General features: G+C 63.7%; 886 protein-coding genes, 3 tRNA genes, 14 pseudogenes and 1 riboswitch (2 of these 904 only partly in view). Of the genes and pseudogenes, 437 read left to right on the top strand and 466 right to left on the bottom strand.

What is annotated here, in order from left to right:
• Both EB233_RS15195 and EB233_RS15190 read right to left on the bottom strand, forming a co-directional pair.
• Nucleotides 1-452, bottom strand: the 5' portion of a protein-coding gene (locus tag EB233_RS15195) for a FadR/GntR family transcriptional regulator (protein ID WP_064988773.1). 331 nt of this gene lie to the left of the window's left edge; only the first 452 of its 783 coding nucleotides appear in the window; its start codon is at nt 450-452; the stop codon falls past the left edge of the window.
• A 183-nt stretch (nt 453-635) separates the two neighbouring features.
• A complete protein-coding gene (locus EB233_RS15190) occupies nt 636-1,625 on the bottom strand; it encodes a sugar-binding protein (protein ID WP_064988087.1) in 990 nt (329 codons plus the stop codon).
• 449 nt (nt 1,626-2,074) lie between these two features.
• Between EB233_RS15190 and EB233_RS15185 the strand changes: the two genes are divergently transcribed.
• The 11 genes from EB233_RS15185 to EB233_RS15135 all read left to right on the top strand — a co-directional run bounded on the left by EB233_RS15185 (nt 2,075) and on the right by EB233_RS15135 (nt 12,377).
• On the top strand, nt 2,075-2,818 hold the full coding sequence (locus EB233_RS15185; protein ID WP_027051001.1) for an ATP-binding cassette domain-containing protein: 744 nt from the start codon (nt 2,075-2,077) through the stop codon (nt 2,816-2,818).
• Between the two features lie 61 nt (nt 2,819-2,879).
• Nucleotides 2,880-3,878, top strand: a complete 999-nt coding sequence (locus EB233_RS15180; protein WP_064988086.1) for an ABC transporter permease — start codon at nt 2,880-2,882, stop codon at nt 3,876-3,878.
• 211 nt (nt 3,879-4,089) lie between these two features.
• Nucleotides 4,090-4,917 (top strand): helix-turn-helix domain-containing protein, encoded by an 828-nt coding sequence (locus tag EB233_RS15175; protein ID WP_064988085.1) that lies wholly within the window; start codon nt 4,090-4,092, stop codon nt 4,915-4,917.
• A gap of 120 nt (nt 4,918-5,037) precedes the next feature.
• Nucleotides 5,038-5,481 (top strand): SRPBCC family protein, encoded by a 444-nt coding sequence (locus tag EB233_RS15170; RefSeq protein ID WP_064988084.1) that lies wholly within the window; start codon nt 5,038-5,040, stop codon nt 5,479-5,481.
• 11 nt (nt 5,482-5,492) lie between these two features.
• Nucleotides 5,493-6,287 carry an FAD binding domain-containing protein gene (locus EB233_RS15165; RefSeq protein WP_064988083.1) on the top strand — a complete coding sequence of 265 codons (795 nt, stop codon included), beginning with the start codon at nt 5,493-5,495 and terminating at the stop codon, nt 6,285-6,287.
• 110 nt (nt 6,288-6,397) lie between these two features.
• Nucleotides 6,398-6,880, top strand: coding sequence for a (2Fe-2S)-binding protein (locus EB233_RS15160; protein ID WP_027050996.1), 483 nt, complete (start codon nt 6,398-6,400; stop codon nt 6,878-6,880).
• Between the two features lie 11 nt (nt 6,881-6,891).
• Entirely contained in the window at nt 6,892-8,259 is a 1,368-nt protein-coding gene (locus EB233_RS32150; protein WP_064988082.1) for a xanthine dehydrogenase family protein molybdopterin-binding subunit, read from the top strand.
• A gap of 1 nt (nt 8,260) precedes the next feature.
• Complete coding sequence (locus tag EB233_RS32145; protein WP_027050994.1) at nt 8,261-9,262, top strand: xanthine dehydrogenase family protein molybdopterin-binding subunit; 1,002 nt, start codon at nt 8,261-8,263, stop codon at nt 9,260-9,262.
• 1 nt (nt 9,263) lies between these two features.
• Nucleotides 9,264-10,145, top strand: a complete 882-nt coding sequence (locus EB233_RS15145; protein ID WP_064988081.1) for an AAA family ATPase — start codon at nt 9,264-9,266, stop codon at nt 10,143-10,145.
• A gap of 202 nt (nt 10,146-10,347) precedes the next feature.
• Entirely contained in the window at nt 10,348-11,490 is a 1,143-nt protein-coding gene (locus tag EB233_RS15140; RefSeq protein WP_064988080.1) for a vWA domain-containing protein, read from the top strand.
• Entirely contained in the window at nt 11,490-12,377 is an 888-nt protein-coding gene (locus EB233_RS15135; protein WP_064988079.1) for an amidohydrolase family protein, read from the top strand. Before EB233_RS15140 ends, EB233_RS15135 begins: the two co-directional genes overlap by 1 nt.
• 51 nt (nt 12,378-12,428) lie before the next feature.
• Here EB233_RS15135 and EB233_RS15130 read toward each other — a convergent pair whose 3' ends face one another.
• From EB233_RS15130 to EB233_RS15075, 12 genes are all read right to left on the bottom strand, one after another.
• Nucleotides 12,429-13,694 carry an ABC transporter substrate-binding protein gene (locus tag EB233_RS15130; protein ID WP_064988078.1) on the bottom strand — a complete coding sequence of 422 codons (1,266 nt, stop codon included), beginning with the start codon at nt 13,692-13,694 and terminating at the stop codon, nt 12,429-12,431.
• A gap of 37 nt (nt 13,695-13,731) precedes the next feature.
• A complete protein-coding gene (locus EB233_RS15125) occupies nt 13,732-14,562 on the bottom strand; it encodes a carbohydrate ABC transporter permease (RefSeq protein WP_064988077.1) in 831 nt (276 codons plus the stop codon).
• Complete coding sequence (locus EB233_RS15120; RefSeq protein WP_064988076.1) at nt 14,559-15,482, bottom strand: carbohydrate ABC transporter permease; 924 nt, start codon at nt 15,480-15,482, stop codon at nt 14,559-14,561. Before EB233_RS15120 ends, EB233_RS15125 begins: the two co-directional genes overlap by 4 nt.
• Nucleotides 15,475-16,632, bottom strand: a complete 1,158-nt coding sequence (locus tag EB233_RS15115) for an ABC transporter ATP-binding protein (protein WP_064988075.1) — start codon at nt 16,630-16,632, stop codon at nt 15,475-15,477. The genes EB233_RS15120 and EB233_RS15115 overlap by 8 nt, the downstream gene beginning before the upstream one ends.
• On the bottom strand, nt 16,629-17,465 hold the full coding sequence (locus tag EB233_RS15110) for a metallophosphoesterase family protein (RefSeq protein ID WP_064988772.1): 837 nt from the start codon (nt 17,463-17,465) through the stop codon (nt 16,629-16,631). The genes EB233_RS15115 and EB233_RS15110 overlap by 4 nt, the downstream gene beginning before the upstream one ends.
• A 218-nt stretch (nt 17,466-17,683) precedes the next feature.
• A complete protein-coding gene (locus EB233_RS15105) occupies nt 17,684-18,091 on the bottom strand; it encodes a carboxymuconolactone decarboxylase family protein (RefSeq protein ID WP_064988074.1) in 408 nt (135 codons plus the stop codon).
• A gap of 366 nt (nt 18,092-18,457) precedes the next feature.
• Nucleotides 18,458-19,954, bottom strand: a complete 1,497-nt coding sequence (locus EB233_RS15100; protein WP_064988073.1) for a sugar ABC transporter ATP-binding protein — start codon at nt 19,952-19,954, stop codon at nt 18,458-18,460.
• Complete coding sequence (locus EB233_RS15095; RefSeq protein ID WP_064988072.1) at nt 19,954-21,009, bottom strand: NHL repeat-containing protein; 1,056 nt, start codon at nt 21,007-21,009, stop codon at nt 19,954-19,956. The genes EB233_RS15100 and EB233_RS15095 overlap by 1 nt, the downstream gene beginning before the upstream one ends.
• On the bottom strand, nt 21,006-23,129 hold the full coding sequence (locus EB233_RS15090) for an ABC transporter permease (RefSeq protein ID WP_064988071.1): 2,124 nt from the start codon (nt 23,127-23,129) through the stop codon (nt 21,006-21,008). The genes EB233_RS15095 and EB233_RS15090 overlap by 4 nt, the downstream gene beginning before the upstream one ends.
• Nucleotides 23,130-23,201: 72 nt before the next feature.
• Nucleotides 23,202-24,227, bottom strand: coding sequence for a sugar ABC transporter substrate-binding protein (locus EB233_RS15085; protein ID WP_027050980.1), 1,026 nt, complete (start codon nt 24,225-24,227; stop codon nt 23,202-23,204).
• A gap of 88 nt (nt 24,228-24,315) precedes the next feature.
• Nucleotides 24,316-25,302, bottom strand: coding sequence for an ABC transporter permease (locus EB233_RS15080; protein WP_064988070.1), 987 nt, complete (start codon nt 25,300-25,302; stop codon nt 24,316-24,318).
• Nucleotides 25,303-25,571: 269 nt separating this feature from the next.
• Nucleotides 25,572-27,005, bottom strand: coding sequence for a DHA2 family efflux MFS transporter permease subunit (locus EB233_RS15075; RefSeq protein WP_064988069.1), 1,434 nt, complete (start codon nt 27,003-27,005; stop codon nt 25,572-25,574).
• Nucleotides 27,006-27,126: 121 nt separating this feature from the next.
• Here EB233_RS15075 and EB233_RS15070 point away from each other — a divergent pair, with 121 nt between their 5' ends.
• Nucleotides 27,127-28,128 carry an ornithine cyclodeaminase family protein gene (locus tag EB233_RS15070; protein WP_064988068.1) on the top strand — a complete coding sequence of 334 codons (1,002 nt, stop codon included), beginning with the start codon at nt 27,127-27,129 and terminating at the stop codon, nt 28,126-28,128.
• Complete coding sequence (locus EB233_RS15065) at nt 28,125-29,633, top strand: HAL/PAL/TAL family ammonia-lyase (RefSeq protein WP_064988067.1); 1,509 nt, start codon at nt 28,125-28,127, stop codon at nt 29,631-29,633. Before EB233_RS15070 ends, EB233_RS15065 begins: the two co-directional genes overlap by 4 nt.
• Here the strand turns inward: EB233_RS15065 and EB233_RS15060 are convergent, their stop codons facing one another.
• The 14 genes from EB233_RS15060 to EB233_RS14995 form a co-directional block, all read right to left on the bottom strand.
• On the bottom strand, nt 29,634-30,437 hold the full coding sequence (locus tag EB233_RS15060; protein ID WP_064988066.1) for a 3-methyl-2-oxobutanoate hydroxymethyltransferase: 804 nt from the start codon (nt 30,435-30,437) through the stop codon (nt 29,634-29,636).
• A gap of 34 nt (nt 30,438-30,471) precedes the next feature.
• A complete protein-coding gene (locus tag EB233_RS15055; protein ID WP_064988065.1) occupies nt 30,472-30,783 on the bottom strand; it encodes a MocE family 2Fe-2S type ferredoxin in 312 nt (103 codons plus the stop codon).
• A 25-nt stretch (nt 30,784-30,808) separates the two neighbouring features.
• Nucleotides 30,809-31,897 carry a fatty acid desaturase family protein gene (locus EB233_RS15050; RefSeq protein ID WP_064988064.1) on the bottom strand — a complete coding sequence of 363 codons (1,089 nt, stop codon included), beginning with the start codon at nt 31,895-31,897 and terminating at the stop codon, nt 30,809-30,811.
• Nucleotides 31,898-31,973: 76 nt separating this feature from the next.
• On the bottom strand, nt 31,974-33,155 hold the full coding sequence (locus EB233_RS15045; protein ID WP_064988063.1) for an aldose 1-epimerase family protein: 1,182 nt from the start codon (nt 33,153-33,155) through the stop codon (nt 31,974-31,976).
• 10 nt (nt 33,156-33,165) lie between these two features.
• Nucleotides 33,166-33,948: an ATP-binding cassette domain-containing protein gene (locus tag EB233_RS15040; RefSeq protein WP_171892236.1), complete on the bottom strand. Its 783-nt coding sequence runs from the start codon at nt 33,946-33,948 to the stop codon at nt 33,166-33,168.
• On the bottom strand, nt 33,945-34,949 hold the full coding sequence (locus EB233_RS15035) for an ABC transporter permease (protein ID WP_064988771.1): 1,005 nt from the start codon (nt 34,947-34,949) through the stop codon (nt 33,945-33,947). The genes EB233_RS15040 and EB233_RS15035 overlap by 4 nt, the downstream gene beginning before the upstream one ends.
• Nucleotides 34,950-35,006: 57 nt before the next feature.
• Nucleotides 35,007-35,951 carry a sugar ABC transporter substrate-binding protein gene (locus EB233_RS15030; RefSeq protein ID WP_064988061.1) on the bottom strand — a complete coding sequence of 315 codons (945 nt, stop codon included), beginning with the start codon at nt 35,949-35,951 and terminating at the stop codon, nt 35,007-35,009.
• Between the two features lie 56 nt (nt 35,952-36,007).
• The gene (locus EB233_RS15025) at nt 36,008-36,922 is read right to left on the bottom strand and encodes a sugar phosphate isomerase/epimerase family protein (protein WP_027050968.1); all 915 of its coding nucleotides are present in this window, start codon (nt 36,920-36,922) and stop codon (nt 36,008-36,010) included.
• Between the two features lie 26 nt (nt 36,923-36,948).
• Nucleotides 36,949-38,058, bottom strand: a complete 1,110-nt coding sequence (locus EB233_RS15020) for a Gfo/Idh/MocA family protein (RefSeq protein ID WP_064988060.1) — start codon at nt 38,056-38,058, stop codon at nt 36,949-36,951.
• Between the two features lie 35 nt (nt 38,059-38,093).
• Entirely contained in the window at nt 38,094-39,155 is a 1,062-nt protein-coding gene (locus EB233_RS15015) for an ABC transporter ATP-binding protein (protein ID WP_064988059.1), read from the bottom strand.
• The gene (locus tag EB233_RS15010) at nt 39,148-40,248 is read right to left on the bottom strand and encodes an ABC transporter ATP-binding protein (protein ID WP_064988058.1); all 1,101 of its coding nucleotides are present in this window, start codon (nt 40,246-40,248) and stop codon (nt 39,148-39,150) included. Before EB233_RS15010 ends, EB233_RS15015 begins: the two co-directional genes overlap by 8 nt.
• Nucleotides 40,245-41,201, bottom strand: coding sequence for a carbohydrate ABC transporter permease (locus tag EB233_RS15005; protein ID WP_064988057.1), 957 nt, complete (start codon nt 41,199-41,201; stop codon nt 40,245-40,247). Before EB233_RS15005 ends, EB233_RS15010 begins: the two co-directional genes overlap by 4 nt.
• Complete coding sequence (locus EB233_RS15000; RefSeq protein WP_064988056.1) at nt 41,198-42,058, bottom strand: carbohydrate ABC transporter permease; 861 nt, start codon at nt 42,056-42,058, stop codon at nt 41,198-41,200. The genes EB233_RS15005 and EB233_RS15000 overlap by 4 nt, the downstream gene beginning before the upstream one ends.
• 101 nt (nt 42,059-42,159) lie before the next feature.
• Nucleotides 42,160-43,773, bottom strand: a complete 1,614-nt coding sequence (locus tag EB233_RS14995) for an extracellular solute-binding protein (RefSeq protein ID WP_064988055.1) — start codon at nt 43,771-43,773, stop codon at nt 42,160-42,162.
• A 356-nt stretch (nt 43,774-44,129) separates the two neighbouring features.
• Between EB233_RS14995 and EB233_RS14990 the strand changes: the two genes are divergently transcribed.
• On the top strand, nt 44,130-45,158 hold the full coding sequence (locus EB233_RS14990; RefSeq protein WP_027050961.1) for a LacI family DNA-binding transcriptional regulator: 1,029 nt from the start codon (nt 44,130-44,132) through the stop codon (nt 45,156-45,158).
• A 4-nt stretch (nt 45,159-45,162) separates the two neighbouring features.
• Here the strand turns inward: EB233_RS14990 and EB233_RS14985 are convergent, their stop codons facing one another.
• From EB233_RS14985 to EB233_RS14935, 11 genes are all read right to left on the bottom strand, one after another.
• A complete protein-coding gene (locus EB233_RS14985; protein ID WP_064988054.1) occupies nt 45,163-45,597 on the bottom strand; it encodes an aconitase X swivel domain-containing protein in 435 nt (144 codons plus the stop codon).
• A complete protein-coding gene (locus EB233_RS14980; protein ID WP_064988053.1) occupies nt 45,594-46,844 on the bottom strand; it encodes an aconitase X in 1,251 nt (416 codons plus the stop codon). Before EB233_RS14980 ends, EB233_RS14985 begins: the two co-directional genes overlap by 4 nt.
• Before the next feature lie 241 nt (nt 46,845-47,085).
• Nucleotides 47,086-48,153, bottom strand: a complete 1,068-nt coding sequence (locus EB233_RS14975) for an ABC transporter ATP-binding protein (RefSeq protein WP_064988052.1) — start codon at nt 48,151-48,153, stop codon at nt 47,086-47,088.
• A complete protein-coding gene (locus tag EB233_RS14970) occupies nt 48,153-48,941 on the bottom strand; it encodes an ABC transporter permease (RefSeq protein WP_064988051.1) in 789 nt (262 codons plus the stop codon). Before EB233_RS14970 ends, EB233_RS14975 begins: the two co-directional genes overlap by 1 nt.
• On the bottom strand, nt 48,941-49,810 hold the full coding sequence (locus EB233_RS14965) for an ABC transporter permease (protein ID WP_064988050.1): 870 nt from the start codon (nt 49,808-49,810) through the stop codon (nt 48,941-48,943). Before EB233_RS14965 ends, EB233_RS14970 begins: the two co-directional genes overlap by 1 nt.
• A gap of 214 nt (nt 49,811-50,024) precedes the next feature.
• Complete coding sequence (locus EB233_RS14960; protein ID WP_064988049.1) at nt 50,025-51,086, bottom strand: ABC transporter substrate-binding protein; 1,062 nt, start codon at nt 51,084-51,086, stop codon at nt 50,025-50,027.
• 40 nt (nt 51,087-51,126) lie between these two features.
• Nucleotides 51,127-52,104, bottom strand: a complete 978-nt coding sequence (locus tag EB233_RS14955) for a PfkB family carbohydrate kinase (RefSeq protein ID WP_064988048.1) — start codon at nt 52,102-52,104, stop codon at nt 51,127-51,129.
• Nucleotides 52,101-53,129 carry an ADP-ribosylglycohydrolase family protein gene (locus EB233_RS14950; RefSeq protein ID WP_064988047.1) on the bottom strand — a complete coding sequence of 343 codons (1,029 nt, stop codon included), beginning with the start codon at nt 53,127-53,129 and terminating at the stop codon, nt 52,101-52,103. The genes EB233_RS14955 and EB233_RS14950 overlap by 4 nt, the downstream gene beginning before the upstream one ends.
• A gap of 3 nt (nt 53,130-53,132) precedes the next feature.
• On the bottom strand, nt 53,133-53,858 hold the full coding sequence (locus EB233_RS14945; RefSeq protein WP_064988770.1) for a GntR family transcriptional regulator: 726 nt from the start codon (nt 53,856-53,858) through the stop codon (nt 53,133-53,135).
• Between the two features lie 393 nt (nt 53,859-54,251).
• Nucleotides 54,252-54,416 carry a DUF3309 family protein gene (locus EB233_RS14940; RefSeq protein ID WP_064988046.1) on the bottom strand — a complete coding sequence of 55 codons (165 nt, stop codon included), beginning with the start codon at nt 54,414-54,416 and terminating at the stop codon, nt 54,252-54,254.
• A 256-nt stretch (nt 54,417-54,672) separates the two neighbouring features.
• On the bottom strand, nt 54,673-55,272 hold the full coding sequence (locus tag EB233_RS14935; RefSeq protein ID WP_081293919.1) for a hypothetical protein: 600 nt from the start codon (nt 55,270-55,272) through the stop codon (nt 54,673-54,675).
• Between the two features lie 181 nt (nt 55,273-55,453).
• On the opposite strand from EB233_RS14935, the gene EB233_RS14930 reads away from it, so the two are divergent.
• Entirely contained in the window at nt 55,454-55,597 is a 144-nt protein-coding gene (locus EB233_RS14930) for a hypothetical protein (RefSeq protein ID WP_155765285.1), read from the top strand.
• A 102-nt stretch (nt 55,598-55,699) separates the two neighbouring features.
• Here the strand turns inward: EB233_RS14930 and EB233_RS14925 are convergent, their stop codons facing one another.
• The 5 genes from EB233_RS14925 to EB233_RS14905 form a co-directional block, all read right to left on the bottom strand.
• Complete coding sequence (locus EB233_RS14925) at nt 55,700-56,392, bottom strand: methyltransferase family protein (protein ID WP_064988045.1); 693 nt, start codon at nt 56,390-56,392, stop codon at nt 55,700-55,702.
• 107 nt (nt 56,393-56,499) lie between these two features.
• Nucleotides 56,500-57,516, bottom strand: a complete 1,017-nt coding sequence (locus EB233_RS14920) for an ABC transporter substrate-binding protein (RefSeq protein WP_064988044.1) — start codon at nt 57,514-57,516, stop codon at nt 56,500-56,502.
• Nucleotides 57,509-58,276: an ABC transporter ATP-binding protein gene (locus EB233_RS14915; protein WP_064988043.1), complete on the bottom strand. Its 768-nt coding sequence runs from the start codon at nt 58,274-58,276 to the stop codon at nt 57,509-57,511. The genes EB233_RS14920 and EB233_RS14915 overlap by 8 nt, the downstream gene beginning before the upstream one ends.
• Complete coding sequence (locus EB233_RS14910; protein ID WP_064988042.1) at nt 58,273-59,091, bottom strand: ABC transporter permease; 819 nt, start codon at nt 59,089-59,091, stop codon at nt 58,273-58,275. The genes EB233_RS14915 and EB233_RS14910 overlap by 4 nt, the downstream gene beginning before the upstream one ends.
• Before the next feature lie 37 nt (nt 59,092-59,128).
• On the bottom strand, nt 59,129-59,737 hold the full coding sequence (locus EB233_RS14905) for a YkoF family thiamine/hydroxymethylpyrimidine-binding protein (RefSeq protein WP_027050946.1): 609 nt from the start codon (nt 59,735-59,737) through the stop codon (nt 59,129-59,131).
• A riboswitch (TPP riboswitch) is annotated at nt 59,728-59,841 on the bottom strand. It overlaps the preceding gene by 10 nt.
• A gap of 194 nt (nt 59,842-60,035) precedes the next feature.
• On the opposite strand from EB233_RS14905, the gene EB233_RS14900 reads away from it, so the two are divergent.
• On the top strand, nt 60,036-60,338 hold the full coding sequence (locus tag EB233_RS14900) for a hypothetical protein (protein ID WP_064988041.1): 303 nt from the start codon (nt 60,036-60,038) through the stop codon (nt 60,336-60,338).
• Nucleotides 60,339-60,467: 129 nt separating this feature from the next.
• Here EB233_RS14900 and msrA read toward each other — a convergent pair whose 3' ends face one another.
• Together msrA and EB233_RS14890 are read right to left on the bottom strand one after the other, a co-directional pair.
• On the bottom strand, nt 60,468-60,986 hold the full coding sequence (gene msrA / locus EB233_RS14895) for a peptide-methionine (S)-S-oxide reductase MsrA (RefSeq protein WP_027050944.1): 519 nt from the start codon (nt 60,984-60,986) through the stop codon (nt 60,468-60,470).
• A 196-nt stretch (nt 60,987-61,182) separates the two neighbouring features.
• The gene (locus EB233_RS14890; protein WP_081293918.1) at nt 61,183-62,730 is read right to left on the bottom strand and encodes a glycosyltransferase family 39 protein; all 1,548 of its coding nucleotides are present in this window, start codon (nt 62,728-62,730) and stop codon (nt 61,183-61,185) included.
• Nucleotides 62,731-62,929: 199 nt separating this feature from the next.
• Here EB233_RS14890 and EB233_RS14885 point away from each other — a divergent pair, with 199 nt between their 5' ends.
• Complete coding sequence (locus EB233_RS14885) at nt 62,930-63,637, top strand: hypothetical protein (RefSeq protein WP_064988039.1); 708 nt, start codon at nt 62,930-62,932, stop codon at nt 63,635-63,637.
• A gap of 100 nt (nt 63,638-63,737) precedes the next feature.
• Here EB233_RS14885 and EB233_RS14880 read toward each other — a convergent pair whose 3' ends face one another.
• The 9 genes from EB233_RS14880 to EB233_RS31820 all read right to left on the bottom strand — a co-directional run bounded on the left by EB233_RS14880 (nt 63,738) and on the right by EB233_RS31820 (nt 69,550).
• The gene (locus EB233_RS14880; RefSeq protein WP_064988038.1) at nt 63,738-64,208 is read right to left on the bottom strand and encodes a GNAT family N-acetyltransferase; all 471 of its coding nucleotides are present in this window, start codon (nt 64,206-64,208) and stop codon (nt 63,738-63,740) included.
• Nucleotides 64,209-64,387: 179 nt separating this feature from the next.
• Entirely contained in the window at nt 64,388-64,705 is a 318-nt protein-coding gene (locus EB233_RS14875) for a hypothetical protein (RefSeq protein ID WP_064988768.1), read from the bottom strand.
• Between the two features lie 103 nt (nt 64,706-64,808).
• On the bottom strand, nt 64,809-65,003 hold the full coding sequence (locus EB233_RS14870; RefSeq protein ID WP_064988037.1) for a hypothetical protein: 195 nt from the start codon (nt 65,001-65,003) through the stop codon (nt 64,809-64,811).
• The gene (locus tag EB233_RS14865) at nt 64,988-65,227 is read right to left on the bottom strand and encodes an ABC transporter permease (protein ID WP_064988036.1); all 240 of its coding nucleotides are present in this window, start codon (nt 65,225-65,227) and stop codon (nt 64,988-64,990) included. The genes EB233_RS14870 and EB233_RS14865 overlap by 16 nt, the downstream gene beginning before the upstream one ends.
• Nucleotides 65,224-65,424: a hypothetical protein gene (locus EB233_RS14860; RefSeq protein WP_064988035.1), complete on the bottom strand. Its 201-nt coding sequence runs from the start codon at nt 65,422-65,424 to the stop codon at nt 65,224-65,226. Before EB233_RS14860 ends, EB233_RS14865 begins: the two co-directional genes overlap by 4 nt.
• A 2-nt stretch (nt 65,425-65,426) precedes the next feature.
• Complete coding sequence (locus EB233_RS14855) at nt 65,427-66,173, bottom strand: glycoside hydrolase family 108 protein (protein WP_064988034.1); 747 nt, start codon at nt 66,171-66,173, stop codon at nt 65,427-65,429.
• A 510-nt stretch (nt 66,174-66,683) separates the two neighbouring features.
• On the bottom strand, nt 66,684-67,211 hold the full coding sequence (locus EB233_RS14850) for a GNAT family N-acetyltransferase (protein WP_064988033.1): 528 nt from the start codon (nt 67,209-67,211) through the stop codon (nt 66,684-66,686).
• Between the two features lie 30 nt (nt 67,212-67,241).
• Complete coding sequence (locus tag EB233_RS14845) at nt 67,242-68,063, bottom strand: hypothetical protein (protein ID WP_064988032.1); 822 nt, start codon at nt 68,061-68,063, stop codon at nt 67,242-67,244.
• Nucleotides 68,060-69,550 carry a phage terminase large subunit family protein gene (locus EB233_RS31820; RefSeq protein WP_244277587.1) on the bottom strand — a complete coding sequence of 497 codons (1,491 nt, stop codon included), beginning with the start codon at nt 69,548-69,550 and terminating at the stop codon, nt 68,060-68,062. Before EB233_RS31820 ends, EB233_RS14845 begins: the two co-directional genes overlap by 4 nt.
• A gap of 94 nt (nt 69,551-69,644) precedes the next feature.
• Between EB233_RS31820 and EB233_RS14835 the strand changes: the two genes are divergently transcribed.
• The gene (locus tag EB233_RS14835) at nt 69,645-69,914 is read left to right on the top strand and encodes a hypothetical protein (RefSeq protein ID WP_027052498.1); all 270 of its coding nucleotides are present in this window, start codon (nt 69,645-69,647) and stop codon (nt 69,912-69,914) included.
• Between the two features lies 1 nt (nt 69,915).
• On the opposite strand, the gene EB233_RS14830 is transcribed toward EB233_RS14835, so the two are convergent.
• From EB233_RS14830 to EB233_RS14820, 3 genes are read right to left on the bottom strand one after another with little or no spacing between them, the layout of a single operon-like run.
• Nucleotides 69,916-70,680 (bottom strand): terminase large subunit domain-containing protein, encoded by a 765-nt coding sequence (locus EB233_RS14830; protein WP_064988030.1) that lies wholly within the window; start codon nt 70,678-70,680, stop codon nt 69,916-69,918.
• Nucleotides 70,568-70,957, bottom strand: coding sequence for a hypothetical protein (locus EB233_RS14825; protein ID WP_064988029.1), 390 nt, complete (start codon nt 70,955-70,957; stop codon nt 70,568-70,570). Before EB233_RS14825 ends, EB233_RS14830 begins: the two co-directional genes overlap by 113 nt.
• On the bottom strand, nt 70,950-71,348 hold the full coding sequence (locus EB233_RS14820; RefSeq protein WP_064988028.1) for a hypothetical protein: 399 nt from the start codon (nt 71,346-71,348) through the stop codon (nt 70,950-70,952). Before EB233_RS14820 ends, EB233_RS14825 begins: the two co-directional genes overlap by 8 nt.
• Before the next feature lie 413 nt (nt 71,349-71,761).
• Between EB233_RS14820 and EB233_RS14815 the strand changes: the two are divergent.
• Nucleotides 71,762-72,226, top strand: a pseudogene (locus EB233_RS14815) (IS1595 family transposase); the annotation flags it as partial.
• On the opposite strand, the gene EB233_RS14810 reads toward EB233_RS14815, so the two are convergent.
• A complete protein-coding gene (locus EB233_RS14810) occupies nt 72,223-73,041 on the bottom strand; it encodes a hypothetical protein (protein WP_064988027.1) in 819 nt (272 codons plus the stop codon). The pseudogene EB233_RS14815 and the gene EB233_RS14810 overlap by 4 nt on opposite strands.
• Before the next feature lie 164 nt (nt 73,042-73,205).
• On the opposite strand from EB233_RS14810, the gene EB233_RS14805 reads away from it, so the two are divergent.
• The 3 genes from EB233_RS14805 (at nt 73,206) to EB233_RS14795 (ending at nt 75,013) form a co-directional block, all read left to right on the top strand.
• Nucleotides 73,206-73,874: a hypothetical protein gene (locus tag EB233_RS14805; protein WP_155765284.1), complete on the top strand. Its 669-nt coding sequence runs from the start codon at nt 73,206-73,208 to the stop codon at nt 73,872-73,874.
• A 454-nt stretch (nt 73,875-74,328) separates the two neighbouring features.
• The gene (locus EB233_RS14800; protein ID WP_027052491.1) at nt 74,329-74,598 is read left to right on the top strand and encodes a hypothetical protein; all 270 of its coding nucleotides are present in this window, start codon (nt 74,329-74,331) and stop codon (nt 74,596-74,598) included.
• A gap of 109 nt (nt 74,599-74,707) precedes the next feature.
• Nucleotides 74,708-75,013, top strand: a complete 306-nt coding sequence (locus EB233_RS14795; RefSeq protein WP_027029924.1) for a hypothetical protein — start codon at nt 74,708-74,710, stop codon at nt 75,011-75,013.
• A gap of 3 nt (nt 75,014-75,016) precedes the next feature.
• On the opposite strand, the gene EB233_RS14790 is transcribed toward EB233_RS14795, so the two are convergent.
• Nucleotides 75,017-75,442, bottom strand: coding sequence for a DoxX family protein (locus EB233_RS14790; RefSeq protein ID WP_064988025.1), 426 nt, complete (start codon nt 75,440-75,442; stop codon nt 75,017-75,019).
• 598 nt (nt 75,443-76,040) lie between these two features.
• Between EB233_RS14790 and EB233_RS14785 the strand changes: the two genes are divergently transcribed.
• From EB233_RS14785 to EB233_RS14770, 4 genes are all read left to right on the top strand, one after another.
• On the top strand, nt 76,041-76,220 hold the full coding sequence (locus tag EB233_RS14785; protein ID WP_027052489.1) for a DUF3606 domain-containing protein: 180 nt from the start codon (nt 76,041-76,043) through the stop codon (nt 76,218-76,220).
• Between the two features lie 50 nt (nt 76,221-76,270).
• A complete protein-coding gene (locus EB233_RS14780) occupies nt 76,271-76,714 on the top strand; it encodes a GFA family protein (protein WP_064988024.1) in 444 nt (147 codons plus the stop codon).
• 119 nt (nt 76,715-76,833) lie between these two features.
• Nucleotides 76,834-77,070 (top strand): DUF982 domain-containing protein, encoded by a 237-nt coding sequence (locus tag EB233_RS14775; protein WP_064988023.1) that lies wholly within the window; start codon nt 76,834-76,836, stop codon nt 77,068-77,070.
• An 11-nt stretch (nt 77,071-77,081) separates the two neighbouring features.
• Complete coding sequence (locus EB233_RS14770) at nt 77,082-77,327, top strand: DUF982 domain-containing protein (RefSeq protein WP_064988022.1); 246 nt, start codon at nt 77,082-77,084, stop codon at nt 77,325-77,327.
• Between the two features lie 83 nt (nt 77,328-77,410).
• On the opposite strand, the gene EB233_RS32140 is transcribed toward EB233_RS14770, so the two are convergent.
• The 3 genes from EB233_RS32140 to EB233_RS14760 all read right to left on the bottom strand — a co-directional run bounded on the left by EB233_RS32140 (nt 77,411) and on the right by EB233_RS14760 (nt 78,550).
• A complete protein-coding gene (locus EB233_RS32140; RefSeq protein WP_272481087.1) occupies nt 77,411-77,545 on the bottom strand; it encodes a hypothetical protein in 135 nt (44 codons plus the stop codon).
• 88 nt (nt 77,546-77,633) lie between these two features.
• Nucleotides 77,634-77,924 carry a hypothetical protein gene (locus EB233_RS14765; RefSeq protein WP_064988767.1) on the bottom strand — a complete coding sequence of 97 codons (291 nt, stop codon included), beginning with the start codon at nt 77,922-77,924 and terminating at the stop codon, nt 77,634-77,636.
• 95 nt (nt 77,925-78,019) lie between these two features.
• Nucleotides 78,020-78,550, bottom strand: a complete 531-nt coding sequence (locus EB233_RS14760) for an MgtC/SapB family protein (protein WP_064988021.1) — start codon at nt 78,548-78,550, stop codon at nt 78,020-78,022.
• Between the two features lie 425 nt (nt 78,551-78,975).
• Between EB233_RS14760 and EB233_RS14755 the strand changes: the two genes are divergently transcribed.
• The 3 genes from EB233_RS14755 (at nt 78,976) to EB233_RS14745 (ending at nt 79,842) form a co-directional block, all read left to right on the top strand.
• On the top strand, nt 78,976-79,272 hold the full coding sequence (locus EB233_RS14755; RefSeq protein ID WP_027052483.1) for a hypothetical protein: 297 nt from the start codon (nt 78,976-78,978) through the stop codon (nt 79,270-79,272).
• A 36-nt stretch (nt 79,273-79,308) separates the two neighbouring features.
• A tRNA-Gln gene (locus tag EB233_RS14750) sits at nt 79,309-79,382 on the top strand.
• 211 nt (nt 79,383-79,593) lie between these two features.
• Nucleotides 79,594-79,842: a hypothetical protein gene (locus EB233_RS14745; protein ID WP_064988019.1), complete on the top strand. Its 249-nt coding sequence runs from the start codon at nt 79,594-79,596 to the stop codon at nt 79,840-79,842.
• A gap of 422 nt (nt 79,843-80,264) precedes the next feature.
• Here the strand turns inward: EB233_RS14745 and EB233_RS14740 are convergent, their stop codons facing one another.
• Nucleotides 80,265-80,420: a hypothetical protein gene (locus tag EB233_RS14740; RefSeq protein ID WP_167335223.1), complete on the bottom strand. Its 156-nt coding sequence runs from the start codon at nt 80,418-80,420 to the stop codon at nt 80,265-80,267.
• Between the two features lie 227 nt (nt 80,421-80,647).
• Between EB233_RS14740 and EB233_RS14735 the strand changes: the two genes are divergently transcribed.
• A complete protein-coding gene (locus tag EB233_RS14735; protein ID WP_027052481.1) occupies nt 80,648-80,854 on the top strand; it encodes a hypothetical protein in 207 nt (68 codons plus the stop codon).
• Between the two features lie 49 nt (nt 80,855-80,903).
• Here the strand turns inward: EB233_RS14735 and EB233_RS14730 are convergent, their stop codons facing one another.
• Both EB233_RS14730 and EB233_RS14725 read right to left on the bottom strand, forming a co-directional pair.
• Nucleotides 80,904-82,016 carry a sensor histidine kinase gene (locus EB233_RS14730; RefSeq protein ID WP_155765283.1) on the bottom strand — a complete coding sequence of 371 codons (1,113 nt, stop codon included), beginning with the start codon at nt 82,014-82,016 and terminating at the stop codon, nt 80,904-80,906.
• Nucleotides 82,017-82,111: 95 nt separating this feature from the next.
• Entirely contained in the window at nt 82,112-82,357 is a 246-nt protein-coding gene (locus tag EB233_RS14725) for a hypothetical protein (RefSeq protein ID WP_064988017.1), read from the bottom strand.
• Between the two features lie 268 nt (nt 82,358-82,625).
• On the opposite strand from EB233_RS14725, the gene EB233_RS14720 reads away from it, so the two are divergent.
• The 3 genes from EB233_RS14720 to EB233_RS14710 all read left to right on the top strand — a co-directional run bounded on the left by EB233_RS14720 (nt 82,626) and on the right by EB233_RS14710 (nt 84,352).
• Nucleotides 82,626-82,910: a hypothetical protein gene (locus tag EB233_RS14720; RefSeq protein WP_081293977.1), complete on the top strand. Its 285-nt coding sequence runs from the start codon at nt 82,626-82,628 to the stop codon at nt 82,908-82,910.
• Between the two features lie 157 nt (nt 82,911-83,067).
• A complete protein-coding gene (locus EB233_RS14715; RefSeq protein ID WP_171892235.1) occupies nt 83,068-83,253 on the top strand; it encodes a hypothetical protein in 186 nt (61 codons plus the stop codon).
• Between the two features lie 97 nt (nt 83,254-83,350).
• Entirely contained in the window at nt 83,351-84,352 is a 1,002-nt protein-coding gene (locus EB233_RS14710; RefSeq protein WP_064988014.1) for an aldo/keto reductase, read from the top strand.
• 45 nt (nt 84,353-84,397) lie between these two features.
• Here EB233_RS14710 and EB233_RS14705 read toward each other — a convergent pair whose 3' ends face one another.
• Nucleotides 84,398-85,099: a GNAT family N-acetyltransferase gene (locus tag EB233_RS14705; protein ID WP_244277585.1), complete on the bottom strand. Its 702-nt coding sequence runs from the start codon at nt 85,097-85,099 to the stop codon at nt 84,398-84,400.
• Nucleotides 85,100-85,324: 225 nt separating this feature from the next.
• Here EB233_RS14705 and EB233_RS14700 point away from each other — a divergent pair, with 225 nt between their 5' ends.
• Entirely contained in the window at nt 85,325-86,074 is a 750-nt protein-coding gene (locus tag EB233_RS14700) for an outer membrane protein (protein WP_244277584.1), read from the top strand.
• 494 nt (nt 86,075-86,568) lie between these two features.
• Here EB233_RS14700 and EB233_RS14695 read toward each other — a convergent pair whose 3' ends face one another.
• From EB233_RS14695 to EB233_RS14655, 9 genes are all read right to left on the bottom strand, one after another.
• On the bottom strand, nt 86,569-87,099 hold the full coding sequence (locus EB233_RS14695; protein ID WP_064988012.1) for a dihydrofolate reductase family protein: 531 nt from the start codon (nt 87,097-87,099) through the stop codon (nt 86,569-86,571).
• A gap of 227 nt (nt 87,100-87,326) precedes the next feature.
• On the bottom strand, nt 87,327-88,295 hold the full coding sequence (locus EB233_RS14690; RefSeq protein WP_244277583.1) for a YihY/virulence factor BrkB family protein: 969 nt from the start codon (nt 88,293-88,295) through the stop codon (nt 87,327-87,329).
• 194 nt (nt 88,296-88,489) lie between these two features.
• Complete coding sequence (locus EB233_RS14685; RefSeq protein ID WP_064988011.1) at nt 88,490-90,463, bottom strand: AI-2E family transporter; 1,974 nt, start codon at nt 90,461-90,463, stop codon at nt 88,490-88,492.
• Nucleotides 90,464-90,592: 129 nt separating this feature from the next.
• Nucleotides 90,593-91,111, bottom strand: coding sequence for a helix-turn-helix transcriptional regulator (locus tag EB233_RS31815; protein ID WP_244277582.1), 519 nt, complete (start codon nt 91,109-91,111; stop codon nt 90,593-90,595).
• 176 nt (nt 91,112-91,287) lie between these two features.
• On the bottom strand, nt 91,288-92,367 hold the full coding sequence (locus tag EB233_RS14675) for a D-alanine--D-alanine ligase family protein (protein ID WP_064988010.1): 1,080 nt from the start codon (nt 92,365-92,367) through the stop codon (nt 91,288-91,290).
• A gap of 17 nt (nt 92,368-92,384) precedes the next feature.
• Entirely contained in the window at nt 92,385-93,002 is a 618-nt protein-coding gene (locus EB233_RS14670; protein ID WP_081293916.1) for a C39 family peptidase, read from the bottom strand.
• Nucleotides 93,003-93,167: 165 nt separating this feature from the next.
• Nucleotides 93,168-93,989 (bottom strand): outer membrane beta-barrel protein, encoded by an 822-nt coding sequence (locus tag EB233_RS14665; RefSeq protein ID WP_064988009.1) that lies wholly within the window; start codon nt 93,987-93,989, stop codon nt 93,168-93,170.
• Nucleotides 93,990-94,217: 228 nt separating this feature from the next.
• Entirely contained in the window at nt 94,218-94,937 is a 720-nt protein-coding gene (locus EB233_RS14660) for an outer membrane protein (RefSeq protein ID WP_064988008.1), read from the bottom strand.
• Between the two features lie 189 nt (nt 94,938-95,126).
• Entirely contained in the window at nt 95,127-96,107 is a 981-nt protein-coding gene (locus tag EB233_RS14655) for an AraC family transcriptional regulator (protein WP_244277581.1), read from the bottom strand.
• 590 nt (nt 96,108-96,697) lie between these two features.
• Here EB233_RS14655 and EB233_RS14650 point away from each other — a divergent pair.
• On the top strand, nt 96,698-97,624 hold the full coding sequence (locus EB233_RS14650) for an IS110 family RNA-guided transposase (protein WP_064988762.1): 927 nt from the start codon (nt 96,698-96,700) through the stop codon (nt 97,622-97,624).
• A gap of 193 nt (nt 97,625-97,817) precedes the next feature.
• Here EB233_RS14650 and EB233_RS14645 read toward each other — a convergent pair whose 3' ends face one another.
• Complete coding sequence (locus tag EB233_RS14645; protein WP_064990864.1) at nt 97,818-98,333, bottom strand: hypothetical protein; 516 nt, start codon at nt 98,331-98,333, stop codon at nt 97,818-97,820.
• 231 nt (nt 98,334-98,564) lie between these two features.
• The gene (locus EB233_RS14640; protein WP_064990863.1) at nt 98,565-98,993 is read right to left on the bottom strand and encodes a VOC family protein; all 429 of its coding nucleotides are present in this window, start codon (nt 98,991-98,993) and stop codon (nt 98,565-98,567) included.
• 175 nt (nt 98,994-99,168) lie between these two features.
• On the opposite strand from EB233_RS14640, the gene EB233_RS14635 reads away from it, so the two are divergent.
• Nucleotides 99,169-99,423 carry a hypothetical protein gene (locus tag EB233_RS14635; protein WP_244277749.1) on the top strand — a complete coding sequence of 85 codons (255 nt, stop codon included), beginning with the start codon at nt 99,169-99,171 and terminating at the stop codon, nt 99,421-99,423.
• A gap of 24 nt (nt 99,424-99,447) precedes the next feature.
• On the opposite strand, the gene EB233_RS14630 is transcribed toward EB233_RS14635, so the two are convergent.
• The gene (locus EB233_RS14630; protein ID WP_171892297.1) at nt 99,448-100,617 is read right to left on the bottom strand and encodes an aminotransferase-like domain-containing protein; all 1,170 of its coding nucleotides are present in this window, start codon (nt 100,615-100,617) and stop codon (nt 99,448-99,450) included.
• Nucleotides 100,618-100,779: 162 nt separating this feature from the next.
• Nucleotides 100,780-101,232 carry a GNAT family N-acetyltransferase gene (locus tag EB233_RS14625; RefSeq protein ID WP_064990860.1) on the bottom strand — a complete coding sequence of 151 codons (453 nt, stop codon included), beginning with the start codon at nt 101,230-101,232 and terminating at the stop codon, nt 100,780-100,782.
• A 235-nt stretch (nt 101,233-101,467) separates the two neighbouring features.
• On the opposite strand from EB233_RS14625, the gene EB233_RS14620 reads away from it, so the two are divergent.
• A complete protein-coding gene (locus EB233_RS14620) occupies nt 101,468-102,658 on the top strand; it encodes an integrase core domain-containing protein (protein ID WP_171892234.1) in 1,191 nt (396 codons plus the stop codon).
• Nucleotides 102,659-102,855: 197 nt separating this feature from the next.
• On the opposite strand, the gene EB233_RS14615 is transcribed toward EB233_RS14620, so the two are convergent.
• Nucleotides 102,856-103,584 (bottom strand): pyridoxamine 5'-phosphate oxidase family protein, encoded by a 729-nt coding sequence (locus EB233_RS14615; protein WP_064989280.1) that lies wholly within the window; start codon nt 103,582-103,584, stop codon nt 102,856-102,858.
• A gap of 29 nt (nt 103,585-103,613) precedes the next feature.
• Between EB233_RS14615 and pdxR the strand changes: the two genes are divergently transcribed.
• The gene (pdxR, locus tag EB233_RS14610; protein ID WP_064989281.1) at nt 103,614-105,056 is read left to right on the top strand and encodes a MocR-like pyridoxine biosynthesis transcription factor PdxR; all 1,443 of its coding nucleotides are present in this window, start codon (nt 103,614-103,616) and stop codon (nt 105,054-105,056) included.
• Between the two features lie 250 nt (nt 105,057-105,306).
• Here the strand turns inward: pdxR and EB233_RS14605 are convergent, their stop codons facing one another.
• On the bottom strand, nt 105,307-105,804 hold the full coding sequence (locus tag EB233_RS14605; RefSeq protein WP_244277657.1) for a hypothetical protein: 498 nt from the start codon (nt 105,802-105,804) through the stop codon (nt 105,307-105,309).
• Nucleotides 105,805-105,907: 103 nt separating this feature from the next.
• Between EB233_RS14605 and EB233_RS14600 the strand changes: the two genes are divergently transcribed.
• The gene (locus EB233_RS14600) at nt 105,908-106,501 is read left to right on the top strand and encodes a DUF922 domain-containing Zn-dependent protease (protein WP_244277658.1); all 594 of its coding nucleotides are present in this window, start codon (nt 105,908-105,910) and stop codon (nt 106,499-106,501) included.
• Between the two features lie 43 nt (nt 106,502-106,544).
• Here EB233_RS14600 and EB233_RS14595 read toward each other — a convergent pair whose 3' ends face one another.
• A complete protein-coding gene (locus EB233_RS14595; RefSeq protein WP_064989283.1) occupies nt 106,545-108,077 on the bottom strand; it encodes an acid phosphatase in 1,533 nt (510 codons plus the stop codon).
• A gap of 211 nt (nt 108,078-108,288) precedes the next feature.
• On the opposite strand from EB233_RS14595, the gene EB233_RS14590 reads away from it, so the two are divergent.
• Complete coding sequence (locus EB233_RS14590) at nt 108,289-109,557, top strand: cytochrome-c peroxidase (protein WP_081294043.1); 1,269 nt, start codon at nt 108,289-108,291, stop codon at nt 109,555-109,557.
• Nucleotides 109,558-109,719: 162 nt separating this feature from the next.
• Complete coding sequence (locus tag EB233_RS14585; protein WP_244277659.1) at nt 109,720-112,155, top strand: putative bifunctional diguanylate cyclase/phosphodiesterase; 2,436 nt, start codon at nt 109,720-109,722, stop codon at nt 112,153-112,155.
• A gap of 22 nt (nt 112,156-112,177) precedes the next feature.
• Here the strand turns inward: EB233_RS14585 and EB233_RS14580 are convergent, their stop codons facing one another.
• Complete coding sequence (locus tag EB233_RS14580) at nt 112,178-112,882, bottom strand: SDR family oxidoreductase (protein ID WP_064989284.1); 705 nt, start codon at nt 112,880-112,882, stop codon at nt 112,178-112,180.
• Nucleotides 112,883-113,003: 121 nt separating this feature from the next.
• Between EB233_RS14580 and EB233_RS14575 the strand changes: the two genes are divergently transcribed.
• Both EB233_RS14575 and EB233_RS14570 read left to right on the top strand, forming a co-directional pair.
• Nucleotides 113,004-113,918: a LysR substrate-binding domain-containing protein gene (locus tag EB233_RS14575; protein WP_064989285.1), complete on the top strand. Its 915-nt coding sequence runs from the start codon at nt 113,004-113,006 to the stop codon at nt 113,916-113,918.
• A 134-nt stretch (nt 113,919-114,052) separates the two neighbouring features.
• On the top strand, nt 114,053-115,183 hold the full coding sequence (locus EB233_RS14570; protein WP_064989286.1) for an NAD(P)/FAD-dependent oxidoreductase: 1,131 nt from the start codon (nt 114,053-114,055) through the stop codon (nt 115,181-115,183).
• A gap of 19 nt (nt 115,184-115,202) precedes the next feature.
• Here EB233_RS14570 and EB233_RS14565 read toward each other — a convergent pair whose 3' ends face one another.
• Entirely contained in the window at nt 115,203-115,766 is a 564-nt protein-coding gene (locus tag EB233_RS14565; RefSeq protein ID WP_064989287.1) for a cytochrome b, read from the bottom strand.
• A 136-nt stretch (nt 115,767-115,902) separates the two neighbouring features.
• Nucleotides 115,903-116,376, bottom strand: a complete 474-nt coding sequence (locus EB233_RS14560) for a MarR family winged helix-turn-helix transcriptional regulator (RefSeq protein ID WP_064989288.1) — start codon at nt 116,374-116,376, stop codon at nt 115,903-115,905.
• Nucleotides 116,377-116,502: 126 nt separating this feature from the next.
• On the opposite strand from EB233_RS14560, the gene EB233_RS14555 reads away from it, so the two are divergent.
• Together EB233_RS14555 and EB233_RS14550 are read left to right on the top strand one after the other, a co-directional pair.
• Nucleotides 116,503-117,318: a p-hydroxycinnamoyl CoA hydratase/lyase gene (locus EB233_RS14555; RefSeq protein ID WP_064989289.1), complete on the top strand. Its 816-nt coding sequence runs from the start codon at nt 116,503-116,505 to the stop codon at nt 117,316-117,318.
• Nucleotides 117,319-117,371: 53 nt separating this feature from the next.
• Nucleotides 117,372-118,880: an AMP-binding protein gene (locus EB233_RS14550; RefSeq protein WP_064989290.1), complete on the top strand. Its 1,509-nt coding sequence runs from the start codon at nt 117,372-117,374 to the stop codon at nt 118,878-118,880.
• A gap of 72 nt (nt 118,881-118,952) precedes the next feature.
• Here the strand turns inward: EB233_RS14550 and EB233_RS14545 are convergent, their stop codons facing one another.
• Complete coding sequence (locus EB233_RS14545) at nt 118,953-119,714, bottom strand: 3-keto-5-aminohexanoate cleavage protein (RefSeq protein WP_064989291.1); 762 nt, start codon at nt 119,712-119,714, stop codon at nt 118,953-118,955.
• 411 nt (nt 119,715-120,125) lie between these two features.
• Between EB233_RS14545 and EB233_RS14540 the strand changes: the two genes are divergently transcribed.
• Nucleotides 120,126-120,320: a hypothetical protein gene (locus tag EB233_RS14540; protein WP_064989292.1), complete on the top strand. Its 195-nt coding sequence runs from the start codon at nt 120,126-120,128 to the stop codon at nt 120,318-120,320.
• Between the two features lie 48 nt (nt 120,321-120,368).
• On the opposite strand, the gene EB233_RS14535 is transcribed toward EB233_RS14540, so the two are convergent.
• A complete protein-coding gene (locus EB233_RS14535) occupies nt 120,369-122,459 on the bottom strand; it encodes an EAL domain-containing protein (protein WP_064989293.1) in 2,091 nt (696 codons plus the stop codon).
• 214 nt (nt 122,460-122,673) lie between these two features.
• Between EB233_RS14535 and EB233_RS14530 the strand changes: the two genes are divergently transcribed.
• Together EB233_RS14530 and EB233_RS14525 are read left to right on the top strand one after the other, a co-directional pair.
• Nucleotides 122,674-123,123 carry an ester cyclase gene (locus tag EB233_RS14530; RefSeq protein WP_064989294.1) on the top strand — a complete coding sequence of 150 codons (450 nt, stop codon included), beginning with the start codon at nt 122,674-122,676 and terminating at the stop codon, nt 123,121-123,123.
• Nucleotides 123,124-123,396: 273 nt separating this feature from the next.
• Nucleotides 123,397-124,467, top strand: a complete 1,071-nt coding sequence (locus EB233_RS14525; protein ID WP_064989295.1) for a phosphatase PAP2 family protein — start codon at nt 123,397-123,399, stop codon at nt 124,465-124,467.
• A 77-nt stretch (nt 124,468-124,544) separates the two neighbouring features.
• Here the strand turns inward: EB233_RS14525 and EB233_RS14520 are convergent, their stop codons facing one another.
• Both EB233_RS14520 and EB233_RS14515 read right to left on the bottom strand, forming a co-directional pair.
• Nucleotides 124,545-125,081: a hypothetical protein gene (locus EB233_RS14520; RefSeq protein ID WP_418001063.1), complete on the bottom strand. Its 537-nt coding sequence runs from the start codon at nt 125,079-125,081 to the stop codon at nt 124,545-124,547.
• Nucleotides 125,082-125,202: 121 nt separating this feature from the next.
• Entirely contained in the window at nt 125,203-125,529 is a 327-nt protein-coding gene (locus EB233_RS14515) for a DUF1330 domain-containing protein (RefSeq protein WP_027052440.1), read from the bottom strand.
• Between the two features lie 282 nt (nt 125,530-125,811).
• Between EB233_RS14515 and EB233_RS14510 the strand changes: the two genes are divergently transcribed.
• Nucleotides 125,812-126,504: a winged helix-turn-helix transcriptional regulator gene (locus EB233_RS14510; protein ID WP_064989296.1), complete on the top strand. Its 693-nt coding sequence runs from the start codon at nt 125,812-125,814 to the stop codon at nt 126,502-126,504.
• Nucleotides 126,505-126,570: 66 nt separating this feature from the next.
• On the opposite strand, the gene EB233_RS14505 is transcribed toward EB233_RS14510, so the two are convergent.
• Nucleotides 126,571-126,792 (bottom strand): helix-turn-helix domain-containing protein, encoded by a 222-nt coding sequence (locus EB233_RS14505; protein WP_064989297.1) that lies wholly within the window; start codon nt 126,790-126,792, stop codon nt 126,571-126,573.
• A gap of 86 nt (nt 126,793-126,878) precedes the next feature.
• On the opposite strand from EB233_RS14505, the gene ada reads away from it, so the two are divergent.
• The 4 genes from ada (at nt 126,879) to EB233_RS14485 (ending at nt 129,837) form a co-directional block, all read left to right on the top strand.
• Entirely contained in the window at nt 126,879-128,006 is a 1,128-nt protein-coding gene (ada, locus tag EB233_RS14500) for a bifunctional DNA-binding transcriptional regulator/O6-methylguanine-DNA methyltransferase Ada (protein ID WP_064989392.1), read from the top strand.
• 21 nt (nt 128,007-128,027) lie between these two features.
• Nucleotides 128,028-128,246, top strand: a complete 219-nt coding sequence (locus tag EB233_RS14495; RefSeq protein WP_244277660.1) for a hypothetical protein — start codon at nt 128,028-128,030, stop codon at nt 128,244-128,246.
• A gap of 299 nt (nt 128,247-128,545) precedes the next feature.
• Complete coding sequence (locus EB233_RS14490) at nt 128,546-129,097, top strand: methylated-DNA--[protein]-cysteine S-methyltransferase (protein WP_064989299.1); 552 nt, start codon at nt 128,546-128,548, stop codon at nt 129,095-129,097.
• Nucleotides 129,094-129,837, top strand: a complete 744-nt coding sequence (locus tag EB233_RS14485) for a 2OG-Fe(II) oxygenase (RefSeq protein WP_064989300.1) — start codon at nt 129,094-129,096, stop codon at nt 129,835-129,837. Before EB233_RS14490 ends, EB233_RS14485 begins: the two co-directional genes overlap by 4 nt.
• Here EB233_RS14485 and EB233_RS14480 read toward each other — a convergent pair.
• The 3 genes from EB233_RS14480 to EB233_RS14470 form a co-directional block, all read right to left on the bottom strand.
• A complete protein-coding gene (locus EB233_RS14480) occupies nt 129,822-130,820 on the bottom strand; it encodes a sigma-70 family RNA polymerase sigma factor (RefSeq protein WP_064989301.1) in 999 nt (332 codons plus the stop codon). The two genes, EB233_RS14485 and EB233_RS14480, sit on opposite strands and share 16 nt — an antisense overlap.
• An 88-nt stretch (nt 130,821-130,908) precedes the next feature.
• Complete coding sequence (locus EB233_RS14475) at nt 130,909-131,850, bottom strand: alpha/beta hydrolase (protein WP_064989302.1); 942 nt, start codon at nt 131,848-131,850, stop codon at nt 130,909-130,911.
• A gap of 196 nt (nt 131,851-132,046) precedes the next feature.
• Nucleotides 132,047-132,634 (bottom strand): dihydrofolate reductase family protein, encoded by a 588-nt coding sequence (locus tag EB233_RS14470; protein WP_064989304.1) that lies wholly within the window; start codon nt 132,632-132,634, stop codon nt 132,047-132,049.
• A gap of 107 nt (nt 132,635-132,741) precedes the next feature.
• Here EB233_RS14470 and EB233_RS14465 point away from each other — a divergent pair, with 107 nt between their 5' ends.
• Together EB233_RS14465 and dinB are read left to right on the top strand one after the other, a co-directional pair.
• On the top strand, nt 132,742-133,158 hold the full coding sequence (locus EB233_RS14465) for a winged helix-turn-helix transcriptional regulator (RefSeq protein ID WP_064989305.1): 417 nt from the start codon (nt 132,742-132,744) through the stop codon (nt 133,156-133,158).
• A gap of 352 nt (nt 133,159-133,510) precedes the next feature.
• Nucleotides 133,511-134,758: a DNA polymerase IV gene (dinB, locus tag EB233_RS14460; RefSeq protein ID WP_064989306.1), complete on the top strand. Its 1,248-nt coding sequence runs from the start codon at nt 133,511-133,513 to the stop codon at nt 134,756-134,758.
• A gap of 256 nt (nt 134,759-135,014) precedes the next feature.
• Here the strand turns inward: dinB and EB233_RS14455 are convergent, their stop codons facing one another.
• Nucleotides 135,015-135,545 (bottom strand): sterol desaturase family protein, encoded by a 531-nt coding sequence (locus EB233_RS14455; RefSeq protein ID WP_064989307.1) that lies wholly within the window; start codon nt 135,543-135,545, stop codon nt 135,015-135,017.
• A gap of 187 nt (nt 135,546-135,732) precedes the next feature.
• On the opposite strand from EB233_RS14455, the gene EB233_RS14450 reads away from it, so the two are divergent.
• Nucleotides 135,733-136,203: an NUDIX hydrolase gene (locus tag EB233_RS14450; protein WP_064989393.1), complete on the top strand. Its 471-nt coding sequence runs from the start codon at nt 135,733-135,735 to the stop codon at nt 136,201-136,203.
• Nucleotides 136,204-136,254: 51 nt separating this feature from the next.
• Here EB233_RS14450 and EB233_RS14445 read toward each other — a convergent pair whose 3' ends face one another.
• The gene (locus EB233_RS14445; RefSeq protein ID WP_064989394.1) at nt 136,255-137,442 is read right to left on the bottom strand and encodes a Gfo/Idh/MocA family protein; all 1,188 of its coding nucleotides are present in this window, start codon (nt 137,440-137,442) and stop codon (nt 136,255-136,257) included.
• 118 nt (nt 137,443-137,560) lie between these two features.
• On the opposite strand from EB233_RS14445, the gene EB233_RS14440 reads away from it, so the two are divergent.
• The 9 genes from EB233_RS14440 to EB233_RS14400 all read left to right on the top strand — a co-directional run bounded on the left by EB233_RS14440 (nt 137,561) and on the right by EB233_RS14400 (nt 147,351).
• Nucleotides 137,561-138,454: a MurR/RpiR family transcriptional regulator gene (locus EB233_RS14440; protein ID WP_027052420.1), complete on the top strand. Its 894-nt coding sequence runs from the start codon at nt 137,561-137,563 to the stop codon at nt 138,452-138,454.
• Between the two features lie 78 nt (nt 138,455-138,532).
• Complete coding sequence (locus tag EB233_RS14435; RefSeq protein ID WP_064989308.1) at nt 138,533-139,315, top strand: SDR family oxidoreductase; 783 nt, start codon at nt 138,533-138,535, stop codon at nt 139,313-139,315.
• Nucleotides 139,312-140,844: a mannitol dehydrogenase family protein gene (locus EB233_RS14430; protein ID WP_064989309.1), complete on the top strand. Its 1,533-nt coding sequence runs from the start codon at nt 139,312-139,314 to the stop codon at nt 140,842-140,844. Before EB233_RS14435 ends, EB233_RS14430 begins: the two co-directional genes overlap by 4 nt.
• A 35-nt stretch (nt 140,845-140,879) precedes the next feature.
• Nucleotides 140,880-141,794 carry a sugar phosphate isomerase/epimerase family protein gene (locus EB233_RS14425; protein ID WP_064989310.1) on the top strand — a complete coding sequence of 305 codons (915 nt, stop codon included), beginning with the start codon at nt 140,880-140,882 and terminating at the stop codon, nt 141,792-141,794.
• Between the two features lie 88 nt (nt 141,795-141,882).
• Nucleotides 141,883-142,917 (top strand): ABC transporter substrate-binding protein, encoded by a 1,035-nt coding sequence (locus tag EB233_RS14420; RefSeq protein WP_064989311.1) that lies wholly within the window; start codon nt 141,883-141,885, stop codon nt 142,915-142,917.
• 207 nt (nt 142,918-143,124) lie between these two features.
• Nucleotides 143,125-144,666, top strand: a complete 1,542-nt coding sequence (locus EB233_RS14415) for a sugar ABC transporter ATP-binding protein (protein WP_064989312.1) — start codon at nt 143,125-143,127, stop codon at nt 144,664-144,666.
• Nucleotides 144,663-145,634 carry an ABC transporter permease gene (locus tag EB233_RS14410; RefSeq protein ID WP_064989313.1) on the top strand — a complete coding sequence of 324 codons (972 nt, stop codon included), beginning with the start codon at nt 144,663-144,665 and terminating at the stop codon, nt 145,632-145,634. The genes EB233_RS14415 and EB233_RS14410 overlap by 4 nt, the downstream gene beginning before the upstream one ends.
• A 220-nt stretch (nt 145,635-145,854) precedes the next feature.
• Nucleotides 145,855-146,847: an ABC transporter permease gene (locus EB233_RS14405; protein WP_064989314.1), complete on the top strand. Its 993-nt coding sequence runs from the start codon at nt 145,855-145,857 to the stop codon at nt 146,845-146,847.
• A gap of 177 nt (nt 146,848-147,024) precedes the next feature.
• Nucleotides 147,025-147,351, top strand: a complete 327-nt coding sequence (locus tag EB233_RS14400; protein WP_064989315.1) for a DUF1294 domain-containing protein — start codon at nt 147,025-147,027, stop codon at nt 147,349-147,351.
• A gap of 77 nt (nt 147,352-147,428) precedes the next feature.
• Here EB233_RS14400 and EB233_RS14395 read toward each other — a convergent pair whose 3' ends face one another.
• The gene (locus EB233_RS14395) at nt 147,429-148,868 is read right to left on the bottom strand and encodes a cryptochrome/photolyase family protein (RefSeq protein ID WP_064989316.1); all 1,440 of its coding nucleotides are present in this window, start codon (nt 148,866-148,868) and stop codon (nt 147,429-147,431) included.
• Between the two features lie 167 nt (nt 148,869-149,035).
• Between EB233_RS14395 and EB233_RS14390 the strand changes: the two are divergent.
• From EB233_RS14390 to EB233_RS14380, 3 genes and pseudogenes are all read left to right on the top strand, one after another.
• Nucleotides 149,036-149,219 (top strand): annotated as a pseudogene (locus EB233_RS14390) (ABC transporter permease); the annotation flags it as partial.
• Between the two features lie 215 nt (nt 149,220-149,434).
• A complete protein-coding gene (locus tag EB233_RS14385) occupies nt 149,435-152,368 on the top strand; it encodes a metallophosphoesterase family protein (protein ID WP_064989318.1) in 2,934 nt (977 codons plus the stop codon).
• A 983-nt stretch (nt 152,369-153,351) separates the two neighbouring features.
• Nucleotides 153,352-154,374 (top strand): aminopeptidase, encoded by a 1,023-nt coding sequence (locus tag EB233_RS14380; RefSeq protein WP_064989395.1) that lies wholly within the window; start codon nt 153,352-153,354, stop codon nt 154,372-154,374.
• Between the two features lie 46 nt (nt 154,375-154,420).
• On the opposite strand, the gene EB233_RS14375 is transcribed toward EB233_RS14380, so the two are convergent.
• Entirely contained in the window at nt 154,421-155,953 is a 1,533-nt protein-coding gene (locus tag EB233_RS14375) for a bifunctional AfsR/SARP family transcriptional regulator/alpha/beta hydrolase (RefSeq protein ID WP_064989320.1), read from the bottom strand.
• Between the two features lie 443 nt (nt 155,954-156,396).
• Between EB233_RS14375 and EB233_RS31805 the strand changes: the two genes are divergently transcribed.
• Nucleotides 156,397-156,789, top strand: coding sequence for a class I SAM-dependent methyltransferase (locus EB233_RS31805; RefSeq protein WP_244277661.1), 393 nt, complete (start codon nt 156,397-156,399; stop codon nt 156,787-156,789).
• Between the two features lie 6 nt (nt 156,790-156,795).
• Here EB233_RS31805 and EB233_RS14365 read toward each other — a convergent pair whose 3' ends face one another.
• The 4 genes from EB233_RS14365 to EB233_RS14350 all read right to left on the bottom strand — a co-directional run bounded on the left by EB233_RS14365 (nt 156,796) and on the right by EB233_RS14350 (nt 161,869).
• Complete coding sequence (locus EB233_RS14365) at nt 156,796-157,611, bottom strand: sulfotransferase family protein (protein WP_064989321.1); 816 nt, start codon at nt 157,609-157,611, stop codon at nt 156,796-156,798.
• Nucleotides 157,611-159,056: a glycosyltransferase gene (locus EB233_RS14360; RefSeq protein WP_064989322.1), complete on the bottom strand. Its 1,446-nt coding sequence runs from the start codon at nt 159,054-159,056 to the stop codon at nt 157,611-157,613. The genes EB233_RS14365 and EB233_RS14360 overlap by 1 nt, the downstream gene beginning before the upstream one ends.
• Nucleotides 159,057-159,944: 888 nt before the next feature.
• Nucleotides 159,945-161,003, bottom strand: a complete 1,059-nt coding sequence (locus EB233_RS14355; protein WP_155765340.1) for a hypothetical protein — start codon at nt 161,001-161,003, stop codon at nt 159,945-159,947.
• Entirely contained in the window at nt 161,000-161,869 is an 870-nt protein-coding gene (locus EB233_RS14350; protein ID WP_064989324.1) for a DUF6502 family protein, read from the bottom strand. Before EB233_RS14350 ends, EB233_RS14355 begins: the two co-directional genes overlap by 4 nt.
• Before the next feature lie 222 nt (nt 161,870-162,091).
• Between EB233_RS14350 and EB233_RS14345 the strand changes: the two genes are divergently transcribed.
• The 3 genes from EB233_RS14345 (at nt 162,092) to EB233_RS14335 (ending at nt 165,362) form a co-directional block, all read left to right on the top strand.
• Entirely contained in the window at nt 162,092-162,547 is a 456-nt protein-coding gene (locus EB233_RS14345) for a Ros/MucR family transcriptional regulator (RefSeq protein ID WP_081294057.1), read from the top strand.
• A 186-nt stretch (nt 162,548-162,733) separates the two neighbouring features.
• Nucleotides 162,734-163,987 carry a sensor histidine kinase gene (locus EB233_RS14340; RefSeq protein WP_064989325.1) on the top strand — a complete coding sequence of 418 codons (1,254 nt, stop codon included), beginning with the start codon at nt 162,734-162,736 and terminating at the stop codon, nt 163,985-163,987.
• Nucleotides 163,988-164,195: 208 nt separating this feature from the next.
• Entirely contained in the window at nt 164,196-165,362 is a 1,167-nt protein-coding gene (locus tag EB233_RS14335) for a sugar ABC transporter substrate-binding protein (RefSeq protein WP_064989326.1), read from the top strand.
• 27 nt (nt 165,363-165,389) lie between these two features.
• Here the strand turns inward: EB233_RS14335 and EB233_RS14330 are convergent, their stop codons facing one another.
• Nucleotides 165,390-166,892, bottom strand: coding sequence for a helicase HerA domain-containing protein (locus EB233_RS14330; RefSeq protein ID WP_064989327.1), 1,503 nt, complete (start codon nt 166,890-166,892; stop codon nt 165,390-165,392).
• Between the two features lie 410 nt (nt 166,893-167,302).
• Here EB233_RS14330 and EB233_RS14325 point away from each other — a divergent pair, with 410 nt between their 5' ends.
• Nucleotides 167,303-169,873, top strand: a complete 2,571-nt coding sequence (locus tag EB233_RS14325) for a caspase family protein (protein WP_171892233.1) — start codon at nt 167,303-167,305, stop codon at nt 169,871-169,873.
• A gap of 53 nt (nt 169,874-169,926) precedes the next feature.
• Here EB233_RS14325 and EB233_RS14320 read toward each other — a convergent pair whose 3' ends face one another.
• Nucleotides 169,927-170,577 carry a glutathione S-transferase family protein gene (locus tag EB233_RS14320; RefSeq protein WP_064989397.1) on the bottom strand — a complete coding sequence of 217 codons (651 nt, stop codon included), beginning with the start codon at nt 170,575-170,577 and terminating at the stop codon, nt 169,927-169,929.
• A gap of 174 nt (nt 170,578-170,751) precedes the next feature.
• On the opposite strand from EB233_RS14320, the gene EB233_RS14315 reads away from it, so the two are divergent.
• Both EB233_RS14315 and EB233_RS14310 read left to right on the top strand, forming a co-directional pair.
• Complete coding sequence (locus tag EB233_RS14315; RefSeq protein ID WP_064989329.1) at nt 170,752-171,060, top strand: hypothetical protein; 309 nt, start codon at nt 170,752-170,754, stop codon at nt 171,058-171,060.
• Between the two features lie 278 nt (nt 171,061-171,338).
• Nucleotides 171,339-171,662 (top strand): endonuclease domain-containing protein, encoded by a 324-nt coding sequence (locus EB233_RS14310; protein ID WP_064989330.1) that lies wholly within the window; start codon nt 171,339-171,341, stop codon nt 171,660-171,662.
• Nucleotides 171,663-171,748: 86 nt separating this feature from the next.
• Here EB233_RS14310 and EB233_RS14305 read toward each other — a convergent pair whose 3' ends face one another.
• The 3 genes from EB233_RS14305 to EB233_RS14295 form a co-directional block, all read right to left on the bottom strand.
• Nucleotides 171,749-172,579: an aldo/keto reductase gene (locus EB233_RS14305; protein ID WP_064989331.1), complete on the bottom strand. Its 831-nt coding sequence runs from the start codon at nt 172,577-172,579 to the stop codon at nt 171,749-171,751.
• Nucleotides 172,580-172,687: 108 nt separating this feature from the next.
• Complete coding sequence (locus EB233_RS14300; RefSeq protein ID WP_064989332.1) at nt 172,688-173,341, bottom strand: Vgb family protein; 654 nt, start codon at nt 173,339-173,341, stop codon at nt 172,688-172,690.
• A gap of 165 nt (nt 173,342-173,506) precedes the next feature.
• Complete coding sequence (locus EB233_RS14295; protein ID WP_064989333.1) at nt 173,507-174,727, bottom strand: helix-turn-helix domain-containing protein; 1,221 nt, start codon at nt 174,725-174,727, stop codon at nt 173,507-173,509.
• Nucleotides 174,728-174,843: 116 nt separating this feature from the next.
• On the opposite strand from EB233_RS14295, the gene EB233_RS14290 reads away from it, so the two are divergent.
• The 4 genes from EB233_RS14290 to EB233_RS14275 all read left to right on the top strand — a co-directional run bounded on the left by EB233_RS14290 (nt 174,844) and on the right by EB233_RS14275 (nt 177,442).
• Nucleotides 174,844-175,029, top strand: coding sequence for a hypothetical protein (locus tag EB233_RS14290; protein WP_064989334.1), 186 nt, complete (start codon nt 174,844-174,846; stop codon nt 175,027-175,029).
• Nucleotides 175,026-175,775: a DUF899 domain-containing protein gene (locus EB233_RS14285; protein WP_064989335.1), complete on the top strand. Its 750-nt coding sequence runs from the start codon at nt 175,026-175,028 to the stop codon at nt 175,773-175,775. The genes EB233_RS14290 and EB233_RS14285 overlap by 4 nt, the downstream gene beginning before the upstream one ends.
• A 369-nt stretch (nt 175,776-176,144) precedes the next feature.
• Complete coding sequence (locus EB233_RS14280) at nt 176,145-176,396, top strand: hypothetical protein (protein ID WP_064989336.1); 252 nt, start codon at nt 176,145-176,147, stop codon at nt 176,394-176,396.
• A gap of 41 nt (nt 176,397-176,437) precedes the next feature.
• Nucleotides 176,438-177,442 carry a zinc-dependent alcohol dehydrogenase family protein gene (locus tag EB233_RS14275; RefSeq protein ID WP_064989337.1) on the top strand — a complete coding sequence of 335 codons (1,005 nt, stop codon included), beginning with the start codon at nt 176,438-176,440 and terminating at the stop codon, nt 177,440-177,442.
• Here the strand turns inward: EB233_RS14275 and EB233_RS14270 are convergent.
• Genes EB233_RS14270 through EB233_RS14260 form a run of 3 tightly spaced genes read right to left on the bottom strand, consistent with a single transcriptional unit; the run spans nt 177,439 to nt 182,202 of the window.
• Nucleotides 177,439-178,926 (bottom strand): pyridoxal phosphate-dependent decarboxylase family protein, encoded by a 1,488-nt coding sequence (locus EB233_RS14270; RefSeq protein WP_064989338.1) that lies wholly within the window; start codon nt 178,924-178,926, stop codon nt 177,439-177,441. The two genes, EB233_RS14275 and EB233_RS14270, sit on opposite strands and share 4 nt — an antisense overlap.
• Nucleotides 178,926-180,455 (bottom strand): hypothetical protein, encoded by a 1,530-nt coding sequence (locus tag EB233_RS14265; RefSeq protein WP_155765341.1) that lies wholly within the window; start codon nt 180,453-180,455, stop codon nt 178,926-178,928. The genes EB233_RS14270 and EB233_RS14265 overlap by 1 nt, the downstream gene beginning before the upstream one ends.
• Before the next feature lie 37 nt (nt 180,456-180,492).
• On the bottom strand, nt 180,493-182,202 hold the full coding sequence (locus EB233_RS14260; RefSeq protein ID WP_179948852.1) for an ATP-grasp domain-containing protein: 1,710 nt from the start codon (nt 182,200-182,202) through the stop codon (nt 180,493-180,495).
• 294 nt (nt 182,203-182,496) lie between these two features.
• Between EB233_RS14260 and EB233_RS14255 the strand changes: the two genes are divergently transcribed.
• Nucleotides 182,497-182,769, top strand: coding sequence for a hypothetical protein (locus EB233_RS14255; RefSeq protein WP_064989341.1), 273 nt, complete (start codon nt 182,497-182,499; stop codon nt 182,767-182,769).
• Between the two features lie 361 nt (nt 182,770-183,130).
• Here the strand turns inward: EB233_RS14255 and EB233_RS14250 are convergent, their stop codons facing one another.
• The gene (locus EB233_RS14250) at nt 183,131-183,859 is read right to left on the bottom strand and encodes a hypothetical protein (RefSeq protein ID WP_155765342.1); all 729 of its coding nucleotides are present in this window, start codon (nt 183,857-183,859) and stop codon (nt 183,131-183,133) included.
• A 174-nt stretch (nt 183,860-184,033) separates the two neighbouring features.
• On the opposite strand from EB233_RS14250, the gene EB233_RS14245 reads away from it, so the two are divergent.
• The gene (locus EB233_RS14245; RefSeq protein WP_064989343.1) at nt 184,034-185,227 is read left to right on the top strand and encodes an efflux RND transporter periplasmic adaptor subunit; all 1,194 of its coding nucleotides are present in this window, start codon (nt 184,034-184,036) and stop codon (nt 185,225-185,227) included.
• Between the two features lie 122 nt (nt 185,228-185,349).
• Nucleotides 185,350-188,403, top strand: a complete 3,054-nt coding sequence (locus tag EB233_RS14240) for an efflux RND transporter permease subunit (RefSeq protein WP_244277668.1) — start codon at nt 185,350-185,352, stop codon at nt 188,401-188,403.
• 111 nt (nt 188,404-188,514) lie between these two features.
• Here the strand turns inward: EB233_RS14240 and EB233_RS14235 are convergent, their stop codons facing one another.
• From EB233_RS14235 to EB233_RS14205, 7 genes are all read right to left on the bottom strand, one after another.
• Nucleotides 188,515-189,273 (bottom strand): ATP-binding cassette domain-containing protein, encoded by a 759-nt coding sequence (locus EB233_RS14235; protein WP_064989344.1) that lies wholly within the window; start codon nt 189,271-189,273, stop codon nt 188,515-188,517.
• Nucleotides 189,266-190,426, bottom strand: a complete 1,161-nt coding sequence (locus EB233_RS14230; protein ID WP_064989345.1) for a hypothetical protein — start codon at nt 190,424-190,426, stop codon at nt 189,266-189,268. Before EB233_RS14230 ends, EB233_RS14235 begins: the two co-directional genes overlap by 8 nt.
• Nucleotides 190,427-190,513: 87 nt before the next feature.
• The gene (locus EB233_RS14225) at nt 190,514-190,915 is read right to left on the bottom strand and encodes a periplasmic heavy metal sensor (protein ID WP_064989346.1); all 402 of its coding nucleotides are present in this window, start codon (nt 190,913-190,915) and stop codon (nt 190,514-190,516) included.
• Entirely contained in the window at nt 190,912-191,346 is a 435-nt protein-coding gene (locus EB233_RS14220) for a hypothetical protein (RefSeq protein WP_064989347.1), read from the bottom strand. Before EB233_RS14220 ends, EB233_RS14225 begins: the two co-directional genes overlap by 4 nt.
• Entirely contained in the window at nt 191,343-191,927 is a 585-nt protein-coding gene (locus EB233_RS14215; protein WP_244277662.1) for an RNA polymerase sigma factor, read from the bottom strand. The genes EB233_RS14220 and EB233_RS14215 overlap by 4 nt, the downstream gene beginning before the upstream one ends.
• 96 nt (nt 191,928-192,023) lie before the next feature.
• Nucleotides 192,024-192,407 (bottom strand): hypothetical protein, encoded by a 384-nt coding sequence (locus EB233_RS14210; protein ID WP_064989349.1) that lies wholly within the window; start codon nt 192,405-192,407, stop codon nt 192,024-192,026.
• Between the two features lie 37 nt (nt 192,408-192,444).
• Nucleotides 192,445-192,879 carry an EF-hand domain-containing protein gene (locus EB233_RS14205; RefSeq protein WP_064989350.1) on the bottom strand — a complete coding sequence of 145 codons (435 nt, stop codon included), beginning with the start codon at nt 192,877-192,879 and terminating at the stop codon, nt 192,445-192,447.
• Nucleotides 192,880-193,127: 248 nt separating this feature from the next.
• Here EB233_RS14205 and EB233_RS14200 point away from each other — a divergent pair, with 248 nt between their 5' ends.
• The 3 genes from EB233_RS14200 to EB233_RS14190 are packed head-to-tail and all read left to right on the top strand — an operon-like array spanning nt 193,128 to nt 194,511.
• Entirely contained in the window at nt 193,128-193,553 is a 426-nt protein-coding gene (locus EB233_RS14200) for an EF-hand domain-containing protein (RefSeq protein WP_064989399.1), read from the top strand.
• Between the two features lie 38 nt (nt 193,554-193,591).
• A complete protein-coding gene (locus EB233_RS14195; protein ID WP_064989351.1) occupies nt 193,592-194,017 on the top strand; it encodes a BA14K family protein in 426 nt (141 codons plus the stop codon).
• A gap of 53 nt (nt 194,018-194,070) precedes the next feature.
• Nucleotides 194,071-194,511: a VOC family protein gene (locus EB233_RS14190; RefSeq protein WP_064989400.1), complete on the top strand. Its 441-nt coding sequence runs from the start codon at nt 194,071-194,073 to the stop codon at nt 194,509-194,511.
• Nucleotides 194,512-194,622: 111 nt separating this feature from the next.
• Here EB233_RS14190 and EB233_RS14185 read toward each other — a convergent pair whose 3' ends face one another.
• Complete coding sequence (locus tag EB233_RS14185) at nt 194,623-195,249, bottom strand: TetR/AcrR family transcriptional regulator (RefSeq protein ID WP_064989352.1); 627 nt, start codon at nt 195,247-195,249, stop codon at nt 194,623-194,625.
• A gap of 287 nt (nt 195,250-195,536) precedes the next feature.
• Between EB233_RS14185 and EB233_RS14180 the strand changes: the two genes are divergently transcribed.
• The 6 genes from EB233_RS14180 to EB233_RS14155 all read left to right on the top strand — a co-directional run bounded on the left by EB233_RS14180 (nt 195,537) and on the right by EB233_RS14155 (nt 203,247).
• Nucleotides 195,537-196,034, top strand: a complete 498-nt coding sequence (locus EB233_RS14180) for a (2Fe-2S)-binding protein (RefSeq protein WP_027052384.1) — start codon at nt 195,537-195,539, stop codon at nt 196,032-196,034.
• Nucleotides 196,031-197,089, top strand: coding sequence for an FAD binding domain-containing protein (locus tag EB233_RS14175; RefSeq protein WP_064989353.1), 1,059 nt, complete (start codon nt 196,031-196,033; stop codon nt 197,087-197,089). The genes EB233_RS14180 and EB233_RS14175 overlap by 4 nt, the downstream gene beginning before the upstream one ends.
• Nucleotides 197,079-199,337, top strand: coding sequence for a xanthine dehydrogenase family protein molybdopterin-binding subunit (locus EB233_RS14170; RefSeq protein WP_064989354.1), 2,259 nt, complete (start codon nt 197,079-197,081; stop codon nt 199,335-199,337). Before EB233_RS14175 ends, EB233_RS14170 begins: the two co-directional genes overlap by 11 nt.
• Nucleotides 199,338-199,484: 147 nt before the next feature.
• Nucleotides 199,485-199,958, top strand: a complete 474-nt coding sequence (locus EB233_RS14165; RefSeq protein WP_081294052.1) for a (2Fe-2S)-binding protein — start codon at nt 199,485-199,487, stop codon at nt 199,956-199,958.
• Nucleotides 199,955-200,938: an FAD binding domain-containing protein gene (locus tag EB233_RS14160; RefSeq protein ID WP_064989355.1), complete on the top strand. Its 984-nt coding sequence runs from the start codon at nt 199,955-199,957 to the stop codon at nt 200,936-200,938. The genes EB233_RS14165 and EB233_RS14160 overlap by 4 nt, the downstream gene beginning before the upstream one ends.
• Nucleotides 200,935-203,247, top strand: coding sequence for a xanthine dehydrogenase family protein molybdopterin-binding subunit (locus tag EB233_RS14155; RefSeq protein ID WP_064989356.1), 2,313 nt, complete (start codon nt 200,935-200,937; stop codon nt 203,245-203,247). Before EB233_RS14160 ends, EB233_RS14155 begins: the two co-directional genes overlap by 4 nt.
• Before the next feature lie 164 nt (nt 203,248-203,411).
• Here the strand turns inward: EB233_RS14155 and EB233_RS14150 are convergent, their stop codons facing one another.
• Entirely contained in the window at nt 203,412-204,422 is a 1,011-nt protein-coding gene (locus EB233_RS14150) for a zinc-dependent alcohol dehydrogenase family protein (RefSeq protein WP_064989357.1), read from the bottom strand.
• 97 nt (nt 204,423-204,519) lie between these two features.
• Between EB233_RS14150 and EB233_RS14145 the strand changes: the two genes are divergently transcribed.
• Nucleotides 204,520-205,449: a LysR family transcriptional regulator gene (locus EB233_RS14145; RefSeq protein WP_064989358.1), complete on the top strand. Its 930-nt coding sequence runs from the start codon at nt 204,520-204,522 to the stop codon at nt 205,447-205,449.
• Between the two features lie 19 nt (nt 205,450-205,468).
• On the opposite strand, the gene EB233_RS14140 is transcribed toward EB233_RS14145, so the two are convergent.
• The 11 genes and pseudogenes from EB233_RS14140 to EB233_RS14090 all read right to left on the bottom strand — a co-directional run bounded on the left by EB233_RS14140 (nt 205,469) and on the right by EB233_RS14090 (nt 218,699).
• Entirely contained in the window at nt 205,469-206,227 is a 759-nt protein-coding gene (locus tag EB233_RS14140; protein ID WP_064989359.1) for a slipin family protein, read from the bottom strand.
• Nucleotides 206,224-207,609, bottom strand: coding sequence for an NfeD family protein (locus EB233_RS14135; protein WP_064989402.1), 1,386 nt, complete (start codon nt 207,607-207,609; stop codon nt 206,224-206,226). Before EB233_RS14135 ends, EB233_RS14140 begins: the two co-directional genes overlap by 4 nt.
• 110 nt (nt 207,610-207,719) lie before the next feature.
• Nucleotides 207,720-208,601, bottom strand: coding sequence for an EamA family transporter (locus EB233_RS14130; protein WP_064989360.1), 882 nt, complete (start codon nt 208,599-208,601; stop codon nt 207,720-207,722).
• Nucleotides 208,602-208,789: 188 nt separating this feature from the next.
• Complete coding sequence (locus EB233_RS14125) at nt 208,790-210,196, bottom strand: coiled-coil domain-containing protein (RefSeq protein WP_064989361.1); 1,407 nt, start codon at nt 210,194-210,196, stop codon at nt 208,790-208,792.
• A 156-nt stretch (nt 210,197-210,352) separates the two neighbouring features.
• A pseudogene (locus EB233_RS14120) lies at nt 210,353-210,655 on the bottom strand (sulfatase); the annotation flags it as partial.
• A gap of 26 nt (nt 210,656-210,681) precedes the next feature.
• Nucleotides 210,682-211,368 carry an aspartyl/asparaginyl beta-hydroxylase domain-containing protein gene (locus EB233_RS14115; protein WP_064989363.1) on the bottom strand — a complete coding sequence of 229 codons (687 nt, stop codon included), beginning with the start codon at nt 211,366-211,368 and terminating at the stop codon, nt 210,682-210,684.
• A 57-nt stretch (nt 211,369-211,425) separates the two neighbouring features.
• Nucleotides 211,426-212,919 carry an efflux transporter outer membrane subunit gene (locus EB233_RS14110; protein WP_064989364.1) on the bottom strand — a complete coding sequence of 498 codons (1,494 nt, stop codon included), beginning with the start codon at nt 212,917-212,919 and terminating at the stop codon, nt 211,426-211,428.
• Between the two features lie 11 nt (nt 212,920-212,930).
• Entirely contained in the window at nt 212,931-216,098 is a 3,168-nt protein-coding gene (locus EB233_RS14105) for an efflux RND transporter permease subunit (RefSeq protein ID WP_064989365.1), read from the bottom strand.
• Nucleotides 216,099-216,101: 3 nt separating this feature from the next.
• Nucleotides 216,102-217,376, bottom strand: a complete 1,275-nt coding sequence (locus EB233_RS14100; RefSeq protein ID WP_064989403.1) for an efflux RND transporter periplasmic adaptor subunit — start codon at nt 217,374-217,376, stop codon at nt 216,102-216,104.
• A 263-nt stretch (nt 217,377-217,639) separates the two neighbouring features.
• Nucleotides 217,640-217,846: a hypothetical protein gene (locus EB233_RS14095; RefSeq protein ID WP_027052368.1), complete on the bottom strand. Its 207-nt coding sequence runs from the start codon at nt 217,844-217,846 to the stop codon at nt 217,640-217,642.
• A gap of 121 nt (nt 217,847-217,967) precedes the next feature.
• On the bottom strand, nt 217,968-218,699 hold the full coding sequence (locus tag EB233_RS14090; RefSeq protein WP_064989404.1) for a hypothetical protein: 732 nt from the start codon (nt 218,697-218,699) through the stop codon (nt 217,968-217,970).
• 207 nt (nt 218,700-218,906) lie between these two features.
• On the opposite strand from EB233_RS14090, the gene EB233_RS14085 reads away from it, so the two are divergent.
• Nucleotides 218,907-219,632, top strand: coding sequence for a response regulator (locus EB233_RS14085; protein ID WP_064989405.1), 726 nt, complete (start codon nt 218,907-218,909; stop codon nt 219,630-219,632).
• Entirely contained in the window at nt 219,629-220,870 is a 1,242-nt protein-coding gene (locus EB233_RS14080) for an ATP-binding protein (RefSeq protein ID WP_064989366.1), read from the top strand. The genes EB233_RS14085 and EB233_RS14080 overlap by 4 nt, the downstream gene beginning before the upstream one ends.
• Nucleotides 220,871-221,127: 257 nt before the next feature.
• On the opposite strand, the gene minE is transcribed toward EB233_RS14080, so the two are convergent.
• The 4 genes from minE to EB233_RS14060 form a co-directional block, all read right to left on the bottom strand.
• Nucleotides 221,128-221,400 carry a cell division topological specificity factor MinE gene (minE, locus tag EB233_RS14075; protein WP_056571260.1) on the bottom strand — a complete coding sequence of 91 codons (273 nt, stop codon included), beginning with the start codon at nt 221,398-221,400 and terminating at the stop codon, nt 221,128-221,130.
• On the bottom strand, nt 221,397-222,212 hold the full coding sequence (gene minD, locus EB233_RS14070) for a septum site-determining protein MinD (protein WP_064989367.1): 816 nt from the start codon (nt 222,210-222,212) through the stop codon (nt 221,397-221,399). The genes minE and minD overlap by 4 nt, the downstream gene beginning before the upstream one ends.
• An 84-nt stretch (nt 222,213-222,296) precedes the next feature.
• Complete coding sequence (gene minC, locus EB233_RS14065; protein ID WP_064989368.1) at nt 222,297-223,124, bottom strand: septum site-determining protein MinC; 828 nt, start codon at nt 223,122-223,124, stop codon at nt 222,297-222,299.
• 139 nt (nt 223,125-223,263) lie between these two features.
• Complete coding sequence (locus EB233_RS14060) at nt 223,264-225,111, bottom strand: trypsin-like peptidase domain-containing protein (RefSeq protein ID WP_155765343.1); 1,848 nt, start codon at nt 225,109-225,111, stop codon at nt 223,264-223,266.
• A gap of 153 nt (nt 225,112-225,264) precedes the next feature.
• On the opposite strand from EB233_RS14060, the gene EB233_RS14055 reads away from it, so the two are divergent.
• A complete protein-coding gene (locus EB233_RS14055) occupies nt 225,265-225,762 on the top strand; it encodes a hypothetical protein (protein ID WP_064989370.1) in 498 nt (165 codons plus the stop codon).
• An 82-nt stretch (nt 225,763-225,844) separates the two neighbouring features.
• Here the strand turns inward: EB233_RS14055 and EB233_RS31800 are convergent.
• The 5 genes and pseudogenes from EB233_RS31800 to EB233_RS14035 all read right to left on the bottom strand — a co-directional run.
• Nucleotides 225,845-225,987 (bottom strand): annotated as a pseudogene (locus EB233_RS31800) (PRC-barrel domain containing protein); the annotation flags it as partial.
• 1 nt (nt 225,988) lies between these two features.
• Complete coding sequence (locus tag EB233_RS14050; protein ID WP_064989371.1) at nt 225,989-226,420, bottom strand: hypothetical protein; 432 nt, start codon at nt 226,418-226,420, stop codon at nt 225,989-225,991.
• A gap of 70 nt (nt 226,421-226,490) precedes the next feature.
• Nucleotides 226,491-226,973, bottom strand: coding sequence for an Hsp20 family protein (locus EB233_RS14045; RefSeq protein WP_064989406.1), 483 nt, complete (start codon nt 226,971-226,973; stop codon nt 226,491-226,493).
• Nucleotides 226,974-227,291: 318 nt separating this feature from the next.
• Complete coding sequence (locus EB233_RS14040; RefSeq protein ID WP_154674547.1) at nt 227,292-227,441, bottom strand: hypothetical protein; 150 nt, start codon at nt 227,439-227,441, stop codon at nt 227,292-227,294.
• A gap of 50 nt (nt 227,442-227,491) precedes the next feature.
• Complete coding sequence (locus tag EB233_RS14035; protein WP_027052355.1) at nt 227,492-227,776, bottom strand: hypothetical protein; 285 nt, start codon at nt 227,774-227,776, stop codon at nt 227,492-227,494.
• Nucleotides 227,777-227,912: 136 nt separating this feature from the next.
• Here EB233_RS14035 and EB233_RS14030 point away from each other — a divergent pair, with 136 nt between their 5' ends.
• Nucleotides 227,913-228,098, top strand: coding sequence for a hypothetical protein (locus EB233_RS14030; protein ID WP_064989372.1), 186 nt, complete (start codon nt 227,913-227,915; stop codon nt 228,096-228,098).
• 50 nt (nt 228,099-228,148) lie between these two features.
• Nucleotides 228,149-229,507 carry a glycosyl hydrolase gene (locus tag EB233_RS14025; protein ID WP_244277663.1) on the top strand — a complete coding sequence of 453 codons (1,359 nt, stop codon included), beginning with the start codon at nt 228,149-228,151 and terminating at the stop codon, nt 229,505-229,507.
• Between the two features lie 61 nt (nt 229,508-229,568).
• On the opposite strand, the gene EB233_RS14020 is transcribed toward EB233_RS14025, so the two are convergent.
• The 6 genes from EB233_RS14020 to EB233_RS13995 form a co-directional block, all read right to left on the bottom strand.
• Entirely contained in the window at nt 229,569-229,817 is a 249-nt protein-coding gene (locus EB233_RS14020; RefSeq protein WP_064989374.1) for a hypothetical protein, read from the bottom strand.
• A 283-nt stretch (nt 229,818-230,100) separates the two neighbouring features.
• Nucleotides 230,101-230,622, bottom strand: a complete 522-nt coding sequence (locus EB233_RS14015) for a DoxX family protein (RefSeq protein ID WP_064989375.1) — start codon at nt 230,620-230,622, stop codon at nt 230,101-230,103.
• Nucleotides 230,623-230,866: 244 nt separating this feature from the next.
• Complete coding sequence (locus tag EB233_RS14010) at nt 230,867-231,346, bottom strand: tetratricopeptide repeat protein (RefSeq protein WP_032916993.1); 480 nt, start codon at nt 231,344-231,346, stop codon at nt 230,867-230,869.
• Between the two features lie 208 nt (nt 231,347-231,554).
• On the bottom strand, nt 231,555-232,526 hold the full coding sequence (locus tag EB233_RS14005; protein ID WP_064989376.1) for an MBL fold metallo-hydrolase: 972 nt from the start codon (nt 232,524-232,526) through the stop codon (nt 231,555-231,557).
• 116 nt (nt 232,527-232,642) lie between these two features.
• Nucleotides 232,643-232,864 carry a DUF680 domain-containing protein gene (locus EB233_RS14000; RefSeq protein ID WP_064989377.1) on the bottom strand — a complete coding sequence of 74 codons (222 nt, stop codon included), beginning with the start codon at nt 232,862-232,864 and terminating at the stop codon, nt 232,643-232,645.
• A 40-nt stretch (nt 232,865-232,904) separates the two neighbouring features.
• Nucleotides 232,905-233,153: a DUF680 domain-containing protein gene (locus EB233_RS13995; protein WP_064989378.1), complete on the bottom strand. Its 249-nt coding sequence runs from the start codon at nt 233,151-233,153 to the stop codon at nt 232,905-232,907.
• 338 nt (nt 233,154-233,491) lie between these two features.
• On the opposite strand from EB233_RS13995, the gene EB233_RS13990 reads away from it, so the two are divergent.
• The 3 genes from EB233_RS13990 to EB233_RS13980 are packed head-to-tail and all read left to right on the top strand — an operon-like array spanning nt 233,492 to nt 238,802.
• On the top strand, nt 233,492-237,634 hold the full coding sequence (locus EB233_RS13990; protein WP_064989379.1) for a Pls/PosA family non-ribosomal peptide synthetase: 4,143 nt from the start codon (nt 233,492-233,494) through the stop codon (nt 237,632-237,634).
• Between the two features lie 29 nt (nt 237,635-237,663).
• Nucleotides 237,664-238,146 carry a GNAT family N-acetyltransferase gene (locus EB233_RS13985; protein ID WP_064989380.1) on the top strand — a complete coding sequence of 161 codons (483 nt, stop codon included), beginning with the start codon at nt 237,664-237,666 and terminating at the stop codon, nt 238,144-238,146.
• Nucleotides 238,146-238,802, top strand: coding sequence for a 4'-phosphopantetheinyl transferase family protein (locus tag EB233_RS13980; RefSeq protein ID WP_343064838.1), 657 nt, complete (start codon nt 238,146-238,148; stop codon nt 238,800-238,802). The genes EB233_RS13985 and EB233_RS13980 overlap by 1 nt, the downstream gene beginning before the upstream one ends.
• 10 nt (nt 238,803-238,812) lie before the next feature.
• Here EB233_RS13980 and EB233_RS13975 read toward each other — a convergent pair whose 3' ends face one another.
• Nucleotides 238,813-239,910 (bottom strand): KamA family radical SAM protein, encoded by a 1,098-nt coding sequence (locus EB233_RS13975; protein WP_064989382.1) that lies wholly within the window; start codon nt 239,908-239,910, stop codon nt 238,813-238,815.
• A gap of 199 nt (nt 239,911-240,109) precedes the next feature.
• A complete protein-coding gene (locus tag EB233_RS13970; RefSeq protein ID WP_064989407.1) occupies nt 240,110-241,150 on the bottom strand; it encodes an SDR family oxidoreductase in 1,041 nt (346 codons plus the stop codon).
• 96 nt (nt 241,151-241,246) lie between these two features.
• On the opposite strand from EB233_RS13970, the gene EB233_RS13965 reads away from it, so the two are divergent.
• A complete protein-coding gene (locus EB233_RS13965) occupies nt 241,247-242,242 on the top strand; it encodes an AraC family transcriptional regulator (RefSeq protein WP_064989383.1) in 996 nt (331 codons plus the stop codon).
• A 402-nt stretch (nt 242,243-242,644) separates the two neighbouring features.
• A complete protein-coding gene (locus EB233_RS13960; RefSeq protein WP_064989384.1) occupies nt 242,645-244,303 on the top strand; it encodes an acyl-CoA synthetase in 1,659 nt (552 codons plus the stop codon).
• Between the two features lie 45 nt (nt 244,304-244,348).
• Here EB233_RS13960 and EB233_RS13955 read toward each other — a convergent pair whose 3' ends face one another.
• On the bottom strand, nt 244,349-244,582 hold the full coding sequence (locus EB233_RS13955) for a hypothetical protein (protein WP_027052336.1): 234 nt from the start codon (nt 244,580-244,582) through the stop codon (nt 244,349-244,351).
• A 199-nt stretch (nt 244,583-244,781) separates the two neighbouring features.
• On the opposite strand from EB233_RS13955, the gene EB233_RS13950 reads away from it, so the two are divergent.
• Nucleotides 244,782-245,012 carry a hypothetical protein gene (locus tag EB233_RS13950; RefSeq protein WP_244277664.1) on the top strand — a complete coding sequence of 77 codons (231 nt, stop codon included), beginning with the start codon at nt 244,782-244,784 and terminating at the stop codon, nt 245,010-245,012.
• A 429-nt stretch (nt 245,013-245,441) separates the two neighbouring features.
• Here the strand turns inward: EB233_RS13950 and EB233_RS13945 are convergent, their stop codons facing one another.
• From EB233_RS13945 to EB233_RS13935, 3 genes are all read right to left on the bottom strand, one after another.
• On the bottom strand, nt 245,442-246,524 hold the full coding sequence (locus EB233_RS13945) for a phosphatase PAP2 family protein (protein WP_171892232.1): 1,083 nt from the start codon (nt 246,522-246,524) through the stop codon (nt 245,442-245,444).
• A gap of 32 nt (nt 246,525-246,556) precedes the next feature.
• Complete coding sequence (locus EB233_RS13940; protein ID WP_244277665.1) at nt 246,557-247,510, bottom strand: phosphatase PAP2 family protein; 954 nt, start codon at nt 247,508-247,510, stop codon at nt 246,557-246,559.
• Nucleotides 247,511-248,010: 500 nt separating this feature from the next.
• Nucleotides 248,011-248,292: a hypothetical protein gene (locus EB233_RS13935; RefSeq protein WP_244277666.1), complete on the bottom strand. Its 282-nt coding sequence runs from the start codon at nt 248,290-248,292 to the stop codon at nt 248,011-248,013.
• Nucleotides 248,293-248,581: 289 nt separating this feature from the next.
• Here EB233_RS13935 and EB233_RS13930 point away from each other — a divergent pair, with 289 nt between their 5' ends.
• From EB233_RS13930 to EB233_RS13895, 8 genes are all read left to right on the top strand, one after another.
• Nucleotides 248,582-249,466 (top strand): hypothetical protein, encoded by an 885-nt coding sequence (locus EB233_RS13930; protein ID WP_064989408.1) that lies wholly within the window; start codon nt 248,582-248,584, stop codon nt 249,464-249,466.
• A gap of 250 nt (nt 249,467-249,716) precedes the next feature.
• On the top strand, nt 249,717-250,907 hold the full coding sequence (locus EB233_RS13925) for an integrase core domain-containing protein (RefSeq protein ID WP_064990865.1): 1,191 nt from the start codon (nt 249,717-249,719) through the stop codon (nt 250,905-250,907).
• Nucleotides 250,908-251,159: 252 nt separating this feature from the next.
• Nucleotides 251,160-253,046, top strand: coding sequence for a molecular chaperone HtpG (htpG, locus tag EB233_RS13920; RefSeq protein WP_064989009.1), 1,887 nt, complete (start codon nt 251,160-251,162; stop codon nt 253,044-253,046).
• A 175-nt stretch (nt 253,047-253,221) separates the two neighbouring features.
• The gene (locus EB233_RS13915; RefSeq protein WP_081294009.1) at nt 253,222-253,620 is read left to right on the top strand and encodes a GFA family protein; all 399 of its coding nucleotides are present in this window, start codon (nt 253,222-253,224) and stop codon (nt 253,618-253,620) included.
• 134 nt (nt 253,621-253,754) lie between these two features.
• Nucleotides 253,755-254,633 carry an ABC transporter permease gene (locus tag EB233_RS13910; protein WP_064989011.1) on the top strand — a complete coding sequence of 293 codons (879 nt, stop codon included), beginning with the start codon at nt 253,755-253,757 and terminating at the stop codon, nt 254,631-254,633.
• A gap of 30 nt (nt 254,634-254,663) precedes the next feature.
• Nucleotides 254,664-255,503 carry an ABC transporter permease gene (locus EB233_RS13905; RefSeq protein WP_064989012.1) on the top strand — a complete coding sequence of 280 codons (840 nt, stop codon included), beginning with the start codon at nt 254,664-254,666 and terminating at the stop codon, nt 255,501-255,503.
• Nucleotides 255,500-256,642, top strand: coding sequence for an ABC transporter substrate-binding protein (locus EB233_RS13900; RefSeq protein ID WP_027052326.1), 1,143 nt, complete (start codon nt 255,500-255,502; stop codon nt 256,640-256,642). The genes EB233_RS13905 and EB233_RS13900 overlap by 4 nt, the downstream gene beginning before the upstream one ends.
• Nucleotides 256,635-257,789, top strand: coding sequence for an ABC transporter ATP-binding protein (locus tag EB233_RS13895; protein ID WP_064989013.1), 1,155 nt, complete (start codon nt 256,635-256,637; stop codon nt 257,787-257,789). The genes EB233_RS13900 and EB233_RS13895 overlap by 8 nt, the downstream gene beginning before the upstream one ends.
• Nucleotides 257,790-257,801: 12 nt before the next feature.
• Here EB233_RS13895 and EB233_RS13890 read toward each other — a convergent pair whose 3' ends face one another.
• Both EB233_RS13890 and EB233_RS13885 read right to left on the bottom strand, forming a co-directional pair.
• Nucleotides 257,802-258,782 (bottom strand): GlxA family transcriptional regulator, encoded by a 981-nt coding sequence (locus EB233_RS13890; protein ID WP_064989014.1) that lies wholly within the window; start codon nt 258,780-258,782, stop codon nt 257,802-257,804.
• A 182-nt stretch (nt 258,783-258,964) separates the two neighbouring features.
• A complete protein-coding gene (locus EB233_RS13885; protein ID WP_343064840.1) occupies nt 258,965-259,909 on the bottom strand; it encodes a helix-turn-helix domain-containing protein in 945 nt (314 codons plus the stop codon).
• Nucleotides 259,910-260,399: 490 nt separating this feature from the next.
• On the opposite strand from EB233_RS13885, the gene EB233_RS13880 reads away from it, so the two are divergent.
• Entirely contained in the window at nt 260,400-264,290 is a 3,891-nt protein-coding gene (locus tag EB233_RS13880) for an autotransporter domain-containing protein (RefSeq protein WP_155765320.1), read from the top strand.
• Nucleotides 264,291-264,363: 73 nt separating this feature from the next.
• Here EB233_RS13880 and EB233_RS13875 read toward each other — a convergent pair.
• A pseudogene (locus tag EB233_RS13875) lies at nt 264,364-265,709 on the bottom strand (putative bifunctional diguanylate cyclase/phosphodiesterase).
• Between the two features lie 775 nt (nt 265,710-266,484).
• Nucleotides 266,485-267,159, bottom strand: coding sequence for a glycerol-3-phosphate 1-O-acyltransferase PlsY (plsY, locus tag EB233_RS13870; RefSeq protein ID WP_064989141.1), 675 nt, complete (start codon nt 267,157-267,159; stop codon nt 266,485-266,487).
• 231 nt (nt 267,160-267,390) lie between these two features.
• On the opposite strand from plsY, the gene EB233_RS13865 reads away from it, so the two are divergent.
• The 3 genes from EB233_RS13865 to EB233_RS13855 all read left to right on the top strand — a co-directional run bounded on the left by EB233_RS13865 (nt 267,391) and on the right by EB233_RS13855 (nt 270,522).
• Nucleotides 267,391-268,923: an FAD-dependent monooxygenase gene (locus EB233_RS13865; RefSeq protein ID WP_064989018.1), complete on the top strand. Its 1,533-nt coding sequence runs from the start codon at nt 267,391-267,393 to the stop codon at nt 268,921-268,923.
• 99 nt (nt 268,924-269,022) lie between these two features.
• Nucleotides 269,023-269,733, top strand: coding sequence for a hypothetical protein (locus EB233_RS13860; RefSeq protein WP_081294023.1), 711 nt, complete (start codon nt 269,023-269,025; stop codon nt 269,731-269,733).
• Nucleotides 269,734-269,874: 141 nt separating this feature from the next.
• Entirely contained in the window at nt 269,875-270,522 is a 648-nt protein-coding gene (locus tag EB233_RS13855) for a glutathione S-transferase family protein (RefSeq protein ID WP_064989019.1), read from the top strand.
• An 11-nt stretch (nt 270,523-270,533) separates the two neighbouring features.
• Here the strand turns inward: EB233_RS13855 and EB233_RS13850 are convergent, their stop codons facing one another.
• From EB233_RS13850 to EB233_RS13840, 3 genes are all read right to left on the bottom strand, one after another.
• Nucleotides 270,534-270,704 carry a hypothetical protein gene (locus tag EB233_RS13850; RefSeq protein ID WP_155765321.1) on the bottom strand — a complete coding sequence of 57 codons (171 nt, stop codon included), beginning with the start codon at nt 270,702-270,704 and terminating at the stop codon, nt 270,534-270,536.
• Nucleotides 270,705-270,949: 245 nt separating this feature from the next.
• The gene (locus EB233_RS13845; protein ID WP_155765322.1) at nt 270,950-271,303 is read right to left on the bottom strand and encodes a hypothetical protein; all 354 of its coding nucleotides are present in this window, start codon (nt 271,301-271,303) and stop codon (nt 270,950-270,952) included.
• A gap of 144 nt (nt 271,304-271,447) precedes the next feature.
• Nucleotides 271,448-271,810, bottom strand: a complete 363-nt coding sequence (locus tag EB233_RS13840; RefSeq protein ID WP_064989021.1) for a hypothetical protein — start codon at nt 271,808-271,810, stop codon at nt 271,448-271,450.
• A gap of 248 nt (nt 271,811-272,058) precedes the next feature.
• On the opposite strand from EB233_RS13840, the gene EB233_RS13835 reads away from it, so the two are divergent.
• The gene (locus EB233_RS13835; RefSeq protein ID WP_064989022.1) at nt 272,059-272,499 is read left to right on the top strand and encodes a lipid-binding SYLF domain-containing protein; all 441 of its coding nucleotides are present in this window, start codon (nt 272,059-272,061) and stop codon (nt 272,497-272,499) included.
• A gap of 74 nt (nt 272,500-272,573) precedes the next feature.
• On the opposite strand, the gene EB233_RS13830 is transcribed toward EB233_RS13835, so the two are convergent.
• Nucleotides 272,574-274,196: an ABC-F family ATP-binding cassette domain-containing protein gene (locus tag EB233_RS13830; protein ID WP_064989023.1), complete on the bottom strand. Its 1,623-nt coding sequence runs from the start codon at nt 274,194-274,196 to the stop codon at nt 272,574-272,576.
• 419 nt (nt 274,197-274,615) lie between these two features.
• Here EB233_RS13830 and EB233_RS13825 point away from each other — a divergent pair, with 419 nt between their 5' ends.
• The 3 genes from EB233_RS13825 to EB233_RS13815 all read left to right on the top strand — a co-directional run bounded on the left by EB233_RS13825 (nt 274,616) and on the right by EB233_RS13815 (nt 276,063).
• Nucleotides 274,616-274,927, top strand: coding sequence for a hypothetical protein (locus EB233_RS13825; protein WP_064989024.1), 312 nt, complete (start codon nt 274,616-274,618; stop codon nt 274,925-274,927).
• A 32-nt stretch (nt 274,928-274,959) separates the two neighbouring features.
• Nucleotides 274,960-275,301: a hypothetical protein gene (locus tag EB233_RS13820; RefSeq protein WP_064989025.1), complete on the top strand. Its 342-nt coding sequence runs from the start codon at nt 274,960-274,962 to the stop codon at nt 275,299-275,301.
• 273 nt (nt 275,302-275,574) lie between these two features.
• Entirely contained in the window at nt 275,575-276,063 is a 489-nt protein-coding gene (locus EB233_RS13815) for an RrF2 family transcriptional regulator (protein ID WP_064989026.1), read from the top strand.
• Here the strand turns inward: EB233_RS13815 and EB233_RS13810 are convergent.
• The 4 genes from EB233_RS13810 to EB233_RS13795 all read right to left on the bottom strand — a co-directional run bounded on the left by EB233_RS13810 (nt 276,046) and on the right by EB233_RS13795 (nt 278,942).
• Nucleotides 276,046-277,074, bottom strand: coding sequence for a mechanosensitive ion channel family protein (locus EB233_RS13810; protein ID WP_064989027.1), 1,029 nt, complete (start codon nt 277,072-277,074; stop codon nt 276,046-276,048). The genes EB233_RS13815 and EB233_RS13810 overlap by 18 nt on opposite strands.
• An 80-nt stretch (nt 277,075-277,154) precedes the next feature.
• The gene (locus EB233_RS13805; protein WP_064989028.1) at nt 277,155-277,583 is read right to left on the bottom strand and encodes a cupin domain-containing protein; all 429 of its coding nucleotides are present in this window, start codon (nt 277,581-277,583) and stop codon (nt 277,155-277,157) included.
• A gap of 37 nt (nt 277,584-277,620) precedes the next feature.
• Entirely contained in the window at nt 277,621-278,397 is a 777-nt protein-coding gene (locus EB233_RS13800; RefSeq protein ID WP_064989029.1) for an SDR family oxidoreductase, read from the bottom strand.
• Between the two features lie 65 nt (nt 278,398-278,462).
• Nucleotides 278,463-278,942 (bottom strand): carboxymuconolactone decarboxylase family protein, encoded by a 480-nt coding sequence (locus EB233_RS13795; protein ID WP_064989030.1) that lies wholly within the window; start codon nt 278,940-278,942, stop codon nt 278,463-278,465.
• Nucleotides 278,943-279,068: 126 nt separating this feature from the next.
• Here EB233_RS13795 and EB233_RS13790 point away from each other — a divergent pair, with 126 nt between their 5' ends.
• A complete protein-coding gene (locus tag EB233_RS13790; RefSeq protein WP_064989031.1) occupies nt 279,069-280,022 on the top strand; it encodes a LysR family transcriptional regulator in 954 nt (317 codons plus the stop codon).
• Between the two features lie 4 nt (nt 280,023-280,026).
• Here EB233_RS13790 and EB233_RS13785 read toward each other — a convergent pair whose 3' ends face one another.
• Nucleotides 280,027-280,626, bottom strand: coding sequence for a YdeI/OmpD-associated family protein (locus EB233_RS13785; RefSeq protein WP_064989032.1), 600 nt, complete (start codon nt 280,624-280,626; stop codon nt 280,027-280,029).
• Nucleotides 280,627-280,811: 185 nt separating this feature from the next.
• Here EB233_RS13785 and EB233_RS13780 point away from each other — a divergent pair, with 185 nt between their 5' ends.
• On the top strand, nt 280,812-281,156 hold the full coding sequence (locus tag EB233_RS13780) for a VOC family protein (protein WP_064989033.1): 345 nt from the start codon (nt 280,812-280,814) through the stop codon (nt 281,154-281,156).
• A gap of 158 nt (nt 281,157-281,314) precedes the next feature.
• Entirely contained in the window at nt 281,315-282,043 is a 729-nt protein-coding gene (locus EB233_RS13775) for an SDR family oxidoreductase (RefSeq protein WP_064989034.1), read from the top strand.
• 25 nt (nt 282,044-282,068) lie between these two features.
• Here the strand turns inward: EB233_RS13775 and EB233_RS13770 are convergent, their stop codons facing one another.
• The gene (locus tag EB233_RS13770) at nt 282,069-283,019 is read right to left on the bottom strand and encodes a LysR family transcriptional regulator (protein WP_064989035.1); all 951 of its coding nucleotides are present in this window, start codon (nt 283,017-283,019) and stop codon (nt 282,069-282,071) included.
• 17 nt (nt 283,020-283,036) lie between these two features.
• Nucleotides 283,037-283,942: a S1C family serine protease gene (locus EB233_RS13765; RefSeq protein WP_027052307.1), complete on the bottom strand. Its 906-nt coding sequence runs from the start codon at nt 283,940-283,942 to the stop codon at nt 283,037-283,039.
• A 178-nt stretch (nt 283,943-284,120) separates the two neighbouring features.
• Here EB233_RS13765 and yghU point away from each other — a divergent pair, with 178 nt between their 5' ends.
• Nucleotides 284,121-284,987, top strand: a complete 867-nt coding sequence (gene yghU / locus EB233_RS13760; RefSeq protein ID WP_064989036.1) for a glutathione-dependent disulfide-bond oxidoreductase — start codon at nt 284,121-284,123, stop codon at nt 284,985-284,987.
• A 102-nt stretch (nt 284,988-285,089) separates the two neighbouring features.
• Here the strand turns inward: yghU and EB233_RS13755 are convergent, their stop codons facing one another.
• Nucleotides 285,090-285,389 carry a DUF1236 domain-containing protein gene (locus EB233_RS13755; protein WP_064989037.1) on the bottom strand — a complete coding sequence of 100 codons (300 nt, stop codon included), beginning with the start codon at nt 285,387-285,389 and terminating at the stop codon, nt 285,090-285,092.
• A gap of 775 nt (nt 285,390-286,164) precedes the next feature.
• Here EB233_RS13755 and EB233_RS13750 point away from each other — a divergent pair.
• Nucleotides 286,165-286,488 carry a hypothetical protein gene (locus EB233_RS13750; protein WP_343064837.1) on the top strand — a complete coding sequence of 108 codons (324 nt, stop codon included), beginning with the start codon at nt 286,165-286,167 and terminating at the stop codon, nt 286,486-286,488.
• A 66-nt stretch (nt 286,489-286,554) separates the two neighbouring features.
• Here EB233_RS13750 and EB233_RS13745 read toward each other — a convergent pair whose 3' ends face one another.
• Nucleotides 286,555-286,773: an exopolysaccharide production repressor protein gene (locus EB233_RS13745; protein ID WP_244277632.1), complete on the bottom strand. Its 219-nt coding sequence runs from the start codon at nt 286,771-286,773 to the stop codon at nt 286,555-286,557.
• 243 nt (nt 286,774-287,016) lie between these two features.
• Between EB233_RS13745 and EB233_RS13740 the strand changes: the two genes are divergently transcribed.
• Both EB233_RS13740 and EB233_RS13735 read left to right on the top strand, forming a co-directional pair.
• Complete coding sequence (locus EB233_RS13740) at nt 287,017-287,757, top strand: sulfotransferase family protein (protein WP_064989038.1); 741 nt, start codon at nt 287,017-287,019, stop codon at nt 287,755-287,757.
• 675 nt (nt 287,758-288,432) lie between these two features.
• A complete protein-coding gene (locus EB233_RS13735; RefSeq protein ID WP_064989040.1) occupies nt 288,433-288,678 on the top strand; it encodes a hypothetical protein in 246 nt (81 codons plus the stop codon).
• A gap of 289 nt (nt 288,679-288,967) precedes the next feature.
• On the opposite strand, the gene EB233_RS13730 is transcribed toward EB233_RS13735, so the two are convergent.
• Both EB233_RS13730 and EB233_RS13725 read right to left on the bottom strand, forming a co-directional pair.
• Nucleotides 288,968-290,218: an amidohydrolase family protein gene (locus tag EB233_RS13730; RefSeq protein WP_155765323.1), complete on the bottom strand. Its 1,251-nt coding sequence runs from the start codon at nt 290,216-290,218 to the stop codon at nt 288,968-288,970.
• A gap of 312 nt (nt 290,219-290,530) precedes the next feature.
• The gene (locus tag EB233_RS13725) at nt 290,531-292,111 is read right to left on the bottom strand and encodes a WD40 repeat domain-containing protein (protein WP_064989042.1); all 1,581 of its coding nucleotides are present in this window, start codon (nt 292,109-292,111) and stop codon (nt 290,531-290,533) included.
• A 515-nt stretch (nt 292,112-292,626) separates the two neighbouring features.
• Here EB233_RS13725 and EB233_RS31655 point away from each other — a divergent pair.
• Nucleotides 292,627-292,731 carry a putative RiPP precursor gene (locus EB233_RS31655; protein ID WP_208986324.1) on the top strand — a complete coding sequence of 35 codons (105 nt, stop codon included), beginning with the start codon at nt 292,627-292,629 and terminating at the stop codon, nt 292,729-292,731.
• A gap of 4 nt (nt 292,732-292,735) precedes the next feature.
• On the opposite strand, the gene EB233_RS13720 is transcribed toward EB233_RS31655, so the two are convergent.
• The 9 genes from EB233_RS13720 to EB233_RS13680 form a co-directional block, all read right to left on the bottom strand.
• Nucleotides 292,736-293,929 carry a hypothetical protein gene (locus EB233_RS13720; RefSeq protein ID WP_064989043.1) on the bottom strand — a complete coding sequence of 398 codons (1,194 nt, stop codon included), beginning with the start codon at nt 293,927-293,929 and terminating at the stop codon, nt 292,736-292,738.
• A gap of 189 nt (nt 293,930-294,118) precedes the next feature.
• Nucleotides 294,119-294,889 (bottom strand): exodeoxyribonuclease III, encoded by a 771-nt coding sequence (gene xth, locus EB233_RS13715; RefSeq protein WP_064989044.1) that lies wholly within the window; start codon nt 294,887-294,889, stop codon nt 294,119-294,121.
• A 279-nt stretch (nt 294,890-295,168) separates the two neighbouring features.
• On the bottom strand, nt 295,169-295,816 hold the full coding sequence (locus EB233_RS13710; RefSeq protein ID WP_064989045.1) for an alpha/beta hydrolase family protein: 648 nt from the start codon (nt 295,814-295,816) through the stop codon (nt 295,169-295,171).
• A 10-nt stretch (nt 295,817-295,826) separates the two neighbouring features.
• Nucleotides 295,827-296,519: a hypothetical protein gene (locus EB233_RS13705; protein ID WP_064989046.1), complete on the bottom strand. Its 693-nt coding sequence runs from the start codon at nt 296,517-296,519 to the stop codon at nt 295,827-295,829.
• 9 nt (nt 296,520-296,528) lie between these two features.
• Nucleotides 296,529-297,656 (bottom strand): tetratricopeptide repeat protein, encoded by a 1,128-nt coding sequence (locus EB233_RS13700; RefSeq protein ID WP_064989047.1) that lies wholly within the window; start codon nt 297,654-297,656, stop codon nt 296,529-296,531.
• Nucleotides 297,653-298,561, bottom strand: a complete 909-nt coding sequence (ku, locus tag EB233_RS13695) for a non-homologous end joining protein Ku (protein ID WP_064989048.1) — start codon at nt 298,559-298,561, stop codon at nt 297,653-297,655. The genes EB233_RS13700 and ku overlap by 4 nt, the downstream gene beginning before the upstream one ends.
• Nucleotides 298,562-299,001: 440 nt before the next feature.
• A complete protein-coding gene (ligD, locus tag EB233_RS13690) occupies nt 299,002-301,491 on the bottom strand; it encodes a DNA ligase D (RefSeq protein WP_064989049.1) in 2,490 nt (829 codons plus the stop codon).
• 249 nt (nt 301,492-301,740) lie between these two features.
• Nucleotides 301,741-301,965 carry a hypothetical protein gene (locus EB233_RS13685; protein ID WP_064989143.1) on the bottom strand — a complete coding sequence of 75 codons (225 nt, stop codon included), beginning with the start codon at nt 301,963-301,965 and terminating at the stop codon, nt 301,741-301,743.
• Between the two features lie 110 nt (nt 301,966-302,075).
• On the bottom strand, nt 302,076-302,216 hold the full coding sequence (locus EB233_RS13680; RefSeq protein WP_064989050.1) for a Flp family type IVb pilin: 141 nt from the start codon (nt 302,214-302,216) through the stop codon (nt 302,076-302,078).
• 565 nt (nt 302,217-302,781) lie between these two features.
• On the opposite strand from EB233_RS13680, the gene EB233_RS13675 reads away from it, so the two are divergent.
• The gene (locus tag EB233_RS13675; RefSeq protein ID WP_064989051.1) at nt 302,782-303,096 is read left to right on the top strand and encodes an EthD family reductase; all 315 of its coding nucleotides are present in this window, start codon (nt 302,782-302,784) and stop codon (nt 303,094-303,096) included.
• Between the two features lie 4 nt (nt 303,097-303,100).
• Here EB233_RS13675 and EB233_RS13670 read toward each other — a convergent pair whose 3' ends face one another.
• From EB233_RS13670 to EB233_RS13650, 5 genes are all read right to left on the bottom strand, one after another.
• Nucleotides 303,101-303,409 (bottom strand): EthD family reductase, encoded by a 309-nt coding sequence (locus EB233_RS13670; protein ID WP_064989052.1) that lies wholly within the window; start codon nt 303,407-303,409, stop codon nt 303,101-303,103.
• 89 nt (nt 303,410-303,498) lie between these two features.
• Nucleotides 303,499-304,722, bottom strand: coding sequence for a GNAT family N-acetyltransferase (locus tag EB233_RS13665; protein WP_064989053.1), 1,224 nt, complete (start codon nt 304,720-304,722; stop codon nt 303,499-303,501).
• 8 nt (nt 304,723-304,730) lie between these two features.
• Nucleotides 304,731-305,966: a GNAT family N-acetyltransferase gene (locus EB233_RS13660; RefSeq protein WP_064989054.1), complete on the bottom strand. Its 1,236-nt coding sequence runs from the start codon at nt 305,964-305,966 to the stop codon at nt 304,731-304,733.
• A gap of 9 nt (nt 305,967-305,975) precedes the next feature.
• Nucleotides 305,976-307,277: an MATE family efflux transporter gene (locus EB233_RS13655; protein WP_064989055.1), complete on the bottom strand. Its 1,302-nt coding sequence runs from the start codon at nt 307,275-307,277 to the stop codon at nt 305,976-305,978.
• On the bottom strand, nt 307,274-308,443 hold the full coding sequence (locus EB233_RS13650) for a glycosyltransferase family 4 protein (protein WP_064989144.1): 1,170 nt from the start codon (nt 308,441-308,443) through the stop codon (nt 307,274-307,276). Before EB233_RS13650 ends, EB233_RS13655 begins: the two co-directional genes overlap by 4 nt.
• Before the next feature lie 418 nt (nt 308,444-308,861).
• On the opposite strand from EB233_RS13650, the gene EB233_RS13645 reads away from it, so the two are divergent.
• Both EB233_RS13645 and EB233_RS13640 read left to right on the top strand, forming a co-directional pair.
• Entirely contained in the window at nt 308,862-310,031 is a 1,170-nt protein-coding gene (locus EB233_RS13645) for a DUF1972 domain-containing protein (protein WP_064989145.1), read from the top strand.
• On the top strand, nt 310,028-311,302 hold the full coding sequence (locus tag EB233_RS13640) for a glycoside hydrolase family 5 protein (protein WP_064989056.1): 1,275 nt from the start codon (nt 310,028-310,030) through the stop codon (nt 311,300-311,302). Before EB233_RS13645 ends, EB233_RS13640 begins: the two co-directional genes overlap by 4 nt.
• 203 nt (nt 311,303-311,505) lie before the next feature.
• On the opposite strand, the gene EB233_RS13635 is transcribed toward EB233_RS13640, so the two are convergent.
• Nucleotides 311,506-312,846 (bottom strand): VpsF family polysaccharide biosynthesis protein, encoded by a 1,341-nt coding sequence (locus EB233_RS13635; RefSeq protein ID WP_064989057.1) that lies wholly within the window; start codon nt 312,844-312,846, stop codon nt 311,506-311,508.
• A gap of 1 nt (nt 312,847) precedes the next feature.
• Entirely contained in the window at nt 312,848-314,908 is a 2,061-nt protein-coding gene (locus EB233_RS13630; protein WP_155765324.1) for a GumC family protein, read from the bottom strand.
• Between the two features lie 380 nt (nt 314,909-315,288).
• Here EB233_RS13630 and EB233_RS13625 point away from each other — a divergent pair, with 380 nt between their 5' ends.
• On the top strand, nt 315,289-316,800 hold the full coding sequence (locus tag EB233_RS13625) for a glucosamine inositolphosphorylceramide transferase family protein (protein ID WP_064989058.1): 1,512 nt from the start codon (nt 315,289-315,291) through the stop codon (nt 316,798-316,800).
• 98 nt (nt 316,801-316,898) lie between these two features.
• Nucleotides 316,899-318,110: an FAD-dependent oxidoreductase gene (locus tag EB233_RS13620; protein WP_064989059.1), complete on the top strand. Its 1,212-nt coding sequence runs from the start codon at nt 316,899-316,901 to the stop codon at nt 318,108-318,110.
• 45 nt (nt 318,111-318,155) lie between these two features.
• Here the strand turns inward: EB233_RS13620 and EB233_RS13615 are convergent, their stop codons facing one another.
• Nucleotides 318,156-319,010 (bottom strand): sugar phosphate isomerase/epimerase family protein, encoded by an 855-nt coding sequence (locus EB233_RS13615; RefSeq protein WP_064989060.1) that lies wholly within the window; start codon nt 319,008-319,010, stop codon nt 318,156-318,158.
• A gap of 57 nt (nt 319,011-319,067) precedes the next feature.
• Complete coding sequence (locus tag EB233_RS13610) at nt 319,068-320,117, bottom strand: LacI family DNA-binding transcriptional regulator (protein WP_064989061.1); 1,050 nt, start codon at nt 320,115-320,117, stop codon at nt 319,068-319,070.
• 201 nt (nt 320,118-320,318) lie between these two features.
• On the opposite strand from EB233_RS13610, the gene EB233_RS13605 reads away from it, so the two are divergent.
• Nucleotides 320,319-321,350 (top strand): hydroxyacid dehydrogenase, encoded by a 1,032-nt coding sequence (locus EB233_RS13605; protein WP_064989062.1) that lies wholly within the window; start codon nt 320,319-320,321, stop codon nt 321,348-321,350.
• Nucleotides 321,351-321,545: 195 nt separating this feature from the next.
• On the opposite strand, the gene EB233_RS13600 is transcribed toward EB233_RS13605, so the two are convergent.
• Entirely contained in the window at nt 321,546-322,169 is a 624-nt protein-coding gene (locus EB233_RS13600; protein ID WP_064989063.1) for a TetR/AcrR family transcriptional regulator, read from the bottom strand.
• A 237-nt stretch (nt 322,170-322,406) separates the two neighbouring features.
• Between EB233_RS13600 and EB233_RS13595 the strand changes: the two genes are divergently transcribed.
• From EB233_RS13595 to EB233_RS13575, 5 genes are all read left to right on the top strand, one after another.
• Complete coding sequence (locus EB233_RS13595; RefSeq protein ID WP_244277634.1) at nt 322,407-323,276, top strand: alpha/beta fold hydrolase; 870 nt, start codon at nt 322,407-322,409, stop codon at nt 323,274-323,276.
• Between the two features lie 208 nt (nt 323,277-323,484).
• Nucleotides 323,485-323,574 carry a putative RiPP precursor gene (locus tag EB233_RS13590; RefSeq protein WP_155765326.1) on the top strand — a complete coding sequence of 30 codons (90 nt, stop codon included), beginning with the start codon at nt 323,485-323,487 and terminating at the stop codon, nt 323,572-323,574.
• A 275-nt stretch (nt 323,575-323,849) separates the two neighbouring features.
• Complete coding sequence (locus EB233_RS13585) at nt 323,850-324,065, top strand: CsbD family protein (protein ID WP_019859538.1); 216 nt, start codon at nt 323,850-323,852, stop codon at nt 324,063-324,065.
• Between the two features lie 151 nt (nt 324,066-324,216).
• Nucleotides 324,217-326,325, top strand: a complete 2,109-nt coding sequence (gene katE, locus EB233_RS13580) for a catalase (RefSeq protein ID WP_064989064.1) — start codon at nt 324,217-324,219, stop codon at nt 326,323-326,325.
• A gap of 153 nt (nt 326,326-326,478) precedes the next feature.
• Complete coding sequence (locus EB233_RS13575; protein WP_081294015.1) at nt 326,479-326,913, top strand: low affinity iron permease family protein; 435 nt, start codon at nt 326,479-326,481, stop codon at nt 326,911-326,913.
• Here the strand turns inward: EB233_RS13575 and EB233_RS13570 are convergent.
• Together EB233_RS13570 and EB233_RS13565 are read right to left on the bottom strand one after the other, a co-directional pair.
• Complete coding sequence (locus EB233_RS13570; RefSeq protein WP_064989148.1) at nt 326,910-327,275, bottom strand: low affinity iron permease family protein; 366 nt, start codon at nt 327,273-327,275, stop codon at nt 326,910-326,912. The two genes, EB233_RS13575 and EB233_RS13570, sit on opposite strands and share 4 nt — an antisense overlap.
• Nucleotides 327,276-327,406: 131 nt before the next feature.
• On the bottom strand, nt 327,407-327,616 hold the full coding sequence (locus EB233_RS13565; RefSeq protein ID WP_064989065.1) for a hypothetical protein: 210 nt from the start codon (nt 327,614-327,616) through the stop codon (nt 327,407-327,409).
• 77 nt (nt 327,617-327,693) lie between these two features.
• Here EB233_RS13565 and EB233_RS13560 point away from each other — a divergent pair, with 77 nt between their 5' ends.
• The 5 genes from EB233_RS13560 to EB233_RS13540 all read left to right on the top strand — a co-directional run bounded on the left by EB233_RS13560 (nt 327,694) and on the right by EB233_RS13540 (nt 330,625).
• Entirely contained in the window at nt 327,694-328,293 is a 600-nt protein-coding gene (locus tag EB233_RS13560) for an SOS response-associated peptidase (RefSeq protein WP_064989066.1), read from the top strand.
• A gap of 107 nt (nt 328,294-328,400) precedes the next feature.
• Complete coding sequence (locus EB233_RS13555) at nt 328,401-328,718, top strand: hypothetical protein (RefSeq protein ID WP_027052268.1); 318 nt, start codon at nt 328,401-328,403, stop codon at nt 328,716-328,718.
• Nucleotides 328,719-328,820: 102 nt separating this feature from the next.
• Nucleotides 328,821-329,003, top strand: coding sequence for a hypothetical protein (locus EB233_RS13550; RefSeq protein ID WP_154674541.1), 183 nt, complete (start codon nt 328,821-328,823; stop codon nt 329,001-329,003).
• Between the two features lie 157 nt (nt 329,004-329,160).
• Complete coding sequence (locus EB233_RS13545) at nt 329,161-329,904, top strand: transcriptional regulator (RefSeq protein ID WP_064989067.1); 744 nt, start codon at nt 329,161-329,163, stop codon at nt 329,902-329,904.
• Nucleotides 329,905-329,956: 52 nt separating this feature from the next.
• Complete coding sequence (locus EB233_RS13540; protein WP_064989068.1) at nt 329,957-330,625, top strand: GntR family transcriptional regulator; 669 nt, start codon at nt 329,957-329,959, stop codon at nt 330,623-330,625.
• Between the two features lie 71 nt (nt 330,626-330,696).
• Here the strand turns inward: EB233_RS13540 and EB233_RS13535 are convergent, their stop codons facing one another.
• Complete coding sequence (locus EB233_RS13535; protein ID WP_064989149.1) at nt 330,697-331,698, bottom strand: NADP-dependent oxidoreductase; 1,002 nt, start codon at nt 331,696-331,698, stop codon at nt 330,697-330,699.
• Nucleotides 331,699-331,782: 84 nt separating this feature from the next.
• On the bottom strand, nt 331,783-332,598 hold the full coding sequence (locus EB233_RS13530) for an oxidoreductase (RefSeq protein WP_064989069.1): 816 nt from the start codon (nt 332,596-332,598) through the stop codon (nt 331,783-331,785).
• Nucleotides 332,599-332,705: 107 nt separating this feature from the next.
• On the opposite strand from EB233_RS13530, the gene EB233_RS13525 reads away from it, so the two are divergent.
• The 5 genes from EB233_RS13525 (at nt 332,706) to EB233_RS13505 (ending at nt 337,552) form a co-directional block, all read left to right on the top strand.
• A complete protein-coding gene (locus EB233_RS13525) occupies nt 332,706-333,293 on the top strand; it encodes a TetR/AcrR family transcriptional regulator (RefSeq protein WP_064989070.1) in 588 nt (195 codons plus the stop codon).
• Nucleotides 333,294-333,815: 522 nt separating this feature from the next.
• The gene (locus EB233_RS13520) at nt 333,816-334,118 is read left to right on the top strand and encodes a hypothetical protein (RefSeq protein WP_064989071.1); all 303 of its coding nucleotides are present in this window, start codon (nt 333,816-333,818) and stop codon (nt 334,116-334,118) included.
• 175 nt (nt 334,119-334,293) lie between these two features.
• Nucleotides 334,294-334,800 (top strand): DUF2306 domain-containing protein, encoded by a 507-nt coding sequence (locus EB233_RS13515; RefSeq protein WP_064989072.1) that lies wholly within the window; start codon nt 334,294-334,296, stop codon nt 334,798-334,800.
• A gap of 219 nt (nt 334,801-335,019) precedes the next feature.
• Nucleotides 335,020-336,990: an acyltransferase family protein gene (locus EB233_RS13510; RefSeq protein WP_064989073.1), complete on the top strand. Its 1,971-nt coding sequence runs from the start codon at nt 335,020-335,022 to the stop codon at nt 336,988-336,990.
• Nucleotides 336,991-337,246: 256 nt separating this feature from the next.
• Nucleotides 337,247-337,552, top strand: a complete 306-nt coding sequence (locus EB233_RS13505; protein WP_064989074.1) for a hypothetical protein — start codon at nt 337,247-337,249, stop codon at nt 337,550-337,552.
• Nucleotides 337,553-337,606: 54 nt separating this feature from the next.
• Here EB233_RS13505 and EB233_RS13500 read toward each other — a convergent pair whose 3' ends face one another.
• The 3 genes from EB233_RS13500 to EB233_RS13490 all read right to left on the bottom strand — a co-directional run bounded on the left by EB233_RS13500 (nt 337,607) and on the right by EB233_RS13490 (nt 339,367).
• Nucleotides 337,607-338,200, bottom strand: coding sequence for a DUF6456 domain-containing protein (locus tag EB233_RS13500; protein ID WP_064989075.1), 594 nt, complete (start codon nt 338,198-338,200; stop codon nt 337,607-337,609).
• A 248-nt stretch (nt 338,201-338,448) separates the two neighbouring features.
• A complete protein-coding gene (locus EB233_RS13495) occupies nt 338,449-338,754 on the bottom strand; it encodes a hypothetical protein (RefSeq protein ID WP_155765328.1) in 306 nt (101 codons plus the stop codon).
• Nucleotides 338,675-339,367 carry a YdaU family protein gene (locus EB233_RS13490; RefSeq protein WP_064989077.1) on the bottom strand — a complete coding sequence of 231 codons (693 nt, stop codon included), beginning with the start codon at nt 339,365-339,367 and terminating at the stop codon, nt 338,675-338,677. Before EB233_RS13490 ends, EB233_RS13495 begins: the two co-directional genes overlap by 80 nt.
• Before the next feature lie 86 nt (nt 339,368-339,453).
• Between EB233_RS13490 and EB233_RS13485 the strand changes: the two genes are divergently transcribed.
• Complete coding sequence (locus EB233_RS13485) at nt 339,454-339,735, top strand: DUF982 domain-containing protein (RefSeq protein ID WP_027052254.1); 282 nt, start codon at nt 339,454-339,456, stop codon at nt 339,733-339,735.
• Nucleotides 339,736-339,846: 111 nt separating this feature from the next.
• Entirely contained in the window at nt 339,847-340,143 is a 297-nt protein-coding gene (locus EB233_RS13480; RefSeq protein ID WP_425487731.1) for a DUF982 domain-containing protein, read from the top strand.
• A 2-nt stretch (nt 340,144-340,145) separates the two neighbouring features.
• Here EB233_RS13480 and EB233_RS13475 read toward each other — a convergent pair whose 3' ends face one another.
• Nucleotides 340,146-340,841 carry a GcrA cell cycle regulator gene (locus tag EB233_RS13475; protein ID WP_064989078.1) on the bottom strand — a complete coding sequence of 232 codons (696 nt, stop codon included), beginning with the start codon at nt 340,839-340,841 and terminating at the stop codon, nt 340,146-340,148.
• Nucleotides 340,842-340,965: 124 nt separating this feature from the next.
• Complete coding sequence (locus EB233_RS13470) at nt 340,966-341,355, bottom strand: hypothetical protein (protein WP_244277636.1); 390 nt, start codon at nt 341,353-341,355, stop codon at nt 340,966-340,968.
• Nucleotides 341,356-341,417: 62 nt separating this feature from the next.
• On the opposite strand from EB233_RS13470, the gene EB233_RS13465 reads away from it, so the two are divergent.
• Both EB233_RS13465 and EB233_RS13460 read left to right on the top strand, forming a co-directional pair.
• On the top strand, nt 341,418-342,122 hold the full coding sequence (locus tag EB233_RS13465; RefSeq protein ID WP_064989080.1) for an XRE family transcriptional regulator: 705 nt from the start codon (nt 341,418-341,420) through the stop codon (nt 342,120-342,122).
• 88 nt (nt 342,123-342,210) lie between these two features.
• Entirely contained in the window at nt 342,211-342,510 is a 300-nt protein-coding gene (locus tag EB233_RS13460) for a ribbon-helix-helix domain-containing protein (RefSeq protein WP_064989081.1), read from the top strand.
• Nucleotides 342,511-342,519: 9 nt separating this feature from the next.
• Here the strand turns inward: EB233_RS13460 and EB233_RS13455 are convergent, their stop codons facing one another.
• Complete coding sequence (locus EB233_RS13455; protein WP_064989082.1) at nt 342,520-342,822, bottom strand: hypothetical protein; 303 nt, start codon at nt 342,820-342,822, stop codon at nt 342,520-342,522.
• A gap of 173 nt (nt 342,823-342,995) precedes the next feature.
• On the opposite strand from EB233_RS13455, the gene EB233_RS13450 reads away from it, so the two are divergent.
• From EB233_RS13450 to EB233_RS13435, 4 genes are all read left to right on the top strand, one after another.
• Nucleotides 342,996-343,358: a hypothetical protein gene (locus EB233_RS13450; protein ID WP_064989151.1), complete on the top strand. Its 363-nt coding sequence runs from the start codon at nt 342,996-342,998 to the stop codon at nt 343,356-343,358.
• A gap of 149 nt (nt 343,359-343,507) precedes the next feature.
• Nucleotides 343,508-344,095: a hypothetical protein gene (locus tag EB233_RS13445; RefSeq protein ID WP_064989083.1), complete on the top strand. Its 588-nt coding sequence runs from the start codon at nt 343,508-343,510 to the stop codon at nt 344,093-344,095.
• A complete protein-coding gene (locus tag EB233_RS13440) occupies nt 344,092-344,688 on the top strand; it encodes a hypothetical protein (RefSeq protein WP_064989084.1) in 597 nt (198 codons plus the stop codon). Before EB233_RS13445 ends, EB233_RS13440 begins: the two co-directional genes overlap by 4 nt.
• A complete protein-coding gene (locus tag EB233_RS13435) occupies nt 344,685-345,260 on the top strand; it encodes a hypothetical protein (protein WP_064989085.1) in 576 nt (191 codons plus the stop codon). Before EB233_RS13440 ends, EB233_RS13435 begins: the two co-directional genes overlap by 4 nt.
• Before the next feature lie 53 nt (nt 345,261-345,313).
• Here the strand turns inward: EB233_RS13435 and EB233_RS13430 are convergent, their stop codons facing one another.
• Nucleotides 345,314-346,585: a hypothetical protein gene (locus EB233_RS13430; protein WP_064989086.1), complete on the bottom strand. Its 1,272-nt coding sequence runs from the start codon at nt 346,583-346,585 to the stop codon at nt 345,314-345,316.
• A 180-nt stretch (nt 346,586-346,765) separates the two neighbouring features.
• On the opposite strand from EB233_RS13430, the gene EB233_RS13425 reads away from it, so the two are divergent.
• A complete protein-coding gene (locus EB233_RS13425) occupies nt 346,766-347,344 on the top strand; it encodes a flagellar basal body-associated protein FliL (protein WP_244277637.1) in 579 nt (192 codons plus the stop codon).
• Between the two features lie 85 nt (nt 347,345-347,429).
• Here EB233_RS13425 and EB233_RS13420 read toward each other — a convergent pair whose 3' ends face one another.
• The 4 genes and pseudogenes from EB233_RS13420 to EB233_RS13410 form a co-directional block, all read right to left on the bottom strand.
• The gene (locus EB233_RS13420; RefSeq protein ID WP_027052241.1) at nt 347,430-348,446 is read right to left on the bottom strand and encodes an ABC transporter permease; all 1,017 of its coding nucleotides are present in this window, start codon (nt 348,444-348,446) and stop codon (nt 347,430-347,432) included.
• Nucleotides 348,443-349,534 (bottom strand): sugar ABC transporter ATP-binding protein, encoded by a 1,092-nt coding sequence (locus tag EB233_RS13415; protein ID WP_425487735.1) that lies wholly within the window; start codon nt 349,532-349,534, stop codon nt 348,443-348,445. Before EB233_RS13415 ends, EB233_RS13420 begins: the two co-directional genes overlap by 4 nt.
• A 42-nt stretch (nt 349,535-349,576) precedes the next feature.
• A pseudogene (locus tag EB233_RS32330) lies at nt 349,577-349,957 on the bottom strand (ATP-binding cassette domain-containing protein); the annotation flags it as partial.
• A gap of 302 nt (nt 349,958-350,259) precedes the next feature.
• Nucleotides 350,260-351,207, bottom strand: coding sequence for a substrate-binding domain-containing protein (locus EB233_RS13410; protein ID WP_027052239.1), 948 nt, complete (start codon nt 351,205-351,207; stop codon nt 350,260-350,262).
• A gap of 360 nt (nt 351,208-351,567) precedes the next feature.
• Between EB233_RS13410 and EB233_RS13405 the strand changes: the two genes are divergently transcribed.
• Genes EB233_RS13405 through EB233_RS13395 form a run of 3 tightly spaced genes read left to right on the top strand, consistent with a single transcriptional unit; the run spans nt 351,568 to nt 352,897 of the window.
• Nucleotides 351,568-351,756: a type II toxin-antitoxin system HicA family toxin gene (locus EB233_RS13405; RefSeq protein ID WP_081294017.1), complete on the top strand. Its 189-nt coding sequence runs from the start codon at nt 351,568-351,570 to the stop codon at nt 351,754-351,756.
• Between the two features lie 5 nt (nt 351,757-351,761).
• The gene (locus EB233_RS13400; RefSeq protein ID WP_064989088.1) at nt 351,762-352,163 is read left to right on the top strand and encodes a type II toxin-antitoxin system HicB family antitoxin; all 402 of its coding nucleotides are present in this window, start codon (nt 351,762-351,764) and stop codon (nt 352,161-352,163) included.
• Between the two features lie 32 nt (nt 352,164-352,195).
• Entirely contained in the window at nt 352,196-352,897 is a 702-nt protein-coding gene (locus EB233_RS13395; protein ID WP_064989089.1) for a RibD family protein, read from the top strand.
• Nucleotides 352,898-353,132: 235 nt separating this feature from the next.
• Here the strand turns inward: EB233_RS13395 and EB233_RS13390 are convergent, their stop codons facing one another.
• Nucleotides 353,133-354,017 carry an SDR family oxidoreductase gene (locus EB233_RS13390; protein ID WP_064989090.1) on the bottom strand — a complete coding sequence of 295 codons (885 nt, stop codon included), beginning with the start codon at nt 354,015-354,017 and terminating at the stop codon, nt 353,133-353,135.
• A gap of 87 nt (nt 354,018-354,104) precedes the next feature.
• Between EB233_RS13390 and EB233_RS13385 the strand changes: the two genes are divergently transcribed.
• On the top strand, nt 354,105-354,950 hold the full coding sequence (locus EB233_RS13385) for a helix-turn-helix transcriptional regulator (RefSeq protein WP_081294018.1): 846 nt from the start codon (nt 354,105-354,107) through the stop codon (nt 354,948-354,950).
• Nucleotides 354,951-354,975: 25 nt separating this feature from the next.
• Here EB233_RS13385 and EB233_RS13380 read toward each other — a convergent pair whose 3' ends face one another.
• From EB233_RS13380 to EB233_RS13345, 8 genes are all read right to left on the bottom strand, one after another.
• On the bottom strand, nt 354,976-355,422 hold the full coding sequence (locus EB233_RS13380) for an SRPBCC family protein (RefSeq protein WP_064989091.1): 447 nt from the start codon (nt 355,420-355,422) through the stop codon (nt 354,976-354,978).
• A 6-nt stretch (nt 355,423-355,428) separates the two neighbouring features.
• Nucleotides 355,429-356,700: an arsenite efflux MFS transporter ArsK gene (gene arsK, locus EB233_RS13375; RefSeq protein WP_064989092.1), complete on the bottom strand. Its 1,272-nt coding sequence runs from the start codon at nt 356,698-356,700 to the stop codon at nt 355,429-355,431.
• The gene (locus EB233_RS13370; RefSeq protein WP_064989093.1) at nt 356,697-358,088 is read right to left on the bottom strand and encodes an NAD(P)-binding protein; all 1,392 of its coding nucleotides are present in this window, start codon (nt 358,086-358,088) and stop codon (nt 356,697-356,699) included. Before EB233_RS13370 ends, arsK begins: the two co-directional genes overlap by 4 nt.
• Nucleotides 358,089-358,132: 44 nt before the next feature.
• Nucleotides 358,133-358,453, bottom strand: coding sequence for an ArsR/SmtB family transcription factor (locus EB233_RS13365; protein WP_064989094.1), 321 nt, complete (start codon nt 358,451-358,453; stop codon nt 358,133-358,135).
• A gap of 64 nt (nt 358,454-358,517) precedes the next feature.
• On the bottom strand, nt 358,518-358,940 hold the full coding sequence (gene arsC, locus EB233_RS13360; RefSeq protein ID WP_064989095.1) for an arsenate reductase (glutaredoxin): 423 nt from the start codon (nt 358,938-358,940) through the stop codon (nt 358,518-358,520).
• On the bottom strand, nt 358,937-360,043 hold the full coding sequence (gene arsB, locus EB233_RS13355; RefSeq protein WP_064989096.1) for an ACR3 family arsenite efflux transporter: 1,107 nt from the start codon (nt 360,041-360,043) through the stop codon (nt 358,937-358,939). Before arsB ends, arsC begins: the two co-directional genes overlap by 4 nt.
• Nucleotides 360,044-360,125: 82 nt before the next feature.
• A complete protein-coding gene (locus tag EB233_RS13350; RefSeq protein WP_064989097.1) occupies nt 360,126-360,458 on the bottom strand; it encodes an ArsR/SmtB family transcription factor in 333 nt (110 codons plus the stop codon).
• Nucleotides 360,459-360,524: 66 nt separating this feature from the next.
• Nucleotides 360,525-362,438, bottom strand: a complete 1,914-nt coding sequence (locus tag EB233_RS13345) for a diguanylate cyclase (RefSeq protein WP_064989098.1) — start codon at nt 362,436-362,438, stop codon at nt 360,525-360,527.
• A 221-nt stretch (nt 362,439-362,659) separates the two neighbouring features.
• Between EB233_RS13345 and EB233_RS13340 the strand changes: the two genes are divergently transcribed.
• Together EB233_RS13340 and EB233_RS13335 are read left to right on the top strand one after the other, a co-directional pair.
• Nucleotides 362,660-363,316 (top strand): pyridoxamine 5'-phosphate oxidase family protein, encoded by a 657-nt coding sequence (locus tag EB233_RS13340; RefSeq protein WP_244277639.1) that lies wholly within the window; start codon nt 362,660-362,662, stop codon nt 363,314-363,316.
• A gap of 107 nt (nt 363,317-363,423) precedes the next feature.
• Nucleotides 363,424-364,221, top strand: coding sequence for an SDR family oxidoreductase (locus EB233_RS13335; RefSeq protein ID WP_425487730.1), 798 nt, complete (start codon nt 363,424-363,426; stop codon nt 364,219-364,221).
• 97 nt (nt 364,222-364,318) lie between these two features.
• Here the strand turns inward: EB233_RS13335 and EB233_RS13330 are convergent, their stop codons facing one another.
• Nucleotides 364,319-365,224, bottom strand: coding sequence for a LysR family transcriptional regulator (locus tag EB233_RS13330; protein WP_064989100.1), 906 nt, complete (start codon nt 365,222-365,224; stop codon nt 364,319-364,321).
• 93 nt (nt 365,225-365,317) lie between these two features.
• On the opposite strand from EB233_RS13330, the gene EB233_RS13325 reads away from it, so the two are divergent.
• The 6 genes from EB233_RS13325 to EB233_RS13300 all read left to right on the top strand — a co-directional run bounded on the left by EB233_RS13325 (nt 365,318) and on the right by EB233_RS13300 (nt 369,288).
• Nucleotides 365,318-366,202, top strand: coding sequence for an aldo/keto reductase family oxidoreductase (locus EB233_RS13325; protein WP_064989101.1), 885 nt, complete (start codon nt 365,318-365,320; stop codon nt 366,200-366,202).
• 143 nt (nt 366,203-366,345) lie between these two features.
• Nucleotides 366,346-366,681 carry an ArsR/SmtB family transcription factor gene (locus EB233_RS13320; protein WP_064989102.1) on the top strand — a complete coding sequence of 112 codons (336 nt, stop codon included), beginning with the start codon at nt 366,346-366,348 and terminating at the stop codon, nt 366,679-366,681.
• A complete protein-coding gene (locus tag EB233_RS13315; RefSeq protein ID WP_064989103.1) occupies nt 366,678-367,172 on the top strand; it encodes an SRPBCC family protein in 495 nt (164 codons plus the stop codon). Before EB233_RS13320 ends, EB233_RS13315 begins: the two co-directional genes overlap by 4 nt.
• Nucleotides 367,162-368,001: an alpha/beta fold hydrolase gene (locus tag EB233_RS13310; RefSeq protein ID WP_064989104.1), complete on the top strand. Its 840-nt coding sequence runs from the start codon at nt 367,162-367,164 to the stop codon at nt 367,999-368,001. The genes EB233_RS13315 and EB233_RS13310 overlap by 11 nt, the downstream gene beginning before the upstream one ends.
• A gap of 40 nt (nt 368,002-368,041) precedes the next feature.
• Complete coding sequence (locus tag EB233_RS13305; protein WP_027052219.1) at nt 368,042-368,431, top strand: VOC family protein; 390 nt, start codon at nt 368,042-368,044, stop codon at nt 368,429-368,431.
• Between the two features lie 161 nt (nt 368,432-368,592).
• On the top strand, nt 368,593-369,288 hold the full coding sequence (locus EB233_RS13300; RefSeq protein ID WP_064989105.1) for a VIT1/CCC1 transporter family protein: 696 nt from the start codon (nt 368,593-368,595) through the stop codon (nt 369,286-369,288).
• Nucleotides 369,289-369,407: 119 nt separating this feature from the next.
• Here the strand turns inward: EB233_RS13300 and EB233_RS13295 are convergent, their stop codons facing one another.
• Nucleotides 369,408-370,301, bottom strand: coding sequence for a LysR family transcriptional regulator (locus tag EB233_RS13295; RefSeq protein WP_064989106.1), 894 nt, complete (start codon nt 370,299-370,301; stop codon nt 369,408-369,410).
• Nucleotides 370,302-370,419: 118 nt separating this feature from the next.
• Between EB233_RS13295 and EB233_RS13290 the strand changes: the two genes are divergently transcribed.
• Both EB233_RS13290 and EB233_RS13285 read left to right on the top strand, forming a co-directional pair.
• Nucleotides 370,420-371,286 carry a class I SAM-dependent methyltransferase gene (locus tag EB233_RS13290; RefSeq protein ID WP_064989107.1) on the top strand — a complete coding sequence of 289 codons (867 nt, stop codon included), beginning with the start codon at nt 370,420-370,422 and terminating at the stop codon, nt 371,284-371,286.
• A 145-nt stretch (nt 371,287-371,431) separates the two neighbouring features.
• Nucleotides 371,432-372,208, top strand: a complete 777-nt coding sequence (locus EB233_RS13285) for a pseudouridine synthase (RefSeq protein WP_064989154.1) — start codon at nt 371,432-371,434, stop codon at nt 372,206-372,208.
• A gap of 71 nt (nt 372,209-372,279) precedes the next feature.
• On the opposite strand, the gene EB233_RS13280 is transcribed toward EB233_RS13285, so the two are convergent.
• Complete coding sequence (locus EB233_RS13280; protein ID WP_027052214.1) at nt 372,280-372,549, bottom strand: hypothetical protein; 270 nt, start codon at nt 372,547-372,549, stop codon at nt 372,280-372,282.
• Nucleotides 372,550-372,830: 281 nt separating this feature from the next.
• Between EB233_RS13280 and EB233_RS13275 the strand changes: the two genes are divergently transcribed.
• From EB233_RS13275 to EB233_RS13265, 3 genes are all read left to right on the top strand, one after another.
• A complete protein-coding gene (locus EB233_RS13275; RefSeq protein WP_244277641.1) occupies nt 372,831-373,511 on the top strand; it encodes an SDR family oxidoreductase in 681 nt (226 codons plus the stop codon).
• 55 nt (nt 373,512-373,566) lie between these two features.
• Nucleotides 373,567-374,619, top strand: coding sequence for a sigma-70 family RNA polymerase sigma factor (locus EB233_RS13270; RefSeq protein ID WP_064989155.1), 1,053 nt, complete (start codon nt 373,567-373,569; stop codon nt 374,617-374,619).
• A 96-nt stretch (nt 374,620-374,715) separates the two neighbouring features.
• A complete protein-coding gene (locus tag EB233_RS13265) occupies nt 374,716-375,117 on the top strand; it encodes a VOC family protein (protein WP_064989109.1) in 402 nt (133 codons plus the stop codon).
• Nucleotides 375,118-375,149: 32 nt separating this feature from the next.
• Here EB233_RS13265 and EB233_RS13260 read toward each other — a convergent pair whose 3' ends face one another.
• Together EB233_RS13260 and EB233_RS13255 are read right to left on the bottom strand one after the other, a co-directional pair.
• The gene (locus EB233_RS13260; RefSeq protein ID WP_064989110.1) at nt 375,150-375,470 is read right to left on the bottom strand and encodes a MafI2 family immunity protein; all 321 of its coding nucleotides are present in this window, start codon (nt 375,468-375,470) and stop codon (nt 375,150-375,152) included.
• Nucleotides 375,471-375,481: 11 nt separating this feature from the next.
• Nucleotides 375,482-376,063 carry a histidine phosphatase family protein gene (locus tag EB233_RS13255; RefSeq protein ID WP_027052208.1) on the bottom strand — a complete coding sequence of 194 codons (582 nt, stop codon included), beginning with the start codon at nt 376,061-376,063 and terminating at the stop codon, nt 375,482-375,484.
• 169 nt (nt 376,064-376,232) lie between these two features.
• On the opposite strand from EB233_RS13255, the gene EB233_RS13250 reads away from it, so the two are divergent.
• Entirely contained in the window at nt 376,233-377,765 is a 1,533-nt protein-coding gene (locus EB233_RS13250; RefSeq protein ID WP_064989111.1) for an alkaline phosphatase family protein, read from the top strand.
• A gap of 241 nt (nt 377,766-378,006) precedes the next feature.
• Here EB233_RS13250 and EB233_RS13245 read toward each other — a convergent pair whose 3' ends face one another.
• Complete coding sequence (locus tag EB233_RS13245; RefSeq protein WP_064989156.1) at nt 378,007-378,825, bottom strand: VirK/YbjX family protein; 819 nt, start codon at nt 378,823-378,825, stop codon at nt 378,007-378,009.
• 808 nt (nt 378,826-379,633) lie between these two features.
• Between EB233_RS13245 and EB233_RS13240 the strand changes: the two genes are divergently transcribed.
• A complete protein-coding gene (locus EB233_RS13240; protein ID WP_027052204.1) occupies nt 379,634-380,083 on the top strand; it encodes a universal stress protein in 450 nt (149 codons plus the stop codon).
• 107 nt (nt 380,084-380,190) lie between these two features.
• Nucleotides 380,191-380,748 (top strand): sugar O-acetyltransferase, encoded by a 558-nt coding sequence (locus EB233_RS13235; protein WP_064989112.1) that lies wholly within the window; start codon nt 380,191-380,193, stop codon nt 380,746-380,748.
• A gap of 8 nt (nt 380,749-380,756) precedes the next feature.
• Here EB233_RS13235 and EB233_RS13230 read toward each other — a convergent pair whose 3' ends face one another.
• Entirely contained in the window at nt 380,757-381,506 is a 750-nt protein-coding gene (locus EB233_RS13230; protein WP_064989157.1) for a sulfite exporter TauE/SafE family protein, read from the bottom strand.
• Nucleotides 381,507-381,527: 21 nt separating this feature from the next.
• Nucleotides 381,528-381,740: a hypothetical protein gene (locus tag EB233_RS13225; RefSeq protein ID WP_064989113.1), complete on the bottom strand. Its 213-nt coding sequence runs from the start codon at nt 381,738-381,740 to the stop codon at nt 381,528-381,530.
• Between the two features lie 127 nt (nt 381,741-381,867).
• On the opposite strand from EB233_RS13225, the gene EB233_RS13220 reads away from it, so the two are divergent.
• The gene (locus tag EB233_RS13220) at nt 381,868-382,743 is read left to right on the top strand and encodes a LysR substrate-binding domain-containing protein (protein ID WP_064989114.1); all 876 of its coding nucleotides are present in this window, start codon (nt 381,868-381,870) and stop codon (nt 382,741-382,743) included.
• 3 nt (nt 382,744-382,746) lie between these two features.
• Here the strand turns inward: EB233_RS13220 and EB233_RS13215 are convergent, their stop codons facing one another.
• From EB233_RS13215 to EB233_RS13175, 9 genes are all read right to left on the bottom strand, one after another.
• The gene (locus EB233_RS13215; RefSeq protein ID WP_155765329.1) at nt 382,747-383,151 is read right to left on the bottom strand and encodes a DUF6314 family protein; all 405 of its coding nucleotides are present in this window, start codon (nt 383,149-383,151) and stop codon (nt 382,747-382,749) included.
• Nucleotides 383,152-383,240: 89 nt separating this feature from the next.
• On the bottom strand, nt 383,241-385,187 hold the full coding sequence (locus EB233_RS13210; RefSeq protein WP_171892231.1) for a tetratricopeptide repeat protein: 1,947 nt from the start codon (nt 385,185-385,187) through the stop codon (nt 383,241-383,243).
• A gap of 305 nt (nt 385,188-385,492) precedes the next feature.
• Nucleotides 385,493-386,608 (bottom strand): alkene reductase, encoded by a 1,116-nt coding sequence (locus tag EB233_RS13205; RefSeq protein ID WP_064989117.1) that lies wholly within the window; start codon nt 386,606-386,608, stop codon nt 385,493-385,495.
• Nucleotides 386,609-386,653: 45 nt separating this feature from the next.
• A complete protein-coding gene (locus tag EB233_RS13200) occupies nt 386,654-386,944 on the bottom strand; it encodes an ArsR/SmtB family transcription factor (RefSeq protein ID WP_064989118.1) in 291 nt (96 codons plus the stop codon).
• A 420-nt stretch (nt 386,945-387,364) separates the two neighbouring features.
• Entirely contained in the window at nt 387,365-388,063 is a 699-nt protein-coding gene (locus EB233_RS13195; RefSeq protein WP_064989119.1) for an RES family NAD+ phosphorylase, read from the bottom strand.
• On the bottom strand, nt 388,057-388,467 hold the full coding sequence (locus EB233_RS13190; RefSeq protein ID WP_064989158.1) for an MbcA/ParS/Xre antitoxin family protein: 411 nt from the start codon (nt 388,465-388,467) through the stop codon (nt 388,057-388,059). Before EB233_RS13190 ends, EB233_RS13195 begins: the two co-directional genes overlap by 7 nt.
• Before the next feature lie 371 nt (nt 388,468-388,838).
• Nucleotides 388,839-390,272: an aldehyde dehydrogenase family protein gene (locus EB233_RS13185; protein ID WP_064989120.1), complete on the bottom strand. Its 1,434-nt coding sequence runs from the start codon at nt 390,270-390,272 to the stop codon at nt 388,839-388,841.
• 180 nt (nt 390,273-390,452) lie between these two features.
• Nucleotides 390,453-390,836 (bottom strand): ACT domain-containing protein, encoded by a 384-nt coding sequence (locus EB233_RS13180; protein ID WP_064989121.1) that lies wholly within the window; start codon nt 390,834-390,836, stop codon nt 390,453-390,455.
• A 27-nt stretch (nt 390,837-390,863) separates the two neighbouring features.
• Complete coding sequence (locus tag EB233_RS13175; protein WP_064989122.1) at nt 390,864-391,328, bottom strand: GNAT family N-acetyltransferase; 465 nt, start codon at nt 391,326-391,328, stop codon at nt 390,864-390,866.
• 444 nt (nt 391,329-391,772) lie between these two features.
• On the opposite strand from EB233_RS13175, the gene EB233_RS13170 reads away from it, so the two are divergent.
• The 4 genes from EB233_RS13170 to EB233_RS13155 all read left to right on the top strand — a co-directional run bounded on the left by EB233_RS13170 (nt 391,773) and on the right by EB233_RS13155 (nt 396,126).
• On the top strand, nt 391,773-392,150 hold the full coding sequence (locus tag EB233_RS13170) for an ester cyclase (protein ID WP_064989123.1): 378 nt from the start codon (nt 391,773-391,775) through the stop codon (nt 392,148-392,150).
• A gap of 406 nt (nt 392,151-392,556) precedes the next feature.
• Nucleotides 392,557-393,621 carry a YeiH family protein gene (locus EB233_RS13165; RefSeq protein ID WP_081294021.1) on the top strand — a complete coding sequence of 355 codons (1,065 nt, stop codon included), beginning with the start codon at nt 392,557-392,559 and terminating at the stop codon, nt 393,619-393,621.
• Nucleotides 393,622-393,841: 220 nt separating this feature from the next.
• Nucleotides 393,842-394,885, top strand: coding sequence for a helix-turn-helix domain-containing protein (locus EB233_RS13160; RefSeq protein ID WP_064989124.1), 1,044 nt, complete (start codon nt 393,842-393,844; stop codon nt 394,883-394,885).
• Between the two features lie 191 nt (nt 394,886-395,076).
• Nucleotides 395,077-396,126, top strand: a complete 1,050-nt coding sequence (locus tag EB233_RS13155) for an alpha/beta hydrolase family protein (RefSeq protein ID WP_064989125.1) — start codon at nt 395,077-395,079, stop codon at nt 396,124-396,126.
• Between the two features lie 204 nt (nt 396,127-396,330).
• On the opposite strand, the gene EB233_RS13150 is transcribed toward EB233_RS13155, so the two are convergent.
• Both EB233_RS13150 and EB233_RS13145 read right to left on the bottom strand, forming a co-directional pair.
• On the bottom strand, nt 396,331-396,828 hold the full coding sequence (locus EB233_RS13150) for a GAF domain-containing protein (RefSeq protein WP_064989126.1): 498 nt from the start codon (nt 396,826-396,828) through the stop codon (nt 396,331-396,333).
• A 176-nt stretch (nt 396,829-397,004) separates the two neighbouring features.
• On the bottom strand, nt 397,005-397,889 hold the full coding sequence (locus EB233_RS13145; protein ID WP_064989127.1) for an AraC family transcriptional regulator: 885 nt from the start codon (nt 397,887-397,889) through the stop codon (nt 397,005-397,007).
• Nucleotides 397,890-398,207: 318 nt separating this feature from the next.
• Between EB233_RS13145 and EB233_RS13140 the strand changes: the two genes are divergently transcribed.
• Nucleotides 398,208-398,441 (top strand): hypothetical protein, encoded by a 234-nt coding sequence (locus EB233_RS13140; protein WP_027054740.1) that lies wholly within the window; start codon nt 398,208-398,210, stop codon nt 398,439-398,441.
• A 340-nt stretch (nt 398,442-398,781) separates the two neighbouring features.
• On the opposite strand, the gene EB233_RS13135 is transcribed toward EB233_RS13140, so the two are convergent.
• Entirely contained in the window at nt 398,782-399,549 is a 768-nt protein-coding gene (locus tag EB233_RS13135) for a sulfite exporter TauE/SafE family protein (RefSeq protein WP_155765330.1), read from the bottom strand.
• Between the two features lie 169 nt (nt 399,550-399,718).
• Here EB233_RS13135 and EB233_RS13130 point away from each other — a divergent pair, with 169 nt between their 5' ends.
• Nucleotides 399,719-400,618, top strand: coding sequence for a LysR family transcriptional regulator (locus EB233_RS13130; protein WP_064989129.1), 900 nt, complete (start codon nt 399,719-399,721; stop codon nt 400,616-400,618).
• Nucleotides 400,619-400,621: 3 nt separating this feature from the next.
• Here the strand turns inward: EB233_RS13130 and EB233_RS13125 are convergent, their stop codons facing one another.
• A complete protein-coding gene (locus EB233_RS13125; RefSeq protein ID WP_064989130.1) occupies nt 400,622-401,683 on the bottom strand; it encodes a diguanylate cyclase domain-containing protein in 1,062 nt (353 codons plus the stop codon).
• Between the two features lie 512 nt (nt 401,684-402,195).
• On the opposite strand from EB233_RS13125, the gene EB233_RS13120 reads away from it, so the two are divergent.
• From EB233_RS13120 to EB233_RS13100, 5 genes are all read left to right on the top strand, one after another.
• On the top strand, nt 402,196-403,239 hold the full coding sequence (locus EB233_RS13120; RefSeq protein WP_064989131.1) for a LacI family DNA-binding transcriptional regulator: 1,044 nt from the start codon (nt 402,196-402,198) through the stop codon (nt 403,237-403,239).
• Nucleotides 403,240-403,301: 62 nt separating this feature from the next.
• Entirely contained in the window at nt 403,302-404,549 is a 1,248-nt protein-coding gene (locus EB233_RS13115) for an ABC transporter substrate-binding protein (protein WP_027054733.1), read from the top strand.
• 185 nt (nt 404,550-404,734) lie between these two features.
• On the top strand, nt 404,735-405,661 hold the full coding sequence (locus EB233_RS13110; RefSeq protein ID WP_064989132.1) for a carbohydrate ABC transporter permease: 927 nt from the start codon (nt 404,735-404,737) through the stop codon (nt 405,659-405,661).
• Nucleotides 405,661-406,518 (top strand): carbohydrate ABC transporter permease, encoded by an 858-nt coding sequence (locus EB233_RS13105; RefSeq protein WP_064989133.1) that lies wholly within the window; start codon nt 405,661-405,663, stop codon nt 406,516-406,518. The genes EB233_RS13110 and EB233_RS13105 overlap by 1 nt, the downstream gene beginning before the upstream one ends.
• A 21-nt stretch (nt 406,519-406,539) precedes the next feature.
• A complete protein-coding gene (locus EB233_RS13100) occupies nt 406,540-408,519 on the top strand; it encodes a glycoside hydrolase family 127 protein (protein WP_064989134.1) in 1,980 nt (659 codons plus the stop codon).
• A gap of 13 nt (nt 408,520-408,532) precedes the next feature.
• Here the strand turns inward: EB233_RS13100 and EB233_RS13095 are convergent, their stop codons facing one another.
• From EB233_RS13095 to EB233_RS13075, 6 genes and pseudogenes are all read right to left on the bottom strand, one after another.
• Nucleotides 408,533-409,627: an acyltransferase family protein gene (locus EB233_RS13095; protein ID WP_064989135.1), complete on the bottom strand. Its 1,095-nt coding sequence runs from the start codon at nt 409,625-409,627 to the stop codon at nt 408,533-408,535.
• A 353-nt stretch (nt 409,628-409,980) separates the two neighbouring features.
• Nucleotides 409,981-410,379 carry a DUF1801 domain-containing protein gene (locus EB233_RS13090; RefSeq protein WP_064989136.1) on the bottom strand — a complete coding sequence of 133 codons (399 nt, stop codon included), beginning with the start codon at nt 410,377-410,379 and terminating at the stop codon, nt 409,981-409,983.
• Between the two features lie 10 nt (nt 410,380-410,389).
• Nucleotides 410,390-410,581, bottom strand: a pseudogene (locus EB233_RS31795) (hypothetical protein); the annotation flags it as partial.
• Nucleotides 410,582-410,619: 38 nt separating this feature from the next.
• A complete protein-coding gene (locus tag EB233_RS13085; protein WP_064989137.1) occupies nt 410,620-411,012 on the bottom strand; it encodes a VOC family protein in 393 nt (130 codons plus the stop codon).
• Between the two features lie 72 nt (nt 411,013-411,084).
• The gene (locus EB233_RS13080; RefSeq protein WP_064989138.1) at nt 411,085-411,516 is read right to left on the bottom strand and encodes an SRPBCC family protein; all 432 of its coding nucleotides are present in this window, start codon (nt 411,514-411,516) and stop codon (nt 411,085-411,087) included.
• Complete coding sequence (locus tag EB233_RS13075; protein WP_064989139.1) at nt 411,513-411,836, bottom strand: ArsR/SmtB family transcription factor; 324 nt, start codon at nt 411,834-411,836, stop codon at nt 411,513-411,515. The genes EB233_RS13080 and EB233_RS13075 overlap by 4 nt, the downstream gene beginning before the upstream one ends.
• Nucleotides 411,837-412,128: 292 nt before the next feature.
• Between EB233_RS13075 and EB233_RS13070 the strand changes: the two genes are divergently transcribed.
• On the top strand, nt 412,129-413,055 hold the full coding sequence (locus EB233_RS13070; RefSeq protein ID WP_064988762.1) for an IS110 family RNA-guided transposase: 927 nt from the start codon (nt 412,129-412,131) through the stop codon (nt 413,053-413,055).
• 210 nt (nt 413,056-413,265) lie between these two features.
• Here the strand turns inward: EB233_RS13070 and EB233_RS13065 are convergent, their stop codons facing one another.
• The 6 genes from EB233_RS13065 to EB233_RS13040 form a co-directional block, all read right to left on the bottom strand.
• Nucleotides 413,266-413,982 carry a gamma-glutamylcyclotransferase gene (locus EB233_RS13065; RefSeq protein WP_064989518.1) on the bottom strand — a complete coding sequence of 239 codons (717 nt, stop codon included), beginning with the start codon at nt 413,980-413,982 and terminating at the stop codon, nt 413,266-413,268.
• A 431-nt stretch (nt 413,983-414,413) separates the two neighbouring features.
• On the bottom strand, nt 414,414-415,448 hold the full coding sequence (locus EB233_RS13060) for a hypothetical protein (protein ID WP_064989519.1): 1,035 nt from the start codon (nt 415,446-415,448) through the stop codon (nt 414,414-414,416).
• Complete coding sequence (locus EB233_RS13055) at nt 415,448-416,038, bottom strand: hypothetical protein (protein WP_064989520.1); 591 nt, start codon at nt 416,036-416,038, stop codon at nt 415,448-415,450. Before EB233_RS13055 ends, EB233_RS13060 begins: the two co-directional genes overlap by 1 nt.
• A 6-nt stretch (nt 416,039-416,044) precedes the next feature.
• Nucleotides 416,045-416,416 carry a hypothetical protein gene (locus tag EB233_RS13050; protein ID WP_064989521.1) on the bottom strand — a complete coding sequence of 124 codons (372 nt, stop codon included), beginning with the start codon at nt 416,414-416,416 and terminating at the stop codon, nt 416,045-416,047.
• Between the two features lie 122 nt (nt 416,417-416,538).
• On the bottom strand, nt 416,539-416,691 hold the full coding sequence (locus EB233_RS13045) for a hypothetical protein (protein ID WP_154674632.1): 153 nt from the start codon (nt 416,689-416,691) through the stop codon (nt 416,539-416,541).
• A 312-nt stretch (nt 416,692-417,003) separates the two neighbouring features.
• Nucleotides 417,004-417,912: a LysR family transcriptional regulator gene (locus EB233_RS13040; protein ID WP_064989624.1), complete on the bottom strand. Its 909-nt coding sequence runs from the start codon at nt 417,910-417,912 to the stop codon at nt 417,004-417,006.
• Between the two features lie 97 nt (nt 417,913-418,009).
• Between EB233_RS13040 and EB233_RS13035 the strand changes: the two genes are divergently transcribed.
• The gene (locus EB233_RS13035; protein ID WP_064989522.1) at nt 418,010-419,233 is read left to right on the top strand and encodes an MFS transporter; all 1,224 of its coding nucleotides are present in this window, start codon (nt 418,010-418,012) and stop codon (nt 419,231-419,233) included.
• Between the two features lie 67 nt (nt 419,234-419,300).
• Here the strand turns inward: EB233_RS13035 and EB233_RS13030 are convergent, their stop codons facing one another.
• Complete coding sequence (locus tag EB233_RS13030; RefSeq protein WP_155765350.1) at nt 419,301-419,477, bottom strand: hypothetical protein; 177 nt, start codon at nt 419,475-419,477, stop codon at nt 419,301-419,303.
• A 52-nt stretch (nt 419,478-419,529) separates the two neighbouring features.
• Here EB233_RS13030 and EB233_RS13025 point away from each other — a divergent pair, with 52 nt between their 5' ends.
• Both EB233_RS13025 and EB233_RS13020 read left to right on the top strand, forming a co-directional pair.
• Nucleotides 419,530-420,222 (top strand): DUF2270 domain-containing protein, encoded by a 693-nt coding sequence (locus tag EB233_RS13025; RefSeq protein ID WP_064989523.1) that lies wholly within the window; start codon nt 419,530-419,532, stop codon nt 420,220-420,222.
• 159 nt (nt 420,223-420,381) lie between these two features.
• A complete protein-coding gene (locus EB233_RS13020; RefSeq protein ID WP_064989524.1) occupies nt 420,382-422,706 on the top strand; it encodes a cation:proton antiporter domain-containing protein in 2,325 nt (774 codons plus the stop codon).
• A 24-nt stretch (nt 422,707-422,730) separates the two neighbouring features.
• Here the strand turns inward: EB233_RS13020 and EB233_RS13015 are convergent, their stop codons facing one another.
• On the bottom strand, nt 422,731-422,874 hold the full coding sequence (locus EB233_RS13015; protein ID WP_081294069.1) for a hypothetical protein: 144 nt from the start codon (nt 422,872-422,874) through the stop codon (nt 422,731-422,733).
• Nucleotides 422,875-423,267: 393 nt separating this feature from the next.
• Here EB233_RS13015 and EB233_RS13010 point away from each other — a divergent pair, with 393 nt between their 5' ends.
• A complete protein-coding gene (locus tag EB233_RS13010; RefSeq protein ID WP_064989525.1) occupies nt 423,268-425,532 on the top strand; it encodes a PAS domain S-box protein in 2,265 nt (754 codons plus the stop codon).
• 16 nt (nt 425,533-425,548) lie between these two features.
• Complete coding sequence (locus EB233_RS13005; protein ID WP_064989526.1) at nt 425,549-425,917, top strand: response regulator; 369 nt, start codon at nt 425,549-425,551, stop codon at nt 425,915-425,917.
• Nucleotides 425,918-426,319: 402 nt separating this feature from the next.
• Here EB233_RS13005 and EB233_RS13000 read toward each other — a convergent pair whose 3' ends face one another.
• Nucleotides 426,320-426,727: a DOPA 4,5-dioxygenase family protein gene (locus EB233_RS13000; protein WP_032917858.1), complete on the bottom strand. Its 408-nt coding sequence runs from the start codon at nt 426,725-426,727 to the stop codon at nt 426,320-426,322.
• Nucleotides 426,728-427,277: 550 nt separating this feature from the next.
• Here EB233_RS13000 and EB233_RS12995 point away from each other — a divergent pair.
• Genes EB233_RS12995 through EB233_RS12985 form a run of 3 tightly spaced genes read left to right on the top strand, consistent with a single transcriptional unit; the run spans nt 427,278 to nt 429,196 of the window.
• Nucleotides 427,278-427,769, top strand: coding sequence for a hypothetical protein (locus tag EB233_RS12995; RefSeq protein ID WP_155765351.1), 492 nt, complete (start codon nt 427,278-427,280; stop codon nt 427,767-427,769).
• A 60-nt stretch (nt 427,770-427,829) separates the two neighbouring features.
• The gene (locus EB233_RS12990) at nt 427,830-428,663 is read left to right on the top strand and encodes an SPFH domain-containing protein (RefSeq protein ID WP_064989529.1); all 834 of its coding nucleotides are present in this window, start codon (nt 427,830-427,832) and stop codon (nt 428,661-428,663) included.
• Entirely contained in the window at nt 428,660-429,196 is a 537-nt protein-coding gene (locus EB233_RS12985; RefSeq protein ID WP_064989530.1) for a hypothetical protein, read from the top strand. The genes EB233_RS12990 and EB233_RS12985 overlap by 4 nt, the downstream gene beginning before the upstream one ends.
• Nucleotides 429,197-429,248: 52 nt before the next feature.
• Here EB233_RS12985 and EB233_RS12980 read toward each other — a convergent pair whose 3' ends face one another.
• Nucleotides 429,249-430,754 (bottom strand): sensor histidine kinase, encoded by a 1,506-nt coding sequence (locus EB233_RS12980; RefSeq protein ID WP_171892230.1) that lies wholly within the window; start codon nt 430,752-430,754, stop codon nt 429,249-429,251.
• 257 nt (nt 430,755-431,011) lie between these two features.
• On the opposite strand from EB233_RS12980, the gene EB233_RS12975 reads away from it, so the two are divergent.
• Entirely contained in the window at nt 431,012-431,968 is a 957-nt protein-coding gene (locus tag EB233_RS12975) for an ornithine cyclodeaminase family protein (protein WP_064989532.1), read from the top strand.
• Here the strand turns inward: EB233_RS12975 and greA (EB233_RS12970) are convergent.
• A complete protein-coding gene (gene greA, locus EB233_RS12970) occupies nt 431,965-432,447 on the bottom strand; it encodes a transcription elongation factor GreA (RefSeq protein ID WP_064989533.1) in 483 nt (160 codons plus the stop codon). The genes EB233_RS12975 and greA (EB233_RS12970) overlap by 4 nt on opposite strands.
• 45 nt (nt 432,448-432,492) lie before the next feature.
• Between greA (EB233_RS12970) and EB233_RS12965 the strand changes: the two genes are divergently transcribed.
• Nucleotides 432,493-432,837: a hypothetical protein gene (locus tag EB233_RS12965; protein ID WP_155765352.1), complete on the top strand. Its 345-nt coding sequence runs from the start codon at nt 432,493-432,495 to the stop codon at nt 432,835-432,837.
• Between the two features lie 262 nt (nt 432,838-433,099).
• Here EB233_RS12965 and EB233_RS12960 read toward each other — a convergent pair whose 3' ends face one another.
• Nucleotides 433,100-434,689, bottom strand: a complete 1,590-nt coding sequence (locus EB233_RS12960) for a GmrSD restriction endonuclease domain-containing protein (RefSeq protein WP_064989534.1) — start codon at nt 434,687-434,689, stop codon at nt 433,100-433,102.
• Between the two features lie 322 nt (nt 434,690-435,011).
• Here EB233_RS12960 and EB233_RS12955 point away from each other — a divergent pair, with 322 nt between their 5' ends.
• Nucleotides 435,012-435,461, top strand: coding sequence for a hypothetical protein (locus EB233_RS12955; RefSeq protein WP_064989535.1), 450 nt, complete (start codon nt 435,012-435,014; stop codon nt 435,459-435,461).
• Entirely contained in the window at nt 435,458-436,168 is a 711-nt protein-coding gene (locus EB233_RS12950; protein WP_064989536.1) for a hypothetical protein, read from the top strand. The genes EB233_RS12955 and EB233_RS12950 overlap by 4 nt, the downstream gene beginning before the upstream one ends.
• A gap of 105 nt (nt 436,169-436,273) precedes the next feature.
• On the opposite strand, the gene EB233_RS12945 is transcribed toward EB233_RS12950, so the two are convergent.
• From EB233_RS12945 to EB233_RS12930, 4 genes are read right to left on the bottom strand one after another with little or no spacing between them, the layout of a single operon-like run.
• On the bottom strand, nt 436,274-436,519 hold the full coding sequence (locus EB233_RS12945; protein WP_064989537.1) for a MoaD/ThiS family protein: 246 nt from the start codon (nt 436,517-436,519) through the stop codon (nt 436,274-436,276).
• Nucleotides 436,520-436,536: 17 nt separating this feature from the next.
• Nucleotides 436,537-438,801, bottom strand: a complete 2,265-nt coding sequence (locus EB233_RS12940) for a xanthine dehydrogenase family protein molybdopterin-binding subunit (RefSeq protein ID WP_064989538.1) — start codon at nt 438,799-438,801, stop codon at nt 436,537-436,539.
• A 2-nt stretch (nt 438,802-438,803) separates the two neighbouring features.
• Nucleotides 438,804-439,280, bottom strand: a complete 477-nt coding sequence (locus EB233_RS12935; RefSeq protein WP_064989539.1) for a (2Fe-2S)-binding protein — start codon at nt 439,278-439,280, stop codon at nt 438,804-438,806.
• Nucleotides 439,280-440,140 carry an FAD binding domain-containing protein gene (locus EB233_RS12930; RefSeq protein WP_064989540.1) on the bottom strand — a complete coding sequence of 287 codons (861 nt, stop codon included), beginning with the start codon at nt 440,138-440,140 and terminating at the stop codon, nt 439,280-439,282. The genes EB233_RS12935 and EB233_RS12930 overlap by 1 nt, the downstream gene beginning before the upstream one ends.
• Nucleotides 440,141-440,343: 203 nt before the next feature.
• Between EB233_RS12930 and EB233_RS12925 the strand changes: the two genes are divergently transcribed.
• From EB233_RS12925 to EB233_RS31790, 3 genes and pseudogenes are all read left to right on the top strand, one after another.
• Nucleotides 440,344-440,787 carry an SRPBCC family protein gene (locus EB233_RS12925; protein WP_064989541.1) on the top strand — a complete coding sequence of 148 codons (444 nt, stop codon included), beginning with the start codon at nt 440,344-440,346 and terminating at the stop codon, nt 440,785-440,787.
• A 144-nt stretch (nt 440,788-440,931) separates the two neighbouring features.
• Complete coding sequence (locus EB233_RS12920) at nt 440,932-441,516, top strand: cation efflux transmembrane domain-containing protein (protein WP_064989625.1); 585 nt, start codon at nt 440,932-440,934, stop codon at nt 441,514-441,516.
• Between the two features lie 5 nt (nt 441,517-441,521).
• Nucleotides 441,522-441,656 (top strand): annotated as a pseudogene (locus EB233_RS31790) (sulfite exporter TauE/SafE family protein); the annotation flags it as partial.
• A gap of 23 nt (nt 441,657-441,679) precedes the next feature.
• On the opposite strand, the gene EB233_RS12915 reads toward EB233_RS31790, so the two are convergent.
• Nucleotides 441,680-442,123, bottom strand: a complete 444-nt coding sequence (locus EB233_RS12915; protein ID WP_064989542.1) for a MerR family transcriptional regulator — start codon at nt 442,121-442,123, stop codon at nt 441,680-441,682.
• Nucleotides 442,124-442,201: 78 nt separating this feature from the next.
• Between EB233_RS12915 and EB233_RS12910 the strand changes: the two genes are divergently transcribed.
• Complete coding sequence (locus tag EB233_RS12910) at nt 442,202-442,762, top strand: hypothetical protein (protein ID WP_064989543.1); 561 nt, start codon at nt 442,202-442,204, stop codon at nt 442,760-442,762.
• A gap of 299 nt (nt 442,763-443,061) precedes the next feature.
• Nucleotides 443,062-444,210 (top strand): amidohydrolase, encoded by a 1,149-nt coding sequence (locus EB233_RS12905; protein WP_064989544.1) that lies wholly within the window; start codon nt 443,062-443,064, stop codon nt 444,208-444,210.
• 9 nt (nt 444,211-444,219) lie between these two features.
• On the opposite strand, the gene EB233_RS12900 is transcribed toward EB233_RS12905, so the two are convergent.
• A complete protein-coding gene (locus tag EB233_RS12900) occupies nt 444,220-446,217 on the bottom strand; it encodes a putative bifunctional diguanylate cyclase/phosphodiesterase (RefSeq protein WP_064989626.1) in 1,998 nt (665 codons plus the stop codon).
• A gap of 284 nt (nt 446,218-446,501) precedes the next feature.
• Between EB233_RS12900 and EB233_RS12895 the strand changes: the two genes are divergently transcribed.
• Nucleotides 446,502-447,533: a class I SAM-dependent methyltransferase gene (locus tag EB233_RS12895; RefSeq protein ID WP_064989545.1), complete on the top strand. Its 1,032-nt coding sequence runs from the start codon at nt 446,502-446,504 to the stop codon at nt 447,531-447,533.
• A 200-nt stretch (nt 447,534-447,733) separates the two neighbouring features.
• On the opposite strand, the gene EB233_RS12890 is transcribed toward EB233_RS12895, so the two are convergent.
• The 5 genes from EB233_RS12890 to EB233_RS12870 form a co-directional block, all read right to left on the bottom strand.
• Nucleotides 447,734-448,327: a DJ-1/PfpI family protein gene (locus EB233_RS12890; RefSeq protein WP_027054691.1), complete on the bottom strand. Its 594-nt coding sequence runs from the start codon at nt 448,325-448,327 to the stop codon at nt 447,734-447,736.
• 75 nt (nt 448,328-448,402) lie between these two features.
• Complete coding sequence (locus EB233_RS12885) at nt 448,403-449,353, bottom strand: substrate-binding domain-containing protein (RefSeq protein ID WP_064989546.1); 951 nt, start codon at nt 449,351-449,353, stop codon at nt 448,403-448,405.
• 56 nt (nt 449,354-449,409) lie between these two features.
• A complete protein-coding gene (locus EB233_RS12880) occupies nt 449,410-450,408 on the bottom strand; it encodes an ABC transporter permease (protein ID WP_064989547.1) in 999 nt (332 codons plus the stop codon).
• On the bottom strand, nt 450,396-451,991 hold the full coding sequence (locus EB233_RS12875) for a sugar ABC transporter ATP-binding protein (RefSeq protein WP_064989548.1): 1,596 nt from the start codon (nt 451,989-451,991) through the stop codon (nt 450,396-450,398). Before EB233_RS12875 ends, EB233_RS12880 begins: the two co-directional genes overlap by 13 nt.
• An 11-nt stretch (nt 451,992-452,002) precedes the next feature.
• The gene (locus tag EB233_RS12870; protein ID WP_064989549.1) at nt 452,003-452,704 is read right to left on the bottom strand and encodes a GntR family transcriptional regulator; all 702 of its coding nucleotides are present in this window, start codon (nt 452,702-452,704) and stop codon (nt 452,003-452,005) included.
• 148 nt (nt 452,705-452,852) lie between these two features.
• Between EB233_RS12870 and EB233_RS12865 the strand changes: the two genes are divergently transcribed.
• Genes EB233_RS12865 through EB233_RS12855 form a run of 3 tightly spaced genes read left to right on the top strand, consistent with a single transcriptional unit; the run spans nt 452,853 to nt 456,410 of the window.
• Entirely contained in the window at nt 452,853-454,079 is a 1,227-nt protein-coding gene (locus tag EB233_RS12865; RefSeq protein ID WP_064989550.1) for an iron-containing alcohol dehydrogenase, read from the top strand.
• A 17-nt stretch (nt 454,080-454,096) separates the two neighbouring features.
• The gene (locus EB233_RS12860; RefSeq protein WP_064989627.1) at nt 454,097-455,575 is read left to right on the top strand and encodes an NAD-dependent succinate-semialdehyde dehydrogenase; all 1,479 of its coding nucleotides are present in this window, start codon (nt 454,097-454,099) and stop codon (nt 455,573-455,575) included.
• A gap of 10 nt (nt 455,576-455,585) precedes the next feature.
• Nucleotides 455,586-456,410 carry an alpha/beta hydrolase gene (locus EB233_RS12855; RefSeq protein ID WP_064989551.1) on the top strand — a complete coding sequence of 275 codons (825 nt, stop codon included), beginning with the start codon at nt 455,586-455,588 and terminating at the stop codon, nt 456,408-456,410.
• 84 nt (nt 456,411-456,494) lie between these two features.
• Here the strand turns inward: EB233_RS12855 and EB233_RS12850 are convergent, their stop codons facing one another.
• From EB233_RS12850 to EB233_RS12840, 3 genes are all read right to left on the bottom strand, one after another.
• Entirely contained in the window at nt 456,495-457,430 is a 936-nt protein-coding gene (locus tag EB233_RS12850) for a sigma-70 family RNA polymerase sigma factor (RefSeq protein ID WP_064989552.1), read from the bottom strand.
• Complete coding sequence (locus tag EB233_RS12845) at nt 457,427-458,185, bottom strand: SDR family NAD(P)-dependent oxidoreductase (RefSeq protein WP_064989553.1); 759 nt, start codon at nt 458,183-458,185, stop codon at nt 457,427-457,429. Before EB233_RS12845 ends, EB233_RS12850 begins: the two co-directional genes overlap by 4 nt.
• Nucleotides 458,186-458,391: 206 nt before the next feature.
• The gene (locus tag EB233_RS12840) at nt 458,392-459,288 is read right to left on the bottom strand and encodes a LysR family transcriptional regulator (protein ID WP_064989554.1); all 897 of its coding nucleotides are present in this window, start codon (nt 459,286-459,288) and stop codon (nt 458,392-458,394) included.
• A gap of 110 nt (nt 459,289-459,398) precedes the next feature.
• On the opposite strand from EB233_RS12840, the gene EB233_RS12835 reads away from it, so the two are divergent.
• From EB233_RS12835 to EB233_RS12820, 4 genes are all read left to right on the top strand, one after another.
• Nucleotides 459,399-460,277 carry an NmrA/HSCARG family protein gene (locus EB233_RS12835; RefSeq protein ID WP_064989555.1) on the top strand — a complete coding sequence of 293 codons (879 nt, stop codon included), beginning with the start codon at nt 459,399-459,401 and terminating at the stop codon, nt 460,275-460,277.
• A 30-nt stretch (nt 460,278-460,307) separates the two neighbouring features.
• Entirely contained in the window at nt 460,308-461,258 is a 951-nt protein-coding gene (locus EB233_RS12830) for an alpha/beta hydrolase (RefSeq protein WP_064989556.1), read from the top strand.
• Nucleotide 461,259: 1 nt separating this feature from the next.
• Nucleotides 461,260-461,892, top strand: a complete 633-nt coding sequence (locus tag EB233_RS12825; RefSeq protein ID WP_081294071.1) for an NAD(P)-dependent oxidoreductase — start codon at nt 461,260-461,262, stop codon at nt 461,890-461,892.
• A gap of 224 nt (nt 461,893-462,116) precedes the next feature.
• Entirely contained in the window at nt 462,117-462,929 is an 813-nt protein-coding gene (locus EB233_RS12820) for a PfkB family carbohydrate kinase (RefSeq protein ID WP_064989558.1), read from the top strand.
• Between the two features lie 163 nt (nt 462,930-463,092).
• On the opposite strand, the gene EB233_RS12815 is transcribed toward EB233_RS12820, so the two are convergent.
• Complete coding sequence (locus tag EB233_RS12815; RefSeq protein WP_027054676.1) at nt 463,093-463,293, bottom strand: hypothetical protein; 201 nt, start codon at nt 463,291-463,293, stop codon at nt 463,093-463,095.
• 727 nt (nt 463,294-464,020) lie between these two features.
• On the opposite strand from EB233_RS12815, the gene EB233_RS12810 reads away from it, so the two are divergent.
• The 5 genes from EB233_RS12810 (at nt 464,021) to EB233_RS12790 (ending at nt 470,067) form a co-directional block, all read left to right on the top strand.
• A complete protein-coding gene (locus EB233_RS12810; RefSeq protein ID WP_027054675.1) occupies nt 464,021-465,010 on the top strand; it encodes a sugar ABC transporter substrate-binding protein in 990 nt (329 codons plus the stop codon).
• Nucleotides 465,007-466,011 carry an ABC transporter permease gene (locus tag EB233_RS12805; protein ID WP_064989559.1) on the top strand — a complete coding sequence of 335 codons (1,005 nt, stop codon included), beginning with the start codon at nt 465,007-465,009 and terminating at the stop codon, nt 466,009-466,011. Before EB233_RS12810 ends, EB233_RS12805 begins: the two co-directional genes overlap by 4 nt.
• Nucleotides 466,008-466,772, top strand: coding sequence for an ATP-binding cassette domain-containing protein (locus EB233_RS12800; RefSeq protein WP_064989560.1), 765 nt, complete (start codon nt 466,008-466,010; stop codon nt 466,770-466,772). The genes EB233_RS12805 and EB233_RS12800 overlap by 4 nt, the downstream gene beginning before the upstream one ends.
• A gap of 68 nt (nt 466,773-466,840) precedes the next feature.
• A complete protein-coding gene (locus tag EB233_RS12795) occupies nt 466,841-467,926 on the top strand; it encodes a Gfo/Idh/MocA family protein (RefSeq protein ID WP_064989561.1) in 1,086 nt (361 codons plus the stop codon).
• A gap of 119 nt (nt 467,927-468,045) precedes the next feature.
• The gene (locus EB233_RS12790) at nt 468,046-470,067 is read left to right on the top strand and encodes an amidase (RefSeq protein ID WP_064989562.1); all 2,022 of its coding nucleotides are present in this window, start codon (nt 468,046-468,048) and stop codon (nt 470,065-470,067) included.
• Between the two features lie 9 nt (nt 470,068-470,076).
• On the opposite strand, the gene EB233_RS12785 is transcribed toward EB233_RS12790, so the two are convergent.
• Nucleotides 470,077-470,487 (bottom strand): hypothetical protein, encoded by a 411-nt coding sequence (locus tag EB233_RS12785; protein ID WP_064989563.1) that lies wholly within the window; start codon nt 470,485-470,487, stop codon nt 470,077-470,079.
• 219 nt (nt 470,488-470,706) lie between these two features.
• On the opposite strand from EB233_RS12785, the gene EB233_RS12780 reads away from it, so the two are divergent.
• Complete coding sequence (locus EB233_RS12780) at nt 470,707-471,126, top strand: VOC family protein (RefSeq protein WP_064989564.1); 420 nt, start codon at nt 470,707-470,709, stop codon at nt 471,124-471,126.
• A 10-nt stretch (nt 471,127-471,136) separates the two neighbouring features.
• Here the strand turns inward: EB233_RS12780 and EB233_RS12775 are convergent, their stop codons facing one another.
• From EB233_RS12775 to EB233_RS12765, 3 genes are read right to left on the bottom strand one after another with little or no spacing between them, the layout of a single operon-like run.
• Nucleotides 471,137-471,472, bottom strand: a complete 336-nt coding sequence (locus tag EB233_RS12775; protein WP_027054668.1) for a hypothetical protein — start codon at nt 471,470-471,472, stop codon at nt 471,137-471,139.
• 29 nt (nt 471,473-471,501) lie between these two features.
• Complete coding sequence (locus EB233_RS12770; RefSeq protein ID WP_064989565.1) at nt 471,502-472,185, bottom strand: ThuA domain-containing protein; 684 nt, start codon at nt 472,183-472,185, stop codon at nt 471,502-471,504.
• A gap of 54 nt (nt 472,186-472,239) precedes the next feature.
• Nucleotides 472,240-473,262, bottom strand: a complete 1,023-nt coding sequence (locus tag EB233_RS12765; RefSeq protein WP_064989566.1) for an LLM class flavin-dependent oxidoreductase — start codon at nt 473,260-473,262, stop codon at nt 472,240-472,242.
• A 121-nt stretch (nt 473,263-473,383) separates the two neighbouring features.
• Between EB233_RS12765 and EB233_RS12760 the strand changes: the two genes are divergently transcribed.
• Nucleotides 473,384-474,496, top strand: coding sequence for a CaiB/BaiF CoA transferase family protein (locus EB233_RS12760; RefSeq protein ID WP_064989567.1), 1,113 nt, complete (start codon nt 473,384-473,386; stop codon nt 474,494-474,496).
• Here the strand turns inward: EB233_RS12760 and EB233_RS12755 are convergent.
• Both EB233_RS12755 and EB233_RS12750 read right to left on the bottom strand, forming a co-directional pair.
• Nucleotides 474,471-474,746 (bottom strand): hypothetical protein, encoded by a 276-nt coding sequence (locus EB233_RS12755; protein WP_027054664.1) that lies wholly within the window; start codon nt 474,744-474,746, stop codon nt 474,471-474,473. The two genes, EB233_RS12760 and EB233_RS12755, sit on opposite strands and share 26 nt — an antisense overlap.
• 401 nt (nt 474,747-475,147) lie before the next feature.
• Nucleotides 475,148-476,644, bottom strand: a complete 1,497-nt coding sequence (locus tag EB233_RS12750) for an aldehyde dehydrogenase family protein (RefSeq protein ID WP_064989568.1) — start codon at nt 476,642-476,644, stop codon at nt 475,148-475,150.
• Nucleotides 476,645-476,786: 142 nt separating this feature from the next.
• On the opposite strand from EB233_RS12750, the gene EB233_RS12745 reads away from it, so the two are divergent.
• The 3 genes from EB233_RS12745 (at nt 476,787) to EB233_RS12735 (ending at nt 480,724) form a co-directional block, all read left to right on the top strand.
• The gene (locus EB233_RS12745; protein WP_244277673.1) at nt 476,787-476,966 is read left to right on the top strand and encodes an SDR family NAD(P)-dependent oxidoreductase; all 180 of its coding nucleotides are present in this window, start codon (nt 476,787-476,789) and stop codon (nt 476,964-476,966) included.
• A gap of 47 nt (nt 476,967-477,013) precedes the next feature.
• A complete protein-coding gene (locus EB233_RS12740; RefSeq protein ID WP_064989570.1) occupies nt 477,014-479,116 on the top strand; it encodes an oxidoreductase in 2,103 nt (700 codons plus the stop codon).
• A 69-nt stretch (nt 479,117-479,185) separates the two neighbouring features.
• Nucleotides 479,186-480,724: a trimethylamine methyltransferase family protein gene (locus EB233_RS12735; RefSeq protein WP_064989571.1), complete on the top strand. Its 1,539-nt coding sequence runs from the start codon at nt 479,186-479,188 to the stop codon at nt 480,722-480,724.
• A gap of 58 nt (nt 480,725-480,782) precedes the next feature.
• Here the strand turns inward: EB233_RS12735 and EB233_RS12730 are convergent, their stop codons facing one another.
• From EB233_RS12730 to EB233_RS12700, 7 genes are read right to left on the bottom strand one after another with little or no spacing between them, the layout of a single operon-like run.
• Nucleotides 480,783-481,463, bottom strand: coding sequence for a TetR/AcrR family transcriptional regulator (locus EB233_RS12730; RefSeq protein ID WP_064989572.1), 681 nt, complete (start codon nt 481,461-481,463; stop codon nt 480,783-480,785).
• Between the two features lie 44 nt (nt 481,464-481,507).
• On the bottom strand, nt 481,508-483,055 hold the full coding sequence (locus EB233_RS12725; RefSeq protein WP_246298426.1) for an ABC transporter substrate-binding protein: 1,548 nt from the start codon (nt 483,053-483,055) through the stop codon (nt 481,508-481,510).
• A 16-nt stretch (nt 483,056-483,071) separates the two neighbouring features.
• Nucleotides 483,072-484,100 carry an oligopeptide/dipeptide ABC transporter ATP-binding protein gene (locus EB233_RS12720; protein ID WP_064989574.1) on the bottom strand — a complete coding sequence of 343 codons (1,029 nt, stop codon included), beginning with the start codon at nt 484,098-484,100 and terminating at the stop codon, nt 483,072-483,074.
• Nucleotides 484,097-485,062: an ABC transporter ATP-binding protein gene (locus EB233_RS12715; protein WP_064989575.1), complete on the bottom strand. Its 966-nt coding sequence runs from the start codon at nt 485,060-485,062 to the stop codon at nt 484,097-484,099. Before EB233_RS12715 ends, EB233_RS12720 begins: the two co-directional genes overlap by 4 nt.
• A complete protein-coding gene (locus EB233_RS12710; protein WP_064989576.1) occupies nt 485,059-485,946 on the bottom strand; it encodes an ABC transporter permease in 888 nt (295 codons plus the stop codon). Before EB233_RS12710 ends, EB233_RS12715 begins: the two co-directional genes overlap by 4 nt.
• Complete coding sequence (locus tag EB233_RS12705) at nt 485,930-486,880, bottom strand: ABC transporter permease (RefSeq protein ID WP_064989577.1); 951 nt, start codon at nt 486,878-486,880, stop codon at nt 485,930-485,932. Before EB233_RS12705 ends, EB233_RS12710 begins: the two co-directional genes overlap by 17 nt.
• 16 nt (nt 486,881-486,896) lie before the next feature.
• Complete coding sequence (locus EB233_RS12700) at nt 486,897-488,792, bottom strand: CocE/NonD family hydrolase (RefSeq protein ID WP_244277674.1); 1,896 nt, start codon at nt 488,790-488,792, stop codon at nt 486,897-486,899.
• Between EB233_RS12700 and EB233_RS12695 the strand changes: the two genes are divergently transcribed.
• A complete protein-coding gene (locus EB233_RS12695; protein ID WP_244277675.1) occupies nt 488,721-490,364 on the top strand; it encodes a pyridoxal phosphate-dependent aminotransferase in 1,644 nt (547 codons plus the stop codon). The genes EB233_RS12700 and EB233_RS12695 overlap by 72 nt on opposite strands.
• Before the next feature lie 52 nt (nt 490,365-490,416).
• On the opposite strand, the gene EB233_RS12690 is transcribed toward EB233_RS12695, so the two are convergent.
• From EB233_RS12690 to EB233_RS12675, 4 genes are read right to left on the bottom strand one after another with little or no spacing between them, the layout of a single operon-like run.
• A complete protein-coding gene (locus tag EB233_RS12690; RefSeq protein WP_064989579.1) occupies nt 490,417-491,088 on the bottom strand; it encodes a hypothetical protein in 672 nt (223 codons plus the stop codon).
• Nucleotides 491,089-493,983: a 2Fe-2S iron-sulfur cluster-binding protein gene (locus EB233_RS12685; RefSeq protein WP_064989580.1), complete on the bottom strand. Its 2,895-nt coding sequence runs from the start codon at nt 493,981-493,983 to the stop codon at nt 491,089-491,091.
• Between the two features lies 1 nt (nt 493,984).
• Nucleotides 493,985-494,236, bottom strand: coding sequence for a sarcosine oxidase subunit delta (locus EB233_RS12680; RefSeq protein WP_064989581.1), 252 nt, complete (start codon nt 494,234-494,236; stop codon nt 493,985-493,987).
• 12 nt (nt 494,237-494,248) lie between these two features.
• Nucleotides 494,249-495,490, bottom strand: coding sequence for an FAD-dependent oxidoreductase (locus EB233_RS12675; protein WP_064989629.1), 1,242 nt, complete (start codon nt 495,488-495,490; stop codon nt 494,249-494,251).
• Nucleotides 495,491-495,594: 104 nt separating this feature from the next.
• Between EB233_RS12675 and EB233_RS12670 the strand changes: the two genes are divergently transcribed.
• Complete coding sequence (locus EB233_RS12670; RefSeq protein ID WP_064989582.1) at nt 495,595-496,506, top strand: LysR family transcriptional regulator; 912 nt, start codon at nt 495,595-495,597, stop codon at nt 496,504-496,506.
• A gap of 2 nt (nt 496,507-496,508) precedes the next feature.
• Here the strand turns inward: EB233_RS12670 and EB233_RS12665 are convergent, their stop codons facing one another.
• Nucleotides 496,509-496,664 carry a YjiS-like domain-containing protein gene (locus EB233_RS12665; protein ID WP_155765354.1) on the bottom strand — a complete coding sequence of 52 codons (156 nt, stop codon included), beginning with the start codon at nt 496,662-496,664 and terminating at the stop codon, nt 496,509-496,511.
• Between the two features lie 235 nt (nt 496,665-496,899).
• On the opposite strand from EB233_RS12665, the gene EB233_RS12660 reads away from it, so the two are divergent.
• Nucleotides 496,900-497,769: a LysR family transcriptional regulator gene (locus EB233_RS12660; protein ID WP_064989630.1), complete on the top strand. Its 870-nt coding sequence runs from the start codon at nt 496,900-496,902 to the stop codon at nt 497,767-497,769.
• A 144-nt stretch (nt 497,770-497,913) separates the two neighbouring features.
• Here EB233_RS12660 and EB233_RS12655 read toward each other — a convergent pair whose 3' ends face one another.
• Genes EB233_RS12655 through EB233_RS12645 form a run of 3 tightly spaced genes read right to left on the bottom strand, consistent with a single transcriptional unit; the run spans nt 497,914 to nt 500,848 of the window.
• Nucleotides 497,914-498,747 (bottom strand): DeoR/GlpR family DNA-binding transcription regulator, encoded by an 834-nt coding sequence (locus tag EB233_RS12655; protein ID WP_064989583.1) that lies wholly within the window; start codon nt 498,745-498,747, stop codon nt 497,914-497,916.
• A 46-nt stretch (nt 498,748-498,793) separates the two neighbouring features.
• A complete protein-coding gene (locus EB233_RS12650; RefSeq protein WP_064989584.1) occupies nt 498,794-499,567 on the bottom strand; it encodes an SDR family oxidoreductase in 774 nt (257 codons plus the stop codon).
• Nucleotides 499,568-499,579: 12 nt separating this feature from the next.
• Nucleotides 499,580-500,848 carry an ADP-dependent glucokinase/phosphofructokinase gene (locus EB233_RS12645; RefSeq protein WP_064989585.1) on the bottom strand — a complete coding sequence of 423 codons (1,269 nt, stop codon included), beginning with the start codon at nt 500,846-500,848 and terminating at the stop codon, nt 499,580-499,582.
• Between the two features lie 408 nt (nt 500,849-501,256).
• Here EB233_RS12645 and EB233_RS12640 point away from each other — a divergent pair, with 408 nt between their 5' ends.
• The 6 genes from EB233_RS12640 (at nt 501,257) to EB233_RS12615 (ending at nt 507,428) form a co-directional block, all read left to right on the top strand.
• The gene (locus EB233_RS12640) at nt 501,257-502,273 is read left to right on the top strand and encodes a hypothetical protein (protein ID WP_064989586.1); all 1,017 of its coding nucleotides are present in this window, start codon (nt 501,257-501,259) and stop codon (nt 502,271-502,273) included.
• 154 nt (nt 502,274-502,427) lie between these two features.
• Nucleotides 502,428-503,714: an ABC transporter substrate-binding protein gene (locus EB233_RS12635; RefSeq protein WP_064989631.1), complete on the top strand. Its 1,287-nt coding sequence runs from the start codon at nt 502,428-502,430 to the stop codon at nt 503,712-503,714.
• A gap of 66 nt (nt 503,715-503,780) precedes the next feature.
• The gene (locus EB233_RS12630) at nt 503,781-504,722 is read left to right on the top strand and encodes a carbohydrate ABC transporter permease (protein WP_244277676.1); all 942 of its coding nucleotides are present in this window, start codon (nt 503,781-503,783) and stop codon (nt 504,720-504,722) included.
• Nucleotides 504,719-505,555, top strand: coding sequence for a carbohydrate ABC transporter permease (locus EB233_RS12625; RefSeq protein WP_244277677.1), 837 nt, complete (start codon nt 504,719-504,721; stop codon nt 505,553-505,555). Before EB233_RS12630 ends, EB233_RS12625 begins: the two co-directional genes overlap by 4 nt.
• A gap of 4 nt (nt 505,556-505,559) precedes the next feature.
• On the top strand, nt 505,560-506,666 hold the full coding sequence (locus tag EB233_RS12620; protein ID WP_064989589.1) for an ABC transporter ATP-binding protein: 1,107 nt from the start codon (nt 505,560-505,562) through the stop codon (nt 506,664-506,666).
• Between the two features lie 33 nt (nt 506,667-506,699).
• The gene (locus EB233_RS12615) at nt 506,700-507,428 is read left to right on the top strand and encodes an SDR family oxidoreductase (protein ID WP_064989590.1); all 729 of its coding nucleotides are present in this window, start codon (nt 506,700-506,702) and stop codon (nt 507,426-507,428) included.
• A gap of 28 nt (nt 507,429-507,456) precedes the next feature.
• On the opposite strand, the gene EB233_RS12610 is transcribed toward EB233_RS12615, so the two are convergent.
• The 4 genes from EB233_RS12610 to EB233_RS12595 all read right to left on the bottom strand — a co-directional run bounded on the left by EB233_RS12610 (nt 507,457) and on the right by EB233_RS12595 (nt 512,245).
• Nucleotides 507,457-508,275, bottom strand: a complete 819-nt coding sequence (locus EB233_RS12610) for an ATP-binding cassette domain-containing protein (RefSeq protein WP_064989591.1) — start codon at nt 508,273-508,275, stop codon at nt 507,457-507,459.
• Entirely contained in the window at nt 508,275-509,225 is a 951-nt protein-coding gene (locus EB233_RS12605; RefSeq protein WP_244277678.1) for an ABC transporter permease, read from the bottom strand. Before EB233_RS12605 ends, EB233_RS12610 begins: the two co-directional genes overlap by 1 nt.
• A gap of 230 nt (nt 509,226-509,455) precedes the next feature.
• Nucleotides 509,456-510,472 (bottom strand): substrate-binding domain-containing protein, encoded by a 1,017-nt coding sequence (locus EB233_RS12600; RefSeq protein ID WP_081294073.1) that lies wholly within the window; start codon nt 510,470-510,472, stop codon nt 509,456-509,458.
• A 171-nt stretch (nt 510,473-510,643) separates the two neighbouring features.
• On the bottom strand, nt 510,644-512,245 hold the full coding sequence (locus EB233_RS12595; RefSeq protein WP_064989593.1) for an FGGY-family carbohydrate kinase: 1,602 nt from the start codon (nt 512,243-512,245) through the stop codon (nt 510,644-510,646).
• Nucleotides 512,246-512,413: 168 nt separating this feature from the next.
• Between EB233_RS12595 and EB233_RS12590 the strand changes: the two genes are divergently transcribed.
• The gene (locus EB233_RS12590) at nt 512,414-513,619 is read left to right on the top strand and encodes an ROK family transcriptional regulator (RefSeq protein WP_064989594.1); all 1,206 of its coding nucleotides are present in this window, start codon (nt 512,414-512,416) and stop codon (nt 513,617-513,619) included.
• A 201-nt stretch (nt 513,620-513,820) separates the two neighbouring features.
• Here the strand turns inward: EB233_RS12590 and EB233_RS12585 are convergent.
• From EB233_RS12585 to EB233_RS12575, 3 genes and pseudogenes are all read right to left on the bottom strand, one after another.
• Nucleotides 513,821-515,014, bottom strand: a pseudogene (locus EB233_RS12585) (GMC family oxidoreductase); the annotation flags it as partial.
• Nucleotides 515,015-515,406: 392 nt separating this feature from the next.
• The gene (locus EB233_RS12580) at nt 515,407-515,793 is read right to left on the bottom strand and encodes a hypothetical protein (protein WP_064989595.1); all 387 of its coding nucleotides are present in this window, start codon (nt 515,791-515,793) and stop codon (nt 515,407-515,409) included.
• A 584-nt stretch (nt 515,794-516,377) separates the two neighbouring features.
• The gene (locus EB233_RS12575; RefSeq protein ID WP_244277679.1) at nt 516,378-516,866 is read right to left on the bottom strand and encodes a hypothetical protein; all 489 of its coding nucleotides are present in this window, start codon (nt 516,864-516,866) and stop codon (nt 516,378-516,380) included.
• Between the two features lie 221 nt (nt 516,867-517,087).
• Between EB233_RS12575 and EB233_RS12570 the strand changes: the two genes are divergently transcribed.
• Entirely contained in the window at nt 517,088-517,738 is a 651-nt protein-coding gene (locus tag EB233_RS12570) for a CocE/NonD family hydrolase C-terminal non-catalytic domain-containing protein (RefSeq protein ID WP_064989596.1), read from the top strand.
• 196 nt (nt 517,739-517,934) lie between these two features.
• On the opposite strand, the gene EB233_RS12565 is transcribed toward EB233_RS12570, so the two are convergent.
• Nucleotides 517,935-518,010, bottom strand: a tRNA-Ile gene (locus EB233_RS12565).
• A gap of 134 nt (nt 518,011-518,144) precedes the next feature.
• Between EB233_RS12565 and EB233_RS12560 the strand changes: the two genes are divergently transcribed.
• Nucleotides 518,145-518,858 (top strand): SIMPL domain-containing protein, encoded by a 714-nt coding sequence (locus tag EB233_RS12560; protein WP_064989597.1) that lies wholly within the window; start codon nt 518,145-518,147, stop codon nt 518,856-518,858.
• A gap of 175 nt (nt 518,859-519,033) precedes the next feature.
• Here the strand turns inward: EB233_RS12560 and EB233_RS12555 are convergent, their stop codons facing one another.
• Together EB233_RS12555 and EB233_RS12550 are read right to left on the bottom strand one after the other, a co-directional pair.
• Nucleotides 519,034-519,390 carry a hypothetical protein gene (locus EB233_RS12555; RefSeq protein WP_081294078.1) on the bottom strand — a complete coding sequence of 119 codons (357 nt, stop codon included), beginning with the start codon at nt 519,388-519,390 and terminating at the stop codon, nt 519,034-519,036.
• A 204-nt stretch (nt 519,391-519,594) separates the two neighbouring features.
• Nucleotides 519,595-520,041, bottom strand: a complete 447-nt coding sequence (locus tag EB233_RS12550; RefSeq protein WP_064989599.1) for a YcgN family cysteine cluster protein — start codon at nt 520,039-520,041, stop codon at nt 519,595-519,597.
• Between the two features lie 198 nt (nt 520,042-520,239).
• Here EB233_RS12550 and EB233_RS12545 point away from each other — a divergent pair, with 198 nt between their 5' ends.
• Nucleotides 520,240-522,474: an OmpA family protein gene (locus EB233_RS12545; RefSeq protein ID WP_064989600.1), complete on the top strand. Its 2,235-nt coding sequence runs from the start codon at nt 520,240-520,242 to the stop codon at nt 522,472-522,474.
• Nucleotides 522,475-522,818: 344 nt separating this feature from the next.
• On the top strand, nt 522,819-523,337 hold the full coding sequence (locus tag EB233_RS12540) for a TIGR00645 family protein (RefSeq protein WP_032918048.1): 519 nt from the start codon (nt 522,819-522,821) through the stop codon (nt 523,335-523,337).
• A 50-nt stretch (nt 523,338-523,387) separates the two neighbouring features.
• On the opposite strand, the gene EB233_RS12535 is transcribed toward EB233_RS12540, so the two are convergent.
• Complete coding sequence (locus EB233_RS12535) at nt 523,388-524,161, bottom strand: helix-turn-helix transcriptional regulator (RefSeq protein ID WP_064989633.1); 774 nt, start codon at nt 524,159-524,161, stop codon at nt 523,388-523,390.
• 84 nt (nt 524,162-524,245) lie between these two features.
• On the opposite strand from EB233_RS12535, the gene EB233_RS12530 reads away from it, so the two are divergent.
• Nucleotides 524,246-524,950, top strand: coding sequence for an SAM-dependent methyltransferase (locus tag EB233_RS12530; RefSeq protein WP_064989601.1), 705 nt, complete (start codon nt 524,246-524,248; stop codon nt 524,948-524,950).
• A gap of 42 nt (nt 524,951-524,992) precedes the next feature.
• On the opposite strand, the gene EB233_RS12525 is transcribed toward EB233_RS12530, so the two are convergent.
• Nucleotides 524,993-525,859, bottom strand: a complete 867-nt coding sequence (locus tag EB233_RS12525) for an SDR family oxidoreductase (protein ID WP_064989602.1) — start codon at nt 525,857-525,859, stop codon at nt 524,993-524,995.
• 177 nt (nt 525,860-526,036) lie between these two features.
• On the opposite strand from EB233_RS12525, the gene EB233_RS12520 reads away from it, so the two are divergent.
• Both EB233_RS12520 and EB233_RS12515 read left to right on the top strand, forming a co-directional pair.
• A complete protein-coding gene (locus EB233_RS12520; protein ID WP_064989634.1) occupies nt 526,037-526,303 on the top strand; it encodes a type II toxin-antitoxin system VapB family antitoxin in 267 nt (88 codons plus the stop codon).
• Nucleotides 526,300-526,689, top strand: a complete 390-nt coding sequence (locus tag EB233_RS12515) for a type II toxin-antitoxin system VapC family toxin (protein WP_064989603.1) — start codon at nt 526,300-526,302, stop codon at nt 526,687-526,689. The genes EB233_RS12520 and EB233_RS12515 overlap by 4 nt, the downstream gene beginning before the upstream one ends.
• 6 nt (nt 526,690-526,695) lie before the next feature.
• Here EB233_RS12515 and EB233_RS12510 read toward each other — a convergent pair whose 3' ends face one another.
• Together EB233_RS12510 and EB233_RS12505 are read right to left on the bottom strand one after the other, a co-directional pair.
• Nucleotides 526,696-527,331, bottom strand: coding sequence for a helix-turn-helix transcriptional regulator (locus EB233_RS12510; protein ID WP_064989604.1), 636 nt, complete (start codon nt 527,329-527,331; stop codon nt 526,696-526,698).
• 8 nt (nt 527,332-527,339) lie between these two features.
• Nucleotides 527,340-528,212 carry a S1C family serine protease gene (locus EB233_RS12505; protein ID WP_064989605.1) on the bottom strand — a complete coding sequence of 291 codons (873 nt, stop codon included), beginning with the start codon at nt 528,210-528,212 and terminating at the stop codon, nt 527,340-527,342.
• Between the two features lie 225 nt (nt 528,213-528,437).
• Here EB233_RS12505 and EB233_RS12500 point away from each other — a divergent pair, with 225 nt between their 5' ends.
• Entirely contained in the window at nt 528,438-529,385 is a 948-nt protein-coding gene (locus EB233_RS12500; RefSeq protein WP_064989606.1) for a S1C family serine protease, read from the top strand.
• Between the two features lie 39 nt (nt 529,386-529,424).
• On the opposite strand, the gene EB233_RS12495 is transcribed toward EB233_RS12500, so the two are convergent.
• Both EB233_RS12495 and EB233_RS12490 read right to left on the bottom strand, forming a co-directional pair.
• Nucleotides 529,425-529,646, bottom strand: coding sequence for a hypothetical protein (locus tag EB233_RS12495; RefSeq protein WP_155765355.1), 222 nt, complete (start codon nt 529,644-529,646; stop codon nt 529,425-529,427).
• Nucleotides 529,647-529,752: 106 nt separating this feature from the next.
• A complete protein-coding gene (locus EB233_RS12490) occupies nt 529,753-530,178 on the bottom strand; it encodes a VOC family protein (RefSeq protein ID WP_064989608.1) in 426 nt (141 codons plus the stop codon).
• Nucleotides 530,179-530,244: 66 nt separating this feature from the next.
• Here EB233_RS12490 and EB233_RS12485 point away from each other — a divergent pair, with 66 nt between their 5' ends.
• A complete protein-coding gene (locus tag EB233_RS12485) occupies nt 530,245-530,850 on the top strand; it encodes a TetR/AcrR family transcriptional regulator (protein ID WP_064989609.1) in 606 nt (201 codons plus the stop codon).
• Between the two features lie 45 nt (nt 530,851-530,895).
• Here the strand turns inward: EB233_RS12485 and EB233_RS12480 are convergent, their stop codons facing one another.
• Nucleotides 530,896-531,855: a LysR family transcriptional regulator gene (locus EB233_RS12480; RefSeq protein WP_064989610.1), complete on the bottom strand. Its 960-nt coding sequence runs from the start codon at nt 531,853-531,855 to the stop codon at nt 530,896-530,898.
• Between the two features lie 108 nt (nt 531,856-531,963).
• Here EB233_RS12480 and EB233_RS12475 point away from each other — a divergent pair, with 108 nt between their 5' ends.
• The 4 genes and pseudogenes from EB233_RS12475 to EB233_RS12460 all read left to right on the top strand — a co-directional run.
• The gene (locus EB233_RS12475; RefSeq protein ID WP_027055252.1) at nt 531,964-532,596 is read left to right on the top strand and encodes an FMN-dependent NADH-azoreductase; all 633 of its coding nucleotides are present in this window, start codon (nt 531,964-531,966) and stop codon (nt 532,594-532,596) included.
• 271 nt (nt 532,597-532,867) lie between these two features.
• A complete protein-coding gene (locus EB233_RS12470) occupies nt 532,868-534,574 on the top strand; it encodes a molecular chaperone HscC (protein ID WP_208986327.1) in 1,707 nt (568 codons plus the stop codon).
• The gene (locus tag EB233_RS12465; protein WP_064989612.1) at nt 534,564-535,598 is read left to right on the top strand and encodes a hypothetical protein; all 1,035 of its coding nucleotides are present in this window, start codon (nt 534,564-534,566) and stop codon (nt 535,596-535,598) included. The genes EB233_RS12470 and EB233_RS12465 overlap by 11 nt, the downstream gene beginning before the upstream one ends.
• 89 nt (nt 535,599-535,687) lie before the next feature.
• Nucleotides 535,688-535,825, top strand: a pseudogene (locus tag EB233_RS12460) (FMN-dependent NADH-azoreductase); the annotation flags it as partial.
• 55 nt (nt 535,826-535,880) lie between these two features.
• Here the strand turns inward: EB233_RS12460 and EB233_RS12455 are convergent.
• The 3 genes from EB233_RS12455 to EB233_RS12445 form a co-directional block, all read right to left on the bottom strand.
• Nucleotides 535,881-537,107, bottom strand: coding sequence for an ROK family transcriptional regulator (locus EB233_RS12455; protein ID WP_064989613.1), 1,227 nt, complete (start codon nt 537,105-537,107; stop codon nt 535,881-535,883).
• Nucleotides 537,108-537,247: 140 nt separating this feature from the next.
• On the bottom strand, nt 537,248-538,270 hold the full coding sequence (locus EB233_RS12450; protein ID WP_081294075.1) for an SIS domain-containing protein: 1,023 nt from the start codon (nt 538,268-538,270) through the stop codon (nt 537,248-537,250).
• Nucleotides 538,271-539,194 carry a BadF/BadG/BcrA/BcrD ATPase family protein gene (locus EB233_RS12445; protein WP_244277680.1) on the bottom strand — a complete coding sequence of 308 codons (924 nt, stop codon included), beginning with the start codon at nt 539,192-539,194 and terminating at the stop codon, nt 538,271-538,273.
• 149 nt (nt 539,195-539,343) lie between these two features.
• On the opposite strand from EB233_RS12445, the gene EB233_RS12440 reads away from it, so the two are divergent.
• The 5 genes from EB233_RS12440 to EB233_RS12420 are packed head-to-tail and all read left to right on the top strand — an operon-like array spanning nt 539,344 to nt 544,410.
• Nucleotides 539,344-540,594, top strand: a complete 1,251-nt coding sequence (locus EB233_RS12440) for a sugar ABC transporter substrate-binding protein (RefSeq protein ID WP_064989614.1) — start codon at nt 539,344-539,346, stop codon at nt 540,592-540,594.
• Between the two features lies 1 nt (nt 540,595).
• Entirely contained in the window at nt 540,596-541,531 is a 936-nt protein-coding gene (locus tag EB233_RS12435) for a carbohydrate ABC transporter permease (protein ID WP_027054831.1), read from the top strand.
• On the top strand, nt 541,528-542,376 hold the full coding sequence (locus EB233_RS12430; protein ID WP_064989615.1) for a carbohydrate ABC transporter permease: 849 nt from the start codon (nt 541,528-541,530) through the stop codon (nt 542,374-542,376). Before EB233_RS12435 ends, EB233_RS12430 begins: the two co-directional genes overlap by 4 nt.
• Before the next feature lie 32 nt (nt 542,377-542,408).
• Nucleotides 542,409-543,341 carry a 3,5-dioxohexanoate:acetyl-CoA acetone transferase gene (gene kce / locus EB233_RS12425; protein ID WP_064989616.1) on the top strand — a complete coding sequence of 311 codons (933 nt, stop codon included), beginning with the start codon at nt 542,409-542,411 and terminating at the stop codon, nt 543,339-543,341.
• Nucleotides 543,342-543,351: 10 nt separating this feature from the next.
• Nucleotides 543,352-544,410: an ABC transporter ATP-binding protein gene (locus EB233_RS12420; RefSeq protein ID WP_064989617.1), complete on the top strand. Its 1,059-nt coding sequence runs from the start codon at nt 543,352-543,354 to the stop codon at nt 544,408-544,410.
• A 28-nt stretch (nt 544,411-544,438) separates the two neighbouring features.
• Here EB233_RS12420 and EB233_RS12415 read toward each other — a convergent pair whose 3' ends face one another.
• Nucleotides 544,439-544,738: an AzlD family protein gene (locus EB233_RS12415; RefSeq protein WP_064989618.1), complete on the bottom strand. Its 300-nt coding sequence runs from the start codon at nt 544,736-544,738 to the stop codon at nt 544,439-544,441.
• Complete coding sequence (locus EB233_RS12410) at nt 544,735-545,472, bottom strand: AzlC family ABC transporter permease (RefSeq protein ID WP_064989619.1); 738 nt, start codon at nt 545,470-545,472, stop codon at nt 544,735-544,737. The genes EB233_RS12415 and EB233_RS12410 overlap by 4 nt, the downstream gene beginning before the upstream one ends.
• Nucleotides 545,473-545,644: 172 nt before the next feature.
• Here EB233_RS12410 and EB233_RS12405 point away from each other — a divergent pair, with 172 nt between their 5' ends.
• Nucleotides 545,645-546,103 (top strand): Lrp/AsnC family transcriptional regulator, encoded by a 459-nt coding sequence (locus tag EB233_RS12405; protein ID WP_064989637.1) that lies wholly within the window; start codon nt 545,645-545,647, stop codon nt 546,101-546,103.
• A gap of 127 nt (nt 546,104-546,230) precedes the next feature.
• Nucleotides 546,231-547,433 (top strand): MFS transporter, encoded by a 1,203-nt coding sequence (locus EB233_RS12400; protein ID WP_064989620.1) that lies wholly within the window; start codon nt 546,231-546,233, stop codon nt 547,431-547,433.
• Nucleotides 547,434-547,478: 45 nt separating this feature from the next.
• Here EB233_RS12400 and EB233_RS12395 read toward each other — a convergent pair whose 3' ends face one another.
• Nucleotides 547,479-548,612 (bottom strand): NAD(P)/FAD-dependent oxidoreductase, encoded by a 1,134-nt coding sequence (locus tag EB233_RS12395; protein WP_064989621.1) that lies wholly within the window; start codon nt 548,610-548,612, stop codon nt 547,479-547,481.
• Between the two features lie 36 nt (nt 548,613-548,648).
• Nucleotides 548,649-549,317 (bottom strand): peroxiredoxin, encoded by a 669-nt coding sequence (locus EB233_RS12390; protein WP_064989622.1) that lies wholly within the window; start codon nt 549,315-549,317, stop codon nt 548,649-548,651.
• Nucleotides 549,318-549,563: 246 nt separating this feature from the next.
• On the opposite strand from EB233_RS12390, the gene EB233_RS12385 reads away from it, so the two are divergent.
• The 3 genes from EB233_RS12385 (at nt 549,564) to EB233_RS12375 (ending at nt 552,933) form a co-directional block, all read left to right on the top strand.
• Entirely contained in the window at nt 549,564-551,171 is a 1,608-nt protein-coding gene (locus EB233_RS12385; protein WP_244277681.1) for an AfsR/SARP family transcriptional regulator, read from the top strand.
• A gap of 310 nt (nt 551,172-551,481) precedes the next feature.
• Nucleotides 551,482-551,796, top strand: a complete 315-nt coding sequence (locus tag EB233_RS12380; RefSeq protein ID WP_064989638.1) for an EthD family reductase — start codon at nt 551,482-551,484, stop codon at nt 551,794-551,796.
• A 144-nt stretch (nt 551,797-551,940) separates the two neighbouring features.
• A complete protein-coding gene (locus tag EB233_RS12375; RefSeq protein ID WP_027055698.1) occupies nt 551,941-552,933 on the top strand; it encodes an IS481 family transposase in 993 nt (330 codons plus the stop codon).
• A 192-nt stretch (nt 552,934-553,125) separates the two neighbouring features.
• On the opposite strand, the gene mocR is transcribed toward EB233_RS12375, so the two are convergent.
• Nucleotides 553,126-554,586 (bottom strand): rhizopine catabolism transcriptional regulator MocR, encoded by a 1,461-nt coding sequence (mocR, locus tag EB233_RS12370; RefSeq protein ID WP_064989837.1) that lies wholly within the window; start codon nt 554,584-554,586, stop codon nt 553,126-553,128.
• Nucleotides 554,587-554,704: 118 nt separating this feature from the next.
• Here mocR and EB233_RS12365 point away from each other — a divergent pair, with 118 nt between their 5' ends.
• From EB233_RS12365 to EB233_RS12345, 5 genes are all read left to right on the top strand, one after another.
• Complete coding sequence (locus EB233_RS12365) at nt 554,705-555,802, top strand: Gfo/Idh/MocA family protein (RefSeq protein ID WP_244277690.1); 1,098 nt, start codon at nt 554,705-554,707, stop codon at nt 555,800-555,802.
• The gene (gene iolE / locus EB233_RS12360; RefSeq protein ID WP_064989835.1) at nt 555,799-556,698 is read left to right on the top strand and encodes a myo-inosose-2 dehydratase; all 900 of its coding nucleotides are present in this window, start codon (nt 555,799-555,801) and stop codon (nt 556,696-556,698) included. The genes EB233_RS12365 and iolE overlap by 4 nt, the downstream gene beginning before the upstream one ends.
• Nucleotides 556,699-556,810: 112 nt before the next feature.
• The gene (locus tag EB233_RS12355) at nt 556,811-557,767 is read left to right on the top strand and encodes a rhizopine catabolism ABC transporter substrate-binding protein (RefSeq protein WP_081294099.1); all 957 of its coding nucleotides are present in this window, start codon (nt 556,811-556,813) and stop codon (nt 557,765-557,767) included.
• 178 nt (nt 557,768-557,945) lie between these two features.
• On the top strand, nt 557,946-559,043 hold the full coding sequence (locus tag EB233_RS12350; RefSeq protein ID WP_027054816.1) for an ABC transporter permease: 1,098 nt from the start codon (nt 557,946-557,948) through the stop codon (nt 559,041-559,043).
• Nucleotides 559,043-559,837 (top strand): ATP-binding cassette domain-containing protein, encoded by a 795-nt coding sequence (locus EB233_RS12345; RefSeq protein ID WP_064989834.1) that lies wholly within the window; start codon nt 559,043-559,045, stop codon nt 559,835-559,837. The genes EB233_RS12350 and EB233_RS12345 overlap by 1 nt, the downstream gene beginning before the upstream one ends.
• A 351-nt stretch (nt 559,838-560,188) precedes the next feature.
• Here EB233_RS12345 and EB233_RS12340 read toward each other — a convergent pair whose 3' ends face one another.
• The 6 genes from EB233_RS12340 to EB233_RS12315 form a co-directional block, all read right to left on the bottom strand.
• Nucleotides 560,189-561,706: a carboxypeptidase M32 gene (locus tag EB233_RS12340; RefSeq protein ID WP_064989833.1), complete on the bottom strand. Its 1,518-nt coding sequence runs from the start codon at nt 561,704-561,706 to the stop codon at nt 560,189-560,191.
• 42 nt (nt 561,707-561,748) lie between these two features.
• Entirely contained in the window at nt 561,749-562,768 is a 1,020-nt protein-coding gene (locus EB233_RS12335) for an ABC transporter ATP-binding protein (RefSeq protein WP_064989832.1), read from the bottom strand.
• On the bottom strand, nt 562,768-563,784 hold the full coding sequence (locus EB233_RS12330; protein WP_064989831.1) for an ABC transporter ATP-binding protein: 1,017 nt from the start codon (nt 563,782-563,784) through the stop codon (nt 562,768-562,770). The genes EB233_RS12335 and EB233_RS12330 overlap by 1 nt, the downstream gene beginning before the upstream one ends.
• The gene (locus EB233_RS12325) at nt 563,781-564,629 is read right to left on the bottom strand and encodes an ABC transporter permease (protein WP_064989830.1); all 849 of its coding nucleotides are present in this window, start codon (nt 564,627-564,629) and stop codon (nt 563,781-563,783) included. The genes EB233_RS12330 and EB233_RS12325 overlap by 4 nt, the downstream gene beginning before the upstream one ends.
• Nucleotides 564,626-565,564 carry an ABC transporter permease gene (locus tag EB233_RS12320; protein ID WP_027051459.1) on the bottom strand — a complete coding sequence of 313 codons (939 nt, stop codon included), beginning with the start codon at nt 565,562-565,564 and terminating at the stop codon, nt 564,626-564,628. Before EB233_RS12320 ends, EB233_RS12325 begins: the two co-directional genes overlap by 4 nt.
• 76 nt (nt 565,565-565,640) lie before the next feature.
• Nucleotides 565,641-567,218, bottom strand: a complete 1,578-nt coding sequence (locus EB233_RS12315) for an ABC transporter substrate-binding protein (RefSeq protein WP_064989829.1) — start codon at nt 567,216-567,218, stop codon at nt 565,641-565,643.
• A gap of 188 nt (nt 567,219-567,406) precedes the next feature.
• Here EB233_RS12315 and EB233_RS12310 point away from each other — a divergent pair, with 188 nt between their 5' ends.
• The 5 genes from EB233_RS12310 to EB233_RS12295 are packed head-to-tail and all read left to right on the top strand — an operon-like array spanning nt 567,407 to nt 572,259.
• Nucleotides 567,407-568,381 (top strand): GntR family transcriptional regulator, encoded by a 975-nt coding sequence (locus EB233_RS12310; RefSeq protein ID WP_064989828.1) that lies wholly within the window; start codon nt 567,407-567,409, stop codon nt 568,379-568,381.
• On the top strand, nt 568,378-569,079 hold the full coding sequence (locus EB233_RS12305; protein WP_064989827.1) for a creatininase family protein: 702 nt from the start codon (nt 568,378-568,380) through the stop codon (nt 569,077-569,079). Before EB233_RS12310 ends, EB233_RS12305 begins: the two co-directional genes overlap by 4 nt.
• Complete coding sequence (locus tag EB233_RS12300) at nt 569,076-570,122, top strand: ketopantoate reductase family protein (protein ID WP_064989852.1); 1,047 nt, start codon at nt 569,076-569,078, stop codon at nt 570,120-570,122. Before EB233_RS12305 ends, EB233_RS12300 begins: the two co-directional genes overlap by 4 nt.
• Entirely contained in the window at nt 570,119-570,877 is a 759-nt protein-coding gene (locus EB233_RS31650) for an SDR family NAD(P)-dependent oxidoreductase (RefSeq protein WP_027051454.1), read from the top strand. The genes EB233_RS12300 and EB233_RS31650 overlap by 4 nt, the downstream gene beginning before the upstream one ends.
• The gene (locus tag EB233_RS12295) at nt 570,874-572,259 is read left to right on the top strand and encodes a dipeptidase (protein ID WP_064989826.1); all 1,386 of its coding nucleotides are present in this window, start codon (nt 570,874-570,876) and stop codon (nt 572,257-572,259) included. The genes EB233_RS31650 and EB233_RS12295 overlap by 4 nt, the downstream gene beginning before the upstream one ends.
• 603 nt (nt 572,260-572,862) lie before the next feature.
• Here the strand turns inward: EB233_RS12295 and EB233_RS12290 are convergent.
• The 3 genes from EB233_RS12290 to EB233_RS12280 all read right to left on the bottom strand — a co-directional run bounded on the left by EB233_RS12290 (nt 572,863) and on the right by EB233_RS12280 (nt 576,416).
• A complete protein-coding gene (locus EB233_RS12290; protein ID WP_064989825.1) occupies nt 572,863-575,301 on the bottom strand; it encodes a GcvT family protein in 2,439 nt (812 codons plus the stop codon).
• A gap of 129 nt (nt 575,302-575,430) precedes the next feature.
• Nucleotides 575,431-575,727 (bottom strand): HlyU family transcriptional regulator, encoded by a 297-nt coding sequence (locus EB233_RS12285; RefSeq protein ID WP_027054813.1) that lies wholly within the window; start codon nt 575,725-575,727, stop codon nt 575,431-575,433.
• A gap of 47 nt (nt 575,728-575,774) precedes the next feature.
• A complete protein-coding gene (locus tag EB233_RS12280) occupies nt 575,775-576,416 on the bottom strand; it encodes a TetR/AcrR family transcriptional regulator (RefSeq protein WP_064989851.1) in 642 nt (213 codons plus the stop codon).
• 179 nt (nt 576,417-576,595) lie between these two features.
• Here EB233_RS12280 and EB233_RS12275 point away from each other — a divergent pair, with 179 nt between their 5' ends.
• Both EB233_RS12275 and EB233_RS12270 read left to right on the top strand, forming a co-directional pair.
• Nucleotides 576,596-577,273 (top strand): PspA/IM30 family protein, encoded by a 678-nt coding sequence (locus tag EB233_RS12275; protein WP_064989824.1) that lies wholly within the window; start codon nt 576,596-576,598, stop codon nt 577,271-577,273.
• A gap of 78 nt (nt 577,274-577,351) precedes the next feature.
• Nucleotides 577,352-577,612: a YiaA/YiaB family inner membrane protein gene (locus EB233_RS12270; protein ID WP_027054810.1), complete on the top strand. Its 261-nt coding sequence runs from the start codon at nt 577,352-577,354 to the stop codon at nt 577,610-577,612.
• Between the two features lie 98 nt (nt 577,613-577,710).
• On the opposite strand, the gene EB233_RS12265 is transcribed toward EB233_RS12270, so the two are convergent.
• From EB233_RS12265 to EB233_RS12240, 6 genes are all read right to left on the bottom strand, one after another.
• Entirely contained in the window at nt 577,711-578,367 is a 657-nt protein-coding gene (locus EB233_RS12265; protein WP_064989823.1) for a PadR family transcriptional regulator, read from the bottom strand.
• Between the two features lie 225 nt (nt 578,368-578,592).
• Nucleotides 578,593-579,207: a GyrI-like domain-containing protein gene (locus tag EB233_RS12260; RefSeq protein WP_064989822.1), complete on the bottom strand. Its 615-nt coding sequence runs from the start codon at nt 579,205-579,207 to the stop codon at nt 578,593-578,595.
• 101 nt (nt 579,208-579,308) lie between these two features.
• Nucleotides 579,309-579,722, bottom strand: a complete 414-nt coding sequence (locus tag EB233_RS12255; RefSeq protein WP_244277689.1) for a thiol-disulfide oxidoreductase DCC family protein — start codon at nt 579,720-579,722, stop codon at nt 579,309-579,311.
• Complete coding sequence (locus tag EB233_RS12250; protein ID WP_064989821.1) at nt 579,715-580,779, bottom strand: DMT family transporter; 1,065 nt, start codon at nt 580,777-580,779, stop codon at nt 579,715-579,717. The genes EB233_RS12255 and EB233_RS12250 overlap by 8 nt, the downstream gene beginning before the upstream one ends.
• Before the next feature lie 35 nt (nt 580,780-580,814).
• A complete protein-coding gene (locus tag EB233_RS12245) occupies nt 580,815-581,084 on the bottom strand; it encodes a putative hemolysin (RefSeq protein WP_064989820.1) in 270 nt (89 codons plus the stop codon).
• Nucleotides 581,085-581,211: 127 nt separating this feature from the next.
• Nucleotides 581,212-581,505 carry a GYD domain-containing protein gene (locus EB233_RS12240; protein WP_064989819.1) on the bottom strand — a complete coding sequence of 98 codons (294 nt, stop codon included), beginning with the start codon at nt 581,503-581,505 and terminating at the stop codon, nt 581,212-581,214.
• Nucleotides 581,506-581,718: 213 nt separating this feature from the next.
• Between EB233_RS12240 and EB233_RS12235 the strand changes: the two genes are divergently transcribed.
• Nucleotides 581,719-582,774 (top strand): TauD/TfdA family dioxygenase, encoded by a 1,056-nt coding sequence (locus EB233_RS12235; protein ID WP_064989818.1) that lies wholly within the window; start codon nt 581,719-581,721, stop codon nt 582,772-582,774.
• A gap of 69 nt (nt 582,775-582,843) precedes the next feature.
• Here EB233_RS12235 and rpoD read toward each other — a convergent pair whose 3' ends face one another.
• The 3 genes from rpoD to EB233_RS12220 all read right to left on the bottom strand — a co-directional run bounded on the left by rpoD (nt 582,844) and on the right by EB233_RS12220 (nt 587,755).
• Nucleotides 582,844-584,868: an RNA polymerase sigma factor RpoD gene (gene rpoD / locus EB233_RS12230; RefSeq protein WP_056578576.1), complete on the bottom strand. Its 2,025-nt coding sequence runs from the start codon at nt 584,866-584,868 to the stop codon at nt 582,844-582,846.
• A gap of 424 nt (nt 584,869-585,292) precedes the next feature.
• Nucleotides 585,293-587,227 (bottom strand): DNA primase, encoded by a 1,935-nt coding sequence (dnaG, locus tag EB233_RS12225; protein WP_064989817.1) that lies wholly within the window; start codon nt 587,225-587,227, stop codon nt 585,293-585,295.
• Between the two features lie 147 nt (nt 587,228-587,374).
• A complete protein-coding gene (locus EB233_RS12220; protein ID WP_064989816.1) occupies nt 587,375-587,755 on the bottom strand; it encodes an RcnB family protein in 381 nt (126 codons plus the stop codon).
• Nucleotides 587,756-588,144: 389 nt separating this feature from the next.
• On the opposite strand from EB233_RS12220, the gene EB233_RS12215 reads away from it, so the two are divergent.
• The 3 genes from EB233_RS12215 to EB233_RS12205 all read left to right on the top strand — a co-directional run bounded on the left by EB233_RS12215 (nt 588,145) and on the right by EB233_RS12205 (nt 591,422).
• Complete coding sequence (locus EB233_RS12215; protein ID WP_064989815.1) at nt 588,145-589,809, top strand: Na/Pi cotransporter family protein; 1,665 nt, start codon at nt 588,145-588,147, stop codon at nt 589,807-589,809.
• Nucleotides 589,810-589,943: 134 nt separating this feature from the next.
• Nucleotides 589,944-590,162 carry a DUF2061 domain-containing protein gene (locus tag EB233_RS12210; protein ID WP_027054798.1) on the top strand — a complete coding sequence of 73 codons (219 nt, stop codon included), beginning with the start codon at nt 589,944-589,946 and terminating at the stop codon, nt 590,160-590,162.
• A gap of 75 nt (nt 590,163-590,237) precedes the next feature.
• Nucleotides 590,238-591,422 carry an MFS transporter gene (locus tag EB233_RS12205; protein ID WP_064989814.1) on the top strand — a complete coding sequence of 395 codons (1,185 nt, stop codon included), beginning with the start codon at nt 590,238-590,240 and terminating at the stop codon, nt 591,420-591,422.
• Nucleotides 591,423-591,442: 20 nt separating this feature from the next.
• On the opposite strand, the gene EB233_RS12200 is transcribed toward EB233_RS12205, so the two are convergent.
• Nucleotides 591,443-593,689 carry a heavy metal translocating P-type ATPase gene (locus tag EB233_RS12200; RefSeq protein WP_064989849.1) on the bottom strand — a complete coding sequence of 749 codons (2,247 nt, stop codon included), beginning with the start codon at nt 593,687-593,689 and terminating at the stop codon, nt 591,443-591,445.
• Nucleotides 593,690-593,801: 112 nt separating this feature from the next.
• Here EB233_RS12200 and EB233_RS12195 point away from each other — a divergent pair, with 112 nt between their 5' ends.
• Entirely contained in the window at nt 593,802-594,218 is a 417-nt protein-coding gene (locus tag EB233_RS12195; protein ID WP_027054795.1) for a MerR family transcriptional regulator, read from the top strand.
• Between the two features lie 12 nt (nt 594,219-594,230).
• On the opposite strand, the gene EB233_RS12190 is transcribed toward EB233_RS12195, so the two are convergent.
• Nucleotides 594,231-594,788, bottom strand: a complete 558-nt coding sequence (locus EB233_RS12190; RefSeq protein ID WP_064989813.1) for a GNAT family N-acetyltransferase — start codon at nt 594,786-594,788, stop codon at nt 594,231-594,233.
• 31 nt (nt 594,789-594,819) lie between these two features.
• Nucleotides 594,820-595,531: pseudogene (locus EB233_RS12185) on the bottom strand (DNA helicase).
• A gap of 405 nt (nt 595,532-595,936) precedes the next feature.
• Here EB233_RS12185 and EB233_RS12180 point away from each other — a divergent pair.
• The gene (locus tag EB233_RS12180; RefSeq protein ID WP_064989812.1) at nt 595,937-596,935 is read left to right on the top strand and encodes a hypothetical protein; all 999 of its coding nucleotides are present in this window, start codon (nt 595,937-595,939) and stop codon (nt 596,933-596,935) included.
• Nucleotides 596,936-596,977: 42 nt separating this feature from the next.
• Here the strand turns inward: EB233_RS12180 and EB233_RS32135 are convergent, their stop codons facing one another.
• On the bottom strand, nt 596,978-597,109 hold the full coding sequence (locus tag EB233_RS32135; protein ID WP_279626480.1) for a hypothetical protein: 132 nt from the start codon (nt 597,107-597,109) through the stop codon (nt 596,978-596,980).
• A 5-nt stretch (nt 597,110-597,114) separates the two neighbouring features.
• On the bottom strand, nt 597,115-597,567 hold the full coding sequence (locus tag EB233_RS12175) for a GatB/YqeY domain-containing protein (RefSeq protein ID WP_171892228.1): 453 nt from the start codon (nt 597,565-597,567) through the stop codon (nt 597,115-597,117).
• Between the two features lie 274 nt (nt 597,568-597,841).
• Here EB233_RS12175 and carA point away from each other — a divergent pair, with 274 nt between their 5' ends.
• Nucleotides 597,842-599,047 (top strand): glutamine-hydrolyzing carbamoyl-phosphate synthase small subunit, encoded by a 1,206-nt coding sequence (gene carA, locus EB233_RS12170; protein ID WP_064989847.1) that lies wholly within the window; start codon nt 597,842-597,844, stop codon nt 599,045-599,047.
• 224 nt (nt 599,048-599,271) lie between these two features.
• Here carA and EB233_RS12165 read toward each other — a convergent pair whose 3' ends face one another.
• From EB233_RS12165 to ypfJ, 3 genes are all read right to left on the bottom strand, one after another.
• Nucleotides 599,272-600,192, bottom strand: coding sequence for an aldo/keto reductase (locus tag EB233_RS12165; protein WP_064989811.1), 921 nt, complete (start codon nt 600,190-600,192; stop codon nt 599,272-599,274).
• On the bottom strand, nt 600,189-601,454 hold the full coding sequence (locus EB233_RS12160) for a TCR/Tet family MFS transporter (protein ID WP_064989810.1): 1,266 nt from the start codon (nt 601,452-601,454) through the stop codon (nt 600,189-600,191). The genes EB233_RS12165 and EB233_RS12160 overlap by 4 nt, the downstream gene beginning before the upstream one ends.
• Before the next feature lie 153 nt (nt 601,455-601,607).
• Nucleotides 601,608-602,534 (bottom strand): KPN_02809 family neutral zinc metallopeptidase, encoded by a 927-nt coding sequence (gene ypfJ, locus EB233_RS12155; protein WP_064989809.1) that lies wholly within the window; start codon nt 602,532-602,534, stop codon nt 601,608-601,610.
• A gap of 183 nt (nt 602,535-602,717) precedes the next feature.
• On the opposite strand from ypfJ, the gene EB233_RS12150 reads away from it, so the two are divergent.
• Complete coding sequence (locus EB233_RS12150; protein WP_244277688.1) at nt 602,718-604,802, top strand: hypothetical protein; 2,085 nt, start codon at nt 602,718-602,720, stop codon at nt 604,800-604,802.
• Nucleotides 604,803-604,852: 50 nt separating this feature from the next.
• Here EB233_RS12150 and EB233_RS12145 read toward each other — a convergent pair whose 3' ends face one another.
• Nucleotides 604,853-605,041 (bottom strand): hypothetical protein, encoded by a 189-nt coding sequence (locus EB233_RS12145; RefSeq protein ID WP_064989808.1) that lies wholly within the window; start codon nt 605,039-605,041, stop codon nt 604,853-604,855.
• A gap of 87 nt (nt 605,042-605,128) precedes the next feature.
• Nucleotides 605,129-605,581, bottom strand: coding sequence for a manganese-binding transcriptional regulator MntR (gene mntR / locus EB233_RS12140; RefSeq protein ID WP_027054783.1), 453 nt, complete (start codon nt 605,579-605,581; stop codon nt 605,129-605,131).
• Nucleotides 605,582-605,815: 234 nt separating this feature from the next.
• On the opposite strand from mntR, the gene EB233_RS12135 reads away from it, so the two are divergent.
• The 3 genes from EB233_RS12135 (at nt 605,816) to EB233_RS12125 (ending at nt 608,845) form a co-directional block, all read left to right on the top strand.
• Nucleotides 605,816-607,180 carry an Nramp family divalent metal transporter gene (locus EB233_RS12135; protein ID WP_064989807.1) on the top strand — a complete coding sequence of 455 codons (1,365 nt, stop codon included), beginning with the start codon at nt 605,816-605,818 and terminating at the stop codon, nt 607,178-607,180.
• 54 nt (nt 607,181-607,234) lie between these two features.
• Nucleotides 607,235-608,077, top strand: a complete 843-nt coding sequence (locus tag EB233_RS12130; RefSeq protein WP_064989806.1) for a protein-L-isoaspartate O-methyltransferase family protein — start codon at nt 607,235-607,237, stop codon at nt 608,075-608,077.
• A 117-nt stretch (nt 608,078-608,194) separates the two neighbouring features.
• Nucleotides 608,195-608,845, top strand: a complete 651-nt coding sequence (locus EB233_RS12125; protein ID WP_064989805.1) for a dihydrofolate reductase family protein — start codon at nt 608,195-608,197, stop codon at nt 608,843-608,845.
• Between the two features lie 62 nt (nt 608,846-608,907).
• Here EB233_RS12125 and EB233_RS12120 read toward each other — a convergent pair whose 3' ends face one another.
• Entirely contained in the window at nt 608,908-609,786 is an 879-nt protein-coding gene (locus EB233_RS12120; RefSeq protein ID WP_425487729.1) for a LysR family transcriptional regulator, read from the bottom strand.
• 87 nt (nt 609,787-609,873) lie between these two features.
• Here EB233_RS12120 and EB233_RS12115 point away from each other — a divergent pair, with 87 nt between their 5' ends.
• Nucleotides 609,874-610,473 (top strand): LysE family translocator, encoded by a 600-nt coding sequence (locus EB233_RS12115; protein ID WP_064989803.1) that lies wholly within the window; start codon nt 609,874-609,876, stop codon nt 610,471-610,473.
• A gap of 59 nt (nt 610,474-610,532) precedes the next feature.
• Here the strand turns inward: EB233_RS12115 and EB233_RS12110 are convergent, their stop codons facing one another.
• Nucleotides 610,533-611,327, bottom strand: coding sequence for an SDR family NAD(P)-dependent oxidoreductase (locus tag EB233_RS12110; protein ID WP_027054776.1), 795 nt, complete (start codon nt 611,325-611,327; stop codon nt 610,533-610,535).
• A 183-nt stretch (nt 611,328-611,510) separates the two neighbouring features.
• On the opposite strand from EB233_RS12110, the gene EB233_RS12105 reads away from it, so the two are divergent.
• Nucleotides 611,511-611,948 (top strand): MarR family winged helix-turn-helix transcriptional regulator, encoded by a 438-nt coding sequence (locus tag EB233_RS12105; protein ID WP_081294096.1) that lies wholly within the window; start codon nt 611,511-611,513, stop codon nt 611,946-611,948.
• A gap of 61 nt (nt 611,949-612,009) precedes the next feature.
• Here EB233_RS12105 and EB233_RS12100 read toward each other — a convergent pair whose 3' ends face one another.
• Nucleotides 612,010-613,188 carry an MFS transporter gene (locus EB233_RS12100; RefSeq protein WP_027054774.1) on the bottom strand — a complete coding sequence of 393 codons (1,179 nt, stop codon included), beginning with the start codon at nt 613,186-613,188 and terminating at the stop codon, nt 612,010-612,012.
• Between the two features lie 207 nt (nt 613,189-613,395).
• Between EB233_RS12100 and EB233_RS12095 the strand changes: the two genes are divergently transcribed.
• The 5 genes from EB233_RS12095 to EB233_RS12075 all read left to right on the top strand — a co-directional run bounded on the left by EB233_RS12095 (nt 613,396) and on the right by EB233_RS12075 (nt 620,717).
• Entirely contained in the window at nt 613,396-613,746 is a 351-nt protein-coding gene (locus EB233_RS12095; protein WP_064989802.1) for an ArsR/SmtB family transcription factor, read from the top strand.
• Between the two features lie 427 nt (nt 613,747-614,173).
• Nucleotides 614,174-614,932: a metallophosphoesterase family protein gene (locus EB233_RS12090; protein ID WP_064989801.1), complete on the top strand. Its 759-nt coding sequence runs from the start codon at nt 614,174-614,176 to the stop codon at nt 614,930-614,932.
• Nucleotides 614,933-615,185: 253 nt separating this feature from the next.
• Nucleotides 615,186-616,037: an SH3 domain-containing protein gene (locus tag EB233_RS12085; protein WP_244277687.1), complete on the top strand. Its 852-nt coding sequence runs from the start codon at nt 615,186-615,188 to the stop codon at nt 616,035-616,037.
• Nucleotides 616,038-616,256: 219 nt separating this feature from the next.
• Nucleotides 616,257-619,760 carry a carbamoyl-phosphate synthase large subunit gene (gene carB / locus EB233_RS12080; protein ID WP_064989800.1) on the top strand — a complete coding sequence of 1,168 codons (3,504 nt, stop codon included), beginning with the start codon at nt 616,257-616,259 and terminating at the stop codon, nt 619,758-619,760.
• 324 nt (nt 619,761-620,084) lie between these two features.
• Entirely contained in the window at nt 620,085-620,717 is a 633-nt protein-coding gene (locus EB233_RS12075; RefSeq protein ID WP_155765361.1) for a hypothetical protein, read from the top strand.
• A gap of 14 nt (nt 620,718-620,731) precedes the next feature.
• Here EB233_RS12075 and EB233_RS12070 read toward each other — a convergent pair whose 3' ends face one another.
• The 7 genes from EB233_RS12070 to EB233_RS12040 all read right to left on the bottom strand — a co-directional run bounded on the left by EB233_RS12070 (nt 620,732) and on the right by EB233_RS12040 (nt 626,252).
• Nucleotides 620,732-621,124 (bottom strand): RidA family protein, encoded by a 393-nt coding sequence (locus EB233_RS12070; RefSeq protein WP_064989799.1) that lies wholly within the window; start codon nt 621,122-621,124, stop codon nt 620,732-620,734.
• A gap of 64 nt (nt 621,125-621,188) precedes the next feature.
• Nucleotides 621,189-622,340 carry a branched-chain amino acid ABC transporter substrate-binding protein gene (locus EB233_RS12065; protein WP_064989798.1) on the bottom strand — a complete coding sequence of 384 codons (1,152 nt, stop codon included), beginning with the start codon at nt 622,338-622,340 and terminating at the stop codon, nt 621,189-621,191.
• A 110-nt stretch (nt 622,341-622,450) separates the two neighbouring features.
• A complete protein-coding gene (locus EB233_RS12060) occupies nt 622,451-622,843 on the bottom strand; it encodes a Rid family hydrolase (protein ID WP_027054766.1) in 393 nt (130 codons plus the stop codon).
• A gap of 347 nt (nt 622,844-623,190) precedes the next feature.
• Nucleotides 623,191-623,655 carry a cupin domain-containing protein gene (locus EB233_RS12055; protein WP_064989797.1) on the bottom strand — a complete coding sequence of 155 codons (465 nt, stop codon included), beginning with the start codon at nt 623,653-623,655 and terminating at the stop codon, nt 623,191-623,193.
• 254 nt (nt 623,656-623,909) lie between these two features.
• Entirely contained in the window at nt 623,910-624,653 is a 744-nt protein-coding gene (locus EB233_RS12050; protein ID WP_064989844.1) for a DUF899 family protein, read from the bottom strand.
• A gap of 133 nt (nt 624,654-624,786) precedes the next feature.
• The gene (locus EB233_RS12045; RefSeq protein ID WP_064989796.1) at nt 624,787-625,275 is read right to left on the bottom strand and encodes a GNAT family N-acetyltransferase; all 489 of its coding nucleotides are present in this window, start codon (nt 625,273-625,275) and stop codon (nt 624,787-624,789) included.
• A 5-nt stretch (nt 625,276-625,280) separates the two neighbouring features.
• The gene (locus tag EB233_RS12040; RefSeq protein ID WP_064989795.1) at nt 625,281-626,252 is read right to left on the bottom strand and encodes a lytic transglycosylase domain-containing protein; all 972 of its coding nucleotides are present in this window, start codon (nt 626,250-626,252) and stop codon (nt 625,281-625,283) included.
• A gap of 181 nt (nt 626,253-626,433) precedes the next feature.
• On the opposite strand from EB233_RS12040, the gene EB233_RS12035 reads away from it, so the two are divergent.
• On the top strand, nt 626,434-627,003 hold the full coding sequence (locus EB233_RS12035; protein ID WP_064989794.1) for a methylated-DNA--[protein]-cysteine S-methyltransferase: 570 nt from the start codon (nt 626,434-626,436) through the stop codon (nt 627,001-627,003).
• 29 nt (nt 627,004-627,032) lie between these two features.
• On the opposite strand, the gene EB233_RS12030 is transcribed toward EB233_RS12035, so the two are convergent.
• The 3 genes from EB233_RS12030 to EB233_RS12020 are packed head-to-tail and all read right to left on the bottom strand — an operon-like array spanning nt 627,033 to nt 628,838.
• Nucleotides 627,033-627,497, bottom strand: coding sequence for a nuclear transport factor 2 family protein (locus EB233_RS12030; protein WP_244277685.1), 465 nt, complete (start codon nt 627,495-627,497; stop codon nt 627,033-627,035).
• 47 nt (nt 627,498-627,544) lie between these two features.
• A complete protein-coding gene (locus EB233_RS12025) occupies nt 627,545-627,934 on the bottom strand; it encodes a nuclear transport factor 2 family protein (RefSeq protein ID WP_064989792.1) in 390 nt (129 codons plus the stop codon).
• Nucleotide 627,935: 1 nt separating this feature from the next.
• Entirely contained in the window at nt 627,936-628,838 is a 903-nt protein-coding gene (locus EB233_RS12020) for an MBL fold metallo-hydrolase (RefSeq protein WP_064989791.1), read from the bottom strand.
• A 168-nt stretch (nt 628,839-629,006) separates the two neighbouring features.
• Here EB233_RS12020 and EB233_RS12015 point away from each other — a divergent pair, with 168 nt between their 5' ends.
• Nucleotides 629,007-629,897: a LysR family transcriptional regulator gene (locus tag EB233_RS12015; protein WP_064989790.1), complete on the top strand. Its 891-nt coding sequence runs from the start codon at nt 629,007-629,009 to the stop codon at nt 629,895-629,897.
• Nucleotides 629,898-630,073: 176 nt separating this feature from the next.
• Here EB233_RS12015 and EB233_RS12010 read toward each other — a convergent pair whose 3' ends face one another.
• Nucleotides 630,074-630,403 (bottom strand): hypothetical protein, encoded by a 330-nt coding sequence (locus tag EB233_RS12010; RefSeq protein ID WP_064989843.1) that lies wholly within the window; start codon nt 630,401-630,403, stop codon nt 630,074-630,076.
• 274 nt (nt 630,404-630,677) lie between these two features.
• On the opposite strand from EB233_RS12010, the gene EB233_RS12005 reads away from it, so the two are divergent.
• The gene (locus tag EB233_RS12005; protein WP_010910991.1) at nt 630,678-630,890 is read left to right on the top strand and encodes a cold-shock protein; all 213 of its coding nucleotides are present in this window, start codon (nt 630,678-630,680) and stop codon (nt 630,888-630,890) included.
• A gap of 233 nt (nt 630,891-631,123) precedes the next feature.
• Here the strand turns inward: EB233_RS12005 and EB233_RS12000 are convergent, their stop codons facing one another.
• The 3 genes from EB233_RS12000 to EB233_RS11990 all read right to left on the bottom strand — a co-directional run bounded on the left by EB233_RS12000 (nt 631,124) and on the right by EB233_RS11990 (nt 633,595).
• Entirely contained in the window at nt 631,124-631,732 is a 609-nt protein-coding gene (locus tag EB233_RS12000) for a glutathione S-transferase family protein (RefSeq protein WP_064989789.1), read from the bottom strand.
• Between the two features lie 130 nt (nt 631,733-631,862).
• The gene (locus tag EB233_RS11995; protein ID WP_064989788.1) at nt 631,863-632,711 is read right to left on the bottom strand and encodes an EAL domain-containing protein; all 849 of its coding nucleotides are present in this window, start codon (nt 632,709-632,711) and stop codon (nt 631,863-631,865) included.
• A complete protein-coding gene (locus tag EB233_RS11990) occupies nt 632,708-633,595 on the bottom strand; it encodes an EAL domain-containing protein (protein ID WP_064989787.1) in 888 nt (295 codons plus the stop codon). The genes EB233_RS11995 and EB233_RS11990 overlap by 4 nt, the downstream gene beginning before the upstream one ends.
• 219 nt (nt 633,596-633,814) lie before the next feature.
• On the opposite strand from EB233_RS11990, the gene EB233_RS11985 reads away from it, so the two are divergent.
• Complete coding sequence (locus EB233_RS11985; RefSeq protein ID WP_064989842.1) at nt 633,815-635,017, top strand: pyridoxal phosphate-dependent aminotransferase; 1,203 nt, start codon at nt 633,815-633,817, stop codon at nt 635,015-635,017.
• Nucleotides 635,018-635,091: 74 nt separating this feature from the next.
• Here the strand turns inward: EB233_RS11985 and EB233_RS11980 are convergent, their stop codons facing one another.
• Both EB233_RS11980 and EB233_RS11975 read right to left on the bottom strand, forming a co-directional pair.
• Complete coding sequence (locus EB233_RS11980; RefSeq protein ID WP_064989786.1) at nt 635,092-636,609, bottom strand: MFS transporter; 1,518 nt, start codon at nt 636,607-636,609, stop codon at nt 635,092-635,094.
• A gap of 108 nt (nt 636,610-636,717) precedes the next feature.
• Nucleotides 636,718-637,113 carry a (R)-mandelonitrile lyase gene (locus EB233_RS11975; RefSeq protein WP_027054750.1) on the bottom strand — a complete coding sequence of 132 codons (396 nt, stop codon included), beginning with the start codon at nt 637,111-637,113 and terminating at the stop codon, nt 636,718-636,720.
• A gap of 235 nt (nt 637,114-637,348) precedes the next feature.
• Between EB233_RS11975 and EB233_RS11970 the strand changes: the two genes are divergently transcribed.
• From EB233_RS11970 to EB233_RS11960, 3 genes and pseudogenes are all read left to right on the top strand, one after another.
• Nucleotides 637,349-638,878, top strand: a complete 1,530-nt coding sequence (locus tag EB233_RS11970; RefSeq protein ID WP_064989785.1) for a putative bifunctional diguanylate cyclase/phosphodiesterase — start codon at nt 637,349-637,351, stop codon at nt 638,876-638,878.
• 199 nt (nt 638,879-639,077) lie between these two features.
• Nucleotides 639,078-641,129 carry an elongation factor G gene (locus EB233_RS11965; protein ID WP_027054748.1) on the top strand — a complete coding sequence of 684 codons (2,052 nt, stop codon included), beginning with the start codon at nt 639,078-639,080 and terminating at the stop codon, nt 641,127-641,129.
• A gap of 761 nt (nt 641,130-641,890) precedes the next feature.
• Nucleotides 641,891-642,386 (top strand): annotated as a pseudogene (locus EB233_RS11960) (methyltransferase family protein).
• A 36-nt stretch (nt 642,387-642,422) separates the two neighbouring features.
• Here the strand turns inward: EB233_RS11960 and EB233_RS11955 are convergent.
• A complete protein-coding gene (locus EB233_RS11955) occupies nt 642,423-643,319 on the bottom strand; it encodes a LysR family transcriptional regulator (protein WP_027055125.1) in 897 nt (298 codons plus the stop codon).
• Between the two features lie 90 nt (nt 643,320-643,409).
• Nucleotides 643,410-644,384: a thioredoxin-disulfide reductase gene (trxB, locus tag EB233_RS11950; protein ID WP_064989784.1), complete on the bottom strand. Its 975-nt coding sequence runs from the start codon at nt 644,382-644,384 to the stop codon at nt 643,410-643,412.
• Between the two features lie 263 nt (nt 644,385-644,647).
• On the opposite strand from trxB, the gene EB233_RS11945 reads away from it, so the two are divergent.
• Nucleotides 644,648-645,127, top strand: coding sequence for an Lrp/AsnC family transcriptional regulator (locus EB233_RS11945; protein WP_027055123.1), 480 nt, complete (start codon nt 644,648-644,650; stop codon nt 645,125-645,127).
• Between the two features lie 238 nt (nt 645,128-645,365).
• Nucleotides 645,366-646,160 (top strand): glycosyltransferase family 2 protein, encoded by a 795-nt coding sequence (locus EB233_RS11940; RefSeq protein ID WP_064989783.1) that lies wholly within the window; start codon nt 645,366-645,368, stop codon nt 646,158-646,160.
• Between the two features lie 14 nt (nt 646,161-646,174).
• On the opposite strand, the gene gmhB is transcribed toward EB233_RS11940, so the two are convergent.
• The 4 genes from gmhB to EB233_RS11920 all read right to left on the bottom strand — a co-directional run bounded on the left by gmhB (nt 646,175) and on the right by EB233_RS11920 (nt 649,649).
• A complete protein-coding gene (gene gmhB / locus EB233_RS11935; protein ID WP_064989782.1) occupies nt 646,175-646,828 on the bottom strand; it encodes a D-glycero-beta-D-manno-heptose 1,7-bisphosphate 7-phosphatase in 654 nt (217 codons plus the stop codon).
• Nucleotides 646,821-647,393, bottom strand: a complete 573-nt coding sequence (locus tag EB233_RS11930; protein WP_064989781.1) for a D-sedoheptulose-7-phosphate isomerase — start codon at nt 647,391-647,393, stop codon at nt 646,821-646,823. The genes gmhB and EB233_RS11930 overlap by 8 nt, the downstream gene beginning before the upstream one ends.
• Before the next feature lie 7 nt (nt 647,394-647,400).
• On the bottom strand, nt 647,401-648,891 hold the full coding sequence (gene rfaE1, locus EB233_RS11925; protein ID WP_064989780.1) for a D-glycero-beta-D-manno-heptose-7-phosphate kinase: 1,491 nt from the start codon (nt 648,889-648,891) through the stop codon (nt 647,401-647,403).
• Nucleotides 648,892-649,016: 125 nt separating this feature from the next.
• A complete protein-coding gene (locus EB233_RS11920; protein ID WP_027055118.1) occupies nt 649,017-649,649 on the bottom strand; it encodes a LysE family translocator in 633 nt (210 codons plus the stop codon).
• A 145-nt stretch (nt 649,650-649,794) separates the two neighbouring features.
• Between EB233_RS11920 and rfaD the strand changes: the two genes are divergently transcribed.
• From rfaD to waaC, 3 genes are read left to right on the top strand one after another with little or no spacing between them, the layout of a single operon-like run.
• Nucleotides 649,795-650,745: an ADP-glyceromanno-heptose 6-epimerase gene (rfaD, locus tag EB233_RS11915; RefSeq protein WP_064989779.1), complete on the top strand. Its 951-nt coding sequence runs from the start codon at nt 649,795-649,797 to the stop codon at nt 650,743-650,745.
• A complete protein-coding gene (waaF, locus tag EB233_RS11910) occupies nt 650,718-651,725 on the top strand; it encodes a lipopolysaccharide heptosyltransferase II (protein WP_064989778.1) in 1,008 nt (335 codons plus the stop codon). Before rfaD ends, waaF begins: the two co-directional genes overlap by 28 nt.
• A complete protein-coding gene (waaC, locus tag EB233_RS11905) occupies nt 651,722-652,696 on the top strand; it encodes a lipopolysaccharide heptosyltransferase I (protein ID WP_064989777.1) in 975 nt (324 codons plus the stop codon). The genes waaF and waaC overlap by 4 nt, the downstream gene beginning before the upstream one ends.
• A gap of 137 nt (nt 652,697-652,833) precedes the next feature.
• On the opposite strand, the gene greA (EB233_RS11900) is transcribed toward waaC, so the two are convergent.
• Entirely contained in the window at nt 652,834-653,307 is a 474-nt protein-coding gene (greA, locus tag EB233_RS11900) for a transcription elongation factor GreA (protein ID WP_008877613.1), read from the bottom strand.
• A 274-nt stretch (nt 653,308-653,581) separates the two neighbouring features.
• Nucleotides 653,582-654,121: a tetratricopeptide repeat protein gene (locus EB233_RS11895; protein WP_027055114.1), complete on the bottom strand. Its 540-nt coding sequence runs from the start codon at nt 654,119-654,121 to the stop codon at nt 653,582-653,584.
• A gap of 142 nt (nt 654,122-654,263) precedes the next feature.
• Between EB233_RS11895 and EB233_RS11890 the strand changes: the two genes are divergently transcribed.
• The 5 genes from EB233_RS11890 to EB233_RS11870 all read left to right on the top strand — a co-directional run bounded on the left by EB233_RS11890 (nt 654,264) and on the right by EB233_RS11870 (nt 659,202).
• Complete coding sequence (locus EB233_RS11890) at nt 654,264-654,689, top strand: DUF3775 domain-containing protein (RefSeq protein WP_027055113.1); 426 nt, start codon at nt 654,264-654,266, stop codon at nt 654,687-654,689.
• Nucleotides 654,690-654,888: 199 nt separating this feature from the next.
• The gene (locus EB233_RS11885) at nt 654,889-655,938 is read left to right on the top strand and encodes an extensin-like domain-containing protein (protein ID WP_064989841.1); all 1,050 of its coding nucleotides are present in this window, start codon (nt 654,889-654,891) and stop codon (nt 655,936-655,938) included.
• Between the two features lie 113 nt (nt 655,939-656,051).
• Nucleotides 656,052-656,858, top strand: a complete 807-nt coding sequence (locus EB233_RS11880) for an extensin-like domain-containing protein (protein WP_064989776.1) — start codon at nt 656,052-656,054, stop codon at nt 656,856-656,858.
• Between the two features lie 180 nt (nt 656,859-657,038).
• Nucleotides 657,039-657,746: an LssY C-terminal domain-containing protein gene (locus tag EB233_RS11875; RefSeq protein WP_064989775.1), complete on the top strand. Its 708-nt coding sequence runs from the start codon at nt 657,039-657,041 to the stop codon at nt 657,744-657,746.
• A 145-nt stretch (nt 657,747-657,891) separates the two neighbouring features.
• Entirely contained in the window at nt 657,892-659,202 is a 1,311-nt protein-coding gene (locus EB233_RS11870; RefSeq protein WP_064989774.1) for a hemolysin family protein, read from the top strand.
• A gap of 69 nt (nt 659,203-659,271) precedes the next feature.
• Here EB233_RS11870 and EB233_RS11865 read toward each other — a convergent pair whose 3' ends face one another.
• From EB233_RS11865 to EB233_RS11850, 4 genes are all read right to left on the bottom strand, one after another.
• Nucleotides 659,272-660,591: an HlyD family type I secretion periplasmic adaptor subunit gene (locus EB233_RS11865; protein WP_064989773.1), complete on the bottom strand. Its 1,320-nt coding sequence runs from the start codon at nt 660,589-660,591 to the stop codon at nt 659,272-659,274.
• 3 nt (nt 660,592-660,594) lie between these two features.
• The gene (locus EB233_RS11860) at nt 660,595-662,358 is read right to left on the bottom strand and encodes a type I secretion system permease/ATPase (protein WP_064989772.1); all 1,764 of its coding nucleotides are present in this window, start codon (nt 662,356-662,358) and stop codon (nt 660,595-660,597) included.
• Between the two features lie 35 nt (nt 662,359-662,393).
• Complete coding sequence (gene eglC / locus EB233_RS11855; RefSeq protein ID WP_064989771.1) at nt 662,394-663,881, bottom strand: endo-1,3-1,4-beta-glycanase EglC; 1,488 nt, start codon at nt 663,879-663,881, stop codon at nt 662,394-662,396.
• An 859-nt stretch (nt 663,882-664,740) separates the two neighbouring features.
• Entirely contained in the window at nt 664,741-665,598 is an 858-nt protein-coding gene (locus EB233_RS11850) for a DMT family transporter (protein WP_244277691.1), read from the bottom strand.
• Nucleotides 665,599-665,866: 268 nt separating this feature from the next.
• Here EB233_RS11850 and EB233_RS11845 point away from each other — a divergent pair, with 268 nt between their 5' ends.
• The 3 genes from EB233_RS11845 (at nt 665,867) to EB233_RS11835 (ending at nt 668,387) form a co-directional block, all read left to right on the top strand.
• Nucleotides 665,867-666,271 (top strand): YciI family protein, encoded by a 405-nt coding sequence (locus EB233_RS11845; protein ID WP_064989769.1) that lies wholly within the window; start codon nt 665,867-665,869, stop codon nt 666,269-666,271.
• On the top strand, nt 666,268-667,524 hold the full coding sequence (locus tag EB233_RS11840) for an RNA polymerase sigma factor (RefSeq protein WP_064989768.1): 1,257 nt from the start codon (nt 666,268-666,270) through the stop codon (nt 667,522-667,524). The genes EB233_RS11845 and EB233_RS11840 overlap by 4 nt, the downstream gene beginning before the upstream one ends.
• A 176-nt stretch (nt 667,525-667,700) precedes the next feature.
• On the top strand, nt 667,701-668,387 hold the full coding sequence (locus EB233_RS11835) for a hypothetical protein (protein WP_155765360.1): 687 nt from the start codon (nt 667,701-667,703) through the stop codon (nt 668,385-668,387).
• 318 nt (nt 668,388-668,705) lie between these two features.
• On the opposite strand, the gene EB233_RS11825 is transcribed toward EB233_RS11835, so the two are convergent.
• Nucleotides 668,706-669,311, bottom strand: a complete 606-nt coding sequence (locus EB233_RS11825) for an NADPH-dependent FMN reductase (RefSeq protein ID WP_064989766.1) — start codon at nt 669,309-669,311, stop codon at nt 668,706-668,708.
• A 91-nt stretch (nt 669,312-669,402) separates the two neighbouring features.
• Here EB233_RS11825 and EB233_RS11820 point away from each other — a divergent pair, with 91 nt between their 5' ends.
• A complete protein-coding gene (locus tag EB233_RS11820; protein ID WP_064989840.1) occupies nt 669,403-669,771 on the top strand; it encodes a winged helix-turn-helix transcriptional regulator in 369 nt (122 codons plus the stop codon).
• A gap of 499 nt (nt 669,772-670,270) precedes the next feature.
• Here the strand turns inward: EB233_RS11820 and EB233_RS11815 are convergent, their stop codons facing one another.
• Nucleotides 670,271-670,666, bottom strand: a complete 396-nt coding sequence (locus tag EB233_RS11815) for an acyl-CoA thioesterase (RefSeq protein ID WP_010911043.1) — start codon at nt 670,664-670,666, stop codon at nt 670,271-670,273.
• A gap of 85 nt (nt 670,667-670,751) precedes the next feature.
• The gene (locus tag EB233_RS11810) at nt 670,752-671,693 is read right to left on the bottom strand and encodes a phosphoribosylaminoimidazolesuccinocarboxamide synthase (RefSeq protein ID WP_064989765.1); all 942 of its coding nucleotides are present in this window, start codon (nt 671,691-671,693) and stop codon (nt 670,752-670,754) included.
• 223 nt (nt 671,694-671,916) lie between these two features.
• Between EB233_RS11810 and EB233_RS11805 the strand changes: the two genes are divergently transcribed.
• Genes EB233_RS11805 through EB233_RS11795 form a run of 3 tightly spaced genes read left to right on the top strand, consistent with a single transcriptional unit; the run spans nt 671,917 to nt 675,658 of the window.
• Nucleotides 671,917-673,533, top strand: coding sequence for a GMC family oxidoreductase (locus EB233_RS11805; RefSeq protein ID WP_064989839.1), 1,617 nt, complete (start codon nt 671,917-671,919; stop codon nt 673,531-673,533).
• Nucleotides 673,530-674,744, top strand: a complete 1,215-nt coding sequence (locus tag EB233_RS11800; RefSeq protein ID WP_064989764.1) for a mandelate racemase/muconate lactonizing enzyme family protein — start codon at nt 673,530-673,532, stop codon at nt 674,742-674,744. Before EB233_RS11805 ends, EB233_RS11800 begins: the two co-directional genes overlap by 4 nt.
• On the top strand, nt 674,741-675,658 hold the full coding sequence (locus tag EB233_RS11795; protein ID WP_064989763.1) for an NAD(P)-dependent oxidoreductase: 918 nt from the start codon (nt 674,741-674,743) through the stop codon (nt 675,656-675,658). The genes EB233_RS11800 and EB233_RS11795 overlap by 4 nt, the downstream gene beginning before the upstream one ends.
• A gap of 279 nt (nt 675,659-675,937) precedes the next feature.
• On the opposite strand, the gene EB233_RS11790 is transcribed toward EB233_RS11795, so the two are convergent.
• Entirely contained in the window at nt 675,938-676,876 is a 939-nt protein-coding gene (locus tag EB233_RS11790; RefSeq protein WP_064989762.1) for a diacylglycerol/lipid kinase family protein, read from the bottom strand.
• A gap of 871 nt (nt 676,877-677,747) precedes the next feature.
• Between EB233_RS11790 and EB233_RS11785 the strand changes: the two genes are divergently transcribed.
• The 3 genes from EB233_RS11785 (at nt 677,748) to EB233_RS11775 (ending at nt 679,988) form a co-directional block, all read left to right on the top strand.
• On the top strand, nt 677,748-678,182 hold the full coding sequence (locus tag EB233_RS11785) for a DUF4383 domain-containing protein (protein WP_064989761.1): 435 nt from the start codon (nt 677,748-677,750) through the stop codon (nt 678,180-678,182).
• Between the two features lie 6 nt (nt 678,183-678,188).
• On the top strand, nt 678,189-679,319 hold the full coding sequence (locus tag EB233_RS11780; RefSeq protein ID WP_064989760.1) for a hypothetical protein: 1,131 nt from the start codon (nt 678,189-678,191) through the stop codon (nt 679,317-679,319).
• Between the two features lie 147 nt (nt 679,320-679,466).
• Nucleotides 679,467-679,988: a hypothetical protein gene (locus EB233_RS11775; RefSeq protein WP_064989759.1), complete on the top strand. Its 522-nt coding sequence runs from the start codon at nt 679,467-679,469 to the stop codon at nt 679,986-679,988.
• A 412-nt stretch (nt 679,989-680,400) separates the two neighbouring features.
• Here EB233_RS11775 and EB233_RS11770 read toward each other — a convergent pair whose 3' ends face one another.
• The 3 genes from EB233_RS11770 to EB233_RS11760 all read right to left on the bottom strand — a co-directional run bounded on the left by EB233_RS11770 (nt 680,401) and on the right by EB233_RS11760 (nt 683,110).
• Nucleotides 680,401-681,024 (bottom strand): hypothetical protein, encoded by a 624-nt coding sequence (locus EB233_RS11770; protein WP_064989758.1) that lies wholly within the window; start codon nt 681,022-681,024, stop codon nt 680,401-680,403.
• An 18-nt stretch (nt 681,025-681,042) separates the two neighbouring features.
• Nucleotides 681,043-682,665 carry an FAD-binding oxidoreductase gene (locus EB233_RS11765; RefSeq protein ID WP_064989838.1) on the bottom strand — a complete coding sequence of 541 codons (1,623 nt, stop codon included), beginning with the start codon at nt 682,663-682,665 and terminating at the stop codon, nt 681,043-681,045.
• Nucleotides 682,666-682,867: 202 nt separating this feature from the next.
• Nucleotides 682,868-683,110, bottom strand: a complete 243-nt coding sequence (locus EB233_RS11760; protein WP_064989757.1) for a DUF1344 domain-containing protein — start codon at nt 683,108-683,110, stop codon at nt 682,868-682,870.
• A 438-nt stretch (nt 683,111-683,548) separates the two neighbouring features.
• Here EB233_RS11760 and EB233_RS11755 point away from each other — a divergent pair, with 438 nt between their 5' ends.
• Nucleotides 683,549-684,043 carry a YegJ family protein gene (locus tag EB233_RS11755; RefSeq protein ID WP_064989756.1) on the top strand — a complete coding sequence of 165 codons (495 nt, stop codon included), beginning with the start codon at nt 683,549-683,551 and terminating at the stop codon, nt 684,041-684,043.
• Between the two features lie 16 nt (nt 684,044-684,059).
• Here EB233_RS11755 and EB233_RS11750 read toward each other — a convergent pair whose 3' ends face one another.
• Nucleotides 684,060-685,034, bottom strand: coding sequence for a DUF3137 domain-containing protein (locus tag EB233_RS11750; RefSeq protein ID WP_064989755.1), 975 nt, complete (start codon nt 685,032-685,034; stop codon nt 684,060-684,062).
• 134 nt (nt 685,035-685,168) lie between these two features.
• Nucleotides 685,169-686,194, bottom strand: a complete 1,026-nt coding sequence (locus EB233_RS11745) for a CapA family protein (RefSeq protein ID WP_064989754.1) — start codon at nt 686,192-686,194, stop codon at nt 685,169-685,171.
• Nucleotides 686,195-686,352: 158 nt separating this feature from the next.
• Between EB233_RS11745 and EB233_RS11740 the strand changes: the two genes are divergently transcribed.
• Together EB233_RS11740 and EB233_RS11735 are read left to right on the top strand one after the other, a co-directional pair.
• Nucleotides 686,353-687,624, top strand: coding sequence for a hypothetical protein (locus tag EB233_RS11740; protein ID WP_064989753.1), 1,272 nt, complete (start codon nt 686,353-686,355; stop codon nt 687,622-687,624).
• A 268-nt stretch (nt 687,625-687,892) separates the two neighbouring features.
• Nucleotides 687,893-688,819, top strand: a complete 927-nt coding sequence (locus tag EB233_RS11735; RefSeq protein ID WP_064988762.1) for an IS110 family RNA-guided transposase — start codon at nt 687,893-687,895, stop codon at nt 688,817-688,819.
• Between the two features lie 182 nt (nt 688,820-689,001).
• On the opposite strand, the gene EB233_RS11730 is transcribed toward EB233_RS11735, so the two are convergent.
• Nucleotides 689,002-690,207 (bottom strand): clavaminate synthase family protein, encoded by a 1,206-nt coding sequence (locus tag EB233_RS11730; protein ID WP_064989639.1) that lies wholly within the window; start codon nt 690,205-690,207, stop codon nt 689,002-689,004.
• Nucleotides 690,208-690,308: 101 nt separating this feature from the next.
• On the opposite strand from EB233_RS11730, the gene EB233_RS11725 reads away from it, so the two are divergent.
• A complete protein-coding gene (locus EB233_RS11725) occupies nt 690,309-691,238 on the top strand; it encodes a LysR substrate-binding domain-containing protein (RefSeq protein ID WP_064989640.1) in 930 nt (309 codons plus the stop codon).
• A 28-nt stretch (nt 691,239-691,266) separates the two neighbouring features.
• Here EB233_RS11725 and EB233_RS11720 read toward each other — a convergent pair whose 3' ends face one another.
• The 4 genes from EB233_RS11720 to EB233_RS11705 are packed head-to-tail and all read right to left on the bottom strand — an operon-like array spanning nt 691,267 to nt 696,137.
• Nucleotides 691,267-691,545, bottom strand: coding sequence for a hypothetical protein (locus EB233_RS11720; RefSeq protein ID WP_064989641.1), 279 nt, complete (start codon nt 691,543-691,545; stop codon nt 691,267-691,269).
• Nucleotides 691,546-691,569: 24 nt separating this feature from the next.
• Nucleotides 691,570-692,505 (bottom strand): hypothetical protein, encoded by a 936-nt coding sequence (locus tag EB233_RS11715; RefSeq protein ID WP_064989642.1) that lies wholly within the window; start codon nt 692,503-692,505, stop codon nt 691,570-691,572.
• A complete protein-coding gene (locus EB233_RS11710) occupies nt 692,505-695,213 on the bottom strand; it encodes a spermidine synthase family protein (protein WP_064989643.1) in 2,709 nt (902 codons plus the stop codon). The genes EB233_RS11715 and EB233_RS11710 overlap by 1 nt, the downstream gene beginning before the upstream one ends.
• Nucleotides 695,214-695,267: 54 nt before the next feature.
• Nucleotides 695,268-696,137, bottom strand: coding sequence for a protein-L-isoaspartate O-methyltransferase family protein (locus EB233_RS11705; protein ID WP_064989644.1), 870 nt, complete (start codon nt 696,135-696,137; stop codon nt 695,268-695,270).
• Here EB233_RS11705 and EB233_RS11700 point away from each other — a divergent pair.
• The 11 genes from EB233_RS11700 (at nt 696,136) to EB233_RS11650 (ending at nt 706,920) form a co-directional block, all read left to right on the top strand.
• On the top strand, nt 696,136-696,441 hold the full coding sequence (locus tag EB233_RS11700) for a hypothetical protein (RefSeq protein WP_064989645.1): 306 nt from the start codon (nt 696,136-696,138) through the stop codon (nt 696,439-696,441). The two genes, EB233_RS11705 and EB233_RS11700, sit on opposite strands and share 2 nt — an antisense overlap.
• Nucleotides 696,442-696,654: 213 nt before the next feature.
• A complete protein-coding gene (locus EB233_RS11695) occupies nt 696,655-698,298 on the top strand; it encodes a DUF2778 domain-containing protein (protein ID WP_064989646.1) in 1,644 nt (547 codons plus the stop codon).
• Nucleotides 698,299-698,407: 109 nt separating this feature from the next.
• A complete protein-coding gene (gene uvrB, locus EB233_RS11690) occupies nt 698,408-701,575 on the top strand; it encodes an excinuclease ABC subunit UvrB (protein WP_064989647.1) in 3,168 nt (1,055 codons plus the stop codon).
• Nucleotides 701,576-701,745: 170 nt separating this feature from the next.
• On the top strand, nt 701,746-702,651 hold the full coding sequence (locus tag EB233_RS11685) for a DMT family transporter (RefSeq protein ID WP_064989648.1): 906 nt from the start codon (nt 701,746-701,748) through the stop codon (nt 702,649-702,651).
• Between the two features lie 241 nt (nt 702,652-702,892).
• The gene (locus EB233_RS11680; RefSeq protein ID WP_064989649.1) at nt 702,893-704,419 is read left to right on the top strand and encodes an ABC-F family ATP-binding cassette domain-containing protein; all 1,527 of its coding nucleotides are present in this window, start codon (nt 702,893-702,895) and stop codon (nt 704,417-704,419) included.
• Nucleotides 704,420-704,535: 116 nt separating this feature from the next.
• The gene (locus EB233_RS11675) at nt 704,536-704,817 is read left to right on the top strand and encodes a type II toxin-antitoxin system RelE/ParE family toxin (protein WP_064989650.1); all 282 of its coding nucleotides are present in this window, start codon (nt 704,536-704,538) and stop codon (nt 704,815-704,817) included.
• 14 nt (nt 704,818-704,831) lie between these two features.
• Nucleotides 704,832-705,131 carry a HigA family addiction module antitoxin gene (locus EB233_RS11670; protein ID WP_064989651.1) on the top strand — a complete coding sequence of 100 codons (300 nt, stop codon included), beginning with the start codon at nt 704,832-704,834 and terminating at the stop codon, nt 705,129-705,131.
• Nucleotides 705,132-705,216: 85 nt separating this feature from the next.
• Nucleotides 705,217-705,603, top strand: coding sequence for a nuclear transport factor 2 family protein (locus EB233_RS11665; RefSeq protein WP_027055070.1), 387 nt, complete (start codon nt 705,217-705,219; stop codon nt 705,601-705,603).
• Nucleotides 705,604-705,696: 93 nt separating this feature from the next.
• Nucleotides 705,697-705,879 carry a hypothetical protein gene (locus EB233_RS11660; RefSeq protein WP_032917983.1) on the top strand — a complete coding sequence of 61 codons (183 nt, stop codon included), beginning with the start codon at nt 705,697-705,699 and terminating at the stop codon, nt 705,877-705,879.
• 154 nt (nt 705,880-706,033) lie between these two features.
• Nucleotides 706,034-706,456 carry a VOC family protein gene (locus EB233_RS11655; RefSeq protein WP_064989737.1) on the top strand — a complete coding sequence of 141 codons (423 nt, stop codon included), beginning with the start codon at nt 706,034-706,036 and terminating at the stop codon, nt 706,454-706,456.
• A gap of 110 nt (nt 706,457-706,566) precedes the next feature.
• A complete protein-coding gene (locus EB233_RS11650) occupies nt 706,567-706,920 on the top strand; it encodes a DUF1428 domain-containing protein (RefSeq protein WP_064989652.1) in 354 nt (117 codons plus the stop codon).
• 110 nt (nt 706,921-707,030) lie between these two features.
• On the opposite strand, the gene EB233_RS11645 is transcribed toward EB233_RS11650, so the two are convergent.
• Nucleotides 707,031-708,665 (bottom strand): tetratricopeptide repeat-containing sulfotransferase family protein, encoded by a 1,635-nt coding sequence (locus EB233_RS11645; RefSeq protein WP_064989653.1) that lies wholly within the window; start codon nt 708,663-708,665, stop codon nt 707,031-707,033.
• Nucleotides 708,666-708,910: 245 nt separating this feature from the next.
• Here EB233_RS11645 and EB233_RS11640 point away from each other — a divergent pair, with 245 nt between their 5' ends.
• Nucleotides 708,911-709,528 (top strand): flavodoxin family protein, encoded by a 618-nt coding sequence (locus tag EB233_RS11640; RefSeq protein ID WP_064989654.1) that lies wholly within the window; start codon nt 708,911-708,913, stop codon nt 709,526-709,528.
• Nucleotides 709,529-709,544: 16 nt separating this feature from the next.
• Here EB233_RS11640 and EB233_RS11635 read toward each other — a convergent pair whose 3' ends face one another.
• Nucleotides 709,545-709,949: a Kazal-type serine protease inhibitor family protein gene (locus tag EB233_RS11635; RefSeq protein ID WP_064989738.1), complete on the bottom strand. Its 405-nt coding sequence runs from the start codon at nt 709,947-709,949 to the stop codon at nt 709,545-709,547.
• Between the two features lie 584 nt (nt 709,950-710,533).
• Here EB233_RS11635 and EB233_RS11630 point away from each other — a divergent pair.
• From EB233_RS11630 to EB233_RS11620, 3 genes are all read left to right on the top strand, one after another.
• Complete coding sequence (locus EB233_RS11630; protein ID WP_006202520.1) at nt 710,534-710,746, top strand: cold-shock protein; 213 nt, start codon at nt 710,534-710,536, stop codon at nt 710,744-710,746.
• A 275-nt stretch (nt 710,747-711,021) separates the two neighbouring features.
• On the top strand, nt 711,022-711,234 hold the full coding sequence (locus EB233_RS11625; RefSeq protein ID WP_008877668.1) for a cold-shock protein: 213 nt from the start codon (nt 711,022-711,024) through the stop codon (nt 711,232-711,234).
• Between the two features lie 194 nt (nt 711,235-711,428).
• Nucleotides 711,429-711,854, top strand: a complete 426-nt coding sequence (locus EB233_RS11620) for a BA14K family protein (protein ID WP_064989655.1) — start codon at nt 711,429-711,431, stop codon at nt 711,852-711,854.
• Nucleotides 711,855-711,954: 100 nt separating this feature from the next.
• On the opposite strand, the gene EB233_RS11615 is transcribed toward EB233_RS11620, so the two are convergent.
• From EB233_RS11615 to EB233_RS11605, 3 genes are all read right to left on the bottom strand, one after another.
• Complete coding sequence (locus EB233_RS11615) at nt 711,955-712,593, bottom strand: MBL fold metallo-hydrolase (protein ID WP_064989739.1); 639 nt, start codon at nt 712,591-712,593, stop codon at nt 711,955-711,957.
• Nucleotides 712,594-712,734: 141 nt separating this feature from the next.
• A complete protein-coding gene (locus tag EB233_RS11610; RefSeq protein WP_064989656.1) occupies nt 712,735-713,049 on the bottom strand; it encodes a hypothetical protein in 315 nt (104 codons plus the stop codon).
• A gap of 145 nt (nt 713,050-713,194) precedes the next feature.
• On the bottom strand, nt 713,195-714,088 hold the full coding sequence (locus tag EB233_RS11605) for a branched-chain amino acid aminotransferase (protein ID WP_027055060.1): 894 nt from the start codon (nt 714,086-714,088) through the stop codon (nt 713,195-713,197).
• A 259-nt stretch (nt 714,089-714,347) separates the two neighbouring features.
• Between EB233_RS11605 and EB233_RS11600 the strand changes: the two genes are divergently transcribed.
• The 4 genes from EB233_RS11600 to EB233_RS11585 all read left to right on the top strand — a co-directional run bounded on the left by EB233_RS11600 (nt 714,348) and on the right by EB233_RS11585 (nt 718,336).
• Complete coding sequence (locus EB233_RS11600; protein ID WP_064989740.1) at nt 714,348-714,881, top strand: MarR family winged helix-turn-helix transcriptional regulator; 534 nt, start codon at nt 714,348-714,350, stop codon at nt 714,879-714,881.
• Entirely contained in the window at nt 714,868-715,587 is a 720-nt protein-coding gene (locus EB233_RS11595; protein ID WP_064989657.1) for a response regulator, read from the top strand. Before EB233_RS11600 ends, EB233_RS11595 begins: the two co-directional genes overlap by 14 nt.
• Before the next feature lie 101 nt (nt 715,588-715,688).
• Nucleotides 715,689-717,104 carry an ATP-binding protein gene (locus tag EB233_RS11590; RefSeq protein ID WP_081294080.1) on the top strand — a complete coding sequence of 472 codons (1,416 nt, stop codon included), beginning with the start codon at nt 715,689-715,691 and terminating at the stop codon, nt 717,102-717,104.
• Between the two features lie 209 nt (nt 717,105-717,313).
• Nucleotides 717,314-718,336, top strand: coding sequence for a glycosyltransferase family 4 protein (locus tag EB233_RS11585; protein ID WP_064989658.1), 1,023 nt, complete (start codon nt 717,314-717,316; stop codon nt 718,334-718,336).
• A gap of 260 nt (nt 718,337-718,596) precedes the next feature.
• Here EB233_RS11585 and EB233_RS11580 read toward each other — a convergent pair whose 3' ends face one another.
• The 3 genes from EB233_RS11580 to EB233_RS11570 form a co-directional block, all read right to left on the bottom strand.
• Nucleotides 718,597-718,956 (bottom strand): tRNA-binding protein, encoded by a 360-nt coding sequence (locus tag EB233_RS11580; protein WP_027055366.1) that lies wholly within the window; start codon nt 718,954-718,956, stop codon nt 718,597-718,599.
• Between the two features lie 11 nt (nt 718,957-718,967).
• Nucleotides 718,968-719,468, bottom strand: a complete 501-nt coding sequence (locus tag EB233_RS11575) for a type III secretion system chaperone family protein (protein ID WP_013893499.1) — start codon at nt 719,466-719,468, stop codon at nt 718,968-718,970.
• Between the two features lie 343 nt (nt 719,469-719,811).
• Nucleotides 719,812-720,114: an accessory factor UbiK family protein gene (locus EB233_RS11570; RefSeq protein ID WP_064989742.1), complete on the bottom strand. Its 303-nt coding sequence runs from the start codon at nt 720,112-720,114 to the stop codon at nt 719,812-719,814.
• Between the two features lie 193 nt (nt 720,115-720,307).
• Between EB233_RS11570 and EB233_RS11565 the strand changes: the two genes are divergently transcribed.
• The 7 genes from EB233_RS11565 (at nt 720,308) to EB233_RS11535 (ending at nt 726,446) form a co-directional block, all read left to right on the top strand.
• Nucleotides 720,308-720,544, top strand: a complete 237-nt coding sequence (locus EB233_RS11565) for a BrnA antitoxin family protein (protein ID WP_027055369.1) — start codon at nt 720,308-720,310, stop codon at nt 720,542-720,544.
• Between the two features lie 133 nt (nt 720,545-720,677).
• Complete coding sequence (lgt, locus tag EB233_RS11560) at nt 720,678-721,538, top strand: prolipoprotein diacylglyceryl transferase (protein WP_081294081.1); 861 nt, start codon at nt 720,678-720,680, stop codon at nt 721,536-721,538.
• Nucleotides 721,535-722,623, top strand: coding sequence for a class I SAM-dependent methyltransferase (locus EB233_RS11555; RefSeq protein WP_064989659.1), 1,089 nt, complete (start codon nt 721,535-721,537; stop codon nt 722,621-722,623). The genes lgt and EB233_RS11555 overlap by 4 nt, the downstream gene beginning before the upstream one ends.
• Before the next feature lie 103 nt (nt 722,624-722,726).
• Nucleotides 722,727-723,521: a peptidoglycan editing factor PgeF gene (pgeF, locus tag EB233_RS11550; protein ID WP_064989660.1), complete on the top strand. Its 795-nt coding sequence runs from the start codon at nt 722,727-722,729 to the stop codon at nt 723,519-723,521.
• The gene (locus EB233_RS11545; protein WP_064989661.1) at nt 723,521-724,672 is read left to right on the top strand and encodes a M24 family metallopeptidase; all 1,152 of its coding nucleotides are present in this window, start codon (nt 723,521-723,523) and stop codon (nt 724,670-724,672) included. The genes pgeF and EB233_RS11545 overlap by 1 nt, the downstream gene beginning before the upstream one ends.
• 43 nt (nt 724,673-724,715) lie before the next feature.
• Nucleotides 724,716-725,342 (top strand): hypothetical protein, encoded by a 627-nt coding sequence (locus EB233_RS11540; protein WP_064989662.1) that lies wholly within the window; start codon nt 724,716-724,718, stop codon nt 725,340-725,342.
• Nucleotides 725,343-725,510: 168 nt separating this feature from the next.
• On the top strand, nt 725,511-726,446 hold the full coding sequence (locus EB233_RS11535; protein ID WP_019860650.1) for a ribose-phosphate pyrophosphokinase: 936 nt from the start codon (nt 725,511-725,513) through the stop codon (nt 726,444-726,446).
• 106 nt (nt 726,447-726,552) lie between these two features.
• On the opposite strand, the gene EB233_RS11530 is transcribed toward EB233_RS11535, so the two are convergent.
• On the bottom strand, nt 726,553-727,422 hold the full coding sequence (locus EB233_RS11530) for an AraC family transcriptional regulator (protein WP_064989663.1): 870 nt from the start codon (nt 727,420-727,422) through the stop codon (nt 726,553-726,555).
• A gap of 151 nt (nt 727,423-727,573) precedes the next feature.
• Here EB233_RS11530 and EB233_RS11525 point away from each other — a divergent pair, with 151 nt between their 5' ends.
• Nucleotides 727,574-728,815: an MFS transporter gene (locus EB233_RS11525; RefSeq protein WP_064989744.1), complete on the top strand. Its 1,242-nt coding sequence runs from the start codon at nt 727,574-727,576 to the stop codon at nt 728,813-728,815.
• 72 nt (nt 728,816-728,887) lie between these two features.
• On the opposite strand, the gene EB233_RS11520 is transcribed toward EB233_RS11525, so the two are convergent.
• On the bottom strand, nt 728,888-729,745 hold the full coding sequence (locus EB233_RS11520) for an alpha/beta fold hydrolase (RefSeq protein WP_064989664.1): 858 nt from the start codon (nt 729,743-729,745) through the stop codon (nt 728,888-728,890).
• Nucleotides 729,746-729,892: 147 nt separating this feature from the next.
• Here EB233_RS11520 and EB233_RS11515 point away from each other — a divergent pair, with 147 nt between their 5' ends.
• The 9 genes from EB233_RS11515 to ychF all read left to right on the top strand — a co-directional run bounded on the left by EB233_RS11515 (nt 729,893) and on the right by ychF (nt 742,202).
• Complete coding sequence (locus tag EB233_RS11515) at nt 729,893-730,321, top strand: MarR family winged helix-turn-helix transcriptional regulator (RefSeq protein WP_064989665.1); 429 nt, start codon at nt 729,893-729,895, stop codon at nt 730,319-730,321.
• 224 nt (nt 730,322-730,545) lie between these two features.
• Complete coding sequence (gene bcsN / locus EB233_RS11510; RefSeq protein WP_064989666.1) at nt 730,546-731,505, top strand: cellulose biosynthesis protein BcsN; 960 nt, start codon at nt 730,546-730,548, stop codon at nt 731,503-731,505.
• A gap of 170 nt (nt 731,506-731,675) precedes the next feature.
• Entirely contained in the window at nt 731,676-733,868 is a 2,193-nt protein-coding gene (gene bcsA, locus EB233_RS11505) for a UDP-forming cellulose synthase catalytic subunit (RefSeq protein ID WP_064989667.1), read from the top strand.
• Nucleotides 733,865-736,201, top strand: coding sequence for a cellulose biosynthesis cyclic di-GMP-binding regulatory protein BcsB (locus tag EB233_RS31785; protein ID WP_064989668.1), 2,337 nt, complete (start codon nt 733,865-733,867; stop codon nt 736,199-736,201). Before bcsA ends, EB233_RS31785 begins: the two co-directional genes overlap by 4 nt.
• 38 nt (nt 736,202-736,239) lie before the next feature.
• Nucleotides 736,240-737,256, top strand: coding sequence for a family 8 glycosyl hydrolase (locus tag EB233_RS11495; RefSeq protein ID WP_064989669.1), 1,017 nt, complete (start codon nt 736,240-736,242; stop codon nt 737,254-737,256).
• Nucleotides 737,253-739,355 (top strand): tetratricopeptide repeat protein, encoded by a 2,103-nt coding sequence (locus EB233_RS11490; RefSeq protein WP_064989670.1) that lies wholly within the window; start codon nt 737,253-737,255, stop codon nt 739,353-739,355. The genes EB233_RS11495 and EB233_RS11490 overlap by 4 nt, the downstream gene beginning before the upstream one ends.
• 262 nt (nt 739,356-739,617) lie before the next feature.
• Entirely contained in the window at nt 739,618-740,259 is a 642-nt protein-coding gene (locus EB233_RS11485; protein ID WP_027055382.1) for a 50S ribosomal protein L25/general stress protein Ctc, read from the top strand.
• Nucleotides 740,260-740,282: 23 nt separating this feature from the next.
• Nucleotides 740,283-741,002: an aminoacyl-tRNA hydrolase gene (pth, locus tag EB233_RS11480; protein WP_064989671.1), complete on the top strand. Its 720-nt coding sequence runs from the start codon at nt 740,283-740,285 to the stop codon at nt 741,000-741,002.
• Nucleotides 741,003-741,098: 96 nt separating this feature from the next.
• On the top strand, nt 741,099-742,202 hold the full coding sequence (ychF, locus tag EB233_RS11475; protein WP_027055384.1) for a redox-regulated ATPase YchF: 1,104 nt from the start codon (nt 741,099-741,101) through the stop codon (nt 742,200-742,202).
• A gap of 98 nt (nt 742,203-742,300) precedes the next feature.
• Here the strand turns inward: ychF and EB233_RS11470 are convergent, their stop codons facing one another.
• The 3 genes from EB233_RS11470 to EB233_RS11460 are packed head-to-tail and all read right to left on the bottom strand — an operon-like array spanning nt 742,301 to nt 745,808.
• Nucleotides 742,301-744,715: a choice-of-anchor D domain-containing protein gene (locus EB233_RS11470; RefSeq protein WP_171892226.1), complete on the bottom strand. Its 2,415-nt coding sequence runs from the start codon at nt 744,713-744,715 to the stop codon at nt 742,301-742,303.
• Nucleotide 744,716: 1 nt separating this feature from the next.
• Nucleotides 744,717-745,481 carry a hypothetical protein gene (locus EB233_RS11465; RefSeq protein WP_064989673.1) on the bottom strand — a complete coding sequence of 255 codons (765 nt, stop codon included), beginning with the start codon at nt 745,479-745,481 and terminating at the stop codon, nt 744,717-744,719.
• A 60-nt stretch (nt 745,482-745,541) separates the two neighbouring features.
• Entirely contained in the window at nt 745,542-745,808 is a 267-nt protein-coding gene (locus EB233_RS11460) for a hypothetical protein (RefSeq protein WP_064989674.1), read from the bottom strand.
• A gap of 243 nt (nt 745,809-746,051) precedes the next feature.
• On the opposite strand from EB233_RS11460, the pseudogene EB233_RS11455 reads away from it, so the two are divergent.
• From EB233_RS11455 to EB233_RS11440, 4 genes and pseudogenes are all read left to right on the top strand, one after another.
• Nucleotides 746,052-746,327 (top strand): annotated as a pseudogene (locus tag EB233_RS11455) (phosphotransferase); the annotation flags it as partial.
• Between the two features lie 153 nt (nt 746,328-746,480).
• A complete protein-coding gene (gene corA, locus EB233_RS11450) occupies nt 746,481-747,455 on the top strand; it encodes a magnesium/cobalt transporter CorA (protein ID WP_064989675.1) in 975 nt (324 codons plus the stop codon).
• Between the two features lie 123 nt (nt 747,456-747,578).
• Nucleotides 747,579-748,049: a MaoC family dehydratase gene (locus tag EB233_RS11445; protein ID WP_064989676.1), complete on the top strand. Its 471-nt coding sequence runs from the start codon at nt 747,579-747,581 to the stop codon at nt 748,047-748,049.
• Entirely contained in the window at nt 748,046-748,516 is a 471-nt protein-coding gene (locus EB233_RS11440; RefSeq protein ID WP_064989677.1) for a MaoC family dehydratase, read from the top strand. The genes EB233_RS11445 and EB233_RS11440 overlap by 4 nt, the downstream gene beginning before the upstream one ends.
• 167 nt (nt 748,517-748,683) lie before the next feature.
• Here EB233_RS11440 and EB233_RS11435 read toward each other — a convergent pair whose 3' ends face one another.
• Both EB233_RS11435 and EB233_RS11430 read right to left on the bottom strand, forming a co-directional pair.
• Nucleotides 748,684-749,229 carry an adenine phosphoribosyltransferase gene (locus EB233_RS11435; RefSeq protein ID WP_064989745.1) on the bottom strand — a complete coding sequence of 182 codons (546 nt, stop codon included), beginning with the start codon at nt 749,227-749,229 and terminating at the stop codon, nt 748,684-748,686.
• 77 nt (nt 749,230-749,306) lie between these two features.
• The gene (locus EB233_RS11430; RefSeq protein WP_064989678.1) at nt 749,307-749,759 is read right to left on the bottom strand and encodes a nuclear transport factor 2 family protein; all 453 of its coding nucleotides are present in this window, start codon (nt 749,757-749,759) and stop codon (nt 749,307-749,309) included.
• Nucleotides 749,760-749,970: 211 nt separating this feature from the next.
• On the opposite strand from EB233_RS11430, the gene EB233_RS11425 reads away from it, so the two are divergent.
• On the top strand, nt 749,971-750,468 hold the full coding sequence (locus EB233_RS11425) for a hypothetical protein (protein WP_155765357.1): 498 nt from the start codon (nt 749,971-749,973) through the stop codon (nt 750,466-750,468).
• Between the two features lie 96 nt (nt 750,469-750,564).
• Here the strand turns inward: EB233_RS11425 and EB233_RS11420 are convergent, their stop codons facing one another.
• From EB233_RS11420 to petA, 3 genes are read right to left on the bottom strand one after another with little or no spacing between them, the layout of a single operon-like run.
• Nucleotides 750,565-751,446, bottom strand: coding sequence for a cytochrome c1 (locus EB233_RS11420; protein ID WP_064989680.1), 882 nt, complete (start codon nt 751,444-751,446; stop codon nt 750,565-750,567).
• Nucleotides 751,447-751,473: 27 nt separating this feature from the next.
• Nucleotides 751,474-752,775 carry a cytochrome b gene (locus EB233_RS11415; protein WP_064989681.1) on the bottom strand — a complete coding sequence of 434 codons (1,302 nt, stop codon included), beginning with the start codon at nt 752,773-752,775 and terminating at the stop codon, nt 751,474-751,476.
• Nucleotides 752,776-752,792: 17 nt separating this feature from the next.
• Entirely contained in the window at nt 752,793-753,353 is a 561-nt protein-coding gene (gene petA, locus EB233_RS11410; protein ID WP_064989682.1) for a ubiquinol-cytochrome c reductase iron-sulfur subunit, read from the bottom strand.
• A gap of 313 nt (nt 753,354-753,666) precedes the next feature.
• Here petA and EB233_RS11405 point away from each other — a divergent pair, with 313 nt between their 5' ends.
• On the top strand, nt 753,667-754,011 hold the full coding sequence (locus tag EB233_RS11405; RefSeq protein WP_064989683.1) for a cupin domain-containing protein: 345 nt from the start codon (nt 753,667-753,669) through the stop codon (nt 754,009-754,011).
• Between the two features lie 3 nt (nt 754,012-754,014).
• Here EB233_RS11405 and EB233_RS11400 read toward each other — a convergent pair whose 3' ends face one another.
• From EB233_RS11400 to EB233_RS11380, 5 genes are read right to left on the bottom strand one after another with little or no spacing between them, the layout of a single operon-like run.
• Nucleotides 754,015-754,326, bottom strand: a complete 312-nt coding sequence (locus tag EB233_RS11400) for a DUF6665 family protein (protein WP_064989684.1) — start codon at nt 754,324-754,326, stop codon at nt 754,015-754,017.
• Between the two features lies 1 nt (nt 754,327).
• Entirely contained in the window at nt 754,328-754,795 is a 468-nt protein-coding gene (locus EB233_RS11395) for a GNAT family N-acetyltransferase (RefSeq protein WP_081294085.1), read from the bottom strand.
• Nucleotides 754,796-754,800: 5 nt separating this feature from the next.
• The gene (locus EB233_RS11390; RefSeq protein ID WP_064989685.1) at nt 754,801-756,684 is read right to left on the bottom strand and encodes an ABC transporter ATP-binding protein; all 1,884 of its coding nucleotides are present in this window, start codon (nt 756,682-756,684) and stop codon (nt 754,801-754,803) included.
• 10 nt (nt 756,685-756,694) lie between these two features.
• The gene (locus EB233_RS11385) at nt 756,695-758,581 is read right to left on the bottom strand and encodes an ABC transporter ATP-binding protein (protein WP_064989686.1); all 1,887 of its coding nucleotides are present in this window, start codon (nt 758,579-758,581) and stop codon (nt 756,695-756,697) included.
• 29 nt (nt 758,582-758,610) lie between these two features.
• Nucleotides 758,611-759,006: a hypothetical protein gene (locus tag EB233_RS11380; protein WP_081294091.1), complete on the bottom strand. Its 396-nt coding sequence runs from the start codon at nt 759,004-759,006 to the stop codon at nt 758,611-758,613.
• 470 nt (nt 759,007-759,476) lie between these two features.
• Between EB233_RS11380 and EB233_RS11375 the strand changes: the two genes are divergently transcribed.
• Nucleotides 759,477-759,935: a tRNA (cytidine(34)-2'-O)-methyltransferase gene (locus EB233_RS11375; protein WP_064989688.1), complete on the top strand. Its 459-nt coding sequence runs from the start codon at nt 759,477-759,479 to the stop codon at nt 759,933-759,935.
• 161 nt (nt 759,936-760,096) lie between these two features.
• The gene (gene soxR, locus EB233_RS11370) at nt 760,097-760,567 is read left to right on the top strand and encodes a redox-sensitive transcriptional activator SoxR (RefSeq protein ID WP_064989689.1); all 471 of its coding nucleotides are present in this window, start codon (nt 760,097-760,099) and stop codon (nt 760,565-760,567) included.
• A gap of 98 nt (nt 760,568-760,665) precedes the next feature.
• On the opposite strand, the gene EB233_RS11365 is transcribed toward soxR, so the two are convergent.
• Nucleotides 760,666-760,923 carry a hypothetical protein gene (locus tag EB233_RS11365; RefSeq protein WP_027055402.1) on the bottom strand — a complete coding sequence of 86 codons (258 nt, stop codon included), beginning with the start codon at nt 760,921-760,923 and terminating at the stop codon, nt 760,666-760,668.
• 178 nt (nt 760,924-761,101) lie between these two features.
• Between EB233_RS11365 and hemF the strand changes: the two genes are divergently transcribed.
• From hemF to EB233_RS11345, 4 genes are all read left to right on the top strand, one after another.
• Nucleotides 761,102-762,016, top strand: coding sequence for an oxygen-dependent coproporphyrinogen oxidase (gene hemF / locus EB233_RS11360; RefSeq protein ID WP_064989690.1), 915 nt, complete (start codon nt 761,102-761,104; stop codon nt 762,014-762,016).
• A gap of 159 nt (nt 762,017-762,175) precedes the next feature.
• Entirely contained in the window at nt 762,176-762,361 is a 186-nt protein-coding gene (locus tag EB233_RS11355) for a DUF1059 domain-containing protein (protein ID WP_027055404.1), read from the top strand.
• Between the two features lie 297 nt (nt 762,362-762,658).
• Complete coding sequence (locus tag EB233_RS11350) at nt 762,659-763,237, top strand: hypothetical protein (RefSeq protein WP_064989691.1); 579 nt, start codon at nt 762,659-762,661, stop codon at nt 763,235-763,237.
• An 87-nt stretch (nt 763,238-763,324) separates the two neighbouring features.
• Nucleotides 763,325-764,311: a S8 family serine peptidase gene (locus tag EB233_RS11345; protein WP_081294086.1), complete on the top strand. Its 987-nt coding sequence runs from the start codon at nt 763,325-763,327 to the stop codon at nt 764,309-764,311.
• Nucleotides 764,312-764,347: 36 nt separating this feature from the next.
• Here EB233_RS11345 and EB233_RS11340 read toward each other — a convergent pair whose 3' ends face one another.
• Genes EB233_RS11340 through EB233_RS11330 form a run of 3 tightly spaced genes read right to left on the bottom strand, consistent with a single transcriptional unit; the run spans nt 764,348 to nt 766,868 of the window.
• Nucleotides 764,348-765,610 carry a CCA tRNA nucleotidyltransferase gene (locus tag EB233_RS11340; RefSeq protein WP_064989692.1) on the bottom strand — a complete coding sequence of 421 codons (1,263 nt, stop codon included), beginning with the start codon at nt 765,608-765,610 and terminating at the stop codon, nt 764,348-764,350.
• Nucleotides 765,607-766,239: a CoA pyrophosphatase gene (locus EB233_RS11335; RefSeq protein WP_064989748.1), complete on the bottom strand. Its 633-nt coding sequence runs from the start codon at nt 766,237-766,239 to the stop codon at nt 765,607-765,609. Before EB233_RS11335 ends, EB233_RS11340 begins: the two co-directional genes overlap by 4 nt.
• The gene (locus EB233_RS11330) at nt 766,239-766,868 is read right to left on the bottom strand and encodes a DUF1285 domain-containing protein (RefSeq protein WP_064989693.1); all 630 of its coding nucleotides are present in this window, start codon (nt 766,866-766,868) and stop codon (nt 766,239-766,241) included. Before EB233_RS11330 ends, EB233_RS11335 begins: the two co-directional genes overlap by 1 nt.
• 141 nt (nt 766,869-767,009) lie before the next feature.
• Between EB233_RS11330 and EB233_RS11325 the strand changes: the two genes are divergently transcribed.
• From EB233_RS11325 to EB233_RS11310, 4 genes are all read left to right on the top strand, one after another.
• Complete coding sequence (locus tag EB233_RS11325; protein ID WP_064989694.1) at nt 767,010-768,014, top strand: AAA family ATPase; 1,005 nt, start codon at nt 767,010-767,012, stop codon at nt 768,012-768,014.
• On the top strand, nt 768,014-768,943 hold the full coding sequence (locus EB233_RS11320; protein WP_064989695.1) for a DUF58 domain-containing protein: 930 nt from the start codon (nt 768,014-768,016) through the stop codon (nt 768,941-768,943). Before EB233_RS11325 ends, EB233_RS11320 begins: the two co-directional genes overlap by 1 nt.
• Nucleotides 768,940-771,762, top strand: a complete 2,823-nt coding sequence (locus EB233_RS11315; RefSeq protein ID WP_064989696.1) for a DUF4159 domain-containing protein — start codon at nt 768,940-768,942, stop codon at nt 771,760-771,762. The genes EB233_RS11320 and EB233_RS11315 overlap by 4 nt, the downstream gene beginning before the upstream one ends.
• 63 nt (nt 771,763-771,825) lie before the next feature.
• Nucleotides 771,826-773,904, top strand: a complete 2,079-nt coding sequence (locus tag EB233_RS11310) for a hypothetical protein (RefSeq protein ID WP_064989697.1) — start codon at nt 771,826-771,828, stop codon at nt 773,902-773,904.
• A gap of 232 nt (nt 773,905-774,136) precedes the next feature.
• Here the strand turns inward: EB233_RS11310 and clpS are convergent, their stop codons facing one another.
• From clpS to EB233_RS11290, 4 genes are all read right to left on the bottom strand, one after another.
• The gene (gene clpS / locus EB233_RS11305) at nt 774,137-774,442 is read right to left on the bottom strand and encodes an ATP-dependent Clp protease adapter ClpS (protein ID WP_027056972.1); all 306 of its coding nucleotides are present in this window, start codon (nt 774,440-774,442) and stop codon (nt 774,137-774,139) included.
• A 154-nt stretch (nt 774,443-774,596) separates the two neighbouring features.
• A complete protein-coding gene (locus tag EB233_RS11300; protein ID WP_027056971.1) occupies nt 774,597-774,911 on the bottom strand; it encodes a hypothetical protein in 315 nt (104 codons plus the stop codon).
• A gap of 158 nt (nt 774,912-775,069) precedes the next feature.
• Nucleotides 775,070-775,378, bottom strand: coding sequence for a hypothetical protein (locus EB233_RS11295; protein ID WP_032918644.1), 309 nt, complete (start codon nt 775,376-775,378; stop codon nt 775,070-775,072).
• Nucleotides 775,379-775,415: 37 nt separating this feature from the next.
• Nucleotides 775,416-775,715 carry a hypothetical protein gene (locus tag EB233_RS11290; RefSeq protein WP_027056970.1) on the bottom strand — a complete coding sequence of 100 codons (300 nt, stop codon included), beginning with the start codon at nt 775,713-775,715 and terminating at the stop codon, nt 775,416-775,418.
• A gap of 278 nt (nt 775,716-775,993) precedes the next feature.
• Here EB233_RS11290 and EB233_RS11285 point away from each other — a divergent pair, with 278 nt between their 5' ends.
• Both EB233_RS11285 and EB233_RS11280 read left to right on the top strand, forming a co-directional pair.
• Entirely contained in the window at nt 775,994-776,710 is a 717-nt protein-coding gene (locus EB233_RS11285; RefSeq protein ID WP_064989698.1) for a response regulator, read from the top strand.
• A complete protein-coding gene (locus EB233_RS11280) occupies nt 776,707-778,116 on the top strand; it encodes an ATP-binding protein (RefSeq protein ID WP_064989699.1) in 1,410 nt (469 codons plus the stop codon). The genes EB233_RS11285 and EB233_RS11280 overlap by 4 nt, the downstream gene beginning before the upstream one ends.
• A 55-nt stretch (nt 778,117-778,171) precedes the next feature.
• Here the strand turns inward: EB233_RS11280 and EB233_RS11275 are convergent, their stop codons facing one another.
• The 4 genes from EB233_RS11275 to EB233_RS11260 all read right to left on the bottom strand — a co-directional run bounded on the left by EB233_RS11275 (nt 778,172) and on the right by EB233_RS11260 (nt 783,797).
• Nucleotides 778,172-780,445, bottom strand: a complete 2,274-nt coding sequence (locus tag EB233_RS11275) for a KAP family P-loop NTPase fold protein (RefSeq protein ID WP_081294087.1) — start codon at nt 780,443-780,445, stop codon at nt 778,172-778,174.
• 246 nt (nt 780,446-780,691) lie between these two features.
• The gene (gene choV / locus EB233_RS11270) at nt 780,692-781,873 is read right to left on the bottom strand and encodes a choline ABC transporter ATP-binding protein (protein WP_064989701.1); all 1,182 of its coding nucleotides are present in this window, start codon (nt 781,871-781,873) and stop codon (nt 780,692-780,694) included.
• Nucleotides 781,870-782,724, bottom strand: coding sequence for a choline ABC transporter permease subunit (gene choW / locus EB233_RS11265; protein ID WP_064989702.1), 855 nt, complete (start codon nt 782,722-782,724; stop codon nt 781,870-781,872). Before choW ends, choV begins: the two co-directional genes overlap by 4 nt.
• 137 nt (nt 782,725-782,861) lie before the next feature.
• Nucleotides 782,862-783,797 carry a choline ABC transporter substrate-binding protein gene (locus tag EB233_RS11260; protein WP_064989703.1) on the bottom strand — a complete coding sequence of 312 codons (936 nt, stop codon included), beginning with the start codon at nt 783,795-783,797 and terminating at the stop codon, nt 782,862-782,864.
• Nucleotides 783,798-784,070: 273 nt separating this feature from the next.
• Here EB233_RS11260 and EB233_RS11255 point away from each other — a divergent pair, with 273 nt between their 5' ends.
• The 9 genes from EB233_RS11255 (at nt 784,071) to EB233_RS11215 (ending at nt 795,119) form a co-directional block, all read left to right on the top strand.
• Nucleotides 784,071-784,682: a thymidine kinase gene (locus EB233_RS11255; RefSeq protein WP_064989704.1), complete on the top strand. Its 612-nt coding sequence runs from the start codon at nt 784,071-784,073 to the stop codon at nt 784,680-784,682.
• Nucleotides 784,683-785,055: 373 nt separating this feature from the next.
• A complete protein-coding gene (locus tag EB233_RS11250) occupies nt 785,056-785,445 on the top strand; it encodes a c-type cytochrome (RefSeq protein WP_064989705.1) in 390 nt (129 codons plus the stop codon).
• Nucleotides 785,446-785,742: 297 nt separating this feature from the next.
• Nucleotides 785,743-786,831 carry a hypothetical protein gene (locus EB233_RS11245; protein ID WP_027056962.1) on the top strand — a complete coding sequence of 363 codons (1,089 nt, stop codon included), beginning with the start codon at nt 785,743-785,745 and terminating at the stop codon, nt 786,829-786,831.
• Nucleotides 786,832-786,871: 40 nt separating this feature from the next.
• The gene (locus tag EB233_RS11240; RefSeq protein WP_064989706.1) at nt 786,872-788,017 is read left to right on the top strand and encodes a hypothetical protein; all 1,146 of its coding nucleotides are present in this window, start codon (nt 786,872-786,874) and stop codon (nt 788,015-788,017) included.
• A 24-nt stretch (nt 788,018-788,041) separates the two neighbouring features.
• Nucleotides 788,042-789,952 (top strand): AAA family ATPase, encoded by a 1,911-nt coding sequence (locus tag EB233_RS11235; protein ID WP_064989707.1) that lies wholly within the window; start codon nt 788,042-788,044, stop codon nt 789,950-789,952.
• Between the two features lie 116 nt (nt 789,953-790,068).
• Nucleotides 790,069-790,485, top strand: a complete 417-nt coding sequence (locus EB233_RS11230) for an endonuclease domain-containing protein (RefSeq protein WP_064989708.1) — start codon at nt 790,069-790,071, stop codon at nt 790,483-790,485.
• 109 nt (nt 790,486-790,594) lie between these two features.
• Nucleotides 790,595-791,896, top strand: a complete 1,302-nt coding sequence (locus tag EB233_RS11225) for a DUF6638 family protein (protein ID WP_064989709.1) — start codon at nt 790,595-790,597, stop codon at nt 791,894-791,896.
• Between the two features lie 104 nt (nt 791,897-792,000).
• On the top strand, nt 792,001-793,125 hold the full coding sequence (locus EB233_RS11220) for a DUF2333 family protein (protein ID WP_064989710.1): 1,125 nt from the start codon (nt 792,001-792,003) through the stop codon (nt 793,123-793,125).
• A 314-nt stretch (nt 793,126-793,439) separates the two neighbouring features.
• Entirely contained in the window at nt 793,440-795,119 is a 1,680-nt protein-coding gene (locus tag EB233_RS11215) for a formate--tetrahydrofolate ligase (RefSeq protein ID WP_064989711.1), read from the top strand.
• A gap of 68 nt (nt 795,120-795,187) precedes the next feature.
• Here the strand turns inward: EB233_RS11215 and EB233_RS11210 are convergent, their stop codons facing one another.
• Entirely contained in the window at nt 795,188-795,832 is a 645-nt protein-coding gene (locus EB233_RS11210; RefSeq protein WP_064989712.1) for a cysteine hydrolase family protein, read from the bottom strand.
• Nucleotides 795,833-795,961: 129 nt separating this feature from the next.
• On the opposite strand from EB233_RS11210, the gene EB233_RS11205 reads away from it, so the two are divergent.
• Entirely contained in the window at nt 795,962-796,948 is a 987-nt protein-coding gene (locus EB233_RS11205) for a helix-turn-helix domain-containing protein (RefSeq protein ID WP_064989713.1), read from the top strand.
• On the opposite strand, the gene EB233_RS11200 is transcribed toward EB233_RS11205, so the two are convergent.
• Entirely contained in the window at nt 796,921-797,523 is a 603-nt protein-coding gene (locus EB233_RS11200) for a sugar O-acetyltransferase (protein ID WP_064989714.1), read from the bottom strand. The two genes, EB233_RS11205 and EB233_RS11200, sit on opposite strands and share 28 nt — an antisense overlap.
• 143 nt (nt 797,524-797,666) lie before the next feature.
• Between EB233_RS11200 and EB233_RS11195 the strand changes: the two genes are divergently transcribed.
• The 4 genes from EB233_RS11195 (at nt 797,667) to EB233_RS11180 (ending at nt 802,062) form a co-directional block, all read left to right on the top strand.
• Nucleotides 797,667-798,128 carry a DUF4126 domain-containing protein gene (locus tag EB233_RS11195; RefSeq protein ID WP_064989715.1) on the top strand — a complete coding sequence of 154 codons (462 nt, stop codon included), beginning with the start codon at nt 797,667-797,669 and terminating at the stop codon, nt 798,126-798,128.
• Complete coding sequence (locus tag EB233_RS11190; RefSeq protein WP_064989716.1) at nt 798,125-799,501, top strand: FAD-containing oxidoreductase; 1,377 nt, start codon at nt 798,125-798,127, stop codon at nt 799,499-799,501. The genes EB233_RS11195 and EB233_RS11190 overlap by 4 nt, the downstream gene beginning before the upstream one ends.
• A gap of 218 nt (nt 799,502-799,719) precedes the next feature.
• Entirely contained in the window at nt 799,720-800,895 is a 1,176-nt protein-coding gene (locus EB233_RS11185) for an MFS transporter (protein WP_064989717.1), read from the top strand.
• Nucleotides 800,896-801,006: 111 nt separating this feature from the next.
• A complete protein-coding gene (locus EB233_RS11180; RefSeq protein ID WP_064989718.1) occupies nt 801,007-802,062 on the top strand; it encodes a M14 family metallopeptidase in 1,056 nt (351 codons plus the stop codon).
• A 240-nt stretch (nt 802,063-802,302) separates the two neighbouring features.
• On the opposite strand, the gene EB233_RS11175 is transcribed toward EB233_RS11180, so the two are convergent.
• Nucleotides 802,303-803,073, bottom strand: a complete 771-nt coding sequence (locus EB233_RS11175) for an isocitrate lyase/PEP mutase family protein (protein WP_064989719.1) — start codon at nt 803,071-803,073, stop codon at nt 802,303-802,305.
• A 37-nt stretch (nt 803,074-803,110) separates the two neighbouring features.
• The gene (locus EB233_RS11170; RefSeq protein ID WP_155765358.1) at nt 803,111-803,248 is read right to left on the bottom strand and encodes a hypothetical protein; all 138 of its coding nucleotides are present in this window, start codon (nt 803,246-803,248) and stop codon (nt 803,111-803,113) included.
• A 143-nt stretch (nt 803,249-803,391) separates the two neighbouring features.
• Between EB233_RS11170 and EB233_RS11165 the strand changes: the two genes are divergently transcribed.
• Nucleotides 803,392-805,581, top strand: coding sequence for an anthranilate synthase (locus tag EB233_RS11165; RefSeq protein ID WP_064989749.1), 2,190 nt, complete (start codon nt 803,392-803,394; stop codon nt 805,579-805,581).
• 5 nt (nt 805,582-805,586) lie between these two features.
• The gene (locus EB233_RS11160) at nt 805,587-806,534 is read left to right on the top strand and encodes a cation diffusion facilitator family transporter (protein ID WP_064989720.1); all 948 of its coding nucleotides are present in this window, start codon (nt 805,587-805,589) and stop codon (nt 806,532-806,534) included.
• A gap of 346 nt (nt 806,535-806,880) precedes the next feature.
• Here the strand turns inward: EB233_RS11160 and EB233_RS11155 are convergent, their stop codons facing one another.
• Nucleotides 806,881-807,975 (bottom strand): hypothetical protein, encoded by a 1,095-nt coding sequence (locus tag EB233_RS11155; RefSeq protein ID WP_064989721.1) that lies wholly within the window; start codon nt 807,973-807,975, stop codon nt 806,881-806,883.
• A gap of 99 nt (nt 807,976-808,074) precedes the next feature.
• Here EB233_RS11155 and EB233_RS11150 point away from each other — a divergent pair, with 99 nt between their 5' ends.
• From EB233_RS11150 to EB233_RS11130, 5 genes are all read left to right on the top strand, one after another.
• The gene (locus tag EB233_RS11150) at nt 808,075-808,512 is read left to right on the top strand and encodes a DsrE family protein (RefSeq protein WP_064989722.1); all 438 of its coding nucleotides are present in this window, start codon (nt 808,075-808,077) and stop codon (nt 808,510-808,512) included.
• A 66-nt stretch (nt 808,513-808,578) separates the two neighbouring features.
• A complete protein-coding gene (locus EB233_RS11145) occupies nt 808,579-809,373 on the top strand; it encodes an SDR family NAD(P)-dependent oxidoreductase (protein ID WP_064989723.1) in 795 nt (264 codons plus the stop codon).
• Nucleotides 809,374-809,433: 60 nt separating this feature from the next.
• The gene (locus EB233_RS11140; protein ID WP_064989724.1) at nt 809,434-809,742 is read left to right on the top strand and encodes a putative quinol monooxygenase; all 309 of its coding nucleotides are present in this window, start codon (nt 809,434-809,436) and stop codon (nt 809,740-809,742) included.
• A gap of 47 nt (nt 809,743-809,789) precedes the next feature.
• The gene (locus tag EB233_RS11135) at nt 809,790-810,032 is read left to right on the top strand and encodes a type II toxin-antitoxin system Phd/YefM family antitoxin (RefSeq protein ID WP_064989725.1); all 243 of its coding nucleotides are present in this window, start codon (nt 809,790-809,792) and stop codon (nt 810,030-810,032) included.
• 90 nt (nt 810,033-810,122) lie between these two features.
• A complete protein-coding gene (locus EB233_RS11130; protein ID WP_064989726.1) occupies nt 810,123-811,226 on the top strand; it encodes an AbrB family transcriptional regulator in 1,104 nt (367 codons plus the stop codon).
• A 14-nt stretch (nt 811,227-811,240) separates the two neighbouring features.
• Here the strand turns inward: EB233_RS11130 and EB233_RS11125 are convergent, their stop codons facing one another.
• From EB233_RS11125 to EB233_RS11110, 4 genes are all read right to left on the bottom strand, one after another.
• Entirely contained in the window at nt 811,241-812,320 is a 1,080-nt protein-coding gene (locus EB233_RS11125) for a siderophore-interacting protein (protein ID WP_064989727.1), read from the bottom strand.
• 144 nt (nt 812,321-812,464) lie between these two features.
• Nucleotides 812,465-812,599 carry a hypothetical protein gene (locus tag EB233_RS32130; RefSeq protein ID WP_281366200.1) on the bottom strand — a complete coding sequence of 45 codons (135 nt, stop codon included), beginning with the start codon at nt 812,597-812,599 and terminating at the stop codon, nt 812,465-812,467.
• 281 nt (nt 812,600-812,880) lie between these two features.
• A complete protein-coding gene (locus tag EB233_RS11115; protein ID WP_064989729.1) occupies nt 812,881-813,657 on the bottom strand; it encodes an esterase family protein in 777 nt (258 codons plus the stop codon).
• A gap of 4 nt (nt 813,658-813,661) precedes the next feature.
• Nucleotides 813,662-814,828, bottom strand: coding sequence for an ATP-grasp domain-containing protein (locus EB233_RS11110; protein WP_064989730.1), 1,167 nt, complete (start codon nt 814,826-814,828; stop codon nt 813,662-813,664).
• A gap of 475 nt (nt 814,829-815,303) precedes the next feature.
• Between EB233_RS11110 and leuA the strand changes: the two genes are divergently transcribed.
• The 4 genes from leuA to EB233_RS11090 all read left to right on the top strand — a co-directional run bounded on the left by leuA (nt 815,304) and on the right by EB233_RS11090 (nt 820,732).
• Nucleotides 815,304-816,980, top strand: a complete 1,677-nt coding sequence (gene leuA, locus EB233_RS11105; RefSeq protein WP_171892289.1) for a 2-isopropylmalate synthase — start codon at nt 815,304-815,306, stop codon at nt 816,978-816,980.
• A gap of 238 nt (nt 816,981-817,218) precedes the next feature.
• Nucleotides 817,219-818,985 carry a tetratricopeptide repeat protein gene (locus EB233_RS11100; RefSeq protein WP_064989732.1) on the top strand — a complete coding sequence of 589 codons (1,767 nt, stop codon included), beginning with the start codon at nt 817,219-817,221 and terminating at the stop codon, nt 818,983-818,985.
• A 222-nt stretch (nt 818,986-819,207) separates the two neighbouring features.
• Nucleotides 819,208-820,011: an alpha/beta fold hydrolase gene (locus tag EB233_RS11095; protein WP_064989733.1), complete on the top strand. Its 804-nt coding sequence runs from the start codon at nt 819,208-819,210 to the stop codon at nt 820,009-820,011.
• Nucleotides 820,012-820,117: 106 nt separating this feature from the next.
• Nucleotides 820,118-820,732 carry a hypothetical protein gene (locus EB233_RS11090; RefSeq protein WP_064989734.1) on the top strand — a complete coding sequence of 205 codons (615 nt, stop codon included), beginning with the start codon at nt 820,118-820,120 and terminating at the stop codon, nt 820,730-820,732.
• On the opposite strand, the gene EB233_RS11085 is transcribed toward EB233_RS11090, so the two are convergent.
• A complete protein-coding gene (locus EB233_RS11085; protein WP_064989750.1) occupies nt 820,716-821,639 on the bottom strand; it encodes a metallophosphoesterase family protein in 924 nt (307 codons plus the stop codon). The genes EB233_RS11090 and EB233_RS11085 overlap by 17 nt on opposite strands.
• 71 nt (nt 821,640-821,710) lie before the next feature.
• Here EB233_RS11085 and EB233_RS11080 point away from each other — a divergent pair, with 71 nt between their 5' ends.
• Both EB233_RS11080 and EB233_RS11075 read left to right on the top strand, forming a co-directional pair.
• Entirely contained in the window at nt 821,711-822,208 is a 498-nt protein-coding gene (locus tag EB233_RS11080; protein WP_064989751.1) for an NUDIX domain-containing protein, read from the top strand.
• A 66-nt stretch (nt 822,209-822,274) separates the two neighbouring features.
• Nucleotides 822,275-822,754: an ABZJ_00895 family protein gene (locus EB233_RS11075; RefSeq protein ID WP_155765359.1), complete on the top strand. Its 480-nt coding sequence runs from the start codon at nt 822,275-822,277 to the stop codon at nt 822,752-822,754.
• Nucleotides 822,755-822,776: 22 nt separating this feature from the next.
• On the opposite strand, the gene EB233_RS11070 is transcribed toward EB233_RS11075, so the two are convergent.
• On the bottom strand, nt 822,777-823,760 hold the full coding sequence (locus tag EB233_RS11070; protein WP_064989736.1) for a glutathione S-transferase family protein: 984 nt from the start codon (nt 823,758-823,760) through the stop codon (nt 822,777-822,779).
• A 273-nt stretch (nt 823,761-824,033) separates the two neighbouring features.
• Between EB233_RS11070 and EB233_RS11065 the strand changes: the two genes are divergently transcribed.
• The 6 genes from EB233_RS11065 (at nt 824,034) to EB233_RS11040 (ending at nt 828,817) form a co-directional block, all read left to right on the top strand.
• Nucleotides 824,034-824,558: a GNAT family N-acetyltransferase gene (locus EB233_RS11065; protein WP_064989752.1), complete on the top strand. Its 525-nt coding sequence runs from the start codon at nt 824,034-824,036 to the stop codon at nt 824,556-824,558.
• A gap of 57 nt (nt 824,559-824,615) precedes the next feature.
• Nucleotides 824,616-825,608, top strand: a complete 993-nt coding sequence (locus tag EB233_RS11060; protein WP_027055055.1) for an IS481 family transposase — start codon at nt 824,616-824,618, stop codon at nt 825,606-825,608.
• A gap of 149 nt (nt 825,609-825,757) precedes the next feature.
• Complete coding sequence (locus EB233_RS11055) at nt 825,758-826,519, top strand: 3-hydroxyacyl-CoA dehydrogenase (RefSeq protein WP_064988861.1); 762 nt, start codon at nt 825,758-825,760, stop codon at nt 826,517-826,519.
• A gap of 118 nt (nt 826,520-826,637) precedes the next feature.
• On the top strand, nt 826,638-827,417 hold the full coding sequence (locus EB233_RS11050; protein ID WP_064988862.1) for a HugZ family pyridoxamine 5'-phosphate oxidase: 780 nt from the start codon (nt 826,638-826,640) through the stop codon (nt 827,415-827,417).
• 155 nt (nt 827,418-827,572) lie between these two features.
• Entirely contained in the window at nt 827,573-827,917 is a 345-nt protein-coding gene (locus tag EB233_RS11045) for an ArsR/SmtB family transcription factor (protein ID WP_064988986.1), read from the top strand.
• Nucleotides 827,918-828,019: 102 nt separating this feature from the next.
• The gene (locus EB233_RS11040; RefSeq protein ID WP_064988863.1) at nt 828,020-828,817 is read left to right on the top strand and encodes a TrmH family RNA methyltransferase; all 798 of its coding nucleotides are present in this window, start codon (nt 828,020-828,022) and stop codon (nt 828,815-828,817) included.
• A 62-nt stretch (nt 828,818-828,879) separates the two neighbouring features.
• Here the strand turns inward: EB233_RS11040 and EB233_RS11035 are convergent, their stop codons facing one another.
• Together EB233_RS11035 and EB233_RS11030 are read right to left on the bottom strand one after the other, a co-directional pair.
• Complete coding sequence (locus EB233_RS11035) at nt 828,880-830,055, bottom strand: coiled-coil domain-containing protein (protein WP_064988864.1); 1,176 nt, start codon at nt 830,053-830,055, stop codon at nt 828,880-828,882.
• A 159-nt stretch (nt 830,056-830,214) separates the two neighbouring features.
• Nucleotides 830,215-830,751 carry a DUF1134 domain-containing protein gene (locus EB233_RS11030; RefSeq protein WP_244277619.1) on the bottom strand — a complete coding sequence of 179 codons (537 nt, stop codon included), beginning with the start codon at nt 830,749-830,751 and terminating at the stop codon, nt 830,215-830,217.
• A 389-nt stretch (nt 830,752-831,140) separates the two neighbouring features.
• On the opposite strand from EB233_RS11030, the gene chpT reads away from it, so the two are divergent.
• Nucleotides 831,141-831,770 (top strand): histidine phosphotransferase ChpT, encoded by a 630-nt coding sequence (gene chpT / locus EB233_RS11025; RefSeq protein WP_027056921.1) that lies wholly within the window; start codon nt 831,141-831,143, stop codon nt 831,768-831,770.
• Between the two features lie 245 nt (nt 831,771-832,015).
• A complete protein-coding gene (locus tag EB233_RS11020) occupies nt 832,016-832,384 on the top strand; it encodes a response regulator (protein WP_013893382.1) in 369 nt (122 codons plus the stop codon).
• Nucleotides 832,385-832,486: 102 nt separating this feature from the next.
• Here EB233_RS11020 and ctrA read toward each other — a convergent pair whose 3' ends face one another.
• Nucleotides 832,487-833,182 (bottom strand): response regulator transcription factor CtrA, encoded by a 696-nt coding sequence (ctrA, locus tag EB233_RS11015; RefSeq protein WP_064988865.1) that lies wholly within the window; start codon nt 833,180-833,182, stop codon nt 832,487-832,489.
• Nucleotides 833,183-833,633: 451 nt separating this feature from the next.
• Between ctrA and EB233_RS11010 the strand changes: the two genes are divergently transcribed.
• A complete protein-coding gene (locus EB233_RS11010; RefSeq protein WP_027056920.1) occupies nt 833,634-834,011 on the top strand; it encodes a flagellar export protein FliJ in 378 nt (125 codons plus the stop codon).
• A gap of 120 nt (nt 834,012-834,131) precedes the next feature.
• Here the strand turns inward: EB233_RS11010 and EB233_RS11005 are convergent, their stop codons facing one another.
• Nucleotides 834,132-834,530, bottom strand: a complete 399-nt coding sequence (locus EB233_RS11005) for a winged helix-turn-helix transcriptional regulator (RefSeq protein ID WP_027056919.1) — start codon at nt 834,528-834,530, stop codon at nt 834,132-834,134.
• A 90-nt stretch (nt 834,531-834,620) separates the two neighbouring features.
• On the opposite strand from EB233_RS11005, the gene EB233_RS11000 reads away from it, so the two are divergent.
• Complete coding sequence (locus tag EB233_RS11000; RefSeq protein WP_064988866.1) at nt 834,621-835,547, top strand: NADP-dependent oxidoreductase; 927 nt, start codon at nt 834,621-834,623, stop codon at nt 835,545-835,547.
• Nucleotides 835,548-835,616: 69 nt separating this feature from the next.
• Here EB233_RS11000 and sciP read toward each other — a convergent pair whose 3' ends face one another.
• Nucleotides 835,617-835,892: a CtrA inhibitor SciP gene (gene sciP, locus EB233_RS10995; RefSeq protein ID WP_006203587.1), complete on the bottom strand. Its 276-nt coding sequence runs from the start codon at nt 835,890-835,892 to the stop codon at nt 835,617-835,619.
• 289 nt (nt 835,893-836,181) lie between these two features.
• Here sciP and mnmA point away from each other — a divergent pair, with 289 nt between their 5' ends.
• On the top strand, nt 836,182-837,372 hold the full coding sequence (gene mnmA, locus EB233_RS10990) for a tRNA 2-thiouridine(34) synthase MnmA (protein WP_064988987.1): 1,191 nt from the start codon (nt 836,182-836,184) through the stop codon (nt 837,370-837,372).
• Nucleotides 837,373-837,434: 62 nt separating this feature from the next.
• On the opposite strand, the gene EB233_RS10985 is transcribed toward mnmA, so the two are convergent.
• Entirely contained in the window at nt 837,435-838,394 is a 960-nt protein-coding gene (locus tag EB233_RS10985) for a Gfo/Idh/MocA family protein (protein WP_064988867.1), read from the bottom strand.
• Between the two features lie 240 nt (nt 838,395-838,634).
• On the opposite strand from EB233_RS10985, the gene EB233_RS10980 reads away from it, so the two are divergent.
• The 11 genes and pseudogenes from EB233_RS10980 (at nt 838,635) to EB233_RS10930 (ending at nt 850,218) form a co-directional block, all read left to right on the top strand.
• Nucleotides 838,635-838,711, top strand: a tRNA-Met gene (locus tag EB233_RS10980).
• A gap of 573 nt (nt 838,712-839,284) precedes the next feature.
• Nucleotides 839,285-840,790, top strand: coding sequence for a PAS domain S-box protein (locus EB233_RS10975; protein ID WP_064988868.1), 1,506 nt, complete (start codon nt 839,285-839,287; stop codon nt 840,788-840,790).
• Nucleotides 840,780-841,403 carry a response regulator FixJ gene (gene fixJ, locus EB233_RS10970; RefSeq protein ID WP_064988869.1) on the top strand — a complete coding sequence of 208 codons (624 nt, stop codon included), beginning with the start codon at nt 840,780-840,782 and terminating at the stop codon, nt 841,401-841,403. The genes EB233_RS10975 and fixJ overlap by 11 nt, the downstream gene beginning before the upstream one ends.
• Nucleotides 841,404-841,792: 389 nt before the next feature.
• A complete protein-coding gene (locus tag EB233_RS10965) occupies nt 841,793-842,218 on the top strand; it encodes a L,D-transpeptidase (protein WP_244277620.1) in 426 nt (141 codons plus the stop codon).
• 303 nt (nt 842,219-842,521) lie between these two features.
• Complete coding sequence (locus EB233_RS10960; RefSeq protein ID WP_064988871.1) at nt 842,522-843,541, top strand: UDP-glucuronic acid decarboxylase family protein; 1,020 nt, start codon at nt 842,522-842,524, stop codon at nt 843,539-843,541.
• Nucleotides 843,542-843,567: 26 nt separating this feature from the next.
• The gene (locus EB233_RS10955) at nt 843,568-845,427 is read left to right on the top strand and encodes a glycosyltransferase family 2 protein (RefSeq protein ID WP_064988988.1); all 1,860 of its coding nucleotides are present in this window, start codon (nt 843,568-843,570) and stop codon (nt 845,425-845,427) included.
• Nucleotides 845,428-845,445: 18 nt separating this feature from the next.
• Entirely contained in the window at nt 845,446-846,954 is a 1,509-nt protein-coding gene (locus tag EB233_RS10950; RefSeq protein ID WP_064988872.1) for a UDP-glucose dehydrogenase family protein, read from the top strand.
• A gap of 129 nt (nt 846,955-847,083) precedes the next feature.
• Nucleotides 847,084-848,001, top strand: a complete 918-nt coding sequence (locus EB233_RS10945) for a glycoside hydrolase family 26 protein (protein ID WP_246298425.1) — start codon at nt 847,084-847,086, stop codon at nt 847,999-848,001.
• 8 nt (nt 848,002-848,009) lie between these two features.
• Nucleotides 848,010-848,585: a DUF995 domain-containing protein gene (locus EB233_RS10940; protein WP_171892224.1), complete on the top strand. Its 576-nt coding sequence runs from the start codon at nt 848,010-848,012 to the stop codon at nt 848,583-848,585.
• Nucleotides 848,586-848,778: 193 nt separating this feature from the next.
• A pseudogene (gene galE, locus EB233_RS10935) lies at nt 848,779-849,761 on the top strand (UDP-glucose 4-epimerase GalE).
• 157 nt (nt 849,762-849,918) lie between these two features.
• Nucleotides 849,919-850,218, top strand: a complete 300-nt coding sequence (locus EB233_RS10930) for a hypothetical protein (RefSeq protein ID WP_155765312.1) — start codon at nt 849,919-849,921, stop codon at nt 850,216-850,218.
• A 70-nt stretch (nt 850,219-850,288) separates the two neighbouring features.
• On the opposite strand, the gene EB233_RS10925 is transcribed toward EB233_RS10930, so the two are convergent.
• Nucleotides 850,289-850,621, bottom strand: coding sequence for an SPOR domain-containing protein (locus EB233_RS10925; protein WP_171892223.1), 333 nt, complete (start codon nt 850,619-850,621; stop codon nt 850,289-850,291).
• A 269-nt stretch (nt 850,622-850,890) separates the two neighbouring features.
• Between EB233_RS10925 and EB233_RS10920 the strand changes: the two genes are divergently transcribed.
• Entirely contained in the window at nt 850,891-851,253 is a 363-nt protein-coding gene (locus EB233_RS10920; RefSeq protein WP_155765314.1) for a YARHG domain-containing protein, read from the top strand.
• Between the two features lie 146 nt (nt 851,254-851,399).
• Entirely contained in the window at nt 851,400-851,624 is a 225-nt protein-coding gene (locus EB233_RS10915; protein ID WP_064988874.1) for a hypothetical protein, read from the top strand.
• Between the two features lie 157 nt (nt 851,625-851,781).
• Here the strand turns inward: EB233_RS10915 and pldH are convergent, their stop codons facing one another.
• The 7 genes from pldH to EB233_RS10880 all read right to left on the bottom strand — a co-directional run bounded on the left by pldH (nt 851,782) and on the right by EB233_RS10880 (nt 859,330).
• Entirely contained in the window at nt 851,782-852,528 is a 747-nt protein-coding gene (gene pldH, locus EB233_RS10910) for a pyridoxal 4-dehydrogenase, SDR-type (RefSeq protein ID WP_064988875.1), read from the bottom strand.
• Between the two features lie 37 nt (nt 852,529-852,565).
• Nucleotides 852,566-853,744, bottom strand: a complete 1,179-nt coding sequence (gene ppaT, locus EB233_RS10905; protein WP_064988876.1) for a pyridoxamine--pyruvate transaminase — start codon at nt 853,742-853,744, stop codon at nt 852,566-852,568.
• Nucleotides 853,745-853,769: 25 nt separating this feature from the next.
• A complete protein-coding gene (pldA, locus tag EB233_RS10900) occupies nt 853,770-854,576 on the bottom strand; it encodes a 4-pyridoxolactonase (protein ID WP_027056913.1) in 807 nt (268 codons plus the stop codon).
• Nucleotides 854,577-854,624: 48 nt separating this feature from the next.
• On the bottom strand, nt 854,625-855,560 hold the full coding sequence (locus EB233_RS10895; RefSeq protein ID WP_027056912.1) for a putative B6 ABC transporter permease subunit 1: 936 nt from the start codon (nt 855,558-855,560) through the stop codon (nt 854,625-854,627).
• A gap of 3 nt (nt 855,561-855,563) precedes the next feature.
• Nucleotides 855,564-856,661 (bottom strand): putative B6 ABC transporter permease subunit 2, encoded by a 1,098-nt coding sequence (locus EB233_RS10890; RefSeq protein ID WP_064988877.1) that lies wholly within the window; start codon nt 856,659-856,661, stop codon nt 855,564-855,566.
• Nucleotides 856,658-858,226, bottom strand: coding sequence for a putative B6 ABC transporter ATP-binding protein (locus EB233_RS10885; RefSeq protein ID WP_064988878.1), 1,569 nt, complete (start codon nt 858,224-858,226; stop codon nt 856,658-856,660). The genes EB233_RS10890 and EB233_RS10885 overlap by 4 nt, the downstream gene beginning before the upstream one ends.
• A gap of 75 nt (nt 858,227-858,301) precedes the next feature.
• Entirely contained in the window at nt 858,302-859,330 is a 1,029-nt protein-coding gene (locus EB233_RS10880) for a putative B6 ABC transporter substrate-binding protein (RefSeq protein ID WP_027056909.1), read from the bottom strand.
• A gap of 100 nt (nt 859,331-859,430) precedes the next feature.
• Between EB233_RS10880 and EB233_RS10875 the strand changes: the two genes are divergently transcribed.
• Complete coding sequence (locus EB233_RS10875; protein ID WP_064988879.1) at nt 859,431-859,856, top strand: hypothetical protein; 426 nt, start codon at nt 859,431-859,433, stop codon at nt 859,854-859,856.
• Nucleotides 859,857-859,893: 37 nt separating this feature from the next.
• On the opposite strand, the gene EB233_RS10870 is transcribed toward EB233_RS10875, so the two are convergent.
• The 10 genes from EB233_RS10870 to EB233_RS10825 all read right to left on the bottom strand — a co-directional run bounded on the left by EB233_RS10870 (nt 859,894) and on the right by EB233_RS10825 (nt 869,238).
• The gene (locus tag EB233_RS10870; protein ID WP_064988880.1) at nt 859,894-860,904 is read right to left on the bottom strand and encodes an ABC transporter substrate-binding protein; all 1,011 of its coding nucleotides are present in this window, start codon (nt 860,902-860,904) and stop codon (nt 859,894-859,896) included.
• 41 nt (nt 860,905-860,945) lie between these two features.
• On the bottom strand, nt 860,946-861,761 hold the full coding sequence (locus tag EB233_RS10865) for an ABC transporter permease (protein WP_027056906.1): 816 nt from the start codon (nt 861,759-861,761) through the stop codon (nt 860,946-860,948).
• On the bottom strand, nt 861,758-862,591 hold the full coding sequence (locus EB233_RS10860; protein ID WP_081294000.1) for an ABC transporter ATP-binding protein: 834 nt from the start codon (nt 862,589-862,591) through the stop codon (nt 861,758-861,760). Before EB233_RS10860 ends, EB233_RS10865 begins: the two co-directional genes overlap by 4 nt.
• Nucleotides 862,592-862,593: 2 nt before the next feature.
• Nucleotides 862,594-863,523 (bottom strand): 5-formyl-3-hydroxy-2-methylpyridine 4-carboxylate 5-dehydrogenase, encoded by a 930-nt coding sequence (gene fhmpcd1 / locus EB233_RS10855; protein ID WP_064988881.1) that lies wholly within the window; start codon nt 863,521-863,523, stop codon nt 862,594-862,596.
• Nucleotides 863,523-865,160, bottom strand: a complete 1,638-nt coding sequence (locus EB233_RS10850; RefSeq protein WP_064988992.1) for a GMC family oxidoreductase — start codon at nt 865,158-865,160, stop codon at nt 863,523-863,525. The genes fhmpcd1 and EB233_RS10850 overlap by 1 nt, the downstream gene beginning before the upstream one ends.
• Before the next feature lie 113 nt (nt 865,161-865,273).
• Nucleotides 865,274-865,996 carry a class II aldolase/adducin family protein gene (locus EB233_RS10845; protein WP_064988882.1) on the bottom strand — a complete coding sequence of 241 codons (723 nt, stop codon included), beginning with the start codon at nt 865,994-865,996 and terminating at the stop codon, nt 865,274-865,276.
• Nucleotides 865,997-866,067: 71 nt separating this feature from the next.
• On the bottom strand, nt 866,068-866,526 hold the full coding sequence (locus EB233_RS10840; RefSeq protein ID WP_064988883.1) for a YbhB/YbcL family Raf kinase inhibitor-like protein: 459 nt from the start codon (nt 866,524-866,526) through the stop codon (nt 866,068-866,070).
• Between the two features lie 30 nt (nt 866,527-866,556).
• Nucleotides 866,557-867,147 carry an amino acid synthesis family protein gene (locus EB233_RS10835; RefSeq protein ID WP_064988884.1) on the bottom strand — a complete coding sequence of 197 codons (591 nt, stop codon included), beginning with the start codon at nt 867,145-867,147 and terminating at the stop codon, nt 866,557-866,559.
• A 70-nt stretch (nt 867,148-867,217) separates the two neighbouring features.
• Complete coding sequence (locus EB233_RS10830) at nt 867,218-868,357, bottom strand: FAD-dependent oxidoreductase (RefSeq protein WP_027056899.1); 1,140 nt, start codon at nt 868,355-868,357, stop codon at nt 867,218-867,220.
• Nucleotides 868,358-868,401: 44 nt separating this feature from the next.
• A complete protein-coding gene (locus EB233_RS10825; RefSeq protein ID WP_064988885.1) occupies nt 868,402-869,238 on the bottom strand; it encodes an alpha/beta fold hydrolase in 837 nt (278 codons plus the stop codon).
• 138 nt (nt 869,239-869,376) lie between these two features.
• On the opposite strand from EB233_RS10825, the gene EB233_RS10820 reads away from it, so the two are divergent.
• The 3 genes from EB233_RS10820 (at nt 869,377) to EB233_RS10810 (ending at nt 872,872) form a co-directional block, all read left to right on the top strand.
• Nucleotides 869,377-870,087 carry a GntR family transcriptional regulator gene (locus EB233_RS10820; RefSeq protein WP_244277621.1) on the top strand — a complete coding sequence of 237 codons (711 nt, stop codon included), beginning with the start codon at nt 869,377-869,379 and terminating at the stop codon, nt 870,085-870,087.
• A 78-nt stretch (nt 870,088-870,165) separates the two neighbouring features.
• Nucleotides 870,166-871,728, top strand: coding sequence for a GMC family oxidoreductase (locus tag EB233_RS10815; protein WP_064988993.1), 1,563 nt, complete (start codon nt 870,166-870,168; stop codon nt 871,726-871,728).
• A gap of 355 nt (nt 871,729-872,083) precedes the next feature.
• The gene (locus EB233_RS10810; protein ID WP_064988886.1) at nt 872,084-872,872 is read left to right on the top strand and encodes a DUF1236 domain-containing protein; all 789 of its coding nucleotides are present in this window, start codon (nt 872,084-872,086) and stop codon (nt 872,870-872,872) included.
• A gap of 157 nt (nt 872,873-873,029) precedes the next feature.
• Here the strand turns inward: EB233_RS10810 and EB233_RS10805 are convergent, their stop codons facing one another.
• From EB233_RS10805 to EB233_RS10765, 9 genes are all read right to left on the bottom strand, one after another.
• On the bottom strand, nt 873,030-873,539 hold the full coding sequence (locus EB233_RS10805; protein ID WP_064988887.1) for an invasion associated locus B family protein: 510 nt from the start codon (nt 873,537-873,539) through the stop codon (nt 873,030-873,032).
• A 90-nt stretch (nt 873,540-873,629) separates the two neighbouring features.
• Entirely contained in the window at nt 873,630-874,091 is a 462-nt protein-coding gene (locus tag EB233_RS10800; protein ID WP_064988888.1) for a DUF4189 domain-containing protein, read from the bottom strand.
• Nucleotides 874,092-874,128: 37 nt separating this feature from the next.
• A complete protein-coding gene (locus tag EB233_RS10795; protein ID WP_064988889.1) occupies nt 874,129-874,821 on the bottom strand; it encodes a hypothetical protein in 693 nt (230 codons plus the stop codon).
• Nucleotides 874,822-874,834: 13 nt separating this feature from the next.
• Nucleotides 874,835-875,392, bottom strand: a complete 558-nt coding sequence (locus tag EB233_RS10790; RefSeq protein WP_064988890.1) for an invasion associated locus B family protein — start codon at nt 875,390-875,392, stop codon at nt 874,835-874,837.
• Between the two features lie 7 nt (nt 875,393-875,399).
• On the bottom strand, nt 875,400-879,947 hold the full coding sequence (locus tag EB233_RS10785) for a YadA-like family protein (protein WP_064988891.1): 4,548 nt from the start codon (nt 879,945-879,947) through the stop codon (nt 875,400-875,402).
• A gap of 198 nt (nt 879,948-880,145) precedes the next feature.
• Entirely contained in the window at nt 880,146-880,565 is a 420-nt protein-coding gene (locus tag EB233_RS10780) for a helix-turn-helix transcriptional regulator (RefSeq protein WP_244277622.1), read from the bottom strand.
• A 290-nt stretch (nt 880,566-880,855) separates the two neighbouring features.
• Nucleotides 880,856-881,770, bottom strand: a complete 915-nt coding sequence (locus tag EB233_RS10775) for a helix-turn-helix domain-containing protein (protein WP_064988893.1) — start codon at nt 881,768-881,770, stop codon at nt 880,856-880,858.
• Between the two features lie 365 nt (nt 881,771-882,135).
• Complete coding sequence (locus EB233_RS10770; protein WP_064988894.1) at nt 882,136-882,327, bottom strand: hypothetical protein; 192 nt, start codon at nt 882,325-882,327, stop codon at nt 882,136-882,138.
• A 26-nt stretch (nt 882,328-882,353) separates the two neighbouring features.
• Nucleotides 882,354-882,638, bottom strand: a complete 285-nt coding sequence (locus tag EB233_RS10765) for a hypothetical protein (protein ID WP_155765315.1) — start codon at nt 882,636-882,638, stop codon at nt 882,354-882,356.
• Between EB233_RS10765 and EB233_RS10760 the strand changes: the two genes are divergently transcribed.
• The 9 genes from EB233_RS10760 to nirB all read left to right on the top strand — a co-directional run.
• Nucleotides 882,625-884,088: a phospholipase D-like domain-containing protein gene (locus EB233_RS10760; RefSeq protein ID WP_064988895.1), complete on the top strand. Its 1,464-nt coding sequence runs from the start codon at nt 882,625-882,627 to the stop codon at nt 884,086-884,088. The two genes, EB233_RS10765 and EB233_RS10760, sit on opposite strands and share 14 nt — an antisense overlap.
• A 198-nt stretch (nt 884,089-884,286) precedes the next feature.
• Entirely contained in the window at nt 884,287-885,135 is an 849-nt protein-coding gene (locus EB233_RS10755) for an endonuclease/exonuclease/phosphatase family protein (protein WP_027056886.1), read from the top strand.
• Nucleotides 885,136-885,210: 75 nt separating this feature from the next.
• Nucleotides 885,211-885,531, top strand: a complete 321-nt coding sequence (locus EB233_RS10750) for a hypothetical protein (protein WP_064988994.1) — start codon at nt 885,211-885,213, stop codon at nt 885,529-885,531.
• Between the two features lie 120 nt (nt 885,532-885,651).
• The gene (locus EB233_RS10745; protein WP_064988896.1) at nt 885,652-886,254 is read left to right on the top strand and encodes an ANTAR domain-containing response regulator; all 603 of its coding nucleotides are present in this window, start codon (nt 885,652-885,654) and stop codon (nt 886,252-886,254) included.
• Nucleotides 886,251-887,489: a CmpA/NrtA family ABC transporter substrate-binding protein gene (locus EB233_RS10740; RefSeq protein WP_064988897.1), complete on the top strand. Its 1,239-nt coding sequence runs from the start codon at nt 886,251-886,253 to the stop codon at nt 887,487-887,489. Before EB233_RS10745 ends, EB233_RS10740 begins: the two co-directional genes overlap by 4 nt.
• A 362-nt stretch (nt 887,490-887,851) precedes the next feature.
• The gene (locus EB233_RS10735; protein ID WP_064988995.1) at nt 887,852-889,168 is read left to right on the top strand and encodes a CmpA/NrtA family ABC transporter substrate-binding protein; all 1,317 of its coding nucleotides are present in this window, start codon (nt 887,852-887,854) and stop codon (nt 889,166-889,168) included.
• Nucleotides 889,169-889,231: 63 nt separating this feature from the next.
• A complete protein-coding gene (gene ntrB / locus EB233_RS10730) occupies nt 889,232-890,122 on the top strand; it encodes a nitrate ABC transporter permease (protein ID WP_064988898.1) in 891 nt (296 codons plus the stop codon).
• Between the two features lie 10 nt (nt 890,123-890,132).
• On the top strand, nt 890,133-890,930 hold the full coding sequence (locus tag EB233_RS10725; protein ID WP_064988899.1) for an ABC transporter ATP-binding protein: 798 nt from the start codon (nt 890,133-890,135) through the stop codon (nt 890,928-890,930).
• Between the two features lie 4 nt (nt 890,931-890,934).
• A protein-coding gene (gene nirB, locus EB233_RS10720) for a nitrite reductase large subunit NirB (RefSeq protein WP_064988900.1) crosses the window boundary here: on the top strand, nt 890,935-893,117 show its 5' portion. Its footprint extends 268 nt past the window's final position; 2,183 of the gene's 2,451 nt are visible here — the first part of the coding sequence; it begins with the start codon at nt 890,935-890,937; its stop codon lies beyond the right edge, outside the window.

Here is an 893,117-nt window from a genome sequence, read left to right as displayed (position 1 = left end):
TCGCTGCGCCGCATGGCGGCAAAGGCGGAAGCTTCCGGCTCGATGATATGGCGGAACTCCTGCACGGTGCGCAGGAACACCTCGCGGTCGGGCGAGGTCGCGTACCAGGCGAGCACGTCTCGATCGAGCAGATTCCAGCGTTCTTTGGGCTCCACCCAACTGCCGATCTTGGGACGTGATGCCAAGAGGCTCTTGGCCATCAGCATCTTGATCGCCTCACGCACCGCCGAACGGCTGACGTTGAAGGTTTCCGACCATTTGGCTTCATTGGGCAGGATGGTGCCAGGCGGATAGTCGCCACGCACGATCCGGAGGCCGATTTCACCGGCCAGCGAGGCATGCACGCTCGACCCCGGGTTCCACGCCATGTCAGGCCGGCGAACAGTGGCGGCGGGCGAGCTGGGCGTCGCTTCGACTCCAGCGGATCGCTTTCTAGACTTGTCGTCCGGCATCTTCGTTCCGGCGTCGGCAAATTGTCTGGGAAACTGTCCGGAATTGTCCGTCCCCGCATTGTCCATGCCGAATGGCAAGACGCACGAACACGTCAAGCCGGAACCTGCGCCCCGACAATGCTGCCTGTCCTTGTCACTGAGGGAATGGGCGGGGCGCCCGGGAAAGGCGCCCCGCCATTGCGGTTACTTCTGGATGCAGGTGTCGACCGTATCCTTGGTGCATTCGTCGAGACCGGTGAAGACCGGATCGTCGACCTTCTTGCCCGTGATCAGGTCGATCATCACCGATGGCGCCTTGTAGCCCATTTCGAAGGGCCGCTGGCCGACCAATGCGGTGACCAGGCCATCCCGGGCGATCGCCACCTCGTCGCCGATCGTGTCGGCGGCACCGATGACGAAGTCGTTCTTGGCCAGACGGTCCTTCAACGGTCCGACCAGGTCACGGTAAGGCTGCGGCGCGCCGAACAGTGGCCAGCCACCCATGATGCCGAATGCATCGAGCTTGGGGTTGGCGGCGAGGATGTCGGTCATCGCCTGCACGCCCTTGGCGCCATCGTCATTGGTGAACACCGGGCAGCCTGCGACTTCCGTCCAGCCGCCTTCGCCGGCAAGTGCCGCGAGGCCTTCCTTGCCCGTCAGCGCGTCGCGCATGCCCTGCGCGCGGCGCAGGATGTTGTCGGCCGCCGGGTTGCCCTCGATGGTGCAGATCGTGCCGCCATTCGGCTTGGCCTTCTTGATGTACTCACCGATCTTCTTGCCCATCAGGTAGTTGTCGGTGCCGAGATAGGTCTTGCGCAGAGCCGAGTCGGCCTTGGCCAGGTCGGCATCGACGGTCATGATCGGGATCGTCGGATTGGCGGTCTTGATCGTCTGCGCGATCAGCGGCGCGTTGGACGGCGAAATCGCCATCGCCACCGTGTCGGCCTTGCTCAGCATATCCTGGACGATCTGCGCCTCGCCGGCTTCGTCGGATGTCGACGCCGGGCCGGTGTAGAAGCATTCATATTCCGAGCTGGCGTTTTCCTTGTTCCACTTCTCGCAGCCCTGGTGGATGGCCTCGAAGAACGGATTGTCGAGACCCTTCACCACGATGACGAGCTGCTTCTTGGCCAAAGCCGGCCCGGCGCCCAGCGCCATGGCGGCGACGGCGGCGAGCAAAACGGTTTTCCTCATATCAGTCCTCCCTTGAAACAGACGGACACGGCGTGCCCGCCACACAAATCGGCCAGAATGCGAGATGGCAGGGCAAACGCTCGTGCCGCCAGGCAAAGCCGATAAGCATTTTCAGATGCGACCAGACCGGCGGAGCCGGCACGATCGATGATCTCTCACCGGTCCAGCCCTTGTCATGGCTTGAGGACCGGCAAATCTTCCTCCGACCATCAGCTAATAACGGCGCGCGGCCAACGTCAATTGCTATTTGTCCTACAAAACGGATTTTTCGGAACCGCATGCGACTATTCGTCCGACAAATAGCCTTTTCCTATCCATCCGACAATTGACGCCCGTGCGGGCATTTGCGTAAATGCCCGTCATCGTTGTTTCCGGGAGGAGCTGGGAAGAGCGATGCAAGGCAGCATCCCGTCATGGGCATGCAGCAGGCATGGGGAGGCGATAGGCTGGTGGCGGTTCTCGAACTCACCAATATTTCGAAGCATTTCGGGGCCATCCAGGCGGTCAACGACGTGTCGCTGTCGATCGAACCCGGCCAGGTCGTCGGCTTGATGGGCGACAATGGCGCGGGCAAGTCGACGCTGGTCAAGATGATCGCCGGCAATTTCCACGCGAGCCATGGCACCATGCGCATGGACGGCAAGGAATTGATCCTGAACAAGCCGGCTGAGGCCCGCCAGCACGGTATCGAGATCGTCCACCAGGATCTGGCGCTCTGCAACAATCTGACGGCCGCGGCCAATGTCTATCTCGGCCGCGAATTGCGGCGCGGCGTCGGCCCATTCCGCATCCTCGACTACGCCGCCATGTACAAACGCGCCGGCCAGCTCTTTGCCGAACTGAAATCCGAGACCCGGCCGCGCGATCTCGTCAAGCAGATGTCGGGCGGCCAACGCCAGGCGGTGGCCATCGCCCGGACCATGCTGTCGCAGGCCAAGATCGTGCTGATGGACGAACCGACGGCGGCGATCTCGGTCAGGCAGGTCGCCGAAGTGCTCAACCTCATCCGCCATCTGCGCGACCAGGGTATCGCGGTGGTGCTGATCAGCCACCGCATGCCCGACGTGTTCGACGTCGCCGACCGCGTCATCGTCATGCGGCGCGGACGCAAGGTCGCCGACAAGACGATCGCATCGAGCTCGCCCGAGGAGGTCACCGGGCTCATCACCGGCGCCATCGAGCAGGTCTCGTGAGCGCGGCTAATCCGGATTTCACCACGCTGGCGCGTATCGCCGCCGGCAGGAAAGGTCGATAATGGCAGTCACCCTTGACCAGACGATCGCACAGAAGCAGCACAGTTTCCTGTCGCGGCTGTTCTCCACCCAGACCTTCTGGGTGGTGATCGCCGTCATTCTTGCCTGCATTTTCCTGTCGTTCGCCACCGACGCCTTCGCCACGTCGAAGAACCTCTACAACATCACCCGCAACATCACCTTTGTCGCCATCGTCGCGCTCGGCATGACCTTCGTCATCATTACCGGCGGCATCGATTTGTCGGTCGGCTCGGTGCTTTGTCTGTGCTCGATGGTGCTGGCCGTCACCATGCATGCCGGTTATTCGATCGAGATCGGCATCCTGGCCGCGATCATCACCGCGCTCGTCATAGGCGGCTTCAACGGGGTCCTGATCGCCTACCTCGGCTTTCCGCCCTTCGTGGTGACGCTCGGCATGCTGTCGATCGCCCGCAGCCTGGCGATGGTCGCTTCAAACAACACCGTGGTCTTCCAGTTCGGGCCGGATCACGACAAGCTGCTGGCGCTCGGCGGCGGCGCCTGGGTGTTCGGCATCGCCAATCCGGTGCTGTACATGATCATTCTGGCGCTGATCACCGGCTTCATCCTGCGCTGGACCAAGTTCGGCCGGCACATCTTCGCCATTGGCGGCAACGAGCACGCGGCGACGCTGACCGGCGTTCCCGTGAAGCAGATCAAGGTCGCCGTCTACATGATCTCGGCGCTGTCGGCCGGCATTGCCGGCATCATCCAGACCGGATGGCTGGGCGCCGTCACCACCAATCTCGGCACCGGCATGGAGTTGCAGGTCATCGCCGCGACCGTCATCGGCGGCGCCAATCTCGCCGGCGGCATCGGCACCGCTTTCGGCGCCATTGTCGGCGCGGCCCTCATCGAGGTCATCCGCAACAGCCTCGGCCTGCTCGGCATCAATGCCTTCTGGCAAGGTGTCTTCATCGGCGGCGCCATCCTGATGGCCGTGCTGTTCGACCGCATCCGCAATTTCAGGCGCAGCGACTGACATTCAAGCGCCTTTCCTTCACCGCTTGTGGGGGAAGGAAAGTGCCGAAGCGCTATTCGCTCGGGGTGCCTATCGCTCAGTCTGAAAATCGGCCGGGGCTGTCGGTCACGGGCACCGGCCGACAGCCAATGCCTTGACGGAAACCAGAAACCGGTCGCACAATCCTCGATGCAGGCGAAGGGAGGCCAGTCGCCTGCGGGAGGATATACCCATGACGGAAGCGATCAGGCTCTACTGGGGCCGGTTCGGACATGTTTCTGTCCTGAATGTCGCAAGCGACTTCGTCACCCATGCCCATGTCGAGGCGCATCTGATCATCTGGCTCGAAGGCACCGCCGGCGAGATGACAATCGGCCGCGAGACGGTCAAGCTTGGACCCTGCACCGCTGCCGGCATCAATTCCTTCCAGCCGCACAGCCACGTCCTGTCGCAGAACGGCAGGCCGGGCCTGTTCCTCGCTTTCTACATCGATCCCGACTGGGCGCGCCGGCGCCGCGACCTGCCCTCTTCCGCGCCGCTGTTTACCCAGGCGGCCATCACGCTGGAACCTTGGCTGCACCAGGCCGCCGCCAGCCTGCTCGACCATCTGACCGACAATGAAAGCGTCGACGACGTCGCCAATTACGAGATCGAGCGCTTCATCGATTCCGTGCTCGATGCCGCCGATGCGTCGGCGCCGCAGGAGGCGCGCACGCACATCAACACCATGCAGGATTTCCGCGTCCGCAAGGCGATCCAGCTGATGAAGGCCAATGTCTGCGAGCGCATCTCCTTCGACGACGTGGCGCGCAGCGTCGGCCTGTCGCGGCCGCATTTCTTCGCCCTGTTCAAGGAACAGACCAATCTGACGCCCAATGTCTACTGGAACACGCTGCGCATGGAAGAAGCGGTACGGCAGCTGCAATGGTCGCAGGAGCCGCTGATCTCGGTCGCCTGCAATCTCGGCTTCACCACGCAGGGCAATTTCTCGCGCTTCTTCCGTGACCATGTCGGCGTACCGCCGACGCTCTATCGCGAGGCCGCACGGGCGACCGCCTGAGCCGGCCTGCCGAGTCCGCTTTTTCAGACTCCTTGATATGCGCATAAGACGCTTTGATAAGCGTCGCCGCAACCAGCGTCCTACCCTTGCCCAGCTGTCGCATTGGCAAGGGAACGTCCTATGGCAAAAGTCACCATCTCCAGCGTCATCGACGCGCCGGTCGAAAAGGTCTGGGCACGCATACGCGACTTCAACGACCTGCCGGGCTGGCATCCGCGCATGGTCGAGAGCCATATCGAGGGCGGCAAGGATGCCGGAACGATCGGCTGCGTGCGCAATTTCGAACTCGCCAGCGGCGCGCGCATCCGTGAAAAGCTGCTCGACTTCTCCGACGAGAACTTCCTCGTCAGCTATTCCATCCTGGAAACGCCGCAGCCGCTCACCAACCACAAGGCGACGCTGCAATTGCGCCGCGTCACCGATGGCGACCGCACCTATGCCGAATGGACCGCCAGCTTCGACGCCGCCCCCGAAGAGGCCGACAAGATCGCCGCCGGCATGGGCGCCAATGTCTTCCAGGGCGGCTTCAACGCCCTGAAGAGCCATTTTGCCGAGCAGAGCTGAGGGAGCGGGCGATGGCGCTGGCACTGCAGACTTTTGCAACGGTGAGGGACGCCAATGCGGCGCTGAAGGCCCAGGGCACCCGTTATCTCGGCGGCGGCACGCTGGTCGTCCGCGCCGCCAATGAAGGCGATGTCGCGGTTTCCGGCCTTGTCAGGTCGACAGACCCAGCCTTGTCGGCCATCGCTGCCGCCGCCGGCAAGGTCCGCATCGGCGCCTCGGAAACCATGGCGGCGGTCGCCCGTCATCCGGAGCTCGGCGCCCTCGCCAAGGCCGCGCACGCCGTCGGTGGTCCGGCGGTCCGCAACATGGCGACCGTTGGCGGCAATCTGTTCGCGCCAGCGCCCTATGGCGACTTCGCCGTGGCCTTGCTGGCGCTCGACGCCACCATCCGCACGGACGACGGCGAATTGCCCATGGAGGCCTTTCTCTCCGGACGGGACAGCAGTCGTGCCATCGTCACGTCAGTCAGCTTCACGCTTTCCAAGGCCGACGGCTTCCGCTTCCTGAAAGTGTCGCGCATCAAGCCCAAGGGCGTCTCGGTGCTCAGCATCGCCGCCGTCCTGGAACAGGCTGCCGACGGCACCGTGTCCTCGGCGCGGATCGCGCTTGGCTGCATGGCAGATCGGCCGGTGCGCGCCAGGGCGGCGGAAAAGGCGCTGCTGGGCAACAAGCTCGACCAAAACGGCATCGCAGCGGCGCTGGCCGCAGCCGGTGAAGGCACCGCGCCGATAACCGATCCGATCGCCAGCGCCTGGTACCGCGCCGAAGTCCTGCCGGTCCATCTTGGCCGGCTGTTGCTGAGCTAATGCTTGTCGCCCAAAAGTGCGCGGCGGTTTTGGGATAACGACAAGCACAAAAAGTCCATCGGGGGGCGCGCGTCTGTCCGATCCGTCGGGCAGGCGCGCAAGGAGGAAACATGGCGAAGGTCCCGGTTCAATTCACGCTCAACGGCTCCGAAAAAGCCGAATTCATCGACAGCGGCACGACGCTGCTCAATGCCTTGCGCGACAAGATCGGCGACACCTCGCCGAAGGGCGGCTGCCAGCAAGGCACTTGCGGCGCCTGCTCGGTCATCGTCGACGGCGAACTGAGGCTCTCCTGCCTGACGCTCGCCGAGACCTGCAACGGCACCGCCATCACCACGACATCGGGCCTCGCCGAAGGCGGCGTGCTGCATCCGCTGCAGCGCGCTTTTCTCGACACTTTCGCCACGCAATGCGGCTTCTGCACGCCAGGCATGATCATGGCCGCCAAGGTGCTGCTCGACCACACGCCCAACCCCAGCCGCGACGAGGTGGTCGAGGCGCTGTCGGGCAACATCTGCCGCTGCACCGGCTACGAGCCGATCATCCAGGCGGTGCTGACCGCTGCCCGAGCCAATTCGCAGAACGCGGCCTGAGGGGGCAAAGAATGGAATTGCGCAAGAATTACTTCGCCGATGTCCGCAAGGACGATCTGCACGAGATCGGCCAGCCACGGCCGCGTTCGGACTCACCTGGCCATGTCACCGGCAAGACCGCCTATTTCGCCGACCGCAACTTTCCCGGCATGCTGCACCTGAAGATGGTGCGCAGCCCGCATCACCATGCCCGCATCCGCTCGATCGACACCTCGGAGGCGGAAAAGCATCCGGGCGTGGTTCGAGTGCTGACCGCCAAGGACGTGCCGCACAATGTCTACACCATCCTGATCCTGATCCAGATCGGCCCGGAGGACGAGACGGTGCTGGCCGACGGCAAGGTGCGCTGGAAGGGCGAGGCCGTGGTGGCGGTGCTGGCCGAAACCGAGCGCGCCGCGCAAGAGGCCGCCGCCAAGGTCAAGGTCGACTATGAAGTGCTGCCGGCCGTCTTCGACATGGAGGAAGCGCTGAAGCCCGGCGCACCGCTGGTCAACGAATATCACGGCCAGAACTACTATCTCTATGACAGCGGCGAGTGCCGCAAGGTGCGCTTCGGCGATGTCGAGGCGGGCTTTGCCGGCGCCGACCACGTGCTGGAGCAAAGCTACCAATCCTCGCCGATCGAGCACGCGCCGACCGAGACGACCGGTTGTGTCGTCGCCCCGGAGGGCAATGACCGCTTCACCTGCTACACCAACACGCAGGCGATGTTCTTCACCCTCGACAACGCCTCGATCATCCTGCAGATGCCGGGCTCGAAACTGCATTTCGTTGGCGGCACCGTCGGCGGCGGCTTTGGCGGCAAGGTCGACGTGATCGTCGAGCCGATCGCCATTCTTGGTGCCAAGCTCACCGGCCGGCCCGTCTCCTTCGTCTACAGCCGCGAGGAAGAGATGCAGATCTCTTCGCCCCGCGCCGCGGAACAGGTCGTCATCAAGGACGGTGTCATGAAGGACGGCCGCATCGTCGCGCGAAAAGTCACCGGCTATACCGATGCCGGCGCTTATTCGCGCCATTCGCCTTATGGCGCGCAGAAGGGCGCCGGCCATTATCCCGGCCCTTACACCATCCCCAATGTCTGGATCGACACCTACTGCGTCTACACCAACCGCACTCCTTCCTCCGCCATGCGCGGCTTCGGCGTCACCATCGGCGACTTCGCGCTGGAGGTGCAGATGGACAAGCTGGCCCGGCTGATCGGCATGGACCCGCTCGAATTCCGCTTCATCAACGCCTATCGCGACGGCGATATGAAGGCGCATCGGCAGCCGACCGAGGGGGCGGCATTGATCGAATGCATGCAGGAAGCCTCGCGCGCCGCCAACTGGCCGGTGGCGGAAAAATACATGGCAATGTCCTCCTACAGGAAGGGAGCTTGAGATGGCGATCCGGCGCGGGCGCGGCGTCGCCGCGATCAACTATCCGACGGGCATGAATCTCGGCGGCGACCCGACGCAGGCGCTGGTGCATTCGACGCCCACCGGCAATTTCATGGTGACCCTGTCCTCGGTCGATCTCGGCCAGGGCATGAAGCAGATCATGGCGCAGATTTGCGCCGAGACGATCGGCGTGCCGACCGACCGCGTCGTTGTCGACACCGCCGACACCGACACCGGCCCGCACTGCATGGGCACCTTCGCCTCGCGCGGCACGCACCGCGCCGGCAACGCCGTCATCCAGGCCGCCAGGGAAGCCCGCCAGGTGATGCTGGAAGTGGCGGCCGAGGAACTGGAGGTGAACGCCTCCGATCTCGAGACCGACGGCCAGGGCAACATACTGGTCAAGGGCGCGCCGCAAAAGTCGATCTCGATCTTCGATGTCGCGCTGTCGGCCCACTTCAAGCGCGGCCGCTCGATCTCCGGCCGCGGCATGTTCCTCATCCCGCGCTCCTATCCGGAAAAGGAAACCGGCGCGATGAAGCCTTCGACCTGCTACGCGCACGCCTGCACGGTGGCCGAGGTCGAGGTCGACGACGAGACCGGCGAGGTCACCGTGTTGACGGTGAAGAACGTGTTCGAGATCGGCCGGGCGCTGAACCCGAAAATGGTCGAGCAGCAATTGGTCGGCGGCTCCTGGATGGGCATCAGCCACGCGCTCTACGAGACGACAGAGCCCTATTATCCCAACCGCGACCATGGCGGCACGGACTTCAACCAGTACCTGATGCCGGGTCCCGGCGACCTCGCCGAGACCGAGATCATCGTGCTGGAGCGGCCTTCCGCGGATGGCCCTTACGGCGCCAAGGGGCCTGGCGAGATGTGTGCCAACCCGCAAATACCGGCGGTCGCCAATGCCGTCTTCGACGCCGTCGGGGTACGCATCGATACGCTGCCGATCACGCCGGAACGCATTTTGCGCGCGCTCAAGGCGCAAGCGAACTGACATGTCCGAGCTGAACGCCGGGACAGTCGCATCCTCGCCGGAGGCGGTGGCGGCGCATCTCGCTGCCTCGCGCTATCTGGCCGATGACAGCCTTGCCACGGCGATCTTCCTGGCGATCCAGCTCGGCAAACCGCTGCTGCTGGAAGGCGCGCCGGGCGTCGGCAAGACGGAAGCAGCGAAAGCAATCGCCGACCTGCTCGGCCGCGAGCTGGTACGGTTGCAATGCTATGAAGGCATCGACGCGGGGCACGCGCTTTACGAGTGGAATTACCAACGCCAGTTGCTTGCCATCCGCCATGCCGGCGAGCACGAGATCGATATCTATGACGACCGCTTCCTGATCGCCCGGCCGCTGCTGCAAGTGCTGAAGGCGCCCGAACAGCGCGTGCTGCTGGTCGACGAGATCGACCGTTCCGACCATGAGTTCGAAGCGCTGCTGCTGGAGTTCCTCTCCGATTTCCAGATCAGTATCCCCGAGCGCGGCACCATCCGCGCTGCCGCCCAGCCGATCGTCATCCTGACCTCGAACCGCACCCGCGAACTCGCCGAAGCCCTGCGCCGTCGCTGCGTCTATCACTGGATCGGCTATCCCGACGCAGGTCGCGAGGCAGCCATCATCATGCTTCGTGCCGGCGATGTTGCAGAAAGCACGGCGCGCGCCGTTGCTGCAGCCGTGCAGACCATCCGTGCCCGCCCGCTGGCCAAGCCGCCCGGCATCGCCGAGGCGGTCGAGTGGGCCAATGCCGCGACCATTCTGGAAAAAGGCGGTAGTCCGTGGCCGGAAGCCTTCCGCCGCGCCATCGGCGTGCTGATCAAGGACGAGGAGGATTTGTCATATATCGCGCCGGAGCTCGGGCAGATCGTAGAGGAGGCGCTGGGGTGATGGACAACGCGCCTATCTCGCAAGGCTGGCGGGACAGCGCCCCCCTCTGGCCTGCCGGCCATCTCCCCCACGAGGGGGGAGATTGGCGGTTTTGGCGCTCCGCTCGGTCCTGCAACGTTGGAGATTGGCGAAAGCCGGAGCGACAGCTGATATCCCCCCTAGTGGGGGAGATGTCCGGCAGGACAGAGGGGGGCGCGAAGGAATGAGGCGTCCGGAAAAGCTGCCCCGCGCCGCCGCACCCTTGCTCGGCTTCGGGCGGCTGCTGCGCCGCTACGGCTTTGCCGTCGCCCCCGAACAGGTCATCAGCTTCATGCAGGCGGTGGCCCTGCTCGGCCCGCGTTCGATGGGCGACATCCGCGAGGCCGCCCTTGCCACGCTGGCGCCGCCGCCCGACCGCCGCGACGAATTCGAAGCGCATTTCCAGAGCCATTTCTACGGCAACAATTCGGCCGTCATCGAAGGCGACCCCGACGAGGAAACCCGCATCAAGGACGATGGCGGCGCCGACGACGAGCGCATCGCGGCCGAGAACAGCCAGGAAGGCGGCGAATTGTCCTCGGCCCTGGAACAATTGAGCAGCCGCGACTTCCAGCGCGACGACGACAGGCTGGCCGCCTTCCGCCGGAAGCTGTCAGCCGCCCTGCCCGCCCGCCGCTCCTTCCGCACCGTGCGCACGCATTCGCGCGGCAAGCTCGACCTGCGCCGGTCGCTGCGCGAAATCGTCAGCGCCGATGGCGATGTGCCGTCGCCTCTGCTGCGCCGCCGCCAGACCGTGCCGCGCAAGCTGCTGCTCTTGATCGACGTCTCCGGCTCGATGAAGCTGCACACAGCGGACTATCTCAAGCTTGCGCACGCCGCCGTGCATGGCGCGGACCGTGCCGAGATCTTCACCTTCGGCACGCGGCTCACCCGCATCACCTCGGCATTGCGCATCCGCGACCGCGACCGCGACCAGGCACTGGCACGCGCAGCGGCCCAGGTCGACGATTGGGACGGCGGCACCCGCATGGGACCGACACTGCTCGCTTTCCTCTCCGTTCCCCGCTTCTCATCCTTCGCGCGCGGTGCGGCGGTTGTGATCCTGTCGGACGCGCTGGAGCGTGGCGATCATGCCGAACTGGAGACGGCGATGCGCCGGCTGAGCGCCCGTGCCTTCCGGCTGTCGCTGGCAACGCCGCTTGCCGGCGACCCGCGCTTCCGGCCGGCCACCGCGGCACTGCGCGCCATCCTGCCTGACCTCGATGATCTCATCGACGGGTCGTCGGTGAAAAGCCTAGCCGATTTCATCCTGTCGCTCGCCCACCCCGCCCCTTCGGCCGCGACAATCTGGAAGAGGGTTTCCTGATGCATAAAGCCATCGACGCGCATTTCCACATCTGGCGCCAGAAGGACCAGCCTTGGCTGGTCGGGCCGATGGTGCCACGTATCTTCGGTCCCTACGAGCCGATCCGCCGCGACTATCCGATCGGCGAGTTCCTCGAGGACCAGCACGGCGCCGGCGTCGAGAAGGCCGTCTACGTCCAGACCAACTGGGCGAAGGAGGATTTCGAGAAGGAAGTCGCCTTCCTGCAGAAGACGGCTGACGAGACCGGCTGGCCGCATGCCATCGTCGGCTATGCCGACATGACGGTGGACGATGTCAGGCCGCAGATCGACCGGCTGATGAAATACAGGCTGCTGCGCGGCGTGCGCATGCAACTGCACTGGCACGAGACGCCGGCCTTCCGCTTTGCTACCTCGGCCGATCAGGTGATCGACCCTAAAGTGCGCGCCAATGTCGGAAGGCTGAAAGACTATGGTCTGTCCTTCGACCTGCAGCTTTTCCCAGCCCAGATGAAAGACGGTCTGACACTGGTCGGGGAGAATCCCGAGACCAACTTCATCCTCACCCATGCCGGAATGCTGACCGGCATGGACAAGGAAACCACCGAGGGGTGGAAGGCCGGGTTGCGCACGCTCTCAGCCGCACCGAATTCCTATGCCAAGCTGTCGGGTCTCGGCACCTTCGTCCACCGCAACGACCCGGCGCTCATCGCCTATATTGTCGACAACGCGATCGATATTCTAGGCTCGGATCATCTGATGTTCGGTTCGAACTTCCCGATCGAGAAGCTCTGGACCAGCCACGCCGAGCTGATCAAGGCGCACCGCGAGGCTGTAACTAAGCACGGCGCGGCCGCCGAGGCCGATATCTTCTGGAACACAGCCGAGAAGGTCTACCGGCCGGTTTAATGCAGCTCCTACCTTCCCCCTTGTGGGGGAAGGTAGGAGCCATCACAATCCTCACTGCGTCGGCAGCATGCCTTCGACGTCGCTCGCCGCGTCCGTGAGCGCTTCCTTGGGCGAGGCCGACTGGTCGACGATGCGCGACAGATTGTCGACGATGGTCTGCGTCACCTTGACCCCGTTGGTACCCGGGAAGGCATACCACGGAACCATCAACGGCATCTGGCTGAGCCCGGCCTGGAACAGCGGGTTCTTCTTGTAGAAATCGCCGAGATAGTCTGGTGATTTCGCCGCCAGTTCATTGTTGGGAACATAGCCCGTGCCCGGCACGACGACCGAAGCGCCATAGGGGCCAGCGGCGAATTTCGCGAACTTCCAGGCAGCTTCCTGCTTGGCGGCGTCCTTGGTCAGGATGACCACCGCATTGCCACCGGTCGGCAGATGGCCGTTGACCGGATCGATCAGCGGGATCTTGGCGGTGCGCAGCGTGAACTTGTCGCCGACATTCTTGATGGTGTTGACGAGAGCACCGGTGGTCTGGAATTCGAAGCCGACCTTGCCGGCCGCGAAAGCCTGCTCGCCCGCCGGCTTGGTGAAGACCGGCATGCCGCCCTCCTTGACCATCCTCTCCAGTATCTCCGCCGCCTTCTCGCCTTCCGGCCCGTTGAAGGCGACCTTGCTTTCGTCCTCGTTCAGCATCTTGCCGCCGGCGCCGAACAGCAGCGCCGAGAACATCCAGTCGTCGCCCTGCCAGCGGAAGTCGATGCCGTCGACGCCGTTGCCGAGAGCCTTGATCTTGCCGCCGAGCGCGATCACCTCGTCCCAGGTCTTGGGCGGATTGTCCGGATCGCCGCCGGCCGCCTTCACCAGGTCGGCGTTGTAGTACATGATCGGGTTGGAGGTGGCGAAGGCGAGGCCGACCTGCTTGCCGTTGACCTGCGCCAGCTTCAGGATCGTGTCGGAGAAGCCGAGCTCCGCCATCTTGCCCTCCTTCTTGACCAGCGGGCCGAGATCGACGGCAACGTTGCGTTCGTTGAGCATGCGCAGGCGGTTGAGGCCGATGAAGGTAATGTCAGGCATTTCGTCGGTGCCGGCCTGGCGAAGAATGGTCTGGATGCCTTCCTCGTAGGTCGCCGACGGGCTGGCGAACTGGATCTTGATGTCGGGGTTTTCCTCCATGAACTTCTTCGAGATCGTGTCCATCACGTTCTTGAAGAAGCCCGGCATCGGGTAGTGCACCGTCAGCGTCGTTTCGGCATGGGCCGGAAGGGCCGCCGCCAGCGACACCGCCGCCGCGGCAAAGATCCTGGAAAAATGCTTCATCGTTCGTGCTCCTTGTTGGCCAGTCGGTCTTGACCGGTCAGCCTTTGAGACCGGTCATGGTGATGCCCTCGACGAAGCGCTTCTGCGCGAGCAGGAAAGCGGCGACGAGAGGAAGGGTGATGATCAGCGTGGCCGCCATCAGCGCGCCGTAGTCGTCACCGGCCTCGGCGGCGCGGAAATACATCAGGCCGAGCGGCGGCGTGGCGTAGGCCTGCTTGCTGACGACGATGAGCGGCCAGTAGAGGTCGTTCCAATGCGCGACGACGGAAAAGATCGCGAAGGCGGTGACCGCTGGCCACGCATTGGGCACGATGACGCGCGCGATGATGCCGAGCTCGGACATGCCGTCGAGCCGCGCGGCGTGCAAGAGGTCGTCGGGCATGGCGCGGAAGAACTGCAGGAACATGAAGATCGCGAACACCGATATGGTGAACGGCGCCACCAGCGAGGTGTAGCTGTTCAAGAGCGACATCCGGTCGAAGGCGACATAGAGCGGCAGCGCCGTGGCATGGATCGGCACCAGCAGGCCGAGCATGACCAGCACCATCATCAGCCGCGCGGCACGGAACTTCAGCTTGGCCATCGCATAGGCGCAAGGGATCGCGACCACGACCTGGAAGAAGAAGATCAGGCCGCAGACGACGACGCCGTTCCACAGCAGCGTCGCCATCGACACCTTGGCGAGCGCCTTGGCGAAATTCTCGGCGAAATAGAAATGTTGCGGGATGAGCGCCAGCGAAGAGGTGAAGATGTCGCTCTGCGTCTTGCCCGCCGTCGAGATCATGAAGATGTAGGGCGCAAGGATCATCAGCGCGCCAAGCGAAAGCAGCGCGAAGCGGATGATGCGGCCGGCCGGGATGCTCGTCATGTGTAGTGCACCCGCCGGTCGAGCACGCGGTATTGCAGGAGCATCAGAACGACGAGGATCGCCAGGAAGACCACCGTCATCGCCGAGGCGTAGCCGACGCGCAGATAGACGAAACCTTCCTGGTAGATCGTGAAAAGCAGCACTTCGGAGGCCTTGTTGGGGCCGCCGTCGGTCAGCATCTTCACCGTCTCGAAGACCTTCACCGCGTTGGTGATGCTGATGGTGACGACGAACAGCGTCGTCGGCCCGAGCATCGGCCAGGTGACGAGGAAGAACCGGTCCAGCGCCGATTTCGCGCCGTCGACGTGAGCGGCGGCATAGAGCTCGCGCGGTATCGCCGTCAGGCCGGCCAGGAACAGCACCATGTTGAAGCCGACCGACTGCCAGATACCGATGATCGAAAGGCTGTAAAGCACGGTATTCGAGGCGCCGAGCCAGTTCGGGCCGGGAATGCCAACGAGCGAAAGCAGCGCATTGAGCGGCCCGATCGTCGGGTGGAAGATGTATTGCCAGACCGTCGCCATGGCGACGATCAGCGAGGCGACGGGCAGGAAATATACGGTGCGAAAAAAGCCGCGCGCCCGCCCCTCGCCTTCGATCAGCAGGGCAACACCCAGGCCAAGAAGGATCGAGACCGGCGCGACGATCGCCGTATAGACCGACGTGTTCCACAGCGACCGGCGGAAGGTGCGGTCGGAAATGATATGCGCGTAATTCTCGAAGCCGACGAAGCGGAACTTGCCGTAGCCAAGCTCGAAATCGGTGAAGCCGAGAAAGATGACGGCAGCCACCGGCAACAGCACGAACAGCAGCAACAGCACGATGGCCGGCGCCGCCAGCAACCAGGCGGTCCGGTCTTCGCTACGCGCACGAAGTGCCGCGGCGCTCGGGATATTGCCCGCCAGCGAGACGCTAGACATAGGCCGGCTCCTGCCGCGCGCTCGCTGTGTCCGCGACGCGCAGCCGCCGTCCCTCCGGCGCGAAGATCATCGCCTGTTCGGCAGGCAGAAGCACGCCCACCGGCATTCCGGCGATCAGGTCCCTCGCCTCGTGCGGCGCCAGCTTGGCAATGACGATCTCGCCGGAGGCGTCGAGCCGGCAATGGGCGATGACTTCCGAGCCGAGGAATTCGAGGCGCTCGATCCGACCGGCAAGGCCGCTGCGTCCGCTGGGGGACAGTTTGACGAATTCAGGCCGGATGCCGAGGCTGACAGGGCCGTTCGCCACCTTCTCCAGCAAAGCCAGACGGATGCCCTCGAACCCGACACGGCCATGTTCGGCCTGCGCCTGGAGGATGTTGATCCGCGGCTGGCCGACGAAACGCGCGACCTCGATATGGGCGGGATCGTTGTAGATCACATCGGGCGGGGCGAGCTGCAGCAGATTGCCGCCGATCATCACCGCCACGCGATCGGCCATCGAAAGCGCCTCGGCCTGGTCGTGCGTCACATAGAGCGTCGGCACGCCCGCGCGCCGATGCAGCTCGACGATCTCGCCGCGCGCATGGACGCGCAGATTGGCATCGAGATTGGAGAGCGGCTCGTCCATCAGGAAGATCGACGGCTGCCGCACCATGGCGCGCGCCAGCGCCACGCGCTGCCGCTGGCCGCCCGACATCTGCCCCGGCTTGCGGTCGAGCAGATGGTCGATCTTGAGCAACGCCGCCATCTCGCGGACGTCGCGCGCTATGCCGGTGCGGATTTCCCTCTGGCCGGGCAGCAGGGAACCAACCAGCGGCAGCCGCTGCGAGTGGCTCAGCCGTTTCATGGCAAGCGGCACGGCAATGTTCTGGCCGGCCGTCAAATGCGGGTAGAGCGCGTAGGACTGGAAGACCATGGCGATGTTGCGGTCGGCCGCGGCAACCGGCGACATGTCCCTGCCGCCGACGAAGATGTCACCGCTGTCGGCATGGTCGAGCCCCGCCAGGACGCGCAGCAAGGTGCTCTTGCCGCAGCCGGAAGGGCCGACGAGTGCAATGAATTCGTCCTGCTCGACATCGAGGCTGATGCCGTTCAGGACAACACTGCCGCCAAAGGACTTGTTCAGGTCCCGCAGTGACAGCGCGCTCATGACGCAACCTTCTTGCGGACCTTGTGTGCCTCGTGCGGGTAGACGTCCTCGACTACGTCATCGAGGACGTGGACGGTCATGCCGGGTATGGCGACGATCTCGCTTGCAACCGCGTCGCCGAATTCATGGATCACCGCGCCAAGCAGGCGCTCGCCCGGCATCTCGCGCTCCATGTCGCCGACCACGAAGGCCGCCGACGGACCCCATACCAGCGACGTGTCTTCGTAATGGCCTTGCCAGGCTCGGTGCAGGTGGCCGCTGGCAAACAGCGCGACATCGTGGGCGCCGATCAGTTCATAAAGACGCTGCCGCTGCGCCGGCCTGACGCTCCAATAACCCGTGTCGCCCTCGCCGGGCTCGTCGATGAAGAGCGGCTTGTGGGCAAAGAGCGCGACGCGCCGGCCGCCGCGGCTTTCCAGCGCCGCCTGCAGCCATTCGAACTGGGTGTGCTCCTCGGCGTCGTCGAAACCCATCAGCAGGCTGTCGAGCCCGATGAGGCGCCAGGTGCCAGTGTCCTCCATCCAGTAATCTGGACCGACCAGCCGGCGCCAACGCTCGAGACGACCGGCATTGACCGGCTGCAGCGAACTCGGCAGATGGCCGACATCGTGATTGCCGGGCACCAGCAGCATCGGCTTGGAGATTTCGCGCATCAGATCCATGCAGAAGGAGATGTCGTCGTCCTTGTCGGCGCCGTCGACGCTGAGATCACCGGTGTGAATGACAAGGTCGGCGCCGCTCTGTTCGATCCAGGCGACGAGCGGCTGCCAATTGCCGTTGAAGTGCGGCTTGGTCGGGCTGAAGTGGGTATCTGTGATCTGAACGATTTTCATGCCGGCTCCACCATGCGAGCCGGGCCCCCAGGCGAGCGGCATCGCATGGGGCTTCCTTAGTGCCGTTCCATGTCACTTCCTTAACAGCGGCGGGGATAAACCCATGCAATTGCGGATATAGGCCCGCCGAAGAACGTCATAGACGCCCGACGCAGCGCGGAAATCTAAAATATTTCAGACGCTTACTATAATCCTGTGACGTCAGGCAGAAGGACAGCTCACTTCACCTCGAACTGCGGATCGACCGGGATCTGCATCGCCGTCACCAGATGATTGGTCTGGCCGGCCAGCCCGATGATCGAGACCAGCTCGCCATGCTGCGCGTCGGTCATGCCCTTGGCGCGTGCCGCCGCCGTGTGCGAATGAACGCAGTAGGAACAGCCATTGGCGGTCGAGATGGCGATGTAGATCATTTCCTTGGTCAGCGGATCGATGGCGCTGTCAGTCACCATCACCGCCTTGAGCTGTTCCCACACCCGCTTCAGCGACACTGGATCATTGGCCAGCCCGCGCCAGAAATTGTTGACGAAGTCGGATTTGCGCGTCGCCCTAATGTCGTCGAACACCGCCTTCGCCGCCGGGATTTTTTCGACCTCGGCATCGCTGAGGAGTTTGGTGGTGGCCATGGTGTTCTTCCTTCATTGGATCGTCGGGTGGATTGAATCAGATGTTGAGCAAACGGGACTAATCGGTTTGTCCGATTCACTTTTTTGGCGCGAGAAAGCACGCGACCGCGGAGTTCGGCCGAAGTACCTCTCCTTCGTCATCCTAGGGCGAAGCAGGAGCGAAGCTCCGTCGCGGAGACCCTGGGATCCATTCCGTGACCTTGGCCATAGAGTGCAGCGGAGCAGAATTCTGCGCCGTGGCGGCGCTTCCGAGTCCCTGCATGGATCCTCGGGTCTGCGCCGCGTCGCTGCGCTCCTTGCTCCGCCCGTGGATGACGAATGGATGAGCGCTCTAGTCAATTGTCGAAGTACGCACCAGCCCGCACGCTAATGCACCGCCGCGTACATGATCTTCTCCTCCGTCGCCTCCGCCGGCGAAAACTCCTCGACGATGCGGCCCTGGCGACACACCAGAATCCGGTCCGACAGGTTCATGATCTCCGGCAGGTAGGACGAAATGACGACGACGGCGAGACCTTCATCGGCGAGTCGGTTGATGATCTGGTGGATTTCGGCGATGGCGCCGACATCGACGCCGCGCGTCGGCTCGTCGAAGATGACGATGCGTGGCTGCTGCACCAGTCCCTTGCCGATCACCACCTTCTGCTGGTTGCCGCCGGAGAGCTCGACCACGCGGGCATTGTCGTTGATTGCCTTGATGTTCAGCGTCTTCGTCCATTCGGCCGAGAGCTGCCGCATCTCCTGCTGGTTGATCACCCAGGCCTTTTCGCGGCCCGCCGCCAACAGCCCGCCGAACAGGTTTTCGGCAATACCCATCGTCTCGAAGATGCCTTCGCTCTTGCGGTCCTCGGTGACATAGACGATGCCGTCGGCCACCGCCTCGCTCGGCACGAGATAGCGCACGGGCTTATCATCAAGTTCGATCGTCCCACCGCGCAAAAAATCGCGCTTGTAGATGCCAGACACGATCTTGAAGGTTTCAGTGCGACCCGAGCCGATCAGCCCGAACACGCCGGTGATCTGGCCCTCGAAGATCGAGAAGGAATTGTTGCGCACGACATTGCTCATCGAAATGTCCTGCACCGACAGCACCTTCTTGCCCGCCTTGCGCAGTTTCGCCTCGTCGCGCTGGCCGTAGATCTGGCCCGACAGCGTGCGCCCGACCATTGCGGCGACAATTCTGTCTCGGTCGAAGGCCGACGTGTCGTCGGTAATGACCAGTTCGCCGTCGCGCAGGATGGTGATGCGGTCGGCGATGGCAAGCGCCTCTTCCAACGCATGGCTGATGAAGACGATGGAGACGCCATTCGCCTTCAGCCTTCGGATCAGGGCGAAGAAGTGGCGCTTTTCTTCCGGCGTCAGCGTCGCCGTCGGTTCGTCGAAGATGATGATCTCGGCATTGTGATGCACCGCGCGCGCGATCTCGACCATCTGCCGCTTGGCCGCCCCCAGCGTCGCCACCATGGCGTTCGGATCGACCGGGAAATTCAGCGACTGCAGGAATTGCTGTGCTGAAATATACGTGCCGCGCAGCCGGTTGAGGAATTTTTCAGTACCGAGATAAAGGTTCTGCGCCACTGTCATCGACGGCACCAGGCTGGTCTCCTGGAACACCATGGCAATGCCGGCTTCCAATGCGGCATGCGGCGACGCGTAGGCGATCTCCCGCCCCTTGTGGAACATCTTGCCCGAAGTCGCGTCGACAACGCCGGCGATGATCTTGGTCAGCGTCGATTTCCCGGCGCCGTTCTCGCCGAGCAGCGCGTGGATCTCGCCCTTGCGCAACTCGAAGGTGACGTTCTTGACCGCAGGCACGCCACGATAGTTTTTGGTGACGTTTTCCAGGCGAACGATCGGCTCCATCAGAAACCTCCCGAAGCGATGTCGATGGCCAGCACGCAGTCGCCGCCCCTGGAAGCGATGAACAGGCGACCTTCGTTCTCGGCCACGCTGCAGATGCCGTGGCGTGTGCCGTTGGCGCGGCTATGCAGGCTGAATTGCGGCTGCAGATTCTGGTCCAGCCTGACCACCAGCCCGTAGGAGCGGCTCGGCGACCACGGCTTGTGAATGCCCATGGTGCGGATAGCGCCACATTGCAGCGGTTCGAGGAAGCTGCGACTGGAAGCCAGCGCCGGCGCGATCCAGTAAGCCGGCGGCACCTGGTCGATCATGTCCTGGCGGTAGTGCGTTTCCTGCAGCACGAATTCGATCAGCCGGTTGCGCGGCGCGAACAGGCTCAACCATGCCCCGCCATCGCCAGACGGCGAAAGCCGCGCCGGATAGCCAGGCAGGTGCGTCAGCACTGTGGTCCGATTGCCTGTCACACCGTCGAAACGGACGAGCTGATGACGCCAGCTCTCGCTGACCAGCACGTCCCCACCGAGAGGATGGAGCCCATAGGGAAAGGCAACGTCGCCGGCCACCTTGCGGAACTCGCCGCCCGTCGCGTCCCGTCTCCAAAGCGAACCGGATGCGCCCTTCTTCATCAGATCGGCGGCCCATTGCGACGGCGCATGCTCGGCCGAGCCGTTGGCCAGCCACAGCGTGCCGTCCCCGGCATAGGCAAGCGCGGTTATGCAGCTGACGCCAGCCGGTAGCGAAACCTCCCTGCCGGCAACCAGCAGCTTGCCGCTTTCCAGTCCGACCGTCAGTTCACCCGACGGCGACAGCGCCTGCGCCGTGATGGGCGAGGCAAAGGTCTCGACCACCTTGGGCTCGGCTCCGGCGGCGATCGAATAAATGGCGTTGCCACTGGCGGCGAGCAGCCGGCCATCGCGGACCAGCAGATTGTCCGGCTCGCTCAACTCTGCGAAAGCTGGTGCCTCATCCAGCCGCGTGTTCGGCCGGAAGGCACCGTCGAGCGGCGGGATGGTGACGGCCTTGCCGCGAAACATGTCCAGGATCGGATCGAGGATCATGAGGTCGCTCCCCAACAGGAAGCGGGGCTGGTCCAGTTCGGGTCGGCGCCAGAAATCTTGTAGCGGCCGATGCGGTTGTTGAGGATGCCGCCGACGAACAGGAAACCCTTGTGCTCGCGCATCGAGGTGACCATCGGGTGCGCGCCGCCGGAGAGGTCGCCCATAGCCTCGACGATGCCGCCCTTCTCGTTGAATTTCACCACGCCGCCGGTGTTGATGTTGGGGAACAGCCACTCGTCTTGCGGCAGCCGGCGCGTCATGCGCTTGCGCATGTCGGGATGGCGCAGCGACAGGTCGAAGCTCGGTGTGCGCATGCCGAGCCACGCCATCCAGTAATTGCCGTCCGACGCCCTGTTGATGTTGTCGGGATAGCCCGGCATGTCGCGGATGACGCATTCGGCGGTGCCGGCCTTCGGCCCTTCGAGCCAATAGCGATGCACGCGGCAGGCCCAGCTTTCGGCGAAGAACAGCGACTTGCCGTCATGCGCCATGCAGACACCATTGGTGTAGCGGTAGCCGTCGAGCAGCGTCTTCGTCGAACCATCCTTCGGGTCGTAGACCAGCAGCCGGCCGGTGGCGCGGTTCTCGATGGAGTCCAGCGCCCAGTCATGCGCGTCGTAACGCTTGGTCGAGTCGGTGAAATAAATGCGGCCGTCAGGCGCGATGTCGCAGTCGTTGGGATCACGCAGCCGCGCATCGTCGACGATCGAGGTCCAGGAGCGCGCTGTCTCCGCCGAAAGCCGTTTCACCTCGCGCTGCGGCGAGACGGAATAGAGACCCATGGCGCCGACGCAGCTGATCAGATTGCCTGATTTGTCGAAGGCGAGCCCAAGCGGAAAACCCCCGATATGGGCAAACACTTCCGACCTGACATAGTCCGGCGCGAAAAAGCGGACGATCTCGCCATGGCGAGTGCCGCAATAGAGATTGTCGTCGCGATCGAGAATGACGTCTTCCGGTCCTTCCAGTTCGCCAAGCCCGATATGGTCCGCCTCTGACAATCGATTGTCGAGTTCGTAAGGCGTGCCGGAACCCGGCACCGCCGACTGTGTCTCGCCCATCTTGAGATAGACCGGCGCGACATAGACTTCGTTGAGCACCTTGTGGCGGTTCTTCAGCCAGCGGATGTCGATCGTCACCGCCACGGCCAGCATGATGCCCAGCACCATCTGGTTGGTGCCGGTGCCATAGCCCAGCCGGATCAGCCCGTTGGTCATGGTCAAGACGATGATGGCGCCCATCAGGCCCTTGATCACCGAGCCACGCCCGCCGCCAAGGCTGACGCCGCCGACCACCGCCGCCGTCAGCGCCATGATTTCGAGGTTGAGGCCGGTGCCCGGCCCTGCCCCGCTCAACCGGCAGGCAATGAGGAAGCCGCCGATCGAGGCGCAGAAGCCGGAGAAGACATAGGTCATGAACACGGTGCGGCGTACGCGGATGCCGGCATTGTGCGCCGAGCGCCGCGAGCCGCCGACCGCCAGAACATGCCATCCCGGCCGCGAGCGCGTCAGCGCGATATGGGTGACGATGGCGAGGATAATCGCCAGCCACACCGAGACCGAGAGCCCCCAGAAGGTACTGTCGCCGATGAAGTCGAGCACATCCGACGTGGCCTGGGAAAGCTGCACGTCGGCGGCATAGGTCGTGACCAGTATATCGAAAAGTGCCCTGCCGAAAATGAACGTCACCAGCGTGGTGAGGAAGGCACGCAGCCTGAGGTAGCCGACGAGGTAGCCGTTTATGGCGCCGAAGACCAGGCCAGTGGCGAGCGAGGCGGCCAGCGCCAGCCAGATCGATTGTTCGAGGATGAAGAAGACATAGACGGCCGAGAAGCAGGAAAGCGCGAAGATCGAGCCCACTGAGAGGTCGATGCCGCCGCCCAGCATGACCACCGTCATGCCGGTCACGACCATGGAGAACTCGCCGAGCTGGCGGGTCGATTCCTGCAGCGCGTTCAGCTTGAAGAAGCCCGGAATGATCGAACCGAAGGTCGCCAACGTCACCACCAGCGCCAGGAACGGAATGGCGTTGTCGGTCCAGCGTTTGGTCAGGATTTCACCGACCAGATGGTCGGGCACGAGATTGTAGCGCCAGGACTGGAGGCGTTCGCGAAAGGACATCGGCTGCCATTGCTCAAGAGAAAGAGGTGGCCGAACTGATCCGGCCACCTCGTGGAATTTCGACGGCGTGGCTTACTTCGCCGCCGCCTCGGCCTGCAGCGCCTTCAGATCCCAGCAGCTGTCGGGCTTGAGGTCGGCCTTGGTCGTCGCCTTCTCCAGCGTGTAGATGTAGGTGTGCGAGGTGCCGGCCGGCTGGCCGCTCTGCAGCAGGAACTTGATGATGGCGTTCATGTCGCCCGATTGGCGGGCGAGATCGGTCATCACGACAGCGCCGTAGGTGCCATCGTTAAGCTTGTCGCAGTCGGCCGCCTTCTCGCCGCCGCCGGTGGTGACCAGAAACACCTTGCCGTCGAGCTTGGCGTCGCGGATCGCGGCCGAGGCACCGGTGGCGTCACCATCCCAGAAATCGATGATCGAGCAGATGTCCGGGTTCTGCTGCAGCATCGTCGTTGTCACGTTGCGCGAGGTCGTCGCGTCCCAGTTGGAGTCAGGCTTGGCGACGACCTTGAAGTCGGGATGCTTGTCCAGCACCTTCATGATGCCGGCATACTGGTAGAGGCTGGACGAATTCGCCTGGTCGCCCTGCACCAGGCCGATCTTCTTCGACGAGTTCTCGCCGCAGCCCTTGATGGCGGCCTCGGCCTCGAGCTGGCCAAGCCGGTCCCAGTCGCTGCCCACAAAGGCGTCGGCCGGGAAGTTGGCGGGGTTGTCGACCAGGATCACATAGGTGCCGGCGGCCTGCGCCTTCTTCATCAGCTTGGAATAGGAGTTGAGGTCCGGCGCGTGGATGATCAGCACGTCGGGCCTGGTATCCGACGAGATCGCGTCGGTGATTGCCTGTGCGCCGGCATCGACCACCCAGTTCGGGTCGCGCGTCTCGAAGGTGCCGCCCCAGGCCTCGACTTCCTTCTTCAGATAGTGCGCCCAGCCCTGCGCCAGGTCGAAGCCCATGGCCAGCGGCACCAGCATGACGCGCTTGCCCTTGAGCGCCTGTGCATAGGCGGCCGGCCCCGGATCGTCGGCGGCGAAGGTCGGTGCCACGAAGGCGGTGATGGCGAGCGCCGTAGCGGCGGCCATAAGTGTCTTGATCAGTCTCATGTCACGTCCTCTGGTTCGGTTTTCATTGCCGGCCGATCATCGCGATCGCGCCGGGTACCCCCGAGCAAGATGGGCTAGCCCATCTGCTCTAAATGTCGCCCTGTTGTGCGGTCTGTTCGTCGCGCGGATTGATGATGCCGTCGACGATGATGGCCCCTAACAGGATCGCCGCCTTGATCAGGTTCTGGTAGAGCAGCGGAATGTCGATGATGGTCATGGCGTTGAGCAGGATGCCGATCAGCGCGGCGCCAACCAGCACGTTGCGCACCCCGCCCCTGCCGCCGGACAGGCCGATGCCGCCGATCACCGCCACCAGGACGATGTCGTAGAGCAGCGTCGAGTTGACGACACGGGTGTTGATCGAGTGCAGGCTGGCCGCCGTCAAAAGGCCGGCGATCAGCGCCACGAAAGCCGAGAGCACATAACGCAGCACCAGCATCGGCCGTACCGGAATGCCGATGTTGCGGGCGGCGCCCGGATTGTCGCCGGCGAAATAGATATAGCGGCCCCATTTGGTGTAGCGCAGGAACAGGAAGAACAGGAAGGCCAGGCCGGCGAACACGAACACCTCGATCGGGATATCGAGGAAGCGCAGGCCGCCGAGCAGTTCGACCCAATGGCCCTGCGGCACCGGCACGGCATCCTGCGTGATCAATTGCGAGCGCACATAGCCGAAGACGAAGGAGCCGGTGGCCAGCGTCACGAAGATCGCCGGCACATCGGCATAGGCGACGAGAAAGCCGTTGAGCAGCCCGATGGCGAGCACGCCTGCCAGCACATAGGCGAAGGCCAATCCGTCCGAAGTCCCCGAGTTGAGCAGTTGCAGATACCAGGCGACCGACATCGCCATGATCGCCACCGCCGACAGATCGATGCCGCGGCCGATGATGACGACCGCCATGCCAAGCGCCAATATGCCCAGCACCGACACGGATCTGACGATGGCGACGAGGTTGTTGGGGTCGATGAAACCCGGCAGACCTATGGCGGCGGCAACGAACAGCACCACCGCGATGGCAAAGACAATGCCTTCCTGATTCAGGCTCTTTAGGTTTAGCCAGCCAATCGCGTTCATCTCTGCATTTGCCCCGATGACAGCGCTGTCATCCCGAAAGCAAAGCTAAGCGGCTCGGCGCCGGTTCGTCAAATGAATCCGCGTTCAGAACAGGCGTTGGCGCCGATATTCGTGGAGTGGACGCATCGATTGCCAAAACTGGCGCAATGCCCGGAAACTCCTGCATTTTTGGCAATTGATTGCGCCATCCCGGCCATTCGCGAAAGTGCGGCATCAAGGCGAAAGGATGAGGCGGAATTTATCTCCGCCTCGGACGCGAAAACTCGATCTCAGTTCCCCGCTGCGTGGCCGGAAACCTCTGCCCCGGCAGCGGGCGGCAGGACCAGGAAACGCAGCGCCGCGACCAGCCCGATGGCGCCGATCACGAAAAAGGCGATTCGAAAATCGACGAGGTCGAGCGCCGGCCGGGCTCTCGCGCTCTGCGACAGGTTGAGGATCGCCGCCGCCACGGCGACGCCGAACAGCATCGCCATCTGCTGCAGCATGGACGACAGCGTCGCCGCCGAGCTGCGATGCGCCGCCTCGATGTCGGCGAAGGCCAGCGTGTTGAGCGCCGTGAACTGCATCGAGCGCGACAGGCCGGCAATCAGCATCAGCGCCACCACCAGGGCTTGCGGCGTCTGCGGCGAGATCGCTCCGCAAGCCATGATCGCCGCAGAGGCGATGATGCCGTTGACCACCATCACCGTGCGAAAACCGAAACGCCGCAGCGTCGGCGTCGTCACCGTCTTCATGCCGAGATTGCCGAGGAAATAGGCCAGGATCATCAAGCCGGCATCGACGGGCGAGAGGCCGAAGCCGACCTGGAACAAGAGCGGCAGCAGGAACGGCGTCGCATTGATCGCCACCCGGAATATGGTGCCGGCGGCAAGCGTCGAGATGGCGAAAGTCTGCACCCTGAAAGAAGAGAGGTCGAGCAGCGGATGGGCCACGCGCCCGAGATGCCGCACCGCCAGCCAGCCGATGACGACGCCCGCCGTGATCAGCAGCACGGTCGGCAGCACGCCATCCTCGGGATGCGCGATGCGCTCGAGGCCGTAGAGCAGGCAGGCCAGCCCGAGCGAGGTCAGGAAAAATCCCGGCCAGTCGAGCGGCTTGGGGTCGGCCTCGCGGTCGCCTGGAATGAAGCGTGCGACCAGCGCCAGGCCGATCAGCCCAAGCGGGATGTTGATGAAGAAATTCCAATGCCAGGACAGATAGGTGGTGATGAAGCCGCCGAGCACCGGCCCGACGACCGGCGCGAACAGCGCCGGCCAGGTGATCAGCGCGGTGGCGTTGAGCAGTTCGGATTTCGACGCATTGCGCAGCACGAGAATGCGGCCGACCGGCGTCATCAGCGCACTGCCCAGCCCCTGCACGGCACGTGCGGCGACGAATTGGGTCAAGTTCTGGGAGAAGCCGCAGGCGAGTGATGCCAGCGTGAACAAAGCGATTGCCACGAGAAAGACGTTGCGCGCGCCGAAGCGGTCGGCGAGCCAGCCCGACAGCGGCACGAACACCGCCATGGTCAGCATGTAGACAGTGATGCCGATGCTCATCGCCACCGCCGGCACGCCGAATGAGGCGCCCATCTGCGGCAGCGACGTCGAGATGATCGTCGAATCCAGCAACTGCATGAAGAAGGCGATTGCAACGATCAGCGCCACGCGCCGTGCATTGGTAACCGTTTCGGATGAGGTTTCAGTCTCGGGAATGGCCGTCATGTCGGTACGGGTTTGAACAACATTTGGCTGGTGCAGTCCATAGTCAGCGCAACAAACTTTCGTGTCGCGCCGCGGCCTGCTATGGGATGGGCGGGGTGACCGAGGAAAGTGCGCGCATAAGATGAAGCCCATCTATATCGACTATCTCAATGCCCTCGACATCGAAGCGCTCGCCATGACCGATGGCGAGATCATTGCAGCCGTCGAAGCTGGCCTTGTCGCCCAGGGCAAGGGCCAGACGGTGATCGAGCCGCGCGTCCATCTCGAGCCCGATCCCGCTTTCCACGGCCATTTCAACGTGCTGCGCGGCTATGTGGCGCCGCTCGACGCAGCGGGCGTGAAGATCGTCGGCGACTATGTCGACAATTATCTGCACGGCCTGCCCTCGGAATTCGGTATTCTCAACCTGTTCGATCCGCGCACCGGCACGCCGCGCGCCATCCTCGATGCCACCGTCATCACCGACATGCGCACCGGCGCCGTCACCGCCATCGGCGCCAGGCATCTGGCGCGCAGGAACTCGAAGGTACTCGCCCATATCGGGGCGCGCGGCACCGCCTACTGGAACGTGCGGCTGCTCGACCATCTCTTCGACTTCGACGAGATCCGCGTCCATTCGCGCCGGCCGGAAAGCCGGGACGGCTTTGCCGCCAAACTGTCCGCCGACCTCGGCAAGAAGGTCACCGCCGTGGCCGACTGGAAGAGCTGCGTCGAAGGCGCCGACATCGTCGTCGAGGCCTCGCGCCTGCCGGAGCCGCAACCACTGCTCAAGACCGAATGGATCAAGCCCGGCGCCCTGGTCGTGCCCTACGGCACGATGAGCGCGGTCGAGCTGTCGCTGACCGACATCATGCAGAAGATGGTCGTCGACGACTGGGGCCAGTGCAAGGGCGGCAAGTTCGGCTCGCTGCGCGCCCATGTCGAGACCGGGCGACTGAACGAGACGACGCTCCATGCCGAGCTCGGCCAGATCGCCGCCGGCCTCAAGCCAGGACGTCAGAGCGACGACGAGACCATCCTGTTCTGGCATCGCGGCCTGTCGCTGTCCGACATCGCGCTCGGCAAGGCGATGCTCGCCAAGGCAGGGGAAAAAGGCATCGGCCAGAGGCTGCGTTTCGCATGAGCGCGCTCATCCTCACCGGAGCTGGCGTCAGTGTCGGCGATGTCGCCACAGTGGCCCGCCAGGCGCGCAAGGTGGAGATCGGACCCGAAATCATCGGCAGGCTGGAGAGGGCGCGGAAAGTGCTGGACCAGGCCGCAGCAGCCGGCCAGCAGATCTACGGCCTGAACACCGGCCTCGGCGCCAATCTCGGCACATCAGTCGAGGGTGACGCCAGCGCCTTCCAGCGCCAGCTTCTGGAAGGTCGCAGCAGTGCGGTCGGCCAAGCGCTGCCGGTTGAAACGGTGCGGGCCACCATGCTCGCCCGTGCCTCGATGCTTTCGGCCGGCGGCTCCGGCCTGTCGCCTGCCGTGTTCATCGCTTTGGTCGAGGCCCTCAATGCCGGTGTCCATCCGGTGATGCCGTCGCTCGGCTCGATCGGCGCCGGCGACCTCGTGCTGATGACGGCGCTTGCCCGCCTGCTGATCGGCGAAGGCGAGGCCGATTATCAGGGCCGGCGTATGCCGGCGGCCAAGGCACTGATGATGGCCCGCCTTGCACCCATCAGCCTGGCACCGAAAGATGGGCTGTCCCTGATCAACGCCTCGGCCGTCTCTTGCGGCAGCGGCGCCCTCGCGATGACGGATGCCCTGTCGGCACTGGCCCAGCAGCAGCAGGCCGGCGCGCTGACCATGGAAGGTTTCGGTGCCAACCGCACCATCCTCGATCCGCGCCTGCAGATGGCACGGCCGGCCGCCGGACAAGGCGAAGCCGCCAAGGCGCTGCACGATCTTCTCGCTCGCGACGAAGCGCCGGCGCCGACCACTATCCAGGATCCGCTGTCGATCCGCTGCATGCCGTCGATCCACGGTGCGCTGATCGAGGCGATCGGCCAGGCAAAACGAGCCGTCGAGATCGAACTCAACGCCGCCGCCGACAACCCGCTGGTGCTCGCCGATGACGGCGTGGTGATGTCGACCGGCAATTTCCACACCGCCGGGCTCTCGCTTGCCTTCGAGACGCTCGGCCTGGCGATCGCGCAATGCGCCGCAGCCAGCGTCGCCCGCTTCATCCAGCTCACCGGTTCGGGCCGCAACGGCCTGACCAAATATCTGTCGCCCATCGGCGGCGCTTCGGCCGGTTTCGTGCCGCTGCAGAAGACGGCGACATCGATCCTCGCCGCCATCCGCCACAAGGCCAATCCGGTGATGCTCGACTTCCTTCCAGTCTCGGAAGGCGTCGAGGACCACGCGACCCAGTCGCTTTTCGCCGTTTCGAAATGCGCCGGGATGATCGCGCTGTGGCGGCGGCTGATCGCCTTCGAGCTGATGGCCGCCGCCCAGGCCGTCGACCTGCGTGAAAGGTTGACGCTGGCGCCACGCACGGGCGCGATCTACGCGGCGGTGCGAGCACATGTTTCGATGCTGAAAAACGACCGGCCGCTGGGGTCCGACGCCGAGGTGCTCCACGCCATGCTCGCCGATGGAACGTGGCAAGCCGCAGCGGCCATCGGCAAAGAACCCGATTAATCAGCGCTTTGCGTCGACCCTGTTGATGAACAGGCCGAGCTCGGCGGGGTCCATGTGCACGATGTGCCTGTCCTCGGGATAGGCGCCGCTGTTGACGTCGGCGACATATTCGGAGAACGCCGCCACCCGCTCCGCCTGTAGCCGGTCATACTCGGCGGCGAAGTTGCGGTAGACCTTGGAGTGGCGTGGCATGTGGCCCCGGTTCTGGCCGAGGATGTCGTCGGCGAACAGATATTGCGCGTCGCAGCCGGTGCCCGCCCCCATCGACAGCATGATCAGTGAGGTGCGCTCCGAGATCACCTTGGCCACCTCGACCGGCACCACTTCTATCTCGGCGCCGATGGCACCGGCCGCCTCCAGTTGCTTCACCGCCTCGAAGATCTGGATGGCGGTGTCGGCGGTCTTGCCCACCGCCTTGAAGCCGCCGGTCCAGGTCGCGCGTGATGGGATGAGGCCGACATGGCCGATGACGGGAATGGCATCGTCCGCCATCCGCTTGATCGTGGCATAGCCTGCGCTGCAATAGACCGCGTCGGCGCTTGCCTTGTAGAGCCGGAACGCCCAGCGCACGAAATCGTCCGCTGTGCCGATCTCGAAGAAGTTTTCGCCCGGCATGGTGAACAGGCTGGGCGCGGCATCGCGGTACTGCGGGTTGAGCACCAGTTCAGGCGGCACCGAAACGATGTCGACCCCTGCCCGTTCGGCCGCCTCCGCCTCGTCCAAGTTGAGCACGCGCAGCATGGTCAGCTGGCGCTTGCCCTTCATCGCGCGCAGGTCAGCGACGGTCGGTCTCTTGCGGCTCATTCAAACGTCCCCTCTGTGCTTGCCTAGTACTGGATCAGATCTGGATCATCACCTTACCGGCCTCGATCTTCACCGGATAGGTCGCGAGATTGACGCAGACCGGTGCGCCCTTGGCCTGGCCTGTCTTGTAGTTGAAGCGGCCATTGTGCTTGGGGCATTCGATGATGTCGTCCATCACCAGCCCGTCGGCCAGATGCGCCTTCTCGTGCGTGCAATAGCCATCGGTGACGAAGAACTTGTCATCGGGCGACCGGTAGACGGCGAAGGTCCGGCCGCCACGGTCGAAGCGGATGACATCCTCTTTCTCGACATCGTCCACCGCGCACGCTTCGGCCCAATCGGCCATCCCGATCTCCTCCAATCCGTTACCGCTATTCAGCCGCCGCCGACATATCGACCTCGTGGAATTCGCCGCGATAGGGACTGGCCGTCGGCGGCAGTTCGCGCTTGAGATAAAAATCCTCGTATTTCAGCTGCCTGAGCAGAACCGGCCAGACCTCGCGATAGGCATGCCACATCGACGGGTTCGGCTCCGGCAGATCGTGCTTGATCAGCTCATGCAGCCTGGGCAACGCGTGATACGGCACCATCGGGAACATGTGGTGTTCGACATGGTAGTTCATGTTCCAGTAGATGAAGCGGCTGACCGGGTTCATGTAGACGGTGCGGCTGTTGAGCCGGTGATCGGTGACGTTGTCGGCCAACCCGATATGTTGCAGCAGGCCGGTCGTCACCATGTGCCAGGTGCCGTAGAGGCGCGGCAGGCCGATCAGCACCAGCGGTATCCACGACCGCAGCGCGATCGCAAGCGCGATCGTCGCGACATAGATGGCGACATGCCAGCGGGCGACGACCACGGCCTTGTGCTGCTCCATCTGCGGGATGTAGCTCTTCTCGTCCTCCGACAGCGTGCCGAAGGCCTGGCGCACCAAAGTCGGCAGCGAATAGCGGAAATCGAGAATACCGGTGAAGGCGAGCGCTGCCTTCACCAGGTCCGGCGGACGCATGACCGCGATCTCGGCGTCGCGGCCGACGATGATGGTGTCGGTGTGGTGGCGCGCATGGCTCCAGCGCCATTGCACGGGATTACGCATCAGCATGAAGGAGGCGATGTGGTAGACGACGTCGTTCATCCAGCGCGTGCGAAAAGCTGTGCCGTGGCCGCATTCGTGCCAGCGCGAGTCGCTCGATGAGCCGTAGAGCACGCCATAGACGAACAGGAACGGCACCACCCACCACGACCCCCAGAACCAGACGATGCCGGCGGCGGAGCCGAGGATGACGGCGAGCCAGATGACGGTGTCGCGGATCGCTGGCCCGTCGGAGCGCTGCATCAGCTCCTTCATCGCCTTGCGCGGCACGTCGGTATGGTACCACTCGGCCGAGGCCAGCCCGGTCTCGATCGCGGTCCGCGTGCTTTCGCCGACCAGGCTGTAGTCGCGCTTTCTTGCTGTCGTCATATCTGCCTCCGATCCTCGCGCAGCGCTGGCAATCCGGTCCGCGGGCCGGAGGGGTTGCCATGGATAGATGTCGCGCTCATGTCCTGCCTGCCAGTTTCGGGAAGTTGCCGGAGGGCTGAGGATAATCCTGCTCGGGCTGGCGGGCGATGGCCGCGATCCTGCCTTCGGCAGCGGCAATAGCATCCTGACCGTCGAGCACGCGGAACACCGCATCATAGGAGCGGCTTTCGCCATGCTCAAGCCAGATCATCTCGCCGCGCTCACGCGCGGCGAGATCGCCGAGCACATGATGCGTCGACGGCTCCATGCCCAGCGCATACTGGCCGGCCTGGAAATTCTGCCATTGATAGGTGCAGGGCAGCTGGTCCTTGCGCGTCACCACTTCGAAGCCGAGGCCGAGCCGGTCGTTGACCACCGCCATCGGCACCTCGCCCTTTGCGCCGGCGCCCATCTCATGCTGCCAGACCTGTTCGCTGAACGCCATTTGCGGTTCCGGCACGGTGCGGTAGCCGACGTTCTGCGCCTCATAGCGCGCGCCGGCATGGCCGGCCCAAACCACGTCGCGGATCGGCGCCAGGTAGCGAGAGCCGCGGTCGAGCAAAGGGTGGCTGACATTGACGTGGTAGAAATACATATGCGGCGTGCTGTTGAAGCCGTGATTGACGACGCGGTCGGACAACCGGATCTCGTTGCCGCCGACATCGGCCTCGATACGGCGGATGAGGTGCAGATCCTCGCCAAACACCGCCGATTGCTGGACGATGCCCTCGGCCCACAGCACGCACCGGTCGCCATCCCAGCGCTCGCCATAACCGGTCAGCCGCGCCGGTATAGTGCCGACGCGGCCATGCAGCGAATGGGTGACGGTCTTCTTGGTGGGATAGTTGTAATTGTCGGCCGGCACGTTTTCGCGGCCCAGAATATGGTCGAGGCCGCAGGTGACGAGCAGGCCGGAGAACGAACGTGCCCAGGCAAGCCCGCTCTCCCCCTCATAATCGTGCAGGCCGGGATGACGAAAACCGCTCGGCGAATGCCAGCCGATCGCCTGGCCCTTGAAGTCGCAATCGGCGATGTCGAGCGCGCGATCGACCAGCGCGGTGAAGCGAAGCCCAGAGCCGGTGCGGAACTCCAGCATCCGGATGCCGCGCTCGACGCCGTCGCCAAGCGTCATCAGCCGCACGCCGGCGAATTGCGACAGCATTCCGGACCGTTCGGCCACTTGCTTCCGCGACAGCGTCTTGCCGTAAAGCTCTACCATGCGGCGCCCTTCACTTTGCCCTCGCCTCCTTGAGCAAGGCCGACATGTCTCCGCCGGTGATGATGCTTTCCACCGTCAGAAGGTCGGTGTCGGCGACCGTCTGCTCGGCGACGATCTCGCCGCGCCGCATGACGATGATGCGGTCGGCGACCTGGAACACGTGGTGGATGTTGTGAGTGATGAGCAGCACCGAATGGCCGGCATCGCGCACCTCCTTGACGAAGCGCAGCACGCCATGGGTTTCCTCGACGCCGAGATTGTTGGTCGGTTCGTCGAGGATGATCACCTTGGCGGCGAACTGCATGGCGCGCGAAATCGCGATCGATTGGCGCTCGCCGCCCGACAGCGTCGAGACCAGTGCATCGGCGTCGAGTTTCTTCGAGATACCGACGCGCTTGAGCAGTTCGGAAGCGGCCTTGCGCAATTTGGCGAGATCGAGCGGCGCGAACACGCCGAGCCAGCCGAAATTGACCGGCTCGCGGCCGAGGAAAAGATTGCGCGCGATGCTGAGATCCGGCGCCAGCGACGTGTCCTGATGGATGGTCTCGATGCCGAGGTCCATCGCGTCGCGGGTCGAACGGATCGAGACCTTCTCGCCGCGTACATAGATGTCGCCGCGGTCGACCGGGAACACGCCTGAGATCGCCTTGATCAGCGTCGACTTGCCGGCGCCATTGTCGCCGAGCAACGCCACCACCTCGCCTTCCCTGAGCGTCAGCGAGGCATTCTTCAGCGCACGGACGCTGCCGAAGGATTTCTGCAAATTCTGCAGCCGAAGCACGTCCATCGTCAACTCCTTGCGGCGTTCTTCTGCAGCAAAGCGTGCAGGATGAGCATGGCGAGGATGATGAGGCCGACGAAGATGTTGTAGGCCAGCCCCGGCACGCCGATCAGCACGATGCCGTTGCGGATGGCGCGCAGCATCAGCGCGCCGACGATGGTGCCCAGGATGGTGCCCCGGCCGCCGGTCAGCGCCGTGCCGCCGACCACCACCATGGCGATGACCTCCAGCTCGTAGCCGGTGCCGGCCACCGGCGAGGCGGCGGAGATGCGGAAGGCGCTGATCATGCCGGCAAGACCCGCCAGCACCGAAGTCGCGATGAACAGCCAGATCTTGACCGCGTCGGCCGGCACGCCGCGTGCCACCGCCGCGTTGCGATTGGAGCCGATGGCGCTGATCCAGTTGCCGAGCTTGGCGTAACGCAGGATGTATATGGCAAACAGCGACAGGCCGATGAACCACCACAGCGAGGTGTAGAAGCGGAACGAACCTACATTGAAGCTGCCGGCGAGCAGCGTGACGAAGAAGCCGGGCTGGTCCCAGGACTTCAGCGGAAAGCCTTGCGTGATGTAGAGCGCCGCCCCGCGCACGACGAGCAGCATCGACAGCGTCACCAGGAAGGAAGAGATGCCGATCTTGGTGACGATCACCCCGTTGATCGCGCCGATCGCGATGCACAGCACAAGCCCGGCCAGCAAGGCCACGCCGATATCCCATCCGCCGTTCTGCACCAGCAGCATCACCACCACCGGCGCCAGCCCGAACACCGCGCCGACGGAGAGGTCGAATTCGCCCGCCGTCAAAAGCAGCGTCATGCCGAGCGCGATGATGCCGAGTTCGGGCAGGAACGCCATCATGTTGGAGATGTTGAGCGGCGACAGAAAATTGGCGTCAGCGAGAGCGAACACCGCCAACAGCACGACGAGGATGATGAAGGAGGAGAATTGCGGCGAGCGCAGCAGGCTGGACCTGCCTTTCGCCCTCGGCGCGTCGTCTTCGGCGGCAATTGTCATGACGGCTTGAACCATGCTTGAAGGACGCCCGCCGCTTTCACGGCGGGCGCCGGCTTCTCATTTCTTGTCGTAGAGCTTCAGGATCGGGTCGACGCTGGAGGCGTCATAGAGGCCGAAAGTGTGGATGTCGTAGCCGATCGGCTCGCCCGAAGCGGCGAGCCCGAGCAGCGCCACCGGCATGAAGCCCTGCGCCGACGGGTACTGCCATGCGGCGGCGTTGACGAAGCCATCCTTGACGGCCTGCGCCGTCTCCTTGGAATTGCCCCAGCCGACGACCGGGATCTTGCCGGCCGGCACGCCCGCGCCGTCGAACACCCGCTTGACGCTGGCCGCCACGGAATCGCCGAGCGCGATGATCGCCGGTGGATTGTTAGCCACCATATAGTCGGTCATCTTGGCGATGATGCCGGCCGGATCGGTGCCGCAATCGACGACGTCATATTTGATGCCAAGCGGATCGAAAACGCTGGCGATGCCTTCCGTTTCCAGCTGCTGATAGCTGGCGCCGGGAACTTCCACTGGCAGGAACACCCTGTCGCCCGGCTTCACCATCTTGTGGTCGACCAGGTACTTCGCCCAGATCGCGCCTGCTTCCTTGAGGTCGGCGCCGACATAGGCCTGGCGGTCGGTCGCCGGATCGTCGGTGTTGAAGAACACGATCGGAATGCCGGCTGCTTTCGCCGCCTTTACTTCCTCCGTCCAAAGTCCCGGCTGCGCCGACGTGGTGGCGATGCCGTCGGGCTTGGCGGCGAGCGCCGAGTTGAACGCCTCTTTCTGCGCCGCAATGTCGCCGCCGCTGAAGGAGATCTTGCAGGTCACCTTGAGCTGGTCGCAGGCTTTGGTCGCGCCGGCATTCCAGTCGATCCAGAACGCATCCGAGGGGCCGCCATGCGACAGGAGATAAAAGGTCTTCTGGCCTTCCGCCGCCTGAGCCGCCGTGCCGAGGGCGACGCCGGCGAGCACTGTCGCGGCGGCCACCAATTTCCAAGCGATTTTCAACATTCTTTCCTCCCTTGTTTGGAGCCGCGCCGCCGCGAACCGGCAGCGCGGAATAATCCTCACAGCCCGTTGGCGCGGAATTTCCCGTCGAGGAATTTCTTGGCGCGCGGCACGTCGTCTTCCGACAGATGCTCGATGATGACAGGGATGTTCGGATGCTTCTCGGCCAGCCGCTTGAGATAGAGGTCGTAGTTCAGCGAGCCGAGGCCCGGCGCTGGCAGTTCGATCTCGCCGACGCCCCGGAACGTATGGCTTTCCATCGCATCGGCGTCGCCGATATCGGCGTGCTTCTCCGACTTGTCGTCGCCCGAGCGCTTGACGTCCTTGGCATGCGCGATCCTGATCTTGTCGGTCAGCGTGTCGAACACCTGGTTCAGGATCTGGTCCATACGGTCGATATTGTGGGTCTCGAAATAGTTGGTCGGGTCCATCAACAGGCCAAGGCCGGGATGGTCGACCTGCGCGAACATCTTCACCGTCTCCTCGACCGAGCCGACGACGTTGTTGACATAGGTTTCGAGCAGGAACACCGCGCCGTGGTCGTAAGCCGTCTGCGCAAGGTCCGCGATCACCTTGCGGCACTCCTCGAACCCTTCCTCGGTCTTGTTCTTGGGGTGATGCACCCAGTCGGATTCGGTGTTGTAGGTGCCGGTTTCCGAGATCACGTAAGGCGAGCCGAAATGGCGGGCGTTGCGGATGATCTCCTTGAGGTAGCCGACGCGCTTCTCGCGTTCGGCCTTGTCCGGATGGATGATGTTGGTATAGCCCGACACGCAGCAGACCGGCAGATTGTGGTCGCGGAAGACATCGCGCACCTTCTTGGCCTTGTCCTTGGTGATCTGGCCAGCCGACAGGTCGACATCCTTGAAATGCAGGTCGAGCTGCACCGTGTTGAAACCGAGGCCGCGGATCTTCTGTGCCGTCTCTTCGAGGCCGTACGGGAAATAGCCCGTGAAAATACCTGCCTGCATCATGGTGTGAATTCCTCCCTGTAAGCGATTCAGTTGTCTGGTGTTTCGGTTGCGTTGATGGCGATCTCGGAAAGCCTGACCGTGCGGCCGGATGCCATCGACCGGTAGCCCGCCTCGACCAGCGCCATGGTCTTGACGTTGTCGGCGACGGAGAGCGCCGGCGGCGTGCCGGTCTTCACCGCGTGCTGCAGCTGCTCCATGACGCCGATGAAGGCATGCGGGAACCACATCGTCTCCCAGCTCGGGCTGACCCATTCGCCGCCGGTCGTCTCGGCCGAGGCATAGGTCAGCGTCGAGGCCGCACCTGTCGGCCAGCCGATCGTGCCCTTGGCGACACCCCTGGTGCCGTCGACGCGCCAGTTGATGTGCTGGTCGTCCTTGTAGCCCTCCTGGCGCGGACCGGACCAGACATCCTCCAGCGACACGGCGAGCACGCCCGTGGGGAAGCGCAGCGTCGAGACCGTGATGCCGTCCAGATGGTCGAATGTCGTGCGCGGATCCTTGCGCGTCAGCGTGGTGATCTCATCGGGATCGCCGAACAGGAAGCGCAGCACGTCGAGATGGTGCACGCTCATATTGGCGAGCGTCAGCCGGTCGTAATCCTCGAGGAAGGTTTGCCAATGCGGGATGGCGTGCATGTCGATCTGCGCGAAGACGATGTCGCCGAGCGCGCCGCTGTCGATGATCTGCTTCAACACGCGCATCGACTGGTCGTAACGCATGTTCTGGTTGACCGAGAGGATCTTGCCGGCTTTCGCCGCCTCGTCGCGCAGCTTGACCGCTTCCTCGACCGACAGCGCCAGGGGCTTCTGCGCCAAGATCGCCTTGATGTGCTTCTGCTTCAGCGCATGGCGGATCAGCGCCGGCTGCTGGTCCGGCGGGAAGGCAAGGTCGATGATCTCGACAGTTTCGTCCTCGATCAGCTGTTCCGGCGTGTCGTGCACGGTCGGGATGCCCCAGCGCGTGGCGACCTTTTGCGCATTCGCGGGGGTACGCGAAGCGATCGCCACGACTGGAAAGCCGGCCTCCTTGTAGGCAGCCAGATGGCACTCGGCCATGATCATGCCGGCGCCGACGCAGCCGATCCTGAATTCTTTTGCACGAACCTTCACGTCCGGCTCGAAGCCTTTGCCTGCCATGTCGTCCTCCCGAAATTCTGTCCTCGCGGCCGCAATCATCTCGCCAACGCGCCTCCGCTCTGCCCGAAATAATGCACGCGCGCCGGCTCGCAGGATATCGCCACCATCGCATCGGGCCTGATGTCAGGCTGGCCGCGCAGCAGCGCCTTCAGCCGCGCCTGCCCGGCGGAGAGTGTCACCACGGTATAGCCGCCAAGCGGCTCGACCTCGAACACCCGCGCCGGGCGGCCCTGGCCACCATCCGCCCACGGACTGACCTTAATATCTTCCGGCCTCAGCCCGATCTCGATTGCATCGACGGGGGCAGCCTTGTCGGCAATCCGAATCGTGCCTTCAGCGGCTTCGATACCGCCCTCGCCCCGGATGGATTTCAGGATGTTCATCATCGGCGAGCCAAGCAGCCGCGCCACATAGGTGCTGGCCGGACGGTCATAGATTTCGGCCGGGGCGCCGACCTGCCTGATCTTGCCATTGTCCAGGATGGCGATGCGGTCGGCGATCGACATTGCCTCCTCCTGGTCATGGGTGACATAGATCAGCGTCTTGCCGAGCTCGCGCTGGATGCGCTTCAGCTCGACCCGCGTTTCCTCGCGCAGCCGCGCATCGAGTGCCGAGATCGGATCGTCCATCAGATAGGCGTTGGGATCGCGCACCAGCGCACGCGCGATCGCCACGCGCTGCCGCTCGCCGCCCGAAAGCTGCGCCGGCGGCTTGTGCAGGATATGGCCGATATGCAGCTTGGCCGCGACATCGGCGACCCGCTTTTTAATCTGGAGCTCGGCGACCCCGCGTTCGACCAGGGGGAAGCGCACATTGTCGAGCGCACTCATATGCGGGAACAGCGCCAGGTTCTGGAACACCATGGCGACGTTGCGCTCGGCCGGCGACACCATGTTGACCGGTCTGCCGCCGATCAGGATCTCGCCGGCGTCCGGCGATTCCAGCCCGAGCACCAGGCGCAGGATCGTCGACTTGCCCGACAGCGGCGGCCCGAAGAAGCAAAAAAACTCATTGTCGTTCACCGTGAACGAGGCGTCGTCGACGGCGAGTGTAGTGCCGTAGCGCTTGGTCACGTTGCGAAAGACGATGTCAGCCATCTCGACCTGCCTTCATCGCGACACCGGAGGCGGCGTCGAAGACGCGCACCGACGCCGCTATTGGCGCGACGACCGCGGTTTGCCCGATCGCGAGCCCGACATCATTGTCAAAGACCGCTTTCACGGCGCCCTCGCCCTGGCCGAGATGGACGATGGTGCGCGCGCCGATGCGCTCGACGAAGGTGACAGGCATGGCAAGCTCGCGCCCCTCCGGCGCCAAGGCCACCTGCTCCGGCCGGAAGCCGTAGAGCACATCGCCGCGTGCGGCACGCAAGGTGGCCGCCAACTCATCCGGCAGCGGCGGCGTGATGCCCAGCGGGCCGAGATCGATGACAAGGCCGCGATCGCTCTCCGTCGGCTTGCCCTTGAGCAGGTTCATGCCCGGTGCGCCGATGAACCGGGCGACGAAGACATTGGCCGGATTGTTGTAGACATCGAGCGGCGTGCCGACCTGCTGCAGCACGCCATGATCCATGACGGCGATGCGGTCGGCCATCGTCATCGCCTCGAGCTGGTCATGGGTGACATAGACCATGGTCTGTCCGAACTGGCGCTGCAGTTGTTTCAGCTCGGTGCGCATCACCGCCCGGAACGCCGCGTCGACATTGGATAGCGGCTCGTCGAGCAGGAAGATCGCCGGCTCCATGATCGCCGAGCGGCCGATCGCCACCCGCTGCAGGATATTGACCGACAGCCGGTCCGCCTTGCGGTCGAGCAGCGGCGTCAATTGCAGCAGCTCGGCGATGGCGCCGACGCGGCGGTCGATCTCGGCCTTGGCGGCGCCGCGCATCCTCGGCCCGTAGGCGAGGTTCTGGCGCACCGTCATATGGGTAAAGATGGCATAGTTCTGGAACACGAAGCCGACGCCGCGCCGCCCCATCGGCACGCCGGCCATGTCGCGCTCGCCGAACAGGATATTGCCGCTGCTCGGCTCTTCCATGCCGGCGATCATGTTCATCGTCGTCGACTTGCCGCAACCTGATGGCCCGAGCAGCGCCATGAACTCGCCGTCCGCTATATCGAGGTCCATCGTCTTCAGCGCGGTGAAGTCGCCGAATGTCTTGGTGAGATGCCTGAGCTGGATCGCGCTCATGCCGCCACCTGTTTTGTCCGCGCCATGCGCTTCATGGCGAACACGGCGACGATAGAGAGGACGACCAGGATGGCGAGCGCGATCGCCGCGACATAGCCCCAGATCAGATCCTGCGTGGTGACCTTGTAGATGTAGACGGAGATCGTTTCCGTGGCGACGCCGGGGCCACCGCCAGTCATGATGTAGAGCGTGTCGAAGATCTTGAAGTTCTCGATCACGCGGATCGCCAGCGCGATGATGATGATGGTCTTCATCTTCGGCAGCACGATGGTGGTGAAGCGCTGCCAGGGATTGGCGCCGAGCAAGGTCGCGGCCTTGATCTGATCCTCCGGCACGCCGACCAGGCCGGCAAGCAGGATGAGGAACATCAGCGGCGTCCACTGCCAGATATCGGCGATCATCACCGCGATCAGCGCCAGCGTCGGGTCCGACAGCCAGGCGATGGTGACCGGAGAACCTGTTAGCGACGACAGGATGTCGTTCACCGGGCCGCCCGACTGGAACAGCATGAAGAACATGTAGCCAGCCACCGCCGGCACCACCATCATCGGCATCAGCAGGATCGAATAAAAGATGCGCTTGCCGGGAAAATTGTCGGCGAACAGCGTCGCCAGCGCGAGGCCCAGCAGGAACTCAGCCGGCACACAGACGACCATGACGATCGCCGTGCGTTTCAGCGCGCTCCAGAAACGGGCATCGGCGGCGAGATCGGTGTAGTTGGCGAAACTGTTCCACATCTCCCAGGCATTCCACCAGCCGAGACCCGAGAGCGGCGACCAGTCGGTGACGCTGATGTAGAGCTGCATCAAAAGCGGAAAGGCCGAGATGAACAGCACCAGGATCTGCGCCGGCAGCGTCAGCCGGAAGCCCAGCCGGGCGCCTTCGTCACGCAGCGCCGGCTTTGTCCGCGCGTCCATCTCGCCCTCCGAAATCGTCGTCATCACCACGCTCATTGCTTGAGCGCCCCGAAGGTGAGCCCACGCACCAGATGGCGCTGGATGGCGATGCCCATGATCACCGGCGGCACCGCGGCGATGAGCCCGAGCGCTGCCTTGGCGCCGTAGAGCTGGCCCGTCATCGAGGACGACAGCGAGGCCATGTAGACGGGGATGGTCACCCATTCGCGCGTCGTCAGAAGCAGTGCGATCAGATAATCCGACCAGTTGAGGATGAAGACGAAGAGGGCGGCGCTGGCCAGCGGCGCGCGCATCATCGGCAGCGTGATGCGGGTGAAGACGCGCAGCCGCGAACAGCCTTCGACAAGGGCGGCCTCCTCGATCTCGCGCGGCATGTCGTCGAAGAAGGTCTTCATCAGCCAGAAGGCGAACGGCAAGGTGACGATACCATAGATCAGCGCCAGGCCCCACCAGCTGTCGGTGAAGTTCAGGAACGACCACATGATCATCACCGGGATCATCACCGCCATCGGCGGGAACAGCCTCAGTTGGATCAGCGCCAGCGGCAGGTTCTGGCCCGAGCCGAAGCGCGACAGCCCATAGGCCGCCGCCGTGCCGGCCGACATGGCGATGGCGGTGCCGAACACCGCCGACAAGAGCGACGACAGGATCGGCTTCAGCGCGGTGCGGTCGAGCGCGACGATCAGGCTGTTGGTGGATTCGCCGAACACGAAGCGGAAGTTGCTGAGCGTCGGGTTCTTCGGCCACCATGTCAGGTCGGCGCCGGTCGCCGACCATTCGGCGATCGGCTTGAAGGCCATCGATACCATCCACAGGATCGGCACCAGCGTCACCGCCATCGCCGCGAGGATCGCGGCGTAGCGGAATATCTCGAAAGGAACGGAACGCTTCATCTGGCTGCTTTTGCTGGTGGCGTTGAGTGCTGAGGGGAAGAGCTTTCGCTCTTCCCCTCAGCTTGTTTGGACCGGAGACAGCTCTGATCCAGGGAGACGGATCAGCTGATCGGATCGAGAACGGTCGGCCAGGCCTCCTTGTTGGTTCTGATGGCTTCGAGCAATTTGTCCTCGCCGATGCGCCGGGCGATCTTCTTCCACTCGGCCTCGGTGTCGGCCATCGCCTGCTCCGATGTCTTGGCCTTGGTCAGCGAGGCCATGAGGTTTTCGTCGAGCGCATTGTGGAAGGCGGTGGCGCCGGGATAGTTGATGGTCGGCACCGTGCGGGCGACCGTCTCTCGCACCACGTCCATGTGGTAGGCGTGGTAGGTCTGCCGCACCAGCGGATCGGAGAAGTCCGAAAGGCGGAACGGATCGAGATAGCCGCCGGGGTTGGCGCTCATCCAGGCGTAGATGCGGGCCGAGCCCAGCCATTGCAGCAGGAGGTAGGCGACCTCCTGGTTTTTCGACTGCGACGAGACCATGCCGGTCAGCGAGAACCACAGAACGGAGCGGCTGATCAGCTTGCCGTCGATCTCTCGGCCCGGCGGCAGCATCGAGCCGATCTTGCCGGTGACGGCCGAATCCTTGTTGCCGGCATTGTCGAGGAATTTCGGCAGGTTGGAGAAGGCACAGGTCATCGCCGCCCCGCCCTTGGCGAAATTGCCGTACTGCTCCGGCCAGCCCCACGAGATCGCATCCGGCGAATGGTGGACGAGCGATTCCACATATTCGTTGGTGGCGGCGATGCCATGCTCGGAATTGATCAGCGGCTTGCCGTCGTCGCCGAACGGGAACTGGTTGGGCGAGGCCATCGATACATAGCGCTGATACCAGTTGGTGTAGCCCCAGCCCTGGTTGCGCAGATCGGTCGAGCCGAACAGGCCCTTGTCCGGGCGCTGGAAGAAGGCGGCGATATCGCCATGCTGTTTCCAGGTTTTCGGCGGCGCTAGATCGTAGCCGTATTTGTCCTTGAACGCCTTCTGCTCGGCCGCGTCGCCAAACAGGTCGGTGCGATAGACCCAGGTCTGGAAGTCGCCGTCGAGCGACACGCCATAGTTCGAGCCGCGATATTTGTTGAGCAGCGACACGCCCTTGGCGCCGTCGACATAACCGGTCTTGGGGTCGTCCCATTCAGGCTTGTACTGGGCCACGAAGTCGTCGAGCTTGGCGATGCCGCCGGTTTCGGCGAGATCGCCAAGGCGGTTCCATTCGGTGGAATAGATGTCGTAGGCCCCACCCTTGGTGGAGATGTCCTGCATCGTCTTGGTGAATTCCTGGCCGTTCGGCAAGCCGACGATCTCGATCGGAATGCCGGTTTCCTTTTCCCACAGTTCCTTGATCGATGGCGCGCCGGCCGGGAAAGGCTGCGTGAGCTGGCCGATCGAGCCGTCAGACAGGCCGAGCACGATCTTGGCCGGCGCCTTGCCTGCCCCCTTCAGCGCCTTGGCCGCCTCGATGGCGCGGCCTTCCGGCGTGTCGGCGCCATATTGGTAACGCTCGGCGCCCTCGAAGCCGGTCGGGCCGCCGATCATGCCCGGCGCCAGTGCGTCGGCGGCAAAGGCGCGGCCGGGGCGGATGAACTGCGGTGCAATACCGGCCGCGGCCACGAACGCCGCCGCCTTTCCTCCGGACGCCAACAATCGGCGCCGCGATATGCGGATCAGATCAGACATTGGAATTCCTCCCTCAGGGCCAAGGTTTCCTCCACGAGCCCATGAGGGATATTGACGGCAGTATCGGAAGGCTGTCAACATCATAAATAATCAAAACACCTCACAACATCGCAATGGGCGAGGAAATGCGTCATACCGGGATTCATATACCGCTCCTTATGCCTCGATTTGATGGGAAATGTGTCTTCCCGTCCTGGAACAGCAGTGCCGGGCGACCTGATTTAGTCCGAAGGCTTGCGCTTCGACCAAGGCCGGATACATCATTTCCCATCAGAATCGCCGATGGCTGGCAGCCGTCGCCGTCAGACGGGCCGCCGGCATTGCGTGATCCTGATGCGTTGAGGAGATGAAAGACGGTGCGTTCCACCCTGACCGACATAGCCCGGGAAGCCGGCGTTTCCGCCGCCACCGTCGACCGCGTGCTGAACAACCGTCCCGGCGTGCGGGCGCGCACGCGCGAGATCGTGCTCGAAATGGCGCAGCGCCTCGGCTACATCGCCGAAAGCCCAAACGGGGCGCCGCCACGGCCCTTACCCGGCGAGGTCATCCGGCTCGACTTCGCGCTGCCGGCCGGCACCAATTCCTTCATCAAGATGCTGCATCGTCACATCGAGGCGCAGGCCGTGGCGCGCCCCGATCTTGATGTCCACATCGCCACCATAGAGGGCTTCAACCCCGACCGGCTCGCTCGCCTGCTGCAGGATTTGCGCGGACAGACGCAAGGCGTCGGCGTCATCGCGCTCGATCATCCGACGGTGCGCGAGGCGCTCCGCTCGCTGTCGGCCAACGATGTCAAGGTGGTGACCATCGCCTCCGACATCCTGCATGTGCCCAGGGTCGCCTATATCGGCATCGACAACCGAGCCGCCGGGCGGTTGGCCGGTTATCTGCTCAACCGTTTCATGGGGCCGGAGCGCCCCGGCAAGGTGGCGCTATTCGCCGGCTCGCTGTCTTATCGCGGCCATGAGGAACGCGAGATGGGGTTCCGGCACATATTGACCGAGGAATCCCCCAATCTCGAGATCGTCGAGATGCGCGAAATGCTCGACGACCGTGAGAAGGCCTATTCGGAAGCGTCGGCACTTCTGGACCGCCATCCCGACCTTGCCGCCATCTACAATGTCGGTGCCGGCAACACCGGCATCGCCCGCGCGCTCAAGGAACGCGGCCGCGCGCAATCCATGGTTTTCCTCGGCCACGAGGTGACTGACGGCACCAAGGACCTTCTGCTCGACGGCACGCTCGATGCCGTCATCGACCAGAACCCGCGCGTCGAGGCGCGCGAGGCGCTCAACACGCTGACCCACGCGGTCCGCGGGCTGCCCTATGAGTTGCACCAGCCGAGGCTGCAGGTGATCTTCAAGGAGAATATCCCGGAGATCTGAGCGGTTAGCTTTTTGCTTTAACTCTTATCATCGCCCCACCATCCTCACCCGCACCGATCGCGATCCGGTCGCTGGAGACAATGCCGGAAATGTCGCAGACCACCAGCGGCATATGGATGTCATAGAGAAACTCGGCAACGATGGCGCCCACTGCCAGGATCGGGTCCGGACGCTCCAGAAGAATTCCGGCAGGCGCCGTTCCCCTGCGGATCGCTTCGGCCAGCACCGAGGACGAGGATGACGAGCCGCGCCCGCTCGGCATCACCAGAATCTTGCCGGCGACGCTCTGGCCAAGCCCTGGATGCGAGTGGTCGATGATGTCGCCAGTCTCGGCGTCGATGCCGCCCCAGAAGCTGAGCGGTTGCGAGAAAACCAGAGCCAGGCCATCGGCCTCACCGGACAGCTGGAAGGTGCCGGGCCGCTCCGCCGGCCGCTTCATGAGACACCTCGCACGACATGGCCGACGGCGGCGGAACGGATGCAGTCCTCCATGTCGGCGAAGGCGACGGTCACGCCGATATTGCCCGGCGCGTAATGCGCCCATTTGCCGGAATTGGTCATCACCACGCCGTCGAGCCGCTCGAGGATCGCGGTGACATAGGTGCAGGTGTCGGCGACCGGAACCAGGCCGAAGGCCTCCATGCCGGCCAGTGCGCCCTCCTCCTGCAGCCGCGTCAGCGTCGCGCGCCCGGTATTGACGTAGATCGGGATGCCTTTGCCGGGTGCCGCCTCCCGCAGCATCGGCAACAGGCGCATCCACTCCTCGTGCGAGAAATGCGGCGTGCCCAGCGACACGGCTGCAAGCGACGCACCGTCGGGCACCCCCGACAGCCTGGCCAGCGCCTGATCGATGTCGGCCCGGGCGATGCGTATAGTCTCTTCAGGAAGATGGCCCTGGAACGCCTCATCCAGCGTCCGCGCTTCCGGGGTGATCCCGACCGCATGGAACAGCGCCACCGCACCTGTCGTCGCGGCTGCGGCACCCAGCGCCTTCAACTGGTCTTCGTCGCGCGGCTTCGGCAGGCCTGAGATCACCGGAATGCGGTCGCCGCTGGCTTGGCCGATGATCAGCCCGACCCCGACGAACAGGCTGTCGTTTGGTTCGGCTTGGGCAATGTCCAGTTCGAACAGGATGCGGCCGCGCCGGTTTTCGCTGAGATGCAGGCCCCAGGCCGGCGCGCGTCCGGTCATCGCGCAGCACAAATCGATGAAGTCGCCATAGCGGTTGGTGCGGGCGCCGATAACGGAATTGGCAAAGACGATGGCGTTGGATTCGCCCCAGGCGATCTGCTGTCCGAAGTCAGGCCGGAAGCGCGTCTGATAGGGCGCGCAGGTGAAGGTCGCCTGGCAGCCAAGCTCCAGATGCGCCTTCATCAGACGCCGCGCCGGCGCCTCTTCCGCCGCCGGCATCTTCACCATGCCGGGGTGGATGAGATCGAACGAGCCGACATTGAGCGTCGTCGGCACCTGCACGCGGCCGCCGCCCACGACCAGCCGTTCGACGAAATCGAGCCCGGCCTTGCCATGATAAAGGCAACCATCGATATGGGCGCCCGATATGTCGAGCAGGCCGCGCGCGCCGATCGCGTTGGAAAAGGCGACGAGGATTTTCATCGCGGCGGCCGCGGACGGGCCTTGTCCGCCGTCGAGCATGGAGCGGTCCCGTGCGGTTAATTCCAAAGTCATTGCAGCTCCCGGCTCGTTGTCGGAAAGGACGGAGGGACAGCGCCCCCCTCTGCCCTGCCGGGCATCTCCCCCACAAGGGGGGGGAGATTGGCAGCTTCGTCCCTGGCGCTCATTCTTGCAATGCAGGACATTTGCGAAATCGGTGGCGACAGCCAATCTCCCCCCTTGTGGGGGAGACGTCCGGCGGGACAGAGGGGGGCGCCACGGAACGCCAACAGTCCCAGCTATCGAACCGCGCTACCTACCCAGCCGCGATCAACACCGTGCTCTCCGGCGACCAGCGCAGCACCACATCCTGCCCCTCCGCCAGCCTGTCGGCGCCGGTGTTCTGCACGATGACTTTCAGCGTCTGGCCGGCGCGCTCGACGAAATAGGTGCTGTTGTTGCCGGCGAAGATACGCTTGGAGACCTTGCCCTTGAGCATATTCGCATCGGCTGCATCCGAAACCACGGCGTCCGTCGCAATCCTTATGCGCTCGGGCCGCACGGCGCAGCTGGCCTTGGCGCCGCCGGCAAGCCGGTCGCCCACCTTTGCCGCGATTGCCGTGCCGTCCGGAAGGCGGATGCCGTTGCCGGTCGCATCGCCGCGAAAGATGTTGGCGTCGCCGAGGAAGGTGGCGGCGAATTCGCTTTTCGGCCGGTCGTAGATTTCCTCCGGCGGCCCTTCCTGCACCAGCCTGCCGTCGCGCAGAATGCCGATGCGGTCGCTCATCGTCAGCGCCTCTTCCTGGTCGTGGGTGACGAAGATGGTGGTGATGCCGATCTCGCGCTGGATGCGCTTCAACTCTATCTGCATGTCGACGCGCAGCGCCTTGTCGAGCGCGCCCAGCGGCTCGTCGAGCAACAGCACGCGCGGCTTGGTGACGATGGCGCGCGCCAGCGCGACACGCTGGCGCTGGCCGCCGGACAGCTGGTGCGGACGCCGTCCGCCAAGCTTGCCCAATTGCACGAGGTCGAGTGCGCGCTGCACTTCGGTGGCAATCACCGCCTTGTTCTCGCCGCGCACCGACAGGCCGAAGGCGACATTGTCGGCGACGCTCATATTGGGGAACAGCGCATAGTTCTGGAACACCATGCCGATGCGCCGCTTCTCGACCGGCACGCGCTCCACACTTTCACCGCCGATGGAAATGCGGCCGGAGTCGGGAAAATCGAAACCCGCTATCTGGCGCAGCAGCGTGGTCTTGCCGCTGCCGGACGGTCCGAGCAGCGCGTAGAAGCCGCCATCGGCGAAATCGATCGACACGTCGTCCAGCGCCTTGTGCGCGCCGAAGCTGCGGGAGACGTTCGCTACCTGCACGCCGGCCATTATTTCTCTCCGCCGAATTTGAAGAAGCGCGCCGTCAGCAGCATGAGCGCCATCGACACGACGATGATGATGGTCGAGACCGCATTGATCTCGGGTGTGAAACCCTTGCGAATCGCGGCGTAGATTTCGACCGGCAACGTCGTTTGGCCGGGCGTCGCCAGGAAATAGGAGACGACGAACTGGTCGAACGACACCGCGAAGGCGAACAGCCCGCCGGCAATGACGCCCGGCATGATCCAGGGCAGCGTGACACGCATCGTGACCTGCCACTGGTTGGCGCCAAGCGAACGAGCCGCTTCTTCCAGTTCCGGCGCGAAGGTCTGCAGCCGCGCCGAGACCACGACGATGACATAGGGCAGCGCCAGCGCGACATGGCCGAGCAGGATAGCGAACAGGCCGCGCCCGATGCCGACGCCGAAGAAGAAGATCAGCATCGCGGTGCCGGTGATCAGCCACGGAATGGCGATCGGCGGGAAGAGCAGCGCCTGCAGCACCTTCTTGCCGCGAAACTCATAGCGATAAAGCGCCAGCGACGCGGCCGAGCCGAGCACCACGCAGATGACGGTGGTGACGATTGCGATCTCGAGGCTGTTCCAGGTGGCCGCGATAAGCTGGTCGTTGTGCCACAGCGACGCATACCATTCCGTCGTCCACTCGAACGGCAGCTGGTAGAAGGGCGAGACGTTGAACGACATGAGCGCCATGATGACGATAGGCAGATAGAGGAAGGCGAGCAGCAGCCCGATGTAGAAGCGGCCAAGCCCTTCGAGGATGCGGGTGGTCATCATCAGGCAGCCCTCCTGAGCACCGGCGAGGCGACCGCCAGGATGACAAGCACGACGGCGAGCAGGATGAAGGAGAGCGCGGCACCAAGTGGCCAGTTGAACACGGCCACGAACTGGTCCTCGATGACCGTGCCGTAGAAGGTGCCTGTGCGTCCGCCGAGAATGCGCGGCTCCATGAAGGAACCGACGACCGGCACGAAGATCAGCGCCGCGCCCGCCACCAGGCCGGGCAAGGACAGCGGGATGATCACCCGCTTCAGCACCTGCAGTCGCGAGGCGCCGAGCGAGCGCCCGGCCTCGATCAGCGAGTCGTCGATCGCCTGCAGCGTGAGATAGCAGGTCAGCACCATGTAGGGGACGTAGGAGTGCACGAGGCCGATGATGACGGCCGGGTAGGAATACATCAGATCGATGTTGATCTTGAACGGCAGCACCGCATTGAGCGCGGTGTCCAGGATGCCGCCCTCGCGCAAAACCATCGCCCAGGAAAAAATGCGCACCAGCCCGTTCGACCAGAACGGCAGGATGACAAGCAGGAAGATTGCCTCGCGGCTGCGCCCCTTCAGCACCTTGGCGAGCACGTAAGCGGCGGGATAGCCGATGACGATGCACCACAGGGTCACTTCGAGGCCAAGGCGCAGCGAGGCGAGCAGCAGTGTCAGGTAGAGGCTTTGCGAGAAGAAGGCGGCGTAATTGCCCAGCGTGAATGCCCACGGCTTTCCGGACAGCGGCAGGTCAGTCATGAAGGAGAAGAAGACCATGGCCGAGAGCGGCAGGAAGATCGCCACCGTCAGCCAGAGATAGGCCGGCGCCAGCAGCGGCAGGGCCGATCTCTGCCCGCTGCGCGATGCGGTCGCGCCTGGTACTGCCATGCCATCCTCCTCCTCCCGAGGATTGAAAGAGCCAGCCGGCACGAACCGACGGCTGGTCCGGACGTGATCTTAGAGACCGTTTCGAAATTCGCTGTGGCGAGTCATATGGTGGTGGTTTCGAGAACCGGAGCGCAGCGGACATTTGGGTCCGTGAGCACCGGAAGCGCAGAAAACGCCATCAGATGGCCGCCACAGTAGAATTTCCAAGCGGTCTCTACTTCACGTCGACCTTGAGCTGCTGCCACAGCGCCAGATAGGCCTCGCGCTGGGCATCGGTAATCGGCGCCTGGAACTGGATGCGCTTGGCGACCTCGGGGTCGCCCATCACCTTGCGGTTGAAGGCATCCTCGGGCAGCGCCTCCACCGCCTTGGTGTTGGCCGAGACCGGAGCGCCGACCTTGGTGACCCATTCGACATAAAATTTCGGGTCGATCATCCAGTTGATGAAGGCCTGCGCGCCTTCGACATTCTTCGAACCGGCCGGGATCGAGAACGCGTCGAGCCAGGCGACCGCGCCTTCCTTGGGAATGACCAGCGACACCGGAAGCTTGAAGTGGGTCTTGGCGCGGTCGGCCGAGCCGCTCCAATAGGTGCCGATGTCGATCTGGTTGGAGGCGACCATCTGGTTCCAGTCGTTCTCCGAGCTCCAGAAAGTCTTGATCTGCGGCATCAGCGAGGTAAGCTTCGTCTTGACCGCATCCATATCCTTGATGTCGTTGATGTTCTGGCCGGTGGCGATGGCGCCGAACTGCACCGCCTCAACGGCGTCGTCGCGGATGATGACACGACCCTTATGCGCGGGATCCCACATTTCGGCGATCGACGTCGGTGGCTTGTCGAAGGATTTTTCATTGATGGCGAGCGCCGTCAGGCCCCACACCCACGGCACGCCATAGACCTTGCCGTCATGATCTAACATCGGCGAGCCGGCCTTGTCCTTGCTGATGTCGGCATAGTTCGGCAGCTTCGACACGTCGATCGGCTGGATCAGCTTCTCGGCCATCGCCTGGTTGTTGAAGGCGGCGTTGATCATGACGACGTCGTAGAGGCCCGGATTGGTCCGGATCTTGGTCAGCATTTCCTGTTCGGAATTGAAGAAGTCGTTGACGACCTTGTTGCCGGTGGCTTTTTCGAAGGCCTGGATGGCCCATGGCTCGTCGGCGCCGTAGCCCTTCCAGTTGAGCACATGCACTTCGGCGGCACTGGCGGCCAGCGTGAAGGCGGTGGTGAGGACGGCGGTCGCCGTCAACAGAGCAGTCAGTCTTGGCATGCGCATGTCGGTTCCTCTCTTTGTTTGCCCGCTTCGGCGGGGCTTGTCAGGCTGTCTGATGGGCCTTCTGGTTCTGGCCCGGCGCGCCGGTCGCGGCGGCCTGGCTCAGGAAAGTCTGGATCTCGGCATCGGTCGGCGCCGATGAACCGCCATGGCGGGTGACCGAAATGGCCGCCGCCGCATTGGCGTAGCGCGCTGCTTCGAAAGGCGGCGCGCCACGCGCCAAGGCGCTGACGAAAGCGCCGATATGGGTGTCGCCGGCGCCGTTGGTGTCGACGGGATCGACCTTGAACCCGGCAACGGTTTGCGCCGTACCGTCGGCCAGCGTGACATGGCAGCCCTTGGCGGCGGAGCGGATGACGACACCGGCCGCCTGCGGGCAATGCTCGGCAAGCAACCGCACCGCGAGGTCCTCGACATCACCACGACCGGCGATCTCCGCGGCTTCCGTCGCGTTGCAACTCAGCCAGGTGGTGCGGGCAAGCACACGCGACAGGATCGAGCGCGGAATGTCTGAAATGATCGGTGTCGGGTCGAAGACGAAGGGAATGTTTCCCGGCAGCGCTTCGATCCAGTCGGTAAGCGCGTCGCGGCTGCCCGCATAGCTCAGCGTATAGCCCGAGGCGAACACCCAATCACCAGGCGCCACCGATACCGGCGCCATCATGTCGAGGCTGAGCACACTTTCGGCTCCGGGCCACGAGACGAAGGTGCGTTCGGCATCGCTCGATATCATGGCGACGCAATTGCCGCTGTCCATGGCGGGCGCTGGCGGCGTTAGCGTCTCGATGCCTGCGGCTGCGAAGGCGGCGCGCAGGAAATCGCCGTTCGGCCCACTGCCGAGCTGGCCGCCGAACACGACTTTCGTGCCGGTGCGGGCCGCGGCAACCATCATGTTGAAGCCACCGCCGGCTACCTGGGCGAAGCTCGATGCGGTCTTTTCCATTCCGGGCGCCGGCAAGGCATCGATGCGGTAGACATAATCCACCACCGCGCTGCCGATATGGACGAGACGGCCGCTCACGCAGCCGCGTCCTTGCCGGACCCGGCTCTCGCCACCCTTGCCGCGACGAGGTCGGCGGCCAACACGCGTACGTCGACCATGTCGATGCCCTTCAGCCGCGCGACATGCTGCTGCGGCAGCCGCGAAAAGCCCGTGCAGGCGCCGGCCATGCCTGCCGCGATGGCGCCAATCGTGTCGGTGTCGCCGCCGAGATTGGCGCTGATGACCGCCGCTTGCCAAGGATCGCCATCGGCGACTTCCAGCACAGCGAAGGCCGCCGGAACCGATTCCTGGCTGGCGACGCCGGTGCCGACCAGATCGGTGATCAGCCGGATGGCGTCCCTCGTGACCTTGCCACGCACCAGGTCCTGCGCCCAGACAATGCGCGCGGCGATGTCGCCGCCGGTCACCCAATGGCCAAGCGTCGCCCCTCGCCTCGCCGCCGCCACGGCACTGTCGGACGCGGCGCGCCAGTCACCCCCGGCAACGCCGCGGCTGACGGCGGCCGCGACCGCCGCTGCCGATGCTATGGCGATCGAGGTGTTGTGTGTCGCCCGGCAGGTCTCCGCCACCTTGGCCACGAATGTATCGAGCGGCTCCAGCGGCATCATGATGCCGACTGGCGCGATGCGCATGGCCGCTCCATTGGTGTCGCCGCCGCGCCCCGCTTCCTCGGCCGGCACGCCATTGTTGATGGCGTCGATGGCGCGCTTAGTCGAAGGACCCAGAAGATCGTAGCTGCCGCGCGCCTTGACCTCGCGCTCCCAGTCGAGCAGCGCGTTGACCCAGCGCGCATGATCGAAACGCTCGCCGGATTCGACCAATATACGGCCGAGCAGCAGCGCCTGTTCGGTATCGTCGGTGATGGTGCCGGCCAGAAGTCCCTTGGACACCGGATGGTCGGCGAAGGGCGCGATGAAATCCTCGACATGGCCATGAAGTTCGGCAATGCGCGCCGGCGACAAAAGCTGCGTCGGCATGCCGAGCGCGTCTCCCAGCGCTCCGCCAACAAGCGCGCCCATGGCGCGATCAAGCATGTCCGGCATCGCTCAGAACCTCATATGCAGCGCGAAATGCGCGGGATTGAGCAGGCTGGTGACATATTCGATCGGCCGGTCGTCGGCCGCCCGCGTCAGCCGGCGGCCGCGCAGGAAGGGCGTCCCTAGCGGGCAGCCAAGGATCGCCGCGTCCTCGGCGTTGAGCATCTCTATGCCGACCCATTCCTCGCCATGGTCGGGAATGAGGCCGGCGGCGCGCAGCGTCTGGTGCAGCGAGCCTTCGCGCAGGCCACGGAGCGGCACATCCTCCAGCTCCGGCGACAGGGGCAGCCGGCTGCGCTCGATGGAAATCGCGTGGCCATCGCTGGCATTGGTGCGCACCCGGTCGACGGCGATGAAGAACGGGCTTTCGATCTCCAGCAAGGCAGCGAGATCGGCGTCTTCGATGACCTCCAGCCGCAGCGTCCTTGTCTCGGCATTGGCACCGGCGTTGGCCAGCGCACGCGACCAGCCGATGGCGTCGTCGACCGGCTTGCCGTCAAAGGTGACGAAAGAGCCAATGCCCACCTTGGTGGTGATCAGGCCGCGGCTGGACAGCTCCTCAAGGCCCTTGCGGACCGTGTTGCGGCTGACGGAGAAGCGTTGGACGAGCTCGTTCTCGCTTTGCAGGCGATCGCCGAAGCCAAGCACGCCGGAGCGGATTTCATGCTCCAGGACAGTGGCGATCTGCTCGGGCTTGCCCGTGCCGGGAGACAGTTGAACCGCGCGCCGCTTCATATTCATACCTGTTCAGTGAACCTGTATAGTCCTGTTCAATATATGGCCGAGACAAGCCTGTCAACGATCGCTGGAAGATCAGAGGGCACTGACTGACGGTGCACGGCGGTCAAGCCGGAATGCTCGTCGTCGATGAAGGGCCGGCGCGGCGAGCCTTCAAAACAATTGCCTTGGAAAGAAGAAAGCCCGCTCCGGGATACCGGGGCGGGCCTTGGAGGAGGATGAAGGGGTGGGACCCTGTCCTCTTGTTTCCACGGGGGGTGTGGACCGAATTAACAATACGAGAGTCGCGAAGAATTTTGGATCACAACGCGGCTTGCCGTCATCACAATCCGGTGCGCCGCGACCCGGAACTGGTCACGAGATCGCGACCATCCGAAGCATTGCGAGCTTCTAAATCCGCCCGAGCACGACAAGGACGATGATGATCAGGAGCACAAGCCCGAGTCCGCCGCCGCCATAGTAACCTGTTCCGTAGAAGGGTCCGCCGCCGAGGCCGCTGAAGCCGCCAAGCAGCGCAATGACAAGAATGATGATGAGTATGGTGCCTAAGCTCATGGTTCCCGCTCCTGTAGGCGCTGACGCGCTGGCTAACATCGTCGCATACGATGTTTCGGAAAAGAGAACGTTCGGGCGGCCTTACCGTTCCGTATGATCGTAGAGTGGTATCCACAAGGAAGAGATTTCGCCGGCAAACCGCTGAAGATGCAGAAAGCCCGCCTGGACGGCGGGCTTTCCGACCGACCGGAGGTCAGGAGAGTGCGGTCAAAGCCTCACGGCTGGTTCCGCACTTCCGATCCCCGCGCTGCTGGCATCAGCGGCGGGCGATCAGCAGGCAGAGCTGACGCAGATCGCGGTCATAGGCACCCTCACTGCTGAGCACGTCGACGCAACGCTTCTTCATGCGTGCGACCTGGCTGTCGGACATCTGAGCTACGACGCCCGGCAGGCGGCCGGGATTGCTGGGGTTCGAGGGATTGCTCGGGTTGGACGGATTGCTGGGATTGGTTCCTCCGATACCCACGCCAACACCGACGCCAGTGCCACCGACATTGGCCCCGAGCCCTGCCGTCACGCCACTGGTGCCGCCGACATTGGCACCAAGACCAGCATTGACGCCGTTGCTGCCCCCGACCGAGGCGCCAAGTCCGGCGCTGACACCGCTCGAGCCGCCCACATTGGCGCCGGCTCCGGCGTTGACGCCACCGCTCCCACCGACGGAGGCACCTGCGCCGGCATTGATACCGCCGCTGCCGCCGACCGATGCGCCCACGCCGGCATTGACGCCGCCGCTACCGCCGACGGAGGCGCCGACACCAACGCCCAGACCCGCCGCATTCGTCGGCATGGAAAGAACAAGAACTAGTGCACTCCCAGCCAACACACTGGCGACTGTTCTGATGATAAAAGCCATAACACTCTCCTGTTGTCGTTGTGCTAAAGCATTCGGCATACAACCGATTGCTACTTCAACTACGAGACAGGCGATATCAAGTTTCAAATCAACACGTAATTACGAGATCGATGGTATTTATTAAAGAAACGAGGGATATATAAGAGTAATAAAATTATAATACAGTTGAAAAGGATATTTCATGATTGAGAACAGTAATATCGATATGCACAACATACCGAAAAGAAAAACGATTTTTATGGCCCTTGCCGAATTGCCGTCAGATAAGGCCGTCTGGCGCGGAGCGCAAAGACCGGACATCGGCTTCCGCCAAGAATTCCGGTAGGACAAAGGGAGGAGGCCGGCATTTGTCTGGAACCGCGACCCGCTTCAACGAAGCGCAGTTGACCAATCCGGGCAGACAGGATCGGCCATTTCGGCCCTACCCTCAGAAAAATCGCGGCAACAGCCTGTAGCGCACCCGTTCCATATAGGCGCGATACTCCGGCTCGGCGGCCAGCAGCGCCTCCTCGCGCAGAATGCGATAGAGCTGCAGATAGGTAATCACGGCGTAGACAAAGAGGTTGGGGAGGGAAAAGGCCGACAGCAAAAAGAGGACATGGCCGGCTAGGTAGCCGGCGTAGATCGGGTGCCGAACCACCCGGTAGGCGCCGCCCGTCATCACGCCGCGGTTTCCGGGCAGGATGGCAAAGGAACGGCCGAGCGAAATCTTCCCCCAGATGACAAACATCAGCGCCAGGAGTTGCAACGGCGCCGCTATATAGACCGGGACAAGCGCCACGCCAGGCTGGAGGCTGACCAAGGCAACACCGAAACTGGCCGTCACGGAGACGACGACGGTAAGCGGATTCCAGTCACGCGTTACCGGACGCCGCGACAGAAGCAGCCAGGTGAAGGTGAGTATCTCGGAAATCGCAACCAACGCGGCGTTGAGCCGGGTCGGATCCTCGACGACCTGATACAAGCCGCGATAGACGAACAGGGCTGCGCAAGCCAGGGCACAGAGGCGGAAGAAGCCCTCGCGTAGGTCGACCAGCATGTCACGCCTTCGCGCGGCCGAGAAAAACCCGCCCTGATTATGCGAAAACGCTTCACTCTTTGACGTGAGCAACGCAAGCACCCCGATGATCCCTCAGGGCGACCTTTGCACGCAACCATTGCCGGGCGGTTAACCGGCAAGATCGAAACGATGCTACCGGAATCCGCCTCGGCATGTTTCGAAGCCTCCTAGCCCAGAGCCGAATTGCTGAAATACTTCGCGAAATCAGGGCGCTGTGCCAGAATTTTACCATCGCCATCGCGCAGAATTCCCGCCGTGAAGAGATAGTCGCCGATCGCGTCCATCTTGGCTGGATCCATCGTGCCGAGAGCGCCGTCTTTTGCGCGCAGATAGTGGCCGTCGATCAGCGACTTCAGCGACGCCTCGATCAATGCCGGATTGGTCAGGGCATCCTTGTTGGCGGCGATCAGCAGCGCGGCGGCTTCCCCGGGATGATCGACCGCGAACTGATAACCGCGCCGCGTTGCCTGGACGAAGGCCGACGCCAGCGCCGGATTTGCCTGGAGATAGGCTTCGCTCGACGAGATCAGCGTCGTGTGCTCGTCAGGCACGCCATAATCGGCATAGACGAAGCTGCGTTGCTTGACACCCTTGAGCTCGGCCTCGATGCCCTCCCAGGTCGAGACCTCGAGCGTGAAGTCGACTGAGCCGTTGGCCAGCGCTTCATAGGCGGAGGTGCCGAGCGTCACCGTTTCGAAATTGCCCTTGCCGCCGTCATGTCGGATGATGGTCGAGATCAGCGCGTTTTCCCAGGCGCTGCCAAAACCGCCATAGATCAGGCCGTCGAGATTCTTCGGGCTCCTGATCTCGCTGCGCGCCGCGTTGAAGACCACGCGGCCGGTTTCGGACTGCACCACGGCATAGACGGCCTTCAGGTCGGCACCGGCGGTCTTCTGGGTGAACAGGCTGATCGTGCCGTTGATGCCGAAGTCGGCAACGCGGTTGGCGACCAGCGTACCGGCGCCGGTGTCGCTGTAGGGTAGAATGTCGACGTCGAGGCCAGCCTCGTGATAAAACCCCTTGTCGCGGGCGACGAAGAGCCCGATGTGGTTGGTGTTGACCGTCCAGTCCAGCGCGACGGAGACCTTTTGCGTTGCCGCGAAGGAGCGGCTAGATCCGGCGATGAGCGGAAGACTGCTGGCAAGGGCGAGCAGCAGGGCTTGTCGACGCGTCAAGTCAATCATGGTCGTGTCCTTTGAATGGTTGAGGGTTGAGCAGAATGTCGAGGATCTCGGCTTCGAGTGCGCCGGCCTGTTGCGCGGCGGCGCCTGCCGGATCGCGCGGGCGGGGCAACGGCACCCTGATTTCACGCACCACACGAGCCGGGTGCGCCGACAACACATAGATGCGATCGGACAGGAACACGGCCTCGCGCACATCATGTGTGATCAGCAGCGCCGTCCAGCGATGGTGCCGCCACATCTGCTCGAGCCAGCGCTGCATGGCCGCGCGTGTCAGCGCGTCGAGAGCGCCGAACGGCTCGTCGAGCAAAAGCATGTCGCGCTCCTGCACCACCGTGCGCAAAAGTGCCGCGCGCTGGCGCATGCCGCCCGAGAGTTGCGCCGGAAAATGCCGCTCGAAACCGGCAAGCCCGAACTCGGCGAACAGCGACGCGACGCGCGCCCGCGCGGCCTTGCGTTTAACGCCTTGCACCTCGAGCCCGAGCGTCGTGTTATCGAGGATGCGCCGCCACGGCATCAGTGCGTCGCGCTGCGGCATGAAGGCAAAATGCCTGCCATGATCGTCGAGCGGCGCGCCGTCGAAAAACATCTCGCCTTCGCCATGCTCGGCGCCGGTCAGAAGCTGGAACAGCGTCGACTTGCCGGCACCCGAAGGTCCCAGGATCGAGACGAATTCGCCGGCACCGACGCTAAGCGAAATGTCCGCGAGCACGTCGAGCCCGTCAAACGCCTTGCGCACATGTCGCAATTCGAGCCGCCTCATTGCCGCGGCACCTTTCCCGCGCGCTGCTGGCCGGCCCGCTCCCAGGGCATGGCGAGGCGCTGCAAGAGCACGGTCAGCCCAAACAGGATAAGCGTCAGCGCGGCGCTGACACCGACGGCGGCCAGCACCAGATCGGGGCGGAAATTGTTCTTGGCGTTGAGCATGTAGATACCCAGCCCCTTCGCGGCGCCGGCATATTCGGCAAAGATGGCGCCGACCACGGCATAGGTGATGGAGATTCTGAGGCCGGCGAAGAAATAGGGCAGCGCCGAAGGCAGGCGCGCCACCACAAAGACTCGCCAGCGCCCTGCCCCCATGGCGCGCAGCATCTGGCTGATCTCAACCTCGGTCGCCTCGTAGCCCTGCACCAAAGCCACCAGCATCGGGAAGAAGGTGACCAGCGCCACCAACATGATCTTCGGGGCCAGCCCGAAACCGAACCACAGCACCACCAGCGGCGCTATCGCCACCAGCGGCAAGGTCTGGCTGACGATGAAGACGGGAAACAGCGCGCGCCGCATCGGCTGGAAAAAGTCGACCAGCATCGACAGCGCGAAGGCGGCGGCGAGCGAGCAGGCAAAGCCGGCCAGCGTGGCGCGGATGGTGGGAACGGCGTTGTCGATCAGCGCGTCACGATTGAGCATCGCCTGTTCGAGGACGCGTGAGGGTGCCGGCAGAATCGTCGGCTTGATGCCGGAATAGGTAGCGTAGAGTTGCCACGCCACGGCGAGCAACCCGACCGAGATGATGGCGGGTATTGCCTTGGCAAGGGAAGCCGAGAGCGGGCGCGGCGCGACTGGTGAGACCACGGGCATAACCTTTGACGAGGGGTCGCGCGCAAGCGCGGTAGGCTCAGACAGCCGACGGGCTGTTGGCCGAAACCGTGACGTCGAGGGTTACGTGGCCGGCGCCCGGCCCGAAGCGGCAGAAAGCCTCGTTCAGCGCCGAAAAGATCGCGCCCGTATCGCCCCGCAGTTTGGTGCAGAAGTTCTTGGAGCGATCATAGACGCCGGATTGTTTCAGGAAATCGATACAGCCATAGATCTCGTCCATGTGGTCGCCTGTGCCCATCACGTAGAGCGAGAACTGCGCCGCCGCCGGCTGGCCGGTGGCAGCAGCATTGCGCACGGCGCTGATGGCGGCTTCCTTGCGTGGGCCGAGCGGCCCGACAGGTCCGCCAAATGCGTCGGAGCGGCAGATCGGATCATCCGGCTCACCTGGACAGCCGCGCGAAATGGCGGCCGACAGCACACAATGCTTGCCGCTCCGCGCCGCCGCCACGAACAGATCGCGCAGCGCCGGGAACAACACTTCCGGTGGCCCGACCAGCAAGGTCGAGATGTCGTCGGTCTCGATCCTCAGCCTGTCCCGATAGGGATCGAGCGCGCCGAGCGCGCCCAGGATAACGCCGACGAAATCGTCGGCCATGGGATATAGGGAAATCTGTGCGCCTGAAAACATCGCCCGCCTCGCTCCGCTGGTATTACCCAGATCAGCTTCTAGGGTCCGTGGGCTTGCCGCCCCCGTCTCAGCCCCGACCGTACGGAGCACCCCTGTGGATGGGCGCGTTAAAGCACCATTCGAACTGAAGGGAAAGACGTTTTTTCAACGCACTGCGCCAAAAGCGTTGCACCAGGCCTGGTCACCAGATGGACGCGAGGAGGTCCTCCCAAGTGACTTTTATCGGGAACCTTCGCCAATCCGCGAGGTTGTCCCACCAGTCGCAAGGCGACGAGTTCACAGAAATGGAGACAGAACCATGTTCATGAAAATCCTCGCAGCTTCGGCGTTTACCGTTGCTCTGGCCACGTCCGCGATGGCGCAGACTGCAGCCGGCACGGATGGATCGTCCGGCAGCGGCAAATCGGTCACCGTAGACCCGAGTACGCCAGCTTCGCCCAATCCGGTCGATCCGGCAACAACCAACAGCACGACCACCGCACCGACCGACATGAACTCCAATGCGGACAAGAATTGCCCGACCAGCCCGCAAGGCGCGCAGTCCGATGCCAACGGCAATGCGACGGCGCCAACCGTGAACGACAAAAACTGCGGCAAGTAATCTATTGATCAAAATCGGAAAGCCGCCGGACACCCGGCGGCTTTCGAAAATCATTCCCCGCAATCACTCCATGGGTCGCGAAGAGGGTGCACAGACCGGATCGACGATCGCGATGTTATCGCCAAACCGTCAGGACGCTGCCTTCTCACGAACCGGCAACTTCCAGCCCGGCCTGACGAAATGGCAGGTGTACCCGTTGGGATATTTCTCCAGATAATCCTGATGCTCGGGCTCCGCCTCCCAGAAGGCACCTGCCGGGGCCACCTCGGTGACGACCTTGCCGGGCCACAGGCCGGATGCATCGACATCGGCGATAGTGTCTTCGGCAACGTGCTTCTGCTCGTCGCTGGTGTAGTAGATCGCCGAACGGTAGCTCATCCCGACATCGTTGCCTTGGCGATTGCGCGTCGTCGGATCATGGATCTGGAAAAAGCGCTCCAGCAGCGTGCGATAGCTGATCACCGCTGGATCGAAATTGATCTCGATGGCTTCGGCATGGGTGCCGTGGTTGCGGTAAGTGGCGTTGGGTACATCACCGCCGCTGTAGCCGACACGGGTGGAAGTGACGCCGGGATAGCGCCGTATCAGGTCCTGCATGCCCCAGAAGCAGCCGCCGGCAAGCACTGCGCGTTCGGTCGAAGTCGCCATGTCACCTCTCCTCAAAGAGCAATTCACGGGAAAACGTTAGCGATTTCCGGCCTGAATTGCACAACAACAAATTTGGTAGCCCATAAATGGGCATTGTCTGCGGCTTCGTCCAGCCGTCTGGAATGGAGGCGACACCCGGCAGAGTGCGTGCGGCCATAATATCACGACGCGGAACGGCAGCGAACCGCCGCTGACCTCAGCCGCGCAGATGCCGGGTCCGGCTGTCGACGGCGACCGGCAGGTTGCGCGTGCCAGGCGGAATGGCGGCAAAACTTATGGCCACAGGCGGCGCCTTGAGCGACCAGCTGAAAAGAACAGTCTTGACCGGGATGTCATGCAGCCATGCCTGCAGCCCCGACGGCACGTCACGGCCTGGCCAAACCATCAGCATGCCGTGGTCACGCAATCGCTGTCTTGTGATCCAGGGCGCGAACCGCATATCGAGGTCAGTGAAGATCGACGGCTTGTCATAGGCATTGAGGCCAGCAAGCATGGCCAGATCCGGATCCCCGCCAACGATGTCGAGCCGACCGGGCGATGCCGAATGCCAGACGGCTTCAGCCTCATCCGAGATCGGTCGCGCAGGCCAGCAGACTGGCTCCATGTGCCCCCACAAATTGCAGTTCGTCCAACGCATCGCCGCATAGGCACCGGACGTGCCGACAATGCAGATCAGCGCGCAAATCGCCAGCCTTCGCATTTCGAGGGTGCCAAGCCGATGGCCCACGAGGGCGAGAACCACGACACCGACAAGATTGTACATCGGCGCGCCCCAGGCTTCGCCGGTACCGGTGAACGGCGAAGCCACCATGATGAGGATCGCTGGTCCAAGCCCCATCCACGCGAGATAGACGAGCGTACCGTGTTCGACAGGCTTATCCGGCGCGGGTGAGCGGCGCAGCAATCCAGATATCGCCAACACCAGAAGAAAGCCGGAAAGGCCAGCCAGCTGAACGCCGATATAATAAAGGCGCGCACGGTGCTCCATCACCCATTGGTCGCGGTCGGCAAAATAGGTCAGCGGTAGAAAATCCATACGGTAGAGATGGATGGCCAGCGGCGCGGCAACCGCAAAAAAAACGGCTAGACCGAGCCAGGGCCAGGGCGTCGCCAGCCGGCTGCGTGCACGCGCATCGGACAAGAGCCAGAGAGCGCCGAAGGCAAGCAGCAGGCCGGTGGAGAACTTGGCGTAGAGCCCGACGCCCGACACCAGTCCGAGCGCCAGCCACCAGCCCGGCCCGCCGCCGCGGACGGCGCGCCAAAGCAGCCAGCAAATGGCTGCCCAGAACGGCATCTGCGCATAGTCGTGATTGAACTGCGGCGTCGGCCAGCCGAAAAAATAGATCGACGGCATCAAAAGCACCGCGGCCAACGCGCGGCTTCGCCCCAACATGTCGCGGCCCAGCAGATAGACCAGAACGAAGGTCGAAGAAATCGTCAGTTGGGCGAGCAGATATTGCGGCCAGCGAAACGATCCCGTGAGAAGATGGCTGGTCTCAAGCAGCCAGCCGGGAAGCTGCGGATGCTTATAAGTCAAAAGCACCCATTCGCGACCCCACATAAAGCCTTCGACGACATCGCGAGGCGGAGCTGCGTCGACCAGCGCGGGCACCATCGTCCAGCAGACGATCTGCACCAGGCACAAAAGCGCCAGCAGATACCAGGGATGACGGATGAGACCGGGCCAGATCGATGCACGGTCGATGCCCGCGATAGGCAAGCTGGTCGGCAGCCAACCATCCATGGAGTCGTCAATTCCCGTCATGCGGCGCTTAAATCACACCGACCGGTTTTCCGAATAGTGCCGATATCGAAGCTTACGAAAATGTATACTTCCACCGCCATCGCAAGACCAAGATTGGGCGGGAATTTCGGCGCTCCGTTGCCCTTCCCCGGCAGAACAGCCCGTACATCTGATCCAATCTCCACATCCCGGATATTCGATGCGTCACCCCCATGCCGTCATCCACCACCGCGCGCTCGACTTCTGGCTGGCGCGCGCGGCTGTCCTGGTCATCATCTGTCTGCAACTCCTGGTGATCAACGATCTCTCGTTCGGCCCTCGCTGGCTGGCGCCGGCGCTGGAGGCTGCCCTGCTCGTGCCTCTGTCCGTCGCCACCGCCTGGACACAGGTCGCGACCCAGAAGGCGGTCGAGGAAGAGCACTGGTGGCTGGTCGGCCGGTTTCGCATCATGATCCGCAGGACGGCGCTGGTGATGACCGGCGTCGTCAGCGTCATGAACTGCGGTTCGTTGGTGTTCCTGGTGCGCGCCCTGCTGGCGGGCCATGCCGGCTCCAGCGGAGAGACGCTTCTGATCGACGCGCTCAACATCTGGGTCACCAATGTCATCGTCTTTGCCTTGTGGTTCTGGAGCACAGATCGCGGCGGGCCGCCGACCTGCGGCCTCGTCAACCGAGCCCATTCCGACTTCCTCTTCCCGCAAATGACCTTGAACGACCGCGAGATTCGCGACTGGCTGCCTGGCTTCGTCGACTATTTCTTCCTCGCCTTCACCAACGCGACGGCGTTCTCGCCAACCGACACCTTGCCGCTCTCCCAGCGCGCCAAGCTTTTGATGATGGCCGAAGCAATGATCTCGCTGCTGACGATCGCACTGGTCGCGGCCCGCGCCGTCAACATCCTCGCCTAGGCCCAGAAACGCAAATAGCCCGCCCCGGCGAACCTGGGCGGGCTATTGGATTGTCTGCGCCTGTCCCGAAGCCGAGGCGCGGCGTGGCGGATCCGCACCCTCAATCCGCGCCGAGGTCGCGTTCGAAGATCACCTGGTCGCGCAGCGGAATGCCGTTCACGGCCAAGCCTTCGGGGTAACCGGTCGATGGCCCGAACGCGTCCTGCACGATACGGCACATGCGAAACCCCTGTCGCTGGTAAAATCGCAGATTGCCGATATCGGCAGTTGCGGTCGAGACGATCAGGCGCCGGCCGCCGCGCTCGCGGCAGCGGGTGATTGCCGCCGCGACAAGGGCACGCCCCAAGCCCTCGCTCTGCCTCGCGGGACGGACCGCAAGGCTCTTGAGTTCGAAGACACCGCCCTCGCCCGTCTCGATGACCTGCACATGGCCGACGATCCTGTTGCCGTCGCGCGCGACCAGAACCTCGCCCTTGTCGATATAGGAGGAGATCTGCGTGGGGGAATCGTCCGCCAATTCAAACAGCGGCTGTAAAGCCTTGCGGTCGCCGTCATATCGTTCAATCTGCATCCGTATGCCCGGGCTGGATCGACGCCACCGCGAGTCCGGCGGCCCTGCACCGGGATATACCAGTGGCCGGTCGGGAGCCACAAACGCAAAAAAGCCCGCCTCGGCGTGAGCCGAGGCGGGCTTTGGTTCGATCGAGCGGTCACGTACGGATTTCTCAGACCCTGAGCAAGGCCTGAACCTTATTCCTCGGGACTTGGCCTGAACTTGCGCACGATCACCTCGAACAAAATATCCGAGATCCACATGGCGCAGACGCCGATGAGAAAAGCCGCCGCCAGGGTGGTGGTGTCGTCATTGGCAAGCGGCAGGCCCGTGGCGCGGGAATACTGGACCATGGGCAGCGTCAGATAGGCGGCGGCGAGCGCGCCGCAGATCGGCGACGCCACCATTTCGCGCAGCTTGTAGCGGTGCCGCGACAGGGCGCGCAGCACACCGCCGGCCAGACCGGCGACGACGACCGGTCCCTTGATGCCGAGCAGGTCGAAGAGGTCGTGCATCATTTCATTGCCCTCGCCATGAGGAAGCCGAACACCGATTCGGCGCCGAAAATGACCAGTCCACCGGGCAGCATGGCCGGGTCCAGCGGAAGTGCGACGGCCGTCATGGCTTCCACCCGCACAGTCTTTCGCCCTTGCGGTTGTGCGCCAGCAGCGCCTTGACCTCGGCGTCCGACAGCGCATCGACCGCGGACGCCGACAGGCGCAGCGGGCTGGACACCGCGCAGAACCCGCCTTTGACGGTGGTGCATCCGGCCATCGCGGCCAGGACGGACACCAGCATCAATCCCCTGCCCATGATTTGAGCTCCTTTCGCGCGGTGGCGCCCGGCAGCGCGCCGATGTCGTTCTGGATCTGGTCGGCGATGTCGTGTGCCGCGGCTTCGGCGGCGGCCACCCGGGCACGTTCGCTGCGCTCGCCGGCAAGCCGTTGGCGAACGCCCCAGCCGAGCGCCGCGAGAATGGCCGCTCCGATGCCGAGAAGGGTCGGATTGCCAAGCAGGAATGTGAGAAGCGCGCTCATCGGTTTGGCTCATCCTTGACCAGATAGCCGAAGGCAAAGACCGCGATAGGCAGGAGCGTCGCCCATGCCTCGGCGTCGTACCAGGAAGGCCATACGTTGCGCACGAAGACGCCGGAGACCGACATGGCCGCGGCGGCGATGGTCGCGGCCGTCAGCTTGTTGGTCGGGCGGATGGTCGGTTGGGTGATGGTGGCCATGGTCAGAAGATCCCTTGCAGGGCGACGGCAATGTGATGCCAGGCGGCATAGGCGATGAGCAGGACGGCGGCGAAGATCCCGACTGCCTTGGCGGCAGTCGGCACACCGGAACCGACAGGTGCCGGCAACGCCGGCTCGGCCGCGGGCGCGTTGCCGGCGGGTGTTTCGACCGAGGGCGGCGTCGGGACTGGCCGAGGCACTGGTGTGGCAGGTTGCACGGGTGCGGACACTGTCGCCGGGGCCGACATCAGCAGGGCATCTGTCCGCACCGATCGGACGCGATCGGACCAGCCGCGCCCGAATGTCGCCCAAGTCAACAATCGCTTGAGAAACGCCAGCCGCGCATCGCAAAGCTGGTCGACGACGACGCCGGCCGGTCTTGCCCTGACCGCCGCCAGCGTCGCCGGACCGACGCGCCCGTCCTGCGAGACGCCGACGCTTGCCTGCAGGTATTTGGCCGCCCTGCCCGGCCCGCTGTTCACGGCGAAGTCGAACACGGCATAGTCGACGCCGTCAGGCAGTTCGGCGCCGGCCACGGCGTCCCAATAGAAGCGCCGGTAGACGGTCGCGACCTGACCATCGCCGATCTTGCGCAGATCGGCCTTGCTGGCATCGGCCTTCACATAGCGGCGAAAGTTCGCTAGCGTGACGCCCTTCATAGTGGCGCCGCCAGGGTCGGCCGGATTGTCCGACCAGCCGCCCTCGGATTTCAAGACAAGCGCAAGCGCCCGCGCGAAATTGCGGTCCATGGGGTGTTCCTTTCCACTCGGAGCTCAGGCTGTTAAGACGTTACAGATCTTGGGTATGGTGGGCCGCCTGCGGAAATGCCCGAACGATGGCCACCAACCTATGGCTCAGGACTGATGCGATTTTTTTGAAAACTCGTAATCAAGCTCGGTTTTGGACGAGTTCCACAGCCAGAGCAGCTGCCGCAGCACGCATCTACCGAAGACCAGATCGCGAGCTTGCTCGCTATCCGCTGGTGGGAGTGGAGTGGCGAAAAGATCATGGCTGAACAGCCGAGTTTCTTTGGTCCGATTAACACTTTTATTGCCGCCAATCGCACGTCATAGCGTGCAATCCGGAACTCATCGACCTGGTCATCCCCGATCTTGCGCAGATCGGCCTTTGGTGGCATCGGCCCTCACGCAGCCCGTAGATCGGGCGGTTGTGACGTCAGGAGATGATGGGGATTTAGAGCGCCTTTATGCTGCGAGGATGATGGCCGGATCGAGGGCACTGACAAGGCCGACCGTGTTTTAGCTCCGTAGTCGGAGCAGCCTCATGAACGCTGACAGTGTGTCAGTCAGTTGCTTGTCGGAAGGTCGCAAGCGTTTACGCATGCGGATCGCAACAATTTCATCAAGGTAGATTTCCGGCTTACGCCTGATGCGCCACAGGCGACGAAACCCGGACCTTCGGTAGATGTCTATCGCCCGCTTGTTATCGGCACGCACATGGAGTTGAAGAGATCGGTACCCCCGATTTGTGGCCTCCCGCTCTGCGGCTTCCAACAGCGTTCGGCCCACTCCTTGACGTGCAAAATTCACCAACACCGCGATAGCTTCGAGCACCGCCATCAGTCTTTCAGGCCGATACAAAAGCACGCAGAAGCCCGCAATTTCACCACCTACCTCCGCGACGATCACATTCTCATTGCGTATGAATCCAGCAAGCTTACCGGGTCCCAGCTTCTCAGCGCGCAATTCGGCCATGTCGATTTCGGCAATAGCATCGGTATCACCAACCAGGCCAGGGCGGAGGACCAATGCGCGAGATTGTTCCATGCGTCGTTCCAACAAGTATCGAGATGCCATTTAGATTGAGGGCCAGCGGCGCTTGAAAGAGGTGCGAAGCGCGTCGAGTTCTGCCTGGGTAAGGCGTCGGTTGAACATTGTCAAAGCTGACAGAGCGTGACCCGCAGGTACTTTGGATCCCCCATCTCCGGCAACACCGTAGGTCATAGCGGCAGTTGCACCAGAAGTGGAAAGCGTCGCCGATGCCGTATCGACCTTACTTTCCCAAACCCCATTGATATAGAAGTCGGTGACACGGTTCGTGGTGCTGATCAACTGCCTCCCAACGGCCAGCATCTGCGTCCCAGTAGCCGCGACAGTTTGCACCGTGCCAACCTCCAGAGCGCCGCCTGAAACCCCGCCCACGATCGATGCGAGGAAATTGGCGGTAGTCTTATAGATGTTGGTTCCCACCTGAACAGAATTGCGGGCTCCGCCCTTCGTATTGAGCAACACACCCTCTGATCCGGCTGTAAACCCAGCCGCGATGACCAGAAAAGTGAAGCTGGCTCCAAGTTTGTGCAAAGATTGGACGAATGTGTCGTTTGCTGTCAACTGAAGTATGTCCCCGCCATCGAACGAAAAGAACTCGCCAGAGGATTGTCCGTCAGCCCTGCCGTTGAATGTGGGATCGTCGGTTGATGGCGTCGCCAATGTGCCAAGTGTCATCTGGTAGCCGTTGCCACTTACATCGAAAAACGTTTGTCCGCTTCCGGGATAGCTGAACCTGTCACCTGGGTCGAAGCACATCTGAAGGGACGAGATCAAACCCGCATCCCTTACCAAATCGACGACCTTGCGACGCAAGAGATACAGAGGCTGCGGGTTCACGAACGGGATCATTGCAGCGCCTCGATGTTGCCGGTCACAGCACCGTTGAGCTTGGTGATGTACAAGTTGAACTTGCTGCCATTGGTGGTCGTTAGAGCGCTTCCGCCAAGGGCGACGGCAAATCCGCTGAAAGCGACGGCACCGGCGGTGGCACTGTTGGCGATCTGGATGACCATCGAATAGTCCCCGACCTGGGACGGCGCCGCCAGGGTGAATGCACCGCCGTTGCTGATATAGCGAAGATTGCCACCAAGAGGGGAAGGCGCGTAAGTCCCGGATGACTTGGTGCCATCATTTACTGCGGTCGACGTGAACCCCGCCGTGATGCCGGTATTGTCCGCTGCCTTCTGCATCATCGCCGCAGCAATCTCTGCCAGCGTATCAAATGCCGCCGACACGCCACCCAGCACGAGATCGATCGCCGACTTGACAAATCCCGTCGTCGCCACTTGCGTCGTGTTCGTCCCAGGCGCGGCTGTCGGCGCGGCTGGTGTGCCTGTAAACGTCGGGCTGGCCTTAGGCGCCAGACTGGATACTGCAACGCCGCTGTCCTTGGCGATCTTGCCCGTGGTCCCGTTGAACGTGGCGATGTTATCAGCAACCGCGGAGGCCGGGCCGGCAATCAGATCAGTCGCCTTGATGCCGCTGTCCTTGCCCACCTTCCCCGTTGTTCCGGCAAACGTGACCATATTGTCGGCCACCGAAGAAGCCGGCCCGACGAAATCACCTGCCCCCAGCCCATCCGCCCCCTTGTCGCCTGCCCGATCGAACATCAGCCAGATGCCACTTGCCGCCGTCGGCAAAGAGCCGGCGCCGCTGACATAGGCGAGCGTCAGCTTGCGGTAGCGCGTCGCCGCCATCAGGTCGTCGCGCAACTTCACCACCTGGCCGTCCTTGCGATGGAAAAGCCTGAACTCCTCGAACCAGTCGCCAAGGGTCGAAAACACCTTGAAGCGGCCGGATTGCATTCGGTCGAGCATCTCCATCAGCCCGGCCTCGACAGACACCGAACCATCGGGGAATTGCGCGTGGCGCGACAGCATGTTCAGCCCGTGTGCCTGATATTGCCGGGCGAGCGCCACGCCGGCGCCCTCCAGCGTCTCGCGGCGGCCGTCGCGCGGCCAGGCGAAGGGTAGCCATTCGCCCCAAGGCTTGAGCGTCAGCGCCTGCATGGCCGGCGTCTGCTGCGAGGCTCGCGCCGCCTTGGTGACATAGACGACATCGGCCTCGGTATCCCAGGCGAGCTCTATCGCCGCCGAAGGATGGTCCCAGCCGAAATCCAGCGCCCCGATGCGCGGCCAGTAGCGCGGCAGCCGGAACGGCTCGCAGGCGATCAGCGCCTCGGCCACCGGAAAGATGCGCCCCGAGCCCAGCACCGGAATGCCCCGGGCGCGGGCCTCGCGCTCATGCTCGGGATAGGCGGCAACGATCGCCGCGCGCTGCTCAACCGAATAATGCGCTGCATCGTCGATGGTCATGAAAGTAACGTGTCGGGACATTTCATCTTGCCATAATATTCCGCAGAGCCGAACAACCGCCATTGCTTATACTGTTGATCCGGCGCATGGTTGCTTGGGGATTTGGGGACCATACATGATCCGGATAGCAATTGTCGTGGCCATTGCCGCCAGCACGTCGGCGTGCCAATCGAACGTGCCTTATGATACAAGCAAGCAGACCTGCAAGATCATCGACTATGCCGGGGAGAAGCACAACGTTTGTGCCCCGGACACGCCGTACAAAGTGTGCAATGTTTGGTCCAATCAGAAGGGCGACACAAGGATATGGTGCCAACCGCTGACGCGGAAAGCCACCGATCCCAAGGCCCGCGCGAGACAGCTCGCCGGCAGCCAGTATCCATAGGCTAGCCCTTCACCATCCTTTCCACCTCACCCGCCGACAAGAACAACAACACCACGTCGCTCATCCCGAGCAGCGGCGTGAACGTCACGATCGTAATCCCGCCCGTCGCGTTGGTGCGGGTCAGGCCTTCGGAATAGATGTCGAGCGGCGGTTCCTCGTCGAACCAGACGCCGTGCAGCGTCTCGCCCTGCCATTTCTCGCGGCCTTTCTCGAAGCTCTTGAACGACAGCACGCTCTCGCCGGCCTGCACATCGCCACCGCCGCCATGGCGCACCACGACGCTGTCGAGCGCGCCCGGCGCGCCACGGCCCATGATGGTCTGCAAAATGGCATCGGCCGGGATCATGCCGGTGCCCCAGGCCGCCTGCTGCTGCGGCGGGCCGACCAGCACGCGTTGCGGATTGTCGCGCGTGCCCTCGCCGGTGACGCCGGCGGCCCAGAGCCGCACAGCGCCGTCGAAAACCTTGCCTTGCCACCACGCGGGATAACGCCCGGTCAGGTGCATCGCCCATTCGGCGCCGCCGGCCCTGGTCTTGCCGAGCTGGTTGCCGGCCATGAACAGCCGTTCGCGGTTGACGGAACCTGCCGCATGGAATTCGGCCTGGCGCTGATACGGCGTGTAGGTCGCCAGCAGGTTTGTGCGGCGCCGGCGGTCAAGCTCCGCCAGCAGCGCCAGATATTCCGTCTTCGCCGCCGTCAGCGGGCTCTTCGAGGAACGGCTTGAGCACGGCTTCGAGGCCACGGATACGGCTGCGGATTTCCTCATCGCTCAGCCCGTCCAGTTGGTTAATGGTGCCGAGCACAGGGAAATCCTTGGGCAGCACCGAAAGCACGATCTTCAGATATTGGTCGGGCTTGTCGGCGCGCACCTCGGCGATGACGCCGGCGCCATGCGCGCGAAAATCGGCCCGCACGGCGGCGAGGAAATCGTCGCCCAGCGTTTTCTTCGTGCGCTTCGGGCGGGGCACGGAAGCCGGCGCGGCGGATGGCTTGCGCCCGGCCGGCCGTGTCTTGCGGCGCGCCGGCCTGGTCTCGTCAGTCATGGACATGACCGGGAGCGGCGACATCGCCGGCGGACACTGGCGCCTTAGCCGGTCGCACCGGCTTCTTCGCGCGCGCGGCCTTCTTCTTCACCTTCCGCGTGCGCTTCGTCGCCCGCGACTGCGCCGCGCCGGCAGGTCTGCCGGGCTTTGCCGCAGCGGTTTGCGCCCGAAGCCTCGCCACGACAAGACCGACGGCACGGCCAGCGATGCCTGCCTGCGGGAAACCGAAGCCGCCGCCAGCATCCCGCACCATGCCGATCAGCACGCCGAGCGCGACCTGTTCGATCCGGCCCAGCCGCGCCTGTGGCGCCGGGCCCTCGAACGCGCCAATGGCGCTGACGATTTCGTGGCCGTCATCGTCGGTGATGATCGTGGCGTAGCGGTGGGTCATTGGAGTCTCGCAAAGGTCGCGTTCTGGGCGCCCCCCTCTGCCCTGCCGGGCATCTCCCCCACGAGGGGGGAGATCAGCCGTCATCTCGGCTTTCACCAATCGCCTACGCCGCAAGGATGGCGAGGCGCCCAAGCTGCCAATCTCCCTCCTTGTGGGGGAGATGGCCGGCAGGCCAGAGGGGGGCGCTGTCCCGCCAGCGTTCAAGATCGGCAACCACTGCGATCTCACTGAAAGGATCGCCAGAAACACAAAACCCGCCTCGGCGGCGGGTCATCGGCGCAAATCAGCACCATGGACAAATATGTAGCATGGCTGCCCTCACCCGGTCAACTGATTATAAGAAAAAATTCCTAATTGATCGCGATTTTCTCTCGCCTCAAGGCCAGCAGAGCTTGAAGCACAAGATGAAGCCGAAGCGCACGGTTATTGGTCTTGTCGAGCGTGGCGGCAAAGCCCGCATGGTTCACGTCCAGCACGCCACCAAGGCTGTTGTGCGCGATATCCTGGTCCGCAATGCCGACCGCAAATCGACCCTCTACACGGATCAGTCCAAGCTCTACACCGTGACCGGCGAGGAATACGCCTCACACAAGACGACCAACCATTCCGCTGGCGAATACGTCCGCTATGAGGACGGCGTTTCGATCCATTCGAACACGATTGAAAACTTGTTCTCAGTCTTCAAGCGCGGCATGGTTGACGTCTACCAGCATTGCGGCGAAGCCCATCTTCACCGTTATCTTGCCGAATTCGACTTCCGCTACAATCGCCGCACCGCGCTTAAGGTGACAGACACCGAACGCCACGACCAGTTGCTTGCGATGATCGAAGGCAAGCGCCTTACCTATCGGCGGATTAACGAAGGCGATCTCGCCTAAGCAGAAGGTTCGCCGTCTTCTGGCGCTTCGTCGCCGTCAACGTCGGGACGGGGAATAACGTCCGTGACATCAAGGATGCGGTAAAGAGCCGGGCGGCCGGAGACGGTACGCACGTCCACGTCAACAACGAAAGCGGCCCGGAAGGGGTAGGGCTGGTCGAGAATCATCTGCTTTGCGGCGTGACTGTCAAAACGAAGCGGCACGAGTTTTGGCGATAGGCGCTCTATTGTGCCTTTGTCGCCTATGTTCCCTTTCGTTTCGTCGCTCACTCGACGCAGGTAAAGCACTTCGCCGCGCAAAGTGGCATCCTGTGGTACGCTTGCCGATAGGAAGCGACCAATCTGATTTTGGACGGCGTTTGCGTCGCGGGAATTTATCGTCACTCTCTTGTCCAAATGAAAGTCCCCATTCACTTGGATTATAAATTGCGCCCCACCATCTTTTGCGACCGGCTCAATTATTTGATTTAGCTGTTCAGCCAACTTCTTTGTCGGAGGTTGTGCCGTCGGAAGGGGTAAACCTAGAAAGAACTGGAGAACATCATTTAGGCTGGTTACGAACCCCGCAATGGTCTCAATATTGTCGAAAAAGGCGTGAGCTTGATCGGCTCCAGCCATTAGCTCAGCGATTACGCTACCGGATCTGAGTTCTTTGACATAGAGGCGTACATTGCCTGCGATATGTTCGTGTCCGGCCGAGACGACATAATCTTCGTATGCTTGACCAAGAGCCAAAAAGCTCAGCGTCAAGTCGCGCAGTTCTATTGGGTTTTGGTTCTTTAGCTCTACTAAGAGCGTTCCGTCAGTCTCGACCATGCGCCAATTTTGACTTATTCGTGCTAGTTTTGCCAGCGTTCGCGACTCTTGACTCGGTTTTTCTTTTTACGTCTTGCTCGTGCGGCTTTGGCGGGGTCTTTAGCATCCGCTTCAGCGTCTCGTTGAACTTGGCTTCGTCGGTCTTGTTTGGGTCTGGAGTGTTCATGATACCGAAATCCGTTCATCAGGCAGCCCAACGTCTACTCTCGGCTCAAGACGCCCTAGACGCATTTAAAGCGTCCGACGCGGCGTCCGATGTTGAAGTCGCTCGCCGCCATTGGTGGGGCTTTCTCGTTGGCGTATCTGGAGCCCACTCGAAACTTGAACAAGGGGCAAAGTGCTGCGGGCGATGCACCGCGTGGTTTGGTCGCGTAAAGCATCTGAGAAGGACGGACCCCCTGTTATCTTACCTTCACCATGCGCGCGACTCTGACACGCACGGCTTAGCAGATGTAACTGTCAGTGCGCCGCAAGGTCTTTCGATCAATTCGGGCGGGGCATTGGGGTTGGGTGAGACTGGGATTGATTTCAAATTCAAAAACCAAGACGGTGCCGAGCCAAGGGCCGTCAAGATCACAGTCAAGGACGGGCAAGGGCCAGAGCGAGATGTGACATCAAAGGTTTTGCAGACTTCAATTGACCATCGTTTGAGGCTGGTAACGGTCACCGATGACAGATTCAGTGACAGCTTCAACCCTCCGACCGAACATTTGCAGATGCAACTTGACGATACGTCACCCGGTGCGGTGGGAACCCTAGCTATCGCCTACATGCAAAAACTCTTGGAAGAGGCTGAATCTATCCCTTGCGACGCCCAACGCGCTCCTCCGTGACCATAGCCACGTAACCGGCGCGAGCAATATCTGCTAGCTCGCGCGCTTCGCCCTACTTCAGCTCGTAGACCGCCGCCTCGATCATTTCGGGCGTGATCTCAATTGGCTCAATTTCCTCAATCTTTTCAGTGCCGGGCCTGTCGGCTCGAATCATAGGACATTTTCCAATACTTTCTCAAGTATACAGTTGGGAAAAAATTCCTAATGCAAAACGCTGCCAGCATCGCCCGCGGGATACCCAAAAAACAAAACCCGCCTCGGCGGCGGGTCGGCGGCGCAAATCAGCACCGTGGATGAAATCATAGCACAACAGCCCTCACCGGACAATCGAAGCGGTGCTCGCTGGCCGGAAAACCGCACAATCGCTAGCCGGCTTTTCACAACCCCGCAGTTGTGGGATCATTAGTCGAAGCGCATGGAATGATTCCCGTCACGGCCTTTGTGGGAGAGGACGATGGACAGACCAGCCATGGCATCCGTTTACAGGATGCGGCATGCTCCAGCCACGGTCTCCGGTGTGCGCAGCACCGGCCAGGGCCAGGCAGATCCAGTCATCCGCGTGAACTCGCTGGGCGAAGCGATCCGCTTCCTCGCCAACGCCTTTCCCAACTACGACATCAGCACCGCCGCCGTGGATTGCGGCGACCCGTCGATCCCGCGCCTCGACAGCTTGGACGTCAAGGCGGTGTGGCGCGAATATGGCGAGCAGTTGACGCGGGAATAAGCCGCTTGCCCCTGGGCCCGCACCCGGCCCGGCGCCTCCCTCCGGATCGGAACCACGGCTCGCGCGTTTGAACCTGGATGAACTTGGATCAATCGAGGGAGCAATCTTCATGAACGTCGCCAACCTGCAACTCGAAGGCCTGCTGATGGCCGTCGCATCGATCAACCACGTCCTGGTCCGCAAGGGCGTGCTGACGTCGCAAGAGATCGACATCGCCTTGCGCAAGGCCGAGGCCGGCGAGACCGGCGAGGAGCGATCCGGCGGCATGTCGGCGTCGAGCCGCGACGCCGTCAATTTCCCGATCCGGCTGCTGGAACTCGCCAATCAATGCCAGCCGGAGGCCGACATGCCGTCCTTCTCGAAACTGGCCCGCATGGTCGGCCAGATGAAGGAGCCTTATAACGACCAGCTGTGAGGTTCACGCCCTGCCCGGCCAGCCCGGGTTCAGCGCCAGCACCCGGCCCGGCCCGTGCACGGCGGCGAAAAGCAGGCCCGCGGCGAACGGGAAATGCGACATGAAGGCGCCGAACTCGGCCTGGTTCGCGGCCCAGTGCGAGGGGCCATGGAAGGCAAAGCCGAGAAACGTGACATAGACCGCTCCGACGAGGGCGGCCGGGGTCAGGAAGGCGCCGGTCAGGAAGGCTAGCACCAGCAGCGTCTCGAGGATCGCGGCGCACCAGGCCAGAAACAGCGGAAACGGGAAGCCGGCGGCGGCGATGTAGCCGGCGGTGGCTCCCATATCCATGAACTTGAAGGCCACACCCATGAGGAAGACGGCGGCGAAGATCAGGCGGGCGATGAGAAGGGCCGCGGTCTGCCACGGCGATTGAGTGATATCCGGCATGCTGTCTCTCCAGGGTTTGGAATGGCTTCGACCCAAGGACGCACTGGCGGCGCCGTTTCCGACACGCATCCTCGATTTTTTTCGCCGCGGCCCGCGCGGCAGGCGCCCGGCGCCCGCATTCAGATCCTGAAACTTGTCCGTAACCAGCACCGTGATATTCTTAGCAGGGGCTAATGCACAGGTCTGTCCTGTGCAGCGAATTGGGTGGGTTTTAGTTTTGGGCGCGAGCGTAAAGTTCGGGACGCAGTCCTATCTGGTCCGGTCACCGGTCCTTGAGTGCAACGGCTGCGGCGGCACCGGGCAGGTTTTCCAATGCCCGCGCTGGACAAGGTCCAACGGCCTTTGCTGTCCCGCCGGCACCCATCAGCGCGGCTGTCCCGGCGCCAGCGCGCCCTGCGCCGAATGCGCCGAGACCGGGCAGCACGGCGCCAATCCCGCCGATCCAGCCGCCTGACCGGCGTTTTGCGGTTGGCGTCGGGCGAGCCACGTCCGCCGCCCGCCATGGAACCGCCAGCGCCGATCGCTGTTATGTAGGACCGCGGTATCCTATATACTGGTGTCCGCGTGATCATGCGGCTGACAGAAAGCGAGGCCCGGCATGCCCGACGACAAATCGAAGATCAAGCAGGACCGCAAGCTGGTCTCGAGCGAGGAGACCTATGAGGTCGCCGCGTTCGCGCGCAAATACGGCATCCCGCAGAGCGAAGCGCAGACCATCATCAAGCGCTACGGGCCGTCGCGCAAGAAACTCGACAACCATATGGCCGCGCGCGGCTAGGCGGCGGCGGCCACGAGAAGCCAGACTGGCGACAATGGAGGGCCGCAACCATGTCCGACACCCCACGCAGGACCGGCAGTTGCCTGTGCGGCGGCGTGCATTTCGTCGTCACCGGCCAGCCTAAGCGGGTCGGTCTTTGCCACTGCAAGGACTGCCGCAAGGCGGGCGGTTCGGTCTATTCGGCCTTCGCCATCTTTCCCCGCGACGCTTACGAGGCATCGGGTGAGGTCGCCTCTTACGGCACGCGCAGCTTCTGCCCGACTTGCGGCAGCCGCGTGGCCTGGGTCGACGACACCGAGGTCGAGGTGATGCTCGGCAGCCTCGACGTCGCGCCGACCGACCTTGTCCCCGCCTATGAGTTGTGGATCAACCGCCGCGAAACCTGGCTGCATGCCTTGCCCGGCACCGAGCAGTTCGAGCATGACCGGCCCAGATCGGAAGAGGCTGAACCACCGGCGCCAAGACCTTTGTCGGACGCCGTCGCGCACGATTGAAAATTCATCGTTCGGGCCCGGAACCCTCCCCTGACGGCGACGTTATCCGGCGGCCCTTCAGCGCGCTGTTCTGACGAACAGCCAGTTCGCTCAGGGCCGACATGCCACGGAGACGAGCGTTGAACGACAAGATGTTTCCCCGACCCATCCGCCTGAAATTCGCCCCCGAGCGCGAGCGCCTGGTGCGCAGCGCCTGGGAGGGCTTGGAATGCCTCGGCGACTGGCCCGCCGTCCACGGCCGGCGATACCGGGCGGCACTGCGCAGTTGCCGCGACGCGCTGGATGGCTGGACGCCACCGGCAAAGGCGATGCGGGCGATGATCGACGCCGCGCGCGAAGCCCACATCCTCCAATAGCGGGAACAACAATGGCCGACATCAGGCTGTCGTCACCGATTCGTATCAGGCCGCATGGCTCGGACACGATCCGCGAGCTGACGACGCTTCAGGACGCCAGTGAAATCCTGATCGACTGGCCGCATGCCAGCCGCGGCCCCTTCTACCAGGCCGCTCGCGAAAAGATCGAGGCGGCGCTGCAAGACAAGGCCGGCGCGGCAGAGGCACAGGAGGCTTTCACCGCGCTGTGCGACCACGCCGGCCTTCTGGTTCGGTAGCTTCACTCAAGGAGCCTAAACGAACTTCCAACAAAAAAAGCAGGCGATGGCGTCGCCTGCTTTTTGCGGGAGCCGGGTTCTGATTATTCCGCGGGTAGATCGCCATGCACGATCGGATGGGAAGCATCAAATCCGAAGCCCTTCGGCGCCATCAACATCAGCACGATGGCGATGGCGATAGAGGCAATAAACGTGGCGGTGCCGGCGATATCTCTCACGATCATCTCCCAAATTAGAAGTCGTTAAAGAAACGTTTCATCTGAAGCTGAGTTCCGGCACGGCACGAGATTAACTTGCCGGGCGGCGTCAATTCGCCGGGGGCTGGGCCGGCACCTGGCCCGGTTTGATCACCGGCGTCTTGCCTTCGTCGGGCGCAGGCGCGGCCATGCCCTGGTCGCCGGTCGCCGGCGGCTTCAGCACGCCGCCGCAATCGTTGAGCTTTTCGGTCAGATTGCCGTTGCCGGTCTGCTGTTTGCCGGCTTGATCGGTCTCGACGCGGCATTTGTCGGCCTGGGTCGGGTTCTGCTGCTGATTTGTCTGTGCCGCCGCAGGCACGGCCAGGGCCAGCACCAGCGACGCGATGGCGAGAGGTTTCATCTCGGCCTCCTTGTCTTGCACGACCGCCCGCTGCGGCCTCGCAGGGACAACGCTCGCCGTCCAAAAAGGTTGGCACCAATTCCGGCGGACAAATCCTAGCCGCGCGGACGTTTGGCGGATGCCGATGCGGGTTTCTCCTCGTCCTGGTCTTCCACAAGGCCGGCACGCGGTTGGAGCCGATGCAGAAGCCCCGCGACGATCAAAACGATAAGCGTCGCGAACCCGGCCACCTGCCATAAGCCCAGGCCGCAGGCGACGCCGATCGCGCCGGCGAGCCACATGCCGGCCCCGGTCGTCAGCCCATGGACCTCGCCGCGCGAAAACAGGATCGAGCCGGCGGCGAGAAAGGCGACGCCGGCGGTCACCGCCTCGACCACGCGGATCGGGTCTACCTTGACGGCCTCCTGCGCGAACATCGGCGCATGGACGATCTCGACCGTCAGGATGCCGAACGTGGCGGCGGCGACGCAGACGAGAATATGCGTGCGCAGACCGGCGGGGCGATTGCGCCATTCGCGCTCGAAGCCAATGACGGCCCCGTAAAGCGTCGCCAGCAGCAGCCGCGCCGCGATAACCGGAAACGAGGTGTAGGTGGGATGGCCGAATTCCTCGACGAGCTGTTCCATGATTTCCCCTGGGTTGACGGCCACAACGTGGGCGAAGCACCACGGTTCCGTCGGCGGCATCGAGGTCGGGCGGGCATTCCTGGAGCTGGCACTTTCCCGGCCCGTTCCTAGCGGACTTGCGGCAGTCCGGTTTCCTCGTCGTCGGGCCATGCGGCAGGCGGATCGCTTCTTTGCGGACAGTCGTCATAGCGGTGGTCGCGGCCGCCGCAGAAGGAACAGCACATGGCTTCCGTGCCTTCGCTTCCGGGCCACCATCGCGGCGTTTCGTATGGCTTCCTGCTGTCCATTCGCAGCAATGCGCGACGCGCGATTTGGTTGCGCTGGCGCCCGCCGCGCCGCGCTACGGGCGGCTGTGGTGGAACCTGCGGACAGGTAGCGGGTTTTGTGGAACAATGCATCCCGCATCAGACCGCAGAGAAATCGTCATGTCCGCTCGCCTTCCAGTCCTGCTGATGACCCTGGGCGCCCTCCTTGCGGCGACCACTTTGGCCGAGGCCCGGCCGGACAGCCGCGCCATGAGCTGTGCCGCGATCCAGGCCATGATCCAGAGCCATCGCGCCGTGGTGCTGACCACCGGCCCGAACACCTATGACCGCTACGTCAGGCAGTTCGGAAATGAGTGCGACTGGCCTGATGTGCCGATGTCGGCCTATATCCCGGCGCGCGACGGGCACTGCCCGGTCTACCGCTGCGAGGAACCGGTCGACAACTTCCCGAATTGACGGGCCGCCGCCGCGGCTCCATAACATCCGAGCTTCTCCCGCTTCGTCTAATGGTAGGACAGCGCCCTTTGAAGGCGTGAATCGTGGTTCGAGCCCATGAGCGGGAACCAGCCAAGATCAGTTTGTCGGATGCTTTGATGACAATGGGCCCGAAGAGCGGAGAAGCCTTTGGGCTTGGCTATCAGCAGCCGTTGTTGTCATAGGCCTGCTCCTGGCACATCGGATACCGGCAAATGGCGCAGACGGTTTGAACCCTTCGATTGACGGGCAGGTGACGTTACGTTAACTTTGTATTAGGTATATCTAAAATAGGGGCAACTAATGAAAATCGCCATCGTTTGCGCGGCGCTCATCCTTGCCGCATCAAGTGCTGCCGTGGCGCACGAAAAGAAGAAAGCAACGGTCACAGCCAACGCATGTGCAGGTCTGTCGATCAAGGCCGCCGTGGCAGCAAAACTGGACTGTAGTGCAACTGGCACCCTGGCCACGCCGCGCACTGACACCAAAGCCAATCCCGAGCCCCGCCTCGGGTATGACATGAACCCTTTTCCGCAGTCTTTCGGGCTTTAGAGACCGACCTGCGGCGAGCCCCGATCCCGGCTTCCGTGATCACACCATAGGCTAACGCGGTCATCGGGTTCACAGTACGGCCACAAGCGGTCGATTCCTTCGGGATGTAGCCACTCCGAAAGCCCGCCGCGGGTCGCTCCTGTGGCGGGCTATTCCTATCGGGACCAAGGTCCTATCGTCCTCCGACAAAGGTCCGACGTAACCGCTTTGGTTCCGGTATCGTGCATTGGACGTTCCGTTACTTTATCCAATTGCAATATGGTGTGATCACCTTGGTGAGAGACCCGCCGCCCCATTCACGGCGGCGGCGGGCGCCCCTAGGGATCGCGGGACTTGCCGGGGCGTTGGAACCCCTGCCGCAAAACCAACTCTCAGCGCCACCTGATGTTCCCTGCTCATCCGTGGCTGGCGTCTTCGACGCCTCAAGGCTTCGGTATGATCTCGTCGACCCGCACCTTGTCGCCGATCTCTTTCGCGAGCGCCAAGGCCTTGGTTTTGTCCGTCGTGGTCAGGACCGTACGCCATCTGGATTTTTCAAAGACGCTCACCACGTAGGTTGTGGCCGGCTTTTCAGTCATTGATGGCCGTTATCTCCCTCGTTTGCACGCTTCTATATATTAGCAAATATGCATGTGATTGTCAGCCGGCTCTCGACCCCGGCTGGTCAAGCCCCGGCGCGCTGATTTCCAGACCAGCGGGGCCGCAGCCCTTTGCCCCTTTGCCCGCGCCGGTGAACCGGTCCGCCTGAAACCATTTCATCCACCCTGCGTTGAACTCCGGGCATGGCCAGCACAGGAGACTTCTCATGACCGTCAACTGCCGCATATCCATCGACAACCGGCCGGACGCCACCGACGCTGTTTTCCAGGCGGTGCCGCGGATCGGGGAAAGCGTTTCGCTTTCGGTAGACGGAAGTCCGCAGGATCTGCGGGTGTCGCGCGTGGTGCATGTCCCGGACGGCACATTGGACGGCGCCGCCATCATCGTCGAGGTGACGACCAACATCCTCTGAAGCAATCACAGAAAAGCGTGAGACGCCTTTCCCGGGACCAGACGAAACGCTAGATGCCGAAGCCCAGCGCGGCGGCGTCCTCGGCTTCGGCGCTGGCTTGCGGCACGATGATCGCTGCCAGCGGCGCGCTGAGCCGCCAGCTGAGATAGCCGGGCGAGCGTTCCAGCTCGGCGGAGCCGCCGAGCGACTGCGGCGCCACCCGCTGCAGGACAACGGTGCCGAAGCCCTTGCGCGTATCGTCGGGGCGCGAAATCTCATCGCCCCCGTCGCCCTGAGGAGGCGTCGATATCTCCTTCCAGAGCAACTGGAATTCTCGCTCGGCCGAAGCAGCGGCGCCCCGGGCGCTGGAGGAAACTTGAGTGCCCGAGCCTGTGGTCCAGGTGATCTCGACCCGTCCGCCTTCGCTGCCCAGCGCGCCATATTTGGACGAGTTGGTGCCGAGTTCGTGGAACGCCATGCCGAGGGCCTGCACCGCGTTCGACTGCAGCGTCAGCACCGGGCCGGACAGCAGGATCTGCCCCTCACGGCCAAACGGCTTCAAATGTTCCTGGATCAGGTCGAACAGGCTCGCTCCCGCCCACTCCGAGGTGACGAGCAGATCGTGCGAGCGCGACAGCGCCATGATGCGGGCGCGGATCAGTTCCTCGAATTCGCGCGGGTCGCTGGAGCGCTTGCTCGTCTCCCTGACCATCGACAGGATGACCGCGAACTGGTTCTTGACCCGATGGTTGACCTCCCGCATCAACAGCCGGATCCGGCGCTCGCTCTCCTTGATGGCGGAAATGTCGCGGGCGATCTTCGAGGCGCCGACGATCTCGCCATCGGCGTTCTTGATCGGTGACACCGTCAGCGAGACGGCAATCAGCACGCCGTCCTTGCGCCTTCGTGTCGTCTCGTAGCTCGCCACGCGATCGCCGCTGCGGACGCGGCTGATGATCTCCACCTCCTCGCCCTTGAGGTGGTCGGGAATGAGCATGAGGATCGATTGGCCGATGGCTTCCTCGGCGCTGTAGCCGAACATGCGTTCGGCCGCCTGGTTCCAGCTCTTGATGACGCTGTTCAGATCCTTGCTGATAATGGCATCGAAGGAGGAATCGACTATCGCCGCGAGCCGCGCATCGACGGTTGCATTCTGCCTGGTGTCGTTCCCCTCGTCAGCCATCGGCGCCCGCAATTCCTTCATCGTCATTCAGATAGCGCGAAGGCGGATCGAGGCAAGGCGAAAGCCCCGGGTTCAGGCATCCGGCAGGCAACACCTCAATCCGATGTCTCGTCGGCAGAACCGCGGTTCTCGCTGGCGCCATTGATGACGCCGAAACTCTGCGATTTGAGGCCTTGTTCGGCCGTCAGGAAGCCTTCCGCGGCAAGGCCGCGCCGCAGCAATTCCCGCACGGCCGCCGACCGGCTGGGCATGCGCTTGTCATAGCGCCAGTTCTCCAGCGCCATCAGTTCCTCCGTCGTCAGCATGATCTGCAGGCGTTGCGGACGCTCCAGTTCGGCCATGTTTCCTCGCAATCGGGCCAAAACGCATCGAGTTAGACTATGTCTAACTCGACTAATAATTAGGCAGAGCCCCAGAACGCGTCAAGTGCGGTCGACGTGTAACCGGCGCATTACGCCCATGATGCGCATAAAGCGCCGATAGCACGTTTGCATGTCTATGCTAACTTATTGATTTATTTTGATTTTTTCTAATTATGCGCTTGCCATGACCGACCATTGGGCGCATGGTGCAAACTCAACGAAAAATCGGACCTTTTGGGAGGTTTTCATGCGGTACCAATTTTCCGAGCAATTGCGCAATGACGTGTCATCAGCGGTTCACACGGCCTTCAAGACGGTAGGTATAGTCAACATCACCGCGATAGCCGAACAGGTCAGGGTCTCCAATCTGGCCGAGAATGTCGCTCTGGAAGACGTCGAACATCTGGTCCTGAACGCTGCCCAAGCGCTTGGCGCGGCGATCGAATTCGACGGCCTGGGCGGATCGTGCCTGCTGGAAAGCGGGCTCGCCGCCGATTCCGGCCCAGACTTTCGTAACCGGCCTCACTCCTGATTCCAGGTAAAGTGTGCACCGGTTTTCCCTGCAAAAGCGCGTGGCGCTCTCGCTTGGAACCGGGATAAGATAACCAACCGGTGCGGTTTCGCCTTCATGGCGTGGAACGAGTCCGGTCTTCGGAAATTGCTGCATCGTCTTGACAGAGGAGGATGTCGTGAAAAATCTGCGTGGTCTCCTGGCAGACCTGTCCGCCAGCTGGCTCAAGCGCCGCAAGGCGCAACCACCGGCCACTGTGAAACCGATCAGGACGGCGCCCCACGTCGCTCACCAGACGACAAGGCAACTGCCGGCGCATAAACCCAAGCCGGTCGCGGCGCGCGACATCACCTCGCATATGTGAGCTTGGTTCCAAAGATCACCAATTTGTCAGCTATCGGTCGTGGGAATCGAGCAGGCGGACGCTATATTCCCTGCAGTCCCGCCGGAGAACCTCATCCATGACCCTGAAAACGCGCAAGCTCGGCAGCCAGGGGCTGCGGGTCTCGGCCATCGGCCTCGGCTGCATGGGCATGAGCCAGTCCTACGGTCCCGCCGACGAGACCGAATCCATCGCCACGCTGCACCGCGCCATCGAGCTTGGCTGCACCTTCCTCGACACCGCCGAGGTCTATGGCCCGCACACTAACGAGGCATTGCTGGGCCGGGCGCTGAAGGGCAAGCGCGGTGAGGTAACGATCGCCACCAAATTCGGCTTCCGCATCGAAGACGGCAAGCAGACCGGGGTCGACAGCCGGCCGCAACACATCCGCGAGGTTGTGGAAGCCTCGCTCCGCCGGCTCGCCACCGACCATATCGACCTGCTTTACCAGCACCGTGTCGACCCTGACGTGCCGATGGAGGATGTCGCCGGCGCCGTCGGCAAGCTGGTCGCCGAGGGCAAGGTGCGCTTCTTCGGCCTGTCGGAGGCAGGCGCCGCCAACATCCGCCGGGCGCACGCCGCCTTTCCGGTCTCGGCGGTGCAAAGCGAATATTCGCTGTGGGAGCGCAATCTGGAACCCGAGATCAACCCATTGCTCAAGGAACTCGGCATCGGCCTGGTGCCGTTCTCGCCGCTCGGTCGCGGTTTCCTGACCGGCGACGTCAAGCGTGCCGAGGATTATCCCAAGAGCGACTACCGCCGCAACGACCCACGCTACCAGGGCCAAAACTACGACGCCAATGTCAAGGCCGCAGCCAAGGTGCGCGACATCGCGGCGGCGCGAGGCGTCAAGCCAGGCCAGGTCGCACTTGCCTGGCTGCTGCACAAGGGCACCGGTTTTGGCGTCGACATCGTGCCGATCCCCGGCACCAAGCGCAGACAATATCTGGAAGAGAATGTCGCCGCCGCCTCGCTGAAACTCGACGCCGCCGAAATGGCGGCACTCGACGAGGCGCTGGCACCAGGAAAGATCTCCGGGCCTCGCTATAATGAGCGCGGCATGGCGATGGTGGATCGCTAGCGCACTCCGTCGAAAGCAATCTTTGTTGGGCGGATGGCTAACAGCCTACCGGTCTTGCATCGCGTTGTTCGCCAACAGTGACGATCCGATGTTCACGTCGAGCGCAAAACGCTCGCAGCGCTCGCCGTCGAACTCATCGATGAAGCTCTCGACATGTTTGAAGCCGAGCTTCGCCAGCATCCGCAGCGACGCGAAATTGCGCGCCGTTGCCTCGGCCGTGACCTGTTCAAGCGTCAGAGTCTCAAAAGCGTGGCACAGGATTTCGCGCGCCGCCTCGCTGCCCAGCCCGCGCCCCCAATGCGCACGCGCCAGGACAAATCCCAATGCGGCCGTCTTGGCGCCGGCTGCACCAAACGACAGGGTTATCGTCCCGATCGCGTCCGATACCCCTACCCGGTCTATCGACCACTGGATCGCCCTGCCGTCGGCGAAACGCTGGCGCGAACGGGCGAGCCATCGCTCGCCAGCGCTTGTGTCGTCTGGAACAGGATCGCCGGCCAAGGATGCGGATTCGACATCCGTTGCGCGCGCAAACCAAGCCGGGATATCACGCTCGCTCGGCGCCCGAAGCACAAGCCTTTGTGTGGTGAGCTTGGGAACTTCCTCCATGGAAGCACTATCGACCTGAGGCAGCGGCAACGCAACGTGCCTGGAAATCTTGGGAGCAAATGGGCCGCGGCTCAGATTGTCGAAGACATAGGGATCGGCAAGCTTCGGATCCCGGACGGCAGATGACGGCTGCTCCACGAGAGCTGTACGCCGTCGGCGGCTGCTTTTGACAGCACAAAGTGGAGGACGATCTGATTGGAGTGGGAAGAGTATATTAGACGAATGTGAAATAACCGCGATAAGTTGTGATGAGACAATATTCAGCTGCATTCATTTTGGACAAGTGAGGCTAAAATACCACAGTAATATATCGCACCCTGACATATTCTCCCAGTTGAGGGTTTTAGGGAACGGGAGAAGTCAGTGTACAAATTTCTTGCAATTCTTGCGGTTGCTGGGCTCGGCGTAAGCAGCGCGTCGGCAGCCGATATGGTGAGCCCCATCGTCGGCTCGACTTACGACTGGAGCGGTTTCTACGCGGGCGCGCATCTTGGTGTGGCGAACGGCGACATCAACGCGACCGACGTGACGCAACCTGACGGTGGCTTTTTTACAGATGCGGTGCCTGCGGGCACGGAAGGCTTCGACTTCAACAAGGCCGGCGTTGCCGGCGGTGCTCACATCGGTGCGCAGTATCAGTGGAACCAGTTTGTTTTCGGTGGCGAAGCGAGTTGGACCGCCACGGGGATAAAGAAGACCATCGTCAGCCCCTACTTCCCGGACAGCGACACGGAAACCGGCAAGATCTCCAACTACGTCACGGCCGTCGGGCGCATCGGCTATGCCTTTGATCGGGTCCTGATCTATGCCAAGGCCGGTTACGCCGGCGGCAAGGTAAAGTTCACGGCGCGCGACAATAATGCCTTGGTTACATATGAAAAGAACGATTGGCAAAGCGGCTACGCGCTCGGCGCCGGTCTCGATTATGCCATAACCGACAACATATCGCTGGGCGTGGATTACACCCACATCGATCTTGGCTCCAAGACCAGTACCGGCAACAACGTGTTTGATAATGGCAACCTTGGAGCAAATCCGGAGACCTACCGCACCGATGCCAAGATTGACGCAGTGATGGCGCGCGTCACATACAAATTCGGGATGGGGCAGTAACCTCTCGAACTGACCTTGAGTGCGCGGAGATTCTTCGCCGCCGCAATCGTCGTCCGCGCCGAGCCTCAAGAGGAAAGCCTTAAATGCATGGAGCCCGCCGGCTAAAGCCGGCGGGCTCCATGTTATTTCCGTACGAGACGATCAGGCTTGGTTGTTCGTCGGCGACACAGGGACGGCTTGCGCCGTGATCGACGGGAGTCTCTGACGCTTGGTCAGGACCGGCTTTTCGTAAGTCTTCTTCATATTGATATTGTCCTCGCTTTGTTCCCTCGACCGGAATGTGTTGAAGCTGCCGTTTCCTGTCAACCCAGCGATTTCGCCAGTTGCCGGCAATCGCGACGCCGCGGATATGGCCGCGCCGGACGAGGCGCTCGCGCTGTGAAAAATCCTAGGGCCGCGCTGTGGTGGGCGGGACATGGCGATGGTGGATAGGTAGGCGACGAGAGCTTGACCCCGAAAACCGGCGTCCGACTGTGCCCGGCGAGCCACAAGGATCAAGCAGGGACGTAGGTCAACCTGATCACATCCCCGTCAATCCGATCATGAGACATGAGACGGAGCGGCGGTCGCGGTCCGGCGAAATACGGCTTGCCGCGACCAAGCACGACGGGATGCAGGTAGATCCTATACTCGTCGATCAGACCAAGGTCCGTGAGGCTTCGCGCCAGGCCGGGGCCAGCAACTTCGATCTCCCCATCGCGCTCGGCCTTGAGCGCCCGGATCGCGCTCTCCAGATCAGCTTGGACAAGCCGCGCGTTGGGGCCGACCGATTTCAACGTGCGCGAAACGACCCATTTCGGCTGCTTGCGCCACGCCGCCGCGAAGGCGTGCTCATCTGCCTTCCATTCAGCATGATCGTCATCCCAGTAACGCATGATCTCATAGATTTGGCGACCGTACACACTGCCCGCCTGCCGCTCCGCCTCCTCGATGAAGTGGCGAAACAGCACAGGGCCTGGCGCAAAGCCGGTATGGTCGACATAGCCGTCCAGCGACTGGTTCATTCCGAAGACAAGCCTGGCCATACTGATTCCTCTTCCCTTGAGCCGTATCCGAACGAAATTCCGATTGCATTGTGCAATCAGTTTCAAGGTAAATCGGCTGATTTGATATTGCAATCGGGTTTTTGGAGCGTGCGGCAACGGCCGGTCGGCCATCGCGATTGGCTCTTCAGGAGAATGGGACCGAACGCCGAGCATGCCTTCCAGCCAACTCACTTCAATTCGCCTGGCTTTGCCGGCTCCTCATAAGGTCAAGGTCGGCGAGGTCCCAGCAGAAAGGCCGTAATCGTCGCGCTTGCGCACGCCGTCGCGACAACCGCCAAAACACCACCGGCACCCGCCTTGCGTGTTGTGCGAGATGCCAGCTGGTCTTCGGTGACAGCATCTTCTGGGGCGTCAGGGACCAAGCGACCCAGATCGGACCTGCTGCCATGTCGAATCGAAAATGCGCGAGTGAACTCGGCTCCGAGCAGAAAAATCTCGGACGAGTAATATACCCACAGCAGGATCACCAGGAGCCCGCCGGCGGCGCCATACGAGGAGGCGACCGCGCTTGTGCCGAGATACCAGCCGATCAGCGACTTCCCGATCGTGAACAGGGCAGCTGTTACTACGGCACCGATAGCGACGTCCCGCCATTCAAGCGTTCGATCCGGCAAGACTTTGTAGATGGCGGCAAACATCACGGAGATCAGGACAAACGACACGGCGGTGTTGACTATGCTCAGCACGAACGTGCCGAACGGCAACTGAGCGTTGATGAACTGGCTGAGTGTGGAGATCGCCGCGCTTGCCGCCAGGGATACGAGCAGCATGAAACCGAGTGCGGCCACGAGTCCGAGGCTTGCTGCCCGAGCGCGCAAGAGGCGCGACAGCGAGCTTCCCTTCGGTTCAACCTTCCATATTCGGTTGAGCGACTGCTGCATTTCACCAAACACGCCGGAGGCGGTAACGAACAGGGTAGCCATGCCGACGATCGCCGCCACGGTTCCCGATGACTTGGCGGATGCCCCTTCCAGCGCGGTTTGCAGAAGACCGGCGCTTTCCGCTCCCATTAGACCCGAAATCTGGGCGGACAGCGCCAGCTGCGCGGCCTCGTGACCGAACGCCAGACCAGCGATTGCGACGACGATCAGCAGGACCGGCGCCAGCGACGTGGCGGCGTAGAAGGCCATCGCGGCGCCGTGACTAAGGGCGTCATCGTCGACAAAGCCGATCACGGCTTCTCTGACGAGGTCCCATAGCTCCTTCAATGAGAGTCGCATTTTAAGCCGCAAGTTGGAAACGAGTTGGCGGTTCCAGTGACGTCCAGTAGCAATGCTCCAGAACTTCCTATGTTCCGTCTGCATTGCAGGACAACGATCGCCCCTCTGCGGGTCAAACGTTGTCGCTCCAAAGTAAACGAGCTTGCTTCCTATCCCGCCGCCGTTTTCTTCGCCCCCAGCCGTGGCCGGCGCCGTTTGGCGACCAGCTTCAGCGCCACCGCCTGCTCCTTCGACAGCGCGCCCGTCACCGCATCGACCATGCCATGCGCCACGAAATCCGCGTTTATTTCATGGGCGAGGCTGGCGGCCGCTTGACTGTCGTCGTTGCCTGCTTCGGACCAGAATACGATGCCCACCCGCAGCCCCGCTTTCGCGCGCTTCAGCCGGCGGACCAGGAAGCGGGCGTGCTTGACCGAATCCCGGTTGAGGAAGCCGACCACCACGGTGTCGATCGCCCCGAGGTCGAGGCGGCGGATGCTCGACGGCTCCATCTCGGCAAAGCCCGCCTTCGACGCGGCCGCGCCTTGTACTTCCAGCACCTGCGCCAGCATCGCGGCGGCGGCGTCGTCGAGTTCCCCTCGCCCGCCAGCGCACAGCACCGACAGGCCGGTGCCGTCGGGCAGATCGGCCGCGTCCTCGTCGCCGGCTTCGCCGTTCTCGTCCGCCTCCCCGCTCACTTCAGGCGCATCCTCCTCGTCCGCCTCCTCCTTCGCATCCTCATCGAGATTGGCCACCAGCGTCAGCGCGCTGGCCGCCACTTGCCGTCTCTGCATATCGCCCATGACGCCGCGCACGCGGTCGCGCTCGCCCAAGAGCAGGGCCGGAATGGCCACCTTGTCGTAGAAGTCGACCAGATATTTTTCCTCGAGCATCTCCTCGGCATGATCGGTGGCTTCGTCCGGGTCGCCGGCCAGGAGCCGCTGGTAGAGACGTGCGTGAGGTTCCAGCACCGGCTCATTGCCGAACAGCACGTCGAGGAACTCGAACTGCGGCACGTGCCTGCCCAGCACCACCAGGCAGACGGTGAGCGGCGTCGACAGCACAAGCCCGAGCGGTCCCCACAGCCACGTCCAGAAGATCGCCGCGACGATGATCGCCAGCGGCGACAGCCCGGTTCGCGACCCATAAAGCCAGGGTTCGACGACGTTGCCGGTGATGAGCTCCATCACCACGAACAAAGCGGCCGTCCACGCGACGAGCGCCCAGCCGGGCGCCACTGCGAGCGCCAGGAACAGCGGCAGAAGCATGCCGATGGCCGGGCCGATATAGGGAACGAAGCGCAGCGCCAGCGCCAGCATCCCCCACAGCAGGGCATTGGGAATGCCGAGCACCCACAGCCCGATGGCGATCGGTATGGCGTAGACGATGTTGACCACCAATTGCATCAGCAGATAGAGGCCGACCCTTTTTCCCGCGTCGCGAAGCGCCTCGGTGGTGCGGTGAAGGTCGCCATAGCCGACAAGCCGGATGAAGCGGTCGCGCAGATCCTCCCGTTCGAGCAGCATGAAGATGACGACGACGATGATCAGGCCGGCCGACCCGAGCGGGCTGATCAGCGGACCGACGATGTTCTGCAGGACCTCGAGCGGCTTTTCGCGCGAGACGATCTCGACGGGCACCGGCTCGCGCGGCGGCTTCTCCGGCGTGGCGGCCGGCAGCGTGGCGTCCTGCTTGTCGATCTCCTGGCCGACACGCTCGACCACGCGACTCAATCTCGAAATGATCCCGCCGCCAACGCCGGTTTCCTTGAGTGAGCGGATCTTGGCCAGGATGTTGGTCTGGTAGACCGGAATGTTCTGCGCCAGTTCGCTGACCTGGGTCGCGACGATGAAGCTGAACAAGGCCAGGGCAGCAAAGGCGGCCAACACACTGGCGATAACGGCGGCGATCCGGGGAATGCCGACCCGTCTGAGCGCCGAGACGAGCGGCGCCAGCGCGAAGGTCAAAAGCAGCGCGATAGCGATCGGCAGGAACACTTCGCGCCCGAAATACAGCGCCGCCACCGTGGTTACGGTGGTCGCCACATTGGGCAAGGCGGTTCGCGGATGAGGCGCGGCGGGCGAAAGAATATCGTCCAGCCCCTGAGGCGTCGACGCCGCGCCGTTTCGACGATTGGCCACCATTGATGTCCCCCCTGCCGATTAGCATCGTCTGATATATTGAGCCGGCGCGCAACTTTGGCGGCAATGGGATGTCTCGCGGGACTTGGTCGGTGTCATGCGGCCGGGCGCGGCCCGATTGCCTGGCCCCACTCAGCGCTTCCTGGCGAAGAGCACAATACCGGCGGCGTTGGCGACCTTCAGCACTTTGCCCAGCTCGAGTGTCGGCTTGCCGTTCTCCAGCTCAGACAGAAAACGCCGGCCAACCCCGGCGAGATCGGCGAACTTTTGTTGCGAGAAATTCCCTCGTTTGCGGGCTTCGCGCACCAGCCGGCCGATATCCGCCGATGACGTTATGGTACTCGTCTGCTGGCGCCCTGTGGAAACCTGCGGGGTGGATTGCCCTGCGGTGTCGCCGCCATCGCTCATGGCCGAAGGGAGCCGGCGCGGCGGCGATACCGCGACAGGCTTTGCATCATTCAGGGTCAGCGTGTCTTCCAGGTCCTCATCGTTTGAGACGCCGTGAGCCGGAGCAATCGGTGTCAGCGGCCCGAACAAGTCACCCTGTTCGGTGACATGGGCAATTCGAGGAACGGACCCTGCGGCGCGGCGGGCGATTTCGATCGCGCTCGGCGGCGCGGCGGTCGGAACAGGCGTGGTCGTCTTCGGCATAGGCTTGATCCCGGACGGGAACATAGCAAGCTTGGGATCGAGATTCAAGCTGGACTGCCCCCGATCGGGATCAGGATTTGCAGGCCAGACACCGTACGGGAGCAAATTTCAAGTCAAGTCTTTGCACGATGCTCTGTTCCCGAACAGGAGCAGAGCGCGAGAGACGTGGAGCCCGCTCAGCGTGCCGCATGCCTGGCCAGCGCGTGCTCGATCAGCGCGTCGATCACCTCGCCATAGCCGATGCCGATCGCCGCCAGTGCCTTGGCGTACATGGAAATGTCGGTGAAGCCGGGCAGCGTGTTGACCTCGTTGACCAGCAGCGAACCGTCGGCGCGCAGGAAGAAGTCGACGCGCGCCATGGCCTCGCAGCCGAGCGCCCGGAAAGCCCGCGCGGCCATCTCCTTCGCTCTGTCGGCGACACCGGCCGGGACATCGGCGGGCACCTTGACCAGCGCGCCGTCGGCATCGAGATATTTGGCCTCATAGGTGTAGAACCCATGCTTGCCTGCCGGGATGATCTCGCCGGGCAGCGAAACCGTCAGCGAACCATCGGCCCGCTCCAGCACTGAACACTCGATTTCGCGGCCGTCGACGAATTCCTCGATCAGCGCCTTGCTGTCATAGCGCAAGGCCGTTTCGACGGCCTCGTCGAAGCCATCCCTGTCGTTCACCTTGCTCACCCCGAAGGACGAACCCTGGCGCGCCGGCTTGGCGAAGAAAGGCAGCCCCAGCGCCCCGGCGACCTCCTGGAAGGAACCGACATCGCCTCTAAGCACGGTGACGGAGCGGGCAACCGAAAGGCCGGCCTCGCGCAGCAGCCGCTTGGCGACATCCTTGTCCATGGCGGCTGCGGAAGCCAGGATGCCGCAGCCGACATAGGCGACATCGGCAATTTCGGCATAGCCTTGCACCGAACCGTCCTCGCCGAACGGCCCGTGCAGCACGGGAAAGACGACATCGACCGGCGGCAGGTCAGTGTGCGCACCGTCATGCGGCGCGGCCACCAGCCTTCCCTTGCCGCCAGGCAACAGGGCAACCTCGATGCCATCCTCGGATACCGGAGCCCCTGCTCCGTCGCCGCCAGCCCCGGACGATCTTTGCAGCCGCCATCTGCCATCCCTGGAGATGGCGATCGGCACCACCTCGTAGCGCGTCCGGTCGATCGCCTTCAGCACATTGGCGGCCGAAAGGCGCGACACGTCATGCTCGGCCGAGCGCCCGCCATAGAGGATGGCTACTCTTGTCTTCCCGGTCATTGAAACCCCTCAAAGAATCAAATGGTGACGGCAATGCCGCGATTGGCAAAGAAGCGGTCGAAATCGGCAGGCGCCAACACTGCGTTTGTCTGTGTGGCGCTGGTATGGCCGGATGGGTTGTGAAAGCGAAAACCGTCATCGGACGCCGCCGTCAACAGCACCAGATGCCCACCCTTCGACGGCGGCTCGCGCTCGGGCCAGCGGATCGAACTGCTGACCGAAGCGATGAAGAAGGATGACCGGCCAAGAATCGCCGGAATGTCCGCCGTCGCGACATTGGTCATCACCTGCACCTGCAGGCCGAATTCCGCCTGCACGAAGCTGACGAAAGGCGCGTAGATCAGCCCCTTGATCGAGCCGTCATTGACGACATAGCCGCCATATGCGCTGCAGCGCCTCGCCAGTTCGATCGTCGGTACGATCTCGCCGCGCGTCGCCAGGATCATTTTCAGGCACGCCATGCCGCAGATGTTGGCGGCCCAGACCGCGTATTCGTCCAGCGTTTCCGCGCCTGAGCCGCGCCACAGCGGATCGCGCCTGAGCGCGGCCTCCGCGCCATCCGCGAGCACCGCCAACGTCATGTCGGGCGTTTCCCACTGGCTGAAAAACGGCACGGCTTCAGGCAATGGACTCATGCGGCTCCTCGAGGCAGATCAATCCAATCTCGTATACGAGGATACGAGAAATGAAAAGCCACTTGGAAGGGTGATCTCCCCTGAAGCCGCGTTCCGGCTAGCCGGTCCGTGTGGACGGCGTCGACGGAGATCAAGCTCCGGGACTGTGTCCGCCGCGCTCGCCCCTTACTTCGTGTTGATCACCGAAGCGGCCCCGTGGGTGTCCATTGTCGCGCCGTTGCGGTCTTCGTCGAACAGCGTCTCGCTGCCGAAGCTGGCGCGCAGCCCGATGACGAACTTATTGGCCTTGATGCCCTCGGTGGACGTTCCGAACTTCCTCTGTTCGAATTCGTAGCGTCCGAACACCGCCCATGGCGTTTCGTCGAACCGGTACATCGCCTGGACGGCGGCACCGACCACGTTCTCGCTGGTGCCGTCATAGTCTGTTTGGTTGAAGTCGAGCTCCGCATCGAGCCGAAGGTTCTTCTGGACGAAATAGCGCGCCACGCCGCGCACGCCCCACTGGTCGCCATGAAAGTCGTTGATGGTGAGCTGGCCGACGCTGGCCTGGCCGTAAAGGGTAAGATTGCCGAGATAGAGCTGGGCTTCCGGGCCGATTGCATAGTTATTTACGGTCACGCCGGTTTGGCCAATCGATGCGTAGGAGGCGAAAAGGCCGGCGGCGAACGTGTCGGGATCGCGATAGTAGCCATGGATCGCGCCGCGCGTGTCGTCCAGGGGGTCATAGTGACCCCATATGCGGTCGTAGGTCAGGTCGCCCTGCAGGTTCCAGCGCTGGGCAAAGGCGATATTGACGCGGGCGGCGCCGCCACCGGCCCGGGTCGTGTAGTCGTCGCCGACAAAGCGGAGGCCGCCGAGATAGAGTTCGCCGTAACCCGAAATATGCGGCGTCGCCACCGTCTCGCCGGAGAACGACGGCAAGGCGTCGGCGGCAAAAGCCGATGTCGTGGCGGCCAGCGACGCGACGACGAGTGAAAAGCGATGCATTGGAAGCCCCCGAAGATGAACCCCGGACCCCACGTCCGGTCGAAGATGACGGTGAACCGGCCCGGCGCGATCGCCGGCCTGTCCACCCCTTGGTGTTGCATTGTTCGCCGTCCGGCGTCTTGGGCTGGACCGCATGCGAATTGTCCTGGAATGCGCTGCCGCGCTTGGCGCGTCGCCGGTGTGGCCGTTCGGCATCGGCCGGAACCCTGGCCGGCGGGACGGTCCCGCTCAGAATTTGTAGGCGATGCCGAGCCGGATATCGTGCGTCCTCAATTCGATCGCATCGGGATTTATGGGAGCCCCATCGAAGGTCGAGTGCCGTATGGAGACATGGCGGCCGAAATCGGCAAAGCGATATTCGCCCCGGACCACCCAATTGTCGGTGACGGCATATTCGGCGCCGGCGCCCAGCGCATAGCCCGCGATGGTGTCCTCGACATCGGCATAGACATCCTCGCTCGGAAGGAAGACGGTGCTGTGCTTGTAGTGCGCCATCGCCACGCCGGCGGTGACGAAGGGAAGCCACCGATCCATCGCGTAGCCGGCCCTCAGGCGAGCGGACCCGATCGCGTTCAGTTCGAGCACGCCGCCGAAGCCGGGATCATCGACCCCCAGCGCCTGATAGACGGTCGTATCCTTGCGATTTGCGAAACTGTAGTCGCCCTCGATGCCAAGCACCAGGCCGCCGTCGAACTGCTTCATATAGCCGGCGTAGAGGCCGCCGAAGCCGCCCGACATGCTGCCGTAGCCCCAGCCGTAGCCCTCAAAACTGTCAGGCGCGAAAGTCTGGCCAACCCTTGCGTCGCCCCATCCGTACCCGGCCTGTGCCCCTATATAGGCGCCGGACCAGTTGTAGGCGGCGGCAGGCAAGGTCGCGCCGGCATCAGCGGCTGAAGCCATGCCGGCGGATCCAAGCAGGAAGGCTGTGGCGAGAAGAAACGTTTTCATTGCTTGTCCGAGGCCCCCGACATGTTCGCCGCCGCGGAGATGTTCCACGCCGATACATCGCGGTGTTGCATTGTTCGCCGTCCCGCGTCTTGGGCTGGAACGCACCGGACTTGTCTCCAGGCGCGCCGTGATGTTTTCCCGTCCGGTGTGGCCGTTGCGCACACCGGACGAGGCAGACTCTCGGATGCCTTATCTGGCGCCGCTCGGCGTCGAGCCGAAGCGGCGACGGAAGCAGCGGTTGAAATAGGAAACATCGGAGAAGCCGCTCAGCAACGCGATCTCGCTGATCCGCATGCGGTCGTTGCGCCTGTCGCTGAGCATCCGGTGGGCCCTTTGCAGGCGCAGTTCGAGAATGCGTTCGGCGAAGCTGGCACCGCTTTCCTGCAGCAGATCATGGACATAACGCACGGAGAGCCGCAACTGTTGGGCGACCTGCTGGGCCGAGACGGCGGGATCGGCGAAGTTGTCACGGATCTTGTCCAGTATGGCCTGCAGCCGTGCCGCGCGCAGGCCGCGCATGCCGGCAAGTTCGGCTGGATCGCCCTTGGCGCCGATCGCCAGGCCGATCAGGTCGACAATCGTTTCGGTGGCATGGGTGATGAGGTCAGGTGAAACCAGGACCGGACCTGCTTCCAGGAAGCTGCAATAGCGCCTGAGCATGCCCAGCGCCTCATTGTCGGCCGCCACGGTCAGTGCCAGCCGGTCGTCGGCATGGGCGAAAGCATTTTCCAGGATCTCGCGCGGGACGACGATGTTGGCCCAGACATTGCTGTCGCCGCCACTCATTTCCAGCGCTTCGGAGGCCGATACCAGTGCGGCCTCCCCCTTGGCCACGCTGTAGTCGCGGCCGATTTGGGCGCCGCTCAGCCTGGTGTCGCCATTGTTGATCAACAGGAGATAGCCGTCACGGCCATCGTCGGCGATGTTGCGAGTCTTGCGGCTGGCATGCTGGATCGTTCCGGCCATCTGCCCGAGCACCAGCGGCCCCACCGGCATGGCCTCGATGGCCGCGGCGAATGACCGGTTGGCCGAGATGGCATATTCGACCGACCAGATCTCGGCGACATGGATATCCTGCCAGAGCGCGAACCGCGCGCGATCGTCCAGATATGACGGCAGATCGACTGAGGAGAAGACGTTCTTTTTCAGTGTAACCGCCCCTTCCCGCACCTTCCAGAGACCACACCCTATGGAACTTGCTTATGTCTTGTCCAGAGTCGGTAATATCTGTGCTTTGCAAGACAATTTCATTGCCGTCCCGGTCAAGAATGTGCCGAAAATCGGCGTTCGAGATTTCAGAAATGCTCGGAAATATCCAAGAGCACGGGAATCATCTGGGTTGTCGAACCGCCAGCTAGGCGCGATGCTTGACCGAGCCTGTCCGTGCGGATCGGCGGCTATTCGTCTAGGTTAAATCTGCGCCTGCGGCACGGCTTCTGGCAGCGGGTTCATAGGGTTCTCGGACAGCTCGCATCAAAAAATGCAAGACACGTTAGGCCCTGTCTCGAAATGCGCTTCCAACACCCGCTTCGTCATCCTATGGCGGAGCAAGGAGCGAAGCGACGCCGCGCAGACCATAGGATCCTGTGTGTTTGTTCAGTGTTATGGTCGAAGTGGGAAGGAAACCGAAGGGATCCTGGTCGCCCATTTCTGGACAGGCCGTGGCATGGCTCGGTTCCTTCCCACCGGTGAACCATCAACCTGAACAGTTGCACGGGGCTGTTAGCTGCAGACCCCGCACCACAGGAAGAGGCGTGGACATGATAATGCAGAACTATGTCGGCTGCGACATCTCCAAGCAGTGGCTCGATTTTTTTGATGAGGCAAGCGGTCGTTGTCAGCGCATAGACAACCATGCCGATGCGATAGCTGCTCATGTGGCAGGCCTTCACCCCGGCCAGGATTTTGTGGTCATGGAAGCGACAGGCGTCCATGACCGGCTGCTGCGCCATGCCCTGGCCAAGGCAGGTGTGGCGTTCTCGCGGCACAACCCGACACACACCCACAATTATGCGAAGTCGACGGCGCGACGCGCCAAGACCGATCCTCTCGACGCCAGGATGCTGAGCGGCTATGGCCGCCGCTATCACCCTGAAGCCGAGCCGGCGCCGCGTGAGGAAGACGAACATCTTCAATCGCTTGCCCGCTACCGCGATCAGCTGGTCGATACCAGGGCAAACTTGAAGAAGCAGCTCAGTGAGGCTTTTGATGAGATCGTCATCGCCGGGTTCGAAGAGATGATCACTGACTTCAACACACGCATCAAGGCGCTCGAGGCCCGGATCGCACAAGTCATTCGTCAGAACGAGGGCACTGCCCGCGACAACGCTCTGATGGTCTCCGTGCCCGGGGTCTCCAAGGTCACCGCGCTCTCGCTCCTGGCGCTCCTGCCCGAGCTCGGCCAGCGCTCACCCAAGTCGATCGCCGCACTCGTCGGCCTTGCCCCGTTCGACAACAAGAGCGGCAAGCTCAGGCGCAGGAGCCAAATCCAGGGTGGCCGAGCACGCGTGCGCCGCGCCCTCTACATGGCAGCTCTCGGCGCTATTCGAGCCTGTGACCGGTTCAAAGCGTTCTACAGCACCATCGCTGCACGATCCGGCTCCAAGAAACTCGCCATCATCGCCGTCGCCAGGAAGCTTCTCGTCGTCCTCAACGCTATCATCCGAGATCAAAAAGCTTTCGCTTGAACACAGTTGCCATGCCGCGACTTTCGAGAGCTACAGCGGTGCGGAATTCTGCTCAGCTGCGCCCTTCGTTCGAGGTCGCGGCATTGATCCCAGGGTCTCCGCGACGGAGCTGCGCTCCTGCTTCGCCCAGGGATGACGAACGTAGCGAGCTACGCCAACCCTGAATGAACGCTACCGGCGCATCGCGCGCGGCCTACTCGACCTTCGTCCAGCCGAAGACCAGCCAGGCGTATTTCGACTTTTCATCGGGTTCGGCGGTGTAGGTCATCTGGATATCGCCGTCCTTGGCGTAGATATCGAGCCGAGGCGCCGTGTCCAGCTTGAGCCACAGCGAACTCTTGCTGAAGGACCATGTTCCGCACCAGACGCAAGGCGCCGAGGTCGGATCGCCGGGCTGATGAAAATTGTAGCGGCCGTCCGCCGTGATCTCGAGATAGTCGAAGGCTGTGTAGAAATTGGTCACCGTCTGCTGGAACTCATTGGCCGCCGCTTCCTGTTCCGGCGTCGGCGCATCCTTCATGTCGCGCGGTGGCCGGATGGCTCCGCCGTTGAGCTTCCATTTGCCGACGAAGTCCTTCTGCGTCGGAAGATATTCCTCCTGGGCCTGTACCACTGATGTATAAGTAATAGATAATATATTGGCCAGAGCCGTGGTTCCAATCACAAGGAACAGCGTGGCGGCACAGATCGCCCTGGTTGACTTTTGCATGAAATATATTTCTCCACGATGGGGTAATGATGTTTCTGTCAGGCGTTTTATTGAGAAATTGGCGACGTTCCTTGCTTACGCGCCGATTCCTGTCGCCATTCGCACGGTTAGCATTGGCGCCGTCAATCTGGCAACGCAAGGATACCAACGTGCACGCCGTTGGATCGGGGCGCACGTCGCCGGATGGCTGCCAGACCAAGCTTCCGGGCAGTCTCCTGGCCAGGCAGTGTCCTAAAAGGTGATCTTGACCGACGCGGCACTGCGCCGGTGCGGACCGTGATAGACGGCCTCGATGTTGTTGCCGTCCGGATCGAGCAGGAAGGCGGCGTAGTAGCCGGGATGATAGGGCCGCTCGCCCGGCGCGCCATTGTCCTTGCCGCCGGCCGCCAGCCCTGCCTTGTGGAAGGCATCGACCATGGCGTGATCTCTGGCCTGGAAAGCCAGATGGTGACGGCCGGTGAGCTCTCCCTGTGCGGCTCGACTGTCGGCGCTGGAGATGAACAGCTCATCGCACCAGAAATAATCCTCGCCGGTGCCGCCGATCGGCACGTCGAGCGCCTGGAATACGGCCTCGTAGAAACGCCGGCTGGCGGCGAGGTCCCTCACCACCAGCTGGATGTGATCGATAAGCCGGCCGCGATGCAGTTCCTGCGTTTCCATGAAAGTTCCTCCTCGCAAGGGGCGAATTTAGGCCCCGACTGAACACCGTCAATGTAGAGGACCCGGTGCGGAGCCGCCGGCACATCGATCTGCTGACAACCGCCGACAATTCTCAGGCCTCAAGGGAACCTTCCGGCCCAGATGAAGTTTCGTGGCGCGGCGGGAGGAACAGCGATTGGACAGTTTTCAGAGACTCGAGGCGCTCATCGACAGCGCCGGTGTCGGTGACGTCGAGGAGGCAACCGCCTTGCTGCGGCGGTTCAAGGGCAAGTCGCAGACGCTCACCACCGCCATCGACGAGTTCATGCTCGACTTCATGACATTGGTCTTCGTCGTCGAAACCGGCGAGGACAAGTTCGAAAAGCCGATCCGCAAGCTGGCGCGCGCCAGGCTTGCGAAGCTCAGGCAGCTGGTCAACGTGACAGCTTAGGGGTGCCGCCTTTCGAAGAGGGTTTCAGCCCTTGAGCAGCGCCGCCAGCCGCGGAATGCCCTCGGCCACCGCGCGGCGGTCGGCCAGCGTGAAGGAGAGCCGCAGCGTGTTGCGCCCGCTGCCGTCGGCGTAGAAGGCGTTGCCGGGGACGAAGGCGACGCGCGCCTCCTTCACCGATCGTGCCAACAGCGCGGTGGCGTCGGCCCCTTCCGGCAGCGTCACCCAGACGAACATGCCGCCTTCCGGGCGGCTCCAGGTCACGCCATCCGGCATGTTGGCCTCTAGCGCGCCAAGCAGGTTGTCGCGGCGCTCGCGATAGGCGCCGATCAGCTTGTCGACCTGGCGATCGAACACGGATTCGGCGACGCGGTGCATGACCATCTGGTTGATCGACGGGCTGTGCAGATCGGAGGCCTGCTTCATCAGCACCAGTTTCTCCACCACGTGGCGCGGCGCGCACACCCAGCCGACCCTCATGCCCGGCGACAGGATTTTCGAGAACGAGCCGCAATAGAGCGTGCGCGCTTTGTCGATGCCGCCGGATCTCGCGCAGTCGAGCGCCAGGATCGGCGGCACGCCCTCGCCGTCATAGCGCAGCGCCCGATACGCGGCGTCCTCGATGACGGCGATGTCGAGTTCGCCGGCAAGGTCGAGCACCGCTTCGCGCTGCTTTCGGTCCAGCGTGTTGCCGGTCGGGTTGGCGAAATCAGGCACCAGATAGGCGAATTTCACCCGGCCGCCATTCGCGGCGGCAGCGGCGTGATAGGCCGCCGGCGTCATGTTGCCGCCTTCGGGCCGCAGCCGGTCGTAGCGCGGCTCATAGGCATTGAACGCCTGCAGCGCGCCGAGATAGGTCGGCCAGGTCACCAGCGCGGTGTCGCCCGGCGACAGGAACAGCTTGCCGAGATAATCCAGCGCCTGCTGCGAGCCGGAGGTGATGAAGATGTTGGCCTCGTCACAGGCGACGCCGAGCTTGCCCATCTGCCCGGCGATCCAGCGCCGCAGCGGCAGATAGCCTTCCGAGACCTGATACTGCAGCGCCGCGCCGGCTTCGGCGCCGCCGAGCACATCGGCATAGGCGTCGCGGATGGCGTCGGCCGGAAACAGCGAAGGGTCGGGAATGCCGCCGGCGAACGAAATGATATCAGGCTGGTCGAGCAGCTTCAAAAGCTCGCGGATTTCGGAGGCTTTCATGCGCGAAGAGCGCGAAGCCAGGAGGTTCAAAAGGGTCAAGCACGCCTCCCCAGACGATTTTCATATAGGTCAACCTAGCTGACCTATATCCGCTTTGCCGGCCAATTTGAATAGGGCCTGAAGGCCTAGCGATATACGCCAGTCGCCGCTAGGGCGAAACGCCTACAAGGTCTTCTTGTAACCAATATGGCTGCCGGTGAAGCCGAGGCTGTCATAAAAGCGGTGCGCATCCGCACGCCCCTTGTCGGTGGTCAGCTGGACGACACTACAGCCACGCGCCCGGCATTGATCGATCGCCCATTCGAACATTTTCTTGCCGATGCCGCCCGAGCGCCTGTCGCTGGCGACACGGACCGCCTCGATCTGCCCGCGCCAGGCGCCTTTTCGCGAAAGCCCGGCCAGGAAGGTGATCTGCAACGTGCCGATCACCTCCGCCCCATCCACGGCCACCGCCAGCATCTGGTTCGGGTCGGCATCGATGGCGGCGAAGGCATCGACATAGCCCTGCGCCAACGGCAAAGAGGCGTCCTCGCGGCCGGCCCCCAGCGGATCGTCGGCCAGCATGGCGACGATGGCAGGCAGGTCGGAGGCAACAGCCTTGCGGAAGGTGATCATGGTGACGGGATAGCGCGAGGCGGTGGTGGCGGCAATAGATCAAGAGCGAGCCTTTGGGTGCGAGGCCGATAGTGGATAAAGTGGCAAAGGCCGGCGCTGCCCCTCATTGTCCTGCCGGGCACTTCTCCCCGTATAGTGACGGGGAGAAGGAAGCTGTGTCCGAACCGGATAGATAGGTAACAGAATGGACTGATTAGATGGGTGACAGTTTTCTTGTCCGCCGGGAGGACCGGCGATGGTTTGGCGAGAGACTGGCATCATGGATGAGCGGCTCCGGTTTGTTGTGGACTGCCTTTCTGGCGAGGAGACGATGACGCAGCTGTGTGCGGCCTACGGCATCTCGCGCAAGAGCGGCTACAAATGGCTAGGGCGTTATCGGGAGTTTGGTCCGGAAGGTTTGCACGATCGGCCGCGAGCGCCGCTCAATCACGGCCGGGCGACGGCCGAGGATTTGGTGGGGCGGATCGTGGCTATGAAGGAGATCCACCCGCTGTGGGGGGCCAAGAAGATCATGGCCAGGCTCAAGCGAGCGGAGCCCTGCTGCGGCTGGCCTGCGGTCTCGACGGCCGGTGAGATTCTGAGGCGGCATGGACTTGTGGGGCGTAGGCGCAAACGCTGGAAGGCGGCAGGCAATGGGCCATGGCCGGAAGCTTCGGAGCCGAACGCGGTGTGGACCGGGGACCACAAGGGTTGGTTCCGGACCCGCGACGGATGGCGTTGCGAACCGCTGACGGTGATGGATGTGTCGAGCCGCTACCTATTGGGGCTCGAGGCAACAAGCTCGACGGCGGATGAAGAAGCCTGGCCTGTGTTTGAGCGGTTGTTTGAGGAGAACGGCCTGCCGGATCGGTTCAGAAGCGACAATGGCTCGCCATTTGCGTCGGCCGGCGTCGCCGGGCTGACGCCGCTTGCGGCGCGCTTCATCAAGCTCGGCATCGCCCTTGAGCGCATCCAACCGGGCAAGCCGCAGCAGAACGGGCGCCATGAGCGTTTCCATTTGACCATGCTGCCGATGGCCAAGGCACCGGAGGCCGACAGGGCGGCTCAAGCCCAGGCCTTCGAGGCCTTCCGGCGCAGCTACAATGAAGAGCGCCCGCACGAGGCGCTTGGCATGGGCACCCCATCACAGCATTATTGTCCCTCAACCCGTCCCATGCCCAGGAAGCCCCCCGAGCCGGATTATCCGGCCGAGGCGGCGGTGCGCAGCGTGCGCCAGAACGGCGCCGTCAAATGGCAGGGCGCCGAAATCTACGTCTCGGCCACGCTGGCAGGCGAGCCGATTGCCATCGAAGAGACTGAGAACGGCGAATGGGCGATGCGCTTCTATGCCCATCCGCTCGGCTTCATCGACCACAAGCACATGAAACTGGTTCGCCGAAGCGCCACACCAACCAAACCGCCTGGCGCGGCGGCGAACCCATCATAAGGGGGAGAACTGTTACCCATGTATCCGGTTCAAACTGGTACCCATCTATCGGCTGGACAAGCTGCAACGCCGCGCTGTTGCAACGCTGGCGATTGGCGAAATCCCCGACAACAGGCCCTTTCGCCCCGTTTACGGGGAGAAATGTCCGGCAGGACAATGAGGGGCGGCGCCAGCCTTGGTGTTTATCGCACCAGAAACTACACCCCGCCCTCATAAGCCTTCTGCGCCTCCGTCAGCGCCCGGTCCAGCCGCTCGCCCTCCGCATACCCAGCCAGGTTCCCCGGCCGCTCGATACCAGGCAGCAGCCTGGGGCACGGCTCGGCCGCGCCGATCACCATGCGCACCGGGATGACGCCAGCCCAGACCGGATGGCCATAATCCTCCTCGTCGTCGGCGACACCCTTGGCGCGCACCTTCGCCGATGCTTCCTCGATGCGCATGCCGATCACCATCGTCGCCTTGGCTTCCTGCGCCGAGATCGGCCGCAAGGTCTCGCTGCGGCCGGGATAGAAACGATCGACGACGCCGGCCAGCGCCTTCATCTTCTCCTCCGGCTCGTCGACGATCCCAGCGGTGCCGAAGCACATCGCCGAGCGGTAGTTGGCGGAATGGTTGAAGCCGGTGCGCGCCAGCACCAGCCCGTCGAGATGCGACACGGTGAGGCAGGCCGGCGTACCGCCGCGCAGCTGGCGCAGCATGCGGCTGGCGGATGAACCGTGCCAATATAGCATGTCGCCCTCGCGCCAGTGGATCGTCGGCGTGCAGTAGGGCTGGCCGTCGAAATTGTAGGCAACATGGCACATCAGCCCGGCATCCAGCACCGCGAAGACCGCCGCATGGTCGTAGCTGCCGCGCTCGTGCAGGCGCTTGACGCGGTTGCGGCTGGTGGTCGGAAAACTGGCGGCGACGTCGTTCACAGCTTGCATCCTCAACTATTGTCTGCCAACCATGCGCCATGCCATTGGTCGAAAAAAGAACCAATCAAGATGATAAAATTCAGACCAATTTGCCGGATTGGTCGGCACTGATCCCGGTCCTGCCGGGCGACGGCCCGCGCAGCCGCGAGCTCTATGCGGCTCTCCGGCGGCTGATCGAGACCGGCGCCCTGGCCGCCGGCGCCAAATTGCCGACCACCCGCGATCTGGCGGGGCGCTTTGGCCTGTCGCGCTCGGCGGCGGTCGCCTGTTTCGAAATGCTCATCTCTGAAGGCTTTGCGGTCGCCAAGGTCGGCGCCGGCACCTTCGTCGCGCGCGACGTACCGTATCTGCCGACGACACTGGCCAAGGCGCGCCCGCCGGAGATCGACGTCGCCGCCTCGCTGCCTTGCGACCTTGGCGTGGCGGTGTCCGACTCGCGCACGCTCGACCTGTTCCGCATCCTGCTGTCGCGCCACTTAGCCCGCCCCGGTCCAGAGCATTTCCGCTATGGCGACCCGCGCGGCGGCATCGCGCTGCGCACCGCGATTGCCAAGTATCTCAGGACCGCTCGCGGCGTACGCTGCGACGCCGGCCAGATCGTGCTGACCTCGGGCACGCAACAGGGGCTCGACCTCCTGGTACGAGCCGCGATCCGCCCAGGTGACGCCGTATGGATCGAAAACCCCTGTTACCCCATGGCCCATGCCGCGCTGGCCGGCAGCGGCGCCAGGGTCGCCGGCGTGCCAGTGGACAGCGAGGGGCTTGATCCCGAGATCGGCGAGCGCCTGTGTCCGAAGGCACGCGCAGCCTATGTCACGCCCTCGCACCAATATCCACTCGGCGTGACGATGACGATGCGCCGCCGCCTCGCCTTGCTCGACTGGGCGCGGCGCAACGACGCCTGGATCTTCGAGGACGATTACGACAGCGAATTCCGTTATGCCGGGCCACCGCTGACCTCGCTGCAAGGCATGGACGGCGCCGACCGCGTCGCCTATCTCGGCACGTTTTCGAAAGTGCTCTTCCCCGGCCTCCGCATCGGCTATGTCGTGGTGCCGGAGCCGCTGCTAGATGCCGTGATGGCGGTGCGGGCGCGCGCCGACCGCTACCCCTCGATACTCGCCGAAGGCGCGCTGACCGATCTCTTGAACGAAGGCCACTTCGCCGCGCATCTCAGGCGCGTGCGCCGCCGCGTGCAAGCCGCGCGCGACGCGCTGGTCGCCGGCCTCGAGGCGCATTGCGGCGATATGCTTGATGTCACGGTGCCCGAACAGGGGCTGCATCTGATGGCGATGCTGAAGGGCGGCCCGGACACGGCGATCGTCGAGGCGGCGAAGGCCGTGGGCGTCGGCGCCCGGGCACTGTCCTCGATGTTCATCGACGGGGTACCGAGGCACGGGCTGGTGCTGGGATTTTCGGGATTCTCGGATCAGGAGTTGAGGGCGGCGACGGCAAGGTTGGGTGGGGTGACGGGGCATTGAGAAACAATGGCGGGGTCGGCGCCGCCCCTCATCTGCCTGCCGGCATCTTCTCCCCGTATAGTGACGGGGAGAAGGACACGGTCACCAATGATTTCGCCAATCGCCGACGTTTGCACAAAGGGCGCCAGCGTTGCGGCTGACCCTTTCTCCCCGTCACTATACGGGGAGAAATGTCCGGCAGGACAATGAGGGGCGGCACCGACGTTCGATGCTCAGCGACCCAACGCCTCGCCCGGCTGTCGCTCTCCAATCAATCCGCATCACCCGCGGGTTTGGCCTTGCCGCACTGCGCCAGCACCTTGCCGATGGCGCCGCTCGATCCCTTCAGAGGAAAGCTGATCGAACCATACTTGGCCGCGCTGACCGAAATATCGCCCTTCCCGCGCAACAGGTCGAGCAGCGGGTCGGCCTTCGCCAGGTCGACCACGAAATAATTGTACATGGCCTCGAGCTGCAGCGTCTTGGTCACCGTCTTGCCGTCGGCCTTGAAGTCGAACGAGCCGCTTATGCCAGGCTCCATCTGCTGGCCGCTGGCGCCCAGATCGTAGCTCAGCACCGGATTGTCGAAACAGTTCAGCATCAGGTACGCGTCGCCCTTCGGCCCGCCGCAGACCGAGGCGGTCAGCACCTTGCCGCCCTCGTCTTCCTCCATCTTGGCGGTCCAGCCGCTGCACGATGCGGCAAAAGCCGGCGGCGCGGTCTGCAGCGCAAGCACGGCACCGGCGACGACGAGAACTCCCGCTTTCATGATTTCCCCCTGACAATTGCGGCACCCGCCGCCAGCATATAGGAAAAGCGATCCCGTGGCATTGCCTGTTCGGCAAGATCGGGTGGTTCGCGTGGAGAGCGTCGTGTCGAGAGTTCGCCTGTGTCTTCTGCTGGCCGCCCTGGTGGCCTCGCCGCCTGCCGCCCATGCCGAATGGAAGCCGGTCGAGAAGGTCGAGACCTACGCCATTTCAGGCCAGTCCGGGCCGGAGCTCTACCGGTCGATCGGCGAGAACGGGCCGAATGTCGGCGCTGCCCGCGCCATCGCCCATACCAATTTCAAGCTGACCTGGACCAGGGACTATCAGGCCCGGGCCGGCGCCTGCGTGCTGGTCTCGGCCAAGCCCAAGCTGATCATCACCTACACCTTGCCCAGCCCCTCCGCGCCGCTGCCCCCAGCCATCCAGAAGAACTGGGAGGTCTTCCTCGCCGGCGTCAGCGCCCATGAAAAGGTGCATGGCGCCACCATTGTCGACATGGTGCGCAAGATCGAGGCGGCGACCGTTGGCCTGACGGTCGCCGATGACCCCAAATGCAGCAAGATCCGCACCGAGATGACCAAGCGCCTGTCCGCGCTCTCGCAGGCTCAACGACAGGCCAGCCGCGATTTCGACCGTGTCGAACTCGGCCAGGGCGGCAATCTGCAGAAGCTGATCCTCGCTTTGGTGAATGGCGGCTGACGGGGCCATCGCACCGGCGTGGCCCTTTCCGCGCCGCCCCGCTCTACCGGCTCAAATCGAGCGCCGCGCTCAGGTCGCCCATCGGCGGCTCGCCATTGCCGGCAAGCGCCTTGTCGCGGGCGACGATGCCTGAAAGCACCGGTAGATCGTAGCGCGCGGTGATGAAGCGCAGGATCGACGTCGTGTCGTATTGCGTGTGGTCGACCGTACCCATCTTCGCATAGGGGGAGATGATGAAGGCCGGGACGCGGTTGCCGGGGCCCCAGCGATCCGCCCTGGGCGGCGCGACATGGTCCCAGAAGCCGCCATTCTCGTCATAGGTGACGACGACCAGCATGTGGCTCCATTGCGGGCTTTTCTCCAGATGCGAAACGAGGTCGGCCAGATGTTGGTCGCCCGATGTCACGTCGGTATAGCCGCCATGCTCGTTGAGATTGCCCTGCGGCTTGTAGAAGCTGACAGAAGGCAGCTTGCCGTCGTCGATCGCCTTGATGAACTCGGTGCCGTCCAGGCCGCCATCCCTGAGATGTTCGGTGCGCGCGGCAGTGCCGGGCGCGTAGGCGGCGAAATAGTTGAACGGCTGGTGGTGGAACTGGAAGTTCGGTACCGGCGTCGCGTTCTTGCCGTCGAGCGTCGCCTGCCAGGCGCCGGCATACCAGGCCCAGTCGACCCCTTTCAGCGACAGGAGGTCGCCGATGGTGATGTCGTGCTGCGGCGGCAGTGTGGTGGGCTGCGCCGGATCGGCCAGTGCCTTGTCGCCGCCCTCGACCGGCTTGTTGGCGCTCGGCTGATAGGGCGGCTGCATGGTGTTGACGGCGTAGAAATCCGGCGTGATGGCGCCGTCATTGACGAATTTCGGCACGCCGCCAAGTGCCGAGGCCGGCGAATTGTCGGCGACCTTCAGCGTCTTGCCGTCAGCCTCGACGACGGCGATCTGCCCTTTCACCGGGCTGGTGTCGGCATGCGGATAGACCGGCGCGCAGGCGCAGGCGAGCATGATATGGTTGAGGAAGGACCCGCCGAAGGCGCCCTGGAAGAAATTGTCGGCCAGAACGTATTTCTTCGCCACCGCCCACATCGGCAGGCCGGAGCCGTCATAATGGCCCATGACGAGACCGCCGGAATCGGCCCAGGCGGCGAACTTGTCGTTCTTGCCGCCGTCGATCTGCATCTGCTCCTGGTAGAAGCGATGCCACAGGTCGCGGGTGACCACGGATGTCTTCTCGTTGAAGCCGCTGGCGTCGTCGATGGCGAAGCTGGCATTGGCAAGATGCGCCGACTGCGCCTCGGTCACGACAGGCGTCACCCCCTTGCCGGTCAGCCCGCCCCAGGCCGGCGGCAGTTCTGAAAGCGGCTTGCCGTCGCGGTCGAGCTGGCGTGCCTGGTCGGCCGAGACATTGGCCAGCCCGTTGGCGCCGGGAAAGCCTCCATAGAGATTATCGAAGCTGCGGTTCTCGGCATAGATGACGACGAGAGTGTCGATCTTGTCGTAGCCGGGAGGAGCGGCGTGGGCCGTGAAAGGAACCAGGGCCGAACCGGCCAGACAGAAGGACGTGAGGAGCTTGAGCCTCGTCATGGAAAAACCTCGTGGCTTGACTGTGGCTGGAGGGCGCGGGAACGACGAACCATGAGATGCAACTAACGTCGACGCCTTGTCACCTTTGTGACACTTCCTGTCGCTGCGAACACGGTTTCGTGAGCGCCTGGAGCGGTCATCAATCCGTTGCACTCCCTTCTTATTTCCGGGCCAAAGCGGACCATGCCCTTTATAGCGACACGACAGCGACATGACAGCGACACGATGGAACAGCCGGACGGTCGCTATTGCCGCGATAGCGGCAGTCGGCTTTGCCGCGCCCGCCAACACGGCGGGCCCTGATGGCGTTCACCCCGGTCCGCTGTCGCGCGCCGAGGCTTTCGCGCGCGCCGAAGCGCTGACCGCGCTTGGTAAAAAGATGTTCTTCGACCCGCGACTGTCGGCGTCGGGAAAGCAGGCATGCTCGTCCTGCCATGACCCGCGCCACGCCTTCGGCCCGGCTTCGGCGACGCCGGTCGAGATGGGCGGGCCGAACCTCGACCAGCCGGGCCTTCGCGCGGTTCCCTCGCTGCGCTATCTGCAAGCCTCGCCCGCCTTCACCGAGCATTTCTACGATTCCGAGGACGAGGGCGACGAGAGCGTCGACAACGGACCGACTGGCGGCCTGACCTGGGACGGCCGAGCCGACCATGGCAAGGACCAGGCAAAGATCCCCCTGCTCTCGCCCTTCGAGATGGCCAACAGGGACGCCGCCGCCGTCACGTCAGCCCTGAGCAAGGCGGCCTATGCCGGCGACTTCAAGGCGGCCTTCGGCGCCGACGTGTTCGACCACGCCGGTGACGCCTTCGACGCCGCCGCCGAGGCGCTTGGCACCTTCGAGCAGAGCGCTGCCGACTTCTATCCCTATTCCAGCCGTTACGATGCCTTCCTCGCCGGCAAGGCGACCCTTTCAATGCAGGAAATGCGCGGCCGCGCGCTGTTCGAGGACGAAGCGAAAGGCAATTGCGCCAGTTGCCACCTCAGCGAACCGGCCAATGACGGCGAGCCACCGCAATTCACCGATTTCGGCCTGATCGCCATCGCCGTGCCGCGCAACGCGGCAATTCCGGCCAATGCCGATCCCGCCTATGCCGATCTCGGCCTGTGCGGCCCGCTGCGCACCGACCTCAAGGGACGGAGCGAGTATTGCGGCCTGTTCAAGACGCCGACGCTGCGCAACGTCGCGCTGCGCAAAAGCTTCTTCCACAATGGCGCCTTCCACACACTGCGCGACGCCGTCGCCTTCTACGCCAGCCGCGATACCGACCCCGGCCATTGGTACCCCAAAAACGCCGACGGCTCGGTCAGGCAATATGACGATCTGCCAAAGGCTTACTGGGGAAACTTGAATCAAGACCCGCCCTTTAACGGCAAGAGACCGGGCGATAAGCCGGCGCTGAACGATGCGGAGATCGACGATATCGTCGCGTTTCTCGGCACGCTCACCGACGCCGACCAGCAGGCGGCGCCAGCGAACTGAACCGCCTCGCCCGGCCTGGTCTGCCCGCCCGCGAAAAATTGGGTTCTCGATCTCCAGGATTTGATGCGCGGCAACGATGGCTAATCGTAAAGAAGGACCTATCCCATTAGCGCTTCCTAAACCGCCATACGGTATCCCTTGCCATTCGAGGATGGGATGTCGATGAACGCATTCAGGCGAGCGGCCGGATTTGTGGTGATCCTGTTGACCGGCGCGGTGATGCTGGTGGCGCTGCGCATCGACAGCCAGCGCGACTACGCGCTGGCCAGGCAACGCTATGTCGAAAACTCCCAGGCGGCGGCCAAGGCGACAGCCAAAACGGTGGAAGACGCCTTGCGGGCCATCTACGAGAATGTGCGCACGCTGAGCTACCTGCCAAGCGTCCGCAACCTCGACCGGCATGGCACGAACCTTGGCGACGAGGGCCGCGCGACGATCCAGCAGATCTACAACAACCTCGCCAACAACGTCTCGATTTCCGAGGTCTACTTCCTGCCGCTGGATTTCGACCCGGACCGGTTCGATGCCGAAACAGGCAAGCTCGAGGAGCCGATCCTCCAGTTCGATCAGCTGATCGTGAATGCCAAAGCGAGATCCGACGCCGTCGGCGGCGCCAGGCACGCGAAGCTCGACGACAAAGCGCTGACCCGCCCCGCGGAAGAGGTCGAAACCTATGAATACCATGAACTGGCCAAGCAGCTTGCCTGGCTGAAGGCGAACTATCCGAATTCAAGCGCCATCGACGGGCTCAACTTGCCGATCATCGGCACCAAGGAGCTCATCACCTGCGACAACACCGATTTCATCCATACCGGCAATGATGCGGATCGCTCCGGCTTCATCCTCTCGGTCCCGGTGTTCGGCCAGGACGGCAGCCTGCGCGGCTCGGTCTCGGCGATCATGCTCACCTCGGCGCTGCGCAAACTCTTGCCGAGCACCGACTACGTCATCGTCAATTCGGGCTACGGCTTCGAATCCGACCAGCACAAGATGTCGACTTCGCTCGCGGCCGATTCCCGTGCCTTCACGGCCGCCGACCCCAACCTGATCTATTCCGAAGTCATCCCGCTCTCGCTCAACGATCCCAGAAGCGCATGGCGTCTTTGGGCTGGTTTTCCCAACAGCCGCTTCGACGCCAATATGGACGCCCAGTCCGTGCGGGAATTCGAGCTAGCCGGCTATGCGGCGGTCGCCGTGGTCACGCTGCTGGCGCTGGCCTGCTGGTATGCGATCGGACGCGCGATGATGATGCAGGCGAATGCCGCCTCGACGTTGGAACTGCGGGTCGAGGAGCGCACCGCCGAGATCCAGCACCTTGCCACGCATGACATTCTCACCGGCCTGCCCAACCGGGGCCTCTTGGCGGACACCATGGACGAGGCGTTGAGAAGCCTCAGGCACGGCGAGAAGCTGGCCGTCCATTGCGTCGATCTCGACCGTTTCAAGCCGGTCAATGACACGCTTGGCCATCCGGTCGGCGACGAGCTTCTCGGGGCGGTGGCGAAGCGGTTGAAGCATCATGCCGGCGAAACCGCCATGGTGGCGCGAATAGGCGGGGACGAGTTCGTCATCCTTCAGCTCCTGCTCGACGGCAACGACGAGGCCGGCGTGCTGGCAAGCCGTGTCATTCATGCCCTGTCAGACGAATTCTCCATCCAGGGCCACAAGATCAACATCGGCGGCAGCATCGGTATCGCCGTCTTCCCCGACGACGGGCAACGTTCGGAAACCCTTATCCGCAATGCCGACCTTGCTCTGTACAAGGCCAAGATGGAGGGGCGTGGCACCTGCAGGTCGTTCGAGCCGGGAATGGATGCAAGACTGCAGGAGCGGCGCCTGCTGGAATCCGAACTGACTCTTGGCGTGACAAAAGAGCAATTCGTTCTGCACTATCAACCGCTGCACGATGCAAAGACCTCGAAGCTCACAGGCTTCGAAGCGCTGGTGCGTTGGAACCATCCGCGGCTCGGTCTGCTGGCGCCTTCGGAGTTCATCCAGTTGGCCGAGGAGACGGCTGTCATCGATGCGCTTGGCGAATGGATCATGCGGCGGGCCTGCGCCGACGCCGCGAAATGGCCCGTGCCCGTCAAGGTCGCGGTCAATCTCTCGCCGGCCCAGTTCAAGCAGCAGGGGCTATCGCTTCAGGTTGCCTCGGCGCTCGCGGCTTCGGGCCTGCTGCCGTCGCGGCTCGAACTGGAGATCACCGAGTCGGTGCTGCTGGCGAACAACGAAAACACGGTGAGAACGCTGCACAGCCTGCGCGACCTCGGCATCTCCATAGCCATGGACGATTTCGGCACCGGCTATTCCTCGCTGAGCTATCTCAGGTCATTCCCGTTCAACCGCATCAAGATCGACCGCAGCTTCGTCAGCCTGATGTGCGAGAGCAGCGAAAGCCGGGCGATCGTCAAGGCCGTCGCCGAACTCGGCACCACGCTCGGCATGACGACGACCGCCGAAGGCGTCGAGACCGAAGACCAGTATCGCCTGGTCAGGGAGAACGGCTGCACGGATGTGCAGGGCTGGTTGTTTGGACGCCCAATGCCGGTCTCCGAGCTTCATGCGCTTTTCGAACAGCCAGTGGCTTTGACGGCTTAAGCCCGGTGGCTCCTCGCCAGCCTCACAGCGCCCGTATAACGCCCCCATCCACGCGGATGTTCTGCCCGGTGATGTAGCCGGCGCCTTCCGACGCCAGGAACGCAATCGTCGCGGCGATCTCCTCGCTCGTCCCATAGCGCTGCATCGGCACGTTGTCGCGGCGCTCCTCGGTGGCCGGCAGGCTGTCGATCCAGCCGGGCAGCACGTTGTTCATGCGGACATTGTCGGCGGCGTAAGTGTTGGCGAAGATTTTGGTGTAGGCGGCAAGGCCGGCGCGAAAGACCGCCGATGTCGGGAACATCGCGTTCGGCTCGGCCACCCAGGCCGTCGAGATGTTGATGATGGCGCCGCCCTTCTGCTTGACCATTTGCGGCGCCACGATGCGCACCGGCCTGACGACGTTGAGCAGGTAGACATCCATGCCGGTGTGCCACTGCTCATCCGTGATCTCGAGGATCGGCGCGCGCGGCCCGTGGCCGCCGCTGTTCACCAGCACGTCCATGCGGCCAAACCGCTCTAGCGTCAGGTCGGCGAGGCGCTGCAGATCGTCGTTCGACTGGTTGGAGCCGGTGACGCCCAGCCCGCCCAATTCCTTGGCCAGCGCCTCGCCCTTGCCGGAGGAAGAGAGGATGGCGACCTTGAAGCCGTCCGCCGCCAGGCGCTTCGCCGCCGCTGCCCCCATGCCACTGCCACCGGCCACCACGACAGCCACTTTTTCTACACTCATTGGGTTCTCCTTTTAGCGGGCACCGCGAGCGGTGTTTTCGGGATTTGAACGGTGATATAGCTGGTTTCTCCGCCCGGTTCGAACCAGAATGGCTGAAATCAACCTGTAGAAAAACTCCTGCATGCCCGAAGCCTTCCTCAGCCTGCCGCCGTTGAATGCGCTACGCGCCTTCGAGGCCTCGGCGCGCCATCTCAACTTCCGCATCGCCGCCGAGGAACTGAATGTAACCCAAGGGGCGGTCGCCCAGCACATTCGCGGCCTGGAGACCCATCTCGGCACCAAGCTGTTCGAGCGCCTGCCGCGCGGCCTGGCACTGACTGACGGAGGCCGCGCCTATGTCCCCAACATCCGCCGCGCCTTCGACCTGATCTCAGAGGCGACGCTTTTGCTGCGCCCCGAGCCGGCGCGGCTGACGATCAGCGTGACGCCGAGTTTTGCCACCAAATGGCTGATCCCCAGGCTGCAGCATTTCATGGCCGGCAATCCGCTGGTCGACCTGCGCGTGCTGGCAAGCGAAAGCCTGTCGAGCTTCCAGGCCGACGGCGTCGACATCGCGGTCAGGCAAGGTCGGCCGCCCTTCGGCGCCGGCCTCATCGTCGACCTGTTGTTTCCCCAGCAGATCATCGCCATCTGCAGCCCGGCCCTGCTGCCCGCCGGCACGACCGAAATCGCCGCTGCCGACATCCAGCATCACGTCCTGCTCCACGACGCGCACAATCTGTGGCCGGAATTCATGGAAAAGGCCGTCGGCCTGAAGATGACGGTCGAGCTCAAACGCATGCGCTTCAACCAGACCGGGCTCGCCATTGACGCGGCCCTCGCCGGCCAGGGCATCGCACTGGCCAGCCGCTTTCTGGTTGAACCCGATCTTGCCGCCGGGCGGTTGGTCCAGCCGGTCCGTGGCGAGATGCGCGGCACCCAGGATTTCCATGTCGTGATGCCGAGAAAACAGCGCCACCCCGAGCCGACGCAGGCCGTGCGGCAATGGCTGCTGGATGCGGGGGAAGCGCCGCCAGCCCAAAGCCCTTCGCCCTGAAACGGATTCCTGCGACGCGCATCATGAGGCAGTTCGGCGAGGATTGGGGCGGGCCATGGCATTGTAGGGGCGGCTGCCGATTGGGAAAGACCGCGCGGTTTGACTGGATGCGAAATCATTTTTACGAGTAACGGATGCAGTCGAACTTCTCCCCAAAAATCGTTGTCATCGGCGGCGGCATTGCCGGCCTGTCGCTGGCCGCCGCCGTGCGCGCCTGGGCAGCGGTCACCGTCATCGAGCGCGAGCCGCATCTGGGCTACCACGCCAGCGGCCGCTCCGCCGCTTTGTTCACCGAGACCTACGGAAACCGGCTGGTGCGCGGCCTGACGCTGGCCAGCCGGCAGGCCATCGTTGAGGGCGGGTTCGCCACCCATCGGCGCGGCGCGTTGCATGTCGGCTGGCGCGGCGACGATGCGGCGATCGACAAGCTGGCCGGCGAATTGCACGCGCTGGTGCCGAGCGTACGCCGCCTGTCGGCGGCTGAACTTCACGCGCTGGTTCCGGTCATCGCCACCGAAGCCACCTGCGGCGGCGTCTATGAGCCGGACGCGATGGATGTCGACACGGCCAGGATGCTGGCGTCCTGCGCTTCGGCGGTGAAATCCAGCGGCGGCCTGATCCGCACCGGCGAGGAGGTTCGCGCCGTCTCGCCCGACGGCGACGGCCTGCGGGTGGAAACGAGCGCCGGCCCCTATCACGCCGACATCGTAGTCAACGCCGCTGGCGCCTGGGTCGATGTCGTTGCCAGCCTGGCGGGGCTCGCCGGCCTCGGCTTCCGGCCGAAACGCCGCACTGCCTTCCTGTTCGATCCGCCCGCCGGCATGGACATATCCGGTTGGCCGCTGGTGGTCGACCTGCACGAACAGTTCTATTTCAAACCCGATGCCGGCCGGCTGATCGGCTCGCTCGCCGACGAAACGGACTCCGAGCCTTGTGACGCCTGGCCGGAAGATATCGACGTCGCCATCGCCGTCGACCGCATCGAACAGGCGACGTCGATGCGCATTGGCCGGCCTTCGACGCCATGGGCGGGCCTGCGGACCTTTTCGCCCGACCGCACACCGGTCGCCGGCTTCGATCCGCGCCTGCCCGGCTTCTTCTGGCTCGGCGGCCAGGGCGGCTACGGTTTCCAGGTATCGCTGACGCTCGCGAGGCTGAGCTCGGCGCTGATGCGCGGCCTGCCCTTGCCGCGGGACGTCACCGCGCTCGGCGTCACCGCCGCGGCGCTGGCGCCCGACCGTTTCCTGGTCCCGGCGACGCCATGAATTTCAGGCCTTAGCCCGCTCAGCCGCCCTGCCCGGACGATGGGTCGGGCAGGCCCGGTACCATCTGGCTCAGCACGCGATCACGTAGGAAGACATGATGGAAGATGGCCGCGGCCGCATGCAGGCCGGCGAGCCACATGATAATATCGCCGAGCGTGCCATGGATTTCCGCCAGCGGCGCACCCCAGGCGCCTGAAAACGGACCGATCGCTCCGAGGCCGTAGATCGTCACCGGGTGGCCGTCGAACAAGGCGCCTATAATGGCCGTCGCAGGGACCGCGAACAGCAGCGCGTAAAGCGCCCAATGCGTTGCTTTCGAAGCAAGCTCCATCCAGCCAGGCATCGCTGGAGCGTCGGGAATGCGGTCGAAAAGGCGCCAGACCAAGCGAATGACCAACAAACAGAGAACCGAGAAGCCAAGCGACTCGTGCAGCAGCAATGTCGATGCCCTCGCCGTGGAATAGACGCGTTCGGGCGGCCCGCCAGCGGACACCAGGAATGCGGCGAGCACCAGCAAAGCAGTCAGCCAATGGAGAGCCTGGGCAAGGCGCCCAAAACGGGTTGTCGAGCCGGAAAGCGACATGCGAAGACTCCTGTCGAGGTGAGAAAACCCTGGCGAGGGTGAACGTGCGGCTATTTTCCTGGTTCCTCAAGTAACATGAGTTTTACGGGGCATATCGGTCGGTTTCGCTGGCGGCGCTTCCTGCGGCACGAAACCCCTACCCTTCCTCCGTCCAGATCAGGCGCAGCAGGCGCAGCAGCGTCGCCCGCTCCTTTTCCGTCAGCCGATGCAGGAACCGGTCCTCGTGCCGGCGCACCTGTCGCCGCCACCCGGGCATGGCCTCGCTTGCGGCTCGCGTCAGCGTCAGCACCCGCACTCGCTTGTCCTGCGCATGGTCGTCGCGTTCGACCAGCCCGCGCTCTTCAAGCTCGGCCAGCAGCGGCACCATGTTGGCGCTCTTCATGCCGAGCAGACGGCCGAGCTCGGCCGCGCTGATGCCGGGCCGCTCGTCGATCAGCGCCAGCATGCCGTAGGTGACCGGGCGCAGCGCCGCATCGGCCAGCTCGACCGCGAAATCGTTGAGCGCGAAGGTCGAGGCGCGCCTCAGATTGTAGCCGATCTGTGCGTCGAGCGCGTCCTCGGCCATCGCACCTCGCGCGGCGGTACCGGCGTGAACCTCTGCATCATCCATGCTGCAACCGATCGCCGCGATGCCCCCTCTTGTCAAGCGAAAAACACTATGCAACATAGCAATTAGGATAGCTATGCTCCATAGCAAATTTCACCAACGCCAATAGGGAGCGGGAGGATACCGACCATGACCGAAGAAACCGTTGCCTTCGACGTCGAGAACGGCATCGCCTGGGTGCGCTTCAACCGGCCGGACAAGCGCAACTGCATGAACCCGGCGCTCAACCGGCGCATGATGGAGGTTCTCGACGAGCTCGAATTCCGCGACGATGTCGGCGTGCTGGTGCTGTCTGGCGAAGGCAGCGCCTGGTCGGCGGGCATGGACCTCAAGGAGTATTTTCGCGAGACCGAGGCCAAGGGTCTTGGCGCCATCCGCAAGGCGCAAGCGGAAGCCTATGGCTGGTGGCGACGCCTGCGCTGGTACGGCAAGCCGACCATCGCCATGGTCAATGGATGGTGCTTTGGCGGCGGCTATGGCCCGCTCTTCGCCTGCGACCTCGCCTTTGCCGCCGACGAGGCGCAATTCGCTCTGTCCGAGATCAACTGGGGCATCCTGCCCGGCGGCGGCGCTACCAAGGTGGTGGTAGACCTCCTGTCGATGCGTGACGCCATGTACCACGCACTGACCGGCGAGCTCATCGACGGCAGGAAGGCCGCCGCCTGGAAGCTGGTCAATGAAAGCCTGCCGCTGGCCGAACTCAAGGCGCGCGTCACCGAGGTCGCGAACATTTTGCTGAAGAAGAACCCAATTGCGCTCAAGGCAACCAAGGACGCCATCCGCCGCGTTGCCGAAATGACCTACGACAATGCCGAGGACTATCTGGTGCGGGCACAGGAGGCGGCAAACTCATTCGACAATCAGGGCCGCAAGGAAGGCATCCGCCAGTTCATCGACGAAAAGAGCTACAAGCCCGGCCTCGGCGCCTACGACAAGGCCAGATGACACCCCGGAAGACACCATAGACCACCACCGACGCAATCTGGGAGGAGATGCGAATGCCGGCCTTCACGACATCGGATCCGGTGGCCCTGCATGCAGGCCTGCAGCCGGATCGCGTTGCCTGCGTCGACCTGGCATCCGGCAGGCGCTGGACTTACGCTGCGCTTGACGAGGCCATCCAGCGCGCCGTCGGGGTGCTTGAAACCGGCTACGGCATCGAACCGGGGCAGCGGATCGCCGCGCTTGCCCGCAACAGCGCCGATCTCCTGATCCTGCAGCAGGCCGCAATGCGGCTCGGCGCCATTTTCGTGCCGGTCAACTGGCGGCTCGCAAGCGCGGAGCAGAAGGTGATCCTTGCCGATTGCGATCCGGCGCTGCTGGTGCACGACACCGCCCTCGAGACGGTGCTGCCCAAGGACTGCAAAGCAATCGAAGTCGGCGCCTTCGCTAAAGCGGTCGCGGCGCGGGCGCCGGCGCCGCGCCGTCCCTTGCCGGCCAGCGATGCGCCGTCGATCATCCTCTATACGTCCGGCACATCGGGCCGGCCAAAAGGCGTCATCGTCACTGAACGCAATGCATTGGCCACGGCGGTCAATTTCGGCGTGCTCGGACGGGTCGGCAATGCCAGCGTCTTCCTCTGCGACGCGCCGATGTTCCATGTCATCGGCCTCATCACCAATCTGCGTCCGCCGCTGCTCCAGGGCGGTACGGTGCTGATCTCGCCCGGCTTCGATGCCGGCGCCACCAATCGTCGCCTCGCCGATCAAGCACTTGGCGTCACCCACTATTTCTGCGTGCCGCAAATGGCCAGGATGCTGCGCGACCATCCGGATTTCGCGCCGGCGCGCTGGGCCTCGCTCACCGCCATCTTCACCGGCGGCGCCCCCAACCCGGCCGCTGATATCAAATGGTGGCTGGCGCAAGGCATCCGCATGGCCGACGGTTTCGGCATGACGGAGGCAGGCACGGTGCTCGGCATGCCGGTCGAGGCCGACCGGATCGCCGGCAAGGCGGGTTCCGCCGGCCTTGCCGCGCCGACGATCGGCCTGCGCATCGTCGACGACGATGGCCGCGACGTCGCCATCGGCGAGCCGGGCGAGATATGGCTGTCCGGCCCCTCGATCACCTCAGGCTACTGGAACCGGCCGGAAGAAACCGAGCATGCCTTCACTACCGATGGCTGGTTCCGCACCGGCGACATCGCGCGGCAGGACGAAGACGGCTTCGTCACCCTCGTCGATCGCCGCAAGGACATGTTCATCTCCGGCGGCGAGAATGTTTTTCCGGTCGAGATCGAAATGGTGCTGCTCGATCATCCCGACATCGCCGAAGCAGCCGTGATCGGCGTCGCCGACGCGCGCTGGGGCGAAGTTGGGCGCGCTTTTGTCGTAATGAAGCCTGGCCGCATTCTCGATCAGGCCGGTCTGGCAAGCCACTGCGGTGCCCGCATCGCCCGCTACAAGGTACCGAAGGAGTTCGTGTCCGCCGATGCGCTGCCGCGCACCGGCTCCGGCAAGATCCAGAAACACATCCTTCGCGGCTGGACAGGCGGCGGTCGGGACTGAACCATCCAGCTAATGCATGTCGCCCAGACGTGACCTCGGTTCTGGGAGAACGACATGCATAAAAACAAAGGCCTAAAGCGCGCCGCATGAATCCGTTTCGACGCGACGCGCTTTAGCCGGCAGCGAGCGAAAGATCGCCACGGCCGCCGCGACGATCTCGGCATTGTCCTTTGCCACGGTTCCATCGGCCAGCGTCTTGCCGTCTTCCAGCCCGACGCGCGTCGACCAGCGTTTCTGGTGCGCGAGCTCGACGAAGGGCCAGACGGTGGCGTCGACGCCGTGCAGCAGGATCGGTCGCCGCGCTTCGGCGCGCTTGAGCACAGCGGCGATGCCGTGCGCCTCGTCGAGCGCGGCTGACAAATCCTGGATGTCGATCTCGATCAGGATGCGCAGCACCTGGCCATGATCGGCAAGGGCGACGAAGCGCTCGGCATCTTGCATCGTCGCAAGTCCGGCCTCGATGCCGACGCCGCGCCGGCGCAACAGATCCATCACGGCGGGTGCGTCGGCCTCCGACAGATTGACCGATGCGTAGTCGGGCAGCTCGCGCCAGCCGGCTATCGCCGCGCGGGTGCGGGTCACATCGTTCTCGATCCAGGCGCCCGTCGACACACCGATCAGCGTGCCCGGGCACGCCTGGCGCACGGCAAGCACCGTCGCGTCGACGGCGGCCAGGCTTTCGCGCCCGTCGGCACCGCGCGGATGGATATGCAGTTCGGCCGCACCGGCGGCAACGCAGGCCGCGGCGTCGCCGGCCATGGCCTGTGCCGTCAGCGGCAGCTTCGGGTGGAAATCACGCGGACGCGCGCCGTTGATGCAGGCCTGGACAATCATGGATGTCACCTCGGACAAGGGAGGTGGCAGTCTAGCCGCCCCGCAATACATGGCAAAGTCTCGGCAGACGTCACTCCTGACAGCGCGGCCAGGACGCTGCTAATCTCCCCCTAGTGGGGGAGATGTCCGGCAGGACAGAGGGGGGCGCTGTCCCGCCGACCAGCCAAATTTCAACCTGCTTCGGGTTCGGCAGCGGTTGATGAAGTTGAGTATCGGAAAGGTCAGCGATCTGTCACGCCCCCCTCTGCCCTGCCGGGCATCTCCCCCACTTGGGGGGAGATAGGCAGCGTCCCGGTCGCGCCTTTCCTGGTCGCGATCCCCGGCATTTAAATAAAAACCGCCTGTGGATATTTACCCGGCATTCCGCCCGGCGGGGCAAAAGACATTAGGGCGGGATCATGGAGGGTACCATTGACCAGCGATTTTTCAGCAGCCCGCATCCATCTCGAACGCGCCTACGACTATCTGCGCGGCAATGACGAGACGAGCCGCTCGACATGCGAGGCCCTCGACCTCTTGATCGAGATGGTGGCGGAAGCACAGCACAGGCGGCCCGAGGCCGGCGTCGTGGATTTTCCGCACCAGACGATGCGGCAAATCTATTGAGACCTGTAGAGTTTCGGGTGAGGTCCGCCTCACCCGAAACTCTACCGATCACGATGCCTTGCGGGCCGTCGCCACCTCGCCCGCACGCGCGACAATCCGCTCCAGCGGCTCGGGCCGGTGCAGCAGAAAACCCTGGCCGAAGGCGACCCCCATATCGTCGAGCATGGCCAACGTGTCCTGCCGCTCGATCTTCTCGCCCACCACGTCGCAGCCAAGACTGCGGGCGATACTGGTGATGGCCAGCACGATCTCGCGGTCGAAGCGGCTCTCGGCGATGTGCTCGATGAAGGAGCCGTCGATCTTGATGGCATCGACCGGAAAACGCCTGAGATATTCGAACGAGCTCATGCCGGCGCCGAAATCGTCGAGGCTGACTTTGCAGCGCCGCTCGCGCGCTTTGCGCACGAACGTCTCGGCGGCGTCGAAATTGGTGACGGCGGCGGTTTCAGTGATTTCGAAGCCGATGCCGGAATGCGGCACCCCGGTTTGCTCGATGATGCTGTCGACGAAGTCCCACAGCCCCGGATCGCTCAGCGTCTGCGCCGACAGGTTGAAGCCGAGCGTGATCGCGCCGGACTTCATCGCCGCGCCATGCAGCGAGAGCGCCGTGCGGATGATCCAGCGGTCGAGCCTGGCGGCAATGCCGAAGCGTTCCGCCGCCGGGATGAATTCGCTGGGCGGGATGAGCTTGCCGCTGCGTCCGGCAAGCCGCGCCAACACCTCGACATGGCGGCTTTCCTGCCAGGGCTTGCCCAGCCTGTGGATTTCCTGGCCGAACAGCTTCAGCCGGCCGTCCTCCATGGCGTCGACCGTGTCGGCGGCGAGCCGCGCCGCGTTGAGGCCGCCGGAATTCGCTTCGGCCGAAAACACCGCGAAACGGTCGCGCCCAGCGGCCTTGGCCGCGTAGCAGGCGTCGTCGGCACAGGCCAGCGCGTCGGCCACCGTGGTTGTCCGGTCGCTGACGATGGCGATGCCGATGCTCGCCGCGAGCCGCCGCGAGGTCGCGGCAACACCGAGATCGGCACCGCGCACGGCCGCCAGTATGGCGCCGGCCAGCAGTTCGGCCTGCGCCGCGTCGCAATGGGGCACCAGCAGGGCAAACTCGTCGCCGCCGAGCCGCGCCGCATGCCCCGATGGCGGCAGGCAGCGGCCGATGCCCGCCGCCACGCTCTTCAGCGCCAGATCGCCGGCGGCGTGGCCGGCGAAGTCGTTGAGCGCCTTGAAGTAGTCGAGATCGACATAGAACACCGCCAGCGGCACGCCGCTGGCGATATGGTCGGCCAGCAGCCTGTCGAAGGCGGCGCGGTTCCACAGGCCGGTCAGCGCGTCGTGGCGGGCGGCGAAGGCAAGCTCCTGTTCGCGCAGCTTGTCCTCGGTGATATCGCGCACCGTGCCAAGGACCTGGCCGGCGGCGCCGGCGGCGGCGACGAAGCGCACCAGCGATTCGACATGGCGGATCTCGCCGTCGCGCTTGATGATGCGGTATTGCCAGGCGGTAACCGCATCCGAGCCGGGTGACGGCCGGTGGGCGCGCTCGGTGGCTTCCTTGTCGTCGGGATGCAGAAAGCTGTGCCAGAGGTCGCCCGGCACTTCGTCGGTATCCGCGATGAGGCCGAACATGTCCCTGGTGCGGGCGTCCCAATAGCTTTTGTTGGTGGCGATGTCGTAATGCCAGATGCCGGTGCCGCTCGCCGCCAACGCCAGGCGGAAGCGCACATTGACCTGTTCGAGCGCGGCTTCGGCGGCCTTCTGCTTCGAGATGTCGGTCTGCACGCCCATCAGCCGCAGCGGCTGTCCATCAGCGCCGCGCTCGACGATGCCGCCGCGGTCGAGCACCCACACCCAGTGACCCTCTTTGTGCTTCAGCCGCAGTTCTGTCTCGATGGTATCGGTCAGCCCGGCAATGTGCCGGTCGCCACTGGCCAGTGCCCGCTCTCGGTCGTCGGGATGGGTGAGTCGCAACCACAGATCGCTGGTGTTGGCGAGCTCATCTTCCTCGTAGCCCAGCATTCGCGCCCAGGTCGCCGAATAGAAGCAGTCGCCTGTGCGAAGATCCCAGTCCCAGACACCAAGATGGGCTCGCTCCAGGGCCTTGGCCCAGAACGCTCCATTGCGACTTTTCTTGCCCTGACGCGCCATAGTCTGTTTTCGCCTGCCCACCCGCCGGGCAATCTGCGGCAAAACCAGAGAAGAAACAGTTACCGGAACGCGTCAAAGGTTGCATCCCTGCCTTCTTCCCCGCAGCCGCCGTCTTTCGATTGGCCGGCAAGAACCGGAGTTTTGCGCGGCGCCGATCGTCCTAGTGCTGGCCCGGGTCACACCGATGACCAGCCAAGCACAAAGGACCCTGCCAATGACCAAACAGCAAGACAACAAGGCCGTCGTCGTCAGATGGTTCACCGACTTCTGGGGTGAAACCTGCGACCTGTCCGTCGTCGACGCCATCGCCGCGCCCGACATGCTGCTCAAATATTCCCTGCACGAGCCGCGCCGGGGCCGCGACGACATCAAGGCCTTCATGACCGATTTCCGTGCCGCCTTCCCGGACCTCAACTTCTGGGCCACAGCCGATCTCATCGCCGAGGGCGACTATGTCGTCGGCCAGTGGGAGGGCGGCGGCACGCATACCGGCCCGGCTTTCGGCGATTTCCTAGCCGGTTCGCTGCCCGCCGCCACCGGCCGCGCCATGCGCTTCACCGGCACCACGGTGCTCAAGGTGATCGACGGCAGGATCGTCGAGGAGATCGGTCTCGACGACGGCATCGCGGCACTGACCCAGCTCGGCCTGATCAAGGCTGCCTGATTTTACAGGGCCATCGCCGGCCTGGCGATGGCCCTGCTTCGACCGCGGCCGAAGCTCGGCAACTTTTCGGGATGTTCGCAAACGGCTCCGCTCTCATGAATACTCATGCATTTGACGCCGACATCTTCGTCAACAAATCCTTGATGGAAAAAGAAGAATTATAGATGTATAATATTTGCAGTTATGGTCATTTCCAGAGCGGAACTCAATATTAATACTTAACGAGCGAAAATGCCCTTGATAAGGCATTGGGCTTTTTGGCGGGTTTTTTCAATGCGTGCGCACACCGGTCAGCGCGACGGCGAACGCCGTTCGCTTGCCATTTTTGACCTGGACATCGCCGCGACGAGGAGCGGCTGGCTGCTGACCGCCCTGTGCCTGGCCTATGCCCTGGCCGCGCTTTACCTGCAGCCAAGCCGCTATCTGCACCTGGCCCAATCCTACGCCCAGCCATTCGCCTTCTTCCTGCCCGCGCTTCTTGCCGCCGGCCTCGGCCTAATGGCATTGACATTCGCCAGACATAGCCCGACGCGATTCATGCTCGACATGCTCAGGCAGCGCTGGTTGGGCGCCGCACCGGTGATCCTCCTGTTCTTTCTCGGCATCACCGCCTTCACCACCTTCAAGATCACCATACCGGAGGTCGTCCCATACTATGCCGACCGCATGCTGGCGGAGCTTGATCTTAGGCTGCATGGCACCGATCCCTGGACATGGGCGCACAGCATCGTGCCAGAACCCATCTCGGCCGTCATCTTCATCGGCTACGGATATGGCTGGCACGTGCAATGGTTCGGCACTTTGCTTTTCGTCGCCTTCTGGAACAACCCGGCGGGGCGTTTGCGTTATCTGTGGGCGATCACATTGACCACGATCCTCTGCGGTAGCGTTCTGGCGATGGCGCTGTCCTCCACGGGGCCGCTATTTTATGACCAGTTCTACGGCGGCGACCGGTTTGCCGCATTGCAGACCGCGCTCACGCGGAACGGCTATGCCGCGCCGGTCCATACCTATGCCAGCTATCTGCTGACGGTCTACGCAAGCGGCCGCCCGGAACTCGGTGGCGGCATCTCGGCCATGCCAAGCATGCATGTCGCCTTCGTCACGCTCAACGCGTTCTTCCTGAGCGGTTTCGGCCGCCGCTGGGCCGTCGCCGGCTGGTCCTTCGCGGCACTTATCCTGTTCGGCTCGGTCTACACCGGCTGGCACTATGCGGTGGATGGCTACCTGTCGATCCTGGTCGTATCCGTGCTCTGGTACCTGACCGGGCGTTTCGTCCTGCCGCAAGCGAGCCGGGACACCGCCGGGATCGGACTGCCGTTGCCCGAGCCGGCAACGCGATGATCGCGTCTGGCTGAGGCCCGGCAAACCACCCCACTGCCTTTCGGCCAGGCGGCATTGGCGCCACCTGGCCTTGGCCGCTACTGGCTCGGCGCCATCGCATGCTCGCAAGACACTTTCGGGTTCATGTCGGCGAAAGTGCCGGCCGGGTTGCCCTTCCAGGCCCAGACGTGGAGTTCGTAGAATTCGCCCAGGCCATAGCGATTGGGCGCGCTGTTGAAGTTGAACAGCTGTCCGTCGAGCGATGCCGGTCCCTTCGAGGTGATGTATTCGACCGCCACGAGTTGCAGCTTGCCGTCGGCCATCGGCTCGTACATCACCGCTTCGGGGCGGGCGATGTCGATCTTGTCATCCTTGAGATACTGGCTGTTGACGTAGTGGATGCCCATGGCACCGCCGGTGATGCCGCTGGCGCAGGGAATCGGCGCATAGCCCTCGGCTACCGCCGCCTTGGCGTCCAGGAACCGGCTGTTTGCGGCCCGCACCTTATCGGCCAGCGGACTGGAGCCGGACGCGGCTTCAGCCGCTTGTTGATGCGCCTGTGCGAAGGGGGCGCAGACGGCCAGCACGGCCGCCGCCATGAGCAGCCTGTTGCGAAAGATTGATGTCATCGTCATTCCATTCTTCTTGAAAAGGCACAGCTGGCCGGCCGCCGAAAATACGGAGGCGCGGCAGGCAAGCGCTGTGACCGTTGTTGCTTGGAGATCCCGAAATCGATGTGACGACTGCCGGGAAGGATCATCCCTTCGGCAGATACGAGATCGTTCCGGCCAGATCGGTGTCGTCGATCAGCTGGAAGCGGCTGTCGCTGCCATCCTGACGCGCCGAAACGAAAGGCGCATAGGCCGGATCGTTGGTGAAGGCGCGCGCCGCCGCTTCCGACGGGAACGCCATCAGGGCGATCAGCGTGGTATCGAGCGGCTTGCCCTCGAGCGTCTTCACATTGCCGCTGCGCGACAGATATTTGCCGCCATGCTTGTGAACGATGTCGTGCACCGAGGCGGCGTATTCCGGCACCCATTTCGGGTCCTTCATCTTGATGTCGGCAATTAGGTAAGCAGTCATGGTCGTCTCCTGGTTGCGGCGCACAGGGGTATCCCGTGCAACCGGCCAAAGGGCTCGCATGGCAGGACCCTCGCCAACCAGTCCGCGATCTGTACCAGTGCATGTCGCCCAGAAATGTGCAGCGGTTCTGGGACAGCGACATGCATCAAAACAAAGACTTAAAAGCGCGTCGCCTGAATCCGTTCCAGAGCGACGCGCTTTAGGGTGGTACAGTTTCCGTACTGGCCGCTTCATTCATGAAGGCCTAATGTTCGGCTCGACTTCGAGCGAGGAACACCAGACATGGCCCAGCATGGATACAAGCAGTTCTGCCCGCTATCGATGGCCGCCGAGGTTCTGTGCACCCGCTGGACGATGGTGCTGATGCGCGAACTGGTGGCGGGCTCGACCCGGTTCAACGACTTGCGCCGCGGTGTGCCCAAAATGTCGCCGACCCTTCTGTCGCAACGGCTGAAGGAGCTCGAGCTGGCGGGAATCGTCGAGCGCAAGGAGGTCCAGGGCGAGAAGGGGATTTTCGAATATCGGCTGACGGAAGCCGGCCGGGATTTACGCCCGGTGGTCGAGGCGATGGGTTTCTGGGGGCAGAAATGGGTCGAGTCCCGGCTGTCGCTCAAAAATCTCGATCCGTCGTTGCTGATGTGGGACATGCGGCGCAATCTGAACCCCTCGCCGCTGCCAGAGGGACGCACCGTGATCCAATTTCTGTATCAGGACCTGCCGGCATCCAAACGGTCTTGGTGGCTGATCGTCGAGAAGCACGGCGAGGTCGATCTGTGCTGGTACGATCCGGGCTTCGATGTCGACCTGTACGTCTCGACCGACCTGCACACGATGACGGCGATCTGGATGGGAGTGCTTACGGTCGAAAAGGCTGGTGCGAAAGTTGCCCTGACCGGCGACCAGGCCATCGGCAAGAAGATGCAGACCTGGCTCGGCCTCAGCCCGTTCGCGGTGGAACCCAAGCGCGCGGCGTAGGAGAGCCGGTTCATGCCGCCCCGGAACGCACATCGCTTTGGGGCGATATGCCACAAAAACAAGGGCTTATAGCGTGTCTCTGAACCCGGCTGAATGCGCCCCGTCCACAGGATCGGATGCTTCAATCAGGTAGTGCTTGTTCTCATAAGCCTCGACAAGGGTCGCGAGAACATCGAAGCGGTCACCATCTAGAGAGCCGACCTCCGGCTCATTCTCGAAGTATCTGGTGATCTCGGCGATTGCCCAATCGTAATCGGCTTCGGTCTTAAGGGGTCGAATGTTTTCCATCACACCTTCTCCGGATCAATCTTGTCATATTCCTTGTTGGCAGGAAACGGGTGGCGGGGCCGGCTTTCGGCGGCTTCAATGCGGCCATGTTCATCACCCTGGCCAGAGATCTGAAATCCACGCCGTTGCCCGTCGCCGACGACCCGCGCTGGGCGCGCATCGTCGCGCGCGACAAATCGGCGGACGGGCAACTCTGGTATTCGGTGGCGACGACCGGCGTCTATTGCAGACCCTCCTGCCCGTCGCGGCGGGCCAACCCCGCCAATGTCCAGTTGCACGACACGCTGGCCCAGGCGAAGGCCACCGGCTTTCGCGCCTGCCGGCGCTGCAACCCGGATGGTCCCTCGCTGGACGCCGGCAATGCGGCGATGGTGGCTGACGCCTGCCGCAGGATCGAGCAGAGCGAGGAAGAGCCCTCGCTCGCCGGGCTGGCGCACGCCGCCGGCCGCAGCGCCGGCTATTTCCACCGCGTCTTCAAGGCGATCACCGGGCTGACGCCGAAGGATTATGCCGCCGCGCACCGCGCCGCCCGGGTCCGCCAAGGCCTCGAAGACGGCGCCAGCGTGACGGCGGCGATCTACGATGCCGGCTTCAATTCGAGCGGGCGCTTCTACGAGAAGTCCACCGGCATGCTCGGCATGACGCCGACGCGCTACCGCGCCGGCGGCGCCAACGAGGACATACGCTTCGCCGTCGGCCAGTCCTCGCTTGGCGCCATCCTGGTCGCGTCGAGCAGAAAGGGCGTCGCCTCGATCCTGCTCGGCGACGATCCGGACGCGCTTGTGCGCGACCTGCAGGACCGTTTCCCCAAGGCACGGCTGATCGGCGGCGACCGCGACTACGAGGCGCTGGTCGCCCGCGTCGTCGGCTTCGTCGAGGCCCCGCGGCTCGGTCTCGACCTGCCGCTCGACGTGCGCGGTACCGCATTCCAGCAGCGCGTCTGGCAGGCCTTGCGGGATATACCGGTTGGCGGCACGGTTTCCTATGCCGAGATCGCCCAGCGCATTGGCGCGCCCAAGGCAACGCGCGCCATCGCCGCCGCCTGCGCCGCCAACAGCCATGCCGTGGCCATTCCCTGCCATCGCGTGATCCGCAAGGATGGCGCGCTCTCCGGCTATGCCTGGGGCGCCGAGCGCAAGCGCGCGCTGCTCGACCGCGAGGCGGGCGGGCCGGCGAAGGCCGCCGACAGGACCGACCTGTCCGCGCGGGCCTGACGAGGACCCGCGATGCGAGCGATGGCCAGGTCTTCCGCCGCCGGTGCCAACATCGAGATCGCCAACGGTGTCGCCGTCGACCGGGCGGACGCCAGATCGCTGGTGTTGGCCGCCATCGGCGAACTGGTCGACGCCGGCAACGCCGAATGGAGCCGCACCGGGACGGGTGAGATCGAGCTGCGGCTGTTGTCAGGCGAAGTGTTCGTGCTGGGCGAGATGTCCATCACGCGTGTCGCATAGGTACACTCAACGCTCTACGGCGCCCCCCTCTGTCCTGCCGGACATCTCCCCCACTTGGGGGGAGATTGGCTGTCATCACAGCTTTCGCCAATCTTCGACGTTGCAGGAAAGAACGGGGCGCCAAAGCTGCCAATCTTCCCCCTCGTGGGAGATGTCCGGCAGGACAGAGGGGGCGCCACAGAACTCGGCGATGAAGTGGATGCTCCCGACTTGCGAGTTTGAATTTGAAAGCAAGCATCGGAGTGAGCGCCAACCGGCACATGGCTAGGGTTCAGGCACAGACAAAGGAGTGAAGGCAAATGAACCTCATGCAAGCTCAAATGACCGTATCGACGGCGCACAACGCTCTCGACACCATCGTCTATGCCATCGGCGAATCCGCCATCGGCACCATCCTGGCGGCGCGTAGCGAAATCGGCGTCTGCGCCATCCTGATCGGCTCCGACGCCGAAGCCTTGGAGCAAGACCTCGCCGGCCGTTTTCCCGACAACATGCTGGTCGAAGACGAGGCCTCCTTGCGCGATGATCTCGCCGCGATCGCGCGCTTCGTCGAGACGCCCGGCATCGGTCTCGACCTGCCGCTCGACATGCGCAACGGCACGCCGTTCCAGAAGCGTGTGTGGGACGTGCTGCGCACCATCCCTTGCGGCGCCACCCTCACCTACACCGCGCTTGCCCGGCGTCTCGGCCAGCCGAATGGCGCCCGAGCCGTGGCGACGGCCTGCGCCGCCAACGCGATCGCGCTCGGCATTCCCTGCCACCGCGTTGTCCGCGCCGACGGTACGCCGTCGGGCTATCGCTGGGGTATCGAACGCAAGCGCGTCTTGCTCGACCGGGAGGCACTGATATGAACGCCCACGCCAGGGTTGCCGCATCGGCGGTGGAGGCCGCCGAGATACGCATCGCCGCCTACGACTGGCCGGCATTGGCCGCCGAGCTCGACGGCTTCGGCTGCGCGGTGATGGAAAAGCTGCTGTCGCCGCAGGAGTGCCGGCAGATCGCCGGCCTCTACCCCCAGGAAAGCCATTTTCGCAGTCACATCCACATGGCCAGGCATGGTTTCGGCAAGGGCGAATACCGCTATTTCCGCTATCCCTTGCCCGATCTCATCGGCGGTCTGCGCAGCGCGCTCTATCCCAACCTGGCCGGGCTCGCCAACCGCTGGAACGAGCGCATGGGCATCGCCCTGCGCTACCCCGCGACGCATGCCGAATTCCTCGAACAATGCCATGCCGCCGGCCAGGTCAGGCCAACGCCGCTTCTGCTGCAATATGTGCCCGGCGACTTCAACTGCCTGCACCAGGACCTCTATGGCGACCTCGCCTTCCCGCTGCAGGTCGCCGTCCTGCTGTCCGAGCCGGGCGAGGATTTCACCGGCGGCGAATTCGCGCTGACCGAGCAGCGGCCGCGCATGCAGAGCCGGGTCGAAGTCGTGCCGCTGCGCCAGGGCGATGCGGTGGCCTTCGCCGTCCACAACCGGCCGGTCCAGGGAACGAAAGGCAACTATCGCGTCAATCTGCGCCACGGCGTCAGCCGCCTGCGCTCGGGCATGCGTCACACCGTCGGCATCATTTTTCACGATGCCAAGTGAGCGTTTTCCGGTCTCCCGTTGTTGAGGAAGAGGGGGAAAGCGTGGCGCCCCCATCTTTCGTCGGCGAAGACCATCTCCAGGATCCAAGGACAGGCATAATAGTCGGCGATGCGGTCGATGACCCCGCCGGTCGCTTGAATGCGCACCAGATAGGCCGGCTGCCAGTCCTCGCCGCGCAGCCTGTCGACGACCAGCACGGCCTCCCCTTCGACCACGTCAGGCCGCATGCGCCAGGGCTCGCCGCGCTCATATTCGACGAAATAGGGCGAGCGGGAGAGCAGGCCATTGTAGCAGTCCGAAACCCTGAGCCGCGCATCGGCGCTGGTCAGCGCCCGCACACCGTCCCAGTCCCTGGCATTGAAGAGTTCGACATAGCGGCCGAGCAGCCGCTCGAGTCCCAGGTCATGCACGGGCACTGCGACCGGTTGCGCCGGCAGAGCGGCGAGCTTGGCGCGGCCGCGATTGAGCGCCGACTTGACGCCGCCCGATGTCGAGCCGACCAGCTCGGCGATCTCGTCCAGCGAATGGTCGAAGACATCCTTCAGCAGCACGCAGGCACGCTCCTTCGGCGGCAGGTGCACCACCAGCCGCTCGATGGCGCGGCCAGCACCCGGGCCAGCGGGCTCCACCGGCAGCACGATGTCGTCGCCGGCATAGCCGGCCTCGGCTTTCAGCCGTGTGCGGCGGTTGCGGATGAAGTCGATGCACCTGTTATGGGCGATGCGGAACAGCCACGGCCGCAACGCCTGCGCATCGTCGAGCAGCCCGATCTTGCGATAGGCCTCGAACAGCGCCTCCTGCATGATGTCCTCGCCGTCGAGAGCCGAGCCGGTCATGCGCGCGCAATAGCGGTGGAGGCGGATGCGCATGTGCGAGACCGTCTCCAGGAATGCCCGGTAGCGGATGTCGAACAGGCCTTCCGGGTCGAGGCGCTGCTCGATGCCTTGCCTCGGATCGGGGGATTTGCGGATCTGCTGGTTCATCGCGGCACGTCGCTCAGCCTCGCCGCAGCATTGCGCAAGCGCGACGTGGCCACAAGCGCGAAACTCGACCCGATTAGCCGCTCCATGCTCACGCCGCCTTGTTGTCCGCAACATGGTCGCCGGCGTCCGGCAAGCCAAGCTTCGGCCGCACCCAGGCGGCGAAGCGGCGAACCGCGTCGTCGGCTTCCGGCGCCCTGCCGGCCATCATCTGGAACGAGTGCAGCATGCCGTCGAAGACGTCGAGGCGCGTCTCGACGCCGGCTTGGCCAGCGCGCTCGGCGAACATGCGGCTTTCGTCGACCAGCGTCTCGTCGGCGCCGGCCTGCAGGAAAACAGGCGGAAAGCCGGAAAGATCGGCATAGAGCGCGCTGACCTCCGGATCGAGCCGGTCGCGCTCGCCGATGAAGTTGGTCACCAGCCAGTCGACGGACTCCCTGGCGAAGGCCGGGTCCTTCTCGCGGTTGGTCTCGTAGCTGGCGCCGGTCAGCGCCATGTCGAACCAGCCGGAGATGATCAGCGTGGCGGCCGGCAGCGGCCGCTTTTGCGCGCGCAGCCGCTGCAGCACGCCATAGGTCAGCACCGCGCCGCAGGAATCGCCGGCAATCGCGATGTGCTTGGTGTCGAAACCCTGGTCGATCAGCCAGTTCCAGGCCGCCATCGCCGCCTCGAGCTGGGCCGGATGCTTGGCCTGGTGCGCCAGCGGATAGTCGTAGGACAGGGCCCGGCAGCCGACGGCCTTGGCCAGATGGCCGACCAGCTTGCGGTGCGTATAGATCGAGCCGCCGAGAAAGCCGCCGCCATGGGCGTAGAACAGCACGCGCCGCTCGTCGGCGTCCTTCGGCACGATCCACAGCGCCGGCACGCCGCCCGCATCCACCTCGATATAATCGACGCCGCCGGGTTCGCCGGTCAGCGCCGTCCAGCTGGTGTCGTTGAAATCGTTCATCGCCCGCGGGCTGGTGAACTTGCCGGCATTGGCGACGATCGCCGCGTAATGGTTCCTGTTCGCTTCGCTCTCGATGCTCGCCATGATGGTCTCCGGAGTTGTGGATCGCGGTCCTCGCGACCTTTCGAGAAGCAGAGACGAACGGGCTGATGAAAAGGATACGTCGCGCCGCCCGCTTTTTTCGCCGCCACATTGGCGACCGCACCTTGAAGACGAACAGACGAGGGCAAAGGATTCTGTCCCAACGGTTTTTTGACAGCGACCTTTGGCCGTACCCCGATCACCCGGCCGGGGCGTAACGGTTGACCACCATGCCGCAGGCATAGGCCTTCGAGCCGAGCACCCGCAACGCGGCAAAGCCGCCCTGGTCGAAGGTGCGGCGCCCGGCGCCAAGCACGGCCGGATTGATGAACAGTTGGAACTCGTCGACCAGCCCGGCGGCGATCAGCGCGGAGGCGAAGCCGGCGCCGCCGAAGATGGCGATGTCGCCGCCCTCTCCCGTCTTCAGCGCGTTGACCTCGCGCGGCAGGTCGCCGCTCACCACGGTCGTCCGCTCCCACCGCGAGGCTGCGAGCCTGTCACTCGCCACCACTTTGCTTGCCTCGACGATGCGCTGGGCGAAGGCATAGAACGGATCGCGCGGAAACCTCTTCGCCGCACGGCCCCAATGGCCGAGATAGCCCTCCTCCGCCATCTTGCGGCTGAGCAGGATGGTGTCGATGCCGGAAAAGACGGCGTTGAAATCGCGCTTCAGTTCCTCGTCCCAGCCGATGTCGTCGCCCCATTCCCACAGCTGCCACGGCAGATCGGCGCTGGCGCCGACAAAACCGTCCACCGATATCTGCATCTGCAGGATGAGCTTTTTCATCGTCGTCTCCCTGTCCAGGCTCGGAAGAATTGAGTTACTTTCGGAACCATTGACGCCAGAAAGAAATGGTGTCAATAGTAAAGTGATTTAAAAATGGAACCATAGCAATGTCGACCCGCGAAAAATCCGGCTGCCCGATCAACCTGTCGCTGGAACTGCTCGGCGACCGCTGGACGCTGCTCATCATCCGCGACCTGGCCTTCGCCGGGAAAAGGCATTTTCGCGAATTCCTGCAGTCCGACGAAGGCATCTCCTCGCGCACCCTTGCCGAGCGGCTGCAGACGCTGCAGGACGAAGGCATCCTCACCCGCAGCGACGACCCGAGCCATGGGCTGAAGGCGATCTACCGGCTGACCGAGGCAGGCATCGACCTGTTGCCGGTGCTGGCGACGCTTGGCGCCTGGGGCAGCAAGCACCGCCAGGCGGACGATCATCTCGCCCGCATCGCCGAAGGACTGGCCGCCGGCGGCGAGCCGGCGCTGGACCGGATCAAGGCGGCACTGCGGGCCGAGCATGTTGGATAGGCGGTGGCTTTGAGGTTCGGCCGATGCGGTACCGCCTCGTCCTGCAACGTTGGCGCCGCCCCTCATTGCCCTGCCGGGCATTTCTCCCCGTAAACGGGGCGAAAGAAGCTGGCCGCAACGCCGACGCCATCTTCGCAGCGTTGGTGATTGGCGAAATCATCGATGAGGGCGGCCCTCGCCCCGTTTACGGGGAGAGGATGCCGGCAGGCAGGTGAGGGGCAGCGCTGGCGGTGGATATGGAGCGACGCACTCAAACCGCGATTGTCTCACACGACCGTCCCCCGCTTGACATTGATCCCCATTTGTTCTCTATCTGTTCGTATCTATCAGCAACTGCGGATGAGCGGTCGGGATGGAAACGACAGCCACCATCCTGCATGCCGATCTCGATGCCTTCTATGCCTCGGTCGAGCAGTTGCTCGACCCGTCGCTGCGCGGCAAGCCGATCGCGGTCGGCGGCGGCGTGGTGCTGGCCGCGTCCTACGAAGCCCGCGCCTTCGGCGTGCGCGGCGGCATGCCCGGGCGCAAGGCGCGCGAGCTTTGCCCGCGGTTGATCTTCGTCGGCGGCAATTTCAGCCACTATCAGCGGCTGGGCGACGCCGCGATCAAGGTGCTCGACGATTTCACCCCGGTGGTGGAGCGCATTTCCATCGACGAGGCCTTTGCCGATGTCGCCGGCTGCACGCATCTCTTCGGCTCGCCTCGGGACATTGCCACCACGATCCGCCGTCGCGTGCGGGCCGAACTCGGCCTGCCGATTTCGATCGGCGTCGCCCGCACCAAGCACCTGGCCAAGATCGCCTCGCAGGTCGCCAAGCCGGACGGGCTGGTGGTGGTCGAGCCCGGCACCGAACTGGCCTTCCTGCACGATTTGCCGGTCGGGCTGATGTGGGGCGTCGGCCCGGCGACCAAAGCGCGGCTGGCCGAGATCGGCGTCGAGACCATCGGCCAGCTGGCCAGGACGCATAGCGGCGCGCTGACCCGGCTGCTCGGGCCTGCCGCCAGCGAAAAGCTCGCTGCCCTGTCGTGGAACCGCGACCCGAGGAAACTGGAAACCAGGCGCCGCGCGCATTCGGCCGGCGCCCAGTCGGCGCTTGGCCGCAAGCCTGCCGTGGCTGATGTCATCGTACCCACCTTGCTCCATCTGGCCGACCGTGTCGCCAGCCGGCTGCGCGCCAAGGCGCGGCCCGGCCGCACGGTGACGGTGCGGGTACGCTTTGCCGATCTCAGCGCCGTCACGCGCTCGATCACGCTCGACCAGCCGATCTCGGCGACCACCATGCTGGCCGAGGTCGCCGGCGACCTGGTGCGCGGCGTGCTCGCCGACCATCCCCGGGAGAAAACCATCTCGCTGCTGGCGATTTCAGTCTCGCACCTCTGGGAAAGCACGGAACTGCAGCTCGACCTGCCACTCGGTCTCGCCGACGAAGAGCGTCGACCCGGCAGCCAGAAAGGCCTCGCCCGCTTCGGCGCCGACCGCGCCATCGACAAGATCCGCGAGCGCTTCGGCAAGCAGGCCGTCGGCTACGGCACCGTGGCGCTGGAGGCGGCCCGCTCGGTGCCCGACGAATTCAGGGAATTGGCGGAGAAGGAATTGTGAGCGCGCGGGCTTCGACGCCCTCGCCCTTCCGGATCAACGCCCGGAAGCAGCAGGCGCCGCGGTCACGGCGGACAGCAGTTCGCGCTTCACCAGCACCGGCTTCCGATAGGTCTTCTTCACGGCAAATCCCCCACGCCAAAGCGGCTGTACATCCCAACCATGCATCATACCTGCACTCTCTGCAAATGAGATCCGAGCGCCCATGGCAGCGAGGGACGTCCCTCCACCGGCAAAGCGTATGCGGCGCCCGAAGGGTTCAAAGCCGCGCCGTGCCGAAAACCCGGTCCCAGAACATCGACGTCACGCCGAAATTGGCATTGTCGTCGACATGGTGATGCACCGCGTGGCGGCGCTTGAGCGTGTAGAGATAGCTGGGATGGCCGGGATGCCAGTGATGGATCATGTGGTGGACGCTGATGTACCAGAGATAGCCCAGCATCAGCCCGCAGCCGACCGCGCTCGCCGTGGCGAAATCCGTGATCAGCCAGACGGACAGCGCGATCGCGGCATGCACGCCGAGACTGAGCCAGGTCGGCGTGCCCACCGGGCTGCGCTCCTCGACATGGTGGCGGTCATGCAGATCCCTGACCCAGGGCACGTGATGCAGGACGAAGCGGTGCAGGACGTATTCGATCAAAGTCCACAGGCCGAGACAGACCAGCGCCATGCCGATCCAGTCCGGCGCGCCCTCTTCTCCAGCCTCGATAAGCCCGGCCACCCCCAACAGGGCGATCACCAGCGGATAGACCACGAAGTCGCTGTAGTAACCGATCAGACCCAGTTGCATGCCGGACGCCTCACCTGATTTTCGACGCCGCCCCAGAAACGATGCTATCAGATTGCCGAACTCTCGGGTGAGGTGCAATGCAGATGAATCTGACATAGCGTCGCAATTTCCCGATACAAGATCGGCACCCATGATCCACACGGAATCGGCCGACTTCGCACCAGCGCCGCAAACGGACATGCAAAAGATGGCAAAACGCAGTGCGGGCCTGCTGATTTATCGTCGAAGCAACGGGACTATCCGGGTGCTTCTGGTTCATCCCGGCGGCCCGTTCTGGGCGAAGAAGGACGATGGCGCCTGGTCGATCCCGAAAGGCCTCGTCGAGGAGAATGAGGACGAACTGGCGGCCGCACGACGCGAGACCGGGGAAGAGCTCGGCATCACCGTCGAAGGTCCCTTCGCGCGCCTCGGCGACTACAAGCAGCCGGGCGGCAAGATCGTCATCGCCTGGTCCGTCGAAGCGAGAGCTGGGATCGATGTCGCCACCATCAAGAGCAACAGCTTCACCATGGAATGGCCGCCGCGCTCCCGGTCGATGAAAGAATTTCCGGAGGTCGACAGAGCCGGCTGGTTCACCTTGCCCGAGGCCGAGGTCAAGATTCTTGTCGGGCAACGGCCGATGCTGGCCGACTTGGCTAAGCAATTGGCGGCTGGATGATTGCCGGCGGCTAAAGCTGCCGATCTCCCCGCTCGTGGGGGAGATCACCTATCATCCCACAAACCGCGCCGCCGTCCACGCCCCGCCCGCCGCGTTCGACTCGACGGCAGCGGCAACGAATTTCACGCCGCGCGCGCCGTCGACCACGTCCGGCACTTGCGCCGCGCGTGCCGCATCCACCACTCCACCCGAGCGATGCGCACGGATGATGTCGGCGGCGTCGCGGTAGAAATTGGCGAAGGCTTCGATATAGCCCTCGGGATGCGCCGCCGGCATGCGTGACACGCGCTGGCTCTCGGCGGTCGAGCCATGGCCGCCGCGCACCAGCGTGCGGGTTTCCTCGCCATAGATGGAAAATCGCAGTTCTTCCGGCCGGCCGCCCGACCATTCGAGGCCGGCTTTGTCGCCATAGATGCGCACGGAAAGATCATTGTAGTGGCCGGGCGAGGTCTGGCTGGCCAGGATCGTGCCGCGCGCGCCGCCGGTCCAGCGCACCATCACATGCGCATTGTCGTCGAGCCGGCGTCCCGGTACGGCGGTGAACAGATCCGCCGCGACCGCCTCGGCCTCGCAGCCCGAAATATAGCTTGCCAGGTTGAAGGCATGCACGCCGATATCGGCCAGCACCGCCGACTGCCCTGCCCGCGATGGATCGGTGCGCCATTCCGCCTGCTTCTGGCCGTCGGCGTCGATTGGCCTGGTCAGCCAGTCCTGGATATAGGCGCCATGCACCGAAACGATGCGGCCAAGCTCGCCAGCCATCACCATCTCGCGCGCTTGGCGGACCATGGCGTAGCCGGTGTTGTTGAGGGTGACGACGAAGCGGCGCTTTTTCGCCCGTGCCAGCGCCACCAGCGCCTCGGCGTCGCTGAGCGTCGTCGACAGCGGCTTGTCGCAGATGACGTCGATGCCGGCCTCGAGGAAGGCGGTGGCGATCGGCGCGTGCAGATGATTGGGCGTGACGATGACGACCGCCTCGATGCCATCAGGCCGCCCGCCTTCGGCCGTTGCCATGGCGTGGTAATCGGCATAGCTGCGCTCCGGCGCGATGCCGATCTCGGCGGCCGAGGCGGCGGCGTTCTCCGGGTCGGACGACAGCGCGCCGGCAACCAGCACGATCTGGTCGTCGAGGCGCATGGCCAGCCGATGCACCGCGCCGATGAAGGCGTTGCGGCCGCCGCCGACCATGCCGACCCTCAGCCGCTTGCCCGCCGACCCATCCGATGTTGCGTAGACCATGTTTTCTCCTCCGGGCAGATCGTTGGCGACGCGCCACGCCTCAAGCTCGGCTACCACTTTCGAACAGGATTTCCAATTTTCTTATTGTAATACAATCGTGCCACGCTAGCCTGAAATCATGAGCGGGGCGAAAAAGTCATCCGGACGATCCAGTGCCGACGAGGCGGCGACGCGCAAGCGCGGGCGCTCTCTTGCCGCGTTGGGCTATATCCAGCCGCAGACCTATGAGGAACTGCGCGCGGTGCTGTCCTCCGGTACGGTGCATTTCCCCAAGCGCCTGCGCCAGGTGGCGATCTTCCTGTGGCAGCATCCAAGCGACGTCGCGCTCGGCACCATCGCGCAGGTGGCGGCGCAGGCGGGCGTACAGCCTTCGACCCTGGTGCGCTTCGCCCAGATCTTCGGCTATTCCGGCTTTTCCGATTTCCAGGGCCTGTTCAAGGAGCACGTCAAGGGTTCGTGGCCGGAAGGACGCGGCGAGCCGCGAGCCGACGCCGAACCCAACGCCGCCACGCACTTCCTGCACGGCATGGTCGGCGCTTCGCAGGCCTCGCTTGGCCGCATCGAGGCCGGCTTCGACGTCGAAAGCTTCGAGAAGATGGTGGCCACGCTGGCCGCCGCCGACCTGATCTACGTCATCGGCTCCAAGCGCGCCTTCCCGGTCACCGCCTATCTGTCGCTGACCTTGTCGCAGCAAGGCGTGCGCAACGTGCTGGTCGACAATGTCGGCTCGTCGGCGCTCGACCAGGTCGGCTGCATCGGCGGCAGCGACGCCGTTCTGGCGGTCTCCTTCAGCCCCTACAATTCGATCACGCCCGACCTCGTCGCGGTGGCGCATGAGCGCAAGGCCCGCATCGTCACCATCACCGACAGCACTTTCAGCCCGCTCATCCGATTGTCGGACAGCTGGCTGGAGGTGGTGGAATCAGACTTCGCCGGCTTCCGCTCGCTGGCGGCGTCTCTGGCTGTCGGCATGGCGCTGGTCCAAGGCGTCGCGGCAAAGCGCGGCACATGAGGTGTTGCTGGCACAATTGACTATCGGGAATTATCGTTCCATATTTTAAAAAATAGAAACTTTGTTCCGGGAGGAGGAATGGAGCTTCATCTCAACGGCAAGGTCGTGCTGGTCACCGGCGCGACGCAAGGCATCGGCCGCGCCATTGCCGAGACGCTGGCGCGTTCCGGTGTCGAGGGATTGGTGATTACCGGTCGCGACAAGGCGCGCGGCGACGCCGTGGCGGCGGAGCTGTCGGCGCTGGGCACGCCAACGCTCTTCGTCGCCGCCGACCTCGCTGATGAAGCCACGCCTGCCCTGTTGGCTCAGGCCTGCATCGAGCGCTTCGGCCGCATCGATGGCTTGGTCAACGCCGCCGGCCTGACCGACCGCGCCTCCTTCATCGACGCCAGCCCCGAAGACTGGGCGTCGCTGTTCGCGGTCAATGCGCGCGCGCCATTCTTCCTGATGCAGGCGGCGATTGCCGACATGCGGAAGCGCAAGGCGCCCGGAGCCATCGTCAACATCCTGTCGATCAACGCGCATTGCGGCTCGCCCGAGCTTGCCGTCTATTCCGCCACCAAGGGCGCGCTGTCGACGCTGACCAAGAACGCCGCCAACGCCCACCGCTTCGACCGCATCCGCATCAACGGCATCAATGTCGGCTGGACCGACACGCCGGCCGAGCGCCTGATGCAAGCTGAGACGCTCGGCCACGGCCCGGGCTGGCTCGACGCCGCCAACGCCGCCCAGCCTTTCGGCAGGCTGCTGGCGCCACACGACATCGCCAACCTTGCCGTCTTCCTGCTGTCCGACGCCGCCGGGCCGATGACCGGCGCCGTCATCGACCAGGAACAGTCTGTGATCGGTGCGAACCGGTGAATGCCGCCGAGACCCTTAGCCGTGATCTGCTGGAGAGGCTTCCCGCCTCTGTCCAGACACCATCCTACGACCGGGCGACCCTTGCGCCCGGCATGGCGCATCTCGGCGTCGGCGCCTTCCATCGCTGCCACCAGGCCGAATACACCGATGATCTCTTATCGCTGCGGTTCGATCGTTGGGGCATCGTCGGCATCAACATCCGCCCGCCGACTCTGGCCGATACGCTCGGCCGGCAGAGCGGGCTCTATACGAGGCTGATCCGCGAGAACAGCCACATCGAAGCGCGCGTCATCGGCAGCATCGTCAAGGTGGTCGACAGCCAGGACAGTGCCGCGCCGGCGCTCGCGGTACTGTCCCCGCCGGACATCGAGCTGGTAACGATGACGGTCACGGAAAAAGGCTATTGCCACATCCCGTCGAGCGGCGCGCTCGACCTTAGCCATCCCGACATCGTCCATGACCTTGCCAATCCCGAAAGGCCGCGCAGCGTGCCCGGCATCCTGACGCGAGCGCTGGAGTTGCGCCGCGCCACGCATGGCCGGCCGTTGACGCTGCTCTCCTGCGACAACATCCCGACCAACGGCGTCATCCTCGAAAATGTCGTGCGGACGTTCGCCGAACGGCGCGGCCATGGCCTGGCCGAATGGATCGCGGCCAATGCCGCCTTCCCCTCCGCCATGGTCGACCGCATCGCACCGGCGGTGACGCAGGCGGACCTCGAAAGCGTCGAGCAATGGTTCGGCTACCGCGACGCCGCCGTTGCCGTCGGCGAGCCGTTCCGGCAATGGGTGATAGAGCAGAAATTCGCCGGCCGCATGCCGCGCTGGGATCTCGCCGGCGCGACCTTCGTCGACGATGTGACGCCGTTCGAATATCTCAAGATGCGGGTGCTGAATGGCGCCCAGACGACGCTCGCAACGCTCGGCGTGCTGGCCGGGCTTGAACACACGTTCGATGCCATAGCCGACCCGCTGCTGTCGGTCTTCGTCAGGCGCATGCTGGTCGAGGAAACGTTGCCGACGCTGATGCCGGTGCCCGGCATGGAGCCATCAGCCTATGTCGAGCAAAGCCTCGCACGGCTGAAGAACACGGCGATCCGTCACCGCAACCACCAGATCGCCACCGATGGCTCACAGAAGATCGTCCAGCGCCTGCTCAACCCGATCCGCGACCGGCTGAGCCAGGGCGCCAGCATCGGCCTGCTGTCGGTGCCGGTCGCCGCCTGGATGGCCTACCTCATCCAGGCGTCGACAAGGTTCGGCAAGCGCTGGTCGGTCTCCGATCCCTATGCCGGAAAGGTCGCAGGGATCGCCGACGCGACCGGCCGCGATGCGCCGGCGCTGGCCTCCGCCATCCTTGCCATCGACACGATTTTCGACCCCGGCCTCGCCGCGAACCAGACGTTTCGCGCGGCTGTCATTTCGGCGCTCGGCGAACTGCTTTCGGACGATCCGATGGCGGCCGTGCAGCACAGTCTCGAACAAGATGAGATCGCAAGGTTGAAGCGATCCAAACAATCGGCATTATAGGTATCGGCCGTGAAGACACGGCCAGGGGAGGCACTATGAAACTTGGACTGCTCACCGCGCCGTTTGCGCAGACGCCGCTTGCCGAAGTTGCCGGCTGGGCGAGTTCTGTCGGCTTCGAGGCGCTGGAAATTGCCTGCTGGCCGAAAACGTCGGGCGCGACCCGCCGCTATGCCGGCACCAGCCATATCGATGCGGATGGCACCTCGCCCGCGCAGGCCAAGCAAATCGTCGCCGCGCTGGCGGAAAAGAACATTTCCGTCTCCGGCCTCGGCTACTATCCCAACCCGCTGCATCCCGATGCCGCGCATCGCGAGGCGGTCATCGGCCACCTGAAGAAGGTGATCTTGCTGGCCGCCAATATGGGTGTGCCGGTGGTCAACACCTTCTGCGGCGGCGATGCCTCGAAGACGGTCGACGTCAACTGGCAGGACGCGCTGAAAGTCTGGCCCGAGATCGTCGCTTTTGCACGCGGCCATGGCGTCAAGCTCGCCTTCGAGAACTGCCCGATGATCTTCAGCTATGACGAATGGCCGGGCGGACACAACATCGCCTATTCGCCGCTTGTCTGGCGCCGCATCCTGGAAACCTGGGGCGCCGATGTCGGCATGAATTTCGACCCCTCGCACCTGGTCTGGCAGATGATCGACCAGGCCCGCTTCATCAGGGAGTTCGGCCCCTACATGCTGCACGTCCACGCCAAGGACCTGATGATTGATCATGATGGTTTGTACGAGCGCGGAATTCTGTCAGCCGGGATAGGCTGGCAGGTGCCGCGCATGCCGGGGCTGGGCGATGTCGACTGGAGCGGCTTCTTCTCCGGCCTCTACCGCGCCGGCTATGACGGATCCGTCATCATCGAACACGAGGACAGGCGATTTGAAGGCAGCGACGATCAGGTGAAGCGTGGTTTCCTGCTTGCCCGCGACGTGCTGCGTCCCCTGGTCAAGTGAATTCGGGCCCGCCGCTGACTCAGTCTGTCAGCGGCAGGCTCTAACGGGTTGGAACTGAAACTGAAAAACAATGTGGAGGAGTACTGAAATGAAGAAAATCCTGACCATGGTCCCGCTGCTCGCGGGCGCTGCCTTGCTGGCCTCGGTCGGCGTCTCTGCCGCCGCCGGCAAATACACGATCGGCATTTCCAACACCGTGCAGGGCAATGGCTGGCGCGAGGAAATGGTCTGCGCCATGAAGGCTCAGGCGCTCGCCTCCGGCGAGGTGGCAAAGCTCAACATCGCCCACCGCAACACCGATGCCGCCGGCCAGTTGGAAGACATCCGCAACCTGATCAGCGCCAAGGTCAACGCCATCGTCGTCAACCCGGCAGATCCGGCCGGCATCAAGGCGGGCCTGGAAGAAGCCACCAAGGCCGGCATCGTCGTCGTCGCCGTCGACCAGGCGGTCACCGAACCGTCGGCCTACATCATCTCCAACAACCAGGAGGAATATGCCTATCTCGGCGCCAAATGGCTGTTCCAGCAGATGGGTGGCAAGGGCGAGGTGTTCTACATGCGCGGCGCCGCCGGCGCTTCGGCCGATAGTGATCGCGACAAGGGGTTCAAGAAGGCGCTGGCCGAATTCCCCAACGTGAAGGTGGCGCAGGAAGTCTTCACCGGCTGGCAGCAGGACCAGGCCAAGCAGCAGATGCTGTCGTTCCTGGCAACCGGCACGCCGTTCAACGGCGTCTGGACCTCGGGCATCGACAACGTCATCGTCGACGCGCTGGTTGAATCGCAGGCGCCGCTGGTGCCGGTGGTCGGCGCCGACAATGCCGGCTTCGTCGGCCAGCTGAGCTCGGTCAAGGGCCTGGTCGGCGCCGCCGTCACCAACCCTGGCTCGATCGGCGGCGCTGGCGTTACGCTCGCACTGCAGATCCTCGACGGCAAGAAGCCGGCCCAGCAAACCGTGCTGGTGCAGCCGCAACTGTGGGAAAACGCCACCGAGGAAGGCAAGGCCAAGCTCAAGGCCGCCGCCGACCCGTCGCTCAGCCCCGAATGGCCGGTGTCGATCTCGATCCCGGACTGGACGACCTACACGAAGGACCAGATCGTCGCCTGCAAGGGCCCGGGCGAGTAAGCTTGGTTTCGCTGTCCATCCGTCGGCGCTGCCCCTCACTGTCCTGCCGGACATCTCTCCCCGTGAACGGGGAGAGAGAAGCTGGCCGCAACGCCGGCGACTAGCCCCCTCTCCCCGTCTCTATACGGGGAGAGGATGCCGACAGGCAGGTGAGGGGCGGCGCCGACGTTCCTAATTATCGATCGCACAAACCGAGACCCGAACCATTTGACCACCAGCCCCCTCCTCGACGCCACCGGCGTCGCCAAGAATTACGGCGCTGTCGCTGCCTTGCGCAACGCGTCGCTCTCAGTCCTGCCGGGCGAGGTGCATGCGCTGATGGGCGCCAATGGCGCCGGCAAGTCGACGCTGGTGAAAATCCTGACCGGTGCTATCCAGGCCAATGCCGGGCGCTTCCTGATCCGGGGCGAGGCACGCGACATACGCTCGCCCGCCGCCGCGCGCCGCGCCGGGCTGCTGCCGGTCTACCAGGAACCGTCGCTGATCCCCGACCTCGACGTTCTGTCCAATCTCAGGCTGACCGGCACGCCGGTGGAGCCGTTCCGCGCCTGGGTACGTGAACTCGGCATAGCCGACCTCGATTTGCGCGACACCGCGCGCGACATTCCGCTGGCCGTGCTGCGCGTGCTCGATCTGGCCCGCGCGCTGGCCGTCGAGCCCGACGTGCTGCTGCTCGACGAGATGACGGCGGCACTGCCGGCCAACCTGGCCGAAAAGGTTCTCGAAGTGGTGCGCCGCCAGGGCGATGCCGGCCGCGCCGTGATCTTCATCTCCCACCGTTTCGTCGAAATCTCGGCGCTCTGCGACCGCGCCACCGTGCTGCGCGACGGCGAGACCGTCGGCGTCGTCGACATCGTGCCGGGCGTCGAGGAAAAGATAGTCGAGCTGATGCTCGGCACCCGCATCGTCAAGACCCATGTCGCCGCCCGCGGTGCCGCCGAAAAGGCTGCGCCCGCCCCTGCCCGGCCACGCATCGCCGTGAAAAACCTGCGCGTCGGCACCAAGCTCAACGACGTCTCCTTCGATCTAAGGGATGGCGAGGTGGCCGGCGTCGTCGCGCTGGAGGGCCAGGGCCAGGACGAATTGTTCGCCGCCCTTGCCGGCTCGATCCGGCCCTCCGGCGGCACGATCGAGGTCGATGGCCAGCAAGCGAAATTCGCCCACCCGATCGACGCCATCCGGGCAGGGATCGCCTATGTGCCGGGCGACCGTTCCGAGGCGCTCGCCATGCAGCGCTCGGTGCGCGAGAACATTGCCCTCCCCTTCAGCGCCGCGCTGCGCAATTGGGGGCCGATCAACATGCGCAAGGAGCGCGATACGGTGCTTGGCGCCATCAAGCGCCTGCAGATCGACACCCGCGCGCAAGGCGAGGTGCAGCGCCTGTCCGGCGGCAACCAGCAGAAGGTGACGATTGCCCGCTGGATTGCCGCGGACGCCCGCACCATTCTGTGCTTCGACCCGACGCGCGGCATCGATGTCGGCACCAAGCAGGAGATCTACAAGCTGTTGCGCGAGCTTGCCGGCCACGGCAAGTCGGTGCTGTTCTACACCTCGGAGCTGGAAGAGGTGCAGCGCGTCTGCGACCGCGTCATCGTCATCTTCGGCGGCCGCCTGGTCGATATCTTCCCGGTCGAGGAGGCGGACGAGCCGGCGCTGATGCGCGCCGCTTACGGCCTGCCGCGCGGCGCCAAGGCCGATGTCGGCATACTGGCCGCTCCCAATGCTTCCGAGCCGGGAGCCACGCCATGAGCCATTTCCTGCGTCGCCACGGCTGGGTTGTCGGCCTGTTCGCCCTCCTCATCGTGCTGTTCATCGCCACCAGGATCATCCAGCCCGGCTATGACAGCGGCGACTTCGGCTCCTTGGCGCGGGCGGTGCTGCCCTACGCCTTTGCGGTGGCCGCGCAGACGGTCGTCGTCATTGCCGGCGGCATCGACCTGTCGGTCGCCGCCATGATGGCGCTGACCAGCGTCACCGCCGCCTCGATGATGGCAGGCGCCTCCGAAGAATATGCACTGTTCGTCGTGCCCTTCGTGCTTGCCATGGGCTTTGTCCTCGGCGCGCTCAACGGCCTGTTGATCGTCGTCACCCGCGTGCCCGACATCGTCGTCACGCTCGCCATGCTGTTCGTGCTGCAAGGCGCGGCGCTTCTGGTGCTCGACGCACCGGGCGGCGGTGCGGCCGAATGGCTGAAGGCGCTGATATCAGGCACCGTGCCCATACCCGGCCTGCCCGACGCCATCGACGCCTGGCTGCCCAAGGTGCTGCTGGTGCTGATCGTCTGCGTCTGCGTCATCTGGATACCGCTCAGGCGCTCGCGCCTCGGCCTCTCCATCTACGCCATCGGCTCGAGCGAGCTGGCGGCGTTCCGCTCAGGAGTGCCGGTCAAGCGCACCCGCATCATCGCCTATGCACTGTCGGGCCTGTTCGCTGCCTTCGGCGGCCTGGCGCTGACCATGAGCACCGGCATCGGCGCCCCTATTCCTGGCCCCTATCTCCTGGCCAGCGTCGCCGCCGTGGTGCTGGGCGGCGTCGCGCTCGGCGGCGGCAAGGGCGGCTTGCTTGGGCCCATCGTCGCCGTCTTCGTGCTGCGCCTGGTGCGCACCGATCTCACGCTGCTCGCCATCGACCCTAACGTCACCGCCATCATCGAAGGCCTGATCATGGTCGCCGTGGTGATGTTCGGCGCGTTCATCACGATGCGGGGGCGGCAATGAGCGAAAGTAGCACCCTACGGCGCCCCCCTCCGTCCTGCCGGACATCTCCCCCACTAGGGGGGAGATTGGCTGTCATCGCGGCCTTCGCCAACCTCCAAAGACGCAAGAAGAGTGCCGGCGCCGAAGCTGCTGATCTCCCCCCTAGTGGGGGAGATGGCCGGCAGGCCAGAGGGGGGCGCCGTAGAGCGCCATCCTCGCACAACACCCAGCGAGCCACCCCATGAGCACATCAGCGATCACCCCTGTCCCTTTCGGCCGTCGTGTAAAACGCTTCATGGCCGACCGGCCGCTCGTTCCGCTGATCATCCTGCTGGTCATCTTGGTGGTGATCCTGCAGATCCTGCGCCCCGGCATCGTCAACGAGCGCTGGATCGCCAACACCATCAAATTCGCCATTCCGCTGGCGATCCTCGCCGGCTGCCAGACCATGACCATGCTCACCGGCGGCATAGACCTGTCGGTCGGCACGGTGGCGACGATGAGCGCCTTCATCATGGCGACGCAGATCGTCAACCAGGACCCGGCCATCGCCTTCCTGCTGGCGATGATGCCGGCGGTGCTGATCGGCCTCGTCAACGGCATCGGCGTCGGCGTCTTCCGCGTCCACCCGCTGATCATGACGCTGGGCACCAGCCTGATCGGCACCGGCTGCCTGCAGGTCTACCAGCGCACGGTGATCGCATCGGGCGCCAAGATCCCCGACTTCCTCGCCTGGCTCGGCACCGGCGTCACCCCCATAGTCGGCTTTGCCTTCCCCAACGCCCTGCTTTTGTTCGTGCCGCTGGCGGCGCTCATCGTCTTCACGCTCGCCCGCACCGGCTTCGGCCGCCTGCTCTACGCCGTCGGCGACAATGAGCGCGCGACGCGCCTGTCGGGCGTCCAGTACTGGCAGGTCATCACGGCGCTCTACGTCACATCGAGCGTTCTCGCCGGCATCACCGGCCTGCTCTATATCGGCCTGATCAAGGCCCCGTCGCTGTCGCTCGCCGAACCGCTGGTGCTGCCCTCGGTCGCCGCCGCCGTGATCGGCGGCACCTCCATCTTCGGCGGCCGCGGCGGCTACACCGGCACCATCATCGGCGCGCTGATCCTGACCGTGCTGACGACGCTCTTGACCATCCTGCAGATGCCGGAGGGAGCACGGCGGATATTGTTCGGGCTGATCGTGCTGTTCGTGACAGCGGCGTATCTGCGGATTGTCGAGGAGCGGTGAGAGTTCAGAAAACCGGCTGGATCCGCTGTCACTGGCGGTCGTCGGTTAGAGCAATTCCAGGAAAAGTGTGTAACGGTTTTCCGTCCGGAATTGCGTAAAAACAAAGCGTTAGAGCGGTTCGGCGATTCCATCAAACGCTGAACCGCTCTAGACTACCCCGAAGACGGAGGGGCGCGCATGTCGGGGCAGTTCACAATCGGCGTCATCGGCTACGTCTTGGCGGTAAACTTGCTGGCGTACGCCGCCATGGCATCCGACAAGTCCAGGGCCAGGAACAGTCTGCAACGCATTCCCGAGTCGACGCTTCTGACCCTTGCCATGATCGGCGGCAGCATCGGAACTGTGATCGCGCAGCAAACGATCCGCCACAAGACGCGCAAGGAGCCGTTCCGCTCCACGCTCGTTGGCATCGTCCTGCTCCAACTCCTCGCCCTGATCGCGCTCATAGTCGGATTGCTCACGACGGGATCGCCCGAAGCGCTCTGGCAATTTCTTGCATCATGACGGCGGCTTATCCGCGCATTGTCGAGGAGCGGCAGGAACCTGCCGCGCGTCGCATATCCCGTTCGACGCGATGCGCTTCAGCCTTCTCGCGTACCGCGATACATTTCCAAGGCACGGTCCCTGGCCATGGCGTGGTCCACGATCGGTGACGGATAGTCCTTTCCGAGCGAAAATCCGCAATCCCTCAGCACGGCTGCCGGCGCTTCAAAGGGGCGATGGATGTAGCGGTCGGGCAGCTTGGCCAGTTCGGGAACATAGCGCCTGATGTAGCTGCCCTGCGGATCGAACTTTTCGCCCTGCAGCACGGGATTGAAGATGCGGAAATAGGGCGCGGCGTCGGCGCCCGATCCGGCCACCCATTGCCAGCTTGCCGGATTGCTGGCGGCGTCCGCGTCCACCAGCGTATCCCAGAACCAATCCTCGCCTGTGCGCCAGTCGATCAGCAGGTCCTTGACCAGGAACGATGCCGCGATCATGCGCACGCGGTTGTGCATCCAGCCGGTCCGCCAGAGCTCACGCATGCCGGCATCGACGATCGGATAGCCTGTCAGTCCACGCTGCCAGGCCTTCAGCGCGGCAGGCGCCTCCTGCCATTCGAAGGCTTCGAAGGCCGGGCGGAAATTCTCCCTGTGCAGTCGCGGCCGGTTGAACAGCAGGTGATAGGAGAACTCGCGCCAGCCGAGTTCCTTGCGGAAGGTCTCGGCGTCCTTGCCGCGCCTGCGGCGCAGTGCGGCCATGATCTGGAAAGGCGTGATCTCGCCATGCGCCAGATGCGGCGACAGGCCCGATGTGCCATCGATGCCGGGCAGGTCGCGATTCTCGGCATAATTGTCGAGGCCATCCTCGACAAACCGCGCCAGCCTCTCCCGCGCGCCCTGTTCGCCGGGCTGCCAGCGTTGTGCAAGGCCCGACGACCAATCCGGATGTGTCGGCAGAAACTCGAACGCGTCGAGCCTGTCGGAGGCAAGCTTGCCCTTCCATCCCGCCAGCGAGGCCGGCGCGTCGATCGGATCGCGCACATCGTCCTCGGCCAGCCTTCTGTAGAAGGGCGTGAACACCTTGTAGAAATCGCCGGATTGCGTGGCGATGCGCGACGGCTCGTGCAGCAGGAACCCGTCATGGCTTTTCGCCTCCAGCCCTTGCGCGCGCAGGCCGGACTTCAGCGCCTTGTCGGCGGCGATGCCGGCTGGCGAGTACCGACGGTTCCAGAACACGGCGCCCGCCCCCGTCTCCTTGACGGCCTCGGCAACGATCTTCTGCGTCTCTCCCCGCCGCAGGAAAAGCCTGCCGCCAAGCATCTCCAGCGACCGCTCCAGCGCCGCGAGCGAATGGTGCAGCCACCAACGGCTGGCGGCGCCCAGCGGACGCGCGTCATTGCCGCCCTCGTCCAAGATGAAAAGCGGCACGACCGGCCTGCCCGTAGCGCCCGCCGCCGCCAGCGCCCCATTATCCGCAACACGCAAATCGTCCCGGAACAGGACGATTATCGGGCTACCCCCAGCTTGATCCCGCTCCAAATCCGCTCCTTCCCGACAAAAGAAATGGCAGCCAGCGATGCGAGGCAGCCTTGGACGGATAGCGACTTGAAAAAACGCCGGCACCGTCGATGTCCCTCATCATCTAGAGTGCCGGCCTGTCGGTGACCAGCGCGATTGAGGTGAGTGAGGTTTGGGCGGAGAAGGTCGTGATCCGCGGCGCGTCCACATTCGGTGGCTACACCGGCACCATCATCGGCGCGCTCATCCTGACCGTGCTGACGACGCTGTTGACCATCCTGCAGATGCCGGAGGGGGCCGTGACGGATATTGTTCGGGCTGATCGTGCTGTTCGTGACGGCGGCTTATCTGCGGATTGTAGAGGAGCGGTAGGGGATGCGCTAGGGTAACTAGCACGGCTGCTTCTTGGAGGTGGGTGGGACGAAGAACGCTCGTGTTCCGATCGCAGATATGAACCATCAAGATTTTAGCAGAGTTTTGATGAAGGTCCTACGTAGATAGCTTCCACCCTCTTGCTTGCTTGCGCTCGCAAGCTGCAATGGCCATGATTGTGCAGATAAATCATCAAACGAATCGACATTCACTGAATGACTGATCCCACCTCCTTCCGGCTGCTTCACTTGAGCGACCTCCATGCGGGAATGTCTGGACAAAGTTTGCTATGGCCTAACGTCAAGGAAGTGTTCTTTAGAGATCTCACAACACTGAAGAATCAAGTAGGCGAATGGGATGCAGTCCTGTTTAGCGGAGACTTCGCTCAGAAGGGCGCGAATGAGGAATTCGACGAAGTCATCGTCAGGTTGCTGGATATCTGGCGTCACTTCGAAAGCCTAGGCTTCAAGCCGACTTTGATCTGCATACCCGGCAATCATGACATTCAGCGACCCGATGCCAGAAGAGCCGAAGTCAGAGTACTTAAGAAGTGGTTCGAAGAACGTGAGATTTGGGATGACTTTTTTCGAGATAACAATGACACGTACCGCCACATAATTACCGGGGCGCTGTCGGGATATGAGCGTTTCGTCGCGAATCTAGCATCTACCTCGATTCCGCTCGCGAGGGCGCAAATCGGTCTCTTGCCAGGAGACCAACTAATAAGTTTCCACGATAAGCAAATCACGCTTGGCGTGATGGGTCTGAATTCAACGTGGCTTCAAATTACGGGCGATGAATACAAGGGAACGCTGAGTGTCGACCTACGACAGGTTAACGCGCTGCAGCCAGAAGTTGGAAAATGGTGCGGCGCCAATCACTTCAATATCGTAGTTACACATCATCCCCTCGACTGGCTGCATCCATCTAGTCTCGACACATGGTATAGCGAAATCAATCCTCCTGGTCGCTTCGATCTGCATTTGTTCGGACATATGCACGAACCATTCTCAATGACGCTTGGGATAAGTGGCGCCGCTAATCGTCACTCCCTGCAGGCACCGTCGCTCTTTGGAATGGAAATGCTTGCGGACGGTAAGACGAACCGCATCCACGGCTATTCGCTTCTGTCTTTCGAGACGTTGGACAATGCCAGGCGAATTCGAATATGGCCGCGGCGACTCCTCGGTCACAAAAGTGGCCAACAGAGGTTCGTGGCTGACAACGAATTCGTTTTAGAGGACGACAAGTACTTCACGATCAACCTACAAACGCGTCTGGATTCTGCACCCGCGCCTGTCAATGGCTCCCCTAGCAAGACTTTGCAGGCTGCCGACGTTGAGCATCAGGAGCGCGACGTCCTGCGGCCGCTCAACTACCACCTTGCCCTTCCCTCTGCCCACCGACGCGTCCGACGCGCGGAGCAACAGCAATGCCTGGAGACCCTTGAAAGCGCTCGAGCGCTATGGCTCACCTCAGAATGGGGCATGGGCAGCGATGAGTTCTTGGCCAGCGTGATGGCGCAAAGGTCGACGCAGTCTAAGTCCTTCCGGCTTGACGCGTGCGAATATTCCGACAAAGACACCTTTAGCGCCGAGGTTGCCAGGAAACTGGGCTGCAGCTTTGCCCAGTTCTGCGACGCGCTGAGCTCAGAGTCAGCATTTCTTATACTTGATGACATTCCAACCGGCGTCGAGCCACCCATTGGCTCTGTTGCACTCGAGAACGACATCGAGAGCTTCGTTGAGGTTCTCGTCGACGCGTGCCCCAATCTATGGGTCGCACTGCGGTCTCTCAAGAAGCCAACGGGAAATACGCTCGTGTCCCTTCAACTGGCTCCATTGGATGAGGCGGACATAAAGCTGTACGTAGGTGACCATGAGCGCGGAGGACCTAAGCTCACCACAATCGACGCAATCGCGATTCTTTATCGTCACACGGACGGCTATCCTACGAGGCTGGATGCGCGCCTAAAGGAGTTGACGGTCGTCTCGATCGAAGAGCTCTCGAGCAGCGGCGAAGATACGTACAGCGGTGACGGTTCACAATCCGATGCACCGTTGCTGCTAAAACGTGCCGTCCATGAACTCTCGGAGGCGGGCGACAAGCCAACAAGGCGCATGTTCGATATGCTTAAGGCGCTTTTGGTGTTTCCCCAGGGCGCGGAACTTAGCCGCATCAAGCGTTTCAACGGCGTCAATCCGTTTTATCCTGCTGACGCATTAGGCTTGATGGACAGGGCCTTGATTACAGTTTCTGAAACCCCCGAAGTTGGAAACTCTGAAACGAATTCATCCCAGAAAATACTCGTGGTACCACGCCCGATTCGGGATTATCTGCGGACCCTTGTCAACGAAGAAGCGCTCGACAGCTTGAACATGAGGGCCGCGATCTTACTCTTCGGTCCCGACTGGATGTCGGGCTCAAAGGACTGGCCTCCACATCTCGACTACTCAAGCTCATGGTGTGGCAGTGCGGACATCGCGAATGCAAGCGCCCTGCTTATACGACTATTCAGGCTCCACAGAGAAAATCCCGCATCGAGAGAAGCTGTTGCCCTGGTTTTGTTGGCGGCCTCATTCGCCGAGGCGCTTTGTGACGGATCTCACTACACGAGTGCTGCGAATTTCTGCCGGGATTTTCACGCTCTTATGGGACCGGATGATTCTGCAGAAAAGCGGGCTGGCCTCATTCGTCAACAGGGCTATGCCCTGCGGATGTTAGGGGATCGAGTCCGTGCGAAAACACTATTGAAGGAGGTACTCGATTTTCCGTTCCCTAAGGTTACGCGACAGAGCGTCCTTATCGATCTGGCGCTCTGCCATAAAGCAGACAGGGAATCTGACGCCATGGAATATGCAAAAGAGATACTGCGGATTAATCGCAATAACAGCCACGGTTACCAAGCTCAGCAAATCATCATCGAGTTGGAGCCCGCAAGCTCCGATCGAACTAGGAAACTAACCGAGCTTGAAAGAAAGGCTCGAAAGAACAAATTCTACGTGGTTGCAGAAAATATTGCCCTTACACGGGCCAAAGAAGCAGCAAGCGACGATGCTGCTGCAGCCATACTCGACAGTGTCTTGAAAGGACCAGAAAATGGAGATCTCTATAACAAGAGTAGAGCGGCTCTTGAGTTAATTAACTGAAAAATTCAATCTGGTGCTAATATTACTGACTTTGAGGTATTAAAACTAATTAGTTGCTACCAATTTGTTCTTAACGAGAGAGTTCCTTGGATGTTTAACTCCAGTCATAGGGCTCTGTGGCACGTTTTTACTACGCGGGGAGACTGGGGCAACCTCCTCACACTTTTTCGCTATAGCTCGATGATTTGGAGGCTTCGTGGAGAAGAGTCAAACGAACAAGAATTCCTCTCAAAACTGGAGAGCATTATTGGTAGCGTCCCCGGGGAAACGGTGCGCCGGAACAAAGTATCGCATTATTATTATGCACGATCTTGGCACTACAGAGCATCGAAAGCCATCACTGAGTTAAGATGATTAACCCCATCCCGACCCCCAACCGTCCTCTTCAACCGCTACTCGCTCCGCCACCGCCTCGCTTCACAAATCGTCGCCAAATTACGGTGACAATGCACTCTACACCTCACCCTTGCCAGCTGATCACCCACCCCGCATCATCCCCCCAATCCCCTCCAGCAACCCCCCTGCTCGCGCTCCCAGAACCAGTGATCCTTCCCCTCGACCTCGACAAACCGTGCCTCCCGAATCCCTGCCGCCAGATACCGCCCGGCTTCCACCCTCGCCGCCCGGTCACCCCTGCAGTGCAGGACAATCGTCTTGGCCGAGACTGTTGACAGCAGCAGGCACACATCAGCGTCACGCAGCACCCGCAGCAGGCCTGCCACCGCACCGGGGCTGGAGGCGGCCCTGCAGCAGGCCGGCCCACCAGGCGCGCCAGGCGGTCGGCGGCGAGGCCGGGCGCGAAGGTTTCGAATACCCGCCTTGCCAGTCCTGCCAATTCGAAAGTCCGGCATGCTGCCCGCGCCAGGTCTTGACGAAAATCGGTGCGCCTGACACGAGGGCAAATGGGGCATTCGCGCCATGATGGATGAGCAGGCGGTGTGCTGGTTGTGAAGCGCTTTTTTCGATTGCTTGCCGCTGTGGTCATGGCGGCCGGCGTGGCCGGGTGCACCAGCGTCTCCTACTACGCGCAGTCGCTGGAAGGCCATGTGCGGATAATGGCCGCGCGGAAAAGTGTCGGAAAGCTCATCCACGATCCCTCGACGCCGAAGGCATTGCGCACGAAGTTGACGTCGGCGAGCGCCATACGTCGCTTTGCCACCGATGAGCTGGCACTCCCCGATAACAGCAGCTACCGCAGCTATGTCGACATCGGTCGAGACAACGTGACCTTTGCCGTTTTTGCCGCCCCGAAATTCTCGCTCACGCCGATAACATGGTGCTTTCCGGTCTTCGGCTGCGTTCCGTACCGGGGTTACTTTTCCCAGAAATCCGCGATCGAAACCGCCGCCGAACTCAAGGGCCGAGGCCTGGACGTCTACATCTCGGGCGTCACCGCCTATTCCACGCTGGGCTGGTTCAGCGACCCGCTGCTCAGCACCATGCTGCGTCAGGACGACACCTATCTCGCAAGCCTCATCTTCCATGAACTGGCGCATCAGAAAATCTATGTGAACGGCGACTCCGCGTTCAACGAAGCTTTCGCGGTCTCTGTCGAAACAAGCGGCGTGAGGAAATGGCTGCGCGAAGCCGGCGATCGCGCCGGTTTGCGACGCTATGAAGCCAATCGCAAACGCAGTGCCGACTTTCTCGGGCTGATAGCGCAAACGCGCGACGAGCTGAGGCAGATCTATGGGAGTCCTCGCGCCTCGCAGCAGATGGCTGCCGCCAAAACAGCCGCGATCGACAGGCTGCGAGTGCGCTACCGGCAAATGCGCGACAGGCGCTGGGCCGGATATCGCGGATACGACGCCTGGTTCAACAGCCCCATCAACAACGCAAAGCTCGCCGCGACTTCCGTCTACGGCGAACAGGTTCCAGCGTTTCTTCGCCTCTATGACTTGTGCTCGGGCGACTATCCGAGATTCTATGCTTCCGTACGGCGGATCGCGGCATTGCCCCAGCCTTCCCGGGCGGAGGCGCTGAGGAACGCGACGATTTGTAATTGACGTTGACCTCCTGACCAATGCCGGTTCTGGCCGACAGGGGCCTGCCTCAATGTCCGCTTGTCATCGCCCCGATCCCCTCCAGCAACGCCCCCTGCTCGCCCACCCAGAACCAGTGGTCTTCCCCTTCCACCTCGACGAACCGTGCCCCCGGTATCCTTCCCGCCAGATAACGCCCGGCCTCGACCCGCACGGCGCGGTCGCGGGTGCGGTGCAGGACCAGCGTCGGCGCCCTCACTTTCGAAAGCAGCGGGCGCACGTCGGTGTCGCGCAGCGCTTGCAGCAGGCCGGCGACGGCGCCCGGGCTGGAGGCGGCCCTGAGCAGGCCGGCCCACCAGGCGCGCGCCTGGCGGTCCTGGGCGACGCTCGGCGCGAAGGTTTCGATTTCCGCCGGGCCGCCCCAGCCGGCGAGCAGGCGCTGCTGCCACAGGTCGTATTGCGCCGATGTCAGCGCGAAGGGATAGTCGGGCGCGTGGCTGCCCTTGGCCAGAGAGCCCCACAGCACGAGGCCGCTCAACCGGTCGGGATGGTCGACGGCGAAGCGGATGCAGCCCGGGCCGCCCTCCGAGGCCCCGACGAGCACGGCTTTGCGACTGCCGGCGGCATCCATCACCGCCAGTATGTCGCGCGCGGTCGCCTCGACGGTCGGGCGGGCGCCGACGCGGTCGGACAGGCCCATGCCGCGCCGGTCGAACAGGATCAGCCGGCCGAACCGTGACACCGCGCTCAGCCAGGCACGGCAGCTCCGGTCTTCCCAGATGCGCTCGACATGCGAGATGAAGCCGGGAACGAGCACGATGTCGGCGGGGCCGCTGCCTATGGTCTGGTAGGCGATATGGATGCCGTCCACCTGGATATAGCGGGTCCTCGGCACCTCGGCACCCGGCGCACGCAGCAGGGCCAGCGTCGCGGGGTCCGGCGCCACGCCGAGTTCGTCGCGCAGCAGCCGCGCAGAGGTTTCGCCCTGGCGCTCGGCCGCCGCCCGGTCGCCCGCCGCCAGATGGGCGCGGATCAGGTGGCGGTGCGCGCTTTCGCTCAAGGGGTCGAGGGCCGCAAGCCGCGTTGCGTGGACGACGGCGCCGCGCGCATCGCCGCCGGCGATCCTGGCCTCCACCAGCCGCTCCAGCGCCTGCACCAGCCGGCTGCGCAAGGCCTCGCGGCGGAAGAACACCCATTCCTCGAACTCTGGACAGTCCGGCAGCGAGAAGCCGGCGAGATAGTCGCCTCTGTAGAGGTCGGCCGCCGCGTCGAGATTGCCGGCGTCGCAGGCCTGCTCGTAGGCGCCCGCGTCGGCCTCGACGGCGAGCCCCGGCCGCAGGTTGAGCGATGCCGCGCCGGCGGCGATGATCTCCGTGCCGAAGGCATTGCGGATCTTGTACAGCGTGCGCCGCAGGCGGGCGCGTGCGGCCTCCGTGTCGGCCTCGGGCCACAGCAGCGTGGCGGCGACGTCGCGCGCCACCGGTCCGCCGGCCTCGGCCAGGGTGATCACGAGCGCTGCCGCCTTGCGCAGGGCGAGCTCTATCGGCCGCCCGTTCAGCCGGAACTCCGGAAAGCCGAGAAGTCGCAGTTGCAAGCGATCCATCGATCCGCACGCGGCCGGGCCAAGGGTTTCGAGAGGACGTTGAGGGGACGCCGGCCTTCTATCCATCCCCGCGAATTCGGGCCAATCGGGCCCGATCAAACCCTTGGAGCGAGAAATGTCACCGGTCAATACATCAAGCCATAGCACACTTGCCGGCGGCGGTGCCCTTGCCGTCATCACCGGACATGGAGGCTGAACCATGTGCCAGACCTGCCTCTCCTGGTATGCGCGCTGCGTTGCCCCTTATTTCGTCCATGCCGGCTGCTCGGCCGGCGCCTTTTCGCGGATGCGCGGGCGCGTCATCCCGCGCGCGCAAGGCGTCGTCGTCGAGGTCGGCTTCGGCTCGGGCCTCAACCTTCCCTATTACGACGCCGCCAGGGTCGAGCGGCTGATCGGCATCGATCCCGACGGCACCATGCTCGGCCTCGCCGCACCGAAGAGCCGTGCCGCGCCATTTCCCCGTCGAATGCATCCGCGCCGGCGGCGAAAGCCTGCCCTTGGCCGACGGCTGCGCCGACACGGTGGTCGTCACCTATGCCTTCTGCACCATTCCGGACCCCGAGATGGCGCTGGGCGAAATCCGCCGCATCCTGAAACCGACGGGCCGGCTTATCTTCATCGAGCACGGCCAGGCCGAGGGGCCGCGCCGCCGGCGGTGGCAGGAACGCCTGAACCGGCTGTGGGGATCGCTCGCTGGCGGCTGCCACCTCAACCGCGATCCGCTCGGCCTGATCGGCGGGGCGGGCTTCCGCCTCATCGAAGTGCAGCACGGGCGGTTCCCGCTACCCCTCTGGCAGTTGGGCAGCCACCACGCCGGCATCGCGGCGGCAGGATGACCGGCTTCACCAGAAGCCGACGAGCGACCTCAGCATCGCCGTCGGGCCGACCGCCTCGCCGCAGGTCTGACGGAACCCTGCCCGTCCCGTTGCGTCGAGTACGTCGTCGTCGATGCCGCGCAGGATGGCGCTGGCATTGCGCCAGCCGATCCTGGCCAGCGCCGAGGCGAGCTCCGCGCGGGCGCGATCGAAGATCTTTTCATCCCGCCGGTCCGCGGCCTGGTCGATGTCATTGCTCGCGTCGAGCGTATGGCGTGGAATTTCCACCTGGCAGCGGACATCGAAAGGCCAGGGGCGGTCCAGAAAATGAGAGAGCATATGCAGCGACAAGGCCGGTTCTGAAACGAGCTCCTCATAGCGCACGAAATGCACCGGAGCACCGGTGCGGCGAAGCGCGTCCATGGCGAAATAGAACTGGTTCCAGTAATCGGCCGGCGATCGGAACCTGTATTCCATTCGCTTTGCTCCGGTAAAATCCTGCCTGACATCGAACGGGTCTTTGACAAACGAGCCGAGATTTCCGTTCGGCTTGAAGATCGTGTCGTTCCTGGCAAGGCGATACCACGACAGAATCTGGCTGACGGGATCCTTGCTCATGACGACGATTGGCAAGTCGCCATGATCGACCTCGCGCCCGCTCATCAGCGCCGGGAAAACTCCGTGTTTCCAGAACCCCCGATCGAAGACGACCGGGATTTCGAGGTAACGTTCGATGAGATGCTTGGCGAGGTTCGTGCCCGAGCGCGGCGTCCCCATTACCCTGACGGCACCGGGGCCAGCCCGCGCACCAGTGAGCGTCGACATGTCCACGATCGTTCCCATCACGCCTCGCGAAAAAACCGTTGATCGGTCGCCAACGCGCCGGACTGCCTGGCCGCCGCTGGAAGCGGCCCGTAAATACTGGGCGCGCAGCCGTCCGGAGCGATCCCCGCGACAGGGTCGACTTTCGCCTCGGCCTCCGCGACGGCGTCGATTGCCGCGACATGGTCGACTATGGTCGCGAAAAACTCCCGCTCCTTGATCGGGCGGTATCGAGACGTGATCGTGTGGCGCAATTCCGCCAGCCAGACCGGGTCGGTGCAGGCCTTGGCGATCGCGGCGCACCAGGCCTCGATATCGCGGGCGGGAATGGTCGGCATCAGCCCTTGCGTCGCCTCGGTCAGCGACGGCGCGTCCGAAATCAGCACCGGCAGCCCGAAATCGAGGCACTCGGCGGCGCCCAGGCCCCAGCCTTCGACCGCCGACGGATAGACGCTGAATTCGGCGTCGCGGTAGAGTTCGGCCAGCTCCCGGTCGCTGAGATTGGAGCGGAACTCGACATGCGCGGCAAGCTCCGGATGTGCGTCCATGAAGGCGGTGAGTTCCTCATACATCCAGCCCCATCGGCCGCACAGCACCAGTGTCGGCAGCCGCTCTCCCAGCAGCGGCAAGAGCCGGTGCCAGACCTTGAGCAGCAGGATGTGGTTTTTGCGGATCTCGATCGTCGAGCAATAAAGCACGAACTTGCGGTCCCGGTTTTGCCGATCAGCGGACATTTCCCGGTCGGTGATGGCTTCCCTCAGGAAGGCGCCGGGCGATGAAACCGCGACCTGCGGAATCCGGGCAACGTCGGAGGACTTGGCATGAGCTTTCACCCTGTCGGCGGTGTATTTCGACACGCAGACGAGCAGATGCGCATTGTCCAGCTGCCATGCCGTGTTCCGCACGAATCCGCGTGCGTGATGCGGACCGACGAATTGCGGAAAGTCAACCGGAATGAGGTCGTGCATCACGGTGAAGATGCTGCATCTGGCTTTTTTGCCCGCGAGCCGGGCCGAAGCAAGCTCGTGCACGCTTGCACTGGACAGGAAGCAGATGGCGTTTTCGTCCTTCAGCGGATCGCCGGTGTCGAGCCTGCTTGGGCGCAGGGCCGATTTCACGATCTTAAACAGCCGGACGACCGTCTTCGACAGCTGAAACTTGACGCCGCGCCGCTTCTCGGATCCGGAGAGGAAGATCGCCGCCACGCGGTCGAATTCGCGCCCGCAGGCGATGGGTGCCGCCCTTATGATCGACAGCACTTTCCACAGCCGCGCCAGATAGGAGCTGCCCTCGCCGCCAGTCGGCTGCGGCAGGTCACCGTCGACGAGCCGCCGGAGATAGCGAAGCTCCGCCTCATCGAGCCTCTGACCGTTTCCCCACGCGTCGACGACAAAGAAGCCGACCGGCGAGGACTTCCAACGAAGCGCCTGACGAATGAGTGCTGTCTCGACGCGCGGGATGCCCACTGGCGGATGCGGCCCCCAGCGAAATGGCAGGGAGGCATCAATATATAGTGTCTTCAATGGTTTACCTTCGATTTTGCTGCACCGACATCAAATCAGTCCGCAGGCAACAGAAATCCGTGGCGGTCAAAGCCGCATCATTTCGGATTGATTTGCCTTGCTCCGAGGCCCGAGGGTTTGATCGTCCTCAGATGTCGATCTCATGTATGTGGGAAATTTACCCACGTCAAGAGTAGACAGTTGACTTGTGGGTAAATTTCCCACAGATTGGGTCCGTCAGCCGAGAAAAAGGCGCGAGGAAACTTCGATTGGAATTTTCCGCGGACCGTCCGCCCCCCGCATGGTCCGCGGGAAGCAGCCGTACCCAAAAAGCTCAAGGCCCTACCCACGAGCCCCCCGTACGGCTGCACCGGCCGGTTCCGTCTATCGCAAAGGACGGACCGGCCGGATTATCGTTGTTCTCTGGAGCGCTGGCGGAGCGCGAGGGGCTCCCGTACGATATCACGCGAGCTAGGAAATGAGAGTGTTCAGCGTTTCGTGGAACGATGAACAGCTCCAATCCCGCTTTGTCATAACCATCATAATGACCAGCCGTCAGCGCTGCCCCTCACCTGCCTGCCGGCATCCTCTCCCCGTATAGTGACGGGGAGAGGGACGCCGTCATCGGCGATTTCGCCAATCTCCAACGTTGTGGGAAGAACGCCGGCTTCGCGGCCGGCCACTCTCGCCCCGTTTACGGGGGTGAGGCGTGGTCCGCGTAGCGGACGAAAAGCCAATTGCTTGGCTTTTCGAACAACGAACGCCCGAAGGGCCATCATGTCCGGCAGGACAGTGAGGGGCGCCGACCGTTCAAGGCTACCGCGTTCGACCAAAAATCATGACGCGGGAGGACTAAGGCGCGCCCGGTCCGCCTGGCCCGCCTGGCCCGCCCGGTCCGCCGGGTCCGCCCGGCCCGCCTGGCCCGCCAGGTCCACCCGGCCCAGCCGGTCCGCCGGGGGGCGGGCCGGGCGGCATGCCAGGCTGGTTCGGCGACGGCCCGCCGGCACCCTGCCCGCGCGATGCCGATATGATCTTGCCCTCGCGGTCGAAGCCGACGTCGAGGAACACGCGGACGGCAGCCGTCGATTTCACATCGCCATTGTGATCGTCGACAGTGACGCCCAGACCCGATTCCAGCCGCTGTCCGCGGCGCTGCAGGAACGTCTCGTAGAGAACATCGGCGACATAGGCCTGCGGCACCGGCGCTTCCGCCTCCAGATGCACGATCCTGTACCCGCCCGCGGCCTTGGCGAGGGTCAGTTGAACGCGCCGATTTGCCAGCGGCGACGATCCCTGTCCGATCTTGAGCCGTCCGACCAGCAACGCACCCGCCCTGACAACCGCAAGGCCGCGAACCAGATAGTGCGTTTCATCCGGCCGAGTCTCCACCAGGCTGGCGACGACCTTCCCGTCCGGCCGGCGAATGCCATGGACGGCGACGATATCGCCGGTCTGGACCTTCAGCCCGCCTTGAACGCCGCCAATGTCGATCTGCTGTCCCGCGACCCGCATCCAGCCGGCGATTACGCGTTCGACAGGCCCGACCACCTCGCTGGTCACATGTATCCCTGACGTGACGATGCCGTCGGTCTTTTGGACCACCGCGACACGCACGACATGTCCGATCTTCAGGCTGGTCGGGTCAACGCGGACGCCGTCGATCCAGACCGGCACATCAGGCTGATACTGAACCCGCACGCCATTGACGAAAATGCTGCCGAAGCGCTGTATCGTTCCGACGATGCCGGTGCCGCCGATGCCCTGGTCGCCATCTGTCCCCGCCGTCCAGCCGGTACCGCCGATGCCCCGGTCTTTCGACGCTTCGTCCGCCCTCGCGAGCAGACTGCAAAACACCGTCGGCAAGGCGGTTGCAAGCGTCAGGAAACCCCGTCTCGTCGGCCTCCCGCTCATGCAGTCTCTCCGCCGGCATTCTTGTTTTCAGGCGTTTCCTCGGCAACGAGCGAGGTGGCGTCGGAGGTAAGGATATAGACACCCCAGTTCCACCGACTGCTGCCGCCGGGATCGTTCTGGATAGCCTGGTTGGCGTATTTGTTGAGACGCAGGAGCGTCTCCACCGCGATCTCGCGGCTGTAGGCCTCTAGCGACCTGGCAAGCTCCTCCGACAGACCGTCATAGTGAACGGCGCGCTCGAGGAAGGGCGGCGCGTCGGCGAGCACGTTTTCGACCGAGGCGGCCGCATGATCGCCGAGATTGCGGGCAAAATAGTAGAGCCGGACCTCGCCATCGCCGCGCGGCACCATTGCCCCTTCCATCAGCACGATCCGGTCCTCGTCGTCGATCTCGACCAGCTTTCGGTCGAGCCAGTCGTCGAGAACGGCTCGCGGCCGCAGGTCTCGGGTCACCGATTCCACAAGGCCGGCAAAGGATGGCTCTCCCGCCTCGCTCGTCCGCGCCAGCGGCAACGGCGTGCCCCTGGCGTCGACGAACTGCGGATCGGCAAGCCAGCGCGCGACGATGGCGCTCGTCCTCGAAACGGAATCGGGCACCACCCGCACCGGCGCGCCCGCCCCTCTCAGCCGGCTGACTTCCTTCCTGTGGACGCCTGTCAGCAGGCTGACCCTGGAGTCGGTCTGTTGTTTGTCCGGCAAGGCGAATTCATGCTCCGCCACATTGACGTAGAGCTGGCGCAGCAGATCGACGAAGGCCGGAAAGGTCACGCCGCATTTGATGGCGAGCCGCACCAAAGGGCGCAGCACCCGGTTCAACGCGCTCTGGACCCCGGCGGCATCCAGATATTGTCCCGCCGATTTGCTCATCGTCGTCCTTCACTTGCCAATCGTGAAATCGGTCATCCATCCCTCGGAAATTCCTGCCGAAAATAGCTTGTGGGAAATGCTTCCACAATAGGGAGCCAATTGCGCCAGTTGACACGTGAGAAATTTTCCCACAAAAATGCGGCAATAGCCACACTGTATTCGTCAAGGAGAAACCTTTTGAAGAAGCCTTATGTCAGACCGGCCATAGTCAGGGCCGGAGCGATGTTCGAAGAGACGCCGATTGAAGTCACCAGCCGTGCCGACACATACCCCGCGAACGGAAAGCATATCGATCCCATCATTTCCATAACCGCCGACATTGTCTCGTCCTATGTCTCGAACAACCCCGTCCCGGCCGCCGAACTCCCTGACTTCATAGGCAAGATACACGCCTCGATCCGGAATATTTCGGATGGCTTTGCCGATGGCGGACCCGACGAGATCAGATATGCCGTCCCCGTGAAAAAATCCGTCACGCCCGATTTCATCATCTGCCTGGAGGATGGCAAGCGCTTCAAATCGTTGAAGCGGCATATCGAGACGAATTATGGCCTGACGCCGGACCAGTATCGAAAGAAGTGGAAACTGCCTTCCAGCTACCCGATGGTCGCGCCGAACTATTCAGCGACCCGCTCGACACTCGCCAAATCTATGGGCCTGGGGCGAAAGGCGAAATAGTTTGCTTCGAGGTGGCAAGGCCATCTCGGCGGCTTGTCACGGCGCCAGGCTTTCCCTCTCCATCGTCTTGGCATGGGGTCGCCTGATGCCGTGGCCCACGGAAGCTCGACAAACGGCTGAACATCCCGACTTGTTGGCCCTCACTACAAGATGGCGCGACGCCCTGAAATCGGGCAGGAGTATCGCATGCCCCTGTCCAGTCGTAGCCTTGTTCGCTTCACCTCCGCCGCCTTGCTGATCGGGTTTCTTGCCCTGACAGCCATCGTCGCCATGAATTTTTGGCTGGGCGAGCGGGCGCAATCCTATTTTGACGACGCGCTGGCGGCACGCGACACACGAATTGCGGCGGTCGAGTTGAGAAACGCCATGCAGACCGCCGAGGCCAGCCAGCGGGGCTTCATCATTACCGGAAACGAAATCTATCTCGCGCCCTATCAATCGGCCAAGGCGCAGGCGGAGCGGCGCTTGCTCGCGCTCGAGACACTTCTGCCGGCGTCTTCCGACTCCGACGCGACCTTGCAGCGCCTGTCCACGATCATCGCCAGCAAATTCGACGAGATGGACCAGACGGTAGCGCTCAAACGCAGCCAACGCGACGAGGACGTGCTGGCCATCTTTCGCACCAACAAGGGCAAGGCACTGACCGACGAGGCCAATGTGTTCTTCTCCGGCATCATCGTAAGGGCTGACGACAGGCTGACATCGGGCGTTGCCGAACAACGGGCAAACACCGCATTGCTCCGGCTCGTTTCCGCAATCGGTGCGTTCGTCATCGTGGCGGTCGTCAGCGGCGCGGCCTTCGGCGTGGCGCGCTACACCAAGGAACTTCGCGTCACACGCGACGAAGTCAATACACTCAATCGAAACCTCGAACAACGCGTGGCTACCCGGACCATCGATCTTGCGCATGCACGCGACCGCGCCGAAGTGCTGTTGTCCGAGGTCAATCACCGTGTTGCCAACAGCCTTGCCCTTGTCTCGTCGCTGGTGAAGCTCCAGTCGAAGGCGCTCGATGATCCGGCCGCCAAGGATGCCCTTGCGGAAACACAAGACCGCATCTTCGCGATCTCGCTCGTGCACAAACGCCTCTATGGCTCGGGCGGCGTGCGTTCGGTTGCGCTTGACGAGTATTTGAGCGGGCTGCTGGACCATCTGCGCACCTCGCTGCGCGGCCAGGTTCATGGCGTCAACCTGACCTACGACATAGACCCGATAGAGCTCGAAACCGATACCAGCATCAATCTCGGCGTCGTCGTCACCGAGCTTGTCACCAATGCGTTCAAATACGCCTATCCCGACGCTGTTGGCGAAGTCCGGGTTCATCTCAGGAAGTTGGCGGACGAGCAGGCGGAACTGGTCGTGGAAGACGATGGCGTCGGCCGTGCCGAGGGCGCGCCCGCCAAGGGCACCGGCGTCGGCAGCGGATCGTCAATGCCATGAGCATCAGCCTGGGTGCCAAGATAGCGTATCAACAGCGCCATCCCGGAACGTCTGCCCGGCTGCTGTTCTCGACCAAACCCCGCAAGGGTGAGCGGGCGGCATAGGAGGCAGAGCCGCGACAAACTCTGCTGCTCGCCGGTTCAAGGGACCGCTTGCGGAATAAGCCGCTCCCTGCTTTACCTCTGGCGGAAACGGGGAGGATCTTTCAATGCCTTTCGATGGAAGGAGGGCCGGGAGAAGCTGGCCGGCGTCATTGCGCTTTTTTCTCTTCATGGCGATCCTGTCGATCGGTGGCCTTAACGTCGCAAGAGCGCAGGATGGTCCGCCAGGTATCACACAGCGTACCGTATTCCCCGCGTTCGACCCGGGTGCGCCGGCGTGCACGCCCCCAACTGGTCTCAACAAGGTGCTGGCCCACATTCAGGAGAACGATCGAGATTTCCTGCAGGGTGTCGATCACGGCCTGGCCATGGCTGCCAGCGATCGCGGGCTGAAATATCGCAGGCTGCTGATCCAGAACGATACGGCAAAGGCCATCGAGCAGATAAGATCCCTGCTCGCGGACAAGGCCGGTGCTCTGGTGGCGACCTCCTCCGATCCCGCGGCGATCAGCCACGACCTTCAGAAAATGATCTGGTCGGGAGCGTTCGTCGGCACCATTGTTCCGCCGCCGGCCACCTTGCTGCTCAACGCCCCACAATACGCGACCGGCAAGGTGCTGACGGACGCGGCCATCGCTCATATCAACGCCAAGCTGGGCGGCAAGGCGAATGTGGTGCTGCTGACGCAAGACTCCATGGAGTTTTTGGCGCCCAGGTTCGAAGTCATGCGGGACGGCTTCAATGCAATGCCTGGCGTGACGATCGTCGCCGATATCGCTCCCAAGCCGGTGACGAAAGAGGGCGGCTTTGAGACGATGAAGACGATTCTTCTGGCCAATCCGAAAATCGACGTGGTGCTTGGCAGCGATGCGGTGGTGACAGGCGCGCTCAAGGCCTTGCGCGCGGCTGGGAAGGACCGGCCTGACCAGTTTCTTGGCGGTATTGACGGCGAGCCCGAGGCTGTGGCCGAAATCACAAAGGGCGACAGTCCCTATAAGGCAAGCATCTCCCTCTCGTCCCCTGTCTTCGGCTATGCGATGGGGCAGTTCGCCGCCGATTGGCTCGAGGGCAAGAGCATACCGCAAGCCATGGATATCCTGCCCATCGCGCTGACCAGCAACAACATCGCCCAGTACGAGGCGGATCTCGCAAATCCGGCGCCTGTCTACGCCGATCCGGCGCGCAGGAACGGCTATCTCAAAATGTATGGCAACATTTGCTACGACACGCGCGATCGCTACGTGAATTTCCCGTGGTCGTCGGAGCGGAAATAAGGCCGCTGCTCCCTTCCACTATCCCCCTCACAGCGCCAGGCTCCCCTGCTCGACCTCCTCGGCATTGGGGTCGCCGGGCGCCGTGGCCCAGGCAAGTTCGACCAACGTCACCGTGCGCTTTCCCGTACCGTCGAGTTGGCAGACGATGAGGCCCTGCTCCTCGATATAGGTCAAGAGGCGGCGGGCGCGGCGCAGCGAGTGGGAGCCATAGGCGCGCGCGATCGCGGCGTCGCTCGGGCACGGCCAGCCCTCCTTCGCCGCCCGGGCGATCATCATGAACACGCCCTGCATGTCGTCGGGCAGCAGCGAGGCGCGGACGGAAACGTCCCGCCAGGCGTCATCCTGCGTCGTCTCGGAGCCGAGGCCGGCACGGGCGCGCGTCAGCATGCGGCGGAACCCCGGCAAGTCGGGCACCACCGAGGCCAGGCCCTCGATGCGGCAGCGCACCACGAATTCCTGGTAGAGCACGCCGATGACGCGAAAACCCGCATCGGGCTGCGCCAGGATGGCGCGCAGCACACGGTCGACCCGCTCGCGCCGCTCGGCCAGATCCTCGGCGCTGATTTCTGGTTCCGCCGGTTCGGGGCGGATTTCCAGCGCCGCCGACTTCGCCGCCATCAACTGGTCGAGCAGGTCCGGTGACGCCACCCGGCGCGGCGCGCGCACCGTCTCGGGCGGCGGCGCCGCCAGGATGATGGCGCGCGCGTCCTCCAGGGCCGCCTGCGGCATCGCCATCAGCCGCGGCGTGCCGTTGCGCGGGCTGGTGTCGGTCGGGCCGATGCGCAGGCCCAGCGGCCGGCGCGACAGCGCCGGGCCGAGCGCCATGAACTGCCCGCGCTCCAGGTCGCGAAACGCTTCCGCCTGCCGACGCTCCATGCCCAGCAGATCGGCGGCGCGCGCCATGTCGATGTCGAGGAAGGTGCGGCCCATGAGGAAATTGGAAGCTTCCGCCGCGACATTCTTGGCCAGCTTGGCCAGCCGCTGCGTGGCGATGATGCCGGCAAGCCCGCGCTTGCGGCCACGGCACATCAGGTTGGTCATGGCGCCGAGCGAAAGTTTTCGCGCTTCGTCGGATACCTCGCCGGCCACCGCCGGCGCGAACAGCTGCGCTTCGTCCACCACCACCAGCATTGGATACCAATGGTCGCGAGCAACCTCGAACAGCCCGCCGAGGAAGGCGGCGGCGCGCCGCATCTGGTTCTCGGCATCGAGCCCTTCGAGGTTGAGCACGGTCGAGACGCGGTGGATGCGTGCCCGTTCGCCGGCCGCCTGCAGGCCGCGCTCGGTATGTTCCTCGGCATCGATCACCAGATGGCCGTAACGCTCGCCGAGCGAGACGAAATCGCCTTCGGGATCGACGATCGTCTGCTGCACCCAGGGTGCGCTCTGTTCCAGCAGCCGGCGCAACAGATGCGACTTGCCGGAGCCCGAATTGCCCTGCACCAGAAGGCGGGTCGCCAGCAGTTCCTCGAGATCGAGGTTCGCTGGGGCGCCCGCCGTGGTCTGTCCCATCTCGATCGCTACGGTCATGTCTCGACTCAAAAAGGTCTCCTGCGCGGCATGGGGCTTACCAACCCGGGCGCCGCCCGTCGAGCGTCGATGGCCTGATGCGCCGTGTTGCGCACAGATGTCGCCGACAAGGAGACGCGCCGCCGGCTTTGGCCCTGCTGGAGTGGTCGCCTTAATCTGGCCTGTGGATAGTAACCACTTGTTCACCATGAGCCGGCGTTCCGATTGAAGGCGCCCTGGATCCGCTTAGCCTGACCCTTGCATCGCGCCCCAACGGGATGCACCCCAACGCCCCAAATGGCGGCCGGCGTCTTCAAGTTTCGTTTGTGTATGCGCCGGTCGTCAGTTTTCCGCCAGTAGGCAAGCCCCATTCGTCATTGAGCCGCCACTTTAAGCCGGTTAGCATGGGGTGGGCTTATCCGGGGTTGTGCATGGCGGGTTGGCATCGCTTTGCTTTTTGCGCTGCATTGCTGCTGGCGCTGCAGGCCGTCGTGCTTGCATGGCCGTCACGGGCCGATGACGCCAGGCCGTTGCGCGGCGTGGCGCTGGTCATCGGTGAATCGCAATACCGTTCCCTGCCGGCGCTTGCCAATCCAGCCAACGACGCGCGCGCCGTCGCCCAGCTTTTGACGAGCCTAGGCTTTGAGGTCAGCTCCATCCCCGATGGCGACGGCTCTCGCCTGGGGCGCGGCCTCAAGCATTTCGTCGAGGATGCGGCCGGCGCCGACGTTGCCCTGCTCTACTATTCCGGCCACGGCATCGAGGCCGCCGGCGAGAACTATCTGGTGCCGGTCGAGGCGGATGCCTCCTCGCTGTCCGATCCCGCCAACCGGCTGGTGCCGGTCTCCGCCTTGCTGGCGCAGCTCAAGGCCAGCGTTCCCGTGGCGATCGTGTTGCTCGATGCCTGCCGCTCCAACCCGTTTCCACAAGGCGCAACGCTGGCGGCACCGTCCGGCCCGACGCCCGTGGCCGCCGCGGGGCTCGATCTTGCCCGGGGGGCCGCGCCCTTGGCCGATGCATCCGGCGCGCCGCAAAGCCTGGGCGAGGTCATCGGGTTTGCCGCCGAGCCTGGACACGCCGCGCTCGACGGCGAGGCCGGCGGCAACAGCCCCTATGCCGCGGCCCTGTTGAAACATCTCGCCGCCGGCGGCTTCGCCTTCGGCGACGTCATGACCATGGTTGCCGAGGAGGTCTATGTGAAGACCGGCGGCCGGCAGCTGCCATGGACCAATGCCAGCCTGCGGCGCCTGCTCTATTTCGGCCAGGCGCCGGAAGAGACCGGCAGCGACGAGGCCTCGATCCGTTCGGCGCGGCGCAAGCTCCTGCTTACCATCGCCGCGACACCGGCCGAGCAGCGCTCGATGGTCGAGACGGTGGCGGCTCAGAACGAAGTGCCGCTCGACCAGCTCTACGGCATGCTCGGCGCCTTGGAGGTCGACACGTCGGCCGGACCGGGGGAATTGCAGGCGCAACTCGCGGCGGGCGCGCAGAAGCTGCGTGAAATCCTCGCCCGGCACGACAGCGAAACCCGGCAGGATCCGCAATTGATTCGGCTTTCCGGCCTTGCCGACCGCGCGCAATCCGAGGGCGCGATCAATCTGGCGCTGACCTTCCGCGCCAAGGCCAGCGCCCGTGCCGAGGCGATCAGCAAAGAGCTCGACGAGGCCGAGGCTGATATCAGGCAGAGGCGGCTGGAACTGGCCGGCACGTTCGCCGACCATGCCCGTACCGCGACCCTCAACTTCGACTACCGCACCGCCGCCGCACGTTACGAGGACGCCTTCAGGCAAACCGAGCGCTGGGATCCGAAGGCCGCCTTCCTCTACAAGGTCTTCGAGGCCGATGCCTTGACCGACCAGGGCATGGTCAAGGGCGAGAACGCGGCACTTCAGCAAGCCGTCGATGTCTATGAAGCGGCAAAGCTTCTGCCCGGCGTCACCGTTTTCAACGGCCCCGCCGGTGTTGCCATCAATGAAGGCATCACACTGACCGCGCTGGCCGAGCGCGAGAACGGCACGGCGCGCGTCGAGCAGGCAATCGGCGTTTATGAAGGTGCGCTCGAGGTTTTTACCCGCAAGCGCAATCCGCAGGAATGGGCAACCGTGCAGATCAATCTCGGCAACGCCTACGATCTGATGGCCCAGCGCGCTGGCGGTATGGCCTACTATAGAAAGGCGATAGAGGCGTATCGGCAGGCCTTGAGGGTCTACAGTAAGCAATTAAGCCCGGACTCCTGGGCGGGGCTGCAAAACAACATCGGCAATGAACTCTCCGAGATGGCCGATGCGGGCGACGCGAAGAAGAACCTGACCGAGGCGATCGAGGCTTTTCATGGCGCGCTGACCGTCTGGACACGCGAGAAAGTGCCGGTGCAATGGGCGATGGCAGAAGCCAATCTCGCCGTTTCGATGCGTCAGCTTGGCGATCTGCAGGACGGCACCGAGATGCTTGAAGCGTCGGTTGCCGCTTTCCATGACGTACTCGAGGTTCGCACGCGCGGCACGCAGCCGGTTGATTGGGCATCGACCGAAAACAATCTTGGCGCGGCCCTGTTGGCGCTTGGCCAGCGCGGCAAGGGTTCGGATTACTTCAAGCAGTCGATTGACGCTTTCGACATGGCGCATGAGGTGGTCACCCGGGCAAGCGATCCCTTCACCTGGGCAACCATCACCTACAATATCGGTCGCGCCTACCGCTTCATGGGGGACGCCGAAGACAGCGTGCCACTCTACCGCAAGGCGCTGGAGCAGATGGACCTGGCGCTCACCGAACTGAAGCGCGACAAGTCACCGGTCATCTGGGGCAAGACCCATTCGGTACGTGGCGAAATCCTGCTCGCCATCGGCACCAGGACGCATGACAAGGCCAGCCTGCTGGCCGCCCGCGACGCCTTCATCGCCGCCCGCGATATCTTTCGCGAGCAGCACTACAGCTCAGGCTTCGAGGGTTTCTACGTCAAAGAAATCGGCCTGGTCGAACAGCAGCTCGCGCAGGCCAAGTAGGCCGGCCAAGCAAACGCAGGCCGATCAGGTGGTCATTGGCACAGCGCGCTTTCTCAAAGCGCCTCAGCGGGTCTGACCGGCGGCAGTTCGGGCGCGTCCAACCGAGCGAACGGGTCGCGCCAGGCGTCGATGGCTTCGAGCCGGGCATACCAGCTGGCGAGCGCGGGATAGTCGCCGAGCGGCAGGCCGGCGACGTCGTTGAAAGGCAGGAAGGTCGCCATGCGGAAATCGGCGTAGGAAACGTCGCCTCCCACGAGCCATTTTCGGCCGGCAAGCACCCCCTCCAGGATCGCCGCAGTCGTGTGAAACAGTTTCAGCCCCTCTTCGACCAGTTGGTGATCGATCGGGCCGATATGATAACGCTGCTTGGTGCCGCGCTCGAAATGCACCATGTCGCACGCCCGGGCGAAATGGTCCTTGCCCCAGCTTATCCAGCGGATCATTTCGGGCTGGTCATCGCCGGCGCGCCAGAAATCCGAGCCCATGTCGCGCGACAGCCGGCAGGCGATGGCGTCGGTCTCCCACAGGCTGCCGCCCGGCCACGTCAGTATCGGTATATAGAGGTTGGGATTGAGCGGCCGGAACCGCTCCGCTTGCCCCGGCGCAAAGGGTGACGCGAATTCGAAGGCCACCCCCGCCTCGAGATGGCGCGCCACCGCGACCGCCAGGCGCGGATTGGGATTGCGGCTGAAATAGAGTTTCATGTCACCAGTAGCCGGCACCGGCTTGCCCTTGTCACGCATGAATGTCTCTCCTTGTCCCGGCGAACATCGCCACACCAAGGACGCAGCCGGCAGCTGCAATCCGACAAAGTGTGGGTTGACCACCATCGATGGCGAGGCGACACTTCACCTCGCATCAAGACTGGAGGAAATGCGATGGACGAGCCCGAACGGTGGCGCCACATGTCGACGGCGCCCAAGGACGGCAGCCGCATCCTGGTCACGGTCCGTCCCTCCGAGCAGGGGCCGGCGGAAGTCGACCTCGCCTACTGGGCGCGCGGCGACCAGTTCGCTGGCGAAGGCTGGCGGGCGTCGGATTCCTCGCCCGGCCGCGTCGTCGAATATGCCGAACCGGAGCTGAAATGCTGGATGCCCCTGCCCTCGGCCAATCTCAGCCGCGGCGCCTCGCTGCCGGCGCCCTGGGAAGGCGAGGACGCGCAGCAATTGGATGGTTCCGGGATTTAGCGAAAAGGCAGACGCTGCCGGCATGGCGTATGAAGCCTAGCCCGCAAAAACATGATACCTCCCTGATCAACTTGCATCAGGAAGGATGCCACCAGCAAACCACCTTTGCCGACATCGCTCGCCGGCGAAGCGGCCAATCTCCCCCCTCGTGGGGGAGATGTCCGGCAGGACAGAGGGGGGCGCCGTAGAGTAGAAGCGTCGATATCCCTACCTCGGATTAGCCTCGGATAATGCCCCACACGCCCCTGCCGCCAAGACAACGCGCCAACGCCAGATCGATGCGCAAGGTGATGACGGGCGCCGAGTTAAAGCTCTGGAACGAGCTTCGCGCCCATCGGCTGATGGGCTTGGGCTTTCGCCGGCAATTTCCAATCGCAGGCTACATTGTCGACTTCGCTTGCCCGGAGAAAAAGCTCATCGTCGAAGTCGATGGCTCACAGCATGGCGACGAAAATCTGGCGATAGCCGACCAGACCAGGACGAAGCGCCTGGAACAGGATGGCTGGATCGTGCTGCGCCTCTGGAATGATGATGTCATTCGCGACATTGGCAATGCTTGCCAGCATATCGTCATTGTGGCGGGTTTGGGCGGGACGGACTGAGAGGTTGGAGGGACAGCGCCCCCCTCTGCCCTGCCGGGCATCTCCCCCACGAGGGGGGAGATTGGCTGCTTCGTCGCCGGCTCCTTTTAAAACAAAAACGCCGCCGTCGCCGGATCTGATCCGTTCCGGCCGTCGGCCGAATCCATCCCCGCGATCGTCTCCAGATCTTGTGCGTCCAGTTCGAAGTCGAAGACATCGAAATTGGCCGCGATGCGGTCCTGGTGGATCGACTTCGGAATAACGATCAAGCCCTGCTGAAGGTGCCAGCGGATAATCGTCTGTGCCACCGACTTGCCGTGCTTGCGGGCAATGGCTGCGATGGCGGGGTCGGCGAGCAACCTGCCGCTGCCCAGTGGGCTCCAGCTTTCGGCGTGGATGCCGTACCGCGCATGGAAATGCCTGAGCTCGCGTTGCTGGAAGCGCGGATGCAGCTCGATCTGGTTGACCACCGGGACCACGCTGGTTTCGCCGATGATGCGCTCCAGATGGTCCTGATTGAAATTCGAGACGCCGATGGACTTGATGCGTCCGGCCTGCTTCAGCTCGACAAGGGTCTTCCAGGCCTCGACATATTTATCCTGGCTGGGCACCGGCCAGTGGATCAGGAACAGGTCGATCTGTTCGATGCCGAGCTTTTGCATCGTGTCGTCGAAGGCGCGCAGGGCGGCATCGCGCTGGTGCGCGCCGTTGCGCAGCTTCGAGGTGATGAACAGCTCGCTTCTCGGCACATCGGCGGCGCGGATCGCCTCGCCGACCCCCTCCTCATTCTGGTAACCCTCGGCGGTATCGATCAGCCGGTAGCCGGCCTTGATCGCCCAGCCGACAACTTGTGCCGTGATGTCGTGGTCGACCTGCCACACGCCAAGGCCAAGCTGGGGAATGGTGGCGCCATCGTTCAACGTGATCTGTTCGGGCATGGTCGGGTCCTTTGCGTGGGAATGTCCGGGCGGGCGCCCGACACAGCCTATCTAGGCACGCACCCGGACGACGGCCAGCCACAAAAGGATATTTGTCTGTCGATGTGATCAGAGGTTGGCGGGACAGAGCCCCCTTGGGCGGCGCACTGCCCGCACCACGCTGGAGGATGTGCTGCCGCAATAGAGGCGGTCGCCGCCATCGGATTCCAGTCCCGATATGCTCATGCCGGCCGGCATGTCGAGCCGCTCCAGGACCTTGCCGGTTTGCGGGTCGACGTGGCGCAGGTCGCTCTCGTCGCCCTCCCAGGTGGCGTGCCACAGCTCGCCATCCACCCAGGTCACCCCGGTGACGTAGCGGCTGGATTCGACGGTGCGCAGGATCTTCCCGGTCTCGGGATCGATCTGGTGGATCTTGCGCTCGCGGTACTGCCCCACCCAGAGCGTGCCCTCTGCCCAGGTCAGCCCCGAATCGCGGCCGCCGCCCGGCGCCGGGATCGTCGACAGCACCGCGCCGGTATCGGGATCGATCTTCTGGATGCGATCGTCGGCGAGCTGGAAGAAATGCCGGCCGTCAAAGGCGGTGCCGGCATGCGCGGCGACATCGATCGAACGCAGCGACTGCCCGCTTTGCGGGTCGAAGGCATTCAGCCTGTCGCCCGAGGCGAACCAGACATTCTCGCCGTCGAAGCTCACCCCATGGATGCGCTCAACGCCAGCGAAGGGTCCGTATTCGCGCAGGATTTCGGCGGTCGAATGTTTCATCTTTTGATCCTCGATGCTGGTCCCAAGGTGTGTTGAGATTCAGGTCAGGCCGCGCCGAAAATGGCGGCTTCCGAGAACCGGAGCGGAACGTACTTAAGTACGTGAGCACCGGAAGCGCAGGAAGCCGCCAGTTGCAGGCCAGCCTCACCTGAATATCGGCACACCTTAACTGTTCGGCAGCGGCGCCGGGAGTAACAAGGTGGTCGTGAATCCGGCCACCGGCGGCGTCATCCAGCGGCGCGCGCGGCCGTGGCCGAAAGATTGCACCTTGCCGGCTTCGGCGAGCGGCTCGAGCGCCCGCTGCACGCTGCGCTGGCCCGTTCCGAGCGCCAGCGCCAGGGCCGAACTCGACCAGGCTTCGCCGTCGGCAAGCAAGGCAAGCACCGCCGCGTGCCGTTCCTCGATCGGCCGCGCCAGCACCATCACCGCGCGTGCCTGTCGCGGCGCCAGCGCAAAACCGCGCTTGGTGGCGTTGATGTCGGCCAGCGCGGCAAGCTCGGCGCGCAACCGCCCGATCTCGACGCGCAGCCGGGCGCGGTGCGATTCATCGGCATGCTTGCCGCCGAAGGCCCGCGCCACGAGCTCCTCGCGCGACACATCGCCGGGCCACGCTTCAGCCAGCGCGCGGGCCAACGCGAACAGCACCGGGCGGCTCGCCAGCGAGACGGTTCCGTCCCCGGCGCGCACGGCATAGCGAAAAGCGTCGACGACCAGCGCCGGCGAGGCCTGCAGCGCCTCGACCTCTTCGAGCAGCAGCGGCCGCTCGGTGCCTTGGCCGATCAGCCGCGCCGCCGGGGTTTCCAGCGCCAGCGATGCGCTGTCGACCTCCGCCATCAGGCCTGGAATGCCGGCCTGCCGTGCAGCGTTGCGCGCCCATTCCAGCGCCGCGCGCGCCGGCCGGGTTCTGAGCCGCCGCATGGCGATGCCGGCGACCGCAAGCTCGTGTGCTGCCCGCGCGGCCGGCGGCAGCGGCGTCGGGTCCAGCCCGGCCAGCACGTGCTCGGCTTCGTCGAGCCGGCCGATCAGCAACAGGCGCCGCACCTTGAGATGGCCGGCATGCGCCGCGTTCAGCCGGTCATCATGCTTTTCCAGCGTGGTGCGCGCCGCGTCGAGCGCCTTGGCCGGCCAGCCGAGATCACGCGAGACCAGCGCGATCTCGGCCTCGGCAACGACGCATCTGGCGCGCGCCACGGCTTCCCTAGGGCTGAAGGCTCGCGCCGCCCGCCGCAACAAGAGCTTGGCGCGGTCGAGGTCGCCGAGCTGCGCCATGGCGATGCCGCGCAGCGCCAGCGCTGGCGCATCCTCGCGCAGCGCGACGCGGTCGAGCGCGCCTAAAGGATCGCCCGCCGCCAACGCCAGCGCTGCCGCCGTGATCAGCGAGTCCATTCAAATCCCGTCACACTTGTAACTCCCACCCCCGCAAAGCACCGCCCTAACTTAAGTCATCGAAGCCAAGCAGCAAGCCGCATCGACGGCGGGCGGCGCAACAACGGAGAAACTGAATGTCCACCGACGCAACCAGCGACAGCACCGGGCGTGCCCAGCGCCATCCCTGCTGTGCCGCCCCCGAGGACGCGGAAGCCATGGCATTTGCACCGCCCATCCCGCGCGGCTCCATCATGGCGCGGAACGCCCAGGCAACGACGGACCGCAACGACACCACCACTGGCAAAGGAGAAGACCAATGACCAAGCACATGACGATGCAGACCCCCCCTATCGTTTCACGGCAGGAATGGGAGGCCGCCCAGGCAAAGATGCTGGTGAAGGAGAAGGCGACGCTGCGCGCCAAGGACGCGCTTGCGGCCGAACGCCGTCGCATGCCGTGGATGGAAGTCGACAAGGCCTATGTGTTCGAAGGTCCAAACGGCAAGGCCAGCCTGCTCGATCTGTTCGAAGGCCGCCGCCAGCTGATCGTCTACCGCGCCTTCTTCGAGCCCGGCGTCTATGGCTGGCCCGATCACGCCTGCCGCGGCTGCTCGCTCGGCGCCGACCAGGTCGGTCACCTCGCCCATCTCAACGCCCGCAACACCACGCTTGCCTACGCCTCGCGCGCACCGCAGGACGACATTGTCAGGCTGAAGGCGCGGATGGGCTGGGAGATGCCGTGGTACACGATCACCGACAGCTTCGACAAGGATTTCGGTGTCGACGAATGGCATGGCCACAACGTCTTCATCCATGACGGCGACCGCGTCTTCCGCACCTACCTCATCAACAGCCGCGGCGACGAGGCGATGGGCACGGTGTGGAGCTATCTCGACGCCACCCCGCTTGGCCGCCAGGAGATCTGGGAGGATTCGCCCGAAGGCTATCCGCAGACCCCGCTCTACAGCTGGTGGAACTGGCACGACAATTACGAAGCCGGCGCCGACAAGAAATGGGCCGAAGTGTCCGCCGCCGGCGAAGCCGCCTTCAGGGATAAGGGAGAGTAGCGCGGTGTAACGACAAAGGCCTTTTGGCGATAGCGTGCATGGCAGCTTGGCGCATGCATTGTCCTGTGCCGCGCTGATCGACCCCCACTCCGTCTCGGCTTCGCCGAGCCACCTCTCCCCCGATCGACGGGGTAGAGGAAGGGCGCCAAGCCTTGCCGTTGACGCTCGTCCAGCAACGCTCCCTTCCTTTCCCTCCGGAGGGGGGAAAGGTGGCGCTGCGAAGCAGCGACGGATTGGGGGAACCACGTAGCAATCAAGCCTCGGGTCGATCATTCCCGCCAATCACAGAAGATGTGTGCATGGCGAGCCACTTTCGTGGGGGCGAGGAACCAAATCCTGGCGGGTCACGACCATCAAGGGAGAAAGATCATGAGCGATATCCATTCCGGCACCGGCAGCGCGGCTCCTGACATCAAGTTCGGCATCGCCGACTGGCTCTGCCTCGCCGCCGCCCCGACCTTCGCGGTGATGGCGCTGCTCTCCTGTCTTCAGGGCGGTGAAGCATCCATGATGTGCATGGGCGCCTCTCCCCTAACCGGCATGTCCGCGATGTACCTGCTGATGAGCGCCTTCCATCTTGCACCCTGGCTGCGGGTGATCTCCGGCCGGCAGGCCCGATAGAGCCGGCGCCCCGCCTCGACAATCCTTATTAGGAGAAGACAATGAAGCTGATCAGGCTGAGAGCGCCCGGTGGCCTGGAAAGGCTCGAACTGGTCGAGGAAGATCCGCCCCGGCCGGGGCGCGGTGACGTGCTGGTCAGGATCCGCGCCTGCTCGTTGAACATGCGTGACGATTTCGCGGTGCAGGGCAAGACACCGCTCGCCGACGGCCGCGTTCCGCTGTCCGACGGCGCCGGCGAGGTGGTCGCCGTCGGCGACGATGTCGACGCGTTCAAGCCCGGCGACAGCGTCGTCAGCACCTTCTACCCCTTCTGGCTGGAGGGCGACATGACACCGTCCACGAGGCGCGATGTGCCGGGTGAGAGTTTCGACGGCTTGGCCAGCGAATATGTCCGCATGCCGGCGCAGGCCTTCACCAGGGCGCCTCGGGGCTACACCCATATGGAAGCCGCAACGCTCACCTGCACCGGCGTCACGGCCTGGCGGGGCCTGGTCGTGCGCGGCAAAGTCAAGCCCGGCGACACCGTGCTGGTCCTCGGCACCGGCAGCGTGTCGCTGTTCGCGCTGCAATTCGCCAAGGCGGCCGGCGCCCGGGTCATCGCCACCTCGTCCGGCGAGGAGAAACTGGAGCGGCTGACGCGCCTCGGCGCCGATGCCACCATCAACTACAAGGCCGTGCCGGAATGGGGCCGCAAGGCCAGGGACTTGACGGACGGACGCGGCGTCGACCATGTGATCGAGGTCGGAGGCCCGGCGACGCTGTCGCAATCCATAGCCGCCTGCCGAACCGGCGGCCACATAGCGCTGATCGGCGTGCTGACCGGCTTTGCGGCTGAAGTGTCGATCCCCGCCCTGTTTTCAAACCAGATCCGCGTCAGCGGCATTTCCATCGGCAGCCGGGCGGACCAGCAGGACATGATCCGAGCGATCGAGGTCAACAGCCTCAAGCCCGTCATCGACCGCCGCTTCCCGCTGCGCGACATCGCCGCCGCCTTCACGCACTACGGAGCGCAAAAGCACTTCGGCAAGGTTTGTCTGGAGCTCTAGGCGCCTCTCTCTGTCGCCTTGTCGGCCAGATACCGGTCGAGAGTGTCCACGAACCGGTCGATGTCGGCCACCGTGGTGCGATGGTTGACGATGGCGCAGCGCACCACCAGCTCGCCATCGAGGGTCGTCCATGACGGCGCGGCCAAACCGGATTCCTGGAGATCCAACACCAGATTGCGCACAAATTCGAAAGTCGCCCCACGAATGCCGAAACAGACGATGTTGAGCGCGACAGGCGCTTTCACCTCAAATGCCGAATGGCATTCCAGCCGTTCGGCAAGATGGCGGGCCAGCATGCATGTATGGGCTATCGAGTTGCCGATGCGATCGGTTCCGAGCGCCTCGATCGTCATCCATGTCTTCAGGGCGCGGAAACCACGCGACAGATCGGGGCCGAGATCGCAAGGCCAGGTCTCGCCGGCGGCAAGCCCGCGATCCGCCCGCTGCAGATAGGCGGCCGGCTGCGCGAATGCACGCTTGTGGGCATCGCCGTCCCGCACAAGCAGGAATCCGGCGTCGTAGGGAACCTGGCCCCATTTGTGAAAATCGAGCGCCACCGATGCGGACTTTTCGATGCCCTTGAACAAACCGCGCATCGAATCGGACAACATGGCAAGGGCGCCGATTGCGCCGTCAACGTGAAACCAGAGATTTTGCTGGAACGCGATTTCAGCGATTTCGGCAAGCGGGTCGATAGCACCGGTGTTCACTGTGCCCGCCGTCCCGACAACCAGGAACGGCAAAAATCCTTTCGCGCGGTCTTCCGCGATCGTCGCGCGCAACGCGTCCGGCGCCATCCTTCCGGCACCATCGACCGCAATGGTCCGCAGATTTGCCGACCCGATACCGGACAGCTGCATCGCCTGCGCGATGCAGGAATGAGCCTCGGCGGATGCATAGGCGACAAGCTCGCGCTCGCAGTTCCTGAGGCCGGTCTCGCGGACGGATTGGCCCAGCGCCGCGGTCCTTGCGATCGTCAAGGCCACGAAGTTTGCCATCGAGGAGCCCGTCAGAAACAGGCCGCTCGCGCCATCTGGATAGCCAAGCGCCTCGCCTATCCAGCGGACGATTTGCTGCTCAACCGCCAGGCCGGCATGGTCGCGGCCGCCGCAGTTCATGTTCAGCCCGCTGGCAACGATTTCCGCGACCATTCCTATCGGCGTGCCCGCACCATGAACCCATCCCATGAACAGCGGATGCAAATTGCCGGTCGCGAACGGCATGATATGCGTGCGCACATCGTTCAGGACATCGCTGAGGTCGCGAGGGTCGTTGGGCAGCGGACGGGTAAACCGTTCGCGCACTTCATCGGTCGGCCGCTGCCATACCGGTCGCTGCCTGATCGTCTCTATGTGGTCGATCATGTCGTCCAGAATGCCGTGCGCGATCTCGCGAAACTGTTCCCAGTTCGCCGGATCAAGGCTGGCGGACGTCCCCGCCGCACCGCTTGCCGGCGCATGCCCCCGCTTGACGGCCGGCGACATCAGGCCCCTCGGAACTGATGAAGGACCGCCGACAATTTCCGGAAGAAGATGTCGAGCCTGGCGTCGATCGGCCTGAACGCCTGATGCAGCGGCTGGCCGGCCGCCATTCTCGCCGAAACGTCGACCACTTCGGCAGCGGAAGCGGCGACGCGCAGAACCGAGCGCGAGCCCAGGCGCACGGCTTGCCCGACATGGCAGATCGGTCCGCCGTCGAGACCGCGCATCAGCACCTGGATAGTCTGGCATTCCTCGAACGAAGCGAAAGAGCCGGCGCCGTTCATGATCGTCAACGGGACCATTGCCCGCGAGCCGAGATGGTCGCCGTCATCATCCTGATGCAGGAAGACGCCTTTCACCGCGTCAATTCGAGAACGCACCCGTCCGACGAACTGTTCCTTGACGAGGCGGTGCTGCGACTCATCGATCGCGGCATAACCGTCGAGATTGGTCAGCGCCGCGACCCACCGCAAACCAAGTCCCAGATTAAACTCCGACTTGAACGCGAAATTCATCCGCTGGCGAAGCATCGCCGGCCAATCCTGGGCAGCACTGTAGTCGGCAAGGCCCGCCGGAATGTCGGCCCGCGCGGCGAACTGCTCGGCCAGTGCCGCGGGGACGAGCAAGGCGCCGGAAAAAGGCGGCCCGGCGATGAATTTGGATCCGGTCAAGGCGACCACGAAACCATCCGCCAGGTCCTGCCGCAGCCGGGAAATCGAACCGCGGAACTGGCAGGCATCGACGACGACATGCACCCGTCCGGGAGCAAGGGCGGCAACATGGCGGGCAGCCTCGCGTGTTACAGCCGGCAAACCTGTCTTCGAGGTATCGAGCACGTGGACAAGGACGTCGCGTTGCCGCCGAAGATCCGTCTCGACGGCGGCGATGACATCGGCATCGATTTCATGTTGATGCCGCGGCTCCCCCGTCTCGTTGCGGATGGCGATCATGCGCACTTCGATGCGGTCCGGCGGCAGGCCCTCAAGCGGCGCACCGGCCTCGACGGCACTGCCAAGCGCGGTCAAATCCGAATAATGGCGCCCAGCGGCTGCCTTGGGAACGCCATTTCCCGTTTCGTCAGGCGCGACAAGCACATTGGTCAAGGGGCGCCCGGAAATGCCGGCGATCATGCACAGAGCAAGAAGCTCGGCATCCGTTCCGGACGCAGCCAGAATGACATGCGCTCCCGCACAGCCAAGAGCGCGGGCGATCCGGGCCCGGATGTCGGCAAACCATCGATCGGATGCGACAGGAGAAGGCGATGCCAGGTCGACGAGGCGTGCGAGTTCCAATCCGGCGGCGAGGAACCCCTCGGCGGAGACGTTGGTCGCGGTCGTCGACGAAAATGAAATCTCATCCTCCGCCGGCGTCGCGCGCGTTCCATAGCGATTGCGCCGGGTGATGGCATCCGGCCAGATGCGTCTGTCGCCGCCTGTTCCAAGCAGGAACGAAACCGAGGCCGGTGAATGGGATTGATGATCGAGGGGAACCGGATGCGCCCTCGCCAGGGTCCCGCGCTGAGTTGCAGGCATGCCAGTCTCCTCGGTCAGGGCAGCGGTGGCGAGACGATCAAAGTGGTTCATTGGTCGCGACGGCGCCGGCCATGTAGGAGATTTGAAGGTCATGACTGATCAGCGGCTGGAGATCGCTCGCCCGCTGCGTGAATTCCAGCCCGCATCGGTCGACATAGGAGCGATCGACGCGCTCGCAGTAACCCGGATCGATGATTTTCTCGCCGTCCCAGAAAACGGCGTGGCCGGTGTTGGGAATGGTCGGCGAAACCACGCCTATGATCGCGGGCTTGGCCCAAAGCATGTAGATGCTGCTCATGAGGACGAAACCGCAACTGTTGGCAACGCCTCGCATGATGGAATGGCTCATCGGACCGCCGAGCGGATATGTCGAATCGCAGTTCCGCGCGATCGCCTCGATGTCCTCGTAGGTTCGGCCCGTGAACATCGCCAGGGCGCAAACCAGGCAGTCGTCCTCGGTCCGCTGGTAGACAGCGGGCTTTCCGGTATGGGCGCAGGTGATCGCCGGCGTCGGCATCATCCGCGCGACGCGCTGAGCCAGCGCTTTTTCGAACCCCGCAAAAAGCTTGCGCATGGCGCCCTTCTTGTAGGGAAAGATGTGTTCCTGATCCATGGAATGCACGATCATCGCGACATCCGCCTCGAACACCAGCAGGCGGCCATCGGCGAGTTCGGCGCAATCGATGGCGAAGTAGTCCAGGCCGAGACGTCGATGAAGAGCATCGAATGAACGCGTGTGACGCACCGCGAAGTCATGGTCGAAATTGGCCATCCACAACGCTTCTTCGACACGCCTGTCTTCGTGCTGGGTCATGCCGGCGTTCAGGTAGTGAACCATCCAATGCTCGGACACCGCGAGATGGCTGGCATACGGCCGCCCATTGATGAACGCGACGCGCTGCTTGCGGAATTTGCCGTCTGTCCCGCTGTAGTCGATGAATGGCGTAATGAAGAATTCGGCTTCGGCTTGCGACTCCAGATAGGTCGAAAGTTCCGATCGTGTGGAGATTTTCTCCATTCCCTTGCCGGCATGCGTGCCGACCGGGCGCACGATCACCGGGAACGAGTTCGCCGAGAGCACCGAGCCGACCTCAATCTCGCCGGAAGCCAGCTGCTCGACCACGGCTCGCAAAACGCGGGCAGCGGCCGGGGCAAGTATCGAAGGCTCGTCCTTGAGGGCCTCCGCGACGCCGTCCCTGGACAGGGCCATGATGCGGCGCGGCGCGTTGTTCATGATCGGGCCTGACCAACCGCGCAGCAATCGGTCGAGGTTCTCCAGCACGGCCAGATTTGCCGCCGACTCGCCGACTGCAACAAAGGCGACATCGTGCTCGGGAACATCCCCGAGGTCAGCGGTGTCGGCGTCGACATAGTGGAGCAGGATGTTGGCGTCGGATGCCTCGAGCAGGAACTCGATCGGCGTGTTGGCCATGAAGTCTCCGGCGGTTACGAAAACAAGGACGCTCGGTCCCGTGCCGCGTCCGTTTCGGATCCGGTACTTGCGGCTGATCTCGAGCGCCGCCTTCTGGCTGAGCACCGCCTTCTCTTCCTCGCCGATCGCATGGAGCAGGATCGATATATCCAGAAACGCCGAGGCATCGGTGACGTCGGCCGAAACGCGTCCGAACAGTGTATCCCACAAGGGGGAAATATCCCGCCCTTCGAAAACGGCCCGCACAATGGGCGCCTTGCCCATGATGAGGCCCGGATCTTCAAACGTCTCGATTTGAACTGCCGCGCTTTTCAAGCCCGAGCCCTCCTGCCACGCGGTGGTTAGGGCCGATTCAGCCTCCACGCCGCCATCTCTGTACGATCTGAGTCTGGCCCCCGGCGCTTGTGCGAGCCTTGTGGCACCGGGTTCGGATCGCCGGTCGGCGGGCTTCGCGAACCCGAAGACCTTGGCCGCGCCAACCAATCCGCCAAAATCCATCAGCAACGGCTAATTGACAGTCCGCCGGAAACGGCGCTCACTCGCATGCACAGGTGGATCGCAGCATCAGGCGGGCGATATCGGCCGCCGGCGTCACCTTGGGAGGATGCCATGCCAACCGTAATCGGCCACCACAACATCACGAAAGACACCAAGCACTGGTTGAGTTCACCCAAGCGCAAGGAGCTTTTCGGCTCGCTTGGGATTACCAACATCCGCACCTTCGTCGATCCGCAGAACCCGAAGCGGGTGGCGGTGATGATGGACGTGCCGGACATGGATAAGATGGCCGCGCTCATGCAGAGCCAGAAAGCCGCCGACGCGATGGCGCATGATGGCGTGGTGCCGGAGTCGCTGGTCATCCTGGTGGAAAGCAAGGCCTAGCCGATTACCAGCCATGGGCGCGGGGTCTCTCCCGCACCCATGCCGCTTGACCCTACCTCAAATTGCACTTCGGCTTATGGCTGTTGCAGGCGTCGACCAGTTCGGTCGGCCGGTCCTTGTGGAAGTGTTCATTCCAGCACGTTGGACTGTACCGCCGGCAAGGACTGGCCATCAACCATAAGGCCTTGCCGGACTGTGGCCGCAAGGCCCGGGAATTGACGGATGAGTCCGAGGTGCCGTCGTGCAGAAGAACGACCTTGGCTCCATCGACGCTTCCCACTATGACCGACGACAACTCAGGCTCGGCTTTTATCGCGCAAGTTCCGACGGCGGGGCCTCTAAATCCGGATTGAGGACAACCTCAATCAGGCTTGACGTTGTTCGGCGGCGGTTCGGCCGTCACCACAGCCAGCGCACCCACCACATGCTCCATCTTCTCGGCCGATTCCTTGATGTCTGAGACCAATTTCCAAAGCGACCACACACCGCCAAAAACCGTTCCCAACCAGGCGATCAGCCCAAGCGTCACCCCAAAGATAGTGAACAGCACGAGTGCCACGACCTGCAGCAAGAGCGCGATCACGCTGGCGATGAACGGCGTGACCAGCGCGCCAAGCACCAGCCGCACGACACCGGAAATGCCGTCGCCGAAAATCTTGCCGATCGGCCAGACGATCGACATGGCGATCGGGAATCCGGCAATCAGCGCGAATGGCAGGATGATGCGGCCCGGCACCCCGGAATCCGACCAGACATCGCCGAGCGTATAGAGCAAAGAGCCCAGGAACCTGCGCGGGTCGATGAACCGCAGTGAGCTGCAATTCACATAGTCGCCGGCATAGCCGTTGACGGTGTCGCAGGCGGCGAGGTTGGCGAAATAGCGGCTGACCATATTGAGTGGTTGGATATTGCCGAGATCCGACACGATCTGGTTGCAGAGCGCCTGCAAAGCCTCAGGCCCGCCCATGAGCTTTCCCAGCGCCGCCAGCACCACAAATACCGCGGCGGCGATGAGATAGCGCTTCTTTGGCAGTTCGGAGAGACGGCGTCTGATTTCTTCGCCCACCCTGGCGATCGAAACATGCTGCATGGCCCAATCCTTCCCCAAGGATATCTCGGCATCATCGCCGATCGAGGCGCCAAGGCAATTCACTTTTTGGCATATGCCCCGGGCAAACTGTCCGGCTTTTCCCCCGCTCAAGCCGCTCTGGCTTGGAACGTTTTGGCCAGGAAGCCGTTTGGGGTGACTTGAGGGAACCCTGACATGTCGCTTCGATCGCCTGCGTTCGTCTGGACGGTTGCCTTTGTTGCAGCGGCTGGTGTGGCAACGTTATGGCTCCTGGCGCCGGGCAGCGATGCCGGCGCACAGTCGAACGACACGCGGGCAGTTCCCGAAGCGGTTCCGGTGACGACCGTCACGGCCAAGGCGGGCTCCATTCCCCGCATCATAGCCGGCATCGGTGTCGTCGCCCCGCTCCAGTCCGTAACCGTGCGGCCGCGTATCGACGGACAGGTCGAAACGATCGGTTTTGCCGAGGGCGACATCGTGAAAGCCGGCGACGTTCTCATCCGCCTCGATCCCCGCGCCCTGCAGGCGACGCTGGATGGAACACGGGCCAAGAAAGCCCAGGACGAGGCCCTGCTGGGCAATGCGCGCGCCGATCTCGACCGATACGCGACGCTCGCGGACAAGAAGGTCGTCTCGTCCCAGGATCTGGACCAGAAGAAGTCGGCCGTCAGCCAGTTGGAGGCAACGATAGCCGCCGACGAGGCATCGATAAGCAGCGCCGAAACCCAGCTCAGCTATGCCACCATCCGGGCACCCATAAGTGGCCTGACCGGGTTCAAGACGGCCAGTGTCGGAAGTATCGTCAGCCAGAGTTCGACGGACGGACTGCTGACGATCACCCAGCTCGACCCGGTGGGTGTCGTGTTTGTCGCCCCCGGCGACCGGTTCCGGGAAATCCGCGGCGCGCTCAAGGACGGCATTGCCGATGTCGAAGCCATCGCGACCGACGGAAGCCGGGTTCTGGCGCGCGGCAAGCTGACCTTGATGGACAATCTCGTGAGCGCCTCGAACGGTTCGATCCGCTTGCGGGCGACGTTCGACAATGGCGCCGGCGCGCTGTGGCCCGGCTTGCCCGTCGCCACGCGTCTTACGATCGCCAACGAAAAAGGCATCGTCGTGCCCGACAAAGCGCTGGCACGCGGCGCCGACGGTCTTGCGGCCTATGTCATAGGCCCGGACGGCAAGGCAACCAGGCACAAGGTGACGGTAACCGTGACGACCGACGGCATGGCCTTGGTCACGGCGGGACTGTCCGACGGCCAGACCATCGTCTTCGACGGGCTCGGCCAAATCGCCGACGGCTCCACGGTGCATGTGCTGGGGCCGGGGAACATCCAACCTCCAGCCGACCAGACGGTGGCGGCGTCGGGATCGGCGGGCGGCCAATGAGCGCCGGGGAAAAGGCCGGACCGACCGCGCGGACGCAATCGGCCGTCAAGGCCGGCGCGCAGGAGCGCCTGTCCGGTGTGTCGGCCTACTTCATCTCACACCCGGTCGCCACGACGCTTCTGATGGTCGGGATCCTGTTCCTCGGTGCTGTGGCCTATCCCCTGTTGCCGGTCTCGGCCTTGCCGGAAATAGCCTTTCCGACCATCCAGGTCGCGGCCAACCTTCCCGGAGCCGCCCCCGATACGATGGCGTCATCGGTCGCCCAGCCGCTCGAAACGCAGCTGGCCAAGGTCAGCGGCGTCACCGAGATGACGTCATCCAGTTCCCTCGGCTCCACCGAGATCACCGTCCAGTTCAATCTCGACCGCGACATCGACCAGGCCGCCAGCGATGTCCAGGCCGCGATAACCGCGGCCAGCGGTCAGCTTCCGAAGGATCTGCCGGCACCTCCGACCTTTCGCAAGGTCAATCCGGCGGATGCTCCCGTGCTGCAACTATCCGCCACGTCCGATACGCTTTCGCTGATCGACGTCGACGAACTGATCGAGACCCGGGTTGCCCAGAAGATCAGCCAGATGCAAGGTGTGGCCCAGGTCAACATCGGCGGACGGCAGAAACCGGCTATTCGCATCTCCGTCGATCCTGGCCGGATCGGCGCGGCCGGTGTCACCCTCGAAGACGTCCGCTCGGCAATATCGGGCCTGAGCGTCTCGAGCCCGAAAGGCAATATCGACGACGCGACCCGGACCTTTCCGATCTACGATAACGATCAGATCACCGATGCCGCCGGCTGGAGCGACACGGTCGTGGCATATCGTGACAGCGGGCCGATCCGCATCCGCGACATCGGCCAGGCGGTGATGGGTCCCGAGGATGCCAAGATGGCCCATTGGACCAATGGTGTGCGCGGCATAGCGGTGGATGTATTCCGCCAACCCGGCGCGAACGTCATCGAGGTCGTCAATCGGGTCAAGCAGGCGCTGCCCGACCTGCAGGCCTCCTTGCCGGCATCGATCAAACTCTCGCTGGTCACCGACAGGACGACGACCATTCGCGCTTCGGTGCGCGATGTCCAGTTCACGCTGATGATCACCATCGCGCTGGTGGTGATGGTCATCTTCATCTTCCTGCGCAATCTCCGGGCTACGTTGATCCCGGCAATCACGCTGCCCGTCGCCTTGCTCGGCGCCGCCGCGCCCATGTATCTGCTTGGGTTCAGCATCGACAATCTGTCGCTGATGGCGTTGGTGGTGGCCGTCGGCTTCGTCGTCGACGACGCCATCGTCATGCTGGAGAACATCAGCCGGCACATCGAGGCCGGCGAGGAGCCGCTTGCGGCGGCCTTTCGCGGTTCGCGCGAGATCGGCTTCACCATCATCTCCATCAGCCTCTCGCTCATCGCGGTGCTCATCCCGATCCTGCTCATGGGCGGTATTGTCGGCCGTCTGTTCCGCGAATTCGCAATGACGCTGACGCTCAGCATCATCCTGTCGACGATCGTGTCGTTGACCCTTACGCCAATGATGGCGGCCCGCATGATCAAGCCGGCGGATCCAACCAGGCAAAGCCGCCTTTTTCGCTGGAGCGAGCGCGCTTTCGTGGGCCTCCAGAACGGCTATGGCCGGGGGCTCGATGCTGCCTTGAAACACAGCGGCCTGACGCTTGCGATCTTTGTCGCCACGCTGGCCGCGACGGCCTGGCTGTTCGTGGAGATCCCCAAGGGGTTTTTCCCCGACCAGGACACCGGCTTCATCGGCGGCCAGTCGCAGGCGGCGCCCGAAGTCTCCTATCCCAAGATGGTCGAACTCCAGGAGCGCATCAGCGCGGTGGTGATGAAGGATCCCGCCGTCTACAGCGTGTTCATGGACATTGGCGGCGGCAATGGCGGCAACGCGCTCAACCAGGGACACGTCAACATCACCTTGAAGCCGCTCGCCCAGCGAGACGTTTCCGCCCAGCAGGTCATCGCCCGGTTGAAACCTGAACTGGCCAAGGTGGAAGGCATCCAGCTTTTCATGCAGGCCGCGCAAGACATCAACATCGGCGCCCGGCCCGCCCGCACGCAATATCAGTTCACGCTCGAGGACAGCGACGTCGCCGAGCTTGGAGCCTGGGCCCCAAAGGTCGTCGAGGCGTTGAAGACCGTTCCGGAGATCACCGACGTTGCCAGCGACCAGCAGAAGGTCGCGCCGACACTTTCGCTGAAGATAGACCGCGCCGCGGCTTCGCTGTTCGGTGTCGCGCCGCAGACGATCGACGACACGCTCTATGATGCTTTCGGCCAGCGCCAGGTGGCGCAGTTCACCACCCAGACCGACACGTTTCATGTCGTGCTCGAAGTGCTGCCCAGGCTGCAACACGACCTGCACACGCTTGACCGGCTGTCGGTCAAGGCGGCTGACGGAACTCTGGTGCCGCTCGGCAATATCGCTCACTGGACCACCGAAACCGTTGCCCCGGTCTCGATCAATCACCAGGGCCAATTTCCGGCGACCACGGTCTCCTTCAACCTGAAGCCCGGCGCCTCTCTAGGTACGGCGACGGCCGCCGCGACCAAAGCGTTCCAGGGCCTCCAACCGCCGACCACATTGACGGGCGCTTTCGCCGGCAGCGCCCAGGCGTTCCAGGATTCCCTGTCCACGGTTCCGCTTCTCATCGGTGCCTCGCTGGTGGTCGTTTATCTCATCCTGGGTGTGCTTTACGAAAGCTTCGTCCATCCGCTGACGATCCTGTCCACCTTGCCTTCGGCGGCGCTGGGCGCATTGGCGGCCTTGATGCTGGCAGGCCTGGACTTCAGCCTCGTCGCCATGATCGGCGTCATCCTTTTGATCGGCATCGTCAAGAAGAACGGAATCATGCTCGTCGACTTCGCCATATCAGCCGAGCAGAACGGCGCGACGAGCCTGGAAGCCATCCGCGAGGCGGCGCTGTTGCGCTTCCGGCCAATCCTGATGACCACGATGGCGGCAATCCTGGGCGGCATCCCGCTCATGCTCGGCCATGGATCGGGCGCCGAAATCCGGCAGCCTCTCGGCTATGCTATCGTCGGCGGCCTGATCGTCAGTCAGATTCTGACCTTGTTCACGACCCCGGTGATCTATCTCACGCTCGACCGGCTGCGCCAGCGCGGGCGGCTGACCCGTCCAGGTCTGGTGAGTGAAACTCCGATTGCGTGATTGAAAGCAGGCATTGACCGCCCACCGCATCGGTTGCCCGGAGGTTTGCGTCCTACGTGACGACGGCCGTCGCCAAACGGCTTCTTTTCACCGTTCAAGCGCAACGTGCGCTCATCCATCGGTCGCCTGCACCGTCAGGGCCCGCATGACTTCAGCTTCGAACGCGCCAGGCATCTGGCCCGCCTCGGCCAGGTGCCAAGGCTGCCAGTCGCGCGCCATGCGGCCATCGGCCAGGAGGACGGCACGATTGCACAGGCCCGGTACGGACTCCACGACATGGGTCGAGATGATGACGGCATGGCGGCCACTCGAAGCCAGCGCCAGGATGATGCGCTTCACCTCGAAGGCGGCAAGCGGATCGAGGCCGTTCAAAGACTCGTCGAGGATAAGCAGCGGTGGCGCGCCGAGCAGCGCCGCGGCAATCGCGATCTTGGCCCGGGTGCCGAGTGAATAGTGGGCGATTGCCCGGTCGATCCACGGCTTGAGCCCGAGCCGTTCGGCGACATTCACGCCAGGCCAGTCGTCTTCGGCGCAGCCGCGGATCGAACCGACGAGTTGCAGATATTGCCGCCCGGTCAGCGCCACCGGCAGATCGGATGGATCGATGGCAAGGCCGAAGCCGAACTTGGCGCGCTCGGCCGCGCTGGCAAGATCGGCGCCGTTGATGTTCACGGTGCCGCTGAGCGGCGGTATTTGGCCCGTAATTGCCCTGAGCAAGGTGGACTTGCCTGAACCGTTCGCGCCGAGCAGGCCAAGGATGTCGCCCCGGTTGAGCGACAGATTGATACCGCTGACGACCGCGCGCGCCCCATAGCCGGCGCTGAGCCCGCGAACCGCGAGTATCTCGGCAGGATCGACACTGCTATCCATGGCGGTATCTCCGTTGCGCCCGGTACCACAAGAACAGGACAAGGGCGGCAAAGCCGATCACCACCGTGCGCCCATATTCGAGCGACTCGTAGCTGGTGTAGGCGATGGCGCCGAGAAAACTCAGCGCGGCGACGAACGGCGCGGTCATGAAATAGGCTGCGAACACCGCATAGGCGCCGTTCAGCACCATCAGCCAGAAGCCGCTGGCGAGCGGCATTGCCCAGGCCGATGGCTCCGCCGCGAGCGCAGCACCGGCCGGCAGGAGAAAGTAGGCGACCGACAATTGCAGGGGCAGCCGCGCCAGGCGCAACCAGGCCTTGGCAAAGCCGAGCGGAGCCGTGCGCAGCACCGGCGAGCCCAGCGGATGAAAGCGCGCACTCGCCATGAAGACCAGAACGCCGCCGGTCAAAGCGACCATGGCCGCCGGCACCGCATCATGACGAGCCAGACTGATGGAGGCGGCAACGGCCGCCACGAAACCGAACAGCATCGCTGCTCCCACAAGCCGCCATGAAAGTGTTACCTGGCCGGCGGGCAGACCCCAGGCCCAACTGGAGAGCCACGCTGGCGCCGCACGATCGAAGGGGCCTAGCAAGGACTGGCGCCCGCCTGGTTCTCTCGCCAGGTCGCAATTGTCGAAGTGGACGAGGCAGCGAGCGTTTCGCAGACGCAGCAACGCTGTCGCCCAAAAGCCGGCGCCAAACAGGATTGCGGCACCGAGGCCCCAGACAAGTGCCAGTGGCTTGCCGATGACGAAACAGCCAAGGCCCATCGTCGCCGCGACGATCAAGGCAATGGGAATGCCCAGCGCATATGCCGCCACCGTCGCCATCCGCCGGCGCTCTACGAGCGAAAGCGGCAATGCCTTGAGAAAAGGGGCGAAGGCGCGCGACAGGCAAAGCCTCGCGAGCGCGTTACCAGCCAAGCCGCCAAGGCCAAGAAGCGCTCCCGGCAGGCCAAAGGTCCACAGCGGCTGCGCCTGCCGTAGCGTGGCCGCCCCCGCCTGCAAGGCGACAACGATGTCGGCCATGGCGTAGGCAAAAAGGGCACTGCCACCAAGCCCGATCCATGCCAGGTCGCGGCGGCGCATCGAGCGCAAACCAGCCAACAGCTCGCGCCAAAGCAGGGTCAGAACAAGCCTGTCGTGCAGCATTGCTTCAACTTCGCGATCGGGTTTCGCCAAAGGTCGGACATCGACATAGGTCGGCGACGATTGTGCCGCCAGTAGGGCCGTCGCGCCTCAACCTCCCACGGCGGGCTTGGCGTTGACATTCTTCAGCGCGGTCAGGAGATAGTCCTGCATGGTCGCCTGAAGGTTGGTCGTTGCGCTGCGCACGGTTCCCATCGCGTCCTTCACCGCCACTTCGTCAAAGGGTTTGGCTGTTTGTGCCGCCGCCAGATTGGCGCGCGCGCTGCGCAGGTCGCGCAGTGCCTGGAAGGTACGCGCGCGGTTGCCGCGCAGGACGTCGCGGAACTCCTTCCTCACCTCCGGCGGGTAGCTGCTGGCAATCTCCGACAATAGCACACGCGCCGCGGCGCCTTGCCGCAAGCCATGCATGGCGTAACCGACCAGGAAGAAGTTGACGGCCAGCGAAACGGCAAGCAGGCCCAACGTCGCGGCCAATATCCAGGAACGCTTCAAAGCGAGCCCTCCCCTTCCGGATCGGCCACGACACCGCCAGCATCGGCCAGCGATGAACCGGACGCCAGCGCCAGCAGTTCCGTATCCGACGGATCGTCCTGCAGCCGCGCCACCTGGTAGCCCGCCAACGTCGCCGCCACGAGGGCTGCGGCGGCGCAGGCCGCGAGCCCGGTCGGGCTCAAGAGCGGACGCCACAGGAAGAACGGGCGCGCCGAGCCGGCGTCGATACGAGCCAGCACCTTGCGCGCCAGTGCGTGGTCATCCCCGTCGGCCTGCGCCGCCTTGAGCACGAGGCGATCGAGCGCGGCATCCGGATCGTCGTTCTGCTCCTGCGCCATCAGGGCCAGCGCCTGCTGGCGGAAAGGCGCTGGCCACGCCTCGACGGTATCGCCGAAGCGGCGCCTGCATCGTTCGAACTCGTCCCGTGTCATGAGGACTCCCTTCCGCGGCCCGCGGCCGCCATTGCCAAATGATCCCTGAGCGCGCGCCGTCCGCGGACAAGCAATTGCTCGGCCGAGCCGACGCTGCTGCCCATCACCTCGGCGATCGCCGCTATGTCGAGGTCGCCGACGGCCCTCAGCAGCACCGCCATGCGTTGCCGCTCCGGCAGACGTGACAGCCCATCGCGCACGATCGCGAGTTCCTGCCGCGCTGCGGTCGTCGCTTCGGCATCCGCCTCCGGCGAGGCGACCTCGTCCCTTATGTCGTCCAGCCCGATGAACCCGCGTAGCGCCCTGCGTCGACGCTGGTCTATGCAACGGTTGGCAGTGATCCGGTAGAGCCAGGTCGAAGCCCGCCCCTTGACCGGATCGAACCGCGCGGCCTGTTTCCAGACGGTCACGAACACCTCCTGCACCACATCCTCGGCATCGCCTGCATTGCCGAGATAACGCGCCGCGAACATTCGCAACCCGCGGCCATGGCGGGCGATGAGCTCGGACAGCGCGCTTTGGCTACCCGCGGCGATGCGCGCCAGAAGGTCGTCATCGCCTCGGGGCTGGTCAATCGACACGGCGGCGCGCACCCAAGGGCGAGACTGCCGGCGTTACGAATCCGATCCGGGGCGGCACAGAAACGAAGTTCGGGTTCAAATCCATCGCACCAGATTTCAGCGCCGCCAGCGGCGGAAGCCATGGACCGTGTTGCCGTTCGGGCCGGTGAAGCTGCCGGCCGAGCGGCCCCCGAACGGCCCGCGCGCCGACACCCGCTTGCCGGAGAAGGACTGCCCGTTCGGCCCGGTGCCAGAATAGCTTCTGGCACAGCGGTCAACAACGCCTCCCAGGCATTTGGAACTGGACGTGTAGGTGCCGCCATTCGGACCGGTGCGGGTGGTCGAGCCTGTATAGACGTCGCCGTCCTTGCCGACGCTGCGGCTGATCTCGCCGCCATGCACGGTCGGACGCTGCCACTCCTCGGCCGAGGCCGGCGAAACGGCCCACCAGGCAAGCATCGCGCCGATGCAGAGACCCGGGATTTTTACTGAAGACAACATGTCGTACTCCTTGTTTTGTAAAGGAAATGATTGCGGATCAGTTGGCACGCTCGGCTAGCAGCTTGCGGACGGTCGCGATCTCGTCCGCCGAAAGCTTGCCATCGCCGTTGCGATCAACGAGGTCGAACAACGGCATGCTGCTGGCGAATTCCTGTTCTGACACCTTGCCGTCGCCATTGGCATCCATGCGCCGCCAGCGGTTGGCGAGCCGCGCCTGTGCTACCTCGGCACGGTCCTCGATCGCCTGACGGGCACTTTCGATTTCCTTCTCGTCGATGACGCCGTCGCCGTTGCGGTCGAGTCGCTTGAACAGGCGCTCGCGGGCAGCCGTCATCTCGTCCTTGGAGATGGCACCGTCGCCATTGGTGTCGATGCGTTGCAGGATGCGCTGGCCTGGCATGTCCTGTGCCTGCGCCGCGCCGAGCGGTGTAAGCCCCATGAGCAGGGCCGCAATGAGAGCTGAGCGTTTCATGATGATGATCCTTTCGTGGTCAGGTCGGGGACGACTGCTGACCGATACGCAGCACGAGGCCGGACCCTACGCTCGACGCGGAAGATTCTTTGCCGAATCCGCCAATCGCCGGCGGCAGGGATCGGCCATGGCGCCGGCGGCGCCACGAAAAAATCGACACGCACCGCGTAGGAGCGCGGACGGCGCTGCGTAGAAGGCTCTGCAAGGACGGTCCGCGGCGGACCATCCGATTCAATGCGGAGACCAGCATGAACAAGATCGTCATCGCCTTTGCCGGCCTGCTGCTCGGCGCGGGCAGTGCCTGTGCGGCGCAAGGCAGCGACGCCAGGGAACTTTTCCGGCGCATAGACACCAACGGCGACCGCAAGCTCGAATTCAGTGAGATCCGGGCCGCGCGGGCTGTCATGTTCGACCGGATGGATGCCAACCACAATGGCCTGCTCGACGCGGACGAAGTGCGCGCGGCCGTGGAACAGGTCAAGGCGAAGCGCGACTTCCAGGCCGCGCAATTCGCTGGCTTCCAGGCCCAGGCCGGCCGCATTGACCGCAATGGCGACGGCAAGATTTCGCGCGACGAGTTTGCCGCCTTCATTCCCGACCGGCTGCTGCAGGCGGACACGAACGGCGATGGCGCGCTGTCGATCTCCGAACTGCGGGCGCTCCGCCGTCAATAATCCCCAGACCCTTCGACCCCATCCACAGGAGTGAAAAGATGAAACGGACAATCAAGGTATTTTGCGGTTTGATGGTTGGAGCTACGGTGCTGGCCTCGCCGGCCCAGGCCCTGCCGGTCGTGCCGGCCTCCGCCCCGGCATCGGTCACCACCGCGCCGACGCCCGTCTGGTTTCGGCGCGGCTTCTACGTCGTCGGCGGCGGCTATTACTACAACGGCTATCGCGGCTATGTCCGTGTGCGCCCAGGCTACCGGTATTACAACGGTTACTGGTTCCCCGCCGCCGCCTTTGCCGCCCGTGTCGCGGCCGCGACCGTGGCGCCATTGCCGCCTGCTCCCGCCGTCCGTCTGGAAGCCGCGCATGTACGCTGGTGCTATGGGCGCTACGTCTCCTACCGTGCCTGGGACAACAGCTACCAGCCCTATAACGGGCCTCGCCAGCAGTGCTGGTCGCCTTACAGTTGAGGCGGAAGAATCCGTCCTGGATCGCCCCTGCGCGGAATACCATGGAGAATGAGATGATCGCCAATCGCTCGATGCCCCCGGGCGCGGTCATACCCGTGCTGTCCTACCCCGATGTCGAGGCCGCCAGCCGCTGGCTGTGCCAGGTGCTCGGGTTCGAACCTCGACTGATCATCGCCAACCACCGCCACCAACTCGGCTTCGGCGACGGAGCGGTGGTCGTCACCGGATCGAAGCCCGGCGAACCGATGCCGGAGCAGGCCGGCGCGCCGTTCGCGGTGATGGTGCGTGTCGACGATGTCGATGCCCATCACAAACGAGCCGCCCGCCACGGTGCCGTGATCCTGAGCCCGCCGGCCAGCTTTCCCTATGGCGAGCGCCAGTATTCCTGTCGCGACTTCGCCGGCCACCACTGGACGTTCTCACAGTCGATCGCCGACGTCGCGCCCGAGGACTGGGGTGGCGTCGCGATCGGCAATCGAGCAGTTTCGGGATAGGCGTCGGTCCCAATCAGGTTGCAAGCGCGACGTGCGGGCTCGACCTGCCATGGCTAGCGGGTGCACCTTTATGAAAGGTTTTCTCCTGGCTGGCGATCGTGGCCGGGACCGTCAAGCCTTCGCGGATTTCTCAGCTCCGAACCGCAACCCGTCCATCAACAACTTGACCAAGCGCCGCGAACGGTCGCGCCACTCCGGCGTGTCGGGCGCCGAATAGATGCCGGACAGCGCATGCAACACGTCGGAGGCGTCGACGTCGCCGCGGATGGTGCCGTCGGCCACCGCCGCCTCGACCAATTGCCGCAACGCCTGCGACACCCTGCCCGACGTGTCGGAAAACAGCGTCGAATTGGTTGATATGAGGATGCGCAGGCTGGTCGCCAGGCCGCGCTTGGTGGCGATGTAGTCGACGAAGCGCCGCATCCATTCTTCAAGCGCGACATCCGAGGCATGCTTTTTGGCGAGTTCGTCGGCGGCCGCGCACAGCGCCTCCGCCTCGCGGCGGTAGACCACCTCGACCAGGTGTTCGCGTGTCGGGAAATGCCGGTAGAGCGTGCCGATGCCGACGCCAGCGCGGCGCGCGATCTCCTCCAGCGACGCATCGATGCCGCGCTCGGCGAACACCGCCGCCGCCATTTCGACCAGCCGGTCGCGGTTGCGACGCGCATCGGCGCGCAGCGGCTTTTCCACTGCGGCGTTCTCTGCGGCGATACCGGCTGCGGCCAATTTTTTCTCCACGAACGAAATATGGGGGCTTGAACCCGGCCGGGCCAGCTACCAACTAATAAACGGAGGCGCCTCCGCTTTAGTGGAGTGCCTTTATCATATAAGAAGGGGAACGGGTATGTCACGTCTTTCGAACCTGCAAGCCGACATCTCCCCTGCCCGCCTGCCTCTCGGGAAATCCGCCGTCACCTCCACTTCAGCCAACACCTGACCAGAAGGTCACCTTGCCCTTCTCCGGCAAGGCACCAGTTCATTCCCATCCGCCCCATCCGCGTCAAGCAAACTGGAGCCAGACGCCCATGACCAGCCTTCCCATCACGCTCACCATCAACGGCCATAGACACGAATTGGAGGTCGATCCACGCGTCACCTTGCTCGACCTCTTGCGCGAGCGGCTTGATCTTACCGGCACCAAGAAGGGCTGCGACCGCGGCCAGTGCGGCGCCTGCACGGTGCTGGTCGACGGCAAACGCATCAACTCCTGCCTGGCGCTGGCGGTCAGCCATGATGGCGCCGATGTCATGACCATCGAAGGCGTCGCCAACGGCGAAGAACTGCATCCGGTGCAGGCCGCCTTCATCGCCCATGATGGCTTCCAGTGCGGTTTCTGCACGCCCGGCCAGATCATGAGTACCCTCGGCCTGATCGCCGAGGGACAGGCCGGCGACGATCCCGAACGCATCCGCGAGGGGCTGAGCGGCAACATATGCCGCTGCGCCGCTTATGGCGGCATCGTCGAGGCCGTCCTGGAAGCCCAGGAGCAACTTGCCAAAGCCGATCGGAGGACCGCGGCATGAGAGACTTTGATTACATCAGGCCCGCCTCCATCCCCGACGCCATCGCGGCGGCGGCCGAGCCCGGTTCGGCCTATCTCGCCGGCGGCACCAATCTCCTCGACCTGATGAAGGGCGGCGTCACCAGCCCCCAGCGCATCGTCGACATCTCACGGCTGCCGGAACTCAACCGCATCGAAAGGCTCGAGGATGGCGGCCTGCGCATTGGCGCGCTGGTCCGCAATGCCGATCTCGCCCATGACGCGGCATTCGCCAAGGCCTATCCGATGGTGGCGGAAGCGCTGCTGTCGGGTGCCTCCGCGCAGCTTCGCAACGCTGCCACCGTCGGCGGCAACCTGTTGCAGCGCACGCGCTGCAGCTATTTCTACGACACCGCCAGCGCCTGCAACAAGCGTGTATCAGGCGCCGGTTGCGCGGCACTTGGGGGCGAGAACCGCTTGCACGCGGTGCTTGGCTGGAGCGATGCCTGCATTGCCACCCATCCATCGGACTTCTGCGTGCCGCTGGTAGCGCTTGACGCCGTTGTAGAGATCGAGGGCAAGCAGGGTCGGCGCCACGTCACACTGCCGGAATTCCACCTGCTTCCCGGCGAAACGCCGCAACGGGAGAATGCGCTTGAGCCCGGCGATCTGATTGTCGCCGTACGCCTGCCCGCGGAGGCCGCCTCCTTCGCCGCCAATGCCCGCTACCTGAAAGTCCGCGAACGCACCTCCTACGCTTTCGCCGTCGTCTCGGCCGCCGCGGCACTTGTCGTCGATGGCGGCAAGATCCGCGCCGCAAGGCTGGCTCTGGGCGGTGTCGCGCCCAAGCCGTGGCGGGCGCGCGCGGCGGAAGCCATGCTGCTTGGTGCCGACGCCAATGAAGCGACCTTCGCCAGCGCGGCCGATGCCGCTTTGGCCGACGCCAGCCCTTCCGGCGACAATGCGTTCAAGATCGAACTTGCACGCCGCATCGTGGTCAGGGCGCTGACATCCGCGCAGGCGGGAACGCCCGAGCGGCTGCCAGCCCTGCCCGCCTCCCCGTTCTCAAACATTCCCGGAGCGCGCCATGACGCTTGAACTCGGCCTCAACCAGCAACCCGCCCATCTCAGGCAGGGCTCCAGCATCGGCCAGCCGCTGACCCGTCGCGATGGCTTTCTCAAGGTCACCGGGGCGGCGCGTTACGCGGCCGACAACCATCCCCCGGGCATGCTCTATGCCGTGCTGGCCGTCAGCAGCATCGCGCGCGGCCGCGTTGCCTCGCTGGATATCGAGGCAGCCAAGGCACACAAGGGCGTGGTCGAGGTGATGACACCCACGAACCGGCCAGCGCTCGCGATGGATCCGGATGCCAAGGACCATCCCTTCATGTTCCGGCTCGATCTGTTGCAGAACGATCAGGTTCGCTACCCCAACCAGAGCATCGCGGTGGTGATCGCCGAAACGCTGGAAGCGGCGACCGAGGGTGCGGTGCTGCTGTCGCCGCGCTATGAAGAACTGCCGGCACGCGTCGGATTGGACGACGCCGAAAGCTTCGTGCCGCGCGGTGTCGGTGTCGGCAATCCGGCGGTGCAGCACAAGGGCGACGTCGAGGCCGGCCTCAAATCGGCAAGGACGCGGATCGAGGCTACCTACGAGACGCCGGCCCAGTACCACAACGCTATGGAGCCGCACGCCATTGTCGCCGCTTGGGATGGCGACAGACTGTCGATCGACACGCCAAGCCAGGGCCTTGCCATGGCGCAGGGCCGCATAGCCGGCCTGTTCGGCATCGCCCCGCAAAACATCCACATCCGCAGCCCCTTCCTCGGCGGCGGCTTCGGCTCGAAAGGCATGATTTCGGGGCCGCAGGTGCTGGGCGTCCTGGCGGCGCGCCTCGTTGGCCGCCCCGTAAAGCTGGTGCTGCGGCGCGAGCAGATGTACGGCCCGGTCGGTCATCGCGCGCCGACGCGCCAGACCTTGCGCATGGGCATGGATGGTCAGGGGCGGCTGACCGCCGTCGACCACCACGCCAAGACCGCGTCGAGCACCTTCGACGACTTCTTCGAACCGGCGGCCGACGCTTCGCACACGCTCTATGCCAGCCCGGCCATCGCCACCTCGCATGAGGCGGTGCGGCTCGACACCGGCACGCCTCTGTTCATGCGCGCGCCCGGCGAAGCCACCGGTTCGATCGCGCTGGAAAGCGCCATCGACGAGGCGGCTCACGCCTGCGGCATGGACCCGCTGGAATTCAGGCTGCGCAACTATGCCGAGGTCGAGCCGATGACCGGCAAGCCGTTTTCCTCCAAGGCGCTGCGCGAATGCTACAGTCAGGCCGCGAAGGCGTTCGGCTGGGCGAGCCGCCCGCTTCAGCCTCGGTTGATGCGCGACGCCGACGGTTTCCTCACCGGCTGGGGCGTGGGCACGGCGACATTCCCGGCCCTCATGTTCCAGGCCGAAGCGCGTGCTGTACTGAGGGCCGATGGCAGCGGCCTGATGGAGACCGGCGCCCAGGATATGGGGCAAGGCGCCTGGACCGCCTTTGCCCAGATCGCCGCCGACGGGCTTGGGCTCGACATCGATCAGGTCAACTTCAGGGCCGGCAGCTCCGACCTGCCCAATGCGGGTATTGCCGGCGGCTCCGGCCACACGGCGACGGCCGGCATGGCGATCCACAATGCGGGTGCCGCCGTCGTCGCCAAGCTTGCCGACCTTGCCACCGAGAACAAGGCCTCGCCATTGTTCGGCGCCGGCAATGAGGGCGTGGTGGCGCGCGGCGGCCGGCTGTATCGCCGCGACGATGAGAACCGGAGCGAAAGCTATGCCGAGATCCTGACCCGCGCCGGTCTCACCGAGGTCGAAGGCCGTGGCAAGGGCGCTCCGGATCCCGCGTCCCAGGAGACCTATGCCAAGCACGCGCATGGCGCCGTCTTCGCCGAGGTGAAGGTCGATCCCGATTTCGGGCAGATCCGCGTCACCAGGCTGGTCGGCGCCTTCGCCGCCGGCCGGGTCATCAATCCCAGGCTGGTTCGGAGCCAGTATTATGGCGGCATGATCTGGGGCGTCTCCTTCGCGCTGCACGAGGAAGCCGTCACCGACCGGCGCTCGGGCCGGATCCAGAACGCCAACCTCGCCGAATACCATGTCCCGGTAAATGCCGACGTGCCGTCGGTGGAGGCGCTTCTGGTCCATGAGGACGACCCTCACATCAACGCGCTCGGTATCAAGGGCGTCGGCGAAATCGGCGTTACCGGTAGCGCCGGCGCGGTTGCCAACGCCGTATGGCATGCAACCGGCGTGCGGCCTCGCCGCTTTCCGATCCGCATCGAGGACCTGCTGGCCTGACAAGCGGTCCGCGCGGCGACGGGAAGCCGATAACGTGGCCTCCGAACTGACAAGCGCCCGGAGCGAAAGCGCCGGGCGGACAGTTGGGCTCGATCTGTCCAACATGAATTAACCCCACCCGCGTCAAGCAACTGGAGCCAGACGCCCATGACCAAAATCCCCGTTCATCTCGACATCAACGGCCAGCATCATGAATTGCAGCTCGAGCCGCGCGTCACGCTGCTCGATGCGTTGCGCGAGCGGCTCGGCCTGACCGGCACCAAGAAAGGCTGCGACCATGGCCAGTGCGGGGCCTGCACCGTGCATATCGACGGCGAGCGCGTGCTGGCCTGCCTGACGCTGGCGGCGCAGGCCGAGGGCCGCGCCATCACCACCATAGAGGGGCTGGCACGGGAGGGCGCAATGCATCCCGTGCAGGCTGCCTTCCTCGAGCAGGACGCCTTCCAGTGCGGCTATTGCACATCCGGCCAGATCATGTCGGCGGTGGCCTGCATCCGCGAGGGCCATGCCGGCTCGGATGAAGAGATCCGCGAATACATGGCCGGCAATCTCTGCCGCTGCGGCGCCTACCCGCACATCGTCGCCGCCGTGCGCCAGGCAGCCCAGGAGTACGCATCATGAGGGACTTTTCCTACATTCGCGCCACCTCGACCGATGCCGCGCGCCAGGCGGCCGCCCTGCCCGGCGCCATGCTCTTGGCCGGCGGCACGACGCTGATCGATCTCGCCAAATGCGGCGTCGCCCAGCCCGACACGCTGGTCGACATCACCCATCTCAAGGGGCTCGACCGGATCGAAATCGGTGAGCACGGCGCCACCATCGGCGCGCTCGCCAGAATGAGCCATGTCGCCGACCACGCCGAGATCAAGAGCCGCTTCCCCGCGATCTCCGAGGCGCTATGGCAGGCAGCCTCGGCGCAGATCCGCAACATGGCGACCATCGGCGGCAATCTGATGCAGCGCACGCGCTGCCCCTATTTCCGCGATCCGGCGAATTTTTCGGCCTGCAACAAGCGCCAACCCGGCTCCGGCTGTTCGGCGATCGGCGGCGTCACCAGGGGCCATGCGGTGCTCGGCACCAGCGACGCCTGCATCGCCATGTATCCCGGCGACCTCGCCACGGCACTCGTCGCCTTCGACGCGATTGTTCATCTCGGCGGGCGCAAGCTTCTGGTGGACGACTTCTTCCTGCTCCCCGGCAGCACGCCCGACAAGGAGCATGCGATCGAACCCGGCGAGATGATCACCGCCATCGAAATCCCCGGGCCCGCCGCCGCCCGCCGCTCGACTTACCTCAAGATCCGCGATCGGCAATCCTATGAATTCGCCGCCGCAAGCGCCGCCGTCGGGCTGGAACTGGAAGCCGATGGCCGCACCATCCGCGACCTGCGCGTGGCGCTCGGCGGCGTCGCGACAAAGCCGTGGCGGGCCCGTGCCGTCGAAGACGCTCTGAAGGGCAAGATGCTGGAGCCGGAAACCGTCCGCGCCGCCAGCCTGCTTGCCGTCGAAGGCGCCGTCGACCATGGCGCCAACCACTACAAGATCGAGCTCGCGCCGCGCGTCGTCGCCAGGGCCATCCTCAAATTGGGAGAGACGGCATGACCGTTCACAACATCGGAATTGGTGAATCAAAACGAGGCGACGCCTCCGATGGCACGCTGGCGCAAGCCGTCGGCGGCCGGTTGTCGCGCGTCGACGGCCCGGCCAAGATCACCGGTGCGGCCAAATACGCCGTCGAACAGCAGCTCGAAGGCCTCGTCCACGCCGTGCTGGTCGAAAGCACGATCGCCTCCGGCAGGGTGCGCGCCATCGACACCGCCGCCGCTGAAGCAGCGCCCGGTGTGCTGCAAGTGCTGACACCGGACACCATCATCAGCCTGAAAACCGCGGCGGACTGGTTCGGCACGCCGCCGCCCGACAAGCCTTACTGCCCGCTGGCGCGCGACATCACCTTCTCGGGCCAGCATGTCGCCGCTGTCGTGGCCGAGACCTTCGAGCAGGCGGTCGCCGCGGCGGCCCTGGTCAAGGTCAGCTATGACGAGACGCCTTCCATCGTCGACCTCAGCGACGGCAAGGCCGGCGACGGCATTCCGATCGACGCCATGACCAAGGAATGGGGCGATGCCTCGACCGCCTTCGCCTCGGCGCCGGTGCGCATCTGCGCCGCCTACAACACGCCGCGCGAATACCAGGCGCCGATGGAGCCGCATGGCCTGGTCGCGCGTTGGGAAGGCGATCATCTCACCGTCTGGGAGCCGAGCCAGTGGCTGGACGGCATGGCCCGCACCTATGCCGAATGGTTCGGCATACCGTTCGGGAATGTGCGGCTGGTCTCGCCCTATGTTGGCGGCGGCTTCGGCTCCAAGGCGTTGGCGCTGAGCCATGGCGCGGTTGCCGCGAGTGCCGCCAGAATGCTCGGACGGCCGGTGAAGCTGGTTATGACCCGACCGCAGACCTTTACCGGCTATGGCGGCCGTGCCGCGACCCGGCAGACGGTCACCATCGGCGCCGACCGTGACGGCGTGATCCAGTCGATCGTGCATCGCGGCGTCAACGAGACGTCCATGGACGGTATGTGGGTCGAGCCGCTGGGCTCGGTCACCTCGATCATGTACGCGACGCCGAATTTCTCCTCGAAGCAGAACGTCGTGCGGGTCAATTCCGTGGTGCCGGGCGCCATGCGCGCGCCGGGCGAAAACCCCTCGGCCTTCGGCATAGAGAGCGCCATCGACGAGCTCGCCTATGAGGTCGGCATCGATCCGCTGGAAATCCGGCTGCGCAACTATGCCGAACAGGACCCGCACGCCAAAAAAGCCTGGTCGACCCGGCAGTTGCGCGAGGCTTTTGCAGCAGGCGCGGAGCGCTTCGGCTGGGCCAGGCGCTCGCCAGAACCGCGCTCGATGCGCGACGGCAACCAGTTGATCGGCTGGGGCGTGGCCGCCGGCACCTATCCGGTGCGGCGCGCCTATGGCGAGGCGGTTGTCCGCATCCTTGCTGACGGCTCCGTCGAGGTCGAAAGCTCCTCGATCGACATGGGCCAGGGCACCTATACCATCCTGGCGCAGACCGCCGCCGAGACGGTCGGCGTGCCGGCCGACAATGTCGTGGTGAAACTCGGCGATTCCCGCTTTCCCCGCGCCGGCGTCACTGGCGGTTCGCGGCTGGCCGGCGTCATGACCGGTGCGGTCTTCAAGGCCGCGACATCGGCACTCGACCAGTTGGTGGGTCTGGCGATCGGCGATCCGCGCTCGCCCTTCCATGCGCTGCAGGCCAATACGCTGGTCGTCGCCAACGGCCGCATCGCTTCGCCGCGCGGCGACGGCCCCGATGTCTCGATCGCCGAACTGCTCGACAGCGTCGGCCGCGACCATATCGAAGCAACCGGCGACACCATGCCGGCCAATTCAACGGCCGAGGACCGCTACAAGAACTACACCACCATCGCCATGTCGGTGCCGCACACCGAGGGCGACTATTCCCGCCACTCCTGGTGCGCACATTTCGTCGAGGTGCGCGTCGACGAGGATTTCGGCACGGTGCGTGTATCGCGCGTGGTGTCGGCGCTGGATTCCGGCCGGCTCTACAACCCCAAGCTCGCCGAGAGCCAGTGGAAGGGCGGCATCATCATGGGCATCGGCCAGGCGCTGCTGGAAGAAGGCATCGTCGACCGCCGCCACGGCCGCATCGTCAACAACAACCTCGCCGACTATCTCGTGCCGACCAATGCCGACATTCCCGATATCGAGGTGATCTCGGTGGGGATACCCGACCTGCACTCCTCGGTGCTTGGCGGCAAGGGCGTCGGCGAACTCGCCATCGTCGGCATCGCTCCGGCGATCGCCAACGCGGTGTTCCACGCGACAGGCAAGCGGATACGGGATCTGCCGATCACGCTGGAGAAGCTGATCTAAGCGCCTAATCTCCCCCCTCGAGGGGGAGATGTCGCCGAAGGCGACAGAGGGGGTCGTCTCGCGTGAAGCGCTAACCTCGATCGTCGCAAGAAAGTCGCGCCCAGTCGAACCGACCCCCTCTGGCCTGCCGGCCATCTCCCCCTCGAGGGGGGAGATCAGTTTCCTCACCACTCCAATGCGAACGCCAGCTTGCCGAAATGCAGGCCGCCGGCGGCCATGTGGGCATAGGCTTCGGCCGCTTCGTCAGGTGAAAACACCTTGTCGACGACCGGCTCGATCCCCGCTGCGCCGATGGCGCGGGCGGCGTCGCGAAGGTCGGAGACCGATCCGGTGTTGTTGCCGATCACCTTCAGCGCCTTGATGATGATCGGCAGCAGGTTGATCGTGGCCTCGGCGCCAGTGACGAAGCCGATGGTGAACAGCGTGCCGCCGGGCGCGGTGGCGTTGACGGCGCGGGCGAAAGTGGCGGTGCCGCCGGTCTCGACGACGAGGTCGGCGCCAAGGCCACCGGTCAGCTCCAGCACCTTGCCGTCCCAGTCTGATGTCGCCCGGTAATTGATGAGATGGTCGGCGCCGAGTGCCCTCGCCCGCTCAAGCTTCTCGTCCGAAGACGAGGTGATGATGACGGTGGCGCCGGCGGCCTTGGCAAGCTGCAGGGTGAGGATCGAGACGCCGCCGGTGCCAAGCAGCACGACGACCGAGCCCGGCCCGACATTGGCGGCGCGGATGGCGTTCCATGCCGTGGTGCCGGCAATCGGCAGCGTCGATGCCGCCTCGAAGGAAAGATGCGCCGGGACCGGCACGAGCGAATTGGCCGGCAGCGCGACATATTCAGCCAGCGACCCCGGCAGCGAGACGCCGCGCATCTGCGTCATCTCGTGGGGTCGCGGCGGGCCGCCGATCCAGCGTGGCTTGGCATGGGCGATGACCCGATCGCCGGTGTTGAATCTCGTGACGTCCTCACCCAGCGCGACGATCTCGCCGGCACCGTCGGCGACGGGGATCAACGGAAAGCTCGGTCCCGGATAATTGCCGCTCGCCACCGCGACATCGACGAAATTGAGGCTCGCCGCACGCTGGCGGATCAGCACTTCGCCGCGTTGCGGCTCCGGCGTTGCAATGGTGGCGGCGCGGAAGGCGTCCAGCCTGGGCTGGCTTAATTCGATGGCTTTCATGGTTTCACTCCGTTGGGACGATTGATGGGTTGAGTGAACCTAGTTGCTGCGTTATTTCTTGATAATCATGAGCCATCACATTTGAGTATTGCAAATCATGCAGCAATCCCATGAGCCGGCGGCCCTAGCCGAAATGACGGCCTTCGCGGCTATTGCCGAGGCCCGCTCCTTCACCCGGGCGGCGGCGCGCATCGGGCGCGACGCCACCATCCTGTCGCGGCGCCTGCAATCGCTGGAGGAGCGGCTGGGGGTAAGGTTGCTCTCCCGCACGACGCGCAGCGTGTCGCTGACCGAGGCGGGCACCGAATTCCTGTTGCGCGTGCGCGCCATCCTCGCTTCCGTCGACGAGGCCGAGGCCGCCGCGTCGGCACATGCCGGCGGCGGCCCGCGCGGCCTGCTGAGGCTGGCGCTGCCCGGCACGTTCGGGCGCATGTGGATCGGGCCGCTGCTGCCTCAATTCCTTGCCGAATTTCCCGATGTCCGCATCGAGGCCGAATTCTCCAACCGCTTCGCCGATCTGGTCGCCGAGAATTTCGACGTCGCCGTGCGGCTCGGCGCGCTGGAGGATTCACGCCTGGTGGCGCGCAAGGTGGCGACGCGGCGCCGGCTGCTCTGCGCGGCGCCCTCCTATCTCGCCCGAAGAGGCAGGCCGGACACACCGCAGGCGCTGCTTAGACATTCCTGCCTGGGCTTCAGCGGTTTCCAGACCTTTCCGGCCTGGGAGATGACCGACCGCGAGGGCCGGCGCGCGCGCGTCGAGGTGTCCGGGCCGTTGGTCAGCGACGATGCCGAGGTGCTGGTCGAGGCCGCCGTGCAAGGCGTCGGCCTGATGATGAGCACCGACTGGCTGGTCGGCCGCGAACTCGCCGACGGACGGCTGGTGCCCGTGCTGGAGGAGTGGACGCTGGCCGACGAAGGCGCGGTCTATGTCGTCATGCCCTCGGCCAAGGGACAAGCCGCCAAGACCCGCGCCTTCGCCGACTGGATCGGCAAGCGCTTCGCGCCGGAGCCGCCGTGGAGGGGGTGAAGGGTCTCGCGCACATCCCTTACTTCCCCTGCCCCTTCATGAACTGGCTGAGCAGGTCCACCGGCAGCGGGAACACCACCGTCGACGAGCGTTCGCCGGCGATGTCGTGCAAAGCCTCGAAATAGCGCAACTGCATGGCCTGCGGCTCGGCCGCCAGCATGCGGCCCGCCTCGACCAGTTTCGCCGCCGCCTGCTGCTCGCCCTCGGCGTTGATCACCTTGGCGCGCCGCAGCCGCTCGGCTTCGGCCTGCTTGGCGATGGCGCGGATCATGTTCTCGTTGAGGTCGACATGCTTGATCTCGACATTGGACACCTTGATGCCCCACGCATCGGTGCGCTGGTCGAGGATCTCCTGGATGTCGCTGTTGAGCTTGTCGCGCTCGGCCAGCATCTCGTCCAGCTCATGCTTGCCGAGCACCGAGCGCAGCGTGGTCTGCGCCAGCTGGTTGGTGGCGGCCATGTAGTCTTCGACCTGGATGACCGCCCGCTCGGCATCGACGATGCGGAAATAGAGCACGGCGTTGACCTTGACCGAGACATTGTCGCGCGAAATCACATCCTGCGGCGGCACATCCTGCACCACCACCCGCAGGTCGACCTTCACCATCTGCTGCACGAAGGGAACGAGGATGATGAGACCCGGACCCTTGACCCCGGTGAAGCGGCCGAGCGTGAAGACCACGCCGCGCTGATATTCCCTGAGGATGCGGATGGCCGCGGACAGGAACATGATCACGACCAGTGCGACGACCAGATAGGCGACATAACCAATCATCATTGTGTTGCTCCATTCCTTGCCGCATCGCGCCGCCGCACCGTGAGCACGAGGTCGCTGATATCGGTGATCTCGACACTGTCGCCGGCCGCGATCGGTTCGTCGGCCTTCGCCCGCCAGCGCTCGCCCAGGGCCAGGACATGGCCCTCCGCGCCTTGCCAGTCGAGGATCTCGGCCGGCTGGCCGCGCATGGCTTCGCCGCCGACGCGCGGCGGGTTCTTGCGCGCCGCCCAGACATAGCTGCCGGTCAGCAGCGCCAGTCCGAGCGTCAACGCCGCGGCAGGACCGATGACGGCCCATGACATGGCAAAGCCCGGTCCTTCTATTCTCATCAGCATGGCGGCGCCGAACAGAAAGGCGGCCACGCCGCCGAGCCCGAGCACGACAGTGGGATTGAAGGCCTCGACGACGAGGAAGGCGATGCCGAGCAGCATCAGCGCAAGGCCGGCATAGTTGATCGGCAGGAAGTCGAGCGCATAGAGGCCGAGCACGAGGCAGACCGTGCCGATGACGCCGGGCGCCACCGCTCCGGGACTGGTGAACTCGAAGACGATGCCATAGACGCCGGCCAGCATCAGGATGACGGCGACGTTCGGATCGGTGATGACGGCGAGCAGCCGGATGAACCAGCCGGGCTCCAGCGTCTCGACCGGCAGCCCCTTGGTCGCCAGCACCACTTTCTTGCCGGCGACATCGACGGTGCGCCCGTTCGCCAGTTGCAAGAGCTCGGTTGTGTCATGGGCGACGAAGTCGATGACATGCTCCTGCAGCGCCGCATTGGCCGACAGGCTCGCCGCCTCGCGCACCGCCTTCTCGCCCCAGTCGCCGTTGCGCCCGCGCAGTTCGGCGAGCGAACGGATCAGGGCGACGGCGTCATTGGTCACCTTGGCCATCATCGCGTCGCCGGCCGGCCGGCCGCCCTGGCCCTTCTGGTCGCCCTGGCTCTTCTGATCGTCCTTCTCGCCGCCCGGCAGCGACGGCAGCCCGCCGATCTCGACCGGCGTCGCGGCGCCGAGATTGGTGCCTGGCGCCATCGCCGCGACATGGGTGGCGTAGAGGATGTAGGTGCCGGCACTCGCCGCATGGCCGCCGGCTGGCGCAACATAGCCGATGACGGGCACCGGCGAAGCCAGGATATCGGCGATCATCTCGCGCATCGAGGTGACCAGTCCGCCGGGCGTGTCGATTTGAAGGATAACAACCTCGGCGTCCCGCTTGGCGGCGACATCGAGCGCTTCCTCGAGCTGCCTGCTGCTTGCCGGCCCGATGGCGCCGTCGATGGCGACGCTCAGCGCCACCCTCTCGCTCCCGGCTGAAGAGAAGGGAGAAAAGACAGCCACGGCAACGAAGGCCGCGGCAAGAAGGGCCACCCGCGCGAAGGTCACGCTCAAAGCTCCATGGACTCAATATGGGTTGTATTTTGGCGAGTCCAAGAGGAGAGCGTTGGCGATTGGCGGCGACCACCGCCAAAGTCGAAAATCGTGGCGAAGCCACCCTACTCCGGCGAAGGCACCGGCGGCTTCGACGTCAGCGCGGTGCCGGCCGCAGCCACGATAACGGCAACCACGCCGGCCAGTTGCGGCATGGTAAGCTTCTCATGCAGGAACAAAAAACCGGCCAGCGCGCCGAGCCCCGGCTCCAGGCAGGTCAGCGTGCCGTAGATGCGGGCCGGCATGCGGGTCAGCGCCACCATCTCCAGGAAGAACGGCAGCGCGCTCGAAAAAAGGCCGACGAGCAGCGCGCTGACCAGGATCGACGGCGCGAGCAGGCCGGTCCCGGCCTCGGCGATGCCGAAGGGCAGTACCAGCACGGCGGCGATCGCCATGCCATAGGCGGTGGTGCGGGTGCCTAGCTCCGCGCCCGCCTTCTGCGCCAGCACGATGTAGAGCGCCCAGAAGCCACCGGCCGCCAGCGCCAGCATAACCCCTGTCGGATCGAGCGGCTGCAGCGACTGGATGAAGGGCGACAACAGGATGATGCCGGCGACCGCAAGCGCGATCCAGGCAAAATCGCCGGCGCGCCGCGAGGTCAGCGTCGCCACCAGCAGCGGCCCGGAAAATTCGAGCGCCACCGCGACGCCGAGCGGGATCCTGGCAAGGGCCGCGTAGAACAGAAGGTTGAGGGCGCAGAGCGTCACGCCATAGGCAACCAGCCAGGGCAGCGTGGCGCGCGTCGGCCGCATCTGCAAGGGCCGCAGCACCGCGATCAGCATCAGCGCGCCGATGACCAGCCTGAGCGTCGTCGTGCCTTGCGCGCCGATCACCGGAAACAGCGTCTTGGCAAAGGTGGCGCCGATCTGGATCGACACCATGGCCCCCATCAGCGCCGCCACGGGCAATGGCGCTGCTTCGCGGCCGGCAACCGGCATCGATGTCAACTGGTTCTTCCTCCATGCCGCGGAATGTGCGACCGCGTGGAGATAGGGGTAATCGCCCCTTCTGTCGTGAGGCAGCGTCGGCCGTTTGATAGGGCACAGGCAAGCGCGGCTGTGCCTGCCTCATTCGCGCCGAGGTGCCGGCATCAGCCAGTCGGTCCGGTCGAAAAGCAACCGCACGCTCTCGCGGACTATGACGTAACCTGCATGTTCCGGCGCAGTCGCCGTCTGTGCGTGGCGCGCACGGAGTCCGCCACGGGGATCTCGACTACATTGTTGTCGCGGGTCCTGGCAGCCGTGACCTTGTGCAGGCGTTCGTAGGGGAGAAGCTCCTTGATGCGGGCGTTGAGGCTCGCGACCTCCGCGCGCAGGTCCTCGCATTCCTGCTTCTGGATATCGAACTCGATCTGCTCCGAGGCCTGCTGGAGCGACAGCTGCGAGAGATTGGCGGTGACACTCGACAGGCTCATCTTGCCGCTCTCGTTCTCGCTCCTCAATGCCGACAGTTGCTCATCGGCGATCTGCCTTTCGGCTAGCGCGTCATCCAGTTGCAGCTTGAGCCTGGCGATCTCGACCGCGGCTTCGCCGTTCTCGATGATGGTTTGCTCCATCCGAGCCTGCAGGTTCTGGGTTTCCGAGCGCAAGCCCTGCATTTCCAAGCGGGTGCGGGCAAGCTCGGCGTCGCGGTCAGCCTCCATGAGGCTGGTCGCCTCGGCCATTTCCCGAAGGTTCGCCTGGGCGCTCTCGAGCGACTTGCGCAGCCGCGCCTCCTCCTTCTCGCTCTTGCCGAGCGCGGCCATCAGATCCGCGATCCGTGCTGTATCGGTGGAATGGATAGCGGAAACTTCGTCGAGCTTGTGCCGTGCCTCGGCTTCCCGATGCAGTGACCGATCGAGGTCAACCGACAGGCTGACCTGCTTTTCCCGCAGCACCTTGCTCTCGTTCGCGCTGCGGTTGGCATCGATGGTCCTTGCCGAAAGCTGGTTCGCGATGTCGCCGAACTCAGCTTCGCGCTTGGCGGCCGCGTTGGCGGCCTCCACCAGTTTCAGTCTGGCGGCGGCGAGTGCGGCGCGTAGCGCCTCCCGCTCCTGCACCAGGCTCGCCTCGCGCTGCTGAAGAGTGTCGAAGGCGCCGTCGCGCTCGGTCTGTCTTTTCACCGCTTCGGCGAACTGGTCCGAGAGCGCTTTGTGCTCGGTCGCAAGCCCGGCATTGACGAGTTCCATCTCGTTGGCCCGCATGACGTCGCCATGCAGGATGCCGAGGAATTCGCGCGTCAGGTGGTGCGAGGACGCGAGTTCCGACAGTTTTCCGCCGATCTCGTCGAGATGCCCCTGCGCGTCGCGGAACAGCCCGTCGAGGGCTCCGAGCGCGGCGAGCCTGGTCTGCGTATGCGGGGTCAGCCTTGGCAGGCTTTGCGGATCGTCCACACCGGCTTCGGACGGACCACCATCGTCGGGCTCGCCGACATCGACGCTGGCGTCCTGCAAAACCGGCTCTTCGTCGAGACACGCCTCGATCGTTTCCGCCAATTCCGTCTGGAGCTCCTCGAACGCCCTGTCCACATCATCGGCACGCTTGATCAGATTCTTGAGATTCATGACCGAACACCTTCTACGCAAACGCTGTTCACATACTTAATGAAGTTCTAATATTCCCTTTTACATCCGCTCCTTGCGTATGGGAAGCCCCTGACGGAAGGGGGGTGCCTGGCCGATCGATATGGCGGCGCGGACGGGTTTTCGGTGCCGGGCCGTTCAGTTCAGCGATTTTCGCCGTGGCGGCGGTGCCGGGTGGCGCTGCTCGAGCTGTGCCGCTGCCGCCGCGCGGCCCGTCCGGCGCAGCCTTTCGAGATAGGCCGGCAGCTCGCCGAGGCAATGGAAAGGCCCCCCTTCCCTGATCACCGTCAGCAGCGGGTCGACATCGCTGTCGCTCCGCACGGCCATGGCACTGCGCCAGTCCTCGAGTAGGCGGCTGGCGTGATCCACGATCTCGGCCCGGGAACCGGAAAGATCATGGTGCTCATGCGGGTCCTCGCTCAAATTGAACAGGCTGACGGGACGGTGCGCCGTCGCCCGCCGTGGCTTCAGCCGGAGAAGGACACGCCCCTGCGGCGCATCCCCGACTGCACCCCGCGCACGATCAGCCTGGACAGGATTTCCATGTCCCAGGGCATTCCAGGGCGCCAGACATCGAGCAGCAGCGCTATGCGGGCCTCGTCGGAATTGTTTATCACCTCATGCTGGTAGGTGTCGTCCCACAGCAGGCCTTCGCCGTCGGTGATGCGCCTCTCCTGATGATTGATCATCATGATGGTTGCCGGGCGGCCATCGGGCTGCCGCGGGATGACCAGGCCAAGGTGGAACCGCATGATGCCGCGGAAAGGTCCGCGATGGGCCGGGATGTGCTTGCGCGGCGCCAGGAACGAAACCGCCGCCGATTTGACCTCCGGGCATTCGGCGAGCAACCGGCTGAGAACCGGCATTCGTGCGAGGTTCTCCGGCACCGTGACGTCGTAGGCCTTGAGCACGAACATGCGCCAGTCCAACCCGTCATTGGCCGAGATCTCGGCCTGCTCCGGCATGATGTCGTGGAAACGGGGAGCCTTGCCGAGACGCACGCCAAGCGCCTCGTCGCGGATGCCTTGCCAGGCCTTGGTGAATTTCACCGCGTTCGGAAAATCAGTCGCGGCATCGAGGATCGCCGGCGCCTCTATGCGCTTTTCATAGATGCGCCGGACCACACCGGATGCAAGATCGTAGACGTGGGACATCTCATGGCCTCTGGGAGACTATAACCCGACACCGTCGGCGTGAATCGCACTTTTTGTTCACTGCTTCGCGAGCTTCACCGCCAGCCGCGGCCCGGCCTTGACGTCGACGATTTCGGGTTTTGTGCTGTCGACCGCGCCGTCCCAGCCGCCGCCGAGCGCCTTGTTGAGGGCGATGTAGTTGGTTGCCAGGAGCACGCGGCTTTGCAGGAGCGAATCTTCAGCCGTATAGAGCGAGCGCTGCGCGTCGAGCACGTCGAGCAGGCTGGTCTCACCGGCCTTGTAGAGTGTGCCCTCGAGACTTGCCGCCTCGCCATAGGATTTCGCCGACGAGGCAAGCTTGCCGATCCGGATGCGCTCCTGCGCCATCAGCACCAGCGCGTTCTCGACATCCTCGAGCGCGGTAAGCACCGAGGCGCGGTAAGCGATGAAATACTGGTCGCGCTGCGCGCGGGCGACATCGGCCGCCGCCTGCAACTGCCCGGCATTGAAGAGCGGCACGCTGAGCGTCGGTCCGAACGACCAGCCGATCGACGAATTCTTGCCGAGATCGCCGATGTTGAGCGCTGCCGTGCTGATGTTTCCCGTCAGGCTGACCGAGGGATAGCGCGCCGCTTCCGCCTGCCCGACCTTGGCGGTGTATTGCGCGTATTGCCGCTCGGCCATGAGCACGTCCGGGCGCGACAAAAGGATGTTGGCGGGAATCCCGGTCGGTATCGGCAGGCGCGGTGACGGGATCGGCTTGCCGCGTTTCAAGCGCTCGCTGAGTGCCGCCGGCGGCTGGCCGGTGAGCACCGACAGACGATGCACCGCCTCGGCATAGCTTGCCTCCAGCGTCGGCACCGTAGCCTCGGTGCTGGCCGCCTGCCCCATCGCCTTGGCGACATCGGCCGCCGTCGCCGATCCCGCCAGAGCCATGGTGCGGGTTAATTCGGCGGTCTGCCGTTGCGACGCGGCCGAACGCCGGGCGAGCGCGATGCGGGCCTGGTAGCCGCGCGCCTGGGTGTAATAGGACGCGACGTCGCCGACCAGGGTCAGGAGTGTCGAGCGCAACTCCTCTTGCGACGCCTCCACGCCGTAGCGCGCCGCCTCCACGCCCCTGCGGTTGGCGCCGAACAGGTCGAGCTCCCAGCTGGCGTCGAAGCCGGACTGGTATTCGCTGTAGATGGAATTGGTCCCCGATGTGGTCGCGGCCGACTTGTTGCGGGTGACCGAGCCGGAACCGTCCACCGACGGCAGCAACGCGCCGGCGCTCTGGCGATAGTTGGCGCGCGCCTCGCGGACCTTGGCTTTCGCGGTGGCGACATCGAGATTGCCGGCAACCGCCTCGTCGACGAGCGTATCGAGTTGCGGATCGCGCAAGCGCTGCCACCATTGCGACAGCTGCGCCGGCTCGACGGATTTCGTCGGATTCTCACCACTCCAGTATGCCGGCATCGGCAGGATGGGCGTCCGATAATCCGGGCCGACGACGCATCCAGCGAGCAGAACAGCCGTGATCATGGGCGCAATGAGCCGCCCCGCGGCGGCCGGGCCACGTTCGAAACCTGTCATTGGAACTTTCCTTATTGCTGGTTGGCTGTCGCTGGCTTCTCGCCCGTGTCTTGCCCGATATCCGGCCCGATATCGGGCTTCGCCACCCTGCCCTTGAAGATACGCCGCACCGTGACGAACAAGAGCGGCACCAGGAAGACGCCGATCACCGTCGCCGCGATCATGCCGCCCATCACGCCGATGCCGACCGAATTCTGCGCGCCGGAGCCGGCGCCGCTGGCGATGGCGAGCGGCGTGACGCCGAGGATGAAGGCCAGCGACGTCATCAGGATTGGCCGCAAGCGTTGCCGCGCCGCCTCCAGCGTCGCCTCGACCAGCCCCATCCCGGCCGCCTGCCGCTCGATGGCGAACTCGACGATGAGGATGGCGTTCTTGGCGGCGAGGCCGATCGTGGTCAAAAGGCCGACCTTGAAATAGACGTCGTTGGTCTGGCCGAAAAGCGTTGCCGCCGCGAGCGCGCCAAAAATGCCGATCGGCACCGACAGCATGACCGCGAACGGGATCGACCAGCTCTCATAGAGTGCCGCGAGACACAGGAACACCACCAGCGCCGAAATCGCGTAGAGCGACAGCGCCTGGTTGCCCGAAAGCCGTTCCTGATGCGACAGCCCGGTCCATTCGTGCGAGTATCCGGCCGGCAGTTGCGCCACCAGCCTGTCGATCTCGTCCATGGCCGCGCCGGAGCTGACGCCCGTGGCCGCCGCGCCCTGGATCTCGACCGCCGCCGAGCCATTGTAGCGTTCAAGCCGGGGCGAGCCGAAGGTCCAGTGGCTGGAGGCGAAGGCCGAGAACGGCACCATGGCGCCGCTGGCATTGCGCACCTGCCATTTGTCCAGATCCTCCGGCTGCATGCGGAAGTTCGCGTCCGACTGCATATAGACCGGCTTCACCCGCCCGCGATCGATGAAATCGTTGACGTAGTCGCTGCCCCAGGCACTTGACAGCGTGTTGTTGATGTCGGCGAGGCTGACGCCCAGCGCGCTGGCCTTTTCCTGGTCGATGTCGATTGCGAATTGCGGCTGGTCCTCCTGGCCGTTGGGGCGCGTGTTGGCGAGCAGTTTGCTCTGCGCGGCAAGCCCCAGAAGCTGGTTGCGCGTCTGGATCAGTGCATCATGGCCGGCGCCGTTGACGTCCTGCAGGTAGAAATCGAAACCGTTGGTGTTGCCGAAGCCCTGGATGGCCGGAGGGGCAAGCGCGAAGACCTGCGCATCCCTGATCTTGCGGAAGGCACCCATTGCGCGGCCAGCGACCGCCTGCGCCGCCAGCGCCGGCGACGAGCGCTGGCTGAATTCCTTCAGCGGCACGAATGCAATGCCGACATTCTGCCCGGCGCCACCGAAGCCGAAACCGGAAGCGGTGAAGACGCCCTGGACGGCATCCTTCTCTTCCTTGAGATAGTGGTCGGTCACCTCGGCCAGCACACGCTCGGTACGGTCTTGCGTCGCGCCGACCGGCAGCGACACGCTGGTGATCAGGATGCCCTGGTCCTCTTCCGGCAGGAACGAGCTCGGCAGCCGGGCAAACATCCAGCCCACGCCGATGACGATGGCGAGGAAGACGGCGAGGAAGCGCCAGGACCGGTTGATGATGCCGTGCGAGCCGTCTCGATAGGCCGTCGTGCCGCGATCGAACACGCGGTTGAACCAGCCGAACGGACCGGTCTGCGTGGCATGGTCCTTGGGCCGCCGCAGGATGGTGGCGCACAGCGCCGGGGTCAGCACCAGCGCCACCAGAACGGACAGCACCATGGCCGAGACGATGGTCACCGAGAACTGCCGGTAGATGATGCCGGTCGAACCGCCGAAGAACGCCATCGGCACGAACACCGCCGACAGCACGGTGGCGATGCCGACCAGCGCGCCGGTGATCTCGCCCATCGATTTTCGCGTCGCCTCTTTCGGCGACAGATCTTCCTCCTGCATGACGCGCTCGACATTCTCGACGACGACGATGGCGTCGTCGACCAGCAGGCCGATGGCCAGCACCATGGCGAACATGGTCAGCGTGTTGACGGAATAGCCGAACAGCGACAGCACCCCGAACGTGCCGAGCAGCACCACCGGGACGGCGATGGTCGGGATGATCGTTGCCCGCAGATTCTGCAGGAAGATGAACATCACCAGGAACACCAGCACGATCGCCTCGGCCAGCGTCTTGACCACTTCCTCGATCGACAGCCGCACGAAGGGCGAGGTGTCGTAGGGGTAAACGACCTCGACCCCTTGCGGGAAGGTCGAACTCAGCCGGTTGATCGTCGTGCGCACGGCTTCCGCCGTGCTGATGGCATTGGCGCCGGTCGCAAGGTTGATTGCGACGCCGGCCGCCGGTTGGCCGTTGTATCTGGCCTGCGTGGTGTAGCTTTTGGCGCCGAGTTCGACGGTGGCGACGTCGTTGAGGCGAACCAGCGAGCCGTCCGTCTGGCTCTTGAGGATGATGTTGCGGAACTGTTCGGCGGTCTGCAGCCGGCTCTTGGCGGTCACCGTGGCGTTGAGCTGCTGGCCTTTGCGTTGCGGCATGCCGCCGAGCTGGCCGGCTGAGACCTGCGTGTTCTGCGCCTCGATCGCCGAGGCCACGTCGCTCGGCATCAGCGTATATTTGGCGAGCTTGTCCGGATCGAGCCAGATGCGCATGGCATAGCCGGAGCCGAAGAGCTGCGTCGAGCCGACGCCTTCGACACGCTTCAACGTGTCGTTGATGGTCGAGTCGACATAGTCGGCGAGATCGGTCGAGTTCATCTTGCCGTCGCTGGAGACGAAGCCGATGACCATCAGGAAGCCGGTCGAGGATTTGGAGACGGTGATGCCGTTGCTCTGCACCACCTGCGGCAGCTGCGACTGCACCAGCTGCAGCTTGTTTTGCGTCTGCACCTGTGCGGTGTCGGGATCGGCCGCACTGGTGAAGGTCAGCGTGATCGTGGCCGCACCGGTCGAGGTCGAAGTCGCCGTCATGTAGTCGAGATTGTCGATGCCGGTCATGCCTTGCTCGATGACCTTGGTCACCGAATTCTCGACCGTCTGGGCGTCGGCGCCGGGATAGGTGGCGCTGATGTTGACCGTGGTCGGCGCGATCTGCGGATATTGCGAGATCGGCAGCGTGGTCAGCGCGAGCAGGCCGCCCAGCATGATCACGATGGCGATCACCCAGGCGAAGATCGGCCGGTTGATGAAGAATACCGACATGGCTCAGTTCCCGGTCTGCTGGCCGTTGGCGGCCATCTTGGCGGGAGCTGGCGCGGCCGAAGAGGTCTGCGCCCTGTCCTTCACCTCGCCGGTCGTCTCGTCGATCGTCACCTCGACGCCCGTCGCGTCGCCGCCGGGGCGCACCAGTTGCAGCCCTTCGACGATGACCCGGTCGCCGTCGCCGACACCTGAATCCACCAGCCAGTTGTTGCCGACGCTGTTGCGGACAGTGAGCACACGCGTTTCGACCTTGCCCTGCGCATTGATGACCATTGCAGTCGCCTCGCCCTTGGTGTTGCGGGTGACGCCGCGCTGCGGCACCAGGAAGCTGTTCTGGGCGACGCCCTCCTCCACCAGCGCGCGCACATACATGCCCGGCAAAAGCAGGCGGTCGGGATTGGGGAACTCGGCCCTCAAGGCGAATGTGCCGGTCGTCTGGTCGACATTGGCGCCGGCGAATTCCAGCTTGCCGGTCTGGTTGTAGATGGTGCCGTTCTCGAGCTTCAGCTTGACCGAGACATTGGGGCCGCTGAACTTCAGCCGGCCCTCATTGATCGCCTGGCGCAAGTTGAGCAGATTGGTGCTCGACTGCGTGACGTCGACATTGATCGGATCGAGCGACCGGATGGTGGTGAGCAAGGTGTCCTGATTGGCGGTGACCAGGGCGCCTGGCGTCAGCGATGACTTGTCGATGCGACCGGCGATTGGCGCGGTGATCTTGGTATAGTCGAGATTGATGCGCGCGGTTTCGACACTGGCCTTGGCCGACGCCACGTCGGCATTGGCCTGGGCGAGCGTTGCGGCGGCATCGTCGTAATCCTGTTTGGAAACAACGTTCTGCTTCAACAAGCCGGCATAGCGGTCGAACTTGGCCTGCGCCGTCGGCACCGCCGCTTCGGCCTTCTGCTGGGCTGCCTGCGCGCTGTCATAGGCTGCCTGGTAGCTCGCCGGGTCGATGAGGTAGAGCGGCTGCCCGACCACAACCTCGCTGCCCTCCTTGAACAACCGTGCCTGGATGATGCCGTTGACCTGCGGACGCACATCGGCGGTGAGCGAGGCCGACGTGCGTCCCGGCAGCTCGGCCGTGATCGCCACCGATTGCGGATGCAGCGTGACGACGCCGACCTCCGGCTTGCTTGCGCCGGCCATTCCGGCGGGAGCCTTGCTCCCCTCCTGCGAACAGGCCGCCAGAAGAACCGTGGCGGCGAGTATTGCCGCCCAGGGCGCGAGCCGGCGTCGATGGTCCGACAAGACGGATTGGCTAGGCGTGAAAGGCATGGCCTGGATCTTTCCCTGGAGTTGCGGCGGCCTGGCACCGGAAGCGAGGCCAGGCTGGATCGATGAAATACGCTCGACGACGATCGATATCGTGAAAATGGCGCGCGCCCGTGCGAGGGCTGCGTCGAGCAATGCCTCGAAGCGGCTCATGTCGCGCTCCTTCTCCGCGGCCGGATCGAACCCGACGATCGAGTTCCGGGCCGCGATGCCCATCGCGCTCATTTATGCCGATTGGCGGCGGCATGCCAAGCCTTGCCTGCATCCTATGCGGTCTTGCGGTCATGATGATCGTGAAGCTGCCGTGCAACCGGGAGCGACAGGCGCCAGGCCGCGAAGCTCAACCGCACCGCGCCCTGCAACGTGTCGGCAGGCAGCGCCGCCGGCATGGCGGCATCACTGGCGCGCTGGCCGAGCGAGAGCCTCGGGCTCACCGACGCGATCAGCCGCAGCATCATCATGGCTTCCCACATCGGCGTGCTTCCATCTGGGCGAATTGAGGGTGGGATGACAGGACATGCCTGCCATCCCACGACACCGGCCGGCCCGAGAACGGGTTGGGCACCGGGCCGGCCGGCGCAACCGGTCGGAGTATCAGCCATTCCCGGGCTGGGGTGGCGGAAGCTGCCCGCCCAGGTCGGGCGAACCTCCAGGTCCGGCTGCATCTTCCGGCGGGCCGCCCCAGGGACCGGGGGGTGGTCCGTGGGGGTGTTCCGCCGAAGCGAGGATTTCGAGCTGTTCAGGCGAGAGCTTGGTGCGCAGCTCGGCGATCGCGTCCTTCAGCTTGGCGGCCGAGGCCGCGCGCGCCGTGACCTCGTCGGCCAGCCTCTCCTGGAAGGCGAAGGGATCGGGTTTGCCGCCCGGACCGGCATCGGGGACCTTGGCCTCGGGCGCATCGGGACCACCCGGGCCGCCGGTGCCGCCGGGACCACGATCATGCCGCGGCGGCGCGAGCACCGCCTGCAACGCGCTGGTGTAGTCGCGCCAGGCGTCGAGCTGCTCGCTGCGAATGCCGACGCGCGTCTCCAACACCGCCAGCCGGGCGGCCAGCATGAACTCCGGCGGCGGTCCCATGTGGTGCGGGCCAAAGCCTTGCGGTCCAAAGCGATGCAGGCCAAAGCCCTGGGGACCCCAACCTTGCGGGCCATGCCCCATCGGTCCGAGCGGACCGCTCTGGCCAAACCGGGGCATCGGGCCGTGGTCCGGTCCATCCTGAGCGATGACCGGCAGCTCGCCGGGCGCCGCGCCGGCATCGGGCTCGGCCGCCAGCACGGGGTGGATCGCGGCGACGGAAAACAGGCCGAGCGCAAGAAGTCTGCTTCGCATGACGGGGTTCCTTTCATCCATGCTTCGGACAGCCATGAGGATAGGAAGCTTGTTTGTCCGCTTCGCGTCGGCGTGTTGCCGAAGGTTTCCGCAAAGGGGCAATTTGTTTCCGAATGTTTCCCGCCGCCGGCCAGAAACATTGCGTTGCAATTTTCCATGCCGCTCGCGCGTCCGGCCCCTATAATCACGGCAAGCAAGGGCATGATCATGCAGTCACAACCCCATATCCTCGTCGTCGATGACGACCGCGAAATCAGGACGCTGCTCGGCCGCTATCTCGACGGCCAGGGTTTTCGCGTCTCGGTGGCGGCCGACCGGCGCGAATGCGAGCAGAAGCTGGGCGCCGGCCAGTTCGACCTCGTCGTGCTCGACGTCATGCTGCCGGACGGTTCGGGCCTCGACATCTGCCGGGGCATGCGTGATCGCAAGCCGCACGTCCCGGTCATCCTGCTGACCGCGCTGAAGGAAGATGTCGACCGCATCATCGGCCTGGAACTCGGCGCCGACGACTATCTCGGCAAGCCCTTCAATCCGCGCGAACTCACCGCCCGCATCCGCGCCGTGCTGCGGCGCGCCGCCCCGGAAGAAGCGCCGGCTCCCCGCGCCCGCATCTACCGCTTCGCCGGCTACCGCCTGGAGCCCGACACCCGCAAGGTGACGGATGGGCGCGGCGAGCTCATCGACCTCACCGGCGCCGAGTTCGACCTTTTGCAGGTGTTCCTCGACCGCCCCGGCCGGCTCTTGTCGCGCGACCAGTTGCTCGATCTGGCGCAAGGCCGCGAGCGCGACCCGCTCGAACGCTCGGTCGACGTGTTGATGAGCCGGCTGCGCCGCAAATTCTCCGGCACCGGCGACGGCCCGCTGTTCAAGACCGTGCGCAATGGCGGCTACCAGCTCACCGCGCGCGTCGAGGCGGTGGAGGTCGAGGCGTGAACTCGCTGCGCCGCCGCCTCATCCTGCTGCTGGTGATTTCGATCGTCGGCGTCGTCGGCCTGGCGACCGCCGCCGTCATCAGCGTGCGCGGCGGCGGGCCGCCGCCGGAGCTGACCGTGCCCTGGATCGCCCAGCAGATGGAACTCGTGGTGCGGCTGCTGCCGGGGCCGATCCCCGATGTGCTGCGGGTGCAATTCTCGGACCATCCGGCCGCCGGCAAGGTCTCGCGCACGGAAACGGAAATGCTCAACGACATCCTGCAGCGCCGCGGCCTCGATCTGCTGGCGATCATCAGCGAGAAGCCTGGCGAAGCCGGCCAGACTGCCTCGGTGCAACTGCCTGACAGGCGCTGGGCGATCATGGACGTGCCGCATCTCAAGCCGCTGGGGCGCGAATGGCTGGTGCTGGCCGGCTGGATCTCGCTGATCGTCGCCGGCGCCACCGCCGTCTCTGTCTATTTCACCTCGGTGCTGATCCGACCGCTGGAAATGCTGGAGGCCGCCGTCTCCAAGATCGGCTCGGACGGCGTGCTGGCGGCGGTGCCGGAAGTCGGCTCGGCCGAGGTCAAGGCGACGGCCCATGCGCTGAACCAGCTGTCGTCGCGGCTACGCACCGCCATGGAAAGTCGCATGCGCCTCGTCGCCGCCGCCGGCCACGACCTGCGTACGCCGATGACACGCATGCGGCTGCGCGCCGAATTCCTCGACGAGGAGCGCGACAAATGGCTGCACGACCTCGACGAGCTCGACCGCATCGCCGACAGCGCCATCCGCCTGGTGCGCGAGGAGGTCAACCAGGATGCCGTCGAGCCGCTCGACCTCGAAAGGATGGTGCGCGACATTTCGGCCGAGATGGCCACGCTCGGCCATAACGTTTCCATCGGCCATCTGGACAAGGTGTCTGTCCGCGCCGGCGCGCTCGGCCTGCGCCGGGCGCTGCGCAACCTGATCGTCAACGCCGCCACCCATGGCAAGGCCTGCGGCATTGACCTCGCCGTCGCCGACAAGCGCGCCGTGCTGACCATTTCCGACAACGGCCCGGGCATCCCGCCCGACCTCATCAACAAGGCCTTCGAGCCCTTCTTCCGCGTCGACCCCGGGCGCCAGCAATTCATTCCCGGCGCCGGGCTCGGCCTGGCCATCGCCAAGGAAATCATCGAGCGCTATGGCGGCACCGTGACACTTGAGAACCGCAGCGGTGGTGGGTTGGCGCAGACGGTGGTGTTTGAGGCGGTGTGAAAAAAGCAATGCCGGTGGGGCACGCCCCCCTCTGGCCTGCCGGCCATCTCCCCCACTAAGGGGGAGATCAGAAGCCTCTATCTCGCCGCTCGTCTTTCAAGGTAGCCGATTAGCGAAGGCCGCGATGACAGCCAATCTCCCCCCTAGGGGGGAGATGTCCGGCAGGACAGAGGGGGGCGCCTGGCTCGGCATCTGAAATCTCCGCCGCGCAAACCTGACAGAACCTAGCCCCCAAGGGGCGAGGAAGAGCGTCGCCTTTACCCCGCGATCGCCATCGGCACCGCACTCTTGTTCGGTATCTGGATGTCGATCTCCAGCGTCGACATGGTTTCGCCGCGGTCCATCGAGACCTGCAGGTAGTCCTGGTCGATCTGCACGTGCTTGGCGATGACGGCCATGATCTCCTCGCGCAGGATGGAGACGAGATCGGGCTGGCTGCGGTTGCGGCGCTCATAGGCGAGCAGCACTTGCAGCCGCTCGCGCGCCACCGGCGCGCTGGAGCGCCGCCTGAAGAGGTCGAACACGTTCATGCCGCCCTCCTTCCCAACAGACGGTCGAGGAAGCCCTTGCGCTCGAAGGGAACGACGACAGGCAGGTCCTCGCCTTCCAACCGCCTTGCGGCGTCGAGATAGGCCTTGGCCGCGGTGTTGAGCGGCTCCGACAGCGTCACCGGCGAACCTAGATTGGAGGCGCGCAGCACGTCCTGGCTTTCCGGGATGATGCCGAGCAGCGGCACCGACAGGATTTCCAGCACGTCGTCGATGCTGAGCATTTCGCCGCGCGCGGCCCGCGCCGCGTCGTAGCGGGTGACCAGCACGTGCTTGGCGATCTGCTCGCCCTGTTCGGCGCGCATGGTGCGGGCATCGAGCAGGCCGATGATGCGGTCGGAATCGCGCACCGACGAAACTTCCGGATTTGTGACGATGACCGCCTCGTCGGCAAAGCGCATGGCGAGCTGCGCGCCGCGCTCGATACCGGCCGGGCTGTCGCAGAAGACGTAGTCGAACACCGAGCGCAGCTTGTCGATGACCTCGCCGACGCCCTCTTCCGTCAGCGCGTCCTTGTCGCGCGTCTGCGAGGCCGGCAGCAGGAACAGCGTGTCGACCCGCTTGTCGCGGATCAGCGCCTGCGACAGTTTTGCCGTGCCCTGGATGACGTTGACGAGGTCGAACACCACGCGGCGTTCGGCCCCCATGATCAGGTCGAGGTTGCGCAGGCCGACGTCGAAATCGACGAGCGCCACCTTCTTGCCGGTCTTGGCCACGGCGGCACCCAGTGCCGCCGTCGAGGTGGTCTTGCCGACGCCCCCCTTGCCCGAGGTGACCACCACTACCTTGCCCATCAAAAAGCCTCCGTCGTTGTTATCAGTTGTTATCCCGGTCAGCCGCCCTGCCGGCTGTCATTCCAGTCGGCCCTTCAGGGGCGGTCAGCTCAGTGTCTCGACGCGCAGGCCCTCGCCGTCGAGGAAGGCCTGCACCGGCTTGCCGCGCGACACCCCTTCCATCTCTTCGGCGGTGATGTACCAGCCGTCGACCGAAAGAAGCTCGGCCTCGTTGCGGCGGCAGAAGATGCGCGCCCCGGTGTTGCCCAGCGCACCCGCCGAAGCGCGCCCGCGCAGCGTGCCATAGACGTGGATCGAGCCGGCGGCGACGATCTCCGAACCGGACGCGACCGAGCCCAGCACGATGACATCGCCATGCGGATGCATGATCGCCTGGCCCGAGCGGATCGGCGCCTTGATCATCAGCGTCCCCGAATCGTAATGCGAAACCTGCGGCTCGCTTTCCGCGCTCTTGCTTGCGCCAGCCTTGCCCTTACCGGCGGCATCGGTCCGCGCGTCCATGCGGTGGTCCGGCGCCCTGCCCTCGGCGGCCTTGCCCTCCGATGCACTGGAAACCTCTTGCCCAGCCTTGCGGCCAGGCAGCAGCCCATCCGTCGTCGCCTCCTTGGCGCCGACCAGCAAGGGCGGCAGTTCAGGCCCGAGCGAAGCCCCTTCGAGCTCGATGGCATAAATACGGATGCCGCGCGTACCAAGCTCCGCCACCAGTGCCGCGATCTCGCTTGCAGCGGGCTTCAAAATGTTCAGGTCGAGTAGCACCGGCCGCCCGGCAAAATAGCCCGGCGAGTTGCCGATCCAGTGGTCCAGCCCCCGCAGCCACTCCGCCATCGGCGCTTCCGGGGTCAAGGTGAAAGCGACGAAAGAGCGGGCGCGAAAGCGAATGGATTTGGCCTCGAGGGGAGCGGCAAAGGTCACGGCTGGCGAATCCTTACTGAGAGGTAAACGCTAGCGAGGGAATGGTTAACGAATGGTTAATGGGGGTGGGGAACTTGGCAGCACTAGCCTTGTTGCCAACAGCTGCTGGATGCAGCCCGACATAAGGTCCAACACTAGCCTAGGACGGCCCGTGGCACTCGATCCGAACAGTTACGCGCTGAGCTAAACTGGCCAAGTCCGTAATTGGCAGTTCCTTTGCTGCCTGGCCATCAGTCTCATATTCAATAGCGCTGGCCTGTAGAAAATTCTCCAAGACAGATGATTTGATTGCGAAATTCACGTTCTGAGGAATGTCGTCGGTTACGTTGGCCACGGCTATGGCATTCAGCTTTGCGACAACGACACCCATCAGGCGGCCATGACTGTCCAAGACAGGCCCACCGCTGTTGCCCGGTTGGACCGGCGCGGAAATTTGCAACATGCCAGGATCATCTCGAAGCCCAGACAACGCGGCCAGGTTCCCAACTGTAAGGTTTCCATGATCCGAAAGCGTACCTGTGAGCGGAAAACCAAACACCACGACGCTTTCGCCCAGTTTGACAGGGTCACCGCCTCTGAACGCGACCGATGCGCTATCTTTGAGGCCGTCCGATTGAAGCAGCGCAAGATCGCTGAACTCGGATACCTTGATGGTCTTGGCTGCAAGCTTGTTCCCTTGCTGGTCTATAATTCCAATTGAGCTACACCCCTTCGCGACATGGGCGTTCGTGACCACATGTCCGTTGTGATCGACCACAAACCCGGAGCCTGTGGAAACTAAATCCGACTTCGGCGCCTGCTTGTCGGATACATCCGGGGCCGGCGGGCTTGGCACTTCCTGAGACGCCACGACTGGGGCCGGGGTACTCGGCGGTGAGGGCTGGACTTTGCCATAAAGGTTCAAACGATACGCTACGTAGTAGATTGCCGGTCGGTCGAACGGCGCGTTTGGAACGTGAAGCACGTCCGCGTACTGACGATATGCCCTGACGGTCGCGCTACCCGCAATGCCGTCCTCATCGCCAGCGCTGAAGCCACGTTTGTTAAGTTCTCTCTGGAGGCGCTTTATAAAGTCTGTACCTCCAATAAATGGTGCCGGCTTGGGCGTCTTCTTACGCCAGCCCTTCGCGATTTTTACCGATTTGCGTACCTGTTCCGGTGAAAGCATCGACTGAAGTTCAATCCTTTGCTTCACAACTCCGTCACGAATCTCGCCGGCGTCGACGGTCTTGAGGGCAAGCGTTTGCATGACATAAGCGCTTTGGAAATTCCCGGTCACGCGGTAGACCAACCCTAGATAATACTGAGAAGGGCCATCGCCGAAATCAGACGCTCTCGTGAAGTAGGACTTGGACTTCTCCAAATCGACCGGGACACCCCATCCGAGAGCGTAGGCTCGACCAAGCTGCCGCAGCGCGGGCGCATTGTCCTGAGATGCCGCCCTCTCCCAATAGTGGATCGCCAGGGCATCATCCTTCTGCACTCCAGTTCCTGACGAGTACTGGTCCCCGACTGTTGACAGAGCGATGGTGTCACCTTGGAATGCGGCCATCCTGTACCAGCCGAGAGCGGCAGAGGCATCTTCCTTGAGACCAAACATTCCAGCCGAGAGCGCCAGGCCCATCCAAGCTTGGGCGTTCGGGTTTCCGTCTAGTGCAGCAAGGAGGCATGATGACATCGACGGCGGTTCGTGACTGAGAGACTCGGTCAGGCACATGTCATACTCGGCAGATGGATGACCTGCTGTGGCAGCCTCTGCCCGCATGGCCTCGCCCTCGGGGGTTCCCTTTGGGTTGGTGCTGGCCAAGTAATTTGCGTAAAGATATTTGGCGTCAACGTTGCCCGAGGCGGCATCGGACGCAATAAGGCCGATTTCTTCTTTCGACAAGCGGTTGTAGAAATCTTGTTCGTTATCTGCTCGAGCGTTTGCTGCCGATGACAGCAATACGATTAGACAGACCGAAACGACTGAAAACAACTTTGACACAATCAACTTACCCGACCCAATACGAGATTAGGGTCGCATGCACCTTGGGTCAACTCAAGATGAAACCCACGATCGCCATGCCCCGCCCCATGGAGTTCGAGATCGCAGCTATGCTAGCCTCTATCAAGCCGGCTGAAGCCTGAGGGGCAAGTCATGTTGGATCAATGGACCAATTTCTTCGTCATGGTGGGTGGCGGTGCGGCAGGGCTTGCCGGGTTGATCTTCGTCGCGATATCGATAAATCCCGAACGCATTGTCCGCAACACGACGCATAAGAACCGGGCAATCAATATGCTGTCGGGCTTCAGCGCGATTTTCATGGCTTGCAGCCTGGCACTTCTGGGAGGTCAATATCTTCCGGCACTCGGCTTCGAATGGCTTTTCCTCTGGGTGATAGCGACATTCATCTTTGTCAGGGGCTATACCGTCGCCATCAAGTCGGGGATGAGCTCCATCGGGCTGACCGTGCCCCGGCTCGCGGGCGGCACGGTGTGTTATCTCGCCGAAGTCATCGGCGCGTTTCTGCTGGTTCTCGGACGCGGCATAGGGCTTTACATCGCGGCCCTTGGAACCATCGTTTTGTTCGCCTTCCTCATTTCGGGCGCATGGCTGCTGATCATCGGCATCTACGAAGAGCCGGCCAAGGAATGAGCCGCACGCCCGGCGCTGAAGAGGCAAGCGCCATTAAGCGGAGCGGGCCCGTGTTACCGGGCCCACTCCTGGTCGTCTGGCGTCAATCCGGATGCTCAGGCATTTGTTTCAGATGGTCCCTGGTCCAGTTGGTCACGGCGCGCACGTCGCCATCCTCGTTGCGCACGAAGTCGAGCCCTTTGCAGCGACGGCTACCGGCTTGGCGCCGATGCCGCAGACTCCGCCCTTACGCGTAAGCCGGTTCTGGAAACGCGACGGCTCCGCCACCCCCGCGCCGAGGATACATCACACATGCCGGAGAGGGCGGCGGATCATCGTCGTCATTCGGGCCTGGGCGGCGGAACCACCGGCGGGCAGCGCTGCGTCGGCGGTCGAGCGCTCGGGGCCACGCGATCGCGGGTGGCGTATCGAGGGACTTGAGCGCATCGAGGATATCGTCGATGCCAACGGCGATGCCGCCTTCCAGCTGACGCAACGACGGCGCATCGGCAACGACGTTCGCATCGGAAGCCCAGAACGACAGCATGGCTCGTTTCTCGGCGGTCGAGAGCGCCGCGTCCCTAAGCACGTCGTCAGGGACCAGGAAGCGCCTGCCGGCGCCGAGGCGGCTCGAAAGATTGGTGTTCGGCTTGGTTGATGTGTCGAATTCTCTAGTCATCTCCTGTCTCCGCAATTACGGCCTCCCGGGCCATGCCGGGAGGCGAACCGCAGCTTCTGCTAATTCAGGGTCAGGCGGCCTTGCGCCCCGCGCGGCCATCCCCGGCGATTCGAACGGTGTCGTTCGACGCTTCGGCCGAGGGCGACCCGCCGCCGACGGGGATGCGGCGCGGCTTCAATTCTTCGGGAATTTCCTGGACCAGTTCGATGGACAGAAGCCCATCGCGCAGCGCCGCCGCCTTGACCTTGACGTGGTCGGCGATGCGGAAGACCTGCTTGAAATCGCCGATCGCGAGCCCACGGTGCAGGATCTGGCGCCCTTCATCCTCGGCGTTCTTGTGGCCGGTCACGATGAGTTCGGGGCCATGCTGCGTCAGTTCGATTTCTTGTTCGCTGAATCCGGCCACCGCCATTGTGATGCGATAGTCGTGCTCGCCGATCTTCTCGATGTTGTAAGGAGGCCAGTCCGGGCGCGGGCCGCTGTCGAGCATGTTGAAAAGGCGGTCAAAGCCGACCGTCGTGCGATAGAGGGGTGCGTAGTCAAAGCTTCTCATGTCCATATCCTCCGAAAAGCAACATGGGTTTCAACGTCTACGATATTGAATGTCGAGCCCTGGAGCCTCGACGAAAAACGATTTGGGAGGGGTGAAAATCCTCTTCAAGAGGATGGCGAAAAAAAATTTGAGGCCGTGAAAACGTGCTGCTTCGCCTGGCGGCAGGCGTCCGGGACGCGCCGTCATTCGTCGGCCCGATTGGCGTGTCGCGGCACGTTGCAGCCAACCCGGACGGCATAGACCAACACCGGTGTTTCAGGCGATGACGGCAGCGTGTCGCCCATCGCCGTTTCTAGCGGAGAAGGCAGACAACGCCCCTCAATGCCGCTTGAAATACTGCACCTCGCGCTCGTGCTTCTCGGCGGCCTCACGCGTCTCGAACGTCCCCAGGTTCCGCCGCTTGCCCGTCTTCTCGTCCTTCTTGCGCGAGTAAAGCCGGAACTTACCGTCCTTCAGCTTGCGGATCATCGGTCTCTCCCTTGCAAAAGACGAGGGGCCCGGCCGGGCCCCTCGAACTTTCAGTCGCGGTGTTCGGGCATCTTTTTCAGCTGGTCCTTGGTCCAGTTGGTCACGGCGTGGATGTCGCCATCGTCGTCGCGCATGAAGTCGAGTTCGCTGGCGGCAACGGCGACGGGTTTGGCACCGATGCCGAGGAAGCCGCCGACGTCGATGACGACCTGGCTGCCATGCACATGGTCGACCGAGCCGATCTTCTCGTCGCCGGGGCCATAGATGGTGGCGCCCTCAAGCGTGTCGTTGGTCAGTTCGGCGTTGGTCAGCCTGATGTGGGTGCTGTGGTCCATGGTGCATCTCCTGTGGTTGGGGCAGGAGGAACCTGCGAGACGGGCAAGGGTTCCGAGGAAAACGGCGTGGAGGGCTAGGTCAGCGCTCTAAGGCGCAGAGTTTGCAAGAGAAAACAGTCCACGCCGACACACATTGATGAATCATCTCATCATCGATCCGGCCCAGCGCGTTGTTCTGAAACGCCTTTACAAAGCCGCGCTTCAGCGCTTGCCCACGGGCGCGGCCACCGCCGTGCTCGGCCGGATCAGCTGCGACCTCGGCGCCAAGAACCGTCGAGGAGATCGCCCGTTCGGGCGCGTCGCGATCATGCAGGCGGGCTAACCAAAGGTGGGCGATGCGACATGGAAAGACGTGGGTTAGAGTCCCAGGCGATGATCACCACTTCCAAAATGCTTCACTTCCTCGTCGGCGCGTGGTTGGCGCTGGCACCCATATCGCCTCGCCATGCGCTTGCAGCACCCCAAAACGCCGTTGCGACGAACGACTTTCTCAACAGCATCGGCGTCGTTTCCACATTCCCCGATCGAGGCCAGCCATTGGCCAAGACGATCGAGATGGTCCGCTATTGCGGCTTTCGATGGATAAGGGCGGGAATAGAAGGGCTGAGCGACGACGGCCCCACAACCATCCAGACCTTTCTGGATCTGCATCGCGAAACCGGAGTGCTGCTGAACTGGGGATTGGTCAGCGGTGGGACCGACGTGATGAAACTGGTCGAAACGGGCAAGGTGCTTGCTGAAGCCGGCGCGCTGCTCGCATTCGAGGGCAACAACGAGCCGAACAACTGGGGCGTCACCTATCAGGGCGAGAAAGGCGGCGGCAGGGAGCCTTCGTGGATGCCCGTCGCCAAGCTTCAGCGCGATCTTTACCAGGCTGTCAAAAGTGATCCTGTGCTTGCGAAGTATCCTGTCTGGTCGATCTCGGAACCCGGCGCGCAGCGAGACAATGTCGGTCTTCAGTTCCTGACGATCCCGCCCGGCGCTCAAACCCGGATGCCGGACGGCACGAAATATGCCGACTACGCCAATGTGCACAACTACATCTATCACTCGCATTCGCCGTATCCGGCGGACAACAAAACGTGGCGCGCCGCCGATCCAACCGCCGCATCCGGGGTGGACGGGTTGTTCGGCAACTTCGGCGTCACCTGGGCGAGAGGGTTTTTGGGCTACACCCAGGAGCAACTCGATACGCTGCCGCGGGTCACGACCGAGACCGGGGTGGCAATCGGAGGCACGGTCACGGAGCAAATGCACGGCTTGAACTTGATGAGCATGTACCTTGCTCAGTTCACGCGCGGCTACGCCTACACATCGGTCTATCTGTTGCGGGACCGTACCGACGAAGGCGGCAACCAATCTTTCGGCTTCTACAAGGCTGATTATTCACCCCGCATGGCCGCCTTCTACCTGCACAACCTTACGACGATCTTGGCGGATAAAGGCGCCCTCGCCAAACCCGGCCAGCTCGACTTCACCATCGCGGACCAACCCGAAACCGTTCACGACCTGCTCCTGCAGCACAGCGACGGCACGTTCCAACTTGTCGTGTGGAACGAACGTTTGACCGGTCAAGACCGCTTGACGATCCATTTCGGCGAAAAGCAGACGTCGGTAAAAACCTACGATCCAACAATTGGCGTCGACCCCATCCAAACACTGAGCAATTTGCGTTCGCTGGAAATTACGCTCAGCGACCATCCGATCGTCATCGCGCTTTCGCCCGGCTGAAACGAGCCAGGCGGCGGCAAGCCCGCCGCCTGGCTGTCGGTCGTGCTGGCCGGCTTTGGGGTCAGTGGCCCCAGATGCCCTGGCCATAGCCCGATGCGGGCATGCCGGAGGTCGCATTGGACCCGGCTGCGCTGTCGGTGATGCTCTTGGTGACACCCTGGTCGAGCGCGCCGCCCGACATCATCGCATGGGTGGTGGTCGGGAAGCTGCCGGCGTCAGGCACGAAGTCCGCGCCGAAGTGGTCGCTGCCGGCAAAAGCCATGCCGGCGGCGAACAGGAACGCGGCAGTGGTCAGAATGATCTTCTTCATTTCAAGTCTCCATCTTTCAAAGTCGACATCGACCTCGACGCGTCGCCCGCATCGCTTTCGTGAGGCTGTCTGTTCATAGTCTCGGGCGAAACTGGCCAACCACGACCCTCACTGGATCGTTGCGGTGGCAAGTTTCAGCGCACGACCGTCGCGGGTCGTTGTTGCGCTGTTGGCGGCTTCGATAAGGGGCTGGTGTTTGTGCGAGCGTGGTAGGCGGCGTGGTAAGAACCGCCGCAAGAGTGGAATTTTGCGTGGAATGCGGCGCGAAGCGCCCGCGCACCGCTCAAACCGGCAGCCTTACATCCAGCGTGACCTCGTTCTCCACCGCCAGCAGTGCCGCTAGCATTTCCTTGTCACGCTGGCGCTTTTGCAGGTAGCGGGCCAGCAGCCAGTCCAGCGAAAGACGGCCGGCACCGACGGCGGCCAGCACGAACATGCCGCCTGATATGGCCAGGTCCTTCTCGAAATGCAGCAACTCGTTCTGGTTGGCGAAATTGATGTGGAACAGCAAGGCCGTGGCCAGGCAGAACAGCCCGAGCCCGATGCCGCCCAGCCGCGTCAGCAGGCCCGAAGCCACGGAGAGCCCTGCCCCCAGCTGCAGCGCGATGGTGGCGACGAACAGCGGCAGGCCGACGCCTTGCGCGGCCATCGCCTTGGCGGCGCCGTCGAAATGCGTGGCCAGTGTCACGCCCTCATGCAGGAAGATGAAGGACATAAGCAGGCGGCCGGCAAGCAGGGTCACGTCCCTGATGTGGTATTTCGTGGCGAGGCCAGTGAGCTTCGCGGCGATGTCGTTCGGTGTCATGGTCAGCCTCCAGATTTTGGGCACAGGCCTATTTTGGTAACAGGCAGGCGCCGCCCGCCGTGGGACGCGCGAAAACGGCGCCTGCCGGATGTGATGTTCGAAAAGGCCGGAGCCGGCTCGAGGGAGAGTGCCGGCTCCGGCAACAGGCGCCAGCCACGAGCGCCCGAATGTGATGTGCGGAGAGGTTGGCGCGGCCCTTCGCGGGCAGGCCACCGGCCCCGCCCTGACTGCGTCACCCCTGCCCTTACTGCGTCACTTTGGTGTCGATGGCTTTCTGCAAATCGGAAAGCTCCTCGCAGCCGGCGGGACATAGTTTCTGCAGCGAGGCCAGCTGTTCCTTGGCCTTGCCCATGTCGCCTGTCTCCACATAGAGCTCGCCCAGATATTCGCGGGCCGCCTTGTGGTCGGGCTTCAGCTCCAGCGCCTTGTTGTAGTAGGTCAGCGCGGTGGTGAAATCGCCGGTCTTGCGCAGCGTGAAGCCGAGCAGGTTGTAGACGTCGGCCTGCTGGTTGTCCTGCGCCAGGTCGCGCAGATCGGCCAGCGCGCCCTTGTAGTCCTTGGCGGCGATCTTGGCCTGGACGGCGGTGAGGTCGGGCGCATCGGCGCCCTCGATATCGTCCACCGCATAGGCCGGCATGATCGTCGCGACCGGAACCACGGTCAGCACGGCAATGGCGCCGAGCAGGCCGTAGAGGGCATGCTTGCCCAGATAGGAGTGTTTCATTCTCTTTCTCGCTTGGTTTGAGTGCTAGCGTCGAGAGACCGTTTCGAAATTCGCTCTGGCGAGTCATATGACGGTGGTTTCGAGAACCGGAGCGGAGCGGAGCGGACGTTCGGGTCCGTGAGCTCAGTTCTACTGCGTAGACGCAGTAGAACGGGCAAGCGCAGAAAACGCCTTCAGATGGCCGCCAGAGTAGAGTTTCCAAACGGTCTCAAATCTGAACGGGGGTGAAGCCATAGGCATTGCCGTCCTTGACGAAGACGCCGGTGCCCGGGAACGGGAAGTGCGAGCCGGAAATGCGGATGTTGTCCGCGATCACCCGGTCGATGATCTTGTGGCGCGTGGTGATGGCGGTGGGCCCATCCTGGTCGTAGCTGCCCTGCCACTCCGGATGCGGCGCCAGAAGTGCGGGCACATACATGGTGTCGGCCGAGATCATCAGCTGCTCCTTGCCGGAATTGGCGAGGTACACCGAATGTCCGGGCGTATGGCCCGGTGCGGCGATGATCTGGATGCCGGGCGCCACTTCCGTGCCGTCCTGAACCAGCTTCCAGTTCTTCCATTTCGGAAAATTCTCGGCGATGCGCTTGCCCGCCGGCTTTCGGCCCTCGGGCAGCTTGGCCAACCGGCTCGGGTCGGTCCACCAATTGTATTCGGTGGCGTTGACGATCAGCTCGGCATTGGGGAACACCGGCGTGTTGGTGCCCTTTTCCATCAGGCCCCAGACATGGTCGGGGTGGAAATGCGAGATCATGATGGTGTCGATCGCCTTGTAGTCGATGCCGGCGGCGGCCATGTTGGCCGGCAGGTGTGTGGCATTGGCCTGCCACTGGCCGACGCCGGAGCCCGCATCCATCATGATCAGCTTGCCGCCCATCTTGAGCACGACGACGGTGAGCGGGATGGGCATGAAGTCGGTGGTCAGGCCGGCCTTGGCGAGTGCCGCCTTGGTGTCGTCGACCGAAACATCCTTGATGAAGGCCGGGTCGTGCGGCTTCTTCCAGATGCCGTCATAGATGGCGGTCACCTCGATATCGCCGACCGTGTATTTGTAGAAGCCGACGGCCGGCTCCACCGGCGTTTCAGCGAAAGCGGGGCGGGTGAACTCGAGCTTGCCGGCAAGGCCGAAAGCAGCGGCGGCGGCGGCCGATTGAAGCACTGTGCGGCGTGTCATGCTGAACATGGTGATCTCCTGTGGGTTGCGTGGCGGCGGAGGTAACGGAGGGCCACGCCACATGGCCCTCCGTCCCGATGCGGTCGGGGTCGGGTTCTCGGGGATGGTCCGGACCCCTCGCGAACTCAGCGACCCCAGATGCCCTGGCCGGGTTCGTCCGCATCAGATTTCATCGTCGCCTGCATGCCGTTGCGGACCATGTCCGGCCGGCGGATCGAGGCGGTGTAGGTGTTGTCGATGGTCGCGGCCGCCGGGTTGACGGTGCGGTCGCCAAAATGGTCGCTGCCGGCAAAGGCGCTGGTGGTGGCCACGAGACTGGCGGCGGCGGCAAGAGCGATGTTTTTCATGTCGATGGTTCCTGTTTGTAGAGAGATTGCTTGAGGGCGCTTAGCGGCCCCAGAGGCTGTCGCGATTGTGCTGGTCGATGATGTCCTGAACCGAACCCTGGCTTGGCCCGGTCGTCACCCGCGCGTCGGCGCCGTTCTGCTGCGCGGTATAGGGGATCGAAGCGGTGGCATTGGTGTCGACGGAAGCGACAGGCTGGTTGGCATTGTCGGCGCCGAAATGGTCGCTGCCGGCAAAGGCAGCACTCGAGGCGAGCAGCATCGCAGCCACGCCGAGGGCGAGCTTGGTCATCTTGATAAATCCTTGTTTCGTTTCTTCGGTCGCGGGCCGCTGAATGGCCCCGCTACAGGGAAGACCCGGCGGGGCGGTGCTTTATTCCCGGGGATGCCGAGATTTTTTTGGAAGGTGGAAACTGGCTACGACGGCCGTGCGGATAGAGCGCTCAGACACACTTCAGAAACAAAATTCAACAGTTCGGAAAAACTGACGAAAAGATCGGATGGCATAAGCATGCCTCAACGGCCGGGAATCGGCCGCCGCAATTGCAGCGGCGGCGCAGCCAGAAATGTCTACCGACACGGCGGCATCAACAGCCGGGCGATGCTGGGTCAGGACGAAAGAGTTTGGAAATGGATCACGGTGTCGATATCGCCGCACTCGACAGGGGCACGGCAAGGCTGGATGGAGAGTCCGAAACCGGGCTGGCCGAAAATGGCCTGGCGGCCGTCGATGCGCTCATCAGGGGCGCTCAGCGGCCCCTGGCTGCTCACGACCAGATCCTGACCGGCGCCGACTTCGCCCGGGCAGGTCAGCCGGGCGAGCGGCTCGATGCGGTCTTCGAACAGCTCGCCGAGACATTCGCCACGCTGCCGGCGGTGATCTCCGAAGGACGCACCTGGACCTATCAGGAGCTCGACAGCCGGGCCAACCAGTTCGCCCGCCTGCTGGTCAAGCGCGGCGTGCGTCCGGGCCACCGGGTCGGGCTTATCCTCGACCGGTCGGCGGAAACCTATGTCGCCTTGCTCGCCGTCGTGAAGGCGGGTGCCGCCTTCGTGCCGCTGGCCACCGCCTTTCCGCAAGAGCGCATGGCGCTCATCATCGAAGACGCCAGCGTAAGCCTGATCGTCACCATCGCCGCCTATGCGTCGCGGGCCGACCAGTTGCCGGTACCGCATGTGCTGATCGACAGCGCCGCCGCCGAGATCTCCAAACAGTCCACCGCGCCGCTGAAGCCGACCAATGGGCCGACCGCCACGGCGATCGAAGACATCTGCTACATCCTCTATACCTCCGGCACCACCGGCAGGCCGAAGGGCGTCGCCATCAAGCACCAGAGCTTCGTCAACTTCATCCGCGTCGCCGCCGCATCCTATGGCTACAAGCCTGGCGACCGCGTCTACCAGGGCATGACCATCGCCTTCGACTTTTCCTCCGAGGAGATCTGGGTGCCGTTCGTCGCCGGCGCCACCGTGGTGCCGGCCCCCGGCCAGTTGCCGCTCGTCGGCGAGGAACTGGCGGATTTCCTGCGCCATCATGACATCACCTGCATCGCCTGCAGCCCGACGCTTCTCTCGTCGATGACTTCGGATGTGCCCAGCCTGCGCACGCTGCTGGTCGGCGGCGAGGCCTGCCCGCACAATCTGGTGGTGCGCTGGTCGAAGCCGGGCCGGCAAATCCTCAACACCTATGGCCCGACAGAGGCGACCGTCACGGCAACGATGGGCGCGCTGACGCCGGACAAGCCCGTCACCATTGGCGCGCCGCTGCCCACCTATTCCATCGTCATTCTCGACCCTTCGCTGCCGGAACTTGCCGAGCCTGGCGAACTGGGCGAAATCGGCATCGCCGGCATCGGCCTCGCCGTCGGCTATCTCAACAGGCAAGACCTGACCGAACAGAAGTTCATCCCCGATTTCCTCGGCCTGCCGAACAACCCGTCGAAGCGCATCTATCGCACGGGTGATCTTGGCCGGATCAACGCCGATGGCGAGATCGAATATGCCGGGCGCATCGACACCCAGGTGAAGATCCGCGGCTATCGCATCGAGCTCGGCGAGATCGAGGCGGTGTTGCTGGACCAGCCCGCTATCGCGCAGGCCGCCGTCACCACCTGGGAGATCGAGCCGGGCCGCGTCGAACTCGTCGCCTATTACGCGCCCAAGGCCGGAGCGCCGGCGCTCTCGCGCGCCGACCTAGCCCAGACGATGAAGCGGCGCTTGCCGGATTACATGGTGCCCTCCTACCTGGAGGAACTGCCAGCGATCCCGATGACGGTGTCGAACAAGGTCGATCTGCGCCAACTGCCGAAGCCGACCAGCGTGCGGCTCTCCGGCAATGGGGAGATGATTGCCGCCCGCAATGACGACGAGCGTTTCCTCGCCGACGCGCTGGCCGCGGTGCTGAAATTCGACGCGGTGTCGGTCGAGGACAATTTCTTCGACGATCTCGGCGCCAACTCGCTGCTGATGGCGCATTTCTGCGCCCGCGTGCGCACCCGCAAGGAATGGGCGACGACGTCCATGCGCGACATCTATCTCTATCCGACGGTCGCGCGCCTGGCCAAGCATCTGAGCGTGGCCGAAGAGATGACGACGGCCACCAACGAACCTGTCCTCACCCGCCAGGCCTCGAACCTTGCCTATTGGACCTGCGGAGCGGGCCAGCTTTCGTTCTACCTCGCCTACAGCTACGCCGCGGTGTGGGTGATCGACAATGGCCTCGACTGGGTCTACGACACGCTCGACGAGCCGCTGCAGCTCTATGTCAGGTGCGTGGCGCTGTCCGCCGGCGTGTTCTTCGGCATGTCCGGCTTTGCCGTTGCCATGAAATGGCTGCTTGTCGGCCGCTGGAAGGCCGAGGCGTTTCCCATCTGGGGGTGGCGCTACTATCGCTTCTGGGTGGTCAAGACACTGATCCGCACGGCGCCCGTCGTGCTGTTCCGCGGCAGCCCGCTCTATAGCTTCTATCTCAGGCTTCTCGGCACCAAGCTCGGCCACAACGCCGTCATCGAATCGAAATCCGTGCCCGTCTGCACGGACCTGATATCGATCGGCGCCAACACGATCCTTCGCAAGGAATCGATGATCCTCGGCTATCGCGCCCAGGCCGGCTATATCCACACCGGGCCGCTCAGCATCGGTCGTGATGCCTTTGTCGGCGTCGGCTCGACGCTCGACATCGACACCTCGATCGGCGACGGCGGCCAGCTCGGCCATTCGTCCTCGCTGCAGAGCGGGCAGAGCATTCCCGACGGCGAGCACTGGCATGGATCGCCGGCCGTGCCGACCACGGCCGACTATTGCAAGGTGCGCACCGCGAACCCTTACGAGATCCGGCGCTTCCTGTATGAAGCCGTTCAGCTGGTGCTGCTGTTCGCCGTCATCACCCCGCTGCCGCTCCTGTTCCACAGCTATTGGGAATATGTCGGCGACGACTATCAGGAGACGATCGGTCTCGTCGCGATCGGCACCACGGTCACGCTGTTCGGCTATATCGCCGTGGCCTTTTTCGCCGCCACGGTGGTGCCGCGCCTGTTCAGCCTGATCCTGAAGCCCGGGCGCACCTACACGCTCTACGGCTTCCGCTATTGGCTGCAGACCGTCTCCGAATTCTCCAGCAATTCGCGCGTGCTGGGGCTGCTGTTCGGCGACAGCTCGGCCATCGTCCATTACATGCGCGCCATCGGCTGGAACCTCAACAAGGTGGTGCAGACCGGTTCCAACTTCGGCTCCAACCAGCAGCACGAAAACCCGCTTCTGTGCGAGATCGGCACCGAGACCATGGTGTCGGACGGGCTGTTCATGATCAATGTGCACAAGTCCGCCTCGGCGTTCCGGCTGGAGCCGACCCGCATCGGCGAGCGCAACTATCTCGGCAACAACATCTACTATCCGCCGGATGGGCGCACGGGCGACAATGTCCTGCTCGGCACCAAGGTGATGATCCCCATCGATGGACCGGTGCGCGAGAATGTCGGCCTTCTCGGGTCGCCTGCCTTTGAAATCCCGCGCATGGTCAACCGCGACAAGGAACTCATCGCCGGTGTCGACGAGGCCGACCGGCGCCAGCGCATCCCGTTCAAGAACCGCCACAATCTGGTGACGATCCTTCTGTTCATGGCAACGCAATGGGTCATGCTGTTCGTCACGCTGGCGATCTGGGACCGCGCGCTGAATTATTATACCGAATGGGCGGAGGTCGCTCTCTTCGTCGCCGTGATCCTGACGTCGGCTATCACCATTCCGTTCTACATCCTCGTCGAACGCGCAAGCCTTGGTTTTGGCAAGCTGAAGCCGCGAATGACGACGATCTACGACGTCGACTTCTGGCGCCACGAACGCCATTGGAAGCTGGCCGATTCGCCGATCGTGGGCCTTTTCGGCGGCACGCCGTTCCGGCCGATGATCCTGCGCATGCTGGGCGTCAAGGTCGGCAGCAGAGTCTATGACGGTGGCGCCAACCTGACCGAACGCTCCCTGGTGGAGATCGGCGATGACGTCACGCTCAACGAGGGCTGCGTCCTCCAGGCCCATTCGCTGGAAGAAGGTGCGTTCAAGTCGGACTTCATCCGCATCGGTGACGGTTGCACGCTCGGACCTTCGGCCTTCGTCCATTACGGCGTCGTCATGGGCAAGGGATCGATGGTCGATGCGGACTCCTTCGTGATGAAGGGCGAAGTGCTGGAGCCCAACTCGATCTGGCGCGGCAACCCGGCCAAGCTGCATCGGTTCGTCGAGCCGATCATGGATGACGGCTCCAGGTCGTCGTCCTGACATCGGGTTCCGATAGCATCGGAGGTCACGTGACAGAGCGATCCGGAAGCACGGTCGATATCCGGATCGCCCGGGTGACCCCTGCCAACAGCGCCTTGGTCACCGCGCTGCGGCTGGCCCCGGAGCAGATGGATTTCGTCGCCAGCAACGCGGCCTCGCTGCGCGAAGCCAAATCCGACAGGGACGCGCGGCCGCGCGCAATCATGGCCGGCGATAGCGTCGTCGGCTTCCTGATGTACGAAGCGCCACGCGATGACGACGAGGCGCGCATCTATCGCTTCATGATCGACCGCGCCTGGCAGGGCAGAGGCTACGGCAAGGCCGCGTTGCGCCAGGTGCTGCACGAAATCGGCGCGCTCGGCCACATCAGCCACGTTTCCATCTGCTACGAGCCGGGAAACGACGCCGCGCGCCGGCTCTATCGAGCCGCCGGTTTCGTCGAGGAAGGGCTCGACGAGGATGGCGAAATGATCGCCGACCTCGTCCTGCCGGCGGCCGCTGGCAACCGATGATGCCTCCCACCGATCCGTCCATACCCAACCTGCCCGAGGAAGTCTCTCTGGCGAAGGCACTGGCCGCTATCGCGCCTGGTGGAGTATACGCCGGATGCCGCCTCATACGCGAAGGCGACGAGGCCCATCTGCTGCCGCAGGAAGCGCGGTCCATCCCGGCGCGCCAGCCGGCCCTGCGGCGCGCCAGCGGTGCGGCCCGCTGGATCGCGCACCGGCTGCTGGCCGATATCGGCATCGGCGGCGTCGCCATTCCGCGCGCGCCATCCGGAGCGCCGGTCTGGCCGGAAGGGATAATTGGCTCGCTCGCTCATGACGACGACATGGCCGTGGCGGCGATAGCGCGAATTGCCGATATCGGCGCGCTCGGCATCGACGTCGAGCCGGCGCTGCCCCTGCCCGATGACATTTTCGCGCTCGTCGCAAACGGCCCGGACCGGATGGAGACGGCCGACCAGCCTCTTGCCGGCCGCATCCTCTTTGCCGCCAAGGAAGCGGTCTACAAGGCCGTCTATCCGCTCGATCGCCAAATCCTGGGCTATGAGGATATCGCCGTCGACCTCGACAACGGCCGCGCGACGACCAGCACGGGTCGCAAGGTCAGCCTGGCCTACTGCATTGCCCCGCGCGTGGTGGCGCTGGCGTTTGTTCGGCAATAGCGCAGCTATCCTATTCGCCGACGATCTCCCGATAGTCCCTCACCAGCCCATCCAGTCCGCGTATACGCCAATTCTCCCCGTCCCGTGCCTCGGCATGACAAGGCCCGAGCGGCACCTTGCCGCCGCCTTCCGGCAGATCCAGCACATAGACGGGATTGCAGATACCCGACAGGCGCGCTCGCAATGCCTCGACCAGCGCCTGGCCCTGCGCAATCGTCGTGCGGCGGTGCGCCATGCCGCGCGCCAGGTCGCCATGGTGCAGGTAATAGGGTTTCACCCCCAGCCGGTACATCAGTTCGCGGCAGAGCTCTTCCAGCACATCGACGCTGTCGTTGATGCCTTTCAGGAGAACGCTCTGGTTGAGCAGCACGAAGCCCGCCTGACGCATGGTGCGGCAGGCCGCCTCGGCAGCGTCGGTGATCTCGCGCGCGTGGTTGAAATGGGTGACGATCGTGACCATCAGCCGGCCCTGCAAGGCCTCGACCAGCCCTGACGTTATGCGCGACGGCAGCGCCACCGGCACGCGGGTGTGGATGCGTAGGAGCCGCACATGGGCAATGGCCTCGATACGCGCCCGGATTTCGGCCAGCGTCTTGTCGGGCAGCGACAGCGGGTCGCCGCCGGTCAGGATCACCTCGCGGATTTCGGCATGGTCTGATATATAGGCCAGCGCTGGCTCCAGCGCCTCGCGCGTATAGCCGCGCCCGATCGAGGTCAGCGATTCCTTGCGGAAGCAGAACCGGCAATAGACCGCGCATTGATAGGTCGGGAACAGCAGCACCCGATCGGCATGGCGATGCGTCAATCGCGGCACCGGGCTGAACTCATGGTCGGCGATCGGATCGCCAAGCTCGCCCTCCGTCTCCACCAGTTCGTCCGGCGACGGGATCACCTGCGCGCGGATCGGATCGGCGGGGTCGTTCCAGTCGATCAGGTCGAGATAGGCTTTTGGCGCGCGCACCTTGTGAAGGGTGGCGGCTGCTTGAGCGGCGGCGCGCTCGGCGGGCGACAGCGGCAGGCGGTCGAGGTCACGGACATGGCGCACCCCCTGGCGGACATCGTCCTGCCAGTCGGGGGCGGCTTCGGCATTTTTAAGCGTCGCGGTCATCCAAGGCTCCTTGCACTCGGGCCGCTGGATACAGCATTGGGGCGAAGGGCTGAAGGCCATAAATTGCGAGATGGCCGGACGCTTGGTTTCCTCGCCCCACGGAGTGGGGGAGAGGAACCACATCTCAGTCACTCGAGAAAACCTGAACGCAGGCCAGCTAAGAAAGCCCGGCGAGACAAGACCGTCGCAAGGCTTCGCCCTATGCTTTCGACCCGCCCACCAAGCCCAGCCGCAGCAGGCTCTCGGCCGTCGCGACGATCGCTTCCTCGGCCGGGCGCGGTGTCCAGCCGAGCAGTCGCGTCGCCTTTTCGCTGGTGGCGTCCATCATCACGCCGAGGTGCCTGGCCAGCATCCTGGTCGTCGGATCGCCGCGCAGCGCCAGGAGGCGGATGACCCAATTGGGGATTTCGCGCTTCGGCACCTTGCGTGCCGCCGCGCCCATGCGCTGGCGCAGCACGTCGGCGACTTCGGCCATCCAAAGGCTATGGCCCGAAATGCCGATGAAGCGCTCGCCTTTTGCGACAGGGCTGGTCATTGCCAGCAAATGGAGATCGGCCAGGTCGCGGACGTCGACATAGCCCGAGTTGACCTTCGGGCAGCCGGGCATGCCGTCCATCAACCGCTTGATCAGCCCTATCGAATGCGAGAAGTCGGCGGCCAGCACCGGGCCGAGCACCGCCACCGGATTGACCACGGACAGTTCGAGGCCGCGCCCTTCCCGGGCGATGAAATCCCAGGCGGCGCGTTCCGAAAGTGTCTTCGATTTCTGGTAGGGCGCGATGGCGCCGCCGAGGTCGGTCCAGTCCGTCTCGTTGAAGGGCCTGGTCTGCGGCTTGTGGCCCATGGCGACCGCGCCGATGGCCGAGGTCAGCACCACGCGCTTGACGCCGGCATCGCGCGCGACTTTCAGCACCCGCAGCACGCCGTCGACGGCCGGCCTCACCCAGTCTTCCTCGCGCGTCTGGCTACCGGAGGGCGTCGGCGAGGCGCCATGCATCACATAGGTGCAACCGGCGACAGCCTCCGCCCAGCCGGCGTCGGCGGTCAGGTCCGCGGCGACGAAGGACAGGCGGTCCCCGGGTTCGATGCCGCCTTCCCTCAGCATCGCGCGCACGTCGTCTTCGCGCTTCAACGACCGCACCGTCGTGCGCACGCGGTGGCCGGCGTCGAGCAGCTTAAGGATGCAGTGCGATGCGATGAAGCCGGAGCCGCCGGTCACCAGCACCAATTCGTTATTCATGTCGGTCTCCCCTGGCCCGCCGCTCGCGGCGGCTCGGCCGTTGGCCAATAGTTATGTTCGTTCGCCCTCAGCTATGCGCGCTCATTCGGATTGTGAATGCTTGAAAGTCCAGATAAATTGCGCGAACGTACGAGAATGACCGGCGACCCCTTCTCCGACATCCTCAAATTCACCAGCGCGCAAACCATGGTGACGGGTGGCTTCACCGCCGGCGGGCCGTGGGCGCTGCGCTTTCCAGCGCCGGAAAAGATCAAGTTCTTCGCCGTGGTGAAGGGCGAATGCTGGATCCGCCTCGAAGGCGAGGACGAGCCGGTGCATGCGCTGACCGGCGACGTGCTGCTTCTGGCGTCGCGGCGCTCCTTCATCCTCGCCAGCGACCTGTCGGTGCCGCCGCTCGACGCCATGGCGGTGTTCTCCGGCTGCAAGATCGCGCAGCTCGGCGACGGCAAGGATTTCGCCCATATTGGCGGCCATGTCCTGCTCGACCAGGCAAGCGGGCGGCTGCTGGCGGATGTCCTGCCGCCATGGATCCACATCCAGGCTTCGTCGCCGCAAGCGACGATCCTGCGCTGGATCCTCGATCAGCTGGTGCACGAGCAGGCGGAGGGCCAGCCCGGTGCCAACCTGGCCTCCGCGCAACTTGCGCAATTGCTGTTCATCCAGGTGTTACGCGCGCATCTGCGGACATCGAGCCTGATGCCTGCCGGCTGGCTGCGCGCGCTTGCCGACCCGCGCCTGGCGCCGGCGCTGCGGCTGATGCATGGCGACCCCGGCCGCGACTGGCATCTGGAAGACCTCGCCAGGGCAGCCGCCATGTCGCGCACCAGTTTCGCCTTCCATTTCAAGCGGACCGCCGGCGTCGCGCCACTGACCTATTTGACTGAATGGCGCATGCATCTGGCCGAGCGCGCGCTTCGCGAGGAGGACACGCCGGTCGCCGTGCTTGCCCGCTCGCTCGGCTACGCCTCCGAAAGCGCCTTCAGCAACGCCTTCAAGCGCGCCACCGGCAGCGCGCCCAAGCGCTATCGGACGGCAGGGAAAGCCGAGCGGGTGCGGGATACGGAAGCGCAACCGCTAAGCCTGGTGTCTTGAAAGTCGGGCGAGGCCGAGACAGGTGGACAGCTCGGGGCTGTCCACCTGGCCCCCGCCGGATGCATGTCGCCCCAAAGGGGGCATCCATTTTCAGGGAACGGACATGCAAGGGCCCCGCGGACAGAGTGGACGTTACGGCAGGCGACGACCAGTCGTCATATGACAACTGTCGCGCCGAGCCGGGTCAGTTCCTACCTATTCCTTGGCGCGATAGGCTTTCCGGTATCACGAACACTTCGTCGGCGCGGCCATACCCGCCTGCGCGTCTTCCTCGATTGGGCGGCGCGCATCTTCCCGCAGGCGAACTTGTAGAGCGGCAGCGTTGCCCATCAACGCGATCTGATGCCATTGTCGCATGACGGCGTCTCATAGGGAGATGGGGCGCCGCCAGGGAGGATTTTCATGACCAGGACAGACGCCGGCTTGCCGCGCTACGAGGACGCCGTTGCGACCTTTCGCATCGAGGATGAGATCGCCAGGCTCGACGGCGACCCGGCGACCGGCATCAACGCCTATGCCGAATGCTGCGGCCGCCACACGGGCCAGAACCGGCTGGCGCTGCGCGCGATCTCCATCGGCGGCGAACTCAGGCAATTCAGCTTCGACGACCTCGCCGACATGTCGGGCCGCGTCGCAAACCTGCTCAGGGGTCTCGGTGTCGGCCCCGGCGATGTCGTCGCCGGCATACTGCCGCGCATCCCGGAACTGGTGGCGTTCGTCCTCGGCGCCTGGCGCATCGGCGCCGTCTACCAGCCGCTGTTCACCGCCTTCGGTCCGAAGGCGATCGAACACCGCCTGGGCTATAGCGGCGCCAGGCTGGTTGTGACCAACCCGGCCAATCGTGGCAAGCTCGACGAGGTCGCGAACTGCCCGCGCGTGGCAACCATTCTCGGCCCCGGCGACACCCTGCCCCAAGGCGACGTCGATTTCCACGCCGCGCTGGCCGCCGCTTCGCCCGACTGCGAACCCGTCATGCGTAAGGGCGACGACCTGTTCATGATGATGTCTACTTCGGGAACGACGGGCCTGCCCAAGGGCGTGCCGGTACCGCTGAGAGCCTTGCTCGCTTTCGGCGCCTATATGCGCGACGCGATCGGCCTGCGCCCCGACGACGTCTTCTGGAACATCGCCGATCCCGGCTGGGCCTACGGCCTCTACTACGCCATCACGGGCCCGCTGCTGCTCGGCATCGCCACCACCTTCAACGAAGGCGCCTTCACCGCCAAAAGCACCTATGAAATCATCGAGCGACTCGGCGTCACCAGCCTGGCCGGCTCACCGACCGCCTTCCGCCTGCTGCTTGCCGAAGGACCCGAGGCCGCCGCCCCTGTCAAAGGCCGGCTGCGCGTTGTGAGCAGCGCCGGCGAGCCGCTCAACCCGGAAGTGATCCGCTGGTTCGACGCCCACCTCGATGCGCCCATCCACGACCACTACGGCCAGACCGAGAACGGCATGATGGTCAACAACCATCACGGCCTTGGCCATTCGGTACGCACCGGCTCGGCCGGTTTCGCCATGCCGGGCTATCGCATGGTGGTGCTGGACGACGAGGGCCGGGAACTCGGTCCCAACCAGCCCGGCATCCTCGCCGTCGACATCGCCAACTCGCCGCTGCGCTGGTTCGACGGCTACCACCAGGCCGAAACGCCGGCCATCGTGGGCGGCTATTACCGCACCGGCGACACGGTGGAATACGAACCGGACGGCTCGGTCTCCTTCATCGGCCGCGCCGACGACGTCATCACCTCGTCCGGCTACCGCATCGGCCCCTTCGACGTCGAAAGCGCGCTGATCGAGCACCCCGCCGTCAACGAGGCGGCTGTGGTCGGCGTGCCCGATCCGCAGCGCACCGAGATCGTCAAGGCCTTCGTCATCCTGGCTTCGGCCTACCAGGGCAGCCCCGAGCTTGCCGAGGAACTGGCGCAGCACGTCCGCAAGCGGCTCTCTGCCCACGCCTATCCGCGCGAGATCGATTTCGTCTCGGAGCTGCCGAAGACGCCGAGCGGCAAGATCCAGCGGTTCCTGCTGCGCAAGGCCGAGGTGGAGAAGCGGAAGGGGTGAAGCGACAAGGGTGAGAGCCGCGTTCGAGCCCGCCCGCGCGCGGTCCTACTTCTCGGAGAACGTGACGCTCACGCCGCGCTGCCGAAAATAGGCCTGCATCAACTTGCGGCCGGCGCGGTTGCCCTGCGCCAGCCTGGCCGGATCGAACACCGCCTGCTTTATGCCCTCTCGTGTCAGCGCGGCCTTCAGCGTCGCGATATGCGCGTCGAGGTCGGCATTGTCCGCCCCGAGCGAGGCATAGATAGTTTCGATCGCCTCGGCCACGGTCACTTCGCTCACTGGTCTCGTCCTTTGCTTGGTCGGGCGGCGGCTTTAGCACAGATTCGCGGCGCCGCGATACCGATGAGACTTTTCGTGGACCCACGCGGGTACGATGGCGAACCAGCCCTGCCCGACGAGCGGGCGGCTCTGGATCGCTCGGGCACTGGAACTTGACTGCTTTGGCGCGTTGGCCTCTTGCATCGCGGCGATAATCGACGTGGGCGTCTTCACCACCGAAAAAGCCGACATCCGTGTCGAAACCGTCGGCCGCTGGACCAAGGGCATGACGGTCTGCAATTTCGAGAAAATGGGCGGCATGCACCATTTCGGCGGCACGGCGAGCGAGCAGACCGACTTCCGCTACACCGTGGCGATGAAGCTCGACCATGCGAAGTTCTGCGACCTGATCGTGGATTCGCTGGAGCGGCTGGTGAGGCGGAAGGGGTGAGCAGAGCTTCGTCCGTAGGCGATCGATTTCGTGGCGGGATTGCAAAAAACGCCGAGCGGCAAGATTCGGCGCGCAGCTGGTGCCCATCCGACCCCCAAAGTGACCGCTATGGGGCCGTGAGCGGTTGATCTGCTTGTGGAGTGGTATTGTCGAGAAACGGTCGTTGCTTTGATGAACTTGCAGAAGCCGGTAGAAGCGTCGCTCCTCTCGGAAAGCCCGTGCTATCTGGTCGGCTGTTAAGGCCTCGTGCGAAAGCAAGTGTCCAAGCGGATGATGTCGGAGAAGTGCTTCACCGTCCTGTGGACGCCGGCTGAGCAGTTCGGAGACTTTCCCGCGCCGATATCCGCAGAGGCAAAAGACGGATGATCTCGACGGTAGAATAAAGCCCTCTCGGTCACTGTTTGCCATTACTTTCGTGTGCGATATTACTCAAGAGATTGCCGCTATTTGCCCCTGGCCAAGCTTTCCGCAAGCCAGCCAGATGGCCAGCGCCGCCACGACACCGACAATGCCATCCAAGGCATAGTGCCATCCAAGATGGATCGAGCCGAGAAAGATCAACACAGCATAGACCAGCATGACATGGCCGAGCCTGCGGTTGATGGAGTACGCGACCGCCGCAAACAAGGCCGCCTGCGCGTTGTGCATGCTAGGCATGGCCGAGATACCGCCGGGCAGGTCGACATTGCCAATATAGACCTGCCAAAGGAAATCCTTGGTCAAGGATGATGACAACGGATACGCGGTTGCGACCTCATCAAGATAACGCATGAGATCGGCATATGGCGAGGGCGTGCCCAGCACGATTTCGGAAAAATAGCAGGGTCCCGCAGAAGAGAACATGGCTGCCATCACCAGTCCGATCAGGAGCCAAGAAATCACCGTCGACCGCCAGTATCGGATACGTATCGGCTCAGGCACGCGCGGACTGGCGAACAACCCTCCCCAGAACAGGAAGACCATTGGTACCCATGACGAATACGCAATGTCGAATAATTGGGTGATCCACGGTAGACCGACAACCGGCTGGATGATTTGCCAAGGTTGGTATCCACCCAAGAGATTCGCGTCCCATCGGGCGAAGGTTTCGTCCCATTGGAAGGGAGCCACAACCGGGATCATTGTCTTGTTATAGAGGAAGGCCGCCATGAAGAGCACCAATATGGCGCAAGCGTACAGATACCGCGCAAGCATGCTCGATGTTGCCAAGCTTTTCAGGCGAGCAACCGCAGCGCTGACTGGTGATGCATCACGCCCCTGAACGAGCGCACTTGAACAGGCCCAGATCACAAGGGCCGAACTCAACAGCAGAAAGGCTCGCACCACCCGACCGGCATATTCAAAGACATAGGGCAGGATCGAGTCCCCCCTGATTGTTGCGACCAGAAAGGTCAGGAAGACGAATGCAAAGATGATCCCATAAAGTGTCGCGTTACGGCGCCTCGCATAAGCGAGCCAGGGGCGAACCCGCTTTGCTTGCGAAAGATCTTGTGTGACTTCAGAAGAAGCCATGGACGAATACCGAGTGTTCGAGAGGTTTCGCGCTAGTATTGTAACGCTGGCGGGAGATATTCGCGCACCAGGCGCCCGGTTCCCCACCAGATCACCGAGACCACTATCATCGAGACATAGCCGTCCACCGCGTAGTGCCATCCGGTGTAGACCGACCCGTACATGATCAAGGCTGCGAAGATCCAACCGAGAACACCAAGCCAGCGGTTGAGCGAGGAAAGGAAATAAGCGTTCAGCGTGGCAAGAGCGACGTGCAGGCTGGGCATGGCAGAGATGCCGCCTCCAAGCCCTGCATTTCCTGTCGTGTGCAGGGTCAAAAGATAATCAGCGTATTCTCGGACGATGACGCTTGAGTCCAGAGTAGACATCGCGAGCCTGAAATCCCCGAAGCGATCGCCGCCGACGAAGTGATCGTAGTAAATCGGACCGGCGGATGACAGGAGTAGCGCGAGCAGGCTGCCGACGATCGAGATGGTCAACGCCACCGCCCAGAGATAGCGTATCCGCCCCATCCGATCCGACCACATACCCGCGAAAAGGATTGTGCCAAACCACTGCGCATACCAAAGCACATCGTAGCTTTTGAAGATAAAGAACGCCCATGGATCGTAGTCGAGACGATGCGCCAGTTCCCATGGCGCCACTCCATGTATCCACTCATCCAGATCCGCAAGCCACGGGTCGGCATAGAACGGCACGATCCTCGGGATCACGCTCTTGTGGGTGGAGAACGCGGTCATTCCGGCGAGGAAGAAGAGAAGCACCGGCAAGCAACTCCGCCAACGCGTCCGAAGCAGTTCAACAGCGTACCGCGTCGGGGCCTGCCGGCCGAAAATGAGAGCTGCGGCGCCAACCCCGCCTACCAACAATATCGGAACGGCGATGATGAATTTTTCGGCGTAAATCTGGCTTAGGGCCACGAAAGATTGCGGATCAAGGAAGAAGGCGGAGAGCACATATATACCTACGCAGAATGCCAGTATCACTGACCATTTCGTGGATGGGCTGTACTGTGAGACTTCGGTAATTAATATCATTGTAATTTAGCTGTCCGTAATATTGCGCGACTTCCAAAGTACCTAATCGATACGGAGTCAATATTACTTATATGTTACTTTGACGGATCAAAGTGCGCAGTGTCGAGGCTGGCCGCGTAGGGTCGGCGACGAAACAGGCAGACGCACCGCCCATGATCCACGATGCAAATCTTTCGGACCGCCCCTCCGGCGCATTCGTTGACGATGTCTGCTTCTGCGATCAGGGTTACATGCTGGTTCCTGCGATCGAGACGAGGGGCGCCCGACCGGCGACTTGGGGGCCGTCTACTGACTGTCAGCTAGGAGGTAAGAGGAGTACAGGCGCGGGCGTTCACGCAATGGCAGCTTTTGGGCTCATAAGTCCAGTCGTTGGATGATTGACCTGAGGGGCATTGCCGCCATTCGCGACAAAGAAGATCGGAGCTCGACCGCAGCTCGTTTGCCCAAGATCAATGCGCCACCCCATCCATCGCGTGCAGCAGCCTCCAGGCCGAGCCCACACGCCCATCGAACTGCGCCGCAAAATGCTCGGCCGCCACGTCCTCCAGGCCGTCATCGACCAGCGCCTCGATGCTTCGCCGCATCAGGGCGAGCTGCATCCGCCGGGCGTGTTCGAGGTCGGCCTCTCGCATGATTGCCGTGACGTGGTAGGCAATGACGGGCTGGCCGAGGCACGACAGCAGCGCGTTGGCCTCGGCTGTCACGGCGGTCACTGCGTCTTCGATCTTCATTCTGGCGATCCTCATCAAAAAATGATGCTGACGCCTCCCCGCAAGGCGACGGTGGTACGTCGCTTCTTTTTTAGGTTCAGCCCTCCGCGAATACTGGAAGCCCGCTCCGAAAACAGTATCCGTCAGATTTGATTCAAAGGCGAACGGATAGTTAATCGATGGTTAATGGCAGCGCTTGCCATCCCGCCCCGATCAGGATGTTTCGTCTCGATGGTTCCTGCCGCGCAATCGCCGCAAAGCTGCCTGATGGCTGCCTTGCCTGTTGATCGCCACGAAGAAAGGTTTTGTCATGCGGTTGGTCTGGACGGTCATGTTTGCACTTGCGAGCAGTGCTGCTTTCGCCGCCTCGCCCGAGGACGATTATATCGCCGCGCGCGACAAGGCGATTGCGGAGATCGCGGCCATGGAAAGCACGAACACGCCGGTGGAAACGCTCGATGCGGCCAATGAAAAGGCCCGCGCCGATCTCGAAACGCGTCTCACCGCCCTGCTCGGGCCCTTCACGGTCAAGGATTTCCCGGCAGCCGGCAAGATCAATATCGAAAGCCTCAGTTCCTCCGATGTCGGCTTCGGCATGCTGGACGGGCTGCGCCACGGCACCGAGGATGGCCCCAGCATCGTGGCCTCGACGCGCGGGCTGGTCGAGCGCTGGCTCAAATCGCGCGCCGCCGAGACCGACGCCGATCTCAAACTGCCGACCAGCTTCGACGCGGCGCTGAAGCTCGATGCCTTCTACACCCAGGCGATCGGTAGCGACGCCGCCTTCACCGGCACGCTCGACTTCGCGCTGAAGAAGCCCGAGGGCGCCGACATGGTGATTGCCCGGCTTGGCGGCTGGGCGCAGGATGTCGGGCCGAACTACGACCAGGATGTCGTCGTCACGGTGGTCAAGGGCAACAGCGTCCTCATCGCCGAAGCGCAGGCGACGCCGCCCCTGCCGAAGATCGCGGCCTGCGACGCCGTGTGGAGCGCCGCCGACGCCGCCGCCCAGAAACTGGCTAAGCAGGCCACCGACGAGAGCGACGAAAACACGTCCGATGCCGCCAACGCCGCCTGGACCAAAGGCGACAACGACTTCCGCGCCTGCCTGGGCAAGAGCCTGCCGGCGGACGCGGCCTATCCGGCGCTGCTCGCCCAGGCGCAGTCGCTGGCGGATAAAATGGCGGGGAAGTAGCCGTCGAACGTTGGTGCCGCCCCTCACCTGCCTGCCGGCATCCTCTCCCCGTATAGTGACGGGGAGAGGGCCGCATCGTCGCCGGTTTCGCCACCTACCAGCGTTGCAATAGGGCGTCAGCGTTGCTGCCAGCTTCCTTCTCCCCGTCACTATACGGGGAGAAGTGCCTGCTGTCCGAACCGGATAGATAGGTAACAGAATGGACTGATTAGATGGGTGACAGTTTTCTTGTCCGCCGGGAGGACCGGCGATGGTTTGGCGAGAGACTGGCATCATGGATGAGCGGCTCCGGTTTGTTGTGGACTGCCTTTCTGGCGAGGAGACGATGACGCAGCTGTGTGCGGCCTACGGCATCTCGCGCAAGAGCGGCTACAAATGGCTAGGGCGTTATCGGGAGTTTGGTCCGGAAGGTTTGCACGATCGGCCGCGAGCGCCGCTCAATCACGGCCGGGCGACGGCCGAGGATTTGGTGGGGCGGATCGTGGCTATGAAGGAGATCCACCCGCTGTGGGGGCCCAAGAAGATCATGGCCAGGCTCAAGCGAGCGGAGCCCTGCTGCGGCTGGCCTGCGGTCTCGACGGCCGGTGAGATTCTGAGGCGGCATGGACTTGTGGGGCGTAGGCGCAAACGCTGGAAGGCGGCAGGCAATGGGCCATGGCCGGAAGCTTCGGAGCCGAACGCGGTGTGGACCGGGGACCACAAGGGTTGGTTCCGGACCCGCGACGGATGGCGTTGCGAACCGCTGACGGTGATGGATGTGTCGAGCCGCTACCTATTGGGGCTCGAGGCAACAAGCTCGACGGCGGATGAAGAAGCCTGGCCTGTGTTTGAGCGGTTGTTTGAGGAGAACGGCCTGCCGGATCGGTTCAGAAGCGACAATGGCTCGCCATTTGCGTCGGCCGGCGTCGCCGGGCTGACGCCGCTTGCGGCGCGCTTCATCAAGCTCGGCATCGCCCTTGAGCGCATCCAACCGGGCAAGCCGCAGCAGAACGGGCGCCATGAGCGTTTCCATTTGACCATGCTGCCGATGGCCAAGGCACCGGAGGCCGACAGGGCGGCTCAAGCCCAGGCCTTCGAGGCCTTCCGGCGCAGCTACAATGAAGAGCGCCCGCACGAGGCGCTTGGCATGGGCACCCCATCACAGCATTATTGTCCCTCAACCCGTCCCATGCCCAGGAAGCCCCCCGAGCCGGATTATCCGGCCGAGGCGGCGGTGCGCAGCGTGCGCCAGAACGGCGCCGTCAAATGGCAGGGCGCCGAAATCTACGTCTCGGCCACGCTGGCAGGCGAGCCGATTGCCATCGAAGAGACTGAGAACGGCGAATGGGCGATGCGCTTCTATGCCCATCCGCTCGGCTTCATCGACCACAAGCACATGAAACTGGTTCGCCGAAGCGCCACACCAACCAAACCGCCTGGCGCGGCGGCGAACCCATCATAAGGGGGAGAACTGTTACCCATGTATCCGGTTCAAACTGGTACCCATCTATCGGCTGGACACCGGCAGGGCGATGAGGGGCGGCGCGAAAATCTATAAATTGGCGACTCCGCCTTGTTGCCCTCGCATCCCACCACCATATCGTCGGCGCGCTGGCCTTGCTGAACACGGTTGCCAGCACCGCGAAAAATGGTTGAAAGGAAAGCCCGAACGCGCACGGCGTGGCGGGCGGATGAACAGCGTGGGAAAATCGAAATGACGACGGACACGAAAGCGACGGAAACCAGGGCGTTCGAGGCGGATGTTTCGCGGCTGCTGCACATGATGGTGCATTCGGTCTATTCGGATAAGGACGTCTTCCTGCGCGAACTGATTTCCAACGCCGCCGACGCCTGCGAGAAGCTGCGCTTCGAGGCCGTCAACAGACCCGAACTCCTGGCCGACGACCCCAAGCCGCGGATCTCGATCTCGGCTGATCCCGACAACAAGCAGATCATCGTCGAGGACAACGGCATCGGCATGAGCCGCGACGACATGGCCGAGGCGCTGGGCACCATCGCCCGCTCTGGCACGCGCGCCTTCATCGAGCGCGTCGGCACAGGCACGGAGGACACGCAGCTCATCGGCCAGTTCGGCGTCGGCTTCTATTCCGCCTTCATGGTCGCCGACCGCGTCGACGTCATCAGCCGGCTGGCCGGCAGCGAGGAGGCCTGGCGCTGGTCGTCCGACGGCAAGGGTTCCTATGAGATCGCCCCCGCCCCGCTCGAAGCCGCGCCGAAGCGCGGCACCCGCGTCGTGCTGCATCTGATGGACGACGCCGTCTCCTACACCGGATCCTACCGGCTCGAGCAACTGGCCAAGGCGCAGTCTGGTCATGTGCCGGTGCCGATCACGCTGATCGAAAAACCCGGCGCCGAGGCGCGCGACATCGCCGACGGCACCGCACTCTGGGTCAGGCCGAAGAGCGAGATCAAGCCCGAGGAATACACCGACTTCTATCGTAGCGTCGCCGGCCAGTATGACGAGCCGGCAGCCACCATCCATTTCCGCGCCGAGGGCCGGCAGGAATATTCGGTGCTGGCCTTCGTGCCTGGTTCGCGGCCGTTCGACCTGTTCGACCAGGTCCGCAAGGGCCGCATGAAGCTCTATGTGCGCCGCGTCTTCATCACCGATGATGCCGATCTTCTGCCGCGTTACCTGCGCTTCGTGCGCGGGTTGGTCGATTCCGCCGACCTGCCGCTCAACGTCTCGCGCGAGATGATCCAGGAAAGTCCGCTGCTGGCCTCGATACGCAAGGGCCTGACCAACCGCGTGCTCGGCGACCTCGCCAAGCTTGCGGAGAACGAGGCCGAGGCTTACGCGAAAATCTGGGAGAATTTCGGCGTCGTCCTCAAGGAAGGGCTCTACGAGGACCATGAGCGGCGCGAACAATTGCTGAAGCTCGCCCGCTTCCACTCGTCCGCGTCGGGCGACGGCTGGCGCGGCCTTGCCGACTATGTCGCGGCGATGAAGGAAGGCCAGAAGGCGATCTTCTTCATCGCCGGCGACGACCGCGCCCGGCTCGAAGCCTCGCCGCAGCTCGAAGGGTTCAGGGCGCGCGGCATCGAGGTGCTGCTGCTCACCGACCCCGTCGACAGTTTCTGGGTGACGATGGCGCCAGACTTCGACGGCAAGCCGTTCAAATCGGTCACGCAAGGCGGGGCGGAACTCTCGGACATTCCGTTGCTCGACGATACGAAGAAGCCGGCGACAGCGGCAACGCCGGAGGTCGACGGCTTCCTCGCCTTCGTCAAATCCGCGCTTGGCGACGCCGTCTCCGACGTCAAGGCCTCCGACCGCCTGACCGAGAGCGCGGTCTGCCTTGTCGCGCCCGAACATGGCCCCGACCGGCAGTTCGAGCGGCTGATGAACGCCGCCGGCCGCCTCGACAGAGCGGCAAAGCCGATCCTCGAAATCAACCCGAGGCATGAGCGCGTGCTGGCGCTCGCCGGCCTCGGCGACGACGAACAGGCCTTCAAGGACGATGCCGCCCACCTCCTCTACGACGAGGCGCGCGTGCTCGACGGCGACAAGCCGGCCGATGCCAGGGCGTTCTCGGAACGCTTGGCCCGGTTGATCGCGAGGGGAATTTCGAAGGGCTGAGGCTCGCCAGGCCGCCAAGGCGGTGGTGAATGCAGCTTGGAAGCTATTCCCCGCGCGAGAACAATCGCTAGCGTGCAATGTCGCAATCGAGCGCCAACTCGGCGTATCTCATGGCGACTCTTTTGCCGCGCCGGTACAGATTACTGGTCAGGCCGGTTCTCTCAAGGAGATCTGAATGCGTGGTCATTGCCTATGTGGCGCCATTGCTTTTGAAGTCGATGGCCCGGAACAAGCATGCGTGAGCTGTCATTGTGAAAGCTGTCGGCGGCAATGTTCCGCACCGATGACCACTTACATTGGCGTCTTGGACAGCCAATGGCGATGGCTGGGCAAGCCGCCGAAGATATTCGACTCTTCTCCCGGTGTGGAAAGAACATTTTGCGATCACTGCGGCTCGCCACTCTCCTTCCGTTCGAAGAACATGTCCGGTGTCATGCATTTCTTTGCCGCGGCGATGGAGGAGCCGGAAAAACTCGCACCCACGCTGCATGTCGCCTTCGAGGAGAAGCTGCCTTGGTTGAAGCTCGCCGACGGCCTGCCGACGCGGGTCGGGCCTGACTATACGAAAGACTAGAGCGACTCAGGAAAGCGCGGCGACGCGCCTGATGTCCACTGGCTCAATCGCCTGTTGTAGACATCGGGCCTCCAATCACCCAATCTTGACCCGGGAACAGAACAAGCGCTTCGAAGAGAGCGCACCGGGTGCTCATGAAACGACGATGGACATTGTATGATCCACGGCTGGCCTGGATGCTGGTCGCGCCGGTGCTTGTGCTGCTGATCTTCTTCCTGGTGCTGCCGATCGCCGTGATGGCCGCCTACACCTTCTTCACCTTCGTCACCGCCGGCGTCGAAACCAGCACCCTGACGACAGCGAACTGGCACGAATTCCTCACCGACAGCTATTATTCCGGCTTCCTGTTGAAGACGCTGCGGGTCGGCGCCATCACGGCGACGCTTTGCGGGGTGCTGGGTTATTTTCCCGCCTATTTCATCTGGGCGACGACCTTCAAGCACAAATGGCTGCTGCTGCTCCTGCTCATCGTGCCGTTCTGGATCAGCTTCACCATCCGCACCTTTTCGTGGATCAACATCCTGGGCGAACAGGGCGTCATCAACGTCGCACTGCTGAAATTGGGCATCATCAACGAGCCGCTGCCGATGCTCTACAATGAAGGCGCGGTCATCCTCGGCATGTTGCACTTCCTGCTGCCCTACATGATCCTCAACGTCTATGTCAGCCTCGAGAGCATCGATCGCACCCTGATCGCGGCGGCCCGTTCGATGGGCTGCACCAGCGCGCAAGCGTTCCGCGAGGTGACGCTGCCGCTTTCGTTACCGGGCCTCGCGGCAGGCCTGCTGCTCTGCTTCGTGCTCGCCGCCGGCAGCTATGTAACGCCGCAATTGCTGGGTTCGGGCCGCGACGCGCTGTTCGGCAATCTGATCTACGACACCATCATGGGCGAGCTGAACTGGCCGATGGGCGCCACGCTGTCGATCGTGTTGTTCGTCGTGCTCGGCTTCTTCGCCGCCATCTACACCCGCTACATGGGCATGTCGCAGATCGTCAAAGGCCTTGGTGGATGAAGGGCTTGGGCGAATGAAGGGATTCGGTGCATGAAGTTGGGGCGCAGGCAGGAAGGCAGATGGGCCTGGCGGCTGACCGGCTTCGTCACGCTGTGCGTCTACATCTTCATGTTCGCGCCGATCGTGGCGACGGTGATCCTGTCCTTCAACGCCTCGATGTTCGGCGGCTTCCCGATGACCGGCTTTTCGCTGCAATGGTACGCCAAGCTGATGGCCAACGAGCAGGTGCTGACCGCCTTCCGCACCTCGTTGTGGATCGCGCTGGTCACATCGGCCGTCACCACGGCAATAGGCGTCGTCACGGCGTTTGCACTGGTGCGCTTCGAATTCCCCGGCAAGCAGGCGCTGAGCACGCTCGTGATCCTGCCGGCGCTGGTGCCGGAGACCATCCTCGGCGTCGGTCTTCTGGTGCTGATCAAGGCGATCGACCAGCCGCGGACCATGCTTTTGCTGGTGCTCGGCCATATCCTGCTGGCCGTGCCCTATGTGGTGCTGATCACCCAGGCGCGCATGGTCGGCATCCGCCGCGTCTTTGAGGAAGCGGCACTTTCGCTCGGCGCCTCGCGCTTCTCGTCCTTCCGTGAGATCACGCTGCCGCTGCTCATCCCCGCCGTCGTCGGCGGCGCGCTGCTCGCCTTCACCATCTCGTTCGACAACACGTCGGCCAGCCTGTTCTGGCGCCCGGCCGGCGTCGAAACCATGCCCACCCAGATCCTTTCGATGCTCAAGATCTCGATCAGCCCCGAGATCAACGCGCTCGGCACCGTGATGATACTGGTGACCGTCGGCATCCCGCTTGTCGGCGGCCTGATCCTGCAAAGCCTGACCAGATTGAAACGACGCGACCAACCCAAGGAGGAAACACTATGAAACTTACCAACAGCAAGCGGCTTGAACGGCTGCACGACCGCTACCAGAACGGCGATCTCAGCCGCCGAACGTTCCTGACGCTGACCGCCGCCGCGGCGGCCGCGGCGGGCCTCGACATGCCCTGGATGCGGCAGGCGCTCGCCGCGGTCGAAGAGGTTCGCTTCGACGGCTGGGGCGGCACGGTGCAGGATGCGATCGACAAATATGCCTTCAAGCCCTACACGACCAAGACCAAGATCAAGGTGGTCCAGGGCACGTTCGGCGACGAGGACGAGATCATCACCAAGATCAAGACCGCCAAGCCCGGCGACTACCAGGTCATCCATTCCTCAGGCGTCAACTACTACATCAAATATGTGAATGCCGGCCTGACCTCGGAGATCAACGAGGCCAATATTCCCAACATGGCCAATGTGTTGCAGCCGATGATCGATCCGTTCCGCAAGCTGACGCCGAAGCTTTCGGCCGTGCCTTACGACTACGGCACGACAGGCATCGCCTACAACACCAAGGTGATCTCGCCCGAGGAAGCCAAGGAAAAGGGCGCGGCCCTCCTGCTCGACAAGAAATATGCCGGCAAGGTCGGCGGCTATGACGACATGACCACGCGCGTCTGGTACGCGGCACTGGCCACCGGACAGGACCCCAACAACCTCAAGGACATGGACGCCATCTGGGCCAAGGTGCGCGAGACGCGCGACCTCGCCAAGAAATTCTGGAGTTCCGGCGCCGAGCTGATGGACCTGCTTTCCAAGGGCGAGATCGTGGTGACCGACGCATGGTCGGGCCGCGTCGCCGCCTTGCAGGACCAGGGCGCGCCGATCGGCTATCTCGATCCTGCCGGCTCCTATGCCTGGATGGAGGACATGCTGATCCTGAAGGGCTCGCCGATGGCCGAGTGCGAGGAGCTGATCAATTTCATGCTCGATCCCGCGACCTCCATCGCCGTGGCCGAGGGCCAGAGCTATCCGCCTTCGCTCGACCCGACCAAGGTCAAGCTGACCGAGAAGATCGAGAAGCTGCCGGCTTTCGACAAGACGGGCACGATGAAGGCGCTGACCTTCGCCGATCCTGTCTACTGGGCGACCAACGAGGACGCCTGGACCAAGCAGTGGAACAGGATTTCGAAGGGTGCCTGACAGCCAGGACGCGACATCCAATCCCCGGCCGGCTTCGGCCGGGGCCGCAAATGCGGGCGAGGCCGCCGGGGCGAACAGCCCGGCGGTCGAGTTCCGCGACATCGACATTGCCTATGGCAAGTTCGTCGCCGTGCGCGATTTCTCGCTGTCGATCGCCAAGGGCAGTTTCGTCACCTTGCTGGGGCCTTCGGGCTGCGGCAAGACCACCATCCTGCGCTCCATCGCCGGCCTGGTCGACATTTCGGGCGGCCAGATCATGATCGATGGACGGCGGGTCGACGACGTGCCGATCTACAAGCGCAACATCGGCCTGGTCTTCCAGAGCTATGCGCTGTTCCCGCACAAGACCGTGTTCGACAACGTTGCCTTCGGCCTGAAGTACCGCAACGTGCCGAAGCCCGAGATTGTCCGCAGGGTCGGCAAGGCGCTCGAAATGGTGCGGTTGCCGGGCAGCGAGAAGAAGCTGCCCTCGCAGCTGTCGGGCGGCCAGCAGCAGCGCATCGCGCTCGCCCGCGCCATCGTCTTCGAACCGCAGGTGCTTTTGCTCGACGAGCCGCTGTCGGCGCTGGACGCCAACATGCGCGAGGAGATGCGCGTCGAGATCAAGAAGATCCAGAAGGAAACCGGCATCACCGCCATCTTCGTCACCCACGACCAGGAAGAGGCGCTCTCCATGTCGGACCGCATCGTGGTGATGAACCAGGGCGCGGTGGAGCAGATCGGAACCCCGCAGCAGGTTTATGACACGCCGGCCACCGCCTTTGTCGCCGACTTCCTCGGCAAGGCCAACATGCTCGCCGGGACGGTGAGCGCATCCGGCCAGGCGGTGCTGCTCGCCACCGGCCAGACCGTCAACGTCACCTGTCCACGGCCGCTTGCGCAAGGCAGCAAGGTCACCGTCGTCGTGCGACCGCAGAAACTGTCGGTCGGTGCGGCGGCGGGCGCCAACGTTCTGTCCGGCCGTGTCGTCTCGGCCTCGTATCTGGGCGGCAGCGCGATTTATGAGATCGACGTCGGCGGCAAGGCCAATATCCGCGCCAACGCGCCGATCAGCGGCCGCGTGCTTCGCGAAGGCGAGCCGATCGACCTCGGATTCGATCCGGGGGACTGCGTCCTGCTCGACGAGGCCGGCCAGCGGATTTCGTAGTACCGGCCTTGATCAGCCGCCCGCCGCCGCGCCTGCCATGCGGTTGGGGTGCCTGAGATGGGTTGGCGTGATGCCGGTCTGCTGGCGGAAGACGCGGCTGAAATGGCCGGCATTGGTGAAGCCGCAGCGATAGGCGATGTCGCCGATCTGCAACTCGCTGCCTTCGAGCAGCGACTTCGCATGATGTACCCTGAGAGCGAGATAGGCCGCCATCGGCCCGATGTCGAGTTCGGCCTGGAAAAGCCGCTCGAGCTGGCGGCGCGAAGAGTTCAGGCGGCTGGCGATCTCGGCGACCGGCAGCGTCTCCTGGAGGTTGCTTTCCATCAACAGCAAGGCACGCTTCACCGCGCGGCTCGACGCCGCCGGAAACAGGTCGCCGACTGGCTGCACGTCGCGGCTGCTCCTGATGCGGTCGAGCACCAGGATCTTGGCGGCCTTTTCCGCCGCCTTCTGGCCGATGAACTGGGACACGAAATAGCCGGCAAGGTCGGCCGCCCCCGTGCCGCCGGCGCAGGTCGAGCGGCCCCTGTCGACGGAAAACAGGCTGTCGGCATGGGCGTTGACATCAGGGAACTGGTTGCGGAAATCCTTGATGTGGAACCAGCTGACGGCAGCACTGTAGCCGTCGAGCAGGCCATAGCGCGCCAGCACGAAGCTTCCGGTGCACAGCGCCGTCAGCGGCACGCCCTTCTCGGCCGCCCGCAACAGGAAGGCCTCCTTGTCGGAACTCAAGGCACGGTTGGTGTCTAGCAGGCCGCCGACCACGACGATGTTGTCGAAATCCTCCGGATTGCCGATCGCTTTCGTCGGCAGCAATTCGACGCCGCAACTCGCCCGGATCGGCAGGCCGCGTTCGCCGACGATCTCCCAGTCGAACTCGATCCTGCGGCTGCGGTCGCCCTCGTCGCCCGCCAGCCGCAGCGTGTCGATGAACAGCGACAGCGGCGACAGCGTGAAGTCGCGAACCAAAAGAAACGCAAACCGTCTGGCCATTGTGTTTCCGGAACCGTCCCCTCGCCCATCCCTATCATTGCCGATCCGTATGGTTTGGCACAGGCCCCATCCCCGGGCTTCTCAGGAGCGGCCGCTCGATGTCGGAGATAAGATTGGCGATCTTGGTGAGAAACCGTGTATGGGTAAATTGATCCCGATCGCTTGGCATGCGAAGCCCCGGACTATGCGCCTGTCGGGTGTCCCCTCGCCGCGACCTCCACCCACCACCGGTTGACGACTTCCGGGCTCGTCAGTTGGGTTTGCGCCGACGCCTCCATCTGTTCCCTACGATATTCGCTCGCGGTCGTGCCGAACCGCTGGCGGAACGCTCGGCTGAAATGCGCTTCGCTGTTGAAGCCGAGATCGGCAGCAATTCGTGACAATTTGCGGGTCTCGAGAGGATCGCTCAGCGCTGCCCGCACGGCTATCAGCCGGCGCTCCTGGACGTAGCGCATGATGCCCCCATGCGGTGCGAAAACCCGATAAAGCGAAGCGCGCGAGATCCTGAGCTTCTCCGCCAGGAACTCCGGAGAGAGCTTGCCGATGGCTAGATTGTCGCGAATTGCGGCCTCCGCCAGCGACAGGAGATCATCGTCCGCGTCCTGTGCATTGCGGGATGTAAAGTCGGGCTTGATCAGCAACCGCCTCAGAAAATCCGCGGCGTCGGAAACGGTGCCCTCGACCTCATCCTCCGACATCTGCGTGCTGCGCTCCTGGAGCGAGCGCATGTAAGCGGCGAGGAGGTCGTTGCGCAGCGGATCGAGGCGCGGCTTCAGAGTGCCCGGCACTATGCCGCCCAGCAGCGCGCGGGGGACGATGAGCGACAGAGTGTTGGAGGCATAGGCGCGGGTACGGACCTCATGGGCCAGATCGATCACGGCCACCCTTCCCGGGCCGATCGAGGCCTGCTCTCCCGAAATCATCCCGTTGAAGCCGCCGCTCATATAGAGGTGCAACAAGATGTGATCCGGCGTGACCGCTATGCGCTGCGCATCCCGCACGAACGCCTGCGGTGCGAAAGCCACTTTCGCAATGATCATGTCCCCCAGGATTGCTCCATTGGCCGATCCGGCGGGTAGTTTTTTGCTGCGGGTCCACGGGCGCGGCTCGAAGAGAGGCGACAACACCGCGCTCCATGTCGCGAAAGCCGTTTCAGGGTCCAAGCCAGTCGTTACGTAATAGAGTCTGGGTATAGCCATGCCAGAAGAGTTTTTTCATTCATGTTTGCGCGCCACAGACGGACGTGGCGAAGTCCTATTCAAAATAAAGGCACCCTGAATCAAGAGCGCTACCATGGCGTTAACGCATCTGGTTGCCCAGCGTTCCCGCAGGCGAAGCAGAGCGGATGTTCGATATCTCGCGAAATAATTGATCGAGCGTCTCAAAGCGGCGTTTTCCCGGAAAGTGGCCGGGTCCGCATACTGACATCCTCGCCCAACTCATGTTTCAAGCGACCCCGGTGTGGGGATGCCGCTGCAATCGCGGCGTGTGCTCGGGGTGGGTAAAGTGCATAGTCTTTCGAACGTGACCGTTTCGGCTTCTCGAACCGCGAAGGTGTTCGGGAACTCTCATTCCATCTGGACTGCGGTCCTCCACCAAGCACCTGATCACCGCAGGGTGGTTGCAAACAAAGCTTGGCGTCAAGGCCTGCTCGTCTGCACCGCGCTTGCCGGCGTTGTGCTCATCGCCAACGGCGCTTTCGCGCAATCGACCGGCGGTCGTGGCGGCAACGGAAATGGCAGCAGCCAAGGTGGCTGGGGGCAGACTTTCGGTTTAACCGGCTCGCCAGGCGAGGACACCAATTTCTATGCGGGCGGCGGCGGCGGCGGCGGCGCATCGGCGGTCGGTGGTCAGGGCGGCGCGAGCGGCAACTTTGCCGGTGGTGCCGGCGGTGCAGCAGGGGCGAACGGCAATATCGGCAGTCCGCTTGGCGGGACCGGCGGCAATGGCGGTAACACCAGCTATGGCGGTGCCGGCGGCGGTGGCGGCGGCGGCAACGGCGTTCTTCTCACGTCAGGCGGCGCCCAGGTGATATCGGCCACCGGCGGCAATGGCGGCGCCGGCGGCACCGCGGAAATGGGCGCCGGCGGCGGTGGTGGCTCCGGCGGCTACGGCATCGCCGCGACCGGCGGCCCACTGTTCATCAATTCGCTGGGCACGGTGAGAGGCGGCGATGGCGGCGCCGGCGGCAATGGCGTGAGCGACGGCGGCGGCGGCGGCCATAGCGGCAGCGGCGGCGATGGCGGCGGCGGCGTCTATTTCGGATCGGCCGGGTCGAGACTCAATCTGATGGCTGGCTCGATCACCGGCGGCAATGGCGGCGCCGGAGGTGTCGGCGGATATAGCAACGGCGCCTCGGGCCGTGGCGGCAACGGCGTCGATTTTGCCGGCGCCGGCAGCAATGTTGTCGACATCGCACAAGGCACGACTATCCAGGGCGGCAATGGCGGATCGGGCGCCGCCGGCGGCGCGGGCATTTTCGGAAGCGGTATATCAGTCATCAACCGTGGCACGATCTCGGGCGGCCTCTCGAATCTTGGCGCACCCGGCGCCGTCCGGGCCGACGCCTTGATTTTCACGGGCGGCAGCAACAGCCTGACGCTCGGTGACGCCAACTCGACCGGAACGATCAACGGCAACATCGGCGTCACCGGAACACTCGCCATCGATACCGGCAAGGCGGCCGGGGTGAGCGTAACGCTCGGCAACGTCATCCATGACGCGAGCGGGGCCGGCAACGTCACCAAGGCTGGCACGGGCACATTGGTGCTGACGGGCACGAACACCTATACGGGCGGCACCACCTTCGCCGCGGGCATTCTCAATGCGGGAAGCGCCGGCGCGCTCGCAACATCCGGCGCGCTCAGCTTCACCGGCGGCACGCTGCAGTACAGCGCCTCGAACCAGACCGACTATTCGAGCCGGTTCTCGACCGCCGCCGGCCAGAAAGTCAGCGTCGACACCAACGGGCAGAACGTCACCTGGGCAGGCGACCTGACCTCCTCGGGCGGCAGCCTCACCAAATCGGGCGACGGCACGCTGACGCTTACCGGCAACAACAGCTTTGGCGGTGGCGTGACATTTGCCGGCGGGACGATCAATCTCGGCAGCGCGGGCGCACTGGGAAGCAACGGCACGCTCGCCTTCAGCACGACGGTCGTAAGCAAGCTGCAGTACAGCGCCAACAATCAGACCGACTATTCCAGCCGTATCTCGTCGGCGCCAAACCAGTATATTGGCATCGACACCAATGGCCAGAACGTCACCTTCGCCAGTTCAATAGGCGCGACTGACAGCAGGCTGGCAAAGTTCGGCGCGGGCACGCTCACATTGACCGCGGCGAATGCAACGCGACTGAGAATTGACGGTGGCTCCGTGGTGTTGAAAGGCGATGGAGGCATCGCCGGCGACGTCTACTTCACCGGCGGCGGCCTGTCGTCCGTGCTGGACATTTCGCAGACCACGTCCGGGGCGACGATCGGCGGCCTGTCCCGCCTCGGGCTCGCCGATACGGCTTCCGGAACCGTCAGGCTCGGCAGCAAGACCTTGACGATCGCCGGCTACGGCCTGGCCAGCACCTTTGTCGGCGTCATTGAAGGAACCGGGGGCGTCACATTTGCGGGTGGCGGCGCGACCTTCGGGAACACAAACACCTATACCGGCGCGACCACCGTTCAGAACGGCTATGTGGTGCTTTCCTCGGACAATGCCATCGCCGCTTCGAGCGAGCTCAATCTCACGGATGCCGGGACCGCTGTCCTGGATACGGAAACCGCGACAATTAAGACGCTGCGCGGCGATGCCAGCAGCGCCGTGTACATGCAGGACAAGCTCAAGATCACCAACGGCTCGACCGCCTATGCGGGCGTCCTTGCGGATCTCGGCGATCCCTCGGGCCTGATCGTCGCCGGCGGCAACCAGACGCTCGACGGCATCAACACCTATACCGGCACGACGACGGTCGAGGATGGCGGCACGCTGACGGTCAACGGCTCGATCGCATCGTCATCGATGACGACGGTCGAGGCGGGCGGCAGGCTGGGCGGCACCGGCACGGTCGGCAATGTCACGGTCGACGGCGGCACGCTGGCGCCGGGCAGTTCGACCGGCACGCTGACCGTGCAGGGAGACCTGTCGATGACGTCGCAATCGACCTACCTCGTGGACGTCTCGCCGGCGAATGCCACCCGCGTCGACGTCACCGGCACCGCGAGCCTCAACGGCGCGACGCTGCGGACATCCTACGCGGCCGGCAGCTACGTCGCGCGCCAATATACGATCCTGACGGCCGACGGCAGCGTCAACGGCACCTTCAGCGGGCCGGTCAGCAGCAACATACCTTTGTCGCTTTCGCAGACCGTGAGCTATGATCCCGAAGGCACCAGCATCTATCTCAACACCGAGTTGAATTTCGTCTTGCCCGGTGGCCTCAACGGCAACCAGCAGTCGGTCGCCAATGCGCTGACGGACTATTTCGACAGCACCGGCGGCATTCCGGTGGCCTTCGCGGCGCTTGGCGCGGATGGGCTTTCGCAAGCCTCCGGCGAGACCGCGACAGGCCTGCAGCAGACGACCTTCAGCGCCATGGACCAATTCCTGGGCGTTCTGGGCGACAGTTCGGTTCATGGCCGCTCTCCAGGCGGCGACATCACCGCGTCGGTCGGCGATGCGCCGTCGTCGCGCTGGACCTTATGGGCCGCCCCCTTCGGCTCCTCGCAGACCACTGATGGCGACGCCGGCCAGGGCAGCAGCAGCTTGACCACCCGGCTCTACGGCTTGGCGGGTGGTGCCGACTACCGCCTTTCGCCCGATACACTTGCCGGCTTTGCCTTCGCTGCCGGCGCTACCAACTTCAGTGTCGGCGGGTACGGCTCGGGACGAACCGACCTGTTCCAGGCCGGCGCCTTCATTCGCCACGACATCGGTGCGGGCTTTGTCGACGCATCGCTCGCCTATGGCTGGCAGGACGCGACGACGGAGCGGTCGGTCGGTGCCGACCGGCTCGAGGCGCGCCTTCACCCGCAGTCATTCGCGGGGCGCCTCGAGGGCGGCTATCGTCTCGACACGCCATGGATCGACCTGACGCCCTACGCTGCCGCGCAGTTCACAACCCTGGCGCTGCCAGCCTACGGCGAGACCGTGAAATCCGGGGCGGATACGTTCGCATTGAACTACGACTCCAAGGACATCACCGCGACCCGCGCGGAACTTGGATTGCGAACCAACACGTCCTTTGCCGTCGAGGACAAGGTGTTCACGCTGCGCGGCCGTGTCGCCTGGGCGCATGACTTCAATGCGGACCGCAACGTCACGGCCACTTTCGGCGCTTTACCCGGCGCGACCTTCGTCACCAGCGGCGCGGCGCGAGCGGCCGATGCCTTGCTGACGTCCGCTTCCGCAGAGGTGAAGTTCAACAATGGCTGGACGCTGTCGGGCACAGTCGACGGAGAGTTCTCCAAAACCACGCAGAGCTATGCAGGGCGGGGTGCCGTGCGGTACGCGTGGTAGGGAGAAGGGCGCACTGGGCCGCTTACCTGAGCAGGCGGCCCAGTGTCCCGGCGACCGTCAGCCCAGATCGCGCTTAGGCCGCGCTGCCGCTGCGGGGATCGCGCAATGGCGGCGCCGGATCGAAGATCGCTTCCGCCGCCAGTGACGTGCCGGAACGTTCCGCGTTGAAGGCCAGCGCCTCGGCCATCGGAAGCGCGGCCGAAAAGAGAAACCCTTGCGCGACCTTGCAGCCGAGCGATCGCAGGATCAGGCGATCCGCGTCCGTCTCGACGCCCTCCGCCATCACCTCGATGCCGAGCGTTTGCCCGAGATCGATGACCGCCTTGACCAGGGCTTGGTCCGCCACCGACTTGGCCAGGTCGTGCACGAAGTCCTTGTCGATCTTGATCTTGCGGATGCGGCTGTCCTTCAGCGAAACCAGGTCGAAAAGCCGGTGCCGAAATCGTCTAGCACGATCGATATGCCGGCGTCCGCCAGCCGCCCGACCTTCTCGTCGACCCGGTCGCGATCGACCGGCGCTTCTTCCGTGATCTCTATCTCCAGCATCGCCGCCGGGACGTTTCTGGCCTGCAATATGTCGAGGATCATCTCGTCGACATTGCCGGCTTCGAGCTCGCGCGGCGACAGGTTCATCGCCACGCGGACATCGTGGCGCCCGTTGCGCACCAGCTCCTCGATCATCGAGCAGCAATTGAGGAACACCGTCTCGGTCAACAGCGGCAGCAGGCCGGTCTCGCGCGCGGCGATGACGATCTCGGGCGGGGAAATGGCGCCGTGGATCGGATGGCGCCAGCGCAGCAACGCTTCGAAGCCGACGACAGTGTCGGTGTCCAGGGCAACCAGCGGCTGGAACCAGGAGCAAAGCGTGCCGGCTTCGATGGCGCTACGCAGGTCGCGCTCGATGCAGTGCTTGCGTTCGAGCGCGCTGTCGAGTTCGGCATCGAAGACGCAATATTCGTTCCTGCCGCCGCGCTTGGCCGCGTACAGCGCGAAGTCGGCCCTAAGCAGCATCTCCGTCAGTCGCGGCTTGTCCGACTGATAGATGCCGATCGATGCGCCGACACGCACTGACCTCAACGCCGGATCCGGATTGGCGATGGCCGCGATGATCCGCGATGCGAGCCCGTCAGCCGGATGCGCAGCCCCGCCGGCGGGAAACAGCAGCACGAACTCGTCGCCGCCGATGCGCGCGATCGTCGCCCCTTTCGGCGCGTGGTCCTCTATCCCGCGCGCCACCTTGACCAGCAGCTCGTCGCCGATGTTGTGACCGTAGGTGTCGTTGACGGATTTGAAGCCGTCGAGGTCGATCAGCATGGCGACGAACGGACCGTCGGCCAGTCTGAGCCGGGAGATGGCGTGCTCGAGCCCATGCCTGTTGAGCAGGTTGGTCAGCGGGTCGCGCCTGGAGTTCCGTTCCATCTCGGCGGCGAACGCCCTTGCCTCGTATTTGAGGCGGCTCGTCTCGCGAAAGCGGAACTGTCCCAGAAGCGCGCTTCTGATCATACCGCCAAGAAAGATCACGATCGTGAAGGCGAGCACATAATTTTCGACACCACCTTTCGCCAGCACGCATCCGGCGGCGATCACGAGCGGCAGCGTTATGAAGTTGATCGAGGCCGGCGCGTAGGATGTCCCGTAGGTGACCGAACCGGCCGTCGTGCCCGCGAGCACGATCAGATAGAGCGATGCCTGGGGCGTCGTGTATCCGTTCGTCAGCAGCGCCAGGCAGGACCAGGCGATTCCAGACGCAAGGGCCAGCATGCCATAGCGGGAAAGCCGGGCGGCGACCGCCTTCGGCCGGCTTTGGGCGGTGTCCAGCCGGGCCAGGGGAAGCGCCAGACGCGCACCATTCAGCGCGCTGACAGCGGCGAACCACGGCACCGCCGCAAAACCGCCGCCCGACAGCAAATGCACGGCCAGGATCAGGGCCGACAGCACCGTGCCGATGGGCATGGAGATGAATATGCCCTTGCGCAGATCGGCCAGCTGATCGCGCAGGATGCCGGCTGCCACGGCTTCGCCCTGCCCCTCGGAAGTGGAGCCCGCAACCAGCCGCTCGAAATGCCCTGCCATGACCCAGCGTTAGGGCAGCGGAGTGAAAATCGTGTTAAGGATTTCAGCGGTTTACGGCGCGATTTTCGATTAAAGCCCGTGACGGTGCGTGTCCGAACAAGACGGTCAGTCCGCCGACGATCTATATCAGCTGCCCCGCTTTCGCTTCCGGGCTGTTTTGGCCCGGGCGCGGCTCCCTTCCGTTGAGCAGCCGCCGGATGTTGGCGCGATGGCGCGCGATCACGTAGAGCCCGCCGGCAATCACCAGCAGCCGGTAGGGCAAAGGCTGATCCATGGCACAGACGAGGACGATCGCCGTCAACGCCGCCAGCATCGAACTCAGGGAAACGATCCTCGATACCGCCAGCACGGCGCAAAAGACCGCCCCGGCCCCCAGGCCGATCGGCCACGACAGTGCCAGCAGCACGCCCAGCCCCGTCGCCGCCGATTTGCCGCCGGTGAAATTCAGCCAGATCGAACGGCCATGCCCCAGCAACACCGCAAGTCCGGCGAGGCAGACGGCCCAGGGCACAAGGCTTTGCAGGTCAAGCCCTGCCGGCGGCGTCAGAAACGGCAATGCATAGAGCCAGCGCGCAAACACGATCGCCGCCACGCCTTTCAGCACATCGACCAGCAGCACCGTAAGGGCAGGCCCTTTGCCGAGGGTCCGCAAAACATTGGTTGCGCCGGTCGATCGGGAGCCATGCTCCCGGATATCGATGCCCTTGAGCACTTTGCCCGCCAGATAGCCCGTGGGCGTGGAACCGAGGAGATAGGCGACCGCCAATCCGGCCACGCTCGCCATCCGGAAGATCATCACGTTCACCCTGTTGCGCACCAATCGCCACCCCCTTATATAGCCGCTGTCGGAAAAGGCAGAGTTGGTTCGGTAAGCCCAACTCCTCTCGGTAACGGGAGCTCTGGTCTTTGGCTTCGTGCACGAGATCCCCACGACGAACAGCGGACGCTGACAAGCGTCCAGTCGTTCGTCCGTGTGGCTCCCAACTCGAGGAACGCTCCGGTCGAACATCGGCCAAAGGAGTAGTTCATGCACAACCCGATTCCCTATGATGTCGTCATTGCCGGCGCCGGCCCGGTCGGCCTGTTTCTCGCCTGCGAACTGCGTCTCGCAAACCTTTCCGTCCTGGTGCTGGAGCAGGCCGAGAACCCCAGCTCTGCGTTGAAGCGACTCCCCTTCGGCATGCGCGGCTTGACCGTGCCCAGCATCGAGGCCTTTCATCGTCGCGGCCTGCTGGACGATATTGCGCCGCCCGCCAACGATGGCTCCGGCGACGGCAAACTGGCCGCCGCCCACTGGATGCGGCAGCCGCGCCGCCCGGGCGGCCATTTCGCCGGCATCCAGTTCTACCTCGACGCTGTCGACACCTCGCAATGGCGCTATCGCCTGCCAGGCCCGGCGGGTGCCGGCATGGCGGTCGAGATGGAGTGTTTGGAAATCGTGCTGGCCGCGCGCGCGGTCGCAATGGGCGTCGAGATCAGGCGCGGCCTCGGCGTCGACGGTTTTGGCCAGTCGGACGAGGACGTCACCATCCGCGCCGGTGGCGAGATTTTTCACGCAAGCTGGCTGGTCGGCTGCGATGGCGGCCGCAGTACGGTTCGCAAGCTTGGCGGCTTTGCCTTCACCGGCACCGATGCCGAATTCACCGGCTATTCCGCTGAAGTCGAACTGGCCGATCCGGACACACTCAGCCCAGGCCGCCACTACACGCCGACGGGCATGTACACCTACTCCCGGCCAGGCACGATCGCCATGGTCGAGTTCGACGGCGCCGCTTTCCACCGCACCGCGGCGATCACACCAGAGCATGTGCAAGCGGTGCTGCGCCGCGTGTCCGGCGCGGACGTCACCGTGACCGCCCTCCATCTCGCCACCACCTGGACCGATCGTGCCTACCAGGCGACCGCCTACCGAAATGGCAGAGTGCTGCTCGCCGGCGATGCCGCGCACATCCATTCGCCGCTGGGCGGCCAGGGCCTCAATCTCGGCCTCGGCGATGCGACGAACCTCGGCTGGAAGCTCGCCGCCACCATCCGTGGCGACGCGCCGGCCGGGCTTCTCGACAGCTATTTCGATGAACGACATCCGGTCGGCGCCCAAATCCTCGACTGGTCGCGCGCCCAGGTCGCGCTGATGCGGCCGAACCGCGGTTCGCGCGCGCTCGAAGCCATCATCCGCGACCTCATCGACACGCGTGACGGCGCGACCTACTTCGCCGAACGCGTCTGGGGCGTCACCCTCCGCTACGATCTTGGCGGCAGCCATCCGCTGGTCGGCCGCAGCGCGCCCGATTTCGAACTGGCCGACGGGACGAGGCTCGGCGAACGCCTGAGGAGCGGCCAAGGCCTGCTGCTGGATTTCGATGCCCACCCTCCCCTTCGGGCGCTGGTGAACCGCTGGGGCGGCCGGATCAGCTACGTCGCGGAGAATGCCAAGGACAGGCTCGGCCTGAGCGCCCTGCTCGTGCGTCCGGATGGCGTCGTCGCCTGGGCTGCCGATGCCGAGCCTGATCTTGAGGGATCTGCCGAGGCGGCGTCGAAGTGGTTTGGCGAACGCGACTAGCCGCCCACATGTGCTAGAGGAACCGTTTGAGCATGGTTTCGGTTGTCTGCTGTGAGAACTGTCGTTCCACGAAGGCCACTGATGAGCGAACATGGAAACATGGTAGCCAAGAAGCGCCACTCCCTGCGGAAGATCCTGAGCGGCATCGTTGCGGCAATTGCCGCCGCGCCTGATCGCACATCCGAGCGGGCCGTGAGCACCGCGAAGGCGTCAGTGGTCGCCGAATGGCCGCTGCCGCCATCGGCAACGCTTGGCTCCTCCTTGCGCCTGAAGGGGATCGAACGCGAGATTCGAGCCCGGCTGCCGTGGGCCGTGAGGAAGTTTGCCAAGGCTGATACCGGCCGCATCGTATTGCGCATGTTGAAAACCGAAGCGGATGCGTTCCAGGCCGCCTCTGAAACCATCTCCAGGACACTGGCGGGCATCGAAACGCTGGCCGTGCTTCCGCGGGAGGCAGAAGACATCCTTACCATCTCCGCCCGCGAGCGTCACAAATGGCTGAAGGACGGTCGCCTGAAGAGCATCGGCACGCGCACCGTGAAGATGCGCGGGCGATCCAAGGCCGTCACCTTCCATGTTTTCGATCCACGCCACATCGAGGACATTCTCGATCGTGACCTGGCTAGCGCGTGGCGGGAGGAAGATGTGCGGGAAGCGTCCGAGAACAGGCGGCGCGGTGCCGGCAAAGCCGCGCTGACGCGCGCGGGAAAGCGAGAGCGCAAGTCTCGCAACGCAGGGAATTCGCGAAAGGATGATGCTCCACGGCTGGAGGGCTGGGACAGTTTCGAGGCGGAAGGCCTGCTTCGCTAGAACCCAGGGCGCATTCCTTCGGTTCGGGCCGCGAAATCCAATGGCCGAAAAACGAGATAGCTTGTCGGGAATGAAGCCGACCGTTCGTCCTCTGGGTGCCACCTAGATCCAGACACACCGAACCAGCCACCGGAGCCTTCCATGACCCCCATAATCACTGCCTTTGAACGCTCGCCCGATGGCGGCAAGGGACTGGCGCGCGACACGCGCGTTCGCTGGGCGCTCGAAGAAGTGGGGCAGCCCTATGAGGTTCGTCTCGTTTCGTTCGCACAGATGAAGGCGCCTGGCCATCTGGCCATCCATCCCTTCGGCCAGATCCCCACCTATGAGGAAGGATCTCTATGCCTGTTCGAGACCGGCTCGATCGTCTTCCATCTCGCCGAAAAGCATGCCGGCCTGTTGCCTGGGGACCGCGATGCCCGCGCCCGTGCCATCACCTGGATGTTTGCCGCCCTCAACACCGTCGAGCCGCCGGTCCTCGACTTGACGACGGCACGAATATTCGAAGCCGATAAGCCTTGGAGCGCGGAACGCCTGCCATTGGTGAAGGACCGCGTTCGCGCGACGCTGGACAAGCTCTCGGTCTACCTCGGCGCCGCCGACTGGCTCGATGGTGCGTTCAGCGCCGGCGATCTCTTGATGGTGTCGGTGCTGCTGCGCCTGAGAATGTCGGGCATTCTGGACGAATATGAAAACCTGGCTGCCTATGTGGCGCGCGGTGAAGCCCGGCCCGCTTACGGCAGGGCTTTCGCCGCGCAATTTGCGGTCAATGCCCCATCGGCCAGCTGACACTATCGAAATCAGCGATCCTGCGACCAGGCCCCCAGGCCTGCCATGTCGGTCAGACGGATCGCTGCCAGAGTGTCGAGTTCTTTCGAGATCGGAGTTGGGCGGGTGCTCTGCGGTTCGGGTTCGCTCTTCGCGGTCGTGGGGCGGGCTTGGCCAATCATGGCTCGAACGGCAGTCAGCATGTGCGATGTCCCTTCGCTTGTCCTGATGCCAACAACTTCACCGGCGCATTTACGTTCCAAAGGCTTGGGGACAAAAACGCTCGCCCAGGCCGATCTTCCCGGATGCAGAGCAGCTTGTCGGATACGAGCCGGTTAAACTGCCGCGGTCGCTGCCGGTCGTTCAAGACCTTGCTTGGTTCGAGGAATCCCGCCTGTAGAGCCGATGGAGCGGACATGAATCAGCCGGCCGATCCACTGTCCGATCATCACTGACCGTCCGCATCGTAGGCAGCAACGTGCGCGATCAGAGCTTCTGCCAATGTCTTTGGATCGCGAATGACGAAGTTGACTGTTGCCTCTCCGCATTCGAATGCGAGGATCGTCGGAGTTTCGGGACGGTCAATGCGTTCGACGCTGACCCGTGTCGGCTTCACAGCCAACCAGTTCTGTCTCTCAACGGGGTTGAATTTTTGCGATATTGCAGACCCGAGCAAATTCATCACGAAGTCAGAAATTTCGTTGGGATCGAGGTTTATTCGGTACACGGGTTTGGGGTTTTTCCCGTCTGTGCCTGAGACGCGAACTTTGCCTTCGTTCGTTGAGCTGGAGTAGAGTCTCATCTGTTTCCAACCTTCTCTGACCAACAATCGTAACAGCAGCGCCTGTCACAGTTCGTATCATCGGCGGCAATGTCCGCGATCTATCCAATACCGAGGCGAACCTGCTGCCGGAAGACAGGGAACAGATAGACTGCCAACCAATGCCTACGGATACTTCGCCTTTGCGACCGCCGGGCTCTGATCGTCCTGCAATTCCTCCGGCAGCGGCAGGCTCGAGCATTGCAGGTGCACGTCGCGGGCGAACCGCTTGCGCTGCTTCTGCTCGGCCTCCTTGGTGGCCGCGATAATGCCCAGCCCGTAGGGGCCAAGTGCCGCGAATTCCCAACCCGGGTGAAGTTTTTCACGAGCCTGATAGTCGGAAGCCGCCGTGCGGGCCTGCTGGCATTGCGGCGATGCCCATTTCGGGTCCTGCGGCGAAAGCGACGCGCCATAATCGACCGGGGATGTCGCGCACCCGCCCAATGTCACCGCCAATGCGGACATTGCAATTTCTAGCGCAATTCTCATCCACGAGCCCTGTCGTTACCGTCCCATTCTCCGCTGCCCGGCCGGCATCCGGGCCGCGCCAATCACGTATGCGCGATGTCTGGCTCCAGCGGCTTGCCACACGCCTCGCTTCGTGTCGATCTTCCCGCGGTCGGAATCAGGCCGCGCGCCTGGAACCAAATGACAGGCGAGACAGTTCAGTTGTAACTTTGACACAGCGCTGACGCGCCCGATCGATCGGGCAAACAGTGATTTTGAGGAGCTCCATCATGCAGATTTCGTCCGGATTTCGATCGATCGCGGTTGCCGCCATGGCCATGGCGGGCGTCAGCCTTGCCACCGCCGCGCATGCGGACAGCGGCACGATCCGCTTCTCCGTCTACAAGGCTGCCTTCTTCGTCGGCGGTTCCGGTGGCGAAGGCACGTTCACCTTCCACGGCAAGACCTATCCCATCTCGATCGGCGGCGTGTCGGGTGGCCTCGCCTTCGGCGTTTCCAAGACCTATTTCCATGGCACCGTGCGCCACATTAGGCGCGCTCGGGATGTGACGGGAGTCTATGGCGCGGCGGGCGGCGGCGGCACGATCGGTAAAGGCGCCCAGGTTATCCTCATGACCAATGACAAGGGCGCCCAGCTCGAACTCACCGGCAAGCAGGTGGGCCTGCAGGTCAATGCCGATCTGAGCGGCATGGCCATCTCGCTGCGGTAAAGCTCGACATCCTCAAGGCGCGTCGCGGCGAAACGAATGCACGCGACGCGCTTTCAAGCATGATCCCGGAAAAGTTAGCTCCTTAGCCCCGGCGCTTCCTGCCCCGTCCTCTCCACATATTCCGTGTAGCCGCCGCCATAGGTGTGGATGCCTTCCGGCGTCAGTTCCAGCACGCGGTTCGAAAGTGCTGCCAGGAAATGCCGGTCGTGCGACACGAACAGCATCGTTCCCTCATATTGTAACAGCGCCTCGATCAGCATCTGCTTGGTGGCGATGTCGAGGTGGTTGGTCGGCTCGTCCAGCACCAGCAGATTGGGCGGGTCGAACAGCATCAGCGCCATCACCAGCCGTGCCTTTTCGCCGCCTGACAGGACGCGGCATTTCTTCTCGATCTCGTCGCCGGAAAAGCCGAAGCAGCCGGCGAGCGCCCTGAGCGGCGCTTGGCCTGCCTGCGGGAAATTGTCCTCCAGCGTCTGGAACACGGTGCGCTCGCCTTCGAGCAGTTCCATGGCGTGCTGGGCGAAATAGCCCATTTTCACGCTCGGCCCGCGCGCCACCGTGCCGGTGTCGGGATCGGAAGCACCGGCCACCAGCTTGAGCAGCGTCGACTTGCCCGCGCCGTTGACGCCCATGATGCACCAGCGTTCGCGGCGGCGGACCTGGAAGTCGAGCCCCTCATAGATGCTGCGGCTGCCATAGGCCTTGTGCACGTTCTTCAAGGTGACGACATCCTCGCCGCAGCGCGGCGCCGGCTGGAACTCGAAATTGACGATCTGGCGGCGCTTGGGCGGTTCGACGCGGTCGATCTTGTCGAGCTTCTTCACCCGGCTCTGCACTTGTGCGGCGTGGGAAGCGCGCGCCTTGAAGCGCTCGATGAAGGCGATCTCCTTGGCCAGCATCGCCTGCTGGCGTTCGAACTGCGCCTGCTGCTGCTTGTCGGCGATCGCCCGCTGCTGCTGGTAGAATTCATAATTGCCGGAATAGGCGGCGAGCGAGCCGGCATCGATCTCGACGATCTTGTTGACGATGCGGTTCATGAACTCGCGGTCGTGCGAGGTCATCAGCAGCGCGCCGTCATAGCCTTTCAGGAACTGTTCGAGCCAGATCAGGCTTTCGAGATCGAGATGGTTCGACGGTTCGTCGAGCAGCATCACATCGGGCCGCATCAACAGGATGCGGGCCAGCGCCACGCGCATCTTCCAGCCGCCGGAGAGCTTGCCGACATCGCCGTCCATCATCTCTTGCGAAAAGCCGAGGCCATCCAGCACTTCGCGGGCGCGGCCGTCGAGCGCATAGCCGTCGAGCTCCTCGAAGCGGTGCTGCGCCTCGCCATATTTCTCGATGATCTCGTCCATCCTGTCGGCCTGGTCGGGATCGGCCATCGCCGCTTCCAGTTCCGCCATCTCGGCCGCCACGTCGCTGACCGGCCCGGCGCCGTTCATCACTTCGGCGACGGCGCTATGGCCCGCCATGTCGCCGACATCCTGGCTGAAATAGCCGATGGTGACGCCGCGATCGACCTGCACCTGGCCCTCGTCCGGCTGCTCCTGGCTGGTGATCATGCGAAACAGGGTCGTCTTGCCGGCGCCGTTCGGGCCGACAAGGCCAACCTTCTCGCCCTTCTGCAGCGAGGCCGACGCCTCGATGAAGACAAGCTGACGGCCATTCTGCTTGCTGATGCTTTCAAGTCTGATCATGCGGCTTCCGGCGGAATTGGACCTTTGGGAGGATTTCCCCGGGGCCATACGCGAAGCACCACGGCAAAGGAAGAGGCACAAGCGCCGCAGATAGAGCTGATCTCCCCACTTGTGGGGGAGATGGCCGGGAGGCCAGAGGGGGGCGCTGGCCCGCCGACGTCTCCGTCAATGACAAATCACGGCAGTCCATCGTTTGGTTCCCAGTTCACCCAGGCTAAGCAGGGCCGCGTTCCTTCACGCCCCCCTCTGCCCTGCCGGGCATCTCCCCCACGAGGGGGAAGATCGGCAGCTCGCCCAGACACACTCCAGAAACAAGATTCAACATGCGGGAAAAACTGGCGAAAAGATCCTCAGTCATAACCATCCTCGTAGCAGCCGAACAGCGGCCGCCACAGCAACGCAAAGGGATGCTGCCTCCAATGCAACGACGTTCGACCGGATGGATGGGTGCCCTATCAGGCATTTCGCTCGCCATGATCGCGGTCGCGCAGTCGGGTGCGGAAGCGGCGGTCACCCGGAGCGAATATTGCAGCCGGCTCGGTCTTCAACTCGACGGAGCCATCCGGACCAAAGCCGAACCCGGTGCCAGTGCGAGCCAGATCGCGCAGGCAACGGCACTCCAGGACAAGGCAAACCGGTTCTGTTCCGAGCGCAAGCAGGCGCAAGGCATCCGGACCTACGCCAACGCCCTGAAACTTCTAGGCGTGACACCTGTCGACCTCGACCAGTGACAGCAATTATCAACGTTGAAGGAAAGCCTATCATGAACAAGCCCCTGCTCTCCGCCCTCGGCCTGGCCATTGCGCTTGGTCTGGCCATGCCGGTCGTCGGCGCCAGCACCGCCAACGCGGCGGCCACGACCACCACCACGACGACCGCGCCCGCGACTGCCCCGGCGGCAGCAGCGACGACCCCGGCGGCGACCCCGGCTGCCGTGGATGCGGTGAAGAAGCCGGTCAAGGCCGCGCATAAACACCACAGGCATCACCGCCACCACAACAAGCACCGCAAGCACGGCCACAAGCACGTCGCCAGAAAGCACACCCACAGGCACACCCACAAGCATCACAGGAAGCACGCCCACAAGCACGCCAAGGCGGCTTGAGCTTTCGGAATTTCTTTGACCTCCTTCTCACTTCCTCCCGGGAAAGGCCGCCACTCGCAGAAAGCGAGGGCGGCTTTTTCTTGCGTTCACTCGAGGCCGGACCGACAAGCCGGACGTATGCAAAAACAGGCACTTGCAGCGGTTCCGCGATTCAGATCGCGAACCCCTCACGTCACCTTGAGCGCCGCCCGGCCGGTAGTTTACAGCGATCTCAAATAGGGATATTTCATATCCTTAATAAAGTTCGGTCGGCATCGACCCCGGAACCCGTGGATGATCCTGAAAAGCCAAGTCGAATGGGCGCTGCACTGCTGCGCCATTCTCGCCGGCCTGCCCGAAGGCCGCTATCTCTCGACAAAGGCGCTTGCCGAGTTTCACGGCCTTCCCAAGGAATATCTGTCCAAGGCGCTGCAAAGCCTGTCGCAGGCCGGCCTGGTTCATACGACTCTCGGTCCGTCGGGAGGATACAGGCTGGCGCGCGCGCCCGCCGAGATTACCTTCCTGGAGATTGTCGAAGCGGTGGAAGGCAAGGCGCGGACATTCGTGTGCAACAACATCCGCGCGAACAACCCTTGCCGCCCGAAGGGCTATTGCGAAAGCGGCCCTTGCGCGGTGTCGCGCATCATGTGGGAAGCCGACGAGGCCTGGCGTGCGAAATTGCGGGGCGTCAGGCTTTCCGATCTCACCGAAGCGTTGGCGCAGGAGATTCCGCCGGAGCTTTGGAAGAACAGCTTCGAATGGGTGCTAGAGCGCGCCGGATGAACGTGGACGCACGAGCGTCGCGGGGGGCGGCTCCCTGATCGCGCAGGGCACGCTCGCATAGCTCTGCGGCGGCATTGCCAGCGCAAGGCCGTTCGCCTCGCAATGGCGGTAAACGAGGTCGATCACTTCGTTCCTCGCGGCCAGCCTGTCACCTGGACCGGCCACCCAAAACAGCAGATCGATCCCGATCGCCGTGGCGTCGATGTCCTTGAGCGCGACCAGCGGCGCCGGCTCCCTGACGATCCGTTCGCAACTCCGCAGCGCCGCCTGCATGACCCCCTCGACGACGTGCGGCGCGTGCGCGGCCGCGATGCGCACGGTCAGGCTCATCTGCAGCGTCGCATCCGGACGGCTGAGATTGGTCAGGCTGAGCTTCGCCAGCACGCCGTTGGGAAGGACGACGATGTTGCCGGCGCCAGTGAGCAGATGCGTGGAGCGCCAAGTCGTTTCGACGACGCGCCCTTCCGTGCCGTCGATCAGCATGATCCAGTCTCCGAGCGCGTAGGGTCGGCCCAGTGTCAGCGCGATGCCTGAGAAGACATCGCCAAGCGTGTTCTGCAGCGCAAGCCCGGCGATGACGGCAACCACGCCCGACGTTGCCACGAGCGTTCCGATCGGAGCTCCGAAGACGAAGCCTGTTATCGACAGCGCCACGCCGAGATAGATGGCGGCGACGACAAGGTCCTGGAGCAGGCGCGCTTCCCGCGGCCGGTGTTCCAGGACGACGTAGAGGCGCACAAAGCCGACAAGCGTCCAGGCAAGATGCGTCCACCACAGGACGCGCGCGGACCTCGCCAGATACGCGCCGGCACCCTGGAGATCGGTCTCGACCACCTGGTGCGGCAGGATACCGCTGAGGTAGAGCACGGCGGTCATCCCGGTGAAGAACAGGATCTGGACGATCAGCCGGGCCATCGGACGCCCACGCCCTTGGACAAGCCACACGACGATGCCGGCAAGCCCCAGAAGGTTGATCAGGACCAGAGCCAGGGAATGGTCTTCGCCTAACATGGGCTCACCGACATGATCTAGAGCAAGGGCCGGACGTGGCGCCCGGCTCTTGCCCGTTGCTTGTTGACCGGATAGGTCAGTTACTTCTTGGCCGGATAGGTCAGTTCCTTCTGGGCGGTATCGACCACGAAGACCGCCAGCAGTTTTGCCGGTTCGGTCTTGCTGCCGTTCTCGCTCACGCTGTGACGATCGCCAGGCATTTCGGAAAAGCTCTCGCCGGCCTTGTAGACCTTGACCGGACCATCATTGACCTGGCTGCGGATCGAGCCTTCCAGAACCGTCGCGTAGATGAAGGCGGAACTCGGATGGGTATGCGCCGGCGAGGTACCGCCGGGGCCATACTCGACGAGGATGCCCTTGATGCTCTTGCCCGGCACATTCGGCAATGCATGCTCATAGACAAGGGTGACCTTGGCCGCCTTCTCGCCAGCGCGAGTGGCCTGCGTGGCGCCGGCCGGGTTGGCCATGGCCGCCGTCACGACGAGGGCGGCGACGATCGACTTGATCATTTGAAAGCTCCTTTTTCCATTGAACGGTATCCCGGGCCTAGGCCGCCGCGTTTGCTGGCGGTGATTTCCGTGCCGAGGCGGCGAACCACTGCTCGAACGTGATGTGGCCAAGGCGCGGATTGTTGTCGGAGACCAGCGAAGTGTCGTTCAGCCGCGCGCCGAAATAGAGCGCCTCCGGATCGGCCATGACCTCGCGAGGATCCCCGACAGCCTTGAGGTAGCGGGCGACCAGTTCGCTCATCCGCACACGGTCAGACCCCGAGATCTCGATCATGCCGTTGATCGGCGCGGCGAGCGCGACCTCGGCCATCACGTCGGCGACGTCATCGGATGCGATCGGCTGCACATAGGCTGGCGAAAGATGCACGGCCTCGCCCACCGTGCCCGACTTGGCGATGCCGGCCAGGAACTCCATGAACTGCGTCGAATGAACGATGGTGTAGGGAATGCCGGACGCCCTGATCAGGTTTTCCTGGACAAGCTTGGCGCGGAAATAGCCGCAGTCCTGCAGGCGTTCGGTGCCGACGATCGAAAGCGCGATATGATGCCTGACGCCCGCGGCCTTGCCGGCGGTGAGCAGGTTGCGGCCCGACGTCGTGAAGAAGTCCATCGATGCCTTGTCCTCGAAGGACGGCGAGTTGGCGAGATCAATCACCACTTCGGCGCCTTCGAGTGCCTCCCGCAGGCCTTCGCCGGTGATGGTATTGACGCCGGTATTTGGTGCCGCCGCGATCACCTCGACACCCTGCTTGCGCAGGCGTTCAGTGGTCTTGGAACCGATGAGGCCGGTGCCTCCGATAATGACGATTTTCATGATAGTCTCCGTTTGCGGCCGCGATCTCGCGCCGCATCGTTTGATGGTCAACCGAAAGGAAGGGTTTAGTTCAGGCCAGCCTTGTCGAGGCCGTAGAGCTTGTCCGCGGAGCCGGGCACGGACTTGAAGGCGATGCTGACACGGTTCCAGGCATTGATGGCCATGATCGAGAAGGTCAGGTCGGAGATTTCCTTTTCCGAAAGCTGCCCGCGCACGCGATCGTAGAGTTCGTCCGGGATGCCGCCTTCGGCAAGCCTGGTGACGGCTTCGGTCCAGGCCAGGGCAGCGCGTTCACGCGGAACGAAAAGGGGCGATTCCCGCCAGACGGCGAGATGATGGAGGCGCAACTCGCCCTCGCCGTGGATCTTGGCTTCCTTGACATGCATGTCGAGGCAGAAGGCGCAGCCATTGATCTGCGATGCCCTGATGTGGACGAGGTCGCGGATCTTCTCCTCGATGGCACTGTGTGCCTCGGCCATGCTGAGCTCGGAGAGCTTCTTGAACAGTTCAGGCGATTGCTGGGCGGCGTTAAGGCGCTGTGTCATGGTTTTTCCCTGTTTGAGGATATCTTATGTCCTTAAGGATAATAAATATCCGTAATACCTGGACAGTAAAGCGCTATCCGCGTAGGATGCGGACATAAGGCTTATGTCGAGAAGTATGAGGCGAGGATGGACGTCGTATCGGCGTTGAGGACGTTCCTGCGGGTGGCGCAGACAAAATCCTTCTCAGCTGCTGCGCTCGACCTCAATCTGACGCAGCCGGCGGTATCGCGGCAGGTCTCCGCGCTGGAATCGCATCTCAAGACGCGCCTTCTGCACCGCACGACGAACGCGCTCGCTTTAACGGCGGAGGGTGAACGGATGTTGCCGATGGCGCTGCGCGTCCTCGAAGCGGTCGATGCGCTCGGCGAAGCCAGCGGCGCCGAAGCGGCGACCGTCTCTGGAAAAGTGCGGCTGAGCCTGCCCACGCCGCTCGGCTTGTTCATCGGCGACCGCCTCGCGGGGCTGCTGGAGAGCCACCCGGCGCTGGATGTCGAGCTGATCTTTCGGGACGAGCCTTCGGACCTCATCGCCAATGCGATCGATCTCGAGGTGCGCCTCGGGCCAGCCGGTGACAGCAGCCTGATGTGCCGCAGGATCGGCTGGACAACAGCCTTTCTGGTGGCTTCGCCAGGCTATCTCGAGGGACGCGGCGCACCGCGAACGCCGCAAGACATCAAGGATCATTCCTGCATTTGCTACAGCCGCGCCGGCGATGGCCGTTCATGGTCGTTCTCCAGCGGAGCGGATGACGTTGTCCTGCGCATTGAGCCGCGCCTTGCGGCCAACAATTCGATGGCCGTCCATCGCGCGACACTGGCCGGAGCCGGCCTCGCCGTGCTCTCCCACATCCTGGCCGGGCCGGACATCGAGGCAGGAAGGCTGGTCAAGCTCATGCCGGACTTTCCGCCGGCGCGCCTGCCGATCAATGTCGTCTATCCATCGCGGAACATGCCGCCGCGCGTGACGGCGGTGCTCGACTTCCTTGTTCAGGCCGTGCGCGAGGACGTTCTGATGGCGTCGTCGGCAACCTTGCCGGCCGCTCGCCCCGTCAATGAAGCATCGGCGGAACCGTGCGCCTGAAAGCCTACTTCTTGCCCTGCGGATAGATCGTCTCGCCGCGCTTCAGCATGGCGACGAAGGTCTCGATCTTCTTCTTGCGCCCCGCCTCGGTCTTCATGTTGTGGGTGCGGAAGGCGAGCGAGAAGCGGTTTTGCGCGCTGAGCCTTTCCAGCATCGCCTTGGCCGCCGGCTCGGCATCGATCGCCGCCTGCAGATCGTCGGGGATTTTCATCTCCTTGCCGCTGCCGTAGGCGCGCGCCCAGCGCCCGTCGGCCTTGGCGGCCTCGACCTGGCTCAGCCCATGCCCCGTCATGCGCCCCTCCTCGATGAGCCGCGCGACATTGTCGATGTTGATCTTGCTCCAGATGCTCTTCTTGCCGCGCGGCGTGTAGCGCTGCAGGAAGCTGTTGTCGTCCAGCCCCTTGCGCACCGCGTCGATCCAGCCGAAGCACAGCACGACGTCGATGGCTTCCTTCGGCGTGATCGATTTCAGTCCCGACCCGACCTTGTGCACCTTGATCCACACCTCGGTTTCCGTGGCGTGGTGCTGGCCGAGCCAGGCGTGGAAGCTCGCCGCGTCGGGGAATTCCCGGACCTTGTCGGGATCGACCTTGACCGGTGCCATCAGCGGGTCTGCCCGTTCAGGATTGTTGTCATCGGCATGGCCTCCATCATCGTGCGATTCCGATCATCATGGCATGACCCCACTGTCAGTTTTCGTCAGCAATGGAGCACTCAGCCAGGAAGCATCGGAACGTGCCATCCAGCACCGCGTTGCGGCAAGAGTGCACCGTCCGATGGAGGTTTCCTGTGACAATCGAAACCATTTTCGCCCATGTCAGCTGCTCCGACCTCGAAGCCAGCATTGGCTGGTACGAAAAGCTCTTCGGCAAGCCGCCGCTGCGCCGGCCGATGCCCGGGCTGGCCGAATGGCAATTCACCGACAGTGCCGAAGTGCAGCTGTTCGAGGACAAGGACAAGGCCGGCACCTCGACCCTGACGCTCGGCGTGCTGCCGCTGGCGCCCGAGAGGCAGCGGCTTGCGGATGCCGGTCTCGAACCCGGCCCGATCGAGGAAGCCGACCATTTCTGGATCATGCGCATGCGCGACCCCGACGGGAACCTGGTGGTGTTCGCGAGCGCCGAGCGGGAATAAAGATGCAGGCAAGCGCTCAAGCGCACCTTGGCCAACCTCCCCTTCCCGTGCAGCATCATCGGCATCTCCGATAACACCATCGGTTTCTTCCGTTTCTCCTCGCCGCTTCGACCTGCCATTCCCCTGCCCTTGTCCCTTCAAAACAAAGGCAGAGCGAAATGAGCATTTCGAACCAGAAAATCCTGATCGTCGGTGGCGGTTCCGGCATGGGCCTGGCGCTGGCCAGGCGCTGCGTCGAGGCCGGCGCCGAAGTCGTCATCGCCGGGCGTGGCGAGCAAAGGCTGAGCAAGGCGCGGGAAGCGTTTGGCAATCCCGCCGGTCTGGACGTGGCCGTGGTCGACATCACCAGGGAAGACCAGGTTGCGTCCTTGTTCGCGCGCGTCGGCGGGCTCGACCACATCGTCAGCACGGCGGCCGATATCGAAGGCGCCTACAGGCTGCTGCCGGAGCTTGATCTCGAGGCGGCGCAACGCGTGGTAGACAGCAAGCTGTTCGGCCCACTGCTGCTTGCCAAGCACGGCGCGCCACGGCTCAGCGCGAGCGGTTCGATGACCTTCGTCTCCGGCATCGCCGCCTACCGGCCGGCTCCACGCGGCTCGGTCGTCGCGGCGGTCAATGCAGCGCTCGAAGGGCTGGTGCGGGCGCTGGCCGTCGAACTCGCGCCGATCCGCGTCAACGCCGTCTCGCCCGGCTGGGTCGACACTGAGATTTGGGCGCAGGTTGCCGGCGACCGAAAGGCCGAAACCCTGACCGCGATGGCCGAGCGGCTGCCGGTCGGCAGGATCGGCCAGCCCGGCGACGTCGCCGATGCCATCTTCTTTCTTCTCGGCAATGGTTTTGCCACCGGAACGACGCTGCATGTCGAAGGCGGACACCGGCTTGTCTGAAGTGAACCGGCATCGGGAACTGCTTTCAAAGCAAGACTTTGGAGCGGCTTGTCGATTCAGGTTTTGAACCGGCCCGAGAACGTTCCGGCGCCAGCGTGTCGCGCGCGGCGGCGAGCAAGTGCCGCAGCGCCGGCGGCTGCACGCGCCGGCGCCGCCAGATCATCGTCAGCGGTGCTGCCTGCGCCCGGCCGGGCCATGGCAATTCAATGAGATCGCCACGCGCCAGCGCGTCGCTGACGGCGAGGCGCGGAACGAGGCCCAAGCCGGCGCCGGCCGCCACCAGCCGCGCGATGGCGCCGATGCTGCCGGCCTCGACGACAAGCTTTGGCACCTCGACACCGGCTTCGGCAAAGCCGGTGTCGAACATGTGGCGATAGATGCAGCCGGGTTCCGTCGCGACGAAGCGCGATTTGGCAAGGCCGGCCAGATCGCACTGCGCCATGCCTTGCCCCGGCGCCGCCACCAGCGCCAGCGGTTCGTGCACTATGGTTCGCCTGGCCAGGCGTTCATCGGCCTTCGCGCCATCGCCGCGCTCGAAGCAGAAGGCGACATCGATGTCGCCGTCCTCCAAAAGCCGCAGCAGCGTGCCGCTGTCGGCCACCTTCATCCGCACCGTGATGTCGGGATGGCTGGCCTGGAATTCCGCCAGCCAGGGCGCCAGCCGGGCCGAGGCAATCGTCTCCAGCGCCCCGACGGTCAGCGCCTCGCTCGTCTGCCCCGCTGCCGCCATCACCGCGGCGCGCGCTTCGCCATCGAGCCGCAACAGATCTTCGGCGATCGGCTTCAGCGCCAGCCCCGCCGGCGTCAGCTCGAGACCGGACTTCGAGCGGGTGAACAGCGCGGCACCCAGTTCGGCTTCCAGCGTCTGGATCTGGTCGCTGACGCTCGATTGCGCGAGATGCACCGCCGCGGCGGCGCGCGTGATGTTGCGGCTGCGCGCCACCGCGAGGAAGGTCTTGAGCAGCCTGGGATGCATCGCCTGGCCGATTGGGCCTATTGCAGCTGCGGCTTCTTCAGGAAACTGCCGCGATCGGCGGATTTGACGCGCAGCCAGGTCTCGCGGCCGTCGCGCACCACGCGCATCGGGATCTCGGCGCCGGCCGAGCCGCTCTCCCACAGCTTGCGATAGAAGTCGGCGAGCCCGTCGACGGCGCCGTCGCGCACCTCGGAGATGACGTCGCCCTGACGCAGGCCGGCTTTTGCCGCCGGGCCGCCTTCGGTCACGCTCATCACCACCACCTTGCCGTCGCTCTCTGCCGAGAGCGCGCCAAGCCAAGGACGCGGCGGCCTCGCCACCTGGCCGCGCGTCAGGAGATCGTCGAGGATCGGCGGCAACAGATCGATCGGCACGATCATGTTTATATCGGCGACTTCGCCGGCACGGCTCATCTGCAGGCGCAGCGAGCCGATGCCGAGCAGCGTGCCGTCGGCGCCAAACAGCGGCGCGCCGCCCCAGGAGGGATGCGCCGGCGCGATGAAGATCGCCTCGTCGAGCAGATACTCCCAATAGCCTGCGAATTCCTGCTTGGTGACGATCTTGGCCTCGACCGCACGGCCGATGCCGTCGGCCAGCACCACCGCGTCGCCGATCCGGGCCTTGCCGGCGTCGCCCAGCGCCACGGCCGGCAGCCCGGTCGGCGCCAGCGCCTGGACAAGGCCGAAGCCCGATTCCTGGTCGTAGGCGAGTGCGTGCGCGGGGATGACGCGGCCGTCATGCGCGGTCAGCCAGACCTCTTCGGCCTCGGTGATGAGATAGCCAATGGTCAGCACCAGCCCGTCATCCCTGATGACGACGCCGCTGCCTTCCCTGAGCGTGCCCAGCGCGCCGGCGGTGAATGCATCATCGGGAACGGTCGCGCGCACGGCAACGACGGAGCGCGGATTGGGATTGATGGTCATGCTGTCATTTCCTGGGTAGGTCATATCTGTATAGGTATGCCTTGCCAAAGAGGGTGCAAGGGCCGGAGACCAAGGACCGCGACAATAGTTCAACGCAAGTTGAACTTCTCGCTCCGCAGCCCTAGTTGTAGGTTATCTGCCCAACCCATTCTTCCTCCCCCACCATCCGAGGCCCGCAATGACCGACTACACACCGCCGAAAGTATGGACCTGGAACAAGGCAAATGGCGGCGCCTTTGCCAGCATCAACCGGCCAATCGCCGGACCGACGCATGACAAGGAACTGCCGATCGGCAAGCACCCGCTGCAGCTCTATTCGCTGGCAACGCCGAATGGCGTCAAGGTGACGGTGATGCTGGAAGAGCTTCTGGCGCGCGGCCACAAGGGCGCCGAATACGATGCCTGGCTCATCCGCATCAATGATGGCGATCAGTTCGGCAGCGGCTTCGTCGAGGTCAACCCTAACTCCAAGATCCCCGCCCTGATGGACCGCAGCGGCAAGACCCCTGTGCGCGTCTTCGAATCCGGCGCGATCCTGGTCTATCTCGCCGAAAAATTCGGCGAATTCCTGCCCACCGAACAGCCGGCGCGCGCCGAAGTGCTGTCCTGGCTGTTCTGGCAGATGGGTTCGGCGCCGTATCTGGGCGGAGGTTTCGGCCATTTCTACGCCTACGCGCCGGAAAAATTCGAATATGCAATCGACCGCTTCTCCATGGAGGTGAAGCGGCAGATGGATGTGCTCGACCGCAGGCTGGCCGAGAGCGAATATCTCGGCGGCAAGGATTACACGATCGCCGACATGGCGGTGTGGCCCTGGTATGGCGGGCTGGCGCTCGGCCGCATGTACAATGATTCCGCCGACTTCCTGTCGGTGCAGGAATACACCCATGTGCAGCGCTGGGCGAAGGCGATCGACGAGCGTCCGGCGGTGAAGCGCGGCCGCATGGTCAACCGCGCCTTCGGCGAGCCGGCGATGCAGCTGCACGAGCGCCATGACGCCAGCGACTTCGACACAAGCACGCAGGACAAGCTGGCCGCCGAATAACAGGCAACGGCAAGATAGAAAAAGCCCGTCATGGCCGCGAAGCCGTGACGGGCTTTTCTCAAGACAGGTCGGTCCAACCGACCGCCATTGCCTTGCCAGGGGTCAGTGCAGAACCTCGACGATCTGACGTGTATCCGGATCGACGAGCACGGTCTGGTCGTTGATCACGGCGACGCGATACTTGACGTTGGGCACTTCGCGCAATTCGACCTTGTCCGGTACCGACGAGCCGAGCTTGAGCTCGACGCCCAGAAGGTTCACCGACGCCAGCGGCTGCTTCTTGACGTATTCGCGAACGACCGTCTCCTGTTCCGGCTGAACGACGATTGTGTCAGCCAAGGCCACGCCCACGCTGCCCATCAGGACGATCGCTGCTGCGGCACTTGAAAGATAACGTTTCATAACAAACCTCCATTTTGGATATCTGAATTCCGCCCTGCAGTAAAACTCAGTCACCCTCGTGAGGTTCCAACCAAATTTTCGGGAATAAAGTGGATGGATCGCCTAGTATTATATGCTTCCGGCGACCGGATTCATTCAGGTTTTCTTTGAAACCCGAAACTAAGCATGTCTGGTATTGGCGCTTCCAGTGAATGACGACAGTCGGGCTTCAGACCTGGCGATTCCTGTTCTGAAGGGGAATCGATTTGCCCTTGCTTAGCAACAGCTAACGTGGAGCAGGCAGTGTCGTTCCCGACCACCTCGCCAGGGTCACGAAAAAGGCTCGTCCTGCCGGGAGCAGGACGAGCCTTCGACAGCGCCGGCGGAGGTGGCAGCCTCACCGGTCGCGCCAGGAAAAACGCCGGCGCCGCCACGTTGTTCCAACCGCCTTGCGGCGTGGCCCGCGTCGGATGCAACCATGTCGCGGAGATGACGTTGACCCACGCATTTCCAACCGCCCCACGCATTTCCAACCGCCCCACGCATTTCCAACCACAAGGAGTAATCCCGATATGGCCCCACGACCTTCCGTGACCAAGCATCCCTTTACGTTGATGTTCGTCGTCATCGCGCTGATTGCGCCCTTTGCCGGACTGGCGTGGCGCACGCGCGAATGGATGGGCTGGTAACGCTGGGTACAGCCGAAGGGGCAGGATCGCCGGCCTACGCGCTCACCGAAACGTGACCAGTCAAAGATATTAGCGGTGTCTGAATGGATTGTCGTCGGTGCTACTGTTTGTCGACTGCCGCCGATCCGGCGGCAGGAACAGGGGAGAGAGAACTCATGAACATCAGAACCGTCTGCCTGGGAGTATTGGCCGCAACCGTGATCGGCGGGTCGGCATTGGCCGGTATTCTCGACGAACCGAAGATGATGGCACCCTTCTTCACGGACAAGACCATGAAGACCATGAAGGCCGACGCCGACATGAAGAAGGTCTGGGCAAAGATGTCGAAAAAGCACCAGGCCGCCATGATGAAGGAATGCCAGGACGCTGCGATGAGCAAGCCGCACGCCGAGTTCTGCGCGAAGCTTAATGCACTGGCCGGCAAGGCCTGACATCTTCCACGCGAAGGGATGGCGGGCCACGAGGACTGCCATCCCCGCTACGGCTTAAGGCAAGCTTCAAAACCAGACGCCATCCCGACGCAAGGGCGGCGGCGTGTAGACCGGATCCTGGTTCGTCGTGGCATCGCGTGCGCGCCTGAGGATCAATCCCAGGAATAGCAGGAAATAGCCGGCCTGCAGGATGATCAGGGTCACCGCCGTCCACACCAGTGCCTGCCAGAAAGACCCGGTGGCCATGTAGGTCCAGACCGCGACGACGATGGTCGTCGCCGACATGCCCACGAGAAATCGCCCAAAATACATCGATCCATAAAATCGCCGAACGTCCCGGTTCGAGCGACTCCCTGCCTTTGCATCCCAATACCCGTGCGCAGCGTTCCATTATTTTAGCAATCGCGCAAGTACGTGATCGACGCAGGACCAACCCCGATATTTGTTGCGATCCGGCCCGATCGGGAGCAATTTCATTCTCACGGACTGCGAGAACGAAGAAGACCAGTCCGACAAGGGGTTGGGGACATGACGCTCAAACTGATCGGGGCCGGTTTCGGCCGCACCGGCACGTGGTCGACCTTTGCCGCGCTGAACAGGCTCGGCCTGCCTTCCTACCATATGCAGGAAGTGATCATGAACAAGGCCAACAAAGGCCATCTCGATTTCTGGCGCAAGGTAGCCAACAGCCCACCCGGCACGCAGCACGATTGGAACCGTGTGTTCGCCAACTACACGGCCACCGTCGACAATCCCGGTTGCTGCGTGTGGAAGGAATTGATGGCCGCCTACCCTGATGCCAAGGTGCTGCTGACCCTCCACCCGCGCGGCGCCGAAGCCTGGTACGAAAGCACCATCGACACGATCTACTTCACCGAGAATGTCTGGCAATTCAAGATCCTGGAATGGCTGACGCCGTTCGGCCGGAAATTCGGCGACATGTCGCGCAAGCTGGTGTGGGGCCGCACGCTGAACGGCGTGATGAACGACAGTGCCAAGGCGGTGGCGCGCTATAACAGCTACATCGAGGAAGTGAGGGCGGCGGTACCGCCTGAAAAACTGCTGGTCTACAAGGTGACCGAAGGCTGGGCGCCGCTCTGCGATTTCCTCGGCGTGGCGACGCCCAACGAGCCCTTCCCCAACCTCAACGACCGCGAGACGATCAAGAAGATCATCCGCGACATCATCAAGGGGTCGTACATCATGCTGGGGCTGGCGGTGGCGGCGGTCCTGGCGGTGGTGGCCGCGCTATGGTGGTGGCTGGGGTAAGAAACACCCGCAAGCCCCTGCCCTCACCCGAAAAACGCGCTGGCAAGACAAGAGCCCGTTCGCTTCGCCGTCGAGATTGAACCAGGTTCCACTTATCTGCCTTTCGGGAGCCTTCGACCGGCGAAATGTGGAGACTCGCACATCGCTTTCGGGGGTGTCGGCCAGCCGCAATTTGCCTCTTCCAGCGCCCGAAACCACCTCTCGATACGGCAAGATATTATATCTCATTTAGCTAAAGTAATGGAACGTCCAATGGACATTGCCGGAACCGAACAAGGCCCCTCGGACCTTTGCCCCAGCGATCTAAGACCTTGGTCCTACAAGGAAACGCAAAAGGCCGATGCGGCGCTTCAACGGGAACATCCCGCCGTTTTCGTCGTTTGCCGCAAGGTCTCCGGACTGGACTGAATTTCGGAGGAACAGCATGCGGCATCGGTCCATCATCACCAGGACAGGCCACGGGCCGGGGACGGCGATCGCTGTGTTGATGGTCGGACTCGCGGCGGTCGGGATTGTGTTCCTAGTCCTTGGCGGTGCGCTCTATTTCGGCGAGCAGCCATCCGATCAACACGCCCTCTCCCCGGTCCCTGCCCGATCAGCCCAGGCAGCCGACCGCCGGGCGATAGATTGATGGCCAGAGCGCCACAAGATTTTAATCACAATGGAGGACTCAAAGTGAAAGCCACCCTTCTCAGCGCACTTCTCTTTGTCTCCGTGCTGTCCCCCATCAACTTTGCCTCGACGCAGGCAGCCAGCCTGGTCATCACGACGGACAATGGCGGCATGGGCCGTCACCACTGGCGCGATCATCGCTGGCGCAAACATCACAACCGGCATTGCTTCGTGAAGGTCAGGAAGCATTGGCGCCACCATCACTGGGTCATCGAGAAGGTTCGGGTTTGCGATTTCGATCGCTTCTGAGCCGTGACGAGGATGCAACTGCCAAAGCCGAATCGAAGGATCCGTCTGAACGCGCAAACCTTGGCGGCGGCGGCTGTCTGGGGCGTGGCAGCGTTCGTTCTTGTGCTGATGGTAACGGGCGCGACCGGGTTCTGAAATCCGGCGGAGCTGTCCACAAGGACACCTTGCAAACAAATTAGATACTACTAATGTAAACAATGCCAGCTCCCGCCAGAAGCTGGCGGGGCTTGGCGTGTCTCCCTTGCACTGGCCGCCAGGCCCCTTCCGCCATCCGTCGCCAACCATGGCATCAGCGCGCCAGCACCGTCCCGTTCCGCGCCACCACCTTGCCACGGCGATAGACCGTGCGCTCCTTCGGCACGGCCACCACCGCCTCGGGCACGTGCTGCGCCGGCATGGCGACGAAGTCGGCGCTGGCGCCGACCACGATCCCGTAACTCGCCAACCCCAATGCTTTCGCTCCGGCATGGGTGACCACGTCGAAGGCGGCTTCCAGCTCGTGATCCTCGTAGAAGCCTGAGCGGTAGCCGATCATGTTGGCGCGCGAAAGCATGTCGCCATCGCCATAAGGCCACCAGGAATCGCGGATGTTGTCGGAGCCGCCGAACACGGTGACGCCGGCCTGCCTGAGCGCCGCCACCGGCGGGAAGGCATGGTTTCCGGGCGCGTTGGTCATGATCGCAACGCCGGCCGCCGCCAGCATCGCGCCGGCCTTGTCGAGCGCATCGGCCGGGATGTCGCCCAGCCCATAGGCGTGGCTGACCACGACATGGCCTGCCATGCCGAGCGCCTTTGTCCGCGTGGCGATCTCCTCGACCTGGAACAGCCCGAGCGTGCCGCCATCATGCAGATGGATGTCGACACCGGCGCCATGCTTTTGCGCCAGCCCGAACACCACGTCGAGATGGCCCTTCACATCGCGGTCGAAACTGGCGGGATCGAGCCCGCCGACGAGGTCGCAGCCGAGCTTCAGCGCCTCGTCGAGAAGCTCCGCCGTGCCAGGCGAGGACAAAATGCCGCTTTGCGGGAAGGCGACGAGCTGGATGTCGATCAGGTCGCGGTAATTCTCGCGCACGGCAAGGATGGTCTCGACGTGTTTCAACCCGACCGAGCCGTCGACCATGACATGGCTGCGCATGGTGAGGCTGCCATTGCCGACGCAGAGCTCGAGCTGGTTTTTCGCCCGCTCCGCCATCGGCGCCGCGGCGGCGAGGTTGCGCGCCTGGAAGGCGACGCGCTCGCGCACGTCGAAGCCATTGGTGCAGGGAATGTGCGGACGCCAGGCATCGCCATAAAACGAGGTGTCGAGGTGGATATGCCCCTCGACGAAGGCCGGCACGACGAGCTGGCCGGCAAGATCGACGAAGAGAGGGGCGATGATGGCGGAAGCGACGGCGGCGAAATCAGCCGGCGGCGTCTTGCCGGCCGGCGCAATCGCACTGAAGTGGCCGCCGGTGACGGTGAGGTCGACCAGCGACCCATCGGCCAGTTTGGCATTGCTGAAAATCGTCTGTTCGCTCAAGTTCGTCTGCTCCCTCATGGGCGCCATCCCAGTTGAACCCCCAGTCCTTGCCGCCTGCCCGCCTGAGGTCAATGCGGTGGGCGCGAGAAACTGTTTCTCGCAATTGCCGTTGCGACTCGGCAAATCGGATCCGCGCCGGTGCCTATTCCGCTTTCACGGAAGTTTCGGACATCAGGCAATATGCGATGGTGTTGCTGCGGCGGTACGAGCCGCCCTGGTTGACGCGGGCGCCGAGCACACCCCAACAATGCGCCCCCCCGCCCGCGTCGACCATGGCAACATATGGCATCCGGTCCGGTGTGCCGGCGGGTTACCAGCCTCTTCCACCACTCACCCCGGCGCCCCCGCGAACAACACCACGCCATCGCCGCCTGTCGCCGGCCAGTCCCTGATCGTGCGGTCGTAGCCGCCGGTCAACACCGTGCCGTCGGGGGCGAAGGCCACGGCGTAGACCGGGCCGGTCTGGCTGTCGAACATGGCGATCTGGTTGCCGGTTTCCATGTCCCAAAGCCTTGCCGTGCCGTCGAGTGAGCCTGACAGCAGGCGCTTGCCGTCCGCCGACAGCGCCAGCGTGTAGACCGTGCCTTCATGGCCTTCGAAGCGCTTCATCTCGCGGCCGCTGTCGAGGTCCCAGACCTTGATCGTCAGGTCGCCGCTGCCGGTGATAAGATGATGTCCGTCGGCGGTGAACACGGCGCCATAGGTGCCTTGCTCGTGGCCGTGCCAGCTGCGCAATTGCTTGCCGCTTTCGATGTCCCAGAGTTTCAGCGTGCCGTCGATGCTGCCGCTGACGGCCTGCTTGCCGTCGGGCGAGACGGCGACCGCGCTGATCGACCAGTCGTGCCCGGTCAAGACATGCAGCACGGAATTGCCGACGAGGTCCCAGACGATGACATTGCCGGTGTCGTGGCCGCTGACGGCGCGCTTGCCGTCCGGGCTGATCGCCAGCTTGTTGACGCCGCCATTCTGGCCCGACTGGAAGACATGCAGCACCGCGCCATCGGCAAGTTTGCGCAGCACGATCTCGCCGTCGTCGCCGCCCGTCAGCGCGCTGACGCCGTCGGGCATGTAGAGCGCGGTGCGCGCCATGTCCTTGTGGACGCCGAGATTGCGGATCAGGTGCTTGCCGCCAACATCCCACAGCTTGATCACATGGTCGGTGCTGGCGCTCATGATCGAGCGCCCGTCGGGCGCCACCGCCAGCCAGACGACCGCGTCGCGATGACCGTCGGGCTGCGTCGGCACCGCCGGCGGCGGTGGCGGCAACGGCGCCACTGTGGGCGGTGGGATGACCGCGGCCTCCGGCGGCGATGGGGCGACGGGCGCGGCCACGGGCGGCGCGGGTGCCGGCGGTGGGTTGGCGGCTACCGGTGGCGGAGCTGGCGGCACCGGCGGGGCTGGTGGCGTTGCAGGCTCCGGAGCCGGCGGCGCGCTGGCGACATCCTGGTCCTTCGGCTCGGCGGGTATGGGTTCCACAAGCTTGGGTTCATCGGGCTTGGGTTCGGCCACCTTGGGCTGGCTGGCCACCGCGCCACCGCCTTGATGCCACGGGCCGAACCGGTCGACGGCCAACGCCGCGAGCGCAATCAGCGGCAGAGCGAAAAACACCTTGCGCAGGCCGGGCCTGCCGGTCTCCTGAACCTCCGCCGCGCGGCCGAACAGCGGCGCTCCGGCGGCATGCGCCGGCCGGCCTGGCAGGAGCCCGGCCCAGAACAGCAGGGCGCCGGCCAGGCAGGCGAGTGCCGCCACGGAGAAGCCCAAAAGCCGCAAGAAGGCCGCATGCGCCAGCAGCCAGGAAGCGCCATGCCAGGCAAAGGCGCCGTTGTTGGCGAGCAGATAGACCTGCGCCAGGCAGGCCATGGCAACCGCGGCCAGGACAAGCGCCAGGCCCCTGTCAGCCAACCTGTTCATCGCGCTTCCCCCTCGCCGGACCCTGCGGCCAGACTACCAGCGTCGACGACGAACCGCAAAACGCTTGGTACTCGCATGTGAAGGACAGAAACGTCTGAATTACGAAGAACAGCCATGACCAGCCTCGATCAGGCAAGCAGTTAGAAATGGATCGTGGTCGCCGCCATCGCGGCCAGAGTCTTGATCTCCGTTTTGATCGAAAGGTGCCAAAGGCACGGTGTCCAATCTGCAACAGTCGCTGCCGACATAAACTGGACAATCCAAGCGCAACATTGACAGAAGAAGACGATGTGTCACTATCGCGGTGGGATATAGTGGAGAGATTGCATCATGAAGAAGGTTTATGAGCGGCCCGTCCTGGTCAAGAAGGGCAATTTGAAATCCATCACGGCGGCAGTGCCGTCGGTTCTCCCGCAATAGAAATAATCGTCTCTGCGCCAGGGGTTATCGGCGCTGCCAACGCTATTAGTTGACAGCTACAGATAACGCCATCGCCATTGTAGGAGAGCTTGAAAATGAAAAGAAACTATGAGCGCCCCGCTCTGATCAAGAAGGGCAATTTGAAGTCGATCACCGCCGCGACCAACGGCCCGGTTGTGACTTCGAATCCGGTGCCTTGAAAAGTCAGCCCGCCAGCACCAGGTCGTCCAGCACCATCTGCCAATAGTGTTTTGTCGAAAGACTGACACGGGTCACAGCTGTGAGCATCGGCGCGTAGTGCAGCGGCGTCAGCGCCGACAGCGCCAACTGGTCGCAGGCGACCAGTTGCTCGCCCAGCCAGCACTCGATCAGCGCCATCTCCCCTTCGGATTTCAGCCAGGCAGCACTCAGCAGCACCGAATGGAAGCCGAATGGCGTCTCGCGGCTGAATTCGGCCGGGTAGCCGCTACTGGTATAGGCGACATGGTCGCCCGAAACATTGCCGTTGACATAGCCTTCGCTGCCCTTGGTGTGATCCTGCGCCATGGCGTTGAGATTGCGCCATTGCAGCCCGGCATGGCCGCACGGGATCTTGCGGAAGCCGCGCCCGGTGACGTCGTCGAAACCGATCGTCCGCAGCGGGGCCGCGCTCGAATGGGTTTGCGGCGACAGCAGCCCGAGATCGGTCGGATAGGGCGAAAGCGCAAGCTGCCGGTCAAGGCCGCCGCCGGCGAGCGTCACCGTATCCGCCTCGGCGGTGAGGTCGAGCCGGAAGGGTAAACCTGGCGCCAGCACCAGGCTCTCCAGCACCTGTCCAACCGCCTGCACCGACAGCGTCACCGTGCCATCCGCCGGCATCCTGCCGGCAAGGCTGCGCGCAGGCGCCAAGCCGACCGGCTGGGGCAGGTCCCGCGACGCCAGCCCGGCGGGCGAGCCTGGGGCCAGCCGGAAATCCTGGGACTGCGTTTCGTTGGCACTGGGCGAGCGCCAGCCCGGCGGCATCGAAACCGCGAATTGATAGGCGCCCGGCGCACGGATCGCGGCATCGGCCGAAGACACCGACATGGCGAAGTTGGCGAAGCCGCCATTGTTTGTCCGGGTTGAAGCGACGAAGCCGCCCTCCCCGTCGAACAGCCGCACCATGATGCCGGCCATCGGCCGGTCGCCCACGCCGTATCTTCCGTCGCGGTCGACATCGAAATAGACGAAGGACGAGTAGTTGACTGTGCCGGTGCTGCGCTCCCAATCCCTGCGCACGGCATAGTCGTTGGTCGGATCCGCCCGGCGTTGGGTGCGGCGCCGGGCACGCGCCTTGCGCAACAGCCAGCCAACGCATGCCGCGGCTACAACGACGGCCGCGGCCGCGAGCAGGATTTCGCCGAAGCCGAAATCACGCATGGCGGACGAATTTGGAAGGCCTCCGCTCCAGGCTGTCGGATATGCAATGCATCAAATGCCCCCCAATGCCGATCATCACCAGACTAGATCAATTCGGGGAAAAGTGTGTAGCGCTTTCCCTGCGATGATCACGTCCAACCTGTTTCGCGCGGAGATCGCCTGCACCGGAATGGCCAGGGGATAACGCCCTCACTTCAACTCCACCCAGACCGGCGCGTGGTCGCTGGCGCCGTCCTCGCCGCGTACGTCTCGATCGATGCCTGCCGCTTTCAGCCGCCTGGCGAGTGTCTTCGACAGCAATATGTGGTCGAGCCGCAGGCCCGCATCGCGCGGCCAGCGGTTGCGGCGGTAATCCCAGAACGTATAGAGCGTCTCCTTAGGATAGACCTTGCGCAGCGCGTCGAGCCAGCCCTGCTCGATGAGGGCAGCGAAGGCCGCGCGGCTTTCTGGCTGCACCAGCGCATTGTCGTCATAGGAACGCGTGGCGTAAATGTCGCGCGGCTCGGGCACGATGTTGAAGTCGCCGGCCAGCACGACAGGCAGGCCGGTGTCGAGAAGTTGCCGCGCATGCGCCTCCAGCCGTTTGTGCCAGGCGAGCTTGTAGGCGAATTTCGGCCCCGGCTGGGGATTGCCGTTCGGCGCATAGAGGCAGGCGATGACGATACCATTCACCGCCGCCTCGATGTAACGGCTCTGCCGGTCGGCATCGTCGCCCGGCAGCGCGTCGCGGGTCAGGACGGGTTCGGATCCTCGCGCGAGTATGGCAACGCCGTTCCAGGTCGGCTCGCCCTTCCACACCGCGCCATAGCCGGCATCGGCCAGCGCCGTGCGCGGAAACTGCATGTCGCGCGCCTTCAGCTCCTGCAGGCAGACGACATCGGGCTTCGCCGCCGCCAGCCACGCCAGAAGGTTGTCCAGGCGGCTGTTGATGTTGTTGATGTTGAAGGTGGCGATTTTCATTGCCGGTCATGAAAGCAGGAAGGCGACGCGAGGGGCAAGGGCTAACGAAATGGTACCTGGCTCTCCGCTAATTGCGGATGTTGGCGCTGCCCCTCATTGCCCTGCCGGGCATTTCTCCCCGTAAACGGGGAGAAAGAAGCTGATCGCAGCGCCGCGCCATTTCTGCAACGTTGGCGATTGGCGAAACCGGCGACGAGAGCGTCCTTCGCCCCGTTTACGGGGAGAAGATGGCGGCAGCCAGATGAGGGGCAGCGCCGACAATCGAAAGGAGTTCGAGGCCTACGTGCGCTGGAGCCGCTCCGCCCACCCCCACACCTTTTCCGCAACCATCTTCAGATGATCGCCCGTCGAAAACCCCGAAATGCTCTTGCGCGGCTTGAGATCATGGTCGCCGTCCTCCAGCCAGATCACCTCGATGCTGTCGGCAAGCCCATAGCCGGCCACCTCGTCCGGCGTACCGAACTCGTCACGCGTGCCCTGGAAAATCAGCGTCGGCGTCTTCAGCCCAGCGAGATGCTTTGTCCGCAATTGCTCTGGCTTGCCGGGCGGATGAAAGGGATAACCGAGGCATACGAGGCCCGCGATCTCACCCTTGGCGAACATCTCGTCCGCCACCATCGAGGCGACGCGGCCGCCCATCGACTTGCCGCCGATGATCAGCTTGCCCGCCACGCCCCTGGCCCTGAGGTTGGCGATCGCCTTGATATATTCCGGGTTCACCGTCTCGGCGCGCGGCGGCGGCTTGCGCTGGCCATAGCGGCGGGCCGCCATGTAGTGGAATTCGAACCGCGCGACCTGGAAGCCGGCTGCAGCCAGCGCCTTGGCGGTGGCGGTCATCGAAGGCGAATCCATCGACGCGCCGGCGCCATGGGCAAGCAGGATGGTGACGGGGGCGGTGTCGTCGCCGTCGAAGAGAAAGGTGGTCATGGGGCGGCTTTCAGGCAACAGCTTTCCCTTCAGACATCCCACTGCAAACCTGGGATTGCAGATATTCCACCTGTGCGGCCAGCAATGCAGGCCAGCCAGTTGCATCGATACCGCTTATCCATTTGCAGGCAGCTTCACGCCCATGAACCTGCTCAAGCAAGCAGAAATAGGCGGTGTCTCGCCATGACCCGCACAATTGCGAATTGCCGTCCATCACATCGAGCGCCGACTCCCAGGTGAACCATCGCCTGATCCATGCGCCGACATTGCCGTCGAGATCGGCAATGCACTGAATCACAAAGGCATCTAGGTCTTGTTCGCTGCCGACCCAGAAGAAACCCCGGCTGGAGGGCTGAAAGTCTCCGTCGATGGCATTGAAGCCTTTTAGGAGGAATTGCTTGTTCCGCTGTCTGGAGCTGGAGGTTTTGAACTGAGCCGAACTCGGATCCTTGACTTCATACCAGGCATCGAAGTCCTTCCACAGCTTGGCAAATTTCTTCCACTTGAAGGCAGCGGCAAGCTCGCAGTCATACGCGCCGTAGCGATAGTCCGCAGAGCAATCCAGCTCGATACTGAAATCAGTCAGAAGGTCCGTCGACTCGATGAGCAACTTGGCGCTGCTCGGCTTGAACCATCTCTCGCCAAGGTGAGCATGGAGCGCCTCCGCAACCCTTACTCGAATGGTTTTTGCGTTGAGCACCATGTCCTGCTCTCACCCCGCCGTCCGCGCCAGATGCATATCCACGAACTGCACCCCTTTGGCCGCCACCCCCGCCCATTCGGACTCCGCATCGAGCTCGAGATAGCGCACCCAAAGCCGTCGCGCCTCGGCGAGATTACCCGCGTCGAACTCCAGCCGCGCCAGGTTGAACACCGGATCGGCATAGTTCTTGTCGAGCGCGATCGCCTTCTGCAGATGCTTTCGTGCCGAGGCGTCGCGGCCTTGCTCGCTCATCAGCCCGGCGAGGTTGAACCACGCCTCGACGAAAGCCGGGTCGAGTTTTATGGCGCGTGCATAATCATGCGCGGCGTCGGCAGCGTGGCCGCCGGCGCGCAGGCAGTTGGCGCGGTTGAAGGCGGCGATGGCATCGCTCGGGTCGATGGCGAGGCAGCGCTGGTAGAGTGCCGCGGCACCATCATGGTCGCCGCCCTCCTCCACCGCCTCGGCCTCGGCGAACAAGTCTTCCAGCGTATCGTCGCTTTGCGCCGCGCTGCCGAGATCGAACAGCAACTGCCCGTCGAGTTCGCTCTGGCCGCCTTCGAGATAGATGGCGTCGGAGCGGCGGCCATGCTGGGAGCCGACATTGAGCGACTTGGCGGTGAGCGAGGCCACCGGGCCCGAGCGATGCACCGAACGCGCGATCGCTCCCCATGACGCCCCGCCGGCGATGAGACCGGCATATTTGCGCGCCAGGATCAGGTCGCGGAACGAATAGGGCTCGCCATCATGCTCGAAGGCATCGAACAGCGACAGCATGTCGAGATCGGCGCCTGAAAGCCGCGATTGGTCGATCAGCGATTGCCGGGACAGGGACGAGGCCTCCGGTGCCTTCATCAGGCCGAGCCGCCGCAAAAAGCCATTCTCGCTGATCAGCATGCGCCCAGCCGCGCGCTCGGCGGCGACGTTGCGCTCGATCCCGGCGTCGCCGTTTTTCGTCACCCCAGCCTTGGCAAGAAGGGTCCGGCCGAACACGACGTGCGTGGTGCGCCGGGTGATCCCGCGCCTGAGCTGGCCGTGCTGGCGTTCGACCTCGCGGGTGGCGAGCCTGAGCGGAAACGCCGCCAGCGCGCCGATCGTGCCGAAGACGGCCCCTGCGACCGAGACCGCCGGTGCCGTCATTTCTTGCTCTTGCCGACCGCCTTGAGCAGACTGGCCTTCAGCGGATTTTCAGGTGCGCCGCCCGCTGCCGCCTTCTTGGCGGCGGGCTTTGCCGCCACCTCGTCGGCCTTGCTCTTCGACTTGGCCGGCGGCTTCGACTGCGACAGGCTCGCTTTCAGCGCATCCATGAGGTTGATGACATTGCCGCGCTCGGGCGCGGCCGCGATGATCGGCTTGTGGCCTTTGAGCTTCTCGCGGATCATCGCCATCAGCGCGATCTCGTAGCGGTCCTCGTAGTTCTTCGGGTCGAAGGTGGTTTCCTTCTGCTTGATCAGCGCTTCGGCGAGCTCCAGCATCTCCTGGTCGGGCTTGCCGGCCGGAATGTTGCCGAAATATTCAGCCGTGCCGCGCACTTCGTTCGGGTTCCTCAACGTGCACACGAACATGCCGTTTTCCCGCGCGCCGATCGTCACCACACGCTCGCGGCTGGACAGCACCAGCCGGGCGATGGCCAGCTTGCCAGACTTGCGCATGGCTTCGCGCAGCACGGCGAAGGTCTCCTCCGCCATCGCTCCATCCGGCGCCATGTAATAGGGCGCATCCTGGTAGATGACATCGACCTCGCCCTCGTCGACGAAGGCCTCGATGTTCATCGTGTGGTTGGATTCGATGCGCACCGCGTCGAGATCGGCATCGTCGATGATGATGTACTGCTTGTCCTCATACTCGTAACCCTTGACCAGGTCCGAGCGCTCGACCAGCCCGAGTTCGGGATCGACCGGCTTCATGTTGATGCGGTTATGGGTCTTCTTGTGCAACTGGTTGAACGAGATGCGCTCGCTGGTCGTCGTCGCGGGGTATAGCCGCACCGGACAGCTGACGAGGCTGAGCTTGAGATAACCCTTCCAACTTGCCCTGGGCGCCATGATGAACTCCTACGCGGCCATGCACTGACATTTTAGCTTGAGCATGATCTTGTCCGAAAACCGGTTCCCACTTTTCGGGATCATGCTCTCTGCAGCGCTTTTCGTCCGAAGGACGATCGAGGCTGCGCAAATCCTACACCGACCCAGCACAATACCGGCAAATCCTGACGAAATGTTTTAGGGCACCGGATGGATCGCAGGCCGAGGATAATTCAAATTGTCTGAAGCGTCGATGGCGGCCGAGGCGATGGCGGGACAGCGCCCCCCTCTGTCCTGCCGGAAATCTCCCCCACTTGGGGGGAGATTGGCAGCTTTGATGCTCCGCACCCTTGGCAAAGCTGGAGATTGGCGAAAGCCGGGATGACTCCTGATCTCCCCCCAAGTGGGGGAGATGTCCGGCAGGACAGAGGGGGGCGCCAAGGAACGCGACGCTCTTCTCGCTACCGCGCGCCGCCAATCACCGGCAAATCCCGGGCTGCCTCGTCGATATCCGCCCAGGGATCACCCGATGTCTCCAGCAAGCCCGGCAACGACGAATAATTCAGGTCCTGTGGCGCATCGATCGTCTCCAGATCGTTCCAGCTCACCGGCGTCGAGGCCGGCAGGTTGGTGCGGGCGCGCAGCGAATAGGGCGCCGCCGAGGTGTGGCCGCGCGCGTTGCGGTGATAGTCGATGAAGATGCGCTTCTTGCGGTTCTCCTTGCCCATGGTGGTGGTGAAAATGTCGGGCGCGGTCGCCGCCAGATGGGTGGAGATGGCGCTGGTCGCCTGGTGCAGCTTCTTCCAGTTCTGCTTCGTCGTCACCGGCACGGTGATGTGGATGCCGCTGCCGCCTGACGTCTTGGCGAAGGGTACCAGCCCCAGCCCCTCGAGCTCGCCCCTGATGTGCACGGCGGCCTCGACCACTTCGCGCCAGGAAATCCCCTCGCCCGGGTCGAGGTCGAAGACGATCTGGTCCGGTCTGTCGAGGTTGGTGCGATGCGTGCCCCAGGTGTGGAACTCGACGACGCCGAACTGTGCCAGCGCCAGATAACCTTTTGCTCCCTCGACCGAGAGGTAGGATTTGGTCTCGCCTTCTGAGTTGGTGGCCTCGAACGTCACGACCGAAGGTGGCATTCCGGTGAAGGCGTGGCGCTGGAAGAAGCAGTCCTTGGGCAGGCCGGTCGGGCAGCGCACCAGCGACACCGGGCGGCCGAGAATGTGCGGCAGCATGAAATCGCCGACCAGCGCGTAGTAGACGGCGATGTCGAGCTTGGTCGGGCCGGTCCTGCCGAACAGTCGCCGCCCGGGATTGGTCACCCAGATGGTGGCAAGGTCCGCTTCCGAGATCAGCCGCTTGCGCTTGGCCGAGACCGGCGTCGACAGCCCGACATCCCGGAGACCGCGAAACACGCCATGGCGCAGCGAATTGTCGGCGGTGCGGTTGGCATAGTGGATGCGCGCCGAAAACAGCGGCTTCACCCAGTGCATCTCGCGCATGATTTCGCGCGGCACTCCTTCGGGTGGCGTCGCGCCCGATGTCAACGGCTCCAGCCGGGCAAGCAGGTCCTCGGCCGTGTCGCGGTCGAATCCGGTGCCGACCTTGCCGCGATAGTGCAGTTCGCCGTCCTGCCACTCGGCCATGCCAAGCGCGGCCAAGCCTTCCGCCGCTTGCGAGATCGTGTAACCGGCGATGACGAAATCGTCCTTCTGCAGCGCCTTGCACTTGGTCCAGCTCTTGGTGCGGCCGCTCTGGTAGATCGCGCTGGCGCGCTTGGAGACGACGCCTTCCAGCCCGAGTTCACTGGCCTGGTCATAGAGCCCCTGCCCGGAGCCTTCGACATGATCGGAGTACTGGATGGCGGAGTTGGCGCCGAGACCGCCAAGCAGCTCCGCCAGCAGCGCCTTGCGCGCGATGAGTGGCGCCTTCGTCAAATCCCAGCCGTCGAGATGCAGGAGATCGAAGGCATAGAAATGCAGCTTGCTGCCGGCGCCCTCGGCCAGCGCATCCTGCAACAGCGCGAAGCGGGAAATGCCCCGGCCATCGAGCACGACGATCTCGCCGTCGATGATCGCCTCGCGGCACGGCAGTTTTGCAAACGCATGCGGGAGGTCGCCATAGCGCTTCGTCCAGTCGATGCCGCCACGGGTGATCAGCCGCACCTGCCCGTCGCTCAGATGCGCCATGGTGCGGTAGCCGTCGAATTTGATCTCGTGCAGCCATGTCTCGCGCGTGTCCGCGCCATCGGGCGGCTTTGGCACCTGCGTCGCCAGCTGCGGCTCGATGCGGCTAAGCGCCGGCGCCTTCACCGCGCCCGGCAGCGTGCCGGGTTTCAAGGAACCCGGCTTTGGCGCGGGCTTCGCGACCGGTTTCGCAGCCGCCGCCAGTTCCTCGATGCGCAGGCCGGATTTCACGCTTTCCGGCCGCGCTTCGAGGATATTCAGCACTGTGTCGGCGGCGAGATCGCGCTCCTTGAACAGCAGCCAGTTCTTCTTGTTCTCGTCCTCGCCGGGCTTGGGCTTCAGGCGGGTCAGCATCCAGCCGCCATTGAGCTTGCCGCCGGCGAGGCGAAACTTGAACGCCCCGGTGCGAAGGCTTTTGTCGACATCGTCCATCGGCGCCCAGGTGCCGGTGTCCCAGACGATCATCGGCCCGCCGCCATATTCGCCCTCGGGAATGACGCCTTCGAAGTCGATATATTCGAGCGGATGGTCCTCGGTCTCGACCGCCAGCCTCTTGTCGGCCGGGTCGAGCGAAGGCCCGCGCGGCACCGCCCAGCTTTTCAGCACATCGCCAACCTGCAGGCGCAGATCGTAGTGGTCCGCGGTGGCATGGTGCTTGTGCACGACGAAGCGGTTGCCGTCTCCGGTAACAAGGCCGCCCGCCGGCTCCGGCGTTTTGGTGAACTCGCGCTTGGCGCGATACGATTTGAGTTTGGGAGGGGTGGTCATGCCAGGGATCGAAATATGGTAGCCAATTGCCGAAGCAGCGCTCTACGGCGCCCCCCTCTGTCCTGCCGGACATCTCCCCCACGAGGGGGGAGATTGGCAGCCGTGGCGCAAGCTCTCCCCTTATAATTTTGGCGATTTGCGAAAGCCGTCGCGACATCCGATCTCCCCCCTCGTGGGGGAGATGTCCGGCAGGACAGAGGGGGGCGCCGTAGAGCGCTACCTTTGCACCACTCGCGATTTTTCACGCGCTCAATCGTCGGCAGCCGGCGTCAGCTCGAGCTCGGCCGGGGTCAGTCCCTGCCGCAGCTGGGCGAGCCGGAATTCATCGACCCAATAGGCCTCGCCGTCGACCAGCACGCGTGCCCGGTAGGCGCCGTCCGAAAAGCTTTGCGCGGTGATGTAGACCTTGTGCGCGTCGAGCGCCTTGCGCACCGCTTGGCGCTTGGCATTCTGGCCGGTGACGGGACTGAACATGACGCTGCCCTCGGTCGCCCTGACACTCAACATGGCCGCTTGCACGGCCCGGCGACTGGCCCCAAGGATGACGGAGACGCGCTATCCTGTCAATTTCGCTCCCGCACAGCTTACGATCCGCTGCTGGTGACTCTTGTACCGATCGTCGTGAACTTGGCATTGATCGCATTGCCGAACGCGCCGGCGCCGGTGACGATGGCAAGCCCGATCAGGCCATACTCGATGGCGGTCGCCCCGGTTTCATCCCGCATGAAACGGAAACGATTGCTTGCATTTCAAGCCCCTGGTTTCTGATCCCTCGCACAACCCTAAAGCGCGTCGCGTCGAAACGGATTCATGCGACGCGCTTTAGGTCCTTGTTTTTATGCATGTCGTTCTCCCAGAACCGAGGTCACTTCTGGGCGACATGCATTAGAGACACCGCTGGTTGCGCTTCGGTTAGATTTTGCGAGACTTTTGAAGGTGCTTGCCTGCGGGGCTGAATCAAAACATGAAGCATCCGGCCAGCGGACACGGCTTGATTGCAGGCAGTCCAGGCCGGAGCTGTTTTCAGCTTGCCGGCCTGGAACCGCCCACCCGCCTTGTGTCCTTCCCAAGACAGGAGACCAGATAGGCGCATCGATGCCGATCCACCTTGACATGGATCAAGTGCCAAATGCGCCTACGGGTTTTGCCTTTGTCAGGCGCCAAAATATCTTCAATCGCCGGGGCCATTTCTTGCTGGGTTCCCGACCTCTGTCGAAATCCGCTCCCGACGAACGACATTGGTGCGGCGCCGACGTGGCGCGATCACATCGAACGACAAGGAACACCATCATGGCCAAGATGCTCGTCATCTACAAAACCCCCGCCGATCCGGCGGCCTTCGAGCGCCATTACCACGACATCCACGTGCCGCTGGCCAAGCAATTGCCCGGACTGCGGCGCTACGAGATCAGCCGTTCGCCGATCATGAACGTCCTGCCGGGCGAGACGCCCTACAGGGTGGCGACGCTCTACTTCGACAATTTGGAGACCATTCGCACGGCCTTTGCCAGCGATATCGGCCGGTCCTGCGCGGTGGACCGGCGCAAACTCGCCGGCGATGACGACCTGGTGACGATGCTGCTTTTCGACACCGAGCCGCTGTGAGCCGTCAGACGTCTTCGGTGTCGAAGATCAGCATATCGGCGCCGCCGGTCGCGAAGACCTGGAGATCGGCCGCCGCCGCCTGCCCCTCGGCGCTGGCAAAGGCATTCTGGATGGCGGCGAGGTCGTCGAACCGCAAGATAGCGATCAGATGGGCCTTCGCTGGGCCGGCCGGCGTCATCACCGGGCCGCGGCTGATTTCATAGCGACGCAACCCCGGGATGGTCTTGGCCAGCGGAATGTGCTTTTCGCGATAGTAGGCATCGAACGCCTCGGGATTCTCGGGCGTTCCGTACGTCACCACCAGGCTTGCCATCACTGCCTCCTGCAATCATTGCGCCGCTCGAGCGTGATGGCATTGCCGGGAGCTTGTCAATTCGTCCTTCGCTCAAGGACGAAGCAGTCTCAGTTCTTCAATCGCCGCAATCGGCGCATCACGCCCTGCACGGCCTTGTACAGTCCGGGCTTGGAGCGCACGAAAAGCTCGGTCTTGCCGCGCAGCCTGATATAGGCGGTCGAGCCCCTGCCCTTCAGCGTCACCGCCTCGCATAACTCGGCCAGCACCGCGCCCGAAGCGCCGATATGCTGCTTGTAGCCCTGGCTGCCGACCGACAGGTCGAAATAATCGTGCCCATGTGCGCGCGCCCATATCATCAGCTTGCCGATCGTGGTCAGGCCCGGCGAGACGTTGGGCACCGCGTCCTGGTCGATGCCAAGCAGCAGCGCATGCAAGGTGTCGTTCATGACCAGCACGTAGATGACGGCGAGATAGTCTTGACCGGCACGCAGCCCGAACAGCCGCACCGAACCGTCGGACAGGCCGTGCAGGGCGGCGTCGCGGTAGAACTCGACGACCGGCGCCTGCGTCAACAGGTCGGAGCGCCCGAGCTCACGGAAGCGGTTGAGCCTGAGCTCCAGCAGCGTTGCGAAATGCTGCTCCACCATGTCGGGCGTCGTGGCTTCGACCAGGTCGAGCTTGCCCAACTGTGCGAAGCGACGGCAATGCTTGTGGAAATTCTTGGCGAAGGAGGGTTTGCAGATGCGCTTGATCAGCGTCTCCGGCTCGCCATCGAGGACCAGGCCCGAGGCGATCTGGATGGAGTCGCGCGCTGCCGAAAGCAGCGCCAGCGGATTGGCGATGCCGTGAATCTGTCGCGGGATCCCCGCTATGTGGAAGCGGTCCGCCGGCGGCAGCACGGCGCGCAACGCCGCCCAGGCGGCGTCGGCGCTCTGCCGGGTCCACGGACTGGCATCGGCCAGCAGCGGCGCCGAGTAGTCGCACACGCCGCAGCTCAGCCATTCGATCACATAATGGCCCAGAGCCCGGCGCCGCATCAGCGGCAGCAGCATGACCGGGTCGCCCGTGGCGGCATCGCTGACCTCCACGATGAGCAGTTCCGCGCTCTTGGGCATCAGCCGCCTGGCGATCCCTTCCACCCAGAAAAAGCCCTGATGGCCGGTGCAGATGCCGGTCGCCTCGAGGAACAGCCAGAGCGGTTTGATGGTATCGAAGCTGGTGTGCAGTCGCGCTGAATAGTGCAAGGCCGCGCCCGCGCTGGCGACGACCGGAGATAGTGCTTGACCCGGAACGTCCGCAATCGCGGCCCTTCGCGTCGCCTGGCTTGTCACATGCGCTCCTATTTGTCAGGCTGCCGCTGCAATCCTCCCCGCAGACGCCTGACACGCCGCATCGTTTCCCGGGCTACCTTGAGCAGGCCTGGCCTGGAGCGCACGAAAGCCTCGGTCCGGCTGCGCAGATCAATGGCGGTAGTCGCCGCATTGCCCCGCATTGTGTATCCGTGGCTGAGTTTGACCAGAACCGAACCTTTGGCGCCCATGCGTTCCTTGTAACTCTGGTCTCCGACCGACAGGTCGAAATATCCCAATGCCTGTTCGCGCGCCCAGCCCATCAGCCTGCCCATGATCGCAAGCCCGGGCGAGACATTGGGCACGACGCTTTGGTCCATTGCTATCAGCAGAGCATGAACAGTATCTTGATGGACAAGCAGATATTGGACAGCGATCAGGGCTTCGCCGACGCGCAGCCCGAACAGCCGCACCGATTTGTCCAGCAGGCCCCGCAGGGCGGCGTTGCGGTAGAAATCGACCACTTTCTCCTGCGTCAGCAAGTCGAAGCGGCCAAGCTCACGAAAGCGGCTGAGCCGCATCCTGAGCAGTTCGCCAAAGATCTGCTCCGCCTCGGCCGGCGTGCCGGCCTCCACCAGTTCCACGCTGCCGAGCCGTTCGAGCCGGCGCCAGTCCTTGTTGAATTCCTTGACGAAGGATGGCCTGCACAGGCGCTTGAGGACAGTCTCGGGCTCGCCATCTATGGCCATGCCAAAGGCGGTCTGGAGGGAATCGCGTATTTCCGGAAGCAAGGCCAGCGGATTGGCGACGCCGTTGATCGTGCGTGGTATTCCGGTGATGTGGAAGCGGTCCGCCGGCGGCAGTATGGAACGAACCGCGGTCCATGCGGCCTGCGCGGATTGCGCCGTCCACGGGCTCGCATCCGCCAGCAGCGGCGCCGAATAGTCGCAGACGCCACAGCTCAGCCATTCGATCACCCGATGCTGGAAAGCCTGCCGCCGCATCAGCGGTACCAGCATCCGGTTGGCGCCGGTCGCGGCGTCGTTCACTTCGACGATCAGCAGTTCGGCATCGTCCGGCATCAGCCCGGCGACGATGCCTTCGGCCCAGGCATAGTTCTGGTGGCCGGTGCACACGCCATTTTCCTGGAGGTGCAGCCAAAGCGGCCTGACCGAGTCGAGGCTCGTGTGCAGGCGCACCGTGAACGTATCGTTCGCCGCGACAACACGGGACGCCGGCCCGGCGGGCAGGTCATTCACCACGGTCTGTACTGCCTGGCCTGTCACATCCCGCTCCTATCGTTTCGCCGCGGCGAATGTGATCGCCCGCCGCCACGAACCCAGCCGGCTGTTGCGCTGCTGCTCCGGATGCTCGATGTTCCAGATGCGGTGGTGTGCGAAATACCATGATGCCACGAGCACGAAGGTCTCGGAGACCGCCGACCCCAGGAGTGCCCATGGCGGCGACGCAACCGCCAGCACGATCGCGATCAGCGCCAGCCCGACAATCGCGCCACCCAGCGTGATGAAGGCGACGATGCGGAAATCGCCGAGGATTTCGAGGACGATGCGCGGCATGATGTAGAGCATGATCGGCACGAAATTCACGATCGCGAAAAGCCCGATGGTGCCGATCGAGGCATCCTGGAGAGCCTGGGATTTGATCATCGGCAGCACGAACAGGATGGCGCAGCCATAGGCCAGGCCGCCGAGCCCCATGACCACCGACCAGATCCTCGCCTGCGACCAGACACGGCGTGTCTCGTTGTGCCGCATCAGCTTGGCGAGTTCGGGCTGCGTCATGTTGACGAAGGCAAGACTGATGATGCGCAGCGGCGCAAACAGCACCAGCACCGCCGCCAGCGGTGCGTAAGCCGCCGGGCCGGCAATGCCGGCAACCAGCAGCGCCAGGCACTGCCCCTGGATGTTGGTGGTGGTCGCGCTGAACGCCGACCAGCACAGCTGGCGCCAGAGCCTGGCGTAGCGCCGCCGCGTCGGCATGCGGAAGGAGATGCGAATGGTGCGGCGCGCCAGCCGCACCAGCACGAAGATGCCGATCAGATTTGCCGCGGCGAGGGCATAGAACACGCTCTCCAGCGCGGCCCCGGCGTACCAGATCGCCAGCCCCGCGAACACGGTGCCGGCAATCGTGAAAGCGGCGTCGCTGATGGAGACGATCACTTGATGGCGGCGCGCGAAGAAGGCCGTGCGCATATGGCTGCGCAGCGACCATGCGCCGACGAAGCAGCCGGCGGCAATGCCGCTCGGATCGCCCAGCAGACGCATCAGTACCGCCGTGCCGACCGCCATCAGCAGCGCCACGACCAGCGCCGCCGTTCCGAAAGCCACGTCATAGGCATCGACACCGGCGCTGTTGGTGCTCTTGCTCATCCATATCGAGGCCGGAACCGCGGTCAGCGACCTGATGTAGGACAGGCCGACGCCGCCCATCACCATGCCGATGGCGAAGAGGCCGTAGCCTTGCGCCGACAATAAGTGCAGCAGCGCGATGTTGAGGGCAAAGTGAAAGCCGCTCTGCATCGCCTCGCCGCCGATCATCAGCACCAGGCGCCGCACCAGATGGACCGGGAACTTCACGAGCGTGTCTCCGCCTGGCGCGTGCTTGCCGTCCTGCCAGGCCGTGCCACGGCGGCCTTCAGCTTGTCGGCGGCAATCGCGATGATCGCCGCGGCCGCTACCGGCTCGCTGAACATCGTCTCGCAGCGCTTTCGCCCGGCGTCGACGAAGCCGCGCCAGGCCTCGGGGGCAAGCATGATCTCCCGCAATTTCGCGGCCAGCGCCGCCGCGTCGCCAGGCGGCACATGCCAGCCGGTCTCGCCGTCGGCGACCACCTCGACCAGCCCGCCGATCGCCGACACCAGCGGCGGACGGCCATAGGCCATTGCCTCGATGGCGACGCGGCCGAGCGATTCCGGGCGCCGCGACGGCACCGTGACGATGTCGGCCCAGCGGTAATGCTCCGAAGGGTCCGAAATGAAGGGCAAGGCGCTGACCTGCCCGGCCAGCCCCATGGTCTCGACCAGGTCGGCGAGCGCACGCTCGCGCTCGGTGCTTTCGAAGGCGCCGCCGACCAGCCGCACCTCGATCCTCGACTTCAACTCCGCCGGCAGCGAGGCGATCGCCTCCAACAGCACTTCCTGGCCCTTGATGCGGTTGATGCGGCCAAGCAGCAGCACCCTCAGCGGACGCTTGCCGTCATAGGTCATCGCCTCCGCCGCCGCCGGACCGGCGACGCCGTTGTAAACCACATGGGAGCGCGCCGATTTGGGCTCGCCGAAGGTATCGCGCGTCGCTTTTGAATTGAAGATGAGGTCGGCATGGCTCCAGCGCATCAGCCCGACGAGAACCCGGCGCAGCACACCTTCGGGAATTTCGTGGATGTGCAGCAGTGCCTTGGTTGGCAGCAGGCGCGAAGCCAGCGCATAGTCGGCGACGATAGACGTGTTGACATAGACGAGGTCGCTATCACGCAGGCGCCGCCAGGCCCGCCACAGCGCGACCGGCAGCCGCGCCATCTCGACGGTCGCCAGCCTCAGCATCGCCTGCCGCCGCAGCACCCAGAGCGGTTCGAAGACGATGCGGCTGGCATGGGATTCCAGGATTTCGACGATCGGTCCGCTGCGCGGCAGGACCACCTCGATGTCGGCGGACGGAAACGCGGTGCGCAACGCCGCGACGCTCTCGGCGAAGCTGCGGTCGGAACCGTAGAGTTCGTACCCCTGATGGATGCAGGCAATCCGCATCTTCACGCGCATCTTTCTGTCAGGGTGATGTGACGATTCCGCCGCCTGACGCTATCGGCGGCCGGAAACTTCAAGCCAACACCCCTGGACTTCCCTCGTTGTCGGTGTGGTCGGATCTCCACACCAATGCCCGCACGCCTTCCGCCGATTCCGACGCGCAAAAGTCCATACGCAAGGATTATGCCGTGCTAATATATTCAGATGCAGGCCAGCCGGCCCCGGCATTGCCTCGTTCCGATACACATACGAGCGGAAAGTTGACCGATAATGAAACAACTCGGGCGTTTGGAAGAAATATTTTACAACCCCGATGCGATGATGGCTGAAATCGGGCCTGGCAGGCATCTTGCAGGGGCGCGGTTTTGAGATGAGACAGCCGCGCACCGCGGATCGGGCGGACCTGAAAGTGCCAGCAGCCATGAAATCGGAACAACCCTCCATCCTGATCCTGGGAACGCGCGGCATTCCCGCGGCGCATGGCGGTTTCGAGACGTTCGCCGAGAAGCTGGCGCTGTTTCTGGTCGCACGCGGCTGGAAGGTCGGCGTCTACTGCCAGGACGAGGTCGAGCGGGTCGACCAGAGGGTGCGCACCGAAACCTGGAACGGCATCGACCTCATCCACATCCAGGTTGCCTCGAAAGGTCCGCGCGCGACGCTGGAATTCGACTGGCAATGCGTGCTCGACGCCGCGCGGCGGCCCGGCGTCTGCCTGGTGCTCGGCTACAACGGCGCGGTCTTCCTGACTTGGCTCAGGCTGATGCGGCGCAAGATCATCACCAACATGGACGGCATCGAGTGGCGCCGCCCCAAATGGGGGCGCGCGGCGCGCACCTGGTTCTGGCTCAATGAGTGGATCGGCGCCTGGGCCTCGCACCGCCTGGTCGCCGACCATCCGGTCATTGCCGATCACCTGGCGACGCGCCGGCCGCGCAGCGCCATCTCCACCATCGCCTATGGCGCCGACCCGGTGACATCGGCACCCGAGGCGCCGGTGCGCGCCCTCGGGCTCGAACCTGGAAAATACCTGATCTCGATCGCGCGCATCGAGCCCGACAACAACATCCTGCCCATCGTCGAAGCGTTCTGCAGCCAGAAGCGCGACATGAAGCTGGTGGTGCTGGGAACGCTGTCCGACCAGATCCCCTATCATGTCGCCGTCCGCAAGGCGGCGAACGCCTCCGTGGTCCTGCCGGGCGCCATCTATGACCAGGCGGCGGTGAAGGCGCTGCGCTACCACGCGCGCGCCTATATGCATGGCCACACGGTCGGCGGCACCAACCCGTCGCTGGTCGAGGCGCTGGCCGCCGGCAACATGGTGATCGCCCACGACAATCCCTACAACAGGTGGGTCGCCGGCGCCGCCGCCATCCATTTCACCGACACGCAAAGCTGCGCCGAGCGGATCCGGCAGGCGATGACGGACGACGCGCTGGTCAAGGCCTGCGGCGAAGCTGCCAGGACGCGCGCCCGCGAAAGCTTCCGCTGGGAGGACGTCCTGCTGGCCTACGAGAACGAAGCCTACCGGCTTCTCGGCGTGAGCGCCGCACGGCCGGCCGCGATCGACCGCCCCTCGCCCGGCGCCGTATGACGGGCTGGTCGCGGCGGCGGGTCCTGCGCACCGCGCTGTCGACGGCGCTGGTGCCCGCTGCATCGCTGGCGCCGCTCTCGTCCGCACAGCCCGCGTTTGCCGCCACCGGCGAATGGCGCTTCCGCCGCGGCGTCAATGCCTGGCCCTGGTTTGCTCTGACACGCGAATTTCCCGCCCCGCGCACCGACTATGCCTGGCCGCCATTCCAGTCGCAGCGCCCGGTCCCGACCCCTGACGACCTTGGTCGGCTACGCCGAACCGGGCTCGACTTCATCCGCCTCCCCGTCGATCCCGGCCCGTTCCTTGCCGCCGATGCCACGACCCGCGCAAAATTGTTGGATATGCTGGACGCCGCCGTCGCCGCCACGCTCGATGCCGGCCTCGGCATCATCGTCAACGTCCAGGCCAATGGCGCCACCCACTACTGGAATCCCGACCGCATGGTCTCCAGCACCGCCGCGCCCGAATTCGAGGCCTATCGCGCCCTCGTCGGCGAGCTTGCCGGCCGGCTGAAGCGGTTCACGCCCGGCATGGTGGCGCTGGAGCCGGTCAACGAACCGCCGCAGTCCTGCGATTCCAACGTCTGGTCGAACGTCCAGGCAGCCCTGCTTACGGCGGCCAGGGCGTCATCCCCGACCTTGCCGCTGGTCGTCACCGGCGGCTGCGGCTCGATGGTGAGCGGGCTGGCGGCACTCGATCCGGCGCCGCTGGCGGCCTTCGAGCCGATCCTGTTCACCTTCCATTTCTACGAACCTTATCTGTTCAGCCACCAGGGCGCGCCATGGATGCGCGAGCCGGTCTATCGCGCGCTGAACAATGTGCCGTGGCCGGCCTCCGCCGGCTCGCTCGAACAGACGCTGGCCTCGGTCCGGGCGCGTATGGCTGGGGATACCGAAACCTCCGAAGCCGACAAAAAGGCCGCCTATGCGGAGACCGAGCGTGTGCTCAAGGTTTATTTCGACGCCAAGCCCGACCGCTGGTTCATCGACAAATATCTCGGCCAGGCGCGCGCCTGGGCCGATGCCCACGGCATTGCGCCGGAGCGCATCATCATGGGCGAATTCGGCGCCCTGCGCACCGACGCGCGCTACACCGCCGCCCCCAACCCCGACCGCGCCCGCTACATTGCCGATGTCCGGCAGAGCGCCGAGGCGGCAGGCTTTCCCTGGGCCTTCTGGGACCTCTTCGACGGCATGGGCATGATGGACGACACCACACGCGCGCTCGACCCGGCCATGGTGGAAGCGCTCGGGTTGAGGATGCCGGGGTAAGCACCGTTCCTTATAGGCAATCGTCGAGTTCCTTCGCGCCCCCCTCTGTCCTGCCGGACATCTCCCCCACGAGGGGGGAGATCGGATGTCGCATCGGCCTTCGCCAATCGCCTATGCCGCAAAGGAGAGCCGGCGCCAAAGCTGCCAATCTCCCCACCTGTGGGGGAGATGTCCGGCAGGACAGAGGGGGGCGCCGTAGAGCGCTACCTTCGCGCCCCCTGCGCCACCCTTCGCTGCATCACCGCCGGCCTATAAAGCACCAGCGCGATCACCACGAATTTGGTCATCAGCGTCGTCTTCGACGCCAGGCTCTCGGACGTATTGAGCAGGATCAGCCAGCCGAGCATCGTCAGCCAGATGCCGGAATGGCAGCGGCGTGCCACCTCGTGCATGAACAGGGCGAAGCCGACGAACAACAGCAGGGTGAAGAAGGCGCCCTGGTAGAGGATCAGTCGGATGATCGGGTTTTCGATGCCCTGCTCGAGGCCGCTGATGCGGCGCAGGCTCTCGATGAGATCGATGTCGGGCCCGATGATCAGGTCACGCAGGTCGAAATGCTGGAACAGATCGAACATTTCGACACGGGCATTGGCGCTGCCGCTATCCGACACGAAGCGCTCGAGCAGCGCGTCGAAGAAGCCGTATGAGGCAGCGAGCACGATGACCACCGGCACCAGCGCCGCCAGGATGAGGCCTAGCGCGGCGCCAAGCAGGTTGACGCGCCCCGTGCGCAGGCCGCGCAGCCCCTGGATGAGCAGGTAGCAGCCGCCGAGCACGACCGTCAGCACCATCGCCGAGCGGCCGCCGAAAGCAACGAGAGCCGCGAATTGCAGGCCGATCAGGCCGAGCCGCAGCGGCATGGACAGCGATTTCGAACCGGAGAGCAGCGCCAGCACATAGATCGAGGTGACCGTGGCATTGGACAGCGGATGGCCCTGAAGCGCCGTCGAGCGCAAATCGGCCATGAACACCACGCCGTCGAGGCGATAGGGAAAGATCAGCGTCTTGGTGGCGAACTCGAACAAAGCGAGCAGTGCGTTCACGGTCATGATGGCGTGAACGACGGTCTGCATCCGGACGAATGTCTTGTCGTCGTCCTCGCCCAGCATCATCACCAGCAGCGCCGGCGTCACGAACGTGTCGATCATGCCGGCCATGCCCGGGCGCTGGCGCGCGATGACGACGACCAGGAGCATGATCGAGATGACCGCCATCAGCGTGCTGGCCGGCCGCCGGTCGGCGACGGCAACCATGTAGCCGACCGGATTGCCGAAGGTGCAGGCGCGCCAGGCAAACACCAGCACGAGCAGATAGGTGGACGGATGGATCTTGGTCGCCGGGTTGCCGGTTAGGCCATCGTAATTGTAGCCCACCAGCCACAGCATGCCGCCGGAAATGGCGAACAGCAGCACCACGACCGCGACCAGCCCGAAGCGTGTCACCGCGTCGACGGACCCGACGCGCGGTGCGGTGGCGGCCTGTCCCGAACCGGCCCAGCCGGCTGCCGGGCTGCTGGCCCGGGCGGCGGCCCGAACGGTGGCCATGTCAGGCCGCCTCGTCGACCAGCAACGCGCCGGTCGGCAGCCGCCCCATGACGGAAATGGCCTGCGATGCCACCGTGACATCGCGCATCGGCGTCGAGTTGAGCGTCGCGACCATGACGATCTCGTCGACCATGGCGACCAGCGGTGAGGCGTTGAGATTGTCGGCCAGCGCGCCGCCGTCGACGACGACGAGGTCGAAATTGCGGCCTGCCTGGGCCAGCATGTGCTGCGTGAAATAGACGCCCTGCGCCTCGGAGAAGACGGCCTTTTGCCGGCCCCTGCCCAGCACCGCGACATTGCTGCCGGCCGTATGCTGGCTCACCGCCTCGAAGGCGTATTCGCCGCGCAGCACGTCGAGCAGGCCGGGCTGCGGCTCCTTCTTGCCGCCGCCGGCGGCATTGGTGTCGATGAACAGCACACGGCTGCCCCTGGCGGCCGCGGCATTGGCGAGAAGGCGCGCCACGCGGCCCCGATGCGCCGCGTCCTCAGGCGGCGACGTCAAGAGGACGGACGGCACCAGCGGCCAGTTCGGCGGGCGCCGGCTGGAGGCGAACAGGCGCCTCAGCGCCAGCCCCGCGACCGCATCCGTCTTCTGCCCGGCGGCAGTGGCCCCTCCGCCGAAAGGCCACCAGCGGCGGCCGCCGCCGGACTTTGCCGGCAGCACGCCAAACACCGGCGCGTCGATGGCCGATTGCATCTGCGCGCTGGAAAGCACGGTCGGCGATGAATATTCCGCGATCAGCGCCAGCGCGGTGCCCAGTCCCAGCCCGCCGAAGAGCGCGCCGAACAGCAGCAGCGGCAAGGGCGGCCAGCTCTTCTTCAAGGCGGGCATGGCCTGCGAGATGATGCGCGCATTGGTGCTGTCGACATTGATCTGCTCGCGCGTTTCCTGCGCCCGCTGCAGATAGGTAGCATAAACGGACCGCACGGCCTCCAGGTCGCGCTGCAATTCGCGCAGCTTGACCGAAGCCTGGTCGGTGTCGAGCGATTTGCTCTTCATGCCGGCGACCTTGGCCTCCAGCGCCTGCTGGTTGGCCAGCGCCCGCTCGTAGTCGGTTTCGGCGGCGGCGCTGATGCGGCCGAGTTCGCGCACGATGAGCGCGCGCGTGTCGCGCAGCTGCTGATGCGCCGCGATCATCGAGGGATGGCGTGGCCCGAGTTCGGTGCCGAGCTGCGAGACCTGGTCGACAAGCGTCGCCTCCTGCGCCCGCAGGCTCGAAATCACCGATGAGCGCATGGCTTCCGAGGTGGCGTCCGGCACGCCGCCGGACCGGCGCAGCTGGTCGACCTGCGCCTTCAGCGCCGCGGTGCGGCTCTGCGCGGCCGAGAGCTGCGTGTTGATCTCGGTCAGTTCCTGGTCGCTGACCAGATTGCCTGCCGCCATCACCATGTTGTGGGCGGATTTGTAGGCCTCCACCGCGTTCTCGGCCTGCTGGACGCGCTTGCGCTGCTCGTCCAGCCGTGCGGTGATGGAATCGGAAGCGTCGGTGGCCATCTTCGCGCGCGCGCTCGCCTGGTCGGCCAGGTACGCCTGTGCGATGGCGTTGGCGAGCTTGGCCGCCTTGTCGGCGCTCTTGGCGGTGACGATCACGTCGAGGACCAGCACCTTGTCGGCCCTCTTCACCGCCAGCACCCGGCGCAGTGCATCGAGTGTCTTGCCCGTTCTGTCGGTTTCGGCCGAGCCGGAGCCCAGCAAGCCGCCGAGCAGGCGGCTCACCAGCCCGCCCTGCCCGTTGAATTCCGGATCCTCGGTCAGGTTGGTCGCCTGGATGGCCTTGAGCAGCACGCCGCTCGACTGGACGACGCTGACCTGGCTCTCCACCATGGTGATGCCGCCATCGGGCGGAACACGGCTCGGATTGACGTCGTTGGTGACCACCTGGAGGTCCTGCGGGTCGACGAGGATTTCCGCCACCGAGCTATAGAGCGCCGGCGTGAGCAATCCGTAGGCGAGCGTCCCGAGCGTCAGCAGCGCGGCGGTCATGAGGATCAGGAAACGGCGGCGCACCAATATGCGCTTCAGGTCGCCCAGCTCGACGGTCGAGGATGCATGGGACGTCATAGGCACTGGCTCCGGGGCATATTGAATTGCCTCCGGAGCGTCTTGTTGCGGCAACGAGAGCAGGGATGATTGCAACGGTCGCTCCGACAACACTCCATGTGCCTGCAAGTCTAAATTGCAGCTTCGACCTAGCTATGCCTCCAACTGTTAAAACACTGTTAATTATGTTGGGAGCTCTTCCGAATTTCGGCCCGGCGTTTACGCATTCTTGGCACGGAGTTTGCGTAATTAGGCACAGGCGTGCCAACACGGGCGCGAGCGAGCAGGAGACGAATGGAAATGGGGCAGCACTTCAATCCGGCCCCGCCGTGTTGTCATCTCCCCTGCCCCGATATCGAACACCGGTCAGCTACAAGACGTCGCGATGCCAGGGGTGCGACATGCAAGTGAGCCTGCGCCTGGACGGCGAGTGCGTCCGAGCTTTTCACCTGCTGTTGCTGCAGCGCCTGGCGGCGCTGGCGCAGGTCGAGGTTCGCGTCGACGCACGCCCGGCCGGAGGCGGCATTCCAGCCAGCGCCGCCGCACTCTTCCAGCTCGAAACGGTCATCCATGGCCTGCCGGCCGACGGGCTGGCCAAGCGCCTGCCGCTGTCGGCGCTCGCGCCCTATCGCACGCAGCCGCCGCCCTCGCCCGATCTGGTCATCGACCTCTGCGGCGACGTGGCAGCGGAAGGGACGCGGGTCTGGCGTGTGACCTATGACGGCGCCGCCGGCGAAGCCGCCTTGCTGGCGCCGATCCTTGACGGCCGCACCCCGATTGCCCGCATCGAGGAAAACGGCATCACGGTCGCCGAAGGACGCCTGGGCACCGAATATGGCGGCATCGCGCTGGCCTCCTTCCAGGACATGCTGGCGCGCACCGCGAGCCTGATCGTCGCGGCCCTGAACCCCACGGCAATGGAAGGCGCGGCGCGCACGCTGCCCGCGCTGCCCGAGCCGGCGCCGGTCGGTGCCCCGTCGGCGATACCCTCCGCCGCCAAGCTCGGCATCCGAGGCGGCAAGGCGCTGGCGCGGCGCATCGTCCAGAAGATCTACCATCTCTGCTACAATGCCCCGCACTGGAAGGTCGGCTGGCGCCAGACCGATGGCCGCGACCTTTACGACCTGCGCGCCCATCCGGCGACGGGCTGGCAGGTGCTGCCCGACGATGGCAGCCGCTTCTACGCCGATCCGTTCCCGATCCTGTATCGGGGCCAGGTGACCCTGTTCGTCGAGGACTATATCCACCGCCTGGGCCGGGCCATCATCTCCGCCGTCCCGTTCGGTCCGGCTGGGCCGATCGGCCGCCCGGAGCCGGTGCTCGACCTGCCCTATCACCTCTCCTATCCCTTTGTCTTCGAGCGCGACGGCGAGGTCTGGATGGTGCCGGAAAGCTGCGCCAACCGCACGGTCGACCTCTATCGCGCCACCGCCTTCCCCGGCGGATGGGTCAAGGAAGCGACGCTGTTGTCCGATGTCGTCGCCAGCGACGCCACGCTGGTCGAGCATGGCGGCCGCTGGTGGATGTTCGCCACTGTCCGCGACGGCGGCGGCGCCTTCTCCGATGCGCTGCATTTGTGGTCGGCGCCGGACTTCCGCGGCCCGTGGACGCCGCATCCCAAAAATCCCGTGCTGGTCGACATCGCCTCGGCGCGGCCGGCCGGACGCATGGTCGAGCGCGACGGCCAGTTGCTGCGGCCGGTGCAGGATTGCCGCAGGAGCTATGGCGCCGCCCTCGGCATCGCTCGCGTCGCTCAGCTCGATGTGAACGGCATGGAGCAGGTCGTCGAGACGATCTTAACTCCTGGCGCGCTATGGAATGGGCGCAAGCTGCATACGCTCAATGAGGCGGGCGGCCTGGAGTTCATCGATGGCTCGGCGATCGCGCCGCGCTGGAAACAAAGGCCACCGTGATTAACCTAAACAAGCGTTACTACCAGCCACGCGCGCTGGTTGCTTGAGGTTGATGAAGGTCCGAAAGATATTTCGACCACGGATTGTGGAGACGGAAGATGACTAGCAGGAAGGGCAGCGAGACCCCCGCCGCCGCCGAGGCTGCCCCGGCCGAAGTCGACGTGGCGATCATTGGTGCCGGGATGGCCGGAATTACCCTGGGTGCATTGCTGGGAAAGGCCGGCCGCAAGGTCGCGCTGATCGATCCGCACCGCATTCATCACGAAGAGTTCCGGGCCGAGAAGATCGGCGCAAATCAGATGCAGCTGTTCGAAAAGCTCGGCCTCGACAAGATGGTGATGCCTCTCGTCACGCCGTTTACCGACGTTGACGTTTTCCGCCTCGGCCAGTTCTTCGCCAGGGAAAAGAAGTGGGAATACGCTTTTTCGTATGGCGCGCTGATCAACGGCCTGCGCGATGCCTTGCCGCCGCAAGTGCCGATCACGGTCGGCAAGGTAACCGAGGTCTCGACCGGACCGGACCGGCAGCGGCTCGTGCTGGCCGACGGTAGCGTCGTCAATGCCCGCCTGCTGGTGGTGGCAACCGGCCACAGCGAAGCGATCCGGCGCGCCATCGGTGTCGAGCGCGTCGAATTGTCGAAGGCGCATTCGCTGTCGATGGGATTCGACCTTGCCATCTCGCGGCGCGATTGCGCCTTTCACGCGGTCACCAGCTATGGCAAGCGGGCCTCGGACCGCGTCGCCTACCTCACCGTCTTTCCCATCGGCGACAGGATGCGGGCGAACATGTTCGTCTATCGCACCGTCGCCGACCAATGGACGCGGGACTTCCGCGCCGAACCGCAAAAGATGCTTCGCGAACTGATGCCCGAAATCGCGGCGCAGTGCGGCAACTTCGAAGTGGCAAGCCCCGTCGAGGTCAGGCAGGTCAGCCTGACCACGACGAAAGGCCATCGCCGCGACGGCGTCGTCTTCATTGGCGATGCATTCGTGACGACATGCCCGACGCCGGGCGTCGGCATCGGGCGGGTCATGATCGATGTCGATCAGCTCCATTCGGTTCACATTCCGCGCTGGCTGGAAACGCCAGGCATGGCGGCCGACAAGATCGGCACCTTCTATGACGACCCGGTCAAGGTGGCCTCCGATGAAGACGGCATGCGGGTGAGCATCTATGCCAAACGGATCACCACTGAAACCGGACTGGAATGGCGCGTACGGCGTCTGCGCAACAACACCGCGCGCCAGCTGATGATCATCGGCCGCAAGATGCGCCATCTGGGACCGCGGCGCGAGCCCGGCCTGGCGTGAGGGGACCTTCCCCGCTTTGCGGGGGAGCAACCAAAGCCTTGAACCTCACCCCAGTTGCAGCCCCGCCTTGCGCGCTTCCTCGCGCAGGAATGGCAACCCGACGCTGATGACATCGTCCGGGTTCTCCGCCACCGGCCGCCACACCGCCAGCCCGCCGGCGATGTCGACATCGACATGGTTCATGCTTTCGAGCGTGATCGGACCGGTGTAGCCGATGTCAGCCATGGCCTTCATGCAGGCCGCCCAGTTCAGCATGCCGCGGCCCGGCACGCCGCGATTGGCCTCCGAGACATGGACATAGCCGAGATAGGGCGCCGCCGCCCTGAAGCCGGCCGCGAAGCTCTCCTCCTCGATATGCATGTGGTAGGTGTCGAGATGGATGAAGATGTTGTCGGCGCCGACGCGTTCGATGATCCGCGCCGCGTCGATGCCGCGATTGATCAGATGCGTCTCATAGCGGTTGCAGGGCTCGATGCCGAGCTTCAGCCCATATGCCTTGGCGGCTTTGGCCGCGCGCGCCAAAAAGCGGCACATGCCGTCGATCTCGTCGGCCGTCGGCGCGCGTCCGGACGTCTTGCCGATCGTGCCGTAGGTGACGCCGCCGAGTGCCGCGCTGCCCACCGCTTCGCAGACGCCGAAGGCCGGTTCGAGGAAGGCCAGCGCCTCGTCGGGCCGCGCCACCACATCGAGTGAAGCCGGCAGGCCAAGCGACGGAATGAGCTCGACATTCCACCGCTCGGCGAAAGCGCGCGTGCGTTTCGTGTCGATCTCTTCAGGGCGCAGCAGCGGGATTTCCAGGAGGCCGATGCCGAGCCCCTTGAGCCGCTCCATCTGCGGCTCGATCAGGTCGAGGTTCCAGACCGGGGCAATGGCAAAAGTGTGCAGTCCAAAAATATTCATCTCGACCTCTCTGTTCGTGCGCCGCCAAGGCGCTGGTGCCGCCGCCGACGATGTGGGCTATCGTCTGCTTCCGGAGCCGTTGGCCGGCGAGCCGACGGATTCCCGCATAAAGACCTGGCAAGGCTCGAGCCGCGCGGTCGGCGGCCCCGCCTCGCCTTCGATCCTGGCAAACAGCGCCTCCATCGCGTGGCTGGCGATCTGCCGCACCGGCTGCACCACGGCGGCGATGGCCGGCCACGTCACCTGCATCCATTCGGCGTCGTCGAAGCCGACCAGCGAAATGTCGTTGGGGCAGTGCCAGCCGCGCCGGCGAAATTCCGACAGCGCCACCAGCGTGCCCTTGAGAAACAGCGAATAGACCGCCGTCGGCCGTTCGCCTTTCGCGAAATAGTGGCGCAGTTGTGCCCTGAGCGGCTCGACATCGGTCTCGGCTAGCACGACATCGATGCGCACATCCGGCGCCAGTTCGAGCGCGGTGGCGCGAAACCCGTCGAGGCGGGCGCGCACCGTCGCCGCCTGTTCGCCGAGGCCGACCACCAATATGTGGCGGTGGCCTTTGCCGATCAGTTGGCGCGCCACCTCGGCGCTGGCCGCGGAACTGTCGGCCGACACCGTGTCGAAGGCGTCGTCGGACAGCACGCGATCGATCAGCACGCCGGTCATGCCGTTGGTCTTCATGAAGGAGGCCGCCGGGCCGTGCTCGTTGCGCACCGGCGCCAGCACCACGCCGGCCACCCGCCAGTCATGCATGCGGGCCAGGATCTCCGTTTCGCGGGCTTCGGATTCGCGGCTCGACGCCGCCACCAGCGTGTAGCCGCGCTGCTCGGCGAGGCTTTCCAGCTGGCTCACCATCTGGCCGAAGAATTCGCTTTCGAACTCCGGCATGATGGCGCCGATGATGCGGCGCTTGGCCCGGCGCATGTCGGAGGCCAGCGGATCGACGCGGTAGCCCAGCTGCTCGATGGCATCAAGCACGCGTTGCGCATTCTCGGGCTTGACCGTGGTGACGCCGGCCATGACCTTGGAGACGGTGGCGGCCGACACGCCGGCACGGCTGGCCACGTCGTGGATCGACGCACGCCGCTGCTGGTCCTGCCTGTGCGCCATTGCTCCTCCTCCCGAGGCGCGGACAGAGCATTTCTGTCCGCCGAAGAAACGAGTAAATCGATTTTTCGCGGTTGTAAATCGGTTCATCGGCGGTATTTTAGCCGCCGAGCCAGATGTCCTCCGCAAGTCCACGGCGATTTCGGGATAACGACATGGGCAAAGCAAAAACGCGCCTGTAGCATCGCGCCGGGAGGAATCGTCATGTCAGACAAGGATTTGCCGCTTGTCATCAGCGCGCCGGAACCGCGCTCGCTGGAGCTGATCTTCACGCCGCCGCAGCTGGCGCGCCTCAAGGCGAAATACCGCATCGTCGAAACCACGGCCGACGGTGTCGCCGGCCTGCCGGCCGATGTGCTGGGAGAGGCGCGCTATATCGTCGGCCAGCCGCCGATCTCGCCCGAAACGCTGGAGCGGATGAAGGCGCTGCGCTGCGTCTTCAACGTCGAGAGCAACCTCCTGAACAACATGCCTTACGAGACGCTGTTTTCACGCGGCATCCATGTCGTAACCACCGGTCTCGTCTTCGCCGAGCCGGTGGCCGAGCTCGGCCTCGCCATGGCGCTCAACCTTGCCCGCGGCATCGTCGACGCCGACCTCGCCTTCCGCAAGGGCGAGGAGCTGTGGGGCGGCGACGGCAACCAGACGGCGCGGCTTTTGTCGGGCGCCGATGTCGGCATCATCGGCTTCGGCGACCTCGGCCGCGCGCTGAACCGCCTGCTGGGCGGGTTCCGCACCCGCACCAAAGTCTTCGACCCCTGGCTGCCGCCGTCGATCCTGATCGACAATGGCGTTGAACCGGCCTCGCTTGACGAGGTCCTGACATCGAGCGATTTCGTCTTCGTCGTCGCCTCGGTGACCTCGGAGAACCAGGGCTTTCTCGGCGCCGACGCCTTCGCCTCGATGCGCAAGGGCGCCGCCTTCATCCTGCTCAGCCGCGCCGGAATCGTCGATTTCCCCGCTCTGATGGCGGCAGTGAAAAGCCGCCACATCGTCGCCGCAAGCGACGTCTTCCCGGAAGAACCGCTGGCGGGCGACCATCCGGTTCGCGCCCTGCCCGGCTTCCTGCGCTCGGCCCACCGCGCCGGCGCGCTCGACATCGCCTTCAAGCGCATGGGCGACATGGTGCTGGAGGACATGGACCTGATCGACCGCGGCCTGCCGCCGCTGCGCTCCAAGCGCGCCGAGCGCGAGACGGTATCGAGGATGCGCTCCAGGCCGTCTGACAGGAATTGAAAGCCTAGAGCGGTTCAGCGTTTGATGGAATCGCCGAACCGCTCTAACTCGTTGTTTTACGCAATTCCGGACGGAAACCGTTACACACTTTTCCTGGAATTGCTCTAGGTTTGTGGGCGTCCCGGATAAGCTGAGCAGCCTCTTGAATGGTGATCCCGCACTCCAATGCGGGCGCATAATAGCCGCGCCTCTCCGCTACAGCAGATACCCGACCACCAGCCGCGTCGCCTCGTCGACCAGCGCCCGCACAGTGTCGCGGCCGAGCTTTTGCGGCCCATTCAGCACCGCCGTGTGCGCCAAGGCCTCGATCGAGGTCACCGACACGAACGCCGCCATGTTGAGGTCGGCCATGCGCAACTCGTCACGATGGGCCTCGAGATAGGCGCTGAACATTGCATAGGTTTGCCGGCCGAAGGCTTCGACATCGGCCAGCCGTCCGGTGCGCGGGATCTGTTCGGCGAGCACCCTGTGCAGCCTGGGGTCGATCTGGTGCGCCTCGATCGCCACCGCGACCAGCCGGCGCACCGCCTGATCGACTGGCAGCGGCGCGACCTGCGCGAAGGCGGCGGTCACGACTTTCATGATCTCGTCATTGTGGCGATCGATGACGGCGGCAACCAGCGCCTCCTTGCTCGGATAATATTGATAGAGCGAACCGACGCTGACACCCGCCTCTTCGGCGATCCGGTTGGTGCTCGCTTTGTCGAACCCTTCCTTGACCAAAATGCGAGCGGTTGCTTCGACCAGCGCGTCGACCGTCACGCGCGCGCGCTCCTGGGTGGCGGTCTTCCTGGGTTTGGTCAGCGGCTTTCGCGCCATGGCCTGCGGTCCGAATGCGAGTAGGAGAATACGAGCAATCGCTCGTATTATAGCTGCCGACGGCGGCGAATGGCCAGACGCCATGATCCGCCAAGCACGCAATCAACCGAATTCGGACAGGCCATGGCAATGAGCATCGGCAAGCTATCTTCAGAGCACGAACGGCGCACGGGCGTCCCATGCGACATAACCCCGGACGATACGCCACCAAGTTGGCGGAGCCGTTGTATCTGCGCCATGCTGCGCCTTCTGCGCGTGAAGAAGCGGTTGGCCACCGCGGCGGCCGTGCGCGATGCCACCCACCGGCTGGCGCTGCGCCCGGCCTCGCACAGGCCGAAGGGCCTTGGCGGCGGCCTCAAGGTAACGTTGATGCATGGGGCGGGCTGGCCCGTCTATCACACGGCGTCGCGCATCAGGCCGGATGGCGGCAACATCGTGGTGTTCCTGCATGGCGGTGGCTACATCCACGAGATCGCGCGCGCGCATTGGCGTTTTATTGGCCTTCTCACCCGCGACGGCAGTCGCTGTGTCGTCCCCATCTATCCGCTGGCGCCGGCCGCCACCGCCGGCGATGTCGTGCCGGCGACCGGCCTGCTGCTGCGCAAGGTTCTGCGGGAGGCCGAACATGCCAAGGTGATCGTGATCGGCAATTCGGCGGGTGCCGGGCTGGCGCTGGCAGCGGCGCAATGGCTACGCGACCATGGATACCGTCAACCCGATGGACTGGTGCTGATTTCGCCCGGTGTGAATGCTTCGCTGGACAGCCCGGAGCGGAAAGCGATCGCCGCCCGCGATCCCCTGCTGGATATTCCTGGAACCGTCGAAGGCGCTCGTCTCTATGCCGGTGGCCTGGATGTCACCCATCCCTATGTCAGCCCGCTGAATGGCGATTTCCGAGACCTGCCGCCGATGCTCGTCTTCTCCGGCACGCGCGACATGCTCTATCCCGACAGCATCGAGTTGGCCGCAAAGGCGCGCGCGGCGGGCGTGCCGGTCGAGTTTCACCTGCGAAAGGGCCAGCCGCACAATTATCCCGGTCTGCCCACGCCCGAAGGCCGGCAGGCGCGTGCGATCATCCTGCGCGCCGCTACACGCGGACTGCGATAATCCGGTCACCAACGAGCGGAACTTCCGCGCGTCGTTTGCGTTTATGATCTGGATCGTCTCCCATTCGATCCATTACTCCTCCAATCAAAGCCCCGCCAGGCGCATCGCCGGCGGGGTTCTTTTGTGCGGAATAGCCATTTTGTAGTTCGGTTGACAAAATTCGCCGGCATGCGCTTACCTCTGGTGGGGTCACACAACGGGGGAATGCATGAAAAAGACCTACCACAAGCCGACACTTTTCAAGCGTCAGAAGCTGTCGGCGGTTACCGCGGGCACCTGCACCTCGGTTTGCGTCTGAATCGAAGGCCTGTCGAATAATTGAAGCTCGAGGATCGAGGTCCGCGAGGCCCGCCGAGATGGCGGGCTTTTTGTTGTGATGGAACGATCGTCCCGCTGACAGGTTTGTGAAATGGCCGGGCGGTGGGACGCCCAGCCTACTCCAGAAGGCCCGTCACGAGTCGCGTCGGTGGCGGGCCTTTTCGTTGCCTGTGCTTTCCCCGCATGCGGAACCTTCCAGACAAGGCGACGTTGGTGCTTGCCGGTCAGGCAACAATCCGCGAAAGGAATAACTCCATGGGAAGCACCAGCGACAAAGCATCGGGTCTCGCCAATCAGGCTGTCGGCAAGGCCAAGGAAGGTGTCGGCAAGGCCGTCGGCAATGACCGCCTGCGCGCCGAAGGCGCCGCACAGGAAGCCAAGGGCAAGGTCCAGAAGGCCGTCGGCGACGCCAAGTCCGCCGTCAAGGACGCCACCAACAAGACCGCCGCCGCGATCAACAAAAACCTCTGAGTTTTTTCGTGTTCGAAGACAGGCAAAGGCCGCCGTGCGACCCGGCGGCCTTCTTCATGTCAGGATTTGAAATCGGCAGGGAACGCATCGCCATTCCAGAGATTGAGGAGCCAGCGCAGCCCGCGCATTTGACCCTCGAGGAATTTCAGTCATGGCGAAGCAAGCATCCAAACCGGCCGGCACCGCCGCCACCATCCACGATCAGAAACTGCTACGCGGCGAAGGCGGCGAACTGCACCAGACCGCGGCCGGGCCAACACCGGTACTGACCACCGCCCAGGGCGGGCCGGTGTCCGACGATCAGAACTCGCTGAAGATCGGCGCCCGTGGACCGACCGTGCTCGAAGACTTCCATTTTCGCGAAAAGATCTTCCATTTCGATCACGAGCGCATCCCGGAGCGCGTCGTCCATGCGCGCGGCTATGGCGCGCACGGATATTTCGAAACCTATGAATCGCTGGCCAAATATACGCGCGCCGACATCTTCCAGCGCGCCGGCGAAAAAACGCCGGCATTCGTGCGCTTCTCCACGGTCGCCGGCAACAAGGGTTCCTTCGACCTGGCGCGTGACGTGCGCGGCTTTGCCGTCAAGCTCTACACACAGGAGGGCAACTGGGACATTGTCGGCAACAACATACCGGTCTTCTTCATCCAGGATGCGATCAAGTTCCCCGACATGGTGCATGCGGTGAAGGAGGAGCCGGACCGCGCCTTCCCGCAGGCGCAATCGGCGCATGACAATTTCTGGGATTTCATTTCGCTGACGCCCGAGTCCATGCACATGATCATGTGGGTGATGTCCGACCGGGCGATCCCGCGCTCCTTCCGCTTCATGGAGGGATTCGGCGTCCACACTTTCCGGCTGCTCAACGCCAAGGACGAGTCCACCTTCGTCAAATTCCACTGGAAGCCGAAGCTCGGGCTGCAATCCGTGGCCTGGAACGAGGCGGTGAAGATCAACGGCGCTGACCCCGATTTCCACCGCCGCGATCTCTGGGAATCGATCCAGGCCGGCAACTTTCCGGAGTGGGAACTGCAGCTGCAATTGTTCGACCAGGCATTCGCCGACAGTTTCGACTTCGACGTGCTCGATGCCACCAAGCTCATCCCGGAAGAAATCCTGCCACCAATAGCCGTCGGCCGTCTGGTGCTCGATCGCATGCCCGACAATTTCTTTGCCGAGACCGAGCAGGTCGCGTTCATGACACAGAACGTGCCGCCCGGCGTCGACTTCTCCAACGATCCGCTGCTGCAGGGCCGCAACTTTTCCTATCTCGACACGCAGATCAAACGACTGGGCAGCACCAACTTCACTCATATCCCGATCAACGCGCCGAAATGTCCCTTCCACCACTTCCAGCAGGATGGGCACATGGCGATGCGCAATCCGGTTGGCCGCGCCAACTACCAGCCCAATTCATGGGACGAGGGTCCGCGTGAATCCCCGTCGAAAGGCTTCCGCTCATTCACCGAAGTCGAAGCCGGACCGAAGGCGCGTTTGCGGTCGGAGACCTTTGCCGATCACTACAGCCAGGCGCGCCAGTTCTACATCAGCCAGGACCCCGTGGAACAAGGCCACATCGCCGCCGCGCTGACCTTCGAACTGAGCAAGGTGCAGACGCCCGTCATCCGCGAGCGCATCGTATCGCATCTTCTCAACATCGATGACGGCCTGGCCCGCAAGGTGGCGGATGGGCTCGGCCTGAAGGCGATGCCGAATCCCGCCGACGCGGCGGTGCCGACGCGCAGGGATGTCGCTGCATCGGATGCGCTCAGCATCCTGAAGAACGGCCCCGGCCGTTTCGAGGGCCGCAAGCTCGGCATATTGGTGACCGAGGGAACCGACGCGGCCTTGCTGAATGCCCTGAAGCAGGCGCTGGCAAAGGCCGGCGCCAGTTTCGAGATCATCGCGCCGAAGGTCGGCGGCGCCAAGGCCAGCGACGGCAGCTGGATCGAGGCCCACCAGATGATCGCGGGCGCGCCGTCGGTGCTCTATGACGCGGTCGCGCTGTTGCCGGGAAAAGCTGCAATGGCAGATCTGCTCAGGGAATCCACCGCCCGCGACTTCGTCGCCGACGCCTTCGCCCACTGCAAGTTCATCGGCTTCGTCGAGGCGGCGGCGCCGCTGCTGACGAAGGCTGGCGTGGCCGAGGACGAAGCGGTCATCGCGCTGACATCCGCCAAGGACGCATCGGGCTTCGTCGCCAGGCTCGGCGACCTGCGCTTCTGGGCGCGAGAACCGAAGGTGAAGCTGGGATAGGTCCGGTCTTTATTTCCGACCGGCCGGAACCTGTCGCTTTCGCGGAGGTTACGTCAGCCAGTGCGATCGGCTGCCCCAGGCAGGGGTGCGATCGCGAACGAGCCCGCCGCCTACCTCGGATGGCGGGCTCTTTCATCGTCGGCGGAGATTTGGGTGGATAGACCATTATATGCCCTCGCCGAATTCTTCTCCAAGCCGCCGGGCTTCTACGTGATGCTGGTCGCCGCCCTCGTCTGTGCGCTGTTCACCAGCACGACCCTTGGAACCTACATCATATCGATTTCGGCGATGTGCCTGACGGGCGTGGTGCTCATCCAGAACTACCGCGACACCGCGGCCATGCAGGCAAAGCTCAACGAGATAATCGTCGCCCTGGACACCGCCCGCAATGAGGTGGTCGGATTGGAACATGCTTCGCCCAACGCCATCGATGCGGAGCTGAAAAACATAGAAAAGCGGGCTTCGTCCGTCTCGACGAACGAGGCGCCCCTGGCTGCAACAAACGCCGGGAAAAGCGCGAAACGGTCTTCCCACCGGCCTGCGGCGAAGGCGCTCAAAGCCGGCCGGACTGCTTCGAAAGTGCTCTAGGGGTTCGTTGACGCCGCCGTCTTGGCTCGCTCGCACAGCGAGCGAAACTCCTCCACCTCCCTCTCCGTGAGGTGCTCGATACCGATAAAGTCGTTCTTTGCCTGACCGGACCGTATGAGTTCGTCGAGCTTGGCCTGGATGGCCGCGCCGTCCCTGTTCTGGGTGTTCTGGATGAGAAAGACCATCAGGAAGGTGATGATCGTGGTTCCAGTGTTGATGATGAGCTGCCAGGTTTCGGAATAGTGGAAGACCGGACCGGTAGCCGCCCAGATCAACACGGATCCAAGGCATAGGCCGAAAGCCGACGGCCTTCCGGTGGCATGAGCAACGGCGCCAGCCATGCGGTTGAAGGTTTTTTCCATGAACGTGCTTTCGAGAAATTGGAGGCCTGCCTCAACTTCCGTATCGATGCCGGGTTCCGGCTGCTCTATCCATTTTGGAGAGATGGTCGATCGGCTCGAAGCATTGGTGCCGCAAGCGCCTGCGACCGACATCAGTGTTCCTCGGGATCGCTGTCGTAGCTATATTCGAAAACACTGCCCTCGGCCTCATCAACCACGCGAAACCAGTGTTTCTGCAACGCTCGGAGAGATATCGGCCCGCTGGTGACTTTTTTCACGGCATCGAGCGCGGTGTCACCACTGGCAATGTGAGATGCGGTCAGCGAGTCGCCCTGCATCTCGTCGATCTGGTATCTTGGCATGGCTTTTCTCCTGTGAGCCAACTTGGCAAGGCCGACATTGGTTCCGGAACTCAATCTCCACACGGGACTTGATCCACATGTGCAACGATTATGAACAGCATGTAGCCTGGGCCGAATATTGCCGGATGATGGAATCCCTGGCGTTGCGTGTGCCGGTCCAGCAGAGCGAACTCGATCTGCCCCAGGCCGATGACATCCGCATCAACGACCCGGCTCCCATCATGCGCGCCGCCGCCGGTGGCGACGCGATCGAATTGGCCACGATGACATTCGGATTCCCGCCGGCCGGCCCCAAGGGCGGGCCGGTGTTCAACTTCCGCTCCGAAGGCCGGCAATTCGCAAACAGCAAACGGTGTCTGGTTCCGGCGTCCGGCTTCTTCGAATTCACCGGCACCAAATATCCGAAGGCGAAGCATCGGTTCTCGCTCAACGGTTCTCCCTTCCTCGCCATAGCCGGGCTCTGGCGGGACGGCGCGGGCAACAAACCGCCCACCTTCACCATGCTGACGACGGATCCGGGCCCCGATGTCGCGCCCTACCACAATCGCCAGGTCGTCGTGCTCGAGCCCGAGAATTGGGCGGCCTGGATCGACCTGACAAAGCCGGAAACCGAACTGCTGCGCCCGCTTCCAGCTGGGTCACTCCTGGTGGAGACCGTGCGTCCTGAAAGCGTGTAACGACAATGCCTGCAGGGCCTGTGGCTGCGGTGCCGGTGGCAGGCGAAATCGGGTAGGTTTCCACTTCAGGCTCTTGACGAATGAGGAATATTTTCCTCATTTAAGCCATGCCTGATCAACCTGACAGATGGCCGAAGGGCGTCCCATGGACGCTGATGCATGCCCATGACGCAGGGCAGATTGCGCGCATCCGATGCGGGCATTGCAACATCAAGCGCTTCTACAAGCCCAGGGAGCTCAGAGAGATCATCGGCAATGTGAGCATCGACGACGTCAGGGCGAGAGTTCGCTGCGAAAAATGCGGCAGCAAGGAATCCATCAATGCCGAGCTGTTCCACGCGGTGGGTCAGGAGGCGGTCACCATTCGGTTCCGGCGCCTGGTCGAGATCAGGTGGGTAAAGCGGGTCATCTGGAGAGACGAGTGAGTGGCGCGCGTTCTGTCCGGCACTGTTGCCGGGCAATAGCGTGTCGATTCGCTGTGGAACGTTGGCACCGCTTCAGGGTTGTAAGCAAAGGAGGGCCTGACCGTGTCGGAACAACCCAACATTGTAGAGACCTTGCGGATCGTCAGGGGCTGCCTGACCGTCGCCCGAAAAGCGGTCATCGATGCGCGCCATATCGAGGCACTGACCGAAATCGATACGCTCATGCAGGTCGCGCAATTGGAGGCCGAAAGGCGGATTGCCGTGCTCGAACGTGCACTGCCTTGAAAGGCATCAAAAGCATGTTGGCAGATGGCGATTGGCAGGCGCCGCCCGGCTTATTGGCCAAAGGTCCCATTCGCCAAATCCTCGTGATGTGCGAGATTGCCGCAATATAAGTATCTGCTTTAATAAGGTTCGTACGTCTGTCGCGAGGGGCGATGTCGTGCCAATTCGCAAGAATCTTTCCGCCAACCTAAGACGGCTGGTCAGCAGCCATGCATCGGTGGCGGCCGTATGCCGCGGCCTGCCCATGAATCGCTCTCAATTCGAGCGCTACCTGCAGGGCAAGAGTGTGCCCAACCAGGCGACCGCCAAGCTGATATGCGACTATTTCCGGGTCGGCGAGGATGAGTTGTATCGCGCGCCGCCAGTCCCCGAAACCGCACCGCCGGCGCTAATGCCGATCCACCAGACGCTTTACGAGAACATGGTGCGCGGTCCAGCGCCGGCCATCGCCGGCGGCACCTATTTCACCTATTTCGCGGTTCCCGACCGCCCCGACCTGGTCATGCGGTCGGTCACCTTCGTCCGGCGCGAGGCCGAACTGGTGACCTTCAGGCGCGTGACCCGTTGGGCCGAAGGCCACCGCCAGGGCGGAGCACGGGCATTGGGCTGGCACTATGGCGTGGCCATCTCGCGGCTGAACTGGATCTATTTCGCCGGCATCAACCGCCGCCAGACCGGCGAGCCGTCGATCATGGCCGTGCAGTGGGCGCCGTTCTCGGAGCCGGTCCTGGTCGGCAACGCCTACGTCCTAACCCAAGCGGGACCGGCCTGCGTCAAGGTCATCATGCGCCAGGAGGTCGGCAGGATCAGCCTGAGACAGGCGATGCGGATGTCCGGCGTCGTCAGCCTCGACGACCCGCACCTCGACCAGCTTGTGGCCAGCCTCGTGCGCGAAGGCTAGAGTGCTGCTCCCGGGGCCAGCAAGCAGTGGCCCTGAGCCAGAGGGATTCGAGATGCTCAACAGCTTCGACTATGGCGGCAAGGAAGCCGATACGGTGCGTGTGCTGGAGGAGGACATCATCTTCGGCCGGCTGGCGCCCGGCACGCGCCTGGTCGAGGACGTGCTGCTCGCCCGCTTCCCGGTCTCGCGCCACACCATACGTCAGGCGCTCTACCAGCTGGAGAGGCTGGGCATCGTCACCCGCGAGCGCAACAAGGGTGCCATGGTGCGCCGGCTCTCGCCGCGGGAGGTGCGCCAGATCTATGAAGTGCGCGAAATGCTGCAGCGCCAGGCGGCGCTGATGATCCCGTTGCCCGTCAGCGAGGCGCTGATCGCCGAACTGACCGACATTCAACGCATCTACAGCTTCCATGTCGACGCGGGCTTCCTGCGCGGCATCCACGAGGCCAATGACCGTTTCCACCTCACCATGTTCTCGGCCTGCGGCAACGCCTATCTGGTCTCCTCGATCGAACACTACATGCGCCTCAGCCTGCCGGTACGGGCGAATTCACTCGCCGACCGGGAAAAGCTCGACGTCTCGCGCCAGCACCACGCCATGATGATCGAAGCGCTGAAGCGTCGGGACAATTGGGTGCTGGCGCAGCTCTGCGTCGACCATCTGCAGCCGAGCAAGGATTTTTATCTCAGGGAGATCGAGGCGGAGCCGGCGGGCGGCTAGCCGAAGCAACGGCTTTCCAGCGCAATCCGCTGAAAAAACAGAGAGATCGGGCGCCTCGCTGAAGACTAGACCTATCTGACCTTGATGACGACCTTGCCCTTGGCACGCCCGGTTTCGACATAGGCCAATGCCTCGTTGGTCTTCTCGAACGGAAAAGTCCGGTCCATGACGGGGCGTATGACGCCGGATTCGATGAGCGACGTGATTTTGCCCAGCTGATCGCCCTGCGCCCACATGAACAGGAACGAATAGTCGACACCGGCGCGCCTGGCCTTGCCGCGTATGCCGCGGCTCAGCAGGCGCATGATCAGTTTGAGAACCATGTTCAGCCCCTGCTTGCTGGCAAATGCGGGATCCGGCGGACCGGAAATGGAGATGAGTTTGCCGCCCGGCTTCAGCAGATTCAGGGATTTTTCCAGCGTCTTGGCGTCCTGGCTGTTCAGCACGACGTCGTAGCCTTTCAGGACCTTTTCGAAATCGTCTTTCTTGTAGTCGACGACGATATCGGCTCCGAGAGCATTCAGCAGACCGGTATTCGCCGCACTGGCCGTCGTCGCGACGGTGGCACCGAGATGCTTCGCCAGCTGGATGGCGAAGGTCCCCACGCCGCCGGAGCCAGCCTGGATGAACACCTTCTGGCCTTTCTTCAGCCCGGCCGTCTCGACCAGCACCTGCCATGCGGTCAGGCCCACGAGCGGAATGGAGGCGGCTTCTTCCATGCTGAGGTTTTTTGGCTTCAGCGCCACGTCGGCTTCATCGATGGCGATGAATTCGGCGAACGTCCCGATCCGGCCATCGCGCGGCCGCGCATAGACCTCGTCACCGGGCTTGAATTTGCGGACTTTCGAACCGGCCCGCACGACGATCCCCGCCACGTCATGGCCCAGGATGAAGGGCGTGCGATAGGGCACTATCAGCTTGAACTCCCCATCCCGGAGCTTGGAATCGACAAGGTTGACACCGGCGGCGTGAATTTCGACCAGGACATCATTGTCCCGCAATTCAGGTTCCGGCATTTCGGCAAGGCGCAAGGCGCCCTTCTTCTGATATTTGTCGACGACGAAGGCTTTCATCATATTCGCTTTCTAGAATGGTCTCGATGGCGGCCCGAAACCTGGCCGCAAGGCGTCATGCCTCGGGAAAAATTCCCGCTTCGTTCAGGCCGGCAGGCGGAACTGCTTGCGCAAGGTCTTGTCGAACATCGCGGCGGGCGCGAACCGCCGCAATATGCTCACCTGCCGGGCTGCCTTGCCGGCCGTGTAGCGCCGGCGCGGGTGCCTGTCGGTAGCGGCCGTGAGAACCACCTTCGCCACCACTTCCGGGGGATCGGCCTTCGGCATCACGTCGCGGAGCAATGCGTCGACCCCGGCTCGCGCCTCATCGTATTCCTTGATGACGGAGTCGGGCTCGAACCCGTTCTGGTCGAACACGGTGCGCACGAACGCCGGTTCGATGACCGAGACACGTATGTTGAAGGCACGTACCTCGTGGTCGAGCGATTCCGAATAGCCTTCGAGCGCGTGCTTGACGGCGGAATAATGGGCCGAGTACGGCGCGGGAACCAGGCCCAGGATCGATCCGATATTGACGATGCGCCCTTCGCCGCGCCGCCGCATCGACGGCAGCACCGCATTGGTCATCCGCATCACGCCGAACAGATTGACGTCGAACAGGGCCTTTGACTGCGAGACCGAGGATTCTTCCGCGCCGCCCAGCAGCCCGATGCCGGCATTGTTGACCAAGAGGTCTATCCGGCCGGTCTTGCCAAGGACGGCCGAAACCAGGGACGCGACGGACGCGTCGTCGGTCACGTCGCAAACCAGCATCGACGCTCCTTCCGGGCTTTGGCTGGTGGGTTTGCGGCTCGTCCCGAAAACAGTGAAGCCGGCCCGCGCCAAGGCTTCGGCACTGGCGCGGCCGATACCCGAGGACGCTCCGGTCACGATCGCGGTCTTCCCGGAATTCCGGTTCATCTGATAACTCCAAACTCGAGTGGTATTGCCTGTCGGCGATTATTAAATTACGATCGTAATATCACATTACACTCATAATTCAATGAGAAAAATGAGAAGGAGCCATCATGCGCTACGACAAGGGCCGGAAGGACGCATCACGCAGCCGCATCATGGAGGTCGCCGCGCAACGCTTCCGAAGCGACGGCATCGCCGCGTCCGGACTGGCCAGCATCATGAGCGACGCCGGAATGACGAACGGCGCCTTCTATCCACACTTCCAGTCCAAGGCCGACCTTGTCCGCGAGAGCATCGCATCGGCGCTGGAGACCCAATCGCGGCAATTGCAGGAGGCATTGGCCGCCGGCGGGCTGGAACTGGCCATGGCCATGTATCTGTCATCAGAGCATCGCGATCATCCGGAGACGGGCTGCGCATCAGCGGCGCTGTTGCCGGAAATCGCGCGCCAGCCGGCCGAAACGCGCCACCTCTACACCGAAGGCCTGATGAAGCTGGTGCGCCAGTTGGCAGAAGACATGCCGCCGCACACCCGTGATCCGGAAGGCGTGGCGCTGGGCATCTTCGCGGCGCTCATCGGCGCTCTTCAATTGGCCCGCGCGCTGGAAGGAACAGAATTGTCCGACCGCATCCTGGCGGCGGGAGCGGACGCCGCGCGCACGCTGATCCAGCAGCGCCAAGGTGGAGAGGTTTCGTAGAAACGACGAGCGGCGGCCTCAGGCCGTCGTGGTGCGGTTCCTCGCGGCCACGCCCGGGTTGGGGCCGGCTTCGATATCACCGGGCACCGCAGAAACTTTTCGCCCGCCGTTCTCGTTGCTGCCGGCATCGCCTTCCCAAGGCGATCGCAGACCTCCGTTTATGTCCCCGCCGGCTATGCCGGTGGGGCTTTTTTTGAGGCGGAGTTGTTTGAGGCAGCGTTGGGCGACCGGCACGGAACATTCAGGACGCCGGGAAGTTCTCAAGTCGCCGAACGGTGCGACGTCCGGCTGGTCCTCGCGCTAACCACGGCAGGCGGCGGCGGTTATTGCGCGGCCATCTGAAGATATCAAAGCTTTCGTCGGGAATACGATGAAGGTGTGAAAGGATTTCAGGATTTTTCCTGATATATTTTGGAAATTTTAGCGTAACACACGGAAAGAGCCGGAACTTTTACCCAAATCTTCCCGTTACGCTTTTGATCGTTGCTTCGACGGTCATAAGCAACAGGGAAGGAACCTACCATGAATATCAAGATGATCTGTCTTGGCGCCATGGCGCTTTCAATGGCCGCAGGCTCGGCTCTGGCGGGTGGCAACACTGGCACATCAGCACTCGACGACCCGGCCAAGATGCAGCCCTTCTACACCGACTCCAGCATGAAGACGCTGCGCGGCAATGACGATTTCGTCAAAGCCTGGAAGGCTCTGACGCCCGACGACCAGACCGCGATGAAGACGGCCTGCGCCGACGAGGCCAAGAACGCCAACCCCACCAACACCCATCCGGAATTCTGCAGCAGTGTGAAGTTGAACGGCGGCAGCTAGGCAATTCCAGCAAGTGTGTAACGGTTCTCCCGGGAGAAGCGCATGGCGCTTCCCCTTGGGAATTGCGTAAAGAGTTAGACGCGTCATCGCCCCGGCGATGCGAAACAGCCCGTCGTGCGGGGCTGTTTTGTTGCGGGATGCTCGGCCATAATCCGCCATCTCGCGGAGAATGCCGATGTCGCTCAGCCCTTTGCTTCATGCCTCGCCCGTCATCCAGCTCCATGCGCTGATCGCCATCGCCGCGCTGCTGCTCGGTGCCGTGCAGCTCTGGCGCCGCAAGGGCGACCCGCTGCACCGGGCGCTTGGCCGCGTCTGGGTGGCGCTGATGGCGATGGTCGCCGGCTCCGGCCTGTTCATCTGGACGATCCGGCTGTGGGGACCGTTCAGCCCGATCCACCTTCTGTCGCTGTTGGTCCTGGTGATGCTGTGGCGCGGCGTACGCGCCGCGCGCGGCGGCAACATTGCCGCGCACCGCCGCATCATGCAGGGCACCTACATTTTCGGGATGATCATTACCGGGCTTTTGACCTTCATTCCCGGCCGCACCATGTATGCCGTCGCCTTCGGCCCGCAGGGCGCGACGCCGCAAAAGCTGGCGGTCTTTGCCGCCCTGGTCGTCGCGGCGGCAGCGGCCGGCCTCTATGCCGCGCGCCGTGCGAAGCCGGCAGCCATTCGAGCGTAGACATCTTCCGGCGCTGAACCCGCGCGCAGCATCGATGCCTGACGGCAGGGTCGAGATCGAGAACCCCGACGCCGCCACGGGCCTGGCGATCTTCACCGCCGTGGCGCAGGCGCTCGCCTCCTTCTGGCCATGTTGCACTGCGAAAAACTTGCTGCATTGCGATAGCGGCCAGTCGGGCCTGGAAATGCGTGGCGGGCTGGGCGTAAGGAAGGAGGCCTCGTGGCGGCATCTTTTCGGCCTGATATACAGGGATTGCGCGCGCTGGCGGTTGGCGGCGTCGTTGCCTATCATTTCGGCCTCACGGCACTGCCCGGCGGCTTTGCCGGCGTCGACATCTTCTTCGTCATCTCGGGCTGGCTGATCACGACGCATCTGATGCGCGAGATCACAGAGACCGGCGGGCTCGATCTCTGGCGCTTTTATGCCCGCCGCGCCCGGCGCCTTCTGCCGGCTGCCCTGTTCGTCATCCTGGCGACACTTTGCACGGGTTATTTCATTCTGGCGCCACAGGAGCAGGCGCTCTATTCGCGCGGCGCCATGTATGCCTCGGCCTATGCCATCAATCTGTGGCTGCTGCGCTGGTCGTTCGACTATTTTGCCTCGGATGCCCTGAGCAATCCCTTCATCCATTTCTGGTCGCTGTCGGTGGAGGAGCAGTTCTATCTCGTCTGGCCAACGCTGCTCGTCTTCGCCGCCTGGCTGCATCCGGGCCGGCGCATGGCCATGGTGGTGATCGGCGTCGCCGGCCTCGCCTCCTTCGCCGCCTGCCTGTGGCTGACCAGCCTCTCGCCGGCCTGGGCCTTCTACTTCTCGCCGCTGCGCGCCTGGGAGTTCGCCGCCGGCGGCCTGGCGACGCTGGCGCCGGCGGCCCTGTGGCGGCATCGGCCGTGGCTGCGGGCAGCGCAGGGCTGGCTTGGCCTGGCGCTGATCGCGATCGCCTATCTCTGCCTGAGCGAAGACCTGCCCTTCCCCGGCTGGTACGCAGCGCTCCCGGTCGCCGGCACGGTGCTGGTGCTGCTGGCCGGCACGGGCGATGACAATGTCGCGGCCAGTCCAAGCGGCTGGCAGGCCCTCGTGCCCGCTTCCGTGCTGTCGCTACCGCCTTTGCAATGGGTCGGCGCGCTCTCTTATTCGCTCTATCTCTGGCATTGGCCTGTCATCGTCTATGCCGGCATGCTGGCGCCGGATCTCACCGTCCTCCAGCGCCTCGGCTGTGGCGCGCTGGCGCTGCTGCTGGCGTTCCTCACCTATCACCTGATCGAGAACCCGGGGCGGCGCTTCGGCTGGCTCACGGCGGGCAAATGGGCGCTCGCCCCCGCTTTGGCGCTGACCGGCCTCGGCGTGGCGGTGGCCTATGCCAATGCGCATCTGGCGACGCGCAACATCGACCCGGCCCAGCGCGGCATCGAACAGGCCGCCGAACAGCCCTCCACGGCGCGCACCGCCGATGCGAACTGCCTGCTCGACTTCCACACGGTGACGCCGAAACCCTGCACCTTCGGCCCGGCCGACGCCGCCCACACCATCGTGCTGTTCGGCGATTCGCACGCCGACCATTGGTCGACGCCGCTGGTCGAGGCGGCGAGCCGCAACCACACCAAGGTGGTCACCTATCTCAAATCCTCTTGTCGCGCCTCACGGCTGTCGACCTTCAACACGGTGCTGAAGCGCGACTACACCGAATGCGACGCCTGGCGCGAACAGGCGATAGCCGAAATCATCCGCCGCAAGCCGCGCCTCGTGGTGATCTCGGAATTCTCGATCGGCAACCTGACCCGCGACATGCCCGCCGCCGGCCGCACGCAAGAGACCGCGCGCTGGCGGGCCGGCCTGCGCTCGACCTTGCAGGCCTTCAGCCAGGCCGGCGTCGAGACCGCCGTCATCCGCGACACGCCGATCGGCGACAACTTCGCTGATTCCTGCGTGGCCCGCGCCTTGTGGTGGCGCGAAGCCCCCTCGCGCTGCGACACGCCGAGAGCGCAGGCCGCCAATGACCGCGCCGCCGCGCAAGAGCGCGCCGTGGTCAAGAGCGTCCCCGACACGCTCTACGTCGACCTAACCGACCGCTTCTGCGGCCCGACGCAGTGCCATGTGTTCATCGGCGGAAAGCTGGCGTTTCGTGACAGGCACCATCTGGCGACGGGCTTCGCCGAGACGCTGGAAGGGCCGCTGGAGAAGGCACTGTTTTGAAGAACTAGCTGCCTTCTCCCCGTTCACGGGGAAAAGGTGCCGGCAGGCGGATGAGGGGCGGCGCGGCGTCTGCCTTGCTTCGCATCTTACCCGCCAGCCTCTCTGCATCCAGCGTAGGCTCGCCCTCACTGGCCGCCAGTTCCGCCACATCGCGCTCAGGCGTCACCTTTCCGCGCTCGAGCCGCGTCGACGGCATCCATGGAACGAGACCGCGTCTTGACCGTTATATTAGACAAACCTTGAAAAGGAGGCAGCCATGAAGAAGCTCCTGCTTGTCTCGGTTATCGCCATTGCTTCGGCGGCGGCGATGATCGCGCCTGCCGCCGCCCGCAGTCACGTCTTTATCGGCATCGGCGGCTACAACGACTATTGTGGCAACGATTATTACGACAACTATGGGGACTATGGCGGCCGTTATGTCTATAGCCCCTACGACGCCTACGACAACGGCTACCGGCCCCGCTATTTCCACCGGCGGCACCACCACCGTTGCCACATCGAATTGATCAATCACTGGCGTCATCATCACAGGATCGTCGAGGAAGTCCGCGTCTGCGGATGATCTGGCCTTGTGAACTGATCCGACCGGCATGTGCCGGTCGGATTTCTGCGCCCCTCACCGCCCCATCATCATCCCATAGTGCACCGCGAGCAGATCGAGCCCGACCTTCAGGAGCTTCGTCACCACGTCCCTGCTGTCGCCGGTCTGTTCCGCCACACCCTTCACCGACTCCCCCATGCAGCAGACTTGTCGCGCCACCGCCGCGACCTCCCAGTGCCCTAGCGCCCTGGTCGCGGCGGCATGCGCCCGCCCGGCGTCCAGCACGCTGTCGGCGATGCCGCCACCGTGGCGACCGCCATCGACGCGCTCGGTCCAGCGCATCGGCTTGACATCAGCCTGCTGGCTGCACTGGAAATCCTCGCGGTAGCGCTGGCCGGCCTCGCGTTGCTGGCGCGACAGCGAGGTGATGCCGATGAGCGGATCGACGCTGCGCACCCGCACGATGCCGCCTGTCGAGGTGTAGCCGTCGTTCGACACTTCGTAGACGCGGCGGGCTTCAGCCGTGCCGGTGGCCAGCCGCTTGCGGCCGAAGGCGTCGTCTTTCAGCGCGAAATCATGGCCGACCTCGCGACGGATACGCACCTGTTCGGCCTCCCCCTTGGGCAGTTTCGGCGCCTGCGGCTTGGCGGCTTTGGTCCTTCTGGGCATGGGCTGGCTCCTTCGGTTTTGGTTTGGGGTGACTGGGTGTTAGTTGGAAAGGCTGGCGGGACGGCGCCCCCCTCTGCCCTGCCGGGCATCTCCCCCACGAGGGGGGAGATCGAATATCTCGACGGGTTTCGCCAATCGTCCGGGTTACTGAAAAGGCGCTGCGGGCGAAGTTGCCAATCTCCCCCCTCGTGGGGGAGATGGCCGGCAGGCCAGAGGGGGGCGCTGTCCCGCCGACCTGTCTGAACTGGTCATCCTGTCGCCTGCTTCACCGGCACTTGCATCGCCCTTTTCGCCATCAGCTCGCGCATCACCCGCCGCTCGCGCACCTCGATGCAGAGCTGCGCGCTCGACGGGCAGAACTGGGCGTTGCCGGTCCTCACCTCGCCGCGCACGAAGCGCTGGATGGCTGCCTGCAGATCGGCGAGTTCGGCGTCGCGCACCGCGCCGAGATAGCCGCGCATCTGCATCTCGACATCAGTCAGGGCCGATTGCGGGAAGCATGAGAACATCGCCGCCAGCGCCTTCGTCGCCTGCTGCAGTTCGGCTGCGGTCATGGCGGCGGATCTCCTCGATGATGGCGTTGGCGGCGTCGGTATGGGTTTTCGGCCTGACCCAGCCGGGTCTCTTCCCCGAAGACGCGGCGGCTGTTTTGTTGGCGGGCGAAAAATGCCGCGCGCCTTCAGGGGAAAACACTGCCTCCCCTTGTTCTCCACGAGCCGAAGAATGCGGCGCATTCTCAGGGGAAAAAGCCGAAGCTCTTTCACTCTGGTTTCTGGAGTCTGGAGAATGCCGCGGCAAAGCGCCGGCATTTGGCTCGGCATACGCCTTTGTTTTCAACGCGGTGGCGGCGCCGCCGCGCGCCCCGGCGGCCGCCCTCGCCTCGCTTTTGACCAGCGCCTTGTGCAACTCCCTGGTCAGCCTCTTGTGGCCGATCTCGCCTGCCTCACGCTCGAAAAAGGTCAACAGGTCGCCGCTCAGCGCGCGCCATCTTTTCAGCGACATGCGCGCAACGCGCGCCAGCTTGGCGTCGTCGTCGGGCAGCCGGCCGCCAGCGTTCCACATTGCCATCAGGATCAGCATGTAGGCGCCGATCTGCTCGGTGGAGAGCTGCAACGTATCGCCGACGAAATCGGAGACGTAGAGCTGCATGAAAGGCCGCTCGCTCATGCCTGGCCCTTGCTTACACGCAAGCTAATGGAACCAGCCGCCGGCCAGTACGTTATGACGCGACCATGCAAGAGGGAGGTTTGCCGATGACGGCGTTCATGCCGATTACGCTGCGTTTTTGCGACAACAAGACCATGCTGGTCGGCTCCGTAGCCGACGCCCAGACGGCGCTGCAGCGGCAATGGCCCGACAAGACGGCACCAGCCTATATTGAAGCCGCAAGACTGGTCAGGCTGGCGGTCGAAGGCAATTGCTGTCCGCGCACCGCCTTCGAAGCCTTCAGCAAGGCCGCCCGGCGACAAGGCATTTTGATGGTCAAGAGCAAGAGCCGCGCGTATGATTGGCTCGATGCCGCCGCCAGCCCGTGAAGGCCGCGCGAAGGCGATGCAACCGCCCGAGGGCCTCGCGCGTTTATCAGCAGAGGCTTGAAAGCCGCTGCAACACCGAAGGTGAACGCCGTGGGTACGATGAAAACAGGAGTGCCTCTTAAAGTAAGTCTCGACGGAGAGGTCGAGGAAATCGACAGCGTCAGCGACGCCGCCGATTTCCTGCAGCGCTGGCCGGTCGAGCGGCGCGGCCACGTCTACCGTAGCGCGCTCAACGCTTGCAGCGCCGCGATCGCGGCGCAAATCTCGGAATCCGACGCGATCAAGGTGTTTACCGGCTTTGCCCGCGTCGCCGGCATCCTGGTTGCCGAAGGTGGCCCGGCCATGCGGCTGGAGGCCCGCAGCGTGCAAAGCCGCATGCCCAAGCAGGGCCGGCAAATACCGAAATAGGCTCACACGCAAACTCGCCTCTGAAACCGCGCCTGGTGGTAGCTGCAATAGCTTTTCAGCGCCCGGGTGCGCATGCCGCAGCACAGCATGTCGGCGCCGGGCTGGCTGCCGGGCGCATCGTCCTGCGGGTTCTCTTCCAGCGTCAGGTCGAGCGGTGCGCGGCAGCGGGAGAACAGGCAGTCGATGAAGCGCATCGCCACGCCATGCGGCTGGCGGCCAACGGGTCCGCGCGCCGGCGCCGGCACTTTGAAACGATAGGCCTCGCCATCGGCGATCAGCACGCCCACCTCGCGCACGAACAGGCGCGGCGGCAGCCAGGCCGGCGAAGAGTCGCGCCGGGCTCGGGCCTTGTTCTTGCGCGCGATGTCGTTGTCCGCGAGCTGGCCGGGATGACCATTGGCGACCTTTCTACCCGCGCCCTTGCCGCCGCCGGCCTTGCCCTTTGCCCGCTTCGCCTGGGCCGGCTTGCGCATTGCCGGTTCGCCGGCAGCTTGTCTTGCCACCGGCGGCATCCCACGGCCATTGGCAAAGCCGATGGCGCCCAGCATGGTGTTGCGATGAACGATGCCGATGATGGCGTTGCGTGAGACCGGGCTGCCGCGCAGCGCGCTGAACACCGCCGCGATCCTCGAGGCCGAAAGCCCCTCCTTCAGCCAGCGGGCGATCTCTTGCAATTCGGCGTCGCTATATCCCGCCATCTCCAGGCTCCATCCAAGGGTCGGCCTGCGGCAGCGCTTCAAGGCGCGCCGTCAGGCAAGCGTCGGGGGTTCCGGCTCCGAAAAGCCGCGGTGAGTTGTGGTTTGATGCCGGGCTGGCGCCGGCCTAGCCGGAGCGGACCGAGTGACCGGCGCAAAGCCGCGCCAGCCGCGCCTCCGCCGTCTTCCTGTCGGGGGCGCAAACCGCCCTGCCCGTCATCGGTTCGAACAGGATGACGGTGCCGTCCTGCGTGCGGATGCAGGAGCGCGCGTAGGGACCGGCAGCATGCCGGTCGAATAGAGGGCCGGAGCCGAGGGGAGCGGCGGCTCCGGCCGTTCCGGCCGCCGCTGACGGGCGGGCCGGACCCGAGGCATCAAGGCGCTCGGGCTTCGCCACGGCCGGGGAGGAGGACGGCCGGGACGGAAGGGTGGCGACTTCGGTCGCCTTGTTGGCCTCGCGGGAGGCCGGCGCTACCGCGCCATGAAAGCTGGACAGGTTGTGCATGACCAGATACAAGCATAACTCAAAAATAGATGCAAGCCATTCTTTCATAGACGAGAGCCACTTTCATCGCTCACATGGGCGCCATGGCGAAAACGGAACTGTCGATCAGGGTCGGGGCGGCGATACGCCAGGCGCGCAAGCAGCGCGGCCTGGTGATGCGCCATATTGCCGAGCACAACGACACCGATGTCGCCGCCGTCGGCAATTGGGAGACCGGCCGCAATCTGCCCAAAACCGAGAACCTTCTGAAGACCGCCGCCTTCCTGCGCGTCGACCCTGTCGCGCTCGGCCAGGGGCAGGTCGTCTTCCTCGACGATGCCGGCCCGGTGGCCGACGCCGAGATCGTCACCGATGCCGGCCCGTTGCCCGCCGGATCAATGGATATCGAAGTGCTGGGCGCCGCGGTCGGCGGCGACGACGGCGACTTCACCTTCAACGGCGAGCCTGCCGGTTACGTCCAGCGCCCGCCGGGCGTGCGCAACCTGCCCAAGGTATTCGCGCTGCATGTGCTGTCGGATTCCATGGTGCCGCGTTACGAACCCGGCGACCTCATCTATTGCGGCGGCCGCGACGCGATCCCCGGCGACCATGTGGTGATCGAGACGTTTCCGGAAGAAAACGAGCGCAACGGCAAGGCCTTCATCAAGAAACTGGTCAAGCGCACGGCGGGCGAGCTGGTGGTCGAGCAGTACAATCCGCCGAAGACGCTGACCTTCAACCGCTACGCCATCAAGCATGTCTGGCGGGTGATCCCGCTGAAGGAATTGCTGGGGTATTAGAGGACACAAGGGCCATCATCTGGCTAGCGGCACGTGTGGAAAAGTGTATGATTAAGTCATACACGCTCATTTGATCCAGGGAATCGCGATGCGCAGCACCCAGCCTCTGACCATCACCTTGCCGCTCGAGATGGCGCAAATGGTGAAGAATAAGGTGGCATCCGGCGAGTACGCAACGGAGAGCGAAGTCATCCGCGATGGCCTGAGAACCCTTGCCGCAAGAGACGCTGCCGTCGATCGCTGGTTGCGGGAAGAGGTCGCGCCGACGATGGATGCGTTGCAGAAGGATCCTTCGCTCGTCTCGCCTCTCGAGGAAGTACGCAAGCGACTTCACAACCGCATTGACGCATTGGCGGGCAAGCGTTCCCGCCAAGACGACGCCTTCTGACGCCACTCATCAAGCCCGCCTCGCCCCTTCCACCAGCACCTCGCGCTCGCTCAGCATCTGCGCCTCGCTGTGCACGCGCTGGCGCTCGTCGATGAAGGCCGCCTGGATCGACACCGCCGTGCCCGGCAGCCCGTCGGCACGGCAGGCCGAGCAGACGATTCGGCCGGAAAGCTCCGCCAGCGGCGTGTTGCCCGTCACCCCGAAACGCCGGAGTTCATCAGCCTTCCACCACCTGTTGCGGCCGCAATCGGCGCACTCGACCGATAGCGAGGCGACATGCGCGATGACTGGTTTCCTGCCGGGTAATGCCATTGCCCCTCCACCCCGTTTGTTCCTGATTTGTTCATATATTCCTGCGTTTTCAAGCAGGAGTCGAGTCGCAGTTTCAACACTTCTCCAAAAGTTTCTCTTTTATCGATTTTTGAGTTATACTTTTATAAACTCACAAATGTGAGTCGCCTGCCGCATCAGATCCGGGAGCAATGATGGATGACGCCGATTTCGCCCGCGCCTGCGGTTACACCGGTGACAGCCCTGCCTTGCTCGAAGCGTTCGAGGCGATCCGCCGCAACGGCATCGCCCAAGCCCGCCACGACCATTTCAGGCGCAAGGCAATCATCGATGCGTTGAAGCAGTCGGAGCCGCTGTTCCTGGCCGCGATCGGCCCGGCCTTGTCGGCGGACGAAGCCATCGAGGATGCCACTCATGTCATCGCCGGCTGGCGCAACATGCCGCGCTGGCGCCAGGAACGTCGCCTGCCCGACCTCGTCAGGGCCAGGCAGCAGCGTCTCGTGGCGCGTTTCTTCCGCCGCTACGGCCACCGTCTGTGGGCGCTCGAACCAGCCTGAGGCCGGACAGGGCTGGACCAGCCACATTCGGGTTCCCCAGTTGTCTTCGGGTTCAGTCGTTTTCGGGTTCAGCCGTTTTCGAGTTTCAAAGACCGCTTTTTCTTTCTACATTGCCTGCGGGTGGCTGTTCGTTCGACGCATGATCTGGAATGTTCAAGACCGCCCGCTCAAAAGTTCAGACTTGGATAACGGCCGGCGCGGGAACCATCGCGGCGCTGTTCGTCGCCGGCCTGATGGGTGCCTTCGGCGCCCTGCCCGCCCACGCGCCGCCGCAATTGCCGCCCGGCACTGCCGTCGATGCAGGACGCTGGCGCGTGCAGCCGGTGCGCGCCTATGTTAGCCATGCCCGGGTCCATGGCGTGCTGCTGAAGCCTGGCCAGAAAGCGCTGGTGCTGGAGGCCGACATGACCAACCGCACCGCGCAATCCGACAAGGCCTATTTCGATGTCTTCAAGCCGGACGGCATCGCCCTGCCCGACCCCATGCCGATGATCGCGCTTACCCGCGATGCGACGCTGACGCCGGAACTGCATCCAGGCATGACCGAGCGCATGGCCTATGTCTGGCCGCTCGCCGGTGACGCCGTCGTGCCGGCCAGCGTGAGCTTCGGCATCACCACCGAAATGTTCAAGCCGCGCGACAATCTCTACGGTATGCCCGGCTGGTTCAATCCCTATCGGCTCGGCACCGTCACCTTGCCGGTCGCCGATGGGCAGGCCCAGGGAACCGGCTCATGAAAATCCGTGTCCTCGGCAATCTCGCCATCCTCTGCGCGACCGTGGCGTTGAGCTACGGCATGCAGGTGTCGAAACCGCATTATGCCGACCTCACCGCGCCGATCCCGGTCGATGGCGCCATGCACGACACGCTGCACGCGCGCAGCTTCGATGTCAGGCTGGACAAGGTGGTCTTTGCCCGCGCCTTGAAAACCAGCCAGTTCGGCCAGGAGAAACTCTTGACCACCAGCGGCCTTTGGGCAGTGGTGACGACCAATCTCACCGCCACCGTTGCCTCCACCACGGTCGCCGACGGCACCTGGCAAGGCCCGACCGGGCTGCGCTACCACCAGACGGAGCGGCTGGGCTACAGCCCCGACATGCCGCCGCATGGCGTCGATCCGGGTCTGGAAAAACGCGGCCTGTTCGTGTTCGAAGTGCCGCCCGACCAGATCAGCGGCGCCAGGCTGCTGATCGCCGAACGTCAGTTTGGCCCGCTCGACGCCCAGGCGCGCATCAGCCTCGACGGGGTGCCGACAGGCGCCGACGGCCAGCCAATCGACGTGCTGCCGCAATACGACCTCGACGCGCCGCCACCGCAGGGCAAATCATGACCGACATTTCGTCAGGCCTGGAGCTGGCGGCTGACCGGCAGGCAGAGAAAAAATGGCGCCGGCGTAGCCTTGTCGCCCTCGTCATCCTGCTGCCGCTGACACTGGCCGAGACCGGCTATGACAGCCTGCGCGAATGGCTGCATGGCGAGGACCTCGTCGCCAGGGATGTCGATTTCGGCCGATCGGTGCCGTTCGGCGGCAGCGACTGGAAACTGGCCGATCTGCGCGGCGGCAAGGCCGGCCGCCTGCCCGACCACGCCTTCGCCGTCATCGCCACCTTCTCCGTCACCATTGGCGACCCCGACCTGCAAAAGCAGTGGCTGGGCTGCAAGCTGATGCTGACCGACGCCACTGGGCGCCGCTGGCTGCCGGATTCAATCGTCGGCGTCAGCCTGCCGGGCGGCGTCATGAACTGCGGCGCGGCGATCTTTTCCGGCGCCAAGAAGGGCGATGTCGTTACCGTCGGCGATATTTTCATCATCCCGGAGGATGCCGTGAAAACCATCCGCCCGGCGGTCGGGCTCGGCAGCGAGCGGCCATGGTATCTGCGTTTCCAAAGGCCGCCGAAATGAAGGCGTTCTTCTCCCCGTTCTGCGGGGAGAGGGACGCGCTCCAACACCCCGCCTTATGCCGCCGCCTCCGTCCCTTTCGTCAGCGAAAACGCTGTCTCCAGCACGGCGGCGAGAAAACATATCCTTATCGGCTCGATCAAGATGCCGGTGGAAGAATCCTGGAACGGGCTGCCGAACAGCAGCGTCACACCGCGTGAGAAGATCTGCCAGACATCGAGCTCATGCGGGCCGATCAGCCGCGTCGCGCCGAGCCACAGCCAGGCCGCGCCCCAGTCGATGAGGCGGTAGCCGACAATCAGCGTGCACAGAAGCAGAAGGCTCGAACTCACCGTCAGCCGCACGCCATTGGCGATCGGCAAATAGCGCGAGCGGTAGCCGGCGATGAAATGCTCGACGAAATCGCGCAGGAACTTCGGCAGCCCGGCATAGCGCTGGCCGAACCGCTCCACCCGGTTGTGCACGCGTCTCAGCGCGGCATCGTCGCGCACGTCATAGCCGTAGATCAGCGCCGCCATGACCAGCCAGATCAACGGCAACAGCATGTAGAAGAACAGGTTGACGGCAACCGTCGAGGGCGCGATCGAGGTGATCTCGACCGGCACCATGGGGGTGGCCGCGGCCACCGGCACGGGGCTCGCCAGCCCCTCTGCCGCCGCCTGCAGGGTCGACCAGAAACTGCGGCTCATCAGCCATTGCAGCGCCGAGTCCTTCCAGCGGCTGATCACGTAGAGACCGACGAAGATCCAGTTGGTTTCGCAGATCACCACGACGATCTGCCAGAACGACGCGGTTTTTGTCCGGGTCTGCATGAACTTGGCCAGCCGGCGGATCAGCCACGACACCGCCACCGAGACCAGCAGCCAGCGCGAATCGAGCACGTCGAGCACGTTGGCGCTCTGGCCGAAATCGGCTTGGTCGAGCGTTTCGCGCGAATATTGCCGCACGATGTCGCCGAGGAAGCCCCAGGCGGCGTAATAGGCGAAGAAGGGCAACAGCGCGATGGTGATCATGCGCACCAGCCGCGAGCCCTGCCGGTCTGTCGCAGGCTCTTCGGCCTTGTCCGCGCCGCGCTGCGCGGCCAACAGATGCGGAAGGCCGGGCCGCAGCACATGGAACATCGCCACCGTCACCACCAGTTGCGCCAGCGCCACCAGCGTCAGCATGGCGAGCCCGGCGAAATGGTTTGCGAGCGCCACCTTGGCCGCGAGTTGCAGCAGGAGATCGCCGGCCAGCACCCCGGCCAGCACGAGCGCGACGAGCTGCGGCCAGAAGCGGCGCAGCAGCGAAAAACTCAAGCTGATCGGTCTGATGATGTCGGCAACCATGAGGTTCTCTCACGATGCCACCCGCCCTGGGCCTTTCTAGCAAGGCACGATTGTTTTGCAAGCAGTGGACGGCGCGCGCCGTCCTTCCCCTTTGCCGGGAAAGAAGATGCCGCCCGGCCCTGATTCCGTCGGAATGATGCGCTGATTGGAGGACATCGCCGATCGCCCGAAGGACCCGCCATGAAACGCCTTGTTCTCGCCGCCCTGTGGATGATGGCGCTCGCTCTGTCCGCCCATGCCGCCGGCGACACCACATCAGGGCTTGCCGACACCACGGTGCTGATCGTGCGCCACGGCGAAAAGCCCGACAGCGGCCCAGGCCTGTCGCCGCAAGGCCAGGCTCGCGCGCAGGCCTATGTCGCTTATTTCCAGCCCTTCATGCTCGACGGCGTCGCCTTCCGGCCCGACATGCTGGTGGCCAGCACCGATTCCAAGAACAGCGCGCGCGAACGGCTGACGCTGACGCCGCTCTCCGAAGCCTTGAAATTGCCCATCGACCAGCGCTTCGCCGACAGGGAAGTCCAGAACCTGGTCGCAGCGCTGGCGACCGAAAGCCACGGCAAATCGATCCTGATCGCCTGGCATCACGGCCAGCTGGGCAAGCTGATCAAGGCCTTCGGCGCCGACCCCAAGGCGCTGCTGCCGAACGGCACATGGCCCGGCGACGAGTTCAACTGGGTGGTGGTGCTGCGCTTCGACCATCAGGGGCAATTGGTGCCAGGCTCGGCGCGCATCGTCGAGGTGAAGTTGCCCGCGTAGAGTTGACATTCGCCCCAGGTGCACAACGCTGAGAGCGTAACGGACATCGCTGTGGTCCGTTGGCGCGAGCGCGGACCTTCCCGGTCTACCGTCTGACCCGCGACTTCAGCCAGCGATCGAACGCCACCGCCAGGATCAGGATCAGGCCGATGACGATGCTCTGCGTGTAGGACGAGACGTTGTTGAACTGCAGCCCGTTCTGCAGCACGCCGATCAGCGCCGCCCCCACCACCGTGCCGCCGACCGAGCCGATGCCGCCGAACAGCGAGGTGCCGCCGATGACGACGGCGGAGATCACCGTCAGCTCGTAGCCGATGCCGGCGACCGCTTCGGAAGAGTTGAGCCGCGCCGACAGGACGAAGGCGGCGAGCCCGGCGAAGAAGCCGACGATGACATAGACCGAGACCAGGATGCGGTCGACGCGCAGGCCCGACAACCGCGCGGCTTCGGCATTGCCGCCGACGGCATAGACGGCACGGCCGTAACGCGTGTAGCGCAGCACGATATGGCACAGGATTGCGGCGATGGCGAAGATGATTGCCGGCACCGGCACCGGGCCGATCAGGCCGGTGCCGAACCAGCGCATCGAGGCGTCGAAGCCGGAGATCGGGCCGCCATTGGAGATGGTCAGCGTCAGCCCGCGAAACACCGTCAGCCCGCCCAGCGTGACGACGAAGGGCGGCACTTTCAGCCTGGTGATGGCGAGCCCCTGCACGCCGCCGGCGGCCGCACCGACGATGACGGCGGCCAGCAGCGCCGCGAACCAGCCATAGCCCTGCGTTCCGCTCGTCGATAGCGACAGCGTGTTGGCGGCGCCGCCCTTGGCGACGACGGCGGCGACCATGCCGCAGAAAGCGAGCAGCGAGCCGACCGACAGGTCGATGCCGGCGGTTAGGATGACGAAGGTCATGCCGAGCGCGATCAGCCCGGTGATCGAGATCTGGCGGGTGATGTTGAACAGATTGATCGGGTCGATGAAGCTCGGCTTCAGCACGGTGAAGACGACGACCAGCGCCGCCAGGAACAGCAGCGGCCCGAAACTCATCAGCAGCCGCGCGAAATTGATGCCGCCGCCACGCTCGCTCTGTTCCGTCACGCTCATCGTGCCTGCCTCTCTGCGTCCCGGCCCTGCGCGTCTTGCCCAAGTGTATCCTGCTTGTCGAGCGCCATCAGTTCCATCAGTTTCTCCTCGTTCGCCTCGACGCCCGGCATCTCGCCGGTGATGCGGCCACGGCGCATGGTGACGATGCGGTCCGATACAGCCAGCACTTCGGGCAGTTCCGATGAGATCATCATCACCGCGATGCCGCGCGCTGCCAATTGCACCAGGATCTGATGCACCTCGGCCTTGGCGCCGACATCGACGCCGCGCGTCGGCTCGTCGACGATCAGCACCTTTGGATCGCGCGCCAGCCAGCGCGCCAGGATCACCTTCTGCTGGTTGCCGCCCGACAGGCCCTCGATCGCCTGCTCGGCCGAAGCCATGCGGATAGACAGCATCTTGCGGAAGCCGGACAGCGCGTCGCGCTCGCGCCGCTCGGCCATGAAGCCGAAGCCGTTGCTGAAACGCCCGAGCGAGGCGACGGAGAAATTCGGCAATATGCCGAGCGCGGCAAAGATCGCCTGGTGCTTGCGGTCCTCCGGCACCAGCCCGATGCCGAGCGCGATGGCATCGGCCGGCGAGGCCGGCGCGATCGGCTTGCCGTCGAGCGTGATGGTCCCGGCCGCGATGCGGTCGGCGCCGAAAATGGCGCGCGCCAGTTCCGTGCGGCCGGAGCCGACGAGCCCGGCGACACCGAGGATTTCGCCGGCCTTGAGGTCGATGTCGACGCCGTCGAGCACAATGGCATGCGGTGCCTCGGGATCGCGCACGGTGCGCAAGGCCCGCACCGACAGCACCACATCGCCGGCGACCGCGCGCTGGGCCGGCCGCGCGTAAAGTTCGGACGCCGCGCGGCCGACCATTTTCTCGATGATGCGCGGCAGCTGGATCGGCCGTCCCTGGTCGCGGTCGAGATGCCCGGCCAGCCGGCCGTCGCGCAGCACCGTCATGCGGTCGCAGATGGCGGACGCCTCCTCCAGCCGGTGGGTGACGAACATGATGGCGACCTTGTCACGGCGCAGCCGGTCCATGATCGACAAAAGCCGCTGCACCTCGGTCTCGGTCAGCGCCGATGTCGGCTCGTCCATGATGATCAGCCGGCTTTTCAGCGACAGCGCGCGGGCGATCTCGACCAGCTGCTGCTCGGCCACCGAGAGCGCCGAGACCGGCGTCATCGGGTCGATGGAAAGGCCGACGCGGGCGATGATATCGCGGGAGTCCCGCTCCATGCGCTTCCAGCTCACCAATCCCAGCGGCCCGGTCGGCGCGCGGCCGATGAAAATATTCTCCGCCACCGTCAGCGTCGGGATCAGGCTGAGCTCCTGGTAGATGGTGACGATGCCCGCCCGCTTGGCATCCTGCGGGCTGGCAGGCTGGTAGTCGGCGCCGTCGAAAGTGATGTGCCCGCTGGAGGGCGGCATGACGCCCGACAGGATTTTCAGCAGCGTTGATTTTCCGGCGCCATTCTCGCCGAGCAGGCCGAGGATTTCGCCGGGGCGGATGTCGAGCGAGACATCGCTGAGCGCCGTCACGCCGGCGAAATGCTTGGTGAGGCCGTCGACGGCAAGCAGGACGGGTGCGGCTTCAGCTGGCAAGGATGGCTCCCGGATTGCGGCAGGCAGCGGGGCACGCCCCCCTCTGTCCTACCGGACGTCTCCCCCAGGACGGGGGAGATTGGATGTTGTCTCTGCTTTCGCCAGTTATCAACCCGACAGAAGACGCCCTGTCGGCAAGACTGCTAATCTCCCCCCAAGTGGGGGAGATGGCCGGCAGGCCAGAGGGGGTGTGCCCCGCCAGCCTGACCAATCCAGCCCTACTTCGTCTCGCTCAGCCTTTCCGCCTTGTCGAGATTGTCCTTGCCGATGACGATCGGCGTCAAAAGCACCAGCTTCTCCTTCGGCTCGGTCTTGTTCTTGGCGTAGGCGACCGCGATCTGCACGGCGGTGCGCGACTGCTGGCCGGGGAACTGTTCGACCGTACCGGCGAGCTTGCCGTCGCGGACCGCGACCAGCGCTTCCGGCAGCGCGTCGAAGCCGTAGATCTTGACGTCGGTGAAGTTGCGCGCGGCACACGCCTCGAGCGCGCCGAGCGCCATGTCGTCATTGGCGCAGATGATGGCGTCCGGCTTGCCGTTGGCGGCAAGGCCGGCTTCCGTCACCGTCAACGCCTCGGCGCGGGCGAAATTGGCGGTCTGCTCATAGATGATCTGGTACTTGTCCTTCAGCGGATCGAGCACATTGTGCACGCCCTTGTTGCGGTCGATCGCCGGACCGGCACCCGGCTGGCCCTGCAGGTGGAACAGCTTGGCGCCGTTGGGGAACGCCGCCACCATGGCGTTCGCCTCCGCCTCGCCGCCCTTGACGTTGTCGGCGCCGACATGGGCGAGGATGCCCTGGACGCCGTCGACGCGGCGGTCGATCGTCACCACGGGAACGCCGGCCTTGACCGCCTCCTCGATCGCCGGCGCCAGCGCGTTGACGTCGAGCGGCGAAATCACGATGGCGTTGACCTTCTGCACCAGCGCCGCCTCGATGTCGGCCGTCTGCTTGGTGGCCGAGTTCTGGCCGTCGCTCTCGGTCAGGTTGACGCCTTGCGCTTGCGCCTCCGCCTTGATCTCGTTCAGCATGTGCACGAAGAACGGAAAGCCGAGATTGGGCACCGAGCCCAGTATGGTCAGCTTGTCCTCGGCGAATGCCGAACGCGCGGCCAGCACCATCGCGCCCGCGGCCACGGACGTCATCAGGAATTCACGTCTGTTCATGGTTGATCCTCCTCCACGAAAACGCACGGCCCCGGAAACCGGGCCGGTTTCAGGAAGGATCATGCGTCGGTTCAAAGTGTTGGAGCATCCGCGTGCCCGAAGCCGCCTGCCGCTCCAGTTGGCACCGCCTAAACTCCTCCGAGCAGCGTCAACGAGAGGATGCTAACCCGGGGTCAACCATTTGTGCAACATCGATATAACAGTGCTGGGCAGCCAATTATCGGAATTGTCGGAATTTTGGATGCAGGCATCCTGGCCGGCGCGATAAGCGCGGCGCTTCGCCGATCTGGCTGGCGTATTGACCCAGGCCGGCTTTCACATTTTGGTTGAAAGATAACCTATCAGTGTGTATAAATACACATGAATAGCGCTGATATTATCCGCCTGTTGCAAGCTGATGGTTGGTTCGAAGTTGCCCGAAAGGGCAGCCATGCACAATTCAAACACCGCGATAAGCAAGGACGGGTCACTGTTCCTCATCCCAGGCGCGATATCCCAATAGGCACTCTGCGCAGCATCGAAAAGCAATCTGGACTGAAACTGAGGTGACGGACATGAAGCAGTATATCGGACTTATCCATAAGGATGCCGGCAGCGACTTCGGTGTGTCCTTCCCTGATTTCCCAGGCGTGATTACCGCCGGCAAGGATCTGGATGACGCGCGGTCCATGGCAGAAGAGGCCCTCGCCCTCCACGTCGAAGGGCTGGTCGAGGATGGCGATGCTATTCCGGAGCCTTCGAGTCTGGAGGCTGTGATGGCGGACGCCGACAATCGTGACGGTGTTGCGATCTTGGTCGCGGCCAAGACCGACACCAGGAAGGCAGTGCGTATCAACGTGACGTTGCCCGACGACGTCCTGCGGCGGATCGATGCCTTTGCCGAAGCCCATGGCTATACTCGATCCGGGTTTCTCGCGAAGGCGGCTGAGAAAGTGATGGACCTCGAAGTGGCCTGATGAAGCTCAGTAGAGATTGAGCTGGAGAACCCATGAAGCCGCACATCGTCTGCCATATGCTCGCCTCGCTCGACGGCAGCCTTCACCCCAGCCGCTACACCACGAGCCCGGACGGGACACGTGCCGAGTGGTCGAGCCTCTATGAGCAGATCCACGAGGATCTCGAAGGCGATGCCTGGATCGTCGGCCGCGTCACCATGGCCGAGATGAGCAAGACCGGCGCGCACCCGCCGGCGCACGCCGGCAAGGTCGAGCGGCCGCACCATTTCGCCCGACGCGACGCAGGCACCTATGCCGTGGCGCTCGATGCCTCGGGCAAGCTGCACTTTTCCAAACCGGATGTCGGCGGCGACCACGTCGTCGTGCTGCTCGGGCGTGACGTCGCCGACAGCCATCTGGCCGAGCTAGCCGGCGACGGCGTCTCCTACATCGTCTCGGAGACGGCGGAGATCGACCTAGCCGCGATGCTCGATGTGCTCGGGCGCGAGTTCGGCATCCGCCGGCTGCTGCTCGAAGGCGGCGCCGGCATCAACGGCTCATTCTTCGCCGCCGGGCTTGTCGACGAGCTCAGCCTGCTCGTCGCGCCCGCGCTCGATGCGCGGGCCGGCAACCAGGGCTTTGTCGAGTTCGGCGAAAGCGGCCTTGCGGGCAAGATGCGGCTGTCGCTGACATCTTGCCAAACGCTGGCGCATGGGCTGATCCACTTGCGCTATGCGGTTAGCCCTGGAGCATGATCCCCCATCGCCTCGTCATCCACGGGCGGAGCAAGGAGCGAAGCGACGCGCGCAGACCCGAGGATCCATGTCGGGACTCTTGAGCGCCGCAACGGTGCAGGATACTGCTCCGCTGCGCCCTTCGTTCGAGGTCACGGAATGGACCCCGGGTCTCCGCGACGGAGCTTCGCTCCTGCTCCGCCCTGGGATGACGAAGTTTAGAAGCCTCGGCCAATTCCGAACGTTGCCCGGCCCATCAATACCGCATCGCATCCAGATCGGCGATCAGCGTCGGGCCGGTCGGATGCCAGCCGAGCCGGGCCTGGGTCAGCGCGCTGGAGGCAGGCAGATCCATGGGCGCGAAGAGTCCCATCCAGCCGAAATGCTCCGCCGCCTTGTCCGCCGCGATCGAAACCACCGGCAAGTTCAGGCCCCGGCCAAGCGCCTCGGCGATGGCGCGCACCTCGACGCCTTCCTCGCCGACCGCGTGGTAGCGCGCGCCGGCCTGGCGCTTTTCCACGGCCAGCCGATAGAGCCGCGCCGCGTCCAGGACATGCCCCGCCGAATAACGGTTGCGGCCTTCGCCGACATAGGCCGAGACGCCTTTCTGGCGTGCGATTTCGATGAGCGGCGAGATGAGCCCCTGCTTGACCGGATTGTGGACCTGCGGCAGGCGTACGACAGACACATTGACGCCGGCCTCCAGCAAGGCATTGCCAGCCAGTTCCGAGGCGATGCGCGGATTGGGATGGCTGGGGTTGAAGACGTCCTCGACCGCCAGTTCGCCATGTCCGGGGCTGCCCATGCCGACCCCCGAGGTGATTACCAGCGGCCGGTCGGAACCGGTGAGTGCCTGGCCGAGGGCCGCGATGACACGGCTGTCCTTTTCGCAGTTCTCGGCAAAGCGCGAGAAATCGTGGTCGAACGCGGTGTGGATCACGGCATCCGCCTTCTCCGCGCCGCTACGCAGGCTGTCGGGATCCTCCAGCGTTCCGCGATGCACCTCGGCGCCCGTGGCGGTGAGCGCCTCGGCGCCGGCATCGGAGCGGGTGACGCCGACCACCTGATGGCCGGCCTGGATGAGTTCGGGGACGATGGCCGAGCCGATGAAACCGGTCGCGCCGGTGAGAAAGATACGCATGCAAATCTCCTGCGGTTGCCTGCGTAATATCGACGGTCTATTATTCCATTAAAGTAGTGAGCTTATCATGGTATAATTCTTAACAGGATGGTCGACAGGATGCCCACCATTTCCCCCGGCACGCTCGCGGCTTTCCTGAAAGACCGGCGCACCCGGCTCGATCCCGCCTCCTTCGGCCTTTCCGGGCGCCGGCGCACGCCGGGACTGCGCCGCGAGGAGGTCGCCCAGCGCGCCAACATCAGCCCGACCTGGTACACATGGCTGGAACAGGGTCGCGGCGGCGCGCCTTCGGCGGACGTGCTGAACCGCATCGCCAAGGGGCTGCTCCTGACCGAGGCGGAGCGCGAACATCTCTTCATGCTCGGGCTCGGGCGCCCGCCGGAGGTCCGCTACCGGGGCGACGAGGGCGTCAGCCCCCGGCTGCAGCGCCTCATCGACACGCTCGATGCCAGCCCTGCCCTGATCAAGACGGCGACCTGGGACGTCGTTGCCTGGAACCGCGCCGCCGAGATCGTGCTGACCGACTATGGCACCATCCCCGCCGGCCGGCGCAACGTCCTGCGCTTCATGTTCCTCACGCCCCATATCCGCGCCAAACAGCACGATTGGCAAAACCTCGCCCGTTTCGTGGTCGGCGCCTTCCGGGCCGATGCGGCGCGTGCCGGCGCGGTGTCCGAGGTCACACGGCTGGTCGACGAACTGTGTGCCGGCAGCGCCGAGTTCGCCGCCCTGTGGCGGGAAAACGACGTGCTCGCCCATGGCGACGGAACCAAGCGCCTGAAGCACCCGGAACTGGGCGACATCGAGCTGGAATACTCGTCCTTCGCGGTCGACGGCCGGCCGGATTTGAACCTGACCGTCTACAACCCGGTAGACAGCGATGTCGCCGACCGCATTCGCGAGTTGGCCCGGCGAAAAGCAAAGGTCGAGTGACCACCCGCTGCGACAACGGCCGTCTTCAACGCCGTTCGCACACCGCCTTCAGGATCCGCAGGGTCGGCCCCCAGTAGAGATTGGCATGCGGGCGGATCGCCGGTTCGGCGAAGTCGCTGACCGTCAGCGTCAGCAGCGTCCCGCCATCCGCTGGCCCCAACGCAAAGCTGACCAGCGTGTGGTTTTCCGGCACATCCGCCAGGCGCGAGGCGGACAGCGTGCTCCAGTAGCTGTAGGCGAACCGCCTCTCCGGCTCGAACGCCCGCACCGTGCCGTGGTTCTCGAACGCCATGCCGTGCAGCAGCCCGCGCATCACGATCGCGCCACCGGCATGCCCTTCCAGGCTGACGGTAAGTTCCTCGTCCGACATCCATCTCGCAATCATCCCGGGCGTCGTCAGCACCCGCCAGACCGTGGCTGGTTCGGCATCGATGGCGATGCTCTTGACGATCGGCGCGGAAGGATCGGTCACGACCCGCTATCGCGAATGCGGGGGCGAGGCTATCGCCGCTTCCAGGGGCGCCGCATCCAGCACAGTCGTGCCGCTCCTTTCACCCCTGCCGGATCGCCTGCCGATCAGCGCGACGGCGGCGAAGGCCGCGATGCCGAACAGCCCGACCACGACATTGAGCCACAAGGCCGGGAAAACGCCGAGGCCCGATATCATCAAGGTGAGGCCGAACGGGGCGAAGGCGGAGCTGAACTGCCGCGCCGCCGTGATCCAGCCGACATAGGAACCGTAGCGTTCTTGCCCGAACAATTCGAGCGGCAGCGTGCCGCCGACAATGCTCATCAGGCCGGAGCCGAACCCGAACAGCACGGCGAACAGCATGGCGCCGGGTACGGATGGCGCCACCACGAGCAGCACCGCGAGGCCGCCGGCCAGCGCGCCGGTCGCGCCGAGCGCCAGCGATGTTTGCGTGAGGCCGCGGCCAAACAGCATATTGACCAGCCGGCTCGCCACTTGCGACGGGCCAAACAGGCTTGCCACCAGCACGGAGGCCCCGCCAAGCCCGACCAGGGAAAGCAAGGGCACCATCTGCACCAGAACAGCCGAAAGCATGAAGCCTTCTATGGCAAATCCGGCCAGCACCAGGACGAACAGCGGCGACCATCGCCGGCTAGGCGTGGTCGCCGACATGCCTGATGTCGCCGGGATGATCCGCTCGCGGGCCTTGCCGATGCGGCCCGAAAGCCGGGCCAGCCACCAATGGATCGGCAGGCAGACAAAGGCGTTGAGCGCGGCAAAGAGAATGAGAACCTCGCGCCAGCCGAGATGCTGGTGCAGCAGCGTCGTCAACGGCCAGAACAGGGTCGAGGCGAAGCCGGCGATCAAGGTGAGATGGGTGATGCCGCGACGCGCGCCGCCGAGCTGCACGATGGCGACGAAGGCCGTGCTGTAGAGCACGAAGCAGGAAGCGAGTTCCATGGCCAGCACGCCGAGCGCGAAGCCGGCGCGCCCCGGCGCCAGCGCGCAGATGAGCAACGCGCCCGCCGCTGCCAGCGATCCCGGCACCATCAGGCGCCCTGCCCCGATCCGGTCCGCGAGGCTGCCCGCGAACGGCGCCAGGACAGCGCTTGCCAACAGCGATACCGACAGCACGGCGAACACCCATTGCTGCGACCAGGCGAGTTCCGCTGCCATCGCCGGGGCCAGGATGCTGTAGCTGTAGTAGAGGGTGCCGTAGCCGATGATCTGGGTGGCGCCCAGCGCCCAGATGGCGGAGGCGGGAATCTTGGCGTCGTTCACTCGGCCGCTTCCATCTTGCCGACGCAGCCGCAACCGCTTTTGCCGGCAGCCTTGGCGTCGGCATCCGCCACGCAGCAGGCATCGATCGCCGCCGGCGCTGGTCCGCCGCAACAGCCTTGCGAGGCGCGGCCCGCCGGCACCGTGCAGACGCCGGTTTCGGGCAGCACGAGTTGCACCGCATCGGCGGCCGCCATGTCGCCGGCGATCGCCGCCGCGACCGAGCGGACCTGCTCGTAACCGGTCAACAGCAGGAAAGTCGGCGCGCGGCCATAGCTCTTGATGCCGACCGTGTAGAAGCCGGGCTCCGGATGGGCGAGCTCACGGTGGCCGTGCGGCGGCACGTCGCCACAGGAATGCTGGTTGGGATCGATGAGCGGACCGAGCGCCTTGACGCTTTCCAGCCACGGATCGAGATCGAGCCTGAGTTCCCTGGTCAGCGACAGGTCCGGGCGCTGCCCGGTCGCCGCGATGATGCGGTCGACGGGGCCGAGTTGCAGCACCCCCTCCTCGCCTTGCCCCTCGACGATCAGCCGGCCGTCCCGCTCGCTGATGGCAACCGTCGCAAAGCCCGTCACCAGCCTGACGCGGCCGCTTTCGGCGAGGTCGCGCACATCGGCGCCGAGTTCGCCGCGCGCCGGCAGTTGGTCCGCGTCGCCGCCGCCATAGATGCGCACGAGGTCGGTTCCGCGCACCGCCCAGATGAAGGCCGTGCGGGGCTCGGCATCCGCCAGCCTGGCAAGGTCGAGCAAGGCGTTGGCGGCCGAATGGCCGGAACCGGCAACCAGCGTCGTGCGGCCTGCATAAAGCGCGCGGTCGCGGCCCAGAATATCGGGGATGCCGTAGGCGATGCGATCGGCAAAATCCGCCTCGCCCGCCGCCGCGATGCCACCGGCGCCGAGCGGGTTGGGCGTGCGCCACGTCCCCGAAGCGTCGATGACCGCGCGGGCGCTGTCGCGCCTTATGCCATTAGCGGTCTCGACGACAAGCATGAACGGCCTGATGTCGCGCTGTTGACCGCGCACCTTGTCGGCGCCCCAGCGCGATATTGCAACGACACGCGCGCTGGTTTCGATCGCCGGCGAGACTTCCGGCAAGCTGGCGAGCGGCTCGAGATAGTGCGCGACGAGTTCGTCGGCGGTGGGAAACGCCTCCGGATCCGGCATCCGCCAGCCATGGCGTTCGAGCAGCGTTCCGGCGGTGTGGTCGACGCAATAGCGCCATGGCGTGAACACCCGGACATGGCCCCAATCGCGCAGATTGGCCGCGACGCCGCTGCCGGCTTCATAGAGTTTTACCGGCAGACCCCGGGCGATCAGGTGAACGGCGGCGGCCAGGCCAACCGGGCCGGCGCCGATGACGGCGATTGGCAAATCGTTTTGCATGGCCATACTTTCTATCCTTCCGGTATTATCGAAATAACAGGCAAAAGAAATCAGGCGGCCGCGTCGCTCGCGGAGCGATTGCAAGCCGCATCGGCGCAGCATTCGTCGGCCAGGAAGCCGATGAGATCGTTCATGACGGGATAGTTGGCGCGGCAGATCAGCGTCGTTGCCTGCCGCTCCTGGCTGACCAGCCCGGTCAGGATCAGGCGGTGCAGATGGTGCGACAGCGTCGAGGCGGCGATACCGAGGCTCTCCTGCAAAGTGCCGACCGGCCGGCCCGCCGCGCCGGCCCGGACCAGAATGCGATAGAGGTTCAGCCGCGTCGGATTGCCGAGCGCCTCGAGCTGCTTGGCTGCTTGTTCGAGTTTCATGGAAATAGGATGCTGCCAGCGACGGGCGCCGTCAAGCTATATTTCGAAAAATATCGAAATAGCGTCAGATCACCCGCTTGCTACCAGCGTCCACGACCACCTCGCCGTCCTCCTTGGTGAATGGGCCGATATCCGGGTTGGGCAGGATATCGAGCACCGCCTCGGATGGCCGGGCCAGCACGACGCCGAGTGGGCTCACCACGATCGGGCGGTTGATCAGGATCGGATGCGCCAGCATGAAATCGAGGATTTCGTCGTCGCTCCATTTGGCATCGCCAAGGCCGAGCTCGGCATAGGGCGTGCCCTTCTCGCGCAAAAGCTGGCGCGGGGTCATCGCCATTGCCGCGATCAGTTCGACGAGCTTTTCGCGCGACGGTGGCGTCTTCAGATATTCGATCACCTCCGGCTCTTCGCCGGACTGGCGGATGATCGCCAGCGTGTTGCGCGACGTGCCGCAGGCGGGGTTGTGATAGATGGTGATGGTCATTGCGGGGTCCTCCCGATGGATGCGGCGTGGACGGCGGCTCCCCGCTCGTACCAGCCTTTGCTTCGGTTCACGATCCACACCACGGAAAGCATGACGGGAACCTCGATCAGCACGCCCACCACGGTTGCGAGCGCCGCACCGGAATTCAGCCCGAAAAGCGCGATCGCCGCCGCGACCGCCAACTCGAAGAAGTTGGACGCGCCGATCAAGGCCGATGGTCCGGCCACGCAATGCCGCTCACCGGAGAGCCGGTTGAGCATGTAGGCGAGACCGGAGTTGAAATAGACCTGGATCAGGATCGGTACCGCCAGCAGCGCGATAACCATCGGCTGGGCAATGATCTGCTCGCCCTGGAAGCCGAACAACAGCACCAGCGTCGCCAGCAGGGCAATCAGCGACAAGGGCTGCATCGCGGCCAGCAGCGCATCGAGCCCGCCCTGCCCCTTGGCCGCCAGCAGGCGCCCGCGGATAAATTGGGCGAGGAGCACCGGCAGAATGATGTAAAGGGCAACCGACAGCACCAGTGTGCCCCATGGCACGGTGATCGCCGACAGCCCAAGCAGCAGCCCGACGATGGGCGCGAAGGCAACGATCATGATCGCGTCGTTGAGCGCCACCTGCGACAGCGTGAAGTTCGGCTCGCCGCGCGTCAGGTTAGACCAGACGAACACCATGGCCGTGCAAGGCGCGGCCGCGAGTATGATCAGCCCGGCAATGTAGGAATCGATTTGCGTCGCGGGCAACCAGGACCGGAACAGCCAGCCGATGAAGAGCCAGCCCAGCAGCGCCATGGAAAACGGCTTCACCGCCCAGTTTATGAAAAGAGTGACCCCGATCCCTCGCCAATAGGTGCCGACGCTGGCCAGCGAAGCGAAATCGACACGCAGCAGCATGGGCACGATCATCAGCCAGATCAGCACCGCGACGGGCATGTTGACCTTGGCGATCTCGGCGGACGCGATGGCGCCGAACACACCCGGCAGCAAATGACCCAGGGCAACGCCCGCGACGATGCACAGCGCCACCCACACCGTCAGGTATTTCTCGACGAAGCCGATGCTCGGCCGCGCCGTCTCGCCCCCACTCAGAATGTGATCCGACATTGTCACTCCTCTTGGCACGGTCGGCCCTGGGCAGTTTGCGGCCGAACTCGTCCAGCCGCTTCCGCAAGGCGAGCCGCTCACCTCAACATTTGCAGGTCACGGCCTGGATGATCGGCTGGCAAAGCTCCGGCGCGCCGTTGCAGCAATCCTCCATCAGATAGGCCAGGAGATCGCGGAACCCGGTCATGTCGGCCGTGTAGCGGATGCTGCGGCCTTCGCGTTCGGCATGCACCAGTCCGGCTTGGCCGAGGGTCTTCAAATGCGCCGACATGGTGTTCTGCACCGCGCCCAGGCGCGCCGCTATCTCGCCTGCCGGCACACCCTCGGCCCCGGCACGGACCAGCAGCCGGAACACCTCCAGCCGGGTTTCCTGGCCGAGTGCTACGAGCGCCAGCAATGCCGTTGTCTTGTCCATTAATCCATGCATCCAGATTTATGGATTAATAGCAACCGACGATGACATTGATATGACAGCCAGGGCTCACGCTTTGCGATGGGAAGCGCCCGGGCGCGGTTCGCTGAGATGCGGACGCCAGCCATGCACGCGGTCGCGTCCCGCGGCCTTGGCGCCATAGAGCGCCTCGTCGGCGCGCCGCAGCAGATCGGCGATCTCGATCGCGGCGCCGCCGTCGATGGTGCCGACCCCGATGCTGACGGTGACGATACCCTTTTCGCTGCCGGCATGCGCCAGAGCGAGGTCGCGCACCTTGCCTCTGAGGCTTTCGGCGATGACGAAGGCGCCCCGCGCGTCGGTTTCGGGCAGGATGAGCGCGAACTCCTCGCCGCCATAACGCGCCGCCGCGTCGGCTGGCCTCCGTGCCGTCGCCTCGATGCAACGGCTGACCGCGCGCAGGCATGCATCGCCCGCCGGATGGCCGTAAAGGTCGTTGAAGCGCTTGAACCAGTCGACGTCGATCAGCAGCAGGCTGAGCGGCGTCGCGTTGCGCCGGGCGCGGGCGAATTCGCGCGCCAGCGCGTCGTCGAAGGCCCGCCGCGTCAACAGTTCGGTCAGCCCGTCGCGGTGCGCCAGAAGGTTCAGCTTCTGGTTGGCCGAAAGCAATTCAGCCTCCACCTGCTTGGCCTCGGTTATGTCGGAATAGACGCTGAGGCTGCCGCCGTCGCCGGTCGGCCGCGTGCGCACATCGAGCCAGCGTCCGTCGGCGAGCCGGATCTGGCGGTGGCTGGCAATCGTCTGCAGGGCCATGATTTCGGCGATCCACGCCTCGACGGCGTCCGGCGGCGTGACGCTTTCGCCGCGCGCCACGGAAGTGCGCAGGATGTCGCGGTGGTCGGCCCCGGGCACTCTGATGTCGGCCGTCTTCGCAAACATGGCGCGGTACTGGCCGTTGCACAGCACCAGCCTGCCGTCGGGATCGAACATCACCAGGCCGTCGGCCATGTGCGTCAACGCGTCTCCGAGCCTTGCCTGGCTTTCCGCCAGTTCGCTCTCCAATTGCTTGCGCTGCGTGATGTCGCGATTGTGCGTGATCAGTCCGATGACAGTGCCGGCCTTGTCGCGAAACGGCGCCTTCAGCGTCGCCAGCCAGGCATCGGTGCCGTCCTCATGGTGCAGGTGCTGTTCGATGGTGGTGGAGACACCCGACGCCAGCACGGCAAGCTCGTCGTCGCGGAATTCTCGCGCCGTCTCACTGGGATAGAAGTCGAAATCCGTCTTGCCGATCAGCGCCTTGGCATTGGCCGCCTGCATCAATTCGGCCGTTGCCGGATTGGCGGCGATGAAGCGCCCCTCGAGGTCCTTGACGTTGAGGCAATCGGGCAAGGTCTCGACCACCGCCTTGAAGATGCGCCGCGATTGCAATGCCTCGATGCGCCGCCGCTCCTGGTAGAGCGCCAGCCCCGACATCGCCACGGAGACGAAAATCAACAGGCTGGACGGGAACACCACCTCGGGCAGAACCGTCTGGATGACCGGCTGCGGCAGGACGCTAAGGCCAAGCAAGGATCCACAGGCCGCCGCCGCACCCAGGATCATGATATCGGCCATGCCGGGCGAACGGCCCCTCAGCGCGAGATTGCCCACAATGCCGACCAGCATGGTGGCGGCGATCCCCACGGCGCCGGCGAAGGCACCGATGCCGCCCTCGAAGACCCGGAATGCTCCGGCCATGACGCCCGCGACGATACCGGCGACAGGACCGCCGAAGAAGCCGGCAACGGCAATCATCGTCGCCCTCAGATCGACCAGCACGCCCGGCTGCAGCTGCATCGGCGTCAGCATCAGGATGATGGCGCCGGCGCCCATGAGCACGCCGAAGGCCACCGCCTTGACCGGGGCCGGCAGGCGGTCCAGCCACACATGCGTGTGGATCCAGGCCGAAACGAACATCGCCACGACCGCCAGATTGGCCAGCAATTCGGACCAGGGCGAACCCATGCTTCACCTGTCCACGATGCGTCGGCCATGCGCGACGCGGCCTCTCGTGGATACGACCGGCGTGGAAACAAACCGTTACAGATCGCGTTTGGATTGTTCCGATATGGCTTCCCTGGGATAACCAGGATCGCGATCGACAGGTTGCGGTTTGCCGCAACGACATGCATTCCCGTATAAAAACAGGCACTTGCGCACGCCAATTGAATCTATTTCGACCCGGCGTGCTTTCACGATCGCAGCAGGGATTATCCGTCGATCTCAGGCTGCCGGCCGATTTCTGTGCTCCCACCACTCAACAAGATTTCCAAGGGAACGTCGCGGCCGGACGCGAGTTGTACCAGCGCAATCCAATCCCCGGAGGACAGTTTATGGCCAAGCGTCAAGAGCAACAGACGGATCTCACTCCAGCCGAAGCGACTGATCGCATCTGGGAGCTCGCCAAGGAAATCGACATCTGCATGTTTGTGACGTGGGACGGCGAATACAACCGCGCCAGGCCGCTATCCGCGCGTGTGTTCCGCGAAGAAAACGCGATCTATTTTCTCGTGAATGACGACAGCGCCAAGAACAAGCAACTGTCGACCTATCCGAAGGTGACCTTGGCCTGGAGTGACAGCAGCCATTACAAATACGTCACGATCTCTGGCCCCGCCGTGGTGACCAACGACAGACGAAGGATCGCCGAGTTGTGGGAGAAGACCGACGCGGCATGGTGGGACAACGCCGAGGATCCCGACATTCGTCTGATAACGGTCACGCCCGACGAAGGCGAACTGTGGGACAGCCCAGGACTGATCGTGGCATCCGCGAAGATGGTGTTTGCGGCTGTCACCGGCTCCAAGCCGAATGTCGGCGACAATGCCAAGGTCGAGCTCTGACCAAAGACCAATTTCTATCGGAGGCACCCATGTCCAATCCCGCGACGAAATATACGAGCGAGCCATTCAAGGAGCAGCGTCAGGAATGGCCGGCTCTTCAGCGCGCCATGGATCCGGTTCCCGACTGCGGCGAGACGAGCTATCGGGGATCAAACCGGCTGGCAGGCCGCAAGGCTCTTGTGACCGGGGGCGACTCTGGGATCGGACGCGCCGCCGTCATTGCGTTCGCACGGGAAGGTGCCGACGTGGCGATCAACTACTTTCCCAGCGAAGAGCCGGACGCGCAGGACGTGGCCGAGCTGATCCGCGCAGAGGGGAAAAAAGCCGTCCTGATCCCGGGAGACCTGACGGACCAGAAATTCTGCGTTGAGCTCGTCGAGCGGGCGCACCGCGAACTTGGCGGCCTCGACATTCTGGTAAACAACGCCGCCTATCAGCAATCCAAGCCGTCGATCGACGACATCAGTTTCGAGCAGTTCGACCGCACCCTGAAGACCAATCTCTACGCGATGTTCTGGATCACGAAGACAGCAATTCCGCTGATGAAGCCGGGCGCGGCGATCATCAACACCGCGTCCGTCAATTCCTTCAATCCCGGCGAGGAATTGCTCGACTACGCGACGACGAAAGGCGGCATTGCCATCTTCACCAAAGGCCTGGCAAAGCAGCTTGCCAAACGGGGCATACGCGTCAACGCCGTCGCGCCGGGGCCAGTGTGGACGCCGTTGCAGGTTGCTGGAGGCCAGTTGCCGGGGAAATTGGAGGAGTTCGGCCAGGATACTCCCCTCGGCCGGGCAGGTCAGCCGGCAGAGCTTGCGGCGCTTTTCGTCCTGCTTGCTTCGGGCGAAATCACCTATACGGACGGAAGCGTGTTTGGCGCCAATGGCGGCACAGGCGCAATCTGAGCGCAGGCAGAATTCGTAGCCCACGAGGCAGCCGACAAGGTCGAGATGATACTTTCGGATCTACGCTTGCACATCGAGGCGCTTCGCTACCAAACCCTCACCCCCACCGCATCCCACCGACGAAATCGATGAACGCCCTGAGCGGCGCCGGCGTCAGGCGGCGGCCGGGATAATAGAGGTATGGGCCGGAGAACTCCTGCCACCAGGGCTCCAGCACCGGCTCCAGCGCACCACTGTCGAAATAGGGGCGCAACCAGTCCTCGAACAGTGAGACGATGCCGCCGCCGGCGACCGACACCTCGAGCGCCAGCGCCATTGCCGTGCCGGTGCTGACCAGCAGCGGGCCGGTCGGTTCGACGCTCACCACCTCGCCGTCGCGTTCGAACTCCCAGGGCGGCGTCAGGCCGCTGGCGAAGCGGCCGCGCAGGCAGGCGTGATCGAGCAGGTCGCGCGGATGCTCGGGCCGGCCGTGCGTGTCGAGATAGGCCGGTGCGGCGGCGGCGGCAAAGCGCTGCCGGCGCGGACCGATCGGCACGGCGATCATGTCCTGCTCCAGCCGTTCGTCATAGCGGATGCCGGCGTCGCAGCCGCTCGCCAGTATGTCGACGAAACTGTCCTCGGCGGTCACCTCCATGCGGATTTCTGGATAGGCGGCGAGGAAGGGCGGCAACAGCCGCGGCAGCACCAGTTTCGCCGCGACGACCGGCACGTTGAGCCGCAGCGTGCCGGCCGGGCGGCCGCGAAAGCCGTTGACCACGTCGAGCGCCGCCTCGACCTCGCCGAGAGCCGGGCCAAGCCGCTCCAGCAGCCGCGCGCCGGCCTCGGTCGGCGCGACGCTGCGCGTGGTGCGGTTGAGGAGCCGCACGCCGAGCCCGGTCTCCAGCCGCCGCACCGTCTCCGACAGGCTGGAAGCGCTGACGCCGCCCGTTCTGGCCGCCTCGCGAAAACCGCCGGCGCGTGCCACCGCCATGAATGCCTGGAGGTCCCCCAGATCCATCGCCATTGTTCGCCTTCCCGCACGGGGTGTGCCGATTACACCATATTATCGCGCAGCCGCGCTATGTCTACATTGGGCCGATCCAAAGGAGATGAGACCATGACCGACATCAGCAAGGCCGGAACCTATAAACTCGGCGACCGCACCGTGAAGCGCCTCGGCTATGGCGCCATGCAGCTGGCTGGACCCGGCGTCTTCGGACCGCCCAAGGACCGCGACGCGGCGCTCGCCGTGCTGCGCGAGGCGATCGCCAGCGGCGTCGACCACATCGACACATCGGATTTCTATGGCCCTCACGTCACCAACCAGATCATCCGCGAGGCGCTGCATCCCTACCCCGCCAACCTCACCATCGTCACCAAGATCAGCGCCAGGCGCGACGACAAGGGCGCATGGCTTCCCGCCATGTCGCCGAAGGAGTTGACGCAGGCCGTGCATGACAATTTGCGAAATCTCGGGCTGGACGTGATGGAGGTGGTGAACCTGCGCTCCATGCATGGCATCCATGGCCCCGCCGAAGGATCGCTCGAGCCGCAATTGAACACGCTTGCCGAATTGCAGCGCCAGGGCCTGGTGCGCCATATCGGCCTGAGCAATGTCACCCGCACCCAGATCGCGCAGGGACGCAACATCGCCGACATCGTCTGCGTGCAGAACCAGTACAACATTGCCCATCGCCAGGATGACGCGCTGATCGACGAGCTGGCCGCCGACGGCATCGCCTATGTGCCGTTCTTCCCGCTCGGCGGCTTCAGCCCGCTGCAGTCGGACACGCTGGCCAATGTCGCGCAAAAGCTTGGCGCGACCCCGATGCAGGTGGCGCTCGCCTGGCTGTTGCGGCGCGCGCCAAACATCCTGCTCATCCCGGGCACCTCCTCGGTCGATCACCTCCGCGAAAACCTGGCGGCGGCGGAGCTGGACCTGCCGGCTAACGCGATCGCCGTGCTGAACGGCATCGCCGGCGAAGCCAGCCAGGCCGCCTGAGGCATTTCAAGCCCCTTTGCCGGGCGACAGCTTCGCCCGGCAAAGGGACGCATCGCGCTCGCAACGCTATAAGCGTCACCCATTGACGTAGTCGCCTGATGCCTTTATAGAACCTGTTAGTTCCAGAACTATATGGTTCCATAATGGTAGCTGAAATCTCCCTCGACGACACATTCGCCGCACTTGCCGACCCGACGCGCCGGGCGATCCTGGCCCGCCTGCTCGACGGCGAAGCCTCGGTTGCCGAACTGGCGCAGCCCTTCGCGCTCACCGTGCGCGCCGTCTCCAAACATGTCGGCGTGCTGGAACAGGCCGGTCTCGTCACCCGCAGCCGGGCGGCGCAGAAGCATCTGAGCCGCATCGAACTCAAGCCGCTGCGCGATATCGACCGCTGGCTCGACGATTACCGCAAACTCTGGGAAGACCGTTTCGACCTCATGGAGGATTTGCTGCGGCGCAACGCGGACAGGCCGGAATGAGCACGCCCGCAACGACCGACCGCAGCTTCGCCATCGAACGGATCTTCAATGCTCCTGTCGAGCGCGTCTTCCGGCTGTGGACCGATCCGGCGCTGGTGGCCGGGTGGTGGGGCATCAAGGACTGCACCATTCCCTTTTGCGCGCTCGACGTGCGCGTCGGCGGCCGCTGGCGCATCGACATGCTGACCGCCAGCGGCACGCTTTATCGCAACCAGGGCAGTTATCTCGAAGTGGTCGAGAATGTCAGGCTGAGCTACCGCGACGAACCGGATCCTGAAATCCGCGAATGGGCCGGCAAACCGCCAGGCCACAGCCGCCATACCGTGACCTTCACGCCGCACGGCAAGCGCACCCATGTCCATTTCGAGGTGACGCTGGCCAGTGCCGCCGACCGCGAGCGCCTGCTGGCGCTCGGCATGGGCGGCGGCTGGATGCAGAGCTTCGAGCGGCTGGAGCAGCTGATAGCCAAGGAGACCAACCATGCTGGCTGAGAACGCGAAACCCACCACGCAGGCCATTTTGTCGGGGGCCGTGCTGTCGCGGGATGGGACGCCGATCGCCTGCGAGCGCCGCGGCCAGGGCCATCCGCTCATTCTCGTCGACGGCGCGCTCTGCTCGCGCACCATGGGTCCGAGTGGCCCGCTGGCCAAGGCGCTGGAAAGCAGCTTCACCGTGTTTCGCTACGACCGCCGCGGCCGTGGCGACAGCGGCGACACCTTGCCCTACGCGGTCGAGCGCGAGGTCGACGACATCGAGGCGGTGCTGATGGCCGCCGGTGGCGAGGCCTATCTCTGGGGCATGTCGTCAGGCGCCATGCTGGCGCTGATGGCCGCAAGCCGCCTGCCCGGCATCAGGAAACTCGCGCTCTACGAAGCGCCGCTGATCGTCGACGACAGCCGGGCGACCACGCAAGGCGACTGGGCAACGATCCGACGGGCGGTCGCCGAAGGCCGGCGCGGCGACGCCGTGGCCGCCTTCCTCAAATCGGTAGGCATGCCCAGCCTGCTCATCGTCCTCATGAAGCTGATGCCGATCTGGCGCAAGCTCAAGGCGGTGGCGCACACGCTGCCTTATGACGGCGCCATCGTCGCCGGCGATCAGCTCGGCAAGCCGCTCGATCCCGCCCGCTGGGCCTCGGTGAAAGTGCAGACGCTGGTGACCGATGGCGGCAAGAGCCCGCCATGGATGCAACACGGCAACGAGGCCTTGGCACAGGCTCTGCCCAATGCCCGCCACCGGACATTGGCGGGCCAGAACCACATGCTGAAACCCGCCGCGCACGCGCCCGTGCTGACGGAGTTCTTCAACGAGCGAGGTTAGGCGCGGTCGATAACCCGAAGTAGAAAAAGGAAATTCTTTGATGCAGCTTCGCCATATCCTCATCAAGGTTGACGACCAGGACAAGGCGCTGGCCTTCTACACCTCGGTCCTCGGCTTTGTGAAAAAGCGCGACTACGATGGTGGCCAGGCCCGCTGGCTGACGGTGGTGTCTCCGGACCAGGCCGACGGCGCTGAACTGGTGCTTGAGCCCAACCGCGATGCGCCAGCGCGTGCCGCGCAGAAAGCGCTCCATGACGCTCACTTCCCGGCGGCCCTGATCACGTGCCGCGATATCCAGGCCGACTACGACCGCCTCGCCGGGCGCGGCGTGAAATTTCTCGGACCGCCGCGGCGGATGGGCCCGGTCAGCGCCGCCTTCTTTGATGACACCTGCGGCAACGTCATCGTGATGGCTGAGCAACCCGGTTAACACGCGAGCGCCTTCACGGTCCGTCGGCACCGCAACCAGCCGGGGTGCCGGGCACGTGATCGGGAACAGGCGGCCTGATTCTGACCTGGATCAACTTCGCTTCGTTAAAGGCTGCTAGAGTCGCGGCGGCCGGAACTCGAAGGCACGATCAGGAGAGAAGCATGAGCCGCCTGCATGTCGAAAACCATCTGGTGTCGCGCATCGGTTGGCTGCGCGCCGCCGTTCTGGGGGCCAATGACGGCATCGTCTCGACCGCGAGCCTGATCGTCGGCGTGGCGTCCGCCGCCGCCCCGACCTCGCAGGTTCTGGTCGCGGGCATCGCCGGGCTGGTCGCGGGCGCCATGTCGATGGCTGCCGGCGAATATGTCTCGGTCAGTTCCCAGTCGGACACCGAGAATGCCGACCTCGCCCGCGAACGCGAGGAACTCAGGACCCAGCCCGAATTCGAGCGCGAGGAACTCGCCCAGATCTACGTCAAGCGCGGTCTGGAGACGGGCCTGGCGCGCCAGGTCGCCGATCAGCTGATGGCTAGGGATGCTCTGGCCGCGCATGCCCATGACGAACTCGGCATTTCGGAAATGACCACGGCGCGGCCGATCCAGGCGGCGCTGACCTCGGCGGCGACCTTCAGCGTGGGCGCGGCGATGCCGCTCATCATGGTGCTGGTCTCGCCTCGCGCCACGCTGGTGCTGGCGGTGTCGGTAGCCTCCCTGCTTTTCCTCGGCTTGCTGGGCGCCATCGGCGCCAAGGCCGGCGGCGCCAACATCCTTCGCGCAACCCTGCGCGTCACCTTCTGGGGCGCCTTGGCCATGGCACTCACCGCCGGCATCGGCGCGCTGGTCGGCACGGCGGTGTGAGCGGCCTGCCAGGGTCCTAAAGCGCGTCGCGTCGAAACGGATTCATGCGACGCGCTTTAGGTCCTTGTTTTTATGCATGTCGTTCTCCCAGAACCGAGGTCACTTCTGGGCGACATGCATTAGAAAGCCGATCCTGATGGCTGCGGCAGGCGGCCTTCGAACAGCGCGCTCTGGTCGCGGACGGCCGCCACCATGTGTTCGCGAAACACCCTGATGCGCTTGGTTCGCTTGAGATCCGGATGGTAGAGCAGCCACAGCCCGAGATCATGGACCGGGTCCGGTTGGCGAAAGCGCTCAAGTTCGCTGGCGCTGTCGCCCATGAAGCAAGGCAGATAGGCGAGGCCCAGCCCCTGTTTCAGCGCGGCGAGCGTCAACAGCGTGTCGTCGACGAAGAAACTATGGCGGTGATCCGGGCAGGCCGCATGGGTCCAGGATTGGTGGAAGGCGCAGCACTCCACCCCGATCCAGAGCGGCTGGGCGCCGCTGGCGCGCAAGCCCCCGAGATAGCGCCGCTCTCCGTAGACGGCCGAGGCGACACTGGTGAGCCGTGTTCCGACCAGCGTGTCGAGCGGCGTGTTGGTCAGCCGGATGGCGATGTCGGCATGGCGTTCCGCCAGGCTGACATATTTGTTGGAAACCTGCACATGCAGCCGGATATCCGGGTAGGCCTCGCTGAAGCCGGCGAAGATCGGCATCAGCACGGATGAAGCCATGTTGTTGATCGCCGACACCCTGAGCTCGCCGGCGACCCGGTCTTCCTGACCGCCGAGCGCGCCTTCGACCTCGAGCACCTCCAGCTCCATCTTGCCGGCCGCCATCCGCAGCTCGTCGCCGGCGGGCGTCAGCTCGTAGCCGGATTTCTTGCGCTCGATCAGCCGGGTTCCGAGTTGCGTCTCCAGCAGCCGGATACGGCGCGACACGGTGGAATGCTGGATGTTCATGCGTTTTGCGGCGCCGCTGATCGAGCCGTCGCGCGCGACGGCCAGGAAAATCCGCAAGTCATCCCAATGCATCCTGGACCCCGATCCGTGCAATTTTGCAAAATGGGCGTCGAGATTTCGAGAATGGCACCAGAATTACGCGATCCCTAGGGTTTCCGGCAAGGCAATAGTGCCTTTAGGGGAGAACGCCATGACCGTGCAGCAACCGATTTTCGATCCAGCAAAGTTCAAGGAAACCACGCGCAAGCAATGGGACAGCGCCGCCGAAGCCTGGAACCGCTGGGGTCCGCTCCTGACCCGCTGGCTCGGACCCGCCACCGAACTGATGCTTGATATGACTGATGTCGGCAAGGGTAGCCGCGTTCTCGATGTCGCCGCCGGCGCCGGCGAACAGACGCTGACCGCCGCACGGCGTGTCGGGCCGACGGGCTATGTGCTGGCCACTGACATCTCGGCGGGCATTCTCGCCTTCGCCGCCGATAACGCGAAGCTGGCCGGTTATGCCAATGTCGATACCGCCGCGGCCGACGGCGAAATGCTGGACGCCATATCGGCCGAACCGTTCGACGCGGTGATCTCGCGCGTCGGGCTGATCTATTTTCCCGACCAGAACCGGGCGCTGGGCGGCATGCGCGGCCATCTCAAGCCAGGCGGCAAGGTTGGCGCCATCGTTTATTCCACCGCCGACAGGAACCTGTTCTTCTCGATTCCGGTCGGCATCATCCGTCGCCGTGCCGCCCTGCCCGCGCCGCTGCCCGGCCAGCCCGGACCGTTCAGCCTGGGTGACCCCGCAGTGCTCGCCAAGCGCCTGACCGATGCCGGTTTCCATGACGTGCGCATCGAGAAGGTAAACGCGCCGGTGCGCCTTCGGTCGGCGCTCGAATGCCTGCAGTTCGAGCAGGAATCCTTCGGCGCGCTGCACCAGATGCTGGCCGGCTTGTCGCCCAGCGAGCAGGATGACGCCTGGGCGGAAATCGAGACCGCGCTTGGCCAGTTCGAACATGATGGACAGTTCGAAGGGCCATGCGAAATGCTGGTCGCCGCCGCCATCAGATAGACCGCCCCTGGAGCTTGAGCAGCATCTGATGCGCATGATAGCCAAGGCAATCCCGGGCGAACAGTTCGCCCCACCCATCAGGCAATGTGCCGGCGGCACGCTCGCCGGCACGCCGCACAAGCGATCCGGAACGACAAAGCAGGACATGACGCGACGCCAGCCACGAAGTACCAGCCTTCCTCCCACTGGCAAGCCCCCCATTGGCAAGTCATTGGGCGTCAGCCTGCACCGCGCGCTGTCGAAACTCGGCTTGTGCTCGCGCACGCAGGCGCAGGTGCTGATCGCGGAGGGCCGCGTGCGCGTAAATGGCAAGGTGGTGCGCGATGTCTCACTGCGCGTCGACCTGGACCGCGACCGCATCGTCGTCGACGACAAACCGGTGGTGGCCGAGCGCAAGGTCTATCTGATGCTGAACAAGCCGCGCGGGCTGGTCACCACCCGCGACGACCCGCAGCAGCGCGACACCGTCTACACCTGCCTGGAAGGGCTCGATCTGCCCTTCGTCTCGCCGGTCGGCCGGTTGGACAAGGCGAGCGAAGGCCTGCTGTTGATGACCAACGACACGCATTTCGCCAACCGGTTGATGGACCCGGCCTCGCATCTGCCCAAGACCTATCATGTCCAGGTCGGCACGGTGCCCGACGCGACGATGCTGGAGGCGCTGCACGCGGGCGTCACCGTCGACGGGGAAACCCTGACGGCCAACTCCATCGCGCTTTTGCGCAGCGGCGGCCGCACCGCCTGGCTGGAGATCGTGCTCGACGAGGGCCGCAACCGCCACATCCGCCGCCTGCTCGCCGCGCACGGCATCGAGGTCAAGCGCCTCATCCGCATCGCCATCGGCCGCCTGCCGCTCGGCGATCTGGCCAAGGGCACGGCGCGGCATTTGACGGCTGAGGAACTGGCGCTGCTCGCGGACTGACCAACCGTCCCGCCCGCCAGGCCCGAAGTGGCCTGGCCATTCATCGCGGAACGCGCGGCCAGAGCGGTCGATCAGGCCTTGTTGGTGATCCACATGCTTGGCGCGCCGACCACGCCGGCGCTCGCCATCGCCTCTTTCAATTTCGGGTTTTGGATGAAGGCTTGCGCCTCGGCGACATTGCCGAAATCATGCGTCACGGTGACGTCGTTGGGATTGTCCGCCGCCTGATAGACGGTCTCGGCCTTCACGCCACCGGCCTTTTGCACCGGAGCGAATCCGTCATAGATTTTGCGCCAGGCCTTGTAGTCGGACACGGTATGTCTCACGAACAAAGTCGTCATCTTCCATTCCTCCCAGGTTGCGCCCAAGAGATCGGCGATGGGCCGTCCAGTCTATCGCTCCGTTCATGTCTTTGACAAATGGTCAAACGAATGAGAGCGCCTTGACTAGCGGACCGAGAATAATTCTTCACCGCGCACCGATGATTTCCGCCCACTCCCGCTGTCCTTATCCATAGGCGCCGGAATCCTCCGGGCCGGAAGAAGCGAGGTGATCCATGGGATCGTTGCAAGGTCAAAAGGTCGTAGTGGTCGGAGGCAGCCGGGGTGTCGGCCGTTCGATCGTGGAAGCTGCTTTGGGCGAGGGAGCAACCGTGCTTGCCGTCGCTCGTGGCACGGAAGCCTTGAAGGAGCTCGCCTGGGAGGCGTCGGGCGTGAAGACGCTTGCCGCCGATGCCACGCAGGACACCGCGCCCGACGCGGTGTTTGCCGCCATGCAGCCGGACGTGCTGGTAGTCTGCGCGGGCGCTTTCGCGCCGTCGGCGTCCATTCAGGACCAGAGCTGGGAAGACTTCTCGACGAATTGGGAGACGGACGTCAAGGCATCGTTCCTGTTCTGCAGGGCCGCCCTCCGGGGCCTGATGAAACCGGGCAGCCGCGTGGTGCTGATCTCCAGCGGCGCGGCATTCAGTGGCGGCCCGCCGAACTCCGGCGGCTATTCCGGCGCCAAGCGCACGCAGATGTTCCTTGCCGCCCACAGCCAGAAAGAAGCCGACCGGCTTGGCCTTGGCCTGCGCTTCATGGCGCTGGCGCCGATGCGCATCATGACCGGGACCGGCGTCGGCCAGCGTGGCATATCCAGCATATCGGCCTATCTCGGCATCAGCCCGGCGGACTTCCTGGCCAGCATGACCGATGTGCAGACGCCCGCCGATGTCGGGCGCGCGGTGGTCGCGCTCGCCGGCGGCAAGGCGCAAGGCACCGCCTTCACGGTCAGCGGCAGCGGCCTTGCCGCGGCGGCATGAGGCGCGCAGGATGCCGGCCGAAATCGACAGCCGAACTGAGCATGGTGGGCTCGACATGACAGACGCTCCCGGCCCGCTTGAGCCGCCGCGCCCGGGAGGCAGGCCGTTCCTCGACCGGCCTGCCTTCGAGCGCCTGACGGCGGCTCATCGCCGCGAGCTCAAGCTGCACTGCTACCGGATGATGGGTTCGCTGCACGAGGCCGACGATCTCGTGCAGGATACGTTCCTCAAGGCATGGCGCGGCCGCGCCCAATATGACGGGCGCGGCTCGCCGCGCGGCTGGCTCTACTCGATAGCCACCAACACCTGCCTCAACGCCATCAAATCCCGTTCATCGGCGCATCGCATTCTCGCGGAGCCCGCACGGCCGCCGACCGAGGGGACGGCCGCCGCCGGACCGGCGGCCGAGCTTTCCTGGCTGGAGCCCTACCCCGACGCCGAATTGCCTGATATCGCCGATGGCGAGCCCGGCCCGGATGCGCGCTACGAGACCGGCGAAGCCGTGCGACTGGCCTTCGTCGCCGCCATCCAGCGTCTGCCGCCAAGGCAGCGCGCAGCCCTTCTGCTGTGCGACGTGCTGGGCTGGTCGGCTGCCGAGACCGCCCAGTTGCTGGGCGGCTCGACCGCCTCGGTCAACAGCGCTTTGCAGCGGGCGCGCGCGACACTCGGCGGGGCCTATCCGCAGGGCCGCCCGTTGCAGCGATCCCAGCCCAGTCCGGAGGAAGGCCTGCTGCTCGAACGCTATATCAGGGCCTGGCAGGCCGCCAACCTCGACGGCTTGATCGCCCTGCTGCGCGAGGACGCCACATACCACATGCCGCCATGGCGCGACTGGTACCAGGGACGCCAGGCGATCCGCTCCTTCTTCCAAACCGTGTGGAGCAATTTCGCCGGCTACCGCGCCGTGCCGACGCGGGCCAATGGCCAGCCTGCCGTCGCGATCTATGCGCGGCGCCACCAGGAGCCGGAATGGCGCGCCCAGTCGCTGCACGTCATCGAGCCAGCCAACGACGCCATCGCCTCGCTGACGGTCTATGTCGGCCCGCTCGGCGCCGGCCTGTTCGCCGCCTTTGGCTTGCCGTCCACATGGTCCGAACCGGAAGCGTGAAGCTCAAATCTCTCTCCTGACAGAAAGCTGGCAGGAGGCCTGGCCTATAGATCGGTCGGGAGCCCGCCGCGGCTTCAGCGATCAAGGAGCCCTGCGATGAATTTCGTCTCTGTCCGCATCATCACCTCGGATGTTCAGCGCCTCGTGCACTTCTATGGCGAGATCACCGGCATGCCGGTGACCGTCTACACGCAGGACTTCGCGGAACTGTCGACGCCTTCCTGCACGCTGGCGATCGGCAGCACGCGCACCTTGATGCTGTTCGGCGGCGACATCGCCCGCCCCGCCGACAACCACACCGCCATCCTCGAATTCCGCGTCGCCGACGTCGATGCCGAATTCGCCCGGCTGTCGGACACGATCAGGAACGTGACCGTGCAGCAGCCGACTACCATGCCCTGGGGCAACCGCTCGCTTTTGTTCCGGGACCCCGACGGCAATCTGGTGAATTTCTTCACGCCGGTGACAGCGGAAGCGATCCGGAAGTTCGACAGATAGAATGCTGGTGTCTCGCAGCCATCGCCAACCGGTCAGCGGGGATTTCCCGTCATGGCGCTCTCCTTGCGCCGGAATGCCCAAAGCGCGAGCGCACCTGGGCGCAGATCATCGGGATAGTCCAGTCGCGCGATGTCCTCGTCTACGGTCCAGGGTGCCGGGAAGTCGGCGGCCACTTCGGCTGCGACGATCCCGGCATCTTCAAAATCCAGATCGGCGGGCTCGCCGTCAAACACGAAGCGAAGCGTGATCCCAACCCCTTCCCAGCGGCAGGTGACCGCCCGAAGCCGGGACGAAACGGCGCCGAGCAGCGCACGCTGCACGGAAAGCAGAAGTTTTGCCTGAATGTCATGCATGCGCGTCCGCCCTACTTCAGGTTCCATTTGCGCACGACCGGCTCGCTCAGGTCATGCTCGTAGCCGAGCACGCTGATGGAGGCCGTGTCGAGCACGAACAGCGCGCCGCCTTCCGGCGGCAGGCCGAGCCAGCGGGCGGTGAGCACACGCAGGAAATGCGCACTGGAAAAGATCAGGATCGAGCCGCCGGCTTCGCGAAGCTGCCTGATGATCCTGTCGGCGCGGGCGCCGACATCGGCGGCCATCTCGCCTTGCGGGCAGCCGTCGCGAAAGACGTTCCAGCCCGGCCGCTCGGCCAGGATTTCATTGGTCGTGCGCCCCTCATAGGCGCCGTAATCCCACTCCTGCAGATCGTCCATTTTGGTGCTTGCCGCACCGAAGCCGGCCAGCACGCTGGTGTTGTAGGCGCGTTGCGAAGGGCTCGACCACACGGCCGAAAACGACAGGCCCTCGAGCCGCTGCGCAACGCCCCGCGCGGCCGCCTCGCCGGCCGGCGTCAGCGGCATGTCGGTGCGGCCGGTGTGCTGCCCCGAAAGGCTCCACGCCGTCTCGCCATGCCGGACCAGATGGATTTGCGGATATGCGTTGCTCATGGGCTGCCTTTCGATGTCTCGGGCCAAGCTGTAACGGGCCGCACCGCACAGTGAAAGGCCCCCGGCTGGCTTACCAATCCGTAAGGTCCCTGACATCGCGTTTTCATGAACCTGTCATGTCCGCACGTCTACGTTTGTCCATCGCGAACTGTGAGACGAGGGACACTTAATGAAAACACTATCTCTGGCGCTGGCGGCGGGCACGCTGACGGCGGCGTTGGCTGGCGCGCTGTCTGATTCCAGCGCGATCGCCGCACCCTACAAGCACGTATTGCTGATCAGCGTCGACGGGCTTCATGCGCTCGATCTGGCGAACTATGTCGCCGCCAATCCGAAAAGCTCGTTCGCCGCGCTGGCCCATACGGGGATTTTCTATCCCAACGCACTCACCAGCGCCCCGTCCGATTCATTCCCCGGCTTTGTCGCACAGGTGACCGGCGGTACGCCCAAATCGACAGGCGTGTTCTACGACGACAGCTATGACCGCACCTATTTCGCGCCGGCTTCGGATTGCAAGGGCGAGGCGGGCGCGGAGGTGGCCTTCGCCGAGAACATCGACGTCGATTCGAAGCGCCTCGATGCCGGCGGCAAGCCAGGCGATTTCCGCAGCCAGATCGACCCGGCAAAGCTGCCGATGACGCTTGTCAACGGCAAGTGCTCGGTGGTCTATCCGCATGATTTCGTGCGGGTCAACAACGTCTTCGAAATCGTGAAAGCTCATGGCGGCCACACGGCCTGGTCCGACAAGCATCCGGCCTACGAATGGCTGAACGGACCTTCGGGCAAAGGCGTCGACGACCTCTACGCCCTGGAACAGGACAGCTTGATTCCTGGCACGAAGGTGAAGACGACCGGCAGCTTCAAGGCCGAGCGCGATTTTGACGAAGCGCGGGTCAAGGCGGTGATCAACGAAATCAGGGGCCTCGACAGCACAGGCGCGCATCCGGCGGCGGTTCCCACGCTTTTCGGGATGAATTTCCAGGCGGTGAGCGTGGGGCAGAAGCTTCCCAAGGCTGGCCCTGGCGACGAGGCCGGCCTGGTCGGCGGCTATCTGGATGCCAGCGGCGCGCCAGGCAATGGTCTCGCCGGTCAACTCGCCTATGTCGATGGCGCTCTTGGCGAACTGATGGTCGCACTCAAGGACAACCACCTCGCCAGTTCGACCCTGATCATCCTTGCCTCGAAGCATGGCCAGTCGCCCATCGACCCGGCGACGTTCCAGCCTTTGGACGATGATCCATACACGAAGACACCGGGCTATGCCTTTCACATCGCCGACGACGCCGCGCTGATCTGGCTCAAACCGCAAGACAGGGTCAAGAACCTCGCGGCGGCGCAGGATTATCTCGAGAAATCGAGCAAGGCCGAAGGCATCGCCCAGATCCAGACGCCGAACGCCCTCGCGCTCGCTTATCAGGATCCGGCCACGGACAGCCGTACGCCGGACTTCATAGCCACGGTCAACCCTGGTGTGGTCTACACATCCGGTTCCAAGATTGCCGAGCATGGCGGCGCCAATGCGAACGATCGTAACGTGGCGCTTCTTATCAGCAGTCCTTCGCTCAAGTCGGCATCGGTGCCAGCCCTGGTGCAGACGACGCAGGTTGCGCCCACCATCCTGCGGGCTCTTGGCTATAACGCGAACGAACTCCAGTCCGTGAAACTCGAAGGCACCCAGGCGCTGCCCGCGACACCGTTCTAATCTACGCTTTGGCGTCATGCCGTTTCAAGATCGGCCGCCGGGCATGCTCGGCGGCCAATCGTTTGTGTCCGGCAATGTTTGCGGACAGGTGACCGCGCGGCTGATGGCAGGCTGCGACTGACTGGCCCATGAGGACCGGCCTGATATCGAGGACTGGCCTGACATCGAGGACTGCCCTGATATCGGCTTGAGTTCCCCCACCCGCGGCCTTTGATCGGCATTGAGGAAGCCGTCGAGGCGCTCAGCTCCGCAATAGCGGCCTGACGGCCTGGCTGACATGACGCGCGATTTCGACCTCGAGGCGCTGACGCTTGCGTACTAGCGCTCGCTTGTTCGGCTTGTAGCCGGCCGGATCGCGTTGAGCCTTCTCGAGGGGCAAGGCATACATCGTTCTACGCACTGGGCGACCCCCGGACTCTGCCCAGAAACTGTCGTAATCGGCTGTGACGCGGCGGCGCAGGGTATAGTCGCTCGAAAAGACGTGGCCAGCGTTCGATGCCGCGACAAGGCCACGGAGTTCGAGCGAGGATGCCAGCGTCTGGGCGACCAGGAGCAGCAGCGTTTTCGGTCGCAGACCTTCCACGGCCTTGGTCAGTATCCGGGAATCCTCGAGACCTTGCGCACCGGTCGACGTCGACTTCAGAGCGCCAATGTAGAGAACCTCGCCACTGCCGCCGAGCTGAAGAAGCGGCCGGTCCACGATCGCGAGACCCATTTCGATAACAGGACGTCCTTGCAGGAAGAGGAGAAGGCGCCACTCCCCCTCTCGGTGCAAACCTGCCTGGCCCGTCAGTTCCACCGTGACCTCACCGGCAACGGTCGGCAGAGCCAAAAGACGATGACCCCGAGTGTGGCTTTCGATCAAGGCGGTATCCGTCAAGAGACGCGCCGCCGCGGTGTAATGACCAACGACGGCAATCGCGCGATGGATACGTTTCAGACTGGTCGCGAGGTACGGGCGAACGGGCTTCAGCGCAATGTTGGGATACTGGGCAAGGATTGGGGCAAACGGCTCAGCACCGAGCGCGGATCGGATGGCGGCAATATCGCGCTGGAACATCCACTGAAGCGCCGACCACTTGGTTGCATGCACCCATCGGTTCAACTGACGCCGAAACCTGGAGGGCGACCGCTTTTGTGAACCCGTTGGCCGTGGTGGCCGCAGAGCGCCTGTGGCAGTCGTCATGCTTGCATTCTCGGTCGGACGCCTCGATCAAAGGCAGCCAATGTCGGATATCCAGCTTACCGCCGCATCGCCACGAACATACAAATTCGTAAGGCAGGACAACCTTTGCCGTGTTCTCCGGTGCGCTGCGGCGTCCCGCGTGCTCGGTCGGCGGGGCTATCCCATGCGCACAGCTGGTTTCATGCGAATGACAGGCGCTAGCGGCGCGGTCCTGCTCTCGGTCCTGACGAACTTTTCGCCGGATTTGCGGGCAATCTGGCGGATCGCCGATCTCTAGGCCAGACCGACTTGTAGCTCATTGCCAGCGGCTCGTCGCGCACGCCATCGTCGGACACTGCTTGGCCACGCGTTGAAGCTATCGCAAAGTCGGCCCTGTTCGTTCGATAATCTTCTTTCTGTACCGACATCCTTTCCTCCCGGTTCGCGGCCTTCATCCCCTCCTTTTCGGCCGAAGGAGAAATTAACTGCCGATCTGTCACCCGAGTCCACCAATTGGGGATTGTATTAAAACGATACACTTCTGGCGCCATAAAAGGCGCCCGATCAGCGATACTGGTCACGGTCGGGCTGGCCCTGATCCGCTTCGCATTGGCACAATGAATGCGCGCGGGACGCACCTATGTTTGGTCTATACTCATCAGGGGTCCGTGCTCAGGCAGCCCGCACAACAGGTCAGGTTATCATGTACAAACATCTGCTCATCGCCACCGACGGATCGGAACTGGCCGACAAGGGCATTGCCCATGGCCTGGCATTGGCAAAAGGCATCGGCGCCACCGTCACTTTCGTCACCGTTTCGGAGCAATTCCCGACGCTGGCATGGGGCGGCGCCATGGCCGGCTACGCGGCTGGCGATGAACTGGCCATCTACCAGGAAGAGGCGCGTAAATACGGCAAGGAGGTGCTCGCCAAATGCAAGGCATCGGCCGACGCCGCCGGCGTGTCCGCCGAGCTTGTACATGTCGAGGACAAACGCCCCGCCGAAGCGATCCTGGAACTGTCGCAGGCGCGAGGTTGCGACCTGATCGTGATGGCCTCGCATGGCCGCCGCGGACTGGGCCGGCTGCTTCTCGGCAGCCAGACGGCGGAAGTGCTGTCCTACACCGCGATCCCGGTACTGGTGGTGCGGTAGAGCTGGAACCGGCTTTCGGAATCGTGCTCAAACACAGTCGAGGGCGCGCCGTGGCGCGGCCGCTAGGCGCAAGCATGCGTTCGATCGTGCCCGGAGGAAAGCCGCGAATGGCGGATGCGGATCGCACCAGGATGATCCCCGGGAGAACGCCGGAATCGGCCGCCATGCTGGCGGATGTCAAACGGGCGATGGCGATCACCGCCCGCCTCAACCGCCTGACGTTCAACGATGCGGACGAAGTCCGCGCCTTGTTCAGCGAACTCATTGGCAGGCAAGTCGACGGCAGCTTTCTGTTGATCCCGCCCTTCTACGCCACGGGCGGGGCCGGCATCCGCGTCGGCCGCAATGTCTTCATCAACCAGAACTGCACTTTTTATGATCTCGGCGGGCTCGACATCGGAGACGACGTGCTGATCGGGCCGAATGTCAGCCTCATCACCTCGGGCCATCCGCTCGAACCGTCGCGGCGGCGCGCCTTCACCACCGCAAGGCCGATCGTCATCGAACGCAATGTCTGGATAGCCGCCGGTGCAACGGTCATCGGCGGCGTGACGGTCGGCGAAAACGCGGTCGTCGCGGCGGGCTCGGTGGTGACCAAGGACGTTCCCCCGAACACGCTTGTCGGCGGAAATCCGGCGAGGGTTATCAGGTCGATCGCCGAGTGAAACCAGCCTCACCGCAGCACCTCCAGCATCAGATACATCCCCAGCGCCAGCAACCCCGAGAAGAACACCGTGCGAAAGGTCTCGACGCTCATCGTCCGGCGCAACGCCTGGCCGATGAACATGCCGGCCAGCGCCGGCACCAGCGCCAGGATAGACCCTGTCAGCTGCGCCGTCGGCGACGCCAGCGCACCCGTCCTGAACAGGCCGATGGCGAGCGCCGCCGTCGAAACGGTGAAGGACAGGCCGAGCGCCTGGATCAGATTCTCCCTCCCCAGCCGCAGCGATTGCAGATAGGGCACGGCCGGGATGACGAAGACACCGGTGGCGCCGGTGACCAGGCCTGTCGCCAAGCCGACCAGCGGTGATGCCCAGGCCTCGTGACGCGCTGGCGTGATGAAGCCAAGCTTGAGCAGGCCGAGAATGGCGTAAAGCACCAGCGCCGCGCCAAGCCCTGCCGAGGCCGCGCCCGAATGTGCGCCGGCGAGCACCCCAGCCCCGGCGACGGTGCCCAGCATGATGCCGGCCATCATCGCCCACAACCGCCTGCACAGGCCCCGGAAGGACGGGCCGATGAACAACTGCCACAGATTGGTGACCAGCGACGGGATCAGGAGCAAAGCGGCCGCCTCCGCCGGAGCCATCGTCACCGCCAGCAACCCCATCGCGACCGTCGGCAGCCCCATGCCGACGACGCCCTTGACCAAGCCGGCGGCAAGGAAGACGGCGCCGATCCAGGCAAGCATGCCGGCGCTCAGCACGAGCACACCTTCATCAGGCAATCAGTCATGCAGCAGCATGTCCGTCGCGTCGGCATCCGGCTTGGGTCTTGCCGGCTTGGGTCTTGCCGGTCTGGGATCGGCACCGGCCGCAGCCGCTATCACAACACATCCGAGGGGCTGCGCCTGCGCCATGGCAAGCGTGGCCACCGCGACCGCCAGCACGATCGCCGCGCTCTCGAGAATGCCGAACCGGCCTGATGTCTTGTCACTCATCGCACACCTCCACCGCAAAGGATTTGACGGACATGTCGGCCGCGCACAATGTGGAAATTGCGCTGTCAGCCTTCGTTCCGGCCGAAGGCTGAGGCCACCACCCGCACGCCTTGCAGGAGCAACAAAGATGCGCTTCGATCTCACTGATCTTCGGCTGTTCCTACTGGTGGCCGAACGCGGCAGCATCACCCATGGCGCCGAACTCGCCGGGCTGGCCCTGGCCTCGGCGAGCGCCCGCATCAAGGGCATGGAGGAGCGGCTCGGCGCACCACTTCTGGAGCGCCGCCGCCGTGGCGTGGTGCCGACGGCCGCCGGCCACGCGCTGCTGCACCATGCGCGCGCGGTGCAGAACCAGATCGAGGCGATGGCGGGCGATCTCGGCGCCTATGCCGGCGGCCTGCGGGCGCGTGTACGGCTGATGGCCAACACCGCCGCGACGGCCGAGATGGTGCGCGACATCCTGCCGGCTTTCCTGGTGGCGCATCCCGGCATCGACATCGATCTCGACGAACGTCCCAGCCATGAGATCGCCGAAGCGGTGGCCAGCGGCGCCGCCGACCTCGGCATCGCCGCGACGTGGGCCGGTCTTTCGCATCTCGAGCAGAAACCGTTCTGCATCGATCGGCTGGTGGTGATCGCCGCGCGGCACTGGCTCAGCCTCGCCGGCCTGCATGCCGCCAACCTCACCGAAATCATGAGCGAATCCTTTGTCGGCCTCGGCCTCGGCCATCCTCTGCAGGAGCACATCACCCGCCAGGCCGCCAGGCTCGGCGGCCATCTGCACATGCGCATCCGCGTGCCCGGCCTCGACAATGTCTGCCGGCTGGTGGCGCAGGGCGCCGGCATCGCCATCGTGCCCGAAAGTGCCGCGCGCCGCTACGCCCGCACGTTGCGCAGCCTGCGGCTGACGGACGACTGGGCGACGCGGCAGCTCAACCTTTGTGCACGCGGCTTCGACGAGTTGACGCCGCAGGCAAAGCTGCTGGCGGCGGCGCTGGTGTGAGGACTAGGGGTTCGTACTGTTGGCGCGCCAAAACCTGCCAAGGCTTGCGTAGTTCTTGCGCGGGCCTTTGACCCGCCACGCCTCGGCCCATTCATCCGGCCCGCGAAAGAACAAGCGCCCGACATAGAGATCGGCGCCGCAGAGATGGCGGACGGTCTGCGCCGCCTCCGGTCCGAGCGCGATGAAATCGCGGCCGTCGGCATGAAGGATGCGCATCGCCCCCTCGCCCGGCTCGAGCCGATAGCGCCGGCTTGCCGACATTTCTCGCGAACCGCTCCGCATCGTGCCATGCTCGGTGAAAGCGTCAGCCGTCACAACGGCCTCGCCGCTGAAACGGTAAGTCGCACCGGCGAGGAAATCGATCATGGTGCGGCGGACTTTCCAGTCGCCGACAAGACGGCCTGCCACTGCCGTTCCGCCTTGGACGGCGCGATCGACCACATTTCTTTCGTCAAATGCCACGGGGCGGTGCGTTCTCACGAAGCAATGAACCCTCTCTACGGCGCCTTGCCCATGACATGCAGTGCATTGGTTGCGGCGGTGATTTCGATGAAGTCCCGGGGACAGTCGCGCAACGCCAGCCGGTAGAGCCGCAGGGACTCCTCGTCGCGGTGCTGCAGCCGCAAGAATTCGGCGGTGTTGAAATTCGCCTCGCAGACCTGCTCGTTCTGCTTCGCCGCGTCGGGATTGTCGGCGGCGGCGAGCGCCGCCTCGGGCGTCTCGTCGCCCAGCAGCATGCGTACCAGCGGCGCCGGCCATTTCGTCATGTCGAGCTTGGCGTCGCGTAGAACGCTCGGCTGCCCGTTGCGACGCCGCGCAAGATCCGCCCAGATCGCAAAATAGGCATCCTTCGGCCGCATCCGGGCGCCCATTTCGAGGTCGGCCTGCGCGCTTGCCGGCGACCCGAGATAGAACTGCGCGATGCCCCGGCTCTGATAGGCGCCGGCATATTGCGGGCTGAGGCGCACCGCTTGATCGTAGTCGGCGAAAGCGTCGCTGTAGGCGCTCTTGTAGATATTGGCGAGGCCGCGCGTTTCATAGGCGGTGGCGTAGTTGGCGTCGAGGCGGATCGCCTGATCGCAGTCCGATATGGCGCGGTTGTATCGCGCCTCGTAGATCCAGACGCGGCAGCGGCCGACATAGGCGCTGGCGTAGTCCGGGCTGAGCGTGATCGCCTTGTCATAGTCCGCCATCGCATAGCCGAACTGGCCCTTGCGCGCCCAGGCGGCGCCGCGGTTCCTGTGAGGCCGCGCATAACCGGCATCGATGAGGATCGCCACATTGTAATCGGCAATCGCACGGTCGTACTCACCCTTGTCCATCAGCGACAGGCCGCGATTGTCGTAAGGCTGCGCATATTTGGGATCGATGGCGATCGCCTGGCCGTAGTCCGCTATGGCACGGTCGAGATCGCCCTTGTCGGACCACGCCAGGCCACGATTGTTGTAGGCCCTGGCATAGGACGGATCGATGCCAATCGCCTTGTCGAAATCCGCTATGGCGCGGTCCGGGTCCTTCTTCAGCGACCACGTCCAGCCACGATCATTATAGGCCAAAGCATCCCTGGCATCGATATCGATGGCCTGGCCGTAATCCGCAATGGCGCGATCATAGTCCTTGCGGTCGCGCCAGACACCGCCGCGTTGTCGCAAGGTCTCGCCATCCCTGGGGTCGAGCTTGATGGCCTCGCCATAATCGGCGATGGCGCGATCAGGGTCGCCCTTCCTGGCCCAGGCATCGCCGCGCCGGCGCCAGGCACTGACATGCTTAGGGTCGAGGCTGATCGCCTGGCCATAGTCGGCGATGGCGCGCTCGTCATTGCCCTTGTGCGCCCAGGCGAGTCCAAGGTTGAAATATTGATCGGGGTATTGCGGATCGAGAAAGATCGCCTGGCTGTAACTGGTTATGGCCTGGTCGTAGTCGCCGGTGCGCAGAAAGGCATTGCCGCGGTTGTTGTAGGCGGAGCTGTTTGCCGGGTCGAGGCTGATCGCCTTGTCGAGATCGGCGACGGCTTTGACGTAGTCGCGCTTGATGTCGTTCCAGATCAGGCCCCGGTTGCCGTAGGCGACAGCGAGTTGCGGATTGAGGAGGATGGCCTGGCTGTAATCGGCCAGGGCGCGGTCGTAGTCCTTCTTCTGGCCCCAGGCCAGGCCACGGTTGTTGAAGGCGTCGGCGTCTTTCGGGTCAAGGTTGATCGCCTCGCCATAGTCGGCAATGGCGAGGTCATACGCGCCCATATCCGCCAATGCGTTGGCACGGTTGACAAAGGCCAGGGCCCGGTTGCTCGGGGTCGTCGCCTTGTCGTCGATGACGCTTTTGCAGGCGGCAATCCGCTGGGCGGTGACAAGCTTGTCGTTGGCGCAGTCCTCGAGGCTGCCGGCCAAAGCGGGAACACCGAGTGCAAGCAGAATGGCGAGACTGCCGAGCGCGCGCCGCGCGGGCATGATCAGGCGCCGAAACCTATGAAGCATCATGTCAGCAGAATCTGGATCACACTTGCGGATTGTCAGCCTTATGCCGACTTGATCAGGCAAATTCCTGATCGCCGCAAGTCACCGCGCAAAAGAAATCCGCTCAGGACCCAATTCCGCCACGCAAGCAACGTGGCCGCGCGCCTCATCTCGACCACGGTGCGCGGCGGAAAGTCTCGGCCGGATCGATCGCGTCGGAACACACCGAACCGGCCCCCTGCATGGGAGCCGGCTGCTCTTCTCCTGTGGCAGGCGAACGCCTGTCCCGGATGGACGGCTCAGGCCGCCGTCGGGTAGTCCGTATAGCCCTTGGCGTTGCCGCCATAGAACGTTGCATTGTCCGGAACGTTCAATTCGACATTCTGCTTCAGGCGGCTGACGAGGTCCGGATTGGCGATGAACAGCTTGCCGAACGCGACAAGGTCGGCATAACCGTCGCCGACAGCCTTCTCAGCCAATTGCTTGTCATAGCCATTGTTCACCAGCCAGGCGCCCTGCCCGCCAGCCTTGCGATAGCTGTCCTTGAGCTCGGCATAGGAGAACGGCTTGTCGCCCTGGCTGAAGTCGCGCGCGCCGCCGGTCGCGCCTTCGACGACATGGATAAAGGCCAGGCCGCGGCTGCCGAGGCCCGCCACCACGTGGTTGAACAGCGGCTGCGGATCGGCGTCCGACGTGTCGTTGGCCGGCGTCACCGGCGACAGCCTGATCCCGGTCTTGCCGGCGCCGATCGCGCCAGTGACGGCATCGACCACCTCGAACAGCAAGCGCGTCCGGTTCTCGATGGAGCCGCCATAATCGTCGGTGCGATGGTTGGTGCCCGAACGCAGGAACTGGTCGATGAGATAGCCATTGGCGCCATGGATCTCGACGCCGTCGAAACCCGCCACCTCGATCGCGGCCTTGGCGGCGCGGCGATAGTCATCGATGATGCCGGGGATTTCGGCCGTCTCAAGTGCGCGGGGCTCGGAGGTTTCGACAAACTCGCCGCTGCCATCCGGCTTGACGAGGAAAGTCTTGGATTTTGCCCTGATCGCGGACGCCGACACCGGCTTGCCGCCGCCCGGCTGCAGCGAATCGTGCGAGATGCGCCCGACATGCCAGAGCTGGACCACGATCTTGCCGCCGGCCTTGTGGACGGCGTCTGTGACACGCTTCCAGCCGGCAAGCTGGTCGGCCCCGTAGAGGCCAGGCACGTTGGCATAGCCTTGGCCCTGATGGCTGATGGCGGTCGCCTCGGTGACGATAAGGCCAGCCGTGGCCCGCTGGCTGTAATAGGTTACTGACAGGTCGCCAGGCACCGCATTGGGCGAGCGGTTGCGCGTCAGCGGCGCCATGACGATGCGGTTCGCCAGCGCCAGGTCGCCGACGCGCAGGGGATCAAAAAGGGTAGCCATGAGAAAATGCCTTTCATGCACTTGGGGGGAGGACGGGGAGGATAGTCAGAGACCGGACAGGGCGGCCCGGAAGGCGGCGATGGTTTCTTCGTTGCGTTTGTAGAACACCCATTGGCCGACCCGCCGCGTCGTCACGAGGTCGGCCGAAGCGAGCGTCGCCAGATGCGCCGAGACACTGGACTGCGCCAGGCCCCGATGGTCGAACTGGCTGGCGCAGACGCCCATCTCGAGCGGATGCGCCTGCGCGGCGAAGTGCTTCTCAGGCTCCTTCAGCCACGCCAGCACATCGCGCCGAAACGGATGCGCCAGCGCCTTCAATATGATGTCGTTGTCCATCTTCGCCCTGCATCGATCTTATCAGATATATAGATCGGGGAGAGACGATATGGCAGGAAATCCATGCCATTGTTGAGAGTGATTGGAGAATGCGTTTCCGATCGCACCGGATCGGGATCAGCATTAATACCGCGAAAGCAGCGCTCTACGGCGCCCCCCTCTGTCCTACCGGACATCTCCCCCACAAGGGGGGAGATTAGTTGCCATCCCCGCTTTCGCCAATCTCCAACGTTGAAAGAAGGGGCTGGACGATGAAGCTGCCAATCTCCCCCCTCGTGGGGGAGATGTCCGGCAGGACAGAGGGGGCGCTGCCCCGCCAGCCTCCGGCAACTTCTACAGCGAACTCCGGCTGTGTGCGCAGATGGCCGTGGCAGCTGTCTCAGTCACCGCTGTCGAAGTAGCGACCGAGGTCGGCGCCGATCACACCACCGCCAATACCTTGCCCGTGTCGTGCTGGCGCACGAAATCCACACGGCTGCCGTCCCAATGATAGGAGTAGTGCCGGCCCTGCACCGGGACGGGGATGACGTCGGGCCAGAAGATGCCGATGCATTGCCCGCCGGGCATGCGCACGCTGTTCCAAAGCAGCCCGTCGCTGCCTTGCGCGCGCAGCGCCCGCCCCTCCGCCTGCGAGGCGGTGTAGTCGTCGGGGTCGAGCACGCCGGGCACGGCGTTGACGTCATCGAGGTCGCGGTCGACGCTGCCGATCAGCACGCGAAAGTCAGCCGTCCAGCCTGGATCCTCATTGGTGGCGCGCATGAAATTCTGATGGTGGTGGATGGTCTCGGCCAGCGCCACATCCTCGCTGTCGCCGGCATAATAGAGCCCGTAGCTGCCATCGGAGAAACGGCCGGGCCGCAGGACGGAACAATGCACGAAAGGCGCCATGACGAAGCTGGCGCCCGGGCCGGACACCCGCCTTGCCGCCGCGACCTTGCCGAGGTCGCCGATCTCGAGGCGGATGCGCGGGTTGGTCTTCTCCTCGACGGAAGCCAGCGCCTCCCAGTCGCGCGGATCGGCTATGTCCTCGAACAGGTCGATCGGCGGATGGATGGAGCGGATGATGCGGAAGGTCTGGTGCCAGTGGACGCGGCGCCGCACCGCGAACCCACTCACCATGCACCACGCTCCGCATCGAGCCATTCGCGCATGGCGGCAAGGTCGGAGATTTCGCCGCGCAGCATCAGGTCGAGCGCCGACTGGCCGCCGAAAGTGGCATTGGGCTTGCGGATCCAGGCATAGCCGCGCGCCGGCTCCGTGAAGAGGTAGCGCAGACCCTTGTGGATGCCCATCAGATGCGCCATGCGGGTACGCAGGTCGCGGTCGATCCGACCGATGCCGCCCTCTTTCCAACGAGCCCAGGTGCGCGCCGACATCCCGCCAAGCAGGATGCAGGCTTCGAGGTCGGTGAGGTTCCACGCCTTGAACAGATTGACCGTGGTACGCGCGAGCGCGCCCGCCTCTTCATCCGAAATGGCCGCTCCGACAGTGGCCGGCGTTGTGACGATTGCCTCAAGCTGCATTTTGCTCACCCTATTGGCAGAGATATAGCATGTATTTGCCATTTGGCAAGGAGAAGAGCGACAAACCATGTGCGGTCGCTTCGCTCGATCGCATGATCAAGAACATGAATTTTCCAGCGTCGGCGCCGCCCCTCATCCGCCTGCCGGCACCTTCTCCCCGTAAACGGGGAGAAGACCACTGGCCGCACCGTCGGCGCTCTTCTTTTGACGCCGGTGATTGGCGAAAGCGGCAATGACAGCGTCCTTCGCCCCGTTTACGGGGAGAAGATGGCGGCAGCCAGATGAGGGGCGGCGCCAGCGCCAGAAAGCCTGCCCACGAGCAGAAACAGCCTACGTCGCGCGCCGCTCGTCACGGCGCGCCGTATTGCTCCTTACTCAGCCGCCTCATATCCGGCGATGCCCTTGATCTCCAGGAAATCCTCCAGCCCGTATTCGGCGTATTCGCGGCCGTTGCCGGACTGCTTGTAGCCGCCGAAGGGTAGGCCGGCGTCCCAGGTCGGGTAGTTGATGTAGACATTGCCGGAGCGCATGCGCGCCGCCACGTCGCGGGCCTTCTGGATGTCCTTGGCCTGGATGTAGGAGGCAAGGCCGTAGACCGTGTCGTTGGCCTGCTCGACCGCCTGTTCGACCGTGTCGTAGGGCAGGATCGCCAGCACCGGCCCGAAGATCTCCTCGCGCGCGATGCGCATGTCGTGGGTGACGTCGGCGAACACGGTCGGCCTGACATAATAGCCGCGGTTGAGTTCGGCCGGACGGCCGGGGCCGCCCGCCACCAGCGTCGCGCCTTCATCGATACCGCTCTGGATCAGGTCCTGGATCTTGTCGAACTGGATCTGGCTGACAACGGGGCCGAGCTTGGTGTTGGCGCCGTCGGCCGGGCCGACCACGAACTTCTCCGCTGCCGCCTTGGCATAGCCGGCGGCCTCGTCATGACGGTCGCGCGGCACGAACATGCGGGTCGGCGCATTGCAGGACTGGCCTGAGTTGCTGAAGCAGCCGGCGACGCCCTTGGTGACGGCCTTGGCAAGGTCGACATCCGGGAACAGGATGTTGGCCGACTTGCCGCCCAGTTCCTGGTGCACGCGCTTGACCGTGTCGGCCGCCGCCTTGGCCACCAGGATGCCGGCGCGGGTCGAGCCGGTGAACGACATCATGTCGATGTCGGGGTGGCTGGACAGCGCCTGGCCGACGCCAGGGCCATCGCCGTTGACGAGGTTGAACACCCCCTTCGGCACACCGGCCTCGTCGATGATCTCGGCGAAGATGATGGCGTCGAGCGGCGCGATCTCCGACGGCTTCAGCACCATGGTGCAGCCGGCGGCGAGCGCGGGACCGACCTTGCAGGTGATCTGGTTCAGCGGCCAGTTCCACGGCGTGATCAGGCCGACGACGCCGATCGGCTCCTTGACGATCAGCGAACTGCCCTTGACGTGGCGGAACTGGAACGTCTTCAGCACCTCCGCCATCTTCTGCAGATGCGCAAGACCAACGCCGACCTGGCTGTCGAGCGCCATCTGGCGCGGCGCACCCATCTCGCGCGACACGGCGAGCGCCAGGTCTTTCGAGCGCTTCTTGTAGACTTCGATGATGCGGTTGAGGATATCGAGGCGCTCTTCCACCGAGGTGAAACCGTAGGTGTTGAAGGCGCGCTTGGCGGCGGCCACCGCCTTGTCGACATCGGCCTTGGAGCCGAGCGAGATCTGCGCGAAGGCATCCTCGTTCGACGGATCGATGACATCGAGCGTGTTAGGCACAACAGGATCGACCCACGCGCCATCGATATAGAACTGCAAATTGTGTGACATGGTTTTCTCCTCGGGAGTGCCGCATGGCCGTTTCGGCCGTGATATTCGGTTAGAAATAACGATGCACAAACCGTGCTGTCAAACGCAACCCCCGAACTGGTTGATCCAGCGCGCCAGTGATTGAGCCAGACGCGTTGGGCCAGCAGACCTACCGTATTCGGCGGCAGAAGTCAGGACGAACTACAGCAGCGTATGACCCGCCTCGCCCAACAGCCGTCTCGCCGCATCCTGATCCGCCAATTTCACCAGCAAGTGATCGCCGTCGAAGGTGGACACCAGAAAGATGCCCAGCCCGTTTTCCGACAGCGGCTGGATGACCGACAACACGATGCCGGTTTCGTCGAAAGCAAAGGGTCCCTGCAATTTGAAGGCGACCCAGTCGCGATCATGCTTGACCGTGCCGGGAATGCGATCCTGCAGGCAGGTGACCGAAAGCTCGTCGTCGGTCCTTGTGATGCTGACGAAACCCGGCCCGTCCGCCCAGCCGGGAATGCCGTCGCCCGCCCCGAGCCGTGAAATCGCGTAAAGCCCGGGAAGCTGCTTCAATTTGATCGTGGCAGCCATCGTCGTATGCGCTCCTCCGATTGCCCGCTATCGCGTCAATTTCTTGCTCATATAGACCGTCATGCCACCCATGAACGGCTCCTCCCGGTCGACCGTATAGCCATGGCTTTTGTACAACAACACATTGGCCTCGAAGGCGCCATTGGTCAGCAGGCGCACCTCGGCACGGCCTGCTTCGACCGCCTTTTGCTCGGCCCGCTCCAGCAACATTCGGCCGATGCCTCTGCCCTGTGCCTGCGGCGCGACGCAGACATTCTCGATCCACAGATGGTCGTCTGCCAGCATGGTTTCGATCATCCCGACGATGCGCCCGTCCTCGACAGCGAGCTCGAACGGATGTTCGGCGACGGCCTTGTCGTAATCTGCGCGCATCGGCAGCGGCTCGCGGCCGATCACCGGCACCCATTTGGCATAGGCCGCGCGCACGATGTCCCTGATCGCGGCGGCGTCGGCGGGTTCGGCGGGCCGAAACCGGATGGAATTTCTCGTCATCACAATGCTCCAGGCATGAAAAACCCGCCGGCGGGTGAGGCGGGCGGGCGGGAAACGAACGAACCGGATCGATGATGCCGGGTTATCGTCGCGCAATCAGCCTGCCGCTCCGCGCTGGGCGGGAACGGCGTCGCTTGTTGGCGGGCGCGAAAACGAACATGGCGCCAAGCTGGCGCAGGACGGGCGCCGGTGTCAAGGACGTCTGCACCAATCGCCGATTGCATTATGGTCCCTCGACGCAAACGATCCCTGATGGCGTGCGGGTGCTGGCCGACTGGCGCCGCCCTTCCCCGGCCACCACCTCGATTACCCCACCCGCCGCCAGGCGACGCCGGCTTCTCGCTGCTGGTCGATGCGCTGTCGCGGCTAGAGCATGATCCGAAAAGTGGAACTGCGCCGACAGTCGCTCTATCTTCGCAGCCAGATTTTTACGGAGCCATCGCCGTGACCGTGACCGACCTCTATCGAGCCTATATCGACTGCCTCAACAACCAGGACTGGCAAAGGCTGCATCGCTTCGTCCATGACGAGGTGCACTACAACGGTGATCGTGTCGGCCTGTCAGGCTACCGTGCCATGCTGGAGCGGGATTTCCGCGAAATTCCGGATCTCTATTTCGATGTCCAGCTGCTGATTGCCGAACCGCCCTTCATCGCCAGCCGCCTGCAATTCAATTGCACGCCGAAGGCAACCTTCTTCGGCCTGCCCATCAACGGCAAAAAAATCTCGTTCAGCGAGAACGTGTTTTATGAATTTCTGAACGACCGGATCAGGAACGTCTGGTCGGTGATCGACAAGGCGGCGATCGAGGCGCAGCTTTGACGGCATGTCGCTGCGCTTCTTGAAGTACCATTTTGCAGACGTCGGCGCCGCCCCTCACCTGCCTGGCGGCATCCTCTCCCCGTATAGCGACGGGAGAGGCAGGCTGTCATCGGCGATTTCGCCAATCATCGGCGTTGCAAGAAGGTCGCCGGCATTGCGGCCAGCCCCTCTCGCCCCGTTTACGGGGAGAGATGTCCGGCAGGACAGTGAGGGGCGGCGCTGACTTTCGATAATTGGCGATCGAAGGCCAACGAACAGCATGATGCATGCACCAAGGGTGGCGCCACTGCGTACGCTCGATCGGAGCCAATTGTTCGTAAAAATCGATCATTCTGACCAAAACAATTCGTTGGAAAGATCGGTTCAGGAATGGCATTCTTCAGGGATACTCGCCTGGAGAATTGCATTGTCGTCCTTCACCCACATCACGAACGATATTCCGAAAACCCTGATACAGGCCGATCTGGCCGCGGGCCGCAAGCGGCTCGATTCGGTGTGGAGCGGCGTCATCCCCGGCATCGTGCTGGTGGCGATGATCACGGCCGTCGCCTTCTCGGCGCACAATGTCTCCGGCTTTGCCCTGTTCAGTCCGATGATTCTGGCCGTCGTCGCCGGCATGGTCTATTCCAACGTGCTCGGCACGCCCGCCCACGCCAAGGCCGGCATTGCCTTCTCGCAAAAGCGCCTGCTGCGCTTCGCCATCGTGCTGCTCGGCTTCCAGCTGACGCTCGGCCAGGTCGTCTCGATCGGCGCCGGCGGCGTCGGCATCGTGGCGGCGACGCTTGGCGCGACCTTCCTCTTCACCATCACGCTCGGCCGGCTGATCGGCGTCGACGCCAAGCTGGCGCGGCTGATCGCCGCCGGCACCTCGATCTGCGGTGCCTCGGCCATCGTCGCCACCAACATCGTCACCGATGCGCGCGACGAGGACGTCACCTATGCCGTCGCCTCGATCACGCTGTTCGGCACCGTAGCCATGCTCGGCTTCCCGCTGCTGGCGCCCGTGCTCGGCCTCGACCAGCATGCGTTCGGCCTGTGGGCCGGCGCCTCCATCCATGAGGTGGCCCAGGTCATCGGCGCCGGTTTCCAGAACGGCACCCAGTCCGGCGAGATCGCCACCGTGGCCAAGCTGACGCGCGTCGCCATGCTGGCGCCGATGGTCGTCGCGCTCGGCCTGATGGCGCGCCGCAAGTCGAGCGACGATCGCTCGGCAGCGCGTCCGCCCATGCCGTGGTTCGTTGCAGCCTTCGTCGCCGTCGTGGCGTTGAACAGCCTGGTCACCGTGCCGGCCGAAGTGAAGGCGGCAATCGTGCTCGCCACCACCATCATGCTGACCATGGGGCTGGCAGCCATGGGCCTTCAGGCCGACATTTCGCAACTGCGCTCGCGCGGCCTGCGCCCACTGGCGCTCGCCCTCTGCGCCTTCCTGTTCATCGGCGGATTCAGCCTGATGCTGGTGAAGCTGATCTAAGTACCAGCGTCGCTCATCAGCCCATTCGGGAATCAAAACCACATCGGCTAGAGCCGGATGATTTCAGGTCTGTTCGACCTGAAATCTGAATCCGCCTCTAAACCAAAGAGATAGAGCATGATGCCTGGGCAAACGGGCACCCGTTTGTCCGAGAAAAGTGCTTCATACTTTTCGGCATCATGCTCTAGGGTCCGCCGAACCATCACCGCTCAGCGAACCCATGCCGTTTGTTCCCCTGCCCTTCGTCGTCGCGCTGCTGCTGTTCATCCTGCTTTGGGTCGTCGCCAGGCGGCAGGATGGGGCAGCCCCCAACCTGCCGTTTCTGGGCCTGATCCTGCTCAGCGCGCTGCAGTCGGTGCTCACCGGCCTGCGCTGGGGCTATGGCATCCCGCAGGTCGGCTATATCGCTCCCGTATCGGCCGCCATCATGCCATCGCTGCTCTATGCCGGCGTCTCCAGGCTGGTGCGGACGCCCGACCGCCAATGGCCGGCGCTGCTCGGCATCCACGCGATTCCGGCCGTCGTCATCATCGCGCTGATGATTCTCTGGCGCGAATCAATCGACGTGGCGCTCATCGCGATCGACTTCATTTACGCCACCTCCACGCTCTGGTTGCTGCGGTCCGGCGCCGACGGCCTTCGCCTCGCGCCGTTCGATGGCGCGGTCCCTGCCTACCACGCCATTCTATTGGTGGCGGCGACGCTATGCCTGTCGGGACTGGTCGACATGCTGGTGTCCTTCGAACTGGCGTCCGGACAGGGGGCACGGGCCGCGATGGTGATCGGCATCGCCAATCTTTTCCTCCTCGTCCTTGTCGGCATGGCGGCGGCCGCCGCCAGCCGGAGCCACGTTCCGCCAAACGCGCCCGAACCCGCCGAGATCTCATCTCCAGCCGACGCCGGCGAGGACGCCGCCACGATCGCGGGGATCGCCGAGGTGTTGCGAGAGAAAAAACTCTACCGCGACCCCGATCTGAACCTCAACCGGCTTGCCCGCCGCGCCGGAATTCCGGCACGCCAGATATCGTCGGCCATCAATCGGACGACGGGCAAGAACGTGTCGCAATATGTCAACGAATACCGCATCGCCGAGGCCTGCCGGCTGTTGACGGAAACCGACCAGCCGGTGACCGAGATCATGCTGGCGGCCGGATTCCAGACCAAGTCGAACTTCAACCGCGAATTCCGCCGCGTCACCGACATGACCCCGCTTGCCTGGCGCGAGAAGAACGCGCCGTCGCTTGCGAACGCCATACCTGGCTGAAAAGCCGGCGGCGCCTTTCGGATCGGAGCGGTGCTCGATCGCGATAGTGAACGGCCTCGATCGCGATCGAGGTCTCAGGGCCCGTGCCACTCGGCTCATATCCCCAATCGACACAGCAACTGAGCCGCCAACCGGCCGAGGGACGAAAGCTTCGGCCCCAGCCATGGCGCGTTCACTAAACGGAGACCTCCATGAACTTCAAAACCATGCTTTGTGCCGTCATCGTTTCCACGATGGCGATGCTGGATCAGGCCAATGCCGGCGACGCCGTCGGCGTTCGCCACCTCTCCGCGCCATCGGCGGAGCGCGGCGGCGACCTCGACGTCACGGTCTGGTATCCGGCCCAGCCCGGCGGCGAGACCGTCACGCTTGGCGACAGCGCGCTTTTCAACGGAACAGCCGCGATGCGCGAAGCGCCGATCGCGGACGGAAAATTCCCGCTGATCCTGCTTTCCCACGGCGCCGGCCTCGCCGGAACGCCGGAAGCGCTGAGCTGGATCGCGGCGCCGCTGGCAAGCCGGGGTTTTGTCGTCGCCGCGCCGACGCATCCGGGCAATGGCGGCAAGAACAGGTCGGCGGCAGAGACCATGAAACTATGGCTTCGCCCCGCCGACCTCTCGGCGATGCTGGACGCGATGCCAGAGAACGCCTTCTTCGGCGGCCACCTCCAGCAAGACAGGACGGGCGTCCTTGGCCTGTCCATGGGCGGCAGCACGGCGCTCGCCATTGCCGGCGCGCGCGTCGATCCCAAACGGCTCGCCGCCTATTGCGACACGGACCTCTTCAACGCCTCGCTGTGCGGCTGGGTGCGACAGAGCGGCGTCGATCTCCACGCCATGGACATGCGTCTCGCCGGCCGCGACAACAGCGACAGCCGCATCCGCTTCGCCATGGCGATCGATCCCGCGCCGGTCGATGTCCTCGACAAGGCGAGCTTCGCCGGGATCGGCATTCCCGTCGACATCGTCAATCTTGGCCAGCCGGGTAAGATACCGGCGACCGCCGACGCTTCCGGGATTGCCAAGACAATCCCCAACGCCAGCTACACGGCGATCGCCGATGCCAGCCACTACAGCATGTTCGGCGAATGCAAGCCCGGAGCGCGCGCCCTCATCCTGTCCGAGGAGATCGGCGACCCCGTCTGCGACGACGGAGGTGGGCGGTCACGCGGGGAGATTCATGCGCAGTTGGTTGATATGGCGGCTGAGGCGTTCAGCCGGGCGTTGAAGGCGGGGCTGTAGGCTTGCAAGGGTGGTACTCTACGGCGCCCCCTCTGTCCTGCCGGACATCTCCCCCACTTGGGGGGAGATTGGATGTCGCCACGGCTTTCGCCAATCTCCAACGTTGCAGGACCGCACGGGGCGCCGAAACTGCCAATCTCCTCCCTCGTGGGGGAGATGTCCGGCAGGACAGAGGGGGGCGCCGTGGAACTCGGCCTATGCCACTCAATCCACGAACGAGCTCGACGCGGCATAGATCGCGGCGAGCCTTTCGATGCCGGCCTGGTCTGCCTTGTCGAAGCGGCCGGGCAGCGGGCTGTCGAGATCGAGCACGCCGAAGACGCCTTCATCGTCTTCGAGCAGCACGACCAGCTCCGAGCGCGAATCGGCATCGCAGGCGATGTGGCCGGGAAAATCGTGCACATCCTTGATCAGCATCGAGGTGCCGAGTTCGACCGCCGTTCCGCACACACCCTTGCCGACCGCGATGCGCACGCAGGCCGGCTTGCCCTGGAAGGGTCCCAGAACCAGTTCCTCGTCCGAAGCCAGGAAATAGAAGCCGGCCCAGTTGAGGTCGGGCACCATCTGGAAGATCAGCGCCGCGGTGTTGGCGGCATTGGCGATCGAGTCACTTTCGCCGTCCAGCAGCGCTTTCAGTTGAGCGGCAAGGTCGCTGTAGAACGCGGCCTTGTCCGTACTGTCGATGGCCTTGGCGGCGAACATGGCTTGTCTCCGAACGTAACAATCCCGACTGCTCCGAAACGGTGCCCGGGTGACATGTCGCGGAGCGGACCATATAGCGTGAATTCCATCCCTGACGATAGCCGCGGGATCCGGGCGGCCATCGTCGCCGACACCGGCGGCCAGCCTGCTCCTGGTTCGCAAGCGCGGCACCGGCGCTATTTCAGAGGCAGGAACAGTTCCGTGACCACCTCGTGTGCCGGCACCTCCGCGATGGGGGACAGCCGGCGCTGGCAATAGACCGGAAAGTCGCGCACTTCCTCGCCGCTGGCCGGAAGCCATTCGCGATAAAGGTAGAGTGCGGCGGGTTCGAGATTGTTGGTGTTGCCGGGGTAGCGCAGCACCGCGCAGCGGCCGCCGGGAATCACGCCAGCCTTCATCCGCCCGTCGCTCTCATCGATCGGCCGGTCGGTCCCGACACAGATATCCATGCTGTAATCGGCGGCGACCGCGGGCTCCCTTTCGGAACGGAAGATGTTGAAGGTCGGGCTGGTCGCGGGCGACAGGCCGGCCGCCTTGCGCCAGGCGATGAACCGCTGGATGGTGGCGCCGAGCGTTGCCCGGTCGCCCCGATGCTCCATGATCGCCACCGGTGTTGGTGGCACTTCGCGGATCGTCACGTCGTCGTGGTCGAAGATTATCTGCATGAGCGTGTTCCTTGCTTTGTCGAAAGGCCCGAAGGCCATGAGCCACGCCCCCCAGTCGGGAGATTTCCGGAACGACGAAGGCGATTGTCCGAACCGTTGCCGAAAGGCGCGGGCGAAGGCATCCGGTGCGTCGTAACCGGCATCCATCGCTATGTCGGTGACGCTTTCGGCGTCGCTTCCAGCGAGCCTGTACGAAGCGCGCTTCAAGCGGGCGAGTTGGACATAGCGATGCACGGACACCCCGAAGGTTGACGTGAACTGCCGGTGGAAATGGAATTTCGAGAACGCCGCGACGCCGCTCAATGCTTCCAGATCCAGATCGCCATCCAGATGCCGGTCTATATGGTCCAGCACCCGCTGCATCCTGGCATGGTAGTTTTCAAGCGCCGCCTTCAACGTCCAGTCCTCCGTGGCAGCACCAGTTAGGCGCTACCGGCCATGTCGCGCTCGACCGATCTTGCGGTTTGCCCGGTATGCCCTGATCGAGGTGGCATCGTTCGGCCGAACCGTTGCCGCAGGTGCATTGGCACTCGGCGGACAGGAGTGCTGAAATCTGTCCAGGGCTCGAATAAATATTCAAAAGTATTATTCCGCCGTCCGATTCCATGATGTCATCCGGGAGCCAAATAATTCAAAAATTTGAATTTTATCGGCTGAGCGCCTATCTATGCGACAAGTTCGTTTTCACGATTTGAGCATCAAGGAGAATTTTCGATGGCCGATGGCAATCAGACACTGATGGCGAAAGCCGAAGCCCGCTTCGTCGACAAGCAGAAGAAGACGGCGGAGCGCAACAGGGCGACCGCCGAATATGTGTCCGAGGCGCGGGCCCGGGAAATCAAGACGGCAAAGTTGAGGGAATTGCGGCTGGCCAAGGAAGAGGCGGACCGGATAGCGGCCGCCCAGAACCCGCCGCCGGCGAAGAAGCGGGCGGCGAAAAAGGCGTAGGCCAAACTCCTGCTCCGAGCAACGTTGAGCCGGCCAGGCCGGCTCAACGTCTGTTTGGGAATTTGTGGAGGCCTCGCCTCGGGATCGAACCGAGGCTTCAGAGATTTGCCGTCTCCAGCGTCGCCGCTCCGCCACGAGGCCATCGCTGTCGAATTAACGGGTAAATAATTGCTGAAAGGTTAAGCCCGCGAGTTTGTCCACAGGGGCATCGGCTTGCGCAGTGTTTTGTCGCCATGCGGCCGCTGGGGTGCGCCACCGTCGGCAAGTGAAAGCCGCCGGTCTTCCTGCAAACGGCCGTGAGCCCAGCCAAGGAGTTCCGCCAGGTCGAGTGGAGCCATTTTCAGCGGCCCAGCATTGTATCCAGTACCGGAAGGCTGACGATCGACGCCATGGCGATGAGGCCGTAGCAGGCCCAGCGATAGCCGCGCTCGCTGGTGCGTCCGAACAGGTGCGAGCCGAGATAGAGGCCAAGCCCGTAGAACGGTCCCGTGACTAGCGCCAGCGCAAGCACCGGCAGCGTGATCAGCCCGCCGGCGAGATAGCTGACCCCTGTCAGCGCGCTCGACAGGGCGAAGTACAGGACGATGTTGGCGCGCACGATCTCGCCATTGCCGCCCCCGCCTAGCCAATAGGCCACCACCGGTGGGCCGCCGACCTGGGCTGCGCCGGAGAAGAAGCCGGCAAGCCCGCCGACACCGACCGTCAACGGCGTCGCAGGGCGGCCATGATAGCGCCAGCCCGACATCAAAAGGCCAAGCAGCAGCACCACCAGCGCCACGATGCCCCAGCGCAGCGTGAGCGGGTCCATCCGTGTCAGCGCATAGGTGCCGAGCGGAACGCCGACCAGCGCGCCGAGCGTCATCGTGCCGACACTTCGACGGTCGGCCAGCAGCCAGCCACGCGGCAAAAGGCCAAGGGCCGCGAGCGCATCGATGATCAGCAGCAGCGGCGCCGTCGATTGCGGCCCGATGACCGAGCTTGCCAGCGGCATGAAGATCAAGGCCGCGCCGAAGCCGGAAAATCCGCGCGCCAGGCCGGCGATGAAAGCGACGGCCAGAAGGAACAGCACCGCGCCGTCGGCATGGCCTGACAACAAGGGATCGGCCATGCTCATATTCGAACGAAGCCACGACCGAGGCGACGCTGCGCGGGCCAGCGATGATATTGGCAAGCATGCTCTTCGCGGATCAAGGCGCTTCTCCGGTGATGGACACGGCGACCTTAACGCAGCATTCTCGCAGCTTCATGCTGAAAGATCGCCGCATAGGGCTGCAAGAATGCACGACCTCGACTGGAATGATTTGCGCCATGTGCTGGCGCTGGCCCGCGAAGGGTCCTTCGCCGCCGCCAGCCGCCGCCTTGGGCTGGATGCGACAACGGTGGCGCGGCGTTTGCGGGCGATCGAGCGTGCGCTCGGCGTCCGCCTGTTCGAGCGCGGCGCGGAAGGCGAGATGCGGCCGACGCAGGCCGGCGAGGTCGCCGCCAGCCGGGCGGAAACCGTGGAGGCCGAGATCGGCGGGCTAACGCTCGCGGTCAAGGGCGCCGACAGCGAGATCAGCGGCACGGTGCGGGTCACCGCCGTGCCGATCCTGGTCAACCGCGTGCTGATCCCCGCCACTGCGGACCTTGTCGCCCGCCACCCGGGATTGCGGCTGGAATTGGTCGCCGATCCGCGCGACGTCAGCCTGACCCGGCGCGAGGCGGACATCGCGCTGCGGCTCGCCCGACCCGGCCCGGAGACCGGCAGCCGGATCATCGCCAGGCGCATCGGCACGCTCGCCTATGCCGCTTATACCGCAAACCACCTGCCGGCGCCCGACTTGGTAGGAAACACTGCCGACCTGCCCTGGCTAACCTACGAGGACGGCATGACAGACCTGCCGCAGGCGCGCTGGATTGCCGGCGTCGCCCGCAAGGACGGTTATGCCCCACTCCTCGTCAACGATGCCGAACCGCTGCTGCAGGCAATCCTGGCCGGACTTGGCCGCTCGCTGCTGCCTTGCATTGTCGCCGATCGGCTTGCCGGGCTTGTGCGCATGCCGGAGGACGGCCATCCCTTGCCCACGCGCGAACTGTGGCTGCTCACCCACCCCGACCTTCGCCACCTCGCCCGCATCATGGCGGTCACCGCATGGATCGAAGCAACGATCCAGCGGCTCGAGGCCGGGAAGGTCTAGTCGTTACGCCGCGGCGCTGCGGCCTTTCGCACCGGCTTGCGCCTTGAAGATGCGGAACGTGTTGCGGCCCGCCGCCTTGGCGGCATAGAGCGCGGTGTCGGCTTGTGCGAACAGATCGCAGGGCGAGCCTGGCCCGGCAAACGCAATGCCGACCGAGGCGCCCAGCCTCAGCGACTGGCCGCGCACCGCGACCGGCTTGCCCATCCTCTCGATGATCTCGCGTGCCACGCCCGACACCGCACCCCGGTCGAGATGCGGCCCGAGCAGCACCGCGAACTCGTCGCCGCCGACGCGCGCCACCAGGTCCGCCTCGCCGCAGCCGTCGGCAAGGCGCTCGGCCGCCGCCTTCAGGCATTCGTCGCCGACGACATGGCCGAACGTGTCGTTGACCGCCTTGAAGCCGTCGAGGTCGATCAACAGCAGCGCGCCGAGCGGGCGGCTGGCATCCGCCTGCGCCAGCCGCGCCTGGAAGCGGGCGCGGTTGGCAAGCCCGGTCATGGCATCGAACTCGGCCATGTAGCGCATCCGGTCCGACAGGATCTTTTCCTCGGTGATGTCCTGCTTCATGCCGAAGATGCGCACCGGCACATCGGCCTCGCACTCGACGCTCGCGGTGATGCGGATCCAGCGGCTGTGTCCGGCGAAAGTGGTGATCTCGGCGTCGAGCGTGAAGCCGCTGCGCTCGGCGATCGCCCGGCCGCGCAAACTGTCCAGCGCCATGCGCGATTCCTGCGGGTAGCACTTGACGATCTCCGAGCGGTCGAGCGCAACGCCGCGCGGCAGGTCGAACAGATCATAGACCACATCGGTCCAGTGCAGCTCTTCGCCGGGCAGGCTGCATTCCCACACGCCGATCCGCGCGGCGGCCGAGGCGCGGTCGAAGATCTTGCGGCTGTGCGCCAGCGAAACCTCCTGCCTGGCGATGAGCGCTGCCTGCGCGGCAAGTTCGGCCTTGAGCTTGGAGATGGTGGCGGGATCGCGGCGCTGCTCACCGCCACTGTCCTGCCCGGCCCGCTTGCCGGGCTGCGAGGCCGGACCTTTCGGGGTGTATGAGGCATCGGGCATGGAGGAGCTCCTGGCGGGGGATCACCATGGCGCGAAAGCGATTAAAACTTCGCTGACGGCGAGCTCGGATTTGCTTGGACCAGGCTGGAAAATCGCCGTTGAGTTTTGGTTGAGACCACCAATCGTCCAAAGTCGGCGCTGCCCCTCATCCCCCTGCCAGGACCTTCTCCCCGTGAACGGGGAGAAGAGGGCTGGCGCAAGCTCGGCGCTTTTTTTGCAGCATCGGCGATTGGCGAAACCGTCGACGGCAGCGTCCCTTCGCCCCGTTTACGGGGAGAAGATGGCGGCAGCCAGATAAGGGGCGGCGCCAGCATCGAAAATAGGGTGAGGAAAGAACCCAAAGCGCTTGGCTTGATCCTCACCACTTTTCCCCTTGAACGCTCCCCAAATCTGGCCTAGCCTGAACTGAGAAAAGGTTTTTCCAAACATTTCCGATCGGGCTCGGCCATTGGCCGGGCCTTGTTCCGGCCTATTTGAGAAAACCTTTTCCCAGCTAAGGATTCCTCGGCGCGATGGCATCGGACGATCAGCCTGTCCCGGTCTTTCCCAAGCCCGTCACCTTGCGTGACGTGGCGGCGCGGGCCGGCGTCAGCGTCGCCACCGCCTCGAAGGCGCTGAACGATCAGGGGCGCATGACCGCCGAGACGCGCGAGCGCATCCGCGAGACGGCGCGCAGCCTCGGCTTCCGGCCGAACAGCCTAGCGCAGAGCTTGCTTCGGCGCCGCTCCTTCACCGTCGGCCTGCTCACCAACGATACATATGGCCGCTTCTCGCTGCCGCTGATGTCGGGCATTTCAGACGCGCTGGTCGACAATGGCGTCTCGGTCTTCCTGTGCAATGTCGAGGAGGATCCGCGGCTGGGCCAGTTGCATGTCGAGGCGATGCTCGACAAGCGCGTCGACGGCATTATCGCCACGGGAAAACGCATCGACCGCCATCTGCCCGTCGACCTCGCCGATCTGCGCGTGCCCGTGATCTATGCCTTCACCCAGCCCGATCCCGACGCCGTCGCCTTCGTCTCGGACGACGCCGGCGGCGCGCGGCTGGCGGTGGAACATTTCTGCCGGCTCGGCCGCCGGCGCATCGCCCATGTCAGCGGGCCGGCGAGCTTCGCCGTGGTGCACGCCCGCGCCCAGGCCTACCGCGACGTACTCGCCGAAAACGGCCTGCCGGTGACGGAACCGCTGCTCGGCTCCTGGTCGGAAGCCTGGGGTCACGAGGCGGTAGCACACCTCTTCGACGGCAAGCGCGACAGGCCGGACGCCGTCTTCTGCGGCAACGACCAGATCGCGCGCGGCGTCATCGATGCGTTGCGCGAGAGAGGGCTGGGCGTTCCTAGTGATGTCGGCGTCATCGGTTTCGACAATTGGGAGATTGTCGCCGAGGCGACGCGCCCGCCGCTGACCTCCGTCGACATGAACCTCGTCGCCCTCGGGCGCGAGGCCGGGTTGACCCTGCTGTCGCTTGTCGGCGGCCAGCCCGCCGCGCCGGGCATAAGAAAACTGCCGTGCCGGCTGGTGGTGCGTCAGTCCTGCGGCCGCCTGCCGGACGGCTGAAAAACCAAGAGCCGCGATCGGCGGCAAGCCGCGCAGTGCGGCCAAATGTGGAGGAGGAGAACATGAGGACTTTGATTGCCAGACTGGCCCTGACTGCTGCCGTGCTGGGCAGCGGTCTTGGCGCTGCCGCCGCCGACACCGCCAACATCTGGGTGCGCGCCGACGGCTCGAACTTCATGCCGCGCATCGTCGACGCCTACAACAAGGCGCACAAGGACCAGATCAAGCTCGACATCATCCCCAATGCCGAGATCATCCCGAAATACGGTGCGGCCGCCGCCGGCGGCACGGCGCCCGACGCGCTGTCGCTCGACCTGATCTATACGCCCTCCTTCGCCGCCGCCGGCCAGCTGGAGGACATCACCGACTGGGCCAAGTCCCTGCCCTATTTCGCCAGCCTGTCGCCGGCGCATGTCAAGACCGGCACCTACAAGGACCACATTTACGGCCTGCCCTTCTCGGCCGACGCCTCGGTGCTGATCTGGAACAAGAAGCTGTTCAAGCAGGCAGGCCTCGACCCTGAAAAAGGCCCCACCAACTGGGCCGAGATCGCCGCCGATGCAGAGAAGGTCAACGCGCTTGGCGGCAACATCAAGGGCTTTTATTTCTCGGGCAATTGCGGCGGCTGCAACATCTTCACCTTCACGCCGCTGATCTGGGCCTCGGGCGGCGATATCCTCAGTGAGGACGGCTCCAAGGCGACGCTGGACAGCCCGCAATTGCGCGGCGCCATCGACCTCTACCGCTCCATGGTCAAGAAGGACCTGGTGCCGGCCGGCGCCCAGACCGACACCGGTGCCAATTTCTTCGCCGCATTCGCCGCCGGCAATATCGGCATCTCGCCCTCCGGCGCCTTCGCCATCGGCGCGCTCAACACCCAGTATCCCAATGTCGACTACGGCGTCACCTTCCTGCCGGGCAAGGATGGCGGCTGGTCGTCCTTTGCCGGCGGTGACAATTTCGTCGTCACCAAGGGCACCAAGAAGCTCGCCGTAGTGAAGGAGTTCTTGGACTTCGCCTATTCGCTGGAAGGCCAGACCATCCTCGCTAAATACGGCAGCCTGCCGGTGCGCGGCGACATCGCCAAGGATGCGCTCAAGGATCTCGACCCGCGCTACCAGATCGCCGCCGAGGCCATGGCCAAGGGCAAGACGCCCTATTCGGTGGTGTTCAACGATCTGATCAACTCCGCCAACGGCCCGTGGACGCAGATGATCAACGAGGTGTTCTTCGGCGACGATGTCGACGGCGCGATCGCGAACGCGCAGGAGACCATGCAGTCGATCATCGACCAGGCGCCGCAGAAGTAAAGCGTAACGCCCACCTCCCCCTCGAGGGGAGGTCGGACCGCAGGTCCGGGTGGGGTCGTTGCGGCAGTGCTCGAGCTTTCCTTCTGCCAGCTATTATGTCGGCGCACTGCACGGAGGACCCCACCCCCGGCCCGCGGCCGGACCCTCCCCTCAAGGGGGAGGGGGACGCCCCAACTGGAACAGCCATGACATCAATCACAACCGCCGCCGTCCCGCCCCGCGCCCGCAAACTCGTCGGCGCCGGGCGTCGGCAATGGATCGGGCTGCTCTATGTCTTACCGGCCGTGGCGCTGGTCACCGTCTTCTTCGTCATCCCGCTCGGCATGACGGCGTGGATGTCGCTGCACAACTGGCCGCTGATGGGCGACCACAGCTATATTGGCCTCGACAATTACTGGGCGATCCTGCGCGACACCAGGTTCTGGAACGCGCTCAAGTTCACGGGCTACTACACCGTCGTCGTCACCATCGCGATCTTCGCCGTTGCCTTCCCGCTGGCGATATTCATCGAGCGGCCGCGTCCGTTCACCAACCTCTACCGCACCTTCTTCTTCATGCCGGCGGTGGTCGGCTTCGCCTCGGCGAGCCTTTTGTGGTCATGGCTCTTGAATGTCGATTCCGGCCTGTTCAGCCCCGCCGCCTACGACCTCGGCCTGATCGACAGGAAGTTCAACCTGCTCGCCACCTTCCAGCCGGCCTTCTGGTCGATCATCGCCATGGTGGTGTGGAAAGTCGCCGGCTTCACCATGATCATCCTGATGACCGGCCTGCAATCGATCCCGCAGGATTTGCAGGAGGCCGCCGTCATCGACGGCGCCGGGCCGTTCGCGCGGTTCCGGGCAATCACCCTGCCGCTGATGCGCCGCACGCTGGCACTGGCGCTGATCCTGTCGGTCGCCGGCTCGATCCTTGCCTTCGACCAGTTCTACATCATCCTGCGCGGCGGTCCGCGCAACCAGACGCTGACGGCGGTCTACTGGATCTTCAACCAGTCCTTCGTCTCGTTCAAGCTCGGCTATGGCGCCGCACTCTCGATGGTGCTGCTGGTCATCCTGGTGGCGCTCAGCCTCATCCAGTTGTGGTTGCTGCGCAAGCCGGAGGGGCTCGACTGATGGCGCAGGCGATATCAGCCAGGGGCAAGCTCGCCGCGCGCCTGGCCAGGCACTCCACCGGCATCATCGCCTCGGTGCTGTTCGTCGCGCCGATCGTGTGGACGGCACTGTCGGCCTTCAAGCCGGCGGCCGAAGCGCGCCTGCCGCCGCTGCCGCCCTGGCCGACCACCGGCTTCTCGCTGGAGAACTATGCCACGCTCAATTCCTTCGGCGACGGTCTGTGGGTCTCGGCGCAGAACAGCATCTACGTCTCGGTGATGACCGTCGTGCTGTCGGTGATCGTCAGCGTGCTGGCCGGCTACGGCTTTTCGCGCTTCCGCTTTCCGTTCAAGGACCTGTTCTTCGTCCTCATCTTGTCGACGATCATGATCCCGTTCCAGTCGATCCTGACGCCGATCTTCCTGGTCCTGACCAGGCTTGGCCTGCACAACACGCTGACCGGCCTGGTCGGCGTCTATGTGACGCTGCAATTGCCGTTCTCGATCTTCATGATGCGCAACGCTTTCGACGCGGTGCCGCGCGAGATCGAGGAGGCCGCGCGCATGGACGGCGCCGGCAACGCCACCATGCTGGTCAAGGTGATGCTGCCGCTGGTCTGGCCCGGTGTCGTCACCATCGCGCTGTTTGCCTTCCTCGGCGCCTGGAACGAATTCCTCGCCGCTTTGGTGCTGATGACCGACCAGTCCAAATTCACGCTGCCGGTGATGATGACGGCCCTGCAATCGGGCCGCTTCGGCGCCATCGACTGGGGCGCCGTGCAGGCCGGCGTCACCGTGATGATGGTGCCATGCCTGATCCTGTTCCTCGCTTTGCAGCGCTTCTACATCCGCGGCCTGATGGCCGGGGCCGTCAAATAATAGATCGAATGGAGTGAGTTCATGACCGCATCGCCATCCGCCAAGACCGGAAAGCCGAAGCTCGCCTTCCGCCCGTTGCCGGTGCCGCATGTCGACGTGCACGGCTTCTGGGGCGACCGCGCCGATGCGGTCGCGACGCGCACCGCCGACATCCTTTACGACCGCTGCGTCGAAGCCGGCATGCTGGAGCAGATCGACCCGGACCGCCCCTCGCCGGGCGTGGTTATTCCCTTCCATTCGCCCTCGCCCGATGAAGCCGACCGCCAGGGCGCCGAATTCACCGGCTCGACGGTGACCACGCAGATGTTCTGGGACTCCGATCTCGGCAAGACGATCGAGACCGCGGCCTATTCGCTCTACCGGCGCAAGAACCCCGAGCTGGAGGCCAAGATCGACGCCGTCATCGACATGTATGGCAAATTGCAGCAGGAGGACGGCTATCTCTCCAGCTGGTACCAGCGCATCCAGCCCGGCAAGCGCTGGACAAACCTGCGCGACTGCCATGAGCTCTATTGCGCCGGCCATCTGATCGAGGGCGCCGTCGCCTATTACCAGGCGACCGGCAAGCGCAAGCTTCTCGACATCATGTGCCGCTACGCCGACCACATCGCTTCGGTGCTGGGGCCGGAGCCTGGCAAGAAGAAGGGCTATTGCGGCCATGAGGAGATCGAACTGGCGCTGGTCAAGCTGGCGCGGGTGACCGGCGAGCAGAAATACATGGAGCTGGCGAAGTACTTCATCGACCAGCGCGGCCAGCAACCACATTATTTCGACGAGGAGGCGCGCGCCCGCGGCGCCGACCCGAAGGCCTATCATTTCAAGACCTACGAATACAGCCAGTCGCACATCCCGGTGCGCGACCAGGACAAGGTCGTCGGCCATGCGGTCAGGGCCATGTACCTCTATTCCGGCATGGCCGACATCGCCACCGAATATGGCGACGACTCATTGCGCGTCGCGCTCGACCGGCTGTGGGACGACCTCACCACCAAGAACCTCTACATCACCGGCGGGCTCGGTCCGTCGGCGCATAATGAGGGTTTCACCAGCGATTACGACCTGCCCAATGAGAGCGCCTATGCCGAGACCTGCGCCGCGGTCGGCCTGGTGTTCTGGGCAAGCCGCATGCTCGGCATGGGGCCGAACGCCCGCTACGCCGACATGATGGAGCGCGCGCTCTACAATGGCTCGATTTCCGGCCTGTCTCTCGACGGCTCGCTGTTCTTCTACGAGAACCCGCTGGAAAGCCGGGGCCGGCACGTCAGGTGGAAATGGCACCGCTGCCCCTGCTGCCCGCCCAATATCGGGCGCATGGTCGCCTCGATCGGCAGTTATTTCTACAGCCTGGCGGACGATGCGCTGGCCGTTCACCTCTACGGCGACTCCACCGCCCGCTTCGATATTGCGGGCACGGCGGTGAGCCTGACGCAGGCGAGCCGCTATCCCTGGGATGGCGCCGTCGAGATCACGCTCAAACCGCAAGCCCCTGTGGAATTCACGCTGCATCTGCGCATCCCGGCATGGAGCAGCAGCGCGGCGCTCCAGGTCAATGGCGAAGCGGTCGACCTCGGAGAGATGACCAGCGACGGCTATGCCGCGATCCGGCGGACGTGGAAAAAGGGCGACAGCGTCCGCCTCGACCTCGAAATGCCGATCGAGCGGCTCTACGCCAATCCCGAAGTCCGGCAGGATGCCGGCCGTGTCGCGCTATCGCGCGGGCCGCTCATCTACTGCGTCGAGGCCTCGGACAATGACAGCCGGCTGCATCGGCTGACGCTGCCGCGCACGGCTGAGATAGAGGCGCATGAGGCGCCCGGGCTGCTGGGCGGCGTGGTGACGCTTTCAGCCACGGCGCGGGCCGATGCCGGCGACGGCTGGCAGGACGGGCTCTACCGCTCCGAACCGCCGGCCAGCGTCGAGACACGCATGACCGCCATCCCCTATTTCGCCTGGGACAACCGCGAGCCCGGCGAGATGCTGGTATGGCTGCGCGACGGCTGAGGCCGCAGCCTGATTATGTCCGGCTTGATTGGACGGCGGTGGCAGGCATCGCCGTCTTCGCCGCCGCCTGCGGCGCGCTGGTGTCGACATGCGCCCAGGCCGGCCGTTCGAACAGGAACATTCCGAAGCCGACGCGCTGGATGATGAGGTAGAGCACCACCGGGCTGATGATCGAAACCAGCAGCACCGCCAGGCTGAGCATGCCGGTGTCGGTCAAAAGGCCGCTTGCCAGTGCCGCGCCGCGGAAGAGCGACATCGGGATGGTGAAGGCGACATAGACGACCAGCGAATGTTCGCCGAGCCAGCGCAGCCATTCCATGGCGGCGAATTGCGACAGGAAACCGCCAAGCACGCACAGTACAACCGCACCGGCGACGGCCAAAGTGAGATGCAGCGGCGGCCATGCGGCCAGCCCCATCTGCATGCCGACCGGATGCATTGCATAACCCGGCGAATAGACGAGCAGGCCATTGATGACAGCCCACAAAGCCAGGCCGGCGACGGCCAGCATCGGGCGGGGCTGCGTCCATTCGACGAGCCTGAACACCAGCGGCGCCAGCACGAAGCCAAGGTAGAAGAACACGAAATAGGCCGCGAATTGTTCGAGCGCGTAGCTGTCGGGATGCGGCGCCCACATCTGCAGGGCGGCGGCGATCGGGATGACGATCCAGGCCGGCACGCGGAACTGCCGCAAAAGCTTGGCGACAAGGCCGAACACCGCCAGCATGTAGATGAACCACAGCACGCCGTAAGGCTGGACGACGGCCGTTGCGAGGTCGTGCAGCATGCCGGCGGGATCCCGGCTGAAAATGCCGATCTTCAGCCCGATCGAGATGATCGCCCACAGCACGTAGAAATAGAGATAGTGGACGACGCGCCGGTCGACATAACGCCGCCACGGCCGGTCGATCACCTGCGACAGGAACAGTCCGGAGATCAGGAAGAATTCCGGCATGCGGAACGGTGTCGCGAAGCCGATGACATAGTGCAGGAAGCCGACGCCGCCCGTGTACTCGCCGGTGTTGTAGGCCGAGTACATCATGACCACGAGGATGATCGAGAGACCTTTGGCCGTGTCCACCCACGGCATGCGCATCGGGCTGTTCATGGCGAATCCATCCGGAGCCAGCCAATCCGGCCAGCTATCATTGCGAGATGTCTAGCACCATCAAGCTTCCCAGATCGTAAACGCGGCTGTGCTGGGTCCATCGCTGCGGCGTCGAAGTCGCCGGCAATCTCCACCGCCAGCGCTGCCCCTCACCTGCCTGCCGGCATCCTCTCCCCGTAAACGGGGCGAGGGACGCCCCCATCGCCGATTTCGCCAATCGCCAAAGTCGCAAACAATGCGCCGACGGCGCCGCCAGCCCCTCTCGCCCCGTTTACGGGGAGAGATGTCCGGCAGGACAGTGAGGGGCGGCGCCGACGTTGACATTTATGCGTAGTGGAAATGACGCACGAGAATTACTTCCGGCCCTTCGACGTGTTCAAAGCGATGGCGGCAAGCACCAGCGCCTTGAAAGCCTCTTCGTTGACCTCTTCACCCTGTTGGAAATCGATGGCGCGCCGCGTATTGCCCTCGAGGCTGGAGTTGAACAGCTTCGATGGATCGGGCAGCGCTGCCCCCTTGGCGAAGGTCAGCTTGACGACGCTCTTGTAGGTCTCGCCGGTGCAGATCATGCCGTCATGCTCCCACACCGGCACGCCGCGCCACTTCCATGTCTCGACCACAGCGGGATCGGCCTTATGGATGAGCGCGCGCAGCCGGGCCAGCATGTCGCCGCGCCAGTCGCCGAGTTCTCTGATCCTGCCGTCGATCAGTTCGGAGGGAGATTTGCTCTCCTGCGATCCGGTGGTCGTCATGTGGTTTCTCCTTTCCGACATAGGGCAGCACGAACATATAGAGGCCGCTGAACAGCATAAGGAAGAGCGGCGGCAGTGGCGAATAGACCACCCAGGCGGGCGGCTGTCCAAACGCCATGGTGACGAAATTGGCGACGACGGTCGCCGTGAAGATGATCGACAGCCAGCGATGCGCCTGCCTGATCCATTTGCTCCAGTCCAAAATGACCTCCCTTTGAAATTCGCGTGAAGCCGGGCGCGCTACCAGCGCGCCAACTCCGTGATCTGGATGAGATTGCCGCAGCCATCGTCGAGCTTGGCGATGGTCGATCCGGTCACTTCGGTCGGCGTCATTGCGAACGTGCCGCCATTGGCCGCGATGCGCTGGTGATCGCCCTTGATGTCGTCGGTGAAGAACATCACCGCCGGCTGGCTCTGCGCGAACATCGCCAGCTGGTAGGCCTTGGCCGCCGGATTGTCGTTGAGCGCCAGTTGCAGCTCGGTGCCCTCGGGCTCGTCAGGCGAAGCGACCGTCAGCCAGCGGAACGGCCCGTTGCTGAAATCGGCCTTCTTGGTCAGGCCGAGCACACCGGTGTAGAAGGCAAGCGCTCTCTCCTGGTCGTCGACATAGATGCTGGTCAGTTTGATCTTCATCGTCTTCCTCCATAGGTTTTGCTGGCGGCCAAGCCGCCCGGTGAAATCAGCTGTGGTTTTTATCGACGGATCTCAGTCCGTCCGGTCGAGAAGCTGTACCAGCTTCTCGAGGAATTGCGGCCAGCCGGTTCTGGCGCCGCCATAGGCGCGCCGCTGGTCGGGCCGGAAGCCGGATTGCTCCATGCGCAGATGCGTTCCGGTTGGCGTCGGGGTGAGCGTGAAGGTCACCACGCTCCTGAGATCGAAAGCCGGATCCGGGTGCGCGAGGTTCCAGGTGTAGGACAGCGTCTTGTTCGGCTCCACGGCCAGCACCTCGCAGTCGAGCACGCCACCCCAATCGGCGCTGATGTTGAAGCGGTGGCCGACATCAGGCTTGAAATCGTTCTTCATCAGCCACTCCTCGATCAGGTGCGGTTGCGTCAGCGCGCGCCAGAGCTTTTCCGGCGGATGGGAAATCTGCCGCTCGACGACGACAGTGCGGCTCTGGCTGGCACTATCGTTCACTGGTCCATCCTTTTGAGCAAATCCTCGAGATCGTCGAACCGGCTTTCCCAAAACCCTGCCATCTCGCGTGTCCAGTCCATCAGCGGCGCCAGCGCGCCGAGCTGCGCGCTGTAGTGCGTCTGCCGCCCTTCATGGCGGTCGCGCACCAGCCCGGCCTGCTTGAGCAGGCCGAGATGCTTCGACACCGCCGGTTGCGAGACGCCGGACTGGCTGGTAAGCGCCCCCACCGTCTGCTCGCCCTGGCGGCACAGCCGTTCGAAGATCGCCCGTCTGGTCGGGTCGGCGAGCGTCCTGAAGAGCAGATCATGGGTCTCAGGCATGGCAGATCGATAACTCTCTGGCTATTGGTTGACGTATAACCACACAGATATATGTTCGTCAAGCGCAAGATTGGAATGGGCGAAGCACGAGTGAAGGCCGCGGAGACCCTGGGATCCTGTGTGTTTGTTCAGTGTTATGGTCGAAGTGGGAAGGAAACCGAAGGGATCCTGGTCGCCCATTTCTGGACAGGCCGTGGCATGGCTCGGTTCCTTCCCACCGGTGAACCATCAACCTGAACAGTTGCACGGGGCTGTTAGCTGCAGACCCCGCACCACAGGAAGAGGCGTGGACATGATAATGCAGAACTATGTCGGCTGCGACATCTCCAAGCAGTGGCTCGATTTTTTTGATGAGGCAAGCGGTCGTTGTCAGCGCATAGACAACCATGCCGATGCGATAGCTGCTCATGTGGCAGGCCTTCACCCCGGCCAGGATTTTGTGGTCATGGAAGCGACAGGCGTCCATGACCGGCTGCTGCGCCATGCCCTGGCCAAGGCAGGTGTGGCGTTCTCGCGGCACAACCCGACACACACCCACAATTATGCGAAGTCGACGGCGCGACGCGCCAAGACCGATCCTCTCGACGCCAGGATGCTGAGCGGCTATGGCCGCCGCTATCACCCTGAAGCCGAGCCGGCGCCGCGTGAGGAAGACGAACATCTTCAATCGCTTGCCCGCTACCGCGATCAGCTGGTCGATACCAGGGCAAACTTGAAGAAGCAGCTCAGTGAGGCTTTTGATGAGATCGTCATCGCCGGGTTCGAAGAGATGATCACTGACTTCAACACACGCATCAAGGCGCTCGAGGCCCGGATCGCACAAGTCATTCGTCAGAACGAGGGCACTGCCCGCGACAACGCTCTGATGGTCTCCGTGCCCGGGGTCTCCAAGGTCACCGCGCTCTCGCTCCTGGCGCTCCTGCCCGAGCTCGGCCAGCGCTCACCCAAGTCGATCGCCGCACTCGTCGGCCTTGCCCCGTTCGACAACAAGAGCGGCAAGCTCAGGCGCAGGAGCCAAATCCAGGGTGGCCGAGCACGCGTGCGCCGCGCCCTCTACATGGCAGCTCTCGGCGCCATTCGAGCCTGTGACCGGTTCAAAGCGTTCTACAGCACCATCGCTGCACGATCCGGCTCCAAGAAACTCGCCATCATCGCCGTCGCAAGGAAGCTTCTCGTCGTCCTCAACGCTATCATCCGAGATCAAAAAGCTTTCGCTTGAACACAGTTGCCATGCCGCGACTCCGAAGCGCCGCTACGGTGCAGAATTCTGCCCTGTTACATTCTTCGTCTGACATCACGGAATGGATCCTCGGGTCTGCGCGGTCGCTTCGCGTCCGCTCCGCCCGTGGATGACGAAGTCATGGGTAACGCCACCCATCACCAACGCAGGCGATCCGTCAAAGCGGGCAACCGGTGCCACGCAAACCCACTAGGTTGCAGCGTGGGCGCGGCCGATCTCCCGCGCCACCAGGTCCTGCAGCTGCCACAGATTGCGGTCGCGTATGCCGCAGGCGTCGAGGTGCCGGATCGTTTCGAACAGATATTGCGCGCCGGAGCCCCAATGGCCGACGGCCCTCGCCAGTGTCGCGGCGACCACCTGCTTGTCGAGCTTGCCGGCATAGCGCGGGCTCGCGGGATTGACGACGAAACCGAGCGCCTGACTTGCGCCGCTGTCGGTGCTGACCTGCAGCCAGCGCGGCACGTTGACGGCGGGTAGGATGGTCATCTCGCGGCGCAGCAGCGCTTCTAGATGTTCCGCGACCGGCTCGGCTATCTCGAACATCATGCCCTGGCACTGGCCGCCACGATCGAGTGCCATCATCAGGCCGGGCTGTTCGAGCGTGCCGCGAAAGCGCTGCACCGTGAAGCAGAAAGAACGATGCCAGCCCCGCGCCACGGCCCGCTCACCGCCCCTCACCTCGCCGGCCGGCTTCCACAGCAGCGAGCCATAGGCGAACAGTTTCAGCGGCCCCGCCGACGCCGAGGCTAGGATCTCGTCGCGGAACCGTGCGTAGTCGCCGTCGGTCATATGCACCATGCCCGGCGTCGGCCCGGCATCCTCGACCGCGCGCAGGGTGCGCGCGACCAGTTCCTCGGTCAGCGCCATCGCTGGTTTGCGTGGTGCGGTGGAGATCGGCTTCTTCATGTTAGTCATGTTGCCGAGGGCTCGAAGATTCTCAAGGGGCGCTGGACGCCAGGGCAATCACTTCAGGTGCCGAGTGCTTTCCCGCAAGCGTTTGCGCCGCCCCTCACGTGCCTGCCGGCATCCTCTCCCCGTATAGTGACGGGCCGAGGAACGATGTCATCGGCGCGCCAATATCCAGTGCCGATAGAAAGGCGCCGGCGTTGCAGCCAGCCCCTCTCGCCCCGTTCTACGGCGAGAGATGTCCGGTAGCACAGAGAGGGGCAGCGCTGACGCTGGCAATCGGCGAGTTACAACAGCGAAACCGCCAATTTAGCCGACTCAGACTCTGAGGTATCTAGCCCAAGCCCTTGAAAAGACTCTCCCTGCCCCGCCGTCCCGGCGCCGCACTCGCTTCGCTGCGCCGCCACGAATCGAATGCGGCTTCTGACCTCCTAGCGCGGCGGACGCCAGACCGTGTCATCGCAGCCGTCGATATAAGGGTGGACCGACCAGCGCGAGCCGGGCTTGGCCTGCTGCTCCTTGGTGAGCGGATCTTGGGATTGCGCGTAGCCGTCCTGGTAGCCGCGAATGATCCCGTCGATATCGGGAGGCCAGTCGCCGTCCCACGGCCCTCCCAGAATCTGCGCCTGTTGGACAGGATGCAGTTCGTTGTGGGCTTCATTGAAGCTGTCGTGGATATGGCCGGCATCATAGACCCAGCGGCCGGTCACGCCCAGGATCGTCGCTCCGGTTCCATCGCCCTTGTTGGTTTCGATGCTGGGCAGGCCGGCGTCGCTAGGGCTGGCCGTGTCCGAACTGCTGAAAGCCGCGCCGAACAGCGCCGCGAGCAAGGCCAGGAATGCCAGGATATAGGCAACGACCACGCCGACGCCCGACATGCATATCGCCAGCGCCGCCAACGCCGCGATCAGGGCGAGGATGTTGACGGTCTGGAGGTCGTGGATCGACGCCCCCTCGAACTCCACATGCAGTGCCTCGGACTTTAGCCCGGTCGCCTTGTCCTCTGCCTGGTTGCCAGTGAACATCAACCCTTTCGAGGAGGTGGTGGTGGTTTCCGCCATGAGGTAGCCGAACGGAACGCTGGCGTCGGCATCCGCCTGGCTCACGCCCACCGGGTTGTTCGGCAGCAAGAGATTGAGGCTGTAGTCGGAGTCCAGGCTTCCAGGCCATGTCTTCTCCGACGGCGGCTCGATGCTGATGACCATGCCGACGATGCTTACCGGCTCCTGGTTGCCGAGACAGACCAGCCGATTGTTGAGCCACCAGTCGCAATAGGCGAGAATCCACACGATCCCGGTAACCACCAGCGCGATCGGCAGGCACCATGGCTCGCCCATGGCCACGATAACCACGGCCATCACCGCCGCGAATATACCGCTGGTGATCGCTGCGCTGATATACTGGTTGACCGAGATGACTTTGTCCGCGGTCGTACATTTGGTCCAGGATTTGTCGTCGGTGGCCATCACGCCTCCAAGCTGCTGAGGACGATCAGGGTGACGCCGCCGCTGGCGTGGCCACCTTCGTCGAACGCATTCAGGTTGAGAGCTTGGCGGCCGGTCCAGCCGGCCGGCGGCGTGGCGATCGCCGTGATCGTCACCTGTTCGCCCGGTGTCAGCGACGGCTGGTCGGGCGAGATCTCGACCGTCCAGCCGGGCGGCAGCGGATGCGCGGCCGCCAAATGCGCGGCCAGCCGCCGCTTCTGCTCGGCCTTGGCGGCCTCCTCGGTCGGTCGCCGCTCGTCACGGCAAGGGTTGAGCGGCGGAATGGTGTAGGCGTCGACGCTGAACCGATACCGATGCGGCCGGCGGGTCGCGTTGCGCAGTTCGAACTGGAATGTCGCCGGCGACTGCGCCAGCCCGACATCGGTGTTCTTCTGTCCCAGATTGTTGGCGAAGTTGGCGTCGTCGGCCGGCTCGAGCAAAGCCTGCAGGCAATAGTGGCCCGCTTCCTGAGGCGTACGCCAGTCGAAGGAGACGAACCCAGGCTGGCTGGCGGATCCGATCACCCCGACCGAGACCGGCCTGGTGTCGATCGGATGCGATACGGTTCCCATGCCGAACTACATATAGGACAGGTGAACCGGCATCTTGACGACGACGGCATCCATCGAGGCGTTCCAGACGCGCACGCGCACCTCGTAGTCGGTATCCGCCTGCAACTTGCCGGCGGGCACCGGCACGCCACCCCTGAGCACTTCGATGTCGGGATTGTCCCAGGTGACCGCGAGACCAAGGCCGATCAGATAGTACTGGTCGTAGATCAGCGGGTCGGGCCGGCAGAATGCCGGGTGGTCGATCGGCACGCAATGCGCCCTGGACCCCTTCTGGTCGACGCGGCGATCGCCGTGCAACCGCCAGCGGCGGCAGAAACGCCGAGCCATCTCGACCAGCGCCGGGATCCAGGCGGAGAACAGTGCTCGCAGGACTGCCACTAATCCACGCATCGACTCCCTCTCTGAAGTTAACGCAGGCAAGGGTCTGATTAACAACGGGATTCGCGCGGCAACAGCGCCTGGGCTGATCGACAACCGGTGCCGCCTGGAACTCTGTCTGGCTACTTCCGCGCGAAAAAGCCGCGCGCGAACTGCATGATGCGCTTGTGGAAAACGAGCGCCAATATTGCAACAACGGCAAGCAGATAGAGAGCCTCGGTCGATCCGTCGCCGCTGTCAGGTGAGATACCTAACCACCTTTCGATGAAATCCATGTACAGATTCCCTCCGCGCAAAGAATTGCGATCGAAAATCATCTAGCTCTTTCGCATAGCCAAGTGTCAAGAAGCGATTATGCGTTACATTGGATAAATCGGACAGTGATCCGTTTGAGGCTACGCGCTCCGATTTTATGTATAAGCTGATATTTTTCCTAATGTTTATCTAAAAATTATACTTTCATGACGCGAATGTCAGCTGCCAAACACCTGATTGAATTGAGAAAAGCTGCGGCGCCCGCTTACGGCTGAAGGACTTGGCCTGACCTGTATTGTTGTGCCGGCTCGGCCATCCGTCCGAGTCGCCAATCAAGACACCAGCGGCATCGGCACCTTCAGCCCGTCGATCAGCGTGTCGCGGAAAAGCGCGATCGGCCGGCTGAGCCGTCCTGCCGGCGGGCGGTGCAGCAGCCAGGCGCGCACTTGCGGCTTGAAGTCGGGGCAGTCGATGACCTCCACTTTGTCGCGCCAGCGGCTGTCGGCGAAGGCGCCCGGCGTGACGATGCCGATGCCGTGGCCGCGCGCCACCAGCGACATTCTGAGATCGACGCTGAGCGCCTCCACCCCAACCTGGAACGGCAGCCGCGCCGCCTCGAAACTCTGGCGGATGAAGGCGCGAAAGCCGCAGCCATTTTCGTTCATCACCCAGGAAAAGCGCGACAGGTCGGCAAGGTCCGCCGCCTTCGGCACACCAAGGCTGGGGGACGCGACGAGCAGCACCGACTGCGCGCCGAGATCGTCGCGGACCAGTTCGTCCGGTGGCGCCAGGCCTTCGGCAAGGCACACCGCCACCGCGTCGAGCTCGCTGCGCGCCACCTGCTCCACCAGTCTCGGCGACCAGCCCGAACTGATGCGTAGCGTCAGCCGCGGAAAGGCGGCGCGCAGGCTGTCGAGCGGCAGCGCCAGTGCCGCGTCGGAAAGATAGGGCATGATGCCGAGGCGGAACTCGCCCTTGACCTCGCCTTGCGGCGACACGCCCGCCTTGAGATCCTCCAGCGCGCGCAGCACGCGCCTGCCATGCTCATAGGCCTCGCGCCCGCTGGCCGTTGGCTTCAGCGGCTTTGACTGGCGGTCGAGCAAAGCTGTCGCCAGCCCATCCTCAAGGTTCTGGATGCGGCGGGTGACGCCCGGCTGGGTCAGGTTGAGCCTGGCCGAGGCGCCGACGATCGAGCCGGTTTCCACCACGGCGATGAAGGCTTCGAGGTCATGGATATTCATGCGCATCTCGCATAATCATTATCGAATTGATTGAATTGTAGCATGATAATGCTTCGGCATAAAGTCCCCGCACAATATGCGACATCCTGAGGACTCCATGCCCGATATCCATGACGGTCAATTGTGCGAGCGGCTGCCGAACGCGACCATCACCGGCCCGCAGACGCTGTTGTTTGCCGCCTCCACCGGCATCATCGTCACCAATCTGTTCGCGCCGCAGACACTGGTCGGCCTGATCGGCCCATCGCTCGGCGGCGGTGCGGCGAGCGTCGGCCTCGTCGCCATGGTCACGCTGCTCGGCTATGCCGCTGGCCTGTTCTTCCTGGTGCCGATGGCCGACCTTGCCGAAAACCGCGCCCTGATCCTGCGCATGCTCGTGATGGCCGCCCTTGCGGCCGGCGTCGCCGCCTTCGCGCCCACCATCGCCTCGTTGCTGATCGTCCTGTTCGTGCTGGGCGCCGCCTGCTCGGCGATCCAGATCCTGGTGCCCATCGCCGCCTCGATGGCGCCGCCCGGCGAGGCCGGACGGGTCATCGGCGATGTCATGAGCGGACTGATGATTGGCATCCTGCTGGCGCGGCCACTGGCCAGCCTCATCGCCGATGCCTGGGGCTGGCGCGCTTTCTATGGCCTCAGCGCCACCGCGCTGGTGTTGCTCGGCTGCGTGCTCGCCTTCACCTTGCCCGATCGGCGCCCCGAAGCGAAATCGTCCTATGGCGCGCTGCTCGCCTCATTGTTCGGCCTGCTGCGCGACGAGCCGGTGCTGTGCCGCCGGGCGTTGACGGCCGCGCTGGCGATGGCGGCGTTCAGCCTGTTCTGGACGGCGGCGGCCCTGCGCCTCGCCGAGCCGCCTTTCAGCCTTGGTCAGCGCGGCATTGCGCTGTTCGCGCTCGTCGGCGCGGGCGGTGCCGTGGTCACGCCGCTGTTCGGCCGCGCCGGCGACCATGGCTGGACACGATCAGCCACCATCGCCTGCCATCTCGTGCTGATCGGCGCGATGGCGCTGGCCGCCTGGGCCGGCTCTTTCCTGTCCGGCGTGTCGTGGCAACCGCTGGTGCTGATGGGCGCAAGCGCGGTGCTGCTCGACATCGGCGTCACCGGCGACCAGACTCTTGGCCGCCGCGCCGTCAATCTCTTGCGGCCTGAGGCACGCGGCCGCCTCAACGGCCTGTTCGTCGGCATCTTCTTCATCGGCGGCGCCATCGGTTCATTGCTGGCCGGTGTTGCCTGGACCTGGGGCGGGTGGACTTGTGTCTGTGGCATCGGCGGCGCCTTTGGGCTCGTCGCACTTCTGGTCGACTGGATCGGCGGACCGGAATGACGGCCCGGTCGGCTAGGGCAGTTCCAGGAAAAGCCTGAGACGCCGGGCAGGCCGACCATGGCATCGTTCACATAGCATGGAGCTCGCCCGACGCCTTGGGCTTGATCTCGCCGGTCAACCGCGTGTTCGCGCACTGGCTGTGGATCACCGGCCCGACGGCATTGAGGACATATTCGTCATTGCCGAACCGGCCGACGCGCGACTGGTGAACGAACCGGCGGTCTTTTTCACACAGGCGCGGCATGGCAGCGGAACGACTACGCCTTCAAGGCGTTTCATTCGGTTGGGAGGAAGTCATGAACGATGCGCCGGCAACGCCCATCGGCAGGACGCTTTCGCCAAGCGAACTGGTTACCGTGATGTCGCACTTCCATCGCGCCGAGATTGCCCGCATGGCCGGCTGGCGCGACCGTCTCGATCGGACCAGCAACTGGGCGATCACGGTTGTCGCAGCCATGCTGTCGGTGTCCCTGTCGACGGCCAGCGCCCATCACGGCGTGCTGCTCTTCGCCATGCTGCTGGTGCTGCTGTTGCTTTGGATCGAGGCGCGCCGCTACCGCTTCTTCGATGTCTACCGTGCGCGTGTGCGCCAGTTCGAGCGCCATTATTTCGCACAGATCTTTTCGCCGCAGCCGGACTTCGCCTCCGACTGGCTGCTGGTCGTCGGCGAGAGCCTGCGCACGCCACGGTTCCTGGTCTCGCAGCGCGTGGCGTTGGCACGCCGCCTGCGCCGCAACTACATATATCTCATGCTGATCCTGCTGCTTGCCTGGATCCTGAAACTGTGGACCCCGAGCCTGATCGATCAGCACGTGCCGGTCGGCTTTGTCGGCACCTTGCGAGAAGCGATCGGCGCCGCTGCCCTGGGGCCTGTCCCCGGCGGGGTCATCGTCACGCTGGTGACGCTGCTCTATGCCGGCCTGCTGGCGACCGCCTTCCTGTTGTCCGGCGACGACGGCGAACTCTCCTTCGGCGACGTCCATGTCTAATCTCTGGCCATGTCTAGGCTCTGGCATATCTGGGCTTTGGCATGTCTGAGCTCGGGTATCAGCATCCAGCAACCGCTGGCTGCAACGCAAACGCGGGCCGCGCGTTGTGATGGTCAGCCCGCGTGATGGGCAGCATGCGGCGACGCCTTGAGGGAACCCATGAACCGGCAACCGGCAACGAGGCCACGAAAATTTGTGGCTGCCATTCTGCTGACAGCCCTTGCTTTGGTTCCGGCAAGCCATGTCCTTGCCGCACAGCCGTCCGGCCATGCGTCGGGCATGGGCGGGTCGGCGGAAGGTCTTTTCATCGCCGAGATCGTGCTTCTGCTTCTGGTCGGGCGCGGCCTTGGCGAACTCTTCCAGCGCTATGGCCAGCCGGCGATCATGGGCCAGTTGATCGGCGGCATCCTGCTTGGGCCATCGCTGTTCGGCTGGATATGGCCTGGCGCCCAGCATCTGATCTTCTCGACCGACCCGGCGCAGAAAGGCATGATCGACGCCGTCTCGCAGCTCGGCATCCTGCTGCTCCTGCTTTTGACCGGCATGGAGACGGATTTGCGCCTGGTGCGCCGTGTCGGCGCCGCCTGCTTCTCGATCTCGATCACCGGTGTTGTCGTGCCGTTCGTCCTCGGCTTCGCGCTGGCGCAGTTCCTGCCCGGCACGCTGCTGCCCGATCCCACGCAGCGCGTCGTCGCCGGGCTGTTCCTCGGCACCGCGCTGTCGATCTCTTCGGTCAAGATCGTCGCCATGGTGGTGCGCGAGATGAACTTCATGCGCCGCAATCTCGGCCAGATCATCATTTCCTCGGCCATCATCGAGGACACGATCGGCTGGCTGATCATCGCCGTCACCTTCGGCATCGCAACCAATGGCAGCCTGCAACTGCTGCCGCTCGTCACCACCGTGGCCGAAGTGGCGCTGTTCATGGCGTTCTCCTTCACCATCGGCCGCCGCCTGGTGTTCACGCTGATCCGCTGGAGCAACGATTCCTTCCGCAGCGAATACGCCGTCATCACGGTCATCCTGATCATCATGGGCGTGATGGCGCTGATCACCAATCTGATCGGCGTCCACACCGTGCTCGGCGCCTTCGTCGCCGGCATACTGGTAGGGGAATCGCCGATCCTGTCGGATCATATCGAGGGCCAGTTGCGCGGCGTCATCACCGCGCTGTTCATGCCGGTCTTCTTCGGCATGGCCGGCCTGTCGGCCGACCTCACCGTGCTTGCCGATCCGACGCTCGCCTTGCTCACTCTGGCACTGGTCGCCATCGCCAGCATCGGCAAGTTCGGCGGCGCGTTCATTGGCGGCCGGATGGCCGGCATGTCGCGGAAGGAAGCGATCGCGGTCGGCAGCGCCATGAATGCACGCGGCTCGACCGAGGTCATCGTCGCCTCGATCGGCTTGTCGATGAACATCCTTTCCCACAACCTGTTCACGATGATCGTCACCATGGCCGTCGTCACCACGCTTGCCATGCCACCCATGCTGCGCTGGGCGCTTGGCCGGCTGCCGATCGGCAACGCCGAGAAACAGCGCGTCGACCGCGAACTGCTCGACGAGCGCGGCTTCGTCTCCAGACTGGAACGCCTGCTGCTGCTGGTCGACGACAGCCCGGCCGGCAAGTTCACCGCCTATCTCGCCGGCCTGGTCGGCGGCGGCAGCGGCATGCCGACCACGCTGCTCCACCTCAACGAGGGCAAGCTCGCCGGCCGCGACACGGGTCCGCAGCGGACATCGAAAGAGGTCCAGAAGGGCGCCGCCAAAAGCGCCATGGTCGTCAGCAAGGCCGAGGACACCCCCGTCGACAAGGTCCATCTGACCACCCGCACCGAACTCGAGGCCACCGCCGAGACGATCGCCGCGGAGGCGCGCAAGGGCTATGGCCTGCTGTTTGTCGGGCTGGAGAAAGCACTCACCGAAAAGGGCTCGTTCAGCCCGATGCTGAACGACATCACCAGCGGTTTCGATGGTCCGCTGTGCCTGGCGCTGAACGGCGCCAGATCCACCGGCAAGATGCCGGTGCTGCGCGCCGGCACCACGATACTGGTTCCGGTCAACGGCACGGAAATTGCCCGCCGCGCAGCCGATTTCGCGCTGGCGCTGGCGCGGCCGCACCGTGCCCGCGTCAAAGTGCTCTATGTCTCTCAAGCCAGGCAAGGCAGCCAGCCGGGCTCGGTTTCGCACCGTCGCGAGGAAGCCGTGCTCAAGGATGTCGCCGATCTCGCGGACCGCTACGGCGTCACCGTCGACACCGCGATCCGCGCTCGCGCCACGCCAGACAAAGCGATCGCCAGGGAAGCGGCCAAAGGGGCAGCAATGGTGGTGATGGGGGTCACCCAACGGCCAGGTGATGAACTGTTCTTCGGCGACACCGCGACGGCAGTGCTCGCGGCGGTCGCCTGCCCGGTCGTGCTTCTGGCCACCGAGCGCGTCAAGCAGACCGACGCCGCCGAGCAGACGGCGGCCGACATCGGCGCCTGACGCCTTCGGTTCGGCTATCGGACCCTAGATGCCGAATAACTGTCGCCCGATCATGTATCCCAGCGCTGCCACGACGAGCGGAAACAGCGCCGGCGCAGCCTTGCTGAAGAAGGACACTTTTGTGTCCTTGGGCGGCACATAACGTGCGTTGCCGAGATTCTTGGTCATTGCGTACCCCGCGCCAAACCAGTCGTTCCGCGCATGCCCTTATCCCCAAACCGCGAAGCGATCCCGGTCGACATGCATTAGAAGACGCTGATTAACAGCATGGCCGCATTAACGGGTTACAAAGAAATTCGATCGAATAGCCGGCTTTCCCTCATCAATCCGACAACCCTGCCGAAGGAAAATCGGCGGGCACCGGGAACCGAATGGCGTGTCCGGGGGTTGTGGCGATCGGGGGAGGAAAATCTGTTCACGTCTCGCCAGCGATCTGTCCTCGCGCAAAGTCACGTCAGCGCCACGATGCCGCGCGGCCGAAACACCCGCCCACGACACGGAACCTGACATGTCAGCCAGCACCAATCGACTCTCGAACAACGCCGACCTAGCCGGGACTTCATGCCGCAAACCACCACAGCGACCGTAGGCAACCCGCACCTCGCCTTCCTCTCAGGCGGCGGCGAGCTCGGCTGCCTGATCGCCACCTTCGACTGGTCCTCGACCTCGATCGGGCCGATCTCCGGTTGGCCGCAGAGCCTGAAGACGGCGACCTCGCTGATCCTGCGCTCAAGGGTGCCGATCGTCATGCTGTGGGGCGAGGACGGCGTCATGATCTACAACGACGCCTATTCGGAATTTGCCGGCGGTCGCCATCCGCAATTGCTCGGTTCGAAAGTGCGCGAAGGCTGGCCCGAAGTGGCTGACTTCAACGACAACATCATGAAGGTCTGCCTGGGCGGCGGCACGCTCGCCTATCGCGAGCAGGTGCTGACGCTGAACCGCACCGGCAAGCCCGAGCAGGTGTGGCTCGATCTCGACTATTCGCCGGTGCTGGACGAAAGCGGCGAACCGGCGGGCGTCATCGCCATCGTCATCGAGACGACGGCCAAGGTCGCCGCCGAGCGCTGGCAGGTGGGCGAGCGCGACAGGCAGCGCCAGATGTTCGAGCAGGCGCCGGGCTTCATGGCCATGCTGTCCGGCCCGCAGCATGTCGTCGAACTGACCAATGCCGCCTACATGCAGCTTGTCGGCCATCGCGACATCATCGGCCTGCCGATCCGCCAGGCTTTGCCGGAGATAGAGGGCCAGGGTTTCTTCGAGTTGCTCGACCGGGTATTCACCTCCGGCGAGGCGTTCGTCGGCTATGCATTGAAGGCCGAGTTGCAGCGCACGCCGGGCGCGGCGATCGAGGACCGTTTCATCGATCTCGTCTACCAGCCGGTGCGCAATCCGGCGGGCGAGGTGTTCGGCATCTTCGTCCAAGGCGTCGACGTCACCGACCGGCTGCTGGCCGAACAGGCGCTGCGCCAGAGCGAGACACAGTTCCGCACCTTCGCCGAGGCGATGCCCAACCACGTCTGGACGGCGACGCCAGATGGGATGCTCGACTGGTTCAACCCGCGCGTCTACGATTATTCCGGCGCCAAACCGGGCGAGCTCGATGGCCGTGGCTGGGGTGATATCGTGCACCCCGACGACATTGCCGCGGCGGCGGAAAAGTGGCGCCAGGCGCTGGCCGCCGGCACATTTTACGAGACCGAGTTCCGATTGCGTCGGCATGACGGCGTCTATCGCTGGTTCATCGCGCGCGCCGTTCCGATCCGCGACACCGACGGCGCGATCCTGCGCTGGATCGGCACCAATACCGATATCGACGACCAGAAGCAGGCGGCGCAGGCCCTGCTGCAGAGCGAACGGCGCCTGCAACTGTCGCAAAGTGCAGCGGGCATTGCGGCACTCGAACTCGATATCGCCAGCGGAACGGTGGTCGGCTCCGAGGGATTCTGGGATCTCTGGGGGCTGTCGCCGCGCGACAGCGTGCACATCTCCGTGCTGGAAAACATCGTCATTCCAGAAGACAAGGACGTCCGCTCCAATCCACGGACGCGCGAGCAAGGCACCGCCGTGCCCGCGGTCGAATACCGCATCCGCCGCCCCGACACCGGCGAACTGCGCTGGCTGTCGCGTCATATCGACTTCGTCCATGACGAGACCGGCAAGCCGGTCAAGATGTTCGGCGTCATGCAGGACGTCACCGACCGTCGCGAGGCGCAGGCCAGACAGGAACTGCTGACTCACGAGCTCGAACATCGCATCAAGAATATCCTGGCGATGGTCGCGGCCATCGCCTCGCAAACATTGCGCAACACCGATATCGCAACCGCCAGCGCCACCTTCAACGAGCGCCTGCGGGCGCTGGCCAAAGCGCACGACATCCTGAACAAGACGCGCTGGACCAGCGCCTCGATCCGCGAGGTCGTGCACAACACCATCGCCACCTTCCCGCTGGAGCAGATTTCGATTTCCGGCCCGGCGCTGCCGATCAACCCCAAGATGGCATTGACGCTGGCGCTTGCCGTCAACGAGCTCGCCACCAACGCGCTGAAATACGGCGCGCTGTCGACGTCGGAAGGCAAGGTGGCCATCGACTGGTCGCTGCAGGCGTCGGACGAGGCATCAGGCGAAAAGCGGCTGCTCTGGCGCTGGCGCGAAAGCGGCGGCCCGCCGGTGACGCCGCCGACCCGCCGCGGCTTCGGCCGCTTCCTGATTGAGCGCGTGCTTGGCACCGACTTCGGCGGGTCGGTGCGGATCGATTACCATGGCGACGGGGTCGAATGCGTGTTGAACGCACCGGCACCGCAGTTGCCGACAGCACCTTACTGACTACATAGGGCATGCCATGACCGCTCCGTCCCTTGTCACAGTCCTCGTCGTCGAAGACGAAGCATTTCTGCTGTTCGCCATAGCGGATGAATTGCGCGAGCTGGGTTTCGAAGTGCTGGAGGCCAGCAACGCCGACCAGGCGATCCGCCTGCTGGAGAACCGGCCAGACATCACCATCCTATTCACGGACATCGACATGCCAGGCTCGATGGACGGGCTGCGACTGTCGGCCGCCGTCCGCGACCGCTGGCCTCCGGTGAAGATCATCATCACCTCGGGAAAGCGCCAGCCGGCGGCGGACGCAATGCCGAGTGGCGGTGTCTTCCTGCCCAAGCCCTACGCTCCGGCCGCGGTGGCGGCGACCATTCACGGCTTGCTGGGATAGTTCCCCGGTTTGGCGGGGTTAGGCGATTCCATCGACGCTGGCGCTCCTAGCGCCCGGGAACCGTCGTTCTGTCGACTGCAGCTATTCGGAGCCACGGATTTCCAAAGGGGACGCCTGGGCTTGGAACAAGTCGACCGGGTGGGCGGCGAATGCCCAAGCACACATACCATAGGCCACCACGAAAGAGATCAGCAGGGCGGTCAGGACGGACAAACGGTGCATGGGGAAGTCGGGCCTCTTTGTTGCAGACCCGTGCACAACCTGCTGCAACCCGATCGGTTCGCCATAAAATATTTACCGTCTTGGAATGATTAACGAATGGTTGCGCGATATCGCATTACCGGAATGGAGAGCGATGTCAGGTGCGCCGTGGGCGCTGCGCAGGGGGTGGCCCAGGAAGCCCTACGCCGGCAGCGTCGGCTCGGTGTTGACCTCCAGCGCCTCTTCCGCCTCATGCTCGTCGGGCAGGACATCGCCGTGCACGTCGAGCGGCCGGCCGATCCACACCGGATCGACGAGATGATCGCGCTTGGGGTTGCTGGTGTTGGGGTGGATGAGGATGCTGAGGCCGCTGTGGTTCAGCATCAGCCACGGAACGAGCGAGCCGAAAATCTCGCTGGCGAAGGAGACCTGGTACATCGCCTGGTCGTGCGGGCCGACTTTCCCCTCGTGCCAATTGCCCAGCCGCACGCGAAAACGTTCGCCGATACGAAGCCGCAGCCATTCGGCACGCTGCCGCTCGGCCTGCCCGTCGAAATAGATATGGGCGTGATAGCTGGCGATCTCGCCAAGCGGCCTGACCTCGTTCATCGCGATGCTCCCTCCCCGATGGTCCATTCAGTGGTTCCGGCGCAACTCTAGCCGAGATGCGTGCGCTTTGTCTCCAGGCGCGGCACCTTGAGCGGGACAGCGCCAGCCTACGTGATTGCCCTCCTCCGGCCGGCCACGCTCCTGCTTCACTCACCGGCGCAACTTCCGTCGCCGCAGGCCGCTCGCGACAATGTGTATGGCCGATGTTTCAGTCTTCGCTTATCAACGACGCAGCATGCCATCCATGATTTCCGGGCAGCCCCGCCTGGCGAGGAAAACGTCTTTGTAAACGAGGCAAGGGATGGAGGGGGTTCGAGGGACAGTCCGCTGTTGATCCAACAGGCGGCGCGGCAGCTGGTGCTGGACGGCGTTCCAGACCGGCACGCGCGCCCGAACGGGCGGCGGTTTGTGTCTTCAGATCTGGCAATCAACGCGAACCGTTGAGCGGAGGCCGGTCGAAACGGCAATCCGCGACACCATGGAAGCCGTTCCAGGATTCCGTGGCGTGCTGTTGTTTGTCCCGACCTTCGATTTTGGTGGGGGTTTTGGCATGTCGAATCTTCTGTTCCTACTCGTCCTTGCCTTCATGGCCTGGCGCTGGCTGAGCAAGGCCAGGCGCCGGACAAAGGACATCAGGCCGGATGCCGGCCTCTCCGCGTTGCCGCGATCCAGCGACGATGATGACGGCGACGATGTCGCCGATGGCGACGGTATCGCCAATGTCGCGAAAGTGGTCTCCGGTTTCCTCGGCGAAAAAGGCTTCCTTGGCGAAACCCTGCTCGGCGAGACCGGGCGCGAACTGCTCGGCCAGGCTGTCAGCCGCGCCTTGCAGGAAACCGGCGTCGCCGGCGAGATCGAGCGCAGGGCGGCGGCGGCGATAAGGCCAGCCCGGCAAGCGGCACAGAAAACAGCCGCGCCGCCGCGCGACAAGCGGCGGGTAAAATATCTGCTCGATGGCGACGGAGGCTTCCGGCAGCGCACCGACCGCACCGCCCGGCTTCAGCAATCATTCCGCGGCAAGGGCCTCTGCTCGCCGCGCTAGCCAGTCCAGACGTCAACGCAGGCATCGGGCACAACGCCCATCGGCAACCAGGAGGGAAACATGGCAATCACCAGACAGGTCATCACGTCTTTGCAGCGCGACGGCACGGACGCGCTCGGCACCAGGACCGTGGCGATGAAGATCGTCGACGAGAGCATCGTCTCGGGCTCGCTGCTGACGGTGGAAAGCAACCATTTCTGCATCCTGAAGTCGCGCGGCGCGGTGCTCAACGTCTACGAGACCGGCCAGTATGCGCTGCAGACGCCGGACAAGCCGCTGGTCGGCTCGGTCGTGCAAGGCTTCTTCGGCGGCTCCTCGCCCTGGGTCTACGAGGTCATCTACATCAACCGCTCGAAGCTTCTGGTGCGCAACGAGGGCGTCGCCACCTCGGCCGAGATGGCGGAAATGTCCTATGTCGTCGACTACTACATCCACATCGACAGCAAGGAAGAGGCGCTCGACCTCATCACCCACATGCCGTTCGCAGGGGCCGTGATCGATACCAAGGAGATCGCCGACTATGCCGGGCCGGCGATCGAGCAGGCGATCAACCAGATCATCCAGGTCACCAAGATGGAGAACGTCAACGAGCGCATCAGCGACGTGCGCGAGGCGGTGAAGGCGCACCTCACCGATTTCCTCAAGGTCTACGGCATCATGCTGAACGACCTGAAAGTGCTGATCATGCCGCGCGACGAGCGCATGCGCGAGCTGATCTCGCTGCAGGCGATCGGCCTGACCCCGATCGAGTCGGTGCGCTACTACCTGGCGCTGCGCATGGCCGACAAGGGCCTGGTCTCGGCCCCCAACGCCGCCGCCGGCGTGCCCTTCTTCATTGGCGGCCAGCCGACCGGCTTCTATCCGCTGGGCGACGAGGTGGGCGCCACCAGATGAGCCGCTTCTACGAGGCCGGGCCGCTCGCCAAGGTCGGGATCAACCTGTTCTACGGCTATGGCTACAATTTCTACCGGCAGGAAAACCAGCTCAGGGCCGACGACCAGCGCGTGCGCCAGATGGCGTGCTCGCTGCTCGGCCGGGCGCGGGCCGGCCTCGACGAGGCCGAGGCCCGCTACCGCCGCGACAACATCGCTCCGCCGACCCGCGCCAACCCCTTCCCCGACGCGGCAATCGTCGCCAACGCCCAGGCGCTCGAGCGCCTGGGCCGTGAGGTCGGCGCGCTCGAAGGCCAGATCCGCCACCAGCCGGTGCCGGAAAACGACCGCATGACCCAGCGCTATCGCTCGGAAGCCGGCACGCTCGCGGCGCTGGCGGAGAAGGACGCGGTGCTGGTCGGCCAGGCGGAGCTGCTGCGCTCGATGCTGGAGGGTGCGGAGGCCGAGGCGATCCTTGCCGGCAGGCGCGAGATCGAGGTGGGGATTGCCGCGATCACGGTGACGCTGCGGGAGCGGCAGACATTCTTGCTGTGAGGGTGGGCGACCGATGAAGGCGACAGGCCGGCCAACCATCCGGCCCCAGCCTTCAGCCTTGAACCCGCCCTTCGGCCTGATCGTCGAGATCAGCCTTGCCGTCCACGACGACATTGCCCAGCGGCGCCGAAAGCGTCCAGCGGACAAAGCCGGGCTGCCGTTCGAGCGACGCGCTGCCGGAGAGGCTGCTGGGCACGACACGCAGCAGCACCACATTGCCGAAGCCGCGGTGCGGCTCCGCCTCGGTCGGTTCGGCGCCGCCAGGCTTGTGCTCCTCCCAGACCAGTTCGAAATCGTTGCGCCCCTCGCCATTCGCCGGCACCCGCCAGCTGATCCGCACCGTTCCCGCGTCGCCGGCAAGGGCGCCATATTTCGTCGCGTTGGTGCCGAGCTCGTGCAGCGCCATGCCGATGTTCTGCACCGCGCCGAGCTGCAGCGTGACGTCGGGCCCGGAAAGCTCCAGCCGTTCCTCATGGGCGAAGGGTTTGAGATGCTCGCGCACGAGGTCCGCCAGGCCCGCGCCGCGCCACTCGTTGACCACGAGCAGGTCGTGGGAACGCGACAGCGCCATGATGCGCTCGCGGATCTGGAACTCGAACGCGCGCGGATCGGTCGCCCGCTTGGCTGTCTCGCGGATCATCGACAGGATCACCGCATACTGGTTCTTCACGCGGTGGTTCACCTCGCGCATGAGCAGCCGGATGTGCTGGTCGCTCGCCCGCCTTGAGGTGACATCGGCGGCCATGCCGAACCATTCCTGGATCGTCCCGTCCTCGTCGAGGATCGGGATTGCCCGCGACAGGGTCCAGCCGGCGCTGCCGTCGGCACGCCGCACGCGGTGCTCCAGCTCGAACACACCGCGCTCCGCGATCGCCCGGTCGATCGCCGACTGGATGCCGGGCTGGTCCTCGGCAAACAGGTACTCGTCCTGCCAGCGGATCGCCGCCCGCTCGACGCTGGGCAGGAAACCGCGCCCGTCGAGCTCCTGCATTTCCTGCCAGTCCGGGCTCATCCGGTAGATGACGTCGGAGCTGGCCTTGACCAGCGCCCGGAAGCGCTGCTCGCTCTCGCGCACGCGCGACGCGGCGAGCACCCGCGCCGTGGTTTCCGACACGATGCAAAGCACCGCCTCGACGCTGCCGTCCTGCGCCCGCACCGGCGAATAGGAGATGTCGAAATACACCGTCTCGCCCACCCCGCCCGAGCGCTCGATGTAGAACGGCCGGTCCTTGGCCGAAAACGTTTCCCCTGTTTCGAGCACGCCGCTGAGCAGCGGCTCCAGGTCGTCCCACAGCTCCGCCCAGTTCTCCCGCGCCGGCCGCCCCAGCGCGCGCGGATGCTTGTCGCCGATGGTCGGCGCGTAGGCATCATTGTAGAGCGCGATGAATTCCGGGCCGCAAAACAGCACGATCTCGGCCTGCGCGGCCAGCAGAAGGTCGACGGTCGTGCGAAGGCTGGGCGTCCATCCATCGGGGGGGCCGATCGGGCTCGTATCCCAGCGATAATCGCGCATCAGTGCCGCGACTTCGCCCCCGCCTCGCGGCCATGCCATGGTCATCCGCCCTTCCGCCATAGCCGCAATAACGCACGAAGCGGATTATATATCCGTGGGTTGGCCGGTAAATTTCATGCGAGCTGTCGCGGCAGTGCCTGGCCTCGTTCACCCAGGGGCGGCGGACAAGCGCGCACGGGTCGCGGCGATGCCGGCGAGGCCAACCAGCCGCCTGCTCCGGCGGCCGCGCCACTCGCGGCCGCGAGGCTTTCGGCCTCGCGCACATCGTGTAGTCTGGTGGTCCACTTGGGAAGAATGACCGCATGAACACCGCCGAAACCCTGCCCTACCTGTCGTCGGCGGCTCTCGACCGCCTGGCGATCTCCACGGCCGACATGGTCGGCGAAATCGAACGCCAGATATCAGGCCAGCGGCGCGGCGAAGTCTGGTGCGCGCCGAAGGCGGTGGTGTTGCCGGGCGATGACCGCTACATCATGGCGACGGTGGGCGTTGCCTCCAATCCGCCCGTGCTCGCCACCAAGTCGCTGGTCGTCAACCCGCGCAACGCCGGGCGCGGACTGCCCACGCTCAATTCGCTGATCACCCTGCTCGACGCCGAAACCGGCCTGCCGCTCGCCCTGGTCGACGGCAATTGGGTGACGGAAAAACGCACCGCCGCCTTGAGCGCCGTCGCCGCCAGGCGCATGGCCAGAAGCGATGCGTCCTCCATCGCCTTCATCGGCTGCGGCGTCCAGGCGCGCGGCCACCTCGAAGCCTTCGCCGACCTCTTCCCCTTGCGCGAAATCCGCGCCTACGGCCGCGGCACCGCCAACCGCGACGCGCTGTGCCAGATGGCGCAATCGCGGGGCCTGGAAGCTATCCCATGCGACACGGCAAGGGCAGCGATAGAAGGCGCCGACATCGTGGTGACGACGGTGACCCTGGTGCCCAAACCAGCCCCCTTCCTCGACGCGAACTGGCTGAAACCAGGCAGCTTCGCCGTGATGACCGACCAGGCCCTGCCCTGGCTACCCGAAACCATGCCCCGCTTCGACCGCGTCATCGTCGACGACCTGGAGCAGGAGAAAAACATGGCCAAGCCGATGGTCGATCCTGCCATGGTTGCGGGCGATTTGACGGGGCTGGTGTGCGGGGATTTCGCCGGGCGGGAGGGGCCGAGCGAGGCGACGGCGTTTGTATTCCGGGGGCTGGCTGTGGGGGATTTGGCGGTGGCGGGGTTGGTGTATTTGCGGGCGCAGGCGGCGGGGGTGGTCTGCTAGGAAATGGACAGGATTTCGAGTTCGCGCGGTCCCAGCTGGACAACATCGCCAACGGCCTTGCCAATCAGCGCGATCGCGACCGGAGAACCGTGCGAGATGGAAGCTTGCGCCGGGTTGGCCTCATCCTCACCGACGATGCGGAAGGTCTGGGTGCGGCCATCATCACGCGCGAAGGTAACGGTGTGCCCGAAGGCGATCATCTCATTGGACGTCGGCACCGGCATGAGCTGAGCCGTACGGACGCGTTCGGCATAATAGGTGACATCCCGAACCGGAACCGCCGACTGCCGTCGCCTCTCGTTGATATCTTCCAGCGCGCTGGCGGCCTCGAGAGCCTGCCGGGCGCGAGCCAGTTCATCCCTCAGCATCTCGAGACCCGCCTCGGTGACGAGGTTGATCCGATCGGAGATAGGGCGAGCCGGCAGGATGGTTTCCGACGCCGCCTCAGCACTTTCTTCCTTGGCAAACGCCACGCTCACTTGGTCGCAACTCCGTATCGAATAGTGTTGGTTATGGGATAACCCATGGGCTACGACAAAGCTTCAACAATTCGACGGCTGGCTTCGGCGGAATGTTCACAGGGGTCGGCGGCGGGTCTGCCCTGGTCCTTCGGCTTCGGCGCCAGAGCCAGACCGTCCTCTTCCGGCCATACCATTACATTCCAGATCCGCCACCGGGCGAAAAACGACCGTATGACCCAGCGCTACCGGTCAGAAGCCGTCACGCTCGCCGCGCTGGCGGAGAAGGACGCGGTGCTGGTCGGCCAGGCGGAGCTGCTGCGATCGATGCCGGAAGGTGTGGCGGGGAGGCGATGCTGGCGGGCGGACGAGAGATCGAGATGGGGATTGCGGCGATTACGGCGACGTTGAGGGGAGAGGCAGACGTTTTGTTGTGAGATTGGAGCGGCCGGCTGCGGCCCCGGTCGCTGACCAATCCTGAATAGCTGATTTGCGCCCACACCTCGGCCTATGGATCAGCTTTGCCGTTTCCCATAGCTGACCTCGCAGGCGCACGCGACAAGAGGCCGTTCCAGGCGGAAAGCATGGCCCATGAATTTTGTGGGGAGACTTATTATGCGCCAAAGGCAGTGAGTGGGAGAAGTGGCGGAAGAAGAAGACCGAGCGATCGCAGCTAGCTTTTCAGAGAGTCACATATCGGGTGGGTGATTTGCGCATTTTCAAAATGATTGCCCCCACCCTCACGAATCTGGTGCTTATGGTCAATGTGCATGGAGTTTCTGTGGACCATCGCACCACACAACCCACACTTTGGGGCACCTGCAACAGCGGTGTTGATGAACGCTGCCGATTTGGTGCCCTTGTTGAAGCCAGTCTTTTTCTCTGACTCTTCGCTTGGGCTTCGGAGTAATGGCGGCTTGGCGGGTAGCAGATACTGGAAGTTCGGGTTTTCCGAAAACTGGGCAAGTATCTCCTCTCCGGTTTTTGCGGTCTGGAAGGCGAGCAACACGCTCGACAGGTAGAGCACCAACTGCGGTACGCTTCGTTCGCCGGCACCGAATTTGTGAACAGTAAGACTGACATGCTCTTTGTGGTGAAGTAGGAAGGCCTCGAACTTGGCCCGCGTAGCTAGGAATTCCCTGACCCTCCCTGAACTGATAATGCCGTCGATAAATCGGGAGGTTGCGAAGAACGCGGACGGCTGAAATGCGCCAGTGCGGCTATAGAAGTAAACGACAGGGTGAAGCCCGTATGAGCTGGATTGATCGCCCGTGATTCGCTCGATGAGTTTGTTCGTCTTCTCCAGGTAATGAATGGTCTCGACGCCATCGGTCTCCTCCGGCAAGCCGGGCTCAGACTTTCGTTTACCGTCTGGCACGGTGACCTTGTTGACCTGGTTGATAAGGTCAAAAACGAACGGCAGGGCATTGTAGCCCTTTCCTGCCACCGGCAAATCCAGCGTCCTTACCGGCCCTTCATCGATCGGCGGCTCGTAGAGCGCTTGGTAGATGCTCTTCCCTAGCTCCTTAATTCGTGTTTGTTTGACGGGGTCGAACGGCGACCAATACTGGTGCCCGGTGCCTGCGCGCGTCACCGCTCTTGCCGCGATGGCGCTGGCAGATTTTCTTGACCGCAGTATTTTTTTCTCGGTCGGATTGATGGGTGTCGCGGCTTCATTGATTTTGAAGAACGATTTCTCAGCAACTTCTCTGTCGACGGTGGGCACCCATTGGGCCGTGACATATTGATTGGCGAGGTTGTTGTAGCGAATTTGCATGGGTGGCGGCAGGGCGCTCGGGTTGTTTCTGGCACCAACATACTCCCCATAGCTGCCTACCGACGCCTTCACGAGTTTTCGAGTGCGATCGGCAATGCGCCTTTGGTCGTCGGATACACGCCCCCCAAAATAGTCGAGTGATTTCCGATTATCGCCGTAGTCGTCCAGCACCCACGCCAAGAGCGCGCTGAGGCGGTGGGCGCCGTCGATGACGAAGGAGAAATTGCCTGCCGACCACAGGATAACCGCGGGGATCAGCTCGGCGTCTATGAATGACCTGATGAGGTCCACAACCTTGTCCGGCGTCCAGTCGGCGGTCTCCCGCTGAAAATCTGGTTTCCGCAGCCGCGTGGCAAAAAAGTGGTTGTCGAGGTGGTGGATGTCGATACGTTCCTGGCCGCTTGAACCGGGCCGATCTCCGCCTCCCTCGATGAAGAAGTCCTCGCGCGGAATGAGAGCGTCGAGATTCACAACATTTGTAGCCATCGTTCCCCCAGCAGGCATATTCTGGCGCCTATGCTGTCCTCATAGCATAAATACTTGCCGCGTATTGCCGTTTTCCGGCATCGTCAAATAATTGGAATTCGTCTCGCTCGACAAGACGCCCAATTGTTCCCGGCCAAGGATTACACGCTCAGGCGCCCATTCCGGTACGGGCCATGTCTTTCCCTGCCAGACCTTTAGAAGCGCGTAACCTGCCCAACACCTCGCGGCGAAGAGTCGGCGACCAAGCGCGGCGTGCTCAAGCTTGACGTGGCGATGGAAGGGGCTTGTAAGTGATCCGACCCTGTTTCACTGCGGGTAACCGATGGCAAGCCGACAAATCCAGAGCATTACGGAGCGACTGCCCTACTCTCTGAAAGAGGGTGTGAAGGGCTACGTTGACGCCGTTGCAGCGGTAGTTCCCGATATCGCGAGGGACGCCCGCGTCGAGATCAGCGGCGACAGGCTGGACCAATTCCTGCTCATCGTCGCCATCCGCAGGATCTGGTCCACGGTAAACAGCCAGTTCTGGATCATGAATGACTGCATCAGCGTGGCTACGCGAACACCTCTGGGGCCGGAAGACTCGCCTCAAACACGCGGCTTCCGCATCGGACGGGACGAAATCAGCCAAGATTCCTCGGCATTTGTGGAAGGGAGAGATCTTCGTCAGGAACTCTATAAGTTGATAGTTAAGCTCGACATCGAACACCTCGTTGCGGAAAGCAGCAGCCTGAGTGATGTGGCCGTGAAGATGTTTGTGGGGGAAGGTTGAACGTCGTCGAAATTGAGAAAGAGCTTAAAGCCTTCATCAACAAGCACTCCGTTCAATTCGAGCACCTGGCGGTTAGGGAGACTGCACTTCTAGAGCTGGGCGCCCTCACCATGGCGACCGAACATTACCGGCTGACCGGGTACACGGTCACGGTGGAGAACGCGATCAATGGCCTCTTCGTGGCCAAGTTGTCGTCTCGCGGGTACCCTTATAATTTCTCATGGTTCAAGTGTGTTAAAGGTGGCGAGCTTTTCGAGATACATTCCAACCTCTCGGTGATGGGTGGTCATAAAGACGAGGCAGTCTATGTCGTCGACGTGGCCGTCGTTGTAGGCGACGACAAGGTGCCAAAGGCTAAACCAAAGCAGAAATGGGTGGCGCTGGACAACAAGGCGCTGGCAACGTTCGCTGAAGTGAAAAAGCTGGTCGTATACCCGATGCTACTCGCTCAGTTCATCGGAATTGTGCACGAAATCGCGCCTTCAAGGCTCAAAAAGCTGAAGACCGGCCTGCCAGCCGATGATCACTTCCCGCCTTCTCTGATCACATTAGGGTATCTGACCGCGACCTCAGGCAAGGCCCTGAAGGGGTTTGCGAAACGGAAATTCAGGGTTTGTGTCGTCCACAACTTCGATATGTATCTCTCGCAGATGAGGCGGGGCGAAGCATCGAAGTCGCCTTTCGTGACGGTGCAGACCATCCTGTAATAGAAACCCGCCCGAAGGCGGGGCATGGCAGGTCGACGTGAGGTGGAAGTTTCACGGGGGCACATCGCGCTGCCAGTTGCCTCCATTTTTGGGGCACACACCCCCTCACCCCCCCGCCAACCTCGGCAGCAAAAAAATCTCCGCCCCCTCCGGCAGCTTCTTCCCCCAAGTATCCCGATAAATCACCCCGTCGATCGCCACGGCAATGCCGCGGTCAATCCACGGCTCGAAGCCGGGATACTGTTCAGCCAGTTTCCTGAACAGCTCCCTGATGTCCTTGGCCTCGACCTCAACCTTGCTCTTGCCGCCGGCGAGCTGGCTGAGCGCGCCCCAGAGGGTGACCTCCACCATGGCGCGCTCGCCTCGCCCTAGCCTTCCCGTTCCGCCTCGATCGCCGCCAGGATGCGTGGCGGCGACATCGGGATGTGGGTCATGCGCACGCCCGCCGCGTTCGACACCGCGTTGGCGATCGCCGCCAGCGGCGGCACGATCGAGGTTTCGCCGACGCCGCGCACGCCATAGGGGTGGTTTGGGTTGGGGATTTCCAGGATCTGCGTGTCGATCATCGGCAGGTCGGAGCAGACGGGGATGCGGTAGTCGAGGAAGCCGGCGTTCTGCAGCCTTCCGTCCTTGCCGTAAATATACTCCTCGTTGAGCGCCCAGCCGATGCCTTGCGCCGCACCGCCCTGGTACTGGCCCTCGACATAGGTCGGGTGCACCGCCTTGCCGGCATCCTGCACCACCGTGTAGCGGATCACCCTTGTGGCGCCCGTCTCGGGGTCCACCTCGATGTCGCATATATGGGTGGCGAAGGAGACGCCGGCGCCGTCGGCGACGAGCTCGCTATGGCCGGCGATCGGCCCGCCGGTCGTGCCCGATTTGGCCGCGATCTCCTTCAGCGACAGCTTGCCGAGATTGCCGTGCTTGTCGCCCTTGGCGACCGCATGGCCGTGTTCCCAGACGACGTCGTCGACCGAAATATCCCACATCTGCGCGGCGCGCTCGCGCAGGATCTTGATCGCGTTGCGGGCGGCCGAGATCGTCGCCATGGACGACGAGAAAGTGCCGCGGCTGCCGTCGGTCATGTCGTTGTAACCCAGGGACGACGTGTCGGCGACGACGGCCTTCAGCTGGCTGTAGTCGATGCCGAGCTCTTCGGCCGCCACCAGCGACAGCGAGGCGCGCGAACCGCCGACATCGACCGTGCCGACGGCGAGCGAGACAGAGCCGTCCATGCCGATGTTCAGGTCGACGCAGGTCTGGCCGCCGAAATTGAACCAGAAGCCGCAGGCCATGCCCCTGCCCTGGTTTGCCTTCAGCGGCGCCTTCATGTGCGCGTGGTTCTTCACCGCTTCCAGCGTCGGGCCGATGCCGATCGGGCCGTAGACCGGGCCGTAGGAAGAGCGCGTGCCTTCCTGCGCGGCGTTCTTGATGCGGAACTCGACCGGATCCATGCCGAGCTCCTTGGCGAGCTCGTCGACGGCGCTTTCCACGGCGAACGCCGCCATCGGCGCCGAGGGCGCGCGATAGGCCGCGGTCTTCGGCCGGTTGACCAGCACTTCGTAGCCCACCGTCTTGACGTTATCGAGCTTGTAGCAGGCAAACGCCGTCATGGCGCCGATCTCGGCCCAGGAACCGGCATATGGGCCGCAGGTGTAACGCAGCGTCGCTTCCGCGGCGGTGATGGTGCCATCCTTGCGGGCGCCGATCTTGACGTCGATCGAGGTGGCGCTGGTCGGGCCCGAGGCGCGGAACACCTCGTCGCGGGTCATCACCAGTTTCACCGGGCGGCCGGCCTTGCGCGACAAAGCGAGCGCCACCGGCTCGGCCCAGACATGGGTCTTGCCGCCAAAGCCGCCGCCGATCTCCGACGAGGTGACGCGCAGCTTCGAGGCTTCCATGCCGAGCAGCTGGGCGCAGTGCTGGCGGTAGACGAAATGGCCCTGCGTGCAGACCCACAGCTCCGCCGTGCCGTCGGACGAGACGCTCGCCACGCAGGCATGCGGCTCGATATAGCCCTGATGCGTCTGCTCGGTCTTGAACGAGCGCTCGACGATGAAATCGGCGTGGCCGAAGCCCTGGTGGACGTCGCCATGGCCGAATTGCGAGCGCTTGGTGACGTTGGACGGCTTGACCGGCTTCTGCTCCAGGCCTTCGGTGAAGATCGTGTCGTTGATCAGCGGGGCGTGGTGCTGCATGGCCTCGTCGACATCGGTGACATGCGGCAGGATCTCGTAGTCGACCTCGATCAGCTTCAGCGCCTGCCTGGCGGTGCGGGCGTCGATGGCGGCGACCGCGGCCACCGCATGGCCGTCATAGAGCGCCTTGGTGCGCGCCATGCAATTGTCGAGGATGTCGTACATGGCGGCATCGCCGTCGGTCAGGTCCGGCAGATCCTTCGCCGTGATCACCGCCTTCACGCCCGAAAGCTTTTCCGCCTTCGAAGTGTCGATCTTGCGGATGACCGCATGCGCGTGCGGGCTGCGCAGCACGCGGCCGACCAGCTGGCCAGCCATGTTGAAGTCGGCGCCGTAGCGGGCGCGGCCCGTCACCTTGTCGACGCCGTCGGGACGGACGGGGCGTGTGCCGACGGATGTGAATTTACGCCCGGAAAAACGCGGATCGAAATTCATTGTCAGGCTCCCTTCATCACTTGTGCCGCGTCCTGGACGGCGCGCACGATCTTGTCATAGCCGGTGCAGCGGCACAGGTTCCCGGCCAGGCCGAAGCGGATTTCCTCCTCGCTCGGGTCGGGGTTTTTCGCCAGAAGGTCCTTGGCCGCGATCAGGAAGCCCGGCGTGCAGATGCCGCATTGCAGCGCCGCATGTTCCAGGAACTTCTGCTGCAGCGTATGCAACTGGTCGCCATGCGCCATGCCCTCGACGGTCTCGATGCGCCGCCCTTCCGCCTCCGCGCCCAGCACCAGGCAGGAGCAGACAAGCCGGTTGTCGACGATGACGCTGCAGGCGCCGCAGTCGCCGGTGCCGCAGCCTTCCTTGGCGCCCGTAAGCCCCAGACGGTCGCGCAGCACGTCGAGCAGCGTCTCGTCAGGCTGGCAGAGATATTCGATCGTGTCGCCGTTGATTGTCGTCGAGACTGCTATGCCAGTCATCATTTGCCTCCTGCACGTGCGTAGGCGGTCGTGGCGGCACGTCTGGCCAGCACACCCGCAACCTTGCGTCTGAATTCGATGGTACCGCGCTTGTCGTCGATGGGGCGGCAGGCGCCGGCGCAGACTTTCGCCAGCCGCTCGAGTGCCGCCTCGTCCAGCTTCCGGCCGATAAGCGCCTCGGCGGCTTCCGCCACCAGCAGCACCGTCGGGGCCGCGGCGCCCAGCGCCACGCGGGCGGCGGTGATCACGCCCGCCCCGTCGATCGCCAGATTGACGCCGGCGCTGACCACGGCGATATCCATCTCGGTGCGCGGAATGAAGCGCAGATACGCATCGCCCGAATGCGGCGCGCGCTTGTCGAGCAGGATCGCCTCGATGATCTCGCCCTTGGCGAGCGAGGTCCTGCCCGGCGCGGTCGGCACGGCCTCGACCGGGATGGTGCGCTTGCCCGACGGGCCGGCAACCACGGCCTTGGCACCGGCAGCCACCAGCGCCGGCACGCTGTCCGCCGCCGGCGAGGCGTTGCACAGATTGCCCACGATGGTGCAGCGGCCCTGCACCTGCTTGGAGCCGATCAGCTTGGCCGCCTCGACGACGCCGGGCCATGCCTTCTTCAGCGCCGCGTTCTCGCCCAGCACGGCGCAGGGAACGGTGGCGCCGATGCTGAAGCCCTCGGCGGTTTCGCGGATTTCGCTCAAGGACGCGATCGCCTTGATGTCGATGATCAGGTCGGGTTCGACAAAACCGCCCTTCATCCTCACCAGAAGGTCACTGCCTCCGGCCAGAATGGCGGCCATGCCAGCCGATCCGGCCAGTTGGCCGACGGCGTCTTCGATTGAAAGCGGACGTATGTAGCGCATCGTCTCCCCTTGGATATGGCGATTTCAGCGACCCGTTATAAACACTCTCCTCATAATGGCTATCGGGTTCGTCATTTGCGACGATTGGTCCAGCCGCCAGAAAATCGAGTGCGGGTTCGCAAAAAATCTGCGAGCCAATGTCGGACTGGTCAAGCCCCGTTCGTCCTAGGGACATCGAACAGGCATCATGAAAGGACTTCGATATGCCCGGTACCGTACGTCTGCACCGCGTTCTCACCACCAACCCCGAGAAGGTCTACCGCGCCTTCGTCGAAGCCGACGCGCTGGCCAAGTGGCTGCCGCCGAACGGTTTCACCTGCACGGTCGACCACCTCGAGGCCAAGGTCGGCGGCACGTTCAAGATGTCGTTCCGCAACTTCACCACCGGCGGCAGCCATGCCTTCGGCGGCGAATATCTGGAACTCGTTCCCGGCGAAAGCCTGCGCTACACCGACAGGTTCGACGATCCCAACCTGCCCGGCGAAATCCAGGTCACCATCAAGCTGAAAAAGGTCTCTTGCGGCACCGAGATCGACATCACCCAGGCCGGCATTCCCGACGTCATCCCGGTCGAGGCCTGCTATCTCGGCTGGCAGGACTCGCTCCGCAACCTGGCAAAGCTGGTCGAACCCGAGATCAACCAGTAAGGGCGGGTCCAGAAAATGCGCGGCGCCGCCTTCGATGACATGCTCATCGGGCGGCGTTTGTGCGTCGAGGGCCATGACCGCACGATCGCGACCATCCGACACATCGAGCCGGTGGCCCAACACACCGGTCTCGGTTACTTTCGGATGATGAATCTCCCGCTCCGTCGCATCGTCCTCATCGTCGCGCTGCTCAATCTCGCTTATTTCGGGATCGAGTTCTCCGTGGCGCTCACCATCGGGTCGGTGTCTCTGTTCGCCGACAGTGTCGACTTTCTCGAAGATGCGTCGGTCAACCTCCTGATCCTGCTCGCGCTCGGCTGGTCGTTGCGCGCTCGAGCCCAGGTCGGCATGGCGCTGGCGCTCATCCTGCTGGTGCCGGGCCTGGCAACGCTCTGGACGGCGTGGGAGAAGTTCAACATGCCCGTGCCGCCGCAGCCGGTCGCCTTGACCTTGGCGGGACTGGGCGCGCTCGCCGTCAACCTCTCCTGCGCCTACATGCTCGCCGCCTACCGTCACCACGGCGGCAGCCTCACGAAGGCCGCGTTCCTGTCGGCCCGCAATGACGCCATCGCCAACATAGCCATCATAGCGGCGGGGTTGGCCACGGCCTTTCTCTGGCGTTCCGCGTGGCCGGACCTCATCGTGGGGCTGGGTATCGCCGCGATGAATGCCGATGCGGCACGCGAGGTGTGGCAAGCGGCGCGGGAAGAACACCGGGCCGAAGCGTAGTTCGCGCGGCCCATGCCTTGCCGCTTCTCATAGGGACGTTTCGGTTTGCGGCATTGGAAGCCGTAATCCTCGACAAAGCCATGAGCTTTCTGGCCGTGGCAACCGCGCTGCTCGTGCCCGCGCGCAAGCGCAGCGTACCCAAGCGCCGTGGATGGCTGGACCGTCAACCGCAGCAGCTGCCCTTGGCCGGCGCCGCCATATCCTTGAAAATCACGCAGTCTTGCCCGGGGCCGCCGGCGCAGGCGATGTCGCAGCGGGTGACAAAGCTCTCCAGCCGTCGTTCGAGCACGCGCAGTTCGGCAAGCTTCTGGCGGACCTCGTCAAGATGCGTCTGGGCGATGTCGCGCGTCTCGACGCAATCGCGGTTGGTGCTGATCGACAGCTCCAGCAGCACGCGTACCTGATCGATGCCGAAGCCGAAGTCTCGGCATTGCTTGATGAACGTCAGCCGGCCCAGATCCTCGTCGTCATAGGTGCGTTGACCTCCGGCGGTTCGTGGCGCGGGAGGCAATAGCCCGATCTCCTCATAGTAGCGAATTGTCGGCGTCGAGACACCGGCAGCCTTGGCGAGCGCCCCAATGGTGAACACGCGGATGTGAAGGTTCATCGCGAAAACACTCCTTGAACCTCAAGTTACTTGAAGGAGTACGCTTCCCCTTAGTCATGTGGAAGGAAAATCCTGCCGATGGACCTTTTCGGAAATCGCGTCGCCCTGATCCGTTGGACGTCGGCAATGCTGGCGATATCGGCGCTTCTCTTTGCCGCTGCCGTGTCGGTGGAAGGCAGCGGGCATCGGGAGTCCGCCAGCGTCGTCGCCCATGACGAGGCGGCCGAGTCCCAGGAGCAGGGCGATGAAGCTGGCGAGACCTCCAAACATCAGGACGGCGCCGCGACCAGCGAAACGGGCAGTCGTGCCGAGCCGACGCTTCTTGGCATCAACCTCGAAGATTCTCGCCTGGTGTGGGGGTTCGTGGGTGTTTCAATCTTGCTGGCCGTCGCCGTGATGCGCTTTGGGGTCGTTGCACCGTTTGGCAACGCGGTGCTTTTGCTGGCCATCCTGCTTGCGGGCCTCGCCGCAATTCTCGATGGCCGGGAGATATTCCTGCAACTCGATCGGGCCAACACAACCGTCGCGGGCCTCGCCGGACTGACGGCGCTCGCCCATATTGCGGTTGTCATCCTGGCCGCACTGGCCTGGCGCGCCGCTTCTCCCGCCGGCCCGGCAACAATACGCGATGCACGATGAACATTGGCACGACGCCAGCCTTGTCCTGGTAGCCTGCGCGGCCTGTTGCTCACCACTCCGGAGACGAGGGCCGGCGCAGCCGACGCGTGCTCGAAATTCAGACGGCATGTCTGTTCTTCCGGGCACCTTCCTGACGTTTGCATGTGCTACGATCGCCCGGCATCGCGTTTCTGGCCCGCCAAGGCCAGGGAAATTGGACCGTGGCGGGTAGAGCCGTTTGTCGCTAGCACTTCCATATCGGTTTTCGATGTGCCCGAGCGACCGGGCGTAAGGTGAGAAATCCAGTGGAGGTGCAAAGCATGACCCTGACCAACCGGGACATCGTCGAACTGACCGAGTGGCGGCGCAAACTGCACCGGCAGCCGGAAATCTCCAACGAGGAGGAGAAGACGGCGAAGGAGGTCGTCTCCTTCCTCGCCGACACCGGCCCGGACAAGGTGCTGACCGGGCTGGGTGGGCATGGCGTGGCGGCGGTCTACGACAGCGGCAAGGCCGGCCCGACCGTGCTGTTCCGCTCCGAACTCGACGCGCTGCCGATCGAGGAGCTTTCCGGCGTGCCGCATGCCTCGCAGGTGCCGGGCAAGTCGCATATGTGCGGCCATGACGGGCACACCGCGATCCTGGCCTCGCTTGGCCGCCAGCTCGGCCGCCAGCGGCCGGCCAGCGGCCGCGTCGTGCTGATGTTCCAGCCGGCGGAAGAGACCGGCAATGGCGCCGCCGGCGTCGTCGCCGATCCCCGCTACGGCGAGATCGCGCCTGATTTCGCTTTCTCGCTGCACAATCTGCCCGGCGTGCCGTTCGGCGAGGTGCGGGTAAAACCCGGCGTGGTCAACTGCGCCTCGCGCGGCATGCGCATCATGCTGGAAGGCAAGACCGCGCATTCCTCCATGCCCGAGACCGGCATCTCGCCGATGCCGGCGATCTCGGAGCTGATGCCGGCGCTGCCCGCGCTCGGCCGCTTAACCTTCGCCGACGACGATTTCTCCATGGTCACCGTCACCCATGCGCAAATGGGCGAAGCCGTGTTCGGCATCGCGCCCGCGCACGCCGAGGTCTGGGCGACGCTGCGCACCCGCCGCGACGAACGCATGGCGGATCTGTGCGCCGGAGCCGAAGCGCTGGTCAAGGAAATCGCCGGCCGGCACCGCCTCTCGGCCCGCTTCGACTATCACGAGATTTTCGTCGCCAGCGTCAACGCCCCGGATGCGGTGGAACACCTGCAGCGCGCGCTGGACGAAGAAGGCGTCGCGCATGGGCAGGAAGCCCTGCCGATGCGCGCCTCGGAGGATTTCGGCCTGTTCGGCCACAGCGCCAGATCGGCGATGTTCTTCCTCGGAGCGGGCGAGCGGCACCCTTCCCTGCACAATCCGGATTACGACTTTCCCGACGACCTGATCCCGATCGGCTCGAAAATCTTCATGCGCACGGCGCGCAATCTTTTGGGGTGACCGCGACCGTTACGCGGATCTGAGATATGGGCGTTTGTGGACGGGCTTCTTGGTCTGGTAATTCGCCGCGGGAACCGGACGGCCGACGCGAAAGCCCTGGATCCTGTCGATGCCGAACTCGCGCATGAGCGCGATCTGCTCGTCGGTTTCCACGCCTTCGACCAGGATCTGGTGGCCGCGATTGCGCACAAGGGCGATGATGTCCTGAAGCATCGCCATACCCTTGGGCGTACCGCAGTCGTGCAGGAACGAGCGGTCGATCTTGACCGTGTCGAAATCGATCAGGCGCAGCCACGACAGGCCGGCAAAGCCGGTGCCGAAATCATCGAGCCAGATCTTGATGCCCAACAGCTTCAGGTCGCTGATGCAGCGCAGGATGTCGGAGTGCATCTCCATCTCGAGACCTTCGGTGATTTCGAAGGCCAGCCTGTTACCGGTGACGCCGGTCTCGCCCAGGATGGTCGCGACGGACGCGGCGAAGCCAGGCGTCTTGAGCTGGATCGGCGAGACGTTGACGCTGACGACGCGGACGTGATCGTCCACCAGGAGTTCGTTGCAGACCGTGCGTATCGCCCAGCGTCCCAGTTCCAGGATCGCGCCGGTGCGTTCGGCCACGGGAATGAACAGGCTCGGCGGAACCAGGGTGCCATCCAGCATTTTCAGGCGCATCAGCGCCTCCACCGCTTCGAACCGGCCCGACGCGACATCCTGGATGGGCTGATAGACGAGCGACACCAGGTTCTGGGCAATGGCGATCTTCAGCAATGCCGCGAGGTTCTCGCTCTCGTCGCTGCTTTGTGGATCCGTCGGGTCGAACAGCCGCGCGCAATTGCGGCCGCTGGCCTTGGCCAGATAGAGCGCGCGATCGGCCTCGTGGATGATCTTCTCCAGCTTGGCGCCGGCCTGCGTCCTGGTGAACGCGGCGCCGACGCTCGCCGTGACGATAGAGATGCCGTCGCGCCTGAGCTCGTGGGTAAGCGCCAAATTCTCCACCGTGCGGCAAATGGCTTCCGCCAGTTCCGTCACCTTGTCCTTCTTGTCCATGCGCGCCAGCACGATGAATTCCTCACCGCCATAGCGTCCGATCGAACCATTATAGTCCTTGATCAGGTCGCTGAGCGCATTGGCGACATGGATCAGGCAGCGGTCGCCCTCCTGGTGGCCGTAGCAGTCGTTGAACTTCTTGAAGAAGTCGACGTCGATGAGGATGGCGGCGAAACTCGAGCCGAGCTTCTGCCAGTCGCTCCAGTAGTCGCGCAGCTTCTCGTCGATCGCCCGCCGGTTTTCCAGGCCCGTCAGCGGATCGGTCCGCGACAGTCGCAGAAGGGCCTTGCCGCGCTCGGTGGCCTCCTTGTGCTGGATCTTGGCTTCCAGCGCGTTCAGGAAGACGTTGTAGCGCTCTTCGTTCAGCTTCCAGTTCACATAGGAGGTGAAGGTGAAGCACGAGACGTAGAACGTGCCGAACACCATCTTGTATGTCAGTGTGGCCGGTAGAAAGTAGTTCACCACATACAGGATGCACAGGATGATCGTCGACGTGATGATCGAGACCTTGAAGCTGAACGTGAAAAACAGGTTGGCACTCATCATGAAAATCGTGCCGAAAACCATGTAGAAGGCGACGCTCTCCTTGTTGGCGCCCATCGAGGCGGGCAGCAGCCAGCCGATATAGCCGAAGATGATGGCCGCGGCGCAGGTCACATCGAGCCAGTCCGTCGCCGCGCCCCGGCGCAGCTGCGCTTCCAGGACCAGCAATGCGGTCAGCCCGACCGCGAAGCGCGCGGTGATCGTATAGGCGGCGACGTCGGGGATCAGGATCAGATCCGATACCGAAAACAGCACATAGATGACGACGGCGATCCACAGGCCGGGCCTGGCGTCTTTCCTGCGCTTCGCCTGGGCTTCCTGGCGGTAAAGGATACGCAGTTCGGCCGCTCCCAGTTCCTGGCGCGGGTCGTGCGGCTCCGGCTGCGTATCGGCCTGTCTGGATGACGCGCGTTCGGTCACCAACCCCTGTGACAGGGCGTGCTCCGATCCGAACTCTTTTCCAGCTTCTGCCCCCACGCAGGCCGACTCCTTTTGGGCGCGACACGATTTGCCGTGCAATCAAATGCAATGGTGCAAGACAAGTTTGCGTTAACTCGAACCCGGATTCTTATCTGCAAGATCACTAATGAGCTCAGATGGTTAGCGGGAAATTAATCATACCGATAAAATGCGTCCGGGCCGGCGTTGGCAAATGCGGCATTCTACGCGATAAGTTAACTGACTGTTAACCACGGAGCGTTGGTGTGCAAACTGTCCTTGATGGCCAAAGCCTGATTACCGCCGAGATAATCGCCGCCAGTCTGCATCGGAAGCCCGAGCATCATGGCGAAGCGTTCGAGACCGCTCGTGCCGAGTTGGCGCTCATCCTCCACGCCACGCAGCAGCAGATCGACCAGCAGAAATTTCCCGCCGAGATCGTGCGCCGACTGCTGTCGCAGCTCAACGCGCTGCGTGCCAAGGTGCATCCCGACGTCTGGCAGGCGCTGATACCGGTGGCGCAGGAGCACCCGCTGCTGCAATATTTTCTCCAGGATCCGCTGACGCACTGGTCCTTCACCAAGCCCAGGGGCTATTCGGGCGACGCGCAGCTGCTCGACTTCATCTATTGCGACCCGCACGTGGCCGACAGCGTGGCCAGCGCCTCGGAAATCGGCAAGGCGCTCTACAGCCACACCCAGAACGTTCCCTCCTGCGTGGCGGCCCGCGAACGCCGCGATCTGCTGACCCGCTATGTCGACGAGGCCGCGGCCAAGAACGGCCCCGAGACCGAAGTGCTGGCGATCGCCGCCGGCCATCTGCGCGAAGCCAACCGCTCCGTCGCGCTGGCCGAAGGCGGCCTCAAGCGCTGGGTCGCGCTCGACCAGGACCCGCAGAGCGTCGGCCTGATTGCCCGCGATTTCCAGGGCACCGCGGTCGAGGCCATAGACGGCTCGGTGCGGACCGTACTGACAAGGGGCCACAAGCTCGGCAAGTTCGACCTGATCTACGCCTCGGGCCTTTACGACTACCTCCAGCACAACGTCGCCGTGAAGCTGACGAAAACCTGCCTGCAGATGCTGAAGCCGAACGGCACCTTCCTGTTCGCCAACTACGCCGAAGGCACCCCCGACGCCGGCTACCGCGAAACGTTCATGGACTGGGTGCTTTTGCTGCGCTCGGAAGTCGACATGTGGAACATCGTCAACGCCAGCGTCGACCGCAACACCGTCGAGGCGAAGGTGTTTTTCGGCGAAAACCGCAACGTGCTGTATGCAGTGATCGAGAAGCGCGGATAAGCGCCAGTACCCGGCGAGCGCCTTGCGTGAATTGCTAACTGCAATGAGGCCCAAAGGGGACGGTTGTCTCCTGCGGGGTGAGCCCAGGCGAAGATCGAATCGATACCGCTCGCAAGGAGTAGGCATTCACCTTGACTGATCGATGCACGCGATCGGCGTGCGAAAGGGCCAGCGCGTGCAATCGCGCTGGCCTCGGCGTGTCATGCGTGCCGGATTTCCGTGCCAAGCACTTTCAGGCATTCGCGTATGAATGCGGCAAGGGCCGTCCAGCCTTTGGCCGAAACCATTGTGCCGTCGACATAGGCCTCCGTCGGCGACAGATCGATGTAGGTGCCCCCGGCGAGTGTCACTTCCGGTTCGCATGCCCCTAATGCCCCAACCTTCTTGCCGCGCACGACGCCATCGACAGCGATCAGAATCTGCACGCCGTGGCAGATTGTGAAGATCGGCTTCTGCGCTTCGTGAAAATGGCGCACGATCGCCTGCACGCGCTTGTCGGTTCGAATATATTCGGGGCCACGACCGCCGGCACAGTAGACGGCATGATACTGGTCGAGCTGTCTCTCGGCTTCCGAGAACGTCTTGTTGATCAGCGCATAGTGGCCGAGCTTTTCGGTGTAGGTCTGATCGCCCTCGAAATCATGCAGCGAGGTCTTAATCAGGTCGCCGGCGTTCTTGTCCGGGCAGACCACGTGGATGGTGTGCCCAACGGCTTCCATCGCCTGCTGATAGACGAAGATTTCGTATTCTTCGGTGAACTCACCGGTCAGCATCAGTATCTTTTTACCTGGCATGGTTCTTCCTCTCGGTGTGTTGGGGCTAGGGCAAGGCGCCGATCGCGCCCTGCCTTTCGGTGAAGTCGGATCGGCTCAGAATGGCGAGTCCGGGAAATAGTATTCCTTGGCGTTGGCCTGGGTGATCAGTGGCGCGTTGAGCTTGACGGTGCCACGGACGGGGGCCTGGCCGACCAGGTTCGCGACGGTCATGTAGATGGCCGTCTTGATCATCGATGGCGGGTACGGGGTCTCGACCGGCGTCATCGCGTCGCCATCGATCACCTTCTTGACGATGTCTTTCATGCCGTTGCCACCGAGCGCCAGCTTGATGTCGGTCCGGCCCGATTGCTTCACGGCCTCGAGCACGCCGAGCAGCATGTCGTCGTCATTGGCCCAGACCGCATCGATATGCGGATACTTGGCCAGGTAGTCCTGCATCAGCTTGAACGCCTCGTCGCTGTTCCAGTGGGCATATTGAATGTCCAGCACCTTGAGGCCAGTGCCCTTGATGGTGTCCTGGAAGCCTTTGATGCGTTCGTCATCGATGACAGTCGGAATGCCGCGCAGCACGACGAGATCGCCCTTGCCACCCAGCTTGTCGATCATGAACTTCGCGGTATTGGCGCCCACGGCGATGTTGTCGCCGGCGAGATAGAGGTCCTGGATCGAGGAATCGGTCAGGCCCCGGTCAACGACGGTGATGAAGGTCCCGGCGTCCTTGATGGCCTTGACCGGCTGGGTAAGTTCCTCCGAACTGTACGGCAGGATGACCAAGGCATCCAGTTTGCGGCTGGCGGACAGATCCTCGAGCGCGCTCACCTGCTCCGCGGCCGATGGTGACGTTTTGACGACCACCTCCACGCCCGGGAAAGCCGCATTGATTTCCTTGGCAGCCTGCTGGGCGTGGTAGACGACGCCCGCGGTCCAGCCGTGGTCGGCGGCCGGTATCGACACCGCGATGACCTTCTTGTCTTGTGCCATGGCCTGTCCGGCCAGGAGCAGCGAGCCGAGAGCGGCCGCCGCGATCCATTTTCTACTGAACATAGTCTTCTCCCGTTGGACCTACAAAAACCTGGCTCCCGCGTGGTCCGGACGCGGGGCTATTTCGAATTCGAAAACCGCTGGATGAGCATGGCGATGATGATGATGACGCCCTGAACGGCGGCGACGAGGTACTCGGAGACGAAGTCCGAAAGAACCATCAGGTTGGCGATCAGCTCCAGGATGACCGCGCCGGCGACTGTTCCCCAGACATGGCCCTTGCCGCCGCGCAATGCGGTGCCGCCGATCACCACGGCGGTGATGACCTGCAATTCCCAGAGCTGACCGGTGGTCGGCGTGGCCGCGCCCAGGCGCGGCACGTAGCAGATCGCGGCGATCGCCACGCAAACGCCCTGGACAACGTAGGCGATGGTGCGGGTCTTGACGACGGAGATGCCGGAATAGCGGGCGACATCCTCATTGGCCCCTACAGCCGCGCATTTACGCCCGTATTTCATCTTGTAGAGGATGAAGGATGCGACGGCTGCGACGGCGATGGATATCAGGATCGGGATCGGAATGCCGGCGACCGTACCGAAATAGACAGGCCGGTAGGCGTCGCGCAGCGATCGGTCGATCGGTATCGTGCCGCCGTTGGTCAGATAGGTAATCAGCGCCCGGAAAATTCCCATCGTACCGAGCGTCGCGATGAACGGCTCGATCCGGCCGACGGTGACGATCAGGCCGTTGGCGAGCCCACAGAGCAGCCCGACCACGATCGCAACGAGCATTCCTGCGGGAATGGCCCAGAGACCGGCATGCGGTGCCACCGCGTTCATGAACATGATGGTGATGCCGGTGACGAAAGCGGCCATCGAGCCGACGGAAAGATCGAGCCCTCCCGACGAGATGACGAACGTCGCGCCGACCGCGATGATCGCGATGAAGGCGCTGCGGGTGATCACGTTGGCAAGGTTGGTAGCCGAGAGGAAATCCGGATTGATCAGAAAGCCCGCCACGAGCAGGGCAGCCAATGCCAGGAAAGGTCCGACGTCGGTCCAGGTGAGATTCAAATCGCTGATCCGTCGCGTCGTCGGGGATCCGGTCATGACAGCCATTCTGTTCCTCCCTTGGCCTTTGGCCCCGGCTTCGGACCGCTGGTTGCCAGCAGCGCGACGTTGCTTTCAGTCATTTCGGCTCCGCTGACTTCGCCAGTGACGTGCCCTTCGCGCATCACCAGGATGCGATCGCACAGGCCGATCAGTTCCTGCATCTCGGACGAGATGACGATGCAGGCCTTCCCTCTGGCGACCAGGCCGTGGATGAAGGCGTAGATCTGCGCTTTGTTGGCGATGTCGATGCCGCGTGTCGGCTCATCGATGATGACCACCGACGGGTTGGTCAGAAGGACCTTGGCCAGCAGGAGTTTCTGCTGGTTGCCGCCAGACAGCTGGGCCGCCTTCGCGCCCGGGCTTTTCACCCTGATGTCGTAGGCCTCGATGGCTTTCTCCAAGGCGTCCATTTCGCGGCCGCGGCTCATTGAAAGGCCGGGATGGAACACATCCAGCGCGGACAGCGTCAGGTTGGCCGCCAGGCGCTCCTGCAGCAGCAGACCCTTGCCCTTGCGATCCTCGGTCAGGTAGCCGATGCCGGCGTCGATCGCTGCGCGCTGTGAATGAAAGTGAACCGGCTTGCCCTCGAGTTCGACCGTCGCGGTTGCCGGACGCAGGCCGACGATACCCTCGAACAGCTCGGTGCGGCCGGCGCCGACCATCCCGGCAAAGCCGAGGATTTCGCCCTTGTGGAGGGTGAACGATACGTCCTCGGCATAGCCGGGAACGGTGGCATTGCTGACGCTCAGCATCGGGATATCGGATGATGCCCCGGTCCTTTCGGGATAGAGCGCGGCCAGCTCGCGGCCAACCATGAGGCGCGCCATGTCCGTCTGGTTGAGCATCTTGCCGGGATAGGTGCCGACCATCTTGCCGTCGCGCAGCACGGTCACCTTGTCGGCGACCCTTTGCACCTCGTCCAGCCGGTGGCTGATATAAAGCACGGCGGTGCCGTGGGCCTTGAGTTGCAGCACAATCTCCAACAGCCGCTCGACCTCTCCGCCGGTCAGCACGGCGGTCGGCTCGTCGAAGATCACGACCTTGTAGTCGTCGAGCAGCGCGCGGGCGATCTGCACCATTTGCCGATCGGCCAGGGAAATGTCGCGAACCAGCGCGGTCGGCGATACGAAACAGCCGATCTGCGCCAGCTTCTCGGCCGCGAGCCGCCGCATGGTACGGTCGTCAACGACCGGCCCACGCAAAAGCTCGCGCCCGAGAAACAGATTGTCTGCTACCGTTAGCCCGTCGGCGAGCAGGATCTCCTGGTGCACCAGCGCAATGCCGGCATCCTGTGCCTGGCTCGGTTTGGTGAATTTCACCGGGTGGCCCGCCATCGACAAGGTGCCGCCTGTCGGCTCGACATAGCCGGACAGCAGCCGCATCAACGTCGACTTGCCGGCCCCGTTCTCGCCGATGATGGCGTGGATCTCACCCGGCAGGATATCGAGCATGACATCCGACAGCACCGTCACCGGACCGTATTGCTTCGACAGGCGCTCGGCGCGCACCACCGGTTCAACGGCGCCCGGCACGTCGCCACAAGGCAACGTGCTTCCTCCCTCTCCGGCGATATTGACGGCAATGGACATCGGTTCCGGCCTCAATCAAACGCCGGAAGCAAGCGATCGCGCGAATGCTCGATGTGGACGCGCATCGCCTCTTGGGCGGCGTCGGGATCGGCCGAGCCGAACGCGGCAAGGATCGCCTCGTGTTCGTCGAGCGCTTCCTCGGTCACGCGGGAATGGTACATCAGGCGGAAGATATGGAAATGGGTGTGCTGGTGGCTCAACGTCTGCCGAATGAGTTCGTTTTCGGAAAACTCCATAATCTTGTCGTGGAAGATCGCGTCCTGCCGGGCGAAATTCGAATAGCGCAGCCGATCGTCCTTGCCTTCGCGGCGTGACATCACGCCCGCCGCTGCCAGCAACGTGTTGAGCTTCGCTTCGTCCATGGCAGCGGCGGCTTTCGCCGCTGCATGCGGCTCTAGCAGAAGCCGCATCTCGTACAATTCGTCGAAACGGCGCCGCGTGATTTGCGGTGCCGCGCGGTAACCGATGAGATGCGTCTTCAGCACCAGGCCTTCGCCCTCGAGGCGGCCGAGCGCCTCACGGATCGGCGTGTGCGAGACGTCGAGTTCCTTGACCAGATTATCGACTGTGATGCGTGAACCCGGCGCGATCTTCAGCGCCATAAGCTGCGCGAAGATCGCCTCGTAGACATTCTCGGCCAAGCTGTTGGAACGCTGGATGCGACCGCCCGCGGCGGACATCTCGGCAGTATCGGGTGAGTTCGCGGTCTGCATCTTTTTGCCTCTTGACAGTGAGGATGGCTAACACGATGCTCGAACGGATGCAATCCTATATCCTATACGATTTTAAAGCGGATGCATTTTTGAAGCCTAATGCACCTTTCCTTCCCAGTTCAGCCGCCGTCAAAGGACGCAGACCATCATGAGCCTCTTCGCCGCCCTTCGGCTGCCACGTGAAATCCTGTTCGGAAAGGGGCAGCGCCATGTGCTGCCGACTGTCGCCTGCAAGTTCGGCCGGCGCGCGCTGGTCTGTACGGACGAGCGATTCGCCGGCACCGCGGTGTTCGCGGAGATGGTCAAATCGCTGCGGGACGCCTCGATCGAGGTGCTGGTGCATGACCGCGTCCTTCCCGACGTGCCGCGTGACACCGTCGGCGTCTGCGTCGAGGAGGCCGAGAGTTTCAGGCCGGAGATGGTGATCGGCATCGGCGGCGGCAGCTGCCTCGATTTCGCCAAATGCGCCACCTTGCTGCTTAGTCACGGCGGCAGACTCCAGGACTACTACGGTGAGTTCAAGGTGCCCGGCCCGACGCTGCCGCTGATCGCCGTGCCGACCACCGCGGGCACCGGCTCCGAAGTGACGCCGGTCGCGGTGATCTCCGATCCGGACCGCACGCTCAAGGTCGGCATTTCAAGCGCTTATCTGATCGCCGCGGTTGCCTTGTGCGATCCGGACCTGACGATGACCTGTCCGCCCGGGCTGACCGCGATCGCCGGCGCCGACGCATTGACACACGCAATCGAGGCTTTCACCGCCATGCGGCGCGGCGAGGACCCCGACCTGCCGCAAAAGCACGTGTTCATCGGCAAGACCGCGCTGACCGACCATTTCGCACTGCTGGCCATCAAGCTGCTGGGACGCAGTCTGCAGAAAGCATGCATGGACGGCACCGATGCCGATGCGCGAGCCGATGTGATGATGGGCGCACTGGCGGCGGGTTGCGCGTTCGGCACCGCCGGAACGGCGGCGGCGCATGCAGTGCAGTATCCGGCCGGCGCGCTGACACACACCGCGCATGGGTTGGGCGTGGCAACCATGATGCCCTACGTCATGACCTACAACAGGTGTGCGGCCGCCGTTGAAATGGCCGAGATCGGCCGCGCGCTCGGGCTCTCCGCCAATGGGCGCAGCGAAGACGAGCAAGCCGGCGCCGCCATCGAAGAGATCAGGCGGCTGTTCGCGGCAATCGGCATCACGTCGACATTGGCGGATCTCGGCCTGCCCGCCGATAAACTCGACTGGACCGCCGAGCAGGCACTCGGCATCGAACGCCTCATCAAGAACAATCCGCGCCCATTCGATCTCGCCGCCATGCGACGCCTGGTCCAGGCGGCACACGACGGCGATCTCGCGGCCTGCGCCAATTGAACGAACGGAACAAGATGATGAACCTTGCCCAGCAAATCGATCAGGATGGATATGACATGTGCCGGTTCTCGCACGGGCTTTACATCGACGGCACGTGGCGCCCCTCGTCCGATGGCCGGCTTATCGATGTGGTCGATCCATCCTCTGGGGCCGTCATCGCAGCGGTTCCCGATGCGACGATCGAGGATGCCGCGGCTGCTGTCGAGGCCGCCGCCAGGGCAGCCAAGGGATGGCGGGAGACGGCACCGCGCAAGCGCTCGGAGATCCTCCGGCGCTGTTTCGAACTCATGGTCGAACGATCCGAAACGCTCGCCATGCTGATCTCGCTGGAAAATGGCAAAGCGTTGCGGGACGCGCGTGGCGAGGTGGCGTATGCGGCGGAGTTTTTTCGGTGGAACGCCGAGGAGGCGGTTCGCATCACCGGCGAATTCGGCACGGCGCCATCCGGTACCAACCGGATCGTGGTCGACTATGAGCCGATCGGCATCTGCGTGCTGATCACGCCCTGGAATTTTCCCGCCGCGATGGCGACCCGCAAGATTGCTCCCGCACTGGCTGCAGGCTGTACGGTCATCCTGAAACCAGCCAGCGAAACGCCGCTGACGGCCTACGCCCTGGCAGCGCTTTACAGTGAGGCCGGGGTGCCGCCCGGCGTCGTCAACGTCCTCACCACGACCAGCCCTGGTCCGCTGACATCGGCCATGCTGGCCGATCCGCGTGTCAGGAAGCTCTCCTTCACCGGCTCGACTGGAGTGGGCCGAACCTTGCTCGGCGAAGCGGCCAGGCATGTCATCTCCTGTTCGATGGAACTCGGTGGCAATGCGCCTTTCGTCGTCTTCGACGATGCCGATCTCGATGCGGCGCTCGACGGTGCGATGATCGCCAAGATGCGCAATGCCGGAGAAGCCTGCACCGCCGCCAACCGCATCTATGTCCAGTCAGGCATCCATGAGCGGTTTGCCGACGGGCTTCGCAAACGCATGGCAGCGCTCAAGGTCGGCGCGGGCATCGACGCCGATACCGAGTGCGGCCCCATGATCACAAAAAAGGCAGTGGACAAGATCGACCGTCTCGTCAAAGACGCGGTGGCGCGAGGAGCCAACGTGCTTTGCGGCGGATCGATCCCGGACGGGGAAGGCTTTTTCTATCCGCCGACCGTACTGTCGCAGGTATCGCCCGAAGCCGACATGGCGCATGAGGAGATCTTCGGGCCGGTGGCCCCCATCACCATGTTCGAAACCGAGGAACAGGCCATCGCCTATGCCAATGACACGGAATATGGCCTTGCAGCCTATATCTATACGCGCGACGTGGGACGTGGAATGCGTGTCGCGTCGGGTATCGAGGCCGGCATGATAGGCCTCAACCGCGGGCTGATGTCCGACCCAGCGGCGCCCTTCGGTGGCGTCAAGCAAAGCGGCCTTGGCCGCGAAGGCGGCCAGCACCACGGCATCGCTGAATTCATGGAGGCGAAATACATCGCCGTCACCTTCTGACCGGACTCCCATGCAGAAAGACCCCTTCCGCACCCGCGACCACGTTGCCGATTTCGATGACATCGTGGCCGATATCGCGGCGCGCAGCGCCGCCACAAGGGCGACGCTGCCCATGGTGGGCGATCTCGCCTATGGCGAACACCCTGCCGAGAAGCTCGACCTGTTCTTTCCGCCGGGCCGGGGCGGCAATCTTCCGGTTCATATCTTCATCCATGGCGGCTATTGGCGCATGTTCTCCAAGAGCGACTATTCCTACGTCGCGGATACCGTGACCAAGGCCGGCGCGATCGCGGTGATCGTCGACTATGCGCTGATGCCCGAGGTCAGGATGGCGGCGATCGTGGAACAGATCCGGCGCGCCAAACAATGGGTGCTGGACAACATCGCCAGCCATGGCGGCGACCCTGGCCGCATAAGTCTCAGCGGCCATTCCGCCGGCGCGCATCTGGCTACCTTCCTGTTCGAAGACACGCCGGCACCGTCACATGTCCATGCAGCGCTGCTGCTGGGAGGCCTCTACGATCTGAAGCCGCTGCAGACGTCCTTCCTCGAGCCTTTGATAGGCATCACCGACGAGGAGGTGGCTGACTTTTCGCCAATGGCCCGCTCGCAAGACCCCCTGACAGCCGTGACCATCCTTGTCGGAGCCCAGGAAACGCCCGCCTTCCACCAGCAGGCCGCCGCGTTCGCAATGCACTTGCGGGAGCAGAGCACGAAGGTGCGCGACGTCTGTCTGGAAGATCGAAATCATATGAACAGCGTTCGGGATCTCGGCATCAGTGGAACACAGGCATGTGGCTGCCTTGTTGAGCTTATCGCAACGGCCGTTGGCTAAAGAAATTCCAGGAAAGTGTGCATCGGTTTTCCCGGGAGAAGCGCATAGCGCTTCCCCTTGGGAATTGCGGGCTCGGCTCCACCATCAGCGCCCGGCACCGCGACCGAAAGATCCGGCATCCTTTGCCAGCACCAGCCCGGCATCGTCGGCGACATAGCCGACATAGCGATAGTCGCGGATGAAACTGATCCGCCCCTCGCGCCACTCCAGCCACATGAAATGGCTCGGTTTGGTCGCGGCCCGGTCCTCGAACACCGCGATCACCTCGCGGCCCTCGACCCAGGCCGGCCGCAGCCACAAGCCTTCGCTCTTGGCATAGATCGTGAAGAACATGCCGACATCGGCGGCGCCCGAGCGCGGCGGATGCATGGACTGCTGCAACCTGACGTCATCTGCAAGCAGCGCCCGCAAGCCGTCCCAGTCGTGCTGGTTGAAGAGGGCGATGTAGCGCACCACGGCGGCCGACGCGATGCGTACATCGGGAAGCGGACCGGCCTCGGCATTGATCTGCCGGAGCCGCGCGCGGCCACGCGCCAGATGTGCCTTCACCGCATCGACCGAGATGCCGAGAAGGGTGGCGATCCCAGCCAGCGGCTCGTCAAGCACATCCTTCAGGATGATAACGCTGCGCTGGTTGACCGGAAGCTCCGCGAAACGCGACACCGCCGTTTCGATCGCCTCTTTGCGCATCAGCGTCTCCACCGGGCCGGCTTTGCTGTCGTCGGCGATTTCAAGCGCGGCCTCGATCGGTTCGGCGGCGCGGACAGCGCGGCTGCGCAACAGGTCGAGCGCCCGATTGTGGGCGATGCGGAACAGCCAGGGCCTGAGTTGCGGCACCTCGCACAGTTCGTCCAGCGCGACGAAGGCCCGCGCAAACGTGTCCTGCACGACATCCTCGCCGTCGATCACCGAGCCCATCAGCCGCGCGCAATAGCGGTGCAGTTCCGGCCGCAGGGCGGCGGCAAGGGCAAGCAGCCCTTCCCGTCGGTCGCGTTCCACGGCAGGTCCTCCGTCGCTCAAGCAGCCAGGCCCTCCATGATCGTTACCCCCGCGTCGCCATTGAGGCCGAAGACGACCCCTTCTGCATAATTGGGGTCTTCCAGCACCGAAACCACCCTGTCGCCGAACGCCCGGGGCGACATCGGCGCGCCGAAGCGGGTGACGAACTGTTCCGGCGAGATGCCCATGGAGGCTGCATAGGCGCCGGCGCCGGCGTCTCCGACCCCGGTGCCGAGGATCATCTGCCGCGGCACGATCGCCTGGAAGCGGATGCCGAGACCCTTCTCCTGCGCGACGCCATTGGCGTATTTGGCCATGAACCACAGCATGCGCTTGGCGCCGGCATAACCGCCCGACATCTGCGAGCCGGCGACGGCGGCACCGCTCGACCCGACCAGCACCCGGCTGCCGGGCTTCAGCGGCAGGTTCAGCGCCGCCTGTAGCCAGTAGAGCCCGGCCTTGACGTCGGTTTCCCAGGTAGTGGAGAAATCCTCCCACTTCAACTGGTCCAGCCGCCCCGTTCGCGGCGTCGCACCGGCATTCAGCACCACGATGTCAGGCCGCACCTCGCCAAGAATGCGATAGGCCGCATCCTCCTCCGTCACATCGGCCGAGATGGTGGCAACCCCAAGCCGCCGCCCAACCGCCGCCAGGGCCTCGGCGCCACGCGCAACGACGGTCACCGAGGCGCCCTGCGCGACCAGCGCTTCGACCACGCCGAGGCCCAACCCCCGGCTGCCGCCGGTGACCACGATTTTCTTGTCCTTGAGGCTCATTTGACGCTGCTCCAGTGTTGAACTGTAGCTAAGACGTTTGAGGGGCGGGAAAAGAGTCAGGGGGCGCGGGGTAGCGGCCGTCCGCGCGTGACGGCTAGCTAAAAGGCCGGTAGCGGACGGGCGGCTATATGCAATACGTGCGTTGAAGGAGATTGCCACCGACAGTCCTCTTCCCAACCCAAATGGCCACCAGGATAGAATCTCGCTCAGGGTGCTGGACCGAAAACTCTCGCGGGAAACGCCCTCTCCATCACATCCAGGAAAGCGCGAACCTTTGCACCGATAAGACGTCGCGAGCTTTGGAGCGCCCAGATTTCCACAGATGGACCGGCATGAGTTCCCCAGCAAACGATGCGGCCAGCCTCGATATCGCCTGCGACAAGAAGTTTCGGAAGCAAAGCCGCGCCCGCACCCGCCAGAACCGCATCGCGCACCATCAGCAAGGAAGAGAAGCGCAGGATCGGCTCGGGCTTGAAAAGGACTTCGCCCTCGAGATCGGATTTCATCTGCCAGACAACGTTCGGCGAAGTTGCGTTAAGCAAAACCGCCTTTACGGGCCTCGGTCCACCATCCGGCGCCGCCTGTGGGCGCGGCATGTCCGGCAAGGCAACGATCAGGCGCTCGTCAATGAGAAAACGGCGGCCGATGAGACGTTCATCCGGTGAAGGATCGATCCGGATAACAAGGTCGTAGCCATCCTCGACCGGATCGACCTTGCGATCCTCGGCAACAATCTCAAGCTTCACCTCCGGATAGGCGAGCGCAAAACGGGTCCCGATCCTGGGAAGCGCCACATGCGCGAATACCATGGGAGCGCTCACCCGCAGCCTGCCTCTCGGGGTGGACGCACCCAAGACAATCGCCTCCCCCGCTTCCGCAATTTCCGACAGCAAGCCATCAGTGCGCTCGTGCAGCGCTCGCCCTTCGTCTGTCAGTCGCAGACTCTGGGATCCACGCTCGATCAGCCTCACACCAAGGCTGTGTTCCAGTTCGCTCACATGGCGAGACAATGTCGCCTTGGATCTTCCGGACATTCGACCAGCCCGGCCGAAACCGCCATGGGCGGCAACGAGGTTGAAGTCGGCCAGGGCTTCGAGATTCATGACGATGTTCCAAAATTGAGACGAGCCATCTCGATCATGCCATCTCCCGCTCAACGTTGGAACGTATATTTTCCTCGGAGACAGAACAGAAATCACAAGGAGTTTTCACAATGGCTATTTTGGTAACCGGCAGCACCGGGACGATCGGCTCCCAGGTCTTGGCTCACCTGCAGGGGCGCGACGTAGAGGTTCGGGCCCTGACTCGCTCACCTGAGACGGCTCGGCTTCCCGCTGGCGTGACGGCTGTCCGCGGTGATCTCGCTGATCCGGATTCGGTCCGGGCGGCACTGCAAGGCATCAGCACCCTGTTTCTGCTCGCGCCAAACGTCGCCGACGAATTGACCCAGGCGATGCTGACCCTGACGGTCGCCCGCGAGGCCGGCATCAAGGGCATCGTCTATCTCTCGGTATTCGGCGGCGATGCCTACGCCGACGTGCCGCATTTTGCGGGCAAGTACACGGTCGAGCGGATGATCGAGGCGCTCGACCTGCCCGCGACGATCCTGCGCCCCGCCTACTTCATTCAGAACGATCTTCGTCAAAAGGACGCTTTGCTGAATGCCGGCATCTATGGCTCGCCGATCGGCCAGAAAGGCGTCTCGATGGTCGATATACGCGACATCGGCGAGGCCGCCGCAATCGAGCTGGTTCGCCGTGAACAGGCAGCGACGCCACTGATCCGCGAGACCTATCCCCTGGTTGGTCCCGACAGCCTGACCGGCGAAGGTATCGCCGCCATCTGGAGCGAAGCACTCGGCCGCGCGATCCGTCATGGCGGCGACGATCTCATCGTCATGGAGCAGCGCACCAAGGCCGTGCTGCCCGCCTGGCTTGCGCTCGACCTGCGCCTGATGTTCGGCCGCTATCAGACGGAAGGCGCGGTGGCGACCGCTGACGACATCGCCCGACTGACCACGCTTCTCGGCCGCGCCCCTCGCTCCTATGCCGCTTTTGCCTGGGATGCCGCGACCCAGTGGGCGAAGGGCTGAGCCACACCTCACCAACAAAGGAGACCTGCCATGACGACGGTCCATTCCCTCTCGCCCGAAGACGCTCCAGCCGTGGCCGCGATGCGAGAGGCCGCCTCGGCCCACAAGGGCGAAAAGCTGGGCCCCGAGGCGCGGCCGATGTTCGACGCCATGTTTGCCGCTACACCCGCTGCGGCGAATGTGCGGGTTGAACCCGCGACAGTCGGGGGTATTGCCGGCTTCTGGCTTCGGCTGCCGAACCCACGGCCGGGCGCACGCATATTATATCTTCATGGTGGCGGCTATGTGCTCGGCTCAGCCGAGGCACTCACCAACTTCGCGGGCCAGTTCGCCGCACGCGTCGGCGCCGATACGTTCGTCCCGGAATACCGGCTTGCGCCCGAGCACCCTTTTCCAGCCGCGATCGATGATGCGCTCGCCGCTTATCGCGGTCTCGTTGCGGACGGTTGCGAACGGATCGTGGTTGTCGGCGACTCTGCCGGCGGCGGTTTGACGCTGGCGTTGCTCTCGGCTCTCGCCGCCGACGAGACGAAGGAAACCGCGCAGCCGGTCGGGGCGGCGGTGATGTCGCCCTGGACCGACCTTGCACTCACCGGCAACAGCTTCGAGACCAGGGCCGAGGCGGATCCGATCTTCACGCGCGGCGTACTCCAGGCCTTCGCGGACCTGTATCTCCAAGGCCAGGATGCCACGAACTCCAAGGCCTCGCCGCTCTACGCACAGCTCCGCGACCTGCCGCCGATCCGGATCGATGTCGGGGACGACGAATTGCTGCTCGCCGACTCCGTCCGCTACGCCGACCGGGCGAGGGCTGCAGGCGTGGACGTCACACTGTCAGTGTGGGAGGGCATGCCGCATGTCTTCCAGTCTTCCCTCGGCCGCTTTCGCGCGGCCGAGCAGTCGGTGGATGCCATCGGTGCCTTCCTCCGCCATCGGCTAGCCGATGTTTCCCCGTCCAACAGCACACCTTCGGAGGTTTGAAATGAAAATTCTGGTATTGGGCGCCACGGGCGCAACCGGCCGGCTAATCGTCGCTAAGGCCATCGCGCAGGGACACCACGTCGTAGCCCTCGTTCGCTCCAAGGCAAAGGCCGCCGCAGACCTTACCGGCGTCGAGCTCGTCGAGGGCGATGCCCGCGATGCCGCCGCGCTAACCAGGGCCATCGCCGGTTGTGATGCCGTCGTCAGTTCATTGGGCACTGCCATGAGCCCGTTTCGCGAGGTGACCCTGCTCTCGACGGCGACGCGCGCGCTGGTCGGCGTCATGGAGCGCCAGGACATCCGGCGTCTCGTGTGCATCACTGGCCTCGGCGCCGGCGACAGCCGCGGCCATGGCGGCTTCTTCTTCGACCGACTGGTCCTGCCGCTGCTGCTGCGGAAGGTCTATGAAGACAAGAATCGCCAGGAAGATGCAATCCGGGGCAGCACGCTCGACTGGACCATCGTTCGGCCGACCGTGCTCAACGACAAGCCAGCGCGCGGTAGCATCGAGGCGTTGACCGACCTTTCCGGCGTACATGGCGGGACGATCGCGCGAGCCGACGTCGCGGATTTCGTTGTTCAGCAACTCACGGCGGATACCTGGCTGCGCAAAACGCCGCTGATCACATGGTGAAACCGTCATGCGACCATCAGGCCGAGCCCGAGGAGAAGGCGGTGATTGCCATGGCTGATCTGGCCACCGTCGCCGGCGACCAGGTTCCAGACCTGCGCCATGATGGCGTGTAGGAAGACGAAGAACAGCCCTGCTGTCCCTGGTGCCGGTCATAGTGCTAATCCTGCTCAGCGCGCATCGTCGATGCGGCTGGCGAGACGTTGAAGGCGAAAAAAGCAGGGACCATGCGCACAGTCATCGTTGCCGGCCATGTCAACCACGACCAGGTCTGGCCGCTGTCCTCGCCGCTCGCTTCGGGCGCCCGCATCACCTATCTGGATCGCCGCGTCAGGCTCGGCGGCGGCGGCTTCCACACCTCCACCCAGCTGGCGAAGCTCGGCAACCGTGTCCGGCTGATCAGCAATCTGATGGACGATCACCATGGCCGGGCAGCGCTCGCCACGCTGCAGGCGAGCCGCATAGATACCGGCTACGTCACCCTGTGGCCCGGCGAAACCGGGTTCACCGAAATCCTGCTCGAGCCGAGCGGCGAGCGCACCATCCTGAGTGCCGGCGGCCAGCCGCGCCCGCCCTTCGTCGCGCCTGAGCCCGTCAGCGGCGATGCCGCCTATCTCAACGCCCTCACGCTCGATGACGGCCTCGTTGCCTCGCTGCGGACGATCCCGCTGGTCATTTCGCAGTTTCCGCTGCGCACCGCGTCGCCGCGCCCGGCCGACATCGTCATCGGGTCGCGCGCCGATTTTCCCGGCGAGGACACGCAAGGGATCTGGCAGCGGGCGTCACGCATTGCCGGACCTCGCCTGAAGACCCTGGTGCTGACCGACGCAACGCGACCGATCTCGCTCTACGACGGCAAGGCGCTCGATCACGTCACGCCGCTGAGACAGGTGTCCGCGCCCGACACGATCGGCGCCGGCGACTGCTTTGCCGGGACCTTCCTGCACGGCCTGCTCCAGGGTCTGAGCCTCGAACTCTGCGCCGAACAGGCCAGCCAGCGAACCGCCGAATGGCTGTCGGAACGAGCCCGCACCGCCTGAGGTAGACGCTCAAGAGCAATTCCAGGAAAAGTGCGCACGGTTTCCGTTCGGAGTTTCGTCAGAACAAAGAGTTGGAGCGGTTCAGCAGGGCCGGCTTTCACGGAAATGCCCGGTCGGGAGGCCTCAGGCTCCCGGACCGAAACGGTGTGGGCGCCGGACAAATCTAAACATCGAGCGCGACCGTCATCCCGCGCGCCTCGGCCATTTCCAGCAGCAGGTCCTGCAGGGTTTCGACGGTCAGTGCCGCACCGGTCATCTCAAGCAGTTCGTTGATGGTCTCGCTCATGGAAATGACCGCGACTCCGGTTTTCTCGGAAAGCAGTCGTCCGATGGCCGCGCGGATCAAGGTATTCTGGTCAGGCATGATTCCCCCTTCATGCTGGATGACGGAATAGTTTTCTTTTATGGTAGGCTTTTACCGCAACTTCTGCGAGCTTTAGCCTACGCTTGCAAGTCGTCTTGGCATGTCCGATCTCTATTATTTGTCTGACAGTTGCTCAGCGACGACAGTGACGGGAGCGCCCAGAGCTCGCCGTGCGCCTCCATGACCGCAATCAGGGCCAACGGTACTTCGTGCCGACTGAGCCCGATCAGGATCTTGTCCTGCACAATTGTCGGCAATTCCGTGGATGTGTCGAAGATGGAATAGGTGCCTGTCGGCTCGAGCAGGATCTCAAAACTGTGCAATGCAAACCTCTCCACCCCCCGAAAGCCTCTAACGCACGCGTCCATCGGAGGTTGCATGGGGGTGGAAGTTTTTTTGCAGAGGTAAACTGGCGGACCGCAATTGCACGCGGGCGATGCCCGTGCAGGCATCGTCAAAATCACTGCGCATCATTTTAAATCTTGACGCGTGTCAATTTTTTATCAAACATGCGCAAACGCTGATGGGGCTAGGTCAGCGCTCTGGGAGGAGAAATGCCTGGCATGGGAAAGGTCCCGATCGGGTCCGTTGTCCGCGAGAAGATCGCTGGGCCGCAGGCCGCGCGCCGTTGCCAATCCCGGCATGGTTCTCGCAGCACCGCCATGCGCGTCCGCGCGCGATGGCTTGCCAATGAGACACATCAAACGAACAAGAAGCGGAGGAACAAATGCGCATCTTCAACGGCCTGACGCTTGGCGCGGGCCTTTTGGCAACCATCGTCTCGATCCCGGCTCATGCGGAGGACGCGGCCAAGGTCGCGGCCATCGTCAAAGGCCTCGACAACCCATTCTTCCAGACCATGCAGAAGGGTATCGAGGAACAGGCCAAGGCTGACGGCGTCGGCGTCACCGTGCAGGCCGCCGCCAACATGGGCGACGCCACCGGCCAGGCCGATCGCCTGACCGCCATGGCGCTGCAGGATTTCGACTGCTACCTGGTCAACCCGATCAGCGTTTCCAACCTCGTCCAGGCGCTGGTGCCGGTCGCTCAGAAGAAGAAGCCGATCGTCAACATCGACTCGACCATCGACGCCGAGCAGGCCAAGGCCGCCGGCTTTGCCGTCTCCACCTATATCGGCACCGACAATGTCGCCGCCGGCGCGCTGGCCGGCGAGGAGATGCTGAAGCTGGTGCCGAAGGGCGGCAAGGTCGCGCTGGTCGCCGGCATCGTCGGCGATGTCGGCTCCAATGCCCGCATCAAGGGCTTCAAGCAGGCCGTCGAAGGCAAGCTCGAGGTGGTGGTGATGGTAAGCGCCGACTGGGATCGTGAGAAGGCGCTGACCGCCGCCACCGACATCCTGGCGGCACACCCCGATCTCGCCGGCTTCTTCGCCGCCAACGATATCATGGCGCTCGGCGTCGAACGCGCCGTGCAGACCTCCGGCAAGGACGTCAAGGTGATCGGCCTCGACGGCATCGTCGACGCCCTCAAATCGGTCGCGGCGGGCGAACTCTCCGCCACCGTCGCCCAATATCCCTATGTCGTCGGCGCCATGGGCGTCGAGGCCTGCAAGGCGGCGGTCAAGGGCAAGCAACTGCCTGCCTACGTCCCCGCCCCCGTGCTCCTGATAAACAAGGACAATGCCGAGGCCTCGCTGAAAAACTTCCCGCGCCCCGGCGGCGAATACCCCGATCCGCTGCGTGAGATGCTGAAGTGAGCAACCCCACCAACAACGCGCCCGCCGCCCATTCGGCGGGCGCGCCGGAGGAGAGCCGTCCCTCCCTGTCGGCTCTCCTCCTCGATCCCTCCTTCTGGGCCGACTGGGCATCCGTCGTCGGCCTGGTCGGTCTCGTCATCATCTTCGGCATTGCCCAGCCGGTCTTCCTCAGCGTCGCCAACCTGCAGGCATTACTGCTGGCATCGGCGATCCTGGTCGTGCTGTCGATCGGCCAGACCTTCGTCGTGGCGACCTCGGGCATCGACCTGTCGCTGGCGGCGGCCGTCATGTTCGGCGCCATCGTGCTTGGCCTCGTCAATGCGGCGGGCTACGGCATCTTCATCGCCTGTGTTCTGGCGGTGCTGGCCACCAGCGCCATCGGCTTCCTCAACGGCCTCATCATCACCGTTGGAAAGATCCCCGACTTCGTGGTGACGCTCGGCACGTTGTCGGCCATCACCGGGCTTGGCCTGATATTGTCGGGCGGCGAGCCGACCATGGTCGGCTCGACCTTCCTGCTGAAGCTCGCCTCGGGCTCGTTCGGACCGTTCGGCTATCCGGTCTGGGTGGCGATATCAGCCGTCATCGTCGCGCACATCGCCCTCTACCACACGCGCTTCGGCGTCCATCTGCTGGCAACCGGCGGCCAGACCGAGAGCGCCGGCGCGCTCGGCATCCGCACCAACCGCGTCAAGATCGCCGCCTACACCATTTCGGGTTTCTGTGCCGGCATCGCGGCGATCCTGCTGGTGGCGCGTATCGGCTCTGCCGAGCCGCTGATCAACACCAGCCTGCTCCTGAATTCGGTGGCGGCGGTGGTGCTGGGTGGCGTCAGCCTGTTCGGCGGTCGCGCCTCGATCCTCGGCCCGGCGATCGGCGCCTTGATGCTTACCGCGCTGGTCAACGGGCTGACGCTGCTCAGCGTCTCGGCCTTCTACCAACCACTCGCCGTGGGCGCCATCGTGGTGCTGGCGGCACTGATCATGCGGTACCAGAAATGAGCGCCGTCAGCCCCTCTTCCGCCTCCGACGCGATCATCGCCTGCGACGGCCTGAGCAAGCATTTCGGCGGCGTGCGCGCCTTCACCGATGTCGCCTTCCGGGCGCGCCGCGGCGAGGTCACCGCCGTCATCGGCGACAACGGCGCCGGCAAGTCGACGTTGATCCGCTGCCTGGTCGGCGTGCATGTGCCGGATGTCGGCTCGATCGTCTTCGACGGCCGCGAGCACCCCTTCTCCAATCCGGACGGCGCGCGCAAGGCCGGCATCGAGACCGTGCACCAGAACCTGGCGCTGATCGACGAACTGACGGTGGCGCAGAACCTGTTCCTCAACCGCGAACTCGTGCGCCACGTCGGCCCCTTCGCTTTCCTCGACCGCAAGGCGATGAAACGCGAGGCGCGCTCGATGCTGTCGCGCCTGTCGATCAACGTGCCGTCGATCAACCAGCGTGTGCGTCGCCTGTCGGGCGGTCAGCGCCAGGCGATCTCGATCTGCCGCGCCGTCGGCTCCGGCGCCAAGCTGGTGGTGATGGACGAGCCGACGGCCGCACTGGGCGTGCAAGAGACCGCCAATGTCGAGGCGCTGATCCGGCGCCTGCGCGAACAGTCGGTCTCGGTCATCCTGGTCAGCCACAATTTCGATCAGGTGCGGCGCCTGTCCGACCAGATCTGGGTGATGCGGGCAGGCAAGATGGCGGCGACCGTGCGCGCCTCGGAAACATCGGGCAACGAGCTCGTCGCATTGGTCACCGGCGCGGCCTGATTGCCGGACGTTGAAACACGTGCTGGCCGTCCTGGCCGGCACAGGCTTGAAGCAGAGGGAGTTTGCGCGTGGCACCATTTCGTGTCGGGCTTGTGGGTCTTGGCGAGGTCGCGCAGTCGATCCATCTGCCTGTGCTGGCGGACCAGCGCGACCGCTGGCAGATAGCGGGCGTTCACGACGTCTCGCCGAGTCTGGTGGCGCTGATAACGTCGCAATATGCAGGGGTACAAGCCTATGACAGCGCCGAGGCGCTGATCAACTCGCCTGATATCGACGTGGTCTTCGTGCTGTCGTCCGACGACACGCACAGCCGCTTCGTGCGCGCCGCCATGCAAGCCGACAAGCACATCCTCTTGGAAAAGCCCGCTTGTCTCACCGTGCGCGAGATCGACGAGTTGCTGGCGCTGATGCCGGCCTACAGGAAGACCCTATTCGTCGGCTATATGCGCCGCTACGCGCCGGCCTATCTCAAGGCCAGGGACGAGTTACCTGCCCATGCCGACATCACCCATGTCCGCATCTTCGACCTGATCTCGGAGGGCCGGCATTTCCTCAAGAAGAGCCAGAATATCCTCTACCCCAACGACATCGACCCTGCCCTCCTGGCGCGCGGCGCCAGGGAGCGCGACGCGCTGATCCGCGAAGTCGTCGGTGCCGATGCGTCCGCCGACCTGATGCGCGCCTATCGCGGGCTGACGGCGCTGTCCTCGCACCACATCTCGGCGATGCGCGGGCTGATCGGCGAACCGGCGGGCGTGGTCGCCGCCCACCGCACCAATGGCGGTGCCAACACCTCGGTTACCTTCGACTATGGCCATTTCGCCTGTCTCTACGACGCGGTGGTCGACGATCTCGGCCTGTTCGACGCCATGATCGAGGTGCGCTCCAACACCAGGCGCGTGCGCATCATCTACGACACGCCCTATATCCGCAGCCTGCCGACGCGGCTGGAAGTCACCGAGGCCGACCCGCTCGGCCCGGTGACGAAAAGCTTCGGCCCACTCTATGGCGACGCCTTCTCCAACGAGCTGGAGATTTTCCACCGCCACATCATCGAGGGCACCAAGCCCCTGACCGACCTCGCCGATTCCCGCCGCGACCTGGCGCTGATGGCAGGCATCATCGAGAAGATGAAGGAGAGCGGCGGGCGTTGAGCACTGCGGGCAAGGTGCCAGCAGGAAAAACACCTGCCGACAAGCACTGCTGATTGGCTCTTGCCGAAGCCGGCGGGCTCGCTCATCCATGGCGTGGAAACAACAGCCTGGAACCAGCGATGACCGATGCCAGCCTTCATCTCGTCGAAGCGACGATCGAGCAACTGCGCCGCGCGCTCGATGACGGCACGGTCACCAGCGTCGAACTGGTCGCCGCCTATCTCAGGCGCATTGCGCATTTCGACCGCCATGGCATCAGCCTCAATGCCGTCCCCGTGCTCAATCCTGACATGTTCGAGGAGGCGGCTGCTTCCGACCGGCGGCGGCGCGATGGCGCCACGCTCGGTCCGCTCGACGGCATCCCCTACACCGCCAAGGACAGCTACAAGGTCAAAGGCCTGACGGTGGCCGCCGGATCGCCGGCCTTCGAGCATCTCGTCGCCAATGAGGATGCCTTCACCATCGCCCGGCTGGGCGCCGGCGGCGCCGTGCTGATCGGCCTCACCAACATGCCGCCAATGGCCAATGGCGGCATGCAGCGTGGCGTCTATGGCCGCGCCGAAAGCCCCTACAATGCCGGCTATCTGACGGCCGCCTTCGCGTCGGGCTCGTCAAACGGCTCGGGCACGGCAACGGCGGCCAGTTTCTGCGCCTTCGGGCTCGGCGAGGAAACCTGGTCGTCCGGGCGCGCGCCGGCCACCAACAACGCGCTGGTTGCCTACACGCCCTCGCGCGGCGTCATTTCGGTGCGCGGCAACTGGCCGCTGGTACCGACCATGGATGTCGTGGTGCCGCACACGCGCAGCGTGCCCGACATGCTCGAACTGCTCGACGTGATCGTCGCCGACGATCCGGAAGCGCGGGGCGATTTCTGGCGCGCGCAGCCCTGGATCGCGCTGCCGAAAAGCGCCGAGTTGCGGCCGCGACGCTACACCGAGCTGGCTCTGGCGGGCTCATTGAAGGGCAAACGGCTCGGCGTGCCTCGCATGTATATCGGTCGCGATAACGGGGCCGATCGGCCGATCGAAACCCGCGCCTCCGTGCTTGCGCTATGGGAACAGGCGGCGGCGGATCTACGCCGGCTTGGCGCCGAATTGGTGGAGGTCGATTTTCCCGTCGTCTCCAACTACGAGCGCGACCGCCCCGGCGCGCGCAGCATGGCCGAGCGCGGACTGGTGCCTCAGGATTTCGCCGATCGCGAAATCTGGGACCTCTGCATCTGGGGCTGGGACGACTTCCTGCGCGCCAATGCCGATCCTGACATCCCCGATCTCGCCTCGGTCGATGGTCCGAAAATCTTTCCGCAGCCGCCAGGCACCTTGCCCGACCGCTACGAAGGCGGCTTCGACCTGGCGGAGTATGTCGAGCGCGCGAAGCTTGGCGTCACGCCCATGACGGATATTCCGACGCTCGAAGACGGCCTGAAGGGGCTGGAAGCGACACGGCGCATCGATTTCGAGGATTGGCTCGACGCGCAAGGCATCGACGCCGTCGTGCTGCCTGCCGCCGCCGATGTCGGCCCGGCCGATGCCGACTTCAACGAGGCGTCGGCCGACCTGGCCTGGCGCAACGGCACCTGGGTCGCCAACGGCAATCTGGTCTGGCGCCATTTCGGCATCCCGACCGTCACCGTACCGATGGGCACCATGGCCGACATCGGCATGCCGGTCGGCCTGACCTTCGCCGGCAAGGCATATGACGACGAAAGGCTGCTTCGCATGGCCGGCGATTTCGAGCGCGCCACCCGCCGCCGCACCAGCCCGCCGCGAACGCCGGAACTGCCCGATGATGTGTTTTTGGTTCGGGACATTCAGCCTATCAAAGCGCCTTCGCCTGCAATCGCGCTGACCGCCGAGGTGCGAACCTTCAGGAATCAGGATGAGATAACCATCACGCTCAACCTGCCCGCTGAGGAAGCCGAAGCCGCGAACGCCGCCATCAAGGTACATGTCAACGGAGCGGCGGTGCCAATGCAGCGAAGCGGCACGCGCTTCAGCGGGAGCGCCTCCGTTCCAGCCGCCGAGCATAAGCGGCTCCACAGCGTCTGGCGCGGCTCCTACGGCTCGATCGTCACAGCGGTGGTACGGCTGGAAGATGGACGCACCGCCGGCGCCTTTGTGGTCACCGGCGGGATAAGATGAGACCGGCCACTAAGAGGGCAGCGAAGCCAGCCATTCTTCCCAAAACTCCTGATGCATCTGCACAAAGACCGGGATCACATCAGGGCCGTCGTCGAATATGTCGACCAGGTCGGTCTTTTGAGGAAGTTGCCCCATCTTCACCTTGCAGGCCATCAATCCACGACTCTTTTCCATCACAGTATTTTCGGGATAAACATTGGCACTCGCTCCGTAACAAAAAGGCAGCAAACCGTCGACTTCGAGCCCCTGACGGATTTGAAACAGAGCTTCGAAAAAGTCCTCCTCTTCGGCCTTGATCACCTTGTCCCGGTAAGCGCATGTCAAGCTGCAGACGGCGCCCTCGAGATGCAGTGTAAATACGGCTTCCTCGTCTCCACCCGTACCCCCTCCAACCAAAAAAACAGTTCGCTGATGATCCATTCCATCCCCCTTTGCCATTGCCGGGATGGTAGTGCGACAGCGGCGGGTTTTCCAGCTACAGCAGGCGCACGGACACCGCCGGGATTGGACGGCGCAATGCATGACCAGTTGGCCGGCCTGTCTGGTTCCGCACCCGTGGGGGCAGCGAAGATCGACGCGGCTTGTGTTACACCGCCACACCACCGACCATGCGGCCTCGTACAAGTCTGGGAACCGGCCATGATCAAAGTCAAGCAGCTCGCCCATGTCTGCATCTTCGCCAATGATCTCGACGAGACACGGCATTTCTACAGAGATGTCCTCGGTATGGACACCCAGTTCAATTTCCTGCGCGACGGCAACGTTTTCGGTTTCTACCTCAATTGCGGCGGCCGCAGCCATGTCGAGGTTTTCCGGAAGGACGGCACGCGGTTCAGCGAGATGGACCAGATCAACCACTTCTGCCTGGAGGTGGAGAATATCGACGCCGCGATCGCGCATATCAAGTCGAAGGGCGTAGCGGTCACCGCCAGGAAACTTGCCTGCGACGACACCTGCCAGGCCTGGCTCAGCGACCCCAATGGCGTGAAGATCGAACTGTTCGAATATACCGCGAAGAGCGCGCAGTTCACCGGCGGCGACCGCGTCGCCGACTGGTAAAGCCCGAGACTTAACGGCTGGCGGCGAAGGCGATGTATGAGCGGATCGTTTCCAGCTTGTCAGGCGATAAGCCGGCAATGAGATCTTCGTCCATGCGCCCTGTGAAAATGAGGCCTGCGAAGACATCGAGAAGTTGGGAATACCGGTAGTCGAACCTCTGGTCGATGTCCCGCCGCTGATCGCGCAACCAATCCTCGACTTCCCACATCTCGGAGGGCGCCGTCGCGGCATTGGCCTTGCGCTTGAACTCGGCCATCGTCTTTGCGAGCGTCGCCTCAAGGGCCGTATCGAAGGCCTGGCGGGCGATCTTCTTCTCGGATGCGGACCAGCTCTCCCTTGAATCCATCTGGCATCTCCATGGTCGTTCCGGCGAATTCAGCCTGAGGCTTTCTTGGAAACCTCGCTTGTGCCTTGCCCCCGCGCGGCCCAGAGCAAACCACGCTCCACGATCAGCGCCATTTCCGGCACCGCGAACTCGTCGGCCGTGTGCCCAAGCGAACTGTAGAACACCTTGCCCGCGCCATAGCGGCGCTTCCACACGACCGGCATGACGACGCCGCCAATGCCGGGAAAATGCGCGTCGGTGAAGGTCGTCGTCGCCAGCACCTCGTTGCTGGGATCGACATGCATGTAATACTGCTCAGACCGGTAGGCGAAATCGCTGATGCCGCCCACGATCGGATCGTCCGGCTGGGTGATGACCACGTCATAGTCGATGATGTTGCCGGGATGCGCCACCCATTGGCCGCCGGTCATGAACTGGTAGTCGGGCTCGTTGCGAAAACTGTCGCCCATCGTGCCGTGAAAGCCGCCGAGCCCGCTTCCCTCGCGCACCGCACGCGTCAGGTTCTGCAGCTCGGCCTTTTCGATCGTCGACATGGTGATGACGGGCACGATGAGATCGAAGGACGACAATCCCGGATCGGCGAATAGCGCCGTGCCTTCGCCCAGCGTGACATCGAACCCGTTGCGCTGGAGCAGCGCGCTGATGATGTTGGCGCTGCGCTCCGGCGTATGGCCTTCCCAGCCGCCCCAGGCAATCAGGGCCTTCTTCGCCATGCCATGAACCTCCTCAAATCGCCCACCGCGATCGATGGTTACATGGCGCGGCCGTCAGCGCCAGCCCAGCGCCGGCGCGACATGGGTGAGGATCGCCTCGAGGACATGGGCGTTGTAATCGACGCCGAGTTGGTTGGGCACGGTGAGCAGCAGCGTGTCGGCCTCGGCGATCGCCTCGTCCTGCGCCAGCTCCTTGATCAGCACGTCCGGCTCGGCGGCATAGCTGCGGCCGAAGATCGCCCGCGTATTCTCCTCGATGAAGCCGATCTGGTCGCGGCTCTCATTGCCGCGCCCGAAATAGGCGCGGTCGCGGTCGTCGACCAGCGCGAAGATGCTGCGGCTGACCGAGACGCGCGGCTCGTGGCTGTGCCCGCCTGCCTTCCAGGCCTCGCGATAGATCCGAATCTGCTCGGCCTGCTGGATGTGGAACGGCTTGCCGCTCTCGTCGAATTTGAGCGTCGAGCTCTGCAGGTTCATGCCGAGCTTGGCCGCCCATTCCGAAGTGGCATTGGTCGCCGCACCCCACCAGATGCGCTCACGCAAACCTTCCGAATGCGGCTCGAGCCTGAGCAGCCCCGGAGGGTTGGGGAACATCGGCCGTGGATTGGGCTGGCCGAAGCCCTCGCCGCGCAGCGTGTCGAGGAAAACCTCGGCATGATGCCGCGCCATGTCGGCGTCGGTCTTGCCTTCCTGCGGCTGGTAGCCGAAATAGCGCCAGCCATCGATCACCTGTTCGGGCGAGCCACGGCTGATGCCGAGCTGCAGCCGGCCGCCGGCGATGATGTCGGCGGCGCCCGCATCCTCGGCCATGTAGAGTGGATTCTCATAGCGCATGTCGATGACGGCGGTGCCGATCTCGATACGGCTGGTCTTGGCGCCCACCGCCGCCAAAAGCGGGAATGGCGAGGCAAGCTGGCGGGCAAAGTGATGCACCCGGAAATAGGCGCCGTCGGCACCGAGCTGCTCGGCCGCGACCGCGAGATCGATGGATTGGAGCAGCGCGTCCGAAGCCGAGCGCACTTGCGATTGCGACGAGGGCGTCCAGTGCCCGAATGACAGGAAACCGATTTTTTTCATGGCCCTGAAGTATATGCGAGCGGCACATGCTTCAATGCCAAAACAGCGCGGTTACACACTGTCGCCCCGGGCGCATCAAAAGTGCGCGAGACCAAACGGATCTGACGCCATGGAGCGTGGAATGCTGAAGGGCACCCGTATCATCGAGATAGAGGCGCTGGGGCCGGCGCCCTTCGCCGGCATGCTGCTCGCCGATCTCGGCGCCGATGTGATCGTCGTCCACCGCAAGCAGGCGTCGATGCCGGGCCTGCCCGAACGCTCGCTGCTCGATCGCGGCAAGCGTTCCATCGCGCTCGACCTCAAGGATGCGGAAGACGTCGCCGTGCTGATGCGCCTGATTGCCACCGCCGATGGCTTGATCGAGGGGTTTCGGCCTGGTGTCATGGAGCGTCTCGGGCTCGGCCCGGATGCCTGCCGCGCCGTCAACAAACGCTTGGTCTATGGCCGCATGACCGGCTGGGGCCAGGACGGCCCGCTCGCCCGCACCGCCGGCCACGACATGAACTATACCGGCGTGTCGGGCGCGCTCTGGTATGCCTCCTTGCCAGGCGAACCGCCCATGGCGCCGCCGACCTTGGTCGGCGACATAGGCGGCGGCGCGCTCTATCTGGTGATCGGCATGCTGGCCGGCATCATGAACGCGCGAACGAGCGGTGAAGGCAGTGTGGTCGACGCGGCGATCGTCGATGGCTCGGCGCACATGATGAACCTGCTGATGTCGCTCGCCCAATCCGGCGCGCTCGTCGCCGAGCGCGGCACCAGCCTTCTCGACGGACCGCATTGGTGCCGGGTCTACCGCGCATCGGATGGCGGCTTCATCAGCGTCCAGTGCGTCGAGCCGAAATTCTATGCGCTGTTTCTCGACCGGCTCGGCCTCGCCGCCGATCCGCAATTCGCCAGGCAATTCGATCGCGATCTCTGGCCGGCGCTCGGCAACCGGCTGGCAACGATTTTTGCCGCGAAACCGCGCGACGCATGGATGAAGCTGTTCGCAGGCTCTGACGCCTGCGTCTCCCCGGTGCTCAGCCCGCAAGAGGCGGCGCGGCATCCGCACATGGCGGCGCGCGGCTCGTGGCTGACGGTGGAAGGCGTCCTTCAGGCCGCCGCCGCCCCACGCTTTTCCGGACAAGCGCAAAAGACGCCGGCGAAAAGTCCGGCCCGCGACGAACACGGCGCGGAGATTCGCGCGGAAGCGTGCAAGCCGCCTTCTATTTCCCGCAATGGTGATCGTTGATCTTGTTCACCGCGTTCGCGTCCGGGCTCACCCGGTGGTAGGAACAGGCGCCTGCCGCCGTGGTGAACAGCTGCTGGTCGTAGTAGCGCGGACCGCCGAACAGGAAGTCGACGAGATCGTCATTGGCGGGAACGTAGCGTTCCGGCTCGGCCTGATGATGGCGATGCTTGGCTCCGGCGAATGCCGGCGCGGACACGCCACAGGCCATAGCCAGGGCAAGAGCGCAGATCGCAAAGCGTTTCGTCGTCATCGGCAACACCCTCCTGGCCGTTCGCATTTTCCTATATAGGCAAAAATCACCAGCCCGACAAAGGTTCCCTGGCAGCGGGTTGCCTGCCCCACGATTGTCGGCCGCCGGAGCGAACTGCACAGCGCATCAGAAAATCGAAATTGCCCCTGCCGCCTCGAGCCGCAATGGTCCTCGGGGAGGCAGCCTCGAGGCTGTGGAGGAAACGTCGGAGCGGCAAGGCCCTTGGGCATGGCCGCTCGGGCAAGCAGCCGCTTGCGCTGCATTTTTCCGACTGACGTAACGGAATGGATACTAGGCTCTGCGCGCGTCGCTTCGCCCCTTGCTTCGCCCTAGGATAACGAAGGCGGGGGCGTCCGCGTAGCCGTCATTCGCAGGCCGCCCTCACCTGATCGATACGGCCCTCAGTCGGTCTGGATCCAGACCGACTTGGTCTCCAAATACTCATGCAGGTGCTCGAGGCCGCCCTCGCGGCCGTAGCCGGACATCTTCATGCCGCCGAACGGCACCGCCGGGTCGATGGCGTGGTACATGTTGACCCAGACCGAGCCGGCCTTGATGCGGCGCGCCAGTTTGTGCGCGGTGCCGAGATGCGTAGTGAAGACGCCGGCGGCAAGTCCGTAAGGCGTTGCATTGGCGCGGGCCACGGTTTCGTCGAGCGTGTCGAAGGGCATCGCCGAAATGACCGGCCCAAAGATTTCTTCCCGCGCGATGGTCATCTTGTCCGACACCTTGCCGAAGACGGTCGGCGCGATGAAGTTGCCGCCATCATAGAGTTCGCCGGTCAAACGCGAGCCTCCAGCGACCAGTTCGGCACCCTCGTCGCTGCCGGCCTTGATGTAGACTTCGACCTTGCCGGCCTGCCTGGCATTGATGAGCGGCCCGATCTCCGTCTCTGCCTCGATGCCATGGCCGATGCGCAGCTTGCCGGCGAATTCGGCAAGCCGGCGCACGAACTCGTCATGGATTTCGCGCGCCACGAACAGCCGCGAGCCGGCAATGCAGATCTGGCCCGAATGCACGAACACCGCCATCGCCGCGACCGGAACGGCCTTGTCGATATCGGCGTCGCGGCAGACGATGACAGGCGACTTGCCGCCGAGTTCCAGCGAAACGCGCTTGAGGTTGGTGACCCCCGCCCGCGCGATCGCTTGCCCGGTAAGCGTCGAGCCGGTGAAGACGATCTTGTTGACGTCGGGATGTTCGGCCAGCCGCGCGCCGGCCTCGGCGCCAGTGCCGGTGACGATATTGACGACGCCGTCGGGCACACCGGCCTCCTGCATAAGACGCGCGATCAGCAGCGGCGTCAGCGAGGCCTCCTCCGAAGGCTTCAGCACGATGGTGCAGCCGGTGGCCAGCGCCGGCGCGATCTTCCAGATCGAGGCGGCGGTCGGCGCATTCCAGGGGATGATCGCGCCCACGACACCCACCGGCTCGCGCCGGGTGAAGGAGACGATCTCGCCGGGGATGGAATTGTCGATCGTCTCGCCATGCAGCGCCGTCGCCATGCCGGCATAGAAGCGCAGCATGCCGATGACGCGGCGCCGGTTGGCGAGCGTGCGGATGATGGGCAACCCCATGTCGAGCGTGTCGGAAACGCTGAGCTCTTCCCAATGCGTCTCGAACAGGTCGGCGATCCTGAGCAGCACGCATTGCCGCTCGTAAGGCGAGAATTTCGACCATGGCCCTTCGAAGGCCGCGCGCGCGGCGGCCACCGCGGCATCGATATCGGCGGCCCCGCCGCGCGGCACGGTCGCCAGCACTTCGCCCGTCGCCGGGTTGAGCGCCTGCATCACCTCGCCGGACTGCGCCGCAACCCATTTGCCGCCGATGAACATCGGCCGGAATTCGCCGTGATAGAGCGTCGAGGCCTTCGCCCGCGGGTCGAAATTCAGCGTCATCGCGTCCTCCTCACGAATTCCGTGGCGACTATTACTCCCGCTGCCGGCGACCTCAAACAAGGAAAGCTAAAAGGGCGTTCAGATGATCGGACTGTGCAATGGGAGCGACGTCCCCGATGGCGCCGGCAACGGAGGAATAGATATGAGACTTGCTGGCAAGGTCGCCATCGTCACCGGTGTCGGTTCGGGATTTGGCGAAGGCATCGTCAGGAAATTCGTCACCGAGGGCGCGCTGGTCGTGCTCATGGACCGTGACGGTGCGGCCGACTCCCGCGTCGCCTGCCCCGAAAACTTGGGGCATTGCGTTCTGCGATTTCAGTGAATATGCTTGTTGTACGATCGTTCAACAAGACTGTTTGCAAAGCCCCGATGACCTGCAATCCCCGCTATGAAATCCTGTTCGAGCCGATGCCTATCGGGCCGGTCACCGCGCCGAACCGCTTCTACCAGGTTCCGCATGCCAGCGGCATGACCAACGCCTTGCCTAGGGTGCGCGCCGCCTTTCGCGAAGCCAAGGCGGAGGGCGGATGGGGCGTGATCTGCACCGGCGCCTGTTCGATCGACCCGAGCTCCGACGACGCGCCGCTGCCCTTCGCCACCCTATGGGACGACAATGACATCCGCGCCCATGCGTTGATGACAGAGGCCGTGCATCGCCATGGCTCGCTTGCCGGCGTGGAGCTCTGGCACGGCGGCGCGTCCGTCATGAACAGGGCAAGCCGCCTGCCGCCGCTGTCGCCGTCGGGAATTCCCTGGATGGCCACGCATGTCGGCTTCATGGGCAATCTGCGGCCAAAGACGATGGACAAGGCCGACATAAAAGAAGTGCTGAGATGCCAGGCCGAGGCGGCGCGCAAGGCGCGCACCGCCGGTTTCGACATCGTCTATGTCTATGCCGGCATGGGCTATCTCGGCTACGAATTCCTGCTGCCCGAATACAATCATCGCGCAGACGAATACGGCGGATCGATCGAGAACCGGGTGCGTTTCGTGCGCGAGATGATCGAGGTCACCAAGGATGCCGTCGGCAAGGTTTGCGGCGTGGCACTTCGCGTCAGCCTCGAGGAACTGCGCGGCCGGCCCGGCCGCAACCAGCCCTCGGAAGCGCATGAGCTGATCGAACTCTTGGCCGACCTGCCCGACCTGTTCGACGTCAAGATGGATTCCAGCCCGACCGACTGTTCGGCCTCGCGTTTCACCGGCGAAGGCAGCCATGAGCCGGTGATCGATTTCGTCAAGTCGCTGACAAAAAAGCCGGTGGTCGGCGTCGGCCGCTTCACCTCGCCCGACACCATGGTGTCGCAGATCAGGCGCGGCGTGCTCGACTTCATCGGCGGCGCACGGCCTTCCATCGCCGATCCCTTCCTGCCGGCCAAGATCCGCGAGGGCCGCGAAGCCGAAATCCGCGAATGCATCGGCTGCAACATCTGCATTTCGAGCTGGCATGATGGCGTGCCGGTGCGCTGTACCCAGAACCCGACCGCCGGCGAGGAATGGCGGCGCGGCTGGCACCCGGAGCGGGTCGTGCGTGCCGACAGGCCAGAGCGCATCCTGATTGTCGGCGGCGGGCCCGCTGGGCTCGAATGCGCGCTGACCCTAGGCCGACGCGGCCATGAGGTGACGCTCGCCGACTCCAGCCGCGGCTTCGGCGGGCGGCTGACCTTCGAGAAGACGCTGCCTGGCCTGTCGGCCTGGAACCGCGTCGTCGACTACCGCCTCGGCCGCCTCGGCGAGATGAGCAATGTCTCGCTCTATCCCGAAAGCACGCTTGGCGTGGACGAGATCATCGATCTGGCGCCGGAGCGCGTGGTGCTGGCGACCGGCGCGCGCTGGACCGACATGCTCTATTCCTCGATGGAGATACCGGTCGGCCGGCTCGACCATCCGGCTGTGTTCACGCCCGACGACATTGCCGCCGGCAGGCTCCCGCAAGGACCAACCCTCGTCTTCGATTTCGATAATTATTACATGGGCGGCGTGCTGACCGAGCATCTGGCCGCGCAAGGCGTTCCGGTCAGCTACGTCACCCCAGCCGGCCAGGCATCCGCCTGGACGATCATGACCAACGAATTGCCGCTGGTGCATCGCGCGTTGGCAAGGCGCAAGGTGCCGGTGGCGACACTGCATCTGTTGAAGGCCTTCGACGGCGAAACGGCGACGCTGGCGCATCTGTTCACCGGCGAGGAAAGCCGCATTGCCTGCCGCTCGGTGCTGATCGTCGGCCTGCGGCTGCCGCGCAACGCGCTGTTCGAGGCGCTGAGCGCGCGGACAAACGATCTTACCACTGCCGGTATCAAAAGCGTCGATCGCATCGGCGACGCGCTGGCGCCGGGCGCGATCGCGCATGCGGTCCACAGCGGCCACAAGCTCGCCCAGGAAATCGGCGCGGAGACCCGAAGGTCACCCTACCGCCGCGACACGCCGATCGTCGATGCGGTGGCGGACTTCGAGTTGCGAACGGCAGCCGAATAGGAGCAATTCCAGGAAAAGTGTGAAGCGGTTTTCCGCCCGGAATTGCGTCAAACAAGGAGTGAGGAAGCCATGGAGCGCATCGCCGCACGTCGCAGACCCGGCCGTCCGCAGCGCGAGATCGGCGGCATCGAGCAGCGGCCGTGGAAGCAGCTGACGCGGCCCTACGCGCCGATCGAGATCCTGTCGGCCGATCAGGTGCGGACAATCCACGAAATGGGCCTGACCATTCTCGAAGAGATCGGCATGCGCGTGCTGCAACCACAAGCGCGGCAGCTTTATCGCTCGGCCGGCTGCGATGTCGACGAAGGCGCGATGCGGGTCCGCTTCGACCGCGCGATGGTCATGGAGCGCGTCGCCATGGCGCCGTCGTCGTTCGAGTTGCGCGCCCGCAATCCGCAAAAGAACGTCAAGGTCGGCGGGCGGCACTGCATCCTGTCGTCGGTCGGCGGGCCTGCCTATGTCATGGACAATGATCGCGGCCGCCGGCCCGGCACCTATGCCGAAATGTGCGACTATCTGAAACTCATCCAGTCGTTCAATGTCCTGCACCAGGAAGGCGGCGGCCCGTTCGAGCCGCTCGACCTGCACCAGAACACTAGGCATCTCGACCTCTACTATGCCGAGATCACACTGCTCGACAAGAACTGGCAGCCGCAAACCCTAGGTCAGGGTCGCGCCATCGACGCGCTGGAAATGGTGGCGATTTCGCTCGGCACGACGCGCGACAACCTCGCGCGGGAAATGCCGGTCTTTACCGGCATCATCAACACCAATTCGCCGCTGCAGCTCGACGAGCCGATGGCCGAAGGGCTGATCACGCTGGCCGAGCACGGCCAGGTCAACGTCATCACGCCGTTCACGCTGGCTGGCGCGATGAGCCCGGTGACGCTTGCCGGCGCGCTGTCGCAGCAGCATGCCGAGGCGCTGGCCGGCATCGTGCTTACCCAGATCGTGCGGCCGGGCGTGCCGGTGATGTATGGCGGCTTCACGTCCAATGTCGACATGAAGACCGGCGCGCCGGCCTTCGGCACGCCCGAATACACGCAGGCCGCGCAGATCACCGGGCAGCTCTGCCGGCTGATCGGCGTGCCATTCCGCTCCAGCAACGTCACCGCCGCGAATTCCGTCGACGCGCAGGCCGCCTATGAAAGCGCCATGTCGCTGTGGGGCTGCCTGATGGGCGGCGCCAACCTGGTGCTGCACGCGGCCGGCTGGCTCGGCGGCGGGCTGACCGCATCGTTCGAGAAACTGGTCATCGATGCCGAGATGCTTCAGATGATGTCGGCTTACTTCGACCCGCCGGTGGTCGACATCGATACGCTGGCGCTGGAAGCGGTGCGCGAGGTCGGTCCGGCCGGGCATTTCTTCGGCGCCGCGCACACCATGCAGCGCTACGAGCGCGCCTTCTATTCGCCGCTGGTGTCCAACTGGGACAATTACGACACGTGGGTCGAGCGCGGCCAGGTGACGGCGCGCGAGCGCGCCAATGTCGTGTGGAAACGCATGGTCGCCGAATACGAGCAACCGCCGATCGATCCCGGCATCGACGAAGCGCTGCGCGACTATATGGAAAGGCGCAAACGCGAGGGCGGTTCGCCGCTGAATTGAGGCGGGGCACGACACCGACTCTCGAAGTCGGCGCCAGTACAGCGCCGACCTGAAATCGTTACACTCCCCGCAACGGCCCCACCTGCCCTTCAAGCATCTCGAACCCCGCCGCCTCCGCCGCCTCCGGCGTCACCACGCTTTCGTCGAGGCACCATTCCAGCCACAGCCCGTCGACCAAAGCGATGAAATTGCGCGCCAGCGCGGGCGCGTCGACTTGCCTGCCGCGCAGCACCGCGACCGCCGCGATATCCTCCGCCAGTTCAGCCCGGTAGGCATCGTAGAGTTCGCGATGCGCTTCCTTGAGGCGCGGGTTGACGGCGATCTCGCCCCACAGAGACAGCCAGATCAAAAGGTTCTCGCGGCTGAAATATTCGGGCGAGAAATTGGATCGCACCAGGGCTGCCAGCGATGCCTCCGGTGGCCAATCCGATGCCTCGGCGCGGCGGCGCTTGGCTTCGGCGATCTGGTTGTTGACGCTGGCATAGAGCGAGGATTTGTAGACCTCGACCAGCAACCCGTCGAGGCTTTCGAAATGGTGGTTGATGAGGCCACGCGAAACCCCGGCCTCCTTGCAGATGCGGTCGATGGTGAAGGCGCCGATGCCGCCGACCGACAGGCAGCGCGTCGCCGCCTCGATCAGCATGGAACGGCGCACATCGGCCTGTTCGCGGCTGAAGCGCGGCGGCGATTTCTTGGCGCCGCGCTTGCGTTTTTCAGGGGCTGGTCCTGCTTCCGTCATGGACTCCAGCTAATCGATTGCGCCCTTCCTGTCCACGGAAGCGTTCACGCCTTCTTCTTGAACAGCACGGGATTGGGGTGACCATCAGGATAGATGACCGGATCGAACGCGGTCTTGTGGATGGCGACCAGCGGCTGGTGGCAGATGAAGACGAAGCCGCCGGACTGTTCCATCAGATCCTCCATGCGGTTCGACAGCGCGATGCGCTTGGCCTCGTCGCTTTCGGCCACCAATTGCTGGTAGCTGGTCTCGAATTCGGCACTGTCGAAACCCGACCAGTTGTACGCGCCGATCTGGTCGGGGCGGAACCAGACCAGGTTTTCCGACGGATCGATGCCGCCGGCGAAATCCATCAGCGCAAGGTCGATGTTCTTGTAGCCGTCGCCCTGCGTCTTGTCGCCGACGCCCCAGAAGGCGGCTTCGTCATAGGGCTGGATCTCGACCTTGATGCCGGCCTGTTCGAGGCTGGCCTGGATGATCTGCGCGGTCGCGGTGCGGATGGAATCGTTCATCACCGTCAAGGTCAGCGACAGGTCGCTGACGCCGGCCTCCTTGAGCAGCGCGGCCGACTTCTCATAGTCCGGCGCGGCGATCAGATTCGAGGCCCGCGCGAATTTGGTGCCGGGCTGGACGACGCCGGTGGAGCGCTTGGTGAGGTCGTCATAGACGCCGGTGAGGATTTGCCCGACATCGACGCCGTACTGCACCGCCTGTCGGACTTTCAGATCCTTGAGCCGCGGGCTCAACTGGTTGACGGTCAGCCAGACATAGCGCGTCGATTGCGCCTCGATCAGGATTGTATCCGCCGGCGGCTTCTCCTTGACCGCCTTGGTCGCCGAGATGGCGATCTTGGTATAATCGAAGGCATCGGCTTCATAGGCGAGCTGCGCCGCCTGATCATCCGACACGACATAGATCTCGACCTTTGAGAAATCCGGCTTCGGTCCCGGCCAGTCCGGGTTGGCGGTCAGCGTCACCTTCTGCTTCTGCTGCCAGTCCGAGAAGAGATAGGGACCGCAGGTCGCCGGCGGCTGGGTGGTGAATTTGCCGCCGGCCTTCTCGGTGCCGGCGCGGCTGATGATGTGGCCACCATAGTAAGGCAGGCTGGTGACGAAGATCGGCTGATAGGGCTCCTTCAGATGAATGATGCCATTGCGGGCATCGGCGACTTCGACGCGATCAAGCTTCTCGAACTGATAGGCCCAGGGCGATGCGAGCGCCTTGTCGGCGATGCGCTCGAACGAGAATTTCACGTCGTCGGCTGTCACCGCGCCAAAACCACCAGACCATTTCAGCCCGTCGATTAGGGTGAAGGCGATGGTCTTGGGGTCTTTCTGCTCGAGCTTTTCAGCTCCCCACAGCGACCAGGGCGAGCCTTTCCTGATGTCGCCGAAATGGTTGAGCGAGACATAGATGCCGCGCATCATGACATCCTCGATACCGCCATTCATGAAGGCCGGGTCGAGGCACTGCAGATCGCCTTCCATGCGGATGCGCAACGTATCGCCGGCGGCCGACCAGGCAAAGTCGGGCTTCATCGCCAGGCCGGCGCCGAGCACGCCAGCCGCTTTCAGGAATGCACGTCTGTCCAAGGACCATTGTTTCATCTCAGTTTCCCCTTTGGTTTGCGGAAGCGCGTGAGAAGGCTTCCCGTTCTTGCCCGCCGGTCTTCAGCGGGAAATGGCAACGCACCATGCGACCGGCATCCATCGGCCGGTAGGCCGGCGCCTCGGTCCTGCAGCGATCTTGTGCGATGGGACAGCGCGTGTGGAACTCGCAGCCCGAAGGCCGCCGGAACACGCTCGGGATCTCGCCGGTGACGGCGGGGTTATGGCTGCGCCGGCGCGGGTCGGGTATCGGCTCGGACTGGATCAGCGTCGCGGTGTAGGGATGCATGGGCGCGGAAAACACGTCCTGCGTCGGACCTGTCTCGACCAGCCGGCCGAGATACATGATCGCCAGCCGGTCGCTGACATGGCGGATCATTGCCAGATTATGGGTGACGATCATGGCGGCGAAACCGAGTTCGCGCTTCAGCTCGCCGATCAGGTTCAGCACATCGCCCTGCACCGAGACATCGAGACCCGCGGTCGGCTCGTCGGCGAGCAGCAGATGCGGCTTCATCGCCAGGGCTCGCGCAACGCCGACGCGGCGCGCCTGTCCGCCCGACAGCTCATGCGGGAAGCGGTCGACGAAGGAGGCGGGCAAACCGACCAGCGCCAGCAGCGCTTTTGCCGCGGCGCGGCGGTCCGGCATCGGCAACCCCTGGATGATCTGCGGTTCGGTGAGCAGCGTGCCGATGCGCAGCCGCGGGCTGAGCGAGGCGACAGGGTCTTGGAACATCATCGCCGAGCGCCGGCGCATGGCGCGGAAATCGGCCGGCGTCCGCACCTCCCTGCCCTCGAAGACGATGCGGCCGGCGGCGGCTCGGATGAGCCCGAGAATGGTGCGGGCAAGCGTCGTCTTGCCGGAACCGGATTCGCCGACAAGCCCGAGCGTCTCGCCCGGCATCAGCGACAGCGTCACACCGTCGATGACGTTGAAGCCCGGCAGCGGGAACGGATTGATCAGCCGGTTGAGCAAGCCGCCGCGAACGAAGCTGACGGAGAGATCCTCGACGGCAAGCAACGGGCTCATGGCATCACCGCATGGCAGCGCGCGACATGAGACGCGACGAGGTTCACCAGCGGTGGCGCGACGGTCGCGCACGGCGCGAAGGCACGGTCGCAGCGCGGAGCGTAGACGCATCCGGACGGTGGCTGAGTGAGGTTGGGCAGCGAGCCCGGAATGGTCGGCAGCCGGTCCAGGCGCTCATGGAAGCGGGCGGGGTCGCAGGCGAGCAGCGCCTGCGTGTAGGGATGCCTGGCGTCGTGGAAGATCGCGTCGACCTCGCCGCCTTCCACCACCTCGCCCGCATACATGACATAGACCCGGTCGCAGAGTTCGGCGATGACGCCGAGATGGTGCGAGACGACGATGATGATGCCGTTGTAGTCGCGGCGGAGTTCGCGCAGCAGATGGATGATCTGCGCCTCCATGGTGACGTCGAGCGCCGTCGTCGGTTCGTCGGCGATGAGCAGGCCCGGATCGGTCAGCAGCGCGGCGGCGATGGCGACGCGCTGGCGCATGCCGCCGGAGAGTTCATGCGGATAGCTCTGCATGCGCCGCTCGGCGTCGGCGATGCCGACGCGGCCGAGCATGGCCGCGATGCGCGCCCGCTTTTGCGCCCGGCCAAGGTCCTTGCGGTGGTGCTGGAAATCGACGAGTTGATCGCCGATGGTCAGCACCGGGTTGAACGCCGTCATCGGATCCTGGCTGACCAGTGCGATCTCGTCGCCGCGCAGCAGGCGCTGGTGGTACGCATCGAGCTTGGCCAGGTCGACGCCATTGTAGGAGATCGACCCGTCGATGCGGGCATTGGCCGGCAGCAGATTGGCCAGGGCAGTGACCAGCGTGGACTTGCCGCAACCGCTCTCGCCGACAATGCCGATCACCTCGCCCGGATGCGCCTCGATATCGACATGGCGCAGCGCGTACACCGAGCCATGCGGCGTCTCGTAGCGGACGCTGAGATCGCTGGCGCAGAGCGAGCCGGTCATGCCGGCCTCCGCAGTTGCAGGCGCGGATCGAGATAGTCGCGCAGGCCTTCGCCCAGAAAGGTGAAGCCAAGCGTCGCCAGCACCAGCGGCAAGCCGCCGAAGATCACCATGAAGGGTGCCGAGCGGATCGAGGTGTAGCCGTCATAAAGGATCGAGCCCCAGGACGGAGTCGGCGGGCGCACGCCGAGGCCGAGGAAACTCAAACCAGCCTCGACCATGATGACGACCGGAATGTCCATCGACAAAAGGATGATCAGCGGGCCGACGACATTGGGCAGGATATGGACGAAGATAATGCGCGCGGCACTGGCATCGATCAGGCGCTCGGCGAGGATGTAGTCGCTGTTCTTCAGCGCCAGCGTCAGCGCCCGGATCAGCCTGGCGTAGCTTGGGAATGAGGTCGCGGCGATGACGATGATCAGCGTGCCGGTGCCGGCGCCGAGCACGGTGATGATGGCGAGCGCGAACATGATCATCGGCAGCGAATTCAGGCTGTCGAAGCTCAGCACCAGGATGGCGTCGAGCCAGCGCGGGCCGTAGCCGGCGATGAGGCCGAGCAGCAGGCCGATGGCGCCGGCGATGGCGACGGAAACCATGGCGATGGTGAGCGCGGTGCGCGCGCCGAAAATGACGCGAGACAGGAGATCGCGGCCGAGATGATCAGTGCCGAACCAGTGTTCGGCCGATGGCGGCTGCAGCTTGTGCAGCACGTCGATCTTGACCGGCGAATAGGGCGCCAGCCATGGCGCGAAGAGAGCTGTGACGAGGAAGCCGGTGACCAGGATCAGCGCCACGCAGGTGAACGGATCGGCAAGCAGGGCGCGCAGCAGGACGAACCGCTGTCGGCCGGGCGTGGACAAGGAGGCGTCAGCCACGGAAGACATCGCGCACCCTCGGATCGAGCCGCGCGATCAACAGATCGGCGGCAATGGTGATGGAGACATAGATGGCGGTCATGATCAGCACCGTGCCCATGACGACCGGGTAGTTGCGGGTGTTGACGGCGTCGGTGATCAGCTTGCCGATGCCGGGCCGGGCAAACACCGCCTCGACGAAGACGGCGCTGGACAGGATCGAGCCAAGGCCGACGGCGACCAGCGAGATGGTCGGGATGATGGCGATGCGCAACGCGTACTTTGAAACGATCTTCCACTCGGGCAGACCAAACGAGCGCGCGGTGCGGATGTGCGGCTCGCCCATCACCTCCATCATCGAGGCGCGCACCATGCGGGCGATGTAGCCGATCCAGCCGAGCGCGATGGCCGCAGCCGGCATGACCAGCGCCTTGGCCTGGCTGACGAAGTCCCCGGCCTCGCCGGCGCCGATGGCCGGCAGCCAACGCAGCGTGACGGCGAACAGCAGCAGCGAATAGATGGCGACGACGAAGGACGGCACGGCGATGACGCCGACCGAGAGCACGCCGATGACCGCGTCGGCCGCCGTACCGCGCCGCATCACCGACAGGCAGCCGAGCGGCACGCCGATGAGGAGCGCGACTGTAAGCGCCGTTAGCCCGAGGATCAGCGTGTTCGGCAGCGCCTCCAGCACCAGCGTCGAGACGGGCCGGTTCGACCAGACGTCGTAGCCGAGATTGCCGGTCAGCGCGTTGCGGAAGAATTCGATGATCTGCCACCAGACCGGCTGGTCGAGCCCCATGCGCTCGATCAGCAGCCGCTTCAGCTCCGGCGTGGCGCGCGGACCGAGCGCGACGGTTGCCGGATCACCGGGTACCAGGAAGACGGCCGCGTACATGGCGACCATGACGAGGACGAGGATCAGGAGGCCGAGACCGATGCGCTTCACTGCATATGCGAGCATGGCCGCCTCCCTCTCCTCAGGCGAAATCGCGCCTGATGCGCCGGCTTGCCGAGGCGCTGTGGACGATCGCGCCCCGTTCTCGCGCCTCGAGCCGCCAACTCAGGTTGAAATGGGTTTCGTCAGCCGTCAGCTCGGTGATCGCGATCGCCTCGGTGTCGGCATCGCCGCTGGCGATCGCCCAGCGATATTCGGTGACGAGTTTCGCCGACAGCGGATCGCCGCCGCTGATGCTCATCGTGTCGCTGTTGGCCGAGGACACGGTAATGGCGCGATCGTCATAGCGCCGGCGGCCGTGGTTCGAAGTCAACGCAATGGTCTGAACGCCCGAGCCGACATCGTCGGTGACGATGCGGCGATCGAAGCCCTCGTCCAGGGTCGTGGTCGGAACCGGCGGGGCGGTTTCCGCCGGCTCGAAGCGAACGTCACGGTCGCGTTCCGATGGCGGGCGGACCGGAAGCATCACCGTGCTGTCGCCGCTCGCGACCGACAGCGTCGACAATCTGGGTTGCGGCCACAGGATCGGCCAGTGCTGGTTGGCCAGCGCCAGCCGGATGCGATGGCCCTTGGGCACAATGCGGGCGAAATCGTTGAGCTTCAGCCGCACACGAAATGGCGTTCCGACCGGACAGGGCGTGGGATGCTGGTGGCTGTCGCGATGGCTGAGGTTGAGCACGCCATAGGTCATCAGCGCCGAAGTACCGTCTGGATAGACGTCGCAAAGCCGGGCCGCGAGATTGACGTGTGGTTGGTCGACACTGACGAGCAGATCCAGTTCCGGCGCGCCGAGCAAGGTCAGGTCGTCGTCCAGCGGCGGCGTATCGAAGCACAGCCCCATGCCGTCCTCGCGGCGCTGGTCGATGGGCATATCGGGACACGAACCGCCATAGCCGCCCCAGCGGCCGCAATCGCGGCCGGCGGTCGCCGGAGAGCGTACCGAAAGCGTCGCGCCAGCAGCGGCTTCGGCTCCGAGGCCCGAGGCGTTCAGATGCAAGCTGCGTCGCTCGATGCGCGGCGACGGCCACTCGTCCTCGGCGGCCCAGCTGCCGGCATGGTCGGGGAGGTAGAAAGGTTGCGGCCGTTCCTCGCCGGTGACCCAGACGCGGTAAAGCGGCTCGGCCATGATGCCGGTGTCTTCGCCGACGAGCCAATGCCGCCACCAGCGCAGCGCCTCCTGCAGATAGCCGATCAGCGGCCCCGGCGCGCCGCGACAGGGATAGGCATGCGACCAGGGCCCGACGATGCCGAGCTTCGGTCCCGGCAGATGTTCGAGCAGGCGCGGCACGAAATTCGAATAGCTGTCCTCCCAGCCGCAGACGGCCATGACGGCGCATTCGATCGCGGAAAAATCCTCGCAGACGGAACCTTGCCGCCAGTAGTCGTCGCGGCGCTGATGCGCGAGCCAGATTTCTGAGAGTGAACTCGTCGCGGCAAGCCGGCTCGTCCACATGGCGCGCCAGACGTCGCCGACGATCTGCGGATCGGGCGCCATCGCCTTCTTCACCAGCATGAAGTTCGACCACATCTCCTGTTCGGTCAGCAGAGCGCCGCCCATATAGTGGATGTCGTCGGCGTAGCGGTCGTCGGTGGCGCAGTTGGTGATGATGGCTTTCAGGGCCGGCGGCCGCCGCGCCGCGACCTGCAGAGCGTTGAAGCCACCCCAGGAAATGCCGGTCATGCCGACATTGCCGTTGCACCAGGCAAGCGCGGCCAGATGGGTGATGATCTCGCAGGCGTCTTCCTGTTCGCGCGGCAGATATTCGTCGGCGAGGTCGCCGTCGGAATCGCCCGAACCCCTGATATCGATGCGGGCGCAGGCAATGCCATGGCCGGCGAGCCACGGATGGATGTCGATGTCGCGCGCCACGGTGCCGTCACGGCGGCGATAAGGCACCATCTCGACGACCACCGGCACCTTGTTCTCGGTACGCGGACGCCACAGCGTCGCGGCAATGCGGGTGCCATCGGCCAGCGTGATCCACAACGGATCGACGGTTTCGACGGCAAACGGAAACTCGGTTCGTACCACGGCAGGTACCCGCAAATGCTCTTGTTGAACGTTCGTATAACAAGAGCATTTGCGGCGCAATCCCGCTTCGCTTTTTTCATGCCGAATGCGAACCGTTCTTCGGCGGCGGCGCTGCCGCCCACAGCGCCCGTTACGCGGTCCTGGCTCAGACGAACCAGCCGCCAGCATATTTTGTTTCGTCCTGAGCGCTGCTATTTGGCGTCGCACGGCAGCGGCAGCGGTGCCGACAATCAGGAATTTCCAATGACGATCCAGAGCAAATTCAGTGGCCTTGGCACCGACGCGGCGCCCGGACAGGAAGTCCGCCAGCTGGCCGGCGGCATTGAACCGTTGTTGCGCGGCGACGCGATCCCCGGGCGGCCGGTGGACTTTTCGCATGGCGACGTCGACGCATTCACCCCGACGCCCGGCTCATTCGAGGTCTTTTCAGCCGGCGTCGAAGCCGGCGGCAAGCAGGCCTACACGGAATATCGCGGCGATTTCGGCATCCGCGAACAACTCGCCGGGCGGCTGGCGGGTTTCACCGGAGCGCCTGTCGATGCAAGCGATGGCCTGATCATCACCCCCGGCACCCAGGGCGCGCTGTTCCTGGCCGTTGCCGCGACCGTGTCGCGGGGCGACAAGGTGGCGATCGTCCAGCCCGATTATTTTGCCAACCGCAAACTGGTGGAGTTCTGCGAAGGCGAAATGTTGCCTGTCCGGATGGACTACGCAACGACCGAAGGCCGTTCGGGCCTCGATCTTGGCCAGTTGGAAGGCGCATTCAGGTCGGGCGCAAAGGTGTTCCTGTTCTCGAACCCAAACAATCCGGCCGGCGTCGTCTACTCCCGCGAAGAGATCGAAGCGATTGTCGCTCTGGCAAGCCGGTACGACGTGACCGTCATCGTCGACCAGCTTTACGCGCGCCTGCTGTACTCAGGCGTCGACTACACCCATTTGCGCGCGCAGAAGTTGGATGCGGAGAAAATCGTCACCATCATGGGACCGTCTAAGACGGAATCGCTCAGCGGCTATCGGCTGGGCGTGGCTTTCGGATCGCGAGAAATCATTGCCCGGATGGAGAAACTGCAGGCAATCGTCTCGCTGCGCGCCGGCGGCTACAGCCAAGCCGTGCTGCGCACTTGGTTCGACGAACCGGCCGGCTGGATGGACCAGCGCATTCGCCAACACCAGGCGATCCGCGACGATCTTTTGAAGGTTTTCCGCGCGATATCAGGCCTCCAGGTCCGCACGACCGAGGCGGGCAGCTACATTTTTCCGGCGCTACCCCGCCTGTCCGTGAGAGGCGGTGATTTTGTCCGCATCCTGCGCCTGCAGGCAGGTGTCATCGTGACGCCTGGAACGGAGTTCAGCCCATTCGCCGAAAACAGCGTACGCCTGAACTTTTCGCAGGACCACGCCGCTGCTGTCGCGGCCTGCGAGCGCCTGGTCGCCCTCGTCGATCGATACCGCGCATGACCGGCGGCATGATCTTCACGATGACCCCGCGCGGAAAGCCGGCGAAGCCGATTTATTCGGTGGCGTAGAGAGCCGCCAATTGAAAGCCGGCATTCGTGCCTGCGGCCGTCTCGGTCAGGACATCCAATGCAAACGCCGCCGAGGCGATGTCGAAGAAAATGTCATAGGCAATCGCGCTGAAACGGTCGAAGCGGGCCACGACCGCATCCAGATGCAAGGCACGGGTCTGGGAGAGATCACCTGGCTTCAGGCTTTCCGGCCTCAGGTCGGCCATCGAGATCCGCCGCATCAGCACGGGCGCAGTCGGACCCGATATCACGAACCACGCCCAGCCCTCGTCGCGATAGGCGTCGTATCCCTTGGCTGCAAGCCCGCTGTCGCGCCACGCCTTGCGCAGCGCGCGCAACCGCGTCCCGCTGCCGCCAGGAGGCGCCGCCAGCAGCACCTCCTGCTGGCCAAGCCGCAGCACCGATGTGCCGCAAGGCAAGGTAAGGGCGGTATTCACTGCCTGCGGCACGGATAGACCTGCTTCACCGAGCCAGTCCATCGTGCCGGGGCCACGCAGCCCGAAGCGCTCGGTTTGCGTGCAATCGAGCACGACGTTCTCATGCGCTCCCGGCAGCCCCTCCCTGCGCGCGAGTCGTTGCGCCAGGGCGTGATGGCGCAGGCTTGCATCGATATGCCCGGCATGACCAGCCGATGCGGAATGGCTACCCGGCAGCATCTACATCTCCTGCCGTTGGTTTTCGGGATCATAGAATGGCGCGGGCACCACGTTTGCCCGGACTTCCCCACCGCACAGCCCCCGTATGTGCAGGCTGGATCCCGGCGTCGCGTCGCGCGGGTCGGCATAGGCAAGGCCGATCCATTTGCCCAGTGTCGGTGAAAAGCAGGTCGACGTGACAAAGCCCACCGGGCGTCCGTCCCGCAAGACGAGGCAGGATTCCGTCAGCCGGATACCGTGGCCCTCGGGCAGTTCGAAGCCGCAAAGCTTGCGCTTGAGGCCGAGCTTGCCGCGCGCCTCGATGGCAGTCTTGCCTAGATAGCGCGGCTTGGCCTTCGACAGCGCCCATCCCATGCTGAGTTCGTCCGGCGTCGACAGCGCGTCGGTATCCTGGCCGATGATGATGTGGCCCTTTTCCAGGCGCAGGATGCGCGATGCTTCCAGCCCATAGGGTTGCAGCCCGTGGGGTGCGCCCACCTCCAGCAGCTTGCGCCACAGCGCCGCGCCGAAGGATTGCGGCACGTGCAGCTCGTAGCTGAGCTCGCCGGTGAAGCCGATGCGCATGACGCGCGCCGGGCATCCGTCGATCACGCCGCTACGGCCGTTGAGATAGGGAAAGCCGTCGGGAGAGAGATCGATGTCGCCGCCCAGCGCCTCAAGCACTTTGCGCGCAAAGGGGCCAGTGACATTGATCGCGGCGAAGGCGGCGGTGACGTTCTGGATATCGACTCGCATGCCCCATTGCGTGTTCAAAAACAGCATGTCGGTGAAGACGCGGGCGACGGCGCCGGTGGTGGCGGTGACGTAGAACTCGGTCTCGGACAGCCGGTAAGCCACGCCGTCATCGATGACCGATCCCATGTCGTTCAGCATCAGGCAGTAGCGCACGCGTCCCACCGGCTGCCGCGCATGCGCCATCGTATAGATGCGGTCGAGGAAAGCGCCGGCATCCGCCCCGCGGATCGCCAGCTTGCCCAGGGTCGAAACGTCGAGCATGCCGACCTTGTCACGCACCAGCCTGACCTCGTCGGCGATCGTCTTGCGGACGTCGCGATCTCCGCCGTAATGCAGCGGTCGCCACCACGCACCGGCAGGTGTCAGTTTCGCGCCGCCGGCGACATGGTCGGCGTGGATCGCCGTATGCCGGTAGGGCACATGGTTCGGGCCGGCCAGCAGTCCCAGTTTCTCCGGACCGAATGGTGGCCGCGATGTGGTGATACCGACCTCTCCCACAGTGCGGCCCGTTTCCGCCGCGACGATCCTGGCCGTCGCCATCGCCGAATGCCGTCCCTGCGACGGCCCCATGCCGACAGTGGAATAGCGCTTTACCAACTCGAGCTCGCTATAGCCGTCGCTGACGGCGTTCCTGATATCCTTGACCTGCAGATCCTCGTCGAAATCCACGAAGTCCCGCCCCTTGGCATGGGCGGACAGCGGCTGAAAATGGTTCATCCCTGCCGCGTTGGCATCCGGGATGATCGCCGGCAGGTCGGCATCGTGCCCCGCCTCCCGTGCCGCCGCAGCGCCGGCGATCTCACCGCTGCGCAGCACCGCTTTCAGCTCGAAATAGCCTGCCGCCGATCCGGCGACATGAAATGCCTGCGGCAGATTGCTCAGCACGAATTGCCGGCTGGCCTCGTCAAATCCGAGCTTCGCGCCGGCATGCAGCGGCAGCTGGTAGGACGGCGTGTAGCCGGCCGCGACCACGAAATGATCGCACTCCAGCAGCTGCGCGCCATGTTCGGGCGTGCTGAAGCGGATAGCTCGGATATGGCGATTGCCTCCTGTCCCCAACGCATCCGTGACAGTGACATTCGGGATGATTCGGACGCCGCGCTCGACAAGGTGTTGCGCCAGGGTGTTGCCGGACACATCGGAATCGGGGGCGAGAACAGCGACCAACGGTACACCGGCATCGAGAAGATCGTGGGCCGCGAGATATCCATCCCGGTTGCCAGCGAAAACCACGGCGCGCCGGCCGGGGCGAACCGCATAGTGGCGCATCAGCCGCTGCGCCGCGGACGACAAAAGGATGCCCGGCAGGTCGTTGTTGCGAAACACCAGGGGCTGCTCATGCGACCCCGCGGCCACCACGACCTGCCTGGCGCGAACGCGGTAGAGCGTCTCGCCCTGCAGCACCGGAAGCCAGTTGTCGGCGAACCATCCATTGCATGTGGCGCCGGTCAGCACCCGCAGATTGCCCAGCTTTCCGGCTGCGTCGCGCAGCGTCTTCAACGTCGCCTCTGCCTCCGCCGTCTCGAGCCCGAAGCGCGCATAGGTCAATGCGCCGCCGAGTTCCCGGTTCAGATCGACCAGCAGCACTTCGGCACCCGCCTCGGCTGCCTTGATGGCGGCCGAAAGCCCGGCCGGGCCAGCGCCGACGACCAGCACGTCGGTGTGCAGGTTTTCCCTGATATAATGGCCATGACCGGCGGTGAGGTCGACCTTGCCGAGGCCGGCCGATCGGCGGATCATCGGCTCCCAGAATTTGAGCCAGCTCTTCGCGCCGGGGCCAAAGAAGCTGCGATAATAGAATCCGACGGGCATGAAACGGCCCAGCCTGTCGAGCACGGCGCCGCGGTCGCGTTCAGCCGACCCGTTGACGTTCTGGGCGGTGACCTTCAGCCCTTCGGCGATCGGGCGCAGATCGGCCCGGACATTCGGCTCGTCGGGCAGTTGCACCAGCGTGTTGGCGTCCTGCCCCGCCATGGTCAGAATGCCGCGCGGGCGGTGGTACTTGAAGGAGCGCGACAGGATCCAGCGATCGCTGCCGGCCATGGCCGAGGCAATGCAGTCGCCGGCGAAACCTTCGAGCGGCCGGCCGTCGAAATCGAAACGGATTTTTTGGGTGCGGTCGAGACGCGATCCCCAGGGAGGCGGCAACCGTTCGGTCATCTCAGGCTGGCTTTCGATTGGGAAGATAGGTGGCGACGATCTCGTCGCTGACAGTGTGGCGTTCGGCGATCAGCACGGTGTTGGACGGCGTGTGCCGCCACCACTCCCGCATCACGCCGAGCGGGTTCTCGGCGTAGAACAGGGCTTCGATCAGTTGCTCGGGCTGTTCGGCGCTGGCGTCGCGGACCGGCCCGAGATACTGAAATTCGGTGATGTTGCGCGGGCCGTTCACCGGGCAGGTCAAAAGCTTCATGGGAGCACCCCGTCAGTGGCTGGCGGCCGTGGCGCCCATCTCGTTCAGCAGCGCGAAGCTGTCGAACCGGCTGAGGTCGAATGGTTTCAGGACATCGGGCACGCGCCCGGTGGCGATGGTCTCGGCCATGCGCTTGCCGGCCACCGGCGTCGCCTTGAAGCCCCAGGTGCCCCAGCCGCAGTCCAGCCAGTAATTCCGCAGCGGCGATGACCCCATGATCGGGCTGTAGTCGGGCGTCATGTCGGTGATCCCGGCCCACTGCCGCAACAGCTTGACCTTGTGCAGGAAGGGGAAGAGGTGCAGCGCGCCTTCGGCCAGATGCTCCTTCTGGTCCAGCGTCGAGCGCGTCGAGGCCAGTTGGTAGGGATCGGAGCCGCCGCCGATGACGACCTCGCCGCGCGAGGATTGCACCAGGTAGGTGTGCAGATTGGCGGATGAGACGAGTATGTCCAGGAATGGTTTCAGCGGCTGCGTCACCATTGCCTGCAGCGGGAAGCAGCGTATCGGCAGCCGGATGCCCGCCATGGCTGCGACCTGGCCGTTGAGCCCGCCGACGGCCTGCAGCACCTGTCCGGCGGCGATCGTGCCGCGGTTCGTCCTGACATGGGTGACCCGGTCGCCCGCCAGTTCGAAGCCGGTCACTTCCGTGCGTTGATGGATTTCCACGCCGCGCCGGCTGGCCTGTTTGGCATAGCCCCAGGCCACGGCGTCATGGCGGGCGGTGCCGCCGTCGGCATGCCAGAGCCCGCCCATCACCTCGTGCTGGCCGCCGAGGTCGAGGTTGAGATGCGGGCAAAGCGCCTTCACCGTCTGGACATCGACCACTTCGATCCTGGTGCCCATATGCTTGCCCATCTCGGCACGCAGGTGGAAACTGCGCATCGTCGCTTCCGAATGCGCGAGCGTCAGCTGCCCGCGCTGCGAAAACATGACGTTGAAGCCGAGATCCCGCGACATCGTCTCGAACAGTTCGACCCCTTCCTTGTAGAAGCGAACCGATTCCTCGGTCATGTAGTTCGAGCGGATCGTGGTGGTGTTGCGCGCCGTATTGCCGCCGGCGAGATAGCCCTTTTCCAGCACGGCGACGTTGCGGATGCCGTGAACGTTGGACAGGTAGTAAGCCGCCGCGAGACCATGGCCGCCGGCGCCGATGATCACCACGTCGTAGGATCGTTTCAGTTCGGGCGTCGAAGGGATGTCGCGAAAGGAAACATGCCTGGCGCGCAGGCCGTATTTCAGCAAAGAGAGAGGCATGATTTCCTGCGGTTCGGCGGCTGGCAATGGACTTCAGAAGACCCCGCCGGGCGGCCATGGCGCAAGAAATCGTTCTTTACCCAGTGACATCGTTTTCGTAATGCATGAGAAACCTGATTGAGGTCTCCATGCGAAATCTCCCTCATCTTAGCTATCTGGAAGCCTTCGAAGCGGCCGCCCGGCATCTGAGCTTCACCCGGGCCGCCGAGGAGTTGAATTGCACCCAGGCGGCGATCAGCCAGCGGGTTCGGGCGCTGGAGCAATTCTTCGCCCGGCCGCTCTTCCATCGGAGGAGCAACGGTTTGGAACTCACCGAAGTCGGCACCGCCTATCTGCCGGGAATAGCCGAGGCTCTGGATCGGGCCGAGGCGGCGACCGAAGGGATGCTGGGCGCACAGGCGCAGACCAGCGTGACGGTTTCAGCTCCGCTCAGCTTCGTCACGCTGTGGCTCGCACAGCACCTGGCCGGTTTTTCTGCCGCCCATCCGCGTATCGAGGTCCGGCTGAACAGCACGATCTGGACAGATCCCAACGTGGAGCTGGCGGATCTGAGCATCCTGGCACTCGATCCGTTGCAGCCGGCATCGGGTGCCGTGCAACTGGGGCAAGAGCGGCTGGTGCTTGTCTGCGACCCAGAAACCGGTCGCCAGGCCGGGGCGAAGCCCGGCGCGACCTGGTTCAACGCCGCCCGGCTCATCTATGTCCAGGGCAGGATGCATCTGCTGGATCTCTGGGCGAAGAAGGAAAACATCGTCATCGCGCCGCAAAAGGCGTCGATCAAGGCCGACAATGCGGCAGCGGCCCTGGAGATCGCGGCATGCGCCGGCGGCATCACGGCCGTCATGTCGACTTATGCGGCAAGCTACCTCAGTTCGGGGCGGCTGGTGGCGCCCTTCGGCGCGGGGGAAATCCTGCCTGTTGCCCTGCATGCGGTGCCCAATCAACAGCGCCGCCTCTCGCGGTCGGCGGCGCTGTTCCTGCAATGGCTGTCGGCGGAGATTCCCCTCCACCGCTAGCTTCAGCGGCGCAGGCTGGCGTAGCGGGCATGCTCGCGGATCTCCGAGCGAGAAATGCCGGCATCCGCCAGCGTGCTGTCCGGAACCCGCCGCAAGCTCGCAACCGTCCGGCGGTAGACAAGCCAGCGGGCGAAACGGTCTCTGAGTTCGTACAACATGATCGTCTCCTTTGCCGCGCGGAATGTCCGCGCGCCTGGGTTGATCGAAAACGCAAAGCATCTGTGCAGAACGCATGCGTGCGCGAAAGGATTGCATTGGCTTCCAGGCCAACCGGGGTGCCCGCCGATGTTTCGGCAAGCAGGGTTTTCCAATATCGCCAACGCCCGCATACTTGCGCATCATGCCGGCTTTGCGCTACAGCCAAGGTCGCAAGGTATTTTTCATTTCTGCAAAATGAATATTGGCTGGGACGATTTAAGGCTGTTTCTCGACGTTGCGCGGCTGGGTGGCCTTAGCGCGGCGACGGCAACCACGCGCCTCAGTGCGGCCACGCTCGGACGGCGCGTCACCGCGCTCGAAAGGCAGATCGGCGAACCCCTGTTCGTGCGCCAGCAGACCGGCTACCGGCTGACCCCGGTCGGCGAGGAACTGCTGCGGCGCGCCGAGGACGTCGAGGCGGCGATGCAATCGCTCACCCGCTGGCGTGAAGGAAGCCTGCCGGATCGCATTGTCCGCGTCTCGGCCGGACCATGGACCTCGGCTTTCATTTCAGGCCATATCGGCGAGGTCTGGACGGTCGATGACGGCATCAGGGTGGAGTTCGTCACCACCACCGACCGGGTCGACATCGGTCGCCGCGCCGCCGACATCGGCATCCGCAGCCAGCGGCCGACCGAGCAGTGGCTGGCTGGCCGCCAGAGCGGCAAGGTCGCCCACGCCATCTATTCCGGACGCCACCTGGTCAACGGCATCGCCGCCGGTCTGTTCGTCGGCGTCACCGGTGAAGGGGCAAACATTGCCTCGGCGCGCTGGCTGCAGGCCCATCACGGCGACCGTATCGCCGTGCGCGGCAACAACACCCATTCGGTGCGCGAACTGGTGGCCGCCGGCGCCGGCCTTTCGGTCTTTCCGTGCTTTGTCGGCGACAGCGATCCGCGGCTGGTCCGTGTCGCCCAGCCCATCCCCGAACTCGAAACCGACCAATGGATCGTCACCCATCACGAGGAACGTCACGCCCCGCCGGTGCGAAAAATCGCCGGCCGGATTGCCGCCCTGATGCAAGCGCACCAGCCGCTGTTTCGCGGCGAGACTCCGATCCGGTAAGTTCTCGGAAGTCGAGGCGAAACGCGCGTCGACGCCCTACGGGTCACCTGTTCTGATGCAGGAACCGGACGCATGCCTGGAACCGCTTCAAGGATCACCGTTCCTGATAGATCGCAGGGCAGCGGCCGCTTTTTCTCGCAGGCCTTAGAATCTGGAACGACCTGATGTCGGCAGGGCACCGGCGCGAACCACCGTCACCTTTCGCTCTGCCGAGCGCAACGATGAAAGCGCGTCCTGGGAGATGCCCTCGTCGGTGATCACCTCGTCGATCTCGGAAATATCCGACAGCGTGCAGAAGCCAGGTGCGGTGAACTTCGAGCTGTCGACGAGCAGGATCGTCTTGCGGGCCGACGAGATCATGGCGCGCTTGAGCGAAGCCACTTCCAGCGATGTCTCCGTCAGCAGCGTGCCGGTGACGGCCGACGCCCCGGTCATGCACAGGTCCGCGTGCAGCGTCTTGATGAAGCTTTCGCCGGGTTCGCCGGCGAGGTGCCGATAGCCGGGACGCACGGTGCCGCCCGGCAGGATGATACGCCAGGATTTGATGTCCGCTGCGAAGTCGGCGATTTCCAGGCTGTTGGTCACCACGGTCAGCGGCAGGTCGCGCTCCGCGGTGGCGCGCACCGCCTCCATGACGGTCGAGGAACTGTCGAAGATGACGCTGTCGCGGGCGCTCAGCCGCCCGGCCGCTTCGCGACCGATGGCGACCTTCTCGGCGTGCTGCAATTCGGCATTGACCGTGGTCTCGCGCTCGAAGGTCGCCCGCATCGGCTGCAGCAGATGCGCGCCGCCATGCGTACGTTCGAGATAGCCTTTTTCGACCAGATGCTCGAGGTCGCGCCGCACCGTCGACTGCGAGCCGCCGATCGTGTCGGCAAGCTCCTGGATCGAGGCCGCGCCATTGACGCGCAGATGCTCCAGGATGAGCGCCTGCCGCTTGGCGGGAACCATATCGACGCGTTTGCTGGGAGTGTCCATGCCTTACCTGTCTGGCTGCCGACGGATCCGGGCCAATCGGCCATCCCTACCAAATCGTATAGCCGCAATCCACAACCACCACGGCGCCGGTCATGGCGCTGGCGGCATCCGAGGCGAGGAACAGGATGGGGGCCGCGATTTCGTCCGGGCCAGCCACGCGCCGCATCGGCGTCATATCCATCCATACCGGCATCAGTGTCTCGTCGGTGAAGCCGCCGCGCGACATCACCGTATCGACATAGGTCGGCGCCACGCAGTTGACCCGGACGCCCCGCTCGGCCCATTCGCCGGCCAGCGAGCGCGTCATGTGGTGGACGGCGGCCTTGGCGGCGTTGTAGTGCGCCTGGCGCTGCGGCTTGTTGGAGATCAGGCCGGACATCGAGCCGAGAGTGACGATCGAGCCGCGGCCGCGCTCCAGCATCGGCCTGCCGAATTCGCGGCACGACCAATAGGCGCCGTTGAGGTCGACATCGACCACCTTCAGCCATACCTCGTCAGTCATCGCCTCGCCGCCGGTGTCCGGCCAGGCGATGCCGGCATTTGCGATCAGGATGTCGACCGCGCCATGGCGCTCGTTGGCGGACAGCGCGGCCGCCGCAACCGCCTTGGAGTCCGTCACGTCGAGTTCCACCGCCTCGACGTCATAGCCCTTCTGCCGCAACGCCTCGCGTCCGGCCGCAAGAATCTGGCTGTCCATGTCCGAGATGATCACCTTGGCGCCGGCTTCAGCCAGCGCTTCGGCCGTCGACAGGCCGATGCCGCGGCCGCCACCGGTGATGAAAGCCGTCTTGCCGTCGAGGCGGAAGCGTTCGAGAAACATGAAAGATGTCCTTCAGGCATGTTGGAGGTTTGCGCCGGCGTCGGCGTGGCGGTTTCGTCCGAGGATGAGCAGGCAACCGGCGGTAAAACTGTCGCCGAGGCCGAGCGTCGTCGCCGGTCTGTCCAGATAGGGAGACGCACAGGCGACGAAAGTCCAGCGTCCCTTGCGCACCGGCGTTTCGAAGGGCAGCGGGTGGAACTCGGCGGCCGGCGCGATCGCGATGGTCTTGGCCGGCGCGCCATTGGCCGCCCTGGCGCTGGCGATGGCGCAGCCGGCCATCAGCGCCAGTTCCTCTTCGACCGGATCGTTGAGCGTCACGGCGGCCGCCCACGTATCGGCGTGTACGCAGACCCGATCGAGGCCGAGCCGCTCGCCAAGCGCGATCAAAGCTTCCATCGGATGATCGGCCGAGGGGTTCATCGCCAGCAGTTCGGAATGGCTCATGCCGAGCGAAGTGATGGCGCCGCCCGCGTGGGAAAGCAATTCCTCGACCGCCTCTTGCGATACGTAGCCCGCCAGCTCGAAATGGATCGTCCCGAGGCCGGCGGCCTTCCAGTCGCGGCCTAACGAAAAGACATGCCGGCTGGCGATGCCGACATTTTCGATTGCCTCGTCGTTCAGTCCTGACAGCAGCCCGGCGGCCGCCGAAGACGCCAGCCGCCGCGACAGAACCTCGAAATCCCCGTCGTGCTGGATCCCGCGATCGAGGAAGCGAACGACAACGCGCGAGGAGCGTGTCGGCACGACGGCGCCGATCGCCCGGCCTGCGGTGAATTCGAAGATGAATATCTCGGGAATGTGCGGACCGGAGGGCTGCACCCTGTCCACCTGTTTGAGCTCGCCCTTCTCCGCCAGCAGAACCCCCGACGGTATCTGCCGCAGCATCAAGGCATGGCGATCCTCGAGCGCGACCAGGGAGGGAACGCCAAGTTCAGCAAGCACCCAGGCCGCCTGCGGTCCTGTTCCGCCCAGCGCATAACGTGGCTGAAGGCGCTCGCGCAGCCATGCCGGGCCTTCGGGCCAGTCGAACCGCACCTCGCCGCCGACGCCGCGTGCGGCGCGCGAAAGCAGTAGGGCGGCAAGCCGCGCCGCCTGCATGTCGGCCGGCGCCTCCAGCAGCGGCTGGATGTCGCTCATCTCGACCCGTGCATCGACACAGGCGCTGATGCCGCACAGGAAGAGCCCCGCCGAGGCCAGGGCATCCACGCCGAGCAGCCCCGATCGTGGATCGATCAGAGCGGCATAGCGCTGTGCGAACGATCCAGTGAAAGCATGATTCATCTTGCGCTTCTCCTCGTCTGGGCGCGCTGCCAATTGCTACCATTATCTTTCAAACCGTCAATGCGATTTTCGCCCTTTGGCATCGATTCCGCCCAAATTCGTCCCCAGAACCGCGAAGCTTTGAAGCCTGCAACGAAGCCTTCCCATCAAAATCGTTAAATTCCATCCGTCATGATTTCTCTCAAATATTTCATTATATAACAGTCGCTTGGCTGCATAAGATCCTTGATCGCCCAATCCTTTGCCATTACGCACTTTCCGTGGAGGACGGGCGAAAATTCAAAAATAGAGAGATTTAGATAGCTATTGACAGATTATGGGAAATATCCGCAAATGGGTGACGCTTGATGCAGCGAAGGCAAAGCGCCCGCCGCCGAACCCCGACAACAGAATTTCTGAGGAATACCCATGGTCACGAGACTCGACAGGAAGCTGGCGAACATTCGCGCGGGCCGCTACACGCGAGCCGATTTCGTCATCGCCGACGCCAAGGACAGCGATGTCGGCGCCGGCGTGACCGCGACGGGCTTCGACTATTCGGTCAAGCCGCCACGCCGCCGCAGCCGCCAGGAGTTCATCGCCCAGATCGAAGCGATCATCAAACAGGACATCGTCGACATCATGCTGGTGTCGCAATCCAACCTCGAGCTTCTCGATGAGCGCGCCGCCTTCTCCGGCAGCGAGATGAAGCCCGCCATCCGCGGCAATCTGGAGACGATGTGCTGGGGTGCCGTGCGCCATGGCACCTACACGCAGACGGCGTCCCTGCCCTTCCGCGACGCGAACCTGACGCGTGCCATCGCCAATTATCCGACGCACGGCACCGACCTCGCGCTTTATTCGGTCTCCTTCAGCAACGATGTCGAGCTCGATCTCCGTGCCTTGAATGCCTTCGCCGAATTCCGCGCCGAGGCGGCCCGCACCGGCTTCAAATATTTCTATGAGGTGTTCAACCCAAGCGTCGATCTCGGCTTCAGCCGCGAGCAGATCGGCGAGTTCGTCAATGACAACATCATCAAGTCGCTGGCGAGCGTGCCGAAGGCCGAGCGGCCGCTGTTCCTGAAGACGCCCTACAACGGACCGAAGGCACTGGACGAGCTCGCCTCCTTCGATAGCGAGCTGATCATCGGCGTGCTCGGCGGCGGCGCCGGCACCACGCGCGACACGTTCGAACTGGTCGCCCAGTCGGAGCGCTACGGCGCCCGCCTGGCACTGTTCGGCCGCAAGATCAATCTCGCCGAGGCGCCGCTGCAGCTGATCGTGCTGATGCGGGCCGTTGCCGACGGCACGATCGCTCCGGAGGAAGCGGTGCGCGCCTATCACGGCGAGTTGCAGAAACTCGGGCTGACGCCGAACCGGCCGCTCGCCGACGATCGGGTGATCACCGAAGAGGTGCTGACATCGGCGGCCGCGAAAGCCGCCTGACGCCGAACCAAGGAGCGATAGCGGCATCGGCCGCTAAGCCGCGATGACGGTAAATGACCGTCATCGCTGGGAATGTGACCCGGTAATGGGTCGCCGCGCCCGCGAGTGGAGGCTCGCGACGCGCTAATCTGGGAGCAAAAAAGGGAGGAATATGATGAGAAAAATGCTGTTTCTTGCGACGACGATGCTCGCCGCCACGCTTTATTCCGCATCCGCCTATGCCGATCAGAAAGAGGTCACCGTCTGGTCCTGGTTCGTCCAGAGCACGATGCAGAAGTCGATCGACGCTTTCGAGAAGGCCCACCCCGACGTCAAGGTGAACTACACCTATTACAACTACTCGCCTGAATACATCACCGCGCTGAAGGCGGCCGCGGCCTCGGGCAGCCTGCCCGACGTCATCGGCCTGCAGCCCGGTTCGCTGACCCAGCAATATCGCGAGAACCTCGAAGCGGTGAACGAACGCGCCGCCAAGCAGTGGGGCGACAAATGGGCGGAGAAGATCTTCCCCGTCAACCGCAAGCAGATGCTGATGGGCAATCCGAAGGGCGACCAAAATTATTACATCATCCCGCAGGAATCGCAGGTTCTGTGCATCTGGTACAACCGCAAGATCTTCGAGAAACTCAACCTTTCGCCGCCGAAGACCTATGCCGATCTGAAGGCGGCGGCCAAGGCCCTGACCGATGGCGGTTATATCCCGATGTTCCAGGGCGCGGCCGATGGCTGGCAGAACGAGAATGTTTTCCTGATGCTCGCCAACCAGTTCTCGGCTGGCATCGTCGACAAGGCACAGGCCGGTGAGACGCCCTGGACCGCGCCGGAACTCGTCGCCGCGATGAAGGCCTGGAAGGGTCTATTCGACGACGGCATCTTCCAGCAGGGCGCGCTTGGCGCGCATGCCTATCCGACCGGCGCGCAGCTCTTCGCGCAGGGCAAGGTCGGTATGATGGCGCTCGGTTCCTGGTGGATGCAGGAAAGCAAGTTCCCGCCGCCGCTGTCGGAATTCGTGCAGAACATGGATGGCTTCGATTTCTTCTACCTCCCCCCGGTCAAGGACGGCAACGCCGCCAGCCCGCCGGTCGGCGGCATCGACATCGGCTACGGCCTGACCAAGAATGGCGGCAAGAACCCGCAAGCCTGGACCTTCCTTGCCGAACTCACCAACGGCGTCGGCCTGCAGGAAGCGCTGAACGACCTCAACGACCTGCCGGCCTTCGACGGAAATTCGCCAAAGGGCGACATCACCGACCACGTCAAGGACATGTCGGCGCGCTTCATGGCCGACCTGCCCAAAGCCGAGAACCAGCGCTTCGCCTCCCCGGCGGTCGCCGAGGCGCTCGACAACGCGCTTGCCGGCGTCGCCGCCGGCAGCATCGAGCCGGAAGCCGCCCTGGCCGCGGTCCAGGCAGCGACCGAGAAAGCTCTCGCGGCGAAATAAACCCAGGACCAACTGCCGGGCGTGGAGACGCGCCCGGCCCTTTTTCGGTATAAGATGGCGAGCATCATGAGCGCAGAGGCCATGCGAGCCGGAGCCGCCGTCGCGGCGGTGAAACGGCGATCGGCATCGAGAGCTTCGATGCTCTATCTCTTTGCCCTGCCGGCAACGCTGCTGTTCGTCGTCTTCGTCGCCTATCCAATTCTATGGGTTGCAGAGCAAAGCTTTTACGCCGGCAGGACGGATGGCGGCGTGGTGTTTGCCGGCCTTGCCAACTACACGACCATTCTGAGCGATCCGACCTTCTGGATCGTGGTGCGCAACATGGCGCTCTGGGGCGCCATCACCATCCCCGTGCAGATGCTGATCGGCGGCCTGCTCGCCTATTTCATCGAGCGCCACACCCATGCGCTGCGCGGCTTCTTCCGCACCATGTTCTTCCTGCCGGTGGTGACCTCGGTTTCGGTCATCAGCCTGGTCTGGGTGCAGATCTACGCCCCTTACTATGGCATCGCCCAGGAATATCTCAGGCATGTCGGCATCGTCATGATGACCTCGCCGATCGGCGATCCGAAGACCGCGATCTACGCGCTGATCGTCGTCAACATCTGGCAATGGACCGGCTTCTCGATGCTGATGTACATCGCCGGCATCGCCAACCTGCCGAACGAGGTGCTCGATGCCGCCCGCATCGATGGCGCCAGGGGCTGGCGGCTTGCCGTGCACGTCATCGTGCCGATGCTGGCGCCGGCGACCAAATCGCTGCTGCTGCTCGGTGTCATCGGCACGCTGCAGACCTTCCCGATCGTGCACCTGATGACCGGCGGCGGCCCAAACCGTGCCAGCGAGGTGTTCGGCACCTTCATCTTCAAGCAGAGTTTCGTGCTCGGCGACACGGGAAGCGGCGCGGCACTGTCCGTCATCGTGCTGGTCGTGGCGCTGGTGCTGTCGCTGGTCCAGATCGCGGTGCTCGGCGCGCGCCTGTCGCCGGCAGGCAGGGACGAGACATGATGGCGCCGCTCGCCCGCAGCCGCATCCGCGGCGTGGTCATCCACGCCGTCCTCTTCATTGTGCTCGGCTTCTGGATGGTGCCGCAGGTCTACATGCTGTCGATCGGCCTGCGCACGCCGGCGCAGGCCTTCGACGCAGCTCTTTTCACCTGGCCGGTGACCTTCGACAATTTCGTCACCGTGATCCGCGACAATCCGCTGGGCGGGATCTTCCTCAACAGCCTGATCATAACCGTCGCGACGGTGGCGATCGTCGTCGCGGTCTCATCGCTGTTTGCCTTTGCCTGCGCGATCCTGCGGCTGAAGGGCTCGATGCTGCTCTATACGACGCTCTTGACCACGCTGATGGTGCCGCTCGCCTCCATGGTGTTGCCGCTCGCCATCCTGCTCAAGAATTTCGGCTGGGTGAACACCTATATCGGCCTCATCCTGCCTTATGCCGCGCTCGGCGTGCCCTTCGCCATGGTCATCCTGAAGGCCTTCATGGAAGACGCGCCGCGCGAGCTTTTCGAGGCCGCGCGTGTCGACGGCTGCAACCCGTGGCAGACCTATTGGCATGTCGCCCTGCCGCTGGTGCGGCCGGCGCTGGTTTTCGTCACCATCTGGCAGTTCATCGTCACCTGGAACGAGTTCTTCCTCGCCCTCATCGTGTTGACCAGGAGCGAGATGAAGACGCTGACCATCGTGCCGATGCAGTATTCCGGCCTCTATATGGCCAACCCCGGCGCGCTCTTCGCCATCCTGACGCTGATCGCGCTCCCCCTCATCCTCCTCTATGTGCTGGTGCAGCGCGCCTTCGTGCGCGGCCTGCTGGCCGGCGCGGTGAAAGGCTAGGCCGATGGCGACGCTCATCATCGACAAGGTCACCAAGGCCTTCGGCCACACCGTGGTCATCCCCGAACTGTCCCTGACCATCGAGGACGGCGAGTTCTGCGTGCTCGTCGGACCGTCGGGCTGCGGCAAGTCGACCTTGCTGCGCATCATCGCCGGGCTTGAGCCGATCAGTTCGGGCCGCATCCTGGTTGACGGCGTCGACATGAGCGGTGCCGAGCCGCCGGAACGGGGCGTGGCCATGGTTTTCCAGTCCTATGCGCTCTATCCGCATATGAATGTCGACCGCAACATCGGCTTCGGGCTGAAGATCGCCCGCACGCCACAGGCCGAGATCGTCGACCGCGTCGGCCGCGCCGCAGAGAAACTGCGGCTCGGCTCCTATCTCAAACGCAAGCCGCGCGAGCTTTCCGGTGGCCAGCGCCAACGCGTCGCCATCGGCCGCGCCATGACGCGCAAGCCGAAGCTTTTCCTGCTCGACGAACCGCTCTCTAATCTCGACGCGGCCCTTCGTGTCGGCATGCGCGTCGAGATCGCGCGGCTGAAGGCCGAGCTTGCCTCGACCATGGTCTATGTCACCCACGATCAGGTCGAGGCGATGACGCTCGCCGACCGCATCGTGGTGATGAATGGTGGCCGCATCGAGCAGGTCGGCGCGCCGCTCGACCTCTATCACCGGCCGGCCAATCTGTTCGTTGCCGGCTTCATCGGTTCACCGGCGATGAATTTCCTGAAGGGCCGTGTCGACAAGGTCGAAGGCAACCGGGCAACGGTCGGGCTGGACCTTGGGCTTTCCCTCGCCATGCCGGTTTCCAACGCACTGACGACGGGCGCCGAAGTCACGCTCGGCATCCGGCCTGAACATATCGTGCTGTCCGCCGAGGGCCAGGCCGATGCTTTCGTCGTGAAGGCAAGCGTGGTCGAGCTTCTGGGCAGCGACACCTTCATTCACGTGCGCGACGGCGAGGAGAGCCTGGTCATCCGCGACAGCGGTGGCCGCATAGTCCGCGCTGGAGATCGCATCGCCATCTCCTTGCCATCCCGCGCCTGCCATCTCTTCAACGAGGCAGGTCAGCGCATTTCCGATCCGGCGGCAGCCACCGAGCCCGCCTGACACGAGTTTGAGGAACAACACGAAGAGGGAACCATGACGGATTTTCAGGGGCGAAACATTCTGGTGACGGGCGGCAGCGGCGGCATTGGCGGCACAACGGTGAGGCATCTGGTCAAGGCCAATGCCAATGTGATCGCCGCCGGACGCTCGCAAGAGGCGCTCGCGGCAATCGCGGAGGAGACGGGTTGCCGGACAGTTGTCTTCGACCTCGCCTCGGAGGATGAGATCCGCGACGCGCTCGAAGGCCTCGACCTGTGGGGCGTCGTCAATTGCGGCGGCTTCGGCGGCGAGATCGCGACGCCGATGGACACCGACATCGCCATCTTCGACAAGGTGATTACCGTCAACGCGCGCGGCGCGCTGCTGGTGACCAAATATGCGACGCGGCAGATGGTGGCGATCGGCAAGGGCGGCGCGATCGTCAACGTCTCCAGCCAGGCGGCGCTGGTCGCGCTCGACGGCCATATCTCCTATGGCTCGTCCAAGGCAGCACTGGAAAACATCACCCGCTGCTCGGCGCTGGAACTGGGCAAATACAACATCCGCGTCAACAGCGTGAACCCGACCGTGGTGATGACGCCGATTTCGTCCGGCCACTGGAGCCAGCCGCATGTCGCCGAGCCGTTCCTGAAACAGATGCCGCTCGGACGCTGGGCGACGGAAGACGAGGTCGCCGGGCCGATCGTCTTCCTGCTCAGCGACGCCGCCTCGATGATAACAGGCATCCACCTTCCCATCGACGGCGGCTACACCTGCCGATAAGGCCGAGACCAGGGATAGGCGTTGCCTGCTAACCGGCTTGTGGTGACGCCGCTTCCTCGACCTTCGCAGCACCGGTCATGATGGCGACGACGTCGGCCATGCTGTGGGTTTTCGGACTGACCACGGCGGCGCGGCGGCCGAGGCGCATGATGTGGATGCGATCGGCGATTTCGAAGACGTTCGGCATGTTGTGGCTGATCAGGACGACCGGCAGTCCACGCTGCCGGATTGCCCGGATCAGGTCGAGGACCTGCCCCGTTTCCCTGACGCCTAGCGCTGCCGTCGGCTCATCCATGATCGCTAGTTTCTTGGCGAACAATGCGGCTCTCGCCACCGCGACGCCCTGGCGCTGTCCGCCAGACAAGGATTCGACTGCGCTGTTGATCGATGGCAGGCGGAATTTCAGGTCCGCCATGCTGCGCTCGGCTTCCGCGCGCATGCCCTTCTTGTCGAGCATGCGCAGGACATTGCCGAGAAAGCCCTGGCGGCGGCGTTCCCGGCCGAGAAACAGATTGCTGGCGATATCGAGCGCCGCCGCGACGGCGAGGTCCTGATAGACAGTCTCGATGCCGAGTTTGCGTGCTTCCAGCGGACCCTTGAAATGGACGGGGTGGCCGTCCAGCAGGATTTCGCCGCTGTCGGGGATGAGCGCGCCGGTCAGTGCCTTGATCAGCGAACTCTTGCCGGCGCCATTGTCGCCGACCACCGCCAGGATTTCGCCGGAGCGCAGCTCGAAATCGACACCGTCGAGGGCGGTGACATGACCGTAGCGTTTGACCAGATTGCGCGCTTCGAGGATGACGCCAGCTGGGGCGGTCGCCTGCGTTCCCGGCTCGACAGGCGCCATCACCGCTTCCCTCTCGTCAACTGATCGAGCGCCACCGCCACGATCACCAGAATGCCCGTGATCAGATCCTGCCAGAGCGGATCGATGCCGGCGAGCGTCAGCCCGTTGCGCAGGACACCGACGATCAGCGCGCCTATCAGGGTGCCCATCAGCCCGCCCCGGCCGCCGAACAGACTGGTGCCGCCGATGACGACGGCGGTGATGGAATCGAGATTGGCGGTCTGCAGCGCATTGGGGTCGGCATTGGGGATTCGGCCCAGCGCCAGCCAGGCCGCGATCCCATAGATGAACGCCGCGAGCACGTAGACCGAAAGCAGAAGCCGACCGACAGGTATGCCGACGAGACGGGCGGCTTCCGGATTGTTGCCGACCGCGTACACATGCCGTCCCCATTGGGTCTGGTTGAGCAGGAACCAGACCAGTCCGTAGAGGAGGAGCATGATGATGACGCCGTAAGTGACGACGAAACCGTGCAGGCGGATGGTGTTTCCCGTCCAGCCGAGAAAGTCGTCGTTGACCGCGAAGGCCCCGCCTGCCGAGATCAGCCGGAGCGCTGCGGTGATGATGCCTAAAATGCCAAGGGTGACGATAAAAGGCGGCAGGCGCAGGCCGCTGATCAGGCTTCCGGCCGCGACACCGGCGGCCGTGCAGGCAAGAACGGCGAGCGCCATGGCCAGGACCGGATCATAGCCGCTGTTCGCCAGCTTCCCGGCAAGGATGGTGCCCAGCACGCATATCGCGCCCACCGCGAGGTCGATGCCGGCGGTCAGGATGATCAAGGTCTGGCCGATGGCCAGGGTGCCGATGATCACCGTCTGCTGGAGAATGATCGACAGGTTTTGCGTGGCGAGAAAACGCGGATTGGTCAGCGAGAAGATCACGCCGAAAGCGAGCAGCACAAGCAGCGGCCCGACCGATGGCGTGCCGATCAACCTCTTGGCAATCGTCAATGGTCTGCCGGAAGAAAGTGCCGATGGCGAATTCATAAGTGCCCCTCTGGAACAGTCGCCTCATTCCCGGCCTCAAGGGTCGGGCCGGAAACGAACGGGACCATGCCGCTACAAAGACCGCCTTGTCGACGGCTTGTCCGGCATGGTCCCGCCGGGAGGGTTCCAAAGCAATTCCGGGAAAAGCGTGAAACGTCTGCCCACAGGAATTGCGTCAAAACAAAAGGGTTAAATCAGTCGCCCCAGCAGTTCTTGAGGCCCCATTCGGTGTCCTTGGACTCAATCCCTGCGATCGGCTTGTCGGTGATCAGGAACGAACCTGTATTGACGAACCCGCTCGGCTTCTTGCCGCTGGCCGCATAGTCCACGACCGCATCGACGCCCATGGCCGCCATCTTGTAGGGGAACTGCATGACGGTCGCGGCGATCTTGCCGGCCTTGACGTCGCGGACGCCGGCGCAACCGCCGTCGATCGAGGTCAGCACGACATCGGCCTCCTTGCCGAAGGATTTCAATGCCGCGTAACCGCCGGCGGCGGCCGGCTCATTGATGGTGTAGACCGCGTTGATGTCGCCGTTCTTGGAAAGCAGGTTTTCCATGCCGACCTGGCCCTTGTCCTGCGCGCCGTTGGTGATGGCCGAGCCGGCGATGGCCGGGTCGCCTTCGGCAAGCCCGAAACCCTTCAGATAGCCATTGTGGCGGAACGTATCGACCGTGCCGCCAGGCGTTCCATCGAGCATCGCCAGCACCGGCTTCTTGTCACCGAGCGCCTTGCGCGCGTAAGTGCCCTGCTGCACGCCGGCCTCGAAATTATCCGTGGCGAAGGTGGCATCGACCGCGTCGGCGGGATCGGTCGCCGTATCCAGCGCGATCACCAGCACGCCTGCATCGCGCGCCTTCTTGATGATGCCTAGCATGCCGGTCGAGTTGTTCGGCGTCACCAATATGCCTTTGGCGCCGGCGCTGATCAGATCCTCGATCGCGGTGACCTGGCCTTCATTGTCGCCGTCGAACTTGCCGGCGCGGGCGATCAGCTTGACGCCCTTGGCCTTGGCCTCCTCTTCGGCGGCTTGGCGCATTTTCACGAAGAACGGATTGACCTCCGTCTTGGTGACGAGGCCGACGATGACTTCATCCGCCGAGGCCTGGCCGGTTACCGCAAAGGCGGTTCCAAGGAGCACAAGACCGGCCGCGGCTGATTTGATCATGGTCCCGGACACGACGCCGGTCGAGATACGCAAAATGGACATGAACTCCTCCCGAGTTGTTGAACCCTTCTCCTCAAAGGCTCAAGGATTAACGCATAAGTTTTGCATATCGTCAAACATTATATAGGAAATTATGTATGCTTTTATACATAATTTCCATGCCTGGCCGCGGGGCATCGATGAGCCCGGAAATCGCCTCACAGATCGCCTCGCTCAGACTACCGATTTCGTTTTCTCCCCCGGCTGGTCGAGCGATGACGGCGCTGCCCTGTTCAGATCGTGCATGGCGTCGCACACGGTGCGGCTGCCGCTGAGCGCCCGATAATTGCCGTAGAGAACGCGGTAGGCGTCGGCACTTTCCGGGCGGGGCTGGCAGGGCGTGAAAGTGCGGGCGCCGTACCGTGCCGTCCCTTCGGCGAAGCCACTCACCAGTTCCGCCGCGACCGCGCCGTGAACCGCCGCGCCGACCGCCGTTGCATGGGCAATGGTTGGCACCTCCACGGTGCGGCCCAGCACGTCGGCCATGACCTGCACCAGCAACGGATTGTTCTGGGCAAGCCCGCTGGTCAGGATCACGCGGTCGATGGCAAAATCACCGGCCTCGAAGAGGTCGACCACCGTGCGTGCGCCGAAACACAAGGACTCGATCAGTGCCCGATAGATGTCGACGCCTGTGGTTTCGGTGGTGAGGCCGATCAGCAGGCCGCTGAGGTTGGAATCCGCAAGCGGCACGCGGTTGCCGTTCCACCAGTCGAGCGCCACCAGATGATTGGCGCCGGGTTCGAGCCTGGCTGCCTCGTGGTTGTAGACGCGGAAACTCTCCGCCTCGTCGGCACCGCGCGGAAAAGCCTTCACGAACCAGGCAAGCGTGTCGCCGAACCCGGCCTGCCCGGCCTCGTAACACCAGAGATCGCGCACCGACCCATCCTTGGCCACGCCTTCGATGCCGGGTGGCAAAGGCCGGAACTGCTCGCTCAAGAACAGATAGACGGCCGACGTGCCGAGCGCGCCGACGAGACAGCCTGACGAGACGGCCCCGACAGCGGGCAGCACGACGTGGGAATCGATGACCGCCACGGCCACGATGGCGCGGCCGCTGATCCCGGTGCGCGTCCGCCACGCCTCCGACAGGCTACCGCCCGGACTGCCGATCCGGTGCGGCACTGACAGCCTTTCGGACAGGCCGGGCACGATCCCCTGCGGATAGCCCTCGGCTTCGGAGTACTGCGCCTTGTAGGCCGCGAAACCCAGGCTGCGCACTTCGTGGCCGGTCAACTGCCAGACAAGCCAATCGCCGGATTCGATGAAGCGGCCGGCCGCGCTCCAGATGTGCGGCGCCTCGTGCGCGATCTCAGCCGCCTTCGGCAGCAGCCACTCGCCTGAGAGCTTGCCGCCGAAATTGCGCAGAAAGGATCCGCCGCGACGGTTGATCGCGTCGGCATAAGGCTGCGCGGCGCGGTGCTTCCACAGTTTGACGTAGGCATGCGGTTCGCCGGGATAAAGTTCGGAAAGGGCGGTGCCGTCGGTGGTCGCCGGCATTGGCGAGCTGGCCGAGAAGCCGAGGCCGATCGACTCGATGATCCGTCCACGGCCCAGTACATCCAGGATTTCTTGTGCCGCTTCGAGATAGTCGGCGGCGTTCTGCAACGCCCATGAACGCGGCAGAAGCGTGCCATCAGGCAGGCTTTGCGTCATGACGTCATGGCGATAGGCATGCGCGTGGCTGGCTATCTGTTCGCCGGTTGCGGCGTCGAGCAGAACGCCGCGCGCCGACCCGGTGCCGTAGTCCAGTCCGATGATATAGGTTGCGATCATCTCGCTGCCTTTTCCAAATCCGGCGACGCATCCCTCTTATTCATCGATATATCTATAAGTCAACGTATTATTGCATATATTTGTACAAAAGATAGACTGCTATCTTGCGGACACGCCTTTATCTCCCTGGGGTTTATGGCTAAATCTCAGGCGAACGGGGACAGCGCAATGATCAGGACAAACGGCACGGCGGAACATCCCGCCCTTGTGAACAGCGGCGAAATCCTCTCGCTGATTGCCACCGGTGCCGCCACATCCCGGTCGGCGCTGCTCGATGCGTCGGGATTGTCGCGCGTGACCGTTACCCAGCGCCTGAATGCGCTGATCGATTCCGGCCTGGTCCGCGAGACGGCCCGCACCATGCCGAGCGGCGGCAGGCCGACGCGCGTGCTGGGCATCAACGAGCGGGCGGGCTTCTTCCTCGTCGCCAACATTGGCGAAACCTACATCCACCTTGCCGCCATGGACCTCGAGCCCGCCATCGTCTCGCAAAGCACGATACCGTTCAACGCTTCGGACGGACCGGCGGTTTCGCTCGCGCGGATCGCCGATGGGTTCGACATCCTCGCGGCAAAGGCCCGAGCCAGCCACGGATCGCTTTTCGGCGTCAGCCTCAGCATGCCCACGCCTGTCGATTTCAAACGCGGCCGCGTCGTCGGTCCTTCGGTCCTTCATGGATGGGACGAGTTCGATATTATCGGCTGGCTGCGCGGCCGTTTCGATGCGCCGATCTATGTCGAAAACGACGTGAACCTGATGGCGATCCACGAACACCGCCAGAATTTCCGGCATGTCGACGACATGTTCTTCATCAAGGCGGGAACCGGTATCGGCAGCGGCATCGTCGCCGGCGGCAAGATCTTCCGTGGCGCTCAAGGTGCCGCCGGCGACATCGGCCATATCCAGTTCAGCTCCGAGAACGCGCCCTTGTGCCGCTGTGGCAAGCTCGGCTGCGTCGAAGCGCGCGCCGGCGGCTGGGCGATTGCCCGCGATCTCTCGAGCAGGGGTTTCAAGGCCGAGAACGCGCGCGATGTCATTTCGCTGGTTGAAATGCAGAAGCCGGAAGCGCTGATGCTGCTGCGCAGTGCCGGCCGGGTGATCGGCGAAGTCGCCTCCGACGTCGTCAGCATACTCAACCCGAGCCTGATCGTGGTCGGCGGCACACTCGCCAGAGGTGGCGAGTTTCTGTTGTCGGGCATCCGCGAACTCGTCTACCAGCGCTGCCTTCCGCTCGCCACGCGCGAACTGCGGATCGTGCTAGCCAACCCGCAGAAGGACAGCGCCCTTTTCGGCGCCGCCTATCTGGCGTTGGACGATGTTTTCAGCCTTGGAAAAGTGGAGCAGCTGATCGATCGACATACCATCGGTCGATAGATTATTCGCCCAACCTATAGGGCATGGTATCGCGGAACCGCTCCAACGATCTGCCCGCACTCCTGCTGCCATTCGACATCAACGGACGTGTCGCGGACGCTTGCTGGCGCTATGAACAACGTCTTGGTGGGGTCGCCCGCGGACGGAGGAGTTCGCCGCAACCCAAATCGGCAAGCAGCCCGGGAAAAGGCGGGAGCGGCACTATTGCCTTCGGCTTGGCAACCGGACCGCAAGAAGCATCTGCGCCGCCTTTTCGGCGATCATGACGGCAGGCGCGTGCGTGTTGCCGGATACAATGGTCGGCATGATCGAACAATCGGCGATGCGCAAGCCCTCTATGCCCCTGACCCTCAGCTCGGGATCGACCACCGCGGTGTCATCGGTTCCCATCCTGGCGGTGCCGACCGGATGAAAGATGGTCGTGGCGATGTCGCCTGCGGCGCGAGCGAGATTCTCAGGTGTCTGGATATGCACGCCTGGCTTGAACTCCTCGGGCTTGAACTGGCCCATCCGCCTCGTCGCCATCAGCTGGCGCGCAGCGGTAATAGAGGCGGCTGCGACTTCGCGGTCACCATCGGTCGAGAGGTAGTTCGGCGCTATGGCCGGGTGGTCGCCGAAGTGCGGCGAGACGATGCGCACGGTCCCACGCGACTCGGGTCTAAGATTGCAGACAGAGACCGTGATGGCCGGAAAATCGTGCAATGGCTGGCCGAATGCTTCCAGCGACAGCGGTTGGACGTGGAACTCGACGTTCGCCGTATCGAAACGCGGATCGGATTTCGTGAAGATGCCGAGCTGGCTTGGGGCCATCGACATCGGGCCAGAGCGCTTGAGGGCGTACTCCAGCGCGATGCGCGCCTTGCCCGACAGCGATGCCTGCCGCTCGTTCAAGGTCCGCGCGCCGCTGATCTTGAACGCGGTCCGTATCTGAAGGTGGTCCTGCAGGTTCTCGCCAACGCCCGCCAGGTCGTGCAGGACGTCGATGCCATGCCGCCGCAACAGCGATCCCGGTCCGATGCCGGAAAGTTGCAGGATCTGTGGCGTGCCTATGGCGCCGGCGGACAAGATCAGTTCGCCCGCCACCGAGACCTTTGTCGGCGCGCCCTTGAGCTGGAACTCCACACCCGTCGCCTTGCGGCCCGTCAACATTACGCGCTCTGCCTGCGCCTCGGTCAGGATGGTGAGGTTCTTGCGATGGCGGATCGGGCGGATGAAGGCGCGAACCGCGTTGAAGCGGAAGCCGGCCTTCTGGTTCACCTCGAAATACGACGACCCGAAATTGTCGCCGGTGTTGAAGTCGTCGACTTTCGGCACGCCGAGTTCCTCGGCAGCCTCGCGCACCGCGTCAAGGATCGGCCACGAGAGCCGCTGGCGTTCGACGCGCAGTTCGCCGCCCCGGGCGCGGCGGTAGCCCGCTCGTTCTCAAATCACTGAGACCAGGGAAGCAGTCCGGTTTCGAACCAGCGTTAGGCTCGCAACCGCAAGCGCTCGGGGAGCCAGATAGAGCAACTTGATCGCGCTCCGTCTCAGCAGAGAAGGTTTACTTTTCGTCGACGGTCGGGGAGCTATCGATAGAGGTGGCCGGGCCTTGGCCAACAGATCAGAAACCTGTTCCAACATCGCTTTCAGGACGGCTTCCACGCTTACGGCGGATCAGTTGCGAAGTCGGTGGAAATCCACGCCCCCAGGGCCAAAATCCTGGCCCGCCCGCCTGTGGGTGCACTACCTCAGAAAGGCCCGCCGCGCCTCCGCAAGCGGGCCAGTGCGCCGAACTATGCGGGACGCGTCTAGTTGTCCGTCACCGTTGGCACGGAAGATGAGGCATCGGGTCCGTCGGTCTCGGTACCGGAACCTGCGCCAGTGCCGGAGTTCTCCGCTTTGTCCCCACCCTGGTCGTCAGCAGATTCCGAGTCGCCATCATGGCCACTAGAGCTTCCGCTGCTGCTGTGGCTATTGCCGCCATCGTGCTCGCCACCGCCACCGCCACCGCCGTCGCCACCGCCACCGCCACCGTTGCCGCCACCGCCACCGCCCTCGGACTCGGCGTGGGCAGCGGCCGGCACGAGCTTGGCAGCGCCATGAAGCGCTAGGTGGTAGGGTGCAATGGTGAGCATCAGCGCCGTCGATGCACGCAGCGTGAGCCAGACGAATCTATTGAAGGAAATCTTGGTCATCTTATCCTCCTCGTGGAGTGCTGTTAGGAAACCAGTTCGGCCGAAGGTGTCGCGGCCGTGCAGCAGGTGCCGGCAGCCAGAACAGCTCCGGCGAAGATGCCCGCGAAGGCGGCTGGAATGAGAGTGCGATACATGAGGTCTCCATTCGGGTGGTTGGGGACGTGGCAATACGATTGGTATTTCAACCTGTAGGCCACAACGGCTTGCGACCGTCACGGTACGGGATAGCGAATCCAACCTGACAACGGGCTGACAGCCAATTTCGGGTGCCGTCGGGCTAGCCGTTAACGACTTTTCGACCACAGGCATGCCCATTTCAGACGCCCGGGTTTGCATAACCTCGGATTTGCGCACGATCTCCTTCGACAGCATGACAAACGCCCACGCGATCTCGACTATTTCGACAGCCACGATCTGGAACTCGAGTGGATTCGTGACACCCCTCCACATGTGGATGACTTTTCAGCTGCTCGTTATCTGAAGGCAAAGAGCGGCGTGCTGGTAACGATCGGCGAGCACGTGAAGGAAGTGCAGCAGATCTGGCAACGGATATACAATGGCCGGTCATCTCGACCCTGTCGGGCTCAAGGATGCGCTCGGCGATCCGGTCTTGGTGTCTGCGCAGGCGCGGCGACGATCGGCTGGGCCTCGGTCAAGAAAGATAGCACGGCGGCGGGTACCATCGCGGAATTGAGCGCATAGATGCCGCAACGCGATATGAGACTTCTCTTGTCGACAAGTTTCCCAAGAAAGTGCCAGACGGTTCGGGTGGCGTAGGGCAGATTGTTGTTTCGCCACGATATCCCCATGGTGACGCCCCGCAGATAGCGCCGCTGGTACGTCTCGAACGGCATGAGGATCGTCTGTCCAAAGGTGGGTGCCTCGCCTCGCGTCAGTTCGGTCACAAAGATGCGCTGGTGCCGATACGCCACGAGCCCCGTGTAGCGTGAACGCTGCACGATGCCGTTTTCGGCATCCTCGATGCGCTCGAGGGTAGAAACCAGAACTTGTCCGCCGTTCTCCCGCAAGTGAGCGCAGGCGCAGACGATCCGATCAGGCCAGGACAGCGACATGTGCCATGTTTGGTAGAATCCGAGATATGGTCCGAGAGCATGCAGGTCACCCGGAAAGGCGTCAGCCAGCGGCCGTGGCAGAGCCGTTTGTCGGCGCCGTTCGCCCAATCTGTTGCGGAAGATGCCCGGGGGAAGATCGAAATCGGCTGGTTCGAGGCCGAAAGCTGCCGCGATCGCCAGGAGATTATGAGCGGAAGGAAGGGTTCCTGCATTGCTACGGTGTGCTCAACCTAGCGCATCGCAACGGCAATGCCGAACCAGAGCCGCTGAAGCCGGGCGAGACGGTCGCAATCGAGTTGGTACTCGATGCCTGCGGCTACCGTTTTACCCCCGGTCACCGTCTGCGTCTGTCGTTGTCCAACGCCTATTGGCCCACGATCTTGCCGCCGCCCCGCGACGCGACGCTGACGATCGATCTCGCCAAGTTGCAATTGGAGTTGCCGTTGCTTGGTGAGCATCGCCGGATCGAAATCCCGCAGCCATCCAATACCGATCCTTTGCCGCGCTACGAGGTCCTGACAGCAGGATCATCCGGCCGCTCCGTTGAACGCGATCTGCAAAACGGCGTGACCCACTACCGGGTGCACGAGGATACGGGTCTTAGCCGCCACCCGGATAACGGACTGTGCATGCGCGACACCCGGCAGGAGGTATGGTCGATCGCGTCTGATGATCCGCTGTCGCTGACAGCCGAGATCTGCTGGACGTGCAGTGCCGAGCGCGAAGGCTGGCGCACGCAAAGCCGTTGCACCACCCATCTCTCCTGCACCGCGACCGAGTGGCTGATTTCGGAGCGGGTTGAAGCACTGGATGACGGCCAGAAGGTGTTCGAGCGCGAGCGTGGCGCTCGCATCCCACGTGACCATATGTAGGTGCGCACAAAAGCCGCTCAAACTCGATGGGTTGGAAGGCTCCAGCTTCCTATTCACGCGAGGCATCTCGGGTTCTTCTGGCGGTACAGGGCATGGATCGCGTCGTGCGGCCCGTGGCCCGCAAGCCGATGCTTGGCGAACCTTTTGGCGAACCTGTTGGAAAACCTACCTGTAAGCCATTGATAGATAAATATAATGGTGGGCCCGGAGGGACTCGAACCCCCAACCAAGCGGTTATGAGCCGCCGGCTCTAACCATTGAGCTACAGGCCCCACGCGGGCTGGATTAATGTTTTTCGCATCGCCGCACAAGGCTTTCCCGACAGGCTTTCGCGGATCGCCCAAATCAACCCATAATCGCGCTCTACGCGACCTTTGCGACTGGATCGCAGACCAAGGAGATTTTCATGACCAAACATCTTTTGCCCCTCGCGCTCGCCGCCGCAATCGCTTTTCCGGCAATGGCCGCAGCCGCCGATTCGCCGACGCCGGCGCGCATCATCGTTTCGGGCGAAGGCGAAGCGACCACCCCTCCCGACCTGGCGCTGCTTTCGCTCAGCGTGATGCGCGAAGCCAAGACGGCGCGCGCCGCGCTCGACGCCAACAACGACGCCATGGCCGCAGTGATCGCGGCGATGAAGGCCGCCGGCATCAAGGATCGCGACCTGCAGACGGCAGGCATCCAGATCAACCCGCGCTATAACTACACCAACAAGCCCGATGGCGGCCAAGAGGCCGAGCTCGTCGCGTATCAGGTGACCAACACCCTTGCGGTGCGCGTACGCGACATCGACAAGACAGGCGAGATCCTCGACAAGGCCGTGTCGCTCGGCGTCAACCAGGGTGGCGGCATCTCCTTCACCAATGACAATCCGGCGGCAACCATCGACGCGGCCCGCAAGAAAGCGGTGGCCAACGCAATCGCCAAGGCCAAGACGCTCGCGGAGGCAGCCGGCGTCAGCATCGGGCGGGTGCTGGAGATTACCGACCAGAACATCGCGCCGCCGCCGATGGCGATCAATGCCAAGGCCTTCGACGCCGCCGCGGGTGCCGCGGTGCCGACGCAAGCCGGTGAGAACGCCTATAACGTCCAGGTCACCGTCACGTTCGAACTGAAATAGGCAAGCCCGGGTTATGCGTGGTCGAGCCTTGCCCGGCCACGCCTTCGGCAAATGCCACGTATGAAAAACCCCGCGGGATCACTCCAGCGGGGTTTTTTTGAGCCGCACCCTTCCGCAAGGGATGGGGGCCCTACCAGCACAGGCTAAGCCGCGTTGAGCGGCTTAGCCGCAAGCCTCAGCGATAGATAACCGGGCAACCGCGCTCGTTGGCGAACACGATAACGACGCGGTCGCCGTCCTGGCGGCCCATGACCTTGACCACGCGACGATTGACGTCGACGATGCGCGCGCGGTACAGGCCCATGCGCTCGGCCTTGTCGAGGGCGCGTTCCGGCGAGCAGCCACGGCGCCAGTCGTCGCGACGCTCGTCACGGCGGTGGCGGTAGCCGTCATCACCGGCATAGACGCCGAAACGCGGGTCGTTGATGTTGCCGAAGCCGAGATAGAGGCTGTCGGCATGGGCAGGAATGGCGGTCAGCGCGCCGAGGCCGACCAGAGCCGAGAGGGCCGCCGTCTTTACCGTGTTGAACATGGTCTTCTCTCCTTGTTGCGGGCTTGCGCCCGTCCTCTTGAAACCGATGATGGGAGAATGCACCAGCCTGTCTGAACTATTTACGAACTCGCCGTTCATCTGCGGTTCATGTCGCAGAGAAGGACATCTGAGCCAGGTTTCGAGCAATGCGTCCCCAAAAACGTCTTGCCCCGTTCCTTGTTCCGAAGCCGGCTGACACGGGCCTCAAGGCTCGTCGTCGAGCAAATAGTCAAAATAATCTTCAGGTTCGGCCAGCTCGGTCTCACTCGCCTTGACTCGGCCGCGCATCGAAATGCCGGCCTCATGCACGGTCTCGGCACTGCCCGACACCAGCCGGTGCCACCAGTAGAGGTCGCGACCCTCGGCCACCAGCCGGTAGGCGCAGGTGCTGGGCAGCCAGCTGATGGTGCGCACATTCTGCGGCGTCAGCCCGACACAGTCGGAAACCCGCGCCAGCCGGTTGGCGTAGTCGGAGCAGCGGCAGGTTTGTGCGTCGAACAGCCGGCAGCCGACGCTGGTCCAGTAAATCTCTCCGGTATCCTCGTCCTCGAGCTTCGACAGGCAGCATTTGCCGCAGCCGTCGCACAGCGATTCCCACTCGGCCGGGCTCATCGCCTCCAGCGTCTTTGTTTTCCAGAACGGCGTTTCCATTTTGGGGATGTGGCCCCAGCGGCCGCCGAGGTCAAGCGCGGCAACGGTTGAAATGAGGCCGCAACTCGGTCGAATGACACGAAGTTGCCTTCAAAAGGCCGGCCAATCGCCCCGTACGGCCCCTACCCATGGGCGGCTGGAACCAATTTGGTTACAAGCGGTTTCGGCAAGGATGGGACCCCACAAGGAGAGTTTTCGATGAAACGCCAACCATGGATTCTGGCAGGCACCGCACTTGGCCTGCTGATGGCGTCCGCGCCGTTGGGCGCGTTCCCGCTTCAGGGAAGTGCCGCGTTCGGCCCCATGCAGCGCGGTGGAACGCCGCTGATTCTGGCGCAGGACGCCCCCACCGACGAGGCACAGCCGAGCGACCAGGAGCAGCGGCGCAAGAAGAAGCACGACCAGCAGCAGCAAAGCGGACAGGCGCCCGCCGAACAGGCAGCACCCGCCGCCGAGGAACAGCAGCCGCGCAAGAAGAAGCGCGATCAGCAGCAGCAGACCGAACAGGCGCCCGCTGGCGAGGCCGCTCCCGCAACCGACCAACAGCAGCCGCGCAAGAAGAAGCGCGACCAGCAGCAGCAGACCGAACAGGCGCCCGCCGAACAGGCAGCCCCTGCCGCCGACGAACAGCAGCCGCGCAGGAAGAAGCGCGATCAGCAGCAACAGACTGAACAGGCACCCGCTGGCGAGGCCGCTCCCGCAACCGACCAACAGCAGCCGCGCAAGAAGAAGCGCGACCAGCAGCAGACCGAGCAGGCGCCTGCCGAGCAGCCGGCCGGGCAGGCAGCGCCCGCAAACGACAACCAGCCAGAGGCCAAACCGCGCAAGAAGAAGCAGGACCAGCAACAGCCGGCTGAGGCGGTGCCTGCCGATCAGACGCCGGCCACTGCGCCAGCGCAAAAGCCGGGCAAGCACAAGAAGCCTGCCGATGTCACCGAACCGGCCGTGACGCCGGAAGCAGCGCCTGAGCCGACCAAGAAGCAGGCGCCTGCCGAACAGCCAGCGCAAAAACTGGCGCCGCTGCCCGTCCCCGGCGAGAACGCGCCGGCTCAGGGCGAACAGCCCCAGGACAAGACGAAGAAGCACGGCAAGAAACCGGCTGGCGAACAGCCCGCGAATGGCCAGCAGCCTGCCACGGGCGAGCAGCCGGCCAATGGCGGGCAGCCGGCAACCGGCGAACAGCCTGCCAACGGCGGCAAGGCCGCGCCTGCCCAGGGCGAAAACCCCGTGCAGGGCGAGGCACCCGCCGACAAGAACGCCGCCCCGATCCTCGACAGCCAGAAGGATGCCGAACGCAAAGGTGGCGGCCGCAAGCATGGCGACAAGAACGGCCAGCAGAATGGCGAGCAGCAGAATGGCGGGCAGCAGAATGGCGGCCAGAACGCCCAGCAGGGCGGCGATCAAGGCGGCAAGCCCGTGGTCGCTCCCGTCGACCAGGGTCCGCCTCCCACCGACGACAAGGCCGCCCAGCAGGAGATCAAGCCCGAGAAGCTCGTCCCGGTGACGGAAGAAAAGGGCAAGCGCCGGGATCGGGCGCCCGACGAGGATATCCGCGACCGCCGCCGCCCCAAGGGCGTCGACGTGCTCAAGGAAATCGGCGACCGCGTCATCATCCAGCTCGGCGGCCAGACGATGGTCCAGAGCAACGACGGTCCGCGCATGAATCGCGGTGCCAAGGATGTCTATTACGAGGACCTGCCGCAAGGCCGCACACGCGAGACGGTCCAACGCGACAATGGCGTCCAGATCGTCACCATCCGCAACCGTTACGGCGATGTCATCCAGCGTTCGCGGATCACGCCTGACGGGCGCGAATATGTGCTGAGCTATGTCGATGAGCGCAGCTACCAGGACGATGGCGACTGGCGCGATCCCGGCGATGACCTGCCGCCGATGCGGCTGACCATTCCGCGCCGGCAATACATCCTCGATTCCGAGGATGTCGAGAGCCCTGACGACTACTACACCTTCCTCGAACAGCCGCCGGTGGAAAAGGTCCAGCGTCTCTATTCGATCGACGAGGTCAAGCGGTCGGCTCGTGTGCGCGACATCGCACGCCGCGTCGACCTCGACACGCTGAACTTCGAATTCGGCTCGTCCTCGATCTCCGACACCGAGGTGCAGAAGCTCCAGGGCGTCGCCGACGCCATGGAGAAACTGTTGAAGAAGAACCCGGCCGAGACCTTCCTGATCGAAGGCCACACCGACGCCGTCGGCACGCCGGAGGCAAACCTTGCTCTGTCCGACCGCCGCGCCGAAGCGGTCGCCGAAGCGCTGACCAACGCCTTCGGCATCCCGCCGGAGAACCTGACCACACAGGGCTATGGCGAGGAGTATCTGAAGGTCAACACATCGGCGCCCAACCGCGAGAACCGGCGTGTCGCCATCCGCCGCATCACCTCGCTGGTGGCACCCGTGGCCAGCAACAATTAGGTCATGATTTCAAAATCATGACCTGGTTTGCGGACTCGATGCGAAAAGCACCCATCCCCGGCTCGACCGGGGATGGGAAGGTTCGGATCGGCATCCCAAGCTCAAGAAGATTTGTACCGGCATTAGAGCCGGTTCATTGAATCATGAGCCCACTCACCCCAGATTCAGGGCTGGGCGTTCCCTGCCCCATCCCGACTCCAGCGGGATGCATTGAGCCCCGCCGGCCCCCTCCGGCGGGGTTTTTTGCTCAGAGCAACTCCAGGTCCAGTATCTGTCTTGCAAAGAGCGGCGGCGTGGCCGAAATACGGCCTGACCCCAGACCAGAGAACAACCGGAACCAACCTATGAAGCGTCTCGAACTCGCCGTCGAATCGATCATTCTCGCCTCGCGCTGGCTGCTGGTCGTCTTCTATATCGGGCTCGGCTTGGCTCTGGCCGTCTATGCGCTGTCCTTCGGCAAGAAGCTCTACGAGTTCATCACCACGGTGTTCCTGCTCGGCGACACCGACACCATCCTGAAGATGCTTGGCCTGATCGACGCCGCCCTGGTCGCTTCGCTGGTGGTGATGGTCATCATCTCCGGCTACGAGAACTTCGTCAGCCGCTTCGACGACCAGGATGGCGGCGGCGTGCACTGGCTGGGCACGATCGATGTCGGCTCGCTCAAGGTAAAGGTGGCCTCGACCATCGTCGCCATCTCATCGATCCACCTCTTGCAGGTGTTCTTGAACTCGTCCTCCTATTCGACCGATCAGTTGATGTGGCTGACCATCATCCACCTCGCCTTCGTCGTCTCGGCGCTGATGCTTGCCTATATCGACCGGCTGATGGGCCTGAGCAAAGGCAAGAAGGGCGAGGCGTGACTGCCCCACGTGGTCTCGGTGATCACAGCTTACGGATCACCTCAGGATTCTCACCGCAGACCCTTTGTGACCATCTCGGCAGGCGGATAACCGTAGATGCGTGAGAAGGCGCGCGAGAAGGCGGCAGCACTGCCGAATCCGACACGACGCGCGGTGGCTTTGACGCTGTGCCCCGCGGCAATCTCGGCACGGCCCAGCATAAGACGCCACGACGTCACATAGGCGGCGGGCGTCTTGCCGACGGTCCTGGTGAATTGCTCCATGAAGTGGCTTCGAGACATGCCGGTCAGTTGAGCCAGTGTCTCGGTGCGCCAGCCGAGAGCCGGCTTGTCATGGATCGCCACCAGGCATGGGTGCAGGGTCGGGTGGGCGAGGCCAGCCAGAAGACCCGCGTTGACCCGGCCCATGTCTATCGCACGCCGGACGGCGAGAACGACGATGATTTCGCAGAGGCGCTCCTGAACGGTCCGCCCGCCGCAACGGCTGTTTTCCACCTCCATCGCCAGCGCATCCGCCAGCCCGCGCATCTGCGGCTGCTCCGCCAATGAAAACACCAGTTCCTCGGGCAAGGCGCCGACAAGCGGGTTGGCAACGCCGCCAAAATCGATCCTGGCCGCGACGAGAACGGAAAATGCCCCGTTGCTGGGAACGCCTCCCAGGACCCTGACAACGATGTGCGAAGCGCTGTCGCCGTCATCTCCCGTGACCAGGAAAAGATTTGCCTCCGCATCCGCCTCATTGGTCACCACCGCACGCAGGCCGAACGCCTGAAGGAATGCAGTCAGCCGGTCATGCTTTCGCGGCGAAATCGGACGTTCGATCATGTCATGCTCAATCTTGATGATCGAGATTATGCCAAATTGACCTCCTTTCATAGCGGGAGCCAAAGCGCTCCGGATTGGGACAGTATGTCAATCGATGCCGCCGCCAAGTTCGACCCGTCACGGGCAGCCGAATACGAGACGCAGAGCAGGATTGCGCTTGCCGGCTACGATGCGTGTCACGAACTGGCCGCCTGCATGCTTGCGGCAACGCTTGGCGCCGGCTCGAGCGCACGCATACTCGTCGCTGGTGCCGGTGGCACGGCGCGGGAAGTCATCAGCGTTGCAAGGCTGGAACCTTCCTGGAGTTTCGTCGCCGTCGATCCGTCAAAACCCATGCTGGATCTGGCAATGTCGCGCATTGCAGCTGCCGGGCTCACTGAACGCACGGAACCTGTTTTGGGCGTTGTCGCGGACCTGCCTGAAGACCAGCCATTCGAAGCCGCAACGCTGATCGGCGTCCTGCACCATTTGCCCGGTCATGAAGCCAAGCAGACAATCCTTGGCGACATTGCCGCGAGATTGAAAACGGACGCCCCGCTGATCCTTGCCGGCAATCATCATGCGTATGCCTCGCAACCGCTGATGATGGCGGCCTGGGCTCAGCGCTGGCGCATGCATGGGGCAACCCCGGCCGAGATCGAGATAAAACTGGGCAAAATTCTGCAAGCGGCCGATCCGCCGCAATCGGAAGCCGCCGTCTTCGCCTTGCTTGCAGCAGCGGGTTTCAAGAAGCCGCTGCGCTTTTTCTCGAGCCTGTTCTGGGGCGCCTGGATTGCATTTCGCGCGTGATGCGATCGACGACCTCGCCGGTGTGAGGTCTTCGGCGGAGCGCTAGAACGTTTGCCTGATCTTCGTATCGGAGTTGGCAAACACCTCTTCCGGCACGAAAAAGTCGCCTGCGAGTGGTCCGGTCGCGCCCGGCGCATAGATCGAGAAGTCCGTGACACCCTCGGCGCGCAGCACCTCCTCGTCGATGTAGAAATTGCCTGATGCCTCGCGCGACGGGCGCATGAAGATGGCATGGGCGGCGTCGGCCATGATGTCGGGCGAGCGGCTCATCGCCGCCACCGTCGCGCCACCCAGCAGATTGCGCACCGCCGCCGTGTCGATGGTCGAGATCGGCCACAGCGAATTGACCGCGATCCCGTCCCTGGCGAATTCCGCGCTCATGCCGAGCGTGCACATCGACATGCCGAACTTGGCCATGGTGTAGGCGACATGGTTCTTGAACCACTTGGCCTTCATGTCGAGCGGCGGCGCCAGATTCAGGATGTGAGGATTGCTGGCTAACTTCAGGTGGGGAATGCACATTTTGGACACCAGGAACGTGCCGCGCGTGTTGATCTGGTGCATCAGGTCGTAACGCTTCATGTCGGTCTCCAGCGTGCCGGTGAGCTGGATGGCGCTGGCATTGTTGACGCAGATGTCGATGCCGCCAAATTTTTCGACCGTCCTGGCAACGGCCTCGGCCACCTGCGCCTCCTCGCGGATGTCGCACAACACGGGCAGCGCCTTGCCGCCGGCCTGCTCGATCTCTTCGGCCGCCGTGTAGATCGTGCCCGGCAGCTTGGGATGCGGTTCGGCGGTCTTGGCGGCGATCGTCACATTGGCGCCGTCGCGCGCCGCCCGCAGCGCGATCGCCAGGCCAATGCCGCGCGACCCGCCAGAGATGAACAGCGTCTTTCCCTTGAGCGACATTTTCCCTCCGCTACTCCTGGTTCTTTGCGCGATCCTTGCCTGCACCGCTGCCGGATACAAGGGCTTGCCGCGGGAAGCCGTGGTGACGCTGCGGAGCCTTTCTTGAAGGTCCAAGGAAACGCATTGGATCTGTCCACGAGTTTGGTATATATTCTATACAAACAGGTAGACTATAGAATGGCTCTGTCGATCAAGAACACGGAAGTCGAACAACTCGCGCGGGAACTTGCCCGCCGCCGCCGCGTGTCCGTGACAGAGGCTATCCGTCAGAGCCTTGAGCGCGAGGTTGCACGAGAGCGACTGGTGCCTCGCGAAGACGCTAGTGATCTGTTTCAGCGGTTAATGGCGATTGCTGAGAGCGCCGGAAGAATCCCCAAACGCGAAAATGCGATGACCGAGGACGAAATCCTCGGTTATGACGAGTTCGGAATCCCGACGAAATGATCATCGATTCGTCGGTCTTGGTCGCCATTTTCCGTCTCGAGCCGGGGTACGAACGTTTCGTGCTGGCGCTCACGCAAGCCAAGAGGAAACTGTTGCCAGCGCCAACCTTTCTTGAAACCACAATGGTGCTCGCAGGCGGTTGGCAGGATGAAATTCTGGACCGTCTCGACCGCTTCCTGCGCACCGCCTCAATCGAGACAATTGCCTTCACGGCGGACCATGCAGCCGTCGCCCGTCAGGCCTTCCTGCGTTACGGCAAAGGCCGGCATCCGGCCGCGCTGAACTTCGGTGACTGTATCGCTTACGCCACGGCCCGGCTCGAATCCATGCCGCTGCTGTTCAAGGGCGACGATTTCCGGCTGACCGATATCGAGGCGGCAGTGTAATCGATATCAGACCAGCACGAGCCCCTGCCGCATCGCGATCGCGATGGCGTCGGTGCGGTTGGCGGCACCGAGCTTGATCAGGATCGCGGCGACGTGGAACTTCGCCGTATGCACGGAAATGTTGAGCCGCCGGGCGATCACCTTGTTGGGCGCGCCTTCCGCCAGCAGCGCCAGCACTTCCGCCTCGCGCGGCGACAGCGCCGGCCGGGCAGTGTGCTCGTCCAGGACCTCGTCCTCGAACGGCTCGCTTTCGCCTGCACGGAAATCCTCATGGCGCCCACGGCCGCCATCGCCGGTAACGCGATAGCCGGCCGCGGCCAGCCGCGCCGCGGCGGCGATCAGCATATCGTCGGCGCTCATGGGCATGATGGCAAACACCTCGCCGACAGGCCGCTCGCCGCCGGCGCGTGCGGACAGCAGCACCCGTGGCACCGAGGGCGGCATGGCATCGCCGCTCCTGTCGTCGACGATGGCAACGTCGGCCCTGCCGCCGCCGGCCACCACCGGCAGCAGGTCGTCGCCGGCGGCAAGCGTGGCGGCCAGACGCTCTGCGCGCGCTGCATCGCCAAGCGCGATCAGCACCACCAGCCGCCGCGAAGCAGCGCCGTCAGCCATGATCCGATCATCGGCGAGCGTTTCCATCAATCCCCTCAGCTCAGCGGCTTTTCGCCGATGGTCACTGTCACGTCGCGTTGTTCACCGCCACGCACCACGCCAAGGGTTACAGCAACCCCGGCGCTATCGGGCCCAAGCCTGCGGATCAGGTCGCGCGGGCCATGGACGGCCTCGCCATTCCACGCCACGATGATGTCGCCCAGCGACAGCCCGGCGGCCTTGGCCGGCCCGTTATCGTCAAGGCTCATCACCATCGCTCCACGGGCGTCGCGGTCGCGCACCGGATGCAGGCCGGCGCCGAGATAGCCGCGCGCCACATGGCCTTTCTCTCGCAAAGTCGCGACCGCGCGCTCGATCGTCTCGTAGGGCATGACCAGCGCCCGGCCGCGCGGCCCGAACAACAGCATGCCGATCAGCGCGCCCCTGGCGTCGAGCACCGGGCCGCCCTCGAAGCGCCCGCCGGCGCCGACAGCCAGATTGATGCGCCGGTCGATGGTGCCGCCGCGCATCGAGCGCCAGGCCGGACCGACCTCGCCCACCGAACCCGACACGGCCAGCGCCGAGCCCTGGCTGTTGCCGATGGCAATCGCGATGTTGCCGGGCCGAACGGCATCGGCCCTGGCAAGCGTCGCGGCGTTGGCGACACCCGCCGGCTTCAGCAGGGCGACACCCGTCGACGGATCGCGGCCGACGAGTTCCGCCTTCGCCGTCTCGCCCGTGGCCAGCGTCAATTCGATCTCTTCGCCGGCTTCGACCGCTTCCTCGGCGGTGACGAAATAGCCGTCGCTCCAATGGAAGGCGCTCGCCGTGCGGTGATGATGGGTAGTGAAGCTTGCCGTTGCCGGCGCCGCCTTTTCCGCGAGATCGGCGATCGCCTGCGAAAATACATTCAGATTGAAGTCGCTCATGATGATCTCCTGGGTTTTCTCATGCCCCAGATATCGCTCGGCAACGCGTCCGGAGGTACTCGCCTGACGGCTAGTTGCTGGTTTGACTGGCCATCTGGTCAGGTCGCGGCCGATTGGGCCGCTCCGCACATATAGTGTGTGTCGCCCAAAAGTGCTCGGCTGTTTTGGGGTAACGGCACGCATAGGAAAAAATGACGAAAAAGCCCGAAAACACGGAGCCCGCCAATGGCCCTCGCCGCCGCCAAATTCCAATCTGATGAAACGCTGCTCGACACCTATTCGACCACGGTGGCCGACGCCGTCGACCGCATCGGCCCGGCCGTCTGCCGCATCGAGCGGATCGGCGGACAGGGCGGCCATGGCTCCGGCTTCGTCATCGCGCCGGACGGGCTGGTCGTCACCAATTTCCATGTCGTCGGCGATGCCAAGACGGTGCGCGTCTCGATGCCGGACGGCGCCTCGAGCGAGGGCCGCGTGCTCGGCCGCGATCCCGATACCGATATCGCCCTGGTGCGCGCCGACGGCAGCTTCGCCGACGTGGCACCGCTCGGCGATTCCAAACGGCTGCGGCGCGGTCAGATCGCCATTGCCATCGGCAATCCCCTCGGCTTCGAATGGACGGTCACCTCGGGTGTCGTCTCCGCGCTCGGCCGCTCGATGCGCGCCTCGACCGGCCGGCTGATCGACGATGTCATCCAGACCGATGCCGCGCTCAACCCCGGCAATTCCGGCGGGCCGCTGGTGTCCTCGGCCGGCGAGGTCATCGGCGTCAACACCGCCATGATCCATGGCGCGCAAGGCATTGCCTTCGCGGTCGCTTCCAACACCGCCAATTTCGTGATTTCGGAAATCATCCGCTTCGGCCGCGTGCGCCGCGCCTTCATTGGCGTCTCGGCCGACACCACCAACCTGCCGCGCCGCGCGGCGCTGTTGTCGCAGGTGTCGACCAGCACGGCGGTGCGGCTGCGCAGCGTCGAGAAAAACGGCCCGGCGGCGAAGGCCGGCCTCAAGGAGGGCGACATCATCGCCGCAATAGACGGACGCCCGGTCACCGGCGTCGACGACCTCGTGCGCATGCTCGACGCCGACCGCATCGGCCGCGAGACGTTGTGTACGGTCGTGCGCCGCACCGGCGTCAGCCAGGTGACGGTAACGCCGGTGGCACGAGACTGATCCCAGCCGCTGGCAACGATCGGCGCTCTTCCCAAGCGGCTATTTCGAGTACTTCGCCTTGCAGGCTGGGCTCAGTTCGGAGATGTGCTTCTTAAGGCAAGACGCCGCCTGGCTAACCGGTGTTTTTGAGCAAAGTCGCTTGTAGTCCGGCGCGCAGGGCGAGGTGGCGTGCATACTATGGCCGCCTTTGGCGTCGGCAATGCCGGCGGCAGCGAGGCCGATGAGGACGGCAACGACTGCTGTGGAAATGGTTCTGGACATGGCTTGCCTCTCCTGTGGGAGCAGAGCCAAACATATTAGGAGTATCTAATCAAATTGACCAGAAAGATCGAGCTCCTGCAGAGCACCCATCGCCGATGGTCGCCACTCAAACCCCTGCCGCGCCCTCGGCATACTGTGCCAAAAATTCCTGGCTGGGCGGGATGGGCTTGATGACGTCGATCAGCACGCCGTTGGGATCGCGGGTGATGAAATGGCGCTGGCCGAAGGGTTCGTCGCGCAGCGTTCGCAGCACCGGCAGGCCGGCGGCCAGGATCCGTTCGTAGACCGCGTCGGGATCCCTGACCTCGAAATTGATCAGCAGGCCTGAGGTACGCCCCCGCCCCTCTTCCGGGATCGTCTCGTGGTCGCCCTGGACGATGCCGAGATTGACGCGTTTGTTGTCTACCGATTGCAGGTGCACGTACCAGTCGCTTTCAAACAGCGGCTGGAAGCCGAAATGCCTGACGTAGAAGGCCGCCGTGCCGGCGACGTCGCCGGTCATCAGCACCGGGTAATAGCTTGTGGTCTTCATCTTTCTTTCTCCCTGGACATAACATACAGTCTGTATGTAAATCGAATTAACATACAGGCTGCATGTATGCAACAGGAATCCGCACGCCGTTCCAACCGCGACCGCACCGAGGCGACGCGCGCCGACCTGATCGCGGCGGCGCGCAAGCTGTTTACGGAAAAATCCTATGCCGAGACCGGCACGCCGGAGATCGTCACTGCCGCCGGCGTGACGCGCGGCGCGCTCTATCACCACTTCGCCGACAAGCAGGCGCTGTTTGCCGCCGTGGTCGAGCAGGAGGCGCGGGCGGTGGCACTGGAGATCGACCGCGCTTCGCCACCCTCGCTCGACGCACGCGATGCGCTCATCGCCGGTTCGGATGCCTATCTCGCTGCCATGCGCGTGCCCGGCCGCACGCGGCTGCTTCTGCTCGACGGGCCGGCCGTGCTTGGCCGCGCCGCCATGGATGCTATCGACAACCGCCATGGCAACCGTTCGCTGCGCGAGGGCCTGGTCGCCGCGATGCGGGCGCAGACGATGACGAGATTGCCAGTGGAAGCGCTGACCGCTCTGCTTGCATCGGCCTTCGACCGCGCGGCATTGGCCATCGAGGCCGGCGCCTCGGCGCAGGATTACCGCGCCGTGCTCATGGCGCTGATTGACGGATTGTCTCCGGCTCCTCCTGCCGCATGACCCCGAACCGAAGGTTCGGAAAGGATCATGCGCAAAATCAAAGTGCTACAGCGTCCTTTGCGCGTCCTCAGGGACGCCCGGCGCTGTAGGCACCACGCCCGGTTCGAACTCGTTGAAGCAGCCGAACTGGCGCTTGAACTGGTCGATCAGCCAGGCAGCCGCCGGTTTCGGGCTGGTGCCGTTACGATACATGGCAAACATCGGCGAGCGCACCTCGCTGAAGGGTTCGAGGTCGAGCTCCACCAGCCGGCCGCTGGCCAGATCGTCCGCCATCAGCCAGCGCGGCAGCCCGCCCCAGCCCAAACCCTCGCGCATCAGAATATGCTTGGTGCGCACATCCGTCAGCCGCCAGGTGCGGTAGGCGAAGACGCCAAAGTCGCGCCCCTTGGTGCGCTCGGATTGGTCGGTGACGACAAGCTGCGTGTGTTCGCGCACATCCTCGAGCGCCAACGGCTTCGGCAACAGCGCCAGCGGGTGGCTGGGTGCCGCGGCCAGCACGATCGACATGAAGCCGATGCGCACCAGATGCACGTCGACCTCGCCCAGCAGGCCGCCAATGCCGAGATCGGCCTGGCCGCTGACGACATGATCGGGAATGAGGCCGAGCGTGCCGATATGTAGACGCAGCATCACGGTTGGAAACTGCGCCTCGAACGCCTTCAGCACCCGCACCAGCACCGGCGAAGGCAAGGTCGCGTCGACCGAGAGCGCCACTTCCGCCTCCAGCCCCTGATGGTGGCCGTCGACGCGCGAACGGATGCGCTGCAGCACGCCGATCATGCGCCTTGCATCCTCCAGCATCGCCCGGCCGATTTCGGTCAGTTGCGGTTCGCGTGTCCCCTCGCGTTCGAACAGCTTCAGGCCAAGCTGCGCCTCGAGATTGGCGATGCCGTAGCTGATGACGGACTGGGCCCGGTTCAGCTTGCGGCCGGCGGCTGAGAAACTGCCGGTGTCGGCAACGGCAACGAAGATCTGAAGCTGGTCGAGGGTCGGGTTGGGCTGCATCGCAATATCTATTTTATGGATGGATCGTATAGAAAATATACCAGTTTATCTGATGGATCGATAGACCCATATGTGGCGGGACAATTCATTCCACTGGAGAGACCCGCTGTGTCCATTCTTCTCGTTACCTCGAGCCCGCGCGGCGCTGCCTCGCACTCGACCCGCATCGCCACCGAATTCGCCGAGAAACTCGTCGCCGCCGATCCGTCGAACACGCTTGTCGTGCGCGACCTCGTCGCCAACCCGCTGCCGCACATCGATGCCGATTATTCGACCGGCATCTACACGCCCGCCGAAGCGCGCACCGCGCGCCAGGCTGAAGTCGTCGGCGTCTCCGACGTCGTCCTCGACGAACTGTTCGCCGCCGACACGGTGATCCTGGCCACCGGCTTCATCAATTTCAACATCTCCTCGACGCTGAAGTCGTGGGTCGACCATATCGCCCGCTCCGGCAGGAGCTTTGCCTATGGCGAGGGTGGCCCCAAGGGCCTCGTCACCGGCAAGAAGGTCTATATCGTGCTGGCTTCGGGCGGCATCTATTCGGAAGGCGCCGCGGTACAGTTCGATCACGCCGTTCCCTATCTGCGCGGCGTGCTCGGCTTCCTCGGCATGACCGATGTCGACGTCATCCGCATCGAAGGCGTCGGCATGGGCCCTGAAGCGGTGACATCAGCGCTCGCCAAGGCGACCGCCAAGGTCGATGCGGTTGTGGCCAGCCAGCAGGTTGCCGCAGCGGCGTAAGCACAGACCCTTTCCGAGCCGAATTCAAAAAGGCAGGCGCTCCGGCGCCTGCCTTTTCTTTTGTTCCACGAACGTCAACCGAAACGGAGAAGCGCATGTAGTGAAACGCGCCGCGAGATCGCCACGTAACCGTATGCGCGTTGTCAGGTGAATCCTCTTCACATGCGTTTGATTATTCAGATAAGTTCCATTTTGAGTTTTAAGCCAAGTACAGTGTGCGCAAGTCACATGCGTCATAAATGCCACCTCAAAACCGCTCATGGAGACTTGTTTGTCTGGGTTCCCAATTCTCGGCATTGACCTTGGCACGACCAATTCGTTGGTAGCTCATTTTACCGAAGAAGGCCCCATATTGATCCCCAATGCTATCGGCGCTTTTCTGACGCCTTCTGCCGTGGGGCTTAGCGACAGCGGAGACTTGCTGGTCGGCCAGGCAGCCAAGGACAGGCTCGTTTCCAATCCCGATATAAGCACGGCACGATTCAAGCGTTACATGGGCACGGACCACACGGTTCGTCTCGGCCGCAAGACATTTCGACCGGAAGAGTTGTCCGCGTTCATTCTGCGCTCCTTGAAAGCGGACGCCGAGGCACATCTCCAGCACCCTGTTGTCGATGCGGTTATTTCCGTGCCGGCCTACTTCAACGATGTGCAACGCAAGGCAACGATCGCTGCCGCACAACTCGCGGGCCTTGAGGTAAGCCGGCTGATCAATGAACCGACCGCCGCGGCCTTGGCTTATGGCCTGCACCGCAAGGACGATGAAAGCACCTTTCTTGTCGTGGATCTTGGCGGCGGCACATTCGACGTTTCAATTCTGGAGATGTTTTCCGGCGTCATGGAGGTGCGGGCGTCGGCCGGGGACGCATTTCTGGGCGGAGAAGACTTCACGGATATCCTTGTAGCGTTGCTGAGCAAGGATCTTGGCCGTGACGATTTGGGAAAGGGAGATCTGTCACGGCTGCGTGCGCTGGCTGACGAGGCAAAGCACAAGCTTTCAACCAACAAAGACGCCGATATCCGATATGTCCTGGACGGCGAACAGAAGCATCTTTCTGTCTCCGCAGATCGTTTTGAGGAGGCAACGACGCAGTTAGTCAACCGGATGAGGGCCCCTTTGCAGCGCGCGATGCGCGACGCAAACCTAGGCAACGACCAGATCGACCGGATCATACTCGTTGGCGGCGCAACGAGAATGCCGATCATCAAGTCTGCAATAACCAAGCTTTTCAAGCGTTTTCCGGAACATGATCTCGACCCCGATCATGTCGTGGCCCTGGGCGCGGCGGTACAGGCCGGGCTTACTTCCCGGCATCAGGCGCTCGACGACATCGTCATGACCGATGTTTCGCCCTTCACCTTGGGTATCGAGACAAACCATCAAGCCGAACCGAACGGCCAAACCCTGCCCGGATATTTTGCTCCAATCATTGAGCGCAACACGGTTATTCCGGCGAGCCGGGTTGAGCGTTTCTATGCTGTCGTTCCTGGCCAGAGAAAAGTGGAACTCAATGTCTTTCAGGGCGAGGCGCCGCTTGTACGCGACAATGTGAAGATAGGCACATTGGGCGTTCCTATTCCCGTCAACCGCAACGCAAAAGAAGCGGTCGATGTTCGCTTTACCTACGATACGTCCGGAGTGCTTGAAGTCATCGCAACGGTCGTCACCAATGGCAAGGCACATCGACTTGTCATAGAAGGCAACCCGGGCGCTCTTTCGCAACAAGACATTCTGCAACGCCTGGCGGAACTTGAACGGATCAAGATCCATCCACGCGAAGAAGCGGTTAACGCGGCGCTCGTCGCGCGCATCACGAAAGCTTTTGAAAATGCCTTGGGGCCGCAACGCAATGTGTTGTCGGCACGGCTTGGGGAATTCGAGGCGACCCTTGCCCGGCAACATCCCAAGGAAATCGCCGCCGCGCGATCCCAAATCACGGAAGAACTCGAAGAGTTAGAGCAGTACGATGTTTATTGATGCGTTTTCCATGCTCGGAATATCCGACCGGGAAGACGTCACCGAACGCGAGATCAAGCGCGCCTACGCCACAAAGCTCAAACTGATCAACATCAATGAGGATCGCGACAGCTTCATCGCATTACGTCAGGCATTCGAGCAGGCGCGCGATCAAGTCAACAGGCGGGAGTATTTCAAGGAAATTACTTCCCCTGACGAGACACAGATCGCCGACGACACCGACGCGCCCGCGTTGAAGAACGTGCCGCTATCCAACGAGAGGCCGATTCCCGCTACCCTCGAAGCGCAGGCTTTGCGGGCCATGGAAGATGATATCGAGACGCTCCTTATCGAAAATATCGAACCACCAGCACCGAAAGAAGCGGCTCCTAACCGCACGGTTTCAATTGCCATCGAAGCGCCTGCCTTGCGCGCCATGAAAGCTGTCGAAACGCTTATCACCGAACCATTGAAATGGCAGAGAATAGACAGCTGGCTGGCAATTCTGGATGGCGAGCTCCTACAGACGATTGATGACATTCAAGCGTTCGAAACCCGCATGCGGACCTATGTTTGCGAGCAGTCAGGCTTCGGCGAGCAGCAACGTCCGTTGGCCAAGCCATGGATGATGCCGCGCTTGCTTGGCTTGCTTGACGAACGCTTTGGCTGGACACGCAATCGCGGATCAAACTATTGGGAGCGTCAACAGCTCGACTGGTTGCACGCGCTAATCGATCCTGAGACGGCACCCCAATATCGTATGGCGTCCACGCCGCAACAGGACCCTGAGCCCGAAACGATCGCACCATCGAGCCAAACCACCGGTTCGGCGCGTCAATCACCTATGTCCGGGTGGCTCTGGTTTGTAATCTTCTTTGTGCTTGTTAAACTTGCCGCCGCTCTTTCGGTCTCAAATAAGCCCGTAAAAACATTCCCGCAGCCCATTGCCACACAACAAGTGCCCGCGGGCATTCTTCACGACCTTTGCCGTAATCTGTCGTTTGACGAATGTTCCAAAAAGATGATTGGGATGCCGAAGCCATAAGCCGAAAAATTATCCAACGGAAATCGGGGAAAGATAAACAACCGGTGCAATGTTGGCCACCGTAGGCCCTAGCCTAACATCTTCTCACCCTCGGCATGACCGATGTCGACGTCATCCGCATCGAAGGCGTCGGCATGGGCCCTGACGCGGTGACATCAGCACTCGCCAAGGCGGCCGCCAAGGTCGACGCCGTGGTGGCCAGCCAGCAGGTCGCCGCGGCTGCATAAGGCCGCCGATCATCCAACTGAGAGGCAGGCGCCCGGCGCCTGCCTTTTTTGTTTATCAGACGTCCGTTGCCTGCTCGGTCTTGCCCGTCGCGTCCAGCGCCATTTCCGACATCGGCGGCAGCACGACAGCCGGGTGGCGGCCTTCGCGCAGCATCAGCCCGAGACTGTAATCGACGGCCAGCTTCATCGCACCGAGCGCCGTGCCGCCGTCTTCGAGCGAGCTGACGGCGATGCGTGTCGGCCAGGCGAGGTCCGCCGCGACGTGCTCGACATTTTCCGTCATCAGCGGATTTCTGCCGACGCCGCCGCCAAGCACGATCAGGCCGGGGTCGAGCATGCCGATGCAGCCGGCCGCCAGCCTGCCGATATCGGCGGCATGGCGCGCGACGGCCGCCATCGCGGACGGCGAGCCTTCCAGCGCGCGCGCAAAAAGATCCTTGGCCGAGTCGGGCGGCGCGCCTTCTTGCGCCGGCCAATCGACACGGCAGCGCTCGACCAGCGCCCGCGAGCCCAGATAATGTTCGAGCCCTTCACGATAAGGCCTCTCGCTGGCCGACCACGGAAACGGCATGCGGCCGATTTCACCGGCAGCGCCGCCGGCGCCGCGAAACAAGCGCCCCTCGGTGATGAAGCCAAGGCCGACCCGCACGCCGACCTGCAGAAAGGCGAAGGTCTGGTGGCCTTGCGCGGCGCCAAAATGCATCTCGCCAATGGCCGCGCAGTTGACGTTGTTTTCCAGGATGATCGGCACCTCGATACCGCGGCGCAGCAGGCCAAGCACGGCGGATGGCCCACCGGGCCGATCGAAGCGATCGTTGGAGACGATGCGCGGCACGGCCACCGCGATGGCGCGCGGCGCGCGAAAACTCTTGGCCACCCTGGCCATGGTGGCACGCGCCACCGACAGCACGACGGCACCGACCGCATCCGCATCGCTGGCCATCGATTCCGGGATCGGTTCTTCGGCCGATGCCAGTTTCTGTGCGTCCATCGAATAGGCGACGGCACGCACCTGGGCAGCGCCGACATCGATGCCGATCGCGTAGCCGGCGCCCGGACCGATGCCATAGATCGTCGCCGTGCGGCCGATAGCGCCACGCTCGAGCCCACGCGAGGCGACGAGGCCGAGCGCACTCAACTCCGAGACCGCCGCCGACATGGTCGGCTTCGACAGGTCGAGCATGGCGCCGAGCTTGGGCCGCGTCACCGGCCCGTGCGAAGCGAGCAGGCGCAGTACCGCGCGGGCGCTATCGGTCAGATTGGGGATTTCCGCAGCCGCCATCTCAGCCGTTCGACCTTTGCCTGAAATCCTGTCCCAGTCGGTGGAAGCGCGATCGCCGCCCCGACTCGAAAGCCGCATCCCTCTCTCAATGCCTCATTGCTGGCCGGTTTGGCAATTTCCATGCTGTCCGGACAGGGACGTCAGACTTCCGTCGGCGACCACGGCTTGAGCTTGGTATCGGTCTGGCGATAGCGGAAGGTGATGTCGGTGAGCCCGGCCGCATCCTGCATGTCGCCGACGACAAGCTGGATAGCGATGATTTCCAATATGGCGTCCGCCATGGCGTTGCCCAGGGTTGGAATGGAGATCACCACAAGCCTGTCGGCATCAACGACATCCATGCGCCTCGTCACCAGCACGCAAGGACAGCCGAAGCCGGCCATGTCCTGCGCGATCTTGACCTCGCGGCCGTCGCCGATGGCGATCACGCCGGTGGCCGCATCCTGCGATTCCATCGGCCCATGCAGATAGTTCAGCGTATCCCATCCCGAGGCCGGCACCCGAACGGCTTCACGGATCAGCATGGCTGCCTCGCCGGCGTTGGCGAAGCTGACGTCGGCGCCGACAATATCGATTGACGTTCCGCCCTGCAGCAGCCGCGCCGCTTGCCCCGCGGCCTGTTGCACCCCGGAGAAGACGCTGGAGACAGCACCGGGCAAACGCGTCCAGTCGAAGCTGTTGCCGGCAAGACTGTCGATCAGCATGCCGAGCGCCAGCAAGGTCCCAGTATAGCCGGTCGAGCTGGCCCCATTGTCGGCGCCCGAATCCGCAGCCAGCACCGCGCCGGTCATGTCAGCCAGCGGATTGTCGCTGCCTCGGCAGACCGCCAAGCGCGGCGAGCCCGCTGCCTCGCGCATGACATCGAAGATTTCGCGGCTCTGCCCGGAGGCCGACAGCGCGATAAACGCATCGGCGGCCGCACCCGTGCGGCCATAGAGATCCGTCGGCGTATAGGCGAAGGCCATGATGCCGAAGGCGCGCAGATAAAGCGCTCCGGCAAGCGCCGCCTGATAGCTGGCGCCGATCCCGGCAAGCCCGATCGTCTTGCCGGCAAAAGCGCTGAGATCGAGGCTCTCGAGCGACGCCGCCACCGAGCGTCGGCCGATCTCGAGACTTTCCGTCTGACGCGCCACCGCCTGGCGATAACCGATGCGCTTCTGCATTCAAATGGCTCCAATTTGTGAGGACGATCCTTGGCTGACGAGCAGTCGCCTGGCCAAGGCGACCGCGCCGACCACCGGCGGCTCGCGCAACAGCAGCACCTGGCTCGACGGCGACACTTTCGCCATGGCCTCGACGAATGCCGCCATCAGCATCGGCTGCTCCGAAATGACGCCGCCGCCGGCCACGACCAAGGCAGGATTGGCGCCGCGTTCGATCAGCAGTTCGACCAGCGCGGCAAGCCCTGCCCCACCCTCCCTGATGACCCGGGTCGCCAGTACCGAGCCGGCGATCGCCGCATCGAACACGGCATTGGCGTAGCGGCCCCAGACCGCGGCGCCACGCGTTTCGTTGAGCAGGATGCCGAGCTTGGTCTGGTCATCGGTACCGAGTTCGCGCATCAGCGCGGCAATCAGCGGATCGCCATCCTCACCCCGGTCGAGACTGTGGCGGATCGCCTTCGCGGCCTCGCGCACCAGGGCCGGCGCGCTGCCCTCGTCGCCGAGGATCCAGCCCCAGCCGCCGGCGGCCAGCATCTTGCCGTCGGCCGTGCGCGCCACCGCGATGGAGCCGGTACCGGCAACGACACCGATGCCAGCGAGATGGCCGGCGGCAGGCACCATCAGTTCGGCGTCGTTGACCACCTGCACAGCACCAGCGGTCCGGGCGCGGAGCAGCTCCTGGAAACGCAGGCACTGTTCACCCGTGTCGCAACCATGCGCGCCGACCGCCAGCGCGGCTGGCGCGACGCCACCGCACAATCCGGTCACGATCCCGGCCAGCGTCGTGGCATCGCTCTCCATCTGGCGAATGCGCCAGCTCTCCGTCACCAGCACCTCGTCTGCGATCATGTGCTCGCCCAGATACGCCATGATGCGCGTCTTGGTGCCGCCGATATCCACGCCTGCAATGATTGTCTGGGTCACCGATGTCCACCGCGCACACCGGACGAAGCGGGTTGCCGCGTCCAATTCACATTAGTTAGGAAACTTTACAAACTATCTTTCCAGACGGCAAGAACTATGATTTGATAATCGTCGTAAAAAGCGCATCAAGCGCATTGGGAGATTGCAACATGAGCAGGAGAAGGATGGGTCTGGCCCTCGCGGCCGCGTCTTTCGCATGGGGATTGGCAGCCGGCGTGGCCCATGCCACCGACATCTCGTTCTGGACCTGGCGCCAGGAAGACAAGGCCGCCTACAATGAACTTTTCGCCGATTTCACCAAGGCCAACCCGGACATCCATGTGAAATTCGAGTCGTTCCCGGACGAGAATTATCCGACGATCGTCTCGACGGCGTTGGCCGCCGGTAAGGGCGGCGACGTCATTCACACCCACGCTTACGGCTGGCTCGAGCAGTTCGTGAAGGCAGGCTATTTCGAGCCGCAGGATCTGACCACGGTGCCTTCGCTCGCCAACCAGCCCGCCGATGCGCTGGTGGCCGGCACCTACCGCGCCGACAAGAAGGTCTATTCCCTGCCCTTCGCTTCGCAGACGCTCGGCCTGTTCATCAACAAGGACGTCTTTGCCAAGGCCGGGCTGACACCGCCGACCACCTGGGATGAGTTCACAACCGTCAGCAAGGCGTTGAAGGAAAAGGGCATTTATCCCCTCGCCAACGGCATGGGCACAAGTTGGTTCAACGAGATGTTCGTCGCCATCTTCACCAACCCGTTCCTCGGCCAGGATTTCGTCAGCGACCTGACCTCGGGCAAGACCACCTTCAAGGACCCGCGCTATGTCGCGGCGCTCGGCAAGCTGCTCGAATTGCGCGACTACATGCCGCCCGGCTTCGAAGGCATCGACTACGACACCGCTGGCCAGCTGTTCATCAGCGGCAAGGCGGCGATGCTGGCCGGCGGCAGCTTCGACATCGCCAGCTACCGGACCCAGAACCCGGCCATCAACATGGACTTCGTCGCCCCGCCAATGGCCAAGGCCGGCGACGTGCCGCAGGTGACCAAGTTCTTCGACGGCGGCTATGCCGTCAACGCAAAGTCGGCCAACAAGGCGGCCGCGCTCAAGCTGGTCAACTGGATGGGCACCAAGGAGTTCGGCGACAAGTTCTCCGCTTTGCTCGGCAACATCTCGCCGATCAAGGGCGTCGTCATCAAGGACGAGCTGCTGGCGCACGTCGCCAAGTTGAACGAAACCGCCATGCCGCATATCAATGTCGTCTACTTCCGTTTCGAGAAGCCGACGGGATCGGAGCTGCTGCAGGGCGACATCACCAAGATGATGTCGGGTTCGATCACCCCGGACCAGCTGGCCGCCGACCTGACCGACGGCCTCGCCAAATGGTACAAGCCTTTCCAGGGCAAGTGACATGAACATCGGCCGGCGCCACACCACAAAAGCCTTTCCGTGGCGCCGGTCACTCTGGATCGCGTCCCTGCTGACGCCGGCCCTGGTGGTCATGGTGCTGTTCGTGCTGTGGCCGCTGCTCTCGGCCTTCCGTCTTGCCTTTTATGAGTTCAACGGCCTGCAGCCGACCGGATTCATCGGCTTCGAGAACTTCCGCAAGGTGTTGTTCGAGCAGCCTTATAGCGGCTGGACCTGGAACGCGCTGAAGCACAACATCATCGTCTTCTTCGCCCTGATGGTGTTCGAGAACGGCACCGCCTTCCTGCTTGCCTACGCCTTGCTGAAGGCGCTGCCCGGCCACCGCATCCACCAGGTCATCGTCTTTCTGCCCGTCGTGCTGTCGGCGGTCATCGTCGGCTTCCTCTGGAAGCTGTTCCTGCATCCGCTGTTCGGGCTGGTGAACCAGACGCTGGCGCTCGTCGGCATCGGCGCCATCCCGTGGCTCGGCAATGAATCGACGGCGCTGGGCAGCATCCTGTTCGCCAACATCTGGCACTGGCTCGGCTTCCCGACCCTGGTGTTGCTGGCCGGCATGCAGCGCGTCGGCAAGGAAGTGATCGAGGCCGCCCGTCTCGACGGCGCCGGCGACTATGTGCTGATGACCAGGATCATCTGGCCGCTGATTGCGCCGAGCGTCACCATCGTCACCATCCTGACCTTCATCGGCAGCTTCAACTGGTTCGAAATCCCCTACGTCATGGCCGGCCTGACCGGTTCGCCGGGCGGCGCCACCGACGTGCTCGGCCTCTATTTCTACCGCACCGCCTTCGGCTCGACGACGACAGGCATCCAGGATTTCGGCCAGGGCAGCGCGCTGGCGGTGATGATGTTCATCATCGTTGCCGGCGTCACCGCAATCGCGCTTCGTTATCTGCGCCGTCGTGAGATCGAACTGTGAGCACCGTGGTCGCCGCCAGGGAACCCGGAGAGCTGTTGAAGAACGGCGCCATCCAGCTGATGCTGGCGATCAACGCCGTCATCATGATCTATCCGCTGTTCGTCATGGTAATGTCGTCGTTCAAGACCAATGCCGAAATCTTCTCTTCGCCCTTCGCCCTGCCGGCGCACTTCTCGCTGGCCAATGCCGAGCGTGTATGGAGCGAAACCAACTTCGTCCGCTACCTCGCCAATTCCGTCGGCATCACCATGGCCGCGGTGGGGCTGATCCTGCTGTTCAGCACCATGGCCGCCTATGCGATTGCCCGCTACCAGTTTCGGCTGAGCGCGCTGGTTCTGATGTTCTTCCTCAGCGGCATGACCGTGCCGCTGAAACTGGCGATCATTCCGCTGTTCATTCAGTTGGACTCGCTGGGCCTTGTCGACAGCTATGCCGGCCTGGTGCTGGTCTACGTCGCCATGGGCATTCCCTCGGCGGTGTTCATCATGACCGGCTTCCTCAGGACCTTGCCGCGCGAACTGGAAGAGTCGGCGCGCATGGACGGCGCCAGTGAATTTCGCATCATGCGCTCGATCATGTTGCCGCTGGCGCGGCCGGCGCTGGTCATCGTCGCCATCCAGAACGCCGTGCCGATCTGGAACGACTTTTTCTTTCCGCTGGTGCTGATCACCTCGGACAATCTCAAGACGCTGCCGCAGGGCCTGACCGTCTTCGTCGGCGAGTTCACCACCGACTGGGGCGTGCTGTTCACCGGGCTGACGCTTGCGGCGCTGCCGATCACCTTGCTCTATATCGTGCTGTCGAAGCAGTTCATCTCCGGCATCACCCAAGGTGCCGTGAAATAGAGCGCGATCAAACAGATAAGGGATTCTTTCAAGTGGCGAACCAGAACAAGATCATCATCACCTGCGCGGTGACCGGCTCGATCCACACGCCATCGATGTCGCCGCATCTGCCGGTGAGCGCACAGGACATCGCCGATGCCGCGATCGGCGCGGCCGAGGCGGGTGCCGCCATCGTCCATCTGCATGCGCGAAATCCCGCCGATGGCCGGCCCGACCAGTCCACCGAGGCCTTTGCCCCCTTCCTGAAGGTGATCAAGCAACGCTCGGACTGCGTCATCAACATCACCACCGGCGGTGCCGCGACGATGAGCGTCGAGGAGCGCGTCAAGCCGGCGGCTACCTTCGCGCCGGAAGTCGCCTCGCTCAACATGGGCTCGATGAATTTCGGCCTCTATCCCATGCTCGAGCGCTTCAAGACCTTCGAACACGATTGGGAACGGCCCTATCTCGAAGGCTCGCGCGACCGCATCTTCCGCAACACCTTTGGCGACATCGAGCACATCCTGCGCACCTGCGCGGAGAACGGCACGCGTTTCGAGATCGAGTGCTACGACATCGGCCATCTCTACACGCTAGCCCATTTCGTCGAGCGCGGCCTGGTCAAGGCGCCGTTCTTCGTCCAGAGCGTGTTCGGCATCCTTGGCGGCATCGGCACCCATCCGGAGGATGTCGCTCATATGAAGCGCACCGCCGACCGCCTGTTCGGACAGGATTACCATTGGTCGGTGCTAGGTGCCGGCCGCAGCCAGCTGCCGATCGCCACCCAGGCCATCGCGCTCGGCGGCAATGTGCGCGTCGGGCTGGAGGACTCGCTTTGGATCGGCAAGGGCCAGCTGGCGAAATCCAACGCGGAGCAAGTTAAGAAGGTGCGCCAGATCATCGAAGGGCTCGGCGCGTCGGTGGCCACCCCAGACGAAGCGCGGCGGATCCTGCAGCTCAAGGGCGGCGACAAGGTCTCTTTCTGAGGAACGACAAATGAGTGCGGTCACCATATCCTGCGTCGAGAAGGCTTACGGCAAGGCAAGGGTCATCCACGGCGTGTCGGTCGATATCGCCTCGGGTGAATTCGTCATCCTGGTCGGCCCGTCCGGTTGCGGCAAGTCGACCTTGCTCAGGATGATCGCCGGGCTGGAAGACATCAGCGCCGGCGAGATCGCGCTCGAGGGCAAGGTCATCAATGACGTCGCGCCGAAATCGCGCGACATCGCCATGGTGTTCCAGAACTATGCGCTCTACCCGCATATGACGGTGCGCGAGAACATGGCTTTCGCGCTGACGCTGAAGAAGACCGACAAAAGCGAGATCGACGCCAAGATCATGCGAGCCGCGACGATCCTCGGGCTACAGGATCTGCTGGACCGCTATCCGCGCCAGTTGTCCGGCGGCCAGCGCCAGCGCGTCGCCATGGGCCGCGCCATCGTGCGCGATCCCAAGGTCTTTCTCTTCGACGAGCCGCTCTCAAACCTCGACGCCAAACTGCGCGTGCAGATGCGCACCGAAATCAAGGCGCTGCACCAGCGCTTGGGAACCACTATCGTCTACGTTACCCATGACCAGGTCGAAGCCATGACCATGGCCGACAAGATCGTCGTCATGAATGGCGGCATCGTCGAACAGGTCGGCGCGCCGCTCGACCTATACGACCGCCCGGCCAATCTGTTCGTCGCCCAGTTCATCGGGTCGCCGTCGATGAACATCCTGCGCGGCCGCACCACGGCTGACGGTTTCACCGCCGGCGACGGTACGGTGTTTCCGCTGCCGGTGCTGGAACAGGGCGAAAGCGCTTTTGCCTGGGGCATCCGCCCCGAACATCTCAGGCTCGCCGAGAGCGGCGTGCCGGCGGTGGTCGAAGTGGTCGAGCCGACCGGCTCGGAAACCCTGGTCATGGCTAAGGCCGGTGACAACACGCTGAGCGCACTGTTGCGCGAGCGGATTGCCGTTATGCCGGGTCAGCGCGTGTTTCTGGCGCCGGACCTGGCCCAACTCCATCTGTTCAACACCGAGGGTCGGCGCATCACGTCCACGCGCCAATAGGAAAGCAGGCGTCCGCCTTGTGTCGCAGCTACCCCAGGAGGTGCCTGAGCAGGCCCGCCGATGCGACCCCGATCAGCACGGTCGGCAGCATGGACAATCTTGTCGCCGCGATAAAGGTGATCGCCAGCGCCAGGAGATCGGCGGGATTGCGCGACACGAAGGCCGGTGCGATGACCGAGATCAGCACACAGCCGGGTGCCGCCTCCATCACCGCTGTGGCACGCGCGCTGAGCACGCGGTTGCGCAGCACGACATAACCGCCGATCCGCGTGAGATAGGTGACGCCGGCCATCAGCACGATGGTGAGAAGGGTTGCCATGTCGATCATGCGTCACCCGCCATCAGCCAGGCGGCAGCGAGCCCCGACACCGCACCCGCCGCGACATACCAGGCGCCGGGAACGACGAGATAGACGAGGGCGGCGACGACCAGGCTGACCAGCCAGGGCCGCGCCGCCACCACGCTCTTCCACATGCCGCGCATCAGCACCAGGAACACGGCCGGGAACGCCATGTCGAAACCATAATGCTGGACATCGCCGAGCATCGGGCCAAGCAAGGCGCCGAGCGTGGTGAAGCCCACCCAGGCCAGGTACATCGCCAGTGCCGCGCCCATGTAGTAGCGCAGGCTGAAGGCTGGGGCGATGCCGGCGTCGGCACGCTGTTTGGCGTCGGCCAAGCCGAGCGCCCAGCTTTCGTCGCACAGGAAGAACAGCACCGGAAACACCTTGCGCGGCGGCAAATGCCCCAGGAATGGCGCCAAGGCTGCCCCCATCAGGAAGTGACGGCTATTGACCAGGAAGGTGATGGCGACGATCAGCACGATGTGCGGCGGCGATGTCCAGAGCTGGATGGCCGCGAATTCCGAACCGCCGGCGAAATTCAATCCGGTCATAAGAGACAGCTCGACGGCGCTGAGGCCTTTCTGCGTCGCCTGCGCGCCCAGCACCAGCGCATAGGGGATCGTGCCGAGCAGGACCGGCACGCACGACACAACGCCGCGCCGGAACTCCGAACTCGATCCACCGTCAATCGTGGACGACGTTGCTTCAGAAACGCTCATGATTTTCCACAGACCAATCTCGCGGAAACCGCGCCCGGTTAAGGGCCGGATGGTGATGATGTCGGCGCAACCATATAAAGTTGGCCCGGCAATTTGGTTGCGAAGATTGTTGCATTTGCCATTATTTTAGCATTCTATATCACGATTGACGGAATAAATGGAATTCCACGCCATGAAGCTCGATGACATCGACAGGCGCATCCTGCGAGCGCTGCAGCGCGACGGCCGCATGGCCAACAACGATCTGGCCAACGAGGTCGGCCTGTCGCCCTCGCCTTGCCTGCGCCGCGTCAAGCTTCTGGAAGAAGCCGGCGTCATCGACCGCTATGTCGCCGTGCTCAACCCGGCCAGCATCGGCAAGGGCCTCACCTTCTTCACCCGCATCTGGCTTAAGACGCAGGACGAGGACACGATCGGGCACTTCGCCACCGAAGTTGCCAAGCTGCCGCAGGTCATGGAATGCTACCTGATGCTGGGTGATTGCGACGCCATGGTGCGAGTGGTGGCGGCCAGCATCGACGACTACCGCCGCTTCCAGTCGGAGCATCTGAGCCGCATCAAGGGCGTCCAGAACGTCAAGACCGACGTTCCCAGCTGGACCATCAAACATACCTCGGAACTGCCGATCTGAGACGATCGCAAACAGCGCCGGAACAGACTGGATAAAAAATGCAACCGGATTGTAGGATCGGTCTCGATGCCGGCGTCCTTCGGACGCAAGCAGCGCGTAGCGCTGCCCTCTGGCTGGGAGAAGAAAGATGAACCTCTCCTATCGTTGGATCATCGTCGCGGCAGGCGCGCTGATGTCCTGTGTCGCCATCGGCACGATGTTTTCGCTGGCGATCTTTCTCGAACCGATGGCGCTCGACACGCAGTGGTCGCGCGCCGGCATTTCGAGCGCCATGACGCTCAACTTCCTGGTGATGGGCCTTGGCGGCTTTGCCTGGGGCGCCCTGTCCGACCGGTTTGGTGCCCGCATCGTCGTGGCGATCGGCGCAGCACTGCTTGGGCTGGCGTTGGTGGTGGCGAGCCGCGCCGGCTCGCTACTGACCTTCCAGGTTAGCTACGGCGTGCTGGTCGGGCTTGCCGCCAGCGCCTTCTTCGCGCCGATGATCGCGCTCACCACGGCCTGGTTCGACACCAATCGCGGCCTTGCCGTTTCGCTGGTCTCGGCCGGCATGGGCGTCGCCCCGATGACGATCTCGCCCTTCGCCCGCTGGCTGATCTCGGCCTATGAATGGCGCACCGCCATGTTCGACATCGGCATCATGGCCTGGGTGCTGCTGTTGCCGGCGGTGCCTCTGGTCCGCCAGCCGCCGAAACCCGCCATGGCCGATGCCGCTTCAGTCCCAGTCGCCGAGGGTGCGGGCATGAGCGTGGCCCAGGCGCTGCGCTCGCCGCAATTCATCGTGCTGGGGTTGACCTTTTTCGCCTGCTGCGCGGCGCATTCCGGGCCGATCTTCCACATGGTCAGCTATGCCATGCTGTGCGGCGTCGCGCCCATGGCGGCGGTCACCATCTACAGCGTCGAGGGTCTCGCCGGCCTGGGCGGCAGGCTTCTCTACGGCGTGCTGGCCGACCGGCTCGGCGTCAAGCCGGTGCTGGTCGCGGGTCTCGCCATCCAGGCGATCGTCATTGCCGCCTATCTCTCGGTCAGCCAGCTCGATCAGTTCTATATGCTGGCCGTCATCTTCGGCGCCACCTATGGCGGCGTCATGCCGCTCTACGCGGTGCTGGCGCGCGAATATTTCGGCCAGCGCATCCTCGGCACCGTGTTCGGCGCCGCCACCATGCTGTCCAGCCTCGGCATGGCGCTCGGACCGCTCGCCGGCGGCATGATCTTCGATGCCTATGCCAGCTACCACTGGCTGTTCATCGGTTCGGCCCTCATCGGCCTCGGTGCCGCAGGCATCGCGATCGCCTTCCCGCCGCTGCCGCGAAGGGCATTGCAGCCGGCTTAACAGCAGGCAGGCGGTCGCCGGCTCGCCGGCGACCGCCTGCCGATATCAGCGCCCGAACCAGCGGGCCTTGCGGCTGGAGCCGAAATTCGCCTTGTCGACCCGAAGGGCCTCCGACGGCTCGTAGAAGGTGCCGGTGGGTTTGGGCCCGGAGAAGAAATCCACATCCACCCTGGCGATCCTGTTGGCCCCGAACTCGATATAGCAGGACCCCGCCCCCGGATTCCTCGCAGTCTGCTCCTCGCCGCGGAGCCTGGCGATCAGGTTCGCTGCCACAGTGCGCGCCGCCCCTTCGGCGAAGACACCCGCCTTCGGTGCCCCGGTATTAGCGAGGTCTCCGAGCGCATAGACGCCGGGAAAGCGGGTTTCCAGCGTGCGCGGATCGATGGTCACCCAGCCGCCTTCGGTCAGGCCAGCCGCGGCGACGACATCGGGCGCCCGGTTCCGCGGCACGCCCAGGAACAGGTCGCAGGGCAGTTCGGCGCCATTGTCGAGCGTAACCACCTTGCGTGCTTCGTCCACGGAAACCACGCGGGTGCTTGCAATGAAGGTGATGCCGCGTTCGGCGAAAGCCGTCAGAAGCGCCTTCGACGTTTCGGGAGACGGCGGCACCGGGCTCGGCAGCGGGTTGACATAGGTGATCCGGCAATCACCCCGCACGCCTCGTTCTGTCAGGTAGTCATGCAGCATGAGGGCGCATTCGCTGGGCGCGGGCGGGCATTTGTAGGGCGCGCCGCAGACGCCGATCACGGCATCGCCCCGGGTAAATTCGGGCAGCACGCTTGCCATGTGGGCGGCGCCCGGAACGGAGTAGAACTCATTGCGGCCAAGCGTGATGCCCGGCGTTGCCGAGACGTCGTAATCGGCGCCAAGCGCGAGCACCAGAATGTCGGCCTCGTGCACGCCCTTGTCGGTGGTCACGCGCCGGCGTTCCGGGTCGATGGCGGTGACGGTCTCGCGCTTCATCGTCACGCCGGCCTTGGCAAAGTCCGCGTAAGGCAGCCGCACGGCAGCTTCCGTCGACCGGCCGAACATCAAGTCGAGCTTGGCGTAGCCGAACACGAAGGCATCCGACTTGTCGATGAGGGTGACAGCGATGCTGTCACCCAGGGCCTCGGACAAGGACGTGCCGAGTTCGAGGCCACCAAATCCGGCGCCTAGGATAAGGATGCGGGTTTTCATCTGTAACCTCCTGTTGCCTGGTGCCTCGAGCAAGGCTCAGGCATTGCCATGAGGCTGCGGGACGATGCGGATATACGGCTTCGGCTGCTTCCAGCCGTCGGGATAGAGCACCTTGGCTTCATCGTTCGAAACCGAACCCGCGATGATCACGTCGTCGCCCTGCTGCCAGTTCACGGGAGTGGCAACGCGATGCCTGGCCGTCAGCTGCATGGAGTCGACGACGCGCAGGATCTCGTCGAAGTTCCGGCCGGTGGTCATCGGATAGGCGATCATCAGCTTGATCTTCTTGTCGGGTCCGATGACGTAGACATGGCGCACCGTCTGGTTGTCGGCGGCCGTGCGCCCCTCGGCGCTGTCGCCTGCCGTTGCCGGCAGCATGTCGTAGAGCTTGGCGACGGCAAGCATCGGGTCGCCGATCATCGGGAAGTTGGGGGCATGGCCCTGGGTTTCGGCGATGTCATCAGCCCATCCGGCATGACGGTCGACGGGGTCGACGGAGAGCCCGATGATTTTGCAGCCACGCTTGTCGAATTCGGGTTTCAACTTGGCCATGTAGCCGAGTTCCGTCGTGCAGACTGGGGTGAAGTCCTTGGGGTGGGAAAACAGGATGCCCCAGGACGTGCCCAGCCAATCGTGGAAGTTGATCGGGCCCTGGGTGGTCTCGGCGGCGAAATCGGGAGCGGTGTCGGCGATACGAAGAGACATTTGATCCTCCTGTGGGAGACGGTTGGAATTGACTACGGGTGCAGACTAGGCAACCTATGTTCCGCCAGCGTTCCCCGCCGTGCAGACGCTTGTGACGGCAGGCTCTGGAGCACGTGCGGGAACCGGGCATCCTGAAAGGGCCTCCCATTGCGCGTTCGCATTCAACTGCTTGGCGGCTTCAGCGTCAGTGTTGACGATCAGGTCGTTCCGGCGGCGGCATGGCGCCGGGACCGGGGCGCCGCATTGGTGAAGCTGCTCGCCGTCAACCGCGCGCACCGCGTTCACCGCGAACAGGTGATGGAGGCGTTCTGGCCCGATCTTGATCCCGAGGCCGCGGGCGCGAACCTGCGCAAGGCCATCCACTTTGCCCGACGAGCGCTCGGCGCTCACGGGCTGATCGAACAAACGGCCGAGATTATCACCCTCGCCCCTGTCGCCGACCTCGAAATCGACGTCGAGACGTTCGAGGCGGCCGCCAGACTTGCCTTGCGCGGCGAGGATATCGCCGCCTGCGAAACGGCCGCCGATCTCTACACGGGAGACCTGCTGCCTGACGACCCCTATGTCGACTGGTTCGATACGCCCCGGCAGGCCCTGCGGCAGCGCCATGCCGCCGTGCTGCGGGCGGGCAAGCTCTGGCAGCGCCTGATTGCGATGGACCCGGCCGACGAGCAGGCGCAGTGCGCCCTGATGCAGGCGGCGCTCGACGCCGGTAACCGGGCCGAGGCGATCAGGCTGTTCAATCAGCTGAGCAATTCCCTCCGTATCGATCTCGGGGTCGGCCCAGGCGTGGAGACCGTGAAGCTCTACGAAAAAGCGCTGGCCGTGCCCTCTGTCGACCCGGTCGGCTTGAGCGACCGCATCCGTGCCTCGCTGGCCTGGGGCCTGTTGCACCTGCAGAGCGGCGACTTCGCCAAGGCCGGCCAGGTTGGCAGGGAAACACGCGAACTGGCGATGGATGCGGGATTGGCCCGCGAGGTCGGTGAAGCCAGCGCCCTGATCGGCCTCGTGGCCCATATGCAGGGCCAGTGGCGAGAATTGTTCCGGGCGGAGTTCATCGAATGGGTGCGGTCCAAGCCAGCCTTTGTCTCCAATGTTTTCGACGGGCATCTGTGCCTGGCCGAATTCTGCCTCTGCAGCGCCAAGGGCCATCACGACATCGCCGCGTCGGCACGGGAACTCCTGTCGGTGGCCGAGGGCGCCGGCTCGGTCGCGGGGCGTGGCCTTGCCTCGCTCGTGCTGGGGGAAGCAGCGCTGTTCTCCGGCCAGTTGGCCGAGGCCGAGCGCATGCTGACCGAAGCCGAAAGGCTCTATGCTCAGGTGGCAGCCGTCGCCGGCCGCGTGCTCGCGCTCCAGCACCTGACGGAACTCGCGCTTGCCCGCCGCCAGAAATGGCAGGCGGGACGGCTGATCCGCCGCGCCACGACGCTTGCCCAGTCCTCCTGGCTCGCGCCGCACCTGCTGATCAGCCTGAAGGGGCTCGAGGTGCGCGCCGCCACGACGCGCGAAAGGATCGCCGAGACGATCCGCGAGGGGGACCGCATGCTGTCGGCGGGTTGCAATTGCCAACCTTGCTCCATGACCTTCCGCACCGCCGCGGCGGTTGCCCTTGCCGAAGCGGGCGAAACCGAACAGGTCAACCGGCGGCTCGACGAGGCCGAACGCGTGGCAGGCATGTGGAACGGCGGCCCATGGGTGGCGGCCGTCTGGGAAGCCCGCGGCGTGCAGCGCCGGGCCGAGCGCAGCGAAACCCGTGCGGTGGCAGCGTTCGAGGAAGCCGCCACGCGCTTCGCCGCGCTCGGCAGGCCGATCGACGAAGTGCGCTGCCGGGAGCGGATTGCAAGTCCGGCCTAGGTCACGCACTCCTTGAGGGATTTACTGGCGTCTTCGGCCCGACACGCCAGGGGGCGAGCGCCACGGCGCGTATACGACAACCGCTTCGTCAGATGGCGCAAGGCGGGCGTATGGAACCGGCATATTCGATGGCGCTTCTTCAGCAAACTCGGGCATTTCCGTGCCGTCGCCACCCGCTTCGACAAGCACGGTGAAAACGACCTTGCTGTCGTCAAACTCGCTTCACACAAAATCTATATGCGCGTCAGGGGTCGGCGAGCTAGCAATGCCCTCTGACGCCCTCGGAGGCGTGCGGACAGGATACCCGACCATGATCAAGATGAGCGTCTACTATCCGGCCGATCGCGGCTCGAAGTTCGATCACGACTACTACCGCACCCACCACCTGCCACTGATCCAGGAACGGCTCGGCCCTGCCTGCCTGCGCTACGAGATCGAGAAGGGCCTTGCGGGTGGCGTGCCCGGAAGCGCGCCAGAGTTCGTCGCGGCGTGTCATATCTACTCGCCGACGCTGGGGACATACCAAGAGGCGTTCGGTCCCCACCGCGCGGAGATTGTCGCGGACGTCGCCAACTACACGGACATCGCGCCCATCGTGCAGTTCAGCGAAATCATTGTAGGATAGGGACTTCGGCGCGTCAGGCGTAGTCGTTGAAGCGAAAACGACCTTGCTCTCGTCAAACGTGCCTCGCCTTTTGAATCGGCAACCTAGATGTTTGATCCCAGGCTTTGATGGGGCATCCTTATCTTCCGAATCAAAGGATGCGCTATGGGCCAGGTTCTGCATGGGAGCGCCACAACGACAGAGGCGGTCCGTCGAGCGATACAGTATAGTCAAGAGAGCCTGAGGGCTCTGGCCAAGCGCTACGGGATCAACCAGAAGACGGTCGCCAAATGGAAGAGGCGAACTTCAGTCGCCGATCTGCCGACTGGTCCGAAGGAACCGAGATCGACAGTGCTCTCGATCGAGGAGGAGGCAATCATCGTCGCCTTCCGGCGCTACACGTTGCTACCGCTCGACGACTGCTTTTATGCCTTGCAGCCAACCATCCCGCACCTGACGCGGTCTTCATTGCATCGCTGCCTGCAACGCCATGGCATCGGCCGCCTGACGGATGTCGAGGGTGACAAACCGGCGAAGAAGAAATTCAAGAGCTACCCGATCGGCTACTTCCACATCGACATTGCCGAGGTGAGGACCGAGCAGGGCAAGCTGCACATGTTCGTCGCCATTGATCGGACCTCGAAGTTCGCCTTCGTCGAGTTGCACGAGAAGGCCCCCACCGCCGTCTCGAGAGACTTTCTACTGCGCCTGATCGCGGCCGTTCCCTACAAGATTCATACCGTGCTTACCGATAACGGCATTCAGTTCACCACGCCCGGTGCCGGTGGCTCGGCGGTGCCGCTGATCAAGGAGGCAATCGCCAATGGCGAGATCTTCCGCGCTCACGCCTTCGAGTACACCTGCGCCAGGAACGACATCGAGCATCGCACGACCAAGGCGAGGCATCCGTGGACCAACGGCCAGGTCGAGAGAATGAACCGAACCATCAAGGACGCCACCGTCAAGCGCTTCTACTATGAGGGCCACGACCAACTACGCACCCATCTCGCCGACTTCGTTGCCGCCTACAATTTCGCTCGCAGGCTCAAGACCCTCAAAGGTCTCACCCCATACGAGTTCATCTGCAAGGCATGGGTCTCACAACCGGAACGCTTCAAACTCAATCCGCTCCAGCAAATGCCGGGACCAAACACCTAGAGCGCGTCGCGTCTGACCGGATTCATGCGACGCGCCTCAGCTCCTTGTTTGCATGCATGTCGTTCTCCCAAAACCGGGGCCAGTTTAGGGCGACATGCTCTATCCCTTTGATCTAGAGCCGGATTCAGATTTCAGGTCGACTGGACCTGAAATCATCCGACTCCAGACTTCGATCTCGGGACCTTGCCCCGATCACCTTGCTCTGGAAAAATGGGTTTGCAGCACGGCGCGAAACTTCTGCATCGTCTTTTCGGTTGTCTGCGCGTCGGCCGCCGCGAAGCCCATGACGAGGCCGTTCTGCGCCGTGCCGTGGCGGTACTGGATCGACAGCGCCGAAACGTTGATGCCCTGCTGGAGCGCCGCTTCGGCAACCGCTGCGTCGCTGCATCCGCCGCGGAAAATGCCGACGACCTGAATACCGGATTCGGTCGTGTGGAAATCCAGCCATTCCCCGAGATGCCTTTGCGCGCTTTCCAGGAAGAACTGCCGTCTCTCCGCATAGAGCCGCCGCATGCGCCTCAGATGGCGCGTGAAATGCCCCTCGTTCATGAAGTCCGCGAGCGCCGCCTGGGTCAGCAAGGGCGCGAACTGGCCGCTGACGCTCAGCGCCGAAACGATCGTATGGTCGATCGCCTTGGGCGCCACCAGGAAGCCGAGGCGCATGGCCGGGAAAAGGATCTTGGCGAAGGTACCGACATAGACCACGCGGTCCGACGCGCCGATGCCCTGCAGCGCCGGAATGGGCTGTCCCTGAAAACGGTACTCGCCGTCATAGTCGTCCTCGATGATCCACGAGCGCCAGCTCTCGGCCATGTGCAGGAGATTGAGCCGCTGTTCCATCGGCATGGTTATGCCGAGCGGATGGTGGCAGGAGGGCGTGACGAAAATCATGCGCGGAATGACCGGCGGTGGATCGAGGGTCCAGCCGGCATTGCTGACGCGCAGCGGCGCCAGCCTCGCCCCGGCCGAGACAAAGGCCGAACCGGCGCCATAATAGCCCGGCTCCTCCATCCACACCGTGTCGCCCTCATCGATCAGTAGCCGGGCCAACAGGTCGAATGCCGACTGCGCGCCATTGGTGACGACGATCTGCTCAGGCGTGCACTTCACGCCGCGCGAGGCGGTGAGATAGCGCGCTATTGCCTCGCAGAGCGGCGGATAGCCCTTGACGTGATAGGTGCCGAAAAGATCGATATGCGCGAATTTGGCGCGGCGGCTGAGCAGTTTCGACCAGGTGTTGAACGGAAAATTGTCCGGGTCCGGCATGCCGGGATGGAAGGCAAGCATGCCCGGCCGGCCATGATGATAGGGTTGGGCAAGCATCGTCTGCCCGCGCCGCGATAGCGGATTGGCGTCCTCGACCGACACATCTTCCGCCGCGGTCGAACGGGTCGGCAGGTCCATCACCACGGAAGGCCTGCGCGGGCGTATCGCCAGATAGCCCTCCAGAGCCAGCTGGTCGCAGGCGGCGATTACCGTGTTGCGGCCGACATTCAGGTCCCGCGCCATGACCCGTGTCGAGGGCAGTGCGTGGCCGCTCGGCAGCACGCGCCGTTCGATCAGGCCGCGCAGCTGGACATAGAGCTGCCGGTGCAGGTTGGCGGGACTGCCACGATCCAAGGCGATGCCGTCGACGGGAAAACTGCTCTTCATCTGGTTCCCAAAAATCAATTGAATCTGGTTCTAACAATGGAACCAAAGCCGTCCTAGGCTCAAGAAAAAAGCGTTCAGGTTCAGATGGGGCTGGCCGATGCGGTGCATAAGGGTAGGAGTGATCGGTGCGGGCGGCGTCGCCCAGGTCGAGCACATTCCGAACCTGCTCAAGCTCTCCCGCCAGTTCAAGATCGTTGGCGTCTATGATCCGTCACCAAAAGTCCGCGCCTTTGTCGGCGAGGAATTCGGCCTCGAGGCATTCTCCGATCTCGACGCGCTTCTCGCCATGCCGCTTGACGCCGTGGTCATCGCCTCGCCGGATGCGCTGCACCGCGAGCAAAGCCTTGCCGCTTTCGCCAGGGGGCTGCATGTCTTCTGCGAAAAGCCACTTTGCTACAGCGCAGCCGACATCGATGAACTGATCGCCGCCAGGGATCGCGCCGGAAAGGTGCTTCAGGTCGGCTACATGAAGCGTTTCGACCCGAGCTACGAGGCGGCGCTGAACATGCTGCCCGGCACGGCGCGCACGCTTCGCTACGTTTCGGTCGAGGTCAACGATCCCGACGCCTGGCCCTTTATCCGGCACGCCTCCACTTGCCGGGGTGACGACGTCGCGGCGGGGTTGATTGCGTCGACCGAATCCAAACAGCGCGAGCAGGTGGACCGCGCGGTGCCCGGCATCGACGACCCCGACGCCTTTCGCGGCTTTGTCGGCGCCTATTGTTCGTCGATCGTCCACGACGTCAACGCCGTCCATGGCTTGCTGGACGCGCTCGGCGTCGCCGATGGCGACATTGTCGGCGCCTCGGTCTTCGCCAAGGGCGAAGGCGGCCAGGGCGCTGTCCGGCTGCTCGGCGGGCAGGCACTGTGGACCATGGCGCATGTCGCCATTCCCAGGCTGCCGGATTACCGCGAGCGCATCACGCTCTATTTCGACGACGCCTCGCTCGAGCTGGAATTCCCCTCGCCCTATCTCAACCATCAGCCGACGCGGCTGACCCTCCATACCGGCGACGGCCACACGCTCTCCAGCCGCGACATCCGCAGCGGCTACGAGGAAGCCTTCGTCGAAGAGCTGAAAGGCTTCTGGTCGGCGATCGTCGAAGGGGCGCCGGTGCGCAACACCGCCGAGCATGCCCGCCGCGACATGACCCTGCTGGCGGGGCTGGCCCGCCATCACCTTGCCCAGTCGAAGCAATCAGGAGTTCGCCCGTGACGGTTCGCATCGGCATCAATCCGATCACCTGGACCAATGACGACGTGCCGGAACTCGGCGGCGACACGCCGCTCGAAGTCTGTTTAAGCGAAACCAGGCAGGCCGGCTATTCCGGCACCGAACTCGGCGGCAAGTTCCCGCGCCGCTCGGCCGAACTGAAGCCGATCATGGATCGCTACGGCCTTGCCGTGATTTCCGGCTGGTATGATGGCCGTTGCGACGAGAAGGATGTCGGCGCGGAGATGGATGCGATCACGCCGCATCTGCAGCTCTTGAAGGATATGGGCTCCACCCATGTCGTCTATGCCGACACATCGCGCGGGCGCCACAACGCCATCTGGGGCCCGATCTCGCAGCGTCCCGGGCTCGGCCCGGAAGAATGGCCGGCCTATGGCCGCAAGCTGACGGCGCTGGCCGAGAAGATGGCTGATTTCGGCGTGCGCATGGCATTCCATCATCACATGGGGACCATCGTCGAGACCGATGCCGAGGTCGGCCTGTTGATGCGGCACACCGGCGAGGCGGTCGGCCTGCTCTACGACACCGGCCATTCGATATTTTCCGGTGGCGACCCGCTGGCGCTCATCAAGGCGCAGGTCAAGCGCGTCGTGCATGTGCATTGCAAGGACGCCCGCAAACCCGTGCTCGAGCGTGCCCGCGCCGAGGACATGAGCTTCATGGGAGCGGTCATGGAGGGGATCTTCACCGTCCCCGGCGACGGCTTCATCGACTATCCCGCCATTTTGCGCGTGCTGGCCGACAATGGTTACAGCGGCTGGCTGGTCGTCGAGGCCGAGCAGGATCCCAACAAGGCCAACCCGCTGACTTATGCGACAATGGGCTTCCAGAACCTGTCTCGCATGGCGAGACAAGCCGGATTTGACGTCATCGAATGATCGGGGCCGTTTGCGGCCTCCAGGGAACCAGTGCTGAGGAATAAGACTGGAATGAAGGGGCAACTGGACCGCCGACCGTAACTGCGGCGGCGGAAAACAAACAGGAGGTTCTATGTTTTCGCTTGCGAAATTAATAAAGCCTGCGCTCGGCCTGCTGGCCGGCTTCACGATGATGGCGGCGGCCACGACCCTTGCGGCCGCCGACGAGACGCGCGTGGTGTTCGTCACCCATGGCCAGAGCGGCGACCCCTATTGGTCGGTGGTCAAGAACGGCATGGACGATGCCGCCAAGACGCTCGGCGTCAAGGCTGAATATCTGGCGCCCGAAACCTTCGACATGGCCAAGATGGCGCAGATGATAGACGCCATCACGGCCTCTAAGCCCGATGGCATGGTTGTCTCGATCCCCGACACGGCCGCCCTTTCGGCTTCCGTCAAGAACGCGGTCGCGGCCGGCATCCCGGTGATCGTCATCGATTCCGGCGGCTCGAAACTGACCCATGACCTTGGCGGCCTGCTGTTCATGGGGCAGGATGAATTCCAGGCGGGCGTCATGGCCGGCGAGCGGATCAAGGCGCTCGGCCTCACCAAGGCGGTCTGCGCCAACCATGAGGTCGGCAATTCGAGCCTCGACGACCGCTGCGCCGGCTTTGCCAAGGGCATGGGCGTCGACGTTCCGGTGATGAACGGCGTCATCGACCCGACCGAAATGAAGAACCGCGTGATCGCCTACATGACCGCTCATGCCGATACACAGTTCATTCTCGCCGTCGGCGCCAGCGGTGCCGAGCCGACGCTGGCCGCGCTCGATGAACTGGGGCTGTCGGGCAAGGTAAAGACCGGCACGTTCGATCTTTCGCCGACGATCCTGCAGGCCGTCGTCGCCGGCAAGATGGAATGGGGCATCGACGCCCAGCAGTATGCCATGGGCTACATCCCGGTCGCCATGTTCGACCTCTGGAAGAAATACAAGATCATGCCGATCGCCGACTATCCGACCGGCCCCGGCTTCGTCACCAAGGACACCGCCGCCTCGGTTATCGAGCTGTCGAAACTCGGCAAGCGCTAACACTGGCGGCCGGGGCCCGCCCCGGCCGCTTCACAAAGCAATTCCAGGAAAAGTGTGAGCGGTTTTCCCGGGGAAACCGAGCAGCGCTTTCCCCAGGGAATTGCGTCAAGGCAAGGAGATGGAGCGGTTCGGCGTTTCCGTGAAACGATGAACGGCTCCATGTGAGGGTTACGTAGCCATGGTTTCAGAGATTCGCGACGAGCGGGTCCGGTCCGTCTCACGCCTCAGCCGCCTGCTTGCGAGGCCGGAGCTTGGCGCGGCCGCCGGCACCGTGCTGGTCTTCGTGTTCTTCGCCGTCACGGCGGGAAGCTCAGGACTGTTCAGTGCCAAGGGTATCATCAACTTCCTCGAAGTCTCGGCCCAGCTTGGCATTCTCGCCGCCCCCGTGGCGCTGTTGATGATCGCCGGCGAGTTCGATCTGTCGGTCGGCTCGATGATCGGCTTTGCCGGCATCCTGATCGCCATCCCCGCAGTGTTCTGGGGCTGGCCGATCTGGCTTTCGTTGCTGTTCACCTTTGCCGTCTGCGGCGGCATTGGCGCGCTCAACGGGCTCGCCGTCGTCAGGACCGGCCTGCCCTCCTTCATCGTCACGCTCGGCAGCCTGTTCATGCTGCGCGGCCTGACCCTTGGCCTGACGCGCGGCATATCGGGGCGGACCCAGGTGTCGGGCGTGCATGAACTGGCCTTGCACGATCCGCTCAACAGCCTGTTTTCGGGACAGGTGCTTTCCGGCCTCATCGCCTGGCTGGCCGATATCGGCTTGATCGGCAAGCGGGCCGACGGCCTGCCGTCGATCTCGGGCATTCCGGTGTCGATCGTCTGGTGGATCGTGCTGACCTTGGCCTGCACCTGGCTGTTGACGCGCAGCCGCTTCGGCAACTGGATCTTCGCCGCCGGCGGCGAAGCCAATGCCGCGCGCAATCTCGGCGTGCCGGTGGCGCGCACCAAGATCACGCTGTTCGTCATGACCGCACTCGCGGCTGCCCTGTTCGCGGCAATCCAGGTGCTGGTCACCGGTTCGGCCGACACGCTGCGCGGCACGCAGAAGGAATTCGAGGCCATCATCGCCGTCGTCATCGGCGGCACGCTGCTGACAGGCGGCTATGGCTCGGCCGTCGGCGCCATGTTCGGCGCCCTGATCTTCGGCGTCGTGCAGATGGGCATCTTCTACACCGGCATCGACACCGACTGGTTCAAGCTGTTCATGGGCGCCATGATGGTCATCGCGGTGTTGTTCAACTCCTATGTGCGCAACCGCGCGATGAGGAGCCGGTGATGGCCGAGCCCTATGTCGAACTGAAATCGGTCAGCAAATATTTCGGCTCGGTCGTCGCCCTGAAGGACGTGTCCTTCGACGTCCGTCCCGGCGAGGTGCACTGCCTGCTCGGCGACAATGGCGCCGGCAAGTCGACGCTGATCAAGACGCTGTCCGGCGTCTACACGCCCGACGAAGGCGAGATCCGCGTCCTGGGCAAGCCGGTACGCTTCGCCTCGCCCGCCGACACGCGCGACAGCGGCATCGCCACCGTCTACCAGGATCTGGCACTAGTGCCGCTGATGAGCGTGGCGCGCAACTTCTTCCTCGGCCGCGAGCCGATGCGCAAATTCGGGCCGATCAGCCAGTTCGACGCCGATTTTGCCAACCGCACCGCCTATGACGAGATGTCGGCGATGGGCATCCAGCTGCGCGATCCCGAACAGCCGGTCGGCACGCTGTCGGGCGGCGAACGGCAATGCCTGGCCATCGCGCGCGCCGTCTATTTCGGCGCAAAGGTGCTGATCCTCGACGAGCCGACATCGGCGCTCGGCGTCCACCAGGCATCCGTCGTCCTGAAGCTCATCGTCCAGTCCAAGGCGCGCGGCATCGGCGTCATCTTCATCTCCCACAACGTCCACCACGCCTACGTCGTCGGCGACCGCTTCACCCTCCTGAAGCGCGGCCGAAGCACCGGCACCTACGCCAAGGGCGAAATCGACCGCGACCAGCTGCTCAATTTGATGGCCGGCGGCAAGGAGCTGGTGGATCTGGAACAGGAACTGGCGAAGTCGGGCAGGAATGGCGCGGCGTAACGGGGCGGCGCTGATCGAAAATCTTTCGCTGTCCCGCCTAACAGCGCGGCGCCTCTGCCGTGCAGCGGCCAGCCGAGATAGCTGGTTTTTTGGCCCAAAAGCGCCATACGTCACCCAGAGCGAACGGCCGCTTTGCGCTCAAAGGAGCCATCTGACACCGCCCGTTTAGCGCCACTGAGCGGACATTGCGATCCGCCAGTTCGAACGGTCAAACTCCGCGTAACGTCTGACAAGCGCGTCCAACTTATCTCTTGCATGCTGAGCAAGGTCCCAAGAGTCTCCTGCCTGATGAAATCTCTGAATCGCTCGGGATGGTGATTATCGATGACACGAAGCCTATCCATGCAGGCGCTATGCGTGCAACTCGGTCACCTTGCGACGGAGATCGTCAATGTAATCGTCGATCCCTAGCACCTTGCCGGTTGCGGCCTTCAGGATTTCGGCTGGCGTCAGCGACCGGCCGTGACGATGCACCTTATCCGTCAGCCACGTCCTCAGCGGCGCACAGTCGCCGGTCTCCAGGCCGCGCTCAACCTCAGGCATCTTGGTCGCCGCCTTGAACAGTTGTGAGGACATGATGTTGCCCATCGTGTAGGTCGGGAAGGATCCGATCATGCCTGCTGACCAATGCACATCCTGCAACACGCCCAGCGTGTCCGTCGGTACATCGAGGCCAAGATAGCTGCGGACCTTGTCCGCCCAGATCGCCGGAAGGTCGGGGACACGCAGGCTGCCGTCCATCAATCCGGCCTCGATCTCCGAACGTAAGATGATGTGCAGGTCGTAGGTGAGTTCGTCGGCCTCTACCCGGATCAGGCTAGGACGTGGCGCATTCACCGCGCGCCAGAAGTCGGCGACCGAGACGTCGGCGAGTTGGTCGGGGAACTCGGCGCGCAATGTCCCGAAATTCTGCTCCCAGAAGCGCCGAGAGCGGCCGACACGGTTCTCCCACAGGCGTGATTGCGATTCATGCATGCCAAAGCTGGTGCCGCCGACCGCGTAGAGATTGACGAGATCAGTGGTGAAGACCGAGCGCGTGAACTCGGGAGAAATGCCCTGCTCATAGATGCCGTGGCCGGCCTCGTGCCAGACGGCGAAAAGGCCGCCAGGCAGCCAATTCTCACGGAAGCGGCCGGTGATGCGCGCGTCGGCACGCGTGAAGGAAATCTCGAACGGATGAACTGTGTCGTCGAGCCGGCCGCGCTCGAAGTCGTACCCCATGGTGGTGGCCACTGTCTTCGAGAACGCTTTCTGCTTTTCGATCGGATACGTGCGTTCCAGAATATCGACGCGTGCCGGCCGTGCTTGCAGCGCGGCCTGGAGCAATGGCCCGATCGTGGATTTCAGTTCTGCGTAAAGATCCTTGAGCCGCGGCCAGGTTACATCGGGCTCGAACGTGCCGCACGCCGCATCGTAGGGATGGTCGACATAACCAACATGCTCGCTGATCTCGCGCTGCAGTTCCACGGTTCGCTCGAGCACCGGCGCGAAGGCAGCGAAATCGTTCCCGGCACGCGCCTTGATCCAGACTGCCTGACCCTCGGTTCGCCGCTGCGCGGCCTCCTGCACCAGTCGTGCCGGGATGCGGCTGAGCGTGGCGATGGCACTTGCCGCGTCATCGAGCGCGTGCCTTCGAAGATGCTCTCCGGGCATTCCCATGAGTTCCATGCGCGCAGCATCGAGCGCCTTGCGCATAGTATCGCCAGTAGCGATTTCGCGTGCGACCGTCGCCAGCGTGCCCAATTGCTTGCCGCGCGCCTCGGCCGCAGCCGAGGGCATCATGGTACGCGAATCCCAGACAAGCACGTTCACCGCGCACAATATGTCGTTGACCTTGGCGACCTCGGCTTCGAATGCGGCGTAGCTCATCGGCGTCTCTTAGCCATCTGGGAAATTCGGTTCTTCAGCAGGTCATTGTGCAGCGATTGTTGCGGGCGTCGGTTTGCCGAAGTCAGTCAGGTGACAGGCAGCCAAGTGGGCCGGCCCTCGGTTGGACAGGTGCGGCCGCTCGGCAAAGCAACGCTCGAACGCGAACGGGCATCGCGTGTTGAACAGGCAGCCGGCGGGCAGGTCAAGGGGATTGGGGAGCTCGCCTCGTGCCGCCGCCACGCGCGTTCGCCGCGCCGGATCGAGTTCGGGCGCGGCATCGAGCAGCGCCTTCGAATAGGGGTGGCGAGGTGCTGCAAACAGCGCTTCCGTTGGGCTGATCTCGAGCACTTTGCCCAGATACATCACCGCGACGCGGTGCGAGATGTGGCGCACCAGCCTGAGGTCATGCGCGACGAAGACGACCGTAAGCTTCAGCCGTTCCTGCAGGTCCAGTAGAAGGTTGATGACCTGCGCCTGCACCGAGACGTCGAGCGCGGAGACCAGTTCGTCGGCGACCAGCACCTCCGGCTCGACGGCAAGAGCGCGCGCGATGCCGATGCGCTGGCGCTGGCCGCCGGAGAACTCGTGCGGATAGCGGTCGGCGGCGTCCGCCGGAAGGCGGACAAGGCCCAGCAGCTCGGTGATGCGCGCCGGGATATCGGCCTTTTGCCGCATCGCATGCACGCTCAGCGCTTCGGACAGAACCTGTCGCACCGACATGCGCGGGTTGAGCGAGGAGTAGGGATCCTGAAAGATCATCTGGACGCGGCGGTTGAAGGCGCGCCGTTCCGCCGGGCGCAGCAGACTGATGTCCTGGCCGTCGAAGCGCACCAGTCCTTCGTCCGGCTCCAGGAGCCGCACGAGACAACGCGCCAGAGTGGATTTTCCGCAGCCGGATTCGCCAACGACCCCCAGCGTCTCGCCGCGATGCACTTCCAGATCGACATTGTTCAACGCATGGACAGCGACGGGTGGTTTGCCGGTGAGTATGTCGGACGCGGTGCGGGGAAGGCGAAACCGCTTGGAGACGCCTTCAACGGAGATCAGCGGCATTTCCCGCATCAGGCCGCCTCCGCCATCGCGGCCACTGTCCGATGATGGAAGCAGGCGACCTCCCTGCCGGCGGCGAAGCTTTCGAGCGGCGGACGCTCGGCGCGGCAGCGGTCAGTGGCGAAGGAACAGCGTGGATGAAAAGCGCAGCCGTCCGACAAGTCGGTCAGGCCCGGTGGCGTGCCCTCGATCGATAAAAGCATGCTGCGCTCGGCGCCGATGCGCGGCACGGAACCGAGCAGCCCACGCGTATAGGGATGGTGCGGCTCGGCGAACACCCGCGCCACCGTGCCGGTCTCGACGATGCGCCCGGCATACATCACCACCATGCGGTCGCAAGTCGCCGCGACGACGCCGAGATCATGGGTGACGAACACCACGCTCATGCCGAAACGGTCGCGCAGGTCGAGGATAAGCTTCAGGATCTGATCCTGGATGGTCACGTCGAGCGCCGTTGTCGGCTCGTCGGCGAGCAGCAGCTTCGGCGAACTGGCCAGCGCGATCGCAATCATCACCCGCTGGCGCATGCCGCCGGAGAACTGGTGCGGGTATTCGTCGAGCCGCCGTTCGGCGGCTGGAATGCCGACGATGTTCATCAGTTCCAGCGCGCGTTGACGGCGGGCTCGGTGATCGAGCGTGCTGTGGGCGCTGAGATTTTCCTCGATCTGCAGGCGGACCGGCAGCACGGGGTTGAGCGCCGTCATCGGCTCTTGAAAAATCATCGCGATCTCGGCGCCGCGCACCTTTCGAAGATCCGCCTCGCTCATCGCCATCAGGTCGCGGCCCTGCCATTCGACCTGACCGCTCACCTTGCCTGGTTCGCGCACCAGCCGCACGATCGAGCGCAGTGTGATGCTCTTGCCCGATCCCGACTCGCCGACCAGGCCGACGATCTCGCCCGGCGCGACATCGAGATTGATGCCGTCGACGACGGCGGCCGGACCTCGTGGCGTCGCGAAGGTGGTGGTGAGGCCGCGCACCTTGAGCCCACCGCCGGCTGTCTTTCGATCTGGAGACGGCGCTGTCATCGGTTGACCCTCAGCAAATCGGCCAGCGCGTCGCCGGCGAGGCTGAAGCCCAGGCCAGTAATGACGATGGCGATGCCGGGGAAGACGGACACCCACCATGCGGTGGTCATGAAATTCTTGCCGTCGGCGATCAGCACGCCCCATTCCGCGGCCGGCGGCTGCGCGCCGAGGCCGAGATAGCCGAGACTGGAGCCAAGCAGGATGGCGAGCGCCATGTCGGTCATCAAATAGACCACCGCCGGCGTTATCGCGTTGGGCAGCAGATGCCGGAAGATGATGCGCGTATGGCCGTAACCCATGCCACGTGCCGCGTCGGCATAGTCGAGCCGGCGCTGGATCCTGACCTCGGCGGAGACCAGCCTTGCGTAGAACACCCAGTCGACGACACCGACGGCGATGTACATGTTGCGCAGACCGGGGCCGAGCACCGAGACGATGGCGATGACCAGCACGAGGAACGGGAAGGTGATTACCGCTTCGACGACGCGGCCGAACACCGCCTCCACCCAGCCGCCCACATAGCCGACCAGGGCGCCGACGATGCTGCCGAAGACAAACGGACCCGTCGTGGCGAACACCGCGATCTGCATGTCGATGCGATAGGCGTGGATGACACGCGAGAGCATGTCGCGGCCGAAATTGTCGGTGCCGAAAGGGTGCGCCCAACTCGGGCCCTGCAGGATGGCGTTGTAGTCGAAGGCTGTCGGATCGTAGGGCGCGAAGAGACTGGGAAAGAACGCCAGGGCAAGGCTGGCGCCAAGCACTATGACCGCGCCAACCAGCGTGCCTGGCAATGCCCGGCGCCGTTTCGCCGACGGGGCGATTGGGACGGCGCCCGCGCTCATCGGGCGACCCGTGGGTCGAGCCAGGCCTGGACGATGTCGGTCAGGAGAAAGGTGAATGACACGAGCAGCGCCAACGCGATCGTCAGTCCCTGGATGACGGGATAGTCGCGGCCGTAGATGGCCTCGATCATCAGCCGTCCGGCGCCGGGGATCGCGAACACCGTTTCGGTGATGACCGCGCCACCGAGCAGCGTGCCGATCGACAGGCCGAACAGCGTCACCGTCGAAATCAGCGCATTGCGCAGGACATGGCGCGTCATGATCACCCTGGCGCGAAGACCCTTGGCGCGGGCAAAGTCGACATAGTCGGCGCCGACCACCCCAATGATGGCGGCGCGCAGATTGCGCATGAGCACGGCGGAAAGGCTGAGCGCCAGCGTCGTGGCGGGAAGGAAGAGATGATAGAGATCGTCGAGGAAGTTCTGGCCATAGCCACCGACCGGAAACCAGCGCAATTTAGCGGCAAATACGGTCAGCAGCACCAACCCGACATAGAAGACGGGCATCGACAGGCCGATCTGGAAGGTGCCGCGGATGATGGCGTCCGGCGCGCCGCCACGGTTGAGCGCTGCGACGAAGGACAGCGGCACCGCCACCAGCAGCGCGATCAGGGCGGCCATTCCGGTAAGCATCAATGTGACGGGGAGACGGTGCGCGATCAGTTCGATCACCGGCAGCTTCAGGCCGATCGAGTTGCCGAGATCGCCGGTAAAGACCGCCTTGGTGAAGTAGAGGAACTGCACAGGAATCGGCTGGTCGAGCCCGAGCTTGGCATTGATGCGCTGGACGTCGGCATCGATGGCGCGGTCGCCGAGCATGGCGCTGGCCGGGTCGCCCGGCAAAAGCCGGACGAGGATGAAGGTGACCACCAGGATGAAGGCGATGGTCGGGATCGTTTGCAGAACTCGTCGGAAAATGAAGCCCAACAGCGGCAAAGGGTGATCCAGACCTTGTTGAATTGGAGCGAAATGGCGGCGAACGACATACCGTTCGCCGTCTCAGGCGGTTAGCCTACTTCTCCAGCCACGCGGCGCCAAAGATATTGTTGCCGAGCGGGATCTGCACGAAGCCTTGCACCTTCTTGCTCAACGCGACCGGATAGGGGGTCTCGTAGAGCGGGACGATCGGTCCGCTGCTGTTGTAGATGTCCTGCATCTTGGCATATTGGTCTGTACGCTTGGCGACGTCGGTCTCTTTTTGCGAGGCTTCGAAAAGCTTGTCGGCCTCGTCGCTCTTCCAGCCGCTATGCAGCGCCCCGATGGTCGGCGAATAGACGAAGTACGAAGCGATCTCGTTCGGGTCGGCGATGTCGTCGGTCCACGCCGCCTCGCGCATCGTGAACGTGCCGTCGCGGTATTGCTGGGTGCGGCTCGGATTGTCGACCTGTTGCAAGTCGAGCTTGATGCCGATCTGGCCCCACATCTGCTGCAGCGCCGTGGCGATGCCGATCTCGTCCTGGTTGCCGGCAAGCACGAGCAGACTGGTTTGGAAGCCGCTCTCGAAACCGGCGTCCTTCATCAACTGCTTGGCCTTGTCGAGATCATAGGGATAGAGCGGCTTGTCACCCTTGTGCAGCGGCGTCGCCGAGGACATGAACGAGGTCATCTGCGACCCCACGCCATGGGTCACCACCTGGATGATCGCTTCCTTGTTTGTCGCGTAGTTCATCGCTTGGCGTACTTTTTCGTTCGACAGCGGATTGTCCTTGTCGCCGATCTTCGGGCGCACGTTCATGGTGATGTATTCGACGCGGGTCGACGGGTAGAGTTTCATGTCGATGCCGTCGGCCTGCTTCAATTCGTCGACGCGCGCATAGGGGATGAATTCCGCGCCATCGATCTCGCCCGACTGCAATTTCAGGATGCGTGTGGCATCATCGGGGATCACCTCGAAATCGATGCCGTCGAGATAGGGCAGCGGCTTGCCGTCCTCGCCCTTGGCCCAGTAATTCTCGTTGCGGGTCAGCTTCATCGACTGGCCGTGGTCCCATGATTGCAGGACGAACGGACCTGAGCTGATCGGATGCGCCGAGAAGCTCTTCGCCTTTTCCTCGTCGGTCGTCCCTTGCGAGGCTTCGAACGCCTTCATCGGCAGGATCGCGGTGTTGAACACAGTGAGCGCGGCGAGGATTGCTGGATCGGTGTTCTTGAGCTTGATGATGACGGTGTGATCGCCTGCGGTGGTCACGTCTTGGATCGAGCCAACCAGGAAATTCCAGATGCCTTTCTTCGGATCGGCGGCGCGCTTCAGCGACCATTGTACATCGGCTGGGGTGATCGGCGATCCATCGGAGAATTTGATGCCGTCGCGCAATGTCAGCGTGACGGAAAGCCCATCGTCGGCGACCTTCCATTCCGTCGCCAGGCCCGGCTTCAGGCCCTTGCCGTCGTCGGTGGGCTGGATCAGCGTATCGTAGAGATTGGACAGGACCCAGATGTCGACATTGGCATCATTGAGCACCGGATCGAGAAAGAGGCTGTCCGCATAGCGGCCGTATTTCAGCGTGCCGCCGCGTTCGACAGCAAGCGCACTGTAGCTGGTTCCAACGAGAAGTGCCGCGCTCAGCGCAGCCTTGACGAGCATGTTCATGACGGCTCCCGTACCTCCAGAGGAATTTTAAGTGTTCTTGTTGGCCATAACGTTTTCATGCGTGGCCTATCCTGTCAACGGGATCGTCCCATCAAATCCGCTGCTCTGGCGCAAGAACGTGCTTGTCACCCAAGATCGACCGGACTAAGCGTTATAGGTGGATGATACACTTGATTGGACTGATCTGAATGGAGTTCTCGGTTGACCGCGATCTGCCAGTGCCTCTGCGCACGCAGTTGCAGGGATTGATCGAATACGGCATCGCCTGCGGCCAATTGCTGCCAGGAGAACTGCTCCCGTCGGTCAGGGAACTGGCCGAGCGCATCGGCGTGGCCCCAATGACGGTCAGCCAGGTCTATGGCGACCTCAAGGCTTCCGGCATGATCGAAACGCGTCCCGGTTCCGGCTCCTTCGTCACCAGCAGCGGGCATGCACGGCTCGCCGCCCGTCCGGAGGCGATGGAACTGCACAGGCGGATCGACGCGCTGATTGACGCCGGAACCGCCGCGGGGATCCGGCCGGCCGAACTCGTCTCACTGGTCAGCGCGCGCGCCTTCTATCGCGACAGCATAGGTGCCCGGACCAAGATCGTCATGATCGGATTGTTCACCGACGCCACCGCCAGCTACTCGCGCTTCATCGCCGCGCGCCTCGGAAATAGCGTGACCGTCGAGCCGCTGACGATCTCGGCGATTGAACGTGACCCCGCCGCCCGTGCACGCGCCAATTCGGCCGATCTCGCCGTCACCTTCGTCAATCGCCAGCGCGAGGTGATGTCGCTAGTCCCCAACACCAAGGTGGTGTCGATCAGCTTCATCCCTTCGGAAGAAACCCGAAAGGCGCTGGCCGCGCTGGATTCGCTGGCGCGCGTCGCTGTTATCTCCAGGTTCCCGGATTTCTTGCCGATCATGAAGGCCGGCGTCCAGCGCTTCGCCCCCCATGTCGAGCATCTGACAGGCGCTACGCTCGAAACGCCGGATCTGGAGGGTCTGCTCGGCGCGTCCGATGTCGTCGTGTTCGCCAGCGGCGCCGAGGATGTCCTGGCGAAATTGCAGGGGCGTGTCACCGCATTCGAATACCGGCATGCCCCCGACACCGCCGAAATCGAGCGTGTGCTGGTGCCGCTGATCAATGCAACGGACGAGGAAAGGAAGGCGTCGTGAGAATTTCCGAATGCAACTGGCGGCAGGTCGAGCAATTTCTCGGCAAGGATGACCGCGCGATCCTTCCGCTCGGCAGCACGGAGCAACACGCGCATCTCTCGTTGTCGGTCGATTCGATCCTCTCTGAGCGCGTGGCGGCGGAAGCGGCCGAGCCGCTTGGCATTCCGGTGTTCCCGGTCGTCGCCTATGGATTGACGCCCTATTTCATGGCCTATCCTGGTTCGATCAGCCTGCGCATCGAGACCTACATACGCCTCGTCAGGGATATCCTCGACGGCATGCGCGCGCAAGGGTTCCGGCGAATCCTGATCGTCAACGGCCATGGCGGCAACCAGCCGGCCGGCGCCCTGGCAATCGAATGGATGGCCGACAATCCGGATACCGCGATAAAATTCCACAATTGGTGGGCCGCCCCCGCGACGATGGGCAAGGTGCTCGAGATCGATCCGGTCGCCTCCCACGCCTCCTGGATGGAGAATTTCCCCTGGACCCGGCTTGCCGGCGCGAAACCGCCGACGCAGCAGAAGCCGATGATCGACCTTGCCCGCATGCGGTTGATGTCGCCCGAGGCGGTTCGCGACTATCTCGGCGACGGCAATTTCGGTGGTTATTACGAGCGCCCGGACGAGGACATGCAGGCGATCTGGGACATCGCGGTCAAGGAGACGCGCGATCTGCTCGAAGGTCCATGGTCATGAATGAGACCGGACCGATCCTGATTTGGGGCGCCGGAGCGATCGGCGGCACGCTCGGCGCTGCCTTCATCCGCGCCGGCCATGCCGTCACTTTCATCGACAGTGATGTCGGCCACGTCAAGGCGATAAACGCCGATGGCTTGCGCATCGCCGGACCGATCCTTCAGGATGTGGTGAAGGCACCGGCCTTCCTTCCTGCCGCCGTAACTGGCCGTTTCGAGCGGATTTTCCTGTGCGTCAAGGCGCACCATACGCGCATTGCCGCGACTGCGCTGTTGCCTCATCTGGCCGATGGCGGCTGCGTGATCTCGGCGCAGAACGGGTTGAACGAACTCACCATCGCCAAAATCGTCGGCAACCAGCGCACGATCGGCTGTTTCGTCAATTTCGGCGCGGATTACCTGGAGCCGGGCGTGGTCCATTACAGCGGCCATGGCGCGGTGGTGATCGGCGAACTCGACGGCAAGCGAACCCCGCGCATCGCAGAGCTGCACCGCCTGATGCAGGATTTCGAGCCGAAAGCGGTGCTCACCGACAATATCTGGGGCTATCTCTGGGGCAAGATGATCTATGGCGCGCTGCTCTTCGCCACGGCGCTGACGGACGATTCGATAGCCGATGTGTTTGCCGACACGCGCTATCGCGCGGTCCTCTCGGCGGTGGGACTGGAAGTCGGAGCCGTCGCCAAGGCGAATGGGGTCAAGGTCGAAGCGTTCGACGGCTTTGACCCGAGCGCGTTCGCGCCAGGATCACCCAAGGCCGCCACCGATCGTTCCTTCAACGACATGGTGATTCACAACCGTCGGTCGGCGAAATCGCATACCGGCATCTGGCGCGACCTCGCCATCCGCAAGCGCAAGACGGAGGTCGATGCGCAGATTCTCCCGATCGTCGAGATCGGGCGAGAACTCGGTATCGCGACGCCGTTGACGTCGCGCACCGTCGAGATGATCCACGAGATCGAGGACGGTAAGCGGCGGCTCGTTATGAGCAATCTCGATGAACTGGCCAAAGTCATGCCGAGCACTCCGGCAAACGCCCAATGAACATAAGTTTCGACAAGCGAACCGTCATCGTCACCGGCGCGGCGCATGGATTTGGCCGTGCGATCGCCAAAGCATTCGCCGAACGCGGCGCGGCGGTTCATATCCTGGACGTCAACGAAGCCGGCCTTGCGGAAACCCATCAACTCTGCGGCGAAAATTGCCGCCCGCATGTCGTGGATGTCGGCAATCGCGGCGGTGTACAACTGGTCGTCGGCGCGATCGAGGCTGATGCGGGCGCGGTGGATATCCTCATCAACAATGCTGGCGGCGTGCGCGGGCAGGTTGGCCGACCGCTGGAGGACATCTCGCAGACCGACTGGCAGACGATTTTCGACGTCAATCTCTCCGGCGCCTTCTTCATGACGCAGGCCGTGGCGCCCGGCATGAAAATGCGCCGCTATGGGCGCGTCATCAACATCTCCAGCGGCGCCGGGCTCGGCATCAGCCTCACCGGCATCCAGGCCTACGCCAGCGCCAAGGCCGGCCAGATCGGGCTGACACGCCAGCTCGCGCATGAACTCGGACCGTGGAACATCACAGTCAACAACGTCGCGCCGGGTTTCGTGCGCTCCAATCCCAGCACCGAGCGGCAATGGGAGGCGATGGGCGAGGACGGCCAGCAGAAGCTGCTCCAGAATATCGCGATGAAGCGGCTCGGCTCGCCCGACGACATCGCGGCGATGGTGATGTTCTTCGCCTCCGATTTCGCCGGCTGGGTCAGCGGCCAGGTGATCAGCGTGGACGGCGGCAAGTGAGCGCCGTCGAGGCCTATCTCGTCGCCCACGCCGACGAAGCCTTGGAAGACCTGAAGGCGTTCTGCCGGATCCCGAGCGTCAGCACCGATCCGGCCTATCGCGACGGTATCCGTTCGGCCGCAAACTTCGTCGCTCAACGGCTGACGCGTGCCGGGTTCCCGACCGTCGAGATCATCGAGACGGATGGCCATCCGGCCGTGTTCGGTGAAATCATCGGCACCGCCGATGCGCCGACCATTCTCGTCTACGGCCACTACGATGTGCAGCCGCCGGATCCGGTCGAAAAATGGGCGACGCCGCCCTTCGAGCCGACGGTCCGCGACAATCGGCTCTATGCGCGCGGCGTTTCGGACGACAAGGGACCGGTGCTGATCCCGATCCTTGTTGTCGAGGCATTCCTGAAGGCCACCGGGCGCCTGCCGCTCAGCATCAAGATTCTGGTCGAGGGCGAGGAGGAATCGGGCAGCCCGCATTTCTCGCCGCTCGTCGACACAATGCGCCATCGACTGGCCTGCGATCTCGTCGTTTCCGCCGATGGCGCCATGTGGCGCGCCGACAGGCCGTCGATGACGGTGGCCAGCCGCGGCATGGTCGCGCTCGACGTGGTGGTGACGGGCGCGGCGAAGGATCTTCATTCCGGCCGACACGGCGGCAGTGCGCCAAGTCCCATTCGCGCACTCGCCGCCATGCTGGCCAGCCTGCACGACAGGGACGGCGCTGTAACAGTGCCGGGCTTCACGGACGGCGTCATACCGCCCGATCCGGCCATTCTCGACGCGATCGATGCCGCAGGCTTCGATAGCGCCGCCTATTTCGCCGGGATCGGCGCACCGGCGCCCGATCCGCTGCCTAGCGGCCACGACCTCCTGGTTCGTCAGTGGCTGGTGCCAACGCTTGAATTCAACGGCATATTCGGCGGCTATTCGGGACCTGGGACCAAGACGGTCATTCCTTCGTCGGCGGGCGCCAAGATCACATGCCGCCTCGTCGCCGGGCAAGAGCCCGGCAAGGTTGCCGAGGCCATCCGGCGCCACCTCGAAACACACTTGCCGACGGGCTATTCGCTTGACATCACACGCCACGGCCCCGGCACGAAGGCGTTCTCGATCGATCCCGGTCTGCCCGCGCTTGCCATCGCCGAAACGCTGCTCGGCGAAATGATGGGCGCGACATCGCTGCGTGTTGCCATGGGCGCGACGATCCCGATCGGCAGCGTCTTTAAGGAGCATCTGGGCGTCGGCACGATCTTCTTCTCGTTCTCGACATCCGACGAGGACTACCATGCGCCGAACGAATTCTTCCGGCTGGATAATTTCAGCATCGGCCAGATCGCCTGGGCCCGGCTGTTCCAGCGCCTGGGCTTATCGATGGGCGGAAAGTAACCGGGCTCCGTGCATGGCACCGCCTTTCGTGGAGGCACGCCGGGCCGTCATGCTTTCATCAGAGCGGCCGAACGCGCCTGCGCCCCCGCGGCTCGAAGTCACTGATGAGCAAGCTGTGCAATCGGCCGGGAGTATCGACGGCGGAACTCATGGAGCCCAGCTGACGGCGCGCGCCGCGCTGTGGGAAGTATTGCCGGCTGCACGATCTCGTCGTGAAGATCATCGCGCGCAGCGAGTCATGCTGGCGTTTGATGGCCTCCTTTAGCGCGGCCAGAAGGATCGATCTTGTCGAGCCCAGGATGCGGCCGGCTGCGGGAACCGTATCAGGGCGAATGTCACTCCAGCGCCTGCTCTTCGAGGTCCGATGCCCAAAGCGGATGGTCCGCTTGCGGCCCCATTGACGTCATCCGAGAAACTCGCTGCGAACGAGCACTTTGGCGAAACGCAGATTGTCGTCGCTTCGACCAGTTCGCTCTACCCGATCGAGGTGTCGTCGAGCGGTCGGCGCGGATGAATGAATTTGGGTCCCGTCACTTCATGCTTGGAGATGTCGAGGTCCGGCCGATGCTCGGTCCGAACCTCTGCCGGACATCGTCGCCCCCCTTACACCCGCGCCCTGGCCGAGCTCGGATCATAAGGCGAATCCGCGACCACCTCGGCGACTTTCCACTCCCCCAGGATCGCCACGTCCAGCTTCGTACCCGGCTTGCTCAGCCGTTCGGGCAACAGCGCCAGCGCAATGTCGTGCCCAAGCGTGTAGCCATAGCCGCCCGATGTGATGCGCCCGACCAGTTGGCCATCGATATAGAGCCCCTCGCAAGCGAGCGTGCTGGCGCCGTCGGTTTCTATCTTCAGCGTCACCGAGCGCCGCTGGTCGTTCTTGTCCTTGTATTTCAGCACCGCGTCGCGGCCGATGAAATCGCCCTTGTCGAGGCGGATGAAGCGTTCGAGGCCGCTCTCCAGCGCGTTGAGCTCGGGATTCATGTCCCGGTACATGGCGCGGTAGGATTTTTCGAGCCGCAGCGATTCCAGCGCATGCAGGCCGACCAGCCGCATGCCGTGCTTTTCGCCCTCTCTCAGGATCGCGTCGAGCAATTGCCGCTGGTAGGCCATGGGATGATAAAGCTCCCAGCCGAGCTCGCCTTCGTAGTTCACCCGCAGCAGCCGCACATCGCTGGCAAGCGCCACGTTGCCGGTCTTCACGCCGAACCAGGGAAAGGCGGTATTGGAAAGATCGATCTCGGTAAGCGGCTGCAAAACCTTGCGCGCGTTCGGCCCGACGACCGTGAAGCAGCCGCGCTCGTTGGTGACGTTCTTCAGGCTGACGCCGCCGTCGGCGGGAAGCAGTTTCGAGAGATCGTCGAAATTCCAGCGCTCGGCGCGCGGCGTCGAAATGAGGTAGAAGCTGTCTTCGCCAAGCCGCGCCACCATGTATTCGGCCTGCACGCCGCCGCCGGTAGTGAGATGATGCGCCAGCACCGCCCGGCCGCTCGCCGGCAGCCGGTTGGCGAGAATCCTATCGAGCCAGGCAACGGCACCTGGTCCCGACACCTCGAATTTGGTCATCGGCGTCATCTCGACCAGGCCGACGGCGTTGCGCACGGCCTGCACTTCCTCGCCGACGAACACGCCCTTGGCGGTCCAGCGCCAGCTATATTGGTCCCTGGCCTCGACACCCTTCGGCGCGAACCAGTTGGGCATTTCCCAGCCGTTGAGCACGCCCCAGACGGCACCGAGTTCTGTCAGCCTGTTATAGGACGGCGCGGTCTTCTGCGGGCGGGCGGCAGGCATGTCCTGTCCCGGATATTTCTGCTCCGCATGCGTGCCCCAGGCCTCGCGGACCTTTTCGCGCGTCCAGGCCTTGTTGGCGTAGTCGCCGAAGCGGCGAGGGTCGAGATCGGAGGTGTCGAGGCTGTTGCCGCCTTCGACGATGCGCTCCGAAAGATAGTAGCCGATCGTGCCGCCCCACAATATGCCGCCCGGCACGCCCTCGGCCAGCCACACATTGGGCAGGCCCCAGGACGGTCCCATCAGCGGAAGCTCGTCCGCCGTCATCTGGAAGGGGCCGCGCACATTGGCCCTGATGCCGGCGCGTCCCAATGACGGCACGAGCTGCGTTGCCTGCTCCCAGTTCCACGACACCGCCTCGAAATCCTCTTCGACGAGGTCGGCGCCGAACCAGGCGGGAACGCCGTCCTCGGCGAACAGCTTGAGGTGTTCGGTGCGCTCGTAAGGCCCGAACATGAAGCCGTCGCCCTCCTCGCGCAGATAGCCTTCAAAACCCTCGTCGCGCAGGATAGGCATTTCCGCCCGCCCCTGCTTCTTGCGCTCGACGATCTCCGGCACCGGTTCGGTGATCCAGTACTGGTGCAGGATCGGGATGGCGGGAATGTCGAGGCCAAGCAGCGCGCCGGTCTGGCGCGCGTAATTGCCGGTCGCGCAGACCACATGCTCGCAGATGATTTCGCCCTTGTTGGTCTGCACCCGCCATTCGCCGCCGGCGGTCCGCTGAAAGCCGGTGACCTCGGTGTTGAGATAGACCTTGCTGCCGAGATCCCGCGCGCCTTTGGCCATGGCATGGGTCACGTCGGCCGGGGCAATATGGCCGTCATCGGGGTGATAGAGCGCGCCCAGCATATGCTTGTTGTCGAGAAGCGGGCACAGCGCCCTCACTTCCGCCGGCGACAGCAAATGCGCCCGCATGCCCTGAACGTCGGCGACGCTCATATAGCTCTTGTATTCGTCGAGCCGGTCCCGGGAATTGGCGATGCGCAACTGGCCGCATTTGTGCCATCCGACCGGCTGCCCGGTCTCGGCTTCCAGCCCCTCATAGATCTCGATGGTCTTGTTGATCATCCGGCCGATATTGATGTTGCGGGCATAGGATGGAACGAGACCGGCCGCGTGCCAGGTCGAGCCGGCCGTCAGCTGCGTGCGTTCGAGCAGCGCGACGTCGGTCCAACCCCGCTTTGCCAGCCCATACAGGATCCCCGCGCCGACACACCCGCCACCGACAATCACCACCCGCGCATGCGTCTGCATCAACCCACCAAATCCTTAGTGTTTTCAAAGGAGCATCGTCGAAGCTACAGATGGCGAAAGGCCGTGTAACGTCTTCAAAAATTGCGGATGATGATAAGCTGGGTTTATGCAGGCGCGACCTGGCCGCCCCTATCCGAAAATCCGCTCGCCCTGTTCGTCGACCAGCTGCATGCCCTTCTTGATCGAGATGTCGACGGCGTCGTCCAGGCCGGCGAAGCGGTCGGCGCGGATGAATTTGTGTTCCTTCATCACGCCGTCGACCTCCTTGGAGACGATGCCGCAGGTCTGGTACTGGCCATCGTTCTTGTAGGGCGTGGCGCTGATCAGGAAACCCTTGTGCTCGACCTGCTTGGCGGGTGCGGCACTTTTGGGCTCGGCCGCTTCACCGCCGCCGCCACCGCCGAAAAGACGTTTCAGAAAAGACATGGCTCAAATCTCCTTGTTCGTCCTGCAGACCGCGGTCCGTTCGCGATTCACGACGCTGTCGTTCCAGCATGCGCGAATGTGCCGTCGCGTTCCAGCCCCCTGATGAAGACGGCGACCAGCAGCTCGATCTGCTCGTCGATCTCGTCCGCCTGCCGGCGCACGGATCTGGCCGCGTAGCCGCTGGTGACGATGCCGTGCACGCTCGACCACAGCGTGCGTGCGGCGATCCGGCGCGTGTCGTCGTCAAGGTCGAAGTCACCGCCTGCAAGCACACTGGCAATGATCTCGAACAACTGGTCGAGCCGTGCCTCGTAGGCATCCGGCTCGGTCAGCGTCGGGCGACGCCTGTTGAACGCGAGCAGCGCCGGCCAGCTGCCTGGATGCGCCTCGACAAAGCGCACATAGGCGCCGGCCAGCGCCAGCAGGCGCTGGCGCACATCGGTGATGCCGCGCTGGCTAAGATCGGCCATCGCCGCCGCCCCGGCCGCACCCAGCCGGTCGAGCAGCCGCATGTTGACGGCACGGTGCACCCCGTCGAGGTCGGAAAACAAATTGTAGACCGAGCCGACCGAGATGCCTGCCTGCTCGGCGATGGTCCTCGCTTTCAGATTGTCGATGCCGCCCGCGTTGAGCAGCGCCTCGGCAATGGCCAGCACCCGCTCGCCCGTCTCTTCCTTGTCCAGTGCCATATCGATCCTTGTGGCTGCGCATGCCTCGTGCGGCGCGTTCTTCAAACGGCGATTTCCCGCTCTTTACCATATGAAGGGTTTCGTGAACAGCGTTCAAAAAATGACTTGAACAATGTTCATTTCCTGTTACATTGCCGTTGTGAACATTGTTCACGTCGCAATTCGAAGGGAGAAGAACCATGCTTAGCCTGATCAGAACATTGCTCGACGGCGCCAGCGCAAGGGCCGAGGACGGCCTCAAGGATCGCTTCGCTATCGACCTTCTGGCGCAGCGCATCCGCGACGCCGAGGCGGGTCTTGCCGCCGCCAAGCAGACGCTTGCCACGCTGATCCTGCGTCAGCGGGCCGAGCAGGCCGGTCTCGACCAGCTCGACCGCCGTCACGCCGATCTGGAGAGCCGCACCATCAGCGCGCTGGCCGCCGGCAACAGCGGGCTTGCCGAAAGCGGTGCGGCGGCCATCGCCGAACTGGAAAATGAACGCGAGGTCCGCCGCGCCACCGTTCAGAGCCTCGGCGAAAAGACGTTGCGGATGCGCGTTTCGGTCGAGCGGGCGCATCGCCGCATCATCGACCTCAACCAGGGCATGATCTCGGCCCGCGCCATCGATGCCGAGCGCAAGGCGCAATCACGCCTGTTCAGGTCGATCGGCCAGTCGTCGAGCCTCAACGACGCCGAGGAGCTTCTGGCCCGCATCAAGGGCGCCAGCGACCCGTTCGAGGAAGCCGGCATTCTCGACGAGATCGACGGCGAGTTGCGTCACGAAGCGATCCGCGACCGCCTTGCCGACGCCGGGCATGGCCCGGCGGTGAAGGTGCGCGCGAGCGACGTGCTGGATCGCCTCAAGACCGGCGCCTGAGGACCATCAACTGAAAACCAGCCTTCGCAGGCCCGACTTCCATCAGATCCAACATCGTCGAACCAACGGAGAACTCCAATGAACGCCAATCAGACCTACATCATGTTCAACACCGCCTCGGTCGGTGCCGCCTATTTCATGCTCGGCCTGTCGCTGTGGCTGGCGCCGGTCGACCTGGCGACCAAGGGCTACTGGGCCATGGGCATCCTGCTCTTGACCGGCAGCCTGGTGAACCTGGTCAAGTACCGCACCGATGAACGCATCTCCGCCGAAACCACCGCCAAGATCGAGAAGGCCCGCAACGAGAAGCTGATCAGCGAATATGTCGGCAAGGAATGATGCCGGCCTGAACAAACGAAAAAAGCCCGGGCGACCGGGCTTTTTTGTGCCTTGCAGAAGGTGGGTTCTTGCCGGGTCGGTACCCGACCTGCCTCACATCACTTGTGCGCCAGCGCTTCCAGTGCCTCCGCAGCGGATTCGAGCACCTTGATCGCCGCTGCCTGCCGCTCGGCGGGAGCGTCCACGAGGTCGCTTAGGGCGGCCCGCAACCGATGACGCACCGCGCGAAACTCGTCGCGCGCGTCACCACGGCCGCCGCGCCGCTCCTCGCCATCATCGTTCCAGCCGAACCAGTCGCGCGCCTTGGCCATCTTGCGGCCGAAGCGTTCGAGATGGTCGAGCACGCCGTCGATCATCTCGCGATTGTCGGCAAGATGCGCCTGCCCGGCCTCGGTGATGGAAAACACCTTCTTGTTGCCTTCGCTCGACGAGACGGCATAGCCTGCCTCTTCCAGGAAGGTCAGCGTCGGGTAGACCACGCCAGGGCTCGGGCTGTAGATGCCGCTGGTGCGCTCTTCCAGCGCCTTGATGATGTCGTAGCCGTGGCGCGGCGCCTCGGCCAGCAGTGACAGCGTGATCAGCTTGAGGTCGCCGTCGGCCAGCATGCGGCCGGCGCGGAACATGTCGCCCGGGCCGCCACGTCCGCCGCCGCGACCGCCATGGCCGAACGGGCCAAAGCCGCCGCCCCCTCTACCACCAAATTTGGCGGCCATGTGCATGAACATGCGCTCGCCGAAATGACTGTGTCTGTGCATGGATTGCTCCTTGAGTTCTATCTTACGATATATCTCAACTACGTGTCGGCCCTCTTGGAGTCAAGATATATCTTACGATGTATCGGAATGCGGAGCCAGAGCTTGCTTTCGCCGGACACGCGGCTAGTTTAGAAGGCGCTTCGCGGGTCGACGACCACTGCGCAAGCGTCTGACATCAGGCTCGAAGGTACCTTCAAGCCCCTTCGACCTGCGGTGTCGTCAGGTCTATCGTTTCTTGACCGGCTGGCGGATCACCGTTTTCAGTTTTTCTGGTGCCGCCTTGCGGGGGTCACCCAGGTAGATCTCGTGGTGCTTCCCACTTTCGACGAGACCGTTGGCGGGCAGGAATTCCTCATGCAGGCGCAGGATCGTGGGCCTTTCCGCGCTATAGGGTCCGATATGCATGATCTGCACCGCCAGCCCTTCGTGAAAGGACTGCAATCTGAGACTTTCGGGCGGCTGGCCGAGCTTCGCGCGCGCCTTTTCAAGAGCTGCCTCGAACATTTCGGCTGGGATCCAGTCCGGCTGCATGATCATCATGGTCCACGACCAGAGATCCTTATCGCCCGTCAGGAAGCTCGACATGTCCTCGGCCCACCAGAGGCCTTCCAAAGGAGCCACGCCATAATCTTTGCCGAACTCCTTCTTCGACATGAACTTCAGGGGATAGCTCACCGAGAAGAGCCATTCGATCGCATGCCGGTATTCTTCGGAGGTATTCGGGTCACCCTTGCCGTCGATCATCGCAAACTGCTGCTTGGGAACATCGACCAGGGAAAACACACCAGGAGGAGGCTGCCAGAACGCCTTCATGATCTTTTTGAAGTCGATCTTCTCCATCCCAGACCCTCATCAAAAGTGATGGTTCCATAGTCGGTGGTATCGAGCGGGGCAGCATTGATTGAAGTCAAAGCTACGAGAGGCGACATGCAAGACAAGGACTACCAGCGGCCCTTGCGCCGGTTCCAGGCGTAGAGCAGGTCGGCGAACCGGTCATAGGCAAGTCGTGTCAACGGCAAGGCAACCGGATTGCCGAAAAGTGCGGCCAGCCAGCCCTCGCCAGGTGTCGCCCGCCATATGGCAATCGCGACATCGGCGCCGACCAGCAGCCGGCCGGTCGTGTCGGTGGCGTGCAGCCTGCGGCGGATGTCCTCCAGCGATGCGCCGAAACCGCCAAGTGCCGCCGGTTCCAGATTGATGTCGCGAAACTCGGTCCGCCCCGCCTTGACCGCTTCGACCAGCCGCCGCTTTTGCCAGCTGACGCCCGCATCGCAGACAGGGCATCGCGTGTTGTACCAGATGGTCAGTTCAGGCTTGGGTGTTTGCTTGAGCATGATGTTGGCATGCTCAGCCATGGCTATGCCGATGGTGCAGGTCCGGATAATGCGGATGCCGGTGGCGCATCGGCGCATGCCGGTGCCAATGCGAATGCGGCTCGCTCACTGGCCCGTCATGATCGTGCTGGTGGTGCTCGTCATGCACATGGCTGTGCTCATGTTCCAGCGCCTCATGATCGTGCTCGTGCTCATGGCGTTCCGACAGATGCAGCCACAGGCCGACGCCCATCAGAAGTCCCGCGACCAGCAGTTTGAGAGTGACGGCGTCGCCCAGCATGACGATGGCCAGCAGCGCGCCGATGAACGGGGCAAGCGAATAATAGGCGCCAGTGCGCGCCGTCCCGAGATGGCGCAGCGCCAGGATGAACATCGCCAGGCTGACGCCGATACCGAGGAAGCCGACCGCGGCCGTGGCCGCGACAATCGACATCGCGGGAAACCACGCCCCGGCGGCAAGCGCCAATGCGACATTGGCCGCGCCCGCCACCAGGCCTTTCAGCATGGCGATCACCACGGGGTCGGTGGCTGAAATCCTGCGCGTGAAATTGTTGTCCAGCCCCCAGGCCACGCAAGCCCCCGCCACCAGCAGGGCGCCCTGGTTGAAAGCAACGCCACCGCCGTCCCATGACAACAGCACCGCGCCCGCCAGAATGGCGAAGGCGCCAAAAAGCAGACGCCGGTCGACATTCTCGCGATAGACGAGCCAGGCGATCGCCATGGTCGCCAGCCCTTCCAGGTTGAGCAGCAGCGCTGAACTGGATGCCGTGTTGAGGCTGAGACCGAACATCAACAACACCGGCGCGAGGATGCCGCCCATGCCGATCGCCAGCGCCAGCCAAGGGACATCCCTGGCGGCCAGTTGCGCTTCGCCGGCCGCGGCCTGTTTGCCGCGAAGCAGGCGATACACAGCAACGCCAACGCCAGCGCCGAGATAGAGCAGGCCAGCCAGCATGAAGGGACTGATGCTGTTGAGCAGCAGCTTGGAAAGGGGCGGTGTTGCGCCAAACAATGCGGCCGAAAACAGGGCAAGCGGCACGCCGGGCCACAGATGGGAATGCGAGTGCGGCTCTGACATGGTCCTATCCTTGTACCCAGGCGGCGCCGTGGCTGCTATTTGCTGCGCATCGAGGCCCTTGGGCCGACGCATTTGTTGTCGCGAAACAGTGCCCATTCCTCGCAAAGGCGCCCTTTGGGCAGGCGGCAGAAGCCATATTCGTTGCCGGCTCTGTCCTTCCTGATCACCAGGCGTCCCCCGATCTCGCCGCAATGGACGGAAGCCGGATTGGCCATGGCTACCGGTTTTGTCGCGGCGGCGCCGACGTCGATCGGCATCAGCGATATCAAGACAAGAGCACCGGCCAGTATCGAAAAATTGTTCATCGCAATCCTCACGGCCGCATATCTACCACGGCGAGGCATCCTGTCCCGAGGCAACCGTCAATTATGTCGAAATGCGCCCCGGATCAGGTGCCATCAAGGCCGCACCTGATCCGGCTGTCCGGGAATACTATCCGAGCGAAGCGATGATCTCGCGATAAGCGAATTCGGGGAAGGCCTTGAGCGTTCGCGTCCGGATGTTGCCGCTCGCCGCCAGCATCAGCGAGAAACGCGCGAGCACCGCGTCGTCGGGGGCTTCGACCACAGCCACCATGTCGTATTCGCCCATGGTCAGATAGAACGACTTGAACGAGCCGCCCATATCTCCCAACTGCTTCCTGGCGGCGTCGAGCCGCTTGGGTGAATCGCGCACGTTTCTGGCGCCTTGCTCCGTCCAGTTCATCAGCACGATGTAGCTTGTCATGGCTCACCTCCCTCCGGGGCCACGGAGCACGGCGGCTTCGCCGGGGCGGGCATCCGGGTTGTCGCCCAGAAAATGCATCCGATATGAAATTATCCTCCTGCGGCGAACATCTCGCAAGGACCACCGCGCCAGCAACGACCCGCGAAAGCCGGTTTAAAAATCCGCCTGACTGCGGCAGTCTCCATCTTGGCCATCAGCCCCGCAGGAGAACCCATGCGCGAGACGACAGACCTGCCGCCGGATCAGATCGACATCCCTGCCGCTTGGACCGGCGAGGACATGGCCAGGCATCCCGACCGTTGGCTGGTCGAACTGGACCCTCGGGATGTCGCGGAGCTTGAATCGGCAGCCTCCGGCTTCCTCGCCGGCTCGCACGATATCGGCAACCTGACCAAGGCTGATTTCCTCTTGCCCCGGCTCGCCGGCCATCTTGCCGCCCTTCGCGAAAAACTGATCGCCGGCATTGGCTTCGAGGTGCTGCGCGGTCTCCCGGTCGAGGGATATTCCGCTGAAATGGCGGCAACGATCTTCTGCGGTATCGGCGCGCATCTGGGAAGCGCACGGTCGCAGAATGCCCAGGGCCACATTCTCGGCCATGTCCGCGACATCGGCGCCGACGCGAGGGCCGCCACGACACGCATCTACCAGACGGCGGAGCGCCAGACGTTTCACACCGATTCCGCCGATGTCGTCGGGCTGCTGTGCCTGCACGATGCCATGCAGGGCGGCGAATCCCTGCTGGTCAGCACAGTGACGATCTACAACGAGATGCGCAAAAGCCGGCCCGATCTGGTCCGGCTTTTGTTCGATCCGATCGCCACCGACCGGCGCGGCGAGATACCGGAAGGCGAAAAACCCTATTTCGAAATCCCGGTCCTCAACTGGCATGCCGGCTTGCTGACCGGCATCTATCAGCGCCAGTATATCGACAGCGCGCAGCGCTTCCCCGATGCCATGCGGCTGAGCGCGGCGCATATCGAAGCGCTCGACCTCTTCGACAGCCTCGCCAATGATGTCAGGCTGAACCTGTCGATGCGGCTGCGGCCCGGCGACATGCAGTTCGTCTACAATCATTCCCTGCTGCACGATCGCATGGGTTTTCGCGACTGGCCGGATCCGGACAAGCGGCGGCACATGCTGCGCCTGTGGCTGTCGGTTCCCGGCGACCGCCCCCTGCCCGAGTGCTTCAGGCAGCGTTACGGCTCGATCGAGATCGGCGACCGCGGCGGCATCATCGTCAAGGGCACAAGGCTGAACGTGCCGTTGTAGGAGCAAGCCCGCCTGAAATGAAAAGGGCGCCGATCGGCGCCCTTGATTTCGTGACGGATAAAGCGCGCCTCAGCTGTCGAGGAAGCTGCGCAGCTTGCGCGAGCGGCTCGGGTGCTTGAGCTTGCGCAGCGCCTTGGCTTCGATCTGGCGGATACGCTCGCGGGTGACCGAGAACTGCTGGCCGACTTCTTCCAGCGTGTGGTCGGTGTTCATGCCGATGCCGAAGCGCATGCGCAGCACACGCTCCTCGCGCGGTGTCAGCGAGGCCAGAACGCGCGTGGTGGTCTCGCGCAGATTGGCCTGGATCGCCGCATCGATCGGCAGGATCGCCATCTTGTCCTCGATGAAATCGCCCAGATGCGAATCCTCCTCGTCACCCACAGGCGTTTCGAGCGAGATCGGCTCCTTGGCGATCTTCAACACCTTGCGCACTTTTTCGAGCGGCATGGCGAGCTTTTCGGCCAGTTCTTCCGGCGTCGGCTCGCGGCCGATCTCGTGCAGCATCTGGCGCGAGGTGCGCACGATCTTGTTGATCGTCTCGATCATGTGCACCGGGATGCGGATGGTGCGCGCCTGGTCGGCGATCGAACGCGTGATCGCCTGCCGGATCCACCATGTCGCGTAGGTCGAGAACTTGTAGCCGCGACGGTATTCGAATTTGTCGACCGCCTTCATCAGGCCGATATTGCCTTCCTGGATCAGGTCGAGGAACTGCAGGCCGCGATTGGTGTATTTCTTGGCGATCGAGATGACCAGGCGCAGATTGGCCTCGACCATTTCCTTCTTGGCGATCGCGGCTTCGCGCTCGCCTTTCTGCACCTGGTTGACGATCTTTCTGAATTCCAGGATCGAGATCGCCGTTTCGGTGGCCAGGTGCTGGATCTCGGCGCGCAGGTCCTTGATCGCGTCCTTCTCGTTCTTGGTGAATTCCTTCCAGCCGCGCGAGGTCAGATTGGCGATCGAGCGCGTCCAGTTGGGGTCGAGCTCGGAACCCTGATACTCCTTCAGGAACTCCTCACGCCGCACGCCATAGCTTTCGGCGAGGCGCAAGAGCTTGCCCTCGTTCTGCACCAGGCGCTTGTTGATGTCGTAGAGCTGCTCGACCAGCGCCTCGATGCGCGCCGTGTTGAGCGACAGCGACTTCACCGCCTTGATCAGCTGGTCCTTCAGCTCCTTCAGCCGGCGGTCCTGGCTGGGCGACAGCGTGCCGGCGGCGGCCAGGCGGTTCTCGACCTGCTGGTCCTGCAGCTTGCGCAGCTTCTTGTAGGTGTCGGCGATGACGTCGAGCGTCTCCATCACCTGGGGACGCAGTTCCGCTTCCATCGCCGCCAGAGACAGGCTGGCCTCGTCTTCGTCTTCCTCGTCATCGTCCCCGATGCCGCGCGTATCGGCGCCGACATTGGTGATGTCGTCTTCATCGTCGCGTCCGCGGCGCGGCTTTTCCTCGGCCTTGGGCGCTTCCTCGATGCGCTCGACCACCGGCGCCTGCTTGGCCTCGGGACCGGCATAGGTGGCTTCGAGATCGATGATCTCGCGCAACAGGATCTTGGATTCGTTGAGCTCGTCGCGCCAGATGATGATGGCCTGGAAGGTCAGCGGGCTTTCGCACAGGCCCGCGATCATCGTCTCGCGGCCGGCCTCGATGCGCTTGGCGATGGCGATTTCGCCCTCGCGCGACAGAAGCTCGACCGAGCCCATCTCGCGCAGGTACATACGCACCGGATCGTCGGTACGGTCGGTCGGCTCTTTCTTGGTGGTGGTGGCGGCGACCGCCGTGCCGGTCTGTTCGGCCAGTTCGTTGGCGTCTTCCTCGGCATCCGCCGCGGTGTCGCCGGCCTCGGCCTCTTCGCCTTGCTCGTCATCCTCGACGACGTTGATGCCCATGTCGGACAGCATCGCCATCGTGTCCTCGATCTGCTCGGAGGTCACTTCCTCGGAAGGCAGCACCGAATTCAGCTCGTCCATGGTGACATAGCCGCGCTTCTTGGCGGCCTTGATCATCTTCTTGACAGCATCATCGGAAAGGTCGAGCAGAGGGCCATCGGTGGCGCCTTCGCGTTCGGTCTCGACCTCTTCCTTTTCCTTAGTCGCCATAGTTTTTATCTTCTCCTAGCGGCCGGCCATCGGGGCCGCGTAAGCTGTCGGACCAGTCAAATCGGATACGCTCGTTTTTCCAAACGCGCTTCACCCGGGCCACTGACTGCATCCACTCTTTGTTTGGTGCATGTCGTCGCCCCAAACCGGTTCCCACTTTTGGGCGACATGCATTAAGTCCAGATTAACCCTGATATCTGTGGCAGGCTGCCTGCCTGTCCAGTGACCAGTACCTCACATCGCTCATTTCCCGTCGGCGCGGGTGCGGGTTAACGTTTCGAATCGTCCTGATTCCGCCATTCTGTCGGAAGGTCAAGCGCCTCTCGCATGATTCGCATGAAAAAAGCGAATCAATTACCCGACTTAGCGCGACCTGCTCCCTGGGAAAGCCCGGCCACGCTCTCATTCCTGTACGCCGCCGCACTCAGGCTCGCCCGGCCCTGCCCGACGAAACGCCGAATCCTTCGATCAGCGCTTCCGTCGCCTGCACATCCTGAAATTGCGCCTGAATTTCGATCAGATGGCGGAAGTTTTCGTCCGAGGGATCGGCTTCGAGCGCTGCTTCCGCCTGTTTCAGCTCCTTATGTAAGGTGCGCGCGCTGCGCTGCAAGTGCAGGGCCTGGTTCAGAGCGTCGCGGGCGTCGTCAAGTGCCGCCGTCTCCAGCGCCGGCCATTGCCGCGCCCGCCGGATCAGCCCGACCGCGCGCTCCCAGATCTCGGCGCAGCCGGCACGCTCGATCATCGTCACCACGGCGTGGCGGTCATTGGCCATGTCATGCGCCATCGCGTCGAGGATGGCGGCGTGCAGCCGCTGCAACTCGGAATTGGCAAGGTCGAGAAATTCGACATGGGCGAAATTCTCGTCGATCAGCGGCGGATGGTTGACCAGGGCCACGATGATCGTCGCCTCGCGCACCGACATGCCTTCGCCGCCGCGCTTGACCAGCGCCGATTGGCCGAGGCTTTCGGTGATCGCCATGCGGCCGCCACCAGGCTTGGCGAACTGTCCGCCAGGCGGGGCTGCCTTGCCCTGCCCCGGTTTCCAGTCCTGGCGCCCTTGCCGCGTATCGCGCTGGGAGCCGAAGAAGCTCTTCTCCCGCTCACGCATTTCCTGCTGGTAGTGATAGCGCGTGCTTTCGTCGCGGATGCGACTGGTCAATTCCCGCAGCGTCTTTCCCAGTTCCGCCCGCCGCTCCGGCGTGTCGAAGACACCGCCTGCCGTCTCGCGCATCCACAAGAGGTCGACCAGCGGCCGCGCATCGGCAAGCACCGCGCGAAATGCGTCCGGCCCCTCGGCTTTGACCAGGTCGTCGGGATCCTTGCCTTCCGGCAGCAGCGCGAAGCGCGCCGAGCGCCCGGCCTGCACCGAGGGCAATGCCAGATCCGCGGCACGCCATGCCGCCTTCAGTCCAGCCTTGTCGCCGTCGAAGCACAGCATCGGTTCCGGCACCATGCGCCACAGCAATTCGAGCTGGTTCTCCGTGAGCGCCGTGCCCAGCGGCGCCACGGCATTCTCGAAACCGGCCTGGGCCAGCGCGATCACATCCATATAGCCTTCCACGGCAATCACCGTGCCGCCTTTTGCCAAGGCCTTGCGTGCTCGGGCGAAATTGTAGAGCACGTTGCCCTTGTGGAAGAGCTCCGTGTCGGGCGAATTCATGTATTTGGCCAGCGCATCGGGCGCCAGCGCCCGACCGCCAAAGGCGATGATCTTGCCGCGCGAATCCGGGATCGGGAACATGATGCGGTCACGGAACCAGTCGTAGGAAACCGGAATATCGTCGCCATGGCGCACCAGCCCGCAGGCCTCGATATCGGCTTTCGGCACGCCTTTCGCGGCGAGATGCTCCTTCAGCGCATTGCGGCTGTCCGGCGCGAAGCCAAGCCGGAACGACTGCTGCGTCGCCGGCGTCAGCCCGCGATCCCTCAGATACGCGCGGGCTTTGGCTCCCTCAGGCCCCTGCAGCCGCTCCTGGAAGAAGGTTGTCGCCATTTCCATGACGTCGGTCAGGCTGGCACGTTCCTTCTCGCGCCGCTCTTCCTGAACGTCGCGGACCGGCATCGGCACACCGGCCATGTCGGCGATCTTCTCGACTGCTTCGGGGAAACTCAGTCCTTCGAGCTCGGTGAGGAACTTGAAATGGTCGCCCGAAACCGAGCAGCCGAAACAATGGTAGCGGCCTTTCTTGTCCTCGCAGTGGAAGGATGGGCTTTTCTCGCCATGGAACGGGCAGCAGGCCCAGTAGTCGCCCCGCGACGCATTGGTCTTCTTGCGATCCCACGCGACGCGCTGGCCGATGACCTGTGAAATCGGCACGCGGTCGCGTATCTCGTCGAGAAAGGCGGGCGGAAAGCGCATTGAGGGAACTCGTTTCCCCACCATATAATCACGCAAGCGAAATCCGACGACCCCCAATACAGGCCATACCCGGTTTCCACAGGGCAAAAAAGGAAAGGCGGCCATTGCGGGCCGCCCTTCCCTTCAACCCGACGCTATGGCGGGGGCTTACTGCGCGGCAATCGCGCCGAAGATAATGCCGGAGAGGATGCTGACCAGCACATAGTCGTTGCCGACGCGGATCCATTCCTGACCGCGGCCGGGACGGTGCAGGCCGTAGCGGCCATAGTCGCGGATCGGCTGGTGCTGCCGCCAGCCCGAATATTTCTGGCCATTGCGCCAGTGGTTGCGCTTCACGATGACCTTCTTCTGAATGACCCGCTTTTTGATGACACGCTTCTTGACGTCCCGGTTGGTGGGCTTCTGCCAGTCGACCTTGGTGTAATTCGACTGCGGCGCGACCGGCGCATTCATCGGCGCGGCCTGGCCGGTCAGCGACGTGGCGGCCAGCATCGAGACGGCGACGACAGAAAGAACAATGCGTTTCATGAGAAGTCTCCTTGATTGTCGATGCCCCGAGGAATAGCCGCCGACGGATGAACTGAAACTGAACGCCAGCATTACAATTGTGTAATGAAATCCTGTGTTTAATTTCGATATTTGAACATCCTTGCAAAGATGCTGCATCAGCCCATGGCAAGGCTGGCCGTTCTTCTGGCCGCCCGATCACCGGCTGTGCAACCATCTGCGCATCCGTCCATTTTCCGACATGGCCTGTCGCGCCGCGACAGCCCCACGAAATCGACAAAATTTTATTATCCGGCTAAAATATTCCGGTTATATTCCACTGCTGCCATGACCATGATTCGTATCCTTGTCTTCTCACCCGATCGCCGCGCTGCCAGCATCGCGCGCTCCATTCGCATGCAGGCGTCCCAATGAGCGGTTCCGTCGTCCTTCTGCATCTGGCCGGCGCGGTCGCGCTGATGCTGTTTGCCACCCGCATGGTGAAGACCGGCGTCGAGCGCGCCTATGGCGACGTGCTGCGCCACCGGTTGCGCGCCACCATGCGCAATCCGATCATGGCGGTGCTGGCCGGCACCGGCCTTGCTATCGCGCTGCAAAGCTCGACCGCGGTGACGCTGCTGGTCGGCTCCTTCGCCGGGTCCGGCATCGTCTCCGGTGCGGCCGGCCAGTTGGCCGTGCGCGGCGCCGAGATCGGCTCGGCGCTGGTGGTCAAGCTCTTGACCTTCGATCTCACGCTGCTGGTGCCGCTCTGCCTGATCACCGGCACGGTGATGTTCATGGCCACCGAGAGGCGCGACTGGCGCCAGACCGGGCGCATCCTGGTCGGCATCGGCCTCTTGATCCTGTCGCTGGAAATGATCGGCCAGGCCTCCGAGCCGTTGCGCAACAGCCAGCTCCTGCCGGTCATCCTCAACTACTTCTCCGGCGATTCGATCACCGCCTATCTCCTGGCGGCGTTGATCACATGGCTGTTCCAGTCGAGCATCGCGGCGGTCCTTCTGATGGCGACGCTTGCCGGCCGCGGCCTGATCACGCCCGAGCTCGGCGTCGTCCTCATCCTCGGCGTCAATCTCGGCTCCTCGATCATCGCGCCCATGCTGACCCGTTCGTCGCCGCCACAAGTGCGCGTCGTGCCCGTCGGCAATCTGTTGATGCGCGGGCTCGGCTCGCTGCTCATGCTTGTCCTGGTGATGATCTTCAGGCCGCACTTCGCCTTCCTCGGCGCAACGGCGGCCGACCAGATCGTCAACGCGCACATCCTGTTCAATGTATTGGTCCTGCTTGCCGGTCTGCCGCTGGCCGGTTTCGTCTATCGCGCCTCGGAAAAGATCGTGGCGCTCGGCACCAAGCAGGCACCGGCCGCCTCGCTCGACGTCATCGAATTGTCGGCGCTCAACGAGAGCGCGCTCGACGTGCCGAGCCAGGCGCTGGCCAACGCCACGCGCGAGGTGGTGCGGGTGTGCGAGACGGTCGAGATCATGCTGAAGCGCATCATCGAGCTTTATGAGAGCGCCGATGCCGACAAGATCAAGGCGTTGGCCGCGCTCGACGACCGCGTCGACCGCAAGCATGCGGCGATAAAGCTCTACCTCGCCAAGGTCACCAAGAACCCGCTGACCGAGGACGAGGCGCTGCGCTGCCAGGAGTTGATCGGCGCCTGCGTCAAGCTCGAACAGGTCGGCGACATCATCGTGCGCAACATGCTGGTGCATGTGAAGAAGAAGTTCGATCGCGGGCTGGAATTCACCGACGAAGGCTGGAGCGAATTGTGCGCCTTCCACGGCTCGGTTCTGGCCAATGCAAGGCTTGCCTTCAACGTGCTGGTGTCGCGCGATCCCGAAACCGCCCGCCAGCTGGTGCTGGAAAAGGACCAGTTGCGCGACCGCGAGAAGGAAACCAGCGCCAGCCACTTCCTGCGGCTGCGTGAAGGCACCGCCAAAAGCGTCGAAACCAGCTCGATCCACCTCGACACCATCCGCGACCTGAAGCAGATCAATTCGCTCTTGGCATCGATGGCCTATCCGGTGCTGGAAGAGCGCGGCCTGCTGACCGGATCGCGGCTGAAGGCGAGCTGAGCATCAGAAGAATTCGCCGCGCCGCCATCGGTCCGTAAGCACGTTTGCGTCATCCGGGCACGAACCACAAAAATTAGTCTTTGCTCATCCTGCCGTCGGTCGGCTAAGCATCCGGCTCCACCGGAGGGAAATCGATGGACACCCATTCGCGCAGTTTCGCCAAGGCACTGTCCTGGCGTATGACCGGCACCATCGACACGCTGATCATTTCCCTGGTCGTGACGGGAAGCGTCAAGCTGGCCGCCACCATCGGCGTGACCGAGGTCTTCACCAAGTCGCTGCTTTATTATTTCCACGAGCGGGCGTGGCTCAAGATTCCCTATGGCCGCAAGACGCCGGTCAAGAAAAGCTAAAGCGGCGACAAAAATTTCTGGATTGCCGGCGGCGCCCATCCGTGGTTTGAGGCCGTTCCAGCCAAGGCTTTCCCCATGTCGCTTCCGCTCTTCGCCCTGTTCATCGCCGCCTTCGCCTTCGGCACCACCGAATTCGTCATTGCCGGCGTTCTACCGGAGGTGGCGCAAGGGCTTGGCGTCTCGGTTCCATCGGCCGGCTATCTCGTCTCCGGCTATGCCTGCGGCATCGCCATTGGCGGCCCGTTGCTGGCCCTCGCCACCAAGCGCTTGCCGCGCAAGACCTTGCTGCTCGGGCTGGCCGTCGCCTTCACCGTTGGCCAGGCGGCCTGTGCGCTGGCGCCCGATTTCACTGCCATGCTGCTCTTACGCATTGCCGTCGCGGTCGCGCACGGCGCCTATTTCGGCGTCGCAATGGTGGTCGCCGTTGGCCTCGTTCCCGAGGACAAGCGCGGCATGGCGGTCGCGGTCATCCTTTCCGGCCTCACGGTCTCCAACGTCATCGGCGTGCCGGCCGGCACCGCCATCGGCAACATTTGGGGTTGGCGCGCCACCTTCTGGGTGATGTGCGCGCTGGGCGTGGCGGCGACTTCTGCGATGGCCGTACTTCTGCCGCGCACGACAGGATATCAGGCCAAGCCCGCCGGCCTGGCCCGGGAGGTCCGCGTGCTGGCGCGCCAGCAGGTCTGGACCTCGCTGATCCTGATCCTGATGCTGATGCTCGGCCAGTTCTGCCTGTTCACCTACATCACGCCGACCCTGATGGAAGTCACCGGCCTCGACGAGAGCCTGGTGCCCTGGGTGCTGCTGCTCAACGGTGTCGGCGCCACGCTGGGCGTCTTCATTGGCGGCAAGCTGTCCGACTGGAAGCTGATGCCGTCGTTGATCACCATGCTGGCCTTGCAGGCGGTGACGTTGGCGGTCATCTACGCTGTCAGCCCCTACCCCGTGCCGATGGTCGTGGCGATCGTCATCTGGGGCGGTCTCAGCTTCGCCATCGGCACCCCGATCCAGACCCGCATCCTGGCCTGGACGGCCGACGCCTCCAACCTCGCCTCTTCGCTAATCCCGTCCGGCTTCAATGTCGGCATCGCGCTTGCAGCATCACTGGGTGCCGCCATGCTCAATGCCGGCTATGGCTATCGCAGCCTGCCGGTGGTCGGCGCCTTCGCTATGCTGGTGGCGGTGCTCGTCGCTGTCATCTCCCAGGTCTGGGAAGGGCGCAGCAACGCCACGCCGCCGCTGACGGCGCCCGCCGAGTAGACTACGATCCGGAGAAGCCCTCACCCACGCCAGCGCAAGAGGCGCATGGCGTTGGCGGTGACGAGCACGGTGGCGCCGGTGTCGGCCAGGATCGCCGGCCACAGGCCGGTGATGCCGGCAATGGTCGTCACCAGGAACACCGCCTTCAGCCCCAGTGCCACGGTGATGTTCTGGCCGATATTGGCCATCACCGCCCGCGACAGCAGCACCATGCGGGCAACGTCCGTGACGCGGCCATGCAGGATCGCGGCGTCGGCTGTTTCCAGCGCCACGTCGGTGCCACCACCCATGGCGATGCCGATGTCGGCTGCGGCGAGCGCCGGCGCGTCGTTGATGCCGTCGCCGACCTTGGCCACCGTCAGCCCCTCGCGCTGCAATTCGCCGACGATGCGCTGCTTGTCCTGCGGCAGCAATTGCGCCCGCGCCTCGATGCCGAGCGACGTGGCGATGGCCTCGGCGGTGCGGCTGTTGTCGCCTGTCAGCATCACCGCGCGGATGCCTTCCGCCTTCAGCGCCGCGATGCCTGCCGCCGCATCCGGCCTTGGTTCGTCGCGCATGGCGATCAACCCGGCGATCACGCCATCGGCCACCAGCACCGAGACGGTCTTGCCCTGGCCGTTGAGGCTGTCGATGGCAAGGCGCTGGGCTTGCGTCATGCCAGCCCGCTCGCCGGCCGCGGGGCCGGAGCCGAGGAAGACGGCGACGCCGCCGACGCTGCCCTCGACACCCTTGCCCGAGATCGCCTTGGCCGCCAGCGCCGGCGGCACCGGCGCCTTGTCGGCCTTGGCCCTGTCCAGGATTGCCACCGCCAGCGGATGGCTGGAGCCCTGTTCGAGCGCCGCCGCCAGCGCCAGCACGGTGCGCTCATCGCGGCCATAGGCGACGATGTCGGTCACCACCGGCTTGCCTGCGGTCAGCGTGCCGGTCTTGTCGAAGGCGACCGCGGTGATCCGGCGGAAACCTTCCAGCACCGCGCCGCCCTTCATCAACAGCCCGCGCCGCGCACCGGCCGCCAGGCCGGCGGCGATCGCGGCGGGCGTCGAAATGACCAGCGCGCAGGGGCAACCGATCAGCAGGATCGCCAGGCCCTTGTAGATCCATTCGTTCCAGTCGCCGCCGGCGGCCAGCGGCGGCAGCAGCGCCACCAGCGCGCCGACCACCAGCACGCCGGGCGTATAGTATCGTGAAAAGCGGTCGATGAAGCGCTCGGTCGGCGCCTTGGCTTCCTGCGCCTCCTCCACCAGCCGCACGACGCGGGCGATGGTGTTGTCGGAAGCGGCCGCCGTCACCCGCACTTTCAGCACGCCATCGTTGTTGATCGTACCGGCAAAGACTGTGTCGGCGATACCCTTGCGCTTCGGCGTGCTTTCGCCGGTTACCGGCGCCTCGTCGATATCGCTCGACCCCTCTGTTATCTCGCCATCGGCCGGGATGCGGTCGCCCGGCCGCACCACGATGACGTCGCCAACGGCAAGCTGGTCGGCGGGAACTTCAACCGTGCCGCCTCCCCGCTCGACCAGCGCCGTCTTCGGCACCAGGTCGGCCAGGCCCTGGATGCTGGCCCGCGCGCGGCCGGCGGCAACACCTTCCAGAAGTTCGCCGATCAGGAACAGCACCACCACGGCCGCGGCTTCCTCCGTGGCGTTGATCATCACGGCGCCGACAGCGGCGATGGTCATCAGCATCTCGATCGAGAATGGCGTGCCGGCGAACGCCGCCATCAGCGCGCGCCGCGCGATCGGCACCAGGCCGACCAGCAACGCCGCCAGGAAGACCCAGCGCTCGGCCGCCGGAACCAGATGGCCGATGCCGTAGGCGGCCACAAGGGCGGCCGCGCAAGCCAGCGTCAGCGCCGCGCGACGGGAGCGCCACCACGGCTGCCCCAGCTCGGCATCGCCGTGGAGATGAGTCGACGCAGCTGCCTGCCCGGCGACTTCTCCGCCGGCATGGTCATGGTCGTGGCCCGGATGGTCATGGTCTTCGTGGTCGTGGCCTTCATGGTCATGATCGGCATGGTCATGTGGTGCCGGCTCGTCGGTTCTGGTTCCCGCCTTGACGATGCCATAGCCCAGCCGCGCCACCTGCCGCAGCACTTTGTCGTCATTGAGCGGCCCGCCATGGCTGACGGTCATCGAGGCGCCGGTCACCGAAACCGAGACGTCGGCGACGCCGTCGAGGCGGCGCACCGCCGTATCGATCTTGGCCGCGCAGGAGGCGCAATCCATGCCGCCGATCTTGAACCGCGTCTGCTTCAAAGGAGCCGTCATTCCATCACCTGCCTGTTTCTTCACCCGCGCGGCGTGCCGCCGCATGGGGCTTGAACCTTGATGTCAGGCACTTTAATTCCTCTAGTCACTAGAGCTTCAAGAGGCAAAATGCATGTTTTCGATCGGTGATCTCTCCCGCCGCACCGGGGTCAAGGTGCCGACCATCCGTTATTATGAGCAGATGGGACTGGTCGCGGCACCCGAGCGCTCGGAAGGCAACCAGCGCCGCTACTCCAGGCAGGAGCTGGAACGGCTGGCCTTCATCCGCCACGCCCGCGACCTCGGCTTCGCCGTCGAGGACATCCGCGCCCTGATCGAACTCAGCTTCCATCCCGAGCAGCCTTGCGGCCATGCCGACAAGATCGCGCAGGAGCAGCTGATTTCGGTGCGCGAAAAGATCGCCCAGCTGAAGCGGCTGGAAACCGAACTGGAGCGCATCGCCTCCTGCTGCGACGGCAAGACGGTCGGCGACTGCTACGTCATCCGCGCCCTGTCCGACCACGCACTGTGCGCCGACGAGCATGGGTGAGGATGGGGCGCTTCAAAGCTCGATCCGGAACCGTAAACTCTCCACCCCGCCATAGGCGGCGTCCTCGAAGAAGCGCTCGACCAGTCTGCCGCCATTGGCCAGGATCACCTTGTGCGAGGCCGGATTGCCCGGCTTGGCGGTGATCTCGACATAGGGCAGGCCGACCGCCCTCGCCTCGTCGAGCATCAGCCGCAGCGCCTGCGTGGCATAGCCGCGCCGCCGCTTCCATGGCACCACCGCATAACCGATATGGCCAAGCACATGCGACGGCAGGTCCGCCGTGCCGTTCTGCCAGCGAAAGCCGATCGAGCCGGATGCCTCACCATCCCAGATCCAGCGGCGGAACCCCGGCAGGCGCTGCACTTGCGTGCCGTCGGGCAAGGTGATCGGATCCCCCTTGGCCTCGGGGTCGTCGAGGCTGGCCAGGAAGGCCAGGGGATCCTGCTCAATCGCTGCGAGCTGCTCGCGCGTCGCGTCCATGAGCCGGACATTGTCCGGCGACCAGCCGCGCTCGAGCGCGGCCTTGTAGGACGGCAGATATTCAAGCGCGGGTTTGACGATCTCGACCATGTTTCAGGCATAGCCGTGGCAGGGAGCAGGCTCAAGCCGCCTCGAAGCGGATCTCGCCCCTGTTGAGGAAACACGTCTTGCTGAACAGCGACAGATCCAGCGGGTTGGGCAACCTGATGTCGCTGATATCCGGGACCGGCTTCTTCGCCGGGTCGTAGGACCGATCGATCTGCGAGATGAAGACCAGGACCACGCCGCTGTCGCGCGCGAAAGCCTTCAGCGTGCGGACCTGGTCCATCAGGCTAGGGGTTCTCCTGCTTCTGGTCGAGCAGTTGCAGATAGTCGATGACCGCCAGCGTGCCGCGCGGCGCCGATCCCAACCGGGCAACGATGTGGTCGGCGCTGATGCCATCGGACGTGTCGAACTCGAACAGCCGGTCGAACCGGGCCGGCTCGACGCCGATGGCGCGAAACCGATCCAGCACATCCCGTTGCGTATATTCCAGCGTGAAGAACACGCTGCGATGGCCTGACTTCATCGCTTCGACCGCGAGTTCGAGGCTCATCAAGGTCTTGCCGTGGCCCGGCCGCGCACCGAGCAGAACGAGGTCACCCGGCACTAGCCGCGCGAACAATCGGCTGGCGGGCGCCGTCTCGGACAGCTTGGCCGCAAGCAGGCTCCAGCCGGCAAAACCCTGCCGTGCCGCGATACGGTCAAGCGCCTGGTGAAGCGGGATTTTTGCCTCGCGCGACAACAGCCTGGCTTGACGTTTCAGATGATAGACGGGCGCGGACAGCTTCATCGCAAAACCTCCTGGTGCGAGCCGTTTCGCAACCCCTCCTTATGCCTGGCGCTCGAACAGTCGGTTCGGTGATTGGAGTGCGCCCCGCATGAACGAATGCTTTCCCGGCGGAGGGAGGAGGCGTGGGCCACGCCAGAATCAGATCATAGCGCAATCCCAAGGGCTCGAAAATCCGCGGATCGAAAATGGCGCATGTTCGCAAACGCGAGAACGGCTGCCGCAAGCCTCGAGCCAGCGTCCTAGCTCCAGCGCCCAGCCTATGGACAGTGAGGCGCGGTCTCGCGCACACTTGCCGGCGCGCTAAACAAGATGTGTCTCGCCGATAGGCGCGCGGCATTTTATAATCAGTCCCGATGACAGCAGCGCGAGGATTCGCAAGATGGCTTCGGCAGGAGAATTGAACCGGTGCGGTTGAGATCTGTCCCCCTGGGTATTGTCGTTACCCTCAGCCTTCTCGTCATCGTCATTGCCCTGACCGCGGCGGGCCGGTCCATTGCCGCGCCGTCGGCCATTCCGGCCTGGCTGCAGGCGCATGTCGGCGACAGTGACGGCCAGATCTCCCAGGTGGTGCTGGAGCGGGCGCGCGCGCTCTACCTGAAAAAGGTCGCGCAGGGCGCGGTCAGCAACCCCTGTTATTTCGCCATGGACGCCACCCGTCCTGGCGACCTCGGCAATGGCGTGCTGGGCCGCCGGTATTATGTCGTCTGCGAGGCCAGCCAGTCGTTTCGCGCCATCTCGTCGGGTCATGGGGGTGGCAAGAACCTGAAAGGCACCGCCGATTTTTCAAACGGCAGGCGGTGCGCCAAGAACTTCGGCAATGCCATGGATTCGGAATTGACCGCCGGCGGCGCCTATATGACTGGCGAAGCCAAGACCTCGTTCAAGGGCTTTTATCGGACCGCCGCCAAACAGGACGCGGCCTTCGTGCGAACCTTCATCCAGTTCGACGGCGAGGGCGAAGCCGCCAATGCCAGGCAACGCGTGATCGGCGGCCACGCGGCGCAGGTGCTGCGCACCATGTGCATGCGCAAAAACCCGACCAATTCCTACGCCGACCATGATGGCATGGTGCCGTTCGGCAAGCTGGTGGAGTATGCCGGCGGCCGCAGCAATGGCTGCACCAGTTGGTCGCCGACCGATGCGCAGCAGCTCATCTCCATGGTCAAGGGCAACCCGACCACCCTCTACATCTACCCGGAATCACGCGACATCGCCGCCGTCGCGCAGGCGGAAAAAAACCATTCGCCGTCCGGCGAGGCACCCTATTGGAATGCGTCCTGCCTTAAGGAAATCGGCGCGCCGAAATTCTGGCCGCAAAAAGTCCTCGAGCCAATGATCGCCCAGTACAAGAAGGATCATCCGGCACCGCCCGCGCAGCCGCTGCCGATCTGCAACGGGCCGTGAGGCCGCCCGACTATTGGGCGATCCATGGGATCTAGCGCCGGCTTAGCGCAGGAGCAAGGCTGCCATGCGCTGCGCATCACCGGTATCGTCGTAGCCGAAAGCCGGCTGGATCAAGGCGGCGACCAGTGACGGCCGCAGTCTCCGGCCGGCGATCGGCAGCCAAGCGATAGGCACTGTGCCTACTGCAGCAGACCCTTGACGATGCCGCTCGCCTTGCCGAAATCCATCTGGCCGGCATATTTCTGCTTCAGCGCGGCGATCACCTTGCCCATGTCTTTCTGGCTGGCGGCACCCGTCGCCGCGATCGCTTCGCGCGCCGCGGCCGTAACCGCCGCATCATCGAGCTGCGTCGGCAGGAAGCCGCGGATGATCTCCATCTCGCCGCGCTCCTGCGCCGCCAGTTCCGGCCGCTTGCCGTCCTCGAATGCCTTGGCCGATTCCTCGCGCTGCTTAACCATCTTGGCCAGGATCTGCAGGATTTCCTCATCGCTGGCCGGCTCCTTGCCCGAGCCGCGATTGGCGATGTCGCGATCATGAATGGCGGCCTGGATCAGCCGCAATGTCGGCAGCCGGTGCTTGTCCTGCGCCTTCATCGCGCTCTTCAGGGATTCGGCGATTTTCGCGCGCATCATGCTTTCTCCTTCGATCGGCGCGGACAATAGCGCCGGCGCCAAGCCAACGCAAACCCTGATACGGCGGAGCAAGCCCATGATATTGCTTGATGAAATAAATCGCGGCCGCGTTTCGCATGATCATTGACCGCCCTGCCCCCTTCCCCTATGTACTGGGCCTTGCATGAACTGAAGCTTGACTGCGTGGAAGCCGCGAATGCGCCGCTTCGCGCCGTTTGCCGCGCAGATCGCCCGCCGGGTCGGTTGCTACGCGCGGTCCGATAGGAGTGCCGCCATGGCCGAGATGACCGCCCCTTGGGCAACCGAAAAGCCGACCGCCCTGCTGGTGCTGGCCGACGGGACTGTCATAAAGGGTCGCGGCCTCGGCGCCACCGGCTCAGCCGTCGCCGAAGTCTGCTTCAACACCTCGCTCACCGGCTACCAGGAAATCCTCACCGATCCGTCCTATGCCGGACAGATCGTCACCTTCACCTTCCCGCATATCGGCAATATCGGCACCAATGGCGAGGACATTGAGGACCTCAATCCGGCCGCGCGCGCCGGTGCCGTCGGCGCCGTGTTCAAGGCCGATGTCACCAACCCGTCCAACTACCGCGCCGCCGGCGACCTCGACCAGTGGCTGAAGAAGCGCGGTATCGTTGCGCTCTCCGGCATCGACACCCGGGCGCTCACCGCGCTGATCCGCGAAAAAGGCATGCCCAACGCCGTCATCGCCCATGCACCGGACGGCGTCTTCGACCTCGACGATTTGAAGAGCCGCGCCGCCGCGTGGTCGGGGCTGATCGGGCTCGACCTTGCCAAGGAAGTCACCTCTGGCCAGTCCTCGGTCTGGCGCGAAACGCCCTGGGTGTGGAACGAAGGCTTTGGCGAACAGGCCGAGCCTTCCATGCACGTCGTCGCCATCGACTACGGCGTCAAGCGCAACATTTTGCGCCTGCTTGCCGGTCTCGGCGCCAAGGTGACGGTGGTTCCGGCCAGCACAGGTTCGGAAGAAATCCTCGCCATGCAGCCGGACGGCATCTTCCTGTCCAACGGCCCCGGCGATCCGGAAGCCACGGGCGACTATGCCGTGCCAGTCATCCAGGATCTGCTCAAGACCGACATCCCGGTGTTCGGCATCTGCCTCGGCCACCAAATGTTGGCGCTGGCGCTGGGTGGCAGGACCGCCAAGATGCACCAGGGCCACCACGGCGCCAACCATCCGGTCAAGGACCACACCACCGGCAAGGTCGAGATCGTCTCGATGAACCACGGCTTCGCCGTCGATGCCGACTCGCTGCCCGAAGGCGTCGAGGAAACCCACGTCTCGCTGTTCGACGGCTCGAACTGCGGCATCGCGCTCACCGGCCGTCCGGTGTTCTCGGTCCAGCATCACCCCGAGGCCTCGCCCGGCCCGCAGGATTCGCACTATCTGTTCCGCCGCTTCGTCAACCTGATCCGCGAAAAGCGCGGCGAGGAATTGCTGGCCGAGCGGGCTTGACCCGATCCGTTAGCGCTGCCCCTCATCTGCCTGCCGGCATCTTCTCCCCGTGAATGGGGAGAAGATGCTGTGGCGATCCCGGCACTCTTCTTCCAACGTCGAAGATTTGCGAAAGCGGCACTGACCGCGTCTTTCTCCCCGTCACTATACGGGGAGAAATGCCCGGCAGGGCAATGAGGGGCGGCGCAAGCCTCTCATAGCCTCGTACCGGAAGTGCCCCACCCTCACGCCACCGGCCGGCCTTCGCTGGCCTCCAATACGGCGAACCATTGCTGGCGGTCGAGGCTGATCTCCAGCGCCTTGACCATGGCTGCCAGCCGTTCCGGCTTCATCGACCCGAGCACCGGCACCAGCCGGGCCGGGTGGCGCAGCAGCCAGGCGATGGCGACCGTGGCGAGATCGCCGGCACCGATTTCGGCGGCGACAGCCGCCAGCGCTGCCCGCACCCGCGCTTCCCGCGCCTCCATGCCCGTGAACAGCGAGCCGCCGCCGAGCGGCGACCAGATCATCGGCGCATAGCCAAGACGCTGCGCATGATCGAGGCTGCCGTCGGTCAGAACGGATGTCTTGAGCACCGACATCTCGATCTGGTTGGTGGCAAGCGCAAACGGCAAGCGCGAGGCGAGCAGATCGAATTGCGACGGGATGAAATTGGAAACGCCGACCGCCCTGACCTTGCCCGCCTTGACCAGCCCAGCCAATGCCGCCGCCGTCTCGTCGGCATCCATCAGCGGGTCCGGCCGGTGCAGCAGCAACAAGTCGAGATAGTCGGTGCCGAGATTGCCAAGCGAACGGTCGACCGAAGCGGCTATGTGGCCGGCGCTGGTGTCGTAGTGCTTCAGCCGGTTTTGCGGCCGGTTGGCCGAGGCCAGCATGATGTCGCATTTCGAGATCAGCTCGATCTCCTCGCGGTTGCCCGCCCAGCGCGACAGCCCGGCGCCGAACGCCGCCTCCACTTCATAATTCCCATAGATGTCGGCATGGTCGAAACTGGTCAGGCCTAGATCGACGGCGCTGCCGATCAGCCGGGCGACCTGATCGGCATCCGGGCGCGCCCCGCCGTCGAGCATGCGCCACGCGCCGAAGACCAGCCGCGACAGAGACACCCCGTCCCGGGTCAGTGCGATCCGGCTGTCATGGCTCATATCCGCGCTCCATCTTCCGCAACGTCGGCGGCGACATTCCTGGCCATGGCCGGTCTCGCCACCTTGGTGACGAAGACGATGACCGCCAGCACCAGGAAGCATGCGCCGACCAGATAGGGCGCGCCGCCGAAGGTCACCGGCGCGCTTGGCCCGGTGAACCAGGAAAAGATCGCCGTATAAAGCAGCGGCGTGATGATCGAGGTGATCGAGAAGATCGAGGTCATCGCGCCCTGCAGCTCGCCTTGCGCCCACGGCGGAACTTTGGCGGCGGCGAGGCTCCTCAGCGGCGGATCGGCCAGCGCTTCCAGGCAACCGACGACGATCACCGCATAGATCATCCATCCCTGCGAGGCGAAGGCGTAGCCGAAGGCGCTGGCCGCCGTGAAGGTCAGGCCGATAACCGCCGTCCTCCACTCGCCGAGCCTGGGGATGACGCGCGGCAGCACCGTGCCCATGACGATCGCGCCGCACAGGCCGAAGGCGCCGAGCGAGAAGCCGATCTGCTGCTCGCTCCAGCCATAGCGGTAGTTGGAGACGAACGACCACACCGCCGGGTACATCATATGGCCGAGCGTCATCAGGAAGAAAACCAGCCCGATCCAGCCAATGCCCTGGTACTGGCGCATTTGCAAAAGCGTGCCGACGGGGTTGGCGCGTTTCCACTCGAACCGGCGGCGATGCCTTCCGTCGAGCGTTTCGGGCAGGAAAAACATCGCAATCAGGAAATTGACGAAGGCGAGCCCGGCGGCGAAAAAGAACGGCACGCGGGGTCCGAACGTACCGAGCAAGCCGCCCAGCACCGGCCCGATGACGAAGCCGACGCCGAAGGCGATGCCGAGCAGGCCGAAATTCTTGGCCCGGTTCTCGTCGTTGGAGATGTCGGCGATGAAGGCCGATGTCGTCGAATAGCTGGCGCCCGAAATGCCGGCCAGCACGCGGCCGATGAACAGCATCGGATAGGACCAGGCGATGGCGCAGATCAGGTTGTCGATGGAGAAGGTCAGCACCGAGGCGAGCAGGATCGGTCGCCGCCCGAAGCGGTCGCTCAGGCCGCCCATGATCGGCGCGAAAAAGAACTGCATGGCCGCATAGACGAAGAACAGCCAGCCGCCCTCGATCGCCGCACCGCTGATGCCGACGCCGGTCAATTCCCTGAGATAGGCCGGCAGCACCGGCATGATCATGCCGAAGCCGATGATATCGAGCAGCAGCGTGGTGAAAACCAGCGCGAGGCCCCGCCTGGCGGTTTTGGGGTCGATCATGATGGTCAGGCTCCTCAGGCTGCCCGGGCGCAGGCGGACGCACCTTATAGGCCAGCGCGCCAAAAGGAACAATCCAAGAACAGCCAGGAATCGTCGATCCTGACTCTCCCTGACGGTGTCGTCGCCGTCAGGGCAATGCCGTGAAACAAGTTCTTACAGCGGGCCGCTCATCGTGTTGCAATCCGACAGCTTGCCGCTCTTGTAGCCGCGCGCCAGCCAGGTCTGCCGCTGCTGCGAGGTGCCGTGGTTGAAGCTTTCCGGCACGACATAGCCCTGCGTCTTCTTCTGCAGCGTGTCGTCGCCTATCTGCTTCGCGGCGTTCAGCGCGCTTTCGATGTCGCCCTGCTCCAATATGCCCTTCTGCGCGGTGTAATGCGCCCACACGCCGGCAAAGCAGTCCGCCTGCAGCTCGATGCGCACCGACAGTTGGTTGGCGTCGGCTTCGCTCATGCCTTGCCGCATCTGGTTGAACTTGCCCATGATGCCGGTGAGGTTCTGCACGTGGTGGCCGACTTCATGCGCGATAACATAGGCGCGGGCGAATTCACCGGAAGCGCCGAACTGCTGGTCGAGTTGCTGGAAGAAGGTCATGTCGAGATAGACCTTGTGGTCGCCAGGGCAATAGAACGGCCCCGCCGCCGCCGAGGCAAAGCCGCAGGCCGAACGGACCTGGCCGGAAAACAGCACCAGCTTCGGGTCCTCGTAGGTCAGGCCTTGCGACTTGAAGATGCCGGTCCAGGTGTCCTCGGTCTCGGCGAGCACTGTCGCGACGAACTGCTTCATCTCGTCATTGGCGGGTGCCGTGCCGCTGTTCTGGCCACTGCCGCCGTTGTCGGTGATCTGGCCACCGCCGCCCGGCAGCAGGCCGCCGTCGCCGCCGCCCAGGATCGCCGATGGATCGAAGCCGAAATACCAACCGGCGATGACCACCAGTATGACCAGGAGGATGCTGCCGCCGCCGCCGGTACGGCCGCCGATCGGGAGTTGGAAGCCGCCGCCGCCGCCACCGATACCGCCACCACCGCCGTCGCTGCGGTCGTCCTCGATATTGTCACTCTGACGACGGCCTCTCCAGAGCATGGCAACTCCCCGTGACAAACTTCCTCGTTGCTCCGGCAAGCCGGCTCAACCCAACAAACAATTATCGCAATGGTTGCGCTAAGTCACAGCATTTTTCGTTGCTGGCACGGTTGCGAAGTGGCTGCTTTCCGATCGTCGGGAAGGCCTGTAGCATCAGGCATAGCGGAAGAATGCGAGGGGCGCTTGCGGATCATCGGCCAATTCCTGCTTTTGCTGATGGCATTGACTTGCCTCGGCATCGGGCCGGCCGGCGCCGTGACACTCGATTCCAGCGTTGCCGTCACCGACCCTGCTACCTTGCAGGCATTGGAGCGCGGCGGCCTGTCGATCAGCCGGCTGCTCGGCCCCGCACTCGGCCTCACCCGCGACGTCGACAATCGCGGCCTGTTTTCCGTGCCGGCGCTGGCCACGGTGCGCGACACGGTCAAGCAGGAGATATCGGACGAGCCGAAGACCAGCCCAGACCCCTATGTCGCCGCCATGGCCAAATCCAGTGACACCAGCCAGAAATTCAATCCGAAATACATCGATGACGACGGCTCGACGCTGGACCTGACCGGCGTCGTCAACCGCATGGATCGCGGCTATCTCGGCCACACCGAATGCGGCGAGATCAGGCTGATCTACCGCTTCCACTATTCGGTTGCCGAAAAGCCGGCCAAGGGCAAGCCAATCGGGGGGAAGACTGGGCAGCGCATCTCTTCGCGCCTGCCGCTGACCATGAGCCTGGTGTTCAATGCCAAGCCTGGACAGGCTCAGGCCCGCGCCGCGAAGGATCTGCCTGGTGCCACCGATGTGTCATGCGCCGAGGTCGCCAAGCGCTGGCTTGCTGCCGGCCAAAAGGACCTGCCGCCCGAGCAGTTGGCCGCCTGGCTGCGTTCCGACGAAGGGCCGCTGTCCGGCGCCATGCTCAATTCCTCGCAGATCATGCGGCTCGAGCTCAACATGCAGGTGCTCAGGCTGTCGGCCTCGACGCGGCGCGATTTCGGCGGCCATGCCGAATATCTCCTGAAAATCTTTAAATGGGATCCGGCGACCTCGGGTTTTTATGAATCCAGGATGGAGAACCAGATCGACCGCGCCACCGTGCTGGCCGACAAGCCTTCCTTCGCCAAATGGCTGCTCACCGACCGCAACATCTACGATCTCGACCACGGCCGGCTGGTCATCGACGAAAAATTCCTGGCCAAGAGCGCCGTTTCCGTCGCACCCGGCGGGTTGAGCCGGTCGCAGAACAACATCGCCTACGGGCTGGTCGACGATGCCGACATCGACAAGGCGCTGAAGGATTATGTCGCCAGGGGCAACACGCTCGCCACCATCAAGTCGGTGGCCGGCTTCGATTTGCGGCTGAACGAGATGAGCTGCACCGGCTGCCACCAGACGCATGGCATTGCCGGTTTCCACTACACCGGCGCCGACCCGGCCAGCGAGCCGCGCCGCAACGCCGTCTTCGTGCCGGGCTCGGCGGTGTTCTTCGCCGACCTGCCGCGCCGCCGCGCCATCGTCGAAGAATTCGCCGCCGGCGGCCATCCCGATTTCACCAGAGGTTTCGCCGCCCGCCCGGACCGGAAATACGCCGAGGCACTAAAAGGCACCGACCTCTACAATGGCTGGGGCTCGATCTGTTATCGTGGTGAAGACGCAAGCTTCAAGGACTGGACCTGCGGCGTCGGCCTGCGCTGCGCCGGCGTCCACGAAAGCGCCATCCATCCGGGGTTTGGCACCTGCGTCAGCGAGAAGGGCACTGAGGTCGGCGATCCCGTCGAGTTCGGCGAGATCAAAATGTCGACATGGGGCAACGACCAGTATTGCCGGCTGTCGCCGGCCACCGCCAAGGCCTGCGCCATAGACCCGGCGCGTGACAAGAAGCCGGTGGTCAAGATCGCTGGTTACGGCGCGGCGCGCCAGCGCTACGACAACCCCGAGCAGAAGACCGGCGGCTTTCCCGGCGGCATGCTGCGCAAGGCGACCTGCGACAAGCTTCCCGACGAAGCGACCTGCGGCCGTCTCGCCAAGACCGGCTTCAACGACTGTATCGCCTCCGGCAAGGACCACAAATTCTGCACAAGGGAATTCACCAAGACCGCCGGCCTGCGTGCCTGCGACAAGGCGCATCCCTGCCGCGAGGATTATATCTGCACCGCCGGCTACGATGATCTGCCCGAAGCCAAACCTGGCGAAGGCACCTGCATTCCGCCCTATTTCATCTTCCAGTTCCGTGTCGACGGCCACCCCAGAAGCTGGATCCAGGATGTCCGCGAGTGAGTGCTGATTGATGCATCCGGGCGCATTCCGGCCGCAGACCTCGGCTGGCCTTAGTCTTTCTGCTTGGCGCCCGCGCTCTTGCCGTCGGAGCTTTTCGAGCGCTCCTCGAACCGCGCGGCACCCTTCTTCAGGGGCTGACCGGTCTCTGCCTCGGTCTTGCGCTCGTCCTTGGCCGCGGCTTGCCGCAATCCCTTGGCTGCCTGCTTGCCTTTCGCGGTCGGTGCCTGTTCGATGCCCATTGCTTCCTCCCTTGGCGCTAAATCAGCGCGATGTCAGGAGCAACGTGCTTGGGGTCGAGCGGTTCCGGCCGTCTTTGCGAAAGCGCCTCAGCGCGGCGCCGTCATCGCCTTGCGGAACGCGTCCAGCGTCTCGGCGCTGACATGGTGCTCGATGCCCTCGGCATCGATGCGCGCCGTCTCGGCGCTGACGCCGAGCGAGCGCAGAAAAGCTTCCACCGTCTGGTGGCGGATGCGGCTTTCCTCCGCCACCTTGCGGCCGGCTTCGGTCAGGAACACGCCGCGATATGGCTTTCTCGAGACCAGCCCGTCGGCGCACAGGCGCGTCAGCATCTTGGCCACTGTCGGCTGGGCGACGCCGAGGCGGGCCGCGATGTCGACCTGGCGCGCCTCGTTGCCATCCTCGATCAAATCGGCGATCAGCTCGACATAATCCTCGACCAGCGCGCTGCGGCGCGCCTGGCGCTGCTGCCGGAACCCCTCCGAATGGACATCGGCGTCCGGCAATGGCTCACGCGGAACCGGTCTGTTCTTCAGCGCCAATGCGCGCTCCTCCTCGGGCGTTCAACCATCGCTGCTTTTATAGCACAGGCTCTGATTCTTCAGGCCGTTTATTTGCATTCCCCCACAGGCGCGACCGCGGTTTCCCGCTAGCCGCTTCGCGAACCCGAATGAGCGCTCGATAAAAAGCACAAACAATAAAATATAGCCTATTGCATAATGTTGAGCCATGGCATAGCTTGACGGCACCTCCCAGGACGTCGCGGAAAGTCTTCCATGTCAGAAACAGAAGCCACAGCTCCCCGCTCCTCATGGCGGTTCGCCAGGCGGGACGAGGACGACCAGCCCAGCTTGCGCGAAGTCAATTCCACCATAGCGGTGCCGAGTTCGGGCGTGTGGTTTCGCCGGCTGTTCGCCTTCATGGGGCCGGGCTACATGGTTTCGGTCGGCTATATGGACCCCGGCAACTGGGCGACCGACCTCGCCGGCGGCGCCCAGTTCGGCTACACGCTGTTGTTCATCATAATGCTGTCCAATCTGATGGCGATCCTGCTGCAGGCGCTGGCCGCCCGGCTCGGCATCGCCACCGGCCGCGACCTCGCCCAGGCCTGCCGCGCCTATTATCCGCGCCCTGTTAATTTCGTGCTGTGGATCGCCTGCGAACTCGCCATCATCGCCTGCGACCTCGCCGAAGTCATCGGCACCGCGATCGCATTGCAGCTTCTGTTCGGCATTCCGCTGATCGGCGGCGCCATTCTGACGGCGCTCGACGCCTTCCTCGTGCTGCTGTTGATGAACAAGGGGTTCCGCTATCTCGAAGCCTTCGTCATTGCGCTCTTGATCATCATCTTCAGCTGCTTTGCCATCCAGATCTTCGTCGCCGCGCCGCCGGCCGGCACCATCCTGCATTCGATGTTCGTGCCGTCGTCGGAGATCGTCACCAACCCGGCGATGCTCTACATCGCCATCGGCATCATCGGCGCCACGGTCATGCCGCACAATCTCTATTTGCATTCCTCGATCGTGCAGACCCGCGCCTATGAGCGCACCGAAAAGGGCAAGCGCGACGCCATCAAATGGGCAACGACAGACTCCACCATCGCCCTGATGCTGGCTCTGTTCGTCAACGCCGCCATCCTGATCGTCTCGGCCGTCGCCTTCCACGACACCGGCCACCAGGACGTCGCCGAGATCGACCAGGCCTTCAAGCTTCTGTCGCCGCTGCTCGGCCTTGGCATCGCCTCGATCCTGTTCGCCGTGGCGCTGCTGGCTTCCGGCTTGAATTCGACGGTGACGGCGACGCTCGCCGGCCAGATCATCATGGAGGGCTTCCTGCGCCTGCGCATCCCCAACTGGGCGCGGCGGCTTTTGACACGCGGCCTCGCCATTGTACCGGTGGTGGTCGTCACCGCGCTCTATGGCGAGAAGGGCACCGGGCAGTTGCTGGTGTTCAGTCAGGTGATCCTGTCGATGCAGCTGCCCTTCGCGGTGGTGCCGCTGGTACAGTTCGTCTCCGACAAGAAGAAGATGGGCAACCTCGCCATTCCGCGCGGTGTCGCAGCCCTGGCCTGGGCGGTCGCGGCGATCATCCTCGTGCTCAACTTCAAGCTGCTCTATGACACGCTCTTCGGGGTCGGCTGAGGTTTCACCGGATCGCGAGACAAACCACCAAATCGCGCTATCTTTCGTCTCGTCATGAGCAACATTGAAGACCTCAGGAAATTCTATGCCCGGCTGATGGCGGCCAATGCCGCCTCATCCGACCCGCGCCTGGAGGAGGTTTTCGCCGAAGTACCGCGCGAAGCCTTTCTCGGTCCCGGACCTTGGACGATCGTCGCTGGCAACAGCAAGGTCACCACGCCCAGCGCCGACCCGGCCCATATCTACCAGAACGTGCTGGTGGCGCTCGATGCCGACAAGGGCATCAACAATGGCGAGCCGTTCCTGCATGCCCAGTGGATCGGCAAACTGACACCGAAACCCGGCGAGGCCGTCACGCATATCGGTGCCGGCACCGGCTATTACTCCGCCGTGCTGGCCCGGCTGGTTTCCCCTGGCGGCACCGTCACCGCCTTCGAACTCGACGGCAGGCTGGCCGAGCTGGCGCGCAAGAATCTCGAAGCCTATGGCAATGCGACTGTCGTCCATGGCGATGCCGTGACGACGCCCTTGCCGCCATCCGACATCGTCTATGTCAACGCCGGCGTCGTCGCCCCGCCGGCCCCATGGCTGAAGGCGCTGCGGCCCGGCGGCCGCATGATCTTCCCCTGGCGCCCGGCCGAGCGCATTCCGCTGGCGGTGCTGGTGACCCGCACCGAAAAGGGCTTTGCCTGCGATCCCTTCATGCGCTCCTGGTTCATCCCTTGCGTCGGAGCATCGACAACAAACGCCGCGGCGAATATCCCGACACGGGAGCAGGCCGCGCTTACGCGCTCGATCTGGCTGACGAGCGACAAGGCGCCGGACCGCACCGCCACCGCCATCTTCGGCGACGTCTGGTTCTCGTCGAAAAATCTCCGCGCCAAAGCCGGCAAATGACGGATTGGTGGGCAGGCTGGTCCAAAATTTGACGACCCCTGTCGGGATGGTCGCGAGCCGTCCGTCCTTGGGCCATGATCCGGCCGCGACGGCATGGATGGAACAAGGGAGAGTACAATGAGAAAGATCATCGCTGCCACCTTCGTCAGCCTCGATGGCGTCATGCAGGCACCGGGCGGACCGGAGGAGGATCCGGTCGGCGGCTTCAAGTTCGGCGGCTGGACCTTCCACTACTTCGACGAGGTGGGCGGCGCGGCAATGGAGGAGCTGTTCTCCAAGCCCTTCGCCCTGCTGCTCGGCCGCAGGACCTACGACATCTTCGCCGCCTACTGGCCGTATCAGAAAGATCCGATCGCCGATGCCTTCAACCCGGCGACCAAATATGTGGCGACGCATCGGTCTGACACCCTCGCCTGGCAGAACACGCAATGGCTTGGCGAAGACATCGTCGCGGCGGTGCGCCGCCTCAGGCAGGAGGATGGACCCGACCTGCTGATCCAGGGATCGGCCGATCTGATCCAGACCTTGCTTGCCGACGGGCTGATCGATGAGATTCGGCTGATGATCTTCCCGCTGCTGCTGGGCAAGGGCAAGCGCCTGTTCGACGATAGCGCGATGCCCGCCGCCTTCAAGCTTATCAAGTCGCAGACCTCCAGCACCGGCGTCATCATCGCGACCTACCAGCGCGCGGGCGAAATCAAGGTCGGCTCCTTTGTCACGGGCGAGCCATCTGGCGCCGAGCTCGAGCGGCGGAAGAACTGGAGGTAACAGAACTTGGGTCCCTCTCCCCCGCCATGGCGGGGGTGAGGAGCCCAGGTTTTGACAATCCCTCAAGCCGCAGCCGGCCGCCGCGCCAGCCCATCCCGGATAAACCTTGCGAATTCCTGCGCCGCCGGGCCGACGCCGTGCCTTGGCAAATGCAGATTGATGGCAAAATTCGGCAGCGGCGGCAGGCCGACATCGAACGGCAATATGTCGAGGTCGGCCGGCACCGTGGAAGCGAGCCAGGTGGTGACGGCAAGGTCGGAGCGCACCGTCGCCGTCGTCGCGTCGATGTTGCCGTTCTCGAACACGGTGCGCCATTCCAGCCCATGCTCGTTGAGCGCCGAGAGCACCGCCGGACGGAAGGCGCAGGTTTCGGCGACGATCGAAACGGGCAGCGGCCGCTTGGCGCGGGCCACTCCGCCCCGGGCGCCGACCCACACCAGCCGGTCGATGGCCAGGCACTCGCCTGATGTCGGGCCGACCCGTTCCTCGATCACCGCAAGGTCAATGGTGCCGGCCGCCAGCGCTGACGACAGTTCCGGCGACGAGGCGCAGGCCAGCGAAATCTCGACCTGTGGATAGGCCTCGGCATAGGCCTTCAAAACCGGCGCCAGCAAGGTGCCCACCAGATCGTAGGGCACGCCGAGCCGCACCTGGCCGGCAACCGCGCTGCCTGCCATCTCGGCCCAGATCTCGTCGTTGAGGCTGAGCAGGCGCCTGGCCTTGTCGAACAGCCGCTCGCCCGCACGCGTCAGGCGCAGGCCGCGCCGGTCGCGCTCGAACAGGCTGCAGCCGAGCGTTTCCTCCAGCCTTTTGACCTGCTGGCTGACGGCGCCCTGGGTGAGGTGCAGCGCATTGGCGGCCGCCGTCATGCTCGCCTTGTCGGCGACGGTGACGAAGGTGCGCACCAATGCGGTATCGAGGTTACGGATCATGTCAGGCATTATAGATGCTAATGCACGATATCACAAACATTGCATTTACTGATGCCAGCTCAAGCCTACCATGGAGCTTCCGACAAAGGACGTCCCATGCTCCAGCCCATCCTGCCGCTCATCCTGTTTGCCTTCGTCGCCACCGCCACGCCCGGCATCGCCACGACCCTGTCCACCGCCTCTGGCGCGCAATTCGGCTTTCGCCGATCGGTGCCATTGATGATCGGCAGCGCCGCCGGCCTCGCGACGGTGACCGGGGCGGCCGCCGCCGGGCTCGCCGGGCTGCTGCTTGCGGTGCCTTCGCTGCAACTGGCCATGAAGATCGCCGGCTCGCTCTATCTTCTGTGGCTGGCGCTCAAGATCGGCCGCGCCGGGCCGCCCAATCTCGATGTGACGATGGCCAGGCCGAACAGTTTTCTCGGCGGCGCCGGCATCCAGTGGATGAACCCCAAGGGCTGGGCGATGGGATTGGGCGCGGCGGCTTCGTTCGCGGCGCTGGCCGACGGACCGGGACAACTCGCTCTGCTGCTCGGCTCGACCTTCGGCCTCACCGCCGCCATCTCGCTGTCCATCTGGTGCGTCGCCGGCATGGTGCTGGCCCGTCTGCTCAAGACCGAATGGCAATGGCGTGCGCTCAACATCATGCTGGCGCTGGTGCTGGCGGCGTCGATCATTCCGATGTGGCGTGGGGCTTAGAACAGACCTGGTTCCTCTCCCCCACATCGGTGGGGGCGAGGAACTCCAGCCTTGCTAGGTCAAGCCGCGTAGCGGGCGGCCGGCTTGTCGGCGTGCAGGCTGCCGTAGAAGGCCTGGCGCGCTCCAAGGAACGTATCCAGCTTGCCTGCATCGACAAGCGCCGGCACGGTGACGGCTTCGCCCTTGGCGAGACCGACAAGGGCGGCATCGACCATATCGTCGGCGGTCATGATGATCTCCTTCGGAAGCTGGTCGATATCGCCACCGGAAAGCTCCCAGAATTCGGTCCGGGTAGCACCCGGCAGCACCGCCTGCACCTTCACACCGGTGCCCGCGACCTCGCGATGCAGAGCTTCGGTGAAGTTGACGACATAGGCCTTGGTACCGCTGTAGATGCCGCCGAACGACGTGTCATAGGCGAGCACCGAGGCGATGTTGACGATGGCGCCGCGGTTGCGCGCCAGAAGCCCCGGCAGCACTGCACGGGTCAGGCGGGTGAGCGCCACGACATTGACTTTGATCATCCGCTCAGCCGCGTCGGCATCGGCCGTCGCCACCACCGGCTGGCCGCCAAGGCCGGCATTGTTGACCAGTAGCGTCACACTGTCGTCGGCTGAAATCACCCGTTCGACACGACGCACATCGTTGTCGTCGGACAGATCGGCGGCGATGAAGCTGACCTTGCGGCCGTAGGCATGGCGCAGTTTCTCGGCCAATTCCTCGAGCCGGTCGGCGCGCCGTGCCACCAGTACCAGGTCATAGCCCTGCCCTGCCAACCGGTCGGCATAGACCGCGCCTATGCCCGATGAAGCGCCGGTGACGACCGCCGTGCCCTTGTTTTCCTGTCCACTCATTGTCCTGTTCCTTCTGTTGCTGCCCGGCGAGACAGGCCGATCTTCCTCGTCCCGCCGCCTGATTTCCAATTAGTGGCATATGCCACTTTCGTGGAAGTAGGTATATGCCACTATCTTGTCAACGGAGGCGACAGAAACTATTTCTGCGGCAGGCCGGCAGCGCTTTGCCGGCGAGGAACCGTGATGATCAAGACTGCGATGCCGGGATTTAGCCCCTGCAACAATGCAACGTTGCGGCGTGCCGCGCGCAAGCTCGGCCGTTTCTATGACGATGTGATCTCGCCTTCGGGGCTGAAGGGCACGCAATACGGCCTGCTATACCAGATTTACGTCAGCAACGAGCCGGCGATGGGCACCATAGCCGAGGCGATGGTCATGGATCTGTCGGCGCTCGGCCACACGCTGAAGCCGCTGATCCGCGACGGCTATGTCGAAGCCTTCGCCGACAAGGACGATCGCCGCGTCAAGCGGGTGCGGCTGACACGCCAGGGCCTCGCCAAGCTCGACGAGGCAACGAAATTATGGAGCATTGCCCAGCAGCGCTTCGAGGCCATGGTCGGCAAGCAACGGGCTGCCGATCTGCGCGCCATGCTGGATGAAGTCGCCGCGCTTGGACTATGATGCACCGGCGGCCGCTCTTCCAGGCTGAAGGGGCGGCCGCCAGTCCGATCCGCGAAACGTTCTATTCGGCCGGCATCGCCACCGGCCGCGCCAGCATCCGCCCAGCCAGCACGATGCCAAGCCCGACGATCGGGAAGGCAGCCGCGATCAGCCCGAGATCGGCCGGCGCGCCGTAGCGCAGCACGCCGCCGCCGACCACGGCACCCAGCGCCACGCCGAGGTAAAGTGCCGAACCGTTGAGCGACAGCACGATCGGCGCGGCGTCCGGCGCTATTTTGATGATGCGGCTGGCCTGCGCCGGCGGGAACGCCCAGCCGACAATGCCCCACGGCACCATCATCGCCATCAGCGCCGGCCCGGCAATGTGCGGCGGCAGGAAGGTCGGCACGACCGACAGCATCACCAGCATGGCCGCGCTCAGCGCCAGCGACCAGCCGACGGTGCGGGTGGCGCCGAACCGGTCCGCCGCCTGGCCGCCGGCAATGTTGCCGATAACGGCGCCGACGCCGAAGGCGAGCAGCATGCCGGGCAACGCGATCTGGCTGAGGCCGGCGCCTTCGATGGCAAGCGGCGCGACATAGGCAAAGACGGTGAAGGCGCCGGTCAGCGCCAGCAATGTCGTCAACAGGATGGGCATGACGCCGGGACGCATGGCCGCGGCAAGCCGGCGCTTCAGCGGCAGCCGGGTGCCGACGATGCCGCGCGGCAGCCGGTACCACAGGATCGCGCCGGCGAGCGCGCCGAGCCCGGCAATGGCATAGAAGGTGCCGCGCCAGCCGGCGAAAGCCGCGACCAGCGCGCCAAGCGGCGCCCCGACGGCGACTGCAACCGTGGTGCCGCCGACCACGACGGCGATGGCACGCGCCCGGTGATGGTCATCGACCAGCGCCACCGCCGTGCCCTGCGCGGTCGCGGCGAACAGGCCCGACGACAGCGCCATGATGATGCGCGCGATCAACAGCACTTCGAAGGACGAGCTGAGCGCGGCGGCAATGTTGCCGACGACGAAGAACACCAGCGTCCACAGGATGACGCGGCGCCGGTCCCATTCGCCGGTCAGCGTCGCCAGGATCGGCGTGCCGATCGCATAGGCGAGCGCGAAAGCGGTGATCAGCGATCCGGCGAGAGGAATGGAAATGCCGGCATCCCTGGCGATGTCGGGCAGAAGGCTGGAGATGACGAAGCCTTCGGTCGAGATCGCGAACGACCCGAGCGCAAGCCAGAATATCCGCTTGTCCATGGCAGCTGTCCTTAGTTCAAAAGTTATTGAACAATTGGACATAACAGGGCATGATGTCAATGAAGCCGGGGGAAAATAGCTGAACCTTCCTGACAGCCCTGTGTCAGCACGGTCGTTCGCTACGGATCGAAATGGGAGGAACGGCGTGTACGGGCAGGCGAGGACGGATGCGTTGAAATCGGCCCGAACTGTGCTTAGGTTCCAGGCATGACGCTACCTCATCCCAATACGGACCAGATCAGCCTGCCCATCGTGCTCGGCGTGCTTGGCGACCCGACACGGCTCGCCATCGTGCGCTACCTTGCCAGCAAGGAAGGCGTGCCGCTGAACTGCAGCCAGTTCCTCGATCTCGGCTCCAAGACCAATCTCAGCTATCACCTTGCCAAACTGCGCGAGGCCGGCGTCACCCGCGCCGAAGTGGTCGGCACCAATCGCATGATCACGCTGCGCCGCGCCGATCTCGACGCTCGCTTCCCCGGCCTGCTCGACAGCGTCATCGCGGCGGCGGTGGACGACCTGCCGGCGGTCGGCGGCCATGACATCGAAGTATCGGCCTGACCTTGAAGTTGGGTTCCTCGGCCAGATGGGATGGCTTACGCGATGCACGCATCTTCTGTGACTGGCGTGACCGGTCAGCCCTAGGCTTGATTGCCACGTGGTTCCCCCAATCCGTCGCTGCTTCGCAGCGCCACCTTTCCCCCCTCCGGAGGGAAAGGAAGGGAGCGTTGCCGGGCAACGGCAAAAATGCTCGGCGCCCTTCCTCTACCCCGTCGATCGGGGGAGAGGTGTCGAGCGAAGCTCGACGGAGTGGGGGGCGACCAGCGCAGCAAAAGACAATGCAGGCGCCAAGCTGTCATGCACGCTATCCCTGAAGACCTGCTGCTTGGAAATGTGTGCATGCCGTAGACGAAAGTGGGGGCGAGGAACCCAAGTCCCGATAGGTTTGCCCCTTTCGCCCAATCATTTGTGAACCACCGGAGCTTTCATGCGTATTGCCGTCCTCGCCGATATCCACGGCAACGTCCTGGCCCTTAACGCCGTGCTCGACGACCTGGCGCGGCGCGGCGGTGCTGAGCTGACAGTCAATCTCGGCGACAGCGTTTCCGGGCCGCTCTGGCCGCGCGAGACGTTTGCGCGGCTCGAGGCGCTGAACCTGCCGACGGTGCGCGGCAATCATGACCGCCGCGTCGCCGCCGATCCGGCCGACGAGACCATGTGGGCGTCCGACGTCTATGCACAGGAGCGGCTGACCGAAGCGCAGCGCGCGGTGCTTTTCGCACAGCCGCTCACCCTGGAGATCGCGCCCGGTATCGTCGCCTTCCACGCCCGCCCCGACCATGACGAGAAATATCTCACCGACGCGGTGGTCGACGGCCAGCTGGTGCGCGCGCCGCTGGCGGCGATCCGGCGGCAGCTGAAGGCGCTCGACCCGGCCTGCCGCATCGCGCTGTGCGGCCACAGCCACCGCGCGGAACTGGTTCGCGTTCCCGATGGTCCCGTCATCTTCAACCCAGGCAGCATCGGCTGCCCCGCCTATGATGACGACACGCCGCCGGCGCATGTCTCCGAGCAGGGCTCGCCGCATGCCCGCTACGGCATTGTCACCTTGGGTGGCGAAGGCCGGCCCGACCGTTTCGAGGCGATTGCCGTCGACTACGACCACGAGGCGGCGGCGCGGCAGGCCGAACAGGCGGGACGCCCGGAATGGGCCCACGCGCTCAGGACTGGTTTCATGCCAGGCTGAATGCGTTTGAATTCATGCCAGGCTGAATGCACTTGCATTCATGCCAGGCTGAATGCCCTTGCATTCATGCCAGGCTGAATGCCCTTGCATTCATGCCAGGCTGAATGCCCTTGCATTCATGCCAGGCTGAGCGTCCCGAATTCGGACGCAAAGCCGCGAGAACATCTCGCTTGTAGACACGGCGGCGCACCGTCGCTTATAAAATCGGCTTCGCGTGCGGCAGCGTTTTCGGGTTCTGGCGGTGCCTTTGGGAATGCAATTGATCGCCGACAGCCAAGTGATGAGGTGCCGGATTACGCTGCGGACAACGCTCTTCGCGCTGATGGCCACACCCTCGCTGCTGACAGTGCTTGCGGCTGCCGTCCCTGCCCATGCCGAAGACACGCCGTTCATCTCCATCGTCACCGGGCTGGCCCCCGACGATCTCCTCAACATCCGTGCCAAGCCATCGCCGATCGGCAAGACCGAGACCCGTCTGGCCGCCGGTGCAAGCGTGAGGAATCTCGGTTGCAACGACATTAACGGGCACCCCTGGTGCAAGGTCGAGTCGGACAACCCCAAGGCCACCGGCTGGGCGCCCGCGCGCTACCTCGTTCCCGTCAATCCGGCTGCCGTGACGGACGCGGGCACCGAAACATCAGGCGATGACGCGGCCGCATTGCCCGACCTGACCAAGCGCCTGGGCGAGGCGGATCAGGCGGTCGATGCCGAAGCCGAGCCGAAATCCACCGATGCAATCGCCAGGACGGCCATCGAGGATGCCTACCGCCTGGCATTCGCGGCCAATGACAGTCCCGACTCGGCATCCGCCCCCGACGCTGCCGGCGGCATTCCCTGCGCGCGCGATGTCGGCCAGCCGATGACCCGCTGCTCGGTCAGCGTCGCGCACAAAGACAGTGACAGCACAGTGACCGTGACCTGGCCGGATGGCGGCACGCGCGTCATCACCTTCCATGGCGGCAAGCCGGCGGGCTCGGACTCATCGGACGAGTTCCGCTTCACCCGCGAAGGCACGCTCAACCTGATCCGTGTCGGGGTTTCCGAACGCTTCGAGATCACGGACACAGTAGCGTTTGGAGATCAGGCAGTGGGCAGTAGGCAGTAGGGAATGGGCAACAGGGGAGATCATGCTCGTTGTTCCCCTATGTTCTCCTAATCCCTACTGCCAAATCCCCACTACCTACCCTCATTTTCGGGGTTACATCTGGCAAAACTCTTCCCTATAAGGCCCTCCTAGCCTGATACCAGAATCGCGAGCACAACCGGCCGGGTCTTCCCGTCCCGGTTTTTTGTGCAAGCCCGCTGCCGAACGGAATTTTCGAACATGCCAAGACGCACCGACATCAAGTCGATCCTGATCATCGGGGCCGGCCCCATCGTCATCGGCCAGGCCTGCGAATTCGACTATTCCGGCACCCAGGCCTGCAAGGCGCTGAAGGAAGAGGGCTTCCGCGTCATCCTGGTCAATTCCAACCCGGCCACCATCATGACCGACCCGGAACTGGCCGACGCCACCTATATCGAGCCGATCACGCCTGAAGTCGTCGCCAAGATCATCGCCAAGGAGCGGCCCGACGCGCTGCTGCCGACCATGGGCGGCCAGACCGCGCTCAACACCGCGCTGTCGCTGCGCCGCATGGGCGTGCTGGAGCGCTATAATGTCGAGATGATCGGCGCCGACGCGCACGCCATCGACAAGGCCGAGGACCGCGCGCTGTTCCGCGAGGCGATGAGCAAGATCGGGCTGGAAACGCCGAAGTCGATGCTGGCCAACGCCACCGATGTCAAGAACGCCGACCGCAAGACGCACGAAGCCGAGCGCGCGGCGCTGAAGGCCGAAAAGCCCGAGAATCTCGACGCCGAGCTGGATGCGCTGGAAACCCGCTGGAACCTCGGCGAAGGCGACCGCAAGCAGCGCTACATCAGCCACGGCATGGCGATCGCCGCCCAGGCGCTCGACCATGTCGGCCTGCCCGCCATCATCCGCCCCTCCTTCACCATGGGCGGCACCGGCGGCGGCATCGCCTACAACCGGGCCGAATTCTACGAAATCGTCCAGTCCGGCCTCGATGCCTCGCCGACCACCGAAGTGCTGATCGAGGAAAGCGTGCTCGGCTGGAAGGAATACGAGATGGAGGTCGTCCGCGACAAAGCGGACAATTGCATCATCGTCTGCTCGATCGAGAACATCGACCCGATGGGCGTGCACACCGGCGATTCCATCACCGTCGCCCCGGCGCTGACCCTTACCGACAAAGAATACCAGATGATGCGCAACGCCTCGCTGGCGGTGCTGCGCGAGATCGGCGTCGAGACTGGCGGCTCCAACGTGCAGTTCGCCGTCAACCCGGCCGATGGCCGCCTCGTCGTCATCGAGATGAACCCGCGCGTCTCGCGCTCGTCGGCTCTGGCTTCGAAGGCCACCGGCTTCCCCATCGCCAAGATCGCCGCCAAGCTTGCCGTCGGCTACACGCTGGACGAGCTGGAGAACGACATCACCGGCGGCGCCACGCCCGCCTCGTTCGAGCCGTCGATCGACTACGTCGTGACAAAAATCCCGCGCTTTGCCTTCGAGAAATTCCCCGGCGCCGAGCCGGTGCTGACCACCGCCATGAAGTCGGTCGGCGAAGTCATGGCCATCGGTCGCACTTTCCAGGAGTCCTTGCAGAAGGCGCTGCGTGGTCTGGAGACGGGCCTCACCGGCCTCGACGAGATCGAGATCCCCGGCCTCGGCCATGGTGGTGGTTCGGGCAACAGCCCCGACGACCGCAACGCCATCCGCGCCGCGCTCGGCACGCCGACGCCCGACCGGCTGCGCATGGTGGCGCAGGCGATCCGCATGGGCACCTCGCTGGAAGACGTGCACGCAATGTGCAAGATCGACCCGTGGTTCCTCGAGCAGATATCAGGCATCCTTGCCATGGAAGCCCGCATCCGCGAGCACGGCATTCCGCAGGATGCCGTCAATCTGCGCATGCTGAAGGCGATGGGTTTCTCCGATGCACGCCTCGCCTCGCTGACGAAGACCGACGCCGAAGTGATTCAGAAGATTCGCGAAAAGCTCGACGTTCATCCAGTTTATAAGCGCATCGACACTTGTGCGGCCGAGTTCGCCTCGCCGACCGCCTACATGTACTCGACCTATGAAGTGCCGTTCGCCGGCGCCCTCGCCAACGAGGCCCAGGTCTCGTCGCGCAAGAAGGTCGTCATCCTCGGCGGCGGCCCCAACCGCATCGGCCAGGGCATCGAGTTCGACTATTGCTGCTGCCATGCCGCCTTCGCGCTGCGCGACGCCGGCTATGAAGCGATCATGATCAACTGCAACCCGGAGACGGTCTCGACCGACTACGACACCTCGGACCGGCTCTATTTCGATCCGCTGACGGCGGAGGACGTGCTGGAGATCCTGCGCGCCGAACAGGTGTCCGGCGAACTGGTCGGCGTCATCGTCCAGTTCGGCGGCCAGACGCCGCTGAAACTGGCGGACGCGCTGGAGAAGGCCGGCATCCCGATCCTCGGCACCTCGCCCGACATGATCGACCTCGCCGAAGACCGCGACCGCTTCCAGAAGCTCTTGCACAAGCTCAACCTCAGCCAGCCGAAGAACGGCATCGCCTATTCGGTCGAGCAGGCCCGCACCGTCGCCGGCGAACTCGGCTTCCCGCTGGTCGTGCGCCCGTCCTATGTGCTGGGCGGCCGCGCCATGCAGATCATCCATGACGAGAGCATGCTGCAGAGCTACCTGCTCGACACCGTGCCCGGCCTGGTGCCGGAGGACATCAAGCAGAAATACCCCAACGACAAGACCGGCCAGATCAACACGCTGCTCGGCAAGAACCCGCTGCTGTTCGACACCTATCTCTCGGGCGCCATCGAGGTCGACGTCGACTGCCTCTGCGACGGCAAGGCGACCTTCGTGTCGGGCATTCTCGAACACATCGAGGAAGCCGGCATCCATTCGGGTGACAGTGCCTGCTCGCTGCCGGTGCACTCGCTGCCTCCCGAACTGGTCGACGAGCTGGAACGCCAGACGTCAGCCCTTGCCCGCGCGCTCAATGTCGGCGGCCTGATGAACGTGCAATACGCGATCAAGGACGGCACGGTCTATGTGCTGGAGGTCAACCCGCGCGCGTCGCGCACCGTGCCCTTCGTCGCCAAGACCGTCGGTCGCCCCATCGCCAAGATCGCCGCCCGCATCATGGCCGGCGAGACGCTGGAAGACGCCTTCGCCCATTACGGCGCCATGCCCGACCCGCGCAATCCAGGCCACATCGCGGTCAAGGAAGCCGTCTTCCCCTTCGCCCGCTTCCCCGGCGTCGACATATTGCTCGGACCGGAAATGCGCTCGACCGGCGAGGTCATGGGCCTCGACCGCGATTTCGCGCTGGCCTTCGCCAAGAGCCAGCTCGGCGCCGGCGTCGACCTGCCTCGCTCCGGCACGCTGTTCGTCTCGGTGCGCGATGAGGACAAGAAAGGCATCCTGCCGGCGGTCAAGCGCCTGGCCGGCCTTGGCTTCAAGGTGCTGGCGACATCAGGCACCGCCCGCTTCCTCGCCGAAAACGGCGTCGACGCGCAGAAGATCAACAAGGTTCTCGAAGGCCGCCCCCACATCGAAGACGCCATCCGCAACCGCCAGGTCCAGATCGTCTTCAACACGACGGACGGCCAGAAGGCGGTGTCGGATTCGAAGTCGCTGCGGCGGGCAACGCTGATGCAGAAGGTGCCGTATTACACGACGCTGTCGGGGGCTGCCGCGGTGGCGGAAGCGATCGCGGCGCTGAAGGCGGGCAGCCTCGAGGTCAGGCCGCTGCAGGAGTATTTTGCTTGAGGTGATTAGCTCCCTTCTCCCCGTTCCACGGGGAGAAGATGCCGGCAGGCAGATGAGGGGAGCGCGACCCCATGGATATGGCATTATGCCTAGCTGGCCTGGCTTCCAAATACTCATCCTCGTGAACAGCCTGGTGAAAATGTACAAGCACGCTTAGACTGGCAAAAATACCAAGCGCATAACTCCCTCCAGGAAGCCGGATAGCGACTACCAAGTCGCACCGATTTCTGCTTATTCTGTCAGATGGGCTGGACCGGACGTATAAATCGCTTCTTCAACAATTTGGAATGGCGATGGTCACTAATCTACTTGGCGATCACAGCCATGGGCAGTTTCGCCCTACCAGCGTGGGCTGTTAGGGCCACAAACGCTTTCGAGGCATACGCTCCTGCATCTTGGGTTGCAGCCGGATTTGCTGGATTTCTGCTATTTGCTGTTGGGTACGCTACGTTTGCGTGGGCTCGATCAAAATTGATTCGAGCTAGGTACGACCAGAACCTTTATAAGCGCACGGGATTTGTCGATCCTATGGCTGCTACATTTGAAAATAAAAGAATATTTCTGGCGGATTTCGTTCTACCTTCTGACCCACATATCGAAGGAAAGACATTTATTAATTGCGATCTGATCGGACCCGCAAATATTTACATTAGGACTGCCAACAGCGTTAACGAGCATAGGCTCCCAAAATGTGATGGAGTGGTAATAGAACCCACGAAGTCCCTTTACAACGTGATATTCATGGATAACTGCACATTTAGAAGATGTTCATTTAAACGAATAACTTTGATCGTTGATCCTGCTATGTACGAGAGCTCAAAGAACGTTGACTGGGTGAACTGGATTAACGCTAAGGAAAACTCTCAGATTGAAATGACTGGGTTGGAACAGCCTGATCAAGCGAAACAGATCGACTCCCAACCTCATTCGGACGCTGAAGTAAAACCACAGCAGTAAATTCGGCTCACCCCTCATCCCACCGCCACACACTCGATCTCGAGATCAAACTCCATCGGCCAAGACGCCACCGGGACGAACGTCCGCGATGGCGGGTTTTCGGGGAAATACCTGGCATAGACCCGGTTGATCGCGCCGTAGAACCCCGAATTGACGGCGTAGATGCGCACCATCACCACGTTGTCCAGCGAGGTGCCAGCCGCTTCCAGGCAATGTTGCAGCGCCTTCAGCGACGCTTCGGTCTGCACCTCGATGTCGCCCTTGACCAGTCTGCCGGTCGCAATATCGAGCGGCGGCGTGCCGGAGACGAAGACCAGCCCGGCAGCCCTGGTCACCAGCGACAACGGCACGCCGAGCGCACGCACCGCCGCCGACAGCACCGGCACTTCGACGATTTCCTTGCTCATGACGATTTCCCTTTGGTTACGGCGAGGCCGCGCTGACATCTCGGATTGGACTCACCAGACGGCCCTATTTCACCGGCTCGAGCGAAAACCCGCCATTCGCCTGCTTGGTCCAGACATACATCGCCACGTCGGGCTCACGCCGATCGCCTTTCGCATCGAAGGTCAAATCGCCGAGCACGGTCGGGATCGGTTTGCCTGAGCGTATGGCGGCGGCGACAAGCCTTGGTGCCTGGACGCCAGCCATCGTGATGCCCCCGGCAATCACCTGCACGGCGGCATAGGACTTCAACGTATAGGCCTCCGGCTCGAAACCCTCTGAGCGAAAGCGTGCGACCACATCCTTCGCGGCTGGATTGGACCGGTCCTCGGGTGAAAATACGATCAGCGTGCCTTCGACGGCCGGCCCTGCGCGCTCGGTCAAATCCCTGACCATGGACGCGTCGCCCGAGATGAATTGCACATGCAGGCCGGCCTCGTCGGTCTGACGAATGAGCGCACCCAACTGATCCCCCAGCCCGGCAAAGAAGACAATCTCGATCTTCGCCGCTTTCATCTTGCCGATCAGGTCACCCAGATTGGTCTGGTCGTATCGGACCTTGGTGGCCAGCTTTTCCGGGTGCCCTTTTGCCCGCAGCGCCTTCCGGGCTTTGTCTGCCAAGCCGTCGCCATAGGGCGTTCCATCACTGACGATGGCCAGATTCCGCTGCGGAAAATGATCCGCCATGTACCCGGCGGCGAACGCCCCCTGGACATCGTCGCGTCCGGCTGTCCGGGCAACATTCCAGAGTTTGAACTCGGTCAGCGCCGGATTTGTCGATGCCGGGCTGACCATCAACGTGTTGTTCTTGGCATAGATTTGCGAAGCGGGAATCGAGGCGCCTGAATTGTAGTGGCCAACGACGAAGCGAACCCTGTCCCTGCCAACAGTCTTGGCAATGGCGACTGCCGTGTCCGGCGTGCCCTGATCGTCAAGGACGGTGAGCGCTAGCTTGCATCCGCCTATCCCGCCCTTGGCATTGATGTCGTCCGCCGCGAGCTTGGCGCCACGGCGCATTTCCTCACCATAAACCGCCCAATCTCCGGTCATCGGGCCAGCCACGGCGATCGGAATATCCGCGCATTCGGCCGCCGCCAAGCGCGGAAATGTCAACGCCGCCAACAATCCCAAGGCCAATAGTGTGAAAACCCGAGGCAGGACAGTCCGCACGTCGCGCATATTTGCCCTCAAAAGTATTTCTGGAGTAACCCTCTGAGGAAAGAACTAACACGCCCATTCGGTAAATTGAAAGCCGCCGCTGACAGGATCGAAGACTTGCGACGCGCGCCTCACGCCACCGCCACGCACTCGATCTCGATATCAAACTCCATCGGCCAAGACGCCACAGGCACGAAACTCCGCGCCGGCGGGTTGGTCGAAAAATACCTGGCATAGACCCGGTTGATGGCGTTGTAGAAGCCGGAATTGACGGCGTAGATGCGCACCATCACCACGTTTTCCAGCGAGGTGCCGGCTGCTTCCAGGCAATGCTTCAGCGCCTTCAGCGACGCCTCGGTCTGCGTTTCGATATCGCCGCGCACCATCTCGCCGGTCACCATGTCCACCGGCGGCGTCGCCGAGATGAAGACGAAACCGTTGGCCTTCACCGCCGTCGAACAGGGAAGGCCGAGCGCCCGCACTTTTGCCGACATGACGGGCACTTCGATGACTTCTTTTTTCATGGTGGTGCTCCCCTTTGATTAGCAATGGTCCGCCCAGCGCACATTCGCCCGGGCAGGCAGGGCTCGCGCCCTTGATCGATCCTTCGAGAGTAGGCGCCTTCCTCTCCCCCGTCGATCGGGGGAGAGGTGTCGAGCGAAGCTCGACGGAGTGGGGGTCGACCCGGCTCGTATTACTATTCAGGTCAAGGCAATCTCCCGCCTTACGGAAGTCTCTGTGCTGAGTTGTGGGCGGCAGCGTATTGAAGAGCCGGCTTCCCCCACTCCGTCCGGCTTCGCCGGCCACCTCTCCCCCCTCCGGAGGGAGAGGAAGGGCGACAGGCGGAGGCGCCGGCCTATCAGCCTGGCCCTCACCCCTGCCCCGGATAAGGCGTGCCGTCCTTGTGCAAAAACCGCCCATCCGAACTGGGGCTCATCATGTCGATGTCGGAGCAGGTGATGACATCGTCCATGTTGCGCGAGCCGACTTCGAGATAGAGCGCGGTCGTCGACGAGCGGTTGATCATGTGGTGACCGTTGCCGCTGTTCCTGGCAAAGGTCGCGCAGTCCCCTGCCTTGAGCAGCGTCTCGCCGCCGTCCTCGACCAGCGTCAGCTCACCTTCCAGCACATAGACGAATTCGTCCTCATGGCTGTGCCAGTGGCGCTGGCTCGACCAGCCACCGGGCGGGAGTGTCATCAGATTGACGCCGAAATCGGTGAGCCCGCCGGCGTCCCCCAGGCGCCGGCGCGTGCGGGCGGCGCAAGGAGCATCGAAGGGCGCGGGGTAGCCGGAGCCTCGGCGCGCGGGGACGGATGGCAGGTCGATCTTGGGCATGGGTTTTCCCCTGGATGGATCGTTGCACAGTAGCAGAGGTGTTCGTGCTCTACGGCGCCCCCCTCTGTCCTGCCGGACATCTCCCCCACTAGGGGGAGATTGGCCGTTATTTTCGCCTTCGCCAATTTTCAAATTTGCAAGAAAGGAGCCGGCGCCAAAGCTGCCAATCTCCCCACCTGTGGGGGAGATGTCCGGCAGGACAGAGGGGGGCGCCGTAGAGCGCAAAAAGCGATGAGGTAGCGTCTTCCCTTCCCTCAACGGCAACACCCTTCCCCATATTGCAGCTGTTCGTACCAGTCCGGCCGGCCCTGCGGCGTGAAATCCATGAGGTTCCACAGGGTCTCGCAGGTGCCGATGGCGCGCGGGTCCTGGCCCGGCTCGGATGGCGCGAAGCCGAGCTCGGACGACCAGAAATGCCTGATCCCGTCGCCATCGCGATGAAAGACCGAGAGCAGCGGCAACTGGGCGCCGGCGGCGTCCTCGGAATTATAGTCGCGCTTGAAACTGTTGGCTGCGGACGATACCAGCCGCATGTTCCGCCACGCCCGGTCTCGGCCGAGCGTCACAAGGTTCTCCAGCGCGGTTTTCGCCACCACGGCGAAATTGAAGCCGGCCGCCTGGAGATGGCCGACGGCGCCGTCGAACTGGTCGAGCAGCGCCGTGCAGGACGGGCATGGCTGGTCTGGCCGGGCGAGCTTCGCCGTGCCGCCGCTCGCCGCCACGTCGCGCGTTTCCTGCGGATGGCGCGGGAACATCATCTGGTAGAGGATGAGGCTGTCCTTGCCGGGCGCGAACAGCTCCGACAGTTTTGTCTTCGCCGGCTTGCCGTCGGCATCGAGCGCATCGAAGACGTAGTCCTGGCGGATCAACCCGCCCGGCGGCAGGGCGCGACGCGCCTCGGCCACCGCTTCCATGGCGCGGCGCAGTTCGATTTCCTTCTTCAGGAGTTTTTCGCGCGCGGTGCGGTATCTGGCGGATTCGTTGGGAAAGGTGATCATGGTCGGCTCCCATGGGTCGGCGCCGGCGTCCCGGCGCGGTTGCTCTGCGACCCAAGGACGGTCCGGCACGATCGGTTCCGACATTTTTGCGCACTGCGCCGAGCGATTGCTTGCCAATGCGCCGGATATCAGATCAGCCCGCCCAGTCCACTTCGAACATGCCGAGCCGTTGGTAGAGCCTGACGGCGGCAGGATTCCCGACGGTATTGGTCTTCAGGTCGACAAGGTCAGCGCCCCGTTCACGAAAACAGGCGAAGGCGTGCCACATCAGCGCTTCGCCGACGCCCTTGCCGCGCGCCTCGGGATGAACGGCGAGATCCTTGACGAAGGCCGACGTCCAGCACAGCGCAGCCGCCGCCAGCCGGCCCTTGGCGTCGATGACCAGGAAACACAGCGCCGGGTCGAACTCCGGATCGCCTGATATGCGCGGCCACCATTGGTCGAACGGGCCGTCGGTGCCGTCGTCGAACACCTCGCTCAGCAGCGCATGCAGAGGCGCTGCATCGCCGGGTTCGAAAGTGCGCATGGCAAAACCGTCCGGCCAGTGCGGTGCAATCAGCGTCTCATCAAGGATCTTGCGCAGCCGGATGTCGTTCAGGGCCGGCGGGCGCGGTTGCGGCATCGCGCTCAGGCGTCGGGCTGCAGGCGGTGCCGCTTGCGGTCGACGCCGAGGCCGGTCGCCTCGAGCAGGCCCTTGCGCTTGGCGTCGAAATAATAGCCGGTCTGGTAGAGCCAGTCGGCCTTCTTGGCGTTGCCGTCGGCCACCAGCCAGGCGCCACGCAGATATTTGACCGCGTATTTGAGGTTGGTCTCGGCGTCGAACAGGCCCTTGGCCGGCCCGTCATAGCCCATGCCACGCGCCGTCGCGTGCTTGATCTGCATCAGCCCCCAATGGCCATTGTTGTAGGCCTTGGGATTGAAGGTGCTTTCGCGGTTGACGACATGGCGCACCAGGTCGACCGGCACCTGGTAGAGGGCAGCGTATTTGACGATCAGCTTGTCGACATCGCCCCGCACGCCCGTGTGCTCTTCCGTGGCGGCCGGATCAACCGGCGCCGACGGGAACTGCACCAGTGCCGCCGGGTTCTGCGGCACGACATAGGCCACCTGCTGCACGCCAGGCAATTTCTGGCCAGCCTTGGCGACCGCCGGCACGATGAGCCCGGCGGTCTTATAGGTTTCGGCCGACTGGATCACCGGCAGGCCTGCCTTGACCGGCTGGGCCGCCTTGGCCGGCGGCGGCGCCTGCCACGCACTGGGGCTAGCGATCATGATGGCGGGTGCGGCCGGCGCCGTAGGCGTTGCGCCGGCAAAGGCCGCGGTCGCGGCGGCGGCAGGCTGCGCGGCGGCATCCAGCGTCGGCGCGGCGGCGGGGCCAGGCGTCAGTTCGGCGGTCTGGACAGGGGCAATGCCGGAGGATTGCGGCAGCACCGAAACCGTCTCCGGCAGCGGAATGGTGAAGCCGGCATCGCTGCCGGCAACGGTCGCTGTTTCGGTCAGGGACGGCGCGGCTTTCATCTGCGAGGTCGAGGTGCAGCCGCTCATTGCGGCTGCCGCCACGATCACGCCGATCGCGATAAGGGTTTGTTTTGCTGGCAAGCCGCGCTCGGGTCCGGTTCGTCGGGTCGTTAAGAAATCCCTTACACCAGCGATTCAGGGCGGGCAATCGGGGCCGTCTGGTGGTTTTCGGGTGGCGAGACTCGGGCCGAACTGCCATATTGTTCCTGATATGTACCGGCAGGAATCCCGGATTTCGCCGCTTTGCGGAAGGGAGCGCATCATGGAAACGACAACTTCGATCACAGCTGGCCACGCAGTGTTAGAAACAGTGATCGGTTTCATGGGCATCGCCTGGAGCGAAAAGGGCCTGATCCGGCTCTGCCTGCCCGAACGCAGCCGCGAAGCCGTGGAGCGGCGGCTGATGCGCCATGCCGCCGTTTCCGCCTCTATCGTGCAACCACCATGGGTGGTCGAGCTCGTCGCCTCGATCAAGGCTTACGCCGCGGGCGAGGATGTCGATTTCACCAATGTTCCGGTCGATCTCGACGGCATCGACGATTTCCGCCTCGCCATCTACGACGCGGCGCGCAAACTCAGCTATGGCCAAACCACCACCTACGGCGAACTCGCCAAGCGCGCCGGCCATGCCGGCCTGCCGCGCGAAACCGGTGCCGCCCTTGGCGCCAATCCAGTGCCGCTGGTCATCCCGTGCCACCGCATCCTTGCCGCCGGCGGCAAGATCGGCGGCTTCTCGGCGCCTGGGGGCTCCGTCACCAAGGAAAAGATGCTGGCCATGGAAGGCGTGCGCGTCGGCCCGCCGCCGCCGGCGCAGGTCTCTTTCGGGTTCTGACCCCTGCCGGCGCGGCCAAACGGCCCGGCTCAGTACATGGGTCGCTTATTGGTCGGGTTGGCTGGCACGGGCTGCATCACGTCCCAATGCTCGGCGATCTTGCCATTTTCAACGCGGAAAATATCCACGATGACGGTTTCCGGCGATTGGCCCTGCTTCGGTTGAACGACCTCGGTCATGACGAGGTCGCCTTCGGCAATCACCCGCTTCAAGTCGACCTTCTGTTTTGGCCAATGAGCGACACCCAGGCTTTCGAGCAGCTGTTTGACCGAGTCGCGACCGTCCGTCATCGTCGGATTGTGCTGGATATAATTTTCCGCCCAGTAACGATCGAGCGCGGTGAGGTCGTGATCGCCGAACAGCGCCTGATAGGCCTTCAGGACAAGCGCCTTGTTCTTTTGCGTCAGCTCATGCTGCTGCACCGCCTCCCTGGCTGGCTTGGAGGTTCCCGCATGTGCGACCGCGGTGAGGGCCACGGCGGCGAAAGCGGCCACCGCGAAGGATTTGAGTAACATCGATTTCTCCTTGGATTGTGGATTAGTCAGGTCAGGGCGCGCGCGACCAGGACCGTATCGACATATTGCCGCATGCGGACGATCTTGCCGTCCCGCAGTTCGTAAAGATGAGCGAACGGTGCCGTCATCGACTTTCCCGTCGCCCTGTAGATGCCGGAATACACGCCAAAGGCCGCTACCCGGTCCCCATCGGCCATGAAGGTGTGCACGTCGGCGTGGTATCCAATCCATTCCGATCCGAGCCTCGTGAAGACGCCCTGCATCAAGGCCTCGACGCCGACATAGGTGCCGGCGTAGGGGAATCCTTCCGCCTCCGTCCATTCGACGTCCGGGGAAAGAACGGCCAGAAGATTGCGGCCGTTCTCCTCGGAAGTCCCCTCGTAGGTGCTCCGGATCAAGTCGAGGTTCGTCGCCATGTCAGCCCCACTTCATCTCGCCCTTGGCGACCTTGGATCCGATGTCGAGGGCGACACCCATGCCGAGGCCGGGGAAGCGGGCCTCCATGGCGGCCTTTAGGGCGGCGCTGTCGGCCGCCTTGCTCAGCTCTTCCTCGAAGGCGAGAAGATAGGACTTGGTGAATTCCACGGCCGAGGGACCAGTAGCGGCATCGGGGGCCATATGGCCCGGCACCACGACGGCGGGCTTGCGGGCGGCAATCGCCTCCAGCGTCTTGACCCAAGCGGCGCGGCTTTCCTTGGTCTGCGTGTCGGCGGTCCAGACGTGAACACCCCCGAAGATCATAACCCCGCCGAATACGGCATTGAGCGAGGGCACGAACAGGTACCGGCGGTTGGCAAGTCCTTGTTCCGCATCGACGATCTCGATCGCCTCGCCATCGACGGTGAGTGTGGGGCCGTCGAATGCCACGGGAAGAACGATGTCGGACAGAGCCTGGGGACCGTTTTCCTTCAATTGCGGACCCCAAACGGCAAGCTTCTTCTCCACATTGCCCTTGATGGCTTCCAGCGTGGCGGAGGCAGCAATCACCTTTGCCTCCGGAAAGGCTTCCCGCACGGGTTTGAGGCTGAAGTAGTAGTCGGGATCGGACTGGCTGACATAGATGGTGGTCAGCTTCTTGCCGGTGGCTTTGATGGCCTCGGCCAGCGCCTTGCCGTCCGGATAGGTGAAGCCGCCATCGATCAACAGGGCTTCGCTAGGTCCGGAAAGCAGTACTGGCGCCCGAAAGAAGCCGTTCGGACCTGTCGGAAAGTGTTTCCAGCCAAGCTTGCTGCCGGCAGCTTGGCCGCCGTTGACAGGGGCGAATACGGCGGTTGCGCCTAGGGCCAATGACGTCTTCATGATCTGTCTCCTCGTGAACATGGAATAACTCCGTTGAATTGGACGGGATCAGCCCGTGGTCGCTATCCGCATGTGCGTGTTTTCATCGATAGAACCCGCGCGGATGGTAAGCCCGCCGGATTAATCGATAAATTACCTATAATGATACAAACTGTGCGCTAAAACATTACAATTAACTCAAGGCATCCCATGGAACCCATCAACCTCAACCGCCTCGCCTATTTTGCCACGGTGGTCGACGCAGGTTCTTTTACCCGCGCAGCCGAGCGACTTGGCATTACGAAAACCGTCGTCAGCCAACAGGTCGCTCGTCTTGAAGCCGAACTGCAGGCCACGCTTCTCGTACGCACGACGCGAAGGCTCGAGCCGACGGAAGCGGGTCGCCGTCTCCATGCACGGTGCGTTCTAATCCTGCGGGATGTCGAAGAGGCGGTTGCCGAGATTGGGGAGGCCAACACTGAAGTGGCCGGCGTACTGCGCGTTTCCGCGCCCAATGATTATGGGACGATCGTGGTTGCCCCGATCGCCGCGCGCTTTCGGCAGAAATTTGCGGCTTGCGGCGTCGAGCTCTCTATTTCCGATGCTAAAATTGATTTGATCGGTAACAAGATAGACCTGTCCATCCGGGTCGGCTGGCTGGAAGACTCCAGCCAGCAGGCGCGTCGCATCGGCACCTTCCAGCAGATGCTGGTCGCCTCGCGGGATTTCGCTGCCAAGGTCACGGTCGGCGAACCAGAAGATCTTTCTCTCTTGCCGCTCGTTGCCAATGCCGTGCTTCGCAAGCCCTTCACCTGGACCTTTGCCCGCGGCGATGGCGAGCGACGGACCATCACGATGCGCGAAGCGTTCTCCATAAATTCGACCCCAGCCGTACTGGAGGCGACGCTCGCCGGCGGCGGACTGGCAATCCTGCCGGACTACCTGGTCATCGATCATCTATCGAAGGGCCGCCTCGTCCATATGCTCCCGAACTGGTCGCTGCCTTCCGGCGGCATTCACGTGGTCTATCCGGCGGCGCGCTTTCGCCCGCAGAAAGTAACGCGATTCGTGTCCATGCTCATGCAGCACATCCAAGATTGAAAGTACTGTTGCTCCAGGCAGCGCGGTTATCGGCTCGACAAACGATTCCGACCCGTTGATGAGCCGTGCTCCGCTAAAGCGCGTCGCGCTGGAACGGATTCAGGCGACGCGCCTAAGTCTTTGTTTCGATGCATGTCGTTGTCCCGGAACCGCCGCACACTTCTGGGCGACATGCATTAGTTGTTGTGGAAGAAGCGCCGGCGGAAATGCCGATCGTTGTCCGGTCGCTTGCAGTTGTACACCGGGCAGGATTTGGTGTCGGCGCTCGGCACATAGGCACGCGTTCTCACCTCGCCCATTGTGCAGAATTGCTGGCTCTGCACATAGCGGTCGTAGAGCGGCAGCCCCGGCACACGCTTCGATTGGTAGCGCAGGATGACCGCGCCTTGCCGCGCTATCGTCGACTGCACCTTGCCGCAGCTCATATGCGTCGGGTCGTAGCGCGAAATCGCCTGCGCCTCGGCGGCCACCAGCGTCAGGCAGGCGGCAAGCACAATGGTTTTCATGGTCTCCTCCCCTGATCCGCGGCCAGACAGCGCGATCTTCCGCAACGATTTCACCACATTGGGGCGGGCGTTGGGCAGTGCCGCGATCACGGTTTTTTCACGCAGTCTTGTTTTTGGAACGAAAGCAGACTATATCAGCCCCATTGATATTTCGGCCGATCGATCCGGGCCTCGCGATCTTCGCGTTTGCTGACGTCTATCTCCAAAATCTCGATGCACACCGGCTGGACGTTGGTCTGGTCAAACTAAAGCAAATGTTGAAGGACTATCTGAAATGGCAACTGGAACGGTCAAGTGGTTCAACGCCACCAAGGGCTTCGGCTTCATCCAGCCTGACGCGGGCGGCGCGGACGTTTTCGTCCACATCTCCGCTGTCGAGCGCGCTGGTCTGTCGACCCTGGTCGAAGGCCAGAAGATCAACTTCGAGATCGAGCAGGACCGCCGTACCGGCAAGTCGTCCGCTGGTTCTCTGAGCAAGGCAGCCTGATTTTGAAAATGGCGCGCGCCGGGCGAGAGCTCGGCGCGCGCGGCAAGTCACGGATGTACTGACGGTCGCGCGAGAAGCGCGCCCGGAGTGGAAAGACCGAAACGCTGGAACAGCAGATAGCTGCCAGCCCGGACCGGATGCTCCCGATCAGGCTACCGAAATGGGAAGGCGGGGTTTATCCCGCCTTTTTATTTGTCTGGAGTTAGGCGAAACCGGCGAAGCGGTGGGACCGCTTATCCCACCCACCCGATCGGCACATGCCCCGGATCCGCCTCCACGCGGCCGAGCCAGGCCACGACAGCCGGATAAGCGTCGAGCTGGAAGCCGCCTTGCTCGGCCGTATGCGTATAGGCATAGAGCGCGATGTCGGCGACGCTGAAGGCGCTGCCGGCGAAGAAGGCATTGTTCTCCAGATATCTGTTCATCACGCAAAGCGCCTTGTTGCCGCGCTCCAGCGTCACCGCCAGCCGCTCGGGCGTCGCATCGCTGGCGCGCTCGGGAAAGGTCAGCAGCGCCTTGCGCACGGCGATGTAGGGTTCGTGGCTGTACTGCTCGAAGAACAGCCACTGATAGGCAAGCCCCCGCTCATACTTGTCCCGCGGCAGGAAGCGCGTGCCTTCGGCGAGGTAGAGCAGGATGGCGTTGGACTCGGCCAGCCGGCGGCCGTCGTCGAGTTCAAGCAGCGGCACCATGGCGTTTGGGTTCTTGGCGACGAAGTCGGCCTTTCGCGTGTCGCCGGTGTGCGAACTCACTTCGATGGCCGTGAAGGCGAGGCCAAGCTTGGCCATCAGCAGGCGCGGCTTGTAGCAATTGCCGCTGTCGATCATGCTGTAGAGTATCATGGACGGTCCCCGGAGCGCTGCCTCGTACAGGCGAGTATCGCAGCGGCGGCGTCCTCCACCAATGATTTGTTTTGGTCGGACAATCAGCGGCGGTGATGAGAGCAACGGCTTTCGCCAATTGCCGACGTGCCTAGCCGAACAACGGCACGACATTGTTCTCCCTGCCCAGCAGCGCGTCGATGGCGATCGGCTCTTCGTCGAAGATGGTGCCGGCCAGCGCCGGCCGGGCGAGCAGAAAGCCCTGGAGGAGGTCGACACCGCCATCGAGCGCGACGCGCAGATGGACCGGTTGCTCGATGCCTTCGACCAGCACCCTGGCGCCGCGATCGTGCAGGCTGGAGACCAGCGGGCGGAAGAAGCGTTCGGCGGCGGCGTGGCGGCAGAACTCCGCGAACCAGCCGCCGTCGATCTTGACGATGTCGGGCTGAAGCAGGCTCACCCGCTCCTCGGTCGAGTGGCCGGTGCCGAAATCGTCGATGGCGATGCGGATGCCGTCGCGCCGCATTTCGCGCACCAGCCGGGCCAGCAGTACGTCGTCCGCCGCCTGTTCAGTGATCTCGCAGACCAGCATGCCCGGGGCAAGGCCGAGCTCGCCGAGATGCCGGCTCATCAGCCGGATCTCCGCCAGCGCTCGCCCGGGATGGTCGTTGATCATCGGATTGTAGTTGAAGAACAGATCGAGCCCGTCGACGCCGATGTTGTGGAAATTCCTTAAATGCAGCACCCGGCACATGGTCTCGACATCAAGCCGGTCCGGCGCGGCGACGCTATCGAAGAATGCCCGCGGCGACCCTGCCCGCCCGACACGATGCGGCTCGATCAGCCCTTCGACCGCCACCGCGTGCAGCGAACGCCCGAGCGGCGCGAAGATCGGCTGGTAGGCGCTGCGCAAGCGGAAGTCGCCATGGATCCCGTATTCGATACCGATCTCGTCGGCGAAGATCGCGTTGCCGACATTGCGCCGCCGCTCGAGCCTCATGGCGCGCCCCGGCGCCCGAAGGCTCTTGCCGGCCGTGGCGTCTGCGGTGAGGCTGGCACCGGTGCGGCGGACGCTACGACGGTCTCTGGCGCGGTTTTGTCGAGAACGCGAAAACTCGTCGGTGCCAGCTCCGGCCGCGCCAGCACGAAGCCCTGGACCATCGAAGCCCCGGACTTCTCGGCCAGCTCCAGTTGCCACCCCTCCTCGATGCCCTCGAACACCGTGCGGATGCCTTGGTCCTCGAAGCTTTTCACCATGGTGGTCAACAGCGCGAAGCCGGCGCCGGACTCCATGAGCTGCGTGATCCAGGTGGCATCGAATTTGACGATGTCGGGCCTCAATTCCTTGACGCGGTTGATGTCGGAATCGTCGGCGCCATAGTCGTCGACGGCGATGCGAAAGCCATTGCCCCGCAGCGCCGCGACGAAGCTGTGCAAGGTCTCCTGCGACGCCGGCCGCTGCTCGGTGACCTCGCACACGACGCGGCCGGGATCGATGCCGGCCTCGTGCAGCACCAGCCGCATTTCGCGCAAGGCATTGTCGGCGATCGATCGCTCGGTGAACACAGAGGGGTCGAAATTCACGAAGATCGACGCCTCCTGCGGCAGGCAGGCGCCGGCATTGAGCAAGTGCAGCGTCCTGGTCAGCGCTTCCACATGCAGGCGGTCGGCGGCCGGACAGGTCGAGAAGAAGGTCATCGGCGATTGCGGCTCACCGTCGCGGAACGGGCGGATCAGCCCTTCAAACGCCGCAACCGCCAGCTTGCCGTCCTTGAAGGTGAAGATCGGCTGGAAGGCACTTTGCAGCGTGTAGATACCCCAGACACCGGACGAGGTGCCGTCATCATGACGGATGATGTGGGCAAGCCCGATGCTGCGCGACACGGTTCCTCGCTCCGCAACCTGGCGGAATTGGATTTACGATCCTGTCATGCAAGCCTCTACCGCGCGTTAATGAATTTAGTGTTGCCGATCACGCCGCATTGACCGTGCCGCCCCACCTGGCCCAGCCGAGAAAGCTTGCGCAAAGGGGAATGATGCGACATGAGAAGCGCCGCGGCCGCTCCTGGCCGCGCCGATCTTCTCAAGGAGAGATATCTGGTCATGGCCTTTCTTGCCGACACCCTTTCCCGCGTAAAGCCTTCCGCCACCATCGCGGTGACGCAGAAAGCGCGCGAGCTGAAAAATGCCGGCCGTGACATTATCGGCCTCGGCGCCGGCGAGCCGGATTTCGACACGCCCGACAACATCAAGAATGCGGCGATCGAGGCGATCCGCCGTGGCGAGACCAAGTATCCGCCGGTCTCGGGCATCGTGCCGCTGCGCGAGGCGATCGCAAAGAAGTTCAAGCGCGAGAACAATCTCGACTACAAGCCCGAGCAGACCATTGTCGGCACCGGCGGCAAGCAGATCCTGTTCAACGCGTTCATGGCGACGCTCAACCCCGGCGACGAGGTCATCATCCCCCGCCCCTACTGGGTCAGCTATCCCGAGATGGTGGCGATCTGCGGCGGCACGTCGGTCTATGCCGACACCTCGATCGACAATGGATTCAAATTGACGGCCGCGGTGCTGGAGAAGGCGATCACACCGAAGACCAAATGGCTCTTGATGAACTCGCCGTCCAACCCGTCGGGCGCGGCCTATACGGAAGCCGAACTGCGCGCGCTGGCCGATGTGCTGCTCAAGCATCCGCATGTCTGGACGCTGACCGACGACATGTACGAACACCTGACCTATGGCGACTTCGTCTTCAAGACCATCGCCGAGGTCGAGCCGAAGCTCTACGAGCGCACGCTGACCATGAACGGCGTCTCGAAGGCCTATGCCATGACCGGCTGGCGCATCGGCTATGCCGCCGGCCCGGTCCAGTTGATCAAGGCAATGGACATGATCCAGGGCCAGCAGACCTCGGGCGCCTGCACCATCGCGCAATGGGCTTCCGTCGAGGCGCTCAACGGCCCGCAGGACTTCATCGCCAAGAACAAGGCGATCTTCCAGGGGCGCCGCGACCTCGTGGTATCGATGCTCAACCAGGCGCGCGGCATTACCTGCCCGTCGCCGGAAGGCGCCTTCTACGTCTATCCGTCCTGCGCCCAGCTGATCGGCAAGAAGACCAAGGCCGGCAAGGTGATCGACACCGACGAAGCCTTCTGCTCGGAACTGCTCGAGGCCGAGGGTGTGGCCGTGGTGTTCGGCTCGGCTTTCGGCCTCGGCCCCAACTTCCGCATCTCCTACGCCACCTCGGATGCGTTGCTGGAGGAAGCCTGCACCCGCATCCAGCGTTTCACGGCATCGCTGACCTGATTGGTTCTGTTTGAAAAATAGAAAAGCCCGGCGTCAGCTCACGACGCCGGGTTTTTTGTTGGCTGCGAAGCAGTTCACGCCCGCTGCTTGGCCTCCTTGGCCGAACGCGCCTCGGCCGGCGCCAGCACCGTGATCAACAGCGCGGCGGTGAGGAACGCGCCAATCGCCGCAGTCAGCATCGCCGCATGGAAGCCGCCGGCATAGGCTGTCGCGAACAGCTCGTGCACGCCGCTCTCGCCGATCGCCGCGTCTGTCGCGAAATCATGCCGTGAGATGGCCGCACGAGCCACTGCTTCGGCATTGGCGATACCAGCGTCGTGGAGATAGCCTGTGAGCAGGCTGGTCGCACGCATGCTCATCAGGGCGCCGAGCAGCGCGATGCCGATGGCCAGCCCGCTCTGGCGGGTGGCATTGACGACCGCCGACACCATGCCGGATCGCTCGCGCGGCGCGTAGGACATGGCGGCCGCGCTGCCGGTCGGAATCGCCAGCGAGTTGCCGAGACCGTTGATGGCAAACAGAGCGCACAGCACCGTGTATGGCGTCGACGGTCCGGCCCAGCACATGCCGAGCAAGGAGAGGCCGATCAGCACATAGCCCGAAATCATCAAGACCGAATGCCCGTAGCGGGCGCTCAGCCGGCCGATCCATGGCGACACCACGATCTGGACGATGAAGGCCGGCGCCATGCGCAGGCCGGTCTGCGTCGGCGACCAGCCCTGCACCTGCTGCAGGAACATCGAGAAGAAGAAGACGCTGGTGTAGGAGGTGAAGCCAAGCGCGAACGAGGCGATATTGGCGACCGCAAAGCGCACGTCGCGGAACAGGCCGAGCGGCAGCATGGGTCGCGCCGTGCGCGCCTCGTAGCCAAGAAACACCGCCAGGCCAACCACACCGGCAATGATGGCCGTGATGGTCCCGGGATCGCTCCAGCCCGCTTCGCCGGCCGAGATCAGCCCGAAGGTCAGCGCGCCGAGCCACAGGACCGAGAGCGCCAGGCCGATCAGGTCGAGATGGGCATGTTCGGGATGCGCCGTCTCCTCGATCGAGGCGGCACCGAGCGCAATGGTGAAAAGGCCGAGCGGCAGGTTGATCAGGAAGATGCTCTGCCAGCCGACACTCTGGACAAGGATGCCGCCGAGCACCGGGCCGACGACCAGTGAAATGGCGGCGAACGAGGCCCAGCCGCCGATGACGCCGGCCCGCTCGCGCGAATCCGGAAAGGCCTGCGTCAGGATCGACAGCGCGCCTGGAATAAGCAGCGAGCCGGCTATGCCCTGCACCACCCGGCCGGCCAGCAGCGCCGGCAAATTGGGCGCGACGGCGCAGATCAGCGAACCGGCCACGAAGATGCCAACGCCGGCCAGCCACGAGCGCTTGCGGCCATAGCGGTCACCGATCAGGCCCGACGACAGCATGAAGGCCGACAGGCACAGCGTGTAGGCGTCTACCACCCATTGCAGGCCGCCGAAATCGGTGTGCAGCGCCTGCTGGATGGTCGGCAGCGCGACATTGACGATGCTGACGTCGAGCAGAGCGACGAACGAGCCGAGATAGACGGCGGCAACGAGCGGCAGGCGGTTCTTCGGCATGGTCTGTCCAGACAGTCAGATTTCGCAGCCATCTACGACGGCATCGAACTCGCCGAAACCCTCTCGGCGCTGTTCCTCAGGATGTTGCGGCCCGAATAGACCCGGCACTCAGCCGCCATATTGCTCGGCGGTCACTGCTTCCAGCCACTCGGCATGGACGCCATCGAGCGCCTCCTGCATGGCGATATGCGTCATTGCCGTCTTCGGCCCGGCACCATGCCAATGCTTCTCGCCCGGCGCGAACGAGATCACGTCGCCGGCCCTGATCACCTGGACCGGCCCGCCCCATGTCTGGGCGAGCCCGGCGCCCGAGGTGACATAGAGCGTCTGGCCGAGCGGATGCGTATGCCAATGGGTGCGCGCACCGGGCTCGAAGGATACCAGCACTGCCCTCAGCCGCGCCGGCGCCTCCGCCTCGATGATCGGCGTCTGCAGAACCCGGCCGGTGAAGTACTTCTCCGGTGCCATGATCGTCGGCACGCTGCCGCAAGCAATAATCTTCATCGTCTGACCCCAAAAGCGAAGCGACCAGCGGCAAGCGCCGCCTCTCATCGAGGCATTCTCGGCCGATATCATGTCGGGCGCAACCGGCGGTTTGCGGTCCGCAGCGCGAAGAAGCGGTTCTTTCTCCTTAACCATGAAGCTCTCGGCTTGGCGACGCGGCGCCAAACAACGGCGAACGCAATGTCTTCTTAACGGCTCGGCACTAGCCGTGAGCCGGTACTGCGGGGGCTGGCGGATGAGCATACTGGCGACGATCAAGGACCATAGCGGCCGGATCTATCGCGGCATCCAGGCCCTGCTTGTGCTCAGCATCGGCGCGTCCGCACTCGGTGCTTTCGACATCTCGCGGAACCTGTCCTCGGCCAGCGCTTTCACCGTCTCGAGTCTGGCGACCGGCCTCGCCTTGCTGGCGCTGATGTATATGCGCAGCAGCGTCGTCCATCGCTTGCGTTCGGCAGCGGCCGCCGAGGCCGAAAAACATCATGTCCTGACCAGGGACGCCATGACCGGGGCGATGACCAGGCGCTATTTCCTCGAAGCGTTGCGCGACAGCCTGGGCACCATGCGCGAACGGCGCGAGGCGACTTTGCTGTTGATCGACGTCGATCACTTCAAGCAGCTCAACGACACCTTCGGGCATCAGTTCGGCGACCTCGCTCTGGCGCACCTGGTCAAGACGTCGGAGCGCATCTTTGCCGGCGGCATGGTCGGACGGCTCGGCGGCGACGAATTCGGCGTCATCATTCCGCATGGCGACCTCGTCGCCATCAACAAGGATATCAGGCAATTGCTCGATGTGATGCGGGCCGGGAAGTCGTATGAAGGCAAGACCATTCCGCTCTCCGTCTCCGTCGGCGTGGCGCTGGCGCCGGTGCATGCTTCGAACACGACGGAGCTGATGCTGGTTGCCGACCTCGCGCTTTATGAAAGCAAGGCGGCGGGCCGTGGCCGCGTCACCGTGTTCGACGAGGAGATGCTGTCCGACAAGCGTTACCGCCGCCTGGTCGAGCGGGAATTGCGCGCGGCGGTCTATCTCGGCGAGCTCGAACTGCACTACCAGCCGATCGTCAATCCAGACGGGTCCACTTATGCCTTCGAAGGCCTGATCCGCTGGCGCCATCCGGTGCGCGGGTTGATCTCGCCGGCCGAGTTCATCCCCATCGCCGAACGCTCGACCCTGATCGACATGCTCGGCGAATGGGTGTTCAAGCGGGCTTGTGCCGATATCAGCCATTTCCCCGGGCGCCGCATCTCGATCAACGTCTCCGGCGAACAGCTGAAGCGCGACGAGATCGTCACCATGTGCGACCGTGTGCTGAAGGAAACCGGCCGTTCCGCGGCACAGTTCATCATCGAGATCACCGAGACGGTGGCGACCGCCGCCACGCCCGAAATCCTGCGCCGCCTCGAAGCCCTGCGCGGCCTCGGCTTCCACATCGCGCTCGACGATTTCGGCACCGGCCATTGCGGCTTCAACTATCTGAAGACCCTGCCCATCGACAGCATCAAGATCGACCGCTCCTATATCAGCAGCCTTGCCCACGACCAGGTGGCGCAGATTTTCGTTTCGGCGCTGGCACAGATCGCCCGCATCCAGGACGTCACCATCGTTGCCGAAGGCGTCGAGACCCAGGAAGAGTTCGCGCTGGCCCAGGCCGCCGGCTGCAACCGCTTCCAGGGCTATTTCCTCGGCAGGCCGGCACCGCGCGACCAGGTGGCCTCCTCGCGCGCCATCGATACTGAACCCATGGCGTTGAGCGCCTGAGGACGCTGAACGGTAGCGAATTTCTATTTTCCTTGCCCTGCCGGCAAACAAGTGGGACGATGCTTTTGGGCAGGTGGCCATCGAAAAGACCCCCGCCCGCGACGGTCGAACAGGCCGGCCGCCGCTCAGGACCGATTGACCACGCCTGAACCATGCATGTCAGTCGGTCCCTAGGGAAACGCCTGAGTGGAGGTCAGCCATGGGTACTCGCGCCGGAGGACGACGCACGGGACCGAAATGCATTGCCATAGTCGGTCCCTTTGCAAGCGGTAAGACGACACTTCTCGAAGCCATATTGGCCCGTACGGGCGCCATTCCCCGCCAGAACCCGGTTTCCTCGGGCAGCACAGTCTCAGATCATTCGCCGGAGGCGCGCGCCCACGCCATGAGCGTCGAGGCGACGATCGCCACCACCGAATTCATGGGTGAGCAGATCACCTTCGTCGATTGTCCCGGCTCGATCGAATTCTCCTTCGAGGCCGAGCCGGTGCTGGCCGCCTGCGACCTCGCGGTGGTCGTTGCCGAGGCCGATGAAAAGAAGATCCCTGCCCTGCAGCTCATCATGCGCAAGCTCGACGATCTCGGCGTGCCGCGCATCCTGTTCCTCAATAAGGTCGACAAGGCGATCGCGGGCGTGCGCGACACGCTGAAGATGCTGCAGCCGGCAAGCTCGGTGCCGCTCCTGCTGCGCCAGATTCCGCTGCGCAAGGACGGCGTCGTCATCGGCTCGATCGATCTGGCGCTGGAGCGCGCCTACATCTACCGCGAATATGCCGAGAGCGAGGTGGCTCAAATACCTGGCGACGACAAGGCTCGCGAACTGGAAGCACGATTTTCCATGCTGGAGACGCTGGCCGACCATGACGACCAGTTGATGGAACAACTGCTCGAGGAGATCGAGCCGCCGAAGGACGCGATCTTCGACGACCTCGCCGCCGATCTGCGCGATGGCGCCGTGACGCCGGTGCTGATCGGCACCGCCGAGAAAGGCAATGGCGTGCTGCGCCTGCTGAAGGCGATCCGCCACGACGCACCCGACATCGAGGCCACCCGCAAGCGGCTCGGCGCCCCGGATGGCAGTGCGACCGTGGTCCAGGTGATGAAGACCATCCACACGCCGCATGGCGGCAAGCTGTCGGTGTCGCGCATCCTGTCCGGCCAGGTCGCCGACGGCCTGGAACTGTGGCTGCCCGGCGGCGACACCGCCAAGGTTTCCGGCATCTACAAGATGCTCGGCAAGGACCAGTTCAAGCTCACCGCAGCCAAGGCCGGCGACACCGTTGCGCTGGGCAAGCTGGACGAGGTCAAGACCGGCCAGACGCTGACTTCGGCCAAGGGCGGCACCAAGCAGTTGTTCGCTTTCGAGCCGCCGCAACCGGTCTTCGCCTTCGCGCTCCGGCCGAAGGAACGCAAGGACGAGGTCAAGATGTCGGCGGCCATCCAGCGGCTGGCCGAGGAGGATCCCTCGCTCAGCCTGCGCCACAACCAGGACTCGGCCGAGACGGTGCTGTCGGGCCATGGCGAGATGCATCTGCGCGTCGTGCGCGAGCGGCTGGAGGGCAAGAACCAGATCCCGGTCGAAGGCCATGCACCGGCCGTGCCCTATCGCGAGACGATCCGCAAACCGGCGCAGCAGCGCGGCCGCCACAAGAAGCAGTCGGGCGGCCATGGCCAGTTCGGCGATGTGGTGATCGAGATCAAACCGCTGCCGCGCGGCTCCGGCTTCCAGTTCACCGACACCATCACCGGCGGCGTCGTGCCCAAGACCTACATCCAGTCGGTGGAGACCGGCATACGCGATTATCTGAAAACAGGCCCGCTCGGCTTCCCCGTCGTCGATGTCGCCGTCAACCTGTCGGACGGCTCCTACCATGCGGTCGATTCCTCCGACATGGCCTTCCAGATGGCGGCAAAGCTGGCGATGAAGGAAGGCATGGCCGCCTGCTCGCCGGTGCTGCTGGAGCCGGTGATGAAGGTGGTGATCGTCACGCCGTCGGACGCGACATCCAAGATCATCGCGCTCATCCCGCAGCGGCGCGGCCAAATCCTCGGCTATGATGCGCGGCCCGACTGGCCGGGCTGGGATGTCGTCGAGGCGACCATGCCGCAGGCCGAGATCGGCGACCTGATCATCGAGCTGCGCTCGGCGACAGCGGGCGTTGCCAGCTATCGCGCCGAATTCGACCATATGGCCGAACTCACCGGCCGCCTCGCCGACGAAGCGATGAACGCCAACGGCAAGGCTGCCTGATTTCGTTACCGTCAGCCGCTCTCTCCCCGTTTTGCGGGGAGAGATGTCCGGCAGGGCAGCGTCAACATCCCGCCCCAAAAACCAAAAACGACGCCCGGGATGCCGGACGCCGTTTTGTTTGCGGACCGATCTCTTGGGAGGGGAAACGGCAGGTCCGCCGCATATGCAGTCGCCGCGCTTTCGGCGAAAAAAGGTTCGGACGCGGTAGCCGCCTGAGCCCGGGCCGTACGAGTGATGCCCCCATCTCCCGTCCGAACCACACCGCGTCCTGGGCTCTACATAGCAGCGCAAGGCATCGTTGTCATGTTACCAGAGGTTACATGACACTGTTACGTGGCAATTCTCGCGAAATCCTCAGCCCTCCCGGTATGGTCCGGGCAACAAAAAAGCCGGATCAACGAAGATCCGGCTGAGTTTGATTGGAAGTGCCTGTTAAGGCTAACCTCCAGAGGGGAACACTCGAGGGCGCTAATGGGAGGAGAACGCGCCCAGGAGATGATCTATATATCTGCTCATCATGCCCAAGAAACAAGCATCTATTTTGCAACACACGCATGCAAAAAGACGCAGGCTGTGGTCTAACCCATACTGAAAGCCAATAGGACCAGCAGAATCGCAGAAATCGAGCCCGTGGCAGGGTGATTGTCGCTGCCACAACGTCAATCCCGGCCGATTTTGCTCCGAAATGCCGAGAAACATCGGATGACCTGGAATCGGGCAGTCGCCGTCCAATTCTAAGGCAACCACGCGAGGACCACCCAATGCGGACGTTTTCGGCGATTGCGGGCAGCGCTATTTTCCTGATCGCGGCACCCGGCGCGGTTGCCGGCCTGATTCCCTGGCTGCTCAGCGATCGCTGGGGCTTGCCGTGGTCCACCGTGCCGGGCTTTGTCCTTGCCGGCGGCGTCCTCATCGTCGCCGCGGCCGCCGTCCTGCTACACGCTTTCGCCCGCTTTGCGCTGGAGGGGTTGGGCACGCCCGCCCCCGTCGCGCCGACGGAGAAGCTCGTGATCGGCGGCATCTACCGGCATGTCCGCAACCCGATGTATGTCGCCGTGTTGTCGATCATCCTCGGCCAGGCCCTGCTGTTCTCGAGCTGGACGCTCGTCGCCTATGCCGTCATCGGCTGCCGTCATGGGCTCCTTCGTCAAGCTCTACGAGGAGCCGACGCTCGCCAGTCGCCACGGCGCCGAATACGAGACCTACCGCCGCAATGTCCCTGGCTGGCTGCCTCGGCTGAAGCCCTGGCGGCGGTGACGTGACCGCGGGAATGAAGGCCGCACCGGCGTCGGCTCAATAAGACCAGCTTCTGGCCTTGGCGATGACGAAGTCGCGAAACACGTGCAGCTTGGCCTGGTTCTTCATCGCGTCGGGATAGGCGAAATAGGTGTCGAAGGACGGCACCTCGGTTTCCGGCAAAAGCTGCACCAGGCCGGAGTCCTTCGAGATCACATAGTCGGGCAGCATGGCGATGCCGGCGCCGCCTTGCACGGCGCGCTTGATCGACAAGATGTCGTTGATCTGTAGCGACGGCACACGCTGGCCGCCCTCGAAATCGCCGACCGTCTCCAGCCAGTTCAACTCCGACAAATGCGACGGCACCGGCAAGCCGAAGGTGACGATGCGATGGTTTCTGAGTTCCGCCACCGAGGCCGGCTTGCCATGCTTGGCAACGTAGGAAGGGGCCGCGTAGAGGTGGAAATGCACGGTGAACAGGCGGCGCTGGATCAAGTCCGGCTGCTGCGGCTGGCGCAGCCGTATGGCGCAGTCGGCCTGGCGCATGGTGAGGTCGAGCTCCTCATTGGCGAGGATCAGCTGCAGGCTGATTTCGGGATAGAGCTCGATGAACTCCTGGACCCGTTCGGTCAGCCAGCCGGCGCCGAGGCCCACTGTCGTCGTCACGCGAAGCACGCCGGACGGCCGGTCCTTGGTCTCGGTCAGCCGCGACTTGATGGTCTCGAGCTTCATCAGCACGTCATGCGCCGTGCGGAACAGCATCTCGCCCTGTTCGGTCAGCACCAGGCCACGCGCATGGCGGTTGAACAGCGGCACGCCGACATCATGCTCGAGCGCGCTGACCTGCCGCGATATCGCCGATTGCGACAGATGCAATGTCTCGGCCGCATGCGTAAACGACCCTGCTTCCGCCGCAGCGTGAAACACGCGTAGCTTGTCCCAGTCCAACGCCATGATTCCCCTCGTTCTGTTTGGCGTCTGAATGAAAAATCAGGCTTTTACACGGCCTTTCTAAGCCGTTTTTTTAACAGTTTTGCAAGCGGCCTATTCCGCTGCTTCGCGATGCACCTCGATGCCGGCCAGATACTTTTCCGCTTCCAGCGCCGCCATGCAGCCTAGCCCCGCCGCCGTCACCGCCTGGCGGTAGACATCGTCGGTCACGTCGCCCGCGGCGAAAACGCCGGGCACGTCGGTGCGGGTCGAATCCGGCGCCGTCCACAGGTAGCCATTCGGCTTCTGCTTCAGCTTGCCGACGAACAGCTCGACCGCCGGCGCATGGCCGATCGCCACGAACACGCCGTCGACCTTGAGCTGGCTTTCGGCGCCGGTCACCGCGTGCTTGAGCTTCAACCCTTCGACCGAAGGCGGCAGCGGCGCCTTGCCGGGACGGCCCGTGATCTCGTCGACCACGGTGTCCCAGATGACGCGGACATTGTGCTTCTGCAGCAGCCGCTCGCGCAGGATGCGCTCGGCGCGGAAGTCCGAGCGCCTGTGGATGACCGTGACGCTCTTGGCGAGGTTCGACAGATAAAGCGCTTCCTCCACCGCCGAATTGCCGCCGCCGATCACCGCGACATCCTTGCCGCGATAGAAGAAGCCGTCGCAGGTGGCACAGGCGGAGACGCCGAAGCCCATGAAATCCTGCTCGGTCGGGATGCCCAGCCACTTGGCTTGCGCGCCGGTGGCGATGATCAGCGAGTCGGCGGTGTAGGTGGTGCCGGAATCGCCCTTGGCGCGGAACGGCCGTACGTTGAGGTCGACCTCGGTGATGATGTCGTTGATGATGTCGGTGCCGACATGCTCGGCCTGCTTGAGCATCTGCTCCATCAGCCACGGCCCCTGGATCGGATCGGCGAAGCCGGGATAGTTTTCGACATCGGTGGTGATCATCAACTGGCCGCCCTGCTGCAGGCCGGCGACCAGCATCGGCTTCAGCATGGCACGGGCGGCATAGACCGCCGCCGTATAGCCGGCGGGGCCGGAACCGATGATCAGGACGGGCGCGTGCTTGGTGGTCATCTAAAACCTCTGCGGGGCAGACAATGCCTTGAATAAGGACATGGGCCTTGGAAAAGACGTGGAATGTCGTCGGTAATGTAAGGGTTGCCAACCACGCCAGCAAGACGAACGGGCCGTCGTCCCCGGAAAGCTTCGGCCCAAGCGGTTATTCGCATGATCGTCGCTTTCGTTACCGTTCAAAAATCGCGTTGACGAGGGCTGGCGCCAACACAAAAGTCGTTTAATTACAAAATCGCGAAAGATTCTTGCGCCGAGCTGAGACCATGCCCCTGAAAGCCGACCTCGACGCCATCGACTGGAAGATCCTGCGCGAACTGCAGGCGGACGGGCGCATGACCAATGTCGAACTGTCGAGCCGCGTCGGCATTTCGGCCCCACCCTGCCTGCGCCGGGTCAAGCGGCTGGAGGAAGCCGGCATCATCCGCGGCTACCGCGCTCTGCTGAATGCCCCGGCGCTTGGCCTCGACGTGGTCGCCTTCTGCCTGGTCGGCCTGCATCATCAGGCCGACGCCGAACTGCGCACCTTCGCCGAACGCACGCGCGGTTGGCCGATCGTGCGCGATGCCTGGATGGTCTCGGGTGAATCCGATTTCCTGCTGCATTGCGTGGCAAGCGACCTCGGCGCCTTCCAGACCTTCGTCATCGAGGAACTGACCTCGACACCGAATGTCGATACGGTGCGCACCGCGCTCACCATCCGCCGGGTCAAGGATGAAGGCTTGGTCTCCTTCGAGCGCCCCTAAGGCCGGATGAACGCCTGTATGCCCGCGAATTCCTGCCCCTTCGCCACACCGCCGCCGCGTTGGTATTCGACAGACGCTGATGTAGAAGGCTGGACGGCTATGCCGGACGTCGCCGCCTGCTTGGTTTCTAAAGCGATTCCTGAAACACTGTGTACCGGTTTCCGCCTGGAATTGCGTAAGAACAAATGAGGCAGGCTGCAGCGCTGTTCGGGAGACGGCCGGCCATCGGAAGGGGACCATGACTCGATTTGCAAGCCCGGTCTCGGCGCTTATCATCTGCATGAACGAGGCCGATATGATCGGCCCGTGCCTGGAAAGCATCGACTTCTGCGCCGAGATCATCATCGTCGATTCCGGCTCGACGGACGGCACCATCGAATGCGTGCAAGGCTACATCGCCAAGGGATACCCGATCAGGCTGTTGCACAATGACTGGCAGGGGTTCCCATATCAGCGGCAATTCTCGCTCGACCATGCCACCCAGCCCTGGTGTCTTTCGATCGATCCGGACGAACGCGTCGACGATCAGCTGCGGCAGTCGATCCTGGCCATCACCCAAGCCGCCGACGACAAGATCAGCGGCTGGTACATCCGCCGACGCGATTGGCTGAAGGGCTACGGCTATGCGCACCGCTGGGTGCTGCACAACAGGTTGATGCGGCTTTTCCGCCGGGAAGGCGCCACCATGGATCTCAGCGCGCGGGTGCACGAGGCTTTCCACGTGCCGGGCGAGACCGGCACGATCGAAGAGGGCGTCCTGCTGCATCGCCGCGAAATATCGGTCGAGGAGGATCTTGCCCGGGCCAACACCTATTCCGGCCTCAAGGCCGTCACGCTGGTCGAGAAGGGCAAGAAGCCCGGCTTGGTGCGGCTGGTGCTCTCGCCGTTCGGCAATTTCCTGAAATTCTACCTGGCCAAGCGCTATTTCCTGTGCGGCCGGCACGGCTTCGTCTACTCGATGTCGGTGATGATCTATTCCTTCGCCACCGAGGCCAAGCTTTACGAAGCCTCGGACCGCAAAGATCCTGCCTAAGCGATCAGGCCCGGTCAGGAAATGTCGTCTCGGCCGAGTATTTCAATGGCTGTGACGAGACCCGCCAGGTCATCGTCGTCTTGCAAGCGTCTGATGGCGAAGCCGGGTTGAACAGCCGCCTCGCCGTCGACCAGCCAGCCCTGTGCCAGACCGGCGCGCCGCCCCGCCTGCATGTCGGCCAGCTTGTCGCCGACGATCAGCGAGCGCTGCAGATCGAGATCGAGGCGTTTGCCCGCTTCGACAAGCATGCCCGGATTGGGCTTGCGCACCGGATGGTCCGATACGGCGAGCGGCCCGGAGCCGGCCTCGTGGTAGGCGCAGGCCAGCACCATGTCGACGAACACGCCCTGATCGCCCAACAGGTCGATCACGCGGCCATTCACCGCCGCAAAGACGCTCCAGCCGAAGTAACCACGCGCGATGCCGGACTGGTTGGTGACCACGACGACCGGGATCCCGGCCCGGTTGGCCGCCGCGATCGCCGGCAGTATCCGCGGCCTGAGCTCGATCTCGGCCGGATCGCTGGGATAGTCGGTATCGACGTTGATGGTGCCGTCACGGTCGAGGAACAGCGCCGGCAGGTGCGACGGGAAAACCCGCCCGTCGATCCGCTCGACCCACAGGCCCGGCTCGGTCAGTTGGTGTGGCGTTCCCGCCTTGTCAGCCATTGCTGAGGCGCGTTTCGACCACTTCACACAGGTAGTGATAGAGGCACAGATGCCCTTGCTGGATGATCGGCGTCGAGGTCGAGGGCACGTTGAGCAGGATATCGCACAGCGGCGCGAGCTTGCCGCCGGTGTCGCCGGTCAGGCCGATCACCGTCATGTCCATCATCCGCGCCTGTTCGGCAGCGGCCAGAATGCTTGGCGAATTGCCGCTGGTCGAGATCGCCAGAAGCACGCCGCCGGACGCGCCATGCGCCTCGACCTGACGCGAGAACACCGTGTCGAAGCCGTAATCATTGCCCCAGGCGGTCAGCACCGCCGCGTTGGCCGGCAGCGCGATGACATTGTAGGCCTTGCGCTCCTTGAGGAAGCGGCCGACGAGCTCGCCGGCGATATGGATGGCATCGCTGGCCGAGCCGCCATTGCCGGCGATCAGCAAGGCTTTCCCGGATGAAAGCGCCGTCACCACCGCGCTCGCCGCGCGCTCCATCTCGCCGGTCAGGTCACGCTCTACCATCGCCGTGATCGCGGCCGCCGAGCGGACCAGATAGTCGTTCAGTTCAGACATCGAAACCTCAGTTTGTCGAGCCGGCGCGCAGTTTGCCGATGGTGCCGGTGGTGCTCTTGCCGGCGACGAGATCGACCAGCACGACGCGGCCGCCGGCCTTCTGCACCACATCGGCGCCGACGACCGTGTCGATCGTATAATCCGCGCCCTTGACCAGAATGTCGGGCAGCAGCGCCTCGATCAGCGCCAGCGGCGTATCCTCCTCGAACACCACGACGGCATCGACCGAGGCCAGGGCCGCGAGCACGCAGGCGCGGTCATGCTGGTCGTTGACAGGGCGGCCCGGCCCTTTCAACCGCCGTACCGAGGCATCGCTGTTCAAACCGAGAACCAGCCGGTCGCACTGGCTGCGCGCCGCGTGCAGCAGACTGACATGGCCGGCATGCAAGATGTCGAAACAGCCATTGGTGAAGCCGACGCTGAGGCCCTCTTCCTTCCAGGCCGCCACCATGCGTGCGGCCGATACGGCATCGAGGATGGCGTCCTTGTGAGCGATCGGTCCGTGCGAGCGGAACAGCGCACCGGTCAGCTCTTCCACCGTCAGCCGCGCGGTGCCGCGTTTTCCGACCACGACGCCGCCGGCGGCATTGGCGATCGAGGCCGCAGCGATCGGATCGGCGCCCGACGCGAGCGCCAGCGCGAAGGTCGCGATCACCGTGTCGCCGGCGCCCGAAACGTCGAACACTTCGCGCGCCTGGGTGGCGATGTGGTGCGCTTCATCGGGGCCGACGACGCTCATGCCTTTTTCGCTGCGTGTGGCGACGACGAACTCAAACCCATGCGCCGAAATCAGTTCACGCGCCGCAGAGACGATCTCGTCATCGCCGAACACCGCATGACCAACCGCCTCGCCAAGTTCCTTGCGGTTGGGCGTGATGGCGGTCGCGCCGGCATAGCGCGCGTAGTCGCGGCCCTTCGGGTCGACCAGCACTGGCTTGCCGGCCTCGCGGCAGATGGCGATCAGTTCGGCGGCGACGCCGTCGAGCAGGATGCCCTTGCCGTAATCGGACAGGATGACGATATCGGCGCCGGCGAGTGCCGCGCGGAAATGCCGGATCAGCCCTGCCCGCTCCGCCTCGTCGAGCGGCTTGATCTCTTCCTCGTCGAAGCGCAGCACTTGCTGGTTGAGCGCGCTGAAACGGCTCTTCGACGAGGTCATACGGCCGCGCTGCTGCGCCAGGCCAGCCGTCTCGGTAGCAAGCTCGCCCAGCATCCGCACCAAGCTGTCCCCGGCCGTGTCCGCGCCGATCACGGAAACCGGAATGGCACGCGCGCCCAGCGAGACGATGTTGGCCACGACATTGCCGGCGCCGCCCATGGCCGAGCTCTCGCCGCGTCCATGCAGCACGGGGATCGGCGCCTCCGGCGAAATCCGTTCGATGACGCCGTTGACGAAGCGATCGAGGATGAGGTCGCCGACCACCAGCACTGTGACGCCGCCAAAGCGTGCAATGGCACGGTGCAGGGGTTCGGGAGAAGGCGGATTGTGCTTGATCATGTCACTGGCAATGCGTGGGAAAGCCGAACTCAGATAGGTCGAAACAGCCGATTTGCGAGGACCGTTGGGTCATGGCGATGCCGATATACCGCAATTCGAGCCAGTGCAACGGCGCCCCCGCTGCGTCAGCTCTTCTGCAGGGCGACATGAACGCCCAGTCCGACCAGCACCGCACCACCCGCCCGCTGCATCAGGCGCTGCGCCCGGCTGGAGCGCTTGAGCCGGCCGATCACCAGGCCAGCGAGGAAGACACAGGCAATGTCGGCCGAGGAGAACATCAGGTTGACGATGGTGCCGAGCACCACGAATTGCAGCCAGACCGGCAAGGCCGCCGAGGCATCGATGAACTGCGGCAGGAACGCCATGAAGAAGATCGCGGTTTTCGGATTGAGCACCTCGACGGTGATGCTCTCGAAAAAGGCGCGCCGCGCCGATTTGCGCTCAAGCGTCGGCAACGCCATCTCGCCATCCCCGCGCTTGCGGAACAGCGAGACGCCAAGCCAGATCAGATAGAGCGCGCCGACCAGCTTGACCGCCATGTAAAGCGGCGGCACGGCATGGAACAGCACCGACAGGCCGGCCGCGGCGGCAAAGACATGCACATAGCCGCCGAGATGGATGCCAAGCGCCGCCGTCAGGCCCGACCAGCGCCCGCGTGCCATCGTCTGCGCCGCGGCATAAAGCATGGCCGGGCCAGGGATGTAGGCGAAGATCGCGGTGGTGGCGAAAAACGCAATGAGCAGTTCGGTCGACGGCATTTTCTTCCCTCTCGATCCCATCCCGGGACGAACCGACTGAAGCGGCGGCTTTGCGTCGCCACTGTGGCTACAACGTACCTGCTTTGTCGACAGCCCGGCTGGCCTCCCTTATAAGGACCGGAATCGCTAGCAACCAGAGGCCTTCATGATCATCGTCACGGGCGGCGCCGGCATGATCGGCTCCAACATCGCCGCCGCGCTCAACGCCGAGGGGCATGACGACATTCTGGTCGTCGACGACCTGACCGACGGCCACAAGATCGCCAATCTCGCCGATCTCAGCATTGCCGACTATCTCGACAAGGACGATTTCTTGGCCCGCATCGAGGCCGGGTCGCTCGGCCGCATCGAGGCTGTGTTCCACCAGGGCGCCTGCTCGACCACCACCGAATGGAACGGCAAGTTCATGATGGAGGTGAATTTTGCCTATTCGAAGCGGCTGCTGCACGCCTGCCAGGCACTGCGCGTGCCCTTCCTCTATGCCTCCTCCGCGTCCGTCTACGGCGGTGGGTCGGAGTTTCGCGAGGAGCCGGCGCTCGAGCGGCCGCTCAATGTCTATGCCTATTCGAAGAAGCTGTTCGACGACTATGTCAGGCGCACGGTGTTCGATACCGATCATTCGCAGGTTGCGGGCCTGCGCTATTTCAACGTCTACGGGCCGCGCGAAGCGCACAAGGGCGCCATGGCCTCGGTCGCCTTCCATCTGTTCAACCAGGTCGAACGCGGCGAAAACCCGAAGCTGTTCGGCGCCTATGACGGCTTCGGACCAGGCGAACAGAGCCGCGACTTCATCCATGTCGGCGATGTCGCCGACGTCAATCTTTGGCTGTGGAAGCGTGGCTCGAGCGGCATTTTCAACTGCGGCACCGGCCGCGCCCAACCCTTCCGCGCCATCGCCGAAACCGTTATCGACACGCTGGGCAAGGGCGAGATCGAGTTCATCCCCTTCCCCGACCACCTCAAGGGCAGCTACCAGAGCTTCACGCAAGCTGATATGTCCCGTTTGCGCACGGCCGGATATAACGGCCAGTTCCGGACAGTCGAAACCGGTGTCAGAGACTATGTCGAATGGCTGAAAGCCCAACGATCCTCGTGATCGGCCCACGCTGGGTGGGCGACATGGTGATGGCGCAGTGCCTGTTCTCGGCGCTGAAAGAGCTCCATCCCAACGCCGCGATCGACGTGCTGGCGCCGGCCTGGGCAGCACCGCTGGTCAAGCGCATGCCCGAGATCCGCCAACAGATCGACTTTCCGCTGACACCGGGCGCGCTGGAATTCACCCATCGCCGCCGCTTCGGCCGCCTGCTGCGCGGCCGCTATGACATGGCCTATGTCTTGCCCGGTAGCTGGAAATCGGCGCTGATCCCGTTCTTCGCCCGCATTCCGCGCCGTTTCGGCCATCTGCGCGAGATGCGCTATGGCCTTTTGACCGACATCGTGCCGCTGCCGGATGCCGTGAAACGGCGCACCGCACAAGCCTATTTCAGCCTCGCCAAGGGCGGCAGTTTCCGCGCGCCCCATCTCACCGTCGATGCCAGCAACCAGGCAGCGTTGCTCGACCGTTTCGGGCTGGCGCCACAGAAATTCGCGGCCCTGATGCCCGGCGCCGAATTCGGCCCGGCCAAGCGCTGGCCGAGCGAAAGCTATGCCGGTCTTGCGCGCGAATTCATGGGCAAAGGCTTGAAGGTCGCCCTGTTCGGTTCGAAGAACGATCGCGAGGTGACGGCGGAGATCGCTGCCCTTGCCCCCGGCACTGTCGACCTCGCTGGCCAGACGCGGCTGGAGGACGCCATCGACCTGATTGCGGCGGCAAGGCTGGCTGTGTCCAATGACAGCGGGCTGATGCATGTCGCGGCGGGCGTCGGCACGCCTGTTGTCGCCGTCTATGGTTCGACCTCGCCCGAAAACACGCCGCCGCTGGCTGAGCGTCGCGAACTGGTCTGGCTTCATCTGTCGTGTTCGCCCTGTCACCAGAAGGTCTGCCCGCTCGGCCATCTCAACTGCCTGAAGACATTGCAAGTCGGGCAGGTCGCGGCGGCGGCCGACCGGCTGCTGGAAATGCCGGCCGCGACATGAAGGTCCTGATCGTCAAGACATCGTCGATGGGCGATGTCATCCACACCTTTCCAGCCGTCGAGGATGCCAGCCTGGCCAGGCCCGACGTATCGTTCGACTGGTGCGTCGAGGAGGCGTTCGCCGGCATCGTCGCGCTGCATCCGGCGATCGGCAGGATCCACACGGTCGCCATCCGGCGCTGGCGCAAGGCGCTGTTCAACGGCGGCACCTGGCGCGAGGCGGCCACCCTGCGCCGCACCCTGCGCGAATGCCGCTACGACCTGGTCATCGATGCGCAAGGGCTGCTGAAATCGGCCCTGGTGGCGCGACAGGCGGGCGCGCCGATCGCCGGCTTCGATCGGTCGAGCGCGCGCGAACCCTCGGCCACGCTGTTCTACGACGTCACCTATGGCGTGCCGCGCGACCTGCACGCCATCGAACGGACGCGCCGGCTCTTCGGGCTGGCGCTTGGCTACCAGCCCGATCTGTCGACGCTCGCGTCAGGCATCGTACCGCCGCCCGGCGGTCTGTCCGGCATTCCCGAAAAGACAGCCTTCCTGCTGCATGGCACCAGCCGCGAGGACAAGAAATGGCCGGTCGACAACTGGATCGGAACCGCCCGCCTGCTGGTCGAGCGCGGCATGACCCCGGTCACCACCTGGTCGAACGAGCGTGAGAAGGCGGTGGCTGAGGCAATCGCCAAGGCGGTGCCGTCAACCGTCGTGGTGCCGAAATCGCCGCTGGCCGATATCGCCGCCATCCTCGGCCGCTCGACGCTGGTGATCGGCGCGGACACCGGCCTGACCCATCTTGCCAGCGCCTTCGGCCTGCCGACGGTCGCGGTGTTTTTGGCGACGGAGCCGGGTTTGACGGGACCACGCGGCCCCTATGCATCGACGCTGCTGGCTGCGGCTGGCGGACGGATTGACCCTGCGGAAGTTGTAGCGGAGGCGGAGAGGCTGCTGGCGCTCAAATTACAGGCACCAACCTAGGACCTTTCAGAATTCGCTCTGGCGAGTCGAATAGCGTGGTTCTTCGAGAACCGGAGCGGAGCGTACTTAAAGTACGTGAGCACCGGAAGCGCAGAAAACCGCGCTAGTCGGCCGCCAGAGTAGAATTATCAAAGGTCCTAGATGAACTGCACCTGGACGATCTCGTACCCCCTGGCACCACCGGGCGCATTGACCTCGATGGCGTCGCCGACTTCCTTGCCGATGAGTGCGCGGGCGATCGGCGAGGAGATCGAGATGCGGCCGGACTTCACGTCGGCTTCCTGGTCGCCGACGATCTGGTAGGTCTTCTTTTCCTCGGTGTCCTCGTCGACCAGCACGACGGTGGCGCCGAACTTGACCTTGTCGCCGCTGAGCTTGGTGACGTCGATGACTTCGGCCCGCGCGATCAGATCCTCGAGTTCGTTGACGCGGCCCTCATTGAGGCTCTGCGCCTCCTTGGCGGCATGATACTCGGCATTTTCGGACAGGTCGCCATGCGAGCGCGCCTCGGAGATCGCCTCGATGATGCGCGGCCGCTCTTCCTGCTGGCGCCAACGCAGTTCTTCCTTCAATGACGCGAACCCCTCGCCTGTCATCGGGACCTTGTTCATGATGCCTGACCTTTCCTGCCGCCACCCCCGCGTTTCGGGGAAAGCCTTGTCGATGGGTACAAAAAGAAAACGGTCCGGCAGCCTCGGGCTAACGGAACCGTTTCACCGCAATTTCCCAAGATATAGCAATCTTTCCGGGTTTTTCACGCCCAAAAATCGGTTTTGCAAAAATCATCCCCGCTTTCACCAGGCGAACGCCAGCTCGCGGGACAGGGGGACAATAAAAAACGGCCGCGATCGCTCACGGCCGCCTTGAGCATTCCCGAGAGCCTGATCAGCTCCGCATGAAATGGTCGATCTGCTCGGACAGCATGCCGTATTCGCGCGAGCCCTTTCCGGTTCGCTTCTCGATTTCCATCAGCTGCTGCTGGGCGCCGGCGAGATCGCCGATCTGCAGGTGCGCCTCGCCGAGATATTCGCGCACCAGCGTGTAATTCGGGTCGATGCGCAACGCTTCCTCGTAGTAGCCGAGACCGACGGTGACGCGGCCGGAATGGCGGTGCGAATAACCGAGGTAGTTGAGAATGCGCGGATCCTGCTTGTTGGCGGCAAGGGTGAGCACCGAGATCGCCTCGTCATAGCGCCCTGCCATCGCCAGCGCATGGCCTGCATCATAGATGCTGTCGTCGTCCAGCATGCCTTCCTGAGGGGCGACGCATTTCTTCTTCTTCTTGTCCCAGACCTCTCCCTTCTTGCACTGGGTGACGGTCTGGTCGCTGCCACCACTGCTACTGCCCGCCGCGAACACCGGGACAGCGAAGAACTGCAACGCGACAAGGGCAGTCGCAGCCTGGATCAGCATTCTTTTATGCATCGAAGCCTCCTTGAGGGGTGAGAATGCAAGACTAACGCGGGACGACGCGGGTTTCATCCCGGAAAAAAGCAAGGCGCAGAACATCAGGTGACGGATGCCTGAAATCCGCTATCATCCGGCAAACGACGGACGGAGACGGCCCGTGCAGCGGCGGCTTGAAAAGGACTGGGATCTGACGATCGGGCCCGACACCGTGCGCCTGTTCATCCTCAAGGCCAAGGCGCTGAGTGCCGCCGTCAACGAGGACTATGCCGACGGCGCCGAACACGAGATCGAGTTCGACGGTGACACGCACGACAATCATCACCATGACGGCCTTGTCGAGGAAAGCTCGGAAAACCTGACCGAGGAAGAGCTGCGCGAGCTGATCAACGACCTCAATGTCGACGAGGCGGCCGAGCTGATTGCGCTGGCCTGGGTCGGCCGCGGCGACTACGACGCCTCGGAATGGTCCGATGCCGTGACGGCGGCGCGCGAACGCGCCAACAAGCGCACGGCGAAATACCTGCTCGGCATGCCGCTGCTCGCCGATTGGCTGGAGGAAGGCCTCGAAGCGATCGGCGCGTAACGCGGCGGTAACCCATTGTGATCGCCCCGAAGCGCCCGTCCAGGCAACTTCGGCATGCCGGCGCCGTTTCGGAGCGATGGCAACGCTGAGCTTTTCCCGACTTTGCACCTTGGCGCTGCCTCTGGCGGCCGCGGCCTTGCTGGCAACGCCGGCCGACGCCAGGCATCGTCACAGGCATCACCAGCCGCTGTCGCCTCGGATGGAGCAGCCGTTGACGCAGCGCCTTGACCAGCCGTTGAGGCCGAGAAGCAAGCAGCGCGTGAGAGCGCGGGGCAAGCAGCACGTCACGCCAAGGCAGACACAACAGGAAACGCCGGACCAGCGGGCTTCACCCGCCGAGGTTCCGGTGCCCGAGCCGCGTCCCGAAGAAGCGCAAAAGGCCGGCACCGCAACGGTGGAGCAAAAGACCGTTGCTCCAAAGGCGCCGGACGCAGCCAACCAGCTCGAGGAAAAGTCCCGTCAGGAGAAGCAGGCACGTCCCGAGCCGCCAGCCCCCGAACCTCCTGCCCGAGAACCGTCAACCGACACCGAAAGCGAACCCGAGCCTCCGGCCGAGGTGCCGGTCCCGACACAAAGGCCCGACACCTCCGAGCCGGAGGCCCAGCCACCTGCCACAGCCCCGCAGCCGCCGCCGAAACCGGCTGATGCCGGCGCGGAGAAAATGCTTCCCGATCCGCGCTCGGCCGACCAGCCCGCGGACAAGATACCCGCCAAGGAAGTAGCCTGCCGCGAGCGGCTGAAGACGCTCGGCGTCGAATTCGAGGAGCACGAGGCGGAAAGCAATCCTGAAATCGGCTGCTCGATCCCCTATCCGATCGTCATCAAGACGCTCGGCAAGTCGGTCGCCATAGGTCCTGCCACCGAGCTGAATTGCTCGATGGCCGAGGCGGCCGCGCGCTTTGCCGCGGATGTCGTCCAGCCGGCCGCCAAGGCGGAGTTCGGCGTCGACCTGAAATCGATTAGCCAGGCCTCGGCCTTTGTCTGCCGCCCGCGCCACGGCACCAGAAAACTATCCGAGCATGCCTTCGGCAACGCCCTCGACATCGGCAGCTTCACACTCTCCGACGGCAACAAGATCGAGATTGGCCCGACGCCGCCGGAGAAGGACGCAAAATTCCTCGACGCCGTGCGCAAGGCGGCCTGCGGCCCGTTCAAGACCGTTCTTGGACCAGGCGCCGATCCCGATCATGCGCTGCATTTCCACCTCGATCTCGAGCCGCGCAAGCATGGCGGCACGTTTTGCCAGTGAGCAAACTCTAAAAGTGCATGCCGCATTTCCGCCGCAAGCGTGAACGCGGGCGCTGAGTTTTCCTTTACCCTTGATCGTTAAAATGCCGGATATCCAGAAGTAGGATTCTGCAAATGGCCGGCAAATTTCACGCCGTGTTTTTCGCCACCGCGCGCCGATCGAAATCCGCGCTGCTTGTTGCCGCCGGCCTGACGCTGGCCGCCGTCTCGGCCTGCAACACCGGCAGCGTGCTGTCCTTGCAGCCGGCCGTCGATGTCGGCGCGCAGACGTCGGCCGTGCCGCAATATACGGGCATGCAGAGGCTTGTCCCTTCCAATCCCTACATGACGCAGGCCGCTTATCCGCGCATGGATGAGCCGATGTCGCCGGTCGAGCAGATACCGGCCAGCGAAACCGATTGCCGCCAGCAACTGAAGCGCCTCGATGTCGCCTACACAGACCTGGCGCCGATCCATGAAGGCCAGTGTGGCATCGACTATCCGGTCAAGGTCACGTCGATCGGCAGCATCCAGATGAAGCCCGCCGCGACGCTGACCTGCGACATGGCCGCCACCTTCGCGGCCTGGACGAAGAACGAACTCGTTCCCTCCGCCCGCTGGCGCTATTTCTCCGGCGTCAGGACGATCCACCAGGGCTCGAGCTATTCCTGCCGCAACATCGCCGGTGAAGGTGTTTTGTCCGAGCACGGCAAGGGCAACGCGCTCGACGTCATGAGCATCGAACTCAACAATGGCGACGACATCGACGTGCGCAAGCCCGGCCTGTTCGCCTTCCGCACGCGCGGCTTCCTCAACAATGTGCGCGCCGACGGCTGCCAGTATTTCACCACCGTGCTCGGCCCCGGCTACAATTACGACCACCGCAACCATTTCCACTTCGACATCAAGAACCGCAAGAACGGCTACCGCGCCTGCCGCTAGAACGCGAGCGAAGGGCAGAGGTTGGAGATTGACGGCAACCTCACTTTCGTCATCCTAAGGCGAAGCAGTCGCGAAGCGACGTCGCGCAGACCCTGGATGACGACCGCACTGTGGCCACGAAAAGCCCATATCGACAATACAATGGCTCACTTGCCTCCGCCCATTTGAGAGTGATTTCTCGTGGGTGAGCGAAGCCTTCGCCGACGTGCGGCAATCTGGTTCCTGGCGATATGCGCCGCCTATCTGGCGCTTGCCTATCTCGCGGCGCCGGAGTTCTGGACGTTTCGGGAGCGCGGCTTTCGCGACCGGCGCTTCGAAATGGTGACGCACACGCCGCAAGGCATTCCGGGCGACCCGATCAATGTCGGACTTGTCGGCACGGAGAGGGAGGTGGTCCATGCCTTCGCCATCGCGGGCTGGGATACCGCCGACGCCGTCACATTGAGGACCGCAATCGATATCGGCGAAAGTGTCCTGTTTTCCCGCCCCTATCCCGACGCGCCGATGAGCCGCCTGCTGTTCGACGGCCGCGCCCAGGATCTCGCTTTCGAAAAGCCGGTCGGCCTCAGTGCCGACCGGCGCCACCACGTCCGTTTCTGGCAGACCGATACGGTCGGCGACGACGGCCGCCCGCTCTGGTTGGGTGCCGCCAGCTTCGATCGCGGCGTCGGTTTCAGCCACGACACCGGCGCGATCACCCATCACATCGGTCCCGACATCGACGCCGAACGCGACTTCCTGATCGGCGACCTGGACGGGGCCGGTTTGCTGGCATCGACCAGCGACATGGGCGGCATCGGCCCCACCAGGACCGGCCGCAATGGCGGTGGCGACGCCTATTTCACCGACGGCAAGGCGGTCATCGGCGTGCTGAAGCAGCCGCAGTAAGATCGGCTTGCGACGAAGACCTGGTTGGAACTGGTTGGCTGCGGCATGCCATGAGGCTGCGTCAGTTCACAAACCAGGACTGTCATTTTCTAAAAATCAAGGCGGACTATTTTCGAGCGGCCCGCCGCAATGCTATTGAGCCCTCATGCTATACGTTGAAATCGCTATCGTGGTCGTCCTCATCTGCGTGAACGGCCTTCTGTCAATGTCCGAACTCGCCATCGTCTCATCGCGCCCGGCACGGCTCAAGGCAATGATCGACCGCGGCGTCACCGGCGCCGGCCGGGCGCTGGAGCTTGGCTCGAATCCCGGCAAGTTCCTGTCCTCCGTGCAGATCGGCATCACGCTGGTCGGCGTCCTGTCCGGCGCCTTCTCCGGCGCCACGCTCGGCGACCGGCTGTCCGTGTTCCTGGCCTCGACCGGTATGCGCGAAAGCGTCGCCGACCCGCTCGGCGTCGGCATTGTCGTTGCCGTCATCACCTATTTCTCGCTGATCATCGGCGAACTCGTGCCCAAGCAGATCGCGCTGCGCGACCCCGAGCGCGTTGCCGCCCGGGCCGCGCCGGCCATGACCATCCTGGCAACCATCTCGGCGCCGCTGGTGTTCCTGCTCGACATTTCAGGCCGCGCCATATTGTGGCTTCTCGGCCAGCGCGGCGAAAGCGAGGAAAAGGTCACCGACGAGGAAATCAAGATGCTGGTCGCCGAGGCCGAGCATCACGGCACCATCGAATCCGACGAGCGGCGCATGATCGCCGGTGTCATGCGGTTGGGCGACCGCGCCGTGCGCGCCGTGATGACGCCGCGCACCGAGGTCGACTGGATCAATCTGCAGTCCGACGACACGGCGATCCGCAAGCTCCTGATGGAAACCCAGCATTCGCGGCTGCCGGCGGGCGACGGCGGCGTCGATGTCATGGTCGGCGTCGTCCAGACGCGCGATGTGCTGGCCGCCATCCTTGCCGGCCGCACGCTGGACCCGCGCAAGCATGTCCGCGCCGCCCCCATCGTCTACGACCAGGCCGACGCGCTCGACGTGCTGCACAAGCTCAAGGAAAGCGACGTGCCGATGGCACTGGTGCACGACGAATACGGCCACTTCGAAGGCATCGTCACCCCGGCCGACATTCTCGAAGCCATCACCGGTGTATTCCGCGCCGACCTCGATGCCGGCGACGAGGAAAACGCCGTCAAGCGCGAAGACGGCTCATGGCTGCTCGCCGGCTATATGCAGGCCGACGAGATGGCCGATATACTGGGCATCGACCTGCCCGAAAATCGCGATTACGAGACCGTCGCCGGCTACGTGCTCTCGCACATGCACCATCTGCCTGCGACCGGCGAATGCGTCGACGCGCAAGGCTGGCGCTTCGAGGTCGTCGATCTCGACGGCCGCCGCATCGACAAGCTGATCGCCACCCGCCTGCCCGGCACCCATCGCGAAGCGGTGCGGTGATCGTCCGACATCGGCTTTCGGGCCGGGCGGACATTGATGGCGGCCGATCGACTGCGCGACGTCCAATGTCTACCGCTCCGTGAAAGCGCGAGCGAAGGAATCGAGCATCGGTCGTGCCAGATATTCGAAGAATGTCCGGTCGCCGGTGTTGATGAATGCCTCGACAGGCGTTCCCGGATAAAGCTGCTCGGGCTTCACGCCCGACGGCAACGCGGCAGCAATCTTCAGCCTGGCGCGGAAATAAGGCTCATGCGTAGCCTGGTCGATGAGCCGGTCCGCGGAAATCTGTGTCACGGTCGCTGAAACCTCTGGGGTAAGCCGCATGTTCAAGGCGGCCAATCGCAGTTTCGCCGGCTGGCCGATACGGACCTGATCGATGTCTTTTGGCCGCAGCCTTGCATCGACGATCAGGCCCGATGCCGTGGGCAGGATCTCCATGATCTTTTCGCCGGGGGCAATAACGCTGCCTTTGGAATTATAGGTCGACGAGACAACGATGCCCGCCGCCGGCGCCTTGATCGTCGTTCGCCGCAGCACCGCCTCGGCCGCCCTGATCTGTTCCTCGATGTCGGCCAGGTTGGCACGAACCTCGTCCAACTTGGTCAGTGCCTCCTCCACGCGCTGCGTGGTAAGGTGCTCGGTCTGCTCCTGGGCTTCGACGATCTGGGTGTTGGCCGCTGCAAGATTGGCCTCCAGCGCCCCAGCCTGCCCGACAAGGTCCGCTTCGCTACGCAAAAGCTGGGAGTATTCGGTACGATTGGTGAGGCCCTTGTCCAGTAGGCTGGTCTTGATGGCGAGCTCCTTCTTCACCACTTCGGCCTGTTGCTGAATGGCCTGTTCCTGGGCCTGCAATCCCACGACCGACTGGCGATGCATGGCGACCCTCTGGACGAGGATCGATTGCTCCGATCGAAACCGGGCGAGCCTGGCGTCGAATTCCTTCTGCTGTTCTCGAACCAGCGTCTCAAAATCATGCTGGAACGGTGCTCGCGCCGCTTCGGTGATTGGCGCGAGCCGGTCCAACCCGTCGCGTTCCGCCTCCAGCCGCGCCGCGCTCGCCCTGAGCGCGATCGACTGTCTCGTCAACCGGTTGAGCTCGGCCCGCGCGGCAGTTGGATCCAGCAGGATCAGATCCTGGGCCTGTTGCACGCGATCGCCTTCATGGACCAGCAATTCCTCGACGATGCCGCCCTCCGGCTGCTGGATCAGGATGTTTCCGCCGGTCGCCGAGATCGTCCCCTGCGTGATCACCGCTCCTGACAAGGGCGCGCTGACGGCCCAATAGCCAAAACAACCCACCAGTAGCACTATCGCGGCGTATCCGGTGGATGCCACACGCCTTATGTCGGTGCGCGGGTTACCTTGCCAGGCGAGGTTCTGCGCTGCCATCGTCTATGGCCCAAAGCGAACGTTGTGCGGGGTGCCGCGAATCGTCGTTCCAAACGACCCCGTCACGGCGGTGGTCTGCTGCGCGGGAACGCCCTTGCCGGCACGCTTGTCGACGATCGACTGCCGCGGCACGTCGCCGCTCGGACCGAGCGCTTCGATCGCGCCCCCGCGCAAGAGCATCACGCGGCCGCAGGCCGCGGCGATGGAAGGGCGATGCGTGATCACGATCAAAGTAACGCCCGCCGCGCGCGCGGCCGAAAGCACCGCCACAAGCGCCGCTTCGCCGCTGACGTCGAGATGGGTGCTCGGCTCGTCCAGGACGAGAATTCTGGGATTGCCGTAGAAGGCGCGCGCCAGCGCGATCCTCTGCCGTTCGCCGCCTGACAAATTTCTGTCCGACGGGCCGATCAATGTCTGGTAGCCGTCCCGCTGTGCCAGGATCAGGTCATGCGCCCCGGCCCGCCTTGCTGCCTCGACGATCGAGGCGTCATCTGCGTCGGGGTCGAAGCGGGCGACGTTTTGCGCGATCGACCCTGGAAAGAGCTCCACCTCCTGCGCGAGGTAGCCGATATGCTTTCCAAGCTGGCTTTCGTCCCAGGTCCTGAGGTCGGCGCCGTCGATCCTGACCGCGCCGCCGGTCGGCCGGGCAGCGCCCGCGAGCAACCGCGCCAGCGTCGATTTGCCGGCGCCGCTCAGGCCGGTGATGGCCAACGCTTCGCCGGCGCCAATTTGAAAATTCAGCCGCTTGAGGATGGGTTCGGTGCCGGGCTGGGCATTCGGCGCCATGAAGAAAACGTCCTGCACGGCAATCGCACCTGCCGGATCGGGCAGGATCAGTTTCCGCCCTTCGGTCGGACGCGCCGCAAGCGCCGTCTCCAGCCGTTTCCACGCTCGCCGGGCGTCGGCGATCTGCCGCCAGGCGCCGATCAACTGGTCGAGCGGCTGCAGCGCGCGCGACGACACCAGCGACGAGGCGAAGATCATGCCTGCCGTCATCTGCCCCTCGAGCACCAGCCATGCGCCGGCGCCGAGGATCGCCAGTTGCAGCATCACGCGCAGCGCTCGCGACGCACCGCTGAAGATCGCATTGGCACTCGAGGAACGGTCATGGAAGGTGAGCGCTGCCGCTACGTGCCCTCCCCAGACCCGCGCGGCGTTCTCCACCATGCCCATGGCGCGCAGCGTCTCCGCATTGCGGGCAAAGGCCTGTTCAGCCTGGCTGGCCAAAGCCGAACGCTCCATGGACACGGAATCGTTCCTGCCGATGGCAAGCTGGTTGGCCACGACCAGCACAAGCAGAAGCGCCGCGCCGGCGACCGTCACCCAGAACAGCACCGGATGGATCAGGTACAGCAGCGCGAGAAAGACAGGGGCGAAAGGTAGATCAAACAACACCGCCACGCCTCGCGACCTGATGAAAGCGCAGACCGAGGCGAGGTCGCGCAGCGGCGACAGGCCGCCTGCATATTTTGCGCCAAGCGAAACGGCGAAGGTGCCGGCACCAAGCTTCCGGTCGAGCGTCGCCGCGACGCGCTGCGTGTAAACGGCGCGGATCGCGTCCAGTAGTCCGAGGAAGGCGAGCGCGAGAACCGCAATGGCCGAAAGATAGACAAGCGTCTCGACGCTGGAGGACGGCAGCACGCGGTCATAGACCTGCAGCAGGTAGAGCGGGATCACCAACAGCAGGATGTTGATCAACAGCGAGAAGACGCCGACATCGGCGATGGCGCGCATGAAGACCGGGCGCAGAGCGGATGGTCCAGTCATTTCCGCATTCCCTGACGCTGCATGATCCCGGGACCTTACGCGTGGCCCCCGAATTCGGAACCGCCATGCAGCGTGCTGCTGGCGATACTGTGCGTGCCAGTGCTGGATGTAGTGCTGCTGGTGATGTTCAGGGCATTAGCCGGAGCACTGTCCAGCGTATAGGCGCGGACGTAGTCGATCTTCATCTCGGCCGGCGTGGCCAAATGATCTGGAGGGGTGCCGGCCAAGCCGCCGACCGCGAGATCTACCAGTATGTACATGGGCTTGTTCATGTCGGACGGCGTCGCCGCCTCCGCGACCTGCACGCCGTCATAGGTCCAGACAAGCTTGTCCGGCGTCCACAGCAGGCCATAGGTGTGGAAGCCGGCGGGGTCCGAGACACTCACGGTCGAGGTGACTTTGGTGTGCGTTCCGGTCTCATTCGAATGCGCCGTCATGATCAACGAGTTCGGGGCTTGGCCGATCGTCTCCACGACATCGAGCTCCGGCGGCCACGAACCGTCTTCCGGGAGCAGCCAGAAGGCCGGCCAGGCGCCGGCGTGCTCTGGCAGGTCGGCCCGCATTTCGAAATAGCCATAGGTCTGCGAGAAGGTGTCGTGGGTCGTCAGAATGCCTGAGGTGTATTCATAATTGTTGATCAGCGGCTTGATGTCCGCCGGCGCTGGCGCCGCGGTGATGGTGAGCACGCCATTGTTCACGCTGAACGGGTGGACCGAACTCGTCGGTGCGTAATTGGCGTCGATATACCATTGCAGCTCGTTGTTGCTGGTCAAGGTGCTGCCGTTCGGCGCTCCCCACCAGAAGTTGGTATCCCACGTGCCGCCCTGGCTATTGTGAAGATTCAGCGTGTTGAAATCGTCGCTGAAGGACAAGGTCATTGCGGACTTGTCGATCGGCAATTCGAACTGGCTGGGCTGCAGCTTGTCGATGGTCGTGTCCTTGAACTCGAGGATCTCGCCGGACCCGAGGTTCAACACCACGTTCGATCCCGCCTGGATCATGCTTGAGTGGATGGCGTCGAACGAAGTGAACCCATAGCCATTCAGGCGGACGGTGTCGGTGGCGGCAAAATTCGCTATCAGGTCGCTTCCATTGCCTTTCGAGACGACGAAAGTATCGTAACCGCCGCCGCCGTCGATCAGCACATCGTTTCCCGCACCGCCGTCCAGCGTCTGGTGCCCGGCCTGGGCGGTGATGATGTTGTCCAACCCGTTTCCGAAAGCATAGTTTTTGGCGTTCGTGACGATGAGGTTCTCGACATTGTCGGGGAGCTTGTAGCTCATCCAGGTGCTGATCGTGTCGATGCCTGCCCCAGCGTCCTCCGCCACCTTGTTGCTCGCCGCATAGAGGTAATAGATGTCATCGCCAGTGCCACCGTGCATGGTGACGTTGGATGATCCGTAGAAGGAGTCGTTTCCAGAGCTGCCGTACAAGTCCGGCCCGGACCCTGCCGCCGAGAACCAATGGTTGGAAGCGCCGCTATAGGGAAGAGGAACGCCCACTGCGTTGACGAAGAAGCTCACCGGATAAATCCTCCTCGTGATGCCTGGCCTGCTTGGATTGTTCGATACGGGTTCCAGGTCACCGCATCCGGACTAATGTCGCTACGCACGACATCGTTCCAGGAGCTTGCCACATAGCGCACCATTACATCGACCATTCAGTGACGTTTTCCGGGCTGGAAGCACAACAACCAGACGAATGGTCTATAGACAGTAATTCGAGCAGCGAAATATTTAATAAAATTGAATGCGTCGACGCGCCGTGGATAGCGCTTCCATGTCGTCGGCCTCGACGGTGGCGGGATCGACAGACTGGCCGGCACCATCGGCACCGGCGCCCAGCGCGAGGCGGCGGGCTGACAATCAAGGCACTTCACGCCGCCGGCGCCTCGTTCCGGGCTGCGGCCGCAGCGGCGATAACTCGTGCGGTAAGAGTTATAACGTCATGCCGTGGCAGACCGGCAGATGGCCGGCGCCCGACGGACCGCAGACCCAATAAGGGACCGGGTGAAGGGTGATCAGGATGACTGCGAAGATCAGGTTCACGCAACTACCCCCAATGTATCATAGCTTCAGCATCGCAACCACTAGCGCCAAGCGCGGCGTCTTGCGAAACCTGATCCAGAAGTCAAACCAAGAGATTTTAACAATTTCAACTGCAAGAAGACTGTCATCACAACGGATACACTCTTGTCAACTTAAAACCCGCCGCACAGCCATGTTCATTTATTTGAAGCGACGCCGCCGCATCCAACTAAACATTAGAGATACCTAATGTATTGCTCGATTGCCGCGACGCGCCGGGCTGCTCCCCGTGCGGGCTGCTCCCCGTGCGTGTGGCAAGGGCAACGGCGCCGGAAGCCTCCGGGGATCCGCCCCCTTAAACCGCGGCTTCGATCGGTTCGGCGAGTTTCGGATTTGAGCGCGCCGCGATCAGGCAACTGGCGACGATAAGGCCGGCGCCGGCCAGCGTGGTCCAGGTCACCGCCTCGTCGAAGAAGAACCACCCAAGCGCCATCGCCCAGATGAAGGCGGAGTATTCGGTCGGGATCAGATATTGCGCTTCGGCACGCGCATAGGCCCAGCTCATCAGGAATTGTCCGGCGAGCGACAGCGCCGTCACCCCGGCGAGCGGAAGCCAGAGATTGCTGGGCAGCGCAACGGCGAGCCAAGGTGCGGCAAGACCGAGGGTGACAGCGACGCCAAGGTTCTGGAACAGCATGATCTCGACTGGCTTGGCCACCAGCGCCTGTTGCCGGGCGAGAATCAGATTGTAGGCATAGAAGACCGTCGACGCGAGCACCGCCGCGGTGCCGAGCAGAGCATCCTCGCCATAGGTTTTCTGCCCGAACTGGCCGGCCACGATGATTGCGACGCCCGCAATGCCGGCCAGCGAGGCCCAGATCGCCTGACGTTGTATCCTTTCGCCCAAAAGCAGCGCGGCCAGTAAGAGCGCAAACAGCGGCGCCACGAAACTGAGCCCGATCGCCTCCGCCAGCGGCAGCCTGGCAAGCCCCCAGAAGAAACACAACAGGACAGTGCTGCCAACCACCGCGCGCAGCGCATGCAGCTTCAGTACCGAGGCACTGGGAAGCGAACGCGGCCCTGCCAGCCAGCCAGTTCCCGCGACCACGGTCGCCAGCATGCTGCGCCACAGCACCGTGTTGTAGACGCCGACCGCGATGACCAGCACCTTCATCGCCGCATCCATGCCGGACAGCAGGAAGATGGCGAACATGCAGACGAGCACCGGGATCGTGGGGGAGATTGCGCCGGCCAGGCTGGATGACTTCACGCTGATTACTCGAGGTGACGGATGCACGCTGACATATCAGGGCAAACCGACAGGGCCAGATGGCAGCCCCGCCGATATGGCGGTCCAACAGCCCAGCTTCTTACCTCAACTCCCTGGCAAACCGGGAATTTGAACTTTTTTGCCATTCGTGTCGATTTCGCCATTGCCCGTTCGTCGTATCATCGAACCAACCCAACCAAGGAGAAAGACCATGCGGTTCATGATGCTGATGATCCCCGGCGGCTACGCGGAGGCGGCGCCCGATGTCAGGCCCGGCGCCGAAGCGGTCGAGGGGATGATGAAATACAATGAGGAGCTGAAGAAGGCCGGCGTCCTGCTGGCGCTCGACGGGCTGCATCCGCCGTCATCCGGCGCGCGGGTCAGCTACAAGGGAGGCAAGCCCGTCGTCACCGACGGGCCCTTCGCCGAGGTCAAGGAAGTGCTGGGCGGCTATTGGGTGATCGACGTGCGCTCGCGTGAGGAAGCCATCGAATGGGCCCGCCGTTGCCCGGCTGGGGAGAACGACGTGATCGAAGTGCGCCGCGTCTTCGAGATGAGCGATTTCCCCGAGGACGTCCAGAAGGTGGCGGAAGGCTTTGACGGGTTGAAGGGTTGACGGCCAACGCGACCATCGAAGCGGTCACCATCGAGGCGGTTTGGCGGATAGAGCAGCCGAAGCTCACCGCCAGGCTCGCCCGTTATCTCAGGGATATCGGGCTGGCCGAGGAGATCGCGCAAGACGCCTTCCTGCTGGCGCTGGAACGCTGGCCCCGGGACGGCATCCCGCGCAACCCGGCCGCGTGGCTGACCGAGGTCGCCAGGAATCGGGCGCTCGACCGGCTGCGCCGCACCACCATGATCGACGGCAAGCATCGCGAGTTAGCCGTCGACCTTGCCGAGCTGGAACGCGAGATGCCCGACATCGAGGCCGCGCTCGACGAGGACATCGACGATGATCTTTTGCGGCTGATCTTCACCGCATGCCATCCTCTGTTGCCGGCCGAGCAACGCGCCGCATTGGCCCTGCGGCTGCTCGGCGGGCTGTCGACGCCTCAGATCGCCCGCGCCTTCCTGGTGTCCGACGCCACCATCGCCCAGCGCATCGTGCGCGCCAAGCGAACCCTTCGCGATGCCGCCATCCCGTTCGAGACGCCGCGCGAAGAGGTGCGGCGTGAACGCCTCGCCGCCGTGCTGGAGGTTGTTTATCTCGTTTTCAACGAGGGTTATGTGGCGACCACGGGGCCGGACTGGCTGCGCGCCGATCTCTGCGGCGAAGCGCTGCGCCTCGGCCGGTCGCTGGCGGCGCTGATGCCTGATGAGCCCGAGGTGCTGGGGCTGGTGGCCCTGATGGAACTCAGCGCCTCGCGCTTCCCCGCCCGCACCGGCAAAGCAGGCGAGCCGATCCTGCTGCTCGACCAGGACCGCGGCCGATGGAACTGGTCGCTCATCCGGCGTGGCCTCGACGGCCTCAACCGGGCGTTGGCCCTCACGGCGACACCGGGGCCCTATCTCCTGCAGGCAATGATCGCCGCCTGCCATGCCCGAGCGGCAACCGCCGCCGACACCGACTGGATCGCGATATCAGCCTATTATCAGGCCCTTGCCTTGGCGGCCCCCTCGCCCATCGTCGAAATCAACCGGGCCGTGGCGGTCGGCATGGCGTTCGGACCCGCCCAGGGGCTGGCCATCGTCGAGGCACTGAAAGACGAGCCGCGACTGAAGGATTCGCATCTCCTGCTCACGGTGCGCGGGGATCTTCTGGAGAGACTGGGACACCAGGCGGAAGCCCGCGCCGCGTTCCGCCAGGCCGCGGAACTGACCGGCAATGACAGGGAACGCGCGCTGCTGCTCGCCCGTGCGGGTGGCTAGGCACCGCTTACCCGGCCACCCACCGCTCGCCGGAGCGGGGACGCGAACGCCACCATTGACGCTGCGCGAGTTTCAGTGTCGGCCTTGTTGGGCCGATGGTCAGCCTGTATCGTCCATGACAGTCTCGGCGGCAGCTCTCGCCTGCAAGAGTAGTGCCGACGACGGGAGGCGAACCGTTGAGTTCGGGCCAGGCACAAGACGTCAACCAGATCATTGCCTTTGGCAGCGGCAGGACCGCGTTGAAATTCATCGCCTTCTCGGCGCTTGTTCTCGTTGTCGGGCTCGCTGTCGCCTTCGGCAGGGATAACTGGCTGTTGGGTGGTCCCTTGGCAGTTGTGGCCGCCGTCACGATTGTCTGGCAAATCAACGGATTGCTGACCGCCGAACCACTGTTGCTGCTATCGCCGGCCGGATTGCGGCTCAATCTCGACGGCTATGTCTTCGCCGACATCCCGTGGCGGGAGGTGGAGGACATTTCCTCACTCACCCTTACCTACGAGGCGTTGAAGAAGCGATGGTACGACATCCAGGGAGACAGGCCAGGATATGTCTTGGACAAAGACCATTACCGGGATGTCACCGCGCTGCAGGTTTCCGAGGCGTTCGCGGATAAGACGATCCTGCCCCTATGGCGGGCCGTCAACCGAAACAGCAGAGGATTAAGGCGGTTCGGCATCGGCATGGCGACCTTCACGCTCGCACAGAACGCCACGGCCTCGCGCCTGAGCAACATTTTCCCCACCCAGGATGGCAAGCGGTTTGTTGCGCTGCCCCACAGCGTGCTTTCGGTCGACCGCGACCGGCTTCGCGTCGAAGTCGAGGCCCGTTGGCGCGCTTTCGGCAAGAAGACGGCGACTGGCTAGCCAGCAGTCTCGGTCGCTTCAGTGGGCCCCCGGAGACAGGGGCTTCGTTGTGACATTGGGCAGGAGCGGCACCAGCGCGGTCGCGACGACGAACGCTGCCATGATCACCAGGAACGCGTCGGCATAGGCCATGGTGGACGCTTCGCGACAGGCGAGCGCCAGAACTGCTCCTGCGAGGCAGTGTGGCCGTCGACGACGGCGCCGGGCAATTGGCCGTAACGCATCGCAACGTTGTCGACGGGCCGCATAACCGCTGTAATTGAAAAGGGCGGCGCAAGCGCCGCCCCATATCCCTGGGAGGATAATCTCGAAAGGCGATCAGGCCGCCTTGACTTCCTCGGTCAGCACGTCGGCATCGCGTGCCTTCTTCAACGCCTTGGCCCACCAGGCCACGTCGTTGACCAGCGCCGTGGCGGCCTGGTTCAGGTGCTCGAGGTCTTCGAGCTTCTTCTCGCCCTGGCGAACGGCGAGGAAGTCGCCCCAGGCGATATGGACCGCCGACTTGACCGGCGCCATCTGCAATTCGACGGCATGGAGACGCAACTGCTCGACGGCACGGGCGCCGCCGACGCTGCCATAGCCGACGAAGCCGGCCGGCTTCTTGTTCCACTCGTTGGCGGCGTAGTCGATGGCGTTTTTCAGCACGGCCGTCGGGCCGTGATTGTATTCGGCGGCGGTGAAGATAAAGCCGTCGAATTCGGCGACCTTCTTCTGCCAGCGCTGCGCCACCTCGTTGGTCGACGGCACCCAGGCGGAAGACGCGACTTCGTCGAAGAAGGGCAGCGGGAAGTCACGCAAGTCGACGATCTCGACATCGATGTCGGCATGCGATTTGGCGATCTTGGCGATCCATTGGGTGGGAACGTCGGCGAAGCGCGCGGCGCGCGTCGAACCGACGATGATGGCGATTTTCGGCTTTGACATGGGGGCTCTCCATTCCAGTAAAAAGCTGGTATCGTTTAGATACCGGCGCTATATGAGATACTGTCAATTGCCGACGCAAGGAGGCACCGTTTTGTTACTGAGGCACTCTCACAACACCGAAGACTGCCGCGCCGTTTCGGAAATCCTGCAGCGCGTCGGCGACAAATGGACCGTGCTCGTGGTCGGCAAGCTGGGCGACGGGCCGCTGCGTTTCAACGAGTTGCGCACCGCTGTCGGCGGCATCTCGCAGAAGATGCTGACCACTACCTTGCGCGGCCTGGAACGCGACGGCTTCGTCACCCGCACCGTGTTCCCGACCATCCCGCCGCGCGTCGACTACGAACTGACCGAGCTCGGCCACGAGCTATTGATCCCGGTCGGCGCGCTTGGCGAATGGGCGCGCAGGAACACGCAGCGCGTGCGCGAGGCGCGCGAAAAATTCGACGACATGCATGGCTGAAGCCCTTGCACGGCAAGGTTTCGGGCATTTCGCGATGGGTGAAGGCGCCTGACGACAGGAAAACGCGTGCCTGCCGAACGAGGCTTGGCAACTTTGTCTTATGGCAAGCGAGGCGGATCGACGCTCGCGCTACTTTGAAGACGACAATCGCGCACCGGAAGCGGCCAATTCAGGTTCTCGTCGCAAGGCTCTCGCAAGCAGCCGGACTGCAAGGGGCGCATATCGCGGCTGGTAGCCTGACGCCCTTCTTGTCTTGCAGGCAAGTGGAGCGCGGAGGTCCTGTTTGACTTCAGCATAGGCGGTTACGCCGAGCAGGCAGACCACGGCGACAAGGGCTGCCACGAGCCAGCCGTTCAGTATGTGTTGACGCATTGTCTCCCCCTCCGCGCCGGCAGAATCGGGCGCGAAGGCAACCATTCGATGTCGCGGAGCGCATCGCCTGCGTCGGCGATGTTACAATGCCCCTGATCGGCACAACGGAGATTGCGGGAACGGCTTGTCAGCCTTCGGCCGGAACCGCCTTCGGCTTGCCCTCGCCGTCCAGCGCCACCATGACGAAATCGGCGTGCGTCACCTTCTCCATCAGGTCGGAAAGATAGCGCTGCGCCCAGGCTTCGACCTTGAGCGTCATCGAGGTGCGGCCGACGCGTTCGACATGGGTGTAGATGCACAGCGTGTCGCCGATCTTCATCGGCTTGGCGAAGGACATCTCCTTGACTGCCGCCGTCACCACGCGGCCCCTGGCGCGCTCGGCGGCGCGAATGCCGCAGGCAAGATCCATCTGCGCCATCACCCAGCCGCCAAAAATGTCGCCGGCGGCATTGGCATCCGAAGGCATGGCCAGCGTGCGCAGCGTCAGGTCTCCGATCGGCCGTCCATCCGCGTAGTGCACCATGCGAAATCCCCTTGAGATCGATTGCCTTCGATCCCGTAGCGGCGCGGCGCCGACCCGTCAACGCGGACGAAAGCCGGCCCGTCCGCTAGAAGTAGCGCGCGAGGTTGGTGCGGATACGGTCGAGAACGGTCTTTCCGGAGACGTCGGGAACGAATTGCTTGCCGGTAATCGCCTCGTAAGCCCGCGCGTAAACACGCGACGCCTGTTCGACGATTTCGACCGGTATCTCGGGGATCGGGTCCTTGTAGGGATCGCAGCGCGCCGCCACCCATGAGCGGATGAAATCCTTGTCGAAACTGTCCGGTCGCGTGCCGCTGGCGAGCGCCTGTTCGTAGCTATCGGCGATCCAGTAGCGGCTGCTGTCCGGCGTATGGATCTCGTCGGCCAGGATGATGGTGCCGTTCTTGTCGGTGCCGAATTCGTATTTCGTGTCGGCGAGGATCAGGCCGCGCTCGGCGGCGCGCGCCTGGCCGCGGGCAAACAGGCGCAAGGCGTAATCCGAGACGGTGTCCCACTGCCCCTGCGTGAGCAATCCCTGTTCGAGGATCTCGGCCCTGGACAGCGGCTCGTCATGGGCGCCATCCGCTGCCTTGCTCGTCGGCGTGATGACGGCCTCGGCCAGCTTTTCATTGTCGCGCAGGCCGTCCGGCAGGCGCATTCCGTACATGTCGCGCTCGCCGCGCTTGTAGCGCGTGAGGATCGAGGTGCTGGTGGTCCCCGCCAGATAACCGCGCACGACGATCTCGACCGGCAGGATCGCGAGCCTTGTGCCGACGACGACATTGGGGTCGGGATATTCGAGCACGTGGTTGGGGCAGATATCTGCGGTCTCCTCGAACCAGTAGCGAGCCGTCTGGGTCAGGATCTCGCCCTTGAACGGGATCGCGGTCAGGATGATGTCGAAGGCGCTGAGCCGGTCGGTGGCGATGATGATGCGCCGCCCGTCGGCCAAATCGTAGTTTTCGCGGACCTTGCCTTTGTAGTAGCCCGGCAGTTCGGGAATGAAAGCATCCGACAGGACACGCATATGATTTCCTGCCTTCCGCAGTTGGCCAGAGCATGATTCAGAAAAACAAGATCACCGCATAGGCTGCCGGGCCGGTGCATATCAAGCGCGATTGTCGGGATTCCCCGCAAACCGGCCAGATATGCCAGTCGCTTTTTTCACAACCGATGCCGGAAGGCCCGGCGACGCGATGAACCCGTGGCGTCTAGGCTGCGGCCGGATTTCAGGAACCGCCCAGACCATCATGCAGACCTATGACTTCATTATCGTCGGCTCCGGCTCGGCCGGCTCGGTGCTCGCCGACAAACTGTCGGCTTCGGGCCGCTTTTCGGTGCTGGTGCTTGAGGCGGGCGGAAGCGACCGCCGCTTCTACGTGCAGATGCCGCTCGGCTACGGCAAGACCTTCTTCGATCCTGCCGTCAACTGGAACTACAAGACCGAAGCCGATCCCGGCCTTGCCGGCAATGTCGACCACTGGCCGCGCGGCAAGCTGCTCGGCGGGTCGAGCTCTATCAACGCCATGGTCTGGATCAGGGGCGCACGCGAGGATTTCGACGACTGGCGCGACGCTGGCAATCCCGGCTGGGGCTATGACGATCTGCTGCCGGCCTTCAAGGCGCTCGAGGACAATGAGGCCGGCGCCGACAGATGGCGCGGCACTGGCGGTCCCCTGCACATCAGCGAAACGACGAACGCCGTCCACCCGCTGACCAGGCGCTATCTCGCCGCCGGCCAGCAGGCCGGCCTGCCGCTCAATCCGGATTTCAACGGTGCCGCCCAGGAAGGCGTCGGCACCTATCAGATCTCGACCAAGAACGGCCGCCGCATGTCGGCGGCACGCGCCTTCCTGCGCCCGGCGATGAAGCGCGGCAATGTCCGCGTCGAGACCAACGCGCTGGCGAGCAAAATCCTGTTCGAAGGCAAGCGTGCCGTCGGCGTCGAATATCTGCAGAACGGTCGGACGAAGACGGTCCGTGCCGGCCGCGAGATCATTCTTTCGGCAGGCTCGATCAACTCGCCGCAGCTGCTGCAATTGTCGGGAGTCGGCCCCTCGGCACTTTTGCAAGGCCTGGGCATCCCGGTCATGCACGCCAACGAAAATGTCGGCGCCAATCTGCAGGACCATGTCGGCATCAACTACACCTTCAAGGGCAAGGTGCCGACGCTGAACCAGATCCTGCGTCCCTGGTGGGGCAAGCTCCTGGTCGGCATGCAATACATCCTGACGCGCTCCGGGCCTCTGTCGCTGTCGATGAACCATGGCGGCGGCTTCTTCCGCACCGACCCGGCCTTCTCACGCCCCAACATGCAGCTCTATTTCCAGGCCTTCTCCACCGTCATCCCGAGGAGCGGCGAACGCCCGATCCTGACGCCCGACCCATGGCCGGGCTTTTCCATCGGCCTGTCCAACTGCCGTCCGTCGAGTCGCGGCGAGATCATGATCCGCTCCAGCAACCCGCTGGATTATCCCAAAATCGTCGCCAACGCCTATTCGACCAACGCCGATGTCGAGGAAATGCTGGCGGCGGTGAAGTTCGTGCGCAAGATCGCCTCGATGCCTGCCATGGCGGAAATCATCAAGGAAGAGGTCCTGCCCGGCCCATCGATCCAGTCGGACGCCGACCTGATCACCGATTTCAGGAAGCGCTCCGGCACCGTCTATCACCCGGTTTCGACCTGCCGCATGGGTCCCGACCCCACGCGCGCCGTCGTCGATCCGCGCCTTAAAGTGCATGGTATTGAAGGCTTGCGCGTCATCGACGCCTCGATCTTTCCCGACAACATCACCGGCAACACCAACGCCGCCTCGGTCATGACCGGGTGGAAGGGCGCCGAACTGGTTCTGGAGGACCACAAATGAAGATCACCGACGTCAAGACCTGGGTTGTCGGCAACCCGCCGCCCGGCATCGGCGGCAAGTATTTCATCTTCGTCAAGCTGACCACCGATGGCGGTGTCGTCGGTTACGGCGAAGCCTACAACGCCACCTTCTCCGCCCACATCACGGCCAAGATGGTCGAGGACATGGCCGAGCGCTATCTCGTCGGCCGCGATCCGCACGACATCGAGAATTTCTTCCGCCGCGCCTATTCCTCGGGCTTCACCCAGCGCCCCGACGTTTCCGGCATGGGCTGTTTTTCGGCGCTCGAAATGGCCTGCTGGGACATTGTCGGCAAGGAAGCGAACAAGCCGGTCTACAAGCTGCTCGGCGGCCAGGTGCACGAGACGCTGCGCTCCTACACCTACCTCTACCCGCACACCGGCAGCGTCCATTCCGAGGACGCGCCGGACGGCAGGAATGTCTACAACGACCCTGAAATGGCGGCGGCCTGCGCGCTCGAATATGTCGAGCAGGGCTTCAATGCCGTCAAGCTCGACCCGGCCGGCCCCTACACCGCCTTCGACGGCCATCAGCCGCGCCTGCTCGACATCGACGTCTCCACCCGCATGATCAAGGCGATCCGCGAGGCGGTCGGCACCCGCGCCGACATATTGTTCGGCACGCACGGCCAGTTCACCGCTTCGGGCGCGCTGCGCATGGCGCGCGCCATCGAGCCCTATGATCCCTTGTGGTTCGAGGAGCCGGTGCCGCCCGACATGCCCGAAGTGATGGCGCAAGTGGCCCGCGCGACTTCGATCCCCATCGCGACCGGCGAGCGGCTAACGACCAAATCCGAATTCGCCCGCGTCATCGAGAACCGCGCCGCGACCATCCTGCAGCCGGACCTTGGCCGCTCCGGCGGCATTCTCGAAACCAAGAAGATCGCCGCGATGGCCGAGGCCTACCACATCCAGGTTGCCCCGCATTGCTATTGCGGGCCGATCGTCGGTGCCGCCAACATCCAACTTGCGGTGACGCTGCCCAACTTCCTCATCCTGGAATCGCTGAAGCAGTGGGACGGTTTCCACGCCACGCTGTTGAAGAACAAGATCGAGTGGCAGGACGGGAATGTCATCCCGTCGAAGGAACCAGGGTTGGGCGTCGAGCTCAACGAAGCGGTCTGCGACGCACATCCCTACACCGGCAAGGATTTGCATCTGCAGATGATGCAGACGCCGCTGATGCCATGAGCGAACGCTACGCCTTCATCGGCCTCGGCCATCTCGGCGGCAACCTTGCCGCCAGCCTGATCCGCAACGGTTTTGCCGTGACGGTCTTCGACCGCGACCCGGCCGCGGTCGAACGCCTCGTCGCGCTCGGCGCCACATCAGCCGACAGCCCGGCCGCGGCCGCCGCCCTCGCCGGCAACGCCGTAACCTGCCTGCCCTCTCCCAAGGTCAGCGAGGCCGTGCTGGCCGGAACCGGCGGCTTGCTCGAAGGCCTCCCCAAGGACGGCACCTGGATCGAGATGTCGACCAATGGCCGCGACGAGATCGTGCGGCTTGCGGCGCTCGCCTCGGCCAAGGGTGTCGAGACATTGGAATGCCCGGTCACCGGCGGCGTGCATCTGGCGGCGGTCGGCAAGATCACGGCCCTGGTCGGCGGCGATGCGGCACTTTACGAACGCCACCGCCCGGCCATCGAGGCAATGTGTTCGCGCTCCTTCCTGATGGGCCCGATCGGCTCGGCGGCGGTGATCAAGGTGATCACCAACATGCTGGCCTTCATCCATCTCGTCGCCGCCGGCGAGGCGCTGATGCTGGCCAAGCAGGGCGGGCTCGACCTCGCCCAATCCTACCATGCCATCGTTGCCTCCTCCGGCAACAGCTTCGTCCACGAGACCGAGAGCCAGCTCGTCCTCAACGGTTCCTACGACATCGGCTTCACCATGGACCTGGCGCTGAAGGACCTCGGCTTCGCGCTGGGCATGGGCAAGGATCTCGGCGTGCCGCTCGAGCTGGCATCACGCGTCAACGCGATTTTTGAGCAGGGCAAGGCAGCCTATGGCGGCGGCGCCTGGTCGACCCAGATCGTCAAGCTACTGGAAGACACAGTCGGCACCGACCTGCGCGCGCCCGGTTTCCCTGCCAGGCTGGAGATTTAGTCAAGACAACCCAGCGAATGAAATCAAGGCGTTGGGCAGGCATCTGGAATCAAAGCGACAACAACTTGAATCAGAACTGCAGCAACGCCACTTCGTCATCCACGGGCGGAGCGGGCGCGAAGCGCACGCGCAGACCCGAGGATCCATTCCGTGACTTCAGCCGAAAGGCGGAACGGATCAGAACTGCAGCGCCGCGGCGCTTAGGAGTCCCGGCATGGATCCGAGGGTCTCCGCGACGCCGCTGCGGGGCCGCTCCGCCCTTGGATGACGAGGTACGGCTCAGTACCTCAGCGTCAGCGCACCGGGCAGGATCTCGAAAGTCGCCGGTATGCGTCCGGGCGACTCGCCGTCTATATCGACCAGCGCACCATTCTTTTCCACGTCGCCGAGCGGTTCGACCACCACTTTTCGGCCACGCAGGATGGTGATCGCCGGATGGTTGCGGTGGCGGCCGCCATAGAGCAGGCGGATGTCCCAGATCAGCTTCAGCTTGCCCGCCGCGCGCAGGATGACGATGTCGAACTCTCCGTCGGTGAGTTCGGCGTCCGGCGCGATCATCATGCCGCCGCCGAAGAATTTGCCGTTGGCCACCGCCACCAGCGCCATGCGCGCTTCGACCGGCGTGCCGTCATCGACGGTGATGCGCACATCCTGAAAGCGGTAGCGGATGAACTCGACCACGGTGCGCCACAGGAACAGCGCCTTGGCCGACATCTTGCCCTTGCGCTTGTCGGCATTGACGGCCCGGTCCGTCGCCCCCGAGAGGCCAAGGCTGGCGATGTTGATGAAGTGGCGGCTGGCCAGCGCGCCATGGTCGTCGATGTAGCAGATGCGGCCGGCATCGACGGCCCTGGCCTTCGCCCCGGCAATCCGCTCCAGGGTCGCGTCCACAGCCTTCGGCAGGCCGAGCCCGCGCGCGAAATCGATGCCGGTGCCGCATGGCAGCAGGCCAAGTTCGGTCATCCGGCCACTCTCCTCGAAGGCCTGCAACAGGCCATCGGCGACCTCACTCGCCGTGCCGTCACCGCCGGCCGCGATCACCAGGTCGAAGCCACTGGCCGCGAGGTCGATCGCCAGCCGTTCGGCATCGCCCTCGGCTTGCGTCTCACGCAACTCGAAATCGCCGAAGTGCTTCTTCAGCGAAACAGCGACTTCAGGCCAATGCCGTTTCAGCCGGCCGCCACCGGCAATCGGATTGAGAACCACCCCGACTTTCAACACGCACCCTCCCCGGCGCCGAGCCATAGGCGATCCTTTGCCGGCCCAGTTCTTTAACGGCATTGAAGCCCGCGCCCGCCGGCGTAGCAAGGGGCGCTGTCGGTCGGAGCCGTGAAAGCGGGGGCAGGCTGTCTAAGCCAGTCGGCGCCGAAATTCCGGGGCCGTTGGCAAACGGTCCCCGATAATCCCGTTATCCACAGGACCGGGGCCATTCCCGAAATCCCTTACCCGGCGTAGGTTCAACCCATCTCAGGCGGCTACCGATCGCCAAGCCGAAAGGCGGAAGTGAAAGGCGGATTTCCTGAGGCCCGTACGGCCCAGATCGAGAGCAGGCTCGCCTGTTCGAGGGGTGGATGCCGAAACCTACGGGGCCGCGGAAAGCGTGCCAACGCCGACGGCGGACCGATGCTGCCATGAAGGACGGCAAAAACCTTCGATGGCCGCAGGGCAAAACCCGCAAGGGTTGAGACCGGCGAGGTCCCGAACGGACGCTGCCCTCGGGTGGTGACTGGCAGGACCGTCAAAATCAAGGCCGGCATGGCGCGACGACTTTACGGAAGTTGCTGCCGCGACCGTGTCCTGATCTGACAGGGAGGCGCTGGGAGAAATCCCGGCGCCGACTGTCTTTTGTGGCCTATTCCCCGCATTTTTATGGTGTCTTCCGTCGGGGCTGCAACCGGCGGCAAAATCAGCTAACGTTTGAAGGTGTCGGAGCCCGTTTGATAACGCGCTCTGCCGAGGCGCATGGCGTGGATTTCGAGAACCGAAGCGGAGCGGACATAGGTCCGTGAGCATCGGAAGTGCAGAAAACCTCGTCAGGCGACCGGCAGAGTAGCGTTAGCGAATGGACTCCCTTGAAGGGGGATACTTCATGACACTGATCCAGAAGCTTGCCGTTGCCTATGCTTTCCTGTTCTTCGCCGTCGTCGCCATCGGCTACATACCGGCGTTCAACGACGCCAACGGCAATCTGTTCGGCCTGTTCTCGTTGCAATGGTACGACGACCTGCTGCACGCCTTCTCCGGCGTTTGGGCGCTGGCCGCCGCCTTCATCTCGCACCGCCAGGCGGTGTTCTATTTCAAGCTGTTCGGCTCGGTCTATCTGTTCGACGGCGTGCTCGGTCTGGTCACCGGCTCCGGCTGCCTCGATGCCGGCATCTTCATCAACGGCTTCCGCTCCTTGAACGACATCGAGTTTCCCACCCGCTTCTTCGCCAACCTGCCGCATCTCGTCATTGGCGGCTTCGCCGTCTATGTCGGCTTCTGGCTGTCGAAGCGCATATACGACCACTTCGCCACGGCCTGACCGGCCATGTTCCTGTTCCGCTTGATAAGGCGCCTCATCAAGACGATCGTCTGGCTGATCGTCATCGTCGTCCTCATCCCGGTCGTCGGGCTGAGCTACGGCTTCCTGACCACGCCATCGCTCGACAAGACGCCTCTGCCCGGCATTGCCGACGGCGCGCCGCCCAAGGCACTGGCGGACAAGGTGCGCGCCGAAATCCCCGGCTATCAAAGGCCGGAGGAATCGACCTTCCTCACCTATCCGGAATGGGCGATCGTCTACGCCGCGCGCGAATATGCCGGCTTCGTTGCCAAGGACCAGCCGAGCGGCTTTCCCTACTGGTCCTATGTCGGCCGCTTCTGGCAGGACTATGCGACGGTGATCCGCGCCAGTTCTCTCTACAAGTTCAACTATGCCAACCACCAGATGCTGGTCATAATCGGCACCAGCCACTCGATCGAGCATATCTTGCAGTGGGCCTATGAGAACACGGTCGGCCGCATCACCGAGGCGACATCGGCCAAGCGCACCGCCGCCGACATTTATCAGGCCAAGGTGGCGGCGGACTATGCTGCTTTCCTCGACCAGGTGCCGTGGTACCAGTTCCCCTATGCCGAGAAGCGCGCTGGCCTGTTTGCCGTGCAGCCGGCGCCGGGCGACAGTTCCATCCGTACCAGCGAACGCAAGCTCGCCTTCGGTCTCGCCGACACCATCAAGCAGGGCTATGCCGGCCTGATCAAAAAGGCCCTCGCCGCCACCTCCGATCCGGCCTTCCTCGACGTCCATGTCTGGGCCAGGGGACCGGTCGGCGAAGCCACCCGCAACGAGCCCGACACCTTGCTGGAGCGCGATTACGGCGCCGACGGCACCATCTTCGTCACCAGGCGCTACCAGGTCTTCACCGACATGATCCCGCGGCTGATCGACAAGGGTGTTTCCTTCGTCGAGATCGGCGGCAATGACGAGATCATGGTCACCATGCTGTCGACCGACGCGATCGCCATTCCCGAAGGCATGCGCATCCTGTTCAGCTATCCGCTGCCTGCCGACCCCTCGACACGCCGCACCGGCATGGTCGTCGCCGTGCGCAAGCTGCATCTGGTGCTGCCGTCGCTGATGAAGGCCGGCGCCAGGCTCGAACACGTCTACGATTATTGAGGCCTTTCGGCCACGCACGGCCGAGATCGGAGACTTCGCCACGCTCATTCCATAATCGCGGCCAAATCCAGCCTTGTTCGCGCGCGATGGAATGAGGCAGTATTACCTGAATGGGCTGCCGGGGGGCATCTCGAAGGGACGAGACCCGTGATCAAGACCGCCCTTGTCGCCATGACCATTGTCGGCTGCGACTGCGACGCCAAGCTGTGCGAATATATCGGCGAGACGCCGGCCAAATGGTCGACCATCGCCGAGTGCGAGGCCGCGATGAAAAGCCAGATCCTGCACGAGCGCAATTTCGACTATCCGCTGGTGTCCGGCATCTGCCGCACCAAGGGCTCGTCGACCTCCTCGCAACTGGCCGCGATCGCGTCCCGCCCGGACCTGAAGCCCGCCAGCAAGATCGTTCGGACGGAAAGCCCACTGCCGCCGGAACTGAGCCATCGGCCGAGTGTCCCGGTCGGCTCGCCGACGACGGCCGTCGAAGCGGACGCCGCCCGCCCTGTCGCCTATGAACAGGTGGTCGATGGCGGAACCGGCGTGCTCTACCGCACGAAGAACGGCTATGCCGTGGTCAAGACCGATCTCGGCCGCGCCGCCTCCGCGACCGCCGACGCGGCAAAACGGTCTGTGAACTGGCTGGCCGGCTTGGTGCCGACGGGGCTTTAGGCTTCGTCAGCGTCTCGACCGCTGGCCGGTTCTATCCAGCGGTGATAAACCGCCCACTCTCCGTTTGGCCAATTCGACTTGATACATGCTTCGCGGATGCCGTCTCAGTCGCCACGCGTTGAGCAATTTGACCCCCGCAAAACACCCGAACAGTGCAACCAGACCCCAAAAAATTCCAAACCCGTTGATTGAGATAAAAATAGCTAACAAACAAAATGCAGCAACCACGACATAATATAAGATCGAGGCCCAGACATATTTCTCCATTTGGGAGCTACTCATCTATCTGGTCCGGTTTGGCCATTCGCTTCATAGCTCGCCAATGCCGAGCAATTCGTTCTTGAGAATATGTCAATGGAACGAGGCGGCTTCAACCCACAGCCGAAATCCAAACTGAGACACCACCTCGACCCTACATCTTGACCTTCAGGCTCTCCCAGAACTTGTCGATCAGCGGCTGTTCGGTGCCCAGATCCTCGCTGCCGACGCGCGTGATGAACAACAGCCCCTGGTCGGCGAGGCCGTAGCCGACGATCTCGAAATAAGCGATATCGGTGCGCGTCTTCACCTCGGCGCGGATGCCGGTCAGTTTCTTGCCGTCGGGAAGCTTGCGCGTCGTCGGCTGCCGCGTCAGTTCGGCGCCGGCCTGAACCGATTCCTTGGTCATCTCCTGCAGCATCATCTGGTTGAGCGCCACCGGGTTCAGCTTGCCGTATTCCTGCACCACGACGATCGTCCCCAGCGCCGAAGCCATCAGATACTGCGTGATGTTTTCACCAAGATCGGTCTTGGTCACCGAAATGGTGCTTGGATGGTTGAAGGAGAAACTTCCGCCCGAAAACGTGGCGAAATCGTTGCGTTCGAGCGTCACCTTGCTCTTCTTGCCCCCGGGCAGCGTCACGTCGGCGCTCTCGCCGGGATCGATGTCGACGGCGACACCGTCGATCGTCAATTTGAACGCCTTGAGGTCCTCGGCTCTAGCCGGTCCAGCGCACAGCGCGATGAGGGTAAGGGCTGCCGCTGATACCATCCGCATTGACTGTTCTCCTGCTTCCTACGCAACCCCGCTCAGCGCCTTGATGGCACGGTAGAACGTCGAGGAAAACAGTTCCGTCGGGTCATACCGCCGTTTCGCCGCCAGGAACGCAGGCAGTTCGGGATAGGAGGCCAGCAGCTCCTTGGCCGTATAATGCAGTTGGTACGGCAGGAAGAAGCGCCCGCCATGTTTGATCGTCACATCGATCAACGCCCGCGTCAGCGCCCGCATCCCTATATTGCCGCCGGCTTCGGTCGGCTGGTTGATGTAGAGCACCAGCGAATAAGCCGGTTCCGGCGCATAGGTCAGCGCCACATCCTCCTTGTGGACGATGCGCACCGAGGCGTTGAGCACCGGCAGGGACTGATTGCGCAGGATCTCCCGGGCCTCGGCTATGAATGAATTATACGCAGCGCGCGGAATAAAATATTCGTGCAATATGTCCGTCTCGTCCATCAAATCGTTGAACAGGTATGGCACCGAATCGTGCATCGGATTGTTGCGGGTGACGAGGCAGGCCTCGCCCTGGGCCATTGCCGCCGTGCGCGCCACCGTGCAGCTTTCGAACCTCGGCTCCAGCGTCTTCTCGGTGAACCATTTCAGCTCCTGGAAGATGCTGCCCTTCTTGGCAAGGTTCATGATCACCCGCTTCAGGCCGACGCCCTCCGGCTCGCCGATCTCGGGCTGATCGGCTGGCGGCTGCTCGGCCACCTTGTCGTAGCGGTAGACGATCATGTCCTCGAGGAAATTGCCCGGCGCCGTCGACAGATGGCCGTAGAACAGGCCGATATCCTTGTTGGGCTCCAGCACTTCGGCGAAGAATTTCGGAAAATCGTCGGATTTGATGATTTCGCGCGAGGTGCGGTAGACGATGTTGTCGACGATGTCGAGCGTCGCCTCCAGCACCACGCCGAACAGGCCGTAGCCGCCGACGACATGACGGAACAGCTCGGTGTTTAAGGCTGGCGAGCAGGTCGTCACCGACCCATCGGCCAGCATCACCCGCATCGAGCGGATCGAACCCGCCACCGAGCCCGCCTGGTGGTCCATGCCGTGTGCGTTGACCGACAGCGAGCCGCCGACCGAAAAGATGTCGGTCGACTGCATCGCCTTAACCGCGAAGCGCGGATGCAGCATGTTCTGGATGTCATGCCAGCGCGCGCCGGGCTGCAACGTCATGGTCTTCGCCGCCGCATCGACGCTGACCTTGTTGAATTTTTTGAGGTCGAGCACCAGCGCATTGTCGTCGAAGGCATGGCCGCCCATCGAATGGCGGATGGCGGCCAGCGACACTTTCAACCCGTTGGCGCGGGCGAAGGCCAGCGCCCTGGCGATGTGGTCCTCCTCGCTGACCTCGACCACGCCATAGACCGGTGTCCGCGACAGGCCGCTGGCGTCGTTGATGTCGCCGCCCTTGGCCGACCAGGGCAGCAAAGGGTCGAAAGCTGGCGGGCTGGCGAGAGGCTTGAGCGGCAGGGCAATGCCATCGATGTCGGCGATGCGGCCGGCGTTCTTCGGCCCCGAAGGCCCGCGTGCCAGCCGCGCCATGGTGGTTCCGCCCCACAGCACCGCGCCGCCGACCACCGCCGCGCCGAGCACCAGGCGCCGCGACAGGCGGAACCCTTTTTGTTCCTCGGCCATGCACATCCCCCGTTAGCCAAGGGATAGCGCGGCTCTTTGGCAAAAACCATAGGCGGCTGTCGGGGCAGCGTTCCGCCACCCTGGTCGCCTGGCGGTGAGTGATCAGGAGCATGAAAATGGCCGATCCCCAAAGGAACCGGCCAAGACTGGAGCAAGGTCTGAAAGTCCGGTCGGCAGGTCTGCCGACGCATGACGCTCGTGGCTACGAAGCTTTCTTGATGGACGTAACCATGCCGGTCTTGTCATCGACGGTCACCGCCACCTTGGCGCCGACCTTCAGTTTGCCGATCTTCGCGTCCGGCGACAGCTGGTAGATCTTGCCGTCGTCGAGCGTGATCGACTTGGTCGTCGCATCGACCGCCTGGATGGTGCCCTGAACGGACGCGGCATAGGCGGTGCCGAGGAAGGCGAGCAGAGCGGCGGTGGTTGCGAGGGTCTTCTTCATCGGATGCACTCCGTGTTGTTTCGGTTTTCCGGGTAGCCACCGAGACGATGGAGCCGGACGACCCAAAATTGGAATGCAAGTCTTGCTCTTCGCAAATCACGTTGGATGACTTTTTGCAAAGGAAATCATAGGCTTAATTCTGACACATTGTCTGCGCGGCAGGACCTCGACGAGTTGATCCGCCCCCCCAGGGACGGTCCTTTTCAGCGTGAAAAGAGTCACTTGCACGGATTGCGGCGAACCGCCATCGTCTATCACGCGGCCGCCGCAATCCGTCGCTTGCGGCATCACGAAACGCCCGCTTATTTTTCCCCGCCACAAGTTTTGTGTCGTTGATCGGCAGGAACAGCTCCTGAAAAGAATCCGTAATTCCCGTTAAGGTTGCAAACTCAAGACGGATACAGCATTGTCGGGTCGTTGAATAAAGGGGGGACTTCCATGAAACTCGCCGTCCGGGCCATCTTATCCCTGATGCTGACGCTTCTTTCCGGCCTGGCTGGCGCGCAAGGTGCCGATCCCGGCGACGACAAGACGGTCATATTCACTCCGGGCGATCCGGAGATGAAGATGGCGACAGCGAAGGCTCTCGCCCGACTTGATGAATTCCTGTCCCTGGCCGAGGCCCCGCCCTCCGGCGCGGACAGATTCAAATTGAAGGTCAAGGTGCGTGACGGCAACGTCACCGAGCACTTCTGGGTGATCCCCTTTCGCCGGACCGAGACAGGGTTCGTCGGCATATTGGCAAACCAGCCAGACGAGGTGAAAAACGTCGTCCTCGGCCAGAACATAAAGTTTACCAGGGACGACATTTCCGACTGGGGATACACCAGGGATGGGCGGCAGATCGGCAGCTTCACCGTCTGCGTAATGTTCAAGAGAATGCCGAAAGAAGAGGCCGACTATATGCGCGGTAAATACGGCTTCGACTGCTGATCGTGTGCCGGCCGGACTAACGCGCCCCGTCCTTCGCCCCGATCTTGCGCACCAGTGCGGCCGTCGCCAGCATCGCGCCCATGTCCGAGATCATCGGCGCGACATGCCTGGTGTAGTCGAGCGGCACCGATATCTCGGGCAGTTCGAAGAAATTCTTCGCCTGCGGCAACAGCAGGAAACCGTCGCCGCCATTGAGCGCGACGCGAGCCGGATCGTCCGGCCAGGTTTCGCCCAGCCATTTCAGGGCCTGCGCCAGCCGGCCCGTCACCAGCGGCCGCGCCGCCTCGACATTGTCGGTGCGGAATTCGTAGGCCGCATCGAGCAGCGGCTCGCCGGACGACAAGTCCTGCATCCTGCTGGCGAACATGCCGCGGAAGAAGCTGACCACCGCATTGGTGCGCCGCGTCGCCACCAGGATGCCCGGGAACGGCTCGATCGCCTCGAAGGCGACGATGACGCCCTTGAAGGCCGTCGAAGAGCCCTTGCCCGTTCCTTCCCGCAGTTCCGCTTCGTAGAGTTCGAACGGAAAGTCTTCGTAGCGGCCTGAAACGACATCGTCGAAGGCTTGCCGGTTGAACGGCCCGACCGCTTCGCGCGGCAGACGGTCGAACGAGTTCGGCCTGCCGCCATGCTGGTATCGCACGTCGCGGATGAAGCCGAAGATGATCGGCAACAGCGTGTCCCGGAAGGATTGCTGCAGCCGTGTCGCCGGTTTCATGGCCTGGAAATAGAGCAGGATCGAAGCCGCGAAACCGAGGACATAGAGAAACACATGCGGCGTCGAGAACCATTGCTCGTTGGGGTCGGCGACCTTGTTGAACAGCCAGGCGATCAGCGCCACGGCGACCAGGGTCAGCCCGACGAACAGCGGCACCCGCCAGCGCACCTGCCGCACGGCCGAGGCCCGTGCCGCCTCATAGGCCTCGATGTCCCTGCGGATGCCGGCGATGACCGTTTCGCTCGGCATGAAATCCGCTGTTTCCACCATCATCCCCCCGCAAGACGAGTTCATGATAGCTGGTTTTATCCGATGTATCGACTGTGACGCAGTGAGACGGCGCCTGCCTTATAACGCCGGCGCCGTAATTAGGCGATTGGCAAGCAACCCACCCTTCGGCTGCAACACTACCGAAAGATCGCGCCGAGCCGCCCCTCGACCTTCGCCCTCATCGCCCCCGCCAACCCTTCCACCGGCAGCAGCCGCTCATGATCCCCGTCCCGCAACCGCACGAACGGATGCAACCGGTAAGCAGCAACGGCACCGCGCGTCCCTGCATCCGTGCTGACATCGACGACGAAAATCCCGCCAATGCGCCCTGGCCATGGCTGCCGGGCAAGGGCGGTGCCGAGGAAATCGCCGAGCCCATAGGCGACGACCGCATCGCCGATCCGCCCCACCGGCTGCACGACATGAGCGTGATGGCCGGCGATCAGGCCGACGCCCTGCCCGGCCAGACGCCTGGCCAGCGCCCGCGTTCCGGCGCGCGGAAAGTGCCGGAACTCCCAGTCCCAATGCGGCACCGCGCAAAGAAGATCGAGACCACGCGGCCAGTGCTCTGCGTCGCTGTCCATCGACACGCGCCCGGCAAACAGATTCTCATGCGCGTTGCGCCATAGCGTGAAGGCGGCGAAGCCGATAGTCAGCGGTCCGACCTCGACCGGCCGAACCGGGCCATCGCAGGCAAGGCCGATGGTGCCGATGCCAAGGCGCTTCAGTGCCGCCAGCGTCTCGTCGAAACCGGCGATGCCCTGGTCGAGAGCATGGTTGTTGGCCAGCGACAGCACCAGTTTTTCGCGCGCGATGCCGGCCGCGGCAAGCGCCTCTGGCAGGAATCGCTCGCTCATTGCATGATGTGTGCCGAGCTTCGTGCCAAGCACCGCACTTGGCCTGTCCACGACGGGGCTTTCGCAATTGCCGATCACCAGATCGGCACCACCAAGCAGCGCCTGGATCGCCGGATCGCAATCCGGCGCATGGCTGTTGGCCACCGCCGAGATGTCGCCGATGAAGGCAAGCCGCACCGTCCGCTTCGGCGGCGGCTCCATCAGCGTCCCCGCGATTGGCGCAAACCCGCTTGCGTTGCCGCCAAGCGACGGCATCAGGAAACGCGGCAGCCAGGACAATTTGTAGGAAAGCGGATAGTTCGACACGCGATGCCCAATCGTTTGCCCTGTTTAATGCATGCCGCCAAAAAAAGCGCAGCGGTTTTGTGGCAACGACATGCACAAAGCAAGACCTAAGACGCACCGCCTCAAATAGGCGCAAATCTGTGTATGGTCGCTGGTGGCAAATACCTGGGAGGGAAAGAATGACACGAATAGCTGGCCTGCTGGCATCCGCCTTCATCGTGCTTGTGCCCCTATCTTCCGCCAGTGCAACTTCCGCCAGCGCCGCCATGCCCGAAGCGGCGACCGCGCTGTTCGAGGCCAAGACAGTCGCCGCACGCGACAGTGCCCTGTCGACGCTGGAGGCCGCCGGGCCCAAGGATCCGGCATCGGCCTATGCCGCCGGCGCCGGCGAGTTCTTCACCGCACTGGAGTTGCTTGCCAGCGGCCTGCACCGCCACGGTTTCGAAAGCCCGCAATCCTTCATGCTGCCGCTGATGCAGTTGCCGGTGCCGGCCAACCCCAACCCCGAGCCACTGACCTATGACGAGTTCCGCGCCATACTGGTCGCCTTCCGCGACCGGCTGGAAAAGTCAGCCACCACGCTGGGCTCGGTGCCGGCCGATGCCGATATCGGCATGGTCATCGACCTCACCCATGTCGGCATCGACCTCAACGAGGACGGCACCATCGCCCCGGATGAGAGCATGGCGGCGATCATGGCCGCGCTGTCGCGTGGCAGTATCTCGCAAGGCGATAGCGCACCCGCCCTCACCTTCCGCTTCGACCGCGCCGACGGCTACTGGCTGCAGGGCTATGCCGAATTCCTGATGGCGCAGGCCGATTTCTGGCTGGCGCATGATTTCAGGAACACTTTCGACGGCTCCTTCCACATGCTGTTCCCGCGCGCCAAGCTGCCGCTGCAGGACATCCTCGTGCCACCGCCGAGCGAGATGGGCTCGAGCATCTTCTCCTCGGAATGGCGCATCGCCGATTTCATCTCGATGGTGCACATGATCAACTGGCCGGTGGTCGAGCCTGAGCGCCGCAAGGCGGCACGCCGGGAACTCCTGGAAATGATCCGGCTGTCGCGCGAGGACTGGAAGGCGATCCGCGCCGAGACCGACAATGACCGCGAATGGCTGCCCGGTCCGCAACAAAAGGGAGAGAACCCGCTGACGGGCCTCGAAGTCGGCGAGGAACAGGTGCAAGCCTGGCTCGCCGCCTTGACCATGGCCGAGGACCTGCTCGAAGGCCGGGCGCTGCTGCCGCATTTCCGTATCACGGGCAAGGGCATCAACATGAAGCGCTTCTTCGACGAGCCGAAGCGCTTCGACCTCGTGCTGTCGATCACCGGCCCCGGCATCGCGCCCTACCTGGAAACCGGTAGGATCCTGAACAGCCAGGATTTCGACCAGATCCAGCGCGAGTTCGGCGGCGGCGGGTTTTTGACGTTCGCGCTGTGGTTCAACTAGCATCGCCCATCGTCGTCCTGTGGCGTAGCCTGTCGCTTCGTCATCCTATGGCGGAGCAAGGAGCGGAGCGACGCGGCGCAGACCATAGGATCCTGTGTGTTTGTTCAGTGTTATGGTCGAAGTGGGAAGGAAACCGAAGGGATCCTGGTCGCCCATTTCTGGACAGGCCGTGGCATGGCTCGGTTCCTTCCCACCGGTGAACCATCAACCTGAACAGTTGCACGGGGCTGTTAGCTGCAGACCCCGCACCACAGGAAGAGGCGTGGACATGATAATGCAGAACTATGTCGGCTGCGACATCTCCAAGCAGTGGCTCGATTTTTTTGATGAGGCAAGCGGTCGTTGTCAGCGCATAGACAACCATGCCGATGCGATAGCTGCTCATGTGGCAGGCCTTCACCCCGGCCAGGATTTTGTGGTCATGGAAGCGACAGGCGTCCATGACCGGCTGCTGCGCCATGCCCTGGCCAAGGCAGGTGTGGCGTTCTCGCGGCACAACCCGACACACACCCACAATTATGCGAAGTCGACGGCGCGACGCGCCAAGACCGATCCTCTCGACGCCAGGATGCTGAGCGGCTATGGCCGCCGCTATCACCCTGAAGCCGAGCCGGCGCCGCGTGAGGAAGACGAACATCTTCAATCGCTTGCCCGCTACCGCGATCAGCTGGTCGATACCAGGGCAAACTTGAAGAAGCAGCTCAGTGAGGCTTTTGATGAGATCGTCATCGCCGGGTTCGAAGAGATGATCACTGACTTCAACACACGCATCAAGGCGCTCGAGGCCCGGATCGCACAAGTCATTCGTCAGAACGAGGGCACTGCCCGCGACAACGCTCTGATGGTCTCCGTGCCCGGGGTCTCCAAGGTCACCGCGCTCTCGCTCCTGGCGCTCCTGCCCGAGCTCGGCCAGCGCTCACCCAAGTCGATCGCCGCACTCGTCGGCCTTGCCCCGTTCGACAACAAGAGCGGCAAGCTCAGGCGCAGGAGCCAAATCCAGGGTGGCCGAGCACGCGTGCGCCGCGCCCTCTACATGGCAGCTCTCGGCGCTATTCGAGCCTGTGACCGGTTCAAAGCGTTCTACAGCACCATCGCTGCACGATCCGGCTCCAAGAAACTCGCCATCATCGCCGTCGCCAGGAAGCTTCTCGTCGTCCTCAACGCTATCATCCGAGATCAAAAAGCTTTCGCTTGAACACAGTTGCCATGCCGGGACTCCTGAGCGCCGCCACGGTTCGGATTCTGCACCGCTGTGTCTTTCGACTAAGGTCGCGGCATGGATCCTCGGGTCTCCGCGACGGAGCTTCGCTCCTGCTTCGCCCGTGGATGACGACGTCGGGGAGACTTCGGCCGATGGCAGCAACGATGGACAGCACCTCAAAAAATCGCGCCCTGATAGAGCACCGCTTCCGCCTCCTCCGGCGCGAACCGCCTGGCCAGCGTCCGAAACGCGCTGTGCACGCCGTCGCGGTCGATGTTGCAACTCCGAAGGTGGCGCACCGCCAGCGTCGGATCGAAGGCGCTGCGGCCGTGCAGGACGCGCTGATTGTCGAAGACCAGCACTTCGCCGGGCTGCAACTGGTGCTGGAACTGGTTCTGGGGATCGCAGATCAGCCGCGTCAGTTCGGCCAGCGCTTCGATCAACCCATCGATCCGATCCAGGGGCGCCCATTGCGGCGCGAGGCACCGGTCATTGTAGCGGATGCCGGTGACCGCGCCCGCCGCATCGAGGCTGATGACATGCGCCTCGGCGCTGAAGAACACTTCCCCTTCATGCTCGCGGTGGAAGGTCACGCCATGCCGCGTCAACAACTCGAACAGGTCGGACGTGCGCGTCCGCATCCGCTCGGCGACATGAAAACCATCGACCATCAGCGAGGTGCCGCCGCTGCCAGCCCCCGTACGGATGGCGTGGAAGAAGATGAAGCCCGGCGGCGAATACCGAAACGGCTCGTCCGTATGCGGGATCTGCGCCCGCGCCGTCTCGCCCGCCACCCGCGCATCCGGCCGCGAGATGAGATCGAACACCTTGCCGTAGCTGGTTTCGCGGATCGGCCCGTAGCGGCCGGCGACCTGCGCTGTCGCCTCGGTCCCGGCCGGAACGCCGGTCAGCATGGCGATGCCGTGATCCCTTAGCGCCCGGAGCGACTGGAACAGCGCTTCGTCCTCCGCCACCACCGCGCCGAATGCGAAGCGACTGAGCCGTTCGGTGAGGTTGTTGTTCCAAAGTTGCGGCCGGAAACGGGCCGGACCCGAGCCGCCGGCGTGCCCCACCAGGACGGTCGGATCGTAATGCGAGACATGCCCGTCCTGCCAGATGGCCGTGACCTGCCCGGGCACGGAGACGTCGAAACTTTCCGCATGGATTGCCTTGTCGACATCAGCCGGCGTCAGCCACCTCTTGCCCGAGGCGGTGTCGCCGCATTCACCGCATTCGCAGGCCAGCCGCAGCCAGCGCGTCGAGAGTTTTGCCGAGCGGCCATCCGCCAGTTCGACGGCAATACGTGCACCCTCCGCGCGCATCGCGCGGATCGGCGCGGCATCCTGTCTTTCCTGGCCTGATTGTATTGGCGTGTCGAGCATCTGGTATCCCCTGCGGTTGAATTTCTTCGATCAACCTTAGGCAAGGAAAATCCCGCACTCAAACGAGTTCCCTTCTCCAGGTTTTGAGGTAAATTCAAAACATGACGACGTTGAGGGATTTGCCGCTGTCGGGTTTGCGGGCGCTGGTGGCGGCCGCCAGGGCCGGCAGCCTGACGCGCGCCGCCGAGGAATTGGGGGTGACGCCCGGCGCCATCGGCCACCAGATCCGGCAGTTGGAGGAGCGGCTCGGCGTCAAGCTCGTCCGGCGTGAGGGCAATGGCATCGTGCTGACCCGCGCCGGCGAGGCCGCCTTGCCCGACATCGACCGCGGCTTCGACGCGCTTGCCTCCGGCATGCGCCGGCTGCGCTTCGAACGGCAGGCCGAGACCTTCACCATTTCGGCCGATCCGTCCTTCGCCTCGCTTTGGCTGGCACCCCGGCTCGACAGGGTGCGGCCAGCTCTGCGGCGGCTCGAGGTCCGCATCGTCGCTTCCGTCGCGCTCGACGCCATGGCGCAGGAAGGCGTCGACCTGGCGATCAGCTACCGCAAGGGATCGACACCTGATATCGCGGCGCTCGACCTGTTCACCGAACGGGTCATTCCAGCCTGCGCGCCGGCGCTGGTCGAGGGTCATGCCGGGCCGGACAGGGCCGAAGTGCTGGACCGGATGCCGCTGCTGCACATCGACCCTATGATGGGCGACGATGTCTATCCCAACTGGCGGGACTGGTTCAGTGCGGCAACGCGGCAAAGGAAGGACATCGACCAAGGTCCACGCTTCGGATTGACCATCGTCGCGGCACAGGCGGCGATCGCCGGCATGGGCGCCTTGCTGGCCAGCGAACTCGTGTTGCGCCGTCATCTCGACGCGGGCCATCTCGTCGAGATCGCCCGCGACGTCCCGGCCCTGACCATCAAGCGCCGTATCGTCTGGCCCGCACACGGCCCGAAGGCGGGCCGAGCCGCCGCGGTGGCGGCGGCACTCCTGGCAGCGGCCGACAACGGCATTGATGGCGCCCTGCCGCGATGACACTCTGATGCATGTCGCCCGACGCGCTTTAGAAAAACAGCCGCTGTATCCGCAGAAGCGCGGCCAATGCGCCTGCAATGAGCGCGTTCGAGATCACGCCGATCGCAGCGGTCGTCCAGGCGATGTCGCCGGACTGGCCAAAGACCAAAAACGGAAACCCGGCGGCGCTGACGACAATCGCCACCATCAACCCAAGCCAGCCGACGTTTGGCCGCTTGGCCACCCGGCTGAGGAAATAGGCGATCCCTACCAGCAGTATCCTAAGCGGGTCCAATATCTGGGCAATGACGATGGCGATCAAAAGCATGGCCGGGAACTGAAACCTCTAAATCTAGCGCTGGAACCCGTGCAGCCTTGCGAGCAACCACTGCAGCGGATTGCCGACGAAGGCGCGGATTACGAAGCTGTCGTGGGCGGCATCGGACGCAAGCAAGGCGATGGTGCCGGCGTCGAGGCGGCGTGGTGGATCCGAGCTGGGCACGATGCCCTGCCCCGTCAGCAACTGCCTGATCTCGGCGTTGCCTGAGGCCGACGCCTTGCCATAGGCGCTGACGAAGAAACTCTTCCGGTGCCGCGCGATCCAGTTGGCGAAGATGTCTGCGTCATCGAAGACGGCGTCGAGCAGGATAACGCCGAGCAGGCGGCCGTCGATATCGCCATTCCTGAGCACGAAGGCCGCCGGATTGTAGCCGCCGCTATAGGCGACGAGCACCACCGGCATGGCGTCGAATTTTGCCGCCTTGGCGCCGGTCAACCTGGCCAGGCCTTGCGCCGCTTCGGCCATGAATTTCGCGAAAAACTCCGGCGTCCAGAAATTGCCGGCGCTGGAATCCTGCGCATTGCTGGCGAATTGCGGCGCCACCAGCACGGCGTTGAGGCCCGATGCCTCTACCTGCGCGACGACACGCTGGCGGCCGACCACGTCGCGCTGCAAGGTGGCGCCATTGCCGTGGAAGAAAACCACGATGACAACCGGTTTGGCCGGATCGAACCCTTTCGGCACGGCCAGCAGCGTCGAGCGGTCAGAATAGGTCTCGTCTTCCCAATAGATGCCGCCGCGCGGCGAGGTATGGCCGCGCCTGCCATCCGCCGCCGTGACGTCGAGAAACGGCGCCGAGCCATCGGGCAGCTTGCCCCGGTAGGGAAAGGGCGACGCCTTGAATGGCACGATAGTCGACATGGCCTTGTGCAAGCGCGCCCCTTGGCTCGCCACCGGAAACGCCGCCGTGGCCAGCAATCCGGCGACAATGGCGCGCCGGTCGGGCATCAGGCAGCCACCAGCCGCACAGCCGGCGCCTTAGACGGCAGCAGCACGGCGAAGAACGCCGGGATGGCAATGAGATACGCTATCGCCGACCATTGCAGCACGGCGCTTAACCCGAAACTGGTGGCGACGATCGGCACCGCGGCCGAGCCGATGACAGAGAAACAGCCATTAATGCCCCAGGCCCAGACGAACAGATGCTCCTTGCCGAGCCGCGCCAGCCAGGTCATGGCGGTGGCCATCGGCATGCCCATCAGGAAGGCCGGCGGCGACACCAGCAGGAAGCAGAGCAGCAGCCGCACCGCATAGGGATAGGCGCCGATCCAGTCGAGCACCGGCGACAGATAGAAGCCATAGGCCAGAAGCAGCACACAGACCGCCAGCAGCACGATAGGCAGCAGTGTCCTGGCGCGGTCGAAGATGCGTTCGGCAAACAGGCTGCCGAGACCCGAAAACACCAGCATCGAGGAGATCAGCACCGAGGCAGACACAGTCGGATTGGCCAGCGCCACGGTGAAGCGGCTGATCAGCCCGACCTCGACCATGATGTAGCCGAGGCCGAGACAGGCGAAATAGAGGATGGTGCCGAGCTTGCCGCGCGAGCGCGAGAACACGATGCGCCAGCCGAACAGGACCGGCAGCAGCACCAGCGACGCCGCCGTGATGCAGGCAATGCCGAGCGTCGCCCAGATCAAGAGATAACCCCAATCGTCCTGGAACAGGTCGAGCCGGTCGAGCGTGCGCGGCAGGTCGGCGACCTTCACATAGGCGGCGAAATAGGGCTGGTCGTTGCTGAGCGCCCGCGCGTCGAAGACATAATCGCTGGCAAGCTTTTCCCAGCCGCCGGTCAGAAGCGCGTGCCACGTCATGCGTTGCAGCGCCGTCGCCGGCAGCACTTGCGGGCCGGCATCGCTGCCGGCGTCCGCACAGGCATCGAGCGTCGGATCGGCTGGCGCTGTCGGGTCGCAATCGGGATTTGCAGGCGCAGTCGGATCGGCCGGGGCGGTCGCATCGGCGGCCGGTTGCTGCGTCAGCGTCGCATCCTGTCCGCTGCCGAAGATCGAGGCACGGTAATCATCGAGCACCTTTTGGGCGCCCGTGCCGTCATAAACCATTCCGGGATAATAGACCTCTTCCCACGACATCGACTTGGTGTAGTCGCGCAAGGTCTTGATTTCGGCTTCGGTGAAGCCGCCGCGCTTGAACAGCACCGTCGTCGTCGAGAGATAGCTCGACACGGCGAAGATATCGTTGACGGCACCTTGGCTGTCGAAGGCCTTGGCCGCCTCGGCAATGGTCGAATAGAGCTTCAGCACCGATTTCGGCGGCTCTTCCTTGTTCCAAAGGGTCACCGACAGCACGCCGCCATCGGCGAGCGCGTGCATGTAGCTCAGCATCGCCTCGCGCGTGTAGGCGTACTTCTCCGAGATGGCAAAGCCGCCCGGATTGGACAGGCCGACGCTGTCGGCGAGGCTGAAGTCGATGACGTCGTAGCGCTCGCTCGTGTTGGCGAGGAACAGCCGCCCGTCATAGTCGACGACTTTGAGCCGCGGCTCGGCGAGAATGTCGCCGGTAACATCCTTCAAAAGGGGATCGCGGAACGCCCGCAACGTCATCGGGTTGCTCTCGGTGACGGTCACCGAGGTTGAGCCGGCATTGAGCGCGGCCTGCGTGGAGATGCCGCCGCCGAACTGCACGACGAATGTCTTGGGCTTGTCCTTGATGACATAAGGATAGTGCATCGGCAAATAGCGGAAATAGACCTGCTCGGCCGGCGCCAGATTGCGCATGATGCCTTCCGGCCCGTCGCCGTCGCGATACATGCCGACATAGGTGTTTTCAGGCACTTCGGGCATGCCGAAGGCGGCGTTGTCGCTCAGGCCCGGCGCGAAATGCATGTAGGAGCTGGCATAGACCTGCAGGTCGCCGAAGGGCGAGACGCTGCGATAGATGCGCTTGCCGTCCGGGAAGTTGCGGGCATAGGCGACACCCTTGTACTGCGACACGGCAATGTCGGGAACGCCTGTAAGCCCGGGCAGCATGAGGTAGCCTGATATCGACAGCGCCGCCACGACAACGCCGGCGACAGCGCTCTTCCAGGCGCCGAAAGCAAGGAACCACAGCAGCGAGCCGGCGGCCCACAAAAGCAGCGGCACGACGATGATGGTTTCCGGTGCGAACAGATACAGCGACACCAGCACGACGAGGCCGGCGAGCCCCGAACCGGTGAGGTCGGCGAAATAGACGCGACCGAAGGCGGTGCGGCTTTTCAGGAAGACGATGCCGAGAAAGAACGCGCCGGCCAGGAACGGCAGGAGATAAAGCAGGAAATTGGCGAGCAGTCGCCATTTCTGCGCGGGATCCGAGACCAGGAAGATGGCGTTGAACGGCACCGTCTGGGCAACCAGGTTGGAGCCGACGGCAAGCGGGCCGATCAGCAGCAGGGCCGCGGTGGCGGCACCTTGCCAATGGCGGTCGAACCAGCCCTTGCCGGCGAAGATGACGACGCTGGACAGCGAGAAGCCGAGCATGGCGAGGCTGACCACCAGCGAACCGAAATGCGACCAACTGCCGACGGCGAACACCCGCATGACCGCGATCTGCAGCGCGATGATGGCGCCGGCGATCAGTCCCACCGCCAGGTAATGCGCGAGCCGTGGCGCCTCCAGCGAGGCCATGCTTGGTCGAGAGGTCGATACGACAGCCGTCATTCAGCCCCCTTGATGCGGCGGTTCGGCTCGGCGGCCTTGGACTGGCGCCCAAACTCAGCCGTTATGCGTGCCGACGATCTGGTCGCCTTCCAGCTTGGTGAACGGCACGAACGGCACCACCTTGCCATTGTAGATGTCCGAGCGGACGATGTTGAACGTGCCATCGGCGAGCTGCTGCTTGATCACCTTGAGCACGTGCTGGGCGCCCGGCGGGCCGACAGGAATGACCATGACGCCATTGGGCTTCAACTGCTGCAGCAGCGACGGCGGGATGTGGTCGATGCCGCAGGTGACGATGATCTTGTCGAACGGACCGACGCTCTCCCAGCCATAATAGCCGTCGGCGTTGCGGCTGGTGACCGAGCCGAACACGCTGTAGCCGCGACCGATCAGCGCGTCATAGGTGCGCCGCGTGCGCTGCGCCAGCGGATTGATGATCTCGATCGTATGCACCTTGTCGGTGAGGTTGGCGAGATAGGCCGACTGGTAGCCGGAGCCGGTGCCGATCTCGAGCACGGCCTCGCCGAACTGTACGTCGATCGCCGTCGTCATGCGCCCGACCAGATGCGGACCCGAGATGGTCACCCCATAGCCGATGTCGAGGAAGGCGTGGTCGTAGGCGCGCCCCAGATTCTGCGGCAGCACGAATTCCTCACGCGGCGTGGAAAGGAAGGCGCGCTTGTTGCGGTCGTCCAGCACGTCCTTGTTGTAGACCATGATCTGGAAGCGATCGAATCGCTCGGCCAGAAACTTCGGGTCCTCGCCGCGATTGGCGACCATCCAGTCGATGAACGACTTTTTATCCTTAAACGGGACTTCAGCGTTGCGGTCGTAAGGCGCCGGCAGGGCAGCCCTGACGGTGGCCGGAAGAATGGAAAACGCCGCCGCACCTGCCGACAGCGCCAAGAAATCCCGACGCTTCATGCAAAAAGCCTCCAAAAGTGGCCTTTGCCACCCCCAAACCAACCACTTCAACCGATTGCACCGCCTCCCAAAACGAGTCAATGGCCGTCGGGAGGCGGCCGTCCGGGCCGAAATTTTGTGGCAAGCGGGCAACAGTTTTGCGGATGCCATCGGCTTTTTCAGCACCGTGAAATGGCGCGCCGCATTGCCGCAGGGCCCGCTGGAGTGCCTTTGCCTTGTATTAGAGACGGCTGTTTTGCTTGACTCGGTCACCAAAAACAGGCAGCAAACCTGCATCGGAAGGGCTGAAATACCGCGTGCATGATCGTGGACGAGCCTTTTTTGGCACAAAGTCCACGTCTCAAAGTTGGATTTGAGAGGGATTGGTTAACCAACTTTGTCCATATTTTGAAGCAATCGGCAATCAACGACAGACGCGGCAAACGCGTCGGGGACCACCCTGGGATCACTCGCAGAATGGTCGTCGCGGCTGACAAGGCCACGTACGGGGAAAACCGATTGGAGCGAGATTGGTTGCATGGCGTTGTCGAGTAAACACAAAATAAGCTGGGACCAGCGCGAGGGCGGCGAGTTCGTCGATGCGCAGCGTGCCCCTTTCCTCAACCCGAAACGGATCGTCCGCTGGGTCGCGGTGCCCGGCGCCGGCGCTGCCGTCGGCCTTTGGCTGATCGGCACCATGGCTGGCCTCAGCTCCGTCGGCGCCTCGCTATCGGCAACGTCTGGCGGTCTGCCGCAGACGCTGGCCATGCCGGGCTCGCTGGCAATGGCCGACCCGCTGAAGCAGCATTTCCTCAGGTCCTCGGCGCCATTCGTGCTGGCCAATGCCCATGGCGGTGCACAGGCCCTGCACGATCATGCCGTGCAATGCGGTGCGAACTGTTTCAAGCTGGCCAGTGTCAGCCCGCTGGCGGAGAAATCCTCCCGCCTCGTGGCGCGGGCAAGGCCGGAACAGCCAATCCTGAAGTCGAAGGCGCAGGAGCGTTTCGAACGTATGGAAGCGTCGCTGTCGCCGACCAGACTGGCCGCCGCCTTTGCCGGCGCAGGCAAGCCTGTCACCACGGCCGATGCCCGTCCGGTTATTTCCAGCATCGGAGCACAGATTACCCAGGCATCGCTGGTGCCGTCCGTCGAGGTCGTGGCCAGCCTGTCCGACGCCATGCCGGCTCCGGCGGCGGAACGCTTCGCCCGCGTCGATGCCGGGTCCGCTGTCGTGCAGACCGCGCCGGCCCCGCAGGGCTTCGCCCAATCCCAGACACCTGACAACACCCAGCTGGCGTTGGCCCTCGTCGAGTCGATGCCGGTCGAGGACGAGGCATTCGCCGCGCCGCTGCCGATGCAGGACTCCTCGGCCGATGTCGCGGTTGCGTCAGTCGAGACCCAGCCGGAACAGCCCGGCGATGCCGCTTCGCTACCGGACGCACTGACCGACGACGTGCCGTTGCCGAGCCGCCGCCCGCAATATGACGCGCCACGACAGCCCAAGGCCGTGGAACAGGATGAACCGGCTCCGCAGCCCAAGATTGCTCAGCCCAAGATTGCTCAGCCCAAGCTCGCCCAGCAGAAACCGGCGCCGCAGGCGAAGCCGGTTCAGCAAGCCCAGCCGGCAAGACCGGCGCGGCAAGGTCGATCTGGCGAAGGCGGTGACGTGCTGGCCTATGCCAAGCCGGACACGCCTTCGGGCGGCCTTGGCCAGGCCTTCAGGAACCTGTTCAACGGCCCGAGCGGCGGAAGCGGCGCCGGCCATGGCGTCGCCGTCTATGACATCAGCGCCAAGACCGTCTACATGCCGGACGGCCAGCGGCTCGAGGCGCATTCCGGTCTCGGCTCCATGGTCGATCAGCCGCGCTATGTCCACGTGAAGGATCGTGGCCCGACGCCGCCCAACACCTACAATCTGTCGCTGCGCGAATCCCGCTTCCACGGCGTCGAGGCTTTGCGCCTTACCCCGGTCAGCGGCGGCAACAAGTACAACCGCAACGGCCTGCTCGCCCACACCTATATGCTGCGCGGCGGCCGCGCCGAGTCCAATGGCTGCGTCGTCTTCAGGGACTACGCCCGCTTCCTCGCGGCTTTCAAGAAGGGCAAGGTTACACGCCTCGTCGTGGTGGATCGCCTTAACGGATCGCTGACCCGGGTCGCGTCGAACGGAAACGGCGCCTGAGACAAGGCGCCCCACCTCCTGACAGCCTTCTGTCAGGAGCATCGCCGGGCCGCCGGCGCGCCCTCATCGCGCTCTTTCCATTTTGGCTGAGAGATCCCATATTTGGGGCATGGCCAAATCCCCCGACAAGAGAACGCCGCCGACGGCGAATGACGACCGCGCCGCGCCGAAGCGGCGCAGTCCGCTGACCGATTTCCTCGACGCCTCGGAGCCGTTGCACAAGGGCGGCTTCGCCGAGATGCCGCAGCCCGAACTGTCGGGCACGCCGCTGACCGGTTCGATCGCCGACTGGGCCGAGCAGATCGAACAGGAGGCGGAGCGCGAAGGCCGCCAGGCCGGCAGGGGCGACGGCGGCAAAGCGGCAAAGCCGTCGAAGAAGATTCCAGAGCGTTCCGCCGCGCCCGGCCGCACGGCACGCGGCACCTCGATGGGCGGCGCGGCCACCGCGCGTGAACGCACGGCAGCCGGCCTCAACCCGGTCGCCGGCCTAGACATCTCGCTGGAAGAAGCCGAGACGATGACGTCGAGCGGCGTCACCGCTACGGTCGCCGCGCTGTCGGCGCTGATCGAATCCGGCAATCCGCTGCACAAGGATGGCGTGCTGTGGACGCCACACCGCCCTGCCCGTCCGGAAAAGTCAGAAGGCGGCATCACCATCAAGATGGTGTCCGACTTCGAACCGGCCGGCGACCAGCCGACCGCCATCAAGGATCTTGTCGAAGGCGTCGACAACAACGACCGCACCCAGGTGCTGCTTGGCGTCACCGGTTCGGGCAAAACCTTCACCATGGCCAAGGTGATCGAGGAAACGCAGCGCCCCGCTTTGATCCTGGCGCCCAACAAGACGCTGGCGGCACAGCTCTATTCCGAGTTCAAGAAATTCTTCCCCGAAAATGCGGTGGAGTATTTCGTCTCCTATTACGACTATTACCAGCCGGAAGCCTACGTCCCGCGCACCGACACCTTCATCGAGAAGGAATCCTCGATCAACGAACAGATCGACCGCATGCGCCATTCGGCGACGCGCTCGCTGCTCGAACGCGACGATGTCATCATCGTCGCCTCGGTGTCCTGCATCTACGGTATCGGCTCGGTCGAGACCTATACGGCGATGACCTTCCAGATGCAGATCGGCGACCGGCTCGACCAGCGCGCGCTGCTCGCCGACCTCGTCGCCCAGCAGTATAAGCGCCAGGACATCAATTTTGTGCGCGGCTCCTTCCGCGTGCGCGGCGACACGATCGAGATTTTCCCGGCCCACCTGGAAGACCGCGCCTGGCGCATCTCGATGTTCGGCGACGAGATCGAGCAGATCACCGAATTCGATCCGCTGACCGGCCAGAAGACAGGCGAGTTGAAGAGCGTCAAGATCTACGCCAACTCACACTATGTGACGCCGCGCCCGACGCTGAACCAGGCGATCAAGTCGATTAAGGAAGAGCTCAAGCAGCGTCTGGTGGAACTGGAGCGGGCCGGCCGCCTGCTGGAGGCGCAGCGCCTGGAGCAGCGCACCCGCTTCGACCTCGAAATGCTGGAAGCCACCGGCTCCTGCGCCGGTATCGAGAACTATTCGCGCTATCTCACCGGCCGCCAGCCGGGCGATCCGCCGCCTACCTTGTTCGAATACATTCCCGACAATGCGCTGGTGTTCATCGACGAAAGCCACGTCACCGTGCCGCAGATTGGCGGCATGTATCGCGGCGACTTCCGGCGCAAGGCGACGCTGGCCGAATACGGCTTCCGCCTGCCCTCCTGCATGGACAACCGGCCGCTGCGCTTCGAGGAATGGGACGCGATGCGCCCGCTCTCGGTCGCGGTGTCGGCAACGCCGGGCGGCTGGGAGATGGAGCAGTCCGGCGGCGTCTTCGCCGAGCAAGTCATCCGTCCGACCGGGCTGATCGACCCGCCTGTCGAGGTGCGCCCGGCGAAAAGCCAAGTCGACGATGTGGTCGGCGAGATCCGCGAGACCACGGCCGCCGGCTACCGCACCCTGGTCACCGTGCTGACCAAGCGCATGGCCGAGGACCTGACCGAGTACCTGCACGAACAGGGCGTGCGCGTGCGCTACATGCATTCCGACATCGATACGCTGGAGCGCATCGAGATCCTGCGCGATCTGCGCCTCGGCGCCTTCGACGTGCTGGTCGGCATCAACCTGCTGCGCGAAGGCCTCGATATTCCCGAATGCGGCTTCGTCGCCATTCTCGACGCCGACAAGGAAGGTTTCCTGCGCTCCGAGACGTCGCTGATCCAGACCATCGGCCGCGCCGCCAGAAATGTCGACGGCAAGGTCATCCTCTATGCCGACCAGGTCACCGGCTCGATGGAACGGGCGATGGCCGAGACCAACCGTCGCCGCGAAAAGCAGATGGAGTGGAACGCCGCCAACGGCATCACCCCGGAATCGGTCAAGTCGCGCATTTCCGACATTCTGGACTCGGTCTACGAGAAAGACCACGTCCGCGCCGACATCTCGCAGTTCACCGATAGCGCCGGCGCCATGATGGGCAACAATTTCAAGGCCCATCTCGATGCGCTGGACAAGCAGATGCGCGACGCCGCCGCCAATCTCGACTTCGAGAAGGCGGCCCGCATCCGCGACGAGATCAAGCGACTGCGCGAGATGGAGCTGTCGATCTCCGACGATCCGCTGGCGCGCGAGGTGGAAGGCCAAAGTCCCGCGTCGGGCCGTGAAAAGGGCAAGCACAACAAGGGCGTGGCCAAGCATCGAACGGCAGAGGAACAGGAGCGTTTCCGCAAGCTCGACGAAGCGCGCGCCGCCGAAGAAGCGGCCAAGGCCGCCCGGCCCAACCTCTTCCGCAAGCCTGCGCTCGACGAAATGGGCGCCGACGGCGCCGTGCCTGTGAAGAAGCCGTTATTCGCCAAGCCCTCGATTGACGATATGGGCCCCGGCACCGATATGCCGACGCCGGCGGGTGCTGTGTCGCGTTCGCTGTTCAAGAAACAGTCGGCATCCGAAGCGCATGGCTCCGACTTCGGCATTCCGGGCGAGCCGGTCAAACCGCTGTTCAAGAAGAACTCCCTCGACGAGATGACGGTGCGGCGGACGGAAAAGCCGGTCGAAGGAAAGGTGCCGACGAAGCCGCAGCCGATCTCCCCCCAAGTGGGAGAGATACCCGGCAGGGCAGAGGGCGCGAAAGATCGCGATGGCAAGCCCATCGTTCGCCAGCGCGCCGGCATCGGTTCTTACGAGGATCCAGGCGACGCGCGTCGGGAGAAGCGTCGGCCGGGCAAGACCGGCAGACCGGGGCGGTAGCGATCCTTCGCCATCTCTATCGCTCCAACATAAAGCTCGTCTTCGACCAACTTCACCGGCAACCGCTTCTGGACCACGCACCCGTCCTTGCCAGCCGCCGGTGGAATCTGTACGGGCCTTGCAGTCCTGCCCTTCCGCTCCGGAAACAAACCGCCGCCGGCCGCCCGTTCATGAAACCCAGGGATATTGCCGCCTACATCTTCCTGGCCGTCACCTGGGGCCTGTCTTTCCTTGTCCTGCTCAAGGTCGTACATGCCTTCGGCTGGGTCGGCGCGGTGACCTTGCGGTCGCTGATGGCGGGCTGCACGCTCTTCGTGCTCGCCGCCGCGATGCGGCGACGGCTCGATTTCAGCGCCGGCTTGCAGCACTTCGCCGTGGTTGGCGCGACGACGGTCGCGGCGCAGCTGATCGGCCTGTCCTACGCCACCCCGCGCATCGGCACGGCGATGGCCGCGATCCTGGTCGCCGCCATCCCGCTGTTCTCGATGATCCTTGGCCAGCTATGGGGGCTTGAACGCATCACCCTTCGCGGGTTGGCCGGCCTGCTGCTCGGCGCCTCCGGCATCATCGTTCTGGTCGGCTTCCCCGCCGTGCCAATCACGCCCTCCTTCGCGTTCGGCTGTGCCGCCTCGCTGTTCAGCTCGTTCTCCGCCGCTTTCGGCAGCAACTACGCCAACCGCCATCTGCGCTCGGCCGGTTCGCTCGAACTCACCAGCGCCGCCTTCCTGTTCGGCGGGCTGATGACGCTGCCGCTGCTTTTCGCCGTGCCGGTGCCGGCCATGCCGAACGCCATGGACTTCCTCTATCTCGTCCTCCTCGCCTGCGTTATGAGCGCGCTGACCTATGTCGTCTATTTCCGGTTGGTGGCCAGCATCGGCGCGACCCGGACGATCAGCGTCGAATTCGCCGTGACCACTATCGCGGTGCTGGTTGGCACGGTGCTGCTTGGCGAGTCGCTTACCGTCATCCAGGGCTTCGGCGCGGTGGCGATCATCGGCGGTTGCATATTGGTGCTGGACCCGTTCCCCCGCCGCGTGGAAGCCGCACTCTTGCCATCGGCCCCGCCTTTGGTGTAGCCAGTTCCCAACACTCGAACGTCTTGAAAGGAGGGCTCACGTGTTTGCGTTTTTTCGTCACCACCGTCAGCGTGGCCCGATTTCTGCCCTGCAGGTGAGCTTGCAGGGCTGACCAGGACGGTCCGGGTTTTTCCCGCTTCGATTTTTTGGTCTGCCCTTCGTGGTGCGCAACGCCTGTTCTGATGGCGCGCACCGTCAAAGTGCATTGAGCCGGTTCCCGGCAAGACCAGAGAAATCAAAAATGGCCCTTCTCAGCCTCAAATCCCTAGGCGTCAGCATGAGTGCGCCGCTGTTCTTCAACCTCGATCTTACCATCGGCAGCGGCGACCGCCTCGGCATCGTTGCCGCCAACGGCCGCGGCAAGACGACCTTGCTCAAATGCCTGACCGGCGGGATGGAGCCGACATCAGGCGACATCACCCGCACGCGCGGCCTGCGCGTCGGCCATGTCGAACAATCCGTTCCCCCTGCTTTGCTCGGCCGCAGCTTCCATCAGGTAGTGGCCGATGCCTTGCCGGCCGAACAGGCCGACAGCGAGATGTGGCGCGTCGACGTGGTACTGGACTCACTCGACGTGCCGGAGGCGATGCGCGAGCGGAAAATGCAGGCGCTGAGCGGCGGCTGGCAGAGGCTGGCGCTGATCGCCCGCGTCTGGGTCACCGATCCCGACGTTCTGCTGCTCGACGAACCGACCAACCATCTCGACCTTGCCCGCATCAGCCAGTTGGAAAGCTGGCTGAACGCGCTGCCGCGCGAGGTGCCCGTCGTCATTGCCAGCCATGACCGCGCCTTCCTCGACGCCACCACCAACCGGACGCTGTTCCTGCGCCCGGAACAATCGCCGGTGTTTGCATTGCCCTACTCCCGTGCCAGGCAGGCGCTCGACGAGCTCGATGCCTCGATGGCGCGCAAGTTCGAGCGCGACATGAAGGTCGCCCAGCAGCTGCGCAAGCAGGCCGCCAAGCTCAACAACATCGGCATCAATTCCGGCAGCGACCTTTTGACGGTGAAGACCAAGCAGCTCAGGGACAGGGCCGAAAAGCTGGAGGACGCCGCCGTATCGGCGCATCGCGAGCGCTCCGCCGGAGCGATCCGGCTGGCCAACCGCGGGACCCACGCCAAGGTGCTGATCACGCTCGAGGACGCGGCGGTGGAAACGCCCGACGGCACGCTGCTGTTCAGGACCGGCAAACGCCATATCTGCCAGGGCGATCGCATCGTCCTGCTCGGCCGCAACGGCGTCGGCAAGTCGCGCTTCGTCAGCCTGATCCGCAACGCCATCCTCGAGCCGGATACGGTGCCTGATGTGAAGGTGACGCCGTCGACGGTGCTTGGCTACAGCGACCAGGAGCTGTCCGGCATCAGCGGCGACGACACGCCGCTGGCGATGCTGTCGCGCCACTACGATGTCGGCGAACAGCGCGCCCGCTCGCTGCTTGCCGGCGCCGGCGTGGTCATCGAAATGCAGGAGAAGAAGATCGGCGCGCTGTCGGGCGGCCAGAAAGCACGGTTGATGATGCTCGCACTGAGGCTCGCCAATCCCAACTTCTACCTGCTCGACGAGCCGACCAACCATCTCGACATAGACGGCCAGGAAGCGCTGGAAGAGGAGTTGCTCAAGCACCAGGCAAGCTCGGTCCTCGCCTCGCACGACCGCTCCTTCATCCGCGCCATCGGTAATCGCTTCTGGCTGATCGAGAAGCGGCGGCTGACTGAAGTCGAGGATCCCGAGGACTTTTTCCGCGAGGTGGCCGACGGCGCCAGTTAAGCTGCGTCCAGAATTCCGGCCTGCCGTCGGCAGGTCGGAGTCTCGTATCATTTCATGAGACGTTTGGTTGATTTCAGAAACGTATCATGCGATGGTACGTCCATTGGATTCGGCAGATGATACGCTCGTTCAAGGACAAGACCACCGAGGCCGTTTCGAACGGCAAGGCTCCAAAGGGGTTCCCATCGGACCTTCTCCGATCAGCCCAACGGAAACTGTTCATGATCGACAACGCGACCGAGTTGTCGGACCTTAAGACGCCTCCCGGCAACAGGCTTGAGCCCCTGAAAGGCAGCCGTGCCGGTCAGCATTCGATCCGCATCAACGATCAGTTTCGCATCTGCTTTCGCTGGTTGGACGGACAAGCCGAGAATGTCGAAATAACCGACTACCATTGAAGGACAGGTGTAAAATGCTTGATATCAACCCGCCTATCCATCCCGGAGAAATCCTTCGAGAGGAATACCTCGTCCCGCTTGGCATGAAGCCCTATTCACTGGCCAAAAGACTGCATGTGCCACGCACACGCATCGAGCGCTTGGCCAGCGAGGCAACACCGGTGACGCCGGACACCGCGCTACGCCTTGCCAAGTTTTTCGGAACCACGCCGCAGTTCTGGATGAACATGCAGGCGAGCTACGACCTTGCCGTCGAGGGCGAGGCCAAGAAGGCCGACCTTGATGCGATCGAACGCATGGAGGCCGCGGCTTGAAGCAAGCGGCCCAGTAGTCCGCACTTTCCCACGTGTCGGAAAAGGCGCATTCTCAGGGTTCGCGAACCGAGGGAGGAAACCGGTCATGCGCGGGGTGGATCTCGTCAAGAACCTTTATGAGGCCTATGCAAAACGTGACATCGCGGGCGCGTTGGCGCACTGCTCCGACGATGTCGTCTTTCGCTGGGTCGCAGAACCGCAGGCACCGTTCATAGCAGCCGGCAACGGCAAGGAAGAGTTCCTGGCCCGCCTCGTGGCGCTTGACCGTGATTTCGAATACCGCAGCTTCGTTCCGGTGGACTTGGTCGACGGCGGCGACAAGATCGCGGCGCAGGTCGAAATCCATCTGACGCGCAGAACCACCGGCCAGGAGCTTGTCATGCGCACCGCCGATTTCTGGACGGTTCGCGACGGCAAGATCACCGAGATGGTGGAGTATTATGACACGGCGCTCGCCGCCGCGGTCATCTGAAATAATTTCGACGGTCTGTCGGATCGCCTGAACCGGCCGCGTCCTTGGGATGCCGACATGATGATGCCGGCACCAACCCAGGGAGAACTTGTCATGTCCGTCCTTTCATCCATCGGTCGCATCGCAACCCGGTATGCGGCGGCACGTGCCCGCCATCGCAGCGAGCGCATCCTGCTTTCCCTGCCCGCCGAGCTACGCAAGGACATCGGCTTTCCGGAAATCTTCGACGCGCAAGACCGCCGTCGTGCAACCACCTTCACGGCCAAGGTCATATGACCGCGACCAGCCGGTCCATGCGATTGTCGCGCAAAACCGCCGGTCGCCCGGCCTGTCCGGCCCGTCTTTGAAAAAAGTCCCGGCGATGTAGGATTGCCGTCACCTCGTGCGTCCTTTGGTTCGCAAGGCCAGCAAACGCAAAGAGGAGCAAGACATGACTGACCAGACCCCCGTTCAGCCAAGGGCAGAAGTGCTTGGCGGATTGACCTCCTATCTTCAGGTCGATGGCGCCTTCAAGGCTGCCGAATTTTACAAGAAGGCCTTCGGCGCCAAGCAGGTGTTTGCCTATCCGGCCGACGAAAAAGGCCGCACCATGCACATCCATCTCCACGTCAACGGCTCGACGCTGATGCTGGGCGACGCCTACCCCGAGCATGGCCATCCGCACAAGGCGGCGCAAGGCTATACGCTGCAGCTCCATCTCGACGATGGCGAGATCGACAGCTGGTGGCAGCGCGCCGTCGACGCCGGCTGCGAAGTGGCCACGCCGTTGCAGGTGATGTTCTGGGGCGACCGCTGGGGCCAGCTGAACGATCCGTTCGGTGTCGCCTGGGCGATGAACGCGCCGGTCAAGTAGATTTCCTGGCGAGCGGCCGTCGCCGGCCAATGGCAGGGCTGACGCGCTCACCGCGCCGGGTCGTATCCCCGCCGACCCGGCGCTTCTTTCTCATCAGAAGGAGAACCACCATGTCCTATGTCGATGGTTTCGTGCTGGCCGTGCCCAAGGCCAAACTCGATGACTACAAAAAGCTCGCCAACCTCGCAGGTCCCATATGGAAGGAACACGGTGCGCTCGCCTATGTCGAATGTATCGGCGACGACGTGCCTTATGGCGAGCTGACCTCGTTCCCGCGCGCCGTTCAGGCCAAAGACGACGAGACCGTCGTCTTCGCCTGGGCGGTCTACGAATCCAGGCAAAGCCGCGACGCGGTGATGGCCAAGGTGATGGCCGACCCGAGACTGACACCCGATTGGGGACCCATGCCCTTCGATATGAAGCGCATGATCTTCGGCGGCTTCCAGCCCTTCATCGAACTTTGAACCGCTGGTCCATCGCTTCGTCATCCCATGGCGAAGCAAGGAGCGAAGCGACGCGGCGCAGACCATAGGATGACGAAGCTGAGAGGCTTCGGCTATCCGCGACCTCTATGCTAATCCAGCCTATCCAGCAGCGGCTTCAACCGGTCTCCATAGCGCTTCCACAAATCGACCGAGCCTTGATACATCGGCTGGCGCACCTGCGCGGCGGACGCCGTGCGCACCGGCCGGTCGGTCTGGTGGAAGGACAGCACGGCATCGTCCCACGGCAGGCCGAGATAGTCGATGAGCGTCCGGCTCTGGCCTTCCTGATCGGCGACGAAATCCTCGTAGCGCACATCGTGCACGACGCCGGGCAGCACCTTGTGCCAATGTGCCATGATGTCGGTGTAGAGATTGTGGAAGTCTGCGAGTTCGCCGAGGTCATAGCCATAGCGGTGGCTGTCGCCTCGGAAATGCACCTTGTAGATCGACAGGCAGGTTGCCGCCGCGTCGCGGGCGCAGTGGATGATCTTTGCCTTGGGCATCATCATGTGAATGAAGCCGACAAGCAGGAAGTTGCCCGGCATCTTGTCGGTGACGTGGCTGATATGCGGATAGCGGGCATGCAGCATGTCGAGATAGGCCTGGCCTGCCTCGGCAAAATCCCCATCGTCCGTATCCGACACGCCCCAGGGAAAGCCGCCAGGCATGTTGGCCGGAAACTGCTTGCCGACTACCTTCTTCAGGATGCTGAGCTCGCCGGCGCCATAGACCTTGGGATGGCTGGCGATGATCTGCTCGACCAGAGTCGTGCCCGAACGCGGCATGCCGACGACGAAGATCGGCGCGTCATCGGTGATCGGGCTAGGCCTGTGCCTTTCGAAAAAGCCGGCATCGAACACCGTCTTCATCGCCTCGAATTCGGCGCGTGTCCGGACGGGATCATAGTTGATCCACTTGCGGCGGATGGCATTGCCTTCGGCGAAATAGTCGAAGGCCCTGTTGTAATCTTTCAAATCGTCATTGGCCTTGCCGAGGCCGAAGGACAGCTGCATGCGGGCAAGGCTGTCCTGCGGCGCCTTGGCATGCTGGGCTTCCATGCCGGCCAATTCCGTGTCGCGCTCCTTCTGGCGCTTGACCTGTGTCAGCATCAGCCAGGCCGTTGCCATGCCGGGATTGATCGCCAACGCCTGCCGGAACAGATCGGCCGCCTCGTCGAGCTTGCCCTTTTCCATCAGCCCGACGCCGAGCCCGTGCAACAGGTCGGCATCCTTCGGCCGAATGGCCAGCGCCTCGCGAAAAACCGCCAGCGCCTCGTCCAGCCGTCCGGCTTCCTGCAGGGTTTCGGCAAGCCCGGTGCGGGCGCGCACGTGAAAGGGATTGCGCGCGACCGTGCCGCGATAGATCTCTTCGGCCTCCTCGAACTGGCCGAGTTGCTTCAACGACGAGCCAAGATTGTCGCGCGCGGCGAGTTGCTCCGGCCGCAGATCCACCGCGCCACGGAAGAAGTCGATTGCCGCCGCGACACGGCCGAGGTCGCGCATCACCGTGCCGAAATTGTTGAGGAAATCGGCGTTCGACGGCTGCAGGCTCACCGACTGCTCGAGGAGGTCCAGCCCTTCTTCGCTGCGTCCGGTCTGATGCAGCAGCAGCCCCAGGAAATGGGCAGCCGCCGCGTGTTTGGGCTGGCGCGCCAGGACTTGCCGGTAGATCGCCTCTGCCTCTTGCCGGCGTCCGGCCTGGTGCAGCTGCAGTGCCTGCTGCACATACTGGTCGAGGCCCAGCGGCGGCTGTCCCCCCGCGCCAGACCTGGCTCCAGCACCCGCTGCTCTTCTCTGATCTCTGTTGATGGGACACCTGCCGTGTTTGTGCGCCTGCGGGACCTAAGCCATGGCGAGGAGAGATTCAAGAGTGTGGACTGGCGCGCGAACGGTCAAGGCCGCCCGGGAAGTGCGCAACCAGAAGCATCTCGCGACGTTGAGTCCGCACAGCCAAATGCAGGAGTCGACCCATGCCCCTCACCGCCTTTGCCATCAACTGTTCCCTGAAAGCCTCCGGTGACAAGGAAAAATCCTCTACCGACAAGATCATCGCCGATCTGCTTTCGGCGCTTAAGCCGCATGGGGTGCGGGGTGAGGTCGTGCGCGCCCTCGATCACGACATCAAGGCCGGTGTGCTCTCCGATATGGGCAAGGGCGACGACTGGCCCGACCTGCGCGAGAAAATCATCTCCGCCGATATCTTTATTCTCGGCCTGCCGATCTGGATGGGCCAACCCTCCAGCGTCGCCAAGCGCGTCATGGAGCGCATGGACGCTTTCCTTTCCGAAACCGACGACAAGGGCCGCATGCCGGCCGCCGGCAAGGTGGCGCTGGTGGCGATCGTCGGCAACGAGGACGGCGCGCACCATTGCCATGCCGAATGCTTCCAGGCGCTCAACGATGTGGGCTTCACCATACCGGCCAATGGCGGCGTCTACTGGGTGGGCGAAGCCATGGGCGACGTCAACTACGTCGACCTGCCGGCGACCCCCGAAGAGGTCGACGGAATGATCGACATGGCCGCGTCAAATGCGGCACATCTGGCTACCCTGTTGAAAGGCAAAGCCTATATCGGCGTGGACAAGTAACGGAGTTCCTGCCTCCTCAGCACGGCCCGTCGCCGACAATGCGGTAATCCGCGGCGCGCGCCTCGCAGGCATTGGGGAAGCTGCGCGTCTCGCCGTGGCGGCGGGCGCAGACCGGAGCGTATTCGCGGGTGCAGAACGTCTGCTGCTCACCGCCACCGCCGCTTTCGCGGCAAGGACCGTCGCGCACGATGCGGTAGCCGGCACGGTCGGCAAGGCAGGCATTGGCGAAGGTCTGGCGGTCGCCGCCACGCCGGGCGCAGACCGGCTCGTATTGCCTGGTGCAATATTGCGGTTCAGGGCGCGGCGGACGCGGGCGCGGCCCCGGCCCCTCATCGACGACAACAGTGCAGGCGGCAAGAAGTGCCGACAGGAACAGGATTGTAAAGATTTGCCGTGAAAAGACTGCCCCCAGAAACTTCATGATCATCTCCCTCGATATCCCCAGCCATGCATCTCGCTCAAGAGCGTGCAGTGTTCGCGGACAATGAAACCCGTTAAAAACAAAGCTTAAATCAGTTCCCTGCGGTGCGATCCTCGCCATTCCACTGCCAATTGCAACCCCCGCTCGCGGGAGCGGCGGGAAGATGACGGATGGACCTGCCGCGACGCCGGGCGGGTCGGCGGGCAATCATCGCCTCTGGCCCATGCGTGACCTGCTCTGTGGGCCGATGACCCCCTGGGCAACGAGGCCTATCTGCGGCCGGTCGACGCCTCGATTTGTCGATTCTTGCGTCGGGATGCGCCCCAATGTGGCCGCCCGCGGCGCTATCTTGCAACCTTCACGTTTCCGTGCGATAAATTCCGTGTTCGGGCATTTGCGACCCGGAGAGCGGAACGTTTTGGACGACCTTTCCCCGATACTGTGAATCTCTGACGGCCCCGTTTTCGGCGGGGGGTTTGACCATGCGCCAATGCATGACTGCCGAAGCAACCACCGGGAACTGCCCTCGACGCCAGGTGGCGGGCAGGACCACCAAAGACTGAACGGGTGAAGGAGTTTCCCCAATGGCCCAGACCGGCACCGTTAAATTCTTCAACGCGACCAAAGGCTTCGGTTTCATCACGCCCGACGGCGGCGCCAAGGACGTGTTCGTCCATATTTCCGCGATCGAGGCATCGGGCCTGCGCACGCTCGTCGATGGCCAGAAGGTCACCTTCGACGTCGAGCCGGACCGCATGGGCAAGGGCCCGAAGGCCGTTAATCTCCGCGCGGCCTGAGGCATCCGCGCTCCGCGCGTCCTCGGTGGCGTGCGAAGGAGGCTTCAGTCCCAAACGGCGGCTGGAGCACTGACGAATTCCGAAGGCGCGGCGATTTTCGTCGCGCCTTTATTCATGTCGGAACTTTTTTCATATCCGCTGCTTTTCCAAGGCACTGACGCTGCGTAAGTGCCCGCAAAACTTTCTCTTGCCGATGACGCTAAAATAAAGGACAAATTTCCTCTCGGGCATTTGCCGGCCCGAGACTGGAGTTTATGGGATCAAAGGAGCTTCCCATGCCGCAGACCGGCACCGTCAAATTCTTCAACCATGCCAAGGGCTTCGGCTTCATCACGCCGGACGATGGCGCGAAGGATGTCTTCGTCCACATTTCGGCCGTGCAGGCGTCGGGTCTTCCCGGTCTCGAAGATGGGCAGAAAGTAACTTTCGACACCGAGCCGGACAAGCGCGGCAAGGGACCCAAGGCCGTCAATCTGTCGGTCGGCTGAGCCGGCTTCAGACAAGGCAGGCCACCGGCGGCACTTCCGCTCATTGAGCGGCGTGCGATGTCTCGGCGCCTTTTTTAGATAGACATGTCGAAATCCGTTCAGCCCCCGTTCAGCCACGGTCGCATATTAGTCTTGGGTAAAGCCGGACCGCATCCCCTGCAAAACTGCAAGGCCCGGTACGAAGGAGACGCAAGATGAACCGAATTTTCAAGACTGCCGTGCTGTCCGCCGCCGTGGCCGCCACCATGCTTGTGGCCTTGCCCGCGGCCAACGCCGATGACTGGCGTCATCACCGCCACCACGGTAATGGCGATGCCATTGCCGCTGGCGTGCTTGGCCTCGCCGCCGGCGCGCTGATCGGTGGCGCGTTGGCCAATGATCAGCCCCCGCCCTACGCTGACCGCTACTATGATGACGGCTACGATCGTGACGTCGTGGTGCGCCCGGCCCCGGTCCGTCGCTATTACGCCGAGCCACAGGTCGTCTATGCCGATCGCTATGCCGAGCCGTGGACCCGTGGCTGGTACGAGTACTGCTCGGACCGCTACCGCACCTTCAATAGCCGCACCGGCACATTCACCGGCAATGACGGCGAGCAGCATTTCTGCACTGCCAATTGAGGCTTCCCTGCCCCAAAAAGCGCTGACCGCGAGGCCAGCGCTTTTTTATTTTATCGACAGCCTCGGGCCTTCACAGGCCGGCACTGCTCGATCCCGGAATTCAAGTCAGGAACGGATTGGTCCTTCGCTCATCGCCGAAACGGCTGCCAGGGCCGTGGCCGCAGATGAAGCCGATATCGTCTCCGAGCGGCAAAAGCTTTTCCTTGATCGAGGCGATCAGCGTCGCGTGGTCGCCGCCCGGCAGGTCGGTGCGGCCGACCGAGCCGCGAAACAGCACGTCGCCGACATGGGCGAACTTGGCCGCGCGGTTGTAGTAGACGACGTGGCCCGGCGCATGGCCGGGGCAATGCAGAACTTCGAAGACATGCGCGCCGAACGACACGGTCTCGCCTTCGGTGAGGAACCGGTCGGGCACGCAGTTGCGCGAGCCTGATAGGCCGTAGCGCCTGCCCTGGTTCTCCAGATTGTCGAGCAAGGCTTTGTCGGCTTCATGCGGGCCGATAATCTCGATACCGAGCGCTTCCTTCAGTTCCATGGCGCCGCCGGCATGGTCGATATGGCCATGGGTGATCCAGATTGCCCCGGCCGTGATCGCATTGTCCTTCAGCGCTGCCAGCACCTTGTCAATATCGCCACCCGGATCGACGACGACGCCATGCTTGTCGTCCATGTCGAACAGGATGGTGCAGTTCTGCTGAAACGGAGTGACCGGCACGATGCCTGCATTGAGCTGACCCATGATCGTCCTTTCGATGTTCACGGGTGATGTAGAGGCGCGGGCGAAACGCGTCCACCCCCCGAAAGACGAACAGTCAGTCATCCCATAAATGGAAATGGGCGGCCGAAGCCGCCCATCTGAACAACCTTGGACCGTCCAGGTCTACTTCTTCATGGCACCCATGACCGCACCGATGATGCCGGTCAGGATCGCGCCGCCGCCGGCACCACCGACGATGTTCTGCAGGTTGAGCGAACTGCCGAGGCCACTCGTTGCCGCGGCGGCCGCGGCCGGATCGATCCCGTGGCCGAGCAGGCTGCCCAGAATCGCCGCGCCGCCGACGCCGCCAATGGCTCCGCCCAGGATTTTGGGAAGCTGCCCCATCGCCGCCGTCTTGATTGCCGCGCCGACCGCCTGACCGCCGATGATGCCTGTAATGATCTGAACGATGATCGGAAGAAGCGTGTTCATGTCCATATGATGAGTCCCTCCATAGCTGCCAGCCTCCCGGGCCGACACGATCATGAGACGCCGAACTGGATGAAAGTCAAATGCAGAAACGCTTAAATAAAAGGGGCGGCTCGAAAACCGCCCCTGCTTGCGTGAAAAGCTGTGACTATCGTTATTCTGCGGCGATGGCGTGCTTGGGTTGAACCGCGGCAGAATAGTCGTTCATAAGGTTCTTGGCGATCTCGCCGACCTCGAATCGGTAAGGGCCGATCTCCGAAACCGGCGTTACTTCCGCTGCCGTCCCGGTCAGGAAGCATTGTTCGAAGCCTTCGAGTTCTTCCGGCAGGATGGCCCGTTCGATGACTTCCAGGCCGCGATCCCTGGCCAGCCCGATAACCGTGCGGCGGGTGATGCCGTCGAGGAAGCAGTCGGGCTTCGGCGTGTGAATCTTGCCGTCCTTGACGAAGAAGATGTTGGCGCCCGTAGCCTCCGCCACTTGCCCGCGCCAGTCTAGCATCATGGCGTCGGCATAGCCTTTCGCTTCGGCGGCGTGCTTGGACATGGTGCAGATCATGTAGAGGCCGGCGGCCTTCGACCGTGATGGCGCCGTACGCGGGTCGGGCCGGCGCCATTCGGCGATGTCGAGGCGGATGCCCTTCAGCTTCTGTGCCGGGTCGAAATAGCTCGGCCACTGCCAGATGGCGATGGCGCAGTTGATGCGGTTGTTCTGCGCCGAAACGCCCATCTGTTCGCTGCCGCGCCAAGCGATCGGCCTGACATACGCATCCTGGAAACCCTGCTTCTTCAACAACGTGGTCGAGGCGTCGTTGAGCTCGGCGACCGAATAGGGAATCTTGAAGCCGAGCAGGCGCGCCGACTCATGCAGGCGCTCAGTATGCTCGTTGAGCTTGAAGATCTCGCCGCCATAGGCGCGCTCACCCTCGAAGACCGCGCTGGCGTAGTGCAGACCGTGCGTCAGCACATGGACCTTGGCATCGCCCCATGGAACGAACTCGCCATTCATCCAGATGAAGCCGTCCAGTTGATCGAAGGGAACGGATGCCATGGTAACCTCCCGCGGGCCGCGGCCCGCATGTCCTTGTGTCGTTGCTTGTTCTTTTTGACCGCGCCGGATGATTGGCGACGCCGGCCGGGTTGCAAAGCGTAAGCGGATAATCGCGCTCTGGCAAACTCAGGAAGTTCCGGAAAAACCGGCCTGCCTTGCCTTTTCGTTCGCAATCCGCCCAAAAGCTTGTCAAAAATTACCATTGCGGGGAAATTACGTCAATAGTACTGACATAATCTCCCGTTCCCATGGAGAAATGATGACGGATCGAAGCTCAGCCGCCGGAAAACCGATCAGGACCGCGATGTCAGTCGAGGACGGCATCGACTTCGCCATCATCGAACTGTTTTTCTTCGCCTACCGCGACTTCACCTCCGATCCCGACCAGATCCTGGCCGACTATGGCTTCGGCCGTGCCCACCACCGGGTGCTGCATTTCGTCAACCGCCGGCCGGGACTGACGGTTGCCGAATTGCTCGACGTGCTGAAGATCACCAAGCAGAGCCTGGCGCGCGTGCTCAAGCAGCTGATCGACACCGACCATGTCGTGCAGTTGCAAGGTCCGCGCGACCGTCGCCAGCGCGAACTCTACCCGACGGCCAAGGGCCGCGCGCTGGCCTTGGCCCTGGCACGGCCACAGTCGCGCCGCATCCGTGCTGCATTGGAGGATTCCGGCGCCACCGAACGGACCTTGGTGGAACGCTTCCTCGAAGCGATGGTCAATCCGGAACTGAGAGATCAGATCGACGTTGGGTCCGCGAAAATGTCAGGGAAAAGCCATGGAGAGCACTGAGAGGGTCGATCAGGCAGCCGCACCGGACGATGACGCGCCGCATCTGCTCGTGGTCGATGACGACACCCGCATCCGTAATCTTCTCAAACAGTATCTGACGGAGAACGGCTTTCGCGTCACCGTCGCCGGCAACGCCGGCGAGGCCAGGCGCAAGCTCATCGGCCTCGATTTCGACCTCCTCGTGCTCGATGTCATGATGCCTGGCGAAAGCGGCGTCGACCTCACCAAATCGCTGCGCGCCGAAAAGAATGTGCCGATCCTGATGCTGACGGCGCTGTCGGAAACCGACAGCCGCATCTTGGGGCTCGAGGCCGGCGCCGACGACTATCTGCCCAAACCCTTCGACCCGCGCGAGCTGATCCTGCGCATCAACAACATCTTGCGCCGCGGCGGCCCGGCGACGACGCCCAAGGTCGAACAGCTGGTCTTCGGCCCCTACACCTTCCAGATCGCCAGGCGCGAACTGAAGCGTGGCGGCGAGGCGCTGAAGCTGACCGACCGCGAGCAGGAGATCCTGGCGATCTTTGCCGCGCGCGCCGGCGAGACCATACCGCGTCACGAGCTGGTCGGCGACGATTCGGAGGTCGGCGAGCGCACCATCGACGTCCAGATCAACCGGCTGCGCCGCAAGATCGAGCGCGATCCGTCCAACCCCGTCTGGCTGCAGACGGTGCGCGGTATTGGGTATCGGCTCAGCGTGGAATAGAGTAGCGGACGCGGCGCTAGAGCATGATCCCGAAAAGCGGGAACCGGCTTTCGAAAAAAGTCATGCTCCATCTAGTGCTGCGGACGAAATGAAAAGAGCCAATGGCGACCACGGAACTGGAACAGCCGGGAAATGACGGCTTGAGCGCACGCGCCACGCGAACGCTCAAGGCGGTGTCGCGCATCTGGAACCGATTCTGGCGCCTCGTTTCGCTCTATATGCCAAAGCGCCTCTATGCGCGCTCGCTGATCATCGTCATCGCCCCGATGATCCTTTTGCAATCGGTCGTCGCCTTCGTCTTCATGGAACGCCATTGGGCGACGGTGACGCAGCGCCTGTCGCAAGCCACCGTGCGCGACATCGCCGCCATCATCGACCTGATCGAGACCTACCCGCACGACGCCGACTACGCCAACATCATCCGCATCGCCCAGGACCGCATGCAGCTGAAGGTCGATCTGCTGCCGCCCGATCCCTTGCCGCCGCCCGGTCCAAAACCGTTCTTCTCGATCCTCGACGACGTTCTGTCTGCCGAGATCACCCGCCAGATCAACCGGCCTTTCTGGATCGACACGGTCGGCAATTCCAACATCGTCGAGGTGCGCGTCCAGCTCGAGAACAAGGTGCTGCGCGTCTTCGTACGCCGCAGTCAGGCCTATGCCTCGAACACCCACATCTTCCTGATCTGGATGGTCGGCACCTCGCTGGTGCTCCTGATGATCGCCATCCCTTTCCTGCGCAACCAGATCCGGCCGATCCTGACGCTGGCCGAGGCCGCCGAAAGCTTCGGCAAGGGCCGGCCGATGCCGCGCGATTTTCGCCCGCGCGGCGCCGAGGAGGTTCGCCGCGCCGGCTTTGCCTTCATCCAGATGCGCGAGCGCATCGAGCGCCAGATCGAACAGCGCACCGCCATGCTGACTGGCGTCAGCCATGATCTGCGAACCATCCTCACCCGCTTCAAGCTGCAGCTGGCGCTGGCCGGCGGCAAGACCGAGACCAAGGCGGCGCTGAACCAGGACATCGACGACATGCAGTCGATGCTCGAGGGATACCTCGCCTTTGCCCGCGGCGAGGCTTCGGAAGACCCGGGTCGTTTCGACCTCGAAGCATATTTCCAGAAGCTCAGTGAAGAAGCGGCCTTGCGCAAATGCAAGCTGTCGACGACGCTTTCCGGCGATCCTACCGTGCATGTCAGGCCGAACGCCTTCGCCCGGCTGCTGTCCAACGTCATCGGCAATGCCTTCCGCTACGCCAGGACGGTGGAGGTCAGCGCCAATCATGGCCGAGGATCGCTGGTGGTCACCGTCGACGATAACGGTCCCGGCATCCCGGACGACAAACGCGAGGATGTGTTCAAGCCGTTCGTGCGGCTCGACGAGGCCCGCAACCTCGATGCCAGCGGCACCGGGCTCGGCCTGTCGATCGCCCGCGACATCGCCCGCAGCCATGGCGGCGACATCACCCTCGACGACAGCCCGCTCGGTGGCCTGCGGGCCATCATCAAGGTTCCGGCCTAGGCAAGGCCAGATATCAAGCTTCATCCGCTCGTCATGAAATCATGGTGAAGAGCGCGCATGAAACGCGCGACTACAGTTGATTCGGCCTTGCCGCCTCACTTCGACGCCGTACCGGCGCGGGTGCGTTGGAGCGAAGCGAGGGCATCCGGCTGGTCGCCGTTCCGGCATCGTCTCAAGGCAACCGTCGACCTCCGGAGCAAAGGGCCGCCATGCGCATATTGATGGTCACCGACGCCTGGCGCCCGCAAGTCAATGGCGTCGTCCACACGCTGGAGCGGCTCACCGAAACGCTGAAATCCTTCGACGTCGCGGTGGACTTCCTGACCCCCAACATCTTTCGCACGCTGCCCCTGCCGACCTACCCCGACATCCGCCTGGCGCTGACCACGCCCGGCCATGTCGCGCGGCTGATCGACGGCTACAAGGCCGACCACGTCCACATCGTCACCGAAGGCCCGCTCGGCATCATGGCGCGGCGCTATTGCCGCAATGCCGGCCGGCCGTTCACCACCAGCTATCACACGCGCTTTCCCGAATATCTGAGCGCCCGCCTGCCGGTGCCGGAAAGCTGGGCCTATCGCTGGCTGCGCGATTTCCACAATTCCGGCCAGGGCACGCTGGTCGCCACCCAGTCGCTCGCCGACGATCTTTCGGCGCGTGGCTTCAACAAATTGCGGCCATGGACGCGCGGCGTCGACACCGACCATTTCCGCCCGGACAAGAGAAAGGACCTCGGCTTCCCCGGCCCGGTGTTCCTCTGTGTCGGCCGCGTCGCCATTGAAAAGAACCTTCCCGCCTTCCTCGACCTCGACCTTCCCGGCAGCAAGGTGATCGTCGGCGAAGGGCCCGAGCTTGCCAAGCTCAAGGCAAAATATCCCAAGGCGAATTTCCTCGGCCACCGTCCGAATGATGAACTGGCGGAGATCTATGCCTCGGCCGACGTCTTCGTCTTCCCCAGCCGCACCGACACGTTCGGCAACGTCATCATCGAGGCGCTGGCCAGCGGCACACCGGTCGCCGCCTATCCGGTGACCGGGCCGATCGACATTGTCGGCGACGGCTTTGGCGGCGCGGTCTCTAACGATTTGCGTGAGGCCTCTCTAACCGCCCTCAAGGTCGACCGCGCCGATGCCCGCGAACGCGCCATGCGCTACAGCTGGAAGGCTTGCGCCGAGATGTTTCTTGACACGGTCGAGGAGGCGCTTGGCAGGACGCGGAAGCTGGCGGCCTAACGCCTGGCGCGCAGGATGGCGGGCCTCCCTCCTTCGTCATCCACGGGCGGAGCGTCGGCGAAGCCGGCGCGCAGACCCGAGGATCCATTCCGTGACCTGCGAGCGGCTTCGCGGTGCAGAATCTGCGGACCGACCGCAAAGTCGTATATGCTTGTGAAGACGACCTTTCCGGATCGCCCCGTTCTTCGGCAGCTGTCGCGGCATGGATCCTCGGGTCTGCGCGCGCGCTCCGCGCCCGCTACGCCCGTGGATGACGAAAATTAAAACAATCTTCCGCCGTCCGGCACCTTGCGCTCGATGGCGCCGAGTACCACCGCGCCCTCCTCGTCGGGAAAGCCGAGCGTCAGCACTTCCGACATGAACGGCCCGATCTGGCGTGGCGGGAAATTGACCACCGCGAACACCTGCCGCCCGACCAGCGTCTCGGGCGCATAATATTTGGTAATCTGCGCCGACGATTTCTTGACGCCGATGTCGGGTCCGAAATCGATCTTCAACTTGAACGCAGGCTTGCGCGCTTCCGGGAAAGGCTCGGCCTCGACGATCGTGCCGGCGCGGATGTCGACACGATCGAAATCGGCAAAACTGATCTCGGGCTTACGCTCTTTGCTTGCACTCATTAGCGTACCGCTCAGGCGTTGCCGTAGGTCTCGAACAGCACGCCGGCCAGTGCATCCTTGGCCGAAGTTCCCGACCAGACGACGAACTGGAAAGCCTGGAAATAGCATTCGCAGGCTTCCAGCGCCGAGGACAAGAGTACCTCGACCTGCTGGCTCGACGGCTCGACCCCGCCGGCTAGAAGCAGCGACTGGCGGAACATGATCGCGCCTTCCTGCTCCCAGAGATCGAAATGCCCGAACAGCATCTGTTCGTTGATCAGCGACAACAGCCGCATCACTTCCAGCGCGCGCGTCTCCGGCACCTTGATGTCAAACGCGCAGGCCAGATGCAGCGCCTCGAAATCCTCCATCCAGGAGAAGGAGACGTGATAATCGGTCCAGCTACCGGCGACCGAGATCGAAATTTCGTCATCGCCGGCCCGTTCGAAGGACCAGTCATTGTTGTGAGCCACCTGCTCGATCACATCCACCGGATGGATTTCGCGGGAGAATTCGAGTTCGAGAAGTTCCATGGAATGCTTCCTGTCGTTCTGAGGAGCGCCGCCACACGCTCCGCGGGAGGGCACACACAACGAACAATCTGATCTAGAACTCGGACGGCCAGGACTTCCTTCGCGCAAAGACTACTTCTCGACGCAACGACCCCAGACCGGACCCCACCGCCCGGCCGCATGACCCTGCTCCGAATCATGCAACAAATTCAGTCTATTGATCGGGAGTCGCGTGAACAGCCCAATTTTTCGCACTGCGTCATTCGCATGTGGAAAGGCGCTGTCACAAAGATTCATGCAATGCCGTTAAGCGATTCACGACAAAGCGCTTTTCAGGCTTCGACTATGTGGAAAAGTTTAACTATTATTTTTTTGCGCGCGGCTTCGCCGCCGCCACTGGTGCGGTATCGCCGGCCAGTTCGGCGAGCTTGGCTTCGAGCGCTTCGATGCGGGCGGCAAGCCTGGCATTCTCGTCTCGGGCCTTGGCGGCCATTTCGCGCGCTGCCTCGAATTCCTCGCGCTGCACCACGTCCATCGAATTGAGGATGCGCTCCGCCTGCCCCTTGAAGGCGGTCTCCACCTCGCGGCGCACACCTTGCGCGGCACCGGCGGCGTCGGTCATCAGCTTGGCGAATTCATCGAGAATGCGGTTCGGTCCTGTCGACATGGCAAATCCTCGCTTGCTTGAAATGACGTAGTGGCGCTGCGCGCCGAATGCAAGAACGTTGAGGGCCTGGTGCGGCATCTGCGTTGCTATGGCGCACGGCTCGCAAAGCTATACTCGGGCGCGCCAAATCGCGTATTGTGTTTCGTCGCGTCTCGTGTCCCGGCACCAGTCGCCTCCAACCCAGGATCACTCAATGGCAACGCCTCCACGCCGACCGACAAATCCGTTCGCAGCCGCCGAAGCTGCCTTCAAGCCGGTCAAGAAACCGGCGGCAGCCCCGCCTCGCGGGCCTTCCACCGCGCCTGATGTCCGCGAGCTTGTCTCGATCCGGATCGACCGGGCCGTGCTCGACCACTTCCAGGAGGATGGCCCCGGCTGGCAGGACAGGATCAACGACGCATTGCGACAGTTGGTGGCCGCCAAGGGGTGAGTTCCCCCACGTCGCGACGGCTCGCGGCGAGGGTCCGTCGCGACACTTGACGGCAGTCAGCTTGCCTTGACCCTGCCAAAACCCTGCCGCATGGTCCGCGCGCAAAACGCGTTTCGCAACCGAGAGCTCCCCGTTGAACGAATATTTCCTGCTGCCGCTGGCCTCGCTGCCGTTTCCCAACATCAACCCGATCCTGATCCAGATCGGGCCGCTGGCGGTGCACTGGTACGGCGTCGGTTACATCGTCGGCATCCTGTTTGCCTGGTGGTATGCCAAGCGGCTCGCCGCCAATCCGAAATTGTGGCCCGACGGCGTCCTGCCGATGAAGCCGGAGGACCTCGACGATTTCATCGTCTGGGCGGCGATCGGCGTCGTGCTCGGCGGCCGCACCGGTTACGTGCTGTTCTATGACCTGCCGCGCTATATCCAGCATCCGCTCGACATCTTCGCCGTCTGGCAGGGCGGCATGTCGTTCCATGGCGGCCTGCTCGGCGTCATCCTCGCCATGACGCTGTTTTCCATCAAGCGCGGCATCCGCACCTGGTCGCTGTTCGATGTCGTGGCCGCCGGCGTGCCGGTTGGGCTCGGCCTGGTGCGCGTCGCCAATTTCATCAACTCGGAGCTTTGGGGCCGGCCGACCGACGTACCGTGGGCAATGGAATTCCCAAATGGCGGCCCGTTCACCCGCCATCCTAGCCAGCTCTACGAAGCGTTTCTCGAAGGCATCGTGCTGTTCCTCGTGCTGCGCATCCTCACCCATTCGCGCTTCAAGCTGAAGACACCGCGCTTCGTCGGCGGCGCCTTCATCTGCGGCTACGGCCTGTCGCGGATCTTTGTCGAATTCTTCCGCGAGCCTGACCAGCAACTCGGCTATCTCCTCGGCACCAACTGGCTGACCATGGGCATGATCCTGTCGACGCCGATGGTGCTGGCCGGAATCTGGGCGATGGCGACCGCCAAGCCGGTGACGCAAATGCAGCCGCGGGCGACATGACGCGGCTGAAGACCCGCATCGTCGACCTGATCGAGGCGCTTGGGCCGCTTCCCGTCAACGAATACATGGCGCTGTGCCTGTTCGATCCCGCCGACGGCTACTACACCACACGCGAGCCCTTTGGTGCGGCTGGCGACTTCGTCACCGCGCCGGAGATCAGCCAGATGTTCGGTGAACTCGTCGCCGTCTGGCTTTACCAGGCCTGGGCAGCGATTGGCCGGCCGATGCCGGTCACCGTCGCCGAGATCGGCCCCGGCCGCGGCACGTTGATGAAGGACATGCTGCGCACGTTGTCGCGGCTCGATCCTGACCTGGCCAACGGCGCCGCCTTCGTCATGGTCGAGACCAGCCCCCGCCTGGCCGAAATCCAGAAGCAGACGCTCGGCGCGACACCTTTTACGGTTCAATGGCACGAGACCATCGAGACCTTGCCCCATCAGCCGCTGCTCATCGTCGGCAACGAGTTGTTCGACGCCATCCCGATCCGCCAGTTCGTCCGCGCCGGCACCGGCTGGCGCGAGCGCATGGTCGGCCTCGACGACGACAACGCCCTTTCTTTCTTCGCCGGCGCCGGTTCGGTCGACGCAACGCTTCTGCCCGTCGACGCGGCCGAAGCGCCGCAAGGCGCGATCGTCGAGGTCGCGCCCGCCCGCACCGCCCTGATGGCGGCCATCGCCGAACGGATGGCCCGAAACGGTGGCGCCGGCCTGTTTCTCGACTATGGCCATCTGCAACCGGGGGTCGGCGACACGCTGCAGGCCTTGCGCCGGCACCATCACGAAGATGTGCTGGCCAATCCCGGCGAAGCCGACATCACCTCGCATGTCGATTTCGCCGCCCTTGCCGCGGTCGCGCGCGGGCATGGCCTCGACGTCCATCTGTCGACGCAAGGCTATTTCCTGCTCGGCATGGGCATTCTCGAGCGCGCCGGTCGGCTTGGCGCCGATGCCGGTCAGGCGGCTCGCGACGAGATATCATCTGCTGTCGAGCGGCTTGCCGGGCCGCAAGCCATGGGCGAGCTGTTCAAGGTGCTTGCCGTCATGCCGCGCTCCGTCTCCGTCAGGCCCTTTGCGACGGCGGATTGACTTTTCACCGCTGCCCCTCCCAATCTCCCGTCCGGTAAAAGAGCGGCCGGACCGCCGGCCGCTTTTTCTTGACGAAACCGCCCACACGGACAACAACGCCCGCATGCTCAATCAGACCAAACCGGATCCCGTTCGGTCGCCTCGGCTGGACAAGGCGCAGGCACAAGGCATCCGCCACGGCTATTTCACCCGCACGGGCGGCGTCTCGACCGGCATCTACCAGGGCCTCAACATCGGCACCGGGTCGGATGACGACAAGGCGCTGGTGGCCGAGAACCGCGCCCGTGTCGCCGCCTGGATGGGCGTGCCGGCGAACCACCTGTTGACCGCGTGGCAGATCCATTCGCCCGATGTCGTCATCGCCAGGGAGCCCTTTGCCGGCGAGCGGCCCAAGGCCGACGCCCTCGTCACCGACCGGCCGGGCATCGCCATCGGCGCCTCGACCGCCGATTGCGGCCCGGTTCTGTTCGCCGATGCCGGGGCGCGCATCATCGGCGCGGCGCATGCCGGCTGGAAAGGCGCCTTCACGGGCGTGCTGGAAAACACCATTGCCGCCATGGAAAGCCTTGGCGCCCGCCGCGAAAACATCGTCGCCGTGCTCGGCCCCTCGATCGGCCCCGACAATTACGAGGTCGGGCCGGAATTCGTCGCCCGCTTCGTCGAGGCCGACGCCGAAAACATCGGCTATTTCGCGCCTTCGGCAAAGGCCGGCCACGCCATGTTCGACCTCGTCAGTTACACGGTCGACCGTCTGGCCAGGGCCGGCGTGACCGCCGAGGGCCTCGGCCGCTGCACCTATGCCGAGGAAGATTTGTTTTACTCCTACCGGCGCACCACGCACCGCAAGGAGCCCGATTACGGCCGGCAGGTTTCGGCCATCGTTTTGGAGCATGAATAATGGCTTTGCATTTTGAACGATCGGAATTTGACGCGCGGCGCGACCGGCTGATGATCGAGATGGCCGAGAAGAAGCTCGACGCCATCCTGCTGTTCGCGCAGGAAAGCATGTACTGGCTGACCGGCTACGACACGTTCGGCTTCTGCTTCTTCCAGTGCCTGGTGGTGAAGGCCGACGGCTCAATGGTGCTTTTGACCCGCTCTGCCGACCTGCGCCAGGCGCGCCACACCTCGATCATCGACAACATCGTGCTGTGGACCGACCGCGACGGCGCCAACCCGGCGGTCGACCTGCGCAACCTGCTCAACGACCTCGACCTGCTCGGCGCCCGCATCGGCGTCGAATACGACACCCATGGCCTGACGGCCTATAATGGCCGCCGGCTGGACGAGCAGTTGCAGACCTTCGGCCAGATCGCCGACGCCTCCGGCATTGTCGGCCGGCTGCGCCTGTTCAAGAGCCCGGCCGAGGTCGCCAAGGCCGAGAAGGCCGCCAACCTCTCCGACGACGCGCTGGACGCCGCACTTCCGCTGATCAAGCAGGGTGGCGACGAAGCGCTGATCCTTGCCGCCATGCAAGGCGCGATCTTTGCCGGCGGCGGCGATTACCCGGCCAACGAGTTCATCATCGGCTCCGGGGTCGATGCGCTGCTCTGCCGTTACAAGGCCGGCCGCCGCAAGCTCACCAAGAACGACCAGCTGACGCTCGAATGGGCGGGTGTCTTCCATCATTACCATGCGCCGATGATGCGCACGGTGCTGACCGGCAAGGCGTCGAGGCGCCATCAGGAACTGTTCGACGCCGCGCGTGCCGCGCTGCTCGCGGTGGAGAAAGCGATGACGCCGGGCAATACATTCGGCGATGTCTTCGACGCGCACGCCCGCACCATGGAAGCGCACGGCCTGACCAAGCATCGGCTGAACGCCTGCGGCTATTCGGTCGGCGCGCGCTTCACGCCGTCCTGGATGGACATGCCGATGTTCTATCAGGGCAACCCCGAGCCGATCGCGCCCAACATGACGCTCTTCGCCCACATGATCATCATGGATTCCGAGACCGAGACGGCAATGACGCTTGGCCGCACCTACCTGACCACCGAATCCCAGCCGAAGCCGCTCTCCCGCCATGATCTCGACTTGATCGTGCAGTGAATCCATAATGGGAGGCGTTCTTCGCCAAGGAGTTAGAAGGCAAATGAGACGATCGCATGTGACGACCGTGTCATTGCTTGTGGCATTGGCTGTTGCTGCCTGCACCAACGCAAAGGACGTTCTCGAACCTTCCGCCATCACCCCGCCGGCGGCCTCCGCACAGACGACGGCGCCGGGCAGCACGGCGGCCACGGTTCCCGCAACGTCACCAGCGCCTGCCGCCACCACGGCTGGGGCGCCCGAAACCACCACCACGCCACTCACCTCGGCCCAGAGCGCTGCCGTCCTGTCCAAGACCCGGCTGCAGATTGCGCCGATCGTCGGCGCTTCGGTGGAGGCCGCGACACCGTTGACGGCGGAATTGCAGGCGCGCGCCAAGCAGCGCGGCATCACGCTGGCCGGCAGCCAGGACCAGACCGCTACCCATGTGCTGAAAGGCTACTTCTCGGCGATTTCGGAGGGCAAGGACACCACCGTCATCTATGTCTGGGACGTCTACGACCCCTCGGGCAACCGCCTGCACCGCATCAACGGCCAGATGAAGGCGCCGTCGGTTGGCAAAGGCGGGGGCGCCGACAGCTGGAAGGATGTCGCGCCGGCCACCATGCAGGCGATCGCCGACCAGACCATAGACCAGTTCGCGGCGTTTCTCGGCGGCAAGGCGGGCTAGCAAGGGGTGCTGGAGTGTTGCCTCTCGGCGATGGCACCAACCTTTCTTGAGTTTAGCCGGCGGATTCCCGATCTCGGCGCTTGCAATACCGGCGCGGGCCGCTAAAAGCCCGGTTAACGGGCGCAGGCGAGTCCGTGAGGTCTCGCCATCCTCCACCAGGAACGGTGCATGAAACTCTTCGCGGGCAATTCCAACAGGGTGCTGGCCGAAGCGGTCGCCCGCTATCTCAACATCCCGCTGGGCAAGGCCAGTGTCAGGCGCTTCGCCGACCAGGAAATCTTCGTCGAAATCCAGGAAAACGTGCGCGGCGAGGATGTTTTCATCCTGCAGTCGACGTCGTTCCCGACCAACGATCACCTGATGGAACTGCTCATCATGATCGACGCCTTCATGCGCTCCTCGGCCAAGCGCATCACCGCGGTGATTCCCTATTTCGGCTACGCCAGGCAGGACCGCCGGGCGTCGGGCCGCACGCCTATCTCGGCCAAGCTGGTCGCCAACATGATCACCCGCGCCGGCGTCGACCGGGTTCTGACGCTCGACCTGCATGCCGGCCAGATCCAGGGCTTCTTCGACATTCCGACCGACAATCTGTTCTCGGTGCCGGTGATGGCCCGCGACGTGAAGGCGAAGTACAAGCAGCTCGGCAACGTCGTGGTGGTGTCGCCCGACATTGGCGGCGTGGTGCGGGCGCGCGCGCTGGCCAAGCGCTTCGACGCACAGCTCGCCATCGTCGACAAACGCCGCGAGCGGCCAGGCGAATCGGAAGTCATGAACATCATCGGCGCGGTGGCCGGCAAGGATTGCCTGCTGATCGACGACATCGTCGATTCCGGCGGCACGCTGTGCAATGCCGCCGATGCGCTGTTGGCAAACGGTGCCACCAGCGTCACCGCCTATATCACCCATGGCGTGCTGTCGGGCGGCGCGGTCGCCCGCATCAGCGGCTCGAAGCTGCAGGAACTGGTGATCACCGATTCCATCCAGCCGACGCAAGGCGTGCTCGACGCCCCCAACATCCGCGTCATCTCGATCGCCGACCTGATGGGCGAGGCGATCTCGCGCACGGCGACCGAGGAATCGGTGTCGAGCCTTTTCGACTAACGCTCTAGAGCAATTCCAGGAAAAGTGTATAACGGTTTTCCGTCCGGAATTGCGTAAAAACAAAGCATTAGAGCGGTTCGGCTATTCCATCAAACGCTGAACCGCTCTAGGCCACCGGCCCCTCCAGCCGCGCTGGCACGCTGGGCCGACGAACACCTTCCCCGCGCATATAGCCGCGCGGCGAGGAGCCCAGCATGCGCTTGAACATGGTGATGAAGGCCGGCACGCTGTCATAGCCGAGATCGAGCGCCACCCTGGTGATCGGTTCGCCATCGGCGAGCCGCGGGAGTGCCGCGAACAGGCAGGCCTGCTGGCGCCATGTCGACAGCGACAGGCCGGTCTGGCGCTGGAAGGCGCGCGTGAAGGAGCGCCGGCTCATACCCGCGGCGTCGGCCCATTCGTCGATCGTCGCGTGCGGCGACGGTGCCGCGACAAAGCGCCGGCACAGCGCCGCCAGCCGCGGATCGGACGGGAACGGCAGGCCGAGCGGCCTCTCCGGCAAGGTCGGGATTTCATGCAGCAACAGGTTCATGATCAACCCGCCGCGCCCTTCCAACTCGCCGCCTTGCGGCAGTTTCTCCGATTCCACGATCAGGCTGTGCATCAGTTCGGTGATGCCGACCACACGCAAGCCATCCGGCAGCCCCGGGATCGCGCCCGGCATGACATAGACCGAGCGCATCGAGACATCGCCCAGCATCTCGACGGAATGTTCGATGCCGGCCGGAATCCACATCGCGTGGTCCGGCGGCACCATCCAGCGCCCGTGCCGCGTCGTCACCAGCACGACGCCGACCAGCGCATGCAGCAACTGGCTGCGGCTGTGGCGGTGTTGCGGCACGTGGTAGCCGTCGGGATATTCGGTCGGCAACGCCACCGCCGGCCCGGCGACCTCCTCCAGCCATTGCCAGCGGCTCTGGTGCAATTCGCCGAGATCGGCATTGCCGGCGCGGAAGATTTCCCTGCCATGTGGCATAGGCTATGGCCCACTTGCGAAACTATTGGACCAAACCACGAAAGAAGTCGCGCCGCAAGCGGCATATAAGGCAACCGTCCCTAAGGCGGCCGCAGCGGCGTCCGCCATCTGGCCTGCGGACGTACCCGCCAAAAAGACCACGGAGCCTGCCTTGACCGATACGACAGCCGCCAGTGTCGCGCCACCAGCGACCGCCAGTCACGCCTCAGCCCAGGCGACGGCCTTCACCGTCATCCTGGCTGTGAGCTTCTGCCACTGCATCAACGACATCATGCAGTCGCTGCTATCGGCCATCTATCCCTTGCTCAAACAGAATTACGGCCTCGATTTCTGGCAGATCGGCCTGCTGACCTTCACCTTCCAGGTGACGGCGTCGCTGCTGCAGCCGGTGATCGGCATTATCACCGACAAGCGGCCGATGCCCTATTCCCTGCCCTACGGCATGGCCTCGTCGCTGATCGGCCTGGTCGTGCTGGCCTATGCCGGTCACTACTATCTGTTGCTGCTCGGCGCCTCGCTGATCGGCATCGGCTCGGCGATCTTCCATCCGGAATCCTCGCGCATCGCCCGCTTCGCCTCCGGCGGCCGCTTCGGCCTGGCGCAGTCGCTGTTCCAGGTCGGCGGCAATTTCGGCCAATCCATGGGCCCGCTTCTGGCTGCCTTCATCGTCGTGCCTTTCGGCCAGACCAGCATCGCCTGGTTCGCCGTCGGCTCGCTGATCGGCATCTTCGTGCTGTGGCAGGTGGGCGGCTGGTACAGCCGGCTGCGCGCCGCGCAGGGCACCCGCAAAGCGGTAAGCTTCGTCTCGCCCTTCCCGCGCCGCAAGGTGATGAATGCATTGATCGTGCTGACCTTGCTGGTGCTGAGCAAGAACGCCTATATCGCCAGCCTCGCCAGCTACTACACCTTCTACTCCATCCATAAGTTCGGCGTGTCGGTGCAGATGAGCCAGGTGATGCTGTTCCTGTTCCTCGGCGCCTCGGCGCTCGGCATCCTGCTCGGCGGTCCGTTCGGCGACCGCTACGGGCAGAAGGCGATGATCTGGTTCTCGATCGTCGGCGTGCTGCCCTTCACGCTGGCGCTCCCCTACGCCAACCTGGAATGGACGATGGTGCTGACCGTCCTGATTGGCCTCATCCTGTCGTCGGCTTTCTCCAACATCGTCGTCTTTGCGCAGGAACTGGTGCCCGGCCGCGTCGGCATGATCGCCGGCATCTTCTTCGGCTTCGCCTTCGGCATGGGCGGCATTGCTGCGGCCGTGCTCGGCGTCGTCGCCGACATGAAGGGCATCGATTTCGTCTTCCAGATCTGCTCGTACCTGCCGTTCCTGGGCCTGTTGACGGTGTTCCTGCCCAACATGAAGGAAGCGCGCAAGGCCCAGGCAGCAGCCTGAACCCGGCAGATCTCAATCCAGATGAAAAGGCACCCGCCTGGCGGCGGGTGCCTTTGACATTTCAAAGAGAACTCAGGCCTTGAAGAAGGCCAGCAGGTCGGCGTTGATGGCATCGGCGTGGGTGGTCGCCATGCCGTGTGGAAAACCCTTGTAGATCTTGAGCTCGCCCTTCTTGAGCAGCTTGATCGACAGCAGCGCCGAGTCGGCGATCGGCACGATCTGGTCGTCGTCGCCATGCATGACCAGCACCGGCACGTCGATCGCCTTCAAATCCTCGGTGAAATCGGTTTCCGAGAAGGCCTTGATGCAATCATAGTGCGCCTTGGTGCCGCCCATCATGCCCTGGCGCCACCAATTGTCGACGACGCCTTGCGAGACCTCGGCGCCCGGACGGTTGAAGCCATAGAACGGGCCGGCCGGAACATCCCGGTAGAGCTGGGCGCGGTTGGCCGCGACGCCGGAACGGAAGCCGTCAAAGACTTCGATCGGCAGGCCGCCGGGATTGGCTGGGGTCTTGAGCATGATGGGCGGCACCGCCCCGATCAAAACCGCCTTGGCGACGCGGCCGCCCGAGCCGTCTTTGGCGACATAGCGCGCTACCTCGCCGCCGCCGGTCGAATGGCCGACATGGATGGCGTCCTTGAGGTCGAGATGTGCGACAAGCGCCGCGACGTCGGCGGCATAGGTGTCCATCTCGTTGCCGGTATCCGTCTGCGTCGAGCGCCCATGGCCGCGACGGTCATGGGCGACAACGCGGTAGCCCTGGGCCAGGAAGAACAGCATCTGGGCATCCCAGTCGTCGCTGCTCAACGGCCAGCCATGATGGAAGACGATGGGCTGCCCGGTTCCCCAGTCCTTGTAGTAGATTTGCGTGCCGTCCTTGGTGGTGATCGTGCCGCTGCCGGAGCCGGACTTTGTCTGCGAGGCCATCTCAATCTCCTATGATTGTTACCGCGATAATAAATATCACGACACTTATATCGCTAGCGCAGCTCCGAACCCTTGTCTACAAAAAATGTATCGCGATATTATTTTTCGTAGTATATGTTTCGTGATTAATCGGCAAAGGAATGCATCGTGCCTCTTCCGTTGGACAATCAGCTCTGCTTCACGCTCTACGCCACCTCGATGGCGATCAACCGCACCTACAAGCCGATGCTGGACGAGATGGGGATCACCTATCCGCAATATCTCGTGCTCAACGCGCTGGGTGAGGCCGACGGCATGTCGGTCGGCACCGTTGCGCACCGGCTTGCCCTGGAATCGAGCACCATCACACCGCTGGTGAAGCGCATGGAACAGGCCGGTCTTGTCACCCGCCAGCGCAGCCAGGCCGACGAGCGCCAGGTGCAGGTCGATCTGACCGCTGCCGGGCGCGCGCTGCTTGTCCAGTGCAACTGCCTGAACGAGACGTTGATCGAGCGCTCCGGCATGACGTTGGCTGAACTCGACGCGCTGAACCGGCAGATCCAGGCACTGCGCAATGCGCTCAATGGCAAACAATAGCCTGATCTCCATATGCCCGCCCGTGAAATGCCGGGCATCATCTGGGGGTAAGTCGTTGGCGGCGGCAATTATTCTTCGTTGATCGACGCGAATCTCCTAGCTTTGCCATCATGGACTCCCTCAACACAGCCTGTGTCCGTCCATTGCCGCGGCTGCCTGCCCTTCTCGTTGGAGAGGGTGAACGGCCTCGAGGGTTTGCACGATCAGCCCTGAAGGCAGCTGCAATGATGTCGGTTGCGGTGCTGGCCGGCTGTGCCGGGCCAGCGCCGATCGTCAACCCATCCGGAACGAGCCTTGCTTCTGCCGAGACAGCCTTCGCGTTCCCGCCTCCAGGTGGCCCCGCAATCACCGCCATTCTCGAGCGGCGCTTCACCAATGCCACCCAGCAGGACATCCTGCTTTCGACCTCGGCGCACACACCAGGCCAGAATACGCTGCGCGTGCAGTTGTTTGGACCGGTGGACACTTCGTTGGCTGGACAAGGCCGGCTTCGGGACGGATACTTGCCGATCGGCGACCTCGGCTCTGAAATGCGGCAGATGCTACCGGGTATTCGCATGCAGCGCTCGCCCTACTACGTCCAGAACAAATATGGCCCGTTCGGCTACGCCGTGGGCCGGGCGGCATCAGGTGACACCTGTCTCTATGGCTGGCAGCGCATCAGCTCGACCGGCGTGACGCAAACCTGGATCGGCAACAAGGGATCGGTCCAGGTGCGGTTGCGTCTGTGCGACCAGGGCGCGTCCGAGCAGAAGCTGCTCGACATCATGTATGGCTACACGATCACGTCCTACTTCAAGTCGCGCAACTGGAACCCTTATGGCGAGCCTGTCGCCCCCGACGAGTCCCTGGGCAAGCCGGGTCATCCCATCTACCCGGTCGGCGTCACGCGGTTTGAAACGGTGACGGCGCCGGCTTCGGCCAAGCCAGCACCTCGCATTGTCCGGCGGCGTGACGCGGCGGGGCAGCAGCCGGTGCAATCGCTGGCACAGCCTGTCGGACCGCTCGTGCCTGCCCCACCTGGAGGGCGGACGGCGCAAACGCTCCAGCCCGCTGCAAGTCAACCGGCCGCGACGGGCAATGCAGTGGTTGGCAGCGGCCCGATCACGATTGTTCCTTCGCCGCCTTGCGCGCAAACCAGCGCCGCAGCTGGCTGCGGCAAGCAGGAGGATACAGCTCGCTAACCATAGTTGCAGGCAAAACAGGTCACGGCCAGAAAACAGGACGATATTCCGTGTGCGACGTGATGTCGGAAACAGGCAGCGGCTATCCGATGATTTGACGGATCGCTTTCTGTCAGCCGGCTTCACGATATGACGACCTAAACCGGGCGGGGGTCGCGGAGGCGCATTGGATGCGGAAGTTGCTGATTGTAGTGCAATGGGCGCTGGCGTCGGTTTGCGTGATCACGCTCGTCACGCTGCCGATCAGCCTCGAAACGCAGCTGGTGGCCGGCATGTGTGTGCTCGTCGCCATGATGCTGCTCAAGCTCGTGCGCCCGGATGGTATCTGGCGGCTGGTCGCTCTTGCCTTCGGTACCGCCATCGTCATGCGTTACGTCTACTGGCGCACGACCAGCACGCTGCCGCCCTTCAACCAGCTGGAAAACTTCATTCCCGGTTTCATGCTCTATCTGGCCGAGATGTACAGCGTGATGATGCTGGCGCTCAGCCTGTTCGTGGTTGCCTTGCCGCTTCCCTCACGCCCCTCGCGAGCCAACTCCAACGACCGAATGCCGACGGTCGATGTGTTTATTCCGACCTACAATGAGGACCCCGAGCTTCTGGCCAACACCATGGCAGCAGCCAGAGGCATGGATTATCCGGCAGGCAAAGTGACCGTCTGGCTGCTCGACGATGGCGGCACGCTGCAGAAGCGCAACTCCGACAAGATCGTTGACGCCAACAACGCCGAGCGGCGCCACGCCCAGTTGCAGAAGCTGTGCGCCGATCTCGGCGTCAACTATCTGACGCGCGATCGCAATGAGCATGCCAAGGCCGGCAATCTCAACAACGGCCTGGCGCGGTCGGGCGGCGAATTGGTCGCCGTGTTCGACGCGGATCATGCCCCCGCCCGCGATTTCCTGAGGGAGACCGTTGGCTATTTCGACGAGGATCCACGGCTGTTCCTTGTCCAGACACCGCATTTCTTCCTCAATCCGGACCCGGTTGAGCGAAACCTGCGAACGTTCGAGAAGATGCCGTCCGAGAACGAGATGTTCTACGGCATCATCCAGCGTGGTCTCGACAAGTGGAATGCATCGTTCTTCTGCGGTTCGGCGGCGGTGCTGCGGCGCTCGGCGCTCGTGGAAACGAACGGGTTCAGCGGCGTCAGCATCACCGAGGATTGCGAAACGGCGATCGAACTGCATGCCCGCGGCTGGCACAGCGTCTATGTCGACAAGCCGCTGATCGCCGGGCTGCAGCCGGCGACCTTCGCCTCGTTCATCGGACAGCGCAGCCGCTGGGCGCAAGGCATGATGCAGATTCTGCGTTTTCGTTTCCCGCCATTGAAGCGCGGGCTCTCGGTTCCGCAACGCCTCTGCTACATGTCGTCGACGCTGTTCTGGCTGTTCCCGTTTCCGCGCGCGATATTCCTGGTCGCGCCGCTGTTCTACCTGTTCTTCGACCTGCAGATATTCACCGCTTCTGGCGGCGAGTTCATGGCGTACACGCTCACCTACATGATCGTGAACCTGATGATGCAGAACTATCTCTATGGCGCCTTCCGCTGGCCGTGGGTGTCGGAACTCTACGAATATGTGCAGACGGTGCATCTGCTGCCCGCGGTCATTTCCGTGATTCTCAATCCTCGCAAGCCGACCTTCAAGGTCACCGCCAAGGACGAGTCGATCGCCACGAGCAGGCTCTCCGAAATAGCAAGGCCGTTCTTCGTGATATTCGGGATTCTGCTGCTCGGCGTCGCCATGACCGTGTACAAGGTCTACGCAGAGCCGTTCAAGGCCGACGTCACGCTGGTCGTGGGCGGCTGGAATCTGCTCAACCTCATTATGGCGGGTTGCGCGCTCGGTGTCGTGTCGGAGCGCGGAGAGCGCGCCGCCACGCGACGCGTCAAGGTCTACCGACGCTGCGATTTTGAAATCAACGGCAAATGGCACCAAGGCACGATCGAGGACGTCTCGGCGCACGGCGCACGGATCACGGTCCTCGGTGCACAACTGGAGGATCTCGCCAAGGATGCAAGGGCGGGCATCCGCTTCAAGCTGTTCGCGGACGGCACGGAGGCGGTGCTGCCGGTCACCATCCGCAATTTCGAGCGAACATCGGATGGCATTGCCGTCGGTTGCCTCTACCAGGCGAGCGAAGCCGTTCACCACCGGCTGGTCGCCGACCTGATTTTCGCGAACTCCAAGCAATGGGAGCAGTTCCAGCTTTCGCGTCGCGGAAACCCCGGCCTGCTGCGAGGGACAGCCTGGTTTCTGCGCCTGGCGATTTTTCAGACATATCGGGGTCTGGTCTATTTCTGGCGCGACATGCGCGGCAGAACCTCCATGACCGCGGCGCAGCTTGCGGAGAAGCAGCGATGAGAGCCGGACTTGCAACGCTGACCCTGCTTCTACTGGCCGTCACGCCAGCGTGCCCGCAGGCAGGCGTGAGCCCGTTCGACATGTCCACGGAACGACCGGTGACAGCCGCCCCGGTCGCACCCCAACAAAAAAATAGTGCCACGCCCGCCCAGGCCGCTTCCGATGCCGGCAAAGCCGCCCGGCAAGCCCAGTCGCCGGCAAGGCGATATCTGGTACCGTTTTCGGAACTGGTATTGTCGGGCGAATATTCACGGCGCGCCTGGTCCGTTTTTCTCACGCCGGAACAGGCGGCCGCCGCGACCGATCTGCATCTGGGCTACCAGAATGCCGTTGTCGTCGCGCCTGAAGCATCGCGTCTCGAATTGTCCGTCAACGGCAGCAGTATCGTCGGTATACCGATCGCCTCTTCGGACAGGGCCTCCGAAATCTCCGTGCGCATTCCCGCCGGCGTGCTTCATGCCGGCCTGAACGACATCGTCATGTCGGCGATTCAGCGGCACCGCACGGACTGCACGATCGAGTCGACCTACGAACTGTGGACGCAGATCGACCCATCGCGGACGTTCTTCACGTTCGAAGGAAATCAGGCAGGACTTTGGAAAAGGGTCGAGGACCTTCGCGCCATCGGCGTGGACGAGACCGGAGAGACCAAGTTCAATCTCATCGTTCCGTCTATGGGGCAGGCTGCTTCCACCGCTCCGGTTGTGCGCCTGGGCGAAGCGCTGGCGCTGATGGCCAATATGCCGAACCAGGCCTTCGAGGTCAGCGAGACAGGCTCGAAGGCATCCGGTCCCGGCATGGCCAACATCGTCGTAGGCCCGGCGGCCGACCTGTCCAAGGTGCTGGCCTCCGTGCCGGCAAACGCTGAGGCCGGACCGATAGCCACACTGATCGATGACACCACCCTCGGTCCATCCACCCTGCTTGTCAGCGGCCCGAACTGGCAGGCGGTCAACCTGGCGATAGACGACATCGCCAAGCAGGTAGACCGCCCCGCGGGCAGCCTGCGCACCAGTCTTGCGACCCGGACATGGCGAACCCCCGACGTTCCCATGCTGCTCGATGCCAACACGTTGAAGTTCTCCGGCCTGGGCGTGAACACGCTTGAGTTTTCAGGACGCAGGGTCCGCACCGATTTTGCCGTGGGCGTGCCGTCGGACTTCTACGCTGAAGCCTATGGTCATGCGACCATCCTGCTGGATGCAGCCTATTCACAAGAGGTTCTGCCGGGCAGCCACATCGACGTCTATGTCAACGACAACATCGCTGCAACGGTGCCAATCACGACCGCCGGTGGTGAAATCCTTCGCCATCTGCCAATTAAGGTGACGATGCGTCATTTTAGGCCGGGCGACAACACGATCGCCATCGAAGCCGTGTTGCTGACCCGGGCCGACGCGGTCTGCGCTCCTGGCGCCGCGTCGTCCGACAGCAAGCGCTTCGCGCTTTTCGACAGCTCGGAATTCGTGATGCCGGATTTCGCCCGCATCGCCCGGACGCCCGACCTTGGCGCGATCAGCGGAACCGGCTTCCCGTATGGGAGGGCCCAGTACGCCTTGCCGTTGATCATGGACCGCGCCCAGCCGGAAATCGTTTCGGCCGGAGTGACGCTCATGGCGCGCATGTCGGTCGCGGCCGGGCGATTGATCGCGGTCGATTCCTCGACCGCTGCCAGTGCGGTCGCCGACCGGAACGCGCTGTTCATCAGCGCGATTTCCCAGGTCCCGCCCGCCGTTCTGGCCCAGGTAGGGATTTCGAGCGACAGCAGCTCGACCTGGGGCGAAACCGTTTCTTCCATCCGGCCAGACACCGAAACGACGTTCGACGAATGGCGCCAGCAACTGCGCGGCAGCGGTTGGCGCGGACAGATCAGCTCGTTCGAGGACTGGATGAGGCAGACCTTCAACATATCCGCGAGCTCGCTTCGTGTATTCCCCGGGCCAGTTGCACTGTACAAGCCACAAGGCAATGCCAGCCTCGTCGTTGCACAGGAAGCAAGCCCGACCGAGGGCGGGACCTGGACCGTCATCACCGCACCAAACGCGAGCGCGCTTCTGGATGGTGCGCGTGCCTTGACCGCCCAGGAGACCTGGCGCCAGCTTGGAGGGCATGTCACAACGGTCGAGACAGGTGGCGACAAGGTGCAAACGGTCCCCGTGACGCGTTTCGACTTTGTCGAGACGCAGCCCTTTTCCCTCGCGAACTACCGTCTCGTCGTCGCCAACTGGCTTTCCGCCAATGCGCTCTCCTACGCGGTCGTGCTGACCTTGTTCTCGATCTTGCTCGGCCTTGCGACGGCAGGACTGCTCGGCTCGTTGGGGCGACGAAAATGAGGCTGAGGGGGCGCTTGATCCTAGTTCTGGCCGCAGGAATGCTCGCTGTCCCTTGGCTATCGCAACAGGCCAGCTCGGCCGAGGCCGTCACCACGGCGGAATGGGCGCTTTACAAGGACAAGTTCCTCGACCCAGCCGGCAGAATCATCGACACTGCGAATGAAGGGATCAGCCACAGTGAAGGTCAGGGGTACGGACTGTTGTTGTCCTATCTTGCTGGAAACCAAGGCGATTTTGATCGTATCTGGGCGTTCACGCGGACGGAAATGATGGTGCGCGACGACGGTCTGGCGGCATGGAAATGGGACCCGGCTACCGTTCCCCACATTAGTGACACCAACAACGCTTCCGATGGCGATCTGTTGATAACCTATGGGCTGGCACTTGCCGGCACGGCCTGGCACCGACCCGACCTTACCGCTTCGGCCAAGAGCATCGCGGCGGCGCTTGCCGATGGGGGGCTGGAGACCGTGGGCGATCTTGTCCTTCTCAAACCCGGCAAGTCCGGATTTGCCGCCGCCGACCGCAAGGACGGGCCTGTCGTCAACCTGTCCTACTGGGTCTTCGAGGCGCTTCCGGTTCTGGCGCAACTGATGCCGGACGGGCCATGGACACAATTGGCGGACAGCGGAAGGAGGCTGCTTGTCGCCTCCATGAAAACCGGGCAGGCAAGCTTGCCGCCCGATTGGATTTCGTTGAAAACCGTGCCGGCGCCAGCCGACGGATTTCCCAAGGAATTCAGCTACAACGCCATCCGCATTCCGCTTTACCTCATCCGTGCCGGTGACAGCGATCGGACCTTGCTGGAACCATTCGCTACGCGGATGCCGGATGCCGCAGGGCAAGTCCGTGTCGTCGACATAGCAACCGGCAAGACGCGTCACCTTCTTGCCGACGCGGGCTATCGCATAATCCCCGCACTCGTTTCCTGCGTGTTGAGCGGAGCTCCGATAGACAAGGACATGCAGTCGTTCCAGCCGACCGACTACTACCCTTCGACCTTGCATCTGCTGGCGCTTTCCTATGCGCGGCGCCATCATCCGGAGTGCTTGTGAAACCGCCGCTGATCATAGTCGCGGGAATTGTAGGGGTGGGCGTGATGGCGCTTGCCAATGGCCACTACATCAATGTGCCATCCATCCTTTCCAACATCACAGCCATCGCTCAGCAGGGCAACGCCCTCCAGGGCAACGCGCAGCCTGTCGCGGCGACACAGGCGGCGGCGCAGACAAATCCTCCTGCCCCAACTTCGACTGCGCCGTCGCCAAAGGTGGATGAAACGGCGTTGCGCTACTTTGCCTCCAAGGGCGACACCAAGCGACTGGAAGCGGAAATCGCCCGATTGAAGGCGCTCTACCCGGATTGGACACCACCGGAAGATCCGCTGGCCGCCCGCCCGCAGGGCGATCCTCAACTCGATCAGATGTGGAAACTCTATTCGGAAGGCAAGCTCGCAGAAGTGCGAAAAGCCATTGCCGATAGGCAAGCCACACAGCCGGACTGGCAGCCGCCTTCGGATTTGCTGGACCGGCTGGCTGTTGCGGAGGCCAGAGAGCAGCTGGTGAACGCGTCCGACGTCAAGCAATACGATGCCGTCATCCGCATCGGATCGGCCAATGCCAGCCTCCTGACCTGTGGCGATGTCGACGTGCTGTGGCGCGTCGCCGAGGCCTTCGCGCGTACCAAGCGTGAAGATCGTGCCCGCGACGCCTATCTCTATATCCTCAGGAATTGTGCCAAGCCCGAGGAACGCGTCGCAACCATCCAGAAGGCGCTACCTTTGCTGTCGCGCCAGAATCTCGACCAGCTTCTGGCAACCGAACAGAAGACGGCTGACGGCAAGGGCGAATTCGCCGCCATTCGCGGCGACATCGCCAGGCAGAGCCTTGCCAATGCCGATACCGATCCAAAGCTGGTGATTGCCGATGCCGATCTCGCCGCGGTCCAGGCGCTTGCCAATGATGGCGGCTTGGCGTCGGACGACCTGCTTCTCGGCTGGTACTATGTCCGCCGCGACAATCCCCAATCCGCCGAAAGTTGGTTTCGCAAGGCCCGCCAGAAGGAAAACTCGGCCAAGGCGTCGCAAGGCCTGGCCCTGGCGCTGATCAACCAGAGCCGTCCAGCGGAGGCCGAGGATATTCTCTACCAGTGGCGGGATGCCGACGACGACGTCCGCAAGGTCTATCTTGCAGCGGTCGCGAACCTCCTGGCCATCACGCCGCCGCCACCGCTCGCCGCGCCGGTGCTGCAGAGAATGGTGCAGGAGGTTTATGCCGCCAAGGATGCGGGTTCCGCACAGCAGCTTGGCTGGTATGCCGACGCGCTGAACCAGCCGCAGACGGCAGCGCAATGGTTCAAGCTCGCGCTGGACTGGAAGCCCGATGACGAGCCGTCCGCCTACGGGCTTGCCTTGACCCGATGGAAGATCGGCGACAAGGCTGGGGTACGGGAAATCCAGGCGCAATGGGCCGGACGGTCCGAACGAATACCGACGGTCGGCGAACGCAGCATCCAAACCACCGTTGTTGGCAGAGGCCGATCCGGGCCACGCCAGCGGGCGCCTGCTGCTCAGACGGACGACCAGACCGATGCCGGCGCCGGCAAAGTTCGCCGGAGCGCTGGGCGGGCAAGGCAGCAGAGCAGTGGTTGTTCCAGCAGCGTCGATCCGGTCACACTCTCTCCCGAGGCGGCCTTGTCACGCGGCTGGTGCCTGATGCAGGCAAACAGGCCCGTCGAAGCGGCCGCGGCCTTTGATGTGGCGCTGCATGGGAGGGGAAAGACGCACGCCGATGCCGCCTACGGACAGAGCCTCGCCTATCTGGCGGCAGGTCTGCCCGATATGGCGGCTGTTTCCGCTGCGAAAGCCCCCATGGATGCCGACCGAAGCATCGAAATCAGGACAGCACTGTTGGAATCCCAAGCCGCCAACGCATTCGACCAGGGTCGGTATGTCGAGACGATCATGGCTCTCGACGAGAGGTCGCACATCGCGCCCGAACGCACCGGCCTGATGGTACTGCGCGGCTATGCCTATCTGAAGCTGAGACGTTTCGACGATGCCGAGCAGATATTCCGGGCAGCTGCGGGCACAGGCAGCCACGACGCGCTGAAAGGGCTTAACGACGTCAAGATGGCCCGCGAGTTGAAAGGCTAGAGCAAAGCGATGCCAAGCCGAGCTAAAGCCGCTTCCGCGCTTCGGCTTGCGCCTGTCGCTACCTTCCGCTATAGAGCCGCCACCCGCGTAGACACCCTTGGAGGCAACGCGGCGGAAGGCTGCCTTCCCTTGCGATCCCGAACAAAGCTCCGTCTCAGGGCGGGTGCCCTCATTCGGACATCAGGGTCTGGCGGCTTTCGACGTTTACGGCCGGGGCACGTTGCCCTCCGCAAACGCTCCATAACACGCGAAAGGAAAAGCCATGAGCCACGATACTTACGAGCTCAAGGCCGAAGCGCGCGAACAGGTCGGTAAGGGGTCCGCCCGTGCAGTTCGCCGCAACGGTAAAGTGCCTGCAGTAATTTACGGCGACAAGCAGCCTCCCCTGGCGATTGCGCTCGGCTACAAGGACGTCTTCTACAAGATCCATGGCGGCGGGTTCCTGACCACGATCGCCACGATCGATGTCGACGGCCAGAAAATCCAGGTTCTGCCGAAGGATTTTCAGCTCGACCCGGTCAAGGACTTCCCGATGCATGTCGACTTCCTGCGCATCGGCAAGGACACCGAGGTCAATGTCGACGTGCCTGTCCACTTCATCAATGAAGAAAAGTCGCCCGGCATCAAGCGCGGCGGCGTGCTCAACATCGTGCGTCACGAAGTCGAGTTCCACTGCCCGGCCAATGCGATCCCGGAATTCATCACCGTCGATCTCACCGGCACCAACATCGGCGACTCGATCCACATCTCGGCGGTCAAGCTGCCGGCCGGCGTCAAGCCGGTCATCTCCGATCGCGACTTCACCATCGCGACCATTGCCGGCTCGTCGGCAATGAAGCCGGAGACGGAAGAGACGGCGGAAGCGGCTGCACCTGAAGCGGCTCCTGCCGCCGAAGAGAAGTAACTCTTTCCCGCCCGGAGCCAACGATGCTTGTCTTTGCAGGCCTCGGCAATCCGGGCGCGAAATACGCTGATAACCGGCACAATGTCGGCTTCATGGCGGCGGACGCTATCGCCCGCCGCCATTCCTTTTCGCCCTGGTCGAAGAAATTCCAGGGCCTGATCGCCGAGGGCACGCTCGGCGGCGAAAAAATCATCCTGATCAAGCCGCAGACCTTCATGAACCTGTCCGGCCAGTCGGTCGGCGAAGCGCTGCGCTTCTACAAGCTCGGCCCTGAGGCGCTCACCGTCTTCTATGACGAGATCGACCTCGCCGAGGGCAAATTGCGCATCAAGACCGGCGGCGGCGCCGGCGGCCATAACGGCATCCGCTCGATCGACGGCCATGTCGGCAACGCCTATCGCCGCGTGCGCATCGGCGTCGGCCACCCCGGCGTCAAGGAAATGGTCCAGCATCACGTGCTCGGCGATTTCGCCAAGGCCGACCGCGAATGGCTGGAGCCTTTGCTCGAGGCCATCGCCGACAACGCCGCCATGATCGTCAAGGGCGACGAATCCGGCTTCATGAACAAGGCTGCACTTGCAGTGCAGGGCAAGGCGGCGCCCGAGCCGGAAAAGCCGGAACGCAAGCATGAACCCAAGCAGCAAAGTCACGTCCGCCAGGCGCGTCCGCCGCAGCCGGCGGTCAAATTGCCGGAATCCGGCCCGATGGCCGCCATGCTGAAGAAACTCTTCGGCAAGGACTGAGCGGGAGCCATAAGGCGGTACGGGGCTTGACGTTGATCACCCCTATCGCCCATAGCCCTGATCAAATTTTGCTTTTCCCGATAGGACTGGACGAAAATGGGTTTCAAATGCGGCATCGTTGGCTTGCCCAACGTCGGCAAGTCGACGCTTTTCAACGCGTTGACCAGGACGGCGGCGGCGCAGGCCGCCAACTATCCGTTCTGCACCATCGAACCGAACACCGGCGAGGTGGCGGTGCCAGATCCGCGCCTGCAGAAGATCGCGGCCATCGGCAAGTCGAAGGAGATCATCCCGACCCGCATCTCCTTCGTCGACATTGCCGGCCTGGTGCGAGGCGCCTCCAAGGGCGAAGGGCTGGGCAACCAGTTCCTCGCCAACATCCGCGAGGTCGACGCCATCGTGCACGTGCTGCGCTGCTTCGAGGATGACGACATCACCCATGTCGAGGGCCGCATCGACCCCGTCGCCGACGCCGAGACGGTCGAGACCGAGCTGATGCTCGCCGACCTCGACAGCCTGGAGCGCCGCATCGTCCAGATCCGCAAGCGCGCCGGCAGCAAGGACAAGGAAGCGGTGACGGTGCTGCCGATGATGGAGGCCGCGCTCGAACTGCTGCAGGCCGGCAAACCGACGCGCGTGCTGCTCAAAGGCATCTCGGCCGAAGACTTGCGCATCCTGCAGGGCTTGAACCTTCTGACCTCGCACCCCGTGCTCTATGTCTGCAACGTCGCCGAAGCCGATGCCGCCACCGGCAACGAGCACACCCGGGCCGTGGAGAAGATGGCCACCGCGCAGGGCGCCGGCACGGTGGTGATCTCTGCCGCGATCGAGGCCGAAGTCGCCCAGCTCTCCGACGAGGAAGAGATGGAATTCCTGTCCTCGCTCGGCCTCGACGAGCCGGGCCTCAACAAGGTGATCCGCGCCGGCTATGAGCTTTTGCATCTCATCACCTATTTCACCGTCGGGCCGAAGGAGACGCGCGCCTGGACCATCCACAAGGGCGACAAGGCCCCGCAGGCCGCCGGCGTCATCCACACCGATTTCGAGCGCGGCTTCATCCGCGCCCAGACCATCGCCTACAACGACTTCGTCACGCTGGGCGGCGAAGTGGCCGCCAAGGAAGCCGGCAAGGCGCGCGACGAAGGCAAGGAATATGTCGTCCAGGACGGCGACATCATGCTGTTCAAGTTCAACACTTGATTTGCCTGCGCTCACAACGAGCGCGATGACGTTCCTTGTCAAGGATCGCACGGCCCTGCGCAGCGATTGACCTCGATCGAACGGGCGAAGCGCCGTACCTATTCGTCGTCCTTTTTGTCATCGTCGTCGCAGCAATCGTCGCAGCATTCCTCACAACCGCATTTGTGGTGCTCGTGGCCTTCATGCTTGCAGCCGCATTCGTCCCAGATCGTGTAGGCCATCACGTCCAGCGTCCTCACCGGCATCGTCGGATCGTCGCTGGTGATGATCAGTTCGCAAGCCCGCGGGCAATGCTCGTTTGCTTTGTAGCAAACGGTCAGCGCCAAGCACGAACCCGCTTGCAGCGTCGCCGGGAACGGGTTGTGGACCAGCTTCCAGTGATGGCTCTTGCGCTTGAAGGCAACGCTCGTTACGTGCAGGGCGCATTCGCCGACATTGCAGATCGAGATCACCCGCTCCGTCCGGCAGCACGCCTTGACGCCGCCGAAGCATAGGGAGCCAGTGACGGCGAGCTTGCCGCTTGGTGCTTCGCCCTTGACGAGGATATCGTGCGGGCTGCCGGGATCGGTGCTGGTGACGGTGATCGTCGCTCCCTTGGCGCCAAAACTCTTCGGCGCGAAGCGGATCGGCAGCGGCAGCGACGCGCCGGCCCCGATCAGCAGCGGGTAGAACAGCGCCTCGGGAACCAGGAAGTCCGGCGAGGACGATGTCGCCCCCGTCACTGTCAACCCGCAATGGCTGCCATTGTTGAGGATGAGCGGCTCGTCTCGGAACGAGCCGACGCAGACATGGCCGAAGTTCCCGGTGTCGGCGATCAGGAGGTTGAGCTTTGGCCCTTGCGCCATGCCCGAAACGTGGACCTTGTGCGGCCCGGCCGGATCATTGCTGAACACGGTAATGATTGCCGCCTTGAGGCCGAGGCCGGTGGGCTCGAACCGGATCGGTAGTTCGATGGCATCGCCGACGCCAAGCTTGATCGGGTAGGAAAGCACGCTCGGCGTCAAGAAGTCCGGCGACGACGATGTGATGCTGGTGATCGACAGCATCGCCGTTCCGCCATTGTCGATGGTCAGTTCCTCGTCGGTGAACGAACCCAGGCAGACATGGCCGAAATTCCCCTTGTCAGCGATGCCGGTGACCACCCTGCCGGTTCCCGGCGTGACCTTGAAGAAGAACGGGTCGATGGAGACCGCGACCGGAGTGACATTGTCGGTCGCCAGCAGCGTCTTGGTGGTAAAATTGGCGTTGCGTTGGAATTTCACGCCATTGGGGAAGTTGGCATTGTCTGGCGTGTTGTTGGCGCTGAAAATGCCGTAGAACGAGCGTCCCACCGCCATCATGTAGAGATAATCGCCGATATAGGGCTGGAAGCCGGCGGCAGGCGTGCTGGCAGGCGTGTTAGCCAGCGTGTAGGTCGAGATCGAGCCGAAATCGTTGGTCGTCAGTTCCAGCATCGTCTCCCAGCGCTGGCCGGGAGCAAGGCCGGTGACCTGCTGGTAGACGAAGCCGAGCCGGCCCGCCTCGTTGATGGCTAGCGCGGGATTGGTCGCATTGGCTATGCTGCGCAGGTTGCCAGACCAGGTTGCCCCGGAATCGGTCGACTTGCGAACATACAGCGTATAGGTGCCACCCGTCTGGTCACCCCAGCAGGCGTAGACGACGGCGCTGTTGTTGGGGTCGACCGCGATCGAAAGGTCGCCGCCGATGCGCTGCTGGCCAATGTTGAGACCCAGGAACGGGTTATTGATGCCCGTGGCGATGCGCAGGCCCTGGTTGAGGTCGCCCGGATCGGTCAGCGCGGTGTACGGCGTGGCGCCGCTTGCCCAGTTGTCATCGCGCACGACCACCACGTCGAAGGACGCGAAGCCAGGCAGAACGGCGTAAAACAGCGCGTAGACCGTACCGTTCAGGTGGATGGCCGGCCGAGTCTGGAAGCCATCGCGGGCGACGGTACGGCCTTCAATGACGAAAGTGCTGGTCGCGGGCGCGGCGATTGCCGCGTCGAGCGACTGGTCGACCGTTGCCGGTATGTTGACTGGTGCGTGGTCGTTGCTGCCGACATAGACGCGGTCCTTGCCGGCGCCGGGGCCGGAAGGAACCGTCGCCGCCTGTACGAAGGGCTGGTCGTCGTTCTTGCGCGTCGCCATTCTGAACATCGTCGTGGCGCCGGAAAAGTCGTTGGTCCGCAAGATGTCGAAATTGATCGACGAGATGCCGCCGCCGCCCCACAGCACGCCGGCATAAAGATTGCCGCTCGTCGTCGCGAAGCGCAGCGTCTGGTCACGCACCGGCGTGCCGGCGATGAGGTCCTTCAGGCTCCAGGTGGAGCCGCCATCCTTGGAATAGAAGATGGGAGAGTTCTTGCTGCCGGCATTGGGACTCGGCGTAAAGGCTGTTCCGGCGATCTCCAGCGGATTGGCGGGATTGACCGCCAGATTGGGTTCGCTGTCCTGATTTGTCTCCCCGCTCGACAGGTTGGGGATCATGTTGACGATGGTGAGGACGTCCGACATCTCAGCGGCCTCCTTCATCGGCAAGCCGGCGCACTTCGGCTTCGCGTTCGGCGGACTGGAAGTCGAGCGGATCGATGACCTTGTAAATTGGCCGCGCCATGTCGCGCGGACGCTCGACCTCCTCGTCGTCGTCCCTTGTCACGTGCAGCAGGAATATCCCATGCTTGCCCTCGTGCAGCTTCGGTGATTTGTACCAAGCGACGTCATGGCTGCTGGCGAAGAGGACTTCGACCTCTCCCTTCGGTTTTTTCCCTTTGAGAACAGTTCGCACGGCAACTTTCGCGACGCCCCATTCGGGGTCGTGCTCCGAGCGCGGAGGAAATGGCCGCTCCAGCACCCTTGAGGACGTGACCTCGCCGATAACGATCAGTTCGGCTTGGCGCACGCGCTCGGCCAGCGGACGCGCGGCCGCGATGCGCAACGCCTCTGAAATCTCCTCGCGTGACTGGGAAGTGGCGCGGCGATGGCCGAGTTCACGCACCACTAGCTTATTGCCCAGCGACACGATGTCGGTGAAGAAGACGAATTCCTCGCCGCCTTCGAATGTCGCCTTGTGTTCGGTGATGAGGAATGCGTCGCTGCCGCGCAGGCCGCGCAATTCTGCCGTACTGTGTATCACTTCGTCGATATGGATTCTGATCGTGTTTTCCGCCGCAGCGTCGTTTTGGGCATCGCCTTCATCAGGACTTGGACGATCTTTGTCCGGCACTGCCTTGCCTTGGAATATGAAACCGGCTTCCTCCGGGCGTCGTTCGTCCGTGCTCATGGCGCACTCCTCCCAACGGACGTCACGTCCGCGATGATCCCAAAATCCGCAGTCTGGAAACTAATTTCGTACTGAAGTGTTGGCTGTCCAGCTTCGCCGGAAGTAACGCACCAGGGCAATGCCGATGACGAGACCGAGCCCCGCTTCGCTGAAATCAATCAGGAAATAGAGCCAACTCAACTGTATTTCGCCGCTCAGTATGGTGGCGAAAATGCCTGCCGCCAGGATTGCAAGGACGGCAAGCACGGAACGCATCCAGCCAACCGAGGTGCACCAGACCAGCACGCCCAACACAGCCCCAAGGATTACCGGTACGATTTCGTCCATCAGGCGAATCCTATTGTTTTCCGGCTCTACTAGAGCCGGATCCCGCGAGGGGGTGAGACAGGATCAAAAATCGTGCAATCGATAAAGTATACGCTCATATACATTCGATGTCACTAATGCTTTGACGGCTTTAGTCAATTTTCTTTGGTAACCAATACCTACATATATTATTTTCAAGTTGAACAAAATTAGCTGTAACCTGGAATGGTAAGTTCAGAGCAGCACTAGTAATTACTCGCCGGGCTGCTCGCCCTCAGGCCGGCAACCGAAGATCTTGTCGTCACCCATGGCGATGCCTGCCTGCCGAATTTCATGGCTGCGGAGCGCCGTTTCAGCGGTTTCATCGATTGCGGGCGGCTAGGCGTCGCCGATCGCCACCAGGATCTGGCGCTTGCCTGCTGGAGCATCCGCCATAACATCGACGAGACCTGGATCGGACCTTTTCTCAAACGGTACGGCTTGCCGGAAGCCGAGCCGGCGAAGCTTTCCTGGTACCGGCTGCTCGACGAGTTTTTCTGAGTGGCCAATGTCGATCCGGCTGCCTGGGGCTTGTCTTGATTTTGTCATGGCGCAGGTCTAAGCGGCTGGCACACGGTCAGGGCACGTGACGAAGAGCCTTGCAATCCGAGACGACGCGTCAATCCGAACGCGTCCAGCAGGGGAAATCTGGCGATGATCAAGGCTTTCGTCGTCGACAATGATCGCCTGCGTCTCACCGACGACCTCATAGCCGATGGCGACAGGGTCGTCTGGGCCGACCTGGTCAATCCGACCAAGGATGAAGAGGCCACCATCGAAAGCTGGCTCGGCGTCGCCATTCCGACCCGCGAGGAGATGGAGGAGATCGAGATTTCCAGCCGTCTCTATATCGAGGACGGCGCCTACTTCATGACCGCCACTTTGCCCGCGCAGACCGAGGTCGACGATCCCCTGATGTCGCCGGTCACCTTCGCGCTCGCCGGCAACAGGCTGATCACCATTCGCTATCATGAACCCAAGGCCTTCAAGACCTTCCCGCTGCGCGCCGAGAAGGTGGCGACCGGCTGCACCAGCGGCGACACCATCCTGATCGGCCTTCTGGAAGCGATCGTCGACCGTCTCGCCGACATCCTCGAGCGCGCCGGCCGCGACATCGAGGGGATTTCGCGCGACATCTTCGAGGCCCGTTCGACCAAGGTGTCGAAGCGCAACCGCGACTTCCAGGAATTGCTTAAAGCCATCGGCCGCAAGGAAGACATCACCTCTTCCGTGCGCGACAGCCTGATCTCGTTGCAGCGTCTGGCCGGTTTCCTCGCCCATGTCGCCACCCAGACCAAGATGAGCAAGGATGTCCGCGCCCGCATCAAGACCTTGTCGCGCGACGTGCTGTCGCTGGCCGACCACGCCACTTTCCTGTCGCAGAAGATCTCCTTCCTGCTCGACGCCACGCTCGGCATGATCTCGATCGAGCAGAACGCCATCATCAAGATCTTCTCGGTCGCAGCCGTCATCTTCCTGCCGCCAACGCTGGTCGCCTCGATCTACGGCATGAATTTCGACATCATTCCCGAACTGAAATGGCAGCTGGGCTATCCCTTCGCCATCGGGCTGATGATCCTGTCGGCGATCCTGCCCTTCTGGTACTTCCGCCGCCGCGGCTGGCTCTGACCGGCGCCCGTGGTGGCGGCTGCTCGCGCTGGCTCACCAGAAAGGACTTGACCAAATCGCGCGGTGCCTGCATCCGGGTTCGCCGATCCATGCGGATCGCGCGTTCCGCAGGGATGTCAGACCATGACCGCAAAGACATGGGCGTATGAGGATTTCGTCGAGGGTGCCTCGTTCGACCTAGGCACGAAACAGGTGAGCGCGGCCGAGATCATCGAATTCGCCAGCGAATTCGATGCCCAGCCGATGCATCTCGACGAGGAGGCCGGCAAGGCCAGCATCCTGGGCGGCCTGTCGGCTTCAGGCTGGCACACCTGCGCCATGTTCATGCGCATGCTGTGCGATGCCTTCCTGCTGGACTCCACCTGCCAGGGCGCGCCCGGCGTCGATCAGGTCAAGTGGAAGAAACCGGTTCTGGCCGGCGATACGCTGAAGGGCAGCCTGGTCGTCCAGGCCAAACGCCTGTCCCGCTCGAAGCCGCAACTTGGCTTCGTCACCATGTGCAGCGAACTGGTCAACCAGCGTGGCGAAAGCGTCTTCGAGCTCGAGAACTCCGTCATGTTCCTGACGCGCGATGCGGCGGGGAATGCCGCATGACCCTGGATGAATTCTTCCGTATCGGCACCACCGTGACGCTGGGCTCGCACACATTCGAACCCGAGGCGATCAAGGCGTTCGCCCGCAAATACGACCCGCAGATCTTCCATATCGATGAGGAGGCGGCGCAGAAGAGCGTGTTGGGCGGGCTCTGCGCCTCCGGCTGGCACACCGCCGCCACCTGGATGAAACTCAACCTCGAAAATCGCCTGGATGCCGAGGACGCCAACTGGAACGGCCCCGGCCCGATGCCCGAATTCGGCCCCTCGCCGGGTTTCAAGAACCTGAAATGGCTGAAGCCGGTCTATGCCGGCGAGACGGTGACCTTCACGCGCATGGCGGTTTCCCATCGCCCGATCTCGTCACGCCCCGGCTGGCGGCTGCTGGCGCTGCTCTGCGCCGCTTCCGATTCGGCCGGCGACAAGGTGCTTGAATTCGAAAGCGCCGTGCTGGTGAAGGTTGAGTAGGTTGTTCCTTCGCCCCGTTTACCGGGAGAAGGTGCCCTAAGGGCGGATAAGGGGCGGCGCCGGCGGTGGTGTTCTCGCGTTGCCTCCCGGCCCTTCGCTGTCGCTCCGGGCGTTCGAGCCCTTTGAAAGGTCACTGGACCTTTCAATTTGCCTTCGGCAAGCCGCCGTCAATGCCCCTCGAACCCGATCAGCGTCCGCACCGGAACACCAAGCGCCTCGAGCTTCTTGCGCCCACCGAGATCCGGCAGGTCGATGACGAAGCACGCCGCCAGGATATCGGCGCCGATCTGGCGCAGGAGCCTGACCGCCGCTTCCGCCGTGCCGCCGGTGGCGATCAGGTCGTCGACCAGGATCACCTTCTCGCCAGGCGCAACGCCGTCCTTGTGCATTTCCATCTCGTCCAGCCCGTATTCCAGGCTGTAGGCGACGCGCACCGTCTCGTAGGGCAGCTTGCCCTTCTTGCGGATCGGCACGAAGCCGGCCGAGAGTTGGTGGGCGACGGCGCCTCCGAGGATGAAGCCGCGCGCCTCGATGCCGGCGATCTTGTCGATCTTCTGGCCGGCATAGGGATGCACCAGCTCGTCGATGGCGCGGCGGAAGGCGCGCGCATTGCCGAGCAGCGTGGTGATGTCGCGAAACAGGATGCCGGGCTTGGGATAGTCCGGAATGGTGCGGATCGCGGCCAGCAGCGTGTCTTCAAGCGAAGGTTTCATGAGGCGGCTCTCCGGATGATCCAGCAGGTGTGAAACGGCGCGGGAGATCAATCGTAACCCGACGCGACGAGCAACGGCTAGCGCGATGTAGCGGCCGAGACAAGCGTGTCCGGCAAAGGATTGATCGCACTTGCCTTGTCCCATGCCTGGGCGGCGATCCGCCATTGCCCGTCGCTTTTTACGAGCAGCAACATTTCGACCGAATGGCTGGTCTCGGCCCCATTCTCGGTCATCTCGGCCCCGACGGCCGCGATCGCGATATTGCCGAAGACCGTGATGTGGACGCCGAGCACGGTCTCATCGAGCGCCTTGAGCGACGTATCCGAAAGGTTGCGCATCCGATCGACGAAATCGGCGACTGCCATCGGCTTGGCCGGACGGGCGGCGGGAAAGAGGCTGGCGCCTGCCAGAAAATCGCCGGTGAACTCATCCCAGCCGGGAGCGTGCTCCTCGCTCCAGCTCAGGCTTGCGAACTGGCGGGCGATGACGGCTCTTATCAAGTCCTCGTCCGTACCCAATCCGTTCGCCATGATCCGCCCCTTTCGTCCGGCTGCCTGCACCGGATATTAGCGCTCGGCACTTGTCCGATCGAGCTGCAGCCCATCAGCTTCATAACTCGTCCGATCTCGATCCGCATCTGTTTGAGCGCCGCGCCGTGCCAAAGGACTGGGTTGCCGAGCTCTCGCATATGAGTGAAAAAGGGGCCTGAAGCGCCCCTTCCCGTCGAACCATGGTCGCTACATGACCCATCTTCTGCGAGGAATGCTGACTGTCATCATGGCAATCTCGCTCCTGAGCTGGGCGCCGGCAGGCGTCTCCGCTGCCGAGCAGGCCAGTTGGACGATCGTGCTGCGCCCAACAGATTTCGTGGTCGGCGACGCGCTTGGACAATTGCATACGCATCGACAATGGATCACTGGATTCGACGAACGGTCCGGCGTGTTCGAGATCGCTCTGCGTAGGAAGGCCATCGCGATTTCGGCGCCGCACTGTCGGATGGACTATCTGATTTTGACGATCCCGGTTTATTACCCTGAAAATCCGAAGCAGGCATCCGTCCGCGAGCGTCGTGTGGTCTATGATGCCCTCGTCGCATTGCAGGCGAAGGGCAAAGGCAGCGCAACTGTTGCCGTTGAAGCACCTGGACCTCTTGCTCGCCCGGGAAAACGAGGCATCGAGCTTCTTGCCTGCAACCTGTACTTTGCGTTTCCAATATCGGTGCAAGTGTCGACGCAATGAGCTGTTGCCGGCTTCTGCTCTATTGGGCACCGCCTCCGGAAAAGCGAAAGGGCGCCTCGAGGCGCCCTTTCGCAATCCTGTTCCGCCTTGGCGCGTTTAATGGGCCACGCCTTCCCACACCTTGCGCTTGACGAGGTAGACCAGCGCACCGAACACCAGCAGGAAGAACAGCACGTTGATGCCGGTATGCTTGCGGGCTTCCATGTGCGGCTCGGCCGCCCACATCAGGAAGGCAGCGACGTCGCGGGAATACTGGTCCACCGTCTGAGGCGAGCCGTCATCATAGGTCACCTGGCCGTCGGAGAGCGGCTTGGGCATTTTCAGCGACACGCCCGACATGAAGTACGGGTTGTAATGCGTGCCCTCGGGGATGACCATTCCGGCAGGCGGCGTCTGGTCGTAGCCGGTCAGCAGCGAATGGATATAGTCGGGGCCGCCCGCGTCATACTGGGTGAAGATGTCGAAGACGAACTGAGGAAAGCCGCGCTCGACGCCGCGCGCCTTGGCCAGCAGCGACATGTCAGGCGGAGCGGCGCCGCCATTGGCGGCCGCGGCCGCTTCGGTGTTCGGGAACGGCGCCGGGAAATAGTCCGACGGCTTGCCGGGACGGTCGAACATGTCGCCGGCATCGTTCGGTCCGTCATGGATGGTGTAGGTCGCCGCCAGCGACTTGATCTGCGCATCCGAATAGCCAAGCCCCGTTGGGCCTTCCAGCGTGCGGAACGCCACCAGGTTCATCGAATGGCAGGCCGAGCAGACCTCCTTGTAGACCTTCAGGCCGCGCTGCAGCTGGCCCTTGTCATAGGTGCCGATCGGGCCCGTGAAGCTCCAGCTCATCTCCTTCGGCTCATTGATCGGGAAATGCGTCGGCGCCGCCGCATTGTGCGCCTCTTCGGCCGCGAAGGCGGCAGTGCCGGCGGCCCCAATGCCACCAGCAATCAGGCCGATCAGCGCCAGCGAGGTGAGAATCTTTTTCATGCCAAATCCCCTTAGATTCTCTACCGCTCAGCCCTTGGTCTCAGGTGCTGCCGTGGCGCCTGCCGGATGCCCACTGCCACCCTTGTTCTTCTCGAGCACCGCCTCGGTGATCGAGTTCGGCAGCCTGCGCGGCGTCTCGATCAGGCCGAGCACCGGCAGCGCGATCAGGAAGAAGGCGAAATAGAACAGCGTGGCCATCTGCGCCATGAACACATAGCTGCCTTCCGCCGGCTGCGAGCCGAGCCAGCCGAGCAGGATCGCGTCGGCCACGAACAGCCAGAAGAACAGCTTGTACCAGGGCCGGTAGACCGCCGAGCGCACCTTGGAGGTGTCGAGCCACGGCACCAGGAACAGCATGACGATGGCGCCGAACATGCACAGCACGCCACCGAGCTTCGAGTTGATCGGGCCGATGTTGAAGGTGATGGCGCGCAGGATCGCGTAGAACGGCAGGAAGTACCATTCCGGCACGATATGGGCCGGCGTCTTCAGCGGGTTGGCGACGATGTAATTGTCGGGATGGCCGAGATAGTTCGGCAGGAAGAAGATGAAATAGGCGAAGATGAACAGGAACACGATCATGCCGAACGCGTCCTTGATGGTCGCGTAAGGGGTGAAGGCGACAGTGTCGGTCTTCGACTTGACCTCGATGCCGGTCGGGTTCGATTGGCCGACGACATGCAGCGCCCAGACGTGCAGCACGACGACGCCGGCGATCATGAACGGCAAGAGATAGTGCAGCGCGAAGAAGCGGTTCAGCGTCGGGTTGTCGACGGCGAAACCGCCGAGCAACAGCTGCTGGATCCAGTCGCCGACCAGCGGAATGGCGCTGAAGAAGCCGGTGATGACGGTGGCGCCCCAGAAGCTCATCTGCCCCCATGGCAGCACGTAGCCCATGAAGCCGGTCGCCATCATCAGAAGGTAGATGATGCAGCCCAGGATCCACAGCAGCTCGCGCGGCGCCTTGTAGGAGCCGTAGTAGAGGCCCCGGAAGATGTGGACATAGACGGCGATGAAGAAGAACGAGGCGCCGTTGGCATGCATGTAGCGCAACAGCCAGCCGGAATTCACGTCACGCATGATCTTCTCGACCGAACCGAAGGCGAGATTGGTGTCGGACGTGTAGTGCATGGCCAGCACGATGCCGGTCAGGATCTGCGAAACCAGCATGATCGACAGGATGCCGCCGAAGGTCCACATGTAGTTGAGGTTGCGCGGCACCGGATAGGCGACGAAGCTGTCATAGACCATCCGCGGCAGCGGCATGCGGGCGTCGAACCAGCGTTCGATACCGGTCTTGGGCGTATAGGTCGAGTGTCCCTCGCTCATCGAAATATCCCCCTGCCTCAACCGATAACGATCTTGGTATCGGAAACGAATTTGAATACCGGCACAGCCATGTTCTCGGGTGCCGGGCCTTTGCGGATGCGGCCGGCGGTGTCGTATTGCGAACCATGGCACGGGCAGAACCAGCCGCCGAAATCGCCTTCCTGGCCAAGCGGGATGCAGCCCAGATGCGTGCAGACCTGAACCATCACCATCCAGGCTTCCTTGCCAGGCGTGGTGCGGTTGGCGTCGGTCGCCGGAGCGTCGGACGGCAGGTTGGCGTTGCGGGCGATCGGATCCTTGAGATCGGCGAGGTTGACGGCCTCGCCGTCCTTCATTTCCTTTTCGGTGCGGTTGCGCACCACGACCGGCTTGCCGCGCCACTTGACGATCAGCGACATGCCGGGCGTCAGCGAAGCGACATCGACTTCGACCGAAGCGAGCGCCAGCGTCGAGGCGTCAGGGCGCATCTGGTCGATGAACGGCCAGGCGACGGCGCCGGCGCCGACCACGGCGGCCATGCCCGTGGCCACATAAAGAAAATCTCGACGATTGGGATCGTGGATGTCGGTTGCGCTCACGGGTGCCTGATCCTTTCGCCTCTTCCGCGCCGGTGGCCGAGCCTTGTTCCCCGCTCAATTACGCCAACCCGACAGCGCATGGCGAACAGGCTAGCGAATTCCTCCGGCATTTGGACTTCGGTTTATGCGTGAAGCCCGTTTTTGTCCAGACGGGTCAAGGCACAAGGGCAGATTGTCGCGGGGACAAAATTCCCTATTGCCCGGTGGGACGGCGAATGGCCGCAAAAGGCGGCTAACAACCGGGAAATATCAGCAAATTAGAGCCCCCAGCTTGCCTCGACACAGGGCGCCGCCGTGATCTATCTTCCCAGGCATGGCGCACGTCATAGACCGCGACGAATGGGCAGTTCGCTCCGACCATTGGAAGGGCGAGCTGCAATGCGGCGTGTACGGCTCCAACTCCTGCCTGATCTTCAACTACCTGCCCGATGTCGGCGGCGGTCCGCGGCTGCACTCCCATCCCTACGCGGAGATCTTCATCATCCGCCAGGGAACCGGCCTGTTCACCGTCGGCGACAAGGAAATCGAGGCTTCCGCCGGCCAGATCGTGATCGTGCCGCCCCACACGCCGCACCAATTCACCAATCTCGGTCCGGGCCCCCTGGAAACCACTGACATTCATGAGAACGGCAAGTTCATCACCGAATGGCTTGAATGATCCTTACATCGCTCCCAACCGGACAAGCACCGCCTTGGGTATGCCATACTCGCGGATGACGGCCTCGTGCCTGCGCAGGCCGCAAAGTTCGCGCTGGATGAAATAGGCGTGCACGGCCGTGGCGGCCTCCTTGAGAAGCCGGGGACGCATCTCCTCGTCCGCATTGTCGCTTAGCCGAGCCAGCGTTTCCTCGACCCGCTGTCCGGCCCGGCCGAGTGCCGCCGCCTTCTCGGCCAGGATTTCATGGCCAAGCGCGTCGAAGGCGGCTTCAGCGGCCGAAGCGTCGGCAAGATGAGATGGCGGACGCAGGGACATGTCAGCTGCCTTTCCCGAACATCATGCGATGGGTGACGAATTCTTCGCCCTCCACGCGCTGAAAGCCAAGCCGTTCGTAGAAAACGAAGGCTTGCGGCGGCGCGCGGGTGTTCAACATGGTGAAATAGCGGCGTGCCCGGTCGATGACGGTCTCGACCAGCATGCGGCCAAGGCCGGCGCGGCGGTGAGGCGCGCTCACGAACAGGTGCCGGACACGACCCTGGTCCCCGCCCTCGACATAAGGATCGATGTTCAACCCGCACACGCCGGCAAGCTCGCGGCCATGCCATGCCCCGTAGAGTGCCTCGCCACGCTTGCGGAAGGAGTTACGCCCGCTTGCCCAGCCATCCGCTAGCCGCACCAGCATCCAGTAGCCTTCCAGCCGGCTCTCGTCCTTCAGCCTGTCGAAGGCCAGCGTGGTCGGCCGCAGCCGCTTGAGCAGATAGGCGACTTCCGGCAACCCGCTCATCCCACCTACTCCGCCGGCCGCGTTTCTTCGAGCACGCTGTCCTCATGATAGAGGAAGCCGCCGGACTGCCGCTTCCACAGCCGCGCATAAAGCCCGTCGAGCGCCACCAGTTCGTCATGGGTGCCTTGCTCGACGATGCGGCCGCCGTCGAGCACCACCAGCCGGTCGAGAGCGGCGATCGTCGACAGCCGGTGGGCGATGGCGATGACGGTCTTGTTTTCCATCAGCCGGGTGAGATTTTCCTGGATCGCGGCCTCGATGTCGGAATCGAGCGCCGAGGTCGCCTCGTCGAGGATCAGGATCGGCGCGTCCTTGAGGAAGACGCGCGCGATCGCCACGCGCTGGCGCTGGCCGCCGGACAGTTTCACGCCGCGCTCGCCGACAAAGGCTTCGTAGCCGGCGCGGTCGCGGTTGTCGCGCAGGCCCAGGATGAATTCGTGCGCCTCGGCTTTCTTCGCCGCGGCGATCACCTCGGCGTCGGTCGCGTCCGGCATGCCAAGCTTGATGTTGTCGCGCAGCGAACGGTGGAACAAGGCCGTATCCTGGCTGACGACGCCGATATTGGCGCGCAGCGAGTTCTGCGTCACCTCGGCAACGTTCTGGCCATCGATGGTGATCGACCCGCCTTCCAGATCGTAGAGGCGCAGGATCAGATTGGCGAGCGTCGTCTTGCCGGCACCCGATGGCCCGACCAGCCCGACCTTCTCGCCCGGCTTGACGACGAGGTCGATGCCGTTCAGCACGCCGAAGCCCTTGCCGTAGTGGAACTCGACACCCTTGACGTCGATGCGGCCGCCGGCGACGACAAGCTCCCTGGCGTCAGGCGCATCGATGAGGCCGAGCGGCTGCGAGATCAGCGCCTTGGAATTCTCCAGCACGCCAAGGTTCCGCAAGATGCCGTTCATCTGCATCATCAGCCGGCCGAGCAGCATGTTGAGCCGCAGCACCAGCGACAACGTGAAGGCGACCGCGCCGACGGTGATCGAGCCCTCGACCCAGAGATAGACGGCAAAGCAGCCGATCGCCGTGATCATGATGCCCGACAGCGTCGTCAGCGCCATGCGCACGCCGGTCAGCCGGCGGGTGAACGGGCGCAGCGCATCGAGATAGATGTCGAAGCCGTTCCTGATGTAACGGTCGTCGCCATCGGCCGAGAACAGCTTCAGCGTCTGCACGTTGGAATAGGAATCGACGATGCGGCCATTGATCATCGAGCCCGCCTCGGCGGTTGCCTCGGCATGCTTGCGGATCGCCGGCAGGTAAAGCCTGGCCAGAAAGCCGAAAGCAGTGATCCAGATCACCACCAGCGCCGCCAGCCTGAGATCGAGACCGGCAACCAGCGCCAGCGTCGTCACCGTATAGACGACCATGAACCAGACGACCTCGATGAAGCTTTCCATCAAATCGCCGGTCGCCTGCCCCGCCTGCCAGACTTTTGTGGCGATGCGGCCGGCGAAATCGTTCTGGAAGAAGGCATAGGACTGGCGCGACACATGCCGGTGCGCCTGCCAGCGCACCAGATTGTAGAAGCCGGGCGTGATGGTCTGCTCGTCGACCAGCGCCGAGAGGCCGACGACGACGGTGCGGATGACCAGCACCACCGCGATCATGAACACCAGTTCAGGGCCGGCGGCGGCCCACAGCGCGTGCCAGCTGCGCTCGGCCGGAAGCTGATCGAGGATGTCGACCAGCCGCCCGACGAAGTAGAACAGGCCGGCCTCGACCAGCGGCGCGATGCCGCCGATGACCAGCATGGCGAAGAAGGCGAACTTCGCCTGGCCGACATAGTGCCAGAGAAAGCCGCCGACGCTTGCCGGTGGCCGAAGATTCGCCGGCTCCCTGAACGGATAGACCCAGTTCTCGAACCAGCGATAGATGGCTGTCATCATGCGGCGGCCATCATTCTGCGGCTTGCCCCTTTGCGATCACGTCGTTGGCGACATCGGCCGGGACGTCCTCTAGCAGGAACCCGCCCGATTGCCGCTGCCACAGCTGGGCATAGAGCCCGCCCTTCGCGACCAGTTCCTCGTGCGAACCTTCCTCGATGACCCGACCCTGGTCCATCACCACAAGCCTGTCCATCGCCGCGATGGTCGACAGCCGGTGGGCGATGGCGATGACGGTCTTGCCTTGCATGAGCTTGTAGAGGTTCTCCTGGATGGCCGCTTCCGCCTCGGAATCCAGCGCCGACGTCGCCTCGTCAAGGATAAGTATCGGTGCATCCTTCAACATAACGCGAGCAATGGCGATGCGTTGCCGCTGGCCGCCGGACAATTTGACGCCACGGTCGCCGACATAGGCGTCGAACCCCTTGCGGCCATTGTGATCCGAAAGCCCTGATATGAAGTCCAGCGCCTCGGCCCGCCGTGCCGCCTCGACAAGCATTTCGTCTGAAGCATCAGGCCGGCCATAGAGGATGTTCTCGCGCACCGAGCGATGCAAAAGCGATGTGTCCTGCGTGACCATGCCGATCTGGGCTCGCAGCGAGTCCTGTCTCACCCCGGCGATCTCCTGGCCGTCGATCAGGATCCGGCCGCTCTCCAGGTCGTAGAAGCGCAGCAAGAGATTGACCAGCGTCGACTTGCCGGCGCCCGAGCGGCCGACAATGCCAACCTTTTCGCCCGGCTTCACCGTCAGCGACAGGTTTTCGATCACGCCTTTCTGCTTGCCGTAATGGAAGCCGATATCCTCGAAGCGGATCTCACCCCTGGAAACGGCGATCTCCTTCGCATCCGGCCTGTCCTCGACAAGACGCGGCAGCGAGATCGAGGCGATGCCGTCCTGCACCGTGCCGATGTTCTCGAACAGGCCCGACATTTCCCACATGATCCACTGCGACATGCCCCACATCCTGAGCACAAGGCCGATGACCACGGCGACCGCGCCGATCGTCACCACTTGCCCCATCCACAGCCACAGCGAAATGGCGGTGACCGAGAACAGGAGCAGTGCGTTCAGAATGTAGAGCGTGCCGAAAAGCACGGTCACCAGCCGCATCGACCGATAGACCGTGTCGAGGAAACCCATCATGCCTTCCCTGGCGAAAGTGGCCTCGCGGCGCGCATGGGAAAACAGCTTGACCGTCTGGATGTTGGAGTAACTGTCGACGACGCGACCGGTCATCACCGAGCGCGCATTGGCCTGTTCCTCGCCGACCTTGCCCAGCCGCGGGATGAAAAAGCGCAGCAACAGGATGTAGCCGACCAGCCAGACCGCCAGCGGCGCGGCCAGCCGCCAGTCGGCCGAGCCGACGATGAGCAGCATGCCGAGGAAATAGACGATGACGTAGTTGAGGACGTCGATCACCTTGATGACGCATTCGCGCACGGCCAGCGCCGTCTGCATCAGCTTGGTGGCGATGCGCCCGGCGAATTCGTCCTGGTAGAAGCTCATCGACTGCTTGAGCAGGTAGCGGTGCACCTGCCAGCGGATGCGCATGGGATAGTTGCCCATCAGCGTCTGCTGGTTGAGCAGCGAATGCAGCCACACCGTGCCCGGCAGCGCGAACAGCACGATGAAGGCCATGGCTGCGAGCTTCCAGCCCTCCGTCTGCAGGAAGGTTTCGCGATTCTGCGCCGACAGCCAGTCGACGATGCGGCCAAGGAAGCCGAACATCCACACTTCCGCGATGGCGATCGCCGTCACCAGCACCGCGTCGACAAGGATATAGTGCCATGCGCCGCGCGTATAATGCAGGCAGAAGGCCACCAGCGTCTTGGGCGGCTCGACCGGCTCCGCTGCCGGGAACGGATCGAGCCTTCTTTCAAACCAGCTAAACACCAACATCGGTCATGCCTGTGAAATCTGTTTTCCGCTTACGCGGCTTGGCGACGTACGAAGTCCCGGGGCCGCATGGCGCCGAGGGCCGACGCTCCGGAATCATCCGGACCGTCGGCCCTGCTTCGCGCAATATAGGGGTTCGCGGGCTTTTCGCCGACAGGCTCGTTTGCCGATCCTGACGGTGCGGTGTCGACAAGCCGGATTTTCGCGCCGGGCCGGATCAGCCGGATGATTCGCCGCACCAGCGACGGCCGGCTCGGATCCGGAACCGCGCACGAGAAATCGACATCCGGCAGCATGCCGCGATGCGGCCGGCGGCGGACTTCGGCATGAACCGCCGACGAATAGGTCTCGCCGATCAACAGCGCCCAGGTCGGCAGTCGGTGGATATGCAGGCTCCTCGAGCCCGGTATTCTGTAGGGATCGAACATCGGTCCGTCCTCCGTATGAAAATAGAGATGAAAAGGCGAAGCAAGGTCGTCCGCCGGCGTTCGGCCGGAGGGATGGATTGCGTCGGTCTGGACACGACGCCAAGCATCGGTCTGGACACGACGCCAGGCATCGGTCTGGACACGCTCAGATTGGGCGTTCAGCCCTTTTGACTTTTTGAAAAACATCGCAGGATTCCTTCGAGAGCCGAAAAGGTGTTTCGGCGGGAATCGGTGCGATCAAGTCTTAGAGAGTCAGGAGAATTGTCGTACCGAAGCCGCCGGCAGGCGTACTAGCCCACGAGAGGGGCGCTGGATGTGCATGGTCATCATGAAATACCCCTCCATCGGTTCGGGTTGACAATGCCGGTCGTATACCCGACTTCGCAGAATATGGCCACCCGCAGGTCCAGGAATTTCCGAAACCGCGAGCGCGCTGTGGCCGATCTGCCACTTATTAGAAGGATGCGGAAATGAACTGTCGTCTCCGCATCGCGCTCTACCAGCCGGACATTGCCGGCAATACCGGGACAATCCTGCGCTTCGCCGCCTGCCTCGGCCTTGGCGTCGACATCATCGAACCGGCCGGCTTTCCGCTTTCCGACAAGGCGCTCAAGCGCGCCGGCATGGACTATCTCGAAATGGCTTCCCTGACCCGGCATGTTGACTGGAACGCCTTCGAGGACTGGCGCAAGGCCCGCGCGGAGCGGCTGGTGCTTCTGTCGACCAAGGCTGCGCTCTCCTACACCAGCTTCAGCTTCGCCGACGGCGACATCCTGCTGTTCGGCCGCGAATCCGCAGGCGTGCCGGATCTTGTCCATCAGGCGGCGGATGCGCGGCTGACCATCCCGATGCAAGGCACCGCGCGCTCGATCAACGTCGCGCTGTCGGTCGCCATGGTGGCGGGTGAAGCCGTCCGGCAGCTCGGATAGGATCCGCGGCTCATCGGCCGCACCGCCCTCACCGTCACCGAAGGCAGCGGCTTTGCCAGTCATTCTCACCCAGGCGCACATCGCCTTCTCCTGTCATTTGCCCAATCGGCATTTCTTCGCTACAAGCTCAACTTAACTTGAGGTCAAGCGGAAAATGGGACATGGCTCCAGTAACGGAATTGACGGTCGGCCAGGTGGCCATGCGCAGCGGCGTCGCGGTGTCGGCGCTACATTTCTATGAGACGCGCGGACTGATCCGCAGCCACCGCACATCAGGCAACCAGCGCCGCTACGGCCGCGACGTGCTGCGGCGGGTGGCGATCATCAAGGTCGCGCAGGAGGTCGGCATTTCGCTGGCCGAGATCGGCGAGGCACTTGAAGCATTACCTGAAGGCCGTACGCCGACGCGTGAGGATTGGAATCTGCTTTCAACGGCCTGGCGCGATAGCCTCGACCAGAAGATCAGCCAGCTAAAGAAGCTGCGCGACGGATTGACCGATTGCATCGGCTGCGGCTGCATGTCGATCGACAAATGTCCGCTCAGGAACAAGGGCGACCGGCTGGCGAGGGAAGGTGTTGGCGCGAGGCGGCTGGTTCTTCCTTCTCCCCGTTCATTGGAAGAAGGTACTTGAAAGGCGGATAAGGGGCAGCGCTGGCATTCAAAGGTTTGGGCCACCCCTCACCTGCCGGCCGGCATCCTTTCCCCTTATGGTGACAGGGCGAGGAAATGCTAATCCGCCACGGGCAGCCGCCTGATGGTGAACTCGATCAGATCTCCCGGGCGCTCGAACCAGCTTTCGATCTCGGTCCAGTAGGCCTGCTTGGGAAAGCGCTCGAACCATTCCTTAGCTTTGAGGCGCGCATCGGAGCGCGGCAGGACGAAGGTTTCGCGCAAAAAGCCGTCGCGTGGCATGCGTGAACGCTCGGCACGGCTTTGGTCGAGCCTTTTCTTCAGGCCATCCAGCGGCGGTCTTGCCGGGGTGCGCACGAAACAACTCCTTGCCCTGGCGCATGACCCCGAAACCGCAATCGGTTCCGCAAAGGATCATGCGCAAAACCAAAGTGACTTGACCCTTCCCGTCAAGAGATTAGGGATCGCGCCGGCAAAAGACGAGTCATTTTGTCCGGGAGGCCGGATGCGATTCGACCACAACCGGAGACGGCACTTGGAACGACCTGAAATACCGGCTGGCCTGCCCGCCGACATCGAAGAAAAGAAGATGAAGGCCCGCCTGTGGTTCGAGGCGCTGCGCGAACGCATTTGCGGCGCCTTCGAGCAGATCGAGCAGGATCTCCAGGGCCCGCTTGCGTCATGGTCGCCCGGCCGCTTCGAAAAGACGCCCTGGGAACGTGACCAGGGCAAGGGCGGCGGCGGCACCATGTCGATGATGCATGGCCGCGTCTTCGAGAAGGTCGGCGTCCACACGTCTACCGTCCATGGCGAGTTCTCGCCCGAATTCAGGAAGCAGATGCCGGGCGCCGAGGAAGACCCGCGCTTCTGGGCCTCCGGCATCTCGCTGATCGCGCACCCCTGGAACCCCAACGTTCCCGCCGTGCATATGAACACGCGCATGGTGGTCACCTCCAGGCACTGGTTCGGCGGTGGCGCCGATCTGACCCCGGTGCTCGACCGCCGCCGCACCCAGGACGATCCCGATACCGTCGCTTTTCACCGCGCCATGCAATTCGCTTGCGAGAAGAATGCCGACGTCGCCGACCATCCGAAATTCAAGACGTGGTGCGACGAGTATTTTTATCTGCCGCATCGCAACGAGCCGCGCGGCACCGGCGGCATCTTCTTCGACTGGCTGCATTCGGAGCAGGACAAAGGCGGCTGGAATGCCGACTTCAACTTCGTCCAGGATGTCGGGCGCTCCTTCCTCGTCGTCTACGGCCACCTCGTACGCGCCAACTTCAACGAGAACTGGACCGACGGCGACCGCGACGAACAGCTCGTCCGGCGTGGCCGCTACGTCGAATTCAACCTGCTTTACGACCGGGGCACCATTTTCGGCCTGAAGACCGGCGGCAATGTCGCCTCGATCCTCTCCAGCCTGCCGCCCGAGGTCCGCTGGCCCTGACATTTGGTGGCGGCGCACGCAGCTTTGATGCAACCAGACCGCCCCCTGCCGTGTTATAGTGTTCGCCCCGCTCACGTCCGGAGGTTCAATCTCCAATGACCGTGAGCCAAGAAAGTGGCGGAGCCTCGACCGGCTCCCCGGAGGAAAAGGAGAAATCCGATGAAGCAATTTCACTGCGGGTCGCTCGTGCCCGGCTGTGAATGGCACACGCGTGCCGACGAGGAGGCCGAAGTCATGCGCCGCGCCGTCGAGCACATGCGCGAGACGCATGGCGAGACCACCATCCGGGAGACGATGGTCGAGGCGATCCGCTCGCGCATCGAGAAGGTTCGCGATGCGGCATAGTCTATCGCGCCCGCCATTGGTGTTCGCGGCCGTGGCGGGCGTGTCGTCCAGATGCAGTGATCTCTTGGGCGACGACTCCCTGAAAACAAAAACGCGACACGCCTGCGCCAGTCCTTTCCGACGCGGCGCGGTCTGGCTCCGCGGGCGCAAAAAATATATTTCTTACAGCTAAAATAAACGCTGCGGTAACCGACCCGTGCGACTGTCCGCCCGATAATCCGGCTACAGGGGGCTGCCAGAGGAGCCCGTCGCCACCAGGCACCTGACCCGGAACGGTGGGGCGAGGTTGTTTCGCGCATGCGCGAAAAGTCCGGCAATCGAGTGCTTTTGTGCACCGCGGCGCTTGTGCTGTCGGCATCCCTCATGGCGTGGTCGGCGATTGCCCAGGAAATGACGACATCGATAGTCGACATCCATCAGGGCTCGCAGCTCAGCGATCGGGCGCGAAGCCTGGGCAGTGGCGGCTACGAACTCCAGAACGGCAGCCGCGTATCGTTCAACCAATGGTACCACGCAAGCTGGGTCGACATGCATGTGGATCTGCTGACCCCGATCACCGAGGATACCGGCATCCTTTGGGGATTTGGAACCGGAGAGGCGGCCGAGAAGTATAGGATCGCGCCCAGCCTGAAGCTAGGGTTCCTCACTCAAATGCATCCGGGTCCGAACAGCACTCTTTCCTTGTCGTTCACAGCAACCATCGGCGGCAAGCTCACCGAAAAGACCTGCCAGGCCGATTATGGCGATCTGGGCAGCTTCAATGTCAATTGCCGTCTCGCGGCCAGCGAGATGGCGCCTGAAGAAACCTTGAAATATCTGGTTAACGCTAAACCTGAGAGCCAGCATCTCTGGCTGAATTATCGTGTTACTTTCTGATCGCGAGGGGCCAAGCGTGAGATGTCACGCCGCCTCGGGTAGTTCGCGATCGTTCGTCGTAGCTGTCGTCTGAACCGGGGTAAGAACATGTCGAATAATCGTTGGAAGTTCGCTATCGCTACCGCCCTCGCCCTTCTGCCGGCATCGATGGCGATGGCGCAGGAAGCCGTCGGTCCCGATCCGCTGTCCACGCTCTGCGCCGGCGGCCAGGCAAACGCTGCAATATGCCTGAGTACCACGCTTGCGACCACCACGACGCCGACCGTCCAAAGCTGGATGAGCCCGGATGTCGGGGCCGCATGGCGCGCCGGGTACGAGGGCCAAGGCGTCACCATCACCATTGTCGACGACTTCTCCAGCACCTCGAAATTCAGCGGCAATTTCGGCATTGGCACGCAGACGCAGCGCCACGGCGAATGGACCCGCGAAGAAGCCAGCATGGTCGCGCCGCTGGCAGCCATCAGGTCGAAGGACTTCTCCACCAGTTCGGCGGTCGCGCTGGCGCCGGGCCTGAACGTGCTCAATCTGAGCTATGGCATGTACGCCAAAGCGGGCTACAGCCCCAGCCAGATCGGGTGGAGCGCCGAGGAAGCCTCCATCATCTCCTACGCCACCAAGGGAACGGCCGTGGTTTCGAAAGCTGCGGGCAACGACGCGGTTGCCGTGGGCGGCGTCACCGGCGGCCAGCAGGACTATCTCGACCTAGCCCTGATCGGAAAGGCATCCGCGATTTTCGTCGGCGCGCTCAACAGCAACGGCACGACGACGAACAAGGCCAGCATGGCCTGGTACTCCAACACCGCGGGCTCGAACACTGCTGTGCAGAGCCATTTCCTGGTCGTGGGGGTCGCCGGAGACAAGACAGGCCTTTACGGCACCTCTTTCGCGGCGCCGATCGTTGCCGGCTACGCCGCGATCGTCGGCAGCAAGTTCACCAAGGCAACGCCGACGCAGATTACCAACCAGCTTCTCAATACGGCGCGCACCGACACTTTGGTCGGCTATAACGCGTCCGTCTATGGCAGGGGCGAAGCAAGCCTTTCACGCGCCCTGGCTCCCTTGGCGATCAGGTAAGCCGCGCGCGATCGGCAGAAATCCAGCGGCTCCAGCCTAAGTTTCGAGTGCCTGCGCGGCGCGTTCCAGCAACGTGCCGCGATCCGGCGCAAATCCGGCATCGATCCATTCCGCCTCGAGATTCCTGAGGATTTCGCCGAGTTTTGGTCCAGGCGTTGCGCCGAGCGCCGCCAGATCGGCGCCTTTCAGCGGAAATACCGGTTTTTCCCATTTGAGCGCGAAGGCCAGCAGGCGCGAAAAGCCGCCCGCTTCGAGGAGCGCGTCATTGTCCTCGACAGCACGCATCCGCGCCGCTGCGAGCGACAGCCGCAGCCGATCGACAAAGCCTTGCCGGTCACCGCGATAGAGCCTTTTCGCCAGTTCGCCCTCGGTCGTCTTCGGCTCGACGGCAGTGGACAGTGCCCATTGGCGCAAGCGATGCGCTTCATCGGTCGAAAACCGGAGCCGCTCGGCAAGCGTTTGCATGCGCGCGGCATCCGGCGGCACGATCGCCTCCAGCCGCAGCAGCGGATCCGCTACCCAGCCGAGATCCTTTTCGGCCTTGGTCAGCCCATGGATGGCATCGATGCCCCACTTCTCGCTTTCGGGCAGCACCGTGGTCAGCACACTTGCCTGCCGCATCCACAGCAGCGCCCGCGACGGGTCGGGTGCCGACAAGAGCTTCTTCAGTTCGGACCAGACACGCTCCGCCGAAAGTCGCGCCAAGCCCTCCTTCAGCCGGGCGCAGGCCTTTAGCCCCTCGGCGTCCGGCCGCCCCTCGCCATACCAGGCGAAGAAACGGAAGAAGCGCAGGATGCGCAGATAATCCTCGCGGATGCGCGCCTCCGGATCGCCGATGAAACGCAGCCGGCGCGCCTCGATGTCGGCGATGCCGCCGACCAGGTCGACGACAGTGCCATCGGCGTCGGCGTAGAGCGCATTTATGGTGAAGTCGCGCCGCTCGGCGTCCAGTTTCCAGTCGCGTCCGAACGACACCTTGGCGCGGCGGCCGTCAGTCTCGACATCGGCGCGCAAGGTCGTGACTTCATGGGGCTTGCCGCCGGCGACAACGGTGATCGTACCGTGCTCGATGCCGGTTGGCACCGGCTTGAAACCTTCCGCCCTGGCGCGGCGGATGGTTTCCTCAGGCAAACAGGTGGTGGCGATGTCGACGTCGGCGACCGATTGGCCCATCAGCGTGTTGCGCACGGCGCCACCCGCGACACGCGCCTCTTCGCCCCCTTCAGCCAGGGCGGCAAGCAGGCGCTGCAAATGCTTGTCGGTGAGCCAGTCGGCCCGGCCCGCGATCGAAACACTCACGCATAAAGCCTTTCATAGAGCGTACGGATGATGCCCGCGGTGACGCCCCAGATGCGGCGGTCGCCATAAGGCATGTCGTAGAAGAACCATTCGATATCGTTCCACATGCGGCTGTCGCGCTTGTGGTTCACCGGATCCATCAGGAAGCGCAGCGGCACTTCGAAGGCGGCATCGACCTCGTCGGCGTTCAAGGTCAGCTGGAAGCCGGGTTGCACGATGCCCAGCACCGGAGCGATGCGGTAGCCGCTGCCGGCGACATAATCGGGCATGCGACCGATGATCGCGATGCGGTCCTGCTCCAGGCCGATCTCCTCGAAGGTCTCGCGCAGCGCCGCCGCCTCCGGGCTGGCGTCGGTGGAATCGATAGTACCGCCGGGAAAGGCCACCTGCCCAGAATGGCTGCGCAGCTTTTCGGCCCGTTTGGTCAAGAGAACCGTCGCCTCGCCATCGTGATCGACCACCGGGATAAGCACCGCGGCATTGCGAAGCGCCTTGCCCTGGTTGAGGCGCGGATGGCCCGGATTGAAGCGATGATCGCCATAATCGTCGCCGGCATGCGCTTGCCGTTGCGCGGCGAAGCGCGCGCGAAAATCCGCCGATGAAAACGGCGGCAGTGATACCTGGTCCATCATGCGCTCAGCCGTTTCAACCGGTCCGCCGGCATGATCGGGAACACCGCGCCCTTGGAGCGCACGGCAAACATCGTCTCGCCGCCGATCTCGATCTCCTCGCCATGCCCGACCAGTTCGTACATGACAGGCCGCCCCACCAGCGCCTCGAGCCTGCCGCGCACCAGCACATAGGGCTTCAGGCCGCCAGTCTCGTTCTCGTCGAGGAAGCGCAGCGGCCGTTCCGGTCCGGCCTCGACCACATCGCCGACATTGGTGCGGAAGGTGATGATCTGGTCGTCGCCGCTGCCCGAAACGTCCATCTCGACGGCAATGAAGGGCGCATCGGCGACGCGGATGCCGACCTTTTCCACAGGCGTCACCAGATAGGTCCTGCCATCCGCGTCCTTGCGCAGCACGGAGGAAAATAGCTGCACCAGCGGCATGCGGCCGATCGGCGTACCGAGATAGAACCAGGTGCCGTCGGCCTTGATCTCCATGTCGAGATCGCCGCAAAAGTCAGGATTCCAGCGCTCGACCGGTGCCGCGCCCTTGCCGGCACGCGCCGCACGCGAGATCAACGCCTCCAGGCCGCGCGCCTCGGTGGCGCTCGTAAGGCTTTGTTCGCGATGTTCGTGGTGTTCCGTCATCGTCACGAAATAGTCACTGTTGTTCCGCTTGTCAGCCTAAGTCTGTGGTTTAAGTTCGACCATAGGCGCTACGCGAGGCCGAATCGCGGCAACCTATGATATGGTGCGGGCCGGTATTTCCAAGCAAAGGGATCGAGCCGAATGAGCGTGATGGTCAAGGAAAGCCCGATCAGCGAAACCGACATGATCGCCGAGGCCGAAAAGGCGCTGGCCGACATTTCCAGGATCCGCGACGGGGTCGGCCGGGTGATCTTCGGCCAGGAGAACGTCGTCGAGCGCACGCTGGTGGCCCTGCTGGCCGGTGGCCACGCGCTTCTGGTCGGTGTTCCCGGCCTTGCCAAGACCAAGCTGGTCGAAACGCTGGGCGTCGTGCTCGGCCTCGATTCGCGCCGCGTCCAGTTCACGCCCGACCTGATGCCGTCCGACATCCTCGGTTCCGAGGTCATGGAGCAGGACGAGGCCGGCAAACGCTCGTTCCGCTTCATCTCCGGGCCGATCTTCGCCCAGTTGCTGATGGCCGATGAGATCAACCGCGCTTCGCCACGCACGCAATCGGCGCTGCTGCAGGCGATGCAGGAATACCACGTAACCATCGCTGGCGCCCGCTACGATCTGCCCGCGCCCTTCCATGTCCTGGCGACGCAGAATCCGTTGGAGCAGGAAGGCACCTATCCGCTGCCCGAAGCCCAGCTCGACCGCTTCCTGATGCAGGTCGACATCCTCTATCCCGAAATCGAGGCCGAACGCCGCATCCTCTTGGAAACCACCGGCATCGAGGACGCGAAGGCCCAGAACGTGCTGCAGCCGGCGCGGCTGAAGGAGATCCAGACGCTGATCCGCCGCATGCCGGTGCCCGAAAGCGTCGTCGAGGCGATCCTGACCCTGGTGCGCTCGGCCCGTCCGGGCCAGGGCAATGCCGAGACCGACAAGCACATCGCTTGGGGCCCCGGCCCCCGCGCCAGCCAGGCGCTGATGCTATGCACGCGCGCCCGCGCGCTCTACGAAGGGCGGCTGGCACCTTCGGTCGACGATGTCAGGGCGCTGGCCGAGCCGGTGCTGCAGCATCGAATGGCACTGACTTTCGCCGCCCGCGCCGAGGGTACAAGTGTCCGCGACGTGGTGGCGAAGCTCGTGAAAGGGATTTGATGGGGCGCATCGGCGAAGTCCAGGCTCCGGCAGCGACGCGCGACGCGCTCGCCCGTGGCCGGTTGCGGGCTTCGCTTGTACCCGACCTGCTGGTCGAGGCGCGCCGCATCGTCAACACGGTGATCGCCGGCTGGCATGGCCGCCGCAAGCGCGGCATCGGCGAGAATTTCTGGCAGTTCCGGCCTTATGTCGAAGGTGATTCCTCGCGCATCGACTGGCGCCGTTCGGCCCGCGACGACCACACCTATGTGCGGGATCGCGAATGGGAAGCCGCCCATACGGTCTGGCTGTGGGCCGATCCCTCGCCGTCAATGCTCTACAAATCGACCGGCGCCAGCGTGTCCAAGCAGTCGCGCGCACTGGTGCTCGCGCTGGCCATGGCCGAATTGTTGTCGCGTAGCGGCGAGCGCATCGCATGGCCGGGCTTGACCGATCCGTTCACCGCCCGCAACGGCGCCGAGCGCATCGCGGCCCAGCTGATGCACGCGGGCGACCTGCCGGCAAAGCCCGATCTCTCCGACATCAGGCGCTTCTGCGACATCGTCATCGCCAGCGATTTCCTCGATCCGGTCGAGGAAACGATGGAATGGCTCGATGTGCTCGCCCGCCACGGCGTGCGCGCTCATCTGATCGAGGTCGCCGACCCGGCCGAGGAAACCTTCCCCTATGCCGGCCGTACCGAGTTCACCGATCCCGAGACCGGCGACAAGCTGACTGCCGGACGCGCCGAAATGCTCGGCGACGAATACCGCCTGCTCTACACCGCCCGCCGCCAGGAGCTGGCCGGCTGGTGCAAGCGGCTCGGCTGGAGCTTTACCGTCAACCACACCGACCGGCTTGCGTCCGACGCGCTGGTGCGCCTGCATATGGCGATGACCGCCGACGGCGGTTACGCCGGTAGCGGCCGCGCCGGCAAGGTGGTCGCATGAGCTGGCTGCCGCTCTCCTTTGGCGCCCCCATGGTGCTGTGGGGCCTGCTGGCTCTGCCGGTGATCTGGTGGCTGCTCAGGCTGACGCCGCCCAAGCCGCAGGCCGAAATCTTCCCGCCGCTGAAGATCCTGGCGCGGGTGCTGAAGCGCGAGGAGACGCCGCATCAGAGCCCCTGGTGGCTGACGCTGCTCAGGCTGCTGATGGCGGGCCTCATCGTCGCCGCCTTGGCCGAACCCGTCTTCAATCCGCGTGAAAAACTGCCGGCCGAGGGTGCGGCCCTTGCGCTGGTCATCGACAATGACTGGGCCAGTGCCGCCGACTGGAACAAGCGCGTCGCTACCGCCGAGCGGCTGATCAAGGACGCCGGCTCGAACGGCGTGCCGGTCATCATCGCCTTCACCGCCGAAAAGGCCAATGCGGAGATCGGCCCCTTCGATGCCGCCGCAGCACTCGACCGGCTGCGCGCCGCCAAGCCGCGGCCGATCCCGACCGACCGGCCCGCCGTCTACGCTCGCGTCGCCGGCGTGCTGGAGACCTTGCCCGGCGCCAGCGTCGCCATACTGGCCGATGGCCTGGCGGCCAAGGGCGACGAGGCCGCCTTCAACACGCTGTTGTCGAAAAACGCCGCCCGCGTCGTCTGGGCAGTTGCCGACCGGCTTTCGCTGACCGGTCTCACCGGCGCCGACAACCAGGTCGACGGCTTTGCGCTCACCGCGATCCGAGCGCCGGGCGATCCGGCGCCAGCGCAGGTCACGGCCGGTGCCTTCGACGACAAGGGGCGCCGCATCGCCGATGCGACGCTGACTTTTGCACCGGGCGAAGCCACCGCCACCGGCACGATGGCGGTGCCATTCGAGCTGCGCAACGACTTCGCCTCGATCGCTCTCGACGGCGAGCGCCAGGCCGGCGCGGTGCGCGTGCTCGACGAAAGCTCCAAGCGCCGCCGTGTCGGACTGCTGTCGCAGGCCGAGGCGGACCAGGCGCAACCGCTTCTGTCGCCGCTCTACTACATCAGGCGCGCGCTGCAGCCCTTCGCCGATCTGGTCGAACCCTCCAGCGCCGATCTCGCCGACGCCATTCCGCAGATCCTCGACCAGAAACCGGCGATGATCATCATGGCCGATATCGGCACCATCCCCGCACAGGTCCGGCAAAGGCTGGTCGACTGGGTCGACAATGGCGGCACGCTGGTGCGCTTCGCCGGCTCGCGGCTGGCGGCCAGCGGCAATGACGACGATCTGCTGCCGGTCCGCCTGCGCACCGGCGAGCGTTCGCTGGGCGGCGCGCTGTCATGGACCTCGCCGCAGCCGGTCACCGAATTCCCCAAGGCCGGTCCCTTCGCCGATCTGGCGCCGCCGACCGAAGTCACGGTGAGCAGGCAGGTGCTGGCCGAGCCGACACCCGATATTGTCGAGCGCACCTGGGCGGCACTCGCCGACGGCACGCCGCTGGTCACTGGGCTGAAGAAAGGCAAGGGCACGCTGGTGCTGTTCCACGTCACACCCGAGGCCACCTGGTCGAACCTGCCGATCTCCGGCAGCTTCGTCGAGATGCTGCGCCGCATCGTCCAGCTGTCGCGCAACCAGGGCGCGGCGATCGCCAATGCCGAAGCCACCGCCACATCGCTGGCACCCTACCGCATGATCGCGGCCGATGGCACGCTGGTGCCGCCGACCCCGGATGCAAGGCCGCTGGTGCCGGGCGCTGGCGCGATGCCGGTGACTTTCGACAACCCGCCCGGCCTCTACGGCTCGGAGACCGGCGTCTTCGCCCACAATCTGCTCGACGCCGCAAGTACGTTCGAGCCGCTAGCGCGCCCGCGGGTCACCGTTCCGGTCACAACGATCCAGTATGCCTTCGACGAATCGCGCAATCTGAAGGGTTCGCTGGTCGCGGCGGCGCTGGTGCTGATGTTGCTCGACACGTTGGCGGTGTTCTGGATGGGCGGCCTGTTTTCGCGCCGGCCGCGCCGTGCCGGTGCGGCAGCCACCACCGCGGCGGTCCTGATTGTGTTCGGTGCGTTGTTCGGCCATGCCGATTTCGCCCGCGCCGACGATGCCAAGCCGGGCGACGAGGCGGCAATCGAGGCGATTTCAAAGACCCGCATCGCCTATGTGCTGACCGGCGTGCCGGGCGACGATTCGATCAGCCGCGCCGGGCTCGAGGGCCTGACCCGCTTCCTGATCGAGAAGACCGCGCTGGAACCCGGCGCACCGGCCGGCGTCGACATTTCGAAGGACGAACTGTCCTTCTACCCTTTGATCTACTGGCCGATCGATCCGGCAGCCCCCATGCCGAGCCAGGCCGCGATTGCACGCATCGACGCCTATATGCAGCAGGGCGGCACGGTGCTGTTCGACACGCGCGACCAGTTCGCCAACGGCATCGGTGCCGATTCCACCAGCCCGGCGACCGAGCGGCTGCGCGACATTCTCGGCAACCTCAACGTTCCGCCGCTGGAGCCGGTGCCGTCGGACCACGTGCTGACCAAGTCCTTCTTCATCCTGCCGGAATTTCCCGGGCGCTTTTCCGGCAGCCCGCTCTGGGTCGAGGCATCGCTTGACGCCAGCAATGCCGACAACCGGCCGGTGCGCACCGGCGACGGCGTCTCGCCGATCATGATCACCGCCAACGATTTCGCCGGCGCCTGGGCGGTCGACGAGAATGGCGATCCGCTGCTGCCGACTGTGCCGGCCGACCCCATGCAGCGGATCTATGCGCTGCGCGCCGGCGTCAACATCATGATGTACATGCTGACCGGTAATTATAAATCCGACCAGGTGCATGTGCCGATACTGCTCGAACGGCTGGGGCAGTAGGATGAGGCTCCTCGTTTCGCGACTTGAGTGGATCGACCCTCCCCACAAGGAGGAGGGTAAGGCATGAACTGGTCGATCTCCTTCGAACCGCTGATCTCCTGGCCGCTGCTGGCCCTGGTGCTGGTGCCGCTGGCGCTGCTTGCGCTTGTCGGCCTGTGGTTTCGCCAGCGTGGCGGTGTCCTGCGCTTCGTCGCCCTGCTGGCGCTCGCCGCCGCTTTGTTCAACCCGGTATTCCTCAACGAGGAACGCGAGCCGCTGAAAAGCGTCGTCGCGCTGATCGTCGACCGCAGCCAGAGCCAGGATATCGGCGACCGCACCAGGCAGACCGACGAGGCGCTGGCCGGGTTGCAGGAGCGTCTCGGCCGCTTCAAGCAATTCGACGTCCGCGTCGTCGAGGCCGGCAAGTCCGCCGCCGCCGAGGAGCGTACCGAAACGCGGCTGTTCGGCGCGCTGGAAGGCGCCTTCCGCGACGTGCCGCCGTCACGCATCGGCGGCGCCATCATGATCACCGATGGCGAGGTGCATGACGCGCCCCCCGGCGCGCCTGACTTCAACGCCCCGCTGCATGCGCTGATCACCGGCAATGATCACGAAAAGGATCGTCGCATCCGCTTCGAGAACGCGCCGCGTTTCGGCCTTGTCGGCAAGCCGCTCGACATGACCTATCGCGTCATCTCGACCGAAAACGAGACCGGCCCGGTCGATGTGCGTGTCTCGGTCAATGGCGAACAGGTCTCGGTCGAGCATGCCACCGTCGGCCAGCCCATGCCATTGCAGGTGACCATTCCGGGCGCCGGCCGCAACATCATCGAACTCGCCATCGACCGCGAACCGGGCGAACTGACCGACACCAACAACCGCGCCATCGCGCTGGTCGACGGCATCCGCGAGAATCTGCGCGTGCTGCTCGTTTCGGGCGAACCGCATGCCGGCGAGCGCACCTGGCGCAACCTGTTGAAATCCGACGCCTCGGTCGATCTCGTCCATTTCACCATTCTGCGGCCGCCGGAAAAGCAGGACGGCACGCCGATCAACGAATTGTCGCTGATCGCCTTCCCGACCCGCGAACTTTTCGTCGAGAAGATCAAGGATTTCGACCTCATCATCTTCGACCGCTACCAGCACCGCGACGTGCTGCCGATCCTCTACTACGACTACATCTCCGAATATGTCGACAAGGGCGGCGCCCTGCTGATCGCCGCAGGCCCCGAATACGCCGGCGAGGCTTCGATCGCGCGCACGCCGCTGATGTCGGCGCTGCCGGCCATGCCGACCGGAGAGGTGGTCGAAAAAGCATTCTATCCGCGCCTGACCGACCTCGGCCAGCGTCATCCGGTGACACGCGGCCTCGACGGTTCTGCCACCGAGCCGCCGCACTGGAGCCGCTGGTTCCGCACCATCGGCGTGCAGAATCCGCAAGGCGAAGTGGTGATGAAGGGTGCCGACAACCGGCCCCTGCTGCTGCTCGACCGCAAGGGCGAAGGCCGCGTCGGCATGCTTCTGTCCGACCAGGGCTGGCTGTGGGCGCGCGGCTTCGAGGGCGGCGGCCCGCATGTCCAGCTCTACAGGCGGATCGCCCATTGGCTGATGAAGGAGCCGGAGCTCGAGGAAGAACGGCTGACCGCCGAGGGACGCGGGATGGTGCTGGAGATCCGCCGCCAGACGATGGCCGACGACCCAGGCCCGGCGCAGATCATCACGCCCTCCGGCAAGACAGTGACCGTCAAGCTCGACAAGTCCGAACCCGGCGTCTTCCTTGGCAGCGTCCAGACCAACGAGATCGGCCTGTTCCAGGTCGCCAATGGCGATCTCACCGCGCTTGCGCATGTCGGGCCGGTCAACGCGCCGGAATTCGCCGACGTCGTCTCCACCGAGAACCGGCTGAAGGCGCCGGCGGAAGCCACCGGCGGCAGCGTGCGGCGGCTGGCCTCGTCCACTGCCCCTGGCAGCGACGTGACCCTGCCTTCCATCGTTCCGGTGCGCTCGGCCGGCGAGGCTTCCGGCAGCGACTGGATCGGCCTGCGCACCACCGACGACAGCGTCTTGAAGGCCGTCTCGCGCGTGCCGCTGTTCGGTGGCTTCCTCGGCCTCGGCCTGCTGCTCCTGGCGATGGGTTCGATGTGGTACCGCGAGGGCAGGTAGCGCCTTTTTCCTTCTCCCCGTTTACGGGGTGAGAAGCGGTCCGCGTAGCGGACGAAAAGCCAATTGCTTGGCTTTTCGAGCTTCGAACGCCCTGAGCCTGCGAAGGGCCGGCTCCTACGCTACCTGTTATCTAACTGAGGCGAACCGGCCCCTGCCCTCCGCTATGGCTCCGGGCGTTCTCGCTTCAATCGACAAATCGTTGTCGATTGATCGCCCTGCGGGCGACCGCTCCTCACTCCTCCGGCTCGGTCGTGAACAGCAGCGGATAGCCCTTGGCCTTGCCGGCATCGGTGGCCCGCGTCGCCTTGGTCTCGGCAATATCCTTGGTGAAGACCGCAACCACGCAGACGCCGCGCCGGTGCGCGGTGATCATGATCCGGTGCGCCTGGTCCTCGCTGAGCTTGAACTCGCCCTTCAGCACCGTCACCACGAATTCGCGCGGCGTGAAATCGTCATTGATGAGAATGACCTTGTAGAGCTTTGGCCGCTCGGTTTGCGGCTTGACCTTGGTTCGCGGTTTTGTGGTGATTTCAGGCATTGGAGCCTACAATTTGGGAAGCCGATAGTCTCGCGATCGGACTGTGCCTCGCATTTTGCCACGGGCGGCAGCGATCGTCCATTTTGATTGACGTGCGGGCCGCCGGCGGGCAGCCTGGTCACTCACCCTAATGTGGGAAATCGTCGGACGCGGTTCAACGGCCCTGTCGGCCGAAGACGCGGCGATTTGCTTCGGCATCCGCACGGCGTTCCAGCCATGCCGCGATCGGCCATCCGGCAATGCAGATCAAGGTCACGACGAGCAGCACGATGAGCAGCCACGCCTGCACGGGCGTGATGTAATCCCAATTGCTGGAAATCACCGGCGCGAACAGCGAGGGCTCGGTGCGCCCGCTCGCCGGATCCGGCACCGGGCTGGCGGTGAACAGAATAAGCACCCTGGCGACACCGGTGGCCACGAGGCCGCCGATCACCATGGAACGAAAAATGGACGAAAGCCGCTTCTTCATGCGGGCTGTCCTAAACGGTCGGTGTTGAAAACAGGTGAACTGCGATCAAGGTCAATGGCTGTAAGCCGCTGGTGTTCAGTTCATCGACCATGCACTTGGCAGAAGGCCGCCCCAGCCAGTGCGGCTGGAACGGCCTCGATAGAGCAGCTCTGGATCGATCAGGGCTTCTTCTTGGGAGCCGTGGCCGGAGCAGTGGTGGCCGGAGCAGTGGTTGTGGCAGCCGCCTTCTTGGGGGCCTTCTTGACCGGGCACTTGTGCTTCTTGGTTGCCTTGCAGACGGTCTTCTTGGCGACCTTCTTCGGAGCAGCCTTCATCGGAGCGGTGGTCGTCGCGGCAGCAGCCGGGGCGGTGGTGGTGGTAGCCGCAGCCGGGGCAGCGGTCGTGGTGGCGGCGGCGTTGCCGAGAGCAGGCATCGAGAAGGCGAGAGCAACGGCCAGGCCGAGGGCGGACAGGATGGATTTGTTCATGGCTTCATTTCCTTTTTAGCAGGTCGAATTACGAGCTTCACTGAACCGGGTCGTTCGGTGTCACTCCAAGCAGCTTCAGGGCGTTGGCGAGCATCCGGATGCCCTGTGCCTGTTTCTTGGCGGCGCAGTACCGGTTGCCCTTTCTCTGAAGTGCCTTTGCCGCGGTGACCTGCGTTGCCGTGGCATGGGTTTCGAGGGCTTCATCAAATTGGTGGCTGAGATTGGCGCACCGTTCGCTCCGGGTGAGCGGCGCCTTTGCGTCCGATTGACCGGCAGCGGCAGTGGCCAGGCCGAGACCCAGCAACGCTCCCAATAAGCTGATCGACAATCGTGGCATTGGTTTATCCGTAACCCGGAGACTAGCGTCGCAGCCGATGACCTGACCGCCACGGCACCGTTATGCCGCCCGACCTTTTCAGGAGTTTTTCCCGATTGTAGAATTTTGTTTCTGGATTGTGTCTGGCCAAGCCGGGGCAAGCATTTGTTGCTTTCCATGTGGAGAAGGCCAAATTCCTTCTCCCTTGAAATCCAAGGCACTGGCCAACATATGGCCGGAATTCTATCGTGTGGCTCACCTGCCGGAATATTTGGCCGGCAATCGAGACAGGGCACCTCGTGAAATCCGACACACACATACTGATCGTCGACGACGACAAGGGCATCCGCGACCTGCTTCAGGAGTTCTTCCAGAAGCGCGGCCTGCATACGTCGGTTGCCGCCGACGGCACCGAAATGGAGACCATCCTGCGCCGCGCGCAGGTGGATCTCATCGTGCTCGACGTGATGCTGCCCGGCAAGAGCGGGCTGGAATTGTGCCGCGACCTGCGCGCCCGGTATACGACGCCGATCATCATGCTGACCGCCGTCACCGAAACCACCGACCGCGTGGTCGGCCTGGAGATGGGCGCAGACGACTATGTGCCCAAACCCTTCGATCCGCGCGAACTCCTGGCGCGCATCCGCGCCGTGCTGCGGCGCAATGGTGCAACCGAGCCGAAGCGTACCAACAGCAAGCAGATCTACCATTTCGCCGGCTGGACGATGGACTGTTCGCGGCGCCGGCTGACGGCGCCCGACGATGTCAGGGTCGAGCTGACCATGGCCGAGTTCAACCTGCTGCAGACCTTTGTCAAGAGCGCCCAGCGCGTGCTGACCCGCGACCAGCTCATCGAACTCTCCGGCGGCGACAGCGACTATTCCTTCGACCGCAGCATCGACATCCTGGTCTCCAGGCTGCGGCGCAAGATGGAAGACGACCCCAAATCACCGAAACTGATCCTGACGGTGCGCAGCGGCGGCTACCAGTTCCTGCCCGAGACGACCTCCGAATGAGACGTTTCCTGCCGCAGACCTTGCCTGTCTGGGTGCTGCTGATCGTCATATCAGGCCTTTTGATCAGCCAAGTCGCGACCCTCTACATCGTCTCGCGCGATCGCGCCGCCGCCAACGACGTCGTCGACCTCTACCGCCTCAACGACCGCGCCTTCTCGCTGGTCCAGCTCATGAGCGAGGCTACGCCGGAGCAGCGCAAGGCGACCGCGGCCGGCCTGTTCAACTCGACCTACGCGCTCACCGTCTCCGACACCCCGGCCGTCACCTCCTCGATCGCCGGCGACGACGAACTGGCCGAACTTGAAGACATTCTCGTCGGCCGGCTGTCGAAGTTCGGCGTCACCGACGCGCGCGTGCGCCGCGATCCGGCGACGCGCGAGGCCGACGACGCCAGCGGCGCAGTGTCCGGACCCGACATAGGCCAGGTCGAGCGCGACCTTCTGGTGCTGGCCGCCGATTTCGCCCAGAGCGACAAGCTGACGGCCTCGCTGCGCTTCGCCGACGGCCAGTGGCTGAATTTCACCGAGCCGATCACGCCCGTCGGCCCGATCCTGAGTGTCGACAGCCTGCCGCTCTATTCGCTGATTGCCGGGCTGGTGGTGATCATGTCGATCTGGTCGCTGCGCCGGCTGACGGCGCCCTACCGGATGATGGAAACCGCCGTGAACAGGATCGGCAAGGATTTGAAGAGCCCGCCAATCGCCGAGTCGGGCAGCCGCGAGGTTCAGGCCGCGGCGAGAGCGATCAACGCCATGCAGGCGAGGCTGCGCGAATATGTCGAGGACCGCGAACATCTGGCCGCCGCGCTCGCGCATGATTTGCGCACGCCGATGACACGCATGCGGCTGCGGCTCGAACTGCTGCGCAAATCGCCGGCGCGCGAGGCCCTGACCCACGATCTTGCCGATATCGAAAGCATCGCGAGTTCGGTGATAGACTTCGCCAAGTTCGAGGTGACGGAAGAGAAGGCCGAGCGGATCGATTTCTGGTCGCTCGTCGAATCCATCGCCGACAGCTACGAGACCGTTTCCTTCGACAATGACGACGACCGCTCGCGCGGACTGATCTGCATGGCGCGGCCGGTCGCGCTGAAGCGTTGCGTCACCAATCTGGTGCAGAACGCCGTCACCTACGGCAAGAAGGCGCATCTCAGCCTGCACCGCTCGGACGGCACGATCACGCTCATCATCCGCGACGAAGGTCCTGGTATACCGCAGGCCCAGATCGACGCCGTTTTCGGCTCTTTTGTCCGTCTGGAACAATCCCGCAACCGCCAGACCGGTGGTCTCGGCCTCGGCCTGACCATCGCCCGAAACATCGCGCGAGCCGCCGGCGGCGAGATCCGCCTGTCCAACCATCCCGACGGCGGGCTGCTGACGGAGTTGCGGCTACCGCTGGCGGCGTAAATGCAAATATAGCAAGTCACGACCGGCGATCGCAAAACGCGATGCCCTTTCTAGATCAATCGTCGCTGCCTAGCGCGGCAGCCTCAATTAGCGTTCTCGCCTGATCAAGGTCCGCCGGTGAAGTTTTTCCGTCGCTGGCTATGGAGTAAAGTCTCTGAACGGCCGATTCGAAATCGAGAAAATAATCCAACTCATTCTTCTTCAATGGATAATATACCCCCCTATTACTTGAAGAAACCCATCCTCTGGCGTGATAAAGAAACGACAAGAATTTTCGATCATCAAGGGTGTTGGCTTGAACCCACTCTCGAACCTCCTCGAAATCGCCAGCTTGCGCCCAGCCAAAAAGGAGGCTTAGCATCATTGGCGCGGAAACAACTTCGCCAAACGACGAGCCTCGATATCGAGCAAGCATTGTCTCAAGAACTACATGAAATTCATCATCGCCAAACAACCATTCCCGCTCATCTGTCCGCCTATCCCCATAGTGTCCATGCGAGAACGTCTCGCTTCGAAGTAGCGATGTCAGCCAACCAATAGCCTTTCCCGAGCCAAAGGCTTGCCTAATTGTTGACATTCTGCGCCCTTGATCCAAGCGCCTGAATAAAACCCTAGTAAGTCTTTCCGCTTGTGGCCAAGCCCTAGGCGCTCCGAGGAAACTGTCGTCTCGACGGGAGAGATTTTGGTGATCCAAGAAATTTGCAAGACAAAGGAGAATGTTCGGTATTGCCGCGACATCAACCGTCTCGCTTACGACCTCAATTCGATTGAGCAAAACTTCCGCCATCACCCCGCCTTGCGGACGCGTCTGGTTTACGAAATTCGAAAACGCAACGAGTGTTGCACCTGTGTCAATCGATGCCACATCTATGAACAAGCGGAAAGCCTCATCAGAAAGCACGCCGGCTGGCTCTGACAATGAGAAATAATAGCGATAGTGATAAGGACTGGCTAATCGCTTGTCCCGGACATACTTGGCAAACGATCCCGTATTTATTTTACTGAAGACTCTCCATTTACTCCTGTCGGTTCCAGCCATACCGTCAGATATCCCAGGCAATATCTCCCCAATTTCTGAAATCGATCGGTGAAAATCATCTTTTCGTTTAGAGATTAACTTATCCAGATCTTCAGCATCAATCCTTTCTTGATGATCTGTCGTCGTGGCACCGTTTGCCACGGCGGCAAGAGCGACCACGTAATCCTCTATCCAGCTATAAAGATCAGGATCACTTATTCTAACAAGTTGAAGCCAAACCATATCAGGAATATCTATAAAATCCTGGACCGGTTGCCCTTGAAGGCGTAACGCGTTAAGGCATCTAACAACGTCTCTTGCCGTTTCAAGATACCTACCTCCAAAAAAGTCAACTATATATGAAAGCCGTTTTCGGGCTAAGCGATCCGTTTCGTTTAAATTGTCAACATTGAGTGAAAATATTTTTGACAATTCTTCTTCGAACCATCGCCTCAAATCGAAAGCATCAGGTTTTGGCACTCGAAAACTGACTTGAACAATTTTCTCCAAAAAAGCCTTTCCATCGTCTATTTGAACCGCTTTCGTGAGCGTTTGTGCGACAACGCTGGGATCAAAAGAGAGGACATAAATAATGTTAGGAAAATCTGCTACAGCTCGTATCAATCTAAGAACTTCACTAACTTCTCTAGGCTCAAGTCGGTCAAGATCATCAACAAATACCACAATCGGCCGTGATAGAAGCCGAAGAGCGGATACCAGTCCGGCCTTGCGATTTGAAATTGATGCCTCATTACCAAAATTCTTGATCGCCTCCCCCGCTGCTCCCAAGGCGTTTCCTGCCGGCCCAGCACCAGGCATCCCTATGTCACCAGCGGCCTTAACCGCGCTTCCCAGCCCGCTGGCTAATGTGCCGAACAATCTGAGACCCTTGCCGATACTCGCCTTAAATTGTTCTTTTCTCTTTAGCTGCCAATGTTTGTCGCGGAGAAAAGGTTTTTTTATTCGACCAAAAAGAGTATCGTCACTTACTTCTTCGGCTACTTCAATCGGGTCGATTTTCGTTGCAGCGATCGCCAACTCATCAAAAAGCGTAGTTAGCAATTCTGATCTATTTCCCACCAACCATGGCGAAAACGCAATAATCTCGGGTCCGCCTTCGCCTACCTGCCTAAGAGCCTCAATAGTGAGATTAATGAGGGTCGACTTTCCGGTCCCCCATTTTCCTTCGATTCCAAAAACCAGACCTTCTTGTGCAGTTTGATTTATGATTGCCTTCGCCAGCTTGTCAGCAACGGGTGCAAAGCCAAGGCGGTCAGCCGTCCGCGATAGTATCGGACGATCCCCATCCATCTCAATTCTACTCCACCGTGAATTGAGCTTAAGATCGCATCAATAACTCGATATTGCGAGAATAAAAATACGAGTTCGAGTACGTTGTTTGGTTGTTTTTCGGGACTCGCGCGAACCGCTGGCGGCGAGATCAGCCTATCCGACAAACAGGGCGGCCGCCTGCTGACATAACTGCGTTTGCCGCTGGCTGTGTAGAACCAGGCGCGCTCGATCGAGGCGCCTCGCTTGCCTTGGCATCCTATGGAACTACCGCCGCAGCACCGCGCTCAGCACATCCCTGATGCCGATCGCACCGACGAAGCGCGACTGATCATCGAACAGCGCTACCGGTGCTGTCTGCGAACGGTGCATGGCCAGCATCACGGTTTTCAGCGAGGTGCCGGGATTGGCCCAGAACACTTGCGATGCCTCCTCCGACCGGGCCTCGACATCGGCGCAGGAAACCCATACCGCGGGCTTGCCGTCGCGTTCGGCCGCCGCCACCAGCCCGTGCTCGTCGATCTTGAAGCGTGTCGTCTTGCGCCGGTCGAGCCACACCCAGCCATTGTCGCCATGCTCGAGGTCGCGACTGTCGCGCATCACGTTCCAGGCCGTCAGCACCGAGAGCGGGTTCACATTGGCGATGAAGTCGCGGACATAGTCGTTGGCGGGGCGCAGCACGATGTCTTCCGGCGCGCCGGTCTGCACGATACGCCCGCCTTCCATGATCGTGATGTGGCTACCGATCTTCAGCGCCTCTTCCAGATCGTGGCTGACGAAGATGATGGTCCTCTTCAGCTCGGCCTGCAGCTGCAGCAATTCGTCCTGCAACTTGGTGCGGATCAGCGGATCGAGCGCCGAGAACGGCTCGTCCATCAACAGGATCGGCGCCTCGGTGGCAAAGGCGCGGGCCAGGCCGACACGCTGCTGCATGCCGCCGGACAGTTCGTGCGCGTATTTCTTGGACCACTGGTCGAGATTGACCAGCTTGAGCTGCTTGTGCACGCGTTCCCGGCGTTCGGCGTCCGGCACGCCGGCCAGTTCGAGGCCGAGCCCGACATTTTCCTCCACCGTGCGCCACGGCAAGAGGCCGAACTGCTGGAACACCATCGCCACCTGCTTCTGGCGCAGGCGCCGCAAGGTCGGCTCGTCACAAGTGACGACATCGACGATCTTGTCGCCGTCCTTGACCAGTACCTGGCCGCGCGACACCACGTTGAGACGGTTGACAGCGCGCAGCAATGTCGACTTGCCGGAGCCGGACAGGCCCATCAGCACCGAGATCTCGCCCTCGTGCACGGTCAGGCTGGCGCCGGCGCAGCCCAGCACATTGCCGGTCTTCTCCAGGATTTCGGCGCGCGTGGCGCCCTTGTCGATCATCGCCAGCGAGCCGGCCTGGTCGGCGCCGAAGACGATATCGACGTTCTTGAAGTCGACGGCGACGGTCATTTCTTGCCTCCAACGCCAATGCGGGTCATTCGGTCGAGCACGATCGCAAGCACGACGATGGCGAGGCCCGCCTCGAGCCCGAGATCGATGCGGCGCGAGCCGAGCGCACGGTTGATTTCGGTGCCTAGCCCGCCGGCGCCGATGAGGGCCGCGAACACCACCATCGACAGCGACAGCATGATCGACTGCGTCAGGCCGGCCATGATGGTGGGCAGCGCCGAGGGCAGTTCCACCTTCCACAACAGCTGGCTCTTGGTGGCGCCGAACGCCTCGCCGGCCTCGATGATCGACTTCGGCACCGAAACCACGCCGAGATGGGTGAGCCGGACCGCGGTCGGGATGACGAAGATGATGGTGACGATGAGGCCGGGCGCGTTGCCGAGACCGAACAGGGTCAGCACCGGGATCAGGTAGACGAAGGTCGGCAGCGTCTGCATCAGGTCGAGCACCGGCAGCATGACGCGGTAGACCTTCGGCTTGTGCGCCGCCCAGATGCCGAGCGGCACGCCGATGGCCATAGCCATGGCGGCGGCGGCGACGACCAGCACCAACGTCTGCACGGTCTGCTTCCACAGGTTCTGGTTGATGATGAAGATCAGGCCTAGGAAGACGCCGATGGCCAGCGGCCGCGAGCGTTGCAGCAGCCAGGCGACGAGGGCGATGACCAGCGCCAGCAGCACCGGCGGCACCATCAGCAAAAGCTCGACCAACCCGTCGAGGATGAAATTCAGGCCATTGGAGAACGCCCTGAAGATGGTGTCGAAATTGTCGGTCAGGAACCCGAAAAAGGCCTTTCCCCAGGCACCGATCGGGATTTTGTGATCGACCATGAATTTGGAAATCGGATCCATCTCACCCCTCTTCTGTCAGAGCGCGGCCTTCGGCCCCGTGCTGTCGCTAGGTCATCTTGTCATAGGATATGAAAAAGGGCAGCCCTTTGTTAAGCGGCTGCCCATCTCCATCCGGTCATGCCGGATGCAAAGTCGGCTCAGCTTCCGAGCGCTTTCTTGACCGCGGCCGCGGCGTCGCCGCCATCGAAGGTCGTCACGCCGGCGATCCAGGGCGCGACGGCGTCCGGATGCTTCTTCAGCCAGTCGGTCGCGACCGTCTGGGCGTCGCCGCCCTTGAGGATCGCGTCCATCATCTGGCCTTCCATGTCCAGATTGAACTTGAGGTTGGCGATGAACTTGCCGGCGTTCGGGCACTCGGTGGTGTAGCCCTTGCGCACGTTGGTGAACACGGTGGCGGCGCCGAAGCCGCTGTCGCCCATGCCGTCGAGATAGGTGATCTTCATGGCGCCCATCACCGGATGCGGGGTCCAGCCGAGGAAGGCGATCCACTCATTGCTCTTCATCGACTGCTCGGCCTGTGTCAGCATGCCCGCCTCCGAGGATTCGACCAGCTCGAAGCCGTCGAGATTGTCCTTAGGGTTCTTGATCATGTCGAGGATGATGCGGTTGCCGTCATTGCCGGCCTCGATGCCGTAGATCTTGCCGTTGAACTTGTCCTTGAACTTGCCGAGGTCGGTCAGCGACTTGACGCCGGCGTCGGCGACATAGGTCGGCACGACGATGCCGTAGCCGGCGCCGGTCAGGTTGGTGCTGATGGTCTCGACCGAACCGTCGGCGGTGTAGTCCTTGATGTCGTTGGTCATCGACGGCATCCAGTTGCCGAGGAAGACATCGAGGTCCTTGTTCTTCAACGAAGCCATGGTCACCGGCACCGACAGCTGGATGGTCTTCGGCTCGTAGCCGAGCGCGGTGAGCAGCACCGAGGCCAGGCCCGTGGTGGCCTGGATGTCGGTCCAGCCGACATCGGAGAGACGCACGGTCTTGCAGCTCTCGGCATCGCCGGCAAAGGCAACGCTGGTGGACAGAAAAGCCGCTAGGCCGAGGCCGGCGGCGAAGGAATTCATACGCGACATAGACAGTCTCCTATTGTGATTCTTTGGCGAAGCGTAGTTACGGTTTCTCTGCCCGCCTTGTTTCGTCAGCCAAACACCATTCTGGTGTGGATTCAAGCGTCAAGGCAATCACGATCAACGGCGCGGACTAGCCAATCAGCGACACGGTTGACGCTTTTGTCGTGCCGGACAGTTTTTTCCGCGACTAGACGGTTTGGGACCCGTCTGCTTTTTCAGGGGAGATGCGGCAGCGACCCCTCCCCGCCCCGGGCCAAGTCGGCTTAAAAGAGCGACATGGCGAAGCTCTATTTCAACTACGCGACGATGAATGCCGGCAAGACGACCATGCTCCTGCAGGCGTCGTACAATTATCGCGAACGCGGCATGACGACGATGCTGTTCGTCGCCGGCCACTACCGCAAGGGCGACAGCGGCCTGATCTCGTCGCGCATCGGGCTGGAGACGGAAGCCGAGATGTTCCGCGACGGCGACGACCTGTTCGCCCGTGTCGCCGAGCATCACGACCACACGACGGTGCATTGCGTCTTCGTCGACGAGGCGCAGTTTCTCGAGGAGGAGCAGGTCTGGCAATTGGCCCGCATCGCCGACCGGCTGAACATTCCGGTGATGTGCTACGGCCTGCGCACCGATTTCCAGGGCAAGCTGTTCTCCGGCTCGCGCGCGCTGCTGGCGATCGCCGACGATCTGCGCGAGGTGCGCACCATTTGCCGCTGCGGCCGCAAGGCAACGATGGTCGTGCGCCTCGGCGCCGATGGCAAGGTTGCCCGCCAGGGCGAACAGGTGGAGATCGGCAAGGACGTCTACGTCTCGCTTTGCCGCCGCCATTGGGAAGAAGAGATGGGCCGCGCCACGCCGGACGATTTCATCGGCTTCATGAAATCCTGAATATCCCCTGCCATCGCCGTCAGGCCGCCAGGACTGGCCTTGCCGGGAACCGCCAGCCCAGCCGGACGCCAAGTGTCGCCACGGCGATCAGTGCCATGCCGGCGGCCTGCCGACCGGTCCTACCGTTACACCTACTCCAGCGCCTCGCTGCTTGGCTTGATCGCGGTCGATCGGCTGCATGATTTCCTGCGCCGTGACCTTGCACGGCAGGCCTGACCAGCATGGTCATGCGTCCCGGCGTGGTCCTCGCTGCTACATTGTCCTGAAGTAGGATAGGAAGAGTCGGAGCAATCCTGCCATGATGCAACGTTCGTTAAGGGCTCAGTCCTATCCTGCACCATTCTCGTCCCAGCCAGAGTTCTCCGGGTCAGCCATGCTTCGAGCCGTTTCCTCCGCCAGCCTCTTCCTCCTTGTGGCCACTGTTGGCGCTCATGCCGGTGGCGATCCGGCGCTCGGAAAGAAAGTCTTCAACCGCTGCATCGCCTGCCATGAGGCAGCCACCGACCGCGACAAGGTCGGCCCGCATCTCTTGGGTGTGGTCGGCCGCACCGCCGGCACGGCCGAGAGCTTCCTTGGCCATTATTCCGAAGCGATGAAGGCCGCGGGCGCGGCCGGTCTCGTCTGGGACGAGGCAAATCTTGCCGAATATCTCAAGGCCCCGAAGCTGAAAGTACCGGGCAACAGGATGGCGTTTGGCGGCCTGACCAATGATGACGACATCGCCAATGTCATCGCCTATCTGAAGGCCGATCCGAAACCCTGAGCGCGCATGGCAGGACAGCGATGGCTTTGCCAGCAACCGGTTCAATTGCCTGCGAATTCAACATCTCCGCGACGCTGGCGCCGGTGATTTGCCGATATAAAGGTTCAATGACAGTTGAACCAGGCCAAGCCGGCCGGCTAATCACGTCATGACCCCACCTGCATTGTCTTTCAAGGCCTTGGCGGATTCTTTTGTTTTCACGCTGCCACTGTCTTCACGTCTTTCAATCCCCGGATGCCCCACATATATTCGCCGCTGTTCGCAACCAGCGACCGGAAGCCGAAGCGGGAGGCCCCTATGGCGACATTGCAGAATTTCGATGCCGAAATTGCCAAGACCAAGCAGGTCGTCCAGGACATGCGCGCCAAGATCGAGCAGTCCGGCACCGTGCTCGACACGCTTGCCACCGCCGACAAGAAGATCGGCGACGCCAATTTCGACATCGAGAACGCCCGCATCGAGGATGTGCTGAAGCAGCAGAAGGTGATGGAAGGCAACATTGCCGACCTCATCATCGGCCTCGAGGACGCCACCAACGTCTTCGGTGCCGAGTTCGAGAGCATGAAGAACTACACCGGCTGGGAGAACTTCGTCGGCGTCTTCTCCAGCCAGCGCAAGCAGCGCATGCGCACCGATCGCGTCCGCAACATGTCGCTGGCCGGCAATCTGCAGGAACTGCTGGCCAAGTCCGACACCATCGTCGGCATCCTGAAGGCGCAGAAGGAGGTCCTCGACCAGCGCTACAAAACCTCCGAGAACAGCCTGTCGCAGGTGATCGAGCGCCGCAAGACCACCATGACCAACCTCGAAGCCGTGCAGAAGCGCATCGAGGAGCTCAACCCGATGCTGCTCGACATCGAGAACAAGATCGCCGCCTCGACCAGCCAGAAGGACCGCACGCAGCTTGAGGGCGAGCGCTCCAAGCTCGCCACCGAATACAATGAGAAGCAGGCCAAGGAACAGGAACTGCTGGCCGAAAGCCAGACGCTCGAACGCTACACCTCGATGTTCCAGACCTTCGTCGATTCGCTCAACAACCAGATCGCCGCTCAGTCGACGCTGATCAACAAGCTGACCATCGATACCGAGCAGCGTATCGTGCTCTACAAGGCGCTGGAAGATTCGCTGAAAACTGCCGCCCAGCAGGACGTCGCCCACAAGATCAACACGCTCGGCAGCCAGGTCGACAACACGGCGGAAGAAACCATGGCCGGCATCGGCGCCGCGTCGCAGAAGCACATTGGCGATCTGCTCGAGATGCATGAGAAGAACATGGTCGCCAGCGCCGATATCCAGCGCCGCAAGAAGCTGGCCGACGATGCCTTCGCGCGCCGCTTCGACGAAGTGCTGAAGAAGCACAATTCGGCCAACTACGTGCAGTCATAATTGCCGCGCGCACCGGTGCGACGATCCCAGGGCTGACACAATGACCCCCGAAAACGACGCGGCGGCGCGGTATTTCTCGGCAATCACGGCCGCGCTCAGCGGCCTTGAAGTGTTCATGCGCGACGACCGCTCGCCGCTCTACCGGCACGGCATCGTCGCCAGGATCGTTGCCGAGTACATCGCCCGGCTCGACAAGTCTTTCGGCTGCTGGCGCAACCGCCTGGGCTTCATGGACACGTTCCGCATTTCGCGCGCCGAGAGCGGCTTTCCGGTGTTCCAGAACCTGCTCGAACTGGAAAACGACCGCCGCCAGGCCGACAGCCGGCTTGCCAACATCCCGAAGGCCGGCGAATTGCGGGACGAGATGGCCGACTTCATCCTGCGCCACAAGGAATTCCCCGAGGCGCTGCAGAAGTCGATGGCCGAGCGGCTCTACCTCGAGGACGTCAAGAGCGAGCAGACCTTTGGGCCGTTCACGCTGGCGCAAACCGCCAAGGTCTCGGTCAATCCGAAAACAGCGCGGCCCTACTATCTCGTCCATTGGGCGACCTTCGACGGCAGTGCCAACCTGCCGCTGGTCTACATGGTCACGGTGGAGGATTCCTCCGAGAGCATGATCCGCCAGCTCGTCGACCGGGACGGCAAGTTCAACGAGAAAGTAGACATCCCCCTGCCGGTCGACGGCCTGCTCAATCCCGAGCTGGCGCATCGTTTCGACGATTTCACCGAGAAGAACTCCGCCTATACGTTGTCTCCGGCGACGATCGCGGTCAATCTCGACAAGGATTTCGAGCCGCTCCACCCCAAACAATTGCGCCGCGTCGTGCTCGGCCCGTTCTATTCCGCGGGTATTACCGACAACAATTCGACGGTGGCGGAAGTGCTGGCCAAGGTGCGCAAGCCGGAAAACGCCTGGCTTTTGACCTGGACCATCCAGGAGGTCTACTCCAAGGGCGAGAAACCCGGCCGCAAGGGGCTGTTTTCCAGCGAAAAGACGACGCAGGAATTCTTCATCAACACCGATGACCTGGAAGCCGCGCGCCAGGGCGTGTCGAGCTACGAGAACCACGCGCTGATCCCGCACGAGGCCTACCAAGCGCTCTACGCCGCCGGCGAGGCACAGAAGATCTTCGGCGGCTACAAGGTGCACATCCTGTCCAACGGACAGGTCATCTCAGACGTCTGACCGTCACACCACGGAGCATCCTTCATGGACACCGGCCTGACCACCATTGCGGAAGCGGCGATCGAAAAGCACCGCGCCACCGCGCAGAGCTTCATCACCCGCATCGTCGTGCTGGAGGATCCGTCGCGCGAATCCGGCACGGCACTGGCCGGCACCAACCGCCGTTTCGTCTCCACGGTCTCGGTCGGCTCGGTGCGCCGCACGCGCGAGGTCGAACTCACGAAGACCGTCGGCGCCGTCCATCCCGACGATCAGTTGCTGACCATTGCACAGCACACGCTTCTGTTTCGGGCCCGGCGCGGCACGGCGATTGCGCTCGCCGTGTCGGATGTCTTCGCCGAAGGCTCCGACCTCGAAAGCCTGCAGGCGAAAAACACCCGTGCGCCGCTCGAGGGCGACGAGGCTTCAGCCTTCAAGAAGCTTCTCTCTGCCTCAGCCTACATCTCGGCTTTCAGCCTTGCGTCCTATCTGTTCCAGCTGATCGACAGCGACGGCGAGGCGCCCAACGATATTCCCGAGCCGGATTTCCTGTTCGACACGCCGCAGGATGCGGTGAAGTCGATCCTAGCCGGCCTCGACAAGGCGATTGCGGGCTCGAAGGACGATGCCGACCTGGCCACCAGGGCACGCGCTTTCGCCCGCGTCGCCATCGACGGGCTGTTGGCCAGAAAAGGCCGCTTCGACGGCATCGGCCCGTTCGAGAACGCCCATATCCGCATCGATGCCGATGATTTCACCCTCGATGGCTTCGACGTCGCGCCCGGCAAGCGCTCCAAGCCGCTGGTGATGACCTTCAAGAAACCCGAAGAGGTCGTCGGCAACCACATCGCCAAATACCAGTCGGTCAAGCTCGCCAAGATGCTGATGGCCTATGATTTCGAGCGCGAGCTGAACCCGTTCGTCGAGCTCGGCGGCTTCCTGTTCACCTTCATCGGCGACGGCGCGCCCGGCACCGGCAAGACGACGCTGATCCAGATGATCGCCGGCCTCGTCAACGGCTACTGCCAGGTCGCCGGCTATCCCTTCGCCTATGAGAATTTCGGTGTCGACCAGATCTCGTCCTATCAGGGCAAGTCCGGCCAGAACTGCCGCCAGTTCATCAACAATGTGCTGAACCCGCGTGTCATCGGCTTCGGCACCATCGACGACATCGACCAGGTGGCGGCGCGCCGCTCCGACGACCGCGCCTCGGCTGGCCAGCAGGAGATCACCGGCGTTTTGATGGATGCCTTCGCCGGCGCCGCCACCGTGGTGCGCGGCAACTGCTCGTTCGGCATGTTTTCCAACTATCCCGAGAATGTCGACGACGCGCTGCGCCAGCGCGCCGGCGCCCGTTGGCTGGTCGACGGACCGCAGACCCGCGACGACTATATCGACATCTTCGTGCTGCTCGCCGGCAAGAACCACGAGATCCCCCTGGGCAAGCACGAGCTCTATGCGGCGCAGGAAATCCAGCGCGCCGTGACCGAAGCCTATGAGGAGCACGAAAAGCCGCAAGAGGACGGCCTGATGAAAGTCTACGAGCGCTACATGAAGGAGAACGGCGCGCCCAAGACCATGGCCGATATCGGCACCTATCTCCACCTGATCAAGGATGCCGAGCCCCGCTTCACCGGCCGCGCCATCAAGAACGTCACCGACGCCATCAAGATGCGCGCCATGGACATCGAGCTGCCCGACGACTGGTTCGAGAAGCCGGAAGCCTTCATGCACAAGGGGTATGACGAGAAGAAAGCCATGATCGAGGATCTGCGCGGGCCGTTCTCGCTTGACATGGTCATGCAGGAGATCAACCGCTACGCCGATTCCGAGTTCCGCTATTCCGACAAGTCCGACGACGCCGCGGTGGGAAAACTCCTGCGCGACGCAAGACTGCGCGAAAGGGCAGCGCGCGAGATGGAGGTGATGAAGCAGAAGGGCAGTTGGAATGCGTGAGGTCCGGCCGTCGCGTCAATGGACAGTCCTTCGCGCCGTCGAAGGACAAGGAGCCAGCGCTGACGCCCCCCTCTCCCCGTTCTTCACGGGGAGAGGGTACGGGTGAGGGGCAGCGCATGCGTGGACCAGAAATCGAAACAACAGGGCGGGCGAGACGTCTACGCCAGTCGGACAACGACGCCGAGAACGCGCTTTGGATGGAGTTGCGCGGACGCAGGCTGAACGGCCACAAATTTGTCCGACAGTTTCCGATAGGCAGCTACTTTGCTGATTTTGCTTGCAGGGACTGCCAGTTGGTCGTCGAGGTCGACGGCAGTCAGCATGTCGACAGCAAGTACGATCAGACGAGAGATCGCTTCATGGTTTCAAATGGTTGGTCTCTACTCCGCTTCTGGAACGTCGACGTATTAAAGGAGCGAGAAGCGGTGCTTGAGACGATACTGGCGGCTATCGAACAGCGCCTCGATCGTCATATCGAAACGAGTGACCTTCGATTCATCGCTGCAAAAAGCTATGGGGAGACATATCCTTGACTGTCGGCGCCGCCCCTCACCCTTACCCTCTCCCCGTGAAGAACGGGGAGAGGGGGACGCCAGCGTTGGCGCTTCATCTTGTCAGGCAAAACCTCTCGGACGCTTCGAGATGACCGCCAAAAAACCCGACCTTCTGCGCGATAACGAGCTGATCTACGGCCGCTTGCTCACCATCGACGAGCCGCATCTGATCGATCGCTACAACAAGGCGCTTGCCGCCTTCGGCCTCAATCCCACCAAGCTGAAGAGCTTCCAGATCGACCGCACCGGCTTCTCGCCCGAAGTGGCCGAGGAGTGCGGCGACTATGATTATCTCGACCCCAACGAGGTCAATCGCCGCTTCATCATCCTGACACCGTCGCAGATCGACCTGCCGGTGGTGCACACCGCCTTCTCCAATACCTCGCTGCTGATGTTCGAGTTCATGTCCAAGAACCAGCGCGCCATCGACGCGCTGACCATCAAGGACGTCATCTACGGCGAGATCGAGGACTCCGTTCCTAAGGTCAATGACATCGAGGACCTTTTGTCGATCAACCAGGTCGAGTTCAAGGTGCTGTCGGCGGAGGATGTGCTGGGCAAGGCCGCCGAACTCGGCAAGCTCGTCGACCGGCTGAAGCAGGAGCCCGATGCCTGGCGCGACGATACCATGCTGAACCACATGGTGGAGTTGGCGAAGATCTGTGGCGATATCAGAGAGAACGCGCTGGTGCCCGACCAGGTGATCTTCCGCCACAATGCTTATTGGACCAGCCATTTCGGCGGTCTCTACGTGTTCGTCGACCCCGACATGACGACGGTGATCAGCGATCCGGCCGCCCCCGGCTTTCGCCGCTCGCGGCCGTGGCAGGTCAGCTATCTCTCGATCAAGGACGCCGACAAGGTGTTCAAATTCCTGGCCTCGACTGGCCGCATCGAGCTGCCGCGCGCCTCCTGGATCGAGGCATCAGGCTATCTCGAGCACCGGGCCGAGATGGTGGTGCGCGCGCTGATCCGCGACGCCGAGCCGGACCGCAATCTGACCGATGTCGACAAGGTCTGGCTGCAGACCTGGATCCAGAGCCATGCCGACCTGATCACCAGGGACGGCAATTTTCCCTTCCTCAACGCCGCCAAGCGCGAGATCGCCCAGCTTGGCCACCTCAAGATCGAGGACGTGTTTCCCCAGCAGCGCTTCCTGGTGATCCGCGCCAAGCCGGACCATCCCGACGCCTGGCTGACCAATCGGCTGATCTCGGATTTCGTACCGTCGGACTTCGTCTCGCGCTACATTTTCAACAAGGACGGCTTCTACAAGGATTATGACGGCTTCAGCGACGCCTGGCGATCGCATGTTGTGGACGTTCTGAAAACCACATATTTGAAGGACAAGGTGGCGTTTCGCACACGCCTCTACGGCCTGACTGACTAGACCGAAATGAACCATGATTTCGTTCTGATTTATTGTTTTGACGCATGGTGTTGCCCAGAAAGTCTGCAACTTTTTGGCATCATGCTTGAGGGGTGACGAGAGCCATGCTTGATCCGATCGTGAACTTCTTCGTCAGGGTTTTCCAATGGATCGGCCGCGGCATCGGTCTTCTGATCGGCGTCATCGTGTGGCCGTTCCTGTGGGCCGGACGCTGGTACGCGCAGCGTGGCTGGATCCTCAAGGCCGTGGTCGGCCTTGCCCTGCTGGTGCTGATCGGCCTCTACGCCAACTTCTTCTACGCCACCCAATGGTGGAACAAATTCGACCCGAACTATCCGGACACCTACACCTTCGAGAAGCGCAATGTTTCGGCCGGTGAGCAGGTCGCCGCCGGCACCGGCACCGATACTGCCAAGACCTGCGGAAACTCCGGCATTGCCCAGGTGGCCGCCGACCTGACCGATTTCAATGTCAATCAGAATGCCTGGATCTCGTCGATGATCCTCTACAAGCTCGGCCTGTTCGGCATCAACTGGGACGACACACCATGGATGGACAACAAGGCGTCGTTCCAGCGCGGCATCAACCAGGCGGTGCGGCGCACGGCGACCGAACTCGCCGATAATCTCGGCCGCGTCCGCACGACCTCACAGATCGATGCCGACCTGCAGGACGCGCGCGGAAATCTGCAGTTCGACGAATACACCTGGTACTTCGGCGTCAGCCCGTTTGGCCCCAAGACGCCGACGCCGAGCTATTATCGTGATGCGGTGCGCAAGCTGCGCTCGTTCAACGCCCGCCTCGCCACCTGTCAGGCCACGTTCGATGCCCGTGCCGACAACCTCAAGCAGTATATCGATCGCATTGCATCGGATATCGGCTCGACCTCGGCCATCCTCAAGGAGCGCGCCGAGAACCATAACAATGGCTGGTTCGACACCCGCGCCGACGACCGCTACTGGTTCGCCTATGGCCAGCTCTATGCCTATTACGGCCTGATGAAGGGCGCCCAGGCCGACTTCGAGGACGTCCTCAAGGAAAAGCACCTGCAGAGCCTGTGGGACACGATGGACGCGCAATTCGTCTCGGCGCTGCGCATCCAGCCCTTCATCATCGCCAATGGCCGCGAGGACGGCTGGCTGCTGCCGACGCACCTGACGACGATGGGCTTCTATATCTTGCGCGTGCGCTCCAACATGGTCGAAATCAGCAACGTGCTGACGCAGTGACACTTTGAGCTTCGGCCCAGGCGATGGCGGATTTGCGCCGTCGCCTCTGTCGCATTCCGTGCATTGTGCGGCTGTTTTGAGACGGCGGAAACGCCGTCGCTCTGGCTTCTATACGGCGCGGCAAGCGGAGCCAGCAAGAACCGAGGACAGGTCGGCCGGCCGCAGAGGAATTTTCTCTAGAGGAAACATAGTTGCATGAAAGTTGACGTCACGGCAGCGACAGGGTTAGATGCCCGCGCTCCCGGTTCCAACCTGCTTGCGATAGAGATCAACCCCATCGTCCCCTCCACCGTCCAATCCAGAGGAAAGCCGTCATGGCCGAAGTGAAGTCCGACATCGAGATCGCGCGTGGCGCCAAGAAAAAGCAGATCCAGGAGATCGGCCAGAAGATCGGCATCCCGACCGAGCATCTGCTGCCCTATGGCCACGACAAGGCGAAGGTATCAGCCGAGTTCATCAAGTCGGTGAAGGGCAACAAGGACGGCAAGCTGATCCTGGTCACCGCCATCAACCCGACACCGGCCGGCGAAGGCAAGACGACCACCACCGTCGGCCTCGGCGATGGCCTGAACCGCATCGGCAAGAAGGCGATCGTCTGCATCCGCGAAGCCTCGCTCGGCCCGAATTTCGGCGTCAAGGGCGGAGCCGCCGGCGGTGGCTATGCGCAGGTCGTGCCGATGGAGGACATGAACCTCCATTTCACCGGCGACTTCCACGCCATCACCACCGCGCACAATCTGCTTTCGGCGCTGATCGACAACCACATCTACTGGGGCAATGAACTCGGCATCGACACCCGCCGTGTCGCCTGGCGCCGCGTCATGGACATGAACGACCGGGCGTTGCGCGAAATCATCTGCTCGCTCGGCGGCGTCGCCAACGGCTATCCGCGCGAAGCCGGCTTCGACATCACCGTCGCCTCGGAAGTGATGGCGATCCTGTGCCTGTCCACCGACCTGAAGGACCTGGAAAAGCGCCTCGGCGACATCATCGTCGCCTATCGCCGCGACAAGACGCCGGTCTTTGCCCGCGACCTCAAGGCCGACGGCGCCATGGCCGTGCTGTTGAAGGACGCCATGCAGCCGAACCTCGTGCAGACGCTGGAGAACAACCCGGCCTTCGTCCATGGCGGCCCGTTCGCCAACATCGCGCATGGCTGCAACTCGGTCGTCGCTACCACGACGGCACTGAAGTTGGCGGACTATGTCGTCACCGAAGCTGGCTTCGGCGCCGACCTCGGTGCCGAGAAATTCTTCGACATCAAGTGCCGCAAGGCGGGCCTCAAGCCGGCGGCCACCGTCATCGTCGCCACCGTGCGCGCCATGAAGATGAATGGTGGCGTCAAGAAGGAAGATCTCGGCAAGGAAAACGTCGAGGCGGTGAAGAAGGGCTGCGCCAATCTCGGCCGCCACATCGAGAACATCAGGCAGTTCGGCGTGCCGGCGGTGGTTGCCATCAACCACTTCTATTCCGACACCGACGCCGAGATTCAGGCGATGAAGGACTATGTCGCCTCGATGGGCGAAGAGGCGATCCTGTGCAAGCATTGGGCCAAGGGCTCGGCCGGCATCGAGGAACTCGCCAACAAGGTGGTGGCGCTGGCCGAATCCGGCGCCTCGCAATTCGCGCCGCTCTACCCCGACGCAATGCCGCTGTTCGAGAAGGTCAACACCATCGTCCAGCGCATCTACCGCGGCTCGGAAGCGATCGCCGACAAGTCGGTGCGCGACCAGCTCAAAGCCTGGGAAGACGCCGGCTACGGCAATCTGCCGGTATGCATGGCCAAGACCCAGTACTCCTTCTCGACCGACCCGAACCTGCGCGGCGCGCCGACCGGCCATACCGTCCCGGTGCGCGAGGTCAGGCTTTCGGCGGGTGCCGGCTTCGTCGTCATCATCTGCGGCGAGGTCATGACCATGCCCGGCCTGCCGAGCAAGCCGTCTTCGGAAAAGATCTTCCTCAACGAGGCCGGCCAGATCGAAGGCCTGTTCTAAAATCCTTTAACTCTCGAAATACCAAAGGGCGCCGCAACGATGCGGCGCCCTTTCTGTTTCCAAAAATGTTATGCCGCGTTGCGCGCCAGCGCCCGCTGGTTGGATGCATGGATCGTGTCGCGCTCCGGCAAGGCGCCGGTCTTGAGGCACTCGGCCCATTCGGCGGTCTTCAGCACCGCGGCGAAGCGCGACTGCAGGATAATGGTCACCACGCGGTGGATCTCCTCGGCCGAGGCATAGCCGGCGCTGTTGGCGTAGGGCACAGAACCGGTCGCATCCGACAGGAACTCGACGGCAAAGCCCATATGCACGGCGTGGATAATCGTCGACAGGTCGCAATTATGCGTCATGTAGCCGACGACCGTGAGCGTATCGACGGCGTTGGCGCGCAGCCATTCTTCAAGGTTGGTGCCGGTAAAGGCGGAAGGCAGCATCTTCTCGACATAATGGTCACGGCCACGCTTGGCGATTTCCGGATGCAGTTCTCCGCCATGGCTGCCCTTGGCGAAGATCGGTGACGTCTCCGGCGCCATCTGCTTGACGACCACGACCTTGATGCCCGCGGCCGCCGCGGCATCCATGGCGCGCGCCACATTGACGACGCTGTCGCGGAACGGCGGATGCTGGATGGCCAGGTTGCCGCCATCATAGTCGTTCTGGACATCGATCACGATCAGCGCACGGCGCGGCGTGGTGTTGGCTCTGTCAGACATGGTGTTTTCCTTTCCGGATAGAATGCAATGGGCCGAAGATAGACCGGTCGATGATCCATCAAAAGTGGCCCGATTGACATCGTTCGAAAGAATTGGGACAATTCGTTTTCTCGCCACGGGAAGCAGCCCATGACCGCTCCAATCATTGCCGTCCTCGCCTTCGACGGCATCAGCCCGTTCCACCTCTCCGTACCCTGCCTTGTCTTCGGCGCCGACCGCACCAGGCTCGGCCTGCCGCGCTTCGACTTCCGTGTCTGCGGGGTCGAACAAGGCATGATCCAGACCGATGCCGGGCTGAGCATCCTTGTCCCGCACGGGCTATCCGCGCTCGACGATGCCGACATCGTCATCATCCCGAGCTGGAGGGATCTCGACGCCCCTCTGGCCAGGCCACTCGACGAAGCGCTCGGCCGCGCGCACCGGCGCGGCGCGCTGGTCGTCGGGCTCTGCCTCGGCACCTTTGCCATCGCCGCCGCCGGCCTGCTTTCGGGCCGCAAGGCGACTACGCATTGGGCTTATACGGACCGGCTGCAGGCCCTGCACCCCGACATTTCGGTCGATCCCGGTGTGCTCTATGTCGACAATGGCGACATCGTCACCTCGGCCGGCGTCGCCGCCGGACTGGACTGCTGCCTGCATATCGTGCGCACCCGCTATGGCGCGGAAGTGGCATTGCGGCTCGCCCGGCACGTCGTGCTCTCGCCGCACCGCCAGGGAGGTCAGGCGCAGTTCATCGAGCGCCCCGTGGCAAAGAGCGCCGACGCCGACCGTTTCACCCAGGCGCTCGACGCCGTGCGCGCCGCGCTCGGCGAAACGCACAGCCTCGACAGCGTCGCCGAGGCCGCCGGCCTGACCCGGCGCACCTTTACCCGCCGCTTCCAGAAATCGATCGGCACCAGTTTCGGCGACTGGCTGACCAACCAGAGGATCGAACTGGCACAGCGCCTGCTGGAAGCGACGGAGAAATCGATGGACATCGTGGCCTTCGAGGCCGGCTTCGGCAGCGCTACCTCGCTGCGCCAGCATTTCGCCGCACGGCTCCGGACATCGCCGGCGCGGTACCGGCGCGAATTTTCCAGGCGGGCCGATCAGGACACGCGCGTGGCGCACACCTGATCGCTTGGAATGGAAACTGAGTCCCGCTTGACCGGTCGCGCCGGATTGCCGACCACTGTGGTGTTCGCGGCCACGTCTCGCGTCACCACCGCGCCGGCGCCGACGATGGCGCCATCGCCGATGCTGATGCCGCCAAGGATGACCGCGCTGCCGCCGATCCAGGCATGGGCGCCGATCTCGACGGGTCTCGCGATCTCCAGTCCCGCCTGCCGGCCTGCCATCTCCTTATGATGCTCTGCGCAATAGATCTGCACATTGGGACCAAGCAGCGTTCCCTTGCCGATGCGCACGCTTGCCGTATCGAGGATGGTGCAGCCTGCATTGAGGAAAACGCCATCGCCAACAAAGATGTTGAAGCCGTAGGCGCAATGGAACGGCGCCTCGATGCGGGCGCCCTCGCCGACGCCGCCGAGCAATGCCTTCAGGCCCGGTCCGAGATTGCCGCGCTCGCGCGGCGACAACATGTTGTGCTCGAACACCGCGTCGCGCGCCGTGACACGCAACGCCTCCAGCTCGTCATCGAGGCAAGAGTACCATTCCCCGGCCGCCATTTTCGAGCGCTCGCTTCCAGCCATGGCGGGGTCTCCAAATCGACGTCGTTGCAAAGCATAGTCGCGGACAGCACAAAAGCGCCAATCCAAGTACTGGTCAAATATCGGACCTATGGTAGCCTGCCATCTTGAGGCCGTTCTGGCCTGGTGATCGAGGGGGATCTTCCATGCTTTACATTCTCGCACTTCTGATAGGCGTGATTGCCGGCCTGCGCGCCATGACCGCGCCGGCGACCGTCGCCTGGGGCGCCTGGCTCGGCTGGCTGCCGGTTGCCGGCACCTGGGCGAGCTTCATGAGCCATTGGGCCGCCGTCGGCATCTTCACCATCCTCGCCATCGTCGAACTCGTCACCGACCAGCTGCCCTCGACACCAAGCCGTAAAGTGCCGCAGCAGTTCGGCGCCCGCATCATCATGGGCGCCTTCGCCGGTGCCGTGATCGGCGCGGCAGGCGGCGCCACCATCGTCTGCCTGATCGCAGGCGCCATCGGCGCCGTTATCGGCACGCTGGGTGGGGCCGAAGCGCGTGGCCGGCTGGCGGCCGCCTTTGGCAAGGACCCGCCCGCCGCCTTCATCGAGGACGCCGTGGCGATCATCGGCGGCCTGCTGATCGTGGCGGCGGTGGCATGACGGCAAGAACCTTCGACGCCATCATCATCGGCGCCGGCCAAGCCGGGTCGCCATTGGCCGGCCGGCTGACATCGGCCGGCATGAGCGTGGCGCTGATCGAGCGCAAGCTGGTCGGCGGCACCTGCGTCAACACCGGCTGCATGCCGACCAAGACCATGGTCGCCAGCGCCTATGCCGCGCATCTGGCGCGGCGCGCCGCCGACTATGGCGTGACGTTCTCCGGCCCCGTTGGCGTCGACTACGCCAGGATCAAGGCGCGCAAGGACAAGGTCACCAACGACGCCCGCGGCAATCTCGAGACATGGATCGCCGGCATGAAGGGCTGCACGCTTTATCGCGGCCATGCGCGCTTCGAATCCGCCAATACGGTGCGCGTCAGCGACGACCTTTTGACCGCCGAAAAGATCTTCCTCAACACCGGCGGCCGTGCCTCCGTGCCCGATTTGCCCGGCATCCATGACATCGACTACCTGACCAATTCCTCGATGATGGATCTCGACGTCCTGCCGCGCCACCTCATAGTCGTCGGCGGCAGCTACATCTCGCTCGAATTCGCGCAGATGTTCCGCCGCTTCGGCTCGGACGTCACCGTCATCGAGAAGAGCCCGCGCCTCACCGGCCGCGAGGACGAGGACGTCTCGGCCACCATCAAGTCGATCCTGGAGAACGAAGGCATCGCCGTCCATGTCGGCGCCGACGACATCGCTTTCGCCAGACATGGCAAGGACATCGCGGTGACCTTCTCGGCCGGCAAAGCGCCGGTGGTCGGTTCGCATGTGCTCTTGGCGCTCGGCCGAACGCTCAACACCGACGATCTCGGCCTCGACAGAGCCGGCGTCGAAGTCGACAAACGTGGCGCCGTTATTGTCGATGACCAGTTGCGCACCAACGTTCCCGGCATCTGGGCGATGGGCGACTGCAACGGCAAGGGCGCCTTCACCCACACCTCCTACAACGACTACGAGATCGTCGCCGCCAATCTGCTTGACAATGATCCGCGCAAGGTCAGCGACCGCATCGAGGCCTATGCGCTTTACATCGACCCGCCGCTCGGCCGCTGCGGTATGACCGAGGCGGCGGTGAAAAAGTCCGGACGCCGGGCGCTGGTCGGCCAGCGGCCGATGACCCGCGTCGGCCGCGCCGTCGAAAAGGGTGAGACGCAAGGCTTCATGAAGATCCTCGTCGATGCCGAAAGCAGGGAGATCCTTGGCTGCTCGGTGCTCGGCCCCGGCGGCGACGAGGCGGTGCATTGTGTGCTCGATCTGATGTACGCCAAGGCGCCGGTCGACACGCTCGCGCGAGCCGTGCACATCCATCCCACCGTCTCGGAACTGTTGCCCACCATCGCCCAGGAGCTGAAGCCGTTGGTCTAATGCATGTCGCCCAGAAGTGACCTCGGTTCTGGGAGAACGACATGCATAAAAACAAAGACCTAAAGCGCGCCGCATGAATCCGTTTCGACGCGACGCGCTTTAGCGGCTTGCCGGCAAGCTCCTGACTTTCTGCATTGCTCCATTGCGGCAATGGCGCTTGTGCGCCGTTGCGTGCTTCGTTCAATCTTCAGATTGAACCGATTCAGTCTGGACGCTCCATGCCCTTGCCGATCCTTGCGCTTGCCATTGCGTCCTTCTGCATCGGCACCACCGAATTCGTCATCATGGGCCTGTTGCCGGAGGTCGCCGGCGACCTTGGCGTGTCGATCCCGTCGGCCGGCCTGCTGGTCACCGGCTATGCGCTCGGCGTCGTCTTCGGCGCGCCGGTCGTCGCCATGGCCACGGCGCATCTGCCGCGCAAGCCGGTGCTGATTGGGCTGACCGCGTCGTTCGTCGTCGGCAATCTGTTCTGCGCCATCGCGCCTGACTATTGGACACTGATGGCGGCGCGCGTTTTTACCGCCTTTGGCCACGGCGCCTTCTTCGGCATCGGTTCGGTCGTCGCCGCCAGCCTGGTGCCGCGCAACAAGCGCGCCAGCGCCATGGCGCTGATGTTCGCCGGACTGACGCTGTCCAACATTCTGGGCGTTCCCGCCGGCACGGCCCTTGGCGAAGCTTTCGGCTGGCGCGCCACATTCGTCGCCGTTGTCGGCATCGGCCTGATCTCGGTCGCCGCGATCGCCTGGCTGGTGCCATCGGACGTTGCCGAGCCGAGCGGCGGCGGCCTGCGCGGCGAGCTGCGCGTGCTGGGCAAGCTCCAGGTCTGGCTGGCGATGCTGATCGCCTCGCTCGCCTCGGCCAGCCTGTTTGCCGTCTTCACCTACATAAAACCCTATCTGACCGATGTGTCCGGTTTGTCCACATCTGATGTCACCTGGGTGCTCCTGCTGTTCGGCGCCGGCATGACCATCGGCAACATCATCGGCGGCCGGCTGGCCGACTGGAAGCTGATGCCGACCGTCATTGGCACGCTGCTTTTAATGGCGGTGCTGTTTGTCGGTTTCATGCAATTCGGCGCCATCGCCGGCGTCGCCATCGGCATCGTCTTCCTGTGGGGCCTGCTCATCTTCGTCGTCGTGCCGCCGCTGCAGATCCGCGTCGTCGAGGCTGCCTCGGAAGGGCCGAACCTTGCCGCCACGCTCAACCAGGGCGCCTTCAATGTCGGCAATGCCAGCGGCGCCTGGATCGGCGGCGTCGCCCTGTCCGCCGGCGTGTCCTATGCCCATCTGCCCTTGGTCGGCGCGATGCTCGCCTTGCTGGCGGTTGCCGTCGCGGTGCTGTCGCAAACGCTTGACCGGCGGGCACCCGTTCCGCTTCAGGCGGCGGCCGAATAGACGACCATTCGCCAAGCGACGGAAATCTTGCGCCCATAGCGCGGCAGGCTGGACCAATCGACATCGGCACCCTCAAATGGGCATGTCTGGTGACCGTTGAGGGAGGATGTCATGCAGAAATCGATCGAACGCATCGCCGGTGACAGCGACGGCGTCTCTTACGAATTCCCGGTGCTGCGCTTCGCAGGTAGCGACAAGGCGGCGCCCTCGGCCTATCTGCAGGCGGCCCTCCACGCCGGCGAACTCCCGGGCGTCGTCGCCATCGACGCGCTGATGCCGGCGCTGAACAAGGCGCAGGCCGAAGGCCGCGTCAAGGGCAACATCACCATCGTGCCCTGGGCCAATCCGATCGGCCGCGCGCAATATCATTTTGGCGAGCACCAGGGCCGCTTTCACCTGGGCACCCGCACCAATTTCAACCGCGGCTTCCCGCTGCTTGCCGCCCCCGATGCCAAGCTGTTGCCCGACACGACCTTCGGCGGCGCCGACCAGCGGCTGAAGTCACGCCTGGTGCAGCTGTCGCTCGGCCACGACATCGTGCTCGACCTGCACTGCGACGACGAGGGCCTTGCCTATCTCTACATCCACACCAGCCTGTGGCCGGCCATGGCCGATTGCGCCGCCGCCATGGGCGTCGATGCCGTGGTGTTGTGGGGTGAGGACACCGACGGCACCTTCGAGGGTGCCTCGATCATGCCCTACCAGAACGTGCCGGCCGAGGTAGTGAAGTTCGATCGTCGCGTCGCCACCACCGTCGAATATCGCGGTATCCTCGATGTCGATGGCGCGCTGGCCAAAGCCGACGCCGAAGGCCTCTACCGGCTTCTGGTCGGGCGCGGCGTGATATCGGACAACGCGCTTACCGCACCTGGCCCTTTCAAGGGTGTCGTCGCCCCCCTGGAAAACATCGACATGATGCCGGCGCCCCGCGCGGGTGCCGTGCTCTACGACGTCAAGCCGGGTGACCGCGTCGTCAGGGGCGATCGCCTCGCCACCATCGTCCACGCGCCAGGCGAGACCGATGGCCGCGCGGAAGTGTTCGCGCCGCAGGACGGCATCATCCTGACCCGCCGCTCGCGCCGCATCATCCGTGTCGGCGAGGACCTGCTGAAACTGGTCGGCGACAGCAAGAGTGCCGATGCCCGGTCGGGGACGCTGGAGGATTGAGGCCTATGATTTCGTCATTCTAGGGCGAAGCAAGCGAAGCGACGCGGCGCAGACCCTAGAATCCATGCCGCGACCTCAACGCACCGCTGCGGTGCAGAATCTGCTCCGCTGCACCCGCAAGGAAGGTCACGGAATGGATTCCAGGGTCTCCGCGACGGAGCTTCGCTCCTGCTCCGCCCAGGAATGACGAAATCGGGAGGTCTGCGCGTCATCCCTTACCGGCTGCCCGTGCAGAACCACTTACCCAGAAATCGCCTGCCGCGCCTTGGCCTCCAGCCACTCCGCCATCTGCCGGTAAGGCACAGGGCCATAGCTGATGCGGGCGACGCCGAGTTCGGCCAGCCGCTGGCGCGGCGGCACATGCGCCAGCGCGATGATGTTGACCGGCAGCGCAACTGCCTTGCACAGCGCCTCGATCAGCCGCTCGTCGCCGAGTCCCGGGGCAAAGAAGCCGCTTACCCCGGCCTTTTGATAGGCATGCGCCCGTTCGATCGCCTGGTCGAGCAGCACGCCGTCATGCGCATCGGGCTTGGCCTTGAGGAAGATGTCGGTGCGGGCATTGAGGAAGGCCGGTATGCCCGACGCCTTGACGGCGGCCGCCGCCGCTTCGACCCGCCTCACCTGTGCGCCGATGTCGTGCAGGCCGGTGCCGCCAACGATCTGATCTTCGAAATTGAAGCCGATGGCGCCGGCCTGCAAGGCGCGTGTCACCGTCTTGGCGACGACCTCCGGCTCGACGCCATAGCCGCCTTCGAGGTCCATGGTCACCGGCAGGTCGACTGCCGCCACGATGCGCTTGATGTTGTCGAGTGCCAGCTCCAGCGGGATTTTCTCTCCATCGGCATAGCCGAAGGCGGCCGCGACCGGCCAGCTGCCGGTGGCGATGGCCTTGGCGCCCGCTTTCTCGACGATCTTGGCCGAGCCCGGATCCCAGGCATTGTAGAGAACGATCGGATTGCCCTTGACGTGAAGGGAATGGAACGTCCGCGCGCGCTCGGCCTGATCGGTCATTGGTGTTTTCCCGTTCTCTGGATGTTGAAGGCATAGTCTAGGCAACGCCACCGGCGGTGGCGATGTGCCAGAGACCGGGAAGCGGCAGCCACTGAAGAGACTTTTCAAACCTGTTGCGCATCCGGTCTTTCGCCGCTATGGATTTCGCCATGAACATGCGTTCGACCAAGACCATTTGGTGGTGGGCCTGCTGACAGCGGCCTGTTCGAACGCGCGTGCGTGAAAAGAGAGGGTGGCCGCAACGGAAAGTCCGGGCGGCCATTTGTTTTTTAAAAGCCAGTCCCGGGTCCGTTGCCCAACAAGCTGATGGAGACGGCAATGACGATGAAGGTTCTGGAAAACGGCGCTGAAAGCTTCGTGACCGCGGGTGGCATCACCATTACGCGTGAGCGCCACGACCGGCCCTATGCGGGCGCGATCGACGCCTATGTCGATGGCTTGAACTCGCGCCGGGGTGCGGTTTTTTCCTCGAATTACGAATATCCCGGCCGCTACACGCGCTGGGACACCGCCATCATCGATCCGCCGCTGGTGATCTCGGCGCGTGGCCGCGCCATGCGCATCGAAGCGCTGAACCGGCGCGGCGAGGCGCTGTTGCCGGTTATCGGCAAGGCCCTTGGCGGCCTGACCGACGTGACGATCGCCGAGATGTCGAAGACGCTGATCCGCCTCGACGTCGCCAAGCCGGGCCGTGTCTTCACCGAAGAGGAGCGCAGCCGCGTCCCTTCCGTCTTCACCGTGCTGCGCGCCATCACGGCCCTGTTCAAGACCGAGGAGGACGCCAATCTCGGCCTCTATGGCGCCTTCGGCTACGACCTCGCCTTCCAGTTTGATCCGGTCGACTACACGCTCGTTCGCAAGGAAAGCCAGCGCGACCTCGTCCTGTTCCTGCCCGACGAGATCCTTGTCGTCGACCATTATTCGGCCAAGGCCTGGACCGACCGCTACGACTATTCCGGCGTGGGGTTTTCGACCGAAGGCTTGGCCCGCGACGAGATCGCCGAGCCTTTCAAGACCGCCGACCGCATCCCGCCACGCGGCGACCACGAGCCGGGCGAATATGCCAATCTGGTGCGGCGCGCCATGGATTCGTTCAAGCGCGGTGACCTGTTCGAGGTCGTGCCCGGCCAGATGTTCTACGAACGCTGCGAGACCCAGCCCTCCGAGATTTCGCGCAAGCTGAAGTCGATCAACCCCTCGCCCTATTCCTTCTTCATCAATCTCGGCGAAAACGAGTATCTGATCGGCGCCTCGCCCGAAATGTTCGTGCGCGTCAATGGCCGCCGTGTCGAGACCTGCCCGATCTCCGGCACCATCAAGCGCGGCGACGACGCCATTTCCGACAGCGAGCAGATCCTGAAACTGCTGAATTCGAAGAAGGACGAATCCGAGCTGACAATGTGCTCGGACGTCGACCGCAACGACAAGTCGCGGGTCTGCGAGCCCGGTTCGGTGCGCGTCATCGGCCGCCGCCAGATCGAGATGTATTCACGCCTGATCCACACCGTCGACCACATCGAAGGGCGGCTGCGCGAAGGCATGGATGCCTTCGACGCCTTCCTGTCGCACGCCTGGGCGGTCACCGTCACCGGCGCGCCGAAACTGTGGGCAATGCGCTTCATCGAGCAGAACGAGAAGAGCCCGCGCGCCTGGTATGGCGGGGCGATCGGCATGGTCAATTTCAACGGCGACATGAACACCGGCCTGACCTTGCGCACCATCCGCATCAAGGATGGCATCGCCGAGGTGCGCGCCGGCGCCACATTGCTGTTCGACAGCATTCCCGAGGAAGAAGAAGCCGAAACCGAACTGAAGGCATCCGCCATGCTCTCCGCCATCCGCGACGCCAAGTCGGGCAATTCCGCCAGCACCGAGCGTACCACCGCGCGCGTCGGCGACGGCGTCAACATCCTGCTCGTCGACCATGAGGATAGTTTCGTCCATACGCTGGCCAACTACTTCCGCCAGACCGGCGCCAACGTCTCGACCGTGCGCACGCCAGTGCCGGAGGAAGTGTTCGAGCGGCTGAAGCCGGACCTCGTCGTGCTGTCGCCCGGGCCTGGCACGCCGAAGGATTTCGACTGCGCCGCGACGATCAAAAAGGCACGTGCCCGCGAATTGCCGATCTTCGGCGTCTGCCTTGGCCTGCAGGCTCTGGCCGAAGCCTATGGCGGCGAACTGCGCCAGCTGCATATTCCCATGCACGGCAAGCCGTCGCGCATCCGCGTTTCCAAGCCCGGCATCATCTTCTCCGGCCTGCCCAAGGAAGTAACCGTTGGCCGCTATCACTCGATCTTCGCCGATCCAGTGCGGCTGCCCGATGACTTCATCGTCACTGCCGAGACGGAGGACGGTATCATCATGGCCTTCGAGCACCGCAAGGAGCCGATCGCCGCTGTCCAGTTCCATCCGGAATCGATCATGACGCTCGGCCATAATGCCGGCATGCGCATCATCGAGAACATCGTCGCCCATTTGCCGCGCAAGGCCAAGGAAAAGGCAGCCTGACCGATATGGCAGAAGTCGAGAACACGATGGCGACCACGGCCAGGGCGGCCGCGAAGCGCAAGGTTGCCAACCTTGCCTTCTGGTCGATCATCATTGCCGCTGTCGTGCTCGGCCTGAAGCTTGCCGCCTGGTATATCACCGGCTCTGTCGCGCTCTATTCCGACGCGCTGGAATCGATCGTCAATGTCATTGCCTCGGTCGCTGCCTTCTGGGCGATCCAGGTCAGCCACAAGCCGGCCGACCAGGATCATCCGTTCGGTCACCACAAGGCCGAGTATTTCTCGGCCGTGCTCGAAGGCGTGTTGATCGTCGTCGCCGCACTGTTGATCCTCAACGAGGTCTGGCGCTCCTGGCAAGCCCCGGCGCCGCTGGAAAAGCCCTGGAACGGCCTTGCCGTCAACGGCATCGCCACGGTCATCAATGCCTTCTGGGCGTGGACGTTGATCCGCGCCGGCCGGGCCGAGAAATCGCCGGCGCTGGTCGCCGATGGCAACCACATCATGACCGATGTCGTGACCTCGATCGGCGTCTTCGGCGGCCTGGTCGGAGCAATCCTGACCGGCTGGCAGATCCTTGATCCGGCGCTCGCCGTCATCGTCGCGCTCAACATCCTGTGGCAGGGCTGGCACGTCATCGGCTCGTCGATGAACGGGCTGATGGACCGCGCCGTCGATACCCACGAACACATGCGCATCCGCGACATCATCTCGGCCAACTGCAAGGGCGCGCTGGAGGTGCATGACCTGAAAACCCGCATCGCCGGCCGCGCCACCTTCATCGAGTTTCATCTGGTCGTCGACGCCGACATGTCGGTCGGCGCCAGCCACGTCATCTGCGACCGCATCGAGGACGCGCTGAAGGCCGAAATCCCCTCGGTGCGGGTGACCATCCATGTAGAGCCCGACGATGAGGCTAAGCTGCCCAAGGGCACGACCGCCGTGCCTTTCGCGTGAGCCGGTTCGCCGTCACGACCCTAGAAAATTAGCTGAAACCTCTCGACTTCGTCATCCACGGGCGGAGCAGGAGCGAAGCTCCGTCGCGGAGACCCGAGGATCCATGCCGCGACCTAGAGCAATTCCAGGAAAAGTGTGTAACGGTTTTCCGTCCGGAATTGCGTAAAAATAAAGAGTTAGAGCGGTTCGGCGATTCCATCAAACGCTGAACCGCTCTAGGACGACGCATGCAGCCGTGCAGAATTCTGCACCGCAACAGCGCTCAGTAGTCTCGGCATGGATCCTATGGTCTGCGCCGCGTCGCTTCGCTCCTGCTACACCCTAGGATGACGAAGCGTTGGGTGCCTCAGGGCGCACAAGCCGATTGCGGCATTGGTTCGAGCCGATAAACCTTGTCGTCCGACTTCGTCTTGCCGTTGGCGGCCTTCGAGCAGAGGTCGACGATCGCCACGCTGCTGTTGGGATTGGCCAGCATCATCGTGCCGTTGGCGCCGCGCTTGAGGAAGATTTCCTTCTGCGCGATGTCGCAGGAGAAATCGCTCATCTTGGAGCTGGCAGCACAACGCCACTGGTCGGCTTCGCCCTGGCAGGAATAGGTCTGCGTGACCTTGGCTGCCTTCTGCCGCGTCGTGACCGAGACGGCGATGTCGGCGCCATCCGGCCAGTTGGCGGCGTCGCCACCCGAGGCGAAGGAAGCCAGTTCCACCGGCCCGCGGAAAACCCGGATCGACTGCGCCAGCTGATCGGGATGCGAACCCATATGCGCCGCATCGTAATCGCGGCCGTAGCAGAAGGCCTGGTCGGGCTTCAACCGCACGCGCAACGGATCACCGAGCGCCGGATCGATCGGATCGATGCGCGCGAACTCGGCCTGGCAGGTTGCGGCCGGCATCGGGTCGAGGCGGAAATTGTCATCATCCGAGCCAAGCGCCTGCCTGTTGTATTCCGCCTTGCCGAGCTCATCCTCCGCGTCTGGATCGAGGTAGATATCGGACGACAGGTCCGACAGGATCAGCCGGCCCTTGTCGTCGACCTTCAGCGACGCCAGCGTACGGTCGCAATCCATCCCGCAACGGATCGCGCCGGTCGTGCCGTCTTCGGATTCGTGATTGCACCAGCCGCCGGCCCATTGCGGCGCCTTGGCGCCGCGCACCGTGGTGGTGAGAAAGCCATTGTAGGATGTGTCGGAAGGCGTCGGCTCCTCGTTCGGCCGGCTGACCGGATCATGGCCATAATAGAAGAAGATCCGCGCCACCTTCTGCTTCGGATGCGCCTTGAGATGGGCCGCGTCATAGACCCGGCCGAAACAAGCGTCCGCCCCTTTCGGGCTGAGCTCCGTCAGCTTCAGCGCATTATCGGCCAAGGCCGAACCCGCGAGCCCGCCAAGCAGCACTGCGCCAAATCCGGCACCGGTGAGTGTCTTCCACCCCTGGAACGCCATGTGATCCTCCTCCGCATCGACAGGACGTAACGTCAATTTATGCTAGTATTGCGGCCACAGCCACGCAAATCGCGGTGAGCCGACACCAGGGAGGATGCCATGCGCCGACGCGACATGTTCCACGCGGTTGTTGCCGGGGCCGGCGCGCTGATCGGACTGAAGGCAACTCAGGCAGCGGCCACGGAGCCTGCCCGGCTGAAGGTCGCCTATCACCTGAGCGATCTCGACAAGGTCAATTTCGTGCTCGGCAACATCAAGAACCATTATGAGGGGACCGGCGGCAATGTCGACATCACGCTGGTGGTGCATGGTCCGGCCCTTGCCGCCTTCAAGTCGAAAGGCATATCGGCCGCCGTCTCCGGCCGCTTCGCCGGCCTTCTGAGCCATGGACTTGAGCCGCAGGCCTGCGCCAACACCATGCAAGGCATGGACATCACGCTTGCCGACCTGCTGGCCGGCTTTCATGCCGCCGACAAGGGTGGCGTGGTCAAGCTCGCGGAACTGCAAAGCCAGGGCTATGTCTATCTCAGGCCTTGAAGCGCCGTGGCGTTGAATGCAAGGGTGGCGATGCCCGCGACAACAGGCGGCCCCCGGAGGACGAAAATGCCAGCGACGACGACCACGCCCTCTGGGCTCAGCATACCTGATCTCGCCGGCAAGGCGGTGCTGGTCACCGGCGCCTCGACCGGCATAGGCGCGGCGTTGGCGCTGGCCTATGCCGCGCAGAAATGCCGCGTCGCGCTGCACTACAATTCGAGCCGCGACGCCGCCGAGAAATTGGCCAAGACCATTCGCGACGGCGGCGGCGAGGTGTTCCTCGTCCAGGGCGATTTTTCCCTGGCCGCCGATGTCGAACGCGTCGTCGAGGACAGCGCGCAACATTTCGGCCGCCTCGACGGGCTGGTCAACAATGCCGGCGGCATGCTCGGCCGCGTGCCCTATGCCGACCAGACCGAGGCGCATTACGACGCCGTGATGGATCTCAATGCGCGCTCTGTGCTTACTGCTTCGCGCAAGGCTATGCCCTGGCTGAAGAAGCAAGGCGGCTTTATCGTCAACACGTCGTCGATCGCGGCCCGCAACGGCGCCGCCGGCGGCGCTGGCCTGTACGGCTCCGCCAAGGCCTTCGTATCCAACGTGACGCGCGGCATGGCCAAGGAACTGATCGGCTTCGGTATCCGTGTCAACGCAGTGGCGCCCGGCGTAATCCTCACCCCGTTCCACGAACGATATTCGACCGACGAGCAGATCAAGGGCATGGTCGCCACCATCCCGCAGGGCCGGGCCGGCACGGCGCAAGACTGCGTCGGCGCCTATCTCTTCCTCTCGTCCGATCTGCTGAGCGGCTACATCACCGGCCAGGTGATCGAGGTGAATGGCGGCCAGTTGATGCCGTGAGCGGCTATCTGCATACTGACTGCATACTCCTTTCGCGCCAACCCCCAGGGGAGACAAGGAATGTACGGACTGATCGGCAAGATGCGGGCGTCGCGCGGCCAGCGCGACGCGGTCATGGACGTGCTGCGTACCAGCACCGGCGCCCTGCCCGGCTGCCTGAGCTATATCATCGCCACCGACCCCGTCGACGCCGACGCCATCTGGGTGACCGAAGTTTGGACCGACGCTGAAAGCCACAAGGCCTCGCTGCAGCTTCCCGAAGTCCAGGCGGCCATAGCCAAGGCGCGCCCCTTCATCGCCGGCTTCGAATTCCAGGTGGAAACCCATCCTGTAGGCGGCTTCGGTCTGGTTGACGGCAAGACTGGCTGACCCGGAGGCTCGATGCCCACACGGTGGCAGTCTTTGAGGAACAACCTTTGACGCGAACGGTAAACATTCGTGATGCGAAAGCCCATCTGTCGCGCCTCGTTCGACAGGTAGCCAAAGGTGAGTCGTTCATTATCACCAATGCCGGCAAGCCGTTGGCCAGAATCGTGCCTATCGATCAGCCCGAAACGCAGACGCGGCGGGTCGGTTTTATGACCGGGCTTCTCATTCCCGAAGATTTCGACCGCATGGGTAGCCACGAGATCGAGCAACGGTTCGACGCGGATATATGAAACCTGTTACTCGATATCTGAACGCGTGAACCTTCATTTTTTCGGCGGACCGCGGTTCGCATCTTCACGCTCCAGGTCTAAGACCGAAAAATGGATACGTCGGCCGAACAGCCATCTCCCGACCAGCCCGCCGCCGAGCGCATGGCGCGGATAGGCAGGCCTTGGCAATGGCTGATCCTGCTCACCATCTCGGCCCTGTTCGCTGGTGCGCTGGAGCTCGCCGCCCTGCCGGCGGCACTGCTGATCGGCCCGATGCTGGCGGCGATCGTCGCCGGCACCAATGGCGCCACGGTGCGGGTGCCGCGCCTGCTTTTCGGCTCCGCCCAGGCCATTGTCGGCTGTCTCGTCGCCGCTTCGATCTCGGCCGACATCTTTCCGGTCTTCTACCGGGAATGGCCGTTGTTGCTCGGCGTGGTGATCGCCACGGTCGCGGCCTCCAGCCTGCTTGGCTGGCTGATCAGCCGCTGGCGCATCCTGCCCGGCACCACCGCCGTCTGGGGTTCATCGCCGGGTGCGGCCACCGCCATGGTGCTGATGGCCGGTGCATTCGGCGCCGACCAGCGGCTTGTCGCCTTCATGCAGTATCTGCGCGTCATCTTCGTGTCGATGACGGCGGCCGTCGTCGCCAAGATGTGGGTCGACACATCAGGCATCGAAATCCCGCCCATCATCTGGTTTCCGCCGATCGATGCCCAGGCCTTCACCGCAACCATCGGCATCGCGCTGGTCGGTGGCCTGGTGGGAAAACTGTGCCGGCTGCCTTCGCCTTTCTTTCTCGGCACCTTCATCTTCGGCAGCGTCATCCATCTTGGCCTTGGCGTCGAGATGCAGTTGCCGCAATGGCTGCTGGCGGTCAGCTACGCCATGGTCGGCTGGTCGATCGGTCTGAACTTCACCAGGCCGATCCTGCGCCATGCGACGCGCGCTTTGCCACAGATCATCGCCTCGATCATGGCGCTGATCGCCTTTTGCGGCGGGCTCGCTTTCCTGATCAGCCATCTCCTGGGCATCGATCCGCTGACCGCCTATCTGGCGACCAGCCCCGGCGGCATGGACAGTGTCGCCATCATCGCCGCCGCGGCACAGAACGTCGACATTTCCTTCGTCATGGCGCTGCAATCGGCACGTTTCCTGATCGTGCTGCTCGTCGGCCCGAGCGTCGCGCGGCTGGTGGCCAGAAGCATCCGCGACTGACCTGCTTCGGCGTCTTATTCGTCGCCGCCGCCGTTTTCGCCTGGCGCGCCGCGGCGCCAATAGGCGGTGACCAGATGTTGGTCGCGCGGCAAGCCCCACTCCTTGCGCACGATCTTGCGTATCTCGCGGAAGTCGGCGAATTCGCATCCGGCCCAGACAAAGAGGCCGTCCGCCAGTGCCATGTGGCCGCGTTCGCGCAAAGCGGCCGGCAGCAAGCCGGCGGCGCCAGCTGCCCGGCCATGCCGGAAGAGCCAGGTAACGTCGATATTGTCCCCTCGCGGCAGTGCGATCCGGTCGCTAGGACCGTCGACCTCGATGATTGCCTCGGCCCGGGTTGACGGCGGCAGATGCTCGAGGATCCTGCAGATGGCGGGCAGCGCGGTGTCGTCGCCGATGAGAAGCAAGGTCTGCGCCTCCGGCGCATCGCCGCCACCCGGCCCGATCATGCCGATCACGTCTCCCGCCCGGGCGTTCTGCGCGAAGGCGGCGGCCGGCGTATCCTGGCCCGGATGCAGCACGAAATCGACATCGAGCCATCCGCTTGCCGCATCGATCGCCCGGATCGTGTAGACCCGGATGGTCAGCGCATCCTCGCCCGAGGGCCAGACAAGCAGGCCATCAGAGCCTATCGTCGGCCAGACCGGCCGCCGGCCGCGCGGCGGCAACAGCAGCCGCATATGCAGGCCGCCATGGCTGAAGCGGCCGAGGTCCGTGCCGGCCAGGCGCAGGCGCAGCATGTGCTGAGAAATCCGCGTCGACGACATGACGGTTATCTCGCGGAAGAAGACCGGCGTGCCGGCATCGCTGCCGTCGCCTTGCCAACGCAATCCATTGGCCGTGCCGAGATGCCGCGCGACGTGGCCGGCGACCGTCATCTTCATGTAGGACAGGCAGGTTTCATCGATCGCGGCGACACGGATCAACATGGCATCGCCGTCGATCGTCGCGCTCAACGACCCGTAATACAGGCGAAGCTCCCATCGGTCGACGGCGCCGGTTTCGATCTCGAACTCGCCATGCTCGGCGCGCAGACGCTCGATCGCCGACCTTATTGCCTCATCGCTGATGCGGGTCTGCGCGCTCAACTGATCCATGGCTCAAATCCTTCGATGGCGGTTCAGACGAAGCCGCCAGGACAGCAAGGCTCCGTCACCGTTTGGCCATGCCACAGGCGCGCCGGAGTTTCCACAAAAACTTGAATGCATTTATCATATTATAACTGGCCAGCGGTGCCAGGCTCATCCATCGACCGGCAAGTTGCCGCCATTGAAGCGCCCGAACAGGCGCGCCATCACCACGCCCACGAGAAGGACGCCCAGGCCCAGAGCGGCGACATGGCCCGTGGCGCGAAGATCGAAACTACCGACACGCATCACCAGGAGGTAGCCGATCGCCGGAAGGCCCAGAGCACGCTCACCGTGGACGAGACTGCCCTGGCCATGCGGTTTGGCGAAGGGGTTTGAAAGGGCCTTCCCGTCACTCCGTCGACGAAATGCGGCACGCCATTGGTCAGCACGGCGCCACCGGCCAGATCAGACAAATGGTCGATCCATTGCATCGTCAGGCCGGAGCGGAGCGTACTTTTCGTACGTGAGCACCGGAAGCGCAGGTATCAGCCATTTGCAGGCCGGCCTCACCTGAATATTAGCATACCTTAGTCCAGCCTGTGCATCAGGTCATCATCCAGCCAGCGGCCGAAGAAATAGACCAGCTGCTTGTGCCACCATGGCCAGTCATGGCTGACGTCACCGCCCCAATAGTCGACCCAGGCCGGAATGGACTTGTCGCGCAGGATCTGTTCCAGCTGGCGCGTCTCGACCAGCATGCGCTCTTCCCAGGCGCCCTGCCCGCAGCAGAAAATCAGCCTGAGCGCCTTCAGCCGAGCCAGCAATTTCGGGTCGACGATGCCGGGCAGATAGTCGAGCGGCGAGTTGTAGAAGATGTCGCCGTCCAGCGTCTTGCCGAAGAAATCGCGCGCCGAATAGACCCCCGACAACGCGATGACGCCGCTGGCGAGTTCGGGAAAGCGGAACACGAAGTTCGAAGAATGGTAGCCTCCCATCGAACAGCCCGAGAAGAGCGGCTTCAGCTTGCGTCCGCCATTGGCCGCCGATGCGGTGGACAAGATCTCCGGCAGCGCCTCCTCGCGCACATAGCGGAAATAGGCCTCGTGGCGGCCGATGCGATGCGCTGGGTCGGCACGCTTGTCGAAGAAGGATTCCGAATCGATGCCGTCGACCGTGAACAGCTGGATGCGGCCGGTGTCGATGAACTCGCCAAGCGCGCCCACCCCGCCGGAATCCTCGAACTGGTAGAACCGTCCCTGCGAGGTCGGGAACACCACCACCGGACGGCCGGCATGGCCGTAGCGCTTGTATTCCATGTCGCGGCCGAGATTGCGGGCGAAGGCCTTGTGATAGGAGATGTCCATGGCCTCAAGCCTTTTCCGCGTGGATATAGGCGACCGCCTCGCGCAGCTCAGCCTGGTCCTTCGAGCGCATCTGGTAGGCGTAGTTTCCCATGGCGCGGCTGAAAACCTCTTCTATCGCCTGATGGTGGACGATCTTGTCCTTGTGCGCGGCTAGCACGTCCTCATGGCTGTGCAAATAGTCGAGGTGCCGCTTGCGGCTGGCATAGGCGGTGAAATACTTGCCCTCATGGGGTCCGCCGGCGGCATCCTTGACCACCATGTCGGCCCATGCGGCGTAGACATCGATGTCGAACGTGTAGTTGATGGCGTCGGTCATCCAGGCGCCCGGTGGCCGCATGTTGACCTCGAGCGCGATGATGCGGTCGTCCCTGGTCTCGAACAGTTCGATATGGAAGAAGCGCTCGCGCACGTCGAACGCCTTCAGGATCTTGCGGCCGGCCTCCTCGACCACGGGCCTGATATGGGGAAAGCAGGTGTAGCTCATGTGGCGGTCCTTGTTGACCACCTCCATGACGCTCTGGTCGTAGCGGTGGCTGGCCGCCAGCACCACCTCGCCGTCGCGGTTGACCAGCCCGTCATAGGTCACCACCAGCCCCTCGATGAACTGCTCCATGACGAAGGTCACATCCTCGGGCTTGTCCCTGAAGAACTGGTCGAGCTCTCTGGCGTTGGATATCTTGAAGGTATTGGAAGCCCCGGACCCGCTGTCGGGTTTCACCACCACGGGGTAGCCGACGCGGCGGATGAACGTCATGGCCCCCGCCCTGTCGGAGCATTTGCGCTGTGCGATGGTTTCGACGCCGCTCTTGCGGAAGAAGGCGCGCATGCGGCTCTTGCGCTTCAGGTTCTTCACGAAGTCGAGCTTGGTGCCGTAGATGTTGAAATCGGTGCGGATGTTGGCTTCCAGCTCCAGCCAGTGCTCGTTGAGCGATTCGAAGCGGTCGATGCGGCCCCATTTGTGGATGAAGTGCCCCATCGCCCGGAACACCGGATCGTAGTCCTCCATGTCGGCGACCCGGTAGTACTCCGAAAGTGCTGCCTTCAGCCTGCCGTCCAGCGCCTCATAGGGCGCATCGCCAATCCCGAGTACGGTGGCGCCGGCCCTCTTCAGCCGGTCACAGAAATCGGCGCCGTTGACGGGAAAATGCGGCGAGAAGAACACGAAATTCATGGACAACCCCCTCCCGGCGACGGCGCAGCGCAGCCCCGCCATCGTCCAAGTCTGGCGCATTTGCGGCGCATGGGGAAGAGCATCCGCACCAGGGATAATGCGCGACAGGCACAGCCCCTGCTTGCCTCGCACAAGCCGCTCCTGTATGAGAGCCCGCATGAGCACGCGCGCCACCACCGCTTCCCGTCAGACCGGCTTTGCCGGCGAGACCGTTCGCGCGCTTGCCTCAACCCTGCTTCTTCTCGGCCTTATCGGCGATCGCCGGGTTCGCTGAAGGAGCGCCCGGCGGTCGAACCGCCGCGCAAGCGCATGCTCCTTGGCAATTCCATCAAGCGAACGAAAATCTTATAAGGCGCCGCTCGCCCTAAATCCGTCCGAAGACCGATCAGCGAGCCGCCGGGAGAACAAGACGATGAACGCACGAGAAGACATCCGATCTGGCGAACCCGAGGGCGTAAAACGCGCGGCCGGCCACATGCCGGAAGCCGCCCGCAAATACCAACCCTACCCAACCGTCGGCCTCACCGACCGCACTTGGCCCAACAAGGTCATCGACAAGGCGCCGATCTGGTGTTCGGTCGACCTGCGCGACGGCAACCAGGCGCTGATCGACCCAATGGGCCATGAGCGCAAGGCGCGCATGTTCGGCCTGCTGCTCGATATGGGCTTCAAGGAAATCGAGATCGGCTTCCCCTCGGCCTCGCAGACCGATTTCGACTTTGCCCGTTGGTGCATCGAGGAAGGCAACGTGCCTGCCGACGTCTCGCTGCAGGTGCTGGTGCAGTGCCGGCCGGAACTGATCACCCGCACCTTCGAGGCCCTGAAGGGCGCCACCAATCCGATCGTGCATTTCTACAATTCGACCAGCGAATTGCAGCGCCGCGTCGTCTTCGAAAAGGATGTCGGCGGCATCAAGCGCATCGCCACCGACGCCGCCAAGATGATCACCGACATGGCGGCCAAGGCCGGCGGCGGCTACCGCTTCGAATATTCGCCGGAGAGCTTTACCGGCACCGAGCTCGAAGTCGCGCTAGAGATCTGCAACGCCGTCACCGAGATCGTCAAGCCGACACCGGACAACAAGCTGATCATCAATTTGCCGTCGACGGTCGAGATGTCGACGCCCAACATCTATGCCGACCGCATCGAATGGATGTGCCGCAATCTCGACGCCAGGGAGAACCTGATCATTTCGCTGCATCCGCACAATGACCGCGGCACCGGCATCGCCACCACCGAACTCGGCCTGATGGCGGGCGCCGACCGCGTCGAAGGCACGCTGTTCGGTAATGGCGAGCGCACCGGCAATGTCGACATCGTCACGCTGGCGCTCAACATGTACACGCAAGGCGTCGATCCGGGCATCGACTGCTCCGACATCAACCGGATGAAGGACGTCTACGAGTACTCGAACCAGCTGAAGATTCCCGAGCGCCACCCCTATGTCGGCGAACTCGTCTACACCGCCTTTTCCGGCTCGCATCAGGACGCCATCAACAAAGGCATGAAGGCGCTGAAGAAGGCCAACACCAGCCTGTGGGAAGTGCCCTATCTGCCGATCGACCCGGCCGATGTCGGCCGCAGCTACGAGGCCATCATCCGCATCAACTCGCAGTCGGGCAAGGGCGGCATCGCCTATGTGCTGCAGGCCGACTACGGTCTCAATCTGCCGCGCAATCTGCAGATCGAGTTCAGCCAGGCGATCCAGGCGATCACCGATGCCGAAGGCAAGGAAGTGCCGGCCAGGCGCATTTATGAGCGCTTCCTCGAAGCCTATGTCGACCAGCCCGGCGCGCGGCTGAAATTCCTCGACCATCACACCTATCCCGATACCGTGGTCAAGGGCCGGCGTGTGATCGAGGCGATCATCCTCGACAACGGCAAGGAAGTGACCATTACCGGCACCGGCACCGGCCCGATCGACGGCTTTGTCGATGCGCTCTCACGCCATGTCGGCGTCGAGATGTCCGTGCTCGACTATTCCGAACACTCGATGCAGCGCGGCTCGAATGCCTCGGCTATTTCCTATGTCGAAATGGAGTACCCCGGCGGCAAGCTGTTCGGCGCCGGCATCAACACCAACATCGTCGCCGCCTCGCTTGAAGCGGTGACTTCGGCCGCCAACCGCATCATCGGCGGCAAGGCGCGGTAGCGTTTACAAAGGATTGGCGCGAGAAATCGGACAACTCGCGCCAGTCATTTTTTGAAGCCCGAACAAGGCTTTGGCCTCGAGTGGCCAACTCGTTCTGTCGCCGGCATTGGGGCGGCTATTAACCACCGGAAAATTATCCGGTTAGGTACGCGATCACATAATGGCTGTACACTTGCGTGGCGTTGCTGGCATTATATGATCGCGTCCTAACCTGTGCCGACTTCGAGAGGATCGACACTTGCAGCATGCCACGCCTGCCGCCCCCGCAGTGCGCGAAACATTGGAGCGACTGCTTGCCAGCGAAACGTTCGGACGATCCGAGCGCGCGCGCAAGCTGATCCGTTATCTCGTCGAACGCGAACAGGCCGGCGAAGGCGACAGGCTCAAGGGCTTTTCCATCGCCATGGACGTCTTTGGCAAGGACGGCGATTTCGATCCGTCGACCGATGCCGTGGTGCGGGTGCAGGCAGGCAGGCTGCGCGAGTTGCTGCAGCAATATTTCGCCAATGAAGGCATCGCCGAGCCTGTCCGCATCGCCATTCCACGCGGCGGCTACGTGCCGGCCTACGAGCTCAACGCGATCCGCTTGCCGGAAGCCGCAAAACCTGCCGGAGAGACCGAAGCGGCTACGGGTCCGTCCGAGCACTCCGGCGTGGCCGACGATGCCGTTCCAGCCGCATTGCTGGTGCCGTCGGCAGCACCCGCACCTTCGGTGGCCCGCCATCTCCGGTTCTTCTGGATGGCGATCGCCGTGGTCATCGCCATGCTCGGCGTGCTGATCCTGCGTCAGGGCAGCGGCGCGCTGCTGGCCGGCGGCGAGATACCGGCCACGTTCGAGAGCGCCGGCCTCACCAGCACCATTGCCCCCTCGGCGATGTCCGAGGCGCTGCCGCTCGTTTACATCGACAACAAGGCTGACGGCACTGCTGCCAGCCGTGTCGGCGCGTCGCTGCGTGCCGGCCTGAGCGGCTTCGATACGATCGACTTCATCGGCCGAGACGCAAGGCAAGATTCCGCCGACGAGGCCACCAGCTTCATCTTCGACATCCTGCCTGGCCCGAACGCCGGCGACATCACGATCGAACTGCAAAGCGCGGCATCGGGGCGGGTGCTTCTTTCCCGCAATCTCGCGCCGGCCGACAGCGCTCCTGGCGCGGTCGAGGACCGGATTGCCGACCTGCTGAGTTCGGCGCTCCCCGCCTCGGGCACGATCTACAATTACATCGAGCAGACGGGCACACCGGACGGCCTGACCGAATGCCTGCTGCTCAACGACAAATATTATCTCGACCAGAATGCCAAAACCCATGAGGCCGCTTATCGCTGCCTCGAAACCTTGGCCAATTCCGGGGCAAAGTCCTCGCTCGTCTATTCGGAACTTGCGTCTCTACAGGTTGAGGCAGTTTCCGATCACTATGCCTACCCGCCCAATGCAACGATCGAAAAGGCGGTCGAATTTGCCCATCGCGGCGTGCAGATGGGACCGACCAGCCCTTATGCGCATCGCGCCTACGGCTACGTCAGTGCGCGGCTCGGCAATACCGACGAAGCGATCCGCTGGATGCGCAAGGCTTCCGAACTCAACCCCTATGATCTCGGCATGGCCGCGGCCTACGGCTATGGGCTTATCTTCGCCGGCCGATACGCCGAGGGAACGCCGATCCTCGCCCATGCGGCCCAGACGTTCAGCGGTCATTCGACATGGTGGGATTACGGGCTGTTCGTCGGCCAGTTCATGCTCGGCGACATGAACAAGGCTGTCGCGGCCAGCATGGCACTGCGCACGACCGCGACGAAGTCGCATTATCTGGCGGCGCGACTGATCGGCGCCAAGGCCGCTGGCCAGGACGATTTGGTGAGGATGCTGCTGGACGAATTAAACACAAAGTTTCCGAAATTCGCGGCCGATCCTCGCGCGACCTTTGTCGAGCGGAAATATCCAGCCGATCTGACCGAGCGGCTGGTCGGCGCCTTGCGCTCCGCAGGCCTCGGCAGCGCCAGCTGATCTGCGACAGGCCGGGACTGTTTGGACTAATGGAATTGCACGGCGTTGGCGATGGAGGGCGAAGCGCCGAAATGCCTGATTTGCCGGCTTTTGCAAGGCGATCCCCTGAATGACACGCATTGCTCGCAAAATAATCGCGAAAACTTTACTGGCCATCGCGCCGGACGAAGAGCAATCCAGCCATATTCAGGCTTTCTCGCAATTCGACCCCTTTCCGCGTTCATGATCTCATCGCTCCATGTTGCCGAACAGGGCGTTGGCTCGAAGACCATCGCCCTGCTGCACGGTTTTGGCGGTTGCCACGATGTCTGGCGCGACGTGATCGCCCTGCTCGGCCCCTCCGCGCGCACCCTTGCCTATGACCTGCCGGGGCACGGCCTCTCGCTCGACTTTCCGGGCGCCGGCCCTGCAAAGGTTGCGGCACGGGCCGTTCTTGCCGATCTCTCCGCCCGAGGGCTGAAACGTGTTCATCTCGTCGGCCATTCGATGGGCGGCGCGGTGGCGGTGCTGACAGCGCTGGCCGGGCCTGAGAAAGTGGCCTCGCTGACGCTTCTGGCGCCCGGCGGTTTCGGCCCGGAAATCAACGGGCCATTGTTGCGCCGCTATGCCGGCGCGGAGAGCCTTTCCGAGATCCTCGCCTGCCTTGCCGCCATGTCGGGGCCACGGGCGCGGCCTTTCGATCACACCGCCGATAGGCTCCGCGACATGCGCAAGCGGCCCGGGCAACTGGAAAAACTCGTCGAAATCGCCGCCGCCATGACAAGGGACGACCGGCAAGGCGTCATCCCGCGCGACCAGTTGGACAGGCTGGCCATGCCGGTGATGGTGGTGTGGGGCAGTAATGACGCGGTGCTGCCCTTCACCCAGGCGGATGACCTGCCGGCACGCTTTCATGTCCATCACGTGCTGGAGGCCGGCCATATGCTGATCGAGGAAGCGCCGGATCTGATCGCCGGCATTATCCTGCGCAACATGAACCGCCGCACCAGGTCCGTCCGCCCGAAACTCGCCGCCGCCACCGGTTAAGTTCCTGCCAACGCGCCAGCGCCAGCGCCCCGCTCCACCTCGCCAGTGCATTTTGCCGGCGGCTGTGTTAACCCGGTGTTAACCAAACCCCGCGAGGCAGACGCCGATGAAGGACGCAGGCGAAAAGATCGATCCGTCAAGGAAACTGTCCGATGCCATCCGTGATGTGAAGAATGCCTTCGCCGACCGCGACGATGTCGTCGTCGACATGCGCGAAGCGCATCGCATGCGCCTCGATCTTCTGGCCGCCGAACTCGCACCCGTCTTTGCCGACGTGCCCGCGGACATGGACAATTTCGACTTCGTCGTGTCCTCTGGCCTGCAGCCGCGTCTGTGGATCGATGCCGTCAGCCATGTCGCGATGGGGCGCGACCGCCGTACCTACCGCTTCCTCAAGGACACTCGCATCGGCCGCGTGGTGCTTGCCGAATCGACCGACATGAAACCGGTTGCCGATTCCGTGACCCGCTACGTCGCCGAACGCATCGTCGAGCGCCAGAGGATGATGGAGGGCGGGGCGGAACCGGCCGTCGCCGGCATGAAGCGCGCCGCGGTGGCGGAAGCCGAGCCGCCGCTGCGGTCAGCGCAACGCGGGAAGGGCTGGTCGGCCTTCATGTCGGGCCTTGGCCTGGTCGCCGCCGGCGCGCTGGTCGGCCTGGCGGTGTCGGTCGCCCTGTTCTGGGACCGCATCGTGGCGATGGGGCTCAGCCTGCGGCCATAGCGGCTTCCGCGCCGATCTCCAGCGTCTGCAGATCGGCGGGCGGCATCGCCGGCCCGGTCAGGCCGCGCCGCGTCAGGCGGATGCGCCAATTGCCCTTTTCGCCATCGATGTCGAACAGATTGTACTGCGCCGGCGGATGCTTGCCGCCCGGCGCCTGGCCGGCGGCGGCGACGCCGACCACCGGAACCCTGGCGCCGCGCGGACCGATCTGGAACAGCGACGGCAGATGCGAATGTCCGTGCAGGACAAGCTCCGCGCCATGCTTGCGGATGACCTTTTGGAAGCGGGCGATCCCGAACAGCCGCTTGTGCTGCGAAACGGCACCGCGCACCGGCGGATGGTGAATCATGATCGCGCGAAACAGACCTTGCCCGCCGCTGTCGCGCAGGATCTTGCCGAGCCGCTCCGCCTGCCCTTCCATGAAGAAGCCATTGGCCATGAAGGGTGCCGTGGCGCGCGCCGTCGAGACGCCGATCAGCGCGACATTGCCACGCACGCGCAGATAGGGGAACGCGTTGCGGTCGACCGGCGTATTGACGCCGTCGCCGCTCATCCAGGCCGCCCACGACCGGCAGACCTTGTCGAAGGCGCCCGGCACATAGGCGTCGTGGTTTCCCGGAACGACGGAGACGTCGTGCGGCGATCCCAGCGTTTCCAGCCAGTGCTTGGCCATCTCGATCTCGCCGTCGAGCGCCAGATTGACCAGGTCGCCTGTGACGGCGAGATGGTCGGGGCTCTGCGCCTTGATATCGGCGGTGATGGCGTCGATGACGGCGTCATGCATGTGGCGGCGGCGATTGCGCTGCCAATTGACGTAGCCGAGCACGCGCTTGGAGGCGAGATCGCGATAGGATACATCGGGTAATGGCCCCAGATGGACATCGGAAATATGCGCGAGCCTGAACATGCATCCTTCATAGGCGACGCGCGCGCGCCTTGCTACAAAAGCTTGGCTTTCCACCCACGGTTTTGCTGCCGATGACGACCGATGCCGAAGCCGCCTTCCGCCAGACCGGCTGGGCGGGGCTGCGAGCCAGGCTGTTCCATCTCTATTTCGTGCTGCGGCGGCCGATGACGCTGGGCGTGCGTGGCCTCGTCCATGACGCCGCCACGAATTCCGTCTTTCTCATTCGGCATACCTATGTACCCGGCTGGCAGTTGCCCGGGGGCGGCGTCGAAGTCGGCGAAACGCTGGCCGAAGCGCTGGCGCGCGAGCTCGCCGAGGAAGGCAATATTGCGCTGGCCGCACCGCCGGTGCTGAAGTCGATGCATTTCAACCGCCGCTCCAGCCGCCGCGACCATGTCGGCTTCTATCTCATCGGGCAGTTCAACCAGACCACGCCGAAGCTGCCCGACCATGAGATCGCCGAGGCCGGCTTCTTCCCGCTCGACCGCTTGCCGCAGGGCACGACGCCGGCAACGCTGCGGCGCATCGCCGAGGTTTTTGGGGACGAACCCGCGTCACCCTATTGGTAAGCTTGCCTCAGCTGTTAAAATAGGTCCGAGCTGTATTGATCAAGAAAAATACGTTGGGGCGATTCTATGGATGTGGGACAAGTAAAATCAGTGAACGTTTGGCCCTATGTCGGCTTTTATAGTCTGATGATGGTGGGCTTGACCGCCGTGTTTATCGCCATAGCAATGATGTTTCGGTCGCTGCCGGACAGCTTCGGCAATGCAAGCGGCTTCGCCATCACGTTCGGGTCAACCTCTTTCGCCTCTTACAAATTCGTCAAGAGGAACCTTCGGCTTTTCAATCGAGACGAATATTGGAAGATAACGCTTCTTTCGTCTCTGGCCTCGTGCCTGCTTTCATTGGTATTCGTGGGCCTCGCTGTCGCGGGCGGGGCCATGCCGGGAAGCGATACCATGCCTGCTCTCGTCTGGGTTTTCGTCCTGCTGTTTGCCGGGCTTGTGGTTTTCGGCATCAATGCCCTGGGCTACTCCAGCCGCATGGGCAAGAGTTTCCTGAAAGCGGAGCTTGCCAGGCAGGCTCGCCTCAACACGGAAACCTTCCGATAGCCACTTGCCCGCCGGGGAGATCTCAGATCGCGAACCGCGCCCGGTCATGCGGCGCGGTATAGTCCAGTTCCGGCCCAACCGGCACGATCCGTGTCGGATTGATCGTCTCGTGGCTGGCGTAATAGTGCGCCTTGATGTGATGCAGGTTCACGGTCCCGGCGACGCCTGGCACCCGGTAGAGGTCGCGCAGATAGTTCGACAGGTTGGGATAGTCGGCGATGCGGCGCAGATTGCATTTGAAATGGCCGACATAGACCGGGTCGAAACGAACCAGCGTGGTGAACAGCCGCCAGTCGGCCTCGGTGATGCGGTCACCGACGAGATAGCGCTGTTTTGACAGCCGCTCCTCCAGCGTATCCAGCGCCGCGAACAATTCGCCGAACGCCTCCTCATAGGCGCGCTGCGTGGTGGCGAAGCCGGCGCGGTAGACGCCGTTGTTGACCGCGGGATAGACCATCGCATTGACGCGGTCGATCTCGCGCCGCAGGTCCTGCGGATAGAAGTCGAGGCTTGCATCGCCCCATGCGTCGAACGCCGTGTTGAGCATCCGGATGATCTCGGAAGACTCGTTGGAGACGATCGTCTGCTGCTTCTTGTCCCACAACACGGGCACCGTCACCCGGCCGGAATAGGCTGGATTGGCCTTGGCATAGATCTGGTGCAGGAAATCGAGACCGTAAAGCGTGTCGCCAGTGGCGCCATCCTCGGCCAGGAATGTCCAGCCGTTGGCGCCCATGAAATGATGCACGACCGAGACGGAGATGGTGTCTTCCAGTTTCTTCAGCGCGCGAAAAATCAGCGTCCGGTGCGCCCATGGGCAAGCGAGCGATACATAGAGGTGATAGCGCCCGGGCTCCGCCTTGAAGCCGCGCGCGCGGCCTTCAGCCGGCGCTCCCTCGACGGTGATCCAGTCGCGCCATTGCGATTGCGTCCTGACGAACCTGCCGCCATTGTCCGCCGTGTCGTACCAGCGATCCTGCCACCTGCCTTCGACCAGCAATCCCATGCGAATCTCCTTGCATCCTTGGGTGCCATGTAGGCGCAAGCTTGCGTTGTCGAAGACGTCAGCCGCTGAACAGACCGTCACTTGACGAAGACGGCGGACGTATCAGGCCAATTGCAGCGGCCGAAAATTGATGCTAGCGGACACTCCGCATGTTCGATTTTGCTTTGATCCGGTTTGACCGACGACGAAAGGGCGCCCGCGCTTGATGAAGCGCTGACTGGCGAATGCTGCCGTTTGCAGCAAACCTTTCCTCCTTACCGGAACGCAAAGACCATGAGCCTTGCCGACGTGAAATACCTGCCGGAAACTCCGGCGCATGACCCTGAAATCGAAGCCATCAATGACGAGGCCTTCGGCCCCGGCCGTTTCGTACTGGCCGCCTACAAGATCCGCGAAGCCGGCGGCCACGAGCGGGCGCTGTCCTTTGTCGCGGTCGACGGCGACATTGTCGTCGCCTCGGTGCGCATGACCCGCATCGCCGCTGGCGCCGGCCGCGCGCTGATGCTCGGGCCGCTTGCCGTGCGGCCGGCCTTCAAGAACCTGGGCATCGGCCGCCGGCTGGTGGCGATCGCGCTCGAAGCGGCCGCAAAGGCCGGCTCACCAGCCGTCATCCTGGTCGGCGACGAACCCTATTACGGGCCGCTCGGCTTCAAGCGCATCCCGCGCGGCCAGATCTCGATGCCACGCCCTGTCGATCTCGACCGCCTTCTGTCGCACGAGATCACGCCGGGCGCGGTTGCCAGGCTCACCGGCGAGGTCGGCCACGCCAGCCGGGCCAGGGTCGCCGAGCACGTCTAGATGTTTGATCCCAGGCTTTGATGGGGCATCCTTATCTTCCGAATCAAAGGATGCGCTATGGGCCAGGTTCTGCATGGGAGCGCCACAACGACAGAGGCGGTCCGTCGAGCGATACAGTATAGTCAAGAGAGCCTGAGGGCTCTGGCCAAGCGCTACGGGATCAACCAGAAGACGGTCGCCAAATGGAAGAGGCGAACTTCAGTCGCCGATCTGCCGACTGGTCCGAAGGAACCGAGATCGACAGTGCTCTCGATCGAGGAGGAGGCAATCATCGTCGCCTTCCGGCGCTACACGTTGCTACCGCTCGACGACTGCTTTTATGCCTTGCAGCCAACCATCCCGCACCTGACGCGGTCTTCATTGCATCGCTGCCTGCAACGCCATGGCATCGGCCGCCTGACGGATGTCGAGGGTGACAAACCGGCGAAGAAGAAATTCAAGAGCTACCCGATCGGCTACTTCCACATCGACATTGCCGAGGTGAGGACCGAGCAGGGCAAGCTGCACATGTTCGTCGCCATTGATCGGACCTCGAAGTTCGCCTTCGTCGAGTTGCACGAGAAGGCCCCCACCGCCGTCTCGAGAGACTTTCTACTGCGCCTGATCGCGGCCGTTCCCTACAAGATTCATACCGTGCTTACCGATAACGGCATTCAGTTCACCACGCCCGGTGCCGGTGGCTCGGCGGTGCCGCTGATCAAGGAGGCAATCGCCAATGGCGAGATCTTCCGCGCTCACGCCTTCGAGTACACCTGCGCCAGGAACGACATCGAGCATCGCACGACCAAGGCGAGGCATCCGTGGACCAACGGCCAGGTCGAGAGAATGAACCGAACCATCAAGGACGCCACCGTCAAGCGCTTCTACTATGAGGGCCACGACCAACTACGCACCCATCTCGCCGACTTCGTTGCCGCCTACAATTTCGCTCGCAGGCTCAAGACCCTCAAAGGTCTCACCCCATACGAGTTCATCTGCAAGGCATGGGTCTCACAACCGGAACGCTTCAAACTCAATCCGCTCCAGCAAATGCCGGGACCAAACATTTAGAGCAATTCCAGGAAAAGTGTGAAACGGTTTTCCAGGGACCGCGTAGCGCTCCCCCTTGGGAGTTACGTCAAGGCAGAGAGTTAGACGGCTTGACCTGGCCCGCCGATCCGGGCCTGATCCGTCCCTGTTTCAGAGGAGAGGATGACGCCATGAACCCGAACGGCCAGATCGCGATCGTGACCGGCGGCGGCTCCGGCCTGGGCGAGGCGACGGCGCGTGCCCTTGCCGCCAAGGGGGCCCGCGTCGCCATCTTCGATGTCGGCATCGACCGCGCCGCCAAGGTCGCGGCCGAGATCGGCGGCATTGCCGTCCAATGCGATGTCAGCAGCGCCGACAGTGGCGCCGCCGCCCTCGCCGTGACGGCAAGCAAGCTGGGCGAGCCACGCATCCTGGTCAATTGCGCCGGCATCGCCATTGGCATGAAGACCGTCGGCAAGGACGGGCCGCATCCGCTCGATCAATACCGCAAGGTGATCGAGGTCAATCTGATCGGCACCTTCAACATGATCCGCCTCGTCGCCGACCGCGCCTCCAGGCTCGAGCCGCTGCAGGGCGGCGAGCGAGGCGTCATCGTCAACACCGCTTCGGTCGCCGCCTATGACGGCCAGATCGGCCAGGCAGCCTATTCCGCCTCCAAGGGCGGCGTGGTCGGCATGACGCTGCCGGTAGCGCGCGACCTTGCCCGTTCCGGCATTCGCGTCTGCACCATCGCACCCGGCATCTTCAAGACACCGATGATGGCCGGCATGCCGCAGGAGGTACAGGATTCGCTCGGCGCCGCGGTGCCCTTCCCGTCCCGCCTCGGCGAACCGTCCGAATATGCCGCGCTTGCGTTGCACATCATCGAAAACCAGATGCTGAACGGCGAAACCATCCGCCTCGACGGCGCCATTCGCATGGCGCCGAAGTAATGAATGTCGCCCGGAACCGCAGAGCGGCTTTGGGGCAACGACATGCATCGATCACCTGCCCGGCCGGCATCGTCGTTTTATAAGTGGAACAGGAAATCAACGTAGCAGAGCGAGACCCTTGGACGAAAAAAAGAAGGACGTGATCCGCGAGACGGACGCCGAGGCGGTCCGGCTGGCGAAGACGCTTCTGCGCAGCGCCCGCTTCGGCGCCCTGGCGGTGCTGGAGCCGCAGACCGGCTCGCCGTTGGCAAGCCGGGTCGGCGTCGCCACCGACATCGACGGCGCGCCGCTGATCCTGGTCTCGATGCTGTCGGCGCATACGCCCGCCATGCTTGCCGATCCACGCTGCTCCCTGCTGCTCGGCGAGCCCGGCAAGGGCGACCCGCTGGCGCATCCGCGCCTGACGTTGACCTGCCAGGCGTCGCGGCTCGAGCGTGGCTCGGACGCGCATGGCCGTGCCGAGCGCCGTTATCTCAACCGCAATCCCAAGGCGAGCCTTTATGCCGGGCTCGGCGATTTCTCGATCTTTCGCCTCGAGCCACAACGTGCCAGCCTCAATGGCGGCTTCGGCAAGGCCTATTTGCTCGATCGCTCCGATCTCGTGACCGGCGGCCCCATCGTCGAAGAGCTTGCGGCGGGCGAACAATCCGCCATCGAACACATGAACACGGACCATCTCGACGCGATCGCTGTTTATGCGTATCGTTATGGCGGGGCATCTGGCGACGGCTGGCGCATCGCTGGTTTGGACGCCGATGGTATGGATCTGGTGGCGAGAGACATTGTTTGCCGGGTATTTTTTCCACAACCTCTGATATCGGCGCGGGAATTGCGACCCGTTCTGGTCGAGATGGCGAGGAGCGGCCGGGCTGCAGGGCAGGCAAATAGTGAAACTTAATTGCATTTGATCAAAAGCAACACTTGAGATTTGAAAGAAATGTTCTACCTTTCAGAGATGGCGCTGACTCGTCGGTTGCCTTTCGCAAGTGACTTTATGGATTCAGGCGCCATTGCCCCCATGGTGCCTCGATGAGCAAACAGCATGGGGCATTCATGGTCTCGACAAAGCTAATCGCCAACGCAGAATCTGCTGCCGAATTTCTGATGCTGATGGGCAGCGAAAAACGGCTGTTGATCATGAGCTATCTGATCGACGGTGAAATGTCGGTCGGCGCGATCGCCGAAAAGGTGATGCTCAGCCAATCCGCTCTCTCGCAGCATCTGGCCAAGTTGCGGGCGCTCGACCTGGTGGATACCCGCCGTGACCGTCAGATGATCTACTACTCCTGCAAATCCGATGCGGTGCGCGAGTTACTCGTCGTTCTGGATGGTATTTTCGGCACCGGCAGGGAAGACCTGTCCCAGATGGCACAGAGATTGCGCCGCGCAGGGACTTGACCGGACGCGCCTGCCGCCGTTTACCTCGCTAACGATTTCCGGAGCGTGGCTTGTGTGTCTCTTTCGATGCATGGCCGCGCTCTCGATTTTTGAGCGGAGGATATGGACCCAATTCGCATTGAGGACCCGCGCGATCCCAGGGTCGCCGGCTATCTCGATATCCGCGAACGCGATCTCGCCGGCCGGCAAGGCCGTTTCGTCGCCGAAGGCAAGGTGGTGCTCGACCTGCTTCTGTCGTCCGGCCGGCTCAGTGCCGAATCCGTTCTTGTCCTGGAGAACCGGCTCAGCGGCCTGACGGAGATCCTGCGCAAGGCGCCGGCGGACCTGCCGGTCTACGTCGTCACCAGCACGCTGATGGACGCGATCGCCGGCTTCCACATGCATCGCGGCATCCTCGCCATCGGCCGCAAGGAGACACCACAAGCGGCCGGGCCATTACTGGATGCCTTGCCCGCTCAGGCCTTGGTTGTAGTGCTCATCGGCATCGCCAACCACGACAATATGGGCTCGATCTTTCGCAATGCCGCCGCCTTCGGCGCGGATGCGGTGCTGATGGACGCGACATGCTGCGATCCACTGTACCGCAAGGCGATCCGCGTTTCGGTCGGCGCCGCGCTCAAGATCCCGTTCGCATCCTTCACCGATAGCGCTGGCTTTACCGCGATGCTCGCCGAACGCGGTTTTGAGCAATTCGCCCTGTCGCCGCGCGGACGAACCGAGATACGCGACGCAGACCCGGCCGCACGCCTGGCGCTCTATCTCGGCACCGAGGGCGAAGGCCTCCCCGAAAGCCTGCTCGACCGGCTGCACACGGTGCGGATCACCATGTCGGAAGGCTTCGACAGCTTGAACGTGGCGGCCGCGTCAGCCATCGCACTGCATCATTTCTCGAACCGCTGACTTGCTTTGGACAGTTCGACGATGCGCGTCGTACCGGCCGCGCTCGGCGCGACATCCATCCTTCAGTTGGCGTCGGCCTTCTGCAGCGCCCGCACGCGATCTGCAAGGCTGCGGTCACCGGACCGTGAATCCTGAGGTGCCGCCAGCGCCTTGGCGATCGGTGAATCCGGGCCCTCGAGCTTGGCCGTCAGGTGGACGACTTCCGCCGCAAGCTCGTTCATCTGCTCGCGTAGCGCGGCACTGCCATTCGCTGAGCCCGACGATGCCATGGCGCCGAGATCGGCCTTCAGCCGCTTGTTCTCGCGCGCCAGTGCCGTCAGCCTGGCCTCCAGCCGCTCGCGATCGTTGTCGAGCTTGGCGATCGCCTGATCCAGATCATCGCGCTGCCTAGCCTCGTCATTCTTGGCCTCGCCATTCCTGCCCTCGTCATGCCTGACCATCTCATCTGGCTTGCCGACCAGCCGCAAGGCCGTTACACCGTCCTCGGCCTTCACCTTTTCGCGCATACGCGCCAGCTCCTTTTCGCGGCGATCGAGCTTGTCCTCGCGATCAGCCAGCGTTGCCAGCAGCCGCTCGACCTTCTTGTCGAGTTCGGCCACCCGTTTCTTCTCGACCTTTAACGCATCGCGTGCCGCCTTGCTTTCGGCCGCGATCTCCTGATGGCGCCGATCCGTCTCCTTGCGCTGGCCGCGCAGCAGCGAGATGTCGCTCGCAAGCTTCTGCAGCTCAGATTCCCGCGCCACGAGCTCGATCTGCCGGCTGGAGGAGGAAAAACTGGCATCGTCGTACATGTGCTCCAGCTTTTCGAGCTCGAGCGCCCGCTTCTCCAGTTTGCGTTCGGTTTCCTTGAGCCGCTCCGAAAGCTGGTGCAACTCCTCTTCGCGCTGCCGCAGCGCCTCGTTCTTGGCGCCGAGTTCAGCGAGCGCGTGGTTCTTGTCCGTGCGCTCGACCGCCAGCCCCTTCAACGCCTCGCGGCCACGATTGATCTCGACCAGTTGTTCGGCCGCCTTTTCGCGCAGCGCCTTGACGTTCATTTCGAGGCGGCGCGTGGCCATGGCGTACTCGGCCCGGATGCGGTCCTTGTCGGCCTGAATTTCGGTCTGCGTCAACGGGATGGAGGCCTCGATCCGCCTGCGGGTCAGCGCGACGGCACGCCGCCAGACGGCTGGAGCAACCATCAGCGCCAGAAAGCCGGCGCACAGAAAGCCAAGGGCAAAGAACAGGACCGACTGAACCAAAGGACAACCCGCTATCGGCGGCAACCGCTTGGACTGAACCGCATCATACTGGCATGGCGGAAATCCGGCGCTGCGGCAAGAGCTTGCCACAGCGCGTGGAGGGTCACAGGTCTACAATTCCCATGGAAAAGTTGGCATTGCGGTCAGGATGGATGGGAATCAGAACGGATTCCAGGTCGCCCGCTCGGTCAGCTTCAAATAGCCGAGATTGACTCCGAGCCGCGCGCCGACGCCGGTGCGGATCGGCACCAGGAGCACGTTGTTGTTCTTCAGCACATTGAAGCCGACGCCCGCCACCACATAGGCCGAGCCGGCGACGCCGCCATAGCGGTTGTAGAGGTTGCTGACATCATCGAGATTGTAGACCAGCATCATCACCCGAGACCCCTCGCCGCCGAAATCCCAGCCCAGCGACGGGCCTTGCCAGAACACTTTGTGGTCGCCGGCATTCTTGGTGTAGAGCGTGCCTTCGCCATAGGTCAGGCCACCGATCAGCGCGCCCGACCCCTCCTCGCCGAGTAGATAGCCATTGGGCAGGCCGTAGGAGGCGAAGATCTTCTCGACGACGGTGGCAAGCCCACCCGATGTCGCGCCGAAGAACTTGTGACCGGAATCGATAATCTCCTGAGCGGTATATTCCTGGGCCCGCAGGGCTGAAGTCGAAAAGACGAGAACGCCCATGAGCGTGATCGCCATTGAGAGGACGCGGAGGAAACTCCGGTCATAGAATCGGGAAAACATGCTTCCAATCTCCGTCATGAAGCACTTTCGCCGACGCCTCGCATCCGGTCCGGCTCTTTAGGCGGCCGTTAAGGATGACTGTTAGGGGCAAACTATGCCGTAATCCTTTTTCAACCATTAACTCCCACAGGAAGATGGCGGTTCGAAGGCTGGCTTTTGGGATCACGCGGCGCCGGAGCCTGCGCGAACGCGCCATTTGCCCCAACGAAAATTTTGGTTTTGTTGCTGTACGTACGAGTGCTGTGTATTCAGAAAGCGTCGGGTTGGAGCATGATTCGTGTTGGGCGGGCACGACAATCAATCGCTTGGCCACGAATTGTGGAATTTTGCAGGGATTTTCACCGATGGCCGATCTGTTCACCCTTTCCGCGCCTGATCTCGCGGCGCTTCTGTGCAGCCGCGTCTGCCACGATATCATCTCGCCGGTCGGCGCGATCAACAACGGGCTCGAACTGCTTGACGAGGGCGGCGCCGATGAAGACGCCATGCGGCTCATCCGCCAGAGCGCCAGGAACGCCTCGGCCCGGTTGCAGTTCGCCCGCATAGCCTTCGGCGCGGCGGGCTCCGCCGGCATGCTGATCGACACAGGCGACGCGGAAGCGGTGGCCATTGCCTTCCTCAAGAATGAAAAGCCGGAACTGACCTGGAACGGAGCTCGCGCGCTGCTGCCCAAGAACAAGGTCAAGCTGCTGCTCAATCTGATCCTGGTCGCCAACGCCGCCATCCCGCGCGGCGGCAAGCTGGCCGTCACCCTCGAGAATCTCGACACCGAGCCGCGCATCTCCCTTTCGGCGAGCGGCCCGATGCTGCGCGTGCCGCCGAAATTCCTCGAACTGCATTCCGGCCACAAGCCGGAAGAGCCGATCGATGCGCATTCGGTGCAGCCATACTACACGCTGCTTCTGGCCCGAGAGGCCGGCATGACGATATCGATCCATGCGACAGCGGAAGAAATCGTGCTTTCGGCGGCCTGAGCATCCGGCCGATTTGCCGGGAGCGCAAAGTATTTCAACATCGTAATATTGCCGTGATGGCTTGATCGGACGCGTTGAGCTTCTCTCGGTCGGCTGCGTCGAAGCAGATGCGAAGAAAAGCCTTCCCGGCGTCTTGTTGACAAAAATTTTACCTAATGGATTTTCGGGTTCTTTACCAGATCGGTCTAGGGTGCTCGGCAGATGCCCGCACGACCGGATTGCCCAAGGGCAAAGAGGACCCGGAAATGAAACGCTGCATGTTCGTCGACGATTCAAGCGTCATCAGGAAGGTTGCAAAACGCATCCTGGGCGGTTCCGACATGATGATCATCGAGGCAGCCAGCGGGCTTGATGCACTGGAGATGTGCGCCGCCGACATGCCCGACATCATCGTCGTCGACGGCGCCTTGCCGGACGTGCAGGCTGTTGACCTCATCCGCCGCGTGCGCGCCATGGAAAGCCCGATAAGGCCGCAGATTCTGATCTCGCTGGTCGAACTCGATATCGCCTCGATCATGCGGGCCAAGCGCGCCGGCGCCCAGGGCTATCTTCTGAAGCCGTTCAATCGCCCGCAGCTGCTCGAGCGCTTTCGCGCGCTGAAAATCGCCGCCTGAAAACGGCGGCAGCCCATTCTCACTGCAGATCCATGACGCGAAAAACCCGGCCGAGGCCGGGTTCTTTGTCGTGGATGACGAAAATCGGGCGGCGCTCGCCACTCAGGCGCTGACACGGATATCCTCGGGTTCGCGCAGCACATAGCCGCGGCCCCAGACCGTCTCGATATAGTTCTGACCACCGGACGCGGCGTCGAGCTTCTTGCGCAGCTTGCAGATGAAGACGTCGATGATCTTCAGTTCCGGCTCGTCCATGCCGCCATAGAGGTGGTTGAGGAACATTTCCTTGGTGAGCGTGGTGCCCTTGCGCAGCGAGAGCAGCTCCAGCATCTGGTATTCCTTGCCGGTGAGATGCACACGCTGGCCGCCGACTTCAACGGTCTTGGCGTCGAGGTTGACCACCAGGTCACCGGTGGTGATGACCGACTGGGCGTGACCCTTGGAGCGTCGCACGATGGCATGGATGCGCGCCACCAGCTCGTCCTTGTGGAACGGCTTGGTCATGTAGTCGTCGGCGCCGAAGCCAAGGCCGCGTACCTTGTCCTCGATGCCGGCCATGCCCGAGAGGATGAGGATAGGCGTCTTTACCTTGGACAGGCGAAGCGTTCTCAACACCTCATAGCCGGACATGTCGGGCAGGTTGAGATCGAGAAGGATGATGTCGTAATCGTAGAGCTTGCCCAGATTGACACCCTCTTCGCCGAGGTCGGTCGTATAGACATTGAAACTTTCCGATTTCAGCATCAGTTCGATGCTCTGTGCGGTTGCACTGTCATCTTCTATCAGCAGAACACGCATTTAATTCCCCTTTTCTGCTGCCGGACCATTTCACGACCCGTCCGGAACCGGAGCAGTGGTTGCCTTGTGCAGAGGCTGCCATGAAATGGTTAACAAAATCTAATTTCCCGCCCACGACGGTACCAGATTTTTTAACCTCTTTCTACACCCTCTTGAATCTAATAACGAATCCCAGACCCAAATCCCTAATGCAACACATTAACAACCTGGACTAAGCGACTCCAGGGACTCATCGACGCGCCTTCGCTTCGGCGGCCGGAATTTTTACCCGGCCTTAAGTCCTGACCCGTATGATTAACAATGCCCGTAAACGAATGGTTACCGCCGGCAAAAAACTTTAGGGTTTTGTTTCCCATAGTAGGGGGAAAGCCGGTGGACACGGGCAGTGCCTGGGCCTTTCCAGGTGGTTTGGACGATATGTGCGGGTGTGCGTTTCCGGGAGTACCGAATCATGAAGTCACGTGAACACCTCGTTCGGCTGAAACAGTTTCAGGTGAATGAGAAGCGGCGGCAGCTGCTGCAGCTCGACATGATGATTGCCGAGTTCGAACGCATGGCCGTCGAACTGGAGCTTCAGATCACCGCCGAGGAAAAGAAAGCCGGCATCACCGACATCAATCATTTCGCCTATCCGACCTTCGCCAAGGCGGCACGCTTGCGCCGCGACAACCTCAGAAATTCGCAAAGCGACCTCGCCCAACAGCGAAGCGCTGCCGAATCATTACTCGGCGAAGCTGAAGCGGAGCTTTCCAAGGCCGAAATGCTGGAATCGCGCGACACCAAGGTTCGCGAGGCCGAAACCGGCGGCCGCAGCGCCATGATCGGCTGACACCGAGATACAGATAGTGCGCTTGCCATTTGGGCGGGCGCGATATGCCGACTTCCAGTCAGGCCCCCGGCCAAGCCGGTTGAGTAGGGCCAAGCTCGCTCGAGCAGGAAGCATCCGCCTTCAGGCGGCCCACTCCCCTTCATTCGCGGCGGTTGCCCGCGCCCGGGCATCCTTGATGTCCGGCGCGTGCTGTTCCGCCCATGACCTGATCTGGGTAAGCAGTCCCGCCAGGTTCTGGCCGAGTTCGGTCAATTCATATTCGACGCGCGGCGGAATGACCGGGAAGACCTCGCGCCGCACCAGGCCGTCGCGTTCCAGCACACGCAATGTCTGCGTCAGCATCTTGGGCGTGATGCCCTCGAGCTTGCGGGCAAGCTCGCCATTGCGCAACCGGCCTTTGCGCAGCGCGCAGACGACCAGATAGACCCACTTGCTGGCCAGCATCTCCAGCACGGTGTGCGACGGACATGTCCGCCGGAACGCGTCGTAGCCAAAGGAGGAGTTATCTTCACTATCCATGGGGTACCTATATATCGATGAGGTACATACTGGACAAGGGAATATTACTATCCAAATGATAGCGGCACTCACCAATCAGGAGACCTCGCCATGCGTGCCGTTACTCAGGCTTCCGTCGGTGGACCCGACGTTCTCGTCCTTGCCGATCAGCCCGACCCTTCGCCCAAAGACGGCGAGGTGCTGATTCGCGTCCGGGCAGCCGGCGTCAACCCGGTCGATGGCGCTGTCCGCGCCGGCTATTATCCACTGCTTGGTGAGCCTCCCTTCATCCTTGGCTGGGATATGTCGGGAACCGTCGTAGCGTTGGGCGCCGGCGTCGGTGGCCTCAAGGTCGGCGACGAAGTGTTCGGCATGCCGCACTTCCCCAAGCAGGCGGCGGCTTACGCCGAGTTGGCCGCGGTGCCAGCCGACGAGATCGCGCTGAAGCCGAAGGCGGCGGACCACATCCACGCAGGCGCATTGCCGCTGGCCGGGCTGACCGCCTGGCAAGGCCTTGTCAGGCACGGCGCGTTGCGATCGGGCCAGCGCGTGCTGGTGCATGCGGCGGCTGGCGGCGTCGGCCATCTGGCGGTGCAGATCGCCAAGGCGCGGGGCGCTTACGTCATTGCCACCGCCAGCCCGAACAAGCTCGATTTCGTGCGCAAGCTCGGCGCCGACGAGGTCATCGACTACACCAGGGGCGACTTTACCAGCCAGGTCAGCGATATCGACTTGGTGCTGGAGCCGGTGGGCGGCGAGCATGCCGATCGCTCGCTGCGGGTCATCAGGAACGGCGGTGTGCTGGTGTCCTTGCTGAACGTGAACGATGCCACCAGGGCGCAGGCCAGCGCACGCGGCATCAGGGTCGAGCGCATGTCCGTCGTGCCTGATCGCGAAGGCCTGGTGGAACTTGGCCGGCTGATCGACCAGAACAAGCTCATCGTCCACGTGGCGAAGAGCTTTCCGCTCGAACAAGCGGGGGCCGCCCATGCGTTTCTCGCCACCAGGCCGATCGGCAAGGTGGTGCTGACGGCCTGACCGCCGACGGTTGCTTAGAAAACTTAAGGGCGCGGCATGCGGCGCCCTTTGATGCAATTTAGACCGGCTCTAGTGCCGGTATTGCTGGATGCGCGTTGTGCGCAGTCCGGCAAGGCCATATTCGTCGATAGACGCCTGCCAGGACAGGAATTCCTCGGTGGTCAGCTTATAGCGCTGGCATGCCTCTTCGAGGCTCAAAAGCCCGCCCCGCACCGCCGCGACCACTTCCGCCTTGCGCCGGATAACCCAGCGACGCGTGTTCGTCGGCGGCAGATCGGCAATCGTAAGTGGGCTGCCGTCAGGCCCGATAACATACTTCACTCTAGGTCTAACCAGATCGGTCATCGTACTCTCTACAAAAAACTCAAAGACCCAATCCCCGCCACGTTACCGCCACAGCTTTAAAAATTGCCTAAGCAGACCCTAATGACTAGGTAAGGATCGTGAATGCCGCGTTAGTCTTTTCGCGGGCATTTGATTCATCGGCCCTGAAGCCGTGATTTAGCGCGAAGAAATACACTGGCTTGCGAAAATCCGAGGCTATGAGGGAATGGGTCCGCAAGCTGGCGCCGCCGCAAAGCTTGACCTATATTCTCGACATTGGCATTCAGACGCCACGCAGAATGAAAGCATCATGAACAGTCTCGACCTTCCCGGACGTCCCGAAAACACCCGCATCGTCGTCGCCATGTCGGGCGGCGTAGATTCGTCCGTGGTCGCCGGCCTGCTGAAGCGCGAAGGCTATGATGTCGTCGGCGTCACCTTGCAACTCTACGATCACGGTGCGGCAACGCACCGGGCCGGCTCATGCTGCGCCGGACAGGACATCGACGATGCGCGCCGCGTCTCCGAGACGCTGGGCATTCCCCACTATGTGCTCGATTACGAGGAGCGCTTCCGCAAGGCGGTCATCGACCCCTTCGCCGAGAGCTATGTCGCCGGCGAGACCCCCATCCCTTGCGTCTCGTGTAACCAGACGGTGAAGTTCGCCGATCTCCTGGCCACCGCCAAGGACCTGGGCGCCGATGCCCTTGCCACCGGTCACTATATCCGTTCCGGCGCCAATGGCGCCCACCGCGCGCTCTACCGGCCGGTCGATGCCGACCGCGATCAGAGCTATTTCCTCTTCGCCACCACGCAGGCGCAGATCGACTATCTGCGCTTTCCCCTGGGCGGCCTTTCGAAGCCGCAGGTCCGCGCCATTGCCGAGGAGATGGGACTGACGGTTGCCGCCAAGCAGGACAGCCAGGACATCTGCTTCGTGCCGCAGGGCAAATATTCCGACATCATTGCCAAGCTAAAGCCGGCCGCCGCCAATCCGGGCGACATCGTCCACATCGACGGCCGCGTGCTCGGCCGCCATGAGGGCATATTGCGCTACACGATCGGCCAGCGCCGCGGCATCGGCATCGCGTCGGGCGAGCCGCTCTATGTCGTCCATCTCGACGCCGAACGGGCCCGCGTCGTTGTCGGCCCGCGCGAGGCGCTGGAGACGCACAAGATCTATCTGCGCAACATGAACTGGCTTGGTGACCGACCGCTTGCCGATGTTCCCGCCGGCGGCCTCGAGCTGTTCGCCAAGGTGCGCTCGACCCGGCCGCCGCGTCCGGCGGTGCTGCGTCACATCGCAGGCGTGACGACGGTCGAACTGGCCGACGGCGAGTCCGGCATCGCCCCTGGACAGGCCTGCGTGCTCTATTCCGACGACGGCAACGAGGCCCGTGTCTTCGGCGGCGGCTTCATCGAGCGCTCCGAGCGCGGCGCCGAAGCCGAGGCCATGCTGAGCCGGCTTGCCGCTCGGCCGGCGCAGGTTCCCGCCGAGTAGATCCTCGGCGCTGTTCGAAATCCACTCTGGCGATGGCCGCCGGAGCAGAGCTTCCAAACGTCTCAGGACTTCGTGTGGGTGACCGTGCCCGCCGTCAGGATGCGCAGCACCCTGATCGCTTCCTCGCCGCTGGTGCGCGGTTCGGCCCGCGTCTCGATGCACTGGATGAAATGCTCCAGTTCGCGCGTCAGCGGCATGCCTTGCGCGACGGCGACATAGGACGGCTCGTTGGTGGTGAAAGCCCACTGGCCGCTGTCCTGCCAGACCGCGTGGCGGTAGACGGCAAGCTTGCGCTCCCACGGCTCGACATCGTCGAACACCGCCATCGCCTTGGTGCCGACCACGGTCAGCCGACGTTCGCGGTATGGATTGAGCCGCGACGCGAAGAGATGGCTGCGCAGGCCGTTGGGGAAGCGCATGTGCAGATGCGCGAAATCGCTGAGGCTGTCGAGCAGCGCCGCCCCCTCGCCGCGTACCTCGATCGGCTCGGTGCCGGTAATGGCCAGGATCATCGACAGATCGTGCGGCGCCAGATCCCACAGCGCATCGTTCTCGGTGTGGAACTTGCCGAGGCCAAGCCGGTGCGAATGGATGTAGCGGACCTCGCCGAGTTCGCCCTTGTCGATCAGCCCCTTCAGCGTCTCGAAGGCGGGATGGAAACGCAGGACGTGGCCGACCATGAAGACGCGGCCATTGTCCTTGGCTGCCTGCACCGCGCGCTCGGCATCCGGCACCGTCAGCGCGATCGGCTTTTCAACCAGCACGTCCTTGCCGCTTTCAGCGGCGCGTACGGCAAGGTCGGCATGGAACTGCGGCGGCAAGGCCATGACGATGGCGTCGATATCGTCCCGGCCAAACAAATGGTCAGGCTCGATCGCCAGGCAATCCTGTTCGCTGGCAAAACCTTCGGCTCGCGCCCGGTTGGCGTCGGAAACCGCATGCAGCGCGCCGAGCGCCTTGAGGGTGCGGATGTGGTTTGAGCCCCAGTATCCGCAACCGAGGACTGCAATGCGCGGCTTCATCTGTTTCAAACTCTAAAAACTCGTGGCCGAGACATAGCGACGTGCCCGTTCGAACTCAACCCCGGCGGTTGCAACCAGATGTCGGCGCGGCAAAGCTTTTTCGGCAATGAGAATATGCGGTGATATGGAATGCTTCGAAGCTTGACAGGCTCGCCCTCCCAACCTTATATCCGCGCGACCTTGGCGAACGCCTCGAAATGCCTTTTGATCTAAGGCGGATTTCGGGCCTGTCGCCGCCCTGGCGGGGTAGCTCAGTTGGTTAGAGCACGGGAATCATAATCCTGGGGTCGGGGGTTCAAGTCCCTCTCCCGCTACCACTTCAAACCCACTCCTTTGACGTCGTGCGGGAAGGCACGCTCGCCAAGAGTGCCGTCAGCCGAGCAGCGATTTCACGTTCAACCCGGTCGGTTCTCGACGGACCTCGAAACACCGTGACAGTTTCGACCAAGTCCCGCATTGCCTCTGCACGTTCGGGATCGCCAGAAGCAATGCCCTCGGCCGCACTCCAAACACCTTATCTCGGTGTCCACGAAACCGGCAACAAGCCAGCCGCATCCCGCACAAAACAGTGCGAAACGCCAGTTTCCGGCGGGGGCGCTTCAAAAAATGATGGTTGAGCGTTGCTCACAAAGGCAGCGCTCAAGTTGTATGCCTGGCTTGGGCTTTTACAGGAAATGCGGCATCGGCGGTCATCGTTGGCTGAAACCACGATCGGTGAGACGACGCTGGACTCGACAGCGATGGCGCCCGGATCGCGCTCGGAATTATCTTTGCGATCGGACAAACATGTTCTTGGTCTCGAATTATAAGGTGCGCGCGATTGTTGACGAAATGTTATTGTAGCATCCCCGACTTCGGCGGCGCGCCTCCTAAACTCGAAAGGCACATCGATGCCAGCACGGGACATCCCAGGATTTCAGGGGCGCTTGCTTCAGGCTGCGTTCTCGCGTCGCTTTGAGGGCCTCAATGGGTATCTGCTTGCGGTGGCCGCGGTGGTCGCCATGTTCGCCGTCAGATTTGCATTGACGGGTGTTCTAGGCACCACCCTTGCCTTCATACTTTTCATTCCGGTCATCCTGCTGGCGGCGATCCTGGGCGGTATCGGTCCCGGCTTGGCTGCGGTCCTTCTTTCATTCGCTTCGGCCGCCTATTTCACCGGTTTCGATCAAGTCAGTTGGCTGCAGGCTGTCGTCTTCGGCCTTGTCGGGCTCACCATCGCCTGGATGGGAGAGATGCTGCATCACGCGCGCCGTGCGCTGGACAGGACAGAGGTAGAACTGAAGTCGCGCGAAGCGCATCTGCGCTCGATTTTGGACACGGTTCCCGACGCAACCGTCGTGATTGACGAGCAAGGGCTCATCACCTCTTTCAGCGCGGCGGCCGTTCGCCAGTTCGGCTACACCGAGGCGGAGGTTCTGAATATCAATGTCCGCATACTGATGCCGGAGCCGTATAACAGCCAGCATGACGGCTACATTCAACGATATAAGGCGACCGGTGAGAAACGTATTATTGGGATCGACCGCGTGGTCGTCGGACGCAGGAAGGACGGATCGACCTTCCCAATGAAGCTCTCTGTCGGAGAGATGCAATCCGGTGAGGGAAGGTTCTTCACGGGCTTCATCCAGGACCTGACCGAACGCGAGGAATCCGAAGCACGGTTGCAGGAACTCCAAAGCGAACTGGCCCGGCTCGCCCGTCTGAACGAACTTGGCGAAATGGCCTCGACGCTTGCGCACGAGCTCAACCAGCCTCTCTCGGCCATTGCAAACTATTCGCAAGGATGCGTTCGATTCCTGAAGGCTCTCGATAACAAGACGGCCGAGCCATTGAGGGACGCGCTGGAGGAGATAGCAAAGCAATCGCTTCGAGCAGGCGGCATTATTCGCCACCTGCGCGAATTCGTCACGCGCGGCGAGACAGATAAGTCGTCGGAAGATCTGCACAGGCTGATCGAGGAGGCTGGGGCGCTGGCGCTGGTCGGGTCTCGCGAGCAAGGCGTGCGGTCAGTGTTTGATTTCGCTCAGCACACCGAGAATGTTCTCGTCGACCGCGTGCAGATTCAGCAAGTCCTGATCAACCTGATGCGCAATGCCATGGAGGCCATGCGCGAAAGCGCCAGGCGCGAGCTGATCGTCAGCACGGCCCGCGACGACGGCGACATGCTGATCGAAGTCGCCGATACGGGTCCAGGAATTTCGGACGAGATCGCCGCCAATTTGTTTCAGCCTTTCGTCACAAGCAAAGCCAGCGGGATGGGTATCGGGCTTTCAATCTCCAAGCGCATCATCGAAGCGCATGGCGGCAAGATAGCAGCCCGCCGAAACGGAAACGGCGGGGCGACGTTCCGACTGTCCCTGCCCATCGCGCCAGAAGGGGTGTCGGATGCAACCTGACACCTATTTGGTCCACATCGTGGACGATGAAGAGCCGGTCCGCAGGTCCCTTGGTTTTCTGCTGAGCGTGATGGGTTTTAACGTACAAATCCATGAGTCAGCTGAGAGTTTCCTTGCTGCAACTCCCTATAGTGGCAACGCCTGTCTCATCACCGACTTGGGCATGCCCGACATGAGCGGCGTGGAACTCCTGGAGCGGTTGAACAAAACGGGGGCAATGATGCCCTCGATCGTCATCACAGGCCGCGGCGATGTCCCCATGGCGGTGGCCGCCATGAGAGCCGGGGCGGTCGATTTCATCGAAAAGCCGTTCGAGGACGAAGTGCTGGTCGACGCGATCAAGCGGGCCGTAAGCAAATTCGACGAAGCAACGAAAGATGAGGACTTGTCAGCACTACACACCAGGCTCGAGCAATTGTCGGACCGAGAACGCGAAGTCCTGTCGGGCGTGATCGCGGGGCTGGCGAATAAGACGATCGCCTACGATCTCAACATCAACCCGCGAACGGTCGAGATCCATCGCGCCAACGTCATGGCGAAGATGCAGGCCAGGAGCCTGCCAGAACTTGTTAGGATGGCAATCGCCGTGAATTTGCTCGATAAGCGCGGGTGATTTCGGCGAATTCCGGAGTTGTTAAGCGCCACTTTGCAGACGGCCGCCCTCCCAACACCCGATGAGGCGCTGTTGCACTTCTGGCTATGGCCGTGTTTCGCGCCGCTCCGGGCAGCCAACCTTCGGACATTGAGACCATCGTGCCTTTGCGGCCTCGGCAGGATCACGCCATCGATTGGCGCTCTTGGAACTGATCTCCAATGAGCATCGATACAAGCGAACAGCACTCGATCTCGGCGTCTATCGCTTGCTGCTGTTGTATTGACCAATTTGGCTAACCAACCTCCGGGGAGACTGCTCACGGGACAAATGATTTAAATCAAGGTGTGGTTGGGTCCTGGCTGGTTAAAGCGTGAACCACCTTACTACAGGTTCGAGGGATTGAGGTCGTGCGCGTGCTGGTCCCAATGCTGGTTTTGCTTTTCGCATTGTGGCGACCGGCCGCAGGCATTGCAGCCGAGCTTGGCATTCTCGTCGATCTTTCAGATCAAACGATGACGGTATCCCTTGACGGACGACCTACATATAGTTGGCTGGTGTCGACCGCTCGCCGTGGCTACCGAACTCCCGTGGGGAGGTTTCATCCAGGCTGGCTCGCTCGGGTCTGGTATTCCAGCAAGTACGAGAATGCTCCCATGCCGCACTCGATCTTCTTCTATGGCGGCTACGCCATTCACGGCACGACGGAGATTAAGCGATTGGGCCGTCCAGTTTCTCACGGCTGCATCCGTCTCCATCCCAACAATGCCAGAATCCTATTTGATCTGGTGCAGGCATATGGCTTGAAATCGACCTCGATCGTCATCAGACGTTGAGACCGATCTGGAGCTCCCATCTGCTACTTTGGCCCCCATGCTCACATGTAGCACGGCGGTGATCGGGCAAGGGATAGACGCAGGCCCGTTGCCCGTCATTGTTTCGTTTTCATGCCGATGAGGCTTGCGGTCTGATCCGTAGCCCGAGAGTTTCGCGCCAAAGTCTCACCCTGGCCCCGGCCCCCGCGTTTCGCAAGTAGCTTCCCCCCGTGCGGCGGCAGGCATTCCTTGATGTAAGTCAAGGCAGGAGAACCCCCTTCTTCATTAGATGGGCAAACTGATTGGGGTTTGGGGCGTGTCTGAATGAATCAGGTGATAACTCTGGTTACCGGAGGAGCGGGTTTTATTGGCTTCCACTTATGCAGGCGCCTCCTCGACGAAGGAGACGCCGTTATCTGTTTAGATGATATGAGCACCGGCACGCAGGAGCATGTCGATCGCCTGGCGGTTCATAGGAATCTTCGTTTCATCCGCCATGACGTCACGCGACCCATCAACCTTCATGTGCATCGCATCTTCAATCTAGCCTGTCCGGCCTCGCCAGCGGCTTACGAGGCGGATCCGATCAAGACCACCCTCACGAATGTGCTCGGCACCCGAAACATGCTTGAACTGGCACGCTCCAACGGGGCGCGCTTCGTCCAAGCGTCAACGTCGGAGGTTTATGGCGATCCCGAGGTCCATCCGCAGCCCGAGGGTTATCGCGGCAACGTCTCTACTACGGGTCCTCGCTCTTGCTACGACGAGGGTAAACGCTGCGCCGAAAGTCTCGTGTTCGACTACGAGCGAGTGCACAGGCTGAATGTGCGCGTCGCACGGATCTTCAACACCTATGGACCCGGAATGCGCGAAGATGACGGGCGTGTTGTGTCGAACTTTGTGGTGCAGGCTCTCCGGGGTCGGGATCTCACAGTGTACGGCGATGGGTCCAATACCCGATCCATGTGCTACGTCGACGACATGGTCGAGGGCTTGGCGCGGCTAATGAAGGCAGACTCTCCTGTCGCCGGCCCGATCAATCTCGGCAACCCACGCGAAATCAGCATTCTGGATCTCGCCCGAATGGTCAGCACCATGGTTGGCTCTGCCTCTACTATCGTTCACCTCCCCGCGGTCGTCGATGATCCTCGGGTGCGTTGCCCAGATATCACTCGCGCCAAAGCCAAGCTCGACTGGGAGCCAAGGATCGCACTTGAAGAGGGACTTCGCAGGACGATCGGCTTTTTCGCCGAAAGGCTAGTCGTACAATCGCCATCGGCCGGGCCGGATCGAGGCAGAGGCTCTCTCGGTGTCGTCGAGGATTCGGCGGCCTCATTGTGCTAGATTCGATTGATTCCTACGAAAGCATCTTGGGTCTGCCCAATCAGACGACGCCCGATCCAAGTCGGGCGAGCAGCGAAGGCTCGCTGTTCGAAGCGGTTTTTGCTGGCCGCCGGAAGGCAATCAATTTGCTGGGTATAGGAGTTTGGGTTCTGAGCCTAGCCTACTTCTGGCTTTGGTGGTTGCAGCCCGAGCATATCGCTTCGACAGGCAGATACATAGTCATCACCATTGTCCTGCTTTGGGTCACGCTGATCCCGGCGTATTTCATTTTCATATTCGCCAACGCCCGCATTCCCGCTGGCTCAGGCGTGTTGCCGAGCGACTGGCGGGTAGCGATAATTGTCACCAAGACGCCGTCGGAGCCGTTTTCCCTGGTGAGGAAAACCCTCGGCGGCGCACTTGCTCAGCGCGACATCGGTCACGACACCTGGCTCGCCGACGAAGATCCCGCGCCGGAAACACTCGAATGGTGTCGCAAACATGGGGTTCGTGTTTCAAGCCGAAAGGACGTGCCGGACTATCACCGGCAAAGCTGGCCTCGGCGTACCCGCTGCAAAGAGGGGAACCTGGCCTATTTCTATGATCACTTCGGGTATGAACAATATGACTTCGTTTCGCAATTCGATGCCGATCACGTCCCGTCGCCGGATTATCTCAGGCACGCGCTCGCCCCCTTTGCCGATCCGGCCGTTGGTTATGTCTCAGCTCCCAGCATCTGCGACGCCAATGCCGACAAGAGCTGGTCCGCGCGCGGGCGGCTGTACGCAGAAGCAAGTCTACACGGTGCCCTGCAATCCGGGTACAATTCCGGATGGGCGCCGCTTTGCATCGGATCCCATTACACGGTTCGCACAGCCGCGCTGCGTGCCGTGGGCGGTCTCGGCCCGGAGCTAGCTGAAGATCATTCAACGGCACTGCTGATGAATTCAGGGGGGTGGAGGGGCGTCCACGCCGTCAATGCCATCGCGCATGGAGAAGGCCCGGAAACATTCGCGGATCTGGCCGTCCAGGAGTTTCAGTGGTCGCGAAGCCTGATGACCATCCTGCTTCAGTACATGCCGCGATACATTTCAGGCCTACACGGGCGAATCCGTTTCCAGTTCCTCTTTTCCGAACTGTGGTACCCGATGTTCTCGGGCATGATGGCGACGATGTTCTTCATGCCGATCCTTGCCCTGGCGACGGGCAGACATTTCGCGAACGTCACCTATATCGACTTCCAGATCCACATTTTGCCGCTTTCCCTGACGCTGCTCGTCCTGGCTTACTGGTGGCGCTCGACTGGCCTCTTCCGTCCGGGCGATGCGAAGATCCTGAGCTGGGAAGGTGTAGCGTTCCTCTTCCTGCGCTGGCCGTGGGCTCTTTCTGGATCACTCGCCGCTGTCTGGGACCGGTTGAGCGGCAAGGTTGTCGATTTTCGCATCACCCCGAAGGGAGTGGCCCATACGGATTCCCTGCCCTATCGGGTGACGACACCCTATGTCGTCCTTGCCCTCATATCCGCATTCACCGCATGGCACGTCGAGGATCCCGGCACGGCCGGAGGCTTCTATATCTTCAACCTGATAACGGCGGCCCTCTACGGCTTACTCACATTGCTTGTCCTTTACCGCCACGCCCGCGAAAATGGGCTGCCGGTCATCCCGAGGTCCCTGCTTGGCCTGTGCAGGGCGCTTACGCTGGTGCTTATCGCGCTCACGATTTTCGGGGCCGCCTTCGTGAACGGACCGAAGGGGCTCGCGGCGATGAACGAAGGCATCGCTGCGTTCACGCTGACAAAGACCGTCTATGCGCCCGCTGGAGCCGGCGCCGGCAAACCCGGCCGCCAGATCATCCGCTTCGAACCGAAATGGCATGGCTTCGATGACGGCACTCCAAATGATTGAAACAACGAGGATCATGAAATGGAAAACCCGAAACGAATAGCCGTCATCGGTACAGGATATGTCGGGCTGGTCGCCGGCGCGTGCTTTGCCGACTGGGGGCACAGGGTGACATGCGTAGACCTTGACGCGGGCCGCATCGATTTGCTCAACCGCGGTGGCATTCCAATATACGAGCCCGGCCTTGCTGAAGTCGTCGAACGGGCCGTCAAGGCTGGGAATCTATCTTTCACGACCAAAGTTGCCGATGCCGTTGCCGGCTGCGACGCGGCCTACATCGCGGTCGGAACACCACCCAGCAAGACAGATGGTGAGGCCGATCTTTCCTTCGTTTTTGAATGCGCGCGGCAGATCGCGAGAGTGATCCGTCCGGGGGCAGTCATCGTCACCAAATCGACCGTGCCGGTCGGGACCGGAGACATCGTCGAACGCATTGTCGAAGACGCTCGCCCAGGCGAGCATATCCCCGTCGTCTCGAATCCGGAGTTTCTTCGGGAAGGCTCGGCTATCAACGATTTCACGAATCCGGACAGGGTGGTGATCGGAACCGAAGACGAGGGTGCAAAGGCCACACTGCTCGCCATCTATCAGCCACTCAAGGCGCGCGGCCACGCAGTTGTTGTCACTCGCCGCCGCAGCGCCGAGCTGATCAAGTACGCGTCGAATGCATTCCTGGCGGCCAAGATCACCTTCATCAACGAAATGGCCGATCTGTGCGAGGCCGTCGAAGCCGACGTGGCCGATATCGCGTTGGGTGTCGGGCTGGATAGCCGCATCGGTCCGCATTTCCTGCACGCCGGGCCAGGCTATGGAGGGTCATGCTTTCCAAAGGATACGCTGGCTTTGATCCGCACAGCTCAGGAGCATGGCGTCTCACTGCGGATCGTCGAAGAGACAGTTCAGGCCAATAGCGCCAGGAAGCGGCGAATGGCAATGAAGGTCCGCCATGTTCTGCACGGGAATGTCGAAGGCAAGAAGATTGCAATCCTCGGACTGACCTTCAAGGCGGATACCGACGATATGCGGGACTCGCCAGCCATCCCGATGATCGAACTGCTGCAGCGCTCCGGCGCCGAAATACACGCCTATGATCCGCAGGGTGAGGCGAACGCCAAAACTCTGTTCGAAGACGTGACCTTCCATGAAGATCCCTATGGGTGCGCGGCACAGGCCGATGCGGTCGTCTTCATGACGGACTGGGAGGTCCTCAAGCATCTGGATCTCGCCCGCCTGGCCTCAATCATGGAGTCACCTGTGATGATCGACTTGCGTCGGATCTATCCGCCGGAGGCAGCGGCGCGACAGGGCTTTGTCGTCGAAACGATCGGCAGGCTTGGTTCCGAACCCCATCCGGTCGATGCCTATGCCCCAACATTCCTGGCTCAGGACATTGCCGCGGGTACCCATAGAGGCAGGTCACTTCCCGCATACCAAAAGCAAGGCGGCTTGCCATCTCAATATGTCAACCAAGAGGAACAGCTTTTCGGCGAATTGATCGAGCGCAAGGATGAGAATTTTGAGATCGCCTAAAGGAATATGAGACGCACCATTTACGATGCGCCAGATCAACAACGCTCCAAGGGAATCGTCGTGAACAGAAAGCCATATCTTGCATCAAGGAGAGTCTTTCTCCTGACTTCGGCTGTCACTGCGGCTGTCATGCCACTTCTGTCATTCGGGCCGGCAGCCGCTCAGGACGCGTTAGCAGGACGCGACCTGACGAAGGACAAGAGGCCAGTAATACACGCGGACGGCCCAAAATTCGGATCCTACGATCCGTATGGTGACTTCAGCCAAGACAAGACTGTTGTGACCGAACATCTCTTCCTCCCTTGGCAGGATGTCGAGCTCAAGGGCTTGGGCGCTGCGGACGAGTATGCCAGCGCGCGCGGCAGGAAGGTCCTAATCACGATCGAGCCCTGGTCTTGGGCGAAGGATTGGAACATCAGCACGGCAGAACTGCGCAACGGTATTCTGTCGGGCAAATACGACGCCAACATGCGCGCGGTCCTGAACGCCGTGTCGGGCTTCAAGAGCCCGATCGTCATTCGTTGGGCACAGGAAATGGACAACCCGTCCGGCCGCTTCACCTGGGCCAACTGGAAACCTGCCGACTACATCAAGGCGTTTAGGCGCATGCACGGCATTATCCGCGAGATCTTGCCTCAGGCGCAGGTCATGTGGTCGCCCAAGGGAGAGAAGAACCTGCCCAAGTATTATCCGGGCAGCGAATATGTCGACATTGTCGGCCTGTCGGTGTTTGGCTACGACGAATACGACAAGATCGCCTATGGCAAGCCGCGCTCCTTCGCCGAAGCGTTGAAGCAAGGCTATGACCTGACGGTTGGCTACGGCAAGCCCATCTGGGTCGCCGAGCTCGGGTACGAAGGCAATCTCGATTACGTTACCAAATGGGCCCAGGACGTGACGCAGAACTTCCCGCAGTATCCGCAACTGAAGGAAGTCGTATATTTCAACGACCGGGAAATTTGGGCCTGGCCGCATGGTCTTGGCTATCCGAACTGGCGCGTCGTGCGGAATCAGGCCGGCTATCCCGTGAGGCAGGCACCTCAATGAAATCTGCCATGCGAATAGTTGTTGCCGCGCTGACGTTCTTTGTCGCGGCCGGGGCCTCATCGGTGAGTTCGGTCGCTGCAGGGCCATCCGATGAAAGCGCATCGGCAGCCGAGCGTGCACGCGTCCTGACCACGAATGAACTCCATTCTCTATACGGGAATAGATCGTGGATGTGGAAAGATGGTGCGGCATATTTCAAGGTATCGAAACGCGAATTCACCTCCTCGGTCAATTCGGGTCTGAAGGCTTCATACGCCGACGGGGTGTGGTTTCTGACCGACCAAGGACGACTATGCTTCCGCGCAACTTGGACTGCTGTCGGCGGCAGCAGCATATCCCTGAAATGCTTCGAGCATCGGACGGACGGCAAAAATATATACCAGCGCAAGGTGCCCGACGGGACCTGGTATGTTTTCAGCCATCGTCCGATCGCGCGTGATGACGAGATAACGAAGCTGAAGGTGGGTGACCATGTTTCCGCCCGCTATCGGCGAAACAAGCGCTTTGTCACGGAGAATGCGCCGACACCGAAATGCTCTACGAACGGCACAGTACCCCTCCTGTGCCATCTGTTTGGCCGCTGAGGGTCAGCCGGATGCGATCCGGCGATAAGACAGCTGGAACCAAAGGCTGAGGGGGCGGCTCCTTGTCATCGACGATACAAGGAGCCGCAGTTCCTCTTGAACCTAAAGCCGGCGCCGCGACGGTCCTTGAAAAAGCTAAAGCAAGATCGACAAAAAGACGTCGTGCGTCCAATGCTCCACAGGGACTGTACCAATGACTAACATTCTGGTCACCGGGAGCGCGGGTTACGTCGGCTCGCACACCTGCAAGGCGCTTGCATCGTCCGGCTATTGCCGGTCGTCTATGACAATCTCGTCAATGGCCACAGATGGGCGTTGCGCTGGGGTCCTTTCGAACACGGCGATATTCTCGACCGGAGGCGATTGAACGAAGTCATCGTAAAGTACCAGCCGCGGGCGGTCATTCATTTCGCTGCCTACGCCTATGTCGGAGAATCCGTCATCGATCCTGGCAGATATTACCGCAACAACGTCGCTGGCAGTCTTTCGGTCATCGAAGCCATGCGAGACCACGCAATCGGCAAGATCGTATTTTCCAGTAGTTGCGCTATCTACGGCATTCCGGACAAAGTTCCGATTGTCGAAGAGACGCCGAAGAACCCGATCAATCCCTACGGCATGTCGAAGCTGGTCGTCGAACGAATGCTGCAGGATTTCGAATTGGCGCATTCTCTGAAATGGGTAGCGCTGCGCTACTTCAACGCGGCAGGTGACGACCTCGGGGGCGAGATCGGCGAAGACCATGCTCCGGAGACACACATCGTCCCCCTGGCGCTCGACGCTGCCGCCGGTCACCGCGATAAGCTGGTCATTTTTGGCGATGACTACGACACGCCAGATGGCACCTGCATTCGCGACTACATTCATGTAAGCGACTTAGCCGACGCCCATGTCAGAGCGCTGCAGGGACTTGAAGAAGGCATGCCATCAGGTGCCTTCAATTTGGGAACGGGAACAGGCTATTCCGTCCAACAGATTGTCGAGGCCGTGGAGCGTGTGACAGGCCTCAGAGTTCCTATTCAGATCAGCGCACGCAGGCCGGGAGATCCGCCAATTCTGGTCAGTGACGCCACTCGAGCGCGAGAAGTGCTGGGTTGGGAACCAGCGATCCTCGCATTGGACGATATCGTGCGCACAGCCTGGAACTGGCACAGGCTGCAGCAGGCTTCCACATAGCGCTGCTGGCCGTCGTTGGTGAATTGCTCACGACGGCCGATCGACCACGTCGACAGAAGATACAATGATACCGGTTGCAGTCAGGCGTTCTTAATTGAATTGCCGCAATCTGGTGGCATTTCGGCTAGACTGATTCGGATTCTCTCACGGAGCGAACATGGATAGGCAGGAAATGGCCGGCATGAATTTCAAACGCGTTCACAGGCTGGGACGGCAACTGATTGCTGCGGCAGCATTGGCAAACGCCATCGGCTTTGTCTCGCAGGGTCAGGCCCATGAGACGCCCTTCCTCCCAACCGTCACCATAAAACATCCCAACGCACCAGTGACCACCAAATCTTCGGTGGCAACTTCGAAGTATGCATATTTGGGAAGTGCCCCATACATCTGCACGTATAGCGGTTTTGGCAAGACAGCGAGCTGCTTCCTTCGCGCAAGCCTGCAAAACTCGAAATAACGACGGATCACGCTTTGATTTCGCGGCGCTGATCAGGATCGGTGCTCGCGTCTCCTTCGTCTTGGTCGGACTAATCGCCCGCGTAAGAGCCCTGCTTTAGGTAAGCGTCTGGCAGACACTCCTTAGCTTTCGCCAAAGCCTGGTCGGCGACTGCCTTAGATCCGTAGGCACCGACGACGACTACCAGATAGCCAGCCTTAAAATTGCTGAACTTGCTCGAGAAGTCTTCGAACGGATCCAATCCGCAGCGGCGAGCGGCAACTGCGATACGACCGACGGCGACTTCTGATGCAGCGGTGATGGCGTTGCCCGGCGACGGGACGGAACCCACTACAACCCACCAGCCACGGTCGCTTTGAGCTTCAGCCAAATTGCAAAATGAAACAACGCCCAGTGACAGCATGAGTCCTATCACGCGTTCCGGCCGGAGCATGCTGGTAGCGCTCCTGTTCCTCATCATGCCGGCTGCCTCCTTTTGGGCACGACCCTGAACGCACGACGATTGATCAAACAATGCTCCCGCACTGCACTAGCCTTGAATTCGTCGACGAAATCCAATGTCAATCTTGGAGCTGCAAGGGATCATGACGTGGCTAGCGCCTTCTTGACGCAGATCAACGCCGCTCCGAAATTATGTGATCTGATTATTCTATTATTTTGTGGGCGGCTGATATGATGAGCAGGGTCATTCGATTGTTCGGTGCGGCAGCCGTTCTGACAATCGCCATATCTGGCCCAGCGATGGCTGACTGCTACGACATTCTTGGTTGTTCAGATCGGAATTTGTTCTCAAGACATTTCGATGATTATCTTGCCGTCCCCGAACCCGACGGTCCGAATTGCCAGTTCCTGTGGGAAATTCGCAACCGAATTTTGGCAGAGCGCAAATACTGTTTCCACACAGCCCAGGGCAAAGCGTTTTTCGGCAACGAGGGTTGTCGATACGAGGACGCCAACAGGGTACCGCTGTCTTCTATCGAACGATCCAATATCACGGCCATCGCACGCGCTGAGCGAATAAAGGGTTGCCATTGACATCCAGCGGCTCGGCCTCTCTGCGCGTGTCTGCGGGTGACAATTGCGATAAATTTGAATCATATCAACGCAGATTGACGAGGAAACAGCATAAAAGAGTGCCGCGAGAAGATTTCCTTGGTCCCGGTCCGTGGCCGATCTTCCGAATGCGCCGCAAGGAGGCCGTCGAGAAGGCTTCCGCCGGCGCCGGCGATCGCGACACCATTCTGGTCAAGATCGAAGTGGCGATGGAGTCGAGAGATCCGGAAGTCGAGGGGCGGAAGCGCTTACGCGATCGGACGGCAGCTCATCGCATAACGATTGTGCTGCTGAATGACGAGATTGAAGGCGCAAAGCCGCCGTGTCGCGTCGTGGGCAGTTTTCGGATCTGACCCCCTCATTCCTACCGGTCTTTGCAGCCCGCTTTCGTTCGAGTCGATTCAATTCACATAGTCCTAGGCGGGTCGCCATCCCCCATGCCTATCGATTTGAAGATTGCCTCCATAACGGTCCATCGTTTCACGGAAACGACGAACCGCTATATCTCGTTTAGTGCCTGACCATTCCAGCGTCGACATTCAGTGTCTGGCCGGTGATCCAGCGGGCGTCTTCGCTCGCCAGGAACGATACGACATCGGCGATATGTTCGGGCTGGCCTTTGCCCTTCATCGCCTGCAGCATCTCGACGAAACCGAACGCCTCGTTGTGCGGGCTCGCCTTGACACCGTCGCTTTCGATCAGGCCCGGCGTCACCGCGTTCGCCGTGATGTTGTACTTGCCAAGCTCGGTGGCCAGCGCCCTGGTGAAGCCGATGACGCCGCCCTTGGCCGCGACATAGGCCGCCATGTTGGGCGTACCGGCGAAGAAAGTGTTGGAGGCGATGCTGATCACGCGTCCAGCCTTGTTCATCGCCCGCATCTGGTCCGTCGCCGCGCGGGTAACGATGAAAGTACCCGTCAAGTTGACGTCGATGATCTTGCGCCAATGGTCGAGGTCGACGTCGTCCCAGGCGATGAACGGCACGATGCTGGCGTTGTTGACCAGGATATCGACGCCGCCGGTCAGTGCCTGTATTTCGGCAAACAGTGCCTTGACCGATGCCGGATCGGAAATGTCGGCGGCGATCGCCTTCGCCTTGCCGCCGATCGATGCGGCTGCCGCCTTGCTCCCCTCCGCATTGATATCGCTGACGATGACGGTCGCGCCGTCGGCCGCCAGCCGCGTCGCGATCGCCTTGCCGATGCCCTGTGCGGCGCCAGTAACCAAGGCCGTCTTTCCCGCAAGCCGTTCAGTCATGAAATTTCTCCCTCAATGCGCATCTGATGATTTGTATTCAGGCGTCGGCGTCGATGACGGCCAGCGCCGCGTCGATGCCCTTGCCGACCGCAAGTCTCTGTCCGGCAGCGTTCATGGCGCCGCCAAGCGCCGTCAGCGCCGCGATCGCATAGATCGGCTGGGCGGTCGGTCCCATGTGGCCAATGCGCGTCAGCTTGCCCAATGTCTCGCCGCGCCCCGACGAGAAGACCACGCCGTAGCGCGCCCGCGCGGCTTGGCGAAGCGCCTTCTCGTCGACGCCTTCAGGCGTGCGGACAGCGGTCGTGGTTGGCGACGCGATCGTGTCGCTGGCCGCCCAGATCGACAGGCCCATCGCGGCGACGCCCGCGCGCATGGCCTTGGCGGTGAGCGCGTGGCGCGCCCACACCGCCTCCGGCCCCTCACCAAGGTAGAGGTCGAGCGCGACGTCGAGGCCGCTCATCTCGGAGACGGACGGCGTGAACGGAAACGGTTCATCCCTCGACCACGCATTTTCCCAGTCGACGATGCTCAGCATCGATGCGCGCGGCGCCAGGGGATTGGCCTTCATCTTGGCCCAGGCCCGCTCGCTGACGCCCATCATCGTGAGGCCCGGAGGCGCGCCGAGGCATTTGTTGGGACCGGTGACATAGATATCGGCCTTGCAATCCTCGGGATGCGTCTTCATGCCGCCGAAGGAAGAAACGGCGTCGACGATGAGATAACCGCCATGCGCCGAAACCAGGGCGCCGATGGCGTCGATCGGATTGATGGTGCCGGACGGCGTGTCGTGGTGGCAGACGGAAACGACGGTGATTTCGGGATGCGCCTTCAGCATTGCAGCGACCGCCAGCGGGTCGATCGCCTCGTTGTAGGGCACTTCGATCTCGAGCAGGTGTGGCGAATAGCGTTTCGCCCAATAGCCAAACCCTTTGCCGTAGACGCCTGAGGCCAGGTTGAGCACGACGTCGTCGGGCGCGATCAGCGAGGCGGCGGCGGCCTCCAGGCCAAGCACCGGCTCGCCATGCAGGATGACCGGCCTGTTCGACAGCCGCATGGCCTTCTGCGCCTTGCCGATCACCTTCTCGTAGAAGAGCTGGAACGCTGGGTCGTAGTCGTAGAGCACGGTGCGGCCGAGGCCGCGCAGTACGTCAGGATAGGCGTTCACCGGCCCTGCGGTCAGCGTGATGACCGGTTCGGCATGGTCGGAATAGCGCATGGTCTTGTCTCCCCATTGGTGACGGTCAGCCGTAGAATTGCGTGCCTGTCCGGTAGGTCTTGAAGTTGTCCATGTCGTGCGAATACATCAGCTCGGCGCCATGGTCCTCGGCGAGTTTCTTCACCTTGCGCATCGAATTGACGCCCGCCACCGGATCGATGTGGAAGGCCGCCTGGCACAGCGTTTCAAGGCTCTTCTGCGTGTAGGCGGCATCGATCGTGAACATGATCGGCTTGCGCTTGGGGAACTCCACGAGCAGGCTGTAATGACCGATCGAATGGCCGGGCGTCGAGATCAGCTTGACGCCCCTGGCAAGGTCGACGTCGCCGTCGATACCCTCGAAGGTCGAATTCGCCCGTGTCGTTCCCGCAAGCAATTGCCCGGTCGCTCCACGCGCTTCGGCCGCCTCCGCCGAAAAGCTCAGGTCGGAATAGCCCAGATGTTCGAAGGGCTGCGGATTGCAGGCCTGCGGCACCTCGGTCCGGTGGCAGATCTTCTTGGCGTGCGGAAAATACTTGTTGCCGCCGCAATGGTCGAAGTGGAAATGCGAATTGACGACGACGTCGATGTCCTTCGGCTCGAGGCCGAGCAGCGCCAGGGCGCCGGGAATGGTCTGGTGCTTTTCCTGAATCGGCTTTTCGAACGGCAGCACCTTCATCACATGATCGTAGTCGTAGCCTGTGTCGATGAGGAAACGGCCCTCGGCATGTTCGATCAGGATCGAATAGACGGGGAAGCGCACCTCGCCGCCAGGGCCGCGATTCCAGAACACATGATACCCGTCGAGAACGAGCGAGCCGCCGTCGAGCAGGTAGACCTTGGTATCCGACATTCTTGCCTCCTGTTTTGGCGCGGGTCCCGTCCGCGCATCTGATTGTTGTCAGCGCGCGCCGCGCTCGTATGGAATGCCAAGTGCTGCCGGCAGGCTGGCCCGCCGGCCGAACAGCACCAGCATGATCATCACCGCCAGGAATGGCAGCATCTGGATGACGTCGGTCGGTATGTTGATGCCGGCCACCTGCATGGCCGTCGTCAGCGACAGGCAGACGCCGAACAGCAACGCACCGAAGAGCACCCAGACTGGACGGCCGCGTGCCAGCATGGCCAGCACAATGCCGAGGAAGCCGGCGCCATTGGTGATGAATGGTATGAACAGGCCCGCCCCGACATTGGCGAGATAGGCGCCACCAAGCCCGGCCAGCGTGCCGGTTGCCAGCACGGCGATGGTGCGGGTCCTGATGACGTCGATGCCGGCAACGTCGAGCGCGGCCGGTTTGTCACCAGCGGCCTGCAGGTTGAGGCCGAGTTGCGTGCGCCGGTAGAGGTAGCCCATGCCGAAGACCAGGGCGACCGCGAGATAGGCGATCAGATGATGCTTGAAGAACGCAGGCCCAATGACCGGAATGTCCGAAAGCAGCGGAATGACGGTTGCATCCGCCGCCGGCAAGCGGGGGTAGCTACGTGAGAACTGGAAGTGGTGGAGCAGTGCCGTCAGACCTTCAAGTCCGAGCGTCAGCGCAATGCCGATGACGATCTGGTTCAGCCCGATGCGCACGCAGAGCAACGCCATGACTAGCGCCACCGCGGCGCCGCCCGCGGCACCGGTGAGAAAGCCCAGCCACAGCGATCCGGAATAGAAAGCGCCTACAAAACCGAGATAGGCGCCGGCCAGCATCATACCCTCGATGCCGATATTGAGCACGCCAGCTTTCTCGGAGATCTGCTCTCCGAGCCCGGCAAGCAGCAGTGGGATGGCGGCAGTGACGGCACCGAACAGGAGCGCGCTGAGAAAGACTTCGCTGAAGAGCCCGGTCATGCCTCAGGCCTTTTTCGACTGGTTGAAACGATGGTCGACATATTCGGCAAGAGCGAGCACGATCAGCACGATCGAGACCAGCACCAGCGTGAAATGATTGGGCACGCCAAGCCGCCGCGCGGCACTCTCGCCGCCGATCGACAACACCGAAAGCAGGAACACGAAGCCGATCGCGGCAAAGCCGTTCATGCGGGCGAGGAACACTGCGGGGATCACGGCAAGCCCGTAGGCCGGGTTCCAGTCGGCGCGGACATTGCCCTGGACGCCTATGATGTCGACGGCGCCAGCGAGCCCGGCCAGCCCCGCCGAAATGGCGAAGACAGCGACGGTCAGGCCAGGGACGCCGAGTCCTGAGTGAACCGCGGCGCGTGGATTGGCGCCGACGATCCGCAACTTCAAGCCGAACGCCGTGCGCGTCATCACCAGATGCACGATGATGATCGCCGCCAGCCCAAGCAGCAGTCCGCTGGTGATGGTGGTTTCGAACAGTCGCGGCAGCCTGTCTTCCACCGGCAGCGTGCGGGTCTGCGGCACGGTCGTGCCGGGATCGCGGAACGCCAGCTTGACCAGCACATTGGCGAGCGACGTGCCGAGGAACGTCATCATCAACGTGGTGATGATCTCGTTGACCCCCTGGTAAGCGCGCAGCAGCGCGGGCACCAGCGACCAGACCACCGCCACCACCATGGCGATGAGGAACGAGCAGAACAGCGCCAGCCAGGCTGGCATGATCTCCACCAGCACGGGAGCGCTGGCGGCCGCCGTCACCGCGCCGAGCAGAAACTGGCCGTCGCCGCCGAGATTCCACATGCCGGCGCGAAACGCCACGATCAGCCCGGCGGCGAGAAACAAGAGCGGCGCCATGCGCGTCAGCGTCTGCTGGATGCCGAGCGGCGAGAACAGCCCCTTCTCCAGCACATAGCCGTAGTAAGCGAGCGGGTCGACACCGACGGCAAGCAGGATGCAGCCGGCGATGACGAGAGCGACGAGGATCGGCCCAAGCGTCATCAGCAGCCGGCGCAGGATATCGCGGCGGGTGGCAGCGCCGCTCGTGGCATCGAGTGCGGTAGCGCTGGCGCTGGGTGCGGTATCGATGCTCATGCGGCAAGTCCGATCATCAGGCGGCCGACCTTGGTGCGGGCGTCGTCTGCATTGGCGACGGTGCCGACGAGCGCGCCGTTGGCGATGACGGCGATGCGGTCGCACATGCTGAGCAACTCCTCGAGGTCGGTGGAGATCAGCAGCACGGCCAGACCACGCGCCGCCGTGTCGCGGATGCGCTGGCGCGACGCCAGCGTGTTGGCGAGATCGAGCCCGTAGGTCGGCTTGTTGAAGATCACCACCTTGGCCCCTTCGGCGAGTTCTCGCGCCAGCAGCACCTTCTGGATGTTGCCACCGGAAAGCCGGGCGACGGGCGTCTTCAGGCTCGGCGTTCGCACATCATATTCGCGCACGAGCTCGGCCGCACGCCTGTCGATCTCGGAGCGCTGCTCGACGCCGTGTCGCCAGAACGGCGCCGCGCCGATCTGCTTGAGGAAGAAATTAATCGAGACCGGGAAGGTGCCGACGGTGCCTTCGCCGAGCCGGTCGTCGGTCAGGTAGCGAAGGCCGTGCCGGCGGCGTTCGCCGACGCTCAGCGTCTCGATGGCAACGCCTTCGAGCCACACCGATCCGCCGGTCGCCATGCGCTGCCCGGCCAGGGCCTCCGCCAGCTGTTTCTGGCCGTTGCCGTCGATGCCGGCGATGCCAAGAATCTCGCCTGGGCGGATGTCGAAGGAGATCGATGTCAGGCCGGGCGCGTTTTCGGTCGAAGCTACCGCCAGGCCGGCGACCTGAAGCAGCGGCACGGCCTCGGTGCGAACCGTGCGGGTTGGGCGCTCGACAGCCTCGGGGTCGTCCTTCTGCTTGCCGAACATCAGTTCCACGATTTCGGAAATGATCTCCTGTTCGTCGAGCGCGCGAAGACGCTCGGGCGGGATCTCACCGACCTTGCGGCCGAGCTTCAGCACCGAGATCCGGTCGCCGAAGGCCGCCGCCTCCTTGAGCTTGTGGGTGATGAAGACGATCGCCAGCCCCTGCCCGACAAGACGCCGCATCAGCGCGCCGAGTTCCTCGATGCCCTTCGGCGTCAGCATCGAGGTGGATTCGTCGAGGATCAGCAGCCGGCTGTTGCGCACCATGGCGCGCAGGATTTCGACTTGCTGCTGCTCGCCAAGCGAGAGTTCCGACACCTTGGCATGCAGTTTCACCGTGATACCGAGGCTGCTGGTGATCTCGGCGACGCGCGCCTCGAGTTCATCGGTCCTCGGGCGTTGCCACCAGGGTCCACCGAGCAACAGGTTTTCCGCCACGGTCAGCGTCGGCACCAGCATCATATGCTGGAACACGGTGCCGATGCCCAACGCCAGCGCATGGCGCGGCGAGGTTATCGGGGTCGATTTGCCGTCGACCAGTATGCGCCCCTCGTCCGGCTGCTGCAGGCCCGACAGCATGCCGATCAGAGTGGATTTTCCGGCGCCGTTCTCGCCCAGCAGCACATGCACTTCGCCAGGACGGATCGACAGGTCGATGCTGTCATTGGCGACGATGCCAGGAAAGCGTTTGGTCACGCCTTCGAGCGCGACGATGTCGGGCTTGAAGGCGGACGATGAAGAAACATTGCTCATGAAAGCCCAACACGAAAATGGGAATCGTCTGGAGGGGTGATCAGATCACCCCTCCGACAGTTGACCGTGGTCGCCTTACTGGGCGACGCTGGTCATCAACGCCCTGACGGCCGCCGCGTCATAGACCGGATCGACCTTGATCTTGCCGGAAATGACGTCTTCGCGCAGCGTCTGGATTTCTGCCCAGACATTGTCCGGAATGGCAGCGGTTTTCAGCAGCTTCACGGAGTCGTCCTTGAGGCCGATCGTATAGTGTTTGGTGCCGAAAGTGTCGGCCTTCAGATCGGCGATCATCGCCGCGTAGACCGGCTCGATGTTCCACACCACCGACGACAGCAGGAAGCCCTTGTCGATCGGCGACTTGTCACCGATGACGTCGATGAAATAGACCTTGCCGCCATCCGCGGCCTTGGTCGTCTCGACCGCCTGCAGCATGCCGAAGCTGGAGCCGTTGCCCTGGCCGAAGATGATGTCGGCGCCCGAGGCGATCACGCTTTCGGTGACGCGCTTGCCGCCGGCCGCGTCGCTGTAGGCGGCCGGGCCGATCACCGCATAGGTGATCTTGACGTCCGGGTTCTCCGCCTTCACGCCCTGCGCGAACGCCGCCGACTGCGAGTTCCATGACGGAGGTTCGCCCGACACGACGATGCCCACCGACTTCGAGCGCGACATCTTGGCGGCCAGACGACCGGCGAGATAGGCGCCCTGGTGGCCGCTCAGCGTGTAGTCGGCGACGAGCCCCTTCTCCAGGCCATTCGGCGTATCGACGATCGCCACCGGAACCTTCAATTCCTTGGCGATTTCAGGCGCCGAGGTGTTGTAGCCGCTGGCGTGGGCGATCAACAGGCTGGCGCCGTCCGACGCGAGTTCCCGCAGTGTCGGGCGGACGTCGCCATAGCCGAGGCCCTGGGCCACGACCACTTCGACGCCAGCGGCCTTGCCGGCAGCCTTGGCGGCGTCGATACCCTGCTGGTTCCAGCCGTAGTCCGTGCCTTCTTCGGGCGTCAGGATGGCGATCGACTTGACTTCGCCGGCAAATGCGCCGCCAAGCAAGACACTGGTTAATATAAATGCACTTACACTGCTTTTAAGAAGCTTTAACATTTTACCCTCTCTGGTTGACTACCAATCATTATTCTTATTGTTATTGCGCGGAAGCGAGATAGACTGCCTGCACAAACCCACCCTACGGAGCTCAGGCAAAGTGAAGATTCGTTATATTCTCCCGGTGATGCTGGCGTTCACGTCCTTCGCCAATGCGGTTGAGTTGCACCATGTCACCGTCCGCACCGGAACTGACGGGCTCGACATGATGCCATTGACGATTTCGAATGCTGGCAATGAAGGCCTGTCCTGCAATGCCGACTTCGCCCACTGGTATTCGGCCGGGGTCGCGACGGTCGAGCCGGGCAAGAGCGCCCGCCTCGAACTCTGGTTCGACGCCAAGACGGGCACATTCACCATCCTCAACGACAAGCGAGAAAACCTGCCCGTCGAGCGGTTGTGGTGCGGCCTGTCGGGCCGTGCATATGCCACGCGGGTGCAGATCACGCTCGACCGCGCCGACGCGGCCAAGGGAGCGCGCGCCGTGTCCTGCGGCGCTGAGCAGGACAGCCTGGTATGCCGATAGGCGCTCATCGATCCGTCCGCGCGGGGCATGGCGCACCCTATTCCTTCGCCAGGAACTTGTCGGTGAAGACATCGTCAGCCGAGAGAGCTGTCTTGAGCACGCCCTGATCGGTGAGCGTCTTCAGCGTTTCCTCCCACTGCGTCTTCGTCATCCAGCCGAGGCCGTGCTCCTTGGTGTCCGAGCTGGTGAAGGTCGACGCGATGTCGGCGTTGATCTGGGCCAGCAACACATCCTTCTTGTCGGCATAGCCCGGAGCCGCCTTGGCCGTGATCTCGGCCGCCTCTTCCGGATGGGCAGCGACATAGTCGAAGGCCTCCCTGTAGGCCTTGACGAAGCGGGCGACGACGTCCGGCTTGTCCTTGATCATCTTCTCGGAGGTGAACAGGCCGGAGCCGTAGGCCTTCCAGCCATGGTCGGCGCCCATCATGATGCTGAGCGAACCGGGACCGCCGGCCTTGGCCTCCAGCTCCGGAACCTCGGCGTCGACATAGCCGACCACTGTCTGGACCCGGCCGAGAAGCAGATAGCTCTCATAGGGCGGCGAGACGCTGTTCAGCGTCATGTCCTTTTCCGTCAGGCCATTGGCCGCCAGGAAGCCCTTGAAGAAGAGATAGGTTGAACCGGCTGGGTGAATGCCGATGGTGAGACCCTTGAGGTCTGCCGGCTTGGTGAGCTTCACCGTCTTGGCCAGCGAGATGATGCCCAGCGGCGAGTGCTGGTTGACGGCTGCCACCGCCACGACCGGGACATTTTGCGACCGCGCTACGGCGAGCGTGGGAAGATCGCCGAAACCGAAATCCGCGTTCTCGTTGCCGACCAGACGCATGGCGTCGGGCGAACCGGAACCCTTGCGGATCTCGGCCACGTCGATGTCGTTCTTGGCGAAGAAGCCCTTTTCCTTGCCGACGAAGAACATGGCGTGGTTGCCGCGCACCACCCAGTCGAGCTGGACGTTGACCTTGTCCGCCGCCAGCGCCGCGCCGGAGAAACCAAGCGCGCCGGCAAACGCCGCAAGCGTGGCTACCTTGATGAATGAGCGTCTCAGCATTGATCGATCCTTCCTGTCGTTGACTGGCTGTCCTAGGGACCCTAGGCGCCGCTGAATTTCGGTGCCCATGGCACCATGATGCGTTCGAGAACTTCGGCTGCGTAGTAGAAGGCGATGCCCAGCACCGAAACCAGGAGCAGGGCCGCGAAGACCAGCGCGGTGTCGAGCTGGGTCGAGGCAAACTGAATGACGTAGCCGAGCCCATCCGAGGCGCCGGCGAATTCGCCGACGATGGCGCCGATGACGCTGAGCGTCGCGGCGATCTTGGTTCCCGCCATCAGGTTCGGCAGCGAATGCGGGACGCGGATCCTGAACAAGATCTGCGTGCGGCTGGCGCCGACCGAATTCATCAGCGACAGCAGCGAGCGGTCGACCGACTGCATGCCCGCCAACATCGACAATGTCACCGGGAAGAAGGCGATGACCAGGATCAGGCCGATCTTGGGCGCCAGCCCATAGCCGAACCAGAGGATGAAGATCGGCGCCAGCGCCACCTTGGGCACGTTCTGGAACAGCACCACCAGCGGATAAAGCGCTCGCCCCAGCCAGTCGAAGCGCACGATGACCAGTGCAATGGCAATACCGACCAAGACGGAGACAACGAAACCGAACAGGATCTCGCCTGCCGTCACCAGCGTCGCCTGCAACAGCGTTGGCCATTGCGCGACCAGCGATTGCGCGATCTCGGACGGGGCGGGAATGATGAAGGCGGATATGGCGAAAATCCGCACCACGGCTTCCCACACCATGACCGTTGCCAGCAAAAGGATGACCGCTGGCAGCCAGCTGCCTGTCGCCGCGCCCCAGCCTGAGGCCAGCCGCGGCTCGGAGAGACTGGTGACGGGTTGATCGCTCATGACGCGGCTCCCGGTTGATGGCCTGCACGCAGCATCGTTCGCAACTGGACAGTCAGCCTGACGAACGCCGGATCTTCCGTCACCGAAAGATCGCGCGGATAGGGCAGATCAACGTCTAGGCTCTCGGTGATCCGACCAGGCTTGATCCCCAGCACATGGACATGGCGGGACAGGTGAATGGCCTCGTCTATCGAATGGGTGACGAGCACGATGGTCTTGCCGGTGCGCTGCCAGATCTCCAACAGCGACTGGCCCATCTGGTCGCGGGTAATGGCATCGAGGGCGCCGAACGGCTCATCCATCAGCAGGACCGCCGGATCGAGCGCCAGAGCCCGCGCGATAGCGACACGCTGGCGCATGCCGCCGGACAATTCATGAGGACGCTTGTGGGCGCTGTCGCCCAACCCCACCAGTTCCAGCATCTCCTGCCCGCGCTCCGTCAACTGCGCGCGCGACAGCGACTTGTCGGCGATGCTGAGCAGCATGGAGGCATTGTCGACGGCATTCTTCCAGGGCAGCAGGTTGGCGTCCTGGAAGACGAGGCCGATCATGCGCTTGCGCGCCGCCTCGACCGGCGAAAGTCCGGCGATCGCGACGCTGCCGCTTGTCGGATCCACAAGCCCGGCGAGGACCTTGAGCAGGGTACTCTTGCCGCAGCCGGAAGGGCCGATGAGGGAGACGAACGACCCCTTCGGTATCGCAAGATCGATATTCTGCAGTATCAGTTGCCTGGCCATGACGACCGAAACGCCCTTGGCGGAGATCAGGTCGTCATCGTGGCGGATGTGGGCTGGCCGGCCGCCTGCTGCTCGAATGGGTTCAATGCGCATGGCTACTCCCGGCCTTCCAGGATGCGCCGCACCGCGACGAGTTTGCGCGCCCGTTCGCCTTGAAGCGCCTTTATTTGCTCGGGCGTGTAGGAGAACATGCCCTCCCCCGACTTGATGCCGAACTTCGACGCGTTCGTCTTTTGCAGCACCATGGGTGCGACATCGTCGCGATTGGAAAGATCGGCGTTGAGGAAGGAGGAGACGGACTTGTAGATATCGAGGCCCGCCATATCGAGCAGTGCCATCGGCCCGATAACGGCGATCTTGTAGCCGATGCCCCAGGACACGCAGGTGTCGAGATCTTCCGGATCGATGACGCCGCGCTCGACAAGGTCGACCGCCTCACGCAGCAGCGCATAGAGCACGCGGTTTTCGACGAACCCGGGAACGTCCTTCTTCACCACCACCGGCAGCAGGCCGATCGAGCGGATGAGATCGCGGATCGTCGCCACGGTTTGCGGCGCGGTCTTCTCGCCGGCGATCACCTCGATCATCGGGATGATGTGCGGCGGGTTCGACCAGTGCATGCCCACCATCCGCTCGGGATGCGAGATATGCGCCTGCAGCTTGGTGATCGGGATACCCGACGTGTCCGAAGCCACGAGCGTTTCCGGTCCTATCAGACCATCGATCGCTCGATAGACATCGGCCTTTATCGAGATGTTTTCGGGAACGTTCTCGATGACGAGATCGGCGCCAGACACCGCGTCGGCGATATCATCCGTGAAGCGGACCGTTCCCGCGCCGGACGCGGGCGACGTCACGCCGAGCGAATCGAGGACGCCTTCCGCAATGCCCAGGATGGACCGCGCACGCTCGATCGCTGCCGGGGCGACATCGTAGGCTACGACCTGCAGGCCGCCTCTGGCGAGCCGGGCGGCCATGCCCGGCCCCATCGTCCCCAGACCGATGATGGCGATACGTTGGATCATCACGCTGCCTTGCTTTCCATTGCTGTATTTGACGCTGCGATAAGATCGGCGGCTTTTTCGGCAATCATGATCACCGCAGCGTTGATGTTTCCGCAGACGAGGTCGGGCATGACGGAGGCGTCAACCACCCTCAGGCCAGCGACGCCGCGAACTCGGAGCTGCGGATCGACGACCGATGACTCGTCGGCTCCCATGCGGCACGTCCCGGCCGGATGGTGCACCGTGATGGAGGTCTTGCGGATATGCTCGTCGATCTCATCGTCGCTCTGGCACTTAGGGCCGGGAAAGAACTCCGCCTCGATGAAAGGCTGCATGGAGGGCTGCGCGGCGAGATTTCTCGCCACCCGGAAGCCGGCCCGCAGCGACTCCCAATCCTTCGGCGAGGCGAGGAAATTCTGATGGATCAGAGGTGCCGCTGCGGGATCGGCCGAGGCTAGTTTCACCGCCCCCCGGCTTTCTGGCTGTGTCGCCACGATCCGCGTCGCGAAGCCGTCCGGGAACGGCGCTTTGAACGGCTTGAAATAAGGCCATGCGGCAAGCGGAGCCGCGGTGAAAAGCAATTGCACATCCGGCAATGGCCGCTCCGGGCTGCTTTTCAGAAAGGCGACGACGCCGCCCGGCACGTCGGCCGAAAAACCTCGTCCCGTTAGGTAGGTCTTGGCAAAATCGAGCCCGATCCGATCGGCGCGCATGTTGCGCAGGAACGGGCCGCCCGGAGAGCGGCGACGGTACATGAGGATGACCGAGACATGGTCCTGCAGGTTCTTGCCCACCGCCGGCAGGTTGATCCGTGTCTGGATTCCATGCGCCGCCAATTCTTCCGACGCCCCTATGCCCGACAGCATCATGAGTTGCGGCGTGTTGATCACACCTCCGGAAAGCAGCACTTCCTTGCGGGCAACGACCGTGCGCTCGCCTCCGTTGTGGTTGATGGTGACGCCGGTGGCGCGGGTCCCTTCCAGCACGATCTTCGTCGCGCTGGCTTCCGTCAGCACCGTCAGGTTGGGCCGCTTCAGCGCCGGGCGCAGATAAGCAGACGCGGTCGAGCTGCGCCGGCCTTTCGAGATTGTCATCTGCAGGCGGCCGAACCCTTCCTGCCGCTCGCCATTATAGTCGCTGGTCTGCGCATAGCCGGCCTGGACGCTGGCTTGCGCAAAAGCCTCTATCAACGTGTCCTTGTAACGGCAGAACTGGGTGCTCAACGGACCGTTGCCGCCACGGAACCGGCTCTCGCCGCCTTCCCAGCTTTCCTGCTTGCGGAAATAGGGCAGCACTTTTTCATAAGACCAGTCGCTGAGCCCCGAGGCCGCCCAGCGATCGTAGTCGCCGCGATTGCCGCGCACATAGGCCATGGCGTTGGTCGACGATGATCCGCCAACAACCTTGCCGCGCGCGCACTCGACCCTGCGTCCGCCCACATTGTCTTCAGGCTCGCAGAAATACATCCAGTCGTGGCGACGCTCGGTCAGGATCTTGCCCCAACCAAGCGGAATGTGGATCATGGGATCGCGGTCCCAGCCGCCGGCCTCCAGCAAAAGCACGGAACATTTCGGGTCGGCGCTCAGCCGATTGGCGAGCACGCAACCGGCCGATCCGGCCCCAACGATGACGTAGTCGTAGCTTTCAGCGTGCGGCATAGTGCGTTTCATTGCCTTGGTCCGGCGCATATGCGCCAGGGAACTGTTGAAACCGAGTCTCGATCATCCGAGCCTGGGCTCGGATGATCGAGCTATTCCTGAGGCCGCCGGCGTTACGCCAGGCCAGCCTCCCTCAGACGCTGCGACCAGTGATTCCATCCACGGTCGATCTGAGCGCCGACGAGCTTTCCCGCCGTCTTGATCTCGCCTGGAGACAGATACTTGACCTTGCCGATCTGGAGGCCGGCCGTGAGCGCCTTCGCTTCCTGCTCGAGATAGAAGGCACGGAAGACGACCTCGCGCACGGAGTTGCCGACATTGACGACGCCATGCCGGGCCATGAGGACCACGGTCTGGCCGCCGAGGCTTTCGGCGATATCCGCACAGACGTCGTGGCTGCCGCCGAAGAGATCCGTCTCGTCGCCATGCTTGTCGCGAATCTCGTAGACCGGGACGGACTCGCCGATGAATGCGCCCATGTGGGTGACCGGCCGGAGCGGCGTATCGACGAAGCAGTACGGCAGGACGGCCGGAGAGTGGGTGTGGAGCACGCACTGAACGTCCGGTCGTGCCTTGTAGATCTCGCTGTGGATATAGCGCTCCAGATAGGACGGCCGGTTATCCGACGTCTCGCCGTCAAGATTGAAACGCTGGATGTCGTCGACGGTTATCAGGCTCGGAGCAAGCTTCTGCGCCAGGAAGAAGCTTTCGGGATCCTCGGGGTCACGGGCGCTGATGTGCCCGAACGTATCCATGATGCCTTCGTTCAGCAGGATCTTCGTCGCTGTGACCAGCTCTTCGAAGACCGTCTGGCGCGCGGTGCTGTTGTCTCTCATTTCCAAATTCTCCCATTGCGGCGATGGCGACCATTCTTGTTGTTGTTATCGGTCGCCAAGACCTGCGAAGCTCACTTGTTTTCGTAGAGGCCGACAATCCGGTTCTGCTCGATGATGTTGCCGGCATATTTCTGCAGGAACTCCTCCCGGGTAGGCGTCCCTTCGACCTTGGTGTCGAGCGCATAGACCCAGAAGTAGTAGTGATGTTGCCCGTGGCCGGCGGGCGGCTGCGGTCCGTAATACTGCTTGTGGCCGGCGCCGTTCGGGCCGACACGGAATTTTTCCTGTGCGTCCGAAAGGTCCGTGGTCGAGGGGTCGATGCCATAGACGACCCAATGCGTGAAACCGTTGGCAAGCGGCGCGTCCGGATCGTGGCAGATGACAGCCAGTTCCTTGGTCCCCGCCGGAACGCCGCTGACCTTCAGCCTGGGCAACACGTTGCCCTTGTCACCGGCGTGCTCGTCACGCAACTTCCCGAGTGGCTGGAAATCAACCGATGTGATCTTGAGGTCCTTGATATTCAGGGGCATGGAATTCGTCCTTGAGCGATTTCGATGGAACTAGACACCGGCCTTGAGGTCGGCGACGGATTTGCCGCCGACGCGCTGATGCACGCGCGGACCCGATGCGATGGCGACGCAGATCAGGAGTTCGTCCGGACGCGGCGCGTCCGGTACGGAGAAGGTGACGGCATCGTAATGGGAACGGATGTAGAGCTCGTCCTTGTGGGCAAGCGGGATGTCGATGGTGGTTCCTGCAACGGCGACCTTGCTGACCGACGAAATCCAGGCCTTGCCGCCGCCGACCTGCTGGCGCAACGGATCGCCGAATACGGTGGTGATGCAGGCGACGACATGCTCCTGTTCGCCCGATGTGCCCGCGATGCCGCCCTTGCCATAGCTTTCGACTGGCCTGTTGCCGAGCAGCGCCACGGCGCGCTCGCCAAGCGCATGACCGATAGCCGCACTCGGACCTGTCAGATCGGACAGTTCGGCGACGAATTTTCCCGCGAACGGATTGCGTATCACAACGCCTGTGGCGATCTTGACCAGGGTCTCGCCAGGAGTGCCGCCGTCATGGCGGCTCTCCTGGACCGACGCGTACCACCCCCGGACATCGTAATCCCTTTCGACTGCATTGGAATAATTCATCTTTATCTCCTGAAGGGAGCGCGCATCTTCCGCGCGCGCCGATTAATTCGTTGACCGGGCTACCCGAACCCTACTGCGGCCATGAATAGACACGGCGCAGCGGATCGTAGCGCGCGGCTTCCAGCGCGGCCGGGGTGAACATGTTTCCCTTCGAGAGCGAGCGGTTCGCCGCATAGTCGCCGGACAGGGCCTGGCAGCGATCGGTGATCGGGCGAATGCGCTTTTCCCAAGCGACAAGCGCATCCTCGACCGAGGAGCCTGCTTCCAGATCCTGCGACAGGCTGAAGGCGTTGACCATCGCGCAGCCGGCACCCTGGGCAAGCGCCGGACACATGGCATGCGCGGCATCTCCGACAAGGGCGACCTTGCCTCTTGTCCAGCTGTCCAGCTTGGTCGTCTCGTACTTGTCGTACCTGGCGGTTTTCAGCTTCGCCGCTTCGATCAGGCACGGCTCCAGGAATGGAAACATCTCGACCCAGACTTCGAGATCGATCGGAACGCTTGATCCACGAGGATCGGCGGCCGGAGCCATCAAGCCCAGATAGAGCTCATTCTCGTTGCAGGGCGAATAGAGGATGCGCTGAACACGCGGCCAGAAATTCCACATGTCTATGGTGTTGTCCCACTCGCCGTGACCGAGTTCCTTTTTTTTGCGAGGGACAATCAGCCGGATGAGACCATCTTTCGAAACCCACCGGTCCTGTTTGAAGCCGATGGAGTCCCTGACCTTGGAGCCAACGCCATCGGCGCCGACGATCAGGTCGGCTTCGACAACCTCACCGCTCTGCAGGGTCAGCCGCCCCTCCGGATCGGCGGCGATCGCCTCGGAATTGACCGATATGTCGACACCCACGGCGCGGGCCCGATTGACCAGGGCATCGTGCAGATGGCTGCGCGTCATGATGCGCCAGGGCAGCCCGTTGAACGTCTCCTTGGAAACCGACTTGTTGTGCATCCAGGTTTCGTAGGTCGGAGGCGTGTGCGAGCCCTGGAGAACTTCGTCCAAGGCGCCCAGTCCTTCGAGCACGCGAAGGCCATTGTGCCAGAGATAGATGCCTGCGCCGAATGCCCGCAGTTCGGAGCTCTTTTCGTGCAGCCTGACATCCCAACCATTCTGCCTGAGAGCAATGGCGGCCGTCAGGCCGGCAAAGCCGCCGCCGGCGACCTCGGCACGACGCGCCTTTCCCGAAGTTTTGTTTAGGTTGGACATTTTCTGGATCCTGCTGCGTACAAAAATGACGGTGCGTGTGGCCGTCAGGCGTCTATGAAGTTGGTGATGGCTTTCAGCGTGATCTCGGGAGAGACCTCGTTGACGTAATGGTCGGCGCCCGGAACGACGACGACAGGCAGATCGGGCCGCAGCCGACTTGTCTTCGCCAGCGCCGCCGCCGAAACCAGCTTGCTCGTCTCGCCGCGAACGATGAGGACGGGCTTCGTCACGTCCCGGTAGGTGGGCACCAGATCCGATCGCAGGCCTTTGGCGGTCTGCGCCATGGCCGAGGGCGATGCCAGGGGACGCAATCCACCGTCGACCGGCTGGTAGCCGCTTTCGGCCCTGATCTTGATGGCGGGCGCTGGTATGTTCGGATAACGGCCGGCGAGATATGCTTCGACGGCCTCTACATTCTCGAAAAGCTGGTTCCCCGCGTTCACCCGCGCCTCCAGCGCGTCCAACACTTCAACCTCGATATATGGCGTAAAGTCGATGGCGACGACCGACCGCACCAGATCTGGGTATTTCGCCGCGGCAGTGACGGAGTTTCGAGCCCCGAGCGAATGTCCGACGAGGATCGCGGGGCCACGATCGAGCGTGCGTATCAGGCCGGCGATGTCGTCCGCGTAGTCATTCGCCTCGTAGCCGGCTTCCGGCTTGTCGCTGCGACCATGGCCCCTCTGGTCGACCGCTATGGTCCTAAACCGATCCGACAGCCGAGTCATCAAAGGCGCGAAGACGGCGGAGTTGGAGGTGATGCCATGGAAGAGAAGCATCAATGGCCCGTTGCCTGTCTCACGTACGTTCAAAGTGATGCGGCCAGTGTCGACGCGGTGCGAGACGAAGTGGTCGGAAGGTGTGTCCGCCGCCATGTCCATGATCCTCGCCTCCGCTGCCTGTCTCCAGCAAAAGGATCATATCAGCCGGGGGGGCGTCAAGCAGATTGTCTGACATTCTTGCAATCTTCAGATTTGACAATCTGGCTATCCTTCTGTCAAATTTCCGCGGCGTGGCGTATGACGCTTCAGGATCGCGACCCAAAGGCCCATGTACCGATGCCCACAGATTTGAATTTGCGAATTTCGCCACGGACAGTGCAACGGGAGACCGTCGACAAGTTACGGCTCGCCATCTTCTCCGGAATGTTTCAGCCGGGAAGCCGCCTCATCGAAAGTCAGCTATGCGCACAACTCGGCATCAGCCGCCCCTCGCTAAGGGAGGCTTTGCGCAGTCTTGAGGCCGAGCGCCTCATCGAGATCGTACCCAACCGCGGACCGTCGATACCGGCACTTTCATGGGAGGTGGCAACCGCCATCTACGAGGTTCGAGAGTTGTTGGAAGTCGAGGCGGCGGGACGGTGTGCGTTGAGAATCTCCCCCGGACAGTTGCGGGAACTTGAGAAATCTCTTTCCGCGTTCGAAGAGGCGGCATCCAGCAATGACAGCCTGGCGCAGGTCACGACCGCTGCGGATTTCTATTCGATCATATTGGCGAATTGCGGGAATCCGATCCTGGAGGAAGTCCACCGCGGTCTGGTGGCCAGGATAAGCTTCTTTCGAGGACGATCGATGTCGCTGGAGGGCAGAGCACAAAGCAGTCTGGCGGAGATGCGGGAGATATTCGAATGCATCGCCGCCGGCGACGAGAAAGCCGCTCGCAAGGCCTCCAAACAGCATGTCTTGAAGGCGAAAGCGGCAGCGAAGAGATCCATGGACAGTGAGGTGTGAGTTTTTCGAAAGGGCCTTCACCCCGTCGGGGTCAGACATGCCGGCTGTCGAAGCCAGCAGGCGGCAGATGGAGTGATGATGACCAGTGCCAATGTCGAGCACAAAGCGAATTCCGATATCGTCATTGTCGGCGGCGGGTCGGCTGGCGCGCTGCTTGCCGCGCGACTGAGTGAAGAGCCGGACAGTCGCGTTCTGCTGATCGAGGCAGGCGAAGAGGCGACGGACCCCGACATCTGGAACCCCGCCGCATGGCCGGCGCTTCAGGGCCGCAGCTACGATTGGGACTATCGCACGGAGCCCCAAGCCCGCACGGCGGGCCGGGTGCATCACTGGGCGCGTGGGCGCGTGATCGGCGGCTCGAGTTGCCTGCACGCGATGGGCTACATGCGCGGCCATCCTTCCGACTTCCAGGCTTGGTGCGACGCGACTGGCGATCGCCGATGGAGTTGGGATGAACTGCTGCCCGTTTTCCAGGCTATCGAAAACCACCCGCTTGGTGGCGACGGCATTCACGGCAAGGGTGGGCCGTTGCCGATCCATATGCCGGCGGACGAAGTGAGTCCGCTTGCTCGTGCCTTCATCGAGGCAGGCGCATCGTTGGGTTTGCCTCGCCTCAAGGGCCACAACAGCGGAGAGATGATCGGCGTTACCCCGAACTCCTTGAACATTCGCGACGGGCGGCGGGTTACGGTGGCGGACGCCTGGCTCACAAAAGCCGTTCGAGGCCGCAAGAACCTGACCATCCTTACGGGATCCCGAGCGCGACGGCTTAAGCTGGCAGGCAATCGGGTCCGCTGCATCGAGGTCGTGGGGCGACAGGGTTCGGTCGAAATCTTCGCGGATCAGATTGTACTTTGTGCCGGAGCGCTGGAAAGTCCGGCTTTGCTGATGCGCTCGGGCATCGGCCCGCGGGACATCCTCGACGCCGCGGGCGTCGGCTGTTTGATCGCTATGCCGGAAATCGGTCGAAACCTTCAGGACCACCTGCTTGGCGCGGGCAACCTTTACGCGGCCCGCAAACCGGTCCCTCCCTCGCGCCTCCAACATTCGGAATCGATGGCCTACATGCGCGCCGACGGGTTCGCCGCCACCGGTCGACCCAAAATTGTCGTTGGCTGCGGCGTCGCGCCGATCGTGTCCGAACGCTTTCAGGCGCCCGCCGCCGGCACCGCATATTCGCTCCTATTCGGGATCACCCACCCAACGAGCCGCGGCAGCGTACGGATAAGCGGGCCGGAACTCGATGATCGGTTGATCATCGACCCCGCATACCTGCAAAGCGGTCAGGATCGTGAGCTGTTTCGCCAAGCGCTCGAGGCAGCCCGGACGATCGGACATCGAGATGAACTGGCCGGCTGGCGAGAGCGCGAGCTCCTGCCAAGCACCCTCAACAATACGGCTGAAATGGACAACTTCATCGCGCAGTCGGTCATCACTCACCATCATCCCTGCGGCACTTGCAGGATGGGTAAGGATCCGGACGCCGTCGTTGATGCAGATCTACGGCTCAAGGCGCTCGACAATCTCTTTGTCGTTGACGCTTCGATCATGCCTAGTCTCACCGCGGGACCGATCCACGCCGCGGTTCTTGCGATCGCCGAGACCTTCGCTCGAAGTCGCCCCGAAACTCTACTATCTTGATCCGAGACACCGATCACGCAGAACTTCCGCCGAGCGATTCGGGAAAAATAGCCACCGGACTCCAGCAAGATTACTCGCCCAGTATGATCCCGGACGCCACGATTTGCGCCGTGCGCTCGGTCAGTTTCGCGCGTTTCACAAGCGTCGGTTTGACGTAGGCCTTCTTCATGATCACGGTCCAACTGGCGGTGGTACCGAGACTAAACGGCCATCGGCGCACCAACGTTCCATGGCTCCAGCGACAGCGGGCCGCCTCTGTCATTACCCAGTACCGCAACCGCGTCACGGCCGGAACAAACCCTCCTTCATGAAGTTTTCCCCTTGAAGGGACGTACTTCTCTCAGGGAGATTTCCTATGAAACATGTTCTCATGACCAGCATGCTGGCAATCGGGCTGGGCTGTGGAGCGGCGATGGCTCAGACACAACAGCCGGTCGCGGGCCAATCGGGATCAGACACGAATTGTGCCTCCGGGGCGACCAACTGCCAGACGGACTCGAAGAAGGGCAAACGTGCACAGGACACGAAGTCCCAAACCGATCAACAGGCGCAGGGCAAAGCCAAGGCTGAGACAGATCAGCAAGCCCAGGGTAAGGCCAAGGTCCAGACCGATCAGCAGGCCAAGGGCAAGGCCGGCACTGCCACCGACCAGCAGGCCCAGGGCAAGGCTAAGGTCCAGACCGATCAGCAAGCCCAGGGTAAGGCCGGCGCCACCACGGACCAGCAGGCCCAGGGCAAGGCTAAGGTCCAGACCGATCAGCAAGCCCAGGGTAAGGCCGGCGCCACCACGGACCAGCAGGCCCAAGGCAAGGCCAAGGTCCAGACCGACCAGCAGGCCCAGGGTAAGGCCTCCTCACAGGACAAGACTTCAACCGCCTCCATCACCAATGTGACGGTCGAACAGAAGACCGAAATCACCAATGTGATCAGGCAGACTAAGGTCGAGCCCGTGGCCAGTGTCGATTTCGACATCTCGGTGGGTGTCGATGTTCCCCGCAACCACAAGATAAGGCTGCATCGTCTGCCGGCTCGCATCGTCAAGATCATCCCGGCTTACGAGACTTATGAATATTTCATGCTTGCGGATGGTCGCATCGTCATCGTCGATCCGGACACGCTCAAGATCGTACTCATCCTGACCTAGTCTGAGTGCGAAAGTCTGGTAGCCGCCTTGCCACAGGCAAGGCGGCCCAACTTTCGTCCCGATTCCTGCATCTCGTCGCCTTTGCCGCCTCGCCGATTGACCGAGCGATCCCGGCGGCTCGGCGACGGTGGCTAGCCTCGAACAGAGCCGCCCTTGTTCACCGGGCGCTCAACGCAACCATGCGGTCGAGTGCCGCCGACAGGCCGTTGAGCGACACCGGAAATGTCAGCGGGGTCTCGGCGGCGGTGGTGACGTTGAGCTTCAGCACGGAGCCCACCTTCATCTTTCCGAGCGTCGATCGATCGATCGAAAACACCACGATGCAGCCGTTCGGCAGGCAGGTCCTTAACCGCTGCTGCGAAAGCGGCGGCTGATCGTCGATCTGGAACGTCACGCCCGGGTCGAACAATATGCCGAAGGGCAGCAGCAAGGTTCCCGTCAATCCGCCCTTCTGCCCCACCCGCAACTCCACGGCCAGAAGGCGCTGGCCGTTTTTCTGCGTCTGGTCCTGAGTGACCGTACAGACCCGCGCATTGTCCTGCAGGCTGCAGGCCAGCTGCCAGTCCTGATAGGTTTCCTGGACCGAGGATGCGCCGTTAGGAAGCGACGCTACCTGCTGCTGTTGCTGCGCCAAGGCAGCCGGCATTGTAGCGGCGAAGGCAGCCATGGAGACGACGGCTGCCTTCAGGAGAACATGTCTATGAACCAAGGATTGCGACTTTCTCTTTCCGTCGAGGGGAGCGGCCGTTCAACCGCCTCACGTGCAGACCCATTCGCGGATCTTGCATTTGCTACCCGACGCCTGGCAGGCCTGCAAAGCGAGGTCTTCGGCTTCCCGGCGGGTCTCGGCCGAGTTCACGCCCCAGGGCGTGAAACGGTTCTCGACCTTGTCGGCCATGGCAAGCGCGCCGCAGTGCTTGTAGGGAAAGCCGGTCTCGTCGTCGTCATTCCAATGGCGATGATTGCGGAAGACGACGACGACGTTGCAGGCCTTTCCGCCCGCGTTCTCGCAATATTTCTGCGCGATGTCCTTCGCCTCCTGCCGCTTGTCGGCACCCCAGAAGAAACCGTATTTGGTATCGGTCTGGGAATAGGCGATGGCCGCCCAGATGCCCTTTTCCTCCTGCTGCGGCTCCGCTGGTTCCACCAGATCAGCCGAGATGACGTGGCCGCTCCATAGCAAGGCCATGCCCAGAACTGCCAAAGCCTGCAATCTCATGGTCGGCACCCCTTTCGTTGATCCCATCCGCTTCGCTTTACTTCGCCGCCGAGGCGACCGAGATCACCACGCAGCTGCCACCCGTCGGCAAGAGAAGGGCTTCCCCCGTGTTGCCACCAAGTTCGTACACCTCGACCTGTCCGAGATGATCGGTGATCTTGCTGCCTTGCGGCAGCATGGGCAGGACGTCGGCGCAGGGGCTGGCAAACGGCGCCACCCGCACCATCGCGCCTTCGCAACCCGTTGCCGTGGGGGAAGCGAAAACCACCCCGGCGGCCGGCCCGCTGTACTTCTCCGTGGCATAGTCCATGCCGACAAAGGCCTGTATGACATGCTTGTCGGCGGCCTGGTCGTTCCACAACGATTTGACGCTGTATTTCGCCCCGGTCGTCAGGAGTTGTCCGAGTACCGGATAGACAGTCGAACAAGCCTGCACCCCGGCCTGCCTGACGTGTTCGAGGAATGGCGTGTCGGGCAACCCTGGGGGCGGCGCCGTCCCGGCTTGCGCGGCGGTTGGGCTGCCGATGAGGCCGGCGATTGCGGCATAGTTCGCCGCGGCGAAGCCGACGCCCATCATGGCCACGCTCAACAACGAGAATCCGACGACGCGCGGCCACCGCCGCCGCGGCTCGGCGGCCCTCTTGCGATCTGGCTCGACGATCCTCTTGCGATCCGGCTCGATGGCCGGACTGCCGCGCGTTGGGGAGATGAACGGATCTTGCTGGCTCATGGTGATGCCCCGGTTACTTGATTGGTGCGAGGGCCTCCGACAGCCCCTTGAGCGTTGCGGTCACGGTGACGGTCTGGCCGTCGACGGTCGGGTAGGAGATCGCCGGCGTCGCCTTCTGCGCGATCTGCTGGCGCATGAGCGGCCCCACTGGCAGCATGCCGACACAGACCATTTCGTTACAGCCGTTCAGGTGCACGTCGACAGGCTGGTCGCGCCCGTCGAACTTCAGCGACACCGCGCCATCGCTCCTGGCGTTCGGGGCGGTACGCAGGATCATGTACGGCTTGCCGTCCTGGGTGGCGGCAAGCGACCAGCTGAAGGCCATCTTGCCGGCCCCGTCCTCGATCACCTGCGAAACATTGCAGACCTTCTTGCGGGCCTTCAGGTTCTCGTCGCAGATCAGCGTCCAGTTCTCGAACGGCCGGATGGTGCGCTGATAGGTTCCCAGTTTCACGCCGGGCGGCAGCACCACATCCGAGGGCTTGATCCTGTACGGCGACGCCACCTGCCCGGCGGCCGGCATCAGGCCGCCGGAGAGCGCCAGGCAAGTCAACGCGGCAAGTCCTTTCATTCCCGCCTCAGTTCAGTGTGAAGCTGAGGCCGGCGCCCACACCGACATTTCCACCCGCGGCCGTGCCGGACACATTGCCACGGATACGGCCATCCTCGCTGGTGTAGCCCGCGCCGAAGGCGAAGGCGCTCGAGTCGCGCCAGAAACCGCCGCCCGCCGCCACGCTCAGCTTGCCTGGGCGATCATCGTAGCGGAGCGAGGCCGCGGCCAGTCCGATTGCAGCCGCCTGCCGTGCCTCGTCCCTGATGCCGCTGATGTCGGAATTGAGCTGGCCGAGCTTCTGGTCGGTATAGTTGTTGGCCTGCTGCAACGTGGTCACCGCCACCTGGTCGGTGTAGCTCTTGCTGTTGGCCAGGTTCTGGTTCAGCTGGTTGACGTTGACCGCGTCGGTGCCAGTAACGCCGGGACCGACATTGGAGATGACGACAGGCGCATTCGGATCGCCGCCCTGCAGCGTTATATGATTGGTCTTGGTCGTCGATCCATCCGGATTGGTGACGGTGTCGTATTGCACGGTGTTTTGGACGGTGCCGCCGATGCCGCCGATTGTTTTGGTCAGGTCCTCGATCGCCGTATTGGTTGCGTAGAGCTGCGAACCGTTGATCGCGTCGGTGCTGCCGGAGGAGACGCGCCCGGCGGCGACATTGGTGATCGTCCGCTCGGCGCCGGCATCGCCGACGCTGACGGTTCCGGTCGGGGTCGTGCCGGCAAAGGCGTAGGTCTTCCCGTTGATGGTGGTGCTGGAGGTGCCGACGGCGGTCTGCGACACCGAGCCGGAGCCGAGCGCCACGTCGCTGGCGTTGTTGGCCTTTGCACCCTGGCCGAGCGCCACGGCGCCCTGCCCAGTGGCTGTCGAGCCATTGCCGGCAGCGAGGCTGTTTGTGCCGCTGGCCACGCTCGCCGGTCCGATCGCCACGCTGTCGGTACCGCTGGCGGTGGAGTCGGCCAGCGTCGAATTGGCGTGGAAATACTTGATGCCGCCGCCATTGCTGATGTTGGTGAGCGCATTGTCGACCGCGGTGAAGCCGTCATAGACGGTCGAATAGTTGTTGCCCTGGATGGTGTAGGTCGGGCCGGTGATCGAGCCGTCGGGATTGACCGTGGTGCTGCCGCCGAACAGGTTGGCCACGTTTTGCGACACGCCCTTGAGCTGCGAGACGTTGACGGCATCGGTATTGGCCGAGCCGGCAGCGACATTGGTGAGCTTGCGTTCGGCGCCGGCGGCGCCGATCGAAACCTCGCCGGCCGAGGTCTGCGGGGCGGTCAGGGCAAAGGCCGTGTAGCCTGCTTGCGCGCCGACCGTCGTGATCGACGAGGCACCCAGTGCGACGCTGTTGGCGAAAGTGCTTTGCGCGCCGGCGCCGAGCGCTATCGACTGGACGCCGGAGGCGGTCGAGTCGGTGCCGAGCGCGATGCCGTCGGCCAGCATCACATGGGCGTTCTGGCCGATGGCCGTGCCGCCGGGGGCTGTCTGGTCGACGATGGCGCCATTGCCGATGCCCACGCCATTGTCGCCGTTGACGACCGTGGTCGGGCCGACCGCGACCGACTCGGCGCCCACCGCGAGCGAGTCGCCGGCCGTCGAATTGGCGTGGAAATACTTGGTCGAGGTGGCCGACACGGCAGCGATAGCGCCGGCGAGCTGTCGCACCGTCACCGCGTCCTGATCCTGCGTGCCGTCGGCCACGTTGGTGATCTGCCGGTAGGAAGTGCTGGTGCCGACCGACACGGCGCCGAGCAGTGTCTTATCGGTGGTGTTGTACTGGATGAAGTTCGATGGACCGGCCGCGATCTGCCCGGAAGCGGGAGCGATTGCGCGATCGGAGACCGAACCGGAACCGAGCGCCACGCTACCGTCGATGCTGGCCGCGCTGTCGCGGCCGAGCGCCAGGCCGCTGACGCCGGTCGCGGTCGCCTGGTAGCCGACGGCGGTGGAGCCGACGCCTTGCGCGAAGGAGTCGGTTTGCGCCAGGCCAGCCTCGTTGGTGCGGGCGTAGCGTATGCCCACGCCATTGGCATCGGTATAGACGGTCGACGTGTCGCCGGCGATGTTGTTGATCGTGTTGCCGAGATTGGTCACGCCACTGCCGATATTGGCGATGTCGGTGGTGTTCTGCGTCACCTGCTGGTTGGTGGCGAAGAGCTGCGAGCCGTTGACCGCGTCGGTCGAGCCACCGTTCAGCTGTCCGGCCGCGACATTCTGGATCTGGCGTTCGGCACCGGCCGAGCCGACCGAGAAGGCCCCGGCCGGCGTGCCGCCGGCAAAGGTGTAGTTCACGCCACCGATCGTCGTTCCGCCCACTGCGGTCGTCGCGCCGGAGGTCGAATTCAGACCGATCGCCACATCGCCGGCATTGTTGGCCACGGCATTGGGGCCGACAGCGACGGAATCCGTCCCCAGCGCCTGGGAATCCGGCAAGGTCGAGTTGGCGTGGAAATACTTGATCCCGCCGCCGACGTTGATGTTGTTGAGCGTGGTGCCGATGGCGTCGACCGCTTGGTTGGTGGCGAAGAGTTGCGATCCGTTGACCGCGTCGGTCGAGAGCGCACTGATCCGCCCCGCCGCCAGGTTGGTGAGCGTGCGCTCCGCGCCGGGCGCGCCGATACTGACAGTCGAGGTCGGGTTGGTGCCCTGGAACGCATAGGTCGTGCCGTTGACCACCGCGCTCGCCGTGCCGACCGCCACCGCGGTCACCGAACCCGAACCCAGCGCCACGTCGCCGGAACTCGCCGCCGCCGTCGCGCCGTCGCCCAGCGCGACATTGCCCGCGAGGCCGGCGGCGCCCGCCGTCGAGCCGTTGCCCAGAGCCACCGAACCTTGTCCGATCGCCTTGTTGTTGTTGCCGATGGCGACCGCGCCGTTGGCCATGTTCGCGGCCGTGGCACTAGCCGTACCATCGCTGTTGGCGATGTTGTTGGCGCCTCCGGTAAAGGCGCCGGTGCCGCTCGCATAGCTTGGATCGCCGATGGCGACCGCACCGTCACCATAGGCTTCGTTGCCGGCACCGATCGCGACCGCCTTGCCGCCATCGGCGATCGCGCCCGTGCCGATGGCGACGGAGTCGGCGGAGAGCGCGCCGGCGGAGGTGCCGACGGCGATCGCGTTTACGTCCTGCGCCACCGCGCCCGCTCCAACTGCCGTCGAGGATGCCGCTGTCGAGACGGCTGTCGTGCCGATGGCGATGGAGTCGTCACCGCCGGCAGTGGACGAACGGCCACCCGCGAACGCACGGGCACCAGTGGCTTTGGAGGTGGAGCCAAGCGAAGTGGCGTAGATTCCGCTTGCCGTGGCCCCCAATCCCAGGGCGCTGGCATTTGCGGCGGTCGCCGCGGCGTTGTTGCCGAGGGCGGTGGTCGAGACGTCCGTAGCCTGGGCTCCAGAACCTGCCGCGACCGAACCGACTCCGCTCGAGACCGCCTGATTGCCCAACGCAAGCGCGAAGTTACCCGAAGCTTTGGCAACGTTGCCGAGTGCCTGCGAGTTCAAACCCGCGGCACTGGCCTGGGAGCCTATCGCGATGGCATTCCCTCCCGCAGCGTTGGCGAGATAGCCCATGGCCGCGGTCCCTACGCCAGAGGCGATTGCCCCGTTTCCGATTGCCGTGGACTGGTTCGCCGACGCCGTGGCGGAGGTTCCGAACGCGCTAGACCCGGTCCCGGTCGCGGAAGAACTCGAGCCTACGGCGGCCGACCATGCCCCCGTGGAGGTCGCAGCCGTACCAAGCGCGACGGCCTCGAACGTGAAGCCCGCAGGAGCGGTGCCGCTTGCATTGGCATTCGTGCCAATGGCAACGGGAGAACCGCCGCCAGTTCCGGCGTTTGCCTTGGCGCCGACCCCCATGGCGATGGCGGCGCCGTTTGAAGATGAAGCGTTGGAGGACAAGCCAATCGCCACCGAGGCACCACCCGAAGCGCTGGCTGTTGAGCCGAGGGCAACAGCGTTCGCCCCGTTTGCGGTGCTGTTGACACCAAAGGCCGACGCTCCGTCCACCAGCGCGCGGGCATTCCCGCCTACGGCAAGAGCATTGACGCCGGTGGCGTTTGCGAAGACTCCTATGCCTATGGCATTTAGGCCTGTGGCATTCATCGTATAGCCGATGGCGATCGAAGCATCGCCCGTTGCGGTGATACCGGTGCCCAACGCCACGCCGTTGTTGCCATTCACTTTGGCGCCAGAGCCGATGGCGGTTGAGTTGAAACCCGTGGCGGTGCTGGCACACCCGATAGCTACGCTTTGCCCCCCCGCAGAGGGAGTCGTGCAATTCGCGACATTGGTCATAACCCCATTGCCGATGACGACCTGCGCGAACGCTGCGTGCGGGACCATGATCCCCGTGACGGCCAGCAGTGCTCCCGCCGCCCCGCCGGTTCCCAGCGTGCCCAGCCCCAGCCGATTTCGCTTCAGGCCAAGCACGCGGTGCGCCATGCGCAGCACCGCCATCAGGCGGCGGCGAGCCGAGCGGGAACTGAGATCGGCATTCGCGATCCTGTGGCCGGCAAAATCAGCTACGCGACGCCGAACGGACGTGTCACTCGAAATGCTGATATCGGTCATGGTTCCCTCTCCGCTGGCCGGCACGACAAATGTCTGACAATTTCAACACATCGCAGGAAGACATGATTCACGCCTTCCGTATTTCACGAAATTGCTGTCTTGTGAGAAAAACCCGGAGCAAATCGACGGAGGTTAACGGCTCGTTACCTTAGCAGATGCTTTAAAACAAAGTAATCGAATAATAACGTGAGAGGCGTCTCATCTAACCTTCGGGTTAAGCTTGCCCGTTCTCGATTGCATCGGCGTCACGCCCCGGTATTTCTTCATCACCGTTGTAAAATGGCTCTGGCTCGAGAACCCGCTCGCATGAGCGATGTCCGCAATCGTCATGCGGCTGTCGGCAAGCAGCCTTTCGGCGAGATCCAACCGCAGATCGAGAACATATTGATGCGGCGGCATCCCGAACGTCCGCGAGAAAGCCCGCATGAAGTGGTAGGGCGAAAGCCCGCAAACCGCGGCCATCTCGGCAAGCGCCAGCTTGCGCGTAAAGCTCCCGGCCAGGAATTCCTGCACGAGGCGTGTGCTGCGCACGGAAAGTCCGCCCTTCACGTTCGGCTCCGGCTGTCGCAAGGAATTGGCTCCAATGGCCGATCCTGGGGAACCATCATCGCGCCGCATTTTTCGGCCTCCTGAACCTTCCCAAGCGGAGCTCAACCCGAGGCTGCCTTCCCCGTTCCTCCGTAATACAATTCGTGATCGATCGCACTGCGCCCGCATCGCTGATCCATTTCATTCGATCAATCCGGCCAGGGTAGCGAACAATGGCTCCCTGGCATTCCGGATTGTTCCGCCGAGCCTTGGAGCGCAAGCATGGCGACGTATTTTGGAAAACTCCGCAATCTTTGTAGAAAATTCCGATCCTCGGTCGCGAGCTTGCAGGTGTAGCCGCTTCGCCACATCGGCGCCTTTCAATTCCTGGAGGAAGCATGTCCAGCCCTGGTCGGCGTTCTGCCCCTGTATTTCTTCATGGTGGCGGCCAGGTGACTCTGGTCCGAGAAACCGGTGAGATAAGCGACTTCGGCGGTCGCGAGATCGCCACCGGCCAGCAGCTTTTCCGCGAGATCCAGGCGCAGATTGATCAGGTAGCGATGCGGCGGCATGCCAAACGTCCTGGCGAACCTGGCAATGAAATGGTTCGGCGACACACCCGCCAGCGACGCGAGCTCGGCGACCATTACTTTTCGCACGAAGTTTTCATTGAGGTACTCGCGCACGCGTCGGGCGCCAACAGGCGAAAGCCCGCCCCGGGGCGGCACCGGGTGCCTGTGGCTGCTCGTGTAGGTGCGCAGCAGATGCACCCCGAATACCGTGAGCAATGAATCCAGATAAAGTTCGTTTGGAGGCACTTTCGCGGTCAGCTCGGCCGTGATCATCTGGGCTATCGTAAGGGCGCGAAGATCGACCGTGCCAAACGCAGGCGGCTCGAGCTCCACCTCGACGGCATCGAACTCATAAGCGGCCAGTTCCGACAGCGCCTCGGGCGAGATGGAGACGACGGCGTTTTCCCTGGTCTCCGACCAGGCGAAGGTGCTGTCTACCCCTGCGGGGTTGACAATGAGGCATCCGACGGGCGCGTCGTATTCGATGATCCTGTCGCTGCCGAGCGAGGCTCTGAATTTGCGTCCCGGCCTGAGCACAATTCCCGCGGAATGTTCCCTGGCCAGGAATTTCTGCGACCCGGGGCCGCGGACGGAATGGATGACGCTGCCGCGCGCGGTGGCTCTTCTTGGTCCTGCACTTTCAGGAATGATATCCAGGACGTATCGAGCCATCCGGTCGATGCTCTGGGAATCGCCGATTTCCCGAGCCTTCGCATTTTTCATTCGAGTCGCCTCAGCGCCTTGCTGTCGCCTGAATCCCCTTGGCCCGACCCGAAGGCAACGTAACGCACGCGTCTCGGCTAGGGAAGAAGTGCCATGCGCAAAGAAAAATTTTTGTTCGTGAAAAGAAAGAAAAAATGACCGATGGCGTAAGCTGCCGAGTATTTTATTTCAGCCCCCCGTCAGTCTTCGCCATACGAGAGTTCTTGTCGATCAGGCTGGTATGATCGATTCGGCGTTTCGCACTGATATAACGCACCTACATGACGGCGTGGTACGGTCTCCGCGGCCCCACAGCTTGGCTGGCCAGCGGGATCCGTGACACGCAATCATGCGGTATGGACCGGTTGAGATGCACGCCCGCGCGGCTAAAAATCGCCACGCCGCTTCTCGTACAAATCCCAGGTGAGTTCCACAAAAGCCAGAAGCACATCGTCTTTATTCCAGCCGGCCGCGACCGCCGCCTGGACGATTTCACGCACGCGAGGCAGCAACTGGCGCTGACACTCGGCCGACATGTCGCCATCGCCCATAGGAGGTGGCTCGAAGTTGAATGTCATAGTTCGGCGCTCCCCCTCGCCTGTGATTAAAGTGTTATATCGCTAATTTCATTCTTCCTGATATACAATAGATGTGGTACCAAAGTACAGGAAGCCCTGTGGACCAAAGCAGCACCGGACGATGCCGGATCACGCAGGCTCTTTGCTTTACCCAGGGTCAGATTGGTTTTTCCAAACTGAACTCCCGACTTCATCGGCTCGATCCCAGCCTGGAAATAGATTTCCGCACCACGACCGCCATCCGTCGCATGACCGGCTGCATTGCCTTCTGCAATCGCTCGCTGGATAGTCCAGGCAATGTTCGAAATCATTGCGACTCACTGGACCCAAATCCTGGCGATCATCTCGGTGGCGATGGCGACCGTTGGTATCGCGCACGCCGTCATGACCAAGGAGGATGTGCGCGCCGCCACCGGCTGGGTCGGCGTGATGGTGCTGTCGCCGATCCTCGGCGTGCTGATCTACGCCGTGGCCGGCATCAACCGCATTCGCCGCGCCACGATCACCGCGCAGCGGCCGCTTGCCGGTGATTGGGCATCCGCCAGGTATGAGCGCGATGTCGCCGCCGAGGAGGCCCTTATCGTCGAGCGCTACGGTCAACGGTTCACGGGCCTCAGAACGCTGGGCGACAGGGTGGCGCGACGCACGCTCAACCCGGGAAATGCAATCGACGTGCTGGAGACCGGCGACGAGGCCTACGCCGCCATGCGCGCCGCGATCGATGGCGCCGAGCGCAGCGTCCTGCTCGAGACCTATATTTTCGACAATGACGCCGTCGGCCTGCTCTTCGTCGAATCGCTGGCTGGTGCCGTCCAGCGCGGCGTCACCGTGCGCGTGCTGATCGATGCCGTCGGCGCCCGTTACTCAGTGCCCAGCATCCTCGGCCATCTGCGCCGCGCCAACATCCCCGCCGATGTCTTCAACGGCAACATCGTCATGGGCTTGCGCCTGCCCTATGCCAATCTGAGGACCCATCGCAAGATCCTGGTAGTCGACGGGGCGGTCGCCTTCACCGGCGGCATGAACATCCGCAAGGGTTTTTCCGCCGAATACGCTGGCTCCAAAAGCGCCAGGGACACGCATTTCAAGGTCACCGGACCAGTCGTCGCCGACCTGTTCTCGGTCGCTGCCGAAGACTGGCGCTTCGCCACCAACGAGGCATTGAAGGACGATGCATGGCGAATTGCGCCGCTGTCACCCGCACCCGGCTTGCCGATGCTGGTGCGGGCGGTCGCATCCGGGCCGGATGCCAGCAACGAGACCAACCACAAGCTGCTGATCGGCGCCTTCTCGGTCGCCCGCAAGTCGATCCGGCTGATGTCGCCCTATTTCCTGCCGGACCGCGAACTGATCAGCGCACTGATCACCGCCGCCCGGCGCGGCGTCGAAATCGATGTCGTGGTGCCGGCGGTAAACAATCTCTTCCTTGTCGACCGCGCCATGGCCGCGCAATTCGACCAGATCCTGAAGAACTATTGCCGCATTTGGCGAGCGGAGGGCCCATTCGACCATTCCAAGCTGCTGTCGATCGACGGCGTCTGGGCCTATGTCGGCTCGTCAAATCTCGACGCCCGGTCGTTGCGTCTTAACTTCGAGATTGACCTGGAGGTTCTTGACGCCGGCTTTGCCGGCGAGATCGACGCGCGGATCGGATCGGCGATGACGTCCGCCGTTCCGGTGACGCTCGAAGGCTTGCGCGCTCGGCCGTTCCTCGTCAGGCTGTTCGACCGGGTGCTTTGGCTGGGTTCGCCCTATCTCTGATGCATGTCGCCCAAAAGTGGCCCCGGTTTTGGGGGACGACATGCACAAGGACAAGGACTTGAAACGTACCTCCAGCAGGGTCCCCTGCCTTTAACAAAAAGACGTGTTTGGCGGATAGTTTGATGTCGATCATGGAACATAAGCGCAAAGACTCTATTTGAGGTGCATGGTGAAGGCATCTGAACTGGCAGGCGCACGATGCGAATGAACGGGCGCAGCCTGCCGGCAAGCATGCTCTTGACCATCCGTGATCGGCGGATGCGCAAGGCAAACGCCGCCGCGCACAAGGCGACCGCCACCACCGGCACGCTGGTCGCCTCCTACAACGTCCACAAATGCATCGGCGTCGACCGCAAGTTCGACCCCGAGCGGACCAGCCGCGTCATCCGCGAAATCGACCCCGACGTGATCGCCTTGCAGGAGGCGGACAACCGTTTTGGCGACCGTGACGGACTTCTCGACCTGCCCCGTCTCGAACGGGAAACCGGGCTGATCCCGGTCCCGATCTTCGCCACCGGCAAGGGCCATGGCTGGCACGGCAATGTTTTGCTGTTCAAGAAGGGCGTCGTTCGCGACGTGCATCAGATCAGGCTGCCAGGCCTAGAACCACGCGGCGCGGTCGTGGCGGAGATCGAGCTGAACGGAACCGAGACGCTGCGCATCATCGCCGCCCATCTCGGCCTCTTGCGCCGTTCGCGTTCGCAGCAGGCGCGCGTCGTGCTCGATCTGATGAACAGTCCCGACGAAAAACCGACGCTCCTGCTTGGCGACCTCAACGAGTGGCGGCTCGGCAACCGCTCGGCGCTGAACACGCTGCATGCGACGTTCGGCCCGCAGCCGCCGGCGGTTCCGACCTTCCCGTCGAACCTGCCGCTTTTGGCGCTCGACCGGATCATGGGCAACCGGCATGGCATGATCGCCGCCGTCGAGGCACATGACACGCCGCTTTCGCGCGTCGCTTCGGACCACCTGCCGCTGACGGCCTTCGTGCGCCTGCAGCGACTGGACGATAACGTCATGATTTCCCCGGTGTCGCAAAGCGTGTAGATTCAAGGGGAACGCCGGGTTCTGCCGCGAGTTTATATGTAGAGTTCATATGTTTTGAACGCGCAGGAGGACGAAATGAAAAAGTTGATTTTAGCATCCCTGTTGGCATTGGCAGCGAGCGCCGCGGTCATTGCGCCGACGCAAGCGGCAAGTGTGATCATCCAGTCGGACGACGGCAATCGATATTCGCCTGATGATCAAGCCGACAGTGGAATCGTTATTCGCCGTCATCATGACCGGCGCTATGACAACCAGTATGATGGCGACCAGAACGTCCAGTACGACAATAATGGCGAATATCGCCGCCACCACCGCCACCATCGCTGCCACACCGAAACGATCGTCCATTGGCGCCACCACCACAAGGTGATCGAAGACGTTCGCGTCTGCGGCTGACGGAGCGTAACTCCAGACGCCGGGATCGTTCCGCGCGGAGCGTTGGCATAACCACGTCCTTGTAAATGGACGTGGTTATGCCGCATTGCACAATTTCGCGGCCTTGCCCACAATGGAGGCATGGTCCGATCTGCCCTAGCCGTCCTGGTGATCGATGAAAATCGCATCCGCGCTTCGATCATCGAGGCCGGCTTGCGCGAGGCCGGCCATCAGCAGGTCACCGTAATCCACGATGTCACCGGCATCGCTCGGCGGATCGCCGAGATCGAGCCCGACGTCATCGTCATCGATCTCGAAAACCCCAACCGCGACATGCTCGAAAACATGTTCCAGCTGTCGCGCGCGGTGAAGCGCCCGATCGCCATGTTTGTCGACCGCTCCGACCAGGCCTCGATCGAGGCGGCGGTCGATGCCGGCGTGTCGGCCTATGTCGTCGACGGTCTGCGCCAGGAGCGGGTCAAGCCGATCCTCGACATGGCCGTCAGCCGCTTCAATGCTTTCGCGCGCATGGCGCGCGAACTGGATGCGGCACGCAGTGAGCTCGAGAGCCGCAAGGTGGTCGACCGCGCCAAGGGCATTCTCATGAAGTCGCGCGGCCTCTCCGAAGAGGCCGCCTATACGCTGCTGCGCAAGACGGCAATGAACCAGAACCGCAAGATCGGCGACATCGCCCAGAGTCTGGTAACCGCGGCCGGTTTGCTGGGGCCGGCGGAGGACGAATGAGCATGAAGCACCAGATCACCGCCGGTTTCATGCCGCTTTTCGACAGTGCCGTGCTGGTGGCCGCAAGCGAGCTTGGCTTTGCCGCACGCGAAGACATCTGCCTGACGCTCCACCGCGAGACGTCCTGGGCCAACATTCGCGACCGCATCGCCATCGGCCACTTCGATCTGGCGCATATGCTGGGACCAATGCCGCTCGCCTGCAATCTCGGGCTCACGCCGCTCGCTTCCGAGACCATCGTGCCGTTCTCGCTTGGGCTAGGCGGCAATTGCGTCACCATCTCCAACGCCGTCTGGGCCGGCATGGCTGCGCATGGCGCAAAGGCCGATCTCGATCCGGCGCGCGCCGGAGCGGCACTCGGCGCATTCATCCGTGAACGAGCGACCGCGGGCCGCGAGCCGCTTCGCTTTGCCGTGGTGCATCCGCATTCCGGGCACAATTACGAACTGCGCTACTGGCTGGCCGCCTGCGGCATCGATCCCGACCGCGAAATCGAAATCGTCATCGTGCCGCCGCCCTTCATGGCCGATGCGCTGGCAGCCGGACGCATCGACGGCTACTGCGTCGGCGAGCCTTGGAACAGCGCTGCGGTGGCCGCCGGCACCGGCCATATCGTCACCGTCAAGGCACAGATATGGCGCAACAGCCCGGAGAAGGTGATCGGCGTGCGCAAGGCCTGGGCGGACGAGAATCCCGAAGCTCTGGCGGCGCTGCTGCGGGCGCTGCATCATTCGGCGCGCTGGTGCCAGGATCCAGGCAACCACGGCGAACTGGCCGCGGTAATGGCGCAGCCCGGCTTCCTCGGCCTGCCGCCGGCCGTACAGATGCCGATCCTGACCGGTCATCTCCAGTTGGGCAGCGGGGCGGAGTTGGATATAGACGACTTCTTCCTGCCCTTCGACAAGGCGGCGAACTTTCCCTGGAAGAGCCATGCGCTGTGGTTCTACACGCAGATGGTGCGTTGGGGACATGTCGCGCACACACCCGGTAATCTCGCCATCGCCCGCGATTGCTACCGGCCCGACCTCTACCGCTCGGCTCTGAAGCCGCTCGGGGTCGCCCTTCCCGGCGCCAATGCGAAGGTCGAGGGCGCGCTCAAGGTCGCAACCGCCGTCGGCGCGACGGGGGCCGGCCTGGTGCTAGGTCCCGACGGTTTCTTCGACGGCCAGATCTTCGATCCCGATGAGATCGGCGCCTATATTGCCGGTCAGAAATCGGCCCGCGCGGAACCTTGATCATTTACGCGCCAGCCTTGTGCATTGCACAAAAATTGTGCGCACGGTGACGCCAATGAACAATCTTTGGCCTTCTCGTCATGTCGCGTTGCACGCCGGCGACCGGCGCTTATCAATGATTTCATTGATGTTTTCTCATTCTCCGCAAACTGGCACGGTTCCTGCTTTGAAATAACCAGGCCCTTCGCGGGTCACGGAACAGGCGTCCAATGGCGGGCGCCACAGGCAAAGCTGCCGATCAGGTCAAGACGCTATCCGGATTTCCGGGCCGCGCGAGACCTGGCCGGCGGCTTTTTTGTTTTGGCCGATACGCAATCGACGGCGCGGGTCGCGTTCAACCGGAGACGACGATGAAGAAGACGATGAAGAACTGGATCGGGACGGGAACAGCCCTCAAGGATGTGACGCGCCGCGATTTTCTGGTCAGCAGCGCCATGACGGCTGGCCTGTTCATGGCGGCCCGCAAGCTCTTCCCCTCCGGCGCCTATGCCGCCACCGCCGCGCCGGAGGTCACCGGCGCCAAGCTCGGCTTCATTGCTCTGACCGATGCCGCACCCCTGACGATCGCCAAGGAGAAAGGCCTGTTCGCCAAATTCGGCATGCCCGATGTCGAGGTGCTGAAGCAGGCTTCCTGGGGCGCGACGCGCGACAATCTGGTACTGGGCGGCGCGGCCAACGGCATCGACGGCGCCCATATCCTGACACCGCTGCCTTACCTGATGCACACCGGCAAGGTGACACAGAACAACCAGCCGCTGCCGATGGCGATCGTGGCGCGCCTCAATTACGACTGCCAGGGCATTTCGGTCGCGCAGGAATATGCCGGCACCGGCGTCGGCCTCGACGCTTCGAAGCTGAAGGACGCCTTCGCCGCCAAGAAGGCAGCTGGCAAGGACATCAAGGCCGCCATGACCTTCCCGGGCGGCACCCACGACCTCTGGCTGCGTTACTGGCTGGCCGCCGGCGGCATCGATCCCGACAAGGATGTCTCGACCATCGTCGTGCCGCCGCCGCAGATGGTGGCCAATATGAAGGTCGGCAACATGGATGTGTTCTGCGTCGGCGAGCCATGGAACGAACAGCTCGTCCACCAGGGCATCGGCTTCACCGCCGCCACGACGGGCGAATTGTGGAAGGGCCATCCGGAAAAGGCGCTCGGCCTGCGCGCCGAATTCATCGAGAAATACCCGAACGCCACCAGGGCGATCCTGATGGCCGTCATGGAAGCCCAGCAATGGTGCGAAGCCAAGGAGAACAAGGACGAGATGGCCGCCATCATCGGCAAGCGGCAATGGATGAACGTGCCTGTCGCCGACATTATTGGCCGCCTCAAGGGCGACATCAATTACGGCAACGGTCGCGTCGCCAACGGCACCGATCTCTACATGAAATTCTGGAAGGGCGGCGTCTCCTATCCGTTCAAAAGCCATGATGCCTGGTTCCTGGCCGAGAACATCCGCTGGGGTAAGTTCGCGCCGACCACCGACATCAAGGCGCTGGTCGACCAAGTCAACCGCGAGGATCTGTGGCGCGAGGCGGCCAAGGATCTTGGCGTGGCGGCGACCGACATTCCGGCATCCTCATCGCGTGGCGTCGAGACCTTTTTCGACGGCAAGGTCTTCGACCCAGCCAACCCCTCCGCCTATCTCGACAGCCTGAAGATCAAGGCATCTGCGTAGTCGGAGCAAACGGCGCACCGCGCTGTTTGCAGTCGCTGCCCGCACACGGAGTTTTTCCCAGAAATGTCGATCCAGACTATCGAGGACACAAATGTGAAGGCGTTTCCCGCGAAGCCGGCGGAGGTTATCGCCTTCACCGCCAAGGCGCGGCGACGCTTCGAGCCGATGGCGATCGCCGGCAGGCTGGCGAGCACGCTGGTGCCGCCAATTATCGTCATCGCCCTTCTGCTCGTCGTCTGGCAGGTCGCCTGCTCGTCGCCCACTTCGAGCCTGCCGCCGCCAAGCCAGGTGTGGAACGAGGCCCATGACCTGATCGCGCATCCGTTCTTCGACAATGGTCCGCAGGATATCGGGCTGGCCTGGCGGGTGCTGATCTCGCTGCAGCGCGTCGCCATCGGCTTCGGCCTGGCCGCGGTCGTCGGCGTCGCGCTCGGCGCACTGGTCGGCCAGTCGATCTGGGCCATGCGAGGCCTCGATCCGGTATTCCAGATCCTGCGCACCGTGCCGCCGCTTGCCTGGCTGCCGCTGTCGCTGGCGGCGTTCCGCGACTCCAACCCGTCGGCACTGTTCGTCATCTTCATCACCTCGATCTGGCCAATCATCATCAACACCGCCGTCGGCGTCCGCAACATTCCGCAGGATTACCGTAATGTCGCGCTCATCCTGCGGCTCAACCCGTTCGAGTTCTTCGTCAAGATCATGGTGCCAGCGGCGGCGCCCTACATCTTCACCGGCCTCAGGATCGGCATCGGCCTGTCCTGGCTCGCCATCGTCGCCGCCGAAATGCTGACCGGCGGCGTCGGCATCGGTTTCTTCATCTGGGACGCGTGGAACTCGTCGCGGCTGCCCGACATCATCGTCGCGCTCGCCTATATCGGCGTCACCGGCTTCTGCCTCGACCGGCTGGTCGCGGCGGTCGGTGCTTTCGTCACTCGCGGCACAACGGCAAAGTGAGGAAAGCGCGATGACCGCCTATCTGAAACTCGACCATATCGACAAATCCTTCACCCGCGGCGGCCAGGTCAGCGAGGTGCTGAGCGACATCAGGCTGACCATCGACAAGGGCGAATTCGTCTCCATCATCGGCCATTCCGGCTGCGGCAAGTCGACCTTGCTGAACCTAATCGCCGGCCTGACCAAGGTATCCGCCGGCGCAGTGCTGCTTCAGGACAAGGAGGTCGACAGCCCCGGCCCCGAACGCGCCGTGGTGTTCCAGAACCATTCGCTGCTGCCGTGGCTCACCGTCTACGAGAACATCAGCCTCGCGGTGTCGAAAGTCTTCGGCCGTTCGAAAAGCAAGGCCGAACGGCATGAGTGGATCATGCGCAATCTCGACCTCGTGCAAATGGCGCATGCCAGGGACAAGCGCCCGGCCGAGATCTCCGGCGGCATGAAACAGCGCGTCGGCATAGCGCGAGCGCTGGCCATGGAGCCAAAAATCCTGCTGCTCGACGAGCCGTTCGGCGCGCTCGACGCGCTGACGCGTGCCCACCTGCAGGACGCGGTCATGGACATCCATTCCAGGCTCGGCTCGACAACGATCATGATCACCCATGATGTCGACGAGGCGGTGCTGCTCTCCGACCGCATCGTCATGATGACCAACGGTCCGGCGGCAACCATCGGCGAGGTGCTTGCCGTGCCGCTGACGCGGCCGCGCCGACGTGTCGAGCTCGCCTCCGACCGCACCTTCCTGCGCTGCCGCGAGGCCGTGCTGAAATTCCTCTACGAACGCCACCGCTTCGTCGAAGCCGCGGAGTAGCCCAATGGCCGAAAAACTCGTCATCATCGGCAACGGCATGGCTCCCGGGCGCATGCTGGAGCACCTTCTGGAGCAGGCGCCGGGCCGCTACACCGTCACCATCTTCAACGCCGAGCCACGCGTCAATTACGACCGCATCATGCTGTCACCGGTTCTCTCGGGCGAGAAGGGCTATGAGGAAATCATCATCCACGGCGACGGCTGGTACATCAAGCACGGCATCACCCTCTACAAGGGCCACAAGATCGTCGCCATTGACCGCGCGGCAAAGACGGTCACCTCGGACCACGGCGTGAGTGAACCCTACGACAAGCTCGTCATTGCCACCGGCTCGGTGCCGTTCATCATCCCGGTGCCGGGCAACAATCTGCCGGGCGTGCTGACCTATCGCGACCTCGATGACGTTCGCGCCATGATGCTCGCCGCGCAATCCCGGTCCAAGGCCGTGGTCATCGGCGGCGGCCTGCTCGGGCTGGAGGCCGCTGCCGGCCTCAACGCGCAAGGCATGGACGTCACCGTGCTGCACGTCATGCCGACGCTTATGGAGCGCCAGCTCGATCCCGCCGCCGGCTATCTCCTGCAGCGCGCGGTGGAACAACGCGGCATCAAGGTGATCACCAAGGCCAACACGCAGGCGATATCAGGCGACGGCAAGGTCGAGCAGGTGGAACTTGCCGACGGCACCATCATTGCGGCGACGCTGGTGGTCATGGCCGTCGGCATAAGGCCGAATGCGGCACTGGCCAAAGAAGCGGGCATCGCCGTCAACAGGGGCATCGTCGTCGATGCCGGCATGCGCAGCAACGATCCCGACATCTACGCGCTCGGCGAATGCGCCGAGGTCAACGGCATGGTCTACGGGCTGGTGGCGCCACTGTACGAGATGGCACGTGTCGCGGCGAGCCAACTCGCCGGCAACGAGACCGCCGCCTTCGTCCACATGGACACGCCGACCAAGCTCAAAGTCACCGGCATCGACCTGTTCTCGCTCGGCGACTTCGCCGAGGGTGAGGACCGCCAGGAGATCGTGCTGCGCGACGCTTCGGCCGGCGTTTACAAGCGCCTGGTGCTCAGGGATGACCGCATCATCGGCACCGTGCTCTATGGCGAGACAGCAGACGGCGCCTGGTTCAACGATCTCAAGAAGAAGCAGACCGATATTTCGGAAATGCGCGACACGCTTATCTTCGGCCAGTCCTATCAGGGGGGCGCCCCGCTGGACCCTATGGCGGCCGTTGCAGCCTTGCCGGATGATGCGGAAATCTGCGGCTGCAACGGCGTTTGCAAGGGTAGGATCACAGGCGCGATCACGGCCAAGGGCCTGACCTCGCTCGATGATGTGCGTGCCCACACCAAGGCGTCGGCGTCCTGCGGCTCCTGCACTGGGCTCGTCGAGAAGCTGATGGTGCTGACCCTCGGCGACACCTACAACCCGGCCGCCGTGCAGCCGATGTGTTCCTGCACGACACTCGGCCATGACGAGGTGCGCCGGCTGATCAAGGCCAAGCACCTGAAGACCATTCCGGCGGTCATGCAGGAGCTGGAGTGGAAGACCTCCTGCGGCTGCGCAAAATGCCGGCCGGCGCTCAACTACTACCTCGTCTGCGACTGGCCAAACGACTACGCCGACGACTACCAGTCGCGCTTCATCAACGAGCGCGTCCACGCCAACATCCAGAAGGACGGCACCTATTCGGTGGTGCCGCGCATGTGGGGCGGCGTCACCAATGCCGCCGAACTGCGCGCCATCGCCGACGTCGTCGACAAGTTCGAGATCCCGATGGTCAAGGTCACCGGCGGCCAGCGCATCGACATGCTCGGCATCCGCAAGGAAGACCTGCCGGCGGTGTGGGCCGATCTCGGCCAGGCCGGCTTCGTCTCCGGCCATGCCTACGCCAAGGGCCTGCGCACGGTGAAGACCTGCGTCGGCTCTGACTGGTGCCGCTTCGGCACCCAGGATTCGACGGGCCTGGGCATCCGCATCGAGAAGTTCATGTGGGGCTCCTGGACCCCCGCCAAGGTCAAGATGGCGGTGTCGGGTTGCCCTCGCAACTGCGCCGAGGCGACCTGCAAGGATGTCGGCGTCATCTGCGTCGACTCTGGCTACGAGATCCACTTCGCCGGCGCCGCCGGCCTCGACATCAAGGGCACCGAAGTGCTCGGCCTGGTCAAGACCGAGGACGAAGC

It is taken from the genome of Mesorhizobium erdmanii, from assembly GCF_013170725.1.
GTDB lineage: Bacteria > Pseudomonadota > Alphaproteobacteria > Rhizobiales > Rhizobiaceae > Mesorhizobium > Mesorhizobium erdmanii.
The sequence above is the reverse complement of the archived record's forward strand: the minus strand, read 5'-3'. Positions and strand labels throughout refer to the sequence as shown.

What these genes read in the sequence shown, in the direction of transcription:
- EB233_RS15190 (WP_064988087.1), bottom strand. Translation starts at nt 1,625, where the DNA reads ATGAGGAAAACCGTTTTGCTCGCCGCCGTCGCCGCCATGGCGCTGGGC.
- EB233_RS15180 (WP_064988086.1), top strand. Translation starts at nt 2,880, where the DNA reads ATGGCAGTCACCCTTGACCAGACGATCGCACAGAAGCAGCACAGTTTC.
- EB233_RS15175 (WP_064988085.1), top strand. Translation starts at nt 4,090, where the DNA reads ATGACGGAAGCGATCAGGCTCTACTGGGGCCGGTTCGGACATGTTTCT.
- EB233_RS15170 (WP_064988084.1), top strand. Translation starts at nt 5,038, where the DNA reads ATGGCAAAAGTCACCATCTCCAGCGTCATCGACGCGCCGGTCGAAAAG.
- EB233_RS15165 (WP_064988083.1), top strand. Translation starts at nt 5,493, where the DNA reads ATGGCGCTGGCACTGCAGACTTTTGCAACGGTGAGGGACGCCAATGCG.
- EB233_RS15160 (WP_027050996.1), top strand. Translation starts at nt 6,398, where the DNA reads ATGGCGAAGGTCCCGGTTCAATTCACGCTCAACGGCTCCGAAAAAGCC.
- EB233_RS32150 (WP_064988082.1), top strand. Translation starts at nt 6,892, where the DNA reads ATGGAATTGCGCAAGAATTACTTCGCCGATGTCCGCAAGGACGATCTG.
- EB233_RS32145 (WP_027050994.1), top strand. Translation starts at nt 8,261, where the DNA reads ATGGCGATCCGGCGCGGGCGCGGCGTCGCCGCGATCAACTATCCGACG.
- EB233_RS15145 (WP_064988081.1), top strand. Translation starts at nt 9,264, where the DNA reads ATGTCCGAGCTGAACGCCGGGACAGTCGCATCCTCGCCGGAGGCGGTG.
- EB233_RS15140 (WP_064988080.1), top strand. Translation starts at nt 10,348, where the DNA reads ATGAGGCGTCCGGAAAAGCTGCCCCGCGCCGCCGCACCCTTGCTCGGC.
- EB233_RS15135 (WP_064988079.1), top strand. Translation starts at nt 11,490, where the DNA reads ATGCATAAAGCCATCGACGCGCATTTCCACATCTGGCGCCAGAAGGAC.
- EB233_RS15130 (WP_064988078.1), bottom strand. Translation starts at nt 13,694, where the DNA reads ATGAAGCATTTTTCCAGGATCTTTGCCGCGGCGGCGGTGTCGCTGGCG.
- EB233_RS15125 (WP_064988077.1), bottom strand. Translation starts at nt 14,562, where the DNA reads ATGACGAGCATCCCGGCCGGCCGCATCATCCGCTTCGCGCTGCTTTCG.
- EB233_RS15120 (WP_064988076.1), bottom strand. Translation starts at nt 15,482, where the DNA reads ATGTCTAGCGTCTCGCTGGCGGGCAATATCCCGAGCGCCGCGGCACTT.
- EB233_RS15115 (WP_064988075.1), bottom strand. Translation starts at nt 16,632, where the DNA reads ATGAGCGCGCTGTCACTGCGGGACCTGAACAAGTCCTTTGGCGGCAGT.
- EB233_RS15110 (WP_064988772.1), bottom strand. Translation starts at nt 17,465, where the DNA reads ATGAAAATCGTTCAGATCACAGATACCCACTTCAGCCCGACCAAGCCG.
- EB233_RS15105 (WP_064988074.1), bottom strand. Translation starts at nt 18,091, where the DNA reads ATGGCCACCACCAAACTCCTCAGCGATGCCGAGGTCGAAAAAATCCCG.
- EB233_RS15100 (WP_064988073.1), bottom strand. Translation starts at nt 19,954, where the DNA reads ATGGAGCCGATCGTTCGCCTGGAAAACGTCACCAAAAACTATCGTGGC.
- EB233_RS15095 (WP_064988072.1), bottom strand. Translation starts at nt 21,009, where the DNA reads ATGATCCTCGATCCGATCCTGGACATGTTTCGCGGCAAGGCCGTCACC.
- EB233_RS15090 (WP_064988071.1), bottom strand. Translation starts at nt 23,129, where the DNA reads ATGTCCTTTCGCGAACGCCTCCAGTCCTGGCGCTACAATCTCGTGCCC.
- EB233_RS15085 (WP_027050980.1), bottom strand. Translation starts at nt 24,227, where the DNA reads ATGAGACTGATCAAGACACTTATGGCCGCCGCTACGGCGCTCGCCATC.
- EB233_RS15080 (WP_064988070.1), bottom strand. Translation starts at nt 25,302, where the DNA reads ATGAACGCGATTGGCTGGCTAAACCTAAAGAGCCTGAATCAGGAAGGC.
- EB233_RS15075 (WP_064988069.1), bottom strand. Translation starts at nt 27,005, where the DNA reads ATGACGGCCATTCCCGAGACTGAAACCTCATCCGAAACGGTTACCAAT.
- EB233_RS15070 (WP_064988068.1), top strand. Translation starts at nt 27,127, where the DNA reads ATGAAGCCCATCTATATCGACTATCTCAATGCCCTCGACATCGAAGCG.
- EB233_RS15065 (WP_064988067.1), top strand. Translation starts at nt 28,125, where the DNA reads ATGAGCGCGCTCATCCTCACCGGAGCTGGCGTCAGTGTCGGCGATGTC.
- EB233_RS15060 (WP_064988066.1), bottom strand. Translation starts at nt 30,437, where the DNA reads ATGAGCCGCAAGAGACCGACCGTCGCTGACCTGCGCGCGATGAAGGGC.
- EB233_RS15055 (WP_064988065.1), bottom strand. Translation starts at nt 30,783, where the DNA reads ATGGCCGATTGGGCCGAAGCGTGCGCGGTGGACGATGTCGAGAAAGAG.
- EB233_RS15050 (WP_064988064.1), bottom strand. Translation starts at nt 31,897, where the DNA reads ATGACGACAGCAAGAAAGCGCGACTACAGCCTGGTCGGCGAAAGCACG.
- EB233_RS15045 (WP_064988063.1), bottom strand. Translation starts at nt 33,155, where the DNA reads ATGGTAGAGCTTTACGGCAAGACGCTGTCGCGGAAGCAAGTGGCCGAA.
- EB233_RS15035 (WP_064988771.1), bottom strand. Translation starts at nt 34,949, where the DNA reads ATGACAATTGCCGCCGAAGACGACGCGCCGAGGGCGAAAGGCAGGTCC.
- EB233_RS15030 (WP_064988061.1), bottom strand. Translation starts at nt 35,951, where the DNA reads ATGTTGAAAATCGCTTGGAAATTGGTGGCCGCCGCGACAGTGCTCGCC.
- EB233_RS15025 (WP_027050968.1), bottom strand. Translation starts at nt 36,922, where the DNA reads ATGATGCAGGCAGGTATTTTCACGGGCTATTTCCCGTACGGCCTCGAA.
- EB233_RS15020 (WP_064988060.1), bottom strand. Translation starts at nt 38,058, where the DNA reads ATGGCAGGCAAAGGCTTCGAGCCGGACGTGAAGGTTCGTGCAAAAGAA.
- EB233_RS15015 (WP_064988059.1), bottom strand. Translation starts at nt 39,155, where the DNA reads ATGGCTGACATCGTCTTTCGCAACGTGACCAAGCGCTACGGCACTACA.
- EB233_RS15010 (WP_064988058.1), bottom strand. Translation starts at nt 40,248, where the DNA reads ATGAGCGCGATCCAGCTCAGGCATCTCACCAAGACATTCGGCGACTTC.
- EB233_RS15005 (WP_064988057.1), bottom strand. Translation starts at nt 41,201, where the DNA reads ATGAGCGTGGTGATGACGACGATTTCGGAGGGCGAGATGGACGCGCGG.
- EB233_RS15000 (WP_064988056.1), bottom strand. Translation starts at nt 42,058, where the DNA reads ATGAAGCGTTCCGTTCCTTTCGAGATATTCCGCTACGCCGCGATCCTC.
- EB233_RS14995 (WP_064988055.1), bottom strand. Translation starts at nt 43,773, where the DNA reads ATGTCTGATCTGATCCGCATATCGCGGCGCCGATTGTTGGCGTCCGGA.
- EB233_RS14985 (WP_064988054.1), bottom strand. Translation starts at nt 45,597, where the DNA reads ATGAAGCGGCCGGCGGAGCGGCCCGGCACCTTCCAGCTGTCCGGTGAG.
- EB233_RS14980 (WP_064988053.1), bottom strand. Translation starts at nt 46,844, where the DNA reads ATGACTTTGGAATTAACCGCACGGGACCGCTCCATGCTCGACGGCGGA.
- EB233_RS14975 (WP_064988052.1), bottom strand. Translation starts at nt 48,153, where the DNA reads ATGGCCGGCGTGCAGGTAGCGAACGTCTCCCGCAGCTTCGGCGCGCAC.
- EB233_RS14970 (WP_064988051.1), bottom strand. Translation starts at nt 48,941, where the DNA reads ATGATGACCACCCGCATCCTCGAAGGGCTTGGCCGCTTCTACATCGGG.
- EB233_RS14965 (WP_064988050.1), bottom strand. Translation starts at nt 49,810, where the DNA reads ATGGCAGTACCAGGCGCGACCGCATCGCGCAGCGGGCAGAGATCGGCC.
- EB233_RS14960 (WP_064988049.1), bottom strand. Translation starts at nt 51,086, where the DNA reads ATGCGCATGCCAAGACTGACTGCTCTGTTGACGGCGACCGCCGTCCTC.
- EB233_RS14950 (WP_064988047.1), bottom strand. Translation starts at nt 53,129, where the DNA reads ATGCCGGACATGCTTGATCGCGCCATGGGCGCGCTTGTTGGCGGAGCG.
- EB233_RS14945 (WP_064988770.1), bottom strand. Translation starts at nt 53,858, where the DNA reads ATGAAGCGGCGCGCGGTTCAACTGTCTCCCGGCACGGGCAAGCCCGAG.
- EB233_RS14940 (WP_064988046.1), bottom strand. Translation starts at nt 54,416, where the DNA reads ATGAGCTTAGGCACCATACTCATCATCATTCTTGTCATTGCGCTGCTT.
- EB233_RS14935 (WP_081293919.1), bottom strand. Translation starts at nt 55,272, where the DNA reads ATGGCTTTTATCATCAGAACAGTCGCCAGTGTGTTGGCTGGGAGTGCA.
- EB233_RS14930 (WP_155765285.1), top strand. Translation starts at nt 55,454, where the DNA reads ATGATTGAGAACAGTAATATCGATATGCACAACATACCGAAAAGAAAA.
- EB233_RS14920 (WP_064988044.1), bottom strand. Translation starts at nt 57,516, where the DNA reads ATGATTGACTTGACGCGTCGACAAGCCCTGCTGCTCGCCCTTGCCAGC.
- EB233_RS14915 (WP_064988043.1), bottom strand. Translation starts at nt 58,276, where the DNA reads ATGAGGCGGCTCGAATTGCGACATGTGCGCAAGGCGTTTGACGGGCTC.
- EB233_RS14910 (WP_064988042.1), bottom strand. Translation starts at nt 59,091, where the DNA reads ATGCCCGTGGTCTCACCAGTCGCGCCGCGCCCGCTCTCGGCTTCCCTT.
- EB233_RS14905 (WP_027050946.1), bottom strand. Translation starts at nt 59,737, where the DNA reads ATGTTTTCAGGCGCACAGATTTCCCTATATCCCATGGCCGACGATTTC.
- EB233_RS14900 (WP_064988041.1), top strand. Translation starts at nt 60,036, where the DNA reads ATGTTCATGAAAATCCTCGCAGCTTCGGCGTTTACCGTTGCTCTGGCC.
- msrA (WP_027050944.1), bottom strand. Translation starts at nt 60,986, where the DNA reads ATGGCGACTTCGACCGAACGCGCAGTGCTTGCCGGCGGCTGCTTCTGG.
- EB233_RS14890 (WP_081293918.1), bottom strand. Translation starts at nt 62,730, where the DNA reads ATGGATGGTTGGCTGCCGACCAGCTTGCCTATCGCGGGCATCGACCGT.
- EB233_RS14885 (WP_064988039.1), top strand. Translation starts at nt 62,930, where the DNA reads ATGCGTCACCCCCATGCCGTCATCCACCACCGCGCGCTCGACTTCTGG.
- EB233_RS14880 (WP_064988038.1), bottom strand. Translation starts at nt 64,208, where the DNA reads ATGCAGATTGAACGATATGACGGCGACCGCAAGGCTTTACAGCCGCTG.
- EB233_RS14875 (WP_064988768.1), bottom strand. Translation starts at nt 64,705, where the DNA reads ATGCACGACCTCTTCGACCTGCTCGGCATCAAGGGACCGGTCGTCGTC.
- EB233_RS14870 (WP_064988037.1), bottom strand. Translation starts at nt 65,003, where the DNA reads ATGGGCAGGGGATTGATGCTGGTGTCCGTCCTGGCCGCGATGGCCGGA.
- EB233_RS14865 (WP_064988036.1), bottom strand. Translation starts at nt 65,227, where the DNA reads ATGAGCGCGCTTCTCACATTCCTGCTTGGCAATCCGACCCTTCTCGGC.
- EB233_RS14860 (WP_064988035.1), bottom strand. Translation starts at nt 65,424, where the DNA reads ATGGCCACCATCACCCAACCGACCATCCGCCCGACCAACAAGCTGACG.
- EB233_RS14855 (WP_064988034.1), bottom strand. Translation starts at nt 66,173, where the DNA reads ATGGACCGCAATTTCGCGCGGGCGCTTGCGCTTGTCTTGAAATCCGAG.
- EB233_RS14850 (WP_064988033.1), bottom strand. Translation starts at nt 67,211, where the DNA reads ATGGAACAATCTCGCGCATTGGTCCTCCGCCCTGGCCTGGTTGGTGAT.
- EB233_RS14845 (WP_064988032.1), bottom strand. Translation starts at nt 68,063, where the DNA reads ATGATCCCGTTCGTGAACCCGCAGCCTCTGTATCTCTTGCGTCGCAAG.
- EB233_RS31820 (WP_244277587.1), bottom strand. Translation starts at nt 69,550, where the DNA reads ATGTCCCGACACGTTACTTTCATGACCATCGACGATGCAGCGCATTAT.
- EB233_RS14835 (WP_027052498.1), top strand. Translation starts at nt 69,645, where the DNA reads ATGATCCGGATAGCAATTGTCGTGGCCATTGCCGCCAGCACGTCGGCG.
- EB233_RS14830 (WP_064988030.1), bottom strand. Translation starts at nt 70,680, where the DNA reads ATGAGGAAATCCGCAGCCGTATCCGTGGCCTCGAAGCCGTGCTCAAGC.
- EB233_RS14825 (WP_064988029.1), bottom strand. Translation starts at nt 70,957, where the DNA reads ATGACTGACGAGACCAGGCCGGCGCGCCGCAAGACACGGCCGGCCGGG.
- EB233_RS14820 (WP_064988028.1), bottom strand. Translation starts at nt 71,348, where the DNA reads ATGACCCACCGCTACGCCACGATCATCACCGACGATGACGGCCACGAA.
- EB233_RS14810 (WP_064988027.1), bottom strand. Translation starts at nt 73,041, where the DNA reads ATGGTCGAGACTGACGGAACGCTCTTAGTAGAGCTAAAGAACCAAAAC.
- EB233_RS14805 (WP_155765284.1), top strand. Translation starts at nt 73,206, where the DNA reads ATGATACCGAAATCCGTTCATCAGGCAGCCCAACGTCTACTCTCGGCT.
- EB233_RS14800 (WP_027052491.1), top strand. Translation starts at nt 74,329, where the DNA reads ATGGACAGACCAGCCATGGCATCCGTTTACAGGATGCGGCATGCTCCA.
- EB233_RS14795 (WP_027029924.1), top strand. Translation starts at nt 74,708, where the DNA reads ATGAACGTCGCCAACCTGCAACTCGAAGGCCTGCTGATGGCCGTCGCA.
- EB233_RS14790 (WP_064988025.1), bottom strand. Translation starts at nt 75,442, where the DNA reads ATGCCGGATATCACTCAATCGCCGTGGCAGACCGCGGCCCTTCTCATC.
- EB233_RS14785 (WP_027052489.1), top strand. Translation starts at nt 76,041, where the DNA reads ATGCCCGACGACAAATCGAAGATCAAGCAGGACCGCAAGCTGGTCTCG.
- EB233_RS14780 (WP_064988024.1), top strand. Translation starts at nt 76,271, where the DNA reads ATGTCCGACACCCCACGCAGGACCGGCAGTTGCCTGTGCGGCGGCGTG.
- EB233_RS14770 (WP_064988022.1), top strand. Translation starts at nt 77,082, where the DNA reads ATGGCCGACATCAGGCTGTCGTCACCGATTCGTATCAGGCCGCATGGC.
- EB233_RS14765 (WP_064988767.1), bottom strand. Translation starts at nt 77,924, where the DNA reads ATGAAACCTCTCGCCATCGCGTCGCTGGTGCTGGCCCTGGCCGTGCCT.
- EB233_RS14760 (WP_064988021.1), bottom strand. Translation starts at nt 78,550, where the DNA reads ATGGAACAGCTCGTCGAGGAATTCGGCCATCCCACCTACACCTCGTTT.
- EB233_RS14755 (WP_027052483.1), top strand. Translation starts at nt 78,976, where the DNA reads ATGTCCGCTCGCCTTCCAGTCCTGCTGATGACCCTGGGCGCCCTCCTT.
- EB233_RS14745 (WP_064988019.1), top strand. Translation starts at nt 79,594, where the DNA reads ATGAAAATCGCCATCGTTTGCGCGGCGCTCATCCTTGCCGCATCAAGT.
- EB233_RS14740 (WP_167335223.1), bottom strand. Translation starts at nt 80,420, where the DNA reads ATGACTGAAAAGCCGGCCACAACCTACGTGGTGAGCGTCTTTGAAAAA.
- EB233_RS14735 (WP_027052481.1), top strand. Translation starts at nt 80,648, where the DNA reads ATGACCGTCAACTGCCGCATATCCATCGACAACCGGCCGGACGCCACC.
- EB233_RS14730 (WP_155765283.1), bottom strand. Translation starts at nt 82,016, where the DNA reads ATGGCTGACGAGGGGAACGACACCAGGCAGAATGCAACCGTCGATGCG.
- EB233_RS14725 (WP_064988017.1), bottom strand. Translation starts at nt 82,357, where the DNA reads ATGGCCGAACTGGAGCGTCCGCAACGCCTGCAGATCATGCTGACGACG.
- EB233_RS14720 (WP_081293977.1), top strand. Translation starts at nt 82,626, where the DNA reads ATGCGGTACCAATTTTCCGAGCAATTGCGCAATGACGTGTCATCAGCG.
- EB233_RS14710 (WP_064988014.1), top strand. Translation starts at nt 83,351, where the DNA reads ATGACCCTGAAAACGCGCAAGCTCGGCAGCCAGGGGCTGCGGGTCTCG.
- EB233_RS14695 (WP_064988012.1), bottom strand. Translation starts at nt 87,099, where the DNA reads ATGGCCAGGCTTGTCTTCGGAATGAACCAGTCGCTGGACGGCTATGTC.
- EB233_RS14685 (WP_064988011.1), bottom strand. Translation starts at nt 90,463, where the DNA reads ATGGTGGCCAATCGTCGAAACGGCGCGGCGTCGACGCCTCAGGGGCTG.
- EB233_RS31815 (WP_244277582.1), bottom strand. Translation starts at nt 91,111, where the DNA reads ATGCCGAAGACGACCACGCCTGTTCCGACCGCCGCGCCGCCGAGCGCG.
- EB233_RS14675 (WP_064988010.1), bottom strand. Translation starts at nt 92,367, where the DNA reads ATGACCGGGAAGACAAGAGTAGCCATCCTCTATGGCGGGCGCTCGGCC.
- EB233_RS14670 (WP_081293916.1), bottom strand. Translation starts at nt 93,002, where the DNA reads ATGAGTCCATTGCCTGAAGCCGTGCCGTTTTTCAGCCAGTGGGAAACG.
- EB233_RS14665 (WP_064988009.1), bottom strand. Translation starts at nt 93,989, where the DNA reads ATGCATCGCTTTTCACTCGTCGTCGCGTCGCTGGCCGCCACGACATCG.
- EB233_RS14660 (WP_064988008.1), bottom strand. Translation starts at nt 94,937, where the DNA reads ATGAAAACGTTTCTTCTCGCCACAGCCTTCCTGCTTGGATCCGCCGGC.
- EB233_RS14650 (WP_064988762.1), top strand. Translation starts at nt 96,698, where the DNA reads ATGATAATGCAGAACTATGTCGGCTGCGACATCTCCAAGCAGTGGCTC.
- EB233_RS14645 (WP_064990864.1), bottom strand. Translation starts at nt 98,333, where the DNA reads ATGCAAAAGTCAACCAGGGCGATCTGTGCCGCCACGCTGTTCCTTGTG.
- EB233_RS14640 (WP_064990863.1), bottom strand. Translation starts at nt 98,993, where the DNA reads ATGGAAACGCAGGAACTGCATCGCGGCCGGCTTATCGATCACATCCAG.
- EB233_RS14630 (WP_171892297.1), bottom strand. Translation starts at nt 100,617, where the DNA reads ATGAAAGCCTCCGAAATCCGCGAGCTTTTGAAGCTGCTCGACCAGCCT.
- EB233_RS14625 (WP_064990860.1), bottom strand. Translation starts at nt 101,232, where the DNA reads ATGATCACCTTCCGCAAGGCTGTTGCCTCCGACCTGCCTGCCATCGTC.
- EB233_RS14620 (WP_171892234.1), top strand. Translation starts at nt 101,468, where the DNA reads ATGGTTTGGCGAGAGACTGGCATCATGGATGAGCGGCTCCGGTTTGTT.
- EB233_RS14615 (WP_064989280.1), bottom strand. Translation starts at nt 103,584, where the DNA reads ATGCAAGCTGTGAACGACGTCGCCGCCAGTTTTCCGACCACCAGCCGC.
- pdxR (WP_064989281.1), top strand. Translation starts at nt 103,614, where the DNA reads ATGCCATTGGTCGAAAAAAGAACCAATCAAGATGATAAAATTCAGACC.
- EB233_RS14605 (WP_244277657.1), bottom strand. Translation starts at nt 105,804, where the DNA reads ATGAAAGCGGGAGTTCTCGTCGTCGCCGGTGCCGTGCTTGCGCTGCAG.
- EB233_RS14595 (WP_064989283.1), bottom strand. Translation starts at nt 108,077, where the DNA reads ATGACGAGGCTCAAGCTCCTCACGTCCTTCTGTCTGGCCGGTTCGGCC.
- EB233_RS14590 (WP_081294043.1), top strand. Translation starts at nt 108,289, where the DNA reads ATGACAGCGACACGATGGAACAGCCGGACGGTCGCTATTGCCGCGATA.
- EB233_RS14585 (WP_244277659.1), top strand. Translation starts at nt 109,720, where the DNA reads ATGAACGCATTCAGGCGAGCGGCCGGATTTGTGGTGATCCTGTTGACC.
- EB233_RS14580 (WP_064989284.1), bottom strand. Translation starts at nt 112,882, where the DNA reads ATGAGTGTAGAAAAAGTGGCTGTCGTGGTGGCCGGTGGCAGTGGCATG.
- EB233_RS14575 (WP_064989285.1), top strand. Translation starts at nt 113,004, where the DNA reads ATGCCCGAAGCCTTCCTCAGCCTGCCGCCGTTGAATGCGCTACGCGCC.
- EB233_RS14570 (WP_064989286.1), top strand. Translation starts at nt 114,053, where the DNA reads ATGCAGTCGAACTTCTCCCCAAAAATCGTTGTCATCGGCGGCGGCATT.
- EB233_RS14565 (WP_064989287.1), bottom strand. Translation starts at nt 115,766, where the DNA reads ATGTCGCTTTCCGGCTCGACAACCCGTTTTGGGCGCCTTGCCCAGGCT.
- EB233_RS14560 (WP_064989288.1), bottom strand. Translation starts at nt 116,376, where the DNA reads ATGGATGATGCAGAGGTTCACGCCGGTACCGCCGCGCGAGGTGCGATG.
- EB233_RS14555 (WP_064989289.1), top strand. Translation starts at nt 116,503, where the DNA reads ATGACCGAAGAAACCGTTGCCTTCGACGTCGAGAACGGCATCGCCTGG.
- EB233_RS14550 (WP_064989290.1), top strand. Translation starts at nt 117,372, where the DNA reads ATGCCGGCCTTCACGACATCGGATCCGGTGGCCCTGCATGCAGGCCTG.
- EB233_RS14545 (WP_064989291.1), bottom strand. Translation starts at nt 119,714, where the DNA reads ATGATTGTCCAGGCCTGCATCAACGGCGCGCGTCCGCGTGATTTCCAC.
- EB233_RS14535 (WP_064989293.1), bottom strand. Translation starts at nt 122,459, where the DNA reads ATGGCGCGTCAGGGCAAGAAAAGTCGCAATGGAGCGTTCTGGGCCAAG.
- EB233_RS14530 (WP_064989294.1), top strand. Translation starts at nt 122,674, where the DNA reads ATGACCAAACAGCAAGACAACAAGGCCGTCGTCGTCAGATGGTTCACC.
- EB233_RS14525 (WP_064989295.1), top strand. Translation starts at nt 123,397, where the DNA reads ATGCGTGCGCACACCGGTCAGCGCGACGGCGAACGCCGTTCGCTTGCC.
- EB233_RS14520 (WP_418001063.1), bottom strand. Translation starts at nt 125,081, where the DNA reads ATGACGATGACATCAATCTTTCGCAACAGGCTGCTCATGGCGGCGGCC.
- EB233_RS14515 (WP_027052440.1), bottom strand. Translation starts at nt 125,529, where the DNA reads ATGACTGCTTACCTAATTGCCGACATCAAGATGAAGGACCCGAAATGG.
- EB233_RS14510 (WP_064989296.1), top strand. Translation starts at nt 125,812, where the DNA reads ATGGCCCAGCATGGATACAAGCAGTTCTGCCCGCTATCGATGGCCGCC.
- EB233_RS14505 (WP_064989297.1), bottom strand. Translation starts at nt 126,792, where the DNA reads ATGGAAAACATTCGACCCCTTAAGACCGAAGCCGATTACGATTGGGCA.
- ada (WP_064989392.1), top strand. Translation starts at nt 126,879, where the DNA reads ATGTTCATCACCCTGGCCAGAGATCTGAAATCCACGCCGTTGCCCGTC.
- EB233_RS14495 (WP_244277660.1), top strand. Translation starts at nt 128,028, where the DNA reads ATGGCCAGGTCTTCCGCCGCCGGTGCCAACATCGAGATCGCCAACGGT.
- EB233_RS14490 (WP_064989299.1), top strand. Translation starts at nt 128,546, where the DNA reads ATGAACCTCATGCAAGCTCAAATGACCGTATCGACGGCGCACAACGCT.
- EB233_RS14485 (WP_064989300.1), top strand. Translation starts at nt 129,094, where the DNA reads ATGAACGCCCACGCCAGGGTTGCCGCATCGGCGGTGGAGGCCGCCGAG.
- EB233_RS14480 (WP_064989301.1), bottom strand. Translation starts at nt 130,820, where the DNA reads ATGAACCAGCAGATCCGCAAATCCCCCGATCCGAGGCAAGGCATCGAG.
- EB233_RS14475 (WP_064989302.1), bottom strand. Translation starts at nt 131,850, where the DNA reads ATGGCGAGCATCGAGAGCGAAGCGAACAGGAACCATTACGCGGCGATC.
- EB233_RS14470 (WP_064989304.1), bottom strand. Translation starts at nt 132,634, where the DNA reads ATGAAAAAGCTCATCCTGCAGATGCAGATATCGGTGGACGGTTTTGTC.
- EB233_RS14465 (WP_064989305.1), top strand. Translation starts at nt 132,742, where the DNA reads ATGTCGACCCGCGAAAAATCCGGCTGCCCGATCAACCTGTCGCTGGAA.
- dinB (WP_064989306.1), top strand. Translation starts at nt 133,511, where the DNA reads ATGGAAACGACAGCCACCATCCTGCATGCCGATCTCGATGCCTTCTAT.
- EB233_RS14455 (WP_064989307.1), bottom strand. Translation starts at nt 135,545, where the DNA reads ATGCAACTGGGTCTGATCGGTTACTACAGCGACTTCGTGGTCTATCCG.
- EB233_RS14450 (WP_064989393.1), top strand. Translation starts at nt 135,733, where the DNA reads ATGGCAAAACGCAGTGCGGGCCTGCTGATTTATCGTCGAAGCAACGGG.
- EB233_RS14445 (WP_064989394.1), bottom strand. Translation starts at nt 137,442, where the DNA reads ATGGTCTACGCAACATCGGATGGGTCGGCGGGCAAGCGGCTGAGGGTC.
- EB233_RS14440 (WP_027052420.1), top strand. Translation starts at nt 137,561, where the DNA reads ATGAGCGGGGCGAAAAAGTCATCCGGACGATCCAGTGCCGACGAGGCG.
- EB233_RS14435 (WP_064989308.1), top strand. Translation starts at nt 138,533, where the DNA reads ATGGAGCTTCATCTCAACGGCAAGGTCGTGCTGGTCACCGGCGCGACG.
- EB233_RS14425 (WP_064989310.1), top strand. Translation starts at nt 140,880, where the DNA reads ATGAAACTTGGACTGCTCACCGCGCCGTTTGCGCAGACGCCGCTTGCC.
- EB233_RS14420 (WP_064989311.1), top strand. Translation starts at nt 141,883, where the DNA reads ATGAAGAAAATCCTGACCATGGTCCCGCTGCTCGCGGGCGCTGCCTTG.
- EB233_RS14410 (WP_064989313.1), top strand. Translation starts at nt 144,663, where the DNA reads ATGAGCCATTTCCTGCGTCGCCACGGCTGGGTTGTCGGCCTGTTCGCC.
- EB233_RS14405 (WP_064989314.1), top strand. Translation starts at nt 145,855, where the DNA reads ATGAGCACATCAGCGATCACCCCTGTCCCTTTCGGCCGTCGTGTAAAA.
- EB233_RS14400 (WP_064989315.1), top strand. Translation starts at nt 147,025, where the DNA reads ATGTCGGGGCAGTTCACAATCGGCGTCATCGGCTACGTCTTGGCGGTA.
- EB233_RS14385 (WP_064989318.1), top strand. Translation starts at nt 149,435, where the DNA reads ATGACTGATCCCACCTCCTTCCGGCTGCTTCACTTGAGCGACCTCCAT.
- EB233_RS14380 (WP_064989395.1), top strand. Translation starts at nt 153,352, where the DNA reads ATGGCGGCCGGCGTGGCCGGGTGCACCAGCGTCTCCTACTACGCGCAG.
- EB233_RS14375 (WP_064989320.1), bottom strand. Translation starts at nt 155,953, where the DNA reads ATGGATCGCTTGCAACTGCGACTTCTCGGCTTTCCGGAGTTCCGGCTG.
- EB233_RS14365 (WP_064989321.1), bottom strand. Translation starts at nt 157,611, where the DNA reads ATGGGAACGATCGTGGACATGTCGACGCTCACTGGTGCGCGGGCTGGC.
- EB233_RS14355 (WP_155765340.1), bottom strand. Translation starts at nt 161,003, where the DNA reads ATGAGCGGGAGGCCGACGAGACGGGGTTTCCTGACGCTTGCAACCGCC.
- EB233_RS14350 (WP_064989324.1), bottom strand. Translation starts at nt 161,869, where the DNA reads ATGAGCAAATCGGCGGGACAATATCTGGATGCCGCCGGGGTCCAGAGC.
- EB233_RS14345 (WP_081294057.1), top strand. Translation starts at nt 162,092, where the DNA reads ATGTTCGAAGAGACGCCGATTGAAGTCACCAGCCGTGCCGACACATAC.
- EB233_RS14340 (WP_064989325.1), top strand. Translation starts at nt 162,734, where the DNA reads ATGCCCCTGTCCAGTCGTAGCCTTGTTCGCTTCACCTCCGCCGCCTTG.
- EB233_RS14335 (WP_064989326.1), top strand. Translation starts at nt 164,196, where the DNA reads ATGCCTTTCGATGGAAGGAGGGCCGGGAGAAGCTGGCCGGCGTCATTG.
- EB233_RS14330 (WP_064989327.1), bottom strand. Translation starts at nt 166,892, where the DNA reads ATGACCGTAGCGATCGAGATGGGACAGACCACGGCGGGCGCCCCAGCG.
- EB233_RS14325 (WP_171892233.1), top strand. Translation starts at nt 167,303, where the DNA reads ATGGCGGGTTGGCATCGCTTTGCTTTTTGCGCTGCATTGCTGCTGGCG.
- EB233_RS14320 (WP_064989397.1), bottom strand. Translation starts at nt 170,577, where the DNA reads ATGAAACTCTATTTCAGCCGCAATCCCAATCCGCGCCTGGCGGTCGCG.
- EB233_RS14315 (WP_064989329.1), top strand. Translation starts at nt 170,752, where the DNA reads ATGGACGAGCCCGAACGGTGGCGCCACATGTCGACGGCGCCCAAGGAC.
- EB233_RS14310 (WP_064989330.1), top strand. Translation starts at nt 171,339, where the DNA reads ATGCGCAAGGTGATGACGGGCGCCGAGTTAAAGCTCTGGAACGAGCTT.
- EB233_RS14305 (WP_064989331.1), bottom strand. Translation starts at nt 172,579, where the DNA reads ATGCCCGAACAGATCACGTTGAACGATGGCGCCACCATTCCCCAGCTT.
- EB233_RS14300 (WP_064989332.1), bottom strand. Translation starts at nt 173,341, where the DNA reads ATGAAACATTCGACCGCCGAAATCCTGCGCGAATACGGACCCTTCGCT.
- EB233_RS14295 (WP_064989333.1), bottom strand. Translation starts at nt 174,727, where the DNA reads ATGGACTCGCTGATCACGGCGGCAGCGCTGGCGTTGGCGGCGGGCGAT.
- EB233_RS14290 (WP_064989334.1), top strand. Translation starts at nt 174,844, where the DNA reads ATGTCCACCGACGCAACCAGCGACAGCACCGGGCGTGCCCAGCGCCAT.
- EB233_RS14285 (WP_064989335.1), top strand. Translation starts at nt 175,026, where the DNA reads ATGACCAAGCACATGACGATGCAGACCCCCCCTATCGTTTCACGGCAG.
- EB233_RS14280 (WP_064989336.1), top strand. Translation starts at nt 176,145, where the DNA reads ATGAGCGATATCCATTCCGGCACCGGCAGCGCGGCTCCTGACATCAAG.
- EB233_RS14275 (WP_064989337.1), top strand. Translation starts at nt 176,438, where the DNA reads ATGAAGCTGATCAGGCTGAGAGCGCCCGGTGGCCTGGAAAGGCTCGAA.
- EB233_RS14270 (WP_064989338.1), bottom strand. Translation starts at nt 178,926, where the DNA reads ATGTCGCCGGCCGTCAAGCGGGGGCATGCGCCGGCAAGCGGTGCGGCG.
- EB233_RS14265 (WP_155765341.1), bottom strand. Translation starts at nt 180,455, where the DNA reads ATGCCTGCAACTCAGCGCGGGACCCTGGCGAGGGCGCATCCGGTTCCC.
- EB233_RS14255 (WP_064989341.1), top strand. Translation starts at nt 182,497, where the DNA reads ATGCCAACCGTAATCGGCCACCACAACATCACGAAAGACACCAAGCAC.
- EB233_RS14250 (WP_155765342.1), bottom strand. Translation starts at nt 183,859, where the DNA reads ATGCAGCATGTTTCGATCGCCAGGGTGGGCGAAGAAATCAGACGCCGT.
- EB233_RS14245 (WP_064989343.1), top strand. Translation starts at nt 184,034, where the DNA reads ATGTCGCTTCGATCGCCTGCGTTCGTCTGGACGGTTGCCTTTGTTGCA.
- EB233_RS14240 (WP_244277668.1), top strand. Translation starts at nt 185,350, where the DNA reads ATGGTCGGGATCCTGTTCCTCGGTGCTGTGGCCTATCCCCTGTTGCCG.
- EB233_RS14235 (WP_064989344.1), bottom strand. Translation starts at nt 189,273, where the DNA reads ATGGATAGCAGTGTCGATCCTGCCGAGATACTCGCGGTTCGCGGGCTC.
- EB233_RS14230 (WP_064989345.1), bottom strand. Translation starts at nt 190,426, where the DNA reads ATGCTGCACGACAGGCTTGTTCTGACCCTGCTTTGGCGCGAGCTGTTG.
- EB233_RS14220 (WP_064989347.1), bottom strand. Translation starts at nt 191,346, where the DNA reads ATGACACGGGACGAGTTCGAACGATGCAGGCGCCGCTTCGGCGATACC.
- EB233_RS14210 (WP_064989349.1), bottom strand. Translation starts at nt 192,407, where the DNA reads ATGTTGTCTTCAGTAAAAATCCCGGGTCTCTGCATCGGCGCGATGCTT.
- EB233_RS14205 (WP_064989350.1), bottom strand. Translation starts at nt 192,879, where the DNA reads ATGAAACGCTCAGCTCTCATTGCGGCCCTGCTCATGGGGCTTACACCG.
- EB233_RS14200 (WP_064989399.1), top strand. Translation starts at nt 193,128, where the DNA reads ATGAACAAGATCGTCATCGCCTTTGCCGGCCTGCTGCTCGGCGCGGGC.
- EB233_RS14195 (WP_064989351.1), top strand. Translation starts at nt 193,592, where the DNA reads ATGAAACGGACAATCAAGGTATTTTGCGGTTTGATGGTTGGAGCTACG.
- EB233_RS14190 (WP_064989400.1), top strand. Translation starts at nt 194,071, where the DNA reads ATGATCGCCAATCGCTCGATGCCCCCGGGCGCGGTCATACCCGTGCTG.
- EB233_RS14180 (WP_027052384.1), top strand. Translation starts at nt 195,537, where the DNA reads ATGACCAGCCTTCCCATCACGCTCACCATCAACGGCCATAGACACGAA.
- EB233_RS14175 (WP_064989353.1), top strand. Translation starts at nt 196,031, where the DNA reads ATGAGAGACTTTGATTACATCAGGCCCGCCTCCATCCCCGACGCCATC.
- EB233_RS14170 (WP_064989354.1), top strand. Translation starts at nt 197,079, where the DNA reads ATGACGCTTGAACTCGGCCTCAACCAGCAACCCGCCCATCTCAGGCAG.
- EB233_RS14165 (WP_081294052.1), top strand. Translation starts at nt 199,485, where the DNA reads ATGACCAAAATCCCCGTTCATCTCGACATCAACGGCCAGCATCATGAA.
- EB233_RS14160 (WP_064989355.1), top strand. Translation starts at nt 199,955, where the DNA reads ATGAGGGACTTTTCCTACATTCGCGCCACCTCGACCGATGCCGCGCGC.
- EB233_RS14155 (WP_064989356.1), top strand. Translation starts at nt 200,935, where the DNA reads ATGACCGTTCACAACATCGGAATTGGTGAATCAAAACGAGGCGACGCC.
- EB233_RS14150 (WP_064989357.1), bottom strand. Translation starts at nt 204,422, where the DNA reads ATGAAAGCCATCGAATTAAGCCAGCCCAGGCTGGACGCCTTCCGCGCC.
- EB233_RS14145 (WP_064989358.1), top strand. Translation starts at nt 204,520, where the DNA reads ATGCAGCAATCCCATGAGCCGGCGGCCCTAGCCGAAATGACGGCCTTC.
- EB233_RS14140 (WP_064989359.1), bottom strand. Translation starts at nt 206,227, where the DNA reads ATGATGATTGGTTATGTCGCCTATCTGGTCGTCGCACTGGTCGTGATC.
- EB233_RS14125 (WP_064989361.1), bottom strand. Translation starts at nt 210,196, where the DNA reads ATGAATCTCAAGAATCTGATCAAGCGTGCCGATGATGTGGACAGGGCG.
- EB233_RS14115 (WP_064989363.1), bottom strand. Translation starts at nt 211,368, where the DNA reads ATGTCCCACGTCTACGATCTTGCATCCGGTGTGGTCCGGCGCATCTAT.
- EB233_RS14110 (WP_064989364.1), bottom strand. Translation starts at nt 212,919, where the DNA reads ATGACAGGTTTCGAACGTGGCCCGGCCGCCGCGGGGCGGCTCATTGCG.
- EB233_RS14105 (WP_064989365.1), bottom strand. Translation starts at nt 216,098, where the DNA reads ATGTCGGTATTCTTCATCAACCGGCCGATCTTCGCCTGGGTGATCGCC.
- EB233_RS14100 (WP_064989403.1), bottom strand. Translation starts at nt 217,376, where the DNA reads ATGCCTTTCACGCCTAGCCAATCCGTCTTGTCGGACCATCGACGCCGG.
- EB233_RS14095 (WP_027052368.1), bottom strand. Translation starts at nt 217,846, where the DNA reads ATGTGGGAAGCCATGATGATGCTGCGGCTGATCGCGTCGGTGAGCCCG.
- EB233_RS14090 (WP_064989404.1), bottom strand. Translation starts at nt 218,699, where the DNA reads ATGCGAAGCAGACTTCTTGCGCTCGGCCTGTTTTCCGTCGCCGCGATC.
- EB233_RS14085 (WP_064989405.1), top strand. Translation starts at nt 218,907, where the DNA reads ATGCAGTCACAACCCCATATCCTCGTCGTCGATGACGACCGCGAAATC.
- minE (WP_056571260.1), bottom strand. Translation starts at nt 221,400, where the DNA reads ATGAACGTGTTCGACCTCTTCAGGCGGCGCTCCAGCGCGCCGGTGGCG.
- minD (WP_064989367.1), bottom strand. Translation starts at nt 222,212, where the DNA reads ATGGGCAAGGTAGTGGTGGTCACCTCGGGCAAGGGGGGCGTCGGCAAG.
- EB233_RS14055 (WP_064989370.1), top strand. Translation starts at nt 225,265, where the DNA reads ATGTTGGATCAATGGACCAATTTCTTCGTCATGGTGGGTGGCGGTGCG.
- EB233_RS14050 (WP_064989371.1), bottom strand. Translation starts at nt 226,420, where the DNA reads ATGACTAGAGAATTCGACACATCAACCAAGCCGAACACCAATCTTTCG.
- EB233_RS14045 (WP_064989406.1), bottom strand. Translation starts at nt 226,973, where the DNA reads ATGAGAAGCTTTGACTACGCACCCCTCTATCGCACGACGGTCGGCTTT.
- EB233_RS14040 (WP_154674547.1), bottom strand. Translation starts at nt 227,441, where the DNA reads ATGATCCGCAAGCTGAAGGACGGTAAGTTCCGGCTTTACTCGCGCAAG.
- EB233_RS14035 (WP_027052355.1), bottom strand. Translation starts at nt 227,776, where the DNA reads ATGGACCACAGCACCCACATCAGGCTGACCAACGCCGAACTGACCAAC.
- EB233_RS14030 (WP_064989372.1), top strand. Translation starts at nt 227,913, where the DNA reads ATGAATCATCTCATCATCGATCCGGCCCAGCGCGTTGTTCTGAAACGC.
- EB233_RS14025 (WP_244277663.1), top strand. Translation starts at nt 228,149, where the DNA reads ATGATCACCACTTCCAAAATGCTTCACTTCCTCGTCGGCGCGTGGTTG.
- EB233_RS14020 (WP_064989374.1), bottom strand. Translation starts at nt 229,817, where the DNA reads ATGAAGAAGATCATTCTGACCACTGCCGCGTTCCTGTTCGCCGCCGGC.
- EB233_RS14015 (WP_064989375.1), bottom strand. Translation starts at nt 230,622, where the DNA reads ATGACACCGAACGACATCGCCGCGAAGCTCACTGGCCTCGCCACGAAA.
- EB233_RS14010 (WP_032916993.1), bottom strand. Translation starts at nt 231,346, where the DNA reads ATGAAACACTCCTATCTGGGCAAGCATGCCCTCTACGGCCTGCTCGGC.
- EB233_RS14005 (WP_064989376.1), bottom strand. Translation starts at nt 232,526, where the DNA reads ATGTTCAGCATGACACGCCGCACAGTGCTTCAATCGGCCGCCGCCGCC.
- EB233_RS14000 (WP_064989377.1), bottom strand. Translation starts at nt 232,864, where the DNA reads ATGAAAAACATCGCTCTTGCCGCCGCCGCCAGTCTCGTGGCCACCACC.
- EB233_RS13995 (WP_064989378.1), bottom strand. Translation starts at nt 233,153, where the DNA reads ATGACCAAGCTCGCCCTCGGCGTGGCTGCGATGCTGCTCGCCTCGAGT.
- EB233_RS13990 (WP_064989379.1), top strand. Translation starts at nt 233,492, where the DNA reads ATGGATCACGGTGTCGATATCGCCGCACTCGACAGGGGCACGGCAAGG.
- EB233_RS13980 (WP_343064838.1), top strand. Translation starts at nt 238,146, where the DNA reads ATGCCTCCCACCGATCCGTCCATACCCAACCTGCCCGAGGAAGTCTCT.
- EB233_RS13975 (WP_064989382.1), bottom strand. Translation starts at nt 239,910, where the DNA reads ATGACCGCGACGCTTAAAAATGCCGAAGCCGCCCCCGACTGGCAGGAC.
- EB233_RS13970 (WP_064989407.1), bottom strand. Translation starts at nt 241,150, where the DNA reads ATGAATAACGAATTGGTGCTGGTGACCGGCGGCTCCGGCTTCATCGCA.
- EB233_RS13965 (WP_064989383.1), top strand. Translation starts at nt 241,247, where the DNA reads ATGCTTGAAAGTCCAGATAAATTGCGCGAACGTACGAGAATGACCGGC.
- EB233_RS13960 (WP_064989384.1), top strand. Translation starts at nt 242,645, where the DNA reads ATGACCAGGACAGACGCCGGCTTGCCGCGCTACGAGGACGCCGTTGCG.
- EB233_RS13945 (WP_171892232.1), bottom strand. Translation starts at nt 246,524, where the DNA reads ATGGCTTCTTCTGAAGTCACACAAGATCTTTCGCAAGCAAAGCGGGTT.
- EB233_RS13935 (WP_244277666.1), bottom strand. Translation starts at nt 248,292, where the DNA reads ATGAAGATCGAAGACGCAGTGACCGCCGTGACAGCCGAGGCCAACGCG.
- EB233_RS13930 (WP_064989408.1), top strand. Translation starts at nt 248,582, where the DNA reads ATGCGGTTGGTCTGGACGGTCATGTTTGCACTTGCGAGCAGTGCTGCT.
- EB233_RS13925 (WP_064990865.1), top strand. Translation starts at nt 249,717, where the DNA reads ATGGTTTGGCGAGAGACTGGCATCATGGATGAGCGGCTCCGGTTTGTT.
- htpG (WP_064989009.1), top strand. Translation starts at nt 251,160, where the DNA reads ATGACGACGGACACGAAAGCGACGGAAACCAGGGCGTTCGAGGCGGAT.
- EB233_RS13915 (WP_081294009.1), top strand. Translation starts at nt 253,222, where the DNA reads ATGCGTGGTCATTGCCTATGTGGCGCCATTGCTTTTGAAGTCGATGGC.
- EB233_RS13910 (WP_064989011.1), top strand. Translation starts at nt 253,755, where the DNA reads ATGAAACGACGATGGACATTGTATGATCCACGGCTGGCCTGGATGCTG.
- EB233_RS13905 (WP_064989012.1), top strand. Translation starts at nt 254,664, where the DNA reads ATGAAGTTGGGGCGCAGGCAGGAAGGCAGATGGGCCTGGCGGCTGACC.
- EB233_RS13900 (WP_027052326.1), top strand. Translation starts at nt 255,500, where the DNA reads ATGAAACTTACCAACAGCAAGCGGCTTGAACGGCTGCACGACCGCTAC.
- EB233_RS13890 (WP_064989014.1), bottom strand. Translation starts at nt 258,782, where the DNA reads ATGGCCAGACGGTTTGCGTTTCTTTTGGTTCGCGACTTCACGCTGTCG.
- plsY (WP_064989141.1), bottom strand. Translation starts at nt 267,159, where the DNA reads ATGATCTTCCGGATGGCGAGCGTGGCCGGATTGGCGGTCGCCTATCTC.
- EB233_RS13865 (WP_064989018.1), top strand. Translation starts at nt 267,391, where the DNA reads ATGCACAACCCGATTCCCTATGATGTCGTCATTGCCGGCGCCGGCCCG.
- EB233_RS13860 (WP_081294023.1), top strand. Translation starts at nt 269,023, where the DNA reads ATGGTAGCCAAGAAGCGCCACTCCCTGCGGAAGATCCTGAGCGGCATC.
- EB233_RS13855 (WP_064989019.1), top strand. Translation starts at nt 269,875, where the DNA reads ATGACCCCCATAATCACTGCCTTTGAACGCTCGCCCGATGGCGGCAAG.
- EB233_RS13850 (WP_155765321.1), bottom strand. Translation starts at nt 270,704, where the DNA reads ATGCTGACTGCCGTTCGAGCCATGATTGGCCAAGCCCGCCCCACGACC.
- EB233_RS13845 (WP_155765322.1), bottom strand. Translation starts at nt 271,303, where the DNA reads ATGAGACTCTACTCCAGCTCAACGAACGAAGGCAAAGTTCGCGTCTCA.
- EB233_RS13840 (WP_064989021.1), bottom strand. Translation starts at nt 271,810, where the DNA reads ATGAGAATTGCGCTAGAAATTGCAATGTCCGCATTGGCGGTGACATTG.
- EB233_RS13835 (WP_064989022.1), top strand. Translation starts at nt 272,059, where the DNA reads ATGCAGATTTCGTCCGGATTTCGATCGATCGCGGTTGCCGCCATGGCC.
- EB233_RS13830 (WP_064989023.1), bottom strand. Translation starts at nt 274,196, where the DNA reads ATGATCAGACTTGAAAGCATCAGCAAGCAGAATGGCCGTCAGCTTGTC.
- EB233_RS13825 (WP_064989024.1), top strand. Translation starts at nt 274,616, where the DNA reads ATGCAACGACGTTCGACCGGATGGATGGGTGCCCTATCAGGCATTTCG.
- EB233_RS13820 (WP_064989025.1), top strand. Translation starts at nt 274,960, where the DNA reads ATGAACAAGCCCCTGCTCTCCGCCCTCGGCCTGGCCATTGCGCTTGGT.
- EB233_RS13815 (WP_064989026.1), top strand. Translation starts at nt 275,575, where the DNA reads ATGATCCTGAAAAGCCAAGTCGAATGGGCGCTGCACTGCTGCGCCATT.
- EB233_RS13810 (WP_064989027.1), bottom strand. Translation starts at nt 277,074, where the DNA reads ATGTTAGGCGAAGACCATTCCCTGGCTCTGGTCCTGATCAACCTTCTG.
- EB233_RS13805 (WP_064989028.1), bottom strand. Translation starts at nt 277,583, where the DNA reads ATGATCAAGTCGATCGTCGCCGCCCTCGTCGTGACGGCGGCCATGGCC.
- EB233_RS13800 (WP_064989029.1), bottom strand. Translation starts at nt 278,397, where the DNA reads ATGAAAATCGTCATTATCGGAGGCACCGGCCTCATCGGTTCCAAGACC.
- EB233_RS13795 (WP_064989030.1), bottom strand. Translation starts at nt 278,942, where the DNA reads ATGACACAGCGCCTTAACGCCGCCCAGCAATCGCCTGAACTGTTCAAG.
- EB233_RS13790 (WP_064989031.1), top strand. Translation starts at nt 279,069, where the DNA reads ATGGACGTCGTATCGGCGTTGAGGACGTTCCTGCGGGTGGCGCAGACA.
- EB233_RS13785 (WP_064989032.1), bottom strand. Translation starts at nt 280,626, where the DNA reads ATGGCACCGGTCAAGGTCGATCCCGACAAGGTCCGGGAATTCCCCGAC.
- EB233_RS13775 (WP_064989034.1), top strand. Translation starts at nt 281,315, where the DNA reads ATGAGCATTTCGAACCAGAAAATCCTGATCGTCGGTGGCGGTTCCGGC.
- EB233_RS13770 (WP_064989035.1), bottom strand. Translation starts at nt 283,019, where the DNA reads ATGCATCCCAGGCTGCTCAAGACCTTCCTCGCGGTGGCGCGCAGCCGC.
- EB233_RS13765 (WP_027052307.1), bottom strand. Translation starts at nt 283,942, where the DNA reads ATGACCATCAATCCCAATCCGCGCTCCGTCGTTGCCGTGCGCGCGACC.
- yghU (WP_064989036.1), top strand. Translation starts at nt 284,121, where the DNA reads ATGACCGACTACACACCGCCGAAAGTATGGACCTGGAACAAGGCAAAT.
- EB233_RS13755 (WP_064989037.1), bottom strand. Translation starts at nt 285,389, where the DNA reads ATGAAACGTTATCTTTCAAGTGCCGCAGCAGCGATCGTCCTGATGGGC.
- EB233_RS13745 (WP_244277632.1), bottom strand. Translation starts at nt 286,773, where the DNA reads ATGTCGGCGACGACCATCGTCGTCGCGGTCTGGACCTACATGGCCACC.
- EB233_RS13740 (WP_064989038.1), top strand. Translation starts at nt 287,017, where the DNA reads ATGACGCTCAAACTGATCGGGGCCGGTTTCGGCCGCACCGGCACGTGG.
- EB233_RS13730 (WP_155765323.1), bottom strand. Translation starts at nt 290,218, where the DNA reads ATGAGGGAGCAGACGAACTTGAGCGAACAGACGATTTTCAGCAATGCC.
- EB233_RS13725 (WP_064989042.1), bottom strand. Translation starts at nt 292,111, where the DNA reads ATGAACAGGTTGGCTGACAGGGGCCTGGCGCTTGTCCTGGCCGCGGTT.
- EB233_RS31655 (WP_208986324.1), top strand. Translation starts at nt 292,627, where the DNA reads ATGAAAAGAAACTATGAGCGCCCCGCTCTGATCAAGAAGGGCAATTTG.
- EB233_RS13720 (WP_064989043.1), bottom strand. Translation starts at nt 293,929, where the DNA reads ATGCGTGATTTCGGCTTCGGCGAAATCCTGCTCGCGGCCGCGGCCGTC.
- xth (WP_064989044.1), bottom strand. Translation starts at nt 294,889, where the DNA reads ATGAAAATCGCCACCTTCAACATCAACAACATCAACAGCCGCCTGGAC.
- EB233_RS13710 (WP_064989045.1), bottom strand. Translation starts at nt 295,816, where the DNA reads ATGACCACCTTTCTCTTCGACGGCGACGACACCGCCCCCGTCACCATC.
- EB233_RS13705 (WP_064989046.1), bottom strand. Translation starts at nt 296,519, where the DNA reads ATGGTGCTCAACGCAAAAACCATTCGAGTAAGGGTTGCGGAGGCGCTC.
- EB233_RS13700 (WP_064989047.1), bottom strand. Translation starts at nt 297,656, where the DNA reads ATGACGGCACCGGCGGTCTCGGTCGCAGGGGCCGTCTTCGGCACGATC.
- ku (WP_064989048.1), bottom strand. Translation starts at nt 298,561, where the DNA reads ATGGCGCCCAGGGCAAGTTGGAAGGGTTATCTCAAGCTCAGCCTCGTC.
- ligD (WP_064989049.1), bottom strand. Translation starts at nt 301,491, where the DNA reads ATGACCACCCCTCCCAAACTCAAATCGTATCGCGCCAAGCGCGAGTTC.
- EB233_RS13685 (WP_064989143.1), bottom strand. Translation starts at nt 301,965, where the DNA reads ATGTTCAGTCCCGTCACCGGCCAGAATGCCAAGCGCCAAGCGGTGCGC.
- EB233_RS13680 (WP_064989050.1), bottom strand. Translation starts at nt 302,216, where the DNA reads ATGCGGGATGAAACCGGGGCGACCGCCATCGAGTATGGCCTGATCGGG.
- EB233_RS13675 (WP_064989051.1), top strand. Translation starts at nt 302,782, where the DNA reads ATGGCCAAGATGCTCGTCATCTACAAAACCCCCGCCGATCCGGCGGCC.
- EB233_RS13670 (WP_064989052.1), bottom strand. Translation starts at nt 303,409, where the DNA reads ATGGCAAGCCTGGTGGTGACGTACGGAACGCCCGAGAATCCCGAGGCG.
- EB233_RS13650 (WP_064989144.1), bottom strand. Translation starts at nt 308,443, where the DNA reads ATGCGGATTGCCTGCATCCATCAGGGGTACGAACTCTACGGTTCCGAC.
- EB233_RS13645 (WP_064989145.1), top strand. Translation starts at nt 308,862, where the DNA reads ATGAAATCGGAACAACCCTCCATCCTGATCCTGGGAACGCGCGGCATT.
- EB233_RS13640 (WP_064989056.1), top strand. Translation starts at nt 310,028, where the DNA reads ATGACGGGCTGGTCGCGGCGGCGGGTCCTGCGCACCGCGCTGTCGACG.
- EB233_RS13635 (WP_064989057.1), bottom strand. Translation starts at nt 312,846, where the DNA reads ATGGCCACCGTTCGGGCCGCCGCCCGGGCCAGCAGCCCGGCAGCCGGC.
- EB233_RS13630 (WP_155765324.1), bottom strand. Translation starts at nt 314,908, where the DNA reads ATGACGTCCCATGCATCCTCGACCGTCGAGCTGGGCGACCTGAAGCGC.
- EB233_RS13625 (WP_064989058.1), top strand. Translation starts at nt 315,289, where the DNA reads ATGCAAGTGAGCCTGCGCCTGGACGGCGAGTGCGTCCGAGCTTTTCAC.
- EB233_RS13620 (WP_064989059.1), top strand. Translation starts at nt 316,899, where the DNA reads ATGACTAGCAGGAAGGGCAGCGAGACCCCCGCCGCCGCCGAGGCTGCC.
- EB233_RS13615 (WP_064989060.1), bottom strand. Translation starts at nt 319,010, where the DNA reads ATGAATATTTTTGGACTGCACACTTTTGCCATTGCCCCGGTCTGGAAC.
- EB233_RS13610 (WP_064989061.1), bottom strand. Translation starts at nt 320,117, where the DNA reads ATGGCGCACAGGCAGGACCAGCAGCGGCGTGCGTCGATCCACGACGTG.
- EB233_RS13605 (WP_064989062.1), top strand. Translation starts at nt 320,319, where the DNA reads ATGTCAGACAAGGATTTGCCGCTTGTCATCAGCGCGCCGGAACCGCGC.
- EB233_RS13600 (WP_064989063.1), bottom strand. Translation starts at nt 322,169, where the DNA reads ATGGCGCGAAAGCCGCTGACCAAACCCAGGAAGACCGCCACCCAGGAG.
- EB233_RS13595 (WP_244277634.1), top strand. Translation starts at nt 322,407, where the DNA reads ATGCTGCGCCTTCTGCGCGTGAAGAAGCGGTTGGCCACCGCGGCGGCC.
- EB233_RS13590 (WP_155765326.1), top strand. Translation starts at nt 323,485, where the DNA reads ATGAAAAAGACCTACCACAAGCCGACACTTTTCAAGCGTCAGAAGCTG.
- EB233_RS13585 (WP_019859538.1), top strand. Translation starts at nt 323,850, where the DNA reads ATGGGAAGCACCAGCGACAAAGCATCGGGTCTCGCCAATCAGGCTGTC.
- katE (WP_064989064.1), top strand. Translation starts at nt 324,217, where the DNA reads ATGGCGAAGCAAGCATCCAAACCGGCCGGCACCGCCGCCACCATCCAC.
- EB233_RS13570 (WP_064989148.1), bottom strand. Translation starts at nt 327,275, where the DNA reads ATGGAAAAAACCTTCAACCGCATGGCTGGCGCCGTTGCTCATGCCACC.
- EB233_RS13565 (WP_064989065.1), bottom strand. Translation starts at nt 327,616, where the DNA reads ATGCCAAGATACCAGATCGACGAGATGCAGGGCGACTCGCTGACCGCA.
- EB233_RS13560 (WP_064989066.1), top strand. Translation starts at nt 327,694, where the DNA reads ATGTGCAACGATTATGAACAGCATGTAGCCTGGGCCGAATATTGCCGG.
- EB233_RS13555 (WP_027052268.1), top strand. Translation starts at nt 328,401, where the DNA reads ATGCCTGATCAACCTGACAGATGGCCGAAGGGCGTCCCATGGACGCTG.
- EB233_RS13540 (WP_064989068.1), top strand. Translation starts at nt 329,957, where the DNA reads ATGCTCAACAGCTTCGACTATGGCGGCAAGGAAGCCGATACGGTGCGT.
- EB233_RS13535 (WP_064989149.1), bottom strand. Translation starts at nt 331,698, where the DNA reads ATGAAAGCCTTCGTCGTCGACAAATATCAGAAGAAGGGCGCCTTGCGC.
- EB233_RS13530 (WP_064989069.1), bottom strand. Translation starts at nt 332,598, where the DNA reads ATGAACCGGAATTCCGGGAAGACCGCGATCGTGACCGGAGCGTCCTCG.
- EB233_RS13525 (WP_064989070.1), top strand. Translation starts at nt 332,706, where the DNA reads ATGCGCTACGACAAGGGCCGGAAGGACGCATCACGCAGCCGCATCATG.
- EB233_RS13520 (WP_064989071.1), top strand. Translation starts at nt 333,816, where the DNA reads ATGAATATCAAGATGATCTGTCTTGGCGCCATGGCGCTTTCAATGGCC.
- EB233_RS13515 (WP_064989072.1), top strand. Translation starts at nt 334,294, where the DNA reads ATGTCGCTCAGCCCTTTGCTTCATGCCTCGCCCGTCATCCAGCTCCAT.
- EB233_RS13505 (WP_064989074.1), top strand. Translation starts at nt 337,247, where the DNA reads ATGAAGAAGCTCCTGCTTGTCTCGGTTATCGCCATTGCTTCGGCGGCG.
- EB233_RS13500 (WP_064989075.1), bottom strand. Translation starts at nt 338,200, where the DNA reads ATGCCCAGAAGGACCAAAGCCGCCAAGCCGCAGGCGCCGAAACTGCCC.
- EB233_RS13495 (WP_155765328.1), bottom strand. Translation starts at nt 338,754, where the DNA reads ATGACCGCAGCCGAACTGCAGCAGGCGACGAAGGCGCTGGCGGCGATG.
- EB233_RS13490 (WP_064989077.1), bottom strand. Translation starts at nt 339,367, where the DNA reads ATGAGCGAGCGGCCTTTCATGCAGCTCTACGTCTCCGATTTCGTCGGC.
- EB233_RS13485 (WP_027052254.1), top strand. Translation starts at nt 339,454, where the DNA reads ATGACGGCGTTCATGCCGATTACGCTGCGTTTTTGCGACAACAAGACC.
- EB233_RS13475 (WP_064989078.1), bottom strand. Translation starts at nt 340,841, where the DNA reads ATGGCGGGATATAGCGACGCCGAATTGCAAGAGATCGCCCGCTGGCTG.
- EB233_RS13465 (WP_064989080.1), top strand. Translation starts at nt 341,418, where the DNA reads ATGGGCGCCATGGCGAAAACGGAACTGTCGATCAGGGTCGGGGCGGCG.
- EB233_RS13460 (WP_064989081.1), top strand. Translation starts at nt 342,211, where the DNA reads ATGCGCAGCACCCAGCCTCTGACCATCACCTTGCCGCTCGAGATGGCG.
- EB233_RS13455 (WP_064989082.1), bottom strand. Translation starts at nt 342,822, where the DNA reads ATGGCATTACCCGGCAGGAAACCAGTCATCGCGCATGTCGCCTCGCTA.
- EB233_RS13450 (WP_064989151.1), top strand. Translation starts at nt 342,996, where the DNA reads ATGGATGACGCCGATTTCGCCCGCGCCTGCGGTTACACCGGTGACAGC.
- EB233_RS13445 (WP_064989083.1), top strand. Translation starts at nt 343,508, where the DNA reads ATGTTCAAGACCGCCCGCTCAAAAGTTCAGACTTGGATAACGGCCGGC.
- EB233_RS13440 (WP_064989084.1), top strand. Translation starts at nt 344,092, where the DNA reads ATGAAAATCCGTGTCCTCGGCAATCTCGCCATCCTCTGCGCGACCGTG.
- EB233_RS13435 (WP_064989085.1), top strand. Translation starts at nt 344,685, where the DNA reads ATGACCGACATTTCGTCAGGCCTGGAGCTGGCGGCTGACCGGCAGGCA.
- EB233_RS13430 (WP_064989086.1), bottom strand. Translation starts at nt 346,585, where the DNA reads ATGGTTGCCGACATCATCAGACCGATCAGCTTGAGTTTTTCGCTGCTG.
- EB233_RS13425 (WP_244277637.1), top strand. Translation starts at nt 346,766, where the DNA reads ATGAAACGCCTTGTTCTCGCCGCCCTGTGGATGATGGCGCTCGCTCTG.
- EB233_RS13420 (WP_027052241.1), bottom strand. Translation starts at nt 348,446, where the DNA reads ATGAGCGTGACGGAACAGAGCGAGCGTGGCGGCGGCATCAATTTCGCG.
- EB233_RS13415 (WP_425487735.1), bottom strand. Translation starts at nt 349,534, where the DNA reads ATGGACGAGCCGACATCGGCGCTGACCGAGACCGAGGTGCAGCGGCTT.
- EB233_RS13410 (WP_027052239.1), bottom strand. Translation starts at nt 351,207, where the DNA reads ATGAACAGACGTGAATTCCTGATGACGTCCGTGGCCGCGGGCGCGATG.
- EB233_RS13405 (WP_081294017.1), top strand. Translation starts at nt 351,568, where the DNA reads ATGAATAGCGCTGATATTATCCGCCTGTTGCAAGCTGATGGTTGGTTC.
- EB233_RS13400 (WP_064989088.1), top strand. Translation starts at nt 351,762, where the DNA reads ATGAAGCAGTATATCGGACTTATCCATAAGGATGCCGGCAGCGACTTC.
- EB233_RS13395 (WP_064989089.1), top strand. Translation starts at nt 352,196, where the DNA reads ATGAAGCCGCACATCGTCTGCCATATGCTCGCCTCGCTCGACGGCAGC.
- EB233_RS13390 (WP_064989090.1), bottom strand. Translation starts at nt 354,017, where the DNA reads ATGCGTATCTTTCTCACCGGCGCGACCGGTTTCATCGGCTCGGCCATC.
- EB233_RS13385 (WP_081294018.1), top strand. Translation starts at nt 354,105, where the DNA reads ATGGTCGACAGGATGCCCACCATTTCCCCCGGCACGCTCGCGGCTTTC.
- EB233_RS13370 (WP_064989093.1), bottom strand. Translation starts at nt 358,088, where the DNA reads ATGGCCATGCAAAACGATTTGCCAATCGCCGTCATCGGCGCCGGCCCG.
- EB233_RS13365 (WP_064989094.1), bottom strand. Translation starts at nt 358,453, where the DNA reads ATGAAACTCGAACAAGCAGCCAAGCAGCTCGAGGCGCTCGGCAATCCG.
- arsC (WP_064989095.1), bottom strand. Translation starts at nt 358,940, where the DNA reads ATGACCATCACCATCTATCACAACCCCGCCTGCGGCACGTCGCGCAAC.
- arsB (WP_064989096.1), bottom strand. Translation starts at nt 360,043, where the DNA reads ATGTCGGATCACATTCTGAGTGGGGGCGAGACGGCGCGGCCGAGCATC.
- EB233_RS13350 (WP_064989097.1), bottom strand. Translation starts at nt 360,458, where the DNA reads ATGGACAAGACAACGGCATTGCTGGCGCTCGTAGCACTCGGCCAGGAA.
- EB233_RS13345 (WP_064989098.1), bottom strand. Translation starts at nt 362,438, where the DNA reads ATGGGTTCGCCCTGGTCCGAATTGCTGGCCAATCTGGCGGTCGTGGCG.
- EB233_RS13335 (WP_425487730.1), top strand. Translation starts at nt 363,424, where the DNA reads ATGGATCCGGTTCCCGACTGCGGCGAGACGAGCTATCGGGGATCAAAC.
- EB233_RS13330 (WP_064989100.1), bottom strand. Translation starts at nt 365,224, where the DNA reads ATGGCGATGGATCTGGGGGACCTCCAGGCATTCATGGCGGTGGCACGC.
- EB233_RS13325 (WP_064989101.1), top strand. Translation starts at nt 365,318, where the DNA reads ATGACCGACATCAGCAAGGCCGGAACCTATAAACTCGGCGACCGCACC.
- EB233_RS13320 (WP_064989102.1), top strand. Translation starts at nt 366,346, where the DNA reads ATGGTAGCTGAAATCTCCCTCGACGACACATTCGCCGCACTTGCCGAC.
- EB233_RS13315 (WP_064989103.1), top strand. Translation starts at nt 366,678, where the DNA reads ATGAGCACGCCCGCAACGACCGACCGCAGCTTCGCCATCGAACGGATC.
- EB233_RS13310 (WP_064989104.1), top strand. Translation starts at nt 367,162, where the DNA reads ATGCTGGCTGAGAACGCGAAACCCACCACGCAGGCCATTTTGTCGGGG.
- EB233_RS13305 (WP_027052219.1), top strand. Translation starts at nt 368,042, where the DNA reads ATGCAGCTTCGCCATATCCTCATCAAGGTTGACGACCAGGACAAGGCG.
- EB233_RS13300 (WP_064989105.1), top strand. Translation starts at nt 368,593, where the DNA reads ATGAGCCGCCTGCATGTCGAAAACCATCTGGTGTCGCGCATCGGTTGG.
- EB233_RS13295 (WP_064989106.1), bottom strand. Translation starts at nt 370,301, where the DNA reads ATGCATTGGGATGACTTGCGGATTTTCCTGGCCGTCGCGCGCGACGGC.
- EB233_RS13290 (WP_064989107.1), top strand. Translation starts at nt 370,420, where the DNA reads ATGACCGTGCAGCAACCGATTTTCGATCCAGCAAAGTTCAAGGAAACC.
- EB233_RS13285 (WP_064989154.1), top strand. Translation starts at nt 371,432, where the DNA reads ATGACGCGACGCCAGCCACGAAGTACCAGCCTTCCTCCCACTGGCAAG.
- EB233_RS13280 (WP_027052214.1), bottom strand. Translation starts at nt 372,549, where the DNA reads ATGACGACTTTGTTCGTGAGACATACCGTGTCCGACTACAAGGCCTGG.
- EB233_RS13270 (WP_064989155.1), top strand. Translation starts at nt 373,567, where the DNA reads ATGACAGACGCTCCCGGCCCGCTTGAGCCGCCGCGCCCGGGAGGCAGG.
- EB233_RS13265 (WP_064989109.1), top strand. Translation starts at nt 374,716, where the DNA reads ATGAATTTCGTCTCTGTCCGCATCATCACCTCGGATGTTCAGCGCCTC.
- EB233_RS13260 (WP_064989110.1), bottom strand. Translation starts at nt 375,470, where the DNA reads ATGCATGACATTCAGGCAAAACTTCTGCTTTCCGTGCAGCGTGCGCTG.
- EB233_RS13255 (WP_027052208.1), bottom strand. Translation starts at nt 376,063, where the DNA reads ATGAGCAACGCATATCCGCAAATCCATCTGGTCCGGCATGGCGAGACG.
- EB233_RS13250 (WP_064989111.1), top strand. Translation starts at nt 376,233, where the DNA reads ATGAAAACACTATCTCTGGCGCTGGCGGCGGGCACGCTGACGGCGGCG.
- EB233_RS13245 (WP_064989156.1), bottom strand. Translation starts at nt 378,825, where the DNA reads ATGTTCCAGCGCGATATTGCCGCCATCCGATCCGCGCTCGGTGCTGAG.
- EB233_RS13240 (WP_027052204.1), top strand. Translation starts at nt 379,634, where the DNA reads ATGTACAAACATCTGCTCATCGCCACCGACGGATCGGAACTGGCCGAC.
- EB233_RS13235 (WP_064989112.1), top strand. Translation starts at nt 380,191, where the DNA reads ATGGCGGATGCGGATCGCACCAGGATGATCCCCGGGAGAACGCCGGAA.
- EB233_RS13225 (WP_064989113.1), bottom strand. Translation starts at nt 381,740, where the DNA reads ATGAGTGACAAGACATCAGGCCGGTTCGGCATTCTCGAGAGCGCGGCG.
- EB233_RS13220 (WP_064989114.1), top strand. Translation starts at nt 381,868, where the DNA reads ATGCGCTTCGATCTCACTGATCTTCGGCTGTTCCTACTGGTGGCCGAA.
- EB233_RS13210 (WP_171892231.1), bottom strand. Translation starts at nt 385,187, where the DNA reads ATGCCCGCGCGGCGCGCGCTCGGCAGTCTCGCCATTCTGCTTGCACTC.
- EB233_RS13205 (WP_064989117.1), bottom strand. Translation starts at nt 386,608, where the DNA reads ATGGCTACCCTTTTTGATCCCCTGCGCGTCGGCGACCTGGCGCTGGCG.
- EB233_RS13200 (WP_064989118.1), bottom strand. Translation starts at nt 386,944, where the DNA reads ATGGACAACGACATCATATTGAAGGCGCTGGCGCATCCGTTTCGGCGC.
- EB233_RS13195 (WP_064989119.1), bottom strand. Translation starts at nt 388,063, where the DNA reads ATGGTGAGTGGGTTCGCGGTGCGGCGCCGCGTCCACTGGCACCAGACC.
- EB233_RS13190 (WP_064989158.1), bottom strand. Translation starts at nt 388,467, where the DNA reads ATGCAGCTTGAGGCAATCGTCACAACGCCGGCCACTGTCGGAGCGGCC.
- EB233_RS13185 (WP_064989120.1), bottom strand. Translation starts at nt 390,272, where the DNA reads ATGTCACACAATTTGCAGTTCTATATCGATGGCGCGTGGGTCGATCCT.
- EB233_RS13180 (WP_064989121.1), bottom strand. Translation starts at nt 390,836, where the DNA reads ATGGCTGCCACGATCAAATTGAAGCAGCTTCCCGGGCTTTACGCGATT.
- EB233_RS13175 (WP_064989122.1), bottom strand. Translation starts at nt 391,328, where the DNA reads ATGACGAGAAATTCCATCCGGTTTCGGCCCGCCGAACCCGCCGACGCC.
- EB233_RS13160 (WP_064989124.1), top strand. Translation starts at nt 393,842, where the DNA reads ATGCCGTTTGTTCCCCTGCCCTTCGTCGTCGCGCTGCTGCTGTTCATC.
- EB233_RS13155 (WP_064989125.1), top strand. Translation starts at nt 395,077, where the DNA reads ATGAACTTCAAAACCATGCTTTGTGCCGTCATCGTTTCCACGATGGCG.
- EB233_RS13150 (WP_064989126.1), bottom strand. Translation starts at nt 396,828, where the DNA reads ATGTTCGCCGCCAAGGCCATCGACAGTACGGACAAGGCCGCGTTCTAC.
- EB233_RS13140 (WP_027054740.1), top strand. Translation starts at nt 398,208, where the DNA reads ATGGCCGATGGCAATCAGACACTGATGGCGAAAGCCGAAGCCCGCTTC.
- EB233_RS13135 (WP_155765330.1), bottom strand. Translation starts at nt 399,549, where the DNA reads ATGGCCGATCCCTTGTTGTCAGGCCATGCCGACGGCGCGGTGCTGTTC.
- EB233_RS13130 (WP_064989129.1), top strand. Translation starts at nt 399,719, where the DNA reads ATGCACGACCTCGACTGGAATGATTTGCGCCATGTGCTGGCGCTGGCC.
- EB233_RS13125 (WP_064989130.1), bottom strand. Translation starts at nt 401,683, where the DNA reads ATGCCCGATGCCTCATACACCCCGAAAGGTCCGGCCTCGCAGCCCGGC.
- EB233_RS13120 (WP_064989131.1), top strand. Translation starts at nt 402,196, where the DNA reads ATGGCATCGGACGATCAGCCTGTCCCGGTCTTTCCCAAGCCCGTCACC.
- EB233_RS13115 (WP_027054733.1), top strand. Translation starts at nt 403,302, where the DNA reads ATGAGGACTTTGATTGCCAGACTGGCCCTGACTGCTGCCGTGCTGGGC.
- EB233_RS13110 (WP_064989132.1), top strand. Translation starts at nt 404,735, where the DNA reads ATGACATCAATCACAACCGCCGCCGTCCCGCCCCGCGCCCGCAAACTC.
- EB233_RS13105 (WP_064989133.1), top strand. Translation starts at nt 405,661, where the DNA reads ATGGCGCAGGCGATATCAGCCAGGGGCAAGCTCGCCGCGCGCCTGGCC.
- EB233_RS13100 (WP_064989134.1), top strand. Translation starts at nt 406,540, where the DNA reads ATGACCGCATCGCCATCCGCCAAGACCGGAAAGCCGAAGCTCGCCTTC.
- EB233_RS13095 (WP_064989135.1), bottom strand. Translation starts at nt 409,627, where the DNA reads ATGAACAGCCCGATGCGCATGCCGTGGGTGGACACGGCCAAAGGTCTC.
- EB233_RS13090 (WP_064989136.1), bottom strand. Translation starts at nt 410,379, where the DNA reads ATGACGACCACCGGATCGCAGGAGAGCAAATCTCCCTCCGAACTGATC.
- EB233_RS13085 (WP_064989137.1), bottom strand. Translation starts at nt 411,012, where the DNA reads ATGAAGATCAAACTGACCAGCATCTATGTCGACGACCAGGAGAGAGCG.
- EB233_RS13075 (WP_064989139.1), bottom strand. Translation starts at nt 411,836, where the DNA reads ATGCCTGAGACCCATGATCTGCTCTTCAGGACGCTCGCCGACCCGACC.
- EB233_RS13070 (WP_064988762.1), top strand. Translation starts at nt 412,129, where the DNA reads ATGATAATGCAGAACTATGTCGGCTGCGACATCTCCAAGCAGTGGCTC.
- EB233_RS13065 (WP_064989518.1), bottom strand. Translation starts at nt 413,982, where the DNA reads ATGAAGAAGCCGATCTCCACCGCACCACGCAAACCAGCGATGGCGCTG.
- EB233_RS13060 (WP_064989519.1), bottom strand. Translation starts at nt 415,448, where the DNA reads ATGGCCACCGACGACAAATCCTGGACCAAATGTACGACCGCGGACAAA.
- EB233_RS13055 (WP_064989520.1), bottom strand. Translation starts at nt 416,038, where the DNA reads ATGGGAACCGTATCGCATCCGATCGACACCAGGCCGGTCTCGGTCGGG.
- EB233_RS13045 (WP_154674632.1), bottom strand. Translation starts at nt 416,691, where the DNA reads ATGGATTTCATCGAAAGGTGGTTAGGTATCTCACCTGACAGCGGCGAC.
- EB233_RS13040 (WP_064989624.1), bottom strand. Translation starts at nt 417,912, where the DNA reads ATGAATATCCATGACCTCGAAGCCTTCATCGCCGTGGTGGAAACCGGC.
- EB233_RS13035 (WP_064989522.1), top strand. Translation starts at nt 418,010, where the DNA reads ATGCCCGATATCCATGACGGTCAATTGTGCGAGCGGCTGCCGAACGCG.
- EB233_RS13030 (WP_155765350.1), bottom strand. Translation starts at nt 419,477, where the DNA reads ATGCCGCGCCTGTGTGAAAAAGACCGCCGGTTCGTTCACCAGTCGCGC.
- EB233_RS13025 (WP_064989523.1), top strand. Translation starts at nt 419,530, where the DNA reads ATGAACGATGCGCCGGCAACGCCCATCGGCAGGACGCTTTCGCCAAGC.
- EB233_RS13020 (WP_064989524.1), top strand. Translation starts at nt 420,382, where the DNA reads ATGAACCGGCAACCGGCAACGAGGCCACGAAAATTTGTGGCTGCCATT.
- EB233_RS13015 (WP_081294069.1), bottom strand. Translation starts at nt 422,874, where the DNA reads ATGACCAAGAATCTCGGCAACGCACGTTATGTGCCGCCCAAGGACACA.
- EB233_RS13010 (WP_064989525.1), top strand. Translation starts at nt 423,268, where the DNA reads ATGCCGCAAACCACCACAGCGACCGTAGGCAACCCGCACCTCGCCTTC.
- EB233_RS13005 (WP_064989526.1), top strand. Translation starts at nt 425,549, where the DNA reads ATGACCGCTCCGTCCCTTGTCACAGTCCTCGTCGTCGAAGACGAAGCA.
- EB233_RS13000 (WP_032917858.1), bottom strand. Translation starts at nt 426,727, where the DNA reads ATGAACGAGGTCAGGCCGCTTGGCGAGATCGCCAGCTATCACGCCCAT.
- EB233_RS12995 (WP_155765351.1), top strand. Translation starts at nt 427,278, where the DNA reads ATGTCGAATCTTCTGTTCCTACTCGTCCTTGCCTTCATGGCCTGGCGC.
- EB233_RS12990 (WP_064989529.1), top strand. Translation starts at nt 427,830, where the DNA reads ATGGCAATCACCAGACAGGTCATCACGTCTTTGCAGCGCGACGGCACG.
- EB233_RS12985 (WP_064989530.1), top strand. Translation starts at nt 428,660, where the DNA reads ATGAGCCGCTTCTACGAGGCCGGGCCGCTCGCCAAGGTCGGGATCAAC.
- EB233_RS12980 (WP_171892230.1), bottom strand. Translation starts at nt 430,754, where the DNA reads ATGACCATGGCATGGCCGCGAGGCGGGGGCGAAGTCGCGGCACTGATG.
- EB233_RS12975 (WP_064989532.1), top strand. Translation starts at nt 431,012, where the DNA reads ATGAACACCGCCGAAACCCTGCCCTACCTGTCGTCGGCGGCTCTCGAC.
- EB233_RS12965 (WP_155765352.1), top strand. Translation starts at nt 432,493, where the DNA reads ATGGGCTACGACAAAGCTTCAACAATTCGACGGCTGGCTTCGGCGGAA.
- EB233_RS12960 (WP_064989534.1), bottom strand. Translation starts at nt 434,689, where the DNA reads ATGGCTACAAATGTTGTGAATCTCGACGCTCTCATTCCGCGCGAGGAC.
- EB233_RS12955 (WP_064989535.1), top strand. Translation starts at nt 435,012, where the DNA reads ATGGCAAGCCGACAAATCCAGAGCATTACGGAGCGACTGCCCTACTCT.
- EB233_RS12945 (WP_064989537.1), bottom strand. Translation starts at nt 436,519, where the DNA reads ATGGTGGAGGTCACCCTCTGGGGCGCGCTCAGCCAGCTCGCCGGCGGC.
- EB233_RS12940 (WP_064989538.1), bottom strand. Translation starts at nt 438,801, where the DNA reads ATGAATTTCGATCCGCGTTTTTCCGGGCGTAAATTCACATCCGTCGGC.
- EB233_RS12935 (WP_064989539.1), bottom strand. Translation starts at nt 439,280, where the DNA reads ATGACTGGCATAGCAGTCTCGACGACAATCAACGGCGACACGATCGAA.
- EB233_RS12930 (WP_064989540.1), bottom strand. Translation starts at nt 440,140, where the DNA reads ATGCGCTACATACGTCCGCTTTCAATCGAAGACGCCGTCGGCCAACTG.
- EB233_RS12925 (WP_064989541.1), top strand. Translation starts at nt 440,344, where the DNA reads ATGCCCGGTACCGTACGTCTGCACCGCGTTCTCACCACCAACCCCGAG.
- EB233_RS12920 (WP_064989625.1), top strand. Translation starts at nt 440,932, where the DNA reads ATGATGAATCTCCCGCTCCGTCGCATCGTCCTCATCGTCGCGCTGCTC.
- EB233_RS12915 (WP_064989542.1), bottom strand. Translation starts at nt 442,123, where the DNA reads ATGAACCTTCACATCCGCGTGTTCACCATTGGGGCGCTCGCCAAGGCT.
- EB233_RS12910 (WP_064989543.1), top strand. Translation starts at nt 442,202, where the DNA reads ATGGACCTTTTCGGAAATCGCGTCGCCCTGATCCGTTGGACGTCGGCA.
- EB233_RS12905 (WP_064989544.1), top strand. Translation starts at nt 443,062, where the DNA reads ATGACCCTGACCAACCGGGACATCGTCGAACTGACCGAGTGGCGGCGC.
- EB233_RS12890 (WP_027054691.1), bottom strand. Translation starts at nt 448,327, where the DNA reads ATGCCAGGTAAAAAGATACTGATGCTGACCGGTGAGTTCACCGAAGAA.
- EB233_RS12885 (WP_064989546.1), bottom strand. Translation starts at nt 449,353, where the DNA reads ATGTTCAGTAGAAAATGGATCGCGGCGGCCGCTCTCGGCTCGCTGCTC.
- EB233_RS12880 (WP_064989547.1), bottom strand. Translation starts at nt 450,408, where the DNA reads ATGGCTGTCATGACCGGATCCCCGACGACGCGACGGATCAGCGATTTG.
- EB233_RS12875 (WP_064989548.1), bottom strand. Translation starts at nt 451,991, where the DNA reads ATGTCCATTGCCGTCAATATCGCCGGAGAGGGAGGAAGCACGTTGCCT.
- EB233_RS12870 (WP_064989549.1), bottom strand. Translation starts at nt 452,704, where the DNA reads ATGCAGACCGCGAACTCACCCGATACTGCCGAGATGTCCGCCGCGGGC.
- EB233_RS12865 (WP_064989550.1), top strand. Translation starts at nt 452,853, where the DNA reads ATGAGCCTCTTCGCCGCCCTTCGGCTGCCACGTGAAATCCTGTTCGGA.
- EB233_RS12860 (WP_064989627.1), top strand. Translation starts at nt 454,097, where the DNA reads ATGAACCTTGCCCAGCAAATCGATCAGGATGGATATGACATGTGCCGG.
- EB233_RS12855 (WP_064989551.1), top strand. Translation starts at nt 455,586, where the DNA reads ATGCAGAAAGACCCCTTCCGCACCCGCGACCACGTTGCCGATTTCGAT.
- EB233_RS12845 (WP_064989553.1), bottom strand. Translation starts at nt 458,185, where the DNA reads ATGAGCCTCAAGGACAAGAAAATCGTGGTCACCGGCGGCAGCCGGGGG.
- EB233_RS12840 (WP_064989554.1), bottom strand. Translation starts at nt 459,288, where the DNA reads ATGAATCTCGAAGCCCTGGCCGACTTCAACCTCGTTGCCGCCCATGGC.
- EB233_RS12835 (WP_064989555.1), top strand. Translation starts at nt 459,399, where the DNA reads ATGGCTATTTTGGTAACCGGCAGCACCGGGACGATCGGCTCCCAGGTC.
- EB233_RS12830 (WP_064989556.1), top strand. Translation starts at nt 460,308, where the DNA reads ATGACGACGGTCCATTCCCTCTCGCCCGAAGACGCTCCAGCCGTGGCC.
- EB233_RS12825 (WP_081294071.1), top strand. Translation starts at nt 461,260, where the DNA reads ATGAAAATTCTGGTATTGGGCGCCACGGGCGCAACCGGCCGGCTAATC.
- EB233_RS12820 (WP_064989558.1), top strand. Translation starts at nt 462,117, where the DNA reads ATGCGCACAGTCATCGTTGCCGGCCATGTCAACCACGACCAGGTCTGG.
- EB233_RS12815 (WP_027054676.1), bottom strand. Translation starts at nt 463,293, where the DNA reads ATGCCTGACCAGAATACCTTGATCCGCGCGGCCATCGGACGACTGCTT.
- EB233_RS12810 (WP_027054675.1), top strand. Translation starts at nt 464,021, where the DNA reads ATGCGCATCTTCAACGGCCTGACGCTTGGCGCGGGCCTTTTGGCAACC.
- EB233_RS12800 (WP_064989560.1), top strand. Translation starts at nt 466,008, where the DNA reads ATGAGCGCCGTCAGCCCCTCTTCCGCCTCCGACGCGATCATCGCCTGC.
- EB233_RS12790 (WP_064989562.1), top strand. Translation starts at nt 468,046, where the DNA reads ATGACCGATGCCAGCCTTCATCTCGTCGAAGCGACGATCGAGCAACTG.
- EB233_RS12785 (WP_064989563.1), bottom strand. Translation starts at nt 470,487, where the DNA reads ATGGATCATCAGCGAACTGTTTTTTTGGTTGGAGGGGGTACGGGTGGA.
- EB233_RS12780 (WP_064989564.1), top strand. Translation starts at nt 470,707, where the DNA reads ATGATCAAAGTCAAGCAGCTCGCCCATGTCTGCATCTTCGCCAATGAT.
- EB233_RS12775 (WP_027054668.1), bottom strand. Translation starts at nt 471,472, where the DNA reads ATGGATTCAAGGGAGAGCTGGTCCGCATCCGAGAAGAAGATCGCCCGC.
- EB233_RS12770 (WP_064989565.1), bottom strand. Translation starts at nt 472,185, where the DNA reads ATGGCGAAGAAGGCCCTGATTGCCTGGGGCGGCTGGGAAGGCCATACG.
- EB233_RS12765 (WP_064989566.1), bottom strand. Translation starts at nt 473,262, where the DNA reads ATGAAAAAAATCGGTTTCCTGTCATTCGGGCACTGGACGCCCTCGTCG.
- EB233_RS12760 (WP_064989567.1), top strand. Translation starts at nt 473,384, where the DNA reads ATGCTGAAGGGCACCCGTATCATCGAGATAGAGGCGCTGGGGCCGGCG.
- EB233_RS12755 (WP_027054664.1), bottom strand. Translation starts at nt 474,746, where the DNA reads ATGACGACGAAACGCTTTGCGATCTGCGCTCTTGCCCTGGCTATGGCC.
- EB233_RS12750 (WP_064989568.1), bottom strand. Translation starts at nt 476,644, where the DNA reads ATGACGCTGAATTTCGACCCGCGGGCGAAGGCCTCGACGCTCTATCAC.
- EB233_RS12745 (WP_244277673.1), top strand. Translation starts at nt 476,787, where the DNA reads ATGAGACTTGCTGGCAAGGTCGCCATCGTCACCGGTGTCGGTTCGGGA.
- EB233_RS12740 (WP_064989570.1), top strand. Translation starts at nt 477,014, where the DNA reads ATGACCTGCAATCCCCGCTATGAAATCCTGTTCGAGCCGATGCCTATC.
- EB233_RS12735 (WP_064989571.1), top strand. Translation starts at nt 479,186, where the DNA reads ATGGAGCGCATCGCCGCACGTCGCAGACCCGGCCGTCCGCAGCGCGAG.
- EB233_RS12730 (WP_064989572.1), bottom strand. Translation starts at nt 481,463, where the DNA reads ATGACGGAAGCAGGACCAGCCCCTGAAAAACGCAAGCGCGGCGCCAAG.
- EB233_RS12720 (WP_064989574.1), bottom strand. Translation starts at nt 484,100, where the DNA reads ATGAGCCCGTTGCTTGCCGTCGAGGATCTCTCCGTCAGCTTCGTTCGC.
- EB233_RS12715 (WP_064989575.1), bottom strand. Translation starts at nt 485,062, where the DNA reads ATGACCGGCTCGCTCTGCGCCAGCGATCTCAGCGTCCGCTACGAGACG.
- EB233_RS12710 (WP_064989576.1), bottom strand. Translation starts at nt 485,946, where the DNA reads ATGTCTTCCGTGGCTGACGCCTCCTTGTCCACGCCCGGCCGACAGCGG.
- EB233_RS12705 (WP_064989577.1), bottom strand. Translation starts at nt 486,880, where the DNA reads ATGCTCGCATATGCAGTGAAGCGCATCGGTCTCGGCCTCCTGATCCTC.
- EB233_RS12695 (WP_244277675.1), top strand. Translation starts at nt 488,721, where the DNA reads ATGGATGTCGATGTCGCGCGCCACGGTGCCGTCACGGCGGCGATAAGG.
- EB233_RS12690 (WP_064989579.1), bottom strand. Translation starts at nt 491,088, where the DNA reads ATGCTGCCGGGTAGCCATTCCGCATCGGCTGGTCATGCCGGGCATATC.
- EB233_RS12685 (WP_064989580.1), bottom strand. Translation starts at nt 493,983, where the DNA reads ATGACCGAACGGTTGCCGCCTCCCTGGGGATCGCGTCTCGACCGCACC.
- EB233_RS12680 (WP_064989581.1), bottom strand. Translation starts at nt 494,236, where the DNA reads ATGAAGCTTTTGACCTGCCCGGTGAACGGCCCGCGCAACATCACCGAA.
- EB233_RS12675 (WP_064989629.1), bottom strand. Translation starts at nt 495,490, where the DNA reads ATGCCTCTCTCTTTGCTGAAATACGGCCTGCGCGCCAGGCATGTTTCC.
- EB233_RS12670 (WP_064989582.1), top strand. Translation starts at nt 495,595, where the DNA reads ATGAGAAACCTGATTGAGGTCTCCATGCGAAATCTCCCTCATCTTAGC.
- EB233_RS12665 (WP_155765354.1), bottom strand. Translation starts at nt 496,664, where the DNA reads ATGTTGTACGAACTCAGAGACCGTTTCGCCCGCTGGCTTGTCTACCGC.
- EB233_RS12660 (WP_064989630.1), top strand. Translation starts at nt 496,900, where the DNA reads ATGAATATTGGCTGGGACGATTTAAGGCTGTTTCTCGACGTTGCGCGG.
- EB233_RS12655 (WP_064989583.1), bottom strand. Translation starts at nt 498,747, where the DNA reads ATGGACACTCCCAGCAAACGCGTCGATATGGTTCCCGCCAAGCGGCAG.
- EB233_RS12650 (WP_064989584.1), bottom strand. Translation starts at nt 499,567, where the DNA reads ATGTTTCTCGAACGCTTCCGCCTCGACGGCAAGACGGCTTTCATCACC.
- EB233_RS12645 (WP_064989585.1), bottom strand. Translation starts at nt 500,848, where the DNA reads ATGAATCATGCTTTCACTGGATCGTTCGCACAGCGCTATGCCGCTCTG.
- EB233_RS12640 (WP_064989586.1), top strand. Translation starts at nt 501,257, where the DNA reads ATGGTCACGAGACTCGACAGGAAGCTGGCGAACATTCGCGCGGGCCGC.
- EB233_RS12635 (WP_064989631.1), top strand. Translation starts at nt 502,428, where the DNA reads ATGAGAAAAATGCTGTTTCTTGCGACGACGATGCTCGCCGCCACGCTT.
- EB233_RS12630 (WP_244277676.1), top strand. Translation starts at nt 503,781, where the DNA reads ATGAGCGCAGAGGCCATGCGAGCCGGAGCCGCCGTCGCGGCGGTGAAA.
- EB233_RS12625 (WP_244277677.1), top strand. Translation starts at nt 504,719, where the DNA reads ATGATGGCGCCGCTCGCCCGCAGCCGCATCCGCGGCGTGGTCATCCAC.
- EB233_RS12620 (WP_064989589.1), top strand. Translation starts at nt 505,560, where the DNA reads ATGGCGACGCTCATCATCGACAAGGTCACCAAGGCCTTCGGCCACACC.
- EB233_RS12615 (WP_064989590.1), top strand. Translation starts at nt 506,700, where the DNA reads ATGACGGATTTTCAGGGGCGAAACATTCTGGTGACGGGCGGCAGCGGC.
- EB233_RS12610 (WP_064989591.1), bottom strand. Translation starts at nt 508,275, where the DNA reads ATGGCGCCTGTCGAGCCGGGAACGCAGGCGACCGCCCCAGCTGGCGTC.
- EB233_RS12600 (WP_081294073.1), bottom strand. Translation starts at nt 510,472, where the DNA reads ATGTCCATTTTGCGTATCTCGACCGGCGTCGTGTCCGGGACCATGATC.
- EB233_RS12595 (WP_064989593.1), bottom strand. Translation starts at nt 512,245, where the DNA reads ATGATCGCAACCTATATCATCGGACTGGACTACGGCACCGGGTCGGCG.
- EB233_RS12590 (WP_064989594.1), top strand. Translation starts at nt 512,414, where the DNA reads ATGATCAGGACAAACGGCACGGCGGAACATCCCGCCCTTGTGAACAGC.
- EB233_RS12580 (WP_064989595.1), bottom strand. Translation starts at nt 515,793, where the DNA reads ATGACCAAGATTTCCTTCAATAGATTCGTCTGGCTCACGCTGCGTGCA.
- EB233_RS12575 (WP_244277679.1), bottom strand. Translation starts at nt 516,866, where the DNA reads ATGTCGCTGTCCTGGCCTGATCGGATCGTCTGCGCCTGCGCTCACTTG.
- EB233_RS12560 (WP_064989597.1), top strand. Translation starts at nt 518,145, where the DNA reads ATGACCAAACATCTTTTGCCCCTCGCGCTCGCCGCCGCAATCGCTTTT.
- EB233_RS12555 (WP_081294078.1), bottom strand. Translation starts at nt 519,390, where the DNA reads ATGTTCAACACGGTAAAGACGGCGGCCCTCTCGGCTCTGGTCGGCCTC.
- EB233_RS12550 (WP_064989599.1), bottom strand. Translation starts at nt 520,041, where the DNA reads ATGGAAACGCCGTTCTGGAAAACAAAGACGCTGGAGGCGATGAGCCCG.
- EB233_RS12545 (WP_064989600.1), top strand. Translation starts at nt 520,240, where the DNA reads ATGAAACGCCAACCATGGATTCTGGCAGGCACCGCACTTGGCCTGCTG.
- EB233_RS12540 (WP_032918048.1), top strand. Translation starts at nt 522,819, where the DNA reads ATGAAGCGTCTCGAACTCGCCGTCGAATCGATCATTCTCGCCTCGCGC.
- EB233_RS12535 (WP_064989633.1), bottom strand. Translation starts at nt 524,161, where the DNA reads ATGATCGAACGTCCGATTTCGCCGCGAAAGCATGACCGGCTGACTGCA.
- EB233_RS12530 (WP_064989601.1), top strand. Translation starts at nt 524,246, where the DNA reads ATGTCAATCGATGCCGCCGCCAAGTTCGACCCGTCACGGGCAGCCGAA.
- EB233_RS12525 (WP_064989602.1), bottom strand. Translation starts at nt 525,859, where the DNA reads ATGTCGCTCAAGGGAAAGACGCTGTTCATCTCTGGCGGGTCGCGCGGC.
- EB233_RS12520 (WP_064989634.1), top strand. Translation starts at nt 526,037, where the DNA reads ATGGCTCTGTCGATCAAGAACACGGAAGTCGAACAACTCGCGCGGGAA.
- EB233_RS12515 (WP_064989603.1), top strand. Translation starts at nt 526,300, where the DNA reads ATGATCATCGATTCGTCGGTCTTGGTCGCCATTTTCCGTCTCGAGCCG.
- EB233_RS12510 (WP_064989604.1), bottom strand. Translation starts at nt 527,331, where the DNA reads ATGGAAACGCTCGCCGATGATCGGATCATGGCTGACGGCGCTGCTTCG.
- EB233_RS12505 (WP_064989605.1), bottom strand. Translation starts at nt 528,212, where the DNA reads ATGAGCGACTTCAATCTGAATGTATTTTCGCAGGCGATCGCCGATCTC.
- EB233_RS12500 (WP_064989606.1), top strand. Translation starts at nt 528,438, where the DNA reads ATGGCCCTCGCCGCCGCCAAATTCCAATCTGATGAAACGCTGCTCGAC.
- EB233_RS12495 (WP_155765355.1), bottom strand. Translation starts at nt 529,646, where the DNA reads ATGTCCAGAACCATTTCCACAGCAGTCGTTGCCGTCCTCATCGGCCTC.
- EB233_RS12490 (WP_064989608.1), bottom strand. Translation starts at nt 530,178, where the DNA reads ATGAAGACCACAAGCTATTACCCGGTGCTGATGACCGGCGACGTCGCC.
- EB233_RS12485 (WP_064989609.1), top strand. Translation starts at nt 530,245, where the DNA reads ATGCAACAGGAATCCGCACGCCGTTCCAACCGCGACCGCACCGAGGCG.
- EB233_RS12480 (WP_064989610.1), bottom strand. Translation starts at nt 531,855, where the DNA reads ATGCAGCCCAACCCGACCCTCGACCAGCTTCAGATCTTCGTTGCCGTT.
- EB233_RS12465 (WP_064989612.1), top strand. Translation starts at nt 534,564, where the DNA reads ATGTTTATTGATGCGTTTTCCATGCTCGGAATATCCGACCGGGAAGAC.
- EB233_RS12455 (WP_064989613.1), bottom strand. Translation starts at nt 537,107, where the DNA reads ATGGCGGCTGCGGAAATCCCCAATCTGACCGATAGCGCCCGCGCGGTA.
- EB233_RS12450 (WP_081294075.1), bottom strand. Translation starts at nt 538,270, where the DNA reads ATGCAGAAGCGCATCGGTTATCGCCAGGCGGTGGCGCGTCAGACGGAA.
- EB233_RS12440 (WP_064989614.1), top strand. Translation starts at nt 539,344, where the DNA reads ATGAGCAGGAGAAGGATGGGTCTGGCCCTCGCGGCCGCGTCTTTCGCA.
- EB233_RS12435 (WP_027054831.1), top strand. Translation starts at nt 540,596, where the DNA reads ATGAACATCGGCCGGCGCCACACCACAAAAGCCTTTCCGTGGCGCCGG.
- EB233_RS12420 (WP_064989617.1), top strand. Translation starts at nt 543,352, where the DNA reads ATGAGTGCGGTCACCATATCCTGCGTCGAGAAGGCTTACGGCAAGGCA.
- EB233_RS12415 (WP_064989618.1), bottom strand. Translation starts at nt 544,738, where the DNA reads ATGATCGACATGGCAACCCTTCTCACCATCGTGCTGATGGCCGGCGTC.
- EB233_RS12410 (WP_064989619.1), bottom strand. Translation starts at nt 545,472, where the DNA reads ATGAGCGTTTCTGAAGCAACGTCGTCCACGATTGACGGTGGATCGAGT.
- EB233_RS12405 (WP_064989637.1), top strand. Translation starts at nt 545,645, where the DNA reads ATGAAGCTCGATGACATCGACAGGCGCATCCTGCGAGCGCTGCAGCGC.
- EB233_RS12400 (WP_064989620.1), top strand. Translation starts at nt 546,231, where the DNA reads ATGAACCTCTCCTATCGTTGGATCATCGTCGCGGCAGGCGCGCTGATG.
- EB233_RS12395 (WP_064989621.1), bottom strand. Translation starts at nt 548,612, where the DNA reads ATGAAAACCCGCATCCTTATCCTAGGCGCCGGATTTGGTGGCCTCGAA.
- EB233_RS12390 (WP_064989622.1), bottom strand. Translation starts at nt 549,317, where the DNA reads ATGTCTCTTCGTATCGCCGACACCGCTCCCGATTTCGCCGCCGAGACC.
- EB233_RS12380 (WP_064989638.1), top strand. Translation starts at nt 551,482, where the DNA reads ATGATCAAGATGAGCGTCTACTATCCGGCCGATCGCGGCTCGAAGTTC.
- EB233_RS12375 (WP_027055698.1), top strand. Translation starts at nt 551,941, where the DNA reads ATGGGCCAGGTTCTGCATGGGAGCGCCACAACGACAGAGGCGGTCCGT.
- mocR (WP_064989837.1), bottom strand. Translation starts at nt 554,586, where the DNA reads ATGAAGAGCAGTTTTCCCGTCGACGGCATCGCCTTGGATCGTGGCAGT.
- EB233_RS12355 (WP_081294099.1), top strand. Translation starts at nt 556,811, where the DNA reads ATGTTTTCGCTTGCGAAATTAATAAAGCCTGCGCTCGGCCTGCTGGCC.
- EB233_RS12350 (WP_027054816.1), top strand. Translation starts at nt 557,946, where the DNA reads ATGGTTTCAGAGATTCGCGACGAGCGGGTCCGGTCCGTCTCACGCCTC.
- EB233_RS12345 (WP_064989834.1), top strand. Translation starts at nt 559,043, where the DNA reads ATGGCCGAGCCCTATGTCGAACTGAAATCGGTCAGCAAATATTTCGGC.
- EB233_RS12340 (WP_064989833.1), bottom strand. Translation starts at nt 561,706, where the DNA reads ATGAGCTACGCCGCATTCGAAGCCGAGGTCGCCAAGGTCAACGACATA.
- EB233_RS12335 (WP_064989832.1), bottom strand. Translation starts at nt 562,768, where the DNA reads ATGCGGGAAATGCCGCTGATCTCCGTTGAAGGCGTCTCCAAGCGGTTT.
- EB233_RS12330 (WP_064989831.1), bottom strand. Translation starts at nt 563,784, where the DNA reads ATGACAGCGCCGTCTCCAGATCGAAAGACAGCCGGCGGTGGGCTCAAG.
- EB233_RS12325 (WP_064989830.1), bottom strand. Translation starts at nt 564,629, where the DNA reads ATGAGCGCGGGCGCCGTCCCAATCGCCCCGTCGGCGAAACGGCGCCGG.
- EB233_RS12315 (WP_064989829.1), bottom strand. Translation starts at nt 567,218, where the DNA reads ATGAACATGCTCGTCAAGGCTGCGCTGAGCGCGGCACTTCTCGTTGGA.
- EB233_RS12310 (WP_064989828.1), top strand. Translation starts at nt 567,407, where the DNA reads ATGGAGTTCTCGGTTGACCGCGATCTGCCAGTGCCTCTGCGCACGCAG.
- EB233_RS12300 (WP_064989852.1), top strand. Translation starts at nt 569,076, where the DNA reads ATGAATGAGACCGGACCGATCCTGATTTGGGGCGCCGGAGCGATCGGC.
- EB233_RS31650 (WP_027051454.1), top strand. Translation starts at nt 570,119, where the DNA reads ATGAACATAAGTTTCGACAAGCGAACCGTCATCGTCACCGGCGCGGCG.
- EB233_RS12290 (WP_064989825.1), bottom strand. Translation starts at nt 575,301, where the DNA reads ATGCAGACGCATGCGCGGGTGGTGATTGTCGGTGGCGGGTGTGTCGGC.
- EB233_RS12285 (WP_027054813.1), bottom strand. Translation starts at nt 575,727, where the DNA reads ATGTCTTTTCTGAAACGTCTTTTCGGCGGTGGCGGCGGCGGTGAAGCG.
- EB233_RS12280 (WP_064989851.1), bottom strand. Translation starts at nt 576,416, where the DNA reads ATGGCACTGGACAAGGAAGAGACGGGCGAGCGGGTGCTGGCCATTGCC.
- EB233_RS12275 (WP_064989824.1), top strand. Translation starts at nt 576,596, where the DNA reads ATGCTTAGCCTGATCAGAACATTGCTCGACGGCGCCAGCGCAAGGGCC.
- EB233_RS12270 (WP_027054810.1), top strand. Translation starts at nt 577,352, where the DNA reads ATGAACGCCAATCAGACCTACATCATGTTCAACACCGCCTCGGTCGGT.
- EB233_RS12265 (WP_064989823.1), bottom strand. Translation starts at nt 578,367, where the DNA reads ATGCACAGACACAGTCATTTCGGCGAGCGCATGTTCATGCACATGGCC.
- EB233_RS12260 (WP_064989822.1), bottom strand. Translation starts at nt 579,207, where the DNA reads ATGGAGAAGATCGACTTCAAAAAGATCATGAAGGCGTTCTGGCAGCCT.
- EB233_RS12255 (WP_244277689.1), bottom strand. Translation starts at nt 579,722, where the DNA reads ATGGCTGAGCATGCCAACATCATGCTCAAGCAAACACCCAAGCCTGAA.
- EB233_RS12250 (WP_064989821.1), bottom strand. Translation starts at nt 580,779, where the DNA reads ATGTCAGAGCCGCACTCGCATTCCCATCTGTGGCCCGGCGTGCCGCTT.
- EB233_RS12245 (WP_064989820.1), bottom strand. Translation starts at nt 581,084, where the DNA reads ATGAACAATTTTTCGATACTGGCCGGTGCTCTTGTCTTGATATCGCTG.
- EB233_RS12240 (WP_064989819.1), bottom strand. Translation starts at nt 581,505, where the DNA reads ATGACAAGCTACATCGTGCTGATGAACTGGACGGAGCAAGGCGCCAGA.
- EB233_RS12235 (WP_064989818.1), top strand. Translation starts at nt 581,719, where the DNA reads ATGCGCGAGACGACAGACCTGCCGCCGGATCAGATCGACATCCCTGCC.
- rpoD (WP_056578576.1), bottom strand. Translation starts at nt 584,868, where the DNA reads ATGGCGACTAAGGAAAAGGAAGAGGTCGAGACCGAACGCGAAGGCGCC.
- dnaG (WP_064989817.1), bottom strand. Translation starts at nt 587,227, where the DNA reads ATGCGCTTTCCGCCCGCCTTTCTCGACGAGATACGCGACCGCGTGCCG.
- EB233_RS12220 (WP_064989816.1), bottom strand. Translation starts at nt 587,755, where the DNA reads ATGAAACGCATTGTTCTTTCTGTCGTCGCCGTCTCGATGCTGGCCGCC.
- EB233_RS12215 (WP_064989815.1), top strand. Translation starts at nt 588,145, where the DNA reads ATGAGCGGTTCCGTCGTCCTTCTGCATCTGGCCGGCGCGGTCGCGCTG.
- EB233_RS12210 (WP_027054798.1), top strand. Translation starts at nt 589,944, where the DNA reads ATGGACACCCATTCGCGCAGTTTCGCCAAGGCACTGTCCTGGCGTATG.
- EB233_RS12205 (WP_064989814.1), top strand. Translation starts at nt 590,238, where the DNA reads ATGTCGCTTCCGCTCTTCGCCCTGTTCATCGCCGCCTTCGCCTTCGGC.
- EB233_RS12200 (WP_064989849.1), bottom strand. Translation starts at nt 593,689, where the DNA reads ATGACGGCTCCTTTGAAGCAGACGCGGTTCAAGATCGGCGGCATGGAT.
- EB233_RS12195 (WP_027054795.1), top strand. Translation starts at nt 593,802, where the DNA reads ATGTTTTCGATCGGTGATCTCTCCCGCCGCACCGGGGTCAAGGTGCCG.
- EB233_RS12190 (WP_064989813.1), bottom strand. Translation starts at nt 594,788, where the DNA reads ATGGTCGAGATCGTCAAACCCGCGCTTGAATATCTGCCGTCCTACAAG.
- EB233_RS12175 (WP_171892228.1), bottom strand. Translation starts at nt 597,567, where the DNA reads ATGATGCGCGCGAAAATCGCCGAATCCCTGAAGAGCGCGATGAAGGCG.
- carA (WP_064989847.1), top strand. Translation starts at nt 597,842, where the DNA reads ATGGCCGAGATGACCGCCCCTTGGGCAACCGAAAAGCCGACCGCCCTG.
- EB233_RS12165 (WP_064989811.1), bottom strand. Translation starts at nt 600,192, where the DNA reads ATGAGCCATGACAGCCGGATCGCACTGACCCGGGACGGGGTGTCTCTG.
- EB233_RS12160 (WP_064989810.1), bottom strand. Translation starts at nt 601,454, where the DNA reads ATGATCGACCCCAAAACCGCCAGGCGGGGCCTCGCGCTGGTTTTCACC.
- ypfJ (WP_064989809.1), bottom strand. Translation starts at nt 602,534, where the DNA reads ATGCTCTGGAGAGGCCGTCGTCAGAGTGACAATATCGAGGACGACCGC.
- EB233_RS12145 (WP_064989808.1), bottom strand. Translation starts at nt 605,041, where the DNA reads ATGGGCATCGAACAGGCACCGACCGCGAAAGGCAAGCAGGCAGCCAAG.
- EB233_RS12135 (WP_064989807.1), top strand. Translation starts at nt 605,816, where the DNA reads ATGTCAGAAACAGAAGCCACAGCTCCCCGCTCCTCATGGCGGTTCGCC.
- EB233_RS12130 (WP_064989806.1), top strand. Translation starts at nt 607,235, where the DNA reads ATGAGCAACATTGAAGACCTCAGGAAATTCTATGCCCGGCTGATGGCG.
- EB233_RS12125 (WP_064989805.1), top strand. Translation starts at nt 608,195, where the DNA reads ATGAGAAAGATCATCGCTGCCACCTTCGTCAGCCTCGATGGCGTCATG.
- EB233_RS12120 (WP_425487729.1), bottom strand. Translation starts at nt 609,786, where the DNA reads ATGCCTGACATGATCCGTAACCTCGATACCGCATTGGTGCGCACCTTC.
- EB233_RS12115 (WP_064989803.1), top strand. Translation starts at nt 609,874, where the DNA reads ATGCTCCAGCCCATCCTGCCGCTCATCCTGTTTGCCTTCGTCGCCACC.
- EB233_RS12110 (WP_027054776.1), bottom strand. Translation starts at nt 611,327, where the DNA reads ATGAGTGGACAGGAAAACAAGGGCACGGCGGTCGTCACCGGCGCTTCA.
- EB233_RS12105 (WP_081294096.1), top strand. Translation starts at nt 611,511, where the DNA reads ATGATCAAGACTGCGATGCCGGGATTTAGCCCCTGCAACAATGCAACG.
- EB233_RS12100 (WP_027054774.1), bottom strand. Translation starts at nt 613,188, where the DNA reads ATGGACAAGCGGATATTCTGGCTTGCGCTCGGGTCGTTCGCGATCTCG.
- EB233_RS12095 (WP_064989802.1), top strand. Translation starts at nt 613,396, where the DNA reads ATGACGCTACCTCATCCCAATACGGACCAGATCAGCCTGCCCATCGTG.
- EB233_RS12090 (WP_064989801.1), top strand. Translation starts at nt 614,174, where the DNA reads ATGCGTATTGCCGTCCTCGCCGATATCCACGGCAACGTCCTGGCCCTT.
- EB233_RS12085 (WP_244277687.1), top strand. Translation starts at nt 615,186, where the DNA reads ATGCAATTGATCGCCGACAGCCAAGTGATGAGGTGCCGGATTACGCTG.
- carB (WP_064989800.1), top strand. Translation starts at nt 616,257, where the DNA reads ATGCCAAGACGCACCGACATCAAGTCGATCCTGATCATCGGGGCCGGC.
- EB233_RS12075 (WP_155765361.1), top strand. Translation starts at nt 620,085, where the DNA reads ATGGGCAGTTTCGCCCTACCAGCGTGGGCTGTTAGGGCCACAAACGCT.
- EB233_RS12070 (WP_064989799.1), bottom strand. Translation starts at nt 621,124, where the DNA reads ATGAGCAAGGAAATCGTCGAAGTGCCGGTGCTGTCGGCGGCGGTGCGT.
- EB233_RS12065 (WP_064989798.1), bottom strand. Translation starts at nt 622,340, where the DNA reads ATGCGCGACGTGCGGACTGTCCTGCCTCGGGTTTTCACACTATTGGCC.
- EB233_RS12060 (WP_027054766.1), bottom strand. Translation starts at nt 622,843, where the DNA reads ATGAAAAAAGAAGTCATCGAAGTGCCCGTCATGTCGGCAAAAGTGCGG.
- EB233_RS12055 (WP_064989797.1), bottom strand. Translation starts at nt 623,655, where the DNA reads ATGCCCAAGATCGACCTGCCATCCGTCCCCGCGCGCCGAGGCTCCGGC.
- EB233_RS12050 (WP_064989844.1), bottom strand. Translation starts at nt 624,653, where the DNA reads ATGATCACCTTTCCCAACGAATCCGCCAGATACCGCACCGCGCGCGAA.
- EB233_RS12045 (WP_064989796.1), bottom strand. Translation starts at nt 625,275, where the DNA reads ATGCCGCAACCGCGCCCGCCGGCCCTGAACGACATCCGGCTGCGCAAG.
- EB233_RS12035 (WP_064989794.1), top strand. Translation starts at nt 626,434, where the DNA reads ATGGAAACGACAACTTCGATCACAGCTGGCCACGCAGTGTTAGAAACA.
- EB233_RS12025 (WP_064989792.1), bottom strand. Translation starts at nt 627,934, where the DNA reads ATGGCGACGAACCTCGACTTGATCCGGAGCACCTACGAGGGGACTTCC.
- EB233_RS12020 (WP_064989791.1), bottom strand. Translation starts at nt 628,838, where the DNA reads ATGTTCACGAGGAGACAGATCATGAAGACGTCATTGGCCCTAGGCGCA.
- EB233_RS12015 (WP_064989790.1), top strand. Translation starts at nt 629,007, where the DNA reads ATGGAACCCATCAACCTCAACCGCCTCGCCTATTTTGCCACGGTGGTC.
- EB233_RS12010 (WP_064989843.1), bottom strand. Translation starts at nt 630,403, where the DNA reads ATGAAAACCATTGTGCTTGCCGCCTGCCTGACGCTGGTGGCCGCCGAG.
- EB233_RS12005 (WP_010910991.1), top strand. Translation starts at nt 630,678, where the DNA reads ATGGCAACTGGAACGGTCAAGTGGTTCAACGCCACCAAGGGCTTCGGC.
- EB233_RS12000 (WP_064989789.1), bottom strand. Translation starts at nt 631,732, where the DNA reads ATGATACTCTACAGCATGATCGACAGCGGCAATTGCTACAAGCCGCGC.
- EB233_RS11995 (WP_064989788.1), bottom strand. Translation starts at nt 632,711, where the DNA reads ATGAGGCTCGAGCGGCGGCGCAATGTCGGCAACGCGATCTTCGCCGAC.
- EB233_RS11985 (WP_064989842.1), top strand. Translation starts at nt 633,815, where the DNA reads ATGGCCTTTCTTGCCGACACCCTTTCCCGCGTAAAGCCTTCCGCCACC.
- EB233_RS11980 (WP_064989786.1), bottom strand. Translation starts at nt 636,609, where the DNA reads ATGCCGAAGAACCGCCTGCCGCTCGTTGCCGCCGTCTATCTCGGCTCG.
- EB233_RS11975 (WP_027054750.1), bottom strand. Translation starts at nt 637,113, where the DNA reads ATGAAGATTATTGCTTGCGGCAGCGTGCCGACGATCATGGCACCGGAG.
- EB233_RS11970 (WP_064989785.1), top strand. Translation starts at nt 637,349, where the DNA reads ATGAGCATACTGGCGACGATCAAGGACCATAGCGGCCGGATCTATCGC.
- EB233_RS11965 (WP_027054748.1), top strand. Translation starts at nt 639,078, where the DNA reads ATGGGTACTCGCGCCGGAGGACGACGCACGGGACCGAAATGCATTGCC.
- EB233_RS11955 (WP_027055125.1), bottom strand. Translation starts at nt 643,319, where the DNA reads ATGGCGTTGGACTGGGACAAGCTACGCGTGTTTCACGCTGCGGCGGAA.
- trxB (WP_064989784.1), bottom strand. Translation starts at nt 644,384, where the DNA reads ATGACCACCAAGCACGCGCCCGTCCTGATCATCGGTTCCGGCCCCGCC.
- EB233_RS11945 (WP_027055123.1), top strand. Translation starts at nt 644,648, where the DNA reads ATGCCCCTGAAAGCCGACCTCGACGCCATCGACTGGAAGATCCTGCGC.
- EB233_RS11940 (WP_064989783.1), top strand. Translation starts at nt 645,366, where the DNA reads ATGACTCGATTTGCAAGCCCGGTCTCGGCGCTTATCATCTGCATGAAC.
- gmhB (WP_064989782.1), bottom strand. Translation starts at nt 646,828, where the DNA reads ATGGCTGACAAGGCGGGAACGCCACACCAACTGACCGAGCCGGGCCTG.
- EB233_RS11930 (WP_064989781.1), bottom strand. Translation starts at nt 647,393, where the DNA reads ATGTCTGAACTGAACGACTATCTGGTCCGCTCGGCGGCCGCGATCACG.
- rfaE1 (WP_064989780.1), bottom strand. Translation starts at nt 648,891, where the DNA reads ATGATCAAGCACAATCCGCCTTCTCCCGAACCCCTGCACCGTGCCATT.
- EB233_RS11920 (WP_027055118.1), bottom strand. Translation starts at nt 649,649, where the DNA reads ATGCCGTCGACCGAACTGCTCATTGCGTTTTTCGCCACCACCGCGATC.
- rfaD (WP_064989779.1), top strand. Translation starts at nt 649,795, where the DNA reads ATGATCATCGTCACGGGCGGCGCCGGCATGATCGGCTCCAACATCGCC.
- waaF (WP_064989778.1), top strand. Translation starts at nt 650,718, where the DNA reads ATGGCTGAAAGCCCAACGATCCTCGTGATCGGCCCACGCTGGGTGGGC.
- waaC (WP_064989777.1), top strand. Translation starts at nt 651,722, where the DNA reads ATGAAGGTCCTGATCGTCAAGACATCGTCGATGGGCGATGTCATCCAC.
- greA (WP_008877613.1), bottom strand. Translation starts at nt 653,307, where the DNA reads ATGAACAAGGTCCCGATGACAGGCGAGGGGTTCGCGTCATTGAAGGAA.
- EB233_RS11895 (WP_027055114.1), bottom strand. Translation starts at nt 654,121, where the DNA reads ATGCATAAAAGAATGCTGATCCAGGCTGCGACTGCCCTTGTCGCGTTG.
- EB233_RS11885 (WP_064989841.1), top strand. Translation starts at nt 654,889, where the DNA reads ATGGAGCAGCCGTTGACGCAGCGCCTTGACCAGCCGTTGAGGCCGAGA.
- EB233_RS11880 (WP_064989776.1), top strand. Translation starts at nt 656,052, where the DNA reads ATGGCCGGCAAATTTCACGCCGTGTTTTTCGCCACCGCGCGCCGATCG.
- EB233_RS11870 (WP_064989774.1), top strand. Translation starts at nt 657,892, where the DNA reads ATGCTATACGTTGAAATCGCTATCGTGGTCGTCCTCATCTGCGTGAAC.
- EB233_RS11865 (WP_064989773.1), bottom strand. Translation starts at nt 660,591, where the DNA reads ATGGCAGCGCAGAACCTCGCCTGGCAAGGTAACCCGCGCACCGACATA.
- EB233_RS11860 (WP_064989772.1), bottom strand. Translation starts at nt 662,358, where the DNA reads ATGACTGGACCATCCGCTCTGCGCCCGGTCTTCATGCGCGCCATCGCC.
- EB233_RS11850 (WP_244277691.1), bottom strand. Translation starts at nt 665,598, where the DNA reads ATGTTCGCCATCTTCCTGCTGTCCGGCATGGATGCGGCGATGAAGGTG.
- EB233_RS11845 (WP_064989769.1), top strand. Translation starts at nt 665,867, where the DNA reads ATGCGGTTCATGATGCTGATGATCCCCGGCGGCTACGCGGAGGCGGCG.
- EB233_RS11825 (WP_064989766.1), bottom strand. Translation starts at nt 669,311, where the DNA reads ATGTCAAAGCCGAAAATCGCCATCATCGTCGGTTCGACGCGCGCCGCG.
- EB233_RS11815 (WP_010911043.1), bottom strand. Translation starts at nt 670,666, where the DNA reads ATGGTGCACTACGCGGATGGACGGCCGATCGGAGACCTGACGCTGCGC.
- EB233_RS11810 (WP_064989765.1), bottom strand. Translation starts at nt 671,693, where the DNA reads ATGCGTGTCCTGTCGGATGCTTTCATTCCCGAACTGCCGGGCTACTAC.
- EB233_RS11805 (WP_064989839.1), top strand. Translation starts at nt 671,917, where the DNA reads ATGCAGACCTATGACTTCATTATCGTCGGCTCCGGCTCGGCCGGCTCG.
- EB233_RS11800 (WP_064989764.1), top strand. Translation starts at nt 673,530, where the DNA reads ATGAAGATCACCGACGTCAAGACCTGGGTTGTCGGCAACCCGCCGCCC.
- EB233_RS11795 (WP_064989763.1), top strand. Translation starts at nt 674,741, where the DNA reads ATGAGCGAACGCTACGCCTTCATCGGCCTCGGCCATCTCGGCGGCAAC.
- EB233_RS11785 (WP_064989761.1), top strand. Translation starts at nt 677,748, where the DNA reads ATGACACTGATCCAGAAGCTTGCCGTTGCCTATGCTTTCCTGTTCTTC.
- EB233_RS11780 (WP_064989760.1), top strand. Translation starts at nt 678,189, where the DNA reads ATGTTCCTGTTCCGCTTGATAAGGCGCCTCATCAAGACGATCGTCTGG.
- EB233_RS11770 (WP_064989758.1), bottom strand. Translation starts at nt 681,024, where the DNA reads ATGCGGATGGTATCAGCGGCAGCCCTTACCCTCATCGCGCTGTGCGCT.
- EB233_RS11765 (WP_064989838.1), bottom strand. Translation starts at nt 682,665, where the DNA reads ATGGCCGAGGAACAAAAAGGGTTCCGCCTGTCGCGGCGCCTGGTGCTC.
- EB233_RS11760 (WP_064989757.1), bottom strand. Translation starts at nt 683,110, where the DNA reads ATGAAGAAGACCCTCGCAACCACCGCCGCTCTGCTCGCCTTCCTCGGC.
- EB233_RS11755 (WP_064989756.1), top strand. Translation starts at nt 683,549, where the DNA reads ATGAAACTCGCCGTCCGGGCCATCTTATCCCTGATGCTGACGCTTCTT.
- EB233_RS11750 (WP_064989755.1), bottom strand. Translation starts at nt 685,034, where the DNA reads ATGATGGTGGAAACAGCGGATTTCATGCCGAGCGAAACGGTCATCGCC.
- EB233_RS11740 (WP_064989753.1), top strand. Translation starts at nt 686,353, where the DNA reads ATGACACGAATAGCTGGCCTGCTGGCATCCGCCTTCATCGTGCTTGTG.
- EB233_RS11735 (WP_064988762.1), top strand. Translation starts at nt 687,893, where the DNA reads ATGATAATGCAGAACTATGTCGGCTGCGACATCTCCAAGCAGTGGCTC.
- EB233_RS11730 (WP_064989639.1), bottom strand. Translation starts at nt 690,207, where the DNA reads ATGCTCGACACGCCAATACAATCAGGCCAGGAAAGACAGGATGCCGCG.
- EB233_RS11725 (WP_064989640.1), top strand. Translation starts at nt 690,309, where the DNA reads ATGACGACGTTGAGGGATTTGCCGCTGTCGGGTTTGCGGGCGCTGGTG.
- EB233_RS11720 (WP_064989641.1), bottom strand. Translation starts at nt 691,545, where the DNA reads ATGCTTTTGATCGCCATCGTCATTGCCCAGATATTGGACCCGCTTAGG.
- EB233_RS11715 (WP_064989642.1), bottom strand. Translation starts at nt 692,505, where the DNA reads ATGCCCGACCGGCGCGCCATTGTCGCCGGATTGCTGGCCACGGCGGCG.
- EB233_RS11710 (WP_064989643.1), bottom strand. Translation starts at nt 695,213, where the DNA reads ATGACGGCTGTCGTATCGACCTCTCGACCAAGCATGGCCTCGCTGGAG.
- EB233_RS11700 (WP_064989645.1), top strand. Translation starts at nt 696,136, where the DNA reads ATGCAAAAAGCCTCCAAAAGTGGCCTTTGCCACCCCCAAACCAACCAC.
- EB233_RS11705 (WP_064989644.1), bottom strand. Translation starts at nt 696,137, where the DNA reads ATGAAGCGTCGGGATTTCTTGGCGCTGTCGGCAGGTGCGGCGGCGTTT.
- EB233_RS11695 (WP_064989646.1), top strand. Translation starts at nt 696,655, where the DNA reads ATGGCGTTGTCGAGTAAACACAAAATAAGCTGGGACCAGCGCGAGGGC.
- uvrB (WP_064989647.1), top strand. Translation starts at nt 698,408, where the DNA reads ATGGCCAAATCCCCCGACAAGAGAACGCCGCCGACGGCGAATGACGAC.
- EB233_RS11685 (WP_064989648.1), top strand. Translation starts at nt 701,746, where the DNA reads ATGAAACCCAGGGATATTGCCGCCTACATCTTCCTGGCCGTCACCTGG.
- EB233_RS11680 (WP_064989649.1), top strand. Translation starts at nt 702,893, where the DNA reads ATGGCCCTTCTCAGCCTCAAATCCCTAGGCGTCAGCATGAGTGCGCCG.
- EB233_RS11675 (WP_064989650.1), top strand. Translation starts at nt 704,536, where the DNA reads ATGATACGCTCGTTCAAGGACAAGACCACCGAGGCCGTTTCGAACGGC.
- EB233_RS11670 (WP_064989651.1), top strand. Translation starts at nt 704,832, where the DNA reads ATGCTTGATATCAACCCGCCTATCCATCCCGGAGAAATCCTTCGAGAG.
- EB233_RS11665 (WP_027055070.1), top strand. Translation starts at nt 705,217, where the DNA reads ATGCGCGGGGTGGATCTCGTCAAGAACCTTTATGAGGCCTATGCAAAA.
- EB233_RS11660 (WP_032917983.1), top strand. Translation starts at nt 705,697, where the DNA reads ATGTCCGTCCTTTCATCCATCGGTCGCATCGCAACCCGGTATGCGGCG.
- EB233_RS11655 (WP_064989737.1), top strand. Translation starts at nt 706,034, where the DNA reads ATGACTGACCAGACCCCCGTTCAGCCAAGGGCAGAAGTGCTTGGCGGA.
- EB233_RS11650 (WP_064989652.1), top strand. Translation starts at nt 706,567, where the DNA reads ATGTCCTATGTCGATGGTTTCGTGCTGGCCGTGCCCAAGGCCAAACTC.
- EB233_RS11640 (WP_064989654.1), top strand. Translation starts at nt 708,911, where the DNA reads ATGCCCCTCACCGCCTTTGCCATCAACTGTTCCCTGAAAGCCTCCGGT.
- EB233_RS11635 (WP_064989738.1), bottom strand. Translation starts at nt 709,949, where the DNA reads ATGAAGTTTCTGGGGGCAGTCTTTTCACGGCAAATCTTTACAATCCTG.
- EB233_RS11630 (WP_006202520.1), top strand. Translation starts at nt 710,534, where the DNA reads ATGGCCCAGACCGGCACCGTTAAATTCTTCAACGCGACCAAAGGCTTC.
- EB233_RS11625 (WP_008877668.1), top strand. Translation starts at nt 711,022, where the DNA reads ATGCCGCAGACCGGCACCGTCAAATTCTTCAACCATGCCAAGGGCTTC.
- EB233_RS11620 (WP_064989655.1), top strand. Translation starts at nt 711,429, where the DNA reads ATGAACCGAATTTTCAAGACTGCCGTGCTGTCCGCCGCCGTGGCCGCC.
- EB233_RS11615 (WP_064989739.1), bottom strand. Translation starts at nt 712,593, where the DNA reads ATGGGTCAGCTCAATGCAGGCATCGTGCCGGTCACTCCGTTTCAGCAG.
- EB233_RS11610 (WP_064989656.1), bottom strand. Translation starts at nt 713,049, where the DNA reads ATGGACATGAACACGCTTCTTCCGATCATCGTTCAGATCATTACAGGC.
- EB233_RS11605 (WP_027055060.1), bottom strand. Translation starts at nt 714,088, where the DNA reads ATGGCATCCGTTCCCTTCGATCAACTGGACGGCTTCATCTGGATGAAT.
- EB233_RS11600 (WP_064989740.1), top strand. Translation starts at nt 714,348, where the DNA reads ATGACGGATCGAAGCTCAGCCGCCGGAAAACCGATCAGGACCGCGATG.
- EB233_RS11595 (WP_064989657.1), top strand. Translation starts at nt 714,868, where the DNA reads ATGGAGAGCACTGAGAGGGTCGATCAGGCAGCCGCACCGGACGATGAC.
- EB233_RS11590 (WP_081294080.1), top strand. Translation starts at nt 715,689, where the DNA reads ATGGCGACCACGGAACTGGAACAGCCGGGAAATGACGGCTTGAGCGCA.
- EB233_RS11585 (WP_064989658.1), top strand. Translation starts at nt 717,314, where the DNA reads ATGCGCATATTGATGGTCACCGACGCCTGGCGCCCGCAAGTCAATGGC.
- EB233_RS11580 (WP_027055366.1), bottom strand. Translation starts at nt 718,956, where the DNA reads ATGAGTGCAAGCAAAGAGCGTAAGCCCGAGATCAGTTTTGCCGATTTC.
- EB233_RS11575 (WP_013893499.1), bottom strand. Translation starts at nt 719,468, where the DNA reads ATGGAACTTCTCGAACTCGAATTCTCCCGCGAAATCCATCCGGTGGAT.
- EB233_RS11570 (WP_064989742.1), bottom strand. Translation starts at nt 720,114, where the DNA reads ATGTCGACAGGACCGAACCGCATTCTCGATGAATTCGCCAAGCTGATG.
- EB233_RS11565 (WP_027055369.1), top strand. Translation starts at nt 720,308, where the DNA reads ATGGCAACGCCTCCACGCCGACCGACAAATCCGTTCGCAGCCGCCGAA.
- EB233_RS11555 (WP_064989659.1), top strand. Translation starts at nt 721,535, where the DNA reads ATGACGCGGCTGAAGACCCGCATCGTCGACCTGATCGAGGCGCTTGGG.
- pgeF (WP_064989660.1), top strand. Translation starts at nt 722,727, where the DNA reads ATGCTCAATCAGACCAAACCGGATCCCGTTCGGTCGCCTCGGCTGGAC.
- EB233_RS11545 (WP_064989661.1), top strand. Translation starts at nt 723,521, where the DNA reads ATGGCTTTGCATTTTGAACGATCGGAATTTGACGCGCGGCGCGACCGG.
- EB233_RS11540 (WP_064989662.1), top strand. Translation starts at nt 724,716, where the DNA reads ATGAGACGATCGCATGTGACGACCGTGTCATTGCTTGTGGCATTGGCT.
- EB233_RS11535 (WP_019860650.1), top strand. Translation starts at nt 725,511, where the DNA reads ATGAAACTCTTCGCGGGCAATTCCAACAGGGTGCTGGCCGAAGCGGTC.
- EB233_RS11530 (WP_064989663.1), bottom strand. Translation starts at nt 727,422, where the DNA reads ATGCCACATGGCAGGGAAATCTTCCGCGCCGGCAATGCCGATCTCGGC.
- EB233_RS11520 (WP_064989664.1), bottom strand. Translation starts at nt 729,745, where the DNA reads ATGGCCTCGCAGACAAAGTCCGGCTCCGGCAGCGGCACGATCACCACC.
- bcsN (WP_064989666.1), top strand. Translation starts at nt 730,546, where the DNA reads ATGATGTCGGTTGCGGTGCTGGCCGGCTGTGCCGGGCCAGCGCCGATC.
- bcsA (WP_064989667.1), top strand. Translation starts at nt 731,676, where the DNA reads ATGCGGAAGTTGCTGATTGTAGTGCAATGGGCGCTGGCGTCGGTTTGC.
- EB233_RS31785 (WP_064989668.1), top strand. Translation starts at nt 733,865, where the DNA reads ATGAGAGCCGGACTTGCAACGCTGACCCTGCTTCTACTGGCCGTCACG.
- EB233_RS11495 (WP_064989669.1), top strand. Translation starts at nt 736,240, where the DNA reads ATGCTCGCTGTCCCTTGGCTATCGCAACAGGCCAGCTCGGCCGAGGCC.
- EB233_RS11485 (WP_027055382.1), top strand. Translation starts at nt 739,618, where the DNA reads ATGAGCCACGATACTTACGAGCTCAAGGCCGAAGCGCGCGAACAGGTC.
- pth (WP_064989671.1), top strand. Translation starts at nt 740,283, where the DNA reads ATGCTTGTCTTTGCAGGCCTCGGCAATCCGGGCGCGAAATACGCTGAT.
- ychF (WP_027055384.1), top strand. Translation starts at nt 741,099, where the DNA reads ATGGGTTTCAAATGCGGCATCGTTGGCTTGCCCAACGTCGGCAAGTCG.
- EB233_RS11470 (WP_171892226.1), bottom strand. Translation starts at nt 744,715, where the DNA reads ATGTCGGACGTCCTCACCATCGTCAACATGATCCCCAACCTGTCGAGC.
- EB233_RS11465 (WP_064989673.1), bottom strand. Translation starts at nt 745,481, where the DNA reads ATGAGCACGGACGAACGACGCCCGGAGGAAGCCGGTTTCATATTCCAA.
- EB233_RS11460 (WP_064989674.1), bottom strand. Translation starts at nt 745,808, where the DNA reads ATGGACGAAATCGTACCGGTAATCCTTGGGGCTGTGTTGGGCGTGCTG.
- corA (WP_064989675.1), top strand. Translation starts at nt 746,481, where the DNA reads ATGATCAAGGCTTTCGTCGTCGACAATGATCGCCTGCGTCTCACCGAC.
- EB233_RS11445 (WP_064989676.1), top strand. Translation starts at nt 747,579, where the DNA reads ATGACCGCAAAGACATGGGCGTATGAGGATTTCGTCGAGGGTGCCTCG.
- EB233_RS11440 (WP_064989677.1), top strand. Translation starts at nt 748,046, where the DNA reads ATGACCCTGGATGAATTCTTCCGTATCGGCACCACCGTGACGCTGGGC.
- EB233_RS11435 (WP_064989745.1), bottom strand. Translation starts at nt 749,229, where the DNA reads ATGAAACCTTCGCTTGAAGACACGCTGCTGGCCGCGATCCGCACCATT.
- EB233_RS11430 (WP_064989678.1), bottom strand. Translation starts at nt 749,759, where the DNA reads ATGGCGAACGGATTGGGTACGGACGAGGACTTGATAAGAGCCGTCATC.
- EB233_RS11425 (WP_155765357.1), top strand. Translation starts at nt 749,971, where the DNA reads ATGACCCATCTTCTGCGAGGAATGCTGACTGTCATCATGGCAATCTCG.
- EB233_RS11420 (WP_064989680.1), bottom strand. Translation starts at nt 751,446, where the DNA reads ATGAAAAAGATTCTCACCTCGCTGGCGCTGATCGGCCTGATTGCTGGT.
- EB233_RS11415 (WP_064989681.1), bottom strand. Translation starts at nt 752,775, where the DNA reads ATGAGCGAGGGACACTCGACCTATACGCCCAAGACCGGTATCGAACGC.
- EB233_RS11405 (WP_064989683.1), top strand. Translation starts at nt 753,667, where the DNA reads ATGGCGCACGTCATAGACCGCGACGAATGGGCAGTTCGCTCCGACCAT.
- EB233_RS11400 (WP_064989684.1), bottom strand. Translation starts at nt 754,326, where the DNA reads ATGTCCCTGCGTCCGCCATCTCATCTTGCCGACGCTTCGGCCGCTGAA.
- EB233_RS11395 (WP_081294085.1), bottom strand. Translation starts at nt 754,795, where the DNA reads ATGAGCGGGTTGCCGGAAGTCGCCTATCTGCTCAAGCGGCTGCGGCCG.
- EB233_RS11390 (WP_064989685.1), bottom strand. Translation starts at nt 756,684, where the DNA reads ATGATGACAGCCATCTATCGCTGGTTCGAGAACTGGGTCTATCCGTTC.
- EB233_RS11385 (WP_064989686.1), bottom strand. Translation starts at nt 758,581, where the DNA reads ATGTTGGTGTTTAGCTGGTTTGAAAGAAGGCTCGATCCGTTCCCGGCA.
- EB233_RS11380 (WP_081294091.1), bottom strand. Translation starts at nt 759,006, where the DNA reads ATGTTCGATCCCTACAGAATACCGGGCTCGAGGAGCCTGCATATCCAC.
- EB233_RS11375 (WP_064989688.1), top strand. Translation starts at nt 759,477, where the DNA reads ATGAACTGTCGTCTCCGCATCGCGCTCTACCAGCCGGACATTGCCGGC.
- soxR (WP_064989689.1), top strand. Translation starts at nt 760,097, where the DNA reads ATGGCTCCAGTAACGGAATTGACGGTCGGCCAGGTGGCCATGCGCAGC.
- EB233_RS11355 (WP_027055404.1), top strand. Translation starts at nt 762,176, where the DNA reads ATGAAGCAATTTCACTGCGGGTCGCTCGTGCCCGGCTGTGAATGGCAC.
- EB233_RS11350 (WP_064989691.1), top strand. Translation starts at nt 762,659, where the DNA reads ATGCGCGAAAAGTCCGGCAATCGAGTGCTTTTGTGCACCGCGGCGCTT.
- EB233_RS11345 (WP_081294086.1), top strand. Translation starts at nt 763,325, where the DNA reads ATGTCGAATAATCGTTGGAAGTTCGCTATCGCTACCGCCCTCGCCCTT.
- EB233_RS11335 (WP_064989748.1), bottom strand. Translation starts at nt 766,239, where the DNA reads ATGGACCAGGTATCACTGCCGCCGTTTTCATCGGCGGATTTTCGCGCG.
- EB233_RS11330 (WP_064989693.1), bottom strand. Translation starts at nt 766,868, where the DNA reads ATGACGGAACACCACGAACATCGCGAACAAAGCCTTACGAGCGCCACC.
- EB233_RS11325 (WP_064989694.1), top strand. Translation starts at nt 767,010, where the DNA reads ATGAGCGTGATGGTCAAGGAAAGCCCGATCAGCGAAACCGACATGATC.
- EB233_RS11320 (WP_064989695.1), top strand. Translation starts at nt 768,014, where the DNA reads ATGGGGCGCATCGGCGAAGTCCAGGCTCCGGCAGCGACGCGCGACGCG.
- EB233_RS11315 (WP_064989696.1), top strand. Translation starts at nt 768,940, where the DNA reads ATGAGCTGGCTGCCGCTCTCCTTTGGCGCCCCCATGGTGCTGTGGGGC.
- EB233_RS11310 (WP_064989697.1), top strand. Translation starts at nt 771,826, where the DNA reads ATGAACTGGTCGATCTCCTTCGAACCGCTGATCTCCTGGCCGCTGCTG.
- clpS (WP_027056972.1), bottom strand. Translation starts at nt 774,442, where the DNA reads ATGCCTGAAATCACCACAAAACCGCGAACCAAGGTCAAGCCGCAAACC.
- EB233_RS11300 (WP_027056971.1), bottom strand. Translation starts at nt 774,911, where the DNA reads ATGAAGAAGCGGCTTTCGTCCATTTTTCGTTCCATGGTGATCGGCGGC.
- EB233_RS11295 (WP_032918644.1), bottom strand. Translation starts at nt 775,378, where the DNA reads ATGAACAAATCCATCCTGTCCGCCCTCGGCCTGGCCGTTGCTCTCGCC.
- EB233_RS11290 (WP_027056970.1), bottom strand. Translation starts at nt 775,715, where the DNA reads ATGCCACGATTGTCGATCAGCTTATTGGGAGCGTTGCTGGGTCTCGGC.
- EB233_RS11280 (WP_064989699.1), top strand. Translation starts at nt 776,707, where the DNA reads ATGAGACGTTTCCTGCCGCAGACCTTGCCTGTCTGGGTGCTGCTGATC.
- EB233_RS11275 (WP_081294087.1), bottom strand. Translation starts at nt 780,445, where the DNA reads ATGGATGGGGATCGTCCGATACTATCGCGGACGGCTGACCGCCTTGGC.
- choV (WP_064989701.1), bottom strand. Translation starts at nt 781,873, where the DNA reads ATGACCGTCGCCGTCGACTTCAAGAACGTCGATATCGTCTTCGGCGCC.
- choW (WP_064989702.1), bottom strand. Translation starts at nt 782,724, where the DNA reads ATGGATCCGATTTCCAAATTCATGGTCGATCACAAAATCCCGATCGGT.
- EB233_RS11260 (WP_064989703.1), bottom strand. Translation starts at nt 783,797, where the DNA reads ATGTCGCGTATGAATTCCTTCGCCGCCGGCCTCGGCCTAGCGGCTTTT.
- EB233_RS11255 (WP_064989704.1), top strand. Translation starts at nt 784,071, where the DNA reads ATGGCGAAGCTCTATTTCAACTACGCGACGATGAATGCCGGCAAGACG.
- EB233_RS11250 (WP_064989705.1), top strand. Translation starts at nt 785,056, where the DNA reads ATGCTTCGAGCCGTTTCCTCCGCCAGCCTCTTCCTCCTTGTGGCCACT.
- EB233_RS11245 (WP_027056962.1), top strand. Translation starts at nt 785,743, where the DNA reads ATGGCGACATTGCAGAATTTCGATGCCGAAATTGCCAAGACCAAGCAG.
- EB233_RS11240 (WP_064989706.1), top strand. Translation starts at nt 786,872, where the DNA reads ATGACCCCCGAAAACGACGCGGCGGCGCGGTATTTCTCGGCAATCACG.
- EB233_RS11235 (WP_064989707.1), top strand. Translation starts at nt 788,042, where the DNA reads ATGGACACCGGCCTGACCACCATTGCGGAAGCGGCGATCGAAAAGCAC.
- EB233_RS11230 (WP_064989708.1), top strand. Translation starts at nt 790,069, where the DNA reads ATGCGTGGACCAGAAATCGAAACAACAGGGCGGGCGAGACGTCTACGC.
- EB233_RS11225 (WP_064989709.1), top strand. Translation starts at nt 790,595, where the DNA reads ATGACCGCCAAAAAACCCGACCTTCTGCGCGATAACGAGCTGATCTAC.
- EB233_RS11220 (WP_064989710.1), top strand. Translation starts at nt 792,001, where the DNA reads ATGCTTGATCCGATCGTGAACTTCTTCGTCAGGGTTTTCCAATGGATC.
- EB233_RS11215 (WP_064989711.1), top strand. Translation starts at nt 793,440, where the DNA reads ATGGCCGAAGTGAAGTCCGACATCGAGATCGCGCGTGGCGCCAAGAAA.
- EB233_RS11210 (WP_064989712.1), bottom strand. Translation starts at nt 795,832, where the DNA reads ATGTCTGACAGAGCCAACACCACGCCGCGCCGTGCGCTGATCGTGATC.
- EB233_RS11205 (WP_064989713.1), top strand. Translation starts at nt 795,962, where the DNA reads ATGACCGCTCCAATCATTGCCGTCCTCGCCTTCGACGGCATCAGCCCG.
- EB233_RS11200 (WP_064989714.1), bottom strand. Translation starts at nt 797,523, where the DNA reads ATGGCTGGAAGCGAGCGCTCGAAAATGGCGGCCGGGGAATGGTACTCT.
- EB233_RS11195 (WP_064989715.1), top strand. Translation starts at nt 797,667, where the DNA reads ATGCTTTACATTCTCGCACTTCTGATAGGCGTGATTGCCGGCCTGCGC.
- EB233_RS11190 (WP_064989716.1), top strand. Translation starts at nt 798,125, where the DNA reads ATGACGGCAAGAACCTTCGACGCCATCATCATCGGCGCCGGCCAAGCC.
- EB233_RS11185 (WP_064989717.1), top strand. Translation starts at nt 799,720, where the DNA reads ATGCCCTTGCCGATCCTTGCGCTTGCCATTGCGTCCTTCTGCATCGGC.
- EB233_RS11180 (WP_064989718.1), top strand. Translation starts at nt 801,007, where the DNA reads ATGCAGAAATCGATCGAACGCATCGCCGGTGACAGCGACGGCGTCTCT.
- EB233_RS11175 (WP_064989719.1), bottom strand. Translation starts at nt 803,073, where the DNA reads ATGACCGATCAGGCCGAGCGCGCGCGGACGTTCCATTCCCTTCACGTC.
- EB233_RS11170 (WP_155765358.1), bottom strand. Translation starts at nt 803,248, where the DNA reads ATGGTCTTGGTCGAACGCATGTTCATGGCGAAATCCATAGCGGCGAAA.
- EB233_RS11165 (WP_064989749.1), top strand. Translation starts at nt 803,392, where the DNA reads ATGACGATGAAGGTTCTGGAAAACGGCGCTGAAAGCTTCGTGACCGCG.
- EB233_RS11160 (WP_064989720.1), top strand. Translation starts at nt 805,587, where the DNA reads ATGGCAGAAGTCGAGAACACGATGGCGACCACGGCCAGGGCGGCCGCG.
- EB233_RS11155 (WP_064989721.1), bottom strand. Translation starts at nt 807,975, where the DNA reads ATGGCGTTCCAGGGGTGGAAGACACTCACCGGTGCCGGATTTGGCGCA.
- EB233_RS11150 (WP_064989722.1), top strand. Translation starts at nt 808,075, where the DNA reads ATGCGCCGACGCGACATGTTCCACGCGGTTGTTGCCGGGGCCGGCGCG.
- EB233_RS11145 (WP_064989723.1), top strand. Translation starts at nt 808,579, where the DNA reads ATGCCAGCGACGACGACCACGCCCTCTGGGCTCAGCATACCTGATCTC.
- EB233_RS11140 (WP_064989724.1), top strand. Translation starts at nt 809,434, where the DNA reads ATGTACGGACTGATCGGCAAGATGCGGGCGTCGCGCGGCCAGCGCGAC.
- EB233_RS11130 (WP_064989726.1), top strand. Translation starts at nt 810,123, where the DNA reads ATGGATACGTCGGCCGAACAGCCATCTCCCGACCAGCCCGCCGCCGAG.
- EB233_RS11125 (WP_064989727.1), bottom strand. Translation starts at nt 812,320, where the DNA reads ATGGATCAGTTGAGCGCGCAGACCCGCATCAGCGATGAGGCAATAAGG.
- EB233_RS32130 (WP_281366200.1), bottom strand. Translation starts at nt 812,599, where the DNA reads ATGCGTGTCGGTAGTTTCGATCTTCGCGCCACGGGCCATGTCGCCGCT.
- EB233_RS11115 (WP_064989729.1), bottom strand. Translation starts at nt 813,657, where the DNA reads ATGGACATCTCCTATCACAAGGCCTTCGCCCGCAATCTCGGCCGCGAC.
- EB233_RS11110 (WP_064989730.1), bottom strand. Translation starts at nt 814,828, where the DNA reads ATGAATTTCGTGTTCTTCTCGCCGCATTTTCCCGTCAACGGCGCCGAT.
- leuA (WP_171892289.1), top strand. Translation starts at nt 815,304, where the DNA reads ATGCCGGAAGCCGCCCGCAAATACCAACCCTACCCAACCGTCGGCCTC.
- EB233_RS11095 (WP_064989733.1), top strand. Translation starts at nt 819,208, where the DNA reads ATGATCTCATCGCTCCATGTTGCCGAACAGGGCGTTGGCTCGAAGACC.
- EB233_RS11090 (WP_064989734.1), top strand. Translation starts at nt 820,118, where the DNA reads ATGAAGGACGCAGGCGAAAAGATCGATCCGTCAAGGAAACTGTCCGAT.
- EB233_RS11085 (WP_064989750.1), bottom strand. Translation starts at nt 821,639, where the DNA reads ATGTTCAGGCTCGCGCATATTTCCGATGTCCATCTGGGGCCATTACCC.
- EB233_RS11080 (WP_064989751.1), top strand. Translation starts at nt 821,711, where the DNA reads ATGACGACCGATGCCGAAGCCGCCTTCCGCCAGACCGGCTGGGCGGGG.
- EB233_RS11075 (WP_155765359.1), top strand. Translation starts at nt 822,275, where the DNA reads ATGGATGTGGGACAAGTAAAATCAGTGAACGTTTGGCCCTATGTCGGC.
- EB233_RS11070 (WP_064989736.1), bottom strand. Translation starts at nt 823,760, where the DNA reads ATGGGATTGCTGGTCGAAGGCAGGTGGCAGGATCGCTGGTACGACACG.
- EB233_RS11065 (WP_064989752.1), top strand. Translation starts at nt 824,034, where the DNA reads ATGAGCCTTGCCGACGTGAAATACCTGCCGGAAACTCCGGCGCATGAC.
- EB233_RS11060 (WP_027055055.1), top strand. Translation starts at nt 824,616, where the DNA reads ATGGGCCAGGTTCTGCATGGGAGCGCCACAACGACAGAGGCGGTCCGT.
- EB233_RS11055 (WP_064988861.1), top strand. Translation starts at nt 825,758, where the DNA reads ATGAACCCGAACGGCCAGATCGCGATCGTGACCGGCGGCGGCTCCGGC.
- EB233_RS11045 (WP_064988986.1), top strand. Translation starts at nt 827,573, where the DNA reads ATGGTCTCGACAAAGCTAATCGCCAACGCAGAATCTGCTGCCGAATTT.
- EB233_RS11040 (WP_064988863.1), top strand. Translation starts at nt 828,020, where the DNA reads ATGGACCCAATTCGCATTGAGGACCCGCGCGATCCCAGGGTCGCCGGC.
- EB233_RS11030 (WP_244277619.1), bottom strand. Translation starts at nt 830,751, where the DNA reads ATGGCGATCACGCTCATGGGCGTTCTCGTCTTTTCGACTTCAGCCCTG.
- chpT (WP_027056921.1), top strand. Translation starts at nt 831,141, where the DNA reads ATGGCCGATCTGTTCACCCTTTCCGCGCCTGATCTCGCGGCGCTTCTG.
- EB233_RS11020 (WP_013893382.1), top strand. Translation starts at nt 832,016, where the DNA reads ATGAAACGCTGCATGTTCGTCGACGATTCAAGCGTCATCAGGAAGGTT.
- ctrA (WP_064988865.1), bottom strand. Translation starts at nt 833,182, where the DNA reads ATGCGTGTTCTGCTGATAGAAGATGACAGTGCAACCGCACAGAGCATC.
- EB233_RS11010 (WP_027056920.1), top strand. Translation starts at nt 833,634, where the DNA reads ATGAAGTCACGTGAACACCTCGTTCGGCTGAAACAGTTTCAGGTGAAT.
- EB233_RS11005 (WP_027056919.1), bottom strand. Translation starts at nt 834,530, where the DNA reads ATGGATAGTGAAGATAACTCCTCCTTTGGCTACGACGCGTTCCGGCGG.
- EB233_RS11000 (WP_064988866.1), top strand. Translation starts at nt 834,621, where the DNA reads ATGCGTGCCGTTACTCAGGCTTCCGTCGGTGGACCCGACGTTCTCGTC.
- sciP (WP_006203587.1), bottom strand. Translation starts at nt 835,892, where the DNA reads ATGACCGATCTGGTTAGACCTAGAGTGAAGTATGTTATCGGGCCTGAC.
- mnmA (WP_064988987.1), top strand. Translation starts at nt 836,182, where the DNA reads ATGAACAGTCTCGACCTTCCCGGACGTCCCGAAAACACCCGCATCGTC.
- EB233_RS10985 (WP_064988867.1), bottom strand. Translation starts at nt 838,394, where the DNA reads ATGAAGCCGCGCATTGCAGTCCTCGGTTGCGGATACTGGGGCTCAAAC.
- EB233_RS10975 (WP_064988868.1), top strand. Translation starts at nt 839,285, where the DNA reads ATGCCAGCACGGGACATCCCAGGATTTCAGGGGCGCTTGCTTCAGGCT.
- fixJ (WP_064988869.1), top strand. Translation starts at nt 840,780, where the DNA reads ATGCAACCTGACACCTATTTGGTCCACATCGTGGACGATGAAGAGCCG.
- EB233_RS10960 (WP_064988871.1), top strand. Translation starts at nt 842,522, where the DNA reads ATGAATCAGGTGATAACTCTGGTTACCGGAGGAGCGGGTTTTATTGGC.
- EB233_RS10950 (WP_064988872.1), top strand. Translation starts at nt 845,446, where the DNA reads ATGGAAAACCCGAAACGAATAGCCGTCATCGGTACAGGATATGTCGGG.
- EB233_RS10945 (WP_246298425.1), top strand. Translation starts at nt 847,084, where the DNA reads ATGCCACTTCTGTCATTCGGGCCGGCAGCCGCTCAGGACGCGTTAGCA.
- EB233_RS10940 (WP_171892224.1), top strand. Translation starts at nt 848,010, where the DNA reads ATGCGAATAGTTGTTGCCGCGCTGACGTTCTTTGTCGCGGCCGGGGCC.
- EB233_RS10930 (WP_155765312.1), top strand. Translation starts at nt 849,919, where the DNA reads ATGGATAGGCAGGAAATGGCCGGCATGAATTTCAAACGCGTTCACAGG.
- EB233_RS10925 (WP_171892223.1), bottom strand. Translation starts at nt 850,621, where the DNA reads ATGCTGTCACTGGGCGTTGTTTCATTTTGCAATTTGGCTGAAGCTCAA.
- EB233_RS10920 (WP_155765314.1), top strand. Translation starts at nt 850,891, where the DNA reads ATGATGAGCAGGGTCATTCGATTGTTCGGTGCGGCAGCCGTTCTGACA.
- EB233_RS10915 (WP_064988874.1), top strand. Translation starts at nt 851,400, where the DNA reads ATGCGCCGCAAGGAGGCCGTCGAGAAGGCTTCCGCCGGCGCCGGCGAT.
- pldH (WP_064988875.1), bottom strand. Translation starts at nt 852,528, where the DNA reads ATGACTGAACGGCTTGCGGGAAAGACGGCCTTGGTTACTGGCGCCGCA.
- ppaT (WP_064988876.1), bottom strand. Translation starts at nt 853,744, where the DNA reads ATGCGCTATTCCGACCATGCCGAACCGGTCATCACGCTGACCGCAGGG.
- pldA (WP_027056913.1), bottom strand. Translation starts at nt 854,576, where the DNA reads ATGTCGGATACCAAGGTCTACCTGCTCGACGGCGGCTCGCTCGTTCTC.
- EB233_RS10895 (WP_027056912.1), bottom strand. Translation starts at nt 855,560, where the DNA reads ATGACCGGGCTCTTCAGCGAAGTCTTTCTCAGCGCGCTCCTGTTCGGT.
- EB233_RS10890 (WP_064988877.1), bottom strand. Translation starts at nt 856,661, where the DNA reads ATGAGCATCGATACCGCACCCAGCGCCAGCGCTACCGCACTCGATGCC.
- EB233_RS10885 (WP_064988878.1), bottom strand. Translation starts at nt 858,226, where the DNA reads ATGAGCAATGTTTCTTCATCGTCCGCCTTCAAGCCCGACATCGTCGCG.
- EB233_RS10880 (WP_027056909.1), bottom strand. Translation starts at nt 859,330, where the DNA reads ATGTTAAAGCTTCTTAAAAGCAGTGTAAGTGCATTTATATTAACCAGT.
- EB233_RS10870 (WP_064988880.1), bottom strand. Translation starts at nt 860,904, where the DNA reads ATGCTGAGACGCTCATTCATCAAGGTAGCCACGCTTGCGGCGTTTGCC.
- EB233_RS10865 (WP_027056906.1), bottom strand. Translation starts at nt 861,761, where the DNA reads ATGAGCGATCAACCCGTCACCAGTCTCTCCGAGCCGCGGCTGGCCTCA.
- EB233_RS10860 (WP_081294000.1), bottom strand. Translation starts at nt 862,591, where the DNA reads ATGCGCATTGAACCCATTCGAGCAGCAGGCGGCCGGCCAGCCCACATC.
- fhmpcd1 (WP_064988881.1), bottom strand. Translation starts at nt 863,523, where the DNA reads ATGATCCAACGTATCGCCATCATCGGTCTGGGGACGATGGGGCCGGGC.
- EB233_RS10850 (WP_064988992.1), bottom strand. Translation starts at nt 865,160, where the DNA reads ATGCCGCACGCTGAAAGCTACGACTACGTCATCGTTGGGGCCGGATCG.
- EB233_RS10845 (WP_064988882.1), bottom strand. Translation starts at nt 865,996, where the DNA reads ATGAGAGACAACAGCACCGCGCGCCAGACGGTCTTCGAAGAGCTGGTC.
- EB233_RS10840 (WP_064988883.1), bottom strand. Translation starts at nt 866,526, where the DNA reads ATGCCCCTGAATATCAAGGACCTCAAGATCACATCGGTTGATTTCCAG.
- EB233_RS10835 (WP_064988884.1), bottom strand. Translation starts at nt 867,147, where the DNA reads ATGAATTATTCCAATGCAGTCGAAAGGGATTACGATGTCCGGGGGTGG.
- EB233_RS10830 (WP_027056899.1), bottom strand. Translation starts at nt 868,357, where the DNA reads ATGTCCAACCTAAACAAAACTTCGGGAAAGGCGCGTCGTGCCGAGGTC.
- EB233_RS10825 (WP_064988885.1), bottom strand. Translation starts at nt 869,238, where the DNA reads ATGGACATGGCGGCGGACACACCTTCCGACCACTTCGTCTCGCACCGC.
- EB233_RS10820 (WP_244277621.1), top strand. Translation starts at nt 869,377, where the DNA reads ATGACGCTTCAGGATCGCGACCCAAAGGCCCATGTACCGATGCCCACA.
- EB233_RS10815 (WP_064988993.1), top strand. Translation starts at nt 870,166, where the DNA reads ATGACCAGTGCCAATGTCGAGCACAAAGCGAATTCCGATATCGTCATT.
- EB233_RS10810 (WP_064988886.1), top strand. Translation starts at nt 872,084, where the DNA reads ATGAAACATGTTCTCATGACCAGCATGCTGGCAATCGGGCTGGGCTGT.
- EB233_RS10805 (WP_064988887.1), bottom strand. Translation starts at nt 873,539, where the DNA reads ATGGCTGCCTTCGCCGCTACAATGCCGGCTGCCTTGGCGCAGCAACAG.
- EB233_RS10800 (WP_064988888.1), bottom strand. Translation starts at nt 874,091, where the DNA reads ATGAGATTGCAGGCTTTGGCAGTTCTGGGCATGGCCTTGCTATGGAGC.
- EB233_RS10795 (WP_064988889.1), bottom strand. Translation starts at nt 874,821, where the DNA reads ATGAGCCAGCAAGATCCGTTCATCTCCCCAACGCGCGGCAGTCCGGCC.
- EB233_RS10790 (WP_064988890.1), bottom strand. Translation starts at nt 875,392, where the DNA reads ATGAAAGGACTTGCCGCGTTGACTTGCCTGGCGCTCTCCGGCGGCCTG.
- EB233_RS10785 (WP_064988891.1), bottom strand. Translation starts at nt 879,947, where the DNA reads ATGACCGATATCAGCATTTCGAGTGACACGTCCGTTCGGCGTCGCGTA.
- EB233_RS10780 (WP_244277622.1), bottom strand. Translation starts at nt 880,565, where the DNA reads ATGCGGCGCGATGATGGTTCCCCAGGATCGGCCATTGGAGCCAATTCC.
- EB233_RS10775 (WP_064988893.1), bottom strand. Translation starts at nt 881,770, where the DNA reads ATGAAAAATGCGAAGGCTCGGGAAATCGGCGATTCCCAGAGCATCGAC.
- EB233_RS10770 (WP_064988894.1), bottom strand. Translation starts at nt 882,327, where the DNA reads ATGACATTCAACTTCGAGCCACCTCCTATGGGCGATGGCGACATGTCG.
- EB233_RS10760 (WP_064988895.1), top strand. Translation starts at nt 882,625, where the DNA reads ATGTTCGAAATCATTGCGACTCACTGGACCCAAATCCTGGCGATCATC.
- EB233_RS10765 (WP_155765315.1), bottom strand. Translation starts at nt 882,638, where the DNA reads ATGATTTCGAACATTGCCTGGACTATCCAGCGAGCGATTGCAGAAGGC.
- EB233_RS10755 (WP_027056886.1), top strand. Translation starts at nt 884,287, where the DNA reads ATGCGAATGAACGGGCGCAGCCTGCCGGCAAGCATGCTCTTGACCATC.
- EB233_RS10750 (WP_064988994.1), top strand. Translation starts at nt 885,211, where the DNA reads ATGAAAAAGTTGATTTTAGCATCCCTGTTGGCATTGGCAGCGAGCGCC.
- EB233_RS10745 (WP_064988896.1), top strand. Translation starts at nt 885,652, where the DNA reads ATGGTCCGATCTGCCCTAGCCGTCCTGGTGATCGATGAAAATCGCATC.
- EB233_RS10740 (WP_064988897.1), top strand. Translation starts at nt 886,251, where the DNA reads ATGAGCATGAAGCACCAGATCACCGCCGGTTTCATGCCGCTTTTCGAC.
- EB233_RS10735 (WP_064988995.1), top strand. Translation starts at nt 887,852, where the DNA reads ATGAAGAACTGGATCGGGACGGGAACAGCCCTCAAGGATGTGACGCGC.
- ntrB (WP_064988898.1), top strand. Translation starts at nt 889,232, where the DNA reads ATGTCGATCCAGACTATCGAGGACACAAATGTGAAGGCGTTTCCCGCG.
- EB233_RS10725 (WP_064988899.1), top strand. Translation starts at nt 890,133, where the DNA reads ATGACCGCCTATCTGAAACTCGACCATATCGACAAATCCTTCACCCGC.